786 protein-coding genes, 4 tRNA genes, 1 other RNA gene, 8 pseudogenes and 2 riboswitches (1 of these 801 running past the window's edge) are annotated in these 833,931 nt (G+C 72.4%); of the genes and pseudogenes, 455 read left to right on the top strand and 344 right to left on the bottom strand.

Annotation, left to right across the window (positions count from 1 at the left end; all coding sequences use genetic code 11):
* Positions 1 to 93: 93 nt before the first annotated feature.
* Positions 94 to 732 carry a hypothetical protein gene (locus tag ACSNN8_RS38845; protein WP_436655421.1) on the bottom strand — a complete coding sequence of 213 codons (639 nt, stop codon included), beginning with the start codon at positions 730 to 732 and terminating at the stop codon, positions 94 to 96.
* A gap of 68 nt (positions 733 to 800) precedes the next feature.
* Between ACSNN8_RS38845 and ACSNN8_RS38840 the strand changes: the two genes are divergently transcribed.
* From ACSNN8_RS38840 to ACSNN8_RS38830, 3 genes are read left to right on the top strand one after another with little or no spacing between them, the layout of a single operon-like run.
* Complete coding sequence (locus tag ACSNN8_RS38840; RefSeq protein WP_436655419.1) at positions 801 to 3,434, top strand: valine--tRNA ligase; 2,634 nt, start codon at positions 801 to 803, stop codon at positions 3,432 to 3,434.
* On the top strand, positions 3,431 to 4,756 hold the full coding sequence (locus tag ACSNN8_RS38835) for a bifunctional folylpolyglutamate synthase/dihydrofolate synthase (RefSeq protein WP_436655417.1): 1,326 nt from the start codon (positions 3,431 to 3,433) through the stop codon (positions 4,754 to 4,756). The genes ACSNN8_RS38840 and ACSNN8_RS38835 overlap by 4 nt, the downstream gene beginning before the upstream one ends.
* Positions 4,753 to 5,127, top strand: a complete 375-nt coding sequence (locus ACSNN8_RS38830; RefSeq protein ID WP_436655415.1) for a DUF4233 domain-containing protein — start codon at positions 4,753 to 4,755, stop codon at positions 5,125 to 5,127. The genes ACSNN8_RS38835 and ACSNN8_RS38830 overlap by 4 nt, the downstream gene beginning before the upstream one ends.
* 18 nt (positions 5,128 to 5,145) lie before the next feature.
* Here the strand turns inward: ACSNN8_RS38830 and ACSNN8_RS38825 are convergent, their stop codons facing one another.
* Positions 5,146 to 6,834: a VOC family protein gene (locus ACSNN8_RS38825; RefSeq protein WP_436655604.1), complete on the bottom strand. Its 1,689-nt coding sequence runs from the start codon at positions 6,832 to 6,834 to the stop codon at positions 5,146 to 5,148.
* 2,453 nt (positions 6,835 to 9,287) lie between these two features.
* Between ACSNN8_RS38825 and ndk the strand changes: the two genes are divergently transcribed.
* Positions 9,288 to 9,710 carry a nucleoside-diphosphate kinase gene (gene ndk, locus ACSNN8_RS38820; protein WP_436655413.1) on the top strand — a complete coding sequence of 141 codons (423 nt, stop codon included), beginning with the start codon at positions 9,288 to 9,290 and terminating at the stop codon, positions 9,708 to 9,710.
* 6 nt (positions 9,711 to 9,716) lie between these two features.
* Here ndk and ACSNN8_RS38815 read toward each other — a convergent pair whose 3' ends face one another.
* From ACSNN8_RS38815 to ACSNN8_RS38800, 4 genes are read right to left on the bottom strand one after another with little or no spacing between them, the layout of a single operon-like run.
* Complete coding sequence (locus tag ACSNN8_RS38815; RefSeq protein ID WP_436655411.1) at positions 9,717 to 10,484, bottom strand: ABC transporter permease; 768 nt, start codon at positions 10,482 to 10,484, stop codon at positions 9,717 to 9,719.
* Positions 10,485 to 10,498: 14 nt separating this feature from the next.
* On the bottom strand, positions 10,499 to 11,269 hold the full coding sequence (locus ACSNN8_RS38810) for an ABC transporter permease (RefSeq protein WP_436655409.1): 771 nt from the start codon (positions 11,267 to 11,269) through the stop codon (positions 10,499 to 10,501).
* Positions 11,266 to 12,246: an ATP-binding cassette domain-containing protein gene (locus ACSNN8_RS38805; RefSeq protein ID WP_436655407.1), complete on the bottom strand. Its 981-nt coding sequence runs from the start codon at positions 12,244 to 12,246 to the stop codon at positions 11,266 to 11,268. The genes ACSNN8_RS38810 and ACSNN8_RS38805 overlap by 4 nt, the downstream gene beginning before the upstream one ends.
* Before the next feature lie 28 nt (positions 12,247 to 12,274).
* Positions 12,275 to 13,285: an ArsR/SmtB family transcription factor gene (locus ACSNN8_RS38800; RefSeq protein WP_436655405.1), complete on the bottom strand. Its 1,011-nt coding sequence runs from the start codon at positions 13,283 to 13,285 to the stop codon at positions 12,275 to 12,277.
* A gap of 57 nt (positions 13,286 to 13,342) precedes the next feature.
* Between ACSNN8_RS38800 and ACSNN8_RS38795 the strand changes: the two genes are divergently transcribed.
* Positions 13,343 to 14,863, top strand: a complete 1,521-nt coding sequence (locus ACSNN8_RS38795; protein WP_436655403.1) for an alkaline phosphatase D family protein — start codon at positions 13,343 to 13,345, stop codon at positions 14,861 to 14,863.
* Here ACSNN8_RS38795 and ACSNN8_RS38790 read toward each other — a convergent pair.
* Positions 14,860 to 15,525: a hypothetical protein gene (locus ACSNN8_RS38790; protein WP_436655401.1), complete on the bottom strand. Its 666-nt coding sequence runs from the start codon at positions 15,523 to 15,525 to the stop codon at positions 14,860 to 14,862. The genes ACSNN8_RS38795 and ACSNN8_RS38790 overlap by 4 nt on opposite strands.
* A gap of 142 nt (positions 15,526 to 15,667) precedes the next feature.
* Here ACSNN8_RS38790 and ACSNN8_RS38785 point away from each other — a divergent pair, with 142 nt between their 5' ends.
* The 4 genes from ACSNN8_RS38785 to ACSNN8_RS38770 all read left to right on the top strand — a co-directional run bounded on the left by ACSNN8_RS38785 (position 15,668) and on the right by ACSNN8_RS38770 (position 21,616).
* Positions 15,668 to 16,801 (top strand): sensor histidine kinase, encoded by a 1,134-nt coding sequence (locus tag ACSNN8_RS38785; RefSeq protein WP_436655399.1) that lies wholly within the window; start codon positions 15,668 to 15,670, stop codon positions 16,799 to 16,801.
* Positions 16,798 to 17,463, top strand: a complete 666-nt coding sequence (locus ACSNN8_RS38780; protein WP_436655397.1) for a response regulator transcription factor — start codon at positions 16,798 to 16,800, stop codon at positions 17,461 to 17,463. The genes ACSNN8_RS38785 and ACSNN8_RS38780 overlap by 4 nt, the downstream gene beginning before the upstream one ends.
* A gap of 207 nt (positions 17,464 to 17,670) precedes the next feature.
* Positions 17,671 to 20,790 (top strand): isoleucine--tRNA ligase, encoded by a 3,120-nt coding sequence (gene ileS, locus ACSNN8_RS38775; protein WP_436655395.1) that lies wholly within the window; start codon positions 17,671 to 17,673, stop codon positions 20,788 to 20,790.
* A 151-nt stretch (positions 20,791 to 20,941) separates the two neighbouring features.
* A complete protein-coding gene (locus tag ACSNN8_RS38770) occupies positions 20,942 to 21,616 on the top strand; it encodes a lysophospholipid acyltransferase family protein (RefSeq protein WP_436655393.1) in 675 nt (224 codons plus the stop codon).
* Here the strand turns inward: ACSNN8_RS38770 and ACSNN8_RS38765 are convergent.
* On the bottom strand, positions 21,613 to 23,073 hold the full coding sequence (locus ACSNN8_RS38765; RefSeq protein WP_436655391.1) for a cryptochrome/photolyase family protein: 1,461 nt from the start codon (positions 23,071 to 23,073) through the stop codon (positions 21,613 to 21,615). The genes ACSNN8_RS38770 and ACSNN8_RS38765 overlap by 4 nt on opposite strands.
* Before the next feature lie 28 nt (positions 23,074 to 23,101).
* Complete coding sequence (locus ACSNN8_RS38760; RefSeq protein WP_436655389.1) at positions 23,102 to 24,244, bottom strand: hypothetical protein; 1,143 nt, start codon at positions 24,242 to 24,244, stop codon at positions 23,102 to 23,104.
* A 167-nt stretch (positions 24,245 to 24,411) separates the two neighbouring features.
* Here ACSNN8_RS38760 and ACSNN8_RS38755 point away from each other — a divergent pair, with 167 nt between their 5' ends.
* The 11 genes from ACSNN8_RS38755 to ACSNN8_RS38705 all read left to right on the top strand — a co-directional run bounded on the left by ACSNN8_RS38755 (position 24,412) and on the right by ACSNN8_RS38705 (position 37,843).
* On the top strand, positions 24,412 to 25,209 hold the full coding sequence (locus tag ACSNN8_RS38755; RefSeq protein WP_436655387.1) for an alpha/beta fold hydrolase: 798 nt from the start codon (positions 24,412 to 24,414) through the stop codon (positions 25,207 to 25,209).
* A 12-nt stretch (positions 25,210 to 25,221) separates the two neighbouring features.
* On the top strand, positions 25,222 to 27,723 hold the full coding sequence (locus tag ACSNN8_RS38750) for a SpoIIE family protein phosphatase (protein ID WP_436655385.1): 2,502 nt from the start codon (positions 25,222 to 25,224) through the stop codon (positions 27,721 to 27,723).
* Positions 27,720 to 28,106: an STAS domain-containing protein gene (locus tag ACSNN8_RS38745; RefSeq protein WP_436655383.1), complete on the top strand. Its 387-nt coding sequence runs from the start codon at positions 27,720 to 27,722 to the stop codon at positions 28,104 to 28,106. Before ACSNN8_RS38750 ends, ACSNN8_RS38745 begins: the two co-directional genes overlap by 4 nt.
* Before the next feature lie 19 nt (positions 28,107 to 28,125).
* Positions 28,126 to 30,069 carry a TIGR03960 family B12-binding radical SAM protein gene (locus ACSNN8_RS38740; RefSeq protein WP_436655381.1) on the top strand — a complete coding sequence of 648 codons (1,944 nt, stop codon included), beginning with the start codon at positions 28,126 to 28,128 and terminating at the stop codon, positions 30,067 to 30,069.
* Between the two features lies 1 nt (position 30,070).
* Positions 30,071 to 30,847, top strand: a complete 777-nt coding sequence (locus tag ACSNN8_RS38735) for a TIGR03936 family radical SAM-associated protein (protein WP_436655379.1) — start codon at positions 30,071 to 30,073, stop codon at positions 30,845 to 30,847.
* Positions 30,848 to 30,979: 132 nt separating this feature from the next.
* Positions 30,980 to 34,411 carry an Rne/Rng family ribonuclease gene (locus ACSNN8_RS38730; protein WP_436655377.1) on the top strand — a complete coding sequence of 1,144 codons (3,432 nt, stop codon included), beginning with the start codon at positions 30,980 to 30,982 and terminating at the stop codon, positions 34,409 to 34,411.
* Positions 34,412 to 34,534: 123 nt separating this feature from the next.
* Positions 34,535 to 35,059 carry a hypothetical protein gene (locus ACSNN8_RS38725; protein ID WP_436655375.1) on the top strand — a complete coding sequence of 175 codons (525 nt, stop codon included), beginning with the start codon at positions 34,535 to 34,537 and terminating at the stop codon, positions 35,057 to 35,059.
* Between the two features lie 162 nt (positions 35,060 to 35,221).
* Complete coding sequence (gene rplU, locus ACSNN8_RS38720) at positions 35,222 to 35,536, top strand: 50S ribosomal protein L21 (RefSeq protein ID WP_436655373.1); 315 nt, start codon at positions 35,222 to 35,224, stop codon at positions 35,534 to 35,536.
* A gap of 14 nt (positions 35,537 to 35,550) precedes the next feature.
* Entirely contained in the window at positions 35,551 to 35,808 is a 258-nt protein-coding gene (gene rpmA, locus ACSNN8_RS38715) for a 50S ribosomal protein L27 (RefSeq protein ID WP_436655371.1), read from the top strand.
* 77 nt (positions 35,809 to 35,885) lie between these two features.
* Positions 35,886 to 37,382: a GTPase ObgE gene (gene obgE / locus ACSNN8_RS38710; protein ID WP_436655369.1), complete on the top strand. Its 1,497-nt coding sequence runs from the start codon at positions 35,886 to 35,888 to the stop codon at positions 37,380 to 37,382.
* 56 nt (positions 37,383 to 37,438) lie between these two features.
* Complete coding sequence (locus ACSNN8_RS38705; protein ID WP_436655367.1) at positions 37,439 to 37,843, top strand: GNAT family N-acetyltransferase; 405 nt, start codon at positions 37,439 to 37,441, stop codon at positions 37,841 to 37,843.
* On the opposite strand, the gene trpS is transcribed toward ACSNN8_RS38705, so the two are convergent.
* Positions 37,832 to 38,794, bottom strand: a complete 963-nt coding sequence (gene trpS / locus ACSNN8_RS38700) for a tryptophan--tRNA ligase (protein ID WP_436655365.1) — start codon at positions 38,792 to 38,794, stop codon at positions 37,832 to 37,834. The genes ACSNN8_RS38705 and trpS overlap by 12 nt on opposite strands.
* 202 nt (positions 38,795 to 38,996) lie before the next feature.
* Here trpS and pepN point away from each other — a divergent pair, with 202 nt between their 5' ends.
* From pepN to ACSNN8_RS38670, 6 genes are read left to right on the top strand one after another with little or no spacing between them, the layout of a single operon-like run.
* Entirely contained in the window at positions 38,997 to 41,489 is a 2,493-nt protein-coding gene (gene pepN, locus ACSNN8_RS38695) for an aminopeptidase N (RefSeq protein ID WP_436655363.1), read from the top strand.
* A gap of 22 nt (positions 41,490 to 41,511) precedes the next feature.
* Positions 41,512 to 42,117 (top strand): nicotinate-nucleotide adenylyltransferase, encoded by a 606-nt coding sequence (gene nadD / locus ACSNN8_RS38690; protein WP_436655361.1) that lies wholly within the window; start codon positions 41,512 to 41,514, stop codon positions 42,115 to 42,117.
* A 39-nt stretch (positions 42,118 to 42,156) separates the two neighbouring features.
* Positions 42,157 to 42,555, top strand: coding sequence for a ribosome silencing factor (gene rsfS, locus ACSNN8_RS38685; RefSeq protein WP_436655359.1), 399 nt, complete (start codon positions 42,157 to 42,159; stop codon positions 42,553 to 42,555).
* Positions 42,556 to 42,560: 5 nt separating this feature from the next.
* Positions 42,561 to 43,190: a histidine phosphatase family protein gene (locus ACSNN8_RS38680; RefSeq protein WP_436655602.1), complete on the top strand. Its 630-nt coding sequence runs from the start codon at positions 42,561 to 42,563 to the stop codon at positions 43,188 to 43,190.
* 38 nt (positions 43,191 to 43,228) lie between these two features.
* A complete protein-coding gene (locus ACSNN8_RS38675; protein WP_436655357.1) occupies positions 43,229 to 43,648 on the top strand; it encodes a hypothetical protein in 420 nt (139 codons plus the stop codon).
* Between the two features lie 37 nt (positions 43,649 to 43,685).
* The gene (locus ACSNN8_RS38670; protein WP_436655355.1) at positions 43,686 to 44,537 is read left to right on the top strand and encodes a DegV family protein; all 852 of its coding nucleotides are present in this window, start codon (positions 43,686 to 43,688) and stop codon (positions 44,535 to 44,537) included.
* Here the strand turns inward: ACSNN8_RS38670 and ACSNN8_RS38665 are convergent.
* Together ACSNN8_RS38665 and ACSNN8_RS38660 are read right to left on the bottom strand one after the other, a co-directional pair.
* Positions 44,458 to 45,546, bottom strand: a complete 1,089-nt coding sequence (locus ACSNN8_RS38665; protein ID WP_436655353.1) for a hypothetical protein — start codon at positions 45,544 to 45,546, stop codon at positions 44,458 to 44,460. The two genes, ACSNN8_RS38670 and ACSNN8_RS38665, sit on opposite strands and share 80 nt — an antisense overlap.
* 32 nt (positions 45,547 to 45,578) lie before the next feature.
* On the bottom strand, positions 45,579 to 46,322 hold the full coding sequence (locus ACSNN8_RS38660) for a putative protein N(5)-glutamine methyltransferase (protein ID WP_436655351.1): 744 nt from the start codon (positions 46,320 to 46,322) through the stop codon (positions 45,579 to 45,581).
* A 466-nt stretch (positions 46,323 to 46,788) separates the two neighbouring features.
* Here ACSNN8_RS38660 and ACSNN8_RS38655 point away from each other — a divergent pair, with 466 nt between their 5' ends.
* From ACSNN8_RS38655 to ACSNN8_RS38635, 5 genes are all read left to right on the top strand, one after another.
* Positions 46,789 to 47,709, top strand: a complete 921-nt coding sequence (locus ACSNN8_RS38655) for a helix-hairpin-helix domain-containing protein (RefSeq protein WP_436655599.1) — start codon at positions 46,789 to 46,791, stop codon at positions 47,707 to 47,709.
* Positions 47,706 to 50,093 (top strand): ComEC/Rec2 family competence protein, encoded by a 2,388-nt coding sequence (locus tag ACSNN8_RS38650; protein WP_436655349.1) that lies wholly within the window; start codon positions 47,706 to 47,708, stop codon positions 50,091 to 50,093. The genes ACSNN8_RS38655 and ACSNN8_RS38650 overlap by 4 nt, the downstream gene beginning before the upstream one ends.
* Before the next feature lie 15 nt (positions 50,094 to 50,108).
* A complete protein-coding gene (locus ACSNN8_RS38645) occupies positions 50,109 to 50,735 on the top strand; it encodes a GNAT family N-acetyltransferase (RefSeq protein WP_436655347.1) in 627 nt (208 codons plus the stop codon).
* Positions 50,736 to 50,959: 224 nt separating this feature from the next.
* On the top strand, positions 50,960 to 51,964 hold the full coding sequence (gene holA, locus ACSNN8_RS38640; protein WP_436655345.1) for a DNA polymerase III subunit delta: 1,005 nt from the start codon (positions 50,960 to 50,962) through the stop codon (positions 51,962 to 51,964).
* The gene (locus ACSNN8_RS38635) at positions 51,961 to 52,470 is read left to right on the top strand and encodes a hypothetical protein (protein ID WP_436655343.1); all 510 of its coding nucleotides are present in this window, start codon (positions 51,961 to 51,963) and stop codon (positions 52,468 to 52,470) included. Before holA ends, ACSNN8_RS38635 begins: the two co-directional genes overlap by 4 nt.
* 523 nt (positions 52,471 to 52,993) lie before the next feature.
* On the opposite strand, the gene rpsT is transcribed toward ACSNN8_RS38635, so the two are convergent.
* Together rpsT and ACSNN8_RS38625 are read right to left on the bottom strand one after the other, a co-directional pair.
* Complete coding sequence (gene rpsT, locus ACSNN8_RS38630) at positions 52,994 to 53,260, bottom strand: 30S ribosomal protein S20 (protein WP_436655341.1); 267 nt, start codon at positions 53,258 to 53,260, stop codon at positions 52,994 to 52,996.
* Between the two features lie 144 nt (positions 53,261 to 53,404).
* On the bottom strand, positions 53,405 to 54,382 hold the full coding sequence (locus tag ACSNN8_RS38625; protein ID WP_436655597.1) for a phosphotransferase family protein: 978 nt from the start codon (positions 54,380 to 54,382) through the stop codon (positions 53,405 to 53,407).
* 46 nt (positions 54,383 to 54,428) lie between these two features.
* Here ACSNN8_RS38625 and ACSNN8_RS38620 point away from each other — a divergent pair, with 46 nt between their 5' ends.
* The 4 genes from ACSNN8_RS38620 (at position 54,429) to ACSNN8_RS38605 (ending at position 58,460) form a co-directional block, all read left to right on the top strand.
* A complete protein-coding gene (locus tag ACSNN8_RS38620; protein ID WP_436655339.1) occupies positions 54,429 to 54,962 on the top strand; it encodes a DUF4240 domain-containing protein in 534 nt (177 codons plus the stop codon).
* Between the two features lie 63 nt (positions 54,963 to 55,025).
* On the top strand, positions 55,026 to 56,096 hold the full coding sequence (locus ACSNN8_RS38615) for an MOSC domain-containing protein (protein ID WP_436655337.1): 1,071 nt from the start codon (positions 55,026 to 55,028) through the stop codon (positions 56,094 to 56,096).
* A 126-nt stretch (positions 56,097 to 56,222) separates the two neighbouring features.
* Positions 56,223 to 58,103 (top strand): translation elongation factor 4, encoded by a 1,881-nt coding sequence (gene lepA / locus ACSNN8_RS38610; protein WP_436655335.1) that lies wholly within the window; start codon positions 56,223 to 56,225, stop codon positions 58,101 to 58,103.
* 81 nt (positions 58,104 to 58,184) lie between these two features.
* Positions 58,185 to 58,460 carry a GlsB/YeaQ/YmgE family stress response membrane protein gene (locus tag ACSNN8_RS38605; protein ID WP_436655333.1) on the top strand — a complete coding sequence of 92 codons (276 nt, stop codon included), beginning with the start codon at positions 58,185 to 58,187 and terminating at the stop codon, positions 58,458 to 58,460.
* 280 nt (positions 58,461 to 58,740) lie between these two features.
* Here ACSNN8_RS38605 and ACSNN8_RS38600 read toward each other — a convergent pair whose 3' ends face one another.
* The 3 genes from ACSNN8_RS38600 to ACSNN8_RS38590 all read right to left on the bottom strand — a co-directional run bounded on the left by ACSNN8_RS38600 (position 58,741) and on the right by ACSNN8_RS38590 (position 63,334).
* Positions 58,741 to 61,425 (bottom strand): PAS domain-containing protein, encoded by a 2,685-nt coding sequence (locus ACSNN8_RS38600; protein ID WP_436655331.1) that lies wholly within the window; start codon positions 61,423 to 61,425, stop codon positions 58,741 to 58,743.
* Between the two features lie 202 nt (positions 61,426 to 61,627).
* Entirely contained in the window at positions 61,628 to 62,485 is an 858-nt protein-coding gene (locus ACSNN8_RS38595; RefSeq protein ID WP_436655329.1) for a hypothetical protein, read from the bottom strand.
* 63 nt (positions 62,486 to 62,548) lie between these two features.
* Positions 62,549 to 63,334: an enoyl-CoA hydratase-related protein gene (locus ACSNN8_RS38590; protein ID WP_436655327.1), complete on the bottom strand. Its 786-nt coding sequence runs from the start codon at positions 63,332 to 63,334 to the stop codon at positions 62,549 to 62,551.
* Between the two features lie 36 nt (positions 63,335 to 63,370).
* On the opposite strand from ACSNN8_RS38590, the gene hemW reads away from it, so the two are divergent.
* Complete coding sequence (gene hemW / locus ACSNN8_RS38585; protein WP_436655324.1) at positions 63,371 to 64,573, top strand: radical SAM family heme chaperone HemW; 1,203 nt, start codon at positions 63,371 to 63,373, stop codon at positions 64,571 to 64,573.
* 2 nt (positions 64,574 to 64,575) lie between these two features.
* On the opposite strand, the gene ACSNN8_RS38580 is transcribed toward hemW, so the two are convergent.
* Positions 64,576 to 65,169 carry a DUF4870 domain-containing protein gene (locus ACSNN8_RS38580; RefSeq protein WP_436655322.1) on the bottom strand — a complete coding sequence of 198 codons (594 nt, stop codon included), beginning with the start codon at positions 65,167 to 65,169 and terminating at the stop codon, positions 64,576 to 64,578.
* Positions 65,170 to 65,318: 149 nt separating this feature from the next.
* Here ACSNN8_RS38580 and hrcA point away from each other — a divergent pair, with 149 nt between their 5' ends.
* Positions 65,319 to 66,341: a heat-inducible transcriptional repressor HrcA gene (gene hrcA / locus ACSNN8_RS38575; protein ID WP_436655320.1), complete on the top strand. Its 1,023-nt coding sequence runs from the start codon at positions 65,319 to 65,321 to the stop codon at positions 66,339 to 66,341.
* A gap of 17 nt (positions 66,342 to 66,358) precedes the next feature.
* Complete coding sequence (gene dnaJ / locus ACSNN8_RS38570; protein ID WP_436655318.1) at positions 66,359 to 67,501, top strand: molecular chaperone DnaJ; 1,143 nt, start codon at positions 66,359 to 66,361, stop codon at positions 67,499 to 67,501.
* Positions 67,502 to 67,504: 3 nt separating this feature from the next.
* On the opposite strand, the gene ACSNN8_RS38565 is transcribed toward dnaJ, so the two are convergent.
* Together ACSNN8_RS38565 and ACSNN8_RS38560 are read right to left on the bottom strand one after the other, a co-directional pair.
* On the bottom strand, positions 67,505 to 68,698 hold the full coding sequence (locus tag ACSNN8_RS38565) for a DUF4241 domain-containing protein (RefSeq protein ID WP_436655316.1): 1,194 nt from the start codon (positions 68,696 to 68,698) through the stop codon (positions 67,505 to 67,507).
* Between the two features lie 117 nt (positions 68,699 to 68,815).
* Positions 68,816 to 69,448, bottom strand: coding sequence for an NAD(P)H-dependent oxidoreductase (locus ACSNN8_RS38560; protein ID WP_436655314.1), 633 nt, complete (start codon positions 69,446 to 69,448; stop codon positions 68,816 to 68,818).
* A gap of 90 nt (positions 69,449 to 69,538) precedes the next feature.
* Here ACSNN8_RS38560 and ACSNN8_RS38555 point away from each other — a divergent pair, with 90 nt between their 5' ends.
* The gene (locus ACSNN8_RS38555) at positions 69,539 to 70,075 is read left to right on the top strand and encodes a MarR family winged helix-turn-helix transcriptional regulator (protein WP_436655312.1); all 537 of its coding nucleotides are present in this window, start codon (positions 69,539 to 69,541) and stop codon (positions 70,073 to 70,075) included.
* Positions 70,076 to 70,077: 2 nt separating this feature from the next.
* Here the strand turns inward: ACSNN8_RS38555 and ACSNN8_RS38550 are convergent, their stop codons facing one another.
* Genes ACSNN8_RS38550 through ACSNN8_RS38540 form a run of 3 tightly spaced genes read right to left on the bottom strand, consistent with a single transcriptional unit; the run spans position 70,078 to position 72,631 of the window.
* Positions 70,078 to 70,395, bottom strand: a complete 318-nt coding sequence (locus ACSNN8_RS38550; RefSeq protein ID WP_436655310.1) for a hypothetical protein — start codon at positions 70,393 to 70,395, stop codon at positions 70,078 to 70,080.
* A 38-nt stretch (positions 70,396 to 70,433) separates the two neighbouring features.
* Positions 70,434 to 71,234, bottom strand: coding sequence for an IclR family transcriptional regulator domain-containing protein (locus tag ACSNN8_RS38545; RefSeq protein WP_436655308.1), 801 nt, complete (start codon positions 71,232 to 71,234; stop codon positions 70,434 to 70,436).
* An 11-nt stretch (positions 71,235 to 71,245) separates the two neighbouring features.
* The gene (locus ACSNN8_RS38540; protein WP_436655306.1) at positions 71,246 to 72,631 is read right to left on the bottom strand and encodes an amidohydrolase family protein; all 1,386 of its coding nucleotides are present in this window, start codon (positions 72,629 to 72,631) and stop codon (positions 71,246 to 71,248) included.
* Between the two features lie 187 nt (positions 72,632 to 72,818).
* Between ACSNN8_RS38540 and ACSNN8_RS38535 the strand changes: the two genes are divergently transcribed.
* From ACSNN8_RS38535 to ACSNN8_RS38515, 5 genes are read left to right on the top strand one after another with little or no spacing between them, the layout of a single operon-like run.
* Positions 72,819 to 73,949: a CaiB/BaiF CoA transferase family protein gene (locus tag ACSNN8_RS38535; protein ID WP_436655304.1), complete on the top strand. Its 1,131-nt coding sequence runs from the start codon at positions 72,819 to 72,821 to the stop codon at positions 73,947 to 73,949.
* The gene (locus tag ACSNN8_RS38530) at positions 73,934 to 74,713 is read left to right on the top strand and encodes a citryl-CoA lyase (protein ID WP_436655302.1); all 780 of its coding nucleotides are present in this window, start codon (positions 73,934 to 73,936) and stop codon (positions 74,711 to 74,713) included. The genes ACSNN8_RS38535 and ACSNN8_RS38530 overlap by 16 nt, the downstream gene beginning before the upstream one ends.
* Before the next feature lie 2 nt (positions 74,714 to 74,715).
* Positions 74,716 to 75,579 carry an extradiol ring-cleavage dioxygenase gene (locus ACSNN8_RS38525; RefSeq protein ID WP_436655300.1) on the top strand — a complete coding sequence of 288 codons (864 nt, stop codon included), beginning with the start codon at positions 74,716 to 74,718 and terminating at the stop codon, positions 75,577 to 75,579.
* Entirely contained in the window at positions 75,576 to 75,938 is a 363-nt protein-coding gene (locus tag ACSNN8_RS38520) for a hypothetical protein (RefSeq protein WP_436655298.1), read from the top strand. Before ACSNN8_RS38525 ends, ACSNN8_RS38520 begins: the two co-directional genes overlap by 4 nt.
* Positions 75,935 to 76,882 (top strand): quinone oxidoreductase family protein, encoded by a 948-nt coding sequence (locus ACSNN8_RS38515; protein ID WP_436655296.1) that lies wholly within the window; start codon positions 75,935 to 75,937, stop codon positions 76,880 to 76,882. Before ACSNN8_RS38520 ends, ACSNN8_RS38515 begins: the two co-directional genes overlap by 4 nt.
* Before the next feature lie 118 nt (positions 76,883 to 77,000).
* Here ACSNN8_RS38515 and ACSNN8_RS38510 read toward each other — a convergent pair whose 3' ends face one another.
* Positions 77,001 to 77,825, bottom strand: a complete 825-nt coding sequence (locus ACSNN8_RS38510; RefSeq protein WP_436655294.1) for a sigma-70 family RNA polymerase sigma factor — start codon at positions 77,823 to 77,825, stop codon at positions 77,001 to 77,003.
* A 122-nt stretch (positions 77,826 to 77,947) separates the two neighbouring features.
* Between ACSNN8_RS38510 and ACSNN8_RS38505 the strand changes: the two genes are divergently transcribed.
* Together ACSNN8_RS38505 and ACSNN8_RS38500 are read left to right on the top strand one after the other, a co-directional pair.
* Positions 77,948 to 78,406, top strand: a complete 459-nt coding sequence (locus tag ACSNN8_RS38505) for a carboxymuconolactone decarboxylase family protein (RefSeq protein ID WP_436655292.1) — start codon at positions 77,948 to 77,950, stop codon at positions 78,404 to 78,406.
* A gap of 24 nt (positions 78,407 to 78,430) precedes the next feature.
* The gene (locus ACSNN8_RS38500; protein WP_436655290.1) at positions 78,431 to 79,159 is read left to right on the top strand and encodes a 16S rRNA (uracil(1498)-N(3))-methyltransferase; all 729 of its coding nucleotides are present in this window, start codon (positions 78,431 to 78,433) and stop codon (positions 79,157 to 79,159) included.
* Positions 79,160 to 79,384: 225 nt separating this feature from the next.
* Here ACSNN8_RS38500 and ACSNN8_RS38495 read toward each other — a convergent pair whose 3' ends face one another.
* Positions 79,385 to 80,233, bottom strand: a complete 849-nt coding sequence (locus ACSNN8_RS38495) for a hypothetical protein (protein ID WP_436655288.1) — start codon at positions 80,231 to 80,233, stop codon at positions 79,385 to 79,387.
* 3 nt (positions 80,234 to 80,236) lie between these two features.
* Positions 80,237 to 80,611, bottom strand: coding sequence for an S-adenosylmethionine decarboxylase (locus ACSNN8_RS38490; protein ID WP_436655286.1), 375 nt, complete (start codon positions 80,609 to 80,611; stop codon positions 80,237 to 80,239).
* A 206-nt stretch (positions 80,612 to 80,817) separates the two neighbouring features.
* On the opposite strand from ACSNN8_RS38490, the gene ACSNN8_RS38485 reads away from it, so the two are divergent.
* Both ACSNN8_RS38485 and ACSNN8_RS38480 read left to right on the top strand, forming a co-directional pair.
* Positions 80,818 to 82,377, top strand: coding sequence for an ABC transporter transmembrane domain-containing protein (locus ACSNN8_RS38485; protein WP_436655284.1), 1,560 nt, complete (start codon positions 80,818 to 80,820; stop codon positions 82,375 to 82,377).
* Entirely contained in the window at positions 82,374 to 84,101 is a 1,728-nt protein-coding gene (locus tag ACSNN8_RS38480; protein ID WP_436655282.1) for an ABC transporter ATP-binding protein, read from the top strand. The genes ACSNN8_RS38485 and ACSNN8_RS38480 overlap by 4 nt, the downstream gene beginning before the upstream one ends.
* Here the strand turns inward: ACSNN8_RS38480 and ACSNN8_RS38475 are convergent.
* Positions 84,098 to 84,841, bottom strand: coding sequence for an SDR family NAD(P)-dependent oxidoreductase (locus tag ACSNN8_RS38475; RefSeq protein ID WP_436655280.1), 744 nt, complete (start codon positions 84,839 to 84,841; stop codon positions 84,098 to 84,100). The two genes, ACSNN8_RS38480 and ACSNN8_RS38475, sit on opposite strands and share 4 nt — an antisense overlap.
* A 70-nt stretch (positions 84,842 to 84,911) precedes the next feature.
* Here ACSNN8_RS38475 and ACSNN8_RS38470 point away from each other — a divergent pair, with 70 nt between their 5' ends.
* Positions 84,912 to 85,745: a LysR family transcriptional regulator gene (locus tag ACSNN8_RS38470; protein WP_436655278.1), complete on the top strand. Its 834-nt coding sequence runs from the start codon at positions 84,912 to 84,914 to the stop codon at positions 85,743 to 85,745.
* On the opposite strand, the gene ACSNN8_RS38465 is transcribed toward ACSNN8_RS38470, so the two are convergent.
* Positions 85,734 to 88,109, bottom strand: a complete 2,376-nt coding sequence (locus ACSNN8_RS38465; protein WP_436655276.1) for a beta-glucosidase family protein — start codon at positions 88,107 to 88,109, stop codon at positions 85,734 to 85,736. The genes ACSNN8_RS38470 and ACSNN8_RS38465 overlap by 12 nt on opposite strands.
* Positions 88,110 to 88,160: 51 nt before the next feature.
* On the opposite strand from ACSNN8_RS38465, the gene ACSNN8_RS38460 reads away from it, so the two are divergent.
* The 9 genes and pseudogenes from ACSNN8_RS38460 to ACSNN8_RS38420 all read left to right on the top strand — a co-directional run bounded on the left by ACSNN8_RS38460 (position 88,161) and on the right by ACSNN8_RS38420 (position 96,761).
* On the top strand, positions 88,161 to 89,552 hold the full coding sequence (locus ACSNN8_RS38460; protein WP_436655274.1) for a serine hydrolase domain-containing protein: 1,392 nt from the start codon (positions 88,161 to 88,163) through the stop codon (positions 89,550 to 89,552).
* A 115-nt stretch (positions 89,553 to 89,667) separates the two neighbouring features.
* A pseudogene (locus ACSNN8_RS38455) lies at positions 89,668 to 90,381 on the top strand (PhoH family protein); the annotation flags it as partial.
* Positions 90,370 to 91,182 (top strand): annotated as a pseudogene (locus ACSNN8_RS38450) (LAGLIDADG family homing endonuclease); the annotation flags it as partial. The pseudogenes ACSNN8_RS38455 and ACSNN8_RS38450, both read left to right, overlap by 12 nt.
* A 270-nt stretch (positions 91,183 to 91,452) precedes the next feature.
* A pseudogene (locus ACSNN8_RS38445) lies at positions 91,453 to 91,815 on the top strand (PhoH family protein); the annotation flags it as partial.
* A gap of 22 nt (positions 91,816 to 91,837) precedes the next feature.
* Positions 91,838 to 92,305 carry an rRNA maturation RNase YbeY gene (ybeY, locus tag ACSNN8_RS38440; RefSeq protein WP_436655272.1) on the top strand — a complete coding sequence of 156 codons (468 nt, stop codon included), beginning with the start codon at positions 91,838 to 91,840 and terminating at the stop codon, positions 92,303 to 92,305.
* A gap of 2 nt (positions 92,306 to 92,307) precedes the next feature.
* Positions 92,308 to 93,687: a hemolysin family protein gene (locus ACSNN8_RS38435; protein WP_436655270.1), complete on the top strand. Its 1,380-nt coding sequence runs from the start codon at positions 92,308 to 92,310 to the stop codon at positions 93,685 to 93,687.
* Complete coding sequence (locus tag ACSNN8_RS38430; RefSeq protein ID WP_436655268.1) at positions 93,680 to 94,030, top strand: cytidine deaminase; 351 nt, start codon at positions 93,680 to 93,682, stop codon at positions 94,028 to 94,030. The genes ACSNN8_RS38435 and ACSNN8_RS38430 overlap by 8 nt, the downstream gene beginning before the upstream one ends.
* Positions 94,031 to 94,730: 700 nt before the next feature.
* On the top strand, positions 94,731 to 95,615 hold the full coding sequence (era, locus tag ACSNN8_RS38425; protein ID WP_436655595.1) for a GTPase Era: 885 nt from the start codon (positions 94,731 to 94,733) through the stop codon (positions 95,613 to 95,615).
* Between the two features lie 81 nt (positions 95,616 to 95,696).
* A complete protein-coding gene (locus tag ACSNN8_RS38420; protein WP_436655266.1) occupies positions 95,697 to 96,761 on the top strand; it encodes an acyltransferase family protein in 1,065 nt (354 codons plus the stop codon).
* 806 nt (positions 96,762 to 97,567) lie between these two features.
* Here ACSNN8_RS38420 and ACSNN8_RS38415 read toward each other — a convergent pair.
* Both ACSNN8_RS38415 and ACSNN8_RS38410 read right to left on the bottom strand, forming a co-directional pair.
* The gene (locus ACSNN8_RS38415; RefSeq protein ID WP_436655264.1) at positions 97,568 to 98,326 is read right to left on the bottom strand and encodes a thioesterase family protein; all 759 of its coding nucleotides are present in this window, start codon (positions 98,324 to 98,326) and stop codon (positions 97,568 to 97,570) included.
* A gap of 7 nt (positions 98,327 to 98,333) precedes the next feature.
* Positions 98,334 to 99,113: a DUF4097 family beta strand repeat-containing protein gene (locus tag ACSNN8_RS38410; RefSeq protein WP_436655262.1), complete on the bottom strand. Its 780-nt coding sequence runs from the start codon at positions 99,111 to 99,113 to the stop codon at positions 98,334 to 98,336.
* 164 nt (positions 99,114 to 99,277) lie between these two features.
* Here ACSNN8_RS38410 and recO point away from each other — a divergent pair, with 164 nt between their 5' ends.
* From recO to ACSNN8_RS38395, 3 genes are read left to right on the top strand one after another with little or no spacing between them, the layout of a single operon-like run.
* Positions 99,278 to 100,054 (top strand): DNA repair protein RecO, encoded by a 777-nt coding sequence (gene recO / locus ACSNN8_RS38405; protein ID WP_436655260.1) that lies wholly within the window; start codon positions 99,278 to 99,280, stop codon positions 100,052 to 100,054.
* Positions 100,051 to 100,833: an isoprenyl transferase gene (locus ACSNN8_RS38400; protein ID WP_436655258.1), complete on the top strand. Its 783-nt coding sequence runs from the start codon at positions 100,051 to 100,053 to the stop codon at positions 100,831 to 100,833. Before recO ends, ACSNN8_RS38400 begins: the two co-directional genes overlap by 4 nt.
* Positions 100,830 to 101,342 carry a histidine phosphatase family protein gene (locus ACSNN8_RS38395; protein WP_436655256.1) on the top strand — a complete coding sequence of 171 codons (513 nt, stop codon included), beginning with the start codon at positions 100,830 to 100,832 and terminating at the stop codon, positions 101,340 to 101,342. Before ACSNN8_RS38400 ends, ACSNN8_RS38395 begins: the two co-directional genes overlap by 4 nt.
* Before the next feature lie 2 nt (positions 101,343 to 101,344).
* Here ACSNN8_RS38395 and ACSNN8_RS38390 read toward each other — a convergent pair whose 3' ends face one another.
* From ACSNN8_RS38390 to ACSNN8_RS38380, 3 genes are all read right to left on the bottom strand, one after another.
* Positions 101,345 to 102,022 carry an HAD family hydrolase gene (locus ACSNN8_RS38390; protein ID WP_436655254.1) on the bottom strand — a complete coding sequence of 226 codons (678 nt, stop codon included), beginning with the start codon at positions 102,020 to 102,022 and terminating at the stop codon, positions 101,345 to 101,347.
* Entirely contained in the window at positions 102,019 to 102,312 is a 294-nt protein-coding gene (locus ACSNN8_RS38385; RefSeq protein WP_436655253.1) for an MTH1187 family thiamine-binding protein, read from the bottom strand. Before ACSNN8_RS38385 ends, ACSNN8_RS38390 begins: the two co-directional genes overlap by 4 nt.
* A 195-nt stretch (positions 102,313 to 102,507) precedes the next feature.
* Positions 102,508 to 103,176 carry an NADPH-dependent F420 reductase gene (locus ACSNN8_RS38380; protein WP_436655251.1) on the bottom strand — a complete coding sequence of 223 codons (669 nt, stop codon included), beginning with the start codon at positions 103,174 to 103,176 and terminating at the stop codon, positions 102,508 to 102,510.
* 323 nt (positions 103,177 to 103,499) lie between these two features.
* Here ACSNN8_RS38380 and ACSNN8_RS38375 point away from each other — a divergent pair, with 323 nt between their 5' ends.
* On the top strand, positions 103,500 to 103,829 hold the full coding sequence (locus ACSNN8_RS38375) for an aldo/keto reductase (RefSeq protein ID WP_436655249.1): 330 nt from the start codon (positions 103,500 to 103,502) through the stop codon (positions 103,827 to 103,829).
* On the opposite strand, the gene ACSNN8_RS38370 is transcribed toward ACSNN8_RS38375, so the two are convergent.
* The 3 genes from ACSNN8_RS38370 to ACSNN8_RS38360 are packed head-to-tail and all read right to left on the bottom strand — an operon-like array spanning position 103,826 to position 106,986.
* Complete coding sequence (locus ACSNN8_RS38370) at positions 103,826 to 104,755, bottom strand: methylenetetrahydrofolate reductase (protein ID WP_436655247.1); 930 nt, start codon at positions 104,753 to 104,755, stop codon at positions 103,826 to 103,828. The genes ACSNN8_RS38375 and ACSNN8_RS38370 overlap by 4 nt on opposite strands.
* A 21-nt stretch (positions 104,756 to 104,776) precedes the next feature.
* Positions 104,777 to 105,274 (bottom strand): hypothetical protein, encoded by a 498-nt coding sequence (locus ACSNN8_RS38365; protein WP_436655245.1) that lies wholly within the window; start codon positions 105,272 to 105,274, stop codon positions 104,777 to 104,779.
* Complete coding sequence (locus tag ACSNN8_RS38360) at positions 105,271 to 106,986, bottom strand: histidinol-phosphatase (protein WP_436655243.1); 1,716 nt, start codon at positions 106,984 to 106,986, stop codon at positions 105,271 to 105,273. The genes ACSNN8_RS38365 and ACSNN8_RS38360 overlap by 4 nt, the downstream gene beginning before the upstream one ends.
* Positions 106,987 to 107,143: 157 nt before the next feature.
* Here ACSNN8_RS38360 and ACSNN8_RS38355 point away from each other — a divergent pair.
* Together ACSNN8_RS38355 and ACSNN8_RS38350 are read left to right on the top strand one after the other, a co-directional pair.
* Positions 107,144 to 107,788 (top strand): annotated as a pseudogene (locus ACSNN8_RS38355) (ABC transporter ATP-binding protein); the annotation flags it as partial.
* Between the two features lie 56 nt (positions 107,789 to 107,844).
* Positions 107,845 to 108,573: an ABC transporter permease gene (locus ACSNN8_RS38350; protein WP_436655241.1), complete on the top strand. Its 729-nt coding sequence runs from the start codon at positions 107,845 to 107,847 to the stop codon at positions 108,571 to 108,573.
* A gap of 13 nt (positions 108,574 to 108,586) precedes the next feature.
* Here ACSNN8_RS38350 and ACSNN8_RS38345 read toward each other — a convergent pair whose 3' ends face one another.
* Together ACSNN8_RS38345 and ACSNN8_RS38340 are read right to left on the bottom strand one after the other, a co-directional pair.
* Positions 108,587 to 109,237, bottom strand: a complete 651-nt coding sequence (locus ACSNN8_RS38345; protein ID WP_436655239.1) for a response regulator transcription factor — start codon at positions 109,235 to 109,237, stop codon at positions 108,587 to 108,589.
* Positions 109,234 to 110,658 (bottom strand): sensor histidine kinase, encoded by a 1,425-nt coding sequence (locus ACSNN8_RS38340; protein WP_436655237.1) that lies wholly within the window; start codon positions 110,656 to 110,658, stop codon positions 109,234 to 109,236. The genes ACSNN8_RS38345 and ACSNN8_RS38340 overlap by 4 nt, the downstream gene beginning before the upstream one ends.
* Positions 110,659 to 110,669: 11 nt before the next feature.
* On the opposite strand from ACSNN8_RS38340, the gene ACSNN8_RS38335 reads away from it, so the two are divergent.
* Positions 110,670 to 111,353, top strand: coding sequence for an aldo/keto reductase (locus ACSNN8_RS38335; RefSeq protein ID WP_436655593.1), 684 nt, complete (start codon positions 110,670 to 110,672; stop codon positions 111,351 to 111,353).
* Between the two features lie 2 nt (positions 111,354 to 111,355).
* Here ACSNN8_RS38335 and ACSNN8_RS38330 read toward each other — a convergent pair whose 3' ends face one another.
* The 3 genes from ACSNN8_RS38330 to ACSNN8_RS38320 are packed head-to-tail and all read right to left on the bottom strand — an operon-like array spanning position 111,356 to position 114,219.
* Complete coding sequence (locus ACSNN8_RS38330) at positions 111,356 to 112,159, bottom strand: energy-coupling factor transporter transmembrane component T family protein (protein ID WP_436655235.1); 804 nt, start codon at positions 112,157 to 112,159, stop codon at positions 111,356 to 111,358.
* Complete coding sequence (locus ACSNN8_RS38325; protein WP_436655233.1) at positions 112,156 to 113,628, bottom strand: ABC transporter ATP-binding protein; 1,473 nt, start codon at positions 113,626 to 113,628, stop codon at positions 112,156 to 112,158. The genes ACSNN8_RS38330 and ACSNN8_RS38325 overlap by 4 nt, the downstream gene beginning before the upstream one ends.
* 18 nt (positions 113,629 to 113,646) lie before the next feature.
* Entirely contained in the window at positions 113,647 to 114,219 is a 573-nt protein-coding gene (locus ACSNN8_RS38320) for an ECF transporter S component (protein ID WP_436655231.1), read from the bottom strand.
* Between the two features lie 70 nt (positions 114,220 to 114,289).
* A riboswitch (TPP riboswitch) is annotated at positions 114,290 to 114,391 on the bottom strand.
* 58 nt (positions 114,392 to 114,449) lie between these two features.
* On the opposite strand from ACSNN8_RS38320, the gene ACSNN8_RS38315 reads away from it, so the two are divergent.
* Positions 114,450 to 115,271 (top strand): alpha/beta fold hydrolase, encoded by an 822-nt coding sequence (locus tag ACSNN8_RS38315; protein WP_436655229.1) that lies wholly within the window; start codon positions 114,450 to 114,452, stop codon positions 115,269 to 115,271.
* A 31-nt stretch (positions 115,272 to 115,302) separates the two neighbouring features.
* Positions 115,303 to 115,854, top strand: coding sequence for a DUF6328 family protein (locus ACSNN8_RS38310; protein WP_436655227.1), 552 nt, complete (start codon positions 115,303 to 115,305; stop codon positions 115,852 to 115,854).
* Here ACSNN8_RS38310 and ACSNN8_RS38305 read toward each other — a convergent pair.
* The 7 genes from ACSNN8_RS38305 to ACSNN8_RS38275 form a co-directional block, all read right to left on the bottom strand.
* Positions 115,820 to 116,428, bottom strand: a complete 609-nt coding sequence (locus ACSNN8_RS38305; RefSeq protein ID WP_436655225.1) for a hypothetical protein — start codon at positions 116,426 to 116,428, stop codon at positions 115,820 to 115,822. The genes ACSNN8_RS38310 and ACSNN8_RS38305 overlap by 35 nt on opposite strands.
* 76 nt (positions 116,429 to 116,504) lie before the next feature.
* Complete coding sequence (locus ACSNN8_RS38300) at positions 116,505 to 116,912, bottom strand: Fur family transcriptional regulator (RefSeq protein WP_436655223.1); 408 nt, start codon at positions 116,910 to 116,912, stop codon at positions 116,505 to 116,507.
* Positions 116,909 to 117,211: an ArsR/SmtB family transcription factor gene (locus ACSNN8_RS38295; protein ID WP_436655221.1), complete on the bottom strand. Its 303-nt coding sequence runs from the start codon at positions 117,209 to 117,211 to the stop codon at positions 116,909 to 116,911. Before ACSNN8_RS38295 ends, ACSNN8_RS38300 begins: the two co-directional genes overlap by 4 nt.
* A gap of 11 nt (positions 117,212 to 117,222) precedes the next feature.
* Positions 117,223 to 118,092: a metal ABC transporter permease gene (locus ACSNN8_RS38290; RefSeq protein WP_436655219.1), complete on the bottom strand. Its 870-nt coding sequence runs from the start codon at positions 118,090 to 118,092 to the stop codon at positions 117,223 to 117,225.
* Positions 118,093 to 118,094: 2 nt separating this feature from the next.
* Positions 118,095 to 118,874 carry a metal ABC transporter ATP-binding protein gene (locus tag ACSNN8_RS38285; RefSeq protein WP_436655217.1) on the bottom strand — a complete coding sequence of 260 codons (780 nt, stop codon included), beginning with the start codon at positions 118,872 to 118,874 and terminating at the stop codon, positions 118,095 to 118,097.
* The gene (locus tag ACSNN8_RS38280) at positions 118,871 to 119,791 is read right to left on the bottom strand and encodes a metal ABC transporter substrate-binding protein (RefSeq protein ID WP_436655215.1); all 921 of its coding nucleotides are present in this window, start codon (positions 119,789 to 119,791) and stop codon (positions 118,871 to 118,873) included. The genes ACSNN8_RS38285 and ACSNN8_RS38280 overlap by 4 nt, the downstream gene beginning before the upstream one ends.
* Before the next feature lie 49 nt (positions 119,792 to 119,840).
* Positions 119,841 to 120,098, bottom strand: a complete 258-nt coding sequence (locus tag ACSNN8_RS38275; protein WP_436655213.1) for a DUF6703 family protein — start codon at positions 120,096 to 120,098, stop codon at positions 119,841 to 119,843.
* A gap of 30 nt (positions 120,099 to 120,128) precedes the next feature.
* Between ACSNN8_RS38275 and ACSNN8_RS38270 the strand changes: the two genes are divergently transcribed.
* The 3 genes from ACSNN8_RS38270 (at position 120,129) to ACSNN8_RS38260 (ending at position 122,428) form a co-directional block, all read left to right on the top strand.
* Positions 120,129 to 120,470 carry an antibiotic biosynthesis monooxygenase family protein gene (locus ACSNN8_RS38270; protein ID WP_436655211.1) on the top strand — a complete coding sequence of 114 codons (342 nt, stop codon included), beginning with the start codon at positions 120,129 to 120,131 and terminating at the stop codon, positions 120,468 to 120,470.
* Positions 120,471 to 120,486: 16 nt separating this feature from the next.
* Positions 120,487 to 120,981 carry a hypothetical protein gene (locus ACSNN8_RS38265; RefSeq protein ID WP_436655209.1) on the top strand — a complete coding sequence of 165 codons (495 nt, stop codon included), beginning with the start codon at positions 120,487 to 120,489 and terminating at the stop codon, positions 120,979 to 120,981.
* Between the two features lie 67 nt (positions 120,982 to 121,048).
* Positions 121,049 to 122,428 carry a glycine--tRNA ligase gene (locus tag ACSNN8_RS38260; RefSeq protein WP_436655207.1) on the top strand — a complete coding sequence of 460 codons (1,380 nt, stop codon included), beginning with the start codon at positions 121,049 to 121,051 and terminating at the stop codon, positions 122,426 to 122,428.
* 63 nt (positions 122,429 to 122,491) lie between these two features.
* Here ACSNN8_RS38260 and ACSNN8_RS38255 read toward each other — a convergent pair whose 3' ends face one another.
* Entirely contained in the window at positions 122,492 to 122,977 is a 486-nt protein-coding gene (locus tag ACSNN8_RS38255; protein WP_436655205.1) for an XdhC family protein, read from the bottom strand.
* A 119-nt stretch (positions 122,978 to 123,096) separates the two neighbouring features.
* On the opposite strand from ACSNN8_RS38255, the gene ACSNN8_RS38250 reads away from it, so the two are divergent.
* Positions 123,097 to 123,228 carry a hypothetical protein gene (locus tag ACSNN8_RS38250; RefSeq protein ID WP_436655203.1) on the top strand — a complete coding sequence of 44 codons (132 nt, stop codon included), beginning with the start codon at positions 123,097 to 123,099 and terminating at the stop codon, positions 123,226 to 123,228.
* A 25-nt stretch (positions 123,229 to 123,253) separates the two neighbouring features.
* On the opposite strand, the gene ACSNN8_RS38245 is transcribed toward ACSNN8_RS38250, so the two are convergent.
* Entirely contained in the window at positions 123,254 to 123,724 is a 471-nt protein-coding gene (locus tag ACSNN8_RS38245; protein ID WP_436655201.1) for a hypothetical protein, read from the bottom strand.
* Positions 123,725 to 123,780: 56 nt separating this feature from the next.
* Here ACSNN8_RS38245 and dusB point away from each other — a divergent pair, with 56 nt between their 5' ends.
* Positions 123,781 to 124,899, top strand: coding sequence for a tRNA dihydrouridine synthase DusB (gene dusB, locus ACSNN8_RS38240; protein ID WP_436655591.1), 1,119 nt, complete (start codon positions 123,781 to 123,783; stop codon positions 124,897 to 124,899).
* 162 nt (positions 124,900 to 125,061) lie between these two features.
* Here dusB and ACSNN8_RS38235 read toward each other — a convergent pair whose 3' ends face one another.
* The 6 genes from ACSNN8_RS38235 to ACSNN8_RS38210 form a co-directional block, all read right to left on the bottom strand.
* Complete coding sequence (locus ACSNN8_RS38235) at positions 125,062 to 126,153, bottom strand: MFS transporter (protein WP_436655199.1); 1,092 nt, start codon at positions 126,151 to 126,153, stop codon at positions 125,062 to 125,064.
* A 54-nt stretch (positions 126,154 to 126,207) separates the two neighbouring features.
* A complete protein-coding gene (locus tag ACSNN8_RS38230) occupies positions 126,208 to 127,275 on the bottom strand; it encodes a DUF2786 domain-containing protein (protein ID WP_436655197.1) in 1,068 nt (355 codons plus the stop codon).
* Positions 127,276 to 127,345: 70 nt separating this feature from the next.
* The gene (locus ACSNN8_RS38225) at positions 127,346 to 127,717 is read right to left on the bottom strand and encodes a hypothetical protein (protein ID WP_436655195.1); all 372 of its coding nucleotides are present in this window, start codon (positions 127,715 to 127,717) and stop codon (positions 127,346 to 127,348) included.
* Between the two features lie 90 nt (positions 127,718 to 127,807).
* The gene (locus ACSNN8_RS38220) at positions 127,808 to 128,293 is read right to left on the bottom strand and encodes a roadblock/LC7 domain-containing protein (protein WP_436655193.1); all 486 of its coding nucleotides are present in this window, start codon (positions 128,291 to 128,293) and stop codon (positions 127,808 to 127,810) included.
* A 38-nt stretch (positions 128,294 to 128,331) separates the two neighbouring features.
* Positions 128,332 to 129,348 carry a DUF4388 domain-containing protein gene (locus tag ACSNN8_RS38215; protein ID WP_436655191.1) on the bottom strand — a complete coding sequence of 339 codons (1,017 nt, stop codon included), beginning with the start codon at positions 129,346 to 129,348 and terminating at the stop codon, positions 128,332 to 128,334.
* Positions 129,349 to 129,403: 55 nt separating this feature from the next.
* On the bottom strand, positions 129,404 to 129,751 hold the full coding sequence (locus tag ACSNN8_RS38210) for a hypothetical protein (protein WP_436655190.1): 348 nt from the start codon (positions 129,749 to 129,751) through the stop codon (positions 129,404 to 129,406).
* A gap of 317 nt (positions 129,752 to 130,068) precedes the next feature.
* On the opposite strand from ACSNN8_RS38210, the gene ACSNN8_RS38205 reads away from it, so the two are divergent.
* The 7 genes from ACSNN8_RS38205 to ACSNN8_RS38175 all read left to right on the top strand — a co-directional run bounded on the left by ACSNN8_RS38205 (position 130,069) and on the right by ACSNN8_RS38175 (position 136,762).
* Positions 130,069 to 130,440, top strand: coding sequence for a VOC family protein (locus ACSNN8_RS38205; RefSeq protein ID WP_436655188.1), 372 nt, complete (start codon positions 130,069 to 130,071; stop codon positions 130,438 to 130,440).
* A 4-nt stretch (positions 130,441 to 130,444) separates the two neighbouring features.
* On the top strand, positions 130,445 to 131,659 hold the full coding sequence (locus ACSNN8_RS38200) for a deoxyguanosinetriphosphate triphosphohydrolase (protein WP_436655186.1): 1,215 nt from the start codon (positions 130,445 to 130,447) through the stop codon (positions 131,657 to 131,659).
* An 11-nt stretch (positions 131,660 to 131,670) separates the two neighbouring features.
* On the top strand, positions 131,671 to 133,533 hold the full coding sequence (dnaG, locus tag ACSNN8_RS38195; RefSeq protein WP_436655184.1) for a DNA primase: 1,863 nt from the start codon (positions 131,671 to 131,673) through the stop codon (positions 133,531 to 133,533).
* Positions 133,530 to 134,060, top strand: a complete 531-nt coding sequence (locus tag ACSNN8_RS38190; RefSeq protein WP_436655182.1) for a hypothetical protein — start codon at positions 133,530 to 133,532, stop codon at positions 134,058 to 134,060. Before dnaG ends, ACSNN8_RS38190 begins: the two co-directional genes overlap by 4 nt.
* A gap of 203 nt (positions 134,061 to 134,263) precedes the next feature.
* Positions 134,264 to 135,190, top strand: coding sequence for an ABC transporter ATP-binding protein (locus ACSNN8_RS38185; protein WP_436655180.1), 927 nt, complete (start codon positions 134,264 to 134,266; stop codon positions 135,188 to 135,190).
* Between the two features lies 1 nt (position 135,191).
* Complete coding sequence (locus ACSNN8_RS38180; protein WP_436655178.1) at positions 135,192 to 135,950, top strand: ABC transporter permease; 759 nt, start codon at positions 135,192 to 135,194, stop codon at positions 135,948 to 135,950.
* 2 nt (positions 135,951 to 135,952) lie between these two features.
* Positions 135,953 to 136,762: an ABC transporter permease gene (locus tag ACSNN8_RS38175; protein ID WP_436655176.1), complete on the top strand. Its 810-nt coding sequence runs from the start codon at positions 135,953 to 135,955 to the stop codon at positions 136,760 to 136,762.
* 245 nt (positions 136,763 to 137,007) lie between these two features.
* Here ACSNN8_RS38175 and ACSNN8_RS38170 read toward each other — a convergent pair whose 3' ends face one another.
* Positions 137,008 to 138,291, bottom strand: coding sequence for an alkaline phosphatase (locus ACSNN8_RS38170; RefSeq protein ID WP_436655174.1), 1,284 nt, complete (start codon positions 138,289 to 138,291; stop codon positions 137,008 to 137,010).
* Between the two features lie 316 nt (positions 138,292 to 138,607).
* Here ACSNN8_RS38170 and ACSNN8_RS38165 point away from each other — a divergent pair, with 316 nt between their 5' ends.
* The 6 genes from ACSNN8_RS38165 (at position 138,608) to ACSNN8_RS38140 (ending at position 146,290) form a co-directional block, all read left to right on the top strand.
* A complete protein-coding gene (locus ACSNN8_RS38165) occupies positions 138,608 to 139,720 on the top strand; it encodes a YihY/virulence factor BrkB family protein (RefSeq protein ID WP_436655172.1) in 1,113 nt (370 codons plus the stop codon).
* Between the two features lie 216 nt (positions 139,721 to 139,936).
* Positions 139,937 to 141,187: an ROK family protein gene (locus ACSNN8_RS38160; protein WP_436655170.1), complete on the top strand. Its 1,251-nt coding sequence runs from the start codon at positions 139,937 to 139,939 to the stop codon at positions 141,185 to 141,187.
* Between the two features lie 281 nt (positions 141,188 to 141,468).
* Complete coding sequence (locus ACSNN8_RS38155; RefSeq protein WP_436655589.1) at positions 141,469 to 142,986, top strand: sugar ABC transporter ATP-binding protein; 1,518 nt, start codon at positions 141,469 to 141,471, stop codon at positions 142,984 to 142,986.
* On the top strand, positions 142,983 to 143,999 hold the full coding sequence (locus tag ACSNN8_RS38150; RefSeq protein ID WP_436655168.1) for an ABC transporter permease: 1,017 nt from the start codon (positions 142,983 to 142,985) through the stop codon (positions 143,997 to 143,999). The genes ACSNN8_RS38155 and ACSNN8_RS38150 overlap by 4 nt, the downstream gene beginning before the upstream one ends.
* 48 nt (positions 144,000 to 144,047) lie before the next feature.
* Positions 144,048 to 145,094, top strand: coding sequence for a substrate-binding domain-containing protein (locus ACSNN8_RS38145; RefSeq protein WP_436655166.1), 1,047 nt, complete (start codon positions 144,048 to 144,050; stop codon positions 145,092 to 145,094).
* 11 nt (positions 145,095 to 145,105) lie between these two features.
* Complete coding sequence (locus tag ACSNN8_RS38140; RefSeq protein WP_436655164.1) at positions 145,106 to 146,290, top strand: Gfo/Idh/MocA family protein; 1,185 nt, start codon at positions 145,106 to 145,108, stop codon at positions 146,288 to 146,290.
* 76 nt (positions 146,291 to 146,366) lie between these two features.
* On the opposite strand, the gene ACSNN8_RS38135 is transcribed toward ACSNN8_RS38140, so the two are convergent.
* From ACSNN8_RS38135 to ACSNN8_RS38115, 5 genes are read right to left on the bottom strand one after another with little or no spacing between them, the layout of a single operon-like run.
* Positions 146,367 to 147,059 (bottom strand): WXG100 family type VII secretion target, encoded by a 693-nt coding sequence (locus ACSNN8_RS38135; protein ID WP_436655162.1) that lies wholly within the window; start codon positions 147,057 to 147,059, stop codon positions 146,367 to 146,369.
* Positions 147,056 to 147,373, bottom strand: coding sequence for a type VII secretion target (locus ACSNN8_RS38130; RefSeq protein WP_436655160.1), 318 nt, complete (start codon positions 147,371 to 147,373; stop codon positions 147,056 to 147,058). Before ACSNN8_RS38130 ends, ACSNN8_RS38135 begins: the two co-directional genes overlap by 4 nt.
* The gene (locus ACSNN8_RS38125) at positions 147,366 to 147,740 is read right to left on the bottom strand and encodes a YbaB/EbfC family nucleoid-associated protein (protein WP_436655158.1); all 375 of its coding nucleotides are present in this window, start codon (positions 147,738 to 147,740) and stop codon (positions 147,366 to 147,368) included. Before ACSNN8_RS38125 ends, ACSNN8_RS38130 begins: the two co-directional genes overlap by 8 nt.
* A gap of 29 nt (positions 147,741 to 147,769) precedes the next feature.
* Positions 147,770 to 148,141 carry a hypothetical protein gene (locus tag ACSNN8_RS38120; protein WP_436655156.1) on the bottom strand — a complete coding sequence of 124 codons (372 nt, stop codon included), beginning with the start codon at positions 148,139 to 148,141 and terminating at the stop codon, positions 147,770 to 147,772.
* Between the two features lie 5 nt (positions 148,142 to 148,146).
* Positions 148,147 to 148,770 (bottom strand): hypothetical protein, encoded by a 624-nt coding sequence (locus ACSNN8_RS38115; protein ID WP_436655154.1) that lies wholly within the window; start codon positions 148,768 to 148,770, stop codon positions 148,147 to 148,149.
* Positions 148,771 to 149,222: 452 nt separating this feature from the next.
* Here ACSNN8_RS38115 and ACSNN8_RS38110 point away from each other — a divergent pair, with 452 nt between their 5' ends.
* The 5 genes from ACSNN8_RS38110 (at position 149,223) to ACSNN8_RS38090 (ending at position 155,993) form a co-directional block, all read left to right on the top strand.
* Positions 149,223 to 150,272, top strand: a complete 1,050-nt coding sequence (locus tag ACSNN8_RS38110; RefSeq protein WP_436655152.1) for an endonuclease domain-containing protein — start codon at positions 149,223 to 149,225, stop codon at positions 150,270 to 150,272.
* The gene (locus tag ACSNN8_RS38105; protein ID WP_436655150.1) at positions 150,259 to 150,903 is read left to right on the top strand and encodes a hypothetical protein; all 645 of its coding nucleotides are present in this window, start codon (positions 150,259 to 150,261) and stop codon (positions 150,901 to 150,903) included. The genes ACSNN8_RS38110 and ACSNN8_RS38105 overlap by 14 nt, the downstream gene beginning before the upstream one ends.
* The gene (locus ACSNN8_RS38100; protein WP_436655148.1) at positions 150,903 to 154,157 is read left to right on the top strand and encodes a helicase HerA domain-containing protein; all 3,255 of its coding nucleotides are present in this window, start codon (positions 150,903 to 150,905) and stop codon (positions 154,155 to 154,157) included. Before ACSNN8_RS38105 ends, ACSNN8_RS38100 begins: the two co-directional genes overlap by 1 nt.
* A 2-nt stretch (positions 154,158 to 154,159) precedes the next feature.
* On the top strand, positions 154,160 to 154,750 hold the full coding sequence (locus ACSNN8_RS38095) for a class I SAM-dependent methyltransferase (protein ID WP_436655146.1): 591 nt from the start codon (positions 154,160 to 154,162) through the stop codon (positions 154,748 to 154,750).
* A 70-nt stretch (positions 154,751 to 154,820) separates the two neighbouring features.
* Complete coding sequence (locus ACSNN8_RS38090; RefSeq protein ID WP_436655144.1) at positions 154,821 to 155,993, top strand: DUF1996 domain-containing protein; 1,173 nt, start codon at positions 154,821 to 154,823, stop codon at positions 155,991 to 155,993.
* On the opposite strand, the gene ACSNN8_RS38085 is transcribed toward ACSNN8_RS38090, so the two are convergent.
* Both ACSNN8_RS38085 and ACSNN8_RS38080 read right to left on the bottom strand, forming a co-directional pair.
* Positions 155,990 to 156,397: a VOC family protein gene (locus ACSNN8_RS38085; protein ID WP_436655142.1), complete on the bottom strand. Its 408-nt coding sequence runs from the start codon at positions 156,395 to 156,397 to the stop codon at positions 155,990 to 155,992. The genes ACSNN8_RS38090 and ACSNN8_RS38085 overlap by 4 nt on opposite strands.
* Positions 156,398 to 156,429: 32 nt before the next feature.
* On the bottom strand, positions 156,430 to 156,864 hold the full coding sequence (locus ACSNN8_RS38080) for a helix-turn-helix domain-containing protein (protein WP_436655140.1): 435 nt from the start codon (positions 156,862 to 156,864) through the stop codon (positions 156,430 to 156,432).
* A gap of 72 nt (positions 156,865 to 156,936) precedes the next feature.
* Here ACSNN8_RS38080 and ACSNN8_RS38075 point away from each other — a divergent pair, with 72 nt between their 5' ends.
* On the top strand, positions 156,937 to 158,802 hold the full coding sequence (locus tag ACSNN8_RS38075) for a glycoside hydrolase family 9 protein (RefSeq protein ID WP_436655138.1): 1,866 nt from the start codon (positions 156,937 to 156,939) through the stop codon (positions 158,800 to 158,802).
* Between the two features lie 72 nt (positions 158,803 to 158,874).
* On the top strand, positions 158,875 to 160,692 hold the full coding sequence (locus ACSNN8_RS38070) for a CocE/NonD family hydrolase (protein ID WP_436655135.1): 1,818 nt from the start codon (positions 158,875 to 158,877) through the stop codon (positions 160,690 to 160,692).
* Positions 160,693 to 160,751: 59 nt separating this feature from the next.
* Here ACSNN8_RS38070 and ACSNN8_RS38065 read toward each other — a convergent pair whose 3' ends face one another.
* Positions 160,752 to 161,951: an epoxide hydrolase family protein gene (locus ACSNN8_RS38065; protein WP_436655133.1), complete on the bottom strand. Its 1,200-nt coding sequence runs from the start codon at positions 161,949 to 161,951 to the stop codon at positions 160,752 to 160,754.
* A 28-nt stretch (positions 161,952 to 161,979) separates the two neighbouring features.
* On the opposite strand from ACSNN8_RS38065, the gene ACSNN8_RS38060 reads away from it, so the two are divergent.
* On the top strand, positions 161,980 to 162,483 hold the full coding sequence (locus ACSNN8_RS38060; RefSeq protein WP_436655131.1) for a MarR family winged helix-turn-helix transcriptional regulator: 504 nt from the start codon (positions 161,980 to 161,982) through the stop codon (positions 162,481 to 162,483).
* 18 nt (positions 162,484 to 162,501) lie between these two features.
* Here ACSNN8_RS38060 and ACSNN8_RS38055 read toward each other — a convergent pair whose 3' ends face one another.
* The gene (locus ACSNN8_RS38055) at positions 162,502 to 164,238 is read right to left on the bottom strand and encodes a hypothetical protein (protein ID WP_436655129.1); all 1,737 of its coding nucleotides are present in this window, start codon (positions 164,236 to 164,238) and stop codon (positions 162,502 to 162,504) included.
* A gap of 241 nt (positions 164,239 to 164,479) precedes the next feature.
* Positions 164,480 to 166,744 carry a putative bifunctional diguanylate cyclase/phosphodiesterase gene (locus tag ACSNN8_RS38050; RefSeq protein WP_436655127.1) on the bottom strand — a complete coding sequence of 755 codons (2,265 nt, stop codon included), beginning with the start codon at positions 166,742 to 166,744 and terminating at the stop codon, positions 164,480 to 164,482.
* A gap of 150 nt (positions 166,745 to 166,894) precedes the next feature.
* Here ACSNN8_RS38050 and ACSNN8_RS38045 point away from each other — a divergent pair, with 150 nt between their 5' ends.
* Positions 166,895 to 167,245, top strand: a complete 351-nt coding sequence (locus ACSNN8_RS38045) for a hypothetical protein (protein ID WP_436655125.1) — start codon at positions 166,895 to 166,897, stop codon at positions 167,243 to 167,245.
* 8 nt (positions 167,246 to 167,253) lie between these two features.
* On the opposite strand, the gene ACSNN8_RS38040 is transcribed toward ACSNN8_RS38045, so the two are convergent.
* A complete protein-coding gene (locus tag ACSNN8_RS38040) occupies positions 167,254 to 168,513 on the bottom strand; it encodes a helix-turn-helix domain-containing protein (protein ID WP_436655123.1) in 1,260 nt (419 codons plus the stop codon).
* Between the two features lie 101 nt (positions 168,514 to 168,614).
* Between ACSNN8_RS38040 and ACSNN8_RS38035 the strand changes: the two genes are divergently transcribed.
* Positions 168,615 to 168,812: a hypothetical protein gene (locus tag ACSNN8_RS38035; RefSeq protein ID WP_436655121.1), complete on the top strand. Its 198-nt coding sequence runs from the start codon at positions 168,615 to 168,617 to the stop codon at positions 168,810 to 168,812.
* 1,757 nt (positions 168,813 to 170,569) lie between these two features.
* On the opposite strand, the gene ACSNN8_RS38030 is transcribed toward ACSNN8_RS38035, so the two are convergent.
* Positions 170,570 to 172,327, bottom strand: coding sequence for a phospholipase A2 (locus ACSNN8_RS38030; RefSeq protein WP_436655119.1), 1,758 nt, complete (start codon positions 172,325 to 172,327; stop codon positions 170,570 to 170,572).
* 993 nt (positions 172,328 to 173,320) lie between these two features.
* Here ACSNN8_RS38030 and ACSNN8_RS38025 point away from each other — a divergent pair.
* Complete coding sequence (locus ACSNN8_RS38025) at positions 173,321 to 173,467, top strand: hypothetical protein (protein ID WP_436655117.1); 147 nt, start codon at positions 173,321 to 173,323, stop codon at positions 173,465 to 173,467.
* Positions 173,468 to 174,131: 664 nt separating this feature from the next.
* Positions 174,132 to 174,278 (top strand): annotated as a pseudogene (locus ACSNN8_RS38020) (winged helix-turn-helix transcriptional regulator); the annotation flags it as partial.
* 254 nt (positions 174,279 to 174,532) lie between these two features.
* Here ACSNN8_RS38020 and ACSNN8_RS38015 read toward each other — a convergent pair.
* Positions 174,533 to 175,177: a response regulator transcription factor gene (locus ACSNN8_RS38015; protein WP_436655115.1), complete on the bottom strand. Its 645-nt coding sequence runs from the start codon at positions 175,175 to 175,177 to the stop codon at positions 174,533 to 174,535.
* On the bottom strand, positions 175,168 to 176,865 hold the full coding sequence (locus tag ACSNN8_RS38010) for a sensor histidine kinase (RefSeq protein ID WP_436655113.1): 1,698 nt from the start codon (positions 176,863 to 176,865) through the stop codon (positions 175,168 to 175,170). The genes ACSNN8_RS38015 and ACSNN8_RS38010 overlap by 10 nt, the downstream gene beginning before the upstream one ends.
* 571 nt (positions 176,866 to 177,436) lie before the next feature.
* Between ACSNN8_RS38010 and ACSNN8_RS38005 the strand changes: the two genes are divergently transcribed.
* The 5 genes from ACSNN8_RS38005 (at position 177,437) to ACSNN8_RS37985 (ending at position 185,348) form a co-directional block, all read left to right on the top strand.
* A complete protein-coding gene (locus tag ACSNN8_RS38005; protein WP_436655111.1) occupies positions 177,437 to 177,808 on the top strand; it encodes an effector-associated constant component EACC1 in 372 nt (123 codons plus the stop codon).
* Positions 177,805 to 181,050, top strand: coding sequence for a caspase family protein (locus tag ACSNN8_RS38000; RefSeq protein ID WP_436655109.1), 3,246 nt, complete (start codon positions 177,805 to 177,807; stop codon positions 181,048 to 181,050). The genes ACSNN8_RS38005 and ACSNN8_RS38000 overlap by 4 nt, the downstream gene beginning before the upstream one ends.
* Positions 181,051 to 181,057: 7 nt before the next feature.
* Entirely contained in the window at positions 181,058 to 182,134 is a 1,077-nt protein-coding gene (locus ACSNN8_RS37995) for a patatin-like phospholipase family protein (RefSeq protein WP_436655107.1), read from the top strand.
* Positions 182,135 to 182,141: 7 nt separating this feature from the next.
* Positions 182,142 to 184,865 (top strand): protein kinase domain-containing protein, encoded by a 2,724-nt coding sequence (locus ACSNN8_RS37990; protein ID WP_436655105.1) that lies wholly within the window; start codon positions 182,142 to 182,144, stop codon positions 184,863 to 184,865.
* A gap of 318 nt (positions 184,866 to 185,183) precedes the next feature.
* A complete protein-coding gene (locus ACSNN8_RS37985; RefSeq protein ID WP_436655103.1) occupies positions 185,184 to 185,348 on the top strand; it encodes a hypothetical protein in 165 nt (54 codons plus the stop codon).
* 153 nt (positions 185,349 to 185,501) lie between these two features.
* Here ACSNN8_RS37985 and ACSNN8_RS37980 read toward each other — a convergent pair whose 3' ends face one another.
* Entirely contained in the window at positions 185,502 to 186,020 is a 519-nt protein-coding gene (locus ACSNN8_RS37980) for a hypothetical protein (protein ID WP_436655101.1), read from the bottom strand.
* A gap of 127 nt (positions 186,021 to 186,147) precedes the next feature.
* A complete protein-coding gene (locus tag ACSNN8_RS37975) occupies positions 186,148 to 186,546 on the bottom strand; it encodes a hypothetical protein (protein WP_436655100.1) in 399 nt (132 codons plus the stop codon).
* Between the two features lie 685 nt (positions 186,547 to 187,231).
* On the opposite strand from ACSNN8_RS37975, the gene ACSNN8_RS37970 reads away from it, so the two are divergent.
* Positions 187,232 to 187,792 (top strand): peptidoglycan-binding domain-containing protein, encoded by a 561-nt coding sequence (locus ACSNN8_RS37970; protein ID WP_436655098.1) that lies wholly within the window; start codon positions 187,232 to 187,234, stop codon positions 187,790 to 187,792.
* A gap of 172 nt (positions 187,793 to 187,964) precedes the next feature.
* Here the strand turns inward: ACSNN8_RS37970 and ACSNN8_RS37965 are convergent, their stop codons facing one another.
* Both ACSNN8_RS37965 and ACSNN8_RS37960 read right to left on the bottom strand, forming a co-directional pair.
* Complete coding sequence (locus tag ACSNN8_RS37965; protein WP_436655096.1) at positions 187,965 to 188,315, bottom strand: hypothetical protein; 351 nt, start codon at positions 188,313 to 188,315, stop codon at positions 187,965 to 187,967.
* Positions 188,316 to 188,405: 90 nt separating this feature from the next.
* Complete coding sequence (locus tag ACSNN8_RS37960; protein WP_436652394.1) at positions 188,406 to 189,383, bottom strand: IS481 family transposase; 978 nt, start codon at positions 189,381 to 189,383, stop codon at positions 188,406 to 188,408.
* A gap of 412 nt (positions 189,384 to 189,795) precedes the next feature.
* Here ACSNN8_RS37960 and ACSNN8_RS37955 point away from each other — a divergent pair, with 412 nt between their 5' ends.
* Entirely contained in the window at positions 189,796 to 190,023 is a 228-nt protein-coding gene (locus ACSNN8_RS37955) for a hypothetical protein (RefSeq protein ID WP_436655094.1), read from the top strand.
* 246 nt (positions 190,024 to 190,269) lie between these two features.
* Here the strand turns inward: ACSNN8_RS37955 and ACSNN8_RS37950 are convergent, their stop codons facing one another.
* The 4 genes from ACSNN8_RS37950 to ACSNN8_RS37935 form a co-directional block, all read right to left on the bottom strand.
* Complete coding sequence (locus ACSNN8_RS37950) at positions 190,270 to 190,698, bottom strand: hypothetical protein (RefSeq protein ID WP_436655092.1); 429 nt, start codon at positions 190,696 to 190,698, stop codon at positions 190,270 to 190,272.
* A 157-nt stretch (positions 190,699 to 190,855) separates the two neighbouring features.
* On the bottom strand, positions 190,856 to 192,097 hold the full coding sequence (locus ACSNN8_RS37945) for a hypothetical protein (protein ID WP_436655090.1): 1,242 nt from the start codon (positions 192,095 to 192,097) through the stop codon (positions 190,856 to 190,858).
* A gap of 24 nt (positions 192,098 to 192,121) precedes the next feature.
* Complete coding sequence (locus ACSNN8_RS37940) at positions 192,122 to 192,862, bottom strand: ABC transporter ATP-binding protein (protein WP_436655088.1); 741 nt, start codon at positions 192,860 to 192,862, stop codon at positions 192,122 to 192,124.
* 70 nt (positions 192,863 to 192,932) lie between these two features.
* Positions 192,933 to 193,400 carry a hypothetical protein gene (locus ACSNN8_RS37935; RefSeq protein WP_436655086.1) on the bottom strand — a complete coding sequence of 156 codons (468 nt, stop codon included), beginning with the start codon at positions 193,398 to 193,400 and terminating at the stop codon, positions 192,933 to 192,935.
* Positions 193,401 to 193,803: 403 nt separating this feature from the next.
* On the opposite strand from ACSNN8_RS37935, the gene ACSNN8_RS37930 reads away from it, so the two are divergent.
* Both ACSNN8_RS37930 and ACSNN8_RS37925 read left to right on the top strand, forming a co-directional pair.
* The gene (locus ACSNN8_RS37930) at positions 193,804 to 194,127 is read left to right on the top strand and encodes a hypothetical protein (protein WP_436655084.1); all 324 of its coding nucleotides are present in this window, start codon (positions 193,804 to 193,806) and stop codon (positions 194,125 to 194,127) included.
* On the top strand, positions 194,097 to 194,567 hold the full coding sequence (locus ACSNN8_RS37925) for a GNAT family N-acetyltransferase (protein WP_436655083.1): 471 nt from the start codon (positions 194,097 to 194,099) through the stop codon (positions 194,565 to 194,567). Before ACSNN8_RS37930 ends, ACSNN8_RS37925 begins: the two co-directional genes overlap by 31 nt.
* Positions 194,568 to 194,625: 58 nt before the next feature.
* On the opposite strand, the gene ACSNN8_RS37920 is transcribed toward ACSNN8_RS37925, so the two are convergent.
* From ACSNN8_RS37920 to ACSNN8_RS37905, 4 genes are all read right to left on the bottom strand, one after another.
* Positions 194,626 to 195,222 carry a hypothetical protein gene (locus tag ACSNN8_RS37920; RefSeq protein WP_436655081.1) on the bottom strand — a complete coding sequence of 199 codons (597 nt, stop codon included), beginning with the start codon at positions 195,220 to 195,222 and terminating at the stop codon, positions 194,626 to 194,628.
* Between the two features lie 1,091 nt (positions 195,223 to 196,313).
* Positions 196,314 to 196,387 (bottom strand) — tRNA-Ile (locus ACSNN8_RS37915).
* Positions 196,388 to 196,501: 114 nt separating this feature from the next.
* Complete coding sequence (locus ACSNN8_RS37910; protein WP_436655079.1) at positions 196,502 to 197,764, bottom strand: NAD(P)/FAD-dependent oxidoreductase; 1,263 nt, start codon at positions 197,762 to 197,764, stop codon at positions 196,502 to 196,504.
* 258 nt (positions 197,765 to 198,022) lie between these two features.
* Positions 198,023 to 198,095 (bottom strand) — tRNA-Asn (locus ACSNN8_RS37905).
* Positions 198,096 to 198,283: 188 nt separating this feature from the next.
* Between ACSNN8_RS37905 and ACSNN8_RS37900 the strand changes: the two genes are divergently transcribed.
* Positions 198,284 to 198,634: a hypothetical protein gene (locus ACSNN8_RS37900; RefSeq protein WP_436655077.1), complete on the top strand. Its 351-nt coding sequence runs from the start codon at positions 198,284 to 198,286 to the stop codon at positions 198,632 to 198,634.
* A gap of 56 nt (positions 198,635 to 198,690) precedes the next feature.
* Here the strand turns inward: ACSNN8_RS37900 and ACSNN8_RS37895 are convergent, their stop codons facing one another.
* Both ACSNN8_RS37895 and ACSNN8_RS37890 read right to left on the bottom strand, forming a co-directional pair.
* Positions 198,691 to 199,698 carry a sugar phosphate isomerase/epimerase family protein gene (locus ACSNN8_RS37895; protein WP_436655075.1) on the bottom strand — a complete coding sequence of 336 codons (1,008 nt, stop codon included), beginning with the start codon at positions 199,696 to 199,698 and terminating at the stop codon, positions 198,691 to 198,693.
* Positions 199,699 to 199,856: 158 nt separating this feature from the next.
* Positions 199,857 to 200,777, bottom strand: coding sequence for a sugar phosphate isomerase/epimerase family protein (locus ACSNN8_RS37890; RefSeq protein WP_436655073.1), 921 nt, complete (start codon positions 200,775 to 200,777; stop codon positions 199,857 to 199,859).
* Between the two features lie 540 nt (positions 200,778 to 201,317).
* Between ACSNN8_RS37890 and ACSNN8_RS37885 the strand changes: the two genes are divergently transcribed.
* From ACSNN8_RS37885 to ACSNN8_RS37870, 4 genes are all read left to right on the top strand, one after another.
* Positions 201,318 to 201,998 (top strand): hypothetical protein, encoded by a 681-nt coding sequence (locus ACSNN8_RS37885; RefSeq protein WP_436655071.1) that lies wholly within the window; start codon positions 201,318 to 201,320, stop codon positions 201,996 to 201,998.
* Complete coding sequence (locus ACSNN8_RS37880) at positions 201,995 to 202,219, top strand: hypothetical protein (protein ID WP_436655069.1); 225 nt, start codon at positions 201,995 to 201,997, stop codon at positions 202,217 to 202,219. The genes ACSNN8_RS37885 and ACSNN8_RS37880 overlap by 4 nt, the downstream gene beginning before the upstream one ends.
* 311 nt (positions 202,220 to 202,530) lie before the next feature.
* Positions 202,531 to 202,944 (top strand): hypothetical protein, encoded by a 414-nt coding sequence (locus ACSNN8_RS37875; protein WP_436655068.1) that lies wholly within the window; start codon positions 202,531 to 202,533, stop codon positions 202,942 to 202,944.
* On the top strand, positions 202,941 to 203,195 hold the full coding sequence (locus ACSNN8_RS37870; RefSeq protein ID WP_436655066.1) for a hypothetical protein: 255 nt from the start codon (positions 202,941 to 202,943) through the stop codon (positions 203,193 to 203,195). The genes ACSNN8_RS37875 and ACSNN8_RS37870 overlap by 4 nt, the downstream gene beginning before the upstream one ends.
* A gap of 6 nt (positions 203,196 to 203,201) precedes the next feature.
* On the opposite strand, the gene ACSNN8_RS37865 is transcribed toward ACSNN8_RS37870, so the two are convergent.
* Genes ACSNN8_RS37865 through ligD form a run of 5 tightly spaced genes read right to left on the bottom strand, consistent with a single transcriptional unit; the run spans position 203,202 to position 207,025 of the window.
* Complete coding sequence (locus ACSNN8_RS37865; protein ID WP_436655064.1) at positions 203,202 to 203,990, bottom strand: hypothetical protein; 789 nt, start codon at positions 203,988 to 203,990, stop codon at positions 203,202 to 203,204.
* A 6-nt stretch (positions 203,991 to 203,996) separates the two neighbouring features.
* The gene (locus ACSNN8_RS37860) at positions 203,997 to 205,154 is read right to left on the bottom strand and encodes a hypothetical protein (protein ID WP_436655063.1); all 1,158 of its coding nucleotides are present in this window, start codon (positions 205,152 to 205,154) and stop codon (positions 203,997 to 203,999) included.
* Complete coding sequence (locus ACSNN8_RS37855; RefSeq protein WP_436655061.1) at positions 205,155 to 205,436, bottom strand: hypothetical protein; 282 nt, start codon at positions 205,434 to 205,436, stop codon at positions 205,155 to 205,157. It abuts the gene before it with no gap.
* Positions 205,436 to 205,729: an SAV_915 family protein gene (locus tag ACSNN8_RS37850; protein WP_436655059.1), complete on the bottom strand. Its 294-nt coding sequence runs from the start codon at positions 205,727 to 205,729 to the stop codon at positions 205,436 to 205,438. The genes ACSNN8_RS37855 and ACSNN8_RS37850 overlap by 1 nt, the downstream gene beginning before the upstream one ends.
* 57 nt (positions 205,730 to 205,786) lie before the next feature.
* Entirely contained in the window at positions 205,787 to 207,025 is a 1,239-nt protein-coding gene (gene ligD, locus ACSNN8_RS37845) for a non-homologous end-joining DNA ligase (protein ID WP_436655057.1), read from the bottom strand.
* A 261-nt stretch (positions 207,026 to 207,286) separates the two neighbouring features.
* On the opposite strand from ligD, the gene ACSNN8_RS37840 reads away from it, so the two are divergent.
* Positions 207,287 to 207,841 carry a flavoprotein gene (locus ACSNN8_RS37840; RefSeq protein WP_436655055.1) on the top strand — a complete coding sequence of 185 codons (555 nt, stop codon included), beginning with the start codon at positions 207,287 to 207,289 and terminating at the stop codon, positions 207,839 to 207,841.
* Positions 207,842 to 207,932: 91 nt separating this feature from the next.
* Positions 207,933 to 210,503 (top strand): ATP-binding protein, encoded by a 2,571-nt coding sequence (locus tag ACSNN8_RS37835; RefSeq protein ID WP_436655053.1) that lies wholly within the window; start codon positions 207,933 to 207,935, stop codon positions 210,501 to 210,503.
* Between the two features lie 22 nt (positions 210,504 to 210,525).
* Here ACSNN8_RS37835 and ACSNN8_RS37830 read toward each other — a convergent pair whose 3' ends face one another.
* Positions 210,526 to 211,140, bottom strand: coding sequence for a TetR/AcrR family transcriptional regulator (locus ACSNN8_RS37830; RefSeq protein WP_436655051.1), 615 nt, complete (start codon positions 211,138 to 211,140; stop codon positions 210,526 to 210,528).
* A 64-nt stretch (positions 211,141 to 211,204) separates the two neighbouring features.
* Here ACSNN8_RS37830 and ACSNN8_RS37825 point away from each other — a divergent pair, with 64 nt between their 5' ends.
* A complete protein-coding gene (locus tag ACSNN8_RS37825; RefSeq protein WP_436655049.1) occupies positions 211,205 to 212,512 on the top strand; it encodes an FAD-dependent oxidoreductase in 1,308 nt (435 codons plus the stop codon).
* Between the two features lie 62 nt (positions 212,513 to 212,574).
* Positions 212,575 to 213,384, top strand: coding sequence for a class I SAM-dependent methyltransferase (locus ACSNN8_RS37820; RefSeq protein WP_436655047.1), 810 nt, complete (start codon positions 212,575 to 212,577; stop codon positions 213,382 to 213,384).
* A 2-nt stretch (positions 213,385 to 213,386) separates the two neighbouring features.
* Here the strand turns inward: ACSNN8_RS37820 and ACSNN8_RS37815 are convergent, their stop codons facing one another.
* The 3 genes from ACSNN8_RS37815 to ACSNN8_RS37805 form a co-directional block, all read right to left on the bottom strand.
* A complete protein-coding gene (locus ACSNN8_RS37815) occupies positions 213,387 to 213,899 on the bottom strand; it encodes an SRPBCC family protein (protein ID WP_436655045.1) in 513 nt (170 codons plus the stop codon).
* Between the two features lie 82 nt (positions 213,900 to 213,981).
* A complete protein-coding gene (locus ACSNN8_RS37810; protein WP_436655043.1) occupies positions 213,982 to 214,428 on the bottom strand; it encodes a protein-tyrosine phosphatase family protein in 447 nt (148 codons plus the stop codon).
* A complete protein-coding gene (locus tag ACSNN8_RS37805; protein ID WP_436655041.1) occupies positions 214,425 to 216,113 on the bottom strand; it encodes a dihydroxyacetone kinase family protein in 1,689 nt (562 codons plus the stop codon). The genes ACSNN8_RS37810 and ACSNN8_RS37805 overlap by 4 nt, the downstream gene beginning before the upstream one ends.
* A gap of 181 nt (positions 216,114 to 216,294) precedes the next feature.
* Between ACSNN8_RS37805 and argS the strand changes: the two genes are divergently transcribed.
* Complete coding sequence (gene argS / locus ACSNN8_RS37800) at positions 216,295 to 217,911, top strand: arginine--tRNA ligase (protein ID WP_436655039.1); 1,617 nt, start codon at positions 216,295 to 216,297, stop codon at positions 217,909 to 217,911.
* Between the two features lie 4 nt (positions 217,912 to 217,915).
* Here the strand turns inward: argS and ACSNN8_RS37795 are convergent, their stop codons facing one another.
* From ACSNN8_RS37795 to ACSNN8_RS37780, 4 genes are all read right to left on the bottom strand, one after another.
* Positions 217,916 to 218,257 carry a hypothetical protein gene (locus ACSNN8_RS37795; protein ID WP_436655037.1) on the bottom strand — a complete coding sequence of 114 codons (342 nt, stop codon included), beginning with the start codon at positions 218,255 to 218,257 and terminating at the stop codon, positions 217,916 to 217,918.
* Between the two features lie 78 nt (positions 218,258 to 218,335).
* Complete coding sequence (locus ACSNN8_RS37790) at positions 218,336 to 219,190, bottom strand: MerR family transcriptional regulator (RefSeq protein WP_436655035.1); 855 nt, start codon at positions 219,188 to 219,190, stop codon at positions 218,336 to 218,338.
* A 50-nt stretch (positions 219,191 to 219,240) separates the two neighbouring features.
* A complete protein-coding gene (locus tag ACSNN8_RS37785) occupies positions 219,241 to 220,671 on the bottom strand; it encodes a protein kinase domain-containing protein (protein WP_436655033.1) in 1,431 nt (476 codons plus the stop codon).
* A 136-nt stretch (positions 220,672 to 220,807) separates the two neighbouring features.
* The gene (locus tag ACSNN8_RS37780; protein ID WP_436655031.1) at positions 220,808 to 221,245 is read right to left on the bottom strand and encodes a hypothetical protein; all 438 of its coding nucleotides are present in this window, start codon (positions 221,243 to 221,245) and stop codon (positions 220,808 to 220,810) included.
* 320 nt (positions 221,246 to 221,565) lie between these two features.
* Between ACSNN8_RS37780 and ACSNN8_RS37775 the strand changes: the two genes are divergently transcribed.
* Complete coding sequence (locus ACSNN8_RS37775; protein WP_436655029.1) at positions 221,566 to 221,928, top strand: STAS domain-containing protein; 363 nt, start codon at positions 221,566 to 221,568, stop codon at positions 221,926 to 221,928.
* Positions 221,929 to 222,260: 332 nt separating this feature from the next.
* On the opposite strand, the gene surE is transcribed toward ACSNN8_RS37775, so the two are convergent.
* The 4 genes from surE to ACSNN8_RS37755 form a co-directional block, all read right to left on the bottom strand.
* Entirely contained in the window at positions 222,261 to 223,103 is an 843-nt protein-coding gene (gene surE / locus ACSNN8_RS37770) for a 5'/3'-nucleotidase SurE (protein ID WP_436655027.1), read from the bottom strand.
* Positions 223,100 to 224,014 (bottom strand): 1-phosphofructokinase family hexose kinase, encoded by a 915-nt coding sequence (locus tag ACSNN8_RS37765; protein ID WP_436655025.1) that lies wholly within the window; start codon positions 224,012 to 224,014, stop codon positions 223,100 to 223,102. The genes surE and ACSNN8_RS37765 overlap by 4 nt, the downstream gene beginning before the upstream one ends.
* Positions 224,015 to 224,090: 76 nt before the next feature.
* On the bottom strand, positions 224,091 to 224,399 hold the full coding sequence (locus ACSNN8_RS37760; RefSeq protein ID WP_436655023.1) for a hypothetical protein: 309 nt from the start codon (positions 224,397 to 224,399) through the stop codon (positions 224,091 to 224,093).
* A 140-nt stretch (positions 224,400 to 224,539) separates the two neighbouring features.
* The gene (locus ACSNN8_RS37755; RefSeq protein WP_436655021.1) at positions 224,540 to 225,454 is read right to left on the bottom strand and encodes a cation diffusion facilitator family transporter; all 915 of its coding nucleotides are present in this window, start codon (positions 225,452 to 225,454) and stop codon (positions 224,540 to 224,542) included.
* Between the two features lie 133 nt (positions 225,455 to 225,587).
* Here ACSNN8_RS37755 and ACSNN8_RS37750 point away from each other — a divergent pair, with 133 nt between their 5' ends.
* Positions 225,588 to 226,508, top strand: coding sequence for an SMP-30/gluconolactonase/LRE family protein (locus ACSNN8_RS37750; protein WP_436655019.1), 921 nt, complete (start codon positions 225,588 to 225,590; stop codon positions 226,506 to 226,508).
* Position 226,509: 1 nt separating this feature from the next.
* Here the strand turns inward: ACSNN8_RS37750 and ACSNN8_RS37745 are convergent, their stop codons facing one another.
* Entirely contained in the window at positions 226,510 to 228,633 is a 2,124-nt protein-coding gene (locus ACSNN8_RS37745; RefSeq protein ID WP_436655017.1) for a HelD family protein, read from the bottom strand.
* A gap of 143 nt (positions 228,634 to 228,776) precedes the next feature.
* Here ACSNN8_RS37745 and ACSNN8_RS37740 point away from each other — a divergent pair, with 143 nt between their 5' ends.
* Together ACSNN8_RS37740 and ACSNN8_RS37735 are read left to right on the top strand one after the other, a co-directional pair.
* A complete protein-coding gene (locus ACSNN8_RS37740; protein ID WP_436655015.1) occupies positions 228,777 to 229,112 on the top strand; it encodes an ArsR/SmtB family transcription factor in 336 nt (111 codons plus the stop codon).
* Positions 229,109 to 229,573 (top strand): SRPBCC domain-containing protein, encoded by a 465-nt coding sequence (locus ACSNN8_RS37735; RefSeq protein WP_436655012.1) that lies wholly within the window; start codon positions 229,109 to 229,111, stop codon positions 229,571 to 229,573. Before ACSNN8_RS37740 ends, ACSNN8_RS37735 begins: the two co-directional genes overlap by 4 nt.
* Here the strand turns inward: ACSNN8_RS37735 and ACSNN8_RS37730 are convergent.
* Positions 229,563 to 229,985, bottom strand: coding sequence for a VOC family protein (locus tag ACSNN8_RS37730; RefSeq protein ID WP_436655010.1), 423 nt, complete (start codon positions 229,983 to 229,985; stop codon positions 229,563 to 229,565). The genes ACSNN8_RS37735 and ACSNN8_RS37730 overlap by 11 nt on opposite strands.
* Positions 229,986 to 230,082: 97 nt before the next feature.
* Positions 230,083 to 231,045, bottom strand: coding sequence for an alpha/beta fold hydrolase (locus tag ACSNN8_RS37725; RefSeq protein ID WP_436655008.1), 963 nt, complete (start codon positions 231,043 to 231,045; stop codon positions 230,083 to 230,085).
* 173 nt (positions 231,046 to 231,218) lie between these two features.
* Here ACSNN8_RS37725 and ACSNN8_RS37720 point away from each other — a divergent pair, with 173 nt between their 5' ends.
* The gene (locus ACSNN8_RS37720) at positions 231,219 to 231,839 is read left to right on the top strand and encodes a carbonic anhydrase (RefSeq protein WP_436655006.1); all 621 of its coding nucleotides are present in this window, start codon (positions 231,219 to 231,221) and stop codon (positions 231,837 to 231,839) included.
* A 104-nt stretch (positions 231,840 to 231,943) separates the two neighbouring features.
* Here ACSNN8_RS37720 and ACSNN8_RS37715 read toward each other — a convergent pair whose 3' ends face one another.
* A complete protein-coding gene (locus tag ACSNN8_RS37715) occupies positions 231,944 to 232,270 on the bottom strand; it encodes a hypothetical protein (RefSeq protein WP_436655004.1) in 327 nt (108 codons plus the stop codon).
* A 234-nt stretch (positions 232,271 to 232,504) separates the two neighbouring features.
* Between ACSNN8_RS37715 and ACSNN8_RS37710 the strand changes: the two genes are divergently transcribed.
* Positions 232,505 to 232,996, top strand: a complete 492-nt coding sequence (locus ACSNN8_RS37710; protein ID WP_250036188.1) for a DUF3145 domain-containing protein — start codon at positions 232,505 to 232,507, stop codon at positions 232,994 to 232,996.
* Between the two features lie 82 nt (positions 232,997 to 233,078).
* The gene (locus ACSNN8_RS37705) at positions 233,079 to 234,797 is read left to right on the top strand and encodes a glycoside hydrolase family 3 protein (protein ID WP_436655587.1); all 1,719 of its coding nucleotides are present in this window, start codon (positions 233,079 to 233,081) and stop codon (positions 234,795 to 234,797) included.
* 43 nt (positions 234,798 to 234,840) lie between these two features.
* On the opposite strand, the gene fabF is transcribed toward ACSNN8_RS37705, so the two are convergent.
* From fabF to ACSNN8_RS37680, 5 genes are all read right to left on the bottom strand, one after another.
* A complete protein-coding gene (fabF, locus tag ACSNN8_RS37700; protein WP_436655001.1) occupies positions 234,841 to 236,067 on the bottom strand; it encodes a beta-ketoacyl-ACP synthase II in 1,227 nt (408 codons plus the stop codon).
* 1 nt (position 236,068) lies between these two features.
* Positions 236,069 to 236,311: an acyl carrier protein gene (locus ACSNN8_RS37695; RefSeq protein WP_436654999.1), complete on the bottom strand. Its 243-nt coding sequence runs from the start codon at positions 236,309 to 236,311 to the stop codon at positions 236,069 to 236,071.
* Positions 236,312 to 236,439: 128 nt separating this feature from the next.
* Positions 236,440 to 237,390, bottom strand: coding sequence for a beta-ketoacyl-ACP synthase III (locus ACSNN8_RS37690; RefSeq protein ID WP_436654997.1), 951 nt, complete (start codon positions 237,388 to 237,390; stop codon positions 236,440 to 236,442).
* Entirely contained in the window at positions 237,387 to 238,331 is a 945-nt protein-coding gene (locus ACSNN8_RS37685) for an ACP S-malonyltransferase (protein ID WP_436654995.1), read from the bottom strand. Before ACSNN8_RS37685 ends, ACSNN8_RS37690 begins: the two co-directional genes overlap by 4 nt.
* A 154-nt stretch (positions 238,332 to 238,485) precedes the next feature.
* Positions 238,486 to 239,862, bottom strand: a complete 1,377-nt coding sequence (locus tag ACSNN8_RS37680) for a PucR family transcriptional regulator (protein ID WP_436655585.1) — start codon at positions 239,860 to 239,862, stop codon at positions 238,486 to 238,488.
* A 1,366-nt stretch (positions 239,863 to 241,228) separates the two neighbouring features.
* Between ACSNN8_RS37680 and ACSNN8_RS37675 the strand changes: the two genes are divergently transcribed.
* Genes ACSNN8_RS37675 through ACSNN8_RS37665 form a run of 3 tightly spaced genes read left to right on the top strand, consistent with a single transcriptional unit; the run spans position 241,229 to position 243,083 of the window.
* Positions 241,229 to 241,774, top strand: coding sequence for a TetR/AcrR family transcriptional regulator (locus ACSNN8_RS37675; RefSeq protein ID WP_436654993.1), 546 nt, complete (start codon positions 241,229 to 241,231; stop codon positions 241,772 to 241,774).
* A 47-nt stretch (positions 241,775 to 241,821) separates the two neighbouring features.
* Entirely contained in the window at positions 241,822 to 242,301 is a 480-nt protein-coding gene (locus ACSNN8_RS37670) for a sigma factor-like helix-turn-helix DNA-binding protein (protein WP_436654991.1), read from the top strand.
* Positions 242,298 to 243,083 (top strand): hypothetical protein, encoded by a 786-nt coding sequence (locus ACSNN8_RS37665; protein WP_436654989.1) that lies wholly within the window; start codon positions 242,298 to 242,300, stop codon positions 243,081 to 243,083. Before ACSNN8_RS37670 ends, ACSNN8_RS37665 begins: the two co-directional genes overlap by 4 nt.
* Here ACSNN8_RS37665 and ACSNN8_RS37660 read toward each other — a convergent pair.
* From ACSNN8_RS37660 to ACSNN8_RS37650, 3 genes are all read right to left on the bottom strand, one after another.
* Positions 243,080 to 243,706, bottom strand: a complete 627-nt coding sequence (locus tag ACSNN8_RS37660; RefSeq protein ID WP_436654987.1) for a hypothetical protein — start codon at positions 243,704 to 243,706, stop codon at positions 243,080 to 243,082. The genes ACSNN8_RS37665 and ACSNN8_RS37660 overlap by 4 nt on opposite strands.
* A 343-nt stretch (positions 243,707 to 244,049) precedes the next feature.
* Positions 244,050 to 245,456, bottom strand: coding sequence for a glutamate--tRNA ligase (gene gltX / locus ACSNN8_RS37655; RefSeq protein WP_436654985.1), 1,407 nt, complete (start codon positions 245,454 to 245,456; stop codon positions 244,050 to 244,052).
* Between the two features lie 13 nt (positions 245,457 to 245,469).
* Positions 245,470 to 246,711 (bottom strand): MFS transporter, encoded by a 1,242-nt coding sequence (locus ACSNN8_RS37650; protein WP_436654982.1) that lies wholly within the window; start codon positions 246,709 to 246,711, stop codon positions 245,470 to 245,472.
* Between the two features lie 200 nt (positions 246,712 to 246,911).
* Between ACSNN8_RS37650 and ACSNN8_RS37645 the strand changes: the two genes are divergently transcribed.
* Both ACSNN8_RS37645 and ACSNN8_RS37640 read left to right on the top strand, forming a co-directional pair.
* Positions 246,912 to 247,445, top strand: coding sequence for a dihydrofolate reductase family protein (locus ACSNN8_RS37645; protein WP_436654980.1), 534 nt, complete (start codon positions 246,912 to 246,914; stop codon positions 247,443 to 247,445).
* A 2-nt stretch (positions 247,446 to 247,447) separates the two neighbouring features.
* Positions 247,448 to 247,738 (top strand): ArsR/SmtB family transcription factor, encoded by a 291-nt coding sequence (locus ACSNN8_RS37640; RefSeq protein WP_436654978.1) that lies wholly within the window; start codon positions 247,448 to 247,450, stop codon positions 247,736 to 247,738.
* A gap of 56 nt (positions 247,739 to 247,794) precedes the next feature.
* Here the strand turns inward: ACSNN8_RS37640 and aceE are convergent, their stop codons facing one another.
* A complete protein-coding gene (gene aceE, locus ACSNN8_RS37635; protein WP_436654976.1) occupies positions 247,795 to 250,533 on the bottom strand; it encodes a pyruvate dehydrogenase (acetyl-transferring), homodimeric type in 2,739 nt (912 codons plus the stop codon).
* A gap of 155 nt (positions 250,534 to 250,688) precedes the next feature.
* Entirely contained in the window at positions 250,689 to 251,093 is a 405-nt protein-coding gene (locus tag ACSNN8_RS37630) for a YjbQ family protein (protein ID WP_436654974.1), read from the bottom strand.
* Between the two features lie 32 nt (positions 251,094 to 251,125).
* Between ACSNN8_RS37630 and ACSNN8_RS37625 the strand changes: the two genes are divergently transcribed.
* From ACSNN8_RS37625 to ACSNN8_RS37610, 4 genes are all read left to right on the top strand, one after another.
* Complete coding sequence (locus ACSNN8_RS37625; protein WP_436654972.1) at positions 251,126 to 253,396, top strand: thiamine pyrophosphate-dependent enzyme; 2,271 nt, start codon at positions 251,126 to 251,128, stop codon at positions 253,394 to 253,396.
* A gap of 100 nt (positions 253,397 to 253,496) precedes the next feature.
* Positions 253,497 to 253,928, top strand: a complete 432-nt coding sequence (locus ACSNN8_RS37620; RefSeq protein ID WP_436654970.1) for a DUF3052 domain-containing protein — start codon at positions 253,497 to 253,499, stop codon at positions 253,926 to 253,928.
* 67 nt (positions 253,929 to 253,995) lie between these two features.
* A complete protein-coding gene (locus tag ACSNN8_RS37615; protein ID WP_436654968.1) occupies positions 253,996 to 254,460 on the top strand; it encodes a peroxiredoxin in 465 nt (154 codons plus the stop codon).
* 38 nt (positions 254,461 to 254,498) lie between these two features.
* Positions 254,499 to 254,573, top strand: a tRNA-Val gene (locus ACSNN8_RS37610).
* Positions 254,574 to 255,101: 528 nt separating this feature from the next.
* On the opposite strand, the gene ACSNN8_RS37605 is transcribed toward ACSNN8_RS37610, so the two are convergent.
* Positions 255,102 to 255,959: an enoyl-CoA hydratase/isomerase family protein gene (locus ACSNN8_RS37605; protein ID WP_436654966.1), complete on the bottom strand. Its 858-nt coding sequence runs from the start codon at positions 255,957 to 255,959 to the stop codon at positions 255,102 to 255,104.
* Positions 255,960 to 256,051: 92 nt separating this feature from the next.
* Between ACSNN8_RS37605 and ACSNN8_RS37600 the strand changes: the two genes are divergently transcribed.
* A complete protein-coding gene (locus tag ACSNN8_RS37600) occupies positions 256,052 to 256,684 on the top strand; it encodes a TetR family transcriptional regulator (RefSeq protein WP_436654964.1) in 633 nt (210 codons plus the stop codon).
* Between the two features lie 112 nt (positions 256,685 to 256,796).
* On the opposite strand, the gene ACSNN8_RS37595 is transcribed toward ACSNN8_RS37600, so the two are convergent.
* A complete protein-coding gene (locus tag ACSNN8_RS37595; protein WP_436654962.1) occupies positions 256,797 to 257,639 on the bottom strand; it encodes an NmrA family NAD(P)-binding protein in 843 nt (280 codons plus the stop codon).
* On the bottom strand, positions 257,636 to 258,349 hold the full coding sequence (locus ACSNN8_RS37590) for an SDR family NAD(P)-dependent oxidoreductase (protein WP_436654960.1): 714 nt from the start codon (positions 258,347 to 258,349) through the stop codon (positions 257,636 to 257,638). The genes ACSNN8_RS37595 and ACSNN8_RS37590 overlap by 4 nt, the downstream gene beginning before the upstream one ends.
* An 85-nt stretch (positions 258,350 to 258,434) precedes the next feature.
* On the opposite strand from ACSNN8_RS37590, the gene ACSNN8_RS37585 reads away from it, so the two are divergent.
* Positions 258,435 to 258,893 carry a MarR family winged helix-turn-helix transcriptional regulator gene (locus ACSNN8_RS37585; RefSeq protein ID WP_436654958.1) on the top strand — a complete coding sequence of 153 codons (459 nt, stop codon included), beginning with the start codon at positions 258,435 to 258,437 and terminating at the stop codon, positions 258,891 to 258,893.
* Between the two features lie 283 nt (positions 258,894 to 259,176).
* Here ACSNN8_RS37585 and ACSNN8_RS37580 read toward each other — a convergent pair whose 3' ends face one another.
* Together ACSNN8_RS37580 and ACSNN8_RS37575 are read right to left on the bottom strand one after the other, a co-directional pair.
* The gene (locus tag ACSNN8_RS37580) at positions 259,177 to 259,332 is read right to left on the bottom strand and encodes a hypothetical protein (protein WP_436654956.1); all 156 of its coding nucleotides are present in this window, start codon (positions 259,330 to 259,332) and stop codon (positions 259,177 to 259,179) included.
* On the bottom strand, positions 259,329 to 260,000 hold the full coding sequence (locus tag ACSNN8_RS37575; protein ID WP_436654954.1) for a hypothetical protein: 672 nt from the start codon (positions 259,998 to 260,000) through the stop codon (positions 259,329 to 259,331). Before ACSNN8_RS37575 ends, ACSNN8_RS37580 begins: the two co-directional genes overlap by 4 nt.
* Positions 260,001 to 260,168: 168 nt before the next feature.
* Here ACSNN8_RS37575 and ACSNN8_RS37570 point away from each other — a divergent pair, with 168 nt between their 5' ends.
* Together ACSNN8_RS37570 and ACSNN8_RS37565 are read left to right on the top strand one after the other, a co-directional pair.
* On the top strand, positions 260,169 to 260,477 hold the full coding sequence (locus tag ACSNN8_RS37570; RefSeq protein WP_436654952.1) for a hypothetical protein: 309 nt from the start codon (positions 260,169 to 260,171) through the stop codon (positions 260,475 to 260,477).
* A gap of 197 nt (positions 260,478 to 260,674) precedes the next feature.
* Positions 260,675 to 261,646, top strand: a complete 972-nt coding sequence (locus tag ACSNN8_RS37565; RefSeq protein ID WP_436654950.1) for a zinc metalloprotease — start codon at positions 260,675 to 260,677, stop codon at positions 261,644 to 261,646.
* Between the two features lie 48 nt (positions 261,647 to 261,694).
* On the opposite strand, the gene ACSNN8_RS37560 is transcribed toward ACSNN8_RS37565, so the two are convergent.
* The 3 genes from ACSNN8_RS37560 to ACSNN8_RS37550 all read right to left on the bottom strand — a co-directional run bounded on the left by ACSNN8_RS37560 (position 261,695) and on the right by ACSNN8_RS37550 (position 263,685).
* Positions 261,695 to 262,234, bottom strand: a complete 540-nt coding sequence (locus ACSNN8_RS37560; RefSeq protein WP_436654948.1) for a hypothetical protein — start codon at positions 262,232 to 262,234, stop codon at positions 261,695 to 261,697.
* 301 nt (positions 262,235 to 262,535) lie between these two features.
* Positions 262,536 to 263,165: a maleylpyruvate isomerase family mycothiol-dependent enzyme gene (locus tag ACSNN8_RS37555; RefSeq protein ID WP_436654946.1), complete on the bottom strand. Its 630-nt coding sequence runs from the start codon at positions 263,163 to 263,165 to the stop codon at positions 262,536 to 262,538.
* A 10-nt stretch (positions 263,166 to 263,175) separates the two neighbouring features.
* Positions 263,176 to 263,685, bottom strand: a complete 510-nt coding sequence (locus ACSNN8_RS37550) for a DUF402 domain-containing protein (RefSeq protein WP_436654944.1) — start codon at positions 263,683 to 263,685, stop codon at positions 263,176 to 263,178.
* 100 nt (positions 263,686 to 263,785) lie between these two features.
* Between ACSNN8_RS37550 and ACSNN8_RS37545 the strand changes: the two genes are divergently transcribed.
* Complete coding sequence (locus ACSNN8_RS37545; RefSeq protein WP_436654942.1) at positions 263,786 to 264,079, top strand: barstar family protein; 294 nt, start codon at positions 263,786 to 263,788, stop codon at positions 264,077 to 264,079.
* A gap of 169 nt (positions 264,080 to 264,248) precedes the next feature.
* Positions 264,249 to 265,109: a hypothetical protein gene (locus ACSNN8_RS37540; RefSeq protein ID WP_436654940.1), complete on the top strand. Its 861-nt coding sequence runs from the start codon at positions 264,249 to 264,251 to the stop codon at positions 265,107 to 265,109.
* Here the strand turns inward: ACSNN8_RS37540 and ACSNN8_RS37535 are convergent.
* Positions 265,069 to 265,905, bottom strand: coding sequence for an NAD(P)/FAD-dependent oxidoreductase (locus tag ACSNN8_RS37535; RefSeq protein ID WP_436654938.1), 837 nt, complete (start codon positions 265,903 to 265,905; stop codon positions 265,069 to 265,071). The two genes, ACSNN8_RS37540 and ACSNN8_RS37535, sit on opposite strands and share 41 nt — an antisense overlap.
* Positions 265,906 to 265,951: 46 nt before the next feature.
* On the opposite strand from ACSNN8_RS37535, the gene ACSNN8_RS37530 reads away from it, so the two are divergent.
* Positions 265,952 to 266,536, top strand: coding sequence for a helix-turn-helix domain-containing protein (locus tag ACSNN8_RS37530; RefSeq protein WP_436654936.1), 585 nt, complete (start codon positions 265,952 to 265,954; stop codon positions 266,534 to 266,536).
* A gap of 66 nt (positions 266,537 to 266,602) precedes the next feature.
* Here the strand turns inward: ACSNN8_RS37530 and ACSNN8_RS37525 are convergent, their stop codons facing one another.
* Positions 266,603 to 267,283 (bottom strand): bifunctional DNA primase/polymerase, encoded by a 681-nt coding sequence (locus tag ACSNN8_RS37525; protein ID WP_436654934.1) that lies wholly within the window; start codon positions 267,281 to 267,283, stop codon positions 266,603 to 266,605.
* A 240-nt stretch (positions 267,284 to 267,523) separates the two neighbouring features.
* Between ACSNN8_RS37525 and ACSNN8_RS37520 the strand changes: the two genes are divergently transcribed.
* The 10 genes from ACSNN8_RS37520 (at position 267,524) to ACSNN8_RS37475 (ending at position 276,104) form a co-directional block, all read left to right on the top strand.
* Positions 267,524 to 268,759 (top strand): helix-turn-helix domain-containing protein, encoded by a 1,236-nt coding sequence (locus ACSNN8_RS37520; RefSeq protein WP_436654932.1) that lies wholly within the window; start codon positions 267,524 to 267,526, stop codon positions 268,757 to 268,759.
* A 12-nt stretch (positions 268,760 to 268,771) separates the two neighbouring features.
* Positions 268,772 to 269,356 carry a flavoprotein gene (locus tag ACSNN8_RS37515; protein WP_436654930.1) on the top strand — a complete coding sequence of 195 codons (585 nt, stop codon included), beginning with the start codon at positions 268,772 to 268,774 and terminating at the stop codon, positions 269,354 to 269,356.
* A 97-nt stretch (positions 269,357 to 269,453) separates the two neighbouring features.
* A complete protein-coding gene (locus ACSNN8_RS37510; RefSeq protein WP_436655583.1) occupies positions 269,454 to 270,275 on the top strand; it encodes a Nif3-like dinuclear metal center hexameric protein in 822 nt (273 codons plus the stop codon).
* On the top strand, positions 270,272 to 271,006 hold the full coding sequence (locus ACSNN8_RS37505; RefSeq protein ID WP_436654928.1) for a zinc ribbon domain-containing protein: 735 nt from the start codon (positions 270,272 to 270,274) through the stop codon (positions 271,004 to 271,006). Before ACSNN8_RS37510 ends, ACSNN8_RS37505 begins: the two co-directional genes overlap by 4 nt.
* Positions 271,003 to 272,094, top strand: coding sequence for a bifunctional RNase H/acid phosphatase (locus tag ACSNN8_RS37500; protein WP_436654926.1), 1,092 nt, complete (start codon positions 271,003 to 271,005; stop codon positions 272,092 to 272,094). Before ACSNN8_RS37505 ends, ACSNN8_RS37500 begins: the two co-directional genes overlap by 4 nt.
* A gap of 90 nt (positions 272,095 to 272,184) precedes the next feature.
* Entirely contained in the window at positions 272,185 to 273,465 is a 1,281-nt protein-coding gene (locus ACSNN8_RS37495) for a glycoside hydrolase family 18 protein (protein WP_436654924.1), read from the top strand.
* A gap of 63 nt (positions 273,466 to 273,528) precedes the next feature.
* On the top strand, positions 273,529 to 273,858 hold the full coding sequence (locus tag ACSNN8_RS37490) for a hypothetical protein (RefSeq protein ID WP_436654922.1): 330 nt from the start codon (positions 273,529 to 273,531) through the stop codon (positions 273,856 to 273,858).
* Positions 273,859 to 274,011: 153 nt separating this feature from the next.
* Positions 274,012 to 274,239 carry a DUF3311 domain-containing protein gene (locus ACSNN8_RS37485; RefSeq protein ID WP_436654920.1) on the top strand — a complete coding sequence of 76 codons (228 nt, stop codon included), beginning with the start codon at positions 274,012 to 274,014 and terminating at the stop codon, positions 274,237 to 274,239.
* 4 nt (positions 274,240 to 274,243) lie between these two features.
* Complete coding sequence (mctP, locus tag ACSNN8_RS37480; RefSeq protein WP_436654918.1) at positions 274,244 to 275,890, top strand: monocarboxylate uptake permease MctP; 1,647 nt, start codon at positions 274,244 to 274,246, stop codon at positions 275,888 to 275,890.
* Between the two features lie 7 nt (positions 275,891 to 275,897).
* Positions 275,898 to 276,104 (top strand): hypothetical protein, encoded by a 207-nt coding sequence (locus tag ACSNN8_RS37475; RefSeq protein WP_436654916.1) that lies wholly within the window; start codon positions 275,898 to 275,900, stop codon positions 276,102 to 276,104.
* Here ACSNN8_RS37475 and ACSNN8_RS37470 read toward each other — a convergent pair.
* Positions 276,075 to 276,479, bottom strand: a complete 405-nt coding sequence (locus ACSNN8_RS37470; protein WP_436654914.1) for a VOC family protein — start codon at positions 276,477 to 276,479, stop codon at positions 276,075 to 276,077. The genes ACSNN8_RS37475 and ACSNN8_RS37470 overlap by 30 nt on opposite strands.
* Before the next feature lie 25 nt (positions 276,480 to 276,504).
* On the opposite strand from ACSNN8_RS37470, the gene ACSNN8_RS37465 reads away from it, so the two are divergent.
* Positions 276,505 to 277,647: an MFS transporter gene (locus tag ACSNN8_RS37465; protein WP_436654912.1), complete on the top strand. Its 1,143-nt coding sequence runs from the start codon at positions 276,505 to 276,507 to the stop codon at positions 277,645 to 277,647.
* Here ACSNN8_RS37465 and ACSNN8_RS37460 read toward each other — a convergent pair.
* The 3 genes from ACSNN8_RS37460 to ACSNN8_RS37450 are packed head-to-tail and all read right to left on the bottom strand — an operon-like array spanning position 277,644 to position 279,995.
* The gene (locus tag ACSNN8_RS37460) at positions 277,644 to 278,513 is read right to left on the bottom strand and encodes an aminoglycoside phosphotransferase family protein (RefSeq protein WP_436654910.1); all 870 of its coding nucleotides are present in this window, start codon (positions 278,511 to 278,513) and stop codon (positions 277,644 to 277,646) included. The genes ACSNN8_RS37465 and ACSNN8_RS37460 overlap by 4 nt on opposite strands.
* Positions 278,510 to 278,962: a hypothetical protein gene (locus ACSNN8_RS37455; RefSeq protein WP_436654908.1), complete on the bottom strand. Its 453-nt coding sequence runs from the start codon at positions 278,960 to 278,962 to the stop codon at positions 278,510 to 278,512. Before ACSNN8_RS37455 ends, ACSNN8_RS37460 begins: the two co-directional genes overlap by 4 nt.
* Before the next feature lie 46 nt (positions 278,963 to 279,008).
* Complete coding sequence (locus tag ACSNN8_RS37450; protein WP_436654907.1) at positions 279,009 to 279,995, bottom strand: aldo/keto reductase; 987 nt, start codon at positions 279,993 to 279,995, stop codon at positions 279,009 to 279,011.
* Between the two features lie 440 nt (positions 279,996 to 280,435).
* On the opposite strand from ACSNN8_RS37450, the gene ACSNN8_RS37445 reads away from it, so the two are divergent.
* Entirely contained in the window at positions 280,436 to 281,110 is a 675-nt protein-coding gene (locus ACSNN8_RS37445; protein ID WP_436654906.1) for a recombinase family protein, read from the top strand.
* A gap of 231 nt (positions 281,111 to 281,341) precedes the next feature.
* On the opposite strand, the gene ACSNN8_RS37440 is transcribed toward ACSNN8_RS37445, so the two are convergent.
* Positions 281,342 to 281,641, bottom strand: coding sequence for an HNH endonuclease (locus ACSNN8_RS37440; protein WP_436654905.1), 300 nt, complete (start codon positions 281,639 to 281,641; stop codon positions 281,342 to 281,344).
* A gap of 964 nt (positions 281,642 to 282,605) precedes the next feature.
* Positions 282,606 to 282,806 carry a helix-turn-helix domain-containing protein gene (locus tag ACSNN8_RS37435; protein ID WP_436654904.1) on the bottom strand — a complete coding sequence of 67 codons (201 nt, stop codon included), beginning with the start codon at positions 282,804 to 282,806 and terminating at the stop codon, positions 282,606 to 282,608.
* Between the two features lie 104 nt (positions 282,807 to 282,910).
* Here ACSNN8_RS37435 and ACSNN8_RS37430 point away from each other — a divergent pair, with 104 nt between their 5' ends.
* Together ACSNN8_RS37430 and ACSNN8_RS37425 are read left to right on the top strand one after the other, a co-directional pair.
* The gene (locus tag ACSNN8_RS37430) at positions 282,911 to 283,480 is read left to right on the top strand and encodes a hypothetical protein (protein WP_436654903.1); all 570 of its coding nucleotides are present in this window, start codon (positions 282,911 to 282,913) and stop codon (positions 283,478 to 283,480) included.
* Positions 283,480 to 284,649: a tyrosine-type recombinase/integrase gene (locus tag ACSNN8_RS37425; RefSeq protein WP_436654902.1), complete on the top strand. Its 1,170-nt coding sequence runs from the start codon at positions 283,480 to 283,482 to the stop codon at positions 284,647 to 284,649. The genes ACSNN8_RS37430 and ACSNN8_RS37425 overlap by 1 nt, the downstream gene beginning before the upstream one ends.
* Positions 284,650 to 284,690: 41 nt before the next feature.
* Here the strand turns inward: ACSNN8_RS37425 and rnpB are convergent.
* Positions 284,691 to 285,092: RNase P RNA component class A (gene rnpB / locus ACSNN8_RS37420), an RNA gene on the bottom strand.
* 54 nt (positions 285,093 to 285,146) lie between these two features.
* Here rnpB and ACSNN8_RS37415 point away from each other — a divergent pair.
* On the top strand, positions 285,147 to 285,911 hold the full coding sequence (locus tag ACSNN8_RS37415; protein ID WP_436654901.1) for a sulfite exporter TauE/SafE family protein: 765 nt from the start codon (positions 285,147 to 285,149) through the stop codon (positions 285,909 to 285,911).
* A 77-nt stretch (positions 285,912 to 285,988) separates the two neighbouring features.
* A complete protein-coding gene (locus ACSNN8_RS37410; RefSeq protein ID WP_436654900.1) occupies positions 285,989 to 286,579 on the top strand; it encodes a hypothetical protein in 591 nt (196 codons plus the stop codon).
* Here ACSNN8_RS37410 and ACSNN8_RS37405 read toward each other — a convergent pair.
* Positions 286,554 to 287,036, bottom strand: coding sequence for a hypothetical protein (locus tag ACSNN8_RS37405; protein ID WP_436654899.1), 483 nt, complete (start codon positions 287,034 to 287,036; stop codon positions 286,554 to 286,556). The genes ACSNN8_RS37410 and ACSNN8_RS37405 overlap by 26 nt on opposite strands.
* Positions 287,037 to 287,106: 70 nt before the next feature.
* Positions 287,107 to 287,496: a hypothetical protein gene (locus ACSNN8_RS37400; protein ID WP_436654898.1), complete on the bottom strand. Its 390-nt coding sequence runs from the start codon at positions 287,494 to 287,496 to the stop codon at positions 287,107 to 287,109.
* A gap of 271 nt (positions 287,497 to 287,767) precedes the next feature.
* Here ACSNN8_RS37400 and ACSNN8_RS37395 point away from each other — a divergent pair, with 271 nt between their 5' ends.
* Positions 287,768 to 288,574 carry a hypothetical protein gene (locus ACSNN8_RS37395; protein ID WP_436654897.1) on the top strand — a complete coding sequence of 269 codons (807 nt, stop codon included), beginning with the start codon at positions 287,768 to 287,770 and terminating at the stop codon, positions 288,572 to 288,574.
* Between the two features lie 12 nt (positions 288,575 to 288,586).
* Here ACSNN8_RS37395 and ACSNN8_RS37390 read toward each other — a convergent pair whose 3' ends face one another.
* From ACSNN8_RS37390 to ACSNN8_RS37375, 4 genes are all read right to left on the bottom strand, one after another.
* On the bottom strand, positions 288,587 to 289,501 hold the full coding sequence (locus ACSNN8_RS37390) for a threonine/serine dehydratase (protein WP_436654896.1): 915 nt from the start codon (positions 289,499 to 289,501) through the stop codon (positions 288,587 to 288,589).
* 10 nt (positions 289,502 to 289,511) lie between these two features.
* Positions 289,512 to 290,570, bottom strand: coding sequence for a type I glyceraldehyde-3-phosphate dehydrogenase (locus ACSNN8_RS37385; protein ID WP_436654895.1), 1,059 nt, complete (start codon positions 290,568 to 290,570; stop codon positions 289,512 to 289,514).
* Positions 290,571 to 290,912: 342 nt separating this feature from the next.
* A complete protein-coding gene (locus ACSNN8_RS37380) occupies positions 290,913 to 291,341 on the bottom strand; it encodes a MarR family winged helix-turn-helix transcriptional regulator (protein WP_436654894.1) in 429 nt (142 codons plus the stop codon).
* A 16-nt stretch (positions 291,342 to 291,357) separates the two neighbouring features.
* The gene (locus ACSNN8_RS37375) at positions 291,358 to 292,584 is read right to left on the bottom strand and encodes an MFS transporter (protein WP_436654893.1); all 1,227 of its coding nucleotides are present in this window, start codon (positions 292,582 to 292,584) and stop codon (positions 291,358 to 291,360) included.
* Positions 292,585 to 292,652: 68 nt separating this feature from the next.
* Between ACSNN8_RS37375 and ACSNN8_RS37370 the strand changes: the two genes are divergently transcribed.
* The 4 genes from ACSNN8_RS37370 (at position 292,653) to ACSNN8_RS37355 (ending at position 296,018) form a co-directional block, all read left to right on the top strand.
* Entirely contained in the window at positions 292,653 to 293,540 is an 888-nt protein-coding gene (locus ACSNN8_RS37370; RefSeq protein ID WP_436654892.1) for a LysR family transcriptional regulator, read from the top strand.
* A 76-nt stretch (positions 293,541 to 293,616) separates the two neighbouring features.
* The gene (locus ACSNN8_RS37365) at positions 293,617 to 294,747 is read left to right on the top strand and encodes a hypothetical protein (protein WP_436654891.1); all 1,131 of its coding nucleotides are present in this window, start codon (positions 293,617 to 293,619) and stop codon (positions 294,745 to 294,747) included.
* Positions 294,748 to 294,779: 32 nt separating this feature from the next.
* Positions 294,780 to 295,370, top strand: coding sequence for a GTP cyclohydrolase II (locus ACSNN8_RS37360; RefSeq protein ID WP_436654890.1), 591 nt, complete (start codon positions 294,780 to 294,782; stop codon positions 295,368 to 295,370).
* A 51-nt stretch (positions 295,371 to 295,421) separates the two neighbouring features.
* Entirely contained in the window at positions 295,422 to 296,018 is a 597-nt protein-coding gene (locus tag ACSNN8_RS37355) for a M15 family metallopeptidase (RefSeq protein ID WP_436654889.1), read from the top strand.
* Here the strand turns inward: ACSNN8_RS37355 and ACSNN8_RS37350 are convergent, their stop codons facing one another.
* Positions 296,019 to 296,816, bottom strand: a complete 798-nt coding sequence (locus ACSNN8_RS37350) for a class I SAM-dependent methyltransferase (RefSeq protein ID WP_436654888.1) — start codon at positions 296,814 to 296,816, stop codon at positions 296,019 to 296,021. It lies immediately after the preceding gene.
* 113 nt (positions 296,817 to 296,929) lie between these two features.
* Here ACSNN8_RS37350 and ACSNN8_RS37345 point away from each other — a divergent pair, with 113 nt between their 5' ends.
* A complete protein-coding gene (locus tag ACSNN8_RS37345; RefSeq protein ID WP_436654887.1) occupies positions 296,930 to 297,955 on the top strand; it encodes an aspartate-semialdehyde dehydrogenase in 1,026 nt (341 codons plus the stop codon).
* A 263-nt stretch (positions 297,956 to 298,218) separates the two neighbouring features.
* Here the strand turns inward: ACSNN8_RS37345 and ACSNN8_RS37340 are convergent, their stop codons facing one another.
* Positions 298,219 to 300,915, bottom strand: coding sequence for a hypothetical protein (locus ACSNN8_RS37340; RefSeq protein WP_436654886.1), 2,697 nt, complete (start codon positions 300,913 to 300,915; stop codon positions 298,219 to 298,221).
* 37 nt (positions 300,916 to 300,952) lie between these two features.
* Here ACSNN8_RS37340 and ACSNN8_RS37335 point away from each other — a divergent pair, with 37 nt between their 5' ends.
* Together ACSNN8_RS37335 and ACSNN8_RS37330 are read left to right on the top strand one after the other, a co-directional pair.
* Complete coding sequence (locus ACSNN8_RS37335; protein ID WP_436654885.1) at positions 300,953 to 301,294, top strand: hypothetical protein; 342 nt, start codon at positions 300,953 to 300,955, stop codon at positions 301,292 to 301,294.
* 75 nt (positions 301,295 to 301,369) lie between these two features.
* A complete protein-coding gene (locus ACSNN8_RS37330) occupies positions 301,370 to 302,788 on the top strand; it encodes an RNB domain-containing ribonuclease (protein WP_436654884.1) in 1,419 nt (472 codons plus the stop codon).
* Here the strand turns inward: ACSNN8_RS37330 and panB are convergent.
* Positions 302,785 to 303,615 carry a 3-methyl-2-oxobutanoate hydroxymethyltransferase gene (gene panB, locus ACSNN8_RS37325; protein WP_436654883.1) on the bottom strand — a complete coding sequence of 277 codons (831 nt, stop codon included), beginning with the start codon at positions 303,613 to 303,615 and terminating at the stop codon, positions 302,785 to 302,787. The genes ACSNN8_RS37330 and panB overlap by 4 nt on opposite strands.
* 219 nt (positions 303,616 to 303,834) lie before the next feature.
* Between panB and ACSNN8_RS37320 the strand changes: the two genes are divergently transcribed.
* The 5 genes from ACSNN8_RS37320 to ACSNN8_RS37300 are packed head-to-tail and all read left to right on the top strand — an operon-like array spanning position 303,835 to position 309,749.
* Positions 303,835 to 305,187: a glutamine synthetase family protein gene (locus ACSNN8_RS37320; RefSeq protein WP_436654882.1), complete on the top strand. Its 1,353-nt coding sequence runs from the start codon at positions 303,835 to 303,837 to the stop codon at positions 305,185 to 305,187.
* A 57-nt stretch (positions 305,188 to 305,244) separates the two neighbouring features.
* Positions 305,245 to 305,670: a DUF350 domain-containing protein gene (locus ACSNN8_RS37315; RefSeq protein WP_436654881.1), complete on the top strand. Its 426-nt coding sequence runs from the start codon at positions 305,245 to 305,247 to the stop codon at positions 305,668 to 305,670.
* A gap of 29 nt (positions 305,671 to 305,699) precedes the next feature.
* The gene (locus tag ACSNN8_RS37310; protein ID WP_436654880.1) at positions 305,700 to 306,485 is read left to right on the top strand and encodes a type 1 glutamine amidotransferase; all 786 of its coding nucleotides are present in this window, start codon (positions 305,700 to 305,702) and stop codon (positions 306,483 to 306,485) included.
* Between the two features lies 1 nt (position 306,486).
* Complete coding sequence (locus tag ACSNN8_RS37305; protein ID WP_436654879.1) at positions 306,487 to 309,498, top strand: bifunctional [glutamine synthetase] adenylyltransferase/[glutamine synthetase]-adenylyl-L-tyrosine phosphorylase; 3,012 nt, start codon at positions 306,487 to 306,489, stop codon at positions 309,496 to 309,498.
* A 50-nt stretch (positions 309,499 to 309,548) separates the two neighbouring features.
* On the top strand, positions 309,549 to 309,749 hold the full coding sequence (locus ACSNN8_RS37300) for a hypothetical protein (protein ID WP_436654878.1): 201 nt from the start codon (positions 309,549 to 309,551) through the stop codon (positions 309,747 to 309,749).
* A 10-nt stretch (positions 309,750 to 309,759) separates the two neighbouring features.
* Here the strand turns inward: ACSNN8_RS37300 and ACSNN8_RS37295 are convergent, their stop codons facing one another.
* Genes ACSNN8_RS37295 through ACSNN8_RS37285 form a run of 3 tightly spaced genes read right to left on the bottom strand, consistent with a single transcriptional unit; the run spans position 309,760 to position 311,184 of the window.
* The gene (locus ACSNN8_RS37295; protein WP_436654877.1) at positions 309,760 to 309,978 is read right to left on the bottom strand and encodes a hypothetical protein; all 219 of its coding nucleotides are present in this window, start codon (positions 309,976 to 309,978) and stop codon (positions 309,760 to 309,762) included.
* Positions 309,979 to 310,019: 41 nt separating this feature from the next.
* Positions 310,020 to 310,901: a helix-turn-helix domain-containing protein gene (locus ACSNN8_RS37290; RefSeq protein WP_436654876.1), complete on the bottom strand. Its 882-nt coding sequence runs from the start codon at positions 310,899 to 310,901 to the stop codon at positions 310,020 to 310,022.
* A 34-nt stretch (positions 310,902 to 310,935) separates the two neighbouring features.
* A complete protein-coding gene (locus ACSNN8_RS37285) occupies positions 310,936 to 311,184 on the bottom strand; it encodes a hypothetical protein (protein ID WP_436654875.1) in 249 nt (82 codons plus the stop codon).
* 515 nt (positions 311,185 to 311,699) lie between these two features.
* Here ACSNN8_RS37285 and ACSNN8_RS37280 point away from each other — a divergent pair.
* A complete protein-coding gene (locus ACSNN8_RS37280) occupies positions 311,700 to 312,068 on the top strand; it encodes a hypothetical protein (protein ID WP_436654874.1) in 369 nt (122 codons plus the stop codon).
* A 109-nt stretch (positions 312,069 to 312,177) separates the two neighbouring features.
* Here ACSNN8_RS37280 and ACSNN8_RS37275 read toward each other — a convergent pair whose 3' ends face one another.
* Positions 312,178 to 313,632, bottom strand: a complete 1,455-nt coding sequence (locus ACSNN8_RS37275; RefSeq protein ID WP_436655581.1) for a hypothetical protein — start codon at positions 313,630 to 313,632, stop codon at positions 312,178 to 312,180.
* 56 nt (positions 313,633 to 313,688) lie between these two features.
* Between ACSNN8_RS37275 and mptB the strand changes: the two genes are divergently transcribed.
* From mptB to ACSNN8_RS37260, 3 genes are read left to right on the top strand one after another with little or no spacing between them, the layout of a single operon-like run.
* Positions 313,689 to 315,410, top strand: coding sequence for a polyprenol phosphomannose-dependent alpha 1,6 mannosyltransferase MptB (gene mptB, locus ACSNN8_RS37270; RefSeq protein ID WP_436655579.1), 1,722 nt, complete (start codon positions 313,689 to 313,691; stop codon positions 315,408 to 315,410).
* The gene (locus tag ACSNN8_RS37265; RefSeq protein ID WP_436654873.1) at positions 315,337 to 316,485 is read left to right on the top strand and encodes a glycosyltransferase 87 family protein; all 1,149 of its coding nucleotides are present in this window, start codon (positions 315,337 to 315,339) and stop codon (positions 316,483 to 316,485) included. Before mptB ends, ACSNN8_RS37265 begins: the two co-directional genes overlap by 74 nt.
* Before the next feature lie 9 nt (positions 316,486 to 316,494).
* Positions 316,495 to 318,594: an esterase-like activity of phytase family protein gene (locus tag ACSNN8_RS37260; RefSeq protein ID WP_436654872.1), complete on the top strand. Its 2,100-nt coding sequence runs from the start codon at positions 316,495 to 316,497 to the stop codon at positions 318,592 to 318,594.
* On the opposite strand, the gene ACSNN8_RS37255 is transcribed toward ACSNN8_RS37260, so the two are convergent.
* Genes ACSNN8_RS37255 through ACSNN8_RS37245 form a run of 3 tightly spaced genes read right to left on the bottom strand, consistent with a single transcriptional unit; the run spans position 318,591 to position 322,542 of the window.
* Positions 318,591 to 321,611, bottom strand: a complete 3,021-nt coding sequence (locus tag ACSNN8_RS37255) for a BTAD domain-containing putative transcriptional regulator (RefSeq protein ID WP_436654871.1) — start codon at positions 321,609 to 321,611, stop codon at positions 318,591 to 318,593. The two genes, ACSNN8_RS37260 and ACSNN8_RS37255, sit on opposite strands and share 4 nt — an antisense overlap.
* Positions 321,612 to 321,666: 55 nt before the next feature.
* On the bottom strand, positions 321,667 to 322,137 hold the full coding sequence (locus ACSNN8_RS37250; RefSeq protein ID WP_436654870.1) for an MSMEG_6728 family protein: 471 nt from the start codon (positions 322,135 to 322,137) through the stop codon (positions 321,667 to 321,669).
* 42 nt (positions 322,138 to 322,179) lie between these two features.
* The gene (locus ACSNN8_RS37245) at positions 322,180 to 322,542 is read right to left on the bottom strand and encodes a hypothetical protein (RefSeq protein WP_436654869.1); all 363 of its coding nucleotides are present in this window, start codon (positions 322,540 to 322,542) and stop codon (positions 322,180 to 322,182) included.
* Between the two features lie 74 nt (positions 322,543 to 322,616).
* On the opposite strand from ACSNN8_RS37245, the gene ACSNN8_RS37240 reads away from it, so the two are divergent.
* Both ACSNN8_RS37240 and ACSNN8_RS37235 read left to right on the top strand, forming a co-directional pair.
* Entirely contained in the window at positions 322,617 to 323,093 is a 477-nt protein-coding gene (locus ACSNN8_RS37240) for a nitroreductase/quinone reductase family protein (protein WP_436654868.1), read from the top strand.
* Between the two features lie 4 nt (positions 323,094 to 323,097).
* Positions 323,098 to 323,394 carry a GNAT family N-acetyltransferase gene (locus ACSNN8_RS37235; protein WP_436654867.1) on the top strand — a complete coding sequence of 99 codons (297 nt, stop codon included), beginning with the start codon at positions 323,098 to 323,100 and terminating at the stop codon, positions 323,392 to 323,394.
* On the opposite strand, the gene ACSNN8_RS37230 is transcribed toward ACSNN8_RS37235, so the two are convergent.
* Positions 323,387 to 324,097: a DUF427 domain-containing protein gene (locus ACSNN8_RS37230; protein WP_436654866.1), complete on the bottom strand. Its 711-nt coding sequence runs from the start codon at positions 324,095 to 324,097 to the stop codon at positions 323,387 to 323,389. The two genes, ACSNN8_RS37235 and ACSNN8_RS37230, sit on opposite strands and share 8 nt — an antisense overlap.
* 73 nt (positions 324,098 to 324,170) lie before the next feature.
* Between ACSNN8_RS37230 and ACSNN8_RS37225 the strand changes: the two genes are divergently transcribed.
* On the top strand, positions 324,171 to 324,719 hold the full coding sequence (locus ACSNN8_RS37225; RefSeq protein ID WP_436654865.1) for a ferrous iron transport protein A: 549 nt from the start codon (positions 324,171 to 324,173) through the stop codon (positions 324,717 to 324,719).
* Positions 324,720 to 324,780: 61 nt separating this feature from the next.
* Here the strand turns inward: ACSNN8_RS37225 and ACSNN8_RS37220 are convergent, their stop codons facing one another.
* Positions 324,781 to 325,953: an MFS transporter gene (locus tag ACSNN8_RS37220; protein ID WP_436655577.1), complete on the bottom strand. Its 1,173-nt coding sequence runs from the start codon at positions 325,951 to 325,953 to the stop codon at positions 324,781 to 324,783.
* Between the two features lie 65 nt (positions 325,954 to 326,018).
* Between ACSNN8_RS37220 and ACSNN8_RS37215 the strand changes: the two genes are divergently transcribed.
* On the top strand, positions 326,019 to 326,597 hold the full coding sequence (locus ACSNN8_RS37215) for a dihydrofolate reductase family protein (RefSeq protein WP_436654864.1): 579 nt from the start codon (positions 326,019 to 326,021) through the stop codon (positions 326,595 to 326,597).
* A 35-nt stretch (positions 326,598 to 326,632) separates the two neighbouring features.
* Entirely contained in the window at positions 326,633 to 327,244 is a 612-nt protein-coding gene (locus ACSNN8_RS37210; protein WP_436654863.1) for a hypothetical protein, read from the top strand.
* A gap of 3 nt (positions 327,245 to 327,247) precedes the next feature.
* Here ACSNN8_RS37210 and ACSNN8_RS37205 read toward each other — a convergent pair whose 3' ends face one another.
* Positions 327,248 to 328,174 (bottom strand): phosphotransferase family protein, encoded by a 927-nt coding sequence (locus ACSNN8_RS37205; RefSeq protein ID WP_436654862.1) that lies wholly within the window; start codon positions 328,172 to 328,174, stop codon positions 327,248 to 327,250.
* A gap of 52 nt (positions 328,175 to 328,226) precedes the next feature.
* Here ACSNN8_RS37205 and ACSNN8_RS37200 point away from each other — a divergent pair, with 52 nt between their 5' ends.
* Together ACSNN8_RS37200 and ACSNN8_RS37195 are read left to right on the top strand one after the other, a co-directional pair.
* On the top strand, positions 328,227 to 328,814 hold the full coding sequence (locus ACSNN8_RS37200) for a sulfotransferase family protein (protein WP_436654861.1): 588 nt from the start codon (positions 328,227 to 328,229) through the stop codon (positions 328,812 to 328,814).
* A gap of 64 nt (positions 328,815 to 328,878) precedes the next feature.
* Positions 328,879 to 329,418: a hypothetical protein gene (locus tag ACSNN8_RS37195; protein WP_436654860.1), complete on the top strand. Its 540-nt coding sequence runs from the start codon at positions 328,879 to 328,881 to the stop codon at positions 329,416 to 329,418.
* Positions 329,419 to 329,490: 72 nt separating this feature from the next.
* On the opposite strand, the gene glnA is transcribed toward ACSNN8_RS37195, so the two are convergent.
* A complete protein-coding gene (gene glnA / locus ACSNN8_RS37190; protein WP_436654859.1) occupies positions 329,491 to 330,915 on the bottom strand; it encodes a type I glutamate--ammonia ligase in 1,425 nt (474 codons plus the stop codon).
* A gap of 198 nt (positions 330,916 to 331,113) precedes the next feature.
* Between glnA and ACSNN8_RS37185 the strand changes: the two genes are divergently transcribed.
* The gene (locus ACSNN8_RS37185; RefSeq protein ID WP_436654858.1) at positions 331,114 to 331,500 is read left to right on the top strand and encodes an RDD family protein; all 387 of its coding nucleotides are present in this window, start codon (positions 331,114 to 331,116) and stop codon (positions 331,498 to 331,500) included.
* A 66-nt stretch (positions 331,501 to 331,566) separates the two neighbouring features.
* Here the strand turns inward: ACSNN8_RS37185 and ACSNN8_RS37180 are convergent, their stop codons facing one another.
* The gene (locus ACSNN8_RS37180; RefSeq protein WP_436654857.1) at positions 331,567 to 332,253 is read right to left on the bottom strand and encodes a DUF4191 domain-containing protein; all 687 of its coding nucleotides are present in this window, start codon (positions 332,251 to 332,253) and stop codon (positions 331,567 to 331,569) included.
* A gap of 175 nt (positions 332,254 to 332,428) precedes the next feature.
* Here ACSNN8_RS37180 and ACSNN8_RS37175 point away from each other — a divergent pair, with 175 nt between their 5' ends.
* From ACSNN8_RS37175 to ACSNN8_RS37155, 5 genes are all read left to right on the top strand, one after another.
* Positions 332,429 to 332,623 carry a hypothetical protein gene (locus tag ACSNN8_RS37175; protein WP_436654856.1) on the top strand — a complete coding sequence of 65 codons (195 nt, stop codon included), beginning with the start codon at positions 332,429 to 332,431 and terminating at the stop codon, positions 332,621 to 332,623.
* A 109-nt stretch (positions 332,624 to 332,732) separates the two neighbouring features.
* Positions 332,733 to 335,795, top strand: a complete 3,063-nt coding sequence (locus ACSNN8_RS37170; protein ID WP_436654855.1) for a helix-turn-helix transcriptional regulator — start codon at positions 332,733 to 332,735, stop codon at positions 335,793 to 335,795.
* A gap of 71 nt (positions 335,796 to 335,866) precedes the next feature.
* Complete coding sequence (locus ACSNN8_RS37165; protein ID WP_436654854.1) at positions 335,867 to 336,637, top strand: DUF899 family protein; 771 nt, start codon at positions 335,867 to 335,869, stop codon at positions 336,635 to 336,637.
* Between the two features lie 16 nt (positions 336,638 to 336,653).
* Positions 336,654 to 337,217 (top strand): pyridoxamine 5'-phosphate oxidase family protein, encoded by a 564-nt coding sequence (locus ACSNN8_RS37160; protein ID WP_436654853.1) that lies wholly within the window; start codon positions 336,654 to 336,656, stop codon positions 337,215 to 337,217.
* 101 nt (positions 337,218 to 337,318) lie between these two features.
* Positions 337,319 to 337,513, top strand: a complete 195-nt coding sequence (locus tag ACSNN8_RS37155; protein WP_436654852.1) for a hypothetical protein — start codon at positions 337,319 to 337,321, stop codon at positions 337,511 to 337,513.
* A 52-nt stretch (positions 337,514 to 337,565) separates the two neighbouring features.
* Here ACSNN8_RS37155 and ACSNN8_RS37150 read toward each other — a convergent pair whose 3' ends face one another.
* Positions 337,566 to 338,591 carry a hypothetical protein gene (locus ACSNN8_RS37150; RefSeq protein WP_436654851.1) on the bottom strand — a complete coding sequence of 342 codons (1,026 nt, stop codon included), beginning with the start codon at positions 338,589 to 338,591 and terminating at the stop codon, positions 337,566 to 337,568.
* Between the two features lie 75 nt (positions 338,592 to 338,666).
* Positions 338,667 to 339,563, bottom strand: coding sequence for a lipoyl synthase (lipA, locus tag ACSNN8_RS37145; protein WP_436655575.1), 897 nt, complete (start codon positions 339,561 to 339,563; stop codon positions 338,667 to 338,669).
* Between the two features lie 383 nt (positions 339,564 to 339,946).
* Here lipA and aspS point away from each other — a divergent pair, with 383 nt between their 5' ends.
* Positions 339,947 to 341,212 carry an aspartate--tRNA(Asn) ligase gene (aspS, locus tag ACSNN8_RS37140; protein ID WP_436654850.1) on the top strand — a complete coding sequence of 422 codons (1,266 nt, stop codon included), beginning with the start codon at positions 339,947 to 339,949 and terminating at the stop codon, positions 341,210 to 341,212.
* On the opposite strand, the gene ACSNN8_RS37135 is transcribed toward aspS, so the two are convergent.
* Positions 341,193 to 342,383, bottom strand: a complete 1,191-nt coding sequence (locus ACSNN8_RS37135) for an MFS transporter (protein ID WP_436654849.1) — start codon at positions 342,381 to 342,383, stop codon at positions 341,193 to 341,195. The two genes, aspS and ACSNN8_RS37135, sit on opposite strands and share 20 nt — an antisense overlap.
* Positions 342,384 to 342,426: 43 nt before the next feature.
* Between ACSNN8_RS37135 and ACSNN8_RS37130 the strand changes: the two genes are divergently transcribed.
* Positions 342,427 to 343,593: an outer membrane protein assembly factor BamB family protein gene (locus tag ACSNN8_RS37130; RefSeq protein ID WP_436654848.1), complete on the top strand. Its 1,167-nt coding sequence runs from the start codon at positions 342,427 to 342,429 to the stop codon at positions 343,591 to 343,593.
* On the opposite strand, the gene ACSNN8_RS37125 is transcribed toward ACSNN8_RS37130, so the two are convergent.
* The 6 genes from ACSNN8_RS37125 to lpdA all read right to left on the bottom strand — a co-directional run bounded on the left by ACSNN8_RS37125 (position 343,586) and on the right by lpdA (position 350,577).
* A complete protein-coding gene (locus tag ACSNN8_RS37125) occupies positions 343,586 to 343,750 on the bottom strand; it encodes a peptide ABC transporter substrate-binding protein (RefSeq protein WP_436654847.1) in 165 nt (54 codons plus the stop codon). The genes ACSNN8_RS37130 and ACSNN8_RS37125 overlap by 8 nt on opposite strands.
* The gene (gene lipB, locus ACSNN8_RS37120; RefSeq protein ID WP_436654846.1) at positions 343,750 to 344,385 is read right to left on the bottom strand and encodes a lipoyl(octanoyl) transferase LipB; all 636 of its coding nucleotides are present in this window, start codon (positions 344,383 to 344,385) and stop codon (positions 343,750 to 343,752) included. Before lipB ends, ACSNN8_RS37125 begins: the two co-directional genes overlap by 1 nt.
* 22 nt (positions 344,386 to 344,407) lie before the next feature.
* The gene (locus tag ACSNN8_RS37115; protein ID WP_436654845.1) at positions 344,408 to 346,252 is read right to left on the bottom strand and encodes a DUF2079 domain-containing protein; all 1,845 of its coding nucleotides are present in this window, start codon (positions 346,250 to 346,252) and stop codon (positions 344,408 to 344,410) included.
* Positions 346,253 to 346,283: 31 nt separating this feature from the next.
* Entirely contained in the window at positions 346,284 to 347,192 is a 909-nt protein-coding gene (locus ACSNN8_RS37110) for a TIGR01777 family oxidoreductase (protein ID WP_436654844.1), read from the bottom strand.
* 82 nt (positions 347,193 to 347,274) lie between these two features.
* Positions 347,275 to 349,149 (bottom strand): 2-oxoglutarate dehydrogenase, E2 component, dihydrolipoamide succinyltransferase, encoded by a 1,875-nt coding sequence (gene sucB / locus ACSNN8_RS37105; protein WP_436654843.1) that lies wholly within the window; start codon positions 349,147 to 349,149, stop codon positions 347,275 to 347,277.
* A 39-nt stretch (positions 349,150 to 349,188) separates the two neighbouring features.
* The gene (gene lpdA / locus ACSNN8_RS37100) at positions 349,189 to 350,577 is read right to left on the bottom strand and encodes a dihydrolipoyl dehydrogenase (protein WP_436654842.1); all 1,389 of its coding nucleotides are present in this window, start codon (positions 350,575 to 350,577) and stop codon (positions 349,189 to 349,191) included.
* Between the two features lie 165 nt (positions 350,578 to 350,742).
* Between lpdA and ACSNN8_RS37095 the strand changes: the two genes are divergently transcribed.
* Positions 350,743 to 351,072, top strand: coding sequence for a hypothetical protein (locus tag ACSNN8_RS37095; RefSeq protein ID WP_436654841.1), 330 nt, complete (start codon positions 350,743 to 350,745; stop codon positions 351,070 to 351,072).
* Here ACSNN8_RS37095 and ACSNN8_RS37090 read toward each other — a convergent pair.
* Entirely contained in the window at positions 351,069 to 352,604 is a 1,536-nt protein-coding gene (locus ACSNN8_RS37090) for a leucyl aminopeptidase (protein ID WP_436654840.1), read from the bottom strand. The two genes, ACSNN8_RS37095 and ACSNN8_RS37090, sit on opposite strands and share 4 nt — an antisense overlap.
* A gap of 117 nt (positions 352,605 to 352,721) precedes the next feature.
* Here ACSNN8_RS37090 and gcvT point away from each other — a divergent pair, with 117 nt between their 5' ends.
* Positions 352,722 to 353,801 carry a glycine cleavage system aminomethyltransferase GcvT gene (gene gcvT / locus ACSNN8_RS37085; RefSeq protein ID WP_436654839.1) on the top strand — a complete coding sequence of 360 codons (1,080 nt, stop codon included), beginning with the start codon at positions 352,722 to 352,724 and terminating at the stop codon, positions 353,799 to 353,801.
* Positions 353,802 to 354,598: 797 nt separating this feature from the next.
* Here the strand turns inward: gcvT and cobS are convergent.
* The gene (cobS, locus tag ACSNN8_RS37080; RefSeq protein ID WP_436654838.1) at positions 354,599 to 355,339 is read right to left on the bottom strand and encodes an adenosylcobinamide-GDP ribazoletransferase; all 741 of its coding nucleotides are present in this window, start codon (positions 355,337 to 355,339) and stop codon (positions 354,599 to 354,601) included.
* Positions 355,336 to 357,183 carry a bifunctional adenosylcobinamide kinase/adenosylcobinamide-phosphate guanylyltransferase gene (locus tag ACSNN8_RS37075; RefSeq protein ID WP_436654837.1) on the bottom strand — a complete coding sequence of 616 codons (1,848 nt, stop codon included), beginning with the start codon at positions 357,181 to 357,183 and terminating at the stop codon, positions 355,336 to 355,338. The genes cobS and ACSNN8_RS37075 overlap by 4 nt, the downstream gene beginning before the upstream one ends.
* Before the next feature lie 81 nt (positions 357,184 to 357,264).
* Between ACSNN8_RS37075 and ACSNN8_RS37070 the strand changes: the two genes are divergently transcribed.
* Entirely contained in the window at positions 357,265 to 357,462 is a 198-nt protein-coding gene (locus tag ACSNN8_RS37070; RefSeq protein WP_436654836.1) for a hypothetical protein, read from the top strand.
* A gap of 7 nt (positions 357,463 to 357,469) precedes the next feature.
* Positions 357,470 to 358,297: a site-2 protease family protein gene (locus ACSNN8_RS37065; protein WP_436654835.1), complete on the top strand. Its 828-nt coding sequence runs from the start codon at positions 357,470 to 357,472 to the stop codon at positions 358,295 to 358,297.
* 24 nt (positions 358,298 to 358,321) lie between these two features.
* Here ACSNN8_RS37065 and ACSNN8_RS37060 read toward each other — a convergent pair whose 3' ends face one another.
* Both ACSNN8_RS37060 and ACSNN8_RS37055 read right to left on the bottom strand, forming a co-directional pair.
* Positions 358,322 to 359,320, bottom strand: coding sequence for an aldo/keto reductase family protein (locus ACSNN8_RS37060; RefSeq protein WP_436654834.1), 999 nt, complete (start codon positions 359,318 to 359,320; stop codon positions 358,322 to 358,324).
* 31 nt (positions 359,321 to 359,351) lie between these two features.
* Positions 359,352 to 361,766 carry a WG repeat-containing protein gene (locus ACSNN8_RS37055; protein WP_436654833.1) on the bottom strand — a complete coding sequence of 805 codons (2,415 nt, stop codon included), beginning with the start codon at positions 361,764 to 361,766 and terminating at the stop codon, positions 359,352 to 359,354.
* Positions 361,767 to 363,131: 1,365 nt separating this feature from the next.
* Here ACSNN8_RS37055 and ACSNN8_RS37050 point away from each other — a divergent pair.
* The 5 genes from ACSNN8_RS37050 (at position 363,132) to ACSNN8_RS37030 (ending at position 368,602) form a co-directional block, all read left to right on the top strand.
* A complete protein-coding gene (locus tag ACSNN8_RS37050) occupies positions 363,132 to 363,275 on the top strand; it encodes a pentapeptide repeat-containing protein (RefSeq protein WP_436655573.1) in 144 nt (47 codons plus the stop codon).
* A 1,430-nt stretch (positions 363,276 to 364,705) separates the two neighbouring features.
* Positions 364,706 to 365,563: an ABC transporter permease gene (locus ACSNN8_RS37045; protein ID WP_436654832.1), complete on the top strand. Its 858-nt coding sequence runs from the start codon at positions 364,706 to 364,708 to the stop codon at positions 365,561 to 365,563.
* Positions 365,556 to 366,359 carry an ABC transporter permease gene (locus ACSNN8_RS37040; RefSeq protein ID WP_436654831.1) on the top strand — a complete coding sequence of 268 codons (804 nt, stop codon included), beginning with the start codon at positions 365,556 to 365,558 and terminating at the stop codon, positions 366,357 to 366,359. The genes ACSNN8_RS37045 and ACSNN8_RS37040 overlap by 8 nt, the downstream gene beginning before the upstream one ends.
* The gene (locus ACSNN8_RS37035) at positions 366,356 to 367,321 is read left to right on the top strand and encodes an ABC transporter ATP-binding protein (RefSeq protein WP_436654830.1); all 966 of its coding nucleotides are present in this window, start codon (positions 366,356 to 366,358) and stop codon (positions 367,319 to 367,321) included. Before ACSNN8_RS37040 ends, ACSNN8_RS37035 begins: the two co-directional genes overlap by 4 nt.
* Before the next feature lie 6 nt (positions 367,322 to 367,327).
* Positions 367,328 to 368,602 carry a glycoside hydrolase family 16 protein gene (locus ACSNN8_RS37030; RefSeq protein ID WP_436654829.1) on the top strand — a complete coding sequence of 425 codons (1,275 nt, stop codon included), beginning with the start codon at positions 367,328 to 367,330 and terminating at the stop codon, positions 368,600 to 368,602.
* On the opposite strand, the gene ACSNN8_RS37025 is transcribed toward ACSNN8_RS37030, so the two are convergent.
* Positions 368,599 to 369,153, bottom strand: a complete 555-nt coding sequence (locus tag ACSNN8_RS37025) for a helix-turn-helix domain-containing protein (protein ID WP_436654828.1) — start codon at positions 369,151 to 369,153, stop codon at positions 368,599 to 368,601. The genes ACSNN8_RS37030 and ACSNN8_RS37025 overlap by 4 nt on opposite strands.
* Positions 369,154 to 369,205: 52 nt before the next feature.
* Between ACSNN8_RS37025 and ACSNN8_RS37020 the strand changes: the two genes are divergently transcribed.
* The gene (locus ACSNN8_RS37020; protein ID WP_436654827.1) at positions 369,206 to 369,889 is read left to right on the top strand and encodes an AzlC family ABC transporter permease; all 684 of its coding nucleotides are present in this window, start codon (positions 369,206 to 369,208) and stop codon (positions 369,887 to 369,889) included.
* Complete coding sequence (locus ACSNN8_RS37015; protein ID WP_436654826.1) at positions 369,889 to 370,197, top strand: AzlD domain-containing protein; 309 nt, start codon at positions 369,889 to 369,891, stop codon at positions 370,195 to 370,197. Before ACSNN8_RS37020 ends, ACSNN8_RS37015 begins: the two co-directional genes overlap by 1 nt.
* A 10-nt stretch (positions 370,198 to 370,207) precedes the next feature.
* On the opposite strand, the gene ACSNN8_RS37010 is transcribed toward ACSNN8_RS37015, so the two are convergent.
* The 4 genes from ACSNN8_RS37010 to nadA all read right to left on the bottom strand — a co-directional run bounded on the left by ACSNN8_RS37010 (position 370,208) and on the right by nadA (position 374,435).
* Positions 370,208 to 370,576, bottom strand: coding sequence for a DUF4406 domain-containing protein (locus ACSNN8_RS37010; RefSeq protein WP_436654825.1), 369 nt, complete (start codon positions 370,574 to 370,576; stop codon positions 370,208 to 370,210).
* Positions 370,577 to 371,022: 446 nt separating this feature from the next.
* A complete protein-coding gene (locus tag ACSNN8_RS37005; RefSeq protein ID WP_436654824.1) occupies positions 371,023 to 371,649 on the bottom strand; it encodes a DUF3043 domain-containing protein in 627 nt (208 codons plus the stop codon).
* 67 nt (positions 371,650 to 371,716) lie between these two features.
* Positions 371,717 to 373,072, bottom strand: coding sequence for a UDP-N-acetylglucosamine 1-carboxyvinyltransferase (murA, locus tag ACSNN8_RS37000; RefSeq protein WP_436654823.1), 1,356 nt, complete (start codon positions 373,070 to 373,072; stop codon positions 371,717 to 371,719).
* Between the two features lie 193 nt (positions 373,073 to 373,265).
* Positions 373,266 to 374,435 (bottom strand): quinolinate synthase NadA, encoded by a 1,170-nt coding sequence (nadA, locus tag ACSNN8_RS36995; protein WP_436654822.1) that lies wholly within the window; start codon positions 374,433 to 374,435, stop codon positions 373,266 to 373,268.
* A gap of 68 nt (positions 374,436 to 374,503) precedes the next feature.
* On the opposite strand from nadA, the gene ACSNN8_RS36990 reads away from it, so the two are divergent.
* The 4 genes from ACSNN8_RS36990 to ACSNN8_RS36975 all read left to right on the top strand — a co-directional run bounded on the left by ACSNN8_RS36990 (position 374,504) and on the right by ACSNN8_RS36975 (position 377,673).
* The gene (locus tag ACSNN8_RS36990) at positions 374,504 to 375,607 is read left to right on the top strand and encodes a glycerate kinase family protein (protein ID WP_436654821.1); all 1,104 of its coding nucleotides are present in this window, start codon (positions 374,504 to 374,506) and stop codon (positions 375,605 to 375,607) included.
* 96 nt (positions 375,608 to 375,703) lie between these two features.
* Positions 375,704 to 376,072, top strand: coding sequence for an iron-sulfur cluster insertion protein ErpA (gene erpA / locus ACSNN8_RS36985; protein ID WP_436654820.1), 369 nt, complete (start codon positions 375,704 to 375,706; stop codon positions 376,070 to 376,072).
* 115 nt (positions 376,073 to 376,187) lie between these two features.
* Positions 376,188 to 377,165: a carbohydrate kinase family protein gene (locus ACSNN8_RS36980; RefSeq protein ID WP_436654819.1), complete on the top strand. Its 978-nt coding sequence runs from the start codon at positions 376,188 to 376,190 to the stop codon at positions 377,163 to 377,165.
* A gap of 1 nt (position 377,166) precedes the next feature.
* Positions 377,167 to 377,673, top strand: coding sequence for an AAA family ATPase (locus ACSNN8_RS36975; RefSeq protein WP_436654818.1), 507 nt, complete (start codon positions 377,167 to 377,169; stop codon positions 377,671 to 377,673).
* Here ACSNN8_RS36975 and ACSNN8_RS36970 read toward each other — a convergent pair.
* Both ACSNN8_RS36970 and ACSNN8_RS36965 read right to left on the bottom strand, forming a co-directional pair.
* Positions 377,666 to 377,878, bottom strand: a complete 213-nt coding sequence (locus ACSNN8_RS36970; RefSeq protein WP_436654817.1) for a sulfurtransferase TusA family protein — start codon at positions 377,876 to 377,878, stop codon at positions 377,666 to 377,668. The genes ACSNN8_RS36975 and ACSNN8_RS36970 overlap by 8 nt on opposite strands.
* Positions 377,875 to 379,008, bottom strand: a complete 1,134-nt coding sequence (locus ACSNN8_RS36965; protein WP_436654816.1) for a cysteine desulfurase family protein — start codon at positions 379,006 to 379,008, stop codon at positions 377,875 to 377,877. Before ACSNN8_RS36965 ends, ACSNN8_RS36970 begins: the two co-directional genes overlap by 4 nt.
* A 249-nt stretch (positions 379,009 to 379,257) precedes the next feature.
* Between ACSNN8_RS36965 and ctaC the strand changes: the two genes are divergently transcribed.
* From ctaC to ACSNN8_RS36950, 3 genes are all read left to right on the top strand, one after another.
* Positions 379,258 to 380,136: an aa3-type cytochrome oxidase subunit II gene (gene ctaC / locus ACSNN8_RS36960; protein WP_436655571.1), complete on the top strand. Its 879-nt coding sequence runs from the start codon at positions 379,258 to 379,260 to the stop codon at positions 380,134 to 380,136.
* An 8-nt stretch (positions 380,137 to 380,144) separates the two neighbouring features.
* A complete protein-coding gene (locus ACSNN8_RS36955; RefSeq protein ID WP_436654815.1) occupies positions 380,145 to 380,570 on the top strand; it encodes a cytochrome c oxidase subunit 4 in 426 nt (141 codons plus the stop codon).
* 118 nt (positions 380,571 to 380,688) lie between these two features.
* Complete coding sequence (locus tag ACSNN8_RS36950; RefSeq protein ID WP_436654814.1) at positions 380,689 to 381,153, top strand: cytochrome c oxidase subunit 4; 465 nt, start codon at positions 380,689 to 380,691, stop codon at positions 381,151 to 381,153.
* Positions 381,154 to 381,205: 52 nt separating this feature from the next.
* Here ACSNN8_RS36950 and ACSNN8_RS36945 read toward each other — a convergent pair whose 3' ends face one another.
* The 4 genes from ACSNN8_RS36945 to ACSNN8_RS36930 form a co-directional block, all read right to left on the bottom strand.
* Positions 381,206 to 381,412 carry a hypothetical protein gene (locus ACSNN8_RS36945; RefSeq protein WP_436654813.1) on the bottom strand — a complete coding sequence of 69 codons (207 nt, stop codon included), beginning with the start codon at positions 381,410 to 381,412 and terminating at the stop codon, positions 381,206 to 381,208.
* Positions 381,413 to 381,522: 110 nt separating this feature from the next.
* Positions 381,523 to 382,581: an anthranilate phosphoribosyltransferase gene (gene trpD, locus ACSNN8_RS36940; RefSeq protein WP_436654812.1), complete on the bottom strand. Its 1,059-nt coding sequence runs from the start codon at positions 382,579 to 382,581 to the stop codon at positions 381,523 to 381,525.
* 35 nt (positions 382,582 to 382,616) lie between these two features.
* Positions 382,617 to 383,051 (bottom strand): hypothetical protein, encoded by a 435-nt coding sequence (locus ACSNN8_RS36935; protein WP_436654811.1) that lies wholly within the window; start codon positions 383,049 to 383,051, stop codon positions 382,617 to 382,619.
* A gap of 139 nt (positions 383,052 to 383,190) precedes the next feature.
* On the bottom strand, positions 383,191 to 384,156 hold the full coding sequence (locus ACSNN8_RS36930; protein WP_436655569.1) for a cytochrome c oxidase assembly protein: 966 nt from the start codon (positions 384,154 to 384,156) through the stop codon (positions 383,191 to 383,193).
* A gap of 125 nt (positions 384,157 to 384,281) precedes the next feature.
* Between ACSNN8_RS36930 and ctaE the strand changes: the two genes are divergently transcribed.
* The 5 genes from ctaE to ACSNN8_RS36905 all read left to right on the top strand — a co-directional run bounded on the left by ctaE (position 384,282) and on the right by ACSNN8_RS36905 (position 388,947).
* On the top strand, positions 384,282 to 384,881 hold the full coding sequence (gene ctaE / locus ACSNN8_RS36925; protein WP_436654810.1) for an aa3-type cytochrome oxidase subunit III: 600 nt from the start codon (positions 384,282 to 384,284) through the stop codon (positions 384,879 to 384,881).
* 50 nt (positions 384,882 to 384,931) lie between these two features.
* Positions 384,932 to 385,777: a cytochrome bc1 complex diheme cytochrome c subunit gene (gene qcrC, locus ACSNN8_RS36920; protein ID WP_436654809.1), complete on the top strand. Its 846-nt coding sequence runs from the start codon at positions 384,932 to 384,934 to the stop codon at positions 385,775 to 385,777.
* Positions 385,774 to 386,880, top strand: a complete 1,107-nt coding sequence (gene qcrA / locus ACSNN8_RS36915) for a cytochrome bc1 complex Rieske iron-sulfur subunit (RefSeq protein ID WP_436654808.1) — start codon at positions 385,774 to 385,776, stop codon at positions 386,878 to 386,880. The genes qcrC and qcrA overlap by 4 nt, the downstream gene beginning before the upstream one ends.
* Entirely contained in the window at positions 386,877 to 388,487 is a 1,611-nt protein-coding gene (gene qcrB, locus ACSNN8_RS36910) for a cytochrome bc1 complex cytochrome b subunit (protein WP_436654807.1), read from the top strand. Before qcrA ends, qcrB begins: the two co-directional genes overlap by 4 nt.
* A 172-nt stretch (positions 388,488 to 388,659) precedes the next feature.
* Positions 388,660 to 388,947 carry an Lrp/AsnC family transcriptional regulator gene (locus tag ACSNN8_RS36905; RefSeq protein ID WP_436654806.1) on the top strand — a complete coding sequence of 96 codons (288 nt, stop codon included), beginning with the start codon at positions 388,660 to 388,662 and terminating at the stop codon, positions 388,945 to 388,947.
* A 227-nt stretch (positions 388,948 to 389,174) separates the two neighbouring features.
* Here ACSNN8_RS36905 and ACSNN8_RS36900 read toward each other — a convergent pair whose 3' ends face one another.
* From ACSNN8_RS36900 to ACSNN8_RS36885, 4 genes are all read right to left on the bottom strand, one after another.
* The gene (locus ACSNN8_RS36900; protein WP_436654805.1) at positions 389,175 to 390,008 is read right to left on the bottom strand and encodes a nucleotidyltransferase family protein; all 834 of its coding nucleotides are present in this window, start codon (positions 390,006 to 390,008) and stop codon (positions 389,175 to 389,177) included.
* Positions 390,005 to 390,451, bottom strand: coding sequence for an NUDIX hydrolase (locus ACSNN8_RS36895; RefSeq protein WP_436655567.1), 447 nt, complete (start codon positions 390,449 to 390,451; stop codon positions 390,005 to 390,007). The genes ACSNN8_RS36900 and ACSNN8_RS36895 overlap by 4 nt, the downstream gene beginning before the upstream one ends.
* 84 nt (positions 390,452 to 390,535) lie before the next feature.
* Positions 390,536 to 392,326 carry a RelA/SpoT family protein gene (locus ACSNN8_RS36890; protein WP_436654804.1) on the bottom strand — a complete coding sequence of 597 codons (1,791 nt, stop codon included), beginning with the start codon at positions 392,324 to 392,326 and terminating at the stop codon, positions 390,536 to 390,538.
* 108 nt (positions 392,327 to 392,434) lie between these two features.
* Positions 392,435 to 394,234 (bottom strand): DEDD exonuclease domain-containing protein, encoded by a 1,800-nt coding sequence (locus ACSNN8_RS36885; RefSeq protein WP_436654803.1) that lies wholly within the window; start codon positions 394,232 to 394,234, stop codon positions 392,435 to 392,437.
* A gap of 104 nt (positions 394,235 to 394,338) precedes the next feature.
* On the opposite strand from ACSNN8_RS36885, the gene ACSNN8_RS36880 reads away from it, so the two are divergent.
* The 5 genes from ACSNN8_RS36880 (at position 394,339) to ACSNN8_RS36860 (ending at position 400,519) form a co-directional block, all read left to right on the top strand.
* The gene (locus ACSNN8_RS36880) at positions 394,339 to 395,709 is read left to right on the top strand and encodes an NYN domain-containing protein (protein WP_436654802.1); all 1,371 of its coding nucleotides are present in this window, start codon (positions 394,339 to 394,341) and stop codon (positions 395,707 to 395,709) included.
* 108 nt (positions 395,710 to 395,817) lie between these two features.
* Entirely contained in the window at positions 395,818 to 396,039 is a 222-nt protein-coding gene (locus ACSNN8_RS36875; RefSeq protein WP_436654800.1) for a hypothetical protein, read from the top strand.
* Between the two features lie 54 nt (positions 396,040 to 396,093).
* Entirely contained in the window at positions 396,094 to 397,347 is a 1,254-nt protein-coding gene (locus tag ACSNN8_RS36870) for a M48 family metallopeptidase (RefSeq protein ID WP_436654799.1), read from the top strand.
* Complete coding sequence (locus ACSNN8_RS36865; RefSeq protein WP_436654798.1) at positions 397,347 to 398,477, top strand: glycosyltransferase family 4 protein; 1,131 nt, start codon at positions 397,347 to 397,349, stop codon at positions 398,475 to 398,477. The genes ACSNN8_RS36870 and ACSNN8_RS36865 overlap by 1 nt, the downstream gene beginning before the upstream one ends.
* Positions 398,478 to 399,382: 905 nt before the next feature.
* The gene (locus ACSNN8_RS36860; protein WP_436654797.1) at positions 399,383 to 400,519 is read left to right on the top strand and encodes a thioredoxin domain-containing protein; all 1,137 of its coding nucleotides are present in this window, start codon (positions 399,383 to 399,385) and stop codon (positions 400,517 to 400,519) included.
* 433 nt (positions 400,520 to 400,952) lie between these two features.
* Here the strand turns inward: ACSNN8_RS36860 and ACSNN8_RS36855 are convergent, their stop codons facing one another.
* Positions 400,953 to 402,221, bottom strand: coding sequence for an MFS transporter (locus ACSNN8_RS36855; protein WP_436654796.1), 1,269 nt, complete (start codon positions 402,219 to 402,221; stop codon positions 400,953 to 400,955).
* Between the two features lie 67 nt (positions 402,222 to 402,288).
* On the opposite strand from ACSNN8_RS36855, the gene ACSNN8_RS36850 reads away from it, so the two are divergent.
* Positions 402,289 to 402,801 (top strand): MarR family winged helix-turn-helix transcriptional regulator, encoded by a 513-nt coding sequence (locus ACSNN8_RS36850; RefSeq protein ID WP_436654795.1) that lies wholly within the window; start codon positions 402,289 to 402,291, stop codon positions 402,799 to 402,801.
* 72 nt (positions 402,802 to 402,873) lie between these two features.
* A complete protein-coding gene (locus tag ACSNN8_RS36845; protein ID WP_436654794.1) occupies positions 402,874 to 403,287 on the top strand; it encodes a DUF4395 domain-containing protein in 414 nt (137 codons plus the stop codon).
* A 69-nt stretch (positions 403,288 to 403,356) separates the two neighbouring features.
* On the opposite strand, the gene ACSNN8_RS36840 is transcribed toward ACSNN8_RS36845, so the two are convergent.
* Both ACSNN8_RS36840 and ACSNN8_RS36835 read right to left on the bottom strand, forming a co-directional pair.
* Positions 403,357 to 404,025, bottom strand: a complete 669-nt coding sequence (locus ACSNN8_RS36840; RefSeq protein ID WP_020512124.1) for a response regulator transcription factor — start codon at positions 404,023 to 404,025, stop codon at positions 403,357 to 403,359.
* A 7-nt stretch (positions 404,026 to 404,032) separates the two neighbouring features.
* Positions 404,033 to 405,721, bottom strand: a complete 1,689-nt coding sequence (locus ACSNN8_RS36835) for a sensor histidine kinase (protein ID WP_436654793.1) — start codon at positions 405,719 to 405,721, stop codon at positions 404,033 to 404,035.
* Positions 405,722 to 405,811: 90 nt separating this feature from the next.
* Between ACSNN8_RS36835 and ACSNN8_RS36830 the strand changes: the two genes are divergently transcribed.
* The 6 genes from ACSNN8_RS36830 to ACSNN8_RS36805 all read left to right on the top strand — a co-directional run bounded on the left by ACSNN8_RS36830 (position 405,812) and on the right by ACSNN8_RS36805 (position 411,169).
* Positions 405,812 to 406,261, top strand: coding sequence for an SRPBCC family protein (locus ACSNN8_RS36830; protein ID WP_436654792.1), 450 nt, complete (start codon positions 405,812 to 405,814; stop codon positions 406,259 to 406,261).
* Between the two features lie 143 nt (positions 406,262 to 406,404).
* Positions 406,405 to 407,388 carry a hypothetical protein gene (locus ACSNN8_RS36825; protein WP_436654791.1) on the top strand — a complete coding sequence of 328 codons (984 nt, stop codon included), beginning with the start codon at positions 406,405 to 406,407 and terminating at the stop codon, positions 407,386 to 407,388.
* A 13-nt stretch (positions 407,389 to 407,401) separates the two neighbouring features.
* Positions 407,402 to 408,352 (top strand): ROK family glucokinase, encoded by a 951-nt coding sequence (locus tag ACSNN8_RS36820; RefSeq protein WP_436654790.1) that lies wholly within the window; start codon positions 407,402 to 407,404, stop codon positions 408,350 to 408,352.
* Positions 408,352 to 409,029 (top strand): endonuclease/exonuclease/phosphatase family protein, encoded by a 678-nt coding sequence (locus ACSNN8_RS36815; protein WP_436654789.1) that lies wholly within the window; start codon positions 408,352 to 408,354, stop codon positions 409,027 to 409,029. The genes ACSNN8_RS36820 and ACSNN8_RS36815 overlap by 1 nt, the downstream gene beginning before the upstream one ends.
* A 26-nt stretch (positions 409,030 to 409,055) precedes the next feature.
* Positions 409,056 to 410,399: a flavin-containing monooxygenase gene (locus tag ACSNN8_RS36810; RefSeq protein WP_436654788.1), complete on the top strand. Its 1,344-nt coding sequence runs from the start codon at positions 409,056 to 409,058 to the stop codon at positions 410,397 to 410,399.
* On the top strand, positions 410,396 to 411,169 hold the full coding sequence (locus tag ACSNN8_RS36805; protein ID WP_436654787.1) for an alpha/beta hydrolase: 774 nt from the start codon (positions 410,396 to 410,398) through the stop codon (positions 411,167 to 411,169). Before ACSNN8_RS36810 ends, ACSNN8_RS36805 begins: the two co-directional genes overlap by 4 nt.
* Here ACSNN8_RS36805 and ACSNN8_RS36800 read toward each other — a convergent pair.
* Positions 411,166 to 412,575 carry an alpha,alpha-trehalose-phosphate synthase (UDP-forming) gene (locus tag ACSNN8_RS36800; RefSeq protein WP_436654786.1) on the bottom strand — a complete coding sequence of 470 codons (1,410 nt, stop codon included), beginning with the start codon at positions 412,573 to 412,575 and terminating at the stop codon, positions 411,166 to 411,168. The genes ACSNN8_RS36805 and ACSNN8_RS36800 overlap by 4 nt on opposite strands.
* Before the next feature lie 69 nt (positions 412,576 to 412,644).
* A complete protein-coding gene (locus ACSNN8_RS36795; protein WP_436654785.1) occupies positions 412,645 to 413,460 on the bottom strand; it encodes a DUF308 domain-containing protein in 816 nt (271 codons plus the stop codon).
* A 132-nt stretch (positions 413,461 to 413,592) separates the two neighbouring features.
* On the opposite strand from ACSNN8_RS36795, the gene ACSNN8_RS36790 reads away from it, so the two are divergent.
* Entirely contained in the window at positions 413,593 to 414,333 is a 741-nt protein-coding gene (locus tag ACSNN8_RS36790) for a lysophospholipid acyltransferase family protein (RefSeq protein WP_436654784.1), read from the top strand.
* Positions 414,334 to 414,348: 15 nt separating this feature from the next.
* On the opposite strand, the gene ACSNN8_RS36785 is transcribed toward ACSNN8_RS36790, so the two are convergent.
* Positions 414,349 to 415,023, bottom strand: coding sequence for a Crp/Fnr family transcriptional regulator (locus ACSNN8_RS36785; protein WP_436655565.1), 675 nt, complete (start codon positions 415,021 to 415,023; stop codon positions 414,349 to 414,351).
* Positions 415,024 to 415,250: 227 nt separating this feature from the next.
* Between ACSNN8_RS36785 and ACSNN8_RS36780 the strand changes: the two genes are divergently transcribed.
* The 5 genes from ACSNN8_RS36780 to proC all read left to right on the top strand — a co-directional run bounded on the left by ACSNN8_RS36780 (position 415,251) and on the right by proC (position 419,211).
* Complete coding sequence (locus tag ACSNN8_RS36780; RefSeq protein ID WP_436654783.1) at positions 415,251 to 416,096, top strand: phosphotransferase enzyme family protein; 846 nt, start codon at positions 415,251 to 415,253, stop codon at positions 416,094 to 416,096.
* A gap of 13 nt (positions 416,097 to 416,109) precedes the next feature.
* Positions 416,110 to 416,598, top strand: coding sequence for a polyadenylate-specific 3'-exoribonuclease AS (locus ACSNN8_RS36775; protein WP_436654782.1), 489 nt, complete (start codon positions 416,110 to 416,112; stop codon positions 416,596 to 416,598).
* 63 nt (positions 416,599 to 416,661) lie between these two features.
* Positions 416,662 to 417,159, top strand: coding sequence for a pyridoxamine 5'-phosphate oxidase family protein (locus ACSNN8_RS36770; RefSeq protein ID WP_436654781.1), 498 nt, complete (start codon positions 416,662 to 416,664; stop codon positions 417,157 to 417,159).
* 133 nt (positions 417,160 to 417,292) lie between these two features.
* The gene (locus ACSNN8_RS36765; protein WP_436654780.1) at positions 417,293 to 418,321 is read left to right on the top strand and encodes a 6-phosphofructokinase; all 1,029 of its coding nucleotides are present in this window, start codon (positions 417,293 to 417,295) and stop codon (positions 418,319 to 418,321) included.
* A 68-nt stretch (positions 418,322 to 418,389) separates the two neighbouring features.
* Positions 418,390 to 419,211, top strand: coding sequence for a pyrroline-5-carboxylate reductase (proC, locus tag ACSNN8_RS36760; RefSeq protein ID WP_436654779.1), 822 nt, complete (start codon positions 418,390 to 418,392; stop codon positions 419,209 to 419,211).
* 37 nt (positions 419,212 to 419,248) lie between these two features.
* Here the strand turns inward: proC and ACSNN8_RS36755 are convergent, their stop codons facing one another.
* From ACSNN8_RS36755 to ACSNN8_RS36745, 3 genes are all read right to left on the bottom strand, one after another.
* Positions 419,249 to 419,968: a DUF6338 family protein gene (locus ACSNN8_RS36755; RefSeq protein ID WP_436654778.1), complete on the bottom strand. Its 720-nt coding sequence runs from the start codon at positions 419,966 to 419,968 to the stop codon at positions 419,249 to 419,251.
* Positions 419,965 to 420,513 carry a hypothetical protein gene (locus tag ACSNN8_RS36750; RefSeq protein ID WP_436654777.1) on the bottom strand — a complete coding sequence of 183 codons (549 nt, stop codon included), beginning with the start codon at positions 420,511 to 420,513 and terminating at the stop codon, positions 419,965 to 419,967. Before ACSNN8_RS36750 ends, ACSNN8_RS36755 begins: the two co-directional genes overlap by 4 nt.
* Positions 420,514 to 420,644: 131 nt before the next feature.
* Positions 420,645 to 421,310 (bottom strand): DUF429 domain-containing protein, encoded by a 666-nt coding sequence (locus ACSNN8_RS36745; RefSeq protein WP_436654776.1) that lies wholly within the window; start codon positions 421,308 to 421,310, stop codon positions 420,645 to 420,647.
* Positions 421,311 to 421,539: 229 nt separating this feature from the next.
* Between ACSNN8_RS36745 and ACSNN8_RS36740 the strand changes: the two genes are divergently transcribed.
* From ACSNN8_RS36740 to ACSNN8_RS36725, 4 genes are all read left to right on the top strand, one after another.
* Positions 421,540 to 423,018, top strand: a complete 1,479-nt coding sequence (locus ACSNN8_RS36740) for a glycosyl hydrolase family 18 protein (RefSeq protein ID WP_436654775.1) — start codon at positions 421,540 to 421,542, stop codon at positions 423,016 to 423,018.
* A 72-nt stretch (positions 423,019 to 423,090) separates the two neighbouring features.
* Positions 423,091 to 424,497, top strand: a complete 1,407-nt coding sequence (locus ACSNN8_RS36735) for a class II 3-deoxy-7-phosphoheptulonate synthase (protein ID WP_436654774.1) — start codon at positions 423,091 to 423,093, stop codon at positions 424,495 to 424,497.
* Positions 424,490 to 425,515 (top strand): threonine aldolase family protein, encoded by a 1,026-nt coding sequence (locus ACSNN8_RS36730; protein ID WP_436654773.1) that lies wholly within the window; start codon positions 424,490 to 424,492, stop codon positions 425,513 to 425,515. Before ACSNN8_RS36735 ends, ACSNN8_RS36730 begins: the two co-directional genes overlap by 8 nt.
* Positions 425,512 to 425,991, top strand: a complete 480-nt coding sequence (locus ACSNN8_RS36725) for an NUDIX hydrolase (protein WP_436654772.1) — start codon at positions 425,512 to 425,514, stop codon at positions 425,989 to 425,991. Before ACSNN8_RS36730 ends, ACSNN8_RS36725 begins: the two co-directional genes overlap by 4 nt.
* Here the strand turns inward: ACSNN8_RS36725 and ACSNN8_RS36720 are convergent.
* The 3 genes from ACSNN8_RS36720 to metF all read right to left on the bottom strand — a co-directional run bounded on the left by ACSNN8_RS36720 (position 425,980) and on the right by metF (position 428,476).
* A complete protein-coding gene (locus tag ACSNN8_RS36720; RefSeq protein ID WP_436654771.1) occupies positions 425,980 to 426,597 on the bottom strand; it encodes a thymidine kinase in 618 nt (205 codons plus the stop codon). The two genes, ACSNN8_RS36725 and ACSNN8_RS36720, sit on opposite strands and share 12 nt — an antisense overlap.
* A 314-nt stretch (positions 426,598 to 426,911) precedes the next feature.
* Positions 426,912 to 427,595 (bottom strand): CDP-alcohol phosphatidyltransferase family protein, encoded by a 684-nt coding sequence (locus ACSNN8_RS36715; protein ID WP_436654770.1) that lies wholly within the window; start codon positions 427,593 to 427,595, stop codon positions 426,912 to 426,914.
* Positions 427,559 to 428,476 carry a methylenetetrahydrofolate reductase [NAD(P)H] gene (gene metF, locus ACSNN8_RS36710; RefSeq protein WP_436654769.1) on the bottom strand — a complete coding sequence of 306 codons (918 nt, stop codon included), beginning with the start codon at positions 428,474 to 428,476 and terminating at the stop codon, positions 427,559 to 427,561. Before metF ends, ACSNN8_RS36715 begins: the two co-directional genes overlap by 37 nt.
* A 38-nt stretch (positions 428,477 to 428,514) precedes the next feature.
* On the opposite strand from metF, the gene ACSNN8_RS36705 reads away from it, so the two are divergent.
* Positions 428,515 to 429,582 carry a polyprenyl synthetase family protein gene (locus ACSNN8_RS36705; protein WP_436654768.1) on the top strand — a complete coding sequence of 356 codons (1,068 nt, stop codon included), beginning with the start codon at positions 428,515 to 428,517 and terminating at the stop codon, positions 429,580 to 429,582.
* Between the two features lie 5 nt (positions 429,583 to 429,587).
* Here the strand turns inward: ACSNN8_RS36705 and ACSNN8_RS36700 are convergent, their stop codons facing one another.
* Positions 429,588 to 429,938: an Rv2175c family DNA-binding protein gene (locus ACSNN8_RS36700; protein ID WP_436654767.1), complete on the bottom strand. Its 351-nt coding sequence runs from the start codon at positions 429,936 to 429,938 to the stop codon at positions 429,588 to 429,590.
* A 33-nt stretch (positions 429,939 to 429,971) separates the two neighbouring features.
* Here ACSNN8_RS36700 and ACSNN8_RS36695 point away from each other — a divergent pair, with 33 nt between their 5' ends.
* The 5 genes from ACSNN8_RS36695 to ACSNN8_RS36675 all read left to right on the top strand — a co-directional run bounded on the left by ACSNN8_RS36695 (position 429,972) and on the right by ACSNN8_RS36675 (position 435,679).
* Positions 429,972 to 430,727: a hypothetical protein gene (locus tag ACSNN8_RS36695; protein WP_436654766.1), complete on the top strand. Its 756-nt coding sequence runs from the start codon at positions 429,972 to 429,974 to the stop codon at positions 430,725 to 430,727.
* A gap of 114 nt (positions 430,728 to 430,841) precedes the next feature.
* Positions 430,842 to 432,782, top strand: a complete 1,941-nt coding sequence (gene pknB / locus ACSNN8_RS36690; protein ID WP_436654765.1) for a Stk1 family PASTA domain-containing Ser/Thr kinase — start codon at positions 430,842 to 430,844, stop codon at positions 432,780 to 432,782.
* Positions 432,773 to 433,663, top strand: coding sequence for a deoxyribonuclease IV (locus ACSNN8_RS36685; RefSeq protein ID WP_436654764.1), 891 nt, complete (start codon positions 432,773 to 432,775; stop codon positions 433,661 to 433,663). The genes pknB and ACSNN8_RS36685 overlap by 10 nt, the downstream gene beginning before the upstream one ends.
* A 276-nt stretch (positions 433,664 to 433,939) precedes the next feature.
* Positions 433,940 to 434,404, top strand: coding sequence for a hypothetical protein (locus ACSNN8_RS36680; RefSeq protein WP_436655563.1), 465 nt, complete (start codon positions 433,940 to 433,942; stop codon positions 434,402 to 434,404).
* Positions 434,405 to 434,464: 60 nt separating this feature from the next.
* On the top strand, positions 434,465 to 435,679 hold the full coding sequence (locus ACSNN8_RS36675; RefSeq protein WP_436654763.1) for an MFS transporter: 1,215 nt from the start codon (positions 434,465 to 434,467) through the stop codon (positions 435,677 to 435,679).
* Positions 435,680 to 435,758: 79 nt separating this feature from the next.
* On the opposite strand, the gene ACSNN8_RS36670 is transcribed toward ACSNN8_RS36675, so the two are convergent.
* From ACSNN8_RS36670 to ACSNN8_RS36660, 3 genes are read right to left on the bottom strand one after another with little or no spacing between them, the layout of a single operon-like run.
* Positions 435,759 to 436,505 carry a succinate dehydrogenase/fumarate reductase iron-sulfur subunit gene (locus ACSNN8_RS36670; protein WP_436654762.1) on the bottom strand — a complete coding sequence of 249 codons (747 nt, stop codon included), beginning with the start codon at positions 436,503 to 436,505 and terminating at the stop codon, positions 435,759 to 435,761.
* Positions 436,505 to 438,451 (bottom strand): fumarate reductase/succinate dehydrogenase flavoprotein subunit, encoded by a 1,947-nt coding sequence (locus ACSNN8_RS36665; RefSeq protein WP_436654761.1) that lies wholly within the window; start codon positions 438,449 to 438,451, stop codon positions 436,505 to 436,507. Before ACSNN8_RS36665 ends, ACSNN8_RS36670 begins: the two co-directional genes overlap by 1 nt.
* A 2-nt stretch (positions 438,452 to 438,453) precedes the next feature.
* The gene (locus ACSNN8_RS36660) at positions 438,454 to 439,146 is read right to left on the bottom strand and encodes a succinate dehydrogenase cytochrome b subunit (protein WP_436655561.1); all 693 of its coding nucleotides are present in this window, start codon (positions 439,144 to 439,146) and stop codon (positions 438,454 to 438,456) included.
* A gap of 107 nt (positions 439,147 to 439,253) precedes the next feature.
* Between ACSNN8_RS36660 and ACSNN8_RS36655 the strand changes: the two genes are divergently transcribed.
* Positions 439,254 to 440,177: a LysR family transcriptional regulator gene (locus ACSNN8_RS36655; RefSeq protein WP_436655559.1), complete on the top strand. Its 924-nt coding sequence runs from the start codon at positions 439,254 to 439,256 to the stop codon at positions 440,175 to 440,177.
* A 3-nt stretch (positions 440,178 to 440,180) separates the two neighbouring features.
* On the opposite strand, the gene ACSNN8_RS36650 is transcribed toward ACSNN8_RS36655, so the two are convergent.
* Positions 440,181 to 440,438, bottom strand: a complete 258-nt coding sequence (locus tag ACSNN8_RS36650) for an SCP2 sterol-binding domain-containing protein (RefSeq protein WP_436654760.1) — start codon at positions 440,436 to 440,438, stop codon at positions 440,181 to 440,183.
* Between the two features lie 71 nt (positions 440,439 to 440,509).
* On the opposite strand from ACSNN8_RS36650, the gene ACSNN8_RS36645 reads away from it, so the two are divergent.
* The gene (locus tag ACSNN8_RS36645; protein WP_436654759.1) at positions 440,510 to 441,262 is read left to right on the top strand and encodes a class I SAM-dependent methyltransferase; all 753 of its coding nucleotides are present in this window, start codon (positions 440,510 to 440,512) and stop codon (positions 441,260 to 441,262) included.
* A 151-nt stretch (positions 441,263 to 441,413) separates the two neighbouring features.
* The gene (locus tag ACSNN8_RS36640; protein ID WP_436654758.1) at positions 441,414 to 443,129 is read left to right on the top strand and encodes a substrate-binding domain-containing protein; all 1,716 of its coding nucleotides are present in this window, start codon (positions 441,414 to 441,416) and stop codon (positions 443,127 to 443,129) included.
* Positions 443,130 to 443,152: 23 nt separating this feature from the next.
* Here ACSNN8_RS36640 and ACSNN8_RS36635 read toward each other — a convergent pair whose 3' ends face one another.
* The 8 genes from ACSNN8_RS36635 to ACSNN8_RS36600 form a co-directional block, all read right to left on the bottom strand.
* Positions 443,153 to 444,583 (bottom strand): phytoene desaturase family protein, encoded by a 1,431-nt coding sequence (locus ACSNN8_RS36635; protein WP_436654757.1) that lies wholly within the window; start codon positions 444,581 to 444,583, stop codon positions 443,153 to 443,155.
* On the bottom strand, positions 444,580 to 445,671 hold the full coding sequence (locus ACSNN8_RS36630) for a glycosyltransferase (RefSeq protein ID WP_436654756.1): 1,092 nt from the start codon (positions 445,669 to 445,671) through the stop codon (positions 444,580 to 444,582). The genes ACSNN8_RS36635 and ACSNN8_RS36630 overlap by 4 nt, the downstream gene beginning before the upstream one ends.
* A complete protein-coding gene (locus ACSNN8_RS36625; RefSeq protein WP_436654755.1) occupies positions 445,668 to 446,522 on the bottom strand; it encodes a carotenoid biosynthesis protein in 855 nt (284 codons plus the stop codon). The genes ACSNN8_RS36630 and ACSNN8_RS36625 overlap by 4 nt, the downstream gene beginning before the upstream one ends.
* Positions 446,497 to 447,075 (bottom strand): GNAT family N-acetyltransferase, encoded by a 579-nt coding sequence (locus tag ACSNN8_RS36620; protein WP_436654754.1) that lies wholly within the window; start codon positions 447,073 to 447,075, stop codon positions 446,497 to 446,499. The genes ACSNN8_RS36625 and ACSNN8_RS36620 overlap by 26 nt, the downstream gene beginning before the upstream one ends.
* Positions 447,076 to 447,082: 7 nt before the next feature.
* On the bottom strand, positions 447,083 to 447,730 hold the full coding sequence (locus ACSNN8_RS36615; RefSeq protein ID WP_436654753.1) for a monooxygenase: 648 nt from the start codon (positions 447,728 to 447,730) through the stop codon (positions 447,083 to 447,085).
* Positions 447,730 to 448,218, bottom strand: a complete 489-nt coding sequence (locus tag ACSNN8_RS36610) for a YbaK/EbsC family protein (protein ID WP_436654752.1) — start codon at positions 448,216 to 448,218, stop codon at positions 447,730 to 447,732. The genes ACSNN8_RS36615 and ACSNN8_RS36610 overlap by 1 nt, the downstream gene beginning before the upstream one ends.
* Before the next feature lie 9 nt (positions 448,219 to 448,227).
* Positions 448,228 to 449,508 carry a ferredoxin reductase family protein gene (locus tag ACSNN8_RS36605; protein WP_436654751.1) on the bottom strand — a complete coding sequence of 427 codons (1,281 nt, stop codon included), beginning with the start codon at positions 449,506 to 449,508 and terminating at the stop codon, positions 448,228 to 448,230.
* A gap of 75 nt (positions 449,509 to 449,583) precedes the next feature.
* Entirely contained in the window at positions 449,584 to 450,378 is a 795-nt protein-coding gene (locus ACSNN8_RS36600; RefSeq protein WP_436654750.1) for an SDR family NAD(P)-dependent oxidoreductase, read from the bottom strand.
* Positions 450,379 to 450,413: 35 nt separating this feature from the next.
* On the opposite strand from ACSNN8_RS36600, the gene ACSNN8_RS36595 reads away from it, so the two are divergent.
* The 10 genes and pseudogenes from ACSNN8_RS36595 to ACSNN8_RS36550 all read left to right on the top strand — a co-directional run bounded on the left by ACSNN8_RS36595 (position 450,414) and on the right by ACSNN8_RS36550 (position 464,328).
* Positions 450,414 to 451,280, top strand: coding sequence for a bifunctional helix-turn-helix transcriptional regulator/GNAT family N-acetyltransferase (locus ACSNN8_RS36595; RefSeq protein WP_436654749.1), 867 nt, complete (start codon positions 450,414 to 450,416; stop codon positions 451,278 to 451,280).
* Between the two features lie 583 nt (positions 451,281 to 451,863).
* Entirely contained in the window at positions 451,864 to 452,265 is a 402-nt protein-coding gene (locus ACSNN8_RS36590) for an SAV_6107 family HEPN domain-containing protein (protein WP_436654748.1), read from the top strand.
* A 153-nt stretch (positions 452,266 to 452,418) separates the two neighbouring features.
* Positions 452,419 to 453,183, top strand: a pseudogene (locus ACSNN8_RS36585) (hypothetical protein); the annotation flags it as partial.
* A gap of 850 nt (positions 453,184 to 454,033) precedes the next feature.
* Positions 454,034 to 456,418, top strand: coding sequence for a hypothetical protein (locus tag ACSNN8_RS36580; RefSeq protein ID WP_436654747.1), 2,385 nt, complete (start codon positions 454,034 to 454,036; stop codon positions 456,416 to 456,418).
* Positions 456,419 to 456,426: 8 nt separating this feature from the next.
* Positions 456,427 to 459,780: an error-prone DNA polymerase gene (locus ACSNN8_RS36575; RefSeq protein ID WP_436654746.1), complete on the top strand. Its 3,354-nt coding sequence runs from the start codon at positions 456,427 to 456,429 to the stop codon at positions 459,778 to 459,780.
* Between the two features lie 32 nt (positions 459,781 to 459,812).
* Positions 459,813 to 460,217: an SSI family serine proteinase inhibitor gene (locus tag ACSNN8_RS36570; RefSeq protein ID WP_436654745.1), complete on the top strand. Its 405-nt coding sequence runs from the start codon at positions 459,813 to 459,815 to the stop codon at positions 460,215 to 460,217.
* 32 nt (positions 460,218 to 460,249) lie between these two features.
* Positions 460,250 to 460,996 carry a methyltransferase domain-containing protein gene (locus ACSNN8_RS36565; protein WP_436654744.1) on the top strand — a complete coding sequence of 249 codons (747 nt, stop codon included), beginning with the start codon at positions 460,250 to 460,252 and terminating at the stop codon, positions 460,994 to 460,996.
* 134 nt (positions 460,997 to 461,130) lie between these two features.
* Positions 461,131 to 462,285, top strand: coding sequence for an alkaline phosphatase family protein (locus tag ACSNN8_RS36560; RefSeq protein ID WP_436655557.1), 1,155 nt, complete (start codon positions 461,131 to 461,133; stop codon positions 462,283 to 462,285).
* A 260-nt stretch (positions 462,286 to 462,545) separates the two neighbouring features.
* Entirely contained in the window at positions 462,546 to 463,841 is a 1,296-nt protein-coding gene (gene dinB / locus ACSNN8_RS36555; RefSeq protein ID WP_436654743.1) for a DNA polymerase IV, read from the top strand.
* 100 nt (positions 463,842 to 463,941) lie between these two features.
* Positions 463,942 to 464,328: a DUF3040 domain-containing protein gene (locus ACSNN8_RS36550; RefSeq protein ID WP_436654742.1), complete on the top strand. Its 387-nt coding sequence runs from the start codon at positions 463,942 to 463,944 to the stop codon at positions 464,326 to 464,328.
* 1,368 nt (positions 464,329 to 465,696) lie between these two features.
* Here the strand turns inward: ACSNN8_RS36550 and ACSNN8_RS36545 are convergent.
* From ACSNN8_RS36545 to ACSNN8_RS36535, 3 genes are read right to left on the bottom strand one after another with little or no spacing between them, the layout of a single operon-like run.
* On the bottom strand, positions 465,697 to 468,138 hold the full coding sequence (locus tag ACSNN8_RS36545) for a transglutaminaseTgpA domain-containing protein (RefSeq protein WP_436654741.1): 2,442 nt from the start codon (positions 468,136 to 468,138) through the stop codon (positions 465,697 to 465,699).
* Positions 468,135 to 469,433: a DUF58 domain-containing protein gene (locus ACSNN8_RS36540; RefSeq protein WP_436654740.1), complete on the bottom strand. Its 1,299-nt coding sequence runs from the start codon at positions 469,431 to 469,433 to the stop codon at positions 468,135 to 468,137. Before ACSNN8_RS36540 ends, ACSNN8_RS36545 begins: the two co-directional genes overlap by 4 nt.
* A gap of 2 nt (positions 469,434 to 469,435) precedes the next feature.
* Entirely contained in the window at positions 469,436 to 470,491 is a 1,056-nt protein-coding gene (locus ACSNN8_RS36535; protein WP_436654739.1) for an AAA family ATPase, read from the bottom strand.
* 331 nt (positions 470,492 to 470,822) lie between these two features.
* Here ACSNN8_RS36535 and ACSNN8_RS36530 point away from each other — a divergent pair, with 331 nt between their 5' ends.
* Positions 470,823 to 473,624 carry a M36 family metallopeptidase gene (locus tag ACSNN8_RS36530; protein ID WP_436654738.1) on the top strand — a complete coding sequence of 934 codons (2,802 nt, stop codon included), beginning with the start codon at positions 470,823 to 470,825 and terminating at the stop codon, positions 473,622 to 473,624.
* 190 nt (positions 473,625 to 473,814) lie between these two features.
* Positions 473,815 to 476,613, top strand: a complete 2,799-nt coding sequence (leuS, locus tag ACSNN8_RS36525) for a leucine--tRNA ligase (protein WP_436654737.1) — start codon at positions 473,815 to 473,817, stop codon at positions 476,611 to 476,613.
* A 50-nt stretch (positions 476,614 to 476,663) separates the two neighbouring features.
* On the opposite strand, the gene ACSNN8_RS36520 is transcribed toward leuS, so the two are convergent.
* The gene (locus tag ACSNN8_RS36520) at positions 476,664 to 477,284 is read right to left on the bottom strand and encodes a TetR/AcrR family transcriptional regulator (RefSeq protein ID WP_436654736.1); all 621 of its coding nucleotides are present in this window, start codon (positions 477,282 to 477,284) and stop codon (positions 476,664 to 476,666) included.
* A gap of 169 nt (positions 477,285 to 477,453) precedes the next feature.
* On the opposite strand from ACSNN8_RS36520, the gene ACSNN8_RS36515 reads away from it, so the two are divergent.
* Both ACSNN8_RS36515 and ACSNN8_RS36510 read left to right on the top strand, forming a co-directional pair.
* On the top strand, positions 477,454 to 477,777 hold the full coding sequence (locus ACSNN8_RS36515) for a DUF1330 domain-containing protein (protein ID WP_436654735.1): 324 nt from the start codon (positions 477,454 to 477,456) through the stop codon (positions 477,775 to 477,777).
* Complete coding sequence (locus ACSNN8_RS36510) at positions 477,678 to 478,034, top strand: SDR family NAD(P)-dependent oxidoreductase (RefSeq protein WP_436655555.1); 357 nt, start codon at positions 477,678 to 477,680, stop codon at positions 478,032 to 478,034. The genes ACSNN8_RS36515 and ACSNN8_RS36510 overlap by 100 nt, the downstream gene beginning before the upstream one ends.
* A gap of 55 nt (positions 478,035 to 478,089) precedes the next feature.
* Here ACSNN8_RS36510 and ACSNN8_RS36505 read toward each other — a convergent pair whose 3' ends face one another.
* From ACSNN8_RS36505 to ACSNN8_RS36495, 3 genes are all read right to left on the bottom strand, one after another.
* Positions 478,090 to 478,743: a TVP38/TMEM64 family protein gene (locus ACSNN8_RS36505; RefSeq protein WP_436654734.1), complete on the bottom strand. Its 654-nt coding sequence runs from the start codon at positions 478,741 to 478,743 to the stop codon at positions 478,090 to 478,092.
* A 105-nt stretch (positions 478,744 to 478,848) separates the two neighbouring features.
* Positions 478,849 to 479,559 carry a type 1 glutamine amidotransferase gene (locus ACSNN8_RS36500; RefSeq protein WP_436654733.1) on the bottom strand — a complete coding sequence of 237 codons (711 nt, stop codon included), beginning with the start codon at positions 479,557 to 479,559 and terminating at the stop codon, positions 478,849 to 478,851.
* Entirely contained in the window at positions 479,549 to 480,769 is a 1,221-nt protein-coding gene (locus ACSNN8_RS36495; RefSeq protein ID WP_436655553.1) for a MurT ligase domain-containing protein, read from the bottom strand. The genes ACSNN8_RS36500 and ACSNN8_RS36495 overlap by 11 nt, the downstream gene beginning before the upstream one ends.
* Positions 480,770 to 481,275: 506 nt before the next feature.
* Positions 481,276 to 481,412: riboswitch (cyclic di-AMP (ydaO/yuaA leader) on the top strand.
* Between the two features lie 54 nt (positions 481,413 to 481,466).
* On the opposite strand from ACSNN8_RS36495, the gene ACSNN8_RS36490 reads away from it, so the two are divergent.
* From ACSNN8_RS36490 to ACSNN8_RS36360, 27 genes are all read left to right on the top strand, one after another.
* The gene (locus ACSNN8_RS36490) at positions 481,467 to 482,231 is read left to right on the top strand and encodes a C40 family peptidase (protein ID WP_436654732.1); all 765 of its coding nucleotides are present in this window, start codon (positions 481,467 to 481,469) and stop codon (positions 482,229 to 482,231) included.
* 628 nt (positions 482,232 to 482,859) lie between these two features.
* On the top strand, positions 482,860 to 483,291 hold the full coding sequence (gene mraZ, locus ACSNN8_RS36485; RefSeq protein WP_436654731.1) for a division/cell wall cluster transcriptional repressor MraZ: 432 nt from the start codon (positions 482,860 to 482,862) through the stop codon (positions 483,289 to 483,291).
* Between the two features lie 273 nt (positions 483,292 to 483,564).
* Entirely contained in the window at positions 483,565 to 484,638 is a 1,074-nt protein-coding gene (rsmH, locus tag ACSNN8_RS36480) for a 16S rRNA (cytosine(1402)-N(4))-methyltransferase RsmH (RefSeq protein WP_436654730.1), read from the top strand.
* Positions 484,635 to 485,696: a hypothetical protein gene (locus tag ACSNN8_RS36475; protein ID WP_436654729.1), complete on the top strand. Its 1,062-nt coding sequence runs from the start codon at positions 484,635 to 484,637 to the stop codon at positions 485,694 to 485,696. Before rsmH ends, ACSNN8_RS36475 begins: the two co-directional genes overlap by 4 nt.
* A gap of 75 nt (positions 485,697 to 485,771) precedes the next feature.
* Positions 485,772 to 488,060, top strand: a complete 2,289-nt coding sequence (locus tag ACSNN8_RS36470) for a penicillin-binding transpeptidase domain-containing protein (protein ID WP_436654728.1) — start codon at positions 485,772 to 485,774, stop codon at positions 488,058 to 488,060.
* 52 nt (positions 488,061 to 488,112) lie between these two features.
* Complete coding sequence (locus ACSNN8_RS36465) at positions 488,113 to 489,627, top strand: UDP-N-acetylmuramoyl-L-alanyl-D-glutamate--2,6-diaminopimelate ligase (RefSeq protein WP_436654727.1); 1,515 nt, start codon at positions 488,113 to 488,115, stop codon at positions 489,625 to 489,627.
* Positions 489,624 to 491,009, top strand: coding sequence for a UDP-N-acetylmuramoyl-tripeptide--D-alanyl-D-alanine ligase (locus ACSNN8_RS36460; RefSeq protein ID WP_436654726.1), 1,386 nt, complete (start codon positions 489,624 to 489,626; stop codon positions 491,007 to 491,009). The genes ACSNN8_RS36465 and ACSNN8_RS36460 overlap by 4 nt, the downstream gene beginning before the upstream one ends.
* Positions 491,006 to 492,109 carry a phospho-N-acetylmuramoyl-pentapeptide-transferase gene (gene mraY / locus ACSNN8_RS36455; RefSeq protein ID WP_436654725.1) on the top strand — a complete coding sequence of 368 codons (1,104 nt, stop codon included), beginning with the start codon at positions 491,006 to 491,008 and terminating at the stop codon, positions 492,107 to 492,109. Before ACSNN8_RS36460 ends, mraY begins: the two co-directional genes overlap by 4 nt.
* 65 nt (positions 492,110 to 492,174) lie before the next feature.
* The gene (locus ACSNN8_RS36450) at positions 492,175 to 493,557 is read left to right on the top strand and encodes an FtsW/RodA/SpoVE family cell cycle protein (protein WP_436654724.1); all 1,383 of its coding nucleotides are present in this window, start codon (positions 492,175 to 492,177) and stop codon (positions 493,555 to 493,557) included.
* Entirely contained in the window at positions 493,557 to 494,669 is a 1,113-nt protein-coding gene (murG, locus tag ACSNN8_RS36445) for an undecaprenyldiphospho-muramoylpentapeptide beta-N-acetylglucosaminyltransferase (RefSeq protein ID WP_436654723.1), read from the top strand. The genes ACSNN8_RS36450 and murG overlap by 1 nt, the downstream gene beginning before the upstream one ends.
* A 28-nt stretch (positions 494,670 to 494,697) precedes the next feature.
* A complete protein-coding gene (gene murC / locus ACSNN8_RS36440) occupies positions 494,698 to 496,128 on the top strand; it encodes a UDP-N-acetylmuramate--L-alanine ligase (protein WP_436654722.1) in 1,431 nt (476 codons plus the stop codon).
* Positions 496,129 to 496,137: 9 nt separating this feature from the next.
* On the top strand, positions 496,138 to 496,899 hold the full coding sequence (locus ACSNN8_RS36435; protein ID WP_436654721.1) for a cell division protein FtsQ/DivIB: 762 nt from the start codon (positions 496,138 to 496,140) through the stop codon (positions 496,897 to 496,899).
* A gap of 298 nt (positions 496,900 to 497,197) precedes the next feature.
* Complete coding sequence (gene ftsZ / locus ACSNN8_RS36430; RefSeq protein ID WP_436654720.1) at positions 497,198 to 498,337, top strand: cell division protein FtsZ; 1,140 nt, start codon at positions 497,198 to 497,200, stop codon at positions 498,335 to 498,337.
* 41 nt (positions 498,338 to 498,378) lie between these two features.
* Positions 498,379 to 499,041 carry a YggS family pyridoxal phosphate-dependent enzyme gene (locus tag ACSNN8_RS36425; protein ID WP_436655551.1) on the top strand — a complete coding sequence of 221 codons (663 nt, stop codon included), beginning with the start codon at positions 498,379 to 498,381 and terminating at the stop codon, positions 499,039 to 499,041.
* 248 nt (positions 499,042 to 499,289) lie between these two features.
* The gene (locus ACSNN8_RS36420) at positions 499,290 to 499,988 is read left to right on the top strand and encodes a cell division protein SepF (RefSeq protein WP_436654719.1); all 699 of its coding nucleotides are present in this window, start codon (positions 499,290 to 499,292) and stop codon (positions 499,986 to 499,988) included.
* Positions 499,989 to 500,036: 48 nt separating this feature from the next.
* On the top strand, positions 500,037 to 500,342 hold the full coding sequence (locus ACSNN8_RS36415) for a YggT family protein (RefSeq protein ID WP_436654718.1): 306 nt from the start codon (positions 500,037 to 500,039) through the stop codon (positions 500,340 to 500,342).
* A gap of 43 nt (positions 500,343 to 500,385) precedes the next feature.
* Entirely contained in the window at positions 500,386 to 501,201 is an 816-nt protein-coding gene (locus ACSNN8_RS36410) for a DivIVA domain-containing protein (protein WP_436654717.1), read from the top strand.
* A gap of 50 nt (positions 501,202 to 501,251) precedes the next feature.
* Positions 501,252 to 502,127 carry a hypothetical protein gene (locus tag ACSNN8_RS36405; RefSeq protein WP_436655614.1) on the top strand — a complete coding sequence of 292 codons (876 nt, stop codon included), beginning with the start codon at positions 501,252 to 501,254 and terminating at the stop codon, positions 502,125 to 502,127.
* A 138-nt stretch (positions 502,128 to 502,265) separates the two neighbouring features.
* On the top strand, positions 502,266 to 502,586 hold the full coding sequence (locus tag ACSNN8_RS36400; protein ID WP_436654716.1) for a DUF167 domain-containing protein: 321 nt from the start codon (positions 502,266 to 502,268) through the stop codon (positions 502,584 to 502,586).
* Positions 502,583 to 504,145 (top strand): potassium/proton antiporter, encoded by a 1,563-nt coding sequence (locus ACSNN8_RS36395; RefSeq protein ID WP_436654715.1) that lies wholly within the window; start codon positions 502,583 to 502,585, stop codon positions 504,143 to 504,145. The genes ACSNN8_RS36400 and ACSNN8_RS36395 overlap by 4 nt, the downstream gene beginning before the upstream one ends.
* 368 nt (positions 504,146 to 504,513) lie before the next feature.
* Positions 504,514 to 504,972 (top strand): TraR/DksA family transcriptional regulator, encoded by a 459-nt coding sequence (locus tag ACSNN8_RS36390; protein WP_436654714.1) that lies wholly within the window; start codon positions 504,514 to 504,516, stop codon positions 504,970 to 504,972.
* Positions 504,945 to 505,562 (top strand): signal peptidase II, encoded by a 618-nt coding sequence (lspA, locus tag ACSNN8_RS36385; RefSeq protein WP_436655549.1) that lies wholly within the window; start codon positions 504,945 to 504,947, stop codon positions 505,560 to 505,562. Before ACSNN8_RS36390 ends, lspA begins: the two co-directional genes overlap by 28 nt.
* A 41-nt stretch (positions 505,563 to 505,603) precedes the next feature.
* Positions 505,604 to 506,491, top strand: coding sequence for an RluA family pseudouridine synthase (locus ACSNN8_RS36380; protein ID WP_436655547.1), 888 nt, complete (start codon positions 505,604 to 505,606; stop codon positions 506,489 to 506,491).
* Positions 506,492 to 506,575: 84 nt separating this feature from the next.
* Positions 506,576 to 507,508, top strand: coding sequence for a hypothetical protein (locus tag ACSNN8_RS36375; protein ID WP_436654713.1), 933 nt, complete (start codon positions 506,576 to 506,578; stop codon positions 507,506 to 507,508).
* Between the two features lie 132 nt (positions 507,509 to 507,640).
* Entirely contained in the window at positions 507,641 to 509,062 is a 1,422-nt protein-coding gene (locus tag ACSNN8_RS36370) for an AAA family ATPase (RefSeq protein ID WP_436654712.1), read from the top strand.
* A 76-nt stretch (positions 509,063 to 509,138) separates the two neighbouring features.
* The gene (gene dnaE, locus ACSNN8_RS36365; RefSeq protein ID WP_436654711.1) at positions 509,139 to 512,672 is read left to right on the top strand and encodes a DNA polymerase III subunit alpha; all 3,534 of its coding nucleotides are present in this window, start codon (positions 509,139 to 509,141) and stop codon (positions 512,670 to 512,672) included.
* Positions 512,673 to 512,695: 23 nt separating this feature from the next.
* On the top strand, positions 512,696 to 513,457 hold the full coding sequence (locus ACSNN8_RS36360; RefSeq protein WP_436654710.1) for a hypothetical protein: 762 nt from the start codon (positions 512,696 to 512,698) through the stop codon (positions 513,455 to 513,457).
* A 1,415-nt stretch (positions 513,458 to 514,872) separates the two neighbouring features.
* Here ACSNN8_RS36360 and ACSNN8_RS36355 read toward each other — a convergent pair.
* Positions 514,873 to 515,577, bottom strand: coding sequence for an LON peptidase substrate-binding domain-containing protein (locus ACSNN8_RS36355; RefSeq protein ID WP_436654709.1), 705 nt, complete (start codon positions 515,575 to 515,577; stop codon positions 514,873 to 514,875).
* A gap of 130 nt (positions 515,578 to 515,707) precedes the next feature.
* Here ACSNN8_RS36355 and hisD point away from each other — a divergent pair, with 130 nt between their 5' ends.
* The 10 genes from hisD to ACSNN8_RS36305 all read left to right on the top strand — a co-directional run bounded on the left by hisD (position 515,708) and on the right by ACSNN8_RS36305 (position 523,966).
* Positions 515,708 to 517,015, top strand: a complete 1,308-nt coding sequence (gene hisD, locus ACSNN8_RS36350; protein ID WP_436654708.1) for a histidinol dehydrogenase — start codon at positions 515,708 to 515,710, stop codon at positions 517,013 to 517,015.
* Complete coding sequence (locus tag ACSNN8_RS36345; protein ID WP_436654707.1) at positions 517,012 to 518,076, top strand: histidinol-phosphate transaminase; 1,065 nt, start codon at positions 517,012 to 517,014, stop codon at positions 518,074 to 518,076. Before hisD ends, ACSNN8_RS36345 begins: the two co-directional genes overlap by 4 nt.
* Complete coding sequence (hisB, locus tag ACSNN8_RS36340; protein ID WP_436654706.1) at positions 518,073 to 518,684, top strand: imidazoleglycerol-phosphate dehydratase HisB; 612 nt, start codon at positions 518,073 to 518,075, stop codon at positions 518,682 to 518,684. Before ACSNN8_RS36345 ends, hisB begins: the two co-directional genes overlap by 4 nt.
* A complete protein-coding gene (locus ACSNN8_RS36335) occupies positions 518,684 to 518,842 on the top strand; it encodes a hypothetical protein (RefSeq protein WP_436654705.1) in 159 nt (52 codons plus the stop codon). The genes hisB and ACSNN8_RS36335 overlap by 1 nt, the downstream gene beginning before the upstream one ends.
* On the top strand, positions 518,842 to 519,459 hold the full coding sequence (gene hisH, locus ACSNN8_RS36330) for an imidazole glycerol phosphate synthase subunit HisH (RefSeq protein WP_436654704.1): 618 nt from the start codon (positions 518,842 to 518,844) through the stop codon (positions 519,457 to 519,459). Before ACSNN8_RS36335 ends, hisH begins: the two co-directional genes overlap by 1 nt.
* A 3-nt stretch (positions 519,460 to 519,462) precedes the next feature.
* A complete protein-coding gene (locus ACSNN8_RS36325) occupies positions 519,463 to 519,783 on the top strand; it encodes a hypothetical protein (RefSeq protein ID WP_436654703.1) in 321 nt (106 codons plus the stop codon).
* A gap of 16 nt (positions 519,784 to 519,799) precedes the next feature.
* Positions 519,800 to 520,528, top strand: a complete 729-nt coding sequence (gene priA, locus ACSNN8_RS36320) for a bifunctional 1-(5-phosphoribosyl)-5-((5-phosphoribosylamino)methylideneamino)imidazole-4-carboxamide isomerase/phosphoribosylanthranilate isomerase PriA (RefSeq protein WP_436654702.1) — start codon at positions 519,800 to 519,802, stop codon at positions 520,526 to 520,528.
* Positions 520,525 to 521,286, top strand: coding sequence for an imidazole glycerol phosphate synthase subunit HisF (gene hisF / locus ACSNN8_RS36315; protein ID WP_436654701.1), 762 nt, complete (start codon positions 520,525 to 520,527; stop codon positions 521,284 to 521,286). The genes priA and hisF overlap by 4 nt, the downstream gene beginning before the upstream one ends.
* A gap of 339 nt (positions 521,287 to 521,625) precedes the next feature.
* Positions 521,626 to 523,449 (top strand): AMP-dependent synthetase/ligase, encoded by a 1,824-nt coding sequence (locus ACSNN8_RS36310; RefSeq protein ID WP_436654700.1) that lies wholly within the window; start codon positions 521,626 to 521,628, stop codon positions 523,447 to 523,449.
* A 67-nt stretch (positions 523,450 to 523,516) separates the two neighbouring features.
* Positions 523,517 to 523,966 carry a pyridoxamine 5'-phosphate oxidase family protein gene (locus ACSNN8_RS36305; RefSeq protein WP_436654699.1) on the top strand — a complete coding sequence of 150 codons (450 nt, stop codon included), beginning with the start codon at positions 523,517 to 523,519 and terminating at the stop codon, positions 523,964 to 523,966.
* 41 nt (positions 523,967 to 524,007) lie between these two features.
* Here the strand turns inward: ACSNN8_RS36305 and ACSNN8_RS36300 are convergent, their stop codons facing one another.
* Positions 524,008 to 525,462 carry a PLP-dependent aminotransferase family protein gene (locus ACSNN8_RS36300; RefSeq protein WP_436654698.1) on the bottom strand — a complete coding sequence of 485 codons (1,455 nt, stop codon included), beginning with the start codon at positions 525,460 to 525,462 and terminating at the stop codon, positions 524,008 to 524,010.
* Positions 525,463 to 525,521: 59 nt separating this feature from the next.
* Here ACSNN8_RS36300 and ACSNN8_RS36295 point away from each other — a divergent pair, with 59 nt between their 5' ends.
* Both ACSNN8_RS36295 and ACSNN8_RS36290 read left to right on the top strand, forming a co-directional pair.
* Complete coding sequence (locus tag ACSNN8_RS36295; RefSeq protein WP_436654697.1) at positions 525,522 to 526,169, top strand: YczE/YyaS/YitT family protein; 648 nt, start codon at positions 525,522 to 525,524, stop codon at positions 526,167 to 526,169.
* An 82-nt stretch (positions 526,170 to 526,251) separates the two neighbouring features.
* Entirely contained in the window at positions 526,252 to 526,680 is a 429-nt protein-coding gene (locus ACSNN8_RS36290) for a hypothetical protein (protein ID WP_436654696.1), read from the top strand.
* A gap of 1,602 nt (positions 526,681 to 528,282) precedes the next feature.
* On the opposite strand, the gene ACSNN8_RS36285 is transcribed toward ACSNN8_RS36290, so the two are convergent.
* Positions 528,283 to 529,419, bottom strand: a complete 1,137-nt coding sequence (locus ACSNN8_RS36285) for a S8 family peptidase (RefSeq protein ID WP_436654695.1) — start codon at positions 529,417 to 529,419, stop codon at positions 528,283 to 528,285.
* 113 nt (positions 529,420 to 529,532) lie between these two features.
* Here ACSNN8_RS36285 and ACSNN8_RS36280 point away from each other — a divergent pair, with 113 nt between their 5' ends.
* Positions 529,533 to 531,140, top strand: coding sequence for a PLP-dependent aminotransferase family protein (locus ACSNN8_RS36280; RefSeq protein WP_436654694.1), 1,608 nt, complete (start codon positions 529,533 to 529,535; stop codon positions 531,138 to 531,140).
* 65 nt (positions 531,141 to 531,205) lie between these two features.
* On the opposite strand, the pseudogene ACSNN8_RS36275 reads toward ACSNN8_RS36280, so the two are convergent.
* Together ACSNN8_RS36275 and ACSNN8_RS36270 are read right to left on the bottom strand one after the other, a co-directional pair.
* Positions 531,206 to 532,324, bottom strand: a pseudogene (locus ACSNN8_RS36275) (amino acid permease); the annotation flags it as partial.
* 67 nt (positions 532,325 to 532,391) lie between these two features.
* Positions 532,392 to 533,000, bottom strand: a complete 609-nt coding sequence (locus ACSNN8_RS36270) for a TIGR03085 family metal-binding protein (RefSeq protein ID WP_436654693.1) — start codon at positions 532,998 to 533,000, stop codon at positions 532,392 to 532,394.
* A gap of 110 nt (positions 533,001 to 533,110) precedes the next feature.
* Between ACSNN8_RS36270 and ACSNN8_RS36265 the strand changes: the two genes are divergently transcribed.
* A complete protein-coding gene (locus tag ACSNN8_RS36265) occupies positions 533,111 to 534,895 on the top strand; it encodes an ABC transporter ATP-binding protein (protein WP_436654692.1) in 1,785 nt (594 codons plus the stop codon).
* Positions 534,892 to 536,649, top strand: a complete 1,758-nt coding sequence (locus ACSNN8_RS36260) for an ABC transporter ATP-binding protein (protein WP_436654691.1) — start codon at positions 534,892 to 534,894, stop codon at positions 536,647 to 536,649. The genes ACSNN8_RS36265 and ACSNN8_RS36260 overlap by 4 nt, the downstream gene beginning before the upstream one ends.
* Here the strand turns inward: ACSNN8_RS36260 and rpsD are convergent, their stop codons facing one another.
* A complete protein-coding gene (rpsD, locus tag ACSNN8_RS36255) occupies positions 536,650 to 537,258 on the bottom strand; it encodes a 30S ribosomal protein S4 (protein ID WP_436654690.1) in 609 nt (202 codons plus the stop codon).
* Positions 537,259 to 537,349: 91 nt separating this feature from the next.
* On the opposite strand from rpsD, the gene ACSNN8_RS36250 reads away from it, so the two are divergent.
* On the top strand, positions 537,350 to 538,072 hold the full coding sequence (locus tag ACSNN8_RS36250; protein ID WP_436654689.1) for a DUF2470 domain-containing protein: 723 nt from the start codon (positions 537,350 to 537,352) through the stop codon (positions 538,070 to 538,072).
* On the opposite strand, the gene ACSNN8_RS36245 is transcribed toward ACSNN8_RS36250, so the two are convergent.
* The 4 genes from ACSNN8_RS36245 to ACSNN8_RS36230 all read right to left on the bottom strand — a co-directional run bounded on the left by ACSNN8_RS36245 (position 538,069) and on the right by ACSNN8_RS36230 (position 541,539).
* Positions 538,069 to 538,680 (bottom strand): TetR family transcriptional regulator, encoded by a 612-nt coding sequence (locus ACSNN8_RS36245; RefSeq protein ID WP_436654688.1) that lies wholly within the window; start codon positions 538,678 to 538,680, stop codon positions 538,069 to 538,071. The two genes, ACSNN8_RS36250 and ACSNN8_RS36245, sit on opposite strands and share 4 nt — an antisense overlap.
* A 9-nt stretch (positions 538,681 to 538,689) precedes the next feature.
* Entirely contained in the window at positions 538,690 to 539,427 is a 738-nt protein-coding gene (locus ACSNN8_RS36240) for an ABC transporter permease (protein ID WP_436654687.1), read from the bottom strand.
* A complete protein-coding gene (locus ACSNN8_RS36235; RefSeq protein WP_436654686.1) occupies positions 539,424 to 540,143 on the bottom strand; it encodes an ABC transporter ATP-binding protein in 720 nt (239 codons plus the stop codon). The genes ACSNN8_RS36240 and ACSNN8_RS36235 overlap by 4 nt, the downstream gene beginning before the upstream one ends.
* 136 nt (positions 540,144 to 540,279) lie before the next feature.
* On the bottom strand, positions 540,280 to 541,539 hold the full coding sequence (locus ACSNN8_RS36230; RefSeq protein ID WP_436654685.1) for a hypothetical protein: 1,260 nt from the start codon (positions 541,537 to 541,539) through the stop codon (positions 540,280 to 540,282).
* A gap of 1,890 nt (positions 541,540 to 543,429) precedes the next feature.
* Between ACSNN8_RS36230 and hisI the strand changes: the two genes are divergently transcribed.
* From hisI to ACSNN8_RS36215, 3 genes are read left to right on the top strand one after another with little or no spacing between them, the layout of a single operon-like run.
* Positions 543,430 to 543,804 carry a phosphoribosyl-AMP cyclohydrolase gene (hisI, locus tag ACSNN8_RS36225; RefSeq protein ID WP_436654684.1) on the top strand — a complete coding sequence of 125 codons (375 nt, stop codon included), beginning with the start codon at positions 543,430 to 543,432 and terminating at the stop codon, positions 543,802 to 543,804.
* Positions 543,801 to 545,333 carry an anthranilate synthase component I gene (locus ACSNN8_RS36220; protein ID WP_436654683.1) on the top strand — a complete coding sequence of 511 codons (1,533 nt, stop codon included), beginning with the start codon at positions 543,801 to 543,803 and terminating at the stop codon, positions 545,331 to 545,333. The genes hisI and ACSNN8_RS36220 overlap by 4 nt, the downstream gene beginning before the upstream one ends.
* Positions 545,330 to 545,887, top strand: a complete 558-nt coding sequence (locus ACSNN8_RS36215; RefSeq protein ID WP_436654682.1) for a Trp biosynthesis-associated membrane protein — start codon at positions 545,330 to 545,332, stop codon at positions 545,885 to 545,887. Before ACSNN8_RS36220 ends, ACSNN8_RS36215 begins: the two co-directional genes overlap by 4 nt.
* A gap of 41 nt (positions 545,888 to 545,928) precedes the next feature.
* Here ACSNN8_RS36215 and ACSNN8_RS36210 read toward each other — a convergent pair whose 3' ends face one another.
* Positions 545,929 to 546,189, bottom strand: a complete 261-nt coding sequence (locus tag ACSNN8_RS36210; RefSeq protein WP_436654681.1) for a hypothetical protein — start codon at positions 546,187 to 546,189, stop codon at positions 545,929 to 545,931.
* Positions 546,190 to 546,560: 371 nt separating this feature from the next.
* On the opposite strand from ACSNN8_RS36210, the gene trpC reads away from it, so the two are divergent.
* From trpC to ACSNN8_RS36170, 8 genes are all read left to right on the top strand, one after another.
* Positions 546,561 to 547,364 carry an indole-3-glycerol phosphate synthase TrpC gene (gene trpC, locus ACSNN8_RS36205; RefSeq protein WP_436655545.1) on the top strand — a complete coding sequence of 268 codons (804 nt, stop codon included), beginning with the start codon at positions 546,561 to 546,563 and terminating at the stop codon, positions 547,362 to 547,364.
* A complete protein-coding gene (gene trpB / locus ACSNN8_RS36200; protein ID WP_436654680.1) occupies positions 547,361 to 548,602 on the top strand; it encodes a tryptophan synthase subunit beta in 1,242 nt (413 codons plus the stop codon). The genes trpC and trpB overlap by 4 nt, the downstream gene beginning before the upstream one ends.
* A complete protein-coding gene (trpA, locus tag ACSNN8_RS36195; protein ID WP_436654679.1) occupies positions 548,599 to 549,402 on the top strand; it encodes a tryptophan synthase subunit alpha in 804 nt (267 codons plus the stop codon). The genes trpB and trpA overlap by 4 nt, the downstream gene beginning before the upstream one ends.
* Positions 549,403 to 549,421: 19 nt before the next feature.
* Entirely contained in the window at positions 549,422 to 550,594 is a 1,173-nt protein-coding gene (gene lgt / locus ACSNN8_RS36190; protein ID WP_436654678.1) for a prolipoprotein diacylglyceryl transferase, read from the top strand.
* A 5-nt stretch (positions 550,595 to 550,599) separates the two neighbouring features.
* Positions 550,600 to 551,781 (top strand): FAD-dependent oxidoreductase, encoded by a 1,182-nt coding sequence (locus ACSNN8_RS36185; protein ID WP_436654677.1) that lies wholly within the window; start codon positions 550,600 to 550,602, stop codon positions 551,779 to 551,781.
* Positions 551,782 to 551,827: 46 nt separating this feature from the next.
* Positions 551,828 to 553,012, top strand: a complete 1,185-nt coding sequence (locus tag ACSNN8_RS36180) for a hypothetical protein (protein WP_436654676.1) — start codon at positions 551,828 to 551,830, stop codon at positions 553,010 to 553,012.
* 65 nt (positions 553,013 to 553,077) lie between these two features.
* Positions 553,078 to 554,244, top strand: coding sequence for a hypothetical protein (locus ACSNN8_RS36175; protein WP_436654675.1), 1,167 nt, complete (start codon positions 553,078 to 553,080; stop codon positions 554,242 to 554,244).
* A gap of 64 nt (positions 554,245 to 554,308) precedes the next feature.
* Complete coding sequence (locus ACSNN8_RS36170; protein ID WP_436654674.1) at positions 554,309 to 555,454, top strand: hypothetical protein; 1,146 nt, start codon at positions 554,309 to 554,311, stop codon at positions 555,452 to 555,454.
* A gap of 66 nt (positions 555,455 to 555,520) precedes the next feature.
* Here ACSNN8_RS36170 and ACSNN8_RS36165 read toward each other — a convergent pair whose 3' ends face one another.
* The gene (locus ACSNN8_RS36165; protein ID WP_436654673.1) at positions 555,521 to 556,387 is read right to left on the bottom strand and encodes a GNAT family N-acetyltransferase; all 867 of its coding nucleotides are present in this window, start codon (positions 556,385 to 556,387) and stop codon (positions 555,521 to 555,523) included.
* Positions 556,388 to 556,551: 164 nt separating this feature from the next.
* Here ACSNN8_RS36165 and gltB point away from each other — a divergent pair, with 164 nt between their 5' ends.
* Complete coding sequence (gene gltB, locus ACSNN8_RS36160; protein WP_436654672.1) at positions 556,552 to 561,120, top strand: glutamate synthase large subunit; 4,569 nt, start codon at positions 556,552 to 556,554, stop codon at positions 561,118 to 561,120.
* Entirely contained in the window at positions 561,113 to 562,585 is a 1,473-nt protein-coding gene (locus tag ACSNN8_RS36155) for a glutamate synthase subunit beta (protein WP_436654671.1), read from the top strand. Before gltB ends, ACSNN8_RS36155 begins: the two co-directional genes overlap by 8 nt.
* On the opposite strand, the gene ACSNN8_RS36150 is transcribed toward ACSNN8_RS36155, so the two are convergent.
* The gene (locus tag ACSNN8_RS36150; RefSeq protein ID WP_436654670.1) at positions 562,554 to 563,012 is read right to left on the bottom strand and encodes an NUDIX domain-containing protein; all 459 of its coding nucleotides are present in this window, start codon (positions 563,010 to 563,012) and stop codon (positions 562,554 to 562,556) included. The two genes, ACSNN8_RS36155 and ACSNN8_RS36150, sit on opposite strands and share 32 nt — an antisense overlap.
* A gap of 253 nt (positions 563,013 to 563,265) precedes the next feature.
* Here ACSNN8_RS36150 and pyk point away from each other — a divergent pair, with 253 nt between their 5' ends.
* The gene (gene pyk / locus ACSNN8_RS36145) at positions 563,266 to 564,705 is read left to right on the top strand and encodes a pyruvate kinase (protein WP_436654669.1); all 1,440 of its coding nucleotides are present in this window, start codon (positions 563,266 to 563,268) and stop codon (positions 564,703 to 564,705) included.
* Positions 564,702 to 565,586 carry an acyl-CoA thioesterase gene (locus ACSNN8_RS36140; RefSeq protein WP_436654668.1) on the top strand — a complete coding sequence of 295 codons (885 nt, stop codon included), beginning with the start codon at positions 564,702 to 564,704 and terminating at the stop codon, positions 565,584 to 565,586. The genes pyk and ACSNN8_RS36140 overlap by 4 nt, the downstream gene beginning before the upstream one ends.
* An 80-nt stretch (positions 565,587 to 565,666) precedes the next feature.
* Here ACSNN8_RS36140 and ACSNN8_RS36135 read toward each other — a convergent pair whose 3' ends face one another.
* Positions 565,667 to 566,482 carry a DUF308 domain-containing protein gene (locus ACSNN8_RS36135; RefSeq protein ID WP_436654667.1) on the bottom strand — a complete coding sequence of 272 codons (816 nt, stop codon included), beginning with the start codon at positions 566,480 to 566,482 and terminating at the stop codon, positions 565,667 to 565,669.
* A 118-nt stretch (positions 566,483 to 566,600) separates the two neighbouring features.
* On the opposite strand from ACSNN8_RS36135, the gene ACSNN8_RS36130 reads away from it, so the two are divergent.
* The gene (locus ACSNN8_RS36130; protein ID WP_436654666.1) at positions 566,601 to 567,143 is read left to right on the top strand and encodes an RNA polymerase sigma factor; all 543 of its coding nucleotides are present in this window, start codon (positions 566,601 to 566,603) and stop codon (positions 567,141 to 567,143) included.
* 4 nt (positions 567,144 to 567,147) lie between these two features.
* Positions 567,148 to 568,050: a hypothetical protein gene (locus ACSNN8_RS36125; protein WP_436654665.1), complete on the top strand. Its 903-nt coding sequence runs from the start codon at positions 567,148 to 567,150 to the stop codon at positions 568,048 to 568,050.
* Between the two features lie 407 nt (positions 568,051 to 568,457).
* Here ACSNN8_RS36125 and ACSNN8_RS36120 read toward each other — a convergent pair.
* Positions 568,458 to 568,531: transfer RNA gene (locus ACSNN8_RS36120), tRNA-Leu, on the bottom strand.
* A 129-nt stretch (positions 568,532 to 568,660) separates the two neighbouring features.
* On the opposite strand from ACSNN8_RS36120, the gene ACSNN8_RS36115 reads away from it, so the two are divergent.
* The 10 genes from ACSNN8_RS36115 (at position 568,661) to polA (ending at position 579,915) form a co-directional block, all read left to right on the top strand.
* Entirely contained in the window at positions 568,661 to 569,284 is a 624-nt protein-coding gene (locus ACSNN8_RS36115; RefSeq protein WP_436654664.1) for an ANTAR domain-containing response regulator, read from the top strand.
* A gap of 209 nt (positions 569,285 to 569,493) precedes the next feature.
* Positions 569,494 to 570,660, top strand: coding sequence for a branched-chain amino acid ABC transporter substrate-binding protein (locus ACSNN8_RS36110; RefSeq protein WP_436654663.1), 1,167 nt, complete (start codon positions 569,494 to 569,496; stop codon positions 570,658 to 570,660).
* Positions 570,661 to 570,742: 82 nt separating this feature from the next.
* The gene (locus tag ACSNN8_RS36105) at positions 570,743 to 571,693 is read left to right on the top strand and encodes a branched-chain amino acid ABC transporter permease (RefSeq protein WP_436654662.1); all 951 of its coding nucleotides are present in this window, start codon (positions 570,743 to 570,745) and stop codon (positions 571,691 to 571,693) included.
* Positions 571,690 to 572,796 carry a branched-chain amino acid ABC transporter permease gene (locus ACSNN8_RS36100; protein WP_436654661.1) on the top strand — a complete coding sequence of 369 codons (1,107 nt, stop codon included), beginning with the start codon at positions 571,690 to 571,692 and terminating at the stop codon, positions 572,794 to 572,796. The genes ACSNN8_RS36105 and ACSNN8_RS36100 overlap by 4 nt, the downstream gene beginning before the upstream one ends.
* 72 nt (positions 572,797 to 572,868) lie before the next feature.
* A complete protein-coding gene (locus ACSNN8_RS36095) occupies positions 572,869 to 573,762 on the top strand; it encodes an ABC transporter ATP-binding protein (protein ID WP_436654660.1) in 894 nt (297 codons plus the stop codon).
* Entirely contained in the window at positions 573,752 to 574,462 is a 711-nt protein-coding gene (locus tag ACSNN8_RS36090; RefSeq protein WP_436654659.1) for an ABC transporter ATP-binding protein, read from the top strand. Before ACSNN8_RS36095 ends, ACSNN8_RS36090 begins: the two co-directional genes overlap by 11 nt.
* A 27-nt stretch (positions 574,463 to 574,489) precedes the next feature.
* Complete coding sequence (locus ACSNN8_RS36085; RefSeq protein WP_436654658.1) at positions 574,490 to 575,395, top strand: ABC transporter substrate-binding protein; 906 nt, start codon at positions 574,490 to 574,492, stop codon at positions 575,393 to 575,395.
* A 7-nt stretch (positions 575,396 to 575,402) separates the two neighbouring features.
* Positions 575,403 to 576,407, top strand: coding sequence for an amino acid ABC transporter permease (locus ACSNN8_RS36080; RefSeq protein ID WP_436654657.1), 1,005 nt, complete (start codon positions 575,403 to 575,405; stop codon positions 576,405 to 576,407).
* Complete coding sequence (locus tag ACSNN8_RS36075) at positions 576,404 to 577,168, top strand: amino acid ABC transporter ATP-binding protein (protein WP_436654656.1); 765 nt, start codon at positions 576,404 to 576,406, stop codon at positions 577,166 to 577,168. Before ACSNN8_RS36080 ends, ACSNN8_RS36075 begins: the two co-directional genes overlap by 4 nt.
* A 53-nt stretch (positions 577,169 to 577,221) precedes the next feature.
* Positions 577,222 to 579,915 carry a DNA polymerase I gene (gene polA, locus ACSNN8_RS36070; protein WP_436654655.1) on the top strand — a complete coding sequence of 898 codons (2,694 nt, stop codon included), beginning with the start codon at positions 577,222 to 577,224 and terminating at the stop codon, positions 579,913 to 579,915.
* A gap of 47 nt (positions 579,916 to 579,962) precedes the next feature.
* Here polA and ACSNN8_RS36065 read toward each other — a convergent pair whose 3' ends face one another.
* Complete coding sequence (locus ACSNN8_RS36065) at positions 579,963 to 580,391, bottom strand: hypothetical protein (RefSeq protein WP_436654654.1); 429 nt, start codon at positions 580,389 to 580,391, stop codon at positions 579,963 to 579,965.
* Between the two features lie 166 nt (positions 580,392 to 580,557).
* Here ACSNN8_RS36065 and ACSNN8_RS36060 point away from each other — a divergent pair, with 166 nt between their 5' ends.
* Positions 580,558 to 580,908: an ArsR/SmtB family transcription factor gene (locus tag ACSNN8_RS36060; RefSeq protein WP_436654653.1), complete on the top strand. Its 351-nt coding sequence runs from the start codon at positions 580,558 to 580,560 to the stop codon at positions 580,906 to 580,908.
* 3 nt (positions 580,909 to 580,911) lie between these two features.
* Here the strand turns inward: ACSNN8_RS36060 and ACSNN8_RS36055 are convergent, their stop codons facing one another.
* Genes ACSNN8_RS36055 through ACSNN8_RS36045 form a run of 3 tightly spaced genes read right to left on the bottom strand, consistent with a single transcriptional unit; the run spans position 580,912 to position 582,316 of the window.
* Positions 580,912 to 581,247: a DUF3140 domain-containing protein gene (locus tag ACSNN8_RS36055; protein ID WP_436654652.1), complete on the bottom strand. Its 336-nt coding sequence runs from the start codon at positions 581,245 to 581,247 to the stop codon at positions 580,912 to 580,914.
* Positions 581,240 to 581,458, bottom strand: a complete 219-nt coding sequence (locus tag ACSNN8_RS36050) for a DUF2945 domain-containing protein (RefSeq protein ID WP_436654651.1) — start codon at positions 581,456 to 581,458, stop codon at positions 581,240 to 581,242. The genes ACSNN8_RS36055 and ACSNN8_RS36050 overlap by 8 nt, the downstream gene beginning before the upstream one ends.
* 36 nt (positions 581,459 to 581,494) lie before the next feature.
* Positions 581,495 to 582,316 carry a class I SAM-dependent methyltransferase gene (locus tag ACSNN8_RS36045; protein ID WP_436654650.1) on the bottom strand — a complete coding sequence of 274 codons (822 nt, stop codon included), beginning with the start codon at positions 582,314 to 582,316 and terminating at the stop codon, positions 581,495 to 581,497.
* 335 nt (positions 582,317 to 582,651) lie between these two features.
* Here ACSNN8_RS36045 and rpsA point away from each other — a divergent pair, with 335 nt between their 5' ends.
* The 4 genes from rpsA (at position 582,652) to ACSNN8_RS36025 (ending at position 588,950) form a co-directional block, all read left to right on the top strand.
* The gene (gene rpsA / locus ACSNN8_RS36040; protein ID WP_436654649.1) at positions 582,652 to 584,163 is read left to right on the top strand and encodes a 30S ribosomal protein S1; all 1,512 of its coding nucleotides are present in this window, start codon (positions 582,652 to 582,654) and stop codon (positions 584,161 to 584,163) included.
* 156 nt (positions 584,164 to 584,319) lie between these two features.
* Positions 584,320 to 585,504 (top strand): dephospho-CoA kinase, encoded by a 1,185-nt coding sequence (gene coaE / locus ACSNN8_RS36035; protein WP_436654648.1) that lies wholly within the window; start codon positions 584,320 to 584,322, stop codon positions 585,502 to 585,504.
* A gap of 554 nt (positions 585,505 to 586,058) precedes the next feature.
* Positions 586,059 to 588,173: an excinuclease ABC subunit UvrB gene (gene uvrB, locus ACSNN8_RS36030; protein WP_436654647.1), complete on the top strand. Its 2,115-nt coding sequence runs from the start codon at positions 586,059 to 586,061 to the stop codon at positions 588,171 to 588,173.
* A 48-nt stretch (positions 588,174 to 588,221) separates the two neighbouring features.
* Positions 588,222 to 588,950: a VOC family protein gene (locus tag ACSNN8_RS36025; protein ID WP_436654646.1), complete on the top strand. Its 729-nt coding sequence runs from the start codon at positions 588,222 to 588,224 to the stop codon at positions 588,948 to 588,950.
* Between the two features lie 1,086 nt (positions 588,951 to 590,036).
* Here the strand turns inward: ACSNN8_RS36025 and ACSNN8_RS36020 are convergent.
* Entirely contained in the window at positions 590,037 to 591,278 is a 1,242-nt protein-coding gene (locus ACSNN8_RS36020) for an IS256 family transposase (protein WP_436654645.1), read from the bottom strand.
* A 496-nt stretch (positions 591,279 to 591,774) separates the two neighbouring features.
* The gene (locus tag ACSNN8_RS36015) at positions 591,775 to 592,089 is read right to left on the bottom strand and encodes an antibiotic biosynthesis monooxygenase family protein (RefSeq protein WP_436654644.1); all 315 of its coding nucleotides are present in this window, start codon (positions 592,087 to 592,089) and stop codon (positions 591,775 to 591,777) included.
* 382 nt (positions 592,090 to 592,471) lie between these two features.
* Between ACSNN8_RS36015 and ACSNN8_RS36010 the strand changes: the two genes are divergently transcribed.
* Positions 592,472 to 593,461, top strand: a complete 990-nt coding sequence (locus tag ACSNN8_RS36010) for a TerC family protein (protein WP_436655543.1) — start codon at positions 592,472 to 592,474, stop codon at positions 593,459 to 593,461.
* Between the two features lie 46 nt (positions 593,462 to 593,507).
* On the opposite strand, the gene typA is transcribed toward ACSNN8_RS36010, so the two are convergent.
* The gene (typA, locus tag ACSNN8_RS36005) at positions 593,508 to 595,376 is read right to left on the bottom strand and encodes a translational GTPase TypA (RefSeq protein ID WP_436654643.1); all 1,869 of its coding nucleotides are present in this window, start codon (positions 595,374 to 595,376) and stop codon (positions 593,508 to 593,510) included.
* Positions 595,377 to 595,520: 144 nt separating this feature from the next.
* On the opposite strand from typA, the gene ACSNN8_RS36000 reads away from it, so the two are divergent.
* Together ACSNN8_RS36000 and ACSNN8_RS35995 are read left to right on the top strand one after the other, a co-directional pair.
* Positions 595,521 to 596,330: a transglycosylase SLT domain-containing protein gene (locus ACSNN8_RS36000; protein WP_436654642.1), complete on the top strand. Its 810-nt coding sequence runs from the start codon at positions 595,521 to 595,523 to the stop codon at positions 596,328 to 596,330.
* 172 nt (positions 596,331 to 596,502) lie between these two features.
* Entirely contained in the window at positions 596,503 to 596,928 is a 426-nt protein-coding gene (locus ACSNN8_RS35995; protein WP_436654641.1) for an uL11 family ribosomal protein, read from the top strand.
* 63 nt (positions 596,929 to 596,991) lie between these two features.
* Here ACSNN8_RS35995 and ACSNN8_RS35990 read toward each other — a convergent pair whose 3' ends face one another.
* Positions 596,992 to 597,600 (bottom strand): ATP-dependent Clp protease proteolytic subunit, encoded by a 609-nt coding sequence (locus ACSNN8_RS35990; protein WP_436654640.1) that lies wholly within the window; start codon positions 597,598 to 597,600, stop codon positions 596,992 to 596,994.
* Positions 597,601 to 597,995: 395 nt separating this feature from the next.
* On the opposite strand from ACSNN8_RS35990, the gene ACSNN8_RS35985 reads away from it, so the two are divergent.
* On the top strand, positions 597,996 to 598,610 hold the full coding sequence (locus ACSNN8_RS35985; protein WP_436654639.1) for a cysteine hydrolase: 615 nt from the start codon (positions 597,996 to 597,998) through the stop codon (positions 598,608 to 598,610).
* 50 nt (positions 598,611 to 598,660) lie between these two features.
* Here ACSNN8_RS35985 and ACSNN8_RS35980 read toward each other — a convergent pair whose 3' ends face one another.
* Complete coding sequence (locus ACSNN8_RS35980; protein ID WP_436654638.1) at positions 598,661 to 600,100, bottom strand: diguanylate cyclase domain-containing protein; 1,440 nt, start codon at positions 600,098 to 600,100, stop codon at positions 598,661 to 598,663.
* A gap of 60 nt (positions 600,101 to 600,160) precedes the next feature.
* A complete protein-coding gene (locus tag ACSNN8_RS35975) occupies positions 600,161 to 600,733 on the bottom strand; it encodes a TetR/AcrR family transcriptional regulator (RefSeq protein WP_436654637.1) in 573 nt (190 codons plus the stop codon).
* Between the two features lie 74 nt (positions 600,734 to 600,807).
* Between ACSNN8_RS35975 and ACSNN8_RS35970 the strand changes: the two genes are divergently transcribed.
* Positions 600,808 to 601,770, top strand: a complete 963-nt coding sequence (locus ACSNN8_RS35970; protein WP_436654636.1) for an alcohol dehydrogenase catalytic domain-containing protein — start codon at positions 600,808 to 600,810, stop codon at positions 601,768 to 601,770.
* A 32-nt stretch (positions 601,771 to 601,802) separates the two neighbouring features.
* Here ACSNN8_RS35970 and ACSNN8_RS35965 read toward each other — a convergent pair whose 3' ends face one another.
* Both ACSNN8_RS35965 and ACSNN8_RS35960 read right to left on the bottom strand, forming a co-directional pair.
* Positions 601,803 to 602,450 (bottom strand): MBL fold metallo-hydrolase, encoded by a 648-nt coding sequence (locus ACSNN8_RS35965; protein WP_436654635.1) that lies wholly within the window; start codon positions 602,448 to 602,450, stop codon positions 601,803 to 601,805.
* Between the two features lie 2 nt (positions 602,451 to 602,452).
* A complete protein-coding gene (locus tag ACSNN8_RS35960) occupies positions 602,453 to 603,157 on the bottom strand; it encodes a maleylpyruvate isomerase family mycothiol-dependent enzyme (RefSeq protein WP_436654634.1) in 705 nt (234 codons plus the stop codon).
* A gap of 210 nt (positions 603,158 to 603,367) precedes the next feature.
* Here ACSNN8_RS35960 and rsgA point away from each other — a divergent pair, with 210 nt between their 5' ends.
* The 6 genes from rsgA (at position 603,368) to ACSNN8_RS35930 (ending at position 613,561) form a co-directional block, all read left to right on the top strand.
* Complete coding sequence (gene rsgA / locus ACSNN8_RS35955) at positions 603,368 to 604,405, top strand: ribosome small subunit-dependent GTPase A (RefSeq protein WP_436654633.1); 1,038 nt, start codon at positions 603,368 to 603,370, stop codon at positions 604,403 to 604,405.
* 25 nt (positions 604,406 to 604,430) lie between these two features.
* On the top strand, positions 604,431 to 606,224 hold the full coding sequence (locus tag ACSNN8_RS35950; RefSeq protein ID WP_436654632.1) for a hypothetical protein: 1,794 nt from the start codon (positions 604,431 to 604,433) through the stop codon (positions 606,222 to 606,224).
* A 158-nt stretch (positions 606,225 to 606,382) separates the two neighbouring features.
* Positions 606,383 to 609,379, top strand: coding sequence for an excinuclease ABC subunit UvrA (gene uvrA / locus ACSNN8_RS35945; protein ID WP_436654631.1), 2,997 nt, complete (start codon positions 606,383 to 606,385; stop codon positions 609,377 to 609,379).
* A 229-nt stretch (positions 609,380 to 609,608) separates the two neighbouring features.
* Complete coding sequence (locus tag ACSNN8_RS35940; RefSeq protein WP_436654630.1) at positions 609,609 to 610,148, top strand: Rieske (2Fe-2S) protein; 540 nt, start codon at positions 609,609 to 609,611, stop codon at positions 610,146 to 610,148.
* 99 nt (positions 610,149 to 610,247) lie between these two features.
* The gene (uvrC, locus tag ACSNN8_RS35935; RefSeq protein ID WP_436654629.1) at positions 610,248 to 612,431 is read left to right on the top strand and encodes an excinuclease ABC subunit UvrC; all 2,184 of its coding nucleotides are present in this window, start codon (positions 610,248 to 610,250) and stop codon (positions 612,429 to 612,431) included.
* A 137-nt stretch (positions 612,432 to 612,568) separates the two neighbouring features.
* The gene (locus tag ACSNN8_RS35930; protein WP_436654628.1) at positions 612,569 to 613,561 is read left to right on the top strand and encodes an IS481 family transposase; all 993 of its coding nucleotides are present in this window, start codon (positions 612,569 to 612,571) and stop codon (positions 613,559 to 613,561) included.
* On the opposite strand, the gene ACSNN8_RS35925 is transcribed toward ACSNN8_RS35930, so the two are convergent.
* Positions 613,558 to 614,349 carry a class I SAM-dependent methyltransferase gene (locus ACSNN8_RS35925; protein ID WP_436654627.1) on the bottom strand — a complete coding sequence of 264 codons (792 nt, stop codon included), beginning with the start codon at positions 614,347 to 614,349 and terminating at the stop codon, positions 613,558 to 613,560. The two genes, ACSNN8_RS35930 and ACSNN8_RS35925, sit on opposite strands and share 4 nt — an antisense overlap.
* 178 nt (positions 614,350 to 614,527) lie before the next feature.
* On the opposite strand from ACSNN8_RS35925, the gene rapZ reads away from it, so the two are divergent.
* From rapZ to ACSNN8_RS35880, 9 genes are all read left to right on the top strand, one after another.
* Positions 614,528 to 615,427 (top strand): RNase adapter RapZ, encoded by a 900-nt coding sequence (rapZ, locus tag ACSNN8_RS35920; protein WP_436655541.1) that lies wholly within the window; start codon positions 614,528 to 614,530, stop codon positions 615,425 to 615,427.
* 2 nt (positions 615,428 to 615,429) lie between these two features.
* Positions 615,430 to 616,410, top strand: a complete 981-nt coding sequence (locus ACSNN8_RS35915) for a gluconeogenesis factor YvcK family protein (protein WP_436654626.1) — start codon at positions 615,430 to 615,432, stop codon at positions 616,408 to 616,410.
* Positions 616,411 to 616,468: 58 nt separating this feature from the next.
* A complete protein-coding gene (whiA, locus tag ACSNN8_RS35910) occupies positions 616,469 to 617,449 on the top strand; it encodes a DNA-binding protein WhiA (protein WP_203821919.1) in 981 nt (326 codons plus the stop codon).
* Positions 617,450 to 617,565: 116 nt separating this feature from the next.
* Complete coding sequence (locus ACSNN8_RS35905) at positions 617,566 to 618,279, top strand: hypothetical protein (RefSeq protein ID WP_436654625.1); 714 nt, start codon at positions 617,566 to 617,568, stop codon at positions 618,277 to 618,279.
* Between the two features lie 373 nt (positions 618,280 to 618,652).
* Positions 618,653 to 619,651, top strand: a complete 999-nt coding sequence (gap, locus tag ACSNN8_RS35900) for a type I glyceraldehyde-3-phosphate dehydrogenase (protein WP_436654624.1) — start codon at positions 618,653 to 618,655, stop codon at positions 619,649 to 619,651.
* Complete coding sequence (locus tag ACSNN8_RS35895) at positions 619,651 to 620,853, top strand: phosphoglycerate kinase (RefSeq protein ID WP_436655539.1); 1,203 nt, start codon at positions 619,651 to 619,653, stop codon at positions 620,851 to 620,853. The genes gap and ACSNN8_RS35895 overlap by 1 nt, the downstream gene beginning before the upstream one ends.
* Positions 620,853 to 621,641 (top strand): triose-phosphate isomerase, encoded by a 789-nt coding sequence (gene tpiA / locus ACSNN8_RS35890; RefSeq protein ID WP_436654623.1) that lies wholly within the window; start codon positions 620,853 to 620,855, stop codon positions 621,639 to 621,641. Before ACSNN8_RS35895 ends, tpiA begins: the two co-directional genes overlap by 1 nt.
* A gap of 90 nt (positions 621,642 to 621,731) precedes the next feature.
* Positions 621,732 to 621,989, top strand: a complete 258-nt coding sequence (gene secG / locus ACSNN8_RS35885; protein WP_436654622.1) for a preprotein translocase subunit SecG — start codon at positions 621,732 to 621,734, stop codon at positions 621,987 to 621,989.
* Between the two features lie 152 nt (positions 621,990 to 622,141).
* Positions 622,142 to 622,483 (top strand): RNA polymerase-binding protein RbpA, encoded by a 342-nt coding sequence (locus ACSNN8_RS35880; protein ID WP_436654621.1) that lies wholly within the window; start codon positions 622,142 to 622,144, stop codon positions 622,481 to 622,483.
* Between the two features lie 9 nt (positions 622,484 to 622,492).
* Here ACSNN8_RS35880 and ACSNN8_RS35875 read toward each other — a convergent pair whose 3' ends face one another.
* Positions 622,493 to 623,095: a GNAT family N-acetyltransferase gene (locus ACSNN8_RS35875; RefSeq protein ID WP_436654620.1), complete on the bottom strand. Its 603-nt coding sequence runs from the start codon at positions 623,093 to 623,095 to the stop codon at positions 622,493 to 622,495.
* Between the two features lie 62 nt (positions 623,096 to 623,157).
* On the opposite strand from ACSNN8_RS35875, the gene ACSNN8_RS35870 reads away from it, so the two are divergent.
* Complete coding sequence (locus ACSNN8_RS35870; protein WP_436654619.1) at positions 623,158 to 623,565, top strand: VOC family protein; 408 nt, start codon at positions 623,158 to 623,160, stop codon at positions 623,563 to 623,565.
* Here ACSNN8_RS35870 and pgl read toward each other — a convergent pair.
* The 5 genes from pgl to tkt all read right to left on the bottom strand — a co-directional run bounded on the left by pgl (position 623,562) and on the right by tkt (position 630,199).
* Positions 623,562 to 624,296 (bottom strand): 6-phosphogluconolactonase, encoded by a 735-nt coding sequence (gene pgl, locus ACSNN8_RS35865; protein WP_436654618.1) that lies wholly within the window; start codon positions 624,294 to 624,296, stop codon positions 623,562 to 623,564. The genes ACSNN8_RS35870 and pgl overlap by 4 nt on opposite strands.
* A 70-nt stretch (positions 624,297 to 624,366) precedes the next feature.
* Positions 624,367 to 625,383 (bottom strand): glucose-6-phosphate dehydrogenase assembly protein OpcA, encoded by a 1,017-nt coding sequence (locus tag ACSNN8_RS35860; RefSeq protein ID WP_436654617.1) that lies wholly within the window; start codon positions 625,381 to 625,383, stop codon positions 624,367 to 624,369.
* The gene (gene zwf / locus ACSNN8_RS35855) at positions 625,380 to 626,897 is read right to left on the bottom strand and encodes a glucose-6-phosphate dehydrogenase (protein ID WP_436654616.1); all 1,518 of its coding nucleotides are present in this window, start codon (positions 626,895 to 626,897) and stop codon (positions 625,380 to 625,382) included. Before zwf ends, ACSNN8_RS35860 begins: the two co-directional genes overlap by 4 nt.
* Before the next feature lie 96 nt (positions 626,898 to 626,993).
* Positions 626,994 to 628,130 carry a transaldolase gene (gene tal / locus ACSNN8_RS35850; RefSeq protein ID WP_436654615.1) on the bottom strand — a complete coding sequence of 379 codons (1,137 nt, stop codon included), beginning with the start codon at positions 628,128 to 628,130 and terminating at the stop codon, positions 626,994 to 626,996.
* An 11-nt stretch (positions 628,131 to 628,141) separates the two neighbouring features.
* Positions 628,142 to 630,199: a transketolase gene (tkt, locus tag ACSNN8_RS35845; protein WP_436655537.1), complete on the bottom strand. Its 2,058-nt coding sequence runs from the start codon at positions 630,197 to 630,199 to the stop codon at positions 628,142 to 628,144.
* Positions 630,200 to 630,531: 332 nt separating this feature from the next.
* Here tkt and ACSNN8_RS35840 point away from each other — a divergent pair, with 332 nt between their 5' ends.
* The 3 genes from ACSNN8_RS35840 to ACSNN8_RS35830 all read left to right on the top strand — a co-directional run bounded on the left by ACSNN8_RS35840 (position 630,532) and on the right by ACSNN8_RS35830 (position 633,361).
* A complete protein-coding gene (locus ACSNN8_RS35840; protein WP_436655535.1) occupies positions 630,532 to 631,485 on the top strand; it encodes a heme o synthase in 954 nt (317 codons plus the stop codon).
* Positions 631,486 to 632,160: 675 nt separating this feature from the next.
* On the top strand, positions 632,161 to 632,454 hold the full coding sequence (locus tag ACSNN8_RS35835) for a hypothetical protein (RefSeq protein WP_436654614.1): 294 nt from the start codon (positions 632,161 to 632,163) through the stop codon (positions 632,452 to 632,454).
* 1 nt (position 632,455) lies between these two features.
* Positions 632,456 to 633,361, top strand: a complete 906-nt coding sequence (locus ACSNN8_RS35830) for an ATP-grasp domain-containing protein (RefSeq protein WP_436654613.1) — start codon at positions 632,456 to 632,458, stop codon at positions 633,359 to 633,361.
* A 1,034-nt stretch (positions 633,362 to 634,395) separates the two neighbouring features.
* On the opposite strand, the gene ACSNN8_RS35825 is transcribed toward ACSNN8_RS35830, so the two are convergent.
* Positions 634,396 to 635,346: a COX15/CtaA family protein gene (locus ACSNN8_RS35825; protein WP_436654612.1), complete on the bottom strand. Its 951-nt coding sequence runs from the start codon at positions 635,344 to 635,346 to the stop codon at positions 634,396 to 634,398.
* A 107-nt stretch (positions 635,347 to 635,453) separates the two neighbouring features.
* Here ACSNN8_RS35825 and ACSNN8_RS35820 point away from each other — a divergent pair, with 107 nt between their 5' ends.
* Genes ACSNN8_RS35820 through ACSNN8_RS35780 form a run of 9 tightly spaced genes read left to right on the top strand, consistent with a single transcriptional unit; the run spans position 635,454 to position 642,631 of the window.
* Positions 635,454 to 636,158: a helix-turn-helix transcriptional regulator gene (locus tag ACSNN8_RS35820; RefSeq protein ID WP_436654611.1), complete on the top strand. Its 705-nt coding sequence runs from the start codon at positions 635,454 to 635,456 to the stop codon at positions 636,156 to 636,158.
* Complete coding sequence (gene sufB / locus ACSNN8_RS35815) at positions 636,155 to 637,576, top strand: Fe-S cluster assembly protein SufB (RefSeq protein ID WP_436654610.1); 1,422 nt, start codon at positions 636,155 to 636,157, stop codon at positions 637,574 to 637,576. The genes ACSNN8_RS35820 and sufB overlap by 4 nt, the downstream gene beginning before the upstream one ends.
* Before the next feature lie 3 nt (positions 637,577 to 637,579).
* The gene (gene sufD, locus ACSNN8_RS35810) at positions 637,580 to 638,713 is read left to right on the top strand and encodes a Fe-S cluster assembly protein SufD (protein WP_436654609.1); all 1,134 of its coding nucleotides are present in this window, start codon (positions 637,580 to 637,582) and stop codon (positions 638,711 to 638,713) included.
* Entirely contained in the window at positions 638,710 to 639,042 is a 333-nt protein-coding gene (locus ACSNN8_RS35805) for a non-heme iron oxygenase ferredoxin subunit (protein WP_436654608.1), read from the top strand. The genes sufD and ACSNN8_RS35805 overlap by 4 nt, the downstream gene beginning before the upstream one ends.
* Complete coding sequence (sufC, locus tag ACSNN8_RS35800) at positions 639,039 to 639,800, top strand: Fe-S cluster assembly ATPase SufC (protein ID WP_436654607.1); 762 nt, start codon at positions 639,039 to 639,041, stop codon at positions 639,798 to 639,800. Before ACSNN8_RS35805 ends, sufC begins: the two co-directional genes overlap by 4 nt.
* A gap of 14 nt (positions 639,801 to 639,814) precedes the next feature.
* Entirely contained in the window at positions 639,815 to 641,038 is a 1,224-nt protein-coding gene (locus tag ACSNN8_RS35795; RefSeq protein ID WP_436654606.1) for a cysteine desulfurase, read from the top strand.
* Positions 641,035 to 641,496 carry a Fe-S cluster assembly sulfur transfer protein SufU gene (sufU, locus tag ACSNN8_RS35790; protein WP_436654605.1) on the top strand — a complete coding sequence of 154 codons (462 nt, stop codon included), beginning with the start codon at positions 641,035 to 641,037 and terminating at the stop codon, positions 641,494 to 641,496. Before ACSNN8_RS35795 ends, sufU begins: the two co-directional genes overlap by 4 nt.
* Positions 641,493 to 641,855, top strand: a complete 363-nt coding sequence (locus tag ACSNN8_RS35785) for a metal-sulfur cluster assembly factor (protein ID WP_436654604.1) — start codon at positions 641,493 to 641,495, stop codon at positions 641,853 to 641,855. The genes sufU and ACSNN8_RS35785 overlap by 4 nt, the downstream gene beginning before the upstream one ends.
* A gap of 32 nt (positions 641,856 to 641,887) precedes the next feature.
* Positions 641,888 to 642,631 (top strand): maleylpyruvate isomerase family mycothiol-dependent enzyme, encoded by a 744-nt coding sequence (locus ACSNN8_RS35780; protein ID WP_436654603.1) that lies wholly within the window; start codon positions 641,888 to 641,890, stop codon positions 642,629 to 642,631.
* A gap of 2 nt (positions 642,632 to 642,633) precedes the next feature.
* Here the strand turns inward: ACSNN8_RS35780 and ACSNN8_RS35775 are convergent, their stop codons facing one another.
* Both ACSNN8_RS35775 and ACSNN8_RS35770 read right to left on the bottom strand, forming a co-directional pair.
* Positions 642,634 to 643,329 (bottom strand): histidine phosphatase family protein, encoded by a 696-nt coding sequence (locus ACSNN8_RS35775; RefSeq protein ID WP_436654602.1) that lies wholly within the window; start codon positions 643,327 to 643,329, stop codon positions 642,634 to 642,636.
* A 17-nt stretch (positions 643,330 to 643,346) separates the two neighbouring features.
* A complete protein-coding gene (locus tag ACSNN8_RS35770) occupies positions 643,347 to 644,303 on the bottom strand; it encodes a GlxA family transcriptional regulator (RefSeq protein WP_436654601.1) in 957 nt (318 codons plus the stop codon).
* Positions 644,304 to 644,373: 70 nt separating this feature from the next.
* On the opposite strand from ACSNN8_RS35770, the gene ACSNN8_RS35765 reads away from it, so the two are divergent.
* The 3 genes from ACSNN8_RS35765 to ACSNN8_RS35755 all read left to right on the top strand — a co-directional run bounded on the left by ACSNN8_RS35765 (position 644,374) and on the right by ACSNN8_RS35755 (position 647,280).
* Positions 644,374 to 645,120 (top strand): MBL fold metallo-hydrolase, encoded by a 747-nt coding sequence (locus tag ACSNN8_RS35765; protein WP_436654600.1) that lies wholly within the window; start codon positions 644,374 to 644,376, stop codon positions 645,118 to 645,120.
* Between the two features lie 280 nt (positions 645,121 to 645,400).
* Positions 645,401 to 646,003, top strand: a complete 603-nt coding sequence (locus ACSNN8_RS35760; RefSeq protein ID WP_436654599.1) for a LysE family transporter — start codon at positions 645,401 to 645,403, stop codon at positions 646,001 to 646,003.
* A 392-nt stretch (positions 646,004 to 646,395) separates the two neighbouring features.
* On the top strand, positions 646,396 to 647,280 hold the full coding sequence (locus ACSNN8_RS35755) for a GNAT family N-acetyltransferase (protein ID WP_436654598.1): 885 nt from the start codon (positions 646,396 to 646,398) through the stop codon (positions 647,278 to 647,280).
* 4 nt (positions 647,281 to 647,284) lie between these two features.
* On the opposite strand, the gene ACSNN8_RS35750 is transcribed toward ACSNN8_RS35755, so the two are convergent.
* Both ACSNN8_RS35750 and ACSNN8_RS35745 read right to left on the bottom strand, forming a co-directional pair.
* Positions 647,285 to 648,145, bottom strand: coding sequence for a Vgb family protein (locus tag ACSNN8_RS35750; protein ID WP_436654597.1), 861 nt, complete (start codon positions 648,143 to 648,145; stop codon positions 647,285 to 647,287).
* Between the two features lie 15 nt (positions 648,146 to 648,160).
* A complete protein-coding gene (locus ACSNN8_RS35745) occupies positions 648,161 to 648,841 on the bottom strand; it encodes a DNA alkylation repair protein (protein WP_436654596.1) in 681 nt (226 codons plus the stop codon).
* Between the two features lie 32 nt (positions 648,842 to 648,873).
* Here ACSNN8_RS35745 and ACSNN8_RS35740 point away from each other — a divergent pair, with 32 nt between their 5' ends.
* Positions 648,874 to 649,506, top strand: a complete 633-nt coding sequence (locus tag ACSNN8_RS35740; protein ID WP_436654595.1) for an acVLRF1 family peptidyl-tRNA hydrolase — start codon at positions 648,874 to 648,876, stop codon at positions 649,504 to 649,506.
* On the opposite strand, the gene ypfJ is transcribed toward ACSNN8_RS35740, so the two are convergent.
* Complete coding sequence (ypfJ, locus tag ACSNN8_RS35735; protein WP_436654594.1) at positions 649,503 to 650,408, bottom strand: KPN_02809 family neutral zinc metallopeptidase; 906 nt, start codon at positions 650,406 to 650,408, stop codon at positions 649,503 to 649,505. The genes ACSNN8_RS35740 and ypfJ overlap by 4 nt on opposite strands.
* Before the next feature lie 217 nt (positions 650,409 to 650,625).
* On the opposite strand from ypfJ, the gene ACSNN8_RS35730 reads away from it, so the two are divergent.
* The 4 genes from ACSNN8_RS35730 (at position 650,626) to ACSNN8_RS35715 (ending at position 655,674) form a co-directional block, all read left to right on the top strand.
* Positions 650,626 to 652,230 (top strand): ABC-F family ATP-binding cassette domain-containing protein, encoded by a 1,605-nt coding sequence (locus tag ACSNN8_RS35730; RefSeq protein ID WP_436654593.1) that lies wholly within the window; start codon positions 650,626 to 650,628, stop codon positions 652,228 to 652,230.
* 426 nt (positions 652,231 to 652,656) lie between these two features.
* Positions 652,657 to 652,884 carry a helix-turn-helix domain-containing protein gene (locus ACSNN8_RS35725; RefSeq protein WP_127501473.1) on the top strand — a complete coding sequence of 76 codons (228 nt, stop codon included), beginning with the start codon at positions 652,657 to 652,659 and terminating at the stop codon, positions 652,882 to 652,884.
* Positions 652,881 to 653,666: an enoyl-CoA hydratase/isomerase family protein gene (locus ACSNN8_RS35720; RefSeq protein ID WP_436654592.1), complete on the top strand. Its 786-nt coding sequence runs from the start codon at positions 652,881 to 652,883 to the stop codon at positions 653,664 to 653,666. The genes ACSNN8_RS35725 and ACSNN8_RS35720 overlap by 4 nt, the downstream gene beginning before the upstream one ends.
* 82 nt (positions 653,667 to 653,748) lie before the next feature.
* Entirely contained in the window at positions 653,749 to 655,674 is a 1,926-nt protein-coding gene (locus ACSNN8_RS35715) for an ABC transporter ATP-binding protein (protein ID WP_436655533.1), read from the top strand.
* A gap of 198 nt (positions 655,675 to 655,872) precedes the next feature.
* On the opposite strand, the gene ACSNN8_RS35710 is transcribed toward ACSNN8_RS35715, so the two are convergent.
* The 4 genes from ACSNN8_RS35710 to ACSNN8_RS35695 form a co-directional block, all read right to left on the bottom strand.
* Positions 655,873 to 656,430, bottom strand: a complete 558-nt coding sequence (locus ACSNN8_RS35710) for a TIGR03086 family metal-binding protein (RefSeq protein WP_436654591.1) — start codon at positions 656,428 to 656,430, stop codon at positions 655,873 to 655,875.
* 10 nt (positions 656,431 to 656,440) lie between these two features.
* Positions 656,441 to 656,986 carry a G/U mismatch-specific DNA glycosylase gene (gene mug, locus ACSNN8_RS35705; RefSeq protein WP_436654590.1) on the bottom strand — a complete coding sequence of 182 codons (546 nt, stop codon included), beginning with the start codon at positions 656,984 to 656,986 and terminating at the stop codon, positions 656,441 to 656,443.
* 162 nt (positions 656,987 to 657,148) lie between these two features.
* Positions 657,149 to 657,910, bottom strand: coding sequence for an SDR family oxidoreductase (locus ACSNN8_RS35700; protein ID WP_436654589.1), 762 nt, complete (start codon positions 657,908 to 657,910; stop codon positions 657,149 to 657,151).
* 25 nt (positions 657,911 to 657,935) lie between these two features.
* Complete coding sequence (locus ACSNN8_RS35695; RefSeq protein ID WP_436654588.1) at positions 657,936 to 658,685, bottom strand: helix-turn-helix domain-containing protein; 750 nt, start codon at positions 658,683 to 658,685, stop codon at positions 657,936 to 657,938.
* Between the two features lie 144 nt (positions 658,686 to 658,829).
* On the opposite strand from ACSNN8_RS35695, the gene ACSNN8_RS35690 reads away from it, so the two are divergent.
* Entirely contained in the window at positions 658,830 to 659,192 is a 363-nt protein-coding gene (locus ACSNN8_RS35690) for a nuclear transport factor 2 family protein (protein WP_436654587.1), read from the top strand.
* A gap of 26 nt (positions 659,193 to 659,218) precedes the next feature.
* On the opposite strand, the gene ACSNN8_RS35685 is transcribed toward ACSNN8_RS35690, so the two are convergent.
* The 4 genes from ACSNN8_RS35685 to ACSNN8_RS35670 all read right to left on the bottom strand — a co-directional run bounded on the left by ACSNN8_RS35685 (position 659,219) and on the right by ACSNN8_RS35670 (position 662,104).
* Positions 659,219 to 659,722, bottom strand: a complete 504-nt coding sequence (locus tag ACSNN8_RS35685; RefSeq protein ID WP_436654586.1) for a hypothetical protein — start codon at positions 659,720 to 659,722, stop codon at positions 659,219 to 659,221.
* Positions 659,719 to 660,552, bottom strand: coding sequence for a DUF692 domain-containing protein (locus tag ACSNN8_RS35680; RefSeq protein WP_436654585.1), 834 nt, complete (start codon positions 660,550 to 660,552; stop codon positions 659,719 to 659,721). The genes ACSNN8_RS35685 and ACSNN8_RS35680 overlap by 4 nt, the downstream gene beginning before the upstream one ends.
* Positions 660,545 to 661,444 (bottom strand): TIGR04222 domain-containing membrane protein, encoded by a 900-nt coding sequence (locus ACSNN8_RS35675; RefSeq protein ID WP_436654584.1) that lies wholly within the window; start codon positions 661,442 to 661,444, stop codon positions 660,545 to 660,547. The genes ACSNN8_RS35680 and ACSNN8_RS35675 overlap by 8 nt, the downstream gene beginning before the upstream one ends.
* An 81-nt stretch (positions 661,445 to 661,525) precedes the next feature.
* Positions 661,526 to 662,104, bottom strand: coding sequence for a TetR/AcrR family transcriptional regulator (locus tag ACSNN8_RS35670; protein WP_436654583.1), 579 nt, complete (start codon positions 662,102 to 662,104; stop codon positions 661,526 to 661,528).
* A 164-nt stretch (positions 662,105 to 662,268) separates the two neighbouring features.
* Here ACSNN8_RS35670 and ACSNN8_RS35665 point away from each other — a divergent pair, with 164 nt between their 5' ends.
* Positions 662,269 to 662,919, top strand: coding sequence for an HAD family hydrolase (locus ACSNN8_RS35665; RefSeq protein WP_436654582.1), 651 nt, complete (start codon positions 662,269 to 662,271; stop codon positions 662,917 to 662,919).
* Between the two features lie 142 nt (positions 662,920 to 663,061).
* Positions 663,062 to 663,979, top strand: coding sequence for a serine protein kinase RIO (locus ACSNN8_RS35660; protein WP_436654581.1), 918 nt, complete (start codon positions 663,062 to 663,064; stop codon positions 663,977 to 663,979).
* Positions 663,980 to 664,013: 34 nt separating this feature from the next.
* Here the strand turns inward: ACSNN8_RS35660 and ACSNN8_RS35655 are convergent, their stop codons facing one another.
* Positions 664,014 to 664,259 carry a DUF2630 family protein gene (locus tag ACSNN8_RS35655; RefSeq protein ID WP_436654580.1) on the bottom strand — a complete coding sequence of 82 codons (246 nt, stop codon included), beginning with the start codon at positions 664,257 to 664,259 and terminating at the stop codon, positions 664,014 to 664,016.
* Positions 664,260 to 664,268: 9 nt separating this feature from the next.
* Entirely contained in the window at positions 664,269 to 665,102 is an 834-nt protein-coding gene (locus ACSNN8_RS35650) for an EamA family transporter (RefSeq protein WP_436654579.1), read from the bottom strand.
* A 47-nt stretch (positions 665,103 to 665,149) separates the two neighbouring features.
* Here ACSNN8_RS35650 and ACSNN8_RS35645 point away from each other — a divergent pair, with 47 nt between their 5' ends.
* The gene (locus ACSNN8_RS35645; protein ID WP_436654578.1) at positions 665,150 to 665,698 is read left to right on the top strand and encodes a TetR/AcrR family transcriptional regulator; all 549 of its coding nucleotides are present in this window, start codon (positions 665,150 to 665,152) and stop codon (positions 665,696 to 665,698) included.
* Here ACSNN8_RS35645 and ACSNN8_RS35640 read toward each other — a convergent pair.
* From ACSNN8_RS35640 to ACSNN8_RS35620, 5 genes are all read right to left on the bottom strand, one after another.
* Positions 665,695 to 666,537 (bottom strand): ABC transporter permease subunit, encoded by an 843-nt coding sequence (locus tag ACSNN8_RS35640; protein WP_436654577.1) that lies wholly within the window; start codon positions 666,535 to 666,537, stop codon positions 665,695 to 665,697. The two genes, ACSNN8_RS35645 and ACSNN8_RS35640, sit on opposite strands and share 4 nt — an antisense overlap.
* Positions 666,534 to 667,442, bottom strand: a complete 909-nt coding sequence (locus ACSNN8_RS35635; protein WP_436654576.1) for an ABC transporter ATP-binding protein — start codon at positions 667,440 to 667,442, stop codon at positions 666,534 to 666,536. The genes ACSNN8_RS35640 and ACSNN8_RS35635 overlap by 4 nt, the downstream gene beginning before the upstream one ends.
* A complete protein-coding gene (locus tag ACSNN8_RS35630; RefSeq protein ID WP_436654575.1) occupies positions 667,439 to 668,482 on the bottom strand; it encodes a hypothetical protein in 1,044 nt (347 codons plus the stop codon). Before ACSNN8_RS35630 ends, ACSNN8_RS35635 begins: the two co-directional genes overlap by 4 nt.
* On the bottom strand, positions 668,479 to 669,018 hold the full coding sequence (locus ACSNN8_RS35625; protein WP_436654574.1) for a sigma-70 family RNA polymerase sigma factor: 540 nt from the start codon (positions 669,016 to 669,018) through the stop codon (positions 668,479 to 668,481). The genes ACSNN8_RS35630 and ACSNN8_RS35625 overlap by 4 nt, the downstream gene beginning before the upstream one ends.
* A gap of 252 nt (positions 669,019 to 669,270) precedes the next feature.
* Complete coding sequence (locus tag ACSNN8_RS35620; protein ID WP_436654573.1) at positions 669,271 to 672,126, bottom strand: aconitate hydratase; 2,856 nt, start codon at positions 672,124 to 672,126, stop codon at positions 669,271 to 669,273.
* Between the two features lie 177 nt (positions 672,127 to 672,303).
* On the opposite strand from ACSNN8_RS35620, the gene ACSNN8_RS35615 reads away from it, so the two are divergent.
* The 3 genes and pseudogenes from ACSNN8_RS35615 (at position 672,304) to ACSNN8_RS35605 (ending at position 676,748) form a co-directional block, all read left to right on the top strand.
* Positions 672,304 to 672,693: a hypothetical protein gene (locus ACSNN8_RS35615; protein WP_436654572.1), complete on the top strand. Its 390-nt coding sequence runs from the start codon at positions 672,304 to 672,306 to the stop codon at positions 672,691 to 672,693.
* A 49-nt stretch (positions 672,694 to 672,742) separates the two neighbouring features.
* A pseudogene (gene pulA / locus ACSNN8_RS35610) lies at positions 672,743 to 675,904 on the top strand (pullulanase-type alpha-1,6-glucosidase); the annotation flags it as partial.
* Positions 675,905 to 675,986: 82 nt separating this feature from the next.
* On the top strand, positions 675,987 to 676,748 hold the full coding sequence (locus tag ACSNN8_RS35605) for a class I SAM-dependent methyltransferase (RefSeq protein WP_436654571.1): 762 nt from the start codon (positions 675,987 to 675,989) through the stop codon (positions 676,746 to 676,748).
* A gap of 123 nt (positions 676,749 to 676,871) precedes the next feature.
* Here the strand turns inward: ACSNN8_RS35605 and ACSNN8_RS35600 are convergent, their stop codons facing one another.
* Together ACSNN8_RS35600 and ACSNN8_RS35595 are read right to left on the bottom strand one after the other, a co-directional pair.
* The gene (locus ACSNN8_RS35600) at positions 676,872 to 678,101 is read right to left on the bottom strand and encodes an RNA polymerase sigma factor (protein ID WP_436654570.1); all 1,230 of its coding nucleotides are present in this window, start codon (positions 678,099 to 678,101) and stop codon (positions 676,872 to 676,874) included.
* Positions 678,098 to 678,517, bottom strand: a complete 420-nt coding sequence (locus tag ACSNN8_RS35595) for a YciI family protein (RefSeq protein ID WP_436654569.1) — start codon at positions 678,515 to 678,517, stop codon at positions 678,098 to 678,100. Before ACSNN8_RS35595 ends, ACSNN8_RS35600 begins: the two co-directional genes overlap by 4 nt.
* Before the next feature lie 298 nt (positions 678,518 to 678,815).
* Between ACSNN8_RS35595 and ACSNN8_RS35590 the strand changes: the two genes are divergently transcribed.
* Positions 678,816 to 679,307 (top strand): hypothetical protein, encoded by a 492-nt coding sequence (locus ACSNN8_RS35590; RefSeq protein ID WP_436654568.1) that lies wholly within the window; start codon positions 678,816 to 678,818, stop codon positions 679,305 to 679,307.
* Positions 679,308 to 679,316: 9 nt separating this feature from the next.
* Here ACSNN8_RS35590 and ACSNN8_RS35585 read toward each other — a convergent pair whose 3' ends face one another.
* From ACSNN8_RS35585 to ACSNN8_RS35575, 3 genes are all read right to left on the bottom strand, one after another.
* The gene (locus ACSNN8_RS35585; RefSeq protein ID WP_436654567.1) at positions 679,317 to 679,724 is read right to left on the bottom strand and encodes an MmcQ/YjbR family DNA-binding protein; all 408 of its coding nucleotides are present in this window, start codon (positions 679,722 to 679,724) and stop codon (positions 679,317 to 679,319) included.
* A gap of 54 nt (positions 679,725 to 679,778) precedes the next feature.
* Entirely contained in the window at positions 679,779 to 681,251 is a 1,473-nt protein-coding gene (locus ACSNN8_RS35580; protein WP_436654566.1) for an aminopeptidase P family protein, read from the bottom strand.
* Between the two features lie 193 nt (positions 681,252 to 681,444).
* A complete protein-coding gene (locus ACSNN8_RS35575) occupies positions 681,445 to 682,092 on the bottom strand; it encodes a hypothetical protein (protein ID WP_436654565.1) in 648 nt (215 codons plus the stop codon).
* A gap of 105 nt (positions 682,093 to 682,197) precedes the next feature.
* Between ACSNN8_RS35575 and ACSNN8_RS35570 the strand changes: the two genes are divergently transcribed.
* On the top strand, positions 682,198 to 683,139 hold the full coding sequence (locus tag ACSNN8_RS35570) for a carbohydrate kinase family protein (protein ID WP_436654564.1): 942 nt from the start codon (positions 682,198 to 682,200) through the stop codon (positions 683,137 to 683,139).
* Here ACSNN8_RS35570 and ACSNN8_RS35565 read toward each other — a convergent pair.
* Genes ACSNN8_RS35565 through ACSNN8_RS35550 form a run of 4 tightly spaced genes read right to left on the bottom strand, consistent with a single transcriptional unit; the run spans position 683,108 to position 685,653 of the window.
* A complete protein-coding gene (locus ACSNN8_RS35565) occupies positions 683,108 to 683,506 on the bottom strand; it encodes a thioesterase family protein (RefSeq protein ID WP_436654563.1) in 399 nt (132 codons plus the stop codon). The two genes, ACSNN8_RS35570 and ACSNN8_RS35565, sit on opposite strands and share 32 nt — an antisense overlap.
* Before the next feature lie 9 nt (positions 683,507 to 683,515).
* Positions 683,516 to 684,916, bottom strand: coding sequence for a PH domain-containing protein (locus ACSNN8_RS35560; protein WP_436654562.1), 1,401 nt, complete (start codon positions 684,914 to 684,916; stop codon positions 683,516 to 683,518).
* Entirely contained in the window at positions 684,913 to 685,407 is a 495-nt protein-coding gene (locus ACSNN8_RS35555) for a PH domain-containing protein (RefSeq protein ID WP_436654561.1), read from the bottom strand. The genes ACSNN8_RS35560 and ACSNN8_RS35555 overlap by 4 nt, the downstream gene beginning before the upstream one ends.
* 9 nt (positions 685,408 to 685,416) lie before the next feature.
* On the bottom strand, positions 685,417 to 685,653 hold the full coding sequence (locus ACSNN8_RS35550) for a hypothetical protein (protein ID WP_436654560.1): 237 nt from the start codon (positions 685,651 to 685,653) through the stop codon (positions 685,417 to 685,419).
* Positions 685,654 to 685,891: 238 nt separating this feature from the next.
* Between ACSNN8_RS35550 and ACSNN8_RS35545 the strand changes: the two genes are divergently transcribed.
* From ACSNN8_RS35545 to ACSNN8_RS35535, 3 genes are read left to right on the top strand one after another with little or no spacing between them, the layout of a single operon-like run.
* Positions 685,892 to 687,010: an AAA family ATPase gene (locus ACSNN8_RS35545; RefSeq protein WP_436654559.1), complete on the top strand. Its 1,119-nt coding sequence runs from the start codon at positions 685,892 to 685,894 to the stop codon at positions 687,008 to 687,010.
* Positions 686,992 to 687,987 carry a DUF58 domain-containing protein gene (locus ACSNN8_RS35540; protein ID WP_436654558.1) on the top strand — a complete coding sequence of 332 codons (996 nt, stop codon included), beginning with the start codon at positions 686,992 to 686,994 and terminating at the stop codon, positions 687,985 to 687,987. Before ACSNN8_RS35545 ends, ACSNN8_RS35540 begins: the two co-directional genes overlap by 19 nt.
* Positions 687,984 to 688,934, top strand: coding sequence for a 26S proteasome regulatory subunit RPN10 (locus tag ACSNN8_RS35535; protein WP_436654557.1), 951 nt, complete (start codon positions 687,984 to 687,986; stop codon positions 688,932 to 688,934). Before ACSNN8_RS35540 ends, ACSNN8_RS35535 begins: the two co-directional genes overlap by 4 nt.
* On the opposite strand, the gene ACSNN8_RS35530 is transcribed toward ACSNN8_RS35535, so the two are convergent.
* The 4 genes from ACSNN8_RS35530 to ACSNN8_RS35515 form a co-directional block, all read right to left on the bottom strand.
* Positions 688,931 to 689,062: a hypothetical protein gene (locus ACSNN8_RS35530; RefSeq protein ID WP_436654556.1), complete on the bottom strand. Its 132-nt coding sequence runs from the start codon at positions 689,060 to 689,062 to the stop codon at positions 688,931 to 688,933. The genes ACSNN8_RS35535 and ACSNN8_RS35530 overlap by 4 nt on opposite strands.
* Before the next feature lie 238 nt (positions 689,063 to 689,300).
* Positions 689,301 to 690,197, bottom strand: a complete 897-nt coding sequence (locus ACSNN8_RS35525; protein WP_436654555.1) for an alpha/beta hydrolase — start codon at positions 690,195 to 690,197, stop codon at positions 689,301 to 689,303.
* Positions 690,198 to 690,272: 75 nt separating this feature from the next.
* Positions 690,273 to 690,917, bottom strand: coding sequence for a response regulator (locus ACSNN8_RS35520; protein WP_436654554.1), 645 nt, complete (start codon positions 690,915 to 690,917; stop codon positions 690,273 to 690,275).
* Positions 690,914 to 692,182: a sensor histidine kinase gene (locus tag ACSNN8_RS35515; protein WP_436654553.1), complete on the bottom strand. Its 1,269-nt coding sequence runs from the start codon at positions 692,180 to 692,182 to the stop codon at positions 690,914 to 690,916. The genes ACSNN8_RS35520 and ACSNN8_RS35515 overlap by 4 nt, the downstream gene beginning before the upstream one ends.
* A gap of 87 nt (positions 692,183 to 692,269) precedes the next feature.
* On the opposite strand from ACSNN8_RS35515, the gene fabG reads away from it, so the two are divergent.
* The 4 genes from fabG to ACSNN8_RS35495 are packed head-to-tail and all read left to right on the top strand — an operon-like array spanning position 692,270 to position 695,582.
* Positions 692,270 to 692,974 carry a 3-oxoacyl-ACP reductase FabG gene (fabG, locus tag ACSNN8_RS35510; RefSeq protein WP_436654552.1) on the top strand — a complete coding sequence of 235 codons (705 nt, stop codon included), beginning with the start codon at positions 692,270 to 692,272 and terminating at the stop codon, positions 692,972 to 692,974.
* 27 nt (positions 692,975 to 693,001) lie between these two features.
* A complete protein-coding gene (gene fabI / locus ACSNN8_RS35505; protein WP_436654551.1) occupies positions 693,002 to 693,769 on the top strand; it encodes an enoyl-ACP reductase FabI in 768 nt (255 codons plus the stop codon).
* 20 nt (positions 693,770 to 693,789) lie between these two features.
* A complete protein-coding gene (locus tag ACSNN8_RS35500) occupies positions 693,790 to 694,803 on the top strand; it encodes a ferrochelatase (protein ID WP_436654550.1) in 1,014 nt (337 codons plus the stop codon).
* On the top strand, positions 694,803 to 695,582 hold the full coding sequence (locus tag ACSNN8_RS35495; protein ID WP_436654549.1) for an HAD-IIA family hydrolase: 780 nt from the start codon (positions 694,803 to 694,805) through the stop codon (positions 695,580 to 695,582). The genes ACSNN8_RS35500 and ACSNN8_RS35495 overlap by 1 nt, the downstream gene beginning before the upstream one ends.
* Here ACSNN8_RS35495 and ACSNN8_RS35490 read toward each other — a convergent pair.
* Entirely contained in the window at positions 695,579 to 696,106 is a 528-nt protein-coding gene (locus ACSNN8_RS35490; RefSeq protein WP_436654548.1) for an alpha/beta hydrolase, read from the bottom strand. The genes ACSNN8_RS35495 and ACSNN8_RS35490 overlap by 4 nt on opposite strands.
* Before the next feature lie 12 nt (positions 696,107 to 696,118).
* Positions 696,119 to 696,913: a class I SAM-dependent methyltransferase gene (locus ACSNN8_RS35485; protein ID WP_436654547.1), complete on the bottom strand. Its 795-nt coding sequence runs from the start codon at positions 696,911 to 696,913 to the stop codon at positions 696,119 to 696,121.
* Positions 696,914 to 696,961: 48 nt separating this feature from the next.
* On the opposite strand from ACSNN8_RS35485, the gene ACSNN8_RS35480 reads away from it, so the two are divergent.
* Together ACSNN8_RS35480 and ACSNN8_RS35475 are read left to right on the top strand one after the other, a co-directional pair.
* Entirely contained in the window at positions 696,962 to 697,561 is a 600-nt protein-coding gene (locus tag ACSNN8_RS35480; protein WP_436654546.1) for a helix-turn-helix domain-containing protein, read from the top strand.
* Between the two features lie 210 nt (positions 697,562 to 697,771).
* Entirely contained in the window at positions 697,772 to 698,617 is an 846-nt protein-coding gene (locus ACSNN8_RS35475) for a L,D-transpeptidase (protein WP_436654545.1), read from the top strand.
* On the opposite strand, the gene ACSNN8_RS35470 is transcribed toward ACSNN8_RS35475, so the two are convergent.
* From ACSNN8_RS35470 to ACSNN8_RS35455, 4 genes are read right to left on the bottom strand one after another with little or no spacing between them, the layout of a single operon-like run.
* Positions 698,614 to 698,904: a hypothetical protein gene (locus ACSNN8_RS35470; protein ID WP_436654544.1), complete on the bottom strand. Its 291-nt coding sequence runs from the start codon at positions 698,902 to 698,904 to the stop codon at positions 698,614 to 698,616. The two genes, ACSNN8_RS35475 and ACSNN8_RS35470, sit on opposite strands and share 4 nt — an antisense overlap.
* 33 nt (positions 698,905 to 698,937) lie before the next feature.
* Positions 698,938 to 699,468: a GNAT family N-acetyltransferase gene (locus ACSNN8_RS35465; RefSeq protein WP_436654543.1), complete on the bottom strand. Its 531-nt coding sequence runs from the start codon at positions 699,466 to 699,468 to the stop codon at positions 698,938 to 698,940.
* Positions 699,469 to 699,499: 31 nt separating this feature from the next.
* Positions 699,500 to 699,991, bottom strand: a complete 492-nt coding sequence (locus ACSNN8_RS35460; protein ID WP_436654542.1) for an NUDIX domain-containing protein — start codon at positions 699,989 to 699,991, stop codon at positions 699,500 to 699,502.
* Entirely contained in the window at positions 699,984 to 700,766 is a 783-nt protein-coding gene (locus ACSNN8_RS35455) for a hypothetical protein (protein WP_436654541.1), read from the bottom strand. Before ACSNN8_RS35455 ends, ACSNN8_RS35460 begins: the two co-directional genes overlap by 8 nt.
* Before the next feature lie 89 nt (positions 700,767 to 700,855).
* Between ACSNN8_RS35455 and ACSNN8_RS35450 the strand changes: the two genes are divergently transcribed.
* Complete coding sequence (locus ACSNN8_RS35450) at positions 700,856 to 701,656, top strand: DUF3097 domain-containing protein (protein ID WP_436654540.1); 801 nt, start codon at positions 700,856 to 700,858, stop codon at positions 701,654 to 701,656.
* Here ACSNN8_RS35450 and ACSNN8_RS35445 read toward each other — a convergent pair.
* Positions 701,643 to 703,076 (bottom strand): PLP-dependent aminotransferase family protein, encoded by a 1,434-nt coding sequence (locus tag ACSNN8_RS35445; RefSeq protein WP_436654539.1) that lies wholly within the window; start codon positions 703,074 to 703,076, stop codon positions 701,643 to 701,645. The two genes, ACSNN8_RS35450 and ACSNN8_RS35445, sit on opposite strands and share 14 nt — an antisense overlap.
* 21 nt (positions 703,077 to 703,097) lie before the next feature.
* On the opposite strand from ACSNN8_RS35445, the gene ACSNN8_RS35440 reads away from it, so the two are divergent.
* Positions 703,098 to 704,036, top strand: a complete 939-nt coding sequence (locus ACSNN8_RS35440) for a DMT family transporter (RefSeq protein WP_436654538.1) — start codon at positions 703,098 to 703,100, stop codon at positions 704,034 to 704,036.
* Here ACSNN8_RS35440 and ACSNN8_RS35435 read toward each other — a convergent pair.
* Positions 703,944 to 705,248 (bottom strand): serine hydrolase domain-containing protein, encoded by a 1,305-nt coding sequence (locus ACSNN8_RS35435; protein WP_436654537.1) that lies wholly within the window; start codon positions 705,246 to 705,248, stop codon positions 703,944 to 703,946. The genes ACSNN8_RS35440 and ACSNN8_RS35435 overlap by 93 nt on opposite strands.
* A 154-nt stretch (positions 705,249 to 705,402) precedes the next feature.
* Here ACSNN8_RS35435 and ACSNN8_RS35430 point away from each other — a divergent pair, with 154 nt between their 5' ends.
* Together ACSNN8_RS35430 and ACSNN8_RS35425 are read left to right on the top strand one after the other, a co-directional pair.
* A complete protein-coding gene (locus tag ACSNN8_RS35430; RefSeq protein WP_436655531.1) occupies positions 705,403 to 705,852 on the top strand; it encodes an NfeD family protein in 450 nt (149 codons plus the stop codon).
* A gap of 11 nt (positions 705,853 to 705,863) precedes the next feature.
* Positions 705,864 to 706,982 carry an SPFH domain-containing protein gene (locus tag ACSNN8_RS35425; protein ID WP_436654536.1) on the top strand — a complete coding sequence of 373 codons (1,119 nt, stop codon included), beginning with the start codon at positions 705,864 to 705,866 and terminating at the stop codon, positions 706,980 to 706,982.
* A 46-nt stretch (positions 706,983 to 707,028) separates the two neighbouring features.
* Here the strand turns inward: ACSNN8_RS35425 and ACSNN8_RS35420 are convergent, their stop codons facing one another.
* The 3 genes from ACSNN8_RS35420 to ACSNN8_RS35410 form a co-directional block, all read right to left on the bottom strand.
* A complete protein-coding gene (locus ACSNN8_RS35420) occupies positions 707,029 to 707,850 on the bottom strand; it encodes a TrmH family RNA methyltransferase (RefSeq protein ID WP_436655529.1) in 822 nt (273 codons plus the stop codon).
* Entirely contained in the window at positions 707,847 to 708,434 is a 588-nt protein-coding gene (locus ACSNN8_RS35415) for a dihydrofolate reductase family protein (protein WP_436654535.1), read from the bottom strand. The genes ACSNN8_RS35420 and ACSNN8_RS35415 overlap by 4 nt, the downstream gene beginning before the upstream one ends.
* A gap of 69 nt (positions 708,435 to 708,503) precedes the next feature.
* A complete protein-coding gene (locus ACSNN8_RS35410; RefSeq protein WP_436654534.1) occupies positions 708,504 to 709,169 on the bottom strand; it encodes a hypothetical protein in 666 nt (221 codons plus the stop codon).
* A 160-nt stretch (positions 709,170 to 709,329) separates the two neighbouring features.
* Between ACSNN8_RS35410 and ACSNN8_RS35405 the strand changes: the two genes are divergently transcribed.
* Both ACSNN8_RS35405 and ACSNN8_RS35400 read left to right on the top strand, forming a co-directional pair.
* Positions 709,330 to 710,466, top strand: a complete 1,137-nt coding sequence (locus tag ACSNN8_RS35405; RefSeq protein ID WP_436654533.1) for a MalY/PatB family protein — start codon at positions 709,330 to 709,332, stop codon at positions 710,464 to 710,466.
* A 1,875-nt stretch (positions 710,467 to 712,341) separates the two neighbouring features.
* Positions 712,342 to 713,517, top strand: coding sequence for a globin (locus ACSNN8_RS35400; protein WP_436654532.1), 1,176 nt, complete (start codon positions 712,342 to 712,344; stop codon positions 713,515 to 713,517).
* A 490-nt stretch (positions 713,518 to 714,007) separates the two neighbouring features.
* On the opposite strand, the gene ACSNN8_RS35395 is transcribed toward ACSNN8_RS35400, so the two are convergent.
* Together ACSNN8_RS35395 and ACSNN8_RS35390 are read right to left on the bottom strand one after the other, a co-directional pair.
* The gene (locus tag ACSNN8_RS35395; RefSeq protein WP_436655527.1) at positions 714,008 to 714,319 is read right to left on the bottom strand and encodes a signal peptidase I; all 312 of its coding nucleotides are present in this window, start codon (positions 714,317 to 714,319) and stop codon (positions 714,008 to 714,010) included.
* 287 nt (positions 714,320 to 714,606) lie between these two features.
* Positions 714,607 to 715,899 (bottom strand): hypothetical protein, encoded by a 1,293-nt coding sequence (locus ACSNN8_RS35390; protein WP_436655526.1) that lies wholly within the window; start codon positions 715,897 to 715,899, stop codon positions 714,607 to 714,609.
* A gap of 79 nt (positions 715,900 to 715,978) precedes the next feature.
* Between ACSNN8_RS35390 and murD the strand changes: the two genes are divergently transcribed.
* From murD to ACSNN8_RS35350, 8 genes are all read left to right on the top strand, one after another.
* Entirely contained in the window at positions 715,979 to 717,328 is a 1,350-nt protein-coding gene (gene murD / locus ACSNN8_RS35385; RefSeq protein WP_436654531.1) for a UDP-N-acetylmuramoyl-L-alanine--D-glutamate ligase, read from the top strand.
* A gap of 374 nt (positions 717,329 to 717,702) precedes the next feature.
* A complete protein-coding gene (locus tag ACSNN8_RS35380; protein ID WP_436654530.1) occupies positions 717,703 to 718,746 on the top strand; it encodes a MurR/RpiR family transcriptional regulator in 1,044 nt (347 codons plus the stop codon).
* A gap of 51 nt (positions 718,747 to 718,797) precedes the next feature.
* Entirely contained in the window at positions 718,798 to 720,114 is a 1,317-nt protein-coding gene (locus tag ACSNN8_RS35375; RefSeq protein WP_436654529.1) for an extracellular solute-binding protein, read from the top strand.
* A 70-nt stretch (positions 720,115 to 720,184) separates the two neighbouring features.
* On the top strand, positions 720,185 to 721,174 hold the full coding sequence (locus ACSNN8_RS35370; RefSeq protein ID WP_436654528.1) for a carbohydrate ABC transporter permease: 990 nt from the start codon (positions 720,185 to 720,187) through the stop codon (positions 721,172 to 721,174).
* Positions 721,174 to 722,073 (top strand): carbohydrate ABC transporter permease, encoded by a 900-nt coding sequence (locus ACSNN8_RS35365; RefSeq protein ID WP_436654527.1) that lies wholly within the window; start codon positions 721,174 to 721,176, stop codon positions 722,071 to 722,073. The genes ACSNN8_RS35370 and ACSNN8_RS35365 overlap by 1 nt, the downstream gene beginning before the upstream one ends.
* Before the next feature lie 43 nt (positions 722,074 to 722,116).
* Positions 722,117 to 723,553, top strand: coding sequence for an N-acetylglucosamine/diacetylchitobiose ABC transporter substrate-binding protein (gene ngcE / locus ACSNN8_RS35360; RefSeq protein ID WP_436654526.1), 1,437 nt, complete (start codon positions 722,117 to 722,119; stop codon positions 723,551 to 723,553).
* Between the two features lie 46 nt (positions 723,554 to 723,599).
* Positions 723,600 to 724,508 (top strand): carbohydrate ABC transporter permease, encoded by a 909-nt coding sequence (locus tag ACSNN8_RS35355; protein ID WP_436654525.1) that lies wholly within the window; start codon positions 723,600 to 723,602, stop codon positions 724,506 to 724,508.
* A gap of 18 nt (positions 724,509 to 724,526) precedes the next feature.
* On the top strand, positions 724,527 to 725,459 hold the full coding sequence (locus tag ACSNN8_RS35350; RefSeq protein ID WP_436654524.1) for a carbohydrate ABC transporter permease: 933 nt from the start codon (positions 724,527 to 724,529) through the stop codon (positions 725,457 to 725,459).
* Here the strand turns inward: ACSNN8_RS35350 and ACSNN8_RS35345 are convergent.
* The gene (locus ACSNN8_RS35345; RefSeq protein WP_436654523.1) at positions 725,452 to 726,381 is read right to left on the bottom strand and encodes an AraC family transcriptional regulator; all 930 of its coding nucleotides are present in this window, start codon (positions 726,379 to 726,381) and stop codon (positions 725,452 to 725,454) included. The genes ACSNN8_RS35350 and ACSNN8_RS35345 overlap by 8 nt on opposite strands.
* A gap of 53 nt (positions 726,382 to 726,434) precedes the next feature.
* Between ACSNN8_RS35345 and ACSNN8_RS35340 the strand changes: the two genes are divergently transcribed.
* Positions 726,435 to 726,980: a hypothetical protein gene (locus ACSNN8_RS35340; RefSeq protein ID WP_436654522.1), complete on the top strand. Its 546-nt coding sequence runs from the start codon at positions 726,435 to 726,437 to the stop codon at positions 726,978 to 726,980.
* Positions 726,981 to 726,998: 18 nt separating this feature from the next.
* On the opposite strand, the gene ACSNN8_RS35335 is transcribed toward ACSNN8_RS35340, so the two are convergent.
* The 5 genes from ACSNN8_RS35335 to ACSNN8_RS35315 form a co-directional block, all read right to left on the bottom strand.
* Positions 726,999 to 727,922, bottom strand: coding sequence for a hypothetical protein (locus ACSNN8_RS35335; RefSeq protein WP_436654521.1), 924 nt, complete (start codon positions 727,920 to 727,922; stop codon positions 726,999 to 727,001).
* A 137-nt stretch (positions 727,923 to 728,059) separates the two neighbouring features.
* Positions 728,060 to 729,169 (bottom strand): 5-methyltetrahydropteroyltriglutamate--homocysteine S-methyltransferase, encoded by a 1,110-nt coding sequence (locus tag ACSNN8_RS35330; RefSeq protein WP_436654520.1) that lies wholly within the window; start codon positions 729,167 to 729,169, stop codon positions 728,060 to 728,062.
* A 4-nt stretch (positions 729,170 to 729,173) separates the two neighbouring features.
* Positions 729,174 to 729,854 carry a hypothetical protein gene (locus ACSNN8_RS35325; protein ID WP_436654519.1) on the bottom strand — a complete coding sequence of 227 codons (681 nt, stop codon included), beginning with the start codon at positions 729,852 to 729,854 and terminating at the stop codon, positions 729,174 to 729,176.
* 47 nt (positions 729,855 to 729,901) lie between these two features.
* The gene (locus tag ACSNN8_RS35320; RefSeq protein ID WP_436654518.1) at positions 729,902 to 731,164 is read right to left on the bottom strand and encodes a hemopexin repeat-containing protein; all 1,263 of its coding nucleotides are present in this window, start codon (positions 731,162 to 731,164) and stop codon (positions 729,902 to 729,904) included.
* 155 nt (positions 731,165 to 731,319) lie between these two features.
* The gene (locus tag ACSNN8_RS35315) at positions 731,320 to 732,006 is read right to left on the bottom strand and encodes a hypothetical protein (protein ID WP_436654517.1); all 687 of its coding nucleotides are present in this window, start codon (positions 732,004 to 732,006) and stop codon (positions 731,320 to 731,322) included.
* Between the two features lie 99 nt (positions 732,007 to 732,105).
* On the opposite strand from ACSNN8_RS35315, the gene ACSNN8_RS35310 reads away from it, so the two are divergent.
* Positions 732,106 to 732,960 (top strand): aldo/keto reductase, encoded by an 855-nt coding sequence (locus ACSNN8_RS35310; RefSeq protein WP_436654516.1) that lies wholly within the window; start codon positions 732,106 to 732,108, stop codon positions 732,958 to 732,960.
* A gap of 11 nt (positions 732,961 to 732,971) precedes the next feature.
* Here the strand turns inward: ACSNN8_RS35310 and ACSNN8_RS35305 are convergent, their stop codons facing one another.
* From ACSNN8_RS35305 to ACSNN8_RS35290, 4 genes are read right to left on the bottom strand one after another with little or no spacing between them, the layout of a single operon-like run.
* Positions 732,972 to 734,156, bottom strand: a complete 1,185-nt coding sequence (locus ACSNN8_RS35305) for an ABC transporter permease (RefSeq protein ID WP_436654515.1) — start codon at positions 734,154 to 734,156, stop codon at positions 732,972 to 732,974.
* Positions 734,153 to 734,821 carry an ABC transporter ATP-binding protein gene (locus ACSNN8_RS35300; protein ID WP_436654514.1) on the bottom strand — a complete coding sequence of 223 codons (669 nt, stop codon included), beginning with the start codon at positions 734,819 to 734,821 and terminating at the stop codon, positions 734,153 to 734,155. Before ACSNN8_RS35300 ends, ACSNN8_RS35305 begins: the two co-directional genes overlap by 4 nt.
* Positions 734,818 to 735,897 (bottom strand): efflux RND transporter periplasmic adaptor subunit, encoded by a 1,080-nt coding sequence (locus ACSNN8_RS35295; protein ID WP_436654513.1) that lies wholly within the window; start codon positions 735,895 to 735,897, stop codon positions 734,818 to 734,820. Before ACSNN8_RS35295 ends, ACSNN8_RS35300 begins: the two co-directional genes overlap by 4 nt.
* Positions 735,894 to 736,460, bottom strand: a complete 567-nt coding sequence (locus ACSNN8_RS35290) for a hypothetical protein (protein ID WP_436654512.1) — start codon at positions 736,458 to 736,460, stop codon at positions 735,894 to 735,896. The genes ACSNN8_RS35295 and ACSNN8_RS35290 overlap by 4 nt, the downstream gene beginning before the upstream one ends.
* A gap of 128 nt (positions 736,461 to 736,588) precedes the next feature.
* On the opposite strand from ACSNN8_RS35290, the gene ACSNN8_RS35285 reads away from it, so the two are divergent.
* Both ACSNN8_RS35285 and ACSNN8_RS35280 read left to right on the top strand, forming a co-directional pair.
* Positions 736,589 to 737,977, top strand: coding sequence for a sensor histidine kinase (locus ACSNN8_RS35285; RefSeq protein WP_436654511.1), 1,389 nt, complete (start codon positions 736,589 to 736,591; stop codon positions 737,975 to 737,977).
* Positions 737,974 to 738,642 carry a response regulator transcription factor gene (locus tag ACSNN8_RS35280; RefSeq protein ID WP_436654510.1) on the top strand — a complete coding sequence of 223 codons (669 nt, stop codon included), beginning with the start codon at positions 737,974 to 737,976 and terminating at the stop codon, positions 738,640 to 738,642. Before ACSNN8_RS35285 ends, ACSNN8_RS35280 begins: the two co-directional genes overlap by 4 nt.
* On the opposite strand, the gene ACSNN8_RS35275 is transcribed toward ACSNN8_RS35280, so the two are convergent.
* Complete coding sequence (locus ACSNN8_RS35275) at positions 738,627 to 739,052, bottom strand: MarR family winged helix-turn-helix transcriptional regulator (RefSeq protein ID WP_436654509.1); 426 nt, start codon at positions 739,050 to 739,052, stop codon at positions 738,627 to 738,629. The genes ACSNN8_RS35280 and ACSNN8_RS35275 overlap by 16 nt on opposite strands.
* A gap of 86 nt (positions 739,053 to 739,138) precedes the next feature.
* Here ACSNN8_RS35275 and ACSNN8_RS35270 point away from each other — a divergent pair, with 86 nt between their 5' ends.
* Entirely contained in the window at positions 739,139 to 740,032 is an 894-nt protein-coding gene (locus ACSNN8_RS35270; RefSeq protein ID WP_436654508.1) for an alpha/beta hydrolase, read from the top strand.
* Here the strand turns inward: ACSNN8_RS35270 and ACSNN8_RS35265 are convergent.
* The gene (locus ACSNN8_RS35265; protein WP_436654507.1) at positions 740,011 to 740,880 is read right to left on the bottom strand and encodes an NAD(P)-dependent oxidoreductase; all 870 of its coding nucleotides are present in this window, start codon (positions 740,878 to 740,880) and stop codon (positions 740,011 to 740,013) included. The genes ACSNN8_RS35270 and ACSNN8_RS35265 overlap by 22 nt on opposite strands.
* A gap of 419 nt (positions 740,881 to 741,299) precedes the next feature.
* A complete protein-coding gene (locus ACSNN8_RS35260; protein ID WP_436654506.1) occupies positions 741,300 to 742,163 on the bottom strand; it encodes a LysR family transcriptional regulator in 864 nt (287 codons plus the stop codon).
* Between the two features lie 82 nt (positions 742,164 to 742,245).
* On the opposite strand from ACSNN8_RS35260, the gene ACSNN8_RS35255 reads away from it, so the two are divergent.
* From ACSNN8_RS35255 to ACSNN8_RS35235, 5 genes are all read left to right on the top strand, one after another.
* Complete coding sequence (locus ACSNN8_RS35255) at positions 742,246 to 742,980, top strand: SDR family oxidoreductase (RefSeq protein ID WP_436654505.1); 735 nt, start codon at positions 742,246 to 742,248, stop codon at positions 742,978 to 742,980.
* Positions 742,981 to 743,310: 330 nt separating this feature from the next.
* Positions 743,311 to 745,020 carry a bifunctional 3'-5' exonuclease/DNA polymerase gene (locus tag ACSNN8_RS35250; RefSeq protein WP_436654504.1) on the top strand — a complete coding sequence of 570 codons (1,710 nt, stop codon included), beginning with the start codon at positions 743,311 to 743,313 and terminating at the stop codon, positions 745,018 to 745,020.
* A 115-nt stretch (positions 745,021 to 745,135) separates the two neighbouring features.
* Positions 745,136 to 748,753, top strand: a complete 3,618-nt coding sequence (gene metH / locus ACSNN8_RS35245; protein ID WP_436654503.1) for a methionine synthase — start codon at positions 745,136 to 745,138, stop codon at positions 748,751 to 748,753.
* The gene (locus ACSNN8_RS35240) at positions 748,750 to 749,427 is read left to right on the top strand and encodes a GNAT family N-acetyltransferase (RefSeq protein WP_436654502.1); all 678 of its coding nucleotides are present in this window, start codon (positions 748,750 to 748,752) and stop codon (positions 749,425 to 749,427) included. Before metH ends, ACSNN8_RS35240 begins: the two co-directional genes overlap by 4 nt.
* A gap of 126 nt (positions 749,428 to 749,553) precedes the next feature.
* Positions 749,554 to 749,910 (top strand): rhodanese-like domain-containing protein, encoded by a 357-nt coding sequence (locus tag ACSNN8_RS35235; RefSeq protein WP_436655524.1) that lies wholly within the window; start codon positions 749,554 to 749,556, stop codon positions 749,908 to 749,910.
* Between the two features lie 194 nt (positions 749,911 to 750,104).
* Here the strand turns inward: ACSNN8_RS35235 and ACSNN8_RS35230 are convergent, their stop codons facing one another.
* Complete coding sequence (locus ACSNN8_RS35230) at positions 750,105 to 750,911, bottom strand: DUF4142 domain-containing protein (RefSeq protein ID WP_436654501.1); 807 nt, start codon at positions 750,909 to 750,911, stop codon at positions 750,105 to 750,107.
* Between the two features lie 166 nt (positions 750,912 to 751,077).
* Between ACSNN8_RS35230 and ACSNN8_RS35225 the strand changes: the two genes are divergently transcribed.
* Entirely contained in the window at positions 751,078 to 752,211 is a 1,134-nt protein-coding gene (locus ACSNN8_RS35225; RefSeq protein ID WP_436655522.1) for a zinc-dependent alcohol dehydrogenase, read from the top strand.
* Between the two features lie 11 nt (positions 752,212 to 752,222).
* A complete protein-coding gene (locus tag ACSNN8_RS35220) occupies positions 752,223 to 752,798 on the top strand; it encodes a hypothetical protein (RefSeq protein WP_436654500.1) in 576 nt (191 codons plus the stop codon).
* 84 nt (positions 752,799 to 752,882) lie between these two features.
* Here ACSNN8_RS35220 and ACSNN8_RS35215 read toward each other — a convergent pair whose 3' ends face one another.
* From ACSNN8_RS35215 to ACSNN8_RS35195, 5 genes are all read right to left on the bottom strand, one after another.
* Complete coding sequence (locus ACSNN8_RS35215) at positions 752,883 to 754,313, bottom strand: beta-1,3-glucanase family protein (RefSeq protein ID WP_436654499.1); 1,431 nt, start codon at positions 754,311 to 754,313, stop codon at positions 752,883 to 752,885.
* Between the two features lie 115 nt (positions 754,314 to 754,428).
* Complete coding sequence (locus ACSNN8_RS35210; protein WP_436654498.1) at positions 754,429 to 754,605, bottom strand: hypothetical protein; 177 nt, start codon at positions 754,603 to 754,605, stop codon at positions 754,429 to 754,431.
* A 117-nt stretch (positions 754,606 to 754,722) separates the two neighbouring features.
* Positions 754,723 to 755,772 carry a glycoside hydrolase family 43 protein gene (locus ACSNN8_RS35205; protein WP_436654497.1) on the bottom strand — a complete coding sequence of 350 codons (1,050 nt, stop codon included), beginning with the start codon at positions 755,770 to 755,772 and terminating at the stop codon, positions 754,723 to 754,725.
* A gap of 105 nt (positions 755,773 to 755,877) precedes the next feature.
* Positions 755,878 to 756,708 carry a metal-dependent hydrolase gene (locus tag ACSNN8_RS35200; protein ID WP_436654496.1) on the bottom strand — a complete coding sequence of 277 codons (831 nt, stop codon included), beginning with the start codon at positions 756,706 to 756,708 and terminating at the stop codon, positions 755,878 to 755,880.
* Between the two features lie 60 nt (positions 756,709 to 756,768).
* The gene (locus ACSNN8_RS35195) at positions 756,769 to 757,257 is read right to left on the bottom strand and encodes a DUF1707 SHOCT-like domain-containing protein (RefSeq protein ID WP_436654495.1); all 489 of its coding nucleotides are present in this window, start codon (positions 757,255 to 757,257) and stop codon (positions 756,769 to 756,771) included.
* A 271-nt stretch (positions 757,258 to 757,528) separates the two neighbouring features.
* Between ACSNN8_RS35195 and ACSNN8_RS35190 the strand changes: the two genes are divergently transcribed.
* The 5 genes from ACSNN8_RS35190 to ACSNN8_RS35170 all read left to right on the top strand — a co-directional run bounded on the left by ACSNN8_RS35190 (position 757,529) and on the right by ACSNN8_RS35170 (position 765,704).
* Positions 757,529 to 758,767 carry a sensor histidine kinase gene (locus ACSNN8_RS35190; protein WP_436655520.1) on the top strand — a complete coding sequence of 413 codons (1,239 nt, stop codon included), beginning with the start codon at positions 757,529 to 757,531 and terminating at the stop codon, positions 758,765 to 758,767.
* A complete protein-coding gene (locus ACSNN8_RS35185) occupies positions 758,764 to 759,438 on the top strand; it encodes a response regulator transcription factor (RefSeq protein WP_436654494.1) in 675 nt (224 codons plus the stop codon). Before ACSNN8_RS35190 ends, ACSNN8_RS35185 begins: the two co-directional genes overlap by 4 nt.
* A 52-nt stretch (positions 759,439 to 759,490) precedes the next feature.
* Complete coding sequence (locus tag ACSNN8_RS35180; RefSeq protein WP_436654493.1) at positions 759,491 to 760,330, top strand: formate/nitrite transporter family protein; 840 nt, start codon at positions 759,491 to 759,493, stop codon at positions 760,328 to 760,330.
* A gap of 55 nt (positions 760,331 to 760,385) precedes the next feature.
* On the top strand, positions 760,386 to 762,965 hold the full coding sequence (locus tag ACSNN8_RS35175) for an ATP-binding protein (protein ID WP_436654492.1): 2,580 nt from the start codon (positions 760,386 to 760,388) through the stop codon (positions 762,963 to 762,965).
* 132 nt (positions 762,966 to 763,097) lie between these two features.
* Positions 763,098 to 765,704 carry an MGH1-like glycoside hydrolase domain-containing protein gene (locus tag ACSNN8_RS35170; protein ID WP_436654491.1) on the top strand — a complete coding sequence of 869 codons (2,607 nt, stop codon included), beginning with the start codon at positions 763,098 to 763,100 and terminating at the stop codon, positions 765,702 to 765,704.
* Here ACSNN8_RS35170 and ACSNN8_RS35165 read toward each other — a convergent pair.
* Together ACSNN8_RS35165 and ACSNN8_RS35160 are read right to left on the bottom strand one after the other, a co-directional pair.
* Entirely contained in the window at positions 765,688 to 766,008 is a 321-nt protein-coding gene (locus ACSNN8_RS35165; protein WP_436654490.1) for a transcriptional regulator, read from the bottom strand. The two genes, ACSNN8_RS35170 and ACSNN8_RS35165, sit on opposite strands and share 17 nt — an antisense overlap.
* Positions 766,005 to 766,445: a hypothetical protein gene (locus tag ACSNN8_RS35160; RefSeq protein ID WP_436654489.1), complete on the bottom strand. Its 441-nt coding sequence runs from the start codon at positions 766,443 to 766,445 to the stop codon at positions 766,005 to 766,007. The genes ACSNN8_RS35165 and ACSNN8_RS35160 overlap by 4 nt, the downstream gene beginning before the upstream one ends.
* A gap of 173 nt (positions 766,446 to 766,618) precedes the next feature.
* On the opposite strand from ACSNN8_RS35160, the gene ACSNN8_RS35155 reads away from it, so the two are divergent.
* Positions 766,619 to 767,851: a glycoside hydrolase family protein gene (locus tag ACSNN8_RS35155; protein WP_436654488.1), complete on the top strand. Its 1,233-nt coding sequence runs from the start codon at positions 766,619 to 766,621 to the stop codon at positions 767,849 to 767,851.
* A 48-nt stretch (positions 767,852 to 767,899) separates the two neighbouring features.
* The gene (locus tag ACSNN8_RS35150) at positions 767,900 to 769,303 is read left to right on the top strand and encodes a diguanylate cyclase domain-containing protein (RefSeq protein ID WP_436654487.1); all 1,404 of its coding nucleotides are present in this window, start codon (positions 767,900 to 767,902) and stop codon (positions 769,301 to 769,303) included.
* 153 nt (positions 769,304 to 769,456) lie between these two features.
* Here the strand turns inward: ACSNN8_RS35150 and ACSNN8_RS35145 are convergent, their stop codons facing one another.
* Complete coding sequence (locus tag ACSNN8_RS35145; protein ID WP_436654486.1) at positions 769,457 to 769,630, bottom strand: hypothetical protein; 174 nt, start codon at positions 769,628 to 769,630, stop codon at positions 769,457 to 769,459.
* Positions 769,631 to 769,696: 66 nt separating this feature from the next.
* Here ACSNN8_RS35145 and ACSNN8_RS35140 point away from each other — a divergent pair, with 66 nt between their 5' ends.
* Positions 769,697 to 770,527 (top strand): LLM class F420-dependent oxidoreductase, encoded by an 831-nt coding sequence (locus ACSNN8_RS35140; protein WP_436654485.1) that lies wholly within the window; start codon positions 769,697 to 769,699, stop codon positions 770,525 to 770,527.
* Positions 770,524 to 770,919, top strand: coding sequence for a TIGR03668 family PPOX class F420-dependent oxidoreductase (locus tag ACSNN8_RS35135; protein WP_436654484.1), 396 nt, complete (start codon positions 770,524 to 770,526; stop codon positions 770,917 to 770,919). The genes ACSNN8_RS35140 and ACSNN8_RS35135 overlap by 4 nt, the downstream gene beginning before the upstream one ends.
* Here the strand turns inward: ACSNN8_RS35135 and ACSNN8_RS35130 are convergent.
* From ACSNN8_RS35130 to ACSNN8_RS35115, 4 genes are read right to left on the bottom strand one after another with little or no spacing between them, the layout of a single operon-like run.
* Positions 770,909 to 771,763: an RNA polymerase sigma-70 factor gene (locus ACSNN8_RS35130; protein WP_436654483.1), complete on the bottom strand. Its 855-nt coding sequence runs from the start codon at positions 771,761 to 771,763 to the stop codon at positions 770,909 to 770,911. The two genes, ACSNN8_RS35135 and ACSNN8_RS35130, sit on opposite strands and share 11 nt — an antisense overlap.
* The gene (locus tag ACSNN8_RS35125) at positions 771,760 to 772,887 is read right to left on the bottom strand and encodes an NAD(P)/FAD-dependent oxidoreductase (protein ID WP_436654482.1); all 1,128 of its coding nucleotides are present in this window, start codon (positions 772,885 to 772,887) and stop codon (positions 771,760 to 771,762) included. Before ACSNN8_RS35125 ends, ACSNN8_RS35130 begins: the two co-directional genes overlap by 4 nt.
* Before the next feature lie 53 nt (positions 772,888 to 772,940).
* Positions 772,941 to 773,540 (bottom strand): hypothetical protein, encoded by a 600-nt coding sequence (locus ACSNN8_RS35120; protein WP_436654481.1) that lies wholly within the window; start codon positions 773,538 to 773,540, stop codon positions 772,941 to 772,943.
* Positions 773,537 to 774,418, bottom strand: coding sequence for an ABC transporter ATP-binding protein (locus ACSNN8_RS35115; RefSeq protein ID WP_436654480.1), 882 nt, complete (start codon positions 774,416 to 774,418; stop codon positions 773,537 to 773,539). Before ACSNN8_RS35115 ends, ACSNN8_RS35120 begins: the two co-directional genes overlap by 4 nt.
* A gap of 92 nt (positions 774,419 to 774,510) precedes the next feature.
* On the opposite strand from ACSNN8_RS35115, the gene ACSNN8_RS35110 reads away from it, so the two are divergent.
* The 7 genes from ACSNN8_RS35110 (at position 774,511) to ACSNN8_RS35080 (ending at position 783,834) form a co-directional block, all read left to right on the top strand.
* Complete coding sequence (locus tag ACSNN8_RS35110; RefSeq protein ID WP_436654479.1) at positions 774,511 to 776,103, top strand: SCO7613 C-terminal domain-containing membrane protein; 1,593 nt, start codon at positions 774,511 to 774,513, stop codon at positions 776,101 to 776,103.
* A 76-nt stretch (positions 776,104 to 776,179) separates the two neighbouring features.
* A complete protein-coding gene (locus ACSNN8_RS35105; protein ID WP_436654478.1) occupies positions 776,180 to 779,239 on the top strand; it encodes a putative bifunctional diguanylate cyclase/phosphodiesterase in 3,060 nt (1,019 codons plus the stop codon).
* Between the two features lie 27 nt (positions 779,240 to 779,266).
* Positions 779,267 to 780,520, top strand: coding sequence for an aminotransferase class I/II-fold pyridoxal phosphate-dependent enzyme (locus ACSNN8_RS35100; protein WP_436654477.1), 1,254 nt, complete (start codon positions 779,267 to 779,269; stop codon positions 780,518 to 780,520).
* Positions 780,517 to 781,875, top strand: coding sequence for an MFS transporter (locus tag ACSNN8_RS35095; protein ID WP_436654476.1), 1,359 nt, complete (start codon positions 780,517 to 780,519; stop codon positions 781,873 to 781,875). Before ACSNN8_RS35100 ends, ACSNN8_RS35095 begins: the two co-directional genes overlap by 4 nt.
* Entirely contained in the window at positions 781,872 to 782,312 is a 441-nt protein-coding gene (locus ACSNN8_RS35090; protein ID WP_436654475.1) for a nuclear transport factor 2 family protein, read from the top strand. Before ACSNN8_RS35095 ends, ACSNN8_RS35090 begins: the two co-directional genes overlap by 4 nt.
* Positions 782,313 to 782,412: 100 nt before the next feature.
* On the top strand, positions 782,413 to 782,910 hold the full coding sequence (locus ACSNN8_RS35085; protein WP_436654474.1) for a DUF523 domain-containing protein: 498 nt from the start codon (positions 782,413 to 782,415) through the stop codon (positions 782,908 to 782,910).
* Positions 782,911 to 782,952: 42 nt separating this feature from the next.
* Positions 782,953 to 783,834 carry a TIGR03560 family F420-dependent LLM class oxidoreductase gene (locus tag ACSNN8_RS35080; protein WP_436654473.1) on the top strand — a complete coding sequence of 294 codons (882 nt, stop codon included), beginning with the start codon at positions 782,953 to 782,955 and terminating at the stop codon, positions 783,832 to 783,834.
* Positions 783,835 to 783,840: 6 nt separating this feature from the next.
* Here the strand turns inward: ACSNN8_RS35080 and ACSNN8_RS35075 are convergent, their stop codons facing one another.
* Complete coding sequence (locus ACSNN8_RS35075) at positions 783,841 to 784,116, bottom strand: hypothetical protein (RefSeq protein WP_436654472.1); 276 nt, start codon at positions 784,114 to 784,116, stop codon at positions 783,841 to 783,843.
* A gap of 175 nt (positions 784,117 to 784,291) precedes the next feature.
* Here ACSNN8_RS35075 and ACSNN8_RS35070 point away from each other — a divergent pair, with 175 nt between their 5' ends.
* Positions 784,292 to 785,116: a hypothetical protein gene (locus tag ACSNN8_RS35070; RefSeq protein ID WP_436654471.1), complete on the top strand. Its 825-nt coding sequence runs from the start codon at positions 784,292 to 784,294 to the stop codon at positions 785,114 to 785,116.
* 10 nt (positions 785,117 to 785,126) lie between these two features.
* Positions 785,127 to 785,372 (top strand): hypothetical protein, encoded by a 246-nt coding sequence (locus tag ACSNN8_RS35065; protein WP_436654470.1) that lies wholly within the window; start codon positions 785,127 to 785,129, stop codon positions 785,370 to 785,372.
* 36 nt (positions 785,373 to 785,408) lie between these two features.
* Here ACSNN8_RS35065 and ACSNN8_RS35060 read toward each other — a convergent pair whose 3' ends face one another.
* Positions 785,409 to 785,987, bottom strand: a complete 579-nt coding sequence (locus tag ACSNN8_RS35060) for a mycothiol-dependent nitroreductase Rv2466c family protein (protein ID WP_436654469.1) — start codon at positions 785,985 to 785,987, stop codon at positions 785,409 to 785,411.
* A gap of 121 nt (positions 785,988 to 786,108) precedes the next feature.
* Between ACSNN8_RS35060 and ACSNN8_RS35055 the strand changes: the two genes are divergently transcribed.
* The 4 genes from ACSNN8_RS35055 to ACSNN8_RS35040 are packed head-to-tail and all read left to right on the top strand — an operon-like array spanning position 786,109 to position 790,408.
* Entirely contained in the window at positions 786,109 to 787,392 is a 1,284-nt protein-coding gene (locus tag ACSNN8_RS35055) for an ABC transporter substrate-binding protein (RefSeq protein WP_436654468.1), read from the top strand.
* Positions 787,389 to 788,363 carry a carbohydrate ABC transporter permease gene (locus tag ACSNN8_RS35050; RefSeq protein WP_436654467.1) on the top strand — a complete coding sequence of 325 codons (975 nt, stop codon included), beginning with the start codon at positions 787,389 to 787,391 and terminating at the stop codon, positions 788,361 to 788,363. Before ACSNN8_RS35055 ends, ACSNN8_RS35050 begins: the two co-directional genes overlap by 4 nt.
* Entirely contained in the window at positions 788,363 to 789,196 is an 834-nt protein-coding gene (locus ACSNN8_RS35045) for a carbohydrate ABC transporter permease (RefSeq protein WP_436654466.1), read from the top strand. The genes ACSNN8_RS35050 and ACSNN8_RS35045 overlap by 1 nt, the downstream gene beginning before the upstream one ends.
* Before the next feature lie 6 nt (positions 789,197 to 789,202).
* Positions 789,203 to 790,408 (top strand): ABC transporter ATP-binding protein, encoded by a 1,206-nt coding sequence (locus ACSNN8_RS35040; protein ID WP_436654465.1) that lies wholly within the window; start codon positions 789,203 to 789,205, stop codon positions 790,406 to 790,408.
* Between the two features lie 219 nt (positions 790,409 to 790,627).
* Here the strand turns inward: ACSNN8_RS35040 and ACSNN8_RS35035 are convergent, their stop codons facing one another.
* Together ACSNN8_RS35035 and ACSNN8_RS35030 are read right to left on the bottom strand one after the other, a co-directional pair.
* The gene (locus ACSNN8_RS35035; RefSeq protein WP_436655518.1) at positions 790,628 to 791,338 is read right to left on the bottom strand and encodes a response regulator; all 711 of its coding nucleotides are present in this window, start codon (positions 791,336 to 791,338) and stop codon (positions 790,628 to 790,630) included.
* Positions 791,317 to 792,618 carry a sensor histidine kinase gene (locus tag ACSNN8_RS35030; RefSeq protein WP_436654464.1) on the bottom strand — a complete coding sequence of 434 codons (1,302 nt, stop codon included), beginning with the start codon at positions 792,616 to 792,618 and terminating at the stop codon, positions 791,317 to 791,319. Before ACSNN8_RS35030 ends, ACSNN8_RS35035 begins: the two co-directional genes overlap by 22 nt.
* A 109-nt stretch (positions 792,619 to 792,727) precedes the next feature.
* Here ACSNN8_RS35030 and ACSNN8_RS35025 point away from each other — a divergent pair, with 109 nt between their 5' ends.
* Positions 792,728 to 794,080: an alpha/beta fold hydrolase gene (locus tag ACSNN8_RS35025; RefSeq protein WP_436654463.1), complete on the top strand. Its 1,353-nt coding sequence runs from the start codon at positions 792,728 to 792,730 to the stop codon at positions 794,078 to 794,080.
* Positions 794,081 to 794,141: 61 nt separating this feature from the next.
* Here ACSNN8_RS35025 and ACSNN8_RS35020 read toward each other — a convergent pair whose 3' ends face one another.
* Together ACSNN8_RS35020 and ACSNN8_RS35015 are read right to left on the bottom strand one after the other, a co-directional pair.
* Complete coding sequence (locus ACSNN8_RS35020; protein WP_436654462.1) at positions 794,142 to 796,115, bottom strand: chorismate-binding protein; 1,974 nt, start codon at positions 796,113 to 796,115, stop codon at positions 794,142 to 794,144.
* Between the two features lie 234 nt (positions 796,116 to 796,349).
* The gene (locus ACSNN8_RS35015) at positions 796,350 to 796,583 is read right to left on the bottom strand and encodes a hypothetical protein (RefSeq protein ID WP_436654461.1); all 234 of its coding nucleotides are present in this window, start codon (positions 796,581 to 796,583) and stop codon (positions 796,350 to 796,352) included.
* 201 nt (positions 796,584 to 796,784) lie between these two features.
* Here ACSNN8_RS35015 and ACSNN8_RS35010 point away from each other — a divergent pair, with 201 nt between their 5' ends.
* The 4 genes from ACSNN8_RS35010 to ACSNN8_RS34995 all read left to right on the top strand — a co-directional run bounded on the left by ACSNN8_RS35010 (position 796,785) and on the right by ACSNN8_RS34995 (position 801,288).
* Positions 796,785 to 797,159: a response regulator transcription factor gene (locus ACSNN8_RS35010; RefSeq protein ID WP_436654460.1), complete on the top strand. Its 375-nt coding sequence runs from the start codon at positions 796,785 to 796,787 to the stop codon at positions 797,157 to 797,159.
* Positions 797,160 to 797,189: 30 nt separating this feature from the next.
* A complete protein-coding gene (locus tag ACSNN8_RS35005; RefSeq protein WP_436654459.1) occupies positions 797,190 to 798,683 on the top strand; it encodes an ATP-binding protein in 1,494 nt (497 codons plus the stop codon).
* A gap of 98 nt (positions 798,684 to 798,781) precedes the next feature.
* Positions 798,782 to 799,831, top strand: coding sequence for a HEAT repeat domain-containing protein (locus ACSNN8_RS35000; RefSeq protein WP_436654458.1), 1,050 nt, complete (start codon positions 798,782 to 798,784; stop codon positions 799,829 to 799,831).
* Complete coding sequence (locus ACSNN8_RS34995) at positions 799,828 to 801,288, top strand: glycosyltransferase family 2 protein (protein WP_436654457.1); 1,461 nt, start codon at positions 799,828 to 799,830, stop codon at positions 801,286 to 801,288. Before ACSNN8_RS35000 ends, ACSNN8_RS34995 begins: the two co-directional genes overlap by 4 nt.
* On the opposite strand, the gene ACSNN8_RS34990 is transcribed toward ACSNN8_RS34995, so the two are convergent.
* On the bottom strand, positions 801,285 to 802,364 hold the full coding sequence (locus ACSNN8_RS34990; RefSeq protein WP_436654456.1) for a zinc-dependent alcohol dehydrogenase: 1,080 nt from the start codon (positions 802,362 to 802,364) through the stop codon (positions 801,285 to 801,287). The two genes, ACSNN8_RS34995 and ACSNN8_RS34990, sit on opposite strands and share 4 nt — an antisense overlap.
* A complete protein-coding gene (locus ACSNN8_RS34985) occupies positions 802,357 to 803,325 on the bottom strand; it encodes a Gfo/Idh/MocA family protein (RefSeq protein ID WP_436654455.1) in 969 nt (322 codons plus the stop codon). The genes ACSNN8_RS34990 and ACSNN8_RS34985 overlap by 8 nt, the downstream gene beginning before the upstream one ends.
* A 182-nt stretch (positions 803,326 to 803,507) precedes the next feature.
* On the opposite strand from ACSNN8_RS34985, the gene ACSNN8_RS34980 reads away from it, so the two are divergent.
* From ACSNN8_RS34980 to ACSNN8_RS34950, 7 genes are all read left to right on the top strand, one after another.
* The gene (locus ACSNN8_RS34980; protein WP_436654454.1) at positions 803,508 to 804,518 is read left to right on the top strand and encodes a glucosyl-3-phosphoglycerate synthase; all 1,011 of its coding nucleotides are present in this window, start codon (positions 803,508 to 803,510) and stop codon (positions 804,516 to 804,518) included.
* Positions 804,515 to 805,648 (top strand): glycosyltransferase, encoded by a 1,134-nt coding sequence (locus ACSNN8_RS34975; RefSeq protein ID WP_436654453.1) that lies wholly within the window; start codon positions 804,515 to 804,517, stop codon positions 805,646 to 805,648. The genes ACSNN8_RS34980 and ACSNN8_RS34975 overlap by 4 nt, the downstream gene beginning before the upstream one ends.
* A gap of 156 nt (positions 805,649 to 805,804) precedes the next feature.
* Complete coding sequence (locus ACSNN8_RS34970; protein WP_436654452.1) at positions 805,805 to 806,728, top strand: serine hydrolase; 924 nt, start codon at positions 805,805 to 805,807, stop codon at positions 806,726 to 806,728.
* A 119-nt stretch (positions 806,729 to 806,847) separates the two neighbouring features.
* Positions 806,848 to 807,737 (top strand): IS5 family transposase gene (locus ACSNN8_RS34965; RefSeq protein ID WP_436654451.1). Its coding sequence is split into 2 segments (ribosomal slippage): positions 806,848 to 807,214 and positions 807,214 to 807,737, totalling 891 coding nucleotides; the frame shifts between segments, so codons are not numbered across the junction.
* Positions 807,738 to 807,795: 58 nt separating this feature from the next.
* A complete protein-coding gene (locus tag ACSNN8_RS34960; RefSeq protein ID WP_436654450.1) occupies positions 807,796 to 809,067 on the top strand; it encodes a hypothetical protein in 1,272 nt (423 codons plus the stop codon).
* A gap of 12 nt (positions 809,068 to 809,079) precedes the next feature.
* Positions 809,080 to 809,424, top strand: coding sequence for a VOC family protein (locus ACSNN8_RS34955; RefSeq protein WP_436654449.1), 345 nt, complete (start codon positions 809,080 to 809,082; stop codon positions 809,422 to 809,424).
* A 69-nt stretch (positions 809,425 to 809,493) separates the two neighbouring features.
* Positions 809,494 to 809,865: a VOC family protein gene (locus ACSNN8_RS34950; protein ID WP_436654448.1), complete on the top strand. Its 372-nt coding sequence runs from the start codon at positions 809,494 to 809,496 to the stop codon at positions 809,863 to 809,865.
* Positions 809,866 to 809,870: 5 nt separating this feature from the next.
* Here ACSNN8_RS34950 and ACSNN8_RS34945 read toward each other — a convergent pair whose 3' ends face one another.
* The gene (locus ACSNN8_RS34945; protein WP_436654447.1) at positions 809,871 to 810,494 is read right to left on the bottom strand and encodes a LysE family translocator; all 624 of its coding nucleotides are present in this window, start codon (positions 810,492 to 810,494) and stop codon (positions 809,871 to 809,873) included.
* 274 nt (positions 810,495 to 810,768) lie between these two features.
* On the opposite strand from ACSNN8_RS34945, the gene ACSNN8_RS34940 reads away from it, so the two are divergent.
* The gene (locus tag ACSNN8_RS34940) at positions 810,769 to 813,015 is read left to right on the top strand and encodes a putative bifunctional diguanylate cyclase/phosphodiesterase (RefSeq protein WP_436654446.1); all 2,247 of its coding nucleotides are present in this window, start codon (positions 810,769 to 810,771) and stop codon (positions 813,013 to 813,015) included.
* Here ACSNN8_RS34940 and ACSNN8_RS34935 read toward each other — a convergent pair.
* Positions 812,972 to 813,868, bottom strand: a complete 897-nt coding sequence (locus ACSNN8_RS34935) for a helix-turn-helix transcriptional regulator (RefSeq protein WP_436654445.1) — start codon at positions 813,866 to 813,868, stop codon at positions 812,972 to 812,974. The genes ACSNN8_RS34940 and ACSNN8_RS34935 overlap by 44 nt on opposite strands.
* A 100-nt stretch (positions 813,869 to 813,968) precedes the next feature.
* Here ACSNN8_RS34935 and ACSNN8_RS34930 point away from each other — a divergent pair, with 100 nt between their 5' ends.
* The 3 genes from ACSNN8_RS34930 to ACSNN8_RS34920 all read left to right on the top strand — a co-directional run bounded on the left by ACSNN8_RS34930 (position 813,969) and on the right by ACSNN8_RS34920 (position 817,200).
* Positions 813,969 to 814,850, top strand: coding sequence for an oxidoreductase (locus tag ACSNN8_RS34930; protein ID WP_436654444.1), 882 nt, complete (start codon positions 813,969 to 813,971; stop codon positions 814,848 to 814,850).
* Positions 814,851 to 814,899: 49 nt separating this feature from the next.
* Positions 814,900 to 816,495, top strand: coding sequence for a copper resistance CopC family protein (locus tag ACSNN8_RS34925; RefSeq protein ID WP_436654443.1), 1,596 nt, complete (start codon positions 814,900 to 814,902; stop codon positions 816,493 to 816,495).
* Positions 816,496 to 816,750: 255 nt separating this feature from the next.
* Entirely contained in the window at positions 816,751 to 817,200 is a 450-nt protein-coding gene (locus ACSNN8_RS34920) for an AAA family ATPase (protein WP_436654442.1), read from the top strand.
* 275 nt (positions 817,201 to 817,475) lie between these two features.
* Here ACSNN8_RS34920 and ACSNN8_RS34915 read toward each other — a convergent pair whose 3' ends face one another.
* The 12 genes from ACSNN8_RS34915 to ACSNN8_RS34860 all read right to left on the bottom strand — a co-directional run bounded on the left by ACSNN8_RS34915 (position 817,476) and on the right by ACSNN8_RS34860 (position 832,584).
* The gene (locus tag ACSNN8_RS34915) at positions 817,476 to 818,507 is read right to left on the bottom strand and encodes a polyprenyl synthetase family protein (RefSeq protein ID WP_436654441.1); all 1,032 of its coding nucleotides are present in this window, start codon (positions 818,505 to 818,507) and stop codon (positions 817,476 to 817,478) included.
* 242 nt (positions 818,508 to 818,749) lie between these two features.
* Complete coding sequence (locus ACSNN8_RS34910) at positions 818,750 to 820,102, bottom strand: alkaline phosphatase family protein (protein WP_436654440.1); 1,353 nt, start codon at positions 820,100 to 820,102, stop codon at positions 818,750 to 818,752.
* Complete coding sequence (gene eboE, locus ACSNN8_RS34905) at positions 820,099 to 821,202, bottom strand: metabolite traffic protein EboE (protein ID WP_436654439.1); 1,104 nt, start codon at positions 821,200 to 821,202, stop codon at positions 820,099 to 820,101. The genes ACSNN8_RS34910 and eboE overlap by 4 nt, the downstream gene beginning before the upstream one ends.
* Positions 821,202 to 822,053 carry a TatD family hydrolase gene (locus ACSNN8_RS34900; protein WP_436654438.1) on the bottom strand — a complete coding sequence of 284 codons (852 nt, stop codon included), beginning with the start codon at positions 822,051 to 822,053 and terminating at the stop codon, positions 821,202 to 821,204. The genes eboE and ACSNN8_RS34900 overlap by 1 nt, the downstream gene beginning before the upstream one ends.
* Complete coding sequence (locus ACSNN8_RS34895; protein WP_436654437.1) at positions 822,053 to 822,592, bottom strand: EboA domain-containing protein; 540 nt, start codon at positions 822,590 to 822,592, stop codon at positions 822,053 to 822,055. Before ACSNN8_RS34895 ends, ACSNN8_RS34900 begins: the two co-directional genes overlap by 1 nt.
* Positions 822,589 to 823,392 carry a sugar phosphate isomerase/epimerase family protein gene (locus tag ACSNN8_RS34890; RefSeq protein WP_436654436.1) on the bottom strand — a complete coding sequence of 268 codons (804 nt, stop codon included), beginning with the start codon at positions 823,390 to 823,392 and terminating at the stop codon, positions 822,589 to 822,591. The genes ACSNN8_RS34895 and ACSNN8_RS34890 overlap by 4 nt, the downstream gene beginning before the upstream one ends.
* A complete protein-coding gene (locus ACSNN8_RS34885; RefSeq protein WP_436654435.1) occupies positions 823,389 to 824,222 on the bottom strand; it encodes an SCO3242 family prenyltransferase in 834 nt (277 codons plus the stop codon). The genes ACSNN8_RS34890 and ACSNN8_RS34885 overlap by 4 nt, the downstream gene beginning before the upstream one ends.
* Positions 824,209 to 825,342 carry an inositol-3-phosphate synthase gene (locus tag ACSNN8_RS34880; RefSeq protein WP_436654434.1) on the bottom strand — a complete coding sequence of 378 codons (1,134 nt, stop codon included), beginning with the start codon at positions 825,340 to 825,342 and terminating at the stop codon, positions 824,209 to 824,211. Before ACSNN8_RS34880 ends, ACSNN8_RS34885 begins: the two co-directional genes overlap by 14 nt.
* 11 nt (positions 825,343 to 825,353) lie before the next feature.
* On the bottom strand, positions 825,354 to 827,057 hold the full coding sequence (locus ACSNN8_RS34875; RefSeq protein WP_436654433.1) for a ThuA domain-containing protein: 1,704 nt from the start codon (positions 827,055 to 827,057) through the stop codon (positions 825,354 to 825,356).
* 68 nt (positions 827,058 to 827,125) lie between these two features.
* Positions 827,126 to 829,942, bottom strand: a complete 2,817-nt coding sequence (locus ACSNN8_RS34870; protein WP_436654432.1) for a PQQ-dependent sugar dehydrogenase — start codon at positions 829,940 to 829,942, stop codon at positions 827,126 to 827,128.
* A 204-nt stretch (positions 829,943 to 830,146) separates the two neighbouring features.
* A complete protein-coding gene (locus tag ACSNN8_RS34865; protein WP_436654431.1) occupies positions 830,147 to 831,904 on the bottom strand; it encodes a sensor histidine kinase in 1,758 nt (585 codons plus the stop codon).
* Positions 831,901 to 832,584 (bottom strand): response regulator transcription factor, encoded by a 684-nt coding sequence (locus ACSNN8_RS34860; protein WP_436654430.1) that lies wholly within the window; start codon positions 832,582 to 832,584, stop codon positions 831,901 to 831,903. Before ACSNN8_RS34860 ends, ACSNN8_RS34865 begins: the two co-directional genes overlap by 4 nt.
* A 141-nt stretch (positions 832,585 to 832,725) precedes the next feature.
* Between ACSNN8_RS34860 and asnB the strand changes: the two genes are divergently transcribed.
* Positions 832,726 to 833,931 carry the 5' portion of an asparagine synthase (glutamine-hydrolyzing) gene (gene asnB / locus ACSNN8_RS34855; protein ID WP_436654429.1) on the top strand. Its footprint extends 714 nt past the window's final position, so the window shows 1,206 of its 1,920 coding nt (coding positions 1-1,206); the start codon lies at positions 832,726 to 832,728; the stop codon falls past the right edge of the window.

The following is an 833,931-nucleotide window of genomic DNA, read 5'->3' as shown; positions in this document are numbered from 1 at the left end:
TCCGGGCCTGGCCGAGAACCGGTGCCCAAGGGCACCGGAAACTGAAGTCAGGGGTTGGGCAGCGGCCTGCCGGCGACGGAACTTGACCGGCTGTCAGCGGGTCTCGGCGGCGTCGCGGATGGTGCGCATCAGCGGGGCTGCCTCGGCCTCGGTGCGGTTGTTGAACAGCGCGAGCGCGAGGCTGCCGTGGTCGGCCCAGCCGCAGACGGTGAGGTCGCCGTCGGGGGTCTTCGTGAGGCCGCACTTCATGACGCCCTTGAGGGGGCCGGGGTCGACCTCGTGCAGGCCGGTCACCGAGCCCTCCTTGTCGGCGATCAAGGACATGGCGGCGTCGAGGTCCTTGGAGGGCGTCCAGATGAGCCCGGTCCCGCCGAGGAACAGCACGTCCTTGTCGCCGGCCTCCTGATAGACGGCGCCGACCGTACGGTCCAGCTCCACCTCGGCGGCGAGCGCGGTCTGCAGGTAGTCGGCGGTGGTGACGCCGTTCTCGGAGGCGTCGAGCCGGAGGGCGCCGATCTGTCGGGGCGCCGTGAGCTTGGCGTCCTTCTGGGCGATGATGCGCCAGCTCGTGAGGATGAGCGTCACGACGGCGGCGGCCGCGATCACCAGCAGGACGATGATGAGCGTACGGCGTACGCGGCCTCGGGTCTTGGGTTCGGCCGCGGGCTCCTGCTCCGGTGAGAAAAGATCGTGGGTGCCGATGTCGATCGGGTTGGTGCCGGGCTCGGGCATTGCAGGAGCCTAGCAAGGTGGGGTAGTGCGACTTCGGGGTTCCGGCGCGGCATCCGTAGACTTGTCGGGTGACCGAGACGACCCAGAACCGCACCCCCGACAGCCGGCCCACCGGTGAACTCTCCGCTCAGTACCAGCCGGGCGAGGTAGAGCAGCGGCGGTACGAGAAGTGGGTATCGGCCGGGTACTTCACGGCGGATCCGGCCAGCGACAAGCCGGCGTTCTCCATCGTCATCCCGCCGCCCAACGTGACCGGGTCGCTGCACGTCGGACACGCTCTCGACCACACCATCCAGGACACGCTGTCGCGTCTCAAGCGGATGCAGGGCTTCGAGGTGCTGTGGCTGCCGGGCATGGACCACGCGGGCATCGCGACGCAGAACGTGGTGGAGCGTCAGCTCGCCGCGCAGCAGCTGTCCCGTCACGACCTGGGCCGTGAGGCGTTCGTCGAGAAGGTCTGGGAGTGGAAGGCGCAGTCGGGCGGCGCGATCCTCGGGCAGATGCGCCGGCTGGGCGACTCCGTGGACTGGTCGCGCGAGCGGTTCACGATGGACGAGGGTCTGTCGCGGGCCGTCCAGACGATCTTCAAGCGGCTGTACGAGGACGAGCTGATCTACCGGGCCAACCGGATCATCAACTGGTGCCCGCGCTGCCTGACCGCGCTCAGCGACATCGAGGTGGAGCACACCGACGACGAGGGCGAGCTCGTCTCCATCCGGTACGGCGACGGCGACAACGCGATCGTGGTCGCCACCACGCGCGCCGAGACCATGCTGGGCGACACCGCGGTGGCCGTCCACCCGGACGACGAGCGCTACAAGCACCTGGTCGGCACCGAGGTGGAGCTGCCGCTCACCGGCCGGCGCATCCCGATCGTGGCCGACGAGCACGTCGACCCGTCCTTCGGCACCGGCGCGGTCAAGGTGACGCCGGCGCACGACCCCAACGACTTCGAGATCGGCCAGCGGCACGACCTGCCGAGCATCACCGTCATGGACGAGCGGGCGGTCGTCACCGTGCACGGGCCGTTCGAGGGGCTCGACCGCTACGAGGCCCGGCCCGCCGTGGTCGCCGCGCTGCGGGAGCAGGGGCGGATCGTGGCGGAGAAGCGGCCGTACGTGCACTCGGTCGGTCACTGCTCGCGGTGCAAGACCACCGTGGAGCCGCGGCTGTCGCTGCAGTGGTTCGTCAACACGGGCCCGCTGGCCAAGCGGGCGGGCGACGCCGTGCGCGACGGGCGGGTGACGATCGAGCCGGCGGAGCTGTCCAAGCGGTACTTCGCCTGGGTCGACAACATGCACGACTGGTGCATCTCGCGTCAGCTGTGGTGGGGGCACCGCATCCCGGTCTGGTACGGGCCGGACGGCGAGGTGGTGTGCGTCGGCCCCGACGAGCAGCCGCCGTCGGGCGAGGGCTGGAAGCAGGACGAGGACGTCCTCGACACGTGGTTCTCCTCGGCGCTGTGGCCGTTCTCGACGATGGGCTGGCCCGAGCGTACGGCCGAACTTGAGAAGTTCTATCCGACCAGCGTGCTCGTCACCGGGTACGACATCCTGTTCTTCTGGGTCGCCCGGATGATGATGTTCGGGCTGTACGCGATGGACGACGTCCAACCGTTCGACGTGGTCAACCTGCACGGCATGGTCCGCGACGGCCACGGCAAGAAGATGTCGAAGTCGTTCGGCAACGTGGTCGACCCGCTGGACTGGATCGACCGCTACGGCGCCGACGCCACCCGCTTCACGCTCGCCCGCGGCGCCAACCCCGGCTCCGACGTGCCGATCAGCGAGGAGTGGTGCCAGGGCTCCCGCAACTTCTGCAACAAGCTGTGGAACGCGACCCGGTTCGCGCTCATGAACGGCGCGACGGTCGAGGGCCCGCTGCCGCCGGCCGAGGAGCTGTCCGCGGTCGACAAGTGGATCCTGTCCCGCCTGCAGCACGTGATCGGTGAGGTCGACGAGCAGTTCCAGGCGTACGAGTACGCGAAGGTCTGCGACACGCTCTACCACTTCGCGTGGGACGACGTCTGCGACTGGTACCTCGAGCTCAGCAAGCCGGTGCTCGCGTCGGAGAACAACGGCGCCACCCGCCGGGTCCTCGGGCACGTGCTGGACCAGCTGCTGCGGCTGCTGCACCCGGTCATCCCGTTCGTCACCGAGGAGCTGTGGATCGCGCTCACCGGTGGCGAGACGGTCGTGCGGGCGTCGTGGCCGGCCGCCGACAAGGCGCTGATCGACGACGCCGCCGAGGAGGAGCTGGCCGCGCTGCAGAAGGTGGTCACCGAGGTGCGGCGCTTCCGGTCCGACCAGGGCCTCAAGCCGAGCCAGCGGGTGTCCGCGGCGCTCACCGGCCTGGGCACCGTCGGCATCGACACGCACGAGGGGCTGATCCGCTCGCTGGCCCGGCTCGACGCGCCCGGCCCCGAGTTCACGGCGACGGCGACGCTCGCGGTGTCCGGGGCGATCACGGTGGACCTCGACACCCGCGGCACGATCGACGTGGCGGCCGAGCGGGCCCGCCTCGAGAAGGACCGCGCGGCCGCCGAGAAGGAGGCGGCCCAGTGCCGGGCCAAGCTCGGCAACGAGTCGTTCGTCGGCAAGGCGCCCGAGCACGTCGTCGCCAAGATCAAGGACAGGCTCGCGACCGCCGAGGCGGATCTCACGCGAATTGCCGCGGCCCTGGAAGCGTTGCCTTCAGCATGAGCACTTACGCAGAGGTGGAAGCCGCGCTCGACGCGCGCGGCTTCACCCGCATGGCGTTCGACATGCAGAAGATCCGCGACCTCATGGACGTGCTCGGCAGCCCGCAGCGGGCCTACCCGGCGATCCACCTCACCGGCACGAACGGCAAGACGAGCACGGCCCGCATGATCGACGCGCTGCTGCGGGCGCACGGCCTGCACACCGGCCGCTACACGAGCCCGCACCTCGAGACGGTGCGGGAGCGCATCAGCCTCGACGGCGAGCCCATCTCCGAGGAGGGGCTGGCGGCCACGTACGACGAGGTGGCGCCGCTCGCCGAGCTGATCGACGCCCGCAACTCCGAGCCGCTCACCTACTTCGACGTCACGACCGCGATGGCGTACGCCGCCTTCGCCGACGCGCCCGTGGACATCGCCGTCGTCGAGGTGGGCCTGGGCGGCGAGGAGGACGCGACCAACGTCATCGACGCCGGCGTCTGCGTGATGACCCCGATCGGGCTCGACCACACCGAGTGGCTCGGCGACACCATCGAGGACATCGCCTGGGCCAAGGCGGGCATCATCCACAAGGGCGCCACGGTGGTCACGGCGCTGCAGACGGAGGAGGCCATGCGGCCGATCCTCGAGCGCTGCACCGAGATGAACGCGACGCTGGCCCGCGAGGGCAGCGAGTTCGGCGTGATCGAGCGGAACCAGGCGGTCGGCGGTCAGCTGCTCACGCTCCAAGGCCTCGGCGGCGTCTACGACGAGATCTTCCTGCCGCTGTTCGGCGCGCACCAGGCGCAGAACGCGGCGCTGGCGCTGGCCGCCGTCGAGGCGTTCCTGGGCGCGGGCGCCGGCAAACAGCTGGAGGTGGAGCTCGTACGGGAAGGGTTCGCCCAGGTCGACTCGCCCGGCCGGCTCGAGCGGGTGCGCAGCGCGCCGACGATCCTGCTCGACGGCGCGCACAACCCGCACGGCATGGCCGCGACGGTGACCGCGCTGGAGGAGGAGTTCGCGTTCCGGCACCTGGTCGCGGTCGTCGCGGTGATGGCCGACAAGGACGTCTCCGGGCTGCTCGACCTGATGGAACCGGTGGTGGCGCGCCTCGTGGTCACCCAGAACAGCTCGCCGCGGTCGATGCCGGTCGACGAGCTGGCGCAGGTGGCGAGCGGCATCTTCGGCGAGGACCGGGTCACGATCGCGCGGACCATGCCGGACGCGATCGAGGAGGCCGTGGTGCTCGCCGAGGAGGACGCGTCCGGCGAGCTCAGCGGCGTCGCGGTGCTGATCACGGGCTCGGTGGTCACGGTCGCCGACGCGCGGAAGCTGCTCAAGCGATGACCACGCCCGGCCCCGACGACGAGCCCGCCCCGCGCTCCGGGCTTCGCAACCCCCAGGCGGCCGTACGGGGTCTGGGCGCGGGAACCCTCGTGCTGGAGGCCATCGTCCTGCTGCTGGCGATCCAGCCCATCCGCATCCTGGGCGGCGGCCTCGAGGGGTGGGGTATCTGGTGGGTGGTGGCGCTCGCCGTGCTCGCGGCGCTGCTCGCCGGCATGATGCGCCGCCGGTGGGTGTGGCACGCCGGCACGGTTCTGCAGGCGCTGTTGCTGGTCAGCGGCCTCTTCCACTGGTCGCTGACCGTGCTGGGGCTGATCTTCGGGGCGGCGTGGGTCTATGCCCTGCACGTCCGGCGGACGATCACGGGGCAGTAGGCCGGCCGCCCCCGGCGATCAATGGACCGCCCGCCACTGGGTGATGGCGATGTTGTGGCCGTCCGGGTCACGGAAACTGGCGGACCACAGCTCCAGGCGGTCGCCGCGGTTCACCGGCCGCGGCGGGTGGACGAACTCGACGCCCTTGCCGAGCAGCTCCCGATAGACGGCGTCGACGTCGCCCACCTCCAGGTTGAGGTAGATCAGCCGGCCCACCTCGGCGGACAGGTCGTGAACGGTTCGCAGCACGAGCCGGGTGTCGCCGGAAGCCAGCACGGCGCTGCCCTCGCCGCTGTCGATCGCGAAGAACCCGAGGGTGTCCCGGTAGAAGGCGGTCGAGCGGTCCAAGTCGGTGACCAGCACGGTGATGCCGACGCCGTGGATCGCGCCGGCGGGGCCGGGGCGGGCGCTGGGGTATGCGGTTATGACGTCGGCTGTGCGGTCGTCGGGCTCGGAAGCGAGGGCGGGGGTAGGGGCGCCGGCCAGGTCGGCCCAGGGGCCGTGGTCCTGCGCCGCTGCGGCCGCCGCTGCTGCTGCCAGGGCTGCGGCGGCGGGGGAGGGCTGGGGGTGGCCGGGGAGCGGCGTTGTGAGGGCTCCCGGTTGTGCCGATCGGGTGGAGGTCTCTGCTGGTGGTGCGCTTGCGTCTGGGGCGGGCGTTGGGTGTGCCGACTGTTGGGCGCTCACGTCGGGGCTGGGGGCGGGGTGTGCCGGCTCTCGGATGCTGGCGTCTAGGGCGGGCGTTGGGTGTGCCGGCTCTTGAGTGCTGGGGTCTGGGGTGGGCGTTGGGTGTGCCGGCTCTTGGGCGTCGGCGGCGGTCGAGAGTGCCTCGGCGTGACTCGGCACTTCTGCTGAGCCGGGCGTCGACGGCTCTGCCGCCGGACCGAGGGTGGGCGACTCCGCGGCGGTGACACGGGTGGCTGGCACTGCCGCTGGACCTGATGTGGGCTGCGCGGCGGCGGGACCCGGTGTGGGTGACGCGGCGGTGGCGGGACCCAGTGTGGGTGTTGCTGCGGAACCAGAGGTGGGCGGCGCGGCAGCGGGAACCGGTGTGGGCGGCGCTGCGGTAGGGCCGGAGGTGCGTGGCGCTGTGTTTGGACCCGATGTGGGCGGCGCTGCGATCAGACCCGATGTGGGTGGCGCTGTGGCGGGGGCGGGTGTGGGTGGTGCTTGTTGGGCCCGGTCGGGGGGTGTCGCTGTGGCGTGGGCGGCCGTGGGCTCGGTGGTGCCGGCGCTCGGGATGGGCGTCGGCAAAGGGGTGGACGTCTCCTCGTCGATCGGCCGCGGCTCGGGGTAGAACAGCGGCGCCGAGGTGAGGTCGTCGAAGGGTGACGGCTGGTCGATGGGCTCAGGCTCAGGATCGGGCTCGGAGAGGCTTTCGGCGCGGGCGCCCTCCGTGGTGGGGGCCGAGGTGGACCAGGCGGTTTCGTCGGTGGTCGCCTCAGGATCGTTTCGCTGGTGCGGCGTGGGGTCGTCGCGGTCGGACTTGCCGACCTTTCTGACGGCGGCCACAGCGGCGGCGGCCGCGCCTACCGCGCCGGCGAAGAAGCCGGTCCGCTTGGCGGGCGCCGGCTCGGGGTGGAACGCGGGCTGGGCCGGGTCTTCGTCCGTTGCCGATTCGGGGCTCGGGGGGCCGTACGTTGCCGGCTCGGACGATGTCTCGCGGGGGTCCTCATCGGGCGCGGACGGTCCAGGATCGGCCACCGGCATGTGGGCCGACGCCCTTGCGGGCTCGTCGGGCGTGACGGCGTGGGGGTCCTGCCTGGCGGGCTCGGGCTCGTCGGAGGTGACCGGGACGGCCGCGTAACGGGTCTGCGTAGGGGGCGTCGGCTCGTCGGAGGCGGCGACGTAGCGGTCCTGCTCAGCAACCGACGGCTCGCTGGGAGTTGCGGGGTAGCTGCCGTGCTCAGCGGCCGACGGCTCGTCACGGGCGGCGGCGGGCTGGTGCTGTTCCCGGTTCGCGAGCTCGTCAGGGAGGACGTGGGCGGCGGGGCGACGCTGTGCCGGAGCTGCCGGGTTGTCAGCGGTGACGGGGGTCGCGGCTTGCTGGCGTTGCGGGAGGGCCGTCGGGTCGTCGGCGGGGTGGCGCTGGGTGGGGGTGGTGGGCTCGTCGGGGGTGATGGGGACTGCGGCGTAGCGGGCCGGTGGCTCGTCTGTGGTGCGGGCCGCGGTGGACGAATGGTTCTGGTGGGGAGCGGCCTCGTCGATGTCGTGGGAGGACGGGGTGGGTGTGTGCCGCGCTTCGGGCTCGGGGGTGGGCACTGGGGAGGTCGGCGCGGCGGCATCGGGAGCGCGGCGGGGGGACGGGGCGGTGGCGTCGTGGGCAGCGTTCGAGACGAAGCGCGTGGAGGGGGGCGTGCTGGGTGGAGGCGGGGCGATCAGGTCTTCGGCTCGGGCCTCGGCTGCCGCGGGGGTGGTCTCGGGGGCCGGGTCGGGGTCGCCGTCGAGGGGGAGGTCGATCTCGTCGTCGGTGCGGGGGCGGGGGGCTGCGGCTGCCGGGTGAGGGGTCGACGGCGGCGGTGCGGCCGGGCGTGGGGTGGAAGGTTGCGGGGCGGTGGGGAACGAGCTGACCGGCGACGGGGTGGCGGGGGTGGAGGTCGCGGTGGGCTCGGGGCGGCGATGGACGGTGGAGGTCGGGCCGGTGGTGGGCGACGCAGGGTCGTCGAGCGGGATGTCGGTCTGCACGGCGTCGTCGGGGTGGGGTTCGCGCTGGGTGGGAGGGGCGGACGCGTGGGCGGTGGTGGGCTCCGCCGTGGCGGTGGTCGCGCCGCCTCGGGGGCGCGGGCTCGGACGCCTGCCGGTAGAGCGCGAGGTGGCGGCTCCAGCGGCTGCGCCGGCGGCGGCTGCGGCAGCGGTAGCGCCGGAATGGGCCGGGCTCGAGGAGGCCACGTCAGGAGCGTCGGCGGCCGGCGTGGCCGTCGAGGAGTCTGCGGGGAAGAACTCGGCGGCGGGTTCTCGTGAGGCCGACGGAGATCGGCGGCCGGGGTCGCCTGTGGAGGCGGAGGGGGAGGGGCCGCCGGGCACGCCGGAGGAGTCGTCGCGAGTGCCGGAAGTGCTGCCGGGGGTGCCGGAGAGGTCGGAGGATCGGCCGGGAGCGTCGAATGAGTCACCGGCCGGGCGGGAGGGTTCGTCCGCCGGGCGGGAGGGGTCTTCGGCAGGGCGGGAGGGGTCGCCGGGAGCGTCGGAAAGGTCGCCGGCGGAGGTGGGGGAGAGGTCGCTCTCGGCGTCGGAAGGGACGGAGGCGGCGGCGCGGCGGGGGAGGGGGGAAGGGTCGTCGTGGTTGAAGAATTCGCCCTCCAGGACCGGGCCGGCGGGGGTGTCGCGGACCACGACGGGGCTCTCGGAGTACTCCTCGGAGTCGAGGTGGGAGGCCCCGCCGGTGGGGGCGGGCGGGGGTGCGTCGGGCGGGGGTGAGCTGCCGGGCGGCGGCGGGGGCGGGGGCTCGTCGGGGCCGCGGCCCCACGAGCGGTCGCGGTTGGCCCACGGGGGCGGCTCGACGTCGCCCAGCAGGGCGGACACGTCGTCGGACTCGGTCTCGTCGTCGAACTCGGTGACGGGGGGCGGCGGGTCCTCGCCGCGCTCGCGGGGGGCTGCCTCGTCCCAGTTGATTTTGACGCGGCGCTGGTCGTCGACGTCGACGGTGATCGGCAGGGTGTCACCGGGCTCGGGCCACTTCACCACGGGGATGCGGGACTCGTTGATCTCGACCTCGCTGGTGGGCAGGCCGGGGGCGACGACGACCGCCTGGATGCGTGCCCGGCCGTAGACCGCCGTGGTCGCCGGCGGCGGCGTGATCGAGCGGACCTCGGCGGTGCCTGCCACCCACGCCCGGGCGCCGCGGCGCACCAGGTTGTTGACCAGGCCGAGCGCGACCGCCAGGGCCAGCAGCGCGATGCCGAAGATGACCACACCCAGGCTGGACATGCCGAAGCCCAGCGCGACCACGAAGACCGCGATCGTGCCCGCGACCGCCGCGACCAGCTTGCGCGCCGGCGCGATCGGACGTCCGGTCTGGTTCGCCAATGTGGACCTCCCGCTCGTTTCAGACAGGTTATTGCCCGGCCGAGCATGAGCGAAAGTGCGGTAGTACCGGCGTTGGCGCTCGGCGCATTCCCGGTACCGATAGGCTGAAACCCAGCCCCTTATGCACCAGGAGGAACGTCGTGCCCAGCCCCACCGAGCGCTCGCTCGTGCTCGTCAAGCCCGACGCGGTCCGCCGCGGACTGCTGGGCGAGGTCCTCGCCCGCTTCGAGCGCAAGGGCCTCGTGATCGAGGCGCTGGAGATGCGCACGATGGACGCGGCGCTGGCCGACCAGCACTACGCCGACCACGTCGAGAAGCCGTTCTACCCGCCGCTCAAGCAGTTCATGACGTCGGGTCCGCTGGTCGCGGTGGTGCTCAGCGGCGACGAGGTGATCGACGTGGTGCGCTCGATGATCGGCGCGACCGACGGGCGCAAGGCGGCGGCGGGCACGATCCGCGGCGACTTCGCGCTGTCCAACCGGGAGAACCTGGTGCACGCGTCCGACTCCCCGGAGAGCGCGAAGCGCGAGCTGGCCCTCTGGTTCCCCGACCTGGCGCTCTGACCGCGATCAGAGCGTGTCGAGCGACGCCGTCCGGCGCGACTCGGCCTCGAAGATCCGCAGCAGGACGACGGCCGCGACCGCGTACCCGGCTCCGACCAGGAGTTCCTGGCCGAGGCAGGGCGCGGCCGCGGCCAGTCCGTCTCCGGCCGCGAGCCGCCGGGCCGCCTCGGCCGCGTGCGTGATCGGCAGCCACTCGCCGACGGCCACCATCCGGCCGGGCAGGTCGGACGCCGGCACGTTGACCCCCGTGAGCAGCAGCAACAGCGCGGAGGAGACGTTCGAGACGACCCACACGTCGCGGAAGCGCAGGCCGAGCGCGCCCAGCGTGAGCCCGAAGAACCCGCACGACAGCGACCCGGCGGCCATCGCGAGCAGCAGCCCCGGCAGCGCGCCGAAGGGGATGCGCAGCCCGAGCAGCAGCGCGCCGGCCGCCAGCGTCACCGCGGCGATCAGCAGACCGTTTCCCGCGTACGGGAGAACGCGCCCCCAGAACACCGCGGTCCGGCTGCGTGGCGACAGCAGCACGTGGCCCAGCGTGCCGTAGCGGCGCTCGTTCGCGACCGCCATGGTGCCGCCGAATACGCAGGCCAACGACGCGGTGAGCACGGCGTTGCCGACGATGTAGAAGCGGTCGTCGGCGACCTGCAACTGCCGGCCGAGGTAGGCGAAGAACAGCAGCTGGAACAGCGGCCCGACCAGCAGCGTGCAGACGAACATGCCGGGCGTCGTCCAGTTGAACAGCGCGCGGTAGGCGATCACGCCTCCGACGGTCATCAGGCGGAGTGTCTTCATGCGAGCGCCAGGGTGGCGGCCGCTCGGGCGCGGCGTTCGACGTGGGTGAGGGCCAGGCCGCCCAGCGCCAGGAAGAGCAGGCTGATGCCGAGGCAGATGCCGACGGACGGCCAGACCGGGCCGCCGCCGGTGGCCTCGCGCAGCGCCCGGGCGCCCCAGGTGGTGGGCAGGACCGCGGCGACCGGAGTGGTCCAGGCGGGCAGCACGGTGATCGGCACGAGCATGCCGGAGACCAGCCACACCGGATACTCCAGCGTGTTGGCGAGCGCGTTCGCGTTGCGCATCAGCACGAACGTCGCCGCCAGCAGCAGGCCGGACATGCCCAGCGCGACCACGCAGACCACGGCGGCCACGACGAACGCGGCCGGGTGCGCGAAGTCGAGGCGGATGCCGTACAGCAGCCGGCCCCACACCAGCGTGGCGAGCAACGCATAGGTGCCGGTCAGGCCGGTCGCGATGGTGATCGGCAGGACGACCAGCACGGGCCGCCGCGGCGCCAACATGATCATCTCGAGGGTGCCCTGCCAGCGCTGGTTCTGGATCGCGCCGCCCGAGCCGAACAGCACGGACGACCAGACGCCCATCACGCCGGCGCCGACCGCGGCCTCGAGCAGCCGGTGCTGCTCGCCGCCGGAGCGGAACAGGTAGAACGCCAGCGTGGCCTGCACGACCGGGACGACGAGCGCGATCGCGATCTCGAGCGGCGACCGGCTGAGCTGCTTGGCGTGCAGCAGCGTGCCGATCGTCAGCATCCGCGCGACGCTCATGCGGCGGCGCTCACGATCGCCACGTACGCGTCCTCGAGCGTCGGCTCGCGGCTGTCCACCCGGCCGAGGCGGATGCCGGCGAGCTCGCGCAGCACGTCGCCCTGCACGTCGACGTGGGCGTCGGAGTGGACGGTCAGCAGCTGCACCGCGCCCCGGGCCTCGACGGCGGTCTCCCGTACGCCCGGAAGGTCGCGCAGGGCGTGCACGGCGCTCTCCGGCACCCCGTACGCCTCGACCTCCACCACCCGTCGCCCCTGCGCCCGCTGCCGCAGCTGGGCGGGCGTGCCCAGCGCCTGGATGCGCCCGTCGGCGATCACCGCGATCCGGTCGCACAGCTCGTCGGCCTCGGCCATGTAGTGGGTCGTGAGCAGCACGGTCGTCCCCGTCGCGGCCAGGCCGGCGACCGTGCGCCGCAGCTCGCGCGCCGCCACCGGGTCGACCCCGATCGAGGGCTCGTCGAGGAAAAGCACGTCCGGCGCGTGCAGCAGCCCGCGGGCGATGTGCAGCCGCTGCCGCATGCCGCGCGAGTAGCCCTCGACCCGTTCCCGCTCGCGCCCGGCCAGGCCCACCAGGTCGAGCAGCTCGGCGATCCGCCGCTTCTGGTCGCGGGGCGCCACCCCGTACAGCTCGGCGAAGTACCGCAGGTTGTCCAGCGCGGACAGCCGGTCGTACAGCCCGCGGTCGCCGCCGAAGACGTAGCCGATCCGCCGCCGTACCTCCCGGGTCTCCCGCTGCACGTCGTGGCCGCACACCCGGGCCGTGCCCGAGGTGGGGATCAGCAGGGTGTTGAGCAGCTTGATCGTGGTGGTCTTGCCCGCGCCGTTCGGGCCGAGCAGGCCGAACAGCTCGCCGCGGCCGACCGTGAAGGACACCTCGCGGACCGCCTCCACCTCGGTGCGGCGGGGCCTGAGCCAGCCCGTGCGCGCCCGGTAGGTCCGGCGCAGGTTCTCCGCCTCGATGGCGTGTTCGCTCCCCATGCGCCGAACGCTAGAGACCGATCACGGGCTAGGAAACGAATTCGGTACGCGCCGAATCCTCGCCGAGCAGCGTCACCAGGGCGGTTCCGGCGGTCTCCAGCCCGTACAGCACCCGGCGACCGGCCCGGCGGCGGTGCACGACCCCGGCCGCCAGCAGGCCGCCCAGGTGTTCCGAGACTGTGCTCGGGGCGAGACCGAGCGCGGTGGCCAGGGCGGAGGTCGTGGCCGGCACGGTCAGCGCCCGCAGCACCGCGGCACGCCCGCGCCCGACCAGGATGGCCAGGCGGTCGTCGGCCGGCGGGGCGGCGGGAGTCTCGGCGAGCAGCGCGGCGCCGCGCGCCTGGTAGGTCACCATGATCAGGTCGGGCTGGTCGCCGGAGCACATCAGCGAGCCGCGCGAGAAGATCAGCGGCACCAGCAGCAGCCGCTGGTCGACCGCCTCGAAGGCCTGGTCCAGCGGCTTGACCAGGGTGAGGACCGGCCGCTCCCAGCGGATGCGGTCGTGCAGCCGGGCGAGCAGCGCGTCGGGCCCCTCGGCGGCCAGCGCGCGGGCGCGCAGCAGCACCTCCTCGTCGAGCGCGGCCCGCATCGCCGGCCAGTGCGGGGCGATCGCCGCCTCCCAGTACGCGGCGATGCCGTCGGCGAGCCGGTCGAGCGCGGCCTGCCGGTCGTCGCGGAACGGGCGCAGCAGCTCGAGCACGTCGCCGTCCGGGTAGTGCTTCGCGAGCTCGGCCTCGATCACCTCGGCCGGCGTGGCGCGCAGCTGGTCGAGCTGCTCGGCGATGGTCGGCATCGGGGTCGCCGGCGGCGGGCAGAGGAAGTCCGGCGAGACCGACGGCAGGTTCAGATAGAGCGAGACCGGCTCGGTCGCGGGGTCGGTGCGCAGGATCTCGCGCGCGCGGCGGGCCCATCTGTCGTACGGCCACGGCACCGTCTGCAGCCGTTCCAGCAGGAAGAGGCTGCACGCCACCTCCGCCAACGGGCTGATGGCGATCCGGGTGCGCGACAGCGTGGGTTCATCGATCTCGATCCGGATCACGTCGTGAAGTTTAGGGAACGGCTACCACAAGGCCACCCGGATCGACAGGCATCAGTCATGACCTCGATCTCACGACGGAATCTGCTGCGCGCCGGTGTCGCGGGCGGCGTGCTCGGCGTGGCCGGGGGTGCGCCCGCCTTCTCCGCGGCGGGCCACCGGCCGGTCCTCACCCACGGCGTCCAGAGCGGCGACCCGGTGGGCGGCTCGGCGGTGGTGTGGAGCCGCGCCGACCGGCCCGGGCGGCTCTGGGTGCAGGTCAGCAGGCGGCCGGACTTCCGCGGCGGGCGGGTGCTGCGCGGGCCGGTCGTCACGCCGGACACCGACCTCACCGGGAAGCTCACGCTGCGCGGGCTGCCCGCGGGCGAGCGCCTGCACTACCGGGTGCGCGCGGGGAGCCTGGAGCGCCCGGGCCTGTTCGGGGCGTACGTCAGCGGGTCGCTGCGCACCGCGCCCGTCCGCCGCGGCGACATCCGGTTCGTCTGGACCGGCGACGTCGTCGGGCAGGGGTGGGGCATCGACCCCGCGTACGGCGGACTGAAGATCTTCGAGTCGATGCGCCGCCGCCGGCCCGACTTCCTGCTGCACAGCGGCGACACCGTCTATGCCGACGGTCCGCTGACCGAGACGGTGACGCTGCCCGGCGGGCGGGTCTGGCGCAACGTCGTCACCGAGGAGAAGCTCAAGGTCGCCGAGACCCTCCGGGAGTACCGCGGGCAGTACGCGTACAACCTGCTCGACGACGCGTACCGGGCGTTCGCGGCGGAGGTGCCGCAGATCAACCAGTGGGACGACCACGAGGTCACCAACAACTGGTACCCGGGGGAGATCCTCGACGACGCCCGCTACACCGAGAAGCGGGTTAACGTGCTGGCCGGGCTGGCGCGGCAGGCGTACCACGAGTGGGTGCCGACGCCGTTCCGGGAAGGTCCGGTGTACCGGAAGATCTCGTACGGGCCGCTGCTCGACATCTTCGTGCTCGACATGCGCACGTTCAAGGACGCCAACGACGGCAACACGTACGCGGACCCGCGGCGTGGCCTGCTCGGCGCCGAGCAGCGGCAGTGGCTGATCCGCGGGCTGCGCGAGTCCCGGGCGACGTGGAAGGTGATCGCCAACGACCTGCCGCTCGGCCTGGTCGTGCCGGACGGCGCAGGAGCCCAGGAGGGCGTGGCCCAGGGCGACCCGGGCGCTCCGAAGGGCCGCGAACTCGAGTTCGCCCAGGTGCTGCAGTCGGCGCACCGGCACGGGGTGACCGGCATCGTGTTCCTGACCGCCGACGTGCACTACACCCAGGCCAACCACTACGACCCGGCCCGCGCGGCGATCCAGGACTACACGCCGTTCTGGGAGTTCGTCTCCGGCCCGGCGCACGCGGGCGCCTTCGGCCCGAACGCCCTCGACGGCACGTTCGGGCCGCGGACGGCCTTCGTGAACGCACCACCCGCGGCCGGCACGTCGCCGGCCGACGGGTTCCAGCACTTCGGCGAGGTGGAGATCGACGCCGCGACGCGCGCCCTCACGGTCCATCTGCGCGACCGTGAAGGCGCCTCGCTCTGGTCGACGACCCTGCGTCCCTAGGCGGCGGCCAGGCCCGCTCGCCGCACGGTCAGCACCCCGACCGCGGCGAGCGGGGCCAGCGCCAGCGCGATGACGGCCGAGACGAGCAGCGGCAGGCTGAGCGGCACGGCGAACGCCGCGGCCATGAACACCAGCGGGACGGGCACCAGCCACCAGCGGACGACCCCGGCCCGGGCCAGCCCGGCGAGCACGATCACCACGCCGATCAGGCCGATGTCCTGCAACCCCTTCCACGCCATCAGGCCCGGCGCGTCCAGCACCGCCTGCGCGACCGAGACCGCCCGGTCGAGCGGCAGCTGCCGGCCGACCTCCATGTTCCACCAGTCGCTGAGCACCGCGCCCGAGGTGTTGAGGAAGCCCAACGTCACCAGCAGGGCGCCGACGATCGTGACGATCCGGCCGCGGGCGCCGCGCACCAGGAACGGCAGCACCAGGGCGCCGGTGCCGATCAGCAGGTTGCCGTAGTGCAGCAGCAGCGCCGAGGTCTGGGTCAGCACGGAGTCGCGGGCCAGCGAGGTGATGTAGTCGCCGAGCGAGTGCGAGTCGGCGGCCGGCGAGGTGATCATGCCGGCCAGGAACAGCGCGGTGCCGGCGACCAGCGCGCCGCCGCCGAGCCGGAACATGAAGGTGGGGACGGGGGTCTTCGTCGAAGTCGTTGTCATGCCGCAGACGCTATTTTCGCGGCCCGTCCCGGCACTGCCTTCCGTGGGCTCGGCCCGCTCCGCCGCGCGACGGACCGTACGGCGGTCACGGTCATCCTCGCGGTGGACCAGCGGGACCCACCGAGATCGCTAGCGTGACCGCATGCTCCGACGGATCCCGCCCCCGCTGTACGCGTGCGTGCTGCTCACCGCGCTCGGCACGGCGGAACTGCTGCTCGACCCGGGCTACCGCGCGGCGCCCGCTCCCGTGCTGGCGGCGATCGTCATCGTGGCCGCCGCGACGGCCGCCGCGACGTGGTTCCCGGTCGCGGCCGCGCTCGGCATCGGGTTGCTGTTCCCGGTGACGGTGGTGCTCGGCGGCAACGGCCCGACCGGCGCCGGGGTGATCGCCATCCTGCTCACCTACGGCTGGCTCGGCTATCGCCGCCGGCCGGACCGCTGGTGGTGGGTCGCGCCGGTCGTCGGTCAGCTGCTCTCGCTGTCCCCGCTGCCGCTCGGCGGGCGCTACCTGTGGGAGAGCGCCTTCTTCACCGCCCTGTACTGGGTGGCGCTGTGGGTGGGCCGGCTGGTGCGGCGCGAGCGCGAGCGGGCGGAGCAGCTGGCCGAGCTCGCCGCGCGGCTGGACGCCGAACGCGAGGCCCGGGCGCACGCGGCGGTGGTGGAGGAGCGCGTCCGCATCTCGCGGGAGATCCACGACGCGGTGGCGCACTCGGTGAGCGTGATGGTGCTGCAGGTCGGCGTGGTCCGCACCCGGCTGGCCGAGCACTCGGTCGAGGCGGAGGTGCTGCAGGGCGTGGAGCGGCTGGGCCGGCAGTCGGTGGAGGAGCTGCGGTCGCTGGTGGGCATCCTGCGCGACGAGTCCGCGGCCGGGCCGCCCGCGCCGCAGCCCTCGCTGGGCAACCTCGACGAGCTGCTCAACGGGGTGCGCGCGGCCGGGCTGCCGGTCGAGCTGGAGGTCGTCGGCGAACCGGCGGACCTGCCCCGCGCGCTGGACGTCTCGGCCTACCGGGTCACGCAGGAGGCGCTGTCGAACGTGCTGCGGCACGCGGGCGACGTGCCCACGACGGTCCGGCTGCGGCACGAGCCGGGCGCGCTCACGGTGGAGGTGGAGGACGACGGGCCGGGCGTCACCGCCGCGCCCGGGGACACCGGCGGGCACGGCTTCGTCGGGATGCGCGAGCGGGTGGGCATGTTCCACGGCACGCTGGAGGTCGGCAACCGGCCCGGCGGCGGGTTCGCGGTGTGCGCCCGGTTCCCGTACGGCGGCGCCCGGTGACCCGGATCGTGCTGGCCGACGACGAGGCGATGATCCGCGCCGGCCTGCGGATGCTGCTGGAGGCGCAGAGCGACCTGCAGGTGGTCGGCGAGGCGGCCGACGGCCTGGACGCGGTGCAGGTGGTGCGCCGGACCCGGCCCGACGTCGTGCTGATCGACATCCGGATGCCGCGGCTGGACGGCATCGAGGCGGCCCGCCGGATCATCGCCGAGCTGCCCGCCACCAAGGTGCTCGTGCTGACCACCTTCGACGAGGACGAGCACGTGCAGGCGGCCGTCCGCGCGGGCGTCAACGGCTTCCTGCTCAAGGTGTCGCCGCCGGAGCAGCTGCTGGCGGCGGTGCGCGCGGTCGCCGCGGGCAACGGGCTGCTCGACCCGGCGGTCACGCTGCGGGTGCTGCGCTCGCTGGCGGCCGCACCGGGCGTGGACCCGGCCCGGTCGGCGCTGCTCGCGACGCTGACCGACCGGGAGTCCGAGGTGCTGCGGCTGGTCGCGCGGGGGCTGAGCAACGCCGAGATCGCGGCCGAGCTGTTCCTCGGCGAGGCGACCGTCAAGACGTACCTTTCCCGCATGCTCACCAAGCTCGGCCTGCGCGACCGGGTGCAGGCGGTCGCGTTCGCCTACGAGAGCGGGCTGGTCACGCCCGGCCGGGAATACGGATGACGAAACCCGGTATTGTTGAGTGCGCAGGCGATGATCCGGCCATCACCGGGGAGCTTCCGGAAGAACGGACCTTGCGTCCCAGTAGAACCGGGTGGCGGCAGCCGATCGAATGAGCGGGCGGAGCGATCCGTCAAGCGAGGTGGTACCGCGGGCGTGAGCTCGTCCTCGCAGTCTGACCATGACTGTTCACGAGGAGACCGACCACCGATGGCCTACCCCAAGCACACCGACGCCGCGGGCGTGCCGGCCAGCCCCGATCTGCCCGCCGTCGAGCGGGCCGTGCTCGAGCACTGGGCGGCCGACAAGACCTTCGAGGCGTCCGTCGAGCAGCGGCCGGCCGGGCAGGACGGCAGCAACGAGTACGTCTTCTACGACGGCCCGCCGTTCGCCAACGGGCTGCCGCACTACGGCCACCTGTTCACCGGCTACGTCAAGGACCTGGTGCCGCGCTACCAGGCCATGCGCGGCAAGCACGTGGAGCGCCGCTTCGGCTGGGACACCCACGGCCTGCCCGCCGAGGTCGAGGCCGAGAAGCAGCTGGGCATCACCACCAAGGCGCAGATCGTCGAGCTGGGCATCGACAAGTTCAACGAGGCGTGCCGTACGTCCGTGCTCGCCTACACCAAGGACTGGGAGCGCTACGTCACGCGCCAGGCCCGGTGGGTGGACTTCGGCAACGACTACAAGACCCTCGACCCCAGCTACATGGAGTCGGTCATGTGGGCGTTCCGGACCCTGCACGACAAGGGCCTGGTGTACGAGGGCTTCCGGGTGCTCGCCTACTGCTTCCGGTGCGAGACCCCGCTGTCGAACACCGAGACCCGGATGGACGACGTCTACCGTGACCGCACCGACCCGGCGCTGACGGTGACGTTCCGCCTGGAGACGGGCGAGGACATCGCGGTGTGGACGACCACGCCGTGGACGCTGCCGTCGAACCTCGCGCTCGCCGTCGGCCCGTCCCTGCAGTACGCGATCCTGGAGAAGGACGGCCGGCGACTGATCATGGGGGCGTCGAGGACAGCCTCGTACGCCAAGGAGCTCGACGGCTGGACGCAGGTCGGCACGGTGCAGGGAAGTGAGCTGGCCGGCCGGAGGTACACGCCGATGTTCGACTTCCTGGTCGAGCAGGGCGGGCCGAACGCGTTCCAGGTGCTCGCGGCCGACTACGTCAGCGACGAGGACGGCACCGGCGTCGTGCACCAGGCGCCGGCCTTCGGCGAGGACGACCAGAACGTCTGCAACGCGGCCGGCATCCCGACCGTGGTGACCGTCGACGACCACACCCGGTTCACCTCGCTCGTGCCGCCGTACCAGGGCGTGCAGGTCTTCGACGCCAACAAGCCGGTCATCGCGGAGCTGAAGAGCCGCGGTGTGGTGCTGCGCCACGAGGGCTACACGCACTCGTACCCGCACTGCTGGCGCTGCGACACCCCGCTGGTCTACAAGGCCGTGTCCAGCTGGTTCGTGGCGGTGACGAAGTTCCGCGACCGGATGGTCGAGCTCAACCAGGAGATCACCTGGACGCCGGCGCACATCAAGGACGGCTCGTTCGGCAAGTGGCTGGCCAACGCCCGCGACTGGTCGATCTCGCGGAACCGGTTCTGGGGCTCGCCGATCCCGGTGTGGAAGTCCGACGACCCGCAGTACCCGCGCGTCGACGTCTACGGCTCGTTCGAGGAGCTGGAGCGCGACTTCGGCGTCGAGATCAAGGACCTGCACCGGCCGTACGTCGACGAGCTCACCCGCCCCAACCCGGACGACCCGACCGGCAGGTCCACCATGCGCCGGGTGCCCGAGGTGCTCGACTGCTGGTTCGAGTCGGGCTCGATGCCGTTCGCCCAGGTGCACTATCCGTTCGAGAACAAGGACTGGTTCGAGCACCACTACCCGGGCGACTTCATCGTCGAGTACATCGGCCAGACCCGCGGCTGGTTCTACACCATGCACGTGCTGGCCACCGCGCTGTTCGACCGGCCCGCGTTCCGCAACTGCCTCAGCCACGGCATCCTGCTGGGCGAGGACGGCCGCAAGATGTCCAAGTCGCTCCGCAACTATCCGGACGTCTACCGGGTCTTCGACACGTACGGCTCGGACGCGATGCGCTGGATGCTGATGTCGTCGCCGGTGCTGCGCGGCGGTGACATGCCGGTCACCGAGGTGGCCATCCGCGACTCGGTGCGCCAGGTGCTGCTGCCGCTGTGGAACGTCTGGTACTTCTTCAGCCTCTACGCCAACGCGGCCGGCTACGAGGCCCGGTTCCGCAGCGACTCCGAGCACCTGCTCGACCGCTACATCCTGGCCAAGACCGGCGAGCTGGTCACCGACGTGCAGCGGCAGATGGACGAGTACGACATCTCCGGCGCCGCGGCAAGCGTCCGGTCCTACCTGGACGCGCTGACCAACTGGTACGTGCGCCGGTCGCGCGACCGGTTCTGGGCGGGCGACGCCGACGCGTTCGACACCCTCGCGACCGTGCTGGAGACGCTGTGCCGGGTCGTGGCGCCGCTCGCGCCGCTGACCACCGAGGAGATCTGGCGCGGCCTGACCGGCGACCGCTCGGTGCACCTGACCGACTGGCCTTCGGCGGCGGACCTCCCGGCCGACCACGACCTGGTCGCGTCGATGGACGCCATCCGCGACGTGGCCTCGGCCGCGCTGTCGCTGCGCAAGGCGCGCGGGCTGCGGGTGCGGCTGCCGCTGGCGAAGCTGACCGTCGCCACCGCGGACGCGTCCGCGCTGGCCGGGCTGGCCGACCTGGTCGCCGACGAGGTCAACGTCAAGGACGTGGTGTTCACCGACGACGTGGCCGCGTACTGCGAGCAGGTCCTCACCGTCGTGCCGCGGGCCCTCGGCCCCCGCGTCGGCAAGCAGGTGCAGCAGGTCATCAAGGCGGTCAAAGCCGGCGACTGGCAGCTGGTCGACGGCGCGCCGGTGGCCGCGGGCGTCACCCTGCAGGAGGGCGAGTACGAGCTCAAGCTGGTCGCGGCGGACGTCGAGAGCTCGGCGCCGCTGCCCGGCGGCGCGGGCGTCGTCGTGCTCGACACCGCGGTCACGCCGGAGCTCGCCGCCGAGGGCCTGGCCCGCGACGTGATCCGCGTCGTGCAGCAGGCCCGCCGCGACGCCGGGCTGGACGTCTCGGACCGGATCGCGCTGACCGTCTCGGCCGCCGAGCCGGTGCGCGCGGCCGTCGAGGCGCACCAGGAGTTCGTCGGCGGCGAGACGCTGGCGACCTCGGTGATCCTCGAGGAGCCCGGGGTCGAGGGCTTCGCCGGCGAGGTCGGCGAGGGAGATCAGGTCACAGTTCGGGTCTCGAAGACCGTCTGAGGCTGGCGACCGGCCCGGATATGTGCCACATCTGTGATGAATGTCCGGGCCGGTCGGCCCCGCGGACGGGGACCCGGCGAGTTTCCGTCCGGTAACCTGAGCGCGCCCCCACCAACTTTCGCGTAGGCCCCTGCCCCCGGAGGAACCCCCGTTGCCGCTGCTCTACACGATCGGCAAGCTCACTGTCGGCAACGCGATGATGCTCGGCTGGCGTCCGCACGTCGAGGGGCTCGACTACGTCCCGCGGACCGGCGGCGTGATCTTCGCCGGCAACCACCTGTCGGTCGCCGACGAGCTGTTCCTCGGCTCGGTGGTGCCTCGCCACCTCGCCTTCTGGGCCAAGGCCGAGTACTTCAACGGCACCGGCCTCAAGGGCTGGTTCAACCGCAGCCTGATGGAGGGGCTCGGCGCCATCCGGGTCGAGCGCGGCGGCGGCCGGGCGGCCCTGACCGCGTTCGACGGCGCGATCCCGGTGCTCAAGGCCGGCGACGCGGTCGCGCTCTACCCCGAGGGCACCCGCTCGCCCGACGGCCGGCTCTACCGCGGCCGCACCGGCGTGGCCCGGCTCGCGGTGGCCGCCCACGTGCCCATCGTGCCGGTCGGCATGCTCGGCACCGAGAAGGTGCAGCCGATCGGGCAGATGTACCCGAAACCGGCCCGCGGCGTCGTCACGATCAAGTTCGGCAAACCGATCGAGACCGAGGGCCGCGCCGACGACCGCACGTCGCTGCGCGCGCTCACCGACGAGGTCATGGCCGAGATCCAGAAGCTGACCGGCCAGGAGTACGTGCCGAGGTACGCCCCCGCGAAGCCCTCGGCGAGCTAGGGCGCGCGCGAGCCGCGCGCCTGCTCCTGCTCGACCAGCGCCTCCACGTCGGCGAGCCGGTGCAGGCCGTTGAGCGGCTGGCGCATCCGGTGGTTGCCGGCGAGGACGGGCTCGTTGCGGGCCAGGAACGACCAGTACCCCGCGGTGTACGGGCAGGCGGCGTCGCCCACGCGCACCTTGGGGTCGTACCGGCAGCCGCCGCAGTAGTCGCTCATCCGGTTGATGTAGGCGCCGCCCGCCGCGTACGGCTTGGTGCTCATGCGGCCCCGGTCGGCGTACTGGCTCATGCCGATCACGTTGGCGGTCATCACCCACTCGTAGCCGTCCACGAACGACCGGTGGAACCAGTCCGCCATCGCGCCCGGCCGCCAGCCGCGTTGCAGGGCGTAGTTGCCGAGCACCATCAGCCGCGGGATGTGGTGCACCCAGCCGCGGTCGCGCACCCCGGCCAGCACGTCGGACAGGCAGCGCGCCTCGACCGCGTCTGCGTCCAGCTCGGCGAACCAGCGCGGCAGCTCCCCGCGGGCGCCCAGCTCGTTGCCGGCCCGGTACTCGGGCTCGAAATACCAGTACAGGTGCCAGATGAAGTCGCGCCAGCCGATGATCTGCCGGACGAAGCCCTCGACGCTCGCCAGCGGGGCGTCGCCCTGCCGATAGGCCTGCTCGGCACGCTCCACCACCTCGAGCGGGTCGAGCAGCCCGAGGTTCATCGCGGCGCTGAGCAGGCTGTGGCTCATCAAGGGGTCGCCGGCCAGCATGGCGTCCTCGTACGGGCCGAAGGTCGCCAGCCGGTGCTCGACGAAGTGGTCGAGCCGGGCCAGCGCCTCGTCGCGGGTGGCCGGGAACATCCGCGGGCCGTCGTTGCCCACGAACGCGATGCCGTCCTCGCGCTCCCAGCGGTCGAGGTCCGCACGGACCTGCTCGTCGATCTCGTCCTCGACGATCGCGGGCGGCGGCGCGACGCCCAGCCTCGTCGCGCCGCGCGGGGGCGGCTCCCGGTTGTCGGCGTCGAGGTTCCAGCGGCCGCCGGCCGGCTCGGCGCCGTCCATGAGCACGCCGTGCCGCTGCCGCGCGTCGCGGTAGAAGTCCTCCATGCGCAGGTGCTTGCGGCCGTTCGCCCAGGCGGTGAAGTCGGCGGGCGCGGTGACGAAGCCGCGCGGCGGGAGCACCTCGGCGACGGTGGGCAGCCGGTTGACCAGCGTCCGGGCGGCGCGCGAGGTGGGGTGGCAGACGGTCACCCGTTCCCGGACCCCTACGGCGTACGTGTCCGCCCGGACCAGCCGGACCCGGTCGTCCAGGGCGCGGTGGCGCAGCGCCGACAGGATCAGGTGCGCCTTCTGCCGGTGGAAGGCGCGGCGCCGGAACACCGCCTTGGACTCCACCAGCAGCACCTGCTGATCGGGGGAGTCGAGGAAGTGCGGGCCGAGCTGATCGGCGAACAGCCACCGTCGGGTCATAGGGCCATCGTGCCCGGCCCGGACACGATCAACCGGGAGACAGCACTTCTTCGCGCAGCCGGCCGACCAGCTCGGCGCTGTCGGCGACCGAACGGCGGGTGAGCAGCACGGTTGCCACGCTGCCGTGGTCAGCCCAGGCGCAGACGACCACCGACGTGCCGTTCTCCCGGCCGACGCCGCAGCTCTCGTGCGCGCCGAACTCGCCGAGGTCGAACGACTCGATGTCGCGCAGCTGGTAGTCGGCGGCGGCCTGCTCGAGGCGGGCGCGCACATCCGAGCCGGGGGTCAGCCGGAAGCCGGTCTCGCCGAAGACCGTGACCCGCTTGCCGCGGCCGTCGCGGTAGACGCCGGCGAAGCCGTCGGGGCCGGTCTCCTCGGTGTCGCGCAGCTTCAGGTCGGCGAAGGTCTTCGGGAGCGCGGCGCTGACCGGGTACTGCCGGGCGGTCGGCAGCTGGAACCAGGCGAACGGGACGCCGCAGCAGCAGACCACGCCGAGCAGCCCGAGCAGCGCGAAGCGGCGGCCCCAGCGGCGCCTGCGGCGCGGCGGGGGCGGCATCGGGCGGTTGACCGGGCGCGGCGCCCACGGGGGCGCGGGCGGCAGCGGACGGCCCTGGATGGTGGGGGCGACCGGCGGGCTCGGCGGCCGCTGCGCCTTGGCGGCCTTTCTGCGCTGCCTTCTGGAGAGTTCGGGCGCGTTGGCGGGCGAGGCCGGCCTGGTGGCGGCGGGCGCCGGGGCCGGCGGCGCCGACGTGGCGGAGGGCGGCTTCGGAGCGGCCGGGGGCGGCGTCGGCGCGGTCGCGGGCGGCGGCGAGGCGGTGCCGGCGGGCGACTCGACCATGGTGGGCGCCGGGGGCTCGACGCGGGTCGGGGGCATCGGCGCCGGGGCGGCCGTCTCGTCGACCACCACCGGATACGGCTCCCAGGCCGTGTCCTGGCCGGCCCACGGATCGACGGGCGGGGTGGTCAGCCAGGGATCGGCCGGGGTGGGCTCCTCGGGCTCGGGGTGGTCACGGCGCCACCACTGCTTGCGCGCCGAGGGCGCGGGCACGGCCGCCGAGCCGCTCCACCGCGCCGGCGCGTCCACGGTGGAGGGCTCCGAGCCGTCGTCCACCCGGGTCCGGTCGCGCACTCCGTCGGCCGGCGGGGCGCCTTCCGGCTGCGGGTCGGCCATCCGTCGATCTCCTTCACTGCCGGGAAAGATCCCGGCGGGGCGGTCAACTCCCAGGTTAGAGGCGGTGTGCCACCCGCCCCGGCGCGCGGCGGACCGGACGGCGGATGCAAATGCCGGACAACCGGGGCGATGTGCCGGACGCTCTGGAGCCGTATGGTTACCGGGACATGAGAACGACGCAGAGAAACGCCGTCACCCTGACCGGTAACCCCACCGGTCAGCCGATGGTGTTCGCCCACGGGTACGGCTGCGACCAGAACATGTGGCGCCATGTCGCTCCGGCCTTCGGGGACACGCATCGGCTCGTCCTGTTCGACCACGTCGGCAACGGCAGGTCGGACCTGTCCGCCTACGACGAAGAGCGCTACTCCACCCTGCACGGATACGCCGACGACGTCCTCGAGATCCTGCACGAGCACGACCTGTGGGACGTCGTCTTCGTGGGCCACTCGGTCAGCGCGATGATCGGTGTGATGGCGGCGAACGAGGAGCCGGAGCGCTTCGCCCGCCTGGTGCTGGTGGGCCCGTCGCCGCGCTACATGAACGAGCCCTCCGAGGGCTATGTCGGCGGGTTCGGCCAGGCCGACCTCGAGTCGCTGATCGACTCGCTCGACAGCAACTACCTCGGCTGGTCGAGCACGATGGCGCCGGTCATCATGGGCAACCCCGACCGGCCCGAGCTGGGCCAGGAGCTCACCAACAGCTTCTGCCGCACCGACCCCGAGATCTCCAAGAAGTTCGCGCGCGTCGCGTTCCTCGGCGACAACCGCGACGACCTGCTCAAGGTGCGCACGCCCGCGCTGATCCTGCAATGCTCGGACGACGTGATCGCGCCGGAGGTCGTCGGCGACTATGTCCACAAGCACACCCCCGGGAGCACCCTCGTGCACTTGAACGCCACCGGGCACTGCCCCAACCTCAGCGCACCTGACGAGATGATCAGCGCCATGAGGGCGTGGCTCTAGAAGCGGCGGATCGTGAGTGACACTGGTGGGCCGGACGTGACGGAGGAGTTGCGGCCGCCCTGGGACGAGGACCCCGACGACCTGTACGAGCACGCGCCGTGCGGGTATCTGACCACGCTCCCCGACGGCACGATCGTCCGGGTCAACCAGACGTTCCTGAGCTGGACGGGCTACACGCGCGGCGAGCTGGTGGGGCACCGCCGGTTCCGTGACCTGCTCAACGCCGGCGGGCAGATCTACCACGAGACCCACTACGCCCCGCTGCTGCGCATGCAGGACGAGGTGCACGAGCTCGCCTTCGACGTGGTCTGCTCGGACGGCAGGCACCTGCCGACGCTGGTGAACTCGACGCTCGGCCGCGACGACGCCGGTCAGCCCCGCGCCATCCGCACGACCCTGTTCAACGCCACCGAGCGCCGGCAGTACGAGCGCGAGCTGCTGCTGGCCCGGCAGACCGCCGAGGCCTCCGAGCGCCGGGTCCGGGTGCTCCAGCAGATCGTGGCCGACCTGGCGGCCGCGCCCACCGAGGCCGAGGTGGCCGAGGCGGTGGTCCGCGCGCCCGAGGCGGCCTTCGGCGCGGCCAGCAGCAGCATCTACCTGGTCGACGACGAGCGCGACACGATCGTCGCGGTCGCCTCGACCGACCCGACCACCGGCAACTGGGACGACATGCCGCGCTCCTCGCCGCGGGCCGTGGCCCAGGTCGCCGAGCGCGGCGACCTGCACGTGGTGGGCTCGCTGGCCCAGGCGCGCGAGCACTTCCCCGACCTGGTCGACACCATGCGCCGCTCCGGCCGCAACACGGTGGTGCTGCTGCCGCTGACCACCGGCCCGGCCGACGAGGGCGCCGGCGTGGCGACCCTCGGCGTGCTGGCGTTCAGCTTCAAGGGCGAGCGCAGGCTCACCGACGGGGAGCTGCGGGTCGTACGCCTCCTCGGCCAGCAGGCGGGGCAGGCGCTCGACCGGGCCCGGCTCTACGACGACGTGCGCCGCCGCGAGGACCGGGCGTCGTTCCTGGCCGCGACCACCCGCTCGCTCGACGAGCTGCACCGGCTGCTGCCGCGCACCCGCCGGCTCGTCGACCGGATCGTGCCCGAGATCGCCGACTGGGCCGAGGTGCGGCTGCACGTGGGCACCACCCCGCTGGTCGAGGACGGCGGCGGCCCGCGCCCCGACGAGGAGGTGCTGACCCAGCGCCTGGGCAAGGTGGCGGCCAGCGGCGAGCCGGTCTTCGCGGCCGAGGACGACGAGCTGGACTACTCGGTGCTGCCGTTGACCGCCCGGGGCCTCGTGCTCGGCACGCTGGCGCTGCGGCTGGCCTCCGAGGGCCGCGGCGCGGCGGCCGAGCGGACGTTCCTCATCGAGCTGGCCGACCGGGCCGGGCTCGCGCTCGAGAACGCCCGGCTCTACGAGCAGGAGCGCCAGATCGCCCGGACGCTGCAGCGCAGCCTGCTGGCCGGCGACCTGCCCGGCGGCGACAGCCGGTTCGCGGTGGAGACCTACTACCAGGCCGCCACGCACGACCTCGAGGTCGGCGGCGACTGGTTCGACGCGTTCCTCATCACCCACGACAAGCTGGCGCTGGTGGTCGGCGACGTGGTGGGCCGGGGGATAGAGGCGGCCACCACGATGGGGCAGCTGCGCAGCGCCGTCCGCGCGCTCGCCTCCAACGAGAACGGGCCGGCCCGGCTGATCGAGGGGCTGGACCGGTTCGTCGACCGGGTGGAGTCGGCGCGGATGGCCACGGTGGCGTACGTCGAGATCGACCTGGCGAGCGGCGAGGTGGCGTACTCCTGCGCCGGTCACCTGCCCCCGCTGCTGCTGCAGCCGGTCGGCTCGCCGGAGTTCCTGCTGCGGGGCCGCTCGGCGCCGCTGGGCTCCAAGGCCGGCGACACCCGGCGCACCGAGGACCGGATGCGCCTGCCCGCCGGCAGCCGCCTGCTGCTCTACACCGACGGGCTGATCGAGCGCCGCACCCGCCCCATCGACCAGGGCTTCGAGGTGCTCGCCCGGGAGTACGCGAGACGCCGCGACGCGCCGCTGCAGGGGCTGCCGGCCGGGCTCGCCGACACCCTGGTCGGCCGCGACCACTCCGACGACGTCTGCATGCTGTGCGTGACGCTCGGCACCGAGGAGCGCATCGAGCGCACGATCGGCGCCGACCGCATGCAGATCGCGCTGCTCCGCGCCGACCTGCGGGGCTGGCTGACCGCGCACGGCGTCGAGCCGGTGTGCCGCGACGCGGTGCTGCTGGCCTGCTCCGAGGCGGTGGCCAACGCGATCGAGCACGGCTACCGCGACGACCCGTTCGGGATGATCGACGTGGTCGCCACGGTGACCGCCGACGCGGTCGAGGTGCGGGTGACCGACCGCGGCACGTGGCGCGGCCCGGTCACCGACGTGGCCCGGGGCCGCGGGCTCCAGCTCATCCGCGAGTCGATGGACCAGGTGCTCTTCGACCGCGGCGACGGAACGACGGTGACGATGCGGCGGGGCCGCCGGGAGGCCTCATGATGGAGTTCACGCGGGGCGGCCTGCCCGTGCCGACCGACCGGCTGGACCGCTGGGTCACGTTCTCGCAGCTGGGCGACGCCGAGGTGGTGTCGCTCAACGGGGAGATCGACCTGGCGAACGCGCCCGAGATCGGCAAGGCGATCGTCGAGCGGATCCAGTCGGCGGGCAAGGTGGTGATCGACCTGACCACCGTCTCGTTCCTCGACAGCGCCGGGGTGCGGCTGCTCGACGCGCTGATCGGCGACCTCAGCGACCACGGCACCCCGACCCGTCTGGTGGTGGGGGAGACCGGCGCCGCCCGGATGACCCTGCAGCTGTGCGCGTTCCGCGAGGACCTTCTGGCCACCAGCCTGGACCGGGCGGCAGCGGAGATCGGTTCCTGAACGCGTACCCTTGAGGCCCATGAGCGTACGTTCCGTCTTCCCGCAGCTCGAGCAGCTGCTGCCCCGGGTCAGCAAGCCGATCCAGTACGTGGGCGGCGAGCTCGGCGCCGTCGTCAAGGACTGGGACGCCACCACCGTCCGGTGGGCGCTGATGTACCCCGACGCGTACGAGGTGGGCCTGCCCAACCAGGGCGTGCAGATCCTCTACGAGGTGCTCAACGAGCAGCCCGACGTGCTTGCCGAGCGCACGTACGCGGTGTGGCCCGACCTCGAGGCGCTGATGAAGGAGCACGGCGTCCCGCAGTTCACCGTCGACGCCCACCGCCCGGTCAAGGCCTTCGACGTGCTCGGCCTCTCATTCGCCACCGAGCTGGGCTACACCAACATGCTCTCGGCGCTCGACCTCGCCGGCATCCCGCTGGACAGCGCGGACCGCGGCGACGACGACCCGATCGTGCTCGCCGGCGGCCACGCCAGCTTCAACCCCGAGCCGATCGCCGACTTCATCGACGCCGCCGTGCTCGGCGACGGCGAGGAGGCCGTCCTCGAGATCACCGGCATCATCCGGGAGTGGAAGGCCGAGGGCCGCCCCGGCGGCCGCGACGAGCTGCTGCTGCGCCTGGCCGCCACCGAGAGCATCTACGTGCCGCGCTTCTACGACGTCGACTACCTGCCCGACGGGCGCATCCTGCGCGTGGTGCCCAACCGTCCCGACGTGCCGTTCCGCGTCAACAAGCGCACGACGATGGACCTCGACGCCTGGCCCTACCCCAAGAAGCCGCTGGTCCCGCTCGCCGAGACGGTCCACGAGCGCTACGCGGTCGAGATCTTCCGCGGCTGCACGCGCGGCTGCCGCTTCTGCCAGGCCGGCATGATCACCCGCCCGGTGCGGGAGCGCTCGATCACCACGGTCGGCCAGATGGTCAAGGAGGGCCTCGAGTACTCCGGCTTCAGCGAGGTCGGCCTGCTGTCGCTCTCCAGCGCCGACCACTCCGAGATCGGCGACATGTGCTCCGGCCTGGCCGAGCAGTACGAGGGCACCAACGTCTCGCTGTCGCTGCCCTCCACCCGCGTCGACGCCTTCAACATCGACCTCGCCCAGGAGCTGTCCAAGAACGGCCGCCGTACGGGCCTGACGTTCGCCCCCGAGGGCGGCTCCGAGCGCATCCGCAAGGTCATCAACAAGATGGTGACCGAGGAGGACCTGATCCGTACGGTCGTCACGGCGTACAGCAACGGCTGGCGGCAGGTGAAGCTCTACTTCATGTGCGGGCTGCCCACCGAGACCGACGACGACGTGCTGCAGATCGGCCGCATGGCGCACGAGGTGATCAAGGCGGGGCGGGAGGCCGCGGGCACCAAGGACATCCGCTGCACGGTGTCGATCGGCGGGTTCGTGCCCAAGCCGCACACCCCGTTCCAGTGGGCGCCGATGGAGCGGCCCGAGGTCATCGACGCGCGGCTCAAGATGCTCAAGCAGGAAATCAACAGCGACCGGTCGCTGGGCCGCGCGATCGGCTACCGCTACCACGACGGCGAGCCGTCGCTGATCGAGGGCCTGCTCTCGCGCGGCGACCGCCGGGTGGGCGCGGTGCTGCGCCGCGTCTGGGAGAAGGGCGGCCGCTTCGACGGCTGGAGCGAGCACTTCTCGTACGCCCGGTGGGTCGAGGCCTGCGCCGAGGTGCTGCCGCAGTTCGGGGTCGACCTCGACTGGTACACCACGCGCGAGCGCCAGCACTCCGAGGTGCTGCCGTGGGACCACCTGGACTCGGGCCTCGACAAGGACTGGCTCTGGCAGGACTGGCAGGACGCCATGTCCGGCTACGAGCAGGACGACTGCCGCTGGACCCCGTGCTTCGACTGCGGCGTCTGCCCGTCGATGGACACCGAGATCCAGATCGGCCCCACCGGCAAGAAGCTGCTGCCGCTGACTCCGGTGAACTCGCTGCGGGTGCCCGTCTGACATGGCTCCCAAGAACCAGCCCGTCGGCGGTCAGGCGCCGGTCGTCCAGCGCATCCGGATCCGCTACGCCAAGCGCGGCCCGCTGCGCTTCACCTCGCACCGCGACTTCGCCCGCGCGTTCGAGCGGGCGTTGCGGCGCGCGGCCGTGCCGATCGCCTTCTCCCAGGGCTTCACCCCCCACCCCAAGATCTCGTACGCCAGCGCCGCCCCCACCGGCGTGGGCAGCGAGGCCGAGTACCTGGAGATCGGGTTGCAGGCCGAGGTCGACCCCGATCAGCTGCGCCGGGCCCTCGACGCCGCGCTCTCGCCGGGGCTCGACGTCCTCGACGCGGTCGTGGCCGGCGGGGGCAGCCTGGCCGACCGGATCGACGCCTCGCACTGGCGGATCGAGCTGCCCCAGGTCGATCCGGCGGCGGCCGAGGCTGCGGTCAAGGCGTTCGCCGACCACGAAGAAGTGCTGGTCGAGCGCATGACCAAGCAGGGCCGGCGCTCGTTCGACGCCCGTCAGGCAGTGACCCGCATCAGTGTGATGCAGCAGTCCGCCGTACCTTCCGAGGCGGACGGCGCACCGTGTGCGATAATCGACCTTGTCGTACGACAGGTGACGCCCGCCGTACGTCCCGATGACGTCCTTTCCGGCCTGCGCGTAGCGGCGGGCCTGGAGCCGCCGGTGCCCCCGCGGGTGATCCGGCTGGCCCAGGGCACGCTCACCGAGCAGGGGGAGATCGTCGATCCGTTGGACGCGGATCGCGAGGACGCTTCCATCGGAGGTCGCTAGCTGCCCGCAGCCGGCGTCCGTTGACAGACTTCGGCAGCCCGTCCGCTCACCCGGCGGGACCGAAATACTTGCGGCGACCCTGCGTGGCAGCGCTCAAACGCGCCCGGGGCCGCCAGAACTGGAGAGCGCCCCATGCTCGATAACGAGCCCCAGGACAACTTGGGAGAGCAGGGCGGTGAAGGGGCCGGAGCTGCCACTCCGCCCGAGACCGCCGCAACTACGACCCCTGCGCGCCGCACGCGGGCCCCACGCCGCAAGGCGGCGGCCCCCGCGGCGCAACCGCCGGCCGACGCCCCGGGCGCCGAGCCGGGCGCGGCCATCGAGGCCGCCGGAGCCCAGGACGCGGCCGCGAGCCCGTCCGATCCGATAGCGGGCGTGCACGAGTCGCCGGCCGCTTCCGCCTCGAGCGCGCCGGCGTCCACCGGCGCCGAGACGGCTCCCGCCTCGATCCCCGCCTCCGCGGAGGAGGCGCCGGCCAAGCCGGTCAAGGCCACCCGCAGCCGCCGCAAGGCAGCGGCGCCGGCCGCCGCTCCGGCCGCTGAGCCCGCCCCGTCCGAGGACGGTGGCGAGGTCGCACCCCCGGTCAAGGCCACCCGCAGCCGTCGCAAGAAGGCCGCGGCGCCCGCCGCTTCCTCGGCCGACGCGCCTGACTCGTCCGGCGCTGCCGCTTCCGCGAGCTCCGACCCCGCCGCTTCCGCGAGCCCCGATCCCGCTGCTGCCGTGAACCCGGACGCCGCTGCTTCGGCGCCGTCGGGTGCCGCGGCCACCACCGCTGGGCAGGCCGGCCGGTCGGGCGCGCCCGCTGAGCCGGTGCGGGTCGAGGCGCTGGTCGAGGGCGAGGAGCCCGCGGTCGAGGAGCCGACCGCCGAGGAGCCGGCCGCCGGGGAGCCGACGCCGATCATCGGGGTGATTCCGCTCGACGCCGACTTCGTCGAGGAGCCGCCCGCTCCGCGCCGGGGACGGCGTGCCGCGGCGCTGCCGCCTGCCGTGCTGTTCATGCCGCCGGACCCGACCGAGGCCGCGCCGGCCCCGGCTCGCCGGTCGCGCCGCGGTGCCGCCGCCGTGCCGCCCGCGGTGGCCGAGGTGCCGCCCGCGGTGGCGGACGTTCCCGCGGTCTCCGAGGCGGAGACCGAGGTCGCCGACCTGCCCGTCGCCGTCGAGGAGCCCGCCGAGACCGGCCGCCGCAGCCGGCGTCGCCGCCGCGGCGCCGCCGAGGAGCCGGCCGAGGTCGTGGCCGCCGAGGTCACCGCGCCGCCCGCCGACGAGGCGGTGGACGAGGCCGACGAGAGCGCCGACGACGTCGAGGACGGCATCGAGGACGAGAGCGACGAGGACGACGACAGCGCGGCCGGTCGCCGCCGCCGCCGTCGTGGCCGCCGCGGCCGCGGGCGGGGCAAGGGCCCGGCCGAGGACGGCGAGCAGGACGAGGACGACGACGCCGACCAGGGCGCCGAGGCGTCCGCCGACGACGCCGAGGCCGAGGACGAGGACGACGCCGAGGACGGCGAGGGCGTGACCCGCCGCCGCCGGCGCCGCCGCCGGAAGGGCTCGAGCGGGGACGCCGAGACCGGCGGTATCGAGGACGGCGTGCACACGGTCGTGCGGGTGCGCGAGCCCCGGCGCTCCGACGAGGTGCAGGGCGTCTCCGGCTCGACCCGGCTCGAGGCCAAGCGCCAGCGCCGCCGCGACGGCCGGGAGCAGCGCCGCACCCGTCCGCCGATCCTGAGCGAGTCGGAGTTCCTGGCCCGCCGCGAGGCGGTCGACCGGGTGATGGTCGTGCGGCAGAAGCCGGACCGCACCCAGATCGCCGTCCTGGAGGACGGGATCCTGGTCGAGCACTACGTGTCGCGCAGCACCTCCGGCACGATGGTCGGCAACGTCTACCTCGGCAAGGTGCAGAACGTGCTGCCCAGCATGGAGGCGGCGTTCGTGGACATCGGCCGGGGCCGCAACGCGGTGCTCTACGCCGGCGAGGTCAACTGGGACGCCACCGGCCTCGAGGGCCGCGCCCGCTCGATCGAGCAGGCGCTGCGCTCCGGCGACTCGGTGCTGGTGCAGGTGACCAAGGACCCGATCGGGCACAAGGGCGCCCGGCTGAGCAGCCACATCGCGCTCTCCGGCCGGCACCTGGTCTACGTGCCCAACGGCAACGCCTCGGGGATCAGCCGCAAGCTGCCCGACAACGAGCGCAAGCGCCTGCGGGACGTGCTCAAGAAGCTCGTGCCCGACGGCGCCGGCGTGATCGTGCGGACCGCGGCCGAGGGCGCCAGCGAGGACGACCTGGCCCGCGACGTCAAGCGGCTGCAGGCGCAGTGGGAGGAGATCCAGCACCGGGCGGCCGAGGGGCACGCGCCGGTCGCGCTCTCCGAGGAGCCCGACCTGGTCATCCGCGTGGTCCGCGACCTGTTCAACGAGGACTTCCGCGAGCTGATCGTGCAGGGCGACTCGGCGTACGGCGAGCTGGAGAACTACCTCAACTCGGTGTCGCCGGACCTGCTGGAGCGGATGCACCGCTACACCGGCTCCGGGGACGTGTTCGCCGACAAGCGGATCGACGAGCAGATCCTCAAGGGCCTGGACCGCAAGGTGTTCCTGCCCTCGGGCGGCCACCTGGTGTTCGACCGCACCGAGGCGATGACCGTGGTCGACGTCAACACCGGCAAGTACACCGGCGCGGGCGGCAACCTCGAGGAGACGGTGACCCGCAACAACCTCGAGGCGGCCGAGGAGATCGTCCGGCAGCTGCGGCTGCGCGACCTCGGCGGCATCGTGGTCATCGACTTCATCGACATGGTGCTCGAGAGCAACCGCGAGCTGGTGCTGCGGCGGCTCACCGAGTGCCTGGGCCGCGACCGCACGAAGCACCAGGTCACCGAGATCACCTCGCTGGGCCTGGTGCAGATGACCCGCAAGCGGATCGGCTCGGGCCTGCTCGAGGCGTTCAGCGAGACCTGCGACCACTGCAAGGGCCGCGGTGTGCTGATCCACACCGAGCCGGTGCCGGAGAAGCGGTCGAACGGCGCCGCGAACCAGGTCAAGGCGGTGGCGGCGGCGGCCCGTACGGAAACCGCTCCCGCCCAGCAGCAACAGCAGCCCAGCGGCAAGTCCCGGCGTCGTCGCGGTGGCGGCGGCGGTGGGGAGATCGCGGCCGTCGAGCCCGTCGTCGAGCCGGCCGTCGCCGAGGCGGCGCCCGAGGTGGTCGCCGAGCCGGTGACCGAGGCGGTCGCCGAGCCGATGTCGCCGGTGACCGAGGCGGCACGGCCCGAGGGCGACGACCCGGCGGCGGAGACCGCGGGCCTGCCCCCGGTGGCCGGCTCGGGCATCGTCACCGCGAGCCGCCCGGCGCTGACCAGCTCGGAACCGGACGACGACTACGACATCAGCGGCTACGACCTGTCGCGCTACGAGTCGCTCGAGCCGGAGGCCGAGACCGAGCCGCTGCGGCTCACCGGTGCGGACGACCCGGACGCGGCCGACGAGGACGAGGACGACGACGCGGTGGACTCGGGAGCCGCCCGGCGCCGCTCGCGGCGTGGCGGTGCGAGGCGGCGTACCCGGCCCTGACCCGGCCGGCACATCGACGGGAGCGGTTCGGTAAAGAAAGTTAACTGACCCGGCCGCTTCCGTCGTGATGTCGGTTACCCTCGCGGGACCTCTTTCCCCTTCCCCCGAGGAGACCGAGTCCCCATGCACCACCTCGCCCTGCGTCAGGGTCTTGCCGCATGCGCCGCCCTGGCCGCCCTGGCTGTGACGACGGCCTGCTCCGACGATTCCTCCGGCGCCACCGACGCCACCGCGGCCACCCCCGCGGCCGCCGCCACGGCCGTCCCGCCCGCGCCGGTCGACCCCGCCGTCGCCGCCTCGGCCGACGCCGCCCTCGCCGGCGACACCCGGCAGATCTGCGCCCAGGCCGAGCGGGCCGGCGCCGGGTTCGGCGAGCTGTTCGTGGCCGGCCGCAAGCTGCGGGCCGAGGCCGCCGGCAAGGGGGCGGCCGCAAGGCAGCAGGCCGCCGAGAAGACCTCGCGGGACGTGCAGAACTACTCGTACGCGCTCGCCGACATGGCCGGACTGACCACCGACCCGGCGCTCAAGAAGGCGCTCACCGAGATGAGTGCGCAGGTCAAGGCGCTCAAAGGTGACGTCTCCAAGATCAACGATGCGAAGATCTCGGCGTGGGCGGCCCGGCTCGGCAAGGCCTGCGGGAAAGGTTGAGCCGTCCCCGGTTTGGGTTCGGCACGCCTGATGAAGTACGCTTTCTGACGGCGCTTTTGCAGGTGCCGTGTTTCCGTGCCCGCCTCTGGTGAGAGCCGGGAATCAAGCTTCATCCGCCAAGCAGCGCTCCTCGCTGCGTAAGTCTCAGGGAGTCCGCGTCCGATGTACGCGATCGTCAAGACCGGCGGCAAGCAGTACAAGGTTGCCGAGGGCGACGTGATCGAGGTTGAGAAGCTCGCGGGTGTGCCCGGCGACTCGCTGAAGCTCGCCGCGGTCCTCCTCGTCGACGGTGACAACCTGGTGACCGACGCGGCCAAGCTTGCCAACGTTACGGTGTCCGGCGAGATCGCCGAGCACACCAAGGGTCCGAAGATCCGGATCCACAAGTTCAAGAACAAGACCGGTTACCACAAGCGCCAGGGGCACCGTCAGCCGCTGACGAAGATCAAGGTCACCGGCATTCAGAGCGGGAAGTAAGGGGCGGATCACTCATGGCTCACAAAAAGGGTGCCTCCAGCTCGCGTAACGGCCGTGACTCCGCCGCCCAGCGGCTCGGCGTCAAGCGGTTCGGCGGCCAGCTGGTCAACGCGGGCGAGATCCTGATCCGTCAGCGCGGCACGAAGTTCCACCCGGGCGAGCTGGTCGGCCGCGGCGGCGACGACACGCTGTTCGCGCTGGCCGACGGCAATGTGCTGTTCGGCACGCGGCGCGGCCGCAAGACCGTCAGCATCGTGCCGGTCGCGGAGTAGAGTTTTCTCTCGAAGCGGGCCGCGGACCTCCGGGTCCACGGCCCGCTTCGTTTTGCTTTTCGGCAAGGAGTTGAGCAGTGACCACGTTCGTCGATCGGGTCGTGCTGCACCTGCAGGCGGGTGACGGCGGGCACGGCTGCGTCTCGGTGCGCCGCGAGAAGTTCAAGCCGCTCGGCGGTCCCGACGGCGGCAACGGCGGGCACGGCGGCGGCATCACGCTGGTGGTCGACCCGCAGCAGCACACGCTGCTCGACTTCCACTTCCACCCGCATGTCAAGGCGGCCAACGGCGGCGGTGGCGCGGGCGGCAACCGCGACGGCGCCAACGGCAAGGACCTGGTGCTCAAGGTGCCGGACGGCACGGTCGTGCAGACCGCCGACGGCGAGGTGCTGGCCGACCTGATCGGCGCCGGCACCACCTTCGAGGTGGCCCGCGGGGGCCGGGGCGGCCGGGGCAACGCCTCGCTGGCCAACACCCGCCGCAAGGTGCCGGGTTTCGCCGAGCTGGGCGAGCCGGGCGACCGCCTCGACGTGGTGCTCGAGCTCAAGAGCGTGGCCGACGTGGGCCTGGTGGGCTTCCCGTCGGCCGGCAAGTCGTCGCTGATCTCGGTCATCTCCGCGGCCAAGCCCAAGATCGCCGACTACCCGTTCACCACGCTGGTGCCGAACCTCGGCGTGGTGCAGGCGGGCGACCAGACCTTCACGGTCGCCGACGTGCCGGGCCTGATCCCCGGCGCGGCCACCGGCAAGGGCCTGGGCATGCAGTTCCTGCGGCACATCGAGCGCACCTCGGTGCTGCTGCACGTGCTCGACGCCGCGGCGCTCGAGATCGAGCGGGACCCGCTGGCCGACCTCGACGCGATCGAGGCGGAGCTGGCGGCGTACGGCGGCCTCGAGGACCGGCCCCGGCTCGTGGCGCTCAACAAGATCGACATCCCGGACGGGCGCGACCTGGCCGAGATGGTGCGGCCCGACCTCGAGGCCCGCGGCTACCGCGTCTTCGAGGTCAGCGCGGTCACCCGCGAGGGCCTCAAGGAGCTGGTGTTCGCGCTGGCCGAGACGGTCGCCCAGCACCGCCTCGAGAACCCGGCGCCCGAGCCCACCCGGACCGTCGTGCGGCCCCGCGCGGTCGACGAGTCCGGCTTCACGGTCGAGCAGGACTACGACGGCGTCTACGTCGTGCGCGGCGCCAAGGTCGAGCGCTGGATCCGCCAGACCAACTTCGACAACGACGAGGCCGTGGGCTACCTGGCCGACCGGCTCGAGCGGCTCGGCGTCGAGGACGCGCTGGCCAAGAAGGGCGCCCAGCCCGGCGACCCGGTGCGCATCGGCGAGCGCGAGTTCGACTGGCAGCCCAACGCCGGCGAGTACGTCTCGGGTCCGCGCGGCACCGACGCCCGCCTCGAGGAGGACAACGACCGGGCGACCGCGGCCGAGCGCCTCGCCGCGCGCAAGGCCCGGCGCGTGCGCTCCGACGACGAGCTGCTGCACATGGCCGCCGACGGCACGGTCACGAGCGTGGCGAACGCCCAGCGGCCGGTGCTGGTCACCGATGAGGACGACACCGACGAATAGGGCGTCGTCCAGGTTCGCGCAACTTCCCGGCAAGGGGCGCGGCCTAGGGTCACCCCGTGCTGATCGAAGCCAGGCCCGCCCTGGACCCCGAGCTGGCCGCCCTGGTCGCGGCCCAGCAGCGTGATGGCGGCCCGCCGGTGCTCGACGAGCGCGCGCTGTCGTTCGTCGCGGTCGTCGACGGGCGGGCCGTGGCCTGCGCGTCCTGGCAGCCGCTGCCGCCGGGCGGCGAGGCCGAGCTCACCCGCCTGTACGTGCGGCCCGCCTTCCGCTGCCGCGGCATCGCCCGCCAGCTGATCGTCACGATCGAGGAGGAGGCGCTCGCCGCGGGCCGGCCCGTCCTGCGGGCCACGACCTGCTCGCCCGCGGCGGCAGCGCTGTTCCTGAGCTCCGGTTACCGCCGGATCGCGGACCTGGGCACGTCGGCGTGCTTCTCCCGGCGGCTGGCGGAGTTAGTCCAGTAGGCCGATGGCCGCGCGGGTCCGGCGTACGGTCTCGGCGGCCCGGGGACGCACCCAGGCCCGGCCCTCCGCCAGGATCTTGCGGACGTGGCCGGGGTCCTCCGACAGCTCGGCGTAACGCGCCCGGATCGGCGCGAGCACCGCGTCGACCGCGTCGGTGACCTCCCGCTTGAGCTGCCCGTACGAGGTGAGCTCGCCCGGCTCGCGGTCCGAGCAGGCGCGCAGGATCGCCAGCAGGTTGGTGACGCCGGGCTGCCCGATCGGGTCCTCGCGCACGACGCCGACGGTGTCGGTGACCGCCCGCGCGATCGTCCGCCGGATCACGTCGGGCGGATCGAGCAGCCCGATGCGGCCCGCCGCGGACGGCGAGCTCTTGCTCATCTTGCGGGCCGGGTCGGCGAGGTCCATGATCCGCGCGGCGGACTCGGGACGGACCCCCTCGGGGACGGTGAAGGTCTCGCCGTAGCGGCTGTTGAACCGGGTGGCGACCGTGCGGGCCAGCTCCAGGTGCTGGCTCTGGTCGTCGCCGACCGGCACCTGCTCGACGTCGTGCACGAGGATGTCGGCGGCCATCAGCACGGGGTAGGTCAGCAGGCTGAGCCGCACGTTCTTGCCACCTGCGGACTTCTCCTTGAATTGGATCATCCGGGCGGCCTCGCCGTGGCCGGTCACGCACTCGAGCAGGTAGTGCAGCTCGGTGTGCTCGGGGACCTGCGAGTTGGCGATGATCGCGGTGCGGTCCGGGTCGACGCCGGCTGCGAGCAGCACGGTGGCGACCTGCAGGGTGTTCGCCCGCACCTGCGCGGGGTCGTGCTCGACGGTGAGCGCGTGCAGGTCGGCGATCATCGCGATCGAGGGTCTGTCCTGGGCCTGCACCAGGGGGCGCATGGCGCCGATCAGGTTGCCCAGGTGCAGCTTGCCGGTGGGCTGGAAGCCGGTGAGGCGGCGGGTCATGGTGTCCTCCGTACGAGAAGAGGACCGCGCGCTTTCCGGACATGACAACGGCCGCCCGGAAAGGGCGGCCGCGGTGGTTGGTGCGCGTGGGGTGAGCCGCCCGTCAGGGCAGCCACCAGGCGAGGTTCGCGATGCGCACGGAACAAGCGTACTCCGCGGGGTGCCGGTGGGCGCGCTCCCGCCATGTCGGATGATGGTCGGCATGCCTAGCCTGACGCGCGCCCAGGCCACCGCCCGGGCCGCCACCGTCGACGTCCGTGAGTACCAGCTCGACCTCGATCTGACCGTGGAGGGCGACACCTTCGGCGCGCGTACGGTCGTGCGCTTCGACGCGCAGGAGGGCGGCTCGACGTTCCTCGAGTTCGAGCCGGTGTCCGTCGCGAGCATGACGTTCAACGGCTCGCCGCTGCCCGAGTCGGCCCTGCGCGACGGCCGGCTGCTGCTCACCGGCCTGGCCGCCACCAACGAGCTCGCGGTCGACGCCGTCATGCGCTACTCGAACACCGGCGAGGGGCTGCACCGGTACGTCGACCCGGCCGACGGCTCGGTGTACCTCTACCAGCACATGTTCATCAACAACGCGGGCCGGATCCTGCCCGCCTTCGACCAGCCCGACCTCAAGGCGTCGTACCGCATCAGCGTCACCGCGCCCGCGAGCTGGCGGGTGGCGGCGAACGGCCCGCTGCTGTCGAGCACGGACGGCCGCTGGGAGTTCGGCGCGACCAAGCCGATCCCCACCTACCTCTGCTCGCTGATCGCCGGGCCGTACGCCGAGGTCACCGACTCCCACGACGGAATCCCGCTGGCGCTGTACGCCCGGGCCGCGCTCGCCGGGGCGCTCGAGGCCGACGCTCCCGAGATCTTCGAGATCACCAAGCAGTGCCTCGACCGCTACCACGAGATCTTCGAGATCCGGTACCCGTTCGGCCAGTACCAGCAGGCGTTCGCCCCGGAGTTCAACTTCGGCGCGATGGAGTACCCCGGGCTGGTGGTCTTCCGCGACGAGTTCCTGCACCGCTCGGCGGTCACCGAGAGCGAGCACGAGGCGCGGGCCAACGTGATCGCGCACGAGATGGCGCACATGTGGTTCGGCGACCTGGTCACCATGGCCTGGTGGGACGACCTGTGGCTGAACGAGTCGTTCGCCGAGTACATGGGCACCCGCATCGCGGCCGAGGCGACCCGCTTCCCGGGCACCTGGACGACCTTCGCTATGCAGCGCAAGGCGTGGGGCCTGCGCGCCGACCAGCGCCCGTCCACGCACCCGGTGGCGCCCGAGGAGGTCACCGACACCGACCAGGCGCTGCTGAACTTCGACGGCATCTCGTACGCGAAGGGCGCCGCCGTCCTCAAGCAGCTGGTGGCGTGGGTGGGCGACGAGGCGTTCCGGGCCGGCGTGAACGCGCACTTCGCGGAGCACGCGTACGGCAACGCGACGCTCGCCGACCTGCTGGGCGCGCTGTCCAAGGCGAGCGGGCGTGATCTGAGCGCCTGGGCGGACGTGTGGCTGCGGCAGGCGCAGGTCAACACCCTGCGGACGTCGGTCACGCGCGACGGCCCGGTCTACGGCGAGGTCGCGATCGAGCAGACCGCGGTCGCCGAGCACCCCACGCTGCGGCCGCACCGGCTGGGCATCGGGCTCTGGGACCGGCAGCCCGACGGGACGGTCACGCGGCGCAAACTCGTCGAGGCCGAGGTGGGGGCCGCGGAGCGTACGGTCGTGGCCGAGCTGGCCGGCGAGCCGGTGGCCGACCTGCTGCTGCTCAACGACGGCGACCTGACGTACGCGAAGATCCGGCTCGACGCGGAGTCGGCCGCCGCGGTGCCGGACCTGTTGCCGCTGGTCGGCGACTCGCTGGCCCGCGCGGTGCTCTGGGCGGCCGTGCTCGACGCGGTCGTCGACGGGGAGCGCCCGGTGGCCGAGCTGGTCACGCTCGTGCTGGCCGCGCTGCCGGTCGAGCGCGAGGTGGTCATCGTCGAGGACGTGCTGCGCGCGGCCCGGGGCCTGGTCGACCGGTACACGACGCCGGAGGCCCGCCCGGCCGCCCTGGAAGCGCTCGCGCAGGCCGCCGACCGCCTGCTCGCGGTGTCGGAGCCGGGCGGATCGCTCCAGCTCGCCGCGGCCCGCGGGCTGATCGGCGCCACGGTCGACACCGTGCGGCTGCGCAACTGGCTGGACGGGGTGCAGGTGCCCGCCGGCCTGGCGGTCGACGCGGACCTGCGCTGGCTGATCGTCTATCGGCTGGCCGTGCTGGGCGCGGCGGGCGCCGACGTGATCGACGCCGAGTTCGCGCGCGACCGCAGCGCCACCGGCGAGCAGTGGGCCACCCGCTGCCGCGCCGCCCGGCCCGACCCCGACGCCAAGGCGCTGGCGTGGGCGTCGATCGTCGGCGACGCGACGCTGTCGAACCGGCTGGTCGAGATGACCGCCGCCGGCTTCTGGCAGCCCGAGCAGCTCGACCTGGTCCGGCCGTACGTGCGGCGGTACTTCGCCGAGATGCCCGCGATGATGCGGATCCGCAACGGCATGAGCGCCGAGCGGACGGCCCTGACGGCGTACCCGAACGTGGTCGTCGAGCCGGAGACCCATGATCTGGCGGCCGAGCTGCTCGCCCGGCCGGACCTCGACCCGATCCTGCGGCGGGTCGTGGCGGACTCCGACGACGATCTTCAGCGGGCGCTGGCCGCCCGTTGATCTCCGCGCCTATATTCCTCTGATGGCACCTCGGCGCATCGGGATCATGGGCGGGACGTTCGATCCCGTCCACCACGGTCACCTGGTCGCCGCCAGCGAGGTGCAGGCCCGCTTCGACCTCGACGAGGTCGTCTTCGTGCCCACCGGCCAGCCGTACGAGAAGGGCCGGGTCTCGCCGGCGGAGGACCGCTACCTGATGACGGTCATCGCCACCGCCTCGAACCCGCGCTTCCACGTGAGCCGCGCGGACATCGACCGCGACGGCCCCACCTACACCATCGACACCCTGCGCGACATGCGGTCGATCTACGGCGCCGACGCCACGCTCTACTTCATCACCGGCGCGGACGCGCTCAACCGCATCCTGAGCTGGAAGAACGCGCTCGAGATGCTGGCCGCGGCGCACTTCGTCGGCGTGACCCGGCCCGGCTTCGAGCTCACCGACGACCACCTGCCGGAGGACAGCGTCACGCTGGTCGAGGTGCCCGCGATGGCGATCTCGTCGACCGACTGCCGCGACCGCGTGGCCGCCGGACAACCGGTGTGGTACCTGGTGCCCGACGGTGTCGTGCAATACATCAACAAGCGGGGCCTCTATCGGGGGTCGGGAAATGTCACACCGGTGTGAGACGCTTGAAGAACCAGAAAGCCGACCGAGGGGATCCTCTTGCCCGTCAGCGAACGCGCTCTTGAACTGGCGATGACGGCCGCCCAGGCCGCCGCCGACAAGAAGGCTCAAGACATCGCCGTGATCGATGTCGGCGAGCAGCTCTACATCACCGACGCCTTCGTGATCGCCTCCGCGTCCAACGAGCGGCAGGTCGTCGCGATCGTCGACGCCGTCGAGGAAGCCTTGCTCAACCTCCCCGAGAAGGCCAAGCCCGTCCGCCGTGAGGGCGAGCGCCAGGGGCGGTGGGTGCTGCTCGACTACGTCGACATCGTCGTGCACATCCAGCACACCGAGGAGCGCGAGTTCTACGCCCTCGACAAGCTGTGGAAGGACTGCCCGACGATCCCGTTCGTCGACCGGGCCCTCGCCGACGCCGACGCCACGGGAGCAGCGTGACCACGCTGACCCGGCTGGTCGTCTGGCGCCACGGCAACACCGACTGGAACGCCGGCGGCCTCGTGCAGGGGCAGACCGACGTCGAGCTCAACGCGCTGGGCCGCCAGCAGGCCGTCGACGCGGCCGAGCTGCTGATCAGGATGCGGCCCGACGCGATCGTGGCGAGCGACCTCAAGCGGGCGGCCGACACCGCCGCGGCGCTCGGCGCGCTGACCGGCCTGTCGATCGGCTACGACAAGCGGCTGCGCGAGCGCAACTTCGGCGCCTGGCAGGGTCGCACCATGACCGAGGTCGCCGAGCTCTTCCCCGAGCAGCACGCCCGCTGGAGCGCGGGCCAGGAGGTCGGCGGAGACGTCGAGACGCTCGACGAGCTGGGCAAACGGGTCGCCGACGCGCTCGTCGACGCGGCCGCGCTCGCGCCCTCCGGCGGCACGGTCGTGGTCGCCACGCACGGCGCCGCTGCCCGCCAGGGCGTGGGCCACCTGCTGGGCTGGCCCTCCGACCAGCTGCGCACGCTGCGCGCCCTGCAGAACTGCCACTGGGCCGAGCTGACCCGCGACGCGCAGCGCGGCTGGCAGCTCGCCGCCTACAACGTCGGACCGTTCGGCGACCGCCCGGTGCCGCCGCCCGTCTGAGCCGGGAACCGGCGATGATCCGGTACCGTCCAACCATCATGGTGACTCGTACCGTTCCCGCCGTTCTGCTCCTTGTGCTCGCCGCGGGCTGCGCCGGCACCACCGCAGACACGGGCGCCGCCTCCGCGCCGGCCGCCGCCTCGCCCTCCGCGTCCGAGGTGGTCGACCTGCCCGTGCCCACCGCCAAGACCAGCGGCCCCGCCGGCGAGCCGTCGGCCGGTCGCCCCCTCGAGGGCGCCCGGACCATCAGCGGCACGGTGACCGCCGGCGTCGAGCCGGGCTGCCTGCTGATCACCGACGGCACCGGCTCCCACCTGCTGGTCTTCGACGACCCGGCGATGCGCGCCGAGGCGTCCGTGGGCGCCAAGGTGAAGGTCAACGGCCGGTCCGAGCCGGGCATGATGTCGACCTGCCAGCAGGGCGTGCCGTTCGTCGTGGTGTCGGTCGAGAAGGGCTGAATGAGCTGGGCACAGCCCGATCGGTTACCGTGCCCGCATGCCCGTCGCGGTCGTCACCGACTCCACCGCGTACCTGCCCGCCGAACTCAGCGGCACGTATGACCTGACCGTCGTGCCGCTCACGGTGGTCGTCAACGGCGCCGACGGGCTCGAGGGCCTCGAGATCCAGCCCGCCGAGGTCGCCCGCGCGCTCGGCGAGCGGCGCGGGTCGGTGAGCACGTCACGGCCGGCGCCGTCGCAGTTCGTCGCCGCCTACCGTGAGCTGCTCGACGCCGGCGCCGACGGGATCGTCTCGATCCACCTCTCCGCCAAGCTGTCCGGCACGTTCGAGGCGGCCACGCTGGCGGCCCTCGAGGTGGGCCCCTCGGTCGAGGTTGTCGACAGCGGCACCACCGGGATGGGGCTGGGCTTCGCGGCGCTCGCGGCGGCCGCGGCGGCCCGCGACGGCAAGGACCTGGAGGGCGTGCGGCGCGAAGCGGTCGAGCACGCGTCGCGGGTGAGCACGCTGTTCTACGTCGACACGCTGGAGTTCCTGCGCCGGGGCGGACGGATCGGCGCGGCGTCGGCGCTGCTGGGCACGGCCCTGTCGGTCAAGCCGATCCTGCACGTGGCGGACGGCACGATCGTCGTGAAGGACAAGGTGCGTACGGCCGGGCGGGCGCTCGCGAGGCTGGTCGACCTGGCGGTGGAGGCCTCCGGGGACGGTGAGGTCGACATCGCCGTACACCACCTGGAAGCCCTCGACCGCGCCACGGCGCTCGCCGACGCGGTCGGGATCCGGCTGGGGGACCGGCTGCGGGACAGCTATCTCACCGAGGTCGGGGCCGCGGTCGCGGCGCACGTGGGGCCGGGCCTGGCGGGTGTGGTGGTGCACCGGCGACCCACCTGACCGGGGCGAGGCCGGGCGCCTCCTCGAGGCTCGGCGCGAGCTCCCGCCACGGGACGATCCGGTCCTGCACCTGCACCTCGTCGGCGGTGGGCAGCAGCGAGCGGCCGTCCCACACCGCGCGGGTGCGCCAGCCCTGCTCGTCGTCGCCGACCAGGCACAGCTCGGCGGCGGGCTCGCTCAGGTGGGCGGCCTGCCGGGCGTACTCCTGCACGGCCAGGATCCGTTCGGCGCGTTGCACGACGTGGCGCAGCGGGTGGCCCGCGGGAACGGTGAACGGCACCGTGCAGCCGTCGGGGTCGCTGACGTACGCCATCGGGGTGATCGGCCGGGCGGAGCGGGCGTAGATCTCCTCGGCCTGGGCGAACAGCGCCGCGAGGTGCGGGCTGCCGGCGGCGGTGACCAGCAGCGTGCCGCGCTCGGGGGCGAACGCGACCGGGGTGCCGGCGACCTGGGGCTCGAGGCGCTGCAGCCAGTGCTCGAGGAGCAGGTGCGAGACCCAGTACGCGTCGCCGTTGTCGACGAAGCGGACGATCTCGGTGGGCGTGCCCTGGAGGGTGGCCTGCGTCAGGTTGGCGCGCGCCGCGTCGAACACCTCGGCGGGGCGCACGTTCCAGGCCCGGAGCTGGTCGTCGGAGACGTACGTCATGGCCTCGGGGTGGTCGACGACGACGTACTCGTAGAGGTACGGCATGGCGGGGCGGCGCAGCGGGTTGCCGGGCGTGGCGCCCCGCAGCACGGGCCTGAGCAGCGGGCGTGCCTTCTGCCAGCTCGCGGGGACGGGATTCGGGGCCAGACCCGACACGTACGCCTTGAGGCGCCCGCGGCGTCCCCGGCGCCGCAGGCTCAGCGGCGCGAGGTCGAGGATCATCGGGTCCTTCTGGGCGCCCGTGCGGAACCGGACCTGGAACGCCCGGGCGTCGTAGCGGACGTCCGCGTAGCCGGCCTTGCGCAGCCGCCGCATCAGCTGGGAGGCCAGGCGCGCCCGCGCATACCTTCGCAGCAGGCCCACCAGGTCGCCTCTTTCCGCCTCGGTCTCTGGTCTCAGCTCTTGCGGGCCCGGACCACTCGCGCTTCGAGATCTTCGTCGTAGACGACCTCGCCGTCCAGACCCGCGTTGCGGACGGCCGCGATTGCTCCCGATTGCTGCTCCTCCGTGATCTCGGACAGCAGGATCCCGTCGCTCGACAGCCATTTGGGAGCGCTCCCGGTCACTCGGCGAAAGATATCAAGGCCGTCGGGGCCGCCGTCGAGGGCCAGGCGGGGCTCGTGCTCGCGAGCCTCGGCCGGCAGCAGCGGGATGTGCGCCGTCGCCACATACGGCACGTTCGCGACCAGCACGTCGACCCGTCCCTGCAGGCCCGCGGGCAGGGCGTCGTAGAGATCGCCCTCGTGGACGTGCGCGATACCGTTGTCGCGGGCGCAGGCGACGGCGGTGGCGTCGAGGTCGGCGGCGTGCAGCTCGACCCCGGGACGGCGATGGCGGACAGCCAGGCCCAGGGCGCCGGAGCCGCAGCACAGGTCGACCAGGACCTCGGGGTCGTGCTGGGCGGCCAGGCGGACGAGCAGCTCGCTGCGCACCCGGGGGACGAAGACGCCGGGCCTCAGCCGTACCCGGATGCCGGCGAAATCGGCGTGGCCGACCACCTGCTCGAGGGGCTCGCCGCCGACGCGCCGCTGCACCATCCGCTCGAGCTCGTCGTCGTCCGCGGCGGCCTCCAGGAGCACCGCCGCCTCCTGCTCGGCGAAGACGCAGCCCGCCGCCCGCAGCCGGTTCACAACTTCCACGCCCTCTGCCTTATCACAGTCGGTCCAGTTCGCTGAGTCATCCACAATGCACCGCTGTCCACAGGCCCCGGGGCGCGGGGGCCGGAATTTCTCTAGCGTGCCCGGCGTGCGACAGCGGAGAAGCCCAGACGATCCCGTGGCCCGGCGGCTGCAGACGGTGCTGCCGGTTCCTTGCGACCGCGGCTCGCCCGCCTCGCCCGACCTGGCCGAGGCGGGGGAGCCGCTGGACTGGTCCGACATCATCTCCGCCTGGCCCGACGACGTCGACCTGGAGGCGGCGCCCAGCGCCGTATTTCACCCGCCTGAGCCGGACCGCCCGCCTGGCGTCGACGGTCATCGGGCGGGCACGCCCTGGTCCACGCCGCCGGTTGCGCGCCCTTTTCAGCCCGCCCCCTCGCCGCCGGTGACCGCCCCCGTGCCGCCTCCGGTGCCGGTCAGCCTCGAGACCTCGCACCTTGCCGACGTGATGCCCGAGGCCGAGCCGTTCGGTCTGCGGCCGGCGGCGGGGGTTCGTTCCGCCGGCGTCCGTTCCGTCGTCCCGGGTGGCCGCCCGCTTCCGCCGCCGGGCTGGGTCTCGCCCGAGGATGCCGACGGGCCTCCCGCGAGCTCGCCGGCTCCTGATCCCGTCTCCGTCGGCACCTATGCGTTCGATCCGCGGACGGAGAGCTTCGCGTTCGCGTCGCGCGGGGATCCCGATCCCGGGCCGTCCGAGCCGGAGCTGACCGGGGCGGGCGCCTTCGGCGGCTCGGACGACAAGCGCAGGCGGTTCGGGCTGGGTGCCTTCGACCCGGGGCGGCGCGGTGTGCGTGCGCTGGTGGCGGTTGCCGCCGTGGTCATCGTGATCGCGGCCTTTCTGGCCTGGCGGTCCCGCCCGCGCGTCGATCCGGTCGCGCCGCCGGCGTTCACCGCCACGCAGGCCGCGGACAGTCCCGTGTCTGCGTCGGCATCCGCGGCCTCCGAGGTGGTCGTCGCGGTGGGCGGCAAGGTGCGCAAGCCGGGCCTCGTCCGCCTTGCGGCCGGCGCCCGGGTGGCCGACGCGCTGACCGCGGCCGGCGGAGCGGAACCCGGCGTGGACGTGGCCGTGCTCAACCTCGCCCGCAAGGTCGTGGACGGCGAGCTCATCATGGTCGGCGTCACCCCGCCGCCGGGCGTGGGTCCGCCGAGCGGCGCGCCCGCCGGACCGCCCGGCGCCGGCAGCCTCGTCAACCTCAACACCGCCACCCTCACCGACCTCGACACGCTCCCGGGCGTCGGCCCGGTCCTGGCCCAGCGGATCCTCGACGCGCGCGCGGCGCAGGGCGGCTTCAAGGCCGTCAGCGACCTGCGCAAGGTCGACGGCATCGGCGACGCCCGCTACGAGCAGCTCAAAGACCTGGTGACGGTGTGAGCACGCCATCCGGCCGCCGCTCCTCCGACCGGGCCCGCCCGGCGGTGACCGAGGCGCGCGGTGCGGCCGACCTCCGGCTTGCCGGGTTCGCGGTCGCGGTGTGGCTGTCGGCGCTGGCCGCCCTCTACCTGTCCGCTCGTACGGGCCTGGCACTCGGGGCGGGGGCCGCGATGGCGGCGGGCCTACTCGCGAGCGCGATGGCGCGTTCGCGTGCCTCGCCACGGCGGTGGGTGGGGTTGGCGGTCCTGCTGGGGGTCGTGTGCGGGGCGGTCGCGACCGGAGCGCGGGTCAGCGTCCGGGAGGCGGCGCCGCTGGTGGAGCTCGTGCGCGCGGGGGATCCGGTGTGGATGGAGATGGTCGTACGGGACGATCCGCGGGCCGCGCGGGCGACGGCGGGCAGGCCCCCGACGTACCTCGTGGACGTCGACCTCGAAGCGGTGCGGGCGGAGGACGCGGCGGGTCTGCGGCTGTCCGCGCGCGCGTTGGTGCTGGGCGGCGATCGAGGCTGGCAGGGGCTGCTGCCGGGGCAGCGGGTGACAGCGCGGGGCAAGCTGCTGCCGCCGCGCGGCGGGGACCTGCGGGCGGTGGTGGCGTCCGTGCGCGAGCCGCCCGTGCTGGTGGGCCGTCCGTCGTGGGCGCAGCGGGCGGCGGGCGTGCTGCGCGCGGGGCTGCAGCGTGCCTGTGCGCCGCTGCCGGACCTGCCCGGTGGGCTGCTGCCGGGGCTCGTCGTCGGCGACACGAGCCGCCTGGATCCGGCGCTGGAGGAGGACTTCCGCACCACCGGCATGACGCATCTGAACGCCGTTTCCGGCGCCAACGTGGCGATCGTGCTGGGGGTGGTGCTCTTCGTCGTGCGGCGCACGCGGGCCGGCCCCGTCGTCACCGCACTGGTCTGCGCGGTGGCGCTCGTGGGGTTCGTCATCCTGGCCCGGCCGTCGCCGAGCGTCGTGCGCGCCGCCGCGATGGGGGCCATCGGGCTGGTCGGGCTGGCTTCGGGGCGGCGGCGGGCCGCGCTGCCCGCGCTGGCCGCCGGGGTGGCCGTGCTGATCGTGGCCGACCCGGAGCTGGCGTCGGACCCGGGCTTCGCGCTGTCGGTGCTGGCCACCTCGGGCCTGTTGCTGCTCGCGCCGGTCTGGCGGGACGGGCTCCGGCGCCGCGGCTGCCCGGCGGGGCTGGCCGAGGCGCTCGCCGTGCCGGCCGCCGCGCAGGTGGCGTGCGGGCCGATGGTCGCGGGGCTGTCGGGGACGATCAGCCTCGTCGCCGTGCCGGCGAACCTGCTCGCCGTGCCCGCGATCGCGCCGGCCACGTTGCTGGGCGTCACGGCCGCGCTGATCTCGCCGCTGTGGCCCGCGGGGGCCGAGTTCGCGGCCTGGCTGGGGCACTGGCCCGCGCAGTGGCTCGTGCTGATCGCGACCTCCGGCGCACGGGTGCCCGCGGGCGCGCTGCCGTGGCCGGGCGGGCTCACGGGCGCGCTGCTGCTCGCGGTGATCACCGTCGGGCTGCTGGTGGCCACCCGGCGCCCGCTGATCCGGCGGCTGGTGACCGTGGTGGCGCTCGGGGGAGTGCTGGGCGCTCTGCCCGTACGGCTGCTGGCATCCGGGTGGCCGCCGCCGGGCTGGGTCGTCGTCGCGTGCGCGGTAGGGCAGGGCGACGCGATCGTCCTGCCCGCCGGAGCCGGGCGCGCGGTGGTGGTCGACGCCGGGCCCGAGCCCGACGCGGTCGACCACTGCCTGCGCCGGCTCGGGGTGCGGCAGGTCGCGTTGTTCGTGGTCAGCCACTTCCACGTCGACCACATCGGCGGGGTCGGCGGCGTGTTCCGGGGGCGGGACGTGCGCGCGGTGATCGGCCCCGACTGGCCCGAACCGCTCACCGGCCGGGCCGCCGTCGCCGCTGCCGCCGGGCGCGTGGGGGTGCACGCCGTGGGGCCCGGGTGGGCGTACGCCGTCGGGGGTCTGCGGTTGACCGTCCTCGGCCCGGTGGAGCCGCTGCGGGGCACGAACTCCGACCCGAACAACAACTCGCTGGTGCTGCGGGCCGAGGTGGACGGCCGGACGGTGCTGCTGCCCGGCGACGCCGAGACCGAGGAGCAGGAGGACATGCTCGACCATCTGGGCGCCGACGCCGTACGCGCCGACGTGCTCAAGGTGTCGCACCACGGCAGCAGCTACCAGTCGCCGCGGTTCCTCGACGAGACCCGGCCGGCCGTGGCGCTGGTGTCGGTGGGGCTCGGCAACGACTACGGGCACCCCAACCCGTCGCTGCTGGCCCGCCTGGCCCGCGGCGGTGCGCGGGTGCTGCGTACGGACGAATCGGGTGACCTGGCGGCGGTGGCATCGGGCCGGGGCCTGGCGGTGGTCGCCCGCGGCGACCCACCTGCGCCGTAGGGCGACAATGCCGGGATGGACCGAGAGACGATCACCGCGGGCGACATCCGCCTGCGCCCGTTCACCGAAGCCGACATTCCCTGGGTGTACGAGGTGTCGCTCGATCCGCGGGTGCAGAAGTACGTGCAGATCCCGTCCCCGTACCAGCTCGGCCACGCCGAGTACTTCGTCCGCGAGATGTGCGTGGCGGGCTGGGACGCCGGCCGCCGTGCCGAGTTCGTCGTCGAGACCGCCGAGCCGCGGCCTTCCCCGCCCCCGGCGCTGCCCACCTCCCGTCCGCTTTCCGCCTCGGCGGACGGGCGGGTGCGGCTCGGGCGGATGGGGCTGGGGCTGGACCGGTCGGGGGCGGCGCAGATCGGGTACTGGATGGATCCGGCGGCTCGCGGGCGGGGCGTGGCCACGGCGGCGGCGGTGGCGTTGTGCGGGTGGGCGTTCGAGCGGCTCGGGCTGGGGCTGATCGAGTGGCGTGCCGAGGTGGGCAATGTGGCGTCGCGGCGGGTGGCGGAGAAGGCCGGGTTCCGTGTCGAGGCGACCCTGCGGGGGCGGCTCGTGCATCGCGGCGAACGGGTGGACGCGTGGGTCGGGTCGATGCTGCCCGGAGAGCTCGCCGGCGGAGACCCGGACGCGCGCTCTCACGGGTGAGGCGTTACTACTACGGCGGCGATTTGTCGCCGACACGCCCGGGGTCGCCCGTTCGGTCGGTACTCGCTCCCGACGACGCGGGTCGATGACCGGACGGGTTTCGGCGCTCGGCCGGGCGGACATTCGCCCCTGATCGTGCGGCAGAGGCCATGGCGACATGCCCATATGTCTGCTTTCGCGTTCCCTGACCGGCCGGTCTGCGCTAAGGAGTGAGGCTCGCGGAAATGTCAGCCCCTCGTGCAACGATATTGAGCGTGAACACCGCGTCTCCCGCCCCGTTGCTGCTCGTCCAAGGCGACGAGGAGCTGCTCGCCGCCCGAGCGGTCGCCGCGGCGGTCGAGGCCGCGCGGGCGGCCGAGCCGGGGGCCGACGTCCGCGAATACGAGGCGGGCGCGCTCACCGCCGGCGAGGTCGCCGAGATGCTGAGCCCCTCGCTGTTCGGCGGCCGGCGCGTCCTGGTGATCCGCAGCGGGCAGGACGCACGCAAGGATCTGATCACCGCGCTGGTGGCCTACGCCAAAAATCCCGACCCCGACGTGTCGCTGATCGTCACCCACCTCGGCGGCGCGAAGGGCAAGGCTCTGGCCGACGGGCTGCGCTCGGCGGGCGCCACGGTCGTGCCGGCCGCCAAGCTCAAGGGCGACCGGGAGCGCATCGCGTTCGTGCGCGAGGAGTTCAAGCGCAACGGCGGCAGGTGCGACGAGGCGGCCGCCTCCGCGCTGCTCGCCTCCGTGGGCAACGACCTGCGTGAGATCGCGGCGGCCTGCTCGCAGTTGCTCGCCGACACCGACGGCCGGATCACCGAGGCGGTCGTCGCCCGCTACTACAAGGGGCGGGCCGAGGTCAGCGGGTTCACGGTGGCCGACGCGGCGATGATCGGCGACGTGCCGGGGGCGCTCGAGGCGCTGCGCTGGGCGCTGCACGTCGGTGTCGACCCGGTGCCTATCGCCGACGCGATCGCCGACGGCGTACGCACGGTGGCCAAGGTCGCCTCCGCGGGGCGCGGCAACCCCTACCAGATGGCCAGCTCGCTGGGCATGCCCGCGTGGAAGATCCAGCGCGCCCAGGAGCGCAGCCGCGGCTGGACGCCCGAGGGCCTGGTCGACGCCATGCGCGCGGCCGCCGAGTGCAACGCCGCGGTCAAGGGCGGCGCCGAGGATCGCGGCTACGCCCTCGAGCAGGCCGTCTTCGCCGTGGCCGCCGCGCGTCGCTCGGGCGGTGCGCGATGAACCGCGCCGACCTGCCCGTGGAGGCGGGGCACCGGCCGCTCTATGCCCGCCTGCTGCGGCTCAGGACGCTGACGCCCAGTGGGTTCCTGTGCTTCGTGTTCCTCGAGGGCGCGATCGCGCTGGGCGTCCTGCTGGCGCTGGCCGAGCTGGTGAGCTGGTGGGGCGTGCTGGTACTCCCCGTCACGGTCGCCATCATGGTGAAGCTCAACGACGTGATCGCCGGCTCGCTGACGCCGCCGGCCGCGGGCAGTGCCCCGCCCCAACGTGCGGCGCCGCTGCGTCCCGCGGGCGTGGCGGTCGGCAGCGGGCTCGCGGCCGGTGACAGCCGTCGTGGGCTCGCGACCGGAGACAGCCGGCCTTCGGGCCGCGTGGGCGAGGACGCGACCGTACGCCTGCCCGGCGTCGTCGATCGGGGCCAAGGCGCGCCGATCAACCGGCCGTGGGCCGAGCGAGCCGAGACCCAGCAGCAGTGGCTCCGGCAGAGCGCGACGCGCCGCTACGAGTAGGAGCCGCGGCGGGCTCACCGAGACGTCGCCGCGCAGGCGGATTCGTGCCGGGCGTGTCCGCGGTCACGCCCGGAAGGGACGCGGGCGCAGCTGATTGCCGGTCCGCCACCCCTGATGGTCCTCGCCCCCACGTCGGCAGGGACGCGGGCGCAGCTGATCCGCGGGCCCGCTATCCCTGATGGTCATCGCCCCACGTAGTCGGGCGCTCACCGATCTCGGCCGTGACGACCGCGCGTCGAGGCCGCCCATCGAGCAGACCAGCGCGACGATCGAGTGGCCGCTCACGCGGCGTCGGGACCCGCGCATCCGGGACGGCTCTCCACGCGGCGCGTTGATGATAGGCCCGTCCGACGCGAGAGCGGCACGGGGAACGTACCCGTTGCCTGTCTGCGCTCGGTGGCCATCGACGTCCGACCGGAAACGACTCGGGCACCGCTACGGACTGGGGTCCGGCGGTGCCCGGGTGTGGTCGGAGACCGGCGCGTGCCGCGACTGTGCGGCCGTGCCTGTGGAGCGTCGAAGATCAGGCGGACAGCGACGCGATGCGCTTGGCGATGGCCGACTTGCGGTTCGCCGCCTGGTTCTTGTGGATGACGCCCTTGCTGACGGCCTTGTCCAGCTGACGGGAGGCGTCACGCAGCAGCGTCGTCGCGGTCTGCGTGTCGCCGGCCTCGCTCGCCTCGTGCAGCTTGCGGATCACGGTCTTCAGCGACGACTTGACCGACTTGTTGCGCAGCCGGGCCTTCTCGTTCTGCCGGTTGCGCTTGATCTGGGACTTGATGTTCGCCACGCGACAGCCTTGTCCTGACTAGTGGTTCGGAAATGGTCTCGGCGGGGTGTCACACCCGACGGCCGTACAGCCGACAGTGGCGCGTCACCACACGCGATGAACCAGACTACCAGCACCGCCGCGAGCCGCCAAAACGCGTCCGGATCACCAGCCGCGGCGGTCGGCCAGCCACGCCAGGGCCTGCTCGCCGCTGAACCGCTGATGCTGGCGGCTGTGCGGCGAGGCGCTGCTCGGCCCGCCGTCCGCGCGCACCAGCCAGTACCCGGCCAGCGCGGCCAGGGCGCCGTCGACACCCTCGTCGGGAGCGTTCCAGCCCGAGAGGTACGCGTCCGCGTCGAGCCCGCTGGCGAACGCGGTGACCAGCAGCGTGACCGTGTCGAACCACGGCGCGCCCAGGCACGGCCAGGTCCAGTCGCAGAGGTGGGCCGCGCCGCGACGGTCGATCATCACGTTGTCGATGCGCAGGTCGCCGTGCATGAGCGCGTCGCCCGCGACCAGGCGGGGCAGCTCCTGCTCGAGGCGGGCCAGGTGCGCGAGCCGGGCGGGCGCCACCGTGCCGTGCGCGGTGCGGGGCATCGGCTCGCGTCCGGCGGCGATCAGCGACCACCAGGACATCTCGCCGACCAGGATGTCGGCCAGCGGCGGCACCCCGACGTCGAGCAGCTCGCGGCGCGGGACCGCCAGGGCCTCCGCGGCGGCCGACCAGGCGGACAGGGCCGCGTCCAGTTCCGGCGGCGACCACGGCAGCCCCGGCACGTGGCCGTCGACGGGTTCGAGGCACACGACGAACCAGCCGGAGTCGACCATGGTCCACAGCGGCCGGGGAGCGGCCACGACCGGCGGCAGCAGCGCTGTGATGGACGCCTCACGGGCGTACCAGTCCGCAGTGGGGTCTTGCAGGGGTGCGGCCTTGACGAAGCCGCTCGCGCCGGTGGAGGCGGTGACGACTGCGGCGAAAGCCCTGGTGAAGCCGCCGCCCGCGGGGTGCGCGGTGACGACCGGGGTGCCGAGACGCGAGGCGATCGCTTCGCGCAGGCTCTCCGGCAGGTCGGTCCATCCGGGGCGTACGGCGGTGGCGCCGTACGGCACCTCGGGGAGCGCAACATTCCGCACGGGTCCCATCCTGCCCGGCCGCGTTTTGTCGTACCCCACTGGCAGGATCCTCGGCATGAGAACCGACGACTTCTGGGCGGTCATCAGCCGCGCGACCGCCGATCGGCCCGCCTCGCCCGCCGACGTGGCGAAACGCGCCGCGGCCGACCTGGCCACCCGCGATCCGGAGGAGATCGTGGCCTGGGGTCGGCATCTCGACAAGGTGATGGTCGCCTCCGGCACGCAGGACCTGTGGGCCGCGGCCTATCTGATCAACGGTGGTTGCTCCGAGGACGGCTTCGACAGCTTCCGCGGCTGGCTCATCGCGCACGGGCGTGACGCGGTGGCCCGGTCGGTGAAATCGCCCGACTCGCTGGCCGACGTGGCGGTGGTGCGCCAGGCCGCCGAGACCGGCGCCGTGTTCGAGGCCGAGGAGGTGCTGTCCATCGCGGCCGAGGCCTATGCGCAGGCCACCGGCGAGGATCTTCCGGCGGAGGAGCGGCCGGTGACCCGGCCCGAGGCCGCCGACCTGTGGGACTTCGACGACGAGGAGGAGATGCAGCGGCGCCTGCCGAAACTGTCCGCGCTGTTCCTGGCGCCGCCCGACTGACGTCCGCCCGGCCGGTGGGAAACCCGGTCGAGCCGCGGCGTGGGTTACGCGAGACTGCGGGCCATGCAGAGCGCGCAGGGGGCGGTGGCCTCGGTCAGCTGTAACGGCGTCTACTCGTTCACCAAGCCGGTACGGGACGAGATCGTGCTGGTGACCGGGCTGGGGGTCGAGGGGGACTCGCACGCGGGGATCCACGTGCGGCACCGCAGCCGGGTGCGGGCCGATCCCCGTCAGCCGAACCTGCGGCAGGTGCACCTGATCCACGAGGAGCTGTTCGCCGAGGTGGCCGGGAAGGGGTACGAGGTCCGGCCGGGCAACCTCGGCGAGAACGTGACGACCCGCGGCATCGACCTGCTGGGGCTCCCGGTCGGGACGATCCTGCGCTTCGGCCCGGCGGGCGACGGCGGCGACCGTGCTCCCGGCGACCGTGCCGACGGCGACTGGGCTCGCGATGACCGTGCCGATGGCGGCTGGGCCGGCGCCGACCGGGTCGGCGGCGATCCGGCTGGCGGCGATCCGGCTGGCGGCGATCCGGCTGGCGGTGACCCGGCTGGCGGTGACCCGGCGGGCGGTGACGCGGGAGCGCTGGGTGGCAGCCGGGCCGGCGGTGAGCGGGCTGGCGGCGATCGAGCGGGCGGGGAGCGGGCCGGCGGTCGCTGGGCTGGCGGGTGGGCCGACGGTGAGCGGGCCGGCGGGTGGGCCGGCGGTGAGCGGGCGGGCCGTGGCGGCGGTGGGGCGTCGGGCGGTGACGTGGGGGCGCTGAGCGGGGCGCTGGACGGGGTGCTGGCGGCGGCGGAGGGGGCGACGTTGAGCGAGGCGACGGCTCGGGCTGCGGAGGCGGTGCGGGCGGCGCTGGCCCGCGAGGTGGCTGCGGAAGATGCGGCGGCGGGAGAGGGACGCGGCGGGGATCGGCGGCCGGCGCTCGTGGTGGCGGGGCTGCGGAACCCGTGCCGGCAGATCGACGGGTTCCGGCCGGGGCTGCTCAAGGAAGTGGTCGGCCGTGGCGAGGACGGGCGGCTCGTGCGCAAGGGCGGCATCATGACGGTGGTGCTGCGCGGCGGTGTGGTGCGGCCCGGTGACGCGATCACGGTCGAGCTGCCGCCGCTGCCGCACGCGGACCTCGAGCCGGTGTGAGCGGGGAGGAGCCCGTCCGGGACGGCGCCTTGTGCGGGTGTGAGTGGGGCACCCGCGCGGGCGTGGGACGATAGAACGCGCCGGCGGCTCGCCGGCGTACCCGAAGCCTGACAAGAACGGACGACCGTGCCTGGACCGCTCGACCCCGGCGTGAACGTGATCGGTGCCACCGACCCCGGTCGCATCCGCAACTTCTGCATCATCGCCCACATCGACCACGGCAAGTCGACGCTGGCCGACCGGATGCTGCAGATCACCGGAGTGGTCGACCCGCGCCAGATGCGCGCGCAGTACCTCGACCGCATGGACATCGAGCGCGAGCGCGGCATCACGATCAAGTCGCAGGCCGTGCGCATGCCCTGGGTCGTCCGCGAGGGCGACCAGCAGGGGCAGTCCGCGGTCCTCAACATGATCGACACCCCGGGACACGTCGACTTCACGTACGAGGTCTCCCGCAGCCTCGCCGCGTGCGAGGGCGCGATCCTGCTGGTCGACGCCGCCCAGGGGATCGAGGCGCAGACCCTCGCCAACCTGTACCTGGCGATGGAGAACGACCTGCACATCATCCCGGTGCTCAACAAGATCGACCTGCCGGCCGCGCAGCCCGAGAAGTACGCCGAGGAGCTCGCGAAGCTGATCGGCGTCGAGCCCACCGACGTGCTGCGCGTCTCGGGCAAGACCGGCGTGGGCGTCGACCACCTGCTCGACGAGATCGTCCGGCAGTTCTCGCCCCCGGTGGGCGACCCCGACGGTCCCGCTCGAGCGATGATCTTCGACTCCGTCTACGACGTGTACCGCGGCGTCGTGACGTACGTCCGGGTCATCGACGGCCGCATCGAGGCGCGCGACCGCATCAAGATGATGTCGACCGGCGCCGTCCACGAGCTGCTCGAGCTGGGCGTGGCCTCGCCCGAGATGGAGAAGGCGGGCGCCCTCGGCGTGGGCGAGGTCGGCTACCTGATCACGGGCGTGAAGGACGTACGCCAGTCCCGGGTCGGCGACACCGTGACCGGGAACAGCCGCCCGGCCAAGGAGGCGCTGGGCGGCTACAAGGACCCGAAGCCCATGGTCTACTCGGGCCTGTACCCGATCGACGGCTCCGACTACCCGGCCCTGCGCGACGCGCTCGACAAGCTCAAGCTCAACGACGCCGCGCTCACGTACGAGCCCGAGACGTCCGCGGCGCTCGGCTTCGGCTTCCGCTGCGGCTTCCTCGGCCTGCTCCACCTCGAGATCATCGGCGAGCGGCTGGAGCGCGAGTTCGGCCTCGACCTGATCTCCACGGCGCCCAACGTGGTCTACCAGGTGATCACCGAGGACGCGAGCGAGCACGTCGTCACCAACCCCAGCGAGTTCCCGAGCGGCAAGATCGCCGAGATCCACGAGCCGGTGGTCCGCGCGACGGTGCTGGTGCCCAACGACTACGTCGGCGCGGTGATGGAGCTGTGCCAGAGCCGGCGCGGCAGCCTGCTCGGCATGGAGTACCTCTCGTCCGAGCGGGTCGAGCTGCGCTACACGCTGCCGCTCGCCGAGATCATCTTCGACTTCTTCGACCAGCTCAAGAGCAAGACCAAGGGCTACGCGTCGCTCGACTACGAGCCCTCCGGCGAGCAGGTGGCCGACCTCGTCAAGGTGGACATCCTGCTGCACGGCGAGCCGGTCGACGCGTTCAGCGCGATCGTCCACAAGGACAAGGCGTACGCGTACGGCGTCAACATCGCGGCCAAGCTGCAGAAGCTCATCCCGCGGCAGCAGTTCGAGGTGCCCATCCAGGCGGCCATCGGCAGCCGGATCATCGCCCGGGAGACCATCCGCGCGATCCGCAAGGACGTGCTCGCCAAGTGCTACGGCGGTGACATCAGCCGCAAGCGCAAGCTGCTCGAGAAGCAGAAGGAAGGCAAGAAGCGGATGAAGATGGTCGGACGCGTCGAGGTGCCGCAGGAGGCGTTCATCGCGGCCCTTTCGACGTCCGACGCTCCGGACCCCAAGGGAGCAAACAAAAAATAATCCGGTTTGGTTTTTCGGAGGCTTGGGAACTCTGGGGCTCGACGGACGCAACAACAGCTTCGCCCCGAGAGGAACCCCCCCATGACTGTCACCGGCATCATCACCGCGCTCATCGTCGGTCTCATCATTGGCGCCCTGGGCCGCCTGGTCGTACCGGGCAAGCAGAACATCCCGATCTGGCTGACCCTGGTCATCGGCGTCGTCGCGGCGCTGCTGGGCACCGTTCTGGCCCGCGCGACCGGCGTTGCCGACACCAAGGGCTTCGACTGGATCGAGCTCCTGTTCCAGGTTGTCCTGGCCGCGATCGGTGTGGCTCTGGTTGCCGGCGTCGGCGGTCGCCGTCGCATCACCCGGTAACACCTAGCGATCCACGATCGCCGAATCGAAGCGCCGGACCATTGTGGTCCGGCGCTTCGCCGTATTCCGGGAATGCCGCAGCGGGGCCGGTGGGGTGAATGTCTCTCACTTCACACTGGAAAGAAAAGTAAAAGGCAGATGTCGTACGGGTGGGTGCGCGGCTGTGGGCGGGGACCTCGGACGCGTACGAGGCGCTCCACGGGCGCGAGCGCGGGAGTGGACCGGAGTCCGCGCTCGGCAGACGGCGGCTCCCGGTACGTGTGGCAGCGGCGCTCGGCGGTCAGTAGCGGAACTTGTGCTGGGCGCTTCGACGGTTGACCCAGGCGGGCAGGTCGTCGATCTGGTCGCGGTGGGGAACGCGGTCCACCGGGTCCTGGGCGTCGGTCACGTTGCGCATGGTGATGACGAAGCCCCGCACCAGGCGGTCCTCGCGCAGGTCGCGGTAGGTGGCTTCGACCAGGGCCTGGCTGTGGTCGGGGCGGCGTAGCGCGCAGAACATGGTGCCGTCGCCGCCGGTGGCGAACGCGCGGCGGACCTGGCTGCGGTCGTCGGGGTGGACCAGGTCCTCGAGAGTGGCCAGCGGGGAGAGGTTGTCGTCGCCGAGGAGTTCCTGCAGGGCGGGGCTGGCGTAGCGGATGCGCTGGTCGTCGTCGAGCACGAGCATCAGGTCGGCGGTGTTGCTGATGACCGCGCGCAGGTAGAGGTCGCTGTCGCGGCGGCCCACGGCCTCGACGAGGCTGATCCGGTCGAGGGCGAGTGCGGCCTGGCCGGCGAGCACCTCGAGCGCGTCGTGGGCGGCGGTGAGCGCGTCGCGGTGCCCGGTCACGATCAGCGCGCCGCCGCTGGGGCGGGCCACGGCCAGCGGTTCGAGCCACAGGGGGCAGACCAGCGTCGCGTGCTCGGCGGGTGGCTCCGCGGTCGCGCCGAACCGCCGGGTGTCGCCGCGGGTGCCAGCGAAACGGCGGCGGAAGAACCCGGGGCGTACGCCGCGAGCGCCGGTGCGGGCTGCGGCGCGACGACGCCGGAGCGGGCCGGGGGCCTCGTGAGTTACGGCGGAGTTGCGGATCACGGCAGCGTCTCGGCGGTCTGCGTGGTTACCCGGCGTGGCGCCGGCCGGCGGTTTTACGGAGCCGTCGGGAGTGGCCTGGTTACCGACCGTGGCGACGTCGTGGGAGGGCGCGGCGGGCACGGTGCGGGAGCCGGGCGCGGTCGCCGTTTCGGGAGCAGCTGTGTCGGGGGCCATGTAGTCGGCCCGGCGAGCCGTGATGCGGATGCCGCGCGGGAGTGCTCCGGCGGAGGACGCGGCCCGGTCGGAGGTGGTCGGGCGGCCGGTGGCTGAAGCGGCGCGGTGGTCGGAGCGGGGGGAGTCCAGCGCGTCGCGCGAGGAGCGGGGAACGTCGAGCGCGTCGCGCGAGGAGCGGGGAACGTCGAGCGCGTCACGCGAGGAGCGGGCAACGTCGAGTGCGTCGCGCGAGGAACGGGGAACGTCGAGCGCGTCACGCGAGGAGCGGGGAGCGTCGAGTGCGCCGCGCTGGGCGGACGAAGGAAGGTCGAGCCCGTCGCCCCGGGAGGAGGGGGGAAGGTCGAGCCCGTCGCCCTGGGAGGAGTGAGGGAGGCCCGGCACGTTGGGCTGGTGCGGGTCGGCGGTGTCCGGCGCAGCGGTCGAGCGAGGGCCGGTGTTCGACGCGGCGCTGTCTGAGCGGGTGCGCGAGTCGCCGGGCTGGAACGAAGCGGGCGGATCGGAGGCCTTGTGGGAGCCGGTTGGCGGAGTGGACGCCTGGTGGGGGCCGGTGGCGGGGGTGGAGTTCCGGTGAGGGGCGGTTGCCGGAGCGGAGCTCTGGTGGGGGCCTGCCAGTGGAGTGATGGCCTGGTCGGGGTCGGTGGTGAGCGTGGAGGGGTGGCGGGAGCGGAGGAAGGACGGCGTGGTGGGGCGGGGGGAAAGGAAGGGGAAAGGGGACCTGCGGTGGGCGGCGGCCTGGGGGCGGGAAGTGGGGGCTGCCGGCTGGGTGAGGGTGGCGGGGGCGTCGACCCACCAGCTGCGGGGGCGGCGGCCGGGGCGGGCGGGTGGCAGCTGTTCGGCGGCGAGCCTGCGGTCGTCGTGGGCCAGGACGACGCGGTGCAGGGCGTTGCGGGGGATCAGGGCGGCCACGGCGGCCCTGACGGCCTCGTCGACGGCGGGCACGTCGGCGGCGGAGACCAGGTCGGCGCTGGCGCCGCGGAGGGCCCGCTCGCGGTTGAGGGCCTCGCTGTTGAGGGTGACCGAGTCGGCCAGGCGGGTGATCGTCAAGGTCAGCGTGATGGCGGCGGCGAAGGCGATGGGGACGCCGTCGCGGACGGTGCCGTTCAGGGCCTCGACCAGCAGCACCGCGGGCGGGGTGGCGACCGAGGCGCACAGCAGGGCGACCCAGTGGCCGCGCCAGCGGGAGGTGCGTGCGGGCATCGGCTCGGTGAGCCGGACCATCGAGGGGTGCAGGGCGGCGAGGCCCCACATCACGTAGAGCACCCGGAAGCCGGTCTCGCCCAGGGCGGTGGGGACGTACGCGTACACCACGTCACCGGCCAGCAACCCGAGCGAGCCGATCAGCAGCAGCGCGGCGGAGACGTTGCGGGGGGCCGCCAGGACCAGGCGCAACGCCACCGCGATCAGCAGCAGCGAGCCCATCACGTCGGCCGGCGGGACCCGGCCCAGCAGGCCGTTGTCGCCGATGACGAAGACCCAGACGATGAGCAGGACCGCGCAGGCGAACGCGAGCAGGTCGATCAGCCGAGCCCGGTCGACCACCACCGAGCCGCCCTGCGTGAACAGCCACAGCGCGGCGGCGACCAGCGGGAACATCGTCAGGTAGGAGGCCGTCGCGGCCGTGGCCGCCTCGAACGCGTAGAACACGTCCCCGATCGCCAGGGCGGCGACGGCGCCCGCCAGCATCAGCCACGGCCGGACCCGGGCGGGACGGTGCCGCCGCACGCCCGCCAGAATCGCCGTGCAGCTGCCGGCACCGAGCAGTATCCATTCGATCGCCCTTGACACGTCCTACTTAGTACCAGGGCGGTAGCTGTCTGTCCACGTCGATGTATACGCTACGCAACTGCGAGCCGGGAATCGCTCGTCATCACTCTCAGCGACGAGAGAGGCATCGAAACTTTCGGATCGAAGCCGAAAAGGGAAGTCAGTCGAAGACTTCGGCGATCACGCGACCGGCGGGGGCGCCACCGTCCGCTGTCACCGGCTGCCACTTGCCGTCCGGGGCCCGCCACTCCAGGTCGCCGAAACGTACCCGTTCGAGACCGGTCGCCGAGGCGTGGGCGACGAGCCAGTGGGCATACCGCCAGCCGGAGCTGTTGTCGGTGACCTTGACGGTGAGCCCGGCCGCCTGCTTCGCCGTCGCCGACTCGGGCAGCTTCCTGCCCCAGTCGAGCCGCATGCCCCGCAGGAGCGCCGCGGTCGCCGCGGCGCCGCGCACCGCGGGCGAGTTGCTCACGACGCACTCGACGGCGCCGGTGGCCCGCCCGGTCAGCGCCCGGGCCAGCACCTCGGACTCGTCGGCCCATTTCTGGTACGCGTTGGGGTAGGCCGACCGTTGGACCCGCTGCGCCGCGTCGGTGACCCGCATCTTCTGGTAGCCCTTGACCCGCTTGAGCGAGGCGTAGAACTTCTCCGCCGCGTACCGCGGGTCCTTGATCTGCTCGATCGTGCCCCAGCCCTGGCTGGGCCGTTGCTGGAACAGGCCCACCGAGTCGCGGTCGCCGTCGTCGAGGTTCTCCAGCTTCGACTCCTGCAGCGCGGTCGCCAGCGCGACCACCACCGCCCGCTCGGGCATGCCCCGGCGCAGCCCCACCGCCGTGATCGTGGCGGCGTTGGCCATCTGCACGTAGTCGAGGGTGACCTCGCCGTCGGCCCGCACCGTGCACTCCGGGCCCAGCTTGGGCAGCTTGATGTCGCCCGAGAACGTGGTGACGACCGCGAACACGCCGAGCGCACCGACGAGCGCGACAATCGCGAGCGCCACGATCGGTGTCTTGCGCACCACACCCCCACGTCAGTTGTTGTTCAAGCGACAAGAGTAGTCAACGAGGCCATCCGTTTCGTGTCACCGGTCCGCGGACGGAGTTACGGGAACCCAGGTGGCGGCGCGTTTCTCGCGGAACGCGGCCACGCCCTCGCGCCCCTCGGGGGAGCGGAAGTAGCCCGCGGAGCGCGTCGACAGCTCGGCCAGCTCGGCCCGGATGGGGCCGGAGGGCGTACGCCGGAGCAGTTGTTTGGCGCCGGCGAGCGCGAGCGGCCCGCCCAGCACGAGGCTGTCGCAGTAGCGGCGGACGGCGTCGTCGAGCTCGTCCGCCTCGACGGCCGCGGTCACCAGACCGATCCGCTCCGCCCGGTCGCCGTCGAAGACGTCGCCGGTGAGGTAGAGCTCGGCGGCCGCGCGGGGCGCCAGCCGGGGCAGCACCGTCGCGCTGATCACCGCCGGGATCACGCCGAGGCGCACCTCGGAGAAGGCGAACGTGGCCCCGCGCGCGCAGACGGCGATGTCGGCGGCCGCGATCAGGCCCAGGCCGCCGGCGCGGGCCGGTCCGCCGACGCGCGCGACGACCGGCTTGGGGAACTCCCAGAGCGCGGCGAGCACGTCGGCGATCATCTCGGCGGGCACCCGGCCGGCCGCGCGGGCCTCCGCGGTCTCCTTGAGGTCGGCGCCCGAGCAGAACACCGGGCCGGTGTGCGAGAGCACCACGACGCGTACGGAAGGGTCGGTCAGCGCCTCGGCGAGCGCGTCGAGCAGCTCACGCATCAGCGGGGTGGACAGGGCGTTGCGGTTCGCGGGGGAGTCCAGGGTCATGGTGGTCACCCCGGCGCCGGTGACGGTACGGACCAGAGCCATGGCGGAACACTAACGGCAGCCGTGCACACTTGAGGGATGGCCGGCGCACTTCCCGATGGCGAACCCGTACCGCTCGACGGCTCCCTCCCCGCCGAGGCGACGGCGCATGTCGGCAGGGACGGCTTCGCGGTGTACGTCCACGTGCCGTTCTGCGCGAGCCGCTGCGGCTACTGCGACTTCAACACGTACACCTCGAGCGAGCTCGGCGGCGGCGCGAGCCGCGAGACGTACGCCGACACCGTGCTCCAGGAGCTCAAGCTGGCGCAGAGCACGATCGCGCCCCGCCAGGTCGACACGGTGTTCTTCGGCGGCGGCACCCCCACCCTGCTCGACGCCGACGACCTGGGCCGCATCCTCGAGGGCATCGACGCCGCCTGGGGGCTGGCCCCGGGCGCCGAGGTGACCACCGAGGCCAACCCCGAGTCGGTGGACCCCGGCTATCTGCGCCGCCTGCGCCGGCACGGGTTCACCCGCGTCTCGCTGGGCATGCAGTCCGCCGCCTCCGCGGTGCTGCGCATCCTCGACCGCCGGCACACGGCCGGGCGCGCCCCGCAGGCGGCGATCGAGGCGCGCGAGGCCGGCTTCGAGCACGTCAACCTCGACCTGATCTACGGCACGCCGGGGGAGACCGCGGACGACTTCGCGGGCTCGCTGCGCAGCGTCGTCGAGGCGGGGGTGGACCACGTCAGCGCGTACGCCCTGATCGTCGAGGACGGCACGCGGATGGCGGCCCGGATGCGGCGGGGCGAGATCCCGTACCCCTCCGACGACGTGGCGGCCGACCGCTACCTGGCGGCCGAGGCGGCGCTGAGCGAGGCCGGCTTCCGGTGGTACGAGGTGTCCAACTGGGCGACCGGCGACGACGCGCGCTGCCGGCACAACCTGCTCTATTGGACCGGCGCGGACTGGTGGGGGCTGGGGCCCGGCGCGCACAGCCACGTCGGCGGCGTGCGCTGGTGGAACGTCAAGCACCCCGCGGCGTACGCGAAGCGGGTCCTCGAGGGGCTCTCGCCGGGCCAGGGGCGCGAGCTGCTCACGGCGGAGGACAGGCACGTCGAGGACGTGATGCTGCGGGTGCGCCTGCGCGAGGGCATCGCGCTCGACCGGGTCGACGCCGGCGGCGCCCAGCAGGCGCTCGCCGGCGGGCTGCTCGACCCCGCGGCGTACGAGCGGGGTCGTCTGGTCCTCACCCTGCGTGGCCGCCTGCTGGCCGACGCCGTGATCCGCGACGTGGTGTGACGTTATTTGATCAGGTTGAGCGTGAGCGGGTAGGCGTACGGCTCGTTGTTGACCGCCTTGAGGCCGGCGACCACGCCGAAGACGATCGAGATCAGCGCGGCGATCGGGATGATGACGAAGCCGATGAGCGCGCAGGCGCTGGCCCAGCCGATCACGCCGACGACCGACCACACGATCTGGAAGTTGAGCGCCTTGACCGCCTCGGCCCGTACGGCCGGGGACTGGTTGCCCTTGGCGAGCAGCACGATCAGCGGCGCCACCCAGCCGCACAGGCCGCCGCCGAGGAACGCCCCGGCCGCGCCGCCGAAGTGCGTGATCAGCGCCCAGGTCCGGTCGTCGGCGGTGGGGGCGGCGCCGTGACCGGGCTGCTGATAGCCGTACGACGGGGGCGGCCCGTAACCGGGCGGCGGCCCATAGGCGGGCGGCGGCTCATAGGCGGGCGGCGGCTCGTAGGCCCGCGGCGGCTCGTAGGCCCGCGGCGGCTCGTACGGCGGTGGTGTCGAACCCGGGGCCGGGTCGTTACCCGCATAGGGGTGGAACGGCCGGGTGGGATCGTCCGGATTTCCCGCACCGGGCGGCCGAGGTGGTTCACTCATGGTCTCACCGTAGAGCCGCAGCTCGATGCGCCCCCCGGCGACATGCTGATCTTGCCGGGAACGAAGGTGTGCACTCGATCATCGCGCTGCCGCCTGCGGCGACGTAGACTGGCACTCGATCAGCGTGAGTGCCAAGAGGGAGGGGTCATATGAGTCTGGATGACCGCAAGCTCGAGGTGCTGCGGGCAATCGTCGAGGACTACGTCGAGACGCAGGAGCCCGTGGGCTCCAAGTCACTCGTCGAGCGGCACCAGCTCGGTGTCTCTCCGGCCACCGTGCGCAACGACATGGCGGTGCTGGAGGAGGAGGGCTACATCCGGCAGCCGCACACGAGCGCCGGCCGGGTGCCCACCGACGCGGGCTACCGGCTGTTCGTCGACCGGCTCTCCAAGGTCAAGGCGCTCAGCCCCGCCGAGCGGCGGGCCATCGAGCGCTTCCTGATCGGCGCGGTCGACCTCGACGACGTCGTGCACCGCACGGTTCGCCTGCTCGCCCAGCTGACCCGCCAGGTCGCCGTCGTGCAATATCCGTCGCTGACCCGGTCGGCGGTGCGCCATCTGGAACTGGTGCCGATCTCCACCACGCGGCTCATGCTCGTGATGATCGCCGACACCGGCCGTGTCGAGCAGCGGCTGGTCGAGCTGCCCGGGCCCGTTCCGGCCGACGACGTGACCGACCTGCGCCGCCGGGTGAACGAGAAGCTCGCCGGGCAGAAGATGGCCGACACGCCGCCGCTGGTGCAGGGTCTGGTCGACGACTGCGCGCCGGACAGCCGCGCCACCATGGCCTGCCTGGCCTCGGTGCTGCTCGAGACCCTGGTCGAGCGCAGTGACGAGCGCCTCGCCTTGGCGGGCACGGCTAATCTGACCCGTGGTGGCGTGCTGGACTTCCAGGGCACGTTGCGCCCGGTCCTCGAGGCCCTCGAGGAGGAGGTCATCCTGCTGAAGCTGATCGGCGACCTGGAACCGAGCACCACCCGCGTCCGGATCGGTGACGAGAACCAGATCGACAACCTGCGGTCGGCGTCCGTGGTGAGCACCGGCTACGGCCCGGGCACCACGATCGTCGGTGGGCTCGGCGTGCTCGGCCCCACCCGGATGGATTACCCCGGCACCATCGCGACCGTGCGCGCGGTGGCACGCTACGTGGGCGACCTTCTAGCCCAGAACTGACGAGGATTGCGGAGCCCGTGGCCAAGGACTACTACGGCATTCTCGGCGTGAGCCGGGAAGCCACCGACGACGAGATCAAGCGCGCCTACCGCAAACTGGCTCGGCAATACCACCCGGACGTCAACCCGGATCCGGAAGCGCACGAGAAGTTCAAGGACATCAACGCGGCGTACGAGGTCCTGTCCGACGACCAGAAGCGGCAGATCGTCGACCTGGGCGGCGACCCGCTGGCGCCCGGCGGCGGCATGGGCCCCGGCGGGCCGGGCGGCGCGGGCGGCCCGTTCGTCGGCTTCCAGGACATCATGGACGCGTTCTTCGGCACCGCGGCCGGCGGCAACACCCGTGGCCCGCGGCCGCGCACCCGCCCGGGCGCCGACGCGATCCTGCGGCTCGAGCTCGACCTGGTCGAGACGGCCTTCGGCGTCGAGGCGCCGATCACCGTGGACACCGCCGTGCTGTGCACCCAGTGCTCCGGCGCGGGCACGGCCCCGGGCACCCACCTGGCCACCTGTGACACGTGCGGCGGCCGCGGCGAGGTGCAGAGCGTGCAGCGCACGTTCCTCGGCCAGGTGGTGTCGTCGCGTCCGTGCGCGACCTGCCAGGGCCACGGCACGGTGATCCCGAACCCCTGCCCGACGTGCGCGGGCGACGGCCGCGTGCGCACCCGGCGCTCGCTCACGGTCAAGATCCCGGCCGGCGTCGAGGACGGGATGCGCATCCGGCTGGCCCAGCAGGGCGAGGTCGGGCCCGGCGGCGGCACGCCCGGTGACCTCTACGTCGAGATCCACGAGCGGCCGCACGACGTGTACTCGCGCAAGGGCGACGACCTGCACTGCCGCGTGACGCTGCCGATGACGGCGGCCGCGCTCGGCACCCGGCTGACCATCAAGACGCTGGACAGCGAGGAGGCCATCGAGGTCAAGCAGGGCACCCAGCCGGCCAGCACGCTGCGGATCCGCGGCAAGGGCGTGCCGCACCTGCGGGGTCAGGGCCGCGGCGACCTGTTCGTGCACCTCGACGTCAAGACGCCGACCAAGCTCACCGCCGAGCAGGAGCGGATGCTGCGCGACTTCGCCAAGACCCGCGGCGAGGACGTGGCGGAGCTCAGCAAGCAGGGCGGGTTCTTCAGCCGCATGCGCGACGCCTTCAACGGCCACTGACGCTCACGGGGCGGACGCGCCGAACAGCAGCATGTCCGCCACGAAGCAGGTGATCCGGCCGTGCGCGTCGCGGCCGATCCAGGTGGGATAGGCCCCGTCGCCCCAGCCGCTCGACCAGGCGACCATGTCGCCGTCCGCGACCGTGGTGAAGCGGGGGTCCCGCAGCTCCAGCGACTCCCACTCGCCGGCGAGGCGCTCGCGGTTGTCCTCGTCGACGAAGCACGCCATGCCGGCGTCGACGCCGAAGCCGTAGAACTCGTTGTAGCCCAGGTCGAGCAGGTCCTGTCCGTCGCGCAGGGCCGGCTCCCACCGCACGGGGTGGCGGTCGCTGACCTCGAGGCGGACGGCGGCCACGCGGGAGTGGCCGGGGTCGTCGGTGAAGGTGGCGAGGCTGACGGTCACGCAGTACGTGCCGGGCGGGACCATGGTGAGGAACGGTTCCTCGCCGTGGTCGAGCGAGGACGGGTCGGCCGCCACGAGCCGGCCCGACGGCAGGTTGAGCTTGCCGGCGGGGTGGGTGGACAGGCGCACCCGGCGGTCGCGGATCGCGCGCTCGGCGCCGTCGCGGAACAGCTCTTCGAGGCCGTACGGCTGCAGCGGGCGCGGCGGATGCCACGGGCGCTCCGCGGCGGTGCGCGCCGGCAGGTCGTGGCCGGCGGCGTCGAGGACGAGGAACGTGCCTCCGGCCGCGGGCGGGATCACGCAGACCTCGGAGAACGGCGCGGTGCACGCCTCGGCGTGGATCCGGGCGGTGCGCTCCAGCAGTGCGTTCCACCGGCCGAAGGCGGGGATCGGCAGCCGCGGCGCGACGAAGCCGTCGTCGGCGAACGTGTGCCGGCCGCCGCGGGCGCCGGCGGGCTCGATCGAGTCGGAGCGGCGGCCGCTCAGCTGCCACGACGTGGTGTGCCGGGCCGGGCCGTCCCAGGTCGTCGACTCGCGCAGGAACAGGTCGCCCTCGGGCGCGCGGCGCAGCTCGTGGACCGCGGTCCGCTCGCCCGCGTCGTCGTAGTGGACGACGCCGCAGTAACCCTCTGTCCACGAAATGTTGAGCACGCTGCGTAGTCGGCCACCGGAGAGCAGAACGACCGAGTACGGCTTGCCGAAGGAGTCACGCGCCTCGGCCTGGTCGGAGGTCAACGGGTTGACCAGCCCGTCGTCCCAGCCCTCGCAATACACCGCCGCCAGCGTCGTCTCCATGAGCGGCGATCCTATGTTCCCCGGGCCCCCGGGCGCCGCCCCGCAGCTGCAACTTTTTGTCACTGCGGGGCGGCGGTGGATCACACAGCGAGCTGATCGCCGACGAGAAGCGGCGGCTCAGCGCTGGGCGAGGGCGCGGCCCGCCTCGATGGCGGCCTCGTGGGCGGCCTTGCGCATCAGCTCGGCGGTGTCGCGCAGCGACTCCATCGCGGGGTTCACGGCGGCCAGGGTCAGCTCGAGCTCGATCAGCGTCAGGTCGGCGCCCCACACGTCGCCGACGATGCGGCGCAGGAAGTCGGTGTTGTGGTCCCAGCCCTCGCGCGGGGTGCCCTTGGAGTAGCCGCCGCCCCGGGTGGTGAGCACGATCGCCGGCTTGCCGTCGAGCAGCCGCTCGCCCTGCTCGCCGCCGGCGATGGCCAGGTCCATCCACGTCTTCACGTGCTGCGACACGCCCCAGTTGTAGAGCGGCAGCGCCAGGATCACGGCCTCGGCGTTGCGCAGCTCGCCGGCCAGCTCGGCGGCGAGCGCGCGGGCGGCCCGCTGCTCGTCGGTCAGCTGGTCCTCCGGGGCGAACCCGGAGAGCACGGCCGCGGCCCAGGCGTCGGCCGGCAGCGGCGCGGCGGCGAGGTGGCGGCGCACGAAGGTGGTCCCCGGGCGGACGGCGGTGTACTCCGCCTCGGCGGAATCGGCCAGCGCGCTCGAGTGCGAGTTCGGGCCCATGATGCTCGAGTCGATGCGGAGAACGCTCACGGTTTTGCTCCCTCAGCTATTGAATGTTCAACTCGATGCTGACAGCTTCGAGTTGAACATTCAAGTGCGCGGAGGCGTTATTCTCTCCGCGTGAGCAGCGACACGCACGACGGGCAGGTGCCCTGGCTCGACAGCGAGGAACGCGCGGCATGGATGACGTTGATCACCATGCTGATGACCCTGCCCGCCGCCATCGAGGCACAGCTCAAGCGCGACTCGGGCCTCAACTTCTTCGAGTACTCGATCCTGTCGTCGCTGTCCCGGCCGCAGGAGCACGCGGTGCAGATGACCAACCTGGCGCACATGGCGGGCGGGTCGCTCTCCCGGCTGTCCCACGCGGTGAGCCGGCTCGAGCGGCAGGGCTACGTGAAACGCCGCACGAACACCGAGGGCGAGGGGCGGTGCATCCAGGCCGTGCTCACGCCGGAGGGGTACGCGGCGCTGGTCGCGGCGGCGCCGGGACACGTACGGGAGGCTCGTCGCCTGGTCTTCGACAACCTGAACACGGCGCAGGTCCGCCAGCTGCGGCGGATCGCGCACGAGATCGCCGGGGCCGCGGCGCCCGACACGCTGCAGCACATCGAGGCGGAGATCGAGTTGGCCGACCGCCTGGAGCGGGAGAGCTGAGCTCAGCCGCCGATCTGTGACCGCGCCCGGTCGACCAGGGTGGGCAGCAGCTCGGAGCGCCACATCTCCAGGTGCACGTTGCCGCTGGACATGCCGCCGTGGGCGAACTCCTCGCGGTAGACCCACGGCGCGGCCTCGGTGGCCAGGTCGACGCCGACCACCCGGTCGAAGGTGGCCTTGAGCAGCCGCTCCGCCTCGCCGACCGACGGCGGCAGATAGGTGCCGGTGAGCTGCTCGCACATGGCGCGCCAGACCCACGGATCGCCGCGCAGGCCCCAGCGCGGCGGCTCCGGGTCGAACAGATCGGTCACGAGCTTCACGAGATCAGCCTGGCACGGGCCGCGCCCGGGCGCAGCGCTCAGACGGTGACCGCGGGCACCGCGGCGGTCAGCGACCAGTCGTGGCTGATGTCGGCGGCCGTGCGCAGCAGCTTGGGCAGGTGGTCCTCGACCAGCGTCTCCACCGAGGTCTCGGCGGCGTGCACGGTCACGTTGATCGCGGCGACCACGCGGCCGTCCCCGTCGCGTACGCCCGTGGCGATCGACCGGATGCCCGGCGCGAGGTCCTGGTCGGCCAGCGCCCACCCCTTGGCCCGCACCTCGCGCAGCGACGCGTCGAGCTCCCCGGCCGTCGGCCGGCGGCGCGCGGTGATGCCCGACCTCGACTCCTGGGCCAGCACCGCCGCGAGCTCGGCGGCCGGCAGCGACGCCAGCAGCACCTTGCCCATCGAGGTGGCCGGCGCCGGGAAGCGGGTGCCGATCGTGACGGCGAGCGTGACGATCTTGGGCACCGCCACCCGGGCGACGTAGACGATGTCGGAGCCGTCGAGCTGGGCCATCGACGTCGACTCGCCGGTCTGCGCGACGAGCCGCTCCATGTGCGGGCGCGCCACGTCCCACATGGTCAGGGCGTTGACGTACGCCATCCCGAGCTCCAGCACCCTCGGAGTCAGCGCGTAGCCGCGGCCGTCGGCGCGCACGTAGCCCAGCGCCTCCAGCGTGATCAGGATGCGGCGCACCGTCGGCCGCGCGAGCCCGGTCAGCCCGGCGATCTCACTGAGCGTCATGGCCGGCGTGCCGGGGCGGAACGAGCGCAGGACGTCGAGGCCGCGGGCCAGCGCCTCGATGAAGTCCGGTCCGCCCCGCCCGCTGTCGGTCATGAAAGGGCACCCTACTTGGTGTACTGATACGGGTTGTGCAGGATCCGGGCCTCGGGGATGTCGGGGTTCATGCCCTGCCGCCAGGCCTGCTCGCCCAGCGTCTCACGCAGGTAGCCGATCGTCGCGTCGACCTTGGCGCGGGCCGCGGCCAGGCGAGAGTCCACGAGCCGGCCGTCGCGCTTGACCACGCGGCCGCCCACGACCACGGTGTGCACGTCGCCGCGCTGCGCCTGGAAGGCCACGTGACCGTACGGGTTGAGCAGCGGGAACATGGCGGGCGAGGCGTCGTTCTTGAGCAGCACCACGTCGGCCTGGCGACCCGGCGTGAGCGCCCCGATCGACGAGTCCAGGCCGAGCGCCCTGGCGCCGCCGCGGGTCGCCCAGTCGACGACCTGCTCGGCGCGCAGGTGGTGGTGCGTCACCGTCTCCTGGTTGCCGTGCGCCTCGAGGTGCTCGCGGGCGCGGTCGGCGTTCAGCGTCGAGCGCATCGCCGAGAACAGGTCGCCGCTCCACCAGACGCTGGTGTCCATCGACAGCGACACGTCGATGCCGTGCCGGCGCAGCTGCCAGGTGGGCGGATAGCCCTGCCCCGCGTTCTGCTCGCTTTCGGTGGACACCGACACCGAGCCGCCGGTCGCCGCGATCCGGTGGTAGGAGTCGCTGGTCAGCGTCGCCGCGTGCACATAGACCGTGCCGGGGCTCATGAAGCCGCCGTCGTGCATCAGCCGGATGCCGTCGTCGTTGGTGGCGCCCCAGACGCCCGCGTGCGTGGTGACCGGCGCGCCCAGCTCGCGTGCCACCTCGAAGGCGGCCTTCTCGGGGAACGCGGGGTCGCCGGTGACGTCGAACGCCATCTGGAAGCCGGCCAGCTTGCCGCCGTCGATGCGCCGGCGGTGGAAGTCCTGGAACTCGGGCGACGTGGCCCACTCCCACGGGCCCTGGTGGATGTTGCCGTACGCGAGGACGAACCGGCCGGGCACCGCCTCGAGCGCGTCGACGGCCGCGTCGGCGTGGTCGGTGGTGCGCAGGCCGTGCGACCAGTCCACGGTGGTGGTGACGCCGGCGTCGAGCGCCTCGAGCGCGCCGAGCAGGTTGCCCGCGTGGATGTCCTCCGGGCGGAAGTGCCTGCCGGACTCGAGGTAGTACCAGACGAAGTACTGGGTGAGGGTCCAGTCGGCGCCGTAGCCGCGCATCGCGGTCTGCCACAGGTGCCGGTGGGTGTCCACCATGCCCGGCATCAGGATGCCGCCGGAGGCGTCGATCTCCTCGTCGCCGTCGGGGGCGGTCAGGCCGTGTCCGACCTCGGCGATCCGGTCGCCGACGACGAGCACGTCGGCGTTCTCGAGCACGGTGTGCGAGTCGTCCATGGTCAGGACGAGGCCGTTACGGAAGATCATCGCCCGTCGCATCCTTTCTGATTCGGACTGCTGTCCGCTGAGCGGGCAGAGCGAGTGGCGTCAGTGTGCGCCGGGCCACTTTCCCGGTCAAGACCATGTTTCCGCCGGATCAACCGGGCGTTGACAGGGCCGGTGTGCTGGAGCAAGCTGGCGGCGCGGACGAGTGTCCGCAGAACGGGCGGTTCGCATGTCTGAGAACGGGCCACTGGCCGGCCTGCTCGTCGCCGACTTCTCCCGGATCCTCGCCGGGCCCTACGCGACGATGCTGCTGGCCGACCTGGGCGCTCAGGTGGTCAAGGTGGAGGGGCCGGCCGGCGACGACACCCGCACCTGGATGCCGCCGGTGCGCGACGACGTCGCGACGTACTACCTGGGCATCAACCGCAACAAGCGGTCGATCGCGCTGGACCTCAAGGACGAGGCGGACCTGGCCGACGCCCGCGAGCTGGCCCGCCGCGCCGACATCATGATCGAGAACTTCCGGCCGGGCGGGCTGGCCCGCTTCGGGCTGGACTACGACACCGTCGCCGCCGGCAACGAGAAGATCGTGTACGCGAGCATCAGCGGCTTCGGCTCGGGCAAGGGCGCGAGCCTGCCGGGGTACGACCTGATGGTCCAGGCGATCTCGGGGCTGATGAGCCTCACCGGCGACCCGGACGGCTCGCCCTACCGCGCGGGCATCTCGGTGTTCGACGTCATGGCGGGCATGCACGCGAACATCGGCATCCTGGCCGCCCTGCACGCGCGCGCCGCGACCGGCCGCGGGCAGCACGTCGAGGTCAACCTGCTCAGCTCCGCGCTGTCCGGGCTGGTCAACCACTCCAGCGCGTACGTCGCGGGCGGCACGGTGCCGTTCCGGATGGGCAACGCGCACCCCAGCCTGTTCCCGTACGAGCCGCTGCCCACCGCGGACGGCGAGCTCATCGTGATCGCCGGCAACGACGGGCAGTTCCGCAAGCTGTGCCAGGTGCTCGGGCTGCCCGAGCTGCCTGCCGACCCGCGGTTCGGGCGCAACCAGGACCGTACGGCCAACCGCGAACAGCTGCGCCCCATCCTCGTCGAGCGGCTCGCCACCCGGACCAAGGACGAATGGTTCCGTGACCTGATCGCGGCGGGCGTGCCGTGCGCGCCGATCAACACGATCGACGGCGGCGTCGCGCTGGCCGAGGAGCTCGGGCTCGACCCCGTGGTCACCACCGGCGGCGTGCCCGGCATCCGCAACCCCATCACCTTCAGCGAGACCCGGCCGCGGTACGAGCTGCCGCCGCCCGCGCTGGACCAGCACGGTGAGGAGATCCGCAAGTGGCTGAGGAGCTGAGCTTCCCGACCGGCCTCGGCACGTCGACGCCCGACACCATCTCGCTGCTCGGCCAGGACCTGGCCGCCGACCTGATGGGCAAGGTCGGGTTCGGCGAGCTGGCGTTCTGGCTGGTCGCCGGTCGGCGGCCCACGGCCGGGGAGGTGCGGGTCTTCGAGGCGGTGCTGGTGGCGCTGGCCGACCACGGGTTCACGCCCACCGCCATCGCCGCCCGGCTGACGTACCTCTCGGCGCCCGAGTCGCTGCAGGGCGCGCTCGCGGCCGGCCTGCTCGGCGGCGGGTCACGCTTCCTCGGCGTGACCGAGGACTGCGGGCAGTTCCTGGCCTCGACGCTGGTCGCGGCCGGGGTCGAGCGCGACTACGACGTGATCGCGCTGGACGCGGTCCGCAAAGCCAAGGCCGAGAAGCGCTTCATCCCCGGGCTGGGCCATCCGGTGCACAAGGACGAGGACCCGCGTACGCCCGTGCTCATCCGGATCGCCTCCGAGGAAGGCCTGCGGGGCCCGCACCTGCAGCTGTTCGAGGCGATCGGCCGGGTGCATCCCGAGGTGCTGGGACGGCGGCTGCCGCTCAACGGCGCCGGGGTGTGCGGGGCCGCGCTGGCCGACCTGGGGCTGCCGACCGAGCTGCTGCGCGGCTTCGCGCTGCTGGCCCGCGCGGCCGGGCTGCTCGGGCAGCTCGCCGAGGAACGCCGCACGCCGATCGGCATGGACGTCTATCGCACTGTGGACCGTAACGCCGTCTACTCGCCTCGAAGGGATTGAGAATGGCCAGCATCGTCGCGGTCATCGCCTCCACCCACCACCCGTTCTACTACCGGGCCAGCACCGCCACCGGCGAGGACCGGCCCCCGTTCGCCGACGAGTGGACCCGCAAGATCCTCGCCTTCCGCGAGACGCTGACCCGCGCCAACCCGGACGTGCTGGTCATGGTCGGCTCCGACCACTTCCACCAGCTGTGGCTCGACAACATGCCGCAGTTCCTGGTCGGCAAGGCGCCGTTCTACGACGCCAACTGGTACAACGAGGAACGCGAGTTCGGGCTGCCGCGCATGCTGCTCAAGGGCCAGGAGGACCTCTCGGCCCACGTGCTGCGCGCCGGCCTCGACGCGGGCTTCGACCTGGCGTTCAGCAACGAGCTGCGGATCGACCACAGCATCACCTGCCCGATCATCACGCTGCGGCCCGAGGCCGACCTGCCGATCGTGCCGATCTACACCAACATCTTCGCGCCGCCGCTGCCGCAGCCCTCGCGGTTCGTCAAGCTCGGCGAGACCATCCGCGAGATCGTCGAGCAGTGGCCGTCCTCTTTGAGAGTCGCGATCATCGGGACCGGTCACCTGTCGCTCGAGCTCGGCGGGCCGCGGCAGTTCGGTCCGCACGGCCCCGACCCCGAGTTCGACCGGCGGGCCGTCGAGTGGATCGCGACCGGCGACCTCGACAACTGCCTGCGCGAGGTGACGCTGGACAGCCTGCACTCGCCGGGCAACGCCACCCACGGGTTCATGGACTTCATGCTGATGATGGGCGTGGCCGGCGCCGGGGCCAAGGCCGACCACGTCGACACGCTCGACCTGTTCCACACCATGGAGGCGTACTTCACCTGGTACCCGAACGGAGCGCCGGCATGAGCAAGTACCTGCTCAACAAGTTCCTGTACACGGTGGACCGCGACCCCGCGCTCGTCGAGCGCTACCGCTCCGACCCCCGCGAGCTCGTGACGTGGTGGGAGGCCTCGCTCGCCAACACGCTGCTCAACTGCGTCGCCGGCGAGTCGAGCACCTGGCTGCGCTTCACCGACGACGAGCGGGCGGCCCTGGTGGCACACGACCACGTGCGCCTCTTCGAGCTCGGCGCGCACCCGTTCCTCACGCTGACGCTGTTCATCGCGATGTTCGAGCGCGACAACACCGAGCCGCTGCAGTACCAGAAGGCGTACGGGGCCCGGCTCGCGCACTTCGACCTGCCGTACCCGGACATCGCGACATGATGCCGGCGGCCGTGCTGCGGGTGTGCGGCCGGCCGCCGTCGGTCGAGCACCGGCGCCCGCCCGTGCCGCACGCGGGCGAGGTGCCGATCCGGGTCGCGGCGGCGCCGATCACCCCGCTGGACGTGCTGTGCGCGAGCGGGACCAGCTACTTCGGGCCGCCCGCCACGCCGTACGTGCCCGGGGTGCAGGGCGTGGGGCACCGCGACGACGGCACACCGGTCTGGTTCGCCACCTCGGCGGGCATGCGGCCCGGCGACGGCAGCATGGCCGCCGAGGTCGCCATCCCGTACGTCGACGTGGTCCCGCTGCCGCCCGAGGCCCCGCTCACCCTGATCGCCGCGCTGGGGCTGTCCGCCGTGGCCGCGCACGCCGCGCTGACCCGCGCCGGCGGGCTGGCCGAGGGCGAGGTGGTCGTGGTGCTCGGCGCCGGTGGGGTGGTCGGGCAGGCCGCGATCCAGCTCGCGCTGCTCGCCGGCGCGTCCCGCGTGATCGCCGTGGCCCGGTCGGAGGCGGCGCTCGAACGGGCCCGGCAGCTCGGCGCCGAACAGGCCGTGCCGCTGCTGCCCGACGACGACCCGGCCGCGCTGGCCGAGCGGCTGCGCGCCGTCACCGGGCTCGTCGACCTCGTGCTCGACCCCGTCTTCGGGGTGCCGGCCGCCGCCGCGCTGCGGGTGCTGCGCCCGCGCGGTCGCCTCGTCAACCTGGGCAGCTCGGCCGGGGCGACCGCGCCGCTCGACTCGGTGACGCTGCGCAGCGGCTCGTTGCGGATCCTCGGCTACACCAACAACGCGCTGTCGGTGGGTGAGCGGGCCGAGTCGCTCGGCGTGGTGGCCGAGCATGCCACGGCGGGGCGGCTCACGGTGGCGCACGAGGTGGTGCCGTTCGGGGAAGTGGAAGCGGCCTGGTCGCGTCGAGGGGGCGGGCGGGTCGTGCTGGCTTTCTAGTTGTCCACAATCGTGGTCTGTCCACAGGCCGCTCCGCGAAGATCGGCAAGAGCCGCGACAATCGGACGGGGGGTCCCCCAAGGGAGGGCGGGCTCTATCCGTGGGCCGTCAATAACGCCTACAGGGGCAGGATCTCCAGCTCCCGCAGGCGGGCCGGGTCGCCGACGGCGTCCATCGCGGTGATCCGGCCCCCGGCCATCGTGAACACGACGACGAGCAGCGTGTCGTCGCCCGGGGCGACCCGGATGCCGAGCGACCCGCCGATGAGCGCGGCGTGGGCGTTGCGGGCCTTGCCGGTGAAGAACCGGGCCAGCGCGTCGGCGCCCTGCGGCTCGACGGCCGTGCCCATCCGCTGCCGGGCGTAGTCGTCGACCCGCAGCCGCACGTCCGGGTCGAGCAAGGACAGCAGCGTCGCGAACTCGCCGTCGCGCGAGGCGGCCAGGAACGCGTCGACGACCTCGCGGCCGGCGGGCCGGTCGGCCGGACGTCCCTGGACCCGGCGGCGGGCCCGGCTGGCGAGCTGGCGGGCCGCCTCGGGCGAGCGCCCCACGATCGGCGCGACCTCGTCGAACGGCACCGCGAACAGGTCGTGCAGCACGAACGCGAGCCGCTCGGCCGGGGTCAGCGTGTCGAGGACGACCAGCAGCGCCAGCCCGACCGAGTCGGCCAGCAACGCCTCCTCCTCGGGTCCGCCGTTCGCCGGCCCGTCCTCCAGAACGGACTCGTGGCGCGATGCCCGGGAGCGCAGCATGTCCAGGCACACCCGGCCGACGACCGTGGTGAGCCACGCGTCCAGGTTGTCGATCTCGCGGGCGCCGGTCCGGTTCAGCCGCAGCCAGGCCTCCTGCACGGCGTCCTCGGCCTCGGCCGTGGAGCCGAGCATCCGGTAGGCCACGGCCCGCAGCCGCGGCCGGCTCGCCTCGAACCGTTCCAGGTCGTTCATGCGCTCCTCCTTGTGGCCCGCGTCACAGCTGTCACATCGGCCCGCTCGTCTCCGTCAGTGGTGCGACGGACGAGAGCGCGCCGATGTGACGCGCCGCCGCGAGAAAGTCGGAGGAGACCCTCATGCAGGCTCGCCTGGAGAACCCCGCCGGACTGCTGCCCGACACGATGCAGGCCATCAACATCCTCTACAAGTCGGCCCACTCGGCGGGCGTCGACCCGGACGTCCTCGAGCTGGTGCACCTGCGCGGCAGCCAGATCAACGGCTGTGCGCCGTGCGTCGAGTCGGGCGCCCGCAACGCCCGCAAGAACGGCTGGAGCGACGAGCGGCTGTTCACCGTCGCGGTCTGGCGCGAGACACCGTTCTTCAGCGACGCCGAACGGGCCGCGCTCGACCTGGCCGAGCACGCCACCCGGATGGCCGACACCCCGGACGCCGTGCCCGACGCGGTGTGGGCGGAGGCCGCCCGCCACTTCGACGACCGCCAGCTGGCCGCGATCGTGCTGTGGATCGCCGTGACGAACTTCTTCAACCGCATCAACGTCACGACCCGCCAGCAGGCGCCGCAGCACTGGGGCTGAGCGCCGGTCCGATAGCGTACGCGGGTGTCTGCGCCGCTCTTCCTGGTCGACGCCCTGCCCGCGGGCGCGTCGTTCCTGCTCGACGGGCCCGAGGGTCATCACGCCGCCACCGTGCAGCGGCTGCGGGCCGGCGAGACGCTGCTGCTCGCCGACGGCCGCGGCGGCAGCGCGACCGGCCGGGTGACCGCGGTCGGCAAGGGCAGCGTCGAGGTCGAAATCGTCTCCCGGCAGTCCGTTCCCGCCGCCGACCCGCGGCTGGTGGTCGTGCAGGGCATCGCCAAGGGCGACCGGGGCGAGCTCGCCGTCCAGGCGATGACCGAGATCGGCGTCGACGAGATCGTCCCGTGGGCGGCGTCGCGCTCGGTGGCCCAGTGGCGCGGCGACCGCGGGTTCAAGGCCCGCGACAAGTGGGCCGCCACCGCGCGCGAGGCCGCCAAACAGGCCCGCCGTACGTGGCTGCCGGTCGTCGGCGGCGATCCCGACTGCTCCACCAAGCAGGTCGCCGCCCGGCTGGGGCCGCACGCCTTCGTCCTGCATGAGGAGGCGACCGAGCGGCTGACCTCCGTGCCGCTGCCGGGGGCGGGCGAGATCGTGCTCGTGGTCGGGCCCGAGGGCGGCATCAGCGACTCGGAACTGGCAACCTTCACGGCCGCCGGCGCCACCGTCGTACGGCTCGGGCCCGAGGTGCTGCGCACGTCGACCGCCGGGGTTGCGGCCCTGTCGGTGCTTTCGGCGCGGCTCGGCCGCTGGTAGGTCGCTGGTCGCCCGGAGCCCGGTCGGTCGACAGCCCGGTCGTCCGGCTCGGTTGTCCACAGCTCGGTCGTCCACAGCTCGGTCGTCCACAGCCGTCGGCGCGCTTGCCGGGCCGCTGTGGATAAGCTGCCGCGGCGGCTTGACATGGCCTACCGTGGGCGGCGGCCCCCGGGCTGGGCGGGCTGGGCGGGCTGGGCGGGTGGGCTGGGCGGGCTGGGCGGGCGGCTAGCGGCGGGTCTTGAGGCTGCGGAAGCGGCGGCGCTCCAGGCCCGGCAGGGTGATGTGCTCGTTGAGGCCCTCGCCGGTGGCCACCTGGTCGCAGATGCGGGCGGCGATGCGGCGCACCAGCACGCGGCGCAGGCCGCGGGCGCGGATCTCGCCGGCGAACGAGCCCGCGAGGCGGCGCAGGCGGCGGCTCTGCTCGGCCATCGCCGGTTCGAGGGCGGCGAAGGGCACGTACAGCGCCCGCGTCGACGGCGAGCCCAGGTAGGCGAACGGCTCGGAGCCGGCCATCGCCTGGAACGGGACGCCGAGCAGCAGCATGTTGCGGTAGGCGCGCTGGTCGAGCAGGGTCACCACGTGCCGTACGCCCGCCCGGTGCCCGGCCTGCAAAAAGGTGCGGTAGAGCAGCGAGCTCACCTCGAGGCCCGACTTGCCGCCGCGGTACTCCGGCAGCACGCCCACGGTGGCGAAGTCCCAGATCTTGCCGCCGTCCTGCAGGTCGTGGGCCTCGACGATGGCCGACAGGTCGCGGCCGATGCGGTCGGGCGCGTCGTCGAGGGTCTTGCCGCCGCCGTCGATCACCCGGCCGGCGCCCGCGGGGCGGCGCGTCTCGCGGTCGAGCACGACGAAGAAGATGCTGTGCCGTTCGTAGTCGCCGTACTCGGCGGCCATGGTGGTGGCGTCGTTGCCGAAGGCGGCCTCGAAGACCTGCCGCTCGACGGTGCGGGCCACGTCGGCCAGCGGGTCGGAGGGGCCGACGGCGAGCGCCACGAAGCGGCCGGTGCCGGGGTGGGTGGCGAGCGCGACGGCGGACAGCCGGGCCACCCGGGAGGCGTCGAGGTCGTAGGGCACGGCTCAGAATCCCTTCGCGACGATTTCAGTGGTGCGGAAGTAACTCTGCGTAAAAGCCACGACGTCGGCGGGGTCGAAAGCCTTGCACGTGTAGACGTCGACGCTGAAGAACGGGACGGGCCGCTCCCACGAGTAGAAGTGGGCGCCGGAGGTCTCCCAGTGGATCCAGCCGGCCCAGCCGTAGAGGTCGCTCACGTGGGTCACCGGCTCGATGAGCGTGATCATGTCGGTCACCACCGACAGGTTGCTCAGGTAGTCCTTGATGTGCTCGTCGGTGATCACGTACGTCGGGTACCCCTCCACCACCAGTCGCTGCCTGTGGATCATCGGGGCGAGATCGCGGTAACCGTTACCGGCCGTGGGGAGCGTCAGCGACATGAGAAAGCGTCCTAGCGGGCGTATCGGGGAAATCGGACGTGTCCTACTGTAGGCGAAAGTTACTCTCTGTAAAAGCGGCAATAGTCACAGAGAGTTAAGGCGCGGGCCGTGAGCCGTCGAGCCGGCCGTCGGGGTGGTCTTGATCTGCAGGCCCGGGCGGGCCAAGGTCGATACTCGATGAGTCTCGATCCAGGACGAGGATTCCTGTGGACGACGGGCGGCCCGGCCGTGCGACGGCGGCGGTGAACCTGCTCTGGCGGGCGCTGCGGCGCAACCGCGGCCGGGTCGCCGCGGGCAGCGTGCTGATCGGGGTGCACCAGGGCTGCGAGGCGCTCGTGCCGATCCTCATCGGCGTGATCGTCGACCGGGCGGTCGCCACCCAGCAGCTGGGCATGCTGGCCTGCTGGGTGAGCACGCTCGCCGCGCTGTTCCTGGTGCTGACGGTCGCCTACCGTACGGGCGCACGGCAGCTCATGCGGGCCATCGCCGACGAGGCGCACCGGCTGCGGCTGGAGGTCGCGGCCACGGTGCTCGACCCGCGCGCCGGGGTGCGCACTGGCGACGTGCTCACCATCTCGACCACCGACGCGGACACCACGTCGTACCTGCTCGACTATCTGCCGCGGCTGGTCGGGGCGCTGGTCGCCACCGTGGTCAGCGCGGTCGGGCTGTGCCTGATCTCCGTACCGCTGGGTCTGGTGGTCCTCGTCGGGACCCCGGTGGTGCTGGTCGCCCTGCAGCGTGCCGCTCCGCGGATCACCCGGCGGGTCGCGACCCGGCAGGAGGTCGCGGGCCGGGCCGCCTCGCTCGCCACCGACCTGGTCACGGGGCTGCGGCCGCTGCGCGGCATCGGCGGGCAGGACGCCGCCGCACACCGCTACCGCGAGGTCAGCCGCGAGTCGCTGGACGCGACGCTGCGGGCGGCGAAGACGCTGGGCTGGTTCCAGGCCGCCTCCGACACGGTCAGCACGCTGGTGGCCTGCGGCATCGCGATCCTGGCCGGCTGGTTCGCGCTGACCGGCCGGATCACCGCGGGCGAGCTGGTGACGGTCATCGGGCTCGCCGCGTTCCTGGGGGAGCCGTTCGCCACGCTGTCCGCGGCGCCCGGCTGGTTCGCCTCGTCGCGCGCGTCGGCCGAGCGGATCGAGGCGGTGCTCGGCTGCAGGCCCGCCGACCGGCCGCCCGTCCGCAACCCGATCCCGCCGTTCGACGGCGAGTGCGTGGGGGTGGTCGCCGAGCCGGACGCGGGCGCGCTGGTCGAGCTGTTCGACGACGGGTCGCCGGACGTGCTGGTGGCGCCGCACCTGCCGGAGCTGTTCAGCGGCACGATCCGCGAGAACCTGCTGAACACCCGGGCGGGCGACCTGCCCGCGGTGCTGCGCGCGTCGGCGGCCGACGACGTGGTGGCGGCCCACCCGGACGGGCTCGACCACGCGATCGCCGACCGCGGCGCGGCGCTCTCCGGCGGCCAGCGGCAGCGGCTGGCGCTGGCCCGCGCGCTGCTGGCCCGGCCGCGGCTGCTGGTGCTGCACGAGCCCACCACCGCGGTCGACGCCGTCACCGAGCACGCGATCGCCCGCGGCATCCGCGACCTGCGCCACGGTCCCGGCTCAAAACTGGGCACGCTGCTGGTCACCACCTCGCCGGCGCTGCTCGCGGTCACCGACCGGGTGGTGGTGCTGCGCGACGGCGAGATCGTGGCCACCGGCACGCACGCGTCGCTGGCCGCCACGGACGACGGCTACCGGGCGGCGGTGCTGCGGTGATCCAGGCTCTTCCCGTCGCGACCCCGCGCCAGACCTGGTCGTGGCTGGCCCGCCAGCTGCTCACCCGCCGGCTCGAGGTGGTGTCCACGGTCGCCACCGGGCTCGGCGCGGCGGGCGCGTCGGTGGTTCCGGTCACCGCGCTGGGGCTGCTCGTGGACCTGGTCCGCGACGGCGCCGCCTCCACCGCGCTGGTGCCGATCGGGGTGCTCGTCGCCGGCATCGCCCTGCTCGGCGGGATCGCGGCGGGCGCCACCACGACGCTGGTCAGCCGGCTCGGCGAGCGCATCCTGGCCGCCCTGCGCGAACAGGCCGTGGGCGTGGCGCTGCGGCTGCCCGTGACCACCCTGGACCGTGCCGGGCGCGGCGACCTGCTGGCCCGGGTCGGCGCGGACGTGGCCGCGGTGGGCACGGCGGCGGCCGAGGTCATGCCGACGGTGTTCTCGGCGCTGTTCCTCGCGCTGCTCAGCGTCGTCGCGATGTTCGGGCTGGACTGGCGGCTCGGCCTGGCCGGGCTCGCGGCCATGCCCGGCTACCTGCTCGCGCTGCGCTGGTACCTGCCGCGGTCGGCGCCGATCTACGCCGCCGAGCGGGCCGCGGTGGGCGCGCGCTCCCAGCTGCTGATGGAGAGCCTGCAGGGCGTGCGGACGGTGCACGCGTACCGCCTGGAACGCCGCCACCTCCAGGCGATCGACCACGCCTCGGCCCGGGCGCGCGACCTGTCCGTCGGGGTGTTCGCGCTGTTCACCCGGTTCGTGGGCCGGATCAGCCGGGCCGAGCTGCTGGGGCTTGCAACGATCCTGGTGGCCGGCTTCTGGTTCGTCCGGGCCGGCTGGGTAACCGTCGGCGAGACCGCGGCGGCCGCCGTGCTGTTCCACCGCCTCTTCAACCCGGTGTCGATGATCCTGTTCACCTTCGACGAGATCCAGGCGGCCGGGGCGGGCCTGGCCCGGCTGGTCGGGGTCGGGACCCTGCCGGTGGCGCCCGCCGGCACGCGCACGCCCGCCTCCGCCGGCCTGCTGCTGCGCGACGTGACCTTCGGGTACGAGCGGCAGGTGCCGGTGCTGCGCGGGATCAGCCTGGACGTGGCGCCGGGGGAGCGGGTCGCGCTGGTCGGCTCGACCGGGGCGGGCAAGACCACGGTGGCCTCGATCGCGGCCGGCATCCTGCGGCCGGACACCGGCACGGCCACCGTGGGCGGCGTGCCGGTCGACCAGCTGGCGCCCGGCGTCGTGGCGATCATCAGCCAGGAGACGCACGTCTTCGCCGGCCCGCTGATCGAGGACCTGCGCCTGGCCGGGCCGCACGCCACGGAGGAGACCGCCGAGGCGGCGCTGGCCCAGGTGGGCGCGCTGGCCTGGGCCCGTGCCCTGCCCGACGGGCTCGGCACGGTGGTCGGCGAGGGCGGCCACCCGCTCACCTCGGCCCAGGCGCAGCAGCTCGCGCTGGCCCGGCTCGTGCTGCTCGACCCGGCCGTCGCGATCCTCGACGAGGCCACCGCGGAGGCCGGCAGCGCGGGCGCCCGCGAGCTGGAGGAGTCGGCGCTGGCCGCCACCAAGGGTCGCACCACGCTGCTGGTCGCGCACCGGCTCACCCAGGCCGCCGGGGCCGACCGGATCGTGGTGCTCGAGCAGGGCTTCGTGGTCGAGGAGGGCACCCACGACGGCCTGGTCGCCGCGGGCGGCCGTTACGCCACGCTCTGGTCGGCCTGGCAGTCCCGGGGCTAGAACGGCACCTTGCCGTCGTCGTCGAAGAAGCCGCCGGTCGGGCAGTCGCGGCCCAGCGTGGCCAGGCGGACGACGATCGCGGCGCCGTCCTCGGCCGTCCGGGTCAGCTCGACGCCCAGACCCCGGGCGAAGTCGGTGTCGCACGCTCCGGGCGCGATCGCGTTGACCAGGATGCCGTCGGCGGCCAGCGACTTCGCGTACTGCACCGTCAGCATGTTCAGCGCGGCCTTGGACACCGGGTAGCCCAAGGAGCCCGGCACCCGGCTCAGGTAGTGGGTGGCGTCGGTCGTCCAGCCCATCGACGAGGTGCCGCTCGAGACGTTGACGATCCGCGCCCGCGCCGATCGGCGCAACAGCGGCAGCATCGCCTCGGTCACCGCGACCACGCCGAAAAGGTTGGTCTCGAACACGGCCCGGATCCCGTCGAGCCGCGCCGCGCCGGCCACCTGCCCGGCGGGGTCACCCGCGATTCCGGCGTTGTTGACCAGCACGTCCAGCCGGCCGAACCGCTCCCCGATCTCCCCGGCCGCTGCTGCCACGCTCCGCTCGTCGGTCACGTCGAGACCGATCGCGTACGCGGTCCCGCCCGCGGCGCGGATCTTCTCCGCGGCGTCCACGCCGCGCTCCGGCGACCGCGCCCCGATCAGCACCGTCGTCCCCAGCCCGGCGAGCCGGTCCGCGACGGCCCGCCCGATTCCCCTGTTCGCCCCGGTGACCAGGGCGATCCTCGACTCGTTCATGATCTCGAGCCCACCACCGCCGCCCGGCCGGGGCCAGGACCGGCCGGGTCTCGGTCGATACCCTCGCTGTATGGACGACGTCGAGACCCGGGAGCTGCGCTACTTCGTCGCGGTCGCCGAGGAGCTCCATTTCGGCCGCGCCGCGCGGCGGCTGGGCATCGCGCAGCCGCCGCTGTCCCGGGCCATCCGTCTGCTGGAGCGGCGGATGGGGGTCACGCTGCTGGAACGCACCAGCCGCGAGGTGCACCTGACGCCGGCCGGCGAGGTGCTGCTGGCCGAGGGCCGTGGCGCGCTCGGCGCGGTGTCGGCGGCCATCCGGCGGACGAAGCGGGCCGCCGCCACCGCGCCGTCGCTGGTCCTCGCGCTCAAGCCCGGCGGCGACGCCCGCCTGCTGCGCACGATCCTCGACCGGTACGCCGCCACCGCCGGCGCGCTCCCCGTCGACCTCGCCTTCAGCATGGGGGTGCGCGCCGCCATGGTGCGCGACGGCCGCGCCGACATCGCCCTGCTGCACCGCCCGCAGAACGACCTCACCGGCCTGGACAGCGACGACCTGCACACGCACCGGCAGGTCGTGATCCTCGCCGAGGACCATCGGCTCGCCGCCCGGGACGCCGTGTCGATGGCGGATCTGCGCGGCGAGACCCTGCCCCGCTGGCCGGAGTCGCGGGCCGGAGTGAGCGGGCTGCCGGTCGCCGACAGCAACCAGCTGCTGCACCTCGTCACGCTCGGCCGGATGGTCGCCCTCGTGCCGGAGCCGATGGGCGACCGGTTGCCGCCGGGGGTGGTGCGCCGGCCGGTGGTGGACGCGGGCTCGGCCACGCTGGTCGTCGCGTGGCCGCAGGCGAGCACGTCCCGGCAGGTGGCCGCGTTCGTCCGGGCCGCCGTCGGATCAGTCGACTGACAGCGTCACGGTCAGGCGCGGGTCGTCCAGCGCGTGCGCGGCGACCACGCGGTAGTCGCCCGCCTTGCGCACCCAGCCGCCGTCCTCCCAGACCTCGAACGTGCGCGGGGACAGCGGGATCCGTACGGTGACCGTCTCCTGCGGCGACGCCTCGACGTTCGCGAAGCCGGCCAGCCAGCGCTCCGGCCGCGACGGGTCCACCGGCGACGGTCCGACATAGAGCTGCACCACCTCGCGCCCGGCCCGCGCGCCCGTGTTCGTCAGCGTCACGACGGCCTCGGTCCCGGTCGCCACCAGCTCGTCGTACTGCCACGTCGTGTAGCCCAGGCCGTGCCCGAACGCGTACAGCGGCGCCACCCCGGACCGCAGCCAGCCGCGATAACCGACGAAGACCCCTTCCTCGTACGCGACCACGCCGTCGCGCGGCTCGACCGCGAGCACGGGGCAGTCCTCCTCCAGCCGCGGCCAGGTCGTGGGCAGCCGCCCGCCCGGCTCGGCGCTGCCGAGCAGCACGTCGGCGAGCGCGGCCCCGGCCTCCTGCCCGGGGAACCAGGTGAGCAGCGTGGCAGCCACCTCGCCGGCCCACGGCATGAGCACCGGCGAGCCCGCGTTGACCACCACGACCGTACGGGGATTGGCCGCGGCCACCCGCGACACCAGCTCGTCCTGCCGGCCGGGCAGCGCGAGCGACGCCCGGTCGAAGCCCTCGGACTCCACCTGCTCGGTCGTGCCGACCACCACCACGGCGACGTCCGAGCCGGCCGCCAGCCGTACGGCCTCCTCGATCAGCCCGTCCTCGTCCGGCGAAGGCGGGCGGTGGCCCAGCGTGGTCGCGATCGAGTGGGCGAGGCCACGCTCGATGGTCTGCCGCAGCACGACCGGCACCGCCACCCCGGCCTCCAGCCGCTTGGTGACGCGCTGCTCGCGCGGGGACAGCAGCAGGTCGGCGCGGGTCGCGGTCGGCGGGTGCAGCGAGCCCGAGTACAGCAGCTCGTCGCCCACGGTCAGCTCGAACGTGCCGAACCCGGAGACGGCGAACGTGTGCTCGCCCCCGGCGTCGGGCGTGAACGTCGTCTCGAGGCGGATCTCGTCGACGTCGGCGGGGTCGAGGCCGCCGGGCAGCGAGCCGATCCAGCGCACCGCGGCCGGGTCGACCAGGAACGTGTGGTCGCCGACCGTCACCGTGGTGGGCGCCCAGCCGGGGCCGTGGGCGGCGGGCAGGAACGGGCGCGGGTCGGCGCCGACGGCGTACTCGACGTCCACGCCGGAGAGCCGCTCGCGCAGCCCGTCCAGCGGCGAGATCACGTGCGGCGGGGAGACCTGGGCGCTGCCGCCGCCGAGCACCCGCGCGTCGGCCGCGAGGGCGCCGATCACGGCCACCCTGGTGAGCGCGGCCGGCTCCAGCGGCAGCGTGTAGTTCTCGTTGCGCACCAGCACGAACGAGCGCGCGGCGACCTCGTGCGCGACCGCGTCGCCGTCCAGGTCCGCCGGCGGCGTCACGGCCGGGCCGCCGTCGAGCGCGCCCACCCGCTGGGCCAGCAGCAGCACCCGGCGCACCTTGTCGTCGACGACCTCCTCGGGGACCTCACCCGAGCGCACCGCGGCCACCAGCTTGTCGCCCCACGGGTTCTCCAGGGCGGGCATCGCGATGTCGAGCCCGCCCAGCGCCGCCCCGACGGTCGAGCGGGCGGCCCGCCAGTCGGAGACCACGACCCCGTCGAAGCCCCACTCGCGCTTGAGGATCTCGTCCTGGATCGGGCCGTTCTGCGCCATCGACCGGCCGTTCACGCCGTTGTAGGCGCTCATCACGCCCCACCCGCCGGCGCGGACGACCCGCTCGAACGGCGCCAGGTAGATCTCGCGCAGCGCCCGGTCGCCGATGCGGACGTCGGCCTCCATCCGGTCGGTCTCGAAGTCGTTGCCCACCAGATGCTTCACCGTCGTGCCCACGCCGTGCTGCTGCACCCCGCGCACGAAGCCCACCGCGATCTCGCCGCTGAGCAGGGGGTCCTCGGAGTAGCACTCGAAGTGCCGGCCGCCCAGCGGGGTGCGGTGCAGGTTGACGGTCGGGCCGAGCAGCAGGTGCACGCCCTTGCGCCGCGACTCCTGGCCCAGCAGGCGCCCGGCCCGCTCCGCCAGCTCCACGTCCCACGCCGCGGCCAGGGCGGTCGGGCTCGGCAGCGCGATCGACGGGTCGTCCGGCGCCCAGCCGGTGCCCCGTACGCCGATCGGCCCGTCCGACATCACCAGGGACCGCAACCCGATCCGCTCGATCGCCGGCAGCGACCAGAAGTCCTGTCCCGCCAGCAGCGACACCTTCTCCTCGAGGCTGAGCTGCGCGAGAAGCTGCTCGACATCCGCCATGGGCACGCTCCCATAAATGGTGTTCACCGGAGCCACCTTAGGATCACGCAGGTGGAGACACCTCGGCACCCTTCCGCCCGCTACGAACGCCTCGTCCGCAGGGCCCAGGCCGACGGCCGCGTGCCCGCGCTCTCGGTGGCGCTGCGCCGCGCCGACCGCGAGCCGTGGCTGTTCACCGTCGGCGACTCCGGCAACCCCGGCCACCCGCTCGGCGCGGACACCCGCTTCCGGATCGGCTCGATCACCAAGACGTTCAGCGCGGTGCTGGTGATGCAGTGCCGCGACGACGGCCTGCTCGACCTCGACGACCCGATCGCCCGGCACCTGCAGGTGCCCGCGCACGGCGACGCGACGATCCGGCGGCTGCTCTCGCACACGGCGGGCTTCCAGCGGGAGCCGTACGGCGACATCTGGGACACGCTCGAGGCGCCGGGCGACGAGGCGGTGCTCGCCGAGCTCGACCGGGCCGAACGGGTGCTGCCCAACGCGCGGCGCTTCCACTACTCCAACCTCGGGTTCGCGGTGCTCGGCCAGCTCGTCGCCAAGCTGCGCGGCGGCGCCTGGGCCGACGTCGTCACCGACCGCGTGCTGCGCCCGCTCGGCCTGACCGCGACCACGCTGCAGCCGCCCGCGCAGGCCGCCGTCGGCTACGTGGTCGACGACTTCTCCGACGCGGCCCGCCCCGAGCCGCGCACCGACCTCGGCGGCGTCGCCCCGGCCGCCCAGCTCTGGAGCACGGCCGGCGACATGGCCACCTGGGCCGCCTTCCTCACCCACCCGGCGACCACCGACCCGCAGGGCAGGGTGCTGGCCGCCGCCACCGTCGAGGAGATGCGCTTCCCCGGCACCGTCACCAACGAGGCGCTCTGGCAGACCGGCTTCGGGCTGGGCGTGATCATCGAGCCGCAGGGACGGTTCGTCACCCACATCGGTCACGACGGCGCCATGCCGGGGTTCCTGGCCTCGGCGTACGGGCGGCGCGGCGGCGACGGCGTGCCCGACGGCCTGAGCTGCGCGGTGCTCGGCTCGTCCGGCACGTCCCGGGTCATCGGCGAGCTCGCGCACGAGCTGCTGCGCCAGGCCGTCGAGCTGGACCCCGCGGGGATCCGGCCCTGGCGCATCGCCGCGCCCGCCCCCCGGGCGTACCGCTCGATCCTCGGCCACTGGTACAGCGAGGGAACCCCGTTCGTGTTCTCCTGGCACGACGGGGCGCTGCAGGCCCGGGCCGCCGATCTCGCCCCCGACGTCCCGCCCGCGATCTTCGAGCCGCTGCCCGACCGGCCGGACGTGCTGCGGACCGTCAGCGGCCGCGAGACCGGCGAGCTGCTGCGGCTGACCCGCGACGAGTCCGGGACCGTCGTGCGGATGCACTGGGCGACCTACCGCGTCACCCGCGGGCAGGAGGGTTTCGACGGCGGCGCGGCCTGCGACGGCCCGGAGTAATGGCATCGGCGTTGCGGCAGCCGAGCGGATAGGATGGCACGATCCTTCAGTACGCCGCCTCACCGCAGGCGACGAAGAGAACGAGAGCAGGTGGCGGAGGCCTCACGGCCGCCCTATGACCGGTACGCCGAACCCTTCCAGCGCGGGCTCCAGCGGCGCGGCGCGGGTGCAGACCAAGATCTCGGTCACCGACCCGAAGATCATGGTCAACCTGCTGGGTGCCAAGGACGAAATCCTGCGGCTCATCGAGCGAACCCTCGCCAGCGACGTGCACGTGCGCGGCAACGAGATCACCATCACCGGTGAGCCGGCCGACAACGCCACCGCCGAGCGCCTCTTCGCCGAGCTGATCGAGCTCATCGAGCGGGGCGAGACGCTCAGCGTCGACTCGGTGCGCCGCACCGCAGCCATGCTCGAGGACGCCACCGCCGAGCGCCCCGCCGAGGTCCTCACCCTCAACATCCTCTCCCGCCGCGGGCGCACGATCCGCCCCAAGACGCTGGGCCAGAAGCGCTACGTCGACGCCATCGACGAGAACACGATCGTGTTCGGCATCGGCCCCGCCGGCACCGGCAAGACCTACCTGGCGATGGCCAAGGCCGTGCAGGCGCTCACCGCCAAGCAGATCAGCCGGATCATCCTCACCCGCCCCGCGGTCGAGGCCGGCGAGCGGCTGGGCTTCCTGCCCGGCACGCTCAACGAGAAGATCGACCCCTACCTGCGGCCGCTCTACGACGCGCTGCACGACATGCTCGACCCCGAGTCGATCCCCCGCCTGATGGCCGCCGGCACGATCGAGGTCGCGCCCCTGGCCTACATGCGCGGTCGCGCTCAGCCCCTGACGGCCGGCGTTCTGACCCCCGACGGCTGGCGGCAGATCGGTGACCTGCGCGTCGGTGACCTGGTCGTGGGGTCGGACGGTCTGCCGACCCCCGTGCTCGGCGTGTATCCGCAGGGCCGCAAGCCGGTCTACCGGGTGACGACCCAGGACGGCGCCTCCACGCTGGCCTGCGGCGAGCACCTGTGGACCGTCCGCACCGTCGACGACCGCAGCCACGGCCGTCCCGCGCGGGTGCTGCAGACCCAGGACATGATCGGCAAGCTGCGCCGCGGGCACGTGCACCGGTACGAGCTTCCGCTGGTCGAGCCGGTGGAGTTCGTCCCGCAGGACGTGCCGCTCGACCCGTACGCCCTGGGTCTGCTCCTCGGCGACGGCTGCCTCACGACCAGCACCACGCCGTCGTTCACCACGGCCGACCCCGAGCTGGCGGAGGCCCTCGAGGCGGCGCTTCCGGACATCGAGCTCGTCCGCAAGAACGAGGTCGACTACGTGCTGCGCCACGTGCACGGCCACCGCGGCGGCGTCATCGTCGCCAACCCGGTCACCGCTGTGCTCCGCACGCTGGGCCTGGCGGGCACGAGGTCGAACACCAAGTTCGTCCCGCAGAGCTACCTGATGAACAGCGCCGCCGTACGCCTGGCGGTCCTGCAGGGCCTGCTCGACAGCGACGGCGGACCGGTCACCCAGGGCGGGCGCACCTGCCGCATCCAGTACACGACCTGCTCCGAGCGGCTGCGCGACGACGTGGTCTTCCTGGTCCGTTCGCTCGGCGGCGTGGCGTACTGGCGGCGCCGCCCGGCACTGGGCCGCAAGCCCGGCAACGCCCGCGGGCGTGCGGTGGAGTACCGGCACGACGCGTTCGTGCTCGACATCCGCCTGCCGGAGACGCTGGCGCCGTTCCGGCTGGGCCGCAAGAGCGAGACCTACGACCTGGCCGGCGGCGGTCGCCCGATGCGGTTCATCCACGAGATCGAGCCGGCCGGTGAGACCGAGACCGTGTGCATCCAGGTGGGCGCGGCCGACTCGCTCTACGTGACCGACGACCTGATCGTCACCCACAACACGCTCAACGACGCGTTCATCATCCTCGACGAGGCGCAGAACACGACGCCCGAGCAGATGAAGATGTTCCTGACGCGGCTCGGGTTCGGGGCCAAGATCGTGGTGACCGGTGACGTGACGCAGGTCGACCTGCCGGGCGGCACCACCAGCGGTCTCAAGATCGTTCGCGAGATCCTGCAGAATGTCGAGGACGTGCACTTCGCCGAGCTGTCGAGCTCCGACGTCGTCCGCCACCGGCTGGTCGCCGAGATCGTCGACGCCTACGCGCGGTACGACGACGAGCAGGAGCGCGCCAGCCAATCCGTCCGAGCCGTGCCCGGTCGTGCCGCCGACGGCGGACGCAACGGGCGTAGGCGCTGAATCAAGGGGTAATCGCACCACTATGTCCATCGAGATCGCCAACGAGTCGGGAGTCGAGGTCGACACCGACGCGATCCTCGCGGTGGCCCGGCACGCCCTCGACGAAATGGGGGTCAACCCCCTCGCCGAGCTGTCGATCCTGCTCGTCGACATCGACTACATGGCCGAGCTGAACCACCGCTGGATGGGCGGCGACGGCCCCACCGACGTGCTCGCGTTCCCGATGGACGAGGGCAGCGTCGACCACGGTCCCGGCGAGGCGGGCACGGGCGAGCCGGCGCTGCTCGGCGACATCGTGCTCGCCCCCGAGGTGGCCGCGAAACAGGCCGTGGCCGCCGGGCACTCCGCCGCCGACGAGCTGCACCTGCTGACCGTGCACGGGGCGCTGCACCTGCTGGGCTACGACCACGCCGAGCCGGAGGAGGAGCGCGAGATGTTCGCCCTGCAGAACCGGCTGCTCCAGAGCTGGCGGGCCGGGCGGGCCGGCTAACCGTGGGCCCCCTCTCAGCGGCGCAGTCGGCCTCGGCGGGCCTGCCCGACGTCCAACTGATCGTCTTCGCGGTGCTGCTGGTGTTCCTCGCCGGCCTGGCCTCGATGACCGACGCGGCGCTGGCGACCGTGTCCTCCGCCCGCGCCGCCGAGATGGCGCGCGAGGGCGAGCGCGGCGCCTCGGCGCTGTCGGTGGTCGCCTCCGACGTGGTGCGCTACCTCAACCTGTTGCTGCTGCTGCGGCTGCTCTGCGAGCTGACGGCCACCACGCTCGTCGCGCTCGTCGCGGTCGACAGCTGGGGCATCGGCTGGACGGCCGCGCTGGTCACCGCGGGCACGATGACCGTGGTGAGCTTCGTCGTGGTCGGCGTCGCGCCGCGGACGGTGGGGCGCCAGCACGCGTACGCCGTGGGCCGCGCCGCCGCCCCGCTGGTGCGCTGGCTCGGCCGGGTGCTCAACCCGCTCGCGAAGCTGCTGATCCTCATCGGCAACGCGGTCACGCCGGGCCGGGGCTTCCCCGAGGGGCCGTTCGGCAGCCAGGTCGAGCTGCGCGAGCTCGTCGACCTGGCGGAGCAGCGCGGCGTGGTCGAGCACGGCGAGCGCGAAATGATCCACTCGGTGTTCGCGCTGGGTGACACGATCGCCCGCGAGGTGATGGTGCCGCGCACCGAGATGGTGTGGATAGAGGCCTCCAAGACCCTGCAGCAGGCGCTCTACCTGTTCCTGCGGTCGGGCTTCTCGCGCATCCCGGTGATCGGCGAGAGCGTCGACGACGTGCTGGGCGTGCTCTACCTCAAGGACGTCATCCGCCGCACCCAGAACGGCGACCCGGCGTCGGCCGCGCAGGCGGTGGCCGACCTGATGCGCCCGGCGACGTTCGTGCCCGAGTCCAAGCCGGTCGACGACCTGCTGTCCGAGATGCAGGCGGCCCGCTCCCACCTGGTGATCGTGGTGGACGAGTACGGCGGCACGGCCGGCCTGGTCACCATCGAGGACATCCTCGAGGAGATCGTCGGCGAGATCACCGACGAGTACGACGTGGAGCGGCCCCCGGTCGAGCACCTCGAGGACGGTTCCGTACGGGTGACGGCCCGGCTGCCGATCGAGGACCTGGGCGAGCAGTTCGGGGTCGAGCTGCCCGCCGACGAGGTGGAGACGGTCGGCGGCCTGCTCGCGCAGACGCTGGGCCGCGTGCCGATCCCGGGCGCCGAGGTCGACGTGGGCGGCCTGCACCTGGTCGCCGAGGGCACCACCGGCCGGCGCAACCGCATCGACTCGGTGCTGGTGCGCCGGGTGGAGCCGGCCGAGCCGCAGGAAGACGACACCGAGACCCCGTCGGACACCGACACCGAGACCGAGGAGCGACAGCCCGCCGATGCCTGAGACCGACACCGCGCTCAGCGCCGAGGACACCAAGCTGGTCACGCTGGCCCGCAGCGCGCGCGCCCGGGTGGGGGCGGCCGAGGGAGCAGCCGTACGCGACCAGGACGGCCGCACGTACGCGGCGGCCACGGTGTCGCTGCCGCACCTCTCGCTGACCGCCCTGCAGCTCGCCGTGGCCTCCGCCGCGGCGTCCGGAGCGAAGCTGCTCGAGGCGGCCGCGGTCGTCACCGAGACGGCCGAGCTGGAGAACGAGGGCCGTGCCGCCGTGCGCGACCTGGCCCCGGCCGCCCCGATCCACGTGGCCGACCCGACCGGCTCGATCTGCGGCACGGTCACGGCATGACGTACCGAAACGACCTCCTCGGGACCGGCCCGGCATGACCGACGACCGCAACTCCGCCCCGCCCTCCGCGCCGTCCTCCGCTCGCTCGTCGGACTCCACGTCGGACTCCACCCGATCCTCGACCTCCGCGCCCTCTTCCACCTCCTCCGCTGCGCGGCAAGGGGGCAGGGCCGGCTCGGCTTCCGGCTCGCGGCGAGGGCAGCAAGCCGGGGCGGTGGGGAGGCGTGAGGGAACAGGCGCGGGTAGGGGCGACGGCCCGACGGCTGCGGCCTCGGCTGAAGGGCGGCGGCTGACCGCGGGGGAGCGGAACGAGCTGCGGCGGCAGGAGCGGCGAGCAGCCCGGCGCGCGGAGGGCGCCTCGGGTGGGCGTCGCGCGGAGGGCGCTGCCGGTGGGCGTGGCGCGGAGGGCGCTGCCGGTGGGCGTCGCGCAGAGGGCACCTCGGGTGGGCGTCGCGCTGACAGCGCCGCTGGCGGGCGTCGTGCAGAGGGTGCCTCGGGTGGGCGTCGCGGGGAAGGCGCTCCCTCTGGTGAGCGTCGTGCGGGTGCGGGCAGGCCCTCGGCCGGCGAGCCAGGTCGCAAGCCGCGTGCTCGCTCCGCCGGCGCGCAGGCAACCGGCGACGAACGACCGCAGTCCGGCGGCGCGGCGGGGTCCCGTACGTCGGAAAAGCAATATCGGCACCGTGAGGCGTCCCGGGTCGCGCTGGACGATGTTTATCGCGCGGGGTTCGCGTGTTTCGTGGGGCGGCCGAATGCGGGCAAGAGCACGCTGACAAATGCGATCATCGGGCAGAAGATCGCGATCACGTCGAACAAGCCGCAGACCACGCGGCACGTCATTCGCGGCATCGTCCACCGGGACAACGCGCAACTCGTGCTGGTGGACACGCCCGGTCTGCACCGGCCGCGGACGCTGCTCGGCGAGCGGCTCAACGACCTGGTGCGCGAGGTGTGGAGCGAGGTCGACGTGATCGGCGTCTGCTTCCCGGCCGACGAGCCGGTGGGGCGCGGCGACCGGTTCATCTCCTCGGAGCTGGCCGAGCTCAAGGCCACGGTGATCGCCGTGGTGACCAAGGTCGACCTGGTGGACCCGGGGACGCTGGCCCGGCACCTGATCGCGGTCAGCGAGCTGCACGAGTTCGCCGACATCGTGCCGGTCAGCGCGGTCTCCGGGCACCAGGTGCAGACGCTGGTCGACGTGCTGGTGCGGCACCTGCCGGAGTCGCCGCAGCTCTATCCGGACGACGTGCTGACCGACGAGCCCGAGCAGGTGCTGATCGCGGAACTGATCCGGGAGTCGGCGCTCGAGGGCGTCCGCGACGAGCTGCCGCACTCGATCGCGGTGCTCGTGGAGGAGATGATGGTCGAGGGCGGCGTCACGAAGATCTACGCGGATCTGTACGTGGAACGCGACAGCCAGAAGTCCATCGTGATCGGTTCCCGGGGCGTACGTCTCAAGGAAGTCGGCAGCCGGGCGCGCGCGGAGATCGAACAATTGCTGGGCACCCGCGTTTATCTCGATCTTCATGTGCGGGTGGCGAAAGAATGGCAGCGGGATCCGCGTCAGCTCCGGAAACTCGGTTTTTGATCTTTTGTATCCATTGCGCTGTATTATGGGATAATTCACGCCGATTTGCGCAATTTCGTAGTGCTTCGGTACTAACGAGGAATGCGTAACCGGTACCTGGATCTGCTGCGCGCAGCCGCAACCGTCCGGGTGGTGGTCTATCACTCGACCGGCTGGGCGGCGCTCACGATTCTCTTCCCCGCCATGTCGGTGATGTTCGCGCTGGCCGGCTCGATGATGGCGGCCTCGCTCGACCGATCGGGGCCGCTCGCCGTGGAGCGCCGCCTGCACCGGCTGCTGCCTTCGCTGTGGGTGCTGGTCGCTGTGGCCGTACCCGTCATGGTTCTCGGCGGCATGGCGTGGGACTGGCGGGTGCTGCTCTGGGCGTTCCCGATCGTGGACCCGCCCGCCACCGGCTTCTGGCTGCAGGGCCTGGCCGCGATGTGGTACCTGCGGGACTTCCTCTGGTTCGTGCTGCTCTCGCCCGTACTGCTGCCGGTCTTCCGCCGGTTCCCGCTCACAACCGTGGCGATCCCGTACGCCGGCCTGACCGCGCTGACCCTCACCGGTGCGACGCCGCCGATGATCGTGCGGGACCTGGCGCTCTACGGGGGCGCCTGGCTCATCGGCTTCGCCCACCACGACGGGCTGCTGCGCCGCTCCTCCGACGGTGCGCTCGCCCGCTACCGCTGGTGGATCGTCGGTGTGCTGGCCGCGGCCGGCGCGGCGTGGGCCCTCACCCATCCCGGGCCGCGCGGGCTCGACCTCAACGACATCCCCCTGGCCAACGCGCTCTGGTCGGCGGCGTTCATCCTCGTGGTGCTCGGCTTCGACCCCCCGGTGGCGCCGCGCCGCGCGCTGACCGTGCTCAACGCGCGGGCGTTGACCATCTACCTGTGGCACGTGCCGCTGATCATCGCCGTGGTGCGGCTGGCCGAAGTGACAGGGCTGCCGGTGCACGGCTGGGTCGGCATCACGTGGCGGCTGGCCGTCGTGTCCGTGCTGCTGGGGGTCGTCGTGCTCGCCGTCGGCTGGGTCGAGGACCTCTCCGCCGGGCGGCGTCCGGTGCTCGTTCCGGGGCGGGTGCGGCGGCTCGCTCCGGTGTCGCCGGCGCCGGCGGGCGTTGGCGGGGTGGGCGCGCCGAAGGCCGGCGCCCGGCGCGGCTGATCGCCCACGAGCGCGGCTTGCCTACGGGCTCGGCTCGCCTACGGGCGTGGCTCGTCTCCGGGCGTGGCTTGTCTCCGGGCGTGGCTCGTCTCTGGCGCTGCTCGTCTTCAGGCGTGGCTCGTCTCCGGGCGCGGCTCGTCTTCAGGCGTGGCTCGTCTTCAGGCGCGGCTTGTCCACGGGCGTGGATCGTCCAAGGGCCCGACTCATCCACAGGCGTGGCTCATCCCGAGCGTGGCTCATCCCGAGCGTGGGTCGTCGCCAGGCGCGGCTTGATCACGGGCGTGGGTCGTCGCCAGGCGCGGCTTGATCACGAGCGTGGGTCGTCGCCAGGCACTGCTTATTCACGGGCGTGGGTCGTCCACAGGCCCGACCCGTCCACAGGCCCGACTCGTCCACAGGCCCGACTCGTCCACAGGCCCGACCCGTCCACAGGCCCGACCCGTCCACAGGCCCGACCCGACCACAGCGGTGGCTTGTCCACAGCCAGCGACCCCAAGATCCGCTGACGTCGCCATAATGGCCGAGGCGGGGGTCCCCCAGGGAGGGCGGGCTGTGCGGGCGGGCTGTGCGGGCGGGCTGTGCGGGCGGGCTGTGCGGGCGGGCTGTGCGGGCGGGCTGTGCGGGCGGGCTGTGCGGGCGGGCTGTGCGGGGGCGAGGTCGCCGCCATCCGCGAGAATTCGGCGCGGCAGCGCGGCTTCGGCGGGCGGCCGCTGATCGTCGCCATCCGGCGGGTGAACCGAGGCTCATACACCCCGGGGCGCACCGCAGGCGTCGCCCGGCTCGGTCGGTGCGGAGGGCGACCCAGGTCAGCGGGCCCGCACGAGCAGCGGCTGCGCGACCTGCCCGATCGCCCCGTCGAGGTCGAACAGCTCCCCGGACGCCAACCCCAGGCCGTCGTCGCTGAGCTGGGTGCGGCACGCCAGGTGCACCCACTCGCCGGCGGCGGGGCGCAGCAGCGTGGTGGTCATCGTGGGCGGGATCGAGAGCCACTCCCGCATCGGGAGCACCGCCGACAGGCCGTTCGCGGAGTCGGCCACGATCAGCGCGCGGTCCTGGCCGCTGATCGGCTCGCCGTCGACCAGCGGCATCCGCACCCGCGTCCAGACGTGGGTCTCGCCGTCCGTGCCGCCGAGCGAACCCTTGGTCGTACGCCACTCGACCGCCCGGCCGTAGCCCCAGTCCGCCAGGCCGGGGAAGCTCTCGCCGTCGCCGGCGGGCAGCGGCTCCGCCTGGGCGGCGGGGGTGCTCACGGGGGGCTTGGGCCCGGGTGCGAGGTGCCATCCGCGCGCGCTCACGGCGACCCGGCCGTCGACGACCATGCGGGCCTCGTTGAGCGTGGTGAGCCGGCCGGGCTTGAGCGGGGACACCTCGACGCGGAAGTCGCGGCGCGGGATGGGGCCGAGGAAGTCCACCGAGATGCGGGCCAGCCGCAGCCCGTCGACCGTCAGCAGCCGGCCGAGCAGCGCGGCGGGCGGGCCGCCGTGCTGCATCTCGCCGTCCCACGGGCTCTCGGTGGAGCGGGTGGGGCGGAACTGGTCGTCGCCGAGCGGCAGATAGAAGCTCATGCCCCGATCATGCCGCGGTGACGATCGCGTCGCCGCTGCCGGTGCGCAGGTCGAGCTCGTTCTTGGCGGCGGGGTCGTTGGTGATGCCCTGCACCGCGGCGTCGCCCGAGCCGGTGTGCGTGGTGATCTTGTAGCGTCCCTCGGGCACCTGCACCCGCACGTCGCCGCTGGTGGTCTGGGCGGTCACCGAGGCGGCCGTGGCGAGCTCGGCGTTGATGTCGCCCGAGGTCACCTTGAGGCGGGCCGGGCCGGCCACGTCGATCGCGCTGATGTCGCCGGAGGTGGACTGCACGTCGACGGCCTTCGCGCGGACCACTCGCACGTCGCCCGAGGTGCCCCTGAGCTTGACCGAGCCGGTCGCGTCGGTGACGATGACGTCGCCCGAGGTGAGCTTGAGGTCGGTGTCGCCGACGCCTTCGAGCGCGATGTCGCCGGAGCGGAGCTCGCCGCCGACCTTGACGCCGGCGGGGGCGACGATCTCGTACGACACCTGGCAGGTGCGGCCGCAGGAGGTGTCGATGACGAGCGTGCTGCCCTCGACCCGGTACGACGCCTCCGGGTCGGTGCTGCGCCGGATGACCCGCTTGATGCTCGTCTCGGTCACGTTCGCCGTACGGATGCGCACGTCGCCGCTGTCGCCGTCGAGCCGGATGTCGGTGATCTTCGCCTTCTCGGTGTCGTCGTAGGTCATGCTGGCACCGAGCACCCCGGCGCACCCCGTCAGGGTGGTCGCCGTCGCGGCGATGAGGACGAGAGCTGCGGCGCGCCGGGTGACTGTGGTGGTCATGGGAAGACGCTATGACCGGGGCGGGCGGGGGCGCCATCGGTCCTGTCACTGACCGGCCCCGGAGATGACCCTGAGATCCGGGTCAGGGTGGGTCAGCCTTCAGTCTGGTCTCGGGTGGCGGGTGGGGTGGTCGGACGGGCGTACCCAGGAGGCATGATGTTCAGGTGCCCGCCGCCGGATACCGCCGCCACCTCTACCGCGACGACGCGGTGGTGCTGCGTGTGCAGAAACTCGGCGAGAGCGACCGCATCATCACGCTGCTCACCCGCCGCCACGGCCGGCTGCGCGCGGTCGCCCGCGGCGTGCGCCGCACCACCTCGCGCTTCGGCGCCCGGCTCGAGCCGTTCGGCCACATCGACCTGCAGCTGGCAGGCTCGCCCGAGGGCGTGGGCAGCAGCCTGCACTCGGTGAGCCAGGTCGAGGCCGTCGCGCTCTACGGCAAGCAGTTCCTCGGCGACTACCCGCGCTACACGGCGGCCAGCGCGATCGCCGAGACCGCCGAGCGGCTCACCCCGGTCGAGCGTGAGCCGTCGCTGCGCCTGTTCCAGCTCACGCTCGGCGCGCTCAAGGCGCTGGCCGTGGGGGAGCACGCGGGCACCCTGGTGCTCGACGCCTACCTGCTGCGCGCCATGGCGGTGGCCGGTTGGGCGCCCGCGATCGCCGACTGCGCGGTCTGCGGCACCCCCGGGCAGCACGCGGCGTTCTCGGTGCCGGCCGGCGGCGCGGTCTGCCCCGACTGCCGTCCGCCCGGCTCGGCGCACCCCAGCCCGGCGACGCTCGGCCTGATGAACGCGCTGACCATGGGCGACTGGGCGGTGGCCGACGCGGCCGAGCCGCCGGTGCGCCGCGAGTGCAGCGGCCTGGTCGCCGCCCACCTGCAATGGCACATGGAGCGGGCGATGCGCTCGCTGCCGCTGGTCGATCGACGGGAGAACCCATGACGCCACGCCCGCCCACCCCGCACCTGTCCGGCGCCACCCCGCCCGAGCTGCCCAAGGCGGCGCTCCCGCGGCACGTGGCGCTGGTCATGGACGGCAACGGCCGGTGGGCCAAGGAGCGTGGCCTGTCCCGCACCAAGGGGCACGAGCAGGGCGAGTTCTCGCTGTTCGACACGATCGAGGGCGCCATCGAGCTCGGCATCCCCTACCTTTCGGCGTACGCCTTCTCCACCGAGAACTGGAAGCGCTCGCCCGAGGAGGTGCGCTTCCTCATGGGGTTCAACCGCGACGTCATCCGGCGCCGCCGCGACCAGCTGGTCGACCTGGGCGTGCGCGTGGTCTGGTCGGGCCGCCGGGGCCGGCTGTGGAAAAGCGTGATCTCCGAGCTCGAGACCGCCGAGGAGATGTCGCGCGGCAACAGCACGCTGACCCTGCAGTTCTGCGTCAACTACGGCGGCCAGGCCGAGATCGCCGACGCCGCGGCCGCGATCGCGCGCGACGTGGCGGCCGGCAAGCTCAGCGCCGACAAGGTCAACGAGAAGACGATCGCGAAATACCTCTACCACCCCGAGGTGCCGGCGGTGGACCTGTTCCTGCGGCCCTCGGGCGAGCAGCGCACGTCCAACTTCCTGCTCTGGCAGTCGGCGTACGCCGAGATGGTCTTCCTCGACACCCTCTGGCCCGACTTCGACCGCCGCCATCTGTGGTACGCGTGCGAGCTCTACGCCAGCCGCGACCGCCGCTTCGGCGGCGCCATCCCCAACCCGGTCAGCCCCACGTGAGCCGGCTCTGGCTGGCGCGGCACGCCGAGGCGGAGATCGACGAGTCGGGCCTGACCGGGGCCGGGCGGCGGCAGGCCGCGCTGCTGGGTGAGCGGCTGGCCGGTGTGGGCATCACCCGCATCAGCCACAGCCCGCTGGCGCGCGCCGCCGAGACCGCCTCGATCGTGGGCGAGCACCTGCCGGGGGTGCCGGTCGAGGCCGTCGACGAGCTGACCGATGCTCTTCCGACCGACGACCCGGCGGCCGCCGACGCGATGGTGGCCCGCTTCGCCGACCCGGCCGCCGACGAGCTGTGCATCACGCACAGCTTCCAGGTCGCCTGGTTCGTGCGGGCGGCGCTCGAGGCGCCGGCTGCCCGCTGGCGGGGGCTCAACTCCTGCAACACCGGCCTCACGGTGCTGCGCTGGGCTCCCGGGCGTCCGGTCGTTCCGCTGGTGTTCAACGACGTCACGCACCTGCCGCCCGAGCTGCGCTGGACGGGCTTCCCGCCCGAGCTGCGCCTGCCCTGAGCTCAGGGGCCGGTGAGGATGCGGACCGTCGCGTCCACGTCGGACAGGTCGGGCAGCACGGCGTGCGCGCCGGCCAGCACCAGGTCGGCCATGGTGGTCGAGCCGGTGGCCACGGCGACGGCGTAGGCGCCGTTCGCCAGCGCGGCGGTCACGTCGTTCACGGTGTCGCCGATGACCACCGGTGCGAAGCGCTCGCCGTATTTCGCCTCGGCCCGCTCGAGGCTGCGCCGCACCAGCGTGGCGCGCACGCTGTCGTCGGTGCCGTACCCGCCGACCTCGGCGTCGAACGAGGCGCTCAGGTCGAACGCGGCCACCTTCGCCGCCGCGACCTCGGGCACGTTGCCGGTGACCAGCGTCTGCACCACGCCCGGGTCCTCGCCCAGGCGGGCCAGCACGTCGCGGACGCCGGGCATCAGCGCGCCCTGCTCGGCGAACAGGTGCTGGGTGCGCCGCACCTCGGCCACGTAGCGCAGGAAGAACCGCTCCGGGGTGCAGTCGGTGACGCCGTGCGTCGCGAACACCTCGGCGCAGATGTCCATGTCCGTACGGCCGCCGAACACCGGCGTCTCGCGCCACGCCAGCCCGGTCAGCTCGGCGAACGCGGCCTTCCACGCCGTCGACGCCACCCCGCCGCCGCGCAGCAGGGTGTAGTCGATGTCCCACATGACCAGGCGCCTCACTCCTGCAGCGCCCGTTCGATGTGCGCCACCTTGGCGTCGAGCGCGCCGGTCACGCCGGGCCGCATGTCCGCCTTGAGCGACACGCTGACCCGCGGCGCGTGGGCGGCCACCGCGTCGACGGCCTGTTTGACGACGGCCATCACCTCGTCCCACTCGCCCTCGATCGTGGTGAACATGGCGTCGGTCCGGTTCGGCAGCCCTGAGGCGCGCACCACGCGTACGGCCTCGGCCACCAGATCGCCGACGGAGTCGCCCACACCCAGGGGCGTCACGGAGAAAGCAACCAGCACGCGCCCATGGTCGCAGGTCCTCTCGCTTCCCCCGCAACCCGCGGCAGCACTTGTTTCGTTGCCGCACGTGCCGCAGAGAGCGCTCTCACACCGCATCGCCGCAGCGTGCGCGCCCCGGACGACGGACGATGGGAGCGGAAAACCGGATTGCGCTCCCCGAGGCCCGGGCGGCGCCGGCCGCCCGGGCCTTTCCGGTCAGCGCTTGGCCTCGGCCAGGGCCTGACGGACCACGTCGGCGCTCGCGGGCGTGCCGGCGGGGTCGCTGAACGAGCCGTAGGGCGGCCCGTAGGCCGGCTGGCCCGGCTCGAACCGCCAGCTGTCGGCGAGCGTGCCGACGTCCACCGCTTCGTAGCCGATGGCGTCGAGGAACTCGGTGGCCGTCTGCTTGGCGGCGTCGTCGTCACCGGCGATGGGCAGGGCCGAGCGGTCCGCGGCGCCGGACGGGCGGGCCAGCGACGCCAGGTGCGCCGAGAAGATGTTGTTGAAGACCTTCACCAGGCGGGCCGAGCCCAGCGCCTGCTGCTCGAGCTCGGAGCTGGTCGCCTCGCCCCGGTCGAGCGCCTCGAAGACGCCGTCGCGCTGCGGGTAGTAGTTGTTCGTGTCGAGCACGACCTTGCCGGCCAGCTCGGCCACCGGCAGCTGCGCGAACGCCTTGAACGGCACGCTCACCACCACCAGGTCACCGGCCTTCGCGGCCTCGGCGGCGGTCGCCGCGCGCGCCTTCGGGCCCAGCTCAGCCACCAGGTCCTGCAGGGTCTCGGGCCCGCGGGAGTTGCTCACCACCACGTCGTAGCCGGCCGCGGCCGCGAGCCGCGCCACCGTGCCGCCGATGTTTCCGCTGCCGATGAATCCGATCGTCGTCATGGTCGCGACAACCTCGGCCCTGCGCCCGGCATTCCGAGGCCCACGCCACAGTCGCGGCTACCATTCCGCCGTGATCCATGCCGACGCCGCCGGAACCTGGACCCTGGGCGACCACACCGTCAACCGCATGGGGTTCGGCTCCATGCGGCTCACCCCCAACCCGATCCCGGCGTGGCGATCAGGGTGCTGCGGCGGGCGGTCGAGCTGGGCGTCGACCACATCGACACCGCCGCCTTCTACCGCTCGCCGGGCGGGATCCTGGAGGTGGGCGAGGGGCCGATCCGCTATGCGACCGAGCTGATCCGATCGCACCCGTCGTGTGCGTGCAGAACATCTTGGCGCTCGACCTGCCGCGGGACGCGGACATGCCGCGGCTGTGCGCCGAGCGGGGGATCGCGTTCGTGCCGTTCTTCGCGATCGCGGGGGCCGGACGCGAGGACGGTCCGCGGGCTGCGACCGGCACGGCCGTGCACCGGGTGGCCGAGGCCCACGGCGTCTCGGTCCACCAGGTGCGTCTCGCGTGGACGCTGCACCAGGGCGCCAACGTCCTGGCGATCCCGGACACCGGCGACGTACGCCATCTCGAGGACAACATCGCCGCCGGTGGGCTGCGCCTCACGGGCGAGGAACTGGCCGCCCTCTCGGCCGGCTAGGAGCGGAGCAGGGCGGCGACCTCGCGGGCCAGGTCGGTGGACGCCTCGATCTCGGCCCGGCGGATCGAGACGCTCTCGATGTTGAAGCCGTACGGCATGCCGAGGCGCTCGCAGAACGACTTGAGGTCTCCCGCGATGGCCAGCGCCTCGCGGCGCGAGGTGGCCAGCGGGTCGGGGGACTCCAGCAGCTCGGTGGCCAGCCACGGCGGCACCTGCACGCCCAGCCAGCGCAGGAACTCCAGGGTCTTGGCGGAGCCGCACAGCGACAGCGTGAAGATCAGCGGCCGGGGCGTGATGCCGGCCTCCCGGCAGGCGTAGAAGTAGTCCGAGACCAGGTTCTTGGTCTCGTTGAGGTCGTAGACGACCTGGGAGATGAAGAACGTGCACCCGCGTTCCTGCTTGGTGAGCATGCGCAGGTGCTCGTCGCCGTGGCGGGCGTGGCGCTCGCCGATCACGACGGCGCCGAGGGGGAGCAGCGGGCGGACGTCGGCGTGCAGCTGCTGGGCGCGCCGCAGCGAGGTCTGCACGGGCTTGCCGCCGGACGAGGCGCCGACGAAGACCCCGAGCGTACGGGACGTGTCCGCCGCCGCCAGCCAGCCGCGCAGCTCGTCCTCGGTGTACTTGCCGACGCAGCGGTAGATCACCGTGGGCCGGTCCCAGTCGCCGAGGTGGTCGGCGTGGTACGAGGCGGGGTCGAGGGTCGGCAAATACGGGAACGGGCGCTCCTGCGCGACGCGGTCCGACTCGTCGTCGATGTCGTAGAGGATCAGCCCGTCCAGGTCGAGGCCGGCCAACCGGCGCACGGTGACCTCGGCGATCTCCTTGACCCGCGCGGGGTCGGTGGTGCGGCGAGGCGGGGTGATGCTGAACAGCATCACCCCGCCCTGCGCGCCGGCCAGTTTGGACTGCAGCGAGTTACGGGACACGGGCCCAGCGTAGAGAAGTGATCAGGCGTGGTCGGCGCAGCAGGGGGTGGGTTCCCGCGTCTCGAACGGGACGAGGACCCCGCCCGCGGCCGGCGTGGTGACGAGCACCAGGTCACCGCCGCGGTACTGCGGCCGTACGAAGTCCCGGGTGTCCACCACCGCGTCGTCGCCGGCCACGCCGGACCCGAGCACCTCGACCCGGTCGATCGCGCTCAGCGACAGCACGTCGGACACGGTGAGCGAGCCCACCAGCCGCTCGGAGCCCGGGAACACCACCGCGCGGCCGGACCTGCCCGCCGCCGCCGCGTCGGCCGCCGCCCGCAGCTCGGGCGCGGTCTCGGCGGAGACACCGGAGAGGCTGATCGCGACGTGCGGGAACGGCGTCTGCACCAGGTGCGTGCAGGCCCACGACGGCGCCGGGTCGAGCGCCAGGATCCAGTGGTCTGCGGCGGACAGCTCGCGGTGACCGAGGCTGACCCCGGTCACCGCGGCCCGGGAGACCGAGCGGTACAACGTCACTTGGGGAGCACCCAGATCGGGTTGGTGTAGAACCACAGGTCGCCCCACGGGTCGGCGTCGCCGGCGACGTCCAGCTTCGGGCCGTACGGGTCGACGGACGCGCCCATCAGGCCCGGCTGGGTGCGGTTGCCGTCGGTCCCGCGCACGCGCACGTAGAACGGCTTGTCGAGCCGGCCGAACGAGTACGTCAGCGAGACCCGCTTCGCACCGGGGCTGACCTCGAACGACTTGGCCACCTTGGTGTCCGGGGCGGTGAAGGCGTCCTTGTCGGCGACCGGGCCGGTCACCGTGCCGACGATCACGTCGACGCGCTTGAGGACCGGGACGAACTGGGCCCAGTTCGGCACGTCCTGCAGGTCGATGTCGAGGGTGATCTCGGTGCTGGTGCCGCGCTTGACGTGCAGCACGCCGCCCAGCGGGGTGCCGGTGGCGCCGCGGCGGTCGCCGGCGACCCGGACGCGCGCGTCCAGGCCCTTGATCAGGCGGCCGTGGTCGACCCAGACGCGCCCGGCGCGCAGGCCGTCCATGACCTGCTTGTAGCCCCACGAGGTCGCGCCGACGTTCGTCCGGCCGTAGAAGCCCGGCCAGAAGTCGCCCGCCTGCGTGTTGACCTTGCCGGTGTAGACCGGGTCGTTGTACTTGCCGTTCGCCTCGAAGTCGCTGCCCGGGCCGCGGTCGGACTGGTCCAGGTAGTTGACGTGCGAGTCCGAGTTGACGGTGATCCACCACGCCTTGCCCTCGGCGAGCAGGCTGTCCCAGAGGCCGCCGACGGTGGCGGTCATCCAGTCGAAGCCGCCCCAGGTGCGGTAGCTCTCCAGCGGGTAGCCGGCGAACGACGCGGCCGACGGGTTGTTGTCGTAGTAGCCGCGCGCGCCGCCGCGGCCGTTCGGGGCCGGGATGCCGGCGGCCTGGTGGCCGGGGGCGCCCTCGAAGCCGACCGCGACGGTGGGGTCGGCGTCGCGCCAGTTGCGGATCTCGTGCGGCGAGTCGATGCCGCGGCGGGCCGGGTGGTTGGCGAAGAACAGCGCGCCGTCGACCTTGCGGGCCTTGACCTGCGAGGCGAGGAACTTGATGCCCGCGATCGCGGCGGCCTCGTTCTGCTCGGTGGTGTTGGTCGCGGGCAGCAGCGAGCCGTCGTAGTTCTGCTCGAACTGCTTGAGGACCTCGACCTCGTTGCGGCTCGGGGTCACGAAGACGGTCGCGTGCTCGGCGGCCGGGATGTTCCACTCCAGACCCTGGAACGTCAGCAGGTCGCGCAGCTCGTCACGGGTGGCGCGGATGTCCGGGTTGACCTTGTCGACGCCGATCTTGGCGTGCGTGGCGCTGCCGTGGTCGGTGATGACGACCCAGTCGAGGCCGAACGCGCGGCCGTGCCTGGCCTGGTCGATGACCCGGTACTGGGCGTCCGAGCTGTACTGGGTGTGGATGTGGTGGTCACCGGCGAGCCAGGTGAACCCGCCCTTCCCGGTGCCGCCGCCGGCCGGGCCGTGGCTGTGCGGCAGGCCCGCGGCCTGCGCGGCCGACGGGGTGGCGAGCACGGAGGCCGCGGCGCCCGCGCCCAGCAGGCCCGCGCCGCGCAGGAAGCCACGCCGCGAGACGTCGGACGGCGAGAGCTCGCTGTCCGGGATGCTCAGGTCGAGGGCCGGGGCGACGTCGCCGCCGGCGGTCTCGTGCGGGTGGTCGTGGTGATGGTGGTCGTGGCCGTGACCCATATCGGTGATCTCCCACAGATGGATGCATGCTCTATCGGGCACACATTCGCGTCGGCAGATCAACGGCCCGTGTACCGGGCATGACTTTCGTCAGTACGGGCGACTGCCGTTCGGGTCGGGTGCGGGGCGCACCTGCGCTTCTAGCGTCCGGGGCATGCTGATAACCCTGGAGAGACTGACCAAGCGGTTCGGCGCCACGGTCGCGGTCGACGGGCTCGACCTCGAGGTGCGGCCCGGCCGGGTCACCGGCTTCCTCGGGCCCAACGGCGCCGGCAAGTCGACCACCCTGCGGATGATCGTCGGGCTGGACCGGCCTACCGCGGGCCGGGCGCTGCTCGACGGACGACCCTACGGGGCGTACGCGTGGCCGCTGCGCCAGGTCGGCACGCTGCTCGAGGCCGCGGTGCACCCCGGCCGTACGGGACGCAACCACCTGCTCGCGATGGCGCGCAGCAACGCGATCCCGGCGAGCCGCGTCGACGAGGTGCTGGCCACCGTGGGGCTGACCGGGGCCGCCCGCAAACGCGCCGGCACGTACTCGATGGGCATGGGACAGCGGCTCGGCATCGCGGGCGCGCTGCTCGGCGACCCGCCCGTGGTGCTGCTCGACGAGCCGGTCAACGGCCTCGACCCGGACGGCGTGCGCTGGATCCGCGGGCTGATGCGCGACCTCGCCGCGCAGGGCCGCACCGTGCTGGTCTCCAGCCACCTGCTCGGCGAGATGCAGGTGACCGCCGACCACCTGATCGTCATCGGCCGCGGGCGGCTGCTCGCCGACGCCCCGCTCGAGCAGGTCGTCGCCGGGCACGCGTCGCTCGAGGACGCCTACTACCACCTGACCGAAGGGACCCTGCTCCGATGACCCTGCTGCGCGCCGCCGTCGCGGCCGAATGGACCAAGCTGTGGACCACCCGTACGGTCTGGTGGGCGCTCGCCGCCGCGCTCGCGCTCATGGGTGCGGGCGCCGGGCAGTACGCGATCTACGCCGGGAACGGCGACCTCGACCGGCCCGCGTCGGCCGCCACGGTCGCGGTGCTCGCGCTGAGCTTCGCGCAGCTGGCCTTCGTGGCGCTGGCGATGCTCGCGATGACCAGCGAGTTCTCCACCGGCACGATCCGCGCCACGCTGACCTGGGTGCCGTCGCGGGGGCGGCTGCTGCTCGCCAAGTGCGCGGTGGTCGCGGCGGTGACGTTCGTGACCGGCGCGATCACGGGCCTGCTGGGGGCGCTGGTCGCGGCGTCGCTGATGGACGAGCGCGGCGACGTGCTGGGCGCGGCCGTCCGGATCGGCGCGTACCTGGCGCTGCTCGGCGTCTTCGCGGTCGGGCTCGGCGCGGCGCTGCGCGGGCCGGTCGTCACGCTGGTCGTGCTGCTTCTGCTCGTCGTCGTGGTGCCACCGCTGCTGCAGGTGCCGGACGTGGCGGTGCTGAACGCGATCGCCGACGCGATGCCGGGCGTGGCCGGCAACCACTTCCTGCTGGGCGACGCAGACCCGTACGCCCCGGTCGTGGGTCTGCTCATCGTGGCGGCGTGGGCCGCGGCGGCCTTCGCGGCAGGGCGGCAGGTCCTGACGAGCCGCGACGCCTGAGCGACGGGTGCCGCTACGCCTGGAGCAGGCCCGCCTCGTAGGCGACGATCGCGGCCTGCACCCGGTTGCGCACCCCGAGGCGGGCGAGCAGGCTGCTGACGTACGCCTTGACGGTGCCCTCCACCAGGAACAGGCGCCGCCCGATCTCCGCGTTGGACAGTCCCTCGCCGACCAGGGCCAGCACCTCGCGTTCCCGGTCGGTGAGGGCGTCCACGCGGGCCCGGGCCGCCGCGCCCGCGCCGAGGCGGGCCCCGGCCAGCTCGGTGATGACCCGGTGCGCGACCCGCGGCGACAGGTACGCCGCGCCCGCCGCCACCGCGCGGATCGCCGCGGTCAGCTCCCGCGGGTCGCTGGACTTGAGCAGGAAGCCCGCCGCGCCCGCCGCGATGGCCCGCACGATGTACTCGTCCTCGCCGAACGTGGTCAGCACGATCACGCCGGTCGCCGGCGCCAGCCGCCGGATCTCGGCCGCGGCCGACAGCCCGTCGCGGCGCGGCATGCGGATGTCGAGCAGCACCACCGCGGGCCGGTGCCGGCGCACCAGCTCCACCGCCTCCACGCCGTCCGCTGCCTCGCCCACCACCTCGATGCCGTCGTCGTTTTCGAGGATCGCGCGGATGCCGGCCCGGATCATCGCCTCGTCGTCGGCGATCAGCACCCTCACTTGAGCCTTTCCTTGCTGGTCAGGACGCCGTCGGCGAAGCACAGCCGGTACGCGGCGTCGGCCATCGGGAAGTTGCCGTCGGAGTAGAGCTCGCAGCCGCGCCGCTCGCCGGGCGCCTGCCTGGCCGGGAGGACGCCGGCCAGGTCGGCGCGCGGCGTGCCGACGGTCATCCGGTCGTACGCCTGCTCGTCGAGCACCGAGTTGGCCACCGCGAACGGGTAGTACCCCAGCGCGGTGACCAGCGCCAGCGCGGCCGGGGTGAGGATCGCGGCGGCCACGCTGCGGCGGGCCCGGCGGCGGGCGTCGCGCATCTCGGCCGCCACGGGCAGCTCCGGCGGGACGGCTGCGGCGTGGCGGGGCAGGGTCGCCGTCACGCGGAAGCCACCGTCGGGAGTGGACCCGGCCGTGCAGATCCCGCCGGCCAGGCGCACGCGTTCCCGCAGGCCCGGCACGCCCTGCCCGCCGCCGGCCGCGGCCCTGTGCGCGCTCACCCCGTTGGTGACCTCGACGGTCGAGCGCTGCCCGTCGTCGGCGAGGACGACGCGCACCGCGGCGCCCGGCGCGTGCCGGCCCGCGTTGGTGAGCGCCTCGCGCACCACGCGGTGGACGGTGCGTTCCGCCGCCGCCGGCAGCGTCCCCTCGCCGTGCAGCGTGATCGTCATCCCGGCGGCGCGCGACCGCTCGACCAGCGCCCCGACCGACTCGCCGCCGGGCTCGAGCGGCGCCCGGTCGTCCTCGTCGCGCAGCACGCCGATGATCTCGCGCAGCTGGTCGGTGGCCGTCGCGGCCGACTCCCGGATCCGCGCCGCGGCCGCCCGCTGCTTCTCCGCGAGCCCCGGCGTCGTCTCCAGGGCGCCCGCGCCCAGCGCGATCAGGCTGAGCTCGTGGCCGAGCGAGTCGTGCATCTCCTGCGCGATGCGGGCGCGCTCGCGCAGCACCACCATGCGGCGCTCCGACTCGAGCCGGGCCGCGCGCTCCCACCCGGCCGCGGTCAGCCGCTTCTGCTGCGCGCGGTACCGGCCCGCCAGCCACGGGAAGACCCCGAGCAGCAGCAGCGCCATCATCAGGAAGAACCACTCCGCCAGGCTGGTGCCGAGCACCGCGAAGTTGAGCGCCGTGCCGCCCGCCGCGATCGCGACGAAGGTCAGCGCCACCGCGCGGACCCGCTCGGTGCGCAACCCCACCAGGTAGCTCGTCACCGGCAGCGCGAACACGAAGTTACCGTCCGCGAGCGTGCCCAGCAGCACGGTCAGCCATCCCGCGACGGGCCGCCGCCGGGCCGTCACCGTGATCACGACGGCCGCCGCGGCGGCACCCGCCAGGCCCGGCAGGCTGCCGTTCAGCCCCTGGTTGAGCAGCACCGGGGCGACCAGCGCCGCCCCCAGCAGCCCGTCGGCCACCCACTCCCGCCGTCCCCGCATCCGGCCAGGCTATCGACGCCGCCGCGGGCGCCTCTACTGCCGGAAGTCAGGTCGCCGCGTCGATCAGGTGGCGGCGCAGGGCCTCGGCCGCGGCGCTGAGCGGGCGGCCACGCAGGCGAAGGAGCCCGGACGACGTCGTGCTGTGCACCAAGTTCGGCATCGTCCGCGGCGAGGACGGGGTGCGTCTCGACGGCTGCCCCGAGAACGTCCGCGGCTACTGCGACGCCTCGCCGGAACGGCTGGGCGTCGACCACATCGACCTGTACAACCTGCACCGCATCGACCCCGAGGTGCCGGTGGGTGAGACCGTCGGGGCGATGGCCGAGCTGGTCGCGGCGGGCAAGGAGCGCCACCTCGGGCTCTCCGAGGCCGGTCCGGCCGAGCTCGCGGCCGCCGCCGCGGTACACCCGATCGCCGCCGTGCAGTTCGAGTGGTCGCCGGCGTGGCGCGAGCCGGAGGACGACGTGGTGCCGGCGGCCCGGGATCGGGCTCTGGCCAGGCTGCTGGCGCAGGGCACCGACGTGGTGCCGATCCCGGGCACCCGGAGCCGACGGCGCGTGCTGGAGAACGCCGCGGCCGCGGACGTCGAACTGTCCGGGCGGGACCTGGCCGTGCTCGAGGCGACCGTGCCCCGCACGCAGTGGCGTGGCGACCGGACGTCGTTCGCGGCGCACGGCACGGCCCGTAACCGCTGAGCTCAGCCGATGATCGGGCGGAAGACGCCGGCGGCGATCGAGATGCCGAGCGCGAACGAGGACAGCACGATCGCGCCCACGAGCAGGGCCACGTCGGCGCGGCGGAAGACCTGCTTGCGGGCGTACGTGCGGGGGACGCCCGAGTCGAAGCCGCGCGCGTCCATCGCCACCGCCAGCCGGCCGCCGCGCCGCAGGGCGCCGACCAGCAGGGCGAAGGCGGTGGCGACGAACAGCCGCAGCGCCGTGACCGGGTTGCGGCCCGCGTCGATGCCGCGGGCCCGGCGGGCCAGCGTGAGCATCTGCCACTCGCTGCCCAGCAGCGGGATCAGCCGGAACGCGGCGAGCGCGCCGAGGGCGAAGCGGGCGGGCGCCTTGGCGTTCTGCACCAGGGCGTCGGCGAGGTCGGTGGGGTCGGTGGTGGCGAAGACGAGCACGCCGGGGACGACCACCGCGAACAGCCGCAGGATCAGCCCGAGCGTGGAGTAGAGCACGCCGGTGGTGACGTCGAACGGGCCCAGGTCGAGCAGCAGCGTGCCGGTGCGGTTCGCGGAGAACAGCACCATCGTGACCAGCAGGCCCAGCGAGGCGACCAGCACCGGCCAGGCGCGGCGGGCCAGCGTCGCGAAGCGCACGCCGAACAGCGGCACCAGAGCCAGCTCGATCACCAGCGCGATGGCGGGCGTGAGCGGGTCGAGCGTGGCGATCAGCGGCAGCGAGAACAGCATCGCGGCGGCGAGCTTGGCCACCGGGTTGCGGCGGGCGAGCGGCGCCGACGGGTCCGCGACCGGCTGCAGGGCGAGCGTCATGGGCGCGGCCGCCGGTGGGGGAGGGGATCCTGCAGGCGGGCGGCGCCCAGCGGGTGGGTCCGGTCGGCGAGGGCCTGCACGAAGTCGTCGTCGTGGGTGACGGCGACGATGCCGTGGCCGTCGTCGCGCAGGGTGGCGAGCAGGCTGACCAGCTCGATCCAGGTGCGCCGGTCCTGGCCGAACGTGGGCTCGTCGAGCACGAGCAGCCGGGGCGCGGTGGCGAGCGCGGTGGCCACGCTCAGCCGGCGGGCCTCGCCACCCGAGAGCGTGTACGGGTTCGCGGCCGCCAGCCGGTCCAGGCGCAGCCGTTCGAGCAGCCCGGACACGATCCGGTCCACCTCGGACGCCGACCGGCCCAGGCGGCGCGGGCCGACCGCCAGCTCGTCGGCCACCCGGGACGTGACGAACTGGTGTTCCGGGTTCTGGAAGACCGAGCCGATGCGGCCGGTCAGGGTGGCGGCCCGCCAGCGGTGCGGGGGCCGCGCGTCGCCGAAGCCGCGCACGGCGCCGCCGGTGGGGGCCAGCAGGCCGCCGAGCACCAGCGCGAGCGTCGACTTCCCGGCGCCGTTGGGACCGGTCACGGCGAGCACCTCGCCCTCCCCGACGCCGAGCGAGACGGGCGCGAGCCGTCCGGTGACAGTGACGTCCTGAGCCCGTACGAGCTCGGAAGCCGTTGCCGTGACCGCCTTGAGCGGCGGCACCGTGAAGCCGGGAACCCAGACGCCCTCCTCGGCCAGCCGGTCGCCGTAGGCGGCGAACACGACGTCGGGCGCCCCGTCGGCCCTGATCCCCCCGCCCGGCTCGAGCACGACCACGCGGTCGACCAGCGGCAGGGCCTCGGCCACCCGGTGCTCCACCAGGATCATCGTCGGGTCGTCGGAGGAGGTCCGCTGGTCGAAGTAGACGGGGTAGCGGGAGCGGGAACGCCGCAGGGCGTCGCGGACCAGCGCCGCGCCGGCCGGGTCGAGGTTGGCGGTGGGCTCGTCGAGCAGCAGCAGACCCGGTCGCAGGGCCAGCACCCCGGCCAGCGCCAGCCGCTGCGCCTCGCCGCCGGAGAGCGCCGCGGTCGAGCGGGTGATCGGATAGGGGAAGCCCACCCGGTCGAGCGCATCGCTGACCCACGGCCAGATCTGCGCCTGCGGGACCCCGCGGTTCTCCAGCCCGAACGCCACGTCGTCGCCGCTGCGCGCCATCACGAGCTGGGTCTGCGGGTCCTGGAAGACGATGCCCACCTGCTCCCGCGCCTTGCGCGGGTCGAGCCCGTCGATCTCGATGGTGCCGGCCGACTCGCCCGAGTCCTCGGCGAGCAGCCCGGCCAGCGCCGCGAGCAGGGTGCTCTTGCCGGCCCCGGAGGGACCGAGCAGGAGCACCCGCTCGCCGTGCCCGATGCGCAGGTCGACGTCGCGCACGGCCCACGCGCGGCGGCCCGCGTGCCGCCAGCCGAAGCCGCGGAGGACGACCTCACTCATACCTGGAATCGAACCAAATCAGACGAGGGCGCGCGAGCGGCCCGCCGGGAAGCGGTCCAGCACGCCGGTCTGCGCCAGCGCGCGGGTCAGCAGCACGCTGCCCAGACCCGCGATGACCAGCGACGACGCGGCGGTGATCAGCACGTACGGGAGGCGGAACGTGGCCCACGAGGTGTCGGGGTACCAGACGAACACGTCGTAGACCGCGGCCACCACCCCGGCCATGGCGCCCGCGAGCAGCGCCACCGGCAGGCGGTAGATCTTGTACGCGAACGCGGCGAACACGACCTCCGCGCCGAGCGCCTCGAGCGGCCCCTGCACCGCGATCGTCCAGCCCCAGCTCACGCCGATCGCCACCGAGACCAGCGACGCGAGCGAGAGGGTGTAGAACGCGGCACCGGGCTTGCGCACGATGAGCGCGCCGAGCACGGCCGGCACCAGCCAGACGCCGTAGAGCACGGCCCGTCCGGGCAGCGGGATGGCGTCCGCGGGGCCGTTGTAGAGCAGGCCCCAGGCCCAGAAGATCACGCCGAAGGCCACGGCGACGACGGAGGCGATGACGATGTCGATCGTCCGCCAGCGGTTGTTCATGACTGAACCTCCCAGTGGGCACCGGGAGGAGACGCACGCCACGCCCGGGTGCGGCCCGGACACGACGCGGCTGGAGAAAGACCGAACTTCCTGCGCTGGCATTACCCAGATCAGGTGCGAGGGTCTGCGGTCGCCCGCACTCTCAGCGCTGTGCGCTCCCCTGTCGGATGTGCTGTGTTTCGATGAAACTAACACCGGTGCGGGTCGAGGGACAGCGAGGGAGTGATCACATGGAGATCAAGGCACGCGGGCTGACCTTCGACGTGTACGAGGGGGGCCCGTCCGACGGCGCCCCGGTGCTGCTGCTGCACGGCTTCCCCCAGGACCACCGCGAGTTCGACCTGCTGGCGCCCAAGCTGCACGAGCGCGGCCTGCGGACGTACGCCCTCGACCAGCGCGGCACCTCGCCCGGCGCGCGCCCGTCCGAGGTGAGCGCCTACCGCCTGCACGAGCCCACCGCCGACGCCGTCGCCGTGCTGGACGCGCTCGGGCTCGAGTCCGCCCATGTGATCGGCCACGACTGGGGCGCGATCGTCGGCTGGTGGCTGGCCTCGGGCCATCCGGACCGGGTGCGCACGCTGACCGCCGTCTCGGTGCCGCATCCCAAGGCGCTGGGCCTGGCGCTGCGCGTGCGGGCCACCCAGCGCGCGCGGATGTCGTACTTCAAGGTCTTCCAGTCGCCGGTCGCCGAGCGCCTGCTGCTCGCCCGCGACGGCGCGATGCTGCGGGCGATGCTCAAGCCGATCGGGCAGCGCGGCGACAAGTACGTCGAGTCGATGCGCGACGACCCGGGCCGGCTCACCGGCGGCCTGAACTGGTACCGCGCGGTGCAGGGCGGCGCACCGGGCGGACCGGGCATCGTCCGGGTGCCGACCACCTACGTCTGGAGCGACCGCGACGGCGTGGTGACGCTCACCGCGGCGCTGCGCACGCGGGACTGGGTCGACGCCGACTACCAGCTGGTCGCCATGAAGGGCGTCAGCCACTGGGTGCCGGAGCAGGCGGCCACCGCGCTCGCCGACGCCGCCCTCTCCCGTATCGGCCTAGTTTGATTTCCGTCTCCGCAGGGGATACGCCAGCGTCATGGTGGCCGAGAAATCCCGCATCAAGCACGAGACCGAGAAGCAGCGCTGGGACCGCAACTTCGCCGATCTGCTGCAGGAGCTGCGCGTCGCGCAGACCGGCATCCAGATCCTGTTCGCGTTCCTGCTGACGCTGCCCTTCAGCAACGGCTTCCCCAAGGTCACCAACTTCCAGAAGGACACGTACGTGGTGGCGCTGCTCGCCGCGGCCGCCGCCACCGCCATGATCATCGCGCCGGTCGCGTTCCACCGGGCGCTGTTCCGCCAGGGACGCAAGCCTGAGCTGGTGCGCTACGCCCACCGCATGGCGACCGGCGGCCTGGCGTTCCTGCTGGTCTCGATGGTGAGCAGCGTGCTGCTGGTCACCGACTTCATCCTCGACCGGCCGATCGCGTTCGTGCTGACCGCGATCGCCGCGCTGTTCTTCCTCACGTTCTGGGCGACCATCCCGTTCTTCCGCAAGAACTGGATCGACGAGGACGCCGAGGAGGAGGACGAGGAGTCCAGCAGCGGCGAGGTCATCGCCTCCGAGCCCGCAGGCCGAGACGCCTGAGCTCCAGCTCGGCCAGCGCGTCGACCGCGGCCGGGTCGCCGTCGCGCCAGCTCTGCGCGATGTCCGGCCCGAGCGTCGCCAGGCGGGTCAGCGGCTGGCTCGCCAGCGCGCGCAGCGCCAGCAGGTCACGCCCGGCGGGCTGGTCGCGTACGGCCGAGGCAGCCGCCGCCCGGCGCATCCACCGCAACCGCCGCGGGAGCCAGCCGAGGAGCACGAGGGACAGCGGCACGGCCACGGCCACCAGGGCGACGACCACGGCCAGTGTGTCCACGACGTCCTGCTGCTGGCGGCCCGCCTCGGCGAGCGACCGGGCCGCCGAGGCGGCACCCTCGAACGGCTTGACCAGCTCGTCGCCGACCAGCGGCACGCCGCCGACCTTGGTGCCCGCGTCGGAGAGGTTGTCGGCGATGCCGCCGCCCGCGCTCTCCAGCTTGGCGCCGGGCACGCCGAGCTTCTCCACCATGTCGTTGACCCACAGACCGGCGCGGATCCACAGCGCCACCCAGGCCACGACGGCGAGGTCGGTGAGGAGCTGACGTACGGCGGTGGGCGGCCGGTCCGCGTAGATTTTCACGCGGCACAGGGTCCCACGGCAGGGAAGGCCGGCCTTCAGTCAGGTTCGGGGGCGGCGGTCGGGGTGTTGGACGGGCTCAGCGCTGGGTGGCGCACTCCGGGCACGTACCGAAGATCTCCATGGTGTGCGAGACGTCGACGAACCCGTGCCGGCTCGCCACCTTGTCGGCCCACGACTCGACCGCGGGGCCCTCCACCTCGACCGCCCGGCCGCACGACCGGCACACCAGGTGATGGTGGTGGCCCTGGCTGCACCGGCGGTAGAGGTGCTCGCCACCCGGCGGGCGCATCACGTCGATCTCGCCCGCGTCGGCGAGGCCCTGCAGCGTGCGGTAGACCGTGGTCAGGCCCACCCGCTCGCCGCGCTCGCGCAGCATGGCGTGCAGGTCCTGCGCGCTGTTGAACCCCTCCGCGTCGGCGAGCACGGCGCTCACCGCGGTGCGCTGCTTGGTGGTGCGCTGCGCGGCGTTCGTCTCGGCGTTCACGATCGGACCTCCCTGGCATGGCTGACCGCGTCGGCGACGATGTGCGCGACGTGCTCGTCCACCAGCGAGTATGCGATCTCCCTGCCACGGCGTGCACCCCGCACCACCCCGGCGCCGCGCAGCACCCGCAGGTGCTGGGAGACCAGCGGTTGCGGCGCGCCGAGCTTCTCCACCAGCTCGTGCACGCAGCGCTCACCGGCGCCCAGCTCCGCCACGATCGCGACCCGGATCGGCGCGGACAGGGCCCGCAGCAGCTCCCCGGCGGACTCGTACGCCTCGTATCCGCTCGTCGTCGACATAGGACCGTACCTCAGGCTTTCTGCAGCACGACGTCGGGCGGCTCGACCTCGCGGGGCGGCTGGGCGCGCCGGCGCACCATCCGCAGCCCCGCGGCCCCGACGGTGATCGCGAGGAACGCGGCAAGCGCCAGGATCACGGTGGTGGCGCCGGGCGGGGTGTCGGCCTCGGCCGAGACGACCACCCCGGCGCCCGCCGCGACCAGTCCGATCGCCATCGCCGCCGCCATCGTGGCGCGGAACCCCCGGGTGACCTGCTGCGCCGCGGCCACCGGGATGACCATGAGCGCCGAGACGAGCAGCAGGCCGACCGTCCGCATGGCGATCGTCACCGTCACCGCGGTGGTCACGGCCATCAGCAGGTTGAGCGCCCGCACCGGCAGGCCGCTGACCCGCGCGTACTCCTCGTCGTTGCAGACCGCGAACAGCGCCGGGCGGAACACCAGCATCGCGATCAGCACGGCCACCCCGAGCGCCGCGATCACCGCCACGTCCCCGGCGGAGGTGGTGATCAGCGAGCCGAACAGGTACTGCACGAGGCTGTTGCTGCTCGCGTCGTCGGAGAGCGACACCAGCACCACGCCGCCCGCGATGCCGCCGTAGAACAGCAGGGCCAGGGCGAGATCCCCGGACGTACGGCCGCGTTCGCGGATCAGCTCGACGCCGACCGCGCCGGCCGCGGCCACGATCACCGCGCTCAGCACCGGGGACTGGTCGAGCAGCAGCCCCACGCCGACGCCGGTCAGCGCCACGTGGCCGATGCCGTCGCCGATCAGCGAGAGCCGCCGCTGCACCAGGTAGATGCCGAGCGCGGGGGCGGCCAGGCCGATGATGAGCGCGCCGAGCAGCGCACGGATCATGAAGTCGTACTGGAAGAGGTCCATCGTCAGTTCGCCGTGATCCGGTCGGTGGGGGCCACGCAGATGCCGGCGGCGGCCTGCACGGCGTGCGGGTGCACGTGGTCGTGGTCGGGCTCGGCGTGGTGGCCGGCCGGCTCGGGCGGCGCGCCCTCGTGCGCGATGCGGCCCTCGTGCACCACGACGGCTCGGTCGATCAGCGGCCGCAGCGGGCCCAGCTCGTGCGCGACCAGCAGGATCGTGCCGCCGCCGGTCTCGAACCGGCCCAGCGCGGCGGCGAACGCCTCCTGGCTGGCGGCGTCCACCCCGGCCGTGGGCTCGTCGAGCACCAGCAGGTCGGGCCTGCCGGCCAGCGCGCGGGCGATCAGCGTGCGCTGCTGCTGGCCGCCCGACAGCGTGGTGACGGGGTCGTCGATGCGGTCGAGCAGGCCGACGTCGGTGAGCGCCTCGCGGACGGCGGCCTTGTCGGCGGCGCCGGACGGGCGGAAGATGCCGCGCCGCGCCAGCCGGCCCGACGCGACCACCTCGCCGACCGTGGCGGGAACGCCGCTGCCCGCGCCGAGCCGCTGCGGCACGTAGCCGAGCCGGGCCCAGTCGCGGAACCGGCGCTGCGGCGTGCCGAACAGCTCGATCTCGCCGTGGCCCAGCGGCACCAGGCCGAGGATCGTGCGGATCAGCGTGGACTTGCCGGAGCCGTTGGCGCCGAGGATCGCGACGACCTCACCGGCGTCGACGGTCAGCGAGATGTCGTGCAGGATCTCGCGGCCCTCGTAGCCCACCGCGGCGTGGCGCACCGTCACGACGCTCATCGCGTACACCCCAATCCGGTGGTCAGCGCGGTCAGGTTGGACCGCATGACGCTCAGGTAGTCGCCGCCGCGGTCGGTCAGCCCCTCGAGCGGGTCGAGGACCGCGGTCCGCGCGCCGACCTCGCGGGCGATGGTCTCGGCCACGGCGGGGCTGACCAGCGTCTCGAAGAAGATCGTGGTGGTGCCGGTGTCCCGGGCCTCCTCGGCCACGGCGGCCAGGCGCTGCGGCGAGGGCTCGGCCTCGGGGGAGATGCCGGTGATGCCGACCTGGTGCAGGTCGTAGCGCTCGGCCAGATAGGCGAACGCGGTGTGGCTGGTGACCAGCTCCCGGCGCTCGCACGTCTCGAGGCCGTCGGCGAACGCGGTGTTCAGCGCGTCGAGGTCGGCATGCAGGGCCTTGGCGCGCTCGGTGTAGCCGGCGGCGTGCTCCGGGTCGGCCTGCGCGAGCCGCTCGGCGAGCTTGTCGGCGATGGTCGCCAGCCGCACCGGATCGAGCCAGACGTGCGGGTCCTCGCCGCCGGCCGCCTCCTCGTGCTCGTGGCCGTGCTCGTCGGCCTCGTCCGCGTGCAGCAGCGGCACGACCGAGGCGGCGTCGAACGAGCGGTCCTTCGCCTCGAGCGCGACGGCCTCGTCGACGGCCGGCTGGAAGCCCTTGAGGTAGACGGCCAGCCCGGCGTCGGCGACGTCACCCACCTGGCGCGGGGTGAGCTCGATGTCGTGCGGCTCGGCGCCCGGCTTGGTGAGGTTGGTGACGCTGACCACGTCGCCTCCGATCCGCTCGCTCAGGAACTGCAACGGGTAGAAGGCCGTGACGATCGCGAACTTCTCGCCGGCCCCGCCCGGCTGCCCGGCCCGGTCACCGCAGCCGGCGAGGGCGGCGGCGAGCACGAGCAGGGCAGGGAGCAGTCGGCGGCGCATACCACCCACTGTCTCTGGCAATGATAATGATTGTCAAAAGCGCATGTGTCTAGAGCGCCTTGGCGACGACCACCGCCAGGAGCAGGGCGAGGATCAGCACGCGCAGCGCCCGGGTCGCGGCCGCCTGCACCGGCCAGGTCGTGAACGTGAGCACCGCCAGCCCGGCGGCCAGCACGAACAACAGCGCGGCGCCGACGATGCCCGGCAGGAACAGCCCGGCGAGCATCACGACGAGCGCGACGACGAACGCGGTGGTCGGGTTGATCCGGGCCAGCCGGCGCAACAGGTGGTCGGACGGCGTCAACACTCACTCCTCGTCGCTGCGTACCCTCATCGCATGCTCGTGCTCAACCGCTTCGTCGTGCCGCCGGACACGCAGGACGGCTTCCTCGAGCGGGCCCACGCCGCGCTCGCCGCGCTCGCCGCCAGCCCCGGCTACCTCTCCGGCCGGCTCGCCCGCGCGCTCGAGGACCCGGCCTCGTGGACCCTGGTCACCGAGTGGCAGTCGGTGGGAGCCTACCGGCGCGCGCTGGGCGGCTTCGACGTCAAGGTGCACGCCACCCCGCTGCTGGCCCAGTCGCTCGACGAGCCGTCCGCCTTCGAGACGCTGGCCAGCGCGGATCCGGGCGCACAGGTGGTGGTCGCCGAGAGCGACCGGGCCGCGGATCCGTGGCGCTGACGACTACTGTTGGGTCATGACGACGGCTCCTCACGTTCCCGGGCCTCCGCAGGGGCCGGGTGTCCAGCCGCCGTTCCCGGCGCCGCCGGTCGAGGGCAAGGGCCGCCGGATCGGCTGGGGCCTGGGCACCGGCGCGGGCGTGGCGCTGCTGATCTGCGGCGGCGGGCTGGCCGCGCTGATCGGGCTGGGCACGTCGGTCACCGGCGCGCTCAACGAGCAGGCGCACGCGGCCGTCGACAGCTATCTGACCGCGCTGCGCGGCGGGCGCTACGACCAGGCGTACGGGCAGCTGTGTGAGCGGGCGCAGGAGCAGGAGTCGGCCTCGGAGTTCCGCAGCCGCGTCGAGTCCGAGCAGCGGATCCAGACCTGGCAGCTCGGCGACTTCGACCAGCTCGACCTCACCGTGCCGGTGCAGGCGACGTACGAGAACGGTCAGGCGCGCCGGCTCGAGGCGTCGCTCGACCAGAACACGTCGACGGGCCGGTTCGAGGTGTGCGAGCTCGGGGAGTAATCTCGCTTTTTGTCCCGATCCACGTCTCCACGAGTCCCCGCCGACACCCAGCCGGCGTAGGAGGAACATGCCCGCCGACCGTATCGACGCCGTCGTCAGCCTCGCCAAGCGACGCGGCTTCGTCTTCCCGTCCAGCGAGATCTACGGAGGCACCCGCTCCGCCTGGGACTACGGTCCCCTCGGCGTCGAGCTGAAGGACAACGTCCGCCGGCAGTGGTGGCGCACGATGGTGCAGCAGCGCGACGACGTCGTCGGCCTGGACTCCGCCGTGATCCTGGCGCGCGACGTGTGGGTCGCGTCCGGCCACGTCGAGGCGTTCACCGACCCGCTGACCGAGTGCCAGTCGTGCCACAAGCGGTTCCGGGCCGACCACCTCGAGGAGGCGTACGAGGAGAAGCACGGCTCGGCGCCCGCCTCGCTGCAGGAGCTCAACTGCCCCAACTGCGGCAACAAGGGCACCTTCACCGAGCCGAAGAACTTCAACGGCCTCATGAAGACCTACCTCGGGCCCACCGACAGCGCCGAGGGCCTGCACTACCTGCGCCCCGAGACCGCGCAGGGCATCTTCGTCAACTACAACAACGTGGCGACCACCGCGCGCAAGAAGCCGCCGTTCGGCATCGCGCAGGTCGGCAAGAGCTTCCGCAACGAGATCACCCCCGGCAACTTCATCTTCCGGACGCGCGAGTTCGAGCAGATGGAGATGGAGTTCTTCGTCGAGCCCGGCACCGACGAGAAGTGGCACGAGTACTGGCTGCAGGAGCGCTGGAACTGGTACCGCGACCTCGGCCTGTCCGAGACCAACCTGCGGTTCTACGAGCACCCCGCGGAGAAGCGGTCGTTCTACTCCTCGCGGACGGTCGACATCGAGTACCGCTTCCGCTTCGGCGGCACCGAGTTCGCCGAGCTCGAGGGCATCGCCAACCGGACCGACTACGACCTGTCCACGCACTCCAAGCACTCCGGCGTCGACCTGTCCTACTTCGACCAGGAGAAGCAGGAGCGCTGGGTGCCGTACGTCATCGAGCCGGCCGCCGGCCTCACCCGCGCGGTGCTGGCGTTCCTGCTCGAGGCGTACGACGAGGACGAGGCCCCCAACACCAAGGGCGGCGTCGACAAGCGGACGGTCATGCGCTTCGACCCGCGCCTCGCGCCGGTCAAGGTGGCGGTGCTGCCGCTGTCGCGCAACCCCGAGCTGTCGCCGAAGGCGCGCGGGTTGGCCGAGACGCTGCGCAAGCGCTGGATCGTCGAGTTCGACGACTCCCAGGCGATCGGGCGGCGCTACCGCCGCCAGGACGAGATCGGCACCCCGTTCTGCGTCACGGTCGACTTCGACACCCTGACCGACGACGCCGTGACCGTCCGCGACCGCGACACGATGAAGCAGGAGCGGGTCGGTCTCTCGCAGATCGAGGACTACCTGCTCAAGCGCCTGCCCGGCTGTTGAGCTTGCCGGCCGGGCGGCCCCTTGGGGTCGCCCGGGGTCGGCCGCTCGTCGCGGCTCGATCGCTCAGCTGAAGTCGAATCCGCCCGGTCGGCCGTTCCGATCGGCGATGAGCCCCGCCAGGGTGGCCACGGCGATCTCGGCCGCGGTCTGCGCCCTGATGTTGAGGCCGATCGGCCGGTGCACCCGGGCGATCTCGTCGTCCGGCACACCCAGCGAGCGAAGGGCCGCCACGTGCGGCCCTTCCTTCTTCGGGTTCCCCATGATCCCGATGTACCGGGTCTCGGCCGCGAGCGCCTGCTTCAGGACCTCCCCGACCTCCGCCCGATCGTGGTCGGTGAGCACGACATCGGTGTTCCCGTCGAGGTTCGCCGCCGCAAGGTCGTGCACGAACCGATCCCCCCGCGGCCGCGGCGTCCCCAGCAGCCTCGTCTCGTCCGGCTCCACGAGCACGGTCTGGAAGCCCAGTTCGGGCGTCAGCCGCAGAATCGCCTCGGCCACCGGCGACTCGAACACCACAACCAGTCGCCGAGGCCGGCCCGCGTCACCCATGCCCCGACTGTGCCAGATCCCCGGCCCGCGCGCAGGACACTTATGCTCTTGCCGCGCGACAGCTAGTCGGGCGTCTAGTTCTGCATCTTTCCCGTAACCGGTTGGCTCACCACGAGCCGATGTTCAACCGGCCCATCACCGACATCCATCTGACCGCGATGGAACTGGCGGGATGGATCTGCCCGATCAGCAGGACCTGGATCGAGCGGCAGTGCTCGGTCAGCTATGCGCTGGACCGCCGGCCGCCCTGACCTCGCACCGGCGCCGGTGAACCGGTCAGCTGCCGCCGCTGGAGGATGCGCCCGCGGCCGCCGAGGACTCGGCGTTCCACTTGCTGATGACCACGCCCAGGACGAAGAGCTGCACAGCCGGCGGCAGGCCGGGAAGCTCGACGTCGACGGTGCTGCCCCAGAAGCTGGCCTTGCGCACCGCGCCCACCCGCGTCTCACCCAGCACCAGTTCTTCCTCGCCGGACCAGAACTTGCTGCGGAAGTGGTAGGTCTGCCCGGCGGCCGACACCGTCCAGCGCTTGCGGCCCACCCGGTCGGCCGAGGCGACGACCGTGCCCGCGTCGTCGACCATCGAGTACTTGGTGCCCCAGCCGTTGGACTTGACCCGGAACCGCCGGCCGTCCATGACGAACTCGCCGCCGCCCTTCCAGACCTTGCTGTCCCAGGTGGCGACCTCCCGGCCGCGGTCGGTGACCAGATAGCTGCTCTTCCAGGTGCTGATCCTGCGGGCCTCCATGGGATCGAGCGTACGGAGAGCGGGCAACTACCCTGGAGGGCGTGACTGCACCGCTCATGCTCGGCGACCACGCCGTCAAGCCGCCCGTTGTGCTCGCCCCGATGGCGGGCATCACGAACGTGGCGTTCCGCCGGCTCTGTCGTGAACAGGGCGGCGGTGTGTACGTCTGCGAGATGATCACCACGCGGGCGCTGGTGGAGCGGATCCCCAAGACGCTGAAGATGATCGCGTTCGCCGAGGACGAGGACTTCCGCAGCCTGCAGCTCTACGGCGTCGACCCGGACGTGACGGCGGCCGCCGTGCGGATGGTGGGCGAGGACGGGCTCGCGGACCACGTCGACCTGAACTTCGGCTGCCCGGTGCCCAAGGTCACCCGGCGGGGCGGCGGGTCGGCACTGCCGTGGCGGCGCAAGCTGTTCGGGCGGATCGTGCGGCAGGCCGTCGAGGCGGCACGGCCGTACGGCATCCCGGTCACGATCAAGATGCGCAAGGGGATCGACGACGACCATCTGACGTACGTCGAAGCGGGTTTGATCGCCCAGGAGGCCGGTGTGGCGGCCGTCGCGCTGCACGCGCGCACGGCGGAGCAGCGGTATTCGGGTCAGGCGGACTGGGACGCGATCGCGACGCTCAAGCAGGCCCTCGACGTGCCGGTGCTCGGCAACGGCGACATCTGGGAGGGCTCGGACGCGCTGCGCATGGTGGAGCACACCGGGGTCGACGGCGTGGTGGTGGGGCGCGGCTGCCTCGGGCGGCCGTGGCTCTTCGCCGACCTGGAGGCCGCCTTCACGCAGGGCGCGGACTACAAGCCCGTGCTGCCGGCGCTGGGCGAGGTCGCGAAGATCATGTCGCGACACGCGGAGCTGCTGGTCGACGCGCTCGGCGACGAGAAGCACGGCTGCGCCGACTTCCGCAAGCACGTGGCCTGGTATCTGAAGGGCTTCCCGATCGGCGGCGAGCTGCGGCGGCGGCTGGCGATGATCTTGTCGCTCGCGGAGCTCGACGACCTGCTCGGCAAGCTCGACCCGGCCGAGCCCTTCCCGGTCGACGAGCTGGGCAAGCCGCGCGGCCGGGTCAACGCGCCGGGCAAGGTGTCGCTGCCCTACGGGTGGCTCGACAGCCGCGACGACGACTCCGTGCCCGAGGGCGCGGAGATGGAGAACAGCGGCGGCTGACGACATGGCACGGACGGTAGGGGCTCGGCGCCGGCCGTGCCAGAGCCCCTGTGGACGAGCGCCGAATGTGGATAACTCGAGAAGCCGGCCCGCCGCGGCGTAAGGTCAGGGCCCGCCCCCTGGTGGGGTGGGGCGGGCCGAGTGGGCGGCCGAACGCCGCCCTCAGCGCCGCGCAACCAGCGCCGTGACCAGCAGCGGCACCGCGCAGAGGCCGAAAAGCACCCCCAAAGGCAGCTCCACGGCGAACGACGCGTACAGCACCACCGCGAACACCTCCGCCCCGAACCCGGCCACGGAAAGCACCGTGCTGCGCGCCCTCCCGGTGATCGTCTCCTGCAGGCGGGTCTCGGAGCGGACGATCGAGTACTCCAGCAGCCCGAACGCCGCCGACACGGCGACCATGCCGGCGAGGTGCGGGGTGAGCCCGCCGGCGACGATCAGCGCCGCGGCGGTGACGAGGGTGAGCGGGAGGCCGATGCGGTCGCGTCCGGCCAGGGCGCTGCCGGCGGCCATGGCCAGCGCGGTCACGGCGAACAGCAGCGGCACGGCGGCGATGGAGGCGCCCTTGTCGCGGGCGAGCAGCGGCAGGTATTCGTCGAGGGCGGTGAAGCCGGGCACGAGCGCGGCCACCAGCACGGCGCGCGCGACCCGGGGTGTGCCGAGGGCCTCGCGCGTCCCGGAGCGGAGCAGCGACCAGTAGGTTCCCTCGTCCGGGGCGTCGGAGGACGAGGACGCGGCGGGCTCGGGCAGGCGGAGGGCCAGGGCGGCGCCGAGCAGCTTGACGGCGATGCTGAGCGCGCCGACCAGCAGGTAGCCGCCGGCCTGCCACGCGGGGGTGGCCAGCAGCGTGGCGGCGAGCATGGCGAGGATCGCGACGGTGTTGCCACGGCCGGTGACGCGTGCGTAGTCGGCGGTGCGGCCGGTCGCGGCCAGCTCGTCGTACACGAGGGCTTCCAGCGAGCCCGAGCCGAACGAGCCGCCCAGGCCCCACAGCACGAAACCGAGGGCGAAACCGGCGTACGAGGGCCAGGTCAGCCACAGCAGGAAGCCGGCGGCGGTGAGCAGCTCACCGAGCGCGTACAGGCGCCGCCGTGACCAGGCGTCGGCCAGCGCGCCGGAGGGGACCTCGGCGGCGAACGACACCACCGACCAGATCGCGAACAGCGACGACACCTGGGCAGTGGAAAGACCGGTGTCGGCGAACAGCAGCGCGTACACCGGGTAGAGCGGCACGCCGTCGGAGCAGGCGCGCACCGCGTAGAAGGTTCAGCGTCAAACCGGGTGCATGCGACCAGTGTGCCGCACCCGTCAATCGAGTTCCGCCCGATCCGCCGCGGCCCGGCCGGACTCCCAGCCCTCGAGGCTGTCGATGCGGCTGCCGCGCGCCCGGACCGTACGCGGGAAGGCCTTTTGCAGCACCTCACGGACCTGCAGGTCGCGGTTGCGCAGCACCGGCAGCAGGTCGGCGTTCCCCGCGATCTCCGCGCGGGTCACCTGCGCCAGGCGCTCGCCGATGCGCACCGCGTACGCCACCAGGAAGCTGCGCCGGAACGCCTTGATCCTGGCCTTGCCCTTGGCCGGCTCGTCGCGCGCCATGGCCCGGTTGGCCTGCACCAGCAGCGACGTGTACAGCAGCTCGACCCCGTCGATGTCCGCGTCGAAGCCGAAGACCGTGGAGAAGCCCAGTTCGGGCGACCACACGGTGTGGCAGTGGTTGGCCCGCGCCACCGCGTCGAGCAGGCTCGCCTTCTCGCTCTCGTACGGGTGGTCCACCCCGATCCGCCGCGCGAACGGCACGACCTCGGCCCGGTCCACGCTGGTCAGCGCCTCGGAGATGCTGTGCCGGGCGATCAGCTCCTGCGCCTTCGCGGAGTACGCCTCCGCCTCGGCGGGGAAGTCGGTCGACTCCGCCTTGGCGAGCAGGGCCCGCACCCGTTCGAGCATGCGGTCGTCGGTGGCGGACGTCCCGACCGTCCCCGGCGGCGGCACCAGCACCTCGATGACCGGCAACCGCCGCAACTCCATGAGCAGCCCGAGCGACGAGTCGAGCAGGGTGATCCGGTCGGGTCGCCGGGCCGGCGCCGGCGGCAGGCCAGCGACCTGCGTCTGCCAGCGGGGGTCGACTTCGGAGAAGCGACGGCCGTACGCCGCGGCGGCGTCCGCCACGAGCGCCGCCTTCACCGGGTCGCCGAGCCGCGCGATCACCCGGTGCAGCTCGGCCGGCTGCCAGCCGCCCCGGAAGAGCCGCTCGAACGCGTCCCGCAACGCCCCGCCGAGCGCCGCGTCGACCTCGGCCGCGGGCGCCACGGTCAGCGCGTCCAGCCCGGCCTCGTACCCGATCGCGCCGCTCACGACGTCGCGGACGATCTCTTCCACAACTCGAAACAGTAGAGAACGCGGTGGGGAGGACCGCTTCCGGCCCTCCCCACCACAGCCGGCCGCGGGCTCAGACGTCCATGTCGTTCTCGATGCGCTTGAGCTGGTGCCGCGCCATGGCCAGGTTCGACCGGTCGCGGCGCAGCGCCACATAGAGGAACAGCCCCTTGCCCGACCGGCTGGTCAGCGGACGGATCAGGTGGTACTGGGTGTCCAGCGTGATGAGGATGTCCTCGATCTTCTCGGAGAGGTTCAGCATCTCCATAGCCCGCAGCTTGGCGCGCACGACGTCGGTGTTGCCGGCTGCGGCAACGGTGAGGTCGAGGTCCTTGCCGCCGCCGACCGTGCCGAGCGCCATGCCGCTCGTGTGGTCGACCAGCGCGACGCCGATGGCGCCGTCGATCTCCATGATTTCCTTCAGTGCGGTGTCCATGTCGGCCATGGAATTGTCCTCCGTTGCGGTGGGATGGCGGTCCGCCTCACACGGCGTGACCGGTTGGGCGCGGCAGGATGCCGCTGAAAGGGGCGGGTCTCAGCCCGCGGCCTGCCGACGGCGGGCGTTGGTCGACAGGGTGGCCATCGGGGTGCGTCGCGCGAGCGGGGTCGCGGGTCCCGGCTGCTGCGGGATCTCGGGCCTCGGGCGCGGGTTGTCCAACTTCATGATCCGGACGAGCCGGCGTACGCAGCGGCGCGCTTCCAGGTGCACCATGGCCAGGTTCGCGTCGCCGGTGGTGACCAGGGTGAGCAGCGCGTTCGGTCCCGCCGTGTACGAGGTGATGTAGCCGCGGTCGCACTCGACCACCGACTCGCGCAGCTCGCCGTGGCTCACGGCGTGCGCGAACCGGCGCGCCAGCGCGAGGTGCGCGGCGGCCAGGGCGGCGATGCTGTCCGGCTCGATGTCGTGCGCGTCGTGCGCGACCACCAGCCCGTCGGTGGTGGCCAGCACGCTGCCGGAGAGTTCGTTCAGCCGGCCTCGAAGACGGTCGAGCTCCTCGAGCACGGCCGGATCCACCGTCATCCTCGGTCTCTCTTTCTCCTCAAGGGGGGGTGCGCGTGTCACCGCAAGGCCCTCAGTGCGGTGCGGATGCGCTTGAGCAGCACTTCGTCGGCGCCCGGATGCACCGGCGGGGGCTCGCCGGCCAGCTCCTTGGGCAGCTTGGCGCCGGGTTTGCGGCGGGCCAGCCGGGGCGGCCGGTACGCGGCCTGGTTGGCGCCGGCCTCCTCGGGCAGCGAATGCCGGGGCGGGTCCGGAGGCGCCGGCACGACCGCGACCGCAGCCTTGGTGACCACCGGGGCGGGCGTCGCGTTCTCCGGCCGTACGACCGGCCGCCGCGCATCCACGGCCACGCCCCGGGCGCCGGGAAGCCGTACGATCTCCGGCCCTTCCGGCCGCGCCTCGGGCAGTTCGAGAAGACCCATCGCGGCCATCCGCCGCAGCTCCTGGATCGTGGCGTAGCCGGCCTTGCCGAGCAGCAGCGCGAGGTCGGCCGGGGTGCGCTGCCCGTCGGCGTGCGCCAGCAGCTCCCACTGCAGCGCGGTGAGCGTGACCCGCTCGCGCGGCGCACGCGGCGCCAGGGCGACCGGGGCCGTGTCGACGCGCGCGTCCGGGAAGATGTCGTCGAGCAGGCGTACCCGCCGCTCCACCTCGTGCCCGACCGCGGCCGGGTCGACGTGCACCACCGGGCCCAGCCAGTGCGTCGCCCCGGTGAGGAAGTCGATCGGCGCGGTGGTGGGGGAGAGCACGAAGTACGCCGCGTCGTAGATCGCGCCGAGCACGCACAGCTCCAGCTCGCCCTGGGTGAGGTGCCCCTGCTCGACCAGCAGCCGCCCGACCCGGGCCGTCGAGGTGCCCAGGTCCAGCGCGTTCTGCCAGGTGCGGCCCGCCAGCCGGCCCGACGCGGTGAGCAGCTCGCCGACGCCCGGCGCGGCCGGCGACTCGGCGTAGATCACGTGGCCCTCGAGGACGTAGACCGCGCCGCCCGGGTGGCCGCCGACCACCAGCGCGCCGGTCTGCCGCTCCCCGGCCACCCGCGTCAGCAGGCGCCCCGGCGTGGCGGCCTTCGAGGCTGTCACGGTCAACTCCCATGTCCGTTCGTTCGGTTCGTTCGGCGGCGCGGCGACCCCGGCTTCACGGAGCGACGAGCTCGTCGGCGAGCTTCTGCATGCGGCGGCGGGCCACCGCGAGGTTGCCCTGCACCCGGTCCAGCCAGACGTAGAGCACCAGCCGGCTGTCGAAGTCGGTGTGCAGCATCCGCAGCAGGTGGTATCCGCCGGCGGTCGTGATGATCAGATCCTCGAGCAGGTCGTGCGGCAGGGCCGAGAGGTACAGCGAACGGCTGGTCGCGGCCTGGACCACGTCCGCCGTGCCGGCCGCCGCGGCCTCGTGGTCGGCATTCGGTGCGGCTCCCGTCGTGGCGACCGGGAAGCCGGTGGTGTAGTCGACGATGCTGGCGCCGACGGCGCCGGGGATCGCCATGGCCTCCTGTAGACAGTGGTCGACGCCGGGCACATCACTCCTCAGCGCTGTGGGTGCTGCTCCCGCCGTCCGCGCCCCGTTGCCGCGGCCGGCGAGCCTCCTGGTCGGCTCGGGCGGTGCTCCGCTGTCCGTCGCCTCGCCATCACCGTGGGCCATCCTCCGGCCGCTGCGCCGACGGCAGTCGCACCCGCTGTGCGTCATGGTCCACGACCGGGTGCGTCGCTCGTCACGGCGGACCGCCGGTGCGCCGTTTCCGATGCGGCACGACGGCGACGGGCGCGTAACATGATCGCCACTTCTCGATGAAGGGAACGCGTATGCCGAGCCAATGGGAGCAGATCGTCATCGACGCGGAGGACGCCCCGCGGCTCGCCCGCTGGTGGGCCGAGGCGCTCGGCTACGTGATCGTCAACGAGCAGCCCGACGAGGTCGAGATCCGCCGCAGCGCCGACGAGCTGCCCGGACTGCTGTTCGGGCCCGTGCCCGAGCGCAAGACGGTCAAGAACCGGCTGCACATCGACCTGCGCCCCGACGACCAGGAGGCCGAGGTCGAGCGGCTGGTCGACATGGGCGCCCGGCACGTCGACATCGGGCAGGGCGACGTGAGCTGGGTCGTGCTCGCCGACCCCGAGGGCAACGAGTTCTGCGTCCTTTCCTCCAAGCGCGAACCGGAGTCGCGCCTAGGCTGATCACATGACGGCGTTCGACGCCCAGCGGTGGGTCCCTGAGCCGGCCAAGGACAGCGGCTACGGGCGTACGCCGTACCAGCGCGACCGGGCCCGGGTGCTGCACTCGGCCGGGTTCCGCCGGCTCGCCACCAAGACCCAGGTGCACACCGCCGGCACGGACGACTTCCCGCGTACGCGGCTCACCCACTCGCTCGAGGTCGCGCAGATCTCCCGCGAGATGGGCGAGCGCCTGGGCTGCGACCCCGACGTGGTGGACGTGGCCGGGCTCGCCCACGACCTCGGCCACCCGCCGTTCGGCCACAACGGCGAGCACGCGCTGCACCAGGTCGCCGAGCCGTGCGGTGGCTTCGAGGGCAACGCGCAGACGCTGCGCGTGCTGACCCGGCTCGAGGCCAAGGTGCCCGGCGCCGGACTGAACCTGACCCGGGCGTCGCTCGACGCGAGCTGCAAGTACCCGTGGGCCCGGCAGCCGGGCAGGCGCAAGTTCGGGGTGTACGCCGACGACCGCGCCGTCTTCGACTGGATCCGCCCGGCCGGCCTGGGCGAACGCCGGTGCCTCGAGGCCCAGGTGATGGACTGGGCCGACGACGTGGCGTACTCCGTGCACGACGTGGAGGACGGCGTGCACGGCGGCTACATCGCGCTGCGGCCGCTGCTCTCCGACGCCGGCGAGCGGGCCGCGCTGTGCGCCGACGTCGCCGCCACGTACTCCGACGAGCCGGTCGACGAGCTGGCCGCCGCCCTCGACCAGCTGCTGGCCGACCCGGTGGTGACCGAGGTCGCCGGATACGACGGCAGCTTCCGCGCGCAGGTCGCCCTCAAACGGATGACCAGCGTGCTGACCGGCCGTTTCGTCGCCTCCGCGGTCGGCGCCACGCAGAGCCGCCACGGCACCGACCCGGTACGCCGGTACGCCGCCGACCTCGTCGTGCCGCGCACTGTGCGTAACCAGTGCGCGTTGCTCAAGGGCATGGCGTTGCGGTACGTGATGCGGACCCGGGCGGCCGAGCAGTGGTACGAGCAGCAGCGCGTGATCCTGGCCGAGCTGGTGGAGGCTCTGCTGCGTACGCCCTCGGCTCTCGACCCGGTCTTCGCCCCGCTGTTCGCGTCGGCCGGCAGTGACGCGGAGGCGTTGCGGGTCGTGATCGACCAGGTGGCGTCGCTCACCGACACGGCCGCGGTGACCTGGCACCGGACCCTGGTGGCGACCCGCGCCTGAGGCGAGGCAGGATGTATGCCGTGGCGGGCAGGGTCAAGGACGAAGACATCGCACTGGTCCGCGACCGCACGTCGATCGCCGACATCATCAGCGAGTCGGTGACGCTGCGGCCCGCGGGCGGCGGCAACCTCAAGGGGCTGTGCCCCTTCCACGACGAGAAGACGCCGTCCTTCACGGTGGCACCTGCCCGAAATGTCTATTATTGCCACGGTTGTGGCCAGGGCGGCGACGCGATCAAGTTCTTGATGGACGCGGAGCACCTGTCGTTCCTCGAGTCGATCGAGCGGCTGGCCGGGCGGGCCGGCATCCAGCTGCGCTACGAGACCGACAGCGCCGGTCCCTCGCCGAGGCCGCAGGTCGGGCAGAAGCAGCGGCTGCTCGCGGCGCACGTGGCGGCGGCCGACTTCTATCGCGACCAGCTCGGCACGCCGGGCGCGCGCAAGGCCCGCGAGTTCCTGGCCCAGCGCGGCTTCGGGCGCGACGCGGCGGAGCGGTACGGCTGCGGGTTCGCCCCCGACTCGTGGGACGCGCTGGCCAAGCACCTGCGGCAGAAGGGTTTCACGGCCGAGGAGCTGAACACGGCCGGGCTGACCAAGCCCGCCCGCTCCGGCTCGATCATCGACCGGTTCCGCAGGCGGCTGCTGTGGCCGATCCGGGACCTGTCCGGCGACGTCATCGGGTTCGGCGCGCGCAAGCTGTTCGACGACGACGACGGCCCGAAATACCTGAACACGCCCGAGTCGCCGCTCTACAAGAAGTCGCACGTGCTCTACGGCATCGACCACGCCAAGCGCGAGATCGCCAAGCGCGGCCGCGCGGTCATCGTCGAGGGCTACACCGACGTGATGGCCTGCCACGAGGCCGGCGAGCCCACCGCGGTCGCCACCTGCGGCACCGCGTTCGGCATCGACCACATCGGGGTGCTGCGCCGGCTGCTGATGGACAGCGACAGCTTCACCGGCGAGATCATCTACACGTTCGACGGCGACGCCGCGGGCCAGAAGGCGGCGTTGCGCGCCTTCGAGGAGGACCAGCGGTTCGTCGGGCGGACGTTCATCGCGGTCAGCCCCGACAACATGGACCCGTGCGAGCTCCGGCTGGCCCGCGGCGACCTGGCCGTACGCGACATGATCGCCGGACGGGAACCGCTGGTGGACTTCGCCCTGCGGCACACCATCTCGCGCTTCGACCTGGACACCGTCGAGGGCCGGGTCGAGGCGATGCGCAAGGCCGCCCCGCTGGTCGCCAAGATCAAAGACCGGGAGAAGCGGCCCGAGTACGCCCGCAAGCTCGCCGGCGACCTGGGCATGGACCTGGAGCCGGTGCAGCGCGCGGTGAACGCGGCCCTGCGCGGTCAGGAGGCGGCCGACGCGCGCCCGTCGCCCAAGACGGCCGCGGAGGCGCCCCAGCGGCTCGTGGAGCGCGAGTCGATCAAGTTGGCGCTGCAGGAGCCGGTGCTGGCCGGCCCCATGTTCGACGTCGTCGGCGCCGACAACTACGCCGACCCGGTCTACCAGTCCGTGCGGGCCGCGATCGAGGCGGCCGGCGGGGCGTCGTCGGTGTCCAGCGGCGGCGTCGTGTGGATCGAGAAGGTCCGCGACAGCTGCACCGACCTGGCCGGGCAGGGGCTGATCTCCGAGCTGGCGGTCGAGCCGCTGCGCGTCGACGGGTCGGTCGACCCGCACTACGTGCAGGTCACCCTGGCCCGGCTGCAGGTCGGCGCGGTGACGACCCGGATCCGTGATCTCAAGTCCAAGGTCCAGCGGCTCAACCCGGTGGCGAACAAGGACGCGTATCTCGCCCTGGCCGGCGAGCTCTTCTCGCTCGAGCAGCAGGCACGGGCGCTGCGTGAACAGGCGGCAGGTGGACTGTGAACTTCCTTCGGCGGCGGCCCTCGATCCCGGCGGCCCTCAAGCCCCAGCTGGGTCCCGACGAGCGGATCGTGGCCTGGTCCCCGGTGGCGGACGACCAGGCGGTGGTCGCGACCACGCACGGGCTGTGGCTGCCCGGCGCGGCCGCGGCGCTGGGCTGGCACGAGATCCACAAGGCGGCCTGGTCGGGGCGCGAGCTGCGCATCACCCCGGCCGAGGTGGCCGAGGAGCGCGACGGCTACACCGTGCTGGTGGACGGGCCGATCGCGACGGTGCTGCTGCTGTCGCCCGGTGAGCTGCCCGACCAGGTGCGCACCCGGGTGACCAAGTCGGTGGCCTACACGACCCACCACGTGATGCCGTCGGGCGCCGGCGGCGTCCGCGTGGTCGGGCGGCGCGTGACCGGGCAGAACGGGCTCTCGTGGGCCGTGCGCTACGACTCCGGGACGCCGGTGAGCCTGCCCGCGGTGATCGAGCTGACCGACGAGCTGGTCGCCGCCGCCCGCAACACGATGGCGGCCCCAGAGTAGACCGCTGCGGCTGCCCGTCCCCGGTTGTCCACAGCCGGGGATTGTCCACAGGCTTCCGCTCCAAGATCCGCGAAGTTCGCCATCATGGTCGTGGTGGGGGACCCCCCTTGGGTGGGCGGGTCATGGCTGGTGGATGTGATCAACGGCTGTGCGCGGGCGTAAAGCGGTCGTTTCTGTCGTACCCCCTCTCTAGGGTCCTTGGCGTGGACGACTTCCTGATTCACGCGCGCGGCCTCGTCAAGCGGTTCGGCGACTTCACCGCGGTCGACGGCATCGACGTCGACGTGCGGCGCGGCGAGGCGTTCGGGTTCCTGGGGCCCAACGGGGCGGGCAAGAGCTCGACCATGCGCATGATCGGGTGCGTGTCGCCGCCCACCGGCGGCGTGCTCGAGATCCTCGGGCTCGACCCGCGCCGCGACGGGCCGCGCATCCGGGCCCGGCTGGGGGTCTGCCCGCAGCTCGACAACCTCGACGTCGAGCTGACCGTGCGGGAGAACCTGACGACCTACGCCCGGTTCTTCGGCATCGCGCGCAAGGAGGCCCGCCGCCGCGCCGACGAGCTGCTCGAGTTCGTGCAGCTGGCCGAGCGGGCCGACAGCAAGGTGGAGCCGCTGTCCGGGGGCATGAAACGCCGGCTCACGATCGCCCGCGCGATGGTCAACCAGCCCGAGATGGTGCTGCTCGACGAGCCCACCACCGGGCTCGACCCGCAGGCGCGCCACCTGGTGTGGGAGCGGCTGTTCCGCCTCAAGCAGCAGGGCGTCACGCTGGTGCTGACCACCCACTACATGGACGAGGCCGAGCAGCTCTGCGACCGGCTGGTGGTGATGGACGGCGGCCGCATCGCCGCCGAGGGCTCGCCGCGGGAGCTCATCGAGCGCTACTCGACACGCGAGGTGGTCGAGCTGCGGTTCCACACCGAGGACCAGCAGGCGTACGCGGACAAGCTCGGCGGCATCGGCGAGCGGCTCGAGGTGCTGCCCGACCGCGTTCTGCTCTACGTGGCCGACGGTGACGCGGCGACGGCCGAGGTGCAGCGGCGCTCGCTCAACCCGGCCAGCGTGCTCGTGCGGCGCAGCAGCCTGGAGGACGTGTTCCTGCACCTCACCGGCCGGACGCTGGTGGACTGAGATGACCGCCGCGCTCTCCGTTCTCGAATACCACCTGGTCAACTATCGGCGCACCTGGCGGTCCAGCGCGCTGTCCACGCTCGTCATGCCGCTGCTCACCATGCTGGGCTTCGGGGTGGGTGTGGGGGCGTACGTGTCGGGCGGCGTCGCCGGTGTGCCCTACATCGACTGGATCGTGCCCGGGCTGATCGCCTCGACGGCGCTGCAGGCGGCGGTCGGCGAGGCCACCTGGCCGGTGCTGAGCTACTTCGAGTGGCTCAAGGTCTACTTCGCCCAGGCCGCAGCGCCGCTGCGGGTGGCCGACATCCTCGGCGGTCACCTCGCCTTCATGCTGTTCCGCATTCTGCTCAGCGCGGCGGCGTTCCTCGCGATCGCGGCCGCCTTCGGCACGCTGCACTCGTGGTGGGCGCCGCTGACGCTGGTGGTCGCGCTGCTCGTCGGGCTGGCCACCGCCGCGCCCACGGTGGCGTACGCGGCGACCATCACCAGCGACAGCTACCTGATCATCCTGATGCGGTTCGCGGTGCTGCCGATGTCGCTGTTCTCCGGGGTGTTCTTCCCGGTCGAGTCGCTGCCGGTGGTGCTGCGCTGGCTGGCGTACGCGTTCCCGCTCTGGCACGGCGTCGACCTGAGCCGCGACGCGATGCTCGGCCTGAACCCCGGCTGTATCGGGCTGGTGCACGTGGCCTATCTGCTCGCCTGGTGCGCGGCCGGCTGCTGGCTCGCCCACTACCGCTTCCGCCGCAGGCTGGTGATCTGATCATGGTGACGCTGGTGCTGCCGCGGCTGATCTCGTTCGAGGGGACGGGACGGCGCGCGGCGTCGGTGACCGAGCGCAACATCGCGACGCTGCGCTCGGCGTACTGGCTGGTCGTCGTGTCCGGGTTCTTCGAGCCGGTGCTCTACCTGTTCTCGATCGGCGTCGGCGTGGGCGGGCTGATCGGCGACATCGCGCTGCCCGGTGGCCGGGTGGTGCCCTACGCGGAGTTCGTGGCGCCGGCCATGCTGGCGGCGTCGGCGATGAGCGGGGCGCTGTCCGAGACGACGTTCAGCTTCTTCGGCAAGATGAAGTTCGTCCGGCTCTACGAGGCGATCCTCGCGACGCCCGTACGGCCGATCGAGATCGCGCTCGGCGAACTGGCCTGGGCCATGATCCGCGGCGTGCTCTACTCGGCCGCGTTCGTCGTGATCATGGCGCTGATGGACCTGACCACCTGGGCGCGGGCGCTGGTCATGATGCCCGCGACGTTCCTGGTCGGGCTCGCGTTCGGGGCGCTCGGCATGGCCGTGTCCACGGTGATCCGCAGCTGGCAGGACTTCGATCTGATCGCCGCGGGGCAGTTCGCGCTGTTCCTGTTCTCGGGCACCTTCGTGCCGCCCACGGCGTACCCGGAGGCGGTGCGCTGGCTGATCGAGGCGACGCCGCTGTACCGCTCGGTCGACCTGATCCGCGCGCTCAGCACCGGCACGGCGGGGTGGATGCAGCTGCTCGACGTGCTCTACCTGCTGGTGCTGCTCGCGATCGGCCTCACAGTGGCCGGCCGCCGCATGGCGAAGCTGCTCTGCAAGTAACGCGCGCGGGCAACGGCCGTCGGCGGGCGGGGCGCCGGACGGGGCCGGTGCGCCGGGAGGGCGGCTTGTCGAGCCGACAGGGACGCCGAGCCGCCGGCGGCTCGGCGCTGCGTCGGGTGCCGAGCTGAGTGGGACGCGGCGCCGGGTCAGGGCGGGCATTGAGTCCGGCGGGGCGAGCCGGCCAGACGAGCTGGGCGGGCCGCGAGGTGCCGGGCCGGGGCGGGGAGGCCGCCCCGGCGGTGGCGTCAGCGGCGGGTGAGGGCGGGCTCCAGCACGTCGTGCACGTAGGTGTTGGGGAAGGTCCCGGCCAGGCGGTCGGAACCGGGCCCGCTCGCGGTGAGCGGCAGCGGCGTGCCGGTGTGGCTGGTGGAGGTCCAGTCCATGACGAAGCGCTTGTCGCTGCCCCGCACGGTGAACGGGCCGTCCTCGGCCGACGTGCCGGTGCCGGACTCGTCCTCGGCGTCCACGTCCTCGATGGTGAGGCCGCCGCACTCGTGGTCGCCGACCACGACCAGCAGGGTGTCGGGGTGCCTGGCGACGTAGGAGCGCACCAGCGCGACCGTGCGGTCGAGCGCGGCCATCGTCTGCAGCACCCGCGTGCCGTTGTTGTTGTGCGAGAACTCGTCGATGCCTTCCTCCTCGACGAGCAGGAAGAAGCCCTCCCGGCTGTCGTCGAGGTGGTCGAGCGCCGTGCGGGTCATGGTCGCCAGGTCGACGACCGGGGAGTACACGTCGCCCTGGCCCTCGGGGCGCTGCTGGAACATCTCCTGGTTGGCGAACAGCCCGAGCAGCTTGTCCCGCTGGGGCGCGGCGAGCAGCTGCTGCCGGTCGGTCACGTAGGTGTAGCCGAGCTGCCGGGCCCGTTCGACGAGGTTGCCCCGGGTGCCGCGGCTGCCCTCGGTCGGGTCGGCCGGCGGCTGGTCGGGGAACGCGCCGGGGGTGCCGGCCGGCAGCCACCAGTCCTCGCCGCCGCCGAGGATCACGTCGGGCTTGCTGACGTCGAGGAACTGGCGCGCGATGTCGTCCTGCGCCGCCCGGTCGGTGCTGTTGCTGTAGAACGCCGCCGGGGTGGCGTCGGTGACCTGCGCGGTGGTGACCAGGCCGGTCCGCTTGCCGGCGGCCTTCGCCTGCGCGCCGAGGACCGGCAGCGGGTTCCCGTCGGGGTCCACGCTGATCGCGCCGTTGTAGGTGGCCACGCCGGTCGCCCAGGCGCTGGCCGCGGCGGCCGAGTCGGTCACGGTCGCCTCGGGGTCGTCGGGGGAGGTGGTCATCAGGCCGGTCTGCGGCAGGCTGTCCATGGCCAGCTTCCCGGTCAGGCCGGCCAGGTGGAGCCGGGCCGCCTCGCGGTGCGCGGCGGCCATGCCGTCGCCGACCATGAAGATCACGTTGCGGGCGACGCGGCGGTCGCCCGCCCCGTTGCCGCCTCCGGCGACGGCGCTCTGCAGCGGGTTGACGGCGGCGACGACGGCCGCGGCCAGGGCGGCGGCGCCGAGCGGTGTCATCCATGCGCGCATCCTGGAGTTCGACATTGATCCTCCTCGTTGAGAACGGGCCTTCCAACAGCGGCAACGCGGTGAACGTACCGTCCGGCGGCGGCCGCCGGGCCGGGTCCGCCCGGGGGTCATCCCGCTGATGACGCCCGTTCGGGCCATCCGGGCGCGGCCGGTCGCGAGGGCTCCGGGCCTGCACCCGGCAGTGCCCGGATGGTCACTGGGGGTGAAAGGAGCAGGAGAAGTGGGTTAAGCGGAGCCGGTGGCGGGCATCACGCACAAGGGTCGTCGAGGCGCGTCGCGGGTGGCGTGCTGAGAACTCGCTACAAGGACGCTGTGCGCCTGGAGGAACACGATGAAGCTGCGGCACAAGCACGACGACGAGAAGGGGGCCGCGTCGCCCGACGCCAAGGGCGCGCGGTCGAAGGGCGCCCGCGACTACGACGTGGCCGCTGCCTCGTCCACGCGCACCGGTGAGGACAAGGAGAACGACCTGTCCGCGCCGCCGCCCGACGCCGGGCCGGACAGCCCGACGGAGCTCAAGGGCAAGGGCCTGTTCGCGGCCGTGAAGCGGACGTTCAAGCAGTTCTCGGAGGACAACATCTCCGACTGGGCCGCCGCGCTGACCTACTACGGCGTCCTGTCGATCTTCCCGGGCGCGCTGGTGCTCGTGTCGATCCTCGGCATGCTCAGCGACAACGGCCAGAAGACGGTGCAGGACACGGTCGGTGAGATCGCCGGCAACCAGCAGATCGAGAACCTCGTCAACACGGTGCTCGGTCAGGTGCAGGACACCGGCACGGCGGGCTTCGCCGCGATCTTCGGTCTGGTGCTGGCCTTCTGGTCGGCGTCCGGCTACATCGCCGCCTTCATGCGCGCCTCGAACGCCGTCTACGACGTCCCCGAGGGCCGGCCGATCTGGAAGACCCTGCCGATCCGCGTCGGCGTGACCGCGGTGATCGGCATCATGCTGATCCTCTCGGCCGTCATCGTCGTCTTCACCGGCGACCTCGCCCGCGTCGTCGGTGACGCGATCGGCCTCGGCGGCGTCGCCGTCACCACCTGGAACATCGCCAAGTGGCCGGTCCTGGTCATCCTGGTCAGCCTGATGTTCGCGATCCTCTACTGGGCGTCGCCGAACGCGAAGACCGGCGGCTTCCGCTGGGTCAGCCCCGGTGGCATCTTCGCCGTCATCCTGTGGCTGGTCGCCTCCGGCGCCTTCGCCATCTACCTGGCCAACTTCGCCAACTACAACAAGACGTACGGCACGCTGGGCGGCGTCATCGCCTTCCTGGTCTGGCTGTGGATCTCGAACATCGTCATCCTGCTCGGCGCCGAACTGGACGCCGAACTCGAGCGTGGCCGGGCCATCGCCGCCGGCCACGACCCGTCCGACGAGCCGTTCCTCGAGCTGCGCGACGACCGCAAGCTCAAGAAGGGCAGCGAACAGGGTCTGAGCACCAAGTAACGACCCGGCACAGCAAAAGAACCCCGGCCCGGATGGGCCGGGGTTCCTGTGTTTCCGGCCCGGGGTGGAGGCCGGATGGCGCGCACTTTTGCTCCAACAGACAAAAGTTAGGAATGATCTTCGAGAAGGTATGGACTCCCAAGGCACAACGCGCCTACTGTGACGGGCACGACACCGCGGGGTTGCCCCGGTGTCAAGCGCCTCCGGAGGTTTCCCGTGCACGTGTCAGACGCTCCCCACCTGCGGGTATTGCGCCTGTTGCGCGACGAGGGCCCGGTGTCGCGGGCCGAGCTGGGTGATCGGCTCGAGCTGACCCGTCCCCGCCTGCTCGCCGAGGTCGAGCGCCTGGTGGCGGCCGGGCTGATCGCCGAGGCCGGCATGGCCGCCTCCCGCGGCGGGCGCCGTTCGACCCTGGTCGAGCTGCACCCGCGCCTGCGGTTCGCGGCGATCGACCTCGGCGCCAGCTCGATCGACATCGAGGTGACCAACGGGCGCCTCGAGCCGGTGGCGACCTACCGCGAGCCCGCCGACATCCGCTCCGGGCCGCGCACGATTCTGCAGCGGGTCAACGAGCTGCTGCACAAGGCGCGCACCGACGGCGCGTACGACCGGCTCGACGCGGTGGGCATCGGCGTGCCGGGGCCGGTGAGCTTCCGCGACGGTGTGCCGGTGTCGCCGCCGATCATGCCCGGCTGGGACCGCTATCCCGTACGGGAACTGCTGGCCCGCGAGCACGGATGCCCCGCGGTCGTGGACAACGACGTCAACATCATGGCCATCGGCGAGCGGCACGGCGGAGTCGCGCACTCGGTCGACGACTTCCTGTTCGTCAAGATCGGTACGGGCATCGGCTGCGGCATCCACCTGGGCGGCACGGTCTACCGCGGGGTCGACGGCTGCGCGGGCGACATCGGGCACATCCAGGTCGACGCCGGCGGCCCGGTCTGCTCGTGCGGCAACGCCGGCTGCCTCGAGGCCCTGTTCAGCGGCTTCGCCCTGGGCCGCGACGCGCTCGCGGCGGCCCGTTCGGGGGACTCGCCGGCGCTCGCCGAGCGGCTCGCCGCCTACCAGGCGGCGCTGCGGGTCGCGGGCGAGTCCGCGGGCGACGACCGGGCCGACGACGACCGGCCCCAGCCCACCATCACCATCACCGCCCGCGACGTCGCCGAGGGCGCCGCCGAGGGTGACGTCACCTGCATCCGGCTGATCCGCGAGGGCGGGCGCCGCGTCGGCGGCGTGCTGGCCACGCTCGTCTCCTTCTCCAACCCTTCGATGATCGTCATCGGCGGGGGCCTGGCCCAGCTGGGCCACGTGCTGCTCGCCGAGATCCGCAGTGTGGTCTACCGCCGGTCGCTTCCCTTGGCCACCGGCAACCTTCCCGTTGTCCTCTCCGAGCTGGGCAGCCGGGCCGGCGTCACCGGCGCCGCCGTGCTGGCCAGCGACACGGCATTCGAGCAGGCGTCATGACCGTTCCCAGTCCACGCGACGGCCGCTCCGCGGACGACGCGCCATCCACAGAGGCGGCCGAGGCCGCGAAGCAGCCGGTCGGGGGGCCGGTGGACGCCGCCGCGACGGTCCCGCCGTCCGGGGCCGCCGCGGCGGGCGTCGCCCTGCGAACCCCCGGCCACGACAGCCCCGCCACGACGACCCACGACGACAGCACGGCCACGACGACCGGCGACGACAAGAGCCCGGCCACGACGACACCGGTCCCGCCGACCGACGGGGGCGGCGAGGGCCCGGGCGACGTGGTGCTGCGCCTGACCGACGTGGTGAAGACCTTCCCGGGCGTACGGGCCCTCGACGGTGTGCAGCTCGAGGTGCGCGCCGGCGAGGTGCACTGCCTGCTCGGGCAGAACGGCGCCGGCAAGTCCACGCTGATCAAGGTGCTGGCGGGCGTGCACCACGCCGACGGCGGCCGCATCAGCTGGCTCGGCGAGCCGTTCGCGCCGGCCACGCCGCAGGCCGCCATGCGCGCCGGCATCGCGACCATCTATCAGGAGCTCGACCTGGTCGACGACCTCTCCGTCGCCGAGAACGCATTCCTCGGCCACGAGGAGAGCCGCTTCGGATTCACCCGCCGGCGCTCCACGGCGTACCGGACCCGGGAGATCCTGTCCCGCCTCGGCCACCCCGAGATCCCGCCGCGCACGGCGGTGCGGGACCTGCCCGCCGCCGGCAAACAGATCGTCAGCATGGCCCGTGCGCTCTCGCACGACGCCCGGCTGATCGTCATGGACGAGCCCAGCGCCGTGCTTGCTCATGACGAGGTCGAGAACCTGTTCCGGATCATCCGCGAGCTGACGGCCCAGGGGATCGCGGTCATCTACATCTCCCACCGGCTCGAGGAGATCCGCGAGATCGGCGACCGCGTCACCGTGCTCAAGGACGGGCGAACCACCGCCGCGAACCTGCCGGCGCGCACCACGCCGACGCGCGACCTGGTGAGCCGGATGACGGGCCGCAGCATCGAGTACGTCTTCCCGCCGCGCCGCCCCGCGCAGCAGCGCGACCCGCTGCTGGTCGTCGACGGCCTCTCCCGTACGGGCGAGTTCGCCGACGCCAGCCTCACCGTGGCGCCCGGCGAGATCGTCGGCATCGCGGGGCTGGTCGGCTCGGGCCGCTCCGAGCTGCTCGAGACCATCTTCGGCGCGCGCCGCGCGGACTCCGGCACGGTCACCCTCGACGGCCGGCGCATCACCGGGGTCGGCCGGGCCGTGCGCATGGGCATGGGCATGGCCCCCGAGGAGCGCAAGAGCCAGGCGCTGCTGCTCGACGAGCCGGTCTACAAGAACATGACGCTCGCCTCGTTCAGCGGCTTCGCCAAGGCGGGGTTCACCGACGCGGGCGGCGAGCGCCGGGCCGCAGCCAAGACCGCGGACCTGCTCGAGCTGCGCCCGCGCGACGTGGACCGGCCGATCCGGACGCTCTCCGGCGGCAACCAGCAGAAGGTCGTGGTCGGGCGCTGGCTGCTCGAGGACACGAAGCTGCTGCTGCTCGACGAGCCCACCCGCGGCGTCGACGTGGGCGCCCGCGCCGAGCTCTATCAGGTCATCCACGACCTCGCCGAACGCGGTGTCGGCGTGCTGCTGGTCTCGAGCGAGGTGCCCGAGGTGCTCGGCCTGGCCGACCGGGTGCTGGTGATGCGCGAAGGCCGGATCATCCGCGAGGCGCCCGCCGCCGACCTCGACGAGGGCGCCGTTCTCGACCTCGTCATGGCGGGGTCGCTCACGACCGAGTCCATTCTGGAAGGGGAGCCAGCATGACAACCCAGACGGCGCCCCCGGAGGCGCCCGCCAAGCAGCAGCGACGCAAGCTCGACGAGGGGGTCCTGCGCAACCTGGGCCTGGTCGGCGTGCTCGTCCTGCTGATCGTCGTCGGCATCGTCACCAAGCCCGACCTCTACAGCGACCCGACCTGGGTCAAGAACAACTTCCTGACGATCCTGCAGCAGGCGTCCGCGATCGGCGTGGTCACGGTCGGCATGACCTTCGTGATCATCGGGGGCGGCATCGACCTGTCCGTCGGCGCGATCGTCGCCCTGGCCGGGGTCTGGGCCACCACGCTCGCGACCCAGAGTTACGGCGCCGGCGGCATGATCTTCACGGCGATCGTCGTCGGCGTCGTGGTCGGCCTGGTCAACGGGGTGCTCATCTCGTACGGGAAGCTGGTGCCCTTCATCGCGACCCTCGCGATGCTGGTCGCCGCCCGCGGGCTCGCCGCCCAGATCTCCGGCAAGCAGACACAGGTCTCGGCGAACACGTTCATCAACGACCTGGCCAGCACGCGGCTGCTCGGCATCCCGCTGCTGGTCTGGATCCTCGGGCTCGTGGTCGCCGCGGGCTGGGTGCTGCTCAACCGCACCACGTTCGGCCGCCGGACGGTGGCCGTGGGCGGCAACCCCGAGGCGGCCCGGCTCGCCGGCATCAACGTCAAGCGGCACACCATGCTGCTCTACGCGCTGTCCGGCCTGTGCTGCGGCATCGGCGCGATCATGCTCACCTCCCAGGCGACCAGCGCTCAGGCCGCCATGGCCAACCTGTACGAACTGGACGCGATCGCCGCGGCGATCATCGGCGGCACGCTGCTCAGCGGTGGCCGCGGCACGATCATCGGCGCCCTGTTCGGGGTGCTCGTCTTCTCCACGATCACCAACCTGTTCGCGATCAACAACCTCTCCACCGAGGTCCAGAACATGGTCAAGGGCGCGATCATCGTGGTCGCCGTCCTGATCCAGCAGTTCCGCTACCGCTCTCTGACGCAACTGTTCAAGCGCTGATCTCTTTCGCCCGGCATCGCTTCGTCCGGGTACCCCCTTGGAGGAATCATGTCCGCTTTGTCCCGTAGGCGCATTCTGTTCGGCGGCGCGGCCGTCGGCGCCGGCGCCCTTCTCACCGCCTGCACGAGCAACGAGCCCGACACCAGCGCGCAGGTGAACACCAACACCGACGCCAGCGCGAACCCGAACGCCGCGGCCGGCGAGAAGGTGACCATCGGCTTCTCCGCCCCGGCGGCCGACCACGGCTGGCTCGCGGCGATCACCAACAACGCCAAGGCGCAGGCCGCGGCGTACCCCGACGTGGAGTTCAAGCCGGTCGAGTCGGGCGCCGACGCGGCCGCCCAGCGAGCCGCGATCTCGACGCTCGTCGCCCAGAAGCCCACCGTGATCGTGATGCTGCCGGCCGACGGCAAGGAGCTCGACGCGGCCGGCCTGGAGGCGATGAAGGCCGGCATCCCGGTCATCAACCTCGACCGGGCGTTCCCGTCGCGGGCGGCCTACCGGCTGCAGATCAAGGGCGACAACTACGGCATGGGCCTGGCCGCCGGCCACTACATCGGCGAGCAGCTCAAGGCCAAGAACGTCGCGAACCCGGTCATCGGCGAGATCCCCGGCATCGACTCGCTCGAGCTCACCCAGGAGCGCAGCCAGGGCTTCAAGACGGCCCTGGCCCAGTACGGCTTCAAGGTCGCCAACCGGCGCCCGGCGGAGTTCACCGCCGACTCCGGGCAGGCCGCCGCGACCGCCCTGCTGCAGGCGCTGCCCAAGATGGACGCGCTGTGGAACCACGACGACGACCAGGGCATCGGCGTGCTCGCCGCGATCAAGCAGGCCAACCGCAACGAGTTCTTCATGGTCGGCGGCGCCGGCTCGAAGGCCGCCATCGACGCCATCACGGCGGACAACAGCGTGCTCAAGGCCACGGTCACCTACAGCCCGTCGATGGCCTCCTCGGCCATCTCGCTCGCCCGGCTCATCGGGCAGGGCAAGGGCATGAGCGACCTCGTCGAGCTCCAGGTGCCCACGGACATCACGCTCACCTCCGAGACGATCACCAAGGACAACGCCGCGCAGTACGCGAAGCTCGGCTTCTGAGAGGACTGTCGATGTCGGAACAGCTGCGGGTCGGCATGGTCGGCTACGCGTTCATGGGCGCCACCCACTCGCTGGCCTGGCGCACCGTCAACCGCGCCTTCGACCTGCCGCTGTCGGCACGGATGACCGCGGTGAGCGGCCGTTCCCCGGAAGGGGTGGCGGCCGCCGCGGCGAAGCTCGGCTGGGACGAGCACACCACGGACTGGCAGTCGCTGATCGCCCGGGACGACATCGATCTGATCGACATCTGCACCCCGGGCGACACCCACGCCGAGATCGCCCTGGCCGCGCTCGCCGCGGGCAAGCACGTGCTGTGCGAGAAGCCCCTGGCCAACACGGTGGCCGAGGCGAAGGAGATGGCCGCGGCCGCTGCCAAGGCCGCTTCCTCGGGCGTACGGGCGATGTGCGCGTTCAACTACCGCCGGGTGCCGGCCGTGGCGCTCATGCGGCAGCTCGTGCAGGACGGGCGGATCGGCACCATCCGGCACGTGCGCGCGTCGTACCTGCAGGACTGGATCGTCGACCCGCAGTTCCCGCTGGTGTGGCGGCTGCGCAAGGAGCTGGCGGGCTCCGGGGCGCTGGGCGACATCGGCGCGCACATCATCGACCTGACCCAGTTCGTCACCGGGCAGTCGATCACCAAGGTCTCGGCGCTCACCGAGACGTTCGTGAAGTCGCGGCCGCTGCCCTCGGCGTCGTCCGGGCTGTCCGCGTCGGCCGCCGAGTCGTTCGGGGACGTCACGGTCGACGACGCGGCGCTGTTCCTGGCCCGTCTCGACGGGGGAGCGGTGGCGACGTACGAGGCCACCCGGTTCGCGACCGGCCGCAAGAACGCGCTGCGGGTCGAGCTGAACGGCTCGCTCGGCTCGGTGGCATTCGACTTCGAGCGGCTCAACGAGCTCGAGTTCTACGACGCGGCGCTGCCCGCGAGCGAGCAGGGCTTCAGCCGGATCCTGGTGACCGAGGCCGACCACCCGTACATGTCCGCCTGGTGGCCGCCCGGCCACGGCATCGGCTACGAGCACACCTTCACCCACGAGGTGCGCGACCTGATCGAAGCCATCGCCGCCGGCCGCCAGCCCACCCCGTCGTTCGCCGACGCGCTGCAGGTGCAGCTCGTGCTCGACGCGGTGAGCCGCTCGGCCGAGTCGCAGCAATGGACGTCGGTGGAGCAGGCCCTGGAACCCGCCCTCTAGATCCTCCGTCGCGGGCCGGTGAGGGACGACGCGGTTGCGCCCCGCGTCGAGCCGGCCCGCGACGGAATCGCCCCGCTCAGCCGTTCACCAGCCGGGTCAGGTTGGTCAGGCTCGTGACCAGCGCCGTCGTGTACCCCAGGATCCGGCCCGCCCACTTCACCACCGCGGACGCGATCTGCGCCGCCACCACCGGGATCGTCACGATCAGCAGCGACTCGGCCGCCCACACGATCACCCGCGCGACCAGGTCGGCGATCAGGTCGCGGACGAGGTCGCGGGTGAACATGACCAGGTTGCCCGCGGCCTGGGTGGACACCGCCATCGTCGCCGCCAGCGACCCGAGCCCGCCCAGCGCGTCGACGTTGTTGGCCATCAGGCTCTGATACGTCGCCGCCGCCGGCCCCGTCCAGTCCGGCACGTCCACGGCCAGGGCGCTCTGCAGGTCCGCCGACATCGCACCCAGCTCGCGCGCCATGTTCTCCCACGTCGCGGCGTGCGCGGCCACCCGTTCTGGGATGCCGGCCAGCTTGTCGAGGATCTCGCGCAGCGGTTCGAAGTACTCCATCGCCCAGCCCAGCCCGTTGGCCAGCAGCGTGCCGAACGGGTCGAGCACCGCCGACGCCGCCTCCAGCGCGAACGCGCCGCCCGCCAGCGCCTGATCGACCCAGCTTTCGCCGGCGATCGTCTGGTGCAGCCCTTGGAAGCTGTCGACCAGCGAGGCCCCCGACGTGCCCGGCCCCGTCGAGGCCACCGCGATCAGGTTCGTCATCCGAGCCGCCCGCCCGCTTCCCGCAGCCGCCGCGCCGCCGCGTCGTCGACCGCCTCGTAGTCCTGGCTCGTGCGCACCAGCGCGTCCGCCGCCAGCCGCAGGTTCTCCTCGACGTACGCGTAGAGCTCGTTCTGCTTCGCGTGGCGTGCCTCGAGGATGCCCGCCATCCACCCGCAGAGCATCCCGTACGCCGCGTCGTCCTGCGCGATCGCGCCGCTGGCCGCCTTCACCGCCTGAAAGCGCTCCTGCACGGCCTCCACCTTGCCCGCGTGCGCCCGGATCTGCTGCGCGTCGACCGAGAACCCGTCACTCATCCGCGTCCCCCCGCAGCCTCTGGCCGATCACCCGCCCCGCCACCGAGTCCGGGCCCACCGTCTCGTCGATGACCTTCCGCGTACGCTCCGCAGCCTCCCGCCGCGCGCTGCCGAACGCCGTCATCACCGCCCGCGACACCACGTCGGGCGACACCCGCTGGACGCGGTCGCTGAACCGCACGTCGACCAGCACCCCCGCCGAGTCGATCGTCACCTCGACCAGCCCGTTGCCGTCGGCCGCCGTGATCCGCAGGTCCCCGAGCCGCTCACTCATGGCCTGCGCAGCCGCCGCAGCCCGATCGACGCGCCCCTTCCAGTCCCGCAGGTAGTCGCGCGAACTGTCGGGGTCCAGCAGAGGCTCGGTCACACCCCCTTTCTATCGCGCCACGTCAATCGTCAATGTGTCCGGCCCGTCTCCGCCGATGCGATCGCCGCCCAGCCCCAGGCCAGGAACTGCCGCAGGAACGCAGCCGCACCGGCATCGGTCGGATCGTCGTCGAGCGGCCAGCTGCCGTCCACGGAGACCAGCTCGAAGAGCGTGCCGGGCGGGAGTTCCTCGGTGAGCAGCGTTTCCAGAGCTGCCAGCTCCTGGCGGAGGAAGTAGGTGTTGTATCGCGCGGTCGACTCCAGCTCCGTGCGGATCTCGTCGATGCCGTCGGTGTCGGCGACATAGCCGAGCATGAGCGATCGCGCCTTCTCCATCGTCGAGCGTGCTTCACGCTCGGCTATCCGTGCCCGGAGCGGCTCGGGGAGCCGGGAGGTGTCCATGCGTCTCACCGTAGTATCCCGGCGGGAAAGGCGCTGACGACGAACGCCTTAGCCGGATCGGAGTCAGCCACGAGATTGATGGTGACGCGCACCAGGCTGGTCACCATGTAATGCGCCTGGCGCGGCCCCGTGCCGTGCATTCCGGAGTTGATGAAACCCTCGCCCACACGGTGACCCGCGTCGAAATGACCCTTGTGCCGGCCTTCCAGCGCCAGGTCGCTACGGATGGTCTCCCAGTTCCGCCGGATGTACCCGTTGACCTCCCTGGCCATGATCACGGGATCGTCCCATCGGAACGACTGGTTCTCGGCCCTCTCCCACCCCTTGTCGTTGTAGATGCGGCCCTCGATCGTTCGCACGTTCGGGTCGCGTCTGAGCGGCACGTGAGATCCGTGGCGCTCGAGCGTATGGGCGGGACCGTTCTCCTCGTCGTTCCGCACGAAGTCGACCGTCGGGGGTTCGGCCCCGAGTTGCTCGTAGGTCCGCAGAGCTGTCGCCAGCATGGGCTCGCCGGCGTCCGACGCTGCAGGCTGCGATGTCGTGCCGGCGCCGCTGTGTGAGGCGTCGATGTTCGCGCCCGGGCGGCCGCTCACGCCTTTGACGCCGACGGCCTGCTCCGCCGCCACCATGTTCCCCACGGGAGGCGGACCCGGAGAACCCGATGCCGCATCGTCCCCGTTGCGGTGGTTGCGGTCGGGTGCCGGCGTCTCCTCGCCGTCCGGGCTTCGGGGTCGCGCCGTCACGGATCAGTCCGTTCGCTCGCCGATCTTCGCTTGAGCGGAGAGTAGCAACAGACCGCTGTCAATTTCGGCGTGCAGCCCCTTTGGTGATCACCGGGGCGATCCCGAATCGTCCGCCGAATAGTGATCATAAATGTCGTGTCCTGCGACGGGAGTCACAGCGCAGAGCCGATCAAGAACGACACTCAACCGTTCGGCGATAAAAGGTCGTACCTGCGCTGTAGCTTCATCGACTACTGATTCGTAGGCTGGTCGCGGCATGCTCGCGACGGCTCCGGAGGGATGAGAACACTGACCACCGAAGTAGATCGCAGGTGGCAGATCCCGGGAAGCGCCCGCGCATGACCCTGACCGATGTTCCGGTCGACCGCGTCGTCTCGCTTTCCGGCGCCGAGGTCGACGACCTCGCAAGCGTCCTCGCCGGCGATCAGGGTGAGCCGGCCCCGCTGGTCGTCAGCCCGCCGCGGGTCTGCCGCACGCCGGCGGCGTTCGCCGAAGCTGCGGTCGGGGCGCTGGAGAGGGCGGCGGTCGAGCTGTTGCCGGCGTGGCTGCCGGAGGTGAGCACCCACCGGGCGGACCTGGGTGGGCTTGCGGCGGCCCGCATGCTGGCGGCGGAGCACGCTCGCCGGAGCCGCTACCCGCGTACGTTCCTGACGGACCTCGCGGTCCTCGCGCTCACCGGTCACCGGGTGCCGGCGGTGCTGCCGCTGCGCGTGCGGCTGCGGCAGCTGACCCGTCTGGTCGCGGAGGCGTTCGGCCGGCCCCGCACGGTGCTGCTGGTCGACGCGGCGCAGAAAGGCGGCACGGCGCGGGAACGCGACGCGGCGGAAAAAGGCGGCACGGCGCAGAGATGCGACGCGGCGGGGGAGGGCGAGGCGGCGCGACGAGCCGAGATGGTGGTCGCGGGCGCGGAGTGGGTGGTGCACAACGGGGGGCCGGCGGTGTGGCTGGTCGGGGGGAGCAGCGAGCGCCTCCCGGCCGTACGCGTGCAGGTTTCCGGGGGAAGCCGCGCCGACGCCGGCCGTCCGCATCCGGCGAGCACGGTCGAGGCCGCGCTGGAGGCGGCGCTCGCGAAACAGGACTGGGCCGCGGGCCGCCGGTGGAATCAGGACTACCGCTCGAACGCGCTCACCCCGCCCGTACGGCTGGATCTGCTCTGGCCGCAGGAGCGCTGCGTCGTCGAGATCGACGGGCCCGAGCACTGCCATCCCGCCCGCTACGAGCAGGACCGGCGGCGCGACGTGCAACTGACCCTGGACGGCTACGCCGTTCTGCGCTTCACCAACGCCCGAATCATTCATGACGTCGGCGCCGTGGTTCACCAGATCGGCACGTACGTGCGGGCCCGGCGGCGCGACACAGCGGAAGGACACCACCATGGCCGGCGATGACCTGACCCCCTCGGAGGCCGCGATCCTCGTGGTGCTCATGGTGGAGGCGCGCGAGGTGCTCAACACCGAACTGCAGCAGAAGTACGGGCTGGACGTGCGCAAGCCGACCCGGGACAAGCTCGCCCGGCTGCACTACGTCTCGAACCGCAAGAGCGGCCGGACGACCGCCCTGCAACTCGACGACAAGGGCTGGGTCCGGATGCAGAGCGACCTCAACTTCAAGGCACGCGGCGCGACCGCTCTGGGCGCGGCGCTCACCGCCCTGCACGCCGATCTGCGCGAACGGCTCCTCGAGCGCAGCGGCGCCGCCAACCTCACCGAACTGTTCGCGCAGACCGAGATGCGCGCGGCTGGGAAGAAGGCCGCGGAGGACGACCTGCGGCCGCGCGTCCTCAGCACGTACGAGGCCCTGGCCCTTCACCCCGGCGTGTGGGTGAGCCTGACCCGGCTGCGCCCGTTCTTCGCCGACGTGCCGCGCGCCCGCCTCGACGACGCGCTGCTGCGGCTCAGCGACAGCGGCGAGGCCACGTTCGTGCCCGAGTCCAACCAGAAGGCGCTCACCGCGGCGGACCACGAGGCCGCGTTGCGCCTCGGCGGGCAGGAGAACCACCTGCTCGCGATCGGGGTGTGATGAACGAGGCGCAGCGCGCGGCGCTCAAGGCCCTGCGGTTCAACTGGGCGCCGGTCCCCGACGACATCTGGCGCCCGCTGCCGTTCCACGTCGACGGCCTGCACGTGCCCGTCCTGCGGGAGATCTCGGACGGGTTCGCCGAGGCGAGCGCCAGCCGGGACGCCAGCCCGATCGGCCTGGTCGTGCAGGGCCAGCGCGGCTCCGGCAAGACGCACCTGCTGGGCTGGGTGCGCCAGCAGGTGCAGCAGCAGGAGGGCTACTTCTTCCTGGTCAGCCTGCTCGACGCGGGCAGCTTCTGGGACAGCGTGCTCGCCGCGATGCTCGACGGACTCTCCCGGCCCGTCCCGGGCACCGGTCAGACCCAGCTCACCCTGCTGCTGCGCCGGCTGTCCGCGATGGTGGGCGCGCCCCGCAAGTCGCGCCGCGCGGTGATGGGCGAGACCGACCTGACCCGCGCCGACCTGGACGCCTTCGTCGAGGGGCTCGGCGAGTTCGACCGGCAGGTGGCGCGGTCGAGCCAGGAGACCGCGCGCGCCCTCGCGCTGAGCGCCTCCGAGGACGTCGCCCACCGCGACCTCGCCGAGAACTACTTCATCTCGGGCGAGGAGAACGTGCCGGGCGAGCGCAACGTCTGGGGGATGCGCCGCGCGCCCCGCTCCGCGCAGCTCATCGTCCAGGACCTGTCGTGGCTGCTCGCGCTCACCGGCCCGTCGGTCGTCGCGATCGACCAGATCGACACGCTGATCGCCCAGGTCGCCGTCCAGAGCGACCCGGCGCTGGCCGCGTCGTCCATCGTGGACCCCGAGCAGGCGCTGATGCTGGCGCGCATGGCGGACGGCCTCATGACGCTGCGGCAGATCACCCGCCGTACGCTCACGGTTCTCGCCTGCATCCCGAACTCGTGGACGATCATCTCGACGTCCGCGGCCGACACGGTGGCCGACCGGTTCCGGCTGACCCCGGTGCTCCAGCGCATCAACGACGACGCCCTGGCGCGGGCCATCATCGAGAAGCGGTTCCTGCTGCGCTACGCCGAGGCCGGGTTCGAGCCGCCGTTCCCGACGTGGCCGGTCGCGCCGCAGGCGTTCGACAAGGCCGGCCGTTACACCCCGCGCCAGCTGCTGATCGAGATCGACCAGCACGTGCGCGCCTGCATCGACGACGACGAGGTGCGCATCCTCGAGCGGCTCGGCGACACGCCCCCGGCCCCGCCGCCCCAGCCTCCCAGGACCGACAACCTCCGGGCGTACGACCTGAGGTTCGCGGAGCTGCGCAAGGCGGCCGACGTGCTCGCGCCGCTCGGGCGCGACACCGAGGACCGGGCCGTGCCCCCGCTGCTGGCCGCCGGGCTGACCGCCTGGATCCTCGAGCGCGGCGACGCGGACGGCGCGTTCACTGTGGACCCGCCGCCCAGCACCGACCCGGCGCTGCACGCGCGGCTGCGCCTGACGCTGAACGACCGGACCGAGGACCAGGTGCACTGGTGCTTCCGCGCGATCAGCGAGGAGCACCACCACAGCGCGGCCCTGTCGCGCATCCGGAAGGCGTCCGTGGCGGCCGCCGTCGACGCGGGCACGCCCAAGCGGCGGCTCTTCCTGCTGCGCAACGGAAACTGGGCGGCGGGGGAGCGGACGCGGGCCGCCGTGGCGAAGCTGGAGCAGGAGGGCGGCGCAACGCTCGGCCTCAGCGAGGACGACCTGCGGACGCTGTCGGCGCTCCGGGTGATGCTGTCGGAGACCACCATGGACCTGCAGGGGTGGCTCGCCGAGCGCCGGCCGGCCTCGGGCCTTGCCTTCCTGCAGCACGCCCTCGCCGACATGCGGAGGTGGATGCCTGGGGGCGAGGCGCCCGCAAACCCAGCGCAGCCCGCGGAGACAGCGCAGCCCGCCGTCGGCGTGGCCGCTGTGGTCGCGGCGCAGGCCGTACCCGCAAAGCCGTCGGCCGCCGCAAAGCCGTCGGCCCCCGCAAAGCCGTCGGCCCCCGCCGGGCCGTCAGCAACCGCCGGGTCGGCGGCGCCCGCCGAGCCGTCGTTCACGGTCGGCTACGACTACGACGACCGGTCGCCTGCCCGCCTGCCGCTCGAGGCGCTGCGCAAGCACACGACGATCTTCGCCGGCTCCGGCTCGGGCAAGACAGTGCTGATCCGCCGCATCGTCGAGGAGTGCGCCCTGCAGGGCGTCTCCGCGATCGTCCTCGACCCCAACAACGACCTGGCCCGCCTCGGCGAGGCCTGGCCCGAGCCGCCCCGGCAGTGGCAGCCCGGCGACGCCGCCAAGGCCGCCGACTACCTGGCGAACACCGACGTCGTCGTCTGGACCCCGCGCCGCGCCTCCGGCCGCCCGCTGAGCTTCCAGCCGCTGCCCGACTTCCGCAGCGTGCGCGACGACGAGGACGAGTTCGCGGAGGCCGTCGAGGCCGCCGTCGCCTCGCTGGCCCCCCGCGCGGGCGTCACCGGCCGTACGACCAAGGCGCAGCTCGGGGCGGCCGTGCTCAGGAAGGCGGTCGAGCACTACGGCCGGCGCGGCGGCAGCCGGCTGCAGGGGCTCATCGACACGCTGGGCACGTTCCCCGACGGCCTGCTCGACATCGACGGCGCCGACAAGATCGCACTCGGGTTGTCGCAGTCGCTCACCGCCGCCACCGTCAACGACCCGCTGTTCGGCGGTCAGGGCACGCCCATGGACCCCGGCCTGCTGCTCACCCCCGCGGACGGCAAGCGCGCCCGCGTCTCCGTGATCAGCTTCGTCGGGCTGCAGTCCGAGGAGGCCCGCCAGGGGTTCGTGAACCAGCTGCAGATGGCCCTGTTCGCCTGGATCAGGAGGAACCCGGCCGGCGACCGCCCGCTGCTCGGGCTGCTCATCATGGACGAGGCCCAGACGCTGGCCCCGTCCGGCGCCATGACGGCGTGCACGCAGAGCACCCTCGCCCTGGCCGCGCAGGCCCGCAAGTACGGCCTTGGCCTCGTCTTCGCCACCCAGGCGCCCAAGGGCCTGCACAACCGCATCCCCGGCAACGCCGCCACCCAGATGTACGGCCTGATGAACAGCCCCGTGCACATCGAGGCGGCCCGCGACATGGCCCGCGCCAAGGGCGGCGACGTCCCCGACATCTCGCGGCTGACCACGGGCGAGTTCTACCTCGCCGCCGAGGGCCGCCCGCCCCGCAAGATCCGTACGCCGCTCTCGCTCACCCACCACCCGCGCAGTCCCCTGACCAGCGAGGAGGTCGTCGAACGCAGCAGGTTACTCTCGTAACGATGAGTGATCAGAACGGCTGGCTCAAGCTCCTCGCGGACAACCCGGGCCACTCCCAGTGGTACATCGACCGCTTCCGGTCCCTGGCCGCGGCGGGCGCGGACCTGGCCGGCGAGGCCCGCATGATCGACGCCATGCTGCCCCGCGGCGCGAAGGTGCTCGACGCAGGCTGTGGCACCGGCCGCGTCGGCGGCCACCTGGCCGCGGCGGGCCACGACGTCGTCGGCGTCGACCTGGACCCCGCCCTGATCGAGGCGGCGAAGACCGACCACCCGGGCCCCCGCTGGCTGGTCGGCGACCTCAGCGAGCTCGACCTGCCCGACACCTTCGACCTGATCGTCTCCGCCGGCAACGTCATGACCTTCGTGGCCCCCTCGACCCGCGTCGAGATCCTCGCCCGGTGCCGCCGCCACCTGCGCGACGGCGCCCGCCTGGTGGTCGGCTTCGGCGCGGGCCGCGGCTACCCGTTCGACGACTTCCTGGCCGACGCCGCCAAGGTGGGCCTGACCCCCGACCTGCTGCTGGCGTCGTGGGACCTGCGCCCGTTCACCCCGGAGTCCGACTTCCTGGTCGCCGTCCTGCGCGCCGCCTGAACGTTTCTGTTATCGGTCGGCCGCGCCCCCGTCTCCTTGCCCGGAAGCCACCACGGGTGAGGAGCAGGCAATGCCGAACACGACGACCCACCGGCGCCGCCCCCGGCGTACGGTGGCGGTCCTCTCCACGGCCGTGGCCGTGGCCGTCGCCGTGACGGCGGGAGCTGTCGCCCTGGCGAACACGCGAAGCGGCTCCGAGCCGGTCACCGCCGCCGCTCCGGCCACGCCGGCCCGCGCATCGGCCCCGGCGCGGCCCTCCACCACCACGACCCGTCCCGCCTCGGCCCGACCGGCCGCGTCGAGCAAGACCCCCACCCCTCGAACGACGACGACGACGAAGACGCCGCCACCGCCCAGGGCCGGCTGGATCCCGGTCGACCAGGCGGCGTGGCGCAAACAGCTCGACGCGTACGAGGCCCGCAAGGTCGACCCCGTCCCCGCCGGCGTGGGGAACCTGCCCGAGTTCCGCGCCGACTGCCGGTACAGCCACCGCCTGGCCGACGACCCGATCGTGCTTCCCGGCCTGCCCGGCGCCTCGCACATGCACTCGTTCGTCGGCAACAAGGCCGTCGACGCGGGCACCACGGCCGGCGACCTGACGAAGTTCACCGCCACCAGCTGCAAACCCGTGCAGGACCATTCCGCGTACTGGGTGCCGACGCTCTACGACAACGCGACGGGCAAACCGGTCGAGACCACGGGCTTCCGCGTCTACTACCGCTCGCTGCGGGCCGGCTCCCGCGACGTGAAGCCGATGCCCAACGGCCTGCGCATGGTCACCGGCGACGCGAAGAAGAAGGTGCCCACCCCGCGCGGCGCCCAGGGCCAGTTCTACTGCGCCTTCTACGGCCCCGGCGACCTCGACGGCGTGGCCCGCAGCGCCAACGGCAACTGGCCCATCTGCGGCGGCGACGCCACGCTGCACTTCATGATGCAGTTCCCGGACTGCTGGGACGGCAAGCACCTGGACAGCCCCGACCACAAGGACCACGTCGCCTTCGGCACCGACCGCGGCTGTCCCTCGACCCATCCCGTACGCATCCCCGCCCTCACCTTCGACATCCAGTACGGCGTCAAGGGCACCCCGCAGGGCTACTACCTGTCCTCCGACCCCGTGGGCAAGAGCGCCTCCTCCATGCACGGCGACGCCTTCGTCATGTGGGACGCCGACGCGATGAACAAGCGCACGAAGAACTGCATCCTCGAACGCCACACCTGCGACAACTACGGCTACTACCGCTAGCCCTGCTGGAGGATCCGGATCGGGTTGCCGGACGGGTCCCGCAGGCCCATGTCGGTGCCGTAGAAGTGGTCGGCCGGCTCCTGGGTGAAGTCCGTGAAGCCGCGCGCCCGCAGCGTCTCGTACAGCCCCCGGACGTCGCCGGTGGTGAGCACGAGCCCGTTCAGCGCACCCTTCGCGACCAGCTCGCGCAGCTGCTCGGCCGTCGCCTCGTCGTGCAGCGGCGGGCCGGGCTCCTCCAGCGAGATCTCGGTGCCGCCCTCGCCGGGGACGCGGACGGTCAGCCACCGGTACGAGCCCTGCCGGACGTCGTTGCCCTTCTCGAGCCCGAGCAGGCCGACGTAGAACTCCAGCGCCTCCTCCTTGTCGAGGACGAAGACCGACGTGACGTTCAGCTTGGTGATCATCCAGTGCTCCTTCGCCGGGGAACGGGCCGTCGTCAGGCTAGGCGAGCCGGGCCGTCGGGCGCTTCTCCAAAGCTGCTCGATCGTGGCCGGACGTTGGCCATCTGGACGCAGCCCGGCACGACGACCGGTCCGTGGCCCCGGCGGTACTCCGACGGCGTCTGGCCGACGATCGCGCGGAACGTCCGGCTGAACGTTCCGAGGCTGGCGAAGCCGACGTCGGCGCACACCTCGGTGACGCTGCGGCCGGTCTCCCGCAGCCGGAACATCGACCGCTCGATGCGCCGCCGCTGCAGATAGCGGTGCGGCGTCTCCCCGAACGCGGCCCGGAAACACCGGCTGAAGTGCGCGGGCGACATGTGCGCGACCGCCGCGACCGCCCGGACGTCGAGCGGCTCGGCATACGCCCGGTCGATCGCGTCGCGGGCGCGCAGCAGCCGCCGGTTCAGCTTCTCGACCTCTCGGCTCACGCCGCCATGGTAGGGAACCGGCCCGCACAGCGCGTCCGGTCCGGCGCGGCGGGATGGTCGACAATCTCGGCGGTGAGAACCTCGACCACCCGTGTGCTCGCCGCGCTGTTCGCCGGCGTTCTCCTGGCCGCCGGCGGGGTGGCCTGCGACGGGCCGTCGGCTCCGGAGGCGCTGGTCCGGGTCGACCAGGTGGGCTACGCGGCGGGCGAGACCAAGACCGCCTACCTGCTGTCGCCGCGGGCGGCGGCGGACGTACGGGTCGAGGTCGTCGATGCGGACGGCGAAGTGGCGCTGTCGCCGCGGGTGGGCGCCGCGCGGGGCGCGTGGAACGAGCGCTTCCCCGAGGTCCGGCCGATCGACCTGACCGGCCTGCCGGCGGACCACGTCTATCGGATCAAGGTCGAGGGCGCCGTACGGGCCGAGTCTCCGCCGTTTCGGGTGGGGTCCGCCGCCGAGTTGTTCCAGCCGCTGGCGCGGCACTCGCTGGAGTACTTCCGCAACCACCGCGACGGCGCGGACCAGGTGCCGGGCCCGTGGCAGCGGACGGCGGCCCACCTGTCCGACCGGGAGGCCACTGTGTACGCCCCGCCGTCGTTCGACGACTCCGGGGGGATCACGGCCGATCTGGAGAGCGTCGGCGGGCCGGTCGACGTGGAGGGCGGCTGGTACGACGCCGGCGACTTCCTGAAGTTCACGCACACCACCGCGTACGCGGTGACCGTCATGCTGGTCGCCCAGCGCGACGGGCTCGTGGGGGAGGGGCTGGCGGACGAGGCGCGGCACGGCGCCGCGTGGCTCGGCAAGATGTGGGACGACGACAACGAGGTCCTCCACACGCAGGTCGGCATCGGCAGCGGCAGCCGGGCCGGCGGGTTCCTCGGCGACCACGACACCTGGCGGCTGCCCGAGACCGACGACCGGCTCGACGTGCGGCCCGGCGACGAGCGGTACTACCAGCGGTACCGCCCGGTCTTCCGCGCCGCGGGCCCCGGCGAGCCGATCAGCCCCAACCTGGCCGGCCGGGTCGCCGCCGCGTTCGCGCTGGCCGCCCAGGTCGCCGAGCCCGGCGAGGCCCGGACGTACCTGGATGCCGCCGCGCACGTCTTCGGCCTGGCCCGCACCGAGGACGTCGGCGAGCTGGTCACCGCGGAGCCGCGCAGCTTCTATCCCGAGGACCGGTGGACCGACGACCTCGCGCTCGGCGCGACCGAGCTGGCGCTCGCCGGGCGCCGGCTGGGCGACGCGCGAACGCCGGAGTGGACCCGTACGGCGGCGGGGTGGGCGCGGGCGAACGCCGACGCCCGCGGCGCCGGGGGCCTCAGCGTCTACGACGTCGGCGTCCTGGCCGACGCGGAGCTGGTCCGGTTGTTCGGCCCCGGATCCGGCGAGGGCGCGGTCGCGCTGCGGGACCTGCGGCGGCGGCTCGATGCGGGGCAGCGGGCGGCCGCCGGCAACCCCCTGGGCGCCGCGGCGGGTTTCGGCGGGTACGACTACGCGGCCCGCCAGCTCGGCTACGTGGCGGCCGCCGAGCTGTACGAGCACGTGTCCGGCGACCGCCGGTACGCCGGCTTCGCGACCGCCCAGCGCGGCGTCGTGCTGGGCGCCAACGGGTGGGGCACCTCGCTGGTCGTGGGCGCCGGGACCACGTACCCCCGCTGCCCGCACGACCAGATCGCCACGTTGACCAGGACCGGCGCGGCCGGGCTGAGCATGGCCGGCGCCGTCGTCAACGGTCCCAACAGCGCCGGCCGGGTGAACGAGCTGCAGGCCACGAGCGGCCCGGTGACGTGCCGGACCGACGCGTTCGCCGCGTTCGACCGGCCGGACGCGCACTACGCCGACGACAGCCGCGTCTCGGCCAACACCGAGCCCTCGATCGACTTCGGCGCCACCGGCCTTCTGGCGTTCGCGCTCCTCGCCGGCCGGCCCGGCCCGTGAGCCGTGCGGAATCGACAAGTACGCTAGCGTCAGGTCATCGATAGAGACTGGTCGATCCCCGAGGGAGATCAGATGACCGTACGCACACGGACGACGACCGCCGGCGCGCTGATCGCGGCCGCGGCTTTCGCGCTGACCGCCACGCCCGCCGCCGCGGCTCCGTCACGAGCACCCGCGCCGGCGCCGGCCCAGGCGGGCGTCACCCACGAGCAGAACCCGCGCGTGCCGGAGGGCGCGGTCTGGACGGAGGCGTACTTCCCGTCGGCGGACCACAGCGGCGTCGAGCTGCACGCCGACGTCCTGCGCCCGGCGAACCTGCCGCCCCACGCCCGGACCCCCGTGATCCTGGCGGTCGGGCCGTACTTCGGCCACGCGGGCCAGACCGGGCCGGAGGGGTGGACGCAAACCGGTCCGTCCAACCGGTTCGAGGACTTCACCAGCGGCACCGACCTGTTCGACCGCGGCTACACGTACGTCATGGTCGACCTGCGCGGCTTCGGCGGGAGCACCGGCTGCCTGGACTGGGTGGGCCCCGGCGAACAGGCGGACGTCAAGGCGGCGATCCAGTGGGCGGCGACCCGGTCGTGGTCGACCGGCAAGGTCGGCATGTACGGCAAGTCCTACGACGCCGTGACCGGCCTGGTCGGCAACAACCTGCGTCTGGGAGCGCTCAAGGCGGTCGTGGCGCAGGAGCCGGTGTGGAACATGTACAACTACCTGTTCAGCAACGAGGTGCCCCGGCCCAACGTGACCGGCACGCCCAACGCCTACAACGGGATCGCCACGATCGCGGCGCTGCCCGACGACAGCGACCGCTACCGGGCCAACGCGGCGTACGAGCAGAGCCACCCCGCCTGTCTCACCGACAACGTGACGAACAACAACAACCCCGAAGCCGGCTCGGCGTACTGGCGCGCCCGTGACCTGGCGGCGAGGGCCGAGGGCACCAGCACCCCGCTGTTCGTCACCCAGGGCTTCATCGAGAACAACACCAAGCCCGAGGACATGGAGGAATACCTCGACAACCACCGCGGCGTCGAGCGGGGCTGGCTGGGGCAGTGGGAGCACGTCCGCGGCAACGAGACCAACGAGCAGGGCCAGTTGCTGCAGGGCCGCGCCGGGTTCTTCGACGAGGTCATGCGCTTCTACGACCGCTACCTGAAGGGCGTCCGGCCGCCGGTCCACGACCCCGCGTACGCCATCGAGGACAACACCGGCGCCTGGCGCGCCCAGCCGACCTGGCCGCTGCCGTCATCGTCCACAGTGGCGAGCCTGGCCAACGGCCGGTACGTCGACGACGGCCTGCCCTCCACGCTGGCCGCCCCCGCGGCCCCGGCCGACCAGCAGTGGGACATGGAGCACGCGACGGATCCCGCTCCGCCCGCCGCCCGGGCGCTCGCACCGGCGCTCGCGGCCGGCGACGAGCACAGCTACTTCAGCTGGTCGAAGCCGACGTCGACGCGGGTGCGGATCACCGCCACGCCGCGGATCGGCCTGACCGCCGACGCGCCCGGCAACGTCATGGTGCGCCTGTGGGACGTCGCCGCGGACGGGACCGCGGTGATGTTCGACGAGAACGTGGCGCTGATCGAGCGGGCCGGCCGCGTCGCGTTCGACCTGAAGTCCACCGACTGGACCCTCGAGGCCGGTCACCAGCTGGGCGTCCAGATCGGCACGATCGGCAGCGGGAGCTGGCGCGACACCCCGAGCGGCAACCCGATCCGGGTCAGCCGGGCGCGGCTGAGCCTCGAGCTGCAGAACCCGCGGTACGACGTGCCGACCCAGGGCGACCGGTCGCCGTTCCTCGACACCTACCTGAGCCAGTACACCCGTACGCTCACCGGCGTCGGCCCCGGAACGTTCGTGCTCGCCCTCCGCGGCCGGCACTGACGACCGTCGACCGGGTGGACCGGCTCGCCTCGCCAGGCGGTCCACCCGGTCGGCCGTGTTCACGCCCGGAACGGCCGGAAGAAGTCGCGGAGCTCCCGCGCGTAGATCTCCGGGCGCTCGAACGGCGCGAAGTGGCCGCCGCTCTCGGGCTCGGTGACGCGTACGAGATGGGTCGTCCGCTCCAGCCACGCCCGCGGCGGGGTGAGGATGTCGCCGGGGAACAGCGAGAACCCGGAGGGCACCTCCACGCGCCGGGCGTGCTCGGCGGCCGGGATGGCCGCGTTCGCGCGGTACATGCTCATCGACGACCCGATGCTGCCGGTGAACCACGTGACGCTGAGCAGGGTCAGGATCTCGTCCCTGGTGTAGACCGTGTCGAGGTCCCCGTGGCAGTCGCTCCACGCGCGAAGCTTCTCGACGACCCAGGCGGCCAGCCCGGCGGGGGAGTCCGCTAGGCCCACCGCGGCGGTGAGCGGTTTGGTGCGGTGCATGGCGGCGTAGGCGCCCTCGGCCGCGCCCCACGCGGCGGCCCGCGCCAGCCAGTCGCGTTCCTCGCCGGAGAGCTCGTCCGGGCTCCCGGCGAGGACCGGCAGCCCGGCGTCCATGCGATGGACCGCGACGACCTCGCGGCTGCTGTCGAGCGCGAGGAACCGGCTGACCGAGCTGCCGATGTCGCCTCCGGCCGCGCCGTAGCGCGCATATCCGAGCCGCTGCATCAGCTCGGCCCACAGCCTGGCGACGGCCTTGCTGTCCATCGTGGAGCCCGCCGGAATCGCCGAGTAACCGAAGCCGGGCATGTCGGGAACGACGACGTCGAACGCGTCGGCCGGATCGGCGCCGTGCGCCCCCGGATCGGTCAGCAGGTCGATCACCTTGAGGTAGCGCCACGACGAGTCGGGCCAGCCGTGCGTGAGGACGAGCGGCAACGCCGTACGCCCCTCGGGTGCGACTCCTCTGACGTGGACGAAGGTGACGTCCACCCCGTCCGGCCCCCCGAGCCGCAGCCGGTAGCGCGGATGACGCGCGAACTCCGCCTCCCGGGCCGGCCAGTCGAACCCGTCCGCCCAATAGGCCACGAGCTCGCGCAGGTACGCCGGGTCGGCGCCCAGCGACCAGCCGAGGCCGTCCCGGGCCTCGGGCCAGCGCGTGCCCCGGAGCCGCCGGCGCAGATCGTCGAGGGCCTCCGGCTCGGTGACGGGCCGGAACGGCTCCGGAACCGCGTCCATCCCCCGCACCACAGATTCCACATCGCTTGCCATGAGCGCCACGATACACAACCATGGTTGTGTGTTGGAAGACGATCTGCCCGAACTCGACATGGCCTCCGCGCTCACGCTGCTCGGCGACGCCATCACCCACCGGGTGCTGCGCTCGCTGGAGGGCACCGGCCTGCGCCCCGGCCACGGCTACCTGATCCAGCGCCTGCTGACCGGTCCCGCCACCGCCACCGAGCTCGCCGACCAGCTCGGCGTGAGCCAGCAGGCCGTCTCCAAGGCGCTCAGGGAGTTGCTGACCCTCGGCCACGTGGAACCCGTCGAGGGCCCCGGCGACCGCCGGCGCCGCCCCATGGCCTTGACCGTAACCGGCCGCCAGGCCGTCGAGACCGCCCGCGCCACCCGCCGCCACATCGACGCCCAGCTCCGCGCGGCGCTCGGCTCCGCTCGGTTCGACGCCACCATGGCCGCGCTGCTGGCCGCTCTCGAGGCCCTCGACCTGGCCCCCGGCGTCCGCCGCCGAGCGGTCCGGCCCCCGGACGGCACCTTCGGCGCCCTCAATGAGTCGGCCCGGTGACCCAGGCCGGCGCCGGCGTCAGCCGAGCCGGTAGAGGATGGCGCCGTCGATCTCCTCGCGGGTGATGCCGAGGTCGTCGATCGGGCGGCCGGGCACGGACTCCCACGGGGTTCCGCTCAGCCACTCGGGCAGGACGACGACCGACCGGATGCCGGCCGCGCGCAGCGTCGCCACGCTCGCGGCGTCCGGGAACGTCACGCTGCCCGTGCGGATCCGCTCCTGGCCGGCGGGGACGAAGGTGACGATGCCGTTGGGGATGCGCGGGAACCCGTTGGTGGTCCACAGCATGATGGACATCTCGAGGCTGCCGCCGCTGGGCAGCACCAGGGTCGGCTCCTGAGCGGCACCCATCGCGGCCGGGTAGCGCAGCACCTCGGGATGCGGGGTGCGGTTGATCCCCTCGACGACGACCAGCGCGAGCGGGATCAGCAGCGCGATCCGCAGCGCGACGAACTTCCCCCGGGCCAACGGCATCCACCGTACGGTGCCTGGCTTGGGCCAGGGTGCGACGGTTCGCGCCGTGGCGACGAAGGCGCTGACCGCGCCGGCCGCCAGGATGGCCATCAGCAACGTGGTCCACAGTGTCATCCGCCCGGGGGTGCGCAGCGCCGCCCAGCCCGGCAGGTGCTTGGAGAGCGTCAGATAACCCGGGTCGCCGTGCCAGGGCAGGGTCGCTCCGAGCGCGAGCAGCACCGCCGCAAGGGTGCCGACGGTCAGCAGAATCCGGTGGCGCACGCGGAAGACCGAGAAGAACATCCCCGCCGTGGCCAGCATGATCAACGCTATGCCGGGCAGCAGCGCCATCTCCGGCGGCCACGTCAGCTCGGCGCGCGCCCCCGCGTGCCGGTCACCCCACAGCCACGACGTCTCGGGCGCGATCAGCAGCCCCCGCCAGGCAGGCGAATACGTCTCGGTCCAGCTCAGCGCCCGGTCGGCCTGCGGGTTGAGCTCCACGACGCGGGCATAGGCGAGCCCCATGTACGTCGTGGCGGCGGCGAAGCACAATCCGCCGATCACGTTGGCCGCGAGCAGCTTCCGGCCGTACGCCGGCCGTCCGCGCCGCCACCAGGCCCAGCCGAAACATGCCGCGGCCACCAGGCAGACGGCGATCATGACGTACGCGAAGACGAGCCCGATGGCGAGCCCCAGCGTGATCTGCCAGGCGCCGACCAGCCAGCCGGCCAGCGCCCACCCTGGACTGTGCCTCTCCGGGCGGTGGCCGTGGCGCAACGACCAGCCGTGCCCACGAGCGATCATGGCGAGGCTCAGCGCGATGCCGCCGGTGGAGATGACGTTGAGGTGCCCGGCATGCGCGAGCCGCCACGGCGCGTACGCCCAGGCGGCGCCGGCCACCGTCGCGCCGAGCGGATGCGCGCCCAGCTGACGGGTCAGGGCGTACGCCCCGACGAAGGCCAGTGCGTGCAGCAGGACGTACAGGATGTTGTAGCGCAGGATGGCAGCTTCCATCCCCGACCCGATCATGCCGAACGGCGCGTACCCGAGGACGGTGTCGGTGAAGGCCAGCGAGTACGGATCGGGGTAGAACGTGTTCGAGTCCCACAGGTGCGCCGGGTCGTGCAGCAGCGCGTGCCCGCCCCAGGCGATCTGCCAGGCGAACATGGCCGGATCCCCGATGTCGCCCGGCACCGTGTGCCGCGGGTCGCGCAACGTCGGCCAGGTCAGCGCCACGGCGAGCGCCAGCCCGCCGAGGATCACCAGAATCCACTCGCGGCGGGACCACAGCCTTTTCAGCACGCCCCCTGAGGCCGCGGTCCGTTGCCCACTCCCGCCGGCGTCCTGCTCCCCGCGGACGGCCGCAGTGGCGACGCCTCCCGGCGACCCCCCGATTCCGCTCACCCAAGCCCCCGATTCCCCGGACCCGTCGCAGCCGCCCCCGACACGGCGTTCAGCGCAGCACATTGTCACACATCGATGCTGTGCGGCGGTGTCGTTCGGGCTGCCGTCCCAAAAGCGGTGACGCCGGGTCGCCAGGGTCCTAGCCGACGCCCGCGAACTGGCGGCGGACCAGGGCCGCGGCCTCGGACGGGGGGAGCGGGCGGTGGAAGTGGAAGCCCTGGCCGACCGCGCAACCCATGTCGATCAGGGCGGCCGCCTGGTCGGCCGTCTCGATGCCCTCGGCCACGACGGTCATCCTGAAGGCTCCGCCCAGGTGGACGACCGCCTCGCACACCGAGCGGGCCTCGGCGTCGTCGGCGATGCCGGTCACGAACGAGCGGTCGATCTTCAGCGTGGTGACCGGCAGGCGACGCAGGTAGCTCAGGGCCGAATAGCCCGTCCCGAAGTCGTCGACCGCGAGCTGGATCCCGAGATCGCGCGGAGCCTCCAGGCGGCCGATGGTGAGGGGGTCCGGCTGCAGGATGACGCTCTCGGTGATCTCCAGGGTGAGCCGGTCGGGCGGGAAGCCGGTCTCGGCCAGGATGGCCTCGACGGTCTGCACCAGGTCCGCCTGGACCACCTGCTTCGGTGACAGGTTCACCGACAGCCGCAGCGCTTCGGCGCCGGGGCTGCCGGCGCGCCAGCCGGACACCTCCCGGCAGGCCGCGCGCAACACCCAGGTGCCCAACGGCACCACGCCGGTCTCCTCGGCCAGATCGATGAACTCGCCCGGGCCCAGCAGGCCACGAACCGGATGGTTCCAGCGGACCAGGGCCTCGACCCCGCGCAGTTCACCGGTGGCCAGCGCGACGGCGGGCTGGAAGTACACGACCAGCTCGTCGCCGGCGACGGCGCGGCGCAGCTCGGCCTCGCGCGCCTTGGTGTCCATCACGTCGGAGTAGTACTCGAAGCGGCCACGGCCGGCACGCTTCGCCGCGTACAGGGCGGTGTCGGCCTGCTGCAACAGGGTCTCGCCGGAGGTGTCCGGATCGTCCCGGACGACCACGCCGATGCTCGCCTCGACCATGAGCACGTGTTCGCGGTAGACCACCGGCGTGCGCAGCGCCTCCAGCAGGCGGGCGGCTGCCACGCCCGCCACCTCCCGGGACGGCAGCTGCATGAGGACGGCGAACTCGTCGCCACCGAGACGGCCGGCCAGGTCGCCGTCCCGGATCACGGCGCGCAGGGCGTCGGCGGCGGCGACCAGCACGGCGTCGCCCGCCTCGTGACCGAACGTGTCGTTGATCGGCTTGAACCGGTCGAGGTCGATGAGCATGATCGCGGTGTGCCGGCCGGGGCGGATCGGCTGGCGCGCGAGGTGTTCCAGGCGTTCGGTGACCAGGGTTCGGTTCGCGAGGCCGGTCAGCCCGTCGGTGATCGCCATCTCCCGGTTGTCCCGCAGCGCGTGCATCTGCCGGGCCATCACGAGCAGGGTGAGCACGGCGGAACCCAGGATCATGCCGCCGTACGGGTCGAGCGGCAGGTGCGAGGACTGCTCGGCGAGCAGGAGGTAGGCTGCCACGCTCGCCGCGTACGGCAGAAGGAAGACCGCGTTGCGATCCCGGCGTCTCGGCGCGGGGTGCCTCGGCCGCCGGTACTGCTGATCGGCGGCCAGCACCAGCAGGAAACAGCCGGCCAGCCACAACAGGTCCGGCCAGGAACCGCCGGTGAACCCGCCGTGCAGCTGGATCCAGCTGTACGAGACGTCGGCGGTCACGGTCAGCGCGATCGACCCGGCGAGCAGCCGCACCGGGGCCGGCACCTCCGGCTGGTGACGCCGCAGCAAGGCGGTCGACATGGCCAGCACGAGCAGCAGGTCGCCGACCGGCAGCGCGGCCGTGAAGGCGCGTTCCCACCCGGTCAGCCCCGGCGCGTGCAGGATCGGGCCGAGTAGCAGGTACCAGATCGCGATGAACCCACCGGCGCCGACGATCAGCGCGTCGAGTGCCAGCTTCTGCCGGTCCCGGCGCCGGCGATGCTGGCCCGGCAGCATCAGCAGCCCCGCGAACATGAACGGCGAGAAGAGCAGGAAGCAGTAGTCGGCGGTGGAGGGATAGCCGGTGGTGTGCCGGATGTGGGCCTGGACGAACCAGGAGCAGTGGGCGACCAGCTGACAGGCGAACGCGATGGTGATCACCCGCCAGGCGCGCCGGGTGCGGGGCTCCTGCCGTCTCGAGAAGGCCACGCGGGCGGCCAGCACCGTGAAGGCGACAGCCAGCGGGACGTAGGTGGCGTCCGTGATCAGCGTGCCGACCCCGGCGCCGCCCCATTCCCCGAAGAACCAGGCCTGTTGCACGACGAGCAGGACCGCGCAGGCGAGCACGCCCGCCGCGGCCGCCGGACCGGTCCGGATCCACGTCAGCATCACTGACCTCTTCGGCGTCCCGGCCGCGATCGTTAGCGCGGCCCCACCGGTCGCCCGCGCTCACTTCCGGGGCAGCAGCCGGGCGTGCAATTTGATAGCTTCCGGCGGCGCTTCGGGGACCCCGATCAACGGGGCGGCGCACCGAGTCATGTGAGGAACATCGTGGGTCTGCTCATCCACCTTCTGGTACTGCCGTTCCGCCGCCCGATCGTGGCGATCCTGATCGGCTTGGCCATCCTCGGCGGTGTTCTCGCCTACGACTGGGACGGCGCACCCACCTGCGGCGGAGCCACGATGGAACAGGGCGACATCTGCCGGAAGGTCACCGACACGACCGGCTCCTCCGACCTGACGTACGACGAGACCAAGTCGAACCAGAAGGCCGCGCCGTACATCTGGGGTTCCCTGGGCGGAGCGCTGGTGCTGCTGGGAGGCATCGGCTGGCCGATCCGCCGCCGTCGCGAGGCCGCCCGCAAGGCCGCGGCAGCCCCGGTCGGCTGACGGCGGCCCTAGGCGGTCGACGCCTCTTCCTCGAAGGCATCAACGGCCGGCGTTCCGTGATGGTGGCCGAGAAGGTGTCGAAGTTCGGAGACACGGTCGTCGGCGCGCGCGGATCCGGCTCTGCGCGAAAGCCTCAGAGCCCGCGTAGCGGCGTCGGCGGCCCGCTCGACCTCGTTCGCCTGGAGGAGCGACTCGGCAAGCCAGGTGAGATAGAGGGCGGTCTCGCGGCCCGTGTCGGCGCCGTACCCGGCGGTCGCGCGCTCGAGGATCGGCACGGCACGGAGAGGCCGGCGGAGCTGGGTCCAGACGCGGCCCGCCATGATCTCAATCTCGCCCTCGTCAAGCCAGTACGTCCACTCGGGATCATCGTCCGGTCGCCGGTGTTCGTACTCAGTCTCGACGGTCACGAGGGCTCGCTCGGCGGCAGGAGCTTCGCCGGAGCGGGCGGCGGCCCAGGCGACCCGCTCGGCCAGCAACGCGCGCGCCGTTGCGGTCGCATCCCGCCGGGCGCCCGCATAGGCGGAGCGAGCGAGGGTCTCCGCCCGGCGCGCGTCTCCGACGTTGGCGACCTGGTACGCGAGCGATGAAAGGTTGTTGGCGGCCCCCGCGATGTCGCCGCCCGCGTGAGCGGCGCGGATGCCCAGAAGGTACAAACGTTCGGCTTCAGCATGGCGGCCGGCATCGGAGCTCGTCCACCCGGCGAGTTGGCAGAGCTCGCCAACCGCTACCAGGAGGCGGCGGCCGAGCTCCTCCGAATACGCGCCCTCGTTGAGGAGTCCGACCGTCGCGGCGAGCTCGGCCGTGACCATCGCGTACGTGTCATTTCCGCCGACGTGATCGTCCAGAAGCCGGAGTTTATGGACGCGGCGCTCGACCTCGTCGACCGTCGCGGCGCCGATGCGGCGGCCGGCGCGGAGTTCGTAGACCTGGGGCGGCTCCGTGATGAGCCACTGATGCGCGAGCTCGACGGCGTTGTCCGCGGTCGGTTCGGTCGAGGCGATCTCCGCGGCGAGCCGCTCCGAGTCTGCAGGACGCCAGAGACCTCCGTCGAGGCGCCAGGGTTCGGCCCGGCCGGCCGGAACCATCGCGGTCAGTACACCGCCCGTACCGAGCGCGTCGTCCAAAGCGGAGGCGATGAGCGGCGTCGGTGGTCGTTTCCCGGCCTCGATCCGTGACAGGTGGCCGGGGTCGAGGTGCGCGCGACGAGCGACTTCGCGGATCGACAACGGGCCGCGGAGACGGCGGACGGTCTGGCCGAACGTCTCCACCGCGCCCCCTCGGAGTGTTGCCAGTGATGCCAAAGGCTTCCAGCCTGGGCGGCAACGCGCCACTCCTGGTCACGCCAGAGCGTGATCGCGACGCTACTCCTATGCGTCTGAAGCTGCCCTGGGGACCGCAAGCCCGGTACCGGCGAGCGCTCGCCGCCGCCCGTCAGTGGCAGGAGGAGGAGCGCCGGAACGCCTTCGCACGACTCCGGCTGCAGGCTGCCGAAGACCTGAGCGAGAGAGCCGGCATCCGGGCGGCCCGGCCGATGGAGCCGGAGGCGCGGGCATGGACGGCACGGTGACCGCCGGGCACCGCCCACGGCGGCCGTCCTGGGATTGCCTGGCGTGCGGCAAGCCTTGGCCTTGCGATCCTGCACGCGAGGAGCTCGCCGCCGAGCTCGGCCGGACGGCACTCGCGATGTATCTCAGCGCTTACCTCACGGAGGCGGCCGGCGACATGCCTTACGCATCACCCGGCGAGCTCTACGAGCGCTTCCTGGCTTGGACGCGGACACCTGGCACCGGGAATGGCGGCGGCTTACCCGGATAGTCAGGCGGGCCGCCGTTCGGCTTCTCATCGGCCACGCCGCTGAGCGTCCGCTTCGAGCCGGCCTCTTCGAGCTCGAGTCCCGAGAGAGTCGCGCGGCGGAACAAGAACCCGTCATTTCGGGCAGTAAGCCCGGCACGGCGGCGGCCTGCCGTCAGCGTGGTCTCTGTAGGTGTTACGACCAGCGAATACACGCGACGCGAAAGTCTCCGGGAGCGAGTTTCTGGCCTTCGAAGGGCGGCCCTTACGCGGGAGGTCGTATGGGACGTGTCGCCCCTGCCCCCGCATAGCGGCGACGGGCTGAGGGCGTGCCGCTCGCGTCATAGTCCACACGCCGAAACCGCTCGTGTCGCATCCGGTGTCACGAACGGACGTCATGAGCGAACAGGTCAAGCAGATCACCTGGTCGGCCCGAACCAACAAGATGCGAAACCAGTTCTGAATTTCGTCATGACCTACTACCGGTACAGGCAGCCCGGGCGATCAAGCCTTGATGTCGCATAATCCCAGCTAGGGAGATGTCTGCGTGCTTCGTTTACCGGCCGGCGTGGGCGCTGAGCTGTCTTGCCGGTCATGGGCGCGGAGATCGTGTTCGCGGGCAGTTTTTGGGCTTGGTGTGAAACAAGCGGTGCGCGAACGCGTGGGTAACGACGCCGGACGGTTGCGTCGGCTTGCTCGTCTGCTGAACGAATGCCAGTTATGGCACTTCTTGAGTTCTCAATGCCCCGGGCGCCGGAGGCTTCCTGACTCCCCGAGCCACGTTCGGTGCTGGGGTCGTCCCTCGTCCAGCCTACAGCTTGGCGGGCCGCGGTTACGCTGAAGTCGTCAGATCCGCTTCGGGGGAAGAAACTACGCAGATGCCGACCGGTTAAGGCTGTTGGGGCGTGGGTCGGGCTCGCTTTTCTGAGCGGTGCGCTTGGCAATGCCGCATGGGACCTGATCAGGGCACTAGTTCGAGTGGCTTATGGCCGCTTCAAGCTTTGGAGACGGGCATCGTGCGTCCGGTGGTCGCGTGGCGCTGTTCATCGGAATGGCCATACTTTTCGCACCGACCGCGCTGCGAAGACACGTGGCGTGGCCCGGGTGAAGCGTTCCACTGCCCGCCGCCGGACAAGACATCGAACCCGCCGACGACAACCCAACAAGGCACGCGACGACAACCTTCGGACGCGTGCCGGTAATCTGCACCCTGGAAGTGCCTTCCGAGACGGACGGACAGGACCCTAGACAAGTCCCATAGTTCCAGATCAGAAGGCACTTTCGCGTTCCCGGCCATCTCCACCAACCGCCCTTGCTGAAGGGCCGAGGCTAGGACCGTGCCGTTGTGGTGCTCTCATTTGACGGCGAATCGTCGAATTCAAAACCCTGGCTGAGCCCACTGCGGGGGTCCAGGACCGCTCGGGCCAGCCGCAACGCCTGTTGCAGCTGGTCCGATTCTGACGCTGGCGGCGAATCGGAACGTCGCGCTCCTGCTCACCGTCCCTGTCCTTGATCACCTGCTAATCGGTCATCTCAGCGCCACCAATGCTTGCCGGCGGTCGCGTTCAGGTAGACCGCCTGGTAGTAGCCATTGGCCGCGGCCCGGCACGAGGCCGAGTTTCCACGCTGGGCGCAGATCGCCAGCATGTCGGCCAGGAACGTCTGGTTCACCCGGTCGAGGCTCGTCGCCGACGGATCCAGGTTGCCGTGCCTAGGGCCGAAGTTGCGGTTGCCGAAGTCATGCCGGACGCAGGCCTTCACGAAGATCTTGTCGACCGAGTCGAGAGCCGGGCTGGAGCAGCCGTCCGTGCTCCAGTCCAGTCCGTCCGCCTTCGAGTTGATGTGGCTCTGCACGGCCATGAAGTCGTCCAGCGGCAACGCTTGCGCGCTCAGGGCTTCGTTACGCCGGTCGTCCGTTGAGGTCGTGCCGATCCGGGCGGTCCGCAGATCCCAGACGATGTACCCGCCGTAGAAGAAGGAAATCCGGCCGTTGATCCAGTCGCCCTTCGCGTCCCGCTCGTCAGTCAGCGGCATACCGAGCGAGCCGGCAGCCCAGTTGTTCCGGGCGTACACCCCGCCGATCAAGCCGTGCACCTCATGGACCCCGGTGTCGCCGGAGAAGTAGATCGACCCGTTCACAAAGTGGCTGCCGAACTGGCCATTGCGGAACGACTCGCCGCTCGTGGGCATGCCGAGTACACCTCGTTCGGCTGCCATCGAGAAGTACTTATCGCGGATCACGCCACGGACGTCCCACGCTCCGGTCGACGCCGACCAATAGATCGAGCCGGTGGTGAAGTGCTGGCCGAGGCCGCCGCCGACGACGCCGAACTCGCCACTGGTCGGCGCGCCGAGCGGTCCCCCGGACCCGCCGAGCGCCACGTAGCGCGCCCGGATGTCGTTGCATACCGGCGTTCCCGAATAGGTTGTGCAGCCGGAGTCGCCGTTGCCGTAGTGACGGGCGGTGCCGTAGGCGTAAACCTGTCCAGTGCTGGACATGGCGACAACGCCGCGGCCGTCACCGGTCAGGTCCAGTGCCGCCATCTTGCCGGAGAAGTTGGTCGGGTTCGGCTGTGCCGCGGCTGTGCCGTAGGCGTAGAACTGTCCGGCTGAACTCATCGCCATCGCGCCCTGGCCATCAGCAGTTAGATCAACGCCGACGATGTTGCCGGTGAAGCCGGTCGGGTTGGTCTGTGCCTTGGCGGTGCCGTACGCGTAGAACTGCCCGACGGAACTGACCGCCATCGCGCCCTGGCCGTCAGCGGTCAGGGCCACATCGACGATGTTGCCGGTGAAGCCGGTCGGGTTGGTCTGTGCCTTGGCGGTGCCGTACGCGTAGAACTGCCCGACGGAACTGACCGCCATCGCGCCCTGGCCGTCAGCGGTCAGGGCAACCCCGACGATTCGGCCGGTGAACCTGGTCGGGTTCGGCTGAGGACGAGCGGTCCCGGACGCGTAGAACTGCCCGGCCGAGCTGACCGCGAGCGCTCCACGCCCGTCCGCGGTCAGCGCCACGTCCACGATGTCGCCGGTGAAGTTGACCGGGTTACGGATCGCAGCGGCGCCGCCGAAGGCGTACATCTCGCCACGCGCGGAGGACAGGACGTAGCCGTCCCCGCCGGACCGCACCCCGATTCCTGTGAATGCCCGGCCGGTTGCGGCATCCGCGTCGTGCAACAGCAGGGGAGCGGTTGCGCCGAGCACGGCCGCGGCGATGACCCCCGCCGCGAATATCGTGCGCGGGCGCCTCCTAGCGCGATGCTCAGGGTGTCGGCGGCGAAGGAAACGCATCGTCAACTGATTTCTATGGTCCACTTGAGGATCTCCAGGATAGGTCCGAGGGCGAACGGCGGTGACGACAGTGCGGTCAGCTATTGCGAATGACCTTTGATCCATTACCGGCGGGTGACCGTCCAAGCGTGGAGGCGGCCGCTAAGATCAATTCGCTAGTGACCTTGAAAATAAGTTGCTGGTTCAACATAGAGGGCACCGTCAACCAGCAACAGCAGGGAAAACCCCCAGAATCCACGTCGGCGCCGCCAGGATGGCATGCCGGGCTACCGCTCGGAGTGCTACGGAGTGCTCACTGCGAGTAGATTGCAAGCCGCCCATTAGGCCACCCGTTGTCGTATTCCTGATTGCTGGATTGGCGGCAGGCGTTGCCGCGGATAAAGAGCGGAGGATTAGTTCGCGCCGGGGATGATCTACTTCTTTGTCATCGTCTCATTCGCCGTCAGTAGCGCTTTCCTGCTCGCCGACCGCAGCACAGACCTGAACCGGATGGGCGCTCTGCCGCAGATCGGCGCACCTGGCGAGCACGACCATGCGATGCGGCGACCTGGTCTCGCATGCTCGTCGGTCGATGTCAAAGATGCACAAGGCCTGGGGTGGCAACTGGGCGACCCTCTCGCTGTTCGGGATTACGTTCGGCGCCCCGGCGCTGGCCGGCTTCCTGTACTTCGGCGCCGGGCTCGAACGCGCAAGCAATACGCGACGCGACGCCTACCACCGCCTGCTCGCTGATCGGGTGCAACAAGCGGGCGATGGCGGTCGCCGGCGTCCTGCCGGTTGTCGTGCCGCTGGCCTGCTGGCAAATATTCAAGTATTTATGAATCGCGGACCAGAGCCGAAGGGCCTACCCCGAATGATACGTCGCCAGTTATGCAGTGCTCTGCGCAGTCCTCGCGGTGTCCATCCTCTGGATGCCAGTCCCAGCCATTCGGGCTCCGGCAGCGGCCAGTCCGAGGTCTGACCAGGCCGGAAGCTGCCTCACTGAAGAGAGACATGGGCTGGGGTGTGCTCGCCCTCGTCTTTGCCGGGCTCGCCGTGAAGATGCTGGGATCATGCTCGACGACCAGGCAGCGCACGATCTGGCTCGTCGGCCTGGTCCCCTCTTTTCCAGCCGCGATCGTCTCGGCGGTCCAGGCCTGACCCGCCGCTCAGCTGTGGCCGAGAGGACGGCGAAATACGGTGAAGTGCCTTTTTCTTTTGCACCCTCGATGGTTTATTTTAAGGTTGTTCTCGTAGAGCTGAACTTCGGCCGATCGGATCAATCCGCAGGTGGGCGGACCGGCGTTGCCAGCCGGCGCACCCGAACGGTACGAGTTGCTCGGTGGAGGTGGTCCGTCCGCCAACACATGTCCGCCTTTCAAGGTATTCCACGAAGGCGAAAGTCGAACCATATTGATCATATCGGTCAGCCATCACCAATACCGCATCTTTGTCGTCGCTGCGTGCAGTCGGGAAACGCCTTAGCCGGCTCAGAATCATGACGATGACGGAGTCGCCGAAGGCGTTGCAGAGGGGCTTGCCCCGGACGGCTGCGGCGCTGAGCAGGTAGCCGACGTCTACGTGCAGGGAGCCCCTTAGCCTTACGATCTACAGGAGCCACTGCCGCGTCGACAGGCTAAGTGGGAAGGGCGTGCAGGTGGCCACCGCGCTCGTCCGGGCTCTGGTGAGTTGTGCACAGGCACCCCTGTCGTCATTGTCCGGCTTGTACGGAAAAAGAAACTTTCATGTCCGGTGGGCGCACTGAAGTTCCTTTGCAGGCCACGCTGGCACAGGACGGCCGGATCCCGCTCGCTGACTACGAGGGGTGCGCGGTGACCGGGATTTCCAGCGGCTCGGCGACAAGTGGGCCCTGTTGACCCTGACGCTGCTCGGGCAGCGGCCGCACCGGTTCAATGAGTTGCACCATCGGATCGAGGGGGTCATCCAGCGCATGCTTACTCGAACTCTGCGGGCGTTAGAAGCCGACGGCCTGGTGCTGCGGACCGTCCACCCGACGGTGCCCGTTACCCTCGGTCGAATACTCCCTGACCCGGGCCAGCGAGGAACTGCTGGGTCCGGTGGCCCGGCTGGCTCAGTGGGCGGCCGGGCTTGCCGGTCAACGGGCGCCGGCGAGCAGCTAAGGAGTCGACTGTCAGCCCGCCTGAGCCGAGGGCCGGCCGGCGGAAGGCCTGGTGGCCGGAGCGGATGTCGGCGGGATGCGCCCGGTCAGCCCCGCAACCAGCGCAGCACGGCCATCACCCGGCGGTTGTCCTGCTCCTGTTGCTCCAGGCCCAGCTTGCGGAAGATGGCGAAGTTGTACTTCTCGATCGTCTTCAGGCTCAGGAACAGGGCCTCGGCCACGCCGGCGTTCGAGCGCCCCTCGGCCATAAGGCGCAGGACGTTGCGTTCCTGGGCGGACAGCGCGTCGAGCGGCGTCTGCCGGCTGGGCCGGTCCATCAGGGCGCGGACAAGCTCCGGGTCGATCGCGGTCTGCCGGGCCGCGACCCGTTCGAGCGCGTCCTGCAGAACCTCGACGTTGCGGACGCGGTCCTTGACGAGGTAGCCGATGCCGGCTTCGTCGATCTCGAGCAGGCGGAGGGCGTACTCGGTCTCGGCATAGGCGGATAGCAGGAGGATGCCGACATTGGGATGCAATTGCCGCACGCTCGCCGCTGCGTGCAGGCCCTCCGTGCCCGGCTCCGAGGTGAGCCGGATGTCCAGGATGACGACATCGGGCGGATCGTGCGCCATCCCGGCCAGCAGTTCCTGCACGTTGCTGGCCTGCAGAGTGACTTCGATGCCGACTTCACGGAGCAGCGCGGCTAGGGCTTCCCGGAACAGCGTCGCGTCGTCGGTGAGGGCTACGCGCATGGCACACGCACCGCGAGCGTGGTGCCATGGCCCGGATCGCTGGCGAGAGTGAGGTTCCCGCGCAGCGTCTCGACCCGGTCGCGCAGACCGGCTAGGCCTGTGCCGTGGTCGAACGAGGCTCCTCCGTGGCCGTCGTCGGTGATCGTGGCGACGGCCGTGTCGTCCTCGACGCGTACCTCGACCTCGGCGCGGCTGGCCCCGGCGTGTCGGACCACGTTGGTCAGCGCCTCGCAGATGACGAAATAGAGCGTCGACTCTATCGCCTCGGGCAAGCGGAGCGGCGTGATATCAAGACGAGCCGGGATGCTCAGGCGGTCCACGATGCCGGTCAGCGCCGGTTCGAGACCGAATTCGCGCAGCACCGGTGGGTGGATGCCGCGGGCCAGGTTGCGTAGTTCGGCCAGAGCCTCGTCGAGGTCGTTGCCCGCGGTCTCGATGGCTTCGCTGGGGTCACCGCCGCGCCGGGCCCGGTGCATGGCCAGGCTCAGACTGCTCATGACGCGAAGCAGAAGCTGCTGGGCGCCGTCGTGCAGATTACGTTCGATGCGACGGCGCTCGGCCAAGCCGGCCTCGGCGATGCGGCGCCGCGACGCCTGGACCTGGGCCAGCTGGGCGGCCAGGTCGTCACGCAGCAGACCGTTCTCGAGCACCAGCCCGCCGGCCACGGCCGCGCTGTGCACCAGGTCGGACCGGCGGCGCAACAGCGGATCGACGAGCAGTACCGCCAAGGAGCGTCCGTCGCCACCCGGCATGGGAACCCGCCACCGGGACTGCTCGTCGGCGTTGAGCGGATGGCCCTCGTACGTCACGAACTGGGGTCCGGGGCCGGCGGGCAGGGCCAGCACCAGGCCGTGATCCCCGAGTTCTTCGCGCAGGGCCGCCTGCACGTCCCGCAACGATTCGCAGCCGGCCATCCGTACGACCAGGTCGGCCACCGATGAGCGGGCGAGCCGGCGCTGCGTGAGGCTGATCAGGAAGGCCACCGGTGCGACCAGCGCGGCCAACGCGGTGAGGGTGCGTAGGCCGCCGGTAATGCTGTTGTCGAGCTTGATCAACTGAGCCGTCACGTAGATGCTTCCGATGAAGCCGATAGCGATCCCCGCCGCGGACGCAGGCAGGGTGTCGGCCCGCTCGAGACCACGGCTGCGACGAATCTTCAACCCCAGCAACATGCTGAGCACCAGAGCCAGCACGATGATGCCGATTTTGAAGATGTCCGACCAGATGCGGAACAGGCTCATGTTCGGGCTGATCGTCAGCCACCACGCGCCCGGGCTCCACCCGGCCCAGTCCGGCCGGGACACCGCCGCGATGAAAAGCTTCACTCCGACGATCCAGATCGCGAAGCCGATGAAATACCAACGCTCGTACCGCTTACCCAGCACCGGCTCCGGGTAGCGCAGCAGGGCCAGGCCGCCGATCGCGAACCACCAGTACCCGAAGAGGAACGACACCAGAGGCGCCGGCCCGATGTCCCACTCGGGCGGCCAGGTCCACCACCAGGAAGCCTCGTAGCAGAGGGCGGCGACGATCATGGCCCAGCCGGTGCGGCCAGTGCTGCGGTCGTAGAGGAGGAAGACCCCACTGGCCATGAAGGAACTGACGACGAAGACGTAGATCGTGCCCAGCGCGAAGTCGTCGGTCCAAGTCGGACCCCAGGACAGCACGGCCGACAGTGCGGCCAGCAAGGACGCGACAGTTACAACGCGTGCCGGATTGTTATCCCGTATTCGCGGGGAACGCCAGCCGGTTCCGGGCGTAGCGGTCGTCATGGATCTCATATTCGCAGCACTGTCCCTCCGCTCACCAGAGGCAATCTATGGGGGTTTTCCCTGCTGTTAAGAGGCCGTGACCGCGAACTATCGTGAACGCACCGGCCTATTCAAGGTCATTTCGGCAGCGGTTGTCCCGCCCTGATCAAGCTTGCCCAAGGTGACCTGCAGTGCGGGTTGAGTGCGGATTTGTGGGACCGACGTTCGATGGCGGCCGGACGTCGATCCGGCGGCCGGTGCGTGACGGCAAGCGCGCACCGGCCGCTTTCACCGGTCGTCTATTGATCATTTACGCAGAGGAACGCGGGTGACTGACTTCCTTCGACGGCTACGGGCTTAGCGGCTGGGGAGCGGCGCCATGATCGCGGACTGCGCGGTGACCGCGGATGGCGCCGGCCAGCAGTCCCGTCCGTCAGTATCAGGCGTACGGCTTTACGGTCGAGCATTTTATCTCCCGGCCTCGGCCGGCGCACATTGGCGGCGTTAGATGACAGGGAAGAATAGCGACATGTCAGCAACCGAGATCAAGGTCGGCGTTGCCGACGGTGACTGGTTCGACGAGGATCCTCGATGGAACAGGCAGCGACTGGAATTGTTCGCGGCAATACGCGACGCATCGGGCGCTTCGACGCGGCCGGCGGCCGACTCCGGCAAGGGAACAGCCGAGACGGTCATAGTCGCGCTCGGCTCGGCCGGGGCGTTCACCGCGGTGATCGAGATTTTCAAGGCGTGGATCGGTACCCGGAAGAATCGCAAGATCACAGTTACGAGAGTCAGCGACGGTACCACCCTCGTGTTGACGATGGACAACGTCTCGGAGGACGAGGCGAGAAGGTGGCTCGAAAGGCCTCCGGAATGAGAGCCCGGGCTCTGCTGATCGCGTGTTCCTCGTACGACAACGAGGGACTGCCGTCGCTGAGCAGCCCGCCGTTGGACGCGCGGCTGCTGGCCGGCGTGCTGACCACTCCCGGGCTGGGTCTGTTCGCGGAAAACGACGTCGAGGTCCTGCGCGACCCGACCAGCGCGCTGCTCCGCGCGAAAGTCTCCGAGCTGCTGCACTCGGCCGCAAACGGGGATGTTGTCCTCATTTACTACAGCGGGCACGGCGAGACTTACACCGATTCCGTCCACCGGCTCTTCCTCACCACCCGCGACAGCGACCTTGGCCGTCTCGCGAACACGAGCGTCGACACCGGCTTCATCAATACGGTCGTGGCCGGCATGGCCAAGACCGTGCACGTCGTGCTCCTGGTGGACGCCTGCTCGGCCGGGGCCCATCAGGTCGATCTCGAGCTGACGAGCCAGCTCTACATGATCGGCGCCGCGGCCGCGGCCAGAAGCGCGCCGGACGGCACGTCCGACGAGGCCAGCCCGTTCGCGACCGCGGTTGCCCGCACTCTGCTGGGTCTGGAGACGCCAGGCGACCGTCCGATCACCGCGGACGACGTGTACGGATCGCTGTTGCGGATCACCGACCGGGCACCGTTCCGGTCGGCCACCGCGAACGACGCAGTTCCCCTGACCGGGCCCCGCGAAGGCGTCCGGTGCAGCGAGGAGGACTTTCGCCGCGAGGTTCAGTTCGCCCGCCTGCCGGACACCCGCCAGGCGCACCGTGAGCTTGCCCAGCTCACCGTCGAGGCGCGGGAGGCGTGCCGGGACATGCAAGTCGTGCCCGAGGACTCGCCGATCTCCGAGCGGTGGGTAACCGCGTGGTGGGGTTCACCCTCCGGCCACGGGCTGTCCGATCCGGAGGGGCTGCTCAACGAGCTGATCAAGCGTCGTCTCGTCGAGGTCACGACGCCGGCTCGGCAGGGACACGGCCGCCTGGTGGCGCTGCGCAAACCGGCGCGGGCCATCCTCTCCGTCGGCTTCACCAATGAGCGGCGGCGGCATGCCTACGACTCGATGATCCGCACCACCCGCGAGATGCTGTTACCCGCCGATCAACCGGAGGCGTGGTGGCGGCTGCCGGCCGAGCCGGAGACACTGTGGGGCCAGATGCCCCGCCATCTGGAGAACGCGGGCCGGTCGGCCGAGGCGGACCGGCTGCGTTGCGATCCGCGCTGGCTGGCCCTTCGCATCGACCGCACCGGATCGGTTGCCGAGTCTCTCGGTGAGCTCGAAGCCATCACCCACCGCACCCCGGCCGCCGGTCCGCTGCGGCAGCATCTGCTGCGCGCGCGGCACCTGCTGGACGAGGTCGCACGAACCGCAGCCCTGGGCCCGGTGCTGCTGGGCCGGATTCCGGGCTGCGAACCGCTGGCCGCCGACCTCACCGGTGCGCGCATCACGGCCGGATGGCCGCTGCCGGACACGCCCCATCCGGCCCAGTTGCTGCTACTGCGGCCCCATTACGAGCACACGACGGTGCCGCTGGCCACCACGCCGGCCACGCGCTGGCTGGTCACCGTCGGCACCGAGGGCGTCGAGCGCTGGGATCCGGTGACCGGCGAACGGTTGCCCGCCCCCGGCCACCCGGTCGACCGGGTGCCGCAGTGCTGCGCGGTCACCCACGATGGCCAGTTCGTGGCGATCGGCGACGAGCGCGGCGTGCGCTTGCTCGCGCTGTCCTCCGGCGAGGTGGTGGCCACGAACACGATTCCGGAGGTCGGCCGGGTGCTCGATTGCGTGGCCGAGCCGAGCCGGCTGCTGATCGTCGGCTCGGACAACATCGCTCGGCTGCTCACCTTGACCGACCAGGGCACGGTGAGCAGCCAGGATCACGGCTCGACGGTGGAGCTGCTCGGACACAGCGAGATGGTCACCTGTTGCGCAATGCAGGCAGGCCTGCTCGCCACCGGTTCGGACGACCGCACGGTGCGGCTGTGGACGAGAACCGGCGACAGCCGTGGCGAGCCACTGCAGGCTGACGGCTCGGTGCTGTGCTGCGCGCTGATGGCCGGGGGCGAACGGATCATCGGGGGCACCGACGGCGGCTCCGTGCTGGAGTGGACCACCGAAGGATCGGCGCCACAGCATCTGTACCGGCACGCCGGGGCCGTCCGCTGTGTCGTGGCCGACCCGCATGGCCGTTGGGTGGCGAGCGGCGGCGAGGACGGCGCCGTGCGAGTCGCGTCCGCCACCGCTGGGCTCGCCGGCGGATACGACGAGGTGGCCACGCTGTCCGGCCATCGCGGAGCGGTCACCGCCTGCGTGGCCGCGGCCGACGGGTCCTGGCTGGCGACCGCCGGGGAGGACGGGACGATCCGGGTCTGGGACCCCGCCGTACGAGCGACGCGCCAGGCGCCGTTGCGTACCGAACCCGCGAAGTTCTGCGTCCCGTCGGCCGACGGGCAATGGTTCATCGCCGGCGGCGGGCCCAGCCGGGCCCTGTATCGGTGGAACCGGAACTCGCCGGACGCGCCCGAGGAGGTGTGGGGCTCCCGGATCACCGCGGCCGCGATCAGCACGGACGACCGCCTCCTGGCCGCCGGGTCGTCCGACGGCCTGGTTCGGCTGTTCACCGAGGCCGGGCTGGTGCAGTCCTTCGCCTTGGCAAACACGCCGATCACGGCCTGTCTCGTTGCCGCCGACGGCAGCTGGCTGGCCGCCGGGCTGCTCACCGGCGAGACCGTCGTGCGCAGCCTGGTCGACGAGGCCGGCCCGTCGCGGCGGTATGTCGTCGACCACTCGCCGATCCGCGGACTGGCCGAGACGCCGACGGGCCGGCTCGCCGTGTTCTCCCGCCGGGGAACGCGGGCGCTGGTCGATCCGGCTGACCCGGCGGCCGAGATGACGCGAGACTCCCAGAGGGAACAAATCCACACGGCACATATCACCGGCGCCGGCACATTTGTCCTGACCCGCACCAGCGGCACCGTGGTGAGCGGGTCGCTGACGACGCTGCCCATCACCCAGCCCCTGCGCACCGAGATCGCCGGCGGTCCCCCGCACTTCCTGACAGCCGCGGCCGACCGGCGCGGCGCGCGTCTCGTCACAGCGGACGCCGGTCGGTTCGTCCGGATCTGGACCGCCGACGGGCAGCACCTGGCAGGGTTCCCGCTGGATCAGCCAGTGGCGGACTGCCGCTGGCTCGACGACTCGACCGTGATCGCCGCCGGCGAGGCCGGCGTGTACCTGCTCACCTTCGACGAGAGCTGAGGTCCGCATGGCGAAGACCATCCCCGCGCCCCGGGTCCCGTTGGCCGGCCCGGTGTGGGCCGGCGACCACCCGGTGCTCCAGATCCTTCGCAAGCGGCGCACCGCTGCGACAACGCCGGGCCGGCACGAGGACGGCTGCCGGGTCGCCCTGGCCGTCGAAGGCGGCGGGCTGCGCGGAGTGGTCTCCGCGGCGATGCTCCAGGCGCTGGAGGACCTCGGGCTGCGCAACTGCTTCGACGCGGTCTTCGCCTGCTCGTCCGGGGCAGTCAACGCCTCGTACTTCCTGGTCGGCGAGACCTGGTATCCAGTCTCGATCTACTACGACGACCTGACCAACCGGAAGTTCCTCGATTTCCGGCGGGTGTTGCGGGGCCGCCCGATGATGAGCCCCTCGTACGCGCTGGACACGGTGGTGCACACCATCAAACCCCTGGACTACCGGGCGGTCCTAGACTCTCCCATTCCCCTGCACCTGATGGTCACCAACGTGGACAACCTGCGCACCGAGGTGATCCGCGACTTCGAGTCCACCGACGACTTCCGGCAGGCTCTGCGGGCCACCATCTGGCTGCCGATAGCCGTGCCGGGGGCCGCTCAATTCCGCAGCTATCGAGCGGTCGACGGCGGCGTGCTCACGGCGCATCCGTTCCAGGTCGTGCCGCGTACCGGCGACGACGCCTATACCCATGTGCTGTCGTTGAGCACGCGGCCGATGGGGACGTCGCGAGGCCGGGTTACCGCGTTCAACCGCTTCGTCGGCCTGCGTCTCAATCGGCTCCGTCAGGATCTGGGCACGGGCTATCTTCAGGCGGTACGCACCTATCGCAGGGCCCGCCGCGAGATCGAGGCCCAGCGGCTCGACCCGCGGCCGGCACCGTACGTCCTCGATCTGGCGCCGCTGCCCGGCCAGCCCGAGGTCATGCGGCACGAAATGAACCCCTGGCTGCTCCTGGAAGGCGCGCGGGCCGGGTACGAGACGATCTACTACGCGGTCGAGGGCGTCCGGCGCAGGGCGATGCCCCGCCTGATGGTGCCCGACCACAACCGTTCCGACTTCCGATTCCCGCTCGACCTGGAGCGGTGAGGCACGCGTGGCAAAACGCAGCAACGCCCTAGCGTCCCTGATCATCTGGGCGCGGGCCGCGAGCAGCAGCGAGATGTCGCCCGGCCTGCCCACCCGCATCCGCAACGAGGTCCTGTACGAAGGTTCCCCGGCTTCCGGCGGAGCCGATCCCGAGGTCGCCGCGTGGCGGCAGATGCTGGCCGTTCTGCCACTCGACGCTGCCTCATTCAAGGGCCTGTACGGCAGTGCCCTCGGCATGACTTGGCTGCAGAGCACTGATCAGGCCCCGGCCGACCGGTCCGATGCCCGGCGCGGCTTCCTGGACGACCTTGCTCGATGCTGCGAGCGGCAGATGGACGAGATGTCCGACGACGGTGCGCTGGGCTACCTGGCAGTGCTGTTCCTGACCCTGCTCACCATGGAGGACGCGGACGATCGCCGGTTCGACGACCTGGCCGACTGGGGAGTACGGGGCGCGGGCGCCCACGAACCGGCCCGCCGTACGGCGGCGCAGCAGTATGCGGGAGTCTGCGAGCGTCTCTTCGCCTACGACGAGGTCGGGGAGGCCCTGCGCTGCATCTACGAACCGGAATGGGCCGAATATCGTGGGCCGGATAAGGCCATGACCGGCTACAACGCCCAGGCTGTGTTCGAGGGCGGCCAGCAGCTCCCGGCCGATCCCGCCGCGGTGCGCTATCTGACCGCCAAACGGGCGCGGGAGATCTGGGCCGAGCTCGACTTCGAGGGCATGCAGTTCCACCGCTGCGGCACCACCTCGTTCATCATCCGTACGCCCTGGCGGGCACAGAGCAGCACCGAGGGCCGGACCGACGCCGCGGTCAAATTCGTCCTCCTGCCATACGCCGAGCTCGCCGCCATCGAACGAGCCACCAGCGGATACCTGGCCGCCTACGGCCCGTTGACCCATGGCCTGGCCGCGGCTGTCCAGGTGCGTGCCAGCACCCGTAACCTGATCGTCACCGACTTCATCGAGGGCGACACCCTCACGCAGCGGGTCCAGCAGATGCAGGAGGAGCTGCGGGATGCGCGAGCCGGCGCCCGGCGCGAGCCCGGGGCCCTGGCCCGGCGTCTCGGCGTCCTTCGCGGATCGCTCACCGCCGCCGAACGCAGCCGGGACAGCGCGAACGCGCCTCGCTTCGCCCAGCGAAAAATCCTGGAAACCTTCATGGGCCCGCTCTTCGAGGCCCTTGAGCAACTCAACGAGCACAAGTTGTCTCATCAAGACCTGAACCCGTCCAACATCATCGTCATCGAGGAGGAGAACAAGACGCGACTGAAGTTCATCGACTTCGGCCGCAACTACCTCTACGACCAGGCCGGGCTGAGCCGTGAGGGCGCCGACGCCGTGTACATCGCCCCGGAGATCCGCTCCAGCGAATACTCCGGTCCGGACGTTCCGGCCTACTTCGCGGACGTCTACTCACTCGGTCAGCTCCTCATCGCCCTCAGCGGGGTCGGCCGCGACGCCGAGGGCGTAGTGCCCGACGCGTTCTATCGGCGCACGCCGCTGCTGGCCCGCTTCCTCGAAGACCTCATCGAGCGGGATCCGACCCTGCGGCTACTGCTCCACCGCCCAGCCCACGGCAACCCGTACACCTATCTGAGCCGCGTCTGCCACGCGAACTATCACGCCACCCTCGTCGCTGATCGCAACGACGGATTGTTCGGGCCGCCGACCCGGCTGCGCAGGTTCATCGTCATCTACGGGCCTGCCTCGGGTGCGGTGCGACGCCTGCGCCGGCTGCGCAATGTCACCAGCAGGGACAACCGCGACGAGCAGTCCGACCGGGCTAACCCGTGGTGGCAGACCTCCTCGTGGCTGTACAGATGGTCGATGTGCAGCTCCGTCACCTGGTATGGCTGCTTCGCGGTCGTCGGCTATCTGATGCTGGCCGATCTCAGGCTGGTGCCGGCCGGGTTTCTGACCGCTCTGGCCCTGCCCGGCTACGAGGTGCCGCCCGAGACCCTTGCGGCCAACCTCACCGCCCGCTTCACCGGCATCACCTTCTGCCTGGCCGCGGTCAAGTACTACCAGAACGTGTACAGCAACCTGACGACGCGCGTGCTTCCACCGGCGAGCGGGCGCACCGGGCGGCTACGGTTCTGGACCGAGTTTTGGGTGCGCTGGAACGCCTTCTTCGTCGCCCTCGTGGTCGTGCCGGTGAACCTCCTGCAGCCCGCCTGGTGGACGTTCGGCAGCGCGGCCGGCCTCATCGACTCGTTGATGGTGAACTTCACCGGATCGCTGTTCGCGCTGAGCGCCGTGCAACATGCCCGCACCCCGACCACCGGCCGGGCGGACCGGCGGCCGCAACTGTCCACCGTGCCGCAGAACATCCCCGGACTGTCCATGTATCGGATGTGGGCGCCGTCCATGCTCGCGTACGTCGGCATCGTGCTTTTCTTTGCCGTGCTGATCAACTCCAATGTCCTGAAGGACGACCTGGCCTACGCCTCGGTGGTGTCGGTTCTCAACATCACGCTGTTCACCGGCATCAAGTGCGGCATCAACGCCGAGCCGGTGCGGATCGGTTTGACGCGGGCCTACCTGGCCGCCGAACGCCTCAGCCATGCACGGCAAGCAGGACTGTTCTCGCCGGCCGCGGCCGAGGCGGCGCCCGCACGGACCGCGGAGGCGCTGCCACCAACGACCGAAGCGGCGATTCCCGGCGCCCCCTCGCGGGCCGTAAGGCATCGTCCGAATCGCGCCGCCACCGGAGTAGCCGAGTGAGGCGGGCGGCTTGATCAGGTGTGGGAAGCGGCGCTTCCGCGGCGAGGGCCTGGATCTCCTCCTCGATTGCCGGGTCGGTCAGATAACGGGCCATCGGCAGGGTGCCGCGTGCTTCGGGATGGCCAGGCGTGTCCGCGTGCGGATGTTCTACCGACATGATCAGCCGTTCACCTCAGTCGGCTTTCGTTCCGCGACGCGGGCATCACCGAGGAACAGATCGAGGCAGCCGACGCGTGGATCGGCGAGCGGTTCGGCCCCGACCAGGCAGGACCGGCCGCGGTCGCCTCGACGATCGCCGGGCACAGCGAAGCACGGCGCGTGGTCGCCGGCCACGTCCACGTCGACCCCGACCAGGTGAGCGTCAGCCACCTGTCGGACACCCTCGGCGTCGCGTTCTTCCCTGCGATGGTGTGGCTGCTGACGGGGTTGACCGCAACCGTCGGCGACGGCGACCCGCACTGGCTCACCACGATCGGACAATGACCGGGCCGCTCCATCGGCTGGCGGCTGCCTCGGTGTGAGAGGTTCTGGCAGGGGGCACATCGCTGCGGCCTTGGCCGGGGCGCGGCCCGTCACCCAGGGCCGGCTGCACCGGCCAGGGCGGTTGGTTCCGCCGTTGCGGCGTGCGGGTGACGTTCAGGATGCCGTCTGCTGAGCCACCTGCTCGGTCAGCGGTGCGCTCCATAGCGCCATGTCGGCGCTGACCAGGCGAGGCACTGCCACCTGCGGGCCGCCTGCGACGCAGACAGCGGTCCCAGGTTCAACAGTCGTCACCGTCCAGTCGCCGGTTGCAGCGACGTCGTGGCGGCGGGAGCGGACAGTCCGGTCACCGACGATCAGCGTGGCGGGTTCGCCGGGCTGCTCGGACAGGCCGGCGAGTTGCTCGGCGGCCTCGGCGGCGCTGATGTCGAGCGTTTCGGCCAGCCGGCCGACGAGGTTCAGCAGCGGCCCCAGGGTCAGCCCCTGCCTGCTGCCGGTCAGGGATGCGTCCATCGAGGTGATGGTGAGCGCGGCCGGGTCGTCGTCTCGCGCGTCGGGTGAGCGTCCGAGTGTGACGGAGATGAGGCGGTCTTGCGCCCAGTGGGTGCTGACCCGGTCGGCTCGCGGCAGCCCGAAGTCAGGGGCGTCCCACAGTGGGAAGGTGATGGCCTGCAACGTGAGTTCTCCTGCTCTGCACCACGTCACTCCGGGTGTGCCGGGCAGAGGAGCCCGGACACCCGGAGTTGCTCTGAGCCTGTTATGCGCGACAGCGTAACAGGCCGCACAAGGCTGGCTTTGTCCCTCACTTGACGGTCGTTTTCCGGGTCACCTTTCCTTCGGTGAGGACCAGTTTGCCGGCGACGAGGCTGGCGGTGATTTCCTTGTGGAAGGAGTCGTAGGTGTGGCCGTTGTCGGCGTAGACGGCCAATTCCCAGTGCCCGGGGCAGCCGCAGGACACGATCGGTGTCGGGTTGTTGTGGCACGACGTCGACGACCGGCAGACATTCTCGACTTCGTTTTTCAGTTTGCCGTTGTTGTAGAGAATGACATCGAGGTTGATAGTCCCTCGGGGCCAACTGCTGGTGAAGCCGGTGGCGGTCACGGTGCCGCCTCCGAGTGCCTGCAGGGTGCCGCTGGTGACGGGAGCCGCCAGCGCGGGCGACGCGCCCACCAGGCTTCCCGCGACGACGGCAACTGCCATGACTGAGCTGTACAACTGTTTCCGCACTGTTCCCCCCGGAATGGGATTGGGTCGGCGTTGCCTGCTGACACTATCCACAGACAATCATGCGCGTCAATATTGTTTCTGGCGAGGCGGTCATCTCAGGACTGGCGCTCCCCGCCGGACGGGTTCTCTTCAGTACCCATTCATGGAGGTGACGCCAGCGGTTAAAACCCGCCGTCGCAGGGGCCGTGCGAGACCCCATTCCGCTACACGCGCCCGGCCCCGGTCGGGGCGGTGCCGGCGCGCCGTCTCAGACGGTCAAGGCGCAGCGACGACCCGAGAACCAGCAAGCAACAACACGCCGGCCCCACTCGATGACGTGCCGCCGGAGGCTCGGACCACCACGTCCCCTTCCCGTCGACCACCCTGCTACTCCGCAGAAGGACGGAGGGTTGCATCCCGCCGGCCACGAAATTCGGCCCAGCGTTCGACGCAGGAGAATCCGGTCGGGCAACCGGGCGACTCGCAACGGATCGGTAGTTACTCACGGTCCTTGTGGGCGGCGCTGATCGCGCACCCTTTCGAGTAAGCGACCTGCCCCTGCTCGCGCTGGCGGCAATACTCTTTCGGTGGACGCGGCGCGATTGCGGGGTCACGGCTGAACCAGCCGGCGGTTGCGGCCGTGTCTCGGGCACCATCTCACCGGACTCAAGGAGACATCATGAGACGGTACGGACTGACCCGCCGCGTCCTTGCGGCCCTGTCCCTCGCGTGCGCGCTGGTGATCGGCGTGGGCGCGCCGGCGCAGGCCGACATCGAATCGCCCGGAAAGTTCAGCATCACGTTGGACATGAGCGAGTGCGACCTGATGTACGTGGGCACCGCCGGCTCGTGCATCATCAGCCTGCAGACCTGGATGAACTGGGCGGTGGGCGACAAGCAGAACAGCATTCCGATCGACGGGCTCTACACCGAACAGACCCGTACGCTGGTGCAAAAATTCCAGCGCAAGTACGTCCCCGAGGTCAACCCCAACGGCATGTTCGGCAGCAAATCCCGGGCCGCCCTTCACGAGTGGTACGAGACCAAATCCACCGACGACGGCCCGCCGTGCAACCCCTCCCTGGGCTGGGGCTGCGACATAGGCGCAGCCGTACCCGGCCTCAACCCCTCTGAGGAGGCCAAGGTCGGCAAGTCGGTATTCTGCGGCGTCATCGGCAGCTTCGCGAAGGGTCCGTACGGCATCGCCACCGGAGTGTTCTGCGACCTGACCCTCGAATGACCTGATCCGGCAAAAGGCGGGTGGCCACCGCTGTCCCGGAGCACGGTGGCCACCCGCCTTTTGCCTGACCTGGACGGTTCACTTCTCACACACAAGGCAACCTCGGTGACCGGAGAGCCGCGCGGCTGGGTGCTCGGGCACATCGCCGGCCTACTCGGCGGGTGTACGCCGCTTACGGCTCGGGTGCTGGGGGAGCACGTCGTCGATCCACGACTCGACGGCCGGCCCGGAGAGGGGGTTCTCGGTGTCCCACTGCTGCGCCGGCGTCCTTGAGGTTGAACTGGACGGTCACGGTCTGCCCCACAGCGGCGGAGTTGTTCTTCACCATCGCGATGACCGACGCATACTCGTCGCGCTGCCCGAAACCCGTCTCCAGCAGGCTGCCGGTGCTCGCAGTCCCTGCCTCGGTGTCGGCGGCGGCCGATGAGTCCGTAGAAGATGCCTGCTCGACGGTGACAGGCTCGTTGCCGCAGGCGGTGAGGACGAGTAGGCAGCATGCGGCGGTGACGATGCGCAGGTTCACGGAGGGCCTTTCGGAGATTTGCGACTGCGATGCCCGTAGACGGACAGCAGTCCCATGGGTACGGCTAGTTGTGCATCTGCCAGAGTCGGTTTACACCTGGGTCTGACTCTTTTGCTTAAGTCGTTCGTAGGGTGTCTGGCCGTCCAGGGCGCCGTGTGGGCGGTGGTAGTTGTAGTAATCCTCCCATTCGCGCAGCTTGTCGTTGAAGACGCCGGTGTCGTCGATGACGACGCCTTCGAGCATGCGGTAGAACTCTTCGGCGTCGATGCGGTGGGACCGTTCGACCTTGCCGTTGAGGTGCGGCGATGCGGGTTTGATGTAGGTGTGGGCGATGCCTTGGTCGAGCACGTGCCAGTGGAACTGGGTCTGGAACTCGGCACCGTTGTCGGTCTGGATGACCTCCACCCGAAACGGCAGGCGTTGCAGCACGTAGTCGAGGAACTGGATGGCGGTCTTCTGATCGCATCGCGGGTAGATGCGCAGCACGCGCAGCCGGGTGCAGTCGTCGATCGCGGTGAACTGGTAGTACCTGGCACGGCGGCGTTGCTTGGGTAGCCGGCCGGTGATCGGCGCCTTGCCGGCCGCGGGGTCGGCGGGCAGGCCGATCGGCTCGATGAACTTGACGTCGATCTGGAGCCGGTTGCCGGGAAGTGGTTTCTCGTAACGTTTCCAGCGTTTCTCGCGGCTGGTGTAGCGCTGCGAGGCGGGCAGCCGGTTGAGGCCGAGGCGGACCAGGATGTTGTAGATCGCCGAGCTGGTGATCGTGATGTCGTGGTATCGCTTGAGATACATCTGGATCTTCACCGGGCCGAAGTGATAGTTCTGCCGCAGGTAGACGATCTTGTTGACGATGTCGGCATGCGTCGCGGTCGGGCAGTGGTGCGGGGCGCTCGAGCGATCGCGCAGGCCGGTGAGGCCTTCGTCCTGGTAGCGGCGCAGCCATTTGTAGTAGGTCGGCCGGCTGATGCCGTAGTAGCGGCAGGTGCGGGCGACGTTGCCGGTGACTTCTTCAACGTGCCGCAGAACCGCCAGGCGATGCTGTGCCTGACGGTCCAGCTTCTGGTCCATCGACGGGGGCATAAGTCTCCAACGATCGGAGACCCGAAGTGTTAACAACCTCTGGCAGTTTTAGAGCTAGCCGGCGATCTGTCACGCTCACCGCGCGGCGGACGCTAGCAGGGCAGACGTCACCCGGACACCCTAGGAACCCGATCGTGTGATGCTCCGCTCACACGCAGACACCACCGGTTCATCAGTCGAATCCGCACTGCAAGATCAACGGCCGTGTGCGGGCGGTGACTGCAAAGGGCAGCGGGTGCCTGGGGATCGATCAACATCCGGATGGCCGTCTCCAGCGCACGACCGGAGCGTGTCCACACCTGTGGGCTGGCGCGCCGCATACAACCTACAGCAGTCGCCTACGACCCCCTCGCTGCCAAGGCACGATCCGTGACTCAAGCGGCAACGACAAGGAGTCCCCGTGTCGTCTCCCCGCATCATCGTTCCCGCCGCAGCGGCAGCGTTACTGCTGCTTGCCGGCTCCAACGCTGGCAAGCCCGCAAAGACTAACGGAGCCGCCACCAAGGCCAGCACGGCATCAGTCCCGGTGAGTGCAGCGCCCGGTTCGTCCGAAGCCGCGCCGCCGGACCCCTACGATCAGCATCACCCGTCGATCTTCAAGCGGCCGACCCGTACGGTGACGCTGTGACTACTGACGCCCCCGAGATGGTCATCGCTCCGGCCTCGGCAGGATTTGACGGCGACGTACTGGCCCCGGTCCGCGTGGCGGATGCAGCCCGACGAGTGCTCGCCTTCTGCACCGAGCCGCGCAGCGGATGGGTCACCTGCCATCTCGCTGCGCGCAGCACCCGCCCCTCCGGCCTGTTCGATCGGGTCACTACCTGGTCACTGCTCTACGCCAACGCGCTCGCCGGCGTCACGCTGCTACCTGGGCTCATTGCTCGTCACCGGTCACGCGCCGATGTCTCGGTCCGACGGTGGCCAGAAGCAGGCCGGCTCCTGCCGCGATGATCGCCGCCGCGATGAGGGCGGGCAGGGTGGCGGCTGCCGTGGTGTACCGGTGTGCCGCTTCAGTGTTGGACAGTTGGAGGGTGAGCAGCGCGAACCCGAGCACGACGGTGGGTATCCAGTAGAGGTCGCCGATGGTGACGACGAACGCCTGGACCGCGGCGATCAGGAGCAGGGCGTTGGTCATGATGGCGCTGGCCTGGATCGACACGATGGCGGAGCCTGCGCAGGCCACGGTGAGGGTGTCTGCGGCGATGATGAGCGTGAGGCGGTAGTAGGCGTTCATCCTCGGAAGCGCCGCGGAGAAGGAACTCCACCAGTCCACCAGCGGATATCCGTGGAACAGCGACAGCACTAGTGGCAGGCATAATGCCAAGGGCAGGACGCGGGCTCCCAGGGGCACTTCGACGCTGACGTCGGCCCAGCGGAGGAGTACCCATGTGGCGATGACGGACGCGGCTGCGGCGACCGGGAAATGATGTGCTCGGGCTGCCGTCGCCAGCAGCGACTCGCTAGAACGGGACATGTACGTTTGCCAGGTCGCAGGTGCTGAGGGCGTTGAAGGTCTGTTTGGTCCACGCGGTGACAGCACTGCTGCTGATCCACGCTTTCGCCTTGTCTTCGAGCAGCAGGCCGGTCGGCAGGTTGTTCTTCTGCCGGATGACGTCGGCCAGGATCGCCCGTGCGTAGAGCGCCTCCTCGGGGGGTGCGTCCGGTGAGGTGAACTGCGGGCACGGGGCCGGGGTGGACAGGTAGTCGGCGATGGCGACCGGGTCGGGTTGGGGTGCGTTGACCTCTTCGACGGCCAGGTAGAAGATGCCGGCCCGCGGGTCAGGGGCGACGTTGGCGACGTCCTGGTTGTACCTGGCCGGCAGGGAGATGCCCAGGGCGGTGAGTGGTGCGGCCTGTTCGTGCATGGCGGCGGCCAGGGCAGGCAACGGCCGGGTGGTGCCCACGGCCATGCACACCTGGGGGGCCGAACCGGCACAGCGGAAGGAGATGGCACTACGTTGCGGCTCGAACCGGTAGTCGCCGCGGACGTCCAGCATCACCCATCCCGTGACGAGCAGGGCCAGCGCCAGGCCACCGGCAACCCATTGGCGGCTGCGGGTGAGCACGCTTCTGCGATACACGACGACAACAGCGGTCACGGCGATGACGGCGATCAGCACAACGGTGATCCAGGCGTTGACCGGTACGGAGTAGCGCAACCCGACCAGGGTTCCGGTGACCCCGCCGACCCGGAACACTTTCGGTACGGCACCGGTCGCGCCGAGGTAGGTCAGCGCGAAGCAGCCGATGGTTGCCAGCGGTGCGGCGATCATCGAGCGGATGAAGGTGCCCGTCAGAGCGCCCAGCGCGGCGAAGGCCAGCAGTGCAAGAAAGCCGAGCGGTAGCGGCAGCAGCGGCAGGGAGCCGCTCGGGGATGTGAGCGCGGTGGCGGTCAGTGCCCCGATGAGGGTCAGTGCGTGTGCGGCGGCGGCCCACACCCAGTCAGCGACGCTCACGTGCAGGGGCACGTTCGGGCCACGAAGGGAAGCGGTGGTGGCGGTGTTGGCCGATGGGTTGCCGAGGCGTTGGACGTCGTAGGCGACGACGCCGGCCAGCAGGGGACCCAGCAAGACGGTGCCGCCGTTGGCCCAGTCGACCGTCCAGGCCCATTCACCCTGCCACTGCAGGCCGCGGCTGAACAGGGCGAGCAGGTCCACTGCCAGGAAGACAGGCAGCAGCCACAGACCGGAACCGCGTTTCATCCATGGAATTACACCGGTCACAGCTCAGCCCTTCGATTCCCGCGCGATGATTCCCAGAAATGCCGACTCGGCATCCGCAGGCTGGCTGCGGTCTGCTGCTCGGGCACGCAACCCATCGAGGGTGCCGTCGAAGACGACAGCACCGCCGTGCAGTACCGCCACCCGGTCGGCTACCGCTTCGATGTCTTCCATGATGTGGCTGCTCATGATCACTGCACGGTCGGTGCTGACTTGCTGAATCAGTCCGCGCACGAGTGCCCGCTGCTCTGGGTCGATACCGGTTGTCGGTTCGTCGAGGATGAGTACGTCCGGTTCAGCGATCAGCGCTTGTGCGAGTGCTACCCGGCGCAACATGCCGCCTGACAACTGCGCCATGCGCACCGTTGCCTTGTCAGCCAGTTGCACGTCGGCGAGGACCTTCGCCGTCGCGGCGCGGGCTGCCTTCCATGACAGGCCCCGCAGGTAGCCGAGATAGCAGACGAAGTCCTGGGTGCGGAACCCGGCAGGGAAGGAGAACTTCTGCGGCATGATTGCCACCCGTCGCAACGCGGCGTTTCGGGTGCGGGATGCGTACAGGTCATCGCCGTCCAGCAACACCCTGCCGGTGGTCGGTTTCAAAGCGCCGCCGCCGGCGGACAGCAGTGTTGTCTTACCGGCCCCGTTGACCCCGACCAGTCCCAGGACTCCGCTTGACACCGTCAAGGATACGTTGTCGAGGGCGGCAGTTTTGCCGTAGTAATGCGAAACACCGTCGATAGTTAACACCGCGCGGATGGCTCCATCTTAATTAAAGCCGCTGCGGGCCGGGGAAGCCCGGCCCGCAGCGGATGACACATCAGTACGAGAATGAGGGAAGGCCCTTGGCCGAGCACGGGTCGCCGGAGAAGGACTGGTCTTCGCAGACCTTCACTTCACCGCGGGATTTCTCCGCCTCAGAGAGCAGGGCCTTCTGCTTCGACTGGAACTTCCACGCCGCCGAGGTCGTCCGGCTCGTCTCGGAGTATTGCTCCGAATGCCAGGCGGCCGGCTGGCCGGCGTAACTGTAGTAGAAGAAGAAGTTGGTCACGGCGTAGATGCCTTGTCCGCCGGCCTTCATGTCGTAGTACCAGGCGTTACTGCGAGCGTACTGGAAGTTGTAGTTGCCGTAGTCCCCGTAACCCTTTCCCTGGTTGACGTTGTCTTCCTTGACGTAGTACGGGTCGCTCGCCGAGCCCCACTGGACCGCCATGGCGGGACTGGCAACTCCCAGAAACGCCGCCGCTGCGGTCACCGTGATGGCGGCGCGCTTGACTAGTCGATTCACCTGGTCTCCGTTCACCTGAACGACAGATTCACACTCGTGATCATGTCGCGGCGGACTGTAGCAGAGCGATGATCAACACGCTATGAGGTGCAATTCTGCATTGAACTGCCTCAGTGTCTGTATTGCGCACTTTCAGCGCGCCGATGAGCGCGCTCCCACGCCCCCGACAGAAGGGAGCCCGCTCGCAACTATCCCGTTGCAGGCATGCAGGTCCGCGGGCCGTTCGAGAAACAAGGGCAGACGGGACAGAAAACTTTGCCCTGTCTACCTCGACGCGGCGTTGCGGTGAGCACCGCGGCGCGTCGGCATGAACGGGCGCGCGGTCAGAGCCTGGCCGCACTCCGGTTAGCGCGCCCGACGAGGGTGCCGTTCCCTTCGCCCGTCCACGGCGGTGAAGCCGTGCGTGACAATGATCTTCGTGGCAGATGTGGCGGTGACCCTGGATGCGGTGATGGGCGACGTTGCTGCTCTGGTCGCCCGGCTGGATCTGCCGGAGCCGTTGCCAGACTTGCTGGACACGATGTGGTCGCGGCCGGGAGCTGGTCCCGCCGCACGCCGTACCGTGGCGATGCTCGCCGGGGCGGGCTGGCCGGTCGAGCAGCTCGCCGGGTTCACGCGGCGGGAGATCGGTGACGCGGCGACCGTCAACGACGCTGAGATGGCCGTGGCGATCCTCGACGAACTGCTGGCTATGGCATGGCTTCCCGTGCCGGCGGCGCAAGCGTGAATCGACGGGGTTTTCGCCGGCGTCCTGATGCCCGAAAGCCTGTGGGCGGAACTGTGCTGTATGTCGCGGTCCCGGCCGAACAGCGAGGCCACGGCATCGGCGTCGCCCTGATCACCGCGGCCGAGCAGCATCTGCGCGCTGACGGCAGGCTCGGGATCATGGCCTGCCTGGACGACAGCACGGCCGGCCTGTACGAGCGGCTCGGCTGGAAGGTCGGCGATCCGGGTGAGTCGATCGTGTTCGCCGACTTTCACACCAGCCGGTACGGCCACCAGGCGTGGAAGCACCCGGCCGAACTGATCTACCCGCGGTGGGCATGGAAGCCGCTGGACGCGCACCGGCCGATCAGGGCGTGGACGCTGCCGGACACCCACACGCCCGGCATTGCCGCGTTGCAGACCGAACTGCTCCGGCAGGCCACATACCCGCCGGGGCGCTGACCCGCACGGAGTCTGCGGTTCGCCAGTGTCCGCGCCGCACGCGACGTTTCACGAGGTGTCAGATGTCGTGGTCAGGCTGGTGGGCCAGCAGTGCCGCTCGCATCTGCGCGTCGCGGTCCTGTATCGGCTGTGGTGGTGGCTGCCTTCCGGGGGCGGGTTGCGGTGCATCAAGTGCGGAAAGGCGCAGTCCGTAGCCGCAGTGGTCGCTGGCTCGCACGATCAGGTGCGGTTGCGGCGGTTGCGGCCACACCTGGACGGTGTACTGCTCGCCCGATTCTTCGGTCACGGCGTCGAAGTGGTTGTCTCTGCCTCGCGCGTGAACGCGGACGCGGTACCAGCCCGGCCCGGCGGTGCTCAACAGGGGAAGGTCGGGCAGGTCGCCTTCGAGCGGGCAGACACGTAGTTGGCCCTGAGGGGCGTGCACGCTCGCTTCGGTGATGTCGTCCCAGATGATGTGATTCCACTGCCGGACGTCGGCGACCGCGGGCGCGGAGTTGTGCTGCTCGACGCTCACGGTGACGGTGCCCCGGTCGATGCCGGTGTAGATCAGTGCGCCGCTGGCCATCGGCACGACCAGTCCGGTGGACCAGTCGGCTGTCTCGACGGCTATCGGGTCCTGGTCGGCCAGGGCGAACAGGTGGTCGGTGACCGCCACGGTTGCGGCATGGTCCACAGCGGGTTCTCCTCCCGGTGGCCGGGGATGGTCGAGGTGGTTCACTCTACGGCCGTCGTGGTGGCGGCGCTGGTGCGCACCAGCGCCGCCACCACGACGGTTACGCCCTCGGCGAGCGGGCCGGGGGTCGGGGTCAGGTTCGCTTGAGCGCCACGCATTTGGGATGGTCCGATGGGGGAAGGATCGAGGTCGTTCGCCCCATCGTGCGACGGTGGCGGATCGGGTCGGCCGCGGGCATTTCCTCGACACCAGTCGCAAACGCTGGAGAAGTAATGGCCCAACCGGATGTGCACAGGAACTGGCCGGGGCCTGCAACTTTGATCGAACTCGGAGACCCGGTCACTGTCAGCGTTCCCCTGGGCTTCGCTCCCAACCCGACGGGGGGAGCGCCGGCAATCCCCGGAGTACGGCACGTTTCGTTGGCCGACCTTCACGTGGCCGCCCGCTCAGGAGACACGCTCCTCAGCCTGCGGACTCTGTAATCCACCTCGGCCCGGGCGAGTGACACAAGCACAAGTCGAGTCACCGCCTCAGCGACCAGTAGTCAATAGAGGGGGTAACGACCCGTGGCAAGACCAGACATCCAGTGCCCGGCATGTGATGGCGACTTGAACGGCCGACGTCGGTGCAGCACTTGCAAAGGCGCTGGATGGGTGTACGAAGACACCTACGAGCCGTACGAGTGGGCGGCGGCTGAATGGGCTGCCAGGGAGGAGCGCGAGGCGAAGGCCGCTCGCCAGGCGAGGCAGCAATCAACCCCGCAGCAGTCACCACGGTCATTCTGGCGGCGACTGCTCGACTGGTTGAATGAATAACCACGAAGCCCGACCCGGGACGCTCTGGCCCAGGCTCTGGGCATGCCTGGCGATCATCACCGCTACGCGTTGAAGCACCGAACAGGCATCGGAAGGGCCGGGTGACCGAACGGACACAATCGGGTCGGCTGATCAGGCAGATGCTCCCACGATGCTCCCACACAGACCGTGACCGTGAAGACGATCTATCGCCTCCAGGCGTTCGGAGCGAGGCGTTCCTCCACCGTGGAACATGAAGGAACGCCGCGTTTCCGCAGGTGGGGCGGACGGGACTCGAACCCGTGACCGATGGATTATGAGTCCACTGCTCTAACCCACTGAGCTACCACCCCCTGGCTGGGACGAGGGATTATGAGTCCCCTGCTCTAACCCACTGAGCTACCGCCCCTTACCGGCGGCGATCCTAACCCGTAGCGCGTTCTCGCAGCCAGCGATCTCCTGCCCGCTCAGGCGGCGACGTGGGCTCCGAGGTGGGAAAGCACCGCCCCCGCCGTACGCCAACCGCCTGCCAGAGCGCCCTGCAGCGACGGGCTGTCGCGGTGGTCGCCGGCGACGAACAGGCCGTCGCCCAGGTCGACGGGCTTGCGCAGCTGGGCCTGCGGCACGCGGGCGGCGGGCAGGGCCTGGGGGATGCTGATCGTCTCGAGCATCTGCCAGTCGTCGGTGGGGACGCCGTACAGGCGGGAGAGCTCGACACGGATGACGGTCTCGGATGCTGATGAGGGGGCGGAGACGCCGACGACGGAGGCCGCGATCAGGGACTTGCCGGTGGGGGCGTACTCCGGCGCGGCGTTGCTCATCACGACCGTGTTGGCGATGATTTCGCGGCGGTCGCCGTCGACGATCAGGGTGGGCTCGTCGATGGGTGCGCGGTCGGCGCCGAAGTAGAACGTGGTCAGGCCGTGCATGTCGGGCGGCGGCAGCTGGGGGAGGAGCTGCGACGCCGAGAGCGGGTCGGTGGCGACGACCACGGCGCGGCAGTTGATCTGGCCGGCCTCGGTGACGACCATGCCGGGGGCGATCGACAGGGTGCGGGCGCCGATCAGGAGCTGAGGGTACGGCAGCGGGCCCGCGATCGCGGCGGGCAGCGCGGCCATGCCGGCGGCGGGCACGCCGATCCGCCCGCGGGCGAACGAGCGCAGCACCATCGCGAAGACGTGGCTCGACGTGTCCAGCGAACGGTCGGCGAACACCCCGGAGAAGAACGGCCGCAGCACTTCCTCGATCATCCGGTGCGACAGGCCGGCCTTGCGCAGCGCCTCCTGCGTCGTGGTCTCGGGCTCGCTGAGCAGCTTCGCGGGCGACAGGGTCGCGCAGCGGGTGGCCAGCGCGGCGAACCTGAGACGGTCGGCGAGCGTGCCGACGCCCGAGGTCAGCGACTGCGCGGCGCTCAACGGCTCGCGCAGCGGGTTCTCCAGCCGGTGCAGCGAGCCGCCGCGGCGCACCAGCACGCCGGCCGTGAAGTAGCGCATGTCGAGCGCGTCGATGTCGACCAGCGCGGGCACCCGCGGGTACGCCGTGTTGAGCACCTGGAAGCCGCGGTCGAAGTGCCACCCGTCGACGACGTCGGTGGCGACGCGGCCGCCGATCCGGTCGGAGGCCTCCACGAGCAGCCACTCCACCCCGGCCCGGTCCAGCCGGCGGGCAGCGGCGAGCCCGGCGAGACCGCCGCCGACGATGACGACGTCCACCTGAACAGGTTGCGACACGGGCACCTCACAAGGGGACGAACCAGGCAGCACCCAGACTAACGGCGGCGGGTGGTCGCGGCAGGAGAAAGACGAAGACGTACGGCCGTGAACTCGCTCGAGCAGAAGAGGACGTGACTGTTCGCGTACCCGCCCGCTCACCGCCACCGTCCCGCCCACCCCAACCACCGCACCGTGGGGTCTGGGGGCTCGGCCCCCAGGCAGAAAACAGAGCGAGGCCCCGGTCCGCGCTTTCCGCGGACAGGGGCCTCCGACTCGCTCCCCCGATTGGACTCGAACCAATAACCTGCCGGTTAACAGCCGGCTGCTCTGCCAATTGAGCTACAGGGGACTGCTTCATCACCGTGGTTTCCCTCGGTGCCGGAGAACAGAGTACATGACCGAGGCCCGCGGGCGCGAAGGGGCTCCCCGGCACGCCGCCGGTCGGGGGAAAGCTGCCCGTCAGGAATAGCGGGCGGGCAGGATGGGTATGCACGCCCCATCGACGCACGCGCGTCACGAACGGAAGGAGCCGCCATCATGCGCGGAAAGCTGATGTTCATCACCGGTCTCGCGGCGGGCTTCGTCCTGGGCAGCCGTGCCGGCCGGGAGAAGTACGAGGAGATCGCGGCCAACGCCAAGAAGGTGTGGGAGCACCCGACGGTCCAGGAGGCCGCCGGTGTCGCCCAGGCGCAGGCCAACAAGCTCTACACGGAGAGCAAGGACAAGCTCCAGTCGTCGAAGATCGGCGAGAAGCTGTCGACGTCCTCGACCTCGAGCAGCAGCACCGACACGGCGCTGACCGCGGACCCGCTGGCGGACCCGCTCGCGGACCCGCTGGCCGAGCCGCTCACCGTTCCCAACAGCAAGACGACCGGCACCACGTACTGATCGTCGGCTGAGACTCCGGGGCCGCCCTCACCGTTGAGGGCGGCCCCGGCGCCGTCTCAGGACGACGTCGAGAACGCCGCGTCGAAGGCGGCGGTGGGGGCGTCGAAGGCCAGCCGCCGGACGAACTGCAGTGCCTCGGGCGCGCCGACGAGGCGGTCCATGCCGGCGTCCTCCCACTCGATCGAGATGGGCCCGTCGTAGCCGATCGCGTTGAGCGCGCGGAAGCAGTCCTCCCACGGCACGTCGCCGTGGCCGGTGGACACGAAGTCCCAGCCGCGCCGCAGGTCGGCCCAGGGCAGGTGGGAGCTCATCCGCCCGCGCCGCCCGTCGCCGGTGCGCACCTTCGCGTCCTTGCAGTCGACGTGGTAGATCCGGTCCTTGAACTCGAGGATGAAGTTGACCGGGTCGAGGTCCTGCCAGACGAAGTGCGACGGGTCCCAGTTGAGCCCGAACGCGGGCCGGTCGCCGATGGCCTCGAGCGTGCGGCGGGTCGTCCAGTAGTCGTACGCGATCTCGCTCGGGTGCACCTCGTGGGCGAACCGCACGCCCACCTCGTCGAACACGTCGAGGATCGGGTTCCAGCGGTCGGCGAAGTCCTGGTAGCCGCGCTCGATCATGGCCGGCGGCACGGGCGGGAACATCGCGACCGTATGCCAGATCGACGACCCGGTGAAGCCGACGACCGTCTTGACGCCCAGGCGGGCGGCGGCACGCGCGGTGTCCTTCATCCGGTCGGCGGCCCTGGTCCGTACGCCCTCGGGGTCGCCGTCGCCCCAGATGTCGCCCGGCAGGATGTCCTTGTGGCGCTCGTCGATGGGATGGTCGCAGACCGCCTGGCCGACCAGGTGGTTGCTGATCGCGTACACCTTGAGGTTGTGCTTCTCGAGCTGCTCGCGCTTGCGGTCGACGTAGTCGGGTTCGGCGAGCGCCCGGTCGACCTCGAAGTGGTCACCCCAGCAGGCGATCTCGAGCCCGTCGTATCCCCACTCGGACGCGAGCCGGCAGACCTCGTCGAAGGGCAGGTCGGCCCACTGGCCGGTGAAGAGCGTGATGGGTCGCGCCATGATTTCTCCCTCGGAACTCAGAACAGCGTGGGGCGGGCGGCGAGGGAAGGCCGCCCTGGTGGCACGACCGGGCGCGGACGTCACGACCGGCGGGGGTTGCGCCTCCCACGACCCGGTCCGCCCGTTCCGGCAGAGCCACGACCGACTCTAGACGGATTTCAGCGCGCGGGGCAGGGCTCATTTTCCGGCGCGAGGCCGAGGGCGGCGAGCTCGGCGAGCAGGTACGCCACGTCGCCCGCCAGCTGCTCGACCGAGGGCGCGCGGCTGACCAGCGTCAGGTTCTCGGTGAGCGGGCCGCGCCGGCCGAAGAGCCGGTCGAGCCCGTCGCGCCACGCGCTCGTGGTGGACCCCGCCACGGCGGTGAGGCGGACCTCGACGATCGCCAGGCCGGCGTCGGTGATCGTGTCGATGCCCGCGGCGGGGTCGGGCCACTGCGCGGCGTGGCCCAGGTCGAGGCAGACGCCCAGCCGGTCCTTGTCGCTGCGGCTGAGCGCGGCCACCGTCTCGGCGGGGCCGTCGAGCACGAAGCCGGGGGCGGGCTGGAACCCCACCCGTACGGCCCGGCCGTTCTGCCAGGCGAGGTCCGCGAGCCCGTGCGAGAGCCGGCGCAGGATGCCGAGCGTGGCCTTCTCCTCGGCCTCGCCCCAGCCCTCGCGCGGGCCGATGCCGATCGTGCTGACCGTGCCGCGTACGGCGTCCTGGTCGAGCAGGTCGAGCAGGATGCGGGCCAGGTCGAGGGTGTACTCGCGGCGGGCGGGCTCGTTCCAGGCCGGCGGGGGCGCCGTGGGGGGCTCGCCGCCGCCCTCGTCGAAGGGCGCGCCGCTCAACGTGACGACCTCGAGCCGGCGGGCGTCGAGTTCGGCACGAAGCCGGGTGCGGGCGCGGCTCTCCACGGCGAGGGCGGCGGCGAGGGAGGGGGCAAGCCAGAGGCTCACGCCGAGCGCGTCGGCGCCGAGCCGGGCACGGGCGGCGCCGTACGTGTCGAGCTGGGCGACGATGCCGGGTAGGTTGGTCGCCGAGGTCGAATCGATCTCACAGGACAGGTGCACGATCCGGCCGGAGGGATGTCTCAGCCGCATCGAAGTCCTCCCCGGACGTGGGAACCGGCGCATCTGCACGTGCATCGGCACGTGCCGACACGTCCAGTATGGACCATGTGGTCGCTGGTGTTCGACGCGCGCGTGGCGGGCTTGCGCGTTGCCATGAGGCCTCCATCCGTGGAATCACCTGCCCACGGATACGAGAGTCATGCGTCCTCAGGATCAGCGGCGTACCGGCCGTGCGACGCGATGACCCGCGAGAACGTGAGCGGGACACGGCCGTCAAATAGGCAAGGGTCGATGGTTATGCCCATCGTGACCAGCCGGGGAAACCGGAAAGGGTACGGTTGGCAAGCATCCACGCGGGTCCATCGACGTGCGCCATCTGAGCATTCGGGCACGCACGGAACGATCACTCGTGCGACCGCACTGGATCTTGCTAGTGCGAATGCTCTCCGAGCAGACCTGTCGCCGGTACGGCCGCCTGCGTACGCCGGCGTGCCCGTCCGCCTCCGACGCAACGTCGCCGACGTATTGATCGACTGACCACTTTGCTGTCGCTCGTTACCGTCGGCGGACATGACGGGGCGTCCCAAGACCTCACACGGCGGAGGCGGCACCCCGCGCGGCCCCGGCCGGCATCGGGCGCCCGGCGTGCCGCGCCAGGCCGGCAGCGTGGCGCAGGCGCAACAAGTGGTCGCGGCTTTCGCCGACGCCGGACGGCCCGGCTCCGGAGCAGCCGATGGACGGAGCAGTCCCTCGTCGCTGGTGCACGGCGGTCATTCCAGCCGGCCGCACGACCCGGCCGACTTCGAGCGCCAGGCCCGTTGGGCCAACGCGGCCTACGACGACATCCGGGCGAATTCCGACGCCGAGGTGATCGCCGGCCACCTTCGCGGCGCCGAGCGGCTGGACGGCTCGACCGGCTTCACCGTTCGGGAGATCGACCGGATCCGTCACCACGTCTTCTTCGAGGAGCACCCGCTGTCCGACTACGAAGGCGGAATTTCCCACCAGCGCTACGACGCGAGCCCGGACATGGCCGAGGCCTGGCTGCGGCTGCGCTCCGGGCGGCCGCTCCCCGAGGACATCGCGCTGCTCGAACACGAGTCCGCCGAGTCGCGCTACTACGCGGCCCACCCCGGCGCGACGTATGAGGAGGCGCACCGAGCAGCCAACCAGGTCTCGGACTGGCAGAATCGGATCCCCGATCCGACCTTCGAGGACTACTCGACACCGTGGAGGCAGCCGTGGGCATGATGGTGGTCGGACGCAAAGTGGCGGAGACCGAGCACGAGGTCCGCTACGAGTTCGGCCTGGACCGCCGGTTCGACCGGGTCCTGACCATCGACAAGCAGTCGTGGCGGGCGGTCCCCGACGACGGCAACTTCGACTCCGCCGCCGGTGCGGTAGCAACGAAGGTCAAGCGCTCCTGGGAGCAGCAAGGCACGTTCCCGCCGGGTGTCGTCTTCTCCAGCTGAGCAATTGTCGCCTGGCGCTGGTCAACGCCGGGCCGCCCGCCACCGTCACGTTGCGGCGCTCCCTGGGGCGTTCGGGGCTATCCACAGCTGGCGCTGCAGATCAGCTGCGGTCGCCGACGTCCTGGTCGACCCCTGGTGGACTTCGCCTGTTAGCTTCGCGGCATGGACGACGTCGCCGGGCCGGCGACACAGTGACCGGCCGCTCGAGGACGCGACGCGGGTTCCGGCCGCCCCGGAGCGCACGGAACGTCGTCGAGGCCGAGGGCTCGGTGGAAGCCGTCTCTCGAGCCGGGCGCGCCGGCGGCGGCTCCGTGAGGCAACGAGAGCGCGGCATCGCCCTGCACTCGCGTACCGGCAGGCTCTCGAACCGGGAAGTCGTCGACCAGGGTGCCGGACTGCCCCGCACGGCCGAGACTGTCCGCCATTACGCCGAGCTGGCCGAGGTCGACTTCCGTGGGGCTCCGGTCGAGATCGTGCACCTCGCCGACGACATCGCCTACTTGGACTTCCAAGGAGTCGTGGCGAGAACCGACCCGCTCGGAGTGCAGCTCGGACCGGCGGCCTTCCAGGACGAGGAGACCCTGGTGCGGACCCTCGGCCACGAGAGCGTGCACGTGCGCCAGCACGAGGAGGGCCGAGTCTCCTCGGTGACCGGGCCGTTGGAGGATGAGGCGTACGAGGCCGAGGAGGGCTTCGTCGCGGCGTGGAGGAGTAATCGCGGATGACCGGGCTCACTGTCGAGAACGTGCACACCATGTCCAGCCGCCCGTGGGTCTTCGTCACCGGCCACCTCGAGGGTGAGCCGCTCCACATCGGAGACCGGCTGAGCGTTGTTCGGGACGGCATTCCGACGGCGACAGTGGTCGTGCGTTCCATCGAGCTCCACAGCGCGCGCACGACGACAACGGTCGCCCTGGACGGCGCCGATTCCGGCTCGATCAGTGAGGGTGACGTCCTGAGGCGGCCGAGCTCGTAGGGACCGCTAGGGCAGGGGCGGGCTGGACAGGCGCGCCCGGTCGTCCGGGTGGTGGAAATAGTGGTGCAGGGCCTCGTAGGCCGGCACCGCGTTGGCGCCCAGGCGGTAGGCGCGGATCACCATGATGGGGAAGTACTGCCCCTCGTACGTGCCGAAACGGCCGGCCCGGCGGGTGCCCTCGGCCTGGTAGGCCTTCACGGCGATGACGGGGTGGATCTCCTGGTCGGCGACGACCTCGGTGACGGCCCACCACGGCACGAAGTGTTCGAAGGTCAGGGAGCGGTGGTAGATGCCGGACGGGGTGAGCACCACGCGGCCGGGGGCCAGGCGGGCCACCGTGAAGAGGAACCACAGCAGGTACGCGGCCCCGGTCGCGGCCAGCGCGGCGATCACCCAGCCGGCGACCTCGCCCGCGAGGACGCCCAGGAACGTGGCGCCGACCAGGGCCAGCGCGACCAGCCCCAGGGTGGTGAGCAGCCAGTAGTAGGGGGCGGCGGCGTACGCGTACGCCAAGCCGGTCTCGCCCTGGTCGGTCGTGCCCGTCGTGGCGTGGCCGCGGCCGCTGGGCGCGCGCAGCTGGCTGGAGGCCAGCCCGGCCAGATGGCCGAAGCCGATGCCGCCCAGCGCCAGCAGGACGGCGGCCACGAACTGGTCGGTGGTGAAGGCCCAGACCGCGCCGGCGAGCATGCCCGCCGCGAACAGGCCCAGGTAGCCGACCGCGAAGACGAGGCGGAAGGACCGCTTCGGGCGGGGCCAGCCCTCGGGGGTGGGGGCGTGTGTCGGGTTCGGCTGCATAGATCCTCAGAAAATCGAGTCCCAGACCTTCTTGGCGGTGTCGCCGACGGCCTCGCCCGCGTCGCCGATGGCGTTGCCGACCGTGGCGACGCCGTCCTCGATGGCGGCCTTGGCGCCGTCCGGCAGCTGGTCGTAGCCCCAGTCGAGGGCGCCGCTCGCGACCAGGCCGGCGACCGTGCCGACGGCGGCGCCGGCGATGATGCCGACGGGACCGCCCGCGGTGCCGACCGCCATGCCGGCCAGGATGGACGCTCCCATGCCGCCGGCGCCGCTGATGATGGCCTTGCCGGGCGGCTTTCCGGTGTGGATGTCGTAGCCGATGCCGGCCACGGTCAGGCCCACCCCGATGATCGGGAGCTTGCTGCCGACCCGGCGGCTGACCGACGCGGCGCGCCGCTCGACCGCGTCGGCCTCGAGGAAGCGCTTGTAGCCGGCCTCGATGAGGTCCTTCGACGCCTTGGTGCCGCCGGCGGTCTTCAGGTAGTGCGCGTCGAGCTTCTTGACGTCCTCGAGCAGCGCGGCGCGGTGCTTGCGCAGCACACTGGTGTGCGCGCCGAGCGCGCTGCCGGCCGTGCCGTTGAAGAAGTCGCCGGCCAGCAGCACGGGTTTGCTCTTGACGTCGTCGACCATGTTCTTCGCGATGGCCTTGGCGGCCTCCATGACCGCGTTCGACCGGTCGGCCTCCTGCTTCGCCAGCACGTACGCGTCGGCCTTGGCCCGGTGGGCGTTGAACGCGGTGACCGAGTCGTTGTGCGCGGTCACCATCTCGGGGGTCGGCGGTCCGCCCGTCGGCAGGGCGACGACCGCGGGCGCGGGGCCGGGGTCGAGGATCGTGGTCCCCGCCAGCTGCAGGCCGCCCTCCCGCGCGATGGCGCGGGCCCGCTCCATGCCCGCCTGCGCCGTGGTCAGATCGTCCGCGTACCGGTGGAAGCCCTGCGCCGTCGTCTCGATGTCCGCGCGCAGCGTGTCACCCTTGCGACCGGCGGCGTCCATCCGGCCGGCGAAGCCCGGCCCCGCGTCGCCGCGCCACCCGCTGCCCGCGTCGTCACGGGCCGCGAACATGTCGGTGACCGACCGATCGAGCCGCGCGGCGAGCTGCGCCTTGAGCCAGTCGGCGTTGGCCCGGATGCTGGCCGGGTCGCCGTCGAGCCGAGTCTCGATCATCTAGAACAGCCCCCGCAGACCGGCGGCCGCGTTCGCGTCCTGCCGGGCGTACGCGTCACGGGACTCCTCGACGCGGGCCGCGGCCTCCTTCAGCCCCTCCACGGCGTTGCCGGCGCCGTCGAGCAGGTGCGCGACCACGTCACCCAGGACGGCCGAGAAGTCGCCCGCGTCGGGCGCCCCGGGCGCGCTGCCGCCGGCCGCGTCGAGGTCGTCGCCGGCCGCCCGCAGCCGGGTCGCGAGCGCGGCCAGCACGTCGAGGTCCGCCTCGGTGCCGCCGGCCATCAGACGGCCTCCCCGGCGTAGCGGTGCTCCTCGGGGATGTCGACGTCCATCAGCACCAGGTCGAAGCCGGTGGCGAGCCGCAGCTGCTCGAGCTGGTTGGCGGCCACCAGCGTCCACGGCTGCGCGGTGCCGCAGCAGTCCACCAGCCGGTCGAGGGCGGAGTAGACCAGCAGCGCCATCCGGCCCTCGCGGGTGCGGCGCAGGTTGACCACGAGCTCGCTGTCCGCGTCCTGCACGGGGGCGCACGGCACATAGACCACCGGGGGAAAGACGACCGGTCGCGTCTGGGTCATGGACGGCAGTCTACGACAGCCGTCACAGCCCGTATCGCCCCTGAACTGCGGCGGTGGTCAGCCGGCGCGGGAGCGCAGCGGCACCGGGCGTTCGGTCGCGTCGACCAGTTCACCCATGTCCACACCGGCCTCCTCGAGCAGCCGCCGCACGGTGGCTATCACCAGGCCGTCCACGATGTTCTCGCCGTTGATGAGGCGGTAGAAGTCCTGCCGTCCGCGCCGCACCACCTCGACCCGCCAGCGGCCGTCGGGGGTCTGCATCGCGCCGATCACGGTGCCCTGCGGCGGCGGTGGCACCGGCTGCGGGGCGCGGTGGGCCGACGACGGGGCCTTGTCGGTGCGCAGCCCGCGCCACGACGGGTGGCGCAGGCGGCCGTCGGGTGTCCAGTTGCGGAACGCCACCTCGCCGATCAGCGCCGGCTCCACCCAGTGGGCGTGCCGGGCGTACTCGCGGGGCACGCCGTCCACCGGCGGGGTGGCGCGGGCCAGCGGGGCGAGCTCCTGCTGCAGGTGGCGCAGCGCGGCGTCGGTGAAGCCGGTTCCCACGTGCCCGGCGTACGTCAGCCGGTCCTGCGGGTCGTAGACGGCGAGCAGCAGCGAGCCGATCGTGCCGGAGCGGCGGCCCTCGCCCGCCTTCCAGCCGATGACCAGCACCTCCTGGGTCTTGACCAGCGGCACCTTGGTCCAGTCGGCCGAGCGCTTGCCCGGGCGGTAGGGCGCGCTCAGCCGCTTGGCGACGATGCCCTCCATGCCGGAGATCTCCGAGGCCTGCAGCACCGTACGGGCGTCCGCGTCGACGAAGTGCGCGGGCACGCGGACGTGCGGCCCCGCCAGCTCGAGCCCGGCGAGGATGTCGCGCCTGGTCGCGTACGGCTGCGGGGTCAGATCGGCGCCGTCGAGCTCGAGCAGGTCGAACACGTAGTAGACGACGGGCACCGAGGCGACCAGCGCGGGGCTGGGCTCGGCCACGTGCATGCGCTGCTGCAGCCGGGCGAACGACGGCCGCTCGGCCTCCAGCGCGACGATCTCCCCGTCGAGCACGGCGGAGCGGCCCCCGAGCACCTCGGTGAGCTCGCCCAGCTCGGGATAGGTGGCGGTGATGTCGTTGAGATTCCGCGAGTACGCCTGCACGTGCCCGTCGCGGACGGCGGTGATCGCGCGGACGCCGTCGTACTTGAACTCGTACGACCAGCCCCCGTCGGCCGGCAGCGGGCCCGCGGCGGCGAGCATCGGCGCCGGGACCGAGGCGATCGGCTGCTCAGGGCGGGTGTGCTGGGGCCGCATGGATCCAGTCACGCGCACTGCGTACCCGCCCGCAACCGGTTCAGCGGAAGATCACCTAACTACAGGGTTGTAGTTCGCAGCGCCGGGCACGACGGGGCCCGGCCGCGCCGAAGTCGGGCCGGGGGAGTGACGGGGGTCACGCAACGGAGATCCGGCGAGTACGGTAAGCCGGGCACGAACGGACGCCCCGTACGCCCGGCGGTTCTCGCGCGGCGGAGGCGGAACCCGCCGGTAAGTCAGCGGTGGGCCACAACAATCCGGGAGAATCCTGACATGGGTGACTTGCGCGTGGTGGTCTGCGGCGGAGGCGCCGCCGGGGGAGTGCTCGGCCTGATCCAGGTCGCGAGCGAGCGCGGCTGGACGGTCGACGTCACGGCCACCAAGAACGCCCTGGAGTTCCTGGACCCGTCCGAGGTCGCCCGGGTTTGCGGGCGCCCCATCCGCACCACGTACAAATTCGCCGCCGACGGCACCCGGATCTCCCCGCCCGCCGACGCCATGATCGTCGCACCGGCCACCTTCAACACGATCAACAAGCTGGCCAACGGCATCGCCGACACGTACGCGCTGAGCTCGATGGCCGACGTGATCGGCCGCGGCGTGCCCACCGTCGTGGTGCCCGCGGTCAACGAGGCCCTGGCGGCGCGGCGCCCGTTCCGCCGCTCGCTCGACGAGTTGCGCGCCGAGGGCGTACGCGTGCTGTTCGGCCCGGTCGACGGCTGGCTGCCCGGCAGCACCGGGCCGTTCCCGTGGATCAAGGCACTCGACCTGGTCGAGGACGTCTTCGGGCTGACCAGGATCGACAGCCGCGCCGCGCTGGGGGCGTGACCCGTGGCCCCGCCCGGCCCGCCGGCGTGGGGGCCAAGGCTGCCCGAACGGGCGCTAGGCAGGCGCTGAGCAGCCTGCTTAGCCTGGGCGCGTGACCGTGCTGCTGGAGCGCTCGGCCGAGCTCTCCGCTCTGGACGCCCTGCTCACCGGCTGCGCCGCCGGCGGGCGCGTCGCCGTGGTCAGCGGGGAGGCGGGCGCCGGCAAGTCCACACTGGCCGCCGCGTTCGCCGAGACGGCCGGGCCTCGCGCCCAGATGCTGTGGGGCGCCTGCGATCCGCTGCTCACCCCGCGGGCGCTCGGGCCGTTGCACGACATCGCGCGCCGGCTCGGCGGCCGGCTGCGGGAGCGGATCGGCGACGGCCCGCGCGGCGAGGTGTTCGACCTGTTCCTCGAGGCGCTGGACCGGCCGCCGCAGGCCGCGCGGCCGGTGGTCGTCCTCGAGGATCTGCACTGGGCCGACGAGGCGACGCTGGACATGGTCGCGTTCCTCGGACGGCGGCTCGCGCTCTGCCGCGCCCTGCTGCTGCTCACCTACCGCGAGGACGAGATCGGCCCCGACCACCGCCTGCGCACCGTCCTCGCCGGACTGCCGCCGGGCCTGGTCCGCCGGATCGGCCTGCCGCCGCTGAGCCCCGCCGCCGTCGCCGAGCTGGCCCGGCGGGCCGGCCGGGCCGCACCCGACGTGCACGGGGTCACGGGCGGCAACCCGCTGCTGGTCACCGAGGTGCTGGCGGCGCCGGCCGAGGGCGTTCCCCCGACCGTACGGGACCTGGTCCTCAGCCGTCTCGCCACGCTCACGCCGCCGGCCCGCGACGTCGCCCACCTGGTGTCGGTGGTGCCCTCGCGCGCCGGGCTCGACCTGCTCGGCGGGCGACTGGCCGAGGTGGACGAGTGCCTGGCCCGCGGCGTTCTGACCGCGCGCGGCAACGGCGTCGCGTTCCGCCACGAGCTGCTGCGCCGGGCGGTCGAGGAGAGCCTTTCCCCCGTACGGCGCCAGGCCCTGCACGCCGAGATCCTGGCCGCCTACGAGAAGCTGCCCGGCGTCGACCCCGCCTCGCTCGTGCACCACGCCCACCACGCCGGGGACGACGCGGCCGTGCTGCGCTGGGCTCCGATCGCCGCCCGCCGGGCCGCGTCGCTGGGCGCCTACCGGCAGGCCGCAGCCCACTACGCGCGGGCGCTGCCGCTGGCCGCCGGTCGTCCCGCCCGCGACCGTGCCGCCCTGCGCGAGGAGTACTCGCTCGCCGCCTATCACGGCGGGCTCACCGAGGAGGCGCTGGCCGCCCGCCGCGCCGCCCAGGCGCTGCGCACCGAGCTGGGCGACCCCGTGCCGATCGGCGAGGGGCTGCGCTGGGTGTCGCGGCTGAGCTGGTGGAACGGGCGGCCCGACGAGGCGCTCGAGATCGGCTTCCGGGCGGTCGAGGTGCTCGGCACGCAACCGCCGGGCCGCGAGCTCGCCGCCGCGTACAGCAACCTGTCCCAGCTGTTCATGCTCCGCAGCGACGAGCAGCAGGCGATCGCGTGGGGCACCCGGGCCACCGAGCTGGCGCGCCGCCTCGGCGACCTCGACACCGAGGTCCACGCGCTGATCAACATCGGCTCGGCGCGGCTGCACACCGGCGACCGGGACGGCGCCGACGACCTGCGCCGCGCCCACGATCTCGCCGTCGCGGCCAAACTGGACGACCACGCCGCCCGGGCCCTGGTCAACCTGGCCAGCACCGCCGTCGACTGGTACGAGCTCGACCTGGCCGAGCAGACCCTCGACCGGATCGTCCCCTACCTGGTCGCCCGCGACCTCGACGGCTACACCCGCCACGCCCTCGGCCACCGGGCCCGCCTGCAGCTGGCCCGCGGCGACTGGGCGGCCGCCACCGACGACGCCGCGCAGGCCATGGCGGGCCCGCCCATGCTCGGCGGCGGCCTCGTGCCCGCTCTGGCCGCCCACGCCACCCTGCGCATCCGCCGCGACGAGCCGCACGCCGTCGAGGACGCGCTGCGGGCCGCCGAGCACGGCTACCCCACCGGCGAGGCCCAGTTCGTCTGCCCGCCCGCGATCGCGCTGGCCGAGGCGTACTGGCTGGCCGGCGACCCGGCCCGCGCCGCGGCACAGGCGCGGCGCGGGCTCGAGGCCGCGCTGCACGCCCGGCAGCCCTGGTTCATCGGCGAGCTGACCTTCTGGCTGTGGCGCTGCGGCGAGAAGCCCTCCGTCCCGCCCACCGCGGCCGAGCCGTTCCGCTCGCTGATCGACGGCGACTGGCGCACCGCCGCGGCGCAGTGGTCCTCGCGCGGCTGCTCCTACTTGGCCGCCTGCTGCCTCGCCCACGGCGACGCCGCGGCCACCGCCGAGGCCCTGCGCGTCTTCGACCGCCTCGGCGCCGTGGCCCCGGCCCGCCGGCTGCGGGCCGACCTGCGCCTGCGCGGCCTGCCCGTGCCCCGCGGCCCGCGCCGCGCCACGGCCGCCGACCCCACCGGGCTGACCGGCCGCCAGCAGGAGGTGCTGCACCTGCTGGCCCAGGGCCTGAGCAACGCCGACATCGCCCGCCGGCTGACGCTCTCGGCCAAGACCGTGGACCACCACGTCTCCGCCGTCCTCGGCAAGCTGGGCGTCTCGTCCCGGGGCCGGGCAGCCGCCGCGGCCCGCGACCGGGGCCTGATCTGACCGGGCCTGATCCGACCCGGCCCTACTGCGGCCCGGCCAGGTGCCCGATCAGCCGCTTGAGCTGGTCGCGATAGCGGTCGAGGAACTCCGGCGAGCCGGCCGGCAGCCCGGTGAAGTCCTCGGCGAAGCCGGCCAGCAGCGTCGGCGCGAGCGCCGCGCCGAACAGCGCCAGCTGCAGATACGCCGGGTCGAGATCGGCGGCTATCTCGCCCGCGGCCTGCCGCCGCCGCAGGTCGTCGACCATGGCCCGGCGGAAGTCCGCGTCGCCCTCGTCGCGCTCGCCCGCGAGGGCCTGCCAGATCAGCAGCCGCGCCCAGTGCCGCTGATCGTCCCCGACGTGGGCGAACGCGGCCACCACCTCGTCGAGCGGCGCGTCCGGCCGGTTCAGCCCGGCGCTGAGCGCGCGCCACCGTTCGACCAGCGCCCGGTAGAGCCCGTCCTTGCCGCCGAAGTAGTACGAGATCAGCTGCTGGTTGGCCTGAGCCCGGCGGGCGATGGCGCTGATGCGCGCGCCCGCGAAACCGTGCTCGCCGAACTCGGCCAGGGCCGCGTCGAGGATGCGCTCCTTCGTCCGTTCCGGGTCGCGCTGACGCTCCCCGCCGACGGGGGACCGGCGCGGCCGATGCTGCTCGGGCATGCCGCCGAGGCTATCAATCAAACGTATGGTTGACAGATTCATACGTGCATTTGAGACTCGGTGCATGGACGTACCCCACGTGCTCGTCATCGGAGGCGGCATCGGCGGCCTCACCCTCGCCCACGGCCTGCGCCGCGCCGGCATCCCGGTCCGCGTCTTCGAGCGGACCCACGAACGCACCGACTGGCTTCAGGGATACCGCATCCACATCAACCCGCACGGCGCCCGCGCCCTGCACGCGTGCCTCCCGGCCGCCAACTGGGCGGCGTTCACCGCTGCCGTCTCGCCCGGCGGCGGCTTCGGCTTCCTCACCGACCGAGGCCGCGACCTGCTCGCGCTCGCCGACGACGAGATCAACCCGCCGGGCGCCGGGCCCGCCGACCGGCATCACGGCATCGGCCGCATCCAGCTGCGCGAGGCTCTGCTCGACGGCCTCGGCGACGCGCTGGAGCCGGGACGCGAGTTCACCTCGTACGAGCTCGACGGCGCCCACGTCGTCGCCCGCTTCGCCGACGGTTCCTCCGCCCGCGGCGCCGTCCTCGTCGGAGCCGACGGCGCCGGCTCACGCGTCCGGGCCCAGCTGCTGCCGCACGCCGCCGAGCGGATCGACACCGGCGTCCGCACGATCGCCGGCCGGTGCCTGGCCGTCCGCGACCTGCCGCCCGCGCTGTCCGGCCGGGCCAACGTCGTGATCCCGCGCGGACCCGGCTCGCTGTTCACCGCGGCCTGGAGCGCCGACGGCGGCGAGCAGGTGCTGTGGGGATTCTCCGACGCCGCGCGGCGCTTCCCCGGCGACCTCGAGCAGCTCGGCGCCGAGGCCCTGCTGAAGCTCGTCGGCGAGCGTCTGCGCGGCTGGGCGCCGGAGTTCCGCCGGCTCGTCGCGGCGAGCGAGCCGGCCTCGGTCAACGCCTTCCGCGTGCGCAGCGCCGTGCCCGTCCGAATGCCACCCCGCCCTCCCAGGGGGACCCCCACCCTAAAGGCGCACCCAACGCCGCGCCGCGAGTTTTCCACAACCCCACCCCCAGAACCGGGCCTGTGGACAACCCCCTGCGTGACGCTGCTCGGCGACGCCGTCCACAGCATGACCCCGATGGCCGGCGTCGGCGCCAACACCGCGCTGCGCGACGCCGACCTGCTGCGCCGCAGCCTGATCGGCGCGTCCACGGGCGAGACGTCGCTGCCCGCGGCGATCGGGCGCTACGAGCAGGAGATGCTCCGGTACGGCTTCGCGGCCGTCCGCCTCTCGCTGCGCAACGCCCGGCAGGCCGCGAACTCCACAGTGCTCGGCCGGGCCGGTTTCCGTACGGTCCTGCGCCTGACCGCCGCCGTGCCGGCGCTGCGCCGGAGGTTCGCCCGTGACCTGGGGAACTGAGGGAGCCAACATGGGGAGCTCTCCCCATGTGCCGGGCGGCGGCAATTCCTAGCGTCGAGGGCATGACTGATCTGGTTCTCGAAGGCCTGAAGGCCAAGCAGCAGAAGACGTGGGCGAGCGGCGACTACGGCGCGGTGGCGGCCCTGATCCATCCGATGGCGGAGGAGACCGTGCAGGCGGCGGACCTCTCCGCGGGCGCGGAAGTGCTGGACGTGGCGGCGGGCACCGGCAACGCCTCGCTCGCGGCGGCCCGGTGCGGGTGCCGGGTGACCGCTTCGGACTACGTGCCGGAGTTGCTCGCCCGGGCGCGGGAGCGGGCCGACGCGGAGCACCTGCCGCTGACGACCGAGGTCGCGGACGCGGAGAACCTCCCGTACGCCGACGGCCGCTTCGACGCGGTGATCTCGGTGGTCGGCGCGATGTTCGCTCCCGATCAGGAACGCACCGCGGTGGAGATGGCCCGGGTGTGCCGGTCCGGCGGCACGATAGCCATGGCGAACTGGACGCCGGACGGCTTCATCGGCGAGATGTTCCGGACGGTCGGCCGCCGCGTGGCCCCGCCGCCCGGCATCCGCGGCCCGGTCGAGTGGGGGAGCGAGGCCCGCGTCCGCGAGCTGTTCGGCGACCGCGTCTCCGAGCTGCGCGTCGTGCAGCGCGAGCTCGTGTTCCGCTTCACCTCGCCCGAGCGCTTCGCCGACTACTTCCGCGAGCACTACGGCCCGACGCTGAAGGCGTTCGAGGCCCTGGGCGCCGACGGCGGCAAGCCGCTCTACGACGACCTGGTCGCCCTGGTCGCCCGGCACAACACGGCCAAGGACGGCACCGCCCGGATTCCGTCGGCCTACCTGCAGATCGTTGCCACCCGGGCGTGACGTCAGGCCTGAGCTTCCTGGCCGCGGGTCGTGGGGTGCGGCGCCGCGGCCGGGAAGTGCAGCTCCGCGGCCCGCGCGTCGGGGGCGAGCCGGTTGAGGGCCTCGGTGAGCGCGGCCGCGCCGGCGGCGCCGAGCTTCTCCAACTCCATCTTGATCACCGGGGTGGCGAGCTTCGCGAGGCCGTGCATCTCGAGCTCGACGCGGTAGGTCACCTCGCTGCCCGTCCCGGCCGGCCGCACGGTGACTTCGTCGAGGCAGGTGGCGCCCTCGTTGCGGCCCTGGAAGACCAGGCGCCCGGGTTCGGCGAGGACCAGCGTGTACGTCAGCTCGGTCGTGATGCCGAGGATGCGGCACACCTGGTGCCAGCTCGAGCCGGGCACGATCGGCCCGGCGCCGTTGCGGGTGGTCTGCCGCACCGCCGGGCCCCACGCCGCCGTGTTGGCGAAATCGGTCAGGTACCCCAGCGCGAGACCCGGGGCAACGTCCACGGCGAGCGTCCGCTCCACGACGATCATGAGTCCCCCAGGCGTCGGCGTGCCGCTCCAGCCTAATGGCCGCTTCTGATCATCGCCGCCTTTTCTTGCCGCGATGCCACGGTCAGGTGGGGAACCCCTGCACGAACCGGCGCTGCCATGGGGTCTCGACGGCCCGCGGGTGGTAGTGCTTGCGCACGTACGCCACGGCCTCGCCCGCCGGAACCCCGTCGAGCACGGCCAGGCAGGCCAGGGCCGTCCCGGTGCGCCCCCGGCCGCCCCTGCACGCGATCTCCACGCGCTCGTCCGCCGCGAGCTCCCACGCTTCCCGCAGGACCCGGGCGGCGTACGCCCGGTCGGCCGGCAGCCGGAAGTCGGGCCACCGCACCCACCGGCTCGCCCAGCCGAACTCCGGCGGCCGCGAGCCCAGCAGGTACACGCCGTACGTCGGTGGATGGCCCGACGGCATCGCCTCGCGCAACCCCCGCCCGCGCACCAGCCGCCCCGACGGCAGCCGCAGCACCCCGGGCTCGCCCGCCACCCACCCGGGCCGATCCGGCGCGGTCGTCATGGACGCAGGGTGGCGGCGACCGTCGACAGCCAGAGCGCAGCCGCATGGGCGCCCGGGTCCGGGTGGCCCAGCACGCGGTCGCCCAGATAGCTCGACCGCCCCAACCGGGCACGGATGCCCGCGGTGGCGGCGGCGCCCTCCTCGGCGGCCCGCACCGCGGCGGCCAGCGCGGCGGGCCACTGCTCGCCCGCGGCGAGACGCTCGGCGAACGCGTCGGCGGCGGGCTGCAGGGCGTCGACCATGGTCCGGTCGCCCGGCTCGGCGCCGCCCACCTCGCGTACGCCCGAGACGCCGGCCCGGAACGCCCCGGCCCAGTCCGCCGGGGACGCGACCGGCGGCAGCGCCCCCGCGGCCCGCAGCAGCAGCACGGCGTAGAGCGGCCCGGACGTGCCGCCCACCGACCGCCGCACCGTCGCCGACGCCGCCCGCAACACCGCTCCCGCGCCCTCCTCGCCGGGATACGACGGCGCCTCCGCGAGCAGGGCGGCCGCGCCGCGGGCCAGGCTGATGCCCAGGTCGCCGTCGCCCACCTCGCGATCCATCTCGGTCAGCGTGTCCCGCGCCGAGATCAGCGTCTCGGCCACCGCCTCGAAGGCGCGCCGCAACGGGTCGTCGCCCGCGAGGGACCCGGCCGGCGCGTCGGCCGTGGGGGGAGCGGCGACCACGGCGGGCGCCGACGACGGCACGGCGCGCGGCCAGGCCGGCGCCTCGGTCGGCGCGTCCAGCAGCGCGAGCACCTCGTCGTCGACCGGCAGGACGCTCAGCGACGCCCCGGCCATGTCGAGCGCGCTCAGGAAGGTGCCCGCCCACACCCGCGCCACCTCGAGGCCGCGGCTCGTGAGCTCGCGCACCGCCGCGTCGGCCATGATGGACAGCTCCATCGGCGGCGTCGCGCCCAGCCCGTTGACCAGCACGGCGACCCGGGCGCCACCGGTGATGCCCCGGTCGCCCACGATCGCGCCGGCCAGGCGGGACACCACCTCGTCGACCGGGCGCAGCGAGGCCCGCTCGACGCCGGGCTCGCCGTGGATGCCCAGGCCCCACTCCACCTCGTCGCCGTCGAGCAGGAAGCCCGGCTGCCCGGCCGCCGGCACCGTGCAGGCGCTCAGCGCGACCCCCATCGTCCCGACCTGCTCGGCCACCCGGCCGGCCACCGCTGCCACCTCGGCCAGCGGCAACCCTGCCGCCGCGGCCGCGCCCGCCACCTTGTGCACCAGCACCGTTCCGGCCAGCCCCCGCCGGCCCGCGCCGTCGGCCGCCCCGAGCGCCACGTCGTCCGCGACCACCACGGTCGCCGTCTCGATGCCCTCGGCGCGCGCGAGCTCGGCGGCGAGCCCGAAGTTGAGCCGGTCGCCGGTGTAGTTCTTCACGATCAGCAGCACCCCGCCCGGGGACGCCGCGGCGCGGATGCCCTCGAGCACCGCGTCGACCGACGGCGACGTGAAGACCTCACCGGAGACCGCGGCGGTCAGCATCCCGGGCCCCACGTAGCCGGCGTGGGCGGGCTCGTGCCCCGCGCCGCCGCCGGACAGCAGCGTGACCTGCCCGGACTCCCGGACGGCGGCGATGTCGGCGCGGATCGCGGTGGCCGAGCCGTCGAGGCGCGCCACGACGGCCGACGTGCGGGCGAGCCCGTTCAGGGACTCGCCGACCACGTCGCCGGGGGCGTTGATGAGCTTCTTCACGCCTCATATCTTGCTACGGCAACCGGCCCGGCGTGCGCTACCGTGTGCCCGTGCAGACCTTCAGCGAGCGACGCCGGCGTTCCCACCGCCGCTGAGTCTGTGCTGTCCACCGGCGGGTCGCATCCCGCCGGTTCCGCCGATCCGGCTCGGCCCGCCCACCGTTGATCCCGATGGGTTGGTCATGAATCTCGAAGCTGTTCTCGCCGCCCGGCTCGCCGCGGCGTTCGAGGCCCTCGCCGGTGAGCCGGTCGATCCCGCGGTGCGGGCGTCGCAGCACGCCGACTTCCAGTCCGGGGCGGCGCTCGCCCTGGCCCGGCGGCTGGGCCGGGCCCCGCGCGAGCTCGCGGCCGAGGTCGCGCGGCGCGCCGACCTCGCCGGGCTGGCCACCGCCGAGGTGTCCGGGCCCGGGTTCCTCAACCTCACCGTGGCCGACGAGGTGCTCGCGTCCCCGCCTCCGGTCGCCCCGCCGGACGGTCCCGGTGAGCGGGTGGTGATCGACTACTCCGGGCCCAACGTGGCCAAGGAGCTGCACGTGGGCCACCTCCGGTCCACGATCATCGGTGACGCGCTGGCCCGGCTGTTCACGTGGGCGGGCCACGACGTCGTACGGGTCAACCACCTCGGCGACTGGGGCACGCAGTTCGGGATGCTGATCGAGCATCTGAGCGACGAGACCGCCGCCGACCACTCGCTGAGCGACCTCACCGCGTTCTACCGGCAGGCGCGGGCCCGGTTCGACGAGGACCCCGGCTTCCGGACGCGGGCGCGGCTGCGGGTCGTCGCGCTGCAGAGCGGCAACGAGCCCACCCGGGCCATGTGGCGGCGGCTGGTCGAGCAGTCCGAGCGCTCGTTCCTGGCCGACTACGCCCGGCTCGGCACCACGCTGGGCCCCGGCGACTTCGCCGGCGAGAGCTCCTATCAGGACCAGCTCGCCCCGGTCGTGGAGGAGCTGACCGTACGCGGTCTGCTCGTCGAGAGCGAGGGTGCGCTCTGCGCCTTTCCCGCCGGCTTCGCCGGGCGCGACGGGCGGCCGCTCCCGCTGATCGTCCGCAAGAGCGACGGCGGTTTCGGGTACGCCGCCACGGACCTCGCGGCCCTGCGGCACCGGGTGCGCGACCTGAAGGCCACCCGGCTGCTCTATGTCGTGGGCCACACGCAGCAGACCCACTTCCGGATGGTCTTCGCCGTGGCGCGGGCCGCCGGCTGGCTCGGCGACGGCGTGACCGCCGAGCACATCAGCTTCGGCTCGATCCTCGGCGCCGACGGCCGGATGCTGCGGACCCGCTCCGGCGAGACGGTCAAGCTGGCCGACCTGCTCGACGAGGCGGACGCCCGGGCCTCGTCGCCGGCCGTCGGCATCGGCGCGATCAAGTACGCCGACCTGGCCTCCGACCGGCGCGGCGACTACGTGTTCGACTGGGACCGGATGCTGGCCGCGACCGGCGACACCGGCCCCTACCTGCAGTACGCGGTGGCCCGGATCCGCTCGCTGCTGCTCAGGGCCGGCACCGCACCCGGCCCGGTGACCCTCGGCGACCCGGCCGAGCGGCGGCTCGCGCTGACCCTGCTCGGCTTCGAGCCCGCCGTGGCCGCCGCGATCGAGCACCGGGAGCCCCACCGGCTGGCCGTCCACCTGCACGAGGTGGCCGTGGCGTTCTCCGGCTTCTACGAGCGCTGCCCGGTCCTGCGCGCCGAGGGGCCGGTGCGGGCGTCCCGGCTGGCCCTGGCCGCCCGCACCGGCGACACCCTGCGCCTCGGCCTCGACCTGCTGGGCATCGCGGTTCCCGACACGATGTGAGGGGTCAGCCCGTGGTCAGCGCCAGCGCGGCGCCGGCCGCCGCCGTCAGCACCCCGCCGAAGGCCATCCAGTACGGGTACTGCTCGTGCCCGCCCCGCCCGGCCTCGGCGCTGCGGCGCACCGCGGAGACCAGCCCCGGCACGACCAGCAGCAGCGTCCAGAGCAGCACGGGCGGCCAGGACGGCGCCGCCGGCCGTGCGGCCCGGGCCATCTCCTCGGGGAAGCGGACGAGCAGCCGGCCGTGCACCGGGTACGGGCCGGGGTCCGGCGCCGGGGCGGGCGGAGGCTCCGGCGTCACCCACGGCGGGGTGGTCGGATACGCGGCGTACGGTGCCGGGGTCGTCATGCGGCGGGCCTTTCGGTAGCGGCTCGGTTGCAGTTCCGTGCCGCCCGGCCCATCGGCCGCCCCGCCGCCGACCTGAGGTCAGTTCCCGGGCGCGGTTCCGAGCGGGACCTGCATCTCGGTGACCCACTTGTCGAAGTCGCCCGGCGGGCAGTCGAGGTACACCTCGACGGCGAAGCCCCGCCCGGCGGCGCGGTAGCCGTTGTCGTCGATCCAGTTGGCGATCTTCTGACCGGTGCGGAAGGCCTCCGACATCGGGCCGTGGTGCACCGCGGTGGCTGCCTGCTCGACGGGCGGCAGCGTGACCACGTCGAAGCCGGGGTCCGCGGGGACCTCGGCGTCGCCGATCGGGAACGCCGCGTGCACGGTGATCGTCTCGTCGCCCGGCCCGGTGGGCGCCGGGGTGTAGTAGGCGAGCGGCGCCGCGCAGATCGGCACGCCGTGCTGCTCCAGGAGCTCCATCAGCCGCGGATACAGCGGCGTCAGGTTCTCGGTGATCGACGTCGGGTCGTCGTAGCTGGTGGCCGTGGCGGCCAGCATCGCGACCCGGGTCGGCGGGATCCGCTTGAGGACGACGTCTCCGGTGTCCATGTGTCCCTCGCTCTCGATCATGCGGAGACGGGCGTCGACCTGGGCCAGGCGTACGGTGTCCTGCTCCATCCGCGCGGCCAGCTCCGCCCGGCGCAGGCGCAGCATGCCCCGCAGCTCGGCGGGGTCGACCTTCTCGTCGATCAGCGTCTGCACCTGGTGCAGGCGGAACCCCAGATCCTTGAGGGCGGTCACCCGGTTGAGCAGCCGAAGCTGCCCGGCCGTGTAGAACCGATACCCGCTGTGCGGGTCGACGTGCGCGGGACGCAACAGGCCGATGGCGTCATAGTGGCGCAGCATCCGCACCGACACCCGTCCCAGACCGGCGAACTCTCCGATGGTGAACATGGTCTGCTCACCATCGGCCCTGACACAGTGTGAGGGTCAACCCCGCCGTCCTACGGGGTGTCCCCGGCGCCGGCTCCGACCCCGCCCTCCTCGGGCTCCGTGGGCGTCGTCGGCGGCGTGGTGGGAGGAGTGGTCGGCGGCGTCGTGGGCGGCGTGGTCGTCGGGCGGGTCGTCGGCGGTGTCGTGACCGGCCGGGTCGTGGGCGGCGGCGTGGTCGTCGGCGCCGACGTCGGGACCGAGGTGGAGGGCGTGACGCTCGGCCTCGAGTTGCGGGGCGCCGGGTTGCCGCGCGGCGCGGACCGGGTCGTGCTGCCCTGGGTCGGGGCCGTCGAGATCGTGGTGGTCGGCTGGGTGACCGGCGCGGACGGCTGCTGCGTCACCGACGTGTCGACCGAGGAGCCCTTGGCGTCGTCGTCGCCGGTCATGGCGACCGCGAAGGCCAGGCCGCCGGCCAGCACGAGCATCGCGACCACCGCGAGCAGCAGGGCGGTCTGGCTGCGCGGCGGGCGCCGGGGCGTCAGGCCCGTCGACGTGGCCGAGGGCGCCGGCGAGGGACCGAGCGGCAGGTCGCGGGGCAGCGGCACGGCCCGGGTGGGCGGCGCGGGGCTGAGCGGGGCGACCAGCGAGGTGCCGGTCAGCCTCTTCCAGTCCAGCGGGCCGGCCGCGGCGAACGCGGCCTCGGAGAACTCCGCGGCCGTGGCGAACCGGTCGGCCGGCTGCTTGGCCATCGCCCGCTGGATGAGCTCGCGCACCTCGAGCGGCACGTCCTCGGGCAGGGGGTCGGGCTCGTCCTCGAGGTGGCGCAGCGCCACCTGCAGCGCGTTGTCGCCGTCGAACGGCGGCCGCCCGGCGATGCAGTGGTACGCCACGGCGCCGAGCGCGTAGATGTCGGTGGCGGCCGAGACGTTGCCCTTGGCGACCTGCTCGGGCGCCATGTAGAGCGCGGTGCCGACGATCGCGTTGACCGCGGTGACGCTGGTCACCGCGGTGGACCGGGCCACGCCGAAGTCGACGAGCACGACCGTGCCGTTGGGCTTGACGATCAGGTTGCCGGGCTTGACGTCGCGGTGCACCGTGCCGGCCTGGTGGGCGGCGTGCAGCGCGTCGGCGGCCTGCGCCACGATCGACATGACCTCGGCGACGGGCATCGGGCCCTGCTTGACCCGGGTCGACAGCGGCTCACCCTCGACGTACGCCATCACCAGGTAGGCGACGCCGTCCTCGCCGCCCGACTCGCCGGCGCTCGCATAGTCGTAGACCTCGACGACGCCCGGGTGGCGGAACGCCGCCATCATCCGCGCCTCGCCGTAGAAGCGAGCCGCGAACTCGGGGTCGGACATCATGGTGGAGCGCAGCACCTTGACGGCGATGACGCGGCCCAGCACGACATCGGTGCCGCGCCAGACGTCACCCATCCCGCCTGTGGCGATGCGCTCGTCCAACCGGTAACGGTTGCCGAGGAGGTGTCCGGCAGTGAGCACCAACGGACCTTATCTAATCGGGTGGCGGAGCCACAGCGGTGCGACGGCGAAACTGTAGCCGCCCGAGCCGCTCAGCGGGGGGTACGGCAAATCTCCGGGCGGCACAGGCCGCCCGGAGATCACGAAGAGGGACGTGTCAGCTGTCGTAGGTCGGGGTGACCACGACCGCCGTCTCGGCCAGCTCGAGCTCTTCCCGCTCGGCCTGGCGCTCGAGGGCCGTCCGCGTCGACGTCGCCACGGCCCAGCCGATCGCGACGCCGAGCAGGCCGACACCCGCGATCAGACCCCACGGCATGGCCGGCTTGCGCCCCGCCAGGGCGGCCGCCGCCGCGTTCGCCCGCGACCAGGCCACGTCCGCCTTGCCGCTCGCCCGGCCCGCCAGCGTCTGCCGCTTGCCGGCCAGCCGGTAGCCCGCGTCCGACAGCTTGTGACCCTGGTCACTGACCTTGCCGGCCAGCCTGGCGGCCTTGTCGCCGGTGTCCTTGGCGCTCTCGCCCGCCGCCGTCATGGCAGCCGTCAGATACTCCCAGGCCTGCGCGGCCGTACGCTCCGTCTTGCTCTTGGTGGAGAACATGGTGGTTAACCTCCCGCGCTCGGCGTTCCGGTGTTAACCCTGCCCATGGCCGCCGTTCGGCAAACGTGTCCCGTGTGGACACCATCACGTTTCGGAAACGACTTGCCGCCGGCCGGTACTCTTGACCCGGTTCACACGAGGCACTCAGGTGCCTAACAGGTTCGGGTCCTAGCCTTTCGGTCAGTTTCACCGAACCTGCCGAGGGTAGTCTCGACCGCCCCCGGGCACGGGTCTCGTCCGGACGGGTTCAGACCGCTCGGTCTGCGGCCTGTGCAGGAGGAATGACGCTCGGAGACGCCGGGCGGGTGGAGGGAATTGGCGTGACGCTGTCGATAATGACGTCGACGCTTGCCGACGACGTGGTGGAGGTCTCGCCCAGCGGCGAGATCGACGTCGAGAACGCATACGAGATCCGCGAGGCTGTGGCGACGCAGCTGGCCGCCGGACATCTCACTCGCATCGAGCTCAACCTTCAGAACGTGACGTTCATCGACTCCGTGGGCATCAGCGCGCTCGTCGGCGCCTTCCAGCTCGCGCAGGTCAGCGAGGTCAAGCTGATCGTCACCCGGCCCAGCCGCTTCGCGCACCGCCAGCTCTGGGTCACCGGGCTGCTCGGCCTCTTCGGCAATCCCCAGCCTTTCGGCGACGCCGAGGCCGCCCAGCCCGCCATATCCGGCGCCTGACAGCCCAGCAGCCGCCCGTCGCTGCCGGCGGCGGGCGCCTCGGCTCTCGGGCCGCCGTGGCGGTCCAGAGCCTGCCTGACGCCCGGCCGCAGCCCGCGCTGCCCGTTGCCGTAGCGAACCCGCACCGAGCGCCCCGCGCCTCATCGGTCCGACCGCCGTCCTCGTCCACCGCCGGCGCCGGTTGTCCACAGGCGCCCCCACCGCTCCTCGAGGCGGCGTAGGCTCCCCGCACCCAGGGCGGGCGGGGGAGGCGGTGGCCCACGGGTGATCATCAGAGCGGGCGATCATGCGCCGGGAGCGGACGCTTCGAGCGATCATGAAAAGCGGGCCGATCACGCCAGGGCGGGCGCATGCAGCGGCACGGTCTCGAGGTTGATCTTCACCTCGGTGAGCTCGTGCGGCGGCCGGATCGGTGTCACGACGGCGAAGTGCTCGGCCAGGCAAGCCAGGTCGGTGTCGGGCTGCAGCGTGTCGTCCGCCGCCTGCACGGCCGTCCGTACGAAGCCCTCACCGGCCTCGGCGATGCTCACCTGCACCTGGCCGAAGGAGGCCAGCGACGCCCGCTTCAGCCCGCGGATGCCGTCGAGGTGCAGGTCGGGCACGTTGAGGTTGAAGATCGTGCCGGGCGGGGTGTGCAGCAGCGTGGGGATCAGGCGCACGGCGAGGTCGGCGGCGCTGCCCCAGTGGCGCTTCTCGTCCTCCTCGTGGTCGAGCATGGCGAGCGCGGCGCCGCCGCTACGGGCGGTGGAGGCCCGCGGCGAGAGCACGTCGAGCGAGACGGCCAGGCCGTGCAGTCCGGCGTACGACCCGGTCAGCGTGGCGCCGACGGTGCCGGAGTGCACGACCGCGGCGCCCGCGTTGGCGCCCCGGTTGATGCCCGACAGGATCAGCTCGGGCACCTCGCCGAAGGCCTCCCGCAGGGCCAGCAGCACGATGTACGCGGGGGAGGCCGCCACGGCGTACGCCGGGATGTGCTTGGCGTGGGGCAGCTCCCGCTTGTGCAGGATGATCTTGCCGTGCTCCTCGACCGCTGTCATGGCGGCGCTGCTGCCGCTCGCCTCGGTGACCGGCGCGGCGACCACGACCTCGTGTCCCTCGCGGGCCGCGGCCCGGGCCAGCCAGCGCAGGCCGGGCGCGTCGATGCCGTCGTCGTTGGTGACCAGGATTCTCGTCATCGTGCCTTCTTGATCGGGGTGAGCTTGACCCGCTCGGTGAGCACAGAGACCGCGTCCATGTGCCCGGTGCCGAGCCCGTGCCGGGTGACGTTGAGCGCTCCGGCGGCCGCCCCGGTGCGGACCGCCTGCGTCATCTCGCCGCCCTTGGCCAGCACGGCGGCGACCCCGGCGGTCATCGAGTCGCCGGCGCCGCGGTGGTCGGCGATCGTGAGCTTCGGGATGCCGACCCGGTAGATCTGTTCGTTGAACAGGGCGAGCGCGCCCGCGTCCGCCCGGGACAGCAGCGCCATCTCGGCGCCGTTCTCGTGCAGGTTGACCAGCGCCTCGGTGAGCGTCTTCTCGGAGTCGTCCTTGATCACGCCGTCCCGCAGCAGCTCCTCGTGGCTGACCTTGACCACGTCGAGCCCGGCCTCGAGCACGGCCTTGAGGTGGTCGCCGGACAGGTCGGCGATCACCCGGCAGCCGTGCGCACGCAGGTCGTGGGCGAGGCGGCCGTAGACGTCGGGCCGGATCACCGAGGGGTGTGCCGGGCCGCTGAGGATCGCGTTGCCGCAGCGCAGCCCCTCGGCGAGCGCGAGGTTGTAGAGCTCGTCGAGCTCGTGCCGGGTGAACGGGGCGCCGGGATGCTCGGCGAGCTCCTGCCGCTTGCCGCCGCGGCGGTCGTGCACGTACCAGCCGCTGCCGCTCTCGCGGGGGATGGTGCGCAGCTGCACGCCCTTGAAGTCCAGCAGCGGCTTGAGGACGCGGCCCACCTCGCCGCCGACCGCGGTGCAGAGCGTCACCTCGGCGCCGAGCGAGGTGATCATCCGGGCCTGCCAGATGCCCTGACCGCCGGGGTGGACATGAAGTTCCGATTGGTTGTGTTGCTGTTCGATCGTCACCGTCAGTTGCGGTGCCGGTGCGAAGACCATCACCCGAGCGTCGCCCATAATGGGCATTGTTGCCGCTGGCCGCCCGGTTGGTGCGGTTTACCGCAAAAGCGGCGGATCAGAGCAGGAGGCCCTCGCCGGTCAGCTCGACCACGGCGTCGGTCAGCTCGGGGCGGCTGCGCAGCAGGTCCTCCAGGCGCACCCGCCACTTGCCGGCCTCGACGTCCGCGGCGTACCGGTCGCCGCCGGTCTCGACCAGCGCGGTGAGCAGCCGCTGGCGGGTGTCGGCGAAGTGGCCGTACATCTCGCTACCCAGCCGGCTGAGCACCCGGGCGGCGAAGCCCTCGCTGTGCGGGCTGCCCGCCGCGCGCACGATCGCGCGGGCGCCGTCCCAGGCGATCCTCGGCTGGTGGATGACCGTGGTCATGCTGGTTTCCTCCCGTGATGGCATGGTCACCAAGCGTAGGAGCGAAGCCGAAGACGCGACGGTGGTCGGCACACGCGGTGACCGGTGTGATGATCGTGCACCCTGAGGTGTGATGATCGCCATAGTCCGGGGCGACCCGCTCACCATCCGGCAGGAGAGCACCGTCCGCTCGCGCCGACCGGCTCCACCTGCAACGTGGCGTGGTCGATGTGGAAGTCGTCGTGCAGCGCCTCGCGGGCGTCGGCGAGCACGGCGCCAAGCTCCGCGGCGGGCTCGAGGCTCAGGTGGGCCGAGGCCACGTCCATGCCCGAGGTGAGCGTCCAGACGTGCAGGTCGTGCACGTCGCAGACGCCCGGCACGGCGGCGAGCCGCGCACGCACCCGGGTGATGTCGAGGTGGGCGGGCGCGGCCTGCACCAGGATGCGCACCGCCGACCGGCCGAGCGCGAACGTGCGCGGCAGGATCATGAGCGCCACGACCACGGCCACGATCGGGTCCGCGTACGACCAGCCGGTGAGCCCGATGATCGCGGCGGCCACGATCACGCCGGCCGAGCCCAGCAGGTCGCCGACCACCTCGAGGTAGGCGCCGCGCACGTTGATGCTCTCCTGCGCGCCGCTGCGCAACAGCGCGAAGGCGATCAGGTTGACCACCAGCCCGCCCACGGCCACGAGCAGCATCGAGCCGGCCGGTACGTCGGGCGGGTCGGTGAAGCGGCGCACGGCCTGCACCACCACGACGACCGCCACGGCGGTGAGCAGCACGGCGTTGGCGAGCGCGGCCAGCACCTCGAGCCGGTAGAGGCCGAACGTGCGCTGCGAGTCGGTGGCGGCGCGGCCGGCCGCGGTGATCGCGGCGAGCGCCATGGCGATGCCCAGCACGTCGGTGAACATGTGCCCGGCGTCGGAGAGCAGCGCGAGCGAGCCGGTCAGCAGCGCGGCCGCCGCCTCGACGACCATGAAGCCGGCGAGCAGGCAGGCGGCCCACCAGAGCCGTGCGCGGTGCTTCGCGCCCGCGCGCAGCGCCTGGCCTCCGTGGTCGTGCCCGGCTCCCATGTCCCAACCTTCCGTCGGCGCGGCGCGCCCCGGCCAATGTATGCGTACATCGCTATGTTTGCAACTTGAACCACCCCGCGAAGAACGGGGTATGAAGGCGATGACAGCCCCGTTCCGCCTGGAAAGGATGTCCGTGTCCAGACGTACCCTCGCAGTTGTCATCTCCACGGTGCTCGCCGTGCTCGTCGGCGCCGCACCGGCCGCCGCGCACTCCGCCACCAAGTGGCCCACCACGCTCGCCCTGCCCGACGGCTTCCAGCCCGAGGGCATCGCCATCGGCACCCGGCCGTACGCGTACTTCGGCTCCCGCGTCGACGGCGACATCTACCGCGTCAGCCTGCGCACCGGCAAGGGTGCGGTGTTCAGCGAGGGCCCCGGCGCGGGCAACCCCTCGCTCGGCCTGAAGATCGGCGGCGACCGGCTCTATGTGGCCGGTGGCAGCGCCGGCACGGCCCGCGTGGTCGACCTGCGCAGCGGCAAGGTGCTCCGCTCGTACACCCTCAAGACCCCGGGCACCACCGCCTGGTTCATCAACGACGTGATCCTCACCCGCGACGCCGCCTGGTTCACCGACTCGGCGAACCCGGTGCTGTGGAAGGTACCGCTGCGCGGCAAGGGTGAGCCGGTGGCCGTGCCGCTGACCGGCGACATCCGGTACACCACCGGAAACAACGCCAACGGCATCTCCCGTACGCCCGACGGCCGCGCCCTGATCGTCGTGCAGTCCAACCTCGGCAAGCTGTTCCGCGTCGGCTACGACGGCCGGTCCACCGAGATCGGGCTCGGCGCCGAGACCGTGGCGAACGGCGACGGGCTGTGGCTGCGCGGCCGCACGCTCTACGTCGTGCAGAACCGGCTCAACGTGATCGCCGAGGTCGCGCTCGACCGGAAGGCGACCCGCGGCACGGTCGTCTCCCGCACCACCAGCGCGTCCTTCGACGTGCCGACCACGATCGCGGAGTTCGGCAAGCGGTTCTACCTGCCGAACGCCCGCTTCACCACCACGCCGACGCCCACCACCACCTACACCGCGGTCGCCGTGCCGATCCCGTAGGTCACGGGCGCCACGCCGGATCGGTTCCGACGGTGGTCAGGCGCTGGGTGGCCCGGGACAGCGCGACGTACAGGGTGCGAATGCCGGCCGGATCCTTCGTGAGGGAGCCCGGCTCGACGAGCACCACCGCGTCGTACTCCATGCCCTTGGCCTCCAGCGCCGTGACCACCTGGACCCGTTCCGGCATCCCGGCGACCCACTGCGCCATCTCGTCGCGGCGCGGCACCGGCGTGATCACCCCGATCGTCCCGTCGACGTCGGCGAGCTGCTTCTCGGCCACCTCGCGCACCACCTCGGGCAGCTTGGCGGCGTCGGTCACCAGGTCGACCGGTTCCACGCCGGTGCTGCGCACGGCCGAGGGCAGCGGCAGGTCCGGCATGATCACCCGGATCACCGAGGCGGCGACCGCGAAGATCTCCGACGAGTTGCGGTAGTTGGTGGTCAGCGCGTAGCTGTTGCGCTTGCGCGAGCCCAGTGCACGCTCGCGGGCCCGGTCGAGCTCGGCCGGATCACCCGACCATGCGGTCTGCGCCGGGTCGCCGACGACCGTCCAGGACGCGTACGAGCCGCGGCGCCCGATCATCCGCCACTGCATCGGCGAGACGTCCTGCGACTCGTCGACCACCACGTGCGCGTAGTCCCGGTAGTCCTCGTCGCGCTGCACCTGCTGGGCGCGGGCCGCGGCCTGCCGCTCGGTGGCCGTGCTCAGCTCCTGGATGCCGTCGCGCACGTGGAAGGGGTTGCTGGTCCGCTTGGCCGGCTTGCGCGGACGACCCATCAGCTCGTCCAGCTCGTCGAGCAGCGCCACGTCGGCGATCGTCGGGCCCTCGGTGGCGAGCGCGTCGAACGACCCCTGCAGGCGCGCGATCTCCTCCTTGGAGAGCAGACCCTGGGCGTACGCCCTCAGGCGCCCGGGAACCGCGAGCCAGCGCAGCACCCGCATCGGCGTGAACCGCGGCCACCACGCCTTGAGGAACTCGCGGAAGTCGGTGCGGTCGGCCAGCTCGGCCTCGAAGTCCGGCTTCTCGGGCAGGCCGCTGACCTTGTGCTGGCGGGCCTGCGCCCACAGCGCGTCGAAGACCCGGTCGAAGCCCGCCCCGCGCACCTCGTTGCGCCGGGCGCCGCGGGGCAGCGCCGCCCGCCGGATGCGGTCGAGCTCGGCCCGCTCCAGCCGCAGCAACGTGCCGCGGTAGAGCAGGCGCAGCTCGGTGGGGCCGTCGGGCACGGCGTCGTGCGAGGCGCGCTCGAGCAGCCGCCGCATGCGCAGCGAGCCCTTGATCGCGGCGACGTCGCTGGGGTCGACCCGGGTGGCGTCGTAGCCGGGCACCATCGAGCCGAGCGAGCGCAGGGTCGCCGTGTCCTCGCCCAGCGACGGCAGCACGGTGGCGATGTAGTCGACGAAGACGCCGGACGGGCCGACCACCAGGATGCCGCCGCCGGCGAACCGGTTGCGGTCGGAATAGAGCAGGTACGCCGCCCGGTGCAGCGCCACTGCGGTCTTGCCGGTGCCGGGGCCGCCGGTCACGATCGTCACGCCCGAGGCGGGGGAGCGGATCGCCTCGTCCTGCTCGCGCTGGATGGTGGCGACGATGTCGCGCATGCCCCGGCCGGTGGCCTTGGAGAGGCTGGCCAGCAGCGCGCCGTCGCCGACCACGCGCATGCCCTCCGGCGCCGCGTCGGGGTCGAGCAGGTCGTCCTCGATGCCGGTGACCCGCTCGCCGCTCGACTGGATCATGCGGCGGCGCACGACCCCGAGCGGCTCGGCTGCCGTGGCCCGGTAGAACGCGGCGGCGGCCGGCGCGCGCCAGTCGACCACCAGCGGCTGCGAGCCGTCGTCGCGGATGCCCATGCGGCCGACGTAGTGGGTGGCGCCGGCCTTCAGGTCGAGCCGGCCGAAGACCAGACCCTCGTACTCGGTGTCGAGCGCGTGCCGCCGCCGGGCGGCGTGGAAGACCATCGCGTCCCGTTCCACCAGCGCGCCGAAGGTGCCGACCCCGGCCAGCCGGTAGCCCTCCTTCTCGGCGCGTGAGGCGTCGTGGCGCAGCTCGGCGAGCCGGGCATAGACGCGGTCGACGTGCTTCTGCTCGACCGCGATCTCCTGCTGACGAACGGTGGCGTCGCTCAAGGCGGTGAATCTCTCTTTCCGGCCCCCGGTGCACGCCTTCGGGCAGCGTGCTCGCAAAAGGGAGCACTCGAACTTACTCCCTCGGGCCCGGTCGCGTCTCGCCCGGTCTTGACATCGACGCGGCGCCGACAATACTTAAGCGAGTGCTTAACCATCAGCCCTCGCTCGACCTGATGTTCGCGGCGCTCGCCGACGGCAGCCGCCGCAGCATGGTGGAGCGCCTCAGCCGCGGCCCGGCCTCCGTGAAGGAGCTGGCCGAGCCGCTGGTGATGTCGCTGCCCGCGGTCCTGCAGCACCTGCGCGTGCTCGAGGAGAGCGGCCTGGTCCGGTCCCGCAAGACCGGCCGGGTCCGCACCTGCTACCTCGAGCCGGTCGCGCTCAGCGCCGCCGAGCAGTGGATCGCCGACCGGCGGGCCGGATGGGTGAGCCGCCTCGACCGTCTCGACGAGTTCCTCACCGCCGAAGGAGAAAGCGAATGACCACGCGCAGCGCCCAGCACGACACCTTCACGATCAAGCGGCACTTCGACGCCGCGCCCGCCCGGGTCTTCCACGCCTTCGCCGACCCGCAGGCCAAGGCCAGGTGGTTCGGCTCGCCCGACCCCGCGACACGGCAGGAGGACGTGTCGTTCGACTTCCGCGAGGGCGGCCGCGAGACGGCGACGACCATCGCCGGCGACGGCACCCGGTACGGCTTCCGCGCCGCCTACACCGACATCGTCCCGGACGAGCGCCTCGTCTACACCTACGAGATGAGCCTGAACGGCGCCCGCATCTCGGTCTCCGTCGTCACCGCCGAGTTCCGCCTGGCACCCGGCGGCGGCACCGACTTCGCCATCACCGAGCAGGGGGTCTACCTGGACGGCCTGGACACCGCCGAGCAGCGCCGGGCCGGCACCGAGTACCTGATGGACGCCCTGGGCAAGTCCCTCACCGACTAGGCCGGTGGCACACCGCCTCCAGGTTGATGCCGTGCGGGTCCAGCACGAAGGCGCCGTAGTAGTCGTCGTGATACTCGGGGTGCACGGCCGGCGCCAGCAGTGAGGTGGCGCCCGCCTCGAGGGCCGCGTGGTAGAAGGTCGCCACGTCGTCGCGGTCGTCGACGGTGAAGGCCACGTGCATGTTGGTGCCGACGGTGCCGCCGTCGATGAGCCAGAAGTACGGCTTGACCCCGGCCAGCCCGAAGCCGGTCATGGCCGTCGGCTGGTTCGGGGTCGCGTCCGGCGGGATCTCGAGCATCTTCGTGATCCCGATGGAGGCGAGCACCGGCTCGTAGAAGCGGACGGCGGCGGCCAGGTCCGGCACGGCGATGTTGAGGTGGTCGATCCTGGATCCTGAACGGTCGATCGTCATGGTCCCCATCGTGCCCGACACAACGGCCACATACTGACCGCAATCCGTCCGATCCCCGGCCCTTCACTCGGGAAGCGGCCGGGGGTTGCGGAAGGGCTCAGGCGGCCTGCTCGTACTGCTCGGCCCGGCGGGCGCGCTTGGCCCGCCGGCGCTGGGCGCCCACGCCGCGCGACACGCGCTTGACGATCTCGGACAGTTCGTCGGACACCTCGTCGGGACGCTCGAGCGGCAGCATGTGACCCGCGCCGGGCACCACGGTGAGCCGCGCGTGCGGCAGCGCGGAGGCGATCGACTCCGCGCAGGCGGGCGGGGTCAGCCGGTCCCGCTCGCCGACGAGCACGGCGGCCGGGACGTCGCCGAGGGTGGCGAGCGTGTCCAGGCGCTGCTGGGTGCCGATCGAGGCGCGGAAGCCGCCGATCGAGCGCAAGGTCGTACGGCCGAAGCAGCGCAGCGTCGTCTCGAGCGCCTCCTCCGCGTGGCCCTCGCCGAACAGCAGCCACCGTACGGCCGGGCGCAGCGCGGGCAGCAGCGCCCGGTGCGGGCACCACGAGCCGGAGCGGGCCAGCAGGCCCGCCCCGATGGTCTCGCCCGCGCGCATCAGCGTGGCGAGCCGGTCCGGCAGGCCGTAGTGGGTGTGCGTGTGCCCCTCGGCGGTGGTCGAGACCAGCAGCAGGCCGGCCACGCGGTCGGCGAACTGCTCGGGGTGCCGGTGCGCGTACTCCATGATGGTCATGCCGCCGAGCGAGTGGCCGGCGAGCACGACGGGGCCCTGGGGGGCGTAGCGCCGCAGCACCTCGGCCAGATCGTCGCCGAGCTGGCCCAGGGTGGCCGAGTCGAGCGGGGTGGCGCCGGAACGGCCGTGGCCCCGGGTGTCGTACGCGATCACGCGCGGCCGACGCGAGCCGAGCCGGCGCAGCGCCGCTCGCTGGTGCTCCCACGTGCGCTTGTCCTGGCACCAGCCGTGCAGCGCGACGACAGTGACGTCGGCGGTCGACGGTCCGTCGATCTCGACGGACAGCCGTACGCCGTCGGCGAGTGTCAGCTCCGAGCGCTGCGTCATGGGCACCTCCGCGACTTGCTGTCGCCCCGTTGTACCCACGGGTAATCAGCATCACTCACGATCACCCGAAAAGCCACCGGTGATTCGGCGCACCAGGGTCGTAATTCCCGTCCTGAACGTGAGTTGGCTCGCAGTCACTGTTCACACCGCCGAACTGGGTGAGAATCACTCGTATGACCACGGACCCCTCCGCCGCGCCCACGGCGCCCATCACCAATGCCGAGGAAGCCCTGGCCGAACTGGTCGCGGGCAACAAACGGTTCGTGAGCGGCCGTCCGGAGCACGGCCACCAGGTTTCGGCCGCTGCCGCCGCGTCGGGCCGCCAGCAGCCGCACGCGGTGGTGCTCGGCTGCATCGACTCCCGGGTGCCGCTCGAAGCGATCTTCGACCAGACCTTCGGGTCGATCTGCGTGGTGCGCTCCGGCGCCCACGTGGTCGACCGGGCGGTGCTCGGGTCGGTCGGCTTCGCGGTCGCCGAGCTCGGCGTCCCGCTGATCATGGTGCTGGGCCACAAGCGCTGCGGCGCGGTGGCGGCATCGGTCGCGGCCCTGCGGGCCGGCGAGATCCCGGCGGGCGACATCGGCTACCTGGTCGACGAGATCGCTCCGGCCGTGCGTGCGGTGGGGGTCGACGAGCCCGACGCCGCCGAGAAGTCCATGCGCGCCCACGTGGGCCGCACGGTGCGCCGCCTGGCCGCCGTCGACCCGATGGCCGACGCGGTCGCTTCGGGCCGGGTCAAGGTGGTGGGTGCGGTCTACGACCTCGACACGGGCGAGGTCGGGCTTCTGCCCTGATCTGGCCGCATACCGGCCGCGATGATCATCGTGTGCAGATCATCGGAAGATGCGAAAAGGCGCCTGTCGGCACAACCGACAGGCGCCTTTCGTCGTTGGTGGGCTCAGCCCTCGAAGACACCGGCGTCGGCGAGACGCTTCTCGGTGGTGTCCCAGCCGTGCGTCGGGTTCGCCTCGGCGAGCGCGGTCAGCTCGGCGCGGATCTTGGCGCCGTGACCCGCGGCGGCCAGCGTGCGGATCTCCTCGACGAAGGCGTCCGAGTCGGTCTTGAGGTGCGCGGTCTTGCCGTTGGTCAGGTTGCGCACGTACGCGAAGCGGCCGTTGGCGAGCGGGATGAGGTACTTGTACTCACCGAGCACGCTGAGGGCGCCGCCGGATCCCTGGCCGGCGCGGACTGATGCGCGGGCGGTCTTTGAGGTGTTGCTCGCCACGGCGGTACTCCTTGGAGAAAGCAGAAAAAAGGCCGTAGCAACTCTACACGATGACCGCCGGGCCGTGCCGTCCGAGCAGGTTGAGACGTTGTACGGGGTGTGCCACTACGGCCGATCCGATGTCGATGTTGCCGATTCTCTGGCGCACCATCCGTACCACCCGGCATCATGGGACACGATCAACCGCGGTCGAGGTCGTAGGGGAAGACGCACCTCGGTCTTCGGGAGGTCACCGTGCCAACGTGTGGCGTCGTATACGTCCACTCGACCCCACTCGCCGTGTGCCAGCACGTCGAGTGGGCGATCGCGCGCGTGCTCACCGCGCCGGTCACGTTGCACTGGACGGCGCAGCCGGTCGATCCCGGCATGCGGCGCGCCGAGTGCAGCTGGACCGGACGGGCGGGTACCGGCGCCGAGCTGGCTGCTGCCCTCCGGCAGTGGCCCATGATCCGTTTCGAGGTGACCGAGGAACCCAGTCCGGGCGTCGACGGCGAGCGTTTCATGCACGTCCCGGGCCGCGGCCTCTTTCACGGGATCATGGGCGCGTCGGGCGACATCCAGATCGGCGAGGACAGGCTGCGCTCGATCATGGCCTCCGCGCGGGCGCCGGAGGCCCTTTCGCATGCCCTGGAGAAGGCGCTCGGCACGGCGTGGGACGCCGAACTGGAGCCCTATCGCTACGCCGGCGACGGCGCCCCGGTGACGTTGCTGACCCGCGTCGGCTGATCCGGCGCGGCCGCGGGCCGGATCAGTCCGGAAAGACCCCGGAGATGCCGTGCTGCCCGTCTCCTGCTTCGATGGCTGCGTGATGAGGACCGTGCGCGCCGCCCTGCTCGTCCCGCTGCTGCTCGCCGCCGCGGCGTGCGGTGCCGACGACGGCCCGGCGCCGCGCGCGACCGGCTCCGTGCCGCCGGCGGTCCCCTCGGCATTGCCGCCCGCCTCCGCCGCGACGCCCACCGGCGACCCCGCACAGCAGGCGGCTGCCGCGGTGGCCGCGATGGACGACACCTCGCTGGCCGGTCAGGTGCTCATGCCGTACGCCTACGGAAGCTCCGCGACGAGCGTCGACAAGGGCTCGGCCGCGGGCAACCAGGGGCTGGCCGGGGTGGACACGCCCGCCGAGATGATCGCCAAGTTCCGGCTGGGCGGCCTGATCCTCGTCGGCTTCACCGCCAAGGACCCGACCGGCGCGACGAACCCCACCACCAACGTCGAGAACCCGCAGCAGGTCCGCGCGCTCACCGACGGCCTGCAGGAGGCCGCGCGGCGCCTGCCCGGCGGCGCCCCGCTGATGATCGGCACCGACCAGGAGTACGGGGTGGTGACGCGCGTCACCCAGGGCGTCACCATGCTGCCGTCCGCCATGGGAGCGGGCGCGGCGGGGCAGCCCAGGCTCACCGAGGCCGCCTGGCGCGCCGCAGGGGCCGAGCTCGCCGCGATGGGCATCACCGTCGACTTCGCCCCGGTCGCCGACACCCTCGGCCCGCCCGCCAACACGGTGATCGGGTCACGCTCGTTCGGCTCGGACGCCGAGGCGAACGCCCAGCAGGTCGCCGCCGCCGTGCGCGGCCTGCGGAGCGCGGGCGTCGCGGCGGGTCTCAAGCACTTCCCGGGGCACGGGCACACCAGCGGGGACAGCCACGAGGGCTTGCCCGTCGTGGCGCAGAGCAGAGCCGCGTGGACCGCTCAGGACCTGCCACCGTTCCAGGCCGGTGTGGCCGCGGGGACGGGCGTGGTGATGTCCGGGCACCTCGACCTGCAGGCGCTCGACAAGGGCGTCCCGGCCACCTTCTCCAAAAAGATCATGACGGACGTGCTGCGCGGGCAGCTCAAGTTCTCAGGCGTCGCGGTCACCGACGCGATGAACATGCCGCCCGCGATGAAGTGGCCGCCGGGCGAGGCGGCCGTACGGGCCCTCAACGCCGGCAACGACATGCTGCTCATGCCGCCGGACATCGGGGCGGCCCGCGACGGGATCCTGGCCGGGCTCAGGGACGGCTCGCTGAGCAAGCAGCGGCTGGTCGAGGCGGTCACGCGGATCCTGACGCTGAAGTTCCGCACCGCCGCCCCGACCCGGCCGGACCTGGCCGTGGTCGGCTCGCCGGAGCACGAGAAGGCGGTCGCTGCCCTCGACGCCGCCTCGGTCACCGTGCTGCGCGGGCCGTGTTCGGGGGCGCTGCTCAGCGGCCCGGTCACGGTCAGCGCGTCGGGCGGCCGCGAGGTGGCCCGCGTCGCGCTCGTCCGGGCGCTGCAGGCTCAGGGGTTCCGGGTGCAGGCGGCGGGGGGCACCGTGGTGCACCTGGTCGGGTACGGGGACAAGACGACCGACCTGAGCCCGTCGGCACGCGTGACGGTCGCGATGGACACCCCGCACCTGCTGGCCGCGGCCAGGTCGCCGGTGCTGGTGGCCACGTACTCCTCCAGCAAGCTCTCGCTGGGCGCCCTGGCCGCCGTGCTGGCCGGCAAGGCGAAGGCGCCCGGCAGGTCCCCTGTGGCGGTCGCCGGTCTGCCCCGGACGGCCTGCTGAAAAAGGCCCGGCCGAGCGGCCGGGCCTTTCTCTGCTGCGAACGTCAGACGCGGGTGAAGACCAGCGCCACGTTGTGGCCGCCGAAACCGAACGAGTTGTTCATGGCGGCCGGGATGTCGAGCGGGCGGGCCTTGTGCGCCGCCACGTCGAGGTCCAGCTTGTCGTCCGGGTCGTCCAGGTTGATCGTGGGGGGAACCACGCTGTCCCGGATGGCCAGGATGGTCGCGATCGACTCCAGCGCCCCCGCCGCACCCAGCAGGTGACCGGACATCGACTTGGTCGAGGTGAGCACCGGGTGGGTGCCGACCGCGGCCTTGATGCCGACGATCTCGCCCATGTCGCCGGCCGGGGTCGAGGTGGCGTGCGCGTTGACGTGGGCGATGTCGGCGCCGGTGAGCCCGGCGTCGCGCAGCGCCCGGGACATCGCGCGGGCGCCGCCCTTGCACTCCGGGTCGGGCTGGACGATGTCGTAGCCGTCCGACGTGATGCCGGCGCCGGCCAGCCGCGCGTAGATCCGCGCGCCGCGGGCACGGGCGTGGTCCTCGCGCTCGAGCACCAGCGCGCCCGAGCCCTCGCCGAACACGAACCCGTCGCGGCCCTTGTCCCACGGGCGGGAGGCCTTCTCGGGTTCGTCGTTGCGGGTCGACATGGCCCGCATGTTCGCGAAACCGGCGTACGGCAGGGGGTGGATCACGGCCTCGGTCCCGCCGGCCACGACCACGTCGGCCCGGCCGGAACGGATGATGTCGAGGCCGAGCGACATGGCCTCCGCGCCGGTCGCGCAGGCGCTGGCCATGGCGTGCACGCCGGCCTGCGCGCCGAGGTCGATGCCGACCCAGGCGGCAGGGCCGTTGGGCATGAGCATCGGCACGGTGTGCGGGCTGACCTTGCGCTGCCCGGATGCCTCCAGGATGTCGTCCTGGTCGAGCAGGGTGGTCGCACCCCCTATTCCGCTGCCGAAGCTGACCGCGAGGCGCTCCTTGTCGAGCCCGGCCTCCTCGAGGCCGGCGTCGGCCCAGGCCTGCTTCGCGGCGATCAGCGCGATCGCCTCGGAGCGGTCCAGCCGGCGCATCCGCACCCGCTCGATGACCTCGGACGGGTCGACCTTGAGCTGGGCACCGATCTTGACCGTGAGCTGCTCGGCCCACTCGTGGGTGAGGCGACCCACCCCCGAGCGGCCGTTGAGCATGGCGTCCCAGGTGGACGCGACGTCCCCGCCCAACGGGGTGGTCGCGCCGAGCCCGGTGACGACGACGTCGACATTGCTCATGTCAGTGGTTCGCCTCGATGTAGCTCACGGCGTCGCCGACGGTCTTGAGGTTCTGCACCTCGTTGTCGGGGATCTTGACGCCGAACTTCTCCTCGGCGGCCACCACGACCTCGACCATGGACAGCGAGTCGACGTCCAGGTCGTCGGTGAAGGACTTCTCCTCGGCGACGTCCTCGGGGTTCACCCCGGCGACCTCCTCGAGGATCTCGGCGAGCCCAGAGGTGATCTCTTCGCGAGTAGCCATGACAGGTGTTTCCTTTCAATGGTGGGGATGAAGCTTGTTCAGGACCGACCTCGAGTTGCCATTGCCGAAGGTCAACGCATTGCTCGCCACCGTCCTGAACAAGCTTCATTGCTCCGGTTGATCAACGCTTACGGGCAGCGAATGACCTGGCCGGCGTAGGTGAGGCCGCCGCCGAAGCCGAAGAGCAGGACCGGGGCGCCCGAGGGCACCTCGCGGCGCTCGACCAGCTTGGACAGGGCCAGCGGCACGCTCGCCGCGGAGGTGTTGCCGGAGTGCACGATGTCCTTGGCGACGACCACGTCCGAGCCGAGGCCCAGGCGCTTGACGATGCCGTCGATGATGCGGGTGTTGGCCTGGTGCGGCACGAAGGCGGCCAGCTCGGACGGCTTCACACCGGCCTTCTCGCAGGTCTCGAGCGCGAACGGGGCGAGCGCGGTGGTGGCCCAGCGGAACACCGTCTGGCCGTCCTGCTCGATGTAGGGCTGCCAGCCCTCGATGCGCAGCGCGTCGCCCTTGTCGGGGGCCGAGCCCCACAGCACCGGGCCGATGCCGGGCTGCTCGCCGTCGGCCACCCCGGTCACGATCGCCGCGCCCGCGCCGTCGCCGAACAGCACGGCGGTCGTCCGGTCGGTCCAGTCGGTGACGTCGGACAGCTTCTCGGCGCCGATCACCAGGGCGTTGCGCGAGGCGCCGGCCCGGATCGCGTGGTCGGCGGTCGCCAGGGCGTACGAGAAGCCGGAGCACGCGGTGTTCACGTCGTACGCCGCCGGCGCGGTGATGCCCAGCCGGGCCGCGACGCGGGTCGCCACGTTGGGGCAGCGGTCGATCGACGAGCAGGTGGCGACCGTGACCAGATCGATGTCGGCGGCGGTCAGGCCCGAGGCGGCCAGCGCCTTCTCGGCGGCGTAGGTGGACATGTCGGCGACCGACTCGCTGTCGGCGACCCGCCGCTCCGCGATGCCGACCCGGCTCTTGATCCACTCGTCGTTCGTGTCGATCGTCGCCGCGAGGTCGTCGTTGGTGACGATGCGCGAGGGCTGGTAGTGCCCCATCGCCAGAATGCGGGAACCCGCGGTCATCGTGCTGCTCCTTCGGTCGGGTGCCCGCCGTGCCGGGCGATCAGGTCTCGGGCGGCCGCGAGGTCGTCCGGCGTGTTGAGGGTGACGATCTCGGGGGCGCCGTCGCCCTTGAGCTCGCGCTTGACCAGGCCGGCGAGCGTGCCGGCGGGCGGAAGCTCGAGCACGCCGGTGACGCCGGAGCCGGCCAGCGTGCGCATCACCAGGTCCCACCGGACCGGCGCGGTGACCTGCCGGACCAGCCGCTCGACCATCTCGCGGCCGCTCGCCACCGCCGTGCCGTCCAGGTCGGACAGCAGCGTGCGGGCCGGGTCGGACGCGCTCACCCCGCCGGCGACCGCGCCGAGCGCCGTCTCGGCGGGCGCCATGTACGGCGTGTGGAAGGCGCCGGCCACCTGCAGCGCGATCACGCGGGCCTTGGCGGGCGGCTCGGCGGCGAGCGCGGCCAGCCCGTCGAGCGAGCCGGCGGCCACCACCTGACCGGCGCCGTTGCGGTTGGCCGGGTGCAGCCCGTGCTTGTCGATCGCCGCGAGCACCTCCTCGGGGTCGCCGCCCAGGACCGCGCTCATCCCGGTGGGCTCGAGGGCGCAGGCGGCGGCCATCTCGCGGCCGCGCAGACCGGCCAGCGCGATCGCGGCCTCGGCGGGCAGCACGCCCGCGATGGCGGAGGCGCCCAGCTCGCCGACGCTGTGACCGGCCACCACGTCGACGTGCTCCAGCGGCAGCTCGGCCGCGGCCAGCAGCGACGCGGCCACCAGCAGCGGCTGCGTGCGGGCGGTGTCCTTGATCTCCTCGGCATCCGCACGGGTGCCGAGGTGCACCAGGTCGACTCCGGCGAGCGCCGACCACCAGCGCAGCCGGGTCTCGGCGCCGGGGAGGTCGAGCCAGGGGGTCAGGAAGCCGGGCTTCTGCGAGCCCTGGCCGGGGGAGAGTACGGCGAGCACGTCCTCGACTCTTCCGGATCGGTCGCGGTTGCGGGGTTGACGGCGGACACCAAACCCTACGACGGCTGTTGTAGGAATCCTACAAACGGGGGTGAGGACCGTACGTCTTCGTCCTGTTTTGAGGGCCTGCGACCACGCCACCGCGCCGGGTGAGTTACGTCGCAGGATCGAGCCGTCCGAGGGTCAGCGCGATCCGTAGTGCGAATGCGTCACGGCCGTCGAGGGGGGACAGCCCGGTGACCTCGGATACCCGCTTGAGGCGGTAGCGAATCGTGTTCGGGTGCACGTAGAGCTCACGCGCCGCGCTCTCGAGCACCCCGCCCGCGGCGAAGAACGCGTCCAGCGTCTCGAGCAGTCCGCTGCCGGCGCGTGCCAGGGCCCCGTACGCGTCATGGCGCAGCGTCCGCCGCGCCTCCAGATCACCGGCCAGGGCCCGCTCGGGCAGCAGCGCGTCGGCGGCCACCGGGTTGGGCGCGCCCGGCCATGCCGGCGCCGCGCGGAAGCCCGCCAGGGCCGCCCGCGCCGACTCGGTGGCCTGGTCGAGCGACGGCACGGCCGGACCCACCACGATCGGCCCCTCGCCGAAGCTGCCCGCCAGCGCTTCCGCCGTGGCGACCGGATCGCTCGCGCCGCCCATCACCACCACCAGCCGGTCGCCGTGCACCCCGCCGATCACCTCGATCCGGGCCCGCCGCGCCGCCCGGTAGACCCCGTGCAGCACCGCGGTGATGTCACCCCCCGGCGTACGGCCCACCACCACGGCCACCGGCGGCGCGTCCGCCCATCCCAGCGCCGCCGCCCGGCTCGCCAGCACGTCCGACGAGTCGCCGCGCAGCAGCGCGTCCACCAGCAGCGCCTGCAGCCGCGCGTCCCACGCTCCCCGCGACTCCGCCGCGCGCGCGTAGACCCGGGCCGCCGAGAACGCGATCTCGCGCGAGAACTTGAGGATGGCCTGCAGCAGCGGCTCCTCCTCACCCGGCGCCGCGAGCGCAGCCACCTCCGTCTCCGCCACGTCGATGGTCACCTTGATCAGCTGTACGGTCTGCGTCAGCGTGATCGACCGGGCCAGCGCCCGCGGCGCGGCGGCGAACACGTCGTCCGAGATCTCCTGCGTGGCCGGCGCCACCACCCCGCCCGAGCGCAGCCACTCGACCAGCGACCGCACGCCCGCCTGCGCCACCAGCATGACCTGCGAGCGCTGATCCGCCGGAAGCGCGCGGAACCACGGCAGCGTCTCGTCCATGCGCACCACCGCCGAGCTGGCCAGCGCTCCCGCGTGCCGCTCGATCCGCCGCAACGTCGCCGCGGGGGGCGGCTTCGCGGTGCCTTTGGGGGGCGCGCTCTCTGACACGCCCCCAGGGTGCCATGCCTCACGGTGGGGGACCTGATCCGCCTTGTGGTGGCCTCGACGGGCGGTGGGGGTCGCCGCGGTTCGCCCTCTGCGCGTCCGGCTGTGGGTCGTCCCTCTGTGCGCGGCTGCGGTTCGCCCCTCTGTGCGCGGCTGCGCTTTCCTTTGCGCGCCGGCTGCGATCATCTTCTGCGCGCCGGCTGCGGTCACCTTCTGCGCGCGGGCTGCGGTTCGGCCGCTGCGTGCCGGCTGCCGTCAGCCCGGTTGCGCCCGCTGCGGTTCGCCGGCTGCGCGCCCGGCCGGCGCCAGCCCAGTTGCCCGCTGCGGTTCGCTCTTGCGCGCCCGCGGCGGCGGGTCGCCCGCTGCGCGCCCGACTGCCGTCAGCCCGGTCGCGCCCGCTGCGGTCCGGCCCTGCGTGCGGCCCGCCCCGAGGCCACCGAGACCCGGTCCGTCCCGCCCGCAAGATCGAGTCTTCACAGGTCAGAACACACCCCGCCCTCCCTGGGGGAGCCCCCGCTGGTCATTGTGACGCGAAAGGCGGCTCGCTGGGGGATGGCCTGTGGACGAGCGGCTGTTGTGGACAAGCGCCGGGGCATCGCCGCGTTGGGACACGCGCTCATGATCGCGTGCTTTGTCACAATTTGGGTTGTTAATCCGGTGTAGCGGTGCGCCCCTGCCGCGATTTCGGTCGGTGACCTGGCAGGGTGTCGTCCTAGCGTCGGCAGACGGGCGCCCGCCGGGGGTAAAAGCGCGGCCTGACCTGCCGATCAAGGGAGCGCGACAGGGTGAGGGGAGGCGAGATGACGGAACGGGAAGAAACCGCGCAGACGGCCGAGGCGCTGCCGGGAGGACCACTGGCCCTTCCGGTGATCGCCGTGCCGGCAGCGGAGGAGCTTCTGGCTCCGCCGGTCGACCAGGAGGAGCCCGAGCCGGGCCCCAGCCGGGTGGGCTGCCGGACCGAATTGCGAGGCTGGGCCGGGGCCCACCTGCACGGTGCGGTGCGTCCGCGCCGACGGGCCGCGGGCCGCGGCCGTCCACCGGGCCGCTGGTGCTGACCGGCCGCAATCGACAGGCGGCGACTGACCGGCCGCCACTGACGGGGCGCGACTGACGGGCCCGCGCTCGACCGGCCGCCCCGACGGGGCGCGACTGACGGGCCCGCGCTCGACCGGCCGCCCCGACGGGGCGCGACTGACGGGCCCGCGCTCGACCGGCCGCCCCGACGGGGCGCGACTGACGGGCCCGCGCTCGACCGGCCGCCCCGACGGGGCGCGACTGACGGGCCCGCGCTCGACCGGCCGGCCCCCCGGACGGGGCGCGACTGACAGGTCGCTCGACCGGCCGCTCGGCCGGCCGGCCAGCCACTGACAGTCCGCCATAGCCGACAGACTCCGTTGACCAGCCGCCGGCGAAGCAGCGACGCGGTGGAAAAGGCGGCCGCCCCGGGCGGCGCCGAACGGAGGCCGCCGGCTCACTCGGTCGGGTGAGCCGCCCGAAAGCGTCCGGCGCGTCCCGGCCCGCAGGCGGGGCGGACCGGAACGGTTGACCGGTGGACGACAGAAGACGGCTGATCCTGGACCAGGCCCTGGCGCTGGTCGACGAGCGCGGCCTCGCCGCCATGTCGATGCGGGCGGTGGCCGAGCGGGTCGGGCTCACGTCGATGGCGCTCTACCCGTACGTCGGTGGCAAGGACGCTCTGCTGGACGGGCTCGTCGACCTGCTCACGCTGGAGCTGGGTGGCGACGTGCCGGAGGGCGGCCCGGAGGACTGGCGGCACCGGCTGCGGGCGCTGGGCCGGGCCGTACGGGGGCTCGCCGCGCGCCATCCGGGGGCGTTTCCGCTGTTGCTGACCCGCGCCGCGTCGGGGGCGTCGGCCTCGTGGCTCACCGCGGCGCTGCGGGGGGTGCTGCACGACGCGGGGGTGCCGGACGAGAGCGTCGCGCGGCTGGCGCGCATGATCCTGGCGTTCCTGCTGGGCCACGCGACCGGCGAGGTCACCGGCGGGCTGCCGGCCGCGGCGGAACCGGAGGCGGAGTTCGAGGCGGACCTGGCGGACCTCGTCCGCCTCGTGGAGGTCGCCGTTCGGGTCGCGTGATCGGCGTTCCGCATCGGAGCGGCCGGTTCGCACCCTATAAAGGGCCTATGTCCGGCGAGAACGACACGGCCCTGCGCGAGTTCGTGACCAGTCGCCTGCCCCAGCTGCGCCGCTCGGCGTTCCTCATGTGCGGTGACTGGCAGATGGCCACCGACCTGACCCGGGCGACCCTGGCGCGGGTGGTGGCGGACAGCCGGCGCGGCGCGGTCGCCGACCCGGACGTGTACGCGTACGCCCACCTGATGGAGGCCTGCCGCCGCCGCAACCGCCGCCGCGAGCACGTCTTCGTGGCGTCGCCGGGGGCCGCGGGCGTGGACGCCGAGGCGATCCTGCTGCTGGACGCCCTGCACAAGCTGGCGCCGCGCTGCCGGGCGGTGCTGGTGCTGCGCTTCTGGGACGGCTTCGACGTGGGCGCCACCGGGGCGATGCTCGACCTGGACGACGAGCGGGTGTCCGCGTACGAGCGGGCGGGGCTCGCCGCCCTCGGCAAGCTGCTCAGCGACTCCGCGGCAGCGCTGGCCGGATGAGCGCCCCCCTGAGCCGGCTGCTCGAGCAGGTCATCGACGGCGAGCCGCCGCTGGGCGACGAGGTCGACGCGGTCTTCCGGCGGGCCGCCAAGCTGCGCCGCCGCCGCACCCAGGCCGTGCTGGCCGCGGGCGCCGCGACCGCGGCCGTGATCGTCGTGCTCGGGTACGTGCTGACCTCGAACCTGCTCGCGCCGCGCCCGACGACCATGACGTCGCTGCCCGCCGCGACCGGCCCGGCCCCGTCCGCGCCCGCGACGCTGCCCAGCGCCGCTGCCAAGCCGGCGCCGACGGCTGCGGACGCGGTGCTCGAGGTGGTCGCGCCGCTGCTCGAGGGTCGCGAGCTGCGGGTGGCCCCCGGCGGAGCGGAGCGGGGCAACGGCTGGCGGGAGTACGCGGTCGCCGACGAGCAGGGACGGTCACGCGGCACGATCCGGGTGGGGGCCTTCGACGTACGCGAGGACTGGTGTTTCCCCGTGCGGGCGGACGCGGAGGCGTGTGCCCGGCCGGACCGCTCCGCCGGTCTGGAATGGGTCCGCTACGACGACGTGGAGGACCCGGACCGGCAGGTACGGCAGACCATCGCCAGGCGCCTCGACGACGGCCGCACGGTGGCCGTCATGGCCGCGGGGCAGCGCGACGCCGGAGCCGAGCGCGGTAAGCCGGCCCTTACCGGCGCGCAGGTGGAGCAGGTCGCCACCGACGAGCGCGTGTTCGACGCCTTCCGCGGCGACGAGGACTGCCGCAAGAAGTGCCCGAGCTTCCGTACGCCGGTGGAGGACTAGACGCGGCGGCGGATCACGAACGCGATGCCGGCCAGCCCGACCAGGATGACCATGAGGACCGCGCCGTTGAGCAGGAACAGCTGGCGCATCTGGCCCATGACCTGGTCGACGCCGGGCGACGCCTCGGCCTCGAGCTCGATGTTCTCGCCGATGCCACCGCCGATGCCGCCGCCCACCACGTCCGGCTTGGCCTTGAGCGGCACGCCGCTGACCCGCAGCGTCTCGGGCATCGTCAGCCGGCCGTAGAACCAGCCCTCGGTCACCTTGCGGCCGTTCGGCTGCTTGGCGGTGCGGTGCGCCCGCGGGCCGCCCGCCGCCATCGGGAACAGCTCGTAGCTCTGCAGCGCCGACTTGTTCGCCAGCACGGTCACGGTGTATTTGACGCCCAGCTTGTCGGCCTTGAGCGCGGAGGTCTGCGAGCGGGCCGAGGCCATCCAGTTGACCTCGCTGAGCAGCGTCGAGAACAGCCGCGAGCTGTCGGTCTGCTTGATGACGAGCTTGTCGTCGATGCCCTTGCCGGTGATCTGGATGACGGTGGGCTTGGTCGCCGGCTTGGGTGCCGGCGCGGCCTGCGCGGCGCCGGGCGCGAGCCCGACCGCCACCGCGGCAGTGACCGCGAGCACCCCGGCCGCCGCAACCAAGCGTGTGATCGCCCCTCGAACCATCGTCCGGCCTCCCCGCCCCGTGGTGGACATGGCTTCGCGCACCGTTGATCGCACCGCGGTGGCACGACCGAGGTCTTCAGCCTTCCCGAACTGACGCCCGGGCGCATCTCGAGCCGGGACGAATTGGTGCCATCCGCCAGGATGACGCGCGACGACTTCGGCCGTTGATCAGCGGCCGAATAGTACCTACCGCGCGCAACCTGGTGGGGGCCCGGTCACCCGCTCAGCGGATTTCGCCACCGTTACGACGGCGGACGTATGGCCGACCGGGCCCCGAATGTGATAAAGAGGGACCAACGGGTCAGAGGCGCGCCCGCGCGGCGCGCAGCCGGCTCAGCGTGCGCTCGCGACCGAGCACCTCGATCGACTCGAACAGCGGCAGGCCCACCGAGCGGCCGGTGACGGCCACCCGTACGGGAGCCTGGGTCTTGCCGAGCTTGAGCTCGCGGGCCAGGCCCACCTGCTCGAGCGCGGCCTTGAGCGGCTCGGCCGCCCACTCGCCGAGCGCCTCGAACGCGGCGGCGGTGGCGTCGAGGATGTCCGCGGCGCCCTCCTTCATGGCCTTGGCCCAGGCCGCCTCGTCGTAGGCGGGCTCGTCGAGGAAGAAGAAGTCGACGTACTCCACGATCTCGCTCAGCACCGCGATGCGGGTCTGCGCGAGCGGCGCGACGGCGGTGAACACGTCGACGTCGAACGCCGACGAGTCCCACGGCGGGGCCGGGATCGTGTCGGTGCCGCTCAGCCACGGCGTGCAGAGCTGGATGAACTCCTCGACCGACAGCGCGCGGATGTAGTCGCCGTTGAACGCCCGCAGCTTCTTGACGTCGAAGAACGCCGGCGCGTGGTTGACCTCCTCGAGGCGGTACTCGTCCTCGACGACCTGCCACGGCACGATCTCGCGGTCGCCGCTGGGCGCCCAGCCCAGCAGCATCAGGTAGTTCTTCATCGCCGCGGCCAGGTAGCCCTCGTCGCGGTAGCCCTCCAGCGCCACCTTGTCGCGGCGCTTGGACAGCTTCTGCCGCTTCTCGTTGACGATGACCGGCACGTGCCCCCACACCGGCGGGGTGTGGCCCAGCGCCTCCCACAGCAGCTGCTGCTTGGGCGTGTTGGGCAGGTGCTCCTCGGCCCGGATCACGTGGGTGATGCCCATGGTCATGTCGTCGACGACGTTGGCCAGCAGGAACAGCGGCGAGCCGTCGCTGCGGGCGATGACGAAGTCCTCGAGCAGCTTGTTCTCGAAGGTCGGCTTGCCGCGGACCAGGTCCTCCACCACGGTCTCGCCCTCGTCGGGCGTGCGGAAGCGCAGCGCGCGGCCTTCGCCCGGCCCGAGCGCCCGGTCGCGGCAGAAGCCGTCGTAGCCGGTGTGCTGGTTGCCGGTGCGGGCGATCACGTCCTCGCGCTTGCAGTCGCAGTAGTACGCCTTGCCCTCGCCGTAGAGCCGGGTGGCGGCGGCGATGTGGTCCTGCGCGTACGCCGACTGGAAGTACGGACCCTCGTACGAGCCCCGCTCGATGCCGATCCAGTCGAGGGCCGAGATGATGCCCTCGGTCCACTCGGGACGGTTCCGGGCGGCGTCGGTGTCCTCGATCCGGAGCACGAAGACGCCGTCGTGCTGCTTGGCGTAAATCCAGTTCTGCAGGGCCGAGCGGGCGCTGCCGACGTGGAACATGCCGGTCGGGGAAGGGGCGAAGCGTACGCGAACAGTCACCCGCCCAGGGTACCTAGGCCACCGAGCGGATTTTCACCACCGCCACGGCGCCCAGGAGGGTGACCAGTCCGGTGAGCCCGAACAGCGCCGGGTAGCCGCCCAGGTGGGTCACGATCGGGGCGGCGAGCAGCGGGCCGAGGGCCTGCGGGGCAGCGCTGGCGATGTTGATGACGCCGAGGTCCTTGGCGCGGTCGGACTCCGACGGCAGCACCTGGGTGATCAGCGCGGTGTCGACCGCCAGGTAGACCCCGTAGCCGGCGCCGAACAGCAGCGACGCGACCATCGAGACCGGCCACGTGGGCCAGATCGCCAGCAGCGTCGCGGCGATCGTGATGAGCACGCCGGACCAGATGACGAAGATCTTGCGGCGGCCGATCCGGTCGGAGAGCCAGCCGCCGATCATGGCCGTGGCGATCATGCCCACCGTGTAGAGCAGGATCATGTAGAGCAGGCCGGTGTCGGGGTCGTCGAGCTTCACCGCGTCGGACAGGAAGTAGAGCAGGTACAGCGTGCCCAGCGCGTTGCCCAGCTGCACCAGGAAGCGGGTGCCCCACGCCCAGAGGAAGTCGGGGTGCCCGCGCAGATCGGTCTTCCAGCGGATCCGCACCCGGCGGCCCGGCGGGAGCGGGTCGTCCTGGGTGAGCAGCGCGAACGGGGTGACCAGCACGACCAGCCCGAGGCCCAGCGCGAGGTAGCCCGGCCCGATGTCGGTGAACACCGCCGTGACCAGGATGGCGCCCATCACCAGCCCGAGCGCCTGCGGCATGCCGATCCAGCCGGAGACCAGGCCGCGCTGCGACACCGGCACCCGGTCGGGCACCGCCGCGGTCAGCGAGGCGAGCATCGTGTTGATGCCGACGGTGACGAAGCACCAGGCCAGCGTCACGGTCAGCAGGTTGGGCGCTTCGGCGAGCACGGCGATCGAGAGCACCGCGAGCACGCACCCGCCCAGCGTCCACACGTGCCGCCGGCCGTACGGGCGCCCGAACATCTGGAGCCGGGTGCGGTCGGACAGCGCCCCGGCCAGCGGATTGACGACGATGGCGACGATCGCGCCGATGCCCGTCACGACGCCGAGCCAGAGCTCCTTGTGCTGCGGGGCGATCTCGGCGACCTGCTCGGGCAGCAGCACCTGGATCGGCGTGAAGTACGCCATCCAGAGGCCCAGGTTCGCCGCGAACAGCAGTCCGATCCAGGAGCGGCGGACCGGCTCGACGGGCGCGGCCAGGACCGGAACTCCGGAAGCGACGGCCATCCGGCCTCCTCGAAGGTGAAATTTCCTCGGAGATTAGAGGACGACGGACAGGCCTGGGAAGCCTCGGGGCCACCCAACTCGGCAGCTTACGGAAGACGGGGACGCCCGGTCCAGACCCTCTGTTGCTTGACCGGTGCTCAGCGTAACGATAATTTACCGATCGGCTAATTAGCCGACCGGTAAAACGAGGAGCGTGCGGCGTGGGCAGGATCGTGGCAGTGGAGTACGTGACGCTCGACGGCGTCTTCGAGGAGCCCGCGTGGAGCGGCCCCTACTTCAACGACGAACTGGGCAGCTGGCAGGACCAGAACCTCCGCGAGGCCGACGCGCTGCTGCTCGGCCGCAAGACGTACGAGGGCTTCAAGGCGGCCTGGCCGAAGATGGAGGCCGCGACCGGCGACTTCGGCGTGAAGATGAACGCGATGCCCAAGCACGTCGCCACCACCACGCTCACCGAGCCGGAGTGGAACGCGACCTTCTTGCGGGGCGAGGTGGCCGACGCGGTGCGCGAGCTCAAGGCGGGCCCCGCGAGCCTGCTCATCAACGGCAGCGCGAGCCTGGTCAACCACCTGACCCGGCACAACCTGATCGACGAGTACCGCATCATGGTCTATCCGGTCGTGGTCGGCGAGGGCCGCAGGCTCTGGGACGAGGGCACCAGGATCGCGCTGACCCTGGCCGGCACGTGGCAGACGAAGACCGGCGTCGACGTCGTGACGTACCTCCCGGCCTGACCTTGCCCGCGGACAGCGACGAGCTGAGCGTCGTCTTCTCCGCGCTCGCCGACCCGACGCGCCGGGCCATCCTGGCCCGGCTGGCCGAGGGGCCGGCCACCGTCAACGAGATCGCCGAGCCGTTCGCGATGACCCTCCCGGCCGTCTCCAAGCACCTCAAGGTGCTGGAGCGCGCCGGGCTCGTCTCGCGCGAGCGCCGGGCGCAGTGGCGGCCGTGCCGGCTCGAGGCCGGGCCGCTGCGCGCGGCCACCGAGTTCCTGAGCCGCTACCGGTTCTTCTGGGAGGGCTCATAGCGGCAGCGCCGGACCCCCTGAGGGATCCGGCGCTGTCCGGGCGGTGCGGGCGAGCGTCAGCTGTCGCCGCCGGTCTCGCCGACCGGGGCGGCGCTGACGTCGTCGATCGCGTACTTCTTCGCAGCCTCGGCCGGCACGTGCCCCGGCACCTTGCCGCTGAGCGCCAGCCGGCGCAGCGTCGCGACGACCACCGACTCGGCGTCCACGTGGAAGTGGCGCCGCAGCGCGTGCCGGGTGTCGCTCATGCCGAACCCGTCGGTGCCCAGCGAGGTGTAGTCGTTCGGCACCCAGCGCGAGATCAGGTCGGGTACGGCCCGCATCCAGTCGCTGACCGCCACGACCGGGCCCTCGGTGCCCTCCAGCTTCTGCTGGATGTAGGGCTTGCGGGGCTGGTCGCCGACGTGCAGCAGGTTGTGCTCCTCGGCCTCGACCGCGTCGCGGCGCAGCTCGGTCCACGAGGTGACCGACCAGACGTCGGCGGCGACGCCCCAGTCCTGCGCCAGCAGCGTCTGCGCCTTCATGGCCCACGCCATGCCGGTGCCCGACGCCAGCAGCTGCGCCTTCGGGCCGTCCACCTCCGGCGCCGCCGCGTACCGGTAGATGCCCTTGAGCAGGCCCTCCCGGTCGAGGTCGGCGGGCTCGGCGGGCTGCGCGGCCGGCTCGTTGTAGACGGTGAGGTAGTAGAAGACGTTCTCCTGCTTCTCGCCGTACATGCGGTGCAGGCCGTCCTCGACGATGTGCGCGATCTCGAACGCGTACGCCGGGTCGTAGGCCACGACGGCCGGGTTCGTCGCCGCGATCAGCAGCGAGTGCCCGTCCTCGTGCTGCAGGCCCTCGCCGTTGAGCGTGGTGCGCCCGGCGGTCGCGCCCAGCAGGAAGCCGCGGGTCATCTGGTCGGCCGCCGCCCACAGCTCGTCGGCCGTGCGCTGGAACCCGAACATCGAGTAGAAGATGTAGAGCGGGATCATCGGCTCGTCGTGGGTGGCGTACGACGTGCCGGCGGCGATGAAGCTCGCGGTCGACCCGGCCTCGTTGATCCCCTCGTGCAGGATCTGGCCGTTGGTCGCCTCCTTGTACGACAGGAACAGCTCGCGGTCGACCGACGTGTAGGTCTGGCCGTGCGGCGAGTAGATCTTCTTGGTCGGGAACAGCGAGTCCATGCCGAACGTGCGGGCCTCGTCCGGGATGATCGGCACCCAGCGCGCGCCGAACTCCTTGTCCTTCATGAGGTCCTTGAGCAGCCGGACGAACGCCATCGTGGTGGCGACCTTCTGCTTGCCGCTGCCGCGCTTGACGTCGCCGAACGCCTTCGAGTCCGGGATCTGCAGCACCTTGCCCTTGGTGCGCCGGCTCGGGATGGAGCCGCCCAGCTCGCGGCGGCGCTCGAGCATGTACTGCATCTCGTCGGACTTCTCGCCGGGGTGGTAGTACGGCGGGAGGTACGGGTTCTCCTCGAGCTGCTTGTCGCTGATGTCGAGGTAGAGCCGGTCGCGGAAGCCCTTGAGGTCGTCCAGCGTCAGCTTCTTCATCTGGTGGGTCGCGTTGCGGGCCTCGAAGTGCGAGCCCAGCGTCCAGCCCTTGATCGTCTTGGCGAGGATCACGGTCGGCTGGCCGGTGTGCTCCATGGCCGCCTTGTACGCCGCGTACAGCTTCTTGTAGTCGTGACCGCCGCGCTTGAGGTTCCAGACCTCGTCGTCGGACATGTGCTCGACGAGCTTGCGGGTGCGCGGGTCCCGGCCGAAGAAGTTCTCCCGGACGTACGCCCCGGACTCGCCCTTGTAGGTCTGGTAATCGCCGTCGGGCGTGACGTTCATGAGGTTGACCAGCGCGCCGTCGGTGTCCGCGGCCAGCAGCGGGTCCCACTCGCGGCCCCAGACGACCTTGATGACGTTCCAGCCAGCGCCGCGGAAGAACGCCTCGAGCTCCTGGATGACCTTGCCGTTGCCGCGCACCGGGCCGTCGAGCCGCTGCAGGTTGCAGTTGATGACGAAGGTGAGGTTGTCGAGCTCCTCGCGGGCGGCCAGGCCGATCGCGCCGAGCGACTCGACCTCGTCCATCTCGCCGTCGCCCAGGAACGCCCAGACGTGCTGCTGGCTGGTGTCCTTGATGCCGCGGTTGTGCAGGTAGCGGTTGTAGCGCGCCTGGTAGATCGCGTTCAGCGGGCCCAGGCCCATGCTGACCGTCGGGAACTCCCAGAAGTTCGGCATCAGACGCGGGTGCGGGTACGACGGCAGGCCGCCGCCCGGGTGCGACAGCTCCTGCCGGAAACCGTCGAGCTGGTCGGTGGTGAGCCGGCCCTCGAGGTAGGCCCGCGCGTACATGCCCGGGGACGCGTGCCCCTGGTAGAAGATGTGGTCGCCGCCGCCCGGGTGGTCCTTGCCGCGGAAGAAGTGGTTCATGCCGACCTCGTAGAGGCTGGCGCTCGACGCGTACGTCGAGATGTGGCCGCCGACGCCGATCTCGGGCCGCTGCGCGCGGTGCACCAGCATGGCCGCGTTCCACCGGATGTAGGCGCGGATGCGCCGCTCCACGAACTCGTCGCCGGGGAACCAGGGCTCCTGCTCGGGCGGGATCGTGTTGATGTAGTCGGTGGAGGTCAGGGGCGGGACGCCGACCTGTCGCTCCCGGGCCCGCTCGAGCAGGCGCAACATAACGTAGCGGGCTCTCTTGGCGCCGCGTTCGTCGATGACTCCGTCGAGCGACTCGACCCACTCGTTCGTTTCCTCGGGGTCGATGTCCGGAAGCTGGCTCGGCAGGCCGTCGCTGATCACCGGGCGCTTGCGCTCCGTGGCCACAGGCATTCCTCTTGGTCGGTGTCGGACCGGGCGGCCCATTGTGTGAGTCGCTCGGATATGGCTCCATCCTGCCCCTTCGCCGTGTGCATCGTCACGCCTACCGTCCGGGTTGGCGATCCGTGCCACACGTACTGAGCAGTAACTTGTTGGTGTCCTCAGCCGGGCAGAAAGCTGAACCGTACCTGGCGCTCCGGGTTGTCGCCGTTGCTGTCCACCAGGCAGATCGACTGCCAGGTGCCGAGGGCGATCCGGCCGCCGACGACGGGCAGCGACGCGTACGGCGGGATCCAGGCCGGCAGGACGTGGTCGCGTCCGTGCCCCTTCGAGCCGTGCCGGTGCCGCCACCGGTCCTCGGCGGGCAGGAGCTGGTCGATCGCGGCCAGCAGGTCGTCGTCCGAGCCCGCGCCGGTCTCGATGATCGCCAGGCCGGCCGTCGCGTGCGGCACGAAGACGTGCAGCAGCCCGTCCCCTTCGGACTCGACGAACCGCTCCGCCTCGCGCGTGATGTCCCGCACCACGGGCCGCGAGCCGGTCCGGACCGTGATCACTTCGGTACGCATGATCCGAGTCTGCCAGGTGGCCTCGTCCCGGCATGGCGGGGCTCGCCTCGGTGGGCAATGCTGGTCGGGTGACCACCCCGCAGAACCTCGACGAGCGCTTCAGGGACGCGGTCTCCTCGCTGCCGCCCCCGGGCGCCCGTCGCGCGCCTGGTGACCCCGTACGGGACGGCTCCTCGCTCACCGGCGAGCGGGCCCTCGAGCTGTTCGACGCCCAGCTGGCCAGCCGCCACCTCGACCTGGCGGCCCGCTGGCTGCGCAGCTTCAACGAGGGCTTCTACACCATCGGATCGTCCGGCCACGAGGGGAACGCGGCCGTGGCCGCCGCGCTGCTGCCCACCGACCCCGCGCTGCTGCACTACCGGTCCGCGGCGTTCTTCTGCGCCCGCGCCAAGAGCCTGCCCGACGCCGCCCGCGACGTGCTGCGCGGCGTGGTCGCCTCGGCCCGCGAGCCGATCGCCGGCGGCCGCCACAAGGTGTTCGGCAGCGCCGAGGCGAACATCGTCCCGACCACCTCCACGGTGGCCTCGCACCTGCCCCGGGCGGTCGGGCTGGCCTTCTCGCTGGCACGGCCGCACCCGGGCGCCCGGTGGCCGCGGGACGCCGTCGCGGTGGCCTCCTTCGGCGACGCCTCGGCCAACCACGCGGCGGCCACGGCGGCGCTCAACGCGGCGGGCTGGTTCGAGCACAGCGGCGTACCGCTGCCGTTGCTCCTGATCTGCGAGGACAACGGGCTGGGCATCAGCGTGCCCACGCCCGGCGGGTGGCTGGAGGCGATGCTGGGCTCGCGTCCCGGCCTGCACTACAGCGCGGCCGACGGGTGCGACCTCGCCGCCACCTACGACGCCGCCACCGAGGCCGTCGGCTACGTGCGCCGCGAGCGCCGGCCGGCCGTGCTGCACCTGTCCACCGTGCGGCTCATGGGGCACGCCGGCGCGGACGCCGAGGTCGCCTACCGCTCCGCCGACGAGATCGCCCGCGACCTGGCCCGCGACCCGCTCGTCGGCACGGCCCGGCTGCTGGTCGAGGCCGGGCTGCTCGGGGCCGAGGAGGTCGTCGGCCGCTACGACGAGGTCGGCTGGCAGGTCCGCAAGGTGGCCGAGGAGGTGCTCGGCGAGCCCAAGCTGGCGAACGTGGCCGAGATCGTCGCGCCGCTCGCGCCGCGCCGGCCGCTGCGCGCCGCCCACGCGATCACCGACGTGGCCTCCCGGGCGCTCGGCCCCGGCGCCGCGGCCCGCTCCCGAGCGTTCGGCGGCAAGCTGCCCGAGCAGTCCGGGCCGCTCACGCTCGCCCAGACCATCAACGCGACGCTTACCGACGCGCTGGCCTACCACCCCGGCGTGCTGGTCTTCGGCGAGGACGTGGGCCGCAAGGGCGGCGTCTACGGCGTCACCAAGCACCTCCAGGAGCGCTTCGGCGATCAGCGGGTCTTCGACACCCTGCTCGACGAGACGAGCATCCTCGGGCTCGCGCTGGGCGCCGGGCTCGACGGGCTGCTGCCGGTGCCCGAGATCCAGTACCTCGCCTACCTGCACAACGCCGAGGACCAGCTGCGGGGCGAGGCGGCCACGCTGTCGTTCTTCTCCTCGGGGGCCTACAAGAACCCCATGGTCGTGCGGGTGGCCGGGCTCGCCTACCAGCAGGCGTTCGGCGGTCACTTCCACAACGACAACTCGGTGGCCGTGCTGCGCGACATCCCCGGCCTGGTGCTGGCCGTGCCCAGCCGCCCCGGCGACGCCGCCCCCATGCTGCGCTCCTGCCTGGCCTCCGCGGCCGCCGACGGCAGCGTCTGCGTGTTCCTCGAGCCGATCGCGCTCTACCACACCCGCGACCTCTACGAGCAGGGCGACAACGAGTGGCTGGCCCCGTACGCCGGGCCGGGCGCGTGGGCGACCGAGCACGTGCCGATCGGCCGCGCCCGCACCTATCCGCTCGGCAACGCCGCCGACCTGACGATCATCACGTACGGCAACGGGCTGCGGATGTCGCTGCGCGTCGCCGCCCGGCTCGCCGAGCAGGGGTACGGATCCCGCGTGGTGGACCTGCGCTGGCTCTCGCCGCTGCCGGTGAACGATCTCGTCCGCGAGGCCGCCGCCACCGGCCGCGTGCTCATCGTGGACGAGACCCGGCGCTCCGGCGGCGTCGGCGAGGGCGTGCTCGCGGCCCTGGTGGACGGCGGTTTCGTGGGCGCGGCGCGGCGGATCGCGTCGGCCGATTCGCTGATTCCGCTGGGTCCGGCAGCACAGCATGTGCTCGTGGGGGAGGATGCCATCACACAGGGTGCCCACGCCCTGCTGGCACGGTAAATTGCCACACACTCGGTGCGCCACTTGCGCTTGAGGGCCCTGAGTGTGTGGACTACCCCCAGGTTTTCAAGGTGTTTCGACGGCTAGGAGGACTTAGACAGTGAGCGCGACCGCTGGTCAGGCCGACGGCGTACGCAGCCTGGCGGACCGGTTCGGCTTCGAGCCGAACATGGTGGTCATGGAGATGGGCTTCGACGACGACGTCGACGAGGACCTCCGTGACGCCCTGACCGAACGCGTCGGCGAGTTGGTCGACGAGGACACCGACGAGGTCGTCGACGCGGTGCTGTTGTGGTACCGCGACGGTGACGGTGATCTGTTCGAGATTCTCACCGACGCCCTGGGCCCCCTCGCCGACAACGGCGTGGTGTGGCTGCTGACCCCCAAGGCCGGCCGGGACGGCCACGTCGAACCGAGCGAGATCAGCGAGTCCGCCCCCACGGCGGGCCTGCAGCAGACCTCGACGGTGAACGCGGGCAAGGACTGGACCGGCGCCCGGCTGGTCTCCCCCAGGGGCGCCAAGAAGAAGTAGCTCACTGTCTCCCCGCTGCTGACCGGCGTCCCGTTCCTCGGGCGCCGGCCCGGTTAGGGTTGTCCCCATGCCGCTCGCCGTCGGTGCCTCCGCGCCCGATTTCGCCCTCAAAGACCAGAACAACCAGCCCGTACGCCTGGCCGACTTCCGCGGCCGCAAGGCGGTGCTGCTGGTCTTCTACCCCTTCACCTTCACCGGCACCTGCCGGGGCGAGCTCACCGAGATCCGGGACAACCTGCCCGACTACCAGAACGACGCCGTGCAGGTGCTGGCGGTCAGCGTCGACTCCGTCTACAGCCACAAGGTGTGGGCCGTGCAGGAGGGCTTCGACTTCCCGCTGCTGGCCGACTTCTGGCCGCACGGGGCGGTCGCCCAGGCGTACGGCGTCTTCCACGACCAGGGCGGCATGGCCAACCGCGGCACGTTCCTCATCGACCGCGACGGCGTCATCCGCTTCGCCGAGATGATCGGCCCCGGCGAGTCCCGCGACCAGAAGGCCTGGCGCACGGCCCTGGCCGACCTGCCCGCCTGACGCCGGGTACGATGACCACTCCGGCCGTACGCCGTGCCGGGCGCGTAGCTCAGTGGGAGAGCACTCGCCTTACAAGCGAGGGGTCGTAGGTTCGAAACCTACCGCGCCCACCATCCTGACCAGCGGTAACGGGTCGTCTACGCAGCTCGAGACGGACGCTCGGGTCACCGGTTCGATTGAAGCGCTGGACGCCGGCCGGTCACTGCCTCTGCGAAATCCAGCCAGCGCGGAGCTGCAGCCGCACGCTGCGCTGCTGCTTCTGCAGCTGCTCGCGCAGCGCAGTTCGGGAGAACAGCGTCCACCGAGGATGTCGTCGTCGGTGACCTGCTTTCCGGGTCAGCGGTGGGCGATCTCGCCGGCCAGTTCGAGGCCGACGGGGCCGGCGCCGAGCAGCAGCACCCGTTCGGCACCGTCCAGGGCTTGGCGGGTGGTCGCCGGCAGTTACTACAGCGCACCGCTTCGCCGCACGACCGCCGCGCCGTCCTCATCGGCCTGACGACGGTCGGCGCGCAGGTTGCCGACCACTTCTCGCAGGAAGTGACGCGGAGGCCGCTCGACATCGCCGGGCCTCTGTCGGGGCAGGAGCGGGCTCTGTTCGACGAATTCGCCGCCCGCGGCGATCGGCTCGACCCGGCCGGGGATCAGAACTGGGCGAGGAGGGCTTCGAGGTTGCGTTCGCCCTCGCGGGTCTGCATGCCGGCGGCGAGCAGCTTGTGCGCGAGCGCGGCGGCGTCTGCGCTGAACAGCGGGGTGAGCATCTCGTTCTCGACGGCGAGCTTTTCCCGGGTGATCGGGATGGCGGCGGCGTTGACGGAGGTCTTGACCGCGGCGATGATTTCCGGGCGGAGGGCGCCGATGCGCCGGGCCAGGGAGTCGACGAAGGCGTCGATCTCGTCCGCCGGCAGGGCGCGGTTGACCAGTCCGTACCGTTCGGCGAGTTCGGCGTCGACGAGCTGCGCGCCGAGAAGCAGTTCCAGGGCTCGGGCGCGCCCGATCAGCGATGTCATGTACTGGGTGCCGCCCCCGCCGGCCATGATGCCCAGCAGTACCTCGGGCTGGGACTGGCCTGCTTGGCCGATCGCGGCGAACCGCATGTCGAGGGCCATCAGGAACTCGTTGCCGCCGCCGCGGACCAGGCCGGTGAGCTTGCCGATCGTGATCTGCGGAAGTGAGCGCACCTCCTCGTGCACGACCTGCATGAGGTTGAGCTCCGGCGGGAACTCGGCGCCGGGGTTGGCGGCCATGGTGGCGGCGCCCGCGGCGGCCAGCACGTCCGGATCGGTGACGAAGCGCATGTCGCCATGGGTGATGAAGAAGTCCGGGTCGGCGCTGTCGAACACGATGACCCGCACGTCGGCGTCGTCGCGCACCTGGGCGACGAAGCGGCGCAGAGACGGCAGCAGGGTGCCGTCGGACAGGTTCAGCGGCGGGTTGTCGAGGGTCACGGTGGCGACGCCGTCGGCAACGGCGACGTGGAGGCCGGGGAGTTCATACGTCATTGTGACGCTCCTTTGCATATCTGGAACTGAGTATCACGTTAGGTTCTCAAGCGCAGAGCTGCAAGTGGGCTTCGTCTCCGTATCCTGGGCGCATGACAGGCCTGAGTACTCGCGCCATCGGGCGCGCCGCGGTGCGGGGCGAGCTGGCGAGCATCGCTCTGCCCCGCTTCTACGAAGCCGGGTTCGACAACGTCACCTTCGACGACCTGGCGACCGCGGCCGGCGTCTCCCGGAGTACCTTCCTGCGGTACTTCGGGAACAAGGAAGATGTCGTCCTGTTCGTGTTCGACCCTCTGGGCGACGCCATGTCCGCCGCCCTGGCATCCCGCCCCGCCAACGAGGACGAATGGACGGCGCTGCGGCGGGCCGTCGACCCGGCTGTCGCACTACTCACCCGCGACCCGGGCGAAGGCCTGGCGCTGCTGCGCCTGGTGTGGAACACGCCGGCACTCTGGGGGCGACTGCACGAGAAGCAAGCGAGCTGGCGGCCCGCGCTGGCCGACCGCCTGGCCGATCGTTCCGGCGCCGACGCCCCGTCACCCCTGGCACTGCGCACCCGTGCCATGGCGGCGCTGGGATGCCTGATGGTTGCCTTCGACAGCTGGGTCGACAACAACGGGCGCGACAATCTTGGCGCCCTGACCGATCTCACGTTCGCAGCCCTGGCCCCGATCCACCCGGGTGCCCAGGATGACGACCGCCCCCATGGTGAGAGCTCGGCCTGAAAACCTTTACCGACCGGGTTCGGATTAAGGGCTCACACCGCCCGGATCCGTACGAGCCAGGCGCATCCTGTCCTCTGTCACGTCCGTGCCGTTGCCTGTGGCTTTGGCGGCCTCAGGCGAAGACCGCCGAGTGATCCATGACGAATTGGCGAAAGGTCCCTGCCGGCCGCCCGAGGATCGAGGGCACGTCGTCGGTCACCCAGTCGGAATCGCCTCGGGCGAAGAGGCTGACGGCCTGGGTGTTCATCTGCGCTATGTGTGCCGGGAGGCCGGCGTCGATCATGTCCTGTTTCTGTTCCTCGAAGCTGAGAGGGCGGTAGTCGATCGTTCTGCCGAGTGCTTTGGACAGTTCCTCGGCTGCCTCCGCGTAGGTGAGGCCGGCCGGTCCGCTCGGCCAGTAGGTCTTGCCGGTATGTGATGCGGGGGAGGCGGCGATCTCGGCGGCGACGGCAGCGACGTCGCGGCTGTCGATCATGCCGATGCGCCCGTCTCCGGCGGCGGAGCCGAAACTGCTGGTCTTCCTGATGGCGGGAGCCAGCATCAGGAAATTCTGCATGTACGCGTTGTTCCTCAGGAGGGTGTGCCCAAGCCCGGAAGCGATCAGCCTGTCCTCGATCGCGGCCTGATCCCGCCGACGGGCGATGGGTGAGTCCGCCGACGCCTTGCTGGTGACCTTCACGATGTGGGAAACGCCGGCGCGGACGGCACTGTCGATGACGTCGATCTCGTGAGCCGGATCGGCCGGGCTGACAAGGATGACACCGGAGACGCCCTGCATCGCTGCATCGATGGTCTCGCGAGCGTTCAGGTCGCCGAGGACGAGCTCCACTCCGGGCTGCGTCGACGCCGTCGCCTTCTGCGGGTTGCGGACCAGGAGGCGTACCGGCTCCATGCGCCGGGCAAGCAATCGAGCCGCTTCCGCCCCGACTTTGCCGGCTGTCGTAACGAGGATCATGCCAGCGCCGCCAGGATCTGCTCGGCCTCAGCACTCGTGCGCAGCAGAACCTCGCGGTTCGCTTCACCCGGCATGTTCGAGAGTGCGACCGCCACGGCGCCGATCTGGTCGGCGCTGACCCAGGTCGGTTCGCCCGGCACCACGCGGGTGCGTACCGGGCCGAGCACGAACGCGTGGACTCGCCGGCTGTCGCCGGCCTCCGCGGCGAGAACTTTCTGCATCATCAGGACCGCGGCTTGCTCCATGCTGACGAGCCCGCTACCGGGCACGGGGTAAAACGCGGACTCGCCCACGACGATGGCGTACGAGCCGTGCCCGCTCAGTCGCGGCATGACGGCACGAGCGATCGCCATGTGGGTCGTTGCCAGTCCGGCGAAAGCGGTGTTCCAGTCGGCTTCGCCGATCTCCCAGAGCTGCTTACCGGCCCACCAGCCGCCGATGGGCGCCACCACGTCGTCGATGCCACCGAGCCGGTCCTGCATGGTGGCGGCGAGCGACTCCGCCCCATCGAACGTCGAATAGTCGTGGGCGATCAGGTGCAGATGGTCGGTCGCCGCGTCTCCGAGCAGTTGGCGGAATTCGTCCGCACGCTGCTCGGTACGGGTCGGAACGACTACGTCGGCGCCGGCTGCCAGATATGCCCGTACCGCGCCCTCGCCTACCGCGCCGCTACCGCCGGGGATGAGTACTCGTCGAGTTGCCTTCGGCATCACAAACTCCTTGGTCGGACCAACGTTGTTGGAACCAACGTATCACGCACTGTTGGTCCCGCCAACAGATCGTTAAGATGAGCTCATGACCGACCACGGAGCCGACGTCGGGGCACCAGCCCTGCTCCGCAACCTGGCAAGCTGGCAGACGGGGCGCGTCTCAACACTCGGGGCCCGCTTCACCGCCACCCGCATGCCGCTGGAGGCACGATCCGATTTCGCGGTCCTCGCCGCCCTGCAGGAGTACGGCAACCTCAGTCAAGCCGAGATAGGTCGCCGGCTGGGACTGGACCGCAACAACGTCAACGCCATCGTGACGCGCCTCGAAGATCACGGGCACATCGAACGACGAACCGATCCGGCAGACCGCCGCCGCAACATCGTCGCCGCCACCGAGGCAGGGCTGCAGCGTCTCCAAGAACTGCACTCGCTCGCCCTGGACGTACAGAACCGCCTGCTCGCCGCACTTGACCCGGACGAACGGCAACAGCTGACGATGCTGCTCGAGAAGATCCTTACCAGCCACCCGGCGCAGCCGGCCTGACCTCGACCAGACCATCACTGTGCGGCCCCCGGCTCACAGCGCACGACGCGGCCACAGTGGCCGCTCGAGCCGAGGAAGTGCGACCCGCTGCAGATCCACTCGCGCTAGCTGCGGAAGTAGGTTGCGAGGCAGTGCCTCGACGCCGACGTGTCGCAAAGGCCGATGGCAGAGCCCCTTGAGGTGTCCCAGCTAGTCGCTTTCCTGCCTCCGACGAGTCGTCCCACACCACCGGCGGGGAACCTGTGCTCGACGGCGAACAGGCCGCCGGCTGACCCCGCCGGCGTCACACCGCCGCGGCGGTCTCGTCCGGCATCGCAGACATGACCGGTGACAGCAGCGCCGTCAAGGCGCCGACGCCGAAGGCCGGCCACAACGAGCCGAGCCGGTCGCCTGCGACGACGTCGGTGATCCCGTCCGACAGCAGCGAGCCGCCGGTCACGGGCCTCCGCCTCCGCAGCCGCCTGCGCCGCAGCCGCCGGACGCGCAGCCGCCGGTCATGGTGCCGCCGGCCGACAGGTCGCCGCCGGGTGGGCCGTAGCGGCCGCGGCGCAGCGATCTGCCGGTCCCCTTCAGGTGGTGCAGGCAGAGCGCGCCGGGCAACTCGTAGCAGGTGCCGCGGCCGCCGCAGTCGGCCAGGTAGCGGTAGCCGCCGGGGATGCTCAGCTGCTGGTCGACGAGGAACAGCAGGGGCAACGTCGTGGGGCCGCACTGCTCGTCCTGCTGGGCCAGACGCAACGTCTCGGCCAGGTGGCCGGGGGACGCGTCGGGCGGTCCGCCGGAAGCGGCGCCCGACCCTCCGGTGAGCACGACGGCCGCGGGGGCGGGGAAGGGGCGCCCGAAGGCGCCGGTGCAGAACGTGTCGTACTCGCCGGTCTGCCGGGCCAGCTCCTGCCACAGGGCGCCGGCTATCAGCGAGGGCATGGTCAGCTTGGCCCGCGGGTGGCGGACCGCCAGACGGAACCACTGGCGGGTGGCGGCCTCGACGCGGTCGAGGTCGGCGGCGGTCAGCGTGCCGTACGTCGTGGCGACCCGGTGGCGCGCGGCTGCGGGAAAGCGGTAGGCGTCTATCACGGCCAAGCGCCGTGGGATGCGCTTGTTCCAGTTCATGGTGTGAGCCTGCGAGCGGCCGACGACAAGGGTCAACAGCCGAAGCGTTCGGGTCATGTCGGATCACGGACCGAAGGCGGATTCACCAGCGACTGTGCTGCCACTCTGGCGTCCTGCAAGCACCGGCCACGAGCCGGGAACTCCGCACCTGCATGGGCGGTCACGGGGATGTCCGAGATTCAGCCGGATCTTTACCGGCGCTGGTTCCGGTCCTTCGAGGAGGACACCGACGAGCACGCCGTCTATCGGCCCGGCGGCTATCCGTTCCCGCCCAGCCGCAGGGCGCGGCCCAGCCTCGAGTTCCGGCCCGGGGGTGGCTACGTCGAGTACGCGGCGGGGCCGGCCGACCGGGCGGTGCCGCAGCAGGGCAGCTGGGAGCTCGCCGAGGGCGACGCCCTTCGCGTGCAGGCGGGAGCCGGCAGCCGGTTGCTGCACATCGTCGCGCACGACGACCAGGTGCTGAAGATCCGGAAGTGACACACGACCGCCGGACAAACGGCGGGCACGACCCGCAGCGGGCACGACCCGCAGCGGGCACGACCCGCAGCGGGCACGACCCGCAGCGGGCACGACCAGGAGCGTGCACGACAGGCGGGCGCGATCGGCGGGGCGCGACCGGCAAGGACAGAAACGACAAGGGCAGGAACGGCAACCACACGAGGGGATGAGGATCGATGGACACCGCCGACATCGTCGGGACACCGGCACGGCGCCGCTGCGGCACGGAGGACGTGCACCGCCGGCTGCTCAACGAAAGCCTCAACTACCGGCTGAACCGCGCGTCGATCGAGAACCTCGCCTTCGCCTTCGCCACCGGCGAGCAGCAGCCGACCCGCACCGAGGTGGTGCACATCCCGGTGGTCGTCCACATCGTCCACCAGAACGACGAGCAGAACGTCTCGGACGAGCAGATCGACACGCAGATCGCCGTGCTCAACGACGACTTCCGGGCCACGAACGCCGACGTCAAGCACGTGCCGCCGGTGTGGCAGGGACTGGTCGCCGACGCGCGTCTCGAGTTCCACCGGGCGACCGTCGACCCGGACGGCAACCCCACCACCGGCGTCACCCGGCGGCGGACGGACGTGCGCGCCTTCTCCGACGACGACGCGGTGAAGTTCACCGCCCGCGGCGGCGCGGACGCCTGGCCCGCCGACCGCTACCTCAACATCTGGGTGTGTCAGCTCTCCGGCGGGCTGCTCGGCTATGCGCAGTTCCCCGGCGGGCCGCCCTCGACCGACGGCGTGGTGATCACCTATACCGGTTTCGGCACGATCGGCACGGCGAAGGCGCCCTTCGACCGCGGGCGGACCACGACCCACGAGATCGGCCACTGGCTCAACCTGTTCCACATCGGCGGGGACGACGGGACGGGCTGCAGCGGCACCGATTTCGTCTCGGACACGCCCAACCAGGCGGGCCAGAACTTCGGCACGCCGGCCTTCCCGTCGATCACCTGCAACAACGGGCCGAACGGCGACATGTTCATGAACTACATGGACTACACCGACGACGTGGCGATGTTCATGTTCACCCACGGGCAGATCCTCCGGGTCGAGGCGTGCCTGGCGGGTCCGCGCCAGGGCCTGATGACGGCGGCCGGCCGCGCGCCGGCGACCAGCGCGCCGGCGGGCAACGAGGCCTGATCGGCGGGAGGGGCCGGGCGCACGGGAGGCGCCCGGCCCCGCGCCGTCTCAGCCGGTCGGCTCGGAAGCCGCCGGGGGAGCGGGATCGGCGGGCGGGCCGTCGGCGGGTGTGCCGCCCGGGGGCCGCCACCGGCCGCCGGGAGCGAGCTCGCCCAGGTATTCCAGGCGGGCGCGGATGCCGCCGTTGCTGCGCCCGAACTCGGCCATCAGGTCGCGCGGGCGCGCCCCGGCCCGGTAACGCGCGACGAGCAGCTCGTCGTCGGCCGGGCTCCAGCGGGCGCCCTGGTTGGGGTGGCGGTCGCGGCGGTCGGGAGGAGGACCGGCGGGCGCCGGGACCGGGGGCGGCTGGGTCATCGCGATGAGCCCGGCCAGGGTCGAGGTGAGCACGTCGGTGAGGGCGGGCAGGTCGGCCGGGGAGATGCCGCCGCTGATCTCGCTGACGACGTGGCCGTCGCCGTCGCTGCTCACGATGCAGAGCTCGATGCGGCGGTCGTCGGTGGGGAAGGCGGTGACCTGGTAGTCGATCTCGCCGAGGACGAGGCGACGGTCGAGGGTGATGGGGGACGACTGGAGGGCGGTGTCATTCATGGCGGTGACCTTAGGGCTACCCTCCGACAGTTTTCGGCGGCGCCGGGCGGGCGGCGGCAGGCAGCGCCAGGCGGCGATCAAGGGCGGCGCGGCCGGGGGATGGAGGCCGGCGGCAGGCAGTGATCAAGGGGGCGCGGCAGGGGTGATCAAGGGAGAGGCGATCAAGGCCGACGGCAGACAGTGATCGCAGGAGCGGGCAGGCGGCGATCAAGAGAAGGGCGGCGGGCGATCAAGGCCGGCGGCAGACAGTGATCAAAGGGGGGCGATCAAGAGGAGGGCGGCAGGGGGAGCCGGGTGAGGATCAGCGGAGGCGGGCGGCCAGGACGCGTACGCCCGGGCCGTCGAGCTCGCCCAGCACCGTGCGCCGGCCGGTCAGGGCCATCATCAGGGCCTCGGCCGGGCCCGAGAGCAGCGCGCCGGCGCCGTGCGACCAGCCCAGGTCGGTGGCCTCCAGGCGCAGCCCGGCCAGCCGCTTGCGGGGTGTGAAGCCGACCGCCCGCCCGCCGGTGAGGAAGTCCAGCGACAGGCGCACGTGATCGAGGGACAGCCCGTGCGGCAGCCCGAGCGGGCGCCGCATGTCCTGCCCGTGCACCTGCAGGTCGGTGAGCTGGCCGGGACGGCCGACGATCGGCGGCTCGAACGGGTTGGTGGTGTTGCGCCGCAGCGCGTCGGCCAGCGCGGCGGGGGGCTGCCGGGCGATCTCGACGGCGAGCAGCGCGTTGGCCCGGTGGATGCGCAGTCCACTGCGGAGCAGCGCCGAGACGGTCTGCCGGGCGGGTGCCGCGACCGCCGCCACCAGGTGCCCGGCGACCTGGCGCACGGTCCACGCGCCGCAGAGGCTGGGCGTGTCGAGCTGCGCGGGGCTCAGCGACTCGACCAGGTCGGCCACCCGGTGGCGCTCTCCGGCTATCGCGGCCCGCACGTCCAGCATGGAGGTCACCTTACGAGACCCGGGCGAGCCAGCTGCGGTAATGGGTGGCGAACGGCTCGTCGTCGCGGGTCAGCGCCGCGCGCACCTCGGCCGCGCCGCCGAGCGCGCCCTCGACGATCTCCGGCGGATAGCCCAGCGAGTGCCGGTGCTGCTCGAACTCGTCCTCGTCCTCCACCTCGACGCGCCGGTCGCGGCGGTAGCGCACCACGTCGATGTCGAGGTCGACCACGGTGATCTCGGCCGGCCCGGTCCACCGCGGCGGGGTGATCACGTCGCAGTACGCCTCGCGCAGGGCCGGCGCGGCCACGAACATCGCCATCCACCACTTGCCGGCGGGCAGCAGCCGTACGGCATCGGCTCCGGTGCGGCCCGTGCGGCGGCGTCCGTAGTGATAGCGGACGACGGTGCCGCGCGGGGTGGACAGCCAGGTGCCGTACTTGTCCTCGCCGAGCAGCCGGGCCGTCACCTGCCGGTGCGGCCGCCCGTCGTACTTGCGCAGCACCAGGTCGACCGCATCCACGCCGCGAGGCTACATCGATCCCCTTCGGGCGACGTGCCGGTGGGGGCCGGATCACAGGCGGCCCGTCGCTCGTTGGCAACGGCGGGAAAGGGGAGAACCGGTGAGGGTGGTCATCGACGGCCGGTTCGTGCTGGACGAGGCCGACCTGCACCGGCGCCTCGCGGGGGCGTTCGGCTACGGCCCGGCGTACCGGCCCGGTCTGTCGTCGTTGCGGGAGCGGCTGGCCGCCGGCGACCCGCGGCCGGTGGAGCTGATCTGGATCTCCGCCCCCTCCCTCCGGATGGCGCTGGGCCGCGCGGCGTTCGACGCCCTGGTCGCGGCGCTCGAGCGGATCGAGGCGGCCGACGCGGGCCGGACCTGGCACGACCGCTTCGTCTTCCGCGTCCTGGATTGAAACCGCCGGCACCCCGTTCGCACCCGGCGCTTGCTCAACCAGGCCGCGCGATCACCGATTCCTCCTGGTGCCGGCGGGAGATCCCGCCGGCGGGCGGGCCCCGGTCGGCATCCCCCCGGCGATCGGGCCCGCCCTGCCGAAGGCACCAGGAACGCACTGCGGAGGGCTCATGCCGGCGGAACTGCACATCGGCATGGACGCCGGCAAGACGGTCATGGCCCCGTACGCCCTGAAGCTGCGCACCGGCCGCGCCACCCGGCACCGCTCCGGCTCCGTCACCGAGGTCGTCCCGGTGGCGCCGAGCGGCGCGAGCCTGCCGGCCCGGCTGACCTCCACCGCCCGTCTGGCCCTCTCACTGATCTTCGTCTCCGCCGTCCTGTTCGCCGCCGGCGTGCCCTGGTGGCTGCCGTTCGGCGCCTCGGTCGCAACCGTTGCGACCGTCTGGCGCAGGCGGTCCCGGGCCGCGCAGGAGGCCTCCTTCGAGACGCCCACCGGCGAGGGCGCTCGCACGATCGTGGCACCCGAGGAAAGGGCGGTGCTGCGGCGTGCCGTCGGCGTCTCGCGTCGCATCCGGCGCACCTGGCCCGGGCTGCCCGACATGATCGACCCCGACCTGGCCGACCGCTCGCTGGCCCGCGCCCTCGAGGACCTGGGCGGGCTGCTCGAGCGCCGCCAGGAGCTGCGCCGCCTGCGGTCCGAGCTCGAGGGCGTACGCGACCAGGGCGTCCCGGCCGACAGCCCGGCCGTGCTGGCGCTGGCCGAGCAGCGTGACCGGGCCGGCGAGCTGTGGCGTGAGGCCGGCGCGCAGGTCAACCGGATCCTGCGCAGCCTGGACCGGACGGCGCTCGCCGGCGAGGCGTTCCTGCGGGAGCGGCAGATCGGCGAGACCGCGCGTCAGGCGGAGCTCGTGCTGACCGGCCTGGCCCACGGGCAGGGCGCCCCGGTGGCCGAGGCCGGCCCCGAGCTCGCCGACCGTACGGCCGCCGTGATCACTGCTTATCGGGAGCTGGCGGCAGCAGGTCAAAGTTGATCATCGCGCCCGCCGTGAGCCCGGCCGCGGCGGCGCTGATCACCTGGGACATGGGGTCGGCCACGTTGCCGGCCACCCAGACGCCGGGCACCTCGGTGCGCCCGCTCGGGTCGGTGGCGGGCACGTAGGTGCCGATGCCCATCGGGTGCTCGACGGCCTTGAGCCCCAGCTCGGCGAGGAAGCCGGCGCGCGCCTCGATCCGCGTGGTGACCACGAGGTAGTCCCGTTCCACCAGCGTGCCGTCGGTCATCCGTACGCCCTGGTCCACCACCTCGGCGATGTCGCCCACCGGCAGCAGCCGCACGTCGGGGCTCCACTGTCCCCACAGCCGCAGCTTGTCGGCGGTCATCTGCTCGCCGGGCGTGCCGATCACCCCGATGGCCCGGCCCCGCGCCTCGTAGCCGTGGCAATAGGGACAGTGCAGCACCGTGCGTCCCCAGCGCTCGGCCAGCCCCGGCACCTCGGGCAGCCGGTCGGTGACGCCCGCGGTCACCAGCAGCCGGCGCGACCGGTGCACGCTGCCGTCGGCGAGGGTCACCTCGAAGCCGGGCCGCGCCGAGACCACCTCGCCGTCGATCACCTCGCCGCCGTACCGCTGCACCTCGGCCCGGCCCGCGGCCCGGAACTCGGCGGGGCTCATCCCGTCGCGGGTCAGGAAGTTGTGGATGCCCTCCGCGGGCGCGTTCCGGCCCTCGCCGGAGTCGATCACCAGCACCGAGCGCAACGCCCGTCCCAGGGCCACCGCGCCGCTGAGCCCGGCCGGTCCGCCCCCGATCACCACCACGTCGTAAGTCATGCGCCCATGGTGCGAGGTGTGGCCGGAAGAGGGAAACTTTTTTGCCATGACGGCAAACGACGACGTGCTGCGCGAGGTCGGTCCGAGGTTGCGGGCGCTGCGCCGCGACGCGGGCATCACGCTGACCGCGCTGGCCGACACCACGGGCATCTCGGTGAGCACGCTGTCGCGCCTGGAGTCCGGGCAGCGCAGGGCCACGCTCGAGCTGCTGCTGCCGCTGGCCCGCGCCTACCGGGTGCCGCTCGACGAGCTGGTCGGCGCGCCGCCGACCGGAGACCCCCGGGTGTACGCGCGGCCGCTGCAGCGGTTCGGGCAGACGATCCTGCCGCTGACCCGCAACCCGGGCGGCCCGCAGGCGTTCAAGCACCTCATCCCGGCCGGCGCCCGCCAGGAGCCGGAGCCGAAGACCCACGAGGGGTACGAGTGGCTCTACGTGCTCAGCGGCCGGCTGCGGCTGGTGCTGGGCGAGCACGACCTCGTGCTGCCGCCGGGCGAGGCCGCCGAGTTCGACACCCGGGTGCCGCACTGGTTCGGCAGCGCGCAGGGCGGGCCGGTCGAGTTCCTGACGATCTTCGACGCGCAGGGCGCCCGCATCCACGTGCGGGCCCGCCCGAAAGGTTCACCCTCGTGAGGGACTCGACCGGCTTGTCCCGTACGGCTACGGTTGTCACTCGATATGGGGAGCGACCAGGTGCGGTCATCCGCCGCGCCGGGCGGTGGACAACTGCCGCGGAACTCTGAGCCGGGGCCCTCGGACCGTGCCGAGAGCGTCGGTCAGCAGCCCCTGCACCACCGCGGCGCCGGGCAGCCGCCACTGCGTCTCCTCGGGCGGCACGGCCCAGCGCACGGGCCCCTCGGCCATCCGGCTGGGCGCGGCGGGGATCCACGATCCGGCCCCGTGCCGCACGACGTCGAGCCGGTGATCGAGCTCCGGCCGCAGCGGCGTGCCCGGTTGCACCAGGAACATCCACCGGCCCGCCGCGGTCACCGCCACCGGCCCGCGCGCGTCCGCGCCTGCCACGCCGAACAGTCCGGTGTGGAGCCGCGCCCGGCCGAGCACGCGCAGGCCGAGAGCGGCGGGCACCTCGAGCACGTCGAAGCGGCGGCCCGTCACCAGCAGGACGGTGTGCGGCTCGCGGCGCCACCACGCGTGCACGTCGGCGGGGTCGGTGCTCGCGCTGTCCTCCCACGACTCGAGCGTGGGGTGGCACGCCATGATCGAGCAGTCCGGACGCCCGCAGGCAAAGCGGTGGCGGGTCAGGCGCGCGCCCGGCGTGACCGCCCACCCGTGCCTGGCGTACCGCAGCGCGGCCCGGCGCAGGCGCAGCCGATCGAGAGGCGGCGGCGGTACGAACGGTCGATGGCCGGTCCACTGCATGGCTCGATAACCCCCGATCTAGGTGGGCCGGAGCTATAACAGCCCGAGACGCCGTATCCAAGCGCGACACACCTCGTTGGTTCCGGCAGATCCACCCTTTGCAAGTTGCACGAAAAACTACGAGCATCGGTGAGCAGGCGATCACACACGTTGTGCGACGTGCGCGGACGTGGGGGGTTCAGACTGCAGACGACACAAGGGCTCGCCGGCGGGGGTCGCCGGGGAGCTGGGGGAGGCACCGTGGACGAGCTGCCCATCGGCCGCCGCGTCGCCTATTGGCGCGGCCGACGCAAAATGTCCCAACAGGTCTTTGCCGACCGGCTGGGTAAATCCAAGAGCTGGGTCGACAAGGTGGAGCGGGGGGTCCGCCGGCTCGACAAGTTCTCCGTCGTCTACGAGATCGCCGACGTTCTCCAGGTCGACGTCCAGCTGCTGCTGGGCAAGGACGTGGAACGACGACCGGAGACGCAGAACTGCATCGACCAGGTCGAGGTCGAAGAGATCCGGGCCGCCCTGGAGCGCTACGACCAGATGAGCGCGTTCTTCCAGGCGGTGCCGCACTCGCCGCCGCTGGCCGAGATGCGCAAGGCGGTCAGCCACGCGTGGCTGACCTACCAGCACGCCAAGTACGGGGTGCTGGCCCGCACGCTGCCCAAGCTGCTGCGCGACGCGCAGGCGGCCGACAGCGCGTACGCGACGGGCGCCGAGGCCAAGGAGGCCGCCCACCTGCTGGGCCAGGTCTATCAGATCGCCTCGTCCGCGCTGCGCAAGGTCGGCGAGCACGAGCTGTCGTGGCTGGCGGCCGACCGCTCGATCGCCGTCTCGCAGCGGGCCGGCGACCAGCTGCTGGCCGGGCTGGCCAGCTTCCGGGTGGGCAGCGCGCTGCTGGCGCTGGGCCGGGTGCGGCCCTCGCTCGAGGTAAACGTCAACATCGCGAACCGGCTGGCGCCGACCTACTCGCAGGAGCCGGAACACCGCGGCCAGCGGCTTTCGGTGTACGGCATGCTGCTGCTCAACGGCGCGATGGCGGCGGCACGCATCGGCGACAGCGCGACCGTGCGCGACCTGCTGTGCGGCGCCGAGCAGGCGTCGCTCGAGCTCGGCGGCGACTTCAACCACTACTGGACCAGCTTCGGCCCGACCAACGTGCAGCTGCACCGCTGCGCCGCCGCGGTCGAGCTGGGCGACGGCAGGGCCGCGGTCGAGACGCACGAGAAGATCGACGTGGTCGGCTTCAACGCATTGCTGCCGGAACGGCGGGCGCACCACTACCTGGACATCGCCCGGGGCTACACCCAGATCGGCAACATCGAGAAGGCCAGCGAGATGCTGCTCGAGGGCGACCGGCTCGCCCCGTCCGAGATCCGCTGCCGCCCGCTCGCGCACGAGGTTCTTTCCGACGTGCTCCGCCGGACGCGGGGCACTCCGCCGGCTCCCATCGCGGAGCTGGCCGAGCAGATGGGAGTCGGCGTATGAGGTGTTCGGCCCGTGACGATCGGTAACCCCGCGCCGGGCGTGCTCTACGTCCTGGTCTGCGGCTCGCCCATGGCTCGCGACGTCGGTGTTCTGGTCAGCCTCGCTCAGCAGGAGGGCTGGGACGTCTGCGTGATCACGACTCCGGACGGCCGGAAGTTCGTCGACGTGCCCGCGCTGCAGGCGCAGACCGGCCATCCGGTGCGCACGTATTACAAGAGCCCCGGCGACCCCGACGTGCTGCCCGAGGCGGACGCGATGATCGTCGCGCCGGCCACGGTCAACACCGTGAACAAGTGGGCCGCCGGGATCACCGACACGCTCGTGCTCGGCCTGCTGGTCGAGGGTTACGGGTACGGCGTGCCGACGGCCGTCGTCCCGTACACGAACAAGGTCATGGCCCTGCACCCGGCGCTGCACGAAAGCCTGGCCAAGCTGCGCGACTGGGGTGTGCACGTGCTCTACGGCGAGGACGTCTGCCGGCTCGGCGCTCCCGGCCAGACCGACCGTTTCCGCAGCCAGTTCCCGTGGCGGCGGGCCCTGCAGGCGGTCAGCAACCCGGTGACGATGAGCAGCAGCAGCCAGGTGGAGCCGGCGTAGGGCGGCCCCGACGGGCCGTCTGGGCGTTCCGGCGCCACGCGGCCCGATAGAGTTGGCGGCCGTGACCGACACCGCCGCAGCCCCGAGCGTCCTCGACGTGGTCAACGCCCTCGACCGGCGTTACCCGCGCGACTGGGCGGAGCAGTGGGACCGGGTCGGGCTGGTGCTGGGCGACTTCGAGCACCCGGTCCGGCGGATCCTGTGCGTCGTCGACTGCGTCCCCGAGACCGTCGACCAGGCGCTCGCCGAGCGCGCCGACCTGATCGTGGCCCACCACCCGCTGCTGCTCAAGCCGGTCTCCTCGATCGCCCCCGACACGTACAAGGGCCGGATCATCCACCGGCTGATCCGCAGCGACGTCGGGCTCTACTGCGCCCACACGAACGCCGACGTGGCCAACCCGGGCGTGTCCGACGCGCTCGCGGCCCGGCTCGGCCTGCGCGACCTGCGCCCGCTCGTGCCCGCCTCGGGCGCCGCCGCCGGTGAGGGCCGCGGCATCGGGCGCATCGGCGAGCTCGCCGAGCCGATGGACCTGGCCGAGTTCACCGGGTTCGCGGCGACCCGGCTGCCCGCCACCACGGCCGGGATCCGCGCGGCCGGCGACCCCTCGCGCGTGGTGCGTACCGTGGCCGTCTGCGGCGGCGCGGGCGACTCGTTCCTCGCCGACGCGACCCGGGCGGGCGTCGACGCGTACCTCTGTGCCGATCTTCGCCACCACCCCGCGAGCGAGCACCTCGCCGCGGACGGTCCCGCCCTGCTCGACGCCGCGCACTGGGCGACCGAGCGCCCGTGGCTCGACGACGTCGCGGCCTGGCTGCGCGAGGAGTTCGGCGCCGACGTCACCGTGTCCGACGTGGACACCGACCCCTGGACGGTGCACGCCAGGGACGTACCCGAGGAGAAGGAGCCCCTGTCGTGAAGGCCTCGCCGGAAGCCCAGCGCCGCTTGCTCGACCTGCAAGCCGTCGACACCGCCCTCGCCCAGCTCGCCCACCGGCGCAAGTCGCTGCCCGAACTCGCCGAGATCGACGCCGTGGCGCGGGAGCTCTCCGCGCTGGAGGACGAGCGCGTGCGCGCCCAGGTCGCCGTCGACGACCTCGACCGGGACATCAGCCGCCTCGAGAAGGACATCGAGCAGGTGCGCGTCCGCAAGGACCGCGACCAGAAGCGGCTCGACGCGGGCGGGGCGCTGCGCGAGATCGAAGGCCTGCAGCACGAGCTCGCGACCCTCAACCGCCGGCAGACCGAGCTGGAGGACGCCGAGCTCGAGCTGATGGAGCAGAAGGAGACCGCCGAGGCGACGCTGGCCGAGGTGCAGCAGCGGCTCGACGCGGCGAACGAGCGGCGCACGGCCGCCGAGCGCCGGCGCGACGAGGCGTACGCGGAGATCGCCAAGGAGCAGGAGTTCAAGACCGCGTCCCGGGGTCCGCTCGCCGCCGACCTGCCCGCCGACCTGGTCGCGCTCTACGACAAGATCCGGCTCGACTCGGGTCTGGGCGCGGCGCTGTTCCAGGCGGGGCGCTGCGGGGGCTGCCGCATCGAGCTCTACGGCGCCGACCTGGCCCGGGTCAAGGCCGCCGAGCCCGACGACGTGGTCCGCTGCGAGGAGTGCCGCCGGATCATGGTCCGCACCAAGGAATCGGGGCTATGAGAGTCACCGTCGAGGCCGACGGCGGCTCGCGGGGGAACCCCGGCCCGGCCGGGTACGGCTCGGTGGTGCGCGACGCCGGCGGCGAGGTGCTGCTGGAACGGCAGGGCGCGCTCGGCGTCACCACCAACAACGTCGCCGAGTACACCGGGCTGATCGAGGGGCTCAAGGCGGCCGCCGAGCTGGGCGCCACCGAGGTCGACGTGCGGATGGACTCCAAGCTCGTGGTCGAGCAGATGTCCGGCCGCTGGCAGATCAAGAACGCCGGCCTGCGCCCGCTCGCCGCCGAGGCCGCCCAGCTCGTGACCCGGTTCGCCCGGGTGAGCTTCGAGTGGATCCCGCGCGAGCGCAACCGGGCGGCCGACGCGCTCGCGAACCGCGCGATGGACGAGGCGGCCGGCAAGCCCGTCGCCGATGTGCCCGCCGAGCAGCCGGCGCCGGCCCCGAGATCGTGGGCGCCGCCCTCGCTCGACAACGCGACCCGGCTCATCCTGGTGCGGCACGGCGAGACCGCGCTGACCCAGCAGGGCCGCTACTCGGGCCGCGGCGACGTGCCGCTCTCCGACCAGGGCGAGGCGCAGGCCATGGCCGCCGGCGGGCGGGTGGCCGGCCTGGCCCGCGACGTCACGGCGATCGTGAGCTCGCCGCTGAGCCGCTGCGTGCGTACCGCCGAGCACATCTCCGCCGAGGTGGGCGGCGTGCCGGTCACCGTCGTCGACGACCTGATCGAGGTCGACTTCGGGCGATGGGAGGGGCTGACCTTCGCCGAGGTGCAGAAGGGCTGGCCGAGCGAGATGGCCGCGTGGCTCGACTCCACGAGCGTCGCGCCGCCCGGCGGTGAATCGTTCCAGGCGGCCGCGAAGCGGGTCCGGGGCGCGATGGCGACGATCCTGCAGACGTACGCCGGTGGGGTTGTTGTGGTGGTTTCGCACGTCTCGCCCATCAAGCTGATTCTGCGCGATGCGCTGGCGGCCTCCGATGCGTTCCTGCACCGGCTGTTCCTCGACGCGGCCGGCGTGTCCACCATGGATGTGTGGCCGGACGGCAACATCGCCGTGCGCTCCGTCAACGAAACCGCACATTTGCGCTGACCTTCACCGCGCCCATTGCCCTCTGGCGGCGAGACGTTTAGCTTCCTCGATTAGGAAACTTTGTTCAACGTTTTCGCCCCTGGAGGGCTCATGCGCGTTTGGACCCGCCGTCTCACCGCCGCGGCGGCCGTCGCCGCGGTGGCCGTGACGGCCGCAGCGACACCAGCTCAGGCAACTGTGAAGCCATACGTCAAGGTCGGCTACTTCACCCAGTGGGGCATCTACGGCCGCGACTTCCAGCTCGCCAAGGTGCAGAACTCCGGCGCCGCGGCCCGGCTCACCCACCTCAACTACGCGTTCGGCCCGGTGACCGCGGACGGCGTCTGCGCCTCCGCCGACCCGTGGGCCGACTGGCAGACCCCGTTCTCCGCCGAGCTCAGCGTCGACGGCATCGCGGACGTCGCCGGGCAGCCGGTCGCCGGCAACCTCAACCAGCTCGCCGAGCTCAAGGCCAAGAACCCGAAGCTGCGCGTGCTGATCTCGCTCGGCGGCTGGAGCGGATCCGCGTACTTCTCGGACGCCGCCCTGACCGACGCCTCCCGCAAGAAGCTCGTCTCGTCCTGCGTGGACCTGTGGATCAAGGGCAACCTGCCCGGCCTGCCCGCCGGGGTGGCCGCCGGCATCATCGACGGCATCGACCTCGACTGGGAGTGGCCCGGCTCCGAGGGCAACGCCGGCAACGTCATCCGGCCCGAGGACAAGCAGAACTTCACCGCGCTCACGGCCGAGTTCCGGGCCCAGCTCAACGCGCTGTCCAAGTCCACTCGTCGCCACTACGACCTGACCGCCTTCCTCCCGGCCGCGCCGGTCAAGATCGACGCCGGCTTCGAGGGCGAGATCTTCAAGTACCTCGACTTCGGCACCGTTCAGGGCTACGACTTCCACGGCTCCTGGGAGGCCCGCACCAACCAGCAGTCGGCCCTGCGCGTGCCGGCCGGCGCGCCCGACAACCCCGACTTCTCCTCCGAGGTCGCGATCAACAAGTGGCTGTCGATCGGGGCGCCGCGCCGCAAGCTCGTGCTCGGCCTGCCCTACTACAGCCAGGGCTGGACCGGCGTCACCGGCGGCGGCAACGGCCTGTTCGCCCCCGCCACCGGCCCCGCGCCCGGCAAGTTCGCCGCCGGCACCGAGGACTACAAGACCGTCAAGAACCTGCCCGGCTTCAAGGTCTACCGCGACGTCAAGGCCGGCCACGCGTGGCTCTTCGACGGCACCACCTTCTGGACGTACGACGACCCGGCCGTCCTCCTGCAGAAGACCCTGTGGATCCGCTCGAAGGGCCTGGGCGGAGCGATGATGTGGTCGCTGGACGGCGACGACGCCAACGCGTCGCTGACCAAGGCCGTCCACGCCGGTCTCTGGACCCCCTGACGGCGAGAGGCGTTCCCCCGGGGTGGCCGATCCGGGCCACCCCGGGGGCGCGGTGGTGAGAAGGTGACCCGACCCGAACGCTCCCGCGCGTGGGCGCGGCCCGCCGAGGCGCCCGCCGGCACCGGGGTCGCGACCCAGGTGGAGCTGATGCGCCGGCTGGTGGCCGGGCGGCTCTCCGGGCCGCAGTTCGCCGTCGGCTGGCTGCAGGCGCGGCGTCAGGTGCTCGACGACGGCGAGCGGGTGCGGGCGCCGTTCGAGCGGGTCCTGCTCGACGTCTTCTACCTGCTCGACGACTACGTGATCCCGCCCGAGCTGCGCGGGCCGGACGACATCACCGACGAGCAGCTCACCGGGCGCATCCGGGAGGCTGTGGCCCGGCTGGACGCGCTGTAGGCGACCGTGGCGGCCGGTCCGGTCACCGGGCCGGCCGGGCCGCTGCCGTTCGGCGCAGTCGGGGAGCCGCTGGGCGCACGATGATCGCTTGCGACGGGCCTGTGTCGTTAGCGTGGCTGTGACCGTCTCCACAGGTACGAGGAGGTACGGCTGATGGCGGAGCCCGAGTCGCCACAGGCGGTGCCCGCAGCGCGCAGCGACCGCAGCCCCTGGAACTGGCTGCTGCTGATCCCCATCGTGCTGCCGGTGCTGACGCCGCTGTTCAACCGCGACGAGCCCCGGCTGTGGGGCTTCCCGGCCTTCTACTGGCTGCAGTTCCTGTTCATCATCGTCGGCGTGGGCACCACCTCGATCGTCTATCAGATGACCAGGAAGCGGTGACGCGATGAGCGACCACATCACCGAGATCATCGTCTTCACGCTGCTGTTCCTGCTGGTCAGCGGCATGGGTTTCGTCGCGGCGCGGTGGCGGGCGCCCAAGGACATGGAGCACCTCGACGAGTGGGGGCTGGGCGGCCGCAGCTTCGGCGGGTGGATCACCTGGTTCCTGGTCGGCGGCGACCTCTACACGGCGTACACGTTCGTCGCCGTACCCGCGCTGATCTTCGGCGCCGGAGCGGCGGGGTTCTTCGCCGTGCCGTACACGATCGTCATCTACCCGCTGTTCTTCCTGATCCTGATCCGGCTCTGGTCGGTGTCGCACCGGCACGGGTTCGTCACGCCGGCGGACTTCGTGCGGACGAGGTTCGACTCGCCGACGCTCGCCCTGCTGGTCGCCATCACGGGCATCGTCGCCACCATGCCGTACATCGCCCTGCAGCTCGTGGGCATCGAAGCGGTGCTCAAGACGATGGGCGTGACCGGCGACAGCCTCATCGCGAGGCACGCGCCGATCATCATCGCGTTCGCGATCCTCGCCGCGTACACCTATCAGTCGGGGCTGCGCGCGCCCGCGCTGATCGCCTTCGTCAAGGACACGCTGATCTACATCGTGATCCTGGTGGCGGTCATCTACCTGCCCGCCAAGCTGGGCGGCTGGGGCAGCATCTTCGACGCGGCCGAGGCCAAGTTCACCGCGTCGCCGGCGCCCAACGACGGCATCACGCTGAACGCCAACAACCAGCTCCAGTACGTCACGCTGGCGCTCGGTTCGGCGCTGGCGCTGTTCCTCTACCCGCACAGCATCACCGGCGTACTGGCCAGCAAGAACCGCAACGTGATCAAGCGGAACATGTCGGCGCTGCCCGCCTACAGCTTCCTGCTCGGCCTGCTCGCGCTGCTCGGGTACGCGGCCATCGCGTCCAACGTCAAGCCGCTGACCGACCCGGCGACCGGCAAGGTCGACAGCAACACGGTCGTGCCGCTGCTGTTCGACATGCAGTTCCCGGCGTGGTTCGCGGGCGTCGCCTTCGCCGCGATCGGCATCGGCGCGCTGGTCCCCGCCGCGATCATGTCGATCGCCGCGGCGAACCTGTTCACCCGCAACATCTACAAGGAGTACCTGCGCAAGGACGCGACCAACGCCCAGGAGGCGCGCGTCTCGAAGATCACTTCTCTGGTCGTGAAGGTCGGCGCGGTCGCCTGCATCGTGTTCCTCGACCCGCAGTTCTCCATCGACCTGCAGCTGATCGGCGGCATCATCATCCTGCAGACCGCCCCGGCGGTCGCGCTCGGCCTGTTCACCCGCTGGCTGCACCGCGGCGGGTTGATCGCCGGCTGGGTGGTCGGCATGGCCCTGTCGATGTGGATGCTGTGGCAGATCCCCAACGCGGCGACCGGAAAGGCCCACTTCGGCGGGTCGGCGTTCCCGCTGTCCGACTTCGGGTTCGACACCAAGCGCACGATCTACGTCGGCTTCGTGACCGTGCTGGTCAACCTGCTGGTCGCGGTCGTCGCGACGCTGATCCTGCGGGCCGCCAAGACGCCGGACGGCGTGGACGGCACGACCGCGGACGACTACTACGCCGACGAGGGCGACCCGCGCGTCGACAAGGACGTCGCCGCGACGGTCGACCACCAGTCCTCGACGTGATGCCCGGGTGACCCGCGACTGGGTGCAGTGGCACGAGGAGTACGACGTCCCGGGATCCTCGCTGGCCCGGCGGCTGGAGGTGGTGCGGGGTCACCTGCGCCACCTGCTCGCCGGGCCGCGCCGGGTGATCGGCATGTGCGCCGGCGACGGACGCGACGTCGCCCGCGATCCCGACGAGTTCCGCTCAGGCGTGCGCCTGTTCCGCTTCGTCTAGATACAGGCAGAACGGATGCCCGGCGGGATCGAGCATGACCCGTACGGTGGCCTGGGGCTGGAAATCGGCGACCTTTGCGCCCACGCTCACCGCGTGCGCCACGGCCTCCTCGAGATCGTCGACCTCGATCTCCAGATGCATCGACATCTGCGGCCGGCCCGGCTCGGCCGGCCACACCGGACGCACGTACAGCGGCTCGGTCTGGAACCCGAGGTTGAAGCCCGCGTCGCCGGAGGGCGCCAAGGTCCCGCCGAGCCCGTTGTCGTCCGGAGAGAACGGCCAGTCGAGCAGCCGCGCGTAGAACCGCCCCAGGGCCACCCCGTCCGGCGCGTCGAGCGTGACGCCCCACCACTGCCTGCGACTGCGTAGCGGCATCGATGCCTCCTCTATCGTCAGGAATGTGATCAATCTAGAGGCCGGGCTGCGGCGGGCGCGAGTGTCGACGTCGGCGGTGTTCGCGGCGCACGGGGCGGTGACGGGGACGTTCGCGGCCAGGGTGCCGTGGATCGCGGACCACGTCGGGGTGGGGCCGGGCGGGCTGGGCATCGCGCTGCTCATGCCGGGCGTGGGGGCGCTGCTGGCGATGCCGCTGTCGGGCCGGCTCGTGCACCGGTTCGACCTGCGCTCGCTGGTGCGGGTGCTGATGCTCGGCTGGTGCGTGGCGCTGTTACTGCCCGCGCTGCCCACCACGCTCTGGCTGCTGTGCGTGACGCTGGTGGTCTACGGCGCGGCGGCGGGGCTCGCGGACGTGGCGATGAACGCGCACGCCGTGCTGGTCGAGGAGCGGTACGGCCGGTCGGTCATGTCGGGCTTCCACGGCTGGTGGAGCCTCGGCGGGCTGGGTGGGTCGGCGGTCGCCGTGTTCGCCGCGCGGGAGGGGCTGGGCGCGCCGGCGCACTTCGCGATCACGGTGGGCGTGCTGGTCGCCGTGGTGCTGGTGGCGTCGCTCGGCATCCTGCCGCACCGGCCGGAGCCGTCGCTCGAGGAGCCGCCCGCGTTCGCGCTGCCCTCCCGGGCCGTGCTGCCGATCGGCCTGATCGGACTGTGCGCGGTGTTCGCCGAGGGCGCCAGCCTCGACTGGTCGGCGGTCTATGTCCGCGATCTGCTCAACCATCCCGCGGCGACCGCCGCCGCCACTGTTTCCATTTTCTCGGTGTGCATGGCGGCGGCCCGATTCGGCGGCGACCGGGTCGTCCAACGATTCGGTGCGGTCAATACCGTACGGATCAGCGGCGTCTGCGCCACCGTGGGCGCGCTCATGGTGGTGCTGTTCGAGCCGGTCGTTCTGGTCATCACCGGGTTCGGGCTTCTCGGCGTCGGCATCGCGGTCGTGGTGCCGCTCGTGTTCGCGGCCGCCGGGCGCAGCAGCGAACATCCCGGGCGCAGCATTGCCGGGGTGGCCGGAATCGCGTACGGAAGCGGTCTGGTCGCGCCCGGAATCATCGGCGGCATCGCCCACGTGTCGTCGCTGACCGTGTCGTTCTGCGTCATCGTCGGCCTGATGGTCGTCATGACGCTGGGCGCCTCCGTGCTGCGCCGTTAGTCGAGCCTCTTCTCGAGCAGGCGCGCCACGTCGAGGGCACGGGTGCGCGCCTGTCCCGACGCTTCCACCGTCCACAGTTCCGACAGCACACCCATCACGAATCCCCATGCGACGACCCGTTCCACCGGCTGGTGCCGCGCGAGCGCCTCGATCCGGCGCGGCACCAGTTCCAGCAGGTCGGGGTCGCGCCGCTCGGGATCGGGGTTGTAGAGCATCGCGCCGCCGTCGTATCCCGGGTCGCCCACCCATCCGTGCGGGTCGATCGCTACCCATTGACCGGGCCCCGCGCTCAGCACATTGCCGTGGTGCAGATCGCCGTGCAGCACCGTTTCCCACGGCGCGCTGTCGCAAAGGTCGTCGAAAAGCTCCGCCGCCCGATCCACCAGGCGCCGCGGAATCGGCCCGTCGACGTACCGCTCGAAACCGCCGCGAAGCTCGCGCAGATGCGGCAAGGAGCAATCGGGCGGAGGTACGCGGTGCAGCCGCCGGCCGACCTCCACCAGCGCGTCCTCGTCGGCGACGGTGATCGGCACACCGGGGTCGGCGCGCTCGATGAGAAAGGCGCCCTTCGCCGCATCGGCGGCCAGCAACCGTACGGCGCCCTGCCCGTCGAAAATGCGCAGCGCTTCGGCCTCGGCGTCCAGATGCCCGTCCGGAACGCCGAGTTTCAGAACCGCCTTTGTGCCGTCCTTGCGCGTCGCGGCAGCCACCCAGTGAAAGGTCATGCGGTACGGCTCGCCGACGTGTACCTCGAACTCGGCCGCCATTTCCTCGATCAGGCCGGGCAGCTCGCGCAGCCATCGCTCGCCTTGCTCGCCCCAGTTCTCGACGACGTTGCGCGTCAATGTCTCCACGGGCGTCGTCACCGAGCGGACTTGCGCCTGTCGGCCAGTTGGACGACGAGCTGGCCCACGAACTCCACCCCCGCCATCCGCACCGCCAGCGCCCTCGTCGGGTGCGGGTGGCCGTCGCGCGTGAGGCGGCCCAGCCAGCGCTTCTCGAGCCGGCGGCGGCCCGCCATGGTCGCGAGCGACAGGCCGAGAAGGGCTGCGCCGGCCATCGCCTTGCGCTTGTCCAAGGTGAAGTCCGCCGGCGACTCGCCCGCCTCGGTGGTGGCTTCCTCCTTCTTCTTCGCGCCGGGCTTGTCCTCGTCCGGCGTGGCGACGTAGCCGATCGCCGACATCACCGCCACGGTGCCGGCCCGGGCCAGCCGCCGCTTGGCGGGGGACAGCTCACGGGCGGCGATCCAGATGCTGCTGGAGACGGCTTGCAACGCGGCCATGGTGACCGCGCGTGAATAGGAAGCGGTGGCCATGCACCGACCGTAGCCCGCCCGGGCAACAGCCACCGCGGCGGCGGGACTACAGCCCGGTCATCTTCTGCATGGCCTCGTTGTAGCGGGCGCCGGCCACGCCGACGCGGGTGGCGGCCTCGCTCAGGGCGGTCATGTCGGCGTCCGACAGGCGCAGCTCGGTCGCCCCGATGTTCTCCTCGAGGCGGGACAACCGCCGAGTGCCCGGGATCGGCACCAGTGACGGGCGGCGAGCGAGCAACCAGGCCAGGGCCACCTGCGCCGGGGTCGCGTCGTGAGCCTTCGCCACCTCGCCGACCAGCGCGACGAGCGCCTGGTTCGCGGCCCGGTTCTCCTCGGTGAAGCGCGGGATGGTCGCGCGGATGTCGCCGCGCGCGAACTCGGTGTCCGCGCTGACGGTGCCGGTCAGGAAGCCCTTGCCGAGCGGGCTGAACGGCACCAGGCCGATGCCGAGCTCGTCGAGCGCCGGCAGGATCTCCGCCTCGATGTCGCGGGTCCACAGCGAGTACTCGCTCTGCAGCGCGGCGACGGGATGCACGGCGTGCGCCCGGCGGATGGTGCCGGCGCCGGCCTCCGACAACCCGAAGTACCCGACCTTGCCCGCCGCCACCAGCTCGGCGACCGCGCCGGCGACGTCCTCGACGGGCACGTCAGGGTCGACGCGGTGCTGATAGAACAGGTCGATCCGGTCGGTGCGCAGCCGCCGCAGCGACGCGTCCGCCACCCGGCGGATCTGCTCGGGGCGGCTGTCCAGGCCGACCGACTTGCCGTCGCGGATGTCCCAGCCGAACTTCGTGGCGATCACGACCTGGTCGCGCACCGGTTCGAGCGCCTCGCCGACGAGCTCCTCGTTGACGTACGGGCCGTAGACCTCCGCGGTGTCGAAGAACGTGACACCCCGCTCCACGGCGCCGCGCAGGACGCTGATCATCTCGCCCCGGTCTCCGGGGTTCGGGCCGTAGCTCTGGCTCATGCCCATGCAGCCCAGGCCCAGCGCGGACACGCTCAGTCCCTGACCCAGTGTTCGAGACTCCACGGGAACCTCCTCACCTTGAAGGAAGTGCGGGCGACGGACGAGTGGGCCTGTACGCCGGATTCAGTTGAGCGTAACGGAGGATGTTGGAGGGTGGTTAGCCGTGATGGCGTTTGCGCTGGTCACGACGGTTAACCGCCCTTCCTTCATTTCCAGTGTGGTGGTGCTTGTTGACCTCTGTTCCTACCCCTCCTGTTGCCTCCGCGTTGCCGCACGGCACAGAGGCATGATGGAGCCATGAACGCCGACGACGTTGCCGACGTGGCTCACACACTTGGGGAACTGGTCGATCGAGTGGAGCGCGGAGAGCTTGACGCTTCCTCGCTAATGCTTGCCCGGTTGGCCGGCGCAAAGGATGCGCTAGACGCTCTCACCGAGGGTCAGTCACAACCCGTAAACCAAAGAACTTGATAGCAAACGACCGTATGCTTTAAGCTAGTGCCATGACCAAGACCAAGGCAGCCCCGAACACCGCCGTCGCGTACCTGCGGGTGTCGACGGATGAGCAAGCGGAGTCGGGTGCCGGTATGGCCGCCCAGCGGGCAGCGATCGAAGCGGAAGCCGCGCGGCGCGGTTGGGTCATCGTTGGTTGGTTCGAAGACGCCGGGGCGTCTGGTAAGAGCCTGAGCAAGCGTCCGGCCCTCACTGAGGCTCTGGCCGCCGTGGAAGGTGGGGAAGCTGCCACCCTCGTTGTGGCAAAGCTGGACCGCCTGTCGCGTTCCCTCGTTGACTTCGCCGCTCTCATGGAGCGCGCCCGCAACCGAGGTTGGAACCTCGTTGCCCTTGACCTTGGTATTGACCTTTCGACGCCCGCAGGCGAATTCCTGGCGTCGGTAATGGCCTCTGCTGCGCAGTGGGAGCGTCGAATCATCGGGCAGCGCACCCGTGAGGGTCTGGCCGCCAAAAAGGCCGCTGGTGTCCGTCTGGGACGGCCTGCGAGCCTGCCTAGTGATGTGCGTAGCCGCATCGTTAAGGCTCACCAGAGCGGAGCGTCTTACAGCGCGATTGCTCGGGAGTTGAATGCCGACGGAGTGCCGACGGCGCAGGGTGGTAAGCAGTGGTATCCGGCGACGGTTAAGGCCGTCGTTAACTCGCAGGAAGCCGAAACCATCGGCTGACTTCGCAGCGACTTTGTACCAACAATGGCAATCCCTCTGCGGAGGGGTTGCTATTCCTTTGTTTCGGTCATCGTTCCGATAACCACAAAACCGGGAAATTCCTCAGAGAGACACACGCGCCTACAGCGGGGGTCCTGAGGAAGAAAGCGCTAAAAGTTTCGAGGGGGCTATCCCCCCTCTGCTCAACACTGCATGCCCGCATGCCGACAGGGAATAGCCCGAGGGCCGGCGTTAGCCACGGTTCCCTCGTGCGTAGTTACAGCGACCACACGCAGGTCGCAGGTTGGTTATGTCATTGGTCCCGCCTTTGGATAGCGGGACTATGTGATCGGCCGTCGTGGCTACTGCCCGTCGGCAGATAGAACAGGGTGGGTCACCCGCTAACAGGGTGGCCCGGTTCCTGCGGTAAACCGCATCGTAACCCCGTTGGCTCGCTGAGAGAGCGTGCCGACGTTTAGGTTTATGGATAGAGCACCGAGACTGGCCGACCGGTATTGGCCGGCGGCAGACGGTGCAAGTAGAAAGAGTCATGGTTGTACGCGCTCCCTCGGGCGCGGGCATACCTAAGCCGACGTGTTTGAAGCACGACGGCAACAGTGGTTAAAAGAAGATGGGGCACCCAACCAAAGGGATGCCCCATCAACTAGAAGGATCCGCCGTGTTGCGGATCCCTAGATGGCTACCTACCCGATCAACCCCGACGGTTGATCGTTGGTCTGTAACCAACGGGAACGGGCAGTCAGAGCCGTTCCCTTACCTACCCTTACAGTCACCTCTGTTGGAGCCTCGGTGACCTAACCCCTCGTGCCCCCGACGGGCACGGGGTCACTGTTGCGGCTTGGTGCCGCCCTGGTCACGGTGCTCGAAACCCCTGCGGAGTTTCTTCACCGACGGACCCTCCCTATATAGATAGAGAGAGAATTTGCGTTTCCCCTGCTAAACCGCTAGGTGACTGAGCCTGCAAGGGCTACCGGTTAGCCCGCCAAAGGCTAGGCGTTCCACCCGTGCACCCGGCATGAGTTCGCTCGGTTGCCGAGCATCTGGAAGTGATGCCAAGGCAGCACGAGGCAGCGTGCGCCCGACTCAGGGCCGATCAGGTCGTATCGCTTCGCTGTGGCTATGGCCTTGTTGACGGCCTGCGGGGCGTTAGGGGTGCCGTGCACACCAAGGATCCTCGCTAGCGTGCCCTCCGACATCTCGGCATGTCCGGCCTTGTTGGCCTTCCCGAGAGCGGCGAAGTAGACACGGAAGTACCTCGGCATTCCGCTATCCATTCTTGCCCGGCGCAGACAGTCGGCCTGACTGACGCCGCCCCAGGTGATGCCCTTACCGAAGTAGATTCGATCACGCGGATTAAAGCGGCCTGTGCTGCCCGTAGGTCGCTCAGAAGAGTCTAGGGGTAGGTCGGTATAGGGTGAGAGGCCTAACGGCTCAGAATCGCTCTCAGCGGGTTGGCCCGCGAAAGGGTTGGCTAGGGGCTGGAATTCCGTCATGGTCAGGCGACTGCCTCGCTCTCGGTTACCCGCTGGCTATCCAGCCACCGATCGATTTCAGAGCGTCGGAAACGTAGTTGGTTACCAAACTTGATCGCCGGGAGACCCCAGCTTCGCCAGTTGTCGTAGACCCGGCTCACCGGGACCGCGAGGTACTGCGCAACCTCGTTCGTCGTCATCAGGCGGTTGTCCTCTGTCTGCAACTGCTCTCCTCTGCTTGGCTGAACACCCCCTACCTGGGTGGTGCCGGACGATGCTAGCACATGGCACCTGGTGTCAACCGTGTGCCGCGTGCTACGGTGTCTTCATGGTTGATGGTGAGCAGGTCAGTCCTGGTGTCGTCTGTCTTGGCTCTGGGCGTCGGCAGGAGCGAGGTGGTCCCGAGGACGCCTACGCCCTCTACGACGTGCATGGTTGGACCGTCGTGGTTGCTGGCAGTCTGGGTGCGCCGTGGGACGGCCCTGACGAGATCAACGTTCGCTTCACAGAGATTGAGGCCGTCGATTCCGTCGTAGACAGCGATGGCATTACTGGGGAGATCCTGCGGGCTATCCCGCTTGGAGACGCGCGCAAGCGGATCAAGGCGATCAAAGACGAGTGGCGTCGGGAGCAAGGGCACCACGATGCCGTAGCGGCCCGTGTCGAGACAGACGAAGAGTGGGCACGCTTTGCCAGAGAGTACGTGGCCTTAGTCAAGGAAGGGCAACGTCATCCGATCCGTCACATGGCTGCCATGACGGGCATCAGTCGGAACACCCTAAGTGCCCGTGTGCGACGGGCAAGGGAACGCGGCTTCCTTGAAGGGCCGGCGGGTAAGCCTGCGGACCGCTTGGGTGCGCGTGCAGCGGAGATCTTGAGAGAGGAAGCGGCGCAGTAGTGGCAAGCATTCAGAAGCGAAGGCTAGACAGCAAGGCCAACGGCAAGGACGTTTACACGTGGCGCGTCATGTGGCGCGACGCCGACGGTAATCAGAAGAGTAAGACCTTCACCAGGGAACGTGACGCGCGCGCCTTCAAGGCAGACCTTGAGTCGTCGCAGAACCGCGGGACTTACGTTGACCCTCACCTTGGGCGCGAAACATTCGAGGCATACGCAGCCCGATGGTTGGAGACGAAGCACCGAACCCGACGTAATGGCACCTACGCCGACTATGGCAACCACCTTCGTAACCACATCTTGCCCACCTTGGGGAAGCGTCCATTGGCATCCGTCCGTCGGTCGGACGTACAGGCGTGGGTTAACGAACGCGCGAGTGTGCTCGCCCCGACGACTCTGCGGAAGGTTTATGGCCTTGTGGCCGCCATCTTCAAGTTGGCTGTCAGCGACCGAATCATCGGCCTGACGCCGTGCGACCAGGTCGAGCTACCGAGGGTCAAGCGAGAGCGGGTAGAGCCGTTCACTCCGGCGCAACTACGTGCACTGGTTGACGCGGCAGCGCCCCGTTATCGGGCGCTCATCATCACTGCCGCCGGTACTGGCTTACGCCTTGGGGAGTTGCTTGGGCTGACCGTGGACCGCATCGACTTCCACGGCGGTTACGTGAAGGTGGACCGTCAGTCGACAGACGTGGTCGGTGGCGAACCGACGTTTGGAGATCCGAAGACAGAGCGCTCTAACCGCGTGGTTCCCCTCCCGCACGTCGTTCTAGACGCGCTGAGGGCTCACCTGCGAGAGTTTGGGAGTGGGCCGGATGGCCGGCATGGCTGCGGGCCGCATGGTGTCGTCTTCACCAATACGAGGAACATGCCGATGCGTCGGCAGGGGTTCTACGCGGGGGCCTGGCATCCGACCTTGCGAGCCGTCGGACTGCCAACCTCTACGCACTTCCACTACCTGCGCCACACGTACGCCTCTCTCCTGATCGCCGCGAACGAGTCGCCCAAGGTCATTCAGGAGCGGTTAGGGCACGCGACCATCACAGAGACGATGGATACCTATGGGCACCTGTACCCGTCCAGCGAGGACAGCACCCGTGCCGCTATCGACCGGGCTCTGTTGCCGTTCGCCCCTGTAGTTGCCTCGTTGTTGCCTGGCAGCGTCGCATAGCTGCCTTGCGAAGGTGTTTTCGCAGGCCACCGATAGGGCGACGGACGAGTGGGCCTGTACGCCGGATTCTGTCCTGGCGAGCGAGTCGCCATGGGCGGTCATCCATCTCGGCCGGCCGTTGCCGGTCGGCTCTTGCGGCCTACCCGCAGGCTCGGGCGAGCAGCCCTCGAACGCCTGCGCCGGCCACCGCCTCGCGGTGGTGGCCTTGCTTGGCCTTGCTCCGGGTGGGGTTTACCTAGCCACCCCGGTCACCCGGGGTGCTGGTGAGCTCTTACCTCACCGTTTCACCCTTACCGGCCCGTCAAGGACCGGCGGTCTGCTTTCTGTGGCACTGTCCCGCGGGTCACCCCGGGTTGCCGTTAACAACCACCCTGCTCTGCGGAGTCCGGACGTTCCTCGGCGACGCCCGCGAGGGGCGCCGACGCGACCGCCTGGCCTACTCGTCCGTCGCCCCGTCATCCTACGGGGCCGGCCGGGGCCGTAGATTCGAGGTCACCATGGATTTCGCGCACATCCTCCTGCTGGTCGTCGCCGGCCTGGCCGCCGGCGGGATGAACGCGATCGCCGGCGGCGGGTCGCTGATCACCTTCCCCAGCCTGATCGCGACCGGGCTGCCCTCGGTGGCGGCCAACGTGACCAACTCGATCTCCGTCTTCCCGGGGTACGTCTCCAGCGTCGCCGGCAGCCGGGCCGACCTCGCCGGGCAGCGCAGCCGGGTCCTCGGGATCCTGCCGACCTGCGTGCTCGGCTCCGCCGGCGGCTGCGCCCTGCTGCTGCTCACGCCCGCCCGCGCCTTCGAGCTGATCGTGCCGTTCCTGGTGCTGGCGGCGGCGGCCACGCTCGCGTTCCAGGACCGGCTGCGCGGCCTGGTCGGGCACCCCCGGCACATGTCGTCCCGCCGTGCCGCGGTCTCGCTGCAGATCGTCGTGTTCGTCGGCGCGGTGTACGGCGGCTACTTCGGCGCGGCGCTCGGCGTCATGTACGTCGCCGCGCTCGCGCTGATCCTCGACGAGCCGCTCAACCGGATCAACGCCCTCAAGAACGTGCTGTCCGCCGCCGTCGGGCTGGTCACCGTGCTCATCTTCGCGTTCTTCGCGCCGGTCGACTGGCTCGCCGTGCTGATCCTCGCGCCCGCCACGGTCGTCGGCGGCTACGCGGGCGCTCGCCTCGCCCGCCGCCTGCCGTCCCGGGTCCTCCGCGCGATCATCGTCGCCTTCGGCACCGCGATCGGGCTGCTGCTGCTGTACCGCGCCTTCACCTGACCACGACACCACGCGGTGGTGGGTGGCGCGGTCGGGACGCTCTCATCCGCCGGTCCGGACTCGCTACGCTCCCGCCCATGACAGCTTCCGCGCCCACCCTCCTGTTCGTCATCGGGCCGCCCGCCGTGGGCAAGATGACGGTCGGGCAGGCCATCGCGGACCGCACCGGCTTCCGCCTGCTGCACAACCACCTGACGATCGAGCCGGTGCTGCGCTTCTTCGACTTCGGCACGCCGGCGTTCCAGAGGCTGGTCGACAACTTCCGCATCGGCGTGCTCGAGGAGGTGGCCGCCAGCGACCTTCCCGGGCTGGTCTTCACGTTCGTCTGGGCCTTCGACCACCCCGGGGACGCGCAGACCGTCGCGAGCTACGCGAGGCCGTTCGCCGAGCGGGGCGGCCGCATCCTCTACCTGGAGCTCGAGGCCACGCAGTCCGCGCGGCTGGAGCGCAACGCCGGCGCCGACCGGCTGGCCGAGAAGCCGTCCAAACGCGACCTCGAACGTTCGCGGAAGCACCTGCTCGAGGTCGACGCGACGCACAAGCTCAACTCGACCACGGAGTTCGACGGCCGCGACGACTACCTGCGCGTGGACAACACCCACCTGTCCCCGGACCAGGTCGCGGCGACGGCGGTCCGGCACTTCAGGCTGCCGGACAGGCGAAGCTGACCCCACCCCGCTCCTCGGAGGTCAAGACCTTGCGCGGTACGAGCAGAGCGGGCGTCCGCGCGTGCTGGCGAAAGCCGGAGGCGCGCAGATGGAAGCCGAAGTTGTGCCCCTCGATGTGCCAGGACGGCTCGGGGTGCTCGTCCGGCGGGTCGAGCCGGTGGATGTCGGCGATCTCCAGCTGCTCGAACAGCGGGCCGAACTCGCCGGAGATGCCCCACGCGCCCTCGAACACCAGGGTCGCGGGCGAGATCCAGAAGCTGAGGTGCTCGCCGGGCGCGGCCGGCCCGTCCCAGCGCACGATGTAGTCGAGGTCGAGCATCAGCCGTACGCGGGGGAGCGCGCCGTCGTCGCTGTGCTCGGCAAGGCTCACCGCGTGGATGCGGCAGTCGTGCCACCCCATCGTGGGGTAGTCCGCGTCGGTCCAGCGGGCAAGCGGCGGGTGCACGGCAACGGTCATGCGCCCATTATGCAGAAAGCGGACAAAGCGGCCGTACGCGGCTGGAAAGCGGACGAGTGCGCGTCGAAGATCAGCCGCGGTCGTGGAGCCAGCGCGCCGCGGCGGCGTAGGTGTCGTCGGGGGTGGCGTTGAAGGCGATCGCCGCGCCGGGCGCCAGCTGCCGGACGAGGTTGATGATCCGCTCGAACAGCTCGAGCCGCTCCTCGCTGTGCCGCAGACCGCCGCCGACGACCACCACCTCCCACGGCTGTCGCCCCAGCGCCGCCGCGATGACCGCCTCGATGTCGTCGCTGCCGTCGAGCCCGACCAGGCACGTCTCCGCGCCGACGCCGGCCTCCGCGAACCGCGCCATCCCCACCTTGATCCCCTCGGCGACAGGCGTGGGATCCCACGGTCCCGGCACCCGGTACGGATCGAGCCCGATCACCAGCACCCGCGGTTCGTTCCTGGCGGCGTCCATGGTGGAAACGTAACCCCGTGACGAATTGGACGGGGGGCCGGCCTGCCGCTTATGGGCGTTCTTCTTAGAATGACAAGACTCGACAGAGGCGGTACGGCATCCGCGGATCCTCGCGAACCGGCCGTTTCCGGCCCCGCGACGGGAGCGCCGGCATGCTGCCGAGGCTGCGACGACCGGGGAGGACGGGTCGTCGTCGTCCGCCCCGAGGGCCGGCGACGCCGGCGTGGGCGCCCGGGTATCGACATTGACCGTTGAGCGCACAGTCGGGCTCATGGACGGTGAGACCAGATTCCCCGTGGAAGTGCTCGACTCGCCGGACCAGAGGGTGACTCACCGCCGGCGCGCGTTCTTCCTGGTGCCGGTGATCGCCACTTCGGTCGCGGGCGGGCTGCTGCTGTGGGAGGTGGTGCGGCAGAACCTGCCTGCCGACGTGGTCGCGCACTGGCCGTGGAAGCTGGAGGTGTTCGACCTCGAGTCGGGGGCGACGATCGTCACCGTCCTGGCGATCCTGCTGTACACACGCGCGCAGTACGCCGAGACGGTTCGCCCGGTCATCGGCTCGGCGCTGCAACTGGCCAGCCCGTTCGAGCAGGGCTCCGACGTCGACGGTCAGGAACCCGTCCTCAAGCTCTCGATCTTCAACGGCGGCGGCGGGGTGGCCGTCGTGCAGAGCTGCACCTACCGGATCGCCCGCAACGAGGACGCGGTGCCGTCGCCGTGGCTTCCGTACGACCGGATGCAGCAGTACATGACCAGCGTGGGGCTGGTCAGCCACGAGGACTACACGATCTGGTTCCACGGCGCCGGCTATCCGCTCTCTCCGCTGACCAACCGGGACACGGCGCCCATCACGTCGTACATCCGTCTGGAGGCGCTACTGCGCTTCCGGATCTTCGACATGAAGATCGTGGTCCGGGACGCGGTCGGCGACTCGCATCAGCGGATCGTGTCGTGCCGGGCGGCGCTGCGGGATCCGGCGGCGTTCCGGCTCGGCGCCGAGCAGGCGCGTGCCGCCGGGCTGGGCGACGGCAACGGCCTGCGGGAGTGGCTGCTGCGGCGGCAGGTCCGGCGAGGGTGACCGGCGGGAGGCTCAGGCCAGGTCGGACGGGTTGGTGTTGGCTCCGCAGAGCAGCACGACGACGCGCTCGCCGGGGGACGGCTTGTAGGCGCCCGACGTGAGGGCGGCGTAGGCGGCGGCGGTGCCGTGTTCGACGGCCAGGCGGTAGTCGTCCCACAGCAAGCGGCGGGCGTCCACGATGGCCCGGTCGTCGATCAGGACCGACGGGGTGCCGGCGGCGGACGCCAGGTCGTACGCGATCCGGCCGGCCCGGCGGGCGCCCAGCGAGTCGGCGGCCACGCCGGCGACGGGGACGTCCACGGGGGCGCCGGCGCGCAGCGCCTCGTGCAGGGCGGCCGCGGTCGCCGGCTCGACGGCGACGACGCGGACGGCGGGGTGCAGGGCGGCGATCACGCCGGCGATCAACCCGCCGCCGCCCACCGCGACCAGCACGGTGTCGAAGCCGGCGGGGAGCTGGGTGAGCAGTTCGAGCCCGAGCGTGCCGTTGCCGGCCACCATGTCCGGGTCGTCGTAGGCGTGGCAGAACAGCGCGCCCGACGAGGTGGCGTGCACGACCGCGGCGGCGTAGGCCTCGGCGTACTCGGCGCCCACCTGGACCACGCGGGCGCCCAGCTTGCCGAGCTTGGCGACCTTCACGCGCGGGGCCGTCTCGGGGACGAAGACCTCGGCGGCCACGCCCAGCTCGCGGGCCGCGTACGCGGCGGCCAGGCCCGCGTTGCCGCCCGAGGCCGCGACGATGCCCGCGGCGGGCAGCTCGCCGGCGGCCAGGATCCGGTTGAGCATGCCGCGGGTCTTGAAGGAACCGGCGTGCTGGGTCTGCTCGAGCTTGAACCAGAGCCCGTCGCCGGCCGGCATCACCGGGGTGTGCCGCACGCGGCCCTCGATGCGCCGCGCCGCCGCGCGCACGTCGTCGATCGTGACTGTCACCGGCAGAACTCTAGGCGATGCTCCAGCTCACCCGCTGCGACGTCACGGGGGTGCGCTCGCCGACCAGCCGGGCCAGGTCGAGTAATCGGTTCGAGAAGCCCCACTCGTTGTCGAACCAGCCGCGCACCTTGACCCCGCCGTCGGCGGTCGTCTGCGTGCCCGACGGGTCGAACAGGCACGAGGCCGGGTTGTTCTTCACGTCGATCGACACCGTCGGATCCGGGTCGTACGCCAGCACCCGGCGCAGCGGCCCGGCAGCGGCCTCGGCCATGGCGCGGTTGACCTCCTCCACGCTGACCGGCCGGTCGGTCTGCCCGGACAGCTCGGCCAGCGAGCCGATCGGGGTCGGCACGCAGTAGTAGCTGTAGCGCATCTCGCCGATCTCGGGCAGCACCACGCGGACGAGGTCACCGACCACGTAGTTGTGCGGGATGATGCTCTCGCCGGTCGCCCGGCCCAGCCGCGGATCCTCCCGCGAGGTGCCGATCACCGAGTCCTGCGCCTTCTGCCAGCCCTGGGTCGCCAGCACCACGGACGTGTTCACGCCGCGCAACCCGAACCGGTCGAGGAGCACCTTGGCCATCACGGTGAGCGCGTTCACGCCGCACGACGCCGGCGACACCACGTCGTGCTGCGAGGGGTCGTACGTCTGGTGGTTCGCGCCGTAGACCAGGAAGGCGTCGGGCTCGTCGGCCGAGGCGCTGATCACGACCTTGCGCGCGCCGCCGTGGGTGATGTGGGTGCGGGCCAGCGTGCCGGCCCGGAACCGTCCGGTGGCCTCGATCACCACGTCGACCCCGGCGTCCGCCCAGGGGATCCGCTCGGGGCGCTCGTGGTGGAACGCGCGGATGGCGTGGTCGTTCACGACCAGGTGATCGGCGCGCGCCGTGACGGTGCCGGGAAATGCGCCGCGAATGCTGTCCCGCCGCAGCCCGTAGGCCATTTTCTCGGTCGAGGCAAGGTCATTCACGGCGGCAATGGATATGCCAGGATCCTTGCTTGCGGCGACTATCCGCGCGATGCTGCGGCCGATCCGACCGAATCCGTTGATGCCGATCGTGACGCTCATGGGAAGGCTCTCCTCGGCCGCTTTGTCAACGCTGTCTTTCTCAACGCTGTCGCTCGTGACCCCCGCGGTCCGGACACCCGGCGTCACACCTCCGACACTATGAGTCGTGCAACTTGCACGTCAACGCGCGCCGGTGCGTCCCACGTGAATGATCCACACCGGTCACTCGCATCCACCGCCGTCGTCGTGGGCATCGACCTGCCGATCCTCGCGGAATGACCGTTCCGGCCGGTTGCGCCATCTGGGTGAACGGTGCGTATTTCGGCCAGTCGATGGTCTTGGAAACAATTCAGCTGCCGGGAATTCAACCCGGACAGCCTCCCCACGATATTCCGCGAACGCTCACCGAGTGGCCGCTATCACCCGGGTGAGTGCGGTATGCAACGACTCGAGTTCGTCCAATGGCATACCCAATCGGGCCACGATCGCGGGCGGGATCTTCTCGGCCTCGGCACGCAGGTCGCGGCCCTTGGCGGTCAGGGTCACGGCAAGGCTGCGCTCGTCGGCGGGGTCGCGCTGGCGGTCGACGTACCCGATCGTCTCGAGCCTCTTGAGCAGCGGCGACAGGGTGCCCGGGTCGAGCTGCAGCAGCCGGCTGAGGTCGCGCACCGACAGCGGCGCGTGCTGCCACAGCGCCAGCATCACCAGGTATTGCGGATGGGTCAGGCCCATCGGCTCGAGCAGCGGCCGGTAGAGCCCGACCACGCTGCGCGAGGCCACCGAGAGCGCGAAGCACACCTGGCGCTCCAGCTCGAGAGGATCGTTCGCCACCACTCAAGCGTAGCGATCAGTTTGTGCGCCAACGATTCAGCAGTCCGATGCCCGTGAGCAGGGCCAACAGGATCCCGGTGAACCACAGCATCGAGGTGATCGGGCTCACGTGCCGGCTGGCCACGCCGAGGCCGAGCACCGGGACGACCAGCCCCAGATAGGCGACGAGGAACAGCCCGGCCAGGCTCTCGCCGCGCCGGTGGCCGGGGGCGTTGGCCGCGACGGTGCCGACCGCCGACTTGAACAGGATGCCGGCGCCGGCGCCCGCGATCGCGCCGCCGGCGAGGAACACCGGCAGCGACGCGACGACCATGCCGGTGGCCAGCACGATCAGCCCAGCGGCCAGCGCGAGCAGCCCGGCGAGGAAGCGGCCGCGCACGGTGAATCGCCCGCCGGCTGCCTGGGCGGCGGCGCCCGCGCCGAAGACCACGAACACGGTCACGCCGGCGATCAGGCGGCCCGGGTGGTGCAGGGTGCCCGCCACGAAGCTCGGCGCCAGCGAGGTGAACAGCCCGAACACGGCGAACGCGGCGAACGACGAGACGGCCGCGACGATCACGGCGACCCGGTCCCGGCCGGCGATCCGTACGCCCTGGGGCCGGTACTTCGGCCGGACGGCGGGCGCGACCACCGTCTCGGGTGCGGCCGCGACGGCGACGACGCCGAGAAGCAGCAGAACCAGGAAGACGACGTACGGCGTACGCAGCGGAGACGCTACGAACTGCGCGAGCGCCCCCGCGATCAGCGTGCCCGCTCCGAGCCCACCCAGGTTGGCGGCCGACGACACCACCTCGAACCGCGTGCTGGTCGCCCCGGGGCGGTGCGCCCGGTGCAGCTCCAGCAGGTACGCCGTGACGGTCGCGGTCAGCATGCCGACGCCCAGCCCGGTCAGGAACCGCGCGGCGATCAGCCCCGGCACCGCCGTCCCGGTGAGGAACAGCACGTCGGCGAGGATCTCCAGGCCGAGCGCGGACAGCAGCACGCGGCGCCGGCCGGCCCAGTCCGAGACGTGCCCGGCGAGCAGCAGGCTGGCGATCACGCCGACCGCGTAGACCGCGAACACGACCGTCACGGTGAGCGCCGAGAACCCGTCCGCGCGCTGGTAGAGCGGGTAGAGCGGGGTCGGCACCGTCGAGAAGGCGAGCGCGACGAGGTAGACGGCGGCGATGAGCCAGAAGCCGCGGCCATGGGGCCGGGAGCCCTCGCGGGTCTGCGCGGGCCGGGGGCGGGTCAGAACGGTCATGGTCTTCAGGGTCCGCCGCGACGTGCATCTCGTCCAACGATGATTGCTGCTGAGTACAATCACGAACCGTGCTGGAACTGCGCCACTTCGAGTACTTCGTCGCCGTCGCCGAGGAACGCAACTTCACCCGCGCCGCCGCCCGCCTGCACGTCGTGCAGTCGGGCGTCTCGGCGGTCATCAAGGCCATGGAGCGCGAGCTGGGCGCCCGGCTGCTCGACCGCACGTCCAAGCGGGTGGAGCTGACCGACGCGGGCGAGGCGCTGCTCCCGCGCGCCCGGGCCGTGCTCGATGCCGTACGGGACGCCGGCGACGCGGTGGACGAGGTGCGCGGCGGCCTGCGCGGCACGGTCCGCGTCGGCACGCTGACCTCGATCCCGCTGATCGACGTGCCGGCGCTGCTGGGCGCGTTCCACCGGGACCACCCGCACGTCGCGCTGCGGCTCACGGTCTCGCCGCGCGGCTCCGACGGGCTGCTCGACGGGCTCGCCGACGGCACGCTCGACCTGGCCGTCGTCTCCGCACCGGGCCGTCCGCCCGCCGGGGTGCGCGTGCGGCAGGTCGACTCGCGCCCGCTCGAGCTGGTGCTGCCCGCGGAGCACCGGCTGGCCGGCGCCGCCGAGGTGCGGATCGCGGACCTGGCGGGGGAGGCGTTCGTCGACTTCCCGCTCGGCTACGGCAACCGGACCGTGGTCGACCGGGCGTTCGCCGACGCCGGGGTGCAGCGGCACGTCGCCATCGAGGTCACCGACATCGCGAGCGGGGCGAAGTTCGTACGGGAGGGTCTGGGGGTGGCCATTCTGCCGTTGTTCGTGGTCCCCGACCGAGCCGGGCTGGTGATCAGGCACGTGACCGGCGCCGACCTGGAGTGGCCGCTGGGCATCGCCGTGTCGTCGGTGCGCACGCCCAGCGCCGCCGCCCGGGCCCTTCTCGCCCTCATCGACGAGAAGGTCGGTTAGCCCGAAACGGTCTCATGATTGCGTTTCGTCCGGAAAGCTCTGGGAGGAAGCGTCAGGCCGAAGAGGGGGAGCGGCGGTGGCAGAGCAACAACCGGCCGAGTCGGTGCTGCAGTTCCGGCGGTTCGCGATGGCCGTCTGCGTGATCGGGGTGGTCGTGCAGCTCGGTCTCACCGCGTACTACCTGGGCATGGGCCACAAGGCGCAGCCGCACCACGTGCCGGTCGGGCTGGTGTCGCCGGCCGTCGAGCGTGCCGAGGTGGCCGCCCTGCTCACCGAGCGCGGCTACTTCCGGGTCACCGACTACGCCACGTCCGACGACCTGCAGATCGCGATCAAACGACGGGACGTGTACGGGGGCGTCGACATCACCGGCGCGCAGCCGCACCTCTACACCGCCTCCGCGGCCGGCCCCTCCGCCGCGAACCTGCTGCGCACCACGTTCACCTCGGTCGTGCAGCAGCAGACCGCCGCCACCCTCGCCTCGCTGGCCAGGCAGGGCAGCCGCATCACCGTCGCGCGGGCGCAGCAGCTCAACACGCCGCCGCCGATCACCGACGTGGTGCCGCTGCCCGACGACGACGTCAACGGCGTCTCGCTGGGCTTCCTCACCCAGGCGCTAGCGCTCGGCGGCACGGTGGCGTCGATGGGCCTGGGCCGGTTGATCCCGCGGACCAGGCGGTCGTGGCGGCGCGGCATCGCGCACGTCAGCACGCTGGTCCTCTACGCCGTCGCCTCGGCCGCCGTCGTGCTCTGGTCGATGACCTGGTTCGGCGTGGGGGTCACCGCCGACCGCGGCGAGATGCTCGCGATCTTCTCGCTGATCTCGCTCGCCATCACGGCCTCGACGGCCGGCGCGGTCGCGATCTTCGGGCCGCCCGGCGCGCTGATCGGCGCCATGTACTTCACGCTCGGCACGGTGATCTCGGGCGCCAGCATCCTGCCCGAGTTCCTGCCCCCGTTCGGCCGCTACCTCGGCGTCAACCTGCCGACCGGCGCCGGCGTGCAGGCGGTGCGCGACAACCTGTACTTCCCCGCCGCCGAGATCCGCAGCCACCTGATCGTGCTCGGGCTCTACGCCGGCGTCGGGGTGATCGTCGTGCTGGTCACCAACATGCTGCCCAACCGCCGGAACCGGACCTCCGAGGTCGAGCTCGACCTGGCGCACCGGCTCGAGGGCGCCGAGCGACGCGAGCCCGTGAAAATCTGATCCCGCGGGCCCGGCCTGCCGATCACCAGGGCATGCCCGTACGCACCCGCGTCCCCGTCCCGCTGCGCTTCGACGACGGCTACGCCACCACCGCCGAGGTGATCACGTTCGACGGCCTGGCCGACGGCAAGGAGCACCTCGCGCTGCGCCTCGGCACGCCCGGCGACGTGCCGCTCGTACGCCTGCACTCGGAGTGCCTGACCGGGGACGTGTTCGGGTCGCAGCGCTGCGACTGCGGCCCGCAGCTGCGCGAGGCCACCGAGGCGATCGCCGCGGCCGGCGGCTACCTGCTCTACCTGCGCCAGGAGGGCCGCGGCATCGGGCTGTACGCCAAGCTCGACGCGTACGCCCTGCAGGACGGCGGCCTCGACACCTACCAGGCCAACCGGGCGCTCGGGCACCGCGACGACGAACGCGACTACACGGCCGCGGCGCAGATGCTCGCCGACCTGGGCGCGCCGACCGTCGACCTGCTCACCAACAACCCGGACAAGCCGGCCCAGCTGCGGCGGCACCGGATCGCCGTACGGGAGATCCGGCCCACCGGCGTGCACGCGTCCGCGGCCAACCTGCGCTACCTGCGCGCCAAGATCACCCACACCCGGCACACGATCGCGCTCTGAAATCCGCCACCCCGCCCTCAGGTTTCCGCGGCGGCGGGCGAACAGGAGGTCGTGGGGATCGAGAGGGTGAACTCGCGGATCGCGGACATCCAGAGCCGCATGATCGCGCTGCAGACGCAACAGGCCGGCCGCAACGTGCAGGCCCAGTCGACCAAGTCGGCGTCCGGAGCCGAGGGCGGCACCTTCGCCAGCTATCTGGAGAACGCGGTCGCCCAGGAGCCCGCGGCGAAGAAGTCGTACACGCTCAACGGCAAGGGCATCCCCACCGACCTGGCCGCGTACGGCAACGGCAAGATCCCCGCGAGCGCGCTCGAGCGCGTCGGCGACACCCGGCACAAGCTGTGGGCGCCTGCCGCGGAGTCGCTCAACCGCATGATCAAGGACGCCAAGCGGGAGGGCGTCGACATCGGCATCACCGACTCGTACCGGCCGTACGAGGAGCAGGTCGACCTGGCCCGGCGCAAGGGGCTCTACTCGCAGGGCGGGCTGGCGGCCAAGCCCGGCACCAGCGAGCACGGCTGGGGCATGGCCGCCGACCTCGACCTCAATCCCAAGGCGCTCTCGTGGATGCGCCAGAACGCCGAGAAGTACGGCTTCGAGGAGAACGTGCCGCGCGAGTCGTGGCACTGGGCGTTCAAGCCGGCGTGATCACACGCGGGCGATCAGCTCGCCGTGCAGCAGCGACATCCAGCCGTCCGGATGGGTGGCCCAGCTGCGCCAGCCCTCCGACAGGCGCAGCAGGTCGTCGCGGGTGGCGGCGCCCGTACGCTCGGCGGTCGCGGCCATTTCTGATTTGAGCACCCGGTCGGCCCACATGCCGCCCCACCACTCGCGGTCGGCCGGCGTGGCGAAGCACCAGGTGCTCGACGTGGCGGTCACGTCGGTGAGGCCGGCCGCGTGCGCCCACGCCAGCAGGTGCCGGGCGGCGTCCGGCTCGCCGCCGTTGCCCCGCGCCACCCGCTCGTAGAGGCCGAGCCACTCGTCGAGCTCGGGCAGCCGCGGATACCAAGCGAAGGCCGCGTAGTCGCTGTCGCGGACGGCGATCACGCCGCCCGGCTTTGTGACCCGGCGCATCTCGCGCAGCGCGGCCACCGGGTCGCCGAGGTGCTGCAGCACCTGGTGGGCGTGCACGACGTCGAACGTGTCGTCGGCGAACTCGAGCCGGTGCACGTCGCCGACCGCGAAGTCGACGTTGGTCAGACCGCGCCGGGCGATCTCGGCCCGCGCGAGGTTCAGCGCGTCCTCGGTCACCTCCAGGGCGGTGACCCGGGCGGGTGTGACGAGGCTCGCGAAGTCGGCGGTGATGGTGCCGGGCCCGCATCCGATGTCGAGGACCGCGACACCGGAGGAAAGATGCGGCAGCAGGTACGCGGCCGAATTCTCTGCGGTGCGCCAGCGGTGTGAGCGCAAGACCGATTCATGATGACCGTGGGTGTACGTCGCCATGGTCTGGACCGTACGCCCGCTGTCCTCATATGTGGGACAAGAATCCCGCATGTTGAGAGCGTCGGGGGTAAGTGATTTCTTCCTGCGCTGTTCAAGCCGTACTTTTGTTTGCCATGAGGATCGGCATCGTCGGCGCGACGGGACAGGTGGGCAGCGTCATGCGGCGCATCCTGGCCGAACGCGCCTTTCCCGTTGAGCAGCTCCGTCTCTTCGCCTCTGCGCGCAGCGCCGGCCGCACCCTGCCGTGGGGTGACGGCGAGGTGACCGTCGAGGACGCGTCGGCCGCCGACTACAGCGGACTCGACATCGTCCTGTTCTCGGCCGGCAAGGGCAGCTCCAAGGAGCTGGCCCCGCGCGTCGCCGAGGCCGGCGCCGTGGTCATCGACAACTCGTCGGCCTGGCGCATGGACCCCGAGGTGCCGCTGGTCGTCAGCGAGGTCAACCCCGGCGCGGCCCGCAACCGCCCCAAGGGCATCATCGCCAACCCCAACTGCACCACGATGGCCGCGATGCCGGTCCTGCGCCCGCTGCACGACGAGGCCGGGCTGGTCGCGATGGTGGCCACCACCTACCAGGCCGTCTCCGGCGCCGGGCTGGCCGGCGTGAGCGAGCTCGACGAGCAGGTGAAGAAGGTCGCCGACCGCGCCACCGAGCTCACCCACGACGGCTCGGCCGTCGAGTTCCCGGCCCCGCGCTCGTTCGCCAAGCCGATCGCCTTCAACGTGCTGCCGCTGGCCGGCTCCATCGTCGACGACGGCCGCGACGAGACCGACGAGGAGCAGAAGCTCCGCAACGAGAGCCGCAAGATCCTCGACATCCCGTCGCTGCTGGTCTCCGGCACCTGCGTACGGGTTCCCGTCTTCACCGGCCACTCGCTGCAGATCAACGCCCGCTTCGCCCGGCCGATCTCGCCGGCCCGCGCGCGGGAGCTGCTCACCGGGGCGCCCGGGGTCGAGCTCTCCGACGTGCCCACGCCGCTCGAGGCCGCCGGCCGCGACCCGTCGTACGTGGGTCGCATCCGCGCGGACGAGACGGTGGAGAACGGGCTGGCGCTCTTCGTCTCGAACGACAACCTGCGCAAGGGGGCGGCGCTGAACGCCGTCCAGGTCGCCGAGCTGGTCGCCGACGAGCTGCGCTGATTTCCCGCCGCTCAACCCGGAATGCCGGGTCCGCCGTAGATCATCACCGCCCCGGTCGTCAGGCCGGGGCGGTTTTTGTGGTCCTCGCCTCAACCTCCACTGTGGAAAATCGGGACTTTTTGCCCGAATCGGTGGCGGATGGTCGGTTTGAGGTGCAGAGTGATTGCATGAGCGACAGTGGGCCCGGCGAAGGCGGCTACTTCTGGTGCCTCCGCCACCATCGGGTGGAGACCGGCGACGACGTTTGTCCCGCTCAATACCGCCTAGGCCCCTACGCCACGGCCGACGAAGCTTCGCGAGCCCTCGAGACGGTCGAGAAGCGCAACGCCGAGTGGGAGGCCGAGGACGCCCGCTGGAACGGGGAGGTCAGCTGACGCCGGCGCCGGCCCTTCCGGTTCGCGCCGAACCCATCGCTTCTCATCGCACCTGATCGTTCTTGATCGGTGCGGTTCCGCAGTCTCGAAAGCTTGCAGTTCCGCATTGCCGCAGTCTCGCTGTCTCCGCGCGGAGACGAGCCCGCAGTCATTCGCGCAGTCATTCGCAAGGAGGAACACCCAGATGGCCGCTGCCAAAAAGGCCCAGAGTCTTGCCACCCGAGCGGACAAAAAACGCTTATCGGGTACGCCGGAGCGCGAGCCCGCGACGTCGCGAACCGCCACGGCCCGCGGAGCCGGCGCCGCCAACGCCGGCCGGGCCGCCGGCGCGGGCCGGGGAGCGGGCGCGAGCCGGGGAGTGGGCGCGGTGGCCGCGCGGAGCACGACCGGTGGCGCGTCGGCGAAGACGGTGACCGCAAAGGCGACTGCGAAGACGGTGGCCGCGAAGTCGGCCGCGACCGGCAGGACGGTGGCCGCAAAGCCCGCCGCGGCTGCGACCGGCAAGACGGTGGCGACGAAGCCTGCCGCGGCTGCGACCGGCAAGACGGTGGCGACGAAGTCCGCGACGGCGAAGGCGGCAACCGCCAAGACGGCGACCGCGACGGCCAAAACCGTCACCGCGAAGGCTGGGACGGCCAAGACGCGGGCAGCGAAGACGGCGGCCACCAAGCCTGCGACTGCTGCGACTGCGAAGACGGCGGCCACCAAGCCTGCGACTGCTGCGGCTGCGGCGAGTGCTGCGGCTGCGAAGACGGCGGCTGCCAAGGGTGGGACGGCGTCGGGCGCGAAGGTGGCGGCCAAGAAGGTGGCGACGGCCGGGGGCAAGACGGTGGTCAAGCCGGCGGGTGTGCGGGCTTCGGGGACGAAGGGCGCCGGGCCGGTGGGGAAGTCCACGGTGGGGCGTGGTGGGGCCAAGGGCGGGCTCGGTACTGCGGTGCGGGAAGCGGCTGCGGGAGCGAGTGTGCGGCCGGGTAGCGCCAAGGGTGGCGGGCGACGGCCGGTCACGCCGCGGCGGACTGCTGCGGCTCTGTCGCCGCAGCCGAGCATGACGACGGCGACGATCGACGACGAGCCGGCGATGGACGAAGCGACCGGCTTCGGGATCGCTCCGGCGAAGGGGACCGGCGCCAAGCGGAACGGTGCAAGCACGGCGAGCAAGTCGGCTGCGGGGGCTTCGGCCGGCCGCGCCGGCGCCACCAGGACGGCGGCTACCAAGGCGGGGGCGATGACGACAGCGAGCAAGACGACCGCGGCCAAGGCGGCGAAGGGCACGCCGGCGGCCAAGAGCACGGCGGCGGCGAAGACAGCGGCGGCAGCGACGAAGGCTACGGCGGCTGCTAACAAGGCAGCGGCCGCTGCGAGCAATGCGACGGCGGCGACCAAGGCGACAGCGGCCACCAAGGCGACAGCCACCAAGGCGACGGCGGCCACCAAGGCGACAGCCACCAAGGCGACGGCGGCCACCAAGGCGACCAAGGCGACGGCGGCCGCGAACAAGGCGGCCGCGGCTGCTGCCAAGGCGGCCGGTGCGAACTCCGCCGCGAGCAAGGCGACGGCGGCCAAGAAGGCGGCGGCGGGTCGGAGCGGGGCTGTGATGGGCGGGGCCGTGGCCAAGGCGGCTGCGGCGTCCAAGGCGGCTGGGGCCGGCACCGCGGCGGGGCGGAAGGCTGCGGCTTCGGCGAACAAGGCGGCGGCCTCCAGTGCCAAGGCGGGGTTCAACCGGAGCGCCACGGCCTCGGCGAACCGGGCCGCGGCCGGCTCGGCCGACGCGGTCGCGAACCGCAGCACCACGGTCACGGCGAACAAGGCTGCAGCGACCGCCGCCCGCGGAGCCAAGGCGACCGCGGCAGCGAAGAGGGCGACGGCCACCAAGGCCACCGCCGCCAAGAACGCCCCCGCCGCCAAGGCAGCGGCCACCAAGGCGACCGCGACCAAGGCGACGGCTACCAAGGCGACCGCGACCAAGGCGACGGCTATCAAGGCGACCGCGACCAAGGCGACTGCCACCAAGGCGACCGCGACCAAGACGACCGCAACCAAGGCGGCCGCGGCGACTAAGGCGGCTGCGGCTAAGGCGACTGCCACCAAGGCGACCGCCACCAAGGCGGCCACGGCGACCAAGGCGCCGGCAGCCAAGGCGACGGCGGCGAGGGCGAATGCCACCAAGGCAGCCGCGGCCACCAAGGCGACGGCGACCAAGGCGACGGCGTCCAGGGCCACGGGCACCAAGGCCACCGCGGCTAAGGCGACGGCTACCAAGGCCACGGCGGCGAGGGCGACTGCTACGAAGGCGGCCACCAAGGCAGCTGCGGCCAAGGCCACGGGCACCAGGGCCACGGCGAGCAAGGCCGCCCCGGCCAAGTCGACCGCTGGCAAGAACGCGACGGCGACAAAGACCGCGGCCAAGAGCACGGCGGCCAAGGCGACGACGGCGGCCAGGAAGGCTGCCACCGCGGTCAAGGCGACGGCCAAGAAGGCGGCGAGCAGGGCGACCCCGGCGGCCGACACGGTGGCGAAGAAGGCGGCCGGCAGGGCCACCCCGGCGGCCGACACGGTGGCCAAAAAGGCGCCGGCCAAGAAGACCACGGCCCCGAAGTCGCTCGGGCGTACGGCGGTCGAGGCAATGCCGGCAGCCCCGGTGGGCAGCCGGGCCGGCGTCGCGAAGGTGGCGGGGCTCAGCCCGGTGGTCGCGCGGGGCGGCAACAAGCCCGCGGCCACGCCGACGCCGAAGCGCAGCGCCGCCAACGAGGCCGGCGCGAACCGCAGCCAGGCGGCGCGGTCGGCCAACACGCCGCGGAGCGGGTCGACGGCCAAGAACTCGTCGACCAACGCGGCGCGCGTCTCCAAGGCCGCCACCGCGGCGGCGGCCCGGCGGGCCGCGCTCGGCAACACGCCGGCCGCGGACATGATGGACGCGCCGGCGGCCACGGCCCGCAAGTCGGCGGGGCGTAAGGCAGCACGCTGAAACAAACCAGCACCGTGAGGGCCGCGCCGCCATGGCGCGGCCCTCGCCGTACGCGGAACTGGTAGGAATGACTGCGTGCCGATCAGACGGGTGCGGGCGCCCCACATCGACTTCGCCGCTCTGCGCCGGGAGCTCGACCTCCCGCAGGAGTTCCCCGCCGACGCGCTCGCCGAGGCCGAGGCCGCCGCGGCCGCGCCTCCTCCGCCGGCCGCGGACCGCACCGACGTGCCGTTCGTGACGATCGACCCTGCCACGTCGCGGGACCTCGACCAGGCCATGCACCTGAGCCGGCTGCCCGGCGGCGGGTTCCGGGTGCTCTACGCGATCGCGGACGTCGCCTCCTACGTACGCCCGGAGGGTCCGCTCGAGGCCGAGACGTGGAAGCGCGGGCAGACCGTCTACCTGCCCGACGGCCGGGTCCCGCTGCATCCGCCCGTGCTCAGCGAGGACGCGGTCAGCCTGTTCCCCGACGTCGACCGCTCGGCCGTGGTGTGGACGATCGACCTGGACGCCGACGGCGCGACCACCTCGACCGCGCTGGAGCGGGCCCGGGTGCGCAGCCGCGCCAAGCTCGACTACGAGTCCGTGCAGCGGCAGGTCGACGCGGGCACGGCGCCCGAGCCGCTCGCGTTGCTGCCCGAGCTGGGCACGCTGCTCGCCGCGCGGGCGGCCGGGCGCGGCGCGGTGAACCTGCCGCTGCCCGAGCAGGAGGTCGAGCAAACTGCCGGCGGCTGGCGGCTGGTGCTGCGGGCACCGCTGCCGATCGAGGAGCACAACGCGCAGATCTCGCTGCTCACCGGCATGGCCGCGGCCGAGCTGATGCTGCGCGGCGGGGTGGGCCTGCTGCGGACGATGCCCGCGCCCAAACCGGACGCGGTCGCAAAGCTGCAGGCCGCCGCGAAGTCGCTGGGGGTGTTGTGGCCGGCCGGCGCCGAGGTGGGCACGGTCGTCGCCTCGGTGGACCCGTCGAGCCCGCGGGGGGCGGCGTTCCTCGACCAGGCCGCCGACCTGCTGCGCGGCGCCGCGTACACGCCGTTCGACGGGACGCCGCCCGAGCAGACCGGGCACGGCGGGGTCGGGGCGCCGTACGCGCACGTCACCGCCCCGCTGCGCCGGCTGGCCGACCGCTACGCCACCGAGGTCTGCCTGGCGATCGCCGCGGGCGAGCCGATCCCGGAGTGGGCGCGCGCGGCGCTGCCCCGGCTGCCCAAGGTGATGGCCGACTCCGACCGGCTGGCCGGCGCCGCCAACCGGGGCGCGATCGACCTGGCCGAGGCCGTGCTGCTGCAGGGCCGGGTGGGCGAGCTGTTCGAGGCGGGCGTGCTCGACCTGGACGAGCCGTCGAAGAAGCGCCCGCCCGCCGGCACGGTCGCGATCGACGAGCCGGCGGTGCGGGCGCGGTGCCTGGGTTCGCTGTCCCTGGGCGTACGGATCCGGGCGCGCCTCACGGTGGCCGACCCGGCGACCCGCAAGGTGCAGTTCGAACAGGCCTAGAACGTGTGCTCGGCCGCCGGGAACTCGCCGCCGCGCACCTCGGCCGCGAACTGGCGGGTCGCCTCGGACAGCGCGCCCGCGAGGTCGGCGTACTGCTTGACGAAGCGCGGCGTGCGGCCGGTGCGCAGGCCGGCCATGTCCTGCCAGACGAGCACCTGGGCGTCGGTGTCGGGGCCGGCGCCGATGCCCACCGTGGGGATGGCGAGTTCCTTGGTGATGGTCTTGGCGACGTCGCCGGGCACCATCTCGAGCACCACGGCGAACGCGCCCGCCTCGGCGACGGCGCGGGCGTCGGCGAGCACCTCGGCGCCCTCGTTCTCGCGGCCCTGCACCCGGTAGCCGCCGATGGTGTGCTCGCTCTGCGGCGTGAAGCCGACGTGGCCCATCACCGGGATGCCGGCGCCGGTGAGCGCCTCGATCTGGGCGGCGACGCGGCGACCGCCCTCGAGCTTGACGGCGTGCGCGCCGCCCTCCTTCATGAACCGCACGGCGGTGCGCAGGGCCTGCGTGGGGCCCTCCTCGTAGCTGCCGAACGGCAGGTCGGCGACGATCAGCGAGGTCGTGGTCGCGCGGACGACGGCGCGGACCAGCGGCAGCAGCTCGTCGACGGTGACCGGCAGGGTGGTCTCGTAGCCGAACACGTTGTTCGCGGCCGAGTCGCCGACCAGCAGCACGGGCACGCCGTTGCGGTCGAAGATCGAGGCCGTGTACTGGTCGTAGGAGGTGAGCATCGGCCAGCGGTCGCCGCGGGTCTTGGCGGCGAGCAGGTCGCGCGTGCGTACCCGGCGGGTGGGCGGGCCACCGTACAGGGTGGGGATCTCCGTCATCGTGCTCTCCTTAATCCCTCGAGGCCGCTCGGGTGCGGTCCCCGGGTCCGGAGGAAAATCGTCCCACTCCGGGCAGGGGCGCGGTCAGGGGTCAGTGGAGGTTGTCACAACGCCGTTTATGCTCACCCGGGGCGTCGTGGCGGGAGCCTGCCAGCGTAATGTCGGCGTAACCAGGTCAGGGAAGACTGGCTCGTCAGGGCATCACTACGAGGGGTGAACGTGGACCGACAGCAGGAGTTCGTGCTTCGTACGCTCGAGGAGCGCGACATCCGTTTTGTCCGGCTCTGGTTCACCGATGTGCTCGGCACGCTCAAGAGCGTGTCGGTCGCCCCGGCCGAGCTCGAGTCCGCCTTCGAGGAGGGCATCGGCATCGACGGCTCGGCCATCGAGGGCTTCGCCCGGGTGTACGAGTCGGACATGGTCGCCATGCCCGACCCGACCACGTTCCAGGTGTTCCCGTTCGAGGGCGGCGCCAGCGGCGAGAGCGCGCGCATGTTCTGCGACATCCTGCTGCCCGACGGCAGCGCCGCCTGGGCCGACCCGCGGCACGTGCTGCGCCGCGCGCTGGCCAAGGCCGCCGAGAAGGGCTTCACCTTCTACACCCACCCCGAGGTCGAGTTCTTCCTGCTGCAGGACGGCCCGCTCGACGGCTCGGTGCCCGTGCCGGTCGACACCGGCGGCTACTTCGACCACACCACCCACTCGGTGGCGCGCGACTTCCGCCGGCAGGCCGTGCTCGCGCTCGAGCGCATCGGCATCTCCGTGGAGTTCAGCCACCACGAGGTCGCCCCCGGCCAGCAGGAGATCGACCTGCGGTACGCGGACGCGCTGACCACGGCCGACAACATCATGACCTTCCGCCACGTGGTGAAGGAGGTCGCGCTGTCGCAGGGCGTGCGCGCCACGTTCATGCCCAAGCCGTACACCGACCAGCCCGGCAGCGGCATGCACACGCACCTGTCGCTGTTCGAGGGCGAGCGCAACGCGTTCTACGACGGCGACGACCCGGCCAAGCTGTCCAAGACCGCGCGCGCGTTCATCGCCGGCCTGCTGGTGCACGCCCGGGAGTACACCGCGGTCACCAACCAGTACGTGAACTCGTACAAGCGCCTCTTCCCGCTCCAGCTGCCCAACACGATCACCGAGTCGCCGGCGTTCGTGAGCTGGGGCCACCTCAACCGCTCCGCACTGGTGCGGGTGCCCGCGTTCGGCAAGCCCAACTCGGCCCGCGTCGAGGTCCGCTCGATCGACTCCGCCACGAACCCCTACCTCGCCTTCGCGGTCATGCTGGGCGCCGGCCTCAAGGGCATCGAGGAGGGGTACGAGCTGCCGCCGGGCGCCGAGGACGACGTGTGGTCGCTGTCCCCGGCCGAGCGCAAGGCCGCCGGCTACGAGGCGCTGCCCGAGAACCTGTCCGAGGCCATCGACGTGATGAGCAAGTCCGAGCTGGTGGCCGAGGTGCTCGGCGAGCACGTGTTCGACTTCTTCCTGCGCAACAAGTCGGCCGAGTGGGAGGAGTACCGCCGCGAGGTGACTCCCTATGAGCGGCAGCGTTATCTGGGCGCGCTGTAAAGACGTAGACCTTGTCTTGTACGGTCACTCCTGACGTCGCGTGACAAGGGAGAGGCCGTGCTGGAAGATCTGCTCGAGGGTGCTGGGCGCAGCATCGTATTCGGAATCGTCGGCATCGGGTTGATGGCCGTCGGTTACGTGCTCGTCGACCTGCTCACGCCGGGCAAGCTGCGCGATCTGATCTTCGTGGAGCGCAACCAGAACGCGTCGCTGCTGCTGGCCTCCAACCAGCTCGGCATCGCCGCGATCGTGTTCACCGCGATCTTCACCTCGTACGACTCGTTCGGCCAGGGCCTGGCCTCGACGGTGCTGTTCGGCATCATCGGCATCGCGATCATGGGCCTGGCGTTCATGGTGCTCGACTGGATGACCCCCGGCAAGCTCGGCGAGGTCATCTGCACGCCCGAGCGCCACGGCGGCGCGCTGGTCAGCGCGGCCTCCCACTTCGGCGCCGCGCTGATCGTCTGCGCCTGCATCTCCTGAGCAGTCCGTGAGGGACTAGCCTCGTGGGCGTGGCGACTGCACTTGTCATCGAGAACGATCCGACCGACGACCCGCGCCGGCTGGGGGAGTGGCTGACCGAGGCGGGGCTGGAGCTCACCGTGCTGCGGCCGCACGCCGGCGACGAGCTGCCCGAGACGCTTGACGACTACCTCGCGCTCGTCGTGATGGGCGGCGACCAGAGCGCCTATCCGGACGCCGACGGTGTGCCCGGCGCCCCGTGGTTCCCGGCGCTCGAGGGGCTGCTGCGCAAGGCCGTACGCCACCGCGTGCCCACGCTCGGCGTCTGCCTCGGCGGCCAGCTGCTCGCGAGCGCGCACGGCGGCCTGGTCGAGCGCAGCACCAGCGGCCCCGAGGTCGGCCCCGGCCTGGTCGGCAAGCGCGACGCCGCCGACACCGACCCGCTGTTCAAGTGGGTGCCGCTGCTGCCCGACGTGATCCAGTGGCACCGCGACGAGATCACCGAGCTGCCGCTCAAGGCGGTGCTGCTCGCCGCGTCCAGCCGCTACCCCAACCAGGCGTTCCGGCTCGGCGACCGGGCGTGGGGCGTGCAGTTCCACGTCGAGTGCGACGTCGCCATGATCGAGCAGTGGGCGGCGAGCGACCGCGCCACCATCGACGAGCTCGGCTACGACACCGAGGCCGTCGTCTACGCCACCGCCGAGATCCTGGCCGATGTCGAGGAGGTGTGGCAGCCGTTCGCGGCCCGGTTCGCGTCGCTGGCGCTGGGCACCCTGCCCGACGCCGACATCCCCGACGCGGGCACCGGCCGCACGCTTCCGCTGCTGGGGCAGTGAGGTGACCAGGCCCAGCCGGCTCGCCCGCTACGGCTTCGCCGACAACGGCGCCCGCGTGTCCGACCTGCTCGGCCCGACCGGGCTGCGGCTGTGGGACGTCGAGGTGCAGGCGCCGCGCGACGGCGACGCCGCCGAGCTGCTGACCTCGCTGTCGCGCGCCGCCGACCCCAACCTGGCGCTGCGGCAGCTGCACCGGCTGGTCGACGCCGCCGGCCGGGCCGCCGCCCGCGGCAACGGCGCCCGCGCCACCGGCCCGAGCGGCGAGATCGACACCAACGAGGCGACCGACGAGCTGCTCGGCGCGCTGGCGCGCGACGCCGGGCTGCGCCGCCGGCTGGTCGCCGTGCTGGGGGCCTCCTCGGCGCTCGGCGACCACCTGGTCGCCAACCCCGGTGACTGGCGGGTGCTGGCCACCGGCAAGACGGGCCTGCCGCCCAGCGCCGAGGGCCACCTCGAGGTGGAGGGCGACGAGCCGAGCGTGCCCGCGTTGCGCCGGGCGTACCGCATCGCGCTGCTGCGCATCGCCGCGGCCGACCTGACCGGCGGGCGCGGGCTCGAACCGACCATGGCCGCGCTGTCCCGCCTGGCCGACGAGACGCTCGCGGCCGCGTACGCGATCGCCGTCGCCGGTCTCACCCCGGGGACCGCCGAGCCCGGCCTCGCCGTCGTCGCGATGGGCAAGTGCGGCGGCAACGAGCTCAACTACGTCTCCGACGTGGACGTCATCTTCGTCGCCGACACCGACGAGGACCTGACCGCGGGCACGATCGTCGCGGCCCGGATCATCGAGATCTGCGGCATGGTGGCGTGGCAGGTCGACGCGGCGCTGCGCCCCGAGGGCAGCCGCGGGCCGCTGGTCCGCACGCTCGCCAGCCACCAGGCGTACTACCGCCGCTGGGCCCGCACGTGGGAGTTCCAGGCGCTGCTCAAGGCCCGCCCGGCCGCCGGCGACCTCGCGCTGGGGCGGCGCTGGATCGACGACCTGGCGCCGCTGGTGTGGCACGCGGCCGAGCGGCCCGAGGCGGTCGCCGACGTCCGCGACATGCGCCGCAAGATCATCGAGAACGTGCCGCCCGACCTGGTCGACCGCGAGATCAAGCGCGGCCCGGGCGGGCTGCGCGACATCGAGTTCGCCGTTCAGCTGCTGCAGCTGGTGCACGGCCGCATCGACGAGACGCTGCGCGAGCCGGGCACCATCCCGGCGCTGCGCGCGCTGGTCGCCGGCGGCTACGTGGGCCGTCAGGACGGCGAGACCCTGCTGCGCGGCTACCGCTTCCTGCGCAGCGTGGAGCACCGCCTGCAGTTGCAGCAGCTGAAGCGTACGCACACGGTCCCCGACGACCCCGCCGCGCAGCGCTGGCTCGCCGCCGCGCTCGGCTACACCGCCACCCCCGGCCGCGACGCCGTCGGGGCGTTCCGTTCCGACTGGGTGGGCCACGCCGCCCAGGTCCGCCGCCTGCACGTCAAGCTGCTCTACCAGCCGCTGCTCGAGGCGGTCGCCCGGGTGCCCGCCGAGGCGCTGCGGATGACCACCGAGTCGGCCGGCCGGCGCCTCGAGGTGCTCGGCTTCGCCGACCCGGCCGGGGCGCTGCGCCACCTGCAGGCCCTCACCGGCGGCGTCACCCGCACCTCGGCGATCCAGCGCACGCTGCTGCCGATGCTGCTGCAGGAGTTCGCCGACGCGCCCGAGCCCGACCGCGGCCTGCTCAACTACCGCCACGTCTCGGACAAGCTGGGCAGCACGCCGTGGTACCTGCGCCTGCTGCGCGACGGCGGCCCGGTCGCCCGCCGGCTGGCCCGCGTGATCAGCCTCAGCCGGTACGCGACCGACCTGCTCACCCGCGACCCCGAGGCGCTGCGCCTGCTCGCCGACGACGCCGAGCTGCTGCCACGCTCGCGCGAGTCGCTGATCGACGGGTTCGCGGCCGCCGCCGACCGGTACGCCGACGACCCCGCCCAGGCGATCGCCGCGGTCCGCGCCCGGCGCCGTCGCGAGCTGTTCCGCCTGGCCTGCGCCGACATCCTCAGCCGGGCCGGCGAGCTGGCCCCCGCGCAGCCGCTGGACGTCGACGCGATCGGCATCGCGCTGTCCGACGTCACCGACGCCACGCTCAACGCCGCGCTGGCCGTCGCGCGCCGCGCCCGTCCCGGCCCCGACGGCCTGCGCTTCGCGATCATCGGCATGGGCCGGCTCGGCGGGTACGAGATGAGCTACCCGTCCGACGCCGACGTGCTGTTCGTCTACGAGCCGGCCCCCGACGACCCCGAGAAGTCGTCCGCGTCGGCCGCCCTGGCGATCGCCGAGGAGCTGCGGCGCGCGCTGGGCGCACCGGCGCCCGACCCGGCCCTGGGCATCGACGCCGACCTGCGCCCCGAGGGCCGCCAGGGTCCGCTGGTCCGCAGCCTGGCCGCCTACCAGCAGTACTACGCCCGCTGGTCGCGGGTCTGGGAGGCGCAGGCGCTGCTGCGGGCCCGCTTCGTGTGCGGCGACGCCGAGCTGGGCGGCCGGTTCGAGGAGCTCATCGGCAGGATCCGCTACCCCGAGGGCGGCCTCACCCGCGAGCAGGTCGTCGAGATCCGGCGCATCAAGGCCCGGGTCGAGGTCGAACGGCTGCCGCGCAACGCCGACCCGCACACCCACACCAAGCTGGGCCGGGGCGGCCTGTCGGACGTCGAGTGGGCGATCCAGCTGGTGCAGCTGCGGCATGCGTACGCCGTCGAGGGCCTGCGCAAGACGCGGACGCTCGAGGCCCTGGACGCCGCGGTCGACGCCAAGCTGATCGACAAGGTGGACGCCGCGGCGATGACGGCCGGGTGGACGCTCGCGGCTCAGGTGCGCAACGCGCTGACGCTCGTACGCGGCCGCCCGACCGACCAGCTGCCGCGCCACGGGGTCGAGCTCGCCGGCGCCGTGCAGCTGCTGGGCGGCGGCGACCCGGGCGAGTTCGTCGACCGCTACCTGCGGCTGACCCGCCGCTCCCGGGCCGCGATGGAGCGGGTGCTGGAGTCATAAAGAGCCGCTGGGGTGGGTATGTCTCGCTCATACCCTTAGGGAGGCTCGAGATGTTGTTCAACCTGTTGAGGCGCTACGCGATCATGGCCGTAGCCGTTCCGCTCGCGGCAGCGGGGGCCCGCAAGCTCAGCGAGCGGATCGAGGCCAAGCGCGGCCCCAGCCGCGGCACCCGGGTGCTTCGGCAGGGCGCCGACTTCCTCTCCGGCCTGCGCGGCCAGAAGCAGAAGAAGCGGCGCCGTTTCGCCTGGTGACGACGCTGTCTCAGGCCTGGCGGATCTTGTCGGCGGCGGCGAGCAGAACCTCGGTCGGAATCTCGACGAGGTGCTCGCCGTCGGGCACCTGCACGCCGGCGCTGTCGCCGGTCACCACATAGCCCTGCACGACGACCGTCTCCCGATCGGTGCTGTAGACGGTCGGGCAGCTGCCGCCGGCGCACGCGGCGGCGAGGATCCCGGTGACGGCGGTCTCGTTAGTCGTCATACCTTTCACGGTACGGACGGGCACCGTACCGCTACAACAAGTCAGGCGACGGCGCCGGGCAGCATCCGTACGTATCGTCGCTGGTACATGTCCAGCAGCGGCTCGATCCGGTCCGTCGCCACCGACTCGAGCGCGTCGAAGACCCGCCGGTACTGCCGGATGAAGTGCCGGCTGGACGACGACAGGCTGGGCGAGAACAGGTCGACGAAGATGTAGCGGTCGTCCACGAGCTCGAAGCCGTGGAAGGGCGCCAGCGGCAGTTCCGCCTCCGCCGGAATGATCCGGAGGCTCACGTTGGGCAGGGCGGCCACCTCGCGGAGCCGGGCGATCTGGGCCAGCATGTCGGCCGGTCGGCACACCTGGTTGCCCAGCACGGCCTCGCTCATGACGAACGAGAAGGTCCGGTTCGGCTCGTAGAGCACCTGACTGCGCTTCATCCGGGCGGCGACGCCCTCAGAGACGGCGAGCGCCGAGTCGGCGCCCTGGTCGTCCTCCAGCCCGGTGCGCAGGCCGGTCAGGATCGCCCGCGCGTATTCGCTGGTCTGCAGCAGCCCGACGACCACCGCGGGCTGGAAGATGCGCACCTCGCGGGCGGGCGACTCGATCCGGCCGACGTGGTGCTGCCGGTTGGAGAGGTTCGGCTCGGTCGTCTGCCAGTCGGTGAGCTGGTTGTCCGAGTTGCCGGCGAGGGCGACGAGGCGGTCCACCTCGTCGGACGGCAGCTCCAGCCCCTCGGCGACCCGGCGGACGACGTGCGGGTCGGCGGGCGAGCGGCCGTTCTCGAGCCGGCTGATGGTGGCCTGGCTGAGACCCACCCGATCGCCCAGCGCCTGCCCGGACAACTGCTTGCGCTTGCGCCAGCGGGCCAGCGCCACGCCGACGGGTTCCTCGGGCTCGTCAGGAAAGGCGAGTGAATCGGTCACGTCACCCGCCTCCCTCCTGCGGTGCTCGTATCGGTCAGCTGCCGGCCTTCACCGCCTCGGCGAGAAGGTCGGCGGGGATCTCGACCAGCTGTTCGCCCGCCGGGATGTCGAGCCCGGTGGCTTCGGCGGTCACGGTGTAACCCTGAACCACATAGGTGTTGCGGTCGGTGCGGTAGACGGTGGGGCAGCCGCCCCCGCCGCACAGCTTGGTGACGAAGGTCAGCTGCGGGGCCGTGCCGTCTCGTTCAGTTCCCTGAACGACCGTTAAAGGGTGATTTGTCACAGGCAGAACATACAGCAGTTGTCAAGATCTTATGCGGACATCCTGCATAGTGTCATGCAACCACACGGTGGAGTGTACGGGTACCTCACCTGTCCCAACGTGAACAGGCGCAGGAAAACTATTCATGCACGGGTATCCGGCTTGTGCTGTGGTGCATAGCCATGGATATTCATAGGAGAGGGTCACCCAGAAAAACCGCACGGGGACATCTGGCTCCGCTGCGTGTTTCTCCGGCTTCCCGACAACGGCGTCGGGCCCTCGCAAGTGCATATGCGGCCCGCGGAGGTCCATCATGCTCCTCTCCTTCCCCACCCCGCCGTCTCTCTTGCTGCTGCCCTGCGCGTGATGCGCTCGCCGCGCCGGGCGGTCCCGCCGCTCGGAGCCGTGCTCCCCGCGGCCGCCGCGACGGTCGCCATCGGGGCCTCCCTCGTGCTCGTGGCCGCAGCCGCGGTCAGCGCCCCCTGAGTGGGTCGCCCTCTCCACCCGCGTTCGTTCCTTCGGACAGGAGAACGTCGATGACCGTTTCCGTGGTGGCCGGGATCGTCGCCCTGCTGGTGCTCCTGATCGTGCTGACCGAGGTCGTCTCGGCGGTGCTTCCCCTCATCATCGTGCTGACCTGCGTGCCCGAGCGGGAGCGCGACACCCTGGCCCGCGTGCTGGCCGCCATGGACTCCCGCCGCCGGCTGCGCGTGTGGCCGGCCCTGCGGCTGGCCGTGATCCTGCGGCGGCAGGAGATCGCCCAGGCCCGCGCCGCCCGCGATCCGCACCACAACCCGTACGCGCACCTCAACGCCCACTTCGCCGACATGCCGGGCGACGCGCCGCTCAACGAGCCGTACGGATTCGCCGAGCCGGTCAACCCGCCCGCCCGGGCCGCCGACTGACCGAGCCTGTGGACAACCCGCCGTTTCTGTCGGTCCCCGGGCGTATGGTCGGCCCCGTGCCCCGGGTGGGCGGGGGTCAGGGTGGCGTAGGTGGAGATCGACAGCGTGATCAGCCGGGGCTGGTGACGGTGTAGCGGCCGGCGGCGGGGGTCCGTACGGCGATCCAGTCGCCCTGCCGCTCGACGGTGGCGCCGTTGCCGGCGGTCAGCCAACGGCTCCACCGCAGGCGCACGGGGAAGGCGCCGGCCGTGGGGGCTTCGAGGACGAGCGAGGCGGCGTCCTGGCGCACGAGCGTGGCGGGCGCGGCGACGATCGGGCGGGCGCCGGTGACCGCGAAGAGCCGCCAGTGCGGGGCGCTCCACACCTCGGTCAGGTAGGGCAGGCCGGCCGTGACGAGCGCGGCCTCGGGGCGGCCCGACCAGGTGAGCTCGGCGTCGGGCACGGCGACGAACTGCACGGCGAGCTCGTCGAGCCAGGCGCGGTAGCTGTCGGCGGTCAGGGCCACCCCGGTGCCGCGGGCGCCGGGGATCTCGGTGAAGAACAGCGGGTTGCGGTCGAGGTCGGCCTGCCGCAGCCAGCCGCGGGCGAGCGGCACGTCCGCCATGTGGGCCGCTTCCCAGTAGTCGCGCGTGGCGGGGATCTCGACGCGGCCGGTGAGGTTCTCGCGCGCCAGGCGGTCGAGCAGAGGGCGGAAGTACGCGGCGTCGGCCGTCGGGTTGCCGATGTCGCGGAGGTCGCCGACCACGACGGGCGGTTGCCACCAGCAGGCGGCCGCGAGCACGACCGTCATGGCGGCCGCCTGGGGGATCCGGATGCGTGGGGGGAGAGCGGCGTACGCGGCCAGCACCGGCAGCGTGAACATGACGGCGAGGCGGGTCGCGTTCAGGCCCACGGGGGTGTGGACGAGCGCCGCGGCGAGGACGCCCGCGGAGGAGAGCAGGGCGCCGATCCGTACGGGGCGGCGCGGCACCAGGGCGGCGACCAGGAGCCCGGCGACGACGGCGCGCACGGTGTCGGTGCGGCTGATGTTCATCCAGCCGCCGTCGCCGAACAGCAGCGCGGTGACGGCCAGCGGGACGGCCGCGGGAACGGCGATCACCAGCCCGGGGCGTACGCGACCCGACAGCAGCAGCGCGACGCCGACCAGGCCCAGGAACAGCGCGACCACGGGGCTGGTCGCAGCCGCGACGAGCGCGAGCACCGCGGCGAGCCAGGCGCGCACGGTGGTCAGGGCGACCAGCGCCGCGAGGGCGAGGCAGACCCCCAGGCCGTACGTGACCCGGCCGCTCACCAGGTTGCCGGCCAGGCACAGCGTGCCGGCCACGGCGCCCAGCATCGGGCGCACGGCGTGGGTGCGGCGCAGCAGCACGGCGAACAGGACCGCGGCGGCCGTCAGGGCGAGCGCGCCGGTCACCCGTACGCCCAGCAACGCCATCACAGGCTGTGAGACCAGGCTGTAGCCGAGCTGGTTGACCCCGGCGTACCAGCGCAGGTCCATCAGGGTGTAGCCGTGCGCCGCGAAGAACCCGGCCCGGGCCTGCTGCGCGGCCAGGTCCGAGCCCATCGGCGGAAGCAGCAGGTAGGCGACGCCCAGAGCCACCGCGAGCACGGCGGTGACCCATTCCAGCCGGTGCCGAGCCCACACGCGACAAGACCCTACCGGTACGCCCGGGGGTTGCAGCGCGTCACGGTACGGTGGTCGCCATGCCCCGCCCCGCCGTCGTCCGCTACGCGGGCCTGGCCGGCAGCCTGTCGCTCGCGGTGGCCGCCCGGCTGGGCGGCGCGACGAACCCGTGGCAGCCGACGATCACGCCGGGCACGATCTTCACGGGCGACGACGGCGTGCTGCTGCCGCTGGCCTGGCTCGTGGGCACCGCCCTGCTGATCACGGCGTGGCTGGCCGGGCTGCGCGTGCGGCCGCTGCGGGCACGGTGGGCGTACGTCACGGCGGCGCTGTGGATGCTGCCGTTGCTGGCGTTCCTGCCGCTGGGCAGCTACGACGCGTACTCGTACGCCTGTCAGGGCTGGCAGCAGGGTGCGGGGCTCGACCCGTACGCCGGTGGAGTCTCGGTGCTCGGCTGCCCGTGGGCCGACGCGGTCGCACCCACCTGGCGTGACGCGCCCGCGCCGTACGGGCCGCTGTTCCTGGTGCTCGCGGGCGTGGCCGCGGCGAGCGGTTCCCTGGCCGGCACGCTCGCCGGGCTGCGGGTGATCGCGCTGCTCGGGATCGCGCTGATCGCCGTCGCGCTGCCCGTGCTCGCCCGCCGCGGGGGCGTCCCGCTGGGGCGTGCGGTGTGGCTGATCCTGGCCTGCCCGCTGGTGCCCGTGCACCTGGTGTCCGGGGCCCACAACGACGCGCTGATGGTCGGGCTGCTGGTCGCCGGTCTGGCTGTCGCCGTGCGGCGGCGCGGCTGGGCGGCGGGGGTGCTGCTGGGGCTGGCCGTCGCGGTGAAGGCCACGGCTGTGGTCGTCGTGCCGTTCGCGCTGCTGCTGCTGGTCGACCGCCGCAGCGACCCGGTGGCCGGTCGTCGCAGCGGCGCCGCGGCCGACGGCGGCAGCGAATCGGCGGGCGACGGCGGCAACGAATCGGCGCAGCCTGTGGACAACTCGGCGATCCTGTCGGACCCGGGGCCTAAGGTCGGGCCCGTCCCTGGGTGGGCGGGGGAGGCGGTGGCCCACCGGGCCGGGAAGCCGCCGCCCGGCCGGGGACACGAGCCGACGGCGCCGGGCAAGCCGAGCAGCGCGACGGCGCTGCGGGAACTGCTGCGCCCCGGCGCGGCCCTGGCCGGGGGCGTGCTGGTCGCGCTGGCGGCAACCTCCCTGATCGGCGGCCGGGGCTTCGGCTGGGTCACGGCGCTCAGCGGCAGCGGCGTCTCGGTGCAGTGGACGTCCCCGCCGACGGCGGTCGGCATGACCGTCGGCCTGGTCGGGCCGGACGCGGTGCCGGTCACCCGGGTGCTCGGCATCGTGGCGCTGGCGGTCCTGCTGGCGTACCTCTGGTGGCGCGCCCGCCGGCGGGAGCCGCTGCTCCACGCCGGATACGCGCTGGCGGCGACGGTGCTGCTGGCGCCGGTGTTCCATCCCTGGTACGCGCTCTGGCCGCTGGCGGTGCTGGCGGCGACCCTGCACCACCACCTCCGGGTGCTCGTCGTCCCGTGCGCGGTGGCGAGCGCGCTCTGCCTGCCCGACGGCTACAACCTTGCGCTGGCCGTGAAGACTCAGGGAGCCGTCGCCATGACGGCCCTCCTCCTCTACCTTGCGTGGAAGTATGCGAAAAATCGGAATAGTCGTGGCGGCCGTGGCGGTCACGTTCCTGGTCGTCTATCTCGCCGAGACGCGTAACGGCTACTTCGACTCCAAGGTCTACTACGGCGCGATCCAGTACTGGTTCAACGGCGACGGCGGCATGGTCTACGACTGGCTGCGCCCGGGAACGCCGTACGGCTTCACCTATCCGCCGTTCGCGGGGCTGGTCATGCTGCCGATGGCGGTCCTGCCGTTCGGTGCCGTCGTGGTGCTCGCGGTCGTCGCGACCGTGCTCACGACGGCGCTGCTCACGTGGTGGTTCGCCGGGCCGCTGATCCGTCGCCGGGGGTGGACGGTCTGGTTCGCGTACGCGATCGCGGTGTGCCTGGCGATCTCGTTCGAGCCGGTGCGCGAGACGATCACCTTCGGCCAGGTGAACACGCTGCTGCTGACGCTGGTCGCCGGCGACATGCTGTTCGGCCTGGCGAAGGGCCGCAAGTGGGCGGGCGTCGGCATCGGACTGGCCACCGCGATCAAGCTGACGCCGGGCGTCTTCATCGTCTATCTGCTGGTGACCCGGCGCTGGCGGGCGGCCGCGACGGCGAGCGGCACCGCGGCCGGCGTCACGCTGCTGGCCGCCGCGATCTTCCCGGACGAGTCCCGCGAGTTCTGGACCTCGGCGCTGTGGGACACCAACCGCGTGGGTGTGCTGTCCTTTCTGTCCAACCAGTCCGAGCGCGGCTTCCTCGCCCGCCTGCCGATCGAGCAGGCCGAGGCGAGGGTCTGGCTGGTCTGCGTGCTGCTCACGCTGGCCGGCTGGGCGTGGCGGGTCGCCAAGGCGCCGGACGACGTCATGGGCGGGCTCGCGCTCACCGGCGTGCTGGGCTGCCTGATCAGCCCGGTCACCTGGATCCACCACTGCGTGTGGCTGCTGCCGGCGATCGTCCGCTGCATCGACGCGGGGACGCGCCGGGAGCGGATCCTGGGCGGCGCCGCCTATCTGATCATGACGTCCCGGCTCACCTGGCTGTGGGAGAAGCGCCCGCGCCCCCCGCTGGAGCTGATCGGCGGCAACCTCTATGTCTGGTTCAGCCTGGCCCTGCTGATCTGGACACCCATCGGCACCCGTCGTTCAGCGGACGTCCACGAGCCGGACAAGGTCCTCACGTAGTCAGAGCGCATGCGCAAACGCTCGGCACTCGCCCTGATCGGCCTGGCCGCGACCGTGGTCGCGGCGCCCGCGTCGGCCCACCCGGCCGACCCCGCCTGGAAGCGGCTGTCCACCTTCCCGGCCTATCTGAACTCGTCGATCGACGACACGGCCGCCGCCGAGATCTCCACGGTCACCGAGGACGGCCGTACGGTCGTCTACACCGACAGCCCCGGCAAGCGGCTCGGCTTCGTCGACATCACCGACCCCGGCCGGCCCCGGCCGGGCGGCACGCTGGCCCTCGACGGCGAGCCCACCTCGGTGGCGCACCTCGGCCACCTGCTGCTCGCGGCCGTCAACACGCGCCCGAGCTTCACCGACCCGTCCGGCAAGCTCGTGGTGGTCGACGACCGCACCCGCGAGGTCGTGCGCGAGATCGACCTGGGTGGCCAGCCGGACTCGGTCGCGGTGGCGCCCAGCGGCCGCTACATCGCGGTGGCGATCGAGAACGAGCGCGACGAGGACGTCGACGACGGCGCGATCCCGCAGCTGCCCGCCGGCTACCTCTCGGTGGTCGACACCCGCACGTGGCAGGCCTCCAGGGTCGAGCTCACCGGGCTGGCCGCGGTCGCCCCGGCCGACCCCGAGCCGGAGTACGTCAGCGTCAACTCCCGCGACGAGGCCGTCGTCTCGCTGCAGGAGAACAACCACGTCGCGATCGTCTCGCTGCGGACCCGCAAGGTGGTGCGGCACTTCTCCGCGGGCAGCGTCACGGTGTCCGGCGTGGACACCAAGGACGACGACAGCATCACGCTCGACGGCGCCATCACCGCGAAGCGGGAGCCGGACGGCGTCGCGTGGATCACCGACGACCTGTTCGCGGCGGCGAACGAGGGCGACTACGAGGGCGGCTCGCGCGGCTGGACGATCTTCTCGCGCGACGGCCGGGTCGTCTGGGACGCGGGCAACTCGCTCGAGCACCTCGCCGTCGAGCACGGCCTCTATCCGGACAAGCGGTCGGACGCCAAGGGCATCGAGCCCGAGAACGTGGCGTTCGCCCGGATCGGCCGTACGCCGTACGTCTTCGTCAACGCCGAACGCGGCAACTTCACCGCCGTCTACGACGTGTCGAACCCCCGGCACCCGCGGTTCGAGCAGCTGCTGCCGACCACCAACGGCCCCGAGGGCGTCGTCGCGGTGCCGTCGCGCGGGCTGGTGGTGGTGTCCAGTGAGGAGGAGATCCCGGACGCGAACATCCGCGGCTCGGTGCAGATCTACGGCCTCGGCCACGGGCAGTTCCCGTCGATCGTCTCCGGCGACCTGATCCCGTTCGGCACGCTGTCGGGGCTCTCCGCGGTGCCCGGCAGGCGTTCCCGGCTCGTCGCGGTGACCGACTCGGCGTACACCCCGACCCGGATCCTGACCATCGACACCGCCGCCCGCCCGGCGAAGATCACCGGGCAGCTGACCGTCACCAAGGACGGCAAGCCCGCCGGATACGACGCCGAAGCAGTGGTCGCCCGCGACAGGGGCGGCTATTGGCTGGCGAGCGAGACACCGAACCTTCTCGTACGCCTCGACGCACGCGGCGCCGTACAGCAGGAGATCACGCTGCCCGCGGACATCGCCGCGGCCGTCACCAGCAACGGCTTCGAGGGCGTGGCCGAGCGCGGTGGCGCCGTCTGGGTCGCGATCCAGCGCCCGCTCAGGACCGACCCGCAGAACGTCGTCCGGATCGGCCGGTACGACCTGCGGACCGGCGCGTGGTCGTGGCTGCTCTACCCGCTCGACGCCGCGCCGCTGGGCTGGACCGGGCTGTCCGAGCTCGTCGCGGTCGGCGGCACCACGTTCGCCGTGATCGAGCGCGACAACCAGCGCGGCCCGCAGGCCTCGGTCAAGAAGGTGTACGCCTTCGACGTGCCCGCCACGTGGACGGGCACGCCGACCGTGCGCAAGCGGCTCGTCAAGGACCTGCTGCCGCTGCTCCGGGCGGACAACGGCTGGGTGCAGGACAAGGTGGAGGGTCTCGCCGTGGGCGGGGACGGGCAGACGTACGCCGTCACCGACAACGACGCCCTCGACGACGCCACCGGCGAGACCGTCTTCCTGCGCCTCGGTCGCCTGCTCTAGATGAGCCCGGCCGCCGTCGCCATCGTGGTGCCGGCGGCCCGGCGGTACGCCTCGTCGAAGCCCGCGTCGCCCAGCGCGGCGCGGGCCTCGACCGTGATCCGCTCGACGTCCGGCACCGACAGGTCCCGATAGCCGCGCACCGCGTCCGACGCGCCGAGCAGGAACGCCGATCGCTCGGCGTCGCCCTCGACCAGCGCCAGGTCGGCGAGGCCGACCAGCGTCAGCGCGATGACCGGCGAGTCCCGCGACTCCACCGCGATGCGCAGCGCGGCGGTGTGCTCCTCGCGGGCCGTGTCGAGGTTGCCCGCGGCGGCGCTGATCAGCGCCCGGGTGTGCAGGGCCATCGCCCGGAACTGCGGGACCATCGCCGGGTGGCGCATCCGGTCCATCGCGTCGTCGATGCTGCGCCGGGCCAGATCCAGGTCGCCGGTCATCCGGGCGAACGTCGCGGTCCCGTACGCCACCCCGACCAGCACCTCGGGCAGCGCGACCTCCTCGGCCCCCGCCCGCGCCTGCTCGAGCACCGTCCGCGCCTCCGCCTGCTCGCCCGCGAGCCACAGCTGGTGCGCGAGCTTCATCTGCATCTGCGGCAGGTCCTCGCGCATGCCGACCTCCCGGGCCAGCGCGAGCGCGTCGCGCTGCCAGCCCACCGCCGTCGCGAAGTCGCCCCGCGCCGCGGCCAGGTCGCCCAGCGAGCTGAGCGCGAACCCCATGCCCCACCGCTCGCCGATCGCGCGGAAGCCGGCCAGCGACTCGCGCATGTCGGCCTCGGCCACCTCGGCGCTCTGCCCGAAGTTCAGCCGCATCTGCGCCACGAACAGCTTCGCCACCGCCCGCAGCCACGGGTCCGGGTCGTCGAACAGCGGCTCCGCCAGCGCGAACCCGCTGTCGGGGCCGACCTCGTCGTTGAACATCGCCGCCAGCGGGGGGATCAGCCGCAGCGCCGGGTGCTTCGACACCAGCCCTGTGCCCTGCTCGGCGGCCAGCCGGAACTCGCCCTGCACCCGGCCGATCGACAGCCCGCCCTCCAGTCCGTTGATCGCCGCGTACGCGTGGACCAGCACGACGTCCTCCGGGTCCGCGCCGCCCGGCATCGACGACACCTCCGCGGCCAGCCCGGCGCCCTCCGACCGGTGGCCGCCGAGCCACCAGTACCAGCCCAGCCGGGCCACCAGCGCGGCGGCGGTCGCCCGGTCGCCCGCCTCGATCGCCGCGCGCACCGAGCCGTGCAGGTTGTCGTGCTCGGCGCCCAGCCGGGCCAGCCACTCCAGCTGGCCGGAGCCGCGCAGCTGCGGATCGGCCGCGGCCGCGAGGTCGATCAGCCGGCGGGCCAGCGCGAGCCGCTGCGACTCGCTCTCGCCCGCCTCCGCGAGCCGCTCCAGCCCGTACTCCCGGATCGTCTCCAGCATGCGGTAGCGCCCGTCGCGGCCGAGCACGAGCAGCGACTTGTCGGTCAGCGCGGCGAGCGTGTCCAGGTCGGTGCCGCACACCGCCTCCGCCATGGGCAGGTCCGCGCCGCCCTTGAACAGCGCGAACCGCCGCCACAGCCGCCGCTCGGGCTCGCCGAGCAGGTCCCAGCTCCAGTCGACGACCGCGCGCAGCGTCTGGTGGCGGGGGAGCGCGGTGCGGTTGCCGCCGGTCAGCAGCCGGAACCGGTCGGCCAGGCGGTCGGCCAGCACGGCGACGGGCAGGGCGCGCAGGCGGGCCGCGGCCAGCTCGATCGCGAGCGGCATGCCGTCCAGCGCGCGGCAGATCCGGACGACCGCCTCGACGTTGTCCTCGGTGAGCGCGAAGCCCGCGGCGCGGTCGAGCAGCAGCCGTACGGCCGGGAACCCGGCAGCGGCCGAGGCGTCCGCACCCACCGGCGGCAGCGCCAGCGGCTCGACCGGATGGACCTGTTCGCCCGGGATGCCCAGCGGCTCGCGGGTGGTGGTCAGCAGCCGCAACCCCGGCGCGGCGCGCAGGATCTCGTCGGCGACCTCCGCGGCGGCGGCGATCAGGTGCTCGCAGTTGTCGAGGATCAGCACCATCGTGCGGCCCGCGAACGCCTCGCGCAGACCGGCCCGCTCGCCGCGTCCCGGCCGGTCGATCAGGGCCTGGCCGCGCAGGTTGAGCGCGCTCAGGATCGCCTGCGGCACGTCGGCCGGGTCGGTCACCGGGGCCAGCTCGACCCGCCACACCTCGGCGTCGAGGCTCGCGCCCACCTCGACCGACAGGCGGGTCTTGCCGCTGCCGCCGGGGCCGGCCAGGCTCACCAGGCGGTGCCGGGCGAGCAGGTCGCGCACGGCCCGGACGTCGGACTCGCGCCCGACGAAGCTGCTCACCGCGGCGGGCAGGTTGCCGCGGCTGCGCTCCGAGCCGCGCAGCAGGTCGAGGTGCACCGCTTGCAGCGCGGACGACGGGTCGGCGCCGAGCTCGTCGGCCAGCCGGGCGCGGGTGGCCTCGTACACCTCGAGGGCCCGGCCCGGGTTGCCGTTGAGCTGCAGGGCCCGCATCAGCAGCCCCGCCAGCGACTCGTCGAGCGGGTCGGCGGCGAGCATGCTCTCCAGCTCGGGCACGACGTTGCGGGTCCCGAGGTCGTCGGCGAGGCGCTGCTTGAGCGCCAGCAGGCGCAGCTGCTCCAGCCGTACGGCCTCGGCGCGCGCGACCTCGGGGAACTCCAGGTCGCCGCGCCACAGCTCGAGCGCCGCGGCGGGATCGCTGGTGGCCAGCCGGGTGAAGACGGAGGCGTCCACGCTCTCCGGGCCGATCATCAGGCGGTAGCCGTGCGGCGCCGCCTCGACCACCAACTCGGGTGCGGCGCGGCGCAGCCGGGAGACCAGCGCCTGCAACGCGTTGCCGGCGGCCGCGGGCGGATCGTCGCCCCACACGCCGTCGATCAGCCGGTCGGTGGAGACGACCCGGCCCGGCTCGAGCGCGAGCAGGATCAGCAGCGTGCGCAGGCGGGCGCCCGCGACCGGGACCCTCTCGCCGGTGCGGCCGCGCAGCTCCAACGGCCCGAGCACCGCGATCTCCACCCGTACGATTCTGCCCCCTCGCGCCGGGGGCCGGGCCCCGGCTCCTCGCCGCCGCTCAGAGATCGCGGCCCGGGCGGTCCGAGACCGGCCAGAAGTACGGCAGGTCGTCCGGCACGTCCGGCCCGAACAGCGGGCGGTAGAGCTCCGGGTCCTTGCGCACCAGCGCCGACTGGTGGCTGCGGTGCACCTCCGGGTGGCCCAGCCAGGGCGGCAGCTCGCCGGCCTTCCCGAGTTCCTCCTGCGTACGGATCTCCGTGCCCGCCCCCAGGTCGGCGATCAGCGTCGCCGCGGTGGTGTCGGCCCGTCCGGTCGCCGTCCACACGTCCACCATGTCCAGTCCGTAGCGGACCAGCGCCTCCTCGTACCCGCGCCACATCTTCACGGCCGGGTGGTGCCGCCACCCGTACCCCGGCGTGGTGAGCCCGCGCAGCACCTGGATCGTCTCGACCCGCTGCTTGCCGAGCCTTTTCTGGTCGAGCACCTTGGCCGAGGCGAGGAAGTCCGCGTACGGGAGAAACGTCTGCACGGCTCCGACGCTACTGGCCCACGGTGGCGGCCGCTTCTCCGCTCACCGGAACGGTGGCCTCAGGCGACCCCGACGGCCCCGCGGACGGCGGCGGCCAGGCTCGCCGGCGGCGGCGTGGATCAGGCTCGTCGGCGACCACGTCAGCGCCGGCGCGATCACGACCGCGTGCACGTCGGCGGCGGGCAGGTCCGCCCGGACGGCGCCGTCCTTCTGCGCCCGTTCGACCGCCTCGATCTTCGTGGGGTCGGCCGGGAACAGCGCGCCCCTCGGCGAGTTCTCCAGACGAGCCCACATGGACAGCCGCACGATCTCGGGTCGTTGCAGGTAGGCGTCGTAAAGACGGACGGCGTAGCCGGGCAGGTCCGCCGCGTCCAACGGGACCCGGTCGACCACCCCCTCGACCACGTCGGCGAGAACGGCGTCGAGCAGCCCTTTCGCCGTAGGTTCGATACGAACCAGTTCGTATCGGAGAAGCTGACATGACGACGCCCCACGAGGGCCCGGACGACCGGGAGCGCATCCGCCGGGCCCTGGCCATCGGCCCGGCCTCGAGCGCCCGGCAACGGACCGTGGACATCACGACGACCGGAGCACGCACCGGCCTTCCGCGCCGGATCGAGACCTGGTTCTACCGCTTCGAGGACCGCATCTACCTCAGCGGCCTCCCGGGACGCCGAGGCTGGCTGGCCAACCTGGCGGCCGCCCCGCGGCTGACCTTCCACCTCAAGCACGGCATCCACGCCGACCTGCCGGCCACCGCCCGGATCGTCACCGGCGAGCAGGAGCGCAGCCGCGCGTTCACGCACTTCGTAACCGAGTTCAACCAGCCGCACGATCCCGCCCGCATCGGCAGGCGGACCTCCGTCGCGGAGTGGATGGCCGGCAGCCCGCTCGTCGAGGTGGTGTTCGACGACCCCGCGCTGCGGCCGGTGGCGCCGCCGCGCGTGGTTGGATGAACGGGTGAAGGTTTCCGACGTGGCCGACAAGGAGCGCTTCGAGGCGCGCGACGACGACGGGGTGCTGGCCGGGGTGCTCACCTACCAGGTCACCGGCAACGTCATCGCGTACACGCACACCCGCGTCGAGCCCGCGTTCGAGGGCCACGGCGTCGGCTCGGCGCTGGCCCGGGCGGCGATGGACGACGCCCGGGACAGGGGCCGCCTGGTCGTGCCGATCTGCCCGTTCCTCGGCGACTGGCTCGACGAGCACCACGAGTACGACAAGATCGTGGCGCGGCAGACCCGGCGGGTCAGGTGAACGGGGTGATCGGGCGCTCCTGCGGCTCGCCGTCGATCACCAGGTCGACCCGCTCGTTGTAGAAGCAGACCAGGTCGCGGATCTTCGTGATCTCGGGAATCGGCTCGGGATAGCTCCAGGCCGCGTCGGCCAGCTTCGGATGCGAGAAGTACCGGGCCACCCCCTTGTACGGGCACTGGGTCACCGTCTCGCTCGCGGTCAGCAGGTCGCTGCGCACGTCGGCGAACGGCAGGTAGTAGCGCGGCGGCAGGTACGTCTCGTAGAGCACAACCGGCCGCGTGCTGTTGGCGACCTCCTCGCCCTCGATGAACACCTGGACCCGGCGGGACGAGTGCAGCGCGTCCACCCGGTGGTAGGGCGAGCGGGCGTGCAGGTACACCCGCTCGTCCTCCTCGTACCAGTCGAGAAGCTCCCACGAGAACGTGACGTGCCCGTCGAGCTCGGTGAAGCGGTCGTTGCGCCAGGCGGCGTCCTCGGCGCGGCGCCCGTCGGCCACCACGGACCACCGGCCCGCGGACTCGTCGACGAGCACGCCCGGACGGACGTCGTCGAGCGGGATGAAGTACGTCGGCAGCCCGTCCGGGCCGATCTGGTTGAGCAGCAGCGCACGGTTGCTGTCGGCGACGACGGTCCAGCCCAGGCGCACCCGGATCCGGCGCGGGGTCGGCTCGATCGTCGTCTCGGGAGACTTGAAGACAAACATCCCTCCGGCGTACACCCCGCGTCCGCCGGACGCACGCCTCCGGACAGCCATCCGATAGACCTATCGTCTTCTGATGGCGTACGACGCGCAGGCGGAGAGCCTGCGGCTGATCGAGCACGGCCTGCCCGGCGGACCGGTCCGGCTGAGCCGGCGGCGACGTTTCGCGCCGCTCGCCGTGGACGTCGACGGCGACGTCGCGGCCACCCGGTTCGTCCGCCGGGGTGTCGCCTGCTTCTGGGACGAGACGCACCTGCTCGAACGCCACCGCTCCGGGGCGTGGCACGTCCTCGGTGGCGGCGGCGCCTCGTCGCACGATCCCTGGACGGCCGAGGCGTTCCGAGCCGAGCGGGACGCCGTCGCGCCGGGCGCCCTCGCCACGCGGGGCGGCGCGTCGGTCCGGCGCGATTCCCGGCGTACGCCGTGGGTCCGCTCCGCCGAGGTTCTGGCCGGCCCCGGCGTGACCGTCGTGCGGGTCGCGGACCGGCGCGAGCTGCTGGTGCCCGAGCACGGCCGCCTGGTGGTCGTGTGGGCCTCCCACCGCCCGCCCCGGCTGTCCACTCCCGACGGTTTCACGCTGGTGCCCGACGACCGCGCCGCCCCGGCCTGGTACACCGACCGCTGACCGCGTGATCGGCCGCCCGCGCGCGTCGTCGCACTCCCGGCCGGGCCGGCCGCGCGGGCGCTCAGGACCGAAGCCGGCTCGTGTCGCGGCGCGAGCCGGGGACCGGTTCGCGGAGCAGGATGAGCAGCGCCACGGTGAGCAGCAGCGCGGCGGCGAGGTAGGTGCTCCGCACGCCGACCCCGGACAGCAGCAGGCCGCCGACGAAGGCGCCGGCGGCGATGCCGAGGTTGAACATGGCCGAGAGCACGGCCGAGGCGATGTCGGTGTTCCCGGGCGCCACCTGCAGCACCCGGCTCTGGAACGTCGTGGGGATCTGCGGCATCGCGAAGCCCCACAACGCCACCAGCGCGACCGTCACGGCTCGGGCGGTGCCGAACAGGTGGAGCCCCAGCAGGGCCGCCGCCAGGATCGCGACGGGCGCCAGTGTGGCGGCGCGGGGGGCGCGGTCGGCCAGGACGCCGCTGGCCGCGACGCCGCCGAGGCCGGCGACGCCGTAGATCAGCAGCAGGACGCTGACACTGCGGGCCGTGAAGCCGCTGACGTCCGTGAGGAACGGCGCGATGTAGGTGTAGGCGGCGTACACGCCGGTGACCGCGACCGCGGTCGCGACGACGATGAGCCGGTAGCGGAAGGTGTCGGGAGCGGATCCGGTGGCGGCGTGTCCCTCCTCCGGCGAGGTGGCCGGCAGCAGGAGCGCGACGCCGGCCAGCGACAGCAGCCCCAGCCCGGCGACCGCGAGGAAGGCCACCCGCCAGCTGGTCTGCTGGCCGAGCCAGGTGGCGCCCGGCACGCCGAGCACGCCGCCCAGCGAGGCTCCGCCGAACACGGCCGCGGTCACCCGCCCGCGCACCCCGGGCGCGAACAGCGCGGCCGCGGCCGGCGCGACGACCGACCAGAACACCGACTGGGACAGCGCGGTCGCCACGCGGGCGCCGAACAGCACCCCGTAGCCGCCGGTGACCGACACGCAGGTCGCGGCCACGAACACGGCCAGGAGGCCGGACAGCAGGTAGCGGCGCGGTATCCGCCGCAGCAGGTGGGTGAGCGGCAACGAGGCGACGGCGACGGTCAGGCCGTAGCCGGTCACGAGCAGCCCGGCGGCCGGCAGCGAGACGCCGACGTCCCGGGCGATCGACGGGAGCAGCCCGACAGGCAGCAGCTCCACCGTCAGATAGGAGAAGGCGGCCAGCATCAGGGCTCCCAACGCCACGACACTGCCCGTTCCCGTGCGCATCACAGTCACCCGGCGAGTGTGCCCAACCCGTACGACAAAAACGACCGTCGCCGTAGATTGCTGGGATGCGAAAGCTCGTGTACTACGTAGCGTCCACACTCGACGGGTTCATCGCCGCGCCCGACGGCACGTGGGACTTCTTCGGTCCGCTGCACGACGACCTCATCGCCCACATCGGCGCGCACTATCCCGAGACCCTCCCCACGGCGCTGCGCGACCAGCTCGGCATCACCACGCCCCACCAGGCCTTCGGCGCCGTCGTGATGGGCCGCGGCACGTACGAGCCTGCCCTGCGCGTCGGCATCACCAGCCCGTACGCCCACCTCGACCAGTACGTCTTCTCGCGCACCCTGGATCCCGCGGTCGACCCGGCGGTGACCGTGGTGGCCGACGATCCCGTGCCGTATGTGCGCGAGCTCAAGCAAGGCCCCGGCAGGGACATCTGGCTGTGCGGCGGCGGCACGTTCGCCGGCGCCGTGCGGTCCGAGATCGACGAGTACGTCATCAAGCTCAACCCCGTCCTGGCCGGAGGCGGCATCCCGCTGACCGCGGGCCCGTTCGACCCGCGGCACCTCACCCTGCTGGACGCCTCCCCGGTCGGCACGAGCGGCGTGGTCGTCCTCCGCTACCGCGCGTCGGCTTAGGACAGCTCCTGGCGGCGATGCCGTACGTTGTCGCGGTGATCGATGCACCGCCACCGCTCTGGGATCCGCCGCGACCGCGCCGGCCGAGGCTCTGGCCGGCCTGGCTCGGCGGGAGCCTCAGCCTGCTGACCGTCCTGGCGGTCGCCGGCATCGTGATCGCCACCGTGAACGCCGGGCGGGAGAGCCGGTACTCGAAGTCCGACGTCTGCGCCGCGCTGGACCTGGCGGCGATCACCGCCCGCCTCGGCGTCCCCGCGCCCGAGCCGCAGAAGTCCACGGTGCCCGGCGTCTGCCGCTACCCCGTCCTCGAACCCGGCGGCCTGCGCGCCGGCGGCGGGGGCCTGTCGGTGACCTTCTTCGACAACGCCCTGGCGGCGTGGTGGTCCTGGCAGGGGCAGACCAGCGAGGACGACGGCGCCCGCGAGGTGGACGGCCTCGGCCGGTCCGCTCGCGTGACCACCGAGGAGGCCGGCGTCGGCTCGGTGACCGGCTGTTCCGTGCAGCTGCGCGTGCTCGACTCGAACGTGACGGTGCTGAGCCAAATCGTCGCGTACGGCGATCTGGCCTCGCGGCCCTGCGACGACCTCGAGTCGGTCACCACGGCGCTGATCGACAGCACCCGCGCGTCGCTGGCCCGGCTCGCCTGACGGTCACCGCCGGTCGAGCAGCGCCTCGAGCGCGGGAAGCCGGCCGAACAGGTCGGGCAGGCCCCGCAGTCCGTTGCGCACGGACTCGTGCGACAGCGCGAGGTCGGGACCGGTGCCGGCCTCGACGCCCGCGAGGCAGCGGAGAATGTTCCACCGGGTGTGCCCCAGCCAGCCGCCGACCATGAACACGAACCAGCTCGGGCCCGGCGGTGGCAGCTTCCCGCCCGCCGCGACGTAGCCGTCGAGCACCGAGCGGAAGACCGCGGGCTCGATGTCGTCGAAGCCCGGCCCCTTCGCGAGGCTCAGCGCCGTCGAGCCGAGCTCCCCGGACAGGTCGAGCAGCCCCGAGAGCTCCCAGTCGAGCACCACCGGCCGGCCCGCCCGGGCGAGCAGGTTCCACGGCTGGATGTCCCGGTGGGTCAGCACGACGGGGCCCGGGCGTTCGCAGGTGCCGACGAAGCGGGCGATGGCGAGGAACGTCTCGACCCGCGAGGCGAGCTCGCCGGCCCAAGGCTGCCCGGTCGCCCGGGAACGCTCGGCGAGCTCCGGCCAGTCCCGTGACACCGGCTCCTCGGTGGTGGGCGTCCACGCGACGTCGAGCGCATGGATGCGCGCGAGAATCTCCCCGATCTCGCACGCGTACGCCGGCGACACGGGTTCCTCGGGCACCTTGTCGCCCTCGACCCACCGGTGGACGAGCGTGTGGCCGTCGGCCGCGATCGGCTCCGGCATCGGGATGCCCGCGGCGAAGGCCGCCCGCTCGAACCGGAACACGTCCCCGGCGCGGTACACCGAGCGACGATCGAGGACGTTGAGCTCCTTGACCGCGAACGATCCCCGGTCGGTGTCGAGCCGGTACATCCGGTTGGCGAACCCGCCGTGGACCCGCACCCTCGGCCCGATCGGCGTGCCGAGACGCGAGAGGTCCATCCCCGCAATCTAGTCGGCCGTCGATGCCGGTGGGTCGTGGGAGCATTCTCCGATGCGGACGATCGGTGCGGGCTGGGGCCGGACGGGCACCACGTCGCTGGCCAAGGCACTGGAACGGCTGGGTGCGGGACCGTGCCTGCAGATGCAGACCCTGTGGGCCCATCCGGAGCTCGCCGACGTGTGGAACGCCCACCACGACGGCGCGGATGTCGTCTGGGCCGCCGCGCTGGCCGGCTGGCACTCGATCGTCGACTGGCTGGGCAGCTGGCAGTGGGAGACCTACGCGCGGCTCTGGCCCGAGGCGCCGATCGTCCTGTCGGTGCGCGACCCCGACGGCTGGTACGACAGCGTGCGCGCAACCATCCACCAATGGACCGCGCCCGGCTCCACCATCGCGCCGCCACCCGTTGCCAGGGTGCTGCAACAGGTCTGGAACGTCGACTTCGGCGGCTGGGACCGCGTGCGCGACCGCGACCACGCGATCGCCTGCTTCCGTCGTCACAACCAGTACGTGCGGGACACGTGCCCGCCGCACCGCCTGACCGTCTGGACAGCGGACCAGGGCTGGGCTCCCTTGTGCCGAGCCCTCCGCGTCCCCGAGCCGGACGAGCCCTTCCCCCACCTCAACCAGCGGCCGTGAGCGCATGTCCTGAGTACCCTGACGCCGGTTGGTCGCCCCACGTCGCCGAATGCAGGGGGTCCGCGTGCCGACACCGACAACCGTTGCCATCGCGGCCGGCTGGCTCGCCGAGGAGCCGCCCCTGCCCGACCGGTGCGTCAAGCATGGCGAGCCCGCGGTACGCCGGGCGACGTTCGCGGTCCGCTCCCACCCGAGGACCAGCTCACGCAAGCGGGCCTTCCAGCCCGGCTACACCTCGCTGAACCGGGCCGAGGAGTACGCCTGCCAGGTCAAGCTCGTGAAGGTGAGCGGATGGCCCTTGTGCCGCTCATGCGTCCGCCGGCGCACCATCGCGTCGACCCTCGCCGGTGTGCTCTTCTTCGGCGGCGTGCTCGCAATGATCGCGGGTCTCGTCGCCGGAGCCGTCGATGACGGCCCCAACCACCTGCCGCTCGTGCCGATTCTGCTCGGCCTCGCCGCCGTCCTGCTCTCACCCCTGCCGCTACGCCGAGCCGGCCTGCCGCGGCTCGCCCGGGCCGCCGCCACCGCCGACGGCTCAGCGGTGCAGGTGACCGACGTCAGCCCGGCGTTCACCGCCCAACTTCCCGCCCGAGGGCTCGCGTAGGCGATCCTCGGCAGACGCGAAACGGCGGCCACGTCGGCTGGGAGCCGGGCGTGACCGCCGTTCCGGGAAGGGTCAGACGTTGTAGTACATCTCGAACTCGTGCGGGGTCGGGCGCAGGCGGACGGGGTCGATCTCGTTCGTCCGCTTCCAGTCGATCCACGTCGAGATCAGGTCGTCGGTGAAGACGCCGCCGGCGGTCAGGAACTCGTGGTCGGCCTCGAGGCTGTTGAGCACCGCGTCGAGCGAGCCCGGCACCTGCTTGACGCTGCCCCACTCCTCGGGCGGCAGGTCGTACAGGTCCTTGTCGATCGGCGCCGGGGGCTCGATCTTGTTCTTGATGCCGTCGAGGCCCGCCATCATCTGGGCCGAGAACGCCAGGTACGGGTTCGAGGACGGGTCGGGCACGCGGAACTCGACGCGCTTGGCCTTCGGGTTGCTGCCCGTCACCGGGATGCGGGTGCAGGCCGAGCGGTTGCGCTGCGAGTAGACCAGGTTGACCGGGGCCTCGTAGCCGGGCACCAGGCGGCGGTACGAGTTGACCGTCGGGTTGGTGAAGGCCAGCAGGCTGGGCGCGTGGTGCAGCAGGCCGCCGATGTACCAGCGGGCCGTGTCCGACAGGCCGGCGTACCCGGTCTCGTCGTAGAACAGCGGCTCGCCGTTCAGCCAGAGGCTCTGGTGGGTGTGCATGCCCGAGCCGTTGTCGCCGAACAGCGGCTTCGGCATGAACGTCGCGGTCTTGCCGTGCTCCCAGGCGGTGTTCTTGATGATGTACTTGAACATCTGCATCTGGTCGCCGGCGTGCAGCAGCGTCGAGAACTTGTAGTTGATCTCGCCCTGGCCGGCGGTGCCGACCTCGTGGTGCGAGCGCTCGACGGTGAAGCCGACGTCGATCAGGCGGCGCACCATGGCGTCGCGCAGGTCGCTGTAGTGGTCGAGCGGCGCGACGGGGAAGTAGCCACCCTTGTACGCGGTCTTGTAGCCGCGGTTGCCGCCCGGCTCCTCCTTGCCGGAGTTCCAGGCGCCCTCGATCGAGTCGATGTAGTAGAAGGACTCGTTGGCGCTGGTGGAGTGGCGGATCGAGTCGAAGATGTAGAACTCCGCCTCGGCGCCGAAGTACGCGGTGTCGGCGATGCCGCTGGAGGCCAGGTACGTCTCGGCCTTCTTCGCCACGTTGCGCGGGTCACGCGAGTAGGGCTCGCGGGTGAACGGGTCGTGGATGAAGAAGTTCAGCGCCAGCGTCTTCTGGATGCGGAACGGGTCGATGAAGGCCGTGGTGACGTCCGGCAGCAGCATCATGTCGGACTCGTGGATGGCCTGGAACCCGCGGATCGAGGATCCGTCGAAGGCGAGGCCGTCGGTGACGACGCTGTCGTCGAACGACTCGACCGGCATGTTGAAGTGCTGCATCACGCCGGGCAGGTCACAGAACCGTACGTCGACGAACTTGACGTCCTCGTCCTTGAGGTATCGCAGGAGTTCCTCGGGATTGGCGAACACACGTCCTCCTGGCACAAGTATTTCGATACCGGGGCGGCACACGTCCGCCGCATGGCTAGGCTGGTCGCGACGCTATGGGGCCGGAGTTGCCCGGGCGTATCCCTATTGTTTCCGTCGTGTTACGGACCCTGTGATTCGTTCGCGATCAAGGGGAGGCTACCGCGAAGCCGCGGCCCGCGTGCCGGTTACGCTGGACCCATGGCGAGCCCCAGCAGTCCCCAGGCCGCAGCCGGGACGCAACCGGCGTCGTTCGGCCGGCGGTTCGGCGCGCTGCTGGTCGACTGGGCGGTCGCGACGGTCATCGCCAGCCTGCTCGTCGACGATCTGCGCGCCAACCCGTGGCCCCAGCTGGGCGTCTTCGTGCTCGCGCACGCGTTCTTCGTGGGCCTTTTCGGACAGACGCTCGGCATGGCGGTGGCCCGCATCCGTTGCGTCTCCATCGTGGATGGCGGCGCGGTCGGCCTGCCCCGCGCGATCGTCCGGGCCCTGCTGCTGGCGCTGGTCATCCCGGCGGTGATCAACGACGGTGACGGCCGGGGCCTGCACGATCGCGCCGCCCGCTCGGTCATGGTGCAGCGGGCCTGACCGCGAAAAGGTCAACGGCTTCCCGGCGTACGTCGGAAAGCCGTTGACCTTGATTTTCCGGCCCGCTCAGCGCGGGCGCTGCTGGCGCATGCCCTTGCTCGGGCGCATGTTCTTGGGGATCGCGCCCTTGGGCATCTGCGGGCGGGCCATCAGCGCGGCGAGGCGCTTGTCGAGGGCGTTGACGTCCTTGCCGGTGAGGTTGCGCGGCAGCCGCATCATCGTCGTGCGCAGCTTGCGCACCGGCAGCTGGCCGTCGTCGGAGCCGATCACGTAGTCGTAGAGCGGCGCGTTGCCGATGACCTTGGACAGCCGCCGCTTCTCCTGGCCGAGCAGGCCGCGCACGCGCTGCGGGTTGCCCTCGGCCAGCAGGATCACGCCGGGGCGGCCGATCACCACGTGCACCATGTCGAGCTGGGTCGTCGAGGCGGCCGCCGGGCGCACCCGCCAGTCACCGCGCATGTTCTCCATCAGCGAGGCCGCGGCGCCGGGCTGGCCCTCGGCCGCGTTCATCATCGCGGCGTTGGAGCGCAGGTTGAGCACGATCACGGCGGCCAGCAGCGTGACCAGGATGCCGATCGGCAGGTAGATCCAGCCGAAGAGGATCACCAGGAGAACGGTGAGCGCGAGCGGGATCAGCACCGCCGCGATGAGCAGCGGGACGAACCATTTGTCCTGCTTCGCGGTGAACGAGAACACCTGACCGATCTGCTTCAGGCGCGTGCCGAACGACACCTTCTCCTCGGGTTTTGCCATAACTCGAAAGTGTAGTGGGACGCCGTGGTCCGTCGTGGGCCGGGCGGGCGCAGGCTCCTTACCTACTTACCGGGGGTTCCGTACGCCTCAATATGGGGCGGCTTCCCCATGCGCGGCGGGGTCCTTCACGCGAAGAGTCGAAGGCGTCGAACGACCGACCCGCGAGGAGAAACCGATGTTCCCGTACAACGACCCGCAGACCGTGCTGGAGCTGCACCGGCAGCACGTCGCCGAGCTGACCGCCCACGCCGCCGCCCGCCGGCTGGCGCGCGAGGCGCGCGAGACCGGGCCGGCCCGGGCACGCCGCTTCGGCCGCTGGCCTCGCCGGGCCCGCGCCGAGCAGCCCGCACCGGCCGCAGCAGTGGCATGAACGACCGGACCGCAACCGCAGCGACGGCCGCAGGCGCACGGGGGCCTGCGGCCGGAACCGCCGCATGAGCGCCGGCCTCGGCGGGCGGTTCCTGTCGTACCCCCATGGCATGCTCGATCCCATGGCGGTGCATGCGCACAGCGAGGTCATCGTCGGCCGCGAGGCCGACCTCGCCGTGCTGCGCGACGCGCTCAAGCGGGCCCGCAGCGCCGAGCCGTCGACCGTGCTGGTCGGGGGCGAGGCCGGGGTGGGCAAGACCCGCCTGGTCGAGGAGTTCTGCCGCGGCCTGGCGGGCGAGCCCGTGCGGGTGCTCGCGGGCCAGTGCCTCGAGCTGGGCGAGGAGGGGCTGCCCTTCGCGCCGTTCGCGGGCGCGCTGCGCGAGCTGCTGCGCGCCGAGGGCCGGGCCGTGCTCGACGGCCACGAGCACGAGCTCGCCCGCCTGCTGCCCGAGCTGGGCCCGGCGCCCGAGGGCGAGGCGCTGCGCGGCCTGCTGTTCGAGGCGGTCGCCGCGCTGCTGGGCCGGCTCAGCAGCGAGCAGCCGCTGGTGCTCGTCCTCGAGGACCTGCACTGGGCCGACCGCTCCACCCGCGATCTGATCGGGTTCCTGGTGCGCGCGGTCCGGCTGCCGCGGCTGCTGCTGATCGTCACCTACCGCACCGACGAGCTGCACCGCGGGCACCCGCTGCGGCCCTTCCTCGGCGAGCTCGACCGGGTGCGCGGGGTGCTGCGCCTGGAGCTCGACCGGCTCGACCGCGAGGCCACCGCCGAGCTGCTCGCCCACCTGATGGGCGCCGAGCCGGACCCGCACACGGTCGACACGATCACCGATCGCGCCCAGGGCATCCCGTTCTTCATCGAGCAGTTCGCCGCCTCCGCCGACCCGGCCTGCGGCGACATTCCCGCCACGCTGCGCGATCTGCTGCTCGCCCGCGTCGACCAGCTGCCCGAGCCGGCCCAGCGGGTGCTACGGGTCGCCGCCGTGGGCGGCACGCGCTTCGGCCACGAGCTGCTCGCCCGCGTCGCCGGCATGGACGACGCCGCCCTCGAGTCTGCGCTGCGCGCGATCGTGGCCGCCCAGCTGGTCGTGGTCGTCGAGGCCGAGGGCGGCTACGAGTTCCGCCACGCCCTCGTGCGCGAGGCCGTGCACGACGACCTGCTGCCCGGCGAGCACGCCCGGCTGCACGCGCGCTACGCCCGCGCCGTCGAGGCCGAGCCGCACCTGGTCGCGGCCGGCCGCGCCGCGGCCGAGATCGCCCACCACTGGCACGCCGCCCGCGACCACCCGCGCGCGCTGGTCACCGCGAAGATCGCCGCCGACGAGGCCGGGCGCCGCTTCGCGTACGGGGAACAGGCGCGGCTGCTCGACCGCGTGCTGCAGCTCTGGGAGGAGGTGCCCGACGCCGCGACGCTGCTGGGCCTGAGCCACCTCGACCTGCTCGAGGAGTCGGCGCTGGCGGCGATCGACTCGGGCGAGCACTCGCGGGCGCTCAGCCTGACCCGCGCGGCCCTCTGCGACCTCGACACCGAGGGCGAGCCGCTGCGCGCGGGCCGCCTGCTCGTGCGCCGGGCCAAACTGCTGCGCACCGCGGGCAAGTCCGACGGCCGGGCCGAGTGCGAAGAGGCGTTCCGCCTGCTCGCCTCCGCCCCGCACGGCTCCGACCGGGTGCGCCTGCTGGCCGACGTGGCGCACCAGCTCGCCGGCCTCGACCCCGACCGCGCCGCCGAGGTGGCCCGCGTCGCCCTGGCCGACGCCGCCGAGCAGGGCGACCTCGCCGCTCTCGTGACCGCCGAGGTGGCGCTGGGCTCCACCTGCGCCGGCCGCATCCTGGCCACCGACGCGCTGCCCGTCGCCCGCGACGTGGTCGCCCGTGCCCGGGCCGCGGGCGACCTGCCCGCCCTCACCCGCGGGCTGGTCAACGTCTCGGACACGCTGTTCGAGCTGGGCCGCTACGAGGAGTCGGCCGCGGCGGCCGCCGAGGGCCTGCTCGACGCGGGCCGGGTCGGTGTCGGCCGCACGACCGGCGTGACCCTGCTGGCCAACTACGCCGAGGCGCTGATGGCGCTGGGCCGCTGGGACGAGGCCGACGCCCGCCTGGCCGAGGCCGCCCGTCTCGATCCGCCCGGCACGATGGCGCTGCCGTGGCTGCGGCTGCGGGCCCTGCTGCGCCTGGCCCGCGGCCGCGAGGACGCGCAGGCGCTGGTGGCGCGGGCGGTCGACTTCCTGCGCCGCCCCTATCTGACCACCGAGGCCCGCCTGGCCACCCTCGACCTGCGCGTGCTGGCCGCCCACCACGACCCCGATCCCGGTGTCGCCGCCGAGGCCGTCCGCGCCGCTCTGGCCGACGGCGGCCTGTCGCTGCTGCCCCGCTACGCCTGGCTGATCGTCTCGCACGCCGCCCCCGCCGCCGTCCGGGCCGGGGACCCCGCCCTGACCGCCGCGGTGCAGGCCGCGGCGGCCCGCCTGCCGCAGCGCTATCCGCCCGAGGTGGCCTTCGCCGCCCAGACGGCCGCGGTCCTGCAGGGCGGCGAGGCCCGCTGGCAGGCCGCCGTCCGGGCCTGGCGTGCCGACGGCCACCGTCACGAGCTGGCGTGCGCGCTGCTGAGCCTGGCCGAGGCGCAGGCCGGCGCCCGCGTCGCGGAACGCTCCGACGCCGCCCGCGCCTCCGCCCGTCCCGACGCGGCCGGCGGTCTCGACACCGTCCGCGCTCCCGGCCGTCCCGGCGCGGCCGGCGCCGCCGGTCATCCCGGCACCGGCGGTCATCCCGGCACCGGCGGTCATCCCGGCACCGGCGGTGTCGAGGACGAGCAGAGGGCGGGGCGCTCCGGGACCGGCGCGCTCGCCGACCCGGCGGAGGCGATCGCCGAGGCCGTCGCGATCGCCGAGGCCCTCGGCGCCACCCCGCTGATCGCGGCCGCCGGCACGCTGGCGCGCCGGCTGGGCATCCGGCAGGCGACGCCGTCCGCCGACCGCGACGACGTGCTGACCGCCCGCGAGCGCGAGGTTCTGCGCCTGGTTGCCGAGGGCCACACCAACAGCCGCATCGCGCGCGACCTCTACATCTCGCCCAAGACGGCGAGCGTCCACGTCTCGCGCATAATCGCCAAGCTGCAGGTGTCCAACCGCGGCGAGGCCGCCGCGGTGGCGCGCCGGCTGGGACTGATCGAGGGGTGAGCGATGACTTCCGCCCGGTCGGCGGGTCTGCATGGGGTGAGTGGCATCGAACCCACCCCACGGAGGACACCATGACCATCCAGTCGAGCGCCCCGGCCGGCCGCCCGCCCGTCGTCGACCTGGCCACCTGGCAGGCCGCCCGCGACGAGCTGCTGATCCGCGAGAAGGCGCACACCCGCGAGGGCGACGCCATCGCCGCGGCCCGCCGCCGCCTGCCGATGGTGGAGGTCGACGGGGGCGTCGAGGTGGTCGGGCCCGACGGCCCGGTCCCGTTCGTGAGCCTGTTCCAGGGCCGCGACGAGCTCGTCGTCTACAAGCACATGTGGTACGACGGCGCCCCGCACCAGGGCCAGTGCGAGGGCTGCACCAACGCGGCCTGGCACCTGAGGGACGCGGTCTACCTCAACGCGCGCGGCGTCTCGCTCGCCATCGTGACCACGGGCCGGTGGGCCGAGGTGGCTCCCTTCGTCGCGTTCATGGGCTACACCCAGCCCTGGTACTCGGTGCGCGACGTGCCCGAGCCGGTCGGTGGCGCGATGGGCTACCTCGCCTGCTTCCTGCGCGACGGCGACCGCGTGTTCCTGACGTACTCCACGACCGGCCGCGGCACCGAACCCGCCGAGGGCTCGTTCGCCCTGCTCGACATGACCCCGTACGGCCGCGGCGAAGCGTGGGAGGACAAGCCCGCCGGCTGGCCCGAGGGCCGCCACGCCTGCTGGTACTGGCGGTCCGACGCCGACGGCAACGCCGACTGGGGGCCGACCAGCCGGCCCGTGCCCCAGTGGACCCGCCCCGGCGCGACGCCCGAGCAGACCCTCGGCCGGCAGGGCGCCCACCACTGACCTCCGGGAGTTCGCCGTGACCCGTACGCCCGAAGCCCGGCGCATCCCGCGCCGGGGACGCACGAAGCCGCCCGGCTACGACGGCTCGCTGCCGCTGGCCGACTGGACGCAGGTGTGCGCCCGCCTGCGCGGCGGCGAGGTGGGCCCGTTCTGGCTCGGCGTCGCCGCCCGCGACGGCGCCGCCCCGCACGTGCGGCCGATCTTCGCTGCCTGGGCGGAGTCGTCGTTCTTCTTCGTCTCCAAGGAAGGCGCCGCCAAGACTCGTCACCTGGCCCGCCACCCGGCGGCCGCGATCAGCGCCGACCTGGGCCCGCTGCACCTGGTGGTCGAGGGCCGCTCCGGCCGCGTGACCACCCCCGAGCGGCTCGCGCTCGCCTCGCGCACGCTGCACGAGGTCTTCGGCTGGCCCACCGTGGTCGCCGGCGACCAGCTGGACGCCGACGGCGGCGCACCCACCTCGGGCGGACCGCCGTACCAGGTCTTCGAGCTCGTTCCCGCGCGCGCCTACGGCTTCCCCACCGACGACCAGCTCGACCCGACGCGCTGGACGTTCGATCCCGCCCCGGCCCGCGACCGTTGACAGGCGCGCGGCAGGACGCAGGCCCGGCCGAAAGTGGCACATCGGCGGCCCCACGTGCGGCGTAGCGTCAGAAGGGGAACCCGCCGAGCAGGGGAGGAACGGTGAGCGGTCGGCAGATGAAGATGCATCCGGGTCGCCACTTCGGCTGGTGGGCCGAGGGCCGTTACGCGAACGGCCACCTGTTCATGAAGACGTGGTGGCCGACCCAGGGACTGGCCCGCGGAGCCGCGCGACTGGTGGGTGGCGGAAGCCCCATCGCGACGACGGAGCATCCGCGCCGCGGCAAGCGCCGGTGACCGCCGCCGGGCCGTCCTCCCGCCGGGCCGTCCTCCCGCCGGGCGGCGGACGCTAGGCCGGGTCGCGCAGGGACTTGAGCACCCGGACGAGCAGGACGATGCCGCCGCCGATGAGGAGCACGCCGGCGATGATGGCGAGCACGCTGCCGGTGCTCATGGGTTTGCCGGCGGAGGCCGCCCCGGCCTGGGTGGTGGGCGACGGGGTCAGGTGGACGGCCACGGGCGCGTCGGTGGTCGCGGTGGCGGTGGCGGCCGTGCCGGCGCCGACCGAGGCCGGAACCGAGGACGGCGCGTCGGCCAGCGGCTCGGTGGCAACCGTGGCGGGGGCGGAGACCGGCTGGGTGGGCACGGTGCCGCAACCGGTCGCGGGCGGGCGCCAGTTTCCGACGTACGTCGTGAAGCTGCTGTCGCGGATCGTGAAGGGCCCGCCCGCGGGGCCGTCGACGGTGGCCGATCGGCCGGGCGCCAGGCGCATCAGGCGGCCGTCGACCAGGAACGCGGCGCTGACGTTCGCGCTCGCGGCGTTCTCGAGGGTGGCGGTGAAGGAGCCGTCGCACGCGCTGGCGAAGGTGACCCGGGGAGCGGGGGAGCAGTCGGTGGCGCCGCCGCGGTAATGGGCGCTCCGGCCGGAGGAGCGGCTGCCCGGGGCCCCGAGCAGGGCCGGGCCGTACGGGTTGGCGCCGTCGGTGACCTCGTGGAGCAGACCGGCGCCGAGGATCGCGTCGACCTGCGCGTAGCAGGGCGGGACGACGACGTCGAGGCTCACGCTGCGGGTGCTCGAGGTGATCGTCGCGCTGTCCTTCGCATAGACGAACCCGCCCGCGTTGCCGGTGGGGGCGCCGGCCGTGTACGCGATCAACGCGAACGCCTGGCTCTGGCCGCCGCACAGCGGGCGTACGGCCGAGATCGTCGCCTTTCCGGAGTTGCCGTCGAACGTGTGCCGGTAGCTCGCGGCGGACGCGGCGACGCACGATTCAGCGGCCGGCGCGGCGACGGGCGCGGCCGGCGTCGCGAGGACCGTCACCGCGGCGGCGAGCAGGAGCTGAAGTCGGGCCACATCTCCCACATCGACCAACATGTCGGATCTGTGAGGGGGAGCGCGGAAACGGCGATGCCCCGGCGCGGAGCCGGGGCATCACGTGACAGGCTTGAGTCAGCCGCGGGCCTCGAGGGCCTGCCGGTAGAGGCGCCCGGCGCGGTAGGACGACCGGACCAGCGGGCCGCTCATGACGCCGGCGAAGCCGATCTGCTCGGCCTCCTCGCGCAGCTCGACGAACTCCTCCGGCTTGACCCACCGCTCGACGGGGTGGTGCCGCGGGGTGGGGCGCAGGTACTGCGTGATGGTGACCAGCTCGCAGCCGGCGTTGTGCAGGTCGCGCAGCGCCTGGGAGATCTCGGCGCGCTCCTCGCCCATGCCGAGGATCAGGTTGCTCTTGGTGACCAGATCGGCCGCGCGGGCCTGGGTGATCACGTCGAGCGAGCGCTCGTAGCGGAAGCCGGGCCGGATGCGCTTGAAGATGCGCGGCACGGTCTCGACGTTGTGCGCCAGCACCTCGGGCGCGGACCCGAACACCTCGGCGAGCTGCTCGGCGTCGCCGTTGAAGTCGGGGATCAGCAGCTCGACGCCGCAGCCGGGCTGGAGCTTGTGGATCTGGCGGACGGTCTCGGCGTAGAGCCACGCGCCGCCGTCGGGCAGGTCGTCGCGGGCCACGCCGGTCACGGTCGCGTACTTGAGGCCCATCGTGGCCACAGACTCGCCCACGCGGCGGGGCTCGTCGGCGTCGAACTCGGCGGGCTTGCCGGTGTCGATCTGACAGAAGTCACAGCGCCGGGTGCACTGGTCGCCGCCGATGAGGAACGTGGCCTCGCGGTCCTCCCAGCACTCGTAGATGTTGGGACACCCGGCCTCCTGGCAGACCGTGTGCAGGCCTTCCTTCTGCACCAGGCCGCGCATCCGGGTGTATTCCGGCCCCATCTTGGCTTTGACCTTGATCCACGGAGGCTTCCGCTCGATGGGAGTTTCGGCGTTGCGCGCTTCGATGCGCAGCATGCGGCGGCCCTCGGGAGCAATAGTCACAGGGTCGAGGTTACGCCTGAATAGGCCGCCGCCTAGACAGGGGCGACGAGGCTCACGTGACACGTGGTGTGACCGCCGCCACAGCGTACGGGTTAATTTGGTTTTGCGTCCCGGACGTCCGGCGTTAACGTGCCGAAACGGCGAAGACGGAACCGAGTACCGCCCCGACACCGCCGGCCGAGAGAGCCACCAGTCGCTGGGAAGGTGGCCCGTGCGCCGGGGCGCGAAGACACTCCCGAGCCGCAGCACGACAAGAGGCGCCGACATCGGCGTGAAGGTGTGGTGGCACCGCGAGGATCCCGCTCGCCCACACCTCCCTGGGGCCGCGTTGCAGCTTTCCGAGGAGGTCACACGCCATGCAACGCATCCTCTCCACCCAGCTCGCGGCGCACGCCGGCGAGTCCGTGACGATCGCCGGGTGGGTCCACCGCCGCCGGCTGCTCAAGTCGGTGGCCTTCCTGATCGTCCGCGACGCCGAGGGGCTCAGCCAGGTCGTCGTCGCCTCCACGCAGGCCCGCGCCCGGCTCGAGGAGCTCACCGAGGAGAGCGTCGTCGAGGTCACCGCCACGGTCACGCTCAACGAGCAGGCGCCCGGCGGCGTCGAGCTCACCGAGCCGGCGATCCGCGTGCTGTCCGCGGCCGCCGCGCCGCTGCCCTTCGAGCTGCACCGCCCGGCCCTCGGGGCGACCCTGCCCACCCAGCTCGACCACGCGGCGCTGGCGCTGCGGCACCCGGCGCGGCGCACGGCCCTGCGGATCGCGGCGGCTGCGACGGCCGGTTTCCGTACGGCGCTGACCGAACAGCGGTTCGTCGAGATCCAGACGCCGAAGATCGTCGCGTCGGCGACCGAGACCGGCGCCAACGTGTTCGCCCTGGACTACTTCGGACGCACCGCCTACCTCGCGCAGTCGCCGCAGTTCTACAAGCAGCTCATGGTCGGCGTCTTCGAGCGGGTCTTCGAGATCGGGCCGGTGTTCCGCGCCGAGCCCAGCGACACCGTGCGCCACCTGGCGCAGTACACGTCGCTCGACGCCGAGATGGGCTTCGTCGGCGACCACCGCGACGTGATGGCCGCGCTCACCCGCACGCTCGGCGTCATGATGGCCGGCATCGCCGAGCAGGCCGGGTTCGCGACGCCGGAGGTGCCGTCCGAGATCCCCGCCGTGCACTTCACCGAGGCGCTGCGCATCGCCGGCGCGGCCGCCGAGGAGCCCGACCTGGCGCCGGCCGACGAGCGGGCGCTGGGGGAGTGGGCGCTGCGCGAGCACGGTTCCGAGTTCGTCTACGTGACCGGCTATCCGATGCGCAAGCGGCCGTTCTACACGCATCCCGACCCGGCCGACCCGGCGTACTCGAACGGTTTCGACCTGCTGTTCCGCGGGCTCGAGATCGTCACCGGCGGTCAGCGGCTGCACCGCCACGAGGACTATGTGGACGCTCTGACCCGGGCCGGCGAGCCGCTGGAGCCGTACGCGGGTTATCTCGACGGGTTCCGCTACGGCATGCCGCCGCACGGCGGGTGGGCGATCGGGCTCGAACGCTTCGTGGCGCGCCTGACCGGAGCGGCCAACGTCCGCGAGGTGACCGCCTTCCCGCGCGACCTCAACCGCGTGACGCCGTAGCCACGCCGGTCCGGCGGCGCGCTGCCACCAGCAGCGCGCCGCCGCCCAGCGCCAGCGCGCCACAGACCAGCAGCGCGGGGCGCTCGCCGAGGGCCTGCGCCGTCGCGCCCGCCAGGACGCCGGAGATCAGCGAGCCGGCGGTGAGCGTGTTGGCGAACAGCGTGGTCGCCCGGCCGGTGGCCTCGGGCGCCAGGTCCTGCACGTACGTGATGCCCAGCGCGCCGGCCACCGACAGCGCGATGCCGCGCACCACCTGGGCGGCGATCAGCAGCGGCATGCCGGTGCTCACCGCGGTCAGCACGAAGAACAGGGCCAGCAGCGCCATCGCGCTCACGATGACGATCCGCTTGGGGCTGCGGCGGGGGAGCAGCATGGTGGCCAGCGCGGCGGGGATCTCGACGAAGGCGCAGACGCTGAACAGCAGGCCGACGTCGCCCTCGGGGCGCCCGAGCGTGCGGGTCACGAACAGCGGCAGCACCACCGAGCCGGCGAGCATCGCGGTGTGGAACAGCGTGAACCCGGCCGCCACCAGCAGCATCGTGCGCCCCGGCCGCCATCCCGCCGGCTCGCCGCCGGCGTCGGGGGCGACGTGCCGCTCGGCGCCGCGGGTGGCGCCCAGCAGCACCAGGGAGACGGCGACCAGCACGAAGGCGAGGGCCGTCGCCTGCATCAGCCGGTCGTAGCCGCCCGCGGCCAGCAGCGCCGCGCCCGCCACGGGACCGAGCGCCCAGGCCAGCGACCAGACCGAGCGCAGCGCCGGGGTGCCGCGGTCGGCCGCGGCGCCGCCGGCCCGGTCCAGGTGCGTCCGGGCGAGGCTGAACAGCTGCGGGAACGCGGCCATCCCCGCCCCGAGCAGCCCGACACCGACGATCAGCAGCAGGGGGTACGACGTGGTGGTCGTCAGCGTCAGGTAGCCCGCCGCGGGCGCCAGCACGGCGACCAGGGCCGGCCACCGGCTCGGCGCCCGGTCGTAGCGGCGGCCCAGCCACGTGCTGACCACGAGCCCGCTCGCCGAGATCAGCGAGAGGAAGACGCCCACCCGCAACGGCGACAGGTCCGCCTCGTTCGCGCCGAACAGCACCAGGTAGGGGCCGATCATGGAGTCGGCGATGCCCAGCACCAGCACGCTGAGCAGCAACGGCGGCAACGGCCGGCGGGAGCCATCAGTCATGATCTATCACCTACCCAGCGGCCCGCGCGGCTAAAGTCCGTCTGTGCTCATCGACCTCGACGTGGCACCCCCTGCGCCGCGGCGGGCGGGACGCCGCAGGGCGATCCCGTACGCGCTGGTCGCGCTGGTGGCCGGGCTGCTCCTGCTGATCGGCGGCGCGGCGGCGCCCTCGCCGGAGCCAGCGCTCGTGCCGGTGCTCACGACCGTCGTCGGCACCGCGCCCGCCACCCTGCTGACCGCGACGGCGTTCTACACCGTCCGCACCGACGGGCTCTCCGCCACGCTCGAGGCGCGGCCGCTGGTCGACGGAGGTCCGGCGTGGACGGTCGAGACGGTCCCCGCGCAAAGCGTGACGCCCGCCGGCGGGACGCTGGTGGTCGAGGCGTACGACACCGGAGTGGCCGCCTTCGTCGACGCGCGCACCGGCCGGACGCGGTGGCAGGTGCGGGGCTATCCGGTGATCCAGGTGCTCGGCGACCGGGTGGCCGTGTGGAGCCCCGACTCCGGCATCCTCGCGATGCGCGACCTGACCACCGGCCGCGGGCTGTGGTCGCTCGCGGCCGCGGCGTTCACCAGCGACGGCACGTACGTCGTCGTGTTCGACCCGGACGGCGGCGCGGCGGTTCACGCGGCGGCCGACGGGCGTACGGTCACCTCCCGCCGCAGCCTCGGACTGCGCTGGGGCGTGGGCTTCCCGTCGCCCGCCGCGTCCGCGCTGGTCGACGGCGACCGGCTGGTCGTGTACGGCCCGGACTTCGTCGCCGCGTTCCGGGTCGACGGGCTCGCGCGGCTGTGGCTCACGCGCACGGCCACGCCGTTCGACGTGCGCCGGTGCGGGACCGGGCTGATCTGCGCGTCGGCCGAGCAGACCGGGCTCACCGTGCTCGACGCCGCCACCGGCGCGATCCGCTGGAACCGCGCGGGCCGGCGCGACCCCACCACCGCCGGCGACATCCTGGTCGGATCGGACGGCGACGTGACCCGGCTCGACCTTGCGTCCGGGCGGGTCGAGCGCGACTTCGGCGCCGCGACCCCGGTGGGCGACGTGCTGCTCTACGCCGACGGCGCGCGCACCTGGGTGGTCGATCGCACCGGCCGGGTCCGCGGGACGCTGCCGCCGGTGACGCCACCGAGCGCCTGCGCCGCCGCCGGGGACTACCTGGCGTGCCCGACGGCGGGCGGCACGACGACCGTGTGGCGGGTCAGCTGAGCACCAGGTAGGTCATGACCGCCACGATCGCGAACGGGATGATCGTGGTGCAGATCAGGATGACCCAGGCGATGGGGTGGCCGAAGTTCAGCGCCACCCCGCCGCCCCGCTTGGGCACGAAGACGCGCTTGTCGGCCGGGTCGCGATAGAGAGCCATCAGAGCAGGGTAGTGAGGTGCTTCTCCACGACCGGCAGCACCTCGGCCACGGTCACCGGGCGGCCCAGCTCGGCCGAGAGCGACGTGACGCCGGCGTCGCGGATGCCGCACGGCGTGAACCGGTCGAAGTTCGCCAGGTCGCAGTCGCAGTTGATGGCGAACCCGTGCTGGGTGACGCCGCGCGCGACCCGGATGCCGATCGCCGCGATCTTGCGGTCGGGGCCGCGGTCGTCGGCGAGGACCCAGGCGCCGCTGCGGCCCTTGATGTCCGAGCGGGCCGCCGTGACGCCGAACTCGGCGCACACGTCGATCAGCATCTGCTCGGTGCGGCGCACGTAGGCGACCACGTCGATCGGGTCGTGCAGCCGCAGGATCGGATAGCCGACCAGCTGGCCGGGGCCGTGCCAGGTGATCTTGCCGCCGCGGTCGACCTGGACCACGGGGGTGCCGTCGATCGGCAGGTCGGCCGGCTCGGTGCGCTTGCCGGCCGTGAGCACGCTGGGGTGCTCCAGCAGCAGCACGGTGTCGGGCCGGGTGCCGTCCGCCACGGCTTCGTGCAGGCGCCGCTGCTCGTCCCAGGCCTCGCGATAGTCGACCAGGCCGGGTCGCAGGACGGTGAGCGTGGAAGTTGTCACGGCCTCCACGGTAGTCCTCTCCCTACCGGTCGACAGGATCCACTCCGGGACGGATGCGCCACACCAGCACGTCGTCCACGCGCTCGGGCTCGCCCAGCAGGTCGGTCGCGGTGATCTCGAGGGCCGAGCGGAACAGCGGGCCCTGCGGGCCGGTGATGTCGTCGGGCAGGAACAGCGCCCGGACGTCCCAGCGCTGGAAGTCGGCGCGCGCGGTGGCGCGGTCCGCGTTGTCCAGGTCGGCGAGATAGCCGTACAGGGCGGCACGCAGGAACATCCAGTCGGTGGCCCGCGGCCGCGCGCCGATGCGGCCCTTGCCCTCGGCCCCCTCGACGTCCGGCCCGAGGAAGTAGCCGTCGGGGATGCGGAACAGCTCACCGCCGCGCGCCATCGTGTACGCCTGCCACCGCTGCCCGTCCGCGGCCACGTTGATCGCGAACGGCAGCGCGCTGATCACCCCGCCGTCGTTCACGTAGCGCTTCCACGTGCCGTCGGCGATGAACCGCGGCTCCGGGGCGCGGTGCCGGTAGTGCAACGGCAGCGGGAAGATCGGCACCAGCGCGATCACCAGGCCCATCGCGAACAGCGGACGCGAGTGGCCCGAGGCCTGGTCGGTGGCCATCGCGAGGATCACCCCGAACACGCCGACCAGCACGAGCGCGAAGCGGGCCGGCAGCGCGGAGTCGAACAACGGCAGGTGCTGCAGGATTCCGTACAGCAGGGGGATGTCGGTCTCGTGCCCGGCGAGCCGCAGCCGCGGGCCGAGCGAGACCAGCAGGAACAGCCCGCCGGTGACCATCAGGGCCCGCAGGGTCGCGCGCCGCCGCTCGTCCGCGCGCCGCCACAGCATGACCAGCGAGGCGACGATCAAGAGCATCATCGGTACGCCGAAGAAGCTCGTCTCCTCGGTGGGGTTCGCCGCGAAGTCGTTGTCGAAGCCCGCCCAGCTGCCCAGCGACCGCTCCGCGAATGCGAAGTACGAGATCAGGTCCTCGGAGTAGTGGCGCTGGTTGAAGCCCGTGCCCTTGAAGGTCTGCGGCCCCGCGAAGTGCATGTAGAGCGGGTACGCCAGCAGCGCGCCCGCCACGACGGCGGTGACCCCGAGCCCGGCCGCGAACTTCGGCAGCGCGGCTCGCGCCTCGGCCCGGTTGACCCGGGCGAGCCCCCACGCGACCACGAAGGTCCCGCCCGCCAGCGCGGTGAAGAACAACCCCTCCGCCGCGATCGAGAAGCCGAGCGCCAGCAGCACACCCAGCAGCAGCCCGTGGCGCAGCCAGCGCTTCGTGTCGCGCATCCGGAACAGCTGCCACAGCACCACCGGCGCGATCCAGCCCGAGGTCCAGTTGAGGTGGCCGTTGGCGTGCGAGATGAAGCCCGGCGCGAAGCCGCAGAACAGGCCGGCCAGGGCGGCCGCGGCGCGGTTGCGGGTCACCCAGCGGCCGAGGAACAGATACCAGGCGAACGCCGAGCCGGCGAGGTTGAGCGTGAGGATCGTCAGGAACGAGATCTGCGGCCCGGCCAGCATGGTCAGCGGCGCGAACAGGATCGAGTACACGGTGATCGACGTGTTCGCGGCCAGGTTGACGCCGTCGGGCACGTTCATCAGGTCGGTGAAGAACGGGTCGCCGCCGTGCTGGACCAGGTGCACGCCGTAGGCCAGCACCCACTCGAAGAACGCCTGGTCGCCCACGTTGTCGCCGACGGCGTGCTGGAACGGGTCCTGCCAGAGCCGGCTGACGACGTAGACGCCCAGCAGCAGCGCGGCGAGGGCCATGGACAGATGCGCGCGCCACCGCCGCGTCGCCGCTCGGGCGTCGGGTGGTGCCGGCTGATCTGCGGAGGACGCGGGGGCGGGAACGACGACGGACATCAGCCGCAGGTTAGCAAGCCGGGATGGGAGCTCAGCGCGATGCCGCGGCCGGGCGTCCGGCGGCGGCCTGCACCGCTGCCTCGATCGTGGGGTGCGTCCAGCGGAAACCGGTCCGTTCCAGCACCGCCGGCACGACCCGCTGGCTGCGCAGCGACTCGCCGGCCAGCTCGCCGAGCGCCAGGTGCAGCGCCGGGCTGGGCACGGTCAGCAGGGCCGGGCGGTGCACGGCGGCCGCGACCGCCTTGGTGAACTGGGCGTTGGTGACCTGCTCGGGCCCGACGATGTTGACCGGGCCGGAGACGTCCTCGCGCTCGAGCAGGAACTCGGCCGCGCCCAGCCAGTCGGGCAGGCTGGTCCACGCCATCCACTGCCTGCCGCCACCGAGCTTGGCGCCGCCGCCCAGCTTGAACAGCGGCAGCAGCGGCTTGAGCAGGCTCTCGACGGTCAGGCCGGTGCGCAGCAGCACCACGCGGGTGCCGGCGTCCTCGGCGGGACGGGCGGCAGCCTCCCAGACGCGGCACAGGTCGGCCAGGAACGTCCTGCCCGCGGGCGCCTCCTCGGTGACCGCGGTGTCGCCGGTGTCGCCGTACCAGCCGACGGCGGAGGCCTGGAGCAGCGTGTGCGGGCGGTCGGCCTCGGGCAGCTTGCGGATGGCCCGGGCGAGCGTGCCGGTGGTGTCGACCCGGCTCGAGCGCAGCGTGCTCTTGTAGCCGGCCGTCCAGCGGCGGCCGCCGACGTTGGCGCCGGACAGGTTGATCACCACGTCGGCGGCCGCGACCACCTGCGGGTCGATCTGCCCCTGCGCGGGTTGCCAGGTCGCCTCGTCGTTCGCCTGCGCGGCCCGGCGCACCAGCCGGGTCACCTCGTGGCCGCTGCCGCGCAGCCGGTCCGCCAGACGCGTGCCGAGGAAGCCGGAGGCCCCGGACATCAGAATCCGCATGGTTTTCATCATGCCCAGAAATGAACCCGTTCAAAACGAAGGGAGCACACCGGCGAGGCCGATGTGCTCCCTGTCGCAGTGCTCAGGCGATGCCGAGATCGCCCTCGAAGTGGCCGCCCTCGAGGCGCTCCTTGAGCGTCACCAGGAAGCGGGCGGCGTCGGCGCCGTCCACGATCCGGTGGTCGTAGCTCAGCGCCAGGTAGACCATCGAGCGCGGCACGATGACCTCGCCCAGCTCGGGGTCGTCGACGACCACGGCGCGCTTGACGACGCCGCCGGTGCCCAGGATGCCGACCTGCGGCTGGTTGATGATCGGCGTGTCGAACAGCGCGCCCCGGCTGCCCGTGTTGGTCAGCGTGAACGTGCCGCCCGAGATCTCGTCCGGCCCGATCTTGTTGTTCCGGGTGCGGTCGGCGACGTCGGCGATCCGCTTGGCCAGGCCGGCCAGGTTCAGGTCGCCGGCGTCCTTGATCACCGGAACGATCAGGCCCTTGGGGGTGTCCACCGCGATGCCCAGGTGCTCGGCGTCGTGGTAGGTGACCGTGCCCGCCTCGAGGTCGATCGAGGAGTTGACCACCGGGTGCTGCTGCAGCGCCTCGACCGCGGCCAGCGCGAAGAACGGCAGGAAGCTCAGCTTCACGCCGTGCTTGGCCTGGAAGTCGGCCTTGGCCCGGTTGCGCAGCTGCGCGATGCGGGTGACGTCGACCTCGACGACCGTGGTGAGCTGCGCCGAGATCTGCAGCGACTCGACCATCCGGCGGGCGATCGTCGCCCGGGTGCGGGTCAGCTTCTCGGTGCGGCCGCGCAGCGGGCTGGGCGCCGGCTTCGCCGCGGCCGGCGCCGCCTTCTGCGGGGCGGGAGCCGCCGCGGCGGGGGCCGGGGCGGCCTTGGCGGCGGCGGCGGCCTTCTCGGCGGCGTCGGTGACGTCCTGCTTGCGGATGCGGCCGCCGACGCCGGTGCCGGTCAGCGTCGACAGGTCGACGCCCTTCTCGGCGGCGAGCTTGCGCACCAGCGGGGTGACGTAACCGGCGTCGCCGGCGCCGTTCGGGCTCGCCTTCTCGGTGCGCGGCTGGGTCGGCGCGGGCGGCTCGGCGGCGCGCTCGGCCGCGACCGGGTCCTGGGCCGTCTCGGCCTCGGGCGCCGGGCTGGCGTACGAGTCGCCGACCGGCGAGAGGTCCGGCGCCGGGGCCGACTCGATCTTCGGGGCCTCCTGCTGCTGCGGCGGCGTGGGCTCCTGCTCCTGCTTGGGCGCCGCGGGCTCCTGCTCCTGCTTCGGCGCCGCGGCCTGCTGCGGGGCGGGGGCGGGCTTCTCCTCGGCGGGGGCCGGGGCGGCGTCGGCGGAACCGACGATCGCCAAGTCCGCGCCGACGTCCGCGGTCTCGTCCTCCTGCACCTTGATCTCGAGCAGCGTGCCCGCGACCGGCGACGGGATCTCGGTGTCGACCTTGTCGGTGGAGACCTCGAGCAGCGGCTCGTCGACCTCGACCGACTCGCCGACCTGCTTGAGCCAGCGGGTGACGGTGCCCTCGGTGACGCTCTCGCCCAGCGCCGGCATCTTCACCGCGGTGCCCTGGCCGCCCGACGGCGCGGCGGCCTGCGGCTGCGGGGCCGGGGCCTCCTGCTCGACCGGCTTCTCCGTCGAGGGAGTGGCCGGCGCGGGAGGCTCGGGCTCCGCCTGCTGCTGCGCGGGAGCCGGCTCCGCGGAGCCGGCGTCCTCGCCGTCGCCCGCGATGACCGCGAGCTCGCTGCCGACGTCGGCCGTCTCGTCCTCGCCGACGACGATGCGGGTGAGCACGCCCGCGGCCGGCGACGGGATCTCGGTGTCGACCTTGTCGGTGGAGACCTCGAGCAGCGGCTCGTCGGCCTCCACCCGCTCGCCCTCCTGCTTCAGCCAGCGAGTGACGGTGCCCTCGGTGACGCTCTCACCGAGCCGCGGCATGGTGACCGATACCGGCATGTCTCAGAACTCCTTGTCCGCTTCGTTACGACGAGAGAATCAGCTGTGTGCGTGCAGGGGCTTGCCGGACAGGGCCAGGAACGCCTCGCCGAGCGCCTCGTTCTGCGTCGGGTGGGCGTGGACCAGCTGGGCGACCTCTTCCGGGAACGCCTCCCAGTTGTAGATCAACTGAGCCTCGCCGACCAGCTCTCCCATCCGCGCGCCGACCATGTGCACGCCCAGGACGGGGCCGTCGTTGAGCCGCACGAGCTTGACGAAGCCGGCCGTCTTGAGGATCTGGCTCTTGCCGTTGCCACCGAGGTTGTAGTTGTACGTCGAGACCTTGTCCGCGCCGTACTGCTCCTTGGCCCGGGTCTCGGTCAGGCCCACCGACGCGATCTCCGGGTCGGAGTAGGTGACCCGCGGGATGCCCGCCTCGTCGATCGGGGCCGGCTTCAGGCCCGCGATCTCCTCGGCGACGAAGATGCCCTGCTGGAAGCCGCGGTGCGCGAGCTGCAGGCCGGGCACGATGTCGCCCACGGCGTAGATGTTGCCGACGCCGGTGTGCAGCCGCTCGTTGGTGATGACGAAGCCCCGGTCGAGCGTGATGCCCTGCTCCTCGTACCCGAGGTTCGCCGTCGACGGGCCGCGGCCGACCGCGACCAGCAGCACCTCGGCCTCGACGGTCTCGCCGCCGGCGATCGTGGCGCGCACGCCGTTGTCGGTGTGCTCGACCTTCTCGAACGGCTTGCCGACCTTGAAGTTGATCTTGCGCTTGCGGAACGCGCGCTCGACCGTCTTCGAGATCTCCTCGTCCTCGGCCGCGACCAGGCGGGGGAGCGCCTCGAGGATGGTGACCTCGGCGCCGAAGGACTTCCAGACGCTGGCGAACTCGACGCCGATGACGCCGCCGCCGAGCACGATCGCCGACGAGGGGACCCGGTCGAGCTTGAGGGCGTGCTCGCTGGTGATGACCCGCTTGCCGTCGACCTCGAGACCCGGGAGCGTACGCGAGTAGGAGCCCGTCGCCAGGATGACGTTGCGGCCGGTGTAGCGCTGGCCGTCGACCTCGACGGTGTCCTTGCCGACCAGCTTGCCGGCGCCGTTCACGACGGTGATCTTGTCTTGCTTGAGCAGACCCTGCAGGCCCTTGTAGAGGCGCGCCACCACGCCGTCCTTGTACGCGTTGACACCGGCCATGTCGATGCCGACCAGGTCGGCCTTGACGCCGAACTGCTCGCTCTCGCGGGTCTGGTCGGCGATCTCGGCGGCGTGCAGCAGCGCCTTGGTCGGGATGCAGCCGCGGTGCAGGCAGGTGCCGCCCAGCTCGGCCTTGTCGATCAGCGCGACGGAGAGGTTGAGCTCGGCCGCGCGCAGGGCGGCCGCGTAGCCGCCGCTGCCGGCGCCGAGGATGACGATGTCGAAGGTTCCGCCGTTCGGCTGGCTCACGTTGACTCCAGTGTTCGCGTCGTTGCCATGCGGGTCACACAATGGAAACGGTCACAGTATGTCCTGGCCATCTTGTCACTTGTGGAACTGATCGATGTAGTCAGGTTCCCCACGTGCGTGCCTGCTCGTCGTACCCTTGGCGCACCAGAGCGTGAGGAGCGGGTCGTGGCCTGGTTTCGGCGTCGCCAGGAGCCCCGTCGTGCGGCCGGACGGGCGGTGGACCGTGCCGATCTTGAGTATCTCGCGGAGTTCGTCCGCACCCGGCGCGGGGTCGAGGCGTTCATCGAGCCACGCACGACGGTGACCGAGACCACCGTGTTGCTCGTGGCACACGACGGCGAGTGGACGCGCCGGCGCACCGAGACGCCCGAGATCGCCCGGCGATGGGCCCACCAGCTGAGCGTCCCGATCTACGACGTGAGGCTGATGGGTTACCCGCAACGGATGCGCGACTACAACGAGCGCCAGAAGCGCCGGCCCTCGGCACCGTCCTAGCTCAGCGAGTCGATCGCGGCCAGCAGCGTGCGGATCGGCACGCCCGTGCCGCCCTTGGTCCAGTACCCCGTCGCCTCGCCGGTGTGGTAGCTGGGGCCCGCGATGTCGATGTGCGCCCACTCGACGCCCTCGGCCACGAACTCGCGCAGGAAGACGCCGCCCTGCAGCATGTGCCCGGCCCGGTCGAGGTTCGCGTTGGTCTGGCAGATGTCGGCGATGTCCGACTCCATGCCCTTGCGGACCTCCTCGGGCAGCGGCATCGGCCAGGCCGGCTCGCCGACCTCGTCGCCCGCCTTGCGCACCAGCTCGACGGCGCCGTCCGAGCCCATCAGCCCGGCGATGCGCTTGCCCAGCGCGATGACCTGCCCGCCGGTCAGCGTCGAGGTCTCCAGCACGTAGTCGGTGCCGTCCTGGCACGCCCGGGCGATCGCGTCGCCGAGCACCATGCGCCCCTCGGCGTCGGTGTTGAACACCTCGACGCGCTTGCCGTTGAACATCGTGATGACGTCGCCCGGGCGGTACGCCGTACCGGAGGGCATGTTCTCGGCCATCGCCAGGTAGGCGGTGACCGCCACCCGGGGCTTGAGCGCGGCGACCGCCAGCATGGTGGCGCCCACCGCGGCCGCGCCCGCCATGTCCGACTTCATCTCCCACATGCCCGCCGACGGCTTGATGCTGATGCCGCCGGTGTCGAACGTGATGCCCTTGCCGACCAGCGCCACCCGCGTCGGCGACTCGACGCCCTCGGGCACGTAGCTGAGCTTCACCAGCCGCGGCGGGGCCTCCGAGCCCTGGCCCACCGCCACGATGCCGCCGTAGCCGCCGGCCTTGAGCTGGTCGAAGTCGAGCACCTCGACCTCCAGGCCGGTGCCCTCGGCCGCGGCCACCACGGCGTCGGCGAACTGCGGCGGGCGCAGCACGTTGGGCGGGGTGTTGACCCAGTCGCGGGTCAGGCGCACCGAGCGCGCGACGACCTCGGCGCGGGTCACCTCGGCGGCGGCCGCGGCGTCGCCCGCGTCGGGCACGTGCACCTGCAGCGCGGCGACCGGGTCGCGGCGGCTCGGCTGCGGCTTGGTCTTGTAGCCGGCGAACCGGTACGACCCCAGCAGCGCGCCCTCGAGGATCGCGCGCAGCACGCCCGGCGCGTCCTCGTCGTCGGGCACCGGCAGGGCCAGCGCGACCGTGCCGCTGCCCGCCAGCGCGCGCACCGCGGCGCCCGCGCCCCGGCGCAGGGTCTCGGGGGCGGGCGCGGAGCCCGACGGCTCGTCGCCCAGCCCCACCGCCACCACCAGCGGGGCCGCGATCGTGCCGAGGGTGGCCAGCTTGGTCACCTCGCCCGGCGCGCCGCTCGCGCCGAGCAGCGCCAGCGTCGAGGTCAGCCGCCCGTCGAACGCGGCGGCGATGCTCTCCGCGCCGGCGGCCGGCAGCAGGGCGCCGTCCTCGTCGGGCTGGCTGTGCAGGCCGATGACGATGGCGTCGACGGCCAATTCGGCCGGGTCGCTGTCGACCAGGCTGAGGCTGGGCTGGCTCACTGGAGGCTCTCCGCGGGACTTGGGGGCCGGGTGGCCTCTTGGGCGCCCCGGTCGAAAAGGTGCTTGGGTGTCCCCGCGACTCTAACCAAGGTCAAGGTCACGGGTAAGTTGACTCTCATGTCTGCCCTCCTCCGTTCGCCGCTGCACGAGCGTCACGTCGCACTCGGTGCGAAATTCGCCTCCTTCGGCGGCTGGGAGATGCCGCTGGAGTACGCGGGCGGCGGCGTCCTCAAGGAGCACACGGCCGTGCGCGAGGCGGCCGGCGTCTTCGACGTGTCGCACCTGGGCAAGGCCCGCGTCCGCGGCGCCGGGGCGGCCGCGTTCGTGAACTCCTGCCTCACCAACGACCTCGGCCGCATCGCGCCGGGCAAGGCGCAGTACACGCTCTGCTGCGCGGAGAACGGCGGCGTGGTCGACGACCTCATCGCGTACCTGCTCTCGGACGACGAGGTCTTCCTCATCCCGAACGCGGCCAACACGGCGGAGGTCGTACGCCTGCTGACCGCCGCCGCGCCAGCGGGCATCACCGTCACCGGCGAGCACCACGACTGGGCCGTGCTCGCCGTGCAGGGCCCGCAGTCCGCCGCCGTGGTCGCCAAGCTGGGCCTGCCCGCGCTCAGCGACTACATGTCGTTCGCCGTGTCCGAGGCCGGGTACGTCGTCTGCCGCACCGGCTACACCGGCGAGCACGGCTACGAGCTCGTCGTGCCCTCGGGCGCTGCGACTGAGGTCTGGGACGCGCTGATCGACGCCGGCGTGCAGCCCTGCGGCCTCGGCGCGCGGGACACGCTGCGCACCGAGATGGGCTACCCTCTGCACGGCCAGGACCTGACCCTCGACATCACGCCCGTGCAGGCCCGCTCGGGCTGGGCGGTCGGCTGGAACAAGCCCGCCTTCTGGGGCCGCGACGCCCTCGTGGCCGAGAAGGCCGCCGGCCCCCGCCGCACGCTGCGCGGTCTCGAACTGACCGGTCGCGGCATCCCCCGCGGTCACATGCAGGTGTACGCCGGCGACCAGCTCATCGGCGAGACCACGAGCGGCACGTTCTCGCCCACCCGCAAGGTCGGCATCGCGCTGGCCCTGCTCGACACAGCCGCCGCCGTCACCGAGGGCGACCTGGTGCAGATCGACATCCGCGGCCGCCGCACCGAGGCCCGCGTCGTGAAGCCGCCTTTCGTCCAGACCTCGGTCCGCTGAGGCGGGGTCGTCCGCTTCCCTGACCTCGGGGTGGCGAGGGCTCGCTCAATGCCCCCAGCGCCCGGCTTGCCGCACCCGCCCGCCTGGCCGGCACCCGCGCCCGCCTGGCCGCACCCGCCCGTCTGCCGCGTCCGTCCGCTTGTCCGCGCCTCGCCCGTCTGGCCGCCCGGCCGGCCCGTCTGCGCCCCGCCCGTCTGGCGCCCCCGGCCCGTCTGGCCGCGCCGGTCCGCTGGCCGCGCCGGTCCGCCTGCGCCGTGCCCGCCTGGCCGCCCCGGCCCGCCTGGAAGCGCCGCGGCCGGCTGCGCCCGTCCGCCCGCCCGGCCGCGCCCGTCCGCCGTGTCCGCGCCCTTCCGTCCACCTGGCCGCGCCCATCCACCCGGCCGGCCACGCTTGGCTCTGCCCGCGTCCCCCGCTCAGCCCGCAAATTTCTCTCAGCCGGACTAGCCCCACGTGGCTTGGTCGCGCCGCATTCGGCCCACACTCGTGACTCGGCCGCGCCGCATTCCGCCCGCACATCCGACTCGGCCGCGCAGCACCCGGCCGCACCCCACAACTCGGCCGCGCAGCACCCGGCCGCACCCCGACTCGGCCGCGCCGCACTCGGCCCGCACACCCGACTCGGCCGCACCCCAGCGCGCCCCACGCTCGGCGCCCGACGTGATCAAGTCCGCATCGCGCTGTACGTCAGATCACGGATTTCCGGCTGTGGACAACCCGTTATGTCCGTTTGCGCCGGCGTACTTTCGGGCCGGCCCCCTGGGTGGGCGGGGAGGGCTTAGTGGGGGCGGGCTCGCAGGTCAGCGGAGAGACAGGCCGACGAGGGTGGCGGTGGTGGCGAGCTCGACGGCGGCGCCCAGCACGTCGCCGGTGATGCCGCCGAAACGGCGTACGGCGTGGTGCACCAGCGCGAGCACCGCCAGCAGCGAGACGACGACGGCGACGGGCCCCTGCCACGGACGGCTCGGCGTCGCGGCAACTGCCGCCCCCGCCACGAGCACCGCGCCCACCACGACCACCGGCACGGGCACAGTGCCGGCCACCAGCGCCCCCAACCCTTCGGGCCGGGCGGCGGGCACGCCGCGACGGCAGGCCAGCGGCACGGCGACCCGGCCGGCGGCGAAGGCGACGACCACGGCGACCACCGGCAGCGAGGTCAGCGCCGAGGCCTGGATCAGCAGCGTGAGCGCGATCGCGGCGACGCCGAAGGGGCCGATGTCGGACTTCTTCATGATCTCGAGCGCGGCCTCGCCGCGGCGGTAGGAGCCGAGCGCGTCGGTCGTGTCGGCCAGCCCGTCGAGGTGCATGCCGCGGGTCAGCAGGGCCGCCGCGGCGACGGTGACGGCGGCGGCGAGCAGGGCGGGGGCGTGGGCCTCGCGCAGCAGCCACAGGATCGCGGCGAGCATCGCGCCGAGCAGGGCGCCTACGGCGGGCGCCGCGCTCATCGCCACGGCGGCTGCGGGGCGGTCGATCCGGCCGGCGCGGACCGGCAGGACCGTCAGCGTGGTGATCGAGAGCCGGAGGCCGTCCGCGAGCCTCACTCCGGCGAGGTGGTGGCCGGTCCGGGACCGTCGGGCTCGGGCTCGGTGAAGTCGGGCTCGCCCTCGTCCGCGGGCAGCGTCGCGGGGTGCGGCCCGATCGCCGACGCGAGCCCGACGGCGGTCCGCAGCAACGGGAGCGCGGCCAGCGCGTTCGCGCCTTCGCCGAGACCCAGACCCAGATCCAGTACGGGGGTCAGGCCGAGCACGTCGCCGCCCTGGCGCACCAGTTCGAGGTCGCCCGCGTCGACCAGCATCGACCAGTGCCGGGTCTGGCTGGCCAGGTCGCGGGCGATCAGCCCGGCGGCCACGCCGACCGGCCCGTCGAGCACGACCGGCAGCCGCCGGGCCGCCGCGCCGAGCAGCGCGCCGGTCGCCACGGCCAGGTCGGGGCCGCCGAGCTCGCGCAGGAGGTCCTTGGCGCCGCGCGGCTCCCGGCGGATGCGGTGCAGCGCGTCGCGCACGGCGGCGCACCGGGCCATCCACGACTCGTCGTCGAACACGCCGCCGGGTAGCAGGACGCGGGGCAGCACGGCGACCGGCTCCGCGCCCGTGGTGGCGGCCGAGACGGCGGCGGCGACGGCGTCGGTGCCGGCGCCGATCGAGGCGAGCACGAGCAGGTCCTTGCCGGCCTCCGCGGCGGCGTCGGCGAGCTGCCAGCCCTGCTGCAGGCCGCGCTCCACCTCCTCGTCGGTGGTGGTGGGGCCGTCCTCCATGGGCGCGGCCTCACCGGTGCGCAGCACGGCGATGTCGGCGCCGGCCGACCCGGCGAGACGGCTCAGCACGCCCTCGCCGTTCTCGACCTGCGCGACGCGGCGCTCGACGTCCTCGGCGTCGTCACCGGCCGCGGCGCCGCCGGCGTGGCGACCCGAGATCAGCAGCACCCGTACGGCGGACCACGGCTGCGGGGTGACGGTGCCCTGCGTGCCGGCGGCGAACTCGACCGCCTCCACCAGCCGGCCCAGCCCGGTGCCGGGGAAGTCGACGGTGGCCAGGCGGTCCCGCGCGTCGGGCCCGGCGTCGCCGTCGGGCAGCGGCAGGTCCATGCCCGCCTCGATGACGGTCGCCGACGCGACCAGCGGCAGCACCATGGTCGGCTCGTTGACGACCTCGGGCACGCGAACGGACCCCTCGACGGCCGGTGGGCTCACGACGTGCGTGGGCTCGTCGGCGGGCGGGCTCACGACATGCGCGGGCGGGCTAACCACCTCTGCACGCGAGCCGGCATCTGCGGGCGACCCGGCGGGCGGCTCGGCGCTCGCCGGCACGGGAGGCACGGTGGGGAAGGCGACCGCCGGCTCGGGCGCCGGCTTCAGCCAGACCGGCCGGCCCGCGACCACCAGCGCGACCCGGTCGCAGGCGTCGGCAAGGGCCTGGTTGGTGGTGCCCAGCGCGTCGGCGAAGGCGCGCCCCACCGGGGTCGTCGGCACCAGCGCGAGGCCGACCTCGGGGCTGACCAGCACGACCCGCGCGGCGCAGGAGCGTACGGCGGCGGCCAGCGCGGCCACGTCGGCCTCGTCGTCGTTGGGCTGGCGGGCCGGGTCGAGCAGCGCGGCGACCCAGCCGCCCAGGTCGTCGACCAGCAGCGTGTCGTCGGGCTTCGCCTCGGTCAGCAGCTCGGTGAGCCGGGCCGGGTCGGCGCCGGTCTCCTCGGTCGACCACGACTGCGGGCGGCGGCGCTGATGCGCCTCGATGCGGCCCAGCCACTCGGGGTCGTCCTCGCCGCCGGCGGCGGTCGCCACGTAGCGCACCGCGGGGGCGTCGGCCACCAGCGACTCGGCGAACGCGGACTTGCCGGAGCGGATTCCGCCGAGCACCAGGACCGTGTGCTGCCGATCATCGGACATGCCCCGTACCTTAAGGCCGGGCCGCACGGCGCGACGCCGTAGGGTGGAAGCGCACCGACCGAGGACGTGAGGGGACGGCGTATGTCGTGGAGTTGGCGGTACGAGAACGTCGACGGCCAGCCGGTGGCCGGTCCACCGGAGACGTTCAGCAGCCAGGCCGACGCCGAGTCGTGGATCGGCCAGGAGTGGCGTCAGCTGGCCGAGCAGGGCGTGGCCGGGGTGGTGCTGCTCGAGGACGACCGGGTCGACTACCGGATGAGCCTGCTGCCGGCGGAATGAGCGGGACGTGACTTACGAACCGGTCTCCACCCGGACGCCGCGCAACGCCTTCGTGCCCAGCCCGGTGTTCGTGGGCATCGTCGCCGTCTTCGTGGTCAGCGGCTGGATGACCTGGGCGGGCTTCGGCAACGTCCGGGTCGACGTGTTCCTGTTCGTCGTCTCGGGCTGGCTGGTCTCGCTGTGCCTGCACGAGTACGCGCACGCGCTGATCGGCTACTTCTCCGGCGACCACACCGTGGCCGAACGCGGCTATCTGCGGCTCAACCCGCTGAAGTACACGAGCCCGCTGCTGTCGATCGTGCTGCCGGTCGTCGTGGTGATCCTCGGCGGCATCGGCCTGCCCGGCGGCGCCGTGTGGGTCGACCACCGGTACATCCGCAGCCGCGCCAAGGACTCGCTGATCAGCGCCGCCGGCCCGCTCACCAACGTGATCCTGGCGCTGCTGTTCGCGATCCCGTTCCTGATCGGCGTCGGGCCCACGCTCGACCTGGTCGGCGGCCAGTTCGTCGCCGGCGGCTCGGGCGACCACCTGGAGTTCTGGGCCGCGCTCGCGGCGCTGGCGTTCCTGCAGGTGACCGCGACGATCCTCAACCTGCTGCCGATCCCCGGGCTGGACGGCGGCAGCATCATCGCCCCGTGGATGAGCCCCGCGTATCAGCGGGCGTGGAACCTCTTCGCCCCGTACGGGTTCATCCTGCTCTTCCTGCTGCTGTGGCAGACGCGGATCGGGGAGTGGTTCTACGACGTGGTCTTCTGGATCGCCGACAAGCTGGGCCTGTCGGAGGTGCTGATCCGCGTCGGGCTCGAATTGATGAGGTTCTGGTCCGGGAGCTGAGCAGCAGCCCCCGGACCAGCACCGTCAGGGACGCTGCGCCGGGCTCTGGGTCTTGGCCGGGTCGCGCTCGACGACCGGGTCCAGGGCCGCGTCGATGGCCTTCATCAGGTCGGCGTCGAGCTTCCTGCCCGAGGCCTTGGCGTTGTCGTGCACCTGCTCGGGGCGCGACGCGCCGATGATGGCGGCCGAGACGTTCTGGTTCTGCAGCACCCACGCGACGGCGAGCTGCGCCATCGACAGCCCGGCCTGCTCGGCGAGCGGCTTGAGCTGGGCGACCGCCTCCAGCACCTCGTCACGCATGAGCCGCGAGATGAAGTTCGCGCCGGACTTCTCGTCGGTGGCGCGCGAACCCGCCGGCGGCTGCTTGCCGACCTCGTACTTGCCGGTCAGCACGCCCTGCGCGATCGGCGAGAACACGACCTGGCCGATGCCGAGCTCGATCGAGGTGGGCACCACCTCGGCCTCGATGACCCGCCAGAGCGCCGAGTACTGCGGCTGGTTCGACACGAACGGGATCTTCAGGTCCTGGGCCATCTCCCAGCCGGCCCGGATCTCGGACGCGGTCCACTCGGACACGCCGATGTAGAGCGCCTTGCCCTGGCGCACCACGTCGGCGAACGCCTGCATGGTCTCCTCGAGCGGGGTCGAGTAGTCGTAGCGGTGCGCCTGGTAGAGGTCGACGTAGTCGGTCTGCAGCCGGCTCAGCGACCCGTCGATCGACTCCATGATGTGCTTGCGCGACAGGCTGCGGTCGTTCGGGCCCGGGCCGGTCGGCCAGAACACCTTGGTGAAGATCTCCAGGCCCTGGCGGCGCTCGCCCTTCAGCGCCCGGCCCAGCACCTCCTCGGCGCGGCCACCGGCGTACGCGTCGGCGGTGTCGAAGGTGGTGATGCCCACGTCGAGGGCGGCGCGCACGCAGGCGACCGCGGCGTCCTCCTCGACCTGGGAACCGTGGGTGATCCAGTTGCCGTACGCGAGCTCGCTGATGAGCAGCCCCGAACGGCCGAGATGACGGTGTTCCATGCCCCGACACTATGCCCGGCCGCGGAACTTTTCAGAGGACGGGACGGGTGTCCTTGATCAACTTACCGATCTCCTCCAGCACGTCGGCGCGCTCGGAGTATTTGAGCTCGACCAGCGGCCTGCCGTCGCGGGTCAGCGCGCCCCACAGCCCGAACCGGTCGGCCACCAGGAACGCCACGGGGTGGATGAGCAGGGCGGCGTGCACCGGCTGCACCAGCAGCTGGCCGGCGCGGTCGACCACCCCGTACACCTCGCCCGCGTCGACGACCGCGAGCCCCTCGTCGGTGAACCCGTCCACCGGCTCGCCCGACGCCAGCATCGTCGCGAACGCCCGGTAGTGCGGCTGCACGACGACCCGCCCGTGCCGGTCGACCGCACCCCAGCCGCCGCGCCGCACCAGCGCCAGCCCGTTGCGGAACGGCCGCGCGTCGTCGAACCCGCCCGGCACGATCACCCGGTCCTGCTTGTCGATCGCGAACCAGCCGCCCGCGTCGTCGCGCGACACCCAGGCCAGCCCCTCGGCGTACCGGCCCGCCGCGCGGTACCCCGACGACGCGTCGATCAGCACCTCGCCCGACTCGTCGATCAGCTCCCACGCCGGCGCCTCCGGCAGGCGCACCCAGGCCACCCCGTCCGCGAACGGCTGGGCCTGCGCGAACCGCGGCGTCAGCGACCCCGGATAGCCCCACAACCCCGACGCCTCGTCCTGCAGCGGCCGCACCGGTCCCGTCCCGCCCACGATCTCGTCCCGGTTCCGGGGGTACGGTCCCCAGCCCTCCGCGGCCCGGCCGGTGATCGTGTCCAGGGCCAGCTCGATCCGCTCGACCAGGTCCGGGTCGGCGCCCTTGCGCAGGTCGAGCGCGCTCTCCAGGTGGTTCACGGCCTCCAGGTAGCGCCCCTGCTCGAACGCCGACCGCCCCGCCAGCTCGAAGATCTCCGCGCGCAGCCGGGCGGGCAGCTCCGCCGAGTTGGCCTCCGCGTAGATCCGGTCGGCCTCGGCGTAGTCGCCCCGCCACTGCAGCACGTGCGCCAGCCGCGCCCGCACGGTCGCCGTCCGTACGAGATCACCCGCGGCCTCGGCGTGCATCAGCGCCGCCCGCGCATCCTCCAGCGCCGGATCGAGGTCGTCCAGCAGCCGCGACGCGACGGCCCGCAGGCTGAGCAGCCGCGCCCGGTCGGCGTCGCGCTCGGCGTACTCGAGCTTGTCGGTGAGCCGGTCGATCACCACCCACATCGGCTCGTCGTCCTCGATCTGCTCGCGCAGCGTGCGCGGGTCGTACGTCACCGGGTAGGCGGCGAGGATCTGCTCCGGGTCGGTGCGCCGGTTGCGCGGGTCGGCCCGCTGCTCCCGGTTCTGCCGGATGGGCCGCGGCGGGTCGTCGTTCCGACCGCCCGGTTCCGTCGCGTCGACCGGGTCCGCCGCTGCCGGCTCTGCCTCTGCCGGGTCCGCCGCTGCCGGGTCCGCCTCTGCCGGGTCCGCCGCTGCCGGGTCCGCCGCTGCCGGGTTCGCCGCCGGCTCCGCCGTGATGGCCGGCGCGGGCGCCGGTGCCTCGATCGCCCCGGCCACCTCCCGGGGAGCGTCGTCGACCAGCTCCGCGTCCACGATGTCGTCGTCGAGCGCATCCGCCGTCGCGTGTACGTCGTCGAGCGGCTCGAAGTCGATCAGTTCCGCTTCGATCGGTTCGTCGTCCGCGGTCTCCGGTTCCGCGGGAGCCGGATCAGCCTTGGGCGGCTGCTCGATCAGGATCGGCTGCACGGCGATCGGCTCGTCGTAGTCCGCATAGGGCAGGTCGGCGTGGTGCGTTTCCGCTGCCTCGTCGCCCGGCCGATCGGCGGCACCGGGATGCTCGAACGCGCTCTCGCCGGAGGGCACCTCGGAGCCGGCCGTGTCCTGCGCGGCAGCCGTGGGGGCGGCGTCGCGCGGGCCGACCTGCGTCGACTCGTCCGGTGTGTGCCTGCCTTGCGGTGTTTCCGGCTGCGCGGCGGACGGCGTCGACGACGCCGGTTCGCCGAGGTCCTGCCCGTTGTTGTCCGAGGTCTCGTCGCGGGTGCCGGGTTCTGCAGCGGCTTCGGTGTCGTTCGGCTGGGCAGGCGCCGGTCCGCCGGTCGTGGGCCGGGCCTCTGCGTATTCGCCGGCCGAGGGCTGGGCGGCGGCCGATTCGCTGCGGTTCTGCCCGCCGCTGTTCGGCGCCTCTTCGCGGATGCCGGGACGAGCAGCGGGTTCCGTGTCGTTCGGCTGGGCGGCCGCCGGCTCGCTGACCGTGGACCGAACCGTGACCGGTTCGCTGGTCGTCGCTCGAGCGCCCACGGGCTCGCCGGCGGGGGCCCGGACGGCTGCGGGATCGCTGAGGTCGTGCCTGCGGCTGTCCGGTCGCGTTGCGGGTTCGCTGTTGTACGGCTGGCCGGGCGCCTGCTCGTCGACTGTGGGCCGGACTGCTGCGTACACGCCAGCCGCTACCTGGGCGGCTCCTGGTTCGCCGGCCGTAGATCGGACTGCTGCGGGTTCGCCGACTGAGGGCTCAGCCGGTACGGGCCCGTCGGTCGTGGGCCGGGCCGCTGGAGGTTCGTTGGCCCATGGCTCAGTCGATACGGGTGCGGTGGCCGGAGGGCGGGCAGCTACGGGTCCGCGGGCCGGGGGCTCCGCCGACAGGGGCGCGTCGGCCGTGGATGGGACTGTTACGGGTCCGCTGGTTGATGGCTCAGCCGATAGGGGCGCGTTGGCTGTGGGCCGGGCGGCTGCGGGTTCGCTGGTCGAAGGCTCAGCCGATACCGGTGCGTCGGTCGTGGGCTGGGCCGCCGAGGATTCGCTGACCGTGGGTCGGACCGCGACGGGCGCGTTGGCCAGGGGCTCGGTCGCTACGGGCGCGTTGGCCGTGGGTGGCGTCGCTGCGGGTTCGCTGGCCGAGGGCTCAGCCGACAGGGGCGCGTTGGCCGTGGGTCGGGCCGCTGCGGGTTCGCCGGCTGAGGGCTCAGCCGATACGGGCGCGCCGGCCGAGGGTTGGGCCGCTGGGAGATCGGTGACCCGAGGCCGTGCGGGGATGGGGTCCCTGACTGTCGGCAGGCCGGCTGCTGCGCTTGGCGCGGGCTGGACGGGCGCAGGCGGGCGCTCCGAGGGAGGGGCGGAAGCCGGTGCGGGGGCGGCCGAGGCCTGGGTCGGAGCGGTCGCCTCGGCGGGGAAGGGCTCGGACGTGGTGGGTTCGGCCGGCTCGGCGGTGGCTTCGTCGATCGGCTCGAGGACGACAGGGTGGGCCAGCGGGGGCTCGTCGGTGTGCGGGATCGGCGGGGGCAGGGGCGAGATGGCGCCGAGGCCGCTCTGGGAGAGCAGCCAGCCGAGGCCGCGCGGTTCGTCATCCTCGTCGGCGGGCGGCGGGACGGCCGCGGACACCGGCATCGCGGAGGCGGGACTCGGGGCCTGGGCGGGAGCTTCAACGGCGGGGCGCTCCCACATCGTTCCGCTCGATGCCGCGGTCAGGGGCGGGGCGCTCCGAGGCGCCGGCTGGGTGGAGACCGGTCCCACCGACGGGTCGTAGGCCTCACCAGGCGCGTGCGCTGCGGACGCCTCGGGCACTGGGTAGGGCGGCGCCGTCACCGGTGCAACCGCATCGTCGGCGGGAACCGGCCCGGCCCCATGACCGGTCGCGGGCTGAGCCGAAGCAGGCTGCGCGGCAGCAGGCCAGGGGCTGGCCGGCTGTGCCGACGCCGGCCACGACGACCCGGGCTGTGCGGACGTCGGCTGAGGCGAGCCGGCCCACGGCGGCGGCACAGGCTGCGCCGACGTGGGATGCGCCGCGCCGGGGTGTGACGCGGCCGGCTGCGAGGAGCTCGGCTGCGCCGTGCCGGGGTGCGGGGTGGCCGGTTGCGCGGAGCTCGGCTGCGCCGTGCCGGGGTGCGGGGTGGCCGGTTGCGCGGAGCTCAGCTGCGCCGTGCCGGGGTGCGGGGCGAAGGGCTGCGCTGACGTCGGATAGCTCGGCTGGGCCGAACGCTGAGCGGAGGGCGGCGCCTGGCGAGGGCCTGGCTGGCCCGGGACTCGGCCGGCTGGGCCGGGCGGCGGCGCAGCCGGGTAGGAACCGGCCGGGGGCGAGACCTGGTGAGGCGCGGGCGGCAGAGCGGCCGGGTCGGTGCCTGGCGGCGGCGAGGCCGGGTGGGGGCCGGGCGGGGGCGAGACCGGGTAGGCGCCGGCTGGCGGTGACACCTGGCGAGGCCCGGGGGCAGGCGAGGCCGGGTAGGAACCGGGCCGCGGCGGCACGGGCTGGGAGCCGTAGTCGGAGGGCTGAGCAGGGCCGGAGACCGGGCGTGAGTGAGCGGCAGGGAAGGACGGCGCGGCCGGCGGCTGCGCGGAAGCGGGGACCGGGTGCGGAGAAGGCGGGACGGGCTGGCCGGGAACCCGGGGATAGGCGGGGGTGCCGGGGCGCGGAGGGGTGACCCGGGTGGGCTGCGGCGCCGGGCGGGCCTCGGCCGGGGTGTGGCGCTCCGCCGGAACGGGGCGCAGGTCGAACGGGGTCTCGTCGTGCCCTTCGCGCGGGGCGGGGACGGGGTGGGCGCCGGGGCGGTTCGGGAAGGCGTCGGCGGGTGCGGGACGGGCGCTGCCGTAGACGCCGGCTGCCGGGGAGACCGGGCGCGGGCCGTCCTCGGGGGTGTGCGGCCTGCCGTACTGCGAACCCGCAGCGGGCGGGCGGGCGGCGCCGTAGACGCCGGGGGAGGACGGCGGAACGGCCCGGCCCGCGGGCGGGGAGACGGGCCGGCCGGGGGAGGAGGACGGAACGGCGGTGCCCCGGCTTGCCGGAGGGTCGGCGGAGTGGCCACGGTTGACCGGCACCGAGGGCGCGTTGCCGGGATTGACCGGCACGGACCACGGGTTGCTGCGAGGGGCGGGCGCCGCCGGCGGGTCGGTCGAGCGGAACTGCGAAGACGGCGCCGAGGACTCGCGCCGCTGCGCCTCGCGGAACTGGACCGCGTCGCGGTAGGAGCTGCCGGCGGGGCCCGCATCCGGACGGCCGTAGAGGGGAGCGCCGGGAGGCGTGCGACGGTCCTCGGCGGGCGGCGAGGCGGCCGGGCGGTTCCCCTGCGGCTCGTCGCCGGAAGGCGTACGGGAATCGCCGGAGGCCTCGTAGACCGGCGTGTGCACGGCCTTCCGGCGGCCGGGGTCGCCGGGGTAGCGCTGACCGGACAACGGCTCCCACTCCCAGGTGATCTCGTAGACCCAGGCGGGCTCGTCGCCCCAGATGTCGCCGCCCCGGGAGCTGAAGCCGTTCATCGGGGGAGGCCCGGCGCTTGGCTACGCTCCGTCACGGCGAAAACTTCCACTTCTGGTCGAAAATGGGCGGTGGGCGGGGAGAGAACCGGGTAGAGTCGCCCGGCTCCACCGCAGGGAAGGAGATTAGCGGCGTGGACGGGCTGGACGCCAGCGTGCCAACGATCTTCCCCCGCCGTCCAGTACGCAGCTCCGTTGCTACGTTCGGCGCGCTGGCCTGGTCGGGTTTCCGTCGCTACGCGACCTATCGGACGGCGATGGCCGCCGGATCGTTCACCAACGTGGTCTTCGGCTTCCTGCGCTGCTACGTGCTGCTCGCCGTGGCCGCGGGCGCGGCGGGGCGGGCGGGGGGATACGACGCGCGGCAGCTGGCCACCTTCGTCTGGGTGGGGCAGGGGCTACTGTACGTGGTCGGCATCTGGGGCTGGACCGACCTGGCCGACCGCATCCGCACCGGCGACATCGCGGCCGACCTGCTGCGCCCGGTCCCGCCGGTGACCGCCTATCTGGCCGCCGACCTGGGGCGCTGCGGCTACGGGATGCTGACCCGCTTCGGCCCGCCGGTGCTGGTGGGGGCGTTGTTCTTCCCGCTGGCCACGCCGGTTCGCTGGCAGACCGTGCCGCTGTTCGCGGTCTCCGTGCTGCTGGCCGTGATCGGCAGCTTCGGGTGCCGCTACCTGGTCAACGCGACCGCGTACTGGCTCGGCGACGCCCGCGGCCCGCTCATGTTCTGGACGCTCGGCTCGGGCATGCTGGCCGGCCTGTACTTCCCGCTGCGCCTGCTGCCCGACTGGCTCACGGTCACGATCTGGGTGACCACCCCGCTGCCGGGCCTGCTGCAGACGCCGCTCGACGTGCTGGTCGAGCGCGACCCGCCGGGGCGGCAGGCGGGCCTGGTCGCCCTGCAGGCGGTCTGGGCCGTGATCATGGTCGCCCTGGCGCAGCGGGTGCAGCGCCGCGCCGAGCGCCGGCTGGTGGTGCAGGGTGGCTGAGGCGCTCAGGGCGTACGCGGCGCTGTTCGGCGGGCGGCTGCGCTCGGCCACCGCGTACCGTGCCTCGTTCGCCGTCGAGTTGATCACCAACGCCGGCGGCACGGTGCTCGACGCGACCACCGTCTTCGTGCTGTTCCGCGCGGCGGCGGTGGTGGGCGGCTTCACGCTCGACGAGGCGCTGCTGATGACGGGGATCACCGCGTCCGGCTTCGTGCTCGCGGACCTGACCGTCGGCAACATCGACCAGCTCAAGACGTACGTGCGGTCGGGCACGCTGGACGCCGTGCTGGTGCGGCCGCTGGCCGTGCTGCCGCAGCTGGTGATCGCCGACCTGCCGCTGCGCAAGCTCTCCCGGTTCGCGGTCGGGGTCACCGTGCTGATCGTGGCGGTGGTCAGCAACGACATCGACTGGACGCCCGGCCGGGTGCTGCTGCTGGCGACGGCCCCGATCAGCGGCGCGGTGTTCTTCGGGGCGATCTTCGTGCTGAGCGCCAGCCTCGCGTTCTGGTGGGTCGAGTCCGGCGAGGTCGGCGCGGCCTTCACGTACGGCGGGCGCGACTTCACCTCGTATCCGATCACGGTCTACGGCTCCTGGTTCCGCGCGGTCTTCGCGTACGCCCTGGGGTTCGGATTCGTCAGCTATCAGCCCGCGCTCACCCTGCTCGACCGTGCGGATCCCCTGGGACTGCCCGCCTGGACCGGCTATGTGGCGCCGGTCGTGGCGCTGGTCGCCGCGGGCATCGCCGCGCTGGTGTGGCGGATCGGCGTGCGTCACTACCGGAGCACCGGCTCATGATCGAGATGAAGGACCTGCGCAAGGACTTCACCGTACGCGTGAAGACCGGCCGTCTCCGCCGCGAGAAGCGCACGGTCGCGGCCGTCGACGGGATCAGCCTGGCGATCGGCGCGGGGGAGATGGTCGGCTACATCGGCCCGAACGGCGCCGGCAAGTCGACCACCCTCAAGATGCTGACCGGCGTGCTGTCGCCGTCCGCGGGCGAGGTGTCGGTCTGCGGCCTGCGACCGGTGCCGCAGCGCACCCGGCTCGCGCTGCGCATCGGCGTGGTGTTCGGGCAGCGCTCGCAGCTGTGGTGGGACCTGCCGCTGCGCGAGTCGTTCCGGGTGCTGCGGCACATCTACCGCGTGCCGGCCGCCGACCACGAGACCCGGCTGCGCCGCTGCCGCGACCTGCTCGACCTCGACGCGTTCCTGGACACCCCGGTGCGCCAGCTGTCGCTGGGCCAGCGGATGCGCGGCGAGCTGACCGCGGCGCTGCTGCACGGGCCCGAGGTGCTCTTCCTCGACGAGCCGACGATCGGGCTCGACGTGGTGAGCAAGCAGGCGGTCCGCTCGTTCCTCGGCGAGCTGGGCACGAGCGGGGACGTCACGCTCGTGCTCACCACGCACGACCTGGCCGACATCGAGCGGCTCTGCCGGCGGCTGGTGGTGATCGACCACGGCCGGGTGGTGCACGACGGCACGATCGAGGACCTGCACGCCCGGTACGGGTCGCGGCGCCGGCTGGTGGCCGACCTCGAGACGCCGCTGCCGCCCGGCTTCACGCTGCCCGGCGCGACGCTGACCTCGGTCGAGGCGGACGGGCACCGGATCACCCTCACGCTGGAGTCGATCGCCGCGGGCGCCGCGGTGGCGGCGCTGGTGAACGCGGCGGCGGTGCGCGACCTGTCGCTGGTCGAGCCCGAGATCGAGGACGTGGTGGCGCGGCTCTACAGTGACGGCCGCCCCGGCCGATCATGAGCCACCGTGAAGCCTCTCCTGGCCGCCGTGCTGTCGGTGGCGGTGCTCCTCGGCCTGCCGGCGCCCGCCTCCGCCGCGAGCCCCGAGCTGGTCGTCAACCCCTCGGCGCGTACGGACCTCGGCGGTTGGCGGGCGCAGTCGGAGTCCGGCACGGTGGCGCTCAAGCGGGTGGCCGGGCTGCGGGGCGCCGGTGCGACGACGGGCGTCGAGCTGAGCCGGGACGGCGGCGACGGCCGGTGGGCGTACGCCCTGGTGGGTCTGAGAACGACCTTCGTCGTGGGCCGGACCTATCGGATGACGGCGTGGCTGCGTGATCCGGGCGGGGCCGGCCGGCGGTACGGGATCCTGCTCGCGGACGGCTGGTACCGCAACCGGCCGACCGCGACCGCCGAGTACGTCACCCCGGCCGGCGCCGGCTGGCAGCAGGTCACCCGCACGTTCGTGGCGACCGCGACGGGGACCGCGGACACCGCCTTCTACCTTTCGCTGCCCGCGAGCGGCTCCTTCGACGTGCAGGTCACCGGCGTCAGCGTGCAGCCGGCCACCGCGTACGCCCCGGTCACCGTCCGCGGCAGGGCGCAGGTCGTCGGCTTCGGCCCGGACGCCTGGACCGCCCGCACCGGCTACGGCGTCTGGGGCAACGTCGAGCTGCAGACCTACCAGCCGTCCAGCGCCCGGGTGGACGAGCGTGGCACCCTGACGATCACGACCGAGCGGGCGGCGGACGGCTTCACCAGCGCGCGGCTCGACACGCTCGGCAAGGTCGCGGTGGCCCCCGGCTCGTACGTCGAGGCCGCGATCACGGCCCCGGTCGGCGCGGGTGTCTGGCCGGCGTTCTGGACAATGGGCGCCAACCAGCCCACGGTGGGCTGGCCCGCGTGCGGTGAGCTGGACATCTTCGAGGGTACGGGCGCCCGCCCCACGCTCGCGCAGTCCGCGGTGCACATGGCGCTCGCCGGGAAGCCGTCGGTCGATCGGCAGTACGGCTGGGGCGAGGCGGGCGCCGCGTCCGACCTGGGCGCCTCGCTGGACGCCGGGAGCCACCTCTTCGGCGTGTACTTCGACTCCCGTACGGTCCGCTTCTACGTCGACCGCAGGCCCACCATGACCCTGTGGGCCTCCGACGCGATCGCCTCGGGCCGCACCTGGCCGTTCGCGAAGCCGCAGTTCCTGATCGTCAACGTGGCTGTCGACGGGACCGTGGACAGCTCGGCGACGACCTTCCCGCGCACCATGACCGTGAGCCCCGTGTCGATCTGGAGGGGCGGCGTCCCGTTCTAGCGGTGCTCCATGACCAGCACGGCCCAGGACGGTTCGAGCGCCTCGTAGTGGTGGGCGACGTCGCCCGGGAAGCTCACGTAGTCGCCCGGGCCCAGCTCGACCTCCTCGCCCGCGGGCCCGGCCTTGATGCGGCCGCCGCCGACCACGATGTGCTCGACGCTGCCGGAGTTGTGCGCGGCCGCGTCGCGGGCCTGCCCCGGCTCGAGCTCCATCACGTAGATGTCCCGGCGGGTGTGCGCGGACCCGGCCGCCAGCAGCGTCGCGACGAAGTCGGCCCCGTCGGCCCGCAGCCGCGGTCCCTCGCCGGCGCGGATCACCCGCACCTGGGTCTCGGGCGGCTCGACCAGCCTGCTGAACGGCACGCCCAGCGCCACCCCCAGCGACCAGAGCGTCTCGATGCTCGGGTTGCCGGTGCCCGCCTCGAGCTGGGAGAGCGTCGACTTGGCCAGTCCGGCGCGCCGGGCGAGCTCGGCCAGCGAGATGCCGGCCCGCTCGCGCTCCCGGCGCAGGGCCGCGGCGATCGTGGCCAGCGGAGGCGCCGGCTGCTGCATGGTCGCTCCTTCCTTTGACGAACCCCGTGGACATCGTTCATTATTTCAAACTATGCGTACGATCTGGCGAACGCATGCCGACCGGGCTCAGCTGCGCGACGCGGGCGCGATCGCCGCGGCCATGGTGGCAGTCGGCGCGTCGTTCGGCGCCATCGCCATCGCGTACGGGCTGCCGACCTGGGTGCCGTTCCTCATGTCGACCGTCGTGTTCGCCGGCGGAGCGCAGTTCCTCGCCATCGGCCTGATCGCCGCCGGCAACCCGATCGCCGCGGTGCTCGCCGGCCTGCTGCTCAACACCCGCCACGTGCCGTTCGGCCTCGCCGTCGGCGACGCGATCGGCCCCGGCTGGCGCCGCGTGGCCGGCAGCCACCTGATGACCGACGAGGTCGTGGCGTTCACCCTGGCCCAGAAGGACCCCGCCCGCCGCCGCCGCACGTACTGGCTGATCGGCATCACGCTGTTCACCTCGTGGAATCTCGGCACGCTGCTGGGCGTCCTGCTCGGCGGCGCCGTCGGCGACTACGAGTCGCTCGGCCTCGACGCCGCCTTCCCCGCCGGTCTGATCGCCCTCATCCTGCCCTCACTGCGCGACCGAGCCACCCGCACAGCCGCCCTCACCGGCGCCGCCATCGCCATCGCGCTGACCCCCGTGCTGCCCGCCGGCCTGCCCGTCCTGTGCGCCCTGCTGGGCCTGCTCACCCTGATCCGTTTTCCCTCCACCCGCCGGGAGCCGTGATGCTGATCGCCGCGATCGTCGTGCTCGGGCTGGGCACCTACACGATGCGCCTGGGTGGCGTGCTGCTGCGCGAACGGCTCGAACTCTCCGCCACCCTCCAGCGCCTGCTGCCGATGGCCGCGGCCGCTCTGCTGGCCGCCCTGGCCGGCACCGCCACCGTCATGGCCGGCAGCAGCTTCGCCGGCGTGGCCCGCCCCGCCGGGGTCGCCGTGGGCGCGCTGCTGGCCTGGCGCCGCGCGCCCTTCGTGGTCGTCGTCGTGGCGGCCGCCGCCACGGCCGCCCTGCTGCGCCTCGCCGGGATCGAGTGATCCCCGCCGATCACGCCGCCGGGATGTCCTCGACCCGGTAGTACACCGGCAATCCACGTTCCTGCGCGATTGCCACGTCCTGGTCCGCGCCGGTCGACTCCCCGGGCAGGCGCAGGACCGCGTCGCAGTGCTGGAGCAGGCGCTCGGCCGTCGGGTAGAGCACCTCCTTCGCGAGCGGGTCCGCCACGCTTGTCGCGCCCCCGCCGCGCAGCACCGGCAGTGCCACCCACTCGCCGATCATCGGCACGTGCCCGAGCTGGAAGATCGGCCAGGCCGCCTCCTCGAGCCGGGCCAGGTTGGCGGCCAGAAGCCCGGGGTCGTCACCCGTTCCCGAACGGTACGGCCCGGCGATGAGGATCAGCTTCGATGTCGTCGTCATGCCCGCCACGGTAGTCGAACAACACGCAATAGTCGACAGAAGTGCGCATGAACACGTAGTCGTGGGTACGCGTTCTTGCAAGTTTGAGAGGTGAAGATCGACGAATGGGGCAAGCTGTGCCGCTCGGCGCTTCTTGGAAGAGGCACCGGCGGGGCCCGGGCCGGGGTTGCGGAGGCCGCGTTGCGCCAGGTGAGGCGGTCGGCACGATCGCGCGCCGGGTACGGTGCCGCGCCGGTTGCTGCTCATGGCGGCGGAAGCGCGCGGCGTCCGCTCAGGGGAGGAGACTCGCGCGGTGCTGCTCAGGGGAGCAGGCATGCGGTGCCGCGGCGCGCCGGTTGGAGCGGGTGTTCGGTGGCGCGCCGGTGGGAGGGGGTGCCAGGCGCGGCTCAGCGCGCCACGGAGCCTGCGCCGGAGCGGCCGGCCGGCGGAACGAAGAGGCAGGGGGCCTAGACGGCCTGGCCGAGCTCGACCCGCGGCTTCGGGACCCGCATGCGGCGGAAGGTCAGGCCACGCATCACGCCGTAGATCTGGAGCGAGCCCAGCCGCTGCGTGGTCTTGGGGAAGCGGGCCTTCACCAGCGACTTCACGCGGCGGGCGATGAGGACGCTGTCGATGATGACGCCGACGGCCAGCAGCAGCCAGAGCAGGTTGCTGGCCAGCTGCACGGCCGGGATCTGCACCGTGGTGCCGATCAGGACGATCAGCGCGCCGCCGAAGAAGTACGTGCCGACGGTGCGGCGGGCGTCGACGATGTCGCGGACCAGGGCGCGCTCGGGGCCGCGGTCGCGGGCCAGCAGGTAGCGCTCGTCGCCGGCCTTCATGCCGGCGGTGGCCTCGGCCCGCTCGGCGCGCTGGCGCTCGCGCATCTGCTTGACCTGCTCGCGGCGGTTCGCGGGGGCGGCGGCCTCCGCGCCGACGCGGCGGCCGGTGGTCACGCGCTTGGGCGTGACCTGCCCGAGCTCCTTCTTGCTGGGCGTGTATCCCTTCGGGCGCGGCGCGGTCGACGTCACCTCCTCCTGGACGACCTCGGGAGTGGCGGCGTCGGACTGCTTGCGGCGAAAGAGCGAGGGCACGGTAGGAGAGTAGCCAAGCGGCGCGGTGTGTTTCACACCGCGCCGCTGATAGTGCCGAAAACGAGGCTTACCGGCGCTCGACGTGGGCGCCGAGCGCGGCCAGCTTGCCCTCGAAGTCCTCGTAGCCGCGGTTGATCAGGTCGACGCCGTACACCCGGGAGGTGCCCTCGGCGGCCAGCGCCGCGATCAGGTGCGCGAAACCGGCCCGCAGGTCGGGGATGACCAGGTCGGCCGCGTGCAGCTTGGACGGGCCGGCGATCACCGCGGAGTGCTTGAAGTTGCGGCGGCCGAACCGGCACGGGGTGCCGCCCAGGCAGTCGCGGTAGACCTGGATGGTGGCGCCCATCTGGTTGAGCGCGTCGGTGTAGCCCAGCCGCTGCTCGTACACGGTCTCGTGCATGATCGACAGGCCGCGGGCCTGGGTGAGCGCGACCACGAGCGGCTGCTGCCAGTCGGTCATGAAGCCGGGGTGCACGTCGGTCTCGAGCGCGACCGCCTGCAGCTCGTGGCCGGGGTGCCAGAACTTGATGCCGCCCTCGACCCCGGTCACGCCGTCGCGGGCCACCCGGTCGTCGGTGATCCGGAACTCGCCGCCGATCGAGCGGAACACGTTGAGGAACGTCATCATGTCGGCCTGGCGGGCGCCGAGCACCTCGATCTCGCCCTTGGTGGCGAGCGCGGCCGCGGCCCAGCTGGCGGCCTCGATCCGGTCGGGGATCGGCTTGTGCTGGTAGCCGTGCAGGCGCGGCACGCCCTGGATCTCGATGACCCGGTCGGTGTGCACCGTGATGATCGCGCCCATCTTCTGCAGGACGCAGATCAGGTCGATGATCTCGGGCTCGATGGCCGCGTTGCGCAGCTCGGTGGTGCCCTCGGCGCGTACGGCGGTGAGCAGCACCTGCTCGGTGGCGCCCACACTCGGGTACGGCAGCTCCAGCTTGGCGCCCTTGAGGCCGTGCGGCGCGCTCAGGTGCATGCCCTCGGGTGTCTTGTCGACGACCGCGCCGAACTCGCGCAGCGCCTGGATGTGGAAGTCGATCGGGCGCGGGCCGATGTGGCAGCCGCCGAGGTCCGGGATGAACGCGTGCCCGAGGCGGTGCAGCAGCGGGCCGCAGAACAGGATCGGGATGCGGCTCGAGCCGGCGTGCACGTTGATCTCGTCGGTGCTGGCGCTCTCCACGTTGGTGGGGTCCATCACCAGCTCGCCGTCGTCGGCGCCGTCGCTGACCTTGACGCCGTGCAGCTCCAGCAGGCCGCGGACCACTTCCACGTCGCGGATGGCCGGAACGTCGTACAGGTGGCTCGGCGACTCGCCCAGCAGGGCGGCCACCATGGCCTTGGAAACCAGGTTCTTGGCGCCACGGACCCGGATCTGGCCCTGCAACGGCGTTCCGCCGTGCACGACCAAGACGTCGTCGGTCAACGTAACCTCCAGCCGGCGGGCGTCGACGCCCGAGATGATCGAGGGGGCAAGCCGGGCGGGGGTACCCGTTCTCGCAACCGGGGAAGCATAGCGCTGAGTGACAAGGACGCCAGTCACACAACGCCCAAGGCCCGACAGTTAAGACGGTAGAAAGATAAAGCCCCGCAGAACGGATCTTGCTGACTACCGTCGGTTACGGCAGCGCGAGCATCTGGTCGAGGGCGACCCGCGCGTTGTGCGCCGTCTCGTCGTCGACCGTGATCACGTTGGGCACCCGGCCGGCGACCAGCTCCTCCAGCGCCCACACCAGGTGGGGCAGGTCGATGCGGTTCATCGTGGAGCAGTAGCAGACCGTCCGGTCGAGGAACATGATCTGCTTGTCGGGGTGGGCGAGAGCCAGACGGCGTACGAGGTTGAGCTCCGTGCCGACCGCCCAGGCCGAGCCGGCCGGGGCCGCGTCGAGCGCCTTGATGATGTATTCGGTGGAGCCCACGTAGTCGGCCGCGCGGACGACCTCGTGCCGGCACTCGGGGTGCACCAGCACGTTCACCCCGGGCACCCGCTCGCGTACCTCGCGCACGCTGTCGATGGTGAACCGGCCGTGCACCGAGCAGTGCCCCCGCCACAGGATCATGCGGGCGTCGCGCAGCTGCTGGTCGGTCAGGCCGCCCTGCGGCTTGTGCGGGTCGTAGAGCACGCAGTCGTCGAGGTCGAAGCCCATCTCGAGCACCGCGGTGTTGCGGCCCAGGTGCTGATCGGGCAGGAAGAACACCTTGCTGCCCTGCTCGAACGCCCAGGTCAGCGCGCGCTTGGCATTGGACGACGTGCACACCACGCCCTTGTTGCCGCCGACGAAGCCCTTGATGTCGGCGGAGGAGTTCATGTACGTCACCGGGACGACGTCGCCGGCGATGCCCAGGTCCTCGAAGTGCTCCCACGCGGTCTGCACCTGGCCGAGCACGGCCATGTCGGCCATCGAGCAGCCGGCCGCCAGGTCGGGCAGGATCACGCGCTGGTCGGGCGTGGTCAGGATGTCGGCGCTCTCGGCCATGAAGTGCACGCCGCAGAACACGATGAACTCCGCGTCGGGGCGGGCCGCGGCCTGCTGGGCGAGCTTGAACGAGTCGCCGGTGACGTCGGCGAACTGGATGACCTCGTCGCGCTGGTAGTGGTGGCCCAGCACGAAGACGCGGTCGCCGAGCGCGGCCTTGGCCGCGGTCGCCCGGGCCACCAGGTCGGGGTCGCTGACGGCGGGCAGGTCGCCGGGGCAGTCCACGCCACGCTCGGAGGCAGGATCGCTGCCCCGGCCGAGCAGGAGCAGCGCGGTGGCGGTGTTCGAGGGTTCGGTCCAGGTCGACGTCACGAATGCATCGTCGCACAGCCCGGCGACGAGAATCCCTGCCGCGAACAGTGGGGTGCCACACTCTACGCGTGCGCGTATTGATCTGTCCGGACAAGTTCGCCGGCACGCTGTCCGCCCCCGAGGTCGCCGAGGCGGTCGTGGCCGGCTGGGGGCGTCCCGACGAGCTGATCCAGCGGCCGCTCTCCGACGGCGGGCCCGGCTTCATCGAGGTGCTCGCCGGGGCGCTGGGCGGCCGGCGCATCCCGGTGCCGACGGTCGACCCGCTCGGCCGGCCGGTCGACGGCGAGATCCTGCTGGACGGCACGACGGCGTACGTCGAGAGCGCGCACGCCTGCGGCCTGCACCTGCTCACCCCCGAGGAGCGCGATCCCGGCAGCGCCACCTCGTACGGGCTGGGGCTGCTGCTCACGGCGGCGGTCGAGGCCGGCGCGGCCGAGGTCGTCATCGGGCTGGGCGGCTCCGCGGTCAACGACGCCGGCGCGGGCATGCTGGCCGCGCTCGGCGCCCCGCCGGTCGACGTCGCCGGGTACGCCCTGCCGTACGGCGGCGCCTACCTCGACGCGGCCGCCGCGCTCGGGGGAGAGCCCCGGCTGCGCCAGGTGAGCCTGATCGCCGCGACCGACGTCGACAACCCGCTCACCGGCCTGCACGGCGCCAGCAGCGTCTTCGGCCCGCAGAAGGGTGCCGGCCGCGAGGACGTCCTCCGTCTCGACGCCGCCCTCGAGCAGTTCGCGGGCGTGCTCGAGAAGGCGTTCGGCGTCGAGGACCTGCAGCGCGCGCCGGGCGGGGGAGCGGCGGGCGGCATCGGCGCGGCGCTGATCGCGCTGGGCGGCCGCGTGGTGTCGGGGATCGGCCTGGTCAGCTCGGCGATCGGCCTGGAGCGGGAGCTGGACGCGGCCGATCTGGTGATCACCGGGGAGGGCTCCTTCGACCACCAGTCGCTGCGCGGCAAGGTCGTGGCGGGCATCGCCGGCGCCGCCCGCGACCGCGGTCTGCCCTGCGTCGTGCTGGCGGGCCGCAACGAGACCGGCTACCGCGAGGCCGCCGCCGCGGGCGTCACCGAGACGTACTCCCTGACCGAGCACTTCGGCAGCACCGAGATCGCCCTGGCCGAGCCCGCCCGCGGGCTGCGTGAGCTGGCCGCACGCCTCAGCGAGCAGTGGAGCCGGTGACGAAGGTGAACTGGGCCACCCCGATTGGGAATCATGGGGAATGGGGCTAGCGTTGGCCAGTACGGCAGATTGTCCGCACCTGCAGGGAGATACCCAGTGACCACTGAAGCGCACACCGAGTCGGCCGGAACGACCGCCCCGACCGGCGTCATCCTGACCGACGTCGCCGCCGTGAAGGTCAAGGCCCTGATCGAGCAGGAAGGCCGCGACGACCTGCGCCTGCGTATCGCCGTTCAGCCCGGTGGCTGCTCCGGCCTGCGCTACCAGCTCTTCTTCGACGAGCGCTCGCTCGACGGCGACGTCGTGGCGGACTTCGGCGGTGTCGAGGTCGTCGTCGACCGCATGTCGTCCCCCTACCTGGCCGGCGCCACGATCGACTTCGCCGACCGGATCGACGCGCAGGGCTTCACGATCGACAACCCGAACGCGCAGAACTCCTGCGCCTGCGGCGACTCGTTCCACTGAGTCCCGGGCAATACGCAAAGCAGGTCGCTCCGTTCACGGGGCGGCCTGCTTTTCTTCATGTGCCGGTAGGCTGCGTACGTAAGCCCCCCTGCTTTCCTAGAACCCTGAGGGCCTCATGAAGATCGCCGTGACCGGCTCGATCGCCACCGACCACCTGATGCACTTCCCGGGGCGGTTCGCCGACCAGCTCATCGCGGACCAGCTGCACAAGGTCTCGCTCTCGTTCCTGGTCGACGACCTGGTGGTCCGGCGCGGCGGAGTGGCCAGCAACATCTCGTTCGGGATGGGCAAGCTGGGCCTGCGCCCGATCCTGGTGGGCGCGGTCGGCGCCGACTTCGCCGACTACCGGTCCTGGCTCGAGCGGCACGGCGTCGACTGCGACTCGGTGCACGTCAGCGAGGTCGCGCACACTGCCCGCTTCGTCTGCACCACCGACGACGACCTCAACCAGATCGCCTCGTTCTACGCCGGGGCGATGTCCGAGGCCCGCAACATCGAGCTCGCCCCGGTCGACCGGCGCGCCGGCGGCCTCGACCTCGTGCTGATCAGCGCGAACGACCCGGCCGCCATGATCCGCCACTCGCAGGAGTGCCGGGCGCGCGGCTACAAGTTCGCGGCCGACCCGTCGCAGCAGCTCGCCCGCATGGACGGCAGCGACGTGCTCACGCTGATCAGCGGCGCGGAGTACCTGCTGACCAACGAGTACGAGCGCTCGCTGCTGGAGACCAAGGCCGGGCTCACCTCCGAGCAGGTGCTCGAGCAGGTGCAGATCCGGGTCACCACGCTCGGCCGGGACGGTGTCGAGATCACCGGACGCGGCATCGAGCGCATCCACGTGCCGGTGGCCCGCGACGTGCTCGCCGAGGACCCGACCGGCGTCGGCGACGGCTTCCGGGCCGGCTTCTTCTCGGCCGTGTCCTGGGGGCTCGGCCTCGAGCGGGCCGCCCAGGTCGGCTCGCTGGTGGCCGCGCTCGTGCTCGAGTCGGTCGGCCCGCAGGAGTACGACGTGCGCGCCGAGGACTTCGCCAAGCGCTTCGCCGACTCGTACGGCGAGGAGGCCGCCGCCGACATCAAGCCGTTCCTGCCCGCCTGACGTGGTCCTCGCCGTCTTCGCCGGGCTGCCCGGCGTGGGGAAGAGCACGCTCGCCGCGCGGGTGGCCACCGAGCTGCCCGCGTGCGTGCTGGCGGTCGACACGGTCGACTTCGCGCTGCGGCGCTACGAGGTGTCCGAGCCGAGGCCGGGTTTCGCCGCGTACGGGGCGGTGGCCGCGCTCGCCGAGGACCAGCTCGGCATCGGCCACCACGTGATCATCGACGCGGTGAGCCCGGTGCGGGCGGCCCGCCGGCTCTGGGTCGACGTGGCCGAGCGTGCCGGCGTGCCGCTGCGGGTCGTCGAGGTCGTCTGCGGCGACGACGCCGAGCACCGCCGCCGGGTCGAGAAGCGCTTCGCGTCGCGCGACCACGACGGCGTGCCCGACTGGGTGCGGGTGCTGGAGCGCCAGGCCGAGTACGAGCCCTACCTGGGCGCGCGCCTGATCGTCGACACGAGCCTGGCGAAGGACCCGGTCGGCCCGGTCGTCGAGTACCTCAAGCTCAGCTGAGCCGCCGCACCTCGTACGCGTCCCGGCCGGGGGAGCCCAGGAACTCCTGCTGCTTCATGCGGCACCAGGCCGGGATGTCGTTGGCCGCGGCCGGGTCGTCGGCGAGCACCCGTACGACGTCGCCGACCTCCACCGTGCCGATGGTCTGCGCCAGCTTGATCACCGGCAGCGGGCACTTCTGGCCCCGGCAGTCGAGCTCGATCACATTCCCGCCTCCCGCCGCAGGTCCGCCACGATCCCCGGCAGCACGGCCAGGAACCGCTCGACGTCCGCCTCGGTGGTGCCCCGGTGCAGCGAGACCCGGACGTTGCCGTGGCTGAGCACGCCCATCGCCTCGAGCACGTGGCTGGGCCGCAGCGTCGACGCCGTGCACGACGAGCCCGAGGAGACCGCGAAACCGGCCCGGTCCAGCGCGTGCAGCAGCGCCTCGCCGTCGACGTAGAGGCACGAGAACGTGACCAGGTGCGGCAGCCGCTGGTCCGGGTCGCCGACCACCTCGACGTCCGGCACCGTGGCCGGCACCCGCTCGCGGATGCGGTCGACGAGCGCGCTCAGGCGTACGCCCTCGGTCTGCGCCTCCTGCACCACGGCTCGCAGGCTCGCGGCCGCGGCGACCACCGCCGGCAGGTCGGCGCTCCCCGGCAGCTGCGGGCGATATACGTCATCTTGCGGGTACGGGGAGATCCAGCGCACCCCCTTGCGGACCACGAGCACGCCGACTCCCGGCGGGCCGCCCCACTTGTGCGCGCTCGCGCTCAGCAACGACCAGCCCGGCGGCACCGGAACCCGGCCCACCGACTGGGCGGCGTCCACGAACAGCGGCACGCCCGCCTCGCCGCAGTACTCCGCCGCGGCCGCCACCGGCTGCACCGTGCCCACCTCGTGGCTCGCGCTGATCAGCGAGGCCAGGGCCGCACCGGGCGCGGCGACCGCCCGCTCCCACGCGTCCAGGTCGAGCCGGCCCAGGCGGTCGACCTGCACCTCTACGGCCTTGCCTCGGGCGGCGGCGTGCAGCACCGCGGAGTGCTCGATGGCCGAGTGCACCAGCGTGTCGCCCCGCCGGGCGCGCCCGGCCATCGCCCCGAGCACGGCGGCCTGCGCGGCGGCCGTGCCGGAGGGCCAGAACGACACCTCGTCGGGGCGTACGCCCAGAACCTCGGCGACGACGGCGCGGGCCGCATCGGACAGTTGTTGCGCCCGCCGGCCCGCGGAGTAGAGGCGCGCCGGGTCGGCCCAGCCGTCGGCGAGCGCGGCCAGCAACGCCTCGCGGGCCACGGGATGCAGCGGAACGGCGGTCGCCGCGTCCAGGTATGCCGGATCGCCCGTGTATTCCACGCCAGGAACGGTATCGTCCGGTTGTTGAGGGGTATACGCGCACGGCCGAAGATCCGACCCCGGAACGGTGTGACAGGGCCTGGTCGAGTAGTGTGCGACCGACGGTGACGCCTGGCCACTCCTGTCCGTTTCGGGCGGTAGGCGGCGCTGCTAAGGAGGCAAAAGCAGGTGAGCGCAAAGGGTTCGGCCGCGCGGCCGCGAGCGGCAGTCCGGATCGCCGGGCTCGGTCTCAGCGGGTCGGCGTTGCTGATGCTGCTCTCGGGTTGTTCGCTGGAGGGCTTCGGCGACACCTTCGGCCACTTCGGATGGCCGGGCAAGGGCATCACGCTGCAGGCCCACCGCATGTACGACCTGTGGATCGCCTCGGTGATCGCCGCGCTCGTCGTCGGCTTCTTCGTGTGGGGCCTGATCTTCTGGTGTGTCATCCGGTACCGCAAGCGCGGCGACGAGCTGCCCGTGCAGACCCGGTTCAACATGCCGATGGAGGTGCTCTACACGGTCACCCCGGTGCTGATCGTGGCGGTGCTCTTCTACTACACGGCGATCGTGCAGACCGACGTGGACAAGCTCTCCAAGAACCCCGACCAGGTCGTCGAGGTCGTGGCGTTCAAGTGGAACTGGCAGTTCAACTACCGCGACGGCATGGGCGCCGAGGCCAACACGGTCGCCTCCACCGTCGGCTCGTCGGACGTCATCCCGATCCTGGTGCTCCCCACCGGTGAGAAGATCCGGTTCGAGGAGACCAGCCGCGACGTCATCCACTCGTTCTGGGTGCCCGAGATCCTCTTCAAGCGGGACGTGTTCCCCGGCGACGTGCGCAACACCTTCGAGATCACCCTCGACAAGGAGGGCCGCTACGTCGGCCGCTGCGCCGAGCTGTGCGGCACCTACCACGCCTTCATGAACTTCGAGCTGGTGGCGGTCTCGCCCGAGCGGTTCGACCAGTTCCTGCAGGCCAAGCAGAACGGCCAGACCACGCAGCAGGCGATGGCGGCGATCGGCTTCACCGGCGACAAGGCGTACGCGACGACCACCCAGCCGTTCAACACGCGGCGCCAGAAGAACAGCTGGAACCAGAACGGCGCGGTCGCCTCGGGCGCGGGCGCTGCGGCGACGGCCGGGAAGTAGGGGAACAAGTGCGCACCGAATACAAGATCTTCGCCGGCGTCGCCGCGTTCCTCTTCGGAGCGTCCATCGTCTACGGGTTCTACACCCGCGGCACCGGCACCCACGTCGAGTGGGTCGGCACGACCGCGCTGATCCTGTCCGGCCTGCTGTGCTCGATGTGCGGCGGCTTCTTCTGGTTCGTCGCCCGGCGCATCGACCTGCGCCCGGAGGACCGGGAGGACGGCGAGATCGCCGAGGGCGCCGGCGAGATCGGCTTCTTCAGCCCGGGCAGCTACTGGCCGTTCGGCATCGCGCTGTCGGCTGCGGTGGCGGGCCTCGGCCTGACGTTCTGGATGTGGTGGCTGGTGGCGCTCGGCCTGATCATGGTCATCCTGACCGCGTGCGGCATGCTCTTCGAGTACTACTCCGGCACCCGCCACCCCGCCGAGCATTAAGAGCTTTCGCAGAAGCCCCGCGTCCCGATGGGACGCGGGGCTTCTGTCTTTGTCAGGCCGCTCGGCGTTGCTGGGGAGGTATGCGGCGGCGGGTGTTCGCTGACGGAGTCAGCCAGAGGTGGGCGACGACGGGGGCGACGACCTCGGCGGCGCCGCAGCGGGCACCGAATACAAGATCTTCGCCGGCGTCGCCGCGTTCCTCTTCGGAGCGTCCATCGTCTACGGGTTCTACACCCGCGGCACCGGCACCCACGTCGAGTGGGTCGGCACGACCGCGCTGATCCTGTCCGGCCTGCTGTGCTCGATGTGCGGCGGCTTCTTCTGGTTCGTCGCCCGGCGCATCGACCTGCGCCCGGAGGACCGGGAGGACGGCGAGATCGCCGAGGGCGCCGGCGAGATCGGCTTCTTCAGCCCGGGCAGCTACTGGCCGTTCGGCATCGCGCTGTCGGCTGCGGTGGCGGGCCTCGGCCTGACGTTCTGGATGTGGTGGCTGGTGGCGCTCGGCCTGATCATGGTCATCCTGACCGCGTGCGGCATGCTCTTCGAGTACTACTCCGGCACCCGCCACCCCGCCGAGCATTAAGAGCTTTCGCAGAAGCCCCGCGTCCCGATGGGACGCGGGGCTTCTGTCTTTGTCAGGCCGCTCGGCGTTGCTGGGGAGGTATGCGGCGGCGGGTGTTCGCTGACGGAGTCAGCCAGAGGTGGGCGACGACGGGGGCGACGACCTCGGCGGCGCCGCAGCGGGCGCAGACCAGCTCCTCGACCGGACCGTCGGTGCTGGGCGGCACTTCGAACATCATGTCGCCGTCGCAGATGACACAGCGGGATTCGCGCTCGGACACGGGTGGCTCTCCTTCGCCGGAAGGTGGATTGACCCGGAACTGATTCCGACGCTGCCACGTAAATCCGGCATCAGGGAGCATTACCGGCGGCGTGTCCGCTGTGACTTAGCTTATTCGGCAGCCTTGGCCTTCTGCGCGGCCTCCACCCAGCGGGCCAGCTGAGCCGTCGCGGCCCCCGAGTCGATCGTCTCCTGGGCCCGGGCGATTCCGGCCCGCAGCGTGTCTCTCAGGTCGCCGGGGAAGCCTTCCCGAGCGGCCAGGGCGGCCGCCACGTTGACCACGACGGCGTCGCGGACCGGGCCGGGCTCGCCGGCGAACGTCCGGTGCGCCACGTCGGCGTTGAAGGCCGCGTCCCCGCCGCGCAGGGCGGCCGGCTCGCTGCGCGGCAACCCGAGCTCGACCGCGTCGATCACGTGCTCGGTGACCTCGCCGTCCTTGGCCTGCCAGAGGCGGGTGGGCGCGGCGGTGGTGAACTCGTCGAGGCCGTCCTCGCCGCGCATCACCAGCACCGAGTCGCCACGGCGGGCGAAGACGGCCGCCATCACGGGGGCCATCCGGGCGTCGAAGCAGCCGACCGCGGCCGCGGTGGGGCGGGCCGGGTTGGTCAGCGGGCCCAGCACGTTGAAGAACGTCGGCACGCCCAGCTCGCGCCGCGTGACGGCGGCGTGGCGCATGCCGGGGTGGTAGCGCGCGGCGAAGCAGAAGCCCATGCCGGCGCCGGTCACCGTGCTCACCACGCCCGCGGGGCCCAGGTCGAGCGGGATGCCGAAGTGCTCGAGCAGGTCGGCCGTGCCGGTGGTCGACGAGGCGGACCGGTTGCCGTGCTTGACGACCGTCACACCGGCGGCCGCCGTGATGATCGCCGCCATCGTGGAGATGTTGACCGTGTTGGCCCGGTCGCCGCCGGTGCCCACCACGTCGACCGCGCTGGTGCGCACCTGTTCGGGCAGCTCGACCAGCGTCGCGTTGGCCAGCATCGCCTCGACCAGGCCGGCCAGCTCGGCGGGGGTCTCGCCCTTGGCGCGCAGCGCGACCGCGAAGCCCGCGATCTGGGCCGGCGAAGCGTTGCCGGTCATGATCTCGCCCATGGCCCAGGCGGTGTCGGCGGTGCCGAGCTCCTCGCCGCGCAGCAGGGCGCTCGTCAGGTTCGGCCAGGTGCGTGCGCCCATGGCGCGACCTCCGCGGGTCTCGTCGTCGGGGAGGGTCAGCCCAGCTTGCCGAGCGTGCCCAGGGGGATGGCGCCGTTGCGGCGGGCGCGCAGCATCGCGGCGACGGTCTGGCCGGTGGTGACCGGGTCGAGCGGCGCGATCAGCGTCTGGTCGACCTGCGCGTAGGCGGCCAGCCAGCGGTCGGCGGGGCGGGCGAGCACCACGCAGACGGGCGGGGGAGTCGCGTACTCATCCTTGGTCTGCCGGGCGATGCCGATGCCGCCGGCCGGGGACGCCTCGCCGTCGAGCACCATCAGGTCGATCTCGTACTTGTCGAGCAGCAGCCGGCACTCCTCCCAGGTGGAGGCGTCGGCGAACTCGACCTTGAGGTCGGCGGCGGGCCGGACGCCGATCGCCAGCCGGATCCGGTCGCGCACAGCGGCGTCGTCGCTGTAGAGGAGGACCGTGTACTCGGTCGGTGCGTCGCTCATAAGAGTGTGCCTTTAGTCCGTTTTGGGGCGGTGGGCGGGGCGGTAGGATGGGTGCCTTTAGTCCGATTGAGGCGGTGGGCGGGGCGGTAGGACGGGCCCGGTTCACGTCGTAGGTGCCCGCCGATCGTAACGGACCCCTTTACGCGTTGTCCGACCCCGGTGCGGGGGTGTCGGCGGGGGCCCCATTTGTGATCTTGGCGGCATCGCGGGCCTGCTCCTCCGCCTCCTGCCGGTCCAGCGCACGGTCGATGCGGCGGGCCTCCCGCTCGGACTGGCGCACCCACTGCATCACCAGGATGCCCAGCATCGTGACGCTGACGATCTCGCCGCCGGCCCACAGGATGCCGCCCGCGGTGACCTGGTCCTGGGCGGGGTCCAGCCAGCTCAGCCCCAGGCTGTTGTAGTAGTCGCCGGCCAGCACCGTCTTGCTCTGCATGATGGTCAGCCCGAGCACGGTGTGGAACGGCACCGACAGCACCATCAGCAGCGCGCGGGCCGGGTAGGGCCAGCGGTTGGGCAACGGGTCCAGGCCCAGCAGCGGCCAGAAGAACAGGCAGCCGGTGACGATGAAGTGGATGTGCACGAACTCGTGCAGCCAGGAGTGCAGCAGCGTCTGCCGGTAGAGGTCGGTGAAGTACAGGACGAACGGGTTCGCCACGAACAGGCCGAACGCGACCAGCGGGAACGTGAGCACCCGCGCGACCCAGCTGTGCACGACGGCAAGCAGCGTCTTGCGGGGTGCGGCGGGCAGCGTGCGCAGGGCGAGCGTCACCGGCGCACCGAGCGCGAGGAAGATCGGGCCCACCATGGACAGCACCATGTGCTGCACCATGTGCACCGAGATCAGCGTGGTGTCGTACGCCTCGATGCCGGTGACGGTCACGGCCGCGATCGAGCCGAGTCCACCCACGACGAAGGCCACCGTGCGGCCCACGGGCCAGTGGTCGCCCCGCCGGCGCAGCCGGTGCACGCCGTAGCCGTACAGCGCCGCGGCGACCAGCAGGAACAGCGCGACCAGGCTGCCCAGGTGGATCTCGGTGAAGATCGCCGCCGGGCTGAACGGCGGAAGAACAGTATCCCCGCCCGCGGCGGCGAGCGGGGGCATTTCGGCTAGCTGCACCACTCGAGGCTAGGCCCATCCGGTCCGGACCGAGAATTCCGGGCTGCAACACGTGCCGGATTCCACCCCCCGCGGCACGTTGCGCTGATCGCGGGGCAATAATGAGCCTCGTGACAGCGGCCTCAGCCATCGACAAGAGCAGGATCCACTCCCTGACGCGCCCGAACATGGTCAGCGTCGGCACGATCGTGTGGCTCTCCAGCGAGCTCATGTTCTTCGCGGCGTTGTTCGCGATGTACTTCTCGATCCGCGCGGCGGACTACAGCATGTGGGAGGAACACACTCCCGAGCTGAAGCTGCCGTACGCGACGACGTTCACGGTGATCCTGGTGCTCTCCTCGGTCACCTGCCAGCTCGGCGTCTTCGCGGCGGAAAAGGGTGATGTGTTCGCGCTGCGGCGCTGGTTCACCATCACCTTCGTGATGGGCCTGATCTTCGTGCTGGGACAGGCGAACGAGTACCGCAACCTGGTGCACGAGGGCATCAAGCTCAACGGCGACGGGTACGGCTCGATGTTCTACCTGACGACCGGCTTCCACGGTCTGCACGTGACCGGCGGCCTGATCGCCTTCATCGTCTACATGATCCGTACGACGATGGGTAGGTTCACGCCTGCGCAGGCCACCTCGGCGATCGTCGTGTCGTACTACTGGCACTTCGTGGACATCGTGTGGATCGCGCTGTTCGCCATGATCTATTGGCTGCAGTAGAGCCCGCCCGTCCATGAGCAACAGGTCAAAAACGCAGAGGGATACAACCCATGACTTCTGACACGCCCGCCCGGCGCTTCCGGGTGTTTTCCCGGCGGCGCGGAGCGCCGAGCCGGGCGCGTCGGCGGATCGGTGCGGCCGCGCGGATGCTCGCCGCGCTCGCGCTGGCCGGCGGCGTCTACACGGCCTTCGCTCCCGGGGCCTTCGCCGACACCCCGAAGCAGCTCTCCGCGACGGCGCAAGAGGGCAAGCAGCTGTACGACAACAGCTGCATCACCTGTCACGGGCGCAACGGCGAGGGTGTGACCGACCGCGGCCCCAGCCTCATCGGCGTCGGGTCGGCCTCGGTCGAGTTCCAGGTGGGCACCGGCCGCATGCCGATGACCCGCCAGGAGGCCCAGGCCGAGCAGAAGAAGCCGCAGTTCGACAAGAACCAGACCAAGCAGCTCGGCCAGTACATCCAGGAGCTGGGTGGCGGCCCGCAGCTGCCCGCGGGCGAGCTCGTCGAGAGCCTCGACGACAACCCCGAGGCGGTCGCCCGCGGCGGCGAGCTGTTCCGGGTCAACTGCACCTCGTGCCACGGCTTCGGCGGTGGCGGCGGCGCGCTCTCCTCGGGCAAGTACGCCCCGTCGCTGCACGACGCGGCGCCCGAGACGATCTACGCGGCGATGCTGTCCGGCCCGCAGAACATGCCGGTGTTCGGTGACAACCAGCTCACGCCCGACGAGAAGCGCGAGATCATCACCTACATCACGCTGCAGCTCCAGGACGACAAGGACCCGGGCGGCCTGTTCAACCTGGGTCGCTACGGCCCGTCGACCGAGGGTGTCGCGATCTTCGTCGTCGGCATCACGCTCCTGGTGTTCACGTCGCTGTGGATTGCGGGGAAGTCATGACCACGCTGCACCACGACCAGACCGGCGCTACCGAGCCGGTCGACGTCAACGACCCGAGGCTCACCCGCTTCGACGTCGTCAAGGAGGGCCTGCGCCGCGACGAGATCGAGATCATCACGTACGAGTCGCAGTTCCAGGGCACGAACTCCAAGGCGGAGAAGCGCGTCGTGCGCAACATCGCCCTGCTGTTCATCCTCGCCGGCCTGGCCGCCCTGGCCTTCCTCGGCTTCTACATCTGGTGGCCGTGGCGCTTCCAGCTCGGCCACACGCTGGGCGACTACTACACGCCGCTGCTCGGCATCTCGCTGGGCATCTCGCTGTTCGCCGTCGGCTTCGCGATCCTCGCCTGGGCCAAGAAGCTGCTGCCGCACGAGGTCTCGATCCAGGCCCGTCACGACGGCATGCCGCCGACCGACGAGCAGAAGATCACCGGCCAGACGATGATGTTCGTCGCCGACGAGCTGAACGGCGGCATCCAGCGCCGGCCGCTGCTCAAGGGCGCGATCGGGTTCGGCCTGGCGCCGATCGGCCTGGTCGCCGCGGCGCCGCTGATCGGCGGTCTGATCGAGAACCCGCACAAGGACGACATGCCGATCATGTTCACCACGGGCTTCAACCCGGGGCACAACGGCGGCAAGCTGGTGCGGCTCGTGCGCGACGACGGCACCCCGATCCGTCCCGAGGACGTCAGCACCGGCGGCCAGATGACGGTCTACCCCGGCATCGAGGGCGGCACGACCAACGAGTACGCCGACTCGCCGACGCTGCTGATCCACCTGCGCTCCGACGACGCCGAGGAGACCCGGCGCAACGCGGAGGGCGACCGCCGCAACCGCGGATCGATGTGGGGCGACTACGTCGCGTACTCGAAGATCTGCACGCACGCCGGATGCCCGGCGAGCCTGTACGAGCAGCAGACGAACCGCCTGCTCTGCCCGTGCCACCAGTCGCAGTTCCTGATCACCAGGAACGCGCAGCCCATCTTCGGCCCGGCCAGCCGGCGACTGCCCATGTTGCCGCTGAGTGTGGACGACGAGGGGTTCTTCGTGGCAACGTCGGACTTCAAGGACACTGTCGGACCTGACTTCTGGGAGAGGCCGTGAAACGGCGGAAAGTAGATCTCCAGCAGGCGCCGGTCACCTTCGCCAAGGGCGTAGACGAGCGGTTCCAGGCGTCCACGCCTCTGCGTGCGCTGCTCAACAAGGTTTTCCCTGACCACTGGTCGTTCCTGCTGGGCGAGATCGCGCTGTTCTCGTTCATCATCCTGCTTCTCACCGGTGTCTTCCTGACGCTGTTCTACGACCCGTCGATGACGGAGACGACGTACCAGGGCGCCTACCCGGCGCTGCGGGGCACCGAGATGTCCCAGGCGTACGCGTCCTCGCTGCACCTGTCGTTCGAGGTGCGCGGTGGTCTGTTCATGCGCCAGATGCACCACTGGGCGGCGCTGCTGTTCATGGCGTCGATCGTCGTGCACATGGCGCGCGTCTTCTTCACCGGCGCCTACCGCAAGCCGCGCGAGACGAACTGGGTGATCGGCATCATCCTGTTCCTGCTCGGCTTCTTCGCCGGCTTCACCGGCTACTCGCTCCCGGACGACGGCCTGTCCGGCACGGGTCTGCGCATCGCCTCGGCGATCATGCTGTCGATCCCGGTGGTGGGCACCTGGCTGTCCGCGTCGGTCTTCGGCGGCGAGTTCCCCGGCCACCTGATCATCGGCCGGTTCTACATCGCCCACGTGCTGCTGATCCCCGGCGGCCTGCTCGCGCTGATCAGCGTCCACCTGGGCCTGGTCTTCAAGCAGAAGCACACCCAGTGGCCCGGCCCGATGCGCACGAACACCAACGTGGTCGGCGAGCGCATGTTCCCGCGCTACGCGCTCAAGCAGGGCGGCTTCTTCATGGCCGTCTTCGGCACGGTGGCGCTGCTCTCGGGTCTGTTCCAGATCAACCCGGTCTGGCTGTTCGGCCCCTACCGGGCCTCCGAGGTCTCCTCGGCCTCGCAGCCCGACTGGTACGTCATGTTCATGGACGGACTGGTCCGGCTCATGCCGAACTGGCAGATCTACATCTTCGACTACAGCATCCCGCCGCTGTTCTGGCCCGCCGTGGTCGGCCTCGGCGCGATCTTCACGCTGCCGATGGTCTACCCGTGGCTCGAGGCGCGGAAGTCCGGCGACAAGCGGATCCACAACCTGCTCGAGCGTCCGCGCGACAACCCGGAGCGCGTCGGCATCGGCTTCATGGCGTTCACCTTCTGGATGGTCGCCACGATCTCCGGCGCCAACGACGTCATCGCCGACAAGTTCCACATCAGCCTCAACGCGATGACCTGGGCGGGCCGCCTCGGCCTGATCGTCCTGCCGCCGCTGGCCTACTACATCGCGGTGCGCGTCTGCCTGGGTCTCCAGCAGCACGACCGCGAGGTGCTGGCACACGGCGTCGAGACCGGCATCATCCGGCGCCTGCCCAACGGTCAGTTCGTCGAGGTGCACCAGCCGCTCGGCCCGGTCGACGACCACGGCCACCCGCTCCCGCTGGAGTACGGCGGCTGGGTCGTCCCGAAGAAGATGAACCGCGTCGGCGCGCTGGCGCCCGCCGTCAAGGGCTTCTTCTTCCCTGTGGAGAAGCCGTCCGAGGCCCCGGTCTCGCCCGGCATGCCGCCGGTCAGCGGTGACACCCGCGAGGAGATCACCAGCGGCCGCAAGTAGCGGTCGGACAGCAACGAACGAGGGGCCCGCTTCGGCGGGCCCCTTCTTCGTGCGCGCATGCTGCCCCTTGCGGGCATCTCGAAGCCGATCCATCGCCCGGCCCGGCGCGCGGCGGCCTGCTGCGGATAGCATGGTCGCGACCGTCCCGCCCGCACAGCCGAGGAGTCCGCAGGTGAACACCGCGATCGTGCACATCGACTGCGCCACCGACTCGATTCCCGAGGTCGCGGAGGCGCTGGCCGCTCTCGACGGCGTCAGCGAGGTCTACTCGGTGGCCGGCAACGTCGACCTGATCGCGATCGTCCGCGTGGCCCGCTTCGACGACATCGCCGAGGTCATCGCCGGCAAGATCTCCAAGACGGCCGGGGTGCTCAACACCGAGTCGCACATCGCGTTCCGCGCCTACTCCAAGCACGACCTCGAGGACGCCTTCGCCATCGGCCTCCCCGACGCCGACTGACCGCGTCCGGACCGGCCACGCCGTCGCTCCAGCCTCCGCCCGCCCCGATCTCAGCCCATCCCGGCCGCGACTAGTCCCGGTGTCGGCTGGCCCCGGCGAACTCGGCTCGCCCCGGTGTCGGCTGGCCCCGGCGAACTCGGCTCGCCCCGGTGTCGGCTGGCCCCGGCGAACTCGGCTCGCCCGGGTCCTGCTGTCGGCCCGCCCGGCCCCGCGGATCGGCCGGGCACTCAGATCCGGACGGTCAGGCCGCCGGGTGCCCGGACGGCGTCCGTCAGCGACTCGCCGGCCTCCACCCGGGCGCCCGGCCACACCACGCAACGGGTCACGTCGCCGTGCACCTCGGCGCCCGCGCCGATCACCGAGCCGGTGACGGCCCCGGTGACGGTGGCGGTGGGGTCGGCCAGGGTGGCGCCGTTCGCGGCGTGCAGGTTGGCTCTCAGGTAGTCCGCCGGCGTGCCGGTGTCGATGTAGAGGCCGGGGTAGTCGATCAGCTCGAGCGCGCCCTCGGCCTCGGCGGGGCGCCACACCGTACGGACGAGGTTGTCGTGCTCGCCCGTCAGCCCGCGGACGTGACGCCACGGCAGCAGCGAGAAGCCGGTGAAGCGCCGGCCGCTGAACCCGCCCGTCGTGCCCGGCAGGTTGGGCTTGGTGAGCATGCGGACGGTCTCGCCGGACCAGCCGTCGAGCAGCGCGGCGATGTCCTTGCCGGGGTCCCGGGCGGGATCGGCCAGGTAGGCGTCCGCGTTGCCGACGAGCGCGCCCCGGCCGTCGATCCAGTCCCTGAGGCGGCCCACGCCGCCGGAGGTGCCCACCGGGCCGTCCGGCTCGACCGACAGGTGCGCGCGGTCGCCGACGTGCCGTACCACCTGGTCGGCGAGGTAGGCCGCGTTGACCGCCACCGACTCCGGGCCGGCCAGGCCGAGCGCGGCGAGCCGGGCGAGCGCGCGGTCGAGCAGCGCCACGTTGCCGACCGGGCAGAGCGCCTTGGGAACCTGCTCGGTGAGGGGGCGCAGCCGCTGACCCTCGCCGGCCGCGAGGATCACCCCGGCGACGGCGGTCATTCGCGGCCCATGCCGTAGCGGCGGAGCAGGTCGGCGGTGTTGCGGGTCAGCCGGGGCAGGTCGTCGATCGGGAACCAGGCGGCCTCGAGGATCTCGCCGCCGTCGACGCGCAGCTCGGTCGTGGAGGCGGGCACGGCGCCGAACCAGACAGTGTCGACCACGCCGACGCGGTGGATGATCGCGTTCGGGTTCCCCGGGGTGAGGTCGCCGGGCTCGACCCGTACGCCGGTCTCCTCGAACAGCTCGCGGGCCGCGCCCACGGCCGGGTCCTCGCGGCGCTTGAGCAGCCCGGCCGGCAGGCTCCAGCCGTGCTTGGTCGGCTGGCGCAGCAGGAGCAGCCGCCCGGGCTCCTCCGCCTCGGCGTCGCGCACCACGGCCACGGCGCCGACGAGGTATTTCGGGGCGACCAGGCGGGCGGCGACGCGACGCACGGGGCTCGGCATGCGGTAGAACGTCTGATAGGCGTACGCCCGCACGCGCCGAGGAAGACTCACGAGCGCAAGGCTAGCGGTGCTCCGCCGACGCGATCAGTCCGGGTGATCGACGAGCGCGATGAGCTGCTCGACCACCATGTCGGGCTCGAGGTTGCGCTCGCAGACGGCGACCAGCATGGTCTCGAGGTCGGGATAGCCTAGTTCCTCGGCGAGGCGGCGCAGCGGCACCTCGCTGGCCAGGCCGCGGTCGTGCTTGCGCAGCGTCAGCCCGATAGTGGCGCGCCCCAGCCGGACCTTGTCGGCGATGCTGATGCCCGGCTCGTTCTTCTCGTCGAAGTACCGGTTGATCTGCAGCTGGGCCTGGCTCGATTTCACGAAGCCGAGCCACTCGCGGCGCGGGCCGCGAGGAGCGTTCGGCTCCACCTCCACGTGTCCGTCGGTCTCGGAGAAGATCTCGACCACGTCGCCGTCGCGCAGCTGCGAGCTCAGCGGGGCCAGCCGCCCGTTGATCGTCGCGGCCAGGCACTGGTCGCCCTTCTGCGGGCTGAGCTCGTAGGCGAGGTCGACCGGGGTGGAGCCGCCGGGCAGCTCGACCGCGTGCCCGTGGGCGAACACGGTGATCTGGGCCTCAGCGAGGTCACAGCGCAGCGAGGCGAGGAACTGGGCGGCGTCGGTGGTGTCCTGCTGCCAGTCGAGCACCCGGCGCAGCCAGGTGAGCTGGTCGGCGCCCGAGGCCTCGGCCGTCTCCGCGTACTTGGGGTAGCGGTAGGTCGTCGCGACGCCGTACTCGGAGTAGCGATGCATCATCCGCGTGCGGATCAGCACCTCGACCAGCCGGCCGTCGGGGCCGGTGACCGTCGTGTGCAGCGAGCGGTAGAGGTTGTTCTTGGGGGAGGCGATGAAGTCCTTGAACCGGCCCGCCACCGGCCGCCACTGCCCGTGGATGGCGCCGAGCGCCGCGTAACAGTCGGTCTCGGGGCCGTCGACCACGACCGCGATGCGGGGCAGGTCGAACGGGACGGTGTGGCCGCCGGCCACGGTGTCCTTCCAGATCGAGTAGTAGTGCCGGGGACGCGGCGTGACCTCGGCCGTCACCCGCTGGCGGCGCAGCGCGACGCGTGCTCTCGTGCTGACCTCGGCGAGGTACTCGTCCCAGCCGGGCCGGTTCCGCACGTGCTCGTCGATGCGCGCGTACGAGTCGGGCTCGAGGTGGTAGAGCACGACGTCGTCGAGGTCGCGCTTGAGGGCCTGGATGCCGAGCCGGTCGCAGAGCGGGACCAGCACGTCGAGCGTGGCGGTGGCGATGCGGGCCCGGCTCGCCGGCGACCGCGCGTCGAGGGTGCGCATGTTGTGCAGCCGGTCGGCGAGCTTGATGACCAGTACCCGGACGTCCTTGCCGGCGGCCACGATCATCTTGCGGATCGTCTCGGCCTCGGCGGCCTTGCCGTAGAACGCCTTGTCGAACTTGGTCACGCCGTCGACCAGGTGGGTCACCTCGGGCCCGAAGTCGCCGTGCAGGGCCTCCAGCGTGTAGCTCGTGTCCTCCACCGTGTCGTGCAGCAGGGCGGCGACCAGGGTGGTGGTGTCCATGCCCAGCTCGGCGCAGATCTGCGCGACAGCGAGCGGGTGGGTGATGTAGGGCTCGCCGGACTTGCGCATCTGGCCGCGGTGCATGTTCTCGGCGATGGCGTAGCTGCGCCGCAGGACGCCCGCGTCGGCCGACGGATGGACGGCGCGATGCGTCCGGGTCAGGACCGTGACGGGGTCGTCGTCGTTGCCGGGAAAGCTCAGAAAGGACCGCAGACGCTGGGTGAGCGACAGATCACGCGGTGCCGTCGGCAGGGCAGGTCCAAGGGCGGCGCCGTGGCCGGCGTCGACGTCCACTGGACACCCCCTCACCACAGGGCCTCCGGTCCTCGCGCGGGGGAGCGCGGGCTACGGCGGCCAAATCGTCGTGAAGCCCCGCGAACCACACCCGGGATTTCACTTGCCTTACAGCCTAAGCGAGCGAGCGTCATCCGAACGGTCAGTTACCGATGAGCGAACGGACGAGTCTTTACCGGACGCCGCCGCTTCGGCCTTGCTGAGCAGGGCGGCGAAGCGCGCGGCGCCACGAACCGGTGACACCCAGTCGCCAGATGTTTCCACCAGCCGGGTGTCGGGGCGTTCGAGCCACGCCAGGATCCGCTCGGTTTCCTCGGCCGAGGCGGCCGGCACCGGCCCGCGTCCCGGTAGGACCGTCTCGGCGGTCAGCCGCACCGCATCGAGCGTCGGGCGGGGGTGCTCGTAGGGCGGCGAGGTGGCCGCGGCGGCCAGCCGGCCGTGCCGGACGACGGAGATCTCCCAGCCGCCGACGTTGTCGCGCCGCGCGGCGACCAGCTCGGCGATCGTCGTCATGGCGGACAACCGCTGCATGCGGACGGTGGCGCGCAGCAGCGCGATCAGCCGGGACCGCAGGACCGCGGCCTCCTCGTAGCGCCGCTTGTCGGACAGCGTCTCGATGCGCCCCATCAGCGCGTGGACCACCTGCTCGGGGTCGCCGTGCAGGGCCGTGCGGAAGGGGAGCGCGGCGGTGGCCTCGTAGTCCTCCGGGGTGATCTTGTGTTGGCAGGGCGCGGGGCAGCGGCCCAGCTCGGCCAGCGCGCACGCCGGCGTCGGCGTGCGGACGGAGAGCTTGTGGCCGCACTGGCGCAGCGGGACCGCGTCGTAGACCCCGGCGGCGGCCAGCTCGGCGGTGCGCCGCGAGGAGAACGGGCCCAAATAGGCCGCGTCGTCGTCGGCCAGCGAGCGCACCACGGACAACCGCGGATAGGCCTCGGTCGTGAGCTTGAGCCAGACCACGCGTTCCGGATATTTCGACCGGCGGTTGTACGGCGGGGAGTGCGCGGCGATCAACCGCAGCTCACGGACCTCGGCCTCGAGCGAGTGGGCGCACTCGACCGCCTCGACCCGGGTGGCCGCGGCCAGCATCTCGGAGATGCGCGCGCGTTTCTCGCTGGCGGTGAAGTAGCTGCGGACGCGGGTCGCGATGTCCTTGGACGTGCCGACGTAGAGCGGGCGGTCGTCGGCGGCGCGGAACACGTAGACACCCGGGACGTGCGGCAGCCCGTCGGCCAGATGGCGCTGGCGGCGCTGGGTGGGCGTGACGGCCTTGGCGAACTCGATCGCGTCGCCCAGGGTGTGCACGCGGAAGCTGCCCAGCCGCTCGATCAGCCCGTGCAGCACGTCGACCGTGGCCCGGGCGTCGTCGAGCGCGCGGTGGGTGGGCTGCACGGCGGAGCGGAAGAACTGGGCGAGCGTGCCCAGCTTGCGGTTGGGCACCTCGTCGCGGGTCAGCGCGCGGCGGGCGACCGCCGCCGTGTCGAGCACCCGTGGGTTGGGCCAGGTGTAGCCGTGCCGGGCGCACGCGGCCTTGAGGAAACCCACGTCGTAGGGCGCGTTGTGCGCCACCAGCACCGACCCGCGCAGGAACTCGAGCAGGCTGGGCAGCACCGCCTCGATCGGCGGGGCGGGGGCGAGCATCGCCTCGGTGATGCCGGTCAGCACCGTGATGAACGGCGGCAGCCGCTCGCCCGGGTTGACCAGGGTCGCGAAGACGCCCAGCTCGGCGCCGCCGCGCACCTTGACCGCGCCGATCTCGGTGATGCCCCCGCCGTCGGCCGCGCCGCCGGTGGTCTCGAGGTCCAGCACCACGAACGTGGTGTCGGCCAGCGAGAGCGCCGCCGGGTCGACCGACCCGTCGGCGCTGAGAAGGGTGTCCAGAGTGCCCTGGACGTATGCGGGTTGTGCCACGGCGGGGAGATTAGAGAGGGGGTACGACAAGAACCGGACGCGGCCCCGAAAAGATCACTTGCTTCGACAAGCTTTTCCGCTGCCCACGGTGGGAGAATGGGGAGATGTCCGAGACTCCGCTCCCCGGCGACCGCCCCGATCAGGAGGCGGCCGTCGGCGATGCGGAGTTCGCCGCTGAGCCCGTCCTGCTCGAGCCGGTCCGCCAGCGGATCACCGCGCTGGCCGCCGCCGCCCTGCCGGGCCTGCCCGCCGACGAGATCCCCGCGCCGATGAAGCGCGTCGCCCGGTTCGCCCCCAACCGCCGGGCCCGCCTCGGCGGTCGCGAGATCGCCGCGCAGCTCGCCGCCGACCCGCTGTTCCGCCAGCGCATCAGCGGCCGCGTCGTGGCCGACGCGGGCGACCTGGGCGCCGCGATCGCCGCCGGCATGGCCCCCGCCGCCGCCGACCCGGTCGAGGTCGCCGCCCTGGCCTACCTGGCCCGTCCCGACGGCTGGCGCGAGCTGATCGAGGGCGCCGGCGACGCGGTGCGGGCCGAGGCCGACAGTGCCGCGGTCGCCCACCAGGTGCGCGAGGCCGAGCAGCGCGCCGCCCGCGCCGAGCACGACCGGGCGGTCGCCAAGGTCGAGGCCGACAAGCTGCGCGACGAGCTGGCCCGGGTCCGCGAGGAGCTCGGTCAGCTGCGCGAGGAGGCGCGGACGACCGCGAGGGCCCTGCGCGAGGCCCAGGCGGCGCAGAAACGCGCGAGCGACCTGCTGGCCACCGAGAAGGGGCGCGCGTCGCGGGTCGCAGCCGACCACGACGCCGAGGTGCGCCGCCTCAAGACCCGCCTGGCCGAGGCCGAGGCGCTCGCCGCCACCGGCAAGCAGGCCGCCAAGGACGCCCGGGCCGCCGACGACGCCCGGCTCTGGCTGCTGATCGAGACGATCGGGCAGGCCGCCACCGGGCTGCGCCGCGAGCTGGCCCTCAACCCGGCCGACCGGCTGCCCGCCGACTTCGTCGCCGAGGCCTCCGCCGACCGCCCCGGCTCACCCGAGCGGTCGCAGGCCCGCGCGCAGGACACCGACGACCCCGGGCGGCTCGACCAGTTGCTCGCGCTGCCGCGGGCGCACCTGATCGTCGACGGCTACAACGTGACCAAGCGCGGCTTCGCCGAGATGTCGCTCGAGCAGCAGCGCAAACGGCTGGTCACCGGGCTGGGCGGCATCGCGTCGCAGACCGGCGACGAGGTGACCGTGGTGTTCGACGGCGCGGAGCGGGTGCACGGGCTGCCGCCGTCGCCGCGCGGGGTGCGGGTGCTGTTCTCCCGCAAGGGCGACACCGCCGACGAGCTGATCCGTCAGCTGGTGCGCGCCGAGCCGGCGGGCCGGCCGATCGTGGTGGTCTCGTCCGACCGCGAGGTCGCCGACGGCGTGCGCCGCCACGGTGCGTACCCGATGGGGGCCGACTCGCTCATCCGCCGCCTGTCCCGCTCCTGACCTGCGGTAACGCATTTTTGTCATACCCTGCGCCTAGCGTGATGGTCACCGATGGTGGTCGGGCGCTTCCTTCCCCGGCGCCGCGCCGCCACCGGGGGAGGAGGAGTGATGATCATCGACTGCGGTCGTTGCGACCGGGAGTCCCAGGACTGCCGCGGGTGCCTCGTCGGCGCCCTGGTGAGCACGCCCGACGGCATCGAGGACCTGACACCCGGCGAGCTGCGCGCGATCGAGGTGTTCGAGCTGGCCGGCTTCGAGGTCGAGCTGCTCGAGACGCCCGACCCGCCTGTGGTCGTCCCCATGTACCCGCGAGGCCGTCACGTGGCGTGATCACCACTCTCTAGGATGGGCGGTCACGGTGGGTTGCCGGCGGTGGAGGTGCGGATGAATCGGGTCTGGGCGGCCGGCACGCTGCTGGTGCTGCTCGCGGCGCTGGTCCTGGTCGCCTGGCTGACCGTCCCGTGGCATCGCCCGCCGGCTCCGCGCGCCGACCAGGTGGCCGCGCTCGGCCAGCTCCCGCGCGACCAGGTGGCGCGGGCCCGCGAGTTCCACGCCGAGCTGCGGCCCGGCTCCTACGGCTCGATGGTGCTCGGCCTCATCGTCGCGCTGGTCGTCGGGCTCACGCCGCTCGGCGCGTGGCTGGTCACCCAGGCCGGCCGGCCGTTCGGCGGCCACTGGCTGGCCCAGGCGGTGCTCGGCGGGTTCGCAGTCGTGCTGGTCGCCGAGGTGGTCACGCTGCCGTTCGCGGCCTGGCGGCACACGATCGTCGTGCGCTACGGCATCTCCACCCAGACGTGGGGCGCGTGGACGGTCGACCTGGTGAAAGGCTGGGCGGTGGGCGCCGTGATCGGCGGCCTCGCGCTGGCCGGCTTCTACACGGTCACCCACTTCGCGCCGCGCTGGTGGTGGGCGTTCGGCGCGGCCGGGGCGGCCGGGCTGTTGGTGCTGCTCTCGTTCGTGCTGCCGGTGCTCGTCGAGCCGGTCTTCAACAAGTTCACCCCGATGCCCGACGGTCCCCTGCGGACGGAGCTGGTCGAGCTGGCGGCGCGCGACGGCGTGCCGGTCAAGGACGTGCTGGTCGCCGACGCCTCCCGCCGCACGCGGGCGGTCAACGCGTACGTCTCGGGGCTCGGGCCCACCCGCCGGATCGTGGTCTACGACACGATGCTCACCGAGGCCGAGCCCGCCGAGGTCGTCTCGGTGGCCGCGCACGAGCTGGGCCACGCCAAGGACGGCGACGTGCTCACCGGCACGATCCTGGGCGCTCTCGGCACGGCCGCCGCCGTGATCGCGCTCTACCTGCTCGGCTCCTGGCAGTGGCTGCTCGACCGGGCCGGTGTCGGCGCGATCGGCGAGCCCCGGGCCATCGGGCTGCTCATCGCCCTGGTCACCCTCGCCGGGCTGGTCGCCGGCCCGGCGCAGGCGTTCGTGTCGCGGCGCGTCGAGGCCCGCGCCGACGAGCACGCGCTCACGCTCACCGGCGATCCGGCGACGTTCGAGGCCATGCAGCGCCGGCTGGGCACCGTCAACCTGTCCGACCCCGATCCGCCCGCCTGGGAGCACCTCATGTTCGCCTCGCACCCGTCCACGGTGGAACGGATGGCCGCGGCCCGGGCCTACGCGCGGGGCGAGCGTTGATGGGCCGCACCCTGCTGGTCACCAACGACTTCCCGCCCCGCCCCGGCGGCATCCAGCAGTTCGTGCACAACCTGGCCGTGCGCCGGCCCGCCGGCTCCGTCGTCGTGTACGCCTCCACCTGGCGCGGCGCCGCGGCCTTCGACGCCGAGCAGCCCTTCGAGGTGGTCCGCGAGCAGACCGGCGTGCTGCTGCCCACGCCCGCGGTCGCCCGCCGTGCCGCCGAGATCGCCCGCGCCCACGACTGCGACCGGGTCTGGTTCGGCGCCGCCGCACCGCTGGGCCTGCTCGCCGAGGGCCTGCGCCGCCGCGCCGGCATCACCCGCGCGGTCGCCCTCACCCACGGCCACGAGATCGGCTGGGCCGCCCTGCCCGGCGCCCGAGCCCTGCTGCGCCGCATCGCCCGCGGCACCGACGTGATCACCTACCTGGGCGACTACCAGCGCACCCGCCTCGACCGCGCGCTGCACGGCCTCACCTCGCTCGAACGGCTGGCCCCCGGCGTCGACGTCGACGCGTTCCACCCCGGCGTCGACGGCAGCGCCGTCCGCGCCCGCCACGGCCTCACCGGGCGCCCCGTGATCGTCTGCGTCTCCCGCCTGGTGCCGCGCAAGGGCCAGGACATGCTGATCCGCGCCCTGCCCGCGATCCGCCGCCGCGTGCCCGACGCCGCGCTGCTGCTGGTGAGCGGCGGCCCGTACCGCAAGACACTGGCGCGCCTGGCCCGCGAGCACGACGTGGAGCGCGACGTCGTCTTCACCGGCTCGGTGCCGTGGGCCGAGCTGCCCGCCCACTACGCGGCCGGCGACGTCTACGCGATGCCGTGCCGCACCCGCGCCGCCGGCCTCGACGTCGAGGGCCTCGGCATCGTCTACCTGGAGGCCTCCGCCACCGGCCTGCCCGTGGTCGGCGGCGACTCGGGCGGCGCCCCCGACGCCGTCCGCGAGGGCGAGACCGGCTACGTGGTCGGCGGCCGCGACTTGCCGGCGCTCGCCGCCCGCCTGACCGAGCTGCTCACCGACCCCGCACGCGCCAAGGCCATGGGTGCCGCAGGCCGCGCCTGGGTCGAACAGGAGTGGCGCTGGGAGACCCAGGCCGCGCGCCTGACGCGCTTGCTCGAGCCGCCCGCCTGACCGCAATCCCGTTCCGCACCGGACCAGCGCGGGCGCCGGGGGTTATGCGCGAGCCGACTGTCGGCCGCGCGCGAACGGGCGGGCGCTCCCGACTGCGGGCGGGCGCTCCCGACTGCGGGCGGGCGTTGCTGGCTGCGGGCGGGCTGCCGTCTTGGGCGGTGCGCGGTCGGCTGCGGGCGGGCGTTGCTGGCTGCGGGCGGGCTGCCGTCTTGGGCGGTGCGCGGTCGGCTGCGGGCGGGACGGCTGGCTTGGGTGGTGCGCTCTCGGCCTTGTGTGGGAGGGCCGACCGGGCGCTGCGCTGTCGGCCGCGCGTGGAGGACGGGGCCGGGCGCTGTGCTGTCGGCGGCGCGTGGAGGACGGGGCTGGGCGCTGAGCTGTCGGCCGGGTGGAGGACGGGCCTGGGCGCTGAGCTGTCGGCCGGGTGGAGGACTGGCTCGAGGTGGGGCGCTGTCGGCCGCGCGTGGGAGAGCTGGCCCGGGCTGGGCGCGCCGACTGCGGGCGGGACTGCTGCCCGGGCGGAGCGTTATCGGCTGCGGGCGAGACGGCGCCGGCTTGGGCCTGGCCCTCTGTGGGCGGGCCGCGGTCGGCCGCGCAGGGTGGACGGCTCGGAGGAAGCGTTGCTGGCCGTGGGCGGATGGTTGGCTCCGGCGGGGCACTGCCGGCTGCGAGCGAGACGCCGGCTTGAGCTTGGTGCTGTCGGTTGTGGGCGGAATGGTCTGCGTGGGGCGGAGCGGTGTCGGCCCCGGGCGGGACGGCTTGCTTGAGCTTGGCGCTCTCCGCTGTGGGTGGGACGGCCGGCGCGGACGTTGGGCTGTTGGGCGTTGGCGAGGTGGCCGGCCCGGGCGAGCCTGTGCTGTCCGTCGCTCGATGTCGCCGGATGGCGGCGAGCCTGACAGAGTTGTCCTATGGATCTGGTGGGAGTCGCGGCGATCGGGGCAGTGCTGGTCGCCGGGGGTGTGGTCGGGGTCTGGCGGCGGCGGGCCGACGGGCGTATCCGCGACGTGACGCCGAACCGATCCGCCTCACGGCGCGGCGCCGCGCCGCGCAAGTCCTCGCCACAGGGCGCCTGGCCGCGCGATGCCACACCACTCGAGCCCTCGCCCCAGGATGTCTCGCCGCGCGGTACTACGACGCGGGACGCTGCGCCCCGGGATGCCGTGCCCAGGGATGCCGGGCCGCGCGATGCCGTGCCCAGGGATGCCGGGCCGCGCGATGCCGCGCCCAGGGACGCCGCGCCGCGCGATGCCGCGCCGCGCGATGCCGCGCCGCGCGATGGCGTGCCGCGGGAGGCCGGGCCGCGCGATGCCGCGCCGCGAGACTCCGGGCCGCGCGATGGCGTGCCGCGGGACGCCGGGCCGCGCGATGGCGTGTCGCGGGACGCCGCGTCGGCGGGCGCTTCGCTGCGGGAGCCGTCGCCCCGTGGCGCCACGCCGCGGGACGAGCTGTTGCGGGATGCCGCGCTCCGCGACGGCACGCGCCTTGACGCTGCGTCGGGTGAGGATGCGCTGCGGGAGGATCTGCCGGGCGAAGCTGCGCCGCGTGAGAGGTCGGGGGCTTCGGGCGGCGAGTCGGCTGGGGGCTCGGAGGCGACGCGCGTGGGGGCATCGGCTGGGCGGGTAGCGTTCGATGCGGGCGCGGGGAACGTCTCGGGTGGGGTGGCGGCTGACGTCCGGGAGGAGCCGGGTGTGATCGAGGAGACCGGGGCGGACGACCCGAGCGCTGCGGGGGAGCGGCTCGACGCGGGGCTGCTGCGGGAGCTCGGGGTGGGTGGCGAAGCCAGGGCGACGTTGCTGCAGTTCTCGTCGGCGTTCTGTGCGCCGTGCCGGGCGGTGCGGCGGGTCAGCGCCGAAGTTGCAGGACTGGTTCCGGGGGTGCAGCACGTCGAGGTCGACGCGGAGAGCCACCTCGAGGCGGTGCGAGCCCTGGGCATCTGGCGGACGCCGACGTTGCTCGTGCTCGATGCGGAGGGGCGGGTCGCCAAGCGAGCCACCGGCGTACCGGGAAAGCCGCAGTTGATCGCCGCTCTCGGCGACGTGCTCTGACCTGCGGGCGCTCGGCTCGACGCCGAAGCGACCCGCCGTGGCGTGCCGGACGGGTCGCGTGGCAGGGTGCCGCCGAGGCGGCTGAACGTGGATCGCGGGCCGGGCGGCAGGTGGTCCGGCGGTTCGACGGCGAAGCGGCCCGCCGAAGCGTGCCGGACGGGTCGTGTGGCGGGGTGGCGCCGAGGGCCGCTGATCGGGTCGATGGCGGGCCGGGCGGCAGGTGGTCCGGTGGTTCGACGCCGGAGCGGCCCGCCGGAGCGTGCCGGACGGGTCGTGTGGCGGGGTGGCGTCAAAGGCCGCTGATCGGGTCGATGGCGGGCCGGGCGGCAGGTGGTCCGGTGGTTCGACGCCGAAGCGACCCGCCGGGGCGTGCCGGACGGGTCGCGTGGCGTCGAGGCCGCCGACCAAAGGGATTGTGGACCGGGTGACTCGGTCAGCCGCCGGCGATCTCGATGAGCTCGGGCGGCCGACCGTTCTCTGCACTGGCCGGTGAGGGAGCGGTGGAAGGGGACGTGGGCGCGCTGGGGTGGCGGGTCAGGTTCCGGGTGCCGGGGATCAGGAACTGGCTCGCGGCCGCCAGGGCCAGGACTGCGGCGCACGCGGTCAGGATGCGTCCGGTGCCGAAGGCGTCGGCGAGCGGGTCGGCGAGCACGTTGCCGATCGGCATGGCGATCAGCGACGTCAGGTAGTCCCAGGACGACACGCGGCCGAGCAGGCGCTGGGGGACGTTGTCCTGCAGCGCGGTCTCCCAGGCCACGTCGAAGAAGATCAGGCCCGCGTAGCCGACGACGGCGCCGGCCAGGACGGCTACGAGCTCGGCCGGCCAGACGTACGCCAGAGCCCACAGCGGCATCAGCAAAAGCGTCAGCCAACCGGCGCGCAGCAGCCGGCGCGGCTTGAAGCGCAGCGCGATCGCGGCGCCCAGGAAGCCGCCCAGGCCCTCGGCGGCGGCGATGAAGCCGGCGGCGGGGGCGCCGCCCAGGCGTTCGAGGGCGACCACCTGCACCAGGACGAGGATGACGCCGTTGGCGATGTGGTAGAGCGTCGCCCCGAACAGGCCGCCCACCAGCCAGTCGTGCCGGGTGATCTCGCGCCAGCCGGCGCTCAGCTCGCTGAGCATCGACTCGCGCGGGCCGCGCTCGGCGCGTACGCGCAGCAGCAGGGCGGCGACCATCGCGAACAGGAAGCTCGCCGCGTTCACCGCGAAGCCGGCCGGGGCGCCGAACGCCGCCACGGTCAGACCGCCGAGCGCGGGGCCTGCCACCAGGCTGCCGGTCTGCAGCATGCTGAGCGTCGCGTTCGCCGACTGCCGCCGATCGGCCGGCACGAGCAGCGGCCGGAGCGCGCCCATCGCGGGGTTGAAGAAGCTGCCCGCACCCGACGAGACGGCGACCAGCGCGCACAGCAGCGGCAGGTGGTAGGAGTCGCCGACGAACATGAGCGCGATCGAGGCGGAGCTCAGCAGGCGGACGAGGTCGGAGACGACCATGACGCGCTGGGGCTGCAGGCGGTCGGCCCACACCCCGCCGAACAGCGAGCAGGCCAGCATCGCGATGACCGAGCTCGCCATCACCACGCCGAGGTGGCCCGCGCCGCCCGCGCCGACCACGGCGACGGCCAGGGCCACGGTCTGGAAGCCGTTGCCGGTCCACGAGAGGGTCTGCCCGGTGGCGAGCAGGTGGAAGTCGCTGATCCTTCGCATGACGACGAAGGTAGTTCACCGTCTAACTATTAGCAATCTAAAAATCAAACGATGGCATAATGCGGTCATGGGTGGGACAGAGCAGGACAGCGTCGACCAGCACGTGGCGCGCTGGGCCGCCTTCTGGAAGGACGAGCCGGCGTTCGCGCCCGAGGTGGAGGGCGCGCTGGTGCGGATGAGCTACATCCAGCGCGAGGCCAAGCGCGCCGACGCGGCCGCCTTCGCCGAGGCGCAGGAGCTGACGTTCGAGGACTACAAGACCCTGCACGTGCTGATGGTCCAGCCGTGGCCGATCGAGGCGACGCCCGCTCAGCTCGCCGAGGCGGCAAACGTCACCCGGGCCGCGATGACCAGCCGGCTCGACCGCCTGGTGGCCGCGGAGCTGGTGACCCGCGAGAACGACGCCACCGACCGCCGCCGGGTGCTGATCAGGCCCACCGCAGCCGGCCGGGCGCTGTGGAACAAGTACATCTTCGAGGGCATGGCCCGCGACCAGCGGCTGCTGCGCGCGCTCTCGCACGAGGAGCTGGTTCAGCTCAATGCCCTGCTGCGCAAGGTGCTGCTCGACCTGGAAAGTTGACCGCACCGCCGGTGATCGCGCTCACGGGGTCGCGCCGGCGAAGAAACGCCTGGTGGGTACGACACTGATCGCATGGAACTCGATCCCCGGGGGCAGCGGTTCGCCGCCACGGTGACCAGCCTCGTTCTCGTGGTCGTGCTGGCCACGGGGTGGGGGTGGCTGGCGCTCGCCCAGATGCTCGTCTTCGCGGTGACGGCAGCCGATCCGCGGCTCGGCCCCTACGCGTACGTCTATCGCGCCTTTGTCCTACCCCGGCTGGGGCCGCCGCGGGAGACGGAGCCCGCCGCGCCCGTGCGCTTCGCACAGTTAGTCGGATTTGGCTTTCTGGCTGTCGCGAGTGTCGGCTATCTGGCCGGGCTGCCCACGCTGGGCGTCGTCTTCGCCGCGCTGGGGCTGCTGGCGGCGTTTCTCAACGCGGCGTTCGGCCTGTGCCTGGGGTGCGAGGCCTACCTGGCAATCAAGCGGATGAGCGCGCGGAGCGCCTGAGAGAGGACGACACGCCCGGTGGGGGAGCCGGGCGCCGACGTCGTCTGGGGATGACCTGAGGCGGGCGGATCAGAACTTCGGGGCGTCCGGCGCCTCGAGCAGGCCGAGCCGCAGGGCCGTCATGAGGGCCTGCGCCCGGTTGGCGGCGCCGAGCTTCTCGTACAGCTTGGAGATGTGGGTCTTGGCCGTGGACTCCGAGACGAACAGCTGCTTGGCGATGCCGGCCACGCTCATGCCGTCGGCGAGCAGGCGCAGGACCTGACCCTCGCGCGGGGAGAGCTGCGGGCCGGAGGGGGCCAGGCGGCGCTTCATGGCCTCGGCCAGGTCGGCCGCGGTGAACGCGCTGGGCGCGGAGGCGGCGTGCCGGGCGGCGGCGACCACCTCGTCCGCCGGGGCGGTCTTGGGCACGAAGGCGCTGGCCCCGGCCTCGAGCGCGCCGAAGAGCTGGTCGTCACCGGCGTACATGGTGAGCACGACGATGCCCATGTTGGCGTTGTTCTTGCGGAGCGCCTTGGTGGCCTCGAGGCCGCTGCCGTCGGGCAGGCGCAGGTCCATGATCACGACGTCCGGCTGCAGGGCGCCGGCCTGACGCACGGCCTCGGCGGCCGTGGCGGCCTCGCCGACGACCTCGAACTGGCGGTCGCGCTCGAATGCGTGTCGCAGCCCCTTACGGATCAGGTCATGATCGTCGACAAGCAAGACCTTGGTGCGCGTCGTCGGCGCCGGACTGGTCGACATGCTTGGATTACTCCCCTTCTGGAGCGGAAACGCTATCCCGCACGCTATCGCGCCTGGCGGAGCTTCCGAGCACTACGGCAACGGTTGTCCCGCTGGGGTGTCGCGGCGTGATCTTGAGGCGGCCCCGGATCCGTTCGGCCCGCTCCGCCATGATGGTCAGACCATAACGACCGTCCGGGCGGTCGTCAGCAAATCCCCGGCCGTCGTCGGAGACCTCGATCTCGGCGTACGGCGGGTCGACGGTGCAGGTCACCCACAGATTAGAGGCTCCCGCGTGCTTGCGCGCGTTGGTGATCGCCTCCTGGGCGATGCGCAGCAGCTCGGCCTCGGTCGCGGCGGGCAGCCGGGCCGTCGATTCGTCGAAGGTGAAGTGCACCCGCAGGCCCGCCGAGGTGCCCAGGGTCCGGGCGTACTCGGCGATCGCCGCGGCCAGGCCGCCGTTGCGGTCCACCTCGGAGCGCAGCTCGAACAGGCTCAGCCGCAGCTCGGTGATCACGCGGGTCACCTCGGCGCGCAGCGAGCGCAGCTCCTCGGCCGTCTCCTCGGCGCCCTCGGGCAGCGTCGCCTGGGCGTTGTCGATGCCGTAGCCGACCATGACCAGTTCCTGCGCGACGCCGTCGTGGATCTCGCGGGCGAGCCGCTGGCGCTCCTCGTTGGTGGCCAGCGACCGTACGTCGTCGAACAGCAGGGCCGCCTCGAGCCGCAGCGCGGCGGCGTCGGTCACCCAGGTGACCTCGCTGACGACTTCCTTGGGGTACGCGTTGGCGACATCGCTCTCGAGGATGACCAGGCCGATCGTGCGCACGCCGGCGACCAGCGGGACGACCAGTGACGAGGTGGCGCCCGCGCGGCTCGAGCGGGCCTGCGAGCGGTTCGCGACCTGCGGCTGCTGGGTGGCCCAGGCGTCGGCGATGGCCGAGTCCGCGTCGAGCGTGACCTCCCAGTCGACGCGCTCGACGCCGGTCTGGGCCAGCACGACCAGCCGGCCGCCGCCGCTGGCCGACAGCACGGCCGCGCGGTCGGACGGGGTGACCAGGCGCAACTCCTCGAGCAGGTGCTCGGAGATGCCGCCCGGGTCGAGGGTGGCGCCCGGCAGCGAACGGGCCACGCTGCGCAGCTGGGTGAGCAGCCGGGTCGCCTCGGCGTACGGCTGCGGGGTCGGCTCGGCGGGCTGCATGAACTGCCGCATCGTGTCGGCGGCGAACGTGATGATCGCGCCGAGCACCAGCCACTGGCCGCCCGCCGCGAGGAACCCGGGCTGCGTGATCGGGCTGACCTCGCCGACCAGCGTGCCGCCGACGACGAGCGCCACGGCCGCGACGCCGAGCAGCGCGGTGCCCTCGGTGGGGCGCCGGCGCAGCGCCGCGGTCAGCAGCGGCACGGCCAGATAGGGCAGGATCGCCTCGGCGCCGAACCCCGCGTCCAATGTGTTGTTGAGGTCGCTGGCCACGGCGATCGACCCGGCCGCGAGACCGGTGATCGCGACCTCGGCGAAGCGGCCCAGCGGCGCGAAGACGTGGTGGTCGGCGGCGATCACCGCGGGCAGCGCCGCGACGGCCAGCAGGGCGATCCAGCGGAGCTGACCGGGGTCACCGGTGGCGATCAGGGTGAGCGCCGCGACCAGCGCGAGCAGGACGAGGCGCGCGGCGACCGCGAGAGGCTGGACACGCCCGGAGACGCTGGCTAGGACCGGCACCTGAGGGATGGTAGCCGCCCGGCGACCGGACGGCTCGGGGCGCATGGCCCGGCCGCCGGGAATGTCGCAGGCGGGGGGTAGCCTCCGTGCATGGCGGATACCTCGACGCAGTCGATCCAGGTTCATGCGCCCCTCGACCGCGTGGCCGCGGTGATCAGCGACTTCCCGCGCTACCCCGAGTGGGCCGAGGCGATGAAGCAGGTGGAGGTCCTCGAGGAGTACGAGGACGGCTACGCCTACCGAGTGCGCTTCGTGATCGATGCCGGCGTGATGGCCGACGACTACACGCTGGAGTACGCGTACGCCGACGACCTGTCGCGCGTCGAGTGGCATCTGGTCGCGCCCTCGAAGACGCAGAAGTCGCAGCGCGGCTCCTACGACCTGGTCGAGAACGGCGACGGCACCACCACGGTGACCTACACGCTGGAGGTCGAGCTCTCGATCGGCATGCTGGGCATGTTCCGCCGCAAGGCCGAAAAGATGATCATGGATACGGCGCTGAAACAGCTCAAGCGCCGGGTGGAGAGCCTGCCGAGCTGACCGCCTCGCCGCGGGGGTGAGGCTGGGCCGACGGGCTCGCGAGCTGGCAGGCTGGTCCAAGGGCTGACGGGCTGGTCCGAGGGGTGACGGCTCGCGGGTCGGCGGGCTGGTCCGAGGGCTACGAGCGGTTCGAGGAGGGTTCGATGGCTGGATCAGCGCGTGAAGAGGCCGAGCGGCTGGTCGCCGCGGTGCTGGCCCGGGCCGTGACCGGTCAGGCGTTCGGCGAGCGGTGGGCCACCGGCGAGGCGGAGTGCTGCGTGTGCCCGGTGTGCCGGGCGATCGCGGCGATGCGCGACCCGAAGCCCGAGACGGCCGCGCGCCTGGCCGGCAGCGCGGGCGACCTCGCCGGGTCGGTGGCGGGATTGCTGCGGTCGGTCTCGGCCATCGTGGGGGAGCGGCCCAAGCCGGCGGCCCCGCCGCGGGCGCCCGAGCCGAACCCCGACCAGGCCTGGTCGACGGCGACGCGTGCCTCCCGCAACAACTCGGACGGAGCATGGGCGGCGGCCACCGACATCACCAAATCCAATGAATCGGAAATGTCCGATGGGGGAGCGGTCGAGGCGGCGGTCCGGGATCAGAACCCGTGGGCCGCGGCCACGACCGAGAGCGCGGCAGCGGTGGCGACGGCGCACGCTGCCGAGCTGGCGGAGCGCAAGGCGGCGGCGCTGCGGGCGGCGGCCGAGGCAGAGCGCCGGGTGGCCGAGGCGGCGGCGCTGGCCAAGGCGCGTCGCGAGGCCGCGGCGGCGGCACAGTCCAGTGCGGGAACGGCGGGCGCGGACAGCACGGCAGGCCCGGCCGGCGTCGGTGGCGCGGGGGGCGCGGGCGGGGCGGCTGATGCGGGTGGCGCCGGGAGCGCGGGCGGGACGGCCGGTGGAGCGGGCGGGAGGCTGGGCGCGGGCCGGGCGGCGAGTGCTCCGGGAACGGCGGGCGGCGGGGAGACGGGGGACACCGCTGGGCGGGTGGCGCGCGACGGGCGTACTCCTCAAAGGTTTGATGTATGGGCGGCCGCCACTGCGTCGGGCACGGCGGTGGATCATGATGTGGCGGGCGGTCAGCCCGGCGGGACGGGCGACGGCGAAGCGGGCGACGAGGCCGGCGACGACGGCGCCGAGCAAGCGGACAGATGAGGGGACGGGCAGCGTGACGCTGACCATCGGAGTCGACGTCGGCGGCACCAAGGTGGCCGGTGGGGTGGTCGACGAGCACGGCACGGTGCTGGCGTCGAACCGCCGGAGCACCCCCGCCGAGGACCCGGCCGGCACGCGGGACACGATCGTCGAGGTCGCCGCCGAGCTGGCGCAGGCCTATCCGCAGGCGACCGCCATCGGCATCGGCGCGGCGGCGTGGATCGACGCGCCGGGCGACACCGTGCTGTTCGCGCCCAACCTCGCCTGGCGCGACGAGCCGTTGCGCGCCTACGTGAGCAAGGCGGTCGGCCTGCCCACCGTGCTCGAGAACGACGCGAACGTGGCGGCCTGGGCGGAGTTCCGCTTCGGCGTCGCCCGGCACGCGGACGACTCGATGGTGATGATCACCGTGGGCACCGGCATCGGCGGCGGCATCGTGCTGGGCGGCAAGCTGTGGCGCGGCGCGAACGGCATCGCCGGCGAGCTCGGCCACATCCAGTCGGTGCCCGACGGCCACCCGTGCGGCTGCGGCCGGATGGGCTGCCTGGAGCAGTACGCGAGCGGCAACGCCCTGGTCCGGTTCGCGCGCGCCGGCGCCCGGCAGGAGCCGGAGAAGGCCGAGAAGCTGCTCGCGCTCGCGGGCGGCGACGCGCTGGCGATCACCGGCCGCCAGATCACCGAGGCCGCGCGGGCCGGCGACGGCGTGGCCCGCGACGCGTTCGCGCAGATCGGGTACTGGCTGGGCGTCGCGATGGCCGACCTGGCGCAGAGCTTCGACCCGCAGATCCTGGTGGTCGGCGGCGGCGTGGTCGACGCCGGCGACCTGCTGATGGCGCCCACCCAGCACGCCTACCGCGACCAGCTCAAGCAGCGGGGCCGGTTCCCGGTCGCCGAGCTGCACGCCGCCGAGACGGGCAACACCGCCGGCGTGGTCGGCGCGGCGGACCTGGCGCGACGCGTCTGATGTCGGGCGCGCTGCTGCGGGTCGTCAGCTACAACGTCCACGGCCTCCGGGACGACCGCGCCGCGCTGGTCGGCACGGTCCGCGACCTCGCGCCCGACGTCCTGGTCGTGCAGGAGGCGCCGCGCCGCTTCCGGTGGCGGCACAAGTGCGCGGCGCTCGCCGACGACCTGGGCATGGTGGTGGCCGCCGGCGGGCTGCCCTCGCTGGGCAACCTGCTGCTGGTCAGCCTGCGGGTAGCGGTGCACCGGACCTGGTGCATGCGCTATCCGCTGACCCCGGGCCGGCACCTGCGCGGCGCCGCGTTCGCCGAGGGGTCGGTGCGCGGCGGCCGGTTCACCGTCTCGGGCTCGCACCTGGCCACCGACCCCGCCGAGCGGCCGAGCCAGGCGGCGCTGTGGAAACAGGAGCTCGGCCGGATCGAGGGACCGGTGATCGCCGCCGCCGACCTCAACGAGGGCCCGGGCGGCGGGGCCTGGCGCACGGTCGAGGACGGCCTGATCTCGTACGCGGAAGCCCCGCCCACCTTCCCCGCCGCGCTGCCCAACCGGCGCCTCGACGGGATCTTCGTCAGCCCCGGCATCACCATCGAGAAGTACGAGATCGTCGAGACCGAGCAGGCCCGCCGGGCGAGTGATCATCTTCCGGTCGTCGCGGACCTCCGGCTCCCTTCCTCGTAGGCGGCCCGGTCTGGCACTATCGCCGGGTGCCCGACACCCCTGACATCGCCGACCGTCGAGACGCCGTCTGCGTCGTCGGGGCCGGCGCCAGCGGTCTCGCCACGATCAAGAACCTGCGCGAGCACGGTTTCGAGGTCGACTGCTACGAGCGGGAGACGTCGGTGGGCGGGGCGTGGAACTGGCGGCACGACCGCAGCCCGGTCTCCGCGGGCACCCACCTGATCTCGTCGCGGCCGCTGACCGAGTTCCCCGACTTCCCGATGCCGGACACGTGGCCCGACTACCCCGGCCACCGGCTCGTGCTGTCGTACCTGGAGAGCTACGCGCGGCACTTCGGGCTGGCGGACAGCGTCTGGTTCGGCACCGAGGTGGTCTCGGTGGCGCCGGTCGGCGACGGCCGCTGGGACGTGACGACGCAGTCCACCGGCGGCGGCTCGGAGCGGGTGCAGCGCTACGCCGCAGTGGTGGTCGCCAACGGGCACAACTGGTCGCCGGCCCGCCCCGAGGTCCCCGGCGACTTCCGCGGCGAGGTGATCCACGCGGCGCAGTACAAGGACCCGGCCCAGCTGCGCGGCCGCAAGGTGCTCGTGATCGGCGGCGGCAACACCGGCTGCGACATCGCCGTCGAGGCCGCCCAGCAGGCGAGCGCGGTCTGGCACTCGACGCGCCGCGGCTACTGGTACGCCCCCAAGTACGTCCTCGGCCGCCCCGCCGACCAGGTCAACGACCGCCTGCTCCGGTGGCGGCTGCCGCTGCGGCTGCGGCAGTGGCTCTACCGCCGGGTGCTCGCGCTGACGACCGGCGACCTGACCCGGTACGGCCTTCCGCGCCCCGACCACCGGCCGTACGAGAGCCACCCGATCGTCAACAGCCAGCTGCCCTACTTCCTGGGTCACGGCCGGATCGTCCCGGTGCCCGACGTGACCGCGTTCGACGGCGCGTCCGCGGTGCTCGCCGACGGCCGCCGCGTCGAGCCCGACCTGGTGGTCACCGCGACCGGCTACCGCCCGCGCTTCGAGTTCCTCGCGCCCGAGCTGCTCGGCATCGACGGCGACGGCCGCCCCGACCTGCACCTGCACGTGTTCGCCCGGCGGCACCCGACGCTGGCCGTGGTGGGTCTGGTGCAGGCCGACTTCGGACTGTTCCCGCTGGCGCACTGGCAGAGCGTGGCGGTGGCGCGGTGGCTGCGGCTGCACGCCGCCGACCCGGCGCGGGCCGGCCGGGTGCAGCAGAAGGAGTCGGCCCGGCCGCTCGCGAGCTGGTCACGGCGGCGGGTGGTGCCGACCGCCCGGCACTGGTTCGAGGTCGACCACGCCGACTACCTGCGGGCGGTCGAGGGGCTGCTGCGCGAGATGGAGCCGGCGTCGTGAGGTCCGGGCCGCTGCGCTTCGAGGACTGGACCGACCCCGTGCCTCCGGTGCGGCGTGAGGTCGTGTCGCACACCGAGGACACCGACCCGGACCGGCCGCCGCTGCTGTTCGTGCCCGGGCTCGGGCACGGGGCGTGGGCGTTCGCCGACCATTGGCTGCCGCACGCCGCGGCCCGGGGCTTCGCGGCGCACGCGCTGACCCCGCGGACGGGCGGCGCGCTGCGGGCCCACGTGCACGACGTCGTCCAGGTGGCGGCGTCGCTGCCGCGCCAGGCGGTGCTGATCGGCCACGGAACGGGTGCGCTCGTGGTCGCGTACGCCCTGGGTCGCTATCCGGCACGGGCGGCAGTGCTGAGCGCACCCGTGCTCGACGGCTGGGCGACGCTGGGGGCGGCGCTGCGGACCAACCCGGCCGGTACGCTGCCCGCGCTGCTCGGCGGGCGGCTGAGGCTGAGCCGCCGGCAGCTGTTCAGCCCCGCGATGCCGGACGAGCGCGCGCGGGAGATCCTCGGCCGCCTCGACGCCCGGCCGCGCCGGGAGCTGGTGACGCACGGCCCGCCGCCGCGCCCGGTGGGCGACCCGCCCGTGCTGGTCGTGGGCAGCCCCGAGGACAAGGTCGTGCCGCGCGGCTCGCTGGACCGGACGGCGGCCCGTTACGGCGGCGCGCCGCTGCTGTTCCCCGGCATGGGCCACGACCTGATGCTCGACGTGGCCCGCGCCGAGCCGATCGAGGCGATCCTCGACTGGCTCGTCAAGGAGCCGGTCGCCTAGGGCAGGTGCTGGGCCAGCCGGCCGGTCTCGTCGAGCGCGGTCAGATAGGCGCGCGCCCACGCGTGGATGTCGTGGCTGGTGATGTGCGCGCGCATCGCCTTCATGCGGGCGCTCAGCTCGCTCGCGTCGGCGGCCAGCGCCCGCAGCAGCGTCTCCTTGAGCCCGTCGACGTCGTGCGGGTTGACCAGGAACGCGTCCTCGAGCTCGGCGGCGGCCCCGGCGAACTCGCTGAGGACCAGGGCGCCGGTGTCGTCGCGGCGGGCGGCCACGAACTCCTTGGCGACCAGGTTCATGCCGTCGCGCAGCGGGGTCACGACCATGACGTCGGCGGTCTGGTAGAGCGCGGTCAGGTCGGCCCGGTCGAACGGCTGGTTGAGGTAGTGGATGGCCGGCTCGCCGACCCGGCCGTACTCGCCGTTGATGCGCCCGACCTCGCCCTCGATGCGGTCGCGCAGCGAGCGGTAGCTCTCCACCCGCTCCCGGCTGGGCACCGCGACCTGCACCATCACCACGTCGCGGACCTTGACCCGGCCGTCGCGCAGCAGTTCCGAGTACGCGGTGAGCCGGTGCTCGATGCCCTTGGTGTAGTCGAGCCGGTCCACGCTGAGCAGCACCCGTTTGTGCGTGCCGAGGTCGCGCCGCAGCTGCCGGGCCTGGTTCACCACGTACGGCCGGGCCGACAGCGACCGCATCTCGGCCACGTCGATCGACACGGGGAACGCGCCGGTGCGGATGGTGCGGCCGTCCAGCATGATCTCCTCGTCGCCGCCGTGCCCGCCGAGCAGCTTCGTCGCGAGCTGGGCGACGTTGTGCGCCGCCTGCGGCCGCTGGAAGCCCACCAGGTCGGCGCCGAGCATCCCGCGCAGCAGCTCGACCCGGCGGGGGAGCTGCATGAACAGCTCGGGCGGCGGGAACGGGACGTGCAGGAAGAAGCCGATCCGTACGTCGGGCCGCAGCTCGCGCAGCAGCTGGGGGACCAGCTGCAGGTGGTAGTCCTGCACCCAGATCGCGGCTCCCGGCTCGGCCACCTCGGCGGCGGCCTCGGCGAAGCGCTGGTTGACCGTCCGGTACGTCTCCCACCACCCGCGGTCGAACACGGGCTGCTCCACCGCGTCGTGATAGAGCGGCCAGAGCGTCGAGTTGGCGAAGCCCTCGTAGTAGCCGCGCATCTCGTCCTCGCTGAGCGCCATCGGGCGCAGCCGCAGGCTGCCGATGTCGGGCAGCTCGCGGGCGCCGCCGATGCTGCCGCCCCAGCCCACCCAGGTGGCCGGGGTCTGCTCGAGGATCGCGTGCAGCGCGCTGGACAGGCCGCCGGGACTTCGCCGCCACTCGCAGGCGCCGTCCATGGCGGCGTTGTCGTCGAGCGGGAGGCGGTTGGCGACGACGACCAGCGAGCTCTGACGCATCACCGAAGGTTATCGGATGACTACGCAAGCCCTAGTGACGGTCGTCTATGGAACAGCTCACAGGGGGAGTCAGACCACGGCGCCGTCGTCGTAGTCGTCCTCGTCGTCGCCGGAGCGCAGCCGCCAGACCAGCATGACCGCGCCGGCGACGATCGCCGCGAAGCCGATCAGCGTCACGTAGTCGCGGTCGATCGGCAGCATCGTCGGGAACAGGAACAGCAGGAAGCCGACCACCACGCTGAGCACGCCGATGACCGCGTATTTCGAGATGCGCGGCAGCGGCGGGGGCGGCGGCGGGACGTAGCGCTCGTCCTCCTCGTCCTCGTCGTCGCCCGGCAGGCCGGCGCCGAACGTGTCGAGGCCGTCGAGCAGCGACGGGTCCTCGGTGGGCCGGTCGGTGCGCCGCCGGCCCAGCGAGACGCCGGAGAAGTCGGCGGCGTCGGGCAGCCCGCCGCTGCGCGGGGGCTGGGGCGCCTCGATGCCCTCGGCGGCCGGCCAGGGCGCGGACGTCGGGTCGACCGAGGTGTGGAAGCCGGCGACGATCTTGGCCCACTCGGCCTCGACGTCGGGCTCGGCGGTCGGGTCGCGCGGCGGCGGGGGCGGTGTCGGCGGCTCGCCGCCGGTCGCCTTGTGCAGGTGCTCGCGGGCGACCTCGAGGTGGGCGCGGTCGACGTAGAGGCGGTCGATGGGGCGTGCGGGCAGGGTGGTGGCGCGCAGAATCGGATTGAGGTCGGCCGTCGGCTGCAGGTAGGCCGCTATGCCGCCGGCCGCCAGCACGTCGAGCAGGTGCTCGCCGACGCGCGGATCCACATCGCCCGCGACCGCGTAGTCGGTCGCGTCGATCCCGTTGTCCCGCCGCCCGCGGCGGGCACCACCCGCTGTCACCCCTGCACACTCCCTCGCCGACCGTGCCTTGAATGGTGACACGACAGGGACAGGTTGCGGGAGTGCGTTGTGGCGCGGCGTTGAAGCTCGTACGCTTCCTTGACGCCCAGGGACGCCCAGGGAAGGACGCCCGTGTTCTACTGGCTGCTCAAGTACGTGCTTCTCGGGCCGCCGCTCAAGCTTCTCTTCCGCCCCGACGTGCGCGGCCTGTCCCACCTGCCCCGCAGCGGGCCGGTCATTCTGGCGTGCAACCACCTGTCGTTCTCCGATTCGATCTTCACACCGCTCGTGGTGGACCGGAGAGTGACGTTCGTCGCCAAAGCGGAGTATTTCACCGGCAAGGGCATCAAAGGCTGGCTGATGCGCCAGTTCTTCAGCGGAACCGGGACGATCCCGGTGGACCGTTCGGGCGGCAAGGCGGCCCAGGCGGCCCTGGACACGCTGCTGCGGGTGCTGCGCGAGGGCGGCGTTGCGGGCATCTATCCGGAGGGGACCCGCTCGCCGGACGGCCGGCTCTACCGCGGCAAGACCGGAGTGGCCCGGCTCGTGCTCGAGAGCGGCGCCGTGGTGGTGCCGGTGGCGCTGCTCAACACCGACGAGATCCAGCCCACCGGCACGCTGATCCCCAAGATCAAGCGCGTGCGCATGCGGTTCGGCGCACCCCTGGACTTCTCCCGCTACGCCCACGCCAAGGGCGACCGCTTCATCGAGCGCGCCATCACCGACGAGATCATGTTCGAGCTGATGGCCATGTCCGGCCGCGAGTACGTAGACGTATACGCCTCAAGCTTGAAGACAACCATCGAGTCGCCCGTCAAGCGCGACCCGAGTCGCACCGCGCCCGTCCGTGTCGAGGGCACCGAGAAAGGGTAGGCGCAGCCGGCGCCCTCAACTCATGCCGGCGCGGCGGCGCAGGGCCTGCAGGTCGGTGATGACGATGCGGCGGCCCTCGGTGCGCAGCCAGCCGCGGCTGGCGAACGAGCCGATCGCCTGGTTCACGCTCTGCCGGGAGCCGCCGGCCATCTCGGCGAGCTGGCTCTGGTTGAGCTCGATCGTGATCATCGGGGCCTGGCTCTCGCCGGCGAGCCGTACCAGCGTCTTGGCGACCCGGCCGGGCAGGTCGAGGAAGACGTGGTCGGTGTTCTGCTCGGTGAGGCGGCGGATCAGCGCGCCGACCGAGCGCATCACCGCGTCGAGGATGCGCGGGTTGGCGTGCACGAGGTCGATGAACGCCGACCGCGACAGCGTGAGCGCCTGGCAGTCCTCGATCGCCTCGGCCGACGCGCTGCGGGCGGAGGCGTCCAGCAGGGACACCTCGCCGATGACGTCGGGCGGGCGGACCACGGTGAGCACCGCGCGCTCCCCGGTGGGGGCGGTGCGGAAGATGGCCACGGCGCCGCGCTTGAGGATGATCAGGGATTCGCCGGGGTCGTGCTCGACGAAGATGATCTGTCCTTTGCGGTACGTGCGCGGGACCGCGGTGGCGATGACGCGTTGGCGGACGTCCGGTTCGAGACCGGCGAACATGTCCACGCCGGTCAGCGCGTCACCGTTGTCCGGCATGCGGTGGTCCACGGCGTCATCCCTCCCCCGGTGGGGCCGTGGCGGCGAGCGGCCGCGCCGGCCCCTCGACGCGAACGATCACTCTTAGCACACAGCTCTCCACCAGCGCCATTTCTGCTCATAGGATCATGTCGCGCCGGTCGCTATCTGTAAACCTTTCGATGCCACGGGTGAGCATCGCCCACGGAGTCCGTCGCTTTTTTCGTTTCTGCCGCGATAATCCCGCGGTGCCGGATGATGAGCTTCTTCGATCGACCCTGCGGGACCAGTGGCATCTCGCCGCCGGTGAGATCGTCGCCCTGGACGACGTGATCCTGACCCACGGCTGGGAGGTGACCGCGGGCGACGACCGCTACGTCGTCCGGCTGTGCGACCCCGCCGACCGGCTGCCGGCCGAGGCGGGGCTGGCCGCGGCCGAGAGCCTGCGCGACCGCGGCATCGCCGTGGGGGAGCCGGTGCGTACGCTCTCCGGCACCCTCACCGCCCTGACCGGGTCCGGGGCGTTCGCCGTGCTGCGCCGGGCGCCCGGACGCCGGCTCGACGGCGCCGATCCGGTCGACCAGCAGTGGTGGGGCGACCGGCTGGGCGTCGTGCACGGGGCGTTGCAGCACTTCCACCACCCGGGGCTGCGTGCCTGGCAGCCGCTCGACCCCGCGGCCGCTCACCTCGACGCGGAGCCGTGGCTGCGGGCCGCGGTCGCCGACGCGTCGGCCGCGGCCAAGCGGCTCACGGTGACCGACCGGCTGACGTACGGGGTACTGCACGGCGACCCCGCTCCGGGCGGCTTCGTGGTGGACCCGGGCACCGGACGCGCCGGGCTGCTCGACTGCGGGGTCGGCGAGGTGGGCCCGCTGGTGTACGACGTGGCGGCGGCGGTCGTCTACGCCGGGGGACAGGCGCGGGCCGCGGAACTGCTCGACGGCTACCTGGCGGCCGGTCCGGTCGAGGCCGACGAGCTGCACGCCGTCCTGCCGGTGCTGCTGCGGCTGCGCTGGGCCGTGCTGGCCGACCACGCGGCGCGCGCGGGACGGCCCGAGGAGCTGCGCCGCGCGCGGGAGGCGCTGCGGGCATGACAGCATGGGCCCGGTGCCTTACCGCTATTTCTACGACTGCGAGTTCATCGAGGACGGGCGCACCGTCGACCTGGTCTCGATCGGGGTCGTCGACGAGTTCGGCCGCGAGTTCTACGCGGTCAGCACGGAGTTCGACGACAGCCGCGCCATCCCGTGGGTGCGCCGCAACGTGCTCGACAAGCTGCCCTCACCCTCCGACAAGGCCTGGCGCTCGCGCGAGCGCATCCGCGACGACCTGTTCGCGTTCCTGACCGAGCCGGTGCGCGGCCGCGACGAGCAGATCGAGCTGTGGGCCTGGTTCGCGGCGTACGACCATGTGGCGCTCGCCCAGCTGTGGGGCGCGATGCCGGCCCTGCCGCGCGAGATCCCGCGCTTCACCAAGGACCTGCGGCAGCTCTGGGACGACCGCGGCCGCCCGGCGCTGCCCTCCATGTCGGGCCGGCACGACGCGCTGGTCGACGCCCGTCACAACCTGGCCCGCTGGCGCGCCATGGGCGGGTGATCCTCGTTTGACCGCCCCCGCGGCGGGAACCGCAGCAGGGGTAACCGACGAGGAGGGACGGCGATGGCCGACATCGAGCAGGAGCGCCGCGACAAGGTCAGGCAGATGGTCAAGGACGCCCGCATCTGCATGCTGACCACCCGCACCAAGGACGGCAAGCTGGTGAGCCGGCCGATGGCGCTGCAGGACGTCGAGTTCGACGGCGACCTGTGGTTCTTCACCTACGCCGACTCCGACCTGGTCGAGGAGATCACCCTGCAGCCGCAGGTGAACGTCTCGTTCAGCGACGCGAAGCAGAACAACTGGATCTCCATCGCCGGCGACGCGACCCGCGTCGACGACCCGGAGAAGGCCAAGGAACTGTGGAACCCGGTGCTCAAGGCGTGGTTCCCGGACGGGCTCGAGACGCCGACGCTGACGCTGGTCAAGGTGCTGGGCCACAGCGCCGAGTACTGGGAGGCCGCGCACAGCTCCAAGGTGGTGACCGCGATCGGCTACGCCAAGGCCGCCGTAACCGGAAAGACACCGGATGCGGGCGAGAACGAAACTGTGCGCCTTTAGCGGGGCGGCTGCACCTGGGCGGCGGGCGGCGACTAGCATTCGGGTCGCGGCCCGCCCCGGGCCCGGCAACGCTGCCGACCTTTCTCCCTGGGGTTCGACGGGCTATCGGTGACATCAGGGAGGACCACCAGACATGCGTATCGGCGTGCTCACCGGCGGCGGCGACTGCCCCGGTCTCAACGCGGTTATCCGGGCTGTGGTGCGCAAGGGCGTCGCCGCCTACGGTCACGAGTTCGTCGGCTTCCGGGACGGCTGGAAGGGCCCGCTCGAGGGTCTGACGAAGCCGCTCGGCATCGCCGAGGTCCGCGGCATCCTGCCCCGCGGCGGCACCATCCTGGGCTCCTCGCGCACCAACCCCTTCAAGATCGAGGGTGGCGTCGAGAAGATCAAGGCGAACCTGGCCGAGCAGGGCGTGGACGCGCTCGTCGCGATCGGCGGCGAGGACACCCTGGGCGTCGCCACGAAGCTCAACGACCTGGGCGTCAACGTGGTCGGCGTGCCCAAGACGATCGACAACGACCTCAACGCCACCGACTTCACGTTCGGCTTCGACACCGCGGTCAACATCGCGATGGAGGCCATCGACCGGCTGCACACCACGGCCGAGTCGCACCACCGCACGCTGGTCGTCGAGGTCATGGGCCGCCACGCCGGCTGGATCGCGCTGCACGCCGGCCTGGCCGGTGGCGCGAACGTCATCCTGCTGCCCGAGCGCAACTTCGACGTCGAGCAGGTCGCGACGTACGTGACCAAGCGCTTCCAGGTCGAGTACGCGCCCATCGTCGTGGTCGCCGAGGGCGCGCAGCCGCTCGAGGGCCAGATGGTGCTGCACAACCAGGAGCTCGACGCGTTCGGCCACGTGCGCCTCGGCGGCATCGGCCAGTGGCTCGCCGAGCAGCTGGAGGAGAAGACCGGCAAGGAGGCCCGTACGGTCGTCCTCGGTCACATCCAGCGCGGCGGCACCCCGTCGGCGTTCGACCGGGTGCTCGCGACCCGCTTCGGTCTGCAGGCGATCGACGCCGTCAACGAGGGTGACTTCGGTAAGATGATGGCGCTGCGGGGCACCGACATCGTGCGTGTGCCGCTGATCGACGGCACCGGCGAGCTCAAGACCGTGCCGCTGTCGCGCTACGAGGAGGCCGAGGTCTTCTTCGGCAGCTAGGTCGAGCTTTGAGCAAGGGGCGGCCACCGGGTGGTCGCCCCTTGCTTCTTTCTCCAGGGACGGGGTTCATGACCAAGCAGAGTGTCGCCGTGATCGGCACGGGCAAGCTCGGCGAGCTGGTCCTCTCCGGGCTGCTGCGCTCCGGCTGGCCCGCGCAGCAGGTGCTCGCCACGACCCGGCGTCCCGAACGCGCCGCCGAGCTCGCCGAGCGCTACGGCATCCGCCCGGTGCTCAACCTGACCGCGGTCACCCAGGCCGACGTGCTGCTGATCGCCGTCAAGCCGCAGGACGCGGGCCGGCTGCTGGACGACTTCGGCAAGAAGGTGCCGCCGGACAAGCTCGTGGTGTCGCTCTGCGCCGGGCTGCCGACCTCCTTCTTCACCGAGCGGCTGCCCGGCGGCATCCCGGTCGTGCGGGTCATGACCAACACGCCCGCCAAAGTCGACCAGGCCATGACGGTGATCTCCCCAGGGCCGTACGCGACCGACGAGCACCTGGCCGCCGTCGAGGAGATCTTCCGGCCGATCGGCCGCACCCTGCGCGTGCCCGAGAGCCAGCAGGACGCGGTCACCGCGCTCTCCGGCTCCGGCCCCGCCTACCTCTACCTGGTGGTCGAGGCGCTGATCGACGCCGGCGTCCTGCTCGGCCTGCCGCGCGACGTCGCCCACGAGCTGGCGGTGCAGACCGCGGTCGGCTCGGCCACGATGCTGCGCGACTCCGGCGAGCATCCCGCCAAGCTGCGCGAATCCGTCACCTCGCCGGCCGGCACCACCGCCTCCGCGCTGCGCGAGCTCGAGTCCCACGGCGTACGGGCCGCCTTCCTCACAGCCCTCGAGGCCGCCCGCAACCGCGCCCGCGACATCGCCGCCGAGATGACCGCCAAGCCCTGACTCTCCACCGGCCGTGAGCCCTGTCGTTCAAGCGCAGCTACGTGGGCTCCGGCGCAGACAGCGGACGGCCCTCCGGCTCGTCCGTGCTCGTGGCGCCTCGGCGCTTGCCGTCCCGACTGATATAGACGACCTCAAGGCACCGGATCCTGTCTGCATCGATGGCAACGACATCCCACGTGTCGCCGATCCGCAGCCGGCCGTTCTCCCCGGGAAGCTTTCTTTGCAGTCCTTTGCCTTGAAGCACGATCATCCGGGTGCCGGCCTCGTCACGGTCGTCGTGCATGCGCTCGAAGCCCCAGTACTCGATGTCGTTGTCCAGGCGTACGTGCACCCAGGGGTAGTGGTCGACCGGCGGATACCTGCGGAACACCGATCCGAACACGGTGTCGTCCCGGTACCGTGAGCGCAGACGACGAGTAGCCATCCACCCCGTCGCGCCGGCAAGAGCGCACGAGAGAGCCGTCTGCAGGAACACAGCAACAACGACCTGCTGAAAGTTTTCCGCCGTGTACCGGGCGCCCTCGGAGAGCCACCGACCCGGGTCCGGAAGGTCGATACGGCCGAGCACATGCAGCAGCCCGAGAACCAGCGCCGACGCCATGCCGAATGCCAAGCTCGACAACGCGACCCGGCTCGCTTCGATGAAGGCGGAATCCCTGGTCGGCGGGCGGCGCAGTTCCAGCACGGAGGTGTACACCAGGCCCGGAGCGATGAGGAAGAGAAGCGCCAGCAACGCGCCGAGCGTTTCGGGAATCATGGCCCCGACACGTCGGGCGGCGTGGTGTCCGAGTCGTTCACTCCTGGCTCGACCTTGACGATGGGGCCTTCGGCGTAGCCCATCATGTCGTATCCGACGGTCCCGAGGTCCGAGTCGAGGAACGTCGTGACGATGAGCTTGTAGACGCCCGACTGCATTGGGCTGTGGTGGCCGCTGGGAGCAAGCGTGCCGGCGGGAACAGTGAGTTTGGCCGAGTAGGTTTCATCTTGGGAGAAATACGGCCCGCGAACCGGGACACGAACTTCCCCGAGGATGACCTCGTCGCCCGGGCCCTGTGACTCCGCAAAAACTGTGACGACCCAGTCTTTGGTCCGGGTGGACAGCGCTGTCAGCCAGAGCGGTACCAGGTTGCCGAAGACATGCCACCTGACTTCGACGTGAAAGGGTTGATCGGGGTTGATGACCAAGTTCGCCGTGCCGAGCGTGGGCTGATCGCCAAGGGCTGCGACGGTGGTGAACTCGCCCTGGAGGCTGGGGTCAGTCGGCCCGGCCGGCGGAATGTTGGGATCGAAGCGGTCGCCCATCGCCGAACCCTTTCGTCCGGGACCGCACGCTCCTTGACCGTCGTCGGGGCGATCGGGTACGGACAATGCTTCTGACCTCGATCTGACGCCCGTCATGAGCTTGTTGCGGTCGACGAACTCAAGAACGTCCCTCAGTACCAGATGGCGATCTTCGAGCCGTTGTTGTCCTCGGGCGGGCTCGGGTGGCTCAGGGCGGTGCCGGTGGCCATCCGGTGGGCGGACCACGCCACGGCGGCCGCGTCGAGGATGTCGTCGGGCGGGGCCTGGCCGGCCGGGCCGATCTGGTCGGGCAGCACGATGCCGTTGCGGGCGAGCAGCTCGCGACGCCGGGCCTGACCGGTCCACGTCTTCTTGGCGTACTGCAGGGGCTCGCCCGCCATCGTGCGGAACGAGACCTCGGGGTGCGCCTCGAACAGCAGCCCGGGGTGCCGCTCCCAGATCGCGTTCGCCTCGAGCAGCTTGGGCCGCAGCGCCCACGACTGCCGGCTCAGCCCGGCCCCGGTCAGCTCCCGGCAGAGCCGGTTGGCCGCCGTGAAGTCGGACTCCTGCCAGACGGCGCGGGGCGGGACCCGGAACACGCTGCCGCGCCGCGGGCCGAGCTGGTCGGCGGCGAGCGTGTCGGCGGCCCGCCAGCGGTCGGGCAGCATGCCCAGCGGGATGTCCACGCCGATCACCGAGGCGCCGGAGCTGCCGGCCACGATCTCGTACAGCGTGGAGGCCAGCACGGCCCGGCCGAACGAGCCGTCGCGCAGCTCGACGCCGACCCAGCCGAGCGCGTACGCATCGACTCCAATCACTCGAATGCTCATCGGCGGCGTGCGGCCCCTAGTTCGACGACGTCGGAGATGGTCATGTCCGCAGACTACGCGCTGTGTCCGTCAGTGTGCACCCCGTAGCCGTCGGTGCGGCAAAGTTAAGCCTTTGCGTAATCCCTCGTCACCGTCTTGACGACTGTGAATACGTGTGACTACCGTCTCTCCAACGAACTTTTTGGAAACTTTCCTAACTGTTCAACGAGGAGACCCAGTGCAGAAATCCCTCCGCCGCGCCACCTGGGTGTCCGCGATCGTGGTGGTGGCCGCCACCGCCGCGATCCCGGCGACCCAGGCGTCGGCCGCTGCGGCCTGTGCCCCCGCGTGGTCCTCTACCGCCACCTACGTCAAGGACAACGTCGCTTCGCAGAACGGTCACAACTACACCGCCAAGTGGTGGACGCAGAACGAGGCGCCCAGCACGCACAGCGGACAGTGGGACGTCTGGATCGACAACGGTGTCTGTGGCGGCACCACCCCGCCGACCACGCCCCCCACCACGCCGCCGACCACGCCCCCCACGACCCCGCCGACCACACCCCCCACCACGCCGCCGACCACGACGCCGCCGGGCACCAGCGGCAAGAACGTCGTCGGCTACTTCGCCGAGTGGGGCGTCTACGGCCGGCAGTACTTCGTCAAGAACCTGGTCACCTCGGGTTCGGCGGCCAAGCTGACGCACATCCTCTACGCGTTCGGTAACACCACCGGCGGCCAGTGCTCGATCGGTGACGCCTACGCCGACTACGACCAGGCGTACACCGCGGCCAACAGCGTCGACGGCGTGGCCGACACCTGGGACGCCGGCGCGCTGCGCGGCTCGTTCAACCAGCTGCGCAAGCTCAAGAAGCAGTACCCGAACATCAAGGTGATCTGGTCGTTCGGCGGCTGGACCTGGTCCGGCGGCTTCACCCAGGCCGCGGCCAACCCCACCGCGTTCGCCAACTCCTGCTACAACCTGGTCAAGGACCCCCGCTGGGCCGACGTCTTCGACGGCATCGACGTCGACTGGGAGTACCCGAACGCCTGCGGCCTGACCTGCGACACCAGCGGCCCCGACGCCTACAACAAGGTGATCAGCGCGCTGCGCACCAAGTTCGGCTCGTCCTTCACGATCACCTCGGCGATCTCGGCGGACGGCTCGAACGGCGGCAAGCTCGACGTGGCCGACTACGCCTCGGGCATCGCCAAGCTCAACCTGGTCTTCCCGATGACGTACGACTACTTCGGCGCGTTCGCCGCGCAGGGCCCGACCGCCCCGCACTCGCCGCTCACCTCGTACGCCGGCATCCCGACCGCCGGGTTCTACTCGGACGCGGCGATCCAGAAGCTCAAGAGCAAGGGCGTCCCGGCGAACAAGATCCTGCTCGGCATCGGCTTCTACGGCCGCGGCTGGACCGGCGTCACCCAGACCGCCCCGGGCGGCTCGGCCACCGGCGCGGCGCCGGGCACCTACGAGGCCGGCATCGAGGACTACAAGGTGCTCAAGAACAGCTGCCCGGCCACGGGCACGGTCGCGGGCACCGCGTACGCCAAGTGCGGCAGCAACTGGTGGAGCTACGACACCCCGTCCACCATCGCCGGGAAGATGAGCTACGTGAAGCAGCAGGGTCTCGGCGGAGCCTTCTTCTGGGAGTTCTCCGGCGACACCAGCAACGGTGAGCTGATCAGCGCCATCAAGAACAACCTCTAGTCCTTCCTCTCCTCAGTGCGAAGCGGGGCACCGGGCGAAAGCCTGGTGCCCCGCTTCCGTACGCTTGAAGGTATGCGCCGAGAGTGGCATCAGCTCAGCTACCCGGGGGTGGGCAACCCGGCCTTGCAGACCTCCCGCCCGTCGACCGACTCCGCCGAGGACTCCGCGCTCGGCCTCGACCGCTGGCGCGCCCTGCCCCGGGTGCAGATGCCGCCGTGGGAGGACCTCGAGGAGGTCGCCAAGGTCTGCCAGGTCCTCGACAACGTGCCGTCGATCGTCGCGCCCTACGAGGTCGACCAGTTGCGGGCCAAGCTCGCCGACGTGTGCGAGGGCCGCGCGTTCCTGCTGCAGGGCGGCGACTGCGCCGAGACGTTCGACAACAACACCGAGAGCCACCTGCTCGCCAACGCGCGCACGCTGCTGCAGATGGCGGTCGTGCTGACGTACGGCGCCTCGATGCCCGTCGTCAAGGTCGCGCGGGTCGCCGGGCAGTACACCAAGCCCCGCTCCTCGGCGACCGACTCGCTCGGCCTGCCCGCCTACCGCGGCGACCTGATCAACTCGCTGGAGGCGACCGAGGCGGCGCGCGTCGCGGACCCGCAGCGCATGATCCGGGCGTACGCGAACTCGGCCGCCGCGATGAACATGCTGCGCGCCTATCTGGCCGGCGGCCTGGCCGACCTGCACGGGCTGCACGACTGGAACAAGGACTTCGTACGCGCCTCGCCCGCCGGCGAGCGCTACGAGGCGATCGCGCGCGAGATCGACCGCGCGCTCGACTTCATCCGCGCCTGCGGCATGACCGACAGCGAGGCGCTGCGCACGGTCAGCCTGTACTGCTCGCACGAGGCGCTCGCGCTCGAGTACGACCGCGCGCTGACCCGGGTGAGCGACGGCCGGGCGTACGGTCTCAGCGGCCACTTCCTGTGGGTCGGCGAACGCACCCGGCAGCTCGACCACGCGCACATCGACTTCATCTCGCGGATCGCCAACCCGATCGGCGTGAAGCTCGGCCCGGGCACGTCCCCCGAGACCGCGATCGAGCTGTGCGAGAAGCTCAACCCCGACAACATCCCGGGCCGGCTGACGCTGATCAGCCGCATGGGCAACGGCAAGGTCCGCGACGCGTTGCCGCCGATCGTGGAGAAGGTCACCGCGGCCGGCGCCAAGGTCGTCTGGCAGTGCGACCCGATGCACGGCAACACGCACGAGTCGTCCAACGGCTACAAGACCCGCCACTTCGACCGGATCGTCGACGAGGTGCTCGGCTACTTCGAGGTGCACCGCGGCCTCGGCACCCACCCCGGCGGCATCCACATCGAGCTCACCGGCGAGGACGTCACCGAGTGCCTCGGCGGCGCGCAGGGCATCGAGGACCTCGACCTGCCCGGCCGCTACGAGACGGCGTGCGACCCGCGCCTGAACACCCAGCAGAGCCTCGAGCTCGCGTTCCTCGTCGCGGAGATGCTTCGTGGTTGATCTACGTTCGGACACCGTCACCCGGCCCACCCGCGCGATGCGCGAGGCGATGGCCTCCGCCGAGGTGGGTGACGACGTCTTCGGCGACGACCCCACCGTGCAGGCCCTCGAGGCGCGCGTCGCCCAGATGTTCGGTCACGAGGCGGCGCTGTTCGCCCCGTCGGGGTCGATGGCCAACCAGATCGCCCTGCAGCTGGTCGTGACCCCCGGCCACGAGCTGCTCGCGGGCGCCGACGCGCACGTGGTGACGTACGAGCTGGGCGCCGCGGCGACGATCGGCGGCATCTCGACCCGCACGTGGCCGGCCGTCGGCGCCGACCTCGACGTCGACCAGATCGCCGCGATGATCCGCCCGGCCGGCTACCCGTCGGTGCCCACGCACGCGATCGCCGTCGAGCAGACCCACAACCTCGGGTACGGCGGTGTCGTGCCGCTCGCGACGATCAAGGGGCTGCGGTCCGTGGCCGACGAGGCCGGCGTGGCCCTGCACTGCGACGGCGCCCGCATCTGGCACGCGCACGTGGCCGACGGGGTGCCGCTGGCGGCGTACGGGGCCCTGTTCGACACGCTGTCGGTGTGCCTGTCCAAGGGGCTCGGCGCCCCGGTCGGCTCGCTGATCGTGGGCAGCGCCGCCCGGATCGCCCAGGCCCGGCTGATCCGCAAGCGGATGGGCGGCGGCATGCGGCAGGTCGGCATCCTCGCGGCCGCCGGCCTGCACGCGCTCGACCACCACATCGAGCGCCTGGCCGACGACCACGCCCGCGCCCGCCGGCTGGCCGAGGCCCTCGCGCCGTACGGCGTGGTCGACCCCGGCCGCATCCGCACCAACCTGGTGCCGCTCGACCTGTCGAAGTCGGCCCTGGACGCGCCGGCCCTGGTCGCCGCGGCCGCCGAGCGGGGGGTGCGGCTGGTCGCGATGTTCCCCACGGTCGCGCGGCTGGTCACCCACCTCGACGTGGACGACGAGGCGCTGGACCGCGCGATCGAGGTGCTGAGCGGGCTCCTGCGGGACGCATGAGGCTGCGCCATTCCGTACGCGGCCTGGTGCTCGATCCCGAGGACCGGCTGCTGCTCTACGCCACGCCGCTGGGCGACGCCACGCTGTGGGTGCCGCCCGGCGGCGGGATCGAGCCGGGGGAGACGCTGCTCGAGGCGCTGCGGCGCGAGCTCGCCGAGGAGACCGGGCTGGACCTCACCTTCGCGCCGCCGCACGTGTGGCACCGCGAGACCCACGGCGTGCACTACGTGCCCGGCTACGACGGCGTGATCAACGACTACTTCCTGGTGCGGGTGCCCGCCTTCACGCCGCGGGGCACGCTGACGGCCGAGGAGCTCGCCGCCGAGAACGTGGGCGAGTTCCGCTGGTGGCGGCTGCCCGAGATCGTCGCGTCGGCCGACGTCTTCGCGCCGCGCGACCTGGCCCGCCTGCTGCCGGCGCTGCTGGACGAGGGGCCGCCGGCCGCGCCGCTGGTCATCGAGGGTTCACCCCGCTAGGGCCACCGCCGGGGCCGGGGCGTACGGCCGGCCGGCCCGGTGGTGACGGCGGCACAGCACCACGTAGCGCACCTCGGCGTCCGCGTCGGTGTTGCCGACCACGACGGTGTCGCCGTCGCGCACCATGACGCCGTCGCTGACCCGGGCGTTCATCCGCGCCGGCTGCCCGCACCAGCACATCGGGTAGACCTGCAGCGCCTCCACGACGTCGGCGAGCACGACCAGCCGCGCCGAGCCGGGGAACTGCTCGCCGCGGAAGTCCGACAGCAGCCCGAACGTGAACACGTCGATGTCGTGGTCGTCGACGAGCCAGGCGAGCTGGTCGACCTGCTCGGCCGAGAGGAACTGCGCCTCGTCGACGATGACGTGGTCGACGCGGGCGCCGGGGTGGGCCAGCACGACGTGAGCCAGGTCGGTGGCGGCGCCGAACTCGACGGCGTCGGCGCTGATCCCGATCCGCGACGAGACGATGCCCTCGCCGGCCCGGTCGAGCCGGGTCATCAGCAGCCCGTTGCGCCCGCAGGCGGCGTACGTGTGCCGGTACTGCAGGACCATGGTGCTCTTGCCGCTGTTCATCGCCGCGTATCGGTAGTGCAGTTGGGCCACCGCGCGTCGCCGCCTCTCTCGCCGCCGGGCCGTGGAGCGGCCGGCCGGAGAACAATAGCCGCGATGCAGGATCCATCCCGGTGCGGGTGCGGCGGGGGTAGGCGGGAACGGTGCGGGCCGGGACGGTCGATGGGCCTGCCCCCGTGCCGGCCCGCCGCCGTCCCGGCGGCTCCGATGTGGACAACCGTACGAGGTGTAGCCGTTCGCTTACAACCGATTAAGGATCACCTGCGGCTTTCCGGAACCGGGATCAACCGAACGGCCCGGTGCGCAAGCCGCGCGGCACCAAGGCCGCAGCCGCGCGGCAGAGCAGGTCAGGACGTGAGCGCGCGGCGGACGGCGATCGCGAGCTGGACGCCGGCGACCAGGGCCAGGGCCAGCCAGACCGCGGTGGCGGCGAGGATCAGCGGGGGATGGGCGAAGGCGGCCAGCAGCCCGAAGATCGCGACCAGCACGCGGGTGGGCCGCTCCGCGACGGTGACGACGCCGATCTCGGACATGCCGGCGGCCGTGGCGCGGGCCCGGGCGTACTCCTGGAGCCAGCTCGTCGCCCCGGCCGCGACCACCAGCCAGCCCGGCGCGCCGGCCAGCCAGAACGCGACCAGCCAGGCCAGCTCGCCCAGCCGGTCGGCGACCGAGTCGTAGACGTAGCCGAGCCGGCTGGCCCGTCCGGTGATCACGGCGACGGCGCCGTCCAGGCCGTCGGCGAGCGCTGCGACCAGCACGAGCACGGCGGCCAGGAAGTAGCCGCCGCGGCCCAGCAGCACGGCGAGCGGCACGGTCGAGCAGACGAGCAGGCCCGCGGTCGTGACGGCCATCGGGCCGACCCGGCGCCTGCCGAGCCACGACCCGATCCCGTACGCGATCCGCACCCAGCCACGCACCAGGAACGACGCCCGCCGGGGGTCGAACCCGCCGTGCAGCCCCGACCAGGCGGTCGCGTACTCGTCCCAGAGCACGGTCAGGCCACGGCCGGCTGCGGCGCCAGCAGCTGCCACACCTCACGCGTCGCGGTGGAGCGGTTGAGCGTGATGAAGTGGATGCCGGGCACGCCCTCGTCGAGCAGGCGGGCGCACATCTCGGCGCACAGCTCCACCCCGAGCGCGCGGACCGCGGCCTCGTCGTGCGCCACCTTCTCGAACCGGGCCAGCAGCGCGGGCGGGAACGGCGCGCCGGAGAGCTGGGCCGAGCGCTCGATCGTGGCCATCCGGGTCACCGGCATGACGCCCGGCACGATCGGCGTGTCGCAGCCGGCCGCCGCGACGCGGTCGCGCAGGCGCAGGTACTCGTCGGCGTCGAAGAACATCTGCGTGATAGCGAAGTCGGCGCCGGCACGGCACTTGCGGATGAAGTGGGCCGTGTCCGTCTCGATGTCGGGCGAGCGCGGGTGCTTGTGCGGGAAGGCGGCCACGCCGACGCTGAAGTCGCCCGCCTCCTTGACCAGCCGCACCAGGTCCTCGGCGTAGAGCACGCCCTCGGGGTGGCGCACCCATTCGCCCATCGGGTCGCCGGGCGGGTCGCCGCGCACCGCCAGCACGTTGCGGATGCCCGCCCCGGCCAGCCGGCCCACCATGTTGCGCAGCTCGGCGACCGAGTGGTCGACCGCGGTGAGGTGGGCCATCGGCAGCAGCGTCGTCTCGGTGGCGACCCGCTCGGTGACCGCGACCGTCGTGTCTCGGGTGGTGCCGCCCGCGCCGTACGTGATCGAGACGAAGCTGGGCCGCAACGGCTCCAGCTCGCGGATCGCCTGCCACAGCAGCTGCTCGCCGGCGGGCGTCTTGGGCGGGAAGAACTCGAACGAGAACGTGGGCGTGGACCCCCGTAGGAGCTCACCGATCGCCGGTGTCGCGGGCAGGCGTGAGGGAAGTCCGAGAGCCACAGCGCAACTCTACCGACGGCGTGGACTAGCGTCGTCCCGTGACCTCCCCTCTTGAAGCCGCTGACCTGCGTTCCCGGGTCGACAAGGCGCTCGCCGCGTTTCTCGCCGAGCAGCGGTCCCGCCTGACCGGCATCGACCCGGCGCTGGCCGCCGTCGCCGAGGCGCTGGAGGAGTTCGTGCTGGGCGGCGGCAAACGGCTGCGCCCGGCGTTCGCGTACTGGGGCTTCCGCGGGGCCGGCGGCGCCGACTCCGACCAGGTCGTGGCCGCGGTCTCGGCGCTCGAGCTGGTGCAGGCCAGCGCGCTGATCCACGACGACCTGATGGACCGCTCGGACACCCGGCGCGGCGTGCCGTCGATGCACCGCCGGTTCGAGGCGCAGCACACGGCGGCGGGCTGGCGGGGCGGGGCGGCGGCGTTCGGCGACAGCGCCGCGGTGCTGCTGGGCGATCTGGCGCTGGTCTGGTCCGACGAGCTGCTGCACACCTCGGGCGTCGGCGCCGCCGAGCTGACCCGCGCCCGGCCCGTCTACGACGAGATGCGCACCGAGGTCACCGTGGGGCAGTACCTGGACGTGCTCACCCAGGCCACGGCGGACACGTCGCTGGAGCGGGCCGGCAAGGTCGCGCGGTTCAAGTCGGCCAAGTACACGGTCGAGCGCCCGCTGCTGCTGGGCGCGGCGCTGGCCGGGGCGGCCCCCGAGGTGTTCGCGGCGTACTCGGGCTTCGGGCTGCCGCTGGGCGAGGCGTTCCAGCTGCGCGACGACGTGCTCGGGGTGTTCGGCGACCCGGAGCGTACGGGCAAGCCCGCCGGCGACGACCTGCGCGAGGGCAAGCGCACCTACCTGGTGGCCTCGGCGTTCGCGGGGCTGGACGACGCCGGGCGCGCCGAGCTCGACCGCGAGCTGGGCAACCAGGGGCTGGACGACCGCGGCGTCGAGCGGCTGCGGGCGCTGATCCGCGACAGCGGCGCGCTGGCGGCCACCGAGCGGCGCATCGACGAGCTGATGGCGGCCTCGCTGGCGGCGCTGGACGGCGCGCGGATCGACGAGGAGGCGCAGGACGTGCTGCGCCGCCTCGCCGAAGCGGCCACCCGGCGTACGGTCTAGGGCTCCTAGAAGCCGAGCGCCTGAGCGCGCCTCTTCACCTCGCGGGCGCGGTGCCCGCCGAGGCCCTTCGCGGCGTTGCCGTCGAGTCCTTCGTCCGGTTCGTACAGCCACCGGAGGGCCTCTTCGTCGTTGTACCCGGCATCACGCAGCAGGGTCAGAACGCCGGGGAGGTGCTTGAGCACGGTGCTGTTCGCCACCAGGTCCGCGGGGACCACGCGCACGCCGTCGCGCCGGACGGCGAGCAGCTGCCCGTCGCGAATCATCTGGTGGACCTTGCTGATCGAGACATCGAGCTTCGCGGACACGTCCGGCAGGTTGATCCACTCGGCCGGTCCGGCGGTTACGGAATCGCTCACTGCTCCAGCGTACGAGAGTGGAGAACCAACCTGATGAGCCTGCTGCGCAGGACCCGCACGGAGATGGCCGGCGCGTGGCGTTCGCTGCGCTACGACCTGGGGCGCACCGCCGCGCGGCCGCCCGTGGCCGGGCCGGACGTCACGTCGACCGGGATGGGCACGTTCGGCATCGCCGGTCTGGTCGCCGACGCCGACGCCGAGGCCGCCGCGCCGTCCCGCAAGCCGCGGCGCGCCCTGGCGGTGACCGCGTTCGGGGTGCTGACCGTGGCGGGAGCGGCGGGGGCGTACCTCGGCGTGGTGAACGGGCTGGGGTCGCTCATGGCGGAGACCACGGCGGTGGCCGGGACGCTGCCGCCGCGCGCTGTCGTGTCGACCTCCGCGGGGATGGGACCCTCCGCGCCGGCGAAGCGGCCTCGGGTGGCTGTCGTTCCCCGTACGGCTGCCGCCCGGCCCGCGACCGCCGTTGCCACCTCGCCCGTACCCGTGCCTGTGACGACCGGCGTGCCGCCGCGGGCCGAGGTCGCGGCGCCGGCGCCGTCCCCGTCCCGCATGCGGCCGGCCACGGCGAAGGCCCCGGTGGCGAGGACCCCGGCGGCGCCCCCGACGAGCCCGCAGAGCGACGGCACCCCGCCGGTGCCCACGCCCACCGCCCCGGCCTCGTCGCCCTCGCCGACCGGCTCGCCCTCGCCGTCGGACTCCGCGAGCCCGTCCCCGGGGGAGTCCGCCGAGCCGGACGACAGCGTGGCGCCGCGCTCACGTGACGGCCATCGCCACCGGCGCAGGCACTAAATCCGCTTTTGCCGGGGCAGTTCCGGCACGCATCTCTGAGTCGTCGTACCCGTTTGGACTCAGCTGTGACATCCTGGACTGCCCCCGCGCGAAAGACACATACACTTCACGCCGATGGACACCACAGTCGCCGACACGTTGATCGGCACGACGATTGACGGCCGCTACCGGATCACCGGTCGCGTGGCCCGTGGTGGCATGGCGACCGTCTACACGGCCACCGACGAACGACTCGAGCGCACCGTCGCTCTGAAGATCATTCACCCGTCGCAGGCGGCCAACGCCCACTTCGTCGACCGGTTCACCGACGAGGCCAAGACGATCGCCCGGCTCACCCATCCCAACGTCGTGGCCGTCTACGACCAGGGCCGCCACCAGGGCCTGCCCTATCTGGTCATGGAGTACGTGCAGGGCCGCACGCTGCGCGACCTGCTCACCCAGCGCCGCCGGCTCTCCCCGGTCGAGGCGCTGGCGATCCTCGAGCAGATGCTCGCCGCGATCGCCGCCGCGCACCGCGCCGGGCTGGTGCACCGCGACGTCAAGCCCGAGAACGTGCTGGTGGCCGAGGCGCCCAGCGGTGGCCTGGCCAACCTCGTCGACGCGGTCGTCAAGGTGGCCGACTTCGGGCTGGCACGCGCGGTCGAGGCGAGCAGCGCCGACGACTCCGGTCAGCTGATGGCCACGGTCGCCTACGTGGCGCCCGAGCTGGTCACCGACGGGCACGCCGACGCGCGCACCGACGTCTACTCGGCCGGCATCGTGCTGTTCGAGATGCTCACCGGGCGGGTGCCCTTCGACGGCGACGACCCGGTCGCGGTGGCCTGGGAGCACGTCGACAACGACGTGCCCGCCCCGTCGAGCGTCGTCAAGGGCCTGCCCTCGGTGCTCGACGACCTCACCGCCCGCGCCACCCGCCGCGACCCGGGCGCCCGCCCCACCGACGCGGGCGCGCTGCTCGCCGAGGTGCAGACCGTCCGCGACGACCTGGGCGCGGCGAACGTCGAGACCGCCCTGCTGCGCCAGGTGCCGCCCTCGCGCAGCGGCGTGCTCGACGCCACCACCGTGGTGCCCGCGGTCGGCGCCGGCGACCGCCCGCCGTGGGCGCGCCTGCCCCACCAGGCGCCGCGCGGCCAGCAGTACACGGCCGGCCGCGTCCCGCGCGGCGGGTCCCGCTCCGGCGGCCCCGACCGGCGCCGCATCCTGCTGGCCGCCGCCGTGGCCGTGATGGTGCTGGTCGTGATCGGCAGCACCTGGTGGGTGACGCTGGGCCGCTACACCGACGCGCCGCCGATGGTGAACATGACCAAGGCCAACGCCGAGCTGTACGCGCAGCAGCACGGCTTCGAGCTGTTCTACGGCGACGGCGCGTACAGCGAGACTGTCCCCAAGGACACCGTCGTCTCGCAGGACCCGCCGGACGGCGAACGGGTCGTCAAGGGCGGTGTCATCACGCTGAACCTGTCGCTCGGCCCCGAGCGCTTCTCCGTGCCCGACCTGTCGGGTCTCGAGCTGGCCGCCGCGCGCGGCGAGCTCGAGCAGCTCAACCTCAAGCTCAAGGAGGGCGCGGCGCAGTACAGCGACACCGTGCCCGAGGGCGCGGTCATCGCCTCCGACCCCAAGCAGGGCACCCAGCTCAAACGCGGGGCGACGGTCACGGTGGTGCTCAGCCAGGGCCGCGCCCCCATCCGGGTGCCCGACCTGAACGGCAAGAACATCAACGACGCCCGCGCCCAGCTCGCGTCGCTGGGGCTGACCGCGGTCGAGCGCTACAAGGACAGCGACCAGCCGGCCGACACGGTCATCGGGCAGACGCCCAAGCCCAACACCGGCGCGAGCAAGGACGACGAGGTCACGCTCGACGTCAGCAAGGGCCCGCCGCTGGTCACCGTGCCCGACCTGACCAACCAGCCGTGCCAGCAGGCGAAGGCGACGCTGGAGGGCATGAACCTGCGCGTGCGGGTCGACTTCAACCCCAACGCGTTCGTCCGCAGCCAGCAGCCGGGCGGCAACACCCAGGTGCCGCCGCAGACCGAGGTCGCCATCCAGTGCTTCTGAACCGCGTCGGCTCGCACACCAAGACCTCCGGTGGGCTGGCCAAGGCCGCTCTGCCGTACGTGGACGCCGCCGGGTCCGAGACGCTGCAGGTGTACGTCTCGAACTCGCGCGGCTGGGCCCTGCCGCCCGGCGACCCGGCGCAGGACGTGCTGTTCCGCGACGGCATCGGCTCACGCGAGATCCCGGCCTACATCCACGCCTCGCTGCTGGTGAACCTGGGCTCGCCCACCGGGCTGACCGTCGAGCGGTCGGCCGCCGTGCTCGCCCACGCGCTGGAGCGGGGCCGCGACATCGGCGCGACCGCCGTGGTGTTCCACGCGGGCAGCTCGGTCGACCCCGCGCACGAGGACAAGGCGTTCCACCAGCTGCACGAGGTGCTGCTGCCGCTGCTCGACCGGCCCGGGATGCCCCAGCTGCTGGTCGAGCCGAGCGCCGGCGGCGGGCGCAGCCTGGCGTCCAAGGTGCAGGACCTCGAGCGCTACCTCGACGCCGTCGAGAACCACCCCGGGCTGGGCGTCTGCTTCGACACCTGCCACGCGTGGGCGGCCGGGCACGACCTGGCCACCCCCGGCGGCATGACCGCGACGCTCGACGCCCTCGTCGCGGCCGCCGGGCCGGGACGCCTGCGCCTGATCCACGCGAACGACTCGAAGGACGACTGCGGCTCCACCCGCGACCGCCACGAGTCCATCGGCAAGGGGCGCATCGGGGCGGGGCCCTTCGCCGAGCTGCTGGCCCACCCCGCCGCCGCCGGGGTCCCGGTGATCGTCGAGACGCCGACCGAGGAGCACGAGGGGCACGCGGCCGACATCGCCCTGCTGAAGTCCCTGCGCCCGGGCGCCGGGGCTGCGCCGGCCACGGGTGCCGCAAGCGCCGGCTGACGGCGTTCCGGCGCCCGGCGGTGTACGCCGGCTGCCCCGATCCTCTGGTCAGGATGCTCGGATCCGCTCGCTCGTGCATGGCACCTGTGGACGACGCCGGAATGTGGACAACGCGGCTGGCCCCTCCGTGGTCGCCTAGGCTTCCCCGTGCCACCACAGCTCCCTGGGTGGGCGGGGGAGGCGGTGGCCCACAGGCATTTGATCTTCATGATGTCAACAAAATATTGACAACGCGCGTATGCTGGCGGCGTGAGCGATCTCGACAAACTGCGGGCCATGCCGGCGGCGCGGGCGCGGCTCGACGCCGAGGAGCTCGAGCTCATCGATCGGGCCCGGCGCGACGGGGCGACCTGGGGAGAGATCGCCGAAGCCCTCGGCCTGGGCAGCCGGCAGGCCGCCGAGCAGCGCCGACTGCGCCTGGTGACCGCCGTCCGCAAGCAGCCTTCGGCCCCCGACGCGTACGGCGAAAAGATCGCCCACCTGCGCGAGGCGGCGCTGGAGCTGCACCGCCGGGTGGGGGCCGACCGCCGCTGGGACCGCCGGTTCACCAGGGCCGTGCTGGTGCGGGAGACGTTGGCGGCGGTGCCGGGCGCCGCGGGCGGAGCGTTGTTCGCGCTGGTCGAGGCGGTGGTCGCCGACCTTGATGCGCTCGCGGGCGCCGAGCGGCCGCTCCCCGCGCCGACCCGTGCCGCCGTCGAGCGGTTGCGGGATGCCTTGGCGGTGGCGTCACCCGAACGTTGACAGATTGCGGCTCAACTCTGCAGGATGTGAGTCCTCGCGACTCGATCCGGGGGAGGCGCCATGCGGCGCAACGCGGTTCTGTTCGTCCTCATCTCGCTGCTGTCCGGCTTCGGCAGCACCGCCATGACGCTCGCCGCGGGCCTCTGGGTGCTCGACCTGACCGGGTCGGTGAGCCTCGCCGCCCTCACCGCGGTGTGCATCTACGCGCCGACCTTCGCGGCTCCCTGGCTGGGCGCCCTGGTGGACCGCCTGCCGCGCCGGCCCGTGCTGATCGCCGTCGACCTCGGGGTGGGCGCGCTGCTGCTGACGCTGCTGAGCGTCCGGTCCGCCGGCGCCGCCTGGTTGATCTTCGCCGTGCTGCTGGTCCGCGGCGCGAGCTACGTCGTCGTCGACGCGGGGGAGACCGCGATCCTCCCGTCCGCCCTGCCGCCGTCGCTGCTGGGCGACGTCAACGGCTGGCGGTCCAGCGCCCAGGAGGGCATGAAGCTGGTCGCGCCCCTGGCCGGCGCCGCCCTGTACGCCTGGCGCGGCCCCGGCGCCGTGGTCCTGGTGAGCGCCGCGATGCCGCTGCTGACCGCCGCCTGCTACGCCGCGGTGCGCCTGCCTCGTGCGGCCCCGCAGGAAGCCGGCGAGCGGCGCGGCGGGCACGGCCTGCGCGAGGGGTTGCGGGCTCTGTTCGGTGTTCCCGCCGTACGGGTTCCCGTGCTCGCGGCGGGGGTGGCGATCGGCATGTCCGGGCTCACGAACGCGGCGGTGCTGGCCCACCTCGTACGGGATCTGGACCTGCCCGCGACCCACCTGGGCTTCCTCGGCACCGCTCAGGGCGCCGGCTCGATCGCCGGCGGGCTGGTCGTCGGTCGCGTCCTGGCGCGGTTCTCCCCGGTCGCCGTGGCCGCGGCCGGCGCGGGCGTCTTCGCGGCCGGCTGCGTGAGCCAGGCGCTGGCGTGGTGGCCCACGATGATTGCCGGCAGCGTGCTGATCGGCATCGGTCTGCCCTGGACGCTCATCGCCGCCGTCACCGCCGTGCAGACCAGCACCCCCGAGCACCTGCTCGGCCGGGTCGCCGCCACGTCGAACACGGTCATGTTCGGACCCGTGGCGCTCGGCATCCCGCTCGGCGCCGCGCTCGTGCACCTCGGCGCGGTGCCGGTGCTGCTGACTGCCGCCGCGCTCAGCGTCGCGGCCGCCCTGTGGACAACCCGCTCCGGCGCTTCCGCGCGCGGTAGGGTCGGCACGCCCCGGGTGGGCGGGGGTGTGGGCGGCACTACCGGATGATCACGAAACCGGGACTTCCTGGTCATCACGAAAGGAGCCGGCCCGCGACAGGCGCGGACCGGCTCCTCGAGGTGGTGCGTCAGGCCTGCTTGCGCAGCGCCTTGCGGTAATCGCTGTTCAGCCGGCCGATCAGGTGCAGCGGGATGCCCTTGGGGCACACCTGCGAGCACTCGCCCATGTTGGTGCAGCCGCCGAAGCCGGCGTCGTCCTGGGCCTGCAGCATGTCGATCACGCGGGTGTCGCGCTCGGGCTGGCCCTGCGGCATGAGGCCGAGGTGCGCGACCTTCGCGGCGGTGAACAGCATCGCCGAGCCGTTGGGGCAGGCCGCGACGCAGGCGCCGCAGGCGATGCAGGTGGCCGCCTCGAACGCCAGGTCGGCGTCCTTCTTGGGCACGGGGGTGGCGTGCGCCTCGGGGGCGGCGCCGGTGGGGGCGGTGATGTAGCCGCCGGCCGCGATGATGTCGTCGAACGCGGAGCGGTCGACGACAAGGTCCTTGATGACCGGGAACGCGGCGGCGCGCCACGGCTCCACGTCGATGACGTCGCCGTCCTTGAAGTGGCGCATGTGCAGCTGGCAGGCGGTGGTGGCCTTTTCGGGGCCGTGCGCCACGCCCTGGATGACCATGCTGCACGAGCCGCAGATGCCCTCGCGGCAGTCGTGGTCGAACGCGACCGGGTCCTCGCCCTGCAGGATCAGCGTCTCGTTCAGCACGTCCAGCATCTCGAGGAAGCTGGCGTCGGCGGAGATGTCCTTGACGTCGTACGTGACCATCTTGCCGTCGGACCCGGGAGCGGCCTGTCGCCACACCCTGACCTTGATGTCCATTACTTGTAGCTCCGGGTGCTCGGGTGGACGTACTCGAATTCGAGCTGTTCCTTGTGCAGGGTCGGCTTGTCGCTGCCGCCGGTGGCGTACTCCCAGGCCGCGACGTAGCTGAACTCGTCGTCGTGGCGCAGCGCCTCGCCGTCGGGGGTCTGCGACTCGGCGCGGAAGTGGCCGCCGCACGACTCGCGCCGGTGCAGCGCGTCGATGCACATCAGCTCGGCCAGCTCGAAGAAGTCGGCGACGCGGCCGGCCTTCTCCAGGTTCTGGTTGAGCGACTCGCCGGTGCCGGGCACCTTGACCCGCTGCCAGAACTCGTCGCGCAGGCTGCGGATGAGCCCGATGGCCTTGGTCAGGCCCTCCTCGGTGCGCTCCATGCCGCAGTACTCCCACATGATCTTGCCCAGCTCACGGTGGAAGGAGTCGACCGTACGGTCGCCGTTGATCGTCAGGAACTTGTTGATGCGCTCCTCGACGGCGGCGCGCGCCTCGACCACGGCCTCGTGGGTCTCGGCGACCGGCTCGAACGGCCCGGCGGCCAGGTAGTTGCCCAGCGTCGTCGGCAGCACGAAGTAGCCGTCGCCCAGGCCCTGCATCAGCGCGGACGCGCCGAGCCGGTTGGCGCCGTGGTCGGAGAAGTTGGCCTCGCCGACCACGAACAGGCCCGGGATCGTCGACTGCAGGTCGTAGTCGACCCACAGCCCGCCCATCGTGTAGTGCACCGCCGGGTAGATCCGCATCGGGACCTCGTACGGGTCCTCGCCGGTGATCCGCTGGTACATCTCGAACAGGTTGCCGTACTTGGCCTCGACCGCCTTGCGGCCCAGCCGCTTGATCGCGTCGGCGAAGTCCAGGTAGACGCCGAGCCCGCCGGGACCGACGCCGCGGCCCTCGTCGCACACGTTCTTGGCGGCCCGGGAGGCGATGTCGCGGGGCACCAGGTTGCCGAACGACGGGTAGATCCGCTCGAGGTAGTAGTCGCGGTCCTCCTCGGCGATCTCGGCGGCCGGCTTCGCGCAGTCCTCGGCGCGCTTGGGCACCCACACCCGGCCGTCGTTGCGCAGCGACTCGCTCATCAGCGTGAGCTTGCTCTGGTGCGTGCCCGACTCCGGGATGCACGTCGGGTGGATCTGCGTGTAGCAGGGGTTCGCGAACAGCGCGCCCTTGCGGTGCGCCCGCCACGTCGCCGTGACGTTGCAGCCCTTGGCGTTGGTCGACAGGAAGAACACGTTGCCGTAGCCGCCGGAGGCGAGCACGACGGCGTCCGCCATCTCGGTGCTGATCTCGCCGGTGACCATGTCGCGCACCACGATGCCGCGGGCCTTGCCGTCGACGACGATCAGCTCGAGCATCTCGTGCCGGGCGTTCATCTCGATGTTGCCGAGCCCGATCTGCCGCTCCATCGCCTGGTAGGCGCCGAGCAGCAGCTGCTGACCCGTCTGGCCCCGGGCGTAGAACGTGCGCGACACCTGGGTGCCGCCGAACGAGCGGTTGTCGAGCAGGCCGCCGTACTCGCGGGCGAACGGGACGCCCTGCGCGACGCACTGGTCGATGATGTTCACCGAGACGGTGGCGAGCCGGTACACGTTGGACTCGCGGGCGCGGAAGTCGCCGCCCTTGACCGTGTCGTAGAACAGCCGGTAGATCGAGTCGCCGTCGTTGCGGTAGTTCTTCGCCGCGTTGATGCCACCCTGCGCGGCGATCGAGTGCGCCCGCCGCGGGCTGTCCTGATAGCAGTACGACTTGACCTTGTAGCCGGCCTCGGCCAGCGTCGCGGCCGCGGAGCCGCCGGCCAGGCCCGTGCCGACCACGATCACGGTGAGCTTGCGGCGGTTGGCCGGGTTCACCAGCTTGGCGCCGAACTTGCGGCGGTCCCAGCGGGTCTCGATCGGACCCTCGGGCGCGGCGGTGTCGGCGATCGGGTCGCCGTCGTTCCAGAAGTCACCCATGATCAATCCACCAATCCGACGAGGACCGCGAACGGCACCGAGAGGTAGCCGACGACCAGCACCACCGACAGCACGAGCGCGGCCGCCCGGGCGTAGCGCTCGCCGCGCGGGTTCTGCTGACCGAGCGTGCGAGCGGCGCTCCACAGGCCGTGGCGCAGGTGAAAGCCCACGGCGACGATCGACAGCGTGTAGAAGAGCGTCACGTACCAGCGGGACGGCGCGAAGTCCTCCGCGACGTTGCGGTACACCTCGCCGCTGACGCCGTGCGGGTTCAGGTTCAGCGTGGTCAGGTCGAGGATGTGGTAGATCACGAAGAGCAGGATGATCACGCCGCCCCAGCGCATCGTGCGCGCGGCGTAGCTGCCCTGCACCTTCGGCCGGTGCGCGTACTTCACCGGTCGTGCCTGCCGGGCCCGGCGCGCCAGGATCGTCGCCGCGACGATGTGCCCCACCACTGCCACGGTGAGCACGGCGCGCTGGATCCACAGGTACCAGCCGTCGGGCAGCAACGGCGTGCCGATGCTGCGCAGCCAGTGCGCGTAGTGGTCGAACGTCTCGGCGCCGAAGAAAATCTTCAGGTTGCCGATCATGTGCACGTACAGGAACAGGACCAGCAGGATGCCGGTCACCGCCATGAAGATCTTGAGAGCGACCGAGGAGCGTCGCCGCGCTGGTTTGCCCGGAGCGGGCGCGATCGTGCGCGACTTCCGGGTCGAGGTATCTACCGCCACACACTGGACGGTAGGGACCCGGCGACGATTCGTCTAATGCATGATCGACGCAGTAATCATAGAGATAGGCTATCGAGGTGCAACTTCAGCAGCTTCGGTACTTCCTCGAAGTGGAACAGACCCGGCATTTCACCCAGGCGGCGGACAACCTCGGCGTTTCCCAGCCGACTCTCAGTAAGCAAATTCACACCCTCGAGACGACGCTCGGCGCGCCGCTGTTCGAGCGCCTCCGCGGCGGGGTGACGCTGACCGCCGCCGGCCGCACGCTGCTGCCGCTCGCCCAGCGCATGGTGGCCGACGCCGACGCCGCGCAGGAGGCGGTCGCCGACATCGTCGGGCTGCGCCGCGGCGAGGTGCGGCTGGGCGCCACCCCGAGCCTGTGCTCCTCGCTGGTGCCCGAGGTGCTGCGCACCTTCCGGGCGGCGCACCCCGACATCCGGCTGTACGTCGACGAGGGCGGCTCGCAGGACCTGATCGGGAACCTGCAGGCGCACACGCTCGACCTGGCGCTGATCGTGCAGCCGGAGGGCGGGGTGGACGACTCGCTGACGTTCGCCCCCGTGCTGCGCGAGAGCCTGGTGGTCGCGTCGGTCGCCGACGGCCCGCCACCCACGGCCAACCCGCAGATCGCGCTCGCCGAGCTGGAGCACACCCCGCTGGTGATGTTCCGGGCCGGGTACGACATCCGCGGCGTCACGCTCGAGGCCTGCCGCAAGGCGGGCTTCACCCCCAAGTTCGCCGTCGAGGGCGGCGAGATGGACGCCGTGCTCGCCTTCGTCGAGGCCGGCCTGGGCGTGGCGCTCGTGCCCAGCATGGTGCTGGCCAACCGCCCGCTGCTGCGCGCGACCCCGCTGGCCCCGCCCGGCATGCGCCGGACGATCGCGCTGGCCCACCGCACGCGCTCGGTCCTGCCGCACGCCGCCGACGCCCTGCGCCGCACGCTGCTGCACCACGTCGCCACGCAGCAGCTGCCGGCGGGCGTACGGCCCCTCTGAGGCTCAGAATCGCGAGTCCGCCCGCCACCGTTCCCAGACGTCCCGGTCGCCGTCGACCTCGGCGGGGGAGGGCAGCCGGCGGTTCAGGATCAGCAGGAGGTCCCGCACCGGGGCCGCCACCGTGACGTCCGCGTCCCGGTCGCCGTCGTCCCAGGCGATGCCGCTGGTCGTCCGGGTGACGTGCCAACTTCTCGGGATGTCGGTGGCGTGGAACTGCAGGGTCTCGCCGGCGCCGGCGAGGCTCTCGAACAGCTCGAACACCAGCAGGAGATGGCTCCGGTGCCAGCCACTCCATGCCCCGACGGTACCGAACGAACGTTTAGCATCGCGCTGTGCGCAACGGTGAGTTCGAGGATCCGCGGCTCGTCGAGGTCTACGACGCGGAGAACGTGTGGGGGTGGGACGACGACCTGTTCATGGCGCTGCTGGCCGAGCACACCGCACCCCGGGTGCTCGACTTCGGCTGCGGCACCGGCCGGGTGGCGATCGCGATGGCGGCGGCCGGGCACGAGGTGACCGGCGTCGAGCCGGCCCGCGCCTCGCTGGACGCCGCGCGCCGCAAGCCCGGCGCCGAGCGGGTGCGCTGGATCGAGGGCTCCGCCGAGGTGCTGCCGCCGCGGGCGTTCGACGCGGCCCTCCTCACCGGTCACGTGGCGCAGTTCATCGTCGGTGACGAGCAGTGGTTGGCGACCCTGCGGGCGTTGCGCCGCTCGCTCGTCGCCGGCGGTCGGTTGATCTTCGACAGCCGCGATCCGGACGACCGGCGGTGGGAGCTGTGGAATCCCGTCGACTCCCGTCGATCCGTCGTGCTTCCCGGCGGCGACACGGTCGACACATGGACCGAGGTCAATGACGTGCGCGACGGGTCGGTCACCTTCACCCGGCACTACATATTTACGGAGGGTGACGAGCTGACGAGTTCGGCCACGCTGCGCTTCCGCTCCGAAAGTGAGCTCCGTACCACAGTCGAAGCGGCGGGCTTCGATGTGGACACCGTGTACGGCGGATGGGCCCGCGAGCCTGTCGGAGCAGGTGAGGATGGGGAATTGATCGTGACTGCGGTGGCCCGGCCGCAGGGTAGGTGAAACCCGCTTCGGTGTCTATCGGCAATGTGCCAATAGGGGGCCGAGCGTTGTCCTCGGCCGAGATGTGATTACTATTCGCTCACGTCGGAGCGAGGCCGCTCGATGCGAGATCGAGCCGGGCGGCCGTGATGCGAGAGGAAAGGTGGGTGCGATGCCGGACAGGGCCAGGCGCGATCAGCCGCCCGTGGACCAGCCCGTCACCCACCACGGCCCGCCCGGCGGAGGCGCCGGCCGGATCGTGCTCGCCGCCGCGATCGTCGTGCTGCTGCTGGCCGTCGCCGGCGGCACCACCTGGTGGATGTACAGCCGCGACCCCGCCCCGGCCACCAACGCCGGGCCGAGCCGGGCGCCGTCCCCCTCCTCCTGCCCGGGCGTGAAGCTGCGCGTCGCCGCCGCCCCCGAGATCGCGCCGGTGGTCAGCGCCGCGGCCAAGACCCTCGACGACGACGACAAGAACCCCTGCGACCCCGTCCAGGTCGTCGCCGAGGAGCCGGGCCTCACGGTGGCGTCGGCCGCCAAGCCCGACGTCTGGATCCCGTCCAGCAGCGCCTGGCTGGGCATCGCCAACGCGGGCGGCGCGGCGTTCACGGCACAGGGCCGGCCGCTGGCGCACACGCCGATCATGCTGGCCGCGCCCGCCTCGGTGACCGACTCGCTGTCCAAGGGCGGCCGCACCTCCTGGGCGCAGCTCACCGCCGCCGTCGCCGCGGGCAACGTCGCCGCCGTGACCATGCCCGACGCCAGGGCCAGCACGACCGGGCTGCTCTCGGTCTACGCGGTCAACGCGGCGATGGCCCGCACCACCCCCGACAGCGGCATCGCGCAGCTGCGGGCGCTGACCCTGCGCAGCCGGCTCAAGGAGGCCAGCGCCGACCCGTCCCGGGTGCTTGCCGGCATCGCCGGGCAGTGGAACGCCAACGGCGTAACCTACGACGTCGGCGTCTTCCCGACGACCGAGCAGCAGCTCAGGACGTACCAGCGCGGCAAGCACACCGTGCAGCTCAAGGGCGCGTACCCGGTGGACGGGCTGGTCGAGGCCGACTACCCGTTCGCGGTGGCGAAGAACAACCAGGACACCGAGCTGGCCGGGAAGCTGCGGGCCGCGATCACCCGCCCGGCCCTCACCGCGGCCGGGTTCCGCGCCGCCGCGACGCCCAACGCGCTGCCGCTGCCCGCGCAGCCCGCCGCGCTGCTCGCCCCGGCGACGATGTGGAGCGAGTACAAGACGCTCAGCACCCAGGTGCTGCTGCTCATCGACGCGTCCGGCTCGATGAACCAGAAGATCTCGGCGCCCGGCGGCCGCACCCTCACCCGGGCCGCGCTGCTGCGCGAGTCGGGCCAGTTCGCGGCCCAGCTGTTCGCCGAGGACACGTCGGTCGGCATGTGGTACTTCGGCCAGCCCACGCCGTCGAGCCCGGCGCACGAGGAGGTCGTCCCGTACGGCCCGATCACCGACCAGCTCCAGGGCGCGACCCGCCGCGAGGCGCTGGCCAAGGCGATGCGCGACTACCGCGCGGCCGACGACTCGGGCACCCCGCTCTACCAGTCCGTGCTCGACGGCGTCGCCGAGATGCGCGAGAAGGTCTCGCCCGGCACGGTCACGCTCGTCGTGGTGCTCACCGACGGCAAGGACGGCGAGTCGACCTTCAAGATGACGCAGGCCCAGTTCATGGACAAGCTGGCCGCCCAGCAGGACCCGAGCCGCCCGGTGCCGGTCCTCGCGGTCGGCTACGGGCCGGACGTCGACATGAAGGCGCTCACCGACATGTCCACGGCGACCGGCGGCGCGGCGTTCGCGGCCACCGACCCGGCCGACCTGTCGTCCGCGATCGCGAAGGCGTTCCTGGCCGCCCACGCTCCCCGCTGAGCCGTCGACGCGCCCGGGAGGACTCAGGCGGGGCCGATCCGGTCGGCGACCATCTGCGCCGACAGGGTCACCATCGGCAGCCCGCCGCCCGGGTGCACCGAACCGCCGACCAGGTGCAGCCCCTGCACCGGCCCGCTGTTGACCGGCCGCACCAGCCCTCCCGCGGTGCCGTAGATCGCGCCACCCGGCGCGCCCGTCGCCGCGGCCAGGTCGGCGGGCGTCCGGGTCTCGCGGAAGACCAGCCGGTCGCGGACGTCGAGACCGCGCCGGGCGAGCACGTCGAGGACGTGGTCCGCGTACGCCTCGGCGAGCCCCGGCCGCCGCCAGTCGGTCGCCCGCCATCCGGTGCCGTGCCGCGGCGCGTTGATCAGCACGAACCAGGCCTCGCATCCGTCCGGATGGACCCGCGGGTCGGCGGCCCGGGTGACGAACACGGTCGGGTCGCCGGCCGGCCGGGCGCGCCGGGCAGCGGAGCCGAAGATCGCGTCGAACTCGCCGTCGTAGTGCGCGGGGAAGAACACGGTGTGGTGCGCCAGCGACGGTGTCTGCCCGCGTACGCCCAGCAGCAGCACGAAGCCGGCCAGGCTGCGGTCGGTGAGCCCGGCCAGCCGCCGCGGCGACGGCAGCAGGTCGCGGTAGACGGTGACCGCGTCCACGTTGGAGACCACCTCGTCGGCCGGCTCGAGGTCGCCGCTCGCCAGCCGGACGCCGCGGACCCGTCCGTCCGCCGTCTCGATCCGCCGCACCTCGGTGTTCCGCACGATCCGCACACCCGCGGCGGCGCACCGGGACTCCAGCGCCGACCCGAGCGTGCCCAGGCCGCCGGGCACGTACCAGCCGCCGAACGCCAGCTCCGCGTACGGCACGGCCGCCAGCGCCGCCGGGGCCCGCCGCGGGTCGGCGCCGGTGTAGGTCGCGTACCGGTCGAGCATCATCCGCAGCCGCCAGTCGCGCAGGTACTGCCGGCCCAGCGAGCGCAGCGAGCGGCCCGGCGCGATCGCGGCCAGGTCGCCCACCCGCCACGACAGCGCGGCCAGCGACCCCGGCGTCACCGGCCTGCGCAGCACCGACCGCCACGACGCGTCCCAGATGCGGGCCGCGCGGCGCCAGAACCTGTCCCAGTCGTGCGCCGCTCCGGGCCCGAGCGCCGCCTCGATGCGGGCCAGGAACTCCGCGTGCACGGGCGAGGAGTCGAGCACCGTGCCGTCGGGAAAGACGTGCCGCACCACCGGGTCGAGCGGGGTCAGGTCGAGCTCCGCCTCGGTGAAGACCTGCGGCAGCGTCAGCAGGCTGGGGCCGGTGTCGAAGCGGAACCCGTCCCGCTCGTACACGCCGAGCTTGCCGCCCAGCTCCCCGGAACGCTCGAACACCACCACCGAGTGCCCGGCGCGCGCCAGCCGTACGGCCGCGGTCAGCCCGCCGACCCCCGCGCCGATCACCACGATCCTGCTCACACCGGCCGTCCCCTCCAGCTCAGCCCGCCCCGCCGGCGCAACCGGAACGACCGCGCGACCAGGCGGGCGAACAGCACGATCGAGACCGGGTGCGCCAGCGCGTCGGGCCAGGCGCGCCCGCCCGTCGCGACGGCGGACACTGCCCGGCCGGCCACCCCGAGGGCGTACGCGGCCAGGGCGATCACGGCCCACCCGGACGCGCCGGCCGCGGCCAGCACGACGGCTGCCACGGGCGGGACGGCGTACAGCACAAGCAGGGTGACCACGACGGCGCCCGCGCCCGCCGCCGTGCCGAACGAGGCCCACAGCGACTTGGCGTAGCCGTCGGCCAGCTCGCGCCACGAGTCGTACATGCGGCAGACCGCCAGCCGGGAGCCGTCGGCCAGCGCGATGCGGCCGCCCGAGCGTTTGACCGCCCGGGCCAGCGCGATGTCCTCGAGGATCTCCGTACGCACGGCCGTGTGCCCGCCCGCCCGCCGGTAGGCCGCCGCGTCGATCACCAGCCACTGCCCGCCCGCGGCCGCCAGCGAGGGGCGCGACGAGCGTTCCATCGCGCGCAGCGGCAGGAACGTCAGCCACGACCACTGCAGCAGCGGCTGCACCAGCCGCCCGGCACCGGTGATGCGGGGGTACGGCGAGAGCAGGTCCGCTCCGCAGCGGCGCAGCTCAGCCACCGCCGAGGCGATCGCGTCCGGCTCCAGCACCACGTCCGCGTCCACGAAGGACAGCACGTCATGGCCGGCGGCGGCGTCCGCGAGCTGCCGGCACGCGTGCGGCTTGCCCAGCCAGCCCGGCGGCAGCGGCTCGCCGGTGAGCAGCTCGACCTTGTCGCCCGCGATCGACCGGACGATCTCGGCCGTGCCGTCCGTGGAGCCGTCGTCGAGCACGTAGACCGTCACGGCGCCCGCGCCGCGCTGGGCCAGCAGCGACTCCACGCAGGCGGCGACGCGGGCGGCCTCGTCGCGTACGGGAAGAAGCACGGCCACCCGCTCGGGCGTCGTGGCCCGGGCGGGGCGGCGCAGCAGCAGCGCGTTCACGACGGTGTGCGCGGTCAGCGCCGCCCACGGCAGCAGCGCGAGCCACCTCATGGCCGTTGTCGCAGATGGCGGACGACGGGGAGCACGGCGGCGCCCATCAGCACGCCGCCCCAGGCCGCCGAGGCGGGCAGGTCCAGGAAGACGGCGTGGGCCAGCACGGAGGAAGCGTACGTCCACAGCCAGAGGGCGAGCATCGGCGTGTCGCGGGGGGTGGCTGTGGACAACGGGGGGTCGTCCGCTTGACGCCGTGTAGTGTGCGTCCCTGTCCCCGGGTGGGTGGGGGCTAGGGATGGCTGCACCACCGCCAACTTCAAGATCAAGTGATCGAGAACGGCCATCAGGACCAGCGCGAACCCCAGCCACCCGAGATAGTTCCCCACCGGGATACCGGGCACTCCGGGCAGCGCAGGCGTGGGCGACTGCCACCGCCAGTACCCCTCCGCCACCATCTGCGGGTCCAGGAAAAGATCCCACGCGGCCAGCCCGAACGCCGCGACCCCGACCCGCGCCCACCGCCCGATCGGCAGCCGCTGCGCGGCCAGCCACGCGGGCCACGCCATCCAGGTCCAGGCCAGCGGGATGATCAGCGGCACGCCGAGCACCTTGGGCCCGAGCAGCCCCGAGTAGTCGTACGTCCCGAACGGGAACCCGGTGGCCACGCCGACCGCCTCGACCGCGAAGCCGCCCAGCGTGGCCGTGCCGACCAGGGTGAGCGCGGCCCGCGGCCCGCGCGAGAGCAGCGCGTGCGTGACCGACAGCACGTAGCCGAGCACGACGGTGAGCACGGTCAGGTTCGCCCGGGTGCCGCCCGTGGTGAGCGGATAGCAGATCTGAGCGAGGACCAGGGCGCCGAACAGCGCCCAGACGGGCGAGAGCCTAGAGACCGACAATGCCCGGCGCATCCTCGCCCGCGCGCTCCACGACCGGCAGGTCCCGGCCCAGGATGGCGAACGCCCGCTCGTCGCCGGGGAAGATGAAGTGGCGCAGCACGTCGGAGAAGCCGAACCGGCGGTACAGCCGCCAGGCGCGCGACTTCTGCTCGTCGGCCTCGGGGGTGGACAGCAGCACCGTCTCGCCCTCGGCCATCGCCAGCAGCGCGCGCAGCTGGCGGGCGCCCACGCCGTGCCCCTGCGCCGCGGGGCGCACGTGCAGCTCGACCACCTCGAAGCACGAGGTCAGCCAGCGCCGCCGGGCCTGCTCGCCGAGGTTCGCGCGCACCTGGTCGTGCCACCACTGGCCCGGTCCGGAGGTGTAGCCGTATCCGAAGCCGCAGAGCCGCCCGTCGGTGGTCAGCGTCGCCACCGCCCGGAAGCCGGGCCGGCGCACGTGGGCGCCCATGTATCCGCGCCGGGTCTGCAGCAGTTCCTGGCGGTATCCCATCGCCTCGCCGTAGACGCTCACCACGTCGTCGAGCCGCCGCAGCAGATCGTCCGGCTGCCACGCCACGAGCCTCATCGTCGAGTCACGCCCTTTCCCCGGCCACCCAGCCGAGCACCGCCCTGTCACCGGTGATCTCGTCGACCGCGAAACGGGCGAAGAGCTCCTCGGCGTACCACCCATCGGTCGGCGTCCGTGCGATCACCTGCCGATGCTCCGGCTGACGGTACGCGAATCGGGCCAGGTCCGCCGCATTGCGCCACAGGCTGACCGTGCCCTGCCAGCCGAGCGGGGCCTCGCCGATGCCGAACTGCGCGAGCAGCCCGGGCGCCCCGGTGACCTCGCGGGCCACCGGCGGGATGGCGCGCCAGAAGGCCGCCGCCCGCGTGGGCCGCAGGCGGGCCCGGGTCAGCCCGAGCACCATGCCGTCGGGTGCCGGTCGGTGCGCCTCAAAAGGGGTCTTTCCGGACCAGCTGCCCCGGCTGTGCAGCGGCGTGAGCGACACCCGAGCCCGCGCCACGGCAATTTTGTCCCATTTGGGCAACAGAACCGGGCGCTCGCTGACGGTCACCGCCGCCCACCGCGTGAGGTCCGCGTCGAGCGGCCCGAACCCGTCCGCGGTGCCGAGGAACTTGGCGAAGGACGTCCGGTGCGGGCCGGGGAACGCCACCCGGACCATGGCGGCCCCCACGAGGTGCCGCGGCACCCGCCAGACGTGCAGGGTGACCGGCATCAGGCCACGTCGGCCGGGGTGCCGCCGGTGATCCGCACCAGCTCGGCGTACGTGATGGGAAAGACCGCCTGCGGCACCCCGCCCGCGGCCCAGACGTCGCGGTACTGCTCGAGCACCTTGTCGACCAGGGTGCGTACGGGCTTGGGGTGCCCCAGCGGCGCCACCCCGCCGATCGCCTGCCCGGTGTGCTCCCGGACGAACTCCGGCGTGGCCCGGCGCAGCTTGCCGACGCCGAGCGAGGCGGCGACCCGGGCGGTGTCGACCCGGTGCGCGCCGGAGGTCAGCACGAGCAGCGGCTCACCGTCGGCGTCGAAGATCAGCGAGTTGGCGATCTGGCCGACCTCGATGCACAGCGCCGCGGCGGCGGCCGCCGCGGTGTGCGCGCCCTCGTCCAGGATGAGGACCTGGGAGGCGGCGCCGTCCGCGGTGCATGCGCCGGCGGCGTCGAGCGCGTCCTGGACGGCGATGACGTTGGGGTGTTCCCGCATCCGTTCATCTCACCACCCGAACCGTTCCCGGTGCAGGCGGGCCTGGGGTACGCCGACCGCCCGCGCGGCGCGCAACACCGAGGCGGCCCACGCGTCGGGCCCGCAGACGTACACGTCGTGCCCGGCGATGTCGGGGGAGAGCGACCGCAGCGCCTGGGCGTCGTCGTAGTCGGCGTACTCGGCGGGCAGCCACGATCCCGGCTCGGCACGCGGCCCGACCAGTGGCACCAGACGCACCCCGCGGTGCGCGGCCAGCCACTCCAGCTCGCCGAGGAACGCCACCTCGTGCGGGTGCCGGGTGCGATAGACCAGCGTCGCCGCGCCGTGCGCGTACGGCAGGTCCCAGAGCAGGGCGAGCAGCGGCGTCACCCCGACCCCGCAGGCGAGCATCGTGACCGGTCCGCCTGCGTAGGTGGCCGCGGTCATCCGCCCGTACGGGCCCTCGATCAGCACCTTCGTGCCGGGTCGCAGCGTCGCCACCCGGGAGCTGCCGTCGCCCACCACCTTGACCGTGATCCGCAGGGCGTCGCTGCGCGGCGGCCCCGACAGCGAGAACGGGTTGCCCCGCAGCGCGCCCCGGCCGTCGAGGAAGCGCCACACGAAGAACTGGCCGGCGCGCACCGGCAGCCGGTCGAGCCGCCGCCCGCTCAGATAGACCGAGACCAGGCCGGGCGCCTCCGGGTCCACGTGGTCGACGGTCAGCCGGTGCCGCAGCGTGCGCCACACCGGCAGGCCCAGCCGGAACACCAGCACCGACCCCGCGGCGAGCACGTACAGGCTCCACCAGTACGCCCGGGCGAGCGGGGCGCCCAGGTCGCTGCCCAGCAGCAGCTCGTGCGGCAGGGCCAGTGCGACGCCCAGGTAGGCGTACAGGTGCAACAGGTGCCAGGACTCGTAGCGCATCGCGCGGCGCACCCGGCGCACCGACGTGACGACGACCAGGATCAGCGCGGCCAGGGCGGCGACGGCCCACAGCATGCCGGGCTCCGCGAGCAGCCGCGGCCACGGCTTCCTTTCCGCGTACGCGACGACGGCGAGCGCGACGTGGGCCAGCAGCAGGTGGAACGACGCCAAGCCGGTCCACCGGTGCCAGCGGGCGAGCGTGTCCTGACCGTACGCCCGCTCGACCCACGGGACGCGGGCCATGAGCACGACCTGGAGCAGCAGCAGGTCGGCCGACCACAGCGCCGCGAGCCGCCCCCACGCGGCGATCCCGCCGGGTGCCTCGCCACGGCCGAGCGTCCACAGTGCCGTGACGACGAGCAGGCTGAGGGCCGCGGCTTTGCGCACGAGGCGGAACCGTACAAAGCCTCCGGCCCGCCCGGCAGGGGATCGTGGGAAAGCTCGCGGTTTTCCCGGTTTCGGTTATCCGCGTACGCCCGTGGCCTCTTCACTGGCGTCCCACAGCCGCGCCGCGGCGGCCGGGTCGCTCGCGTGCCGGGCGGGCTGCTTCAAGATGTCGCCCACGTAGTAGCCGCCGCTGGTCGCGTCCGGGCGCCCGGCGAGCCGGACCAGCAGCGCGCCCGCCTTCTCCGACGAGGTCAGGAACGGGTTGTACTTCCAGAACAGCCGGGTGAACCGACCGGCGCCGAAGTTGCTGCGCACCACGCCGGGGTGGAACGCGATGCTGGTGATGTCGGGCCAGCGGCGGGCGGCCTCGACGGTGAACAGGATGTTGGCCGCCTTGCTCGCGCCGTACGCCCGCCACGAGCTGTACCGGCCCGGCTCGCCCGCGAGGTCGCCGGGGTCCGGGGCGCCCTGCAGGTGCGCCTGCGAGGCGGTGTTCACCACGCGGCCGCCGGAGAGCCGGTCGCGCAGCAGGTGGGTCAGCAGGAACGGGGCGAGGTGGTTGCCCTGGATGGTGGCCTCGAACCCGTCGGTCGTACGCCGGTAGCTCCCCACCATGCCGCCGGCGTTGTTGGCCAGCACGTCGATCCTCGGGTACGCCGCCCGGAGCTTCGCGGCCAGGTCGCGCACCTGGTCGAGGTCCTCGAAGTCGGCGCGGAACACGTCCTTGGCGTCGACCCGGGCGGCCGCCTCCTCGAGGCGCGCGGGGGTGCGCCCGACCAGCACCACGTCGTCGCCCGCGGCGGCGAACTGCTCGGCGGCCGCCAGCCCCACACCCGAGCTGGCGCCGGTGATGACCACGGTCCGGCTCATGCGCTCCTCCTTTTCTCTGACTAAGGTCAGAGATTGTGGATCAGATCGAGATGGTGCGCGACTTCAACCGCTACTACACGCAACGCCTCGGTGTTCTCAACGATCGTTACCTAGGGCAGGGGCGACCGCTCGGTGAGGCGCGGCTGCTGTTCGAGATCGGCGACGGCGCCGGCCTGCGCGACCTGCGCGACCGGCTGGGGCTCGACTCCGGCTACCTCAGCCGCCTGCTGCGCTCGCTGGCCGGTCAGGGGCTGGTCTCGGTGGTGCCGCACCCGTCGGACGGCCGCGGGCGGATCGCCACGCTCACCCCGGAGGGGCGGCGGGAGCGGGCCGAGCTCGAGTCCCGGTCGCGCGACAGCGTCGCCGCGCTGCTCGAGCCGCTCACCGCCGCGCAGCGTGCGCGGCTGGTCGACGCCCAGGAGCAGATCCGCCGCCTTCTGCGTCTGGCGGCCGTCGCCGTGGAGGCAGTGCCGGACGACGCGCCGGCCGCCCGGGAGTGCCTCCGGGCGTACGCCTCGGAGCTGGCGCTCCGGTTTCCCGAGGGCTACGACCCGGCCGCGCTGATCGCCCCCGGGACCCTGGGCGACGGGACGTTCCTGCTGGCCCGCGAGGATGCGTTGCCGGTCGGGTGCGGCCTGTGGCAGCTGCTGGCGCCGGGGGTCGCCGAGATCCGCCACCTGTGGGTGAGCGCCGCCGTGCGGGGTCTCGGGCTGGGGCGCCGCCTGCTGGGCGCGCTCGAGGCGGACGCGGCCGGGCGGGGGGTTCGTGAGGTGCGGCTGGGCACCCACCCCAGCCTGGGCGAGGCGATCGCGCTCTACCGCTCCTGCGGTTACCGCGAGATCCCGCCGTATGACTCCTCGCCGTACAACCAGCTCTCCTTCGCCAAGGAACTCACAGTGTGAACTCTCCGGCGTGGCTCGCTCCCGTCGGCTTGCGTTTTTGTCGTACGTCAGTGCTAGTCTTCTCCGTAGTTAGAACGGATGTTCGAACGCTTCGAACGTCGGGGCGGCGGGCATCCGGGCTGACGACGGGAGCCGTGTTTCGCGGCGCGGCCCCCGAGTGCGGCACCCGCGAAGTGCCGCACGTGAGGCTCCGGACATTCGCGGGTCCGGGCCTTCAGACAAGGCAGGACCGTCGTCCGCTGCCCCCGACCCCCGGGTGGCGGGCGACGGACCCGCCGGCAGGTCCGGCCGGGTGTGGTGTGGGGAAGCTTCACACCCGGCCGGTCACCTGCCACGGGCTGCTGCGCCTTCCCCCTCCGCAGCGCTCGGTTCGACCCGGCACGTCGGATGCGAGACACGCGAGGAGAACCCCATGGCGAGCCACACGGCGCCCAGCCTTCTGCCGGCTCCCGGCCCTTCACCGGCCCCCGAGCTTTCGCCGGCTCCTGGCCTTTCGCCGGCTGCTCCCGCTCCGGTTGTTCCCGGGCTGGCGCATGCGCCGACGGCGGCCGCTCGTGCCGAGGCGCCCACCGTGCCGGCCCACATGCTGCCCCAGCGCACGCCCGCCCAGCTGCTCGCCATCGCCCACGAGGGCCTCGCCGAGGCGGCGCGCACCGGGCCCGACGGCCTCCGCTACGCCACCGCCCATCTGGCCGCCCTGCGGGCCGCGGCCGCCGTGCTCGCGGCTCGTGCCCGTCCCGCTCCGGCCGGCCGCCGCAGCCGGGTCACCAGCGTCTGGTCGCTGCTGGTGATGGTGGCGCCCGACTTCGGCGAGTGGGCCAACTACTTCGCCCTGGGCGCGTCCAAGCGCGCGGCCGCCGAGGCCGGCATCCCGCGCGTGGTCACCCCGCGCGAGGCCGACGACCTGCTGCGCGCCGCCGAGCAGTTCGTGGCCGTGGTCGAGTCGTCCCTGGGCCTGGCCTACCAGCCCACGCTGGCCGCCTGACCCCCTTCCGGCGTGTGGCCCCGGGCCCGTCGCCGCGCCGCCGACGCCGCGCGGCCGCTTCACCGTCCTCGCGTTCGGCGCAGGCCGGTCCGGCCCTCGCGGCGCCGGTTCGTGGCGGCGGGCGGAAAACTGAGCAACAGAGCGAGGCAGCACATGGCGGGACGCATGATCAGCGGTGCGGCCGCCCTTGCCGACCTGGTCCGGGCGGCGGGTGAGACCGAGACGGCGGGCCTGCACCGGACGCTGCCGGTGGTGCCCGAGCTGAGCAGCCTGCTGCCCGGTCACGGGCTGCGCCGCGGCAGCACCGTCGCGGTGGCAGCGGGCCCGTCGGCCACCGCCGCGGGCGGGACGTCACTGCTGCTGACGCTGCTGGCCGAGGCCTCCCGCGCCGGCTCCTGGTGCGCGGTGGTCGGCGTGCCTTCGCTGGGCGCGGTCGCCGCCGCCGAGAGCGGCGTGGCCCTCGACCGGCTGGCCCTCGTGCCCGACCCCGGCCCCGAGTGGCCCACCGTGGTGGCCGCGCTGATCGACGGCGTCGACCTGATCGCGCTGGCCGTCCCCGGCGGCGTCTCCGCCTCGATCGCCTCCCGCCTGGTGGCCCGGGCCCGCCAGCGCGGCAGCGTCCTGGTCCCGTACGGCGACTGGTCCGGCGCCGACGTCACCCTGCGCGTCCTCGAGGGCCGCTGGGAGGGCCTCGACCAGGGCCACGGCCGCCTCCGCCGCCGCAAGGTCACCGTCCTGGCCCGCGGCCGCGGCGCGGCCGCCCGTCCCAAGGAGATGACCATGTGGCTGCCCGGGGTCACGGTCCGCCCGCTGCCCCCGGCCCCTCCCACCCCCTCACGCTCCACGGTGGACTCACCCGCCAGACCCCAGCTCACCCCGGTCCCCACATCCCGCCCCCAGGCCCCCACCCCTTCCCCGGCCGCCGGCGCCACCCTTCCGGCAGAGCCCGCCCTCGACTCCGTACGCCATTCCCCTTCGACCTCTCGGTGGGCCCGGGCGAACACGTCACCGGCGCCGGCGCCCCCGGCCGCCGATCCTTCGAGCGCCACCCCACCTCTCCCCACCTCCTCCTCGTCCGCAAGCGCCGGGCCTGCGGTGGGGCTCGCTTCCGCGGCCGATCGGGAGAGCCCTCGGCAACCTCCTGCACGCCATCCCTCGACCCCGCCGGTCTCGCTCCCGGCCGCTCTCCACCGGCAGGTCGCTCCACCGCAGCCTCCCGCCTCGGCGGGGAACGCCGCGTCTTCGGCGGGGCGCCCGTCCGGTGCTGCTCTCCGCCGGCAGGTCGCTCCGCCGTCGCCTCCCACCTCGGCCGCAGATGCCGCGTCGTCGGCGGGGCGCCCGTCCGGTGCTGCTCTCCGCCGGCGGGCCGCTTCGCCGTCGGCGCCCTCGGCTGCGGAGTCAGCCTCCGCGGAGGCGCGCGATCCCGTGCCCGCCTTCCGCTCGGCCCGGGCCACGCCCTCGGCGCAGCTCGGCCGCGTCTCCGCCGGTCGAAGCAAGGCCGCGCCCTCGGTGCAGCTCAGCCTCGTCGCCGCCGGCCGGAGCGAGGCCGCGCCCCTGGAGCAGCCCACTCCCGTCGCCGGCGGTCGGAGTGAGGCCGTGCTTTCAACGCAGCCCTCTCTCGTTGCCGGCGGTCGGAGCGAGGATGAGTTTGATGTGGGCGGTTCTGCGGATGGGCGGGTGGTTGAGCTTCCGGGTGGGGAACGGGAGACGCCGCGGGTGGCGGTGATGTGACGTGGGGGCCCGGGAAGAGACTGCGGGTGGGCGGACCATGCTGCTGTGGTGCCCGGACTGGCCGGTCATCGCGGCGGAGATCGTGCTGGGGGTGCCGGCCGCGGAGCCGGTCATCGTGTTGCACGGCAACCGGGTGGTGGCGTGTTCCGAGGCGGCGCGGCAGGAGGGCGTACGCCGGGGATTGCGACGCCGGGAAGCGCAGAGCCGGTGCCCGCAGCTGACCGCCGTGGAGTTCGACACCGGCCGGGACGCGCGCGCGTTCGAACCCGTGGTGGCGGCCGTCGAGGAGGTCGCGGTCGGCGTCGAGGTGATCCGGCCGGGGGCGTGCGCGCTCGCCGCCCGGGGGCCGTCGCGCTACTTCGGCGGGGAGGAGGCGGCGGCGGAGCGGATCGTCGAGCAGGTCGCCGAGGCCTGCGCGGTGGAGAGCCAGGTGGGCATCGCCGAAGGGGTGTTCGCGGCGGGGCTCGCGGCCCGCGCGGGACGGGTGATCGCGCCGGGGGAGACGCCGGCGTTCCTGCGCGCGCAGCCGATCGAGGCGATCGAACGGCCGGAGCTCACCGACCTGCTCAAACGGCTGGGCATCAAGACGCTGGGCGAGTTCGCCGCGCTGCCGGCGGGGGACGTGCTGACCCGGTTCGGCTTCGACGGGGCGCTCGCGCACCGGCTCGCCGCGGGCTTCGACCACCGGCCGCTCGCGGTGCGCCGGCCGCCGCCCCACCTGGAGGTCTCCGAGACGTACGACGAACCCCTGGAACGGGTGGACGTGGCCGCGTTCGCCGGGCGGGCGCTCGCCGAGCGGCTGCACGACAAGCTCGCCGCGCACGGGCTGGCCTGCACCCGGCTGGGCATCGAGGCGGTCACCGCCAACGGCCAGGAACTGCACCGCGTCTGGCGCCACGACGGCACGCTCACCGCGGCGGCCATCGCCGAGCGGGTGCGCTGGCAGCTCGACGGCTGGCTCACCGGCGCCCGCCGCGGCGCCCCGGCCCGCCCGACCGCGGGGCTGGTGCGGCTGCGCCTGATCCCCGACGGCGTGCTCGTCCACCTCGGACTGCAGCCCGGCCTCTGGGGCGACGCCGGCGCCGACCGCGAGCGCGCCCACCGCGCGTTCAGCCGGGTGCAGGGCCTGCTCGGCCCCGAGTCGGTGGTCACCCCGGTGCTGAGCGGCGGCCGCAACGCCGACGACCAGATCCGCCTCGTCCCCTGGGGCGACGAACGCGACCCCCACCGCCCGACCGCCCCGCACACCGACCCGGTCCCCGGCGTCGCGACCGTCCCGGTCCTCGCCCACCACATCCAGCCCGAGCTCGCCTTCGACCTTCCCGATCCCGACGTACGCGAGGAGGTCGTCGACGATCCCGCCGTGATCTCCCTGCGCGACCGCCGGGACCGCCACGCCCGCGACAACAATTCGCTCATTCCGGATTTGTCCACTGTGCCGGATGCGGTGCGGGAATGGGCGATGCAGGGGCAGGCGCTGGCGCCCGGCGAGGTGATGCAGGGGCAAGAGCACGCGGCGCCCAAACACATGGCGCCCGGGGAGGGGATGCAGGGGCAAGAGCACGCGGCGCGCAAACACATGGCGCCCGGGGAGGGGATGCAGGGGCAAGAGCACGCGGCGCGCAAACACATGGCGCCGGGGGAGGGGATGCAGGGGCAAGAGTCTGCGGCGCGGAAACACATGGCGCCGGGGGAGGGGATGCAGGGGCAAGAGTCTGCGGCGCGGAAACACATGGCGCCGGGGGAGGGGATGCAGGGGCAGGCGCAGACGGCGCAGGTTCAGGTGGCGAAGAGGCGCTTGCAGGCGATGGAGGAGGCAGTCCCCCAGCAGGGACGGGTGGCGCAGGGGCAGGCGGCGCACGAGCGAACGGCGCGGGGACAGGCAGCGCATGAGCGAACGGCACAGGGACAGGCAGCGCACGAGCGAGCGGCACAAGGGCGGGCGGCGCAGGGGCAGGCGGCGCAGGGGCGGGCGATGCAGGAGCAGGCGGCAGGCGAGGGGCCGCAGGAACAGATGGCGGCGGGAGGCGTGACTGTGGTGGCCGTGCAGCAGGGAGGGCGTCGCCGGAGGAAAGCGGCCAAGCAGCCCGCCCTGCCGCCGTGGCCGGGGAGGCTTCCCAGGCCGGCGCCGGCGCTGGTGCCGGCCCGGCCGCTGCCGGCGGTGGTGCTCGATCGGGAGGGCCGGGCGGTCGGGGTCAGCGCCCGCCTCGAGCTCACCGGCGACCCCGCCGCGCTGGTGATCGAGCGGGCGGAGCCGGTGGGCATCGGCGGGTGGGCGGGGCCGTGGCCGGTCGACGAGCGGTGGTGGGATCCCGCCGAGTCGCGGCGGCGGGCCCGGTTCCAGGTGGTGCTGACCGACGGGCGGGCCTTCCTGCTGAGCCTGGCCGGCGGGCACTGGGCGGTGGAGGCGATCTATGACTAGGCGCGGCCGTGAGCTTCCATAACCCCAGGGTGTCCTGGTCGGACCTCGAGAAGACGCTCACCGGCGCCAAGGCCGAGAGGCACCTGCAGCCCGTCGCCGACCCGCTGGCGGTCGACGGCGACGGGGGCGACGCGCCGGCGTGGTCGCGCAAGCGCCAGCCGTACGAGGCTCCGGCCCTGGTGCGGCGGGAGCGCGTCACCCCGTACGCGGAACTCCACTGCCACACCAACTTCAGCTTCCTCGACGGCGCGAGCCACCCGGAGGAACTCGCCGAGGAGGCCGCCCGCCTGGGGCTCGACGGGCTGGCCGTGACCGACCACGACGGCTTCTACGGGGTGGTCCGGTTCTCGCAGGCCGCCCGCGAACTGGGCCTGCCCACGATCTTCGGCGCCGAGTTGTCGCTCGAGCTCACCAAGCCGCAGAACGGCGAACCGGACCCGGAGGGCCGCCACCTGCTCGCGCTCGCGCACGGCCACGAGGGGTACGCCCGCCTCGCGAACACGATCTCGCAGGCCCAGCTCACCGGCGGGGAGAAGGGCAAGCCCGAGTACGGCGCCCTGGAGGACGTCGCCGCCTACCTGCGCGACCACGTGCTGGTGCTCACCGGCTGCCGCAAGGGCCCGGTGCCGGCGGCGCTGGCCACGGGCGGGATCGACGCCGCCGCGTACGAGCTCGACCGCCTGGTCGCGCTGTTCGGCCACTCGGGGGTCGCCGTCGAGCTCACCGCGCACGGCGACCCGTACGACGACGACCGCAACGACGCCCTCTTCGCGCTAGCCCGCAGCCGCGGGCTCGAGGTCGTGGCCACCAACAACGTGCACTACGCGACCCCGGCCCGCCGCCGGCTGGCCACCGCGCTGGCCGCCGTCCGGGCCCGGCGCAGCCTCGACGAGATCGACGGCTGGCTGCCCGCGGCCGGCACCGCCCACCTGCGCAGCGGCGACGAGATGGCGCGCCGGTTCGCCGCCTATCCGGGCGCGGTGGCGGCGGCCGCGATGTTCGGCGAGGACCTCGCGTTCGACATCGACCTGGTCGCCCCCAAGCTGCCCGACTTCCCCGTTCCGCCGGGGCACACCGAGATGACCTGGCTGCGCGAGCTGACCCTGCGCGGCGCCCGCGAGCGCTACGGCCCGCCGCAGGCGCACCCCCGGGCGTACGAGCAGATCGAGTACGAGCTGCGGATGATCGAGGAGCTGGGCTTCCCCGGCTACTTCCTGGTCGTCTACGAGATCGTTGAGTTCTGCCGCGCCCAGAACATCTACGCCCAGGGCCGGGGGAGCGCCGCCAACTCCGCCGTCTGCTACTCGCTGCGGATCACCAATGTGGATGCCGTCGCGCACAACCTGCTGTTCGAGCGGTTCCTGGCCCCCGAGCGCGACGGCCCGCCCGACATCGACGTCGACATCGAGTCGGACCGGCGCGAGGAGGTCATCCAGCACGTCTACGAGAAGTACGGCCGGCGGCACACCGCCCAGGTGGCGAACGTCATCTCGTACCGGCCGCGTTCCGCGGTGCGCGACATGGCGAAGGCGTTCGGCTTCTCGCAGGGTCAGCAGGACGCGTGGAGCAAGCAGATCGACCGGTGGGGCGGCGTGGCCGAGGTGGACGTCGAGGACATCCCCGCGCAGGTGGTCGAGTTCGCCAACCAGGTGCAGGACTTCCCGCGGCACCTGGGCATCCACTCCGGCGGCATGGTGATCTGCGACCGGCCGATCGTCGAGGTGTGCCCGGTGGAGTGGGGGCGCATGCCGGGCCGCACGGTGCTGCAGTGGGACAAGGACGACTGCGCGGCGATCGAGCTGGTGAAGTTCGACCTGCTCGGGCTCGGCATGCTGTCGGCGCTGCGGTACGCGTACGAGATGATCGAGTCCGACCTGGACATCTCCACCATGGATCTGACCGATCCGGAGGTCTACGAGATGCTCTGCCGGGCCGACTCGGTGGGCGTGTTCCAGGTGGAGAGCCGCGCGCAGATGGCGACGCTGCCCCGGCTCAAGCCCCGCGAGTTCTACGACCTGGTGGTGGAGGTCGCGCTGATCCGGCCCGGGCCCATCCAGGGCGGCTCGGTCCACCCGTACATCAGAAGGAAGAACGGCCTCGAACCGGTCACCTATCCGCACCCGTTGATGCGCAACGCGCTGGAGAAGACGCTGGGCGTGCCGCTGTTCCAGGAGCAGCTCATGCAGCTCGCGATCGACGTCGCCGGCTTCGAACCGGCGGAGGCCGACCAGCTGCGCCGCGCGATGGGCTCGAAACGCTCGGTCGAGAAGATGGAGAAGATCAAGGACCGGCTGTACGGCGGGATGGCCGAGCGCGGCATCACCGGCGAGCTCGCCGACGACCTCTTCGCCAAGCTGTCCGCGTTCGCCAGCTACGGCTTCCCGGAGAGCCACTCGATGAGCTTCGCCTACCTGGTGTACGCCAGCGCGTGGCTCAAGCGCTACCACCCGGCGGCGTTCTGCGCGGCGCTGCTCAACGCCCAGCCGATGGGCTTCTACTCGCCGCAGTCGCTGGTCGACGACGCCCGCCGGCACGGCGTCGAGGTGCGCCGGCCCGACATCAACCTGAGCAACGCGAAGGCCACGCTCGAGTCCACCCCGAAGACCCGGTGGGGCGCGCTGCCGGGCGAGCCGCCGCACGCCTGGGGGCTGGGCGGACCGGCCGTACGGCAGGGGCTCGCGAGCATCCGCACGCTCGGTGAGGAGCTGGCCGAGCGGATCGAGCGGGAGCGGCGCGACAACGGGCCGTACCGCAGCATGACCGACCTGTCCCGGCGTACCGGATGCACCACCGCCCACCTCGAGGCGCTCGCCACCGCCGATGCGTTCGCCGGTTTCGGGCTCACCCGGCGCGAGGCGCTGTGGGCCGCCGGCGCCGCCGCGCAGGACCGGCCCGACCGGCTGCCCGGCACGGTGACCGGCACCGACGCGCCGATGCTGCCCGGGATGAGCGCGGTCGACGAGCTGGTCGCCGACGTGTGGGCCACCGGGCTGTCGCCCGAGACGCACCCCGCCGAGTTCCTGCGCGCCGACCTCGACAAGGCGGGGGCGATCCCGGTCGCGAAGGTCGGGCGGGTCGACGCCGGCACCCGCATCCGCGTCGGCGGCATCGTGACGCACCGGCAGCGGCCGGCGACCGCGGGCGGCGTGACCTTCCTGAACCTCGAGGACGAGACCGGGATGCTCAACGTGACCTGCTCACCCGGGCTGTGGCAGCGCTACCGGCGGGTGGCGCGCACCAGCTCGGGGCTGATCGTGCGCGGCCTGCTCGAGAAGACCGCCGAGGGCGTGCTCAACCTGGTGGCGGACCGACTCGAGGCGCTCACGCCGCCGGTGACGCCCGCCTCCCGGGACTTCCGCTGAGTTACTTTGACCGATTTTGTACGTTAAGTGGCATGCTCCCGCTTCTTCTCGCGACCGCCCTCGCCGCCCCGCACGCCGCGCTGATCGGCCCCGTACCCGACCCGAAGCCCACGTACGGCTCCGCGCCGCGCCCCGGCGCCGCGAGCGCGGTGATGCTCAGCCACGCCACGGACGCCGGGCAACCGATGGCGGTCAAGCTCACCTGCGACCCGCCCGGCGGCGGCCACCCCCGGGCGGTCCAGGCCTGCACGCTGCTCGAGCAGGTCGACGCCGACCCGGCCCGGATCCCGCGCAAGACGGGCGCGTGCATCCTGCTCTACAAGCCGGTCACCGCCTCGCTGACCGGCACCTGGCAGGGCCGCCCGGTGAGCTGGACCCACCGGTTCGGCAACTCCTGCGAGATGCGCCGCGCCACCGGCGTTCTCTTCCGGTTCTGAGCGGGGACTGCGGGTGCCGTTACGCTGCCGGTGTGGAAATCGCATCGACGCGGACCGCCCGCCCGCTCGTCACCGCCCGCACCGCCGCCGTCTGGGCGGTGCTGCGCCGCGAGCTGGAGCGGCACGCCGGCCGTGAGCTGACCGTGCTGGACGTCGGCGGCGGCACGGGCGGGTTCGCCGTCCCGCTGGCCGAGGCCGGGCACACCGTCACCGTCGTCGACGCCAGCCCCGACGCGCTCGCCGCCCTGACCCGGCGCGCCGCCGACGCCGGGGTCGCCGGGCGGGTGCGCGCGGTGCAGGGCGACGGCGACGCGCTGGCCGGCCTGGTCGAGCCAGGCAGCGTCGACCTGATCCTGTGCCACGCCGTGCTCGAGGTCGTCGACGACCCGGCCGGGGTGGTCGCGGCGATCGCCGGGGCGCTGCGCCCCGGGGGAGCGGTGAGCCTGCTGGTGGCGAGCCGGGCCGCGGCGATCCTGGGCCGGGCGATCAACGGGCACCTGCGGGCGGCCACCGCGGTCGCGGCCGATCCGGAGGGGCGCGCCGGCTCCCGCGACACCCTGCGCCGGCGGTACGACGCCGACAGCGCGGCGGCCCTGCTCGGCGCGGCGAACCTGCAGGTCGAGCAGACCCATGGCGTACGGGTCCTGGCCGACCTGCTGCCCGCGGCCGTCGTCGAGGAGGACCCGCAGGCGCTGCTCGACCTCGAGCTCGAACTGTCCGCGCGCCCGCCGTTCCGCGACATCGCCTCCCAGCTGCACCTGTTCGCCCGCAAGCCGTGACCGCCTCCGCGTTTTTGGGGATGGCGTCGTGACCGCCTCTTTTTCACGGGGAGGCGTCGTGACCGCCTCTTTATCGGAGGTGGCGTCGTGACCGCCTCTTTATCGGAGGTGGCGTCGTGACCGCCGCGCCGCTTGTGGTGCCCGACGACTGCCTGCCCGCCTCGGCGCTCGAACCCGTGCGGCCCGCGTACGGCTCGGGCAGCCTCGCCGACGTGCTGCCCAGCGTGTGCGCGCTGCTGGGCGTGCGCGGCGCGGCCGACGTGCTGGGCCTGCGCGACGCGCTCGACGGCGTGACCCGCGTCGGCGTGCTGCTCGTCGACGGGCTCGGCGCCCACCAGATGCCGGTCCTCACCCCGTACGCCCCGGTCGTCGCCGACCTCGCCGCGTCCGGCCGCACGTTGACCGCGGGTTTCCCCTCCACGACCCCGGTCAGCCTCGTCACCGTGGGCACGGGGGCGCCGCCGGGCGCGCACGGGATCCTCGGCTTCACCGTGCGGCAGCCGGACGGCCAGGTGCTCAACCACATCCAGTGGAAGCACCACCCCGACCCCGCCGCGTGGCAGCCGGTGCCCACCCGCTTCGAGACCGCGTACGCCGCCGGGGTCGAGGTGACCGTGGTGAGCAAGCCCGAGTTCGAGGGCAGCGGCCTGACCGTCTCGGCCTACCGGGGCGCGACCTACGTCGGCACGGACGACATCGCGGCGGGCATGCTCGCGGCGCTGTCCTCGGCCTCCGGTCCCGCGCTCGTCTACGGCTACCACGCCGACCTGGACCACCGCGGCCACCAGTCCGGCGTCGACTCGCCCGAGTGGCGCGAGGCCGCCGCCGGGGTCGGCGCGCTGCTCGACCGGCTCGTCCACGGCCTGCCGCCGCGCTCCGCCCTGCTGGTCGTCGCCGATCACGGCCAGCTCAATGTGCCGCCGGACGCACGTTTCGACATGGCGGACATTCCGGAGCTGCGCGCCGGTGTCGTGGGCGTCGCCGGTGAGCCCCGGGTGCGCTACCTCCACACCGCGTCCGGCGCGCTGGACGACGTGGTGGCCGCCTGGCGCGGCGTCCTCGGCCCGGCCGCCTGGGTGCTGACCCGCGGCGAGGCCGTCGACGGCGGCTGGTACGGCCCGGTCCCGGCCGGCCACCGCAACCGCATCGGCGACGTCGTGGTGATCTGCCAGGGGCGCAACGTCGCCCTGGCCGGCGGCTGGGAGCCGCCCTCGGTGGGCCGCCTCGTGGCCTATCACGCCTCGGTGACCGCGGCCGAGATGGAGATCCCCCTGCTGATCGCCCGCTGACCGCTGCTTTTCTCCTGCGCTTCTCGGCCGGCTTCCCCGCTGCGACCGGCCGCTCCCGCCTTGGTCGCCCGCCTCGCGCCTTGGTCGCCCGCCTCGCGCCTTGATTGCCCGCTTTGCGCCTCCGATGGCCGCTTGCCCGCCTTGATCACCCGCTTTTCCCCGGCCTTGATCGGCCGCTTCCCGCCTTTGTTCGGGCGCTGTCTGCCCCGTTGCGCGGTCGGTCCGCGGTTTTGTCGGAGGGTCCGGCTAGATTCCTCGGCGTGGGACGCAGCCAGGCAGTGCCTCGGGGACGTGACCCGCGTTTCGGCCCCGGCGCCGACGACGCGGGCTGCACGATCCTGCACGTCGACATGGATGCGTTCTTCGCGTCGGTCGCCGTCCGGGCCCGGCCGGAGCTGCGCGGCAAGCCGGTGATCGTGGGCGGCGTCGGCCCCCGCGGGGTGGTGAGCTCCGCCAGCTACGAGGCAAGGCGCTTCGGCGTACGCAGTGCCATGCCCACCGCCCGCGCCCGCGCGCTCTGTCCCCGCGGCGTCTTCCTGCGCGTCGACGGGCCCGCCATCGGTGACGCCTCCCGGGCCGTCATGGCGATCTTCCGCGACGTGACCCCGCTGGTCGAGCCGCTTTCGTCCGACGAGGCGTTCCTCGACGTGGCCGGCGCCCAGCGGCTGCTCGGCAGCCCCACCGAGATCGCCCGGCTGATCCGCCGCCGCATGCTCGCGGAGCAGCAGCTGACCTGCTCGGTCGGTGTCGCCCCCACGAAATTCGTGGCCAAGCTCGGCTCCACCCGGGCCAAACCCGACGGGCTCGTCGTCGTCCCCGCCGGCCTGGTGCTCGACTTCCTGCACCCGCTGCCGGTCGACGCGCTGTGGGGAGTGGGGGAGCGCGCCGCCGAGACGCTGCGCCGGCTCGGCCTGACCACCGTCGGCGAGATCGCGCACGCCCCGACCGGCATGCTGCGCGGCGCTCTCGGCGAGGCGGCCGCCGCCCACCTGCACGAGCTGTCGTGGGGCCGCGACCCCCGCCGGGTCAGCCCCGAGCGCGACGAGAAATCGATCGGCGCGGAGATGACCTTCGACACCGACGTGGCCGACCCCGGGCTGATCCGCAAGAGCCTGCTGTCGCTGGCCGACAAGGTGGGCGCCCGCCTGCGCGCGAGCGGCTTCGTCGGGCGCACGGTGGCGATCAAGGTGCGGCTCGCCGACTTCCGCACGGTCAACCGGTCCCGCACGGTGCACACGAGCACCGATGTGGCACGCGAGATCTTCGAGATCGCCTGGTCGCTGTTCACGGCGCTCGGCGCGCGCGAGCACATTCGGCTCGTCGGGGTGCGCGTCGAGGGGCTGACCTCCGCCGCCACCACATCGCGGCAGCTCAGCCTGGGTGAGCCCGAGCGCGGCTGGCGCGAGGCCGAGGCCGCGCGCGACGCCGTGGTCGCCCGTTTCGGCGGCGCCAGCGTCGGTCCGGCCAGTCTTCTGGGACGAAGTGATCTGCGAAGAACCGAAAATCACCCGCACTCGACGGTCGTCCCGCTTTCCGACCCGCCAACCCCCTCGTAGACTTGCTCGGTAAGGCAGCCGACGGCTGTCCCGCGCCACTTACCTTAGTGACACCCCGACCCCGCCTGGGGGGTTGGATTTGCGCCCGGGGAGGAATGCCGTGCCGCTCTCGGAGCACGAGCAGCGGCTGTTCGATCAGATCGAGCGGTCGCTTGCCGAGGACCCCAAGTTCGCCTCGGCTGTGCGGGCCAGCGACCCGCGTTTTCACGCACGGCGCCGGCTTCTGGTCGCCGCGTTCGTCATCGTCCTCGGCCTAGCGCTGGTGGTCGTCGGCACGGTCACCCGCAACACGTTGCTCGGCGTCGCAGGCTTCGTGGTCATGCTGGGCTCCGCCGCGTTCGCGATGCAGTCCCGCCGCAAGGGCTCCGCCCCCGACCTGCACGCCGTGGGCGGCACCGCCACACGCCGCACCCGCCAGACCCGCAAGGCCGGTTTCATCGACCGCCTCGAGGACCGCTGGCGTCAACGCCCCGAGGGTCATCGCTGACCAACCCGAGCCCGCGACCGCCCGCCGGTCGCGGCCCCGGCACAACCGCACACTGCTCCAGATGGCGGCCCGCGGCCGCCATCTCCTGTTCCCGCGCTCCCTAGCCGACCGGCGGTCCCAGGCCGCCTTTCGTCGTTGCTGCGCCGGTTCGATTACCGGACAAGGATCGCGGGCGCCCAGCGCGCCTACCAGGCGCTACTGCCACTCCAGCGCCTCCCAGCGAGGGTCCGCGCTTGTCGAGATCGCCGGCCGTCCCCGTATCTGTGAGCGCCTGTCGAGATCGCCGGCCGCCCCGTACCTGTGAGGCCTGTCGAGGTCGTCGCCGATTCCGTACCGGGTGAGTTCCTGTCGACGTTGCCGGCAGCCCCGTACCGGTGAGCTCCTGTCGATGTTCCCGACGGCCCCGTACATGGGAGCGCTACCGGCGCGCCTGCGCTTGCCGAGCGTTCCTACCGCTTGCTTCGCGCAGGAAGCGATCCACTGTTTGCGGCGCACTTAAAGGCCAGCGTGCGCTTCGGATGGTTGCTTCGCGCAGCAGCGTGGGTGGGACATGTTCGGAGTTCCTGAAACCGGCTTGCCCCTGCCTCGCTTGCTTCGCGTAGGAAGCGCTGCGGGAGGTTGGGCGCGGTCAGTACGGCTGGATGACGGGACGTTTCGCTTGCTTCGCGTAGGAAGCGTCGGGGCGTGGCGCCGGGCGAAGCGGCCGGCGGCTGTTGGCTCGGCTTGCTTCGCGCAGGGAGCGTCGCGGGGGTGTGGCGCCGGGCGAAGCGGCCGGCGGCTGTTGGCTCGGCTTGCTTCGCGCAGGGAGCGTCGCGGGGGTGTGGCGTCGGGCGAAGCGGCCGGCGGCGGTCCGGCCGGCTTGCTTTGCGTAGGAAGTGTCGCCGGGTGTGGCTGGCGGGGGTCCGCTCGGCTTGCTTCGCGCAGGGAGCGTCGCGGGGCTGTGGCGTCGGGCGAAGTGGCTGGCGGCGCGGGGGTCCGCTCGGCTTGCTTCGCGTAGGAAGTGTCGCGGGGGTGTGGCGTCGGGCGAAGTGGCTGGTGGCGCGGCGGTCCGGCCGGCTTGCTTCGCGTAGGAAGTGTCGCGGGGGTGTGGCGTCGGGCGAAGTGGCTGGTGGCGCGGCGGTCCGGCCGGCTTGCTTCGCGTAGGAAGTGTCGCGGGGGTGTGGCGTCGGGCGAAGTGGCTGGTGGCGCGGCGGTCCGCTCGGCTTGCTTCGCGTAGGAAGCGTCGCGGGGGGTGCGGCGCGGCCGGAACGGCTGGCGGGTGGGCCGCTCGGGCAGGGACTGGTGGAGGGGCCGGGCGGGATGCACCGGCTCCGAAGCGAAGATGCCGCCTCCCGGAAGTGCGGGAAGCGGCATCTCCACGGTGAGACCTCAGCGGCTCCGGTGGGGCAGCAGACGGCGAGGGCTGACCTTCGTCAGGGACTCGCGCAAGCGGCCGCCGGCGCTGACCAGGCGGGCTGAGGCGTCGGCTATGCCGAGGCGCCAGCGCATCAGGACCGAGGGGGGCATCAGCACCGCGGCGAGGCGGGTTCGGCGGTTCGCCGAGCGGGCCAGGCCCTTGCGCACCTGGCCGAGCGCCGCGGTGAGCTCGCCGCCCTGCAGGGGCTTGCGGGCGTAGCGGGCCCGCTCCTCGGCGGCGCCCAGCAGGGTGGCCGCGGCGGCCGGCTCGGCGAGCAGGACGGCGTCGGTGATCAGGCGCTGGGCGGTGACCCGGGGCGTCTCGGTGGGGTCGATGGGGATGCGGAAGTCGACCATCGTGTCCATCAGCTCGTCCCAGGCCGCGTGCGCGTCGGCGCGCGCCTGGACGGCCTCGGACGTCACGACGATGTCCGAGGGGCCGCCGAGCGCGGTGACCTTCGGGCTCTTCGGGACAGTCGCGGCGTGCCGGTGGCGGCGCACCAGCAACCGGCGCAACGCGGGCACCAGCAGCAGCGCCAGCAGCAAGACGGCCAGCGCGACGATCAGCAGGGCGGTGCCGGAGACGCCGCCGGTGTCGCTGGTGACCGAGCCGGCCGTGCTGTTGTCGCCGAGGTCGGGGCGGTCGGGGCGCTGCGCGCCGTCCGCGGGCGCCGACGGGTCCGCGCCCGGCGCCGCGGCCGACTCGGAGGTCGTCGCGGTGGGGGTGGGCAGGTCGGTGTCGGGGGCGTAGCCCGAGCGGGCCGCGCCGGCCACGCTCGCCGCCGGGGTGGCGTCGAACGGGATCCAGCCGAACCCCTTGAGGTAGACCTCGGTCCAGGCGTGGGCGTTGCGGTTGGTGATGACGTACGTGTCGTCGTTCTGGCGCTGGCCCCGGGTGAAGCCGAACGCCACCCGCGCCGGGATGCCGGCCTCGCGCGCCATCCAGGCCAGCGCCGCCGCGTACTGCTGGCAGTAGCCGACCTTGGTGGTGAGGAACGCGGCGATCTCGGAGCTGGCCACGACGGGCTCGGTCGACAGCCGGTAGGTGAAGCCGTTCTTCGACGAGAAGAAGTCGTAGAGCGCGCGCACCTTGTCGTACTCGGTCCGCTTGCCGGCGACGAGCTGGTTGACCAGCCGGGTGACCGTCGGGTCGTCGGGGTGCGTGGTGTTGAGCCGGACGATCGGGTCGTCGGGGCTCAGCGGCTGCGCCCGGCGCAGCTGCGCCAGGGTGGGGTCGGCGCGCACGTAGTCGAACGTGTACTTCAGGCCCTTGGTCGACCGCCGGTTCGAGTAGACGACCTGCTGGTTGTCGTCGTAGAACCAGCCGTTCTCGAGCCCGTCGACCCCGACCGTGTTCTGGTAGACCGGCAGCATGCCCTGCTGCAGGCTGTTCGAGACCTCGACGGTGGCGCGGTGCTGGGCGAAGTTGTCGGTGGCCGAGCCGTTGCGCGGGTCGGGCAGGCCCTGGGCGATGTTCTCGCCGTTGGGGGTGCGGCTGCCGAACCCGTTGGTGGTGAGCTGGTCGGCGACGCCGAAGCGCAGATAGTACGGCGTCTGCTCGTTCGTCCTGAGCCGGACGAGCTCGACCTCGTCGGTGCGGGTGAGCTGCCCGCTGAGCGAAGCGAACAGATTGATCCGCCCGCCCGAGCCGTTGCCCGTGCCGACGCCCACGCCGCCGCCGCTCTGGGTGAGCCGCGAGAGCAGCCCGCCGCTGATCGTGGGGACGAGCAGCGGCAGCAGCACGGCCGCGACCACGCCCACCACGCCGAGGCGGCGCCCGGCGGCGGCCAGCGGGGACGGCTCCCACACGTCGACGTCGCGCCCGTCGCCGGTGAAGCGGCGGCCGAACCGGCGTACGCGGTCGATGTTGTCGCTGACGAGCAGCCACAGGAAGCCGGTCGCGCCGACGATGAACGGCAGCACCGGCACGCTGTCGACGTAGACGGCGACGGGCACCGAGTAGATCGCCAGCATCGGCAGGCCGGCCAGCGCGGGCCGCCGCGCCACCACGGTGAGCAGGTCGACCGCGATCGCCACCGAGCCGATGCCGAGCACGGTGACGAAAAGCAGGCCCTCCCGGTCGGGCACGGGCACGCCGTACGACCGGGTGTCCTGCCCGGCCTGCTGGAACAGGTCGGCGAAGTGGCTGAACGTGGCCGGCTGCGGGATGAAGAACTCGTGGCCGCTCGGGAAGATCCAGGTCAGCATGATCAGCAGGGTCACGATCATGCTGAGCGCCTGGGCCCAGGCGGGGAAGCGCAGCGTCCGGGCGCCGACCGCGGCGGCGGCGATGAGGCCGACGGTGAGCAGGCACTGCATCAGCCAGGTGAAGCTGTCGAAGATCGACGAGATGGGCGCGGCCGCGAGCAGGGTCGACCCTGCCGCGACGAGCCCGAGACGGCGTCGGCCGCTCATCGGATGACTCCTCCCACGGTTTCGGCCATCGCCGCACGCCAGGCGAAGCCGCTGGAACCACGCGCGGCCGCCGGCCACAGCGCGGGCAGCGTCGAGCCGTGGACCACGGGGACCGAGCGCCAGCCGCTGTGGACCAACGCCAGCGCGGCGGCGGAGTGTTCCCGGTCGGCGTCCTGCCGCTCGCCGGGCGTCAGGTTGACCCACGTCGAGGTGTCGATGGCGAAGCCGATGCAGGTGGCCCCGTTGCCGCGCAGGCCGGCCAGCAGCTCGGCCTCGGGCACGGTGAGCGCGCCGAAGATGCCGATCACGAGCCCGCCGTCGGAGCGGCGGCGGACCTGCTCCACCAGCGCCGACAGGTCGCCGTTCTCGGCGAGTTTGACGTCGGCCAGGGTGTCGAGGATCACGCCCTCGCCCGCCGCCTCGGCGGCGTCGATGTCGATGCCCGAGCCGGTGACCAGCCGCAGCTTGTAGCCGGCCTGCCGCAGGTGCATCGCGATGCTGGCGGTGGCCGAGACCGCCCACTCGAAGCTGGCGGTCGGGCCCTCGCCGCGGTGCGCGGAGGCCCGGGTGTCGAGCACGACCGTGGCCCGGCTCTCCCAGGGCTGCTCCTCACGGCGCACCATCAGCTCGCCGGTGCGGGCGGTGGAGCGCCAGTGCACGCGGCGCAGGTCGTCGCCTCGCCGGTACTCGCGGGTGGCGGCGTCGTCCTCGCCGTGCACGGCCACCGACCGGGCGCGGCTGTCGCCGGTGCCCGCGTACTCCCCGGCCAGGCGTACGGCCGGGAGGGTGACCACCTGCGGGATGACGGTGAGCCGGTCGACGCTCGGGAACGACCGGGTGAGCTCGCACAGGCCGAACGGGTCGGTCAGCCGGATCACCAGCGGGCCGATCGGGTAGCGGCCGCGCACGTCGGCGCGGACCGTGTAGGCCACGCTGCTCGCCTGGTGCGAGCCGAGGCGCTCGAGCACGACCCGGGGCCGGCTGCCCAGCGCGTACGGCAGCCTGTCCTCCAGCAGCAGCGTGCCGGTGGGCAGCCGCGACATGTTCTGCAGGCGCAGGATCACCCGGGCGCTCGACCCGACCGGCGCGCGGCCCGGGTCGAGCGAGCGGGTGCACGCCAGCTTGTAGCGGCTGCGGCCCACGTACGCCGCGGCGAGCAGCGGCAGCGCGGCGAGCAGCACGGCCACCCGCAGCAGGTCACGCTCGCCGAGGATGATCGCGGAGATGGCGGCCGCCGCGGCCGCGGCGAGGAAGGAGCGGCCCCGCGTGGTCAGCCCTCGCAAAGCCTCGCGCATGCTCAGCGCCCCCGCGGCTCGTACTGGTTGCTGCCGTTGCCGTTGCCGGTGGCCCGGGTGTCGTACGGCGAGCGGGCGCGGTCGTGCGGCAGCGGGAGCCGGTGCACGATCTCGGACACGATCGCGTCGGTCGTGCGCCGGTTGAGCTGCGCGTCAGCGGTCGGGATGATGCGGTGCGCGAGCACCGGCACGGCCAGCGCCTGCAGGTCGTCGGGCAGCACGTAGTCGCGGCCCTCGAGCGCCGCCACGGCCTTGGCCGTGCGCAGCAGCTGCAGCGTCGAGCGCGGGGACGCGCCCAGCCGGATCTCGGGCGCCTCGCGGGTCGCCGTGACCAGCGCGATCGCGTACTGCTGCACCGCGTCGGCGGCGTGCACGTCGCGCACGGTGGCGATCAGGCGGCGCACCAGGGCGGCGTCGGCGACGGCCCGCAGGTCGTTGAGCGGGTCGTGCGCGCCGTGCCCGCCCAGCATGGCCAGCTCGGCCCGCGGGTCGGGGTAGCCCATCGCGATGCGCGCGGTGAACCGGTCGCGTTGCGCCTCGGGCAGCGGGTACGTGCCCTCCATCTCGATCGGGTTCTGCGTCGCGATCACCATGAACGGCGCCTGCAGCTCGTACGTGGTGCCGTCGACGGTGACCTGCCGCTCCTCCATGCACTCCAGCAGGGCGGACTGGGTCTTCGGCGACGCCCGGTTGATCTCGTCGCCGACCACCAGGTTGGCGAACACGGCGCCGGGCTTGAACTCGAAGTCGCGCGTCTCCTGGTTGTAGACGCTGACGCCGGTCACGTCGCTGGGCAGCAGGTCGGGCGTGAACTGGATCCGGCGTACCGAACAGTCGATGGACCGCGCCAGGGCCTTGGCGAGCTTGGTCTTGCCCACGCCGGGCACGTCCTCGATGAGCAGGTGACCCTCGGCCAGCAGAACCGCCAGCGCCAGCCGGACCGTCGCGCCCTTGCCCTCGATGACCTGTTCGATGTTGGCCATGATGGCTTGTGTGGCTGCGCGGAAGTCCTCGCTCGGCATCGGTCCACCGGGCTCGTCCCAGGTCGGGGTTGTCACGGGCCTCCTCCAGGTATGTGTGCGCGCCCATCGTGGGACGCCGGGGCGAAAGATCACCGAAAGGCAGAGCGAGCCGCCCCGTTCCCACAGGTTAGCCCGATCACAGCAACTCGCCGAGGTCGGCCGCCGGGCTGATTCGACGACCGTCAACCGGACATGAGTATCGAACAGATAAAGAATCAGACATCGCTCTAGTTATATTTCGCGATGGGCAAGCACGATCAGCCATCGACGGGCCCGCATTCGAGCCCGGCCGAGAGGGGCTGAATTGAGAGCGTTATCCACACCATCCGCAACCCGGCGGATGGGGGCAGCCGCGGCAGGCGCCATCATGCTCGCCGCGTTGCTGCCGGCACAGGCGCAGGCCGCACCACTGCCCGGCGCCGTCAACGGCGCGACCGACAGCACGTCGCACCGGCGAGCCGACTACGACTCCCGCCAGAACCTGGCCGCCGCCGCGGCGGCCGCTCCCACCGCAGCCCTGAGCCGAGCCGCCGTCCCGGCGCCCTCGGCCGCCGCGGTGAACACCCTGCGGGACTCGCTGGGTGTGCAGGGCATCGTCGACGTCGACCGCGCGACCGGCACCCCGCGGCGCGTGGCGAAGCTGGACGGGTTCCTCACCGGTCCCAGCAGCAAGAAGCCGACGAAGATCGCGCTCGACTACGTCGCCGCGCACCCCGAGGTGTTCGGCCTCGACGCGGCCGACCTGGCGAGCCTGGTGCTGCGCCAGGACTACGTCGACGTCGAGGGCACGCACCACCTCAGCTGGGTGCAGGTCGCCGACGGCGTCCCGGTGTTCGGCAACGGACTCAAGGCGCACGTCACCTCCGACGGCCGTCTCGTCCAGGTCGACGGCGCCCCGCTGCGGTCGCTGCCGTCCTCCGCCGGCGCTGCCAAGGTCTCCGCGACCGCGGCGCGCGCCGCCGCGGTCAAGGACGTCTTCGGCACGTCCACCGCCAAGGTCACCAAGACGGCGGGCGGCACCACCACGTTCAGCGACGAGGGCAACGCCCGGCAGGTCTGGTTCCAGACCGCGTCGGGTCCCCGCCTGGCCTGGCAGACGATCGTCGTCGACGAGGGCTACGTCCACGTCATCGACGCCGCCAGCGGCGAGGTGCTCTACCGCAGGAGCACGATCGCCAACGACACCGCCCAGGCCTGGGAGAACTACCCGGGTGCGCCGCGCGGTGGCGTGCAGCGGCCGGTCGACCTGACCGCCAAGGGCTGGCTGCCGAACAACGCGCGCCAGCTGTCCGGCAACGTCGCGCACGTCTGGTCGGACGTCAACGCCAACGACCTCGCCGACCCCGACGAGGAGGTCGGCCCGTCCGGCGTGCGCCAGTGGAACTATCCGTTCGTCGACTTCAACGACGAGGTGGGCGGCCTCTGCTCGGACGCCTTCCCCTGCTCGTGGGACCCGGAGACGCCCAACTCGTGGCAGACCAACCGCAAGCAGAACGCGGTGCAGCTGTTCACGTTCCTGGGCACCTTCCACGACCACCTCAAGTCGTCCCCGATCGGCTTCACCCGGGCGGCCGGCAACTTCGAGGCCCAGGACGGCGACGCGGTGCAGGGCCAGGCGCTGGACGGCGCGAACACCGCGGACGGCCTGCCCGACCCCAACCACGTCGACAACGCCAACATGAACACCCCGCCGGACGGCATCCCGCCGGTCATGCAGATGTACCTGCTGACGCCCGGCCCGCAGGCGGTCGCCGCGAACACCGGTGACGAGTCGGACGTGGTGTTCCACGAGTACACCCACGGCCTGTCCAACCGCCTCGTGGTCGACGCCGCGGGCAACTCGACGCTCAGCGACGTGCAGGGCGGCGCCATGGGCGAGGCCTGGAGCGACTGGTACGCCGAGGACTACCTGCACGCCAAGGGCCTCGAGAAGGACACCGCGAAGCCCGGCGACGTGCTGATCGGCAAGTACTGGACGGCCGGCGGCACGATCCGCACCGAGGGCCTGGACTGCACCGTCGGCATCGTCTCGGACGCCTGCCCCGGCACCCCGGCGGCCGGCCCCGGCGGTTACACGTACGGCGACTTCGGCAAGGTCACCGACGGCCCCGAGGTGCACGCGGACGGCGAGATCTGGGCGCAGACCCTGTGGGACCTGCGTCGCGAGATCGGCAGCGCCAAGGCGCAGTCCATCGTGACCCGTGGCATGGAGCTGAGCCCGTCGAACCCGTCCTTCCTGGACATGCGCAACTCGATCCTGGCCGCCGACCTGGTCGTCAACAAGGGCAAGAACCAGAAGACGATCTGGAAGGTCTTCGCCAAGCGGGGCATGGGCTACTTCGCCGCCGCGGTCGACGGCGACGACGCGCAGCCCGTCGAGGACTTCTCGACGCCGCCGTCGGCGAACACCCCGCGGGGCTCGCTGACCGGCAAGGTGACCGACCAGGACACCGGCGCCGCGGTGGGCGGCCTGACTGTCGCCTTCGGCGGTCACGCCTCCGGCTTCGCGGGTGACTACCGGGCCACCACGGCCGCGGACGGCACCTACCGGATCACCGGCATCATCCCGGGCACGTACGCCAAGGTCTACGCCCGCGGCGCCGGCTACGACATGGTCGTCAAGACGCTGTCGATCAACTCGGGCACGAAGACCGAGAACTGGTCGGTCCGCAAGGACTGGGCGGCCTCCTCGGGCGGCGGCGACATCGTCAGCTTCACCGGCGTCGACTACACGTCGTACGGCTGCGGCCCGGACCGGCTGATCGACCAGTCGCAGCTCGCGGGCTGGGGCTCGGAGGTCGCGCCGGAGGGTCAGAACGCGGTGGTCCGCCTCTCCGGGACGGTCGACGTCTCGGAGCTGGTGATCAACCCGTCCGCCACCTGTGGCGACGACGAGACCGCCTCGACGGCCGGCTACCGCGTCGAGACCTCGGCGGACGGCACCACCTGGGCCGTCGCCGCGGAGGGCACGTTCCCGGCCGGCACCGTCACGCCCACCCCGGTCGCGCTGGCCGCGGGCACGGGCGACGGCATCCAGTTCGTCCGCTGGACGATGCTGACCTCGCAGGCCCAGGCCGCCGGCTCCTGCCCGGCGGGCCAGCCGCCCACGGTCAGCGGCTGCCTGTTCCTCGACAGCACCGAGCTGTCGGTCTACGGATCGGCGGCGTAACCACCCTGGCGTGATACCGGTCGCCGCTCCCGGGCGGCGACCGGTATCATGCAACGCATGGCTCGGCATTTCCTGCTTCTTAGCCGGCCGTGCTGCTCCCGCTCCTGAAGCGGCTCAGCACGGCGACCCCTCCTGCGTGAGGGGTTTTTTCATGTCCAGCCACCCTTGACGACGAGACGGATTGCCGACCATGAGCGAGTCAGAAACGCCGAAGTTCCGGTACACCGCGGCGCTGGCCAACGAGATCGAGCCGCGCTGGCAGGCCTTCTGGGCCGACAACGGGACCTTCCAGGCGCCCAACCCGGCCGGCGCGCTGGCCGACCCCGCCCACCCGCGGGCCGGCGCTCCCAAGCTGCACGTGCAGGACATGTTCCCGTACCCGTCGGGTGCGGGCCTGCACGTCGGTCACCCGCTCGGCTACATCGGCACCGACAGCTACACCCGCTACAAGCGGATGGCCGGCTACAACGTGCTGCACCCGATGGGCTTCGACGCGTTCGGCCTGCCCGCCGAGCAGTACGCGGTGCAGACCGGCACCCACCCGGCGGTCACCACGGCGGCGAACGTCGAGCGGTACAAGACGCAGCTGCGCCGGCTGGGCCTGGCCTACGACGAGCGGCGCACGTTCGCGACCACCGACCCCGAGTACTACCGGTGGACGCAGTGGATCTTCCTGCAGGTCTTCAACTCGTGGTACGACCCGCAGGTGCGCAAGGCCCGCCCGATCGCCGAGCTGATCGAGGAGTTCGAGGCCGGCACGCGCCCGACGCCCGGGACGACGTGGGCCGAGCTGTCGCCGGTCGAGCGGCGCAAGCTGATCGACGACCACCGGCTGGCGTACGTCAGCGAGGCCCCGGTCAACTGGTGCCCGGGCCTGGGCACCGTGCTGGCCAACGAGGAGGTCACGCCCGAGGGCCGTAGCGAGCGCGGCAACTTCCCGGTCTTCCAGCGCAGCCTGAAGCAGTGGATGATGCGGATCACCGCGTACGGGGATCGCCTGGTCGAGGACCTGGACACGCTGGACTGGCCGGAGCCCGTCAAGCTGATGCAGCGCAACTGGATCGGCCGGTCGCGCGGCGCCCACGTCGACTTCGCGGTCGACAGCCGGAAGATCACCGTGTTCACCACGCGGCCGGACACGCTGTTCGGCGCCACCTACATGGTGCTGGCGCCGGAGCACGAGCTGGTCGACGAGATCGCGCCGGCGGCCTGGCCCGACGGGACGAACGCGAAGTGGACCGGCGGGCACGCCACGCCGGGCGACGCGATCGCGGCATACCGGGCGCAGGCCGCGGCCAAGACCGACGAGCAGCGCACCGAGGGCAAGGAGAAGACCGGCGTCTTCACGGGCGCGTACGCGGTCAACCCGGTCAACGGCGCGCGCATCCCGGTGTTCATCGCCGACTACGTGCTGGCCGGCTACGGCACCGGCGCGATCATGGCCGTGCCCGGGCAGGACCAGCGCGACTGGGAGTTCGCCGAGGTCTTCGAGCTGCCGATCATCCGTACGGTGCAGGCGCCCGAGGGCTTCGAGGGCGCGTTCACGGGCGAGGGCCCGGCGATCAACAGCGACTGGCTGGACGGCAAGGGCGTCACCGAGGCCAAGGCCGAGATGATCGCCTGGCTGGAGCAGCACGGCCACGGCCGCGGCGCCACCACGTTCCGGCTGCGCGACTGGCTGTTCAGCCGGCAGCGCTACTGGGGCGAGCCGTTCCCGATCGTCTACGACGAGACCGGCCTGCCGGTGGCGCTGCCCGACTCGATGCTGCCGGTCGTGCTGCCCGACGTCGACGACTTCTCGCCGCGCACGTTCGACCCGGACGACGCCGACAGCGAGCCCGAGACCCCGCTGTCGCGCAAGAAGGACTGGGTCAACGTCGAGCTGGACCTGGGCGACGGACCCCGCCAGTACACGCGGGAGACCAACACGATGCCGCAGTGGGCCGGCTCCTGCTGGTACGAGCTGCGCTACCTGGACCCGCACAACGACAAGGCGCTGGTCGACCCGGACAACGAGGCGTACTGGATGGGCCCGCAGCGCGACGGCGACTGCGGCGGCGTCGACCTGTACGTGGGCGGCGTCGAGCACGCCGTGCTGCACCTGCTGTACGCGCGGTTCTGGCACAAGGTGCTGTACGACCTGGGCCACGTGTCGTCGTTCGAGCCGTTCCGCAAGCTGTTCAACCAGGGCTACATCCAGGCGTACGCCTTCCGCGACGCGCGCGGTGTGATCGTGCCCGCCGAGGAGGTCGTCGAGCGCGACGGCCAGTACTTCTACGGCGACGCTCCGGTCACCCGCGAGTACGGCAAGATGGGCAAGTCGCTGAAGAACGTCGTCACCCCCGACGAGATGTGCGAGCAGTACGGCGCCGACACGTTCCGGGTGTACGAGATGGCGATGGGCCCGCTGGACGTCTCGCGCCCGTGGGAGACCCGCGCCGTCGTCGGCTCCCAGCGGTTCCTGCAGCGGGTGTGGCGGCTGGTCGTCGACGAGGAGACCGGCGCCGTACGGGCCGGGGACGAGCCGCTGGACCCGGCGGTCCGCAAGCACCTGCACCGCACGATCGCCGGCGTCCGCGAGGACATGGACGAGCTGCGCTTCAACACCGCGATCGCCAAGCTGATCGAGCTGACGAACACGCTGACCCCGCTGCCGTCCGTCTCCCGCGAGGCGGTGGAGCCGCTGGTGCTGATGCTGGCGCCGTTCGCGCCGCACCTGGCCGAGGAGCTGTGGACCAAGCTGGGCCACACGGGCACGCTGGCCTACACCGCCTTCCCGGTGGCCGATCCGGCCCAGCTGGTGGCCGAGTCGATCACGTACCCCGTCCAGGTCAACGGCAAGGTCAAGGCCCGCGTCGAGGTCGCACCGACCGCGCCCGAGGCCGACGTACGCGACCAGGCCCTGGCCGCCGTCGCCGACGTGCTGGCGGGCCGTACGCCCAAGAAGGTCATCGTCGTCGCCGGCCGTCTGGTCAGCGTCGTCGTCTGACGGTTACCGGGAGCCCGCCGCGCGCTGTGCCGTGGCGGGCTCCTGCCTGTTCACCCTCGTTTGAGGTGTTCGCGGTTGCTCGTCACGATCTCGTCGGACAGTGCGGGGTCCGCCTCCGCGACCGCGCGGGACACGATCAGCGCCCCGACCATCTGCGAGAACAGCGCCACAGCCTGTTCGCGGGCTTCCGCCGCGCTCAGTTCGGCGCCGGCCTGGTGTGCGCGATCGAGCACCATGTCGGTGATGGCGCTGAGGTATTCCTCCAGTCCGCGCCGGTACTCGGCCTGAGACGGTTTGCCGTGGCGTCCGGCGTCGACCGCCAGGGCGGCCGAGGGGCAGCCGGTCTCGGGGTGATCGCGGTGAGCGGCTGTCACGTACCTGTCGACCATGTCGTGCAGGGCCGCCCGGGCGGAGCCGGGATGCGCTTCGCGGATGGCGGCGAGGGCGGCGAGGGAGTCGGCGAAGCCCTGCCGGTAGACCTCGACGGCGAGGTCCTCCTTCGAGGCGAAGTGGTTGTAGAACCCTCCGTTCGTCAGACCGGCGGCCTTCATCAGCTCCTGGATGCCGACGCCGTCGACGCCGTGGAGTTTGAAGCCTTCGCCGGCCGCTCGCACGATCCTCTCGTGGTTGAGCCTCTTCTGCTCCCGGCTGATACGTGGCACCTCGGCCACCTCCTCGACAGGTCGGACACCCGGTTGTGATGTTACTCAACATCAAAAGCAGCTTTGAGTCTGATCCCGGGCTTGACTCTCAATGATGCTGCCCGACATCATTATTTTGATGTTGCACGACATCATAGTTCGAGCCCGGTCGAACGACCGAATCCAGAGGAGACCACTCATGTCCGACGTCACCACCGGCCGCACGCCGGCGTACAGCATTACCGAGGTCCTCGAGGTGCTCGACCCGCAGGGCGCCCAGCGCTACGCCGAGCTGACCCCGATCACGGTCGAGAAGTTCGGCGGCCGTTTCGTCGTCCTGGGGGCCTCGCCCACGGTCGCCGAGGGCGAGGCCGGGGTTGCGGTCGCGGTCGTCGAATGGCCCGACATGCAGACCCTGCAGGCCTGGTACGACTCCCCGGAGTACGCCCCGGCCCGCGAGATCGCCGCGACCGCCATGCGCCGCCGGCTGGTCTTCCTGCCCGGTCTCGCCCCGACGGCCTGACCCGAACCACGGCACGGCTCGACGCCCTCGACCTGAACTACCTCTCCGCCGTCCGGGTCACCAACGCGCTGCTGCCGGCGCTGCGCAGGAACGGGGAAGGCGGCGCGATCGTCAACATCTCGACGGGCCAGGCGCTCACACCCGCCGCGCCGATGGCCCATTACGGCGCCGCGAAGGCCTACCTCGTCTCGGACCGGGCCCAGTGGGTCACCGGGGCGACCCTGGTCGTCGACGGGGGCGAGCTTCCCGTCATCTGACGCCACGTTCGGTCAGCTGCCTGAAGGCCCCCGCACGAGGGCCCGCCGGCGGCGGTCAGGCGGCTGCGGCGGCGGCCTTCTTGGCGGAGCGCTTCCACCACAGGACGATCGACGTGGTCAGCGTGAAGCCGATCAGGGCGGGAGCGAGGGAGAGCGGGCTCATCTCGCCGGGCTTGACCACCGCGGCGCCGATGACGGCGTAGGAGACGGCGGACGGGATCGAGGCCAGCGTGGTGCCGAGCAGGTAGCGCTTGCGGCAGACGCTGGTGGTGCCGTAGGCGTAGCCGACCAGGCCGAAGGGCGCGAGCGGCAGGAAGCGGACGAGCAGCACGGCGGACAGGCCGCGGCGGTTGAGCCAGCCGTCGAGGCGCTGCAGCTTGCCGCCGGTGCGGGCCGCGAGGGCGCCGCGGCCGACCCAGCGGCCGGCGTAGTAGGTGGCTGCGGCGGCGATGACGGCGGCGGCCAGGGCGGTCGCGGCGCCGGTGGCGGCGCCCAGCAGGGCGCCGCAGGCGAGCGTGATGGCCGTACGGGGAACCAGCACCGAGAGCAGCAGACCCCCGACCACGGCGATCGCCACCGCGGCGGCGGGCCCGAGGGCGGCGACCGTGTCGGCGATGTCGCGCAGGGGCAGGACGGCGGCCGCGGTCGCCACGCCGGCGACGACACCGCCCAGGATGCCGAAACGGACGATCCGCCGCTTCCAGGTCATCTGCGAAGTCTGAACCTGAGGGTCCGCCGCGAGGAGTGCGCCCCGCGGGGCGATCAGGGTGTCAGTCATGCAGGAATACCGCCCAGTGCTCGTCGGGTCAGGATTTCAGGCGCCGGCGGCGGCGAGCCTTTCGGCACGCAGCCGGTCGGTCCACGTGTCGTCGACCGGGGCAAGACTATCCGCGCCGGTCGCCCATCGCAGTAGCAGATCGGCTATAGCTGGGTTGCGAGCGAGCGCGGGCCCGTGGGAGTAGGTTCCCAGGATCTTGCCGTGCCATGCTCCCTCCGTTTGACCGTCGTTGCCAATTCCGGCAGTCACCCGCGCCAGCGGGGCGACCCCGGGGCCCAGGTGCGTGCGACCGCCGTGGTTCTCGAAACCGCTCAGCGGGGGCAGGCCCAGCCGCGGGTCGATGTCGCCGCGGATCTCGCCGACCGCGCGGGTCTCGCCGCGGTCGGAGTGCAGGTCGAGCAGGCCCAGGCCGGGGCACTTGGCCCCCTTGGCGAAGAACGAGTGGCCGAACAATTGGTAACCGGCGCAGATGGCCAGCACCGCGGCGCCCTGGTTGACCGCCCGGTGCAGGCCGCCGTCGGCGATCAGCCGCTGGGCGGCGAGCGCCTGCGGGCCGTCCTCGCCGCCGCCGATGAGGTAGATGTCGGCGGTGGAGGGCATCGGCTGGTCGGACCGGACCGCGTACGTCTCCACCGGGATGCCCCGGATCGCCGCGCGGCGGGCCAGGATCAGCAGGTTGCCGCGGTCGCCGTACGTGGAGAGCAGGTCAGGGTAGATCCAGACGATCCGCAAAGCTTCAGTTGACACGGTCCAACTCCGCTCGGATGTCCTGGAACGCCGTGTAGTTGGCGATCACTTCGAGGCGGCCCATGGGCACGGTGCTGACCGCCTCGTCGAAACTCAACACGTGCCGGAAGGCGATTCCATTCACCTCGAGGCGCACGGCCAGGTCGTACGCCCGGTCGCCGGTGATCAGCACCGGCCGGTCACCCAGGGGCGAGAAGTCGACGTCGTAGAGCCACGAGGTGTCGAAGCCGTCGGGGTCGCGGGCGTTGATGGAGAGCAGCGTCGGGGCCTGCTCGGCCATGTCGAACGCCTCGAGCCAGCTCGCCGGGTTCTTCGCGAGCAGCAGGCGGATGTTGCGCCCGTCGCGGTCGACCTGGGCGTAGCGGCCGGCCACCGAGGCGACCGTCGCGAGCCGGGGAAGGGCCTCGATCGGGCGTACGCCGAACGCGGCGGCCACGGCCAGCGCGGTCGCCGCGTTGCCGAGGTTGACCGTGCCGGGCAGTTGCAGCTTCACCAGGTGCCAGTCGCCGCGCGGGTCGACCACGCCGTCCTCCTCGACGCGCCACTGGGCCTGCGGCCGGCGCAGCGGGCAGCCGGTGCACCACCAGTCGCCGTTGGCGCGCTCGATCGGGTCGCCGCTCTCGGGGCAGACCCATGAGTCGTCGGTCCAGCGCTGCCCGGCGCTGAACCACGTGACGTGCTGCGAGCCGCGGGCCGCCCACACCACCATCGGGTCGTCGGCGTTGGCGACCACGGCCACGTCGGGGTGCCCGGCGAGCGCGGTGCGCCACATCTGCGCCATCATCGCGACCTCCTTGGCCCGGTCGAGCTGGTCGCGCGAGAGGTTGAGCAGCGCGACCACCCGGGGGCTGGTCTCGTCGATGACCCGGGCCAGGTAGTGCTCGTCGACCTCGAGCACCGCGAACGGGGTGGCGCCCGCCTTGGCCAGCGCCGAGGTGTGCCCGGTGGGCATGTTGGCGCCGAAGGAGTTGGTGGCCACCGGGCCGAGCACGCCGAGCGCGGCGGCCGCCAGCCGGGTGGTGGTGGTCTTGCCGTTGGTGCCGGAGACCAGCGCGATCGCGCGGCCGGCCGCCAGGTGGCCCAGCAGGTCGGGGTCGATCTTCAGGCCGATCCACCCGCCGATGACCGAGCCGTCGCCGCGTCCCGCGGCCCTCGAGAGCGCGGCCGCGGTCTTGGACACTGAGGTCGCGACCTTGGCGCGCAGGGGCATCTTCCCGTCCGTCACGGGAGACGAGGGTACCGGAACGGGAGGTTACGTCGAGTTGCCGCAAGCCCGGTTCCGGCGGCCCGTCCGGCCGCGTACGGAAGGGCATTGAGATCAACGATTCGGCGGAGCACATTTTGGCCGGTGAAAGAGGTTTAAACTGCGGGAGAGTGAATGTGGGACCTCGGTCACTCGTTCGGTTCCTGCCAATAATGTGTTCTGATTCACGCGTAACCTTCTACGATTTGTAGTTCTCCTACTACTTGTCGTCATGGCATTTCTCGCCGGTCGGTAGCAAATCGGACAGTGTCCTTCATGCCAAACACGCTGAGTAGTCGAATCGGATCTCCCGCGGCTTCGAAATTTGAGGTAGCAAGGTCTGGCCGGCGGCACCCGCTCGCCGACTCGCGAAGACCCGGTTCACGCCGAGCCCTGCCCCGGGCCGGTCAACGCGACCACCCGAGCACCACGCACCAACCACAAAGGCATACGGGGGCAGGGACGGGGGACCCACTACTGGTCCGCTCCGCGCCACCCGCTCCGGTGGCGAACCACGGAGCAACCTCGGGGTGAAGCCGCGCTTGCGTGGCCGGGCAACCTTCCCGCCCGAACCCGACAGCTAACCTCGCAGGCGTGCCGGAGGGATATCTCTACCGTGCACGAACACAGTTCGAGCCGGGGTCGCCGCACGGCCGGCACCGGTGTGATCGCACTGTCTCTGGGTCTGTGCCTCTGCGCAGGCCAGCTGCTGGCCCCCTCGGCCGCCAGCGCCGCTCCTGTCGCCAAGGCTGCGGCCAGCGCCAAGATCAAGCCCTCGGTCCGCTCGTCGATCTCGACGCGGACGGTGACCTATGGCGGCAAGGTCAAGCTGACCGCCAAGTTCATCAACCCCACCAACGGCAAGGTGGTCACCTCGGGGACGGTCCGTCTCCAGGCGCTCCGCAAGGGCAAGTGGGTCAACTTCACGGCCAAGAGCCTCGGCAAGTCGGGCAGCGTCACGCTGACCGGTGAGCCGCACGCCAGCGGCCGGATGCGCGCCTACTACGTGGGCACGCCGACCTACAAGGCGAACGGCGGCGGCCAGTTCAACGTCGTCGTCAAGCCGAAGTCGTCGCCCGCCCGGGCGAAGATCATCAACGAGGCCAAGAAGCACGTCGGGTCGCTCTACAAGTTCGGCGCGGCCGGCCCGTCCCGCTTCGACTGCTCGGGTTACACGCTGTGGGTCTACCGCAAGGCCGTCGGCAAGAAGCTGCCGCACAAGGCCAACTCGCAGCAGAACTACGGCAAGTCGGTCGCCAAGTCCAACAAGCAGGTCGGCGACCTCATCATCTTCCGCAACGGCTCGTACGGGTACCACGCCGGCATCTACGCCGGCAGCGGCTACATGTACGACTCCCCGCACACCGGTGCGCGGGTCTCGAAGCGCAAGATGATCGGCTCGAACTACGTGGTGCGTCGCCTGGCCTGACGGCGGCTTGCATCACCGACTCAGTGGGGCGCGACCGGTTCGGTCGCGCCCCACTGTCGTCTCCCGCGGACGGTCGCACCGTCCGCGAGCGCGCCGGCGCCTTCGAGCGGCCCGCTCGCTTCCGGGGCGGGACCCCGTAACGCCGGCCGTGCTGAGGCCGGCTCTGCTTGCAGGGTCGAGCCGCGCCCCGGCTCACGCTTCTCGTGATCCTCGACGAGCGGTCTCCGTGATCCTCGACGAGCGGTCCCCGTGATCCTCCACGAGCGTCTCCGTGATCCTCCACAACCCTCCACGCGGCCCTCCACTTTCCTCCCGCGCGGGGGTTGACACCATCCGTCGGTGGGAGGTTTGGGCGTGTTCGTGCCGGTTCTCTCCGAGGGGGACGGCAGGATGTCGGAAACCGGACGGGGTTGATCATGCTCTTCCCCTCCACTTCCCATCCACGTCGTTGAGCTGCGGTTTCTTCTGTGAAGCGGGTTCGCGAACCCGTCCAATCGGCTTGCGGGTGGAGGGAAGTGGAGTAGAGTGGAGCGCAGTGGCAGGGCCGAGAGTCGAACTGACCTGAGGGACCTGCCGGCCCGAGTTGACAGGCGGACCGCGAACCGCCAAGGGCAGGGGGTGAGGGCCGATGTTCCTCGGCACGCACACCCCGCGCCTCGACGACAAGGGGCGGCTGATCCTTCCGGCGAAGTTCCGTGATGAGCTGGCGGGAGGTGTCGTGATCACCAAGGGGCAGGAACGCTGCTTGTACGTGTTCCCGATGCCGGAGTTCCAGCGCATCGCCGGCCAGCTGCGCGAGGCGCCGGTCACGAACAAGGCGGCCCGGGCCTACAGCCGGGTCTTCTTCGCCAGCGCGCACGACGAGATCCCGGACAAGCAGGGGCGGGTGACCATCCCGGTGCACCTTCGGGAGTACGCGGCGCTCGACCGTGAGCTCGTCGTGATCGGCGCGAGCACCCGCGTCGAGATCTGGGACAAGCGGTCCTGGGAGGACTACCTCGCGGCCAGCGAGGACGAGTTCGCCGACATCGAAGAGGGGGTGCTGCCCGGCGGACTGTGAGGCGTGGCACTCGACTGGGCCCGCGAACGGCCCGGACGTCCCCGCCTCCGTACTGCGAGATCTCCAGCCGCTCCCGCTCCTGGCGCCTCTTCCCCGGCGCCAGGCGCGTGTCCGGCCCAGGGCGCGCCCGATGGCAACGGGCACGAGCGGATGGGGATCTGGCGGTACGGACGGGCGTCCGGCGAGCCGCGGAAACGTAGGGACGCGGCAGTGTGACCGACGATCCGGCAGGTCGGTGCCGGGACGGACGCGCGTGACAGTCGAGGTGGGGCGATGGGGGTCGACATGGGGGAGCTGCGCGGCACGCACGTGCCGGTGCTGCTCGAGCGCTGCCTCGAGCTGCTCGCCCCGGCGCTCCGGCTGCCGGGCGCGGTCCACGTGGACTTCACGCTCGGGCTCGGCGGGCACGCGGAGGCGGTGCTCGAGCGGTTTCCGGACGTCGTCCTGATCGGACTCGACCGGGACACGGAGGCGCTGGCTCACTCGCGGCACCGTCTGGCCAGGTTCGCCGGCCGTACGCACCTGGTGCACGCGGTCTACGACGAGCTGCCGCGGGTGCTCGACGGGCTCGACGTCCCGGCGATCCACAGCGGACTGTTCGACCTCGGCGTCTCGTCGTTGCAGCTGGACGAGGCGGACCGCGGTTTCGCGTACGCCCAGGACGCTCCGCTGGACATGCGGATGGACCAGACGTCGGGCTTCACCGCGGAGCACGTCGTCAACGAGTACGAGCCGGGCCAGTTGGTGCGGATCCTGCGCACGTACGGCGAGGAGAAGTTCGCGCAGCGGATCGTCTCGTCGATCGTGCGGGAGCGGCAGAAGGGCCGGATCACGTCGACCGCCCGGCTCGCCGAGCTGGTGAAGGACGCGATCCCGGCCGCCGCGCGGCGAACGGGTGGAAATCCCGCGAAAAGAACGTTTCAGGCGCTACGTATTGAGGTAAATGGCGAGCTCGCCACCCTCGAGGCTGCCGTTCCGGCTGCCTTGGACGCATTGGCCCCGAAAGGGCGCCTTGTGGTGATGAGCTACCAATCGTTGGAGGACCGGATCGTCAAGCGCGCGCTCACCGCGAGGACGCGCAGCACCGGGCCGGTCGACCTGCCGGTCGAGCTGCCCGGGACGGGTCCGACGCTGCGGCTGCTGACAAGGGGGTCGGAGCCGCCCAGCGAGCAGGAGGTGGCGGCCAACCCGCGAGCGGCTTCGGTGAAGCTGCGCGCGGTGGAGCGGCTCGACAGGCACGACGGCACTTCCGGGGCCGCCCGCGAACGGCCCCGACTGTCTACAACGCACGGGGGACGAGGGCGGTTACGCCCGGGGGAACAGCAAGAGGGGGAGGGGAAAGCATGAGCGAGCGCACCCAGGCGCCGCGGCCGGGGGGCCGGGCCGCGGAACCGCAGCGTCCGGTCACCGGGCGGCGCGAGACGGGGTCGAGCCGCGATGCGCAAGCCCCGGGAAGTGCCGGCCGGGGGGCGCGGCACTTCACCGAGGACCAGGACGGCGGGCCGCGCCGATCCGACACGCGCCGGTCAGGGATCCGGAACCGGGACGAAAGCCGCGAGCGGGGGGAGGCCCGCGCGCGGGCCGAGGCTCGCGCGCGGGCCGAGGCTCGCGAGGGGCGTTCCCGCACGGGCCGGACCGACGGCGTCCGCGCCGAGGGAGTCCGGGCCAAGGCGCGGGACACCGAGGGCGTCCGGGCCAAGGGGCGCGACACCGAGGGTGTGCGGGCGAAGTCGCGGGCGAGCGAGGCCGTACGGGCCGAGGCGCGCGGCGGAGTGAGCGGCCAGGCGGACGCCGGGGTGCGTGCCGGGCGGGAGCGCAAGATCTCGCTCGGGCCGGACAAGAACGCGATCGTGGCGGGCGTGCGGGGTCGTCTGGCCGCGGAGCGGAACAAGGTGGACGCTCCGGTCGACGGCGCCACGGCGCTGCAGATCGAGGTGACCGCCGCCGAGCCGCTGCGCGCCACCGACGCCGCCGCCGGGGCGCCGCGTCTGCGGGTCGCCCCGCCGCCGCCGATCCAGGGCGGGCCGCGGGCGCCGTTCGTCGCGGGCGTCATCGGGCTCGTGGTCGTCGGGGTGCTCGGCATTCTGCTGATCAACACGAAGACCAACGAGAACTCGTTCCGCATCGCCGACCTGCAGAACCAGAACACCGTGCTGGAGAACCAGCGGCAGGAGCTGGACAACCAGCTGGTCGAGGCGTCGAGCATCGGCAACCTCGACGCCGCGGCCCGCCGGCTGGGGCTGGTGCGGGCGAACATCCAGGAGGTCGCCCAGCTGCGGCTGCCGGACGGCCACATCATCAACGTGCCCAAGCCGGCCCGCGGCAGGCAGTCGCCGACGTACCTCGAGCCGGTCGAGCGCCCGGGCGCCGGGGCGCCCGCCGCCGGCACGGGCACCGGGCGGTAGGTCCGGATGCCGCCTCGATCCGACGACACTCCACCGCGCCGGGGCACTCAGCCCCGGCGCGGCACGTCTCGTGACGTGCCCGCCGACGAGGACGCGACGCCCGGGGGCCGGCAGGGCCGCGGGTTCGGCGGCATCGGCGACGCGCGGGCGTACACCCCGCGCGGGCGCACCGTGGCCGAACGCGACCAGCGCACCCGCTCGCCGCGGGCCGCCCGCACCACCGACCCGTTCCGCCCCGCGCTGCAGGTGCTCGACGGCGGTCAGCCGCCGCGCCGGGGCCGGCAGGCCGAGGCCGAGCCGCGCACCCGGCAGCCGCGGGACGCCCGCGAGCGGCCGGAGAAGAAGCAGCCGCCGCGCAGCCGCCGGCCCGAGCCCGAGCCCGAGCTCGACGACGAGCCGCCCACCGCTCCGGAGCGCCGCCGCGGACGGACGGTCGCCCGCACGGCCGCCACCCGCACGGTCGCCGACAAGGCCCGCGGCCGGACGACCGCGGCCAGGGCCGCCCGGCCGAGCCGCGCCGCGGCCCCCACCCGTACGGCGGGGAAACCGGGACCCCGGCGGACCGTGACCGGACCGCGGGTCGACCGTGCCCTGCGCGCGGTCACGCCCGAGCCGCCCAAGCTGGCCAACAGCACCCGGCGTCTGCGGATCGGCGCCGTCGTGGCGCTCTCGCTGTTCGTGATGATCGGCGTGCGGCTCGTGATCCTGCAGGTCGCCGCGTCGCCCGCGGACGCCGACCGGCTGCTGGAGCTGCGTGAGGACCGGCTCGCCGAGGTGCGGCTGCCGGCGCCGCGGGGCAGCATCCTCGACCGCGACGGCACCGTGCTCGCGCACAGCGTCGACGCCCGGTTCGTCGGCGCGGACCCCGAGCTGGTCAAGGACCCGGCGCGGACCGCGGCCATCCTCTCGCCGATCATCCGCGTGGCGCAGTCCAAGCTGATCCCGCTGATGACCCCGCACAAGCGGCCCGGCGGCGGGCAGTCCCGGTTCGAGTTCCTCGCGCAGGGCGTCGACATCTCGGTGGGCGACCGCATCGCCGCCATGAAGCTGCCCGGCATCGTGGTCAAGGAGGACGAGCGCCGCGACGTGCCCAACGCCGACCTGGCCGCCAACCTGATCGGGTTCACCGGCGCGGACAACTCCGGCCTCGAGGGGCTGGAGGCGCGGTACGACTCGCTGCTGCGCGGCACCGACGGCGAGCGCGTCTTCGAGATCGGCAAGGGCGACCTCAACAAGCCGATCCCGAGCGGCTACGAGACGTACGTCGCCCCGCAGCCCGGCACCTCGCTCAACCTCACCATCGACGGCGACCTGCAGTACGAGGTGCAGCGGATCCTCGGCGAGGAGGGCAAGCGCACCAAGGCCACGATGGCCGGCGCGGTGGTGCTCGACGTGCGGACCGGCGAGGTGCTGGCGCAGGCGAGCTACCCCACCTACAACGCCGCGAAGCCCGACGCCTACGAGCCGACCGAGCGCGAGGACGTGCCGAGCAGCATCGTGGCCGACCCCGGCTCGGTCCACAAGGCGTTCATCTTCGGCGCGGCCCTGCAGGAGGGGCTGATCAAGCCGGACACCATCATGACCATCGGCCCGGCCCTGGAGCGCGGCGGCTACCGCTTCCAGGACAGCCACATGCAGCCCAAGGGCACCAAGATGACGCTGCCGGGCCTGCTGGCGTACTCGTCCAACGTGGGCACGATCCTCATCGCCGACAAGCTCGGCAAGGAGAAGGTCTACGAGTACCAGCAGAAGTTCGGGCTGGGCCGGGCGACCGGCGAGGGCATGCCGGGCGAGGCGGAGGGCCACATCCTCCCGCCGGATCAGTGGAGCGGCTCGGCGTCGGGCTCGGTGCCGCTGGGCATGAGCGTGGACGCCACGCTGATCCAGATGGCGGCCGGCTACGCGGCGATCGCGAACGACGGCGAGTACGTGCAGCCGCACCTGATCAAGTCGATGACCTCGGGCAAGGACGGCCGGGTGACCGAGGCCGCGGCTCCGGAGCGGCGCCGCGTGCTCGATCCGGAGGTGGCGTCGCAGCTGCGGACCATGATGGAGGCCGTGGTCGACAACGACGGCGGCACGGGTACCCAGGCGGCCGTCGGCGGCTACCGGGTGGCGGGCAAGACCGGCACCGGCAAGCGGCTGATCGACGGGCAGTACACCAGCGCCAACTACGGCTCGTTCATCGGCATGGCGCCGGCCGAGAACCCGCGGTACGTCATCGCGGTGTCGGCGGACGTGCCGAGGGGCACCGGCGGCGACGTGGCGGCGCCGGCGTTCGCGAAGATGATGTCGTTCGCGCTGCTGCACTACCGCGTTCCGCCGTCGACCACCGAGCCGCCCACGTTCAAGATCCATCCGTGAGCGAGCATGGCGTTTTCCGTACGAAGCCGGGCACGGGGTAGGGTCTGACGCCGTGCCCGGCATTCCCCGTCCCGAGACCGTCGTCCCCTATCGGCTGGCACGTCTGGCGGCTCTGCTGCCGGCCACGCTGACCGGCGCGGACGCCGAGGTCACCGGCATCACGCACGACAGCCGCGCGGTGCGCCCCGGCGACCTCTACGCGGCCCTGCCGGGAGCCAACCGCCACGGCGCCGAGTTCGTGGCCGACGTGGCGGCGGCGGGCGCGGCCGCGGTGCTGACCGACGCGACCGGCCGGGACGCCGCGGTGGCCGCCGGGCTGCCGGTTCTGGTGGCCGACGACCCGCGGGCGGTGCTCGGCACGGCGGCGGCCGCGATCTACGGCGACCCCTCCGGCCGGCTCACGATGATCGGCATCACCGGCACGGCGGGCAAGACCTCCACGGCGTACCTCGTGGAGTCGGGCCTGCGCGCGTCCGGAGTGGTCACCGGGCTGATCGGCACGGTCGAGACCCGCATCGGCGACCTGGTCGTGCCGAGCGTGCGCACCACCCCCGAGGCCACCGACGTGCACGCGATCCTCGCCGCGGGCCTGGAGCGCGGGGTCGGCGCCGTGGTGATGGAGGTGTCCAGCCACGCGCTCGCGGTCGGCCGGGTCGGCGGCATCGGGTTCACGGTCGGCGGCTACACCAACTTCGGCCTCGACCACCTCGACTTCCACGCCGACGCCGACGACTACTTCGCGGCCAAGGCGAAGCTGTTCGACGGCCGCTGCCAGTTCGAGGTGCTCAACTTCGACGACCCGGCGCTGCGCCCGCTGTTCAAGCGCACCACGATCAGCTACTCCGCCGCCGGCGACCCCGCGGCGACCTGGTGGGCCTCCGACGTGCGCCCGTCCGCGTTCGGCCAGCGGTTCACCGCGCACGGCCCGGGCGCCGAGGTGCACGCCGGGGTGGCGCTGCCCGGCCGGCACAACGTCGCGAACGCGTTGCTCGCGCTGGCCTCGCTGGTGGCCGCCGGGGTCGACCCGCAGGTCGCCGCGCGCGGGATCGCCGCGTGCCCGGGCGTTCCCGGCCGGCTCGAGCAGGTGACCGCCCCGGGCGAGGTGCTCGGCGTGGTGGACTACGCGCACAAGCCCGACGCGATCGTGGCCGCCCTGGCCGCGCTGCGCGAGCTCGCGACCGGGCGCGGCGGCCGGCTGATCTGCCTGATCGGCGCGGGCGGCGACCGCGACAAGGGCAAGCGCCCGCTGATGGGCGCGGCGGCGGCGCGCGGCGCCGACCTCGTGATCGTCACCGACGACAACCCCCGCACCGAGGACCCCGCCGCGGTGCGGGCCGCGGTGCGCGCCGGTGCGGAGCAGGCCGGCTCGGCCGCGAAGATCATCGAAATTCCGGGGCGGCGCGCCGCGATCGACGAGGCGGTCCGGCTGGCTGCCGGGGGCGACGTGATCGCGCTGCTGGGCAAGGGACACGAGCGGGGCCAGGAGGTGGACGGGCAGATGCTGCCGTTCGACGACCGGATCGAGCTCGCCGAGGCGCTGACCGCCGCGGCCGGAGGCGTGTCGTGATCCGTCTGACGCTGGCGGAGATCGCGGAGATCACCGGCGGCCGCATGGTGAACGCGGAACCCGGGCTCGCGGTCACCGGGGGAGTGGAGTACGACTCCCGCAAGATCGAGCCGGGCGGGCTGTTCGTCGCGTTCGAGGGCGAGAAGGTCGACGGGCACGAGTACGCGGGCACCGCGGTCGCCGCCGGGGCCGCCGCCGTGCTGAGCACCCGCGACACCGGGCAGCCCGGCGTGCTGGTCGCCGAGCCGCTGGTGGCGCTCGCCGCGCTGGCCCAGGCCGTGGTCACCCGGCTGGACGGGCTCACCGTCGTCGGGCTCACCGGCTCCAGCGGCAAGACGACCACGAAGGACTACATCGGCCAGCTGCTCGCGCGGCTGGGGCCGACCGTGGCGCCGGCCGGGTCGCTCAACAACGAGCTCGGGTTCCCGTACACGGTCCTGCAGGCGACCACCGAGACGCGGTTCCTCGTGCTGGAGATGGGCGCGCGCGGCATCGGGCACATCCGCTACCTCACCGACATCGCGCGGCCGTCGATCGGCGCGGTGCTCAACGTCGGGGCCGCCCACATCGGGGAGTTCGGGTCGGTCGAGGGGACCGCGCGGGCCAAGGGTGAGCTGGTGGAGGCGCTGCCGGCCGACGGCGTCGCCGTGCTCAACGCCGACGACCCGCTGGTCTCCGGGATGGCGTCGCGCACCCGCGCCCGCATCGTCCTCGTGGGCGAATCCGACATTTCGGATCTGCGCGCGTCGGAGGTCCGCCTCGACGACGGCGGCCGAGCGTCCTACAGGATGCATTCCGGGGCCCGCGTGGCCGCGGTGAAGCTGGCCGTGGCGGGGCGCCACCAGGTGGCGAACACCCTCGCCGCGGGCGCGGTCGCGCTGGCGGCCGGGATGCCGTTCGAGGAGCTGGCCACCGCGCTGGGCGAGGTCGGCATCGTCTCGAGCCGCCGGATGGACGTCTTCACCCGGCCCGACGGCGCCACGGTGATCGACGACTCGTACAACGCCAACCCGTCGTCGACGGCGGCCGCGCTGCACGCGCTCGCCGCGATGGCCGGCGGCCGGCGCGCCACCGCCGTGCTCGGCTACATGGCCGAGCTGGGCGAGCACGAGCGCTCCGGCCACGAGGAGGTGGGCCGGCTCGCCGCCGAGCTCGGCGTGGACCGGCTCGTCGTCGTCGGCCACGAGGCCGCGCCCGTTGCCGACGGCGCGCACACTGTCGAGGGCTGGAAGGGCGAGGCCGTCGTCGTGCCCGACCAGGCCGCCGCCATCGCGCTGCTGGCGGGCGACCTGCACGGCGGCGACGTCGTGCTGGTCAAGGGTTCCCGGTACCGCACGTGGGACGTGGTGGACTCACTGCGCCCCGAGGAGGTTCGCCCGTGAGGGCAGTCATCGTCGCGGCCGCGGTCGCGTTCATCATCTCGCTGTTCGGCACCCCGGTGGCGATCCGCGTCTTCACGGCGCTCAAGGCGGGCCAGCCGATCCGTACCCTCGGGCCGGCCACCCACCAGGGCAAGAAGGGCACGCCCACGATGGGCGGGGTCGCGTTCATCGTGGCCACCGTCTTCGCGTACGTGGCCGGGCACATCGCGCTGACCACGCTGCCCGATCGGCAGATCGCGCAGGAGTCGCCGACCATGACGGCGCTCGTGCTGCTCGGCCTGTTCGTGTTCTGCGGCGTCGTCGGGTTCCTCGACGACTTCCTCAAGGTGCGCCGCCGCAACTCCGACGGCCTGAGCGCCAAGGGCAAGCTGCTCGGCCAGCTGATCGTCGGCGGCGCGTTCGCCATCGTCGCGCTCTACGTGCCGAGCACCAACGGCGAGACGGTGGCCAGCGAGAGCATCTCGTTCATCCGCGACATCAGCTGGCTCGACGTCGGCAAGATCGGCTCGGTGCTGGTCTTCGTCTTCGTCATCATGGCCATGTCGAACGGCGTGAACCTCACCGACGGCCTCGACGGCCTGGCCACCGGCGCCTCGATCCTGGTGCTGGGGGCGTACGCCCTGATCGGCTTCTGGCAGTACCGGCACTGGTGCGGCGACTCCGACTACGCGCGGGTCAACGACTACTGCTACCAGGTGCGGGACCCGCTGGAGATCGCCATGATCGCGGCGGCCGCGGCGGCCGCCTGCGTGGGCTTCCTGTGGTGGAACACGTCGCCGGCACGCATCTTCATGGGCGACACCGGCGCGCTCGGGCTCGGCGGCCTGATCGGCGGCCTGGCCGTGGCCACCCGCACCACGCTGCTGTCGGTCATCATCGGCGGCCTGTTCGTCATCATCACGATGTCCGTGGTCATCCAGATCATCTCGTTCAAGACCACCGGCAAGCGGGTGTTCCGCATGTCGCCGCTGCAGCACCACTTCGAGCTCGCGGGGTGGAGCGAGGTCAACATCGTGGTGCGGTTCTGGATCGTGGCGGGCATCTGCGTGGCGATCGGCCTCGGCCTGTTCTACTCGGACTTCCTCGCCGTCATGGGATAGATCTCTCCCGCGACACGCCCTCGCTGTGACACGGCGGGGCGTGCCGCCGGGACGAAGATGAGCGCATGGCGGAAGACCGGATTCAGCAGGAACCCCGCCCGTCACTGAGCCGGCAGCTGCTGCCCGCGGTGCACGGGATGCTGGCGCGTCCGCTCTCCTCGTACTACCTGCTGCTGGCGAGCTCGGGTCTGCTGCTGCTGATCGGCCTCACCATGGTCTTCTCGGCGACCAGCGTCAAGGCGTACGCCGAGAACGGCAACGCCTTCAGCGCGATCGCCAACCAGGCCGTCTTCGCGCTGCTCGGCCTGTTCGCGTTCTGGGTCTGCCAGCGCCTGCCCGCCCGCACGCTGCGCGACGTCGGCAAGTACGTGCTGGGCGCGGCGATCGTGCTGCTGGGCATCCTCGACCTGCTCGAGGCGCTCGCCTCCGTCGGGCTGCTGAAACAGCCGCAGATCGGCCCGATCCACGCCGAGCTGCTCTGGCTCTATCTGGGCCCGATCGGCCTGCAGCCCGCCGAGCTCGCCAAGCTGGGCCTGGTGCTGTGGGGCGCCGACGTGGTGGCGCGCAAAGGGGCGGCGCTGGGGCACTGGCGGGAGCTGTCCCGGCCGCTGTTCCCGGTGATCGGCCTGCTGTTCGTGCTGGTCGGCTACAACGACCTGGGCAGCATGCTGGTGCTGCTCGCGCTGATCGTCGGCCTGCTGTGGGCGGCCGGCATCCGCCTGCGGATCTTCGCCGCGCTGGGCGTGCTCGGCCTGGCCGGCATCAGCCTGCTGATCGCGGCCGCGTCCGGCGGCGCGGGCTCGGGCGAGGCCGGGGCGGAGAACTACCGGCTGGCCCGGCTCACCAACTTCCTGCAGCCGCTCGACCAGTGCGACCTCGACGGCCCCTGCTACCAGCTCATCCAGGCCCGCTCGGCGATCTTCGAGGGCGGCTGGTTCGGGGTCGGGCTGGGCAAGGGCGCGCTCAAGTGGAACTGGCTGCCCGAGGCCGACAACGACTTCATCTTCGCGGTGGTCGCCGAGGAGCTCGGCGTGGTCGGCTGCACGGTCATCCTGGCGTTGTTCTCGGTGCTGGCGTACACCGGGTTCCGGATCGCCCGCCGCTCGCAGGACCCGTTCCGCCGGCTGGCTGCCGCCGCGATCACCACGTGGCTGGTCGCGCAGGCCGTCATCAACATCGGCGGCGTGACCGGCATGCTGCCGATCACCGGCCTGCCGCTGCCGTTCATCTCCGCAGGTGGCAGCGCGCTGGTCGTGACCATGGCGGCGGTCGGCATGCTTGCCTCGTTCGCCCGCGCCGAGCCGGGTGCGTCACGTGCGCTGAACGCGCGTCCGCCCGCGAGATGGGTACGGCTAGTCTGGGCCCCGCTGCCGCCGCTTCCCCCGTCACCGCGGCGGGCTGCGCCCGCCCGGGCCACGACGGAGGCGGGGAGCGGGAGGAGACGGTAATGGGGTTGCTGCGGTCAGTCGTGCTCGCCGGAGGGGGCACCGGCGGTCACATCTATCCGCTGCTGGCCTTCGCCGACGCCATCAAGCGGCACTATCCCGAGGTGCTGATCACCACGCTGGGCAGCCCGCAGGGCATGGAGAACGAGCTGATCCCGCCGGCCGGCTACGACCTGCGCGTGATTCCCGCGTTCCAGCTGCCGCGGTCGCTGAACCTCAACCTGATCCGCACGCCCGACCGCATGTGGAAGTCGGCGCACGCGGCGGGCAAGGTGCTCGACGAGGTCAAGGCCGACGTGGTGGTCGGCTTCGGCGGCTACGTCTCGGTCCCGGCCTATCTGGCGGCGTGGCGGCGCGAGGTGCCGATCGTCATCCACGAGGTCAACGTGCCGCCGGGCGTCGCCAACCGGATGGGCATGCGGTTCACGAAAAACGTCGCGGTCGGCTTCCCGCAGCAGCCGCAGCAGGCCGAGTCGCTCAAGGACGCGCGCGTGGTCGGCGTCCCGCTGCGCACCGCGCTCACCCGCCTCGACCGCGCGGCGCTGCGCCCCCAGGCGCTCCAGCACTTCGGGCTGCGCCCCGACCTGCCGGTGCTGTTCGTCTCGGGCGGCTCGTCCGGCGCCCGCACGATCAACCTCGCCGTCGCCGCGGCCGCCAAGCGCCTGACCCACGCGGGCGTCCAGGTGCTGCACGTGCAGGGCGGCCGCAACGACCCGTTCGACGTGCCGGCCGACCTCCCGGTGCCCTACCGGGTGCTGCCCTACCTGTCCGACATGCACCTGGGGTACGCGGCGGCCGACCTCATGCTCTGCCGCGGCGGCGCGATCACGGTGGCCGAGACGACGGCGCTCGGCGTGCCGGCGATCTACGTCCCCTACCCGTACAGCAACCAGGAGCAGACGCGCAACGCCCAGCCGGTGGTCCAGGCCGGCGGCGGCGTGCTGGTCGCCAACGACGACGTCACTCCCGAGTGGATCGAGCAGCAGGTCATCCCGCTGGCGCGGGACCCCCACCGCCTCGCCGCGATGGGCCAGGCGGCCGCCCGGTACGGTCGTCGCGACGGTGACGAGGCGCTGCTCGAGTTCGTTCTCGAAGCGGTGGCCAAGGCCCGATGACTTTTCCCGCGCTTGGAGGAGCGAACCTGTGAACACGGCGGAGCTGCGGCCGGCCGGCGAGTTGACCGCCGAGGACCTGGGCAGCGTGCACCTCATCGGCATCGGCGGGGTCGGCATGGCCGGGCTGGCGCGGCTGCTGCTCACCCGGGGCGTCCCGGTGTCGGGCAGCGAGCTGCGCGAGTGGCCCGCGCTGGCCGGGCTGCGCGCGCTGGGCGGCACGGTGCACATGTCGCACGTCGCCGAGAACCTCGACGGCGTCGACACGGTCGTCTACTCCACCGCCATCCCGTACGACCACCTCGAGCTCGCCGAGGCGCGCCGGCGCGGGCTGCGCGTCCTGCACCGCTCCGAGGCGCTGGCCGCGGCGATGACCAACCGCCAGACGATCGCGGTGGCGGGCACCCACGGCAAGACGACCACGACCTCGATCATGACGGTGATCCTGCAGCACGCCGGGCAGGACCCGTCGTTCGTGATCGGCGGCGAGATCAGCGAGGCCGGCTCGAACGGCCACCACGGCACCGGGCCGCACTTCGTGGCCGAGGCCGACGAGAGCGACAAGTCGTTCCTGATCTACCGGCCGCACGTCGCGATCGTCACGAACATCGAGGGCGACCACCTCAACAACTGGGGCGACCTCGACGGGCTCAAGGCGGGCTTCCTCCAGTTCGCCGAGCTGGCGGCCCCCGACGGCTTCGTGGTCACCTGCGCCGACGACCCCGGCACCCAGGAGCTGATCGCCGCGCTGCGCGCCAAGGGCAGGACCGTCTACACGTACGGCGAATCGCCCGGCGCCGACCTGCGGATCGGCGACGTCGTGTCGGCCGTCAGCGGCGTGCGCTACACCGCCGAGCTCGACGGCAAGCCGCTCGGCGAGATCAAGCTGGCGCTGCCGGGCAAGCACATGGGCCTCAACAGCGCGGCGGCGGTGCTGACCGCGCTGCGGCTCGGGCTGCCGCTCGACAAGATCGTCGAGGCGCTGGCGGCGTTCCCCGGGGTGCGGCGGCGCTTCGAGCGCAAGGGCATCGCGGCCGGCGTGCGGGTCTACGACGAGTACGCGTACCACCCGACCTCGGTCAAGGCGGCGCTGCGCACGCTGCGCGAGGTGGCCGGCGACGGGCGCCTGCTGGTGGTGTTCCAGCCGTACCGGGTCTACCGCACCCGCGACCTGCAGGCCGAGCTCGCCGACGGGCTGGGCATCGCCGACCAGGTCATCTGCATGGAGGTCTTCGGGCCCGGCGAGGTGCGCCGGCCCGGCGAGGGCGGGGTGGCGCTGACCGCCGCGATCGACCTGCCCGCCGAGCAGAAGGTCTTCGTGCCCGACTGGGAGGACGTGCCGGCCGAGGTCGTGCGCCGCAGCCGGCCGGGCGACGTCGTGGTGACCATGGGCGCGCCGCCGATCTCGCTGATGGGCGACGAGCTGCTCGCCGCGCTGGACGAAGCCGACCGGACGGCGTAGGGGCGCGGCGTGAGCGGGGGGCGCAACTGGAGGCTGGTGCGGGCCGACACCGACGCGGTGCCGTCGTCCGCGCGCCGCTTCATGGCCCGCGCCCGCCAGCGCCGGATGCGGGCCGCGCTGCCCTGGGCGGTCGCGGCCGGGGTGCTGCTGGTCGCCGGGGCGGTGGCCTGGCTGGTGTACGGCACGTCGGTGCTCGGCGTGCGCGAGGTCCGGGTGGTCGGCGTGCAGCTGCTCACCCCGCTGCAGGTCGAGGACGCCGCCGCGGTGCCCGCCGAGGAGCCGCTCGCGCGCGTCGACCTCGACGCGGTCCGGTCCCGGGTCCGCGGGCTGCCGGCGGTGGAGCGGGTGGTGGCGCGCCGCAGCTGGCCGTCCACGCTGGTCGTGGAGGTCGTGGAGCGTACGCCGGTGGCCGCCGTGCCGCAGAACGGGGAGTTCGCGGTGATCGACCGTTCCGGGGTGGCGTACCGGGCGGTGAAGGAGCAGCCCCAGGGCCTGCCGCTGGTGCGCGTCGCCTCGCCGGGGGAGTCCGACGTGAACACGAAGTCGGCGCTGACCGTGCTGGCCGCGCTCAGCGACGAGCTGCGCGAGCAGGTGCTGGCGGTGGCGGTGCCGGCGCCCGCGCAGATCCGGCTGGAGCTGCGCAAGGACCGTACGGTCGTGTGGGGCGACGACACCCAGAGCGACACGAAGAGCCAGGTCGCGACCGCTTTGCTCAAGCAGGCGGGCCGGGAGATCGACGTCAGTGCGCCCACGGTCGTGACGATTCGCTAGGATCGGTCGCTAAGCGGACATCCAGGCGCAAACGGCGCATTCGGGCCGACGTTACGGGTCTCGTGGATGTTCGCCACGTAAGCGGGCGCCGACACGCCGCGCGGGGTCTTTGGCTGACGTCGGAACTCCGCTTACGTTGCCACCAGAGGCTCCAGTGGTTGACATAACCCTAAGCCTCTAGTAGAGGGTGAGGGTTTCCTCGCCCTCCCTTGTACGGCAGCGGATGTCGAGTTGCGGTTCTGGCCGGATCGCAAGGGGCCCACGACGTCCGCCAACCCCGGAAGGGAAGGCTGAGCCCATGACACCTCCCCACAACTACCTGGCGGTCATCAAGGTCGTCGGGATCGGCGGCGGCGGTGTGAACGCCGTGAACCGCATGATCGAGGTCGGGCTCAAGGGCGTCGAGTTCATCGCGATCAACACCGACGCCCAGGCGCTGCTGATGAGCGATGCCGACGTGAAGCTCGACGTCGGCCGCGAGCTGACCCGGGGCCTCGGCGCCGGCGCGCAGCCCGAGGTCGGCAAGAACGCCGCCGAGGACCACCGCGACGAGATCGAGGAGGTGCTCAAGGGCGCCGACATGGTCTTCGTGACGTGCGGCGAGGGCGGCGGCACCGGCACCGGCGGCGCGCCCGTGGTCGCGAACATCGCCCGCAAGCTCGGCGCGCTCACCATCGGCGTGGTCACCCGGCCGTTCTCCTTCGAGGGCAAGCGCCGCCAGGTGCAGGCCGAGTCGGGCATCGACGAGCTGCGCAACCAGTGCGACACGCTCATCGTCATCCCGAACGACCGGCTGCTCGCGCTGGGCGACCGCGGAATAAGCATGATGGACGCGTTCCGCCAGGCCGACCAGGTGCTGCTCTCCGGCGTGCAGGGCATCACCGACCTGATCACCACGCCCGGTCTGATCAACCTGGACTTCGCCGACGTCAAGAGCGTCATGAGCGGCGCCGGCAGCGCGCTCATGGGCATCGGCAGCGCCCGCGGCGACAACCGCGCGGTCGAGGCCGCCGAGAAGGCGATCTCGAGCCCGCTGCTCGAGCAGAGCATGGACGGCGCGCGCGGCGTGCTGCTCTCGATCGCCGGCGGCTCCGACCTCGGCCTGTTCGAGATCAACGACGCGGCGCAGCTGGTCACCGACGCGGCCCACCCGGACGCGAACATCATCTTCGGCGCGGTCATCGACGACGCGCTCGGCGACGAGGTGCGGGTGACCGTGATCGCGGCGGGCTTCGACGGGGGCGCGCCCTCGTACAAGCCGTCCGAGCCGTCCCGCAAGGTGGTGCACCAGCCGACGGAGCGTACGGCCGTGGCGCCCGCGGCGGCCGCTCCCGCGGTGGCCGCTCCGCCTCCGGCGCCCGCGCAGACCACTCCGCCTCCGCGGCGGGTGCTGTTCGACGACGTCGACGTGCCGGACTTCCTCAAGAACGGCTCGTGAGCTCCGAGGGGCGGCGGGCCGAGCTGGCCGCCTCGCTCACGATGGTGTCCGACCGGATCGCCCGCGCGTGCGCGGCGGCCGGCCGGCCCGCGGACGAGGTCACGCTCGTCGCGGTGACCAAGACGTACCCGGCGAGCGACGTGGTGCTGCTCGCCGGGCTCGGCGTCACCGACGTCGGCGAGAACCGCGACCAGGAGGCGGCGCCCAAGGCCGAGCAGGCCCGCGCCGCGGGGGCGGCGCCGCGCTGGCACTTCATCGGGCAGCTGCAGCGCAACAAGGCGCGCTCGGTGGTGCGCTACGCCGACGTGGTGGAGTCGGTCGACTCGGTGCGGCTGGCCGAGGCGCTCGACCGCGCGGCCGCGGACCGCGCGGAACCGCTGGAGGTGCTGGTCCAGGTGAGCATCGACGGCGACCCGTCGCGCGGCGGCGCGGCCGGGGACGATCTCTGGCGGGTATCCGACTCGGTGGCGGCCGCCGGCCACCTGCGGCTGGGCGGCGTCATGGCGGTGGCGCCGATGGACTGGGCTCCCGATCGCGCGTTCGAGCAGCTCCGCGAGCTGTCGCAACGCCTGGTCGCGACGCACCCGGGCGCCACGACGATCTCGGCCGGCATGAGCGGCGACCTCGAGGCGGCCGTCCGGCACGGCGCGACACACGTCCGGATCGGCACTTCTTTGCTCGGAATGCGAAACCCGCTGCGGTAGCCTTGCGGCGGGCAGCAAACTACATGGGTGTTGTTTACGCGGCAACCGTACGCGGGAATGTTTCATGATCATCCGCGCCGGGACCCGGGTCGACGACGCGGCACGCCACGGAACGAGGATCCCCATCGGACCCCGGGCCGTGCAGAGGGGGAATGCGGTACGCCGAGGGGGTGCGTTCCGCGCAGCGGACGAAGGTGGGGGCACATGGCTGGTCGGGGCAATGCTCGGTGGCGTGACGAGGTGAAGGCATGAGCGCGCTGCGCAAGGCGGGCGTCTGGCTGGGCCTCGTCGAAGAGGACGACGACCGCGGATACAACGATTACGACGACAACTCCTACCGTCCGCGCAACCGGTACTCGGGTAGCCGGTACGCCGACGACGAGTTCGCCGACGACGAGGACGTCGAGGAGGAGCGCCCTGTGCCGCGGGCGCGCGCCGAGCGCAGCCGCGTGTCGGACCGGCTGTCCTCGCACGCCGACGTCGACGACCACGATCGGGTGGAACGCGCCGACCGCGGCGAGCGCGCCAGCGTGCGGTCGATCACCCGGCCGACCACGGGTGGTGACGGCTCCTCCGCGCTGAGCTACTCCACGCGGGAGAACCTGGCGCTGGCGCCGCAGCCGGTGCACCCGCCGGAGGCCCGGCCGCGGCCGGCCGAGGAGGACCAGCGCTACCAGATCACCACGCTGCACCCGACCACCTACCGCGAGGCGCGCACGATCGGGGAGCACTTCCGCGACGGTGTTCCGGTGATCATCAATCTCACCGAGATGGATGAAGGGGACGCCCGTCGCCTGGTCGACTTCGCCGCCGGGCTGGCCTTCGGGCTTCGCGGTACGATCGAGCGCGTGACCAACCGGGTTTTCCTGCTCTCACCGGCAAATGTCCAGGTCACCGCGGAGGACAAGGCCAAGATCGCTGAGGGCGGGTTCTTCGGTCAGGCCTGAGGCGCATCGCTGACACGAGCGCGCCACCCAGATGGGGGATCCGCACGAGTGCTCTCGATCGTGTTCCAGATACTGTATTTAGTCGTCTACATCTTCTTCCTCGTCCTGCTTGCCAGGTTCGTGCTGGGTGCGGTACTCCAATACGGGCGTCGGTGGCAACCCAGTCGTGGGGCGTCGGCGGCACTCGAAACGGTGTGGAGCGTCACTGATCCACCTCTCAAGGCGTTGAGGCGTGTGATCCCTCCGCTGCGCATTGGTAACGTGAGTTTGGACCTGGCTTCCATCGTGCTGCTGGTTATCCTGTTCGTGCTCATGAGGTTCGTGCTTCAAAAATTGATCCTGAACTTCAGCTAAACAGCAGCCCCAACCGCGGCCGCGACTGACCCGAGGAGTTTCGATGCCGCTGACCCCGGCCGACGTGCACAACGTCGCCTTCAAGAAACCCCCTATCGGCAAGCGGGGGTACGACGAGGAGGAGGTCGACGCCTTCCTGGACGAGGTCGAGCGTGAGCTCGCCCGTCTCATCGAGGAGAACAACGAGCTGCGCGCCCAGGTGGAGCGCGGCGGTCGGGGTGGCGCACCAGCCGGCCCGAGCGCCGACCCGCGGCTGGCGGCGGAGCTCAACGAGGTCAAGGCGCAGCTCGACCGCGTGCAGCGTGACAAGGCCCAGGCCGAGCAGGCCGCGCGCCAGATGCAGGCCGAGCTCGAGCAGGTTCGTGCCCAGGGACCGGTCGGTGGCGGCGCCGCTGGGTCCGGTGCCGACGGCGAGCAGCAGGCCCTGCGGGTGCTCATGATGGCCCAGCGCACCGCCGACGACCACGTCGCCGACGCGCGCCGCGAGGCCGACAAGCTGCTCTCCGACGCCCGCTCCAAGGCGGAGGAGGTCACCCGCGAGGCGCGGGCCAAGGCCGACGCCCTCGAGCGCGACGCCCGCCAGCGCCACCAGGAAGCCATGGGCGGCCTCGACGCGAAGCGCTCCGCGCTGCAGAAGCACATCGAGGAGCTCAAGCAGTTCGAGCGGGAGTACCGCACCCGCCTGAAGGCCTACCTGGAGAGCCAGCTGCGCGACCTCGACGGCCGGGGCCAGGGCCTCGAGGCCGAGATGTCGCGTGCCGACTCCGGCCGGGCCGTCGGCGGCAGCGGCGGTCTCGCCGCGGCCGGTCTCGCCGGCTCGTACGGCGGTGGCCGCAACGCCATCGAGTCCGGCCGCTGACCTCCTGTTTCCCGCACTTCCCCCTCCCGGCGCCCCGACGAGGATGAGCCATGACCGTTGTTAGCCTGCTGCTCATCCTCGTCGCGGTGACGCTGCTCGTCCTCGGCCTCACCGGCGGCTCGAGTGGCCTGCTCATCGGCTCCATCGTGGCCAGCCTCCTGGCCGCGGTCCTCCTGGTCGTCGGCGCGCGTCAAGCCGCCGCCGCCCGCCGCGGTGTGTCCGCCCGCGAGCCGGAGGACCCCTTCCCGGCCGGGCCCTTCGCCTCCGAGCCGCTCGTCCCGGCCCCGGACGACGACGCCGTCTTCGTGGCCGAGCCGGAGTTCGCCGCCGCGGCCGAGGAGGCCCGCCGCCACCCGGGCGACGACAGCCGCGACACGGTGATGTTCGACCCCGCCGCCGACCGGCGCGACACCGTCCAGTTCGACCCCGACGACCTGGCTGCGGCCTGGCCGTCGGCCGGCCCGGACTTCTCCGCCGTCCCCGCCGAGCCGCTGGCCGACCAGGCCGGGGCCGCGCCTCGGGGCGATTTGTCCGCAGATGATCCCGGTGTCGACGATGCGGACTACGACCGCGCCTCGGCCGCCATCAATTCGGCCCGCAGCGCCTCCGATCCTTTCCCCGAGCCGGACGCGGACATCGACGACGGTGCCGGGGCGGGCGCCTTCGCCGAACCCGACGCCGACGACCCGGACGACGAGCCGCTGCCCCAGGCGGTGCAGCCCGCCGACGCCGTCCGGATCGCCCGGCTCGACGCCGAGGTGCTGGTCGTCGACGGCCGTCCGCGCTACCACCTGGCCGACTGCCCCAGCCTGGCCGGCCGCGCCACCGAGCCGATCCCGGTCAACGAGGCCGTGGAGCTCGGGTTCAGCCCGTGCGGGCTGTGCCGCCCGGTCGACCGCCTGGTCGGCGCCGCCGCCCGTCGCTGACCCGGCCCTCCGCGCTCGGGTCGTCCCCGTCGGCGGGCGTGTCACCGGTGGCTCCGGCTTTCCCGGGGCTGCCCGGGTCGCTGCCGGCTCGGCTTCCCGGGGGCTGCCCGTGCCGGGCCGGGGTCGGCACAATGAGGCATGGTCCAGCGCCGCGAGCCCTCGCCTGCCCTGAGCGTGCCCGTGCGAGTGCGGCCCGGCGCCGGGCGCGACCGGGTGGGCGGGCGCTACGACGGCCCGCACGGCCCCGCCCTGATCGTCGCGGTGGGCGCACCCGCCTTGGACGGCAGGGCCACCGAGGCCGTGCGCCGGGCGCTCGCCGACGCGCTCGAGGTGCGGCGGGCCGATGTGGAGCTGCGCCTGGGCGCCACGAGCCGGGACAAGGTCTTCACCGTCGCCGCGGCCGGTGACGAGGTCGCCGGGCGGCTGGTGGCGCTGCGGGACGGTACGGCCGCGCGGTGACCGGCGGGCTGGACTACGCGCTGCTGATCGGCTCCGCGGTCCTGCTGGTGGCGGTCGCCGCCGTCCGCTTCTCGACCCGGCTGGGGCTGCCCAGCCTGCTGGTCTACCTGGCGATCGGCATGGTGATCGGGGAGGCCGGCCTCGGCATCCGCTTCGACGACGCGGAGCTGACCCGTGCGCTCGGCTTCTGCGCGCTCATCATGATCATCGCGGAGGGCGGGCTCACCGCCCGGTGGAGCACGCTGCGCCCGGTCCTGGGCCTGGCCGCGTCGCTGTCCACGATCGGCGTGGCGGTGAGCATCGCGGTCGTCGGCGTCGCCGTCCACGTGGTCCTCGACCTGCCCTGGCAGCTCGCCCTGCTCTACGGCGCGGTGCTGTCCTCCACCGACGCGGCCGCAGTCTTCGCGACACTGCGCCGCCTGCGGCTGCCGTCGCGCCTGGTGGCCACGCTGGAGGCCGAGTCCGGCATGAACGACGCCCCGGTCGTGCTGCTGGTCGTGCTGCTCAGCGCGGACCTGTCCGAGATGCACCCGTGGTGGCACGAGCTGCTGCTGCTCACCTACGAGCTCGCCGCGGGCGCCGCGATCGGCTTCGCCGTGGGCGCCGTCGGACGCTGGCTGCTGCGCAACGCCGCGCTGCCGTCGGCCGGGCTCTACCCGATCGCCGCGGTCGGCCTCACCGTCCTGGCGTACGCGGCCGGGGCCGTCGCCCACGCCTCGGGCTTCCTCGCCGTCTACGTCGCCGGGGTGGTGCTCGGCAACGGGCGCATCCCGCACCGGCGGGCCATCCTCGGGTTCGCCGACGGGCTCGCGTGGGTCGCCCAGATCGGCCTGTTCGTGCTGCTGGGCCTGCTCAGCTCGCCGGGCCGCCTGGACGAGGCGCTCGGCCCCGCGCTGGTGACCGGCGTGGCGCTGGTGCTGCTGGCCCGCCCGCTGTCGGTGGTCGTCGCCGCCGTGCTGGCCCGGCCCGTACGCGGCCCCTCGCTCTCGTGGGCGCGTCCCCGCTCCGCCCTGCACCGCGTCGGCTGGCGCGGCAGCGCGTTCCTGTCGTGGGCGGGGCTGCGCGGCGCCGTGCCGATCGTGCTGGCGACGATCCCGCTCTCGGCCGGGACGCCCGGCGCCGAGGGGCTGTTCGACGCCGTCTTCGTGCTGGTCATCATCTTCACGCTGGTGCAGGCCGGCACGCTCGGCCCGGCCGCCCGCCTGCTGGGCGTCACCGCCCCCGGCGAGGCCGCCGAGGTGCACGTCGAGACGGCGCCGCTCGAGCGCATGAACGCCGACCTGCTCCAGGTGGACGTGGCCGAGGGCTCGCGGCTGGCCGGCGTCCACATCGACGAGCTGCGCCTGCCGGAGGGGGCCTCGGTGACCCTGGTGGTCCGCGACGGCGCCGGCTTCGTCCCCGCCCCCGACACCCGCCTGCGCACCGGCGACGCCCTGCTGATCGTCGCCACGGCCGCCGTGCGTGACGTGGCCGAGCGCCGCCTGCGGGCGGTGAGCCGCCGGGGCCGCCTGGCCCGCTGGTTCGGCGAGGACGGCCGGGAGGACCCCGCCGGCCCCTGAGGCGCCGCGTCGGGAATCCGACGCAGGTCTCGCCGGAGATTTACGTGCATTGAACGGCAAGATCCGGTACGCGCTGTTGTCGGTGCGGTATACGTTCCGTATCCTTGCCACCCGTCGGAGTGCGCGGCTCCAGGTTCGGCCGCGCCGTCTGTGCAGGTGGAGGAAGATCTACGGCGACGACCGCCGGGATGGCGCCTGCGGCCCGTCAGCGGGCGCGCCGGCGGGCCCGCGAGCCGGGCCGGGTGAGGAAATCAGGAACGGCACGGCCGGGAGTCACCGGCAGGACAGGAAGAGCCGGCGGGCGCCAGGGGGACGCCACCGGATCTCGGACACGCTGACCGCCGCGCGGTGCGGCTGAGGGAGCGACGATGGCCAAGGCAACCGGCACCAGGTCGGCCACGACCGGCAAGACGGCGACGAAGGCGGCGACGACGGCCGGCGACCAGGACGCCGGCAAGCGGACCCGCAGCGCGGCCGAGACTGAGAAGATCCGGGTCGCCCTGGTGGAGCGGCGCGACGAGCTGCAGGCCGAGTACGACCAGTCGCTCACCGAGATCACCGAGCTGCAGCGGGGCCGCCTCGACGACTCGGCCGGCGACGACCAGGCCGACACGGGCACCAAGACGTTCGAGCGTGAGCAGGAGATCACTCTGGCGAACAATCTGCTGGAGCGCATCACACAGGTGGAACGCGCCATCGACCGGCTCGGCGAGGGCAACTACGGTTGGTGCGAGCGGTGCGGCAACGCGATCCCCGTCGAGCGACTGGCGGCGTTCCCCTCCGCGACCCTCTGTGTGTCCTGCAAGCAGCTGGAGGAACGACGCTGAACGCTGACGAGCCGGCGGGCGCGACCACGGTGGACCAGCCGCAACAGGGGCCCGCGCCCCGGGCCGGCGGCCGCGCCGTGGCGGTGCTCGGCGTGACCGCCGTGATCGCCGTGGCCCTCGACCAGTGGGTCAAGTGGCTCTCCACGGAGAACCTGGACGAGGGCAACCCGGTGCGCATCCTCGGGGGCCTGATCTACCTCTCGCTGCTCCGCAACAGCGGCGCGGCCTTCAGCTTCGGCAGCGACCACACCTGGGTCTTCCCGGTGATCACCATGGTCGTGATCGGCTGGATCGCCTGGATGGCGACGAGGCTGCGCTCGCTGCCGTGGGCGCTCGCGCTCGGCCTGGTGCTGGGCGGCGCCCTGGGCAACCTGATCGACCGGCTGTTCCGCGCCCCCGGCCCCTTCCACGGGCACGTGGTCGACATGATCAGCCTCTTCGGCCCGTACGCGGAGCACTTCGCCGTCTTCAACATCGCGGACAGCTGCCTGAGCGTCGGCGTGGTGCTCGCGGTGCTGCTCGAGCTCACCGGCCGGCAGCGCGACGGCAGCCGGGTCTCCGCACGCAAACCGAAGGAAAGCAACAAGTGAGCTCCCAGCGTTCCCTGCCGGTGCCCGACGGCCTCGACGGGATGCGCCTCGACCAGGCCGTCTCCCGCCTGTTCGGGCTGTCCCGCACGGCCGCCGCGACGCTGGTCGAGTCCGGCGACGCGCTGGTCGACGGCGTCCCGCGGCCCAAGTCCGACAAGGTCACCGCCGGCGCCTGGCTCGAGGTCACGCTGCCCTCGCCGGCCGCCGCCGCGCCCGCGCCGGTGGCGGAGCCGGTGCACGGCCTCGGGATCATCTACAGCGACGACGACATCGTGGTGGTCGACAAGCCGGTCGGCGTGGCGGCGCACCCCAGCCCGGGCTGGACCGGCCCGACGGTGGTGGGCGGGCTGGCCGCGATGGGCCAGAACGTGGCGACCAGCGGCGCCGCCGAGCGGCAGGGCGTGGTGCACCGGCTCGACGTCGGCACCACGGGCATCATGGTCGTGGCCAAGAGCGAGATGGCGTACAGCGTCCTCAAGCGCGCCTTCAAGGAGCGCGAGGTCGACAAGCGCTACCACGCCGTGGTGCAGGGCCACCTCGACCCCCTGCGCGGCACCATCGACGCGCCGATCGACCGGCACCCGACCGCGGACTACAAGTTCGCCGTGATGTCCGCGGGCAAGCCCAGCGTCACCCACTACGACACCGTCGAGGCGTTCCGCGCGGCCAGCCTGGTCGACGTGAAGCTCGAGACCGGCCGCACCCACCAGATCCGGGTGCACTTCTCGGCGCTGCGGCACCCGTGCGTCGGCGACCTGCAGTACGGCGCCGACCCCACCCTGGCGGCGCGGCTGCGGCTCGGCCGCCAGTGGCTGCACGCCCGCGAGCTGTCGTTCCTGCACCCGCGCACCCACGACGAGGTGCGCTTCGTCAGCGACTACCCCGACGACCTGAAGCACGCGCTGAGCGTGCTGCAGGACGCGAGCTGACGCGAGGCGTCGCCGGTGGGGCCCGCGGGACGAGCACGGGGGCACGCGCTGCGTGGCGCCCCCGCGGTGCGGATGGTGGCCGCGGTGGCGGCCGTCTCCGCCGGCGCCCTGCTGGTGGGCGCCCTCTGGATCAGCCGGCCCGGCCCCGTGCCCGCCGAGGACCCGGGCGAGGTCGTCCGGGTGGGCGTCGTGCAGGGCCAGCAGGTGCCCGGCTACCTCGACGCGGCGCGCACCGAGCTCGCCGCGCTGACCGACCCGTCGGCGCCCGCGGCCGGGGACACCTGGGCGCTGGTCAGCCTCGAGGGCTACGTGGCGGCCGGGGTGCTGCCCGACCTGCTCGCCGGCACCGCGGTGGCCCAGGTGTACGCCCGGGTGCCGCTCGCCGCGGCGCACACGCCCGTGGTCCGCATCCCCGTCTACCACCTGCCCGCCGACGTGCTGACCGGCATGCTCGACACCGCCCTGGCGCGCGACCGCGAGCAGGCCGAGTACGAGCAGCTCGCCCGCCGCCTCACCGGGCAGGACCGCGGTCAGCAGCGCGCGCGGCAGGCGTACGCCACGGCGGCCCGCACGGCGGCGGAGGAGGCCTCGGCGTACCGCTCGGGCTGTTCCTGCGTCTTCGCGGCCGTGGTGCGGGCGGCGCCGTCGGCGTTGCGCGAGGTCGCCGGCCGCCCGGGCGTGCGGGCGGTGGACGCGGCGCCGGAGGTGCGGCGACTCGACCGTACGGAGTTCCGCCCGCCCCTGCCCGAGCAGAACGGCACGGTTCCCGCCGAGCCGGCGCGCTCGCCGGTCGTGCCGAGCAGCGCCGCGGGCATTGCCCCGGGCCCGCCCGCGCCGATAGTGTCGTCGCCCGGGCCGCCTGTGACATCTTTCTCACCCGGTGCCGCGGCGCCCGCGAGCCCACTCTCCGACCCGGCACCACCGGCCCGCTCTGCCGTACTCTCGGCGGCGAACACGACCCCTGCTCACGATGCGACCGCCCGGCCGGCAGCACCTCCTGGGCCGCCGGGGCGTTAGTTCCTGCGGCCGGGGGCGCCGAGCTCCCGGCGAAACGGGCAGTGGCCCGATCGGGGTTCGCTCCGTAGCCTGTCAGGGGCGAGGAGCCCGAGGGCAGGCACCGAACGAGGATCAGCGCAGGGAGGACGAGCCGTGGACGGGACCGAGACCGGCTGGGGCCGGCCTGCGGAACCAGCCCCGCGATGGCGGGCGCTGCTCGACCGCGCCCGGCACGGTTCCCGGCCGGCCGACGAGCAGCCCGAGCCCGAGCGGGACGATCCGGCCGGGCAGCCCCAGCCGTACGGGCAGCCGCTGCCCACCCGCCGGCCGGTGAACCCGCTGGAGGCCCGCGGGCAGTACGGCGCCCGCTACGAGCAGCGGCCGCCCGAGCCGGCCCCGCAGCAGCAGCCCGAGCCGCGCCCGATGCCGCAGCGGCCGGTCAACCCGCTCGATCCGCGCTGGCAGGGCCGCCGTCCTTCGCCCACCCCCGCGCCCGCTCCCGTCGAGGAGCCGCACAGCTTCTTCAGCCCCTCGGCGCGCCCGCCCGCGCCGCCGCAGCCGGGCCGCGACTATCCGCAGGTGCGCGCCTCGGCCGCGGCGCCCGTGACGCAGCCGGCCCCGGTGATGCAGCCGCCGCCGAGGGTGCAGCCGATCGCCCAGCCGATCCAGCCGGTCATGCAGCCGGCCGCCCAGCCGGTGCCGTCGGCGCCGCAGCCGACCTCGCCGGCCGCCGCGCGCATCGAGTGGCGGCAGGGCCGCACCGACGACGAGGTCGACCGCGCCGTCTCGGTGATGCGCCGCAAGCTCGGCAAGCCCCGCGTGCTGGCGTTCGCCAACCCCAAGGGCGGCGTGCACAAGACGACGGCGACCGTGCTGGCCGCCGCCACCATCGGCAGCGTCCGCGGCCGCGGCGTGCTCGCCTGGGACGACAACGAGCTGCGCGGCACGCTGGGCCTGCGGGCCGGCAGCGCCCGCCACGCCCGCACGATCAAGCACCTGCTGGCCGACCTGATGCAGATCGAGAACCTGCACGGCGACGGCCTGCTGCACGAGCTCGACGGCTATCTGCGGCACGCCTCCGACGGGTCCTACGACGTGCTCGCCGGCGAGGAGAACCCGCGTTTCGCCGCGCGGCTCGACCAGGCCACCGTGCGCCGGGTGATGGACCTGCTGCGCCGCACCCACGACGTCATCTGCGTCGACACCGGCAACAACGTCGAGAGCGTCAACTGGCAGACCGTCATGCGCCAGGCCGACCAGCTCGTGATCACGACGGTGCCCCGCGAGGACGCCGCGTTCACCGCCGACTGGATGCTCGACGTGCTCGACGACAGCGGCATGGGCGACCTGGTGTCCAACGCGGTCACGCTGATCTCGTGCCCGTCGCCGGGGCCGCTGCCGCTGCTCGACGACTTCGCCAAGCACTTCGCCACGCGCACCCGTGCGGTCGCCGTCGTGCCCTACGACCAGGCCCTCGAGGTGGGCTCCTCGATCGAGTACGGGGACCTCCAGCAGGAGACGCGCACGGCGTGGCTCAAGGCCGCGAGTGTGATGATCGAGCCATTCGCGGAGTAGGTCCGCGTGGGCCCTCCCGGATTGTCGGTGCGGCCCGCTAGAGTCGCTCGGGTCCAACAACTTAAGGGGGCCCGGGGTGTCTGACTCGTTCGTGCATCTCCACGTGCACACCGAGTATTCGATGCTCGACGGGGCCGCCCGGGTCAAAGAGCTGCTGGCCGAGGCGTCCCGGCTGGGCATGCCCGCCGCGGCGATCACCGACCACGGCAACATGCACGGGGCCTACGACTTCTACACCCAGGCCAAGTCGGCCGGCATCACGCCGGTGATCGGTGTCGAGGCGTACGTGGCGCCCGAGTCGCGCCTCACCAAGAGCCGCATCAAGTGGGGCCGCCCCGAGCAGAAGGGCGACGACGTCTCGGGCAACGGCGCCTACACCCACATGACCATGTGGGCCCGCAACGCCGTCGGCCTCAAGAACCTGTTCCGCCTCAACTCGCGCGCCTCGATGGAGGGCCAGCTCGGCAAGTACCCGCGGATGGACTTCGACATCATCGCGGAGCACGCCGAGGGCATCATGGGCACGACCGGCTGCCCGTCCGGCGCGGTGCAGACCCGCTTGCGGCTCGGCCAGTTCGACGAGGCCCTGAAGTCCGCCGCGATGTACCAGGAGGCGCTCGGGAAGGACAACTACTTCCTCGAGATCATGGACCACGGGCTGTCGATCGAGAAACGGGTCCGCGACGGCCTGCTCGAGATCGGGCAGAAGCTCGGCATCAAGCCGCTGGTCACCAACGACTCGCACTACACCTACGAGGCCCAGGCCGAGGCCCACGACGTGCTGCTGTGCGTGCAGACCGGCAGCAACGTGGCCGACCCCAACCGGTTCCGCTTCGACGGCAACGGCTACTTCGTCAAGTCCGCCGACCAGATGCGCGCGGTCGACTCGTCGGAGGCCTGGCAGGAGGGCTGCCGCACGACGCTGCTGGTGGCCGAGCGGGTCGACACCGAGGGCATGTTCACCTTCAAGAACCTGATGCCCCGGTTCCCGATCCCCGAGGGCTACACCGAGGAGGAGTACTTCCGCCACGTCGCGTTCGAGGGGCTGCGCAACCGCTTTCCCGACGGCATCCCCGAGACGCACCTCAAGCAGGCGGAGTACGAGCTGGGCGTCATCATCCAGATGGGCTTTCCGGCGTACTTCCTCGTGGTCGCCGACTTCATCCAGTGGTCCAAGCGCAACGGCATCGCGGTCGGTCCGGGCCGTGGCTCGGCCGCGGGCTCCCTGGTGGCGTACGCGATGGGCATCACCGACCTCGACCCGCTGCCGCACGGCCTGATCTTCGAGCGGTTCCTCAACCCCGAGCGCATCTCGATGCCCGACGTCGACATCGACTTCGACGAGCGCCGGCGCGGCGAGGTCATCAAGTACGTGACCGAGCGCTGGGGCGAGGACAAGGTCGCCCAGATCGCCACGTTCGGCACGATCAAGGCCAAGGCCGCGATCAAGGACGCGGCCCGCGTGCTGGGCTACCCGTTCGCGGTCGGCGACCGCATCACCAAGGCGCTGCCGCCCGACGTCATGGGCAAGGGCATCCCGCTGTCGGGCATCTTCGACAAGGAGCACAAGCGCTACAGCGAGGCCGGCGAGGTCCGCTCGCTCTACGAGCAGGACCCCGACGTCAAAAAGGTGATCGACACCGCCCGGGGCATCGAGGGCCTCATCCGCCAGACCGGTGTCCACGCCGCCGGCGTGATCATGTCGGCCGAGCCGATCATCGACCACATCCCGCTGATGCGCCGGCCCACCGACGGCGTGATCATCACGCAGTTCGACTACCCGACGTGCGAGACGCTCGGCCTGCTCAAGATGGACTTCCTGGGCCTGCGCAACCTGACGATCCTCGACGACGCGGTCAAGAACATCAAGCTCAACCACGACCTCGACCTCGACCTGCTGGCGCTGCCGCTGGACGACAAGGCGGCGTACGAGCTGCTCGCGCGCGGCGACACGCTCGGCGTGTTCCAGCTCGACGGCGGCCCGATGCGCTCGCTGCTGCGGCTCATGAAGCCCGACAACTTCGAGGACATCTCCGCCGTCCTGGCGCTCTACCGCCCCGGCCCCATGGGCGTCGAGTCGCACACCAACTACGCCCTGCGCAAGAACAAGCTGCAGGAGATCACGCCGATCCACCCGGAGCTCGAGGAACCGCTGCGCGAGATCCTCGAACCGACGTACGGCCTGATCGTCTATCAGGAGCAGGTGCAGCGCGCCGCGCAGATCCTTGCCGGCTACAGCCTCGGCCAGGCCGACCTGCTGCGCCGCGCGATGGGCAAGAAGAAGAAGGAGATCCTCGACAAGGAGTTCGGGCCGTTCCAGCAGGGCTGCATGGAGCACGGCTACTCCAAGGAGGCCATCCAGGCGGTGTGGGACGTGCTGGTCCCGTTCGCCGGCTACGCGTTCAACAAGGCGCACTCCGCCGCGTACGGCCTGGTGTCGTACTGGACCGCCTACCTCAAGGCGCACTACCCGGCCGAATACATGGCCGGTCTGCTGACCAGCGTCGGCGACGACAAGGACAAGATGGCGATGTACCTGGCCGAGTGCCGGCGCATGGGCATCCAGGTCCTGCCGCCCGACGTCAACGAGTCCGCCGGCCCGTTCACCCCGGTCGGCAAGGACATCCGCTTCGGCCTCGCCGCGGTGCGCAACGTCGGCAACAACGTGGTCGAGGCGATCGCCCGCTGCCGCACCGAGAAGGGCGCCTATCAGGACTTCTACGACTTCCTGTCCAAGGTCGACGCGGTCGCCTGCAACAAGAAGACGATGGAATCGCTGATCAAGGCCGGCGCGTTCGACTCGATGGGCCACAGCCGCAAGGGCCTGCTCGCGGTGCACGCCGAGGCCATCGACGCGTACGCCGACGTCAAGCGCAACGAGGCGGCCGGGCAGTTCGACCTGTTCGGGGCGTTCGGCGACACCGAGGGCGGCAGCGCGGCCACGGTCGCCATGCCCCCGATCGGCGACTCGGAGTGGGACAAGCGCGACAAGCTGGCGTTCGAGCGGGAGATGCTCGGCCTCTACGTCAGCGACCACCCGCTCGCCGGCCTGGAGCAGCTGCTGCAGAACGCGGCCGACACGACGATCGCCGCGCTCAACGAGGAGGGCACGGTCGGCGACGGCCAGGTCGTCACGCTCGCCGGCATCCTCACCGGCGTGCAGCGTCGCATCACCAAGCAGGGCCGCGCCTGGGCGTCGGCCACCCTCGAAGACCTCGCCGGCGGCGTCGAGGCGCTGTTCTTCCCCAACACCTACGAGGTGATCGGGCAGTACATCGCCGAGGACGCGATCGTCGTGGTCAAGGGCCGCGTCGACCGCCGCGACGACACCCCGCGCATCATGGCGATGGACATGTCGCTGCCCGACATCAGCCACAACCCGGACAGCAAGCCGGTCACGCTGACCATGCCGATCACCCGGTGCACGCCGCCGCTGGTCTCCGAGCTCAAGGAGATCCTCACCAGCCACCCCGGCGACTCCGAGGTGCACGTTCACCTGCAGAACGGCAGCCGGACGACGGTGCTGCGGCTGGGCGCCGTGCGGGTCGCGCCCACCCCGGCGTTGCGGGCCGACCTCAAGATGATCCTCGGCCCGTCGGCCGTGGCCTGAGCAATACCTGGCAGGATCGTAGGGTGAACGCTAGTCAGGAACCGGCGCCGCCGCCCCAGCCTGCGCCCGGGGCGGGCAGCCCGCCTGCTCCCGATTCGGGCGGCCCGGCTGCTCCGGGGGCGGGCGGCGGCTTCGGGCTGGCGCACCTCACCGGCCCGGCGGCCCACGCCTGGGCCGAGCCCGCGCCGGCCCGCCGTCCGTGGAAGCGCACGCTCACCGTCGCGGTGACCTGCGCCCTGGTGATCGTCGTGCTCGGCGTTCCGCTCGGCCTGCTGTGGCGCTGGCTGGCCCCCACCGTGCCGGTGATCGACGCCGGGCAGGCCGGCATCGTGGTCAACGACCCGTCCCCCGAGGAGTACGTCGCCGCCGACGGCTGGTTCACGCTGCTCGGCCTGGCCTTCGGTTTGCTCGTCTCGATCGGCGCGTGGCTGATGCTGCGCCGCGACCGGGGCCCCTTCCTGCTGCTCAGCATCGTGCTGGGCACCCTGGGCGCCGGCTGGCTGGTGGCGCCGTGGGTGGGCGAGCTGATCGGCCGTTCCGACTACCAGCAGTGGGCCGAGTCCGCCCAGCAGGGCGCCACCTACGCCGCGCCGCCCGAGGTCCACGCCCTAGGCCCCACCCTGGTCCCCGCCTTCGCCGCCGCGATCGCCCTGACGCTGATGGCCGGCTGGTCCAACGACCCCGACCTCGACCACCCGGGCGCCCGCCCCGGCTACGGTCCCAACAGCGAGTATGACCCGCCCCCGATCGAAGAGCACCCGCCCGCGAGCCGGCCTGTTCTCTGAGCCTTCCCTTACGCGCCCCACCGCCCGCGCCCACCCGTCCTCGCGCCGCCCGCGCCCGGCCCTCGCCCGCGCCGCCCCGACTTGCCTGTCCTTCATTCGCGCCGCGCTCCGCCTCGCCTGCGCCGCGTTTTGCCTCACTCTCGCTTCGTTCGTGCCTCGCCCCCGCCGGGCTCTCGCCTGCGCCTGCGCCTCGCCCGTGCCGCACCCCGACTTGTCTGTCCTTCATTCGCGCCCCGCCTCGCCTGCGCCGCGTTTTGCCTCACTCTCGCTTCCGTTCGTGCCTCGCCCTCGCCCGGATCTCGCCTGGCTCCCGCGCGCGCCTGCGCCTCGCTACGCCTCGCCCGCGCTGCGCCCCGACTTGCCTGTCCCTCATTCGCCGCGCCGCGCCCCGCCTCGTCTGCGCCGACGCCGCGTCTTGCCTCACTCTTGCTTCCGCTCGTGCCTCACCCTCGTCCGGCTCTCGCGCGCGCCTGCGCCGCGTCGCGCCTCACCCTCGCTTCCGCTCGTGCCTCGCCCTCGCCCGGTTCTCGCCTGCGCCTCGCTACGCCTCGCCTGCGCCGCGCCCCGACTTGCCTGTCCTCATTCGCGCCGCGCCTCGTCTGCGCCGCGTCTTGCCTCACTCTCGCTTCCGCTCGTGCGTCGCCCTCGCCCGGCTCTCGCCCGCGCCTGCGCCTCGCTACGCCTCGCCCGCGCCCCGACTTGCCTGTCCTCATTCGCGCCGCGCCGCGCCTCGCCTGCGCCGCGTCTTGCCTCACTCTCGCTTCCGCTCGTGCGTCGCCCTCGCCCGGTTCTCGCCTGCGCCTCGCTACGCCTCGCCCGCGCCGGGGCCCGACTTGCCTGTCCTCATTCGCGCCGCGCCGCGCCTCGCCTGCGCCGCGTCTTGCCTCACCCTCGTTTCCGTTCGTGCATCGCCCTCGCCGCCTCGCCGCCTCGCCCTCGCCTGGTCTCACCTGCGCCCCGCCCTCGCCTGCGCCGAGCGTCGCCCTTGCCCTCGCGCGCCGTGCCCTCACCGCTCCCGGCGCCTTGTCTTCGGCGGGGCTTTGTCGTGGTGCGGCGGCGATCCTCGTTGCGCGCCGTGCCCAGTCCTGGGCGTTCAGCGTCGTGGCCGGGCTGACTGCGGCCCCTTGCGCTGGTTGTTGGCTTGCGCGGGTCGCCAGGCGGCCGGTGTCGTGGTCCGGCTGACTGCCGCCGGTCGCCTGGAGCGGGTTGCCGGCGGTCGTCCGGGTCGTTGTCGCCCGTCGCCCGTCGCCCGTCGCCCGTCGCCCGTCGCCCGTCGCCCGTCGCCCAGGGGCGGGCCAGGGACGAGGCGAACGCGCGTTGTCCCGGAAGCTGGGTCGGGACCAGGAACCAGGCCGGAAAGGGCTGGTGGAGACCTGCCGGAGGAGCTCGGCTCGGAGACGCCCGCCGGGGGCGCGTCAGTTGGGGCTGGCGGGGCGGGCCAGGTCGCTGAGCGGGACCGGGACGGCGCGGACCTTGGCGAGCAGGCCGGCCTCGCGGTTGAGCAGCTTGAGCTCGGTCCGCAACCGCGAAGCGGTGTCGGGGGCGGCCAGCAGCAGCTGGCGCTCGTCGGTGGTGAGCTGGGCGGTCGCGGCGATCAGGTGGGACAGCACAGTGGCGTCGCCGGGGACGGCGTCGAGCACCTCGGAGTCGGGGCGCAGCAGCTCGAGGTACGCGCGGAAGGCCGCCAGGGCCCGGGGTGCGAGCAGCTCGGCCGTCTCGTCGGGGGACTCGTCGGGCAGCCACTCGACGTCGGCGGTCAGGTAGGGCTCGTCGCCTTGGCGGACGTCGGTGACCGTGAACCGGCGCCGGCCCACGGTCATGATGTCGTAGCGGCCGTCGGGCAGCTCGGTGACCTGGCGCAGCTCGGCTGTGCAACCGGTGGGGTAGAGGTCGGCGGCGCGGAGGGGGGCGTCCTCGGCGGCGGGGCCGTCGCCGCTGTCGGAGGGGGCCTCGGTGCCGCGGCGCAGCGTCACCACGCCGAACTCGTGCGGGCCCTCCTCGGGGCTGGTCACCAGCTCGCGGACGAGCGTGCGGTAGCGCTCCTCGAAGATGTGCAGGGGCAGCACGAGGCCGGGGAACAGCACCGTACCCAGCGGGAACACCGGCAGCCGCTTGCTCACTGCTTCAGCCTATCCGTCGCCCCACCATGGTCAACCCGTGGTGGCCGCGAGCGGGTGATCACCATCTCACGACTCGGGCCGGGCGGCGGCGGGCGCGGTTCTGTCGGAGGCGCCGCCTAAACTTGGCGACGTGCTGAATCGGATCGACCTGCGCGGCTCCTCCAGGGACCCGCGAGGCCTGCTGCCCCGTGCCCAGCTCGACGTCTCCGTGGCCGTCGAGCGGATCCGCCCGGTCGTCGAGGCAGTCCATCAGCACGGCTTCCCGGCGATCAGGGAGGCGACCGAGCGATTCGACGGCGTCGTGCTCGAGCGGCTGCGGGTGCCCGCGGCCGCGATCGCTGCTGCCGCCGAGACGCTCGAGCCCGACGTGCGCGCGGCGCTCGAGGTGGCGATCGAGCGGGCCCGCAAGGTGCACGCCGACCAGCGCCGCACCGACGTCACCACCCAGGTGGTCGACGGCGGCACGGTCACCGAGCGCTGGATCCCCGTACGCCGTGTCGGCCTCTACGTCCCCGGCGGTCTCGCCGTCTATCCGTCCACCGTGGTCATGAACGTGGTGCCTGCCCAGGCGGCCGGCGTCGAGGCGCTGGTCGTGGCGAGCCCGCCGCAGAAGGAGAACGGCGGCCTGCCCGACGCCCGTGTGCTGGCGGCGTGCGCGCTGCTCGGCGTCGACGAGGTCTACGCGGTCGGCGGCGCCCAGGCGATCGCGATGCTGGGCTACGGCTCCGACGGCGCCGACGAGTCCGACCGCTGCGAGCCGGTCGACGTGATCACCGGCCCGGGCAACATCTGGGTGACCGCGGCCAAGCGCATGCTGCGGGGCGCGGTCGGCATCGACGCCGAGGCGGGCCCGACCGAGATCGCGATCCTGGCCGACGACACCGCCGACCCGCGGCACGTCGCGGCCGACCTGATCAGCCAGGCCGAGCACGACCCGCTGGCCGCGAGCGTGCTGGTCACCGACTCCGAGGCGCTGGTCGAGGCGGTCGAGGCCGAGCTGGCGCGCCAGGTGCCGGCCACCAAGCACGCCGCCCGGGTGCAGACCGCGCTGGCCGGCGAGCAGTCCGGCGTGGTGCTGGTCGGCGACCTCGAGCAGGGGCTGCGGGTCGTGGACGCCTACGCGGCGGAGCACCTCGAGATCCAGACCCGTGACGCGCGGGAGTGGGCGATGCGGGTGCGCAACGCCGGCGCGATCTTCGTGGGCGCCTGGTCGCCGGTGTCGCTGGGCGACTACGCGGCCGGCTCCAACCACGTGCTGCCCACCGGCGGCTGCGCGCGGCACTCGTCGGGGCTGTCGGTGCAGTCGTTCCTGCGCGGCGTCCACGTCATCGAGTACGACGAGGCCGCGCTGCGCGACGTGTCGCGGCACGTGGTCGCGCTCGCCAACGCGGAAGATCTGCCGGCGCATGGCCAGGCCGTCGAGGCGAGGTTCCGATGACGACCATCGACGACCTGCCCATCCGCGACGACCTGAGGGGCAAGACGCCGTACGGCGCTCCGCAGCTCGACGTGGCGGTGCGGCTCAACACGAACGAGAACTCCTACCCGCTGCCCGACGCCGTGGTCGACGCGATCGCCAAGGCCGTGCAGGCGGAGCTGCGCGACCTCAACCGCTACCCCGACCGGGACGCCACCGCGCTGCGCGCCGACCTCGCCGACTACCTCGGCCACGGGCTGACCGGCGCGCACACCTGGGCGGCGAACGGCTCCAACGAGGTCCAGCAGCAGCTGTTGCAGGCGTTCGCCGGGCCGGGCCGCACGGCGCTGGGCTTCGGCCCGTCGTACTCGATGCACCCGCTGCTGGCCCAGGGCACCGGCACCCGCTGGATCGGCGCGCTGCGCGACCCGGACTTCGGCCTGACCCCGGCCGCGGCGCTCGCCCAGCTGGAGGAGCACGACCCCGACCTGGTGTTCCTGTGCTCGCCGAACAACCCGACCGGCACCGCGCTCGACCCCGAGGTGGTCACCGCCGTCCTCGAGGCCGCCCGCGGCGTGGTGGTGGTCGACGAGGCGTACGCGGAGTTCGCCCGTCCCGGCACGCCCAGTGCGCTCGCCCTGTTGCCGGGCCACCCGCGCCTGGTGGTGAGCCGCACGATGAGCAAGGCGTTCGGCTTCGCCGGCGGCCGCCTGGGCTACCTGGCCGCCGACCCGGCCGTGGTCGACGCGGTGCAGCTCGTGCGGCTGCCCTACCACCTGTCCGCGCTGACCCAGGCCGCCGCCCGCGCCGCGCTGGCACAGCGTGACGCCCTGCTCGCCACCGTCGAGGTGATCAAGCAGCAGCGTGACCGCATCGTCGCCACGCTGCGCGAGCGTGGCATGAGGGTGGCCGACAGCGATGCCAACTTCGTGCTGTTCGAGGTCGGCGGCGATCAGAGGGTCGCCTGGCAGCGCCTGCTCGACCGCGGTGTGCTGATCCGCGACGTCGGCCTTCCCGGCTGGCTGCGCGTGACCGCCGGCACCCCCGCTGAGACCGACGCATTCCTGGAGGCCGTGAAGTGAGCCGCACCGCGCGCGTGGAGCGCGTCACCAACGAGACCAAGGTGCTCGTCGAGATCGACCTCGACGGCGCCGGCAAGGGCGACCTCAGCACGGGGGTCGGCTTCTACGACCACATGCTCAACCAGCTCGCCCGGCACGGCGGCTTCGACCTGACCGTGCGCACCGAGGGCGACCTCGAGATCGACGCCCACCACACGATGGAGGACACGGCCATCGCGCTCGGCGAGGCGTTCTCGCGCGCGCTGGGCGACAAGGCGGGCATCCGGCGGTACGGGTCGGCGACCATCCCGATGGACGAGGTGCTCGTGCGCGCCGCCGTCGACCTGTCGGGCCGGCCCTACATCGTGCACGACGAGCCGGAGCTCGCGCCGTACATCGGACCGGTCTACCCGACCAGCATGACGCGGCACATCTTCGAGTCGTTCGGCCACGCGGCGAAGCTGACGTTGCACGTGTCCGTGCTGCGCGCGGCACGTGACGGCGGCAAGCCCGACGCGCACCACGTCGTCGAGACGCAGTTCAAGGCGTTCTCCCGGGCGCTGCGCGAGGCCGTCGAGATCGACCCGCGCAACGCCGGCCAGCTGCCGTCCACCAAGGGCGTGCTCTGATGGCCATCGCGTTGTTCCTCCTCGCCGGGTTCCTGGTCGGCGGGGTGGTCCAGCTCGTCAAGTCGGGCGCCACCAAGTTCAGCATCGGGCTGGTCGGCGTCCTCGCCGCGCTGGCCACCGCCGGCGGCGTGCTGTGGTCGCTCCCGGGGGACAACTGATGAAGAACGTCGTCGTCCTGGACTACGGGTCGGGCAACCTGCGCTCGGCCGAGCGGGCCGTCGCGCGCACCGGCGTCACCGTCACGGTCACCAGCGACCTCGATGCCGCCGCCGAGGCGGACGGGCTGGTCGTGCCCGGCGTGGGGGCCTACGCGGCGTGCATGGCGGGCATCCACGAGGTCGGCGCGGGCCCCATGATCGCCGAGCGGGTGGCCGCGGGGCGACCCGTGATCGGCATCTGCGTGGGCATGCAGATCCTGTTCGACGCGGGCGTGGAGCACGGCGTCGAGACCGAGGGCCTGGGCCTGCTGCCCGGCGTGGTCGACAAGCTCGCCGCCGAGCGCATCCCGCACATGGGGTGGAACACGGTGGACGCGCCCGACGGCTCGCAGCTGCTGGCCGGGCTCGAGGGGGAACGGTTCTACTTCGTCCACTCGTACGCCGCGAACGACCTGCAGGCGCTGCACCAGGCCGGCGCCAAGGTGACCACCGCGAGCCACGACCGGCCGTTCGCGGCCGCGGTCGAGCTCGGCCCGCTCAGCGCCGCGCAGTTCCACCCCGAGAAATCCGGCGACGCCGGCTACGGGCTGCTGCGCAACTGGGTCGCCGGTCTGTAGGCCGTGTCCAAGGAACGTGCCCGGCGGCGTGCGGAACGCCTCGCCGTGCAGGAGAAACAGAAGGCCGCCCGGGCCCGCAAGGTCGCCCGGCGGCAGCGGCGCCGGGCCGTGCTGCGCCGGCTGACACCCAGGACGCGCAACGCGGGCCGGCTGCACCGCCGCAGCCGCAGCGAGCGGATCGGCATCGTGCTGCTGCCGTTGGCCGCCGCCGCGGCGGTGTGGCTGTTCGTGCCCGAGCTCGGGCTGCGCATTGTGCTCACCACCCTGCTCGTTCTCTCCGCGCCGGCTCTCGTCGTGGTGATCCTCGGCCGCAAGGCCGGCTGACAACCTGGAGAAAAGCATGACCCTGCAGCTGCTGCCCGCCGTCGACGTCGCGGACGGCCAGGCCGTCCGCCTCGTGCAGGGCGCCGCCGGCTCCGAGACCGCGTACGGCGACCCGCTCGAGGCCGCGCTGGCCTGGCAGAACGACGGCGCCGAGTGGGTGCACCTGGTCGACCTCGACGCGGCCTTCGGGCGCGGCTCCAACGCCGAGCTGCTGGCGGGCGTGGTGGGCCGGCTCGACGTGAAGGTCGAGCTGTCCGGCGGCATCCGCGACGACGCGTCGCTGACCCGGGCGTTGGCGACCGGCTGCGAGCGGGTCAACATCGGCACCGCCGCGCTCGAGGACCCCGAGTGGTGCGACCGGGTGGTGGCGGAGTACGGCGACCGCGTCGCGATCGGGCTGGACGTGCGCGGGCGCACGCTCTCGGCGCGCGGCTGGACCCGCGACGGCGGCGACCTGTACGAGGTGCTGGCCCGGCTCGACAAGGCGGGCGCGTCCCGCTACGTCGTCACCGACATCACCAAGGACGGCACGATGCGCGGCCCCAACCTCGACCTGCTGCGCGAGGTGTGCGCCGCCACCGACAAGCCCGTGATCGCCAGCGGCGGCGTGTCCACGCTGGACGACCTCCGGGCGCTCGCGACCCTCGAGACGGTCGGCGTCGAGGGCGTGATCGCGGGCAAGGCGCTGTACGCGGGCGCGTTCACCGTGCGCGAGGCCCTGGACGTGCTGGCGGCCGGGGCATGACGGTCGCCGTACGGGTGATTCCCTGCCTCGACGTCGACGCGGGCCGGGTGGTCAAGGGCGTCAACTTCGTCGACCTGCGCGACGCCGGCGACCCGGTCGAGCTGGCCGCCGCCTACGACGCGGCGGGCGCCGACGAGCTGACGTTCCTCGACGTCACGGCCTCGTCCGACGATCGCGGCACGATGCTGGACGTGGTCCGCCGTACCGCGGAATCGGTCTTCATCCCGCTCACCGTGGGCGGCGGCGTCCGCTCGGTGGAGAACGTCGACGTGCTGCTGCGCGCCGGCGCCGACAAGGTGGGCGTCAACACGGCGGCGATCGCCCGGCCCGGGCTGATCCGCGAGATCGCCGAGCGGTTCGGCAACCAGGTGCTCGTGCTGTCGCTCGACGTTCGGCGCTCCGGCGACCAGCCCAGCGGCTGGGAGGTCACCACGCACGGGGGCCGGCGCAGCGCCGGGCTGGACGCCATCGAGTGGGCCGCCCGGGTCGCCGAGCTGGGCGCGGGGGAGATCCTGCTCAACTCGATGGACGCCGACGGCACCAAGGCGGGCTTCGACCTCGACCTGATCGCCGCGGTGCGCAAGGTCGTGACCATCCCGGTGATCGCCAGCGGTGGCGCCGGGGCGGTCGGGCACTTCCCGCCCGCGGTGGCCGCCGGCGCCGACGCGGTGCTGGCCGCGAGCGTGTTCCACTTCGGCGACCTGTCGATCGGCGAGGTCAAGCAGGCGCTGCGGGAGGCGGGCAACGCGGTTCGCTGACCTCGGCGTGCGACCCTGCCCCGGGGGCAGGGTCGCAGGATGAGGGGGCGCCCCCTCTGGAACCGCATCGCCGAGCTCGCCCGGCTGGGAATGTCCTGAGAGATACCTTCCGCACGGCAAGCGCTGGGTACCGGGCAGAACGGCCCAAAGTCGCCGGGCCGCTGCCCGCCGGGCACGTTTCACGTCGTGAGACGATGCCCCCGGGTGGTCGATAGACTGGACGCGGAGATCGAAGTTCCGGACCGCGCCGGGGCGGCACTGGCCCTGACGTCGCCGTGCCAATACCCTGCGGTAACCAGAACGTTGAATCCCCCGGACACTGGACATAAGGCGGCGCCGATGGCTCTCGAGGTTCCCTACCGGTCGATCCCCGACATGTTCTTCAAGCGCGTGGCCGCCACCCCCAACGGTCAGGCGTTCGCGGTGCCGAACGCCGACGACACCGGCCTGGTGTGGCACACGTGGGCGCAGGTGGGGGAGCGGGCCTCGGCGATCGCGGCGGGCCTTCGTGACCTCGGTGTCACCCTCGAGGACCGGGTGGCGATCCTGTCCGGCACGCGCTTCGAGTGGGTGCTGGCCGACCTGGGCATCAACTGCGCGGGCGCCGCCACCACCACGGTCTACCCGACCACCGAGCCCGAGGACGCGAGCTACATCGTGTCCAACTCCGGCTCCAAGGTGCTGATCGCCGAGAACGCCAAGCAGGCCCTGAAGATCGCGGGCGTCGACACCGACGTCACCACCGTCGTGCTGATCGACGGCCCGGCCGACGCGAACGCCACGCCCCCGCAGCTGACGCTCGCCGAGCTGGAGGAGCGCGGCGCCGCCGTCCTGCGCGAGCAGCCCACGCTGATCGAGGACGTCGTCGCGTCGATCGGCCCCGACAACCTGGCCACGCTGATCTACACCTCGGGCACGACCGGGCGGCCCAAGGGCGTCCAGCTGCTGCACGCGGGCTGGACGTGGGAGGGCGTCGCCCAGGAGGACCTCGGCCTGTTCGAGTCGACCGACCTGCAGTACCTCTGGCTGCCGCTGTCGCACTCGTTCGGCAAGACGCTGCTCTGCGGCATCATCCACGTGGGCGTGCCGACGTACGTCGACGGCCGGGTCGACAAGCTGGTCGACATGCTGTCGGTGGTCAAGCCGACGCTGATGTGCGCCGCGCCCCGGATCTTCGAGAAGGTCTACAACAAGACCGTCACCACGGCGCTGGCCGGCGGCGGCGCCAAGGCCAAGATCTTCCACTGGGCCGTCGCGACCGGCAAGCAGAAGGTCGCCCTCGAGCAGGCCGGCAAGCCGCTGCCGGGCGCCCTCAAGCTCAAGTACGCGGTGGCCGAGCGGCTGGTGTTCTCGAAGCTGCAGAACCGCCTCGGCGGCCGGCTGCGCGTGCTGGTCAGCGGCTCCGCGCCGCTCAGCCGCGAGATCGCCGAGTTCTTCGCGGCCGCCAACCTTCCGATCATGGAGGGGTACGGCATGACCGAGAGCAGCGCGGCCAACTTCGTCAACCGGCTCGAGCGGCTCAAAATCGGCACCGTCGGCCTGCCGCTCGGCGACCTCGAGTGCAGGATCGACGCGGACGGTGAGGTGCTGCTGCGCGGCAAGCCGGTCATGCGCGGCTACCACGACCTGCCCCAGGAGACCGAGGAGGCGTTCACCTCCGACGGCTGGCTGCGCACCGGCGACATCGGCGAGCTCGACGCCGACGGCTTCCTGACGATCACCGACCGCAAGAAGGACCTGGTCAAGACGTCCGGCGGCAAGTACATCGCGCCCAGCGCGATCGAGGGCATGTTCAAGGCCGTCTGCCCGTACACGTCACAGGCGGTCGTCGTCGGCCAGGCCCGCAACTTCGTCACGATGCTGATCTCGCTCGACGAGGACGCGATCAAGGCGTGGGCGGCGAGCGGCCCGCTGGCCGGGCGCAGCTACGCCGACATCGTGACGGCCCCCGAGACCGAGAAGATGATCGAGGGGTACGTGTCGGAGCTCAACGGCAAGCTGAACCGCTGGGAGACGATCAAGAAGTTCGCGATCCTCCCGCGCGACCTCAGCATCGAGGCCGGCGAGATCACCCCGTCCATGAAGATCAAGCGCCGCTCGGTGGAGACCAACTTCGCCGAGCAGATCGACAAGATGTACGCGGGCTCGCTCGCGCAGATCTGAGCCCGGGCGCCGGCGGCCGCCGTCCACAGGGCCGCCGGTCGCCGGTGCGTCGCAGTACGCTACGTCGGTGGCTGAGCCCCGGTCGAAACACCAGCGCAAGACGGACGTCCTCGCGAGGCTGAGCGCGCCGGTGACCGACGCGTGGGTGGCCACCGCCGACGGCGACCTTCCGTACCTCGTCCCGCTCACGCTGCTCTGGCACGACGAGCGGATCTGGCTGGCCACCGCCCTGCGGAGCCCCACCGCCCGCAACCTCGCCGCGAGCGGGCGGGCCCGGGTCGGCCTGGGCGCCACCCGCGACGTGGTGATGGTCGACGCGGTGCTCGCCGGCACGGTGCCGGTGGCCGAGTCCGGCGAGGCCGGGCAGGCCTACGCGGACCGCAACGACTGGGATCCGCGCACGGCCGGCGACGACTACGCGTTCCTCGTGCTGCGCCCCGAGCGCATCCAGGCGTGGCGCGAGGTCGACGAGCTCCCCGGCCGGCTGCTGATGCGTGACGGGGCCTGGCTCGTCTGACTCCCGGTCTTGTCGTGCTCAGCGGCCCGCCCGGCTGCGGCTCAGGCGATGACGGCGGGCGTACGCCACGAGGGGCGCGCCGTCCGGTCGAGGTCGTGCCGCACGGAGGCGATCCGGCGTACGGCCTCGGTCAGCTCCTCGGGCGGCAGCGCGAACGGCAGCCGCAGGAAGCGCTCGAGGGTGCCGTCCAGCCCGAAGCGCGGACCGGGCGCCAGCCGTACGCCCACGTCCTCCGCGGCCCGGGCCAGCGCGCTGGAGATCGGGCCGTCCAGCTCGGCCCACAGCGACACGCCGCCGCGCGGCAGCACGAAGCTCCACTCGGGCAGCATGACGCGCAGCGCGCCGACCAGGGCGTCGCGCCGGGTGCGCAGCTCGGCGCGGCGGTCCGCGAGGATCTTCGCCGACTGGTCGAGCAGGCGCACGGCGACCAGCTGCTCGAGCACCGGGCTGGCCATGTCGACGCCCACCCGGATCGCGGCGAGGCGCTGCACCAGCGGCGCCGACGCCCGCACCCAGCCGATGCGCAGGCCACCCCAGTACCCCTTGCTCAGGCCGCCGATGGACACCACCCGCGAGTGCCGGTCGAACACGGCCACCGGCGGCGGCATCTCGTCGCCGTCGAGCGGCAGGTCGATCCACGACTCGTCGACGACCAGCTCGGTGCCGGTGGAGTGCGCCGTGGCGACGAGCCGTTCGCGCAGCCCGGCGGGCATGAGGTGGCCGGTCGGGTTGTGGAACTCCGGGATCACGTACGACAGCCGGGGCCGCGTCTGCCGCAGGGCGCCGAGCAGCATCTCGCCGTCCCAGCCGGTCGCGGTGTCGAGCCCGTGGGTGTTGATCCGCGCCCGGCGGGCGGCGAGCGCGGCCAGCGCGTTCGGATAGGTGGGCGCCTCGACGAGCACGGGCGAGCCGGCCGGCACGGACAGCCGCAGCACCAGGTCGAGGGCCTGCTGGGTGCCGCCCGTGACGAGGATCTGCTCGGCCGAGGTGGGCACGCCGCGCTGCCGGTAGCCGGCGGCCACGGCCTCGCGCAGCTCCATCAGCCCGGTCGGGTGGTATCCGGCGCTGCCCAGGTAGCGGGGCAGGTCCTCGGCGGCGGCCCGGGCGGCGGGCACGAGCTCGGCCGGCGCGGCCGAGGCGGCCACCCCCAGGTCGATCATGTCGTGGTCGTCGCCGGCCGCCCACAGCCCCGAGGTCACGACCCGGTGACCGTGCGGCAGGGTGGTCCAGCTGCCGGCGCCGCGGCGGCTGGTCAGGTGGCCGGTCTCGCGCAGCGTGCGGTAGGCGGCACTGACCGTCGTCCGGCTGACGGCGAGCGACTCGGCGAGCTCGCGTTCGGCCGGCATGCGTACGCCCAGGGGAAGCCGGCTGTCGGAGAGCAGACCGCGGACCGCGGCCGCCAGCGCGGCGTAGTCCGGGCTCCGGTGGCGGCCCGGCAGGGAGTGCCACTGTCCGAGCAGCCGGGCCAATTGGCCCCCGCGTATCGTCGTGGTCACGTCCACCTCCGCGAAATTGGCACTTCAGCTTCCCACAATTGGCCTTCAGAGTGGCATTCATGGAACCAAGTGGCAACGGAGATCGACGTCTCACCCGGCGGGTCGTCCAGCTCTTCGCCGGGCTGGCGCTGTACGGCGTCAGCATGGCGTTCATGGTCGAGTCGGCGCTGGGCCTCAACCCGTGGGACGTGTTCCACCAGGGCCTGTCCGAGGTGACCGGGCTTAGCTTCGGCCTGGTGGTGATCCTGCTCGGCATTCCGATCCTGTTGCTGTGGATCCCGCTGCGGCAGCGGCCCGGCTTCGGCACGCTCGCCAACCTGGTCGTGGTCGGTTTCGTGGTGGACGGGGCGCTGGCCGTGCTGCCCGCCGGCGGGACGATCCCGGCCCGGATCGGCTATCTGGTGGCCGGCATCCTGCTGAACGGCCTGGCCACGGGCCTGTACATCGGCAGCCGGCTCGGCCCCGGGCCGCGCGACGGGCTGATGACCGGCATCGTGGGCCGGTTCCCGCGGCTGTCCATCCGGATGGTGCGTACCTCGATCGAGGTGGCCGTCCTGGGCGTCGGCTTCCTGCTCGGCGGCACGGTCGGCATCGGGACCATCGCGTACGCTCTGGCGATCGGGCCACTGGCGCAGCTGTTCCTGCCGCTGTGCACCGTACGGGAGCCTGTCCCGTCCTCTGTGGACAGTGCGCCGCGCCCGGTCTGATTCGGTTTAGCTCGGTCACAGCTTTGTGATCATCAGGGCACAACCGCTTCCCGCCGACCCGCCGGCGCGGCATCATTACCGGATGGCGGTTGGCGACTGGCAGTGGAACGACGCATGGATCTTCGTGGCCGCCGTCATCGCCGAGCGCCTCGAGCGCGACCGGGCCTTGCACGCCTCGCTGCCCGCCGTCGGCGCGAGCCTGGCCGACGTGCTGGCCGCCGCAGACTTCCTGCACCACAGCGTCCCCAGCCGCGCTGAACTCGAGGAGTCGGTCCGCCGCCTCGTCGGCGCGGGCCTGATCGTCGTCGAGGACGACCTGGTCGAGGTCGCCCCGGCCGGCGAGCAGCTGTGGCGCAGCCGCCCGTTCAGTGGCCTCTCGTCCGCCGTCATGACCTTGCAGACCCAGCTCAACCGCGCCACCTCTCCCGGCGACGCCGACTGGACCCTGGACGAGCAGACGTACACCGCCGCCGTCCGCGAATACAGCCACCGTTTAGCGGATGGGCGCTGAGACCAACTCCAGCTCCGCCCCGATCGCGTATGCGGTCCACTCCTTCGGCTCCTGCCGCGGCAGCGAGTCCGATCTCGCTCCGCTGCTCGTTCTCTGACCGCACCTCCAGTTTTGCTCCGCGGGCTGCCCTCCGCGCGCGTCGTCGCCTCCTCGGGGCTTGGCGGTGCCTCCCGCTGCCCACCGCCGGATCCGCGCCGGGTTGCTCGCTCGATCCGCGCCGCGGCGGCTCATCCGCATCGACACCAACACGCCCGAGCGCGCGGACCTGATCGGTTCGCTTGGCCGCCTTGCCCCGCCATGCACGCCACCGCCGCCGAGCTCGGCCTCGTCCCTTGCCTTGCTGTGTAGGTAGTGGCCGGGGCGGGCGTAATGACGCTTGCTATTCCTGCACTGTGACGTTCTGGCATTGGAGCCGATGACGTGAGTTGCGGGTAGAAATCGCGGCCTGATGCCGTGCAACGGGTTATGGCCGGAAACGGCGATAACTGCAATACTCGCCGCTGCCTGGGGAGGCTCCGCTATTCGACCGCATGGCGTTGGCGGTGTTTGTCGGGGGCCATGGCGTCGAGGCGGCTCGTGCGCCTTTTTCGGCGTTCGGGTTGCGGCCGGTTCGGTGAGTGTTGCCTTCCCTGGGGTAGCCGCCGGCCGGGCGGAGGGTGCCTCGTTGAGGTTGACGCCAGGCCGCTGAATGGTGCCGTCCGTGTTGCGGCTGGTCGAGCGGATGTCGCTAGGCGTGAGGCTGGTCGAGCGGATGTCGCTGGGCGCGAGGTTGCGGTTAGTTGCCTGGCCGCCGTCGACTGTGGAGTTTCCTTGGGCGACTCGTGTAAGCGTACTTCTGGTCGCTGCTGAGCGGGCTCTGTTCGGGGCGGATCCGCTGGTGGTGGTGTGGGTCGGCCGACGGCCGCGGTCCGCGCGGTACCAGTATGCGGTTCGCGCTGGGTGGCGGGGTGCCGTGTCTGCCGTGACGTCGGCGGGTGAAGGGGCGCGGTTGGCCGAAGTGGCTGGCGATCATGCTGGAGTGGGCGAGGATCGGGTGGCGGCGCGGTTTGCGCGCTGTGCAGGCGTTGCAGCTTCTCGGCATGTCGGCGTGTAAGGCCCCACAGTCGACGGTCGCGCTGCTCGCGGCGGAAGGTGTCGCGCTCGGGGGAATAGCGCCGCGACGCGGTGCGGTCGCGCATTATCGCCAACTCCGCGCTGGTGAACAATTGAAGTTGCCGCCGCATGGCGTAATTGTCCCGCGGTCAACTCACAATTGCCTGGGTTGCCGAAGTCTGGATCATGCCGATCTAGGTGATCTCGAAGTGATCGGCTGCGCAAAGACAAAGAGAGGTAAGGCGCGGAAGCGGCAAGAGAGCGAAGGAAAAGACGATTTCGCAGGTACTTGAAGTCGGAGGGATAAGAGGCAGGCGTAGGACGTCGGGCGGTGTGCGCGGGACGGTGGAGTGCCGAGGGCAGGTGGGCGCAGAGCAGAGGTGAGCGCGTGGAGTTCGACGGAGTGCAGACGGCGAGCGCGCAGGCCACCACAGGAGAGGCGGTCGGGCGGGATCGACGACGGCGCCCGGCCCGCCGAGGATGCGGGCCGGGCGCTGAAGTGGGGCTGGGTTACTGGGTTACGAACAGCAGGCGGTTGGGGGAGCCCGTCCCGGGGCTGGTGACGACGTTGGGGGTGGCGTTGGTGACCAGGCTGTCTCGCACCTGGGCGGGGGTGTAGGTGGGATTGCGGGAGAGCACGAGCGCCGCGGCGCCGGCTGCGTGGGGGCTGGCCATGGAGGTGCCGCTGATGGAGTTGGTGGCGGTGTTCGAGGTGTACCAGTCGGACGTGATGGACGAGCCGGGGGCGAAGATGTCCAGGCACGTGCCGTAGTTCGAGTACGAGGCGCGGGCGTCCGTGCTGGTGGTGGCGCCGACGGTGATGGCGGAGGCCACGCGGGCGGGGGAGGAGCTGCAGGCGTTGGCGTTGGAGTTGCCGGCCGCCAGGGCGTACGTGACGCCGGAGCTGATCGACGCGGCGACGGCGTTGTCGAGGGCGGTGCTGGCGCCGCCGCCGAGGCTCATGTTGGCGACGGCGGGCTTGCGGGCGTTCTGGGTGACCCAGTTGACGCCGGCGATGACACCCGCGTTGGTGCCGCTGCCGGAGCAGTTCAGCACGCGCACGCCGACCAGCCGCACCTGCTTGGCCACGCCGTAGGTGGTGCCGCCCACGGTGCCGGCGACGTGGGTGCCGTGGCCGTTGCAGTCGACGCCGCCGGTGCCGACCGCGTCGTAGCCGGCGGTGGCCCGGCCGCCGAAGTCGTTGTGCGTGTACTTGATGCCGGTGTCGATGATGTACGCGGTGACGTTCGACGCCGTCACCGGATAGGTGTACGTGGTGCTCAGCGGCCGGTTGCGCTGGTCGATGCGGTCCAGGCCCCAGGTGGCGCCGGTCTGCGTGGCCGCCAGCGACACGGTCTGGTTCTGTTCGACGTACGCCACGTCGGAGCGCGCCGCGAGCCGCTTGGCCTGCAGCTCGGTCAGCGCGGCCTCGTAGCCGTTGATCACCGGGAGGTTCTGCCTCAGGCCCGTGCCGATCGGCTTGGCGCCGGGCTTCATCACGATGATGTAGCTGCCCGCGACCGCGGTGGCGGTGCCGGCGAGCCGGATCTCCCCGGTGGCGGGAGCGGCCGCGGCGGGGGTGCCCGCCGCGACGGCCGCGGTGACCGCGGCGAGCAGGCCGGCGGCCAGGGTACGTCGAGTCGCCATGCTGGTCCCTTCATTGCATAGACGTTCGTCACTTCAGGTACGGGAAGCGTAAGCGCGGCGGTCGTCGGCGTGCGCATACCGAAAGGGCCATACCTGCGCGGGAGAATGGGCGGGTGGACCTGATCATCAGGCTGGACGACGCGGACGGGAGGACGGCGGCGGTCTACCGCGCGCTGCGGGCGGCGATCGTCGACGGGCGGCTGCCGCCGGGTGAGCGGCTGCCGCCGACGAGGGCGCTCGCCGCCGACCTCGGCGTGGCCCGCGGCAGCGTGGCGACCGCGTACGAACGGCTGGCCGCCGAGGGCTACCTGACCGCACGGGTCGGCTCCGGAACGTTTGTCGCTTTTGTGCCGGAAGAGGAATCGGCGGAAGGGCCGGCAGGGGGACCGGCGAGGCAAGGACCAAGGGGAGCGGCGAGAGGAGGACCAAGGGGAGCGGCGAGCGGAGGAGCAAGGGGAGCGGCGACGGGAGGAGCGGGAGCGGCGGGGCGATCGACCGGGGGACCGGCGAAGAAGTCGATGCGCGCACACCGCAGCCGGGCAGTGGCCGACCCGTTGCGGCCCCGCGCGGACTGGGAGTTCACGCCGCTGCCCACGAGCGGCGCGAAGACCCCGCCCCGCTACGACCTGCGCAGCGGCATCCCGGACGCGGGCCTGTTCCCGTTCGACGCGTGGCGCCGCTTGGTCACCGCGGAGCTGCGGCTGCGGGCCAACAACCCCGGCACGTACGGCGAACCGGCCGGCCATCCCGCGCTGCGCCAGGCGATCGCGCGCTACCTCGGCGTCTCCCGCGGCGTCCGCACCACCGCCGCCGACGTGGTGGTCACCAACGGGGCGCAGCACGCGTTCGACCTGATCGCCCGGGTGCTGGTGCGCCCCGGCGACGTGGTGGCGGTCGAGGAGCCGGGCTACCCGCCGGCCCGCCGCATCCTGGCCGCGCTCGGCGCGCGCGTCACCGGCGTACGGGTCGACGAGCAGGGCCTCGTGGTGGCGGAGCTGCCCGCCAACTGCAGGCTGGTCTACACGACACCGTCGCACCAGTTCCCGCTCGGCCGCGCGATGAGCCTGGCCCGGCGCCGCGAGCTGCTCGACTGGGCGCGCCGCCGCCCGGCCGCGATCGTCGAGGACGACTACGACAGCGAGTTCCGCTTCTCGGCCCGCCCGCTCGAGCCGCTGCACAGCCTCGACACCGCGGGCCGGGTGATCTATGTGGGCACGTTCTCCAAGAGCATGCTGCCCGCGATCCGCACCGGCTTCCTGCTGGCCCCGCCGGGACTGCACGACGCGCTGATCGCCGCCCGCCAGCTCGGCGACGGCTACGGCCAGCCCGCGGTGCAGGCGGCCCTCGCGCGCTTCCTCGACGAGGGGCTGCTGGCCCGGCACGTCCGCCGGGCGAGCAGGGCGTACGCGCAGAGGCACTCCGCGATCGTGGCGGCGCTGGGGCGGATGCCCGGCCTGGACGTCGTGCCCTCCGCGGCCGGGCTGCACGTCACGGCGCTGACCGGCGCGGACTCGACCGCGGTGGTGTCCGCGTGTGCCCGGGCCGGTCTCGCGCTCGACGACCTGCGCGACTACTCGACGGCGGAGGCCCCGCAGGCCGGCTTCGTGTTCGGGTTCGGCGCGGCCGACCCGGCGCTGCTCGGCGAGGCGATGTCGATCTTCGGGGCCCACCTGGAGGATGCCCGCTCGCGCGGGGAGCGACGCGAGACGAACGTCTGGTAGCCCAGCGACGCCCCGACGATCACGAGGCTGAGCAGCGCGGGCGGCCCGTTGAGCCACAGCAGCGCGACCACCGACACGAAGCCGACCGCGGCGACGATCCGCGACCGGCCGCGCGGCAGCAGGCGCAGCGCGGCCGCCGTGCCGAGCACGTAGACCAGCGTGAAGCACCCGGTGACCAGCAGCAGCGCGGTGTGCAGACCGATCGGCAGCACGGCCGAGACCAGGCTCAGCACGAAGATGGTCAGCAGCGCCCGGCGCGGCGTGCGGCCCAGCCGGACCGGCAGCGCGCCGTCGCGGGTGAGCGCGGCGCCGAGCTGGGAGGCCCCGGCCAGGTACGCGTTGACCGCCCCCACGGTCAGCAGCACCGCCACGACGGCGGTCAGCACCCGGACCGGGCCGCCCACCCCGGCCGCGAGCAGGTCGGCCAGCGGCGCGGAGCTGCCGCCCAGCGCCGGCCCCAGCACGAGCACGCTGGTCACGGCCACGGCAAGGTACAGCGCGCCGACCAGCACGACCGCGATCGCGGTCGCCCGGGGCACGTCCCGGCGCGGGTTGCGGTAGGCCGCGGCCAGCGACGACACCGCCTCCCACCCGGCGAAGCCCCACACCAGCACGGCCGCGGCAGAGCCCACGCCCGACCAGCCGTGGGGGGCGAACGGGGTGAGGTTTTCCCAGCGGGCGTGCGGCAGCGCGGTGAGCACGGTGACCAGCAACAGCACGGCCAGCACGCCGGTCAGCACCAGCTGGACGCGGCCCGAGACCCGCACGCCGTACCAGTTCGTCGCGAAGACCGCCGACACGATCACCAGGAACGTGACGAGCGCCGTGGCGCGCCCGCCGCCGAGCACGTCGGCCACGTAGCCGCCGGCGAACGCGGTCGCGGCGGGCGCGCCGAGCGGCACGGCGAAGAAGAAGCACCAGCCGACCGCGGCGCCCACGCGCGGGCCGAACGCCAGCCGGACGTACGTGGAGACCCCGCCGCCGTCCGGATGCCGCGCGCCGAGGGCCGCGAACGTCCAGGCCAGCGGCGCGGACAGCACGATCAGCGCGAGCCACGCGACCAGCGACGCCGGGCCGGCCACCTCGGCGGCCAGCGCCGGCATCGAGATCACGCCGGTGCCCAGGACGGCGCCCACGGAGAGCGCGGTGCCCTGGGCGAGGGAGAGTCCGGAGTTCTGAGCCATGCCCCTCACGCTAGGGCGGCATTGGCTCCCGTTTCGATCCAATGAGGCACGGATCATTTGGGCCAATTCAGAGCCCGAGCCGGACGCCTTCCAGGCCGTCGCCCTCGATGCTCACCCGGGCGGCGCCGCGCCCGGTCAGATAGAGCGCGAGCTCGCCGGGCGGCCCCGAGAGCGTGGTCGCCGGGTTCCCGCCGACGGTGAACGACCCGTACCCCGGGGAAGTGACCGTGACCTGCACGCCCGCCCGGCGCAGCACGAGCTTGCCGGTGAGCCGCACGGAACGCCACAGCGCGGCCTCGAAGCCCGGGTCCAGCACGCGCGGCTCCCAGCCGGGCCGGCCGCGGCGCGCGTCCTCGTGGTGCACGAAGAACTCGATCGTGTTCACCGCCTCGTCGGTGAGCCGGTTGCCGGCGAAGCTCCACCACGGCGGTGTCCGCACCTCGCCGACGACCTCCTCGTACGGCCGGGCGGCGGTGCGCAGGCGAACTCGCTCGCCGTGCTCGCGCAACGGGGGGATCATTGCTCCGGCTGCCGCGTCGGGCCGCCGGTCGCGCACCACCAGGTGCGCGGCGAGGTCGCGGGTGGTCCACCCCGCGCAGAGCGTGGGCTGGTCGGGGCCGAGGCGCAGGAGCAGGTCGGCGAGCAGGCGGCGTTCGCGTCGGGCGTAGGCGGTCACGGACGTGATCGTAGACACATGTTACGAAGGTGAACGATCTCGGACCGTTCGGCAGGATGGACAAGTAAGGCCGGGAACGCCGGCGAACACTTACCAGTCGGGTAGGAAACTTGAGCACCAGGTCCAGCCGCGATGTGCTGGGACGGGGACTGCGCGTGCTGGGCCAGGCGATCCGGACAGAGCCACGCCTGTTCGCCGTCGGTGTGGCCGGCAGCAGCCTGTTCGGCCTCCTCGTCATCGCGAACTCGTACGTCGTGGGCGCCGTCATCGGCCGCGTCGTCGTGCCCGCCTTCTCCACCGGCTCCACCGGCGCCGGCACGCTTGCGCTGATCGCCGCGGCCTTCCTGGGCCTGAGCGTGCTGCGGGTGGCGAGCATCTTCGGCCGCCGCCTCGGCGCGGGCTGGATGCAGTTCCGCTTGCAGGCGCGCTACCGCCGAGCGGTGACCCGGCGGTACCTGTCGCTGCCGCCGTCCTGGCACCAGCGGCACGCCACCGGCACCCTGCTCTCCAACGCGAACTCCGACGTCGAGGCGGCGTTCGTGCCGATCGCGCCGCTGCCGTTCGCGGTCGGCACGATCGTGATGATCTTCGCCGCGGTGGTGGCGCTGTTCCTCACCGACTGGGTGCTCGCGATGGTCGGCGTCACGCTGTTCCCGGCGCTGTTCGGCATGAACGTCGTCTACTCCCGCTACATGTCGCCGCGGCAGATCAAGGCGCAGCAGATGCGCGCCAAGGTCAGCGCGGTGGCGCACGAGAGCTTCGACGGCGCGCTGGTGGTCAAGACGATGGGGCGCGAGGAGGACGAGTCGCGCCGCTTCAAGGTGCACGTCGACGAGCTGCGCGACTCGCTGATCGCGGTGGGGCGGCTGCGCGGCCTGTTCGACCCGCTGATGGACTCGCTGCCCAGCATGGGCACGCTCGCCGTGCTGCTGCTCGGCGCGTGGCGGCTGCAGAACGGCGCGGTCAGCGTCACCGAGCTGGTCACCGTCTCGTTCCTGTTCACCGTGCTGGCGTTCCCGGTGCGCGCGATCGGCTGGGTGGTCGGCGAGCTGCCGCGCAGCGTCGCGGGCTGGGAGCGGGTGCAGGCGGTGCTCTCCGCCGAGGGCGATCTCGCGTACGGCTCGGCTGTCCCGGCCGGAACGGGCCCGGCCACCCTGCGCTTCGATCACGTCGACTACGCGTACGGGGACGGGCCGTTGGTTCTCAACGACGTGTCCTTCGCCGTGCCGCCCGGCAAGACGGTGGCGCTGGTCGGCGCGACCGGCTCGGGCAAGTCGACCATCGCGTCGCTCGCGGTGCGCCTGGTCGACCCGGACTCCGGCCGCGTCACCCTCGACGACGCGCCGCTGCCCTCGCTGTCGATCGCCGGGCTGACCGGAGCCGCCGCGCTGGTGCCGCAGCTGCCGTTCGTGTTCGACGACACCGTGCGCGGCAACATCACGCTGGAACGCGACGGCGTGGACGACGAGGCGGTCTGGGCGGCGCTGCGGCTCGCGCAGGCCGACGGCTTCGTGGCGAAGCTGCCCGACGGGCTCGACACGGCAGTCGGCGAGCGCGGCACGTCGCTGTCCGGCGGGCAGCGGCAGCGGCTCACGCTGGCCCGCGCGCTGGCCGGGCGCCCGCGGCTGCTGGTGCTCGACGACGCGACCAGCGCGGTCGACCCGCGCGTCGAGGCGGCCATCCTGGCGTCGCTGCGCGGCGGGGACGCGGACGCGTCGATCCTCGTGGTCGCCTACCGGCGGGCCACGATCGCGCTCGCCGACGAGGTGGTCTACCTGGAGCAGGGCAAGGTCGTCGCCACCGGCACACATGCACAGCTGCTGGCGGACCATCCGGGATACGTCGATCTCGTCACGGCTTACGAGAAAGCCGAAGCGGAACGGGTGGAAGCATGAGCCAAGGCACGATGGCGACCGTACGGCGTGGTCTCGCGCTGTCGCCGGAGCTGCGGCCCGGCCTCGGCGGCACGATCGCGCTCGCCGTGGTGCAGATGTCCGGCCGGGTGGCGGTGCCGATCGCCGTGCAGCAGGGCATCGACCACGGCATCCGCGCGGCGGGCGGCCCCGACCTGCAGTTCGTCGTGGTGGTCGTGGCGTTCACCTTCGTGGCGCTGATGATCTCGACGCTGGCGGGCTACCTGATGACCCGGCGGCTGTTCACGGTCAGCGAGACGGCGCTGGGCGCCCTGCGCTCGCGGACGTTCCGGCACATCCACGACCTGTCGATGCTGCACCAGCAGTCCGAGCGGCGCGGCACGATGGTGTCCCGGGTGACCAGCGACGTCGACCAGATCTCGCAGTTCCTGCAGACCGGCGGCGTGCAGCTGCTGCTCGCCAGCGGCCAGCTGCTGGTCTCCACGATCGTGATGTTCGTGTACTCCTGGCAGCTCACGCTGGTGGTGCTGCTCTCGTTCGGGCCCTCCGTGGCGATCATCCGGCTGTTCCAGAAGCGGCTGGCCGCGGTCTACGGCGCGGTCCGGGAACGCACCGGCGTGATGCTGGGCGCCATCGCCGAGAGCGTCGTGGGGGCGCTGGTGATCCGGGCGTACGGGGTGGCGGGGCGCACCGGCAAGCGGCTGGACACCTCGATCGACCGGCTGCGGGTCGCCCAGCAGCGGGCGCTGCGCACGAGCGTGACCAGCTTCTCCAGCGGCGAGATCGGGGCCGGCCTGGCGCTGGCCGCGGTGGTCGTCGTCGGCGTGCTGATCGGCGCGGACGGCGGCCTGACCGTGGGGCGGCTCACCGCGTTCCTGTTCCTGGTGACGCTGTTCATCCAGCCGGTGCAGATCGCCACCGACATGCTCAACGAGGCGCAGAACGCGGTGTCCGGCTGGCGCCGCGTGCTGGACGTGCTGGACCTCGAGCCCGACGTCAAGGACCCCGACGAGGTGGGCGTCGACCTGCCCGCGGGCCCGCTGTCGGTGCGCTTCGCGGACGTGTCGTTCGCCTATCCGGGCGGCCCGACCGTGCTCGCGGACGTCGACCTGACGCTGCGCGAGCGCACGAAGGTCGCGGTGGTCGGCGAGACCGGCAGCGGCAAGACCACCTTCGCGAAGCTGCTCACCCGGCTGATGGACCCGGTGGAGGGCGAGGTTCTGCTCTCCGGGACGCCGCTGAGAGACGTACGGTTCTCGGCTCTGCGGTCGCGGGTGGTGATGGTGCCGCAGGACGGGTTCCTGTTCGACGCCACGATCGCCGAGAACATCCGGTTCGCCGTGCCGTCGCTGACCGACGAGCAGCTGCGGGACGCGTTCGTGGAGCTGGGGCTCGCGGACTGGCTGGCCGGGCTGCCGAACGGGCTGGAGACCCCGGTCGGCGAGCGCGGCGAGGCGCTCAGCGTGGGCGAGCGGCAGCTGGTGGCGCTGGTCCGGGCGTACGTGGCCGACCCCGACCTGCTCGTGCTCGACGAGGCGACCAGCGCGGTCGACCCCGCCACCGAGGTGCGGCTGCAGCGCGCGCTCGACACCGTGACCCGCGGCCGCACGACGGTCGCGATCGCGCACCGCCTGTCCACCGCCCAGTCCGCCGACGAGGTCATCGTGGTCGACGCGGGCCGCGTCGTGCAACGCGGCCCGCACGCCGACCTGGTCACCCAGGAGGGCTCCATCTACGCCAAGCTCTACGCCTCGTGGCTGGAGCAAACCCGCTGATCAGCGGGCATAGAATTCCACGACGAGCTGCTCGTCGCACTGGACCCGGATCTCGGAGCGCTCGGGCACGCGCAGCACGGTGGTGCGCAGCTCCTCGAGCACGGTCGAGAGGTACGGCGCGGTGGGGCCGTCGAGGTGGGCGCCCGTGGCGGCGATCTGGAACGGCGGCTTCTGCCGGCTGCTCTCGCGCACCTCGACGACCTGGCCCGGCTTGAGCCGGTAGCCGGGACGGTCCACCTTCTTGCCGTCGACCGTGAAGTGGCCGTGCACGACGAGCTGGCGGGCCTGGTAGATCGTGCGGGCCAGGCCGGCGCGCATGACGGTCGCGTCGAGCCGGCGCTCCAGCAGGCTCACCATCGTCTCGCCGGTCTTGCCCTCGGCGCGGTGGGCGTCGTCGTACGCCTTGCGCATCTGGGATTCGCTGATGTTGTACTGGTGCCGCAGCCGCTGCTTCTCCAGCAGCCGGACCTGGTAGTCCGAGGCCTTGCGGCGGCTGCGCCCGTGCACGCCCGGGGGGAAGGGCCGCTTCTCGAAGTACTTCACGCACTTGGGCGTCAGGGGGATGCCGAGCGCCCGCGAGAGCTTGGCCTTGGGTCGCGAGTTGTTCATGAAGTCTCCGAGTCACTTGCGCTTGGGGCTGGTGTTACGGTTAGCCTCACCTTACTAAGGCAAGCCTAACGTGTGCCCGGAGGTCCTGACCATGCAGCCCACCCACGCCGAGGTCGCGCGTACGCTCGCCGCCGGCCACCTGCCCGGTGTCGCGCACATCGCGTGCCGCCCGGGTCCGCTCCCCGTGCGGCACGTCACCGACGCGAACGGCCGGGTGCTCCTGCTCTCGCCGGCCGAGGGCGCCCTGACCGCCGCTTTGCGCCCGCAGGACGGCGACGACACGGCGATGGTGCTCGACATCTCCGACGTGCCGCCGATGGCCGGCTCGCCCGCCCTCGGTCGCGTGTGGATCTCCGGCTGGGCGTCGAGGCTCGAGGGTGACGAGGCGCGCGCCGCGGCGCTGGACTACGCCGAGGTCGACGCGTCGGGCGACCTGCTCGACGTCGGCGCCGGCCAGGTGCTGCACCGCATGGACGTCGCCGAGGTGCGGTACGAGCGCAACGAGAACCTGCACGACGTCGACGTGGACGACTTCGCCGAGGCCACGCCCGACCCGCTGAGCCGCATCGAGTTCGACCTGATCGCCGATCTGGCCGACCACCACGAGGCCGAGATGAGCGCGTACGTGCGCCGGCAGCTCGGCAAGACGTTCCAGCCGGTCGCCGAGCCGCGGGTGGTGCGCATGGACCGGTACGGCTTCCTGGTCCGGCTCGACGACAAGCTGGCCCGGCTCGCCTTCCCGCGCCCGGTGACCGACCGCCACGACCTCGCGCACCTGCTGCACCCGGTGCTCTGCCACCGCTGCCCGAGCTAGTCCTGTTTGAACACCTCGGGCATCGGCTCGGTGAGGAACCGCTGGATGTTGGGGCCGATCGCCATCGCCAGGACGTCGGCGTCGGCGCTGGCCAGCGGCTCGATCCGCAGCACGTACCGGGCCACCATCGTGCCCGCGATCTGGGTGGCGACCAGCGCCGTCCGCATCGGCGCCTCGGCGGGGTCCTCGATGATCTCGCCCACCGCCCGGCGCAGGATCTGGGTGACCACGAACTCGCGCAGCAGCCGCGCCGTCCACTCGTTGCTCAACGCCGAGCGGAAGACGGCCAGCGCGGCGGCGCCCGCGGACGAGTCCCACACCCCCAGGGCCGTGCGGACCAGCCGCTCGCCGGCCTGCTCCCGCGGACCGGCGAGCGCCTGCGGGATGAGCTCGCCCGGGTTGATCGGCGCGTTCATCACCGCCAGGAACAGCTTCTCCTTGGTGCCGAAGTAGTGGTGCACGAGGGCCGGATCGACCCCGGCGTCAGCCGCGATCGCACGGATCGACGCCTTGTCGTACCCCTTCTCGGCGAAGCTCGCCCGGGCGGCCTCCAGGATGGACGTCCGCGTGTCCTGGTTGCCGGGACGCCGCCCGCTGCGCCGTGCCAATCGAGCTCCTCACTGCGTACGCCGTCGCAGCGTCGCGGCCGCCAGCACGAGCGCGACCACGGTCGCGCCGGCCACGATCACCAGGTCGCGCCACATCGTGGTGGTCGCACCGGCCGAGACACCCACCTGGGTGAGCGCCTCCACCGCGTACGTCAGCGGCAGCGCGTTGCTGATCACCTCGAGCCAGCCGGCCATCTGCCCGCGCGGCACGAACAGCCCGCACAGCAGCAGCTGCGGCACGACGACCACCGGTAGGAACTGTACGGCCTGGAACTCCGTACGCGCGAAGGCGCTGCAGAACAGGCCGAGCGCCACCCCGAGCACGGCGTTGACCACTGCGATGACGACGACCAGCCCGGCGTTCCCGGTCGTCTGCAGACCGAGCAGCCAGTACGCCGCGGCGGTCGCGACCACGCCCTGCACGGCCGCCGCGAGCCCGAACGCCAGGCCGTAGCCGAACAGCAGGTCGAGCTTGCCCAGCGGGGTGGTCAGCAGCCGTTCCAGGGTGCCGGTGGTGCGTTCGCGCAGCATCGCGATGCTGGTCACCAGGAACATGATGACGAACGGGAAGATGCCGAGCATGGTCAGCGCGATCCGGTCGAACGTGCCGCCCGCATCGTCGTACATGAAATAGAGGAGTGCCAGCAACAGCGCCGGCACGACGATCAACAACGCGACCGTACGTCTGTCATGACGCAGCTGCCGCAGGATGCGTCCCGCGGTCGCCACCGTGATGTGCAAACTCATGCCGCCACCTCTTCTCGCTCGCGGATCAGTCGGAGGAAAGCCTCTTCGAGGTCGTCGGTGCCCGCGGTCGCGCGGATCGCGGACGGGGTGTCGTCGCCGATCAGCCGGCCCTCGCGGATCAGCAGCAGGCGGTCGCAGCGGCCGGCCTCGTCCATGACGTGGCTCGAGACCAGCAGCGTGGTGCCCGCGGCGGCCAGCTCGTGGAACCGGCTCCACAGGTCGGCGCGCAGCACCGGGTCCTGCCCGACGGTCGGCTCGTCGAGCACGAGCAGCCGCGGCTCGCCGATCAGCGCGCACGCGAGCGACGCGCGGCTGCGCTGGCCGCCGGAGAGGTTGCCGACGAGCTGGTCGCGGGCGCCGCCCAGGCCCACGTCGGTGATCGCGCGGTCGGCGTCGGCGGCGCCGAGGCCGCGCAGGGCCGCGAAGTAGCGCGCGTTCTCGCGTACGGAAAGGTCGGCGTAGACGCTGGGCGCCTGGGTCACGTAGCCCACCTCGCGGCGCAGCGGCGCGCTGCCGGCCGGGTGGCCCAGCACCGTCACGGCGCCGGACCGGACGATCTGCACGCCGACGACCGCCCGGATCAGCGTGGTCTTGCCGCTGCCGCTCGGGCCCAGCAGGCCCGTGACCGAGCCCGCCGGGATGTCGCACGAGATGCCGTGCAGCACTGTTCTCTTGCCGCGATCGACGACCAGGTCGTCGATCAGGATCGCGCCCATGGGGGTCCTCCCTGGAATTCAACGGTTGATGAACTCAACGCTAGATGAATTCCGTGGCGCGGTCCACGGCCCGCTTTTGCGGCATACGCAAACGCCCCCGGTCCCTCTGCGGGGCCGGGGGCGTTGTTTCGCCTGGTCAGAGCGCGAGGATGCGATCCAGGAACTCGCGGTAGCCGCGCATCGCCATCCGCATGCTCTCGGTGTCGGGCTTGCCGTTGCCGCGCAGCGGGTCCAGCTCGTCGCGCTCGGCCAGCAGCGCCTCGGTGAGCTCGTTGACCGCGTCGGTGAGCAGGTCGTGCGCCCGGGTCAGGGCGTTCTCCGGGTCGTCGACGAACTCGGCCTTGACCTCGTGCCAGGCGGCGCGGAAGTGCCGGACGGCGTCGTCGTCCCAGAACGCGATGTTCCCCGCCGCGACGTCGCCCGGGCGCAGCGGCGCCTCCTCGCGTCCCTCGGCGGTCTCCTCCGCGGCGCGGCGGCCGCGGCGGACCGGCTCGGCGTCCTCCAGGCTGGCCGAGCGGCGCGGGCGGTCGGCGTCATCCTCCGGCTCGGTGGCCCGGGCCGGCGGCAGGTCGCCGTTGAAGGTGAGGTCCACGTGGGCCGGCTCGGCGGCCTGCGGCTTCGGCACGGGCACCGGGATGCTGGCCGCGCCGCGGGGCGCGGGCACCCCCGAGACCGGACCGGCTGACGGGTCGGGCAGGGCCGGGGTGTACGCCGGGGGCTGGCCGTAGCCGCCGCCTGCGCCGCTGCTTCCGGCTGCGCTGCTTCCGGCTGCGCTGCTTCCTCCTGCGCTGCTTCCTCCTGCGCTGCTTCCTCCTGCGCTGCTTCCGACTCCGCCGCTTTCGACTCCGGCTGCGCCGCTACCGACTCCGCTGCTTCCGGCTCCGCCTCCGCCGAACGACGGGCCGGGAGAGACCGGCGCGGCCGAGACCGGCGCGTTCGACGTGGGCGGGCTGGAGACCGGCTCGACGATCGGGTGCGTCGAGGTGGGCACGGACGCCCAGCCGGCGGCGGCGCGGCGGCTCTCGGGTCCGTCGTCCTCGCCCGTACGTCCGTCACCGCCGTCGTCCTCGCTCGTCCGCCCGTTCACCTCGGCGGGAGCGTGCCCGTTGAGGCCGGGACGCGGCTCGGCCTGGTTGCGGCCGCCGAACAGGAACCGGCCGTTGCGCCCGCCGAGCCCGAAGCCGCCGAAGTCGCGGTCCCAGGCGTTGACCCGTCCGGACTCCACGAGCGTGTCGTCCTCGCGCTCCGCCTGCTCGCCGTCCCGGCCCTCCGACGAGAGCAGCGGCGGGCCGCTGACCTGGCCGTTGGTCGGGCGCGGCGGTCCGCTGATCGGGCTGTTCGCCGGGCGGGGCGGTCCGCTGACCGAGCTGGCGGCCGGGCGGGGTGGTCCGCTCACCTGGCCGTTCACCGGGGACGGCCCGCCGGCCTGGCGGGGGGCTCCGCTCACCTGGCCCGGCAGGCCGCTGGCCGGCCGGGGAGGTCCGCTGACCGGGCGGGGTGGTCCGCTGACCGGTTCATTCGCCGGGCTGTTGTCTGCGCCGTGCGACACGCTGTTCGCCAATCCGTTTCCCGAGCCGTCGAGCGGTCCGTTGCCTGATCTGATCGTCGTTCCGTCGAGCGGGGCGCTCCACGGGCTGTGCGCTGCGCCGGTTGCCGGCCTGCCGAACGGCCCGCCGTATCCCGGCCCGCCCCTGCCCGGCCCGCTGTTGCCCGGCCCGCTGTTGCCCGGCCAGCCATAGTCCGGCTCGCCGCTGCTCCGCCCGCTGTTGCCTGACCCGCCGTATCCCGGCTCGCCACTGCCCGGCCCGCCCCTGCCCGGCCCGCCCCTGCCCGGCCCGCCGTGTCCCGGCCCGCCATGGTGCGGGTCATCCTCCAGCGGGTCGTGCCCCGGCGCGTCCAGCGGGTCGTGCCCCGGCTTGTTCAGCGAGCCCTCCGCGTGGGCCCCGGGCGTGCCGGCTGCCGAGCCGGCGCCGAAGCCGTCGAAGGAGCCATTCCGTACGCCGCCGAAGGGACCGTCCTGCCGACCGCCGGCCGGGCCGTCACTCATGCCGCGCGTGCCGTTCGTCCCGTGGGTGCCCGCCGGGCTGCCGGTCGGCGGGCCGCCGGGGCCGGGAGCTGCCGACGCGAAAGGCGGCAGCGCAGCGCCGGGCCGGCCGAGCACCGGTTGTTCGAGCGTGGGCCGCGTCACGGGCGGCTGCGACCCGTACGGTGCTCCGCTGACCGGACCTTCTTCCGTGCCCAGCTGCTCGGGCGTCATGCGCGAACCGAGCGCCACCATCTCGGTTTCACCCGAAAGTGTGCCGGGCATCGGGGGCGAATCGGGCGTGACGGCCTCATCCCCGGCGTCGCGGTGCACCGGCCAGAATCGGGCCAGGCCGCGCGTCGACCGTCCGTTGTCGGGGTGGGACGTCGGCTCCATCGGTTTGTGACTCCCGTCGCTTCCGGCACCGCCACCCCGCTGTCGTGAGCTGCGGTAACCCTCTCGCGAGGCGGCTGTCGGCACCCTTGGCTGGGTGCAACGCACGACGACGGTACCGTCCCGCGCCCGCCGAGGCATCCCCCGTGCCCGGATCGTGGGCCGCGTCGGACACCCCGTCCCGCCTCTCCCCACCATGAACGACGCCGCGTCAAACACGACCCGCCCACCCGTGCACATCCCTCTCGCCCGGCCCCCTCCACCGGCCCCGACGACCGCCCGCCGCCCCACGACCGAGCCTTGTCCGCACCGCCCCCGCACGCCGGATCCGAACGCCTCGCCCCGTCACCGAGCCCTGTCCCCACCGCCTATGCCAGCCGGTCCCGTCCTCGCCGCTCCGCCCGTCGGCGCCGCTTTTCGACCGAGGCCCGTCCACCGGCTCCGAGAGCCGGATCCGAGCGCGTCCCCTCGCGACCGAGTTCTGTCCGCGCCGTCTACGCCGGCCAGTCCCGTCCTCGCCGCTCCACGAGCCCGGCCGGAACACGCCGCTCCCGAACCGCGGCTTGTCCGCGCTGCCTCCGCGAGCCGGGCCCGAAGGCGCCCCTCCCCGACCGAGGCCCGTCCGCGCCGCCTCCGCGAGCCCGACCCGGACGCGCCGCTCCGCGATCGAGGCCCGTCGGCCACCACCCGGCTGTGGACAACGGCTCCCACCGCCCGCCTGTGGACGACGGCCCCGGCTGTGGACAACCGCTCCGGGCGCCGCCCCGCCGCGTAGGGTCGGCCCGCCCCCGGTGGGCGGGGCTCTGGATAAGGGTGGCAAGGGGGGAAGAAGGCAGGGGGCGGCAAGGGCGGGGAGGGAGGGCGGCGTGGATGGGGGAGAATCGTGCCGTGGCAGTGAAGACCGAATTGGACCCGGGCATCGCCGGGCGGCTCAAGCGCAACGAGGACGGGCTGGTGGCGGCCATCGTGCGCGAGCACGGCAGCGGCGACGTGCTCATGCTCGCCTGGATGGACGACGAGGCGCTGCACCGCACGCTCACCACCGGCCGGGCGACCTACTGGTCGCGCAGCCGGCAGGAGTACTGGGTGAAGGGCGCCACCTCCGGCCACCACCAGTACGTGCGCAGCGTCGCCCTGGACTGTGACGGTGACGCGCTGCTGGTCACCGTCGAGCAGGTCGGCGCGGCCTGTCACACGGGGGAGCGCACGTGCTTCTTCGACGAGCTGCCGGTGGTGACGCCGTGACGAGCGGGGCGGTCTTCCCGGACGAGGCGGGCTTCCTGGCGGAGCGCCGGCGGGTGGTGCCGGTGACGCGCCGGCTGCTGGCGGACGGTGAGACGCCGGTGGGGGTCTACACGAAACTCGCGGGCGGCCCGGGCACGTTCCTGCTGGAGTCGGCCGAGCAGGGGGCGGGGCCCTCGGGCGCGGCCTGGTCGCGGTACTCGTTCGTCGGGGTCCGCAGCGCGGCGACGCTGGTCGAGCGGGACGGCGAGGCGTCCTGGCTGGGGGTGCCGCCGGAGGGTGTGCCGCTGGCGGGGGACCCGGTGGTGGCGCTGCGCGAGACGGTGGCCGCGCTCGCCGACGGGCCGGCCTCGGGCGATCTGCCGCCGCTGACCGGCGGCATGGTGGGCTATCTGAGCTACGACCTCGTACGCCGGATCGAGCGCCTGCCCCGCACGGCGAGCGACGACCTGGCGCTGCCCGAGCTGGGCATGATGCTGGCGACCGACCTCGTGGTGCTGGACCACTACGACGGCTCGGCGATCCTGGTCGCGAACGCGGTGCTCGCCGAGGACGCGGACGACCGGGCGAAGCGGGCGGCCTACCACAACGCGGTGGGCCGGCTCGACGCGATGACCACGGCGCTGTCCCGCCCGACCCCGCCGATGATCTCCACCGTGGAGCGCACGCCGGCCGGCGAGCCGGTCAGCCGCACGGCGCCGGGGGAGTACCAGAAGGCGGTGGAGGAGGCCAAGGAGGCGATCCGGGCCGGCGAGTGCTTCCAGATCGTGGTGGCGCAGCGCTTCGAGCGGCCCACCGACGCCAACCCGCTCGACGTCTACCGGGTGCTGCGGGCGACCAACCCCAGCCCGTACATGTATCTGCTCCGGTTCGACGACTTCGACATCGTCGGCTCGTCGCCCGAGGCGCACCTGAAGGTCAGCGCCGACGAGGAGGGCACCCGCCGGGCGTTGCTGCACCCGATCGCGGGCACGAGGTGGCGGGGTGCGACGCCCGAGCAGGACAACGCGCTCGCGGCCGAGCTGCTGGCCGACCCGAAGGAGCGCTCCGAGCACGTCATGCTCGTCGACCTGGGCCGCAACGACCTGGGCCGGGTGTGCAAGGCGGGCTCGGTGGAGGTTCCCGAGTTCGCGCGCATCGAGCGGTACAGCCACGTCATGCACATCGTCTCGACCGTGACGGGCGAGCTGCGTGACGACCGGTCGGCGTTCGACGCGCTGGCCGCGACGTTCCCCGCGGGCACGCTGTCGGGGGCGCCCAAGGTGCGCGCCATGGAGATCATCGAGGGGCTCGAGCCGACCCGCCGCGGGCTGTACGGCGGCACGGTGGGCTACTTCGGGTTCGCCGGCGACATGGACATGGCGATCGCGATCCGCACGGCGCTGCTCAAGGACGGGGTGGCGTACGTGGGGGCGGGCGCGGGCATCGTGGCCGACTCCGACCCGGCGGCCGAGGAGCAGGAGACCCGCAACAAGGCGGCGGCGGTGCTGGCCGCGATCGCTTCCGCAGAGACGTTGCGCGCGGCCCGATGAGCCGCCGCTCCTACCTGCTGTCGCTGCTGGCGTGCCTGGCGGGGGCGGGGCTCGCGGCGTACGCGGTGACCCGCACGTGGTCGGTGCAGGTGGTGCAGCGGCCGGGACTGTCCGATCTGCGCACCGCCCGCACGGGCGTGGACGTGGCGCCGTGGGTGATCGGCCTGGCCCTGGTGGGGCTGGCGGGCACGGGGGCGTTGCTGGCCACGTACGGGCGGGTGCGGCGCGCGCTGGGCGTGCTGCTCGCGCTCGTGGGCGCCGGGGTGGCGGCCGGCGCGATCGCGGGCCGGGCGGGGCTGGACATCGGAGCGGCGGGGGCGGGCGGCACGCTGTGGCCCGTGCTGTGCGTCGCCGGCGGCCTGGTCATCGCCGCGGGCGGGGTGACGGCGGCCCGGCGTGGGCACCTGTGGCCTCGCATGTCCGCCCGGTACGAGCGACCTGCGCGCGGCGCGGACCCGGAGCCGCTGAGGGCCCGGCAGGGGGACCCCACGGCGCCGGCGGACTACCGCGCGGCGTGGGAGTCACTGGACCGCGGCGACGACCCGACGACGTGAGCGACGGCCGGGCGGCGTGAGCGACGGCCCGGCGGGCGGTGTCAGCGCGCGTCGGCCATGGTGCGGCGCGCGACCAGGGCGGCGACCTCGCGGGTGAGCGCGGCCCGCTCCTCGTGGCGGGCCCGGTTCTCGAGGGTGGCGGCCCAGGCGTTGTCGCGCGCGGTGCGGATGTTGGCGTCGCCGACGACGCGGCGCTGCACGGTGACGGCCACGTCGGCCGCGGCAGCGACGAGGGCGCGGGAGGCGTTGACGAAGCCGGCGGGCAGGGCCGGCTCGGCGGCAGCGGTCCGGATGGTGGCCACGGGAACTCCACATCGATCGCTCGGACGGGAACGGGGGGGCGGGGCGCCGGGAAACATTTTGCCCCGGACCCATGATGATCGGACCGCATTTCCGGTGCGTGACCGTCATGTCAACGCGCCGTGGGATCCACCGATCAGATGAGGTGTCCCAGCACAGCGGGGCCGGCCGCCCGGTACCGGTGTGACCGAAGTGACAGAGGGCCGCCGAGCAGGCCGCATTATGCCCGAGCCCACCTCGTGAGGCGCGCCATACCCCGGGGGCCCTTGCGCGACTGCCACCTCCTAGAGTCGGGCCAAGGACACCCGGAGAGGGGAGTCATTACGTGACATCCGATCAGCAGGCGGAAGCGGGTTCTGGCGGACCGCAGAACGTGCTGGAGGAGATCCTCGCCGGCGTGCGCGAGGACGTGGCGGCCCGGCAGGAGCAGGTGCCGCTGGAGCAGGTCCGGGAGCTGGCGGCGGCGGCGCCACCGGCCATCGACGCGTACGCGGCGTTACGCAAGCCCGGCGTCGCGGTGATCGCTGAGGTGAAGCGGTCGTCGCCGTCGAAGGGCGCGCTGGCCGACATCCCCGACCCGGCGGAGCTGGCCGGGGAGTACGCGGCGGGCGGCGCCCGGTGCATCAGCGTGCTCACCGAGGGCCGGTGGTTCGGCGGGTCGCTCGACGACCTCAAGGCCGTCCGCGCCTCGGTGCAGATCCCGGTCCTGCGCAAGGACTTCGTGGTCTCCAGCTATCAGGTGCACGAGGCGCGCGCGCACGGCGCCGACCTGGTGCTGCTCATCGTGGCGGCGCTCGAGCAGAACGTGCTCGTCGGCCTGCTCGAGCGCATCGAGTCGCTCGGCATGACGGCGCTCGTCGAGGTGCACAACGAGGAGGAGGCCGACCGCGCGCTCGAGGCGAACGCCAAGGTCATCGGGGTGAACGCCCGCGACCTGCGCACGCTCGAGGTGGACCGCTCGGTGTTCGAGCGGATCGCGCCCGGCCTGCCCGGCAACGTCGTGAAGATCGCCGAGTCGGGGGTCCGCGGGCCGCACGACCTGATCCGGTACGCCTCGGCGGGCGCCGACGCGGTTCTGGTGGGTGAGGGCCTGGTGACCCAGAAGTCGCCGCGCGACGCGGTGGCCGAGCTGGTCAACGCGGGCAACCACCCGGCGACGCCGAGGCCGGTCCGATGAGCGCCCCGGTGCTTCCCGACCTGTCCGGGCACTTCGGCCGCTACGGCGGGCGGTTCGTTCCCGAGGCGCTCGTGCGGGCGCTCGACGAGCTCGACGCCGCGTACCGGTCGGCCAAGGCGGACCCGGTGTTCCAGGCGCACTTCGCCGATCTGCTGCTCAACTACGCCGGCACGCCGTCGCTGCTCTACCGGGCCGAGCGGCTGTCCGAGCGGATCGGCGCGGAGATCTGGCTCAAGCGCGAGGACCTCAACCACACCGGCGCGCACAAGGTGCGCAACGTGCTGGGGCAGGCCCTGCTCGCCAAGCGGATGGGCAAGCCACGCGTGATCGCCGAGACCGGCGCGGGTCAGCACGGCGTGGCCAGCGCGACCGCGGCCGCGCTGCTCGACCTCGAGTGCGTCGTCTACATGGGCGAGACCGACACCGAGCGGCAGGCGCTGAACGTGGCGCGCATGCGCATGCTGGGCGCGACGGTCGTTCCGGTGACCAACGGGTCCCGTACGCTCAAGGACGCCCTCAACGAGGCCCTGCGCGACTGGGTGGCCAGCGTCGACACCACCCACTACCTGCTCGGCACGGCCGCCGGCCCGCACCCGTTCCCCGAGATCGTGCGCGACTTCGTGGGCGGCATCGGCGTCGAGGCGCGCGAGCAGTGCCTGGCCCAGCTGGGCCGGCTGCCCGACGCGGTGGCGGCCTGCGTGGGCGGCGGCTCCAACGCGATCGGCATCTTCCACGCGTTCGTCCCCGACGAGTCCGTGCAGCTGTACGGGTTCGAGGCGGGCGGCGACGGCGTGGCGACCGGCCGGCACGCGGCGTCGATCACCGGGGGCTCGTCCGGGGTGCTGCACGGCGCCCGCACGTACGTGCTGCAGGACGAGGACGGCCAGACCGTGGAGTCGCACTCGATCTCGGCGGGCCTCGACTATCCGGGCGTCGGCCCGGAGCACGCGTGGCTGCACGACACCGGCCGCGCGGAGTACGAGCCGGTGACCGACGCCGAGGCGATGTCCGCGTTCCAGCTGCTGTGCCGCACCGAGGGCATCATCCCGGCCATCGAGAGCGCGCACGCGCTGGCCGGCGCCGCCCGGATCGCCCCGCGGCTGCGCGAGGAGCTGGGCCGCACGCCGACCATCGTGGTCAACCTGTCCGGCCGCGGCGACAAGGACGTGCACACCGCCGGGGCGTACTTCGGGATTCTGGATCCGGTCGAGGCCGTCGTTCCGGGGGAGAACACGTGAGCATCGCGGAGATCTTCGGCAAGGCGCGCGCCGAGGGCCGGAGCCTGCTGATCGGCTGCATGCCGGCCGGCTTCCCGACCGTCGACGACAGCATCGCGTCGATGATCGCGATGCACGAGGCCGGCTGCGACGTCATCGAGGTCGAGCTGCCCTACTCCGACCCGGTCATGGACGGCCCGGTCATTCAGCGGGCCAGCGACATCGCGCTGAGCCGCGGCGTGCGCACCCGCGACACGCTGCGGATCATCGAGGCGGTCGCGGGCGCGGGCGCCCCGGTCGTGCTGATGACGTACTGGAACCCCATCGAGAAGTACGGGGTGAACGCGTTCGCCCGCGACCTGGCCGCGGCCGGCGCCACCGGCATGATCACGCCGGACCTGATCCCGGACGAGGCGGCCGAGTGGATCGCGGCCGCCGACGAGCACCGTCTCGACCGGACGTTCCTGGTGTCGCCGTCGTCGACCGACGAGCGGATCGCGATGACGGTCGCGCAGTGCCGGGGCTTCGTCTATGCGACCGCGCTGATGGGTGTCACCGGCGCCCGTACGTCGGTGTCGCAGCAGGCGCCCGACCTGGTCGACCGGATCCGCCACGTCAACCCGGACATGCCGGTCGGCGTGGGCCTGGGTGTCGGCACCGGGGCGCAGGCCGCCCAGGTGGCCGGCTTCGCCGACGGGGTGATCGTGGGCAGCGCGCTGATCCGCTGCGTGCTCGAGGCGCCCGACCGGGCCGCCGGGCTCTCCCGTCTCCGCGCCCTGAGCGCGGAACTGGCCGAGGGTGTGCGTAACCCGGCGAAGTGAAGCGGTAGCGTGTGCATCCGTGAACCTCGCCGCGATCCCGAGTCCGACGACGTCCGTCTGGCACGTGCTCGGCCTGCCCGTGCGGGCCTATGCGATCTGCATCGTGCTGGGCATCGTCGCGTCCTGCCTGATCATGGAGTATCGGCTGCGCAGCCGGGGTGTGGCCCGGTGGGCGTCGCTCGACATCGCGGTGTGGGCGGTGCCGTTCGGCATCGTCGGCGCCCGGCTCTACCACCTGGCGACGTCCCCGCAGGACTACTTCGGCTCCGGCGGTGACCCGATCCGCGCCTTCTACATCTGGGAGGGCGGCCTGGGCATCTGGGGCGCGGTGCTCGGCGGCGCGGTCGGCGCGTGGCTGGGCGCCCGTCAGCTCGGCCTGCCGCTGGGCGTGGTCGCCGACGCGCTGGCGCCCGGCCTGCCCGTCGGCCAGGCGATCGGCCGGCTCGGCAACTGGTTCAACAACGAGTTGTACGGCAGCCAGACGTCGTTGCCGTGGGGTCTCGAGGTCCACGACATGGACCGCTCGAACCCCGGGCACGCCACGGTGATCGACGGGCAGGCGGTGACGCTGCCCGGCGCCTACCACCCGACGTTCCTCTACGAGCTGCTCTGGGACCTCGGGGTCGCGCTGCTGGTCTATCTGGCCGACCGCAGGTTCAAGTTCGGCCGCGGCCGCGCGTTCGCGCTCTACGTGATGGCCTACACCGTGGGCCGGGCGTGGATCGAGATGCTGCGCGTCGACGAGGCCAACCACCTGTTCGGCATCCGGCTCAACGTGTTCACCTCGATCGTCGTGTTCCTCGGCGCGCTGATCTACTTCCTGGTCGTGCGCGGCCCCCGGGCGTACGTGGTGCCCGACGACGCGCCCGAGACCGAGCCCGCCCCGGCCGCCGGAGGCGACGTTTCGCAGGTCGACGTGACCGGCGGCGACGCGCCCGCCGCGGCCCCGAAGCGCTACCAGGTGGTCAGCGAGGCCCGGTTCCAGGCCTACCAGCGCACGGGCATCCTGCCGCCCGACACCCCCGCCGACATGGCCGAGGAGATCGCGGCCGGCGGTCACCCGGTGGAGCGCGATCCCGCCGGCCCGGCCGGGCTGGGAGCGGCCGTGCTGGCCACGGGCGCGGCCGCCGGGTCGCAGCCGGAGGCCGACCGCGGCGACGCGGATCCGGAACAGCGCCAAGACGAACGCTGAGCGACGTGCGCACAGCCGCGGTGGTGGGCGCGGGCATGGCCGGACTGGCCACCGCCGGAGCCCTCGCGCGCTGCGGCTGGCGCGTGGTCCTGCTGGAGCGCGGCGAGCGGATCAGCGCCTCGCCCACGGCGTTGGTGCTGTGGGGCAACGGGCGCCGCGCGCTGGAGGCGCTCGACCCGGAGGGTGGCTGGTCGGCCATCGCGGCCCCGCTGCCCGACGGCGGGGTGCGCCGCCCCGACGGCCAGTGGCTGGTCGCGCCGCGCGGGCGCACCGGCGCCGGCCCCGCTCCCGCGGCCGTGCACCTCGAGGACCTCTACGACGCGTTGGTGGCCGGCCTCGGCGACCTGATCGAGATCCGTACAGGCTTCCCGGTCACCACGGTCCGCACCGGCCCCCGGCAGCGACCCGTGGTCGGCGACGGCCGCACCGAGATCGAGGCCGACCTGGTCGTGGCGGCGGACGGCATCGACAGCGCGGTCCGGCACGCCCTGGCGCCCGAGTCGATGGCGGTCGGGTCGGGCTTCGCCGCGTGGCAGGCCGTCGTCCCCGCCTACCGGGTGCCCAGGCTGCCCGCCGACCAGGCCGCCGGCGGCGAGACGCTAGGCGCCGGTTACCGCTTCGTGTCGATCCCGCTGGGCGAGCACGCCGCGGGCCGGGGCGGCGTGTCCTGGGTCGCCACGGCCGCCGGCGCGCCGCGTCCCGAGCCGCCCGCGACCCAGCTCGCGCTGCTGCGGCGCTGGTTCGCCGGCTGGCACCCGCCCGTGGGCGACCTGCTGGCCGCCACCCACGCCGAGGACCTGGTGCCGCAGGAGGTCCGCGAGCTGCGGCCGCTGCCCCGGGCGTACGGGTTCGGCTCCGGGCCGGGCGGCGTGGTGCTGCTCGGCGACGCCGCGCACGCGATGCCGCACCACCTGGGGCAGGGCGCCTGCCTGGCCTTCGAGGACGCCGCGACGCTGCGCTCGCTGGTGGCCGATGCGGCCCCGGGCGCGCAGCTGACCGCCGCGGTGGAGGCCTACAGCCGTACCCGCCGGCCCCGCACGACCAACGTGGTGCGGCAGACCCGGCGCATGTCCGCGGTGGTGCAGGCCCGCGGCCGGCTGGCCCTGCGCGCCCGGGACGCGGCGCTGAGCCACATGCGCCCGCGCATCCTCGGCGCGCCCGCCCCCGACTGGATCCCGCCGGATTGATCACCTGGATCACGACGCCACCGGAAGATCGTTTACGATCCCCGGCGTGCTTGCTCCCCTGACGGCCCTGCTGGCCCTCGCCCCCCTGCCCGTCGCTCAGGCGCCCGCGGAGCCCGCGCCCACGAACGTGCGGCTGTCCTGGGTCTCCGCCGACCACCAACAGTTCGCCGTGACGTGGGACGAGACCGGCGACGTCCGCAACGTGGTCGAGCTCGTGCCGGTGGACGGCCACGTGGCGGTCGAGCGGCGGGAGGCGGTCGCGGCCGGGCAGCCCAACCGGCTGGTCTACAACTCGAGGTACGGTTTCGACCCCGATCACGACTACCGGGTCCGGGTGACCGTCGTGGACGCCGACGACACCGCGCTCAGCGACCCGGCCACCTCGCCGGTGTTCGACACCGACCGCCCGGCGCCCCCGGCCGTCACCAGCGTCGTTCCGCGGGTCGACGGGTCGATCCGCTTCGCCTGGGTGCCGCGGGGCTACACCGACCACAACCCGGGCGACCCGCTCGACGTGCCGGCCGGCCCGGTGCGCTGGCGGGCGACGACCTCCTCGTTCGAGCTCAACGAGTACTACCCGCAGGGTCCCGAGTTCGCCGGAGCAGGCTCGTACGTGCTGACCGGCCCGCCGGCCCGGCCGCCGGTGGAGGTCGGCCTGGAGACGACCCCCAACGAGTGGGGCTCGGCGCGGAGCCTCGAGCTGGTCGCCGGCACCACGGTGACCGCGAAGCTCCCGGCGACCGCGACCGTCGGAGGCACGCTGTCCGTGACCGGCAAGGTCACCCGGGTCAGCCGGATCTGCGATCCGGGGGTGTGCTCGCCCTACGAGGAGCCCGACAAGGGCCGGGAGGTCAAGCTCCAGGCCCGGTCCGGCGCGGACGGCCAGTGGCGGACCGTGTCCACCGGCCGGTCGCTGGCGGACGGCACGTTCTCGGTGCGGACCGCCTTCACGGCCACGGGCGACTACCGGGTCGTCGCCCTGCCGGTCGCCGGTCAGGGGCCGAGCGCGCGAGGCGCCAAGGCGTACGGGCAGACGACCGCGACGACGGTCGCCGGGGTCACCGGCCCGACCGGCGACGGGGGAAACGAGGGCGGCGGTGGCGGGGGCGGCGGTCTCCCGATCACGGGCGCGCCGGTGGTGTGGATCGGCGTGCTGGGCGGCCTGCTCGTCCTGGGAGGCGCGGGGCTGGCCTTCGCCGGGCGGCTGCGCCGGCGCGCCGGCTCGAGCTGATCGGCCCGCGCTGGGGTCGAGCCGACGGGGTCGCGACGCGGCCGTGACGTCGCTACGATCCCCGCGTGATCGCCTCTCTCGCTGCCGTGCTCGCGCTGACGCCCGCCCTGGCGCCCGGGCTGGCGCCCGCGCCGCTCGCTCCGGCTCCCACCGACGTCACGCTCGCCTGGACAGCGGACCCCGGCGCCACCGGCTTCGAGGTCACCTGGAAGGAAACCGGTGACTTCCGCAACCTGGTCAACCTCGTCTACGCCAACGGCGTGGACTCCGGCCACCTCAACCAGTTCGTGGAGGCGGGGCAGCCCAACCGCGTGCGGATCCCCAACGAGCTCGACCCGAGCGACTGGCGGATCCGGGTGGCGATCATCGACGCGGACGGCACGGTGCTCAGCGAGCCGGGCTTCTCGGCCGAGTTCGACACCGACCTGGGGCCCTACCTGGCCATCACCAGCGCCGTCCCGCAGGTCGACGGCAGCGTCCGCTTCGCCTGGAAGCTGGAGCCCTACACCGACTCCAACCCGGGCGACCCGCTCGACCGGCCCGCCGTCGTGCCGCCCTACCAGCCGGTCGTGCGCCCCGTGCCCGGCGACGACGTCGTGCCGCTGGGCCCGCCGGTGCGCGGGGCCGGCTCGCTGGTCGTGCGCGGCCGCACCGCCCCGCTGATCGTGGGCGTGATCATGCGGCGGAACGAGTGGTCCCTCAGCGACGAGGCGTTCGCCGAGATCAACGGCAGCCGCGTGACGGCGGACCTTCCCGCGTCGGCCACCACCGGCGGCCGGCTCACCGTGACGGGCAAGGCGGTGCAGGTCGGCCACGTCTGCGAACCGGGCTTCTGTCACATCGAATCCGGCGAGTATCCCAACCGGAACCGCGAGCTCAAGCTCCAGGCGCGCGCCGGCGCCGGCGCCCCCTGGCAGACCGTGGCGACGACGAAGACCGGTGCCGACGGCACGTACACGGTCAGCACCGCCTTCGCCGGGACGCGCGACTACCGGGTGATCGCCCTGCCGGTCGCCTGGGTCCGGGCGAAGCAGGGGCTGACGTACGCCGAGTCGGCCGCCGGCACCGTGCGCGGCGTTCCCGGCCCGGCCACCGGCGGCGGTGACGGCGGAACCGACGACGGCGGCCAGGGCGGCGGCCTGCCGATCACCGGCCCGCCGGTGATGTGGATCGCGCTGGCCGGCGGTCTGCTGCTGGCCGGCGGCGTCCTGCTGCGCCGCCGCGCTTCGTAGCAGAGCGCCGGCGGATGACGCCGAAGGGGTCGCGACGCGCTCGTGTCGTCGTTACGATCCGCGCGTGCTCGTCTCTCTTGCCATGCTGATGGCCCTGACGCCCGGGCCCACCGATGTCTCGCTCGCGTGGACCCCGGGCGCGGGCCCCGGCTTCGAGGTCACCTGGAACGAGGCCGGTGACGTGCGCAACCGCGTCGACGTCGTGAACGCCGACGGCTCCGCCACGAACTACGCGAGCCAGTTCGTGGCGGCGGGCGCGCCCAACCGGCTGGTGATGAGCAACAGCATCGGCCCCGGCGACTACCGGATCCGCGTGACCGTGGTCGACGAGGACGGCACGGTGCTCAGCGAGCCGGGCGACTCGGCCGAGTTCGACACCGACCGTACGCCGGTCCCGGTCATCACGAGCGCCGTCCCGCGCGTGGACGGCACCGTCCGGTACACCTGGGTGCCGGGCCCCTACACCGACACCAACCCGGGCGACCCGCTCGACGTGCCGGCCGACGGCCGGCCGGTCTACCAGCCGGTCGTCAGCCCGCCGGTCGCCAACGACTACGAGCTGGTGGGCCCGCGGGTGCGCGGGGCCGGCTCGCTGGTCGTCCGCGACCGTCCCGCGCCGCTGTTCGTGGGGCTGCTCACGGTGGAGAACGAGTGGTCCGGCAGCCGCGGCGCGATCGCCGAGGTCAACGGCACCCGGGTGACGGCGAAGATTCCCGCGTCGGCCACCCCCGGCGGCCGGCTGACCGTGACGGGGCGGGCCGAGCAGGCGCTCCGGGCCTGCGACATGGCCGCCTGCGAGCCCGTCGAGTGGCCCGACCCCGGCCGCGAGCTCACCTTGCAGGCCCGGGCGGGTGGCTCGGCGCCGTGGCAGGCGGTCGCGAAGACGAAGAGCCGCGCGGACGGCACGTACACGTTCACCAGCACCTTCGCCGGGACGCGCGACTACCGGGTGATCGCCCTGCCGGTCGCCTGGGTCCCGGAGAAGCAGGCGCGGGCGTACGCCGAATCGCCCGCCCGCACCGTGCGCGGCACCACCGGGCCGGTCGAGGGTGGCGGCGGCGGGCAGGACGGTGGGCAGGGCGGCGGCCAGGGTGGCGGGCTGCCGATCACCGGAGCGCCGGTGCTGTGGATCGCAGGGGCCGGCGGTCTGCTGGTCGCCCTCGGCGTGGTGTTCGCCGCACTCGGCAGGCGCCGCCGCCGCGCGTCATAGCCAGCTCGCGGCAGGCGCCGCCGCCGCGCGTCATAGCCGGCTCGCGGCAGGCGCCGCCGACGGGCGTCACAGCGGGGCGGCGGCCGGCTCCCCGATGCAGGCGGTGCCGACGCGGCGGAACCCCACCTTGGTGTAGAGGCGGGCGACGTCGTCGTCGCCGGCCGACAGGAACACCAGCCCGACGCCGTCGTCCAGCGCGCGGCGGGCGAGCGCGGCGGTCAGCTGTGACGCGTATCCCCGCCGCCGCGCCGAGGGCAGCGTCGCCACGCCCGCAATCTCGGCCACGTCGCCGGAGCGCATGACGGCGCCGGTGGCGAGGATGCCGTCGGGGGTGTCGACCACGGCCGTGTGGTAGTCGCCGGACGCGCTGCGTTCCTGCTGGCTGGCGACCAGCGCGGCGCTGAGCTGGCGGGTGGCGGCGTCCCGCTCGGCCGGCCCGGCGGGCAGCGTGAGCAGCGACCCGCCCGGGGGCGCCTGCGGGTCGGCGGGCGCGCCGAAGGCGAGCTGGGCCACCGCGCGCGACGCGGCCAGGTCGGTGGCGAACGACTGCGCGCCGGGGTCGAGGAAGCGGATCGAGCCGCCGTCGACGGGCAGGTCGGGCACGAGCGCGGCCGGGTCGAGCACGAGCAGCGGCGCGAGCAGCACGTCGAGCCCGGCCGAGCGGGCGACCGCCAGCAGGTCCGGCGTGGTCTCGTGGACCCACTCGAACGCCTCGGGGACGCCCAGCTCTCGTTGCCTCTGGCGCACCGCAGTAATATCGGCCGCGGAGGGAGTGCTCGCCCCGATGCGGGGGCGGGCGTAGTAGGGCCAGCCTTCGCCCTCGCGGACGAAAAGCACCAGCCCGCCGATCTCCTCGGCTCGTGCATAGGGCCGGGGCAAGGCGTCGTAAAAACGCTCGAGCCTGACGAAGACGTCGGTATCCTGTTGCGCCACCGCGCGAGACTACCCAACTCCAGCGGATGTCCGGCCACCGATTTATGCCGCGACAGCCGATGACAAGTGTGATCCATCCGCACTGGCGGAGATCGGCATCCACTAACGTAGACTCGAGAGACTTTGCAGGGCCGACGTCGTCCCGACCTTGAAGCGAAACACCAGTGACGACAGGAGGCCCGGTGGCTTTTCCGCACCCCCAGGGGCTTTACGACCCCGCCCAGGAGCGCGACGCCTGCGGTGTGGCCTTCGTGGCCGACCTGTACGGCCGGCGTTCCCACGATGTGGTCGCCAAGGGTCTGTCGGCGCTGATCCGGCTCGACCACCGGGGCGCGCGTGGCGCCGAGCACAACACCGGCGACGGCGCCGGCATCATGATTCAGGTCCCCGACGAGTTCTATCGCGCGGTGGCCGGCTTCGACCTGCCGCCCGCCGGGCAGTACGCGACGGGCCTGGCCTTCCTGCCCACCGACGCCGGCGACCGCGCGCGGGCGATCAAGGTCTTCGAGAAGTACGCGCTGGTCGAGGGCGGCGAGGTGCTCGGCTGGCGGGAGGTGCCGGTCCGTCCCGAGGGCCTCGGCCAGACCGCCGAGGACGCCCGGCCCGCCATCATGCAGGTGTTCCTGGCCGCGCACCGGCTCACCGGCTCCGCCGCGGGCCCGGCCGGCGCGCGGCTGAGCGGCATCGAGCTCGACCGGGTGGCGTTCATCATCCGCAAGCAGGCCGAGCGGGAGTCCTCGCAGCGCGGCGTGGCGGCGTACTTCCCGTCGCTGTCCTCGCGCACGATCACCTACAAGGGCATGCTCACGCCCGACCAGCTGCCGGCGTTCTTCCCCGACCTGATCGACGAGCGCGTCTCCAGCGCGATCGCCCTGGTGCACTCCCGCTTCGCCACCAACACGTTCCCGGCGTGGCCGCTGGCCCACCCGTACCGCTTCATCGCCCACAACGGCGAGATCAACACCATCCGCGGCAACAAGAACTGGATGGCCGCCCGCGAGGCGCTGCTGCGGTCCAAGGTGCTGCCCGGCAACATCAAGCGGCTGTTCCCGATCAACACGCCCGAGGCGTCCGACTCGGCCAGCTTCGACGAGGTGCTCGAGCTGCTGCACCTGTCGGGCCGCAGCCTGCCGCACGCCATGCTGATGATGATTCCCGAGGCGTGGGAGAACGACCCGGGCATGGAGCCGAAGCGGCGCGCGTTCTACCGCTTCCACGCCAGCCTGATGGAGCCCTGGGACGGCCCCGCGAGCGTGGCCTTCACCGACGGCACGATCATCGGCGCGGTGCTCGACCGCAACGGGCTGCGTCCCGGCCGCTGGTGGCACACCTCCGACGGGCTGGTCGTGCTCGGCTCCGAGGCGGGCGTGCTCGACCTCGACCCGGCCTCCGTGGTCGCCAAGGGCCGTCTGCAGCCGGGCAAGATGTTCCTGGTCGACACCGCCGCGGGCCGCATCGTCCACGACGACGAGATCAAGGAAGGGCTGGCCGCCGCCGAGCCGTACGACGAGTGGCTGCACGCGGGGCTGATCCAGCTCGACGACCTGCCGCCGCGCGAGCACATCGTCTACACCCACGACTCGGTCACCCGCCGCCAGCAGGTCTTCGGCTACTCCGAGGAGGAGCTCAAGATCCTCATCGGGCCGATGGCGCGCACCGGCGCGGAACCGCTCGGCTCGATGGGCACCGACACCCCGATCTCGCCGCTGTCGAAGCGCCCGCGGCTGCTGTTCGACTACTTCCACCAGCTGTTCGCGCAGGTGACGAACCCGCCGCTGGACGCGATCCGCGAGGAGCTGGTCACCAGCCTGTCCACCACGATCGGTCCCGAGGGCAACCTGCTCGACCCGGGCCCGGCGTCGTGCCGCCAGATCGTGCTGCCGTACCCGATCATCGACAACGACGAGCTGGCCAAGCTGCTGTCGATCGACGAGGACGGCGACCTGCCCGGCTTCAAGGCCGTGCGCGTCTCGGGTCTGTACCCGCTGCGCGACGGCGCCGAGGGCATCAAGGCGCGGCTGACCCAGATCTGCCGGCACGTGTCCGAGGCGATCGAGGACGGCGTACGGATCCTCGTGCTCAGCGACCGCGACTCCAACGCCGACCTGGCGCCGATCCCGTCGCTGCTGCTCACCGCCGCGGTGCACCAGCACCTGGTGCGCGAGCAGACCCGGACGCAGGTCGCCCTGGTCGTCGAGTCGGGCGACTGCCGCGAGGTGCACCACGCCGCCGTGCTCATCGGCTACGGCGCCGCCGCGGTGAACCCGTACCTGGCCTTCGAGTCGGTCGACGACCTCATCGCCACCGGCCCGCTCGCCGGGCTCGACCCGAAGACCGCGGTGCGCAACTACGTCAAGGCGCTCGGCAAGGGCGTCCTGAAGATCATGTCGAAGATGGGCATCTCGACGGTGTCCTCCTACTGCGGCGCGCAGGTGTTCGAGGCGGTCGGGCTCGACAACAAGCTGCTGCAGCGCTACTTCGCGGGCACCAACGGGCGCATCGGCGGCTCCGGGCTGGCCGACATCCACGCCGAGGTCAAGGCGCGCCACGAGAAGGCGTACCCGTCGAACCCGGCCGAGCGCACCCACCGGCGCCTCGAGGTGGGCGGCGAGTACCAGTGGCGCCGCGAGGGCGAGGTCCACCTGTTCAACCCCGAGACCGTGTTCCTGCTGCAGCACGCCACCCGCTCCAAGCAGTACGACGTGTTCCGCAAGTACACGTCCAAGGTCGACGAGCTGGCCGCCGAGGCCGGCTCGCTGCGCGGGCTGTTCGAGTTCAAGAGCCGCACGCCCGTGCCGATCGACGAGGTGGAGCCCGCGTCCGAGATCGTCAAGCGGTTCGCCACCGGCGCCATGTCGTACGGGTCGATCTCCGCGGAGTCGCACGAGACGCTCGCGATCGCCATGAACCGGCTCGGCGGCAAGTCCAACACCGGCGAGGGCGGCGAGGACGTCGAGCGCCTCTACGACCCGGCCCGCCGGTCCGCCGTCAAGCAGATCGCCTCCGGCCGGTTCGGCGTGACCAGCGAATACCTGGTCAACGCCGACGACCTGCAGATCAAGATGGCGCAGGGCGCGAAGCCCGGCGAGGGCGGTCAGCTGCCCGGCAACAAGGTGTGGCCGTGGATCGCCAAGACCCGGCACGCCACCCCGGGCGTCGGGCTGATCTCGCCGCCGCCGCACCACGACATCTACTCCATCGAGGACCTCGCGCAGCTGGTCCACGACCTCAAGATGGTCAACCCGGCGTCGCGGGTGCACGTCAAGCTGGTCAGCGAGATCGGCGTCGGCACCGTCGCGGCCGGCGTCGCCAAGCTCAAGGCCGACGTCATCCTGATCTCCGGCCACGACGGCGGCACCGGCGCGTCCCCGCTGAACTCGCTCAAGCACGCCGGCTCCCCGTGGGAGCTGGGCTTGGCCGAGGCGCAGCAGACGCTGCTGCTCAACAAGCTGCGCGACCGGGTCACCGTGCAGGTCGACGGCCAGCTCAAGACCGGCCGCGACGTGGTCGTGGCCGCGCTGCTGGGCGCCGAGGAGTTCGGCTTCGCCACCGCCCCGCTGATCGTCAGCGGCTGCATCATGATGCGCGTCTGCCACCTCGACACCTGCCCGGTCGGCATCGCCACCCAGAACCCGGTGCTGCGCGAGCGGTTCACCGGCAAGCCCGAGTTCGTCGAGAACTTCTTCTGGTTCATCGCCGAGGAGGTCCGCGAGTACCTGGCCGAGCTGGGCTTCCGCAGCATCGACGAGGCGATCGGCCACGCCGAGGTCCTCGACGTGCGGCCCGCCGTCAACCACTGGAAGGCCCAGGGCCTCGACCTGTCGCCGGTGCTGTACGTGCCCGAGCTGCCCGCGGGCGCCGAGCGCCGCGGGGTCCACGCCCAGGACCACGGCCTCGAGAAGGCGCTGGACAACAAGCTCATCGAGCTCGCCCAGCCCGCCCTCACCGGCGGAGCGGCGGTGCGTGAGGAGCTCGCGGTCCGCAACGACCACCGCAGCGTGGGCGCGATGCTCGGCGGCGAGGTCACCCGCCGCTTCGGCGGGGCCGGGCTGCCCGACGACACCATCACGTTCACCCTGCGCGGCACGGGCGGGCAGTCGTTCGGCGCGTTCCTGCCCCGCGGGGTCACGCTGCGGCTGATCGGCGACACCAACGACTACGTCGCCAAGGGCCTGTCCGGCGGCCGGGTCGTCGTGCGGCCCGCCGACGACGCGCCGTTCGTGGCCGAGGAGAACATCATCGCCGGCAACACCATCCTGTACGGCGCCACCGGCGGCGAGCTGTTCCTGCGCGGCCGCGCCGGCGAGCGGTTCGCCGTGCGCAACTCCGGCGGCACCGCGGTCGTCGAGGGCGTCGGCGACCACGGCTGCGAGTACATGACCGGCGGCACGGTCGTCGTGCTCGGCCCGACCGGGCGCAACTTCGCCGCCGGCATGAGCGGCGGCACGGCGTTCGTGCTCGACCTCGCGCCGGCCCGGGTCAACCCCGAGCTGGTCGACCTGACCCCGCTCACCGGCGAGGAGCAGGAGACCCTGCGCGGCCTGGTCGAGAAGCACCACATCGAGACCGGCTCGGCCGTCGCCGAGCGGCTGCTCAAGGAGTGGCCCGCGGCCGTCGAGCGGTTCACCGCCGTCGTGCCGCGTGACTACAAGCGCGTGATGGAACTGATCAGGACCGCCGAAGCCGCCGGTCGCAACGTCGACGAGGCGGTCATGGGGGTCAAGAGTGCCTGATCCGAACGGTTTCCTTCGCTACGAGCGGCAGCTGCCCAAGCGCCGCCCGGTGCCGGTGCGCATCCAGGACTGGCACGAGGTCTACCCGCCCGCCGGTGAGGAGCTCATCCGCGACCAGGCCACCCGGTGCATGGACTGCGGCATCCCGTTCTGCCACGAGGGCTGCCCGCTGGGCAACCGCATCCCCGACTGGAACGACCTGGTCCGCACCGGCGCATGGGAGGCGGCGGCCGAGTCGCTGCACGCCACCAACAACTTCCCCGAGTTCACCGGACGGCTGTGCCCCGCCCCGTGCGAGGCGGCCTGCGTGCTCGGCATCGCCGATGACCCGGTCACCATCAAGCAGGTCGAGGTCGAGATCGCCAACCACGCGTTCGACCTGGGGTACGTACGCCCGCAGCCCGCCCCGGCCGCGACCGGCAAGAAGGTCGCGATCGTCGGCTCCGGCCCCGCCGGCCTGGCCGCCGCCCAGCAGCTGGCCCGCGCCGGCCACGCCGTGACGGTCTACGAGCGCGACGACCGCATCGGCGGCCTGCTGCGCTACGGCATCCCCGACTTCAAAATCGAGAAGCACGTGGTCGACGCCCGTCTCGCCCAGATGGCCGCCGAGGGCGTCGTCTTCGAGACCGGCGTCGAGGTCGGCGTCGACGTGACGGCCGACGACCTGCGCGACCGGTTCGACGCGGTGCTGCTCGCCGTCGGCGCCCTGGCCGGCCGCGACACCCACGAGACGCCGGGCCGCTCGCTCAACGGGGTGCACCTGGCCATGGAGCACCTGGTGCCCGCCAACCGGGTGGTCGCCGGCCTGCAGGAGACGACCCCGATCGACGCCAAGGGCAAGCACGTGGTGATCATCGGCGGCGGCGACACCGGCGCCGACTGCCTCGGCGTGGCCCACCGCCAGGGCGCCGCGAACGTCATCCAGCTCGACCAGTACCCGCTGCCCCCGTCGGAGCGGGCCGCCGAGCGCCACCCGTGGCCCACCTGGCCGATCGTCCTGCGCAACTACCCCGCGCACGAGGAGGGCGGCGAACGCGTCTTCGGCGTGGCCGTGCAGGAGTTCGTCGACGACGGCAACGGCAACGTGTGCGCCGTGCGCATCGCCGACGTCACCGTGGAGCGCGTCGACGGCGTCCGCAGGGTGATTCCCGTCGAGGGTTCGGAGCGCGACCTGCCCGCCGACCTGGTGCTGCTGGCGATCGGCTTCGAGGGCACCGAGCAGCAGCCGCTGCTCGAGCAGTTCGGCATCAGCCGCAACCGCCGCGGGGTGCTCGACGCCGACAACACCTGGCAGACCTCGGCCCCCGGCGTGTTCGTGGCCGGCGACATGCACCGCGGAGCCTCGCTGATCGTCTGGGCGATCGCCGAGGGCCGCTCCGCCGCCGCCGCGATCCACGACTACCTGGGCGCCTCCGGCGAACTGCCCGCACCCGTCAGGGCGTCGGCCCAGCCGATCGGCGTCTGAGCTCCTCGTACGCGGCGAGGGTCTGCCTGCCGGCCTCGGTGAGCTGCTCCGGCAGCTCACCGAGCCGGAACCAGCCGATCGCGGTGCACTTGCCCGGCTCCTCGATCTGCGGCGTGCCCCCGACGTGGCGGGCCGTGAAGCTGGCCGACACCCAGTGCTGCCCCTCACCGGGCAGGATGTGATCGGCCACCCCGAGCGAGCCGGTGACCTCCACGGTCATCCCGTACTCCTCGGCGAACTCCCGGACGACGGCGTCGGCCAGCCGCTCCCCGAAGTCCACCATCCCGCCCGGGAACTCCCACAGTCCGGCCTCGTTGCGCGCCCCGGGCCCCCGCCGCGCCAGGAACACTCGCCCGTCGTCGTCGAACACCATCGCCCCGACGCCGACCCCGATGAAGTCGTGCCCCGGCCGGTTCCGCTCGCTCACGACCCTCCTGTCCGACGCCGCCCCTTCGGCCGTACGGACTGTAGTCGCCGCATCGCCGCGGGACGATCCGGCGAGATGTGAAGGGCGTTGCGGAAACCGGGCGCGGGCGGGCCGATAAGCTGAACCCGCGGTCGTCGAAGCCCGCCAGCTCATCCGGTGCAGCGCCCCGTCAGGGAGCCGTCGCCCGACAGACGCAGTTCACCCCGCGGACGGGGGTCGGCCGCCAGGCCGATGAGGAAGAGAGACTAGCCTGATGGCCGTGACACGCCGCGTAAAAATCGTCTGCACCATGGGGCCCGCGACCGCTTCGCCCGAGCGCATGCTCGGCCTCGTCGAGGCGGGTATGGACGTGGCCCGGATGAACTTCAGCCACGGCAGCCACGAGGACCACCAGCAGGTGTACGACCTCGTGCGCAGCTCCGCCGAGCAGGCCGGCCGCGCCGTCGCGGTCCTCGCCGACCTGCAGGGTCCCAAGATCCGCCTGGGCAGGTTCGCCGACGGGCCGCACGTCTGGAACACCGGCGACCTGGTCACCATCACCAGCGAGGACATCCTCGGCACCAAGGAGCGGGTCTCCTGCACCTACCGCAAGCTGCCGCTCGAGGTGAAGCCCGGCGACCGCCTGCTCATCGACGACGGCAAGGTCGCCGTCGAGGTCACCGGCGTCGAGAACCACACCGACATCCGGTGCCTGGTCGTCGAGGGCGGCCCGGTCAGCAACAACAAGGGCGTCTCGCTGCCCAACGTCGCCGTCAGCGTCCCGGCGCTCAGCGACAAGGACGCCGAGGACCTGCGCTTCGCCCTGGGGCTGGGCGTCGACCTCGTCGCGCTGTCGTTCGTGCGCTCGCCCGACGACATCAAGCTCGTCCACGAGATCATGGCCGAGGAGGGGCGCATCGTCCCGGTCATCGCCAAGGTCGAGAAGCCGGAGGCCGTCGAGCACCTCGAGGCCATCGTGCTGGCCTTCGACGGCGTCATGGTGGCCCGCGGCGACCTCGGCGTCGAGCTGCCGCTCGACCAGGTGCCGCTGGTGCAGAAGCGCGCCGTGCAGCTGTGCCGGGAGAACGCCAAGCCGGTCATCGTGGCCACCCAGATGCTCGACTCGATGATCGAGAACTCGCGCCCGACCCGCGCCGAGGCCTCCGACGTCGCCAACGCCGTGCTCGACGGCACCGACGCCGTGATGCTGTCCGGCGAGACCTCGGTCGGCAAGTACCCGGTGCTCACCGTCAGCACGATGGCCAAGATCGTCAGCACCACCGAGGGCGGCTCGATCCCGGTCCCGCGGCTGCAGCACGACCCGCGCACCCACGGCGGCGCGCTGACCGTGGCCGCGTCGCAGATCGCGCGCAACATCGGCGCCAAGGCGCTGGTCGCGTTCTCGCAGACCGGCGACACCGTCCGCCGCCTGTCCCGCCTGCACTGCGAGCTGCCGCTCTACGCGTTCACCCCGGTCCCCGAGGTGCGCAACCAGCTCGCCGTCGCGTGGGGCGTCGAGACGTTCCTCACCGACTTCGTCCAGCACACCGACGACATGTTCCGGCAGGTCGACGCGAAGATGCTGGGCCTCGGGCTGGCCCGGCCCGGCGACTACGTCGTCGTCGTGGCCGGCTCCCCGCCCAACGCGCCCGGCTCCACCAACACCCTGCGCGTGCACCAGCTGGGCTCGCTCACCGACCCGGCCGAGCTGTGACCGAACCGCTCCGCGGACAGGCCGCCGTCGACCAGCTGCTCGAGGTCCTCGACCTCAAGCAGCTGGACGCGGCGACCTTCGTGGGCGAGAGCCCGCAGACCGGCGCCCAGCGCGTCTTCGGCGGCCAGGTCGCCGGGCAGGCCCTGGTCGCCGCCGGGCGTACGGTCGACCCCGAGCGCACCGTGCACTCGCTGCACGGCTACTTCGTCCGCCCGGGCGACCCGAGCGAGCCGATCACGTTCGGGGTCGAGACCATCCGCGACGGCCGCAGCTTCTCGGTGCGCCGCTCCACCGCCCAGCAGCACGGCAAGACGATCTTCTTCATGTCGGCGTCCTTCCAGGTCCGCGAGGAAGGCCTCGACCACCACACCCCCGCGCCCGAGGGCGTTCCCGGGCCGGAGCAGGTGCAGACCATGGCCGACTGGGTGCGCAAGTACCCCAGCCGCGAGGCCGCCTTCAACGCCGCGCCCCGCGCCGTCGACGTGCGCTACGTCAACGACCCCGGCTGGGTGCCGCCCGGCGACCGCAACGCCAGCGAGCAGCAGCGCGTGTGGATGCGCATCGACGGCACGCTGCCCGACGACCCGCTCATCCACGCCTGCGCCCTCACGTACGCCTCCGACCTGTCGCTGCTCGACTCGGTGCTCAGCGTCCACGGCGAGGTGTGGGGCCCCGGCGGCGTCATCGGCGCCAGCCTCGACCACGCGCTGTGGTTCCACCGGCCGTTCCGCGCCGACGACTGGTTCCTGTACGACTGCACGAGCCCGTCGGCGAGCGGCAGCCGCGGCCTGGCCAGCGGCCGCATGTTCACCGAGGACGGCGCGCACATCGCCAGCGCCGTCCAGGAGGGCCTGCTGCGCCGCGTCGGCGAGCGCCGATAGGGAGCCCGCCGGGCGGGATCCCGGCCCGGCGACTGGCCGTCAGCGGATCCCGGCCCGGCGGGGCAGGGGAGACCAAAGCCTCAGCGGCGCTTCTCCGCGCCCTCCACCATCTCCTCCGGCGAGTCCGGCACCCGCGGCGCGTCGTGCGGCACCCGGTTCGCGGCGCCCGGTTTCGCCGTGACCCCCGCCTCGGCGATCCTCGCGTCGAGGTCGCCGGTCGTCCGCACCACCTGCTCGTGGAACGTGTCCGCCCGGTGCCGCGCCCGCGGCTGCCCCTCGAAGTCGGCCAGCCCCGCCGAATAGCCGGCCACCCCGGCCTCCCGCTCCGGCGACAACCGCAACACGTCGTTCCGCGCCGCCGCGACCTCCCGCAGCCGCAGTCCCGTCGTCAGGTCCGCCACCGCGCGCAGCACCGCGAGCGCGCCGAGCGTCACGATCACCGGATCGGCCGTCCGCGCCCACGGGCTCGCCGCGTAGAAGCCGAGTGCGACCTGCAGTACCCCCAGGCACTCCATCAGCCCCCACGTGCGGTCGGTGCCCCGGTTCATCGTCGCCACCGCGACGTCCACCGCGCCGCGCACCATCAGGAACCAGCCGATCAGCGACGCCGGCGTCGTGTACGTCGAGTCCCGGTCCAGCAGCAGCACGACCCCGGTCGCGGTGAACAGCACGGCCATCGACGCGTTCACCCACCACGTCCGCGTCCCCGCCAGCGCCCGGACGACCTCGCACAGCGCCCCGAAGAAGATCACCGGAGCGGCCACGCCCACGATGTCGGCCGGCTCCAGCCGCAGCACGCTCCACCCCACCGCGAGCCACGCCACACCCGCGAACAGCAAAAACCCCCACATGCTCTGCCGCATCACGGACAGGGGCGACGAACCGGACCACAACATGAGGCCTCCACGGCGAAGGTGACCCTGCCATGACAACATCCAGCCGAGCGCGGAACCCGAGGTTCGCCCAGATTCACAGCGGGGTACAAGACGGGCCGCCCCCCACCTCCGGAGAGCCGTGCCCGACGACGACCTCGCTGCCGCCCTGCGCGCCGCCCAGCACGGCGACGCCGCGGGGTTCGCCACGCTCTGGCGCGGACTGCACCCCGCGGTCCTGCGCTACCTGCGCGTGCTGGCCGGCGAGCACGCCGAGGACGCCGCCAGCGAGACCTGGCTGCACGCCATCCGCGACCTCGACCACTTCACCGGCGACCTGCCCGCGTTCCGCGGCTGGCTGTTCCGCATAGCCCGCCATCGCGGCATCGACGAGCAGAGACGCCGATCCCGTACGCGGGAGAGCCCCGCACCCCGCACACCCACCGCACCCGACGCGGCCGCCCAGGCCGCCGAGGGCGCCTCCACCGCCTGGGCCATCGCCATGATCGCCGACCTGCCCACGGACCAGGCCGAGGCCGTCATGCTGCGCGTCGTCGCCGGCCTCGACGTCGCCACCACCGCCGGCATCCTCGGCAAGAAGCCCGGAGCCGTCCGCATCGCCACCATGCGCGGCCTGCGCCGCCTCGCCGCCAACCCCCAGATCCGTACGAGACAGGGGGTGTAACAGAATGCGCGCCCTGAACGCTCTCCTGCGTGCACTGCGCACGCGCCGTACCGGCATCGACCGCGACCAGGCCGACCACATCGCCGCCCACCACCCGGCGGGCGACGACCACCCCGGCCTGGCCGCCCTGCTCGAGGCCGCCCGCGCCCCCGGGACCCCGGAGGAGCTGGCCGCCGAGCAGGACACCGTCGCCGCCTTCGTCGCACACCGCAAGCGTGCTGCCCGCAGCGCCCGACGCCGCAAGACGGCGAGGGTCCGGGCCGTCCTCGTGCCCGTCACGACCGGCCTGGCTCTCCTGCTCCTCGCCGGAACCGCCGTCGCCGCCCGCACCGGCAACCTCCCCGGAGAAGCCCAGCAGCACGCGCACCGCCTGTTCTCGGCGCTGGGCGTACCTGCGCCGAGAACAGGCACCCCCACGCCGTCGCCCACCCGGCCCGCTCCCCGCCCGTCCCTCGACGTCACCGCGCTGGGCTGGTGCCGCGCCTGGAGCGGGGCGCTCGACCGGCCGCTGAGCCGCGAGGACCGCCGCAAACTCAGCGAGGCCGCCGGGGGCGAGGACGACATCGACGAGTACTGCCGTGACCTGCACCGATCCGCGTCGGCCTCGCCGCCCGCGCCGAGCGACCCCGCCACGGCACCGCCGTCGCCGTCGTCGTCGCGGTCGCCCGCGCCTCCGCGGTCGCCCGCACCCTCGCCGTCGGCCGGTGGGTCCGCCACGCCCGGCCCGTCGGCCACCCCGGCCCCGTGGTCGCCGCCGCCTCCCGGCCGGACGCCGGCCCCGCCACCGACCGGCCCGAAGTCGAAGGCCCCGCACGGCAGCCCGTCGCCCGGCGACGAGCCGACACGCAACGGCACCGGCCGCAGCCACTCGCCGTCACCGGAACGAAGCGGGCACCGCCCTGCGTGACCGAGCTCCGTCAATGCCGCGGGTCGTCCCGCCCATTCGCCGCGCTATATGCGCACGGCCGGGGGATTTCGCACGGAGCCGCCCGATGTCGGCGCACTCGTTAACGGAGCCGTAACGCGGACAGGTAGGGACGCGACCATTTCGCGCGACACGATTTCGCGAATCGACGGGCGTGGAGTGAAAGGGAATGATTCCGCGTCGTCGTCAATGCTCTTCGCGCGCCGTTTCCGGGGCGCCGGGGCCGCCGTCGCGGCCGGTTCGTCCGTCCGTGCACCGCAGCACCTTGATCGCAGGGGAGACCCCGGGATGGGCATCGCGCGAGAACCGATCCGGTCATACACCTCGGACGACGCGGCCCCGCCGTCGCCGGCCGCGCGCCGTCCCGAGCGGAGCCGCGGCGGCTTTTGTGCCCCCGGTGGGATTCGAACCCACACTGTATGGTGTTTGAGACCATCTTCTCTGCCGGTTGGAATACAGGGGCCGGCCGACTCGTCCGCCGCGACTTGCTCCCGCCAGGATGAGCCACGCACAGAGTACCCACTAGGCTTAGGGGAACGACACCCGCATACCGGGGTGTCGCACTTCGCCGGACGTTGGGGGTAGTGGTTCCGTGGCCGACTCGCAGGCTGGTGCCGAGCGCAAACGGGTGTTGATCGCCGAGGACGAGGCGCTCATCCGTCTGGACCTGGCCGAGATGCTCGTCGAGGAGGGCTACGACGTCGTCGGTGAGGCGGGGGACGGCGAGACCGCCGTGCGCCTGGCCGAGGAGTTGCGCCCCGACCTCGTCATCCTCGACATCAAGATGCCGATCATGGATGGGCTCGCCGCGGCGGAGCGGATCGCCGGCGGGCGGATCGCCCCGGTCGTCATCCTGACCGCGTTCAGCCAGCGCGACCTCGTCGAGCGCGCCCGCGCGGCCGGCGCGATGGCTTATCTGGTGAAGCCGTTCCAGAAGTCCGATCTCGTGCCCGCGGTGGAGATCGCCCTGTCGCGGTACTCGGAGATCGCCGCGCTGGAGTCCGAGGTGGCGGGTCTGACCGACCGGCTCGAGACGCGCAAGTCGGTGGAGCGCGCCAAGGGCGAGCTGATGACCAAGTACCAGATGACCGAGCCGCAGGCGTTCAAGTGGATCCAGCGCACGGCGATGGATCACCGGATGACGATGCGTGAGGTGGCGGACCGGATCCTGGCGGAGGGTCAGGAGGCGGGCGGCGCACAGCCCGCCCAAAGTTGATCTTGTAGGACCCTTCTTGTAACACCTCCTGCTGCCGGGGGCTGACCGGACGTAACGGTTCGGTGAAAGCCCACGTGAAGTCTTTTGACAGGCCCCCCACCTGGGATAGCGTCCCGCCCCATAACGGGGCACGGGTGGCCGCTGGGGTGCGCAAGTGCCAATCGGCCGGCAGTGGCTCGGTGGGATCGGTATGGAGGAGGGTTCCAACCTTGAGGCAGGTTCTCGCACGAGCCATCGGCGGAGTGGCCATCATCGGGCTGCTCGCCGGTGCCGCCGCCTGTAACAGCAGTTCAGGCGGCGATGACACCGCGAGCGAGGGGAACTGCGGCTACAAGCTGGCGTTCTTCGGCGCTCTGACCGGCTCGGCCGCCAACCTCGGTGTGAACATCGAGCAGGGCTTCGAGCTGGCTATCGAGCAGTACAACAAGGCCAAGGGCTCCGACTGCATCCAGGTCGCGAAGTTCGACTCCCAGGGTGAGGCCTCGGTCGCGCCCGGTGTCGCCCGCAGCCTGGTGGCGGACAAGAAGATCCTCGGCATCGTGGGCCCGCCGTTCTCCGGCGAGTCCGAGGCCGCCGACCCGATCTTCGAGTCGGCCGGCATCCCGACCATCACGCCGTCGGCGACCCGCGTGTCGCTGGCGTCGAAGGGCTGGAAGACGTTCCACCGCGCGGTCGCCAACGACGACGCGCAGGGTCCGGCCGGTGCCGCGTACATCAAGGATGTGCTGAAGGCGCAGAAGGTCTTCGTCGCGGACGACCAGTCGGCGTACGGCGCCGGTCTGGCCGAGGTCGTGAAGTCCAAGCTCGGCCCGCTGGTCGTGCAGACGGACAAGACCGAGGGCGACGGCAAGCAGGCCGACTTCTCCGCCCTGGTGCAGAAGGTCCAGTCGAGCGGCGCGACCGCGCTGTTCTACGGCGGCTACTACACCAACGCCGGCATCATCCGTAAGCAGCTGACCGCGGCGGGCTGGAAGGGCACGCTGCTCGGCGGCGACGGCATGAAGGACCCGGGCCTGTCCAAGGCCTCGGGTGTGCAGGCCGCGGTGGGCACCGTCGTGACCTGCCCGTGCTCGCCGCCGGAGGCTGCCGGTGGCACCTTCGTGAACGACTACAAGGCCAAGTGGAACGTCGACGCGGGCACGTACTCCGACGTCGCGTTCGACGCCGCGAACATCTTCCTTCAGGGCATCGACGCCGGTAACACGACGCCGCAGAAGCTGAACGACTACCTGAAGACCGTGAACTACAAGGGCATCGCGAACACCTACAAGTTCACCGAGACCGGTGAGCTCGACCCCTCGCTGATCAAGGTGTGGGCGTTCAAGTTCGACAGCTCCGGCGACACGAAGTCCGACCAGGAGATCAAGACTTCCTGATCGGGTAGCGCTAACTCTCTGGTGGGCCGGTGCGGCCGGATGATCTCCGGCCGCACCGACCTCGTCGTTTTGGAGCCCCTCTGTGGATTTTTCCGGTCTGATCAATGATTTCGGGCCGCTCACCGTCACCGGGTTGGCCCAGGGCGCGATCATCGCGTTGTTCGCCCTGGGCTACACGCTGGTCTACGGTGTGCTGCGGCTTATCAATTTCGCGCACTCCGAGGTGTTCCTCTGGGGCACCTACGCCTGTCTGATCGTCTGGGGCTGGTTCGGCCTGGACCAGAACTCGGCGGCCCCGTCGGTCGGCGGCATGTTGCTCTACATGCTGGTCGGTCTCGTCGCGGCGATCATCGCGTCGGGTCTGACGGCGCTCGCCGTGGAGCTGGTGGCCTACCGGCCGCTGCGCCGGCGTAACGCGCCCCCGCTGGCGTTCCTCATCACGGCGATCGGCGCGTCGCTGTTCATCTCCGAGTTGACCGGTGTGCTGACGCACCGCAACCAGCGCGGTGTCCCGCCGATCATCCAGGCGAAGCCGCTGTTCACGATCGGCGACACGACGGTCACGAACCTGCAGCTGCTCATCATCGTGCTGGCGCTGGTGATGATGTTCGCGCTGGATCGTTTCATCAACGGCTCGCGGCTGGGCCGGGGCATCCGCGCGGTGGCGCAGAACCCCGACAGCGCGGCGCTGATGGGTGTGAACAAGTCGCGGGTCATCGCCCTGGTGTTCCTGCTGGGCGGTCTGATGGCCGGCATCGCCGCGGTGATGTACGACCTGAAGATCGGCGTGACGCGGTACGACGCGGGCTTCCTGCTCGGCATCGACGCGTTCACCGCCGCCGTGCTGGGCGGCATCGGCAACCTGCGGGGCGCCCTGCTGGGCGGTCTCCTGCTGGGTGTGCTGCAGAACTACGCGGCCGGGGTGTTCGGCACGCAGTGGCTGCACGCGGCGTCGTTCGTGCTGCTGGTGGTCATTCTGCTGTTCCGCCCGACGGGTCTGCTGGGTGAGTCGCTGGGAAGGGCTCGAGCATGAGCGAGAAGGCTACTTTCCGCTCGAGCGGCGGAGTGCGGGGCTGGTACGGCCGGCAGTCGACGGTGGTGCGCAGCGCGGTGATCCTGGTCGCCCTGGTGCTGGCCTACCTGCTGCCGTACGCGGGTGACGTGCCGGTGATCGGGCCGCAGATCGTCACCGAGGGCATCGACTGGCCGAGCGCCCTGTTCAACATGTCCTACTACGTGCTGCTGGCGCTGGGCCTCAACGTGGTGGTCGGCTACGCGGGCCTGCTCGACCTCGGGTACGTCGGCTTCTTCGCGGTCGGTGCCTACGGCACGGCGCTGCTGACCTCGCCCGACTCGCTGATCTACAAGCAGACGGGCTGGGCCTGGCTGGCGGCGGTGCCGGTGGCGCTGGCGCTGACCATGCTGGCGGGCCTGATCCTGGGCTGGCCGACGCTGCGGCTGCGCGGCGACTACCTGGCGATCGTGACGCTGGGCTTCGCCGAGATCATCCGCATCGTGGCGACCTCGACGACGACGCTGCGCGGCGACCGGGGCTTCGCGAGCATCCCGCACCCGCCCGGCAGCTGGGGCGGCAACCCGATCTTCGGCGTGACCGACGCGGTGCCGTACTTCTGGCTGGGGCTGACCGTCATCATCGTGGTCATCCTCGGCGTACGGAACCTGGACCGCAGCCGGGTCGGCCGGTCGTGGCTGGCGATCCGCGAGGACGAGGAAGCCGCCGAGATCATGGGCGTGCGCACCATCAAGTACAAGCTGTGGGCGTTCGCGATCGGCGCGTTCATCGGCGGCCTCGGCGGTGTGCTGTTCTCCGGCGAGCAGAGCTTCATCAACTCGCAGACGTTCGTGCTGCAGTTCTCGATCCTGGTGCTGGCCGGCGTGGTCATGGGCGGCTCCGGCAATATGGCCGGCGCCATCCTGGGTGGCGCCCTGATCTCGTACATCCCGGACCGCCTGCGGGGTATCTCGGTGGGCGACACCGACCTGTACGAGTACCGGTTCGCGCTGTTCGGCGCGGTGATCATTCTGATCATGGTCCTGCGGCCGCAGGGTCTGATCCCCTCGCGCCGCCGTGCGATGGAGCTCAAGGACCGGGAGAAGGAGGTGGCACCCCAGTGACTGAGCGAAGCGAAGGCGCCATGAGGCTCAGTGTCTCGGCCATGCCGTCCCGGAGCGAAGCGGAGGGCCGTCATGTCTGAGCCGCACATGGAGACTCCGGAGGAGCTCGACCGGGCCAACGAGCGCGCCGTGGACGAGGCGGCGCCGACCGGGCGTCCGTCGGGGGCGTCGACCTCCGACGGCGTACGGGATGGGAACGTCCTGCTCGAGGTGGACCACGTCACGCTGCGCTTCGGCGGCGTCGTGGCGCTCAACGACGTCAGCTTCTCGCTGCGCAAGGGCGAGATCTTCGGGCTCATCGGCCCGAACGGCGCGGGCAAGACCACCTGCTTCAACGCCATGACCGGCGTGTACCGGCCGACCAGCGGCGGCATCCGGTTCAACGGCGAGTCGATCGTCGGCAAGAAGAAGCACGAGATCACCCGCGGGGGCATCGCGCGCACGTTCCAGAACGTGCGGCTGTTCCCCGAGATGACCGCGCTGGAGAACGTCATGGTGGGCGCGGATGCGCACCACAAGACCAGCGTGATCAGCGCGTTGTTCCGGCTGCCGCGGTTCTGGCGCGAGGAGCGTGAGGGACGCGCGCGTTCGCTCGAATTGCTCCGCTTCGTCGGGATTGCGCACCGTGCGGGCGATGTGAGCCGTAATCTCTCGTACGGTGAGCAGCGTCGCCTGGAGATCGCGCGTGCGCTGGCCACCAACCCGACCCTGCTCTGCCTGGACGAGCCGGCCGCCGGCTTCAACCCGGCGGAGAAGGAGGACCTGCTCGGGCTGATTCGCAAGATCCGCGACACCGGGGTGACGGTGCTGCTGATCGAGCACGACATGCGCCTGGTCATGGGCGTCACCGACCGGATCGTCGTGCTGGAGTTCGGCAAGAAGATCGCCGAGGGGACGCCCGCCGAGGTGCGGGAGAACCCGGCGGTCATCGCCGCGTACCTGGGGGTGCCCACCGATGCTGCTTGAGATCGACAACGTGACCCTGGCGTACGGGCGGATCCAGGCCCTGCACGGCATCAGCCTGACCGTCGGGCAGGGTGAGGTCGTCGCGCTGATCGGCGCGAACGGCGCGGGCAAGTCCACCACGATGCGGGCGATCTCGGGTTTGCGGCCGGTGTCGCAGGGCACGATCCGCTTCGACGGCGAGGACATCACCAAGCTGCGCGCCGACCTGCGGGTCGTGCGCGGCGTCTCGCAGTCGCCCGAGGGCCGGGGCATCTTCCCGGGCATGTCGGTGCGGGAGAACCTCGAGATGGGCGCCTACACCCGCCGCAGCCGTTCCGAGATCGACGAGGACATGGAGCGTGCCTTCACGCTGTTCCCGCGGCTCAAGGAGCGCGAGAAGCAGGCGGGCGGCACGCTGTCCGGCGGCGAGCAGCAGATGCTCGCGGTCGGCCGGGCGCTGATGAGCCGGCCCAAGCTGCTGCTGCTCGACGAGCCGTCGATGGGTCTCGCGCCCATGCTGATCCAGCAGATCTTCGACATCATCGTGGAGATCAACCAGCAGGGGACGACCGTGCTGCTGGTGGAACAGAACGCGCAGCAGGCCCTGTCGCGGGCCCACCGCGCGTACGTTCTGGAGACGGGCCGGATCGTCAAGGAGGGCACCGGCGCCGAGCTCCTGCACGACCCGGCGGTCAAGGACGCCTATCTGGGCGTCGCGTAACACGATTTTCGACCTCTAGGAGTCATCATGTTCCGCACCACCCCCGGCCGCCGGGCGATCCTCGGCCTGGCCGCCGCGGCGGCGCTGACGCTGTCGATGGGCGCCTGCGGCTCGGAGTCGGAGGACCCGGGCACGGGCTCCGGCCCGGCGCCCAGCGCGTCCGCCGACACCGCGCTGGCCGACAAGGTCCCGGCCGACATCAAGGCCGCGGGCAAGCTCACCATCGGCACCGACTCGTCGTACGCCCCCAACGAGTTCCTCGACACCGACGGCAAGACCGTCGTCGGCTTCGACGTCGACCTGTTCAACGCGGTCGCCCAGAAGCTCGGCCTGACCACCGAGTGGACCTCGGACAAGTTCGAGGGCATCATCCCGGGCGTGACCACCAAGAAGTACTCGGTGGGCGTCTCCTCGTTCACGATCAACGCGGAGCGGATGAAGGAGGTCAACATGGTCTCCTACTTCTCGGCGGGCACCCAGTGGGCCGCCAAGTCGGGCGTGACGATCAACCCGGACGACGTCTGCGGCAAGAAGATCGCGGTGCAGACCGCGACGGTGCAGGTCGACGACCTGACCGCCCGGTCCAAGAAGTGCACCGACGGCGGCAAGGCCAAGATCACCATCGACCAGTACCAGAAGCAGTCGGACGCCACGAACGCCGTGGTGACCGGCAAGGACGAGGCCATGCTCGCCGACTCGCCGATCGTGGCGTACGCGGTGAAGCAGACCAACGGGCAGCTCGCGCTGGTCGGCGACATCTACGACTCGGCCCCGTACGGCTATGCGATCGCCAAGGACCAGACCGAGTTCGCGAACCTGATCGGCCAGGCGGTGCAGGCGCTGATCGCCGACGGCACCTACAAGACGATCCTCGACAAGTGGGGCGTCACCGCCGGCGCGATCACCACCCCCGAAGTGAACCCGTCGGTCTGACCCTCGCATGAGCGACGAAAACACCACCGTCCGGGCACGGCCAGAACCGATCAAGGCCGTGCCCGTACGGCACCCCGGACGGTGGCTGGCGCTGGCCGTCATCGCGATCCTGGTCGCGATGTTCGTGCACCTGCTGGTCACCAACGACCGGTTCCGCTGGTCGTTCATCTTCCTGGAGTACCAGGACGGCAAGCGCGGGGTGATGTTCACCGAGCCGGTCCTCGAGGGCCTGCGCGGCACCATCCTGCTGACCATCACCTCGATGGCGATCGGCATCGGGCTCGGCGTCGTCATCGCGATCATGCGGCTGTCGGAGAACCGGATCCTGTCGTCGGTGGCGTTCGTCTACACCTGGTTCTTCCGGGCCGTGCCGCGCCTCGTGCTCGCGGTGCTGTTCGGCAACCTGAACATCCTGTGGGAGCGCGTCGGCTTCGGCCTGCCGTTCGGCACCCAGATCGGCAAGCTGTTCGGCCTCGACGGCTTCGACGGGCAGTTCTACAGCATCAAGGCCAGCGAGCTGCTCGCCGGCTTCGTCGCCGGCATGCTGGCGCTGGGGCTGTCCGAGGCCGCCTACATGGCCGAGATCGTCCGGGCCGGCATCCAGTCGATCGACCCCGGTCAGGGCGAGGCGGCGGTCGCGCTGGGCATGTCGCGCTCGCAGGTGCTGCGACGGGTCGTGCTGCCGCAGGCGATGCGGGTCATCGTCCCGCCGACCGGCAACGAGATCATCGCGATGGTCAAGGACACGTCGCTGGTGGCGTTCGTGCCGGTCACCTTCGAGCTGTGGTTCCAGCTCACCCAGGTCTCCGCGCGGACGTTCATCGTGCTGCCGGTGATCGTGGCGGGCCTCATCTGGTACCTGATCCTGTGCACCGTGCTGATGGTCGGCCAATACTTCGTGGAGCGGCACTTCAGCAAGGGCTACGGCACGGCGGGCCGGGCGAAGCAGCGGCTGCGCGACATCCAGGTCGAACAGGGCGGCCGGGTCACCACCACCGGGGAGGGCACATGACCGACGAGATGGTGCGCGCCGACAACGTGCACAAGTCGTTCGGGTCGCTCGAGGTGCTCAAGGGCGTCGACCTGGTCGTCGGCAAGGGGCAGGTCTGCTGCGTGCTGGGCCCCTCGGGCTCGGGCAAGTCCACGTTCCTGCGCTGCGTCAACCACCTCGAGAAGGTCAACGCCGGCCGCATCTTCGTCGACGGCGACCTGATGGGCTACCGCGAGCGCGGCGGCAAGCTGCACGAGCTCGGCGAGAAGGACGTGGCCCGGCAGCGCCGCTCGATCGGCATGGTGTTCCAGCGCTTCAACCTGTTCCCCCACATGACGGTGCTCGACAACGTCATGGAGGCGCCCTGCCGGGTGAAGAGGGAGAACAAGGCCGAGGTACGCGACCGCGCGATCAGCCTGCTCGAACGCGTGGGGCTGGGGGAGAAGGTCGGCAGCTATCCCGGTCAGCTCTCCGGCGGCCAGCAGCAGCGCGTCGCGATCGCCCGGGCCCTGGCGATGCGGCCCAAGCTGATGCTGTTCGACGAGCCCACCAGCGCGCTCGACCCCGAGCTGGTCGGCGAGGTCCTCGACACGATGAAGGACCTGGCCCGCGACGGCATGACCATGGTCGTGGTGACCCACGAGATCGGCTTCGCCCGCGAGGTCGGCGACAACCTGATCTTCATGGACGGCGGGGTCGTCGTGGAGCAGGGGCCGCCGCGCGATGTGATCGCCAATCCGCAGCATGAGCGAACCAGGGCATTCCTGAGCAAGGTGCTCTGAGCGGACGGGGGGTTCGGCGTTTCTGTCGGACCCGGCGACTAGAGTTCCTCAACGTGAGCAACGACGCCCAGACCCCCCGTTTGCTGCTGCTCGACGGTCACTCCCTGGCCTACCGGGCCTACTTCGCGCTGCCGGTGGAGAACTTCAGCACCGCGACCGGCCAGCCGACGAACGCGGTGTTCGGCTTCACGTCGATGCTGATCAACATGCTGCGCGACGAGAAGCCGACCCACATCGCGGTCGCCTTCGACGTCTCGCGCCGCTCCTTCCGCACCGAGAAATACGCGGACTACAAGGCCGGCCGCTCCGAGACCCCGGCGCCGTTCCAGGGCCAGGTCAGCCTCATCAAGGAGATCCTCGAGGCGCTGCGCATCCCGGTGGTGGAAAAGCCCGGCTACGAGGCCGACGACGTCATCGGCACGCTGTCCTGCCAGGCCCGCGACGCGGGCTTCGAGGTGGTCATCTCCTCCGGCGACCGCGACGCGTTCCAGCTCGCCGGCGAGCACGTCACGATCCTCTACCCGGTGCGCGGCGTCTCCGAGGTCTGGCGCATGACGCCCGAGGCCATCGAGGCCAAATACTTCGTGCCCCCCGAGCGCTACCGCGACAAGGCGGCCCTGGTCGGCGAGGCCAGCGACAACCTGACCGGCGTGCCGGGCGTGGGCGACAAGACCGCCGCCAAGTGGATCAAGGAATACGGCGGGCTCGACGGCATCGTCGCCAACGTCGACAAGTTCAAGGGCAAGGCGGGGGAGAACCTGCGCGCCCACCTGGCCGACGTGCTGCGCAACTACGAGCTCAACGCGCTGGTCACCGACCTCGAGCTGCCGCTGCGCCCCGAGGACGTGCGCTGGCAGGGCTGGGACCGCGAGGCCGTCCACCAGGTGTTCGACGCGCTGGAGTTCCGGGTGCTGCGCGAGCGGCTCTACTCCTACCTCGACGCCGTCGAGCCCGAGGCCGAGAGCGGCTTCGACCTCGAGGGCCGGGCGCTGGCCGCCGGCGAGGTGGCCGGCTGGCTGGGCGAGCACGCCGCCGGCGCGCCGGTCGGGGTCGCCGTCACCGGCACGTTCGGCCGCGGCACCGGCACGCTCACCGGCATCGCCGTCGCGACCGGCGACGGGCCGGCCGCCTGGTTCGACCCGGCCGCGCTCGACGAGGCCGACGAGCGGGCGGTCGCCGAGTGGATCGCCGACCCGGCCAGGCCCAAGGTGCTGCACGACGCCAAGCCGGCCTCGCTCGCGATGCGCGCACACGGCTGGAGCCTGGCCGGGGTGCGCGTCGACACCGCGCTGGCGGCCTATCTGGCCAAACCCGACCAGCGGGCCTACGACCTCACCGACCTCGCGCTGCGCTACCTCAAGCGCGAGCTGCGCGTCGAGGACTCGGGCGACGGCCAGCTCGACCTGCTCTCCGGGCTCGGCGACGAGGGCGCCGCCGAGCAGAACGTGATGCTCCGCGCCCGCGCCACGCTCGATCTGGCCGACGTGCTCACCGAGGAGCTGTCCCGCGACGGCGGCGAGTCGCAGAAGCTGCTCGTGGAGGTCGAGCAGCCGCTGTCCGAGGTGCTCGGCGAGATGGAGCACCGCGGCATCGGCGCCGACACCCACTACCTCTCCGAGCTCGAGGCCCACTTCGCCGCCGAGGTCAAGGCCGCCCAGCAGGCCGCGCACGAGGTGGTGGGCCGCGAGTTCAACCTGGGCTCGCCCAAGCAGCTGCAGGAGATCCTGTTCGTCGAGCGCAACCTGCCCAAGACCAAGCGGATCAAGTCGGGCTACACCACCGACGCCGACGCGCTGCAGAATTTGTTCGCCCAGACCGGCGACCCGCTGCTGGAGCACCTGCTGCGCCACCGCGACGTCGCCAAGCTCAAGTCGACCGTCGACGGGCTGCTCAAGTCGGTCTCCGACGACGGGCGCATCCACACCACGTTCAACCAGACCGTCGCCGCCACCGGCCGGCTCTCGTCGACCGACCCCAACCTGCAGAACATCCCGATCCGCACCGAGGAGGGCCGCCGCATCCGCCGCGCCTTCGTGGTGGGCGAGGGCTTCGAGCAGCTGATGACCGCGGACTACAGCCAGATCGAGATGCGCATCATGGCGCACCTGTCCGGCGACGAGGCGCTGATCGCGGCGTTCAACTCCGCGTTCGACTTCCACGCGGCCACCGCCTCGTCGGTGTTCCACGTGCCCGTCGAGGAGGTCGTCCCCGACCAGCGCCGCAAGATCAAGGCGATGAACTACGGCCTGGCGTACGGGTTGAGCGCGTTCGGCCTGTCCAACCAGCTCAACATCCCGACCGACGAGGCGCGCGGCCTCATGGACGAGTACTTCGAGCGCTTCGGCGGCGTCCGCGACTACCTGCAGGCCGTCGTGCGCCGCGCCGTGCAGGACGGCTACACCGCCACGATCCTGGGCCGTCGCCGCTACCTGCCCGACCTGTCCAGCGACAACCGCCAGCGCCGCGAGATGGCCGAGCGGATGGCGCTCAACGCCCCCATCCAGGGCTCCGCCGCCGACATCATCAAGATCGCCATGCTGCAGGTCGACAAGGCGCTCAAGGAGACCGGCCTGAAATCCCGCATGCTGCTGCAGGTCCACGACGAGCTGGTCTTCGACGTGGCCCCCGGCGAGCGCGAGGCCCTCGAGGCCCTGGTCCGCCGCGAGATGGGCAGCGCCTACCCCCTGTCCGTCCCCCTCGAGGTCTCCGTCGGCTTCGGCAAGGACTGGAACGGCGCCGACCACTGACCCCGCCCACACGGCCCGTGCCGGTCCGCGCGCGTCCGGCCGGGTCGTCATCGGCGGGCGGACACCGCTCCGAAGACGGCTCCGGCCACCAGCGCGGCGGCGGACAGGGCGGTGAACCACGGCCAGAAGCCCGACGCCGGGACGCCTGCCACGACGGCGGCGGCCGTCAGGACGCCCGCGGGCAGCGCCACGGCCAGGGCGAGCGGAGCGGCGGCCGGGCGGCGGGCCACCGCGATCGCCAGCGGGATGACCAGCAGCAGATACGGCAGCGGCCACGTCGCCGGCGGGGCCTCGTCCTTCATCAGCACATAGGTCGCGCCCGCGAGGGCGCCCAGCGCCGCGCCGGCCGCGGTCTGCGCCGACAGGAAGACGGCACCCCGCCGGGCTCCCTCGCCACCACCTTCGCCGTCGGGTTCCCCGAGGCCCAGCCACATCGAGGCGACCTGCACGAGCTCCCGGATTCCCTGCCGCACCATGCCCCACCCTGAGGCGCACGGCGGCGTGGCTCGGTTGTCGGCATGCGCGTGCGGCGGCGTACGCTCTGCCCGGGCTGCAATGTCGCAACCGCGGTGGAGGATGCGCTGCGTACGGTGACCGCCTTGTTCCCGGTTGCGGTTGCAGCGCTTTGCAAGGGTGAGGGCCATGGGGAGCCAGACGATGGGTAGTTCCGCCGCCGGGGGAGGGCCGCTCGCCCGGGAGCCGCTCGATGCGGCGCAGGCCGACACGTTCGCGCGGATGTTCAAGGCGCTGGGCGATCCGGTGCGGCTGCGGCTGCTGTCGATGATCGCGTCGGCGCGCGGCGGCGAGGTGTGCGTCTGCGACCTGACCGGCGAGTTCCACCTGACCGGACCGACCATCTCGCACCACCTCAAGGTGCTGCGTGAGGCCGGCCTGGTCGACAGCGACCGCCGCGGCACGTGGGTCTACTACCGCATGATCCCGGCCGCGCTGGCGGTCATGGGCACGCTGCTCGAGACCGGGATCCCGCTGTAGGGGTCACTTCTTGAGCGGGTCGTGGCCCCAGTTCATCAGCGAGTACCGCCACTTGGTGTCCTTGACGTCGCCCTTCGGGTGCTGGGCGAGGTGGCGGTGCACGTAGCCGACGACCTTGCGCATGTGCGCCTCGTCGGCGTCGGTGAGCTCGCCCTTCTTCTTGCCGAGGATTTTGATGATCTTCCGGCCGGAGTCGTGGCCGACCGACTCCCCGCCCTCGGACGACTTCTGCCCGACCTCCTGCGACTCGTCGGTCCTCAGCCACTTCTCGAGCTCGCCGGCGGTCATGTTGACCGCCTCGTGGAACTCCTTGTACGTCTCCTGGTCGACGTCAGCCATCCTTCTTCAGCGCTCCCGGCTTGTGGACCGCCTCGCGCCCGGTCTTGTCGCTCTTGACCTTGTACTGCGGGTCGTCCTTGGAGGCGTCCACGGTGCGCCCCGCGGCCTCGGTCCGCTTGGTGATCTTCTGCTCGACCTCGCCGTGGACGGTCTGCCCGTGGCTCTTCCAGGTCACTTCCTCGCCCTTTTCGAAGTTCTCGTCGTCAGCCATGCGTGTCCCCTACCCGGGGCTGGCCTGCGAAAACGGTCAGACCCCCGGAAGGTCCGCCACGAAGATCGCGGTGCCCGGGAACAGCCGGCCGCGCAGCGGGCTCCACTGGCCCCAGATCTGCTCGTGCCCCTCGGGCCACTCGGGCTCGACCAGGTCGCGCAGCACGAACCCGGCTGCCACCAGCTCGCGGATGCGGTCGCCGAGCGTGCGGTGCTGCTCCACGTACGTCGGAACGCCGTGTTCGTCGGTCTCCACGTACGGCGTCCGGTCGAAGTACGAGTTGCGCGCGACCAGCCCGGTCTCGTCGGGCTCGTCCCAGAAGATCCAGCGCATCGGGTGCGTGATCGAGAAGACCCAGGAGCCGGGCGTACGCAGGACGCGCGCGACCTCCCGCATGGCCGCGCCGGAGTCGGCCACGAACGGGATCGCCCCGAACGCGGTGCAGACGATGTCGAATACGCTGTCCGCGAACGGCAGGGCCAGGGCGTCGGCTTGCACGAGCGGAACCCGTACGCCCGTACGCCTCTCCGCCGCCCGCGCGTGCCGCAGCATCCCCGCCGACAGATCGAGGGCCGTGACCTCGGCGCCCTGCCCGGCGAGCCACCGCGCGCCCGCAGCGGCGCCCGCTCCCAGCTCCAGCACCCGCTTGCCGCGCACGTCGCCGAGCAGCCGCGCGTCGGCCTCGCGCAGTCCCTCGGGACACCAGACGAAGTCGAGATCGCCCAGGAAGGCGCCGTGTTCGGCCTGGTAATCGTCGGCGTCGGCGTCCCACCAGCCGCGGCTGGCCACCCGGCTCTCGTCGTCGCTGATCCCCCGGCGCCGCGCGGGGCCGGGGGCGGTCGGGTTGATCTCGGTCACGGCGCAACGGTACGGCAGCCGTCCCGCGGGCCCCGATTCAGGACAATACGGGCAGGTGAGGGGCTTCCCGCCGAACATTGTGCCGCGGTCGTCAGGAGGGCTTGCAACCTGTGGTAATGCGCACGGTAAGCTAGTCGATGCGCTCGCGGATCGTGTGCCTCGGCAGGGAGCAGGTTCCGTGGTCGTCGGTTGCGACATGCTCGACTGCAAAGATTTGACGAATTTGCTCTGACAGGTTTGTCCGGATCTTTTCTCTTCGTTCGTGCCGTGCCCGCCGGCAGTTCCGCGGGTCGCGAGAGACACCACGAATCCATCCGTTCGGAGCAACAGTCCACATGACGAGCAGCATCGAGGCCACCTCGAGCGCCAACAAGGTCACCGTCGACGACCTCGGCTCGGAGGAAGCTTTCCTCGCAGCCATCGACGAGACCATCAAGTACTTCAACGACGGCGACATTGTCGAAGGCACCGTCGTCAAGGTCGATCGGGACGAGGTCCTGCTCGACATCGGCTACAAGACCGAGGGCGTGATCCCCTCGCGTGAGTTGTCGATCAAGCATGACGTGGACCCCGCGGAAGTGGTGTCGGTCGGAGACCACATCGAAGCCCTCGTCCTCACCAAGGAGGACAAGGAAGGCCGTCTGATCCTCTCGAAGAAGCGTGCGCAGTACGAGCGCGCGTGGGGCACCATCGAGAAGATCAAGGAGGACGACGGCGTCGTCCGCGGCTCGGTCATCGAGGTCGTCAAGGGTGGTCTCATCCTCGACATCGGCCTCCGGGGCTTCCTGCCGGCCTCCCTGGTCGAGATGCGTCGCGTCCGCGACCTGCAGCCCTACGTGGGCCGCGAGCTCGAGGCCAAGATCATCGAGCTGGACAAGAACCGCAACAACGTGGTCCTGTCCCGCCGTGCCTGGCTCGAGCAGACGCAGTCCGAGGTTCGCACCGAGTTCCTCAACAAGCTGCAGAAGGGCCAGGTCCGCAAGGGCGTCGTGTCCTCGATCGTCAACTTCGGCGCGTTCGTCGACCTGGGTGGCGTGGACGGCCTCGTGCACGTCTCCGAGCTCTCCTGGAAGCACATCGACCACCCGTCCGAGGTCGTCGAGGTCGGCCAGGAGGTCGAGGTCGAGGTGCTCGACGTCGACCTGGACCGCGAGCGCGTCTCGCTGTCGCTGAAGGCGACCCAGGAAGACCCGTGGCGCCAGTTCGCCCGCACCCACGCGATCAACCAGATCGTGCCGGGCAAGGTCACCAAGCTGGTTCCGTTCGGCGCCTTCGTCCGCGTGGACGACGGCATCGAGGGTCTGGTGCACATCTCCGAGCTGGCCGAGCGGCACGTCGAGCTGCCCGAGCAGGTCGTGCAGGTGGGCTCCGACGTCCTGGTCAAGGTCATCGACATCGACCTGGAGCGCCGCCGGATCTCGCTGTCGCTCAAGCAGGCCAACGAGGGCTTCGTCGAGGGCGAGGAGCACTTCGACCCGACGCTCTACGGCATGGCGGCGACCTACGACGCCGAGGGCAACTACATCTACCCGGAGGGCTTCGACCCGGAGACGGGCGAGTGGCTCGAGGGCTTCGAGAAGCAGCGCGAGGCCTGGGAGAAGCAGTACGCCGAGGCGCGCGAGCGCTGGGAGGCCCACACCAAGCAGGTGCAGGCGTCCCGCGACGCCGACGCCGAGGCTGCGCTCAACCCGGCTCCGGCCGCGGGTGCGACCTCCACGTCGTCGTCCTCCTCCACCTCGTCGAGCTCGCCGGCCCCGGCGCGCGCCGCCGAGGAGCCGTCCGGCACCCTGGCCACCGACGAGGCTCTCGCCGCCCTGCGCGAGAAGCTCGCGGGCGGCAAGAGCTGACCCAGCCTCCGCGCTGAGTCACCGCACCACCCGAAAGGCCGCTCCGACTCCGGTCGGGGCGGCCTTTCGCCATTCCGGGCACGCATTTCCTCCCCACCTGAAATTTCCGGTATGGGCGCATGGGCACCGGCCGCCCGCAGCCGCGATACTGGGCGGGTGTTGAGGGTGGGGTTGACCGGCGGCATCGGGGCGGGCAAAAGCGCGGTCGCGCGGCGGCTCGCCGAGCGAGGCGCGATCGTGATCGACGCCGACGTGCTGGCCCGCGAGGTGGTCGCGCCCGGCACCGAGGGGCTCGCCGAGATCGTGAGCGAGTTCGGCTCCGGCGTGCTGACCGCCGAGGGGGCGCTCGACCGGCCGGCGCTGGCGGCCAAGGTGTTCGGCGACGACTCCGCCCGCCGCGCGCTCGAAAAGATCATCCACCCCCGCGTACGGGCCCGGACCGCCGAGCTGACGCTGGCCGCCCCGCCCCGGGCGATCGTGGTCAACGACGTGCCGCTGCTCGTGGAGACCGGGCTCGCCCCCTCGTACCACCTCGTGATCGTCGTGGAGACCGACCGCGAGCTGCGCGTCGGGCGGCTCGTCCGGAGCCGGGGCATGACCACCGAGCAGGCCGAGGCCCGCATCGCCGCCCAGGCCGACGACGCCACCCGCCGCCGCGCCGCCGACGTGGTGCTGGTCAACGACGGCGACCTCGGCGAGCTCAACGCCCGAGTCGACAAGCTGTACCGCAACCGGTTGAAGCCGTTCGAGGAAAACGTGCGCCTCGGTGTCTCCGCGCGGGCCGACCGCGGCCTGCACATCGCGGGCTACGACCCCACCTGGCCCGACCAGGCCGCCCGCCTGATCGCCCGGATCCGGCACGCGCTGCCGGGCGGGCACACCGTCTCGCACATCGGCTCCACCGCCGTGCCCGGCCTGCCAGCCAAGGACATCATCGATCTGATGCTGGCCGTGCGCACCCTCGACGAGGCCGACGCGCTGGCGGGCGACCTGGCCGCGGCCGGCTTCCCGCGGCGTGCGGGGGAGTGGGTCGACAACGCGCGCGGCATGCCCGGCGAGACCTGGCCCAAGCGGCTGCACGGCGGGTGCGACCCGGGCCGCACGGTCAACCTGCACGTCCGGGTGACGGGCTCCCCGGGCTGGCGGTTCGCGCTGCTCATGCGCGACCACCTGCGCACGGTCGGCGAGGCCCGCGACGGCTACGCGGCCGCCAAGGCGCAGTGGGTGAGCGAGCACAGCGACCGTTACGCGTACGCCGAGGCCAAGGAGCCGTGGTTCGATCGGGAGGCACTGGCCGCCGACGAGTGGGCCGAGGCCACCGGCTGGCAGCCGGGGGAGTGAGGCGCGGCCCGTGCGGCCTGTCCGGAACCCGTGCGGCGCGTCGGGGCTCGTGCGGCGCCTCCGGAACTCGTGCGGCGCGTCGGGCTCGTGCGGCGCCTCCGGAACTCGTGCGGCGCGTCGGGCTCGTGCGGCGCCTCCGGAACTCGTGCGGCGCGTCGGGCTCGTGCGGCGCCTCCGGAACTCGTGCGGCGCGTCGGGCTCGTGCGGCGCCTCCGGAACTCGTGCGGCGCGTCGGGGCTCGTGCGGCGCCTCCGGGACAAAAGGAAGGGCCCTCGCGGCGGCCGGCGTGCGCTGGGCACGACCACCGTGGGTGCGCTCGCCGTAGTGGGGCGCAGCAACCACGGGCCGGTCGAGGGAATCTGTAGTCGACCCCGCTCGACGCGGACGGCCGCCGCGAGCGGCCTACCCGCCAAGGTTAGGCGCGCGGCGCAACGTGGAACAATGCCGTCGGACAGGGGCGAATGTGCACCCTCCGCACGCCCTCGGCGGACGGTCCGGAGCGAGCCCGCGGCGACGGCGGAAACTTGTCATACCCTCGACGTACCGTTGTTGCCATGGCGCTCGACTTCCCACGACTCGACGGCCGCTTCGAGGTCGTCAGCGAATTCCAGCCGGCCGGTGACCAGCCCGCGGCCATCGACGAGCTCGAGCGACGGATCCGGCGCGGCGACCGCAACACCGTGCTGCTCGGCGCGACCGGCACGGGCAAGAGCGCCACCACCGCGTGGCTGATCGAGAGGCTCCAGCGGCCCGCGCTGGTGATGGCGCCCAACAAGACGCTGTGTGCCCAGCTCGCCAAGGAGTTCCGCGAGCTGCTGCCCAACAACGCCGTCGAATACTTCGTCAGCTACTACGACTACTACCAGCCCGAGGCCTACATCGCGCAGACCGACACCTACATCGAGAAGGACTCGTCGGTCAACGAGGAGGTCGAGCGGCTGCGCCACTCCGCCACGATGTCGCTGCTCACCCGGCGTGACACCATCGTGGTCGCGACGGTCAGCGCGATCTACGGCCTGGGCACCCCGCAGGAGTACCTCGACCGTTCCGTGTCGGTGAAGGTCGGCGGCGAGATCGACCGCGACCAGCTGCTGCGCCGCCTGGTCGACATCCAGTACTCGCGCAACGACATGGCCTTCCAGCGCGGCACGTTCCGGGTGCGCGGCGACACGCTCGAGATCATCCCGGCGTACGAGGAGCTCGCCGTCCGCATCGAGCTGTTCGGCGACGAGATCGAGAAGCTCTACTACCTGCACCCGCTCACCGGCGAGATCGTCCGCGAGGTCGACCACCTGGTCATCTTCCCCGCGACCCACTACGTGGCCGGCCCCGAGCGCATGGAGCGGGCGATCCGCGACATCGAGGCCGAGCTGGCCGACCGGCTCGCCGAGCTCGAGCGGCAGGGCAAGCTGCTCGAGGCGCAGCGGCTGCGGATGCGCACGACCTACGACATCGAGATGATGCGCCAGGTCGGCTTCTGCAACGGCATCGAGAACTACTCGATGCACATGGACGGTCGCAACTACGGCGACCCCGCCTACTCGCTGCTCGACTACTTCCCCGACGACTACATCACCGTCATCGACGAGTCGCACGTGACGATCCCGCAGATCGGCGGCATGTACGAGGGCGACGCCTCCCGCAAGCGGATCCTCATCGAGCACGGCTTCCGGCTGCCCAGCGCCGCCGACAACCGGCCGCTGCGGTTCGACGAGTTCCTCGAGCGCGTCGGCCAGATGGTGTTCCTGTCGGCGACCCCCGGCCCGTGGGAGATGCAGCAGGCCCAGGGGGAGTACGTCGAGCAGGTGATCCGCCCGACCGGCCTGGTCGACCCGCAGGTCGTGGTCAAGCCGACCAAGGGGCAGATCGACGACCTCATGCACGAGATCAAGCTGCGCACCGACCGCGACGAGCGGGTGCTGGTGACGACCCTGACCAAGAAGATGGCCGAGGACCTCACCGACTACCTGCTGGAGAACGGCATCCGCGTGCGCTACCTGCACTCCGAGGTCGACACGCTGCGTCGCGTCGAGCTGCTCAAGGAGCTGCGCAAGGGCGACTACGACGTGCTCGTCGGCATCAACCTGCTGCGCGAGGGCCTCGACCTGCCCGAGGTGTCGCTGGTGGCGATCCTCGACGCCGACAAGGAGGGCTTCCTGCGCAGCGGGCGGTCGCTGATCCAGACGATCGGCCGCGCGGCCCGCAACGTCTCCGGCGAGGTCCACATGTACGCCGACAAGATGACCCCGTCGATGCGCGAGGCCATCGAGGAGACCGACCGGCGCCGCGCCAAGCAGATCGCCCACAACGAGGCGAACGGCATCACCCCGCAGGCCCTCCGCAAGAAGATCCACGACATCCTCGACGACATCTACCGCGAGGCGGAGGACACCGACGCCACGGTCAACCCGATGGTGGGCGGCGCCGGCCGGCAGATGTCGCGCGGCAAGGCGCCCGTGCCCGAGACCCGGTCGAAGGGCCGCGGCGCGTCGGGCCCGTCCCGCGAGGGCATGGCGCGCACCGAGCTGGCCCAGCTCATCCAGGACCTCAACGAGCAGATGCTGGCGGCGGCGCGCGAGCTGCAGTTCGAGCTGGCGGCCCGCATCCGCGACGAGATGAGCGAGCTGAAGAAGGAGCTGCGAGGCATGGACGCCGCGGGGGTGAAGTAGGCCGCGCCCTTCGGGGTGAGCCGTGGGACAACGGAGAAGGGTGTGGCGATGATCCGGTGGGTGGACGCGTTCCTCGATCGGCCGACGGAGCAGCTCGACGCGGCCGTCGCGTTCTGGGCGGCGGCCACCGGGTCCGAGCCCGAACCGCAGAAGGACCCCGGCTTCGTCCGGCTGCGGACCGCGGCGGGGGACGACTGGCTCGAGATCCAGGGCGTGCGGGAGGGGCCGGGCGGCCACCACCCGGACATCTGGGTCGACGATCTCGCCGCGTTCAACGGCCGGGCGCTCACCGCCGGCGCCACGGTGCTCATCGACCACGGCGACTGGCAGACGCTGCGGTCGCCCGCCGGGCTGCCGTTCTGCACGGCCGCCTGGCGCGGTCAACGCGTACGGCCGAGGCCTTTCGGCGGTCCCGGCGGGGTGACGCTGCGCCCGCACCAGCTGTGCTTCGACCTGGCGCCCTCGGTCTACGACGACGAGGTGCGCTTCTGGACGACGCTGACCGGTTGGCGGCTCGACCCCGGCGAGCAGGAGGACGAGTTCGTCCGGTTGCAGCCCGAGCCGCCGATCCCCGTGCGGTTCCTGCTGCAGCGGCTCGGCGAGGAGCGGCCCGCGTCCGCCCACCTCGACGTGTCCTGCTCCGACATCCCCGCCGCCCGCCCCTGGCTCGAGTCCCTGGGCGCCACTTTCCTCGGAGAGTGGCCACACTGGTCCACGTTCCAAGACCCCGCCGGCGGCGTCTTCTGCCTCACCACCGGCGACCCCACCTCCGACTGACCACCCGCCCCGCACCAGTCGGCCACCCCTCGCACCGAGTCGCCCGGCCCGCCCCCACCGCCAGCCCGCATCGGAGTGAGCGCCCGGCCGGCCGTGAGCGCCCTGAGCCCCGGCTCGCTGGGCCCCGAATTGCTCCAAGCCGCGGTTCGTTACGAGCCGCGGTCTGTTGAGCAGCGGTCTGCTTCGAGCCCTGGTCTCCTTGGGGCCTTCGTCCCGCCTCGAACCCGGGCCTGCTCAGAGCCTTCACCCCGGGCCGCTCGAAGTGCTGGCCTGCTCGGGCCTTCGGTTACTCGAAGCCCGGCCTGCTCTGAGCCTTCGGTCGGTCTTGAGCCGGGCCTGCTCGGGACCTTCAGCTTGCCTCGAGGCCTTGGCTCGCCTTGAGCCCTCGTCCGCCGCCGTGAGGCCGCCTTGAGCCCTAGGCGAGCCGTAGGCGCTCGGCTGCCCTTGGAGCGCCGGCCTACTCTGAGCCTTCGGTCGGTCTTGAGCCGGGCCTGCTCGGGACCTTCAGCTTGCCTCGAGGCCTTGGCTCGCCTTGAGCCCTCGTTCGCCGCCGTGAGGCCGCCTTGAGCCCTAGGCGAGCCGTAGGCGCTCGGCTGCCCTTGGAGCGCCGGCCTGCTCGAGGCTTCCGCCTACTCGAAGTCGGCTCTAGTCTTCGGCCGGTCTTGAGCCGGGCGTGCTCGACCCTTTAGCCTGCCTCGAGCCCTTGGCTCGCCTCGAGCCCTCGCCCGCCATCCTGAGGCCGCTTTGAGCCCTAGGTCAGCCCTAGGCGCTCGGCTGCCCTTGGAGCGCCGGCCTGCTCGGGCCTTTCGCCTACTCGAAGCCGGCTCTAGTCTTCGGCCGGTCTTGAGCCGGGCGTGCTCGGAACCTTCAACCTGCCTCGAGCCCTTGGCTCGTCCCGAGCACTCGGCCCGCCCTAAGCCTTGGGGCCGCCTTGAGGCCCAGGGCCGCCTGAGCGCTCGGCTGCCCTTGAGTGCGGGCTGTCCTTGAGCCTCGGCCGGTGTTGAGTGAGCGCTCGGCTGGTCCTGTGGGTCGCGTCCACGGGCGTGGTGTAAGAGTCGGCCCATCGCTGATCCGTGTGGGTTGATGTTATGCGGCGATCTCGGCGGGTTGGTCAGCTTCGGTGTCTTGGCTGCTAGGGATGGGTGTGAGGCGGGCTTTGCGGAGCAGGTCCAGGCCCATGTAGCGGCGGCCTTCGACCCATTCATCGGTCTGCTCAGCGAGCACGGCGCCGACGAGGCGGATGATCGCGGCCCGGTTCGGGAAGATCCCGACGACGTCGGTGCGCCGCCGGATTTCCTTGTTCAAGCGTTCCTGCGGATTGTTGGACCAGATCTGACGCCACAGCTCGCGCGGGAACGCAGTGAAGGCGAGCAGGTCGGCTTGGGCGTCGTCGAGATGTTCGGCGGCGTCGGGGAACTTGTCGCCGATGGTGTCGAGCACGCGGGCGAACTGGGCTTTCACCTCGTCGGTGTCGGGCTGGTCGAAGACGGTGCGGACCAGCGTGGCAACCCACGGCTGCGCGCTTTTGGGAACTTTGGCGAGCAGGTTGCGCAGGTAGTGAGTGCGGCAGCGCTGCCAGCCCGCACCCGGCAGGGCAGCGCCGATCGCGGTCACGAGACCGCGGTGAGCGTCGGAGACCACGAGCCGGACCCCGGATAGCCCGCGGGCGGTCAGGCTGCGCAGGAACGCCAGCCAGCCGGCACCGTCCTCATCGCTGGAAATCTCCAGGCCCAATACTTCGCGGCCGCCGTCAGCGTTGACCCCGACCGCGATCAACGCGTGGACGTTGATGGTGCGGCCACCCTCGCGGACCTTGATGACCAGCGCGTCGACCCAGACGAACGTGTAAGGCCCGGTGTCCAGTGGCCGGTTGCGGAATGCTTCGACCTGGGCGTCGAGATGCCGGGCCATCTCCGAGACCTGCGACTTGGACAACTGCTTGATGCCGAGTTGCTCGACCAGTTTCTCCACCCGCCGCGTCGACACCCCGAGCAGATAGCTGGTCGCGACCACCGAGACGAGGGCTTGTTCGGCGCGGCGGCGGTGCTGCAGCAACCAGTCCGGGAAATAGGAGCCCGATCGCAGCTTGGGGATGGACAGCTCGACGGTGCCGACCCGGGTGTCCCAGTCGCGGTGCCGGTAGCCGTTCCGCGAGTTGACTCTGTCGTCGCTGCGTTCGCCGTACTCGGCCCCGCACACCGCGTCGACCTCGGCCGACATCAGCACATCGGCGAAGGTTTTCACCATCGCCCGCAACAGATCAGGGCTCGCCGATTGAAGATGCTCGCGCAACAGCTGCGCGACGTTCAAACTCGGTTCTGCGGCCATCGCAGGTCTCTCCTTCGTGATCTTCAGACAATCCGAAGGATCTGCGATGGCCGCCTTCATGCACCGGGAAAGACCAGGTCATACACCACTTCAGTGGACGCAACCGGTCCTGTGCGTTCTGCCGGCCCAGGGCGAGCGGTCGGGCATCCCTCCGAATGAGCCTCGGCCCGGCCAAAGCCTTCGGCCCGCCTTTAAGTGAGCCCCGCTGTTGCCGTCGGTCGGGCCTGAGCCTTCGACCCCCGTTAACTATGGGCCCCGCTCTGTGCCCTTGGCCCGCCTTGACCCTGGGCTCCGCTCTCAGCCTCCTGAGCCCGTTCGGCCCGCCGTGAGCGCTCGGCCATCCTGGAGCGCCGGCTGTCCTCGAGCCCCGGCCGTCGTCGAGCGAGAATTCGGCGTGTCCCGCGCATTCGGCCGGCCCTGGGCGAGCGGTCGGGCAGCCCCTCGACTGAAACGCTCGGGCCTCCGACCGAGTGCTCGGCCGCCTCGGGGTGAGCGGTCAGTCCGCGGAGCCGTTGCTGTCGGCGGGGACGTCGAGGAAGTGCTCGACCAGCGGCGGGTTGGCGAAGTACTGGCCGATCCGGCCGCGCCACTGGGAGAACCGGTCGGTGTTGCGGAAGTTCTCGGTGTGCGCCTCGACGCTGTCCCACTCGACCAGCAGCACGAAACGCGAGGGCGACTCGACGCCGCGGGTCATCCGCACCGACCGGCATCCGGGTGTGGTGGCGAGGATGGGCCGGGCGGCCTGGTAGGCGGCGGCGAACGCGTCCTCCGCGCCGGGCGTGATGTCGATCAGTGCGACTTCGAGAACCATGCGCGCAGCCTGCCACAGAGGCAATCGAACTAGCCTCCTAGGAAGCCATCGGGCAGTGAACAGCGCAAATGTGAGCCGTGGGGGGTAGCGTGAAGGTGAGCAGCCGGTGACGAATGTGGGGGAGAGACTCGACACGGTTTGCCAGGGTGCTCTGCCGTTGTGCCGTTCGATGCGACACAATGGCGGTCGTAGGAGGGGAGTATTCCCCCGCACCGGTCTCGTCAACACGGAGCGTCCACCCCCTTGAGGGCGCGCCCGGGGCCGGTGGTCGTCCTCCGGGGCGGCGGAAGAGACCTCCGACAGTCGCACGACGCTGTACCCGACGCCAACCCCCGGTGCGGGCGCAGCGCCGAACCGTGTCTGCCGGAGGTCCTCGTTGAACATCTCCGCCTGGGTGTGGATCGTCACCCTGGTTGCCGTCCTCGCCGTTCTGGCCGTCGATCTGCTGATCATCGGCCGGCGACCGCACGAGCCTTCGATGAAGGAGTCGGGCGGCTGGGTCGCTTTCTACATCGCGCTCGCGCTGGCGTTCGGCGCCGGCATCTGGGCCTTCGCCGGCGGGCAGTACGCCGCCGAGTTCTACACGGGCTGGCTGACGGAGTACTCGCTCAGCGTCGACAACCTGTTCATCTTCATGATCATCATGGCGCGGTTCGCCGTACCGCGGAAGTTCCAGCAGAAGGTGCTGCTCATCGGCATCGTGCTGGCGCTGCTGATGCGTGGCGCCTTCATCGCCGCCGGCGCCGCGCTGATCTCGCAGTTCTCGTGGGTCTTCTACATCTTCGGCGCGTTCCTGGTCTACACGGCGGTCACCCTGCTCAAGGAGGGTGAGAACGACGAGGAGGACTTCAAGGAGAACGTGCTGATCCGCTGGGCCCGGCGCGCGCTGCCGGTGACCTCGTCGTTCGACAGCGGCCGGATGACCGTGGTCCTCGAGACCGGCAAGCGCATGGTCACGCCGATGCTCATCGTGACGATTGCGATCGGCACCACCGACCTGCTGTTCGCGCTCGACTCGATCCCGGCGATCTTCGGCATCACCAAGGAGCCGTACCTGGTCTTCACCGCGAACGTGTTCGCGCTGATGGGTCTGCGGCAGCTGTACTTCCTGCTCGGCGGCCTGCTCGAGCGGCTGGTGTACCTCAACTACGGCCTGTCGGCGGTGCTCGCCTTCATCGGCGTGAAGCTGTTCCTCGAGGCGCTGCACACCAACAGCGTCCCGTTCATCAACGGCGGCCACCACGTGGGCTGGGCGCCGGAGATCCCGATCTGGCTCTCGCTGCTGATCATCATCGGCACGCTGGGCATCGCCACGGCGCTGAGCCTCATGAAGTCGTCGCGCGACAAGAAACGCGAACTGACCCAGGTGTGACAACGGGGGGCCGGGATGATCCCGGCCCCCCGTCTCGTATGGGCTGTTACTGCGACTGGTGCTTGCGGCGGGCCGCCTGCCGGCCGCGGGTCTGCTGGTCGAGGATGACCTTGCGGATGCGTACGGCCGAGGGGGTCACCTCGACGCACTCGTCCTCGCGGCAGAACTCGAGCGCCTGCTCCAGCGACAGCTTGCGCGGCGGGATCAGCTTCTCGGTCTCGTCGGCGGTCGACGAGCGCATGTTGGTGAGCTTCTTCTCCTTGGTGATGTTGACGTCCATGTCGTCGGCGCGGGAGTTCTCGCCGACGATCATGCCCTCGTACACCTCGGTGGTGGGCTCGACGAACAGCTGACCGCGCTCCTGCAGGTTCGTCATCGCGAACGCCGTGACGACGCCGGCCCGGTCGGCCACGAGCGACCCGTTGTTGCGGGTGCGCAGCTCGCCGAACCAGGGCTCGTACCCCTCGAAGAGGTGGTGCATGATGCCGGTGCCGCGGGTCTCGGTGAGGAACTCCGTACGGAAGCCGATGAGGCCGCGGGCGGGCACCAGCCACTCCATGCGCAGCCAGCCGGTGCCGTGGTTGATGAGCTCCTCCATCCGGCCCTTGCGGGTGGACAGCAGCTGGGTGATCGCGCCCATGTACTCGTCCGGGGCGTCGATGGTGAGCCGCTCGACCGGCTCGTGCACCTTGCCGTCGATGACCTTGGTGACCACCTGCGGCTTGCCGACGGTCAGCTCGTACGACTCCCGGCGCATCTGCTCGACCAGGATGGCCAGCGCGAGCTCGCCCCGGCCCTGCACCTCCCAGGCGTCCGGCCGGTCGGTGGGCAGCACCCGCAGCGAGACGTTGCCGACGAGCTCCTTGTCGAGCCGGTCCTTGACCATGCGGGCCGTGACCTTGCTGCCCTTGACCCGGCCGACCATGGGCGACGTGTTGGTGCCCAGGACCATCGAGATGGCCGGCTCGTCGACGGTGATCAGCGGCAGCGGCTTGGGGTTCTCGGCGTCGGCCAGGGTCTCACCGATCATGATGTCGGCGATGCCGGCGACGGCCATGATGTCGCCCGGGCCCGCGCTCTCGGCAGGCTTGCGCTCCAGGCCCTCGGTGATCAGCAGCTCGGAGATGCGGACGTTGCTGACCGTGCCGTCGGTCTTGCACCAGGCAACCGTCTGACCCTTGCGGATCGTGCCCTCGTGCACGCGGCAGAGCGCGAGGCGGCCGAGGAACGGCGACGCGTCGAGGTTGACGACGTGGGCCTGCAGCGGCGCGCCCTCGGTGTAGGTGGGCGCGGGGATGGTCTCGAGGATCGTGCTGAACAGCACCTCGAGGTTGTTGCTGTCCTCGGGGACGGTGCCGTCCTTGGGCTGGGTCAGCGAGGCGATGCCGTCACGCGCGCACGCGTAGACGATGGGGAACTCGATCTGGTGCTCGTCGGCGTCGAGGTCGAGGAAGAGCTCGTACGTCTCGTCGACGACCTCCTTGATGCGCGCGTCGGGGCGGTCGACCTTGTTGATGATCAGAATGATCGGCAGCTTGGCCGCCAGCGCCTTGCGCAGCACGAACCGCGTCTGCGGCAGCGGGCCCTCGGAGGCGTCGACGAGCAGGGCGACGCCGTCGACCATGGTGAGGCCGCGCTCGACCTCGCCGCCGAAGTCGGCGTGGCCGGGGGTGTCGATGATGTTGATGGTGACGGGGTCACCCTCGGCGGGCTGGTAGCTGATCGCCGTGTTCTTGGCGAGAATGGTGATGCCCTTTTCCCGCTCCAGGTCCATGGAGTCCATGACGCGGTCGGCCATCTCGCCGCGTGCGTGGGACTGGCTGCCCTGGCGCAACATGGCGTCGACCAGGGTGGTTTTGCCATGGTCGACGTGAGCGATGATGGCGACGTTGCGTAGGTCGGTGCGGGTCTGCATACACCCATTGTCCCCGGTGTTGGTTGCGGTCGAGGGCCGGGGTCCATCGACGTTTCCGCCCCGGTTCGAGGGGGTCAGCGCGGGACCGCACAAAGGTCTAGGGTGCCTGAGCAGCAAATGTGAACGGGGAGGAAGGTCCGGTCGATGGCGCGAGGTCTGAAAGTCGGCGCGGCGGTCGTCGCTCTGCTCATCGCCACGGGATGCGGCTTGGTGCGGGGCAACGACGACCCGGTGGCCGCGCCGCCCACGGCCGAGGAGACGCTGACGCCGTCCGACGAGCCGGAGCCGATCGCCGAGGTGACCGAGGCGCCGTCGCCCGCGCCGACGACGCCGGCCGCGCGTACGAGCAGGAAGCCGTCCAAGAAGCCGACCACCGAGGCGGCCGAGCCGACCCAGCCCGCGTTCTGGAGCCAGCTGCCCGACTGCGCGCACTACGACAAGACCAAGCCGGTGTCGAAGAAGAAGGTCAAGGCCGCGCTCAAGACGGCGTCGGCGCGCGTCTACTGGCGTACGGAAGCTCCGACCTTGAAGTTGAACTATCCGCTCGTCAAGGCCGTCGCCTGGCAGGAGAGCGGCTGGCAGACCAACATCCACAACTGCGACGGCGGCATGGGCGTCATGCAGGTCATGCCCGACACGGTCGACATGATCAACAATCGGTTCGGGCTGGCGTACGACCCCACGCAGTACAAGGACAACGCGTTCGTGGGCGCGAACTACCTCGCGTGGCTGACGAAGTGGGCCGGGTACAACTACTTCAAGAGCAACTACAACCTGAACTCGAGCAAGTGCAAGTCCGACACCTCGTGGTGCCTGCTCAACGTGGTGATCTCGGGCTACAACGCCGGCTCCGGCACCCTCGAGCAGGCCGCGGAGTCCAAGACCCTGCCCAACCCGGAGTACGTCGCGGCGGTGCGCGCGCTGATGCGGCGATGCCAGTGCGACCAGTACTGAGCGGCGAGATACACTGGACCCGGTACCCGAGACCCACCGTTCGACCGGCTCCCCGGCGCGCATTTTGACCGGCTCCCCGGCGCGGTAGTAAGGTCTCGGGGTTGTCGTGTGTTGATGAAGCTGGCGAGCTGCTACCGAAGCTTGTGCAGCTCACCCTAAGGAGCCCTACGCAATGCCGCCCAAGAAGAAGACCCATGAGGTAACCCTCGCGCTTGAGGCGGGTAACGCCGCGATGGTCGACCTCGGCAAGATGCTTGGTCCGACCGGGGCCAACATGCGTGCGGTCAAGGTCGAGTACGACGAGGCGACGGCGAAGAACCGTGGCGAGATCATCCCGGTCATCGTCAGCGTCTACGAGGACCGCAGCCACACGCTGCAGTACAAGACGCCGCCGACCAGCTTCCTGATCCGCAAGGCTCTGGGCATCCAGTCGGGCGCGTCGAACCCGCTGACCCAGACCGTCGGCACGCTGAGCGCCACGCAGGTCCGCGAGATCGCCGAGCGCAAGCTCCCCGACCTCAACGCCAACGACCTCGACGCCGCGATCCAGATCGTCTCCGGCACCGCCCGCTCCATGGGCGTGAAGGTCTCCGCCTGACGCACCTCGTGAAACGGGCCCCGGGTTTGTTCCCGGGGCCCGTTTTTCATGTCCCCTTTTGATTCATGCCTTGCCGACGATTTCGGTGATCAGCCCGTACTCCAGGGCCTCCTGCGCCGTCAGGCTGCGCCCGGCGGACATGTCGTCCTCGATCCGGCTGCGCGACTGCCCGGTGATCTCCACGAGCCGCAGCGTGATCTCCTCGAGCTCGCGCAGGTGCTGCCCCGCGGCCCGCGCCACCTCGTCCGCCGTGCCGGTCACCCCCGACGACCGCGGCTCGTTGAGCCGGAACCGCGCGTGCCGATAGGCGGCCCGCCGCTCCGCCGCGGCCAGCAGCGCCACCACCGCCCCGCCCACCTGCGACGTGACCACCACCTGCACGGGCGCCGCCATCGAGTCGATCACGTCGATGACCGACAGGGCCGCACCGAGCTCCCCGCCCGGGCTGGCCACATGCAGTTGCACCGGCGTCGACCCCGCCGCGTCCAGAGTCATGAGCGCCGCCGCGATGCCGGTGGCGCCCTCGGCGGTGAGCTGACCCCGGACCATCACGATCCGCTGGTCGAACAGCTTCTCCTCGAGCCATCCCGGCAGCCCCGGGCCGCCGGCCTGCTGCCACGGCTCCGGCGGCTGCTGCGGAGGCTGCCCCCAGCGCATCGGATCGTGCCGCATCTCCACCGCATACCTCCCGACGCCCCGAGTAGGGGAGCGCGCTTTCCGGACCGGCGCGGCCGCCCTGCGAGGCGTCCTCAGCCTATCCAGACCCGTGGGTCTCGACCTTCCCCTTCTGCTGAGGGCTGAGGGGTGGGTGGGGTCCTCGGGCACCTGTGTGGTCGCTGCGTGCTGTGCCATGTCAGTCGCGGGGCGGCGAGCCATGCCGGCGTGAACGGCGCGGGTGCGGTGAGCTGCGCGCAGGAAGCGGCTGGCAAGAAAAAGCGGGTTGTCCACAAAGGCGGTCGGCGACGGTGACCTCCGGAACAGCGGTGCAGGGTTCTCCGCGTCTTGTCAGCACGGCGGCGGGCGTGTTTGCGTGGGGGAGTGACGGGAGCCACAACGGAAGGGGCGACATGAGCGAGACGCTGCGGTTGGAGCCGGCCAGGACGGCGGTGGTGCTGATCGAGTATCAGAACGAGTTCACGTCGGAGGGTGGCGTGCTGCACCCGGCCGTCGCGGCCGTGATGGACAAGACGGGGATGTTGCCGAGGACGCGGGCGTTCGTGGAGGCCGCCCGGGCGGCGGGAGTGACGATCATGCACGCGCCGATCACGTTCGCGGCGGGGTTCGGGGAGCTGGGACGCCACCCGTACGGAATCTTGAAAGGGGTGGTGGACGGGAACGCGTTCGTGAAGGGGACGTGGGGCGCGGCGATCGTCGACGACCTGGCGCCCGTGGACGGGGACATCGTGGTGGAGGGCAAGCGCGGCCTCGACACGTTCGCCAGCACGAACCTGGACTTCATCCTGCGCAGCAAGGGCATCGACACCGTCGTGCTGGCCGGCTTCCTCACGAACTGCTGCGTCGAGTCGACGATGCGCAGCGCGTACGAGAACGGCTACCGGGTGATCACGCTGACCGACTGCATGGCCGCGACGTCGCCCGAGGAGCACGACAACGCGATCGCGTACGACTTCCCGATGTTCTCGCTGCCGATGGAATCGACCGAAGTGGTGAAGGCGCTGTAACCGGCCGCCTGGTGCGAACGGTCGCGAGTGGACAGGTGTGCCGGCCTGCCTCAGCGGCCGGCGGGGGTGAGCCGGGCCGGCTTCTCGGCGTACATGGCGTGGTCGGCGGCCACGAGCAGGTCGTCGGTGCGCGCCTCCGCCGTCGCGCCGGCGGCGGCCAGGCCGACGCTCACGCCGATGCGGTACTGCTCGTCGCCGCGGACGACCGGCGCGGCGGCCAGGTCGCGCATCCGGTCGGCCAGGGCGCGGGCGTCCGCCTCGTCGGCCACGTCGGTGGCGAGGACCACGAACTCGTCACCGCCCAGCCGCGCGGCCAGGTCGCCCGGACGTAGGCAGCCGGTCAGCCGGCGGGCGAACTCGACCAGCACGGCGTCGCCGGCCGCGTGCCCGTGCCGGTCGTTGACCTGCTTGAAGCCGTTCAGGTCGAGGTAGAGCACCACGGGGCCGTAGCCGTCGCGCCGGTGCGCCAGCGCCGCGTCGAGCCGGGACAGCAGCGCCGACCGGTTCGCCAGGCCGGTCAGCGGGTCGTGCTCGACCTGGTGGGCCAGCGCCGCCCGGATCCGGTCCTGCTCGCGCAGGACCAGCACGAAACGCACCAGGATGAGCGCCGTCAGCAGCACCACCGAGCACACCAGCGACACCCGGCTGAGCACGCTGTCGAAGCTGTGCAGGGCAGCCATCACGGGCAGCACGAGCAACGCGATGCCGAGGAAGACCACCCGTGCCGGGTGCAGCCGCTGCTGGGCGCCCGTGGCGTCGGCGATCTGGTCGGCCTCCGGGTGTGCCATCGCGGCCACCAGCAGCCCGTTGGCCAGAAGCAGCACACCGTCGAGCCGGTCGGTCTGGCCGGCGAGCCCGGGCAGCAGCTCGGGAAGCGTCGAGATCCCCACGTCGCCGGCGAGCGTGAGCCCGAGCGCGGCGACCAGATAGCGCGTCGGGCCGCGCTTGGAGCCCGGCGCCAGCACCAGCACCGCGGTGGCGGCGAACAGCAGCACGTCCCCGAACGGATAGAACGCGGCGAACAGCACCGTCAGCGACAGGTGCTCGTGCACGACGGCCGGCAGGATCAGGTACTGCCAGAACAGCCATGCCACCACGGTCGCCATCGCGAGCCCGTCGAGCAGGCCCTCCCGCAGGCGGCCCGGCGCGCGCAGCCGGGTGAGCCGCACCAGCCCCACCGCCAGCAGCGGATAGCCCGCGATCCACAACGCGTCGGACGGCGTCACGTCGGGCAGCTGACCCACGACCCGGCCGGCCACGTCGTGGAGCACGTCGCCGGCGAGCCAGACCGACAGCGCGGCCGCCACGAAGGCGTACCCCGACCGGGCCGGGCCTCGCAGGACCCGCCACCTCGTCCAGGCCAGCGCGACCAGCACGCCGAACGTGACGAGATAGGAGACGTACGCCGCCTGGGTGTCCGGCGCCAGCACCGAGACCAGGCCGGCCATCGCCGCGAGCACTGCCACGGCCGCGGCCGGCACACGTGTCATGGGTTGCTCATCGGTCGCCACCGGCCGGATGTGAGCACTCCCGCGGGTGCGGCGGCTCGGTCAGGATCCGGTGCGCAGGCCGTCCATCAGGATGTCCAGCAGGCGGGCCGCCCTCGCCTCGTGGTGGTGCGGGTGGGCCACGGTGAAGATGCCGATGAGGTTGGCGGCGAGGTCCTCGGCGGTGACGTCGGCGCGCAGCTCGCCCGCCGCCCGGCCGGCGTCGAGGAAGCCGTCGATGGCCGCGAGCAGCTCGGTGCGGGTCCCGGCATGGGCGATCTCGCCCGACTCGACCATGGCGAGCAGCGTGTCGAGCATGCCGTTCTTGGTGGCGATCCAGGTTCCGAACAGGTCCATCCAGCGGCGCAGCGCCGCGGGCGCCGGGAGCTCGGCGAGCAGCTCCCGCGCGCCGGCGGTGAGCCGCGTGACCTGGTCCCGGTAGACCGCGTCGACCAGCGACTCGCGGGTGGGGAAGTGCCGGTAGAGGGTGGCGATGCCGACCCCGGCCTCGTGGGCGATCGCGCGCATCGACGGCTCGCCGCCGGCCGTGGCGAACAGCCGGGTCGCCACGGCCAGCAACTGGTCACGGTTGCGGGCCGTGTCCGCCCGGGATCGACGGCTCTCTGCCTCGGCCAAAACGGATCACGCTCCGGTTGTGTTACGGTCGGATCGACAAACGGAGCATAGTCCGCTTCTGGAGGGGAACGAGCATGCAGGAACAGAACGTCGGCACGTCGCCGGCTCCCAGCCGAGCGGTCCAGTTCGTCCGGTCGTTCGGCGGCCCCGAGATGCTGAGCCTGCGCGAGGTGCCCGTGCCGCAGGCCGGTCCGGGGCAGATCCGCGTCCGCGTCACCGCGGCCGGGCTGAACCCGATGGACTGGTTCATGACCTCCGACGCCGGGACCGCCGCCCGGTTCGGTCTGGGCCTGCCGTGCGGGTTCGGCACCGACTACGCCGGCGTCGTCGATCAGGTCGGCGCCGGCGTGACCGGGTTCGCGGCCGGCGACCGGGTGTTCGGCGGCGCCCTGTCCCGCGCGATCGCCGACCACGTGATCATCGACGTGGCCGGGACCACAGCGGCGGGCGGCGCCGCGCATCGCACCCCGGACGGTGTCGACGACCGTACCGCTGCCACCCTGACGATCGCGGGCTGTACGGCGGCCGCCGCTCTCGCCGTGGTCCAGCCGGGCCCGGGCGACACGGTGCTGGTCGGCGGCGCGGGCGGCGGAGTCGGCGTGTTCGCCGTCCAGCTCGCCCGCCTCGCGGGCGCGCGGGTGATCGGCACCGGGTCGGCGGCGTCGGCCGAGGCCCTGCTCGCCCTCGGGGCCGAGCCGGTCACCTACGGCGAAGGCCTCGCCGACCGGGTCCGGGCATTGGCTCCCGGCGGCGTCACTGCCGCCCTCGACCTGCACGGCACGGACACCGTGCAGGCGGCACGGGATCTGGGCGTGCCCGACAAGCGCATCACCACCATCGCGGCCCGGATCGACGGCATCACGCCGGCCAACGGCGCCGACGCCGCCCCGGGCGCCCTCGAGGAGATCGCCCGCCTGGTCGCCACGGGCCGGATCCGGGTGCCCGTCGCGGCAACCTTTCCCGTGGAGCAGATCGGCGCCGCGGTCGAGCTGCAGGCCGGACGGCACGTGCACGGCAAGGTCGTCATCGACCTCTAGAAAGAACGACCTCTACAGGGACAGAGGTCGGGTCACCAGCCGCGGGCTCGCCACTCCGGCAGCGACGGCCGCTCGGCGCCGAGCGTGGAGTCGCGGCCGTGGCCCGGGTAGAACCAGGTGTCGTCGGGGAGGCGGTCGAACAGCTTGCGCTCCACGTCGTTGATCAGCGACGCGAAGTTGGCCTTGTTGCCGCGGGTGTTGCCGACACCGCCGGGGAACAGGCTGTCGCCGGTGAACAGGTGGGCGGTGCCCTGCGGGTCCTGGTAGAGCAGCGCGATCGAGCCGGGCGTGTGACCGACCAGGTGGATCACCTCGAGCGAGGCGTCGCCGACGGTGATGTGCTCGCCCTCGCGCAGGTCGCGGTTGACGATCGGGATCTCGGGGGCGTCGTCGATGTGCGCCAGCGACTCGGCGCCGGTCGCGGCGACCACCTCCTGCAGCGCCTGCCAGTGGTCGCCGTGCCGGTGGGTGGTCACGACCGTGCGCAGGCCGGCGTCGCCGACCAGGTCGATCAGGGTGCGGGCGTCGTTGGCGGCGTCGATCAGGAGCTGCTCGCCGCCGCTGCGCAGCAGGTAGGCGTTGTTGTCCATCTCGCCGACCGACACCTTGGTGATGGTCAGGCCGCCGAGCTCGCGGACGGCGGGCTCGCCGCCGCGGGTGACGTCTCCGGTGTAGGTCATGGCTACTTCCACCTCGCGGGGGCAGGGAGCTCGCCGTCGGGCGAGACGGTCAGGTCGGCGCCGTCGGCCCGGCCGGTCAGCCACGCGGCGAGCGCCTTGGTGGGGCCGCCGACGACCGGCGGGTCGGGGTCGGCGCCGATGGTGAGCACGTGTTCGATGCCGTACGGGCGCAGCTTCATCGCGGGCCACTGGTCGCCGGCGCCGGTGACGACCTCCCGCAGCAGGCGCAGCGCGAACGCGTCGGACCAGTCGGCGGGGGTGTAGCCGAGCCCGAGGTCGACGTGGTGCACGGTGACCTCGCGCAGCCTGGTCCACGGCACGGCCGCGGCGGACTGCCCGAGCGTCGGCAGCGGGAACGCCCACGCCTCGGCCGGCATGGCCGCGCCCGCGTCGGCGAACCTCTCGTGCGCGGCCCGGATGTCCGACACCTGCTCGCGCAGCGGACGGCCGGCGCCCTCGGCGATGGCCGCGTCGCGGGCTTCCGGCGACGCGTACGGCGGGGTCTCGACGCCGGTGCGTGCCCAGGTCAGCAGGTTGGTCAGCGCGTCGGCGTTGCGGGCGACGTGGGTCAGCACGTGCCCGATGGTCCAGCCGGGCAGCAGTGAAGGGTTGCCCACCGCCGCCGGGTCGAGGTCGGCGGCCGTGCGCAGCAGCTCGTCGGTCGCCCGGTCGACGTCGGTGAGCAGGACGAGCGGATCCATGGTCATGACGGACCGCGCCGTGGGAGGCGGGCGCCGGGACGGCACGACAACTGAGACGGGGTCACGCAGCAAACCCTAGTGGACCGGAATTCGCTTTCGCTGGGGTGACCGCGACCGTACCGTCTGTGCTGACGCGCCTGCCGAGCCCGCGAAGGAGGTGGGGAACGTGCTGTTCACCGCGTCCCTTCACCCTCCCCTGCAGCGAAACGGGTAATCATGTCGCACGATCTGTCCCGGCTCGGCTGGGACGAGTCCGTCGCCTCCGCCTACCGGCCCTTCGACCGCACCGATGCCACCCCGGGCCGTGTGCTGCGCGCCGACCGCGGCGTCTGCACCGTGCTCGACGCAAGCGGCGTCACCCGCGCCAGCCTGGCCGGGGGTGTGCTGCTGGGCGCCGCCCGCGACCCCGCGCGGCTGCCCTGCGCCGGCGACTGGGTGGTGCTGCGCCACTGGCCCGACCGCCGGGTCACGGTCGAGGCCGTGCTCCCACGCCGTACGTGCCTGATCCGGCGCACCTCCGACAAGGACAGCACCGGTCAGGTGCTCGCCGCGAACATGGACACCGTCGCCGTCGTCGAGCCCGTGCACCCCGAGCCCGACGACGCGCGCGTCGAGCGGCTGCTGGCCCTCGCCTGGGAGTCCGGCGCGCAGCCGCTGCTGGTGCTCACCAAGACCGACACGTGCGCCGACCCCGCGGCGGTGACCCGCCAGGTCGGGCGGCTGGCCCCCGACGTCCCCGTGCTCGCGGTGAGCGCGCGGCTCGGCCGGGGCGTCGAGCAGCTGCGGTCGTACGCCGGTCGGGGCCGCACGCTGGCCCTGCTCGGGCGCTCCGGCGCGGGCAAGTCGACGCTGGTCAACGTGCTGGCCGGCACCCCGGTGATGCCGGTGCAGCAGATCCGCGACATCGACGGCAAGGGCCGGCACACCACCGCCTCCCGCAACCTCGTGCTGCTGCCCTCCGGCGGCGCGGTGCTGGACACGCCGGGCATCCGGGGCGTCGGCCTGCTCGACACCGCCGAGGGCCTCGACAAGGCGTTCGCCGACATCGCGGCGCTGGCCGGGCGGTGCCGCTTCGACGACTGCCGGCACGAGTCCGAGCCGGGCTGCGCGGTGGCGCTGGCCATTGCCGACGGGCTGCTGGCGCCGCGCCGGCTGGCGAGCTGGCGCAAGCTCCGGCACGAGATCGAGGTCGAATCGGCGCGCAAGTCGGCCCGTCTGGCCGGGGCCGCCGGGCACCGGCGCAGGCGTTCCTGACGCACCGCTCTGTCACAATGCACCGGTGCGTGCGGTGGATGAGGTCGTCGAGAAACAGGCTCCGGCCCGGCCCGGGCCACCGGTCCGGCGGCGTCTCCCGGCCGACCTGTGGGCGCCGCTGAGCTACGCCGTTCTGGCCGTGCTGGTGCTCGTGCAGCTCTGGCGCGACCCCAACGGCCGCGTGCTGGCGAGCAACGACGACGACCACGGCATCTTCCTGTTCATGCTCGCGCACGCCGAACGGGTGGTGTTCGACGGCGCGAACCCGTTCTTCACCGACCGGCTGAACGTGCCCGACGGCGTCAACATGATGGCCAACACGTCGCTGCTCGCGCTGGGGCTGCCGCTCGCCCCGGTCACGCACTTCCTCGGCGGCGGGGTCACCGCGGCGCTGATCCTCACGCTCGGCCTGGCCGGCACGGCGTACGCCTGGTACTGGGTCCTCTCCCGGCACCTGGTGACCAGCCGGCTCGCCGCGTGGATCGGCGGCCTGTGGTGCGGGTTCTGCCCGGCGATGATCTCGCACGCCAACGGCCACCTGAACTTCGTCAGCCAGTACGTGCTGCCGTTCATCGTCTGGCAGGCGCTGCGGCTGCGCGAGCCCGGCCGGGCCCGGCGCGGCGGGGTGATCCTCGGGCTGCTGATCACCGTGCAGGTGTTCATCAACGAGGAGAGCCTGCTGTTCACGGCGCTCGCGCTGGGCGTCTTCGTGCTGGCGTACGCCGCGATGGCCCCGCAGCAGGCCCGGCGCGACGCGCGGCACCTGCTCGCCGGGCTCGGGGTCGCGGCCGGGGTCTCGGCGGTGCTGCTCGCCTACCCGCTGTGGCACCAGTTCTTCGGCAAGGGCCACTACCACGGCCAGCCGTTCGCCCCCGACCAGTACGCGACCGACCTGGCCTCGATCGTCGGGTTCGCGCGGCAGTCGCTGGCCGGCAACGCCGAGCTGACCCGCCGGATGAGCGTGAGCGGCACCGAGGACAACACGTTCTTCGGGCCGGTCGGCTTCGTGCTCATCGTCGCGTCGGTCGTGGTGCTGTGGCGCTCGGTGGCGGCCCGCGCGGCCGCGGTCGCCGCGTTCGTCCTGCTGATCGCGTCGCTCGGCCCCACGCTCAAGGTGTTCGGCCACGACACCGGCATCCCGATGCCGTTCCGCCTGGTCAGCCACGTGCCGATCATCGACCTGGTGAGCGTGACCCGGTTCGCGATCGTGCCCGCCACCATCGCCGGGGTGCTGCTCGCGCTGGCCACCGACCGGGCGCGCGGGTTCGGAGCGCGCGGGCGGCGGCTGTGGCAGGTCGGCCTGGTCCTGGCGCTGGTGCCGCTGTTCCCCAAGCCGCTGCCGATCGTGGGCGGCGAGCCGCTGCCGCTGTTCCTGACGCAGGGCACCTACAAGCCGTACGTGGCCGGCGACCGCACGCTGGTCACCGTCCCGCTGCCCGACGTCACCACCGGGCGCACCGGGCAGCGCTGGGCGACGCTGCTGAACTTCGACTACCCGACGCCGCGCGGCTACTTCATGGGCCCGGCCGACCCGCCGGCCGACGACACCGGGTCGTGGAGCGCGCCGCCGCGGTTCACCTCCGAGCTGCTGTGGCGGGTCCGCGAGTACGGGCTACGGCCGAAGCTGACCGATGCCGACCGCGAGCGCATCAAGGCCGACCTGGTGTTCTGGCGCGCGGGCGTGGTGGTGCTGGTGCCCGGCGGCCGCAACCCCGGGCCGCTGTTCGACACGCTCACCTCGGCGCTGGGCCCGTCACAGCTGGTGGGCGGCGTGCGGATCTGGGACGTACGCTATCTGCCGGTTCCCCCCAAGGAGTGACGCCGGCTGTGTTTCTCCCCGCCCGGACTGCGGGAATGTGCGGCATGTGACAAGCGCTGCACCCTGGTGGCGCTGCCGACGGCGAAACTTGTCGTACCCCCTGGCTAGAGTGGCCGCGGCTTTGCTCGACTCAAACACATGTACGGAGAGGCTGGCTGGTGGCCGACCGTTTGACTATTCGAGGCGCGCGCGAGCACAACCTGCGCGACGTCAGCTTGGACCTGCCCCGCGACGCCATGATCGTGTTCACCGGTCTGTCCGGGTCGGGCAAGTCCAGCCTCGCGTTCGACACGATCTTCGCCGAGGGGCAGCGGCGATACGTCGAGTCGCTCTCGTCGTACGCGCGGCAGTTCCTCGGGCAGATGGACAAGCCCGACGTCGACTTCATCGAGGGCCTGTCGCCGGCGGTGTCGATCGACCAGAAGTCGACCTCGCGCAACCCGCGCTCGACGGTCGGCACGATCACCGAGGTCTACGACTACCTGCGTCTGCTGTTCGCGCGCACCGGCATCCCGCACTGCCCGGTCTGCGGCGAGCGCATCAGCAAGCAGACCCCGCAGCAGATCGTCGACCGCGTCCTCGCGATGGACGAGGGCACCCGCTTCATGGTCCTCGCGCCGGTCATCCGCGGCCGCAAGGGGGAGTACGTCGACCTCTTCGCCGAGCTGCAGGCCAAGGGCTACGCGCGGGCCCGGGTCGACGGCGTGGTGCACCCGCTGACCGAGCCGCCGAAGCTCAAGAAGCAGGAGAAGCACACCATCGAGGTGGTGGTCGACCGGCTCAGCGTCAAGCCGAGCAGCAAGCAGCGGCTCACCGACTCGATCGAGTCCGCGCTCGGCCTGGCCGGCGGCATCGTGCTGCTCGAGTTCGTCGACCTGCCCGAGGACGACCCGGGCCGCGAGCGGCGCTTCTCCGAGCACCTCGCCTGCCCCAACGACCACCCGCTCGCGATCGAGGACCTCGAGCCCCGCGTCTTCTCGTTCAACGCGCCCTACGGCGCCTGCCCCGAGTGCACCGGCCTGGGCACCAAGAAAGAGGTCGATCCCGAGCTGATCATCCCGGACGAGGAGCGCAGCCTGCGCGAGGGCGCGATCCAGCCGTGGTCCGGCGGGCAGACCCAGGAGTACTTCCTGCGCCTGCTCGAGGCGCTGGCCAAGAGCGAGAAGTTCAGCCTCGACACCCCGTGGCGCCAGCTCTCCTCGCGGGTGCAGAAGACGATCCTGCACGGCGCGGAGGACCAGGTCCACGTCCGCTACCGCAACAAGTACGGCCGCGAGCGCTCCTACTACACCGGCTTCGAGGGCGTGGTGCAGTGGATCGAGCGGCGGCACGGCGACACCGAGAGCGACTGGTCGCGCGACAAGTACGAGGGCTACATGCGCGACGTGCCCTGCCCGGTCTGCGGCGGCACGCGGCTCAAGCCCGAGGTGCTCGCGGTCACGATCGCCGGCAAGAGCATCGCCGAGGTCTGCAACCTGTCCGTGGGCGAGTGCGCCGAGCTGCTCGCGAGCATCGAGCTCGACGACCGGCAGAAGATGATCGCCGAGCGCGTGCTCAAGGAGATCAACGCCCGGCTGCGCTTCCTGGTCGACGTCGGCCTCGACTACCTGTCGCTCGACCGCGGCGCCGGCACGCTCTCGGGCGGCGAGGCGCAGCGCATCCGGCTGGCCACCCAGATCGGCTCGGGCCTGGTCGGCGTGCTCTACGTGCTCGACGAGCCGTCGATCGGCCTGCACCAGCGCGACAACCACCGGCTCATCGAGACCCTGGTGCGGCTGCGCAACCTGGGCAACACGCTGATCGTCGTCGAGCACGACGAGGACACGATCCGCACCGCCGACTGGATCGTCGACATCGGCCCCGGCGCGGGTGAGCACGGCGGCCACATCGTGCACAGCGGCTCGGTCGAGGGCCTGCTCAAGAACGAGAAGTCCCCGACCGGCGCCTACCTGTCGGGCCGCAAGAGCATCCCGACCCCGGCCCACCGCCGCCCGCAGACCCCCGGCCGCGAGCTGGTGGTGCAGGGCGCCCGCGAGCACAACCTGCGCGGACTGACCGTCGGGTTCCCGCTCGGGCAGTTCATCGCCGTCACCGGGGTGAGCGGCTCGGGCAAGTCCACGCTGGTCAACGACATCCTCTACACGGTGCTGGCCAACCAGATCAACGGCGCCCGCATGGTGCCGGGGCGGCACACCCGCATCACCGGCCTCGAGGAGGTCGACAAGGTCGTGGGCGTCGACCAGTCGCCGATCGGCCGCACCCCGCGGTCCAACCCCGCGACCTACACGGGCGTGTTCGACAACATCCGCAAGCTGTTCGCCGAGACGACCGAGGCCAAGGTGCGCGGCTATGGCCCGGGCCGGTTCTCGTTCAACGTCAAGGGCGGCCGCTGCGAGAACTGCTCCGGCGACGGCACGATCAAGATCGAGATGAACTTCCTGCCGGACGTCTACGTGCCGTGCGAGGTGTGCAAGGGCGCCCGCTACAACCGCGAGACGCTCGAGGTGCACTACAAGGGCCGCACGATCTCCGAGGTGCTGGAGATGCCGATCGAGGAGGCCGCGGAGTTCTTCGCGGCCATCCCGGCGATCCACCGTCATCTGCGGACGCTGGTCGACGTCGGCCTGGGCTACGTGCGTCTCGGCCAGCCCGCGCCGACGCTGTCCGGCGGCGAGGCCCAGCGCGTCAAGCTGGCCTCCGAGCTGCAGAAGCGGTCGACCGGGCGCACGGTCTACGTGCTCGACGAGCCGACCACCGGCCTGCACTTCGAGGACATCCGCAAGCTGCTGCTGGTGCTCAACGGCCTGGTCGACAAGGGCAACACCGTGATCACGATCGAGCACAACCTCGACGTGATCAAGAACGCCGACTGGCTGATCGACATGGGCCCCGAGGGCGGGAGCAAGGGCGGCCTGGTGCTGGCCACCGGCACGCCCGAGGAGATCGCCGAGGTGCCCGAGAGCCACACCGGCCAGTTCCTGCGGCCGATGCTCGGGCTCAAGGGCGAGGCCAAGGGGTCCCCGGCCGCGACCGCCCGCGCCGCCAAGGCCAACGGCGCCGCGGGCAAGGGCGGCAACGGCGCGGCGGCCAAGGCGGCCACCGGCACGGCGACCCGGGCGCGCGCCACGCGCTCGCGCGCCAAGGCCGCGGTCTGACCCGGCTGTCCAGCAAGGTCACAGGTGACTCATAGCAACGACGCCCGGTCGGGGGCCTAGCCTCGACCGGGCGTCGGTGTGTGCGGTGCGAACGCCCGCAAGCCCGGACGAAACCCCACCGCTGCGGCGGATAATTTCGCGGCCCGCCTGAACCCGGCGAGCCACGGCAGCGTATGTAGGAGCGACGTCGCGTGACCACTCACGCGGATCAGGCACTGGAGGACAACCGATGACAGACGTGCAGACCACGACCGACGCCGAGCACTCCGAGCAGGAGCCGCAGCGTCCGGCGACGGGCTCGACGCGCCGTCTGGTCCTGCTCGGCGCCGGTGCGGCGGGCGCCACGGCCGTCCTGGCCGCGTGCGGCACGAGCTCGTCGAGCACGAACGCCAACGGCAGCGACTTCACCGACAACCCCGGCCCGGCCGGCAGCGCCGGCCCGGGCACCGGCGGCGACGCCGGGTCGGGCAGCAACGGCGGCTCCGGCGGCTCGACGCTCGCCGCCGTGGGCGACGTTCCCGAGGGCGGAGGCATCATCCAGGGCGACTACGTGATCACCCAGCCGGTGGCCGGCACGTACAAGGCGTTCAGCAAGGTGTGCACGCACGCCGGCTGCGACGTCAACAAGATCGACGGCGGCCAGATCTCCTGCCCCTGCCACAACAGCAAGTTCTCGATCGAGACGGGCCAGCCCACGTCGGGGCCGGCCACCAAGGCGCTGCCCGAGACCAAGGTCAAGGTGGACGGCGACAACATCGTCGCCGCCTGACCTCCCGCGGCCTTCGCGGCCGGAGGTCCGACGCCGTGGCGGCGGCGACGGACCTCCGGTCGGGTAATCATGTCAGTCCCCCGCACTAGTGTTGAGGTTGTGCCGGACCCCTCCACCTATCGCCCCGCGCCGGGAACCATCCCCGAGTCGCCGGGCGTCTACCGTTTCCGTGATCCGTCGGGCCGCGTCATCTACGTGGGCAAGGCGAAGAACCTGCGGAACAGGCTGAACTCCTACTTCGCCGACACGTGGTCGCTGCACGCGCGCACGCAGCAGATGGTCACCACCGCGGCCAGTGTGGACTGGGTCACCGTCGGCACCGAGGTCGAGGCGCTGCAGCTCGAGTTCTCCTGGATCAAGGAGTTCGACCCGCGGTTCAACGTGAAGTACCGCGACGACAAGAGCTACCCGTTCCTGGCGGTGACGCTGAACGAGGAGTTCCCCCGGTTGCAGGTGATGCGCGGCGCCAAGCGCAAGGGCGTGCGCTACTTCGGCCCCTACTCGCACGCGTGGGCCATCCGCGAGACGCTCGACCTGCTGCTGCGCGTCTTCCCGGCCCGCACCTGCTCGTCCGGCGTCTTCAAGCGCGCCGGCCAGATCGGGCGTCCGTGCCTGCTGGGCTACATCGGCAAGTGCTCGGCGCCCTGCGTCGGCCAGGTGTCGGCCGAGGAGCACCGCGCGATCGTCGACGACTTCTGCGACTTCATGGCCGGGCGCACCGACGCGTTCGTCAAGCGGCTCGAGCGCGACATGATGCAGGCCTCCGAGGAGCTCGAGTTCGAGAAGGCGGCCCGCCTGCGCGACGACATCGCCGCGCTGCGCCGCGCGATGGAGAAGCAGACCGTGGTGCTCGGCGACGGCACCGACGCCGACGTGGTGGCGTTCGCCGAGGACCCGCTCGAGGCGGCGGTGCAGGTCTTCCACGTGCGCGACGGCCGCATCCGCGGACAGCGCGGCTGGGTGGTCGAGAAGGTGGAGGACCTGACCACCGGCGACCTCGTGCACCACTTCTGCAGCCAGATGTACGGCGGCTCCGAGGGCGAGGGCGACGTGCCCCGCGAGCTGCTGGTGCCGGCCCTGCCCGACGACGCGGGCGCGCTCAACGACTGGCTGTCCGAGCGCCGCGGCAGCCAGGTCTCGCTGCGCGTGCCGCAGCGCGGCGACAAGCGCGCGCTGATGGAGACGGTGGCCCGCAACGCCGGCGAGGTGCTGCAGCGGCACAAGCTGCGCCGGGCCGGCGACCTGACGACCCGCAGCAAGGCGCTCGACGAGATCGCCGAGGCGCTCGGGCTGGACACGGCGCCGCTGCGCATCGAGTGCTTCGACGTCTCGCAGATCCAGGGCACCGACGTGGTGGCCTCGATGGTGGTCTTCGAGGACGGCCTGGCCCGCAAGAGCGAGTACCGGCGGTTCGCGATCCGCGGTAACCCCGACGGCAGCGGCACCGACGACCTCGCCGCGATGAGCGAGGTGATGCGGCGGCGGTTCGCCCGGTTCCGCGCCCAGCCCGGCGCCGACGCCCCGCGCGATCAGCCCGAGTCCGACGAGGTCGAGGACGCCGCCGACCTGTCCGAGCCCGGCGGCAGCTGGGCCGAGGCCGCCGCTGCCGCCGACGGGTCCGCCGAGGCGCAGGAGTCCCAGGTTCCAGGGGCGCCGGAGGAGATCGCGACCAACGAGCTGCCCGGCATCGATCCGTTGACGGGGCGGCCGCGGCGGTTCGCGTACCCGCCGCAGCTGGTCGTCGTCGACGGCGGTCAGCCGCAGGTCAACGCGGTCGCCGCGGTGCTGTCCGACCTGGGCATCACCGACGTGGCGCTGTGCGGCCTGGCCAAGCGGCTCGAGGAGGTGTGGCTGCCGGGCGAGGACTTCCCGGTCATCCTGCCGCGCACCTCCGAGGCGCTCTATCTGCTGCAGCGCGTCCGCGACGAGGCGCACCGCTTCGCGATCACGTTCCACCGCCAGCGGCGCTCCAAGCGGATGACCGCGTCCGCGCTCGACAACATCCCCGGGCTGGGGGAGACCCGGCGCAAGGCGCTGCTGCGGCATTTCGGCTCGCTCAAGCGGCTGGCCGCGGCCACCCCCGAGGAGATCACCGAGGTGCCCGGCATCGGCCGCCGCACCGCCGAGACGCTGCTGACCGCCCTCAACCCCGAGCCCGCCCCGGCGGCGGAGCCCGAGTCGCCCGCCGAGCCCGGCGCGGTCCCGGCGGGCGGCGCCGGCCGCACCCGGGCCGGCGCCAACCGAGCGAAGGCGCCGCGGCCCGGTGCTCCGGCCTCCGGCTAGGTGTGATGTCCGGGGACGTTGGTCGAGGAAGTGCGACCACTCGATCTGACGATCAAAGTCTGGTCCGGTGAACAGATGAAGGCCTCCAACGGTGCAGTGGAGCTGCTAAGACGCCACACACCAGGCTGGAGGCCTTCATGTCCCACGCTAACGCCGCACTGACCCCGCGGGCGCGATTGCGGCTGGCGCGTCTGATCGTCGACAGCGGCTGGTCACCCGCACGAGCAGCCGAACGCTACGACGTGTCCTGGCGCACCGCCAGCAAATGGGCTCAGCGTTACCGCGCCGAAGGCGAAGCCGGCATGACCGACCGCTCGTCACGACCACACCGGCAGCCCAACCGCACCCCGGCGCCGCTGGTCCGCAAGATCCTGCATCTGCGGCGCAAACGACGCTGGGGACCGGTCCCGATCGCCGATCAGCTCGGCCTGGCCGCCTCCACCGTGCACGCCGTCCTGCGACGGCAGCGAGCGAACCGGCTCTCACACCTCGACCGCAGCACCGGCGAGGCGATCCGCCGCTACGAACACCCCGCGCCCGGCGACATGCTGCACGTCGACGTGAAGAAGCTGGGCAACGTGCCCGACGGTGGCGGCTGGCGCTACCTCGGCCGTCAGAAAGGCGAGAAGAACCGCGCCGCCACCGCCGGCAAACCCCGCAACCGGCACCACAACCCGCTGATCGGCACCGCGTTCGTTCATACCGTCATCGACGATCACTCCCGCGTCGCCTACGCCGAAATCCACGACGACGAAACCGCCCTGACCGCCACCGGCGTGCTCCGCCGCGCGGTCACCTGGTTCGCCGAACGCGGCGTCACCACCCGCCGGGTGCTCTCGGACAACGGCTCCGCCTACAAATCACATCTCTGGCGCGACACCTGCGCCGAGCTGGACATCACGGTGAAAAAGACCCGCCCCTACCGGCCGCAGACCAACGGCAAGATCGAACGCTTCCACCGGACCCTGGCCGACGGCTGGGCCTTCGCCAAGCTCTACACCTCGGAGAAAGCCCGCCGGGCGGCGCTACCGGCCTTCATGCACGACTACAACCACCACAGACCCCACACCGCCATCGGCAAACTGCCACCCATCACCCGGTTGAACAACCTGGCTGGACATCACAGCTAGGGACGGGAGGCGGTGACGACCATGCGGTGGTGCTCGGCGCGCAACGGGCGGCCGTCCTCGCCGTACGCGCTGATGTCGTCGAATCCCGTGGCGGCCAGCCAGTCGCGCAGCTCGGGAAAGGCGAACAGGCGCTTGGCGAAGGTGAGCGTGCGGGCGGCGCCGTCGCGCACGACCGTGCGCTCGACCGTGAGCAGGGCCGTCAGCGGATCGAGGTGATGCCGGTCGGCGAGCAGGTCGCCGTCGCCGCGGCGGGCGGTGATCCGCGAGGGCGGCAGCGAACCGAGGTAACTGGTCAGGTTGTCCAGGTCCATGGCGAGCCGGCCGCCGGGCCGCAGCACCCGGGCCATCTCGGCGAGCACGGCGCGGTTGGTGGGGTCGTCGAAGTAGCCGTACGCGGTGGTCCAGCTCAGCACCCGGTCGAAGCGCCCGGTCCAGTCGCCCGGCAGCCGGCGCATGTCCCCGGCGACGTACTCGACCTCGGCGCCCGCCGCGGCCGCGTCCGCGCGGGCCCGGCGCAGGAAGACCTCGGAGGAGTCCAGCCCGGTGACCCGGCAACCGCGCGCGGCCAGCGCGTTCGCCAGCACGCCGTGTCCACAGCCGACATCGAGCACGCGCATGCCCTCGTCCAGCCCGAGCAGCCGCCACACCAGGTCGGCGGCGGTGTCGACGCCCGGATAGGCGGTGCCCACCAGCGGGCCGTGCGTCGGGGCCTGCGCGTCCGGCGCGGCGAAGAAGTACAGGTAGTCCTCGTTGTACATGGCAGTCGCATCGAAGAGGTCCGCTGTCATCGTCCCACCCTAGGGCGGAACGCGAAGCGGGTCGCGGTGGTTGTAACTACCGGGCCGGGACACCGATCGGATGGACGACAGGCGTCCGAGGGGATCGGGGGAACGGCTTCGGCCTAGGATGTTGTGTCCGCCGGGGGCGCGGACGAAGCGACGCTGGGAGGCGTGCGTGACGGAGTCGATGCCGGAGTTCGTGGCCGACGCGGTCGATCCCGACGAGGTGGCCACCGATCTGGTGGTCGTCACCGGGGTCTCCGGCGGTGGGCGCAGCACGGTGGCGCGCGCCCTGGAGAATGTGGGGTTCTACGTCGTCGACAACCTGCCCCAGGCGCTCATGCTCGACATGGCGCAGCTCGCCTTCCAGGCGGGTGGGGCGGCCCGGCGTACGGCCATGGTCCTCGACGTCCGCAGCCGCGCCTTCTCCACCGACCTGGCGGGGGCCATCCACGCGCTCAAGGAGCGGGGTTTCTCGCCGCGGGTCGTGTTCGTCGACGCCGAGGACGACGTGCTGATCCGCCGGTTCGAGTCGGTGCGCCGCTCGCACCCGCTGCAGGGCGACGGGCGCCTCGCCGACGGCATCGCGGCGGAGCGCAAGCTGCTGGCCGAGGCCCGCGAGCAGGCCGATGTGATCATCGACACCAGCCACCTGAACGTGAACCAGCTGCGCCGCCGCGTCGAGGAGCTGTTCGGCGGCGAGGACGTGCGGCGGCTGCGCATCACGGTGCTGTCGTTCGGTTTCAAGTACGGGCTGCCGCCCGACGCCGACTACGTCATGGACGCCCGGTTCCTGCCCAACCCGTTCTGGGTGCCCACCCTGCGCGACCACACCGGCCTCGAGGACGCGGTCAGCAGCTACGTGCTCGACCAGGAGGGCGCCGGCGACTTCGTGAAGACGTACGCCGGCCTCATCGGGGCGACCGCGCCCGGCTTCGAGCGCGAGGGCAAGCGCTACCTGACCGTCGCGGTGGGCTGCACGGGCGGCAAGCACCGCAGCGTGGCGATCGCCGAGGAGCTCACCGCCCAGCTGCGCGACATGCGCCTGGCCGCCCACTCGTCGCACCGCGACCTGGGGCGGGAGTGACGATGCCCCCGGTACGGGTGGTGGCGTTCGGCGGCGGGCACGGGCTCAGCGCCTCGCTGCGCGCGCTGCGCCGCAGCGCCGCCGGCATCGAGCTGGACATCACGGCGGTGGTGACCGTCGGCGACGACGGCGGGTCCAGCGGCCGGCTGCTCGCCGAGCGCGACGCGCTGCTGCCCCCGGGCGACCTGCGGCAGGCGCTCGCCGCGCTGGCCGACGACCGGCTGGTCACCCAGCGCACCGCAGACCTGCTGCAGTACCGCTTCGCCGAGATCCCGGCCGGCGGCGAGGGGCCCGATCCGCTGGTCGGCCACGCCGTCGGCAACCTGCTGCTGCTGGGGCTCATGGAGATGCTGGGCGACCCGGTGCAGGCGCTCGACCACGCGGCCGCGATGGTGGGCGCGCGCGGCCGGGTGCTGCCGATGGCCCGCCACGCGATCGGCATCGAGGCCGACGTGCGCGGCGCCGACCCGTCCCGGCCGCTCGAGGTCGTCACCGTGCGTGGTCAGCACGCGGTGGCGGTGGCGCACGGGCACGTGGAGGCCGTCCGCATCGACCCCGCCGACCCGCCGGTGTGCGCGCAGGCGACCAGCGCGATCGACCAGGCGGACTGGCTGATCTTCGGGCCGGGCAGCTGGTTCACCAGCGTGCTGCCGCACCTGATGGTCCCGCGGCTGGCCGAGGCGATCATGAAGAGCCCCGCCCGCCGGCTGGTCACCCTCAACCTCGCCCCCGACAACGAGACGCTGGGCCTGTCGACCGCCGACCATCTGGCCGCCCTGCACTGGTACCTGCCCGGTCTGCGCGTCGACGTCGTGCTCGCCGACGGCCGCTGGGTGGGCGATCCCGAGCCGGTGCGGCGGGCCGCGGAGGCCCTGGGCGCCCGGCTCGTTCTGGCACCCGTGGCCGTTGCGGACGGCAGCCCCAGGCATGATCCTGAGTCGTTGGGCGTTGCCCTGGTGCCCCTGTTGGGCGCCGCTCGTTAAGCAAACGGCGCAATGCGGCACTCCCTGTTCACGATCCGGCGCATGAGGTGACAACACGATGGCTATGACGGCAGCGGTCAAGGACGAGCTGAGCCGGGTCGACGTGCCCAAGCCGTGCTGCCGGCGGGCCGAGATGGCCGCGCTGCTGCGGTTCGCGGGCGGCCTGCACATCGTCTCGGGACGCGTGGTGGTCGAGGCGGAGCTCGACACCGGCGCGGTGGCCAGGCGTCTGCGGCGCGAGATCGCCGACGTGTACGGGTACCCGAGCGAGGTGCACGTGCTCGCCTCGGGCGGGCTGCGCAAGGGCAGCCACTACATCGTGCGCATCGTCAAGGACGGTGAGGCCCTCGCGCGCCAGACCGGCCTGCTCGACGTGCGCGGCCGTCCCGTCCGGGGTCTGCCCCCGCACGTCGTGTCGGCCAACGTCTGCTGCGCGGTGGCCGCGTGGCGGGGCGCGTTCATGGCGCACGGCTCGCTCACCGAGCCCGGCCGCTCCAGCGCGCTCGAGATCACCTGCCCCGGCCCCGAGGCCGCGCTGGCCCTGCGCGGCGCCGCCCGGCGCATCGGCATCACCGCCAAGGAGCGTGAGGTCCGCGGCGTCGACCGGGTCGTCATCAAGGACGGCGACGCCATTGCCGCGCTGCTGACCCGCATCGGCGCGCACTCGAGCGTGCTGGCGTGGGAGGAGCGGCGCGTACGCCGGGAGGTGCGCGCCACCGCGAACCGGCTCGCCAACTTCGACGACGCGAACCTGCGCCGCTCCGCGCGTGCCGCCGTGGCCGCCGCCGCCCGCGTCACCCGCGCGCTGGAGATCCTCGCCGACGAGGCCCCCAACCACCTCACCTCCGCGGGCCGGCTGCGCCTCGAGCACCGTCAGGCGTCGCTGGAGGAGCTGGGCGCCCTGGCCGACCCGCCGCTGACCAAGGACGCGATCGCCGGCCGTATAAGGCGTCTGCTCGCCCTCGCCGACAAGCGGGCCCGTGACCTGGGCATCCCCGACACCGAGGCCGCCGTCACCCCGGAGATGATGGCCTGCTGACCCTTGCTCCTCGACAAGCTGACGTGTGTCAAGATGTCACTTGTTTCACGGAGCGGCGTTTCCGCTGATCAACAGCTATTACACCTGCGCTCGAAAACCCGGAACACTCTCTCGGCATGACCACGACCGAGAGCCTGGAACGCCGGGTTTCGACGGTGGAAAGAGAGTTGATCATTTTGAAGCGGGTAGTAGCGGAGGTGAGGACCTTGGCAACCGATGCCGGACGAGGTGCGGACGACGATGGGGCTGCAGTACGCGGGCACACGGCTTTGTTGAATGCCCTGAAGGAGACGCAGGGCGAGCACTCGGCGATGCTGCGGACGATGTCGTCCGATCTGAGGGCTATGCGGGAGCTTCAGCGAGAGCGCTACGCGGAGCAGCGGGCAGATTTCTATGAGCTCAAGGCCGGCTTCATCCGGCAGGAGGCCGGCATCCGGGACATCAAGGCGGACGTCGGTGCTCTCAAGGCGGACGTCGGTGGTCTCAAGGCGGACGTGGCCGAGTTGAAAGCGGGCTTCGCCGCGCAGCAGGCCGATATTGCCGTGCTCAAGACCGACGTGGCCGGGCTCAAGACGGACGTGGCCGGGCTCAAGACGGACGTGGCCGGGCTCAAGACGGACGTGGCCGGGCTCAAGACGGACGTGGCCGGGCTCAAGACGGACGTTGCCGTGCTCAAGACCGACGTGGCCGGGCTCAAGACCGACGTCGCCGGGCTCAAGGCGGATATGACCGAGGTCAAGGGTGACATCGCGGAGATCAAGCAGGGCATGACGCGCATCGTGCAGGTGGTGGAGCGGCTCGCCGGCGACGGCGGGCACCGGGACTCCTGAGGAGCCCGCTTCCGGCCCCGGAGGGCGACCGCCGGGGCCGGGCCGGAAGCTGTGGACCGTCGCGGATCGTGACGGGGCGGGTCGCGTACGGGGTGAGGGTTGTCCAACCGGAGAAGCGCAGGTTAACGGCGAGGCTTCGTCACGGTTGGGTTGCGACCCCTCGGAAATCTTTCCGGAGCTCTCGGATAGGGTCTTACCGACGGCGACGGTGCCGGCAGCTCGGCCGACCGCGCTGTGCGCCGCCAGTCTGACGCGGCGCCTCCTCACGCTGGCGCGGCGACCGGACGCCCCTCTGCCGGCCCTCGACATGGTCGGCAACGCAGACCCTCCGCCGGTCGCATAATCCGGCGGACCGAAACGAGGAGATCCACCTGTGACCATCCGGGTTGGCATCAACGGCTTCGGCCGTATCGGCCGCAACTTCTTCCGGGCGGCTGCCGCCTCGGGCGCGGACATCGAGATCGTCGGCGTGAACGACCTGACCGACAACGCCACGCTCGCGCACCTGCTCAAGTACGACTCGATCCTCGGCCGCCTGCCGCACGAGGTGAAGGCCACCGCCGACGAGATCACCGTGGGCGGCAAGACCTTCAAGGCGTTCGCCGAGCGCGACCCCAACAACCTGCCGTGGGGTGACCTGGGCGCCGACGTCGTCATCGAGTCGACCGGCTTCTTCACCGACGCCACCAAGGCCAAGGCGCACATCGACAAGGGCGCCAAGAAGGTCATCATCTCGGCCCCGGCCAAGAACGAGGACATCACCGTCGTCATCGGCGTCAACGACGACAAGTACGACGCCGCGCAGCACACGATCATCTCGAACGCGTCCTGCACGACCAACTGCCTCGCGCCGATGGCCAAGGTCCTCAACGACACGATCGGCATCGAGCGTGGCCTGATGACCACGATCCACGCCTACACGCAGGACCAGAACCTGCAGGACGGCCCGCACAAGGACCTGCGCCGCGCCCGCGCCGCCGCCCTCAACGTGGTGCCGACCTCGACCGGCGCCGCCAAGGCCGTCAGCCTGGTGCTGCCGGAGCTCAAGGGCAAGCTCGACGGCTTCGCGATGCGCGTGCCGATCCCGACCGGCTCGGCCACCGACCTGACCTTCCAGGCCAAGAAGGAGACCTCCGTCGAGGAGGTCAACGCCGCGATCAAGGCCGCCGCCGAGGGCGCGCTGCGGGGCATTCTGACCTACACCGAGGACGAGATCGTCTCCTCGGACATCGTCACCGACCCGGCGTCCTGCATCTTCGACGCCGGCCTGACCAAGGTCATCGGCAACCAGGTCAAGGTCGTCGGCTGGTACGACAACGAGTGGGGCTACTCGAACCGCCTCGTCGACCTGGTCAAGCTCGTCGGGGCCTGATCTTCGTGAAGACTCTCGACGACCTGCTCGGCGAGGGTGTCTCGGGTCGGCGCGTGCTCGTGCGCGCCGACCTGAACGTCCCGTTCGACAAGAGCAACCCCGGTGTCATCAGCGACGACGGCCGCGCCCGCGCGGTGCTGCCGACGCTGGTGGCGCTGCGTGACGCGGGCGCCCGCGTCATCGTGATGTCGCACCTGGGCCGCCCCAAGGGCGCGCCCGACCCCAAGTACACCCTCGAGCCGGTCGCCACGCGGCTCGGCGAGCTGCTCGGCTCGCCGGTCGTGTTCGCCTCCGACACCGTCGGCGAGGACGCGCAGGCCAAGGCCGCCGCGCTCGCGGACGGCCAGGTGCTGCTGCTGGAGAACCTGCGCTTCAACGCCGGCGAGACCGCGAAGGACGACGCCGAGCGCGGCGCCTTCGCCGGGCAGCTGGCCGCGTTCGCCGACGTCTACGTCGACGACGCGTTCGGCGCGGTGCACCGCAAGCACGCCTCGGTGTACGACGTGCCGGCCCGCCTGCCGCACTACGCCGGCGGCCTCGTCCTCAAGGAGGTCGAGGTCCTCAAGAAGGTCACCGAGAGCCCCGAGCAGCCGTACGTGGTGGTCCTCGGCGGTTCGAAGGTCTCCGACAAGCTCGCGGTGATCCAGGCGCTGCTTCCCAAGGTCGACAAGCTGCTCGTCGGCGGCGGCATGTGCTTCACCTTCCTCAAGGCCCAGGGCCACGAGGTCGGCAAGTCGCTGCTCGAGGACGAGATGGTCGCCACCTGCGCCGACCTGCTCGAGCAGGCGCAGGGCCGGATCGTGCTGCCGGTCGACGTGGTCGCGGCCACCGAGTTCTCGGCCGACGCCGACTCGGTGACGGTGCCGGCGTCGGAGATCCCGGCCGACCGGCTCGGCCTGGACATCGGCCCGGAGTCGGTGGCGCTGTTCGCCGAGGCGATCGGCTCCGCCCGCACGGTGTTCTGGAACGGCCCGATGGGCGTGTTCGAGCTCGCGCCGTTCGCGGCCGGCACCCGGGGCGTGGCCGAGGCGATCACCAAGATCGACGGCTTCTCGGTGGTCGGCGGCGGCGACTCGGCCGCGGCCGTGCGCACGCTCGGCCTCGACGAGAGCGCCTTCGGGCACATCTCCACCGGCGGCGGCGCCTCCCTGGAGTACCTCGAGGGCAAGACCCTCCCCGGCATCGACGCACTGGAGAAGTGATGGCGGACGCCCGCCGGCCTCTCATGGCCGGTAACTGGAAGATGAACCTCAACCACTTCGAGGCCAACCTTCTGGTGCAGAAGCTCGCCGCGAGCCTGAACGAGCAGCAGCTCACCGACGTCGAGGTGGCCGTGCTGCCGCCGTTCACCGACCTGCGCACCGTGCAGACCGCGGTGGACGGCGACAAGCTGCGCATCGTCTACGGCGCGCAGGACATCTCGCAGCACAAGTCCGGCGCGTACACCGGGGAGATCGCCGGCTCGATGCTGGAGAAGCTGGGCTGCACCTACGTGCTGGCCGGCCACTCCGAGCGCCGGGAGTACCACAACGAGGACGACGCGCTGGTCAACGCGAAGGTGAAGGCGGCCTTCGCGAGCAACCTCACGCCGATCCTCTGCGTGGGCGAGGGCCTGCCGATCCGCGAGGAGAACGGCCACGTCGCGCACTGCTCGGCGCAGCTCGACGCGGGCCTGGCCGGGCTCAAGCCCGAGCAGGTCAAGCAGACGGTCATCGCGTACGAGCCGGTCTGGGCGATCGGCACCGGCAAGACCGCCACCCCCGAGGACGCGCAGGAGGTGTGCGGCGCGCTGCGGGCACGGCTCACCGAGAAGTACGGCGCCGAGATCGCCGACGCGGTGCGCATCCTCTACGGCGGGTCCGTGAAGGCGGCGAACATCGCCAACATCATGGCGCAGCCCGATGTGGACGGCGCGCTGATCGGCGGCGCGAGCCTGGACGCCGAGGAGTTCGCCTCGATCGCCCGGTTCCGGGAGCACGTGGCACGCTGACGTCACGCCGTGTGCCCGGGCGCATAGCGCGCCCGGGCACACGCTATTGTTGGACCGCTGCAGTGCCCTTCGAGAGGAATCGACCCAGTCATGCCGATGTGGTTCGCCTACACGTTGATCGTGTTGCTGGTGATCACCAGCATTCTGCTGACCCTGCTGATCCTGCTGCACCGCGGCAAGGGCGGCGGCATGTCGAGCATGTTCGGCGGCGGTGTGACCTCCAGCCTCGCCGGCTCCTCGGTCGCCGAGAAGAACCTCGACCGCTACACGGTGCTGGTCGGCATCATCTGGTTCGCCTGCATCGTCGGTCTGGGGCTCTGGCTGCGGCTCGCCGTCCCCGGTTCCTGAGTTTCCTTCCGCCCCGTTCTTCTCGGCGAGGCCCCTTGGTCGTAGAATCTGCCGCGCGTCCGGTTCAGCCGGGCGCGCGGCGTTTTTACAGCTCTGTTTCGGCCGTGTTGCGGCCGGCTGAGACCAGCGCCCTCGAGACAGGAGTGACGTCCGTGTCCAGTGGCAGTGCGATCCGTGGCAGCCGTGTGGGCTCGTCGCCGATGCGGCCCGACGAGCGCAGCGAGCCCGCCCCGCGGCGCGAGGTGACCTATTTCTGCGCGGCCGGGCACGCCAGCCAGATCTGGTTCGCCGTCGAGGCGCCCGCGCCCGACACCTGGGACTGCCCCCGCTGCGGTCAGCCCGCGGGCCTCGACCGGCAGAACCCGCCGGGCCGCTCGCGTGCCGAGCCGTACAAGTCCCACCTGGCGTACGTGAAGGAGCGGCGCACCGACGAGGACGGCGCCAAGATCCTCGCCGAGGCGCTCGCCAAGCTGCGCCAGCGCCGCGGCGAGTAGCAAGGCCGGTCAGACGGCCGTGGAGCGGCCCAGATAGACGACGGTGGGCTGGGACGGCACCGGGATCTCGGTGAAGCCCAGCCGGTCGTAGAAGGCGCGCGCGGCGGTGTTCGCCGGCGCCATGCCCAGGTGCACCCGCGGCACCCCGGCCTCGTGCAGCCCGCTCAGGAACGCGGTCATCAGCCCGCGCCCGAGACCGCGCCCCTGCCACTCCGGCAGCAGATCTATGTGCAGATGGGCAGGGTAGTCGGCCAGTTCGGGCACCAGCATGCGCTCGGGGTTCCGGTGCAGCTCCAGCCACAGCTGGTCGCGCGGGTCGTCGTCGCCGTAGCGGCCCTCGGTCGCGGGCAGCCACTCCTCGCGGTAGCGCCGCACGAAGGTCGCCGTGTCGGCGGTGCCGACCACGTAGCCCACCGCGTTGCCCCGCCCGTCGTCGAGGATGCGCGCCACCTGCGGTTCCAGGACGACGTACGGGGCGGCGAACACGTCACCCACGAGCCGGTCGGAGCTGTTCGTGCCGCGCGCGTCCCCGCCGGCGTCGGCGGTGCGCACGCAGATGTCGTAGACGGCTTCGAGGTCGGTGGGGCGGTAGCCGCGAATCTGTGGTTGCACCCCGGAAGTCTATGATCCGGCATGTTGTGGCCGGGCTCACCGCCCGATGACAGGATGCCCGCATGAACTGGACGCTCGAAGTGGTCGTCGTGCCGGTCAGCGACGTCGACCGTGCCAAGGAGTTCTACGCCGACCGGCTCGGCTTCGTGGTCGACCACGACACCAAGATCAGCGATGACGTACGGATCGTGCAGCTCACGCCGCCGGGCAGCGGCTGCTCGATCGTCATCGGCAGGGGAGCGGTGCCGAACATGGCGCCGGGCTCGCTCAAGGGTCTGCAGCTGGTGGTGCCCGACATCGAGGCCGCGCACACCGAGCTCGTCAAGAACGGGGTGACGGTCAGCGACGTCCAGGTGGTGGGCGAGAACCCGCGGCCCACACCGCACCCCCTGGACAACGTCGGCTTCGTCTTCTTCGACGACCCGGACGGCAACAGCTGGGCCGTGCAGCAGATCTCGGCCCGCGGCTAGCCGATGCGGGCCGCGGCCGCCTTGTCGAGCAGCCAGTAGGTGCGCGAGGCGCCGGTGGCGTGGGCGGCCGGCAGCAGCTTGTCGCCGTTGAGCGCCTTGCCGACCGACTCGGTCTTGTCGGGGCCGGCGGCGATCAGCCACACCTCGTCGGCCGACTGGATGGTCGGCATCGTCAGCGTGATCCGGGTCGGCGGGGGCTTGGGGCTGTTGTGGACGGCCGCGGTGGTGCTCTCCGTCTCGTTGAGCACCGGGTGCTCGGGGAACAGCGACGCCACGTGGCCGTCCTCGCCGACGCCGAGCATCAGCACGTCGAACGGCGGCAGGTCGGCGTCGCCCAGCCGCAGCTCGGCGGCGTAGCGGGCGGCCGCGGCCTCCGCGTCCTCGCCGTCCGGGCCGTCGGAGGCGGGCATCGCGTGCACCCGGGCCGGGTCGAGCGGCAGCGCGTCGAGCAGGGCGGCGCGGGCCTGGGTCTCGTTGCGGTCGGCGTCGCCGGCGGGCAGGAACCGCTCGTCGCCCCACCACAGGTCGACGTGCGACCAGTCGATGGCCGCGGCGGCGGGCAGGTCCTTGAGGCTGCTCAGCACCTTGCCGGCGATCCGGCCACCGGTCAGCACCACGCCCGCGGTGCCGCGCTCGGCCTGCGCGTCCACGATCTTGTTGACCAGCCGGGACGCCACGGTCGCGGCGAGGGTGTCGGCGTCCGGTACGACCACGACCACGGTCTTGCTCACGTTGCATCTCCTCGTGAAAGCGTGGGGGCCGCCCACCGTCACGACGGCGAGCGGCCCCTGGTGTCCTCCGTCAGGCGGCCGTGCCGCCGGGGCCGGCCATCGCGCCCTCCTGCTCGCCGGCCTTCGCGGCCAGCGCCGGGTCCTTCCACACGTGCACGCGCATCGGCGGCTTGTGGTCGAGCCCGGAGACGCCGGCCATCGCGCCGAGCGCGTCGGCGTAGATCTGGTCGGCGTCCAGGCGGCGCAGCTCCTCGGCCAGCTCGTCGCCGACCGGCCGCTTGGGCAGCGGCATGTAGCGGTCCTCCTGGCCGGTGCGGCTGAACAGCGCCGTGTTCTCCTCGCGGGTCACGGTCACCGTGTCGCCGTTGGCGCACTGCAGCTGCACCGAGTGCATCCGCGGGGAGCGGTCGGTGCTCTGCAGCTCGGGCTCGATGCCCAGCCGCGACTTGAGCCAGCCCTTCATCAGCCAGGCGGTCGGGTCCTTCTGCGGCGCCACGATCGTCGCGCCGACGACGCGCTCCTCCGTGGTGTCGAAGGCGCCCGCCACCAGCGTCCGCCAGAGCGTGATCCGCGTCCAGGTCAGGTCGGTGTCGCCGGGCGCGTAGTCGACGGCCCGCTGGCGCAGCGCGGCCACCGGGTCGTGCGCCTGCGCGCTGTCGGTGATCCGGCGGTCGGCGACCACGCCGAGGAAGTCGTTCGCGATCGTGTCCGGCGGCTCCTGGTGCCACCAGGTGACGACCGGGACGTCCGGCGCGAGCAGCGGCATGACCACCGACTCGGCGTGCAGCGCCAGCCGGCCGTACATGCGCATGACGACCGCCTCGGCCGGGCCCAGCCGGCCGCCGACGACGATCTCGGCGTCGAGGCGGCTGCGACCCTCCAGGTCGGAGCGCACCACGATGAGCAGCCGGCACGGGTGCGCGGCGGCCGCGATGGTGGCGGCCGCCTCGGCCTCGCGGACCTTCTTCTCCTCGACCACGGCGACCAGCGTCAGGGCGAGACCGGAGGCCACGCCGCCGGCGCTGCGCCGCTCGGCGGCGAGCGCCTTGACCACCTCGTTGCCGGTGGTGTCCCACAGCCCGATCATGCTCGCCTCCAGGCGCGGCCCTCACGGGCCAGCATCTCGTCCGAAGCGCGCGGTCCCCACTCGCCGGCCCGGTAGGGCTCGGGCTTGGTGCCCGCCCACGCCTCCTCCAGCGGGTCGATGACCTGCCAGCTCTGTTCGATCTCGGCGGCGTCCGGGAACAGCGTCCGGTCGCCGACCAGCACGTCCAGCACCAGACGCTCGTACGCCTCGGGGCTGGACTCGGTGAACGCCTCGCCGTACTGGAAGTCCATCGCGATGTCGCGGACCTCCATGGTGGTGCCGGGCACCTTGGAGCCGTACTTGAGCACCACGCCCTCGTCCGGCTGCACGCGGATGACCAGCTGGTTGTTGCCCAGCATCTCCACGTCGGCCGGGTCGAACGGCAGGTGCGGCGCCTTCTTGAACAGGATCGCGATCTCGGTCACCCGGCGCGGCATGCGCTTGCCGACGCGTACGTAGAAGGGAACCTCGGCCCAGCGGCGGTTCTGGATCCCCAGGCGCACCGCGGCGTACGTCTCCGTGGTGGAGTCCGGCGGGATGTTCTTCTCCTCGAGGTAGCCCACCGCCCGCTCGCCGGCGACCCAGCCGGGCAGGTACTGACCGCGGACGGAGCCCTTCGAGATGTCCTTGGGGATGCTGATGGCCTTGAGGACCTTCAGCTTCTCGGCCCGGATGTCGTTGGGGTCGAAGCTGGTCGGCTCCTCCATCGCCACCAGGGCGAGCAGCTGGAGCAGGTGGTTCTGCAGCACGTCGCGGGCGGCGCCGGACGCGTCGTAGAACGCGGCGCGGGTGCCGATGCCGACGTCCTCGGCCATCGTGATCTGCACCGAGTCGACGTACTTGGAGTTCCAGACCGGCTCGAACAGGCTGTTCGCGAAGCGCAGCGCCAGGATGTTCTGGACCGTCTCCTTGCCCAGGTAGTGGTCGATGCGGTAGACGTCGCCGGGCGTGAACACCTCGTCGACCAGCTGGTTCAGCGCGATCGCGGACTGCAGGTCGCTGCCGAACGGCTTCTCGACCACGACCCGGCGCCAGCCGCCGGACTTGGCGTTGTCGGCCATGCCGGTGCGGGCGAGCTGGTTGAGCACCAGCGGGAACGCGGCCGGCGGGATGGAGAAGTAGAAGGCGGCGTTGCCCGGGATGCCGTTGCGCTCGCGCAGCTCGTCGAGCGTCTCGGCCAGATGGTCGAACGCGGCGTCGTCGTCGAACGAGCCGGGCACGAACTGGAACTGGCTCGCGAGCCGCTGCCAGACGTCCTCGCGCCACGGGGTACGGGCGCCCTTCTTCGCCGCCTCGTAGGCCAGCGACTCGAAGTCGCCGTCACCCCAGTCGCGGCGGGCGAAGCCCAGAACCACGAAACCGGGCGGCAGCAGACCGCGGTTGGCCAGGTCGTAGACGGCCGGGATGAGCTTCTTTCGGGACAGGTCACCGGTGACTCCGAAGATCACCAGAGCGCAGGGCTCGGGGATCCTGGGAAGCCTGCGGTCCTGTGCGGTACGCAGCGGATTGCCCACGTGGTCCATCCTGCCAGTTTTTCGGTGTCGTGCAGGTGTCTTAGCAGGGACATGAGGAGGGGATCCGCACCGGCGGATCCCCTCCCCACAGTTCTCTCAGGCCGCGTCGCTCGGGCTGCTGGAACCCTTGGCCGCCGCCTTGAGCGACTTGTCGACGCCCTCGAGCAGCTCCTTCCAGCTGGCCTCGAACTTGTCGACGCCCTCGTCCTCGAGGACCTTGAAGACGTCGGGCAGGTCGATGCCGACCCGCTCGAGGTCCGAGAAGACCTTCCGGGCCGCCTCGTACGAGCCGGTCACCGCGTCCTTGCGGGTCTCACCGTGGTCGGCGAACGCGTGGATCACGGCCTCGGGCATGGTGTTGACCGTGCCCGGGGCGACGAGCTCCTCGACGTAGATGGTGTCCTTGTACTCCGGGTTCTTGGTGGAGGTGGACGCCCACAGCGGACGCTGCGGCTGGGCGCCCGCGGCCTCGAGGGCCTTCCACCGGTCGGTCCCGAAGACCTCCTGGTACGCCTCGTACGCGAGCTGGGCGTTGGCGACGGCCGCCTTGCCCTTGAGCGCCTTGGCCTCGTCGCTGCCGATCTTGTCGAGGCGCTTGTCGATCTCGGTGTCCACGCGGGAGACGAAGAACGACGCCACCGACCCGATCTTGGACAGGTCGTGGCCGTTGGCCTTGGCCTGCTCGATGCCGTCGAGGAACGCGTCCATGACCTGGCGGTAGCGCTCGTTCGAGAAGATCAGCGTCACGTTGACGCTGATGCCCTGCGCCAGCACCTGGGTGATCGCCGGCAGGCCCGCGAGGGTGGCGGGGATCTTGATGTACAGGTTCTCGCGGTCGACGAGCCACCAGAGCGTCTTGGCCTCGGCCACGGTGCTCTCGGTCTCGTGCGCCTTGCGCGGGTCGACCTCGATGGACACGCGGCCGTCGACACCGTTGGAGGCGTCGTAGGCCGGGCGCTCGACGTCACACGCGTCCCGCACGTCACGGCCGGTCATGAGGCGTACGGCCTCCTCGACCGTGACGCCCTGGGCGGCGAGGTCGCGCAGCTGCTCGTCGTAGGCGTCGGCGTCGGACAGCGCCTTCTGGAAGATGCTCGGGTTGGTGGTCACGCCCACCACGTGCTGCTCGTCGAGCAGCTTCTTGAGCCCGCCGGTGGTCAGGCGGGGACGGGAGAGGTCGTCGAGCCACACCGCCACACCGGCGTTGGACAGCTCTTGCAGCCTGTCGGTCATCGCGTACTCCCTCAGTTTCCGGTCGTGTGACCGGTGATCTCGCTGACCTTGGCCAGGGCAGCGTTGGCCTTGGCCACCACGTTGTCCGCGGTGAACCCGAACTGCTCGAACAGGATCTTGGCGGGGGCGCTCGCGCCGTAGTGCTCGATGCTGACCGGCTCGCCGGTCTCACCGAGGATGCGGTCCCAGCTCTGCCGGATGCCGGCCTCGACCGTCACCCGCGCCTTGACGCCACGCGGCAGCACCTGCTGCTGGTAGGCGGTGTCCTGCTCGTAGAACCACTCGAGACACGGCATCGACACCACGCGGGTCGGGGTGCCCTCGGCCTCGAGCCGCTTCTGCGCCTCGAGGCAGATCGACACCTCGGAGCCGGTGCCGATGAGGATCACCTTGGGCTGCGTGCCGGACGCCTCGGACAGGATGTAGCCGCCCTTGAGCGTGCCCTCGGCCGACGCGTACTTGGAGCGGTCGATCGTGGGCAGGTTCTGCCGGGACAGCGCCAGGCCGGTCGGGCGGTCGGTGTGCTCGAGCGCGCCGCGCCAGGCGTACGCGGTCTCGTTGGCGTCGGCGGGGCGCACGACGTCGAGGCCGACGATGGCGCGCAGCGCGGACAGCGTCTCGATCGGCTGGTGCGTCGGGCCGTCCTCGCCGAGGCCGATCGAGTCGTGCGTCCACACGTAGATGACCGGCAGCTTCATGAGCGCGGAGAGGCGTACGGCACCACGCATGTAGTCGCTGAAGACCAGGAAGGTGCCACCGTACGGGCGGGTGCGGCCGTTGGCCGCGATGCCGTTGAGGATCGAGCCCATGCCGTGCTCACGGATGCCGAAGTGCAGCGTGCGGCCGTACTCGTTGCCCGGGAACGCCTTGGTCGCGTACTCGGACGGGATGAAGGACGGCTCGCCCTCCATGGTGGTGTTGTTGCTCTCGGCGAGGTCCGCCGAGCCGCCCCACAGCTCGGGCAGCACCGGCGCGAGCGCGCCGAGCACCTTGCCGGACGCGGCGCGGGTGGCCAGGCCCTTGGGGTCGGCCGGGAACTCGGGAAGCGCCTTCTCCCAGCCCTCGGGCAGGGCGCGCTTGGAGAGACGGTTGAACAGCGCCTCGCGCTCGGGGTTGGCCTTGGCCCACGCCTCGAACCTGGTGTTCCACTCGGCGTGCGCCGCCTTGCCGCGCTCGACGACCTCGCGGGTGTGCGCGAGGACGTCCTCGGCCACCTCGAACGACTTCTGCGGGTCGAAGCCGAGGATCTCCTTGGTGGCCTTGACCTCGTCGGCGCCCAGCGCGGAGCCGTGGATCTTGCCGGTGTTCTGCTTGTTCGGCGCCGGCCAGCCGATGATCGTGCGCAGCACGATGAAGGAGGGCTTGTCGGTGACCCGCTTGGCCTCCTGGATCGCGGCGTAGAGCGCCTCGACGTCCTCGGCGTACTCGCCGCCCTCGGACGGGTCGCCCTTGCGCCAGTCGACGTGCTGCACGTGCCAGCCGTACGCGGCGTAGCGCGCGCCGACGTCCTCGTTCTTGGCGATGCGGGTGTCGTCCTCGATGGAGATCTCGTTGTCGTCGTAGATCACCGTGAGGTTGCCGAGCTTCTGCACGGCCGCGACCGCGCTCGACTCGTGGCTGACGCCCTCCTCGATGTCGCCGTCCGAGCACAACGCGTACACGTGGTGGTCGAACAGAGAGTCACCCGGGCTGGGCTCGGGGTCGAACAGGCCGCGCTCGCGGCGGGCGGCCATCGCCATGCCGACCGCGTTGCCGACGCCCTGGCCCAGCGGGCCCGTGGTGACCTCGACGCCGGGGGTGTGGCCGTACTCCGGGTGGCCCGGGGTCAGCGAGTCCCACTGGCGCAGCGAGGCCAGGTCGTCGAGCTGCAGGCCGAAGCCGTTGAGGTAGAGCTGAATGTAGAGGGTGAGGCTGGAGTGCCCACAGGAGAGCACGAAGCGGTCGCGGCCGGCCCACAGCGGATCGGTCGGGTCGTGCCGCATGACCCGGTTGAACAGCAGGTAGGCAGCGGGCGCGAGGCTCATCGCCGTGCCGGGATGGCCGTTGCCGGACTTCTCGACGGCATCCATGGCCAGGACCCGGACAGTGTCCACCGCCTTGCGGTCGAGGTCGGACCAATTGAGAGCTGGATCTGTGGCAGCCACGTCGGTTGTGCTCCTCGGGCATGATTTCGAGACCTTTTGAGGTTGACCCTATCCACTTGGGTTAAACCCGCGCCCGGGGAACGGCCGAGGCCCATACGCTGAGAGCGGACATCCGGCGTGTCACGCCGTGCACCGGGCAAGGGTCGTCGGAGCAGCGGTGATGGCTGAGCGTAGGCTGTCCGAGCGTGCCGCCGGCTGGCGCCGGAGACGGTCGTGTTGTGGCTAGTGCCGATGCCGGAAGGTGGCAGTCCGTGAGCATGATCACCGAGCGTCCCGTCCCTGGACGGCCGCCCGGCGTTCCGGGGGACGCCGCTGCCGCGGTCGTGCCCGAGAAGCGTCGCGATCCCGTAGCCCTGCTGCGTGCCTATCTGGCGCTGACCAAGCCGCAGATCGTGGAGCTGCTGCTGGTGACCACGGTGCCGACCATGATGGTCGCCGCCGGGGGCTGGCCCGACCTGCGCACCCTCGCCGTGGTGCTGGTCGGCGGGGCGATGGCGGGCGGCGCGGCCAGCGCGCTGAACTGCTACATCGACCGCGACATCGACCAGGTCATGCGGCGCACCAAGCGGCGTCCGCTGCCGGCCAACGCGGTGACCCCGCGCTCGGTGCTCGTCTTCGGCCTGACGCTCGCGGTGGTGTCGGTCGCGCTGATGGCGGTCTTCACCAACTGGCTGGCGACCGCGCTGACGGCCGGCGCCATCTTCTACTACGACGTCGTCTACACGCTCTGGCTCAAGCGGCGCACCCCCGCCAACACGTTCTGGGGCGGCATCTGCGGCTCGGCCCCGGTCATCATCGGCTGGGCGGCCGTCACCGGCTCGATCAGCGCGCTGGCGTGGGCGCTTTTTGCGGTTGTCTTCTTTTGGCAGATGCCGCACTTCTATGCGCTCGCCATCAAGTACAAGGACGACTACGCGCGGGCCGGCGTCCCGATGCTGCCGGTGGTGCGCTCCGAGCGCCGCGTCAACGGCGAGATCGTGCTCTACACCGTCCTCACCGTCGCGGCGTCGCTGGTCGCCTGGCCGCTGGGCCTGGGCCCGATCTACGGCGTGGCCGCCGTGGTCACCGGGGTCGCCTTCCTGGCCGAGGCCTTCCTGCTCGTGAAGCGCAGCCGGGCCGGCGAGCCCGCCAAGCCGATGCGGCTGTTCCACTGGTCCATCACCTACCTGACGATTCTGTTCATCGCCGTGGCGGTGGACGCGCTCCTCTGAGCCGTCCACGCCGGTCCGCGCGCCCGCTCACCCGCTCGCCGGGGGACGGGCGCGCTGCCGTATCCGAGCCTTTCTCGACAGCTCTGCGCGCCGACCATCGCCCGCCGGCCCCGCGTCGCCCGCGCGCCGGCCCTCGTCCGCCCGCCCCGCGCGCCGGCCCTCGTCCGCCCGCCCCGCGCGCCGGCCCTCGTCCGCCCGCCCCGCGCGCCCGCCCCGCCTGCTGGCCGCGCGCGCCCGCCCGCCTGCTGGCCCCGCGGGCTGGCCCCGCCTTCCGGCCCCGCGCGCCGGCTCCGCCTTCCGGCCCCGCGCGCCGGCCCCGCCCGCCGGTCTCGGCGCGCCGGCGCATCCGACTGGTGTGCCAATCTTCCGGCCGCCCTTAACGGTGCTTCACCGGCGTCACCGGGGTGGCTCGGGACGGGGCGTCGGCGGGCGTTGTGTTCGCGGGTGCGCACTTGTGCTCGGCTGACGGTTACGGGCGTCGCACAAGGTGCCCGGAAATGCACCCATTTCCGGTTACTGTCCGTCGCTCGATCGATGGAAAGCTGTTGATGAGGACAAACCGGGCATAATCGGCCCATAGTTATGTGTCCAGCCGTTAAACCCGCAGGTAATTCCTCTCACAAACGGCCGGCGACACTACTTGCCTCCCGCGACGAGGTGCTTACTCTTCCCGTCATGGCTCAAGGTTCCGATACGACACTGACCGCGGGGATCAAGTCCTTCGCCGCCGGCCACGGTGGCGCCAAGGCGGTCATCGAGTACGTCGGCAAGCGTGGTGCCCGCATTGTCCTCGTTGGCCAGGACGGCGAGTGGTCCGACCAGTTCGCCGACGACACCATGGTCGCCCGCAAGGCGTGTGAGAACGCCGGCGTCGAGGTGGAGAACGAGTGGGAGCGCGAGCTCATGGAGCAGATGCGCCCCAGCAACGACCTGTGGCGTTCGATGTCGCGCCGGAGCATGGCCCGCTGAGTTGAGTCCTTCCGTCCACGCGACCCGGGATGCGTCCCGGGTCGCTCTCGTCACCTGCGACCTCTTCCCGGACCTCTGGGAGGACGACTTCCCGCTGCGCGACGCCCTCCGCGAGCGCGGCATCGAGGTGGACGCCGTCCGCTGGGACGACGCGGCCGCCGACTGGACCTCGTACGACCTCGCCGTGATCCGCTCGCCGTGGGACTACGTGCCCCGCCGCGACCAGTTCATAGCGTGGGCGCACAGCGTTCCGCGCCTGCTCAACCCGGCGGACGTCCTCGAGTGGAACACCGACAAGCGCTACCTGGCGGAACTCGCCCGGGCCGGCCTGCCGGTCACCCCCACCACGTTCGTGAGCCCGGGCGACACCTGGACGCCACCCGCGACCGGCGAGTGGGTCGTCAAGCCGGCGATCAGCGCCGGCAGCCAGGACACGGACCGCTACACCCTGCCCGAGCAGCACGACCTGGCCGCGGGACACGTGGCCCGGCTGACCGCCGCGGGCCGCACCGCGATGGTCCAGCCCTACCTGGCCGCGGTCGACGAGGTCGGCGAGACCGCGCTCATCTTCCTGCCCGACGCCGCCGGCGACCTCGGCTTCAGCCACGCGATCCGCAAGGGCGCGATGCTCATCGGCCCCGGCGAGGGCGCCCTCGACCCGGGCAACGAGCAGATCGACCCGCGCACCGCGTCACCCGCCGAACGCGACGTCGCCGAGCGCGTACTGCGGGTCATCCCCGGCGGCACGAAGCGTCTGCTCTACGCCCGCGTCGACCTGATTCCCGGCCCGGACGGCGAGCCGCTCCTGGTCGAGCTCGAACTCGCCGAGCCGTCGCTGTTCCTCAAAGAGGGCGAGCAGCAGGGCGCCGCCCTGCGCCTAGCCGAGGCGATTGCCGCCCGGCTCTGACGCCCGCTGAGGCGATTGCCGCCCGGCTCTGACGCCCACTGAGGCGATCGTCGGCCGACTCTGACGCCCGCCGAGGCGATCGCCGTCCGGCTTTGACGCCCGCGGAGGGCGGTCGTTGGCCGGCGGTGACACCCAGGCGGCGGGTGGTGGCCGGAGAGAGAGAACCACCACCCGCGCCCGGATAGGCGGGACGGCCATGCAGGGACACCGGATAAGCGGCCGTCCGCCGTCGAGTAGTGCTCCTTAGGCTCACCCTCTTTCCTTGCGTGCGTGACGGGACTCCCGGCGACGCGGCTGACCAGGCCGCGACGCCGGGTGGCACGGGCGCGCCCGGCTTGAGGTGGGCGCTGCCGTGCCGGGGAGGGTGACGTCCGCCGAGCCGTCCTCGGTGGGGAAGCCGGATGTCGACGGCTCGAGGCGGACGCCACCCGATCGGCAGGGCTCGCGGGAGCCGGCTCCGCATGACGGGGAACGGAGCGGCAGCCCTGCCGAGTCTCGGAGCGACCGCCGCGGCCCGAGAACCGCAGAGGTCGCGAAGGTGGCCGGGGAGCGCCGCCGGACGGCGAGGGTTCCGCGGCGATCAGCGCTTTGGAGGCGGCGACCGATCGCTCGGTGCGCCGGTGAGCTCGTGGCGCCTGCGCAAGGGCGGCCGGGTGGTCGGCAGTCCGGTGTGGTGGTGACCCGTGAGGCTCGTGTTCGGCATGGGGACAGCGTGCCCAAGCGGGCCGATCAACGTCGGGTGGATTTGCTCGCCTGTGGACGACACGCAGTTGTCCACAGGCGGCGATGCGGGGAGCGCAGGTCAGCGGCTTTCGCGATGGAGTTTCGCGTTGTGGACGGCGGCCGGGTGCACGGCGCCGACAAAGGATCGACGGCTCGACAGCGACGCTCGCTTGCCGTGCCGCTCACGGTGATGGCGGCAGATCGCTGTCAGGGGGGCGGAGTGGTTGTGCCGCTCGGAAGGAGTCCGTCGGCGCGAGATCGCGACGCCGGCCGGCGTGGTGTTCGATCGCGGCGGGTGCGCGAACAGGTCGTCAGCGCGGCGCGGGGATGGGCTCCTCGGCCGGCGCCGGGGAGAGCCCGGCGGGCGGGAAGGCCGGCGCGGCGTCCAGGGGGCGTTCCCGCAGCGACCACACCACCGACAACGTGCCCGTCCAGACCAGGGCGGCGCCGAGCATGTGGGCGCCGACGAGCAGGACCGGCAGGTGGGTGAAGTACTGCACGAAGCCGATCAGCCCCTGGCCCAGCTCGATCGCGAGCAGCACCACGGCCGCCCGGACGGCGGCTCGGGGCGCGGAGGCGGCGCGCAACGCGAAGATGAGAGCCACGGTAAGGCCGAGCAGCAGGAACACCGCGTCGGCGTGGGCCTGGGAGGCGGCGGCGGGGTCGAGGCCGTTGCGCTTCGCGTCGAGGTCGCCGGCGTGGGGGCCGCTGCCGGTCACGACCACGCCGAGGGCGATCACCGCGGCGCTCACCGCGGTCAGAATCCACGCCAGGTGGTTGATCGGGCGCGGCACCAGCGGCACCGGCGGGCCGTCGCCCTCGGCGCTGCGCCGCCACAGGGCGTACGCGAAAGCGATGATCACGATGGAGACGAGGAAGTGGAGGCCGACCACCCACGGGTTGAGGTTGGTCAGCACCGTGATGCCGCCGATCACCGCCTGCAGCGGGATGTAGAGCAGCACCGCGATGCTCAGCAGGACGCGCGCCCGGCGCCGGGGCCGTTCCAGCAGCGCGGCGACGACGCAGGCCAGGGCGATGAACCCGAGCGCGAACGTGAGCAGCCGGTTGCCGAACTCGATGACGCCGTGCACGCCCATCTCGGCGGTGGTCGTGTACGACGCGTCGGTGCACCGCGGCCAGGTCGGGCAGCCGAGGCCCGATCCGGTCAGCCGCACCGCCGCGCCGGTGACGACCAGCGCGACGTTGGCGATCAGCGACGCCAAGGCCAGGGGGCGCAGCGGAAGGAACCTCACCTCTGGCATCGTACGCAGGGATTTGATCTTGTTTGAGACGACCCGTGGACGGCGGTGGCGTGGATCACCGGGGGGTCGGTTTGCAGGGCTCCGCGGAAATACGTAACGTTGGCGTAGTGAAATACGAGGTGCTGGTTCGGAGCGGTGCGGTGGCGTCTGCCAGCGCGTCCGACGGCCGCACCCGTGACCGGGTCGCCCAGCTGCTGCTGGAGCGTGGTTCGGCCACCGCGGCCGAGCTCGGCGCTTGTCTCGGCCTCAGCCCCGCGGCCATCCGCAAGCACCTCGACGCGATGCTCGCCGAGAGCCTGGTCGAGGCCCGTGAGGTCCGCCGCACCGGCCCCCGTGGCCGCGGCCGTCCGGCCAAGACGTTCGTGCTGACCGCCGCCGCCCGGGAGTCGTTCCCGCACTTCTACGACGGCATCGCCACCGCCGCGCTGCGCTGGATCGCGCAGCACCACGGTCCCGACGCCGTCACCGCCTTCGCTTCGTCGCAGGTCGTCGGCCTGGAGGAGCGCTGCCGGGCGGCGCTCGAGGAGGCCGGCGACGATCCGCTCGCCCGGGCGGAGGCGCTCGCCGAGGCGCTGACCGCCGAGGGCTACGCTGCCAACGCGTCCACGATCGCGACCGGCGGGCAGCTGTGCCAGCACCACTGCCCGGTGGCCCACGTGGCCGCCGAGTTCCCCCAGCTCTGTGACGCCGAGACCGAGGTCATCTCACGCCTCATCGGCACGCACGTCCAGCGTCTCGCCACCATCGCGCACGGCGATGGAGTGTGCACCACGCACATTCCAGGAACCACTCGGGTTAGGACAGATAGATGACCGACCAGATCGCTACTCAGGAAGAGCACCTCGCCGCCCTGGGCAAGTACGAGTACGGCTGGGCCGACGCCGACATCGCGGGCGCATCCGCCACGCGTGGCCTGTCCGAGGCCGTGGTGCGCGACATCTCCGCGAAGAAGAACGAGCCCGAGTGGATGCTCAACCTCCGGCTCAAGGGCCTGCGGCTGTTCGACCGCAAGCCCATGCCGAACTGGGGCGCGGACCTCACCGGCATCGACTTCCAGAACATCAAGTACTTCGTGCGCTCGACCGAGAAGCAGGCCGCCAGCTGGGACGACCTGCCCGAGGACATCAAGGCGACCTACGACAAGCTGGGCATCCCCGAGGCCGAGAAGCAGCGCCTCGTGGCCGGCGTCGCCGCGCAGTACGAGTCCGAGGTCGTCTACCACGCGATCCGTGAGGACCTCGAGGAGCAGGGCGTCCTGTTCCTCGACACCGACACGGCGCTCAAGGAGCACCCGGAGATCTTCCAGGAGTACTTCGGCACCGTGATCCCGGTCGGCGACAACAAGTTCGCCGCGCTGAACACGTCGGTGTGGTCGGGTGGCTCCTTCATCTACGTGCCCAAGAACGTCAAGGTCGACATCCCGCTGCAGGCCTACTTCCGGATCAACACCGAGAACATGGGCCAGTTCGAGCGGACGCTGATCATCGCCGACGAGGGCAGCTACGTGCACTACGTCGAGGGCTGCACCGCGCCGATCTACTCGTCGGACTCGCTGCACTCCGCGGTCGTCGAGATCGTCGTCAAGAAGAACGCGCGGGTGCGCTACACGACCATCCAGAACTGGTCGAACAACGTCTACAACCTGGTCACCAAGCGCGCCACCTGCGAAGAGGGCGCGACCATGGAGTGGATCGACGGCAACATCGGCTCCAAGGTGACGATGAAGTACCCCGCCGTCTACATGACCGGCCCGCACGCCAAGGGCGAGGTGCTGTCGATCGCCATGGCCGGCGAGGGCCAGCACCAGGACTCCGGCGCCAAGATGGTGCACGCCGCGCCGCACACCTCCTCGACGATCGTCTCGAAGTCGATCGCCCGGGGCGGCGGCCGCACCTCGTACCGCGGTCTGGTGCAGGTGCTGGAGGGCTCGGCTTCGTCCAAGAGCACGGTCAAGTGCGACGCGCTCCTGGTCGACACGATCTCCCGGTCCGACACGTACCCCTACGTCGACATCCGCGAGGACGACGTGTCGATGGGTCACGAGGCGACCGTCTCCAAGGTCAGCGAGGACCAGCTCTTCTACCTGATGAGCCGCGGTCTGACCGAGGACGAGGCGATGGCGATGATCGTGCGCGGCTTCATCGAGCCGATCGCCAAGGAGCTGCCGATGGAGTACGCCCTCGAACTGAACCGTCTCATTGAGCTCCAGATGGAAGGCGCGGTCGGCTAAGCAATGACCACCGAAACAACGACGATTGCTCCGCCCAGCACCAAGTCGCAGGTGCTGCGCTCGTTCGACGTCACCGACTTCCCGGCCCTCACCGGGCTGGAGGAGGACTGGCGTTTCACCCCGCTCAAGCGGCTGCGCGAGCTGGCCACGGCCACGACGCTGACCGGCACCGCGCCGCAGCTCGAGGCCGGTGACCTGCCCGCGGGCGTGAGCGTGCGGAGCGTCGACGACGTCGAGCCGGTGCTCACGCCGTTCGACCGGATCAGCGCGCTGGCGTACGGCTCGGCGGCGGGCGCGACCCTCATCGAGGTCGCGCCCGAGACCGAGCCGGCCCAGGCCGTGGTCATCCGGCTGGTCGGCAAGGGCGGCGAGGCCGCGGCCGCGCGTACGTTCGTCAAGGTCGGCGCGTTCGCCAAGCTGACGCTGGTGCTTGAGCAGACCGGCACGGCCACGCTCGCCGACAACATTGAGGTCCTGGTCGGCGACAGCGCCCAGCTCACCTTCGTGACGCTCGCCGACTGGGACGCCGGCGCGGTGCAGGCCCAGCACGTGAAGTTCCGCATCGGCCGCGACGCCCGCGCCAGCCACGTGCAGGTGGCGCTCGGCGGCGACCTGGTCCGCCAGTTCACGAGCGTGGAGTACACGGCCCGCGGCGGCGACGCCGAGCTGTGGGGCCTCTACTTCGCCGACGCCGGCCAGCACTTCGAGCACCGCCAGCTGGTCGACCACAGCGTTCCGGACTGCCGCAGCTACGTCGGCTACCGCGGCGCGCTGCAGGGCAAGTCGGCGCAGACCGTCTGGGTCGGCGACGTGCTGATCCGCGCGGCGGCGACGGGCACCGACACGTACGAGATCAACCGCAACCTGATCCTGACCGACGGCGCCGTGGCGCACTCGGTGCCCAACCTCGAGATCGAGACCGGTGAGATCGTCGGTGCCGGGCACGCCAGCGCGACCGGCCGCTTCGACGAGGAGCAGCTGTTCTACCTGATGGCGCGAGGCATCCCCGAGGGTGAGGCGCGCAAGCTCGTGGTCCGCGGCTTCTTCGCCGAGCTCATCAACAAGATCCCGGTCGAGGAGCTGCGCGAGCGGCTCGGCGCCGCGATCGAGGCCCGGCTGGCCGAGGCGGGCGCGTGAGCTTCGAGCTGGTCGGTTCCGCCGCGGACGTGGCGAAGGGCTCCGCGATCTCCGTCGAGCTGGACGGCGTCGACGTCGCGGTGGTGCACGCCGACGACGACAACTTCTACGCCGTACGCGATGAGTGCTCCCACGCCGCGGTGCCCCTCTCGGAGGGTGAGGTCGAGGGCTGCCTGCTCGAGTGCTGGCTGCACGGTTCCCGGTTCGACCTGCGCACCGGCGAGCCGAGCGGCCCGCCCGCCTTCTCGCCGGTGGCGACGTACCCCGTCGAGATCCGCGACGGCGACATCTATGTTTCGACGACCCCGAGTAATGGAGTAAACCCGTGAGCACCCTGGAGATCCGCGACCTGCAGGTGTCGGTCAAGTTGCCCGAGGGCGACCTGAAGCCGATCCTGGCTGGGGTCGACCTCACCGTGAAGTCGGGCGAGACCCACGCCATCATGGGTCCCAACGGCTCGGGCAAGTCGACGCTGGCGTACTCCATCGCGGGCCACCCCAAGTACCAGATCACCGGCGGCTCGGTCACGCTCGACGGCGAGAGCGTGCTCGACATGACGGTCGACGAGCGCGCCCGCGCGGGCCTGTTCCTCGCGATGCAGTACCCGGTCGAGGTCCCCGGCGTCTCGGTGGCGAACTTCCTGCGTACGGCGAAGACGGCCGTCGACGGTGAGGCGCCGAAGCTGCGCACCTGGGCCGGCGAGCTGCGCAAGGCCATGGAGCAGCTGCAGATGGACCCGGCGTTCGCGCAGCGCAACGTCAACGAGGGCTTCTCCGGCGGTGAGAAGAAGCGTCACGAGATCATGCAGCTCGAGCTGCTCAAGCCCAAGATGGCGATCCTCGACGAGACCGACTCGGGCCTCGACATCGACGCGCTGCGCGTCGTCAGCGAGGGCGTCAACCGCGTCCGCGAGACCGGCGACACCGGCCTGCTGCTGATCACCCACTACACCCGCATCCTGCGCTACATCAAGCCGGACTTCGTGCACGTGTTCGTCGCCGGCAAGATCGTCCAGGAGGGCGGCCCGGAGCTCGCCGAGCAGCTCGAGGCCGAGGGCTACGAGCGCTACGTCGGCACGCGGGTCTGAACAGGGGCTTTGACATGACGTTCGACGTGGCCCGGGTCCGAGCCGACTTCCCGATCCTCGAGCGGGAGATCAACGGCCACCCGCTGGTGTATCTGGACAGCGCGAACACCTCGCAGAAACCGCGCCAGGTGATCGACGCGATGCGCCTGCACCAGGAGCGGCACAACGGCAACGTGTCCCGCTCCGTGCACACGCTGGGCACCGAGGCCACGTCGGCGTACGAGGAGGCCCGCGGCAAGATCGCGGCCTTCGTGCGCGCCGCGACGCCCGACGAGATCGTGTTCACCAAGAACTCGACCGAGGCGCTCAACCTCGTCGCGTACTCGCTGGGACAGCACCTGCGGCTCCAGCCGGGCGACGAGATCGTGATCTCCGAGATGGAGCACCACTCCAACATCGTCCCGTGGCAGCTGCTGTGCGAGCGCACCGGCGCCACGCTGCGCTGGTTCGGCATCTCCGACGAGGGCCGGCTCGCGCCCGACGACGACCTGATCAACGAGCGTACGAAGATCGTGTCGGTCGTGCACATGTCGAACGTGCTGGGCACGATCAACGATGTGTCGGGGCTGGTCGCGCGGGCGCACGAGGTCGGCGCGCTGGTGGTTCTCGACTGCTCGCAATCGGTGCCGCACCTGCCGGTCGACGTGCAGGCGCTCGGCGCGGACTTCGTCGCGTTCACCGGTCACAAGATGCTCGGCCCGACCGGCATCGGCGTGCTGTGGGGGCGGTACTCGCTGCTCGCCGAGATGCCGCCGTTCCTGGCCGGCGGGTCGATGATCGAGACGGTGACGATGGGCGGCACCACGTACGCCGCTCCGCCGGCGCGCTTCGAGGCCGGCACGCCGCCGATCACGGAGGCCATCGGGCTCGGCGTGGCCGTCGACTACCTGAACGCGCTCGGCATGGAGGCCATCCACCAGCACGAGCAGGACATCACCGCGTACGCCCTCAAGACCCTCGCCGACGTGCCCGGAGTGCGCCTTTTCGGGCCCGTGACGCCCGAGGGGCGCGGCGGCACGCTGTCGTTCGGTGTCGACGGGGTGCACCCGCACGACGTGGGCCAGATCCTCGACGCGCTGGGTGTCGAGGTGCGGGTCGGGCACCACTGCGCGAAGCCGGTCTGCGCCCGCTTCGGGGTGCCGGCCATGACCCGCGCGTCGTTCTACCTCTACACGACCACGGACGAGATCGACGCGCTCGCCCGCGGCCTCGACCAGGTCCGGAAGGTGTTCGGATGATGCTCGACGGGCTTTACCAGGAGATCATCCTGGACCACTACAAGCACCCGCACGGCAAGGGGCTGCGCGACCCGTTCCAGGGCGAGGCGCACCACGTCAACCCGACGTGCGGTGACGAGATCACGGTGCGCGTCGCGTCCGCCGACGGGACGTTCGCGGACATCTCGTACGACGGTCTGGGCTGCTCGATCAGCCAGGCCTCGGCCTCGGTGCTGCACGAACTGCTCTCCGGGCGTACGGCCTCGGACGCGGCGGGAATCCACGAGGCGTTCGTGGCGCTGATGCAGGGGCGTGGCCAGGTCGAGCCCGACGAGGACGTGCTCGGCGACGGGATCGCGTTCGCCGGGGTGGCCAAGTTCCCCGCCCGGGTGAAGTGCGCTCTGCTGCCATGGATGGCGTTCAAGGATGCGGCGGCCCGGGCCGGCGTTGAGGTTACTTCTTCAGAGGTGAAGGCATGACGGACACTCCCACCGACGCCGCTTCCGCGGTCTCGAAGGCCTCGATCGACGACATCGAAGAGGCGATGAAGGACGTCGTCGACCCCGAGCTGGGCATCAACGTGGTCGACCTCGGCCTCGTCTACGGCACCTACGTCGACGACGACAACGTGGCCACCCTCGACATGACGCTGACCTCGGCGGCGTGCCCGCTGACCGACGTCATCGAGGACCAGACCCGCACGGCGCTGACCACCGGCCCCGGTGGCGGCCTGGTCAAGGACTTCCGCATCAACTGGGTGTGGCTGCCGCCGTGGGGTCCCGACAAGATCACCGACGACGGCCGCGAGCAGTTGCGGGCGCTCGGCTTCAACGTCTGATTCCTGTCGTACCCCGTTGGTAGAAACGGGGCATGCAGCTTCTCCCTTTCCTCGATCTGATCGACGAGCGGTCGGCGGCCCTGCGTGACGCGGTGGCCGCCGCTGCCGTTCCCGACGCCCGCGTGCCGGGCTGCCCCGAGTGGGACCTGCGCGATCTGGTGACCCACGTGGGCCAGGTGCAGCGGTTCTGGGCCGTGGTGGTGCGGGCGGGCGATCCCACCGGGCCGCCGCCCCGGTCCGCGGTGCCCGATCCCCGGCCGGGCGACGACCTGCTCGCCTGGTCGGCCGCCTCGACCGAACTGCTGCTGTCCGCGCTGCGCGAGGTGCCGGCCGACGCGCCGGCGTGGGCCTGGTGGGGCGCCTCGGCGGCGCCGCTGACCGCCGGGGCGATCGCGCGTCACCAGGTGCAGGAGGCGGCGGTGCACGCCTTCGACGCCCAGCAGACGGTGGGCAAGGCGGAGCCGTTGCCCGCGGCGGTCGCTGTCGACGGGGTGGCGGAGTTCCTCGAGGTCGGCATCGGGGCACTGGGGGAGTGGCCGCATCGGCCGGCCCGGATTGCGTTCGTGGCCGTGGACGGGCCGGCGCACGTGCTCGACCTGTCGCCTTCGGGCGGGCGGCTCGACCCGGCCGCGAGCGGTGATCCGGTGACGACCGTACGCGGCTCGGCCAGCGATCTCGTGCTGGCGCTCTACGGGCGCATCGGCTACGACGAGCTGCAGGTCGACGGCGACCGCGAGGTGCTCACCCAGCTCAGGGCGTGGGCCAAGGCCGACTGAGCTCAGGCCGGGGGCAGGTGGTCGACCGAGTTGTAGTACGCCAGCTTCAGGCGGCCGTCGACCTCGACGAAGCGGCTCAGCGACGCGTTGCGCACGCTGCCGGCGGTGCGCTCGGCCTCGAGCACCTGGTCCCAGGTCAGCTGCTCGACGACGGCCCGCATCATGAGCACGACGGCGTCGTGGGCGACGACGATGACCCGCTCGCCGGCGTGGTCGCGGTGCAGGTCCTCGAGGAAGGAGCCCAGCCGCACCTCGATGTCCGCGAACGACTCGCCAGCCGGCGGGGTGTATCGGTACTCGCCCGCGTCGGTGCGGCGCTGTGCCTCGTCGGGGAAGCGCTGGGCCACCGCGGCGCGGGTCAGCATCTCGAGGTCGCCGAGCAGCCGGTCGACGAGGCGGTCGTCGGTGGACGGCTCGGGCAGGTCGACGCCGGACCTCTCGGCGGCGATCCGGTAGGTCTCGCGCGCCCGCAGGTAGGGCGAGGTGATGGCGACCTGCGGTCGTTCGTTCTCGGGCAGCTCACCGAGCCACTCGCCGAGCGCCTCGGCCTGCCGCACCCCGAGCTCGGTGAGCGGCACCTCGGCGTCGCGGCCGCTGACCTCGGCCTCGAGCAGCCCTTCGGCGTCCGCGGCCGGGAAGGCGACGTTGGCCAGGCTCTGCCCGTGCCGGACGAGGAGGAGTTCGGCGACCACACCCATGATCCGAACTTATCCCGTCAACGCCCGCCGAAACTCGCCCGGTACGTCTGGGGCGGCACGCCGACCAGCCGGCGGAAGTGCGGGCGCAGCGCGACCCCGTCGGCGAAGCCGCAGGCCCGGGCCACGGTGTCGACCGGCAGCGCGGTGGTGGACAGGATCTGCTGGGCGCGCAGCACCCGCTGGTGCAGCAGCCACTGCAGCGGTGAGCAGCCCGCCGCCGAGCGGAAACGGCGGTCGAAGCTGCGCCGGCTCAGCCGCGCGGCCTGCGCCAGCCGGTCCACGTCCAGGCTGGGGTCGTCGAGGTGCTCCAGCGCGTGCCGCATCGCGGTGGTCACCGGGTCGGGGGAGTCCAGCGGCGGCACCGGCTGCTCGACGAACTGCGCCTGCCCGCCGGCCCGCTGCGGGGCGACCACCAGCGCGCGGGCGGTGGCGTTCGCGACCTCGGGACCGTGGTCGCGGCGCAGCAGGTGCAGGCAGGCGTCCAGCCCCGCGGCGCTGCCGGCGCTGGTGATCACGCTGCCCTCGTCGACGAACAGGGCGTCCTCGACGACGTCCACGGCCGGGTGGCGGTCGGCGAACTCCCGCAGCCGCACCCAGTGCGTGGTGGCGCGACGCCCGTCGAGCAGCCCCGCCTCGGCCAGCACGAAGGCGCCCAGGCACAGCCCGACGACCGTGGCGCCCGACTCGTGCGCGCGGCGCAGCAGCCCCAGCACGTCCGGCGACGTCGGCCGCCCGTCCGGCACGCGCCAGCCCGGGACGATGACGATGTCGGCGTCGCCGAGGTCCGCCAGCGCGTACGGCGGGGTGAGCGCGATGCCGGCCGAGGTGCCCAGCGGGCCCGGCCGCTCACCCGCCGTCCGGACGTCGAAGCGGGGCCCGCCCCGGCTCGAGTGGTCGATCTCGAAGACGCGCGGAGCGACCGCGACCTCGAGCAGCGGCGCGCCCTCGCCGACGACGATCCCCACGGTGCTCATGGCTTGAATCTATCGGACGATGACTTTCCAGCCACTCCCGGCGCAGCGGCGCGCGATCGAGACTGCGTCCATGACACTTGTGTTCCGCGGTTTCGGCGGCCCGACGGTGAGCTTCTCGCTGGGCGGCCGGACGTTCCTGACCGACCCCACCTTCGACCCGGCCGGCCGCTACCCGATCGGCGACCGCGAGCTGACCAAGACCGCGGAGTCCCGCGGCACGCCCGCGGACGCCGCTCCCGTCGACGTCGTGCTGCTCTCGCACGACCAGCACCCCGACAACCTCGACCGGGCGGGCCGCGAGTTCGCGCTCACCGTGCCTTTGCTGCTCACCACCCCCGACGGCGCCGACCGGCTCGGCCCGCCGGCTCGTGGCCTCGCCCCTTGGGAGGCCCTGACGCTGCCCGGCTCCGACGTGGTCGTGACCGCCGTGCCCGCCCAGCACGGCCCCGCCGGCACCGAGCACCTCACCGGCCCGGTCACCGGTTTCGTGCTGCACGGCCCCGACCTGCCGACCGTGTACGTGAGCGGCGACAACGCCTCCCTCGACGTCGTCCGCGCCATAGCCGCCCGCTTCTCCTCCGTCGACGTGGCCGTCCTCTTCGGCGGCGCCGCCCGCACCCCTCTGGTCGGCGACGTGAACCTGACCCTCTCCGCCGCCGACATGGTGGAGGCCACCCGTCTGCTCGGCGCTCCCACCGTCGTGCCCGCCCACATCGACAGCTGGGCTCACTTCACCGAGGGCCTCGACGACGTACGGGCCGCTTTCACTGCCGCCGGCTTGGCTGACCGTCTGCACGTGCCGGTCGCCGCCGCGTAGCCGGGTCTGCGGTCGACCCCGCCGTGGCGTGCCGTCCGCTTACCGTCACGAGTGGCCTCAGCCGTGACAGTGACCGGGCGTCACCGGCCGCGTCCTCCGATGGCAGCCGCCAGTGGCATCGCGGCTTCGTAAATCGGTCGCTCGCGGCGGCGCGTGGGCGGCACCATGTGGCGGTGACCGAACTGATGCTGCTTCCCGTTGTCTGTGTCGCTGCGGCCGATCGGGCCGGGCGGAAGCAGCAGCGCGGCCTGAGCGGAACGGCGGTCCGTCAGCAGCTGTCATGAGCGCGGCGTTTCTGGCCGGCGTCACCGCCGGCTATGGAGTCGCGCTGCCCATGGGCGCCATCGGGGTGCTCATCGCCGGGCTCAGCGCCCGTACCTCGCTCAGGGTCGGCGCCGCCGCCGGTCTGGGAGCCGCCACCGCGGACGGGGTGTTCGCCGCGATCGCCGTGGCCGGCGGCGCAGCCGTCGCGGGCGTGATCGCGCCCATCGCGGCGCCCCTGCGCTGGGTCGCCGCCTTGGTGCTGCTGGTCATCGCCGCGTTGACCGCTCGGGCGGCCTTCCGCAAGCCCGGCGCCGCGGCCGTCGACAAGCACCCCGCGACGCCGTGGCGCGCCTACGCCGGCGTGCTCGGCCTGACCCTGCTCAACCCGGCGACGATCGTCTACTTCGCCGCGCTGGTGCTAGGCCGCGGCGGCGAGGGCGGCGGGGTTCTGTTCGTGACCGGCGTCTTCCTGGCCTCGGCGAGCTGGCAGCTGGTGATCGCGGGCGGCGGTTCGCTCGTGGGCCGCTGGCTGACCGGCCCCCGCGGCCGCGCCGCGACCGCGCTGGTCTCCAGCCTCGTGATCGCCTATCTGGCCGTCCGCCTCCTGCTGCCCGCTTGATCACTCCGTTTGTTTTCGCGGTAGTGCCGCCCATACCCCCGCCCACCCGGGGAGCGGAGCGAGCCTACCGCGCGCGCCGGCGCCGGATCCGGTTGTCCACAGGGGCCGGCACCGGCGCGACGACCAGGTCGGGCGCGGGGAGGTGTTCGACGGGGCTGGTGCGGCTGCGGGACGGCAGCCGCTTGACGCGCCCGCGCCGCCACGTGGTGTTCGACGGGCAGGTAGGGCTCCGGGACGGCAGCCGCTGACGCGCCCGCGCCGCCGGGTGGTGTTCGACGGGCAGGTGGGGCTGCGAGAGGGCCGGCAGCCCGGGCGGCCGGACGGTGGCCGGGGAAATGCCGCGCCGCGTAATAGGAGTGCGCGGCGGGTGGGGGATGGGCTTGGATCGGCGCATGCATGTCGAAGTGACGACGCCGGATGTCTCGGGGCTTGGCGCGGTCCTGTCGGAGCTGGGGTCATGGCAGCAGGACGACCTGCCGGTGCAGTTGCATCCGGGCGACCTGGGCTGGCACTGGCGCTTCGGGGCGGACGTGCTGGCCAAGACCCTCCGAGTGTGGACCGCGGAGGGGACGGTCGTCGCTGTCGGGTTCCTCGACGACCAGTCGCTGATCCGGATGGGGGTCGCGCCCGCGGTCGAGAAGGACGAGGAGCTTGCGCGGGCACTCGTGCGCGACCTCGAGGACCCGGCCAAGGGTGTCCTGATCGGCGACAAGGTGGCGGTGGAGGCTCGGTTCGGGGCGGCGCTCCGGTCGGTGTTCCGCGAGCGGGGCTGGGTCGATGACGAGCCGTGGACGCCGTTGGTCCGCGATCTGCGAGGTTCGGTCGAGGCCCCGGACCTGCGCGTGGAGGTCGTCGGTCCCGAGCGGGTCGCCGACCGGGTGGCGGTGCAGCGCGCGGCCTTCGACCGTTCGACCTTCACCGCCGACCTGTGGACCACGATGGCGCAGTCGCCGGCCTACCGGCACGCTCGCTGCCTGGTGGGGTACGACGGTCAGGACAACGCGGTCGCGACGGTCACGGTGTGGTCGGCCGGTGAGGGGCGTCCCGGGCTGCTGGAGCCCATGGGGGTTCACCGGGACCATCGCGGTCACGGCTACGGCACCGCGATCACGATCGCTGCGGCCGCGGCTCTGCGAGACCTGGGTGCTTCCAGCGCCACCGTCGCCACCCGGACGGCGAACGCGGGCGCTGTCGCGACGTACGCCTCCGCCGGCTTTCGTCGGGTGCCGGCAGTGACCGATTTCGCGTTCACCCGATCCGCGGGCGCTCGGTCGTAGGCGTTCAGGGCTGCAGGCGGGCGATCACTCCGATCTCGAGGGCCGTCCACACCGCGCCGTCGGGGGTGACGGTGAGGCCGTGGGGCTCGGAGCCGGGGGTGGGCAGGTCGTACTCCTCGACCTTGCCGGCGGGGGTGATGTGGGCCAGGCGGTTGGCGGACCACTCGGTGAACCAGCAACCGCCGTCCGGGGCGGCCGCGATGGCGTGCGGGCGGGCCGAGCGGTCGGGCAGGGGGAACTCGGTGATGTCGCCGTCGACGGTGATGCGGCCGACCTGGCCGGCGCCGATCTCGACGAACCACAGGGCGCCGTCGGGGCCGGCGGTGATGCCGACCGGGGCGGCCGCCTCGGTGGGCAGGGCGTGCAGGGTCACGACGCCGTCGAGGTCGGCGCGGCCGATCGCGTTGGCCTGGTTGAGGGTGAACCACAGGGCGTCGTCGGGGCCTGCGGTGATCATGGCGGGGAAGCCGCCGGTCACGGGCAGGGGGAACTCGGTGACCTCGCCGTCGAGCGTGATGCGGCCGATCGCGTCGGCGTTCATCGCGGTGAACCAGAGGGCGCCGTCGGGGCCGGGCGCGATGCCGTACGGCGTGCCGCGCGCGGGGAACGAGCTCAGCTCTCCGTCGAGCGTGATGCGGCCGATGCGGTCGTCACGGCGGGTGAACCAGAGGGCGCCGTCGCCACCCACGGTGATGAGCGAGGGGCCGCTCTGCGCCGAATCGAGCGCGTGGGTGCGGACGGCGCCGTCGGGGGTGAGCCGCGCGATCCCGCCGGCGTGGATCAGCGTCGTCCACAGGGCGCCGTCGGGTGCGGCGACGATGCCGTACGGTCCGGAGGCGGCGTCAGCCACCGGGAACTCGCGCATGTGGTGGTCTCCTGGTCAGAGGTGTTTGGTGGCTTCGCGGACGGACAGGCCCGACAGCGTGGACCGGTGACCGTCGACGAAGGCGCGGACGGCGTCGGGATCCGTGCGGGCGTAGTGGCGCAGGGCCCACCCGATCGCCTTGCGGACGAAGAAGTCGCGGTGCGACGCCTGGGCCTCGCAGTAGCCGAACAGGCGGGCGGTGTCGGTCTCGGCGCCGTAGTGCAGCTGGTGCAGGATCGCGGTGCGGACCAGCCACATGTCGTCGTCGCGCGCCCACTGGTCCATCACCGTGACCAGCGACGGGTGGCGCCGCACCAGGCCGCCGGTGAAGCGGGTCGCGAGCGCGTCGACCGTGTCCCACCAGGACTTCGTGGTGATCAGCTCGCGGAGCACGGGCACGAAGGCGGGGCTGGGGACGGCCACGTGGCGGACGAGGTAGGAGCAGGCCACGTATTGGAACTCGCGCTGCTCGCGGGCCCACAGCGCGGTCGCGATGAGGCGCAGCTCGTCCTCGGTGGGCGGGGGGAGCCCGGCCAGCGCGGCACGTTCGAGTGTGCGCAGCGCGGGCGTGGCCAGGCCCAGGAACGCGAAGTGGTTTTTCATGTACGCCGCCTGGGCGGCCGCGCGCACGGGGTCGGCGGCGGGCAGCAGGCGGTCGTCGAGGCGCTCGAGCAGGGTGGCGGGCAGGTCGCTCATGGCCCGCATCCTGCCACCGTAGTGTGACAGGAATGGGCGAACGGGCGGCCGCGGGCGGCGGGAAATGGGTGGACGTCGCGCCGGAGCGGCTGGACCGCTGGATCGAGAACTTCGCGCGCCGCCACGGGGCGTACCGCGAAGAGGGGTTGACCTTGATCGCTGAGGACGGCGCCACGGCGACCTGGCAGACGCCGCCGGGGGCCGGCGCGGCGGGCAGCATGGCCGAGCTGGTCGCGGTGGCACGGGAGCCGCGCCGGCTGGGGCTGCTGCTGGCGCGCAAGGGGGCGGTCGCGGTGGGCATCGCGCAGGGGGACGAGCTCGTCGGTTCCAAGGTGGACACGCACTACGTGCAGGGGCGCACGGCGGCGGGTGGCTGGTCGCAGCAGCGCTTCGCGCGCCGCCGGGACAATCAGGCGAAGGCGGCTGCTGCCGACGGCGCGGGCATCGTGGGACGGCTTCTCCTTCCGGCCGTACGGGATCTGGCCGCTCTGGTGACCGGCGGGGACCGGGCCGCCGTGGACGCCATCCTGGCCGCGCCGCAGCTCGCTCCGGTGGCTGCCGTGCGCGCCGAGCGGTTCCTGGACGTGCCCGAGCCCCGGCACGCGGTGCTGGTGTCCGCGATCGCCGGGGCCCGGGCGGTGTCCGTGCTGGTGAAGGAGCCCTAGAAGGTGGTCGCGCAGCTCTCCGGGTTGCCCGACTGGTAGCCCTTGGTGAACGACTGCTGCCGCTGTGCCGCGGTGCCGTGCGTGAACTCGGCCGGGTTGACCGGGTTGCCGCTGCGCTTCTGCAGCACGTCGTCGCCGATCTGGCCCGCGGTCTGGATGCCCTCCTGGATGTCCTGCTCGGTGAGGCTCTTGAAGATTTTCTGACCCTGCGTGTCGGTCGTCTCGGTGGCCGCGCTGGCCCACACCCCGGCGTAGCAGTCGGCCTGCAGCTCCAGCTTCACCGACAGCGCGTTCTGCTCGGTCTCGCCGGCGCCCTGCTGGGCCCGGCGCATCTTGGCCTCCTGGCCGGTGATGTCCTGGATGTGGTGGCCGTACTCGTGGGCCAGCACGTAGGGCTGCGCGAACTCGCCCGGGGCCCCCAGCTGCTGCGAAAGCACCTTGTAGAAGGTGAGGTCGATGTACACCAGGTTGTCGCCGGGGCAGTAGAACGGCCCGACGCCCGAGTCGGCCGCGCCGCAGGCGGTGTTCACCCGGTTGGAGAAGATGACCGTCTTCGCCGGCTGGTAGTCGACGTTGAAGTACTTCGGCGAGGCCTGCTTCCAGTACGCCTGAATCGAGTTCACGAACAGGACGTTGCGGCACTCCAGCTGCTGCGTCGCGTTCTCCTGCGAGCACTCCTGCTGGATGTTGGTGTTGTTCGCGGTGTCGCTGCCGCCGCCACCGAGCTGGTTGATGCCGAAGTAGCCGCCGACCACGGCGATCACCAGCGTGATGATCACGCCCACCAGGCCGCCGCCGCCGATCGGGATCGGCAGGCCGCCGAGGCCGCCGCCACCGCCGCCGGAGCCACGCCGATCCTCGACCTGACTGGTATCGATGTCGGCGTTCTCGTTGAGTTCCATCGCATCCTCACTGAGCCGGGTGCCGCAGGGGTGCCCGATGCGTACCCGATGATCTTGACTATTAATCGGGTGGGAGTTGCCGAAGCACCCCCGGTATGATGGTTCGGTGCTGCTCTGCGAAGGCTGACCTGCCCCGCGCCGACCGTCGGGAACCGATGGCCGGCGTTCATCTGTGCCCGGAGTCAGCCTTCATCTCTGTGAGAGCGAGCCTTAACCGATGATCACCGCCACCGGACTCGAACTGCGCGCCGGCGCCCGGATCCTGCTGTCCCCGGTCACCCTGCGGGTGCAGCCGGGCGACCGGATCGGCCTGGTCGGCCGCAACGGCGCGGGCAAGACCACCACGCTCAAGGTCCTGGCCGGCGAGGGCCAGCCCTACGCGGGCTCCGTCGAGCGCACCAGCGAGGTCGGCTACCTGCCGCAGGACCCGCGCACCGGCGACCTGAACGTGACCGGCCGCGACCGGGTGCTCAGCGCGCGCGGCCTCGACACCATCATCGCCGAGATGCAGAAACTCGAGATCAAGCTCGAGGAGAGCGCCGACGACAAGCTGGTGCGGCAGTACGGCAACCTCGAGGACCGGTTCGCCGCCCTGGGCGGCTACGCGGCCGAGGCCGAGGCCGCCCGCATCTGCTCCAACCTCGGCCTGCCCGACCGGGCGCTCGCGCAGACCATCGGCACGCTCTCGGGTGGTCAGCGCCGCCGCATCGAGCTGGCCCGCATCCTGTTCGCCGACTCGGGGCAGAACGGCAAGGGCATCCTGCTGCTCGACGAGCCGACCAACCACCTCGACCAGGACTCGATCGCGTGGCTGCGCGGATACATGGCGCAGCACAAGGGCGGCCTCGTCGTGATCAGCCACGACGTCGAGCTGCTCGAGGCCGCGGTCAACAAGGTCTGGTATCTCGACGCCAACCGCTCGGTCGTCGACGTCTACAACGTCGGCTGGAAGAAGTACCTCGAGTCGCGCGAGACCGACGAGCGCCGCCGCCGTCGCGAGCGGGCCAACGCCGAGAAGAAGGCCGGCGCGCTCATGGCGCAGGCCGACAAGATGCGCGCCAAGGCCACCAAGACCGTCGCGGCGCAGAACATGGCGCGGCGAGCCGAGAAGCTGCTCGGCGGCCTCGAGGAGACCCGCGTCGCCGACAAGGTCGCCAAGGTGCGCTTCCCGACCCCGGTGCCGTGCGGCAAGACGCCGCTCACCGCCACCGGGCTGTCGAAGTCGTACGGGTCGCTCGAGATCTTCAACGACGTCAACGTGGCGGTCGACCGTGGCTCGCGGGTGGCCATCCTCGGGCTCAACGGCGCCGGCAAGACCACGCTGCTGCGCATGCTGGGCGGGCTGCTCGAGCCCGACACCGGCGAGGTGCGGCCCGGCCACGGGCTGCGGCTGGGCTACTACGCGCAGGAGCACGAGACGCTCGACGTCGACCGGACGATCCTCGAGCACATGCGCAGCGCCGGCTCCGAGCAGACCGACACCGAGCTGCGCAAGATCCTGGGAGCGTTCCTCTTCTCGGGTGACGACGTCGACAAGCCGGCCGGGGTGCTCTCCGGCGGCGAGAAGACGCGGCTCGCGCTGGCGACGCTGGTCTGCTCGGGCGCGAACGTGCTGCTGCTCGACGAGCCGACGAACAACCTCGACCCGGTCAGCCGCGAGCAGGTGCTGGACGCCATCGCGAACTACCCGGGCGCCATCGTACTGGTCACACACGACGCCGGAGCCGTACAGGCGCTCAAGCCCGACCGGGCCATCCTGCTGCCCGACGGCGACGAGGACGCGTGGAGCGACGACCTGCTGGAGCTCGTCGAACTCGCCTGATCCGCAGATCATCGCCATCGTTTGTTGTCAACCAGTGCCCACACAGACAGTGCGACGTTCGGGCGTTTGCGGTCAGGTCGGGCACCGGCGCGGGCAAGCCGAAGTTGGCACGCCCGGTGAGCGAGCGCATCGTAGGCATCGCATCGACGCTGCGTCATGTCCTGCCTGCGGTGGCCCTCGATCCAGTGTTTCCGCAGGTGATCGATGGTCTTGGAAAACGGAGCGTTGAGTCCGCAGTGGCCGGTGAAAGAGTCCTCGCCTAACGTCAGTTAACTGTCTGACATTGATGGGCGTGGTCATCGTCAAGTTCCTGACAGTGATAAATGGGCACGTTGGCTACGCCTGGATACCTAGCGCATGATCGTTGGAGGCGGTCTAATAGGTGAGACCGTATGAACCGCACTGTCTGGGACGTGAGGATTCAACATGCCAGCCACGGGCACTGCCACCAGCACTGAGAAGGGTCGCCGAATCGTCGGCAGCGAGCGCCAGTCCTTAGCGAAGGATCTGGTGAAGCGATACACCTCCGGGGAGAGCATTCGCGCACTCGCCGCTTCCACCGGACGGTCCTACGGATTCGTGCACCGGGTGCTCACCGAGTCCGGCGTCCAGCTACGCCAGCGCGGTGGCGCTCGACGCCGCAAGAAGGCGTGACGACCGGCGACGCCGCACCCGGCCTCCCCGCCGACTCCCCGGGCGTTCGCTACGACCTGGACGGGCCGGTGGCAACGGTGACGTTGTCCCGGCCCGAGGTGCTCAATGCGCAGACTCCGGCGATGTGGGCCGAGCTCGCCGACATTTCGCGGAAATTGCCGGGCGACGTACGAGTCGTCATTGTCCGCGGCGACGGCCGCGCCTTTTCCGCGGGCCTGGATCTGTCGGTGGCGCAAGGTGAAGGCGATTCTTCACTTGCGAAGCTCGCGCAGTTGTCACCGGAGGAGTGCGCGGATCGGATTGCCGGCTTCCAGTCCGCGTTCACCTGGCTGCGCAACCCGTCCATCGTGACGATCGCGGCCGTTCAGGGGCACGCGATCGGCGCCGGTTTTCAACTGGCACTCAACTGCGACATGCGGGTGCTGGCCGACGACGCGCGATTCTCCATGGCCGAGGTGACCCTGGGCCTCGTACCCGATCTGAGCGGCACCAAACGGCTCACCGAGCTGGTGGGGCCGTCGCGGGCGCTGGAGATCTGCCTGACCGGGCGGCGGATCGCCGCGGACGAGGCCCTGCGCATCGGGCTGGCCACCGCCGTGGTGCCGGGCGCCGACCTGCGCGGAGCCGTCTCCGACCTGACGGCCGCGGTGCTCGCGGCCGACCGGGGCGCGGTCGCGGAGATCAAGGCGCTGCTCGCGGGGGCGAACCTGCGCTCGTACGCCGAGCAGGACCGGGCCGAGCGTGAGGCGCAGACCCGCCGCCTGCGGGATCTGACGGAATAGTCTCCTCGCCACCCGGAGTTGTCATACCCGCCGGGCACACTGTTGCCCGTCGAGACAACGCCGAGGAGGTGGCGAGGTGAGCATGTCCTCGTGGACGATGCTGCGCTCGATCCAGAACTCGGACCGGGTGGCCGAACACCGCCTCCGCCGCGGCACGACCCGGCGGATCCTGCGTTACGCCCGGCCCTACCGCCGCGACATCCTGGTCTTCCTCGTCACCGTGGTGCTCGCCGCCGGCATCGGCGTCGCGACGCCCCTGCTCGCCGGCCACGTCGTCAACGCCATCACCGGGGGCGGCTCCGGGGCGGCGTCCACGGTGGTGCGGCTCGCCGTGCTGATCGGCGTGCTGGCGGTCGCCGACGCCTTCCTGTCGCTGGCCCAGCGGTGGTACTCGGCCCGCATCGGCGAGGGCATCATCCTCGACCTGCGCACCCGGGTCTACGACCACGTGCAGCGCATGCCGCTGCAGTTCTTCACCCGCACCCAGACCGGCGCCCTGGTCAGTCGGCTCAACAACGACGTCACGGGCGCGCAGCGCGCGTTCACGTCCACGCTGTCCGGCGTGGTCAGCAACGTCATCCAGCTCGTGCTCACCGCAGGGGTGATGTTCAGCCTGTCGTGGCAGATCACCTCGCTGTCGCTGCTGATGCTGCCGCTGTTCGTCATCCCCGCGCGCCGGGTCGGCAAGCGGCTCGCCGAGATCACCCGCGAGTCCTACAACCTCGACGCCAAGATGAACGCGACGATGACCGAGCGGTTCAACGTGGCCGGCGCCATGCTGGTCAAGCTGTTCGGCCGGCCCGGGGCCGAGGCCGCCCGTTTCGGCGAGAGGGCCTCGCGGGTCCGCGACATCGGCGTGCAGCAGGCCATGTACTCGCGCACGTTCTTCGTCGCGATGCTGCTCGTGGCCTCGCTGGCCCAGGCGCTCACCTACGGGCTCGGCGGCTGGCTCGCGGTCAGCGGCAGCGTCACGGCCGGCACGGTGGTCACGCTCGCGCTGCTGCTGAGCCGGCTCTACGGGCCGCTCACCGCGCTCAGCAACGTGCGGGTCGACGTGATGAGCGCGCTGGTCTCGTTCGACCGGGTCTTCGAGGTGCTCGACCTGCGGCCGGGCATCGAGGAGCGCCCGGGCGCCCGTGACCTGCCGGCCGGCGCGGGCCTGGTCGAGTTCCGTGACGTGCACTTCCGCTACCCGAGCGCGAGCGAGGTCTCGCTGGCGACGCTCGAGGACGTGGCGACCCTCGACCGCACGGAGAACGCCCCCGTCCTGCGGGGCGTCGACTTCACCGTCGAGCCCGGGCAGATGGTGGCGCTCGTCGGCCCGTCGGGCGCGGGCAAGTCCACGACCTCGATGCTGCTCTCGCGGATCTACGACGTCACCTCGGGCGAGGTGCGCGTGGGCGGGGTCGACGTGCGCGACGCGACGCTCGACTCGCTGCGCGACACCATCGGCGTCGTCACGCAGGACGCCCACCTGTTCCACGAGACGATCGCGGAGAACCTGCGGTACGCGCGCCCGGAGGCCACCGACGACGAGATGTGGGAGGCGCTGCGCGGCGCCCAGGTGGCCGATCTGGTCGCCGCGCTGCCCGACGGGCTCGAGACGGTCGTCGGCGAGCGCGGCTACCGCTTCTCCGGCGGCGAGAAACAGCGGCTGGCGATCGCCCGGCTGCTGCTCAAGCGCCCGTCGATCGTGGTGCTCGACGAGGCCACCGCCCACCTCGACAGCGAGTCCGAGGCCGCGGTGCAGCGGGCGCTCGCGGCGGCGCTCGAGGGGCGCACGGCGCTGGTGATCGCGCACCGGCTGTCCACGGTGCGCGACGCCGACCAGATCCTGGTGCTCGACGCGGGCCGCATCGTGGAGCGCGGCCGGCACGAGGAGCTGGTCGGGGCCGGCGGGCTCTACTCGGAGCTCTACCGCACGCAGTTCGCGGCGGCGTCCCCGCCCGCGGACTTCGCCGAGTCCGTCGAGATCGTCACCGTGCCGGCCGGCCAGGTCGAGCCCTGACCGTCCCGTCGGGACCGGCGCGGCGTGGTCGGTCCGGCTCGCGCGGCGTGCTCGGTCCGGCTCGCGCGGCGTGCTCGGCCCGGCTCGCGCGGCGTGCTCGGCCCGGCTGGCGCGGCGTGATCGGTCCGGCTCGCGCGGCGTGATCGGTCCGGCCGGCTCGTCGCAACGGGCCGGGTGCGGCCGGCTCGTCGGGGGCGGTCAGACGCAGGTGCGGCCGCTGATCGCCAGCAGGCGGACGAAGTCGTCGGCGTCGGCGGCGGCCTCGACCTCGGCGCCGAACACGCCCATCTTGCGGCCGTTGGGCGCCAGCTGCTCGATGACCGGCAGCAGGATCTTCACCGCCGCGTCGTCGGGCCGGTAGGGCTGGCCGGTGGCCGTCGCCAGGTCCCAGCCGTGGACGGTGAGGTCGACGAGCACGAGGTTGCCCACCACGGGCTGCGGCAGGCCCATCCCGGGGGAGACGCCCTCGAGGGCGGCCGGGTCCGACCAGGCGGCGACGAGCCGCTGCGTCTCGTCGGCGAAACGGTCGCGCCAGCCGTCGGTGAGCACGTCCGGGGTGGTGCTGAAGTCGGGCTGCTCCCGGCGCGCGAGCGCCTGGAAGTTGACCACCACCTGGAAGAGGTGGTTGAGCAGGTCGCGCACCCGGAACTCGGCGCACGGCGTCTCCTCGCCGAGCTGGTCGTCCCGGATGCCCCGCACCACGGGCACGGTCCGCTCAGCCGCCGCCGCCATCAACGTGCTGATCTCGGTAGTCATGGCGACGACCCTATCGGTCCGCGGCCTCGCGCAGCTCGGCGTAGGCACCCGCCAGAGTGTCCACCGTGTAGTGGGCGTTGAGCCCGCTCGGGTTGGGTAGCACCCAGACGGGCACACCGCCGACCGTCTCGGCCTGCGGGCCCACCGCGGCTTTCGGGCGCCCGAACGCAGTGCGGTACGCGGTGACGCCGAGAACGGCCAGGAAGCGGGGCTTCCACTCGGCGGCCAGCGCGGCCAGGATCGCGCCGCCCTCGACGAGTTCGGCGGGGGACAGCTCGTCGGCGCGGGCGGTCGCGCGGGCGACCACGTTGGTGATGCCGAGCCCGGCCGCGGGCAGCTCGAACTGCTCGGACGGGTGCAACTGGCGCTCGGTGAACCCGGAGCGGTGCAGCGCGGGCCAGAACCGGTTGCCCGGGCGGGCGAAGTGATGACCGGTCGCCGCCGAGTAGAGGCTCGGGTTGATGCCGGAGAACAGCACCCGCAGGCCGGGGCCGATCAGGTCGGGGATGGTCCGGCCGGCGGCCGCCGCGACCTCGGCGGGAGTGGGCGCAGGCATCGGACGAGCGTATCCGGCGCGACCTCGGCAGCGGTGGGCGCGGGCAACGGGCGAGCGTATCCGGCGAGACCTCGGCAGCGGTGGGCGCGGGCGACGGGCGAGCGTATCCGGCGCGACCTCGGCAGCGGTGGGCGGGCGACGGGCGAGCGTGTCCCGCCCGGGTCAGAGCGGGCGGGTGCTGCCGCCGTCCACCGTGATCGTCACGCCGGTGACGTAGCTCGCGGCGGGTGAGAGGACGAAGGCGGCGACGCGGCCGAACTCGGCGGGCTCGCCCAGCCGGCGCAGCGGGATCCTCGCCGCCGCCTGGGCGGCCGCCTGCGACGCGTCGCCCGAGGCGGCGAACAGCGACGCGTTGCGGCCGGTCAGGAAGGTGCCCGGCAGCAGGCCGACGATGCGGACGCCGCGGGGCGCGTACTCGTCCGCCATGTCCTTGGCCGCCATGGCGAGCCCGGGGCGCAGGCCGTTGGACAGCCCCAGGCCGGGCAGCGGGTTGCGGACCGAGGTGGACAGCACCAGGCCGATCGCGCCGCTCTCGGGCAGGGCGGCCGCGAAGACGCGCGCGGCCCGGATCGAGCCGAGGAACACCGTCTCGAACGCGGCCCGCCACTGGTCGTCCGTCATCGACGCCGCCGTGCCCGGCTGGGGACCGCCCACCGAGATCAGCGCGCCGTCGAACCGGCCGAACCGTCCGGTCGCCGCCTCGACCAGCCGGCCCGGCGCCTCCGGGTCGGACAGGTCGGCCGCGACCCCGGCCGCGTGCGACTCGCCGCCGAGCCGTTCGACCGCCTCGGCGAGGGCGCCCTCGTCGCGTGCCGAGATCACCACCTGGGCGCCGTCGGCGACCAGCGCCTCGGCGGTGGCGAACCCAAGCCCCTTGGAGGCTCCGGTGAGGACGTAGACGCGGCCGGCAAGTCCGAGATCCATACCGTGATCCTGCCACCGCGGCCGGTCAGCGGTGCAGGGCGGCGGCGGTCGCGGGGTCCGCGGGCAGGAACGACTCGATCGCCAGCTCGGAGAGCGTCACGTCCAGCGGGGTGCCCAGCACCGACGTGATGCTGAAGAACGACAGGTCGTCGAAGCGCAACGGGACGACCAGGCCGTCCGGGCCGGGGCCCGGGTGCGCGGCGCCGCCCGGATATCCGGCCAGCTCCGCGCGCAGCTCGTGCAGCACCGGGTCGGCGGTCGCGGCGGCCTGCTGGTCGAGGCGGTGCAGGATGTGCGCGCGCCACTCGGCGAGGTTCCGGATGCGCGGCGCCATGCCGTCGGGGTGCAGCGACAGCCGCAGCACGTTGACCGGCGGCTCGAGCAGCCACGCGGCGCAGCCGTCGGTGAGGCGCGCCACCGCCTGGTTGGCGTCGACCATCGTCCAGTGCCGGTCGATCAGCACGGCCGGGTAGGGCGCGTGGCCGGCGAGCACGTCGCGCAGCGACGACAGGACCGTGGCCAGTGGCGGCCCGTCGAGCGCCGACTCCGCGTACGCCGGGGCGAAGCCACCCGCCAGCAGGAGCTCGTTGCGTGAGCGCAGCGGCACGCCGAGCTCCTCGGCCAGCCGCAGGATCATGTCGCGGGTCGGCCGCGACCGGCCGGTCTCGAGGAACGACACGTGCCGCGCCGAGACGCCCGCCCGGACGGACAGTTCGAGCTGGCTCAGCCGCCGCCCGGTCCGCCACTCCCGCAGGAGCTGCCCCACCTCGCTCATGCCCCGGAGCGTAGGCGGCGCGCGGGAGGCGCGGCCATTACCTCGCGGGTAATCGACCGCCCTACCGGCGTACGGCGAAGCTCCTTTCAGCGACGCAAGCAACGCAAGCAACGTCAGCAACGACAGCGACGGAAGGACGAAACGATGAGCGACTTCGACGCCGTGGTGGACCGCTACCTCGCCGTGTGGAACCAGGCCGAGCCCGCCGCCCGCCGCAAGGCCCTCGACGAACTCTTCGCCGACGGGGTCCGCTATGTCGACCCGATCGCGGCGGTGGAGGGCCGCGACGCGCTCGACGCGCTGATCGGCGCGGTGCACCAGCAGTTCCCCGGTCACGCGTTCACGCCCGGCGGCCCGGTCGACGGCCACCACGACCAGGTGCGCTTCACCTGGAACCTGGCGGCGGACGGCGGCGAGCCGGTGGTGGTGGGCTTCGACGTGGCCGAGCTGGACGCCGACGGCCGGATCAGCCGGGTGCTCGGCTTCCTCGACCGGGCGCCGGGGTAGGACGGGCCGCGGTCCCTGCGCAGAGGCTATCGCCGCAGGAGCCAGACCCGTCCGGCGCACTGCACGGCCACGGCGCCGGCCGCGGTGCGCACCGCGGGCATCCGGCGCGAGCGCGGGGCGGACGTGCCGTCGTAGTGCCAGGCGGCCTCGCGTTCGGCCAGTTCGGCGGCTGCCACGGCGGGCAGGGCCCGGCGGGCGGCGAGCTCGCGGGCGAGGTCCCAGCCGTCGCGCAGCGAGCCCTGCGTCGGGCGGGCCGCGGCCCACGCCGCGAACTGCTGTTTCCAGCGGTCGCCGAGGCCCGCCGCGAGCATCGGCCACTGCCGGGCGACCTCGCCGGCCCGCTTGCGCAGCAGCGCCACCCGCGCGGCCTCGAACCGGAAACCGTCGAACCCTTCCGGTACGGGCCGACCCGCCGTCAGCGCCTCGACCAGCGCGGCCTGCCGGTCGGCCAGGGTCGCCGACGCCGGGGCGGAGGGCGCGGAGGAAGGCGCCGATGCGGGCTGCGGGCCGTCGCGCGGGTCGGTGGTCATGTGACGACCGGGTAGCCGGACGCCTGGGCTATCGCGTCGAGCTCGGCGGACAGCTCGGCGGCCGGGGGATAGTCGCCGTCGCGTTCGAGCATCAGGGCCGGCGGGCGGTGGCGGGCGCACAGGGCCGCCACCAGGTCGAGCACGGGCTGCGGCACCGCGTCGGTGTGGGTGTCGTGGTAGAGGCCCTGGTGCTCGGCGCCGCCGGCCACGTGGACGTACGCGACCCGCTCGAGCGGCAGCCGGTCGAGCAGCTCGGCCGGGTCGGCGCCGCGGTTGCGGGCGTTGGCGTACACGTTGGCGACGTCCAGCAGCAGCAGGGCGCCGGACCGGTCGAGGATCTCGGTGAGGAACTGCGCCTCGGTCAGCTCGTCGTCGGGCCAGTCGAACAGCGCGGCGATCGGCTCGAGCGCGATGGGCACGGCCAGCGACTCCTGCACGCGCCGCACGTTGGCGACGACCGCGTCCACCGCCTCGCGGCTGCGCGGCAGCGGCAGCAGGTGCCCGGCCTCGAGGCCGCCGGCCCGCACGAAGGCGATGTGCTCGCTGACCAGCGGCGCCCCGAGCCGTTCGGCGACCGCCGCGAAGTGCGCGACGCGCTCCGGGTCCACGGGTTCGGCGCCGCCGAGCGAGAGCCGTACGCCGTGCGGCACCACTGTCACCCCGCGGTGCAGCAGCGCCTCGAGGCCCGGCGGGAGGTCGCCGTGTGCGTGCACGGACTCGGCGACCACCTCGGCGAAGCGCAGCCCGGGCAGGCCCTCGACGTAGCCGGAGATCTCCGGGCGCCAGCCGATGCCGACGCCGTACGCGGGGTCCCGTACGGCCTCAGCCACCGCAACCGCCTCCGCCGCCGCAACCACCGCCGCCTCCGCAGGAGGAGCCGCCGCTGCACGAGCTGCCGCTGCCGGACCCGTCGACGTACCCGCCCGAGGAGCCCCCCGAGGCCGCGATGCGCTGCACCTCCGCCTCGGCCGCGAACGCCGGGTCCATGGAGTACAGCGCCGCGCCGCCGAACAGCGCCACGCCCATCGCCGCCCCGGTCGCGCCGTAGGTCGCGTAGGCGGGGGAGTTGGCCGGCGCCAGGTGGGTGTGCTGCCGGCGCAGGTCGCGCAGGCCCTTGAGCGCCGCGGTGGTGGCCCAGCGGCGGGTGCGCAGCTGCGCCAGCGTGAGGATGAACGCGGCCATGACGGCGAACACGAGGAAGCCCACCGGCTTGTCGTTGGCGACGCCGGCGAGGAACCGGGCGATGCCGACCCCGACCAGCACGAGGCCGCCGATGACCCAGAGGCGCGCCTCACGCATCTGGGCGGCGCTGACCGCGAGCCCGCCGCGTTCGAGCCGGTCGCGCAGCTGGTCGAGCGCCGAGGCCACCCACTGGTCGCTGATCAGGTCGCGGGTGCGGGCCCCGTGCGCGGCGGCGTTGTAGATCGCGCTGTCGAGCGGCGTCACCCCGGTGGGCAGCGGGCCGGTCTGCACGAGCGTGCCGCCGGGCCCGGTGCCGAGCGCGCCCGCCGCCCGCAGGCCGCCCATCGCCGAGTAGATCGCGAGGCGGTCGCCGCCGTTGAGATAGGCGACCTGCTGCGGGCCGAGGTGGTCGACCCGGGCGGAGCGGTCGCCGCGGAACAGGGTCCTGCGGTGGATCGCCGCGATGATCGCGATCGCGACCATGGCGCCGATGTAGTAGGTCAGAAAGGTCGGTCCGGAGATGCCCCACGTGTCGTTCATGGGCTGGGCCTTCCTGCTCGTTCGCGCCTGCTCGGCCGCGCCTGTGAGGCCCATTGTGCAGGTGCGCGCAACGGCCGGGCATCAGCCTCTTCGGACGGCTTCCTCGACCAGATCGAGGACCCGGCTGAGCTCGCCCGGCGGGCGGCCGGTGGCGAGGTGGAGCACGAGGCCGTCGTACGCCAGCTCGAGGAACTGGGTGAGCACCTCGACCGGCACGTCGTCGCGCAGCACCCCGGCCTCGCGCTGGCGCTCCAGCCGGTCGCGGGTGGCGTCGGCGATGGCGGCGGCCCGCTCGGCCCAGCGCTTGGCGAACGCCGGGTCCGTGCGCAGCCGGCGCGACACCTCGAGCTGCGTGCCGAGCCAGCCCGCCGTGTCGCCGTCGCTGCCGCCGGCCCGGTCGAGCAGGTCGCGCATCACCTGGACGAGGCCGTTGCGGGCCACCGTCTCGACCATCGCGGCCGCGTCGTCCTCGGCGACCGCCAGGAACAGCGACTCCTTGTCGCGAAAATGGTGGAAAATCGCGCCGCGGGACAGCCCGGTTGCGTCCTCCAGCCGCCGCACTGTCGCACCCTCGTAACCGAACCGCGCGAAGCAGTCGCGCGCCGCCGCGAGGATCTCGTGGCGGCGGGCGTCGAGCTGGTCCTGGCTCACTCGGGGCACGCCCTGGATCGTGTCACGTGCCCCTTTCGCATGCAATCCGTACGTACGTCTTGGCAAGCGTCGCGTCCGCCACGGACACATCCCGCACATTTCCGCATGTCGGGCGCGCGTTGTTCCCCGTCCTGGGCTGTTCGGTGCCGCACCCCCTCACGTAAAGTGCGCGGGTGCCTCTAGTCCTGATCGCCCTCGACGACACCCTGCTCGACCGCAGCGGTGCGTTCAGGCTGTGGGCGAAGGGCTTCCTCGACGAGATCGGCGCACCACAGGACGATCTCGACTGGTTACTGTCCGTCGATGCCGACGGGCTGACGTCCCGGTGGGACCTCGCCGACCTGATCCGCGACCGCTACCAGCTCGGCATCCCCTCGATCGACCTGGTCGAGGAGCTGCACGAGGGGCCGCTGGCGTTCGAGAAGCTCGATCCGATGGTCGGGTGCGCGCTGCAGATCGCCGGCGACGCCGGGCTGGTGCCGGTGGTGGTGACCAACGGCCAGGCCGAGATCCAGGACAGCCGCATCCGGCGCACGGGTCTCGACCGCTACGTCGCCGACTGGGTGATCTCGGAGCGGGCCGGGGTGAGCAAGCCCAACCCGCGCATCTTCGCGCTCGCCGCCCAGCGGGTGCGGATGCGGCTCGGCGGCGCCTGGGTGATGGGCGACAGCCCCGAGGCCGACATCGGCGGCGCCGCGGCGATGGGCCTGCCCAGCGTGTGGCTGCACCGCGGCCGCGAGTGGGTGGACACGCGGTTCGCGCCCACCGAGGTCGTCGGCAACGTGATCCAGGGCATCTCCGCGATCATGGCTGCCGCGCGATAAATAGGTTGCGCGGGGCTCCGGCGCTCCGGGAGAGTGAGCGCGTCCGAACGAGAGAGAAGGGGGTGGACCTCATGGCCGTCTTTGTGATGCCTGCTGTCCGAATTCCTTCTTCTTCCTTCTTCTCTCTCAAGGAGACCCTCCAGTGCGCGAGCACGACTCCTTCGGCCCGGCGACCATGCGCCGCGGCCGTCGCAAGTTCGACGACGACGATCTGACCTTCCTCAAGCGTGGCGGCCCCCTGCCGCAGCTGCAGGAGGACCCCGACCTGCCCGACACCGGCGACCGCTGGTCCACCTGGGACGGCGCGCTGCACGGCCCGGAGCCCCGGCCCGACTGGGTGCGCACGGAGTACGGCGCGGTCGACACCGAGCTGGGCATGCTCAAGACCGGCAAGGAAGCGGACGTCTTCCTGGTCCGCCGGGCTGTCCCGGACACCGACAAGGTGAGCATGCTGGCCGCCAAGCGCTACCGCGACGGCGACCACCGGCTGTTCCACCGTGACGCCGGCTACCTCGAGGGCCGCCGGGTCCGCCGCTCGCGCGAGATGCGGGCCATGACCAACCGCACCTCGTTCGGCAAGGAGATGATCGCCGGGCAGTGGGCGGTGGCCGAGTTCGGCGCGCTCAGCCACCTGTGGCAGGTCGGCCGGGAGAGCGGCCTGGTGCGGGTGCCCTACCCGGTGCAGCTGATCGGCACCGAGCTGATGCTCGAGTTCATCGGCGACTGGGAGACCGGCGAGGCGGCGCCCCGGCTCGCGCAGGTGCGGGCCGACCCCGACCTGCTGGCCGACCTGTGGCGGCAGATGACCGACGCGCTGTCGGTGCTGGCCCGCGCGCAGGTGGCGCACGGCGACCTCTCGCCGTACAACATCCTCGTGCACGACGGGCAGCTCGTCCTGATCGACCTGCCGCAAATCGTGGACGTGATCGCCAACCCGCAGGGCAGCGACTTCATCGCGCGCGACGTTCGCAACGTCGCCGCGTGGTTCGCCCAGCGCGGGCTGGCGGTCGACGCGGACGAGCTGCTCGAGAGGCTGCTCTACGAGGCGGGGCTGCGATGAGCGGCCGGCCGAGTTCGCCTCGGCCGGCCTCGCATCACTGCAGGTAGCTTTCGACCTCGCTGACGCTGTGGGCCTGCTCGGTGTTCGGGTCGTTGCCCGACTCCCGGGCGGCCCGCCGCCGGCGCAGCAGGTCCCAGCACTGGTCCAGGGCCTCCTCCAGCTCCTTGAGCCGGGCGTGTTCCTCGTCCGAGGAGATCTCGCCCCGGCTCAGCTGCCCGCGCAGCTTGTGCTCCTCGTCGACCAAGCCGTTGATGCGGCTCAGCACAGTCTTGTCATCCATGCCGGAAGCCTATGCCGTCAGCATCGCGACGACCGCCGCGGCTGCCAGGGCGGTCGCGGCGACGCGCCGGGCGCCCATCGGCTCGCGCAGCAGCCACGCCGCGGCGAGGGCGGCCCAGAGCAGGCTCGTGCTGCGCAGCGCGGCGACCAGCGACAGCGGGGCGTGCCTCGTGGCGAACAGACCCAGCAGGTACGACAGGGGGATGAGCACGGCGAGCGCGGCGATCGGCCGGGGATGGTCGCGGAACTGGGCGGCCGCGGCGGGCAGGCGGCGGCCCAGCACCGCGGTGAGGAAGGCGAGCTGCAGCGCCGCGCCGAGGGCGTAGAACACGACGGGGTCGGCGCCGAGCGTGACGACCGCCCAGCCGTCGAAGGTGGTGTACGCGGCGATGGTGACCGCGATCGCCGCCGACCACAGCACCGCGCGCCCGGAGGCGGGACGCTCACGCAGCAGCAGGGCGACGGCGGCGCCGAGCAGCACGACGGCGATCCACTGCGGGGCGCGCAGCCACTGGCCGAGCGCGGCCGCCCCGGCGAGCGCCACCAGCACCGGCGCCAGACCGCGGGAGAGCGGATAGACCTGGCCGACGTCGAAGCTCCGGTACGCGCGTTGCAGGCAGAGGGCGTACGCCGTGTGCAGCGCCGTGCTCGCCGGGGCGAGCAGCAGCAGGCGTCCCGTGACGGCGCCCTGGTGGCCGATCGCGAACGGCGCCACCAGCACCAGCGCGCCGAGGCTGGAGGCCCAGATCGCGGGCAGCCCCTCGGCGGCGGTGCGCTTGGCCGTGGTGTTCCAGCCCGCGTGGGCCAGCGCCGACCCGAGCGCGAGCGCGATCCCGATTACCATGCGCGTCCCCGTCCGTAGACACTGTCTACCTGCTAGACACTGTCTACATGACCGCGCCTGAGGATGTAAAGACCGCGCTCGTCCGGCACGCGACGCTGCTGCTCGACGAGCAGGGGCTGGCCGGCTTCACCGGGCGTGAGGTCGCCCGGCGGGCCGGCGTGTCGCACGGGGCGCCGCGGCGCTACTTCCCGACGCTGGCCGCGCTGCTGTCGGCGGTCGCGGCCACGGGCTTCGAGGACCTGCGGCGCCGCCTGCCGCCCGCGGGCGACGACCCGCGTGAGGCCCTGGTGGCGTGGGCCCGCGCCTACGTGACTTTCGCGCGGGAGCGGCCCGCGATGTTCGAGCTGATGTTCCGCCACGACCTGCTCGAGGGCTCCGGCGAGCGGCTGCGCGAACACAGCACGCCGATCTTCGCCGCCGCGCTGGAGCTGGTGACCCGGGCCGGCGTACGGGACCCGCGCTCGCGCGCCGTCGACCTGTGGACCGGGGTGCACGGGCTCGCCGTCCTCGCGAGCCGGCGGGCGCTCGAGCTGGTCACCGACGAGCCGCCGGACGACCTGCTCGAGCGCCAGGTCCGCGCCCACCTGCCGCTCTAGAGGTCCCGCCGCTGGAAGGCGAGGGTGGCCAGGGCCAGGATCAGGGCCGTCCAGAGCACGGCCCAGAGGATGTACGAGAGGGTGAGCGGGGCGGCGCTGAGGAACGGGTGGCCCTCGAACGCCTCGCTGAACTGCGAGAGCAGCGACGGGTCCTGGAACGAGCGCATCGCGCCGCGCCAGAGGCCGTCGGTGGGCAGCAGCATCTGCGAGACCGTGCCGATGCGCTCGACGCTCGCGTTGCCCAGCGCCTTGCCCAGACCGCCGACCACGCCCGCGATCCAGGTGGCGCCGAACAGGCCGACCGCCACGATGCCGGACGCCATCGGCGAGATGACCGTGGACAGCAGCAGGCCCAGCGTGAGCAGCGCGACGGCCTGCCCGGCCAGCAGGGCCAGGCCGGAGACGGGCGCGGGCGGCCAGTAGCCGGTGGTGACCTTGACGATGACCAGCTGGGCGGCGCCGGCGACGGCCACGAAGCCGCTGCCGAACGCGACCAGGCCGAGCCACTTGCCGAGCAGCACCTGCGTCCGGCGTACGGGCCGGGCCAGCACGGCCAGCGCGATGCCCGACTCGGCCTCGCCCGCCACGGTGGGCCCGGCCAGGAAGGCGGTGCCGAGCGCGGCGATCAGGCTGAGCCCGAACATGACGAGGTTGAGCACCAGCGCGGCGGCGAACCGGGACTCGCCGGTGGTGAGCCCGCCGAACTCGGCGTCGATGCGGGCGAACCCCCAGGCGCTCAGCGACAGCAGCACCAGGGTGAGCACGGCCAGCGAGCGCAGCACCCGGCGGCGGGCCGCCTCGCGCAGTGTGAGCCCGGCGACGGTCAGCATGATGCTCATGCCGCCTCCCCGTCCCGGATGATCGTGAGCAGCCGCTCCTCGAGGCTCATGCGGACCGGCTCGACGGCGTGGATCCGTACGCCCAGACCCACCAGGTCGGCGACGAGCCGGGGCACGGCCGCGGGGTCCTCGATCGGCACGACGAAGGTGTCCGCCTCGCGGGTGAAGGCGCCCAGCCGGGCCTCGGCGGCCGCGGTCACGCCGTCCAGGCGCAGCCGCAGCGAGCCGCGGCCGAGCAGCTCGGGCAGGGTGCCGGAGGCGGCCACCCGGCCGTGGTCGAGGATGACGACCCGGTCGCAGACGCGCTCCACCTCGCCGATCAGGTGCGAGTTGAGCAGCACGGCCACCTGCTTGTCGCGCAGGGCGAGCAGCAGGTCCCGGACGTCGGCCCGGCCGATCGGGTCGAGGGCGCTGGTCGGCTCGTCGAGCACCACCAGCTCGGGCCGGGCGACCAGCGCGACGGCCAGCCCGAGCCGCTGCTGCATGCCCTTGGAGAAGCCGCCCACCCGGTCGCCGGCCCGGTCGGCGAGCCCGACCACGCCCAGCGTGTCGAGGTCGGCGGGGACGCCGGCCAGCTTCGCGTGCAGCCGCAGCACCTCGGTCGCGGTCAGCCACGGCTGGTAGCGGAACAGCTCGGGCAGGTAGCCGACCCGGGCCCGCGAGCGCGGGTCCGCGCCCGGCCGGCCGAGCAGCATCACCTCGCCGGCGTCGGGGCGCACCAGGCCGAGCAGCATCTTGATGACGGTGGTCTTGCCGGCGCCGTTGGGCCCGAGCAGGCCGACCACCTCGCCGCGCCCGACCGTGAACGACACGCCGTCGACCGCCTGCCGCCGCCCGTACCGTTTGCGCAGGCCGGAGGTCCAGACCGCGGGCGCCGGGGGCAGCTGGGTGAGAAGCTCGGTCACCGCAGCCCCCGCGCGACCGACAGCGCCTCGCCGGCGTCGAGCGAGCCGGCCACCGCGGTGACCACGCCGTCGCGCACCCACACCACCGCGGCGAGCACCCCGTCATTGGACGTGAACACCGTGGCGGGCGTGCCGTCGACCTCGGCGGGCTTGCTGGTGAGCTCCTCGGGCATCACGTGCACCGGCAGCGTCGTGCCGTCGGCCGAGAAGCTGCGGAGCTGGGCGGCGACGTCCGCGGGCAGCCCGGACAGCGACAGCAGGTAGTCGCGCGCCGTCGCGAAGGGCACCCCGGTCGAGTACGCCGCGGGCGCGACCGCGCGGGCCACGAGCAGCGACGGCACGCCCTGGTTGCTCTGCCACACGATGGCCGCGCCCGGGCCCGCGGTGAGCCGGAAGCTGCTGCCGTCCAGCCCCGCGGGCACGGGCGGCGCGTCCGCCTTGAGCTTGGCGGCCCGGAACGTGAACGTCGCGCTGATCCGCCTGCCCGCCTGGTAGGTGGGCTCGCCGGTCACCCCCCGCGGCAGCTCGGTGACCCGGGGCAGCTCGAGGCCGCTCTCCTTCTCGGCGGCGGCCTCGTCGGCGACCTGGTGGATCTCGGGGCGCGAGGTGATCGTGACGTCGCCCCACGAGGAGAGGTCGGGCATCGCCATCAGGTCGGCCTGGTGGATGGTGACCGGCGCGATCCGCTCGGTGCGGAAGATCGGGAACCAGTCGGCCGCGGCCGCCGCACCGGCTCCGGCCAGCACGGCCGCGACCGCCGCGCCGGCGATGATCGGGCTGCGGCGCCAGGTCCTGCTCCTGGCCGGCCGGGCGGTGGCCGGCGGCGCCTGCTGCAGCCGGCGCCAGGCGGCGTCGACGTCGACGCCGGGGTCGGCCTCGGCGTGCAGGGCGGTGGCGGCGAAGGCGGCGTCCACCTCGGCCGCGGCCAGCTCCGACCGGCACACCGGGCAGCCTGCGACGTGGTCTCGGTCGGCGTCGGCGACACCGGCGGGCTCGTCCACGAGCCGGCGCAGCACGCCGGGATCCGGGTGGCGCTTCATGGCTTCAACTCCTTGCGCAGGGCGGTCTCGGCGCGGCGCACGGTGGTGCCGACGCTGCCGGGGGAGAGGTCGAGGGCGGCGGCGACCTCGGCGTAGCTCAGGCCGCTGTGCCGCAGGACGAGGGCGACCGCCTGTTTGCGCGGCAGCCGGGCGAGGGCGGCCCGCACGCGGCGGCGCTCCTCCAGGGTGACCACGGCGTCGGCGACGTCCGGCACGACGGTGTCGGGCGGCCGGGCGGCCTGCTCACGGCCGGCGCGGCGGCGGCCCGTACGGATGTGGTTGAGCGCGGTGTGGGCGGCGGCGACCGACAGCCACGCGGGCGCCTCCCCGGCGGGCACGTCGGAGCGCCCGAAGGTCAGGAACACCTCCTGGGCCACGTCCTCGGCCTCGTCCCGCGAGCCGAGCACCCGGGCGGCGACGGCCACCACGCGCGGATAGGCCGTCCGGAACACGTGCTCGAGATCGGCCCGGACGGCTGGGGGTCTCTTCGACAGGGCCACGCCGTCCTTCCGGTCCCATGACAGTGCAACGTCCATGCCTGTTCAGCACCGCCGGGACGGCGAATGTGACACGGGCCCGCCGGCCCTACAGCAGCACGTTGACCACCACGGTCAGCAGGATCGACGCCACCACCGACAGCAGGATCATGCCGAGGCAGCCGAGCGGCCCGCCGAGAAACCGTACTTCCGTGTTTCCGATACGCATGCGCCCCGTCTACCCAGGCGCCGCTCCTGCATGCAAAAGCCCCGCCCTCCGGCAGGGGAGGACGGGGCTTCGCGCGGCGACCGTCAGCTGTTGAGCATCTTGCGCAGGACGTACTGCAGGATGCCGCCGTGGCGGTAGTAGTCGGCCTCGCCGGGGGTGTCGATGCGCACGTCGGCGTCGAACTCGATGCCGGTGTCGGTGCGGACCTTCACCGTGCGCGGGGTCTCGCCGTCGTTGAGGGCCGTCACGCCGGTGATCGTGAAGGTCTCGGTGCCGGTGAGGCCGAGCGACTCGGCGTTGGTCTTGGGCGGGAACTGCAGCGGCAGCACGCCCATGCCGATCAGGTTGGAGCGGTGGATGCGCTCGTAGCTCTCGGCGATGACCGCGCGGACGCCCAGCAGCATGGTGCCCTTGGCCGCCCAGTCGCGCGAGGAGCCCGAGCCGTACTCCTTGCCCGCGAGGATCACCAGCGGGACGCCGGCCTCCTGGTACGCCACGGAGGCGTCGTAGATGGTGGTCTGCTCGCCGGTGAGGTGGTTGACCGTGAAGCCGCCCTCGACGCCCGGCACGAGCTGGTTGCGCAGCCGGATGTTGGCGAACGTGCCGCGGATCATGACCTCGTGGTTGCCGCGGCGGGAGCCGTACGAGTTGAACTCGTGACGCGGCACGCCGTGCTCGGCCAGGTACTTGCCGGCGGGGGAGTCGACCTTGATCGACGACGCCGGCGAGATGTGGTCGGTGGTGACCGAGTCGCCGAGCTTGGCCAGCACCCGGGCGCCGGAGATGTCCGGCACGGGCTGCGGCTCGGGCTGCATGCCCTCGAAGTACGGGGGCTTGCGGACGTACGTCGACTCGTCCGCCCACTCGAACGTCTTGCCCTCGGGCGTGGGCAGCGACTGCCACTGCTCGTCGCCGGCGAACACGTCGGAGTACGCGGTGCTGAAGCCCTCAGCGCCGATCGCGGACGCGATGACGTCGTCGATCTCCTTGGCGCTGGGCCAGATGTCGCTGAGGTACACCGGCTTGCCGTCCGAGCCGGTGCCCAGCGGCTCGGTGGTGATGTCGATGTCCATCGAGCCGGCCAGCGCGTACGCCACCACCAGCGGCGGGGACGCCAGGTAGTTCATCTTGACGTCGGGGTTGATGCGGCCCTCGAAGTTGCGGTTGCCGCTGAGCACGCTGACCGCGGTCAGGTCGGCCTCGTTGACGGCGGCCGAGACCTCCTCGGGCAGCGGGCCGGAGTTGCCGATGCAGGTGGTGCAGCCGTACCCGACCAGGTTGAAGCCGATCTTGTCGAGGTAGGGGGTGAGGCCGGACCGGTCGTAGTAGTCGGAGACGACCTTCGAGCCCGGCGCCAGCGTGGTCTTGACCCACGGCTTGCGGGTGAGGCCGCGCTCGACCGCCTTCTTGGCCAGCAGCGCCGCGCCGATCATGACCTGCGGGTTCGAGGTGTTGGTGCAGGACGTGATCGCGGCGATCACGACCGCGCCGTGGTCGAGCTCGTACTCGGTGCCGTCCTCGGCGACCACCCGGGTGGGCTTGGACGGGCGGCCGTCCGCGTTGGCGGCGGCGGTGACCAGGTGGTGCGGCTTGTCGGAGGGGTCGTCGACGCCGTTGGCGGGCGGGTCGCTGGCCGGGAACGACTCGGAGCTGGCCTCGTCGGCGTGGCCTTCGACGCCGTACGGCTGCTGTGCCTGCGGGACGCCGGGCTTGCGGCCCTCGTCCCCGCCGGTCTGGTCGTCGGTGACGTAGTTGCTCAGCGCCTCGCGGAACATGGCCTTCGCGCTGTTCAGCGGCACGCGGTCCTGCGGGCGCTTGGGGCCGGCCAGCGACGGCACGATCGTCGACAGGTCGAGCTCGAGCTTCTCGGAGTAGTCCGGCTCGGCGTTCGGGTCGAGCCACAGGCCCTGCCGCTTCGCGTACGCCTCGACCAGCGCGACCTGCTGCTCGGAGCGGCCGGTCAGCTTCAGGTACTTGATGGTCTCCTCGTCGATCGGGAAGATCGCGACCGTGGAGCCGTACTCGGGCGACATGTTGCCGATGGTGGCCCGGTTGGCCAGCGGCACGGCGCTCACACCGGGGCCGTAGAACTCGACGAACTTGCTGACCACGCCGTGCTCGCGGAGCATCTCGGTGATCGTCAGCACGAGGTCGGTGGCGGTGGTGCCCGCGGGCATCTCGCCGGAGAGCTTGAAGCCGACGACCCGGGGGATCAGCATGCTGACCGGCTGGCCCAGCATGGCGGCCTCGGCCTCGATGCCGCCGACGCCCCAGCCCAGCACGCCGAGGCCGTTGACCATCGTGGTGTGCGAGTCGGTGCCGACCACGGTGTCCGGATAGGCCTGGCCGTTGCGCTCCATGATCGTCCGGGCCAGGTACTCGATGTTGACCTGGTGGACGATGCCGGTGCCGGGCGGGACGACCTTGAACTCGTTGAACGCGGTCTGGCCCCAACGCAGGAACTGGTAGCGCTCGCGGTTGCGCTGGTACTCCAGCTCGACGTTGCGGGCGAAGGCGTCCTCGCGGCCGAACAGGTCGGCGATGACCGAGTGGTCGATGACCAGCTCGGCCGGCGCCAGCGGGTTGACCTTGGTGGGGTCGCCGCCCAGGTCCTTGACGGCCTCGCGCATGGTGGCCAGGTCGACCACGCAGGGCACGCCGGTGAAGTCCTGCATGAGGACCCGGGCCGGGGTGAACTGGATCTCGACGCTCGGGTCGGCGGTCTGGTCCCAGCCGCCGAGCGCGCGGATGTGGTCGGCGGTGATGTTCGCGCCGTCCTCCGTGCGCAGCAGGTTCTCCAGCAGGATCTTCAAGGAGTAGGGCAGGCGGTCGTGCCCCTCGACCTTGTCGATCGTGAAAATCTCGTAGCTCGCGTCACCGACGCGGAGCTCGCTCTTCGCACCAAAGGTGTCGAGGCTGGCCACCGTCATCTCCTTCACACCCAGCGACTGTCGTTCGAAGTCTTTCGCACCGAAAGGGCGGCCTTCGGGTTAGGCACGCCTAACTCTCGGTTCACGTTCGCTCGTAAACCGTACGTCCGTCTTGTATTACTGCGCAAGGCGGGGTCACCCTGCTCTCACGTTTACTCCGGTCGCACGCCGGGCACACGTCGAACCGTGAAGGCGCCCACGGACCTCGCGGAGCTCACCGATTTCTTCGACCGCTACGGCACCGCGCTGACCAGCGGAGACGTCGCCGCGATCGCGAACTGCTACGCGCTGCCCGGCATGGTCGTCGCCGATACGTACAGCTTCACCTTCGCCTCGCCGGCCGCGGTCGCGCTGTCGTTCCTGGGCGCCGCGCCGACGTACGAGGAACAGCAGATCGTCGCCGCGCACGCGCAGCTGCTCGATGTGCAGCGGCTCTCGGCGGCGCTCAGCATGGTCTCCGTGCAGTGGGAGTACCTCGATGCGCAGGGCAACGCCGTGCCGGGCGAGCGCTACAGCTACCTGCTGCGCGTCGACCTCAGCGGGCCACGGATCACCACGGTCATCGCGACGCACTGAAACTGTCTCACCCTGATGCCAGGATGGCGGGGTGACGACGGTAGAGATCGACTCCGCTTCCGCCCCCGACTGGCTCGTCGTGCACTACTCCGGCGACGACCCGTGGCTCTACGCCTGGGGTGACATCGAGGCGGGGCAGGTCGACGGCTACCCCGGCGGCCGCCCGTTCGCCGGCTCCGACGCGTACGGCCGGTTCGCCTGGGTGCGGCTGACCGGCGACGCCCGCGACGTCGGCTTCCTCGTGCACGACCACGCCGGCGTCAAGGACGTCGAGGCCGACCGCCACGTCGACCCGTCGGTGACCCCCGAGATCTGGCTGCGGCCCGGCGACCCCACCATCCACACCACGGCGCCCACCCCGCAGCCGGCCCCCGAGCCGGACGTCGTGGTGATCCACTACCGGCGGCCGGACGGCGACTACGCGGGCTGGGGGCTGCACGCCTGGGAGGGCACGCCCGCCAAGCCCGTGTGGGACCGGCCGATCACCCCGGCCTCCTTCGACTCGTTCGGCGCCGTCTTCCGGGTTCCCGTACGCCCCGACGCGATTGGCCTGCGGTTCGTGCTGCACCGCGGCGGCGAGAAGGACCTGCCCGACGACCAGCGCCTCGACCTCTCGAAGGCCCGCGAGGTGTGGCTGCTCGCCGGCGTCACCGCGCCCGTGCTGCCCGGGCTGGGCACGCTCGGCCCCGAGCTCGACCCGGCCCGCGCCCTTGCCGTCTTCGTCGACCGCACCACGATCGCCCTGCCCGCCGCGATCGCCGACCGCGCCGGCAGCTTCACGCTGGGCGACGACCTGCCGCTCACCCCGCGCCCGGGCGGGCTGTTCCAGGCGCAGAGCCGCCACTTCCCGCACCTGCGCGCCTACCGCGCCTTCTCCGTGCGCGAGCTGGGCGACGCCGCGCTCGGCGACCTGCTGCGCGACCGGCTGCTGGTCACCGGGCGCGACGCCGCCGGCCGGGTCACCGTGCTCACCGGCGTGCAGCTCGCGGGGGTGCTCGACGACCTCTACGCCGACGCCGCCGACGCCGAGCTGGGCCTCACCCTCGGCGACGAGCGCCCGCGGCTGTCGGTGTGGGCGCCCACCGCCCGCACCGTCGAGCTCGAGCTGTTCAAGACCCCCGCCGACGAGCCCAAGGTGCTGCCGATGGAGCGCGACCCGCTCACCGGCGTCTGGTCGGCGCTGCTCAAGCCGAAGTGGATGGGCCGCTACTACCGCTACCGCGTCGAGGTGTGGCATCCGGCCGCCCAGCGCGTGGTCACCACCAGCGTCACCGACCCGTACTCGCTGGCGCTGGCCACCGACTCGACGCACAGCCTGCTGGTCGACCTCGACGACCCCGCGCTCGCCCCGCCCGGCTGGGACACGCTCGGGAAACCGCCCGCGGTCGCGCCGGCCCGCATGCAGATCAGCGAGGTGTCCGTCCGCGAGTTCTCCATCTTCGACCACTCGCTGCCGCCGGCCGAGCGGGGCACGTACGCGGCGTTCACCCGGCCCGGCGCCGCCTCCATGAGCCACCTGCGCTCGCTGGCCGACGCCGGGCTCACCCACGTGCACCTGCTGCCCGCGTTCGACTTCGCCACCGTGCCCGACCGCCGCGCCGACCAGGCCGTGCCCGCCTGCGAGCTGTCCGCCTTCGCGCCCGACTCGCCCGAGCAGCAGCGCGCCGTGATGGCGGTCGCCGACGCCGACGGGTTCAACTGGGGGTACGACCCGTGGCACTACACGGCGCCCGAGGGCAGCTTCGCCGTCGACCCCGCCGGGCCGGCGCGCATCCTCGAGTTCCGCAGCATGGTGGCCGCCCTCAACGCCGCCGGGCTGCGCGTGGTCATGGACGTCGTCTACAACCACACGATGCACGACGGGCTCGACCGGTTCAGCGTCCTCGACCGGGTCGTCCCCGGCTACTACCACCGCCGGCTGGCCGACGGCTCCACCGCCGAGTCCACCTGCTGCCCCAACACCGCGCCCGAGCACATGATGATGAGCCGGCTGATCGTCGACTCGGTGCTCACCTGGGCCCGGCACTACAAGGTCGACGGTTTCCGCTTCGACCTCATGGGCCACCACCCGCGGGCCAACATCCTCGAGGTCCGGGTCAACCTCGACCACCTCACCCCGGAGATCGACGGCGTCGACGGCAAGCAGATCTACCTGTACGGCGAGGGCTGGAACTTCGGCGAGGTCGCCAACGACGCCCGGTTCGCCCAGGCCACCCAGCTCAACATGGCCGGCACCGGCATCGGCACGTTCAACGACCGGCTGCGCGACGCGGCCCGCGGCGGCGGCTCGTCCGGCGACCCCACCGTGCCCGGCTTCGCGACCGGGCTCGGCTCGCGCACGCCGCTGGTCGTCCACGACCAGATCAAGGTCGGGCTGTCCGGCGGCCTGGCCACCTACCGCTTCGTCAACTCCCACGGCGTCGAGCAGACCGGCGCCCAGGTGGACTACAACGGCGCGCCCGGCGGCTACGCCATGGCCCCCGCCGAGACGGTCAACTACGTCGACGCCCACGACAACGAGATCCTCTACGACGCGCTGGCGTTCAAGCTGCCGCCCGCCACGCCGCCGGTCGAGCGCGCCCGGCTGCAGGTGCTGGCGCTGTCGCTGGTCGTGCTCGGCCAGGGGGTGGGGTTCGTGGCGATGGGCAGCGAGCGGCTGCGGTCCAAGTCGCTCGACCGCAACTCGCACAACTCCGGCGACTGGTTCAACCAGATCCGCTGGGACCCGGCGCTGGGCAACGGCTTCGGGCTCGGCCTGCCGCCCGCGCGGGAGAACGAGGACCGCTGGCCGCTGGCCGGGCCGCTGCTCGCCGACCCGGCCCTGGTGCCGCCGCCCGACGTGATCGAGATGACCGCCGAGCGCTACCGCGAGCTGCTGCGCATCCGGCGGTCCTCGCCGGTGTTCGGGCTGCCGACGGCCGACGAGGTGCAGCGCCGGCTGACGTTCCCGCTGGGCGGCCCCGGCGAGACGCCCGGCGTGATCGTTATGTGCCTCGACGGCACCGGGCTCGACCCGCGGTGGAGCCGCGTGGTGGTCGTCTTCAACGCCACGCAGGAGCCGACGGTCCAGACGATCGCCGCGACCGGGCTGCGCCCGCACCCCGAGCTGGTCGAGTCGGCCGATCCGTTGCTGCGCACCGCCACCGCGATCGAGGGTGATCTGTCCGTTCCACCCCGATCGGTGGCGGTCTTCGTCGCGGACGCCGCCTGAAGTCTTGCTGTGAGTCGGGTCGCCGGGTGATGCGCGCAGGCACCCCTCTGGCGAACAATGGGGCCCGGGGGAGGGCTGGCTTGTGCGCGAGGTCAACTACGACGAACGGCAGCACCGGGTCTACACGCGTGCCCGGGCGCTGCCGGCCGAGATGCTCACCGAGTGGGTGCACGTGTTTGCGAGGCACGCGCCGCCGCAGCGGCCGCTCGCCGTGCTCGACCTCGGATCCGGGGCGGGCCGTTTCACCCCGGCGCTCGCCGGCGAGTTCGGCGGTCCGGTGTGGGGTGTCGAGCCGTCCGACCGCCTGCGCGCCGCCGCCCCCGCGCACCCCGGCGTGACCTATCTGGCCGGCTCGGCCACCGGGATCCCGCTGCCCGACCGCAGCTGCGACCTCGTGCTGCTGTTCCTGGTGCTGCACCACGTGCGCGACCACGCCGCCGCGGCCGCCGAGATCGCGCGGGTGCTGCGCCCGGGCGGCCGGGTGCTGGTGCGCAGCCTGTTCCCCGACCGCATGCCCGAGCTGCCCTGGTACAGCTACTTCCCCGGCGCCCGGCTGATCGACGAGCAGGTGTTCCCGCGGCTCGACCCGCTGCTCGAGGTGTTCGCCGCCGCCGGTCTGCGCTTCGTCACCGTCGATCGGGTGCAGGAGCGCATCGCCGACAGCCTCGCCGACTACGAGCAACGGCTCAAGCTGCGCGGGTCGTCGACCTTCGAGCGGCTCACCGAGCTCGAGATCATGGAGGGCTTCGACACGCTGGAGGCCGCGGTGCGCGCCGAGCGCCGGCCCCGGCCCGTCGAGGAGGAGAGCGACCTGCTCGTCCTCGAGCTGCCCGCAACCGACTGATTTTCGCTCGCTCCGCGGCTGTCGGCTTCTCGGTGTTCCGCCACCACGGCTGTCGGCTTCTCTGTGGTTCCGCCATCGCGGCTGTCGGCTTGCCGGCGTGCCGTCTCCCCGCCGTGAGCTCGGTCAGGCGAGCGCGGCTGCCTTGCGGGCGAGGACGGCTCTTTCCTTGGCGTTGGCGCAGAGGCGGGCGGCCAGCTCCAGTTCGGCGCGGGCCTCGGCGGTGCGGCCCAGCCGCCGCAGCAGCTCGCCGCGCACGCTCGGCAGCAGGTGCGAGCCGGGCAGCCGGTTGCGCGCGACCAGGTCGTCGACCACGGCCAGCGCCTCGGCCGGGCCGCTCGCCATCGCGACCGCGACCGCCCGGTTGAGCTCGACGACCGGCGACGGCGCGACCCGGCCCAGCGCCTCGTAGAGCAGCACGATCCGCTCCCAGTCGGTCTCGGCGACCGAGCCGGCGGAGGCGTGGCACGCGGCGATGGCGGCCTGGAGCCCGTACGGCCCGAGCCCCCGACCGGCGGCAGCGGCCCGGCCCAGCGCCGCCAGGCCACGGCGGATCGCCGAGAGGTCCCAGCGCCGCCGGTCCTGCTGCTCGAGCAGGATCGCCTCGCCGTCCGGGCCGGTGCGCGCCGGGAACCGGGCCGCGGTCAGCTCGCAGAGCGCGAGCAGCCCGGCCACCTCCGGCTCCGCGGGCAGCAGCGCGGCAAGCGTCCGGAGCAGCCGGATCGCCTCGTACGCCAGGTCCCGGCGCATCAGGCTGTCGCCCGCCGTCGCCGTCGAGCCCTCCGTGAAGATCACGTAGAGGGCGCTGAGCACGCCGCCGAGCCGCTCACTCCGCTCGGCAGCCGGCGGCACCTGGAACGGCACCCGCGCCGCCGCGATCGTCTTCTTCGCCCGGGTGATGCGCGCCTGGATCGTGGGCACCGGCACCAGGAACGCCCGGGCGATCTCCTCGGTGGACAGCCCGCCGACCGTGCGCAGCGTCAGGGCGACGCGCGCCTCGGGGGAGAGCACGGGATGGCAGGCGACGAACATCAGCGCGAGCACGTCGTCGTCGATCCGGTCCGGGTCCCACAGGTGGCCGTCGCCGTCGTCGGACTCGTCGCGCGCCAGCAGCGCGTACTTGTCGTCGCGCGCCGCCCGGCGGCGGAAGCTGTCGATCGCCCGCCGCCGCGCGGTGGCCAGCAGCCAGCCGGCCGGGTTCGCCGGTTCACCGTCGCGCGACCACGACACGAGCGCCTCGGCCAGCGCCTCCTGCGCCACGTCTTCGGCCAGGTCGAGGTCGCCGCCGGCGAACCGGGTCAGCGCGCCGATGATGCGCGCCGACTCGATGCGCCAGACGGCCTCGACGGAGCTCACAGCTGGCCGGTCTGCTCGCGCCAGGCCCGCTCGCGCCGGATCCACTCGTTGTCCTGCGGGAACTCGTCGATGCTGGGCACCCGGCGGATCTCGGTCTTGGAGCCGGGGAACGCCGGGATGCGCTTGGCCCACTCGATCGCCTCCTCCTTGGTGGCGACGTCGAGGATGTAGAAGCCGCCGAACAGCTCCTTGGTCTCCCCGTACGGCCCGTCGGTGACCACCGGCGTCTCGCCGCTGTAGTCGACGACCACCCCCTGCGACGGGTCGTCCAGGCCCTCGGCGGCGACCAGCACCCCCGCCTTGATCAGCTCGTCGTTGAAGCGGCCCATCACCTCGATCATCTCGTCCATGGGCGTCTCGACCAGCTTGGCGAGGGACTCGTCGGTGCTGCGCATGATGAGCATGTACTTCGCCATGACACTTACTCCTCGATGTGGTTCCGGGTCGCTCGTCGACCTTCTCACCCTCGGGTCGAACGGGCGTGCCGCCGATCGACACCGGCCACGAGAAATTTCCGGCGAGCGTCGTTGCGCCTTCATGCGGCTCGATGCCGGCGAGCGTCGCTGCGCCGGAATGCGGCTCGATGCCGGCGAGCGTCGCTGCGCCGGAATGCGGCTCGATGCCGGCGAGCGCCGTTGCGCTAGATTGCGGGTCGATTTCGGCGAGCGCCGGTGGGCTTGGTGCCGGTCGATGCTCCGGCGAGGGGAGACGGTTGTGCGGCTGCGGTGGGCCTGGGGTGGCCTGGCCCTGATGGCGTTGGTCGGCGGCTGCACGTCGTCGCCGGACCCGGAACCGGCCGCCCCGGCCGCGCCCGCCTCGGCCGCGCCCGCCTCGCCGCCGGCGTGGACCGAGCCCGCCGCGTACTCCTATGTGCTCACCCGCGGCTGCGACGCTGCGGCGCCGGTCGGCCGTTACGAGGTTCAGGTGAAGTCCGGGGCCGTCGCCGCGTCGAACCGGCTCGACGCCACCGCCGTCCAGCCGTCGGGTGGCGCCGAGGAGGACCTGGGCCCGGCCACCGGCGGCACCGGCGAGGAGATCGAGGCGTTCACCCTGCGGGAGCTGCTCGAGATGGCGCAGACCGCCGCCGAGGACGGCGGCGAGGTGACGAAGGCCTTCGACACCACCGACGGGCACCCGGTGAAGGTGACCGTCGACGTCGGCTCGGGCCCCGAGTGCTGGAGCGTCAGCGACTACGCCGCCGGCTGAGGCCGCGACCTACCGCGCCGGCTCCGACCGCGCGTCGAGGCGGGCCACCCGGCGGGGGCCGGCCGTACGGCGGTAGCTGGCGTCCAGCAGCTCGGCGATCTCGTCCCAGTCGGTGTCCTCGTCCAGGTCGACGCCGATCCAGCCGGCCGGCGCCAGATAGGCGGGCAGGTAGCAGCGCGGGTCGTCGGCGAGGGCCGCGCGCTCGTCCGGGTCGAGCAGCACGAGCACCGAGTGCTCGTGCCGCTCGTACGCGCCGTCCACCTTCACGCTGCCGCCGAAGTAGGCGAACACCTTCGTCGTGTAGAACGCCGGATGCCCGTGCGACACCTTCTCCGCCGCGTCGGGGAAGGACAGCGCGAGCTCGCGCAGCCGCCGCAGGAGCGGATCGGCGTCGTCGAACATCAGGGGATGAGCCACGGTGATCCCTCCTGTGCCTCGCTGCTCCGTCGTCGCTTCGTCGTCGCTCCGTCGTCACTCCGGCAGGCGGGGGCCCGCCTCGCGCTGGGACGCCATCCACTGCTCGACCTCGGACGACGAGCGGGGCAGGCCGGCCGACAGGTTCTTGCAGCCGTCGGCGGTGACCAGCACGTCGTCCTCGATGCGCACGCCCATGCCGCGCAGCTCGGCGGGCACGAGGTCGTCCTCGGGCTGGAAGTAGAGGCCCGGCTCGACGGTCAGCACGTAGCCCTCGGCGAGCGCGCCGTCGCGGTAGGTCTCGTTGCGGGCGTTGCTGCAGTCGTGCACGTCGATGCCGAGCATGTGACCGAAGCCGTGCAGCGTCCAGCGGCGGTAGACGGTGCTGTCGTCGCTCATCGCCTCGTCGACGCTGACCGGCAGCAGGCCCAGGTCGTGCAGGCCCTCGGCGAGCACCCGCATGCAGGTCCGGTGCACCTGCTTGAACTCCACGCCCGGCCGGATCGCGTCCATGCCGGCCTGCTGCGACGCGTGCACGATGTCGTACACCTGGCGCTGCAGGGGGGTGAACCGGCCCGAGACGGGGACCGTGCGGGTGACGTCGGCGGTGTAGAAGTTGTGGCCCTCGACGCCCATGTCCATCAGCAGCAGCTCGCCCGGCGTGGTGACGCCGGTGTTGCGCACCCAGTGCAGGATCGTCGCGTGCGGGCCGGCGCCCACGATCGAGCTGTAGCCCACGTCGTTGCCGTCGTGCCGGGCGCGCAGCCCGAACACGCCCTCGAGCAGCCGCTCCTTGACGCTCCGGTCGGCGGGCAGCACCCGGGCGACGTCCTCGAAGCCGCGGACCGTGGCGTCGATGGCGGCCTGCAGCTGGGCGATCTCCCACTCGTCCTTGACCAGCTTGAGCTCGCTGATCACCCAGGCCAGCTCGCGGTCGCGCGGGTTGGCGCGGTCGGGCTCGTAGGCCAGCACCGCGCGGTCGACCGCCGCGTCGAGGCCGCGCAGCACCCGGGTGCGCCCCGGCGCCGAGCCGGCCAGCGCGGCGCCCAGCTCGCCCAGCGACGCCGTCTCGACGCCCAGCTCGGTCGACTTCTCGGCCAGCGTGTGCGTGCGGCCCACCCACAGCTCGCCGTTGCGGCTGCGGAAGAACGCGTCGGTGTCCTTGGAGTTGCGCTGGTGGGTGTAGACCACCGCGTCGTGCCCGGAGCCGCTGGGCCGCAGCACGAGCACGCTGTCGGGGTCGCGGTCGCCGGTCAGGTAGAAGAAGTCGCTGCCCGGGCGGAACGGGTAGTCGGTGTCGTTGGCCCGGACCTTCTCGTTGCCGGACGGGATGATCAGCGTCTCGCCCGGGAACGCCTCGGAGAGCGCGTTGCGGCGTTTCGCGTAGTTGGGCACCTCGGGCAGCGGGCTGACGGCCAGCGGGTCCTCACGCCAGCCCTGCCGCATGAACTGCAGGAAGGCCTCGGGAAAGGCGGGGTCGTGGGATTCCGTCTTGGCCGCGGGTTGCGCGGCCTTCTGCTGCTCGGCCATGGGTGGCGCCTCCGATCCTCGATCCGCCCCCGACGTTACCGCCTGCCCCCGACGGAAAGCAGTCCAGCCCGCGCACTCTGATCTTGAAGGTGCGCGTCTGATCTTGAGGTGGGCCACCGCCTCCCCCGCCCACCCAGGGACGGGGGCCAAGCTACCGGCTGTCAAGCGGCCGCGGCGGGTTGTCCACAGGCGCTCAGCGGGCCGGCAGTGTCAGGCACGCCACACGCGGGCCCGCGGTGCCCGCGACGCCAGGGCCGGTTCTGGTTGCCTGGGCGTGCAGGACCAGCGAGCGCGCCGGGCGGTCCGCCGCGAAGGTCCACCCCAGCGCCGACGAGGCGGTCGCGGTGCCGTAGCCGTCGGCGGTGAAGTCGAGCCACACCTCGTTGCGCGGGTTGGCGTACGACGGGTCGACCGAGGGCTTCGACGGGTCGGCCCGGTGCTGGTAGTGCGGGCCGGCGTCGTCCGGCACGGCGGTGCACGGAGCGGTGTGCAGGTGCGCGCCGTACGCCCGGCGGGGGATCAGCCCCGCGGCCTGCACCCGTACGTCCATGCCCCGGGGGTTCTCCGCGATCGACACCGTGGCCGACGCGCCGGGCGGCACCACCGCGGGGTCGTACGTGATCGCCGTCGAGCCGGGCCGGAACGGCAGGAACGTGCCCGCGGCGACCGTGCCGGCGGGCCAGGAGCCGGCCGGGGAGGGGCTGGGCGAGCCCTGGTAGAGCGTCCAGGACGAGGCGGAGGTCAGCACCGAGGAGGCAGCGGTGGGGGCGACCTCCACCGCGTTGGTGCATCCGGCAATCATGGTCAGGGGAGCGGCGAGGGCCAGCACGCGCAGCAGCATTCCGTGATCATCCCAAAAAGGGACATACGGGGCGAGCACTGGCGCTGCGCGTCCCCGGACGGAAGGCTGTTCACCGATGACGGCGGCGTTACGGGAGGTACGGCAATGGGCTATGCGGTGGTGCTCGGCGAGGCTCTGATCGACCTCCAGGAAGCCGAGCACGACGGCGAGGTCGTTTACCGCCAGGCGATCGGCGGCGCGCCGCTCAACGTCGCGGTCGGCGCCACCCGGCTCGGCGGGCAGGTGCACTACGTGGGCTCGCTGAGCAACGACGTGCTCGGCGACCGGATCTCGGCGTTCCTGACCGAGCGCGGGGTCGGCACCGACGGGGTCAAGCGCGTCTCGGTGCCCACCACGCTGGCCGTCACCACGTTCGTGGGCGCGGAGCCGACGTTCACCTTCTACGGGGAGCCGCCGTCGTACGCGCTGCTCGGGCCCGCCGACCTCGACAGGGCCACGGTGGGCGGGGCCGACGTGCTCTACACCGGCTCGATCTGCCTGCTGCGCGAGCCGTTCCGGGCCGCCGCGCGCGCCGCGTGGGCGGTCCCGGGGCCGCTGCGCGTCTTCGACCCGAACGCGCGGCCCACCCTGCTGCCCGACGGCGCCGCGGTGACCCATCTGCGTGAGCTGTCCGAGGAGTTCTTCGCGACCGCCGACCTGGTCAAGCTGAGCGCGGCCGACGCGGAGGTGCTCTACGACGGCGCGACGCCCGAGCAGGCCGCCGAGCGCATCCGCGGGCTGGGCGCGAAGGCCGTGGTCGTGACGGCGGGCTCCCGCGGGGCGTACGTGGCGGCGGACGACGGCACCGCGATGCTGCCGGCGCCGAAGGTCGACGCGATCGACGCGACCGGCGCGGGCGACTCGGTGATGGGCGCCCTGGTGCGCCGCCTGCTCGCCGACGGGCTGCCCAAGGACCTCGACGGCTGGCAGCGCGCCGTGCGCTTCGCCCTCAACGTGGCCGGCCTGGTCTGCGAGCGCCGCGGCGGCGCGGTCGCGATGCCGACGTACGAGGAGGTCACCGCGCGATGGGGAGAGCCTTCTCGATGAAGCGCTGACGGTCGAGCAGCATCCGCTCGACCCGCACCTCGGCCACCAGCTGCTCGCCGTCGCGGACCACGACCTCGAAGACCAGCCGGCGTCCGTCCACCTTGGTGAGCGTGGCGAGCGCGGTGACCCGGCGCCCGACCGGCGTGGGCGCCCGGTGCTCGATCCCGGCCCGCACCCCCACCGTGGTGATGCCGCCGGGCATCTGGCGAGCGGTGGCGGCGACGGTCGCGGCCTCGGCGAGCGCCAGGACCCGCGGCGTGCCCAGCACGGGCACGTCGCCCGAGCCGACCGCCTGGGCGGTGTCGGCGTCGGTGACGGTCAATTCCACGCGGGCGCTGAGTCCGGGCGAGAACTGCGGAAGCTCCATGCCCCGAGCTTAGATCTGCGACGGCCGCTGCCAGACAGCCTCGTCAGCCGTCTGCGTGGCGACGGGGTTGCGCGCGTTGCGGGCGCGCGCCGCCAGCTCGGCGGCGATCGCCCACGCCTCGGCCAGGTCGCGGTCCTTGGCCTGACCGGCCCGGCCGCGGGCGGTGTCGGCATAGACGGTGGCCAGCCCGAGCATCTTCTGCACCGGGCCCTGGATCACCCGGACGCTCTGCAGCCGCGCGTACGGCACGACCTGCATCTCGCGGGTGAGCAGGCCCCAGCGGGTCACGAACACCTCGGGCGCGAGCCCCACCCCGATCGACCGCAGCGAGATCGGGTTGAGCCAGCGGGCCCGCGACGGCGGCGGCGTGGTCGCGAGCGCGGCCAGGTCGACGCCGGGCAGCACGTCCCACACCAGCGTGCGCGCCGTGCCGAAGTCGCCCACCGGCAGCAGCCGGTCCGAGCGCTTGGAGTCGCCGCTGCCCGGCTCGCCCGCGTATCCGGCGATGTCGAGCCGCAGGTGCAGCCAGCCCTGCCCGCGCCACAGCAGCGGCCAGGTCGCCGCCACCGCCTGCACCCGGTTGAGCGGCACCACCTGGCTGCGGGTCTCGACCAGCCCGTAGCGGACGGCGAGCCGGCCCTCGGGGTCGCGCGCGAGCCGGAAGTCCCAGTCCTGCAGCACGCGCCGCACCGGTTGCAGCAGCACACCGGCCATGGCGGTGACCGTGCTGGCGATGCCGATGAAGGTCCACGACCCCTCCATCACGAACTGCAGCACCACGAACGCCACGCCGACCGGCAGGAAGAAGGCCTGCGGGGTGAGCAGCTGGCTGACGACCAGATCGCGGTTGCTGACCCGCAGCAGCGGGCGTTCGAGGGCGGGCGCGGTGGGTGCCGCGGCCGCCTGGTCCCCGGTGGGTTGCGCCACGACCGCGGACGTACGGCCGGCAAGCGCGAGAAGCCGCTCGCGCAGCGCAGCCGCCTCGCGAACGGTCAGGTACGCCAGCGGCGCCTCGGTCTTGCCGCCGCCGATCACCTCGAGGCGCAGCTCGGCCAGGCCCGTGAGCTGGGCGAGCAACGGCCGCCGCAGCTCCACGGCCTGCAGCCGCTCCAGCGGGATGGCCCGGTTGCGCCGCCATACCACGCCGTCGGAGATGCGCAGCTCCCGGCCGACCACCTGGTAGCCGGTGGTGAGCCAGCCGATCAGCGAGAACACCACCACGCCGACCGCGAGCACGGCCACGACCAGCGCGAACCGTTCGAGGCCGACCTGCGAGAGCGTCTGCCAGCTCAGGGCGGCCACGATGACGGCGATGCTCTTGGCGCCGTGCAGCAGCGGGCTCAGCGGGTGCAGCCGGCGGCGTGGCTCCGGCTCCGCGACGGCCGTGCCCGGCGGCTCGGTGGCGGTCACAGGCCCTCGGCCCGGTCCTCGCCGAGCGCGGTGAGCCGGTCGCGCAGCCGGGACGCCTCGGCCGGCGGCAGCCCGGGGATGCGCGCGTCGCTGGCCGCCGCGGCGGTGTGCAGCTGCACGGTGGCCAGGCCGAACGCGCGCTCCAGCGGGCCCGCCGTGACGTCGACGAACTGCATCCGGGCGTACGGGACGATCGACAGCCGCCGCACCACCAGGCCGTGCCGCACCAGCAGGTCGTTGTCGCGCTCGGCGTAGCCCCAGGCGCGCACGGCCCGCACGGTGACGAACGAGCGCCAGATCGCGTTGAGCACGACCAGCGCGATCCCGAGCTGCCACAGCCAATGGCCCTGCAGCACGAGGCCGACGCAGAGCCCGGCGACGAGGATCAGCGTCCAGACCGCGCGGACGATGAGCTCCACAGTGATCAGCTTGGGCGAGACCGGACGCCACTCGACGGTGTCGGGCCAGGGCGTGAGGGCGTCGACGGTCACCCCTTGAGCCTAGGAGATCGGCGCGCCGGATGCCGTACCGAAGGGGGTCACTTCGCGCAGGAATCCGCGGACCTCGAGGAAATCGCCTAGGGTGGCGCGATGCTCGTCGCAGGCCAGCCAGGTCTTGCGGTAGTCCGGGGCGTGCAGCTTGGGATTGTTCCACCGCAGCTGCCACGTCGCGTCGGCTCGGCAGCCCTTGGACGAGCACTGCGGCTCGGTCGGGCCATCCATGACGCCAGAAGTCATGACACCAAGAGTATTGAGCGCCGGGCGACCACGGGGGAAGCCGCCCGGCGACGAGGGGAATGTTACACGCATCCCCGCGCACCGCGTCCACCCCGCGGAGGTGCCCGATCCGGCGTATCGCGCAGAAAGATCGACACCGACGGACGATGGCGCGGCGTAATACGACACCACGAGCGCACTCTCAGGTCGGTCGTGTAAGTCTTGAGCGTCGGCAGATGGCTTTTCAAGTGGAGGATCGGTGGCTCAGCCGCTCACGCCCGAGACCGAGATCAACCCCGGTGCCGGCGCGCCCGTCCCGCCGGCGCAGGACGCGTCCCAGCTCGAGCGCGCGATGTTCGAGGTCAAGCGGGTGATCGTCGGGCAGGACCGGATGGTCGAGCGCATGTTCGTGGCGCTGCTCGCGCGCGGGCACTGCCTGCTCGAGGGCGTGCCCGGCGTGGCCAAGACCCTCGCGGTCGAGACGCTGGCCCGGGTCGTCGGCGGCACGTTCTCGCGCGTGCAGTTCACCCCCGACCTCGTGCCCGCCGACATCGTCGGCACCCGCATCTACCGGCAGAGCAACGAGAAGTTCGACGTCGAGCTCGGCCCGGTCTTCGTCAACTTCCTGCTCGCCGACGAGATCAACCGCGCGCCCGCCAAGGTGCAGTCGGCGCTGCTCGAGGTCATGGCCGAGCACCAGGTGTCGATCGGCGGGCAGACCCACGAGGTGCCCACCCCGTTCCTGGTCATGGCCACCCAGAACCCGATCGAGCAGGAGGGCGTCTACCCGCTGCCCGAGGCGCAGCGCGACCGCTTCCTCATGAAGATCCTGGTGGGCTATCCGACCGACGCCGAGGAACGCGAGATCGTCTACCGGATGGGCGTGAGCGCCCCCGAGCCCAAGACGGTGTTCACCACCGAGGACCTGCTCGGCCTGCAGCGCCGCGCCGACCAGGTGTTCGTGCACAACGCGCTGGTCGACTACACGGTCCGGCTGGTGCTCGCCACCCGCGCGCCGGCCCAGCACGGCATGCCCGACGTGGCCCAGCTCATCCAGTACGGCGCCAGCCCGCGCGCCTCGCTGGGCATCGTCCGCGCGACCCGGGCGCTGGCGCTGCTGCGCGGCCGCGACTACGCGCTCCCGCAGGACGTGCAGGACATCGCGCCCGACATCCTGCGCCACCGGCTGGTGCTCAGCTACGACGCGCTCGCCGACGACATCCCGGCCGACCACATCGTCGCCCGGATCATGCAGAGCGTCCCGCTGCCCTCGGTCGCCGCCCGGCAGGGCACGTCCCCCAACGGCAGCCACCCCGCCGCCCCGGTCAGCGGCGGCCCGCAGCCTCAGACGAGCACGGCATGGCCGGCCCAGCACTGAGCCAGGACTCCGGCACGGCCCGCGCCGAGGCCGTGCTCTCGCGGCTGCAGCTGCTGGTCACGCGCAAGCTCGACGGGCTGCTGCAGGGCGACTACGTAGGGCTGCTGCCGGGGCCGGGCAGCGAGGCCGGCGAGTCCCGCGAGTACCGCCCGGGCGACGACGTACGCCGGATGGACTGGCCGGTCACCGCGCGGACCACGCTGCCGCACGTGCGCCGCACGGTCGCCGACCGGGAGCTGGAGACGTGGATGGCGATCGACCTGAGCGCCAGCCTCGACTTCGGCACCGCCGCGATGCTCAAGCGCGACCTGGTGCTGGCGGCGGCCACGGCGATGGCCCACTTGACCGTACGCGGCGGCAACCGCATCGGCGCGGTCGTGGGCACCGGCTCGGGTTCCCCCGTTGCGGGCACGCCGGGCCGCTTCCGCCGCAAGCGCTCGCCGGAGCCGCCGGCGGGCCCCTCGGTCGTCCGGATGCCCGCCCGGCCCGGCCGCAAGGAGGCCCAGGGGCTGCTGCGCGCCATCGCCCACACCGAGATCCGCCCCGGCCGCGCCGACCTCGGCGAGCTCGTCGACATGCTCAACCGGCCGCCCCGGCGACGCGGCGTGGCCGTCGTCATCTCCGACTTCATGGCCCCGGTCGACGGCTGGGCCCGGCCGGTCCGCAAGCTCGCGGTGCGCCACGACGTGCTCGCCATCGAGGTCGTCGACCCGCGCGAGATCGAGCTGCCCGACGTCGGCGTGCTCACGCTCGCCGACCCCGAGACCGGCGCGCTGCACGAGGTGCAGACGGCCGACGAGAAACTGCGCCGCCGCTACGCCGAGGCGGCCGCCGAGCAGCGCGGCGCGATCGCCGGGGCCCTGCGCGCCGCCGGGGCCGCCCACCTGCGCCTGCGCACCGACACCGACTGGCTGCTGGACGTGGTCCGCTTCGTGGCCGCCCAGCGACACGCACGCACCCGGGGGACCACCCGATGATCCGTTTCCTGGAGCCCTGGTGGCTTCTGGCGCTGCTGCCGGTGCTGGCCCTGGCCGGCTTCTACACCTGGCGGCAGTTCCGCAAGCGCCACTACGCGATGCGGTTCACCAACGTCGACCTGCTGCGCACCCTCGCCCCCAAGGGGCTGGGCTGGCGCCGGCACGTCTCCGCGGTCGCCTTCCTGCTCTCCCTGCTGACCCTGGGCGCCGCGCTGGCCCGCCCGTCGGTCGACAAGGAGGAGCCGCTCGAGCGCGCCACGGTGATGCTGGCGATCGACGTGTCGCTGTCGATGGAGGCCGACGACGTCGCCCCCAACCGCATCGAGGCGGCGCAGGAGGCGGCCAAGGCGTTCGTCAACGAGCTGCCGCCCACCTACAACCTGGGCCTGGTGTCGTTCGCGAAGGCCGCGAACGTGCTGGTCTCGCCGACCAAGGACCGCTCCCAGGTGGTGTCGGCGATCGACGGGCTCACGCTCGCCGAGGCGACCGCCACCGGCGAGGCGGTGTTCACGTCGCTCGACGCCATCCGCACGGTGCCGGCCGACGGGGCCGACGGCGCGCCGCCCGCCCGGATCGTGCTGCTCTCCGACGGCTACCGCACCTCGGGCCGCTCGATCGAGGACGCGGCGACCGCCGCCTCGCAGGCCAACGTGCCGGTGTCCACGATCGCGTTCGGCACCGACACGGGCGTCGTCGACATCCGCGGCGCCCTGCAGCGGGTGCCGGTCGACCGGCTGTCGCTGCAGCAGCTCGCGGAGAACACCGACGGCTACTTCTACGAGGCCGCGTCGGTGAGCGAGCTGAAGCAGGTGTACGAGGACATGGGCAGCTCGATCGGCCACCGGGTGGAGCCGCGCGAGGTCACCCAGTGGTACGCCGGGGTGGCGCTGCTGCTCGGCCTCGCGGCGGCCGCGATGTCGCTGCTGTGGACGTCGCGGCTGCCCTAGGGGGTGCTGTGCGCGAGCACGAACAGGACCACCACGTACACGGCGGCCACGGTGAACGTCAGGGGCGCGATGAGGTTCTTCATTCGGGGCTTCTTCCGCTGGTGACTGGCGTTATCAGCGCACGTCACGTCGCGGCCGGCACCCGCGCATCCGGCGTCGCGGCGCACACGACTCGACCGGCACGCCCTCGAGGGAGGCGCGCCGGCGGATGCGGGGGATCGTGTGTCAGCGGTCAGGCGCGCTGACGGACGGCCCGGCCACGACTGGGAGGATCGCTATCTCGCACAGCGATCACCTCCTGCGGGTCGTCCTACGCCGTCGCGGCCGCCATTCGGGCCGCAGGAGACTGTACCCCTTAAGGCCCCGCTAAGAAACGCGCCCCGGCGTCGCGTGCTCAGGACCACCCGAGAGGACGACGTCGGCCACGGCCTTCAGCGTCGAACTGCCCGCAACGAGATAGAAGTCGTGCCCCGCCACCCCGTCCGTCGGCAGCTCCCGCGCGCCGAACTCGGGCGAGGTCGGACGCCGCCCCAGCCCCAGCCCCAGCAGCCGGACCTGCGGAATCCGCCGGATCCAGTCGGTGGGGGCGAGAGCCGACCAGACGCGGGCGCCGCCCAGATCGGCCACGTGGTCGGCCCCTACGCCGGGCGCCCCGAGCGTGATCACGTCGCTCACCTCGGGCAGCCGCGGCGCCGCCAGCCCCGCGACGATCGCGCCGTAGCTGTGACCGACCAGCGTCACGGTCACCGCCGGCCGCTGTTTCGTGAGCCCGCGGACGAAGGCGACCAGCGCGGCGGCCCCGTCCCGGGCGCGCCCCTCGGTGGCGGCAGCCAGGCCGAGCCCCTCCGGTGGGTCGTAGCCGAGCCAGGCGATCACGGCGGCGTGCGGGTCGCGCTTGGCCAGGTGCTCGTGGAGGGCTCGGGCCTGCACGCCGGGGGCGCGGCGCGGGACGCCCCCGAGGCCCCGGTCGAAGTCGGCGAGCGTCGTGTCGACGCCGGGAACGAGGACGGCAATCCGGTCGGCGGTGGCCAGGTCGCCGAGGACCTCGACGGCGCGGCCGTCGCCGCGCGGGTCGAACTCGAGAAAGCGGCGGCCGTCGGCGGCCCAGGTCGCGTACGGGCACCCGGCGGCCAGCATGCGGACGGCGCTCTCGCGGTACGCCTCGGCGAATGCCGGCAGGACTTCGATGCCTCCCTGTGCGCGCTGGGCCGGAACGGGGAGGAAGAGACTGGTCAGGGCGAGGGCGAGAGGCAGGAATCGCATGCCCGGCAGCGTCCGGCCGAGGTGCCCCTCGCAGCGTCACACCACAGACCGCACCTTCACGTCATACCTGGGTGCTCATCCCGGGGTGACGAGGCCGGTCTCGTAGGCGAAGACGACGGCCTGGGCGCGGTCGCGCAGGTTGAGCTTCGCGAGGATCCGTCCGATGTGGGTCTTCACCGTTTGCTCGGCCACGACCAGGTCGTCGGCGATCTCCTGGTTGGAACGGCCCCGGGCGATCAGCCGCAGCACGTCGGTCTCGCGCGGGGTCAGGGCGTTCAGCGCGGCCGGCTTGGGGCGGTCGGCGACCGGGCGGGCGGCGAACTCGGCGATCAGGCGGCGCGTCACCGACGGGGCGAGCAGGGCCTCGCCGGCGGCCACGACGCGTACGGCGTTGATGAGGTCGGCGGCGGGGGCGTCCTTGAGCAGGAAGCCGCTGGCGCCGGCGCGCAGGGCCGCGTAGACGTAGTCGTCGAGGTCGAACGTGGTGAGGATCAGCACCTTCGGGCCGTCCTGGAGGCGGCGGGTGGCCTCGAGGCCGTCCATCACGGGCATGCGGACGTCCATCAGCACCACGTCGGGGCGCAGCTCGCGGGCCTGGGTCACCGCCGCGGCGCCGTCGGCGGCGTCGCCGACGACGAGCATGTCGGGCTGGGCGGCCAGCAGGGCGCCGAAGCCCTCGCGGACCATCGCCTGGTCGTCGGCGATGAGAACCTTGATCACTGAGCCTCCCGGACGGGCAGGTCTGCGCGGACGACGAACGAGTCGCCGTCGGGGGCGGCCGACAGCGTGCCACCCAGCAGTTCGGCGCGCTCGCGCATGCCGGACAGGCCGTGGCCGCGGCCGGCCGTGGCGGCGGGGGTGGTCAGGGTGTTGCGGACCAGCAGGTCGATCCGGTCGCCGAGGTCGCGGACCTCGATGGTCACCGGGCCGCCGGGCGCGTGACGGGCGGCGTTGGCGAGCGCCTCCTGCACGATCCGGTACGCCGCCAGCTCCGCCGCCGCCCCACCCAGGGTGGGGAACCTACCGGAATCGGCGTCGGCGTGCGTCGAGTTATCCACAGGGCGGCCCGAAGCGAACGCGCCGTCGGCGCGCAGGGAGACGTCGACGCCCGCGGCGCGCGCGGTCGCGACGAGTTCCTCCAGCTGGGCGAGCCCGGGCTGGGGAGTCAACGGCGCCTCGTTCTGCTCCGCGCGCAGCACGCCCAGCAGCCGCCGCATGTCGGTCAACGCCTCCCGGGCCGACGCGGCGATGGTGGCCAGCTCCTCGCGGGCCGGTTCGGGCAGGTCGCCGATGCGGTAGGGCGCGGTCTCGGCCCGGACGGCGATCATCGACATGTGGTGGGCGACCACGTCGTGCATCTCGCGGGCGATCCGGGTGCGTTCCTCGAGGACCGCCCGTTTGGCGCGTTCGAGCTCGGTGAGCTCCTCCTTCTCGGCGAGCAGGGCCCGCGTACGGCGTCGCCGGGACACGATGTCGCCGAGCGCGGCGATCGCGATGAGCAGCACGGCGGCGCCCCAGGCGTTCGCGTCGGGGGCGTACGCGAAGACCGGTATCAGGCTGAAGGCGGTGGCCCAGATGGTGAGTGAGGAGTCCTCGAGCACGGCGAGCCGGCCGAGCACGACGAGGAAGCCGAGGATCTGCACGGTGTTCCACGGCCACGGCTCGCGGGGGCCGACCTGCATCGAGCCGATGAACAGCATGACGAAGGCCAGCCGCCAGGCGAGGACGGGCAGCCGGAGCGTGACGGCGACGGGCAGCACCGAGCCGGCCGCGATGAGCACGACGAAGGGGTCGGGCAGGGGCCGGTTCTCGGCCAGGTAGGCGCCGGTGGCCAGGGCCATCCCGGCGAGCGCGAGCAGGCCGAGCGGCAACGCATAGACCCAGATGCGTCCGGTGGGTGCGGGGCGCAGCCGCTCGCGGGACCAGAACAGGCGGCGTAGCGGCCCCGTGGCATTGCGCCGGGTCACCGGGCCGATAGTCTCCACTCCGGCAGGTTACGGCGCTGCGGCGTCGTCGTCGTGCCCCCGCGGTGCCACCCGGCACCCCCTACCTGGGTATGAGGAGCGAAGGTCGTGGCGCGCACGGTACTGGTCACTGGCGGCAACCGGGGTATCGGCCTCGGCATCGCGCGGGCGTTCGCCGCGCAGGGCGACAAGGTGGCCGTGACGCACCGGGGCAGCGGCGCGCCCGAGGGCCTGTACGGCGTGCAGTGCGACATCACCGACCCGGCGCAGGTCGATGCGGCGTTCACCGAGGTCGAGAAGGAGCTGGACCCGGTCGAGGTGCTGGTCGCCAACGCCGGCATCACCGACGACACGCTGCTGCTGCGGATGAGCGAGGAGCAGTTCGAGCGGGTGATCGACACGAACCTCAAGGGCTCGTTCCGGGTCGCCAAGCGGGCCAGCTCGAAGATGCTGCGCGCCAAGTGGGGCCGGATCATCTTCATCTCGTCGGTGGTCGGCCTGTACGGCGGGCCGGGGCAGGTGAACTACGCGGCGAGCAAGGCCGGCCTGGTCGGCATGGCCCGCAGCATCACCCGCGAGCTGGGCAGCCGCAACATCACCGCGAACGTGGTCGCGCCGGGTTTCATCGAGACGGAGATGACAGCCGTCTTGTCCGAGGCGCGGCAGGCAGAGATCATCAAGGCCGTTCCGGCGGGCCGGCTCGCAACCGTCGACGAGGTCGCGGCCGCGGTGACGTTCCTGGCCGGCGACGGGGCCGCGTACATCAACGGCGCGGTCATCCCGGTCGACGGTGGCCTCGGCATGGGCCACTGACCCTTCCATCAAGGAGTATCGAGAACCGTGTCTGGATTACTGGCCGGCAAGCGGCTGCTCATCACCGGCGTCATCACCGACGCCTCGATCGCGTTCTCGGCGGCGAAGATCGCGCAGGAGAACGGGGCGACCGTCGTGCTGACCGGCTTCGGCCGGCTCTCCCTGGTCGAGCGCATCGCGAAGCGGCTGCCCGAGCCGCCGCCCGTGATCGAGCTGGACGTGACCGATCCGGATCACCTGGCCGCGCTGCCGGACAAGGTCCGTGAGCACGTGGACGGGCTGGACGGCGTGCTGCACTCGATCGCCTTCGGGCCGCAGAGCGTCCTCGGCGGCGAGTTCCTCAACGCGCAGTGGGAGGACGTGTCCAAGGCGCTGCAGGTCTCGACGTACTCGTACCAGTCGCTGGCCGTCGCTTGCCTGCCGCTCATGCAGTCGGGCGGCAGCATCGTCGGCCTGACCTTCGACGCCACCAAGGCGTGGCCGGTCTACGACTGGATGGGCGTGGCGAAGGCGGGCCTCGAGTCGGCCAACCGCTACCTCGCGCTGCATCTGGGCAAGAAGGGCATCCGCAGCAACCTGGTGTCGGCCGGCCCGCTGCGCACGATGGCCGCCAAGTCGATCCCCGGCTTCGAGCAGTTCGAGGACGCGTGGGCCGCCCGCGCGCCGCTGGGCTGGGACCTGCACGACACCACGGCGACCGGCAAGGCGATCTGCGCGCTGCTCTCGGACTGGTTCCCGGCCACCACGGGTGAGGTTGTGCACGTCGACGGGGGCTACCACGCGCTGGGCGCATGATCCGGTGACAGTATGGACGGGTGGTCTACGACGCGTTCGTCCTGCTGTCCTTCGGCGGTCCCGAGAAGCCCGATGACGTGATGCCGTTCCTGCGCAACGTGGTGCGCGGGCGCGGGGTCCCGGACGAGCGCCTGGCCGAGGTGGCCGAGCACTACTACCACTTCGGCGGCGTCTCGCCGATCAACCAGCAGTGCCGTGACCTGCTGGCGGCCGTCCGGGCGGACTTCGCCGCGAACGGCGTGGACCTGCCGGCGTACTGGGGCAACCGGAACTGGCAGCCGATGCTCGCCGACACCGTGGCGCAGATGCGCGACGACGGTGTGACGCACGCGCTGGGCTTCGCGACCAGCGCGTACGGCGGGTACTCGTCGTGCAAGCAGTACTGGGAGGACATCGCGAACGCCCGGGCCAAGGTCGGCCCGGGTGCTCCGGTCATCTCGAAGATCCGCCAGTTCTGGGACCACCCCGGCTTCGTGGAGCCGCACGCCGACGCCGTACGGTCGGCTCTGGCCACCCTCGACGAGAGCCGGCGGGACACGACCCGCCTGGTCTTCACCGCCCACTCGATCCCGTCGAGCATGGCGCGGACCGCCGGCCCGACGGGCGGGCGCTACGAGGCGCAGCTGCACGAGACGGCCCGCCTGGTCGCCGGCCACGACGACTGGGACCTGGTCTGGCAGAGCCGCTCCGGCCCGCCGCAGGTGCCGTGGCTCGAGCCCGACATCAACGACCACCTGGAGAAACTCGCCAAGCAGGGCGTGACCGACGTCGTGGTCAGCCCGATCGGGTTCGTCTCCGACCACCTCGAGGTCCTCTGGGATCTCGACAACGAGGCCGCCGAGACGGCCGGGCGGCTCGGCCTCGGATATGCCCGTGCCGCCACCCCGGGCACCGACCCCCGCTTCGTGGCGATGGTGCGCGAGCTCGTCCAGGAGCGCACCGCCGGAGCGCCGCTGCGCCGGCTCGGTACGCTGCCGGTCTGGGACGACTGCCCGGTCCCGTGCTGCCCACCCCCACAGCGACGAGGAGCATGATGCCTGAGCGCAAGGCCGTCGAGAGCTGGCTCACCGACATGGACGGCGTGCTCGTCCACGAGGGTGTGCCGGTGCCGGGCGCCCCCGAGTTCGTCAACCGGATGAAGACGTCCGGCAAGCCCTTCCTCATCCTCACCAACAACTCGATCTACACGCCGCGCGACCTGCAGGCGCGGCTCAACCGCATGGGCTTCGACGTTCCCGAGCAGTCGATCTGGACCGCGGCGCTGGCCACGGCCCAGTTCCTGGCCGACCAGCGGCCCGGCGGCACGGCGTACGTCATCGGCGAGGCCGGCCTGACCACCGCGATGCACGCGGCGGGCTACGTACTGACCGAATTCGATCCTGACTACGTGGTGCTGGGGGAGACCCGCACGTACAGCTTCGAGGCGATCACCAAGGCGATCCGGCTCATCGACGGCGGCGCGAAGTTCATCTGCACCAACCCCGACGCGACCGGCCCGTCGAACGAGGGCGCGCTGCCCGCGGCCGGCTCGGTCGCCGCGATGATCTCTAAGGCGACCGGGGTCGACCCGTACTTCGTCGGCAAGCCCAACCCGATGATGATGCGCTCGGCGCTGAACACCATCGAGGCGCACAGCGAGAGCACCGCGATGATCGGCGACCGGATGGACACCGACGTGCTGTGCGGCCTCGAGGCGGGCCTCGAGACGATCCTGGTGCTGACCGGCATCAGCACCCGCGAGGAGGCGGACCGCTATCCGTTCCGCCCGTCGCGCATCGTCAACTCGGTGGCCGACCTGATGGACGAGATCTAGGCGATCAGCCGGTCCAGCAACGGGAACTCGTCGTACGCCTGGTCGTAGTCGCCGAAGTGGCCGTCGTCGCGGACGATCTGGGTGCCGCCCAGGTGCTCGAACAGGGCGCGGCCCTGGTGCTCGTCGCAGCCGTACGGGTCCACGCGTGAGTTGATGAAGCAGAACTCCCGCGCGTGGGCCCGGATCGCCGCCCAGTCGTACGCGTCCTTGAGCACCGGTTCGTCCGAGGTGTTCGGCCGCGTGCAGTAGCCGGCCACGAGGATCGCCTGCCGGGCGGTCACGTGCTCGAGCAGGGCCGGCAGCAGCGCGGCCCCGCCCGAGTGCCCGATCAGGACGGTGTCGTCGCCGAAGCGGTGCGCGGCCAGCACCTTCGGCAGGAACGACGTGATCGGCTCGACGTTCAGCCCGGGGTAGTGGGGGACCTCGACCTCGTAGCCGCGCTGCCGCAGCCGGGCGGCCAGCCACGGGTACCAGGCCACGCCCGGGTTGCCGCCGGTGCCGTGAAAGATGATCGCGCTTCGCATCGCGCCAGTGTGTCAGGACGGGCGGCGGCCCACCCACACCATGCGCGTGGCGCGGACGGTCAGGTCGTCGCGGTGCGCGGCGGTGGCGGCCGCGTCGTCCAGGGCGGCGAGGTCGTCGGCGCTCAGCCGGTCGGCGAGGCGCTCGCGCATACGGGCGAAGGTCACCTGGGCGTAGCGGCGGGCGGCCGGCGGCAGTGGCGCGGGGATCTCGAGCTCGAAGGTGCGCTCGCCCGCCAGGTCGAAGCCGGCGGCGGTCAGGCGCGCGCCCCAGTTCTCGTGCATGTGCATGCCGCCCTCCCGGCGCAGGCGGTCCATCTCGGCCGCGCACCGGTCCTCCAGGCCCGGGTCGGGCAGGAACCGCGGGAACCCGTCCAGCTCGGTGATCATGAAGGCGCCGCCGGGCCGCAGCGTGTCGCGGATCCGGGCGAGCGTGCGCGCCGGGTCGGCGAGGTGGTGCATCGAGGCGGACGCCCACACCAGATCGGCCGGGCCGAGCGCGGGCCAGTCGCCGTCCAGGTCGGCCCGGACCGTACGGATGCGGTCCTGCAGCCCTGCGTCGGCGGCGCGGTGGCGCAGGTGCTCCAGCATCTCGTCGTCCACGTCGACCGCGGTGAGCTGCGCGCCCGGCAGGTGCCGGGCCAGCGCCAGCGTGCCCGTGCCGGTGCCCGCGCCCAGATCGACGACGCGCGGCCGGTCGCCCACGAGCGAGCCGGCCCAGCCGACCAGCTCGCGGTGGAAGTCCTCGAGCACCTCGGCGTCGAGGTCGAGCATCTGGACCAGGTGGTTGTGCTGGTGATCGTGTGCCATGCGGGCCACGCTACCGCCATCTTGCGCGAATGGCATACAGTCTTGCGCATGACGCAAGACGGAGAGCTCGACGCGCTGGTCCGGCAGCGCATCCGCGGTCTGCGGGTCGCGCGCGGCTGGTCGCTGGACGATCTCGCCGCCCGCAGCTACCTGAGCCCGTCCACGCTCAGCCGCCTCGAGACCGGCCACCGGCGCATCGCGCTCGACCAGCTCGCGCCGATCGCCCGGGCGCTGGGCACCACCCTCGACCAGCTCGTCGAGTCCGGCAGCGACGAGGACGTGGTCATCCGGCCCCACCGCGACGACGCGCGCGGCATCACCACCTGGCTGCTCTCCCGCGAGGGCGCGCCCGGCGGCATGACCGTCGCCAAGCTGCGCGTCACCCGCGCCGTCCCCGCCGACCTGCGGGTGCATCCCGGCCGCGACTGGTTCACCGTGCTGTCCGGCACCATCGTGCTGCGCCTGGCCGAGCGCACGATCCTGGTCCGGGCCGGCGAGGCGGCGGAGTTCTCGACGATGGTGCCGCATGCCTTCGGCGCGACCGGCGGGCCGGCCGAGATCCTGTGCATCCTCGACCATGACGGCGAACGCACCCATCTGGGGCCGCCGGAGAGGGAGGACCGCGGGGGAGCGGGGCAGCCGCATTAGTGCGTCGCCTGTGGACAAGATGTGCCGGATACCGGGCCTGTGGACAGCGCACGCGGATTGTCGGTGGTGGGGCGTAGTGTGCTCCCTGCCCCGGGTGGGTGGGGGTCTGGGTGGCGTAGGTGGAGATCATCACGCCGGGAGCGGGCGGCCCGGGAAACTCGCAGCGTGCATATGGTGATGTTTCGCCTTTTCGCGTCATAGTGTGGGGGCATGGCTTATACCCGTCGGGCGGTTGCTGGTGGGCTGATCGCGGCGGCGCTCGGGGCGTCCCTGCTGGTCGCGCACGACCTCGAAGCGCCGACGGGGGCCTTCGCGGCCCGGCGGGTGCCCGCGCCGGCGCCGGCGGTGAAGGCGGCCGTCGAGCCGATTCCGCGCGCGGCGCGGCCGCCGCAGGACCTGCCGAGGATCAACTACTGGGACGCGCCGCGAGGGTTTCCGCGCGATGCGGCGACCGACTCGGACGCGGTGGTCGACCAGAGGCTGCGACCGCTGCGCAAGGTGGCCGTGTACGACCGTCCGGGCGGGCGGCCGCGGGCCTTCCTGCAGCGGTCGATCAGCGGGCTGCCGGTCACGGTGCCGATCGTCCAGCGGCGGCGCGGCTGGGTGGCGGTGCTGCTGCCCTCGGTCAACCGGCGCGTCGGGTGGGTGCCGGACGGCGGGTGGCAGGCGCGGCCGCTGCGCGACAGGCTCGTGGCGGACCTGAGCGAGCGCCGGCTGACGTGGTTCCGCGACGGGCGGCGGCGCGCCGCGTGGACGGTGGCGGTGGGCTCGTCGCGCACGCCGACGCCGGTGGGACGCACGTACGTGATGGGTCGCACGGTGACGCACGGCGAGGTGTACGCGGGGCTGGACGCGCTGGTGCTGGGCGCCGTTCCGGACGACCGCGACGCGCTGTCGGACGCCCTGCGCAACGGGCACACCGCGATCCACGGGTGGCGCGACGAGTCGGCGTTCGGGCGCAGCGTCTCCAACGGCTGCATCCGCGTGCCGGCCGAGGTGCAGCGCACGCTGCTGCGCAGCATCGGCGCGGGAACCGTGGTGCAGGTCGTGCCCTAGTGCACGCGTAGCCAGGCGGCCTTCGCGGCGGCGTGCTGCTCGTCGGCGCCGGCGGCCCGCAGCAGCTCCAGCACCGGCCAGTACGACACGGTCTCGGCCTGGCTGCCCGCGACCACCCGGGCCAGGTAGTCGCCCAGCACGTCCCCGAGCACCAGCGCGTCGCGGCTGATCGCCCGCAGTGCGGGCACCGCGTCCGAGTAGTCGTCGGCCGGACCGAGCCCCTCGATCATCGCGGTGACGCGGGCCGCCTGGGCCCGCCGCCCCTCGTCCAGTTCCGGCTTGTGCATGCCGCCACCGTAAGCACTCGTGCCAACGTCGCGTCAGGTGTCGCGCAGACCCACGCAGTCGTAGTCCCAGAACGTGGCCGAGTACACCAGGGTGCCGGTCATCCACGGCTCGTACGCGGTGAGCGGGTGCACCTGGAAGGCGGCGTCCGGGATGCGCAGGGACGGCTTGCGGAAGCCCAGCTCGCCACCCGGCCGGAACCCCCACCGCGAGTAGTACGCCGGGTCGCCCTCGAGGAACACCAACGGGCAGCCCCGCTCGTCGGCGAGCTCGAGACCGCGGGCGATCAGCGCGCGGCCGACGCCGCGGCGCTGGTGGCCGGGCAGCACCCCCAGCGGGCTGAGCACCTGCACGTCGACGAGCCGCGGCGGCGCGTCCAGCAGGCTGCGGGTGAACATGACGTTGCCGACGACGCGGCCGTCCTCGACCGCCACCAGCGACAGCGCCCCGGGGTCGTCGCGGCGCAGCGCGCCCACGAGCGCGGCGACGGTGTCGCCCTGCGCTCCGAACGCGACCCGGTGCACCTCGGCGACGTCGTCGGACTCCTGCTCCGCGCGGATCTCCATGATGGAGCACCTTACCGGCCGCGCCGCCGGCTCAGAGGCCTTCGGCGACGTCGGCGAAGTACCGCCCGGCCACCGCGGTGTGGGTGCTGAAGCCCAGCTCGGCGGGGCCCTTGAGGATGTCCCAGCCGTCGGTCTCGTCGGACGCGAAGCCGGGCGGCGCGTCGGCGGGCGGGAACATCGCGAAGACCAGCAGCGTGCCGTCGGGTGCGCTGACCGTGTCGTACAGCGCGGCGCTCCGCGGGTCCGCGACCAGCCCGGTCTCCTCGCGCAGCTCGCGGGCGGCGGCCTCCTGCCAGGACTCGCCGTAGTCGACGAAACCGCCGGGCAGGGCGAGCGTGCCCGCGGCGGGCGGGATGGCGCGGCGCACGACGAGCAGGCCCGCGCCGATCGGCTGCACCGCGACGGCGACCGGGGTCGGGTTGCGGTACGAGGTCTCACCGCACGCCGAGCAGCGGCGCGGCCAGGGCTGGCCGGGCACGAAGCGGGCGCCGCAGAACGTGCAGTGCTTGAAGCGGTCAGGCATGGAGCGGCGAGTTGCACGCCGCGACCAGCGCCTGCCGGCAGGCGGTCAGCAGCGGGCGCAGGGCGGCGTCGCGCTGCTGGGCCTCGTAGCCGTTGACGGCGCCGCCGGGCGCGTTCGTCTCGGCGAGCGCGAGCACCTGGTCGAGGATCGACGCGCGGGCGAACACGCGACGGGCGCGCGGGTCGAAGCCGGGCGGCAGCGTGGCCGTGCTCTCGGGGCGGCGCAACGCCTGCAGCGCGCCCGCCAGTTCGGGTTTCCACTGCGCCACGTCGAGCTTGGTGAGCTGGGCCGTCGCCTCGCCGAGCGCCAGGGTCAGCTCGCCCTCGGCCTCGGCGGCGCCCATCTGGAACACGGGCCGGTAGTCCTCGACCGGGAACCAGCGCCACAGCACCGTCTCGAACTCGACCCCGGAGCCGGAGACGTGGCGGCGCACCTCGGGCACGACGCCGAACGAGGGCGTCATGACGGCCTCACCGGCGAGCATCGCGGCCCCTGTGAGCGGCCCGGGGCCGGGCAGCCCGCGCGGGTCGCCGGGGGCCGGCAGCACGAGCCGGATGTCGTCGGGGTGCACCTTGGCGAACGCGGGCAGGCCCTGCGGCAGCGGCACGTCGGTCCACGTGCCGGGCGCGTCGGCGACGAGGTGCTCCTCGTCGCGGGCGATCTCGTCGGCCAGCTCGTCGAAGGGCACGAGGCCGGCGCGCCAGGCGCGCACCCAGGCCACGAACCGGGTCGAGCGCCGCGCTACGCGGGTGGCCGCATCGGCTGCGGGGGACATGCGAGCAAGGGTACGTGGACATCCGGAACTCTGTCTCGGCCGGAGCGTCAGAAACGGCGTGTCCCTGCGCACGGGTTACGGTGCCTGGCATGTATGGGGAGGACGTGCTCAAGGGCAACTGGCGGCGCCGCAAGGTGGTGCCGGAGGTGGACGCCGAACGCGACCTGGTCGTCGAGGACGCGGACTCCGGGTTCTGCGGGGCGGTGGTGGGCTTCGAGCTGGGCGCGGTCGTGCTGGAGGACCGGCACGGCAAGCGGCGCAACTTCCCCCTCGAACCGGCCGCGTTCCTGCTCGACGGCAAGCCGGTGACGCTGCGCCGGCCCGCCGCCGCGCCGGATCGGCCGGGCCGGCGGATCACCGCCTCCGGGTCGATCGCGGTGGAGGGCGTACGGGCGCAGGTCGCCAAGGCCAGCCGCATCTGGGTCGAGGGCATCCACGACGCGGCTCTGATCGAGCGCATCTGGGGTGACGACCTGCGCATCGAGGGCGTCGTGGTGGAGCCGCTCGACGGCATCGACGACCTGGTGGGCGCGGTCCGCGCGTTCCGGCCGGGCCCGCAGCGCCGGCTCGGCGTGCTCGTCGACCACCTCGTCGCGGGCAGCAAGGAGAGCCGCATCGTCGCCGCGGTGACCGACCCGGACGTGCTGGTCACCGGCCACCCGTACGTCGACATCTGGCAGGCCGTGAAGCCGGAGCGGGTGGGGCTGTCGAAGTGGCCGGTCGTGCCCCCGGGGCGGCCCTGGAAGGAGGGCATCTGCGCGGCCGTGGGCGTGCGCGAGCCCGCCGACATGTGGCGCCGGATCCTCAAGTCGGTGAACAGCTACAAGGACGTGGAGACACCGCTGATCAACTCGATGGAGCGGCTGATCGACTTCGTCACGGTCCCATGACCTGCCCGAGGCGGCGGGCCGCTTCCGCAAGGCGGTCCGGCGGGTTCGCCGCGTAGCCGAGGATCAGTCCCGGCGGGCCGGGTGTCATCCGGTGCCAGGACAGCGGGTGTACGAGGACCCCGGCCGCAGCCGCTCGTTGCGCCAGCGCGATGTCCGGCTCGTCCCCGGCCATCATGATCAGCAGGTGCAGGCCGGCGGCCACGCCCATCACGCGCGCCCGCGGAAGGTGCCGCGCGAGCGCGCCGAGCAGCGCGTCGCGGCGGCGGCGCTGGCGGGTGCGGACGGTGCGCAGGTGCCGCTCGTAGTCGCCGGTCGCCAGCAGCCGGGCCAGCACCAGCTGCGGCAGCGCGGGGTTGCCCAGGTCGGAGTCGTGCTTGGCGGCGAGCAGCTCGGGCTGCATCCGGCGCGGCGCGATCAGCCAGCCCAGACGCATCCCGGGCGCCAGCGACTTCGAGACACTGCCCGCGTACGCGACGTGGTCGGGCGCCGATCCCTGCAGCGCGGCCACCGGGGCCCGGTCGTAGCGGTGCTCGGCGTCGTAGTCGTCCTCGATGATCAGGCGCCCCTCGGCGGCCCAGCTCAGCAGCGCGCGGCGGCGGGCCGGGCCGAGCACCACGCCGGTCGGGAACTGGTGCGCGGGCGTGAGCACGGCCGCGTCCTGCGTGAGCGCGCCGACGACGAGCCCCTCGGCATCGACCGGGACGGGCTCCGGGCGTACGCCCCAATGCGCCAGCTGGTCGCGCGCCCCGCGTGACCCCGGGTCCTCCACCGCGATCCGGCGCGTCCTGAGCGTCTGCCCCAGAAGCGCCAGCGCCTGCGCCACGCCGTTGACCACGATCACGTCGTCGGGCTCGGCGCGCACGCCGCGCGTCCGGGCCAGCCAGCCCGCCAGCTCGGCCCGCAGCCGCGGCGTGCCGCCCGGGTCGCCGTAGCCCAGGTCCGCCGCCGTGATCTCGTCGAGCACCGCGCGTTCGGCGCGCAGCCAGGCGGTGCGGGGGAACGCCGACAGGTCAGGCACGCCGGGGGACAGGTCGAGGTCGATGCCGTCGGCCGGGGGCAGCGGCAGCCGCAGCGTGTCGAGCGAGCGGCGGCGGTCCGACGGCGTGTCCCGCACCTGCGGCCGCGCGATGATCGTGGTGCCCGCGCCCGTCCGCGCCGCCGCCAGGCCCTCGTCGATGAGCCGCTGGTAGGCGTCGACGACCACCCCGCGCGAGACGTCGAGCTCCGCCGCGAGCAGGCGGGTGGGCGGCAGCCGCGTCCCCGTCGTGAGCCGCCCGGCAGCCACCGCGGCCCGCAGCCCGTCGGTCAGCCACGTGGTCAGCCCCTTCGCGGGCGCGTCCCCGGGCCGCAGCTGCAGGAAGTCCGAGCCGGAAATTGGTCCCCCAGGGCGTACGCGGATTGGTCCTTCAACCCGGACCATACCGCGAGAAGCATCGACGGCATGCGGATGAGCTTCCTGGCCGGCGCCGCCGGCATGACCTTCGTGGGCGGCAGCGTCGCCGTCTCCGGCCTCCTGGCCGACGCGCCCTCGCTGACGATCCAGAGCCTGCGGTACGCCGTGGCGTGCCTGCTTCTGCTCGTGTTCTTCCGCGGCCGGGTCGTCCGCCCTCGCGGCGCCGAATGGCTGTGGCTGTCCGGCGTCGTCGTCACCGGCATGCTCGTCTTCAACCTCGCGCTGGTCCACGGCGCCCGGCACGCCGAACCCGCCGTGCTCGGCGTCGCGGTCGCCTGCGTGCCGCTGCTGCTCGCCGTCGCCGGCCCGCTGCTCGAGGGCCGCACCCCCGCCGCCCACCTGATCGTCGCCGCACTGGTGGTCACCCTGGGCGCCGGCCTCGTGCAGGGCCTGGGCCGCGCCGACGGCCTCGGCCTGCTGTGGGCGCTGGTCACGTTCGCCTGCGAGGCCGGTTTCACGCTGCTGGCCGTCCCCGTCCTGGGCCGCCACGGCCCGGTCGGCGTCTCGGTCCACTCCACCTGGATGGCCGCGATCGCCTTCGGCTTCGCCGGCCTGGTCCTTGAGGGCCCCGGCGCCGTCCGCCGCGTCCACCTCGACGACCTGCTCGCCGGCGCCTACCTGGCCGTCGCCGTCACGGCCGTCGCCTTCGTCCTCTGGTACACCTGCGTGCAGCGCCTGGGCTCCGCCCGGGCCGGCCTGCTGACCGGCGTCGCCCCGGTCTCGGCCGCCCTCGTCGGCGTCGCCCTCGGCGGCCCCGTGCCCGGCCCGCCGGTCTGGCTGGGCGTCGCCGTGGTCGCCGCGGGGCTGGCGCTCGGCTTGCGCTCCGGGCCCGCCTCAGGCGAGGTGCGCCGGGTCGCGCTTGAAGACGAACGTGGCGATGTCGATGCCGGTGACCGCGCCCTCGTCGTCGCGCTGGAGGGTCAGTAGCTCGCCCTCGTTGTTGCCGTCCGTGCCGCGCCAGCGGTCGGGGGCCTCGCGGACGAAACGGGTCCGATGGTGCGGGCCGGTCATCACGACGGCGTCGCCGTGGGTGGTGATCTCGTACTCGCGGCCCATCCACCACCAACGGCCGACCAGCGCGGCGGCCTCGCCGGTGGGCGGGGCGGGCGGCTGCCACGGCTCGGGCACGACCGGCTCGGCGTCCACCGCGGCGGACAGGGCCTCCAGCGCCGTCGCCTTGAGCGTGGTGCCGGCCAGGCCGTACGCGTTGGCGAAGGCGATCACGCCCAGCCGGCTCCGGCGGTGGACCGCGAACTGGGCGACGTAGCCGGGCATCGAGCCGCTGTGGCCGACCAGGACGCGCTCGCCGACGCGGTAGAGCTCCGGGCCGAGGCCGTGGCCGGCGGTCCACGACTCGAGGTCGCTGATGACCACGGGCGCGCACATCTCGTCGACGGTCTCGCGGGCCAGCACGGCGGGGGCCGGGTCGGTCCAGAAGGCGGCCCACTTGGCCATGTCGGTGACCGTGGACCAGAGCTGGCCCGCGGGCGCCATCGCGCCGGAGTCCAGGCGCGGCTCCTCGTGCAGTGAACGGTCGAGGGCGTGCACGACGTAGCCGCGCGCGAACGGCTCGACGGGGGAGTAGGTGGTGCGCTTCATGCCCAGCGGGTCGAGCACCCGCTTGCCCACGAGGCTCTGCCAGCTCTCCCCGGTGACCCGCTCGAGGACGGCGCCGAGCAGCCCGTACGCGAGGTTGGAGTAGCGGTAACGGCGGAACGGCGGGCCCGCCACCTTGTCGTAGCCGAGCTCGGCGAGCAGCTTGTCGACGTCGCCGCCGGCGTTGCGCTCCCACCACGCGCCGTCGGGCTCGCGCTGCAGACCCGAGACGTGCCCGAGCAGTTGCCTCAGGGTGACGCCGCCGATCGGGGTGCCGGGCAGGTGCCGGTACAGCAGGTCGTCCAGCGCGAAGAAGCCCTCGTCGCGCAGTTGCATGACGAGCGTGGCGGTGATGGTCTTGGTGATCGAGCCGAGCCGGTACTGGGTCTTGGCGTCCGGCCGGGGATGCTCGCCGGCGAACACCTGGTGCAGCACGGCGCGATCCCGCACGATCGCCAGGGCGAGCGAGGGGGCACGCCCCTCGGCCTGCGCGCGTACGGCGATCTCCTCGACCCGTCGGCCGGTCTCCGGCAGCAGCGACACGGTGGACCCTCTCGATGTGACTGGTGGGTATAACTGCCCGCGGGCGATATGGCTACGCCGGATCGCGGGCGGGTTTGCATGGCAGTTCGGTGACATTTTCGGCGGCGGTGCACACGGCGTCGCCGGACGAGCGCGGCCGTGTCACGATCGATACGTGGAAGCGGTTCTCTGGATCGTGCTCGGCATCGCACTGGCGATCGCCGAGGCTTTCACGGCCACATTCCTTCTCATCTTCTTCGGTTTGGGCGCGTTCGCGGCGGCCGGTGCGGCCGCCCTCGGAGCGCCCCTGTTGCTGCAAGTGATCGTCTTCGCGCTGGTCTCCGGGCTCTCGGTGACCGCGCTGCGGCCGATCGTGCTGCGCCATGCCCGGCCGGCCCTGGAGTCGGGCGAGACGCCGTTCGGCGTCGAGGCGATCGAGGGCACCCAGGCCACCGTGCTGGAAGAGGTCGACGGCGCGCGCGGCATGATCAAGATCGACGGCGAGCTGTGGCAGGCCCGCTCGTTCGACGGCCACGAGAAATACCTGCCCGGCGAGCGTGTCCGGGTCCTCAAGGTCAACGGCGCCACGGCCATCGTCTGGCGTGACGAGTTGCCGAATCTGTAGAGAGGAGTGCCATGGAAGCTGTGATCGGCGTCCTCATCATCGTGATCGTGGTGTTCGCCATCGTCACGCTGCTGCGGTCCGTCCGCATCGTCCCTCAGCAGCGGATGGACGTGGTCGAGCGCCTGGGCAAGTACAAGCGGACGTTGAGCCCCGGCCTCAACCTGCTGGTGCCGTTCGTCGACTCGGTGCGCAGCAAGGTCGACATGCGCGAGCAGGTCGTCTCCTTCCCGCCGCAGCCCGTGATCACCTCCGACAACCTCGTCGTGTCGATCGACACGGTGCTGTACTTCAAGGTGGTCGACCCGGTCCGGGCGACCTACGAGATCGCGAACTTCCTGCAGGCCATAGAGCAACTGACGGTCACCACGCTGCGCAACGTCATCGGCTCGCTCGACCTCGAGCGCGCGCTGACCAGCCGTGAGGAGATCAACCGCCACCTCTCGACGGTGCTCGACGAGACCACCGGCCGCTGGGGCATCAAGGTCACCCGGGTCGAGATCAAGGCGATCGAGCCGCCGCCGAGCATCCGCGACTCGATGGAGAAGCAGATGCGCGCCGAGCGGGAACGCCGCGCCACGATCCTCAACGCCGAGGGCCACAAGCAGGCGCAGATCCTCACGGCCGAGGGCGAGAAGCAGGCCGCGGTGCTGCGCGCCGACGGTGACCGGCAGTCCCGCATCCTGCAGGCCGAGGGCCAGGCCAAGGCGATCCGTACGGTCTTCGACGCCATCCACACCGCGAACCCGTCGCAGAAGGTGCTGGCCTACCAGTACCTGCAGGCGCTGCCGCAGATCGCGAACGGCACGGCGAACAAGGTGTGGATCGTGCCCACCGAGCTCACCAAGGCCCTCGAGGGCATGGGCGGCGCGCTGGGCGGGCTGGCCGACATGGTCGGCGACAAGCCGTCGGCCAAGGTCGACTCCGCGGCGGTCGAGAAGGAGGCCGTGGCGGCCGCCGAGGCCGCGGCCGCCGAGGCGCAGAAGGTCAACGACCAGGTACGCGTCGCCGAGGCCGAGGTCACCGGCGACCCCGACCGCACCGCCGCGCTGCCGGCGCCCGAGCCGATCCCGCCGTCGGCGGCCCTCGGCGGCGCCGACTACAACGGCGTCGCGAGCCGCGAACGCGCCTGATCGTTGCCGATTAGACGGCCGGTCCCCTCCCCGGGGCCGGCCGTCCTCATGTCTGCGGGTCGTCGCGTCCCAGCTCCCAGAACGCGACCGCAGCCGCGGCCGCCACGTTGAGCGAGTCCACGTTGCGCCGCATCGGAATCTTGACCGGGACGTCGCTGGCCGCCAGCGCGTTCTTCGACAGGCCGGGGCCCTCGGCGCCGAGCAGCAGCGCCGCCTTCTCGCGCTGGCTACTGGTCAGCCTCTGCAGCGGCACGGCGTCGGGCGCCGGGGTCAGGGCGAGCACGGTGAAGCCGGCGTCGCGCAGCAGTTGCAGGCCGTCGGGCCAGGGCTCCAGCCGCGCGTACGGGATGGCGAAGACCTCGCCCATGCTGACCCGCACGCTGCGCCGGTAGAGCGGATCGGCGCACGTCGGCGACAGCAGCACCGCGTCGATGCCGAGCGCGGCGGCGCCCCGGAAGACCGCGCCGATGTTGGTGTGGTTGTTCACGTCCTCGAGCACGGCCACCCGCCGCGCCGCCGCCACGACCTCCTCGGCCGCGCGCAGCGGCGCGCGGTGGAAGGAGGCCAGCACCCCGCGGTGCACGTGGAAGCCGGTGGCCTGCTCGAGCACGGCGGGGGTGGCCGCGTAGACCGGGGCGTCGCCGGGCAGGTCGGCGATCTGGTCGGTGCGCTTGGCGTCGACCAGATAGGACCGGGGCCGGTAGCCGGCCCGCAGGGCGCGGCGCAGCACCAGCTCGCCCTCGGCGATGAACAGCCCGTTGGGCGGCTCCCACTTGGTGCGCAGCTCCAGATCGGTGAGGGCGCGGTAGTCGCCGAGCCGGTCGTCGGCGGGATCGGTGATCAGGTGGATCTCGGGCACGGCCGTCAGTCGACCCGGTAGGTCAGGTGGGTGGCGTGGCCGGACGCCCGCACGTGGATCTGGCGCAGGTTGCGCGGCACGGCGCCGTCGAACAGCGGGGTGCCGCCGCCGAGCAGCACGGGCGCGAGATGAAGCCGCACCTCGTCGACCACGCCGGCGTCGATCGCGCTGCGGACCGTGGCGCCGCCGCCCATGATCACGACGTCGCGCCCCTCGGCGAGGGAGATGCCCTTGTCGACGGCGCTGGCCACGCCGTCGAGCACGAACGTGAACCGGTCGGCCAGCCGCACGTGGGCAGGCGGGGTGCGGGTGACGACGAGCACCGGCTGCTGCCCGGCCTCGCCCGCGCCGTAGCCCACCTCGTCGTTCCACCCGTCGGGGCCGTCGACGACGTCGAACAGCCGGCGGCCCATGATCACCACGCCGGTGGCGTCGGTGGACTCGGCCAGCACCGCCCGGTCGACCGCGTCGCTGGAGAACGCCCACGTGTGCAGAGCCTCGCCGCCGCGGCCCAGGCCCTGGCCCGGACCCGGGTCGGGACCCGTCACGAACCCGTCGAGCGACACCGAGATGTCGGCGACCACCTTGGCCATGGCTGCTCCTTCCGCCGGCCCCGGGGTCGTCCCGGGACTGGTGCGAGCATGCCACCCGGGTCCGACAATTCAGTGCTCGGGGATGAGCCGGCTTCCCGTCCACGCCAGGCCGGTGCCCGCGGCGAGCAGCAGCAGCGCGCCGACGGTCGGCAGCGGGCGCTGGGCGTGCGCGCCGGCGCCGATCGCCGCGGCGGCCAGCATGAGCAGCACCCCGTCGGCCGGGTTGACCAGCCGCGAGCGGAAGACGGCCCAGCCCAGCAGCACCCAGCCGGCGCCCACGGCGGCGGAAGCGGCGACCTCCACCATTCGCAGCTGCTCGACGGCCAGCGGCGAACCGGCCGCGGCGGTGTCCGGCGGCAGCGCGGCCAGCGGCAGGCTCAGCACCAGACCGGCCATCCCGACGAGCAGGCCGGCCAGGGCGGAGCGGCGGGTACGGCTGCCGGCGAGCAGCCCGGCGAGGGCGATCATCGCGACCGCGGCCAGCCAGTCGGCGGCGAGCGTGACGACGAGCGGGCCCGGCGGGGTGTCGATGCCCAGCGTGGCCCAGCCGTGCAGCAGGGCCGCGGCGGGCAGCGCCCAGAGGGCCAGGCGCGCATATCGGCGGACGCCCCAGACCCAGACCGCTTCCCGCACGGGGAGCAGGTGCTCGTGGTGGGCCGAACCGGCGCCCCCGACCCACGCAGGAGAGACCCGCAGCGGTCGGCCGCTGGCCGTCTGGTGATGGCTGATGCTCATGGCTCCGCCTCGCGTGGGCTCAAGCCGAGCGGCCCGGGGGCAACCGGTCGGGATCCTGGAAGCAGCCTGCCAAAGGCGCGCTCTGCTCGCAGCGAATTCACAGAATTACCCGCTCGTCCGCCACCGGGAAAATGTCGGAGGGCCGGAGCAGGATGGCGGCATGAGCGCAGAACTGACGGTCCCGTCCCTCGCCGAGCTCCGGCTGCGGCGCAGCGTCAAGTGGCGCACGTTCCCCGACGACGTGCTGCCGCTGTTCGTCGCCGAGATGGACTACGAGCTGGCGCCGCCGGTGGCCGAGGTGCTGCACACGGCGGTCAGCCGCGGCGACCTGGGCTACTCCGCGCCCGGCCCCGAGCTCGGCAAGGCGTTCGCCGCGTTCGCCGGGCGCCAGTGGGGGTGGGACCCCGATCCCGCCCAGGTCTCCGCCGTGACCGACGTCGGCGTCGGCGTGGTCGAGGTGCTGCGGCTGCTGGTCCGGCCCGGCGACCCGGTGGTGATCAGCCCGCCGGTCTATCCGCCGTTCTTCGACTGGGTGCCCGAGGCGGGCGGCCGGGTGGTCGAGGTGCCGCTCGCCGGCACCCGCCTCGACCTGGCCGGCCTCGAGGCGGCGTTCGCCGTCCACCCGGCCGCCTACCTGCTGTGCAACCCGCAGAACCCGGTCGGCCGCGTGCACACGGCCGACGAGCTGGCCGAGCTCGTCCGGCTCTCCCGGCTCTACGGCGTGCCGATCGTCAGCGACGAGATCCACGCTCCGCTGGCGCTGCCCGGCGCCCGGGTCACGCCGCTGCTCACGGTGCCCGGCGCGGCCGAGGTCGCGCTCGCGGTCGTGTCCGCGAGCAAGGCGTTCAACCTCGCGGGCCTCAAGTGCGCCGCGCTGGTGACCGCCTCCCCGCGCATGGCGCAGCTCGTCGAGCGCCTGGCCGCCGAGGTGTTCGAGCGCACCGGTCACCTGGGCGTGCTCGCCTCGATCGCCGCGTTCACCGAGGGCGACGCCTGGCTCGCCGCGCTGATCGGCACACTCGCCGCGCGGCGTGAGCAGCTCGGCTCGCTGCTCGCCGAGCAGCTGCCGGCCCTGCGCTGGACGCCGCCCGAGGCGACCTATCTGGCCTGGCTCGACGCCTCCGCGCTGGGGCGCGACGCGCAGCCGCGCGACCGCTATCTGGCCGAGGCGCGGGTGGCGCTCGAGCCGGGCACCCGGTTCGGCGCGGCCGGCTCGGGTCATGTCCGCCTCAACTTCGCCACGAGTCCCGAGATCCTCGCCGAGGCGGTGAGCCGCATGGCGACTGTGCCGGGGTGAGCGGCCGGGGTCACGCCGTCTCCCGGTCGCGGGACGCGGCGAGGCCCACGGCAGTACGGTTGTACTGTTCGATGATCCGCGAAGCGGGGGTGTTCGCCAGTGTCGTCCGGATCGGGCTCGGGTTCCGGGGCGGACCAGCATCTGCTGGCCCTGCTGCGGGCGATCCGGCTGCGGCAGGCCGCCCCCGACGCGGTGGCCGCGGGCATCGCCGACACCGTCGCCGCCCTGCACGACCAGGACGACGCGGACCCGGGCCGTCCGGCGCTGCCGCCCGGGGAGGCGCACGAGGCTCTGCCGCCCGGCCCCTCCCACCCGGGCGTGCCGCACGTGGGCGAGGAACCCTCGCCGGGGCAACCGATGCGGCCGCGCTGGGCATCCGCGTCCCCGACGGCGCCCGATGCCACTGCGCGGGCCGTGCCTGGCCGTGACGCGGGGTCCTTCGGCCGTGGTCCGGCGCCCGTCGACCATGACCCGGCGCCCGTCGACCGTGACCCGGCGTCCTTGGGCCGTGGTCCGGCATCCGTCGACCGTGACCCGGCGTCCTTCGGCGGTGATTCGGCGTCCTTCGGCCGTCATCCGGGGACGCCCGGGGGCGCTTCTGCGGCGGGCGCTCGTGAGCCGGCGCGGTCTGGCCACGATCAGGGTTCACTCGCGGCACAGCAGGGGCGTGGTCACCCGGAGGCGCCGCCGGGGCGGTCGTTCTGGGCCCGCAACCCGGTGCGCCCCGTGGCACCGCCGTCCTCCGCCGCTTCTCCGGCGCGAGCTGACGCTGGTCCGCCAGTGCGGGCCGATGCTCGTTCGCGGGCCGGGGCTGACGTGGGTCCGCCCGGGCGAGCCGAGGCCGATCCGCTCGAGGGGGCTGATGCCGCTTTGTCGGCCGGGGTTGATGCCGGTCCGTCGATGTGGACGGACGCTGGTTCGTCAGCGGGCTCGCCAACGTGGGCCGATGCCCCTTCGCCGGCGCGGACGGCCGCTGGTTCGCCGGCGGGCGCTGCTGGTTCGCCAAGCGATACCGCCCCGCCCGCCTGGGCCGATGCGGCTTCGCCGACCCGGGCCGATGCGGCTTCGGCTACCTGGGCCGATGCGGCTTCGCCGACCCGGGCCGATGCGGCTTCGCCGACCCGGGCCGATGCGGCTTCGCCAACCCGGGCCGATGCGGCTTCGCCGACCCGGGCCGACGCGGCTTCGTCCAAACGGGCCGATGCGGGTTCGCCGGCGGGGACGAGCGCGGCTGGAGCGCGGCCGTATTTCGGTGGAGGCGCGGGGCGGGCGACTCAGGGAGCTACGGCGCCCGCCGGGCACGGGCGGGAGGTCGAGCCGTTCGAGTCAGCCCCGGTGGCGCGGCCCGCCGGGCTTCCTGCGATCGACGTGACCCGGTCGGCGCGGCAGGGATGGACGCCGTTGACCTATCCGGCGGGGTCGGGCACGACCTCAGGGCGCGACTACGGTGATGTTGAGCCCGCGCCGCCGGGCTCGGGGCCGTTCTTCGCGCGCGAACGCCCGGCTTCGACGGCGCCCGCGACGGAGAACGGGCCGGGCCGGTACGACGGCGCCGGGGCGGGGACGCCCGACGCTGATAAGGCGCCCGGCAAGGCACTGATGACGCCCGAGGAAGCTGGGCGCTATGCCGATGTCGAGGCCGTGGGCCGACCCAGCCGCAATCAGTTCGCGGGGCTGCCGGTGCGGCGGCCGGCGCGGGCGGTGCGGCCCGGGTGGCAGCCGCCGGTCTCCGAGGCGCCCGGGATCGAAGGGGGCGCCCGGCCGCGGTGGGCCCATGGCGTACGGGATGAGGGTGGATTGCACGGAGAAGCGCACACGACGCGGGCGCCCGGTGCTCCGGCGCCGAGGTTGCCGGGATTCGAGCTGCCGCACGTCATGCCGCCGATGGTGTCGCGGCCGCCGGGCGGGGGCGGGGACGGCATGGACCCGGCCGACGACGCGCTGCTGCGGCAGACCCAGCGGCTGCTGAGCACGAGCCTGACGTTCGCGGGCGGGCCCGACGAGGTGGCCGAACGGCTCCGGGCGGCGCTGCTGCAGGCGCACCCGTCGCTGATGGCGGCCCTGCCGGGCGACGCGGCGACGCAGGCGGCGATGCTCGGCCGGGCGCTGACTTGGCTGGTGCACCACCTCGACCGGCCGCCGCTGCTGGTGGGCGGGTGCCGGCGGCTCGGCGCCGCGCTGGCCGCGTGCGGGGTGCAGCCGGGGCAGTACCACCTGGTGGGCGCCGCGCTGGCCGAGGCGATGCGCGCGGGCATGGCGCCGGGGCAGTGGCGGCAGGACTTCGACTTGGCGTGGCGGTCGACGTGGCAGCACGCGTACGAGTGGATCGTTCACGGCTCCGCGCGCGCGGGCCTGGAACCGCTGGTGTGGGACGCGACCGTCGTCGAGCACGACCGGCGCCGGCCCGACCTGGCGGTGGTGCGGCTGCGTCCGGCGCTGCCGATGCCGTTCCGGCCGGGGCAGTTCGCCCGCATCCAGCTGCCCGAGCTACCGCAGATCTGGCGCCCCTACTCGCTGGCGGGCGCACCGCGGCGCAACGACCTGATCGAGCTGCACGTACGGGCCAAGACCACGACGGGCGTGAGCGGCACGCTCGTGCACCGCACCCGCGTCGGCGACCCCGTGCGCCTGAGCCGCGCCGAGGGCACGATGACCTTGCCCGAGACCCCCGGACGCAACCTCCTGATGATCGCCGGCGACACCGGCGTCGCGCCGCTCAAGGCCCTGCTGACCGAGCTCGCCGACACCGGCGACGCGCGCTCTGCTGTGCTGTTCTGGGGCGTCCGCAACCTCGACGAGCTCTACGACATCGACGAGATCGCCGAGACGGCCCGCCGGGCGCGCCGGGCCACCGTCGTCCCGGTCGTCTCCGAGGGCGACCCCGGCCCGTACGCGTCGGGCCTGGTCACCGACGCCGTAGCCGCCTACGGCGAGTGGTCCGATCACGAGGTCTACCTGGCCGGCCCACCGCTGATGCTCGCCGCCACCACCGCCGCCCTACTCCAGCTCGGCGTCGCCCCCGACCGCATCCACCACGACGCCCCGGAGTAGCACCGCCCGGCTGCTGCTCCCGCCCAGAGAGCCGCAGCCTCCGCGTCCACTGTGCATGCTGCATGATGCATCGTCGGGGATAGGTGGGTCAGAAGGCGACGCGACGGGCTGAGGGCGCGGGGCGGGGGCCGAGCGGGACGCTGGAGGGTGCCGGCCGGGGTTGAGCGGCGACGCGGCAGGATGCCAGGCCGACATTGGAGCGGGACGCCGGGAGGGTGCCGGGCCGGGTGTGGAGCGGCGACGCGGGAGGGTGCCAGGCCGAGATTGGAGCGGGATGCCGGGAGGGTGCCGGGCCGGGTGTGGAGCGGCGACGCGGGAGGGTGCCAGGCCGAGATTGGAGCGGGACGCCGGGAGGGTGCCGGGCCGGGGATTGAGCGGCGACGCGGGAGGGCGCCGGGCCGGGGTTGAAGCGCGGGGCAGGATTGCTGCGTGTGGCCTGGGCAAGCCCACACAGGAGCCAGAACTGAGGGGCTGCGGCGGAGCGGTTGTGCTAAGGCTGGGGCGGGACCTTGTAGCCGGGGATGGAAGGCCAGCGGACGGTCAGCACGACGGACTCCTCCTCGGCCAGCCAGGAGTGGTCTACGCCGCGGCCCCAGACGATGTAGTCGCCGGGGTCGGTGAGGACCACCGTGCGGTCGGGGAGTTCTACGTGGAAGCGGCCGCTGATCAGGATGAGCAGGGCGGTGCGTTCCTCGCCGGTGACCCAGCGGGCTCGGCGGTCGCCCTTCGGGTGGCGGCCCCACTTGATTTCGACGTCGGTGCTGTGGCGGGGGTCGCCCGCCGGGCGGAAGTGGCCGAGCAGCCAGCCCTGCTCGGCCGGCGCGTCGAGGTCGGCCTTGCCGACGTAGACAGCACCCGCAGCGGGGACATCGGTGTGGCCAGGGACGTCGCTGAAGCCGGGGGCGTTGCTGCGGCCGGGGACCGCGGGTGTCCGGGGGGCGTCGGCGCTGCCGGAGGCCGCGCGCAGCGCCGGGGCGTCCGGGTCGTCAGGGACCGCTCGCAGGGCCGCGGCGTCCGGAGTGTCGGGTGCGAGGGCGTCCGGGTGGGCGGAGGCGGCGGTGGGTGGCGGGGTGTCCATGAGGGGAGGGCTCAGAGGGCGTCGGTCAGGATTTTGGCGTAGGAGGCCGGAACGAAGGTGGGGCCGCCGGGGGTGAGGACGTCCTCGCGGGAGGCGGCGGCCCAGGCCTCGGCGGGGACGGCGGCGCGCAGGGCGGTCAGCACGGGGGCGTCGTCGTCCAGCATGGAGAGGGCCACCAGGGACTCCTCAACCTCGCCGACGCACTCGAAGGGCTTGTGGGCGTCGATGCCCAGCAGCTCGAGGAAGCCGGGGACCTGGGCCACGTCGGCGAACAGGTCGTGGCCGAAGATCTTCGTCAGGCGGGCGCGGTCCATGGCGGGGGCCATCGCCAGGAAGACGAAGCGGCACTTCGGGCAGTCGCCGCACCAGCGGGCCGTGGGGTCGTGCAGCTTGAAGGCCTTGTTGCAGCTGGTCACCACGTCGTCGTACGCGGTGTGACGGGCGAACAACTGCGCGATGTGCAGTTCGGACAGCGAGCGCAGCAGCGAGAAGTACGGCTCGGTGAGCCCGGCGTGGGCGGTCACGGCGGCGCGCAGCAGGCCCTCGGCCTCGACGCCCTTGGACCACTGGTGGTTGACCTCGTGACCGTTCCAGATCAGGTTGGGGTCGGAGGCGGAGCGCTCGTTGGACATGACCACCGGGCCGAGGCCGTGCCACACCGCGGTGGCGACCGCGATCAGCGAGTTGATCGCGGTGACCGGGATGTGGCCGTTGAGCGCGCCGGCCTTGTTGAGCTCGAACAGGCGCGGGTCGAGCTTGCGGCGGGCGGCCAGCGCCGGCAGGCCGGAGGCGGCGTTGACGTTCTCGATCACCGGGTTGGGGTTGACCGAGAACGGCACCGGGTCGAGCCCGGCGGCGCGCAGGATCTCCAGCGTGACGATGGAGTCCTTGCCGCCGCCGACTGCCGACAAGGGGCGGCCCTGGCTGTTGTCGACCACCTCGGGCGCCGCGGGGGCGCCCGCGGGCACCTCGACCGTGAGCTCCAGGACGTGGGCGAGCTGGTTGCGGTACGCGTACTCGGCCATGCCCTTGGTGTAGATCGCGGTGAAGAACTCGGCCGCGGCGGGCGGGACCGGCTGGGGGGCGAGCACGCGCGCCGGCGCGCCGACCTTGAAGTAGCTCACCCCGGCGACGACGTGCAGCAGGTCGAGCACGCGGGGGAGCGCGGCCGGGACCCCGGCGGGCCGCTCGGGCACCGGCAGCGTGACCGTCTCGGTGAAGTGCAGCGGCTCCGGCCCGTCGAGCACGTAGTCGAACGTCGCCACCCCGGTCTCGGGGTCGAAGGCGTACGAGGGGAACCGCATCACGTCGAACTGCACCCGGAAACTCCTGTCCTAAGGCCGACGGGCAATACTAGTGCGACCCGACGAGGAGGGGACGAACGTGCGCCTGGCAGACCTGAAGGGCCGGTCCGTGGCGGTCTGGGGCACCGGCCGCGAGGGCCGCGCGGCGGTGACGGCCATCGCGCCGCACGGGCCGTCGCGGCTGATCGCGGTCGACGACAGCGCGAACTTCCTCTCCGTCTCGTGGGAGGGCGCCCTCGCCGAGGCGGCGCCGCTCGCGGGCGGCGACCACGCGTTCCCCGCGCTGGTCACCGCCGATGTCGTGGTGCGGTCGCCGGGCGTGCCGCAGACGCACCCGTGGATGGCGGAGCTGCGCAACCGCGGCGTGACGGTGACCGGCGGCAGCGCGCTGTGGATGGCCGACCACGCGGCGCGCACGATCGGGGTCACCGGCAGCAAGGGCAAGAGCACCACGTCGAGCCTGATCAGCCACCTGCTGGCCGCGGCCGGCCGGCCCAACGCGTTCGGCGGCAACATCGGCGTGCCGCTGCTCGACCTGCCCGACGCCGAGCTGTACGTCCTGGAGCTGTCGAGCTACCAGTGCGCCGACCTGACCGACTCGCCGCGGGTGGCGGTGGTGACGTCGCTGTTCCCCGAGCACCTCGACGCGCACGGCGGCGAGCGCGAGTACTACCGCGACAAGCTCAACCTGCTGCGCCACGGACCGGAAATGATCGTCGTGAACGGGGCCGACGAGCGGCTGCGCGACGAGATCCGCGGGGTGACCGACGCGAACGGGTTCCCGCCGATCCCGGCGGCGGCCGGCGACTCGCGGTTCCGGGTCGAGGACGAGCTCGTGTACTGCTCCGACGAGCCGCTGTTCCCGCGCGCGAAGCTGCGCCTCAAGGGCGCGCACAACGGGCGCAATCTGTGCGTCGCGCTGGCCGTGCTGGACGGGCTGGGCATCGACGTGCCCGGCTCCGCCGCGACGCTCGCCGAGGCGGTCGCGTCGTTCGAGGCGCTGCCGCACCGGCTCACCGAGATCGAGGACCCGTCCGGCCTGACGTTCGTCGACGACACGCTGTCGACCAGCCCCTACGCCACGATGCACGCCGTCGACGCCTACGCGGACCGGCCACTGACCGTGCTCGTCGGCGGCACCGACCGCGGGCTGGACTACTCCGTGTTGCGCGACTTCCTCGCCTCGCGCGAACTGACGGTGATCGGCCTGCCCGACAGCGGTCCGCGCATCCTCGGCGAGCTGGCCGGCCTGCCCGGCATCAGGACGGTTCCCGCCGACGATCTGGCCGACGGCGTACGCCTGGCGCGTGAGCTGACCCCTGCGGGCGGCGTGGTCCTGTTGTCGCCGGCGGCGCCCAGCTACGGGCAGTTCCGCAACTTCGAGCACCGCTCCGAGGTCTTCGCGCAGGCCATCCGCGCGACCGCCTGACCACGACGCCTCCGCAGGCCGGCACCGGGGAACGGTGCCGGCCTGCGGCGTTGTGAAAACGTTTCACCGGTAAAAACCGCGTTTCGGATCCGTCAGGAGTTGGGTCGCGCGCACGATCCGGCATCGGCCGATCGACGCGACGGCATCGAGCGAAAGTGCCATGTCAAACCGGGACGTATCCGTTCATGTGATGGCTGTCACGTCGTAAAGAACATATCCGGATCGATGAGCGTCAAGTGGCGGCGGCGTAACACGCGTTCATCGGCGCAGGTCAGGTAACGGTTTGAAAACTTCACCCAACTCCTTGACATGGAGGGGCGGTTAGTAAGAACTTTTACCGCGACAGTAAACACTCCTTCCTGAAAGGGTGGCCAATGAGCGAGCCGGAGATGGACGGCGCCGCGTCGACCGCGGTCGTCGACTCCCTGGTTCGTGGCGACCGGGCCACCTCGACCCTGCCCGCCACGAAAGAACCGGCGCTGCCCGCCGAGAAAGAACTGGTCAGGGGCTCGGAGAGCGTCAGGAGCGCCGACGACGCCGACCAGGGGGTGCTCGTCAAGGTGCGCTCGCTGCTCCCCGAGTTCACCGGGGCTCTGCGGCGGGTGGCCGAGCACGTGCTGACCGACCCGGCCGCCGCGTCCCGGGCGACCATCGTCGAGCTGGCCGAGCGCAGCGGCACCTCCCCGGCGACCGTCACCCGGTTCTGCCGGGCGCTCGGCTTCGACGGGTACGCGGATCTGCGGCTCGGCATCGCGGCGGAGACCGGCCGGGCGCGCTCGGCCGGCTGGACGGTCGACATCGGCCGCGAGATCCAGCCGGGCGACCCGCTCGAGCGGGTGCTCGGGCAGATCATGGCCGCGGACACCCGGGCGATGCACGACACGGCCGCGCTGCTCGACCTCGCCGAGGTGGAGCGGGCCGCGGTCGCGATCGCCGCGGCGCCGCGGGTGAACATCTTCGGCGCCAGCGGAAGCGCGCTGGTCGGCGAGGAGATGCAGTTCAGCCTGCACCGCATCGGGGTGCCGGTGTGGGCCTGGACCGACGTGCACAACGGTCTGGCCAGCGCCGCGCTCTCCCGGCCCGGCGACGTCGCGCTCGGCATCTCGCACTCGGGCGAGACCGGCGAGACGATCGAGCTGCTCGCCGAGGCGAGCAGCCGGGGCGCCACCACCATCGCCCTCACCAGCTTCCCGCGCTCCCCGCTGGCGGAGCTGGCCGACATCACCCTGATCACCGCGACCCAGGCGACCACCTTCCGGCCGGACGCGCTCAGCGCCCGGCACCCGCAGCTGGTCGTCCTGGATCTCCTCTATGTCGCTGTCGCGCAGCGGACCCACGAACGTTCGCACGCCGCGTTCCAGCGCACCGCGCAAGCCGTGCACGGCCACAAGGCGGCCAAGGACGGCAGCACCACCTAGCTCCACCCATCCCCAGATAACGAAGCACGACATAACTCCCCAGGAGGAAGCGTGAAGCGCAAGATCGCGGCCGCCGCGGCAATCGCTGCGACGCTGCTCAGTGCCGCCGCGTGCGGCTCCAACTCGGACGAGGACGCCCCGACCACCTCTGCCTCCGGCAAGGTCGACGGCACCGGCAAGACCCTCAAGGTCTGGCTGATGGTCGACGCGCAGACGTCGTGGAAGAACGTCGTCGACGACGCGAGCAAGCGGTTCACCGAGGCCACCGGCGCCCAGGTCAACGTCGAGTACCAGCAGTGGGCCAACCACCTCACCAAGCTGGACGCGACGCTCGCCGGCAGCGACGTGCCCGACGTCGTCGAGCTGGGCAACACCGAGTTCCCGAAGTACGTCTTCAGCGGCGCGTTCGGTGCGATCAACCCGGCCGACTACGAGAACTCGAGCTCCTGGCTGCAGGGCCTCAAGGGCGCCTGCGACTTCGAGGGCCAGACCTACTGCGTGCCCTACTACGCCGGCGCGCGCGTGCTGATCTACCGCACCGACCTGTTCAAGAAGGCCGGCATCACCGCGGCCCCCAAGTCGTACGACGAGTTCCTGACCGCCGCCGACAAGGTGCAGGCGGCCGAGAAGGCGAACAGCAAGTTCGGCGCCGTCTACATGCCGGGCCAGTACTGGTACGCCGCGATGAGCTGGGTCAAGTCGACCGGTGGCGAGATCGCCAAGCAGGACGGCGACAAGTGGACCGGCCAGCTCTCGCAGCCGGCCTCGATCGAGGGCCTGCAGCGCTGGGTCGACCTGGTCAAGAAGTACTCGAAGGCCGACCCGACCAAGAACGAGAACGACCAGGCCAACACGTTCGCGCAGGGCACCGCCGCGATGTTCTACGGCAACGCCTGGGAGCAGGGCGCGGCCGAGGAGACCAAGAAGGACCCGAACAACCCGGACTCGCCGCTGGTCGCCACCAAGGTCAAGGGCAAGCTGGCCGCCGCGCCGATGCCGGAGATCCCCTCGTTCCTGGGCGGCTCCAACCTCGGCATCACCGAGAAGAGCCAGAACAAGGAGCTGGCCGCTCAGTGGGTCAAGGCGTTCACCGACAGCACCTCGATGGCCGGGCTGGTCAAGGCCAACGCGCTGCCGAACGCGACCGCGCTGCTCGACAAGGCCGCCGCGGACAACCCGAAGATCGCGCCGGCCGCGCTCGCCGCGAAGAACAGCTGGTTCCCGCCGAACGCGGAGAAGTGGGCCGACGTCGAGAAGGGCGCCGTGCTGCAGACCATGCTGACCGACATCCTGACCGGCAAGAAGTCGGTGGCCGACGGCGCCAAGTGGGCCGACGACCAGATCAACTCGACGCTCAACGAGAGCTGACATCCGCCGAGCTGCCCGCCCCCGCCGCGGGGCGGGCAGCCCGCCCGACCCCTTGAGAAAGGGAAAGCCGATGTCCGTCGTCGACTCCCCGGCGACCCGACGGCCGAGCGGCCCGGGCCGGTCGCAGCAGAACCGGATCCCCGGTCACGCCGCCCCCAAGCGCCGCCGGCGCGAGAACGGCCGTACCCCGTGGCTGCTCGCCCTGCCCGCCCTCCTGCTGATCGCCGGCCTGCTGGGTTACCCGCTGGTCCGGATGATCATCCTGTCCTTCCAGAACATGCGCCTGCGCGAGCTGCTCAGCGGGCGTACGCCGCCGTGGGTCGGCGTCGACCAGTACACCAAGGTGCTCTCCGACGGCGTCTTCTGGGCGGTCGTCGGGCGTACGGTCGCCTTCACCGTCGTCTCCGTGCTGATCTCCGTGCTGTTCGGCCTGGGCATCGCGCTGCTCATGCGCCGGGTCAGCCGCGGCGTCCGGCTGTTCATGGTCGTCGCCATGATGTTCGTGTGGGCGCTGCCCCAGCTCGTCGCCGCCCAGATCTTCCGGTGGATGACCGACTCCGACTTCGGCGTCGTGAACTACCTGATCGACAAGCTGCCCGGCGTGAACTACCAGAACCACAGCTGGTTCGTGAACCCGTGGCAGGGCTGGAGCGTCATCACCACGCTGGTGGTGTGGGCGGGCATCCCGTTCCTGGCGATCACGCTCAACGCCGGCCTGACCCAGGTGCCCAAGGAGCTGCTCGAGGCCGCCACGGTCGACGGCGCCACGCCCTGGCAGTCGCTGCGCAACATCACGCTGCCGATCCTGCGGCCGCTCATCATGATCGTCACCACGCTGTCGGTGATCTGGAACTTCGGCCTGTTCACGCAGGCCTGGGTGCTGCGTGACGGCCACCCCGAGCCGCAGTTCCAGACGCTGGCCACCTACTCGTACACGCAGGCGTTCGGCCAGTCCCGGTACAGCCTGGGCTCGGCGATCGCGGTGATCACCGTGCTGCTCATGCTCGGCGTGATGATCTTCTATATCCGGCAGATGTTCAAGATCGGAGAGGTGGACTGATGGCCGCCGACGTGACCAGTGCGGTCGTGACGCGCCCGCGCCGGCGCAAGGCCGACGACGGCGTGATCACCGTCGGCCGCAGCCGTACGGGAACCGTCCTCGCGAACACCGCCGGCGTGATCTTCTCGGTGCTCATGCTCTTCCCGGTCTACTGGGTGCTGAACACGGCGTTCAAGCCGGCCGACGAGGTGCTGGCACTGGAGCCGACGTTCCTGCCGGCGAACCCGACGCTGGACAACTTCGTCTCCGCGTTCAAGGCTCCGCTGTTCCTGCAGGACATGCTGAACGGCGTGATCGTCACCCTGCTGGCGGTGGCCGGCGCCCTGGTGGTGGGCTTCCTCGGGGCGCTGTCGATCGCGCGGTTCTCGTTCTACGGCCGCAAGGCGATCATCCTCGTCGTCCTCGTGGTCCAGCTCATCCCGTTCCTGTCGCTGCTGATCCCCCTGTTCCTCATGCTGCAGAGCGCGAACTTGACCAACAGTTTGATCGGTGTGAGCATCACGTACCTCGTGCTGATCCTGCCCTACACCGTCTGGACGCTGCGCGGCTTCATCTCCGGCATCCCCCGCGAGCTGGACGAGGCCGCGCTGATCGACGGCTGCACCCGCGCCCAGGTGTTCTGGCGCATCATCCTGCCGCTGACCGGCCCGGGCCTCGTGGCCACCAGCGTCTACGGCTTCATCCAGGCGTGGAACGAGTTCATCATCATCAACACGCTCAACAGCCCGGAGAAGCAGAACCTGATGGCCTGGCTGCTGCAGAACCAGACCACCCGCGGTACCGCCTGGGGCCCCCTCATGGCCGGTGCGATCATCACCTCCATCCCGGTGGTGGTCTTCTTCCTGATCATCCAGCGCAACATCGCAACCGGCTTGACGGCGGGCGCTGTCAAGGGATGATTCGGCAATACCAGTACGAAACAGCAAGCACTGAGGAGATGCTGTGACCGACATATTCACCAAGCCCGAGTTGGACCGCCGTACGCTGCTGCGTCGCGCGGCCGCAGTCGGTCTGCTGGCCACCCCCGCCGTGAGCATGCTCAGCGCGTGCGTCGGCAGCTCCGACGACGACACCCAGGAGCAGGCCACCGGCACCAAGTCGGCGGACAACCCGCTGGGCATCGACCCCAAGGCGGGCGTCGAGATCGTGATCTTCAACGGCGGCCTGGGCACCAAGTACGCCACCGACGTCGACACGCCGCTGTTCAACAAGAAGTGGCCGGACGCCAAGGTCACGTACTCGCAGACCGAGGAGATCTCGACGGTCGTGCAGCCCCGCATCAACGCGGGCACGCCGCCGGACATGATCAACAACTCGGGCTCGAAGCTGATGGACTTCGGCGCCATCGTCAAGGCCGGCCAGGCGGCCGAGCTGACCGACCTGTTCGCCGCGCCGTCGCTGGACATCGCGGGCAAGACCGTCGCCGACACGCTCGTGCCGGGCGCGATCGAGCAGGGCACGTACAACGGCAAGCCGTACGCGGTGAACTACTCGTACACCGTCTTCGGCCTCTGGTACAACGCCGCGCTGTTCAAGAAGAACAACTGGACCGTGCCGGGCACCTGGGCCGAGTTCACCGCGCTGCTCGACCAGATCAAGGCCAAGGGCATCACGCCGTTCGGCTACGCCGGCGCCAACGCGTCGTACTACATGGTCCGCGCGATCATGACCAGCGCCGCCAAGATCGGCACCGAGCAGGTTCTCAAGGACATCGACAACCTGAAGGCCGGCGCCTGGACCAACGACGCCGTCAAGCAGGCCGCCGCGGCGTGGGCGGGCATCGGGCAGAAGTACATCGACAAGACGTTCCTCGGCCTGCGCCACACCGAGGTCCAGCTCCAGCAGAACCAGGACAAGGTCGCGTTCTACCCGTGCGGCTCCTGGCTCGAGAACGAGCAGGCCAAGGACACCCCGTCCGGCTTCGAGTACGCGATCGCGCCGTACCCGAGCGTCACCACCTCCGACAAGCTCCCGGCGACCGCGATCAACGCCGCGGCCGGCGAGATCTACTTCGCGGCGGCCAAGGGCAAGAACCCGCAGGGCGGCAAGGAGTACCTGCGCACGATGCTCTCGAAGGAGGCGGCGCTGGAGTTCACGAAGCTCACCAAGTCGCTTACGGTGGTGGCGGGCGCCGCCGACGGTGTCACCATCTCGCCCGGCCTGACCAGCGCCAACGACGCGGTCACCAAGGCCGGCAAGGACATCTTCATGGGCTACCTGTTCGACACCTGGTACAAGAAGCTCGACGACGCCTCCCGCGCCGCCGCGAACGACCTGATGTTCAAGGACTACGACGCGGACAAGTTCTGCAACCGGATGGAGGAGGCCTCGCAGGCTGTGGCCAAGGACTCGTCCGTCACGAAGTTCACGCGCAGCTGATCAACTCGTAACTGGTAACCAGCAACAAGGTGGGACGGTAGGCGCCATGCGGCACGGCAAGTATCCCTTCATCATCGGCTTCCTTGTCGTGCCGGTGGCGCTCTACGTGACCTTCGTGGTCTGGGCGTACATCCAGGCGTTCTACCTGTCGGTGTACGAGTGGTCGGGGCTCGGGCCGGTCGAGAACTTCGTCGGCCTGGGCAACTTCCGCAAGATGTGGGACGACACGCTGTTCTGGCAGTCGCTCAAGCACAACATCTTCGTGCTGGTCCTGCTGCCGATCATCACGATCGTCATCGCGCTGGTGTTCGCGTTCCTGCTCAACGTGGGCGGCGGCAGCTCCGGCGGCGTGACGAAGGGCGTCTGGGGCTCCAAGGCGTACCGGATCATCTTCTTCTTCCCGCAGCTGCTCGCGCTGGCCATCATCGCCGTGATCTTCGGCCGGGTCTTCGGCCCCGACAAGAGCGGCATGATCAACGGCCTGTTCCCCGAGTCGTGGACGCCGTGGCTGTTCCTGGCCGACGAGCGCTACGCGATGGCCTGCATCCTGGTCGTGCTCGTCTGGCAGGCGGTCGGCTTCTACGTCGTGCTGTTCTCGGCCGGCATGGGCAACATCCCGACCGAGGTGTACGAGGCGGCCGCGATCGACGGCGCCTCGCGGATCACGCTGTTCTTCAAGATCACGATCCCGCTGCTCTGGAACACCGTCCAGGTGGCCTGGGTCTACCTCGGCATCGCCGCGTTCGACTGCTTCGCCCTGGTCAACATCATGACCGTCGACCGCGGCGGACCGGACGGCGCGTCCTCGGTGCTCAGCCTCATGATCTACCGCAACGCCTTCGAGTTCTCGCAGGCCGGCTACGCCTCCGCGCTGGGCGTGGTCCTCTTCTTCCTGACCCTGACCTTCGCCGCGCTGACCCTGCGGGTCACGCGCCGCGAGTCCGTCGAAGCCTGACCGGCGAGAGGCGAGACGATGACCAACCTCACCAGCACCCCCGGCACCGACGCCGTGCCGGCCACCCCGGCCACGTCGGGCCGCAGCGCCGGACGCAAGCCGGACACCAAGCGCGAGATCCGGGCCTTCAACGGCATCGCGCACATCGCGCTGATCGCCTGGGCCGTGATCACGGCCGGCCCGCTGATCTGGGTCCTGTTCGCGTCGTTCAAGAGCAACACCGAGATCTTCCTGGGCAAGCCGTTCGCGCTGCCGGAGAGCTTCTCGTTCAGCACGTACGCCAACGCGTGGACCGACGCGCACATCGGGCGCTACTTCATCAACAGCGTCTTCGTGGTGCTCATCAGCACCGCCGGCACCATGCTGCTGGGCGCGATGGCCGCGTACGTCCTGGCCCGTTACAAGTTCCCCGGCAACCGCGCGATCTACTACCTGTTCGTCTCGGGCCTGGCGTTCCCGACGTTCATGGCGCTGGCGCCGCTGTTCTACATCCTCAAGGGCATGGGCCTGCTCGGCTCGTTCACCGGCCTGATCCTGGTCTACATCGCGTACTCGCTGCCGTTCACGATCTTCTTCCTCGCGGCGTTCTTCAAGAGCCTGCCGTACGAGATCGAGGAAGCGGCGACGGTCGACGGCGCCTCGCACGTGCGCAAGTTCTTCCAGATCATGATGCCGATGGCCCGCTCCGGCCTGGTCAGCATCACGATCTTCAACATCGTCGGCCAGTGGAACCAGTACCTGCTGCCCGTGGTCATCATGAGCGGCCCCGGCGCCGACCGGAAGCTGCTGCTCACCCAGGGCATCGCGCAGATCAGCGTGTCCGCCGGTTACCAGGCGGAGTGGTCGACGCTGTTCGCCGCGCTGGTCCTCACGATCCTGCCGATGATCATCGTGTACATCATCTTCCAGCGGCAGATCCAGGCCGGCCTCACCGCCGGCGCGGTCAAGTAGCCTCCGGCCGCCGGCGCCACTCGCCCGGCGGCACTCCGACGACGCGGCGGAACGTCGCGGCGAAGGCGACGTCCGAGGTGTACCCCACCCGGGCCGCCACCGCCGCGACGGTCAGCCGCTCGTCGCGCAGCAGACGCCGGGCGTGGTGCAGCCGCAGCGCCTGCAGGTACTGCATCGGAGGCTCGCCCACCACCGCGCGGAAGCGCCCCGCGAACGCCGTACGGGAAAGGTTCGCCGCCGCCGCGAGCGTGGCCAGCGTCCAGGGCCGGGCCGGCTCGTCGTGCAGCGCGCCCAGCGCGGCCGCCAGATGCGGATCCCGCAGCCCGGCCAGCCAGCCCGGATGCGCGGCCACCGGGCCCGACTCGCGCAGCACCCGGGCGATCAACGCGTCGGACAGCCGCGCCATCACGACGTCGCTGCCCGGCCCCGCGTCGGCGGCCTCGCGCCGCAGCAGGTCGAAGTAGGGCGCCAGCCACTCCGGCGGCCGGCCGTCGCGGCCCGGCACGACCAGGGTCCGCGGCAGCCCGCGCAGCGCCGGATGACCGGGGTCGCCGGCGACGAACGCCCCGCAGACGATCTCCGCCGCCACGTCCGGGCCGCCGGCCCGCAGGCGCACGCCCGGCGTGCGCGCCGCAAGCTCGAAGCCGGACGTGGCGACCGCCGCCCGCCCGCACCGCAGCTCGTGGTCGTCGCCGCGCGGCAGGATCACCGTGTCGCCCGCGGCGAGCGGCGTCACGTCGCCGCCGGCCAGCACCAGCTCACAGGCGCCCGACGCGATCAGGTGAACGCCGCGCAGCCCCGGCCGGTCGAAGACCAGCCGGAACGGCGCTCCCGCCTCGATCCACCGGTAGGCGGCGCTGGTGAAGCTGACCTCACGCAGCACCGCCCCCAGGACGTCCGGTGTGGTCTGCGGGACGGACACACATGGATTGTCCCGCCGCTCTTTCCTGGCGTCGAGACAGGACTGAGGTGCTGGTGACAGGCTCGACCGGAATCGGCGGCGCGGTGGCGTCCGCCCTGGGGGAGCGGGCGCTGACCGTCGGCCGGAGCGGCATGATCCGAGCCGACCCGAGCCTGCTGAGCGAGACGGCCCGGGTGGCCGACGAGGTGGCGGCCCGCGGGACACGCCTGTCCGCGATCGTGTGCTGCGCGGGCGTTCTCGCGCCGCGCGCCGCGCACACGGCCGAGGGGCTGGAACGGGCCTTCGTGCTCAACCATCTGTCCCGCTACCTGCTCGTCCGGCGGCTACTGCCCCTGCTCGAACCCGGCGGACGGGTGTGCTGGTCGCGAACGCCGGCCGCTACCGCGACACGCTGGGCCCCATGGACGACCTCAACCTGCGCCGCGGCGGGCGGGGCCTGCGCATCGCCGGGCGGACGCAGTTCGCCAACGACCTGTTCGCCGTCGAGCTCGCCGCGCGTGCCCGACCGCGTGCGGCTCGGCCGCCGGGCCGAGCTGTGGGCCGCCGGCGAGGCCCTCGTGCGGCCCTGGCCGGCGTCACCGAGGCATGTCCGGCCCTAGTGCCGCCGCAGGACGCGGTCAGCGCCTGAGCCGGTAGAACGACGCCCGCACCGTCACCGCTGCCGAACCGCGTTCGACGACCACGATTGCGTACGTCGGACCCGGCAACGGGGCGCAGAACCCGATGAGCTGATCGGTGGGCAGCTCGTACGAACCGTCTTCGCCGGGTAGTTCTGCCGAGCAGGCGTCCGGGGTGCCGACCGGCCCGGCCTCGTCGAGGCTCGGATCCTGCAGGTCGTAGACGACGCCCGGCGAGCCGGCGATCCTCAGCGACCCGTCGCTGCCGGACACCAGGACGGCACCCGGCTGCCCGGGCACGCTGCCGGCGCGCCCGGCGACGAGACCGCTTGCCGTCACGGCCACCTGCTGCTCAGCCGTCAGCGTGACGGTACGTGGTCGGGCGGTGGTGACCTGCTCCCACGCCTGCTGCGGAAGCTGCGCGGCCCCGGGCCACGGATATTCGCTGCCGGCGACCGGCCCTGGCCCGGCCTGCTCCCGGGGCGCCTCGATCGCTGCCGGCGCACCCGGCGCGGCCGCCAGGCAGATCAACGCACCCACCGTCAGCGCGACGGTGGCGCCCAGCGCGATCTCGACCAGGCAGCCGCCCGCACCGGCGGCCGTCACCGGTGTCCCGATCCGCACGACGCTGCGCAGCTTCAGCCGTGATCCCGCCCGCTCCGGAGAACCCCCGGTATGGTCGGCCGCCATCGCCGTCCCGTCCACGGCGGCGGACCGCGCACTCTCCACCCGCGCCGCGGCGATCTGCATGACCAGCGACGCGATTCCCAGCAGAAACCCGCCCAGCGCCAGGAAGAACCCCAGTGTGCTGGCGATCTGATCGGCTCCCGCCCACGTGCCCGCGCGCAGGAACAGCGTCAGCACCACACCGGATACCGCGATCAGCACGGCGAGGAGGACGACACGCCATCTTCGGGACAACACGGCTCGGACCGTACCAACGGCTCCAGAACCCGGGCAGCGTCCGACCGGGCCGAGCCCGCGCACCGACCGGACGGTGGCTTCTGCGTCGACGCCGGGGAAGGATCACCGCCGCCGGGCGCGGCTGGGGCACCTCGGCCTCAGCTCCAGACCTCTTGGGCGGTCTCGACGATCAGCTCGAGCTTGGCGACCTCCTCGTCGTAGGTGAGCGTGTTGCCCTCCACGGTGGACGAGAAGCCGCACTGGGGTGAAAGGCAGAGCTGGTCGAGCGGCACGTAGCGGGCGGCCTCGTCGATGCGGCGCTTCAGGGCGTCCTTGGACTCCAGCGCACCGCGTTTGGTCGTCACCAGGCCCAGGACGACCATCTTGCCGGGCGGCACGAAGCGCAGCGGGGCGAAGTCGCCGGAGCGCTCGTCGTCGTACTCGAGGAAGAAGCCGTCGACGGCCAGCTCGCTGAACAGGGCCTCGGCCACGAAGTCGTAGCCGCCCTCGGCCGTCCACGACGAGCGGAAGTTGCCGCGGCACATGTGGGTGGTGACGGCCAGGCCCTCGGGCCGGTCGGCGATCGCGGCGTTGATCTGACGGATGTAGCGCAGGTGCTGGTGTTCGGCGTCGTCGCCGCGGTCGGTCAGCAGCCGGCGCTGGGCGGGGTCGTTGAGGTAGGCGAGGCTGGTGTCGTCGAGCTGCAGATAGCGGCAGCCCAGCGCGGCGACCCGGCGGACCTGCTCGGCGTACGCGGCGCTGAGGTCGGCCCAGAACCGCTCCTCGTCCGGATAGACGGCCGGGTCGATCGCGGCCCGGCCGCCGCGGTAGTGGACCATGCTGGGCGAGGGGATCGTCAGCTTCGCGGTGACCTCGCGGTCCACGACGGACTGCAGGAACGCGAAGTCGTCGCCGAAGATGGTCTCGGTCAGCGTGATCGGCGCGTCGACGGCCAGCGCGGCCGACTCGAAGTCGAGCGCGCCCTCGGCGTTGCGGAAATGCACCTGGATCTTCTCGTCGGTGGGGTGGACCCCGCCGAGGCGATAGATGAAGTCCATGTGCCAGGACGTACGGCGGAACTCGCCGTCGGTGGCCGAGCGCAGACCCACGTCGCGCTGCATGCGCACGACGTCGCGGATCGCCTCGTCCTCGGCGGCGCGCAGCGTGTCGGCGTCGATCTCGCCGGCGGCTCGGCGCTCGCGCATCTCGAGCAGACGGGCCGGGCGCAGCAGGCTGCCGACGTGGTCGGCCCGGAACGGTGGCGTCATCGCCTCACCGTAACGCCGCGGGGAACGGCTCGCCGTGGTCGAGGCGGTCGACGAGGTCGAGCACGGCCGGTGGGCCGCCGTTCGCGTCGAGCCAGCCGTCGACCCGGCAGGCGGCGCGGGCGTACACCTGCTCGTCGGCGCTCGCCGCGCTCAGCCAGGCGGACAGGGTCTCGGGCAGCGGGCCGTCGAGCGACGCGCGGCAGTGCTCGCCCAGATAGCGCTGGTCCTGCGACACGACGACGGCCAGGCCCTCGTCGAACCACTGCGGCACCTCGCCGTCGAGCCGCGCGTGCAGCTCGACGTGGGCCAGCTCGTGCGAGGCGATCACCACGTCGAGCCCGCGCGGCGAGAGCATGACGGCACGGTCGAGCACCGCGATGCCCCTCTCGCCGCCGCCCCCAATGCGCCGGTAGCAGCGGTCCGTGAAGCAGGTGACCAGCCGCGGGTCGGACTCGCGGCCGCCGTAAAAGTCGCCCACGCGCTCGCGGGCGGCGGCCGCGAGTGTGGTGAGCTGCTCGCGCTGCGCGGCGGTGAGGTGCCGCTCGCCGTAGACGCCGTCGCCGACCTCGCGCAGGCCGTAGCAGCGGGGGCAGGTCGTCGCCGCGACCGACGGGTACGCGTACGCCAGACCGCCGGCGACCGCCAGCAGCACGGCGACACCGGCCGCGATCCACCGCTTCTTCACCGGGCCAGTGTGGCGGACGCGCTGCCGCAGCACATCGGACCACGGTCCTACGTCGACGCGCGGCTCTCGCCTCCGAGCGAGAGGTGACGGGCGAAGGCCGCGTACGCCGAGGGATTGTGCAGGGCGGCGGCCGTCGACATCTCGTCGTAGCGCATCGTCCACCGAGGATCGGGGCGGCGCCGCGGCACGCCGAGCCGGCCCGCCTCGGCGTCGGTGACGTACCAGTCGGGCACGTTCGCCGACGCGGGCGCGGACGCCGGGTCGACCGCGCGCACCGTCTCGAGGAGCACCGCCGACGCCCGCTTCGCCGGGCCGAGGGCGACGAAGCGCGGCGTGAAGTTGATGCGGGTGTCCCAGAAGTACGCGGCCGGCGCCTCGGCGTTGTGGTCGAGCTCCATCGACTCGCCGGCGGTGCGGAACCGGAACCGGATGGAGCTCTCGCCCAGCGCGGTGAGCACCCGGGTGAACTGCGCCTGCACCAGGCGGATCGTGGTCGCCTTCTCGTGCGCGCCGGCCGTCGGCGCCACGTGGAAATGGGTGGCCAGCGCCGTGGCGAACAGCGGGTCGAACGGCACGGCCAGGTGCCGCATCGCGTCGGCGATCCAGACCAGGGCCTGCGCCTTCGCCTTGCCGGCGGTCAGCAGCTCGACCAGGCCGGGCCAGTCGTCCTGGATGCCGCGCGGGGTCCCGTCCACGCACGGTCCGCCGCCGCCGGGCGGATCCCAGGAGACGCGCAGATAGTGGCCGCCCTTGAAGAGAAAACCCGTCCGGGCGTACGGCCCCTCGCCGTCGGCGGCCGCGTCGACACCCGCGGCGAACGGCGGCGCCATGCCCGGCAGGCTCGCGATCGGGCGCGGATAGCCGGGGTCGGGTCGCTCGCGTGCCCAGTCGTAGCGGCAGTACCGCGCGCCCTGGAAGAAGTACGCCTTGCCCTCGCGGGTGGGCGCCCGGCCGTTGAAGGCGGCGTCCAGCCCGGCGCCGTTGACCACCGGCAGGGCCCACGCCGCGAGCCGGCCGACGCCCTTGTCGCCTATCCCCGTCGTGAGGTCGACGCGGGCGTACTGGGCGCCGCGGAACTGGAAGCCCGTCCGCGCGTGGTCGCCGCGCCCCTTGAGCGCGGCGTCGAGTCCCTGATCGGGCCCCACGGGGGAGAACGGCTGCCCGAACCCGAGCCCGGCGACCGCGTGCACGCCGTCGTTGACCCTGCCCCGGTCGTAGTCGTACACCGCGTAGTGGTCGGCGAGGAAGAACGCCGCCTCGTGCGAACCGTCCGCATTGCTACGAGCTGCGTCGATGTACCGTTCGACCATGAACGTCCTCCGCTGGCGCGTGGAGCCTCGTAGCGCAGCGTATGGGGACGGCCACCCGGAGCATGTCGGCTGAACTGCCCGACTCGCGTGGCCGATCATCGCATTGCTTTCCGGCGCGTTTTCGCCGAGCTGCTCAACATCCCTGTCCCGGAAAACTAGGCCAGCAGAGACTCGCGCATCTCGCGGCCGGGGTTGAAGGCGCCGACGACGCGCGGGCCGTCCGGGTCGTACACGTCGACGGTGTTGTTGCGGCGCATCAGCTCGCGCACGGGGTCGGGCAGCGGCGGCTCGTCGCTCATCGCGGCGCGCAGGTCGCGGGCGGCGTGGATCAGGCGCTGGGCCAGCGTGGCGGCGTCGGTGTCGGGGCGCACCCGGGCGAATTCCCACCCGGCGACGGTCAGGTCGAGGATCTCGAACAGGTGGGCCAGCAGCGGCTGGGGGTCGGTGAGGCGGACGGCCCGCTTCGCCTGCCCGCCCACGGCGACGGCCGCCGCGGTGACCTGGATGTACGGGTGCAGCCGGCACGGCAGGGCGAACAGCGTCCACCGCAGCTCGTGCCCCGCCGCGCGCCACAGCGGACGGTAGTTGCGGCGGTCGGCGACGTGGCCGCGCGCCGCGGCCTGGGCGGACAGGTCCGCGTACGCGGCATCGGCGAACTCGCGCAGCACGGCGACCGAGGCGGCCAGCCCGTCCTCGCCGCTCAGCACGGGCAGCGCCGACTCGGCCTGGTCGCGGAACGTGGCCGGCAGGTGCGCGCCGAACCGCGTACGGACCTCCTCGACCAGCGCCCGCCCGCGGCCGGTGTCCTCGGTCACCTGCTGCCTGCGCCGGAACCACCGCATGTCGCCTCCCGAGAAGAAAACGCGGCAACTCTAGTGGGACTCGCCCGCTCCGGGGTACCAGGGGGCGTTCCATCGGAGTGCGACGAAAGGTCTCCCATCATGCAATCTCGTCGAATCGGTGACGTGACGGTCGGCGCGATCGGGCTCGGCGGCATGCCGATGTCGATCGAGGGCCGCCCGGACGAGGAGCGGTCGATCCGGACGATCCACGCCGCGCTCGACGCGGGCGTGACCCTCATCGACACCGCGGACGCCTACCACCTGCACGCCGACGAGGTCGGGCACAACGAGACGCTGATCGCCCGCGGGCTGGCCACCTACGGCGGCGACACGTCGCAGGTGCTCGTCGCGACCAAGGGCGGCCACCTGCGCCCCGGCGACGGCAGCTGGACGCTCAACGGCTCGCCCGACTACCTCAAGCAGGCCTGCGAGGCCTCGCTCAAGCGGCTCGGCGTCGAGGCGATCGGGCTCTACCAGTTCCACCGGCCGGACCCGGACGTGCCGTACGCGGACTCGGTCGGCGCGATCCGCGACCTGCTGGACGCGGGCAAGATCCGCATGGCCGGCATCTCGAACGCGAACCCCGAGCAGATCCGCCAGGCGCAGGAGATCCTCGGCGGGCGGCTGGTGTCGGTGCAGAACCAGTTCTCGCCGGCGTTCCGCTCCTCCGAGCCCGAGCTGCGGCTCTGCGACGAGCTGGGCATCGCGTTCCTGCCCTGGTCGCCGCTGGGCGGCATCAGCAAGGCGTCCGAGCTGGGCGGCAAGGGTGAGGCGTTCACCAAGGTCGCCGAGCGGCACGGCGTCTCGCCGCAGCGGGTGTGCCTGGCGTGGCACCTGGCGAAGTCGCCGGTGGTCGTGCCGATCCCCGGAGCCAGCCGGCCCGAGACCATCCGCGACTCCGCGGAGGCCGCCGAGCTGACGCTGACCCCGGAGGACCTGGCCGAGCTGGGCTGAGGCGCCCTCGGCTACATCGTGCGCAACGCCTCGGTGGGGGACAGGCGGGCGGCGCGCAGGGCGGGATAGAGACCGGCCAGCCCGCCGATGAGCACGGCCGCCGCCAGCCCGGCGGCGGCCGCGCCCCCCGGCACCAGCGGCTGCCATCCGCGGGTGGCCGCCAGCACGTACGTGATCAGCGCGCCCAGCACCACGCCGGTCGCCCCGCCGGCCGCGCCGAGCAGCAGCGACTCGGTCAGGAACTGCGCGCCGACGTGGCCGCGGGTGGCGCCCAGCGCCCGCCGCAGCCCGATCTCGCCGCGCCGCTCCAGCACCGAGATGACCAGGACGTTGGCGATGCCGATGGCGCCGACAAGCAACGCCACCGCGCCCAGGCCGAGCAGCAGCACGGTGGTGCCGCCGGTGACCGCCAGCCGGGCGGTGAGCGCCTCCGACGGCCGGCTCACCGCCACCTCCTCGGGGTGCTGCGGGGCCGCGGCCCGCCCCAGCAGACCGGCCACCTCGTCGGTGCGCTCGGTCCGCGCCCGCACGAAGATCCGCGTCGGGTGCCCGGCGTAGCCGAACTCGGCGGTGGCGACCGGCGCGCCGATCAGCGCGGCGGTGTCCAGCTCGGGCGCCAGGTCGACCGGTGCGAGTACGCCGACCACGGTGAACCAGCGGTCGCCCAGGTGGATCCGCGGCCGGTCGGCGACGTCGCGGATGCCGAGCACGGTGGCGGCGTAGTGGCCGAGCACGACGGCGGGGTAGCGGGCCAGCGCGGCGTCGAGGAACCGGCCGTGCAGCAGCGTGCCGTCGAGCGTGGACAACAGGGCCGGGTCGGCGGTGCGCACGGACAGCCCGCCGGTGCGTCCCGCCGGGATCCGGTCGCTGCGGTAGACGCGTACGGGCAGCACCGCGGTCGCCGCGGCGGAGAGCACCCCTTCCGTACGCCGGACCGAAGCCTCCGCCGTCTCCGGCAGCTCGGCCTCGGCGCCGCGCACGGTGCGCCCGTTGGCGACCGTGAGCAGGTTGGTGCCCACCCGGTCGATCTGCGCCAGCACGTCGGCCTGGCTGGACCGGGTCACGCCCAGCACGGCGACCATCGCCGCGATGCCGATGGCGACGCCCAGGACCGACAGCGCCGCCCGCCCGGGCCGTGAGCGCAGGCCGACCGTGCTGACCGGCAGCAGGTCGGCGAACCGCAGCCGGGACCTCACGACGTCACCCGGCCGTCGCGCAGTTCGACGCGGCGGTGCATGGCGGCGGCGATCCGCTCGTCATGGGTGATCACCACGATGGTGACGCCGTCGGCGTTGAGCTCGTGCAGCAGCGCGAGGACGCCCGCGCCGGCGGCCGAGTCCAGGTTTCCGGTCGGCTCGTCGGCCAGCACCACGGCGGGCCGGCCGACCAGCGCCCGGGCGATCGCCACCCGCTGCCGTTCGCCGCCGGACAGGTGCGCGGCCGGGAAGTCCGCGCGGTGGGCGAGGCCGACGCGTTCCAGCGCCGCGCGGGCGGCGCGCCGGCGCTCGGCGGCCGGGACGCCGCGGTAGAGCAGGCCGGTGGCCACGTTCTCGGTGGCGCTCAGCCGGTCGAGCAGCACGAACTGCTGGAAGACGACGCCGAGGCGGTGCGCGCGGACGCCCGACAGCTGCCGGTCCCGCAGCTTCTCGACCGGTCGGCCGGCGATGCGCACCGAGCCGCTGGACGGCCGGTCCAGCCCGGCGGCGAGGTTGAGCAGCGTGGTCTTGCCCGAGCCGGACGGCCCGGCCACGGCGACCAGCTCGCCGCCGTGCACGGTCAGGGTGACGCCGCGCAGCGACTCCACCGGCGGGGTGCCCGGGTAGACCTTGTGGACGTCGAGCAGTTCCAGGACGGGCGTCATGAGGCCGGCACCTCCACGGACTGGCCGGCGGTGAGACCGCTGACGATCTCGACCCGGCCGGTGCTCTCGTCGAAGCGGCCCGGCTCGACCGGCGTCACGGCGCCGCCGGACAGCCGCACCTGGTATCCGCCGCCGGGACGGGCGAGCAGGGCGGCGATCGGCACGAGCAGCACGTTCCGCCGGACGCCCGTGGTGATCTCGACGGTCACCGGCGCCTGATCGAGGCCGAAGCCGCGCGGCGGCCGGATCGCGACGGTGACCGGCACCGTGGTGGCGCCCAGGTCCTCCTGCCCCTCGTCGCTCGTGGCCGCCGTCGCCACCTGCCCGACCGCGGCGACCCGCCCGGGGATCGGGTCGGTGCCGGGCAGCGAGACCTCGACCCGGGCGCCGACGCGGACGGCGCCCCGCGCGGAGGTGTCGAGCTCGGCGACGACCGCCCGGGTGGTCGAGGTGCCGGTGAGCACCGTCGAACCCGGGGCCGCCACCGCGCCGACCCGGGTCTGCAGTGCGGTGACCCGCAGTGGCGCGGGTAGGAAGACGACCGAGCCCTGCGTGAGGCGGCCGGTTCGCCGGTACGCCGGGCGGCCCCACGACGCCTCCCAGCGGCGGATCGCCGCGGCGGTGGCGGCAGTGAAATGGCGGTCCACGGTCATCCGGTGGTACGGGTCGTGCCCCATCGCGGCGAGGTTGGTCTCGAGTTGGCGCACGTCGGCGCCGTCGCTCATCCCGTACCGGAGGTCGCGGTAGGCCGGGACGGAGCCCAGCAGGAGCCGCACCGGCACGCCGGCCACCTGGAAGAGGGTGCCGCCGCGGCCCACCACCGCCCCCGGCGCGGGCGCCGCGGTCAGCACCCCGGGTGCGCCCTGGTGGTCGACCGCGTACGAGCCGGTGTAGGTCAGCCGGCCGCTGAGCTGGGCGCGCTCGGCGAGCGTGCCCCGGACCACCTCGGCGCTGCCGACCGGCACCTCGGTGGTCGCCGAGCCGCTCGCGGACGGCTGGGCCCGGGCGGCATAGGCCGCTCCCGCCGCGAGCGGCACGGCGACGGCGACGGCGAGCGCGATGCCCCGGCGGCTCACTTCTTGCCCCCGGTGCCACCGTCGATCTTGATACCCCCGCTCCAGATGTGGCGGCACGCCGCGTCCGCCTGGTCCTGGAGCCGGCCCGGGATGCCGTTCGCCAGCGGCGTGCCGCTGACGTCGAACCGTCCCTGGGCGTCCGGGTCGGGGAAGTCGGGGATGCCGTGCTGCCGGACGCATTCGGCGTACGCGGCGAGCTTGCGCAGGTCCTCGGCGGAGTACTGCTCCTTGGGGCGGAACGCCGTCGGCGGGTACCGGTCCTCGATCGGCTTGCAGGCCTCGATGATGTCGGGGTGGTTGCCCAGGTCCTTCTTCCAGTCGTAGCCGGCCCGGGCGGAGAACTGGAGGTAGCCGTCCTGGCTGAGCTCGGCGTCGGGCATCCGGGTCAGGCCGCGGTCGCGCAGGCAGGTGACCCACTCCTGGCCGAGGGCGAGCAGCTGCTGACGGCTCGCCGAGGCGGTGGCCGAGGGCGATGTCGAGGCGGCGGAGCCGCCGGGGTCGCAGCTGGCGAGGCCGGCCGCGACCAGCGCGGTGAGCAACACTGTGGACGTTCGTCTGGTCATGGCCCCACGGTCGCGGCTTTCCCGGCCGGAGTCGTCGGACCGCAGTCGGTGCTTCGCGGGCCGATGGCACCGCCGGAGTAGCACCTCAGGCTGACGCCGGGGCGGCATCCGCTTCCTACGATGAGGGCGTGCCGCGTCGCCTGCTGACCGACGCCGCCCTGGCGGCGGGGTTGCTGCTGCTGACCATCGGGCCCGGGCTCGTCTCCGGGCTGGTCGGCAGCGGCAAGCCGGGCGGGCCGGTGGGCGGCGCCTGGTGGCTGCTGGCCACGCCGGTGGTGGCCGGGCTGCTGATCAGGCAACGGCGGCCGGCCGTGGCGCTGGGGCTCACCGCCGTGGGCACGCTGGGCCATCTCCTGCTCGACACCAAGTTCCAGCTGCTCGACCTGGCGCTGCCGCTGATGATCTACACCGTGGCTGCGGTGGCCCGGCGCCGCCGTGCCGCGCTGGCCGTGCTGGCGGCCGTGATGGTGCTGGCGTACGCCGCCGTGCTGGGCGGCCTCGTCCGCCAGTCGCTGGAGGAGCAGCGGGCCGGCAAGCAGGGGAAGGAGCGCGCCGCGGGGGTTGTGGCGGGGGACTCCGAAGGTCCGGTGGACAAGCCCGTCGAGCCGGCCGGGAGCCTGTGGGCGGGCAGCCTGGTCAACTCCGGCCAGGCCGTGCTGGAGATGTGGCTGTTGCTGGTGGCGGCCTACGCGGTCGGCGACGGCGTGCGCAGCCGCCGCGCGCACCTGGCCGCCGTGGAGCAGCGCACCGCCGACCTGGCCCGGGAGGAGCGGCAGCGGGCGGCGCTCGCGGTCGCCGCGGAACGGGCGCGGATCACCCGCGAGCTGCACGACGTGGTCGCGCACGGGATGTCGGTGATGGTGGTGCAGGCGCAGGGCGCCGCCGCCGCGCTCGACCGGCACCCGGAGCGTACGGCCACCGCGTTGCAGCACGTCATCGACACGGGACGGTCGTCGCTCGCCGAGATGCGCCGCCTGCTCGCCGCCGGGCGCGGCGACCCCACCGACGACGCCACGCTGGCGCCGCTGCCGGGCATCGGCGCCGTGCCCGCGATGGTCGACCAGCTGCGGTCCGCCGGCATGCGGATCGACCTGCACATCGACGGCGTGCCCGACGTCGTCCCCGCCACGGCCGACCTGGCGGCGTACCGGATCGTGCAGGAGGCGCTCACGAACACGCTCAAGCACGCCGGGCCGGGCGCCGGGGCGCGGGTGCGCCTCGCCTTCGACCCCGGGCGCCTGCGGGTGGAGGTCACCGACGACGGCAACGGGCCCGCGCAGGGTGCGGACGGCCGCGGGAACGGGCTGCGCGGCATCGCGGAGCGGGTGGCCGTGCTCGGCGGCGCGCTGGAGTGCGGGCGCGGCGACGACGGTGGGTTCCGGCTGGCGGCGACGCTTCCGCTCGCCGACCCGCGGGCAGCGGCCCCTCCACCGGGGCGGGACGCGGCGGCTCCTTCGCCGGGCCGGGACGCGGCGGCTCCTTCGCCGGGCCGGGGCGCGGCGGTGAGGCGCCGATGACCGTACGGGTCGTGCTGGTCGACGACCAGACGCTGGTGCGCACGGGGTTCCGGCTCGTGCTCGACGAGACCGGCGACATCGAGGTGGTCGGCGAGGCCGCGAACGGCTCGCAGGCCCTCGACGTGGTGGCCGCCACCCGGCCCGACGTGGTGCTGATGGACGTGCGGATGCCCGGGCTCGACGGCATCGAGGCCACCCGCCGCATCCGGTCCGGTCCGCATCCCGCCAGGGTCATCATCCTGACCACGTTCGACCTCGACGAGTACGTGCTGGCGGGCCTGCGCGCCGGCGCGAGCGGCTTCCTGCTCAAGGACGCGCTCGCCGCCGACCTGGTCTCGGCCGTACGGGTGGTGGCCGCCGGCGAGGCGGTCGCCGCGCCCAGCGTGACCCGCCGCCTGATCGCGCACTACCTGGGCACGGCGCCGTCCCGCCCGGTCGCCGACGAGCGGCTGGCCGCGCTCACCGGCCGGGAGCAGGAGGTGCTGACCCTGGTCACGCACGGCCTGTCCAACGTCGAGATCGCGGCCGCGCTGTTCCTGTCCGAGAGCACCGTGAAGACCCACCTCGGGCGCATCTTCGCGAAGCTGGACCTGCGCGACCGCGTCCAGGCGGTGATCCTCGGCTACGAGTGCGGCCTGGGCGCCCCGGGTCAGCCCTCCAGGTGACGGCGCCACTCGCGCAGGCCGTCGGCGAGCCGGTCGAGAACGGCGGGCGGGAGCGCCGAGACCTGTTCGGCCATGGCCGTCTCGAACGTCGGGGTGGCCGTCGCCATCGCGTGCCGCCCGGCCGCGGTCAGCACGAGCAGTGACGACCGGCGGTCGTCCGGGTTGGGGCGGCGCTCGCACCAGCCCCGGGCCTCGAGGCGGTCCACGGCCTTGCTCGTGGCGCCCACGGTGATGTCCACCTCGCGAGCGATGTCGTGCACCCGGCAGGTCGACCGGCTGTCGATGATCTGCAGGAACTCGAGCGCGCCGAGGGTGATGTCGTGCTCGGCCCGCAGCCGGGCGTCGATGCGGTTGTAGAGCCGCGTCTCGGCCCGGACGAGGTCCGTGAACAGCGATGTGAGGTCGGCCACCGACGACTTCCCTTCATGGGAATTAGCTTCCAAGGAATCTATATTGGTTCCTCGGAAGCTACTTTGCCATGGACAGGGAGAACGACATGGATCGGCAGCAGCAACGGGACGCCGTCCGGGCGGCGCTGGCGGCGACGCCGCGCGAGCGCGGCACCGTGGCCCAGGAACGGGCGTCGTTCGAGCAGTTCGGCACCGGCCGCCCCGCCGCGGCGGGCGTGGTGGCGCAGGAGACGACGCTGGGCGGGCGCCCCGCCGTACGGCTGAACCGGGACGACGGCGCCGTCCTGCTGTACCTGCACGGCGGTGGGTACGTCGTCGGGTCGGCGCAGACCGGCGTCCGGCTCGCCTCGGCTCTGGTCGCCCGGACCGGCGGCACCGGGTACTCGCTGGACTACCGGCTGGCGCCGGAGCACGTGTTCCCGGCCGCGGTCGACGACGCGCTCGCCGCGTACCGGGAACTGCTCGGCGCCGTCGCCGCCGAGCGGATCGTCGTCGCGGGCGACTCGGCCGGCGGCGGGCTGGCGATCGCGCTGCTGGTGGCCGCCCGCGACGCCGGCCTGCCGCAGCCTGCCGCGGCCGCGGTGTTCTCGCCGTTCACCGACCTGACCCTCAGCGGCGACAGCGTGCGCACCCGGGCCGGCGCCGACCCGCTGTTCACGGCCGACGCGCTGCGCTGGTACGCCGACAGGTACGCCCCGGACGGCGACGCGAAGCGGGCGGCCAGCCCGCTGTTCTCGGACCTGTCCGGGCTGGCGCCGCTGCTGATCCAGGTCGGCGGCGACGAGTTGCTGCTCGACGACGCCGTACGGCTGGCCGCCCGCGCCGCCGCCGCGGGCGTCGAGGTCACCCTCGAGGTCGGCCCCGGCCTGCCGCACGTCTACCAGCTCAACTTCGGCGACCTCGCGGACGCCGACGAGGCCCTCGACCGGGCCGGCGCCTTCCTCGCCCGCGAGCGCTCCTACTTGTCGAAGCTGGCGTAGTAGGACGCGGCCATGTCCTCGTCGCCGTGGCCCTGCCCGGCGGCGCGGCGGAACCGCTCGGCCCCGGCCTCCACCAGGTCCAGGCGTACGCCGTGCTGCCGGCCCGCCTCGGCGATCAGGCGCGCGTCCTTCTCGGCGGTGGTGACCGCGAAGGCGGCCGGCGACAGCTTGTCGCCGCGCACCAGGCCAACCTTGGCGCGCAGATAGGCGTTGTCCAGCGGACCGCCCTCGATCAGCTCGAGGAACCTGTCCGGGTCGACGCCGAGCGCCTCCGCCAGCGACAACGTCTCGGCGCCCGCGTGGGTGAGCGCGAGCACCCAGCTGTTGGCGACCAGCTTGAGCCGGGTCGCCTCGCCCGGCCGGTCGAGCCACACCGTGCGGCTGCCCACCGCCTCGAACACCCGCCCGGCCTCCGCGCGGCCGTCGGCGGGCCCGGCGGCGAGCACGGTGAGCTGCCCGGCCTCGGCCGGCTGGCGCGTGCCCAGCACGGGCGCGTCGAAGAAGACGAGGCCGTGCCGCGCGGCCAGCTCACCCAGCGCGTCGACGTCGGCGAGGCTCACCGTGGTCGACTGCACCCAGATCGCGCCGTCACGTGCCGCCGGGGCGGCGTCGTTCATCACCTCGCGCACGGCGGCGCCGTCGAAGAGCATCGTGAGCACCACGTCGGCGTCGCGCACCGCGTCGGCCGGCGTCGCGGCGACCTCGGCCCCGTCCGCCCCGAGCGGCTGCGCCTTGTCGGCGCTGCGGTTCCAGACCCTTACGGAGTGTCCTGCCTTGAGCAGGTTGCGCGCCATGGCGGCGCCCATGATGCCGGTGCCGAGGACGCCCACGGTCAGTGTGTCTGTCATGGCGACCATCATTCCCGGGCGGGGCCGTCCGATGCTCGCGCCCTGTGGACAACTCGGGGCGCCCGCCGGATCGCGCGGCGTAGCATCCGGGTCTGCCCCGGGATACTCCTCTGGATGTCAAGTGGCCGGTCGTGTTTGTGTCCGGCGGTGATCAGTAGTTACCCGGCGACGTCAGCGCCGACGCCTTGAGTGTCGCGCAGGGCGGGGTTGGTTCTCTTCACGAGTCCGGACGCCAGATGGGCCCCACCCCGGCCGGGACCCACTCAGGCGTCGTCGGTCGGCCTCTCGTTCACGCACGGTGACGAGTGACTGAGACGGGGCACGCCTTGTCTGCGGCAGATCCGGTTACTTGGTCTTCCGAGCTCGGCGGCTCTTCGTGATCTCCGGGATGGTTTGGTGCCGTCGTGATCTCGGTGTCATCAATTCCGTCCGAGGAGGGTGACCGCGACGGTGCGGATCTGCTCGATCGATGGGTTTCTATCATGCGGCCTGCTTGCGACGGCGACGCGGCACGGGTCTACATCGTGAACGGGCACGAACGTCAGATCGCGTCGCAAGGACGTCTGCTCATCGCCCCGTGGTGCCATGGTCAAAGCGTCCCCAGAGGCGACGAGCTCGAGCTTGTCCTCGACGGTTACCGCCGTCGGACCGGGCGGAGCGGGCCGGCCGTCCGGGCGGGGGTCGATGCACCAGAATGCATCGAGATCGGGGTGGGCGTGACGGACCAGAGGCTCGTCGGCGAAGTCGTCGAGGGTGACCGATTCCTTGCCGGCCAGCCGATGTGACACCGGGATGACGAGCACTCTTGGCTCGTCGTAGAGAACGGTGACGCGAAGCCGGTCGGTGGGCAACGGCAGCCGGGTGATGGCCACATCGATCCGGTGGTCGATCAGGGCCGCGGCCACGTCTGAGGGGGAAAAGTGCAGCGTTCGTACCATATAACCGCGGTGGCGCAGTTCCCTCACGAGGGGGGTCACGATGAGGTTGCCGGTGTAACCGATCAGCAGTGTGCCGAGGCCGGCGGCGGATCGGGCTCGGTTCGCCGCTCGCTCCGCGGCTCGCAGCAGCGACAACGCCTCGGGAAGGAATGCTTCGCCCGCGGCCGTGAGATGGCTGCCCAGACGTGTCCGTTCGAACAGCCGCACTCCGAGTACCTTCTCCAGCTGCTGGATCTGGCGGCTCAGCGACGGCTGTGCCGTACGTAAGGCAGCGGCCGCGCGGTGGAAGTTGCCGTGCTCGGCCACCACGGTGAAGTAGCGGATCAGGCGGAGATCAAAGTCCACCAGCGAATGATGCCTGATCGGTATCACGTGAGGCAGAACAGGTCTTGGACGCTCGCACTCTGCGCTTCTTAGCGTGACGGACATGACTTCACGCGCTGCACTCATCACAGGCGGGACCAGTGGGATCGGCCTGGCCACCGCTGCCCTGCTGCACCGCAACGGCTATCGGGTGGCCGTGACGGGATCTACGCCGAGCTCGGTCAGCTCCGCCCGCGCGCAGTTGCCGGACGACGTACTCGTCCTGCAAGCCGATGCCCGCTCGTTGCGGGACAGCGACCGGGTAATCGCCGAAATCCGCGAACGGTTCAAGACCCTGGACGTTCTCTTCCTCAACGCCGGGATAGTCAGCGGGATGCCGATCGGCGCGTATGACGAAGCCACCGTCGACGACCTGCTGGCCGTGAACTTCAAAGGACAGTTCTTCACTCTGCAGAAAGCGCTTCCGGTGCTCAACGACAGTGCCAGCATCATCGTTACCGCAGGCATCGGCGTCACCAGGGGCGTGGGCGCCGGGTCGGCCGCCGCTGCCAGCAAAGGCGCGCTGCTGGCGCTCGTACCGTCGCTGGCCCTGGAACTGGCCCCGCGAGGCATCCGGATCAATGCGGTCAGCCCGGGCGCGATCGCGACACCCATATGGTCCAAGCTCGGCACCTCCGTCGAAGCGGCGAGTGCCGCCATGGCCGAGCAGATTCCGCTCGGCCGGCTCGGTACCAGTGACGAGATAGCGGAGCTGGTCAACTTCCTCGCCTCACCGGCGGCGGCATACCTCACCGGCGAAAACATCATTGTCGGAGGTGGCTCCGGACTCCGCGCGTAGCCCGCTCGTGCTGCCGATCAGAGAACCGACACATCCGCACATCGGCAGATCCTCGCACCCGCACCCCGAGTGGCCCCATGATCGCTTGTACGCAGCGTGAGCGGGCTCCTGCGGAACCGGTGCGTAGAACGTCAGGGCCGGAGAACGGGAACTGCCGGACGCGGCGGACACGAGAGAGAGGGCCTGCGGCCTGGTTCCTGCCGGGTCGCAACGCCCCGTCCCGGTGAGTGAACGGGCACCTCCGGCCCGAGGCCGACGAATCCCGAGCAAGACCCGAAATCAGTGAGGGTCGGTCAGACCCCGGCGGGAGGTGCTCCCCACATCGCACAGATGATCAACGGCGAAAACGTCGTACCCCCGGGACAGAATGAGGGCGTGCTGACAGCTGTGGTGGCGGATCCGGACGGCCGAGGGGGCCGCCTGCAGGACCTGCGCGCCGACGGCACGGCGGCCGGCCCGGTCCGGCACGCCGCGGACCTGGCGGGGGCGATCGGCGAACGGGAAGCCGCCGACCACCCCCGCTGGGTCTGGCCGGCCACCGCCGAGCTCTATCCGCCGCTGCTGCGCGCCGGGGTGCGGGTCGCCCGCTGCCACGACCTCGAGCTGACCGAGGCGCTGCTCTCCGGCCACGCGGGCCGCTGGGGCGAGCCGCGGTCGGTGGCGGCGGCGCGGGCCCGGCTGCACGGGCTGCCGGTTCCGCCCGACCCGCCGCCGCGGGCCGCCGAGCCGCCCGGGTTCGCGCAGGCGGCGCTGTTCGAGGCGGCGGGCGCCCCGGCGGGCAGCGTCGGGCTCGACGACGTCCGCGAGGTCTACGCCGACCAGCTCGCCCGCACGGCGCGCACGGAGCATCCGGGGCGGTTCCGGCTGCTCACCGCGGCCGAGTCGGCCGGCGCGCTGATCGGGGCCGAGATGGGCCACACCGGGCTGCCGTGGCGGGCCGACGTGCACGACCGGGTGCTGCGCGATCTGCTCGGGCCGCCGCAGCCGGTGGGCCCGCCGCGCCGGCTGGCCGAGCTGACCGCCGAGATCAACGCCGCGTTCGGCACCCACGGGCTGCATCCCGACCTGCCCGCCGAGGTGGTGCGGGCGTTCGCGCGCGCCGGCATCGAGGTTCCGAACACGCGCGCCTGGGTGCTGCAAAAGATCGACCACCCCGCCGTACGACCCCTGCTGGAGTTCAAGGAGCTCTACCGCATCTGGACCGCGCACGGCTGGGCCTGGTGCGACGCCTGGGTCAGCGAGGGCCGTTTCCGCCCGGAGTACGTGCCGGGCGGCGTCGTCAGCGGCCGCTGGGCCACCCGCGGCGGCGGCGCGTTGCAGGTGCCCAAGGTGGTGCGGCGGGCCGTGCTCGCCGACCCGGGCTGGACGTTCGTGGTCGCCGACGCCGGCCAGCTCGAGCCGCGCGTGCTGGCGGCGATCTCGGGCGATGAACGGCTGGCCGACGCGGCCGCCGCGGGCGACCTCTACGCCGCGCTGGCCGCCGATTCGTTCGACGGCGACCGTGCCAAGGCCAAGCTCGCGCTGCTGGGCGCCATGTACGGGCAGACCGGCGGCGCCGCCATCCCGGCGCTGGCCGTGCTGCGTCGGCGCTATCCGACCGCGTTCGAGTTCGTCGAGCACGCGGCCCGCGTGGGCGAGGCCGGCGGACTGGTCCGGTCCTGGCTGGGCCGCACGTGCCCGCCCTCGGCCGGCGCACTGCGCGAGGCGGGGCTCGACCCGCCCGAGGAGGCCGAGCCCGGCGGCGCGGAGGGCCGCGCGCGGGGACGGTTCACCCGCAACTTCGTGGTGCAGGCGACGGCGGCCGAGTGGGCGCTGGTGCTGCTGGCGACGCTGCGCACGGCGCTGGAGGGCAGCAAGGCCGAGATGGTGCTGTTCGTGCACGACGAGGTGGTCGTGCACTGCCCGGCCGAGGAGGCCGACCGCGTGGTGGCAGCGGTGCACGAGAGCGCGGCGCAGGCCGGGCGGCTTCTCTTCGGGAACACGACGGTGCGCTTCCCGCTTGACGTCTCAGTAGTTGGTGCGTACGCGGACGCCAAATGAGAATCGGGTAAATTTGGTGGTCCGAAGCGAGAGGCGCTGCAACGGGGTGACACCCGCCACGCTCGCTCGGGTGAAACCGACCAAGGGCGCCTCCGTTGAACCGGAGGTGGTCGGTGTGGGAAGAAGTGAGCGCACGGCGGAGCTCAAGCGGCTGCTCGACGAGCGCGTCCTCGTGCTCGACGGCGCGTGGGGCACGATGCTGCAGGGCGCCAAGCTGAGGCCGGAGGACTACCGCGGCGACCTGATCGGCCCCGACCACCCGCAGGACGTCACGGGCGACCCCGACCTGCTGATCCTGACCCGGCCCGACATCATCCTCGACGTGCACCGGCAGTACCTGGCCGCCGGCGCGGACATCACGACGACCAACACGTTCACCGCGACGAGCATCGCCCAGGCCGACTACGGCCTGCAGGCGTACGTGAAAGAGATGAACGTCCGCGGCGCGCAGCTGGCCCGGCAGGCCGCCGACGAGGCCGGCGGCAAGTTCGTCGCGGGTTCGGTCGGCCCGCTGAACGTGAGCCTCTCGCTGTCGCCCAAGGTCGACGACCCGGCGTTCCGGGCCGCCACCTTCGACGAAGTCAAGGCCGCGTACGCGGAGCAGATCGCGGCGCTGGCCGAGGGCGGGGTCGACCTCCTGCTGGTCGAGACGATCTTCGACACGCTCAACGCCAAGGCCGCGATCGCCGCGGCACGCGAGGTGGCGCCGGACCTCCCGCTGTGGATCTCGGTGACGATCGTGGACCTGTCCGGCCGCACGCTCAGCGGTCAGACCGTCGAGGCGTTCTGGCGCTCGATCGAGCGCGCCCAGCCGCTCATCGTCGGCGTGAACTGCTCGCTCGGCGCCACCGAGATGCGTCCGCACGTGGCCGAGCTGTCCCGCCTGGCCGGCACGTACGTCGCCTCGCACCCGAACGCGGGCCTGCCCAACGCCTTCGGGGAGTACGACCAGACCCCGGACGAGACCGGCAGCCTGCTCGGCGAGTTCGTCCAGGCCGGGATGGTCAACATCGCCGGCGGCTGCTGCGGGACCACCCCGCCGCACATCGCGAAGATCGCCGAGGCGGTTCGCGGCAAGGCCCCGCGCGAGCTTCCCCGGCCGGTCGAGACGACCCGGTTCAGCGGCCTCGAGCCGTTCGCGATCGGCCCCGACACCGGCTTCGTCATGATCGGCGAGCGCACCAACGTGACCGGCTCGGCGAAGTTCCGCCGGCTCATCGAGGCCGACGACTTCCAGGGCGCCGTCGACGTCGCGCTCGACCAGGTGCGCGGCGGCGCGAACCTGCTCGACGTCAACATGGACGCCGACCTGCTCGACAGCGAGCGGGCGATGACCACGTTCCTCAACCTCATCGCCACCGAGCCCGAGGTCGCCCGCATCCCCGTGATGATCGACAGCTCCAAGTGGAGCGTGCTCGAGGCCGGGCTCAAGTGCGTGCAGGGCAAGGGCGTGGTCAACTCGATCAGCCTCAAGGAGGGCGAGGAGCAGTTCCTCGCCCAGGCCCGCCGGATCCGCGACTTCGGCGCCGGCGTCGTCGTCATGGCCTTCGACGAGCAGGGCCAGGCCGACACTCGCGACCGCAAGGTCCAGATCTGCGGGCGGGCGTACGACCTGCTGGTCGGCGAGGCCGGGTTCGCGCCCGACGACATCATCTTCGACCCCAACGTGCTCGCCGTCGCCACCGGCATCAGCGAGCACAACGGGTACGCCAAGGCGTTCATCGAGGCGCTCCCGCTGATCAAGCAGCGCTGCCCGGGCGCGCGCACCAGCGGCGGCATCTCCAACCTGTCGTTCTCGTTCCGCGGCAACGACGTGGTCCGCGAGGCGATGCACTCGGCGTTCCTGTTCCACGCCGTCAAGGCCGGGCTCGACATGGGCATCGTCAACGCCGGGCAGCTCGCCGTCTACCAGGACATCCCCGCCGAGCTGCTGGAGCTCGTGGAGGACGTGCTGTTCGACCGCCGGCCCGACGCCACCGACCGCCTGGTCACGTACGCCTCGACGGTCACCGGCAAGGGCAAGCAGCGCGAGGTCGACCTGTCGTGGCGCGACGCCCCGGTCGCCGAGCGCCTGTCGTACGCGCTGGTGCACGGCATCGTCGACTACATCGAGGCCGACACGGAGGAGGCCCGGCAGCTGCTGCCCCGGCCGCTCGACGTGATCGAGGGCCCGCTGATGGACGGCATGAAGGTGGTCGGCGACCTGTTCGGCTCGGGCAAGATGTTCCTGCCCCAGGTGGTCAAGAGCGCCCGCGTCATGAAGCGCTCGGTGGCGTACCTGGAACCGTTCATGGAGGCCGAGAAGGAGCAGGCGCGCCTCGAGGGCCGGATCGAGACGTCGCGCGGGCAGGGCAAGGTCGTGCTGGCCACGGTCAAGGGCGACGTCCACGACATCGGCAAGAACATCGTCGGCGTGGTGCTGGGCTGCAACAACTACGAGGTGATCGACCTCGGCGTGATGGTGCCGGCCGCCAAGATCCTCGACACGGCGATCAGCGAGGGCGCCGACGTGGTCGGGCTCTCCGGGCTGATCACGCCTTCGCTCGACGAGATGGTGGCCGTCGGCGCCGAGATGCAGCGCCGCGGGCTCAAGCTGCCGCTGCTCATCGGGGGCGCGACGACCTCGAAGCAGCACACGGCCGTGCGCATCGCCCCGGCGTACGAGGGCTCCACCGTGCACGTGCTGGACGCGTCCCGGGTCGTGGGCGTCGTCAGCGACCTGCTCGAGCCGGGCCGCGCCGAGAAGCTCGACACCGCGAACCGCGCCGACCAGGAGCGGCTGCGCGAGCAGCACGCCAACCGGCACGCCCAGGCGCTGCTCAGCCTCGAACAGGCCCGGGCCAACCGCGAGCAGGTGGACTTCACCGACCTGCCCACGCCGGCGTTCACCGGCGTGCGCGACGTGCGGCCCACCATCGCCGAGCTGCGCGAGATGGTCGACTGGCAGTTCCTGTTCCTGGCCTGGGAGCTCAAGGGCAAGTACCCGGCGATCCTCGAGCAGCCGGTGGCGCGGGAGCTGTTCGACGACGCGAACGAGCTGCTCGACCGGATCATCGCGGACGGCTCGTTCGAGGCCCGCGGCCGGTACGCGTTCTGGCCCGCGCACAGCGAGGGCGACGACATCGTGCTCGCCAACGGCGTGAAGTTCCCGATGCTGCGCCAGCAGACCGAGAAGCCGGCCGGCCGCGCCAACCGCAGCCTGGCCGACTACATCGCCCCCGAGGGCGACCACCTCGGTGGCTTCGCGGTCGCCATCCACGGCGCCGACGAGCTGGCGGCCAAGTACGAGGCCGACAACGACGACTACCGCGCGATCATGGTCAAGGCCCTGGCCGACCGGCTCGCCGAGGCGTTCGCCGAGTTCCTGCACCTGCAGGCCCGCCGCGAGTGGTTCGAGCCCGGCGCCGAGCCCGCGCTGGAGGACCTGCACGCCGAGCGCTTCCGCGGCATCCGGCCCGCGCTCGGCTACCCGGCCAGCCCCGACCACAGCGAGAAGAAGGACCTGTTCGAGCTGCTCGGCACCCACGAGATCGGCGTCGGGCTCACCGAGTCGTACGCGATGACCCCGGCCGCCGCCGTGAGCGGTCTGATCTTTGCGCACCCGCAGTCGCGCTACTTCACCGTCGGCCGCCTCGGCAAGGACCAGATCACCGACTACGCCCGCCGCCGCGACATGCCGGTCGAGGAGGTCGAGCGCTGGCTGCGCCCCAACCTGGCGTACGAGATCGCGTGACCGAATTCGACCACTACCTCACCGCGCTCGTCGCCTCGTGGCGCGCCCTCGCCTCGCCGCGCGCGGAGGCGGCGGTGACCGAGGGCGACGGGTTCGTCGCCGCCCGGTTCGCCGAGTCGGTGTTCAACAACGCCGTCGTGCTGCGCCCCGACGCGGTAGCGCCGGCCGAGGCCGTCTACGGCGGCACCACCGAGTACGCGCTGTGGTGCCGCGACGACGACCCCGGAACCGCCGCGGTCCTGGCCCGCCGCGGTTACCGCGTCACCGAGGTGACCAGGCCGATGCGGTGCGACCTGGCCGACGTCGCACCCCCCGCGGAGGCGCCGCCCGTGCTGCACGACGCCGACCCCGACCGCGTCGCGGAGCTCAACGGTGTGCCCGCCTACCTGCTGCGCGACGTGCCCGGCCTGCGGGCTTACGCGACTCACGACTACCTGTCGGGCCTGGTGCTGCAGCGTTCCGGCTCGGACGTCTACGTCTCCTTCGTGGCAACCCACCCGGAGGCGCGCGGCAGAGGTCTCGCCACGGCCGTCACCGCCGCCGCACTCGCCGACGCCCGCCGCCTCGGCGCCGAGACCGCAACCCTGCAGGCGTCGGCCATGGCCGAGCGGCTCTACGGCCGGCTCGGCTTCCGCCCGGTGGCCCGCTGGCACGAGTGGTCGCGCGCCGCGTGAGCGGCGGGGGCCGGCGGCGGTGCGGGGATCCGGCGTGCGGAGGGGTGCGGCAAGGGTCATGATCGCCGGGTGACGACTGTTGAGGCGCAGGGTGTGGACGGCGTGCTGGCGCGGGCGCGGGAGGGCATGCGGCGGCTCGATCCGCACGAGACGCAGGCGGCGGTCGCGGCGGGGGCGCTGCTGGTGGACACCCGCACCGACGTGCAGCGGCGGCAGCAGGGCTCGCTGCCGGGAGCCGTCGTCATCGACCGGACGGTGCTGGAGTGGCGGCTCGACCCGGCTTCGCCCAACCGGATTCCGGAGGCGACGGGGCACGACCTTGTTGTCGTGGTGGTGTGCCGTCAGGGCTACAGCTCCAGCCTCGCGGCGGCGAGCCTGCGCTCGGTCGGGCTGGTCAACGCGACCGACCTGGCCGGGGGAGTGGAGGCCTGGCTGGCGGCGGGACTGCCGACGGTCAGCGGGCCGGAGGACGTGCGCTACTGAGACAGCGGACCGCGCGCCGGTGGCCGTGCACGGCCGGCAGCCCGGTGCGGGGGCGCATGCCAGCGGTCGTACACGGCCGAGAGCCCGGTGCGGGACCACGCCGGAGGCTGCGCGCGGCTGGCAGCGTGGTGCGGGGCCGTGTGCCGGTGGTGGCGCACGGCCGGCGGCGCGGGCGGGCTGTGGGAGCGGCGGGGTCAGTAGTAGGCGCGGTAGCGGCGCCGGCGGCGGCGGGGGTCGGACCACAGGCGGCGGGTCAGGAGCAGGGCGACGGCGGCGATCGCTACGGCCAGGCCGGCGATCAGGGGGACGTTGAGCGGCGCGGCCGCCGGCTGGCTCGCGTCGGCGGCGGACAGCACGGGGCGGGCGGCGGTCGTCGTGGCGGGGCTCGGCGGGGGAGCGGTCGGCAGGGCGGCGAAGTCCACCAGGTTGCTGCTCTCCAGCAGCGTCAGGTGGGTCATCACGAACTGGTTGGCCCGCTGCGCCAGCTTGCGGATCGTGTCGTTGCGGGTGCTGGTGCGGATAGTGGCGATGGCCGGGAAGATCTTGCCGTGCGCGGCGCGCAGGCGGTCGATGTAGATCTGGTCGAACTCCTCGCCCTCGGCGTCGCGCATCTCGGCCAGCCAGCCCTGCTGGTCGGTGTTGGGCTTGTCGGGCAGTTCGATGTTCAGCTTCTTCGCCGCGTCGCGGGTCATCTTGTCGAGCACGACGTGCTGGGCGGCGATCTCGCGTCCGATGGCCCGGATCCGGGGGTTGTCCGACTTCTGCTGGGCCATCTGGCCGGCGGGGATCTCCCACAGCCCGGCGAGGCGGACCTTCACCGTGAAGTCGCGGTCGGCCGCGGCCACGGAGCCCTTGCCGGTGTCCGTGATCAGCTGGTTGGGCGGCAGCGGCACGCCCGGCTCGGCCCGCGCGGCGCGCGGTTCGATCAGCACGAGCACCATCGCGGCGAGCGCCGCCGTGATCAGGTGGCTCCGGCGGGACATGTGCTCGACGGCGGACAACGTCGACCTCCTCGACCTGCGGTTCGTCAGCTTCGTGACGGGCAGAGGTACGGACGGCGGCCGCTTGCGGATCAAAGCGGTCGGGGTCCGGTTCGTTTGCCCGCGGACCGCGCGGGTAGCCAGACAACGCTCAACCGCATGCCAATCGGGAGGTTCCGTGCAAGCCATGGTCTATCGCGGGCCGTACCGCGTCCGTCTCGAGGAGAAGGACCGGCCGTCGATCGAGCACCCCAACGACGCGATCGTCCGGGTCACCCGCGCCGCCATCTGCGGCTCTGACCTTCACCTTTACCACGGCATGATGCCGGACACCCGGGTCGGCTCGACGTTCGGGCACGAGTTCGTCGGCGTGGTCGACGAGGTCGGCTCGTCGGTGCAGAACCTCAAGGTCGGCGACCGGGTGATGGTGCCGTTCAACATCTTCTGCGGCACGTGTTACTTCTGTGCCCGCGGGCTCTACTCGAACTGCCACAACGTCAACCCGAACGCCACGGCGGTCGGCGGCATCTACGGCTACTCGCACACGACCGGCGGCTACGACGGCGGACAGGCCGAGTACGTGCGGGTGCCGCTCGCCGACGTCGGCCCCAGCCTCATCCCGGACTGGCTGGACGAGGACGACGCGGTGCTGCTCACCGACGCGCTCGCCACCGGGTACTTCGGCGCCCAGCTCGGCGACATCGACGAGGGCGACGTGGTCGTCGTGTTCGGCGCCGGCCCGATCGGGCTGTACGCCGCGAAGTCCGCCTGGCTGATGGGCGCGGGCCGGGTCATCGTGATCGACCACCTCGACTACCGGCTCGAGAAGGCCCGCACGTTCGCCCACGCCGAGACGCTCAACTTCACCGAGTACGACGACATCGTCGTGCAGATGAAGAAGATGACCGACCACCTCGGCGCGGACGTGTGCATCGACGCGGTCGGCGCGGAGGCCGACGGCAACCTTCTCCAGCACGTGACCGCGGCCAAGTTCAAGCTGCAGGGCGGCTCGCCGATCGCGCTGAACTGGGCGATCGACTCGGTGCGCAAGGGCGGCACGATCTCGGTGATGGGCGCGTACGGCCCCATGTTCAGCGCCGTCAAGTTCGGCGACGCGATGAACAAGGGTCTGACGCTGCGGATGAACCAGACCCCGGTGAAGCGCCAGTGGCCGAGGCTGTTCGAGCACATCCGCAACGGCTACCTCAAGCCCAGCGACATCGTCACCCACCGGATCCCGCTCGAGCACATCACCGAGGCCTACCACATGATGTCGGCCAAGCTCGACGGCTGCATCAAGCCCATCATCGTCCCGGCCTGAGAGGGGAAGCCATGGCATACACGCCCGACAAGCCCAAGCTGCCGGAGACGACCGAGCAGCTGCGCGCCCGGATCCCGGGATGGGGCGCCGACCTCGACCCCAAGGACCGCCCGTCGGTGCCGAGGGAGCAGTTCGACCCCACCTTCAGCGGCGCGCACTGGGAGTTCCCGGAGCGCCAGCCGGAGCTGGAGCCCCGCGAGCGCTCGATCGAGCACGCGTTCCTGACACCCGTCTTCGGTACGTCGGTTCCGCTGCGCGGGCTCTCCGGGAAGATCCGCCGGTACTCGTACGCGAAGTACAGCGAGGCCCGTGCGGCGCACTGGTTGCTGCTGCTCGCGGCCGACCGGGTCGACACCGTCGAGAGCGCGCTGCGCTCGTTCGCCAGCACCCGGCCGGACAACCCGATCACCGAGACCGGCGTGCTCAGCGAGGGCCGCCGCCACGGGCTGTCCTCGCGGCTCGACGACCGCCGCGCCGACAAGGGGCATCACCTGATCGACCCGGTGATCGTGGCGGCTCCCTGGGTGCTGGGCGCCGGCGTGACGTACGCCGTGGTCCGCCGCCTGGTCCGCCGCGCCCGCGCCTGAGGCTGCCGCGCCGGGAGAAGCACGACGCATGCGGAAACGCCGGTGCGGCCCGCCGGGACAGCGGGCCGCACCGGCGCCGGCGTGTCAGAGGGGCAGCCAGAGCGCCAGGACGTTCGGCGGCTCCCACCCGGGCAGCGACGTGTGCGCCTGGCGGCACTGGTAGCGCCGCCCGTCGTACGTGACGACCTGCCCGGTGGCGTACGCGACGTTCGGCGCCCAGGTGCCCGCGGCGGGAGGCGCGGTGGTGGGCGGCGTCGTCGGGGGCCGCGTCGTGGGCGCGGTGGTAGGCGGCGTGGTGGCCGGCGGCTGCGTGGGCGGGGTGCCCCCGGCGCCGAACGGGCTCATGATGATGCCGGCCTGCTGCGGGTCGCCGTCGTTGACCAGCGACTCGAAGCCGCCGACGTCGTCGTACGCGAACCCGTACGCCTTGCCGTCGGCCATGTTCGCGTGGATGATCCGCGAGTAGTGGTTGGGGGCGCTGTTCTTGTAGAACGCGTTCGCGTCGTACACCGGCTCCTGAGTGGACGTGCCCAGCGTGCCGCGCACCAGCGCCGTGCAGATGGTCCGGCGCACCTCGCTCTGGATGAACGGCGCGACGTTCGGCGCGTTGAAGACGCCGTCGCAGCCCCACACGTTCGCGGTCGTCGGCTTGTCCACCGTGGCCACCTCGGCGCCGGAGCTGTCGGTGAAGCGCATCGTGGTGCCGACCGTACGGCCGAAGAACTTGCGATTCGGCTCGGCCTGGCGCGGCACCACGGTCAGCGTCCGGGTGGTGTACGAGGCGAACGCCGAGCTGATGTACGCGTCCAGATAGTTCGTGGGGAACAGCCCGGCGTCCGTGGCCTTGCCGGGTGCGAGCACGCGCAGCACGGTGCCGTCCGAGCGGGTGATGACCGACCGTTCCCAGCCGGGCTGCGCCTTGATGGCGTTGATGACCCGGTTGCGGCCGTCGTTGACCACGTCGCCGGTGCGCTTGGTCTGCCCGGCGCCGTTGGTGACGGTGACCGCGTGGGGGATGCCGAAGAAGTCCACCTGCGAGCTGTTCAGCCAGAGACCCGAGTCGTTGAACGTGAACTCGCTGGTGTCGAACAGGGTGTTGTAGTTGGGGTCGCCGGGCGCCCAGGGCGCGGGCTGCACGAAGCCGTCCGGGGTGAGGAAAAACTTGATCTTGTCGCGCAGCGCCATGTAGACGCGGCCGGACAGGCCCTTGGGGATGCGGATCGTCGTGCTGCCGCCGTTGGCCGGCCCGGCCATCGCCACGTCCGGGGCGGGCGTGGGCGGCAGGCCGCCGGCGGGCCACGGGGTGAACGCGCCGCCGGCGTTCACATAGCCCCAGCGGCCGTTCAGGGTGCCGATGACGTACAGGAAGACCGCGTCGCCGCGGCCGGTGTTGTTCGTGACGGTGAGCGGGAGGACGGCGGGTGACGCGGCCGAGGCGGGGATGGTCACGGCCGCGACGGGCGCGGCGACGGCCAGGGCCGCCACCACGCTCAACCATGCGGTGCGGGTACGCAAATCGGCTCCTCAATTCTGCCCGGGGGTGGCCTGAGCAGAATGTTTCGGATTGTTAACTGTTGTCAACGGAGCCGGTCGAACGTTGCCCTTTCACCCGCGTCGATGCCCGGCGGCCTCAGCGGGCCGGCGTGGCCTCCGGCGTCGCCGTCGCGCCCTGCAGGAAGCGGCTCAGCACGAGCGACGCGGCGTGCAGGTAGGCGCGGTCGCCACTGGCCACGTACTCGGCGCGGAGCAGGGCGGCCATCTCGTTCGCGATGGTCGAACGAGCCTCGGGTTCAGCAGTTCGGAACATGGTCTCGCACTTTCTCGATCAGGAATTGGACCATGATGCGTCCACCGGGAAGGCTGCGTCATCAGCCGAACCGGCGATTGCGGGAGCCTTCCCGCAGATGCTCCGAAGTATCGGACGTCACTCGAAGAACTTGAGGGAGAAACCCGCGTTCGTCGTCGCGCCGGGGACATTCGCCCTGCTGTAGGTGGTGTTTCCCCACCATGTGAAGGTTCCGGTGTACCAGTGGCGGTTCTCCCACGCGTACGGCGTGCCCTTGGGAACGGCGTGGTACATCAGCGGGAACCGTGGCCCGGCCGGCGGGCTGGTGGCGATGTCGCCGTTCAGCAGCACGAACGTGTGATGTCCCGGCCCGTCGGCGTGGAGCGTCGGGTCCCAGCCTGCCATCATGGTGGCGCGGTTCGACCCGAACAGGCAGCCGTTCGACTTGTACCAGTCCCAGACGTACGTGGGATCGCCGCCCGCGCGCAGCCGCAGGTCCGCGAGGCAGTACTGGTCGCTCCAGCTGCCGTTGGCCGAGTACACGACGTGCAGCCGGCCGTCGGGGTCGCGGATCGGCTCCGGCCCCTCGTTGATGAACGGGTTGCCGACGACGCGCTCCCAGCTCTCCCGCGGCTGGGAGATGACGAACCGCGCGCCGGTGGTCGTGGTGGGGCTGCTCATCCGGGCGATGTAGAGGTTCTGCTCGACGTTCGTGGCGCCGGCCCAGCCGGACCACACGAACCAGCGCTGCCCCTCGAACACGAACATGGTGCCGTCGATGGCCCACCGGTCGTCCGGCAGCGCCATCCTGGTCTCGGCGGTGTAGCCGCTCGCGGGCGAGGCGGAGCTGATCACGTACATCCGGTGGGCCGCGCCGCGCCCGGCGGTGAAGTAGATGTAGTACCGGCCGGCGTCGGTGACGATCTCGGGCGCCCACACCTCGCCGAGGTTGCGGGTGTCGCTCCAGACCTGCCGGGCGGGCGCGGCCGCGAGCCCGTCGGGCGACGAGGCCTGCCGCACGGCGAGGCCCGCGCCGGTCGACTGCACCGAGACGTACGTGCCGCCGACGCGCAGCACGCTGGGATCGGCGGCGCGCAGCGAGGTCTGCCCGGCGGCGGCCGGTCCGGCGACGCCCAGGACGGCGGCCAGCAGGAGGGTCGAGGCGAGGGCGGTGATCCGTTTCTTCATGGGGATTCCCGGGGGATCGGGGATGGGGATGTCCCGAGAATCGGCTGCGGTTTACATCGTTGTCAATGCGCCGCAGGGCAGCAACCGCCACGAACGGGCAGCGGCTCAGCGGCCGGAGCCGTCGGCCCACGTGTCGAGGTCGAAGCGGTGCAGCAGGCCCGGCGCGAAGATGCCGGCGATCGCGATCAGCGAGACGATCACCATCGCCGTGCGCAGGACGACCGTCTCGACCTTGCCGCCGACCCGCAGCGCCATGCTGTTCGGCACCCCGACCATGCGCCACAGGCGGCGGCCCGTGGGGATCGGCCACAGGATCGGGACGCCCGCCGACGTGATGATGTCGCCCAGCAGGTGCACCACGCAGCCCACGGCGACCGCGAACCCGAGCATCGGATAGCCGCGGTCACCGGGCAGGTGGGCGGCGGTGAACCAGGCGATGACCGCCGAGCAGATCGTGACGATGACCCAGCCGGCCCGTTCGGCCCACTCGTCGAACAGCCCGCGCAGCGCCAGGCCGGCCATGAAGAAGACGATCCCGACCACGGCCCACTTGCCGAAGTGGCCGCAGAGCGCGGTGGTGCCCCAGCCGACCAGCGCGGCGAACGGCAGCGTGTGGGTGAACGTGCGGTGCCCGTTCGTCCGCCTCGGGTCCCGGCTCAGGCGCGTGGCGGTGTAGATGCCGAGCGACACCTTCTCGATCACCTCGGCGGCGAACAGCGAGAAGACCCCGAACGTCCGCGCCACGGTCGCGCCGCCCTGGTTGCGGGTGACCTTGCCGGACAGGTCGAGGTCGGGCAACAGAGCGCCGCCCGCGCACACCAGGGCGCCGACGGCCACCGCCAGCGGCGACTGCTCGTACCCGGCGAAGTGGTCCAGGGCCCAGGTGCCGGCGAGCCAGGCGGTCGCCCCCGAGAGCGCGTGCGACGGACCCATCATGATGGTGCTGCCCCTCCCCGGTGCCGAACCGGACCACTCTGGCAGAGCGGGGAGGGGTGATCAACAACCGCGGTGTCCGGAGTGGAACGAGCGCGGGCCGCCGTAGCCGGGGGCGTTCCACGGCGCGACGCCGTGCCCGAGCGAGTACTCGTAGCGGTAGCGGCGGTAGCGGGCGTGCTTGAAGAACCCGATGACCAGGAACGTGAGCGGGATCGCCGGCCAGAAGAACTGCGCTCCCGAGAGGATCCACAGGCCGGTGAGGATCATGCCGATGGAGACGATGATCCCGGCGTGCCGGCGCAGGCTCCGGCGTGTCGCGACCCGGACCTCGGGCGTGTCGGCGAGGGCGGTCAGCCCGCCGTCGGGGAGGTCGGCGGTGAGCGGGGCGAGCTCGTCGCGGAACTTCGCGGCGTACGCCTTGGCCAGTCGCTCCTCGCCCTCGGCCAGGTCGAGGCGGCCCTCGGCCATGGCGGCCCGCAGGATCTCGGCGACGTGCTCGCGCTCCTTGTCGGAGGTCCGCATCTGCTTGGTGCCGTAGGTGGGTTGCACTGCATCCTCCTGGGGGGTGGGCGTCGTGTGTCCAGAGTCGGCCCTGCGCCGCCGGGCGGCGTCGGCCCGGCGGCGCATCTTGGTGGCGGCCCCCGGGAGGGTTCCGCCTGCCGGGCGTACGCCGTGCGGCGCAGTGCGGACCGGCGACGTACGCCCGGGGAGGTAGGAAGCACCGAGACCTTGTCCCGATGCCGGGCCGGCCCCCGGTGCCGTAGCTTCGGCAGTGCCGGCCGGACATCAGCCGAGGACCAGTGAGGACAGCGTGAGACACATGCACGGGCCGCCGAGGCCGCCCTGGGCGCGGGAGCACCGCACCGGGCGCTTCGGCGCGCCGCCCGTGCCGGGGGCGTTCCGCAAGCGGCGCGACCCGGGGATCGGCGCGGCCGTCGGAGCGGGGCTGTTCCAGGCGCTCGGCGCCCGCGGGCAGGCCGGCGAGGGCAACGTGTACTTCACCCTGGGCCCGGCCGCCTACGCCCTGCTGCTGATCGGGCCGGTCGCGCTGCTGTTCCGGCGCCGCTACCCGGTCGCGGCGTTCGTCGTCGCGGCGGCCGCCTCGCTCCTCTTCGCCACGGTCGCGGAGCCGCACTGGTTCTGGACCGTGGCGCCGGTCATGGCGCTGTTCCATCTGGCCTGCGCGGGGCGGCGCACGGCCGCGCTGATCTGCGCCGGCACGGCGTACGCGGCCTACCTCCTCGTCTTCACGGTCTTCGCCGACCCGATCGGCCTGCTGCCGCAGGTGCGCCCGGGCGTGCGCGAGATGCTGCTGCTCGGCCTCGGGCTGGCCGCGGCGATCTTCCTGGGCGGCGTCGCGAAGATCAGGAGCGAGCAGATGGCCCAGCTCATGAAGGTGCGCGCCGAGCGCGAGCGTGCCGAGGAGGAGCAGCAGCGCCGGCAGGCGTCGGAGGAGAGGCTGCGCATCGCCCGCGAGCTGCACGACGTGATCGGGCACCACCTGTCGCTGATCAACGTGCAGGCGGGCGTGGGGCTGCACCTGATGGACAACCGGCCCGAGCAGGCCCGCGAGGCGCTGTCGGCGATCAAGACGGCGAGCTCCGAGGCGCTGCGCGAGGTGCGGTCGGTGCTGGGCGCGCTGCGCACCGAGGACGAGGCCGCGCCGCGGCAGCCGGCGCTGGGGCTGAGCCGGCTCGGCGACCTGACCGCCGACGCGGGGCTGCCGGTCGAGACCAAGGTGACCGGCGAGGTGCGGACGCTGCCGGCCGAGGTGGACCGGGCGGCGTACCGGATCGTGCAGGAGGCGCTGACCAACGTGCGCCGGCACGCCGGGGCGGGCGCGACCGCCTCGATCTGCGTCGACTACCTGCCGACCGCGCTGCACCTCGCGATCCGCAACGACGCCGGCAGCGCGCCGGCGGCCGAGAGCGGGCCGCCGGGCACGGGCATCGCGGGGATGCGGGCGCGGGCGCAGAGCCTCGGCGGGTCGCTGGAGGCCGGACAAGTGGACGGAGGATTCCTGGTGTCGGTGCTGCTTCCCACCGGGGCGGACGCATGATCTCGGTGCTGCTGGCGGACGACCAGCTGCTCGTCCGGGCCGGGTTCCGGGCGCTGCTGAACGCCGAGGAGGACATCGAGGTCGTGGCCGAGGCGGCCGACGGGCTCGAGGCGGTCGCGAAGGCGCGGCAGACCGCGCCCGACGTGGTGCTCATGGACATCCGGATGCCGGGCGTCGACGGGCTCGAGGCGACCCGGCGGATCGCGGCCGACCCCGCGCTGTCCGGCACGCGGGTGGTGATCCTGACGACGTTCGAACTGGACGAGTACGTGTTCGAGGCGTTGCGTACCGGAGCCTCGGGGTTCCTGGTCAAGGACACCGAGCCGGTCGAGCTGATCCGCGGCGTGCGGGCGGTGGCCGCCGGCGACGGGCTGCTCTCGCCGAGCGTCACGCGGCGGGTCATCGGCGAGTTCGCGGGCGGCTCCCACGGGCGGGCCCCGGCGACCCCGCCGGCGGCGCTGGACCAGCTCACCGACCGCGAGCGCGAGGTGCTGGTGCTCGTCGCCGAGGGGTTGTCCAACGACGAGATCGCGGCCCGGCTGGTGATCAGCCCGGCGACCGCGAAGACGCACGTCAGCCGCACGATGATCAAGCTGGGTGCGCGCGATCGGGCGCAGCTGGTCGTCTTCGCGTACGAGGCCGGTCTGATCCGCCCCGGCTGGCTGGGCTGACTGCTTCGCGTAGGAGCGCCGCCGCTGGGTAAACGCGGATCGGAGGTGCACCATGGCGGCTAAGGAACCTCAGGAGATCGCCCACGCGGCGGTGGCGACCGGCATCAAGAAGGCCGACCTGCGCTGGGACAAGGTGCTGATCGGCTCGTTCCTCGCGGGGGCGTACATCGCCTTCGGCGGCCTCGTGGCGATCGCCGTGTCGTCGGGGCTCGACCCGCGCACCTGGGGCAGCCTGCCCACGCTGTTCACCGGGGCCGCGTTCACGCTCGGCCTGGTGCTCGTGCTGGTCGCCGGCTCGCACCTGCTCACCGGCAACATGATGCTGGTGCCGATCGGCGCGATGCAGCGCCGGCTCACCACCGGCGACGTGGTGCGCAACCTGACCCTCGTGGCGATCGGCAACGTGCTCGGCGCGCTGTTCGTCGCGTACTTCCTCGCCGTGCAGACCGGCGTGATCGGCCACGTCGGCAGCGACGCGGGCACCTCCGGCGCGATGACCTACGACCGGCTGGCCTCGATCGCCCAGGCCAAGGCGCTGCACGAGGACAACTGGCAGATCTTCCTGCGCGCGCTGGGGTGCAACTGGCTGGTGTGCCTGGCGGTGTGGATGTCGCTGGCCGCCGACACCCTGTCCGGGAAGATCCTCGTGATCTTCTTTCCGATCATGGCCTTCGTCGCGATGGGCTTCGACCACGTCGTGGCGAACATGTTCTTCCTGCCGGCCGCCATCTTCGCCGGCGTGCCGGAGCTGGGCTGGGACGACACCCTGCGCAACTGGCTGTTCGCCTTCCTCGGCAACCTGGTCGGCGCGGTCGTCTTCGTCTCCACCTCGTACTGGTATCTCTACCTGAAGGACGAGTCGTCGCACGAGAAACCGCGCGAGCTGACCTGACCGCCGGCGGATCGCTTGCCTCAGGTCCTCCGGGCGGCGACCGATAGCTGACTCCGTGCTGATCTCACCGGATGCGCCGATACGGGACGTCGAGCGGTTGCGCGCGTTGCGGGCCACCGGGCTGCTGGAGGCCGGCCGGGTCGGCGTGCTGGACCGGCTGACCAGGCTCGCCGCCCGGGTGCTCGACGCCCCCACGGCGCTGGTGTCGCTGGTCGGCGCCGACCACCAGCGGTTCCCGGGCGCGTACGGCCTCACCGGCGAGCTCGCCGAGAAGCGCGAGACCCCGCTGTCGCACTCGTTCTGCAAGTACGTCGTCGCCGCCGGCGACCCGCTGGTCGTGCCCGACGCCCGGGTCGACCCGCGGCTGGACGCCCACCCGGCGATCGCGGACTACGACGTCGTCGCGTACGCGGGCGTGCCGCTGCGCACCCCGGACGGGCACGTGCTGGGCTCGGTCTGCGTCGCCGACTGCACGCCGCGCGACTGGACCGAGCAGGACCTCGAAGTGCTGCGCGACCTCGCCGACGCCGCCCAGACCGAGGTGGCCCTGCGGCTGGCCCGCGCGGAGCAGATCGCGTACGCCGCCCGCACCGACGCCGAGCACGCCTTCCTCGAGGCCGTGCTGGACAGCCTGGAGGTCGGCGTCGCCGCGTGCGACAGCGAGGGCCGGCTGATGTTCCTCAACCGGGCCGCCCGCGACCTCTCCGGCCGGGAGTCCGCCCCCCACACGCCGATGTCGGAGTGGGGCACGCTGCACCCCGTCTACGAGCCGGACGGCCGCCGGATCGTCGAGAACCTGCCGCTGCGGCGGGCCTTTCAGGGCGAGATCGTGCAGGGTCAGCAGCTGCTGATCAAGGCGCGGGGCACGTGGCAGCGGCTGCTGTCCAACGGCCGGCCGATCGAGACGCAGGACGGCGAGCGGCTGGGCGCCGTCGTGGCCCTGCACGACATCACCGAGGCGTACCGGGCCGAGGAGCTGCGTCGCGCGCGGCACGCGGTCGCGCAGGTGCTCTCCGACGCCACCAACGCCAAGGACGCCGGCATCGGGGCCGTCGCCGCGATCACCGAGTCGCTGGGCTGGCTGTGCGGCGAGTACTGGCAGGTCACCGAGGACCGCGAGGCGATCGTGCGGCACAGCTCGTACACCACCGGCGACCGCGACCTGTCCGCGTTCACCAGCGACGCGCCGCTGACCTTCGTGCGCGGCGAGGGGCTGCCCGGCCTGGTCTGGCACCGCAACAGCGCCAGCTGGTGGGACACCGCCACCATGCCCGGGGACATGGTCGACGCGGGCCGCGCCGCCCTGCACGACGTGGGCATCCGCGTCGCCGTCGGGGTGCCGGTGCGCTCCGGCCGGCGCACGCTGGGCGTGCTCGCCTTCTACACCGACCACGACCTGCCGTACGACACCGACACCGTCGAGATGCTCGACGCGGTGGGCGCGCACCTGGGCCGGTTCGTGGAGCGCCGGTGGGCCGAGGACATGTCGCTGGCGCTGGCCGACGCGCGCCGCAGCTTCGACCGGATCGTCGCGCAGGTCAACGACTACGTCTGGACCGTCGAGGCGGTGCCGGGCGAGCTTCCCTGCCTGGTCTACGGCAGCCCGAACGCCGCGGGCGTCTTCGGCCAGGCGGTCACGCCCGAGGCGCCCGCCACCCTGACCGAGCGGGTCCACCCGGACGACGCCGAGCTGATGATGGGCTTCCACGCCGACCTCGCCGACGGCGAGCACGCCGAGCTGGAGTGCCGCGTGGTCGGCTTCGACGGGGTGGTCCGCTGGATCTGGACCCGTGCCGTGCCGCGCTGGGAGGGCGACCGGCTGTTCATCGACGGGCTGTCCACCGACGTGACCGAGCGCCACGAGCTGTCCGAGCGGCGCGAGCGGCTGCTCGAGCAGGAGCGCGAGCAGGTCGAGCAGCTGCGCGAGCTCGACCGGATGAAGGACGAGCTCTCCGCGGTCGTCATCCACGAGCTGCGCAACCCGGTGAGCGTCATCAAGGCGTACACCGAGGTGCTGCTCGACAGCCCCGGGCTGGGCGGCGCCGAGCGCAAGCACGCCACCGTCGTCGACCGCACCACCCGGCACCTGCAGGGGCTCGTGGACGACCTGCTCGACCTGGCCCGCCTCGACGCCGGCCACGTGAGCATCGACCCGTGCCCGATGGCGGCTGACACGATGCTGTGCGAGGTCGTGGACAGCCACCGGCCCAGCGCGGACGCCAAGAGCCTGACCCTGCACGCCACCATCAAGCCCGGGCTGGCCGTGCACGCCGACGCCCAGCGGCTGCGCCAGGCCCTCGACAACCTGCTGTCCAACGCCGTCAAATACACCCCCGAGGGCGGCACGGTGCGCGTGACCGCCGAGCACCACGGCGCCGACGTGGTCGTCACCATCAGCGACAACGGCATCGGCATCCCCGCCGAGCAGTACCCGCACCTGTTCAGCCGCTTCTTCCGCGCCAGCAACGCCACCCGGGCCGGCATCAAGGGCACGGGCCTCGGGCTGGCCGTCACCAAGGCCATCCTCGACGCCCACGGCGGCACCCTGTCCGCCCGCCCGGCCCGCCACGGCGGCACGGAGTTCACGCTGACGCTGCCCGCGCCTGAGCTGGACTTCGACGCCCCCCAGCGGTAGCCGCTCACCCCGCCGGAGTGCGGCCCGGCGACGTGTAATGGATCTCATGCAGAATCGTGCGGTGTCATCACATGTGACACCGGGCAGTGAGACTCTGAGAGACGTCGACGGAACACAGGGGTGAGGCACGGCGTGGGGGAGCGCTTCCGGCTGGCGCAGGCCGATTCGGGTGAGCAGCCGTGGCGGGCATGGGGTCCCTATCTGGCGGAGCGCGCGTGGGGCACGGTCCGCGAGGACTACAGCGAGCACGGCACCGCCTGGGACTACTTCCCGCACGACCACGCGCGGTCCCGCGCGTACCGCTGGAACGACGACGGGATGGCGGGGGTCTGCGACGAGCGGCAGACGTTCTGCTTCGCGCTGGCGCTGTGGAACGGCCGCGACCCGATCCTCAAGGAGCGCATGTTCGGCCTCGGCGGCGACGGCGGCAACCACGGCGAGGACGCCAAGGAGTACTGGTGGTACCAGGACTCCACGCCCACGCACTCCTGGATGAGCTGGCGTTACCACTACCCCCAGGAGCCGTTCCCGTACGACCAGCTCGTGCGCGTCAACGGGCAGCGCTCCCGCGAGGAGCCCGAGTACGAGCTGGTCGACACCGGCGTCTTCGACGAGGACCGCTTCTGGGCCGTGACCGTCGACTACGCCAAGGCCTCCCCGCGGGACATGTGCATCGCCGTCACGGTCTCGAACCGCGGGCCCGAGGCGGCCACGCTGCACGTGCTGCCGACGCTGTGGTTCCGCAACACCTGGTCGTGGGGGCTGCCCAACCGGCGCGTGCCCGGCATCGCGGGCAGCCCGGGACGCCTGGCGGGCCGGCACCGCGGGATCGGCCACATCGTGCTTGAGGGCGAGGACGCGCCGCGGCCGCTGCTGTGCGACAACGAGACGAACGCGCAGCGGCTGTGGGGCCAGCCCGGCAAGAGCCTGTATCCCAAGGACGGCATCAACGACCACATCGTCGACGGCGCGCCCACGGTCAACCCCGACAACGTGGGCACCAAGGGGTCGCTGCACTACGTGGTGACGCTGGGGCCGGGGGAGAGCCGCACGATCCGGCTGCGCCTCGCCCAGGACGACGACGAGCCCGGCGCCCTCGACCTGGGCGACGGCTGGTCGGCGGTGATGCGCGACCGGCGGGCCGAGGCGGACGAGTTCTTCGCCGAGCTGATCCCGGCGGCGGCGTCGCCCGAGGAGGCGGCCGTGGCCCGGCAGGGCGTCGCGGGGCTGATGTGGGGCAAGCAGTTCTACCACTTCGACGTGAAGCAGTGGCTCACCGGCGACCCGGGCTCGGCGCCCCCGCCGCCGGGCCGGCGCTACGGGCGCAACAACGCCTGGTGGCACATGAACAGCTTCGACGTCATCTCGATGCCCGACCCGTGGGAGTACCCGTGGTACGCGGCCTGGGACCTGGCGTTCCACTGCGTGTCGATCGCGCGCGTCGACCCGGGGTTCGCCAAGTCGCAGCTGGTGCTGCTGTTGCGCGAGTGGTACATGCACCCCAACGGGCAGATCCCCGCGTACGAGTGGGCCTTCGGCGACGTGAACCCGCCCGTGCACGCGTGGGCGGCGCTGCGGGTGTTCGAGATCGACGGCGGGCGCGACTTCGACTTCCTCGCGCGGGTCATGCACAAGCTGCTGCTCAACTTCACCTGGTGGGTCAACCGCAAGGACGTGGGCGGCAACAACGTCTTCGAGGGCGGCTTCCTGGGGCTGGACAACGTCGGACCGTTCGACCGATCGGCGGCGCTGCCCGTGGCCGGCGTGCTCGAGCAGTCCGACGGCACCGGCTGGATGGCGATGTACGCGCTGAACCTGCTGGACATGGCGATCCGGCTCGCGCTGCACGACCGCACGTACGAGGACATGGCGACGAAGTTCTTCGAGCACTTCGCCTACATCGCCGAGGCCGCCTACCGACAGGGCCTGTGGGACGACGAGGACTGCTTCTTCTACGACCAGCTGCGGCTGCCCGACGGGCACAAGCTGCCGCTCAAGGTGCGCTCGATCGTCGGCCTGCTGCCGCTGGCGGCCACCACGCGGCTGGAGAAGGCGACGCTGGACCGGCTGCCCGAGCTCAACGCGCGGCTGCGCTGGCTGCAGGCGTCGCAGGGGGAGTACGCCGACATCATCAGCGCGCGGCGCCTGTCGTCGCAGGGGCGCCAGCAGCGGCTGCTGGCGATGGTGGGGCAGGAGCAGCTGCTGCGCATCCTGGCGCGGATGCTGGATCCCGAGGAGTTCCTGTCGGCGTACGGGATCCGGACACTGTCGCGCAGCCACCTGGAGAAGCCGTTCACCGTCTCGCTGGGCGGCTCGGACTTCACCGTCGGGTACGAGCCCGCGGAGAGCACCAGCGGCCTGTTCGGCGGCAACTCCAACTGGCGCGGCCCGGTCTGGATGCCGGTCAACTACCTGCTCATCGAGGCCCTGCGCGAGTACGCGGCCTTTTTCGGCGACGACATGAAGGCGGAGTACCCGACCGGCTCGCAGCGCAAGGTGCCGCTGGCCGACGTGGCCGACGACCTCTCGCGGCGGCTGATCAACCTGTTCCTGCCCGACGAGAACGGCAACCGCCCGATCTACGGCGCCAACCGCGTGCTGCAGACCCACCCGGATTGGAAAGACTTGATCGTCTTCCCCGAATACTTCCACGGCGACAACGGGGCGGGGCTGGGCGCCTGGCACCAGACCGGCTGGAGCGCGCTGGTCGTCGACCTCATCCTCACCCTGCACCGCTGACCTCCGGCGCCGCCTGCAACGCGTCACCGAGCAGCGCCCGCAACGCGGCGGCGTGCTCGGCCAGCGCCTGCCGTCCCTCGGCGGTGAGCCTGACCGTGGCCCGCCGCCCGTGCCGGTGCAGCTCGACGTAGCCCGCGTCCTGCAGGGCCTTGAGCTGCTTGCTGAGCGCGGAGTCGCTGAGCCCGGTGGCCTCGCGCAGATAGGCGAACTCGACGTGGACGGCCGGCGCGAGCAGCGACACGAGTGTCAACCGGACCGGCGCGTGCAGCACCTCGTTGAACCCCGGCGGGTGCAGCGAGCTCATGCCGGTCGACGCGTCGTGGCGGCCACCTGCGTGCGCCGCATGGCCAGCACCCACACCGCGCCGGAGGCCAGTCCGGCGATCGTGCCGGCGACGGGCACATCCAGCGCCCGCAGCACGGAACCGACCACGATGCCGGTCGCGACGACCGCGGCCACGAAGGCCGCCACCGGCCCGAACCGCAGGCTGCTCATCCGCAGCCGGATGCCGGTGGAACGCTCCACCGCCCAGGCCAGCGCGCCGACCGCCAGGATGCCGGCCATCGTCATCGCCAGCGCCGGCCGCCCCTCGACATCGCCACCGGCCCACACCAGGGCCAGGGCGGCCGCGGCGCCGTAGGTGAACCACGCGGGCATGCGGCGAGGGCCGCCACGGTCGAGCGTCTCCTGGCGGCGCCGCTCGATCTCGGCCAGCGCTCGCGAAGCCTCGTCGACGTCCATGTCGCCTCCATCCCTGACTGTTTCCGAGGAGGAAACTATCAGAACTCTTTCCGCGGCGGCAAGAGTCCGGGGGCGATAACGGTTTTCGCGGAAGTCTGCCCATAGGGCTCGATGTTCTTAGGGCCCGGTTAAGCGGCTTCGTGCCCGGCCCGCCCGCCGCTAGCGTCGGCCGCATGTCTGCACGCAAGCGCTTAGCCATCGTCGTGTCGAGCACGGTCGTCGCCGGCCTCGGCGTCCTCGGCATCAGCAACGCCTTCGCGGCCACGGCCGGACCCGTCACGGGCCCGGGTGGGCAGTGCGTCGACGTCGCCGGCGCCAACCCGGCCAACGGCACGGCCGTGCAGCTGTACGCCTGCAACGGCACGGCGGCGCAGAGCTGGACGATCGACGGCAGCAGCGTCAAGGCGCTGGGCAAGTGCCTCGACGTGGCCGCGGCCTCGCACGCCGACGGCGCGCGGGTGCAGCTCTACGACTGCAACGGCACGGGCGCGCAAGCGTGGACGTCCTCCGGCGGCAGGCTGGTCAACACCGGCTCGGGCAAGTGCCTCGACGCCGAGGGCTCGCGGCTGCAGCTCTGGACCTGCACCGGCGGCGCCGACCAGGCGTTCGTGACGCCCGGGGCGGCAGCGCCCACGACACCGGCCACACCTGCCACGCCGGCGACGCCGGCCCCGGTCACGACGAAGAAGGGCGTCAGCACCTGGCAGTTCACCGGCTTGTCCGGGGCGGTCAAGGACGTCGGCGCCAACTGGTACTACAACTGGGGCACCAACAACGACAGCATGCCGGCCGACGCCGAGTTCGTCCCGATGATCTGGGACGAGAACGTGGTGACCGCCGCCAACCTCGCCAAGGTGAAGGCCGAGGGCAGCACGCTGCTGGGCTTCAACGAGCCCGACCTCGCCGGCCAGGCCGAGATGACCGTCGAGCAGGCCCTCGACCTGTGGCCGCAGCTCCAGTCGACCGGCATGCGGCTGGGCAGCCCCGCGGTGGCCTACGGCGGCAACACGCCCGGCGGCTGGCTCGACCGGTTCATGACCGGCGCGAAGCAGCGCGGGCTGCGGGTCGACTTCATCACCCTGCACTGGTACGGCTCCGACTTCAGCTCGGCCGCGGCAGGTCAGTTCATGGGGTACGTCAAGGCGGTGCACGACCGGTACGGCCTGCCGATCTGGGTCACCGAGTACGGCCTGATGAACTTCGCCGGCACCCCGAAGTTCCCCAGCACCGCGCAGATCACCGCCTTCATCACCGAGTCGACCCGGCAGCTGCAGGCCGCGCCGTACGTCGAGCGGTACGCGTGGTTCTCGCTGCCCGCGGTCGGCGACTCGGTCGACTACGGCCTCTACCGGGACGCCACCACGCCCACCGAGGCGGGCAAGGCGTACCGGGCCGCGGGACGCTGAGCGGCCGGTCGCGCTCAATACGGGCGGCGGGCGGCCGATGATCCAGATGTGCCGGCCGCCCTGCTCGCGTACGTCGTGCCGGCCCTCCTGGCCGCCGCGGCGTTCCCGCTGGCGCCCGCCGGGGTGCGGCCCCTGCTGTTCTTCCTGATCGGCTCGTCGTCGCTGCTCCCGGCGGGGTTCGCGCTGCGCCGGCGGGAGGGCCCGGTGCGGCTGATCTTCGCCGGGCTGGCGGTGATCAACGTTGGCGGGCTGTGGGCGGCCGTCCAGGTGGCCTTCACCGACAACCGCAACCAGGCGTCGCTCGGGTTCATCGTGGCCGGCCACCTGCTGCTGCTCGCCGCGGCGCTCTGGATCGTGCTGCGGCGCGGCCGCGGCGACGTGGGCGGCATCCTCGACGCGGTCGTGATGGCGGTGGGCCTCGCGTCGCTGGTCTGGGCCGTGCTGCTGCAGCCGCGGATCGACGCCGGCGCTCTGTCCCCGGCCGCGCGGGCCGGGCTGCTCGTGCTGATGCTCTGCCTCGCGGGCATGCTCGGCGCGCTCGCCCGGGTCGAGCGGGCCGCGCGGGAGCCGCTGCTCGCCCTGCGCGCCTTTCTGGTCGTCCTTCCGCTCGCGATGGTGGGCAACGCCAGCCTGGTCTTCGCCACCACCGGCGACCCGCTGGTGCGGCCGGGCTGGATCGACGCGCTGTTCCTGGCCGGCTACATCGTGGCCGGCGCCGGGGTGGCCGACCGCTCGATGGTCCGGCTGCTGCAGCCCGGCCCGGTGCCGGTCGACCGGCTCGGCCCGCGGCGGCTGGCCTTCCTCGGCGGCGCGCTGGCGCTCAACCCCGTGGTGGCCGGCGTGCAGCAGCTCACCGGGCGGCCGGTCGACGCGGTGCTGCTCGCGCTGGGCACCGTGGTGGTCGTTCCGCTGGTGATGCTCCGCATCGGGCGGCTCGCCGCGCAGCGGTCCCGCGCCGAGGCGGCCCTGGCCCACGAGGCCACCCACGACGCGCTGACCGGCCTGGCCAACCGCAAGCGGTTCCTCGCCGTCCTCGACGCGGAGCTGGCCGCCGGGTCGGCGCCGCTGATCTACTTCTGCGACCTCAACGGGTTCAAGGCCGTCAACGACCGGCTGGGCCACGTCGCGGGCGACGAGCTGCTGCGCCTGGTGGCCGAGCGGCTGGCCGCCTGTGTGCGCGAGGGCGACACGCTGGCCCGCTACGGCGGCGACGAGTTCGTCCTGCTGTGCCCGCCGGCCGGCGGCAGCGTCGTCGCGCGGATCGACGCCGCGTTCGCCGAGCCGTTCGAGGTGGCCGGCGAGCCGGCGGACATCGGGCTGAGCATCGGCGTGGTGCGCGCCGAACCGGGCGCGGACGCCGTGTCCCTGCTGCGCCGCGCGGACGGGGCCATGTACGACGCGAAGGCCGCCGCCAGGACGCGCGCCGGGCGCGTCTCGCTCGTCGCTGTTTAGCCCCCGCGGGATCGTGGGTACACAGAGGACACCACAAGCTCTCCGGTGATCCTCGAGGCCGCCGGCTGACCATCCCCACCGCGAAACGCCCGGCCCGCCCCACGCGCCGGGCGTTTCGTCATGTCGCGCAGGTCGGGCGTCCCGCCGGGGCCGCTACCGGGAGCAGGCGGACGAGGGCGTCAGGGCGGCAGACGCCGGGGCCGGGCAGACCGGGCACTGCTTGGTGACCCCGCAGTGGCCGCAGAACTCGTTGGTCTTCTTGAAGCAGACCAGGCCGGCCAGGAAACCGGTCACCAGGGCCGTTGCGACGACGATGACGAGAATCATGAGACTCTCCCTCCGCGCTTTCTCCTGACACGGCGCCGGAGGCCGGGAGGTTCATAGGATCGAGCCATGGAATTCGGAGTCGGCTACTTTCCCACCCACGACGGCATGCGGCCGGGCGAGATCGCGCGGCGGGTGGAGGAGCGCGGGCACACCGCGCTGTTCTTCGCGGAGCACACGCACATCCCGGCGAGCCGCGAGACGCCCTGGCCGGGCGGGGCGCAGCTGCCGCAGAAGTACTGGCACACGTACGACCTGTTCGTCGCGCTGACCGCGGCGGCCGAGGCGACCAGCCGGCTGCGCATCGGCAGCGGCGTCTGCCTGGTCACCGAGCGCGACCCGATCACGACCGCGAAGGAGGTCGCCAGCGTCGACCACCTCAGCGGCGGGCGGTTCGAGTTCGGCGTCGGGCTGGGCTGGAACCGCGAGGAGATGCGCAACCACGGCACCGACCCCCGCCTGCGTGTGCCGATCATGGGGGAGCGGATCCGGGCCATGCGCGAGATCTGGACGCACGACGAGGCCAGCTTCTCCGGCAGGCATGTGAGCTTCGACCGGATCTGGTCGTGGCCCAAGCCCGCGCAGCGTCCGCACCCGCCGATCCTCATCGGCGGCGGCGGGCCCACGGTGCTCGACCGGGTGCTGGAGTACGGCGACGGCTGGTTCCCGCAGTGGCGCGACGAGAACGTGTTCGAGCGGGTCGCCGAGCTGCGCGCCCGCGCCGACCGCTACCTGCAGGTGCAGATGCTCAGTGTGCCGCCGGACCCGGGCGCGCTCGAGCGGTGCGAGAAGGCCGGCATCGAGCGGGTCTCGGTGTGGCTGCCGTCCGGCCCGTGGAGCCGGGTGGAGCCGGCGCTGGAGAAGTGGGAGGCGGCCATCGCGGAGCTGACCGGCCGGTGACCCCCGCGCAGCGGTTCGCCTCCGTCCCCGTGGCCCGGCTCGCGACGGTCGGCCCGGAGGGCGCGCCGCACCTCGTGCCGATCGTGTTCGCGCCGGTGGGCGCCGACGTGATCGTGAGCGCGGTGGACGGCAAGCCCAAGCGCAGCCGCGCGCTGCGCCGGCTGGCGAACATCGCGGCCGAGCCCCGGGTCAGCGTGCTCGCCGACCACTACGAGCCCGACTGGTCACGGCTGTGGTGGGTGCGCGCCGACGGGACGGCGGAGGTCGTCGAGACGTACGCGGAAGGGTTGCAAGCGCTGGTGGAGCGCTATCCGCAGTATCGGGAGGCGCCGCCGGCCGGGCCGTTCGTGGTGATCACCGTGGCGAGGTGGTCGTCGTGGGTCAGCGGTTGACCGCGCGCAGCTTGTCGGGGTTCGCGACGTTGTAGACGGCGGTGATGCGGCCCCCGGCGTCGAAGTCGAACGTGAGCGTCGAGATCACCCGGCCGGCCCCGGTGAACACCAGGCCCGGGCCGCCGTTGAGCTCGACCAGCTCGGCCCGCATGTCGGCGGGCGCGACACCCTCGTACGGGACCCTGCTGACGCCGGCCAGCCACGCGGCCACCCGGCGGGCGCCGCTGATCGGCCGGCGCATGTGGCGGACCTTGCCGCCGCCGTCGGTCCAGAGCGTGACGCCGGGGGCGAGCAGCTCCATCAGGCTGTTGATGTCGCCGCCGGTGGCCGCGGCCAGGAACCGCTCGGTCGCGTCGCGCTGGCGGCGGCGGTCGGTGGGGAAGCGGGGACGCCGCGCCCGCACGTGCTCGCGGGCGCGGTGCGCGGCCTGGCGCACGGCCGGCTCCGAGCGCTCGACCGCGGCGGCGATCTCGGGGTAGGAGAAGTCGAAGACCTCCCGCAGCACGAACACCGCCCGCTCCAGCGAGCTGAGCGTCTCGAGCACCACGAGCATCGCCGTGGACACGTCGTCGCCGTCCTCCGGCGAGGTCGGCACCGGCTCGGGCAGCCAGGGGCCGACGTAGGTCTCGCGCCGCCGCCGCGCCGAGCGCAGCTGGTCGACCGCCTCGTGGGTGACGACCCGGGCCAGGTACGCCCGGGGGTCGGCGACCCGCGAGCGGTCCGCCGCCGACCACTTCAGCCACGTCTCCTGCACCGCGTCCTCGGCGTCGGTGGCGGAGCCGAGAATCCGGTACGCGATGGCGAACAGCAGCCGCCGGTGGGCCGCGAAGACGTCGGCGGTCATCGCGTGTACCGGCCGCCGCGCGGCCACCACGACGCCATCGCGGGGAACGCCAGCATCCGGGCGTAGGTGGGCCAGGGGGAGGCGCTCACCGTCTCCTTGTACCAGACGGCCGGACGCCCGGTCAGGTATGCGCGGCGCGGGCTGTCGTCGGGGTGCGTGAACTGCACGACGGCGTCGCCGCGGCCCAGGCTGACCGGCACGTGGTAGTAGCCGAACCGGAACGGCCGCGGCTGTCTGCCGTCGAGCTCGCGGGCGATCGACATCGCGGCGTGCACGCCGGTGGGCATGCCGCTCTGGCAGGTGCCGTGCAGCACGCGGTCGCCCTGGCGGACGGCGGCCGCGTCCCCGACCGCGTACACCCGGGGGTGCGAGACCGACCGCAGCGTGCGGTCGGTGACGATGCGGCCGCGGTCGTCGACGGTGAGCCCCGCGGCGGCGGCCAGCGGCGAGACGCGGGTGCCGGCCGTCCAGAGGATGACGTCGCCACCGATCGAGCCGGATAGCTCGCGGATCTCGGCGGTGCGCACCCTGATCCCGAGGCGGTCGAGGGCGGCGTGCAGGTAGCGCCGGGCGCCGGGCGTCAACGTGGCGCCGGGGGCGTCGCGCCCGATCAGGTGGACGGTCAGTGCGGGATGGCTCTCGGCGATCTCGGCGGCGGCCTCGACGCCGGTCAGGCCGCTGCCGCAGACGACCACGGTGCCCTTGCGCATCCCGGCGAGGCGTGCGGCGAGGGTCCGGGCGTCGTGGAAGCTGTCGAGGGTGTACGCGTGCTCGGCCACGCCCGGCACCGAGGCGGTGTCGGCGGTGCTGCCCAGCGCGTACACGAGCTTGTCGAAGCGCAGCACGCGCCCGTCGCCGAGGCCGACTGTGCCGGCGTCGGCGTCGACCGCGGTCACCCACCCCCGCACGAACTCGATGGTGGTGCCGGTGGTGAGGTGCGGAATGCTGAGCTCCTTGACGCCACCGCCGGCGCCGGTCGTGTGCAGGCGGAGGCGCTCGGTGAACCGGTCGTCGGCGTTCACCAGAGTGAGTCGTACGCCGGCCCGCCGCCGCAGGCGGCCGGCCAGGTTGGTGGCCGCGCTCAGCCCGGCGTACCCGGCTCCGAGGATCAGGATGTCGGTCATGCCCGCGGGACGTTCGCCGCCGGCTCCGCCGTGACCTCGGGTGACCGGCGTCACTATTCGGTCAGGTCGCGCCGGATCGTCCAGGCCGCGACGGCGAGCGCGGCGGCGGTGTAGCCGGCGAACAGCAGCAGTGCCTTCGGGTTGCCGCCGGCCGCGCCGATGAACGTGGTGAACGGCAGCGGCTGCCGGAACTTGTAGACCAGGCCCTCGGCGAAGACGAACCACATGCCGTACGCGATGAACAGCCACATCGGGCGGCGCACCACGGTCGCGCTCGCCACGCCGAACAGCGCCAGGAACGGCACGGCCGCCAGCGTCCCGAAGTACTGCGCCTTGTCCCGTGTCGACAGCACCGCCACGCCGCTGACCAGCGCGACGGCCAGCCCGATCAGCACCGCCGTCACGCACTGGGCGGCAAGGGCCCGCCCGCGCCGCGGCTGCCCCAGGAACAACAGCACGGCCGTACGGTGCTGGTAGTGCTGCGAGGTCGTGACCACCGCGGTGCCGAATACGCCCAGACCGGCGAACAGCGACCAGAAGTCGACGCTGAACCAGCTGAACGACAGCCCGATCAGCACCGCGCCGGCGATCGACCCCCAGCTCGACGGGATCGTGAGCGTGCGGTGCAGCTCGCTGCGCAGCGTGGCTATCACGCGGCCTCCGCCAGGTCGAGGAACAGCTGCTCGAGGCTGGGCGTCTCGGCCGTCAGCTCGGAGAGCGGCACCTGCACGTACAGGGCGATCTCCCCGGCGTCCTCCGCGCTGAGCCCGGTCACGTACAGCGCGTGCCCGTCCGTACTCACCTCGGCGCCGGCCTGCTCGAACGCCTGCCACAGCCGCTGCGGGTCCCGCCCGCGCACCCGCAGCCGGGTGTTGCGGGGGCCGGCGACCGTGTCGAGCGGCGCGGCCAGCCGCACCCGGCCGCCCGCGATGATCACCACGTCGTCGATGAGCAGCTCCAGCTCGGCGAGCAGATGGCTGGAGATCAGCACCGTGCCGCCCGCCCCGGCGTGCGCGCGCAGCAGCCCGCGCAGCCACGCCATGCCGGACGGGTCGAGGCCGTTCGCGGGCTCGTCGAGCACCAGGACCGGCGGGTCGCCGAGCAGCGCGGTGGCGACCGCGAGCCGCTGCCGCATCCCCAGCGAGTAGTTGCCGGTGCGCTGCCGCGCGGCCTCCTCGTCGAGGCCGACGTACGCCAGCAGGCTCTCGACCCGGTCCTTCGGCGCGCCGCAGAGCAGCGCCTGGGTGCGCAGGTGCCCGCGGCCGGACTGGCCGGGGTGCGCGAGGCCCTGTTCGAGCACCGCCCCGACCTGCCGCAGCGGGTGCTTCAGGTCCCGGTAGCGCTCGCCGTTGACCAGGGCCTCGCCCGCGGTGGGCCGCGCCAGCCCGAGCAGCATGCGCAACGTGGTGGTCTTGCCCGAGCCGTTGAGCCCGAGGAAGCCGGTGACCCGGCCCGGGGCGGCGGTGAACGTCACGTCCCGCACGGCGTCCACGCCGCCGTACCGCTTGGTCAGGCCCCTCGTCTCGATCATCGACGAGCATCATCGCAGCCTGGGTCAAGGGCTCACCGCGGATGAGTACGTGTGCTCAGCCGCGCGGCCCGGGCGCGGACGAGGATCGGGCCATGACGTTCCCGTGCCCGCACTGCGGCAACCCGATCGCCTGGCAGGACGGCCGGCCGGTGGCGCCGGTCCAGGGCCCGCCGCCGCCCCCGGCCCGCGAGGTCTCCGGCCGCACCGCGCAGAGCGTGCTGTTCGTCCTGGGCGGGCTGCTGCTGGGTGTCGCCGCGGTCGTGTTCGCCGCGGTCGCCTGGGCCCAGTTCGGCGTCGGCGGCCGCGCGCTGCTGCTGGCCGCGTCCACCGGCCTGGCGCTCGGGGTGCCGGTGCTCGCTCTTCGGCGGCGCCTGCGCGCCACCGCCGAGACGTTCGCCGCGGTGGGCCTGCTGCTGACGCTCCTCGACGGGTACGCCGCCTGGCACGTCAACCTGTTCGGCGTGGCCGACGGTTCCGGCTGGGGCTACGCGGGCGCGGTCTTCGCGGTGACCGCCGCGGTCGCCGCCGGGTACGAGCACCTCACCGGGCTGACCGGCCCCCGCTACGCCGCGCTGGTCATCGCCCACCCGGTGCTCCCGCTGCTGGTCGCGGCCGCCCACCCCGGCGCGACCGGCTGGGCGCTCACCTTCGCCGTGGTCGCCGCGCTCGACGTCGCGCTGCTCGCCGTGCGGCGCAACGGCGGCCTCGCGCTCGCCGCGGCCGTGACCGGTGGCCTCGCCGTGCTGGTCGCGACCGCCTGCGCGCTGACCGGCATGGTCGTCACCATCGACCCCGCCGACGCCGCCGCGGCGGGTGGCGCGCTGCTGCTGGCCGCGCTCGTGGTGCTCGCCGGCGCACTGGTCTCGCGTCGTCCGGCCGCCCGTGAGATCGCCGCCGCCCTGCTCGTGGCCGCCGCGGCGGTCGTGGCCGCCCGGGTCGCGGCGCTGCTCACCTCCGCCGACACGCTGCTGGTCGTCGCGCTGGTGGCGCTGGCGGTCGCCGTCGTCGCCCCGCGGGCCGGCCTGGGCGCGCGGGCTGGGGCGCTGGCCGTCGTCGCCGCGCCGGGCGTGGTCGCCGCCGCCCTCGCGGTCGAGGCGGGCATCCGCGCGGTCGACACCGCCCGCACCGGCGCGACCGGCTGGGAGCTGCCCGCCGCGGTCGCCGCGCTGGGCGCCGCTCTCGTCCTGGCGCTGCCCGCGGCCCACCGGCGGGCCGGTGCGCTCGGCGCCGCCGCCGTGCTCGCACTGACGGTCCCGGCCGGGCTGGGGCTGCCGTGGTGGACCACGCTGATCCTGGACGCGCTGCTGGTGGCGGCGGGGGTGGTGCTCGGCCGCGGCCGGTCGAGCTGGCTCGCGTACGGCCCCGCGCTGGCGGTGGGGCTGCTGCCGCACCTGGCGCCCGTCCTCGACGGCGACGGGCAGTACCTGCGCCGGCTGCTGCTGGGCGTGGCCTGCGTGGCGATCGTGGTCGCCGGGGTGGCCACGCGGTTGCGCGCGCCCGTGCTGATGGGCGGCGGGGTGCTCGCGGTGCTCGCCCTGCACGAGCTGGCCCTGGTGTGGGACCTGGTGCCGCGCTGGATCCCGCTCGCGGTGGCCGGCCTCGTGCTGGTGCTGCTCGCGACGACCCTGGAACGCCGCCGCCGCGACTTGCACCGCTTCCGCAACGCACTGCACCGGATGAGCTGATCTTCCGGCCTCATGCCGCGTGGCCCCGTGCCGATCGAGAAGGTCTGACGGACCCCTTCCCGAGATCGGAGCACGGATGTCGGCCACGCGCTTGCAGGCGTGCTTCGGCGCCTGGATCGTCGCCCTGACGGTCGTCTTCTACACCCTGCCGCAGGTCAGCACGTACTCCTGGGCGGCGATCGGCCTGTCCGCCGCCGCGGCGGTGCTGGTCGGCATCCGGCTGCACCGGCCGTCGCGGCGGCTGCCGTGGTACCTGCTGTCGGCCGTGGTCGCCTGCTTCACGCTGGGCGACACCACGTACAACATCCTCACCGACGTCCTCGGCATCGCGAACCCGTTCCCGTCGCCGGCCGACGTGTTCTACCTGGTCATCTATCCGATGCTGGCGGTGGCGCTGCTGGTGTTCATCCGGGCCCGCTCGGGCACCGACAACCGCGCCGCGCTGCTCGACGCGCTGGTGCCCACCGCCGGGCTGGGGCTGCTCTCCTGGGTGTTCCTGATCTCGCCGTACGTGCACGACGCCGGGCTCGGCTTCGTGGAGAAGGCGGTCTCGGTCGGCTACCCGCTCGGCGACGTGCTGGCGCTGGCGATGTTCGCCCGGCTGCTCACCGCGGGCGGCCGCAAGCCCGTCGCGCTGACGATCCTGGTCGTCGGCGTGTCCAGCCTGCTGATCACCGACGTCGTCTACGGCCTGCGGCAGCTCGCCGGCACGTGGCACGTGGGCGGCCCGGTCGACGCCGGCTGGGTGCTGTTCTACACCGCCATCGCGATGTCCGCGCTGCACCCGTCGATGCGCGAGCTGACGCTGGCCGAGCGGGTCACGCAGGGCGTCGCCGGCGGCCGCCGCCTCGCGACGCTGTCGGCCGCCGCGCTGATCGCCCCCGCCGTGCTGCTCATCGAGCACCTGGGCGGCGAGGTCGTCGACGCACCCATGATCGCCACCGCGTCCGGCGTGATGTTCCTGCTGGTCATGGCCCGCGTGGCCGGTCTCATGCAGTCGCAGCGCGAGACCGCCGCCCGCGAGCGCACGCTGCGCCTGACCGGCGCCCACCTGGTCGCCGCCAGCAGCGTGGCCCAGGCCGGCGAGGCGCTGCGCCGCGCCGTCGCCGAGATCGTCCCGGACGGCGAGGACCACCGCTTCTTCATGCGCGGCGTCGACGCCGAGCCGGGCACGCCGGCCGGGGTCATGTCCACCGGCCGGGTCCTCGTCGCCGACCTGCCCGCCGAGATCGCCGCCGAGCTGGGCGGGTTCGAGCAGGCGCTGGTCGCCGAGTCGATCGCCGCCGGCCGCACCGCCGACGGGCCGCCCCGCAAGCACCAGGTGTTCCTGGCCGGCAGCGACGAGCTGCTGTCGGTGCTGGAGACGTCGTTCGAGGCGCTGATGGCGCAGGGCACCATGGCCGTCGAGCGGATCAACCTCACCGACGAGGTCAACCGGCGCAGCAGCGAGGACTACTTCCGCGCGCTGATCCAGAGCGCCTCCGACGTGATCCTGATCGTCGGCGACGACGAGGTCATCCGGTACGCCAGCCCGTCCGCGCTGGCCGTGTTCGGCCGCACCGACCTGCTCGGCCTGCCGCTGTCGCGGCTCATCGCCGGCACCGACCACGCCGACCTGGCGCACCTGCTCGACCAGGTGCGCGGCGGCCGCGGCCCCCGCGACGGCGTCGACCTGACCGCGATCTCGGGCGACGACCTGCTGCTGCAGGTCGAGTGCACCTGCCGCGACCTGCGCGACGACCCCGCCGTCGGCGGCCTGGTCGTCACGATCCGCGACGTCACCGAGCGGCGCCGCCTCGAGAGCGACCTGGCCCACCAGGCGTTCCACGACGCGCTGACCGGGCTCGCCAACCGCGCGCTGTTCCAGAACCGGCTCGAGCACGCGGCCTCGTACGCCGCCGAGCGCCGGCACGAGGTGGGCGTGCTGTTCGTCGACCTCGACGACTTCAAGGAGGTCAACGACAGCCTCGGGCACGCCGCCGGCGACCAGCTGCTGATCACCGTGGGCCGCCGGATCGCCGACGTCGTCGGCCCGCTGTGCACCGTGGCGCGCACCGGCGGCGACGAGTTCGCCGTGCTGCTCGACCACGTCGGCGCCGCGGACGAGGCCGAGCAGGTCGCCGGCCGCATCGTCGCCGTGCTCGCCGACCCGATCGAGGTCACCGACGCGACCGGCGCCCCGCACCTGGTGCGCGGCGCGGCCAGCGTCGGCGTCGCGACCAGCGCCGAGGCGACCGGGATAAGCGAGCTGCTGCGCCGCGCCGACGTGGCGATGTACGGCGCCAAGACGCAGGGCAAGAACACCTGGCAGCGCTACCAGGACCAGATGCACGAGGCAATGCTGCGCCGGCTCGAGATGCGCTCGGCGCTCAACGAGGCGGTGGCCGGCGGCCAGATGCGGCTGCGCTTCCAGCCGATCGTCGACCTGCCCACCAACGAGGTGGCCGGCCTCGAGGCGCTGGTGCGCTGGCAGCACCCGGTGCGCGGGCTGCTCGGCCCGCACGAGTTCATCGAGCTCTCCGAGGAGAACGGCTCGGTGGTCGCGATCGGCGGCTGGGTGCTGCGCGAGGCGCTGCGCACGTTCGCGCAGTGGCGGCGGACCGAGGCGGGCGCGGACATGCGGTACGTCAGCGTGAACGTGTCGGCGCGTCAGTTCCGGACGCCCGGGTTCGTCGACGAGGTGCGCGAGGTGCTCGCCGAGACCGGCGCCCGGCCGGAGTGGCTGCTGCTCGAGGTCACCGAGAGCCTGGTGCTGCACGACGCCGACCAGGTGTGGCGCGACCTGCGCGAGCTGCGCGCGATGGGCGTGCGCATCGCGATCGACGACTTCGGCACCGGCTATTCGTCGCTGAGCTACCTCAGCCAGATGCCGGTCGACGTCCTCAAGATCGACAAGTCCTTCATCGACGACATCCTCGACAACCGTCAGCAGATGGCGCTGGTCGAGACCATCGTCAGCCTGGCCCGCACGCTCGAGCTGGCCGTCGTGGCCGAGGGCATCGAGCTCGACGAGCACCGCGCGGCGCTGGCCGGCATGGGGTGCTCGTACGGCCAGGGCTACCTGTTCTCCAAGCCGATCACGTCCGACGAGTTCCAGGAACTTCTCCGTTCCCGGCACTCCGCAGTCCTCAACTGACACCCTCCACCATCCGAAAGGTCTTCCATGAATCTCGCTGGATCCGGTCTCGAATTCGTCAAGCGCGACGGCCGTTGGGCCGACCTGGAGCGCCTGCGCAGCGGCAACCCGATGTACGACGCCACCATCGAGGAGGTCAAGGGCCGGCGCATCCGGGTCGGCGACCACTGGCTGGCCGACTTCGCCTCCTGCAACTACCTCGGCTTCGACCTGGAGCCGGAGATCATGGACGCGATCGCGCCCGAGGTGGCCCGCTGGGGCACCCACCCGAGCTGGTCGCGGCTGCTCGGCAACCCCGCGCTCTACCCGCAGATCGAGGAGAAGCTCACCGCGCTGCTCGACGCGCCCGACACGCTCGTCCTGCCGACCATCACGCACATCCACATGTCGGTGCTGCCGATCCTGGCAGGCAAGGGCATGATCTTCCTCGACTCGCAGGCCCACAAGACCATCTACGACGGCAGCATGGTCGCCCGCGGCCTCGGCGCCACCGTGCAGCGGTTCCGCGCCAACGACCACGAGCACCTGCGCGAGCTGCTGGCCGCGGCCCCGTCCGGCGTCTCGAAGATCATCGCCATGGACGGCGTGAACAGCATGACCGGCAACGCGCCCGACCTGAAGGCGTTCGCCGCCGTCGCCCGTGAGTACGGCGCCCTGGTCTACGTCGACGACGCGCACGGCTTCGGCGTGCTCGGCGAGCGCGGCGCCAACGAGAAGTCCCCGTACGGCCTCAAGGGCAACGCGATCGTCAAGTACAGCGGCGAGACCTACGACAACGTCGTGCTCGTGGGCGGCTTCTCCAAGTCGTACTCCTCGCTGCTGGCGTTCCTCGCGCTGCCGACCTGGCTCAAGAACCACCTCAAGGTCTCGGCCGCTCCGTACCTGTACTCGGGCCCGGCCCCGACCGCGTCGCTGGCCACCGTGAACGCCGGCCTGGACCTCAACGAGAAGCGCGGCGACGACATCCGCGCCGACCTGTACCGCAAGACCATGAAGGTGCTCGACCACGTGCGCGCCCTGGGCGTGTACACCCCGAACACCGGCACCACGCCGGTGATCGAGCTGCCGCTGGCCGAGGGCGAGGACATCGACGTCGTCGGCAAGCTGCTGTGGGAGCGCGGCATCTACGTCACGCTCGCCGCGTACCCGCTGGTGCCGCGCGACCAGGTGGGCTTCCGCGCCCAGGTCACGGCCGCCAACTCCGACGAGGAGCTGGACGAGCTGAACGCCGTAATCACCGAGCTGCACGCCGCCGGCAAGCTGCGGCGCGTCGAGAAGTGAAGCTCCCCGGCCCGCTGGCGCCGCTGCGGCACCGCCAGTTCCGGCTCCTGTGGACCGGGATGAGCGCCTCGCTGGTGGGCGACGGGGTTCTCCTCGTCGCCCTCGCGTGGCAGGTGTACGACCTGTTCGGGGTGCCCGCCGCGATGTCGGCGGTGGGCGTCGCCCTGTCGCTGCCGCAGGTCGCCACCCTGCTGTTCGGCGGGGTGGTCAGCGACCGGTTCGACTCCCGCCGGGTCATGCTCGTCTCCGACCTTCTCCGGTGCGCCGTCATGGCCACGCTCGCGGTGCTGAGCGTGACCGGCGCGCTGACCTCCCTCTGGCAGATCCTCGTGCTCGCGGCGATCCACGGCGCGGCGGCGGGCTTCTTCGGCCCGGCGTTCGACGCGACCGTGCCCAAGCTGGTGCCGGCCGACGACCTGATCGCCGCGAACTCGCTCGACCAGTTCGTGCGGCCCGCCGGCACGCAGATCTTCGGCCCGATGCTGGCCGGCGCGGTCATCGCCGCCGGCGGCACGGGGTGGGCGTTCGGGGTGAACGCGGCGACGTTCGCGCTCTCCGTCGCGTGCCTGCTCACGATGAGCCGCCTGCCGCTGGGACCGGCGGACGCCGGCGAGCCCGCCGAGTCGCTCTGGCAGGAGATGCGCGAGGGGCTGCGCTACGTGCGCAGCCGGGTGTGGCTGTGGGGCACGTTCCTGTCGGCCACGTTCACCTACCTGGTGTTCCTGGGCCCCACCGAGGTGCTGCTGCCCTACGTGGTGAAACAGGAGCTGGGCCTGGGCGCCTCGTCGCTCAGCCTGATCCTCACCTCGGGCGGGCTGGGCGCCGTCGCGGCCGCGCTGGCGGTCGGCTGGATCGGCATCCCGCGGCGGTTCCTGACCTACATGTACGGCGTGTGGGCGGTCGCCACGCTCGCCGTGGCCGGCTACGGCGCGGCCACCCAGACGTGGCAGCTCGCGCTGGCCTGCGTGCTCGTCAACGGCCTCGAGGCGGCCGGCACCGTGGCGTGGGCGACCGTCAAGCAGCACTTCGTCGCCGAGGGCATGCTCGGCCGGGTGTCCAGCGTGGACTGGTTCGTCTCCACGGCGCTGCTGCCGCTGTCGTACGCGCTGGCCGCGCCCGTCGCGCAGTGGATCGGGGTGCGCGAGACGCTGATGGGCGCCGGCCTGCTGGGCGCGGCCGTCACGATCGGCTTCCTGTTCCTGCCCGGCATGCGCCGCCTCGAGGAGGAGACCCGGTACGCGCCGCGGCACTCCCGCGAGGAGCCGCTCGCCTACATCGAGCATCCGCGGCTGCCCGCCCAGGTCATCACGTCCAGCGCCCCGCCGATCCGGGACCGGGAGGCGATCGCGGCATGACCGGCGAACGCGGCGTGACCGGCGGACGCGGCATGGCCGGCGGAGGTGGCCTGACCGGCGGACCGGCACAGGCCGTGCACGATCTCGGCGAGGCGTTCGCCGCCCGCGACCTGGCGGCGGCGCTGGCCTGCTTCGCGCCCGGCGACGACATCGGCTACGCCGGCTCCGAGCTCGGCGAGACGGCGGCCGGCCGGGCGGCGCTGGCGGCCCTGCTCGGCGACCTCTTCTCGAGGCTCGAGGCGTACGGCTGGGAGGCGCACGACGTCATCGTGCACGAGCACGGCGGCCGGGCGTACGTCTTCGCCGAGGCCCGCGGCCGGGCACGCGCCGACGCGGGCGGCGACGAGTACTTCCCCTACCGGGTGTCGGGCCTGGTGGAGCAGGTGGGCGGCCGCTGGCTCTGGCGTCACTGCCAGGGCGGCGAACCGTCCACCTGAGGCCCGGCACCCCGCCGGGCGGGGGATCGGGAAACGCGGCCGGCCGGTGAGGTGCTCACCGGCCGGCCGCGACGTTCCGGCGCCCCCTACGGTGGACGGTGTGAAGGTGAGGATCCTGGTGAGCGGCTGCCTGGGCGGGGCCGCGATCCGCTTCAACGCGACCGGCGTGCCGCTCGACTCGCCGATCTGGCAGCAGTGGGCCGAGCAGGGCCGGCTCGTGTCGCTCTGTCCCGAGCTGGCCGTGGGCTTCCCTGTGCCGCGGCCGCCGGCCGAGATCGTCGGCGGGAGCGCGGCCGACGTGCTCGACGGCCGGGCCGAGGTGCGCGAGTCGACCGGCCGCGACGTCACCGCGCTGTTCCGGGCGGCGGCCGACCGGGCGGCGGAACGTGCCGTGCACGCCGGCGTGGGCCTCGCCGTCCTGGTCGACGGCAGCCCCACCTGCGGCACCACCCGCGTGCACGACGGAACGTTCACGGGCGTCACCGTGCCCGGTCGCGGGGTGGCCGCGGAGGCCCTGCGGCGCCACGGCATCCCGGTCTTCTCCCACCGGCAGCTCGCCCGGGCGGCGGCCCTGATCGCCGAGCTGGAGACCCCCTGACCTTCGGCGGTGGTGCCCGCGCGGGCGTGACAGGGTGGTCGCATGCGACTTTCGATCTGGCCCGGCGCCGCGCAGAGCTTCGCCGAGGTGCTCGAGGTGACCCGGCACGCCGAGGCCACCGGGTGGGACGGCGTGTGGTTCGCCGACCACTTCATGCCCAACGCCGAGCCGGGGGAGGATGACACCCATCCCGTGCTCGAGTGCGGGTCGGTGGTGGCGGCGCTGGCGGCGGCCGTGCCGCGGGTGCGGGTCGGCACCCTGGTGTACGGCATGACGTACCGGCATCCGGCGGTGCTGGCGAACATGGCTGCGACCGTCGACCGGATCAGCGACGGACGGTTCGTGTTCGGCGTGGGCGCGGGCTGGCAGGTCAACGAGCACGAGCAGTACGGGATCGAGCTGCCGCCGTTGAAGCAGCGCATCGACCGCTTCGAGGAGGCGCTGCACGTGCTCAAGGGGCTGCTGCGCACGCCGCGGACGACGTACGAGGGCTCCTACTACCGGGTCGAGGACGCGGTGTGCGAGCCCAAGCCGGTGCAGCAGCCGTTGCCGCTGATGATCGGCGCCAAGGGCGAGAAGCGGATGCTGCGGGTCGTGGCCGAGCACGCCGACGAGTGGAACTGCTGGGGGCGCCCCGAGCTGATCGCGCACAAGTCGGCGGTGCTCGACGAGCACTGCGCGGCGGTGGGGCGCGATCCCGCCACGATCGCCCGCACCGCGCAGGCGCTGACCGTGGTGGACGGACCGCTGCCCGACCTCGACCGGCCCGTCATCGGCGGGTCCCGCGCGCAGCTCGCCGACGACGTGGCCGCGTACGCGGAACTGGGTCTCGACGAGCTGATCGTCCCCGACGCCTACCTGGGCACGGGCGACGACCGCCGCAAGGCCATGGACGTGATCCTCGGGATCGTCCGGGGCGGCTGAGGGGCGTCAGTGACCGCTGACGATGGCCTCGGCCACGTGGCGCAGCTGGGCGTGGTCGGGCCGGAAGCCGGCCGCGATGTCGTGGTGCAGGCCCGCCTTGGTGCCCTCGAACAGCATCGCGGTCACCTCCTCGACGCTCTGCCCGGCGTACGTCTGCCGGACCTTCTCGGTCGCCGCCTGCAGCGCCGAGGTGAGCTGTTCCTCGAGCGCCCCCTGCAGCTTCTGCTCGACGGGGCTCAGGGAGCGGGGATCCAGACTGACCTGCGGCTCGGCGGCGGTCATGCATTCCTCCAGGGACGGACGGCGTGACCCGCATACCCATCCGCGTCACGCCGTCAAACTCATTCGCTCCTGTCACGTTCACTCCCGGCCGCCGCGGGGCACCCTTCTTGAGCCGTCACCGGTGATCCCGGAGGCGCCCACCCGCTCACCGATGGAGGGATTCGGGAAGTGCCCCGTGGTCGTACGGCGGCGCGACGTCATCGGGTTCTGGGCGGCGCCGGTCGAGCTGCGCCAGGACTTCTTCTTCGACTACCTCCGCGCGCCCGGCGGCGCCCATCTCGATCAGGCGGAGCGGACGGCCAAGATCGAGGCGTACGAGCAGGCGATGCACGACTTCAAGGAGGCGGTGCAGTACGTCGGCCGTTTCGTGCGCGACGATTGGCGTGCCGAGGTCCCGCAGCACAGGGGCGGCGTGCAGATGCTGCGCCGGCACCTTGTCCGGCATCACGGGCCGCAGGGCCACGTCGTCGCAGACGACTTCGAGGCGGCGCTCGAGGCGCGCAACGCTGCCGCGGCGGCCGGCAAGCAGGCGCTGGCACAGCGCGACGAGGACCGCCGGGAGATGCAGGCCGTCCTGAGCACGGTCGCGGCGCGGGTGGCCGAGGACTACAGCGCCATCGTGGACAACGAGCACCTCGACCGGATCGACTTCGCACTCGACGACCGCTCCGGCATGGCGGTCACCGCGCACCTGGCGAACGGGCTGGCGCAGGATCCGGTGCAGACGTTCAGCGAGGCTCACCTGGACCTGCTCGCCCTGCTGATCCTGATCGAGGTGCACATCCAATGCGCCGCTCTCGGGCAGGAGAAGATCCTGGTGCTGGACGACGTGTTCCAGTCCGTGGACCGGTCCCTGCGACTACGCTGCCGGACGCGCCCTGGAGGGCGTCCTCGATCAGGCCACGCAGGCGCTCGGCGTCAAGATCGCGCGCAGGCCGGGCGACCGATACACGATCGGCGATCTGTGGGCGCCGCTGCTGGCGGACCTCAAACAATGTGACACTTCTGGAGTGCCCGAGGTCATGCACACGATCGAGCACAAGCGCTATCTGCGTAACGAGGTGGGTGCGCACTTCTCCGAGATCGCCGACACGCTGACGCTGACCGAGGCAGAGGACTTCGCCCGGATCGTCCGTGAGCTGCACGATGTGCTGTTCTGCCCGGCGTGCCTGCGGCCACGAGGGCGGTCGGCCCCGGCAGGCGGGCGGTGGCAGCTGGTCGCGGGACCGAGCTGCAAGCATCCGCCCGCTGCCTGAGAACCGAGGGCGCAGCGGCCGCCGTCCCCCGAGGTGTCAGCCGCGGCCGCGCTTGACCTCGAAGAACGTGTCCGAGCGCATCAGCGTGACGACCGGGTCCCAGAGCGCCAGGGCCTCGTCGCGGGCGGGCACGTCGCCGATGATCGGGCCGTGCAGGCCGCGGGTGGCGCCCTCCACGTGCAGCACCGGCGAGCCGATGCCGGGGCCGGCCAGCCGCAGCGCCAGCTCGTGCGACTCCCGTACGGCCTCGTCCCAGCGCTCGTCGTCCAGGATCGCCTTCGCGTCCTCGACGCCCGCGTCCTGCGCGGCCTGGTTCACCAGGGCGTCGTCGAGGGCCGCGCCGTTGTCGTGCACGCGGGTGCCGAGCTCGGTGTAGAACGCCGCGATCGTGTCGTCGCGGTGGTCGGCGCGCAGGGCCTCGACCAGGCGCAGCGCCCGCTTCGAGGCGGTCACGCCGCCGCGGTACTGCTCGGGGATGTTGTCGCCGTTGAGGATCAGCAGGCTGAACGCCCGCCAGCGCACGGTCACGTCGCGCTCGGGCGCGACCTGGACCAGCCAGCGCGACGTCTTCCACGTGAACGGGCAGGCAGGGTCGAAGAAATAGGTGGCTTCCATGCCCCCAGCCTAGATCTCTTCGATACGGCACTGGTTTGTTTCGATACGCAGCGGGGCAGGACAACCACTGCCCGTCGAGTGATCAAGATCACTCGACGTGTTCCGGCCGGATGGAGGGTCAATGGCGACTATCGACCGACATCCGCAGCGGCGCACCCTGCGTGCCCGGGCACTCGCGGCGGGAGCCGCGATCGCCCTGCTCGCACCGTTGGCAGCCTGCGGATCCGACGAGGGCGGCGTGCCCGTCCTCAACCTGTACCAGTTCCCCGTCGAGAACCTGCAGAACGTCGTCGACAGGTGCAACCAGCAGGCGGCGGGTAAGTACAAGATCGTCTACCAGGTGCTGCCGCGCGCGGCCGACGACCAGCGGGTCCAGATGGTCCGCCGGCTCGCCGCCAAGGACGACAGCATGGACATCCTCGGCATGGACGTCACCTGGACCCAGGAGTTCGCCAGCGCGGACTGGATCAAGGAGTGGACCGGGGCCGACCGGGCCGAGATCGAGAACGGCACACTGCCCGGACCGCTCGCCTCCGCCGAGTACGAGGGCAAGCTGTACGCGGCGCCGAACAACACCAACGTCCAACTGCTCTGGTACCGCAAGGACCTCGTGCCCACCCCGCCGAAGACGTGGGCCGAGATGATCCAGATGTCGCAGCAGCTCAAGAACGAGGGCAAGACCTACCAGGTCGTGACCATGGGAGCCCAGTACGAGGGCCTGGTCGTGCTCTTCAACAGCCTGGTCGCGAGCGCCGGCGGCAAGGTCGTCAGCGACGACGGCAAGACCGCGATCATGGACGCGGGCGCGGTCAAGGGGCTGGAGACGCTGAAGACCTTCGCGACCGCCGGGGTCACCACCCCGTCGTTCTCCAACGCGCTCGAGGACGACGTGCGGCTCGCCTTCCAGAACGGCGGCGGAGCGTTCCAGCTCAACTGGCCGTTCGTGTACGCCTCGATGCAGAGCGACGCGCCCGACCTGGCCAAGAACGTGGGCTGGGCGCGGTACCCGGGCATCGACCCGAACACGCCGAGCGTCACCACGATCGGCGGTTCCAACGTGGCGGTCAGCTCGTACAGCAAGCATCCCGACCTGGCCTTCGAGGCCGCCAAGTGCCTGCGCGACCGGGAGGCGCAGAAGTACCTGGCGATCAACGCCGGGCAGCCCCCGTCCATCGAGGCGATCTACGACGACGCGGACATGGCCAAGGCGTACCCGATGAAGGACACGCTGCTCGAGGAGCTGCAGAACGCCGCGCCGCGCCCGCGGACCCCGGCGTACCAGAACCTGTCCACGGTGGTCGCGGCCCAGCTCTCGCCGCCGTCGAGCATCCAGCCGCAGCAGACCGCCACCGACCTCAAGAAGTCGATCCAGGACGCCATCGACTCGAAGGGAGTGCTGCCGTGAGCATCTCCAGCACGACCCCGGGGACCTCGGCGGCCACCGACGCCGAACAGCGCGCCCTGCCCAAGCAGCGCGGCCGCCGCCGGGTGGAGCTCAGCGAGGGCAAGAAGCAGGAACGCAAGCTGGGCTGGCTGCTGTGCGCGCCGGCCGCGCTGGTCATGGTGGCCGTCACCGCCTATCCGATCCTCTACTCGTTCTGGCTGTCGCTGCAGCGGTACGACCTGAAGTTCCCCGACGAGCGGGAGTTCGTCTGGTTCTCCAACTACGTCACCGTGCTCACCAACGGCTACTGGTGGACCGCGTTCGGCGTCACCATGCTGATCACGGTCGTCTCGGTCGTGGTGGAGCTCGTGCTCGGCATGGGGCTGGCGCTGATCATGCACCGGACCCTGGTCGGGCGCGGCCTCGTCCGCACCTCGGCCCTCATCCCGTACGGGATCGTCACCGTGGTCGCGGCGTTCAGCTGGCGCTACGCGTGGACGCCCGGCACGGGTTACCTCGCCAACCTGGTCTCGCCGGAGGGCGCGCCGCTCACCGAGCGCGCCAGCGCGCTGGGCATCATCATCCTGGCCGAGATCTGGAAGACCACGCCGTTCATGGCCCTGCTGCTGATGGCCGGCCTGGCGCTCGTGCCCGACGACCTGCTCAAGGCCGCCGCGATGGACGGGGCGACGTGGTGGCAGCGGTTCACCAAGGTGATGCTGCCGGTGATGAAGCCGGCCATCCTGGTCGCGCTGCTGTTCCGCACCCTGGACGCGCTGCGCGTCTTCGACAACATCTACGTGCTCACCAGCGGCGCCAACGAGACGTCGTCGGTCTCGATGATCGCCTACAACAACCTGATCCGGGGGCTCAACCTCGGCATCGGCTCCACGATGTCCGTCCTGATCTTCGTGACCGTGGCGATCATCGCGTTCGTCTTCGTGAAGTTGTTCGGCACCGCCGCGCCCGGTAGCGACGAGGGGAGGCGCTGATGGCGGCCGTGACCACCTCAGCCAAGGTCAAGTGGGGCGTGCTCGACGCGATCGTGGTCGTGTTCGCGCTGATCCCGGTGCTCTGGATCGCGTCGCTGTCGTTCAAGACGCCCGCGACGCTCACCGACGGCAACTTCATCCCGCGCGAGTGGACGTTCGACAACTACCAGCTGATCTTCCAGACCGACCAGTTCGTCCGCGCCCTGATCAACTCGATCGGCATCGCGCTGATCTCGACGCTCATCGCCGTGGTCCTGGGCACCATGGCGGCGTACGCGATCAGCCGGCTCGACTTCCCGGGCAAGCAGCTGCTCGTGGGCGTCTCGCTGCTGATCGCCATGTTCCCGCAGGTGTCGCTGGTGTCGCCGCTGTTCAACATCGAGCGCAACACCGGCCTGTTCGACACGTGGCCGGGGCTGATCCTGCCGTACATCACCTTCGCCCTGCCGCTGGCGATCTACACGCTGTCGGCGTTCTTCAAGCAGATTCCGTGGGACCTGGAGAAGGCGGCCAAGATGGACGGTGCCACCCAGGGCGAGGCGTTCCGCAAGGTGATCGCGCCGCTGGCCGCGCCGGGCGTGTTCACCACGGCGATCCTGGTGTTCATCTTCTGCTGGAACGACTTCCTGTTCGCCATCTCGCTCACCTCGACCGAGCGGTCCCGCACGGTCCCGGTGGCGCTGTCGTTCTTCACCGGTGCGTCCCAGTTCGAGGACCCCACCGGCGCGATCTCCGCGGCCGCCGTGGTGATCACGATCCCGATCATCCTGTTCGTGCTGTTCTTCCAGAAGCGCATCGTCGCGGGCCTCACGTCCGGCGCCGTGAAGGGTTAGGTAGCGATGGCTGACATTGTTCTCGACAAGGTGACCAAGAAGTACCCGGACGGCACCACGGCGGTGCACGAGGTCGATCTGGAGATTGCCGACGGGGAGTTCATCATCCTGGTAGGGCCCTCGGGCTGCGGCAAGTCGACGACGCTGAACATGATCGCGGGGCTGGAGGACATCTCCTCCGGCGAGCTGCGCATCGGCGGGCAGCGGGTCAACGAGAAGCAGCCCAAGGACCGCGACATCGCGATGGTGTTCCAGTCGTACGCGCTCTACCCGAACATGACCGTGGGCGAGAACATGGCGTTCCCCCTCAAGCTGGCCAAGATGCCCAAGGCCGAGATCGACGCCAAGGTGCAGGAGGCGGCCCGGGTCCTCGAGCTGACCGAGCATCTGGACCGCAAGCCGGCCAACCTGTCCGGCGGGCAGCGGCAGCGGGTGGCGATGGGGCGGGCGATCGTGCGCAGCCCCAAGGCGTTCCTCATGGACGAGCCGCTGTCCAACCTGGACGCCAAGCTGCGGGTGCAGATGCGCACGCAGGTGTCGCGGCTGCAGAAGCAGCTGAACACCACGACCGTGTACGTGACCCACGACCAGACCGAGGCGATGACGCTGGGCGACCGGGTCGTGGTCATGCGGGGCGGCTACATCCAGCAGGTGGGCGACCCGCAGACGCTGTACGACAACCCGGTGAACCTGTTCGTGGCCGGCTTCATCGGCTCGCCGTCGATGAACTTCCTGCCCGCCACGGTCGAAGAGTCGCTGCTGCGCACACCGCTGGGCGACCTGCCGCTGGGCGACCGGATGCGGCGCTCGCTGAGCGGTGCGGACGCACCCAGGCAGCTGATCGTCGGCATCCGGCCCGAGCACTTCGAGGACGCGCGGCTCATCGAGGAGCACCAGCGCTCGAAGGGCTTCGAGTTCACGATGCCGGTCGACCTGGTGGAGTCGATGGGCTCGGACAAGTACGTGTACTTCACCGTGGAGGGCGAGCACGCCGCCGCGGCCGACCTGGAGGACCTGGCCGCCGACGCCGGCGGTGCGGACCTGCCACCCCAGGACAGCCTGGTGACCCGCCTCTCCGCCGAGTCCCGGGTCCGCGACGGCGCCGACGCCCGCGTCTGGATGAACCTCGACAAGATCCACCTCTTCGACCCCCGCGACGGCCGCAACATCACCCTCCACGAGGGCCAGGCCGCGGGGGTCTCCGCGGCCTGAACCCCGCGGGTGCCCGGCCTCCACCTGGCGGGCACCCGCACCCGGCCGCCCGCCTTGCCCCCGTCCGCCTTGCCCCTGCCCGTCCGCCCGCCTGGCTCCCGCCCGGCCGCCCGCCTGGCTCCCGCCCGGCCGCCCGCCTGGCCCCCGCCGGCCCCTCGCCTGGCCCCGGCCGCCCGTTTCGCCCGGCTTGGGTTGCCGCCCGCAGTCCGGGCGTGGGCGTCAGACCAGGCCGGCCTCGTTGATCAGCACGGCGGCCTGCGCGCGGTTGTTCATGCAGAGCTTGGCCAGCACGCGCGACACGTGGCCCTTCACGGTCGAGACGCCCATGCCCAGCTCGGCGCCGATCTGCGCGTTGGACCAGCCGCGCCCGAGGCCGATCGCCACCTCCCTCTCCCGATCGGTCAGCTTGTCGAGCTGCCTCTTCGCCTCCGCCCGCTGCGATCCCGGCGCCGTGGCGGCGATGAAGTCGACCACCGGCCGCAGCACTTCCGGCGACAGCACGCACTCGCCCTCGGCCGCCCGCGCGACCGCCGCCATCAGCTCCTTGGGCGGCATGTCCTTCAACAGGTAGCCGCTGGCGCCGTTGCGCAGCGCCCCGAGCACGAGCTCGTCCATGTCGAACGTCGTCAGCGCCACCACCTGCGGCGCCCCGGGCAGGCTGCGGACGCGCCGGGTCGCCTCCACCCCGTCGACCCGCGGCATCCGCATGTCCATCAGCATCACGTCGGGCCAGTGCGCCCGCGCCGCGACGACCGCCTCCGCCCCGTCCGCCGCCTCGCCGACGACCTCGAAGCCGTTCGAGCCCCCGAACAGCAACCGCAACCCGGTCCGCACCATCGGATCGTCGTCGACGATCACCAGCCGGATGGGCCGCGCGCCCCTCGGCTCCGGCCGCCCGCCCTCGGCGCTCATTCCTGCCACGGTAACCAGGCCTCCACCCGGAACCGGTCGCCCTGGGCGCCGTACTCCACCCGCCCGCCGGCGAGCGCCACCCGCTCGCCGACGCCGATGAGCCCGGTGCCCGAGCCCGGCACCCTCTGCTGTTCCGGCGGCTCGCGATGCCCGTGCTCGAACGAGTTGGTGACCAGGATCCGCAGGTCCCGCCCGCCACCACCCTCGAGCAGCACCTCGACCTCGCCGCCCGGCGCGTGCTTGCGCGCGTTGGTCAGCGCCTCCTGCACCACGCGGTAGGCCGTGCGCTCCAGCTCCTGCGACGGCGTGGCGCGGGGCACCACCCAGACGAAGTCGATCTTCATGCCGGAGGTGCGGGCCTCCGTCAGCAGGTCGGGAAGGTCGGAGAAGCGTGGCTGCGGAGGCTCCGGCCGGGGGTCGTCGAGCCCGGCGAGGGCCGCGAAGCGCTCGATCCGGGAGACGATGCCCTCCTCCGGGATCGCCTCCCCGGCGGGCGGCTCGCCGGCGGGCGGCCTCCTGCCGTCGCCGGTCTGCCGCAGGACGCCGATGACCGCGCGCAGCTCCTCGAGAGCCTCGTGCGAGCTGATGCGGATCGCGCGGGCGGCCGTCGCGATCTCGTCGGGGCGGGCGTCGGTGCGCACCTCGAGCGCCCCCGCGTGCAGGCTCACCATCGACATGCGGTGGGCGAGCACGTCGTGCATCTCGCGCGCTATGCGAGCCCGTTCGGTGAGCCGGGCCTGGTCCATCCGCAGCTGTTGCTGGGCCTGCGCGTTCGCGGCCTCCATCCGCAGCGAGGACGTCAGGTGCCGGTAGGCCCGCAGGAACATGCCCCAGCCGACGGCGCCGAGCCCGGTCATCGACCGCATGAGCAGGTCGACCCAGAGGTCGAACGGCGGATCGTGCTGCAACGCGTAATAGAGGACGCCCGTGCCCACGTGCGCCGCGGTAAGAGCCAGCGCGAGGGGCGCCCGGCGGCGGATCGCGACGGTGAACAGCGCCGCGAGGATGGGGCCGGTCGCCATCACCGAGACGGCGCCGACCGGCAGCAGCGCCAGGCACAGGCCGAGCGGCCACCGCCGGCGCGCGAAGAGGGTCAGCGCGCACGGGATGCCGATCGCCACGTCGGCCTGCCAGGGGATCGCCGCGTGCGGCGCCGTCGCGTCGCCGAGCCGCACCATGATCGCGCCGTAGACCAGGGCGCACAGGACGGCGATGACGTCGGCCGTCCGGTCGCGCACGGTGGCACGCCGGCTGCCCGGCGGACCGGGAACCAGCAAGGCGAACGGAAGCGACGACATGAGCGCAGCCTACGAGCCGCCGGCTCCGTTGAGGACCTACCAAAGTACTGGGTCGACCCCCGACCGATGGCGGCTGTGCTCCCAGCGGCGAGCCGCCATCCTCACCGGCATGAGATTTCTCCCGGCGCTTCTGTGGGCACTTCCCGCCGCTGTCTGGGGCGCGGTCGCGGGGTGGTGGACGCCGCGCGGCCCGCTCACCGCCACCCAGGCGCTCTGCTCCGTTGTGGTCAGCGCGGCGATCGGGTGGGCCGCCGGCCGGGCCGGCCGGTCCCGCCTCGTGTGGCTGGTCGTGCCGTTGTCGTTCCTGGTGGCTCTCGAGCTGGCTCGCTCGGGCGTGGCCGGGCCGTCCGCCGGGCCGCCGCACGCCAGCCCGTTCGGGCTGATCGCGCTGGTGACCGGCCGTGGTGTGCAGGCGGTGCTGACCCTCCTGCCGATGCTGCTCGGCGTGGCGGTCGCCCGGGGCGTCCGGCGGCGGCTGAGCCGGGTGCTGGTCGCGGTCCCCGTCGCGGGCCTGGTGCTTTTCGTCGCGGCTTCGGCCGTTCCTCCGCGCACGGCTCCGATTCCGGGCGGCGTCGCCGAGCTGGCCCGGGTCGGCCGGCTCGGTGTCATGATCCGCGGCAACCAGGCCGGCCTGCCCGTGCTGCTCTTCGTCCCCGGCGCGCCCGGCGGCTCCGAGCTGGGCAACGTGCGCACCCGCCTGGGGGCCGTCGAGCAGCGGTTCGTCATGGCGACGCTCGACCGGCGGGGCGGCGGCTCGTCCTACCCGGCGCTCGACCCGACCTCGCGCGTGACCCTCGACCGCATGGTCGACGACATCATCGACGTCACCGACTACCTGCGCGACCGCTTCCACCAAGACAAGATCTACCTGCTCGGCCACTCCGGCGGCTCGCTGCTGTCGGTGCTGGCCCTGCAGCGACATCCGGAGAAGTTCCGCGCCTACATCGGCTCGGGCCAGGGCGTGAACCTGCCGGCGAGCGACCGCATCTTCTATGACGACATCCTGGCCTGGGCGCGGTCCACGGGGCGCGACGAGGTCGTGCGGCAGTTGACCGAGCAGGGGCCGCCGCCCTATCCGGACGTCTGGGGCTACGAGCCGATCCTGACGTACGAGGGGCAGGCCTACGGTCAGCCGGCGCTGAGCCTCGGGCTGGGCGTGCGGGAGTTCACGCTGCTGCAGAAGGTCCACGTCATGAACGCGATCCTCGACACCTGGGACGTGCTCTATCCCGAGATGCAGGGCATCGACCTACGCAGCGACGCGCGGAGCCTGCCGGTGCCGGCCTGGTTCCTGCTGGGCGGCAACGAGATGCGCGGCCTGCGGGTGCCGTTCGACGACTGGTACGCCGGTCTGCGGGCACCCACCAAGAAGCTGGTCGTCGTGCCCGGCGCCGGTCACGCTGCTCTCTTCGAGCAGCCCGAGCGCCTCGTCGAGGTGCTGGACGATGCGCTCGCCGGCTGAGTGGGGCCGGTGGCCCAAGCGGAGGCTCTCGATCCCCTTGAACCACCGGCAGTCCTCATCGCTACCCGTTCACGGCGGGGCTAATCACTCCGGTGAGGACTTCGGGAAGAAGTTTCGCGAGCACGGCCATCCCGTCCCGGCTGAGCACCGACTCGGGGTGGAACTGCACTCCGGCGAATCCGGGCCCGCGCAGCGCGTGGACGGCGTCGTCGCCGGGGTCGCGGGCGATCTGCACCCGGCCGTACGGAGTGCTCAGCTCGTCGGCCGGCGACAGCGCGGTGAAACTCGAGTAGAAGCCGACCCGCCGCTGCGCGCCGAAGAGATCGATGTCGCGCGCCAGCCCCTGATAGGGCGAGTCGCGGCGGTGCAGGCGCAGCCCCAGCCGCGCGGCGAGGATCTGGTGGCCGAGGCACACGGCCAGCAGCGGCCTGCCCGCGGCGAGCCGGCCCTCGATCAGCGCGCGGATCACCGTCATCTTGCGGTCGTGCGGATCACCGGGGTCGCCCGGACCGGGCCCCGCGATCACGAGGTCAGCGTCGGAGAAGCCGGCAGCGGAGAGGCCCGCAGCGGAGAGGCCCGCAGCGGAGAGGCCGGTGGCGGGAAGGCCGGCAGCGGGAAGGCCGGTAGCGGGAAGGCCGGCAGCGGGAAGGCCGGTAGCGGAGAGGCCCGCCCCGGCGGGCGCTGCGCGCAGATCGGGTCCGGCCGGGGGGAGCAGGGTGGTCCACGGGGTGACGGTGACGGCCAGGCCGAGGGCCTTGAGCTGGTGGGCGAGCATCGCGGTGAAGGTGTCCTCCGCGTCGACGATGACCGCGGTCCGGCCGGCGAGCCCGGGCACGACGAGCGCCCCGGGCGCCCGGGAGTCGAGCCAGAACCGGGCCAGGCCGTCGTTGCGGGCGGCCAGCGCGGCCTGCACCTCGGGCGACTCCGCCTCCGTGCGCACGGGCTGCGGCTTCGACGCGACCGCGCCGAGCGCGGCCAGCACGCCCGCGGCCTTCGTGTGCGTCTCCGCGACCTCGCCCGCCGCGGTCGAGTGCCGCACCAGCGTCGCGCCGACCGGCACGCGCAGCGCGCCCTCGGGGGAGATCTCGGCGGTGCGGATCAGGATCGGCGCGTCGAGCGTCTGGCGGCCCTGGTCGTCGTGGTCGAGCAGCGCGAGCACCCCGGCGTAGTAGCCGCGCCCGCGGCGCTCGTGCCGGGCGATGACGCGGCAGGCGTTCTCGATCGGGCTGCCGGTCACGGTGGGGGCGAACATGGTTTCGCGCAGCACGTCCCGCACGTCGAGCGAGCCACGCCCCGCGAGCAGGTACTCGGTGTGCGTCAGGTGGGTCATCTGCTTGAGATAGGGCCCGGCGACCTGGCCCCCGTGCTCGGCGACCGTCGCCATCATCTTGAGCTCCTCGTCGAGCACCATGTAGAGCTCCTCGACCTCCTTGGGGTCGCGCAGGAAGTCGAGCAGGCGGCCGGAGCCGTTGCGGAAGGTGCCGCTGATCGGGTTCATCATCGTGATGCCGTCGGCGACGCTGACGTGCCGTTCGGGCGTGGCGCCGACCAGGGTGCGGGTGCCGGTGTGCACGAGGAAGGTCCAGTACGTGCCCCGCTCCGAGGCGAGCAGGCGGCCGAACGCGGCGCGCGCGGCGGCGACGGGGTCGCCGTCGACCCGGGCGGTGAAGACGCGGTGGATCACGAAGTTCGCGCCCTCGCCGTGGCCGATCTCCTCGCGCAGCACGTCGTCGACGATCGCGCCGTAGTCGTCGTCGGAGAGGTCGAAGCTGCCGTCGCTGATGCTCAGCGGCCCGGGCGGGAAGGCGTCCAGCGGCTCGCTGCGGGACGACCGCACGATCAGGCATTCGAGCGGTGCGCCGTCGTCCACGCAGTCGAAGCCGCGCTCGGTGATCTGGCGGTACGGGATGACGGCCAGCGTGGGCCGGCCGCGGTGCAGCGGGATGTCGTCGAGCGTGGCGACGGTGACGACGTCGCCGGTGAGCACCTCGACGTGGTCGGCGCCGTCCCGGTGGAGCAGGGCGAAAGGTTGCATGGTGGTCCTTCGGGTCTCGGCGGTGCCGACCGAGGCCCGACCACGCGAAAGCGGCCGCCTCGGGGAGGCGGCCGCGTGGTTGGTTACGCGCTGGGAAGGGGGCCGCCGGTCAGGCGGGCCACCACATCAGTCGCGCGTTCAGCATGCGGCCGAGCCTACGGCCCGCCGCCCGCCCGGCGCCAGCGGCGTCCCATTTTTCCCGCGCCGGTGGTCGGTGCCGGGCTGCGGCGGCGGTCAGGCGGCGAAGGCCGAGCGGACCGCGCTGCGGGCCCAGCGCATGCGGCCGATGGCGCAGTCGGGGTGCTCGCCGAACTCCTGGGCGACCAGTTCGGCGCAGCCGGACTCGCCGAGGCGGTTCACGGTGGCGGTCACCGCCGCGCGGATCAGTTCGGGGGTGGGGCGCTGCGAACTCTGCAGGTTCGAGACGAAGAGAGCTTCGGACCTGACGTCCGCGAGGACTGCGTTCACCGGAACCTCCTGCCGGGCTGAAGCAAGTGGGATCTGCATCCAGAACACCCCAGCGCGGCTGCAGGCCTGCTGCGCACGGGTTGCGCATCGGTTGCGGTCACCCGGCCGGGCCGGAATCCCGGAGCGGCCTCACAACCCGGACTAACCGGATAAGGTCCCGATAAGTAGCGAAAGCTGCGCAACCAACCGAGGAGGATTGCCGTGACGGTGGTCTTGGTCGCCGACGACGACGCCGACATCCGGGATCTGGTGGCGTTCAAGCTGGAGCAGGCGGGCTTCGAGGTGATCGCCGTCGAGGACGGGCAGACGGCCGTGGAGCAGGCGCGGAGCCGCCAGCCGACGCTGGCCGTGCTCGACGTGTCCATGCCGGGGCTGTCGGGCATCGACGTGTGCCGGATCCTGCGGTCCGAGCCCGCCACGGCCGGGATCCTGATCATCATGCTGACCGCACGCGTGCAGGAGCAGGACGTCGAGGGCGGGTTCAGCGCCGGCGCCGACGACTACGTGACCAAGCCGTTCAGCCCGCGTGAGCTGGTCTCGCGCATCCAGGCTCTGCTGAGCCGGGCGCGGGCGTGAGACCCGCTCGACCGGGCCCGCGCCGGGACGATGCGACGTGAAGGCACCGTCGGGGGGCTGCTGAGCCGCGCCTTCGCGGTCCTGGTCGCGCTCATCGTCGGTTCCGGGCTGACCGAGCTGGCCGTCGTCCTCGTGCAGCACCGGGCGGTGCAGCAGCTCACCGGCGAGGTGCAACCGGCGCAGCTGGCCAACGCCCAGCTGCGGGCGGTGATGACCGACGCGCAGCGCGGGCTGCGCGGCTACCTGCTCACCGGCGACGAGCGGATCCTCGGCACCTATCACGTGGCGCGCAGCGACTACGCGAGCGCCGCCGACGACCTGCGCCGGCTGAGCGGCGGGCGCGACGCTTCGGCCGCCGGCCGCCAACTGGCCCGGGCGGACAGCTGGTGGGCGGTGGCCGAGATGCAGCGGCGCGAACCGCCCCGCGGCGACTCCGCGGTCCGGGACGTCGAAGAGGGCACGCCGCTGTTCGAGGCGTTCATCGCCGCCAACGACGAGCTGCGGACGACCTTCGCCGCCCACACGGACCGGCTCCGGCGCCGGGTCGCCCTGTTGCAGGCCGTCGCGATAGTCGTCGTCTCGGTTCTCACGCCGGCCGCGACCGCGGCCGCGGTGGTGATCGCCGTGCGCGCCACCCGCCGCCTCACCCGGCCCCTGCGCGCGGTCGTCGAGGTGCTCCATCGCGTACGCGAGGGGGAGCGCGACGCCCGTGCCGACGCCACGACCGGGCCCGCGGAGGTGCGGGCGGTCGCCGAGGCGGTCAACGCGGCCGCCGAGCAGAGCGAGCAGGTCCGCCGCGACGAGGAGCAGATGATCCACCGTCTGCAGACCCTCGACACGGTCAAGACCGACTTCATGTCGACGGTGTCGCACGAGCTGCGGACACCGTTGACCAGCATCTCCGGATATCTGGAGCTGATGCGCGACGGCGGGCACGGCGACCTATCCGACGCGCAGCGGCGGATGCTCGAGGTGATCAGCCGCAACACCAAGCGCCTGCGCGACCTGATCGAGGACATCCTGACGCTCTCCAAGATCGAGTCGGGCGACTACAGCAGCGACCGGACGCCGCTGGACCTGGCCAAGGTGATCGACCGGGCGCTCGTGGCGATCGGGCCGGTCGCGGCGAAGGGGTCGGTGGGGCTGCACCTCGACGTCCGCGGGCCCCTGCCCGTGCGCGGCGACGGCGCGCAGCTCGACCGCGTCATGGACAACCTGCTGACCAACGCCGTCAAGTTCACGCCGCCGGACGGCACGGTCACGGTCCACGCCGAACGCCGGGGCGACCGGGCGGTGGTGATCGTCGCGGACACCGGCATGGGGATTCCCGCCGACGAGCAGCAGGCGCTGTTCGTGCGGTTCTTCCGGGCCACCAACGCCATCAAGCAGGCCATTCCGGGTACGGGCCTGGGGCTCGCGATCGTCCGGACCATCATCGAGAACCACGGCGGGACCATCGCCGTCGACTCCACCGAGAGCGTCGGCACCACGGTGACCCTCACCTTCCCGGCGGAGCGGTCCTGACCTGCGGCGGGAGGCGGTGCAGGCGCCGAGGGGAGACGGCCGCCTGAAGGGAGCAAAACGGATATATTCCTCGTGTTGGCGGGCGGGGAGGTGAAGCGGTGGGGCTGTTCGGCATCGCCATCCTGGGGCTGCTGGGGATCGTGGTCGGCACGGCCGCGGGGATCGTGGCGGTCCGGGTCCGGCGCCGGGTGCGCAACCGCAAGCGGGCGGCGCTGGCGGCGGGGCCGCGGCGGGCGCTGCTGGCGTTCGTGGCGGAGAACGGCGAGGAGGGCAGCGAGGACCTGATCGCGATCCCCGAGGACGCCTGGCGGGCGGCCCTTCCGGCGGCGCAGGGGCTGCTGGGCAAGCTGCGCGGCGACGCGCACGCGGCGCTCGTGTCGGTGTTCCTGCACCGCGGGGCGGCGCGGCAGGCGCTGGCGGACCTGCACGCGCGCAGCGGGGTGCGGCGGGCGCGCGCGGCGCACCTGCTGGGGGATCTCGGGCTGCGCGAGGCGGTGCCGGAGCTGTGCACGCTGCTGACCGACCGCGACCCGGAGGTGCGGATCGTCGCCGTGCGGGCGCTGGGGCGCATCGGGGACCCGAAGGCGGCCTGGCGGGTGATCGCGAGCCTCGACCGGCCCGACCCGGTGCCGTCGCTGCTGGCCACGCACGCGTTCGTGCAGATGGGGCGGGAGACCGAGGTGACGCTCTCCGCGGCGCTCGACCATCCGCAGGCGCGGGTGCGCGCGGTCTGCCTCGACGCGCTCGGGCTGCTCGGGGCGACCGGAGCGGTCAGCCGGATGGCGCGGGTGCTCGCGGAGGACGAGGTTCTCGACGTACGGGTGGCGGCCGCGACCAACCTGGGACGGCTCGGCGCGCGCGGAGCGCTGCAGCCGCTGATCGACGTGCTCGACCCGCCCCACCCGGACCGGCTGCGCGCCGCGGCGGCCCGGGCGCTCGGGGATCTGGGGTCGCCCGCGGCGGTGCCGGCGCTCGGCGCGCACCTCGACGACGGCGAGTTCCAGATCGCCCACGAGGCCGCGCACAGCCTGCGCCGGCTCGGGGCGCCGGGGCTCGCCGAGCTGCGGCGCCGCGACAACGACCACTGCCGCGAGGCGCTGGCGCTGACGCCCGCCGGGGAGCCGGAGCCGGTCGGAGCCCCGCGGTGAGGGACGTCGTGCTCGGCGTGCTGCGCGGGGCGGACTACGCGGTGTTCGCGTACTTCGTGGCGTTGAACAGCAGCTACCTCATCATGATCGGGCTGGCCTCCGTCGAGTTCGCCAAGCACCTGCGCCGGGCGGCGTTCGCGGGGGCGGACGACATGTTCCGCAGCCCGCTCACGCTGCCGGTCACGGTGATCGTGCCGGCCCACAACGAGGGCGCGGGCATCGTGCCGGCCGTGCAGGCGATGACGGCGCTGCGCTATCCGCGCTACGAGATCGTGGTGGTCGACGACGGCTCGACCGACGACACGTTCGAGAAGCTGCGCGAGCACTTCGACCTCGTGGAGGTGCCGCGCGTGGTGCCGGCCGAGGTCCCGTACGCCTCGCACGTCGTCTCGGTGCACGTGCCGCGAGACCACGCGGGTGCGCTCACGGTGGTCCGCAAGACCAACGGCGGCAAGTCCGACGCGCTCAACGTCGGCATCAACCTGGCCCGCCATCCGCTGGTCTGCATGGTCGACGCCGACTCCGTGCTCGACCCGGACGCGCTGCTCTCGGTCGCCAAGCCGTTCGCCGACGACCCGCTGCGGGTGGCCGCGTGCGGCGGCGTGGTGCGGATCGCCAACGGCTGCAAGGTCGTCGCCGGCCGCGTGGTCGACGTGCGGATGCCGCGGTCGTGGCTGCTCCGGGTGCAGGTGGTGGAATACCTCAGGGCGTTCCTGATGAGCCGTACGGGCTGGTCCCGGGTCGGCGGCGTGGTGGTGATCAGCGGCGCGTTCGGCGTGTTCCGGCGCGACCTGCTCGTCGCGATCGGCGGCATGGCGCACGACACGATCGGCGAGGACGCGGAGCTCGTCGTCCGGCTGCACCACTACCTGCGCGACCGGGGCGAGGACTACCGGGTCGTGTTCGTGGCGGAGCCGGTGAGCTGGAGCGAGGCGCCGTCGAACTGGCGGGTGCTGGGCTCGCAGCGCCGCCGCTGGCACCGGGGGATCGCCGAGATCCTCGCCAAGCACCGCCACATGATCTTCAACCCGCGCTACGGCCGGATCGGGCTGGTGGCGCTGCCGTACTACCTGATCTTCGAGCTGCTCGCGCCGTTCGTCGAGCTCGCCGCGCTGGTGCTGCTGCCGCTGGGGCTGTGGGCGGACGCGGTCGACGTCGGCTTCGCGTGGCGGTTCGCCCTGGTGGCGTACGGCTTCGGTCTGCTCGTCAGCCTGGCCGCGCTGTTCATCGAGGAGGTGTCGTTCCACCGCTACCCGCGCTGGAGCGACATGCTGCGCGGGGTGCTCGCGGCGGTGCTGGAGAACGTCGGCTACCGGCAGGTGCTCGCGGTCTGGCAGGTCCGGGGCGCCCTTGCGGCATGGCACGGGCGCCCCGCGGTGTGGGGAACGATGCACCGGACCGGCTTCGACACGCACGAGCCGACGCCGGTCGAGACGGTCGGTGCGGGCAAGGACTAGAAGCTCAGCACCGCCTGCAGCTCGTGGCGCCGCCGCTCGGCCAGGTCGTCGAGCAGGGCCGGGCCCTCCTCGAACGGCACGACGGCGGTGATCAGGTGTTTGCGGATCGGCTCGCCGTACTGCCGCAGCAGGTCGATCGTCGCCGCGGACAGCCGTTCCCGGTCCCAGGTGGGGGCCAGCCCGCGCGGCACACGCCCGATCTGCGCGCACCGGATGCCGAGCCCGTTGTGGTGGAACTCGTCGCCGAGCCGGACGTCGTCGGCCCCGCCCTGGTAGAAGGCGAGGTCGATGACCGTGCCCTGCGGGCGCAGCAGCCGCAGCGCCAGGTGCAGCGCCGACGACTGACCGCGGCACTGGAAGACCACGTCGGCCCCGCGGTCGTCGGCCGTGTGCCGCCACGCCGTCTTGAGCGTGACGGCGGGGTCCTCGCCGGACGAGGGGTCGAGCGTCTCCAGCCCCAGCGCCTCGGCCACCTCGCGCCGCGCCGGGGTCGGATCGACCACCACCACGGACGCCGCGCCGTGCGCCCGGGCGAACAGCGCGGTCAGCAGCCCGACGACGCCCGCGCCGGTCACCGCCACCCGCCGGCCCGCCACGCCGTCGCCGAGCCCGCGCACGGCCGGGCCGTGCAGGTCGGCCGCGGCGTGCAGCAGGCCGTTCGCGCAGATCGGCCCCATGTGGGCGACGTAGATGCCGAGCACCGGATCGAGGTCGTCGGGCAGCGGCACCACGCGGTCGCGCAGCGGATCGCCGGTCCAGCCCGAGCGGTGCCCGTACGTCATCGCCACCACGCTGCCCTCGGCGACGGCCGGCGTACGGCTCTGCTCGACCCGGCCGACCTCCATGTAGCCCAGCCGGGTCACCGGGTACGCGCTCGCGGGCGGCCCGCCGAACAGCCCGAGCGCGGGGTCGAAGCTCGAGTGCAGCGCCGGGTTGGTGCCCTTGACGAAGCTCAGCTCGGTGCCCGCCGAGATGCCGCTGAACAGCGTGCGCACCCGGAACGGGCCCTCGGCGACGGGCTCGTCGACGATCTCCAGACGGCCGGGCGCCGCCACCACCAGGTTGCGGTCAGACACCCGGCACCGCCACGGGCCGGCCGGACACGGCGGACGCGGCCACCGCGAGCGCCAGCGCATGGGTCTTGAGGGCTTCCGCGTACGGCACCCGCACGTCCTCCTCCTCGCCGCGGACCGCACGGATGAACGCCGCGTCGACCGCGACGCGGGCCGCGTCCGGGTCGCTCTCGACCGTGTAGGTGTCGTCGCCGTCGCGAACGCTGAGCCGGTCCTCGGCGATCGACACCGCCAGCCCGTCCGCGTAGATCTCCAGGCCGGCGCGCTGCTTCCAGCCGAGCACGCAGGTCGCGGCGAGCGTGCCGATCGCGCCGTCGGCGAAGCGGAGTGTGGCGACCGTGGTGCTGTCGATGTCGGCGCCCTCGACCGCGGGCGGGACCCCGTTGCCGACGGCGCTCACCTCGGTCACCTCGCCGACCAGGTAGCGCGCCAGGTCGAGCACGTGGGCGGCCTGCTCGACGACCGGGCCGCCGGAGCGGTCGCGGCGCGGCCACCAGCCCACCGGCGGCACCTTGTCGAGCCACGCGCCGGTCACCAGGCGTACGGGCCGGTCCGTGAGAAGCGCCCGGGCCCGGTCGGCGATCGCCGAATAGCGCCAGTGATGCCCCACTGCGGTCAGCAATTTCCGATCCGAAGCCAATGCCGCTAATTCGCGCGCTTTGTCTAGATCGACGGCAATGGGCTTTTCTACGAAAAGCGGAATACCGGCCTCGATGACGGCGCGTTCCGCGGGGCCGTGCGCAAACGGAGGAACGCAGACGTACGCCGCATCGAGCCCTTCGGAAAGAAGCGCTTCGACATCGGGAACCACCTTCATCCCGTGCGTTCCGGCGAGCTCTCCGGCCGCCTCCGGCACGACGTCCGTAACCGCCACCAACTGCACATTCGGCAAACCCGCGAGCACCCGCGCGTGGCGCTGGGCCACCCCGCCCGCTCCGACCAGCCCTACTCTCGTCGCCGCCATCCGGTCTTCCCCTCGTCGCTGGGCGATACGGCGCGGAATTTCTCCGTCGCGGCGGCAGCGAAACATCGGACAAATGTTCCGGGGGTTCGGCGTCACAGGGACTTAACCCACAATCAAGATTGGTTCTCGGCCCCCCGGGGCACGTCGCGATCTCCATTGTCGTTCCGACATCGGGGGTGTCCATGCAGCAACCGCACACGATTACGCCGGCCGCCTTGCCCGTGGTGGAGGCCTGGGCCACCTATCGCACCGGAAATGCCACTCAGTACGCGGCCGACGAGCTCGCCGCGGACCGCAGCAGCAGCGTCAGCGTGGTGATCCCGGCCCGCAACGAGCAGGAGACGATCGGCGACATCGTGTCGGTCATCCGGCGCGAGCTCGTCGAGCGGGTGCCGCTGGTCGACGAGATCGTGGTCGTCGACTCCCGCTCCACCGACGCGACCGCCGTCCTGGCCCGCACCGCGGGCGCCCGGGTGGTCGCCCAGGACGACATGACCCGCGGGCTGCCGCGGATGGAGGGCAAGGGCGACGCGCTCTGGTCGGGGCTGGCCGCCAGCACCGGCGACATCGTGGCGTTCGTCGACGGCGACCTGCGCGACTTCTCGCCGGCCTTCGTCACCGGCCTGGTCGGGCCGCTGCTCACCGAGCGGTCCATCGAGTTCGTCAAGGGCTTCTACCACCGGCCGCTGGTCAGCGCCACGGGCGTCGAGGTGGACGGCGGCGGCCGGGTCACCGAGCTCGCCGCCCGGCCGCTGATCAACCTGTTCTGGCCGGAGCTGGCCGGCTTCGTCCAGCCGCTCGCCGGCGAGTACGCGGGCCGCCGCAGCACGCTGGAGCGCATCCCGTTCGTCTCCGGGTACGGCGTCGAGATCGCCATGCTCATCGACCTGCTCGACCTCGTCGGCCTCGACGCGCTCGCCCAGGTCGACCTCGGCGAGCGGCACCACCGGCACCAGGGGATCGACGCCCTCGGCCGGATGTCCGCGCAGATCATGGTGACCGCGTGGAGCCGCCTGCACCGGCACGGCCTGGCCGCCACCCCGCTGCCGCCGACCACGCTGCTCACCCAGTTCCAGCGCGGCGGCGACCAGCCGTTGCCGCACCTCAACCGCGAGGTCGTCGTCAGCGACGTGTCCGTCGACGAGCGCCCGCCGCTGGTGACGCTGCCGCGGCCCGCGGTGCGCGCGGCATGAAGATCCTGGTCAACGCCGGCCCGTGGCTGCCGGTGCCGCCGCTGGGCTACGGCGGGATCGAGAACATCGTCGCCACCCTGGTTCCCGAGCTGCGCCGCCTCGGCGTCGAGGTGGTGATGGCCACGGTCGGCGACAGCACGCTTGCCGTCGACGAGAAGATCCAGGCCTTCCCGCACGGGCAGTTCAAGCTGCTGCAGAGGCCGTACAACCAGGTGTGCGGGGTGGTGCCCGCGCACCAGCTCGCGGTGACCCGCCGCCTCGCGGAGGGCGACATCGACCTGCTGCACGACCACGTCGAGGCCGCGGGGCTGATGACCGCGGCCGCGCTTGGGCCGGGCGCGCCGCCCGCGCTCCACACCCTGCACTGGGACCTGCAGAAACACCCCGAGCTGTACGGCTCGTTCGACGGCGGCGGCCGGGTCGCGGTCAACGGCGTCTCGGCCGACCAGCTCACGCACGCCCCCGCGGCGCTGCGCGCCCACGCGGTGGGGCACGTGCACCTGGCGACGCCGCTGGCGGCCGCCGGGCTCCCACCGGCGGAGAAGCAGGGGTACGCCGTGGTGCTGGGCCGCATCACGCCCGGCAAGGCGCAGGACCTGGCCGCCCGGCTCGCGCACGAGCACGGCTTCGACCTGATCCTGGCCGGTCCGGTCGGGCCGTACCACGACGCCGGGGCGCTGGCGGCTGCCGATCCGCAGAACCCCGACGTGGCGTTCTGGCGCGAGAAGGTCGCCCCGCACGTCGACGGCGTGCGAGTCCGCTGGGTCGGCACGGTGGTGGGGGAGGCCCGCGACGCCCTGGTGGCGGGCGCCCGGGTGGGGCTGTTCCCGCTGCGCTGGAACGAGCCCGGCGGCACCGCGATCGTCGAGTCGCTGGCGCTGGGCACCCCGGTGGTCGGCACCGCGCGGGGCTGCCTGCCCGAGCTGGTCGAGCACGGCCGCACCGGCCTGCACACCACGGACGAGGACGAGCTGGGCGAGCTGGTGCACCAGGCCGTCTCGATCGACCCCGCCGAATGCCGGGCCGAGGCCGCGCGGCGGTTCACGCCCGCGGTCATGGCCGCCGCGTACCTGGACCTCTACGAGAACCTGGTCGCCGAGTCGGCGACGCTGGCGCCGGCCGCCTCGTAGTCGCGCCGTCCGCCGTCGCGCCCCCGCGGCGCGGCGGCGGTCAGCCCGCCGCCGACCCGGCCACTGCCGCCCCAGGATGGATCACGTACCGTGCCGGGCAAGCTGCCCAGAGTGCCATCGTTTGAGTCTTCGAGAGATAGACGGCACTATGCTCCGGTGCGGCGATCCCGGAACCTCATCATTGCTGTGGCGGCAGCCGTGATCCTCGGCGGCGGCGGCCTCATCGCGCTCGGCATGCAGGACGACGGCGAGGCCGGCGGCATCCTGCCGACCGCGCTCACCGGCCGGGCGGCGAGCCCGACCGGCCCGAGCGCCGACGACAAGGCGAAGGCCGCCCAGCGCGCCAAGGCCGAGCGGGCGAAACGGGCCCAGCAGCTCGACGCCGCCCTCAAGCAGGTCGCGGCGCAGACCCCCGACTTCTCCGTGGCCGTGCTCGACAAGCGGACCGGGCAGGCGTACGCGTACCAGGGCACGGCGAAGTTCGACACCGCGAGCATCGTCAAGGCACAGATCCTCGCGTGCGAGCTGCTCAAGGCGCAGGACGCCGACCGCGAGCCCACCGCCGGCGAGATGGCGCTGGCAAAGCCGATGATCCAGCTCAGCGACAACAACGCGACCACCGAGCTGTTCCAGCACCTCGGCGGCAAGAGCGCGGTCTCCCGGTGCAACAAGCGGCTCGGCCTGACCCAAACGGTCGTGAACACCGCCTGGGGCCTGACCCGGACCACCGCGACCGACCAGGTGAAGCTGCTCAACAAGCTCGTCGACGCCCGCGGCCCGCTCGACGCGGACTCGCGCCGGACCGCCTTCTCGCTGATGAACACCGTCGACGACACGCAGGACTGGGGCGTGCCGGCGATCGTCAAGGCCGGCGAGACCGCGACGGTGAAGAACGGCTGGGACACGCGTTCGGCCGACGGCGGGCTGTGGGCGGTGAATACCATCGGCCGGGTCACCTCCCCCGACGGCAAGGTCAACGTCTCGGTGGCGGTGCTGTCGCACAACAACCCGACGATGGACGACGGCATCGCGCTGGTCGAGAAGGTCGCCAAGCTGACCAGGCAGTACCTCAAGTACTAGGGCGTGTATCGAAGTCCGTGGTGCCGGGTGGGGTTCACGGCGTGGCGTGATCGATAAATAGCGAGGTCTCCGGTAGATGGCTTAGCGACCAAGCAAAACCGGAGACCACCGGGGACCTCGTGACCACCCTAGCGGTGACGGGTCGGCATGATCTGACCGACTCGGAGTGGGCAGCGCTGGAGCCGTTGCTGCCCGCTGGGCGTCGGCCGGGTCGTCCGCCTACCTGGACGAAGCGGCAGCTCATCGACGGGATCCGGTGGCGGATCAGGGTGGGGGCGCCTTGGCGTGACGTTCCTGGCGAGTATGGGTCGTGGGCGGCGGCGTATGCGCTGTTTCGGCGCTGGCAGCGCGACGGGACCTGGACCCGGATCCTGACCACGCTGCAGGCCATCGCCGACGCGGCCGGCCGGATCGTGTGGGACGTATCGGTCGACTCGACGACAGCGCGAGCGCACCAGCATGCCGCCGGTGCGCGTAAAAGGGGGATCTGCAGGCTGAACCGCCGGGCGGTGTCACGCTCGAGCCGGTCGATCATGCACTGGGTCGATCCCGGGGCGGGTTGACCACCAAACTGCACTTGTGCTGCGAGCAAGGCCAGAAACCGCTGTCGATCGTGCTGACCGCCGGGCACCGCGGCGACAGCCCGCAGTTCATCGCCGTGCTGGCAGGGATCCGGGTGCCCCGGACTGTCGGCCGGCCGCGAGTGCGGCCGGACCGTGTCTTGGCCGACAAGGCGTACACCTCACGCGGCAACCGCCGTTATCTGCGCCGTCGTGGGATCAGGGCGACCATCCCGAGCAAGGCCGACCAGGACGCCAACCGGCGCAAGCTCGGGTCGAAGGGCGGCCGCCCACCGGCCTTCGACCCGGAGATCTACAAGCAGCGCCACGCCGTCGAGTGCGGCATCAACCGGCTCAAACGCAACCGCGCTGTCGCCACCCGATACGAGAAACTCGCCGTCCGCTACGAAGCCACCGTCACCATCGCTGCGATCAACGAGTGGCTATGACTTCGATACACGCCCTAGGGGCCTGGCGCGGTTCGCCGCGGGCGGGCAGCATGGCGGGGTGATCTTCGCCGATGCCCGCCGACAGGCCCAGCGACTCGCCGAGGCGGGGGACGCCGAGGCGGCCCGCGCGCTGCTCGACGACGTCGTGTCGCAGGGCCGGCCGCGCCTCGCCGACGGCGATCCCGAGCTGCTCGAGACGATGCGGCAGCTCGCGGGCCTGCACCGGGCGGCCGGAAATCCGATCGCGGCGCGCCGGCTGCTGGAGGAGGCGGAGGCCGCCGGGCAGCGGCCGGGCGACCCGGATCCGCTGGCGGTGATGCTGGCGTACGACCTGGCCGTGGTCGCCGAGGAGCTCGCCAACCGGCACGTGGCGCGGTCCGCCTTCGCCCGGGTGGCCGAGTCGGGGCCGGCGGCGCTCGGTGAGCAGCACTGGGCCGTCGCCCACGCGCGGGCGTACCTGGGCGGAGGCCCGCCGCCCGCCCCGGCGCCGGAGCCGGGCGCGACCGTCGCGCCGCCCGCTCCGACAGCGGAGCCGGCGGCGGCCGTCCCACCTCTCGCTGCGCCGGAGCCGGCCGGCGTCCCGCCTCTCGCCGCGCCGCAGCCGACCGGGGGCGTTCAGCGTTTCGCTGCGTCGCGGCCGTCGCGGGCGCGCCGGGCCTGGCTTCCCGCGGCGATCGGTGGGGTCGCCGTCGGGGCCGTGGTCGCGGCGGTGGTCGCCGTGCTGGTGCTGCGGCCCGCGGACGACACCCGGCCCGCCGCCTCGGTGCAGCTCGGCCCGTCCTCGGCGCCCGTCGCCGTCGCGCCGTCCGCCGTCCCACGGACCTCGGCCGCGCCGAGCGCGACCGTTCCGGCGACTGCCACCTCGGCCGCCGCAAAGCCGCCGGCCACCCGTCCGCGGACCACTCCGCCGGCGCCCCGGAAGACCACCCCGCCGCCGGCCGCACGCACCCGCATCGTCGCGCCGGCCGACAACAGCCGCGTGCCGTATCCGTTCGACGCCCGCTTCACCGTCGCGCCGGCGGACGTCACGGCGAAGGACACGGTCGTCGCGCTGCTGATCTGCGTGGCCGGCCGCTGCTACCTCGACGGCAAGCTCGACATCATCGAGGGCGTCGCCGCCCCGTACACGGTCTATCTCGGCTCCACCCGCCCGGAGGGCACCGGCGTGGCCTGGAAGCTGCGGCTCGACCGGCTGCCCGCAAGCGAGTACGCGAAGCTGATCGCCGCCCGCGACGCGGCCATAGCCGATGGCAGCTGGGGCGACAAGGGCACCCCGATGAGCGCCCTCAACCCCGCCCCCGTCAGCATCGTCACCGTCGTCAAGAGTTGAAAGGAGTACGTCGTGGAGGTCACCGGACTGGGATGGCTGGGCACCCGCACGCGGGACGCGGAGGCGCTGGCCCGTTTCTACTCCGACGTGCTGGGCCTGCGGCAGACGCACCACGAGCCCGGGTTCTGGGTGTTCACGCTGCCCGACGGGCGCAACGTCGAGGTCTTCGGCGAGGACTACCCGGGCAAGGACCACTTCGCCACCGGCCCGGTCGCCGGTTTCGCCGTACCCGACCTGCCCGCCGCGGTGGCCGAGCTGCGTGCCGCCGGCGTCGAGCTGCTCGGCGAGCCCGGGCCGACGTGGCAGCACTTCCGCGGCCCGGACGGCAACGTCTACGAGCTCGTGGCGGCCGAGTAGCCGGCCCGGAACCTGTCGTACCCCCGGCCTAGGGTGGGCGTCCTCGAACAACCGAAGGGGGAAGGCGTCATGGCACAACCGGTGGTGCACTTCGAGATCATCGGCACCGACCCGGCCCGACTGCGCGGGTACTACGGCGAGCTGTTCGGGTGGAGCTTCGACACCAGCGGTCCCGTCGCGGCGTCGGTCTCCGACCAGGGGGCGTACGGCTTCACCGACGCCGGCGGCACCATCCCGGGCGGGGTGGGCGGCGGCCCGCAGCATCGGCCGCACACCGTGTTCTACGTCGGCGTGCCCGACGTCGAGGCCGCGCTGCGCCGAGCCGAGGAGCTGGGCGGCAGACGCACGATGGGCCCCGACCGCGCGCCCGGCCGCGACCTGGTCGTCGCCCACTTCACCGACCCCGAGGGCAACCTGATCGGCCTCGCCGGCCCGGCCTGAGCGGTTCAGGGCCGTTCGAGGGCGAGGCGTGCGCCGAAGCCGATCATGGCTGTCCCGGTGATGGCGTCGAGGGCTCGCCGTACGCGGCGGCGGCTGAGCACCCGGCGGGCACGGTGCAACAGCGCGACCAGCAGCAGGAGGTAAAGCAGCGACATCACGGCGTGGCTGACACCGAGCAGGGCGAGGGCCGCCACGCCGCTGCCCGGATCGAGGAACTGCGGCAGCACCGCGACGTAGAACACGAGCACCTTCGGGTTCGTGATGTTCGACAGGAACCCCTGACGCCAGCCACGCCGGGCGGTCCGTCCGGCGGCGGGCGGCTGCGCGAGGTCGTGCCGGCCGTGCCGGGCCGACCACAGCAGCCTGACGCCCAGGTAGGTGAGGTAGGCCGCGCCCGCCCACTTCACCGTCTGGAAGATCGGCTGGGCGCCGACGACGAGCGCGCCGAGCCCGGCGACGGCTGCGGTTCCCTGGACGGCGTTCGACGTCGCCACTCCGGCGGCGCACCACAGGCCGCGGGCTCGCCCGCCGGACAGCGTGTTGCCCATGACGACGGCGAAGTCCGGGCCGGGCACCAGCACGACGACGAGGGCGAACACCAGGTAAGCCGCATACGCCGTCCGGTCCATGCCCCGACGGTAGGCCCACCTGCCGGGCTGGTCCGGCGGAAATCGGACATCGCGTTCGCCGGCGGTCGTCCCGGTTCCCCCCGCCACGGTGTGCGGGGCGGCATCGGGGTCGATCGGCAGTGGCCGTCCGGATGAATCACAACGGCCCGATCGTCGCGATAACCTGTGGCGCCGCCGGCACCGGGAAGTTCTCAGGCGGCGGCGGTGACGAGCCGATGGGATCGCTGTGGAGAGGACTCGGGTGGCAGGGCCGGCGGCGATACCGCCGTTCCGGGTGACGCGCGCCCTCGCCCTGTCCGTGGGCGTCCTCGTGGTCGCGGCGCTGTGGTTCGGCGTCGGGCTGATGCGGCACACGCCGTCCGTGCTCGGCTGGCTCGGCGTGCTCGTCGCGGTCTCGCTCGCGGCGGCCGTCTCGTGGCAGGCCTCGCGGGAGGGCCGCTCGTACTGGCGCTACGCGTCGGTCGGCATCCTGGTGATCGGCCTGGGCGCCGCGTCCAACGCCAACGACTACTACAACGGCCTGCAGGGTCAGCACATCAGCGGCCTCACCTCGGCGGTCTACGTCACCGGCGTGGGCCTGTTCATGGTGGGGCTGCTGCGCATCCCGGGCGCCCGGCGCACCCGCATCGAGTGGACCCGCTTCGGGCTCGACATCGCCACCGTGCTGGTCACCGTCGTGACGTTCACCTGGCACCTGGCCTATCCGCGCTGGGAGAGCTGGTTCGGCGGCAACCTGGCCGACTCGGGTTCCGTGCTGGTCGTGGTGTTCGCGGGCTTCATCTGCGTGTTCGCCTTCGTCAAGGTGGCCTTCACCGGCACCGGGCCGATCGACCGCCGCGCGCTGCACCTGCTCGCGCTGACCGCCGCGGTCGGCGCGGGCGGCGGGTCGCTGGCGCCGCTGCTCGCCGACAAGCCGTACCTGAACACCGCCCACGTCCTGCTGCCCGCCACCTGCCTGTGCCTGTCGCTGGCCGCCGACCGGCAGATCCGCGCCACCCGCCACGGCCGGCCGGTGCCGCGCCCTGTGCCGCGGATGCTGAGCTTCATGCCGTACGCCGCGGTGCTGGCCACCGGCGGGCTGCTGCTGTGGAGCGCCGCCGCCGGCACCGCCGACCTGCTCGCGATCGCCGCCGGCTCGGTGACCGTCACGCTGCTGGTGGCCGCCCGCCAGCTCGTCGCGCTGCGCGACAACAAGCGGCTGCTCGGCGACCTCGACGCCCGCCAGCAGGAGCTTGCCCACCAGGCCGGGCACGACGCGCTCACCGGGCTCGCGAACCGCACCGTGCTCGCCCGCGAGATCACCGACGCGCTCGCCGTCGACCCGTCCGGCGTCAGCGTCGCGCTGATCGACCTCGACGACTTCAAGGCCATCAACGACGACCTCGGCCACGCGGTGGGCGACGCGCTGCTGACAGCGGTCGCCGGCACGATCGCCGCCCAGCTGCCGCCCGGCTGCCTGGTGGCCCGGCAGGGCGGCGACGAGTACGCGCTGCTGCTGCGCGGCGACGCCGCCACGACGCTCGCCGCGATCGCCGCCCAGCTGCGCCGCCCGGTGCACGCGGCCGGGCACGAGCTGGTCGTCGAGGCGAGCATCGGCCTGGCCCCGGCCCGCGCCGGTGACACCGCGGACGAGCTGCTGCGCCGCGCCGACGTGGCGATGTACGAGGCGAAGGGGCAGGGCAAGGGCCGTCAGGTCACGTACCGCGCCGAGATGGACCAGCGCACCGCCGAGCAGTCGCGGCTGGCCGCCGACCTGCGCACCGCGCTCGACACCGAGCAGCTGCACCTGCTCTACCAGCCGATCGTCACGATGCCGGACGGCGAGCTGCACGGCGTCGAGACGCTGGTCCGCTGGAACCACCCGGAGCGCGGCCCGATCGGCCCGGACGTGTTCATCCCCGCCGCCGAGCGCACCGGCCTGATCGTGCCGCTGGGCGCGTGGATCCTCGAGGAGGCGTGCCGCCAGGCGGTGCGCTGGCGCGAGGAGATGGGCGACGACGCCCCGCGGACGGTCACCGTCAACGTGTCCGCCCGCCAGCTGCGCGAGGCCGGCTTCGCCGACGAGGTCGGGGCCGTGCTGCGGCGCACCGGCCTGCCGCCGGAGGTGCTGACCGTGGAGGTCACCGAGACCGCGGTGTTCGACGGCGGCAACGCCCTCACCGAGCTGCACGCGATTGCGGACCTGGGCGTCTCGATCGCGCTCGACGACTTCGGCACCGGCCACTCGTCGCTCGGCCTGCTGCGCAGCTGCCCGGCCGACGTGCTCAAGGTCGACAAGTCGTTCGTCGACGACGTGACCGAGGGCGGCCAGCAGGCCGTGGTCGTGGCCGCGCTGATCGGGATCTGCGAGGGCATGGGCCTGCGCGCGGTGGCCGAGGGCGTCGAGACCGCCGAGCAGGCCGCCGAGCTGCAGCGCCTCGGCTACCGCTACGCGCAGGGCTTCCACTACGGACGCCCGATGCCCGCTCCGGCGATCGTCAGCTTCCGGCCGGTCGCCGTACGCGAGGAACTGGCTGCCTGACCCGGCCGGCGTGCAGCGAGGCCAGCAGCTGGAGGCGGTCGGCGTCCGCGCTGCCGGGCGTGACGGTGAAGACCAGCAGCACCGGCCCCGGGTTGCCGGGCAGCGGATAGGTGTCCCAGTCCAGCACGATGTCGCCGACCTCGGGCACCACGAAGGTCTTGGTGCCGCTGACCGATTCCCGTACGTCGTGCCGCGCCCACAGCCGCCGGAAGTCGGCGCTGCGGATGCTCAGCTCGCCGACGACCGCGGTGGCGCGCGGATGGGTGGGGTCCGCGGCGACCGCGGCCCGCATCATCCCGATGTACTCCAGGGCCTGCTGCTCCCAGTGCGGGCACCGCTGCCGCAGGGCGGGCACCTCGTCGAACATCAGCAGCAGCATGTTGAGCCGGTCCGGCGGGTAGCCGCCCGGGTCGCCGAGCAGCGCCTCCGCGAGCGGGTTCCAGGCGAGCAGGTCCAGATGCCGTCCCAGCACCAGCGCCGGGGTGTCGATCAGTGACAGCAGGCGCGCGGTGCGGTCGGGCACCCGTTCCGGGTGGCGACGAGGCTCGGCGGGCGCCGGCCGGCGAGCCGCGCGGGCGAGCGAGAACAGGTGCCGGCGTTCCTCGTCGTCCAGGTCGAGCGCCCCGGCGAGCGCCTCCAGGACGTCGTCCGACGGGCGCACCTCCCGGCCCTGCTCCATCCGCTGGTAGTAGTCGGTGCTCAGCCCGGCCAGCAGGGCGAGCTCCTCGCGCCGCAGCCCCGCCACCTTGCGCCGGCCGCCCGGCTCGAGGCCCACGTCCTGCGGGCGCAGCCGGCCGCGCCGCGCGCGCAGGAAGTCGCCGAACTCACGGGCGTACGGGTTGGAGCCGGTCATGCCGCCAGTCTGCCGCCCCGGCCGGGCGCGACGGTAGGTCCCGTGGTCCTAGGCAACCCGGTACGACCGGCGCCTCCCGCCGCGCTCCTACGGTCGCCGCATGACCACGAACATCCCTGACCAGCGCGGCCGGGTGGCCGTCGTGACCGGCGCCAACTCCGGCCTCGGCCTCGTCACCGCCCGCGAGCTGGCCCGCGCCGGAGCCCACGTCGTGCTCGCCGTCCGCAACACCGCGGCCGGGAAGGAGGCCGCCCGCCGAATCGACGGGTCCACGGAGGTGCGCGAGCTCGACCTGGCCTCGCTCGCCTCGGTGCGCGCCTTCGCGGCCGGCTGCCGGGACGTCGACCTGCTCGTCAACAACGCGGGCCTGGTGCTGCTCGGCGGTCGGCGGACCACGGCGGACGGCTTCGAGCTGCACCTGGGCACCAACATGCTGGGCCACTTCGCGCTCACCGGGCTGCTGCTCGGCGCCCTGGCCCGCGGACGCGGGCCCCGGGTGGTGCACCTCAGCTCGATCACCCACAAGAACAAGAGCCTGGACTTCGACGACCTGATGGCCGAGCGGGGCTACAACGCCGCCCGCGCGTACGGCCTGTCGAAGCTCGCCACCACGGTCTTCGGCCTGGAACTCGACCGCCGGCTGCGGGCCGCCGGTTCGCCGGTCGTCAGCGTGCTCGCGCACCCCGGCCTCACCCGCACCAACCTGACCCCGCGAGCCTGGGAGCACCGCGGCCGGGCCGGGCGTCTGCTGGCCGCCGCCGGCCTGCTCGTCACCCAGCCCGCCGACCGCGGCGCGCTGCCCCAGCTGCACGCCGCGACCGCTCCGGGCGTCGCCGGCGGCCAGTTCTTCGGCCCGTCCGGCCCGTTCGAGACGCGCGGCCGGGTCACCGAGGTCCGCCCCAGTCGCCAGGCAGCCGACCCGGCTACCGGCAGGCGCCTGTGGGCGGCCGCCGAAGACCTGACCGGCGTCCGCTACCTGTGACGGGCTTTGGTCTCTTGCATAAAAAGATATCGATGGCTTGACTGAAAGTATGGGACTGCTGCGGCGAGGGCTTCTCGCGATCGTTGCCGGCGCCGCCGTCGTTCTCGGGGCGCCCTCGCCCGCGTCGGCCCACGGGACGCTGGCCATGTCCAACCCGGCGAACGGCGCCACGGTGACCGCGCCGGTGGGCAGCGTGGAGCTGTTCTTCACCGAGAAGGTGCCGGAGAGCGCCACCTTCGCCATCACCGCGCCGGACGGCGGGCGGGTCGACAACGGCTGGGAACACGCCTCGCCGCGGCCGCTCGACAAGCCGGTCACCGAGTACTTCATAAAGAACGGCAAGTACGAGCCGCGGCAGTACACGACCGGCTTCCCGGCGCGGGTGCGGGTCGCCCACCTGCCGGCCACGGGGGAGTACCGGGTCGACTACCGGTCGACGGCCTCCGACGGGGACGCCGTGCACGGGACGGTGACCTTCTCGTACACCGGGCCGCTGACGCCGGCGCCCGCGGGCTGGGCGCCGCCGACCGGAGCGTCGTCTGCGTCCGCGGCCGCCGCGGTGTCGTCCCCGGCCGGTGGCGGTACGCCGTGGGCGTGGCTGGGCGGCGGCGCGGCCGTGCTGGCCGTACTGGCCGCCGGGGTTCTCTGGTGGCGCCGCTCCCCGCGGCCCGCCGTGCCGGTCGTGCCGCTCGCGGTCGGCGGCGTCGTGGTGGCGTTGATCGGCGGCTACGCGCTCGGCCGGACGACAGCTCCGGAAACCCGGCCCACCGCGTACGCCGGAACCGGCCACCAGCACGGCGACGGCGGCGCGGCCACTGTGGACGCCCTCGGGACGACCGTCAGCTCCCAGGGCTACACGCTGCAGCCCGAGCGGCGCTCGCAGGCCGGATCTTCTCAGGCCGGGTCTTCGCAGGCGCAGGTCGGGTCCTCGCAGGCGCGGGCCGGATCCTCGCAGGCGCAGGCCGGGTCCTCGCAGGCGCAGGCCGGGTCCTCGCAGGCGCCGGCCGGGTCTTCGCAGGCGCCGGCCGGACCCGAGTACGCGTTCCGCATCATCGGGCCGGACGGGCAGCCGGTCACCCGCTACGCGGTCGTGCACGACAAGCCGCTGCACCTCGTGGTCGTCGGGCGCGACCTGCGCGGCTTCCAGCACCTGCACCCCACGATGGCGCCGGACGGGCGGTGGTCGGTGCCCCTGACCCTGCGGGAGCCCGGCGCGTACCGCGTCTTCGCCGACTTCACCGTGGGCGCCACCCCGCTGGTCCTCGGCGTCGACCACCACGTGCCCGGCGACGCGCGACGGGCCGAGCTGCCTGCGCCCCAGGCGATCGTCGCTGCCGGGCCGTTCTTGGTGTCGATGGAGGGCAGTCCGACGTCCGGCGCCACCGTCCCGGTCCTGTTCCGCGTCGCCCGCTCCGGCGCGCCCGGGCCGGCGGTGCTCGAGCGCTACCTCGGCTCGTACGGGCATCTGGTCGTGCTGCGCGAGGGCGACCTCGGCTACGTGCACGTCCATCCGGACGCCGAGCTCGCCGCCGGGGCCGTGCGGTTCAACGTCTCCGTCCCCGGGGCGGGGCGGTACCGGGCGTTCTTCGAGTTCCAGGTCGCCGGGAAGGTGCATCGGGCCGAGTTCACGCTCGAAGCCGACTGACCTCGGCATCTCCGGCCGTGCCGTGCTGGTCGATCTTCGGTGTGCCACCCGGACCCCCACCCACCCGGGGCAGGCTACTCCGGACCGCACCGGGGCGGCGGGTTGTCCACAGGCGGCGGACCGGGCTGTCCACAGGGGGCGGGCGGCAGTTGCGGCCGGCCGCTCCGGAGGGGCATCGTGCAGGTGCTGCTGTCACCGGCTCCAGCGGTCCCGGCCGCGAGACGCCGACGTCCGCGACGCGCCTACAGTGTCGGCGTGGCGCGGTTGTTGGTGACGGGCATGTCGGGCGCGGGCAAGAGCACCCTCCTCGAGGAGCTGGCGCGCCGCGGGCACTTCGTCGTCGACACGGACTACGACGGGTGGACGTTGCCGGACGGCACGTGGGACGAGCCGCGCATGACCGAGCTGCTCGACGGGTGCGACGAGGTCGTGGTCTCCGGGACGGTGAGCAACCAGGGGCGCTTCTCCGGCCGGTTCGACCAGGTGGTGCTCGTGAGCGCGCCGCTGGGCGTTCTTCTCGGCCGGGTCGCGGGCCGGCGGAACAACCCGTACGGGCGGACGGCGGAGCAGCGAGCCGAGATCGAGCGGCATGTGGCCGAGGTGGAACCGCTGCTGCGCCGGGGCGCCACGATCGAGCTCGACGGCCTGCGCCCGACCGCGGAGCTGGCCGACACGGTCGAGGAGCTGCTCCGGGCGCCGCTGTGAGGGGGAGACGCCGGCCGAAAAGGGCAGGTGTCGGGTCGGACGGGGAGACGCCGAGCGGAGGGAACGGGCGTCGGGTGTGAGGGGGTACCGACGGCTCGGAAGACAGGCGTCAGCTGGCGCGGTCACGGCGGCTGGAGGAACAGGACAGGCGTCAGCTGGCGCGGTCACGGCGGCTGGAGGGCAAGACGGGCGTCAGCTGGCGCGGTCACGGCGGCTGGAGGGCAGGACGGGCGTCAGGTGGTGCGGTCACGGCGGCTGAGGGGACAGGACGGGCGTCAGGTGGCGCGGTTGACGGCGGCGGTGGCCAGGTCGGTCAGGGCCTGGCGGACGGCGGGAGCGAGCGGAGCGGACGACAGCACGGTGAGGGCGGTGTCGGCGCGGACGCGGATCATCTGTTCGATCTGGTCGAGGGCGCCCGTCTCGACGATGATGGCGCGCAGCTCCTCGGCGCCCGCGGCGTCCAGGGACGGGTTGCCGAACAGGGCCGCGAGGCGGGCGGCCTGGGCGCGGGTGGCGGCGGACCGGGCGAGGGCCATCATGACGGTGGGCTTGCCCTCGCGCAGGTCGTCGAGGACGGACTTGCCGGTGACGTCGGGGTCGCCGAACACGCCCAGCACGTCGTCGCGCAGCTGGAAGGCGTCGCCGAGCGGGTCGCCGAAGTCGGCGAAGGCCGCGGTCAGGGCCCGGGGCGCGCCGGCCAGCCAGGCGCCGATCTGCAGCGGGCGGGTGACGGTGTAGCGGGCGGACTTCATGCGGATCACCGTGAGGGCGCTGGCCACCGAGCCGTCGCCGACGCCGGAGACCAGGTCTAGGTACTGGCCGGCGATCACCTCGGTGCGCATGAGCGCGAAGGCGGCGTACCCCTGGTGGATCTGCCGGGGCGGCAGGCCGCACTCGTGGAACATCTGCTCGGCCCACGCGGCGCAGAGGTCGCCGCAGAGCAGGGCGGTGTTGCGGCCGAACGCGAGCGAGTCGCCGCGCCACGAGTGCTGGGAGTGGACGGTGGCGAACGAGCGGTGCATGGAGGGCTGGCCGCGGCGGCGGTCGCTGCCGTCGATGATGTCGTCGTGGATGAGCGCGAACGCGTGGAACAGCTCGAGGGCGGCGGCCGCCTCGACGATCTGCGGGCAGTCGTCGCCTCCGCCGCCGCGCCAGCCCCAGTAGCAGAACGTGGGGCGGATGCGCTTGCCGCCGGCGAGCACGAAGCGGCGCAGCGAGTCCAGCGCGCCGCGCGGGGCGCCGTCGGGCCAGGCCGGGTCCTGCCGGTCGATGAAGCGGGCGAGCGCGGCGTCGAAGCGGTCCCGCAACCGGCGAGCATCCGGCGAGGGCCCGGCGGCGGCCGGCGAAGGCGGGGCCGGCGAAAGTGACGGCGGCAAAGGTGTGGCCCGCGAAGGTGAGGACGGCGAAGGCGAGGCCGGCGTAGGAGAGGGCGGCGGAGGCGGGGCCGGCGTAGGAGAGGGCGGCGAAGGCGGGGCCGGGGAATGCGGCGCCGCCGCCGCGAAGGCGTCCGTGGCGGGTGAGGCGTCGCGGCGGGGTGTGCGTTCCAGGGTCATGACGTCAGCCCCGCGAGCTGGAGCAGCAGGCCCTTGACGTCGGTGGCCGCGACCTCCGCCCGTACGGCGGAAGGGTCGGAACACAGCAGCACCGGCGCGTCGGCGGCGGAGGAGGGCAGCCGCCCGTGCGAGCCGCGCACGGCGCGCGCGCCCGCGTCGAGGCCGACGGGGTTCATGACGTAGCGCAGCCCCAGCTTCTTGCGGGCCACGGCGGTGATCGCGCGGCGCCGGGCGGCGGCCGGGCCGGCGGGGTCGAAGATCAGCTCCGCGGGGTCGTAGCCGGGCTTGCGGTGGATCTCGACGCTGCGGGCGAAGTCGGGCGCCGCCGCGTCGTCGAGCCAGTAGTAGTAGGTGAACCACGCGTCAGGGTCGGCCTCGAGCACCAGGTCGCCGGCCCGGGGATGGTCGAGGCCGGCCGCCGTCTTGTCCACGATGGAGCCCACGCCGGGCAGCGCGGCGCACAGCTTCGCCACGGCGGGCAGGTCGTCCGCGTTCCGCACGTACACGTGGGCGATCTGGTGGTCGGCGACGGCGAAGGCGCGCGACACCCACGGGTCGAGGTACTCCATGCCGTCCTGGACGTACACCGACAGCAGCCCCTCGGCGCGCAGCATCCGGTTGATGTCGACCGGCCGGCTGACGTCGGTGATGCCGTACTCGGACAACGCGACCACGGTCGTGTCGGGCAGGTCGAGCAGCGGCGCGAGCACCTTGTCGAGCGCGGCGGCGGCCGCGGCGGCCCGCCGCGACGACGGCCCGAACCGTTGCAGGTCGTAGTCGAGGTGCGGCACGTACACGAGCGTCAGGTCCGGCCGCCGGGTCCTCCACAGGTGCAGCGCGGCGTCGACGATCCACCGGGTGGACGGCATACCCGCGGCCGGCCCCCAATAGCTGAACAGCGGGAACGGCGGCAGCTCGTCGTGCAGCTCCGGCGGATGCGTGTAGCAGTCGGGGTCCTTGCGGCCGTCCGCGCGATAGATGGGCCGCGGCGTGATCGTCCAGTCGACCCGCGCGCCCATCGCGTACCACCAGCAGACGTTGGCCACGGTGTAGTCCGGCCGGACCTTGCGCGCGGCGTCCCACAGCTTCTCCCCGCCGACGAGCGCGTTGTGCTGCCGCCAGAGCAGGACCTCGCCGAGGTCGCGGAAGTACCAGCCGTTGCCGACGATGCCGTGCTCGGAGGGCAGCGAGCCGGTGAGGAAGGTGGACTGCACCGAACACGTCACGGCGGGCAGCACGGTGCCGAGCGGCGCCTGGAAGCCGCGCTCGGCCACGGCCCGCAGCCGCGGCATGTGGGCGAGCAGCCGCGGCGTCAGCCCGACGACGTCGAGCACCAGCAGCCGGCTCATCGGGCCGCCGCCTCGGAGACGAGCAGGTCCCGCGCGAACGCGACCTCCGCCGCGATGCCGTCGGCCAGCCCTTCGGCGTCGGCGGGCCGCAGCGACGGGGGCAGGACACCCCAGGTGTACGTCTCCACGTCGTAGTGCTCGCAGTCCGTGCGCGCGAGCACCTCCCGCAACGCCGCGCGCAGCACGGGAACCGTCGAGGTCAGCGGCTCGGCGGGCGCGGCGTGCAGCGGTACGTGGTAGTGGATGCGCCACGGCCCCGGCAGCTGCTCGGCGAGGGCCGCGTCGAGGTCGTCCGTGGCGCCCCCGAGCGACGAGCGCGTCTGGTGCAGGAACCGCGGCTCCACGTACGCCCGGAGCACGTCGGCGGCGGCGGCCGGGTCGTCGGCCTGCAGCGCCGCCGACACCTGCACCTTCACCACCGGCACGCCCGCGGCGTTGAGCCGGCTCAGCGCCGCGGACGGCTCCTCCCACGCGCACGCCAGGTGGGCCAGGTCGAGGCACACGCCCAGATAGCGCGTGTCGACGCCGGCGAGCAGCGCGGCCGCCTGGGTGGTGTTCTCGATCAGGCAGCCGGGCTCGGGCTCGAAGCCGACGCGGATCTGGCGCCCGGTGGCCGCGGCGAGGCTGTCCAGGCCGTACGCCAGCTCGTCGAGGTGCCGCATGGCCGCGCCCGACCGTGAGGTGTCCCACGGCGTGCGCCAGGCCAGCGGCAGCGACGACACCGAGCCGTACGTCGCGGTGTCCGGCATCAGGTCGGTCAGCACCGAGGCGAGGTCGAGCGTGTAGCCGAGCCGTTCCCGCGAGGTCCAATCGGGATAGTAGACGCCGAGCTTCACCACCGGCGCCTGGAACGCCTCGTACGGGAAGCCGTTGAGCGTCACCACCTCGAGGCCGCGCACGTCCAGCTCGCGGCGCAGCCGCCGCCGTTTCTGCGGCGAGGCGGCGAGCTCGGCCGCGACGGGGGCGGCCAGCCACAGCCCGAGCCCCAGCACGTCGGAGCCCAGCCGCCGCCGGATCGGCAGGGCGTACGTGTCCAGCTGCCCGATGATGCCGGCCAGGTCCTCGGCCGGGTGCACGTTGGTGCAGTAGCTCAGGTGCATCAGCTGCCTCCGCGCAGGATCGAGTTGCCGGCGAACGTCGCCGGGGTGTCCGTCGAGTCGTCCAGGGCGAGCCGGCCCGACTGCGCGTAGAACTCGACCGGGTTGCGCCAGAGCACCCGGTCGACGTCGTCGGCGGAGAAGCCGCCCGCGAGCATGGCCTCGCCGGTGCGCAGCGTGAGCAGCGGATCCGACTTGCCCCAGTCGGCGGCCGAGTTGACCAGCACCCGGGACAGGCCGTGCTCGCGCAGGATCGCCACCATCCGCTCCGGCGACATCTTCGTGTCCGGATAGATGGAGAAGCCCATCCACACCCCCGCGTCGTGCGCGGCGGCGACGGTGACCTCGTTGAGGTGGTCGAGCAGCACCCGCCCCGGCTCGATGCCGGACTCCTTGACCACGTCGAGGCTGCGCTGCGTGCCGCGGGCCTTGTCCCGGTGCGGGGTGTGCACCAGCGCGGGCAGGTCGTGGTCGAGCGCGAGCGCCAGCTGCGCCGCGAACACCTCGTCCTCGGCCGGGGTCATCGAGTCGTACCCGATCTCGCCGACCGCGACCACGCCGTCCTTCGCGAGATAGCGCGGCAGCAGGTCGAGCACCGGCCGGCAGCGCGGATCGTTGGCCTCCTTGGGGTTCAGCGCGATCGTCGCGTGGTGCCGGATGCCGAACTGCGAGGCGCGGAACGGCTCCCAGCCGATCAGCGAGTCGAAGTAGTCGGCGAACGAGCCCGGGTTGGTGCGCGGCTGGCCGAGCCAGAACGCGGGCTCCACCACCGCCCGCACCCCGGCGTCGGCCATTCGCCGGTAGTCGTCGGTGGTGCGCGAGGTCATGTGGATGTGCGGGTCGAAGATGCGCATCAGGCCTCCTTGAGCTTCTCGAGCAGGGCGAGCGCGTCCGGCGGCATGTCCCGCCCGGCCGCCTCGCGTTCACGGGCGAAGGCGCGCAGCATCTCGCCCAGCTCCGGGTCGGCGCGCTCGGTCAGCCGGTGCACCGCGGTCAGCGGCACGCCCATGAAGACGCACTTGAGCACGGCCTGGCGCCACGCCTGCTGGCCGAGACGGTCCGCGTACGGTCCCAGGGCCGCGGCCACGAGCCGGGTGTCGTTGGTGCGCAACGCGTCCTCCAGCAGCGGCACCGCGCTGTCGCCGACGTCCAGCAGCGGCAACGCCTTGAGCACGGCGAGCTTCTCGGCCGTGTCGCCGTACCGGTAGATCTCGGCTATCTCCGCGGACGGCACCGCGGCGAGCATCAGCGCGCGCGCCGCCTCGTCGGTCGTCCAGCCGTCGGTGAGCGGCTCGCGCCCGTATCGGCGGCCCGCCGCGGGGAACAGCGCCCCGACCGACCCGGGCTCCACCTCCACCGGCAGCAGCGCGCGCAGCTCCTCCAATGTGGTCACAGTGCACCTCGCAGGAATTCGAGGGATCGCGCGGCGACCGTCGGCGCCGCGTGCGAGTGCCGGGGCAGCTCCACCGAGACGAGCCCGCCGTAGTGCTTCTCGAGCGCCGCGAGCACCGGCGGGAAGTCGATCTCGCCGCCGCCGAACTCGAGGTGCTCGTGCACCCCGCGCCGCATGTCGTCGATCTGCACGTTGGCGAGGTGCCCGGCGACGGCCGCGACGCAGTCGGCCACGGGCAGCGGCTCGAGGCAGCGGCAGTGCCCGATGTCGAGCGTGATGCCGAAGTGGGCGGGCCGGCCGAGGTCGTGGTGCAGGCGCCGCCACGCGGCGATGTCGTCGACGAGCATGCCGGGCTCGGGCTCGAAGCCGAGCGTGACCCGGTGCGAGGCGGCGAACTCGGCGATCTGCCCGCACCCGTCGACCAGCCGCTCCCAGCCCTCGGGCGGCCCGATGCCGGCCCAGAACGACACGGCCTCGGCGCCCAGGTCGGCCCCGACCCGCACGGCCCGGCGCAGGTACTCCAGCCGCTTGGCGTTGTCGTCGTCCATCAGCGTGGGGGAGTGCTTGCGCCACGGGTCGAGCAGGTAGCGGGCCCCGGTCTCGATGACCACGGCCAGGTTGCGCCGGGCGAGCTCGGCGGCCACGGCGGACGTGCGCCGCGCCAGCCCGCCGTCGAACGGGTCGAGGTGGTTGGTGTCGAGGGTGAGCGCGACCCCGTCGTACCCGAGGCCGGCGATGACCGCGAGCGCCTCGGGCAGCCGGTGGTTGGCGAACCCGTTGGTTCCGTAGCCGAACCTCATGTGGGCGACACCTTCCGCGCGAGGCGCCGGCCGAGCGGCGCGGCCAGGGCGACCGCCGTCGCGTACGCGGGGAAGCCCGCCCGCGCCGCGAGGGCTGCCTGCAGCGTGGGCAGGTCGGTGATGCCGGCGCCGACCGCCGCGCGCAGGCGCTCCGGCGAGGGGTCGGCCGCCGCGCGGGCCTGCGCCAGCCCGTAGCCGGCCGCGTACCAGGCCGCCAGCAGCGCACCGGGTCCCTTCCGCGCGGCCGCGGCGGCCACCGCGACGGTCCCGGCCAGCGTCGTGAGCGGGAGCGCCGGGGTGGCCCCCTCGACCTCACGGCGCGAGAGCACGGTGACCGTGTAGGTGTGCGCCGCAACGGTCAGCGCGGCCGGGACGGCCTGCCGCATCCGGCCGCCGCTGGCGCCGAGCAGCACGTCGAGCCCCCGGCACGCGGCCATCGTTGCCGGGCCCGCCGCCGTGTTCTTCGCCCGGACGTCGTACGCCCAGACCGCGCCCGCGAGCGGCACCGCCACGGCCAGCGCCCGCCGCCCGCCGGCCAGCGCGGCCAGCCCGACTCCGGCCGCGGTCAGCCCCGCCGCCGTGAGCAGCGCGTGCGACGGCCGCACCCGCCCGGACGGGATGGGCCGCCGCGGTCGTTCGCGGGCGTCGACCTCGCGGTCCGCCCAGTCGTTGGCGGCCATCCCGCCCCAGTACAGGCACACCGAGGCCGCCGCCAGCCCCGGGGTCGACCGGCCCGGTCCGCCGCCCGCCGCCGCCCCGGCCACCGTGTCGCCGGGCACCGACAGCGCGGCCGGCGCCCGCACCAGCTCGGCGAGGTCACGCAGGCGCATGGAGCCCCCGTACGAAGCCGGCGAGCGCCGCCCACTGCCCGGCCAGGTCGTGCGGCACGTCGCCCAGCGGGTCCTTGAAGAAGAACGCGAGCTCGGTCAGCGGACCGCTGCGCCCGGCGGCGTGGGCGGCGGCGGTGATCCGGGCGAGGTCGAGTACGAGCGGCGCGGCGAGCGCGGAGTCGCAGCCGTGCCAGGAGAACTCCATCCGCATGCGGGTGCCGAGGAAGCCGCTGAACGTGACGAGGTCCCACGCGGTCTTGAAGTCGCCGATGTCGTCCACGTACTCGATGTGGGTGCTGCCCTGCGGCTGGTAGCCGAGCGTCTCGGCCAGCACCCGCTGCTTGCTCGACGCCTTGGCGGCGTTGCGGGCGGGGTCGGCCAGGTTCGCGCCGTCGCCGCCGCCGAGCAGGTTGGTGCCCGACCACGTGCGCACGCGCAGGTTGCGCATCGCGAACATGGGCGCGAGCACGGATTTCACGAGCGTCTCGCCGGTCTTGCCGTCGTGCCCGGCGTACGGCAGTCCGGCCCGCGCGGCGAGCTCGCGCAGCGCGGGCAGGCGCGCCCCGGTCGACGGCGTGAAGTCCACGTACGGGCATCCGGCGGTGAACGCCGCGTACGCGTAGAGGGAGCTCGGCGGCAGGACCACTCCCGGCGACGCCAGGTCGTCCTGCAGCCCCGCCAGCGGCCGGTCGCAGGAGAACAGGGGCTCGGTGGACGAGACGTTCACGACCACCACCCGCGACAGCCCCCGTTGCCGGCGGAAGTCGTCGATGTCCTGGGCGATCAGCCGCGTCACCTCGAGCTGGGTGGCGGCCACCGGCACCGGCCGCAGCTCCTTCTGCAGCGCCGGGAGCTGGTCGGCGACGGCCGCGGCCGGGCGTGCGGGCAGCACGCCGGCCGCGACCAGGTCCTCGACCTTCTTCTCGAGCGTGATGTCGCTGATGTCGTGGCCGCCGAACACCAGCTCGCCCCAGCCGGGCAGCGCCGCCCCGGCCAGCTGCGGCAGCTCGGTGACGCAGCCGAGCGGCTCGGCGAGCCCGGCGCGCAGTGCGGTGGCCCCCACCATGCTGGTCACCGCCACGGATCCTCGTGCCCCGATCAACCACACGCCGGTCGTCATCCGAACCCCTCTCAGTTGCCGTACACCTCGAAGTTGAAGAGCGAGTAGCCCCACGGCGTGCCGCGACTGGTGCCGAGCACCCGCACGTAGCGGCCCTGGGCGCTCAGGCCGGTGAGGTCGTCCTCGCCGCCGTTGCCGCCGGTCACCGACCGGGCGGTGGTCCAGGCGCTGCCGTCCGCCGAGGTCTGGATCTGGTACGCCGAGCCGTACGCGGCCTCCCACAGCAGCCGCACCCGGCTGATCGCACGGGTGGCGCCCAGGTCGACCTGGATCCACTGCGGGTCGCTGAACGCGCTGGACCAGCGGGTGGTCGCCGACGCGTCCACGGCGTTCGCGGCCGGGTAGGAGGCGTTCTCGACGCTGGAGGCGGTGGCCGGCCGGTTGAGCGCGAGGTTGGTGACCGGCTGCTGCCCACCCAGCTCCCTGATGCGCACGTTGCGGAACGCGGCGGTGTCGCCGGCGCCGTGGTTCTGCAGTCCGATGTAGCCGTCGAGGTTGCGCGCCGGGTCGGTGCTGGTGAAGTCGTTGATCAGCCGCCCGTTGAGGTACACCCGGATCCGCTGGCCCTCGACGAGCAGCTCGTACGTGTTCCACTCGCCCGGCGGGTTGAGCGCGGCGTCGCGGGCGGCCAGGTCGGCGGACTGGAACGTGTAGATCGCGCCGGTGGTGCGGTCGGCCGCGTCGGTGGCGTCGATCTGCACCTCGTAGCCCTGGTTGACGGCCACCCACGGGTCGTTGCCGGGGTTGGGGAAGCCGACGAAGATGCCCGAGTTGCTGTCGCCGGTCAGCCGCCAGTCGGCCTTGAGCGAGTACGAGGTGAACTGCTTGGCCGAGTACCACAGCAGGCCCATGCCGCCGACGGAGGTGAGCGTCGCGTCGGTGTTGGTGAAGCTGCCCGGCCCGGCCTGGGTCCAGCCGGTGGTGCTGCCGTTGTAGAGCGGCGTGTATCCGGTCTCGGGCCGGCAGTCGGCCTTGGCGCGGTTCGCCGCGTACCGCAGCCCGCCCAGCAGGTGGCCGCGGAAGTTCGCCTCGGCGTACGACTCCTGGGTGTGCCCGAAGCCGGTGTACCAGGACCGGCCGGCGTCGATCGTCCTGCACCAGGCGATCGGGTGGTCGGCGCCCATCGTGCCGCCCGAGTACGTCGACTCGTCGAGCGTGGCCAGCACGTGCGCGCTGCCGCGCGGGTTGCTCCGGTAGTTGTAGAGCTCGTCGGTGCGCGGCCACGCCTGCGGCAGGTGTGCCGTGCTCGCGTGGGCCCGGTCCTCGACCCGCGCGGTGACCGGCTGGATCGCCGGGTGCGAGGCGAAGTACGCGCCGACGAGCTGCCCGTAGAAGGGCCACGAGTACTCGGTGTCGGCCGCCGCGTGCACGCCGACGTAGCCGCCGCCGCCTCGGACGTACGCCTCGAAGGCCGTCTGCTGCGCGTCGCCGAGCACGTCGCCGGTGGTGTTGAGGAAGACCACGACCTCGTACTGGGCGAGGTTGCCCGCGGTGAACGCGGCCGCGTCCTCGGTGGCGGTCACCGTGAAGTTGTTCGCCGCGCCCAGCTCGCGGATCGTCCGGATGCCGGCCGGGATCGCGTCGTGCCGGAAGCCCGCGGTCCTGGAGAAGACGAGAACGTCGTACGGGGCGTCCGCGGCGTTCGCGGGGGACGCCGTGAACGTGCAGGCGGCGAGCGCGACCAGGGTGGCCGCGCCGGCCAGGAGCTTGCGCATGAGACCTCCAGTGCTGGGGAGGTGGGCGCCCGCTCGGGGGGACGGGCGCCCACGCTCGCGAGGAAGGATCAGGTGCCGTACACCTCGAAGCCGAAGAGCGAGTAGCCCCAGGCGGTGGCCCGGGCGGTGCCGTTGATGCGCACGTAGCGGGCCTGCGCGTTCAGTCCCGTGTTGTCGTCCTCCCCGCCGTTGCCGCCGGTGATCGAGCGGACCGTCGTCCACGTGGTGGCGTCGGCCGACGTCTGGATCTGGTACGCCGAGCCGTAGGCCGCCTCCCACAGCAGCCGCACGCGGGAGACCGTCTTGGTGGCGCCCAGGTCCACCTGGATCCACTGTGGGTCGCTGAACGCGCTGGACCACCGGGTTGTCGTCGATCCGTCCACCGCGGCAGAGGCCGGATAGGTGGCCGACTCGACGCTCGACGCCGTCGCGGGGCGGTTCAGCGAGAGCAGGGCGGAGGTGGCGAAGGTGAAGCTGTCCACGTCGAAGAGCGCGCCGGTGCCCGTCCCCGCGAAGGTCAGGTACAGCGACGTGGTGGCCGCGGGCGCCCCGCTGACCGTGCCGGTGACGTTGACGAACGTGTCCCACGAGCCGGTCGGCGCCACCGTGGCCGAGCCGATCACCGTGCCGGTCGGCGAGCCGGTGCGCAGCTGCAACGTGCCGCCGGTGCCCGCCGACGACACCCGCGCGGTGAACGAGGTCGCGTCGTCCAGCCGGTAGGGGTCGAACTGGATCCAGTCGCCGTTGGTGATGTCGCCGACGGTCTGCCCGCCCTCGGCCGAGGTCTTGGTGAAGCGGCTGACGCCGGACGAGGTCTTGTAGTGCTCGGCCTGCCGCTTGCGCGGCTGCAGGATGTGCTGGGCGTGGGTGGTCAGGCCGCCCCTGTCGGTGTACGCCGCGTCGAAGATCGGGAAGATGTTCGCCGCGTCGTCGTGCTCGCCGTCGGTGGGGATCGTGATCGTGCCGGAGCAGCCGGTCTGCGAGGTGATCTGGTGCGCGTGCTGATCGTGACCCAGGACGTACGCCATGGTCACCTTCGAGCAGTCGACCGTGCCGTCCTCCGGGTCGGTGACCGTGACGCTCCACGGCACGCTGTCGCCGAACGACACGAGCTGCCCGGCCGCGGGCGCGGTGATGGTCACCTTCGGGGCGGTGTTGCCGACGGTGACGGTCACGCTCGCCGTGCCGGTCGCGCCCTGCGGGTCCCGGACGGTCAGCGTCGCCGTGTACGTGCCGTTGGTGGCGTACGTCTTGCTCGGGTTCGCGGCGGTCGAGGTGGTGCCGTCGCCGAACGCCCACGAGTACGTCAGCGCTCCGCCCTCGGGATCGCTGCTGCCCGCCGACGAGAACGCCACGGTCAGCGGCGCGGCGCCGGAGGTCGGGTTCGCCGCCGCCGCGGCGGTGGGCGCGCGGTTGCCGCCGGCCACGTAGTCGTAGCGGTAGAGCGCCGAGTTGGCGTCGCCGTTGAAGTAGCCGGTGCCGTAGTCGAGGACGTAGAGCGCCCCGTCCGGCCCGAACGCGGAGTCCATCACCTGCTTGCCGTTCCACGGGAACGTGTCGATCGCGCCTCGCGTGCCGTCGGCGCCGACGACGATCGGCTTGATCCAGCCGCGGCCGAACTCGGCGGCGAAGAACTGCCCGTCGAAGCTCTGCGGGAACTTCGTGGCGGACGGGTTGCTCGGGCTGTAGCGGTAGACCGGGCCGGCCATCGGCGACTCCGAGCCGCCGCCGAACTCCGGTGGCGTGCCCGCGTCACCGGCGTACCGGATCCAGGCGGGCTGGGCCGGCGGCAGCGTGCGCAGCCCGGTGTTGCGGAACGAGTTGTTGGCCGGCCCGCCGGCGCAGTTGTACTTCGCGCCGCTCGCCCCGGTGGCGAAGTCCCACTCGTTGTAGGTCTCCGCGGTCGTGTTCGTGCCCGTGCAGTACGGCCAGCCGAAGTTGCCGGGCGCGGTGACCCGGTCGAACTCGACCTGCCCGGACGGGCCGCGCGTGGCCGACGTGGTGCCCGCGTCCGGGCCGTAGTCGCCCACGTGGACCGCGCCGGTGGCCTTGTCGACGCTGATCCGGAACGGGTTGCGGAAGCCCATCGCGTAGATCTCGGGCCGGGTGTTCGCGGTGCCGGGCGGGAACAGGTTGCCCGCCGGGATCGCGTACGTCCCGTTGGCGTTGACCTTGATGCGCAGGATCTTGCCGCGCAGGTCGTTGGTGTTGGCCGCGGTGCGCTGCGCGTCGTAGACCGGGTTGCGCTCGGTGCGCTCGTCGATGGGGGAGTAGCCCGCCGAGTCGAACGGGTTGGAGTCGTCGCCGGTCGACAGGTAGAGGTTGCCGGCCGCGTCGAAGTCCATGTCGCCGCCGACGTGGCAGCACATGCCGCGGTCGGTCGGCACGTCCAGCACGTCGACCCGGCTGGCGGTGTTGACCGTGTAGTCGGCGTTGAGTGTGAACCGCGACAGCCGGTTGACGCCCGCCCAGGTGGCCCACGTGGCCGCCGTGCCGGTGGCCGGGGCGTCGCCGGCCGGGGTGCTCAGCGGCGGGGCGTAGAACAGGTAGATGTGCCGGTTGGTGGCGAAGCCCGGGTCGACGGCCACGCCCTGCAGGCCCTCCTCGTCGTGGGTGTAGACGGGGATCGTCGCCACCACCGTCGTGGCGCCGGCGGCGTCGGTGCGCCGCAGCGTGCCGTTGCGGGCGGTGTGCAGCACCGAGCGGTCGGGCAGCACCGCGAGGCTCATCGGCTCGCCCGTCTCGGCGACGCCCTTGGCGAGCGTCACCTGCTGGAAGTCGGCCGGATCGATAACCGCGGCGGCGGGGGAGGCCAGGCCGGCCACCGTCAGCAGGGCCGCCGCGGAGATCGCCGTACATCGATGTCTGAGGGTCTGGTGGTTCACGGGGTCCCTTCCTGACGTGGGGTGCCAGGCGGGGGCGCGTGTCGCCGCGCCGCAGCCGGGGATTGCTGTGGCTCCGGGCCCGGCTCCGGCCGTCCGTGGGGGAGCGGACATCAGCCGGAAACAAACCCGTATTGCGGCTCACGTTAGGAACTTCGCGTCGGTCCTGTCCAGACTTTTAGATCGACCAACATAACTTTTGCAGCATCAGTCGAAAGCGCCGGGCAGCCGTACGGTGAAGGTCGTCCCGAGGTGGGGCCGGCTGGCGACCTCGATGCGCCCGCCGTGGTCGGTGACGATCCGGTGGGCGATCGTCAGCCCGAGCCCGGTGCCGCCGGTGGCGCGCTGCCGGGCCGGGTCGGCGCGCCAGAACCGGTCGAACACGTGCGGCAGGTCGCCCGGCGTGATGCCCACCCCGGTGTCCTGCACGGTGAGCACGGCCTCGCCGCCCTCGGCCCGCACCCGCACGAGCACCTGGCCACCGGAGTCGGTGTAGCGGATCGCGTTGGTCAGCAGGTTGCCCAGCACCTGCCGGATCCGGTCCTGGTCGGCCTCCAGCCACACCGGGGCGGAGGCGTCCACGGTCAGCGCGATGCCCGCCTCGGCGGCCACCGCCCGGTGCGCGGTCACGCTCGCCGACGCCAGCTCCGCCAGGTCGGTGGGCGTCCTGGTGTAGCTCAGGTCGCCCGCCTCGGCCAGCGCCAGCACCTGCAGGTCGTCGAGGATGCGGCCCTGCAGCATGGTCTCCTCGTGCAGCGACACGAACAGCTCGCGGCTCGGCTCGATCACCCCGTCGGAGAGGCCCTCCAGATAGCCGCGCAGATTCGACAGCGGGGTGCGCATCTCGTGCGCCACGTCCGCGACCAGCCGGCGCTGACGTTCCTCGCTCTGCTGCACCGCCTCGGCCATCGTGTTGAACGACGCGGCCAGCCGGGCCAGCTCGCCGCGGCCTTTGATGCGCACCCGCGCGTCGTGCCGGCCCGCGGCGAGCATCTGGGACGCGCCGGTGAGCCGTCGCACCGGGCGGCTGACCTGTCGCGCGATCAGGAACGTGCCGACCAGCGCCACCACCACGAGACCCGCCGCGCCCGCGATGCCGGGCCGTCCGAAGTCGGCGATGTCCACCGAGCCCCGTCCGCCCAGGAAGACCTCGAGCGGGACGGCCGTGCTGGTGACCACCGTCTCGTGGTAGGCGCCGTCCAGGCAGTAGGCGCGCATCTCGGTCACGTCCTCACCGGTGACGCGCGGACGGGCCGGCACCCCGCCGACCTTGTCCGGGCAGCGGGTGAGGTAGTCCCAGTAGCTGTCGAACCAGTACGTGTCGCCGAGCACCTTGGTCAGGGCCTTGCGCGTGCAGTCCGGCGACCGGGTCAGCTGCTCGGGCGTGACGTACGGCGCCCGGTCCGAGGCGAGGGCCGGCTCGTCGCCGAGCGTCTCGTTCAGGCAGCGCACCAGCACCAGGCCGGTGCGGAACTGAGTGGCCTGCCGCAGCGCGAGCAGCTCCGGGCTGCCGTGCAGGCGGTCGGTGGGGGCCGGGCCGAAGACGTCCCGGGGCGTGCGGACCTTGCCGAAGAGCCCGGCCGGCAACATCGCGGCCGGGTCCGCGGCGACCTGCCGGGCGGGGAACGGGTCGACGTCGTACGCGATGGCCTGCACCGGGCCGGACGACCGGCCGGCCTCGATGTCGGAGTCGACCAGCACCTCGCCGTCGGTGGTCTGCACCCGGATGTGCAAGCCGGTGCGGTCCGACAGCTCGGTCACCAGGCGGTTCACGCCGGGCCAGTTGCCGTGCCGGAGCCCGTACCGGCTGAGCTCGTCGACGATCTCGGCGCGGTGCCGGGTCTGCGCCTCGAGCGCGTCGGTCACCTCGCGCTGGGTGAGCTGCAGCGTGAGCCACGCGGTCGCGCCGATCGCGGTCACCGCCACCAGCATCACGAGCGCGAAGATCCGTACGCGGAAGCTCACTGCTCGGCCATCCGGTAACCGCGCCCGTACACGGTCTGCACGTAGCGCGGCTCGACCGGGTTCTCCTCGATCTTGCGGCGCAGGTTCACGATGTGCGCGTCGACCGTCCGGGCCGAGACCTCGTGCTCGAAGCCGAAGGTCTTGTCGATGATCTGCGCGCGGGTGAACACCCGGCCCGGCTCGCGGGCCAGCAGCTCGAGGATCGCGAACTCCTTGGCGGTCAGCGTCACGGCCTCCCCGCGTACGCGGACCTCGAAGCGGCCGGCGTCGACTTCGACCGACCCCACGCGCACGATCGAGGAAGGCCCGTCGGCCGAGCCGGCCCGCCGCAGCAGCGCCCGCACCCGGGCCATCAGCTCGCGCGGGCTCACCGGCTTGGCCAGGTAGTCGTCGGCGCCGATGTCGAGGCCCAGCAGCATGTCGTTCTCCGACGAGCGGGCGGTGACCATGAGGATCGCGACGTCGCTCTCGGCCCGCAGGATCCGGCACACGTCCAGCCCGTCGACCAGCGGCATCATCACGTCGAGCACCAGCAGGTCGGGCCGGCGCGCGCGGGCGACGTCCAGCGCCGCCCGGCCGTCACCCACCGTGATGACCTGGTGGCCCTCGCGCTCCAGGTAGAGCCGGATGAGCTGGGCGTGCTTCGGGTCGTCGTCGGCCACGAGGATACGTGCGGTCACGCCGCGATTCTGGCCGCTCGGCGCCACCCCGACCAAGGAATGTGCGATTCCGGTGAAGATCCTCCCCCGATTGCCGTGGGGCCACAAGTTCTTCACAGGTCCTCCCGCACGCTGCCCTCCCCGGACTTCTCAGGAGGACCCATGTGCGGTTTGAACGTCTTCGTCAGCAGCCGCCCGGCCGCCGGCGCGCCCGACCCGGCGACCCAGGAGGCGTTCGCCGCCGCGCTCGAGACGATGCACCACCGCGGGCCCGACGACACCCGCCTGGTGTACGCCGACGGGGCCGCGTTCGGGTTCAAACGGCTCGCCATCATCGACCGCTCCGAGGCCGCGCAGCCTGTGCACTACCGCGACCGCTGGACCGTGGTGTTCAACGGCGAGATCTACAACTACCGGGCCCTGCGCGCCGAGCTGATCCGCGAGCACGGCGCCACGTTCGCCACCGAGGGCGACAGCGAGGTGCTCGCCGCGGCGTTCCACTTCTGGGGCCCGGCGGCGCTGCCCCGGCTGCGCGGCATGTTCGCCTTCGTGGCGTACGACCACTGGACCGGCACCCTGCACGCCGCGCGCGACCCGTTCGGCATCAAGCCGCTCTACCTGCTCGAGACCGTCGACGGGCTGTTCCTGGCCAGCGAGCGCAAGGCGCTGCTGCCGTTCGGCGGCGACCCGGCCGCGGCGCTGGACACCGACGCGCTCGCGCACTACTTCACCTTCCAGTACGTGCCCGACCCGCTCACCCTGCACCGCCAGGTGCGCCGCCTGCCGCCCGGGCACCGCCTCACCTGGACCCCCGGCGGCGGCCTGCGCCAGGAGCGCTGGTTCCGCCCCTCCCTGCGCCCGTTGCATGTGCAGCCGGCCGCCGCGCACGAGGCCATCCGCGACGCTCTGCGCGACAGCGTCCGCCACCACCTGCAGGCAGAGGTGCCGGTCGGCGCGTTCCTGTCCAGCGGCGTCGACTCGTCGGCGATCGTCGCGCTGGCCCGCGAGGTCAAGCCCGACCTGCACGTGTTCACCGCCGGCTTCGCGCACGAGGGCTACTCCGAGATCGAGATCGCGCAGGACACCGCCGCGCAGCTCGGCGTCCGGATCACACCGACCGTGGTGACCGAGGACGACGTGATCCGCGAACTGCCCCGCATCGTCCAGCTGCTCGACGACCCGGTCGCCGACCCGTCGCTGATCCCGCTCTACTTCCTGGCGCAGACAGCGTCGCGCTACGTCACCGTGGCGCTGTCCGGCGAGGGCTCCGACGAGCTGTTCGGCGGCTACACCATCTACCGCGAGCCCCGGTCGCTGGCCCGCGTCGACCGCCTGCCCGCCGGCGTCAAGCGCGGCCTGCGCGGCCTT

Source organism: Actinoplanes sp. URMC 104 (assembly GCF_051386375.1).
In the GTDB taxonomy this organism is placed as follows: domain Bacteria; phylum Actinomycetota; class Actinomycetes; order Mycobacteriales; family Micromonosporaceae; genus Actinoplanes.
This window is presented reverse-complemented; position numbering and strand designations above follow the sequence as displayed.

Excerpts from the sequence above, each read along its gene's own strand:
- ACSNN8_RS35235 (WP_436655524.1), top strand. The coding sequence starts at position 749,554 with ATGCGGCGGCTCGATCCGCACGAGACGCAGGCGGCGGTCGCGGCGGGG.
- ACSNN8_RS37025 (WP_436654828.1), bottom strand. The coding sequence starts at position 369,153 with ATGCAGCAGCCGGCGCCTCCGCTGGCCACGATCGCCGCGGCCCTGCGC.
- qcrA (WP_436654808.1), top strand. The coding sequence starts at position 385,774 with ATGACCACGCTGCACCACGACCAGACCGGCGCTACCGAGCCGGTCGAC.
- ACSNN8_RS38000 (WP_436655109.1), top strand. The coding sequence starts at position 177,805 with ATGAGAGCCCGGGCTCTGCTGATCGCGTGTTCCTCGTACGACAACGAG.
- ACSNN8_RS36590 (WP_436654748.1), top strand. The coding sequence starts at position 451,864 with ATGCTGCCCCAGCGCACGCCCGCCCAGCTGCTCGCCATCGCCCACGAG.
- ACSNN8_RS35915 (WP_436654626.1), top strand. The coding sequence starts at position 615,430 with ATGCCCCCGGTACGGGTGGTGGCGTTCGGCGGCGGGCACGGGCTCAGC.
- ACSNN8_RS35020 (WP_436654462.1), bottom strand. The coding sequence starts at position 796,115 with ATGCAACCTTTCGCCCTGCTCCACCGGGACGGCGCCGACCACGTCGAG.
- ACSNN8_RS38765 (WP_436655391.1), bottom strand. The coding sequence starts at position 23,073 with ATGACCCGACGGTGGCTGTTCGCCGATCAGCTCGGCCCGCACTTCCTC.
- ACSNN8_RS35315 (WP_436654517.1), bottom strand. The coding sequence starts at position 732,006 with ATGCGGTGGTTCCGGCGCAGGCAGCAGGTGACCGAGGACACCGGCCGC.
- ACSNN8_RS37765 (WP_436655025.1), bottom strand. The coding sequence starts at position 224,014 with ATGGTCTTCGCACCGGCACCGCAACTGACGGTGACGATCGAACAGCAA.
- ACSNN8_RS37240 (WP_436654868.1), top strand. The coding sequence starts at position 322,617 with ATGACGACGCCCCACGAGGGCCCGGACGACCGGGAGCGCATCCGCCGG.
- ACSNN8_RS38755 (WP_436655387.1), top strand. The coding sequence starts at position 24,412 with ATGAGAACGACGCAGAGAAACGCCGTCACCCTGACCGGTAACCCCACC.
- ACSNN8_RS35300 (WP_436654514.1), bottom strand. The coding sequence starts at position 734,821 with ATGACGCCCGTCCTGGAACTGCTCGACGTCCACAAGGTCTACCCGGGC.
- ACSNN8_RS35130 (WP_436654483.1), bottom strand. The coding sequence starts at position 771,763 with ATGACCGCCGACGTCTTCGCGGCCCACCGGCGGCTGCTGTTCGCCATC.
- ACSNN8_RS35090 (WP_436654475.1), top strand. The coding sequence starts at position 781,872 with ATGACCGGCGAACGCGGCGTGACCGGCGGACGCGGCATGGCCGGCGGA.
- ACSNN8_RS37615 (WP_436654968.1), top strand. The coding sequence starts at position 253,996 with ATGCCGCTCGCCGTCGGTGCCTCCGCGCCCGATTTCGCCCTCAAAGAC.
- ACSNN8_RS36570 (WP_436654745.1), top strand. The coding sequence starts at position 459,813 with ATGCTCCCGCTTCTTCTCGCGACCGCCCTCGCCGCCCCGCACGCCGCG.
- ACSNN8_RS35200 (WP_436654496.1), bottom strand. The coding sequence starts at position 756,708 with ATGATGGGTCCGTCGCACGCGCTCTCGGGGGCGACCGCCTGGCTCGCC.
- ACSNN8_RS36260 (WP_436654691.1), top strand. The coding sequence starts at position 534,892 with ATGAGCCAAGGCACGATGGCGACCGTACGGCGTGGTCTCGCGCTGTCG.
- ACSNN8_RS37375 (WP_436654893.1), bottom strand. The coding sequence starts at position 292,584 with ATGACCGTTCTGACCCGCCCCCGGCCCGCGCAGACCCGCGAGGGCTCC.
- ACSNN8_RS35685 (WP_436654586.1), bottom strand. The coding sequence starts at position 659,722 with ATGACCACCGACCCGCGCGACGGCCCGCAGCCCGCATCGGCGCCTTCC.
- ACSNN8_RS37170 (WP_436654855.1), top strand. The coding sequence starts at position 332,733 with ATGCTCGATCCCATGGCGGTGCATGCGCACAGCGAGGTCATCGTCGGC.
- ACSNN8_RS35675 (WP_436654584.1), bottom strand. The coding sequence starts at position 661,444 with ATGAACGACACGTGGGGCATCTCCGGACCGACCTTTCTGACCTACTAC.
- ACSNN8_RS36000 (WP_436654642.1), top strand. The coding sequence starts at position 595,521 with ATGGCGCGAGGTCTGAAAGTCGGCGCGGCGGTCGTCGCTCTGCTCATC.
- panB (WP_436654883.1), bottom strand. The coding sequence starts at position 303,615 with ATGACGGAGATCCCCACCCTGTACGGTGGCCCGCCCACCCGCCGGGTA.
- ACSNN8_RS38320 (WP_436655231.1), bottom strand. The coding sequence starts at position 114,219 with ATGAACAACCGCTGGCGGACGATCGACATCGTCATCGCCTCCGTCGTC.
- ACSNN8_RS38030 (WP_436655119.1), bottom strand. The coding sequence starts at position 172,327 with ATGCGTTTCCTTCGCCGCCGACACCCTGAGCATCGCGCTAGGAGGCGC.
- sufB (WP_436654610.1), top strand. The coding sequence starts at position 636,155 with ATGACCGACCAGATCGCTACTCAGGAAGAGCACCTCGCCGCCCTGGGC.
- ACSNN8_RS36060 (WP_436654653.1), top strand. The coding sequence starts at position 580,558 with ATGGGGAGCCAGACGATGGGTAGTTCCGCCGCCGGGGGAGGGCCGCTC.
- ACSNN8_RS36295 (WP_436654697.1), top strand. The coding sequence starts at position 525,522 with ATGGAACCAAGTGGCAACGGAGATCGACGTCTCACCCGGCGGGTCGTC.
- ACSNN8_RS35025 (WP_436654463.1), top strand. The coding sequence starts at position 792,728 with ATGAGATTTCTCCCGGCGCTTCTGTGGGCACTTCCCGCCGCTGTCTGG.
- ACSNN8_RS35380 (WP_436654530.1), top strand. The coding sequence starts at position 717,703 with ATGAGCGAGCCGGAGATGGACGGCGCCGCGTCGACCGCGGTCGTCGAC.
- ACSNN8_RS37300 (WP_436654878.1), top strand. The coding sequence starts at position 309,549 with ATGTTGTTCAACCTGTTGAGGCGCTACGCGATCATGGCCGTAGCCGTT.
- ACSNN8_RS37650 (WP_436654982.1), bottom strand. The coding sequence starts at position 246,711 with ATGGCCGTCGCTTCCGGAGTTCCGGTCCTGGCCGCGCCCGTCGAGCCG.
- ACSNN8_RS35440 (WP_436654538.1), top strand. The coding sequence starts at position 703,098 with ATGCGGATGAGCTTCCTGGCCGGCGCCGCCGGCATGACCTTCGTGGGC.
- hisF (WP_436654701.1), top strand. The coding sequence starts at position 520,525 with ATGACGGTCGCCGTACGGGTGATTCCCTGCCTCGACGTCGACGCGGGC.
- ACSNN8_RS37410 (WP_436654900.1), top strand. The coding sequence starts at position 285,989 with ATGACAGCTTCCGCGCCCACCCTCCTGTTCGTCATCGGGCCGCCCGCC.
- ACSNN8_RS37755 (WP_436655021.1), bottom strand. The coding sequence starts at position 225,454 with ATGGGAGCCGGGCACGACCACGGAGGCCAGGCGCTGCGCGCGGGCGCG.
- ACSNN8_RS38760 (WP_436655389.1), bottom strand. The coding sequence starts at position 24,244 with ATGGCCGACCCGCAGCCGGAAGGCGCCCCGCCGGCCGACGGAGTGCGC.
- ACSNN8_RS38115 (WP_436655154.1), bottom strand. The coding sequence starts at position 148,770 with ATGGTGGCGGCGGAGCAGGCCGTCGGCGTCAAAGGCGTGAGCGGCCGC.
- ACSNN8_RS35265 (WP_436654507.1), bottom strand. The coding sequence starts at position 740,880 with ATGACAGACACACTGACCGTGGGCGTCCTCGGCACCGGCATCATGGGC.
- ACSNN8_RS35220 (WP_436654500.1), top strand. The coding sequence starts at position 752,223 with ATGGCATACACGCCCGACAAGCCCAAGCTGCCGGAGACGACCGAGCAG.
- gcvT (WP_436654839.1), top strand. The coding sequence starts at position 352,722 with ATGTCTGCCCTCCTCCGTTCGCCGCTGCACGAGCGTCACGTCGCACTC.
- rapZ (WP_436655541.1), top strand. The coding sequence starts at position 614,528 with ATGCCGGAGTTCGTGGCCGACGCGGTCGATCCCGACGAGGTGGCCACC.
- ACSNN8_RS38615 (WP_436655337.1), top strand. The coding sequence starts at position 55,026 with ATGCAGAGCGCGCAGGGGGCGGTGGCCTCGGTCAGCTGTAACGGCGTC.
- ACSNN8_RS38120 (WP_436655156.1), bottom strand. The coding sequence starts at position 148,141 with ATGGACACCTCCCGGCTCCCCGAGCCGCTCCGGGCACGGATAGCCGAG.
- ACSNN8_RS36695 (WP_436654766.1), top strand. The coding sequence starts at position 429,972 with ATGAGCCTGCTGCGCAGGACCCGCACGGAGATGGCCGGCGCGTGGCGT.
- rsmH (WP_436654730.1), top strand. The coding sequence starts at position 483,565 with ATGGGGGTCGACATGGGGGAGCTGCGCGGCACGCACGTGCCGGTGCTG.
- ACSNN8_RS35160 (WP_436654489.1), bottom strand. The coding sequence starts at position 766,445 with ATGGACGTCGACGAGGCTTCGCGAGCGCTGGCCGAGATCGAGCGGCGC.
- ACSNN8_RS37820 (WP_436655047.1), top strand. The coding sequence starts at position 212,575 with ATGACTGATCTGGTTCTCGAAGGCCTGAAGGCCAAGCAGCAGAAGACG.
- ACSNN8_RS35930 (WP_436654628.1), top strand. The coding sequence starts at position 612,569 with ATGTCCCACGCTAACGCCGCACTGACCCCGCGGGCGCGATTGCGGCTG.
- ACSNN8_RS38465 (WP_436655276.1), bottom strand. The coding sequence starts at position 88,109 with ATGGCGGATGTCGAGCAGCTTCTCGCGCAGCTCAGCCTCGAGGAGAAG.
- ACSNN8_RS35775 (WP_436654602.1), bottom strand. The coding sequence starts at position 643,329 with ATGGGTGTGGTCGCCGAACTCCTCCTCGTCCGGCACGGGCAGAGCCTG.
- ACSNN8_RS38420 (WP_436655266.1), top strand. The coding sequence starts at position 95,697 with ATGCGTAACCGGTACCTGGATCTGCTGCGCGCAGCCGCAACCGTCCGG.
- ACSNN8_RS34885 (WP_436654435.1), bottom strand. The coding sequence starts at position 824,222 with ATGCGCCTGCGTGACCTCGCCGAGCTGGTGCGGGCGCCGGCCGCGCTG.
- secG (WP_436654622.1), top strand. The coding sequence starts at position 621,732 with ATGCCGATGTGGTTCGCCTACACGTTGATCGTGTTGCTGGTGATCACC.
- ACSNN8_RS38050 (WP_436655127.1), bottom strand. The coding sequence starts at position 166,744 with ATGCTGACGTGGATCCGGACCGGTCCGGCGGCCGCGGCGGGCGTGCTC.
- ACSNN8_RS35725 (WP_127501473.1), top strand. The coding sequence starts at position 652,657 with ATGCCAGCCACGGGCACTGCCACCAGCACTGAGAAGGGTCGCCGAATC.
- ACSNN8_RS35765 (WP_436654600.1), top strand. The coding sequence starts at position 644,374 with ATGACACTTGTGTTCCGCGGTTTCGGCGGCCCGACGGTGAGCTTCTCG.
- ACSNN8_RS35925 (WP_436654627.1), bottom strand. The coding sequence starts at position 614,349 with ATGACAGCGGACCTCTTCGATGCGACTGCCATGTACAACGAGGACTAC.
- ACSNN8_RS36235 (WP_436654686.1), bottom strand. The coding sequence starts at position 540,143 with ATGGGCGCGATCCTGATCGACGACCTGGTCGTCGATCGCGGCAAGAGA.
- ACSNN8_RS35700 (WP_436654589.1), bottom strand. The coding sequence starts at position 657,910 with ATGGATCTCGGACTTGCCGGCCGCGTCTACGTCCTCACCGGAGCCTCC.
- sucB (WP_436654843.1), bottom strand. The coding sequence starts at position 349,149 with ATGCCGGTATCGGTCACCATGCCGCGGCTCGGTGAGAGCGTCACCGAG.
- ACSNN8_RS36675 (WP_436654763.1), top strand. The coding sequence starts at position 434,465 with ATGCGGCGCAACGCGGTTCTGTTCGTCCTCATCTCGCTGCTGTCCGGC.
- ACSNN8_RS37150 (WP_436654851.1), bottom strand. The coding sequence starts at position 338,591 with ATGTTGGTCGATGTGGGAGATGTGGCCCGACTTCAGCTCCTGCTCGCC.
- ACSNN8_RS36290 (WP_436654696.1), top strand. The coding sequence starts at position 526,252 with ATGGCGGTTGGCGACTGGCAGTGGAACGACGCATGGATCTTCGTGGCC.
- ACSNN8_RS35780 (WP_436654603.1), top strand. The coding sequence starts at position 641,888 with ATGCAGCTTCTCCCTTTCCTCGATCTGATCGACGAGCGGTCGGCGGCC.
- ACSNN8_RS35350 (WP_436654524.1), top strand. The coding sequence starts at position 724,527 with ATGACCAACCTCACCAGCACCCCCGGCACCGACGCCGTGCCGGCCACC.
- ACSNN8_RS36015 (WP_436654644.1), bottom strand. The coding sequence starts at position 592,089 with ATGGTTCTCGAAGTCGCACTGATCGACATCACGCCCGGCGCGGAGGAC.
- ACSNN8_RS38620 (WP_436655339.1), top strand. The coding sequence starts at position 54,429 with ATGAGAACCGACGACTTCTGGGCGGTCATCAGCCGCGCGACCGCCGAT.
- ACSNN8_RS37705 (WP_436655587.1), top strand. The coding sequence starts at position 233,079 with ATGAGGACCGTGCGCGCCGCCCTGCTCGTCCCGCTGCTGCTCGCCGCC.
- ACSNN8_RS36625 (WP_436654755.1), bottom strand. The coding sequence starts at position 446,522 with ATGCGCCGGGCATTGTCGGTCTCTAGGCTCTCGCCCGTCTGGGCGCTG.
- ACSNN8_RS37975 (WP_436655100.1), bottom strand. The coding sequence starts at position 186,546 with ATGGCAGTTGCCGTCGTCGCGGGAAGCCTGGTGGGCGCGTCGCCCGCG.
- ACSNN8_RS38635 (WP_436655343.1), top strand. The coding sequence starts at position 51,961 with ATGAACCGCGCCGACCTGCCCGTGGAGGCGGGGCACCGGCCGCTCTAT.
- ACSNN8_RS35985 (WP_436654639.1), top strand. The coding sequence starts at position 597,996 with ATGAGCGAGACGCTGCGGTTGGAGCCGGCCAGGACGGCGGTGGTGCTG.
- ACSNN8_RS35785 (WP_436654604.1), top strand. The coding sequence starts at position 641,493 with ATGACGGACACTCCCACCGACGCCGCTTCCGCGGTCTCGAAGGCCTCG.
- ACSNN8_RS37360 (WP_436654890.1), top strand. The coding sequence starts at position 294,780 with ATGCCCGTACGCACCCGCGTCCCCGTCCCGCTGCGCTTCGACGACGGC.
- ACSNN8_RS38540 (WP_436655306.1), bottom strand. The coding sequence starts at position 72,631 with ATGATCTTCCGTAACGGCCTCGTCCTGACCATGGACGACTCGCACACC.
- ACSNN8_RS37630 (WP_436654974.1), bottom strand. The coding sequence starts at position 251,093 with ATGCGTACCGAAGTGATCACGGTCCGGACCGGCTCGCGGCCCGTGGTG.
- ACSNN8_RS35205 (WP_436654497.1), bottom strand. The coding sequence starts at position 755,772 with ATGAAGAAACGGATCACCGCCCTCGCCTCGACCCTCCTGCTGGCCGCC.
- ACSNN8_RS35210 (WP_436654498.1), bottom strand. The coding sequence starts at position 754,605 with ATGTTCCGAACTGCTGAACCCGAGGCTCGTTCGACCATCGCGAACGAG.
- ACSNN8_RS38520 (WP_436655298.1), top strand. The coding sequence starts at position 75,576 with ATGAGCAAGTACCTGCTCAACAAGTTCCTGTACACGGTGGACCGCGAC.
- ACSNN8_RS35840 (WP_436655535.1), top strand. The coding sequence starts at position 630,532 with ATGATCACCGAGCGTCCCGTCCCTGGACGGCCGCCCGGCGTTCCGGGG.
- pepN (WP_436655363.1), top strand. The coding sequence starts at position 38,997 with ATGCCTAGCCTGACGCGCGCCCAGGCCACCGCCCGGGCCGCCACCGTC.
- ACSNN8_RS38400 (WP_436655258.1), top strand. The coding sequence starts at position 100,051 with ATGACGCCACGCCCGCCCACCCCGCACCTGTCCGGCGCCACCCCGCCC.
- whiA (WP_203821919.1), top strand. The coding sequence starts at position 616,469 with ATGGCTATGACGGCAGCGGTCAAGGACGAGCTGAGCCGGGTCGACGTG.
- ACSNN8_RS36545 (WP_436654741.1), bottom strand. The coding sequence starts at position 468,138 with ATGAGCGGCCGACGCCGTCTCGGGCTCGTCGCGGCAGGGTCGACCCTG.
- ACSNN8_RS38100 (WP_436655148.1), top strand. The coding sequence starts at position 150,903 with ATGAACGAGGCGCAGCGCGCGGCGCTCAAGGCCCTGCGGTTCAACTGG.
- ACSNN8_RS37760 (WP_436655023.1), bottom strand. The coding sequence starts at position 224,399 with ATGACCACGGTCATCCACCAGCCGAGGATCGCCTGGGACGGCGCCCGC.
- ACSNN8_RS37825 (WP_436655049.1), top strand. The coding sequence starts at position 211,205 with ATGGACGTACCCCACGTGCTCGTCATCGGAGGCGGCATCGGCGGCCTC.
- ACSNN8_RS35125 (WP_436654482.1), bottom strand. The coding sequence starts at position 772,887 with ATGACCGACATCCTGATCCTCGGAGCCGGGTACGCCGGGCTGAGCGCG.
- ACSNN8_RS38070 (WP_436655135.1), top strand. The coding sequence starts at position 158,875 with ATGACCGTACGCACACGGACGACGACCGCCGGCGCGCTGATCGCGGCC.
- ACSNN8_RS37870 (WP_436655066.1), top strand. The coding sequence starts at position 202,941 with ATGACCGGGCTCACTGTCGAGAACGTGCACACCATGTCCAGCCGCCCG.
- ACSNN8_RS34975 (WP_436654453.1), top strand. The coding sequence starts at position 804,515 with ATGAAGATCCTGGTCAACGCCGGCCCGTGGCTGCCGGTGCCGCCGCTG.
- ACSNN8_RS37485 (WP_436654920.1), top strand. The coding sequence starts at position 274,012 with ATGGCGGAGCCCGAGTCGCCACAGGCGGTGCCCGCAGCGCGCAGCGAC.
- ACSNN8_RS38825 (WP_436655604.1), bottom strand. The coding sequence starts at position 6,834 with ATGCCGGTGGCCGATCCTGGACCGTCCGCGCCCGATGAGGACCCCCGC.
- ACSNN8_RS35365 (WP_436654527.1), top strand. The coding sequence starts at position 721,174 with ATGGCCGCCGACGTGACCAGTGCGGTCGTGACGCGCCCGCGCCGGCGC.
- ACSNN8_RS38200 (WP_436655186.1), top strand. The coding sequence starts at position 130,445 with ATGACGGCGTTCGACGCCCAGCGGTGGGTCCCTGAGCCGGCCAAGGAC.
- ACSNN8_RS35980 (WP_436654638.1), bottom strand. The coding sequence starts at position 600,100 with ATGACACGTGTGCCGGCCGCGGCCGTGGCAGTGCTCGCGGCGATGGCC.
- ACSNN8_RS36725 (WP_436654772.1), top strand. The coding sequence starts at position 425,512 with ATGAGGCTGCGCCATTCCGTACGCGGCCTGGTGCTCGATCCCGAGGAC.
- ACSNN8_RS36410 (WP_436654717.1), top strand. The coding sequence starts at position 500,386 with ATGCCGCTGACCCCGGCCGACGTGCACAACGTCGCCTTCAAGAAACCC.
- ACSNN8_RS38565 (WP_436655316.1), bottom strand. The coding sequence starts at position 68,698 with ATGGAGACGACGCTGGCGGCGGTGTATTGCGAGGGCTGGGACGACGGG.
- ACSNN8_RS35630 (WP_436654575.1), bottom strand. The coding sequence starts at position 668,482 with ATGAAGCGCCACCCGGATCCCGGCGTGCTGCGCCGGCTCGTGGACGAG.
- ACSNN8_RS37790 (WP_436655035.1), bottom strand. The coding sequence starts at position 219,190 with ATGTTCACCATCGGAGAGTTCGCCGGTCTGGGACGGGTGTCGGTGCGG.
- ACSNN8_RS37020 (WP_436654827.1), top strand. The coding sequence starts at position 369,206 with ATGCGTACGATCTGGCGAACGCATGCCGACCGGGCTCAGCTGCGCGAC.
- ACSNN8_RS35030 (WP_436654464.1), bottom strand. The coding sequence starts at position 792,618 with ATGTCGTCGCTTCCGTTCGCCTTGCTGGTTCCCGGTCCGCCGGGCAGC.
- ACSNN8_RS37405 (WP_436654899.1), bottom strand. The coding sequence starts at position 287,036 with ATGACCGTTGCCGTGCACCCGCCGCTTGCCCGCTGGACCGACGCGGAC.
- ACSNN8_RS34925 (WP_436654443.1), top strand. The coding sequence starts at position 814,900 with ATGGGACTGCTGCGGCGAGGGCTTCTCGCGATCGTTGCCGGCGCCGCC.
- ACSNN8_RS38730 (WP_436655377.1), top strand. The coding sequence starts at position 30,980 with ATGCTCGATAACGAGCCCCAGGACAACTTGGGAGAGCAGGGCGGTGAA.
- ACSNN8_RS37900 (WP_436655077.1), top strand. The coding sequence starts at position 198,284 with ATGCGCGGAAAGCTGATGTTCATCACCGGTCTCGCGGCGGGCTTCGTC.
- proC (WP_436654779.1), top strand. The coding sequence starts at position 418,390 with ATGACCAAGCAGAGTGTCGCCGTGATCGGCACGGGCAAGCTCGGCGAG.
- ACSNN8_RS35465 (WP_436654543.1), bottom strand. The coding sequence starts at position 699,468 with ATGGAGATCCGCGCGGAGCAGGAGTCCGACGACGTCGCCGAGGTGCAC.
- ACSNN8_RS38085 (WP_436655142.1), bottom strand. The coding sequence starts at position 156,397 with ATGATCACCAAGCTGAACGTCACGTCGGTCTTCGTCCTCGACAAGGAG.
- ACSNN8_RS38325 (WP_436655233.1), bottom strand. The coding sequence starts at position 113,628 with ATGAGTGAGGTCGTCCTCCGCGGCTTCGGCTGGCGGCACGCGGGCCGC.
- ACSNN8_RS36630 (WP_436654756.1), bottom strand. The coding sequence starts at position 445,671 with ATGAGGTGGCTCGCGCTGCTGCCGTGGGCGGCGCTGACCGCGCACACC.
- ACSNN8_RS36090 (WP_436654659.1), top strand. The coding sequence starts at position 573,752 with ATGCTGCTTGAGATCGACAACGTGACCCTGGCGTACGGGCGGATCCAG.
- ACSNN8_RS37275 (WP_436655581.1), bottom strand. The coding sequence starts at position 313,632 with ATGGGCTCGGACCTGGCCGCGCAGCAGGCCCGGGCCGGGTTCTTCGCG.
- ACSNN8_RS38265 (WP_436655209.1), top strand. The coding sequence starts at position 120,487 with ATGACGACGGCTCCTCACGTTCCCGGGCCTCCGCAGGGGCCGGGTGTC.
- hemW (WP_436655324.1), top strand. The coding sequence starts at position 63,371 with ATGGCCGGCGCACTTCCCGATGGCGAACCCGTACCGCTCGACGGCTCC.
- sufD (WP_436654609.1), top strand. The coding sequence starts at position 637,580 with ATGACCACCGAAACAACGACGATTGCTCCGCCCAGCACCAAGTCGCAG.
- ACSNN8_RS38470 (WP_436655278.1), top strand. The coding sequence starts at position 84,912 with ATGGACGACGTCGAGACCCGGGAGCTGCGCTACTTCGTCGCGGTCGCC.
- ACSNN8_RS37225 (WP_436654865.1), top strand. The coding sequence starts at position 324,171 with ATGGCGTACGACGCGCAGGCGGAGAGCCTGCGGCTGATCGAGCACGGC.
- ACSNN8_RS35100 (WP_436654477.1), top strand. The coding sequence starts at position 779,267 with ATGAATCTCGCTGGATCCGGTCTCGAATTCGTCAAGCGCGACGGCCGT.
- ACSNN8_RS36065 (WP_436654654.1), bottom strand. The coding sequence starts at position 580,391 with ATGGTGCGGCAGGGAATCCGGGAGCTCGTGCAGGTCGCCTCGATGTGG.
- ACSNN8_RS35795 (WP_436654606.1), top strand. The coding sequence starts at position 639,815 with ATGACGTTCGACGTGGCCCGGGTCCGAGCCGACTTCCCGATCCTCGAG.
- ACSNN8_RS35835 (WP_436654614.1), top strand. The coding sequence starts at position 632,161 with ATGGCTCAAGGTTCCGATACGACACTGACCGCGGGGATCAAGTCCTTC.
- ACSNN8_RS36400 (WP_436654716.1), top strand. The coding sequence starts at position 502,266 with ATGGTCCAGCGCCGCGAGCCCTCGCCTGCCCTGAGCGTGCCCGTGCGA.
- ACSNN8_RS36025 (WP_436654646.1), top strand. The coding sequence starts at position 588,222 with ATGATCCGGTGGGTGGACGCGTTCCTCGATCGGCCGACGGAGCAGCTC.
- ACSNN8_RS38380 (WP_436655251.1), bottom strand. The coding sequence starts at position 103,176 with ATGACGACGATCGGATTCATCGGCAGCGGAAACATCGGCGGCACGGTG.
- ACSNN8_RS35695 (WP_436654588.1), bottom strand. The coding sequence starts at position 658,685 with ATGAGCGAGGTGGGGCAGCTCCTGCGGGAGTGGCGGACCGGGCGGCGG.
- ACSNN8_RS37815 (WP_436655045.1), bottom strand. The coding sequence starts at position 213,899 with ATGATCGTCGTGGAGCGGACGCTCGCCGTGGACGTTGCCCCGGGTCTC.
- ACSNN8_RS35185 (WP_436654494.1), top strand. The coding sequence starts at position 758,764 with ATGATCTCGGTGCTGCTGGCGGACGACCAGCTGCTCGTCCGGGCCGGG.
- ACSNN8_RS35580 (WP_436654566.1), bottom strand. The coding sequence starts at position 681,251 with ATGGCCGAGCAGCAGAAGGCCGCGCAACCCGCGGCCAAGACGGAATCC.
- ACSNN8_RS37335 (WP_436654885.1), top strand. The coding sequence starts at position 300,953 with ATGCCGGCAGCCCCGGTGGGCAGCCGGGCCGGCGTCGCGAAGGTGGCG.
- trpB (WP_436654680.1), top strand. The coding sequence starts at position 547,361 with ATGAGCGCCCCGGTGCTTCCCGACCTGTCCGGGCACTTCGGCCGCTAC.
- ACSNN8_RS35415 (WP_436654535.1), bottom strand. The coding sequence starts at position 708,434 with ATGGCCAAGGTGGTCGCCGACATCTCGGTGTCGCTCGACGGGTTCGTG.
- ACSNN8_RS36875 (WP_436654800.1), top strand. The coding sequence starts at position 395,818 with ATGATCATCGACTGCGGTCGTTGCGACCGGGAGTCCCAGGACTGCCGC.
- ACSNN8_RS35770 (WP_436654601.1), bottom strand. The coding sequence starts at position 644,303 with ATGAGCACCGTGGGGATCGTCGTCGGCGAGGGCGCGCCGCTGCTCGAG.
- ACSNN8_RS36610 (WP_436654752.1), bottom strand. The coding sequence starts at position 448,218 with ATGCGGGAACACCCCAACGTCATCGCCGTCCAGGACGCGCTCGACGCC.
- ACSNN8_RS35145 (WP_436654486.1), bottom strand. The coding sequence starts at position 769,630 with ATGATTCTCGTCATCGTCGTCGCAACGGCCCTGGTGACCGGTTTCCTG.
- ACSNN8_RS35255 (WP_436654505.1), top strand. The coding sequence starts at position 742,246 with ATGACTTCACGCGCTGCACTCATCACAGGCGGGACCAGTGGGATCGGC.
- ACSNN8_RS37165 (WP_436654854.1), top strand. The coding sequence starts at position 335,867 with ATGACCATCCAGTCGAGCGCCCCGGCCGGCCGCCCGCCCGTCGTCGAC.
- tkt (WP_436655537.1), bottom strand. The coding sequence starts at position 630,199 with ATGGATGCCGTCGAGAAGTCCGGCAACGGCCATCCCGGCACGGCGATG.
- ACSNN8_RS38260 (WP_436655207.1), top strand. The coding sequence starts at position 121,049 with ATGCCCGCCGACCGTATCGACGCCGTCGTCAGCCTCGCCAAGCGACGC.
- ACSNN8_RS38795 (WP_436655403.1), top strand. The coding sequence starts at position 13,343 with ATGACCTCGATCTCACGACGGAATCTGCTGCGCGCCGGTGTCGCGGGC.
- ACSNN8_RS37695 (WP_436654999.1), bottom strand. The coding sequence starts at position 236,311 with ATGGCTACTCGCGAAGAGATCACCTCTGGGCTCGCCGAGATCCTCGAG.
- ACSNN8_RS38065 (WP_436655133.1), bottom strand. The coding sequence starts at position 161,951 with ATGGCAAGCGATGTGGAATCTGTGGTGCGGGGGATGGACGCGGTTCCG.
- ACSNN8_RS35595 (WP_436654569.1), bottom strand. The coding sequence starts at position 678,517 with ATGGCGAAGTACATGCTCATCATGCGCAGCACCGACGAGTCCCTCGCC.
- ACSNN8_RS36895 (WP_436655567.1), bottom strand. The coding sequence starts at position 390,451 with ATGCCGAGCCCCGTGCGTCGCGTCGCCGCCCGCCTGGTCGCCCCGAAA.
- ACSNN8_RS36475 (WP_436654729.1), top strand. The coding sequence starts at position 484,635 with ATGAGCGAGCGCACCCAGGCGCCGCGGCCGGGGGGCCGGGCCGCGGAA.
- ACSNN8_RS38150 (WP_436655168.1), top strand. The coding sequence starts at position 142,983 with ATGACAACCCAGACGGCGCCCCCGGAGGCGCCCGCCAAGCAGCAGCGA.
- ACSNN8_RS35080 (WP_436654473.1), top strand. The coding sequence starts at position 782,953 with ATGCGACTTTCGATCTGGCCCGGCGCCGCGCAGAGCTTCGCCGAGGTG.
- ACSNN8_RS36765 (WP_436654780.1), top strand. The coding sequence starts at position 417,293 with ATGCGTATCGGCGTGCTCACCGGCGGCGGCGACTGCCCCGGTCTCAAC.
- hisI (WP_436654684.1), top strand. The coding sequence starts at position 543,430 with ATGGGGGAGAATCGTGCCGTGGCAGTGAAGACCGAATTGGACCCGGGC.
- ACSNN8_RS38280 (WP_436655215.1), bottom strand. The coding sequence starts at position 119,791 with ATGCGCCGCCGACTGCTCCCTGCCCTGCTCGTGCTCGCCGCCGCCCTC.
- ACSNN8_RS38310 (WP_436655227.1), top strand. The coding sequence starts at position 115,303 with ATGGTGGCCGAGAAATCCCGCATCAAGCACGAGACCGAGAAGCAGCGC.
- ACSNN8_RS37585 (WP_436654958.1), top strand. The coding sequence starts at position 258,435 with ATGACCGACCACGGAGCCGACGTCGGGGCACCAGCCCTGCTCCGCAAC.
- ACSNN8_RS35250 (WP_436654504.1), top strand. The coding sequence starts at position 743,311 with ATGATCAACGGCGAAAACGTCGTACCCCCGGGACAGAATGAGGGCGTG.
- rsgA (WP_436654633.1), top strand. The coding sequence starts at position 603,368 with ATGTCGCACGATCTGTCCCGGCTCGGCTGGGACGAGTCCGTCGCCTCC.
- ACSNN8_RS36420 (WP_436654719.1), top strand. The coding sequence starts at position 499,290 with ATGAGCGCGCTGCGCAAGGCGGGCGTCTGGCTGGGCCTCGTCGAAGAG.
- ACSNN8_RS37530 (WP_436654936.1), top strand. The coding sequence starts at position 265,952 with ATGACGGCAAACGACGACGTGCTGCGCGAGGTCGGTCCGAGGTTGCGG.
- ACSNN8_RS36335 (WP_436654705.1), top strand. The coding sequence starts at position 518,684 with ATGGCCATCGCGTTGTTCCTCCTCGCCGGGTTCCTGGTCGGCGGGGTG.
- ACSNN8_RS35320 (WP_436654518.1), bottom strand. The coding sequence starts at position 731,164 with ATGGTCGAACGGTACATCGACGCAGCTCGTAGCAATGCGGACGGTTCG.
- ACSNN8_RS36840 (WP_020512124.1), bottom strand. The coding sequence starts at position 404,025 with ATGTCGACCAGTCCGGCGCCGACGACGCGCACCAAGGTCTTGCTTGTC.
- tal (WP_436654615.1), bottom strand. The coding sequence starts at position 628,130 with ATGACCGACAGGCTGCAAGAGCTGTCCAACGCCGGTGTGGCGGTGTGG.
- ACSNN8_RS35455 (WP_436654541.1), bottom strand. The coding sequence starts at position 700,766 with ATGTCCCCCGCAGCCGATGCGGCCACCCGCGTAGCGCGGCGCTCGACC.
- ACSNN8_RS36215 (WP_436654682.1), top strand. The coding sequence starts at position 545,330 with ATGAGCCGCCGCTCCTACCTGCTGTCGCTGCTGGCGTGCCTGGCGGGG.
- eboE (WP_436654439.1), bottom strand. The coding sequence starts at position 821,202 with ATGCACCTGAGCTACTGCACCAACGTGCACCCGGCCGAGGACCTGGCC.
- ACSNN8_RS38255 (WP_436655205.1), bottom strand. The coding sequence starts at position 122,977 with ATGGGTGACGCGGGCCGGCCTCGGCGACTGGTTGTGGTGTTCGAGTCG.
- ACSNN8_RS37595 (WP_436654962.1), bottom strand. The coding sequence starts at position 257,639 with ATGATCCTCGTTACGACAGCCGGCAAAGTCGGGGCGGAAGCGGCTCGA.
- ACSNN8_RS37295 (WP_436654877.1), bottom strand. The coding sequence starts at position 309,978 with ATGACGACTAACGAGACCGCCGTCACCGGGATCCTCGCCGCCGCGTGC.
- ACSNN8_RS38655 (WP_436655599.1), top strand. The coding sequence starts at position 46,789 with ATGCCCGAGGCCGAGCCGTTCGGTCTGCGGCCGGCGGCGGGGGTTCGT.
- ACSNN8_RS35740 (WP_436654595.1), top strand. The coding sequence starts at position 648,874 with ATGGGCGAACGGGCGGCCGCGGGCGGCGGGAAATGGGTGGACGTCGCG.
- tpiA (WP_436654623.1), top strand. The coding sequence starts at position 620,853 with ATGGCGGACGCCCGCCGGCCTCTCATGGCCGGTAACTGGAAGATGAAC.
- trpS (WP_436655365.1), bottom strand. The coding sequence starts at position 38,794 with ATGACCCGCCGCCTCACCGGCTTCCAGCCCACCGGCAAGCTGCACCTG.
- ACSNN8_RS35655 (WP_436654580.1), bottom strand. The coding sequence starts at position 664,259 with ATGGATGACAAGACTGTGCTGAGCCGCATCAACGGCTTGGTCGACGAG.
- ACSNN8_RS37280 (WP_436654874.1), top strand. The coding sequence starts at position 311,700 with ATGACCGTTTCCGTGGTGGCCGGGATCGTCGCCCTGCTGGTGCTCCTG.
- ACSNN8_RS38180 (WP_436655178.1), top strand. The coding sequence starts at position 135,192 with ATGACCGCCGCGCTCTCCGTTCTCGAATACCACCTGGTCAACTATCGG.
- ACSNN8_RS35370 (WP_436654528.1), top strand. The coding sequence starts at position 720,185 with ATGTCCGTCGTCGACTCCCCGGCGACCCGACGGCCGAGCGGCCCGGGC.
- ACSNN8_RS37860 (WP_436655063.1), bottom strand. The coding sequence starts at position 205,154 with ATGATCGAGACTCGGCTCGACGGCGACCCGGCCAGCATCCGGGCCAAC.
- ACSNN8_RS38205 (WP_436655188.1), top strand. The coding sequence starts at position 130,069 with ATGCCGAGCCAATGGGAGCAGATCGTCATCGACGCGGAGGACGCCCCG.
- ACSNN8_RS36345 (WP_436654707.1), top strand. The coding sequence starts at position 517,012 with ATGACGACCATCGACGACCTGCCCATCCGCGACGACCTGAGGGGCAAG.
- ACSNN8_RS38475 (WP_436655280.1), bottom strand. The coding sequence starts at position 84,841 with ATGAACGAGTCGAGGATCGCCCTGGTCACCGGGGCGAACAGGGGAATC.
- ACSNN8_RS36540 (WP_436654740.1), bottom strand. The coding sequence starts at position 469,433 with ATGCGCGAGGCTTTGCGAGGGCTGACCACGCGGGGCCGCTCCTTCCTC.
- ACSNN8_RS37350 (WP_436654888.1), bottom strand. The coding sequence starts at position 296,816 with ATGGCGACGTACACCCACGGTCATCATGAATCGGTCTTGCGCTCACAC.
- ACSNN8_RS36900 (WP_436654805.1), bottom strand. The coding sequence starts at position 390,008 with ATGACCGCCGTCGCCGGGGTGATCCTCGCGGCCGGCGAGGGTCAGCGG.
- ACSNN8_RS36080 (WP_436654657.1), top strand. The coding sequence starts at position 575,403 with ATGAGCGACGAAAACACCACCGTCCGGGCACGGCCAGAACCGATCAAG.
- ACSNN8_RS36085 (WP_436654658.1), top strand. The coding sequence starts at position 574,490 with ATGTTCCGCACCACCCCCGGCCGCCGGGCGATCCTCGGCCTGGCCGCC.
- ACSNN8_RS37070 (WP_436654836.1), top strand. The coding sequence starts at position 357,265 with ATGTCGTGGAGTTGGCGGTACGAGAACGTCGACGGCCAGCCGGTGGCC.
- ACSNN8_RS37555 (WP_436654946.1), bottom strand. The coding sequence starts at position 263,165 with ATGCTGGACGTGCGGGCCGCGATAGCCGGAGAGCGCCACCGGGTGGCC.
- ACSNN8_RS36100 (WP_436654661.1), top strand. The coding sequence starts at position 571,690 with ATGAGCGAGAAGGCTACTTTCCGCTCGAGCGGCGGAGTGCGGGGCTGG.
- ybeY (WP_436655272.1), top strand. The coding sequence starts at position 91,838 with ATGTCCATCGAGATCGCCAACGAGTCGGGAGTCGAGGTCGACACCGAC.
- ACSNN8_RS35750 (WP_436654597.1), bottom strand. The coding sequence starts at position 648,145 with ATGCGCGAGTTCCCGGTGGCTGACGCCGCCTCCGGACCGTACGGCATC.
- ACSNN8_RS37795 (WP_436655037.1), bottom strand. The coding sequence starts at position 218,257 with ATGACGACCCCGGCACCGTACGCCGCGTATCCGACCACCCCGCCGTGG.
- ACSNN8_RS37060 (WP_436654834.1), bottom strand. The coding sequence starts at position 359,320 with ATGGAACACCGTCATCTCGGCCGTTCGGGGCTGCTCATCAGCGAGCTC.
- ACSNN8_RS36785 (WP_436655565.1), bottom strand. The coding sequence starts at position 415,023 with ATGCCGGACAACGGTGACGCGCTGACCGGCGTGGACATGTTCGCCGGT.
- ACSNN8_RS36825 (WP_436654791.1), top strand. The coding sequence starts at position 406,405 with ATGGCTGGATCAGCGCGTGAAGAGGCCGAGCGGCTGGTCGCCGCGGTG.
- ACSNN8_RS38250 (WP_436655203.1), top strand. The coding sequence starts at position 123,097 with ATGTTCAACCGGCCCATCACCGACATCCATCTGACCGCGATGGAACTG.
- ACSNN8_RS36125 (WP_436654665.1), top strand. The coding sequence starts at position 567,148 with ATGCGCGCCCTGAACGCTCTCCTGCGTGCACTGCGCACGCGCCGTACC.
- dnaG (WP_436655184.1), top strand. The coding sequence starts at position 131,671 with ATGTATGCCGTGGCGGGCAGGGTCAAGGACGAAGACATCGCACTGGTC.
- ACSNN8_RS38315 (WP_436655229.1), top strand. The coding sequence starts at position 114,450 with ATGGAGATCAAGGCACGCGGGCTGACCTTCGACGTGTACGAGGGGGGC.
- ACSNN8_RS35745 (WP_436654596.1), bottom strand. The coding sequence starts at position 648,841 with ATGAGCGACCTGCCCGCCACCCTGCTCGAGCGCCTCGACGACCGCCTG.
- ACSNN8_RS38415 (WP_436655264.1), bottom strand. The coding sequence starts at position 98,326 with ATGAGCTTCTATCTGCCGCTCGGCGACGACCAGTTCCGCCCCACCCGC.
- ACSNN8_RS36865 (WP_436654798.1), top strand. The coding sequence starts at position 397,347 with ATGGGCCGCACCCTGCTGGTCACCAACGACTTCCCGCCCCGCCCCGGC.
- ACSNN8_RS35005 (WP_436654459.1), top strand. The coding sequence starts at position 797,190 with ATGCGACGTGAAGGCACCGTCGGGGGGCTGCTGAGCCGCGCCTTCGCG.
- ACSNN8_RS38095 (WP_436655146.1), top strand. The coding sequence starts at position 154,160 with ATGAGTGATCAGAACGGCTGGCTCAAGCTCCTCGCGGACAACCCGGGC.
- ACSNN8_RS37385 (WP_436654895.1), bottom strand. The coding sequence starts at position 290,570 with ATGAGCGTCACGATCGGCATCAACGGATTCGGTCGGATCGGCCGCAGC.
- ACSNN8_RS35480 (WP_436654546.1), top strand. The coding sequence starts at position 696,962 with ATGACGCAAGACGGAGAGCTCGACGCGCTGGTCCGGCAGCGCATCCGC.
- ACSNN8_RS38140 (WP_436655164.1), top strand. The coding sequence starts at position 145,106 with ATGTCGGAACAGCTGCGGGTCGGCATGGTCGGCTACGCGTTCATGGGC.
- ACSNN8_RS37445 (WP_436654906.1), top strand. The coding sequence starts at position 280,436 with ATGACCAAGACCAAGGCAGCCCCGAACACCGCCGTCGCGTACCTGCGG.
- priA (WP_436654702.1), top strand. The coding sequence starts at position 519,800 with ATGACCCTGCAGCTGCTGCCCGCCGTCGACGTCGCGGACGGCCAGGCC.
- ACSNN8_RS35280 (WP_436654510.1), top strand. The coding sequence starts at position 737,974 with ATGACCGTACGGGTCGTGCTGGTCGACGACCAGACGCTGGTGCGCACG.
- ACSNN8_RS38135 (WP_436655162.1), bottom strand. The coding sequence starts at position 147,059 with ATGACGAACCTGATCGCGGTGGCCTCGACGGGGCCGGGCACGTCGGGG.
- ACSNN8_RS38645 (WP_436655347.1), top strand. The coding sequence starts at position 50,109 with ATGGACCGAGAGACGATCACCGCGGGCGACATCCGCCTGCGCCCGTTC.
- ileS (WP_436655395.1), top strand. The coding sequence starts at position 17,671 with ATGGCCTACCCCAAGCACACCGACGCCGCGGGCGTGCCGGCCAGCCCC.
- ACSNN8_RS38025 (WP_436655117.1), top strand. The coding sequence starts at position 173,321 with ATGGGCTGGGGTGTGCTCGCCCTCGTCTTTGCCGGGCTCGCCGTGAAG.
- fabF (WP_436655001.1), bottom strand. The coding sequence starts at position 236,067 with ATGAGCAATGTCGACGTCGTCGTCACCGGGCTCGGCGCGACCACCCCG.
- ACSNN8_RS34890 (WP_436654436.1), bottom strand. The coding sequence starts at position 823,392 with ATGAGGTTCGGCTACGGAACCAACGGGTTCGCCAACCACCGGCTGCCC.
- ACSNN8_RS35570 (WP_436654564.1), top strand. The coding sequence starts at position 682,198 with ATGGGCTATGCGGTGGTGCTCGGCGAGGCTCTGATCGACCTCCAGGAA.
- ACSNN8_RS36880 (WP_436654802.1), top strand. The coding sequence starts at position 394,339 with ATGTCCGAGACTCCGCTCCCCGGCGACCGCCCCGATCAGGAGGCGGCC.
- ACSNN8_RS37855 (WP_436655061.1), bottom strand. The coding sequence starts at position 205,436 with ATGGCCGGCGGCACCGAGGCGGACCTCGACGTGCTGGCCGCGCTCGCG.
- ACSNN8_RS38490 (WP_436655286.1), bottom strand. The coding sequence starts at position 80,611 with ATGTCGCTGACGCTCCCCACGGCCGGTAACGGTTACCGCGATCTCGCC.
- ACSNN8_RS37015 (WP_436654826.1), top strand. The coding sequence starts at position 369,889 with ATGCTGATCGCCGCGATCGTCGTGCTCGGGCTGGGCACCTACACGATG.
- mraZ (WP_436654731.1), top strand. The coding sequence starts at position 482,860 with ATGTTCCTCGGCACGCACACCCCGCGCCTCGACGACAAGGGGCGGCTG.
- ACSNN8_RS34935 (WP_436654445.1), bottom strand. The coding sequence starts at position 813,868 with ATGACCGGCTCCAACCCGTACGCCCGTGAGTTCGGCGACTTCCTGCGC.
- ACSNN8_RS38295 (WP_436655221.1), bottom strand. The coding sequence starts at position 117,211 with ATGTCGACGACGAGCGGATACGAGGCGTACGAGTCCGCCGGGGAGCTG.
- ACSNN8_RS37180 (WP_436654857.1), bottom strand. The coding sequence starts at position 332,253 with ATGGCAAAACCCGAGGAGAAGGTGTCGTTCGGCACGCGCCTGAAGCAG.
- ACSNN8_RS34880 (WP_436654434.1), bottom strand. The coding sequence starts at position 825,342 with ATGACGACCGGCGTGTGGTTGATCGGGGCACGAGGATCCGTGGCGGTG.
- dusB (WP_436655591.1), top strand. The coding sequence starts at position 123,781 with ATGCTCGGCGACCACGCCGTCAAGCCGCCCGTTGTGCTCGCCCCGATG.
- ypfJ (WP_436654594.1), bottom strand. The coding sequence starts at position 650,408 with ATGGAACTCAACGAGAACGCCGACATCGATACCAGTCAGGTCGAGGAT.
- ACSNN8_RS37470 (WP_436654914.1), bottom strand. The coding sequence starts at position 276,479 with ATGCCGCTACGCAGTCGCAGGCAGTGGTGGGGCGTCACGCTCGACGCG.
- ACSNN8_RS38535 (WP_436655304.1), top strand. The coding sequence starts at position 72,819 with ATGTCTGAGAACGGGCCACTGGCCGGCCTGCTCGTCGCCGACTTCTCC.
- ACSNN8_RS36050 (WP_436654651.1), bottom strand. The coding sequence starts at position 581,458 with ATGGCTGACGACGAGAACTTCGAAAAGGGCGAGGAAGTGACCTGGAAG.
- rplU (WP_436655373.1), top strand. The coding sequence starts at position 35,222 with ATGTACGCGATCGTCAAGACCGGCGGCAAGCAGTACAAGGTTGCCGAG.
- ACSNN8_RS36055 (WP_436654652.1), bottom strand. The coding sequence starts at position 581,247 with ATGGCTGACGTCGACCAGGAGACGTACAAGGAGTTCCACGAGGCGGTC.
- ACSNN8_RS37035 (WP_436654830.1), top strand. The coding sequence starts at position 366,356 with ATGATCGAGATGAAGGACCTGCGCAAGGACTTCACCGTACGCGTGAAG.
- ACSNN8_RS37725 (WP_436655008.1), bottom strand. The coding sequence starts at position 231,045 with ATGACGCAGCGCTCGGAGCTGACACTCGCCGACGGCGTACGGCTGTCC.
- ACSNN8_RS36095 (WP_436654660.1), top strand. The coding sequence starts at position 572,869 with ATGTCTGAGCCGCACATGGAGACTCCGGAGGAGCTCGACCGGGCCAAC.
- ACSNN8_RS38845 (WP_436655421.1), bottom strand. The coding sequence starts at position 732 with ATGCCCGAGCCCGGCACCAACCCGATCGACATCGGCACCCACGATCTT.
- ACSNN8_RS35445 (WP_436654539.1), bottom strand. The coding sequence starts at position 703,076 with ATGGTCCGGGTTGAAGGACCAATCCGCGTACGCCCTGGGGGACCAATT.
- ACSNN8_RS34950 (WP_436654448.1), top strand. The coding sequence starts at position 809,494 with ATGGCACAACCGGTGGTGCACTTCGAGATCATCGGCACCGACCCGGCC.
- ACSNN8_RS35650 (WP_436654579.1), bottom strand. The coding sequence starts at position 665,102 with ATGGTAATCGGGATCGCGCTCGCGCTCGGGTCGGCGCTGGCCCACGCG.
- ACSNN8_RS36240 (WP_436654687.1), bottom strand. The coding sequence starts at position 539,427 with ATGAGTTTGCACATCACGGTGGCGACCGCGGGACGCATCCTGCGGCAG.
- ACSNN8_RS35165 (WP_436654490.1), bottom strand. The coding sequence starts at position 766,008 with ATGAGCTCGCTGCACCCGCCGGGGTTCAACGAGGTGCTGCACGCGCCG.
- ftsZ (WP_436654720.1), top strand. The coding sequence starts at position 497,198 with ATGACACCTCCCCACAACTACCTGGCGGTCATCAAGGTCGTCGGGATC.
- ACSNN8_RS38090 (WP_436655144.1), top strand. The coding sequence starts at position 154,821 with ATGCCGAACACGACGACCCACCGGCGCCGCCCCCGGCGTACGGTGGCG.
- ACSNN8_RS38360 (WP_436655243.1), bottom strand. The coding sequence starts at position 106,986 with ATGGGTCACGGCCACGACCACCATCACCACGACCACCCGCACGAGACC.
- ACSNN8_RS38430 (WP_436655268.1), top strand. The coding sequence starts at position 93,680 with ATGCCTGAGACCGACACCGCGCTCAGCGCCGAGGACACCAAGCTGGTC.
- ACSNN8_RS36870 (WP_436654799.1), top strand. The coding sequence starts at position 396,094 with ATGAATCGGGTCTGGGCGGCCGGCACGCTGCTGGTGCTGCTCGCGGCG.
- ACSNN8_RS38285 (WP_436655217.1), bottom strand. The coding sequence starts at position 118,874 with ATGAGCGTCGTGACGGTGCGCCACGCCGCGGTGGGCTACGAGGGCCGC.
- ACSNN8_RS37925 (WP_436655083.1), top strand. The coding sequence starts at position 194,097 with ATGGCTTCCCGTGCCGGCGGCGCAAGCGTGAATCGACGGGGTTTTCGC.
- ACSNN8_RS38005 (WP_436655111.1), top strand. The coding sequence starts at position 177,437 with ATGACAGGGAAGAATAGCGACATGTCAGCAACCGAGATCAAGGTCGGC.
- ACSNN8_RS35825 (WP_436654612.1), bottom strand. The coding sequence starts at position 635,346 with ATGCCAGAGGTGAGGTTCCTTCCGCTGCGCCCCCTGGCCTTGGCGTCG.
- ACSNN8_RS37605 (WP_436654966.1), bottom strand. The coding sequence starts at position 255,959 with ATGACGTATGAACTCCCCGGCCTCCACGTCGCCGTTGCCGACGGCGTC.
- mug (WP_436654590.1), bottom strand. The coding sequence starts at position 656,986 with ATGCCTGCGCCCACTCCCGCCGAGGTCGCGGCGGCCGCCGGCCGGACC.
- ACSNN8_RS37885 (WP_436655071.1), top strand. The coding sequence starts at position 201,318 with ATGACGGGGCGTCCCAAGACCTCACACGGCGGAGGCGGCACCCCGCGC.
- ACSNN8_RS35355 (WP_436654525.1), top strand. The coding sequence starts at position 723,600 with ATGCGGCACGGCAAGTATCCCTTCATCATCGGCTTCCTTGTCGTGCCG.
- ACSNN8_RS38830 (WP_436655415.1), top strand. The coding sequence starts at position 4,753 with ATGACCACGCCCGGCCCCGACGACGAGCCCGCCCCGCGCTCCGGGCTT.
- ACSNN8_RS37730 (WP_436655010.1), bottom strand. The coding sequence starts at position 229,985 with ATGACGATCGACCGTTCAGGATCCAGGATCGACCACCTCAACATCGCC.
- ACSNN8_RS36285 (WP_436654695.1), bottom strand. The coding sequence starts at position 529,419 with ATGGCGACTCGACGTACCCTGGCCGCCGGCCTGCTCGCCGCGGTCACC.
- ACSNN8_RS35425 (WP_436654536.1), top strand. The coding sequence starts at position 705,864 with ATGGAAGCTGTGATCGGCGTCCTCATCATCGTGATCGTGGTGTTCGCC.
- ACSNN8_RS38580 (WP_436655322.1), bottom strand. The coding sequence starts at position 65,169 with ATGAGTGAACCACCTCGGCCGCCCGGTGCGGGAAATCCGGACGATCCC.
- ACSNN8_RS36800 (WP_436654786.1), bottom strand. The coding sequence starts at position 412,575 with ATGCGTCAGAGCTCGCTGGTCGTCGTCGCCAACCGCCTCCCGCTCGAC.
- ACSNN8_RS36505 (WP_436654734.1), bottom strand. The coding sequence starts at position 478,743 with ATGACCTGGAAGCGGCGGATCGTCCGTTTCGGCATCCTGGGCGGTGTC.
- ACSNN8_RS35625 (WP_436654574.1), bottom strand. The coding sequence starts at position 669,018 with ATGGACGTTGCACTGTCATGGGACCGGAAGGACGGCGTGGCCCTGTCG.
- ACSNN8_RS35970 (WP_436654636.1), top strand. The coding sequence starts at position 600,808 with ATGCAGGAACAGAACGTCGGCACGTCGCCGGCTCCCAGCCGAGCGGTC.
- ACSNN8_RS38545 (WP_436655308.1), bottom strand. The coding sequence starts at position 71,234 with ATGACCGACAGCGGGCGGGGCGGACCGGACTTCATCGAGGCGCTGGCC.
- ACSNN8_RS35565 (WP_436654563.1), bottom strand. The coding sequence starts at position 683,506 with ATGGAGCTTCCGCAGTTCTCGCCCGGACTCAGCGCCCGCGTGGAATTG.
- ACSNN8_RS35290 (WP_436654512.1), bottom strand. The coding sequence starts at position 736,460 with ATGACCAGACGAACGTCCACAGTGTTGCTCACCGCGCTGGTCGCGGCC.
- ACSNN8_RS36020 (WP_436654645.1), bottom strand. The coding sequence starts at position 591,278 with ATGGCCGCAGAACCGAGTTTGAACGTCGCGCAGCTGTTGCGCGAGCAT.
- mctP (WP_436654918.1), top strand. The coding sequence starts at position 274,244 with ATGAGCGACCACATCACCGAGATCATCGTCTTCACGCTGCTGTTCCTG.
- ACSNN8_RS37735 (WP_436655012.1), top strand. The coding sequence starts at position 229,109 with ATGACCACGCGCAGCGCCCAGCACGACACCTTCACGATCAAGCGGCAC.
- ACSNN8_RS36665 (WP_436654761.1), bottom strand. The coding sequence starts at position 438,451 with ATGGGTGACTTCTGGAACGACGGCGACCCGATCGCCGACACCGCCGCG.
- nadD (WP_436655361.1), top strand. The coding sequence starts at position 41,512 with ATGGCACCTCGGCGCATCGGGATCATGGGCGGGACGTTCGATCCCGTC.
- ACSNN8_RS37200 (WP_436654861.1), top strand. The coding sequence starts at position 328,227 with ATGCGGACGATCGGTGCGGGCTGGGGCCGGACGGGCACCACGTCGCTG.
- ACSNN8_RS36425 (WP_436655551.1), top strand. The coding sequence starts at position 498,379 with ATGGTGTCCGACCGGATCGCCCGCGCGTGCGCGGCGGCCGGCCGGCCC.
- ACSNN8_RS38785 (WP_436655399.1), top strand. The coding sequence starts at position 15,668 with ATGCTCCGACGGATCCCGCCCCCGCTGTACGCGTGCGTGCTGCTCACC.
- ACSNN8_RS35990 (WP_436654640.1), bottom strand. The coding sequence starts at position 597,600 with ATGCGGCACGATCCGATGCGCTGGGGGCAGCCTCCGCAGCAGCCGCCG.
- hrcA (WP_436655320.1), top strand. The coding sequence starts at position 65,319 with ATGAGTCTGGATGACCGCAAGCTCGAGGTGCTGCGGGCAATCGTCGAG.
- ACSNN8_RS37895 (WP_436655075.1), bottom strand. The coding sequence starts at position 199,698 with ATGGCGCGACCCATCACGCTCTTCACCGGCCAGTGGGCCGACCTGCCC.
- ACSNN8_RS35270 (WP_436654508.1), top strand. The coding sequence starts at position 739,139 with ATGGATCGGCAGCAGCAACGGGACGCCGTCCGGGCGGCGCTGGCGGCG.
- ACSNN8_RS36930 (WP_436655569.1), bottom strand. The coding sequence starts at position 384,156 with ATGCCCCCGCTCGCCGCCGCGGGCGGGGATACTGTTCTTCCGCCGTTC.
- ACSNN8_RS36405 (WP_436655614.1), top strand. The coding sequence starts at position 501,252 with ATGACCGTTGTTAGCCTGCTGCTCATCCTCGTCGCGGTGACGCTGCTC.
- ACSNN8_RS35940 (WP_436654630.1), top strand. The coding sequence starts at position 609,609 with ATGACAGACGTGCAGACCACGACCGACGCCGAGCACTCCGAGCAGGAG.
- ACSNN8_RS38210 (WP_436655190.1), bottom strand. The coding sequence starts at position 129,751 with ATGGCGATCCCCGGCGCCGTCGGCGCCAGCATCGTCGACTACACCACC.
- ACSNN8_RS36380 (WP_436655547.1), top strand. The coding sequence starts at position 505,604 with ATGCGCCTCGACCAGGCCGTCTCCCGCCTGTTCGGGCTGTCCCGCACG.
- ACSNN8_RS36680 (WP_436655563.1), top strand. The coding sequence starts at position 433,940 with ATGCCGGCGGCGCGGGCGCGGCTCGACGCCGAGGAGCTCGAGCTCATC.
- ACSNN8_RS34930 (WP_436654444.1), top strand. The coding sequence starts at position 813,969 with ATGACCACGAACATCCCTGACCAGCGCGGCCGGGTGGCCGTCGTGACC.
- ACSNN8_RS35575 (WP_436654565.1), bottom strand. The coding sequence starts at position 682,092 with ATGCTGCTGCGCGTGCTGGCCCTCGCCGCTCCCCTGACCATGATTGCC.
- ACSNN8_RS35965 (WP_436654635.1), bottom strand. The coding sequence starts at position 602,450 with ATGACCTACACCGGAGACGTCACCCGCGGCGGCGAGCCCGCCGTCCGC.
- ACSNN8_RS38165 (WP_436655172.1), top strand. The coding sequence starts at position 138,608 with ATGAAGCTGCGGCACAAGCACGACGACGAGAAGGGGGCCGCGTCGCCC.
- ACSNN8_RS37720 (WP_436655006.1), top strand. The coding sequence starts at position 231,219 with ATGACCACGGACCCCTCCGCCGCGCCCACGGCGCCCATCACCAATGCC.
- ACSNN8_RS35475 (WP_436654545.1), top strand. The coding sequence starts at position 697,772 with ATGGCTTATACCCGTCGGGCGGTTGCTGGTGGGCTGATCGCGGCGGCG.
- ACSNN8_RS35995 (WP_436654641.1), top strand. The coding sequence starts at position 596,503 with ATGCCGCCCAAGAAGAAGACCCATGAGGTAACCCTCGCGCTTGAGGCG.
- ACSNN8_RS37075 (WP_436654837.1), bottom strand. The coding sequence starts at position 357,183 with ATGTCCGATGATCGGCAGCACACGGTCCTGGTGCTCGGCGGAATCCGC.
- trpD (WP_436654812.1), bottom strand. The coding sequence starts at position 382,581 with ATGGGCGCACGCACCTGGCCGAACCTGACGAGCGCCCTGCTGCGCGGC.
- ACSNN8_RS37010 (WP_436654825.1), bottom strand. The coding sequence starts at position 370,576 with ATGACGACGACATCGAAGCTGATCCTCATCGCCGGGCCGTACCGTTCG.
- pknB (WP_436654765.1), top strand. The coding sequence starts at position 430,842 with ATGGACACCACAGTCGCCGACACGTTGATCGGCACGACGATTGACGGC.
- ACSNN8_RS37455 (WP_436654908.1), bottom strand. The coding sequence starts at position 278,962 with ATGGCCACCGCTTCCTATTCACGCGCGGTCACCATGGCCGCGTTGCAA.
- ACSNN8_RS37265 (WP_436654873.1), top strand. The coding sequence starts at position 315,337 with ATGCGAAAAATCGGAATAGTCGTGGCGGCCGTGGCGGTCACGTTCCTG.
- ACSNN8_RS36615 (WP_436654753.1), bottom strand. The coding sequence starts at position 447,730 with ATGCCGGTCACCCTGCACGTCTGGCGGGTGCCGCGGCACCTCGTGGGG.
- ACSNN8_RS38605 (WP_436655333.1), top strand. The coding sequence starts at position 58,185 with ATGACTGTCACCGGCATCATCACCGCGCTCATCGTCGGTCTCATCATT.
- ACSNN8_RS38835 (WP_436655417.1), top strand. The coding sequence starts at position 3,431 with ATGAGCACTTACGCAGAGGTGGAAGCCGCGCTCGACGCGCGCGGCTTC.
- ACSNN8_RS38790 (WP_436655401.1), bottom strand. The coding sequence starts at position 15,525 with ATGACAACGACTTCGACGAAGACCCCCGTCCCCACCTTCATGTTCCGG.
- ACSNN8_RS35060 (WP_436654469.1), bottom strand. The coding sequence starts at position 785,987 with ATGGAAGCCACCTATTTCTTCGACCCTGCCTGCCCGTTCACGTGGAAG.
- rpmA (WP_436655371.1), top strand. The coding sequence starts at position 35,551 with ATGGCTCACAAAAAGGGTGCCTCCAGCTCGCGTAACGGCCGTGACTCC.
- ACSNN8_RS37345 (WP_436654887.1), top strand. The coding sequence starts at position 296,930 with ATGAGGATCGGCATCGTCGGCGCGACGGGACAGGTGGGCAGCGTCATG.
- ACSNN8_RS37440 (WP_436654905.1), bottom strand. The coding sequence starts at position 281,641 with ATGACTCTTTCTACTTGCACCGTCTGCCGCCGGCCAATACCGGTCGGC.
- uvrB (WP_436654647.1), top strand. The coding sequence starts at position 586,059 with ATGGCGCTCGACTTCCCACGACTCGACGGCCGCTTCGAGGTCGTCAGC.
- ACSNN8_RS36390 (WP_436654714.1), top strand. The coding sequence starts at position 504,514 with ATGGCCAAGGCAACCGGCACCAGGTCGGCCACGACCGGCAAGACGGCG.
- ACSNN8_RS38225 (WP_436655195.1), bottom strand. The coding sequence starts at position 127,717 with ATGGCCGACATGGACACCGCACTGAAGGAAATCATGGAGATCGACGGC.
- ACSNN8_RS37175 (WP_436654856.1), top strand. The coding sequence starts at position 332,429 with ATGTTCCCGTACAACGACCCGCAGACCGTGCTGGAGCTGCACCGGCAG.
- ACSNN8_RS37690 (WP_436654997.1), bottom strand. The coding sequence starts at position 237,390 with ATGACCGCGGGTTCCCGCATTCTGGCGATGGGGCACTACCAGCCCTCG.
- ACSNN8_RS36855 (WP_436654796.1), bottom strand. The coding sequence starts at position 402,221 with ATGCGAAGGATCAGCGACTTCCACCTGCTCGCCACCGGGCAGACCCTC.
- ACSNN8_RS35190 (WP_436655520.1), top strand. The coding sequence starts at position 757,529 with ATGCACGGGCCGCCGAGGCCGCCCTGGGCGCGGGAGCACCGCACCGGG.
- pyk (WP_436654669.1), top strand. The coding sequence starts at position 563,266 with ATGGCCGTGACACGCCGCGTAAAAATCGTCTGCACCATGGGGCCCGCG.
- ACSNN8_RS35450 (WP_436654540.1), top strand. The coding sequence starts at position 700,856 with ATGTATGGGGAGGACGTGCTCAAGGGCAACTGGCGGCGCCGCAAGGTG.
- rpsA (WP_436654649.1), top strand. The coding sequence starts at position 582,652 with ATGACGAGCAGCATCGAGGCCACCTCGAGCGCCAACAAGGTCACCGTC.
- ACSNN8_RS38735 (WP_436655379.1), top strand. The coding sequence starts at position 30,071 with ATGGCTCCCAAGAACCAGCCCGTCGGCGGTCAGGCGCCGGTCGTCCAG.
- ACSNN8_RS38590 (WP_436655327.1), bottom strand. The coding sequence starts at position 63,334 with ATGGCTCTGGTCCGTACCGTCACCGGCGCCGGGGTGACCACCATGACC.
- ACSNN8_RS37215 (WP_436654864.1), top strand. The coding sequence starts at position 326,019 with ATGCGAAAGCTCGTGTACTACGTAGCGTCCACACTCGACGGGTTCATC.
- ACSNN8_RS35225 (WP_436655522.1), top strand. The coding sequence starts at position 751,078 with ATGGTCTATCGCGGGCCGTACCGCGTCCGTCTCGAGGAGAAGGACCGG.
- ACSNN8_RS35870 (WP_436654619.1), top strand. The coding sequence starts at position 623,158 with ATGAACTGGACGCTCGAAGTGGTCGTCGTGCCGGTCAGCGACGTCGAC.
- ACSNN8_RS35400 (WP_436654532.1), top strand. The coding sequence starts at position 712,342 with ATGCCGCCGATGGTGTCGCGGCCGCCGGGCGGGGGCGGGGACGGCATG.
- ACSNN8_RS38740 (WP_436655381.1), top strand. The coding sequence starts at position 28,126 with ATGAGCGTACGTTCCGTCTTCCCGCAGCTCGAGCAGCTGCTGCCCCGG.
- ACSNN8_RS35410 (WP_436654534.1), bottom strand. The coding sequence starts at position 709,169 with ATGAGCATCAGCCATCACCAGACGGCCAGCGGCCGACCGCTGCGGGTC.
- ACSNN8_RS37430 (WP_436654903.1), top strand. The coding sequence starts at position 282,911 with ATGGTTGATGGTGAGCAGGTCAGTCCTGGTGTCGTCTGTCTTGGCTCT.
- ACSNN8_RS38105 (WP_436655150.1), top strand. The coding sequence starts at position 150,259 with ATGGCCGGCGATGACCTGACCCCCTCGGAGGCCGCGATCCTCGTGGTG.
- ACSNN8_RS38505 (WP_436655292.1), top strand. The coding sequence starts at position 77,948 with ATGCAGGCTCGCCTGGAGAACCCCGCCGGACTGCTGCCCGACACGATG.
- ACSNN8_RS37810 (WP_436655043.1), bottom strand. The coding sequence starts at position 214,428 with ATGACGACCGCGCCGGATCGGCCCGGGTGGGTGGCGGGCGAGCCCGGG.
- murG (WP_436654723.1), top strand. The coding sequence starts at position 493,557 with ATGGGGTTGCTGCGGTCAGTCGTGCTCGCCGGAGGGGGCACCGGCGGT.
- ACSNN8_RS37415 (WP_436654901.1), top strand. The coding sequence starts at position 285,147 with ATGGATTTCGCGCACATCCTCCTGCTGGTCGTCGCCGGCCTGGCCGCC.
- ACSNN8_RS37840 (WP_436655055.1), top strand. The coding sequence starts at position 207,287 with ATGGGTGACTTGCGCGTGGTGGTCTGCGGCGGAGGCGCCGCCGGGGGA.
- ACSNN8_RS37220 (WP_436655577.1), bottom strand. The coding sequence starts at position 325,953 with ATGCGCACGGGAACGGGCAGTGTCGTGGCGTTGGGAGCCCTGATGCTG.
- ACSNN8_RS36515 (WP_436654735.1), top strand. The coding sequence starts at position 477,454 with ATGTCCGACGTCACCACCGGCCGCACGCCGGCGTACAGCATTACCGAG.
- ACSNN8_RS36580 (WP_436654747.1), top strand. The coding sequence starts at position 454,034 with ATGCTGCTGTGGTGCCCGGACTGGCCGGTCATCGCGGCGGAGATCGTG.
- ACSNN8_RS38410 (WP_436655262.1), bottom strand. The coding sequence starts at position 99,113 with ATGACCACCACAGTCACCCGGCGCGCCGCAGCTCTCGTCCTCATCGCC.
- ACSNN8_RS36830 (WP_436654792.1), top strand. The coding sequence starts at position 405,812 with ATGGCGGATACCTCGACGCAGTCGATCCAGGTTCATGCGCCCCTCGAC.
- ACSNN8_RS35860 (WP_436654617.1), bottom strand. The coding sequence starts at position 625,383 with ATGATCGGGCTGTGGGACACCACCGGCAACGAGGTGGTCAAGGCGCTC.
- ACSNN8_RS37780 (WP_436655031.1), bottom strand. The coding sequence starts at position 221,245 with ATGTTCTCCACCAAGAGCAAGACGGAGCGTACGGCCGCGCAGGCCTGG.
- ACSNN8_RS36860 (WP_436654797.1), top strand. The coding sequence starts at position 399,383 with ATGGATCTGGTGGGAGTCGCGGCGATCGGGGCAGTGCTGGTCGCCGGG.
- ACSNN8_RS35405 (WP_436654533.1), top strand. The coding sequence starts at position 709,330 with ATGAGCGCAGAACTGACGGTCCCGTCCCTCGCCGAGCTCCGGCTGCGG.
- ACSNN8_RS37205 (WP_436654862.1), bottom strand. The coding sequence starts at position 328,174 with ATGGACCTCTCGCGTCTCGGCACGCCGATCGGGCCGAGGGTGCGGGTC.
- ACSNN8_RS35330 (WP_436654520.1), bottom strand. The coding sequence starts at position 729,169 with ATGACGCCACCGTTCCGGGCCGACCACGTCGGCAGCCTGCTGCGCCCG.
- ACSNN8_RS35760 (WP_436654599.1), top strand. The coding sequence starts at position 645,401 with ATGAGCGCGGCGTTTCTGGCCGGCGTCACCGCCGGCTATGGAGTCGCG.
- ACSNN8_RS37995 (WP_436655107.1), top strand. The coding sequence starts at position 181,058 with ATGGCGAAGACCATCCCCGCGCCCCGGGTCCCGTTGGCCGGCCCGGTG.
- ACSNN8_RS36450 (WP_436654724.1), top strand. The coding sequence starts at position 492,175 with ATGGCGGAAGACCGGATTCAGCAGGAACCCCGCCCGTCACTGAGCCGG.
- ACSNN8_RS35045 (WP_436654466.1), top strand. The coding sequence starts at position 788,363 with ATGGCGGCCGTGACCACCTCAGCCAAGGTCAAGTGGGGCGTGCTCGAC.
- ACSNN8_RS37960 (WP_436652394.1), bottom strand. The coding sequence starts at position 189,383 with ATGGACCAGAAGCTGGACCGTCAGGCACAGCATCGCCTGGCGGTTCTG.
- ACSNN8_RS37125 (WP_436654847.1), bottom strand. The coding sequence starts at position 343,750 with ATGGCTCTCTATCGCGACCCGGCCGACAAGCGCGTCTTCGTGCCCAAG.
- ACSNN8_RS37260 (WP_436654872.1), top strand. The coding sequence starts at position 316,495 with ATGCGCAAACGCTCGGCACTCGCCCTGATCGGCCTGGCCGCGACCGTG.
- ACSNN8_RS36495 (WP_436655553.1), bottom strand. The coding sequence starts at position 480,769 with ATGCCCCTGCGCGCCAAGGTCGCGACCTCAGTGTCCAAGACCGCGGCC.
- ACSNN8_RS38220 (WP_436655193.1), bottom strand. The coding sequence starts at position 128,293 with ATGACGGTGGATCCGGCCGTGCTCGAGGAGCTCGACCGTCTTCGAGGC.
- ACSNN8_RS38330 (WP_436655235.1), bottom strand. The coding sequence starts at position 112,159 with ATGACGCTCGCCCTGCAGCCGGTCGCGGACCCGTCGGCGCCGCTCGCC.
- ACSNN8_RS35180 (WP_436654493.1), top strand. The coding sequence starts at position 759,491 with ATGGCGGCTAAGGAACCTCAGGAGATCGCCCACGCGGCGGTGGCGACC.
- leuS (WP_436654737.1), top strand. The coding sequence starts at position 473,815 with ATGAGCGAGTCAGAAACGCCGAAGTTCCGGTACACCGCGGCGCTGGCC.
- ACSNN8_RS37525 (WP_436654934.1), bottom strand. The coding sequence starts at position 267,283 with ATGCAGTGGACCGGCCATCGACCGTTCGTACCGCCGCCGCCTCTCGAT.
- ACSNN8_RS38245 (WP_436655201.1), bottom strand. The coding sequence starts at position 123,724 with ATGGAGGCCCGCAGGATCAGCACCTGGAAGAGCAGCTATCTGGTCACC.
- ctaC (WP_436655571.1), top strand. The coding sequence starts at position 379,258 with ATGCTGCTCTCGGGTTGTTCGCTGGAGGGCTTCGGCGACACCTTCGGC.
- ACSNN8_RS36815 (WP_436654789.1), top strand. The coding sequence starts at position 408,352 with ATGTCGGGCGCGCTGCTGCGGGTCGTCAGCTACAACGTCCACGGCCTC.
- ACSNN8_RS35730 (WP_436654593.1), top strand. The coding sequence starts at position 650,626 with ATGATCACCGCCACCGGACTCGAACTGCGCGCCGGCGCCCGGATCCTG.
- ACSNN8_RS35525 (WP_436654555.1), bottom strand. The coding sequence starts at position 690,197 with ATGCGATTCCTGCCTCTCGCCCTCGCCCTGACCAGTCTCTTCCTCCCC.
- ACSNN8_RS38745 (WP_436655383.1), top strand. The coding sequence starts at position 27,720 with ATGATGGAGTTCACGCGGGGCGGCCTGCCCGTGCCGACCGACCGGCTG.
- ACSNN8_RS36075 (WP_436654656.1), top strand. The coding sequence starts at position 576,404 with ATGACCGACGAGATGGTGCGCGCCGACAACGTGCACAAGTCGTTCGGG.
- ACSNN8_RS36135 (WP_436654667.1), bottom strand. The coding sequence starts at position 566,482 with ATGTTGTGGTCCGGTTCGTCGCCCCTGTCCGTGATGCGGCAGAGCATG.
- ACSNN8_RS35550 (WP_436654560.1), bottom strand. The coding sequence starts at position 685,653 with ATGACTTCTGGCGTCATGGATGGCCCGACCGAGCCGCAGTGCTCGTCC.
- ACSNN8_RS36845 (WP_436654794.1), top strand. The coding sequence starts at position 402,874 with ATGGAACTCGATCCCCGGGGGCAGCGGTTCGCCGCCACGGTGACCAGC.
- ACSNN8_RS38515 (WP_436655296.1), top strand. The coding sequence starts at position 75,935 with ATGATGCCGGCGGCCGTGCTGCGGGTGTGCGGCCGGCCGCCGTCGGTC.
- ACSNN8_RS36735 (WP_436654774.1), top strand. The coding sequence starts at position 423,091 with ATGCGCCGAGAGTGGCATCAGCTCAGCTACCCGGGGGTGGGCAACCCG.
- ACSNN8_RS38805 (WP_436655407.1), bottom strand. The coding sequence starts at position 12,246 with ATGGGGAGCGAACACGCCATCGAGGCGGAGAACCTGCGCCGGACCTAC.
- ACSNN8_RS34910 (WP_436654440.1), bottom strand. The coding sequence starts at position 820,102 with ATGAGCCGGCTGCTGGTGCTCGACGTCGTCGGGCTGACGCCGCGGCTG.
- ACSNN8_RS38725 (WP_436655375.1), top strand. The coding sequence starts at position 34,535 with ATGCACCACCTCGCCCTGCGTCAGGGTCTTGCCGCATGCGCCGCCCTG.
- ACSNN8_RS34985 (WP_436654455.1), bottom strand. The coding sequence starts at position 803,325 with ATGGCGGCGACGAGAGTAGGGCTGGTCGGAGCGGGCGGGGTGGCCCAG.
- ACSNN8_RS36600 (WP_436654750.1), bottom strand. The coding sequence starts at position 450,378 with ATGAGCCGGACCGTGGTCATCACCGGCGCCAGCTCGGGTGTGGGGCTG.
- ACSNN8_RS37500 (WP_436654926.1), top strand. The coding sequence starts at position 271,003 with ATGAGAGTCACCGTCGAGGCCGACGGCGGCTCGCGGGGGAACCCCGGC.
- ACSNN8_RS35535 (WP_436654557.1), top strand. The coding sequence starts at position 687,984 with ATGATCCGTTTCCTGGAGCCCTGGTGGCTTCTGGCGCTGCTGCCGGTG.
- typA (WP_436654643.1), bottom strand. The coding sequence starts at position 595,376 with ATGCAGACCCGCACCGACCTACGCAACGTCGCCATCATCGCTCACGTC.
- ACSNN8_RS36620 (WP_436654754.1), bottom strand. The coding sequence starts at position 447,075 with ATGAGGCTCGTGGCGTGGCAGCCGGACGATCTGCTGCGGCGGCTCGAC.
- ACSNN8_RS37135 (WP_436654849.1), bottom strand. The coding sequence starts at position 342,383 with ATGACTGATGGCTCCCGCCGGCCGTTGCCGCCGTTGCTGCTCAGCGTG.
- ACSNN8_RS37400 (WP_436654898.1), bottom strand. The coding sequence starts at position 287,496 with ATGGACGCCGCCAGGAACGAACCGCGGGTGCTGGTGATCGGGCTCGAT.
- ACSNN8_RS35115 (WP_436654480.1), bottom strand. The coding sequence starts at position 774,418 with ATGATCGAGACGAGGGGCCTGACCAAGCGGTACGGCGGCGTGGACGCC.
- ACSNN8_RS35110 (WP_436654479.1), top strand. The coding sequence starts at position 774,511 with ATGACGTTCCCGTGCCCGCACTGCGGCAACCCGATCGCCTGGCAGGAC.
- ACSNN8_RS37850 (WP_436655059.1), bottom strand. The coding sequence starts at position 205,729 with ATGACCCAGACGCGACCGGTCGTCTTTCCCCCGGTGGTCTATGTGCCG.
- sufU (WP_436654605.1), top strand. The coding sequence starts at position 641,035 with ATGATGCTCGACGGGCTTTACCAGGAGATCATCCTGGACCACTACAAG.
- ACSNN8_RS38350 (WP_436655241.1), top strand. The coding sequence starts at position 107,845 with ATGACCCTGCTGCGCGCCGCCGTCGCGGCCGAATGGACCAAGCTGTGG.
- lipA (WP_436655575.1), bottom strand. The coding sequence starts at position 339,563 with ATGCTGCGCATCGAAGCGCGCAACGCCGAAACTCCCATCGAGCGGAAG.
- ACSNN8_RS37665 (WP_436654989.1), top strand. The coding sequence starts at position 242,298 with ATGAGCGCCCCCCTGAGCCGGCTGCTCGAGCAGGTCATCGACGGCGAG.
- ACSNN8_RS36670 (WP_436654762.1), bottom strand. The coding sequence starts at position 436,505 with ATGGACATCAAGGTCAGGGTGTGGCGACAGGCCGCTCCCGGGTCCGAC.
- ACSNN8_RS38035 (WP_436655121.1), top strand. The coding sequence starts at position 168,615 with ATGCGTCTGAAGCTGCCCTGGGGACCGCAAGCCCGGTACCGGCGAGCG.
- ACSNN8_RS37865 (WP_436655064.1), bottom strand. The coding sequence starts at position 203,990 with ATGCAGCCGAACCCGACACACGCCCCCACCCCCGAGGGCTGGCCCCGC.
- ACSNN8_RS35390 (WP_436655526.1), bottom strand. The coding sequence starts at position 715,899 with ATGCGGTTCCCCTCGTACGCCTTCGACCCCGAGACCGGGGTGGCGACG.
- ACSNN8_RS37395 (WP_436654897.1), top strand. The coding sequence starts at position 287,768 with ATGGACGGTGAGACCAGATTCCCCGTGGAAGTGCTCGACTCGCCGGAC.
- ACSNN8_RS35495 (WP_436654549.1), top strand. The coding sequence starts at position 694,803 with ATGCCTGAGCGCAAGGCCGTCGAGAGCTGGCTCACCGACATGGACGGC.
- ACSNN8_RS35755 (WP_436654598.1), top strand. The coding sequence starts at position 646,396 with ATGCATGTCGAAGTGACGACGCCGGATGTCTCGGGGCTTGGCGCGGTC.
- ACSNN8_RS38525 (WP_436655300.1), top strand. The coding sequence starts at position 74,716 with ATGGCCAGCATCGTCGCGGTCATCGCCTCCACCCACCACCCGTTCTAC.
- ACSNN8_RS37890 (WP_436655073.1), bottom strand. The coding sequence starts at position 200,777 with ATGCGGCTGAGACATCCCTCCGGCCGGATCGTGCACCTGTCCTGTGAG.
- ACSNN8_RS35105 (WP_436654478.1), top strand. The coding sequence starts at position 776,180 with ATGTCGGCCACGCGCTTGCAGGCGTGCTTCGGCGCCTGGATCGTCGCC.
- ACSNN8_RS35310 (WP_436654516.1), top strand. The coding sequence starts at position 732,106 with ATGCAATCTCGTCGAATCGGTGACGTGACGGTCGGCGCGATCGGGCTC.
- ACSNN8_RS36310 (WP_436654700.1), top strand. The coding sequence starts at position 521,626 with ATGGCTCTCGAGGTTCCCTACCGGTCGATCCCCGACATGTTCTTCAAG.
- ACSNN8_RS37495 (WP_436654924.1), top strand. The coding sequence starts at position 272,185 with ATGCGCGTTTGGACCCGCCGTCTCACCGCCGCGGCGGCCGTCGCCGCG.
- ACSNN8_RS38340 (WP_436655237.1), bottom strand. The coding sequence starts at position 110,658 with ATGCGGGGACGGCGGGAGTGGGTGGCCGACGGGCTGCTGGGGGCGGCG.
- ACSNN8_RS37565 (WP_436654950.1), top strand. The coding sequence starts at position 260,675 with ATGGACACCGCCGACATCGTCGGGACACCGGCACGGCGCCGCTGCGGC.
- ACSNN8_RS37535 (WP_436654938.1), bottom strand. The coding sequence starts at position 265,905 with ATGACTTACGACGTGGTGGTGATCGGGGGCGGACCGGCCGGGCTCAGC.
- ACSNN8_RS34900 (WP_436654438.1), bottom strand. The coding sequence starts at position 822,053 with ATGCGCATCTTCGACCCGCACATCCACATGACCTCGCGCACCACCGAC.
- ACSNN8_RS37570 (WP_436654952.1), top strand. The coding sequence starts at position 260,169 with ATGTCCGAGATTCAGCCGGATCTTTACCGGCGCTGGTTCCGGTCCTTC.
- ACSNN8_RS35645 (WP_436654578.1), top strand. The coding sequence starts at position 665,150 with ATGACCGCGCCTGAGGATGTAAAGACCGCGCTCGTCCGGCACGCGACG.
- ACSNN8_RS37880 (WP_436655069.1), top strand. The coding sequence starts at position 201,995 with ATGATGGTGGTCGGACGCAAAGTGGCGGAGACCGAGCACGAGGTCCGC.
- ACSNN8_RS38110 (WP_436655152.1), top strand. The coding sequence starts at position 149,223 with ATGACCCTGACCGATGTTCCGGTCGACCGCGTCGTCTCGCTTTCCGGC.
- ACSNN8_RS35715 (WP_436655533.1), top strand. The coding sequence starts at position 653,749 with ATGTCCTCGTGGACGATGCTGCGCTCGATCCAGAACTCGGACCGGGTG.
- ACSNN8_RS35460 (WP_436654542.1), bottom strand. The coding sequence starts at position 699,991 with ATGCCTGACCGCTTCAAGCACTGCACGTTCTGCGGCGCCCGCTTCGTG.
- ACSNN8_RS35710 (WP_436654591.1), bottom strand. The coding sequence starts at position 656,430 with ATGACTACCGAGATCAGCACGTTGATGGCGGCGGCGGCTGAGCGGACC.
- ACSNN8_RS35490 (WP_436654548.1), bottom strand. The coding sequence starts at position 696,106 with ATGCGAAGCGCGATCATCTTTCACGGCACCGGCGGCAACCCGGGCGTG.
- ACSNN8_RS35540 (WP_436654558.1), top strand. The coding sequence starts at position 686,992 with ATGGCCGGCCCAGCACTGAGCCAGGACTCCGGCACGGCCCGCGCCGAG.
- ACSNN8_RS38510 (WP_436655294.1), bottom strand. The coding sequence starts at position 77,825 with ATGAACGACCTGGAACGGTTCGAGGCGAGCCGGCCGCGGCTGCGGGCC.
- ACSNN8_RS36755 (WP_436654778.1), bottom strand. The coding sequence starts at position 419,968 with ATGATTCCCGAAACGCTCGGCGCGTTGCTGGCGCTTCTCTTCCTCATC.
- ACSNN8_RS35470 (WP_436654544.1), bottom strand. The coding sequence starts at position 698,904 with ATGCACAAGCCGGAACTGGACGAGGGGCGGCGGGCCCAGGCGGCCCGC.
- ACSNN8_RS36750 (WP_436654777.1), bottom strand. The coding sequence starts at position 420,513 with ATGGGCGACCGCTTCGATCCCAACATTCCGCCGGCCGGGCCGACTGAC.
- ACSNN8_RS38175 (WP_436655176.1), top strand. The coding sequence starts at position 135,953 with ATGGTGACGCTGGTGCTGCCGCGGCTGATCTCGTTCGAGGGGACGGGA.
- rpsD (WP_436654690.1), bottom strand. The coding sequence starts at position 537,258 with ATGAACAACTCGCGACCCAAGGCCAAGCTCTCGCGGGCGCTCGGCATC.
- ACSNN8_RS38015 (WP_436655115.1), bottom strand. The coding sequence starts at position 175,177 with ATGCGCGTAGCCCTCACCGACGACGCGACGCTGTTCCGGGAAGCCCTA.
- ACSNN8_RS37945 (WP_436655090.1), bottom strand. The coding sequence starts at position 192,097 with ATGAAACGCGGTTCCGGTCTGTGGCTGCTGCCTGTCTTCCTGGCAGTG.
- ACSNN8_RS36770 (WP_436654781.1), top strand. The coding sequence starts at position 416,662 with ATGGCCGACATCGAGCAGGAGCGCCGCGACAAGGTCAGGCAGATGGTC.
- ACSNN8_RS35075 (WP_436654472.1), bottom strand. The coding sequence starts at position 784,116 with ATGACCGCCGCCGAGCCGCAGGTCAGTCTGGATCCCCGCTCCCTGAGC.
- ACSNN8_RS36250 (WP_436654689.1), top strand. The coding sequence starts at position 537,350 with ATGCAGCCCACCCACGCCGAGGTCGCGCGTACGCTCGCCGCCGGCCAC.
- ACSNN8_RS37230 (WP_436654866.1), bottom strand. The coding sequence starts at position 324,097 with ATGTTTGTCTTCAAGTCTCCCGAGACGACGATCGAGCCGACCCCGCGC.
- ACSNN8_RS38270 (WP_436655211.1), top strand. The coding sequence starts at position 120,129 with ATGCTCGTGCTCAACCGCTTCGTCGTGCCGCCGGACACGCAGGACGGC.
- ACSNN8_RS38670 (WP_436655355.1), top strand. The coding sequence starts at position 43,686 with ATGCCCGTCGCGGTCGTCACCGACTCCACCGCGTACCTGCCCGCCGAA.
- ACSNN8_RS38145 (WP_436655166.1), top strand. The coding sequence starts at position 144,048 with ATGTCCGCTTTGTCCCGTAGGCGCATTCTGTTCGGCGGCGCGGCCGTC.
- ACSNN8_RS38170 (WP_436655174.1), bottom strand. The coding sequence starts at position 138,291 with ATGTCGAACTCCAGGATGCGCGCATGGATGACACCGCTCGGCGCCGCC.
- ACSNN8_RS36980 (WP_436654819.1), top strand. The coding sequence starts at position 376,188 with ATGAAGATCGCCGTGACCGGCTCGATCGCCACCGACCACCTGATGCAC.
- ACSNN8_RS36640 (WP_436654758.1), top strand. The coding sequence starts at position 441,414 with ATGCCGGACAGGGCCAGGCGCGATCAGCCGCCCGTGGACCAGCCCGTC.
- ACSNN8_RS34875 (WP_436654433.1), bottom strand. The coding sequence starts at position 827,057 with ATGCGCAAGCTCCTGGCCGGCGCGGCCACCCTGGTCGCGCTCGCCGCC.
- ACSNN8_RS37670 (WP_436654991.1), top strand. The coding sequence starts at position 241,822 with ATGTCCGGCGAGAACGACACGGCCCTGCGCGAGTTCGTGACCAGTCGC.
- ACSNN8_RS35640 (WP_436654577.1), bottom strand. The coding sequence starts at position 666,537 with ATGAGCATCATGCTGACCGTCGCCGGGCTCACACTGCGCGAGGCGGCC.
- qcrC (WP_436654809.1), top strand. The coding sequence starts at position 384,932 with ATGACTTCTGACACGCCCGCCCGGCGCTTCCGGGTGTTTTCCCGGCGG.
- ACSNN8_RS36850 (WP_436654795.1), top strand. The coding sequence starts at position 402,289 with ATGGGTGGGACAGAGCAGGACAGCGTCGACCAGCACGTGGCGCGCTGG.
- ACSNN8_RS34980 (WP_436654454.1), top strand. The coding sequence starts at position 803,508 with ATGCAGCAACCGCACACGATTACGCCGGCCGCCTTGCCCGTGGTGGAG.
- ACSNN8_RS35485 (WP_436654547.1), bottom strand. The coding sequence starts at position 696,913 with ATGGCACACGATCACCAGCACAACCACCTGGTCCAGATGCTCGACCTC.
- ACSNN8_RS35055 (WP_436654468.1), top strand. The coding sequence starts at position 786,109 with ATGGCGACTATCGACCGACATCCGCAGCGGCGCACCCTGCGTGCCCGG.
- ACSNN8_RS37185 (WP_436654858.1), top strand. The coding sequence starts at position 331,114 with ATGGCGAGCCCCAGCAGTCCCCAGGCCGCAGCCGGGACGCAACCGGCG.
- ACSNN8_RS36530 (WP_436654738.1), top strand. The coding sequence starts at position 470,823 with ATGCTCGCCGCGTTGCTGCCGGCACAGGCGCAGGCCGCACCACTGCCC.
- ACSNN8_RS38290 (WP_436655219.1), bottom strand. The coding sequence starts at position 118,092 with ATGGACCTCTTCCAGTACGACTTCATGATCCGTGCGCTGCTCGGCGCG.
- ACSNN8_RS37970 (WP_436655098.1), top strand. The coding sequence starts at position 187,232 with ATGAGACGGTACGGACTGACCCGCCGCGTCCTTGCGGCCCTGTCCCTC.
- ACSNN8_RS37600 (WP_436654964.1), top strand. The coding sequence starts at position 256,052 with ATGACAGGCCTGAGTACTCGCGCCATCGGGCGCGCCGCGGTGCGGGGC.
- ACSNN8_RS36935 (WP_436654811.1), bottom strand. The coding sequence starts at position 383,051 with ATGAGCGACGCACCGACCGAGTACACGGTCCTCCTCTACAGCGACGAC.
- ACSNN8_RS38810 (WP_436655409.1), bottom strand. The coding sequence starts at position 11,269 with ATGAGCGTCGCGCGGATGCTGACGATCGGCACGCTGCTGCACGCCAAG.
- surE (WP_436655027.1), bottom strand. The coding sequence starts at position 223,103 with ATGACGAGAATCCTGGTCACCAACGACGACGGCATCGACGCGCCCGGC.
- ACSNN8_RS37560 (WP_436654948.1), bottom strand. The coding sequence starts at position 262,234 with ATGAATGACACCGCCCTCCAGTCGTCCCCCATCACCCTCGACCGTCGC.
- ACSNN8_RS37115 (WP_436654845.1), bottom strand. The coding sequence starts at position 346,252 with ATGTCCGTCGTCGTTCCCGCCCCCGCGTCCTCCGCAGATCAGCCGGCA.
- ACSNN8_RS35140 (WP_436654485.1), top strand. The coding sequence starts at position 769,697 with ATGGAATTCGGAGTCGGCTACTTTCCCACCCACGACGGCATGCGGCCG.
- ACSNN8_RS38815 (WP_436655411.1), bottom strand. The coding sequence starts at position 10,484 with ATGACCGTCGGAGGCGTGATCGCCTACCGCGCGCTGTTCAACTGGACG.
- ACSNN8_RS37830 (WP_436655051.1), bottom strand. The coding sequence starts at position 211,140 with ATGCCCGAGCAGCATCGGCCGCGCCGGTCCCCCGTCGGCGGGGAGCGT.
- ACSNN8_RS37110 (WP_436654844.1), bottom strand. The coding sequence starts at position 347,192 with ATGCGGATTCTGATGTCCGGGGCCTCCGGCTTCCTCGGCACGCGTCTG.
- ACSNN8_RS37575 (WP_436654954.1), bottom strand. The coding sequence starts at position 260,000 with ATGAACTGGAACAAGCGCATCCCACGGCGCTTGGCCGTGATAGACGCC.
- ACSNN8_RS37625 (WP_436654972.1), top strand. The coding sequence starts at position 251,126 with ATGGCGGGGCTCGCCTCGGTGGGCAATGCTGGTCGGGTGACCACCCCG.
- ACSNN8_RS35155 (WP_436654488.1), top strand. The coding sequence starts at position 766,619 with ATGTCTGCACGCAAGCGCTTAGCCATCGTCGTGTCGAGCACGGTCGTC.
- hisH (WP_436654704.1), top strand. The coding sequence starts at position 518,842 with ATGAAGAACGTCGTCGTCCTGGACTACGGGTCGGGCAACCTGCGCTCG.
- ACSNN8_RS38130 (WP_436655160.1), bottom strand. The coding sequence starts at position 147,373 with ATGAGTGACGGGTTCTCGGTCGACGCGCAGCAGATCCGGGCGCACGCG.
- aspS (WP_436654850.1), top strand. The coding sequence starts at position 339,947 with ATGCAACGCATCCTCTCCACCCAGCTCGCGGCGCACGCCGGCGAGTCC.
- ACSNN8_RS35040 (WP_436654465.1), top strand. The coding sequence starts at position 789,203 with ATGGCTGACATTGTTCTCGACAAGGTGACCAAGAAGTACCCGGACGGC.
- ACSNN8_RS34945 (WP_436654447.1), bottom strand. The coding sequence starts at position 810,494 with ATGGACCGGACGGCGTATGCGGCTTACCTGGTGTTCGCCCTCGTCGTC.
- ACSNN8_RS38675 (WP_436655357.1), top strand. The coding sequence starts at position 43,229 with ATGGTGACTCGTACCGTTCCCGCCGTTCTGCTCCTTGTGCTCGCCGCG.
- ACSNN8_RS35960 (WP_436654634.1), bottom strand. The coding sequence starts at position 603,157 with ATGACCATGGATCCGCTCGTCCTGCTCACCGACGTCGACCGGGCGACC.
- ACSNN8_RS37540 (WP_436654940.1), top strand. The coding sequence starts at position 264,249 with ATGCCGGCGGAACTGCACATCGGCATGGACGCCGGCAAGACGGTCATG.
- ACSNN8_RS37590 (WP_436654960.1), bottom strand. The coding sequence starts at position 258,349 with ATGCCGAAGGCAACTCGACGAGTACTCATCCCCGGCGGTAGCGGCGCG.
- ACSNN8_RS35905 (WP_436654625.1), top strand. The coding sequence starts at position 617,566 with ATGACCACGACCGAGAGCCTGGAACGCCGGGTTTCGACGGTGGAAAGA.
- ACSNN8_RS38625 (WP_436655597.1), bottom strand. The coding sequence starts at position 54,382 with ATGGGACCCGTGCGGAATGTTGCGCTCCCCGAGGTGCCGTACGGCGCC.
- ACSNN8_RS35690 (WP_436654587.1), top strand. The coding sequence starts at position 658,830 with ATGAGCGACTTCGACGCCGTGGTGGACCGCTACCTCGCCGTGTGGAAC.
- holA (WP_436655345.1), top strand. The coding sequence starts at position 50,960 with ATGTCAGCCCCTCGTGCAACGATATTGAGCGTGAACACCGCGTCTCCC.
- argS (WP_436655039.1), top strand. The coding sequence starts at position 216,295 with ATGAATCTCGAAGCTGTTCTCGCCGCCCGGCTCGCCGCGGCGTTCGAG.